Origin of the sequence: Kribbella sp. NPDC051586, from assembly GCF_044453965.1 — a bacterium.
In the GTDB taxonomy this organism is placed as follows: Bacteria; Actinomycetota; Actinomycetes; order Propionibacteriales; family Kribbellaceae; genus Kribbella.
In genome coordinates this window covers 683,169-1,341,244 of record NZ_JBITDF010000003.1, presented here as the reverse complement: position 1 = coordinate 1,341,244, position 658,076 = coordinate 683,169, and the positions used below count along the sequence as shown (strand labels likewise).

Sequence of the window (658,076 nt, the reverse complement as noted above, 5' to 3'; positions counted from 1 at the left end):
ACCACCGCGCCGCACCTCCACCGCGCCGCACCTCCACCGCGCCGCACCTCCACCGCGCCGCACCTCCACCGCGCCGCACCTCCACCGCGCCGCACCTCCACCGCGCCGCACCCGGGACCCGCCACTCCCCGCTGTCCGCCAGGCCGGACCCCCGGCTGCGCGCGCGAGGGGATATCCCCTTGAGTTGATGGTTCTCCGGTGGTGTGAGAGGGGAGAACGAACACGTGGAGGGGATATCCCCTCGTGTGTCAGGCGACGCCGACGAGGTTCGCAGCCACCCCGCCACCCCGGCACCTGCCACTCCCGCCCCGGCCTGCCTCCGGTTGCGCGCGCGAGGGATATCCCCTCGCGTTGACGGTTCACCCCACGTCGCCGCACCTCGCCGCACCTCGCCGCACCCCACCCCGCCGCACCCCGACACCCGCCGAACCCCGCTCCCGCCCCTCCGCGAGACCTGCCCCCGGTTGCGCTCGAGGGGATATCCCCTCGCGTTGCTGGTTCTCCGGTGGTGTGAGAGGGGAGAACGAACACGTGGAGGGGATATCCCCTCGTGTGTCAGGCGACGCCGACGAGGTTCGCACCCACCCCGCCACCCCGGCACCTGCCACTCCCGCCCTGCCCCCGGGTTGCGCACGCGAGGGGATATCCCGTTGCGTTGATGGTTGAGCCCACTCCGCCGCGCCTGACACCCCCGGCACCCGCCAGTCCCGCCCTCCGCGCGACCTGCCCCCCGGCTGCGCGCGGGGGGATATCCGCTCGCGTTGATGGTTCTCTGGTGGTGTGGAGGGGGAGAACGAGTGCGTGGAGGGGATATCCGCTCGTGTGTCAGGCGACGCCGAGGAGTTGGCGGGTCGGGGTGCGGAGGGTGGTGAGGAGGGTGAAGAAGTGGGGGAGGGCGTCGGCGAGGCGGAGGTGGCCGGCTTCGTGGTGTTGCCAGCCGAACTCGAGTTCGCCGTCGATGGTGCGGTCTTCGAGCGGTACGGCGTATCGGCTGAGCGTCACGCGGGCGGGGCCGGTCTGCGGGTGGTGGTCGCCGCAGCCGCACTCGGTCGGGATGGTGATCGTGGTCAGCGCGTCGGCGGGGTAGCTGCGCAGGCGGAGCGTCGTACCGCGGGCGGTGAACCGGACGATCGTTGCGTCAGGCAACTGTACGACGAGCTCGACCGGTACGGGGTGCGAACCGGGGAGGAGCCGGAGACCATGAGACGCGAGCAGGTCGGCGAGAGCCGGGAGATTCATGCGAAGTTCCTGTGAGTGCTGTGTCGGCGGGCGGGCCACGGAAAGGGGCAGGGCCTCGCGCGCCGGACTCGGCGCGCGTCAGTGACAACACTGACAACAGCAACAGCACAGCATCTGCATGCGGACGATCATGGCAGGACCGCCCGACCACCGGCAAACACCGTCCGCAATCTGGGACGACGGTCCGTGATGTGTCAGTCGGCTTTCTTGCCGAACATGATCTCGTCCCAGCTCGGGACGCTGGCACGCTTGCCGCGGCGGGCCGGCTTCTTCTTCGGCCCGGCCGGAGCTTCCTCCGTGGCCGCGGGCTCTGCGGCCCCAGGCACGGAGGCGTCAGCCGCAGCGGGCTGCGGGGCCTCGACGACCGGGTCGGGCTCGATGTGCGGCGCCGGCTCGCGCGCAGGCTCCTGCCGACGGGCCTCGGCCGCACGTGACGACTCGGCGGCCGGCGCAGCTGCCGGCTCGGCGCGGCGGGGCTCCGAACCGCGGGGCTCCGAACCGCGGGGCTGCGCGGGAGCAGGCTGCTGCGGTCGTGGCTGGCGAGCCTCTGCGGGAGCCTCGTCAGGTGCTGCGGGGGAGGCGAACGCCGGCGGGTCGACAGGGCGCTCGACCGCGCGGACTGCCGGCCGCGGCGCCGGCGGCTGGTCGACAGGTACGTCGATCAGGGTCGGCTCTTCGTCCGGGTTCGGCACCGAGTGCACGCGGCGCGGACCGCGCTCCGGCTCGCGGGACCGGCCGGCCTCCCGCGGGAAGTCGCGCTCCCGTCCGGCGTCACGCGCATCCCGTCCGGCGTCACGCGCATCCCGTGCAACCTCACGCGGGTCGCGGCCGAACTCACGGTTCTCCCGGCCGAAGTCCCGGCCGTCCCGCGCGTCGTCCCCGGCGTCGCGGGAAACCGGGTGGTTTCGGCGGCGGAGGCCGACGGTGTCCTCGAAGCCTGCTTCGTAGCTGTCGGCGCCGTGGTCGGGCGCGATGAGCGGGTCGATGTCCGCAACCGCGGCCAGCCGGCGCTCACCGGGCTGCGGCTGGACCGGCGTCGCCAGCACCTGCGCCTGCTCGCCCACCAGCCAGCGCGCTTCGTCGTCGTCCGGCACGGCGTACCGCCCGGGGGCGTCGTACGCGAACATGGCGATCTTCTCGTCCTTCTTCTCCGCCTCGTCCTCGGACTCGACGAAGTACGAGACGCGAACCGCCCAGCGACCGTCCTCGCGCCGCCATGCGTCCCACTCGGCCGACGCGGGGTCGACCTGACGCGTGCGAAGCCGGTCGGTCACCCATGCGCCGAGGTTGCGGGTCGGGGCGTCTCCGCCGCCGCGACGACGGACGGACGCACGCTGCGCGAGGCTGGCGATGTGATCCCGCTCGGCCAGGACCGGGCCGGCGAACGCCATCACGCGCTCCATCGGCATCTGGGCGATGGCGGCGACCGCCTCGGGACTTTCGCCGGCGCGGATACGAGCCTGGATGTCTCGTGGGCGCAGCGCGCTCTCCATTTGAATCTCCAGCTGGCCGAGTCGGGCACGGTCTCCGCGGAGGGCCGCACGCAACCGGTCGTCGACCGGTACGGCGAACTCCTCACCCGTCTCTGCCATCGCCAGGATGAGCTGTTTCCCATCCTGGCTCAGACCGACGAGCCTCGCCTCGCGCATTGACCTTGTTCTCCTGTGCGGTTCTAGACAGTCTCTCCCGGACGCTGGGCCTGACCAAGACCGGCGCGCCGTGCCGCGCAGTCATTGTGGAGGTTACGTCACGAAATCACATCTTGCCTGGTCACCAGGGTCCTCCTGGTCACACCAGTCACATTAGTCACAACACGGTGTGACTGCTAACTGTTGATCAGCTTCCGAAGGCCGAACGCACCGCAAGCGCACGCTTCAGGTCGTCGGCGCCGTCGGCCACGGACCGGCGGATGCCGGCCACGATCGACTCGTCGGCGATCAGGTCCGCGGCCCGGTCGACGACGCGCTGCTCGATCGTGTACCGCGGGAACGCGAGCTTCGCGCTGGTCGCGACGACCCAGCCGGACCGCAGCTTCTCGGTGCCCGCGATCTCCGCGAAGTACCGGTCGACGTACGGCGCGGTGAGCTCGGCCTGCGTCGGGTGCCAGAACCCTTCGGACGCGGCGTACAGCTCGTAGTTCGGCAGGTCGGCGTCGGTCATGATCTGCGTCCACGCCCGCTCCTTCGCGGCCGCCGTCGGCAGCGCGGCCCGGCAGCGGGTCGCGTGCACGACACCCTCCGACGACGAGTCGCGCTCGAGCTCGGCGTCGATCTCTGCCTCGCCGATCGCGCCGAGCCGGGCGAGCTGCAGCATGACGATCCAGCGCAGGTCGGCGTCCATCGTCACGCCGTCCGGCACGCCGTCACCGGCGAGCCAGCCCTTCAGCCGGCCGACGTCGTCGGTGAACCGCGCGAACCCGCGGGCCACGGACAACTGCACGCTGCTCCCGGCCTCGACGGTCTCCAGGCGGGCCCGCAGTACCTCGGCCAGCTGCCCGCGGTTCGGCTCGTACGGCAGGTAGTTGCCGAGCGCGTGCAGGTTCGCCCAGTTGAGCATCGTGCCGACGGCGATGTCGCTGTTCTCGGTCGGCAGGAGCCCGAGCACGACGTCGAAGCCGACCTTCGGGTCGAGCTCGGCGTCGGCGACCGCGTCCCGGATGCTGTTCAGTACGACGGCGCGCGTCACGCCGCTCTCGATCTTCGGCAGCACCGTCGCGAGGTTGGCCAGGCTGTCGGAGTCGAGCCGGATCTTCGCCCAGCTGTCGTCGCCCGCGTCCGGGACGACCACCGCGATGGACGGGTCGAGGTCGACCTCCACCTCGTCGCCGTCGATCAGTACGTCGACCGTCGTACCGCGCCCGTCCGCGTCGTACCCGCCGACGGTCAGCTTGTGCGGTCGCGAAGCCGGGTACGCCGCCGGCGCCTTGCGGTGCAGCTTGATCCCGGTCTCGGTCCGCGACGCGGTGATCGTGTCGAGCCCCGGAGTACGCAGCCATGCCTGCGCCCAGTCGTCGAGCCCGACCGCGCCGGCCTCGGTCCACTTCGCGACCAGGTCGGCGAAGGTGGCGTTGCCGAACTCGTTCGCCGCGATGTGCGCGTTGACGCCGGCGAGGAACACGTCGTCACCGAGGTACGCCGCCAGCTGCTTGAGGACGGCCGCGCCCTTCGCATAGGAGATGCCGTCGAAGTCGTCGAGCGAGGCGAGCGCGTCCTTGACCGCGTCGGCCGCGACCGGGTGCGTCGACGACCGCTGGTCGGCCTGCAGACCCCACCACTTGCGGATGTAGGCGAAGTCGATCCAGTTGTCGGTGTAGCGGGTCGCCTCGGTCGAGACCCGGTGCGCCATGTACTCGGCGAACGACTCGTTCAGCCAGAGGTCGTTCCACCACTTCATCGTCACGGTGTCGCCGAACCACTGGTGCGCCATCTCGTGCACGATCGTCCGCGCCCGGCTGCTGCGCTCGCCGTCGGTCACCGCCGACCGGAACACCATCGAGTCGCGGAAGGTCACGCAGCCCGGGTTCTCCATCGCGCCGGCGTTGAACTCCGGCACGAACGCCTGGTGGTACTCGCCGAACGGGTACCGGTAGCCGAACATCCGGTGGTACGCGTCGAAGGAGTGCTTGCTGACCTCGAAGATGTCGGCTGCCTCGCGCTCGAGCGCCTCCTTCAGCGACTGCCGCGAGACCACGCTGAGCGCGATGCCGTCGTGCGAGTCGGTGATCTGGTGGTACGGCCCGGCGACCACTGTCACGAAGTACGTCGACAGCGGCTTGGTCTCGGCCAGCTCCCAGCGACCCGGCGACACCTGGGTCGCCGCGCCGTTGCCGAGCACGAGCCACTCCTCGGGGGCCGTGACCTTGAGCCGGTACGGCGCCTTGAGGTCGGGCTGGTCGAAGCACGCGAAGATCCGCGGCGCGGCGTCGAGGAACGACATCGCGTAGGTGTAGGCGAGACCGTCAGCGGCGTCGACCGCGCGGTGCAGTCCCTCGCCGTCGTGGGAGTAGAGCATCGAGGCGACGACGACCAGCTCGTTGTCCGGCTGCAGGCCGGTCAGCTCGAGTCGTCCGTCGTTCAGGCCGGCCACGTCGACCGGTGAGCCGTTGAGCGTGACGGAGGTCAGCTCGTCAGGTTTCACGTCGACCCAGGTTGAAGGACTCGATGCCTTGAACCTGATCGTGGTGGTGGATCCGAACGTCCGCTCGCCCTGGGTGAGGTCGAGATCGACGTCGTACGACTGGACGGAAAGTGCGGCGGCCCGAGTGCGGGCGCCGTCGACGGTGAGACTCGGCATGGGGGCCACTGTATGCCGAGATTAGGCTGAGCACATGGGAGATATGGAGTACCGGCAGCTGGGCGACTCAGGTCTTACCGTGAGCGTGGTCGGACTGGGCTGTAACAACTTCGGCAGGCGGCTCGATGCGAGCCGGACGGACGCGGTGGTGAACGCCGCGGTCGACGCCGGGATCACGTTGTTCGACACCGCGGACATCTACCGCGGCGAGCACGGGTTCAGCGAGGAACTGCTCGGCAAGGCGCTCGGCGCGCGCCGCGACGACGTCGTGATCGCGACGAAGTTCGGCGGTGACATGGGCGGCGTGAACGGCCCGGACTGGGGTGTCCGCGGCTCCCGCCGGTACATCCGCAAGGCGGTCGAGTCGAGCCTGCAGCGGCTCGGCACCGACTGGATCGACCTCTACCAGCTGCACTTCCCGGACCCGGTGACGCCGATCGAGGAAACCTTGGCGGCCCTGTCCGAACTGGTTGCTGAGGGCAAGGTGCGGTACATCGGCAGCTCGCAGTTCGCCGGCTGGCAGGTGATCGACGCCGACTGGACGGCCCGGTCCAACGGCCTGGAGCACTTCATCAGCGCCCAGAACCAGTACTCCCTGCTCGAGCGCGACGTCGAGGACGAGCTGGTGCCGGCCTGCGAGCACCTCGGGCTCGGCATCCTGCCGTTCTTCCCACTCGCGTCCGGTCTGCTCACCGGCAAGTACAAGCGCGGCGCGACGGCGCCCGACGGCAGCCGCCTGGCGACGCAGCCCGAGCGGCTGGCGCGGGCGGACTTCGACAAGATCGAGGCACTCGAGACGTTCGCGGCCGAGCGCGACCTGACCATGATCGACGTCGCGATCGGGGGCCTGGCCGCCCAGCCCGCGGTCGCCTCGGTCATCGCCGGCGCGACCAGGCCCGAGCAGATCACCCAGAACGTCGCCGCCGGCACCTGGGACCCGACTCCCGCCGACCTCGCCGCCCTGGACGAGCTCACGTGACCTTGATTCTCCTGCCGCCGTCCGAGGGCAAGACCGGACGGTCGCGTGGCCGTGCGGTCGACTTCTCGAGCCTGTCGTTCCCGGAGCTGAACCCGGTCCGCGAGCAGGTGCTCGAGACCTTGGCGAAGGTCTCCGCCTCCGCCGACGCGTTCGACGTACTGGATGTCGGCGCCTCGCTTCGGCACGAGGTCGATCGCAACACCCGCTGGCGCACCGAACCGTCCGTCCCCGTCTCCGAGCTGTACTCCGGCGTCCTGTACGACGCCCTCGGCTACTCGACCCTGTCCGCGGGCTCCAAGCGGCGCGCGGCCAATCGCCTGCTCGTCATCTCCGCCGCGTGGGGCGCGCTTCGACCGGCCGACCGCGTCCCGCCGTACCGGCTGTCGATGGGTACGACGCTGCCGGGCCACGGCCCGCTGGCCTCGGTGTGGCGTGATCCGTTGAATGCCGCCCTCAAAGAGGTCGACGGCGTGATCGTGGACTGCCGCTCGTCGACGTACGTCGCGGCGTGGCGGCCGACCGGCGAGCAGGCGGACAAATGGGTGTCGGTGAACGTCGTCCGCGAGCGCGACGGCGTCCGCTCGGTCGTCTCGCACAACGCGAAGCACACCCGCGGCCTGGTCGCACGTCACCTGCTCGAGTCCGGCAAGGACCCCGGTACGCCGAAGTCCTTGCACAAGCTGATCGGCGAACGCTGGACCGCCGAGCTGGACCGGACTTCGTCGGGCTGGACGCTGACCGTCGTCGAACACGACTGACGTTCACTGGACTGTAACTGGTGAGTGGTTTCCCACAGCGCGTGATCGGGGAAGGCTGAAGGGCAGCAACGTCAGGGGGGATCCGCCCTAACCCTCGGAGGCCTGACCGATGCGACGTTCGATTACCGCTGCCGTCACCGCACTAGCCGCGACGGCGGCCTGGAGTCTCAGCGCCGGTCCGGCGCTGGCCTACCCACCGACCCCGCCGTCGGCCAGTACGGCGGCCACCCAGCTGGCGAGTCTCACCGTGAAGACGGAGGGCTCGACGAGCGGGTACAGCCGGGATCTCTTCCCGCACTGGATCACCCAGTCCGGTACCTGCGACACCCGCGAAGAGGTGCTGAAGCGCGACGGGATCGGCGTCACCGTCGACAGCAGCTGCAAGCCGACGGCCGGCCGCTGGTACAGCGTGTACGACGCCACCTACGTCGAAACGTCGTCCGGTGTCGACATCGACCACATCGTGCCGCTCGCCGAGGCGTGGAAGTCCGGCGCGAACACCTGGACGACCGCACGCCGCCAGGAGTTCGCGAACAACCTCACCATCGCCCAGCTGATCGCGGTGTCGGCGTCGAGCAACCGGTCGAAGGGTGACCAGGACCCGTCCGAGTGGCAGCCGCCGAACGCGTCGGTGCACTGCATCTACGCGCGCGAGTGGATCTGGGTGAAGTACACCTACGGCCTGTCGCTGCAGTCGGCGGAGAAGACCGCTCTGCAGCAGATGCTCGCTACCTGCTAGTCCTCGAGCAGATGGCGACGCTGGGCGTGGATGCCGGCCTGGAACCGGGTCCGCGCGCCCAGCGTCTCCATCAGCTCGGCGACCCGCCGGCCGACGGTCCGGCTGCTCAGCGCGAGCTGCCGCGCGATCGCGTCGTCCTTGAACCCGGCGGCCAGCAGCGTCATCAGCCGCGCGTCCGTCGGGTCGGCCTTGGCTGACGGAACCACCGGCACGGCCTGGTCCCACAGCAGCCAGAACATCTCGATCAACGCGTCGAGCAACGCGCAGGGATGTACGACGAGCGCACTGTCGACCAGCTGATCCACCGCGAGCGGCAGCAGGGCGATCTTCCCGTCGAACACGGCCAGCTTCATCGGCACCTGCGGATGCACCCGGGACGTCTCCCCGGCATCGGCCGCGCTGTACGCCTCGTCGACGCCGCCGGGGATGTCCAGCGAGTCGGGGGAGTAGATGCCATGGACGACGACCCCGTCGCCGAGGAGTCCTCGCACCTTCGGGTCGGAGTCGCCCGGCCGCGAGGCGTACGGTGGCCGGTCGAGGACGAGGAGCTGGTCACCCGTCCCGTTCAGCAGTTGGGAGAACCGGGCCGCGATGGCCTCCTGCCCGACGATGACCTCGACCAGGTTCTCCGGGCGGTGCTGCTCTTGTGCGCGTAGCTCGGTCAGCAGGACGCGGGCCTCGGCCCGGACGCGATCGAGCTCCGCCCGACGTACGGCGACCAGCGCGTCGACCGCGACATCCGGACGGGTCGGCAGCAGCCGGACCGGGTCGTCGGAGGTGGAGGTCAGCAGACCGAGCTTCTCCAGCCGGCCGACCGTTGCCGTCAGCTCCTGCTCGTCGCGGCCGAGATTGCCGGCCAGCTCGCGGACGTCGCAACCAGGGGTCGACAGCAGCACCCGGTACGCCTCCTCATCGGGCGGCTCCACCCCAACCGACTCCAGCATCCGAACAGGCTATCTCGTCCAATGGACCAGCTCGACTGGTTTGGCGACTTCGCGACATGTCCGGGATCCGTCAGGCTCCGGCCAGGTGCGGATACCCCCGCGGTGGGGTATGCCTGACGTGCTGGGCGCGCGCGGATCGGACAGGGGACGTCCGGTCAAGCCTCAACGCGCGCGCCCGCCCTTCTCTTCACCCTCAGGTAGCTGCGCCAGATCGTCCGCTGCAACTGCAGTGTCACGACACCGGCGACGGTCATCCCGGCGAGGTTGATGCCCAACTGGGCAGCCGAACCACCGATCTGGTGCGGTGCCCACAGCGCGATCGACAGCGCGAGGTCACCGGCGGCGGGGACCGTCGTCACCGAGATGAAGACGCCGACCAGCGCGTTCCCGCGTCCGGCGGTCTGTGACAGCACGCCGGCGCATCCGGCCAGGACGGCCACCACCGCCGACCACTTGTCCGGCCGCCAGATGAATCCGGTCAGCGGCCGGGCTGCCGTCACGTTGCCGACGTCCACCCAGCCGACGGCCCGTGCCAGCAGCACAGCCACCACGGTGAGCGCGATCGCGAGCGCGAAGCCCTTCACCAGCAGCGACGCCGATCGCCCGATCAGTCCGCGCTTGCGAAGGAACAGGCCGACCGCGAGCGCGGCCACCACGCCGAACTCCGGGCCGACGACCATGGCGCCCACCACCAGGATCGCCGAGTCGGTGATCACCGCGACCGAGGCGATCATCGTCGCCAGCGTGAGGAACGCGTAGTACACCCACGAGCCGCCGGCTTCGTTGTACGCCTGGTCGACCACGGCGTCCCAGATGACCGCGTCGTCCGGCGCCCCAGGGGCTGCCTTCTCCGCCGCGCGGGCGTTGCGCGACGGGGCCGAGTCGACCGAGGTCAGCGCGACCGCGCCGTCGTCGTACAGGCCCTCGGCCTTCAGGAACGCGAGGATGTCCGAGGTGGCCTCACGGGTCACGTCGCACTCGATCACGTCGCCCTCAGGACGGCGGGCGGCGCCGGGGAGCTGGACGATGCTCGTCACGCGCGGGTCGCCGAGGAGCGTGTCCAGAACCTGCTCGGTACAGCCCGTCGGGACGATCAGACGAAGGTGCATCACGTGCGACATGGTGCCAGGCCCGACGGCTGTCGTGGATCGGGCCTGGATCGAAGCCACGCGCCTGGCCTCTCAGCGGGCTCTCAGGTGGGACCATAGGACCTTGTGACGCACTGATGTGAGGGAGGCACGATGAGTGAGAATTCTGCTGCCGCCGCGCCGAGCACGGGGGAGCGCCCGGAGCTGAAGCGGGTGATGGGTCCCGGACTTCTGCTCCTGTTCGTCGTCGGCGACATCCTCGGCACCGGCGTGTACGCGCTGACCGGCAAGGTGGCCGGCGAGGTCGGCGGCGCGGTCTGGCTGCCGTTCCTGTGCGCGTTCGTCGTCGCCATGCTGACGGCGACCAGCTACCTCGAGCTCGTCACGAAGTACCCGAGGGCCGGTGGTGCGGCCGTCTACACGCACAAGGCGTTCGGGATCCACTTCCTCACCTTCCTGCTGACGTTCGCGGTGATGTGCTCCGGCCTGACCTCGGCGTCGAGCGCGTCGAAGGCGTTCGCCGCGAACTTCTTCTCCGCCGCCCACATCGACTCCGACCGCGGCTCGGTGCTGATGATCACCGCGCTCGCGTTCATGACGCTGATCGCGCTGGTCAACCTGCGGGGCGTCGGCGAGAGCGTGAAGGCGAACGTCGTACTCACCTGCGTCGAGCTGAGCGGTCTGCTGATCGTGATCGGCATCGGCGCCTGGGCGCTGCTCGCCGGCGACGGCGACACGTCCCGGCTGACCGACTTCCACGTGCCCGACGGCGAGTCACCGTTCGGCGCCGTGACCGCCGCGACCGCGCTGGCGTTCTTCGCGATGGTCGGGTTCGAGGACTCGGTGAACATGGCCGAGGAGACCAAGGACCCGGTCAAGATCTTCCCGAAGATGATGCTGATCGGCCTGTGCATCACCGGCGTGATCTACGTGCTGGTCGCGATCTCCGCGGTCACGCTGGTCTCACCCGACGACCTCAACCAGGGTGCGACGCCGCTGCTGAAGGTCGTCCAGGCCGGTGCGCCCGGGTTCCCGCTCGAGGTGTTCGCCTGGATCACGATGTTCGCGGTCGCCAACTCCGCGCTGATCAACATGCTGATGGCGAGCCGCCTGCTGTACGGGATGTCGCACGAGCAGGTGCTGCCGGGTCCGCTCGGCCGGGTGCTCCGCAAGCGGCGTACGCCGTATATCGCGATCCTCTTCACCACGCTGCTCGCGTTCGCGCTGATCGGGTACGCCGACCTGGCGGCTCTCGGTGGTACGACGGCGTTCCTGCTGCTGTGCGTGTTCGCGATCGTGAACGTCGCGGTGCTGGTACTGCGGCGGGACAAGGTCGAGCACAGGCACTTCAACGCGCCGACCGCGCTGCCGATCCTCGGTGTCGTGCTGTGCGTCTACCTGGCCAGCCCGCTGTCCGGGCGGGACTCGGCGGACTACAAGATCGCCGGCTGGCTGATGCTGGTCGGTGTCGGGTTGTGGGCGATCACCTGGCTGCTGAACAAGTACGTGTTCAAGCGGCGCGCCGATTTCGATCCGTCACATCTTGATCCGCAAGGCCCGGTGAACTGACCGGAAGGAACACGGCGAGCAGGACCGTCGCGAGGGCCGCGAGCCCGGTGGCGACGGCGATCCAGCCGAGTGCGGGGTAGCCCGCGCCGGCGTCGATCGCCAGCCCACCGAGCCACGGCCCGACGGTGATGCCGACGTTGAACGCGGAGAAGTTCGTCGCGGTCGCCAGCGTCGGGGCGTTACCGGCGAGGCCGAACACGCGGGCGTTGAGGGCGGGGTTGGCCGCGAAGCCGAAGCCGCCGAGCAGTGCGATCACGGGGATGACCGCGGCGGGAGTGGACGCCGTCATCGCGAGCAGCCCGGACAGGACCACGAGTCCGGTGATGCTGATGAACAAGGTGTGGAACGGCAGGGCGTCGGCGAAGCGTCCACCCCAGTTGATCCCGATGAACGACCCGAGACCGTAGAGGGCGAGGACCCCGGGCACTGCGCCTGCGGGCAGCCCGGTCGTCTCGATGAGGAGCGGGGCCAGGTAGCTGAAGACGACGAGGATGGTTGCGGTGACCAGGGCCGTGGTGCCGAAGGCGAGCCAGAGCCGAGCGTTGATCAGCACCCGCAGCTCGTCGGCCAGACGTGGCGCGGTGGCCGGATCGGGACGATCGCCAGGGACCGTCGCGAGGACGCCCGACATGGACAGAGCGCTGAGGAGTGCGACGGTCCAGAAGGCGGAGCGCCAGCCGAGGTGCTGGCCGAGCACGGTGCCGAGCGGGAGGCCGACGATGGTCGCGACAGTGAGGCCGCCCGTGACGATACTCATCGCGCGGGCCCGGCGGTCCGTGCTGACCAGCGACATCACGGTGACGGCGGCGACCGACCAGAACCCGGCATAGACGAAGGCGCCGACGATGCGGGTGACGAGCAGGACGGTGTAGCTCGGCGTCAGTGCGCCGGCCACGTGGGTCAGCGCGAAGACGGCAAGGAACGCGAGCAGCGCCGTACGCCGCGACCAGGTGAGCGTGACGACTGCGAGGACCGGTGCGCCGACCAGCATGCCGAGCGCGAAGGCGGAGATCAGCAGCCCGGCCTGAGGGATCGAGACCTGCAGGTCCGTCGCCAGCTCGGGGAGCAGCCCGGCGAGCATCAGCTCCGACGTCCCCTGCGCGAAAATGCTCAGGCCAAGGACATAGACGGCAATCGGCATCGTTCCCCCTCCATCGGCCCCCTCACCCAAGGCCACTCGGAGTATCTCAGAGATCACTGTCCGCTGTCGCCGCGCCTGTCACAGGCTGAGACTTGGTGGAATACGGCATGGTGGAGGCATGAGCTCGCAGACTCCGGCGAAGCGCTCCGGGCGGAGTGTGGACACCGCCAAGATCGGCGGTGGTCTGAAGCTGCTCGCTCTGCTGCTGGGGCTGATGTGGCTGAGCGAAGTCATCGATTCGGCGACCAACGGGTCGCTCGATCAGTACGGGATCATCTCCCGTACGCCGCGCGGCCTGGTCGGCATCCTGACCGCGCCGTTCCTGCACCTCGGGTTCGGCCACCTGATCTCGAACACGCTGCCGCTGGTCACGCTCGGCGCGATCATCGCGATCAGTGGTGCGGCCCGTCTGTTCGCGGTGACGGCGATCGTGACGGTGATCGGCGGGTTCGGGACGTGGCTGATCTCACCGCCGAACACGATCACGATCGGCGCGAGCGGCCTGGTCTTCGGGTACGCGTCCTACCTGATCGTGCGGGGGCTGTTCAACCGGCGACTCAGCCAGGTGCTGATCGGGATCGTGGTCATCATGGTGTGGGGCAGCGCCCTGCTCACCAGTCTGCTGCCGCAGGACGGGATCTCCTGGCAGGGTCACCTGTGCGGCGGCATCGCCGGCCTGGTCGCGGCGTGGGTGCTGGCCGACGACAAGCAGCGACGCGTCAAATAAGCGTGCCGGGGTCGGTGTTCGAGCCGCAGACGACCACGACGACCCGCTCACCGGCCGCTGGTTTGTAGGCGCCCGAGAGCAGCGCGGCGTACGCCGTTGCGCCGCCGTGTTCCGTCGCCAGGTGATACTCGTGCCAGAGCTGTTTGCGGGCGGCAACGATCGAGTCGTCTTCCACGAGGACGGACTGCACGCGATGGCGCTGGACTGCCTCGAAAGCCAGATCGCCGAGGCGGCGCGCTCCCAACGAGTCGGCCGCGACGCCGGCGACTGATCCGTCGGTCGGCTGCTGAGCATCGAGCGCTCGGTGCATGGTCGGCGCCAGGACCGGCTCGACCCCGATGACCTGGGCGTTGTCGCCGAGCGCGGTCGCGATGCCGGCGATCAGGCCGCCGCCACCCACGGCGACCAGGACCGTGTCGAACATGCCGGCCTGCTCGAGCAACTCGAGCCCGACCGTGCCCTGCCCGGCGACCACCTCCGGCTGGTCGTACGCGTGGACCAGGAGCGCACCCGACTCACCTTGCGCCGCGAGGGCGGCCTGGTACGCCTCGGCGTACTCGCTCCCGACCTGTACGACGTCCGCGTCGAGCGTGCGCAGCTTGCCGAGCTTCGCGGCCGGCGTCGTCTCCGGGACGAAGATCCGCGCCGGCACCCCGAGCTCCCTCGCCGCATACGCCGCGGCCAGGCCGTGGTTGCCGCCGGAAGCGGCGACGAGGCCCTGCGCGGTCAGCTCGCCGCTGTCCTTCGCGCTGAGCAGCCGGTTGAACGCGCCGCGCGGCTTGAACGAGCCGGCGTGCTGGAGCAGTTCGAGCTTGAACGTGAGGCCGGGCGCGACCTCGATCACCGGAGTACGTCGGACCCGTCCGGCGATCCGCTCCGCCGCCTGCCGCACATCATCGAGACTTACCGTCATGCTCCAACCCTGCCACGATGGAGAGCAGCCACGGACGGAGGCCATGGACATGGATGGAACGGGCGCGTACGACGAGAGCTACCGGCGGAGCCTGGACGACCCCCAAGGGTTCTGGCTCGAGGCGGCAGAGGCGATCTCCTGGTCGCGGCCTCCGACCCAGGCGATCGACGCGACCGCCGACCCGATCTTCCGCTGGTATCCCGACGGCGAGCTGAACACGTCGTACAACGCCCTGGACCGGCACGTCGAAGCCGGAGACGGCGACCGCACCGCCCTGATCTACGACTCACCCGTCACCGGCGCAGGCCGCGCCTACACCTACACGCAACTCCGGGACGAGGTAGCTGTCTTCGCCGGCGGACTGGCCTCGCTCGGGGTGGGCAAGGGCGACAGGGTCATCGTCTACATGCCGATGGTCCCGGAAGCAGTCGTCGCCATGCTCGCCTGCGCCCGCCTCGGCGCGATCCACTCGGTGGTGTTCGGCGGCTTCGCCCCGCGCGAACTGGCAGCCCGGATCGACGACGCAACCCCGAAGGTCATCGTCGCGGCGTCCTGCGGCATCGAGCCGACGCGGACCGTCGAGTACAAGCCGATCATCGACGAGGCCCTCCAGATCGCGGAGCACCAGCCCGAGCACACCGTCGTACTGCAGCGTCCGCAGGCGGAGGCCCGGTTGGGCGATCGCGACCTGGATTGGAGCGCGTTGGCCGATGGCGCCGAGCCGGCCGAGCCGGTGCAGGTCGCGGCGACCGACCCGCTGTACATCCTCTACACCTCGGGGACGACGGGGAAGCCGAAAGGCGTCGTCCGCGACAACGGCGGCCATGCCGTCGCGCTCGCCTGGACGATGCGCAACGTGTACGACATCGGCCCGGGCGACGTGTGGTGGACCGCCTCCGACGTCGGCTGGGTGGTCGGCCACTCGTACATCGTCTACGCGCCGCTCCTCGTCGGTGCGACCACCGTGCTGTACGAAGGCAAGCCGGTCGGTACGCCGGACGCGGGGGCGTTCTGGCGGGTGATCTCCGAGCACGGCGTGAAGGCCCTGTTCACCGCGCCGACCGCGATCCGGGCGATCAAGAAGGTCGATCCGGAAGCGGCCGAGCTGGCGAAGTACCCGATGGACACCTTCCGGACGTTGTTCCTGGCGGGGGAGCGGCTCGACCCGGAGACGTACCACTGGGCGCACGAGCATCTCGGCGTACCGGTGGTGGACCACTGGTGGCAGACCGAGACGGGTTGGCCGATCGCGGCGAACCCGCGCGGGCTCGAGCCGCTGCCGACCAAGCCGGGCTCGGCGACCGTGCCGATGCCGGGCTGGAACGTGCAGATCCTCGATGCGCAGGGCAAGGAACTGCTGCCGCACGAGGAGGGCGCGATCGCGATCAAGCTGCCGCTGCCGCCCGGTGCTCTGCCGACGCTGTGGGGCGACGACCAGCGCTACATCGACAGCTACCTGAAGGAGTACGACGGCTACTACCTGACCGGCGACGGCGGATTCATCGACGACGACGGGTACATCTTCGTGATGGGCCGGACCGACGACGTGATCAACGTGGCCGGTCATCGGTTGTCGACCGGCTCGATCGAGGCGGTCGTGGCGGCGAACGCCGCCGTGGCGGAGTGCGCGGTGATCGGCGTCCACGACCCGTTGAAGGGCCAGTTGCCGCGGGCGCTCGTCGTACTGAAGGCCGGCGCCTCGGTGACGGAGGAGACGCTGCGCGACGAGCTCGTGACCGCGGTACGGCGGGAGATCGGTCCGGTGGCGGCGTTCCGGGACGTGTCGATCGTGGATGCGTTGCCGAAGACCCGCTCGGGGAAGATCCTGCGCCGGACGATGCGCGGGATCGCGGACGGCAGGGACGAGCCGGTGCCGTCGACGATCGAGGATCCCGCCGTACTGGATGCCCTACGCCCCGTGCTGCGCGGCCAGGAAGGCTAGGACCGCCGGGCTCGCCACGGCCCGGAACTCGTGGAAGTAGGCGTGCCGAGCGCCGGCGATCAGCTCGGCACGCGCGTCCGGGATCCGCTCGGCGAGAAGTTGCGCGTTGGCCGCCGGGCTGAAGACGTCGTCGGTGCCGTGCAGGACGAGCGTCGGCGCAGTGATGCTCGGCAGCCCGTCCCAGGCGTCGTGTCTGTTGCTGGCAACCAGATGCTGGCCCTTGGCATACGACGGCATGGTCTGATCACCGAGCACGTAGTACGGACCGGGGTTCTGCGCGAGCCACTGCGGGGTGTACATCAGCTCGAGCAGCACGCGATCCGTCCGTGCCGGATCCGCCAGCGCCCTGCGGATCTCCTGACTCCGCTCGTACCCGTGGGCTGCTCCGGGTGACGTGCACCCGAGGACGAGTGCGTCAACCCGCTCCGGATGGTCGATCGCGAGCCACTGCGCGACCCGTCCACCCATCGAGGTCCCGTAGACGTCTGCGTTGTTCAGCTCGAGGGCGTCCAGCACAGCCACCACGTCCTGCGCGAAGCCGCGGGTGCTGTACACCTCGTCCGGCTTGTCGCTGGCCCCCGTCCCTCTCCAGTCCAACGTGATGACTCGGCGCCCCTGGAAGTCGGACAGGATCGGGTCCCACCAGGTGTGGTTGTTCGACTGACCGGCCAGCAGCACAAGTGGTTGCCCGTCGCCCCGAACCTGGTAGGCGATCGACGTCCCGTCGATGGTTGATGCGTGTGGCACAGAGATAGTCTGCGGGTATGCGAGTCGTGATTGCGGGTGGACACGGACAGATCGCGTTGCGGCTGACCAGGCTGCTGAGCGCTGACGGTCACGAGGTGGTCGGGCTGGTTCGCAATCCGGACCACGAGGCCGACATCGCGGCTGCCGGCGGGCAGGCCGCCGTACTCGACCTCGAGCAGACGGACGCGGGCGCGGTCGCCAAGGTGCTGGCCGGCGCGGACGTCGCGATCTTCGCGGCCGGTGCGGGGCCGGGCAGTGGGAACGCGCGCAAGGACACGGTCGACCGCGGTGCGGCCGCCCTGTTCGCGGAGGCTGCCCAGCAGGCCGGCGTACGGCGTCACATCCAGGTCGGCTCGATGGGCGCGGACCGGGCCGACTCGCTGACCGACGACGCGACCTTCACCATCTACCTCAAGGCCAAGTGGGCGGCCGAGGAGGACCTGCGGGCCCGGGATCTGGACTGGACGGTCCTGCGTCCCGGCAGCCTGACCGACGACGCCGGGACCGGCAAGGTGTACCTCGCCGACAAGACCGGAAACGGCCGGATCACCCGCGACGACGTCGCGCTGGTCCTGGCCGGCCTCTGCGACACCCCGGCCGCGATCGGCCGGACCCTGGAGCTCATCGCCGGAGACACCCCGGTGGACGAGGCACTCAACTCGCTCTGACCCTCTATGAAGTTGCCACAAGCAACAGAAATGTGATGGATATGGCAGACACACTCCGCCAGGTGACCTTCGAGCGCGTGGCGAACAGCAGCTACGAGGTCCGCAACGTCCGCGGCGGCACGATCCGGGTCGGCTCCGGTGGCGCGGACACCGACTTCACCCCGGTCGAGCTGCTGCTGGCCGCGATCGGGACCTGCTCGGCGATCGACGTCGACATCGTCGTCAGCCGCCGCGCGGAGCCGACCGAGTTCAGCGCGGTGGTGCGCGGGGACAAGGTCCGCGACGCCGACGAGGGCAACCGGATGGAGAACCTCGCGGTCGAGTTCACCGTGCACTTCCCCGAGGGGGAGGACGGCGACAAGGCACGTGAGGCCCTGCCGCGGGCCGTGAAGATGTCGCACGACCGGCTCTGCACGGTCAGCCGGACCGTCGAGCTCGGGACGCCGGTCACGACGACGGTCAACGACTGAGCACTTCCAGGAGCCTGCCCGCGTACGCCTTCGGGTGGCTCAGGTTGCCGTTGTGGCCGCCTGGGAACAGCAGCAGCTCCTGGTCGAGCATCGCGGCGAGCGCCTCGGCGCACCGGTAGTCGAAGACGGTGCGCGGCGTCGTCGTACCGGCTGCGGTCAGGATGCGGGCGTCGACGGCACCAAGGTCGACCTTGGTGTCGTTCGCTGCGGCGATGAAGTCGTGCCGGATGAAGTAGTCGAAGTTCGCGATCCGGTTGGCGTCCATGGGGAAGTCGGTGCGGTCGGGCTCGCCGTTCGACGGGTCGATGCCGAGCGATCGGGCGATCTGCGGGACAGTCGCCTGCAGGCCGTTGGCCAGGTAGTGGTCGCGGAGTTCGGTCAGCTCGTCGCGGTGGCGTTTCGGCTCGGGGTCGGCGAGGAGCCACGGCGCGATCGGCTCGTGGGCGACCAGGGTATGGAGCTGGCCCGGGTGGTCGGCGGCTACGTGCAGGCCGATGACGGCTCCGAGGCTGCAGCCGAGCATCGCGACGGGCTGGTCGGTGAGGTGCGCGAGCAGACGGTGTACGTCGTCGGCGTGGTCGGCGATCGTGGCGCCGGCGGCCGGGTTGTGGAGCCGGCTGCGGGACAGGCCGCGGCGGTCGTAGGTGAGCACGGTGTATCGGTCGGTGAGGTGGCGGGCCAGGTCGTTCGTGCGGTCGGCGTCGCCTTCACCGCTCTGTGAGATCAGCAGCAGCGGGCCGGTGCCGGTGAGCTGATAGTGCAGGACTGCGCCGGGAACATTGAGGGTCGTCATGGCTCAGAGATTACATCTATTTCGATACATCTATCAAGATGTATCTGACTTGATGTAGATTCCGGCCTGTGAACGGTGTGGAGCTCTTCCTGCTCGGGCGGGCGCTGATGAAGATCGGCGAGGACGCGTTGCCGGAGCCGCCAGGCGGCGAGGCGAAGTACGCCGGCAGCGCGCGGATGGTGCTGATCGTCGCGAGCGACATCGCCGGGCACCCGGAGAGCGCGGTGGGGGAGATCGCCGCGCGGACCGGTCTGCCGCAGAGCCAGGTGTCGACCGCGATCGCCCGCCTCAAGGAGGCCGGCTCGGTCATCACCACGACGGACCCGACCGACCGGCGGCGAGCCCTGGTCAGCCAGGCGCCCGACGTCTCCGACCGCTTGGCCCAGGTCCGCGCCACCACGATCGAACCCGCCCTGGCCGAGGCCCTGGGCACCGAAGATCCCGCCCGCGTGGCCGAGGTCTCGCGCGCCCTCGAGCAACTGGCCCGCGACCTGCTGCCGAACCGGTCAGGCAGCTAGGAACTCACTGGCCGCTCGGATCCGCGTCGTCAGAATGGACTGGGTCCGATGGCTGTCCAGTTGGACGTCCGACGGCTCGCCCGGGACGGACGGCAGTGCCTCCGGGTTCAAGCCGTCGCGGATCGCGATCAGCCGGCCGAGTTCGAGCCGGGTGAGTGCCTCCGGGCCGGCGACGTGGGTGATGCCGTTGACGTCCGACGTGAGTAGTTCGAGCAGCGCGGATGCCAGGTCGCTGACATGGATCGGGCACCGGATGTTGCCGGTGTAGAACGCGCCCGGTTCGCCGGCGGCCAGCCGTCGTACCCGCTGTTCCTCTTCCGAGCGGCCGTCCGACCCGATGATGAGCGACGTACGGGCGACGACCGCATCCGGCGCGATCGCGTGGATCGCTGTCTCCGCCGCGGCCTTCGCCGCGCCGTACGGCGTGATCGGGCACGGCTGCTCGTGCTCGCGGTACGCCGTCTTGCGCGGACCGAAGACGGCATCGGTCGACACGAACACGAACCGCGCACCCTCTACCGCCAGCGCTACGTTGACCGCGCCGAGCGCAGTGGTCGCCCAATCGTCCTGGCGGTAGGCGGTGTGGATGATGCCGTCCGGACGCACGCTACGGATCACGTCGAGCACCTGATCGCGCCGCCGTACGTCGAGCTGCACTCCGCCCGGCACACGCTCCGAGTGGTACGCCGGAACGACGTCGTGCTCGGACAAGCGCAGGAGTTCACGCCCCAGGAGACCGGTGGCCCCAGTGACGAGCAACCTCACCCCACAACTCTATGACGTTCCAGCCTCCAGCCGGCAGTCCGGGTGGCGCGCTTCACCTGAGCGACCGTCCGGATCTTCCGTGGCGTCATCCAGGACTGTGACGGCTTGTGCAGCATCCAGCCGTCGCCGATGGTCAGCGCCGCGTGCTGGACCAGCGACGCCGCGTCGCGCCACACGAACACAGTGCCCGGTACGTCGTCCCGTCCGCCACGCTCGGTGTGCTGCGCCAGCCATTCCTCGAACGGCTCACGCAGCATCCACACCTGGTCCGCGCCCTCGACTCCGCAGGCCGCCATCACGGTCCCGAAGCAGTTCGGCCCACTCCCGTCCGGAAAAGTGCCGGCCAGCTCGCGCACCCGCTGAAGCTGTTTCGGCCAGGTGCGAACGTCGCGGTGCAGACTCGGTCCCAGATCTTCACTGACGATGTCCGGCAGTATCGCCTTCGGATCGGTCAGCAGCGACTTCCACCAGACGAACCGGTGCCCATCGGCCTGCTGCCTGACCGCCGGCCCGACAACGCTGGCCCACTTGCGGACCGTCGGAACCGCGCCGCGCCCGTAGTTCACCTGCGCCCGCACCAACGCCGCCCGGGTGGCCTTCGGCAGCTCGCCGTACGCCGCCTCGCTGAGCCAGACGGTCCGCGCGGCCCGGCGGTCGACGTTGTAGATCCGGTAGGTGTCGCGATCCTCGGCCGTCGGCTCGCGGTCCTCGAGCGGGAGTTCCAACGCGGTCGCCTGCTTCTTCGTGACGAAGAACGGCTGCTCGACGGGTGCGAGCCAGTCGACCCATCGCTCGAGCAGATCGGGGGAGACGTCGATGCCCAGGACGGTCAGCACCGGGCAACGCTCTCACTCCCGAGCGGGCTCGGTCACCGGCTTTTCCGGTCCGCGGTACCGCTGCGTCTGCGAGTAGACCAGGTTGGTCGTCGTACTCCCGAAGTCGGTCAGCTCGTTGACGAGCCCCTCCAGATGCGGCATCGAAGCGGCCGCGACCTTCAGCGTGTAGCAGTCGTCGCCCGTGGTCCGCAGGCACTCGAGGATCTCGCGCCGCTCGGCCAGCAGCCGGTGCAGCGGCTCGTGCTTGTTGCCGGGGTACTTGAGCCGTACGACGGCGAGCACCGGGTAGCCCACCTTGGTCAGGTCGATCTCGGCGCGGTAGCCGGTGATGACGCCGATCGCCTCGAGCCGGCGCACCCGCTCGGTCGTCGCCGACGCACTCAGACTGACGCGGCGGCCGAGCTCGGTCAGCGAGATCCTTGCGTCCTCCTGCAGCTCGCTGAGGATCGCCCAGTCGGTCGAATCGAGAATCTCGGTCATACCTCGAATGTACCGGCGATTCCCCGGTGTGGACCGCCGTACGCCGGGAGGAATCTCTTCAGAACTGGTCAGTCACCTGGATAGCCTGAGAGCGTGGAAATTGGGGTGAACGTACCGAACTTCGGCCCGGGGACGAATCCGGCGCGGCTGCGGGACTGGGCGCGCGTCGTCGAGGGCCTCGGGTACGACCTGCTGATGGTGTCCGACCATGTGGTGATCACGCCGGATGTGGCCGAGCAGTACCCGGCGCCCTTCTTCGAGCCGTTCACGACGCTGAGCTGGCTGGCCGGGATCACCGAGCGGGTCCGGCTCGGGACCACCGTGCTGATCGCGCCGTACCGGCATCCGCTGCTGGTGGCAAGGATGGCGTCGAACCTGGACCAGCTCAGCGGAGGCCGGCTGGTGCTCGGCGTCGGAGCCGGGTGGGCGCGGCAGGAGTTCGAAGCCCTCGGCGCTCGTCACGACGAGCGCGGGCGCGAGACGGACCGTGTGCTCGCGGAGCTTCGGCGCGCATGGGCCGACACTTCCGACTACGGCGGCGGCAGCATCCCGATCTGGGTCGGCGGCAGCAGCGCGGCAGCCCTGCGCCGGACCGTGCAGTACGGCGATGCGTGGCATCCGCTGCGGCAACGCGTCGATCAGTTGCGGGACGGTCTGGATCGGATGCGGACCGTCGCAGAGCTGCTCGATCGGCCGGTCCCGGGGTTCGCGCCGCGGATCCTGCTCCGGCTGACCGACGATCCGCTGCCCGACGACAAGCGGGTCGCAGGTGAAGGATCGTTGCAGCAGGTGATGAATGACCTCGAGGTACTGCGGGAGTTGGGCGCGCGGAGCGTCGTACTCGATCCCTTCGTGGGTGACCCCGCCGAGACGGAACGGCCCGAGACGGCCTGGCAAGCGCTGGCGACCGTCGCCGCGCATCGACGACTGGAGACGAAGTGACACCTGAGGCAGAAGGATTCCTGCGCCGCGCGATCGCGCTGGCCGGGACCGCACGTGAGGCCGGCGACCCGCCGTTCGGCTCGCTGCTGGTCGGCCCGGACGGAAGCGTGCTGGCCGAGGACCACAACACCACGATCAGCGAGGGCAACATCAGCTTCCACCCGGAGCTGAAGCTCGCGGTCTGGGCCGCACAGCACCTGACACCCGAGGTCGCGGCCGGCACGACCATGTACACCAGCTGCCAGCCGTGCGGGATGTGCACCGGCGCGCTCGCACGATCCGGACTCGGCCTGGTGGTCTACGCGCTGTCCGGGGAGCAGCTGGACGGATTGAAGCCCACCGGCAGCTTCCCCGCCGTACCGCAGGAAGGACCTGCGCTGTACGACGAGGCGCGCGTACCGGTGGACGGGTACTACGTGTAGCTGCTACTTCACGTGGACGAGGCAGAGCGTGTACTTGCTCGAGCCGTCCTCGGAGACGTACGACGCCTCGGCGTTGTACTGGTCGCACTGGCTGTCGTCGGTCGAGTCGTCGATCTTGCCGACGATCTTGTACTCGGCCTCGGACGACGTGCAGTCGACGACCTTGACGTCCGGATCCGACGAGGTGCCGTTGTTCACCACGCAGGCACCGACGTCGGCCTTGGCCTCGGTCGAGTTCAGGTTGCCGACGACGATCAGGGCGATCACCGCGATCGGCAGCAGCAGCATCAGCATCGCCGGACGCCGGACCAGCGGCTTGCCCGGGTCCATCGGCCGGCCCGGGCCCGGCTGCGGCTCCGGCAGGCGCTTGAACTTCTGCATCGGGCCGATGTTCATCAGCATCGTGATCGGGTTGATGATCGACGAACCGACGCCCCACCAGCCCTGCCACAGGCTCTTGGAGGTCATGTCGCGGACCGACGCGATCCCGCAGGTCCGGCAGAACGGCCCCTGGAGCTTCAGGAACCGCATCAGGATGATCATGCCCTGGTGGCCGCGCACGGTCGCCTCGACCGCCGGGTAACCACCACAGAACCGGCAGGCCAGCTGGCCCTGCGGCGCGAACGACTGCTGGGCGCCTTGCTGCGGGAACGACTGGCCGTACTGCGGCTGCGGCTGGCCCGGGTACTGGCCTTGCGGGTACTGGCCCTGCTGCGGCGCCTGCTGGTACGGCTGCTGATAGGGCTGACCGGCGTACTGCTGCTGGCCGGGCTGACCCTGGTAGCCCTGCTGAGGCTGCTGCTGGTCAGGCTGGGTGTACTGGGGGAACTGCTGCTGGGGCGGACCGTAGCCGGCCGGCTGACCTGGGTACGGGTTCTGCGGCGGCTGGGGAGGGGATGTGGTCACGGATGTTCCTGAGGCTCTTGGTCGGGACACGCTGAACCATGGCACCTTACTCACCTCGATGGTCCATTCGGCCGTTGATATGCCACAGTTCGCCGCATGCTCTCCATCGGCCCGCTGACATCTACCGACCGTGACGCCTGGCAACGGCTGTTCGCCGGCTACAACGAGTTCTACGGACGGACGATGCCGGACGAGTTCTTCGATCAGGCGTGGACCAGATTCCAGCAAGATGCCGAGGTGCATGCCCTCGGTGCACGGCTGGACGGGCAATTGGTCGGGATCACCCACTTCCTGACGCATGCGAGCACGACCGCGCCGGACTCCTGCTACCTGCAGGACCTGTTCACCACTCCCGAGGCGCGCGGCCAGGGCGCCGCGCGGGCGCTGATCGCCGCAGTCACCGAGTGGGCCCGTGAGCGAGGCTGCGGCCGGGTCTACTGGTCCACACACGAGAGCAACGCGACCGCACGCCGGCTCTACGACCAGGTCGCCGAGAACCGCGGCTTCATCCTCTACCTGATCCCGCTGTAGCGATCGGCGAGCTCGCGGCCGAGGCGTGCCAGCTCGGCCTGCACCGACGGCGGGCCGGCCACCTCGATCGACCCACCCCAGCCGGCCAGCTCCTGGGCGATCATCAGGGGAGTGGGCGCCGTGATCTTCAACCGGACCCGGTCGCCGTCCGTCCCTTCGACCTCGCAGTTGCGGCCCAGACGGTCCCGCATCACCCACACATGCCGCTCGTCCATCAGAACAGTTGCCGTCAGCCCCGATCGGCGTTCCTCCATCCGCTCGACGACGTCGGCCCACGCCGCCGACAGGTCGAAGTTGTCCGGCCGCTCGAACGACTCGTGCGTCTCCTCCGCCGTAGCGATCCGATCCACCCGGAACGTGCGCTGCCCTCGATCGGTCCAGGCGATCAGGTACCAGACGTCGTCCTTGTCGACCAGCCCGAGCGGGTCGACCGTCCGCTCCGACTGCTCATGCCCGCGGCCTGAGTAGACCAACCGCACCCGGTTCCGCCGTACGACGGCATCCTGCAGGCGGCGTACCAGCTCGGGGCGCTCCTTCGCGTGCGCACCCCAGCGCGCCGGGTCGATGACCACCGCCTCGGCCGCGGCCTGGGCGTGCTCGCGGAAGGTGCCGGGCAAGGCCCGGACGAGCTTGCGCAGCGCCGCCTTCGCGTCGGGCGCGATCGACGCCGCGGGACCGACCAGCAGGAACAGCGCCTGCGCTTCGGTGGCGGTCAGCCCGCTCAGGTCGGTCCGGGCTCCGCCGACCAGCTGCCAGCCGCCGTTGCGCCCCGGCTGTGGATAGACCGGGATGCCGGCCGTCGACAACGCCTCGAGGTCCCGGCGGGCCGTCGCGACCGAGATCTCCAGTTCGTCAGCGACCTCCGCCGCGGTCACCCGGCCGCGCGCCTGCATCAGCAACAGCACCGCCACCAGCCGATCCGCTCTCACGGCCCGATCGTCTCAAACAAACTGCTCATCCAGTGAGCACTTCATCCGAATCTGCAACTCGACAGGTAGAGCGCCGGCGAGACACCGTACGCGCAGGCTCAGGTGCACTATCTGATCCGCGAGACGTCCTGTCGAGCTGCAGATGTTCAATCCCCGCGAGGTGCACCCTCCCCGACCAAGCCGTCGATGGATTCGCGGATCAGATCGGCGTGGCCGGTGTGCCGCGCGTACTCCTCGATCAGGTCGACGACCAGCCGACGCAGATTCGTCGACTGGCCGTCCGGCCAGACGAAGTCCCCGACCCGGTCCAGGCCGCCGTCGCTCAGCACGTCCGCGACCGTCGCACGCGAACGCCGTACGGCGGCCTCCCAGAGGGCGAGCAACTCCTCGGGGGAGTCGGTGGCTGCCGTGCGCCACTCCCAGTCCGGATCGGAATCCCAGTCCACCGCGGCCCACGGCTCACCGAGCTCGCGATCGAACAGCCGCCGCGTGAACGTGTCGTCCTCGACCAGGGCGAGATGCTTCATCAGGCCGCCCAGCGTCATCGTCGACGGAGCCAAGCGGATCTGCAGCTGCGCCGCATCGAGCCCCGAGCACTTCCACGCGAACGTCCGCCGGTTGCGGTCCAGAACACCCAGCAACGTCTGCACCTCGTCGCCCGCGGCCGGCAACTCCACCATGCTCGCCGTGGCGCTTTCCTTGGCGCTTTCCATGTCCATGCTGCGGACGCTACCCTCGGTTCCGGACGGATACCTTCCGGAATGGTGAGCCATGGCGTACGACGTGAGCCCGACGGCCCGGACCCTGATGGTGCTCGAGCTGATCCAGAACAGCCCCGGCATCACCGCCGAGCAGCTCGGCGACAAGCTCGGCGTCTCCGAACGGGCGGCCCGCCGGTACGTCGCGATCCTGCGCGAGGCGGACATCCCGATCGAGTCCGTCCGCGGCCCGTACGGCGGCTACCGCGTCGGCCGTGGACTGCGCCTGGCGCCGCTGATGTTCACGCCGACCGAGGCGCTCGGCCTGGTGATGGCCGTCCTCGAAGGACCACGCGGCACCGCGGACCCGGTCGAGAACGCGCTCGGCAAGATCATCCGCGTGCTGCCGGAGAACCTGGCGCGTTCGACGGACGCGATCCGGCGGGTCAGCGCTCGCGGGCCGGATCCGGGCGTACGTACGCCCGAGCCCGAGATCACGGCCGCGCTCGTGTCGTACAGCACGGCCTGCCGGCGGGTCCGGATCCAGTACCGCCGCCACCACGACGAGTGGCCGATGGAGGTCGATCCCTGGGCGGTCGTCGTACGCCGGGGCCGGTGGTATCTGCTGTGCTGGTCGCACTCCAAGGACTCCCAGCGTGTCCTCCGCGTCGACAAGGTCACCAAGGTCGAGGCGCTGACCGAGGAGTTCACGCCCCCGCCTGAATTGGACCCGCTCGCCGCCGTCGAGGAGCACCTCGCCCTCGGGTGGAAGTACCCGATCGAGGTCCTGATCGACGCCCCTCGCGCCGACGCCGCCTGCTGGATCCCACGCAGCATGGGCCGCCTGGAAGCCATCGACGAAACCCACACCCGCCTCCTGGCGAGCACCGACGAGCCCGACTGGTACGCCGCCCAGCTGACCGCGATCCGCACCCCCTACCGCATCCTCGGCAGCCCCGAAATCCAAGCCGCCTCCCAAGCCCTCGGCCAACGCCTGATAGCCGCCAGCACCTGATGCGGCTCAACACCCTGACCTGGGGCTCCGGCCCCCACACCGCCGTCCTCCTCCACGGCATGCTCGGCAGCGCCACGCAGTACCACCAGGTAGGCCCCGCCCTCGCCGACCGCGGCTTCCACACGATCGCCGTCGACCTCCTCGGCCACGGCGACTCCCCGCCGGCCCGCGACGCCACGATGGACCTCTTCGTCAACGCCGTACTCGAGTCGGTGCCCGCAGCGCCGGCCCTCGTGCTCGGCCACTCGCTCGGCGCCGCCGTTCTGTCCCACGCATTGTCCCAGCTCCGCCCGGCCCGTGCGGTGTACGTCGACGTACCACTCATCAGCCCACCGACCAACCCACCAGTTGTCCTCCACGAACGCTTCACCGCAGCCGTCGCCGCGCGTACGGAGACCCGCCTGCGCGCCACGCGGCCCCGCTGGTCCGCGGAGGACTGCCGGATCGAGGCCGAGGCGGCGTCGAAGTTCGACGTGGACACGGCCGTCGCGCTCGAGCGCTCCTACACCGGACACACGGCTGCGCCTCCGACAGTTCCCTCGCTGGTGATCAGGGCGGACCCAAGCCGCTACGTGTCGGTGGAGCGGGTTGGGGAACTGGAGCGGATGGGGTTTTGTGTCCGTTCTGTCCGTGGGGCGGGGCATTGTGTTTGGTACGGGTTTCCCGGCGAGTTCATGGGAGCGCTGGACCAGTGGCTGGAAGCATGAATGACATCGAGTTCGCGGGGGAGATCTGGTACTGGCGCGGCCCGGCGCCGTGGTATTTCATCACGCTGCCGGAGGAGGAGTGTGCGTACTTCGAGGCCGAGTCGAACTTCGTCACGTACGGGTGGGGGATGATCCCGGTGACCGCGGAGATCGGCGGGAGCGTGTGGGACACGTCGATGTTCCCGAAGGACGGGCGGTACCTCCTCCCGGTGAAGGCCGCCGTACGCCGGGCCGAGGATCTCGACGACGGCGACATGCCGACCGTCCGTCTGCGCCTGCGGAGCTGGACGTGACGAGAAAGTGTCGGCGGCCGGGTCTAGCGTTTTGTTCACATCCGGTAGAGAGAGGTGGCGGGCATGTCCACGCTGGCTGATCGGCCCAACACGGCCGTGTTGGTGGTCGACGTACAGAACGGTGTCGTGGCCGAGGCCCACGAACGCGACCAGGTCGTCGCGAACATCAGCACCCTCGTCGGCAAGGCACGCGCGGGCGGCGTGCCCGTCGTCTGGGTCCAGCACTCCAGCGACAACCTGGTGAAGGACAGCGACCAGTGGCAGCTCGTCCCGGAGCTGTCCCGTGACGGCTCGGAGTCGCTCGTCCACAAGACGTACCCGGACTCCTTCGAGGCCACCGACCTGGAGGACGTCCTCGCCCGCGCCGGCATCGGCCACCTGTTCGTGAGCGGCGCCCAGACCGACGAATGCATCCGCTCCACCATCCACGGCGCCATCGTCCGCGGCTACGACGTGACCTTGGTAGGCGACGCCCACACCACCGAGGACCTCAGCGAGTACGGCGCGCCCAGCCCGGACAAGGTCATCGCGCACACCAATCTCTACTGGGAGAATCACCAGGCTCCGGGCCGCACCGCCGGCGTACAGAAGACCGAGGAAGTCACCTTCTGACCGGCCGGGGCGACCTGGGCCGCCCCGGCGCGATGTGTCAGTCGACGAGTGCGTCGAGTGCGGCGAGGTCGTCGGGGGAGAGCGTGATGTCGCCCGCCATCAGGTTCTCCTCCAGGTGCCGCCGGCTCGACGTGCCCGGAATCGCGAGGACGTGTTCTCCGCGGCTCAGTGTCCACGCCAGGCGAACCTGTGCCGCCGTCGCGCCGTGACGATCCGCGATCCCCTGCACGGCCGCGGACTCCGGCACGCCACCGGCCTCCCGCGACTCCGCCGTCAGCGCGAAGAACGGCACGAACGCGATCCCGAGCTCCCCGCAGACGCCGAGGATCTCGTCGTTCACCCGCCCGAATCCCACGCTGTACCTGTTCTGCACGGCAACCACCGGCGCGATCTCCCGCGCCTCCTGAAGGTGCTCGACCCGCACATTCGAAACACCGAGGTGCCGAATCATTCCCTTCGCCTGCAACTCGGCAAGAACGCCGAAATGCTCAGCGATCGACTCCACCCGGTGCAGCCGCAGATTGACGAGATCGAGGGTGTCGACCCCGAGGGTCCGCAGATCACGCTCGACCAGTGCCGGCAACTCATCCGGCCGCGCCAGCCCGTCGCGCGTCGGCCCCACCTTCGTCGCGATCACCAGATCCTCCGGGTACGGCGCGAGCGCCCGGCGGATCACGTCGTTCGCCCAGTCCAGGCTGTCGAACGAGGTCCGTCCCGCCGCGCCGTGACTGGGGTAGAACGCCGCCGTGTCGAGGTGATTCACCCCGAGCTCGACCGCGCGCCGCAGCAGCGCGACGGCGTGCTCCTGCCTGTCCGCCCCATCAAGGTCACGCCCCGCGAGCCGCTTCGTCCCGAATCCGATCCGCCGTACCGCACGGTCCCCGAGCTGCCAGAATTCCCCGGGCTTGCCTTCCGCAATTCCTGATGATAGGTTTAATGGTAGAGACGTATTTACCTGTGAATTCTGCATTCGGCCAGGATAAATCCTCTCAGGACATTCGTCCATCTTTTCCCACACATTTCTCGTACTTTTCTGCGTTAGTCTGCGCACGTGGGACTCACCGCCATGCAGCAAGAACTGCTCCACGCCTGGCTTCCGTCGGCCGAGCTCGTGAAGGATCACAGCTGGGGTCTCGTCGGCACTCTCGTGCTGGAGCTCCGGTGCGACGGCGAGCGCTACATCGCCAAGGCCGGCGACGCGGCCGACCACCACCTCGCGCGCGAGATACGGGCCCACCGCAACTGGTTGACGCCGTGGGCCACGCGGGGGAGGGCCCCTCAGCTGGTCCACGCCGAGGAGGAGGCCAAGCTCCTCCTGACCAAGTTCCTGCCAGGGGAGCTGGTCGAGGGCTCACCTGCTGAATGGTCGCCGGACACTTACCGCGAGGCCGGTGGACTCCTGGCCGAGTTCCACGGGCAATCCGCCGTGCAGGACGAGACCTACGAATCCAGCGAGAATCGTCGGACGCTCACGTACCTCGGCAAACCGCACCGCATCGCACCCGAGCTGACCGACCGCTTGCGAGCAGAGATCGCGGAATGGCCGGCACCGCCGGCTGTGCTGGTGCCGACCCACGGCGACTGGCAGCCGCGGAACTGGCTGACGGACAGCGGCACCATCCGAGTCATCGACTTCGGCCGGGCCGATCTACGCCCGGCGTACACCGATCTCGCTCGTCTCGCCGCCCAGCAGTTCCGGTCGAACCCCGAACTGGAGACGGCCTTCCTGAGCGGCTACGGCCCGGACCCGCGGGAGCCTGACGTCTGGCACCGCGCCCAGGTTCGCGAGGCTGTCAACACCTCCGTCTGGTCCTATCAGGTCGGCGACGAGCCCTTCGAGCAGCAGGGCCACCGCATGATCGCGGAGGCCCTCGGCGAGGTCTGAGCAGTTCCGCGACGACGCGCGTCCCCGGTCAGAGGCGGTCGAAACTCCGTTGTCGGGGTTCCGGAGTGCTGGCATCGTCGCCCCATGTCCCTCCTGCGTGACGCGCTGACCCTCGACCGGTATCCGCGGTCGAACACCTACGACCCGCAATGGATCGTCGACAACCTCATGGGCCCGCATCCGCTCTGGAGCGCCGAGGGGCTGATGCAGGCGATGACGCTGCGGCCGGGAATGCGGGTCCTGGACCTCGGCTGCGGTACGGCGCTGACGTCGATCTTCTTCGCGCGCGAGTACGGCGTGGAGGTGTGGGCGACCGACCTGTGGGTGGACCCGACCGAGAACTGGCAACGAATCCGGGACGCCGGCGTCGCCGGTCGCGTCCACCCGATCCAGTCCGACGCGCACAAACTCCCGTTCGCCCACAACTTCTTCGACGCGGTCGTCAGCGTCGGCGCGTTCAACTACTTCGGCACCGGCGCCGACTACCTCGCCAACCTCACCCAGTTCCTCCGCTCGAACGGCACGGTCGGGGTCATCGTCCCCGGCATTCGCGATGCGCCAGATCTCACCCCACCGCCGTACCTCGCGTCGCGCTGGGGTCCGGACCTGTGCACCTGGCTGCCACCGGACTGGTGGCAACAACTCTGGGGCCGCACCAACCTCGTAACCGTCGAAACCGCCGACTTCCTGCCCAACGGCTGGTCCGACTGGCTGCTCTGGCTGAAAACCTGCGCCCAGGTCGATCGCGGATACGAGCCCGACGAACAGTTGCTCGAATCCGACGGCGGAAACCTACTCGGCCTGACCCGCCTCGTTGCCCATCTCAATTAACCCGGTCAGACGGGCCCGCAGGTCTGCTGGGTAGATGTCATCGAGCTCCCGCGCGTCGACCCAGCGCAATTCGAAATGATTGGTCGGACAATGCTCTGCAGCCTCCTCGCCGGAAAGTCGCGGTACGCCGCTCACGCCGGTCGCGAGGAAGTAGTACGCCGGCCGGCCGTTGTGCGTCCCTGTCCACAGCAACCGGTGCGCGGATGCGGTGAGCGTCGTCTCCTCCTCGAGCTCCCGGATCGCGGCGCCCGCGGCCGACTCACCCGACTCCACATGACCACCAGGCAGCACGGAGTACCGATGGCCTTCGCAGTCCGGTCCGGGCGCGTCGGAGTACTCGCACATCACACACTCGGCGGAGCTCTCGAGGCGCAGGTAGCGCTTCACGACCAGGACCTTGCCCGCCTCGACGACCACGGCGGCTCCTCGTGGGATCTTCACGGGGGAGCAGTCTGGTGGGCGCCACCGACAGGTTTGCTCTTGTGAAAGGATCCACCGCATGCCAAGCACGCTGATCGAGGTACGTCGCGACTACTCCGAGGCGGAAGAAGTTGCGCTGATCGATGCTGTCCACGACGCGGTGGTGACGGCGTTCCAGATCCCGCCGCAGGACAAGGACGTCCGGCTCGTCGTCCACGCCCCGCACCGGTTTGCCTGCTCGCCGCGGTTGACCCAGCCGGAGTACTTCACGCTCGTCACCATCGACTGCTTCGCCGGCCGTTCCCTCGACGCCAAGCGCGCCCTCTACACCGAGATCGTGGCCAACCTGAAGCCCTTCAACATCCCGGCCGACCACGTGACGATCCTCGTCCGGGATCACCCCACCCACAACTGGGGGCTCCGAGGCGGCCACCCAGCCTCCGACCTCGACCTGGGCTTCAACATCAACGTCTGACCCGGATGACACCCCGCACAACCCGCCACCTGACCTCGGTCTTCCTGGTCCGCGAGGGCAGCGTCCTGCTCCTGTATCGCAGAGGATCCCGAGCCATCGCCGACTCATGGGTCGGAATCGGCGGTCACGTCGAAGCAAACGAGCTCGGCAACCCGACAGCGGCCGCACTCCGCGAGCTTCACGAGGAGGTCGCAGTCATCTCCGACCACGTCGACAACTTCAACCTCCGGTACGTCGCCCTGCGAGACACCGGGACCGAACTCCGCACGACGTACTACTTCACCGCCGACCTACGCCCCGAGGCGCCCGTCCCGACCGAATGCACCGAGGGCGACCTCCGCTGGTTCGATCTCGCGGTGGCGCCACCGGAACTCGAGATGCCCCCGACGGCCGAGGTTGCTTTCGCCCACTGGTGGGCCGTGGGCAGGTGCGACGAAGCACTGCGGTTCATCCTGATCGACGACGGCGGACACGTGACGGGGCCGGTGTGACGATTTCCCTGCAGTTCCATCCGAATTGGCCGCACGGCGGGCGGATGGCTATTGAGTCCATGGGGCTGCTTGGGTTTTACCGGTCGCAGTTTGTGACCGGCGTTTCCAATGGGGGATTGACGGCCTTTCCGGGTGGAGACCGGTGGCGGTGGGAGAGCCGCATGTTCGCCAGTCGGTACGACGAATTGTCAGGCGCGGCTCGGCCTGTTTACGGGGTGTGGAATCGGCGGGACGATCCGTACGGCGGCGGGATTCGCTTCGGCTCGTCGTACTTTCGGTTGAAGGCCGAGGCGATCGACCGATCGACCTTCTGCTTCCCGGACTCTGCCCGCCAGCCGGAGCATTTCGGTGACAAGAAGATCCTCCCGCAGCTATGCCAGCTTGCCGACGCTTCTGGCTTCGATGATCTCGACGAGTACGTCGAGGCTCACGTCCACGGCGACGTACGGTTCGACAAAGACGTAGATGCCGTCGTGCTGGATCCGTCGTTCATCGGCACGCCCGTCGACGAGGCCGCGCGTACGCTCGGCTGCCCGGTCGAGTACCACCAGGGCTTCCGCGCGGCGCCCGACGACTTCGACCCGGCGTACCGCGGGCAGCACATCGTCGACCTGGCCCGCACGCTCGGCTCGGAGCTCACGCCTGAGCTACTCGGCCACGCCGCCCGCTCCGGCGTACACCCCGCCCAATCCGTCAAGCAGGTCTGGCACTGTCTAGCCCGCTTCGGCAGAGCCGCCTAGCTGGTCGCGGCGACGGCTGAGGTAGGCGGTTTCGGCGGTGTTGCCGGCGAGTTCGATCGCCTTGTCGTACGCCGCACGCGCCTCCTGACTCCGGCCCATCCGGCGAAGCAGATCCGCGCGCGTCGCGTGGTACGCGTGATATCCGGCCAGGTGCTCCTCGAGCCGGTCGACGATCGCCAGGGAGACCTCCGGCCCGTCCAGCTCAGCGACCGCGATCGCCCGGTTCAGCTGGACGATCGGCGACGGGTCGACGCGGACGAGCTGGTCGTACAGCGCAACAACCTGCGACCAGTCCGTGTCCCGTACGTCGCGCGCCGACGTGTGAACCGCGTTGATCGCGGCGAGAATCTGATACCGCCCCGGACGGACCCCGGCCGCCAACCGCTCGCGTACCAGCCCGTGCCCCTCGGCCACCATCGCCGCATCCCAGGCCCCGCGGTCCTGCTGGTCGAGAGACACCAGTTCGCCGTCCACCGACACCCGCGCCGTACGACGCGCTTCCGTCAGCAACATCAACGCCAGCAATCCGACCACTTCACCGTCGTCCGGCATCAAGGCACGAATGAGTCGCGTGAGCCGGATCGCCTCCGCGGTCAGCTCGTGCCGCACCGGATCAACGTCGGCGCCCGTCGCCAGGTAGCCCTCGTTGAACACGATGAACAGGACTGTGAGTACGCCGGACACGCGCTGCGGGAGATCCTCCGCCGAGGGAACCCGGTACGGGATCCGGGCCGCCTTGATCTTCGCCTTCGCACGCGTGATCCGCTGGCCCATCGCGGTCTCCTGCACCAGGAACGCGCGAGCGATCTCCGGCACGGTCAGACCGCCGACCATGCGCAGCGTCAGCGCCACCCGGGTCTCCATCGCGAGCGCCGGATGGCAGCAGGTGAAGATCAGCCGGAGCCGTTCGTCGTCGATGACACCGAGAGGCTCGGGCGGGTCGTCGTACACCATCTGAGCCTCCTTGTGTTTGTCGTCGCGCTTGTTCTCGCGCCGCAGCCGGTCGATGGCCTTGCGGTTGGCTGTCGTGGTCAGCCAGGCGCCGGGATTCGGGGGTACGCCGTCGTCCGGCCACCGCTCGACGGCCGTCGCGAACGCCTCCGCGGCGGCCTCCTCGGCGATGTCCAGGTCGCCGAAACGCTTGGTCAGAGACGCGACCACCCGCGCCCACTCCTCGTGGTGGACCCGCGTGATCGTCTCCGGGACGTCGCTCACAGGAACGGCCGCACCTCGAGCCGCCGGTTGCAGGCCTTCGACGCCTCGGTCACGAGCTTGCGGGCGGTCTCGAGGTCCTCGGCCTGCATGATCCACAGGCCGGCGATGTACTCCTTCGACTCCAGGTACGGCCCGTCGGTGAAGATCGCCTCGGCGCCGCGGTTGTCCACGACGGTGGCCGCACCGGGTGCCGCGAGACCGCCGGCGAAGACCCAGTTGCCGTCGGCGATGATCCGCTCGTTGAATGCCGAGATGGCTGTCATCTCGTCCGCGGTGGCGGAATTGGTCTTGTCGTCGAGTACGGAAACCAGGAACTGCATCAGGCATCATCTCCCGTGGTGAATTCTCCGGAAACGGTAGCCGGTCCGCGGTCATTCGACGGCGAACGGGCGTACTTCGAGTTTGCGGTTGCAGACCTTGGACGCCTCCGCGGCGAGCTTGAGCGCGACGTCGAGATCCGGGGCCTCGATGATCCACAGCCCGCCGAGGTACTCCTTGGACTCCAGGAAAGGCCCGTCGGTGAGGATCGGGACCGCACCCCGGCTGTCGACCACGGTGGCGGTGTCGGGGGAGTCGAGGCCACCGGCGTACACCCAGGAGCCGTCGGCCTGGAGCCGCTCGTTGAACGCGTCGACGGCGCCCAACTCGTCCGCCGTCTCCGGTCCGTTGTCGCCGTCGATCACAGAAATGAGGTACTGCATCGGCATCTCCTTCACCTGTGGGCGACTCCGTGGGCGCCCGCTCACCCCTTCCACGAACACCCCGACCCTGATCCGACAATCTTCTTCCGGGAACTTTCGGGGGCAGGCCCCGGCCCTTGGTACCTTGCCCGCCATGACTGAGCTCGGACCCTGGCCACCCGCCCCGATCACCACCGAGCGTCTCGTACTCCGCGAGCCCGAGGCCCGGGACCGCACGGCGGTCCTCGAGCTGTTCACGTCAGCAGAGGTCGGCACGTACATCGGCGGCCCGCGCTCACGTGACGAGCTCGAACGCGCCATGCCCGAGTCGCCTAAGAAGCGGCCCGGTCTGCTCGTCGTGGACCTCGACGGCCAGATGATCGGGATGGTCACGCTCGACGCCCGCGACCCGGACCGGCCAGGGGCGGCGTCGACGGAGCTTGGCTACATGTTCCTCCCGAGCTCCTGGGGCCATGGTTATGCCGCCGAAGCCTGCGCCGCCGCCCTCGCCTGGTTCGGCGCGACCCACCCCGGCGAGGCCGTAGCCCTCACCACCCAGACCGCCAACACCCGCTCCCTGCGCCTCGCTCAGAAGCTCGGCTTCACCGAAGTGGCCCGCTTCCATGAGTACGACGCCGAGCAGTGGCTGGGAGTGTGGTCAGCCCCGCAGTACAGCGGCAACGACTTCTACTGCGATGTGGCGATCCCTGATCCGAGCCGGCTCGACGTCGTACACGAGGACGAACTGGTGCTCGCCTTTCATCACACGCGGCCGTTCTGGGAGACGCACATCGTGATCGTGCCGAAACAGCACATCGCGTCGTTGCTGACGGTGAATTCGGCTGACGAGCAGGTGATGCGGCGGCTGTTCGGAGTCGTTCGAACTATCGCGGCAGAGACCGAGAAAACGACCGGGGCGGCCGCGGTGCTGACCAATCTTGGCGAGTACCAGGATTCCAAGCACCTACACATTCACGTCCACAGCGGGCCACGCCGCTGAGCAGTAAATCGTATGCGTCACAGCGGGGCGTGGTGTTTGATCGGGGCGTGCCGATCACTGTGGAGACCGCGACCGTTGGTTTGCTGGACGAGGTTGCTGAGGCGCTCGCCTCCTGGCAGGAGGATGGCGGGTCGGTCCAGCTTCACCCCGGAGACCTGGGGTGGAACTGGAGCTTCGGCGCGGAGGCGCTGGCACGGTCTCTCCGGGCGTGGCGTCGTGACGGCGAGATCTTGGCCGTCGGCATGGTGGACGACGCATTGATCAGGATGGGCATCGCGCCGAGCGTCGACCTGGACGACACGTTCGCCACCCGGCTGGTGGCCGACCTGTCGGATCCGGCGCAGGGTGTGCTGCCCGCCGGCGACATCAGTGTCGAGGCCCGCGCCGGCACCGCCTTCCGGGAACTGCTGCGCGAGAGCGGTTGGACCGCGGACGAGTCGTGGACGCCGCTGCGTCGTGACCTCGCCGAAAAGGTGGGGGAGTGCGGCCTCCGGATCGAGGTAGTCGACGAGAACACTGCCCCGGAGCGCGTTGCCCTGCAGCGAGCCGCTTTCCCCACCTCGACGTTCACCCTCGAGCGCTGGCACTCGATGGTTGCCTCGTCGCCGTACCGCCGGGCCCGTTGCCTGATCGGGTACGACGAGCAGGATGCAGCGGTCGCTGTGGCGACGGTCTGGTCGGCCGGGCGCGGACGGCCTGGTCTGATCGAACCGCTGGGCGTCCACCATGAGCACCGCGGTCACGGGTACGGCACCGGCATCACGCTGGCGGCGGCTGCCGCGCTGCAAGACCTGGGGTCGTCGAGCGCAACCGTTTGCACACCGAGCACGAACACCGGTGGGGTAGCGGCGTACGCCTCGGCCGGCTTCGAAAAGCTCCCGGATGTCACCGACTTTCGCCGGAGGATGACTGCACCATGACGAGCTATCCGCTGTTCGATGTGCGCGTCAGCACGCCGACGTTGGAGTTGCGCGGGGCAACCGACGACCTGTTGGGCGAGCTCGCCCACCTGGTGCGCGCCGGCAAGACGCACGCCGACCCGCCGCCGTACGACGACCCGATCTCGCTCTACGAGCCGGATCCGGATCTGCGCGTCGCCAAGTGGATGAGGTCGATCTGGCGCGGCCGGGGCAACGTCGAGCCGGCCAAGTGGCGACTGTACTTCGTGGTCGTCGTGGACGGGCGACCGGTCGGGATGCAGGACCTCATCGGTGTCGACTTCGCGGCGCTCGGCACGGTCACGAGCTTCTCGTGGTTGTCTGTCGACGAGCGCGGCCGCGGGCTCGGGCATGAGATGCGGGCGGCGATGCTGCATCTCGCGTTCGAGGGCCTCGGGGCGAAGGAGGCCTCCAGCGACGCGTTCGTGGACAACCACGGCTCGAATTCGATCTCACGAGCTCTCGGCTACGAGCCCAACGGCTCGGACTGGGCCACCCGCCTCGGCGAACCAGGCCTACTGAACCGTTGGCGCCTCACCAGAGCCAACTGGGAACAACACCGCAGAAACGACATCAACCTCCACAACATCGAGTCCTGCCAGACCTACCTCCCACTGACCCAAAACAGCCACTAGTTGACATAATGTCCATTATCGGCGCTCAAAGAACGGGAGTTGCATTAGGCGAAGCAACTCCCGTCTCCGGGTGTGGAGGCCGTTTGCGCAGGTAAGGACCGGCTTCGCGATAGATGACTCGGCGCTCGTGCGGCGTGTTGCCGCCTATCCCGCCGAACCTTAGGTCTTCGGCGGAACGAAGACGCAGAACTCGTTTCCTTCTGGGTCAGCGAGAACGACCCAACGGAAGCCGTGTTCAGTGAGTTCCTTGGAGAGTCGCCGCGCGCCCAGCTGCTCCAATTTCTCTACCTCGGCCGGCAAGTCTTCCACCCCGAGGTCGAGGTGCATTCGATTCTTGCCCTGCTTGACTTCCGGAACTCCCTGCAACAGCAGTGTTGGTGCTGAGTTGGGCGTGGTCAGGCTGAGATACGGCGGTGCGTCGAACGCCCGTCGATACCCGAGTGGTCTCAGGACGTCCAGCCAGAACCCTGCTTGAGCTTCGGTGTCGATGCAGTCGAGTGTCACGACGATTTCCATCCCGAAACCGTACGCAACAGGGTCAGCCCCGGCGACAGACTTTCTGTTGTGTCCACGCACTCGTACGCGACTCGGCGGCCTGCTGGCACAGCGCTGTCTCCATGTAGGAACGCTCGCTCATACGATGTGCGGTCGTGTCGATAAGCCGTGGACTGATCTCGGCTTGTTCGCGACTATGGCCGAGGCGCTTGTCGGCCGAAAGGCAGGTTGCCCGAGAGCCGGCAAGGAGGGTGCGCCTCGATGAGCGAGCAGTTCTACTCGGATGCGAGGCTGTACGACCGGTTGTTCCCCGGAGGCCAACAGGCCGTCGACTTCTATAGGGCCGAGGCCGATCGGCAAGGCGGTTGTGTCTTGGAACTCGGGTGTGGCACCGGACAAAAGCTGATCCCCATCGCATCTGCCGGTCATCCGTGCATAGGCCTGGAGTTCTCGCCGGACATGCTTGCCGAAGCTCAGCGTAAGGCGGACGAGCGCGGCGTGGAGGTGGAGTGGGTGCACGGCGACATGCGCGAGTTCGACCTGGGCCGAACTTTCGACCTCGTGTTCATCGCCGCCAATTCATTGCTCCATCTGCATGAGGCTGAGGACTTGGTGAACTGCTTTCGGTCGGTGCGAAGGCACCTGGCGCCCGGAGCTCGGCTCATCTTCGACGTGTTCAACCCGAGCGTGCGCATGCTTGCCGAGGCCGACGGCGTTCGACGCAGACGCGACGCGTTGTCGTTCGTGGATCCGGATCGTGGCGTGGTGCATGTCGATGTCGCGGAGACCTACGACGCGGCCGCACAGGTGACTCGCGGGAGGTGGTACTTCTCGACCGATACCGAGGCCGACTTCGTTGTCGCGCCGCTTGAGATCAGGAGCATCTTCCCCCAGGAGTTGCCCCTGCTGCTCTCGCTCGGCGGTCTCCGGGTTGTTGAACGCTTCGGCGACTGGTCCCGTGCGCCACTCAGCGCAGATGCGACGCTCCAGCTCTATGTCTGCGAACCGGACTGAACCGAGAGCCTGCAGGACTCTCGGTTCAGGTCATCCCCCAGGCACGCTTGACTGGCAAGCCGGGCGCTACTCCCGGCTCGCCAACCCATGGTCGTGACGTTTCTGCGGGCCAGGGCCGAGTTCCATTGGTTCGCATCCGACGCCGCTGGGGGCTCGGCCTGGATGTTGCAAAACCATTGGTGAACCGACTTGCGCCGCTGATGTGCGACCGTGAGCCTGCCCCGTGTCGGAGGTAGTAGTTGTGACGAGCTATGAGGCGCTTGCCGAGGTGTACGAGTGGCTCATATCGGATGCAAAGCTGACCCCGGCCGAGTTCGCTGCGTCGTTCGACGACGTCCTCGGTCTCCTGCCGTCGAACGCTCACGTCCTCGATTGTTCGTGCGGAACCGGACAGTTGGCGGTCGGCCTCGCCGGTCTTGGCATGCAGGTGGTCGCAACTGACGCCAGCGAAGCGATGGTTCGTCGGACTGCGGAGTTGTCTGAGGAATTCAGGGCACCTGTCCGGACAGTGCGGGCGGACTGGCAAGAGTTGCCCGACCATTTCGCTGACGACACCTTCGACATGGTGTTCTGCGTGGGCAACTCGCTGCACCATGCCGTGGGCGCGAGAGGCAGGGTTGCTGCTCTGGAGTCGATGTCACGGCTTCTGCGCCGTGGCGGGCGCTTGGTACTCACCTCCCGCACCTGGGAACTCGTGAGGGCCAGAGGTTCCCGCCTGGACATCAGTGACCGTCTTGTTCGCCGGAACGGTCGCAATGCCGTCGTGGTCTACCGCTGGGAGATTGCGTCACATTGGGAGGAGGAGCACCACATCGAGATTGCGGTCGCGCAAGTTGATGCGGCCGGGTCGGTTCTTGTCCGCTCGGAACTGCTGTCGTGCTGGCCCTACCGATACGACGAACTCGCAGCCGAGCTGCATCAGGTCGGACTCCGGACGGAAACGAGCACGTACAACCCTGAGGCCGAGAACTACATGGTGGTGGCGAGCAAGGTATAGACAACGGGCTCACAGTCCCTGCCGGACCGCGCGGTTGCTCGCAGGAGGCTTGCGCCCTCTCATCGCCCTGTGAGTGCGCTTCCGTGTGCACGACGCCCAGTCGACTGAGGCAAGAACGCACTGATAATCGCCTGTGACATCGCTTCGATCGTCCTACAGTGCCGTGATATGGACCCCATCGCTGCGCCACCCGTCGATCTGGTCTGCCACGATCTCCCGGACGCCGCGATCCTTCAGCCCGGTCGAAGAACCCGGATCCGTACCTGGCCCGGTTCGGACTATCCCTTCCTGACCGGCCCACTCCGCGTCGAGGGCGTAAGGCCTGGCGACACCCTCGCCTTCCACCTCCACCGCCTTGAACTGGACCCCGTCGGCCATTACGGCTTCGCCGCCACCACCAAACCCTGGGAGCCGTGGGGCGGCGTCCTCCGCGAGTCCGCGAACCAGGAATACGCCGGCCGCGCCGAACTCCGCGGTGACCAGGCGATCCTCGACGGCCAACACGTCGTACCAGTTGTCCCGATGCTCGGCTGGCTCGGCCTGGTCCGGCCCGAACTGACGGCCGACCCCTGGGACCACGGCGGCAACCTCGACACCAAGGAGTTCGCCCCGGACTCGACCCTCTATCTCCACGACGAGACCGGTACCGGCCGGTTCGTCATAGGCGACGCGCACGCCGCAATGGGCGATGGCGAAATCAGTGGCCAGGGCATTGAGATCGCCTCCTGGTGCGACCTCACCGTCGAGGTGATCCCCGCCACCTCTCCGCACCGTCCCATCGTCCGCACCCCCGATGCGATCGTCCACCTCTGCAGCCGCTTCACCGAGAAAGACGCCTACACCCAAGCCATCTCCGACGCCGTCCACCACCTCGGATTCACCCAGCAACTCGGCTTCGAGCAGGCCAACGCCCTCCTCAGCTTGATCGCCGACCTCCGCGTGTCGAGCGTCGTCTCCCACTCACCCACCTACAAGCTCCTCGTCCCGTCGAGCTGGCTACGACCGATCGAAGACCTCCTCACCGTCGAGAAGCCGTTGCTTCCCCACACCCCCAGATGATGGATCCCGCGATCCCCCGCGCCCGCCTACTCCCGGCTCATCAACTCCCGTTCCTGCCAGTTAACTCACGGGAGTAGATGAGCGAGCGGGTTCGGCCTCGAGGGTGAAGAAGATGAAGCCGAGGAAACGGTTGGACTCGCTCGGGGACAGTAGCTCGGGTGGCGTGTCCGGGGACACCGGCGGCTCGCTGATCGCAGAAATCCTGAAGCCCGCGGCGGTGAACGACTCCGACATTGCGCTCAGCGAGCGGTACCAGATCGTGAGTGTTGCCGAGACGCCGTCGAAGTCGTACTCCTCCGTCTTCGGCACGGTCGCGAAGTAGTCGACCTCGGGGTCCAGCACCGGCGTGATAACCGGGTGGTTGACCACCACGACCAACCGACCGCCTGGCCTCAGTACCCGGCGCAGCTCGGTGAGCGGGCCTGACCAGTCCTCGAGGTAGTGCAGCACGAGCACGGCCAACGCGTCGTCGAAGGCCTCGTTGTCGTACGGAAGCGGCAGGGCCAGGTTGGCAACCTTCAGGTCGGCGTCGTCTCCGAGCCGCTCCCGGGCGAGCCGGATCATCGCAGGGCTCGCGTCGAACCCGGCCACGCTCGCTCCTCGCTCCTTCAGGTCGGCGACGATCGGCCCCGAACCGCAGCCGGCGTCCAAGATCCGGCGCCCGGCGACGTCACCCAGCAGGTCGAGCACCGCCGGCCGGGCGTACCACCGGTTGAACAGGCCGTTCTCGTTCGCGCGCGCATACGCCTCGGCGAAGCTGTCGTAATGGTCCGGTCGCTGCTCGGCGGTCTGCGCTTCGGAGCTCATGCCGAGCCAGTGTGCCAGGTCCGGTGCAGTGCGGGCGCCGACGGCGCCGGGAAAGCCCGCTGTGTGGTTCTAGGGGCGGGTTGCTTCGCGGCTGCGGTAGGTCAGGAGGCCTTCGATTCCGCGGCGGAAGGTGTCGCAGACGGGCTTCGGGTCGGTCAGGCAGCCGGCGGCCATGGCTCCGTCGCGGAGCATGACGAAGTGGCGGGCGGCGGGTTCGGCGTCGATCTTGCCGATGCCTTCGAACAGTTCTGTCATCGTCGCCAGGAACCACTGGCGATGTCTGAGAACGGCCTGGTGGACCGCGACGTCCGGATCCGGGTACTCCGCGGCGGCGTTCAGGAACGCGCAGCCGCGGAAGCCGGCGCTCTGGATGTCAGCGGCGATCGACCGGCCGACAGCCCGAATCACATCGTCGGGACTCGCATCCTGAGCCCGCGCTTCGTCCACCTGTGCGCGGATCGTCTCGTCGGCCTGCGTCAGGTACGCGACGATCAAGTCGTCCTTGCTCGGGAAATGCCTGTACAGCGTCGCCCGTGTCACCTTCGCCTCGGCGATCACCCGGTCGACACCCACCGCGTGGATGCCGTCGGCATAGAACAACCCGGTGGCCGTGCTGAGCAGTCGAGCCCGCGCTTCTGACATGTCCCGAGGCTAGCAGACAGAACGATCGGTCTTGACAACCGTCGGCTGACCTCTGCAGACTCCCCCTATACCGATCGTTCTATCTACGGCTCCACGAAAGAGACCTGGTGTCCACTTCACTTGCAACCAGAAGCAGCACCCAGACGCTGCGGACCCTGTACTTCGTCAGGTTCGGATTCGCCGTCGTCTGGGCGATCCTGACGATCGCGATCGCCAGGACGATCAACCCGGGAACCGTCGTCCTGCTCCTGATCTACCCGCTGTTCGACCTCGCCGCCGCCGTCATCGACTTCCGTTCATCCGGTACGACGCGCGCCAGGACACCGCTCTACGTGAACATGGCGTTGAGTCTTCTGACCGCGATCGGGCTCGCCGTCGCGGTCGCGTCAGGCATCCCGAGCGTGCTGCGGGTCTGGGGCGCGTGGGCGATCACCGCGGGCATCGTCCAGTTGATCGTCGCGATCCAGCGGTACCGGCTCGGCGGTCAGTGGGCGATGATCCTCAGCGGCGGCATCTCGGTCCTGGCCGGCAGCAGCTTCATCCTGATGGCCGGCGGCGCGAAGGCCTCACTCACCACCGTCGGCGGCTACGCGCTACTCGGCGGCGTGTTCTTCGGAATCTCCGCGTTCCGCCTTGCAGCGAAGGGGAAGTGAGGTAATTCCGCTGCTCCCCCGCAGACATCATGAAAGACTCAGGCTGTGCGGATCAGCGAGGCTAACGCGGACGACATTGCAGAATTGGCGCGGTTGTTGTGGCTGAACAGCGACGACGGGGAGCTGGTGCAGCAGTCCGTTGACGCGTTCGCGGCGGAGCTCGAGGAGTGGTGGGCCGCCTGCGCGGCTTCGCACGTGGCGTACGTCGCGCGGCTCGACGGCCCTGAGCTGGTCGGTATGGCCTGGGTGGCGCTCATCGCCCGCCCGCCAAGGCCCGGGATGACCAGCCGGATGTCCGCAGACATCCAGAGCGTCTTCGTCACGCCGGACGTACGAGGCCAAGGAATCGGCGCGGCCCTCATACAGGCCGCCTCGGACCACGCCGTACGTCTGGGAGCTCTCCGCGTAACGGTCCACTCAGGCACCAAAGCCGTCCCGCTCTACGAACGCCTCGGCTTCGAATCCTCAAGGCAACTACTCCAGCGCTAGCTGGAGAGTTCCTGGAGGCGGTCCGCGCTGATCGGGTCGGCGGGGAGGAAGGTCTCGATCGCCAGGCTCGCGGCAGTTACTTCCAGTGGCGCGCCGATGGTGGCGATGAGGGTGAACAGGCGGACCGGGCCGAGGCGGGTGCTGAGGTCGAGGGTGACCATCGGTTGCTGGGCCGGGGCTGTCGGCGGGGAGTCAGGCAGGTAGGGCTCGAGCTCGTCGAGAAGGCCGGCCAGTGCTTCGTCGGCGGTTTCGCGGCTTCGGCGTTTGAGTTGGTGAATGAGCGGCAGACTGCACGCGGCGGTCATCGACGAGATGCTCGGCAGGCCGCCCGGGTGCACCGACAGCCGCAGCATGTTCATCGGTGGTTCGAGCAGGGCGGGATCTACGCCTGCCCACAGCAGCGAGGCCGCGGCGTTCGCGTCGATCAGGTTCCACAGGCCGTCGACGATGAGGGCCGGGTTGGGCATATGGGCGTCGAGCAGTCGCCGCAGCGATTCGCGCAGCGGCAGCATCGCCTCGGAGTCGTACGGCTGGTCGAGATAGATCGGAGCGAATCCAGCGGCCAGCAGCAGTCGGTTGCGCTCGGCGATCGGCAGGTCGAGATGGTTCGAGAGATGGACCAAAAGCTGCCTGCTCGGCTGCGCACGGCCCGTCTCCACGAAGCTCAGGTGCTTCGTAGACACCTCGGCCTCGAGCGCCAACTCCAGCTGACTCAGCCGCCGGTGCATCCGCCAGAACCGCAGCAGCTCGCCGGCGGTCTGTGGCTCATCCAGGACGGTCATAACAACTGAAGGGTACGGCGCGGTGCGGTCAGGCAGCCATTACCAGCGAGGTAACTGCACCAAGGAGGTAATTGAACCTCTCCCCCGCCGCCCCGGATCGTTGACGGTATGAACCCCACATACACAGCAGTCGCAACTTCATCCGGCCGCGAGTCCCGCGCCGTCACCGCCGACGGGCAGCTCGACATTCAGCTCGCATTCCCCAAGGAGATGGGCGGAACCGGCGACGGCATCAACCCCGAACAGCTCTTCGCCGCCGGCTGGGCCGCCTGCTTCGCGACCAGCCTCGACCGCGTCGCGCAGGCCCGCAACCTCGACGCCAAGGACGTCGCGGTCACCGCCGAGGTCAGCCTGGTTCCCGCGGACGGACGGTTCGCTCTCGCCGCCGTACTGCGGATCGAACTCCCTGACCACCTCGGCGGCGAGACCGGCAAGAAGTTGCTCGAAGCAACAGAAGCGGTGTGCCCGTATTCCCGGGCCGTGCAGGGCAACATCGCGGTGGAGATCGTCGTCGAATGACTACCGGACGACTCCGTGTTCGCTGAGGATCGCGTGCAGGGCGTCGTGGCCCTGGGTGAAGTCCCACAGCTCGGCATGGAGGCCCGCCGTCCGGGCGCCGGTGATGTTGCGGGAGGTGTCGTCGATGAACAGGATTCCCGCCGGGTCAGCGCCGATCCGGTCGGCGGCCCGGGTGAAGAAGGCAGGGTCTGGCTTGGCCACGCCGAGGTCGTACGAGTAGCAGCTCACGTCGAACAGGTCGTCGTACCCGAGGGCCGTTCGCATGTGCTCGCCGCGGTAGAACTCCTGGTTGGTGCCGAGGTGTACGCCGTACCCGTTGCGCTTGAGGGCCCGCACGATGTCGAGCGACTCCTCGATCAGGACGATGTTCTTCCACACCGCGTCGTACACCTCGGCCACCGGAGTGCTCACGCCGTACCGCACCAGGGAGGCCTCGAGCACCGGCAGGTAGTCGCCGCGCCCCGCGAGCATCGGCAGCTCGTCGGACCACGTCTCGTGCAGGAAGTCGCGGGCGCGATCACCCAGATACGGCTCCATCGCCGCATACCAACCGCCCGGCAGATCCTGCAGTACGCCGTCCGCGTCGAACAACACATGCCGGACCCCGGAATCAGCCATGCGAGCGATTCTGCACGAGTTTCACCTGGTGAGCATCCGGATCTCGAAACCACGCGAAGCGGAGCCGGTTGTCCGGAGAATCGGTCGGCGGTACGACGGGAGTCGCGCCGGCGGCCAATGCGCCGTCGTAGAAGGCGTCGACGTCCTCGCACCAGAAGACGATCTCCGTGGACGGGGTGCTCGATGGCGCGACGCCCAGGTCGACCAGCTCGTTCGCGACCCGCGCCGAGGTGAGGCCGATCCGGATGCCGGCGGCCTCTACCTCGACGTGCTGGATGGGTCCCGTCGCCGGCGCCCGGAAGGCTTCGGTCAGGCCGAGGCGGGTGTAGAAGGCCAGGCAGGCATCCACGTCGGCACAGAACAGATTGACCTGAAGCTGAGCGATCACCCGGCCGAGCTTAGAGCCAGGGTCGGTTCGAGGGCTTCGTCTGCCGGGGTGTCCTCAGGCAGGGCTTCCGGTTCGGGTGGATCCTGTTGCTGTACGTCGCCGTAGATGGCGGCGACGTACAGCTTTGGGATCAGGCACATCAGGACGGGTCTTGCAGGATGCCCAGGACGTTGCCGTCGGGGTCGGTCAGCGTGGCCACCAGGCGGCCGCCGCCGACGTCCTTCGGAGCGTCCTTCAGGGTACCGCCGGCGGCGGTGATCTCGGCGATCTTGGCCTCGATGTCGGCGACGTGCCAGTAGGCGATCGGCGAGGTCATGTCGCTGTTCGGCACCAGGCCGATCTGCTGGCCCTCGGCCTCGAAGCCGACGTAGTACGGCGAGTCGGCCATCGGCTCCAGACCGAGCAGCGCGGCGTACACCGGCTTGGCCTTCTCGAGGTCGGTGACCGGGTGCAGGATCGTCTTGGCGCCTTGCGTGGAAGTCATTTCAGCATCTCCAAATCCTGGGGCCGCAGCCCGTGAGGTTGACTGGTCTCAACGCTATTCCGGCCACCCCGCCGGCTGCTTCTCGATTCCTGATCGCTTCGGCGGCGGCATTCCGGCATGCTGGAGTCGGAGACTCAGGGAGGGGACGCCATGACGCGTGGAGTGACGGCATTGGCGACAGTGATGATCCCGCTGGCGGCCTCGGTGCCGGGTGCGGTGGCCGCGCAGGCCGGGTCGGGATCTGGACACATCGCCTTCAGCAGGTACGACGAGGCCAGCGGGGAGCCGCGGATCGTGGTCGCGGACACACGGGGCGGGCACGAGCGTGTGCTGAGCCTCCCGATGCCGGCGGACGACCCCGTGTGGTCGCCTACCGGCCGCACGATTCTCTTGTTCGCGTTTCCACCGACCGGCGCGGCGCGGCCGGCCGTCGTCGGTGCGGACGGCTCCGGCTTCCGGGTACTGCGGGTGCCTTCGCTGCCGGCCGACGTGGACATCCGGTGCACAGCGTGGTCGCCGTACGGCGGACGCCTGCTGTGCCAGGCGAGCCGCGGCCCTGGCGGGGACCCGGCCATGAACGGCATCTATACGATCCGCTCGTCCGACGGCGGCGACGTGAAACGATTGACGACCAACCCGTATCCGCCCAGCGGCAACTTCGGCGGCGGCGACATTCCCGGGGGCTTCTCTCCCGACGGCCGGCACTTCGTGTTCATGCGTGCGAAACCCGGTCCGGACCCGGAGCACCCCGACGCCGGGCAGACCGGCGCGCTGTACGTCGGCAGCACCGACCGGACCGCGATCCGGCAGCTGACGCAGTACGGCGTTCCGAACTCGCACGACAACGGTCTGGCGCACTGGTCGCCGGACGGATCCAGGATCATCTTCGCCGGAGCCGACGGAGAGCTCCTGACGATCCGTCCGAGCGGTGGCCTCACCACGCGGATCCAGGTCGACGGCTATGTCTTCAGCCCGAACTGGTCGCCGGACGGGCGGCGCATCGTGGCAGGTGTCTACCGTGAGCAGGCCGGCCAGGAGGACGTGTACACGATGCGGGCCGACGGCAACCAGCTCACCCAGCTGACCGACACGACCGCGTTCGAGGACTTCCCCGACTGGATCCGCTGATCTCGCTGTGGGGTCACCAGACCGGCCAGGCCCCCCAGCACTACCTGGCGACGTACTCCGCCAAGTGCTTCCCAGTCAGCGTCTTGGGCTTCTTGATGAGGTCAGCTGGAGTGCCTTCGAAGACGATCTTGCCGCCGTCGTGGCCGGCGCCCGGGCCGAGGTCGATGATCCAGTCGGCGTGGGCCATGACGGCCTGGTGGTGCTCGATGACGATGACGGACTTGCCGGCGTCGACCAGGCGGTCGAGGAGGCCGAGGAGTTGCTCGACGTCGGCCAGGTGCAGGCCGGTCGTCGGCTCGTCGAGGACGAGGATCCCGCCCTTCTCCCCCATGTGCGTCGCCAGCTTCAGCCGCTGCCGCTCGCCGCCGGACAGCGTCGTCAGCGGCTGACCGAGCGACAGGTATCCCAGCCCGACATCCGCCAGCCGCTCCAGGATCTTCTCCGCGGCCGGAGTAGCAGCATCCCCGTCAGCGAAGTACCCCAAGGCCTCCGACACCGACATCGCGAGCACCTCGGCGATGTTCTTCCCGCCGAACGTGTACTCCAGCACCGCGGCCTGGAAGCGACGACCCTCGCACTCCTCACACGGAGACTCGACCGTCGCCATCACGCCGAGCTCGGTGTAGATCACGCCCGCGCCCTTGCACGCCGGGCACGCGCCTTCGGAGTTCGCGCTGAACAGTGCGGGCTTCACCCCGTTGGCCTTCGCGAACGCCTTCCGGATCGGCTCCAGCAGACCGGTGTACGTCGCCGGGTTGCTCCGCCGCGAACCCCGGATCCCGCCCTGGTCGATCGAGACCACACCTTCGCGATCGGCGATCGACCCGCGGATCAACGAGCTCTTCCCGGAGCCGGCCACCCCGGTCACCACGACCAGCACCCCGAGCGGTACGTCGACGTCCACGTCCTGCAGGTTGTTCAAGGAAGCTCCACGCACCTCCAACGCACCCGACGCCGAACGCACCGACGACTTCACCGAGGCCCTGTCGTCCAGGTGCCGTCCGGTCAGCGTCCCGCTGGTCCGCAGCTTGTCGAGCGTCCCCTCGAACACCACCTCACCACCACCGGACCCGGCGCCCGGGCCGAGGTCGATGACGTGGTCGGCGATCGCGATCGTCTCCGGCTTGTGCTCCACGACCAGGACGGTGTTGCCCTTGTCGCGCAACTGCAGGAGCAGGTCGTTCATCCGCTGGATGTCGTGCGGGTGCAGCCCGATGGTCGGCTCGTCGAAGACATACGTCACGTCGGTGAGCGACGACCCGAGGTGGCGGATCATCTTCGTCCGCTGCGCCTCACCGCCGGACAACGTGCCGGCGGGCCGCTCCAGCGACAGGTATCCGAGACCGATGTCGACGAACGAGTCGAGCGCCTCTCCGAGCGCCTTCAGCAGCGGCGCGACCGAGGGCTCCTTCAGCGCGCGGATCCACGCGGCCAGGTCGGTGATCTGCATCGCGCACAGGTCCGCGATGTTCTTGCCCTTGATCTTCGAGGACCTCGCCTCGGCGCCCAGCCGGGTGCCCTCGCAGTCGGGGCAGGTCGTGAACGTGACCGCGCGCTCGACGAAGGCGCGGATGTGCGGCTGCATCGCGTCGACGTCCTTGGACAGGAACGAGCGCTGGATCGCCGGGATGATGCCGTTGTAGGTGAGGTTGATGCCCTCGACCTTGATCTTGGTCGGCTCCCGGTGGAGCAGGTCGTGCAGCTCCTTCTTGGTGTACTTCTTGATCGGCTTCTCCATGTTGAAGAAGCCGCAGCCGCGGAAGATCCGCCCGTACCAGCCGTCCATGCTGTAGCCGGGGATCGTCAGCGCGCCCTCGGCCAGGGACTTGTTCTCGTCGTACAGCGCGGTCAGGTCGAAGTCGGTGACCGATCCCATGCCCTCGCAGCGCGGGCACATGCCGCCGGCGTACACCTGCTCGCGGACGACCTTCTTCTCACCGGCGCCCTTGTCCGCGGTCATCGAGCCGGTCGCGGTCCGCTTCGGCACGTTGAACGAGTACGCCGTGGGCGGGCCGACGTGCGGCTTCGCGATCCGGCTGAACAGGATCCGGAGCATCGCGTTCGCGTCGGTCGCCGTACCGACGGTGGAGCGCGGGTTGGCGCCCATCCGCTCCTGGTCGACGAGGATCGCCGTGGTCAGGCCGTCGAGTACGTCGACCTCCGGGCGGGCCAGCGTCGGCATGAAGCCCTGCACGAACGCGCTGTAGGTCTCGTTGATCAGGCGCTGCGACTCGGCCGCGATCGTGCCGAAGACCAGCGAGCTCTTGCCCGAGCCGGACACCCCGGTGAACGCGGTCAGCCGGCGTTTCGGGATCTCGACGCTGACGTCCTTCAGGTTGTTCACCCGCGCGCCGGTGACCCGGATCATGTCGTGGCTGTCGGCAACGTGCTCGTCGCGGCTCATGTCTGATCCTTCTCCAGGAGTCGGGTTTCAGGAAGCTTGGTTGATCCGGATGTGGTTCCCGGCGGGATCCCGGAAAGCGCAGTCGCGGATGCCGTACGGCTGGTCCATCGGCTCCTGGATCACCTCGGCGTCGGTGGCCTGCAGCCGCTCGAACAGACCGTCGAGGTCGTCGGACTGGAGCACCAGCGTGGCGTACGTGCCCTTCGCCATCATCTCGCCGATGGTACGGCGCTCGTCGTCGGTCAGCCCGGGGTCGACGGCCGGCGGCGTCAGGACGATCGAGGTGTCGGGCTGCCCGGGCGGTCCGACCGTGATCCAGCGCATGCCTTCGTACCCGACGTCGAGGCGGATCTCGAAGCCGAGGAGGTCGCGGTAGAAGGCCACGGACGCCTCGGGATCGGTGTGCGGCAGGAAGCTGGCGTGAATCTTGATCTCCGGGTTGTTCGTCATGGCGTCAAACTACGTGCCGGACGTCGGAGATGCTTCTCGATTCCTGATCGGTCGCGTCACCTGTTTCGCGACACACGACGGGATGCCCAGGGTCGCGTCGCCCGCGCGCTCCTTGTAGACGCTCGGCGGCATGCCGATCAGCTCGGTGAAACGGGTGCTGAACGTGCCCAGCGACTGGCAGCCGACCGCGAAGCAGACGTCGGTGACGCTCATCCCGCCGCGCCGCAGCAGCATCATCGCCCGCTCGATCCGGCGCGTCATCAGATACCCGTACGGCGACTCTCCGTAGGCACGCTTGAACTCGCGGCTCAGATGCCCCGACGACATGTGCGCACCCCGGGCGAGCGCATCGACGTCCAGCGGCTGCGCGTACTCCCGGTCGATCCGGTCCTTCACGCGCCGCAGCCGCGCCAGGTCGGCCAGGCGCTGCTCGTCCGTCGTACCGCTACTCACCGTGCAAATCCTGCCATGCCAGCCACCCGAAGTCATTCAACGGCCGCTGGTGCCGTCAAGTTGTTCGAGTTCGGTCATGTCTTGCAGGGGCCGATCGTTGCGACGAGACCGTGGTGGTCTGACGCCGGCACCGTGTACCAGGCGGTGTCGTCCGAGCACCAGCCCGGCTTCAGGAACAGATGGTCGATCCGGACGAACAGGGCGGCCCACCGGCCGATCTGCGACGGGCGGCCCCAGCCGTTCAGCATCGCGTCGTGGAGCGGATCGGCCAGTACCCGGTAGTCGCGGCCTCGGTCCGTCGTGTTGAGGTCGCCGGCGATCACGACCGGGTGGTCGTCCCGTCTCGCACGCAGCGCGAGCTGCTCGATCAGCCGGTGATGGTTGGCGACGGTCGTTTGGTACGGAATGGTGTTCGCGGGCGTGTTGTACGACGAACCGCCGGAGCTGTACCACGGCTTCGGCACGTGGACGGCGAGCAGGTCGAAGTCACCCGACGGCGCATGGACGCGGAGCATGTACCCCGGAAGATCCGGCCCGGGCGGTTCGAGCACCGTCATCGGCCAGCGACTGAAGACCCCGACCGACGGGCCGTTCCAGTACGCGACGTGCTCCGGGTACTCCTCGGACAGCCGCTCGGTCAGTGGCTGCCCGATCTCGGAGATCACGAGTACGTCGGCCTTCTGCGCGATCAGCTCGTCCGCACCCTCGAGCTCCCCGGCGCCGATGTTCGCCGCGGCGAACCGTACGGCGCGACTCGGGTCGACCGTCCCGGACCCGTGCGGGATCCACGGCCCGACCGTGCCGACGATCCCGACGAGCAACGTCGACACCGCGAACGCCACGGCTCCAGGGCGCCGCCGCCCGAGCACACCGACCACCAGGGCAACGATCAGCGCCAGCATCGGCAGCAGGATCGCGAGCACGTCCGTGACCAAGCCGAGTCTGTCCCGCAGCAAGAACCATGCCCACGGCAACAACCCGGCGATCACAACTGCGGCAACGCGCCCCGTCCGGGACGGAGCACCCCCCACCCCAACCTCGGTCCCCTCCACGCTTCCAGGCTATGTCACGTCACCTGAGAATTACCGGGCCCAGTTCAGGTACGCCACGTTGGCGAGGAGCCACCCGAAGCCGATGGCCTGCTGACCGTCGCGTTCCGGGGTCGGCTGGTAGCGGTTGTAGAGGGCGAGGCAGTGGGCGTGGACCTGCGGGTCCCAGGCGTTCGCCTGCATCCAGCGTGGTGCCTGCTGCGCTACCGAAGCCGCGCCGAGCGTCGTGCCGGCGACCGTGGTGTGGATGGCGGGCAGCCCGTCGGCGTCCGTGGCCGCAACGTTCTGGGTGAACGTCCGCGCGATCCGCGCCATGTCCTGGCCCGTGAACGCCAGCCGCGCACGGAACGCCCGGACGGCGAACTCGACGTCGATCGCACCGTGGCTGATGTCCTCGAACTGGCGGGCGGGCCCTCCCGACGGCGTGAAGATCGACAGATCGGTCGCGGGGTCGCCGGTCTTCACGAACCCGTCGTAGATATGGCCGCCGGACGGCCAGTAGTGCCAGAGGTAGGCGTCGCCCGCGTCAACCGTGAGCTGACCCGCGAGCATGCGGCCCATCGCGGCGACCTTCCGCCGGTACTCACGGTCGCCGGTCGCCAGCGCGAGCTCGACCAGGGTCTGACCGAGGCCGACCGACTGGTTGATCGGCTGCTCGCACCCGTCGTAGGCGAGCGGCTGACCCTTCGGCCAGATCAGATATCCGCCGTCGCGGTACTCCCAGTCGTGGACCGCGACCGCCTCGCGGCAGGCGATGAGGTACTCGACCGCCTTCCGCAGGTAGCGCCGGCGCAGGACCGGCGAGCTGAGGACGATCCGGGCGAAGCTGGCGATCGGGTACGTGATCATGCCGGTGTGGACCGCGAAGATCACCGGCTTGCAGTGCATCTGGTACGAGCCGAGCTGGGGCAGGTCGCCCGCGCGCGGCGTCGGCCGGCGATCGATCGCCGTCAGCTGCAGCGGTCCTGGAGCCGCCGCGTAGATCCGGCTGACCGCGTAGTCGGGGCTCGCCGGGTCGAGCGAGAGATCGGTGAGCGAGACTGTGCGGTTGACGAAGGTGTTCACGAGCTGGACCGAGAACGTGTCGCCGCGGGTCCCGGCGGTGACGGTGATCGTGGTGTCCTCGGCGTACGGGAGAGCTTCCCGGAGGTCGAGCAGCGGCTGGCCGTTGCTGTCGGCAAGGGTCGCGTACCCGGTGGTGTACGGGTGGTCCGCGCGCCATGCGGGCAGCGACAGGCCGCGATAGTCCGTGACGCCACGCTCGCTGTCGCGGACCGACAGCACCTGGTCGATGTTGTCGATCAGCCGGTCGAGGTAGTGCGTGTCGCGGTACTTCTCGTACATCCGGACCAGGCCGAGCAGCACGTACGACTGGCTCCACGCGAGCATCCCGGAGCGGCCGTCGCGGTTGGTGTTGTCGTTCGGCTGGTCCGGCTGGCCCGGGCCGCCCTGCTGGAAGAGCCGGTCCCAGTCGTCGAACGTCCGGCGGGCGGTGTAGTCGATCCCGTCGGCGTACGCCGGGAGCCCAGTGAGTCCCGTCGCCGCGATCGCACCGGCGGTGGTCAGGCGGAGGACGTCACGGCGGGTCGGGCGGATGTCGGGCACATCGGGCACATCGGGCGTAACGGGCATGGCGGGCGGCCTCCGGCTGGTGATGGGCGATCAGCAGGGGACCAACATTCTCCCGCAGGGAATCGATTTACGGCAGGTCGAGCGTCAGTGGTAAATCGTTGAGGAACTCGACGGCGTCGAACATCGCCCCCGCCGATGCCACGCCGGTCGAGCGCGTCTCGCCGGCCAGGATCCGCCGTACGGCGCCGACCGCGAGCGGCGCGGAGATCGCGTAGATGTCCTGCCCGCGGGCCGTCGCCCGGCGCTCCTCGCCGCCGATCCGGATCCGGACGTCGACGACGAAGGCCTGGTCGGAGCGGCCGAGCTCGTCGACGGCCATCGGCGCCGGGGTGTCCGAATTGGCCAGATCGCCGGCGGCCTCGACCGTCATGTACGTCCGAACCTCGGGTACGGCGAGGTGGCTCGGGATCGTGACGACATCGGCCATCGTGAACTCCGGGATCACCCGCCGTCGACCGAGCGGCTCCGGGAAGGCCCAATCCTCCAGGGCCGGCTTGTCGTCGTGGTACTGCAAGGCGCCGTCGGCGAAGCGCAGCCTGCGCCCGTTGCGGCGGTCGTGCGAGACCTGCCCGGCGGCGCGGGTGCCCGGCGTCGGGTGCCAGCTGGTCAGCCCGTACGCGACGTGCACCTCGTCGGCCGTGGTCCGCTCCCCCAGCGCTGCGGTCGCCAACAGATCACCGAGGCCGCCGTAGAACGCCATCGCCGGCACGACCGGCGTAGCGCTGTGCCTGGCGTACGTCGACACGTTGGCCTCGATCTCCGCCGCGACGTCGACGTACGGGATCCCGGCCTTGCCGGCCGCGTCGATCATCGGATCCGCGGTCGCGGCGAACGGACCGGCGCAGTTGATGATCGCGGCGGCGTTCTTGAGCGCCTGGTCCAGGGCGCGGGGGTCGTCGACCGCGGCCGGACGGATCTCGAGGGCGGGCCAGGCGGATTCGAGTGCGGCCTGGTTGCGGCCGGATACCACCGGCTGGAGATCCTGGCGCAGCAGTTCCTCGACGACGAATCGGCCGGTGTGGCCGGTTGCTCCATAGACAACGACAGCGTTCATACGTCGAGTCTCGCCGTACCGGAGGCAGGTCGGTGAGAGTCCGGAACGACACTGTTCGTACACTTTCGGACATGCACACTGTCGCGCTGGCGACCGCCGGGCATTTGCTGCACTTCGAGCTCGGGATCGCGTACGAGATCTTCGGCAACCCGCCGCTCGGGGCCGACGAGTGGTACGACGTACGCCTGTGCGGGCCGGCATCGGTCCGGGTCGGACCATTCACGGTCGAACCGGACGACGGGCTTGAGTGGCTCGCTCGGGCTGACACCGTCATCGTCCCCGCGCTGGTGGACGTCGACGAGCCGCCGCCGACCGAACTGGTGTCCGCCGTGCGCGCCGCCTACGAGTCCGGGGCGAGGATCGCGTCGTTGTGCACCGGCGCATTCGTGCTGGGTGCGGCCGGGTTGCTCGACCGGCGCCGGGCCACCACTCACTGGGCCCACGCGGCGGCATTGAGTGCGCGCTATCCACAGGCCGTCGTCGATCCCGACGTGCTCTACACCGACAACGGCAACATCCTGACCGCGGCCGGCAAGGCGGCCGCGGTCGACCTGTGTCTGCACCTCGTCCACCTTGATCACGGCGCGACGGTCGCGAACACCGTCGCCCGGCGGCTGGTCGTACCGCCGCATCGGGCCGGTGGACAGGCCCAGTTCGTGGCGACGCCGATGCCGGTCAGCGGCGATCACACCCTTGCGGAGCTCCTGGCATGGGTCGAGGAGCGGTTGGACCAGCCGCTGACCGTCACGGACCTCGCCCGGCGTGCCAACACCAGCACTCGCCACCTCGGCCGGCAGTTCCGCGCGGTCACCGGCCAGACACCACTTCAGTGGCTCCTGACCCAACGGGTCCGCCGGGCCCAGCAGTTGCTCGAAGCCACCGACAACAGCATCGAATCGGTCGCCACTGCCACTGGCCTCGGCACCGCGACAACCCTCCGCCGCCAGTTCAAACGAGTAGTAGGCATCCCCCCGAACACCTACAGAGCCTCCTTCCGCACCCCGTAAAGTGATCGGCATGGCGAGCTATCCGCGGCGGATGATCCCGGCTGGTTGTTGCTTGTCGACGAGGACGGGAAGCGCCAGTTGGCGATTCAGCAGGTCGACGAGTTGACGCCGTCGACGTGGCCGTCGGCCGAGGTGCCGATGCAGTTGCACATCGACTACGCCGTACCGTCGGTTGACGACCTGGAGCGGCATCGGGCCCGGGCCGAGGAGCTTGGTGCCCGGCTGTTGCACGACCGCGGCTCGGACGAGGATGAGCCGCTGTATGTCATGGCTGACCCGGCGGGGCACCCGTTCTGTCTTCTGGTGGGTGCTGTGTAGCCGTGGCATTGGCGGAGTTGCGGCGGTTGATCCTCGGGGCTGTGGGTTTCGAGGGGGCCATCGACGGGTTGCTACTGTCGGTTGTCGAGGCGCCTACCCTGCCGTCGGCCGGCTTGGCCTCGCCTACGTTCGCGTTGGTGGCGCAGGGCCGGAAGCGGCTGGCGCTCGGGCAGCAGGTGTTCGAGTACGGCGCCGGCGACTACGTGATCGTGTCGGTGGACCTGCCGGTGACCGGGCACTTCGTCGAAGCGTCCAAGGCTGAACCGTGCCTCGGCGTAGGGCTCGAGCTCCGACCGGACCTGATCGCCTCGCTGCTCCTCGACGCGACCGACAAGCCCGGCGGGCCGGTCCGGGGACTCAGCGTCGACCACGCATCGGCCGAGCTGGTCGACGCGATGATCCGCCTGCTCCGGCTCGTGCACCAGCCCGACGACGCACGCGTACTCGCCCCACTCGTCCAGCGCGAGATCCTCTGGCGGCTCCTGCGCAGCCCCCAAGGCGCCGCGGTGCGCGAGATCGGCCTCGCGGACAGCAGCCTGTCGCACGTCGCCCGCGTCATCAGCTGGATCCGCAACCACTACACCGAGCCGTTCCGGATCGAGGACCTGGCCGCGATGGCCGGCATGAGCACGTCGGCCTTCCACCGCCACTTCCGCGTCGTCACCGAGCTCACGCCGATCCAGTTCCAGAAGAAGATCCGGCTGCACGAAGCCCGGCTCCGCGTGGTCGGCCTTGGCGAAGACGTGACGAGCGCCGGGTACGCCGTGGGGTACGACAGCCCGTCGCAGTTCAGCCGCGAGTACCGTCGCGAGTTCGGCATACCGCCGAGCCGCGATGGCGGCAGGATCGTGCAAGTGTAGGCGAGGATCGATCTAACCCTCCTCCTGCAATTACACGTCTACTGGAGAGGTACCTGCTTCCCACTCAGTAGGAGTTGTGCACGATTATGCAAGTAGCTGTGATCACCGGCGGAAGTTCCGGCATCGGCCAGGGCGCGGCCTTCGAACTCGCCAAGCGCGGTACGGCGGTCGTCGTCACCTACCGCGGCAGCCGCGAACGCGGCCTGGAGACGGTCGAGCGGATCGAGAAGGACGGCGGTACGGCGGCCGCGCTGCCGCTGGATGTCTCGCGCCCGGAGACGTTCGCCGAGTTCAGGGCCGCGCTGACCGGCGTACTCGAGCAATGGGACCGGAGGTCGTTCGACTTCCTGGTCAGCAACGCCGGCGTCGGGCAGCATCCGGTGATGTTCGAGGACACGACCGAGGACCTGTTCGACCAGATGCTCAACGTCCACCTCAAAGGCCCGTACTTCCTCACCCAGACGCTCCTGCCGTTGATCGCCGACAACGGTTCGATCGTCTACACGACCAGCACCTCCGCGCTCCCGTCGGCTCGACCGTCGCCCGGCTACTCCGTCTACGCGAGCGTGAAGGGCGCGCAGATCGTGCTCACCCGATACCTCGCCAAGGAGCTGAGCGCCCGCGGGATCCGGGTCAACGCCGTCGCTCCCGGCGTGACCCGGACCCGCCTCGGGGACGACGCGTTCGCGCAGCACCCCGAGCTGATCCTTCCGATCGCCGAGCGGACCGCCCTCGGCCGGATCGGTGAGTCCGGCGACCTCGGCAAGGTCATCGCGTTCCTCGGCTCGCCCGACTCGGGCTGGATCACCGCCCAAACGGTGGAGGCTTCGGGCGGCTACGACCTCTGATCCCAGGCGTCGCCCCATGTCGTGTTGCGGGCAGCGCGGTACGCCCCTGACGACTTCGGCACCACCAACTGTTGAGCGGTGCCGGCCGACGTACAGAGGTCGAGGACGACTTGGCCCTTCGGCCTGCCCGGTCGGCGGATCACCCGCGCCGGCGCAGGCCTGACCGGTCGGCGCGTGGCGACGAGGTAGCTGAACCTCTCTTCCTCGTAGTTGCGCGTGCCGTCCTTCAGGACGCGGTGCAGTTCGGTGCGCGGGAGACGTGCGGCGAAGTGGCACCAGTCGGTCGGACAGCCGCGTTGGTGCGGGCAGGGAGCGGCGATCGTGAACCCGTGCTCGATCAGCTCGTCACGCGCTTGGAGGGTACGGCGATGGCCGCGGGGCGTGCCGGGTTCGACGAGGACGATCGTGCTCGCGGTTCGTGCCGCGGCCCGGATCAAGGCGTGGCGGAGGTGGTCGGTCAGCTCGTTCAGCACAGAACCGATCGTGATGAGGTCAACTGGCCCGGGCCGGCTCCAGTGGCGGAGGTCGGCCACGGTCCAGCGCCAGCTGTTGCCTGCGGCAAGCTGTCTGCCGAGCCGGATCGCGGCCGGTTGGCGTTCGATGATCTCGGTGGTGATGGTCGGCCACAGGGACGCGGCGGCCCAGGCGGCCGCGCCTGTTCCGCCGCCGAGGTCGAGGTGACTGGTGAACGACGCGTCGATATGACGCTGAGCCGCCGACAGCGCGGCGTACAGCGCCCGGAAGGTCGCCGGCATGCGGATGACGGCGTACGCGAGGGCGTCGAGGTCGTCGCGCATCCCGGGAGCAGAGTCGTCGACCTGCTCGGCGCGGTAGCGCAACGACAGCGCGGTGACCCGGCTGCGCAGTTCGTGGTGCGGGACGCTGTCGAGAGCGCGTGCGAGGGCAGCATGAAGTTGGGTGTCCACGGAGGACATGCGGAAGCTCCGGTTCGGTCGGCACGGAGTACGCGCCGGGTGAACTCAGCGCGCACGCGATCCGCGGCCAGACGCCGCGACGCACCAACCGGACCGGGAAGCCGTCAGCACACAGGTATCAGCGGACAGCCAAAGAGGAGGGATCGGCGCGGAACCGGATAACCATGCAAGCCATCACGCACCTCCTCGAGTTGGGGCGACCGTAGCAGAGCAGTTGTCGGTCGCGCGGCCTATTTACCGGCCCTCCGACGTGCAGAGGCAGACCTTGTTGCCCTGCGGGTCCGCCAGCACGATGAACGCCGGCGCCTCGTCGTCGTACACAACCTTGCCGCCCGCCGCGAGCCCGGCCTCGATCCGCGCCGGGATGACCTCGGCCGGAAGCCAGAGGTCCAGGTGGAACCGCTGCCGCGGGGTCGCATGCGGAGACGTCCCCTGGAACCACAGATTCGCGACGCGGCCCGTCGGGTCGAAGATGTCGTTGCCCTTGAAGGAGTCCGTGGTCCCGGTGAGCACCGCCGCCCAGAAGGGACCGATCGCGGGCAGATCGTCGGTGTCCAGCGCGATCTCGAGCTGCGCCACGGCCGTCGGATCGGCGGTCAAACCGTGGTCGGCCGCGATCGTGCTGATCTGCTGCGCCACGCCTTCGTCCCGGACGGAGACATCCACGAACGTCCCGCCGAGCCGCAACTCCGGCACGGACTCGTCGGACGAGCACGCCTCGCCGACGGCCTGCACGAACCGGGCTCCTTCGGCCAACGACGCCGTCACGAACCTCGTCTGCAGCGCCTGAGCCAGCTTCCGCCAGTCCGCGAGCACCATGTCGAACCTCCGATCCCGGACGAGGCTAGAACATCGTCCCGACAGTTCTTCACCCACGCAGTACGGCGAGGTCGCGCTCGGCGTACATCCGGTGGTGCCACTCCTCGCTCAGGATGCAACCGAGACACCGGCTGACCTCGAAACTCTCCGACTCCGGGTAGCCGGGCTCCGTCACCGGCACTGTCTTTTCGCTCAGCCGCTCATCGGTCAACCCCGCGATGACCTCCCGCACGGTCCGCATCCGATCCGCCCGCAACACCAGCACCTCGTCGAGCGACGGCCGTACGGCGCGGTCGCGCGGAACGGCTGGTGTGTCGGCCATCTCGTCGTGGGGCAGGTCGAGCGGGTCCCACGGGGCAGGATCGCCCAGGAGCGCACGGCGTACCCAGGCATCCGTCGCGAAGACGAGGTGGCGCTGCGTCTCGATGAACGACCACTCGCCGTCTACGGACTCGTGCAGCAGCTCCTCCGGCATCGCCCGGGCGCGCTCCACGGTCTCGGCCCACAGCTGCTCGAGCAGCGCCCACGCCTCGCGGTAACCGTCCGCGTCGGCCGGGCTCATCTTCACGCGATCGGGGTACAGCCGGTTCAGCTCGGCGTCGATCAGCGGTACGACGTCGATGCCCCACACCCGCAGGTTGTCGATATCGCCGTCGATCGACACGTCGACCACGCGCGCCCCGCGGATCGTCACGCCGGTCAGGTCGACGTTGTCGAAGACCGCGTCCCGCAGCCGCACGTCCTCGAACCGCGCCCCGCTCAGGTCCTGCTCCTTGAAGTCAGCCACCCGACCACCTTGCCGCGAGCCCGACCGGGACGACAAGACGTCTGGAGTGACCGCGTCCGTGATAGACCTGCTGGCGGCCGTTGGCACGGCGGCCGCCCCCGCCTTCTGATCGAACGGAGCGGCATGTACCGCAGGCTCGTCCTCAAGCTCTCCGGGCAGGCCATCGCCGGCCCGGCCGAGTTCGGCTTCAGCAGTGACCGGCTCACCCACCTCGCGAACGAGGTGATCGCGCTGCGCGCCACCGGCGTACAGGTGGCCGTCGTGGTCGGCGGCGGGAACGTGTTCCGCGGCAACCGGGCCGACGACTGGGGCATCGACCGGGTCGAGGCCGACAACATCGGCATGCTCGGCACCGTCATCAACGCGGTCCTGCTGCGCGGCCGGCTGGCCGCGCTCGGGGCCCACGGAGTACGGCTGATGACCGCGATCCCGATCAACAACCTGGCCGAGCCGTACATCCGGCTCCGGGCGCTCCGGCACCTGGAGAAGGGCCAGATCGTCCTCCTTGCCTGCGGCAACGGGCAGCCGTTCACCACCACCGACTACCCGTCGGTGCAACGCGCGGTCGAGCTGGAGGCGGACGCGCTGCTGGTCGCGAAGAACGGCACCGACGGCGTGTACGACGCCGACCCGAACAAGCATGCCGACGCCCGGCGCTTCGATCACCTCACCTACTCGGAGGTGATCGACCGAGGCCTCGGAGTGATGGACCAGACCGCCTTCATCCTCGCCCGCGACCACCACCTCCCCCTCCACGTCTTCGACATCGACCGAACCGGCGCCGCCTCCGCGATCGTCAACGGCACCCGCGTCGGCACCGTCATCAATGGGGAGGATGTAGCAGGAGGCTAAATAGTTTGTCCCGGGTTGCCGGGTGTTGGTGTACTCGACGGAGTACGAGCAGGTGTCCAGTAAAGGAGTCCGTCATGCGATCTCGCTTCATGTCTGTTGCTGATCGGACTGTCACCTGTTCAAAGGACATGAAGCTGCGTGGAAGTACTGAATCTTGGAATTCTGGCGCATGTTGACGCCGGGAAGACCAGCCTGACCGAGCGGCTGCTCCACACCGCCGGAGTCATCGACGAGGTCGGTAGCGTCGACGACGGGAACACCCAGACCGACTCGCTCGCACTGGAACGCCGGCGCGGGATCACGATCAAGTCCGCGGTCGTCTCGTTCGCGATCGGCGACCTGACGGTCAACCTGATCGACACCCCGGGCCACCCGGACTTCATCGCCGAGGTGGAGCGTGCGCTGAGCGTGCTCGACGGCGCGGTCCTGGTGATCTCGGCCGTCGAGGGCGTCCAGGCGCAGACCCGCGTCCTGATGCGGACCCTCCAGCGCCTGCACATCCCCACCCTGATCTTCGTCAACAAGCTCGATCGACCGGGAGCGCAGTACGACGGTGTGCTGCACCAGATCGCCACGAAGCTGACTCCGGCGATCGTCCCGATGGGCGAAGCGATCCACCTCGGTACGCCCGAGGCGACGTTCAAGCCGATCGTCCAGGAGGACACCCTTCTGGAGGTTCTCACCAGGAACGACGACAACCTGCTCCAGCGGTACGTCGACAACGAACCACTCTCGTTGCACGACGCCCTCGAGACCCAGACCCACCAGGCGCGGGTTCACCCCGTGTACTTCGGGTCGGCGATCACCGGCGCCGGCACGGAAGCCCTCTCCGACGGCATCCGTGAACTGCTCCCCCGCGCGAGCACCACTGACGGCCCGCTCGACGGCACGGTCTTCAAGGTCGAGCGCGGACCGGCCGGCGAGAAGATCGCCTTCGTCCGGCTCCTCGACGGTACGGCGCACGTCCGCGACCGGATCCGCTTCGGCGCCGGCGACGCGAAGATCACCGCACTGCACGTCATCGGTGAAGGCCCGTCGAACGCCGTACACGCAGGCCGGATCGGCAAGTTCTGGGGCCTGGCGGACGTCCAGATCGGAGATCGCATCGCGGCGACCGACGACCCCGAGCCGCGAGCGAGGACGGCGTACTTCGCGCCGCCCACCCTCGAGACGGTCATCTCCGCACGCAAGCCGTCCGACAAGGGCAACCTGCGCGTCGCGCTGACCCAGCTGGCCGAGCAGGACCCGTTGATCAACCTGCGCCAGGACGATCTGCGCCAGGAGACCTACGTGTCGCTGTACGGCGAGGTGCAGAAGGAGGTCATCGAGACGACGCTGGCGACCGAGTTCGGGATCGAGGTCGACTTCCGCGAGACGACCACGATCTGCGTCGAGCGGCTCGTCGGCGCGGGCGCGGCGGTCGAGTTCAAGAAGAAGGACCTGAACCCCTTCCTCGCCACCATCGGCCTGCGCGTCGAGCCCGCACCGGTCAACGCCGGTGTGAGTTTCGTACTGGAGGTCGAGCTCGGCTCGATGCCGTACGCGTTCATCAAGGCTGTCGAGGAGACCGTCCGCGAAACGCTGCACCAGGGCGTCCACGGCTGGCAGATCCCCGATGCGCACGTCGTGATGACGCACTCGGGGTACTCCGCTCGCCAGAGCCACGCGCATGCCGTGTTCGACAAGAGCATGTCCAGCACGGCCGGCGACTTCCGCAACCTCACCCCGCTCGTCCTGATGACGGCCCTCCAGCAGGCCGGTACGACGGTGCACGAGCCGATGCACCACTTCCAGCTGGAGATCCCGACCGACACCACGCGCGCCGTACTCGCGGCTCTTGCCCGGCTCCGGGCGATCCCGCAAGTCCCGGCCCTGGCCGCGGAAACCTCAACCCTGGAAGGAGAAATCCCCGCGGCCGCCGTGTACGAACTCGAGCAGCAACTCCCCGCCCTCACCCGCGGCGAGGGCGTCCTGGAGTCGGCGTTCGAGCGCTACCAGCCCGTCACCGGCCCGATCCCGGAACGCCCCCGCACCGACCACGACCCGCTCAACCGCCGCGAGTACCTCCTGCACATTCAGCGTCGGGTATAGGTGCCGTGCACAACGGTCGCGCCGAGATCGTCGTCCACGACGATCTCGGCGGCCAGACCGTGCTCGACCATCACCGCCCGGGCGAGCGGAGCCTGGTGCTCGCTCATCTCGACGAAGAAATGCCCGCCGGGCGCCAACCAGTCCATGGCACCGGCAGCTACCCGGCGCAACGTCGCCAGGCCGTCCGGACCGCCGTCCAGTGTGACGTGCGGTTCGTACAGCCGGGCCTCGGGCGGCAGCAACCGGATCTCGTTCGTCGGCACGTACGGAACGTTGGCCAGCAGCACGTCGACCTGCCCGCGCAACCGCTCCGGCAGCGCCGCGAACAGGTCACCCTGGTAAACCGTCCCACGCCACGGGACGAGATTGCGCCGCGCACACCGAACCGCAGCCAGCTCGATGTCCGCGGCGTACAACGACACCTCGCGCTCGGCCGCGACCGCCGCACCGAGCGCGCCCGACCCGCAGCCGAGGTCCACCACGACCGACACCGCAACGGTGACCCGCAACGCCTCCGCCACCAGGAACTCCGTCCGGCGACGTGGAATGAACACCCCGGGATCGACAGCGATCCGCAACCCGCGGAACGACGCCCACCCGACGACGTACTCCAAGGGCAGCCCGGCGACCCGCTGGTCGACCATGGCCGCCAGCTCGGCCTCGTCACGGGCGGACTCGGCGATCAGCGCCGCCTCGTCCTCGGCGAACACCGAACCGGACGCGCGCAGCCGCTCGACAACAGAAAGAGAAACAGACACAGAACCCCTTCGAACTACGAGGCTCCCGCGGTCAGCACCAGATGCTGACCACTCGAGGCGGGAGCGACCAACCTGCCTGGGTAATCGGTCCCACCTCCTCCGGTCCGTCGTACGTGACGAACGTAGCCTACCCGAACGCGTTCACGCCGGTGAGCTCCGCCGAGACCGTCCACAACCGCGCGGCCGACGCCGGGTCGATCGCGTACGGGCGGACGCCGGGAGCGTCGTCCGTCGACACCTCGGCGATCTCACAGTCCTCGCAGAACACGCCACCGAGACCGTCGAGCTGCGGTGAGGTCGCGGCCCACACCTGGGTCGCGGCGCCCTGCTCCGGCGTCTTGAAGCCGGCGACGGGGTTGCCGTCCTCGTCGAGCCAGCCGTAGCCGGCCATCTCGTCGCGGGTCAGGTGCCGCTGGAGCGGCGTCATGATGCCGCCGGGGTGCAACGCGAACGCCCGTACGCCGGAATCCTTGCCGAGGGCATCGAGCTGGACGGCGAACAGCACGTTGGCCGTCTTCGCCTGCCCGTACGCCTGCCACTTCTCGTACCCCTGCCGGAACTCCAGGTCGTCCCACCGGATGTCCGAGCGCCGGTGCCCGGTCGACGACACCGACACGACCCGAGCGCCGCCGTCGGCGGCGAGTGCCGGCCACAGCCGGTTCACGAGCGCGAAGTGCCCCAGATGGTTGGTCGCGAACTGCGCCTCCCAGCCCGGGCCGACCCTGGTCTCCGGCGAGGCCATGATCGCCGCGTTGTCGATCATGATGTCCACCGGCCGGCCCGATGCCAGGAACCGGTCCGCGAACGCCTTCACGCTGTCCAGGTCACCGAGGTCCAGCTCATCGATCTCGACACCGTCGACACCGGCCAGCGCCTCCCGCGCCGCGTCCGGTCGCCGGGCCGGTACGACGACCCGCGCACCCGCCCGTGTGAGCGCCTTCGTGGTCTCCAGGCCGAGACCGGAATATCCACCGGTGACGATCGCGAGCTTGCCGGTCAGGTCGATCCCGGCGAGAACCTCGTCCGCGGTGCTGTCGTGCCCGAACCCCGAGCCGATCTTGTGCTGTTCACCCATGATCAGCAGCCTACGAATTCGAGTGCGCTCAAAGTCAAGCCCCGAGATGCGGATCCTGCCGCATCGCTTCCGCCAACCGCTGCAGGGCCGGGTTCGGATTGTCGGGGCTCCAGCACGCGTGCAGCGTCACCGAGTGCGCATCAGCCGCATCCAGCTCGCGGTACCGCACGCCTTCCACACCCATCGCCTTGATCGAGCGCGGGATCAACGCGCATCCCAGGCCGGCCCGCACCAGGGCCAGCATCGTCGGGACCTGCGAGGCCAGCTGGCTCACGGCGTACCGGTCCATCCCGATCATCGCCGCGCAGATGTCATGCAGGTACTGCGAACCCTCCGGGCTGTAGCCGATGTAGTCATCGGTCGCATCCACCAGCGAAACCGGCCCGTCCCCCTCAGCGAGCGGATGCGATGCCGGTACCGCGAGCACGAGGTCCTCGGAGTGCACCAGCATCGACTCGAACTGCGCCGGGATCGGCGGTCGCACCAGCCCGAGATCGATCTCCAGGTTCGCCAGCGCCTCGAACTGCGCCGGACTGACCAGCTCGGTCAGCTCGGCGGTGACCCCCGGCGTGCGTTTGCCGACCATGGTCAGGAAGTCCGCGAGTACGGCGTACGCACCGATCGCCGTGAACGCGAGCCGCAGCGTCCCGGTCGTCCCGTCGGCCGCACGGCGGGTCGCTTCCGGAGCCACTTCGAGCAGAGCGAGTACGCGGCGGGCGTGCTCGAGGAACACGTCACCGGCTGCCGTCAGCCGGACGCCGCGGCCGGTGCGGTCGAACAGCCGGACATCGAGCGTGCGTTCGAGGCCCTGGATCTGGCGGGTCAACGGCGGCTGCGTCAGGTTCAGGCGCTGGGCGGCGCGGCCGTAGTGGAGTTCCTCGGCGACCGCGACGAACCCGCGGAGCTGCTGCAGAGACAGATCCATGCCCACACGGTATCGGTTCATACAGAAATGGGCTTGGACCTGCATAACGGAATGCGCTTACCGTCGGTGCCATGCCGAAACTCGCTGCCCTCTTCTCGCCCGAACGTGCCGCCGACGTCGTCGACGCGGACACCCGCCGGCTGCTCGAGGACCGGTTCGAGGTGGTCTGGGCAACCGCGGAGCACACCGCCGGCCCCGGATCCGCCGCGAAGCCGCCCGCGCTCGACCCCGCGGCCGTACCCGAGCTGGTCGAAGGCGCCGACGTCCTTCTCACCAGCTGGGGTACGCCGCACCTCGGCAAGGAGGTGTGGTCCGACGGCAAGGGCCCGCAGGTGGTTGCCCACGCGGCCGGCACGGTCAAGAACCTGATCGACCCAGTCATCCTCGACCAGGGCGTCGGAGTGTTCTCGGCGGGTCCGCGGATCGCTTGGTCGGTCGGCGAGTACTGCCTGGCGTCGATGCTCACCCTGGCGCGGCGGCTGCCCCGGTTCGACGGCGCCGTCCGCGCGGGCGGGTGGAAGCAGACGGAGTACCGCGGTCATGAACTCGCCGGCGCAAAGGTCGGAATCATCGGCGCGAGCAGTACGGCGCGAGCGTTGATCACCCTGCTCAAGCCGTTCGGCTGCGATCTCGCCGTCTACGACCCGTACCTGACCGCCGACCGGGCCGAACAGCTCGGCGTCCGTCCCGCCACGCTCGAGGACGCCGCGAGCGGGCCGTTCCTCAGCATCCATGTCCCGAACGTGCCCGAGACGAAGGGCATGATCACACGCCCACTGATCGAGAACCTGCCGGACGGCGCGGTCGTGGTGAACTCCTCGCGCGGTCCGGCGATCGACCAGGACGCGCTGCTGGAGCACGCGCTCGACGGCCGGATCTACGCCGCGCTCGACGTGTACGACCCCGAGCCGCCGAAGTTCGACGCCAAGACACTCGAGGCGTCCAACCTGCTGCTCACTCCGCATGTCGCAGGCGACACCGCCGAAGGGCATCTCGCGCTGGCGGGCTACGTCCTCAAGGACGCGCTCCAGTGGCTCGACGACGGCACCCGCGGCCCCAGCTTCGTCGATCCCGCCTCGTGGTCGATCGCTGCCTGAGAGGAACGGCCATGCCCTCCATGCCCTCCATGCCCTCCATGTCACGCATCACCCAGGTCGAGGTCTTCCCGGTCGCGGTGCCGTTCGCGCGCCGGTTCGTCCTCGGCAGCGGGGCTGTCGGCTCCCCCGACGCCGCCCCCGACCAGGCCGGCGCGGTCATCTTCGTGAAGCTCACCACCGAGGACGGCATCGTCGGCTGGGGCGAGCAACGCGCACTGCCCAGCTGGAGCTACGAGACCGCCGAGACGATGGCGGTCGTGATCCGGCGCCACCTCGCGCCGATCCTGCTCGAGCTGACGCCGTTCGACGTCGAGTTGTTCCACCAACGCGCCGCCAAGCGGCTCAGTCCCGCGGTGTCGAACGGCTTCCCGTTCGCCCGCGCGGCCATCGACGTCGCGATGCACGACGCGGCCGGCAAGCTGGCCGGCGTACCGGTGCACGCGCTGCTGGGCGGCAAGATCCACGACGAGATCCCGCTCTGCTCGGCGATCGGGGTCGGCGACCAGGACACGGTCCGCGAACACGCCCTCCAGTCGTCGGACTATGCGGCGTACAAGGTCAAGATCGGCGGGGACCTGGACGCGGACACCGCCGCCATCGAGACCGTCGCCGAGGTGGCCGGCGGCAAGCCGCTGTGGCTGGACGCGAACCAGTCCTATCGTCCCAGCGCGCTCCGGCAACTGCGCGACCGGACGGCCGGCATCCACACGATCCATTGCATCGAGCAGCCGGTGCCGAGTACCGACACGCTGGCCATGGCCCGGCTCCGGGAGCTGATCGACCTGCCGATCGCGATCGACGAGGGCAGCTTCTCGGCCCAGGACCTGGCGCGGGCGATCCGCCTGGACGCCGCCGACCTGGTCGTGGTCAAGGTCTGCAAGTCCGGCGGACTGCGCAACGCGCTGAAAACCGCCCAGACCGCGCTCGCCGGCGGTCTCGAGATCCTCGCCAGCGGCCTGACCGACTGCGGAGTCGCGTTCGCGGCCGCGCTGCACGTGTTCAGCCAGCTCGAGCTCGCGTTGCCCGCCGAGCTCAACGGGCCGGAGTTGCTGACCGATCTGTACGTCGAAGGACTGAGCATCACCAAGGCCGTCGCAACGGTCCCGACCGCCCCTGGACTGGGCATCCAGGTCGACGAGGAGCGCATCCGCGCCGAGTCGATCGACCTGCTCTACCGGTGAGGAGAGAAACGTGTCTACAAAGCTGTCCCGCCGCGGCTTCCTAGGGATGAGCGGCTTTGCCGGTCTCGGGATAGCCGCGGCCGGAAGTCTGTCCGGGTGCTCGTCCGGTCCGCCGGCCGGCGCCGCCACCTGGGCCATGTGGTCCAGCAGTGCCGCCGAGAAGAAGGTCTGGGACGACTTCGGCAAGTACGTCGAGCAGCAGCTCAAGGTCAGGTCCGTCGCCACCCTGACGCCGTCGAGCGGCTACCCGACCAAGCTCGACCTCCAGCTCGTCAGCGGTACGGCGAGCCTGGTGACCGCGCTCAACGGCACCCTGATCCCGACGTACGCCGCCCGTGGTGCGCACCGGCCCCTCGACGACCTGATCGCCGCCGATCCCGACTTCTCCCTGGACGACTTCTACCAGACCAGTCAGCGGATCTCGAGCTTCAACGGCAAGACCTACGCGATCGGCTTCGACGTCGCGCCGACGGTCATGTACTACAACAAGGACCTGCTGAAGAAGCAGGGCATCCCGCTGCCGTCCCGGACCGAACCGATGTCGTGGGCAACGTTCCGCGACCTGTGCAAACAGCTCACCAAGCCCGGTCAGCAGTACGGCTTCACCTGCGCGCCGGCGATCGACGACCTGGTGTCCTGGATCTACTGCGCCGGCGGCAACGTGATGAGCGACGACGGCGGCCGGAGCACGCTGGGTGATCCCGAGGCCATGGAGGCGCTGCAGTACGTCATCGACCTGTTCGTGACGGACAAGGTCACCCCGCCGATCAAGAACCTCGTCACCGAGAGCTCGCTGTCGAACTTCATGCAGGGCAACGTCGCGTTCATGCAGAACGGCCCCTGGCAGGTCGTGAACGCCCGGAAGGCGAAGTTCGACTGGGACATCATCCCGTTCCCGGCCGGCTCGGCCGGCAGCAAGCCGCGGGTCTCGGGCTCCAGCTTCGCGATCCCGTCGGGGGTGCGCGAGGGGGCCGAGCTCGACCTCGCGTGGAAGCTGATCAAGACGCTGACCAGCACCGGCGCGCTCGACATCTACGCCAAGGCCGGCCGCAACAACCCGGCCCGGCTCAGTGCCGGCAGCGCCTTCCAGCCGCCGCCGGACAACCTGGGCATCGTGCAGGAGATCCTGGCCGGCAAGCTCGCCGGCGGTCACGCCTTCGACGTGACCACGAACTGGAACCAGGTCAAGCAGCTGCTCGGTCAGGATCTGCCGCGCACATTCCTCGGCCAGGTCAGCGTCCCGGACGCGATCAACGGGCTCACGCCGCGCCTCGACATCCTGATGCGGCAGCATCTCGACACCATCCGCCAAGCCAGCGCCAGGAAGGGGTGATCACCATGGCTCTTTCAACAGCAGACACCGCACCAGCGGTCACCACCCCCACACCGTCCCAGCAGGCGTCCGGACCGACTCCGCGCTGGCGCAGCCGCGAAGCGCTCACCGCATGGCTGTTCATCCTGCCCAGCCTGATCGGCTTCCTGATCTTCACCGCCGGACCGGTCGTTGCCGCGGGCGTCATCTCGCTGCTGAACTGGAACCTCTTCAGCGCGCCGACCTGGGCCGGCCTGCACAACTTCGCCCGCCTCGGACCCGACCCGACGTTCTGGTCGGCGCTCGGCAACACGGCGTACTTCACCTTGGTCAGCGTGCCGCTGACGATCCTGGTCAGCCTCGCCCTGGCGCTGCTGCTCAACCAGGGCGTCCGCCGCGTCGCCGTCTTCCGGTCGCTGCTGCTGTTGCCATACGCAACCATCACGGTCGCGGTGGCGTTCGTCTGGATCTGGCTCTACATCCCGCACGACGGCCTGGTGAACGCCGTGCTCGGCTGGTTCGGCATCAACGGGCCGGCGTGGCTGATCTCGGACAACTGGGCGATGCCCGCCCTGATATTGATGAGCGTGTGGAAGAGCTTCGGCTTCGGCATGGTGGTCTTCCTCGCCGGCCTCCAGGCGATCCCGCAACAGCTGTACGAAGCCGGCCGCGTGGACGGCACCTCGCCGTGGAACAGCTTCCGGCACATCACGCTGCCGATGCTGTCCCCCGCGCTGTTCTTCGTCATCGTCACGTCGGTGATCGGATCGTTCCAGGTCTTCGACCAGGCACTGATCATGACCAACGGCGGTCCGGGCACGCGCACCACCACGCTGGTCATGTACATCTACCGGACCGGCTTCGAGAACTACGACCAGGGGTACGCCGCGGCGCAGTCGCTGGTGCTGTTCGCGTTCATCGTGGTGATCACCGCCGGTCAGTTCCTCTTCCAGCGGAGGCTGGTGCACTATGACAACTGAAGCCATGCCACTGGTCCACAACAAAGTGTTGCAGCGGAAGCTCATCGTCTTCGCGTGCTTCCTGGTCACCGCGCTGACGCTGATCCCGGTCGTCATGATGATCCTGGTCGCGTTCCAGTCCGATGCCGAGTCGATGGCGGCCAAGCCGTCGTTCTGGCCGAGCAGCTGGCACCCGGAGAACCTGACCCGCGCGTTCGACCTCGTCCCGCTCGGCAAGTACCTGCTGAACACGATCTACTTCGCCGCCGGTACGACGATCCTCGAAACAGTCACCGCGGCGCTCGCGGCGTACGCCTTCGCCCGGCTGAACTTCCCCGGCCGGAGCTGGCTGTTCGGGATCTACCTGGCCACGCTGATGATTCCGTCGCAGGTGACCCTGATCCCGCAGTTCGTGCTGGTCGCCAAGCTGCACGGCATCGACACCTGGCCAGGGATGATCCTGCCGCACGCGTTCACGGCGATCGGGGTTTTCCTGCTGCGGCAGTTCTTCCTCGGCATCCCCCGCGACTACGAGGAGGCCGCCCGGCTGGACGGCGCCAACCGTTGGCAGGCTTTCGTCCGGGTGATCGTGCCACTCGCGGTCCCCGCGATCGCGACACTGGCCGTGTTCAAGTTCATCGGCCAGTGGAACAACCTGCTCTGGCCGCTCGTCATCTCCAACAGCGATGCGACCAGGACGGCGTCGGTCGGGCTGCAGGTGTTCCAGGACACCAACGGCACCCAGTGGAACTTGTTGCTGATGGCAGCGACCGTCACAACGATCCCGCTGATCATCCTGTTCTTCCTGACACAACGCTGGTTCGTCCGAGGTATCACCATGAGTGGGCTGGGAGGCCGCTGAACAATGACCTATCTGTGGTCCGTCTTCACCAAACCCTGGGCCGGTCTGCCCGGCGACGAGCTGGGACAACTGGTAGCGGGGATCGGATTCGGCGGCGCCGAGATCCCGGTCCGCGACACGGCGTACCTCACGCCGGCCAATGCCGTGGCCGAGCTGCCCAAGTTCACCGCGCAGTTGCGGGCCGAAGGCATCGAACCGATCAGCGTCGCGAGCGACCTGTCCGAGCAGGTCTTCGCCGCCTGCGCTGACGCCGGGGTCCCGATGATCCGGATCATGGCCGAGCTCGGCCCCGACGGGTACGCCGCGTCCGTGCGGCGCAACCGCACTCTGCTCGAGCAGGCCGCCGTACTGACCGAGCGGTACGACGTGCAGGTCGGCGTACAGCCGCATCACGGGCGGTTCGTGTCGTCGACTCTCGGCGTACTGCAGCTGCTCGAAGGACTGCCCGATCGGTACAAGCTCGTGTGGGACGCCGCGCACGACGCGCTGGCCGGCGACCATCCCGCGGTCACGCTGGAGCTCGGCGCGCAGCGGCTCGGCATCGTGAACCTCAAGAACGTCCACTACCTGCGAACCGACGGCGGCTGGAAGACCAACTTCGTCGAGGCCGAGGACGGACTGGCCGACTGGCCGGCCGTCTTCGCCGCACTGCAGAAGATCAAGTACACCGGCCCGATCTGCCTGACAGGCCAGTACTCCGATCCCGCCGTACCCGTCGAAGAGCGGCTCGAAAAAGATCTGCGCTTCGCTGTCACATCCGCCGCGCAGCATCCGTCAAGGCAGTGAAATCAACACTCGCGAACCTGATGGAGAACCTCCCATGCAAGCACGGATGACGAACCCCGCAGAGATCCTGCCGGACGCCACGAAGGGCATCCAGAACATCTACAAGGCGATCGGGCAGTCCGGAACGGACGGCAAGGTCCTGGAGCTCGTGCACCTGCGGGCCAGCCAGATCAACGGCTGCTCGCCGTGCGTGTTCGGCGGGATCAAGTCGGCGCTGAAGAACGGCGAGACCGACGAGCGGTTGCACCAGGTCGCGGCCTGGCGCGACTCCGACCTGTTCACCGACGCCGAGCGGGCCGCGCTCGAGATGGCCGAGGCCGCGACCCGGCTGGCCGACAACCCGACCGCGGTGAGTGACGAGATCTGGGCCGCGGCGAGCGAGCACTTCGGTGAGAAGGAACTGTCGGCGCTCGTGCTGATGATCGCGCTCACCAACATGTTCAACCGGATCAACACCACGGTGCGCCAGCCTGCCGGCGCCACTTGGTAGCGGCTAACGTGAGCCCTTGACCGGGGCGGTGGGGCGGGGCCGATTCCGGCACTGCTGTCGAGACGGCGTCCGCGGCTCCGACGTTCCCGGGTGAATGGAGGCAAGCGATGAAATACATGCTGCTGATCTACGGGAACGACGAGACGTGGGACGCCCTGCACGCCAAGGGCATCGACGGACTGATGGAACAGCACCGCAAGCTGAGCGCGGAGCTCCAGGCGAGCGGCGAGTTCGTCGACGGGCTCGGTCTCACCACGGCGAACGCGCGCGTGGTCCGGGTCATCGACGGCGTGCCGGCGGTCACGGACGGCCCGTTCACCGAGGCCAAGGAAGTGCTGGCCGGGTACTACGTCGTCGACTGCGACAGCCTCGAGCGGGCGGCCGAGATCGCCGCGCGGCTGCCCGAGGCGCCGTACTCACCGATCGAGATCCGGGAACTCATGGATCCCCTGCCGGACTAGATCGCGCTGCCGGGTGCGGTCGGCAGGATGCGAAAGTGCGGGCGAGTCGAACAACTTGCCGGCCTCAGCTGGGCGTCGACACCTGAGACCGGCGAGTCACTGACTCAGACCGTTGACGTCCGGACGGGCTCGCTCGAAGCGAGGATGACCCCACCTGAGGCGGGCTGGTCACCCATGCCCCGGCCACCTTGGACGAAAACAGTGCTACCAGGCGCAGGCAGCATGACACCCTCGCCGAGTCGCAGCGTGGTCGTCATACCGTTGCTCAGTCTGAGCATCGCCACGCGTCGCGGTCGCACTGGGCTGATCGACGAGGTCACCTCGTGGATGCCGGTGCAGACCGCCGGTTGGATCGCGGCTCGTCCGAGCCCTGCATTGCCGTGACTCCTCACATCACGGCACTGCTCGGCGAGCCTTCTCATCGCTGACACACTTCCCCCTTCTCATCGTGAACTGCCCCCGAGTGGCGGCGGACGCGGTCGCAGACCGCACACTCCCCCGTCCTCCCCGCACCCGGAAAAGACGCGGAAGTGATCAGGCAACCCTTGCTGAGAGTGACCACGTTTTCAAGGGATCGTGACCGGAATCCCGCGTGCCGAAACTTTTGTCCACGCCTTGTTTGCAGGCAACTACTGACCACCGAAGCCAGTGGTAGCAATGCCCTTGATGAAGGCGAGCATCTGGCGGCCGGCGACACGATCAGGAACTGTTGCGTTTGAGGTCCCGGGCGAGTGTGTAGGTGCCGACTGGAAACGTATCCGTTAGCGTTCGGTACTGGTGCGCTCGACGATGCGGTGCGGGATCATCACCCTGCGTGCCGGCGCGTCCTTGTCGGCCATCCGCTCGGCGAGCAGATCCAGCGCGGCCGCGACGAACGCCCGCCGGTCGAAATCGATCGTGGTCAGCGGCGGGATCATGAACTGGCTCTCGAGGATGTTGTCGAACCCGGCGACCAGCGTCTGCCGCGGTACGGCGATGCCCGCCTCCCACAGCGCGGCCAGTGCACCCGAGGCGAGCGAGTCGGTGAAGCAGAAGAACGCGTCGGGCAGGTCATGGTCTGCCAGGTACTTCCCGACCACGGTCGCCGCGCCCTCCGGCCGCCAGCGGTCGAGGCTGATCTCGAGCGACGAATCGATCGGTATGCCGGCCTCTTCGAGCGCCTGGTGATATCCGGTAGTCCTCAGTCGCGAGGCCGCCGTACCGGGCCCTTCCGCGGAGCCCGCGAGCACGCCGGTGCCTGACGATCCGCGCGGGATCTCCGGCGTGCCGACGACCGCGATGCGGCCGCAACCGCGGGCCAGCAGGTGCTTGGTCATGTCGCGCGCGGCCGCGACGTTGTCGATCGCGACCTGGCTCACGACGTCCTGGTCGACGTCGCCGATCAGCACGACCGGCGGCAGCGGTCCCGCGGATGTCACCGCGCTGTCGTCGAGGTTCACCGGGTTCAGGATCAGGCCGTCGACGAGGTACGCGCGGGCCTTCGACAGCAGCTCGAACTCACGCTTGGGCTCGGCTGCGGTCTGCTCGATCTGCACACCCCAGCCGCGCTCGTGGGCCAGCTCGACGACCAGGTGGACGATCTCGGCGGAGTACGGCCGGAGCAGGTCGGGCAGCGCCAGCGCGATCATGCCGGAGCGGCCGTTGCGCAGTCCCCGCGCGCTCATGTTCGGCACGTAGTCGAGCTCGACCAGGGCGCTCTCCACCCGGGCGCGGGTCTCGGGGCGCACGAAGACGACGCCGTTGATCACGTTCGACACCGTCTTCGGCGACACCCCGGCCAGCTTGGCGACATCTTTGACGGTGGGACGCATGTCGCCCATTGTCACACCTGGCACACGTTGTCACGCAGCGTGGATCCGCATCTCGACAGGAGGTCTTCGCCCAGTCGGGGACCCGCCAGGCTCAGCCCGGGGCGCGCGCCGCCCGATTCCACCGATACGTCCTGTCGAGATGCAGATCTATCTCGTGATCAGCGCCCCGCCGTTCACGTGCAGGACCTGGCCGGTGAGGTGGCGGGCCGCGGGCGAGGCGAGGAAGTGGATGGTGCCGGCGATGTCGTCCACCTCGCCTTCACGCTTGGTCAATGTTGCCTGAAGCAACGTCTCGCGGCGCTGGTCGGTCAGCCGGCCCTGGAAGAACTCGGTGTCCGCGGTGAAGCCGGGCGCGACGACGTTCGAGGTGATTCCCCGCGGGCCGAGCTCAGCGGCGACATCGGCGTTCCACATCGCGAGCCCGGCCTTGGACGCGCCGTACGAACCCGCTCCGCGAGCACCGGCGATCGAGCCGAGGTGGACGACGGCGGTGGTGAGTCGCGGCGCGAGAGCAGTCGTGGTGAGGACGGCGCTGATCAGGTTGGCCTCGAGGTTCGCCAGCCAGTTCGCCTTCAGTTGCGCCAGATCGCCGTCCGGCCTGCCGAAGTCGGTGTTGCCGCCGGCATTGTTGACCAGTACGTCGACATGGTCCGGCAACTCCCACAGCAGCCGCTCGATCTGCGCCGGATCCGTCGCATCGCAGACCACTCCCCTGGCTCCCAGGTCGGCCGCGGTCTTCTCGAGTACGTCGGCCCGCCGCCCGGTGATCACCACCTCGTCGCCGTCCGCCCGGAACCGCTCGGCAGTCGCCCGCCCGATCCCGGTCGCTCCCCCGGTCACCACAACCGTCCTCACCCTCATCAACCCCATCCTCTCGTCTCACCCGTCCACCCGATCCACCACCAGCGCCGGAGCCCGCACCGGCTGTTTTCAGGGGTTATCCGCTGCTGTTGCTCCTTCTCCCCCGGTGTGAAAGGGGAGAAGGAGCAAGTCGAGCGGATAACCCCTCAAACGCGGCGGGGGCTGCGGGAGGTCGTGAGGCGGTGGGCGTGGCGTTTAGGTCTAAATGTTTAGGTCTAAACGTAGCATGGTTCTCGTGGCTGACAACTACCCGCTCGATTCGCCGAGTCCGTACCCCGCGGCGGAGATCGCCCGTGCCTGGCAGCGCGAACGCCCGGGTACGCCGACCGACTCGATCGAGATCGTCACTCCGCTGTGGCGGCTGGCCAAGCTGTTCGCCGACGACCGCCGCCGGGTGCTCGCCGACGCCGGCGTGGACCCCGCGACGCTGGATCTGCTCAGCGTGCTGCGGCGCGCGGGGTCGCCGTACGAGCTGAGCACCCGGGAGCTGTCGCGCCGGACGCTCGTCACCGCAGGAGCGATCTCGCAGCGGGTCGCCCGCGCCGAGGACAGCGGGCTGGTGACCCGCCGGCCGGCCGGTGACGGGAGCCGGGCGGTTGTGGTGACGCTGACGAAGACCGGCCACGAGCTGATCGAGCGGACCGTCGACCAGGTGCTCACCCGCGAGTCCGAGCTGGTCGCGTCCCTGTCCCCCGATGCCCGCGCCCGGTTGGCCACGCAACTGCAGTCGCTCCTCGACGAGGTTGCCCTGGTCGCCCGCAAACCTTCCTGACGGACTTGAGGCTATTTGGGCCCGCCCTGCGTGGACTCTGACTAAAGTTCGTACCTCACCGCCGAACACCTTCGCCAATACATCTCAGCCGGTGTGGTTGCCGAACCAGCGGGTCAGGTGCAGGTCTAGGTCTTCCTGGTTGTCGCCTAGCCAGGCGATGTGGCCGTCGGGGCGTAGGAGCCTGCTCGGAGCCGCGGTGGGAGCCGCGAGGTAGTCGACCCGGTCGGACCAGGCGCCGGTGGTCAGGTGCCCGGTCCCGTCCAGGAGGAGGCCTCGGCCGCGGTGGAGGTGGTCGTACAGCTGGCCTTGGTTGAGTTCGACGTCGGGTTGGCGGCGGCCCAGGAGGTCGGGGCCGTCGCCGAAGTCGTACCGGATGTCGATCGCGGTGATCTTCTCGATCAGGTAGCGGTTCACCTCGTCGAAGTTCATCAGTTCGGTGAGGAGCCTGCGGACGGCCTGGGGGCCCGGTTCGGTGGAGAGCAGTTCCATCTGGGCGCGGGTGTTGTCCAGGACGTCCGCGGCGACCGGACGGCGTTCGGTCTCGTAGGTGTCGAGGAGCGTTGCCGGGGCCCAGCCGCGGATCTGTGCGGCCAGCTTCCAGCCGAGATTGACGGCGTCCTGGATGCCCAGGTTGAGGCCCTGTCCGCCGGTGGGCGGGTGGATGTGTGCGGAGTCGCCGGCGAGCAGCACCCGTCCGATCCGATAGCGTTCGGCGAGGCGGGTGGTGTCGCCGAACCGGGACAGCCACCGCGGGGAATGCACGCCGAAGTCGGTTCCGGCCAGGGCGCGCAAGTGGTGTCTGAAGTCGTCGATGGTCGGCGGTTCCGCGTGGTCCGTGACTCCCCCGACCGGCACCACGACGCGATAGATCCCGTCGCCGAACGGACCGATGCTGAAGGTCTTGTTGGTCTCGCGGATCTCGGTCACCTTGGCGGCAATCTCCGCGGGCGGCACACCGACTTCCATCTCGCCCATCAGCGTCTCGGTGCGCGAGGGCTCCCCGGGGAAGCCGACGCCGAGCAGCTTGCGCACAGTACTGCGCCCGCCGTCACAGCCGATCAGATACCGCGACCGCAACTGCTCACCGTCGTCCAACTCGACCGTCACCCCGTCGTCGTCCTCCTCGAAGGCGACCACCGCACGACCATGCCGTACCTGCGCACCCAGTCCGATCGCATGTTCTGCGAGCTTGTCGACGAGAACCGGCTGCGGGATGCCCAGCAGATAGGCGTGCTCGGAATCCAGACCCTCAGGCGCCGGCGCCGGAATGGCGGCGAAGAATCCGCCGGCCGGACGCCGTCGTCCGCGTTCGAGCAGGCGATCCAGCAGTCCGCGCATCGCCATCAGCTCGAGACTGCGAATGTGCAGGCCGACTATGCGGACGTACGACGGCGGCTCGGTTTCCTTCTCCAGCACGAGTACCCGCAGGTCGTGCAGCCGCAATTCCGCGGCGAGCATCGCTCCGGTAGGTCCGCAGCCGGCGATGATGACGTCGAACATGGTCTCCAAATCAGACGAGTTGGTCGGCGAGGGCTTGGATGTGGTCGCGCCAGGCCGGTAGCTGATCTGCCGTGGCGCCGGATTGGGTGACGAGCAGGCGGGCTCCGCCGTTGCCGTCCCGAAGAGTCCAGGTCACTTCACCACCATCGCAGGCGCAGGTGAGCCGGACCGGTCCATCCACCTCGGTGACCGCGCCGGCGTCGATGCCCTTGGGAACGAAACCAGCGGGTGGCGGGTTGCCGACGACGGTGGGCTCGGCGCCGGTGAGGCGTTCCCAGACTGCTTCCTTCGGCTGGACCAGTTGGCGTTCGAAGCGGAGGGTGCCGTCGTCGGCGAGCGTGCCTTGATCCAGGCCGAAGGCCTTGACGAAGTGCTCGTGGAGTTCGCGGTAGTCGCGTTCGGAGACGGTGTCACCCAGGACTCGCTCCAGCGCGTCGAAGCACAGCGTCCAGCCGCCGGCGAAGCTCGCCGAGCCCGCGCGATCGTCGTACGTCGCGGTGAGCTGCAGCGTGCAACCGGCCGCGGTCGGCAGGAGCTCCCAGCGGAGGACCTCGTCGCCCCAGGTGTACTCGATCAGATGCGGAGGCTCGTACGCGCGGATCACCCCAGTGCTCTGCTCGTCGACCGGCGCGCCCGGGTCCTCCTCGAACGTGAACCTGACCACCCCGTCCAGCCGCAGATCCAGCTCGACCGCGGCCGGGAACCACCCCGCCAACTGCCCCGGCTCGGTGATCGCCCGCCAGACCTTCTCCGCCGGATGCCGCAGCTCTCGCCGCATCCGCAGCACGGTCCGCCCGTTCTCAGAACTCAACGTCTCGGTCATGGATCCATATATACTCGCAGCGGCATATACGTTCAACCGGCGAACCGGAGCAGATCCGCGAGCTCAGCAGAGAGGTCGGCAGAGAGGTCGGCAGAGACGTCGGCCTCGCCCTCGAACAGATCGACCGACAGGTCCGCGTGCCGCCAGCCGCCGATCGCCCGTCCAGCTTCGACGACGGCCGGCCGGAGCATGCCGCCGCCGGGGAAGATCGCGGACGGCAGCTGCTGATAGCGGTTCTGATAGCCGAGCAAGTACGCGTCGAACTCCCCCAGCATCCGGACCTCACGGCAGCCAGGTACGTCGTCCACCGCAACGACCGTCGTTCCGTCGACCTCGAACGACTCCGTGGCGACCGCCTCGACAGCCCGGCGGGCGGCAGGCACCGGCAGCCCGGACCAGGTCGCGAAGTCGCGCGCCGTCGCTGGGCCGTACGCGCTCAGGTAGCGCCGCGCCAAACCCTCCAGATCGCCTTCCAGCGCAAGCGGCTTGCCGAGCCAGGCCTGCGTCGCGACCCAGGTCTCGGCGCGGTCGTGGCCCGGCCCGTAGCAGAGGCGGCCGAGCAGGCCCGCATGCCGGATCAGGGCATAAACAGCCTGCCCCTTCGGCTCGGGGATCAGTCCGGCGGCGACGAGGACCTCGGCCAGCTCCGTGCGGGTCGATGCGCCGTTCGCGAGCAGATGCTGCTCGAGCAGGTCGGCGGACTCCGAGCGGATGCGTTCCGTCAGGCCGAGTTCGCCGTACCTGCGCTCGGTGTCCTTGATCAGTTTCGGGCCGAGCAGACCCAGCAGCGGACCGGCGTCCTCGACGGCGACCAGTTGCAGCGTGCCGCGCATGAACCAGCCGCGGACGACCGAGCGATCGAGCTCCTGGGCGTGCGAGACGTCGGCGAGGGTGGTCGCGGTCGATCGGGCCCGTACGGCGTACGCGGCGCCGCGCCACGTCTGCGCCTGGAGGCCCCCCGTCCGGCGTACGACGTCGGCCACCCCTCCGGGGCCGGCCTCGTTCACCGGACGCGCCAAGCAGTTGGCCTGCATCCTGGCCGCCAGTAACCAGTCCACAGACCTCCGCGCCACCTCAGCATGACACCACGAACCGGACGAGTCCGCATCCTGAAATACGAAACCGCTCCGGTTCGCACCCGGGGCGGAGTCGTAAAGGGGCGTAAAAGGCCTCAGAGTGCCGGCTGGACCAGGTCCGCGAACGCCGCCTGGCCGGTGACGTTCGGGTGGTAGGACTCGCTGATCGGGTTCGACAGACCGTTGATCCACTCCGGGCTGCCGCAGACCGAGTGCCCGATGAACTTCGACGTCGGGTTGACGAACGTGAACCCGGCCGCGCTCGCCGAGGCCTGGAGCTTGGAGTTGAGCAGGTCGGCGGTCGCGTTCAGCCGGGTCATCTCGTCCGGGCTGAAGAACGTGCCGGCGTTGCAGTCGGTGCCGTTGAACAGCCGTGGGTACCCGACGACGACCACCTGGGCCGACGAGGCGCGGCTCTTGATCGACGAGTACAGCGTGTTCAGCCGGCCGGGCAGCGTGTTGTTGATGATCGTCTGGGCACCGGCCACCGCGCTGGTGCAGTCGCCGAGCCACGACGGCTTCGCGCACTCGGTGATGACCGACGAGAAGCCGGCGTCGTTCCCGCCGACCTGGACCGAGACGATGTTGGTCGAGCTGGTCACCGACGGCAGCTGGTTCGCCGTGACGTCGGCGACCTTGGCGCCGGAGCAGGCCACGAAGGTCAGGTTGGCCCCGATCCGGCCGGCGTCGATGTAGGCGTACGCCTTGGTGGACCGCTGGCAGGACCCGCTGCTGGAGATGTAGGTGCGGGTCCCGACACCGGAGGCGTACGAGTCACCGAGTGCGACGTAGTTCTGGGCCGCGGCGTGCGCGACGCCCGGACTGAGCAGCATCGCGGCGCCGAGAGCCGCAGCGGACAGCAAACTGGCGATGGACTTCATTGGGCGGACCGCCTTTGCATGAGCGAGGGGTGGCGACTGAAGTACTCAACGTCACCTTCGCTGACTGGCGAGTAACACACAAGGTCCTAGTAACAAATTAACCATGGATTCCCGGGGCCGGTCACCAACTAGCCGTTCCAGGACGACAGGCCCGGCCCCGGCGGCAGCGGATAACAGCCGTCGACGAGCTCCACCCTCCCGTCGGCCGGCAACAGTCCGCTCTCCACGTAGATCGTGTTCGGCAGCGCGGCGAGCACGTGGATGTGCGCTCCCCCGCCGTGCGACGCGTACGGCACCCCGAACCCGGCCGCCATCAACCCGATCTCCAGACAGTCGGTCAGCCCACCGGCCCGGCGCAGATCAGGTTGTACGACGCCGACGCCACCCCGCGCGATCAAGTCCCGGAAGGCAGCCTGCCCGTACCGGTTCTCCCCCGTTGCGATCGGGATGTCCAGCTTCTCGGCCAGCCGGACGTGGGCGTCGGTGTCCGCGGCCGGCAGCGGCTCCTCGAACCATCGGCAGTCCAGTTCCTCGTACACCCGCCCGCGCCGCAGCGCCTCGGAGTACCCGAATGCCTGGTTCGCGTCGACCATCAGCGGCGCGTCCGGCCCGATCACGTTGCGGACCGCCTTGATCCGCTGGACGTCCTCGCTCAGCGGACCGCCACCGACCTTCATCTTCACGCCGCGGAAGCCCTGCTCCATCGCCTTCGCCGACACCCTCTCCAGCCCCGCGACGTCCAGCTCGAGCCAGCCGACCATCGCGTACGTCGGAATCGCGGACCGCTGCGCTCCGAGCAGCTTCCACACGGGCACGTCCAGCGACTTGCCGAGCAGGTCCCACAACGCCAGGTCGATCGCCGAGATGCCGTACGACGACAGCCCGGCGGTGCCCTGGTAATCGGTCAGCGTCTGCAGCTTCTGCCGGATCCCGCGGATCATCGCGGGATCCTCGCCCACGATCACCGGCGCCAACTGGTCGGTGATCAGGTGGGCCAGCACGGCCGGCGAGCTCTCGACGCGACCGAAGTACGTCGTGCTGACGCCGCTCACGCCCTCGTCGGTGTCGATCTGCACCCTTGTGTGCCCGTTGCGGTCGAGCAACTGGATCGCGTCGCGAACCGCGTGCGCCTTCGGTTCGGAGGTGACTTCGACAGTGATATCGGTGATCTTCATCCGGTCATCCCTTGCCTGCGAGAACGTCTTCGACCTTCTGTTTGACGCTACCCAGCGCCGCCTCGGCGGTCTTCTTGCCGCTCCAGACGTCGTCGAGCACCGGCCGGTAGATGGTCCGGGCGCGTTCGATGTAGCGGCTGAAGTTCTCGTTCACCGCGTTGTCGAGCGCCTGCGTCACCAGCGCAAGGTTCGACGGCGACTTGTCGTCGGGTACGAACAGCGCCGACGAGCTCTTCGCGACCGGCATGAACCCGCGCGACTGGGCCAGCAGCTTCGCCGCGTCCGCGCCGGCGCAGTACTTCAGGAAGCTCCAGGCCGCGTCCGGGTCCTTCGAGGCCTTCGGGACCGCGAGGACGGTCAGCGTGTTGACCGTCGTCCGGCGTACCTTCATCGGTGTCGGGAAGATGTCCCACTTCACCTTCGCGTTCTTGCGCAGGTACGGGACCCCGCTGGTCAGCGAGAGCAGCATCGCGACCTTCCCGGTACCGAGCTGGGACAACGCCCAGTTCGGCGTCTGCTTGCCGGCGGTGACGGTGGCGAAGTCCGGGTGCACCTTGTGGACGAGCGAGAGGTCGGCGACCCACTGGATCGCCTCGGCGCCCTGCGGTTCGGCCAGCGTGAACCGGGTGGCGTCCTTGGAGTAGATGCCGTCGCCGCCGTTGCTGACCGGGAAGACGGTCTCGAGCGAGGTGTCGGGGAAGACCAGCGCTCCCCAGCGCTCGCCGTTCGGCTTGGTCAGCTTCTTGGCCGCGTCGACGAAGTCGTCCCAGGTCCAGCCGCTCTTCGCCCAGTCCTTCGGAGGCAGCTCGACCCCGGCCTCCGCGAACGCGTCGGTGTTGCAGTACAGCACTCCGGGGTTGGTCATGATCGGCCACGCGGCGTGCGCGCCGTCCGGCTGCTTGGCGAAGTTGTACGCGACCGGGAAATAGTCCTCCGGCTTGATCCCGTCCTTCTCCAGGTACGGGCGCAGGTCGAGCAGCGAGCCTTCCGCGTAGTAGCCGCGGACGTAGTCGTCGTTGATCCGGATCGCGGTCGGAGCCGCGCCGGACGACAGCACGGTCCGGAGCTTGGTGTCGTAGTCGTCGCCGGGGATCGACTGGATGTCGAGGGTCTTGCCGGCCTGCTTGGCCCAGTTCTGCGCCACCGTGTACATCGGGGTGCCGCTCTCGGTGTCCCAGGTCATCCAGGAGGCATTGCCGCCGCCTCCTCCTCCGCCGCTGCCGTTGCTGCCGCAGGCGGCGAGCGGGAGTCCGGCGGCGAGCGCGCCGCCGCCGATGCCGAGGGCCCGGAGTACCGACCGACGGGAGATCTCTGATGCGGGCATGGTCGTTCCTGTTCTCTGAAGTTAATTGGTCCGCAGTTTGGCGACCGCGTCGTCGTCCAGCTCGATGCCCAGACCGGGCAGGTCCCACGGCGTGATCTCGCCGTTCACCGGGACGAGCGGGTTCTTCCAGATCGGTACGTCGTCGAGGATCGGGTTGTGCTCGATGTTGTACTCCTGCGGGTAGACGCAGGACGGCGTACTGACCCACAGGTGCGCGTGTGCCGAGGTGCCGATCGTCTGCTGCGTGTTGTGCACGGTGATCGGCTTGGTGAAGGTGTCGGCGAGCACCGCGATCTTCTTGAACTCGGTGATGCCGCCGCACTTGATGACGTCGGGCTGCAGGATGTCGACCTTGCCGTCCAGGATCAGGTCCCGGAACTGCCAGGTGGTGTACTCCTGCTCGCCCGCCGCGATCGGGATGTCGACCGCGTCGGCCAGCCGTCCGTACGCCGCGTAGTCGTGGGCGGCGAGCGGTTCCTCGAAGTGCCACACGCCGAGGTCCTCCAGCGCGTGGGCCAGCTTGATCGCGGTGTGTTCGTAGTACGCGTTGTTGACGTCGACCAGGATCGGGAAGTCGTCCCCGACGAGCTTGCGCACCGCGGTCACGGTGGCGATGGTCTGGTCGAAGCCGTCGTCGTGCATCCACGGCGTCGACGAGTGGATCTTGTAGCCGTGGAAGCCCTTCTCCTGGAAGGACTGCGCGCGCTCGGCCTCCTGGTCCGGTGTCATGCTGCGCGACATCGAGCTGGCGTAGACCTTCGCGCTCTGCCGGTACTTGCCGCCGAGGAGCTGGTACGTCGGCAGCCCGGCCGCCTTGCCGAGCAGGTCCCACAGCGCGATGTCGATACCCGCGATCGCGTTCAGCTGCGCGCCGCCGGGGCCGAGCTTGTAGGGCTTGGTGTAGAGCCGGCGCCACAGCCGCTCGATGTCGGTCGCCTCCTCGCCGACCAGCAGCGGCGCCAGCGCCTGCTCCACGACACTGTGCGAGACGTGGGCGTTCATCGGGCTGACCTCGCCGACACCGACCAGGCCCTCGTCGGTGTGCACCTTCACGATGTGCAGCTTGTCGAGCAGGATGATCGACTCGATCTTGGTGATCCGCATAACTATCCTTTCAGGCCGGACATGGTGATGCCCTGGACGAAGTACTTCTGGGCCAGCAGGAACAGCAGCAGCGGCGGGAGGATCGTCAGCGTCGCGGCGGCCATCATCAGGTTCGTCTGGGTGAAGTACTCACCCTTGAAGAGCGCGAGCGCGATCGGCATGGTCTGCAACCGCGTCGAGTTGAGGAAGATCAGCGGACCGAAGAGGTCGTTCCACGAACTCATGAAGGTCAGCGCGCCGACCGCGGCCAGGGCCGGCTTCACCTGCGGGAGCATGATCCGCCAGAACGTGCCGAAGATCGACGCGCCGTCGAGCTTCGCCGCCTCCTCCAGCTCCATCGGCACCCCGCGGAACGCCTGCCGGAGCAGGAACGTCCCGAACACCGGGGTCAGCACGTTCGGGACCCAGAGCGGGTAGTGGGTGTCGATCCACCCCATCTGCCGGAACAGCATGTACTGCGGAACCAGGTAGACGATGCCCGGGATCATTGCCGTCGACAACAACAGCGCGAAGGCGAGGTTCTTGAAGGCGAAGTTCAGCCGGGCGAACCCGTAGCCGGCCAGCGACGCGAACAGCAGCAGGAAGCCGACGTTCAGCGCGGCCAGCTTGCAGCTGTTCAGGAAGAACGGCAACAGGCCGTGACCGGCTTGCGAGTAGTTGCCCCACTGGAAGGTGGACGGGATGAACGACGGCGGCGACTGCAGTACTTCGTTCTCCGGTTTGAGCGATGCGCTGATCATCCAGAGCAGCGGCATCGCGAACACCACCGCGAAGAACAGCAGTACGACGATCAGCACGACCCGGCGCGGGATGTGCCTCGGCGGCCGGTTGAAGACTCTGACGGCCTCAGTTGTCATAGTGCACCCACCGTTTCTCCATCCGCCACTGGATCGCGGTGACCACACCGACGATGACGAACAGCACCCAGCCCATCGCGGAGGCATAGCCCAGCCGGCCGTGCCCGAAGGCGGCCTCGTAGATCTGGAAGATGAACACCGAGGTGGCGTTGTTCGGCCCGCCGGACGTCATCACGTAGATGATCCCGAACACCTGGAACGAGGTGATGAACTGCGTGATGGTGAGGAAGAACAGGCTCGGCGTCAGCAGCGGGAAGACGACCGACCAGAAGCGCCTCCAGGCGGAGGCTCCGTCCACTGTCGCCGCTTCGATCAGCGACTGGTCGATGCTCTGCAAGCCCGCCAGCAGAATCACCATCGGATAGCCGACGCCCTGCCAGAGCGCGACGATCATCACCGCGATCAGCGCCGTCTTGGTGTCTGACAGCCAGGCCGGGCCGTGGATGCCGATCGTCTTCAGCGTGGAGTTGAACAGGCCGCTGTCCGGGTTGTACAGCCAGAACCAGACGAAGCCGATCGCGACGACGTTGGTGACCGCGGGCGAGTAGTACAGCGTCCGGAAGATTCCGATGCCCTTGATCTTCTGGTTGCACAGGACGGCCAGTCCGAGCCCGATGAAGATGGTCAGCACGACGACGACCAGGGTGAAGATCACCGTGTTCTTCAGCGACGGCCAGAACGTGTCGTCCGCGGTGAACAGTTCCTTGTAGTTGTCGAGGCCGAGGAACTTCGGTGCGTTCAGCCCGGACCAGTTGGTCAGCGACACGACCAGAGATGCCGCGACCGGCATGAGCTGGAAGAACAGCACACCGAAGATCACCGGGCCGACGAACAGCCAGCCGGCCAGGTTCTGCCGCTTCAGCTTCGTCTTGGTGCGCCTGCGGGCCGGCGGCGGCCCCTCGGCCGTCGGCGGTGGCATGGTGGGCAGTACGGCGTTCGCCATCGGTCACACCTCGATCCCGATGTACTTCTCCTCGAGGAATTCGAGGATGCCTTCGGAGCTGCCTTCCCGGCCGAGACCGGACTGCTTGGTCCCGCCGAACGGCGCGGCCGGATCGCTCAGCACGCCCCGGTTGACCGCGACCATCCCGGAGTCGATCCGTTGCGCGACCGCGAGCGCCTGCGCCGGGTCGCCGTACACGTAGGAGATCAGTCCGTAGATCGTGTCGTTGGCCATCTCGACGGCTTCGTCGACGTCGCTGAAACCGACGATCGCGGTGACCGGGCCGAAGATCTCGGTCTGGTTGATCTCGCTGCCGTGCTTCACATCGGTGAGCACCGTCGGCGGGTAGAACGCGCCGCCGCCCCGGGCGGCCTCGCCGCCCAGTGTCAGGTTGGCGCCTTCGGTAACGGCCCGGTCCACCAGCGCGGCCACCTTGTCGCGTTCCTCGGGTGACACCAGGGCACCGAGCTCGTTCGACCGGTCGGCGCCCGGTCCCATCGTGACGGCCTTCATCGCCGCGGTGATGCGGGTGCTGAACTCGTCCACCAGCGAGTCGTGGACGTAGAACCGGTTGGCCGCCGTACAGGCCGAGCCGCCGTTGCGCATCTTCGCGACCATCGCGCCCTCGACCGCGGCGTCCACATCCGCGCCGGGCAGGACCACGAAAGGCGCGTTGCCGCCCAGCTCCATCGACGAGCTGACGACCTGGTCGGCGGCCTCGTGCAGCAACACCCGTCCGACCTCGGTCGAGCCGGTGAAGGACAGCTTGCGTACGGCGGGATGGTGCAGCATCGCGCTGACCGCGGGGCCCGCCGGGACGGGCGTCACCAGGTTGACGACACCGGCCGGTACGCCGACGCGTCGCAGCACGTCGACGACGTACGCGGCGGTGAGTGGCGTCTGGCTGGCCGGCTTCAGTACTACCGAGCAGCCGGCCGCGAGGGCGGGTGCGATCTTGCGGGTGGCCATCGCCGCGGGGAAGTTCCACGGCGTGACGAGGATGGATACGCCGATCGGGTCGCGGCGTACGACGATGGTCTTGTCGCCCGACGGGGAGAGCCGGAAGTCGCCGCCGATCCGGACCGCCTCCTCGGCGAACCAGCGGAAGAACTCGGTCGCGTACGCCGCCTCCCCGACGGCGTCGGCGTACGCCTTGCCGTTCTCGGCGGTGATGAGCGCGGCGAGCTGCTCGCGTTCCTCGGTCAGTACTTCGAAGGTCGCGCGCAGCAGCTCGGAGCGTTGCCTGGGCGGGGTTGCCGACCACCCGGCCAGAGCGTCGGCCGCCGCGTCGACAGCCGCGAGGCAGTCTGCCTCGGTGGCCGCGGCGAACTGGGCCAGCTCGGACCCGTCGGCGGGGTCGTGGACAGGGAAGCGCCGGCCGTCGGCGGCCGGGCGCCACTGTCCGTCGATGAACAGATCGTGCGGAGAAGTCATCTGGTGGCTCCGGGTATCAGAACTGGTCAGAACGGGTCGGTTCGGTCGCCGGCGTACGCGGCACGGGTGATCTCGAGCAGCGCGTCGGCATCCAGCGGGCGGGGGTTGTTGTCGATCAGGCGGCCCGATTGCAGGCCCAGCTCGGCGACGTACTCGAGCTGGTCATCGGTGAGGCCGAGCTCCTTCAGCGTCGGCGGGATGCCGATGCGGTCCAGCAGCGCGTCGACGGCCTCGATACCGGCCAGGGCTCGCTGCTGGGTGTTGCCTGCCTTGGGTACGCCGAAGATCTTGGCGATCTCGGCGAACTCCTCGACCCGGGCCGGGGCGTTGTAGCGCATGACGTACGGAAGGAGTACGCCGACGCCGACGCCGTGGGGCGTGTGGGTCAGTGCTCCGAGCGGGTACTGCAGTGCGTGGGCGGCCGCGGTGCCGGCGACACCGAGCGCGTAGCCGCCCGCGTTCGCCGCGAGCATGACCGCGGATCGCGCCTCCTGATCGTCCGGGTGCTCGAAGGCGATCGGCAGCGCGGTGGCGAGGAGACCGAGGCCCCAGCGGGCGTAGGAGTCGCTGATGACGTTCTTGCCGATGAAGACGCGGCCCTCGCCGACCGCCGCCGACGGACGCTGGACGGCGGTGAACGACTCCACCAGGTGCGAGACGGCGTCGGCTCCCGCGCTGGCGGTGAGGCTGGGCGGACACGAGTACGTCAGCTCGGGATCGCAGATCGCGACCGACGGGATCAGGTACGGCGAGGAGATGCCGGCCTTGAGCTCGCGGCGGCTGTCGCTCAGGACGCAGACCGGCGTCACCTCGGACCCGGTGCCGCCGGTCGTCGGTACGGCGATGATCGGCAGGACCGGACCGGGTACGGCGTTCTCCCCGTAGTACTGATCGATCGGGCCGCCGTGGCTGAGCATCAGCGAGACAGCCTTGGCCAGGTCGAGGCAGCTGCCACCGCCGATCCCGATGACGACGTCGATGCCGGCGTACTCGATCGAGTCGAAGCAGGCGTCGATGTCGGACATCGGCAACTCGGGAGCGGTGTCGCGCCAGACGTGCACCCGCAGGCCGTGGTCCTCGAGGCCGGTCACCAGCTCGGCGAACTCGGGCGAGGCGGCCAGGCGCTGGTCGGTGCAGACAAGAGCGGCGCTGCCGTACTCCGCCGCGTGGCGACCGAGCAGCGCGCGCTGGCCGGCGCCGAAGACAACCGTGCGCGGTGCCCGTTGCACGCCGAAGGCAGGGGCGGTGATCGTCATAGTGGTGGGTCCTTGTCCGGTCGTGGGGGGAGTTCAGTCGGCCAGAACGGCTTCGCGCCGGGCTGCGTCCTGGCAGGTGTCCTGGCAGGTGTCCCGGCTGGGGTCCAGGGAGGTGTCGAGCCTGGTCAGCTCACGCCACAGGTCGTCGGCGATCTCGATGCCGTGGGCAACCGATTCGCGGTACCGGGTGCGGGCGCCGTCGCCGGGCACCGCGACCGGCTTGGCCGGGTCGGCCGGGCGACTGCGCCGGACCTCGTCGAGGTACTCGGTCGCGGAACGACGGCCGCCGCTGAGCAGGATGAACAGGTCGCCCTTGTTGCTGAGGTGGTCGTCGTCGAGGGTGCCGCCGACCGCGGTGCCGTAGGCGGCGCCGGTGAGGAAGGTGACCATCGCGCCCAGCCCGAGGCCCAGGCCGTACCCCTTCGCTCCCCCGAACGGCGCGATCGATCCGTCCTTGGCCGCGACCGGGTCGACCGTCTGGTTGCCGTCGGCATCCAAAGCCCAGTCCGGCTCCAGCGGTACGCCGCGCAGCGCGTGGTCGTGCACCTTGCCCATCGAGATCTGCGAGGTGGCCATGTCCAGCACGAGCGGTGGCTGCGCGGGGACCGCGAGCGCCAGCGGGTTGGTCCCGAGCATCGCCTCGGTGCCGCCCCATGGGTGCACGAGCGCCTCGCTGGTCGTGATGCCGAGGCAGACCAGCCCGCGGTCGGCCATCCGGCCGGCGTAGTACCCGAGCATGCCGAGGTGGTTGTTGTTCGTGATCGAGCAGACCGCGACGCCGTACTGCTCGGCTGCCGGGACGATCGCCTCCAGCGCGCGGACGGCGACCACCGGGCCGAGCCCTTGCCGGCCGTCGACGGACAGGTAGCACGGGCTCATCCAGGTGTGGCAGCCGGTGCTGGTCGGGCTCGCGGTGCCGTTCGCCAACCGCCGCAGCAGTCTCGGCAGGCGCAGGAGACCGTGCGACGGCATCCCCTTCGCCTCCGCGACCACGAGGAGTTCGGCCTGCTGGGCCGCCGACTCGGTCGGCACTCCGGCGGTGATGAGGAGTCGTTCGGCCAGTGCTTGGGCCGTGAGCAGATCTGTGTGCACGTCGACCATCCCAGGGTGGAGTCGCTGCATTCGTATTCATCGCTCGACTTCTTGGGAGGCTAGATCAGATCGGATACGATTCGCAATGGCCTGTGAATACGAATTCACACTTTCTGCCGACGGATGGACAACTGATGAGCCAGCGCACCACGGAGCGTTCCGGACGGCCTCGGATGAGTGACGTCGTCTACGAGCGGTTGCAGGAGTTCCTGCTGGATGGCCAGATCCAGCCGGGTGAACGGATCCGCGTCGACGAGCTCAGCCGCCGGCTCGGGGTCTCCCAGACCCCGGTCCGCGAGTCGCTGAACCGGCTCGAGGCGGAGGACCTGGTCACCAAAACACATCTGATCGGATATTCCGCGACGCCGAAGCTGACGCCGCAGCGGTTCGAGGACCTCTTCGAGGCGCGGTTCCTGATCGAGCCGTACTGCTCAGGGCTCGCGGCCGGCCGGCACCGTGGCGACGAGGTCGAGCAGCTCGCCAGGATCGCGGCGGAGATGCGCGGCCGCTACCAGGCCGGCACGATGTCGTACGGCGCGTTCGCCCGGGCCGACGCGGACTTCCACGAGGCCGTGATCGCGGCGACCGGCAACAGCTACTTCGGCGAGATCTTCGTGAAGCTGCACTGCCACCTACAGCTCTTCCGCCTCCTCCGCGACTCCAGAGTCACCGAGGATGCCCTCGACGAGCACGACCTGATCGTCACGGCGATCCGCCAGCGCGATACCCAGTCAGCCGACCGAGCCATGCACGCTCACCTGACGGCCTCCCGCACCCGCCTCCGCTCAGCCTTCGAAACAACGACCCCCGGGCTGCTGGCAACCGACGACGTCGCGGAGGTGTGAACACCTCTTCGGGACTCTGCACAGGCTATTTCCTATGCCCAGTCCCCAGGAGGTGTTCACACCCCATCAGCGTTCGGGGCCGGGGACCGAGAGCGGGTCGAAGCCGTAGGGCAGCTCGAGCCGGTGGGCGCGCATGAGGTCGGCGTCGCTGAGGAGATCGCGGGTCTTGCCGTCGGCGACGATGCGGCCGCTGTCCATCAGCAGGCTGCGCTCACAGAGCTGGAGGGCGTACGGGAGGTCGTGCGTGATCATCAGCAGCGTGACGTCCAGGCCGGCCAGGATGTCGGCGAGCTCGCGGCGGGCGGCCGGGTCGAGGTTGCTCGACGGTTCGTCGAGGACCAGCACCTCGGGGCGCATCGCCAGGACCGTGGCGACGGCGACGCGGCGGCGCTGGCCGAAGGACAGGTGATGCGGGGCAAGATCCGCGTGGTCCTGCATCCCGACCTGGACCAGCGCCTCGTGGACCCGGTCGTCCAACTCGGAACCGCGCAGGCCGAGGTTGGCCGGACCAAAGGCGACGTCGTCGCGGACGGTCGGCATGAAGAGCTGGTCGTCGGGATCCTGGAAGACCAGGCCGACCTTCCGGCGGATCTCGCCGAGATGCTCGCGGTGCAGGCCGGTGCCACCGATCTGGATGCGACCGCTCCCGGTACCGCCGGCCACCGAGCCGAGGATGCCGTTCAGATGCAGGACGAGTGTGGTCTTGCCGGCGCCGTTCGGCCCGAGCAGTGCGACGCGCTCACCGCGCTCGACCGTGAAGTCGACACCGAACAGCGCCTGCCGCCCATCGGGGTAGGCGAACACCAACCGCTCGACCTGAATCGCAGGACCGGTCACAGCCCGACCACCCTCGTCGCTTGAGTACTCACGAGCTCACCATCCTGGCCGCGACCGCGACAACCACCGCGACCACCGAGATCGCGATTCCCTGCATCCACTGACCGCGCGACGCACCTTGCACGCTGAGCAGCGGCATCCGGCCCGTGTACCCACGCGACCGCATCGCCAGATGCACCCTCTCGCCGCGCTCGAAGCTCCGCACGAACAGAGCCCCCACTCCCCCGGCAACCGCCTTCAGATGGCCCACGCGGCCGCCCGTGTACCCACGGGACTCCCGTGCGACCCGCATCCGGTGCAGATCATCCGAGACTACGCTGAGGTACCGGACCATGAACGACAGGATCGCCACGAGCGTCGCCGGCAACCGCAGCCGCTCCAACCCGGCCAGCAGCTCGCGCGGCGCGGTCGTCGCCGACAACAAGATCGCGGCGATCACGCCGAGCGTCCCCTTCGCCAGCACGTTCCACGCTCCGAGCACACCCGACTGCGACAGCTGCAGCCCGAACACGGGCACCTGCGGACCGGTCGCCACGAACGGCAACAGCAACGCGAACACGATGAACGGCGTCTCCACCGCGAGCCGCCGCGACACCACGGTCGCCGGCAACTTGGCGACGACAACACTCGCGACCAGCATCGCGGCGTACACGCCGAACGCCCAGAAGACGGCGGCGGGTGTCGACACCACGGCGAGGACGAAGACGAACAGTGCGACGAGCTTCACCTGCGCCGGGATCCGGTGGACCGGACTGGCCACCGCGACGAGGAGGCCGTCGCCGCTCACGACGCTTTGTTGGCGCGCAGCGAGGCGAGCTTCGCGATCGCGAGGCCGACCACGATCGTCACCAGTACGCCGATGATGCCCGCGAGCGCGCCCGACACCTGCGCATTGCCGATCCCGTGCACGCCGTAGTCGGCGAGCGGACTGCCCGCGGCGGCCGAGTCCTTCGCCGCTCCGTCGAACCCGAGCTTGGCGCCGACGAACTCCAGACCGTCGGGATGCGCGCTCGCGAACAGGCTCAGTCCGCCGGCCACCACGAGCGTGACCGCGACGCCGATCCCGAGCGACCGCCCGGCCGGCTTCGCGGCGATCGGCTTGTCCGGGGACACCGTCGACGTGTTGCCATCGGCATCGACCAGGACCAGGTCCTGCTGCAGGTGGCGAGCGGCGTACACGAGGTCCGGCCGGGTCGCGACGACCGCGCTCAGCACGGCCGCGGTGATGACCGCCTCGCCGATCCCGACCAGGATGTGCCAGCCGACCATCGCGGTCGCGAGCTTGCCCAGCGGGATGTCGACCGCGCCGCCGATCGCGTACAGCCCGGTGAACGCAAGCGCCGCCACTGGCACCGAGACGAGCGCACCGACTGTCGCCGCCGGTACGACGCTGCCCACCCGGCGCGGCATCACCTTGAGCAGCGCCCGGGTCAGGAAGTAGCCGACGACGACCGTGATCAGCCCCATCAACGTGATGTTCGTCCCCAGCGCCGTCAGACCGCCGTCGGCGAACAGCAGCCCCTGGACGAGGAGCACCGTGGACATCACCAGTACGGCGGTCCACGGGCCGACCAGCGCAGCGGCGAGCGCACCACCGAGCAGGTGACCGCTGGTCCCGGCCCCGACCGGGAAGTTCACCATCTGCACCGCGAACACGAACGCCGCGGTCAGACCGGCCAGCGCCGGCCCGGTCTCACGGAGCTCGCGATTCGCCCGCTGCAGGCTGAAGCCGATCGCCCCGGCCGCGATCAGGCCGGTGGCGACGGAGGTCGGCGCGTCGAAGAACCCATCAGGAACATGCACACGCACATTCTTGATCTAGTTGCGACTGATTCGCAACAAGCCGTCTCACAGCTCTTTCAGCGCTTCACCGATCGCCCGATGGAACGTCGGGTACGCGAGGATCATCTGCCGCAGCGAGTGAACGGGTACAGCGGCGTGCACCGCGACCGCCAGCGCGCTCAGCACCTCGCCACCGGTCGGGCCCGCGCTGGTCGCACCGACCAGCACCCCGCGGTCGGCGTCCATCACGACCTTGATGAAGCCCTCGTGGCCGGCCTTGTGGATCCAGCCGCGCGTCGACGCCGGGATCGGGGTCGACCCGGTCCGCACGTTCAGCCCCGCCTCCCGGGCCTGCTGCTCGGTCATCCCGACCCCGCCGATCTCCGGGTCGGTGAACGTCACCCGCGGCATCGCGTGGTAGCTCGCGGTCGGCGCGTCCGGCTCCCGCAGGATGTCGCGGACCGCGATGTCGGCCTGGTACATCGCGTTGTGCGTGAACACGCCGACGCCGGTGAGATCGCCGATCGCCCACACCTTGTCGCCGGCCCGGACGTGCTCGTCGACCTCGATCCAGCGTGCTTTCGGGTCCAGGCCGACCTTGTCCAGGCCGAGGTCCGCCGTCGCGATCCGGCGACCCGCTGCCACCAGCAACTTCTCGCCGCTGACCGAGGACCCGTTCTCGAGGGTGACGGTGAACGTGTCTCCGGCGTACCCGACCTGCTTCGCGTGCGCGCCGAGCTTGAACGTCACGCCGTCGCGCTCCAGCGCCTCCCGGGCCAGCACCCCGGACTCGGGCTCCTCCATGGACAACACCTCGGGGGCGCCCTCGACCACGGTCACCCGCACCCCGAAGCGGGCGAACACCTGGGCGAGCTCCATCCCGATCGCACCGCCGCCGAGGACGAGCAGCGACGCGGGCAGCACCTCGACCTCGATCGCCTCCCGGTTCGTCCAGTACGGCGTACCCGCGAGCCCGTCGATCGGCGGGACGGACGGGATCGTGCCGGTGGCGATCACGATGCCGCGGGTGGCCTCGAACTCGCGGTCGCCGGCCCGGACCGTCCCCGGCCCGGTGATCGTCGCGCGGTCCTTGATCACGGTGGCGCCCTTGTTCTCCAAGCGGTCGACCGCGACCTTGTCGTTCCAGGTGTCGGTCGCCTCCTCGCGGATGCGCCTGGCGACCGGTGCCCAGTCCGGCTGCACGGTCGACGTACCGGCCATGCCCTCGACCCGCCTGGTCTCGGCGATCAGGTTCGCGGCCCGGATCATCATCTTGCTCGGGATACACCCGTAGTACGGGCACTCGCCGCCGACCAGCCGGGACTCGATCCCGACCACGCGGAGGCCGGCCTGCGCCAACCGCCCGGCTGTCTCCTCCCCGCCGACCCCTAGCCCCACCACAACGACGTCAACCTGTTCAGCCATGGCGCCAATCTTCCAGAGCGACCGGACCCGGCCAAGTCCCGCCCCGGCGCGTCATCGGACGGTAAGAGCGCGTTCACCACCGCCGACCAGCGTCCCGGGCTCGATCGGGGCGACCTGGTTTCCGTGCAGCGATCTGCCCGAGGGGTTTTGTGGATAATGCCAGCGGGCCGCGACGATTCGGCAGATAATTTCAGCCATGTACGTAATCGCGCACCTCAGTGACCCCCATCTCGACGGCTCCGAACAGGCGCGGTCTCGGCTGCAGAAGCTCACGTCGTACCTGCGCGAGTTCCGACGGCCGGTCGACGTCGTGCTGGTCAGCGGTGACCTCGCTGATCACGGGCTGGAGTCCGAGTACGCCGAGCTCGCCGCCGAGCTGAAGCTGGACGTGCCGGTGCTCGTGTTGCCGGGCAACCACGATGTGAGCGCGCCGCTGCGGGCCGGGCTGGCGTCGTTCGTCGACTCGGCGGGCGAGGGGCATCCCGTGCATCAGCTGCACGACGTCGGCGAGGCGCGGTTCGTGCTGCTCGACACGTCGGTGCCGGGTGAGGACCACGGCCTGCTGTCGGCGGAGTCGCTCGCCTGGCTCGACGGCGTACTGGCTGAACCGGTCGACGGTCCGCTGTTCGTGGCCTTCCATCACCCGCCGTTCCCGCTGAACCATCCCGTCCTCGACCAGTGGCTGCTTCGCTCCGGGCCGGAGCTCGAGGCCGTGCTTCGGGGCAAGCCGATCACTGCTCTGCTCGCCGGGCACGTGCACAACGGCCTCGCGACCACCTTCGCCGGGCTGCCGTTCCTGGTCGCGCCGGGAGTCCGCTCGACGCCGCCGCTCCCCTTCGAGCCCCCTGCCCCGGGCGGCGGTCTCGTCGACAACACCACGGCGCTCCCCGGCCTGGCACTGCACATCTACAACGCGGGCGTCCCGCTCCAGACCCTCTTCCGGCACCCCGCCTGACCACTACTGTGCTGACATGTACGTGATCGCGCACCTCAGTGACCCGCATCTCGACGGCTCCGAGGAGGCGCGATCACGGCTTCGGCGGATCACGTCGTACGTCCGGGCGTCGTCGGTGGACGTCGTGCTGGTGAGCGGGGATCTCGCCGATCACGGGCTCGAGGCGGAGTACGGCGAACTCGCCGGCGAGCTGGCCCTCGACGTACCGGTGCTGGTGCTGCCGGGCAATCACGATGTGAGCGCGCCGCTGCGGGCTGAGCTCGCTGCTCTTGTCGACTCGCCCGGTGACGGTCACCCGATCCACCAGGTGCGGGAGGTCGGGATCGCCCGCTTCGTGCTGGTCGACAGCACGGTCCCGGGTGCGGGTCATGGTCTGCTGTCGAAGGACTCTCTGGTCTGGCTGGACGGCGTACTGCGGGAGCCGTTCGACGGACCGGTCTTCGTCGCGCTGCACCATCCACCGCTTGCGCTGCATCACCCGGTGATGGACCAGTGGATGCTGGCAGAGCAGGACGCGCTGGCCGAAGTACTGACCGGAAAATCCATCACGGCGATCCTCACCGGCCACGTCCACAACGCGATCGTGACGTCGTTCGCCGGCCACACCGTCCGCGGCGCACCTGGCATCCGCTCGACTGTGCCCCTCCCGTTCGAACCCTCCACCGACACGGCCGCCGTGGTCGACCCCACCGCCCACCCCGGGCTGGCCTTCCACGTGCACACCGCGGGCGAGCCCTTCCAAACGATCTACAGGTACCCGCGTTGACCACCGACGAGCAGTCAACCGAGGCCTTCGTGATGCAGCCGATCGCTCGGGTCGAGTCCAGCCTGCGCGAGCTCGCCGACGCTCCTCGTCAGGGCGACGAGGGTGCTCCGGACGCTTGGGTCGTGTTCGACAAGTCGGTCCGGGAGGCCCTCGCCGACGTGAAGGTCGGCGACGAGGTCATCCTGATCAGCTGGTTCGACCGCGCCGACCGCGCCGTACAGAAGGTCCACCCGCGCAGCGACCCGACCCGCCCACCAACAGGTGTCTTCAGCACCCGCTCCCCCGACCGCCCCAACCCCCTCGGCCTCCACCGAGTAACCGTCCTAGCCGTCGACAACCTCCGCCTCCACGTAAACAACCTGGAAGCCCTCCACGGCACCCCCATCGTCGACGTCAAACCAGTCCTAGGAGACGTCTCCGACCGCTGAACCCGCGGGGTCGGGTGCACAATCACCTCAGCGGGGACAGTCCTAGGGGAAGGACAGCAGGATGAGTGGTGAAGAGGTGGCGCCGGAGAGCCGGGGCGTCTCGGTGGAGGATCTGGCCGCGGTTGAGCTCGGGCCGGAGCTTCCCGGGATGGAAGGGCGGCGGCTTCGGATGCGGATGGTGACGATCGCGCCGGGAGGGGTGTTCGGGCCGGTTCACGATCATGTGGGGAGGCCGGGGACCGTGTACGTGCTGGAGGGGACGATCACCGACCATCGGGACGGGATCTCGACCGACTACGGGCCTGGGGTGGGCTGGCCGGAGGACCGGGAGACGCTCCACTGGCTGGAGAACAAGGGGACGGTGCCGGCGGTGGAGATCTCTGTCGACATCGTCAGCGGATAGACGTCGGGTCAGTCCGATCGGAACAGCGCGATCAGAAGTTGATCATGTGGCCTTCGAGGCCGTGGAAGGCTTCTTGGAGGGCTTCGCTGAGGGTCGGGTGGGCGTGGACGTTGCGGGCCAGTTCCTTGGTGGTGAGGTCCCACTTCTGGGCCAGCGTGAGCTCGGGCAGAAGCTCGGTGACCTCGGGGCCGATCAGGTGGGCGCCGAGCAGTTCGCCGTACTTCGCGTCGCTGATGACCTTCACGAAACCGGTCGGGTCGCCGAGGCCGTGGGCCTTGCCGTTCGCGGTGAACGGGAACTTGGCGACCTTGACGTCGAAGCCCTCCAGCCGGGCCTCTTCCTCAGTCCACCCGAAGCTGGCGATCTGCGGCTGGCAGAACGTCGCCCGCGGGATCATCTTGTAGTCGAGCTCCATCGTCTCGTGCCCGGCGATGGTCTCGGCCGCGATCACGCCCATCGCCTCGGCCGCGTGCGCGAGCATCAGCTTCGCGGTCACGTCGCCGATGGCGAAGATGTTCGGCACATTGGTCCGGCAGAAGCCGTCGATGCCGATCGCGCCGCGCTCGGTCAGCTGTACGCCGATCTTGTCCAGGCCGTAGCCGTCGACCCGCGGCTGGAACCCGATCGCCTGCATGACCTTGTCGGCCTCGATCGTCTTCTGCGCGCCGTCCTTGCCGGTCACGGTCACCTTGACCGAATCGCCGGAGTCGTCGATCGAGTCGACCCGGGTGCCGGTCAGTACGTCGACGCCGAGCTTCTTGTACGCCTTGGCGAGCTCCTTGGAGACCTCGATGTCCTCCAGCGGGACGACCCGGTCGAGGAACTCGACGATGGTGACCTTCACGCCGTAGTTCGCCAGGACGTAGGCGAACTCGACACCGATCGCGCCGGCGCCGGCGATCACGATCGAGCCGGGCAGCTCCTCGGTGAGGATCTGCTCCTCGTACGTCACCACGCGCTCGCTCAGCTGGGTGCCCGGCAGCAGCTTGGTGGTCGCGCCGGTGGCCAGGATGCAGTTGTCGAACGTGACCGTCTCCGACGAACCGTCGTTCAGCGTCACGTCCAGGGTGTTGGCGTCGGTGAACGAGCCCCAGCCGTCGAACTCGGTGATGTTGTTCTTCTTCATCAGGAAGTGGACGCCCTTGACCCGGCCGTCCGCGACCTTGCGGCTGCGCTGTACGGCCGTCGGGAAGTCGAAGGTCACCTCGCCGCTGATGCCGAAGGTCTTCGCCTCCGTCCGGAAGATGTGCGACAGCTCGGCGTTCCGCAGCAGCGCCTTGGACGGGATACAGCCCACGTTCAGGCAGACACCGCCCCAGTACTTCTTCTCGATGATGGCGGTCTTGAGGCCGAGCTGGGCTGCGCGGATCGCCGCGACGTACCCACCTGGACCGGCGCCGAGGACAACAACGTCAAAGTGCGAGGCCATGTAGTGAACTTTAATAGGTCACCCCAGCACGGTCCGTGTCCCGGGTAGTCTAGGAGGGCGCGTGAGGCTGCACGGGGAACATTCAGCATGGGGGACCGATGGATCTGGGGAGACGTCGCGGGCTGCGATTCGCGGCTTTCGGCACACTACTGGCAGTGGTCGCACTGCCGGCGTACGCCGATGACCCCACACCCCCGCCGCCTGCGTCCGTGACCGATGTCAACCGGTCCCTGGAGCAGCTGCAGGCCGAGGCCGCCGCCGTCCAAGCCGACTTCGCCAAGGCGACCATCGCCTACACGAAGGCGCTCAAGGACGCCCAGACCGCCGAGGCCGCCGCGAAGAAGGCAGAAGCCACCGCGGCGGTCTCCAAGGGCAAGGCCGACGAGGAGCGCCACCAGCTCGGCCTCCTGACCGCGCAGGCGTACCAGTTGGGCATCCCGACCGTGATGGGCACCGAGTCGATGCTCTGGTCGCTCGCCCCGGTCGCGGAGAACCTCCAGGAGATCGCCGACCGGCAGACCGCCATCACGCAGCTCGGCAGCACCCAGGTCTCGCAGTACCGCACGGCGATGGAAGCCGAGTCCGAGTCGAACCGGCTCAAAGGGGAAGCGACCACCAAGCGAGCAGCCGCGAACGAAGCGGCCGCCAAGGCGCAGGACCTCAGCAAGCAGGTGCAGCAGAAGGCCGCCGACGCCTCGGCGGCGATGGCGGACCAGGCCTCTGACCTCGACATCGCGTCCGCGCTGTCCAAGCAGCTCCAGCTGGCCCGCAACCAGCAGGCGCTCACCCGCTGGCAGACGTACCTGACCGAGCTGACGACCGCGAAGATCACTCCCCCGGCAGCTGCCGTACTGAAGAACCCGGCCAAGCTCCCGGCCGGACTGGCGCCGCTGACCCGCCGGGGAGCGCCCATCCCCGGCGTCGCGTCCGTGGCCGTCGCGGGCCGGACCGTGCGGGTGATGTCGGCCGAGACGATCCGTGCGGTCAACCAGGCCTTCAGTCTGCTCGGCAAGCCGTACGGCGTGGCAGCGACCGGACCGGACAAGTACGGCTGCCTCGGCGCGGCCCGGGTCGCGTGGCAGCCGTACACCACCCTCCCGAACCTGGTCGGCAAGGTCTACCCGGACTACCAGGCCGTCCCGACCGCCCAGATGCAGCCGGGCGACCTGCTCGTGATGGGCAGCAAGTCGCTGGGCCTCGTCCACATCGGCGTCGCGCTCGACAACGGCGAGATGATCGCCGCCGACGAGGCAAAGGGCTCTGTCGTGGTCACCACGGTTCCCGACAACCTGTACGCCGCACTCCGCCCGACCCTCGGCGCGCCGACCAAGCCGCAGGTCGCCCCGACCGGGTCGTCCGACGCGTACGCGTTCCGCTGCGGCAACACCGCCACGTCGTACAACGTCGGCTCCGGCGCCTGGACGTGGCCGCTGCCGGACGGGACCTACGAGATCGGTACGCCGTTCGGTCAGTCCGGGGCGATGTGGTCCACCGGGATCCACACCGGGCAGGACTTCCCCGCCGCGATCGGTACGCCGGTGCGCGCGGTGACATCTGGTGTTGTGTCAGTCGAGCACCCCGCCTGGGCCGGCAACCTGGTGCGCATCGACCACGGCAACGGGCTCGAGACGCTGTACGCGCACTTGAGCCGGATCGACGTGACCACCGGGCAACAGGTCACGGCAGGACAGCAGATCGGTGCCGTCGGCAGCGAGGGGAATACGACCGGTCCCCACCTGCACTTCGAGGTCCGTCTCGGTGGTGATCCGGTCAACCCGATGCCGTTCCTGGCGACCGGTTCTGCCAGCACCGGCTGGGGCGGATACAGCAACGGCATGATCCCGGCCAGCAAGCTGTGCGGGATCGGCGGCGGCCACATGCTCCGCTGCGACGCCGCCGCGGCGTACCTGCAGCTGGCCGGCGCCTACCGCGCCCAGTTCGGCAAGTCCCTGTGCATCACCGACTCCTACCGCTCGTACGCCTCCCAGGTCGATCTGTACGCGCGCAAGCCGTCACTGGCCGCTCTCCCCGGCACCTCCAACCACGGCTGGGGCGTGGCCGTGGACCTCTGCGGCGGCATCGACAAGTACAACACCACCCAGTACCAGTGGATGAAGTCGCACGCCCCGACGTACGGCTGGCTCCACCCGGCCTGGGCCGACCAGGGCGGCAACCGTGAAGAGCCGTGGCACTGGGAGTTCGGCAACCCGGCCAGTTCCTAGCCGCCCGGTAGGCTGGCGTCGTGGCCGAGCATGGGAGTCCCGACCGCACGGACGACAACGTCACGTTGGATGCTGCGGACGACCGGTGGGAGTGGCGGCGGCGGATTCGCCAGAATCCACGCAAGTTGCTCTTCTACCGGATCGGCGTCGGCGTCCTCGGTGGTCTGCTGCTCATCGCCGCGCCACTCACCGGCTGGCTTCCCGGCCCCGGCGGGATCCCACTGTTCATCGCCGGCCTCGCCGTGCTGGCCAGCGAGTTCGAGTGGGCCCAGCGGTTGCTGTACCGGGTCAAGGACTGGGTGAAGGCACTCACCGCCTGGACCGGCAAGCAGCCCGCCTGGCTGAAGGCGCTCGGGACCCTCGCGCTGTTCCTGTGCGTACTCGTCGCGATCTGGCTCTACATGGCCGCGCTGGGCGTCCCCGGCTGGCTGCCCGACTCGTGGGAGTCATTCCTGGACAAGCTTCCGCTCCTGCCCTGAGTAGTCCGGCAGCTCGATCAGTTCGCTCATCTTCTGCGCCATCTTGATCATCTGGTTCTTGAAGAACGGGATGTCCAGGATCCGGTTCCGCGCAGTGAGCCCGAACCGGGTGGCCGGCGCCATGAACGACCCCGCGCGGCTACCGTCCTGGGTCGTCGACACCGACTTGCGCAGCCGCGCCTCGTACCGGTCGAACGCGGTCCGGAAGTCGTCGCCGGCCTGCGCCAGTTCCCCCGCCAGCACATAGGCGCCGACCACCGCGGTACCGGTCCCGAGCGCGCCGAACGTCGCGCCGTACCCAGCGTCGCCGAGCAGCACGATCCGGTCGGTGGACCAGCGGTCCACGCTCACCCGGCTGATCGAGTCGAAGTACAACTCCGTTGCCGCGGGCAACCCTTTCAGCAGCTCCGGCACGTGCCAGCCCAGACCGGTGAAGTGTTCGCGCAGGATGGCCTTCTGCTGGTCGAGATCGCGCCGGTTGTAGGTCATCTCCGGCGATTTGAACACGAACAGCGTCTGCGCCAGAGCCGGGTCGCGACGATCCGCGCCGACGCTCGCCAGCTTCCCCGGCACGTTGTACATCAGCGAATCGTCGCCGCTGATCCCGAGCGTGTTCGGGACCTCCCAGCCGCCCACGTAGTAGTTCAGGTGGCGCTCGACGACGCGCTCCTTCGGCCAGGCCAGCCGCCGTACGACGGAGTGCATGCCGTCGGCGCCGATGACCAGGTCGTAGGTGTCCTTCGCCCCGCTCTCGAACTCCACATCCACACCGTCCGCGTGCTCGTCCAGCTTCGCGATCGTGTCCCCGAAGCGGTACGTCGCCTGCGCCCGACTGTGCTCGTACAGCACCCGTGACAGGTCTGCTCGCAGTACCTCCAGCTCGCCGCCGGAGAACTCCGGTGGGAGCCGCATCAACTGGCGGCCCGACGCGTCGACGAACCGCATGCCGCTGCCGCCGGTCTGCAACGACCGCAGGTCGGACAGCACGCCCATCCGGTCCAGAACCTTCGTGAACACCTCGCCGCGGAAGTCCACGGCGTACCCGCCCTGCCGCAGCGCCGGGGCGATCTCGACCACCGTCACGTCGTGCCCAGCATGCCCCAGCCAGAGCGCCACCGACGGTCCCGCGACGCTCGCACCCGATACCAGAACCTTCATCGTCTTCCTCCTCCAGAAGTTATTGTGTCCGCCGGACACAGTAGAGTGTATGGTAGACACAGTTCAAATCAATTCACTTCGAGAAGGATCGAAGGATGTCTGATCTCCTCTGGAGCAAGCCGTCGCTGCCGAGCCGCGGTCCGAAGCCGGCCGTGACGCTGGCCGGGATCGCCGAGGCGGGCATCCGGATCGCCGACGCGGAGGGCCTCGACGCCGTCTCGATGCAGCGCATCGCCGGCGAGCTCCCGGTGACGAAGATGGCCCTCTACCGGTACGTGCCCGGCAAGACCGAGCTGGTCGCGGTCATGAGCGACCTGGCGATGGGCGCCCCGCCGGACCGCTCCGGCCTACCGTGGCGCGAGGCGCTGCACACCTGGGCCAACGACCTGTTCGACGGCTTCACCCGGCATCCGTGGCTGCTCCTGTCGACCGTCGGCCGACGCCTGCTCGGACCGAACGAGCTCGCCTGGATGGAGCGCGGCGTCGCGGCGCTGACCGGGACCGGCCTGACCGGCGGCGAGCAACTGGACTCGATCCTGGTCATCACCAGTCACGTCCGGAACCTCGCCCAGCAGTCCACGACCTTCCCCGGCCTCACCACCGGCCTCACCGAGGACGACATGCAGGAGTCGCTGACCCGGATCCTCACCACCGAGGCCGACCGCTTCCCACACCTCACCGCCGCGATGCGGACGACGGCCGGCAGCGAGAACCAGGGGCTCGAGTTCGGTCTGCACCGGATCCTGGACGGACTCGAGCTCCTGATCAGCGGTAGGAAAATGTCGACTTCACAGCATTGAAACGTTGCCGATAGACCGACGCGGACAGGCCGTAGGCCGACTTGAATCGGCGGGCGAAGTAGTTCTGGTCCGGCCAGCCGACCGACTCGCCGATCCGGCTGATCGGCAGGTCGGTGTGCAGCAACCGGTCGGCCGCGAGTTCGACGCGATGCCGGGACAGGTACGCCATCGGCGGCAGCCCGGTCACCGATTTGAACAACCGGACCAGGTAGCCCGGCGCGAGATGCAGCTCGCCGGCGAGGTCGGTCAACGTCCAGTGCCGCGCCGGGTCGGCCTCCATCAACCGCATCGCGTCGAGTACGGCGGGATGGGTGTGGTCGCCGCGATCGTCGTGGTCGGCCACGGTCCGCGCGACGCAGCTCAGGTACAGCGACAGCCAGCCGATGACCTCGCCGCGGTGCCGGCTGAGCGGCTGGTCCCGCAGTTGCCGCAATCCGTCGAGATGCCCGACAGCTTCTTTCACCGTGTCCGGATCGAGGTGCGTGGCGAGCATTCCGCGTCGCTGCGCCGAGAACGGCCCGGTCCACAACAGGTAACCCAGTAAGGGATCTTCGCGCGCCCATGCGAGTTCGCGCCGGACCAGATCGGCCGAGAAACAGCAGTTGTAGACCTCGAGGGCATCGCAGTCGACGTACTCGTGCCAGACGCCCGGACGCAGCAGGATCGCATCGCCCGCCTGGAGTTTCTGCCGCCCGGCGAGGCTGTGGTGGACGCCTTCACCGCCCGTGACGAGAACCAGCTCGAAGAAGCTGTGCGTGTGCAGCGGATGGGACTTCTCGTGCAGGTGCGGACCGGCGTGCACAACCGTCCCTTCGACGAAGTGCAGCACCGTCCCGCGGGTCCTCACCGGCTCCTCGGCCCGTTCTGACACGAGGTCACGATACGAGCCGAGGTGCAGATCGTGCTAGACCGAGTGCACTTCGGGCTACTCGCCGGCGACTGCCGGCCGCAGGATCGGGGAACAGGCGAAACGTCCCCGGAAGGCCGCAGCCGCCAAATCAACCCAGACCGCGGCGTTTTGCCGGAGCACCCAATGAATCGTTTCACTCGCGACTTGGAGCCTCATGTCGAACCTCGCCGCACCCACCGCCCTCCGCTTCGAGCATCGGCCCGCCCCCACGCTGGGGATCGGTACCGCGACGCCCCGGATCTCCTGGCAGGTCCCGGCCGCGGACGCCGGCTACGCGCAGACGGCGTACGAGCTCGAGATCAGCACCGGCACCACCCAGACCTTCACCGTCGACTCGGCCGACCAGATCCTGGTCCCCTGGCCGGCTGACCCGCTCGGCTCACGCGAGTCCGCGCAGGTCCGGGTCCGCGTCCGCGGCAACGGGAATGCAGACGGGGACGGCTGGAGCGGGTGGAGCGAGCCTGCGACCGTCGAGACGGGGCTGCTCGCGTCGGAGGACTGGACCGCCCGGTTCGTCAGCCCGCGGGACAACCCGCACGGCTCCCCCGCTCCGCTGATCGCGGGTGTCACCGATCTTCCGGACGGCATCGTCAAGGCCCGCCTGTACGCCACGGCGTACGGCATCTACATCCCCGAGCTCAACGGGCAGCGTGTCGGCACCGAGGAGCTTGCCCCCGGCTGGACGGCGTACCAGTACCGGCTGCGCTACCAGACGTACGACGTGACGGAGCTTGTCCGACCTGGTGAGAACAAGCTGGAGTTCCTGGTCGGCAACGCGTGGTACCGCGGCCGGATCGGATTCATGCACCAGAAGCAGCTGTACGGCGAGCGGCTCGCTGTACTCGCCCAGCTGGAGGTGACCACCGCGGACGGCCAGGTGCACACCTTCGGCAGCGACGGCACCTGGACCTCCCGCGAGAGCAACGTCCTCGCCGATGACTTGTACGACGGCCAGACGACCGATCTGCGCAAGCAGGCCGGAGAGCCCACGCCGGTCGACGTGCTCGACGCCGACCTGAGCCTGCTCGTCGCACCCGACGGCCCGCCGGTCCGGATCACCGACGTCCTGCCCGCGGTCGAGATCACCACCTCGCCGTCGGGGAAGACGCTCGTCGACTTCGGTCAGAACCTGGTCGGCCGCGTGCGGCTCAAGGTCCGGGGCGGCGCGGAGGGCGACGAGATCGTCCTGCGGCACGCGGAGGTCCTGGAGAACGGCGAACTCGGCGTCCGTCCGCTCCGTACCGCGAAGGCAACCGACACCTACTACCTGGCCGGCGCCGATGAGGTAGTCCTCGACTCCCCGCTCACCTTCCACGGCTTCCGGTACGCCGAAGTCACCGGCGTGGACGGTCTGGCGAAGGAGGACCTCGAGGCCGTCGTCGTCGGCAGCGACCTGCAGCGGACCGGCTGGTTCGAGTCGTCCAACGAGCTGCTCAACCAGTTCCACGAGAACGTGGTGTGGGGCATGCGCGGCAACTTCCTCGACGTACCGACGGACTGCCCGCAGCGCGACGAGCGGCTCGGGTGGACCGGCGACATCCAGGTCTTCTCCCCCAGCGCCAGCTTCCTGTACGACACGGCCGGCTTCCTGACGAACTGGCTCGCCGACCTGTCCGCCGAGCAGCAGAAGGACGGCTCGGTGCCGTACGTCGTACCGGATGTGCTCCGGCACGAGGCACCCGCCACAGCAGCATGGGGTGACGCGGCAACGATCGTCCCTTGGGTGATCTATGAGCGCAGCGGCGACGCCGGACTACTTGCCCGGCAACTGCCGAGCATGCGGGCCTGGGTCGACAAGATGACCGACCTGGCCGGTAGCGACCTGCTCTGGTCCGGCGGGTTCCAGTTCGGCGACTGGCTCGACCCGACCGCTCCCCCGGACAACGCCTTCGCCGCCAAGGCGGACCCGGACGTGGTCGCGACCGCGCACCTGGCCCGCTCGGCGGAGGTGGTCGGCAAGGCGGCGCAGCTCCTCGGCCATGACGATCTGGCCCGCGAGTACACCGATCTGGCCGCGCGCGTACGGCAGGCCTTCGCTACCGAGTACACGACCGACGGCGGTCGCGTATTGAGCGACGCGGCAACGACCTACGCGCTCGCCCTCCGGTGGGCGCTGCTGCCGACCGGCACCCAGCGGCAGCGGGCCGGCGAACGCCTCGCCGACCTCGTGCGTACGGCGGGTTTCCGGATCAGTACCGGATTCGTCGGTACTCCGCTGATGGCCGACGCTCTGGCCGATTCCGGACATCCCGACCTGGCCTACCGCCTTCTGCTACAGACAGGCTGCCCTTCTTGGCTGTACGCAGTGACGATGGGAGCCACGACGGTCTGGGAACGCTGGGACAGCATGCTGCCCGACGGCAGCATCAACCCCGGCCAGATGACGTCGTTCAACCACTACGCCCTCGGTGCGGTCGCCGACTGGATGCACCGCCGGGTCGCCGGCCTCGCGGCGGCCGAGCCCGGTTACCGCACCATCGACGTACGGCCGCTGTTCACCGAGCAGCTCACCAAGGCGTCCGCCAAGCACCTCACGCCGTACGGCGAGGCGTCGGTCGCGTGGACGCGCGCCGACGGGGGGATCACGCTGTCGGTCACCGTTCCGGTCGGGTCCCGCGCCAAGGTCGAGGTACCTGGGCAGGGTGTCGTCGAGGTCGGCCATGGCACGCACGAGTGGACGGCCGACGACACGTACGCCGAGATGCCGGACCTCGCCGCCGATGCCACGATCCGTCAACTGATGGACCACGAGCCGACCTGGACCGCACTCGCGACGGCGGCCGCCGAGACCGGGGTCGTCACCGACGACGCCGAACTGGCCGCCCGCCTCGAGCGGTACCTCGACCAGCCGGCCGGCGGCCTGGTCGAAGCGATCAGCCCCCGTGGATTCACCCCGAGCGCCGAGGCACTGAAGGCCAAGCTCGACGCCCTGCTCAACCACTGATCCCATCCACCCGACATACCCGACCTACCGCCCCGCTGCTTTGAACAACATCCTTTGGAGGTCAAGATGAGGTTCCGCCCAGGAGCGAGTGGACTGGCGCTTCTCGCCGTCGGTTCGCTGGTGCTCACCGCGTGCAGCGCGGGCAGTCTCGGATCCAGCTCCGATTCCGGAGGTAGCGGGTCGGTCGAGATCACGTACCTGACCACGAACCAGGACCAGGACGTGAAGGAGGCGCAGCAGCTCGCCAACGACTTCCACGCGAAGAACTCCAACATCACGGTCAAGGTCGAAAGCCGCCCCGGCGGCACCGAAGGCGACAACATCATCAAGACCCGGCTGTCGACCGGCGACATGTCCGAGGTCTTCAACTACAACACCGGGTCGCTGTTCCAGGCGATCGCGCCGCAGAAGAACCTCGTGTCGATCAACGACCAGCCCTATATCGGGGACCTGGACGACAACTTCAAGAAGACGGTCACCGCCGACGGACAGGTGTACGGCGCACCCGTCGGCGGCTTCCAGGGCGGTGCGGTGCTCTACAGCATCCCCGTGTACCAGAAGCTCGGGCTGAAGGTGCCGACGACGTGGGCCGAGTTCATGGCGAACAACGCCAAGATCAAGGCCGGCGACCCCGGTGTCGCACCGGTGATCCAGACGTACGGCGAGACCTGGACGTCGCAGCTGTTCGTCCTCGGGGACTTCCACAACGTCTCCGCGGCCGAGCCGTCGTTCGCCGACGACTACACCGCGAACAAGGCGAAGTACGCCACCTCGCCGGCCGCGCTCAAGGGCTTCGAGCACACCGAAGCGGTCCACGACGCCGGCTACGAGAACAAGGACTTCGCCTCGGCGAAGCTGCCGGACGGCCTGAAGATGCTTGCCACCGGCAAGGGTGCGCACTACCCGATCCTGTCCGGTGTGGTCGCGAACATGGTCGCCACCTACCCGGACGCGGCCAAGAGCGTCGGCCTGTTCGCGCTGCCTGGTGACGACGCGAGCAAGAACGGCCTGACGCTGTGGACGCCGGGCGGGCTGTACATCCCGAAGACCACGACCGGCGACAAGCTGGACGCGGCCAAGAAGTTCCTCGCCTTCGTCGCCAGCCCGGACGGCTGCGCCTCGCAGAACAAGGCCGGCGCACCGACCGGCCCGTACGCCGTCAAGGGCTGCACGCTCGGCGACGACGTACCGCAGTCCATCAAGGACATGCAGCCGTACCTCGACAAGCCGGGTGCGTCCAGCCTGGCGCTGGAGTTCCTGTCGCCGGTCAAGGGCCCGTCGCTCGAGCAGATCACCGTGGAGGTCGGCTCCGGCATCCGCAAGGCCAAGGACGGCGCGGCCCGCTACGACGAGGACGTCAAGAAGCAGGCGCAGCAACTCGGTCTGGCAGGTTGGTGAGGTCCGTGACTGTGTCGATCACACAGGAGCGCACCAAGACCGCCCCGGTCACCCCGACGACCGGGGCCAAGGTCTACCGGCCCTATTCGAACTGGTTCTACCTGCCGACCGCCGTCATCTACGGCGTGCTGTTCCTGGTCCCGACGTTCGCCTCGCTCTACTTCAGTCTGACCCGGTGGAGCCTGTTCGAGTCGAAGTTCATCGGGCTGGACAACTTCAAGCTGTTCTTCCAGGAGCCCGCGCTGGTCAAAGGCTTCACCAACACCCTGATCTACGCCGTCGTGACGTCGGGGTCGAAGGTGGTGCTCGGGCTGCTGCTCGCTGTCCTGCTGACGTCGCAGATCATTGCCCGCGGCTACCTTCGGTCGGTGGTGTTCTTCCCGGTGCTGGTCTCGACGATCGGCGTCGGGCTGACCTTCACCGTGCTGATGAACCCCGAGAAGGGCCTGATCAACGAGTCGCTCGGGCTGCTCGGGATCAACGGTCCCGGCTGGCTGACCGACCCGAAATGGGCGCTGCTCTCGGTGGCCGCTGTCGACGTGTGGAAGGGCGTCGGCCTGGCCACGCTGATCTACATCGCGGGCATCGTCTCGATCCCGCGTGAGTACCTGGAGGCTGCCCGGGTCGACGGCGCGACCTCGTGGCAGCAGTTCTGGATGATCGTGCTGCCGCTGTCCCGGCCCGCCACCGTGACCGTCATCATCCTGTCGCTGATCGGGGGGCTGCGGTCCTTCGACCTGATCTGGGCGATGACCCGCGGCGGGCCCGGGTTCACCTCGGACGTGATCGCGTCGGTGATCTACAAGCAGTACCAGGCCGGGTTCTACGGCCTGTCGACGGCCGGCAACGTGGTGCTGTTCATCGTAGTCACCGCGATCATCCTGCCGCTGTCGTGGTTCCTGAACAGGAAGGAGGTGGACCTGTGAGCACCGCCGAGCTCGTCAACCACCGGCCGGCCCGCAAGTGGATCCTCAGCACGGTCGCGATCCTGGTCTCGATCGTGGTGTTCATCATCCCGTTCGCGTTCATCGTGCTCACCGCGGTCAAGGACCGGACCCAGTCCGCCGACCTGAGCTTCTCCTGGCCGCACCAGTTCCGCTTCGTGCAGAACTTCGTCGAGGTGGTCAAGGCCCGCGACTTCATGCTGGTCATCGCGTTCATCAACAGCACGATCCTGACCGTGGCCAGCGTCACCGGGATGGTGGTGCTCGCGGCCATGGCCGGGTTCGTGCTGCAGCGCAGGAAGAGCCGCTGGAACGGTTTCATCAACTTCCTGGTGCTGGCCGGGCTGATCATCCCGCCGGCCGTGGTGCCGACGATCTGGGTGCTGCAGAAGCTGGGACTGTTCAAGACCATGCCCGGCCTGATCCTGATCGAGATCGCCTACGGGTTGTCGTTCTGCATCCTGCTGTTCCGGGCGTTCGTCGCGACGATCCCGCGGGAGCTCGACGAGGCGGCGATCATCGACGGTGCGGGGCCGTTGAAGCTGTTCTTCCGGGTCGTGTTCCCGCTGCTCAGGTCGGTGATCGTGACGGTCGTTGTGGTGCAGTCGGTCAACGTGTTCAACGACTTCGTCAACCCGCTGTACTTCCTGCCCGGTGACAAGAACGCCACCGTGCAGCTGACGCTGTACAACTTCTCCAGTCAGTTCACGACGCAGTACAACCTGCTCTTCATGGACATCCTGCTGATCACGATCCCGCCGCTGATCATGTTCCTGTTCTTCAACCGGCAGATCGTGGCCGGCCTGACGTCCGGAGCGATCAAGGGGTAGCGGGCTTGCGGACGAGGTGCGCCGCCTGTGCCTTGTCCTTCTCGCCGGGCATCGCCGCGCGCGTCAGGGTCGCCACCTCGGCGAACCCGGCGCCGGCGAGCAGCCCGGCGACATCCGCGGGGTCGTAGCTGTAGACCTCGAGGTCGAGGTCATGACCGTAGGCGTTGCTCAAGTGACGGCTACCGCCACCGACCTTGAAGCCGTGCACGAGGTAGCCGCCGGGCCGCAGCACGCGGTACAGCTCCGCGAACACCGCCGGCAGGTGTTCGCGTGGAGAGTGAACGAGCGAGTACCACGCGAGGGCCCCGGCGAGCTCGCCGTCCTTCAGGTCCAGATCGAACAGCGAACCGACCTCGAACCGCAGCTCGGGATACTCCCGGCGCGCCACCTCGATCATCCCCGGCGTCAGGTCGACTCCGAACACGTCCAGACCACGCCCAGCCAGGTACGTCGTGATCCGCCCGGTCCCGCACCCCAGGTCGCCGACCGGCCCGCCCTCGACCAACTGAGCGAAGTAGTCGAGCGCCCCCTTCTCGAACGGATCCTCGCGGTGATAGTCGCGCAGAGTCGCGTGGTAGTCGGCGGCGGCGGTGTTGTATGACCCCTGGATGTCGTTCACGCGAGGACTCTAGACAGCCCTTCCGACAGTTTCTGGTGCACCGCCGCCACCGACAAGTGGCTCACACGCTCGCGTAGTACGCCTCGACCGCTTCGTGGTCGACGGAGGTGTCGGGTTTGATGCCGAGCGCCTCGTAGTGCTTGCGGCGGGCCCGCATGTCCGCGAGCAGGATCGCCCGGGCGTGCACTGCCACCTCGTCGGCGACCTCGGCCGGTACGACGATCACGCCGTCGTCGTCGCAGCCGATCATGTCACCGGCGTTCACCTGGGTGCCGCCGCACGCGATCGTGGTCATGGTCTCGACCACCTTGATCCGGCCGGGGATGATTGTGCGGCCGCGGGCCCGCGAGCAGATCGGCGTTCGCTGCGCGACGATCTCGGCGGTGTCGCGGCAGTACCCGTCGGTGACGATGCCGACCGCGCCGGACTTGACCGCGCCCATGCCGTTCTCCGAGCCCCAGAAGCCCACCTCCTTACCGCCGCCCGCGTCCATCACCACCACATGGCCGGCGTCCAGATCGTTCGGCAGCCGGACGTTGCCGGTCTCCTCGAACCAGATCCGGTGCGCCTCGACGATGTCCTGGGTGCTGTCCAGCTTCCACATCGGCCGGTTCGACGGGACCGCACGGATCGTCGCGGCCCTGCCCCAGAACTTCATCCCGAGCCACAGCGGACGCACGTCGGGTGACATCAGGCCGATGTCGAAGTAGCCGATGCCGTCGAGCGCATCGGCGACGTCCACCACGCGCAGATGCTTGTACAGGCTGGACAGATCGTTCGGGTTGGCGAGCTCTGTCATCAGGATTGACCTTTCGTTCGGTAGTAGCGGGCGGCGGTCCTGCCGAGCACCGCCGCGGGATCGTCCACCAAGCACTCGACCGCCGAGCGCAGCGCCGACCAGGCCTGTTGGTACGACGCCTTGAGCAGCACCACCGGCCAGTTCGACGCGAGCATCAGCCGGTCGGCGCCGAAGCACTCGACCGCCCAGGCGAGGTAGCGATCGACGTGGCCCGGCCAGGCCGGTAGCGCGGTGAGCAGATCGATGCCGAGCGACACCTTCAGCCCGACCTGCGGTGCGGCCGCCAGCTCGGCGAGCTGGGTCGCCCACGGTTCCCACCCGTCGGTGTCGACCGGCGGGCGTCCGAGATGATCCACGACGATGCGCAGGCCGGGCACCGCTTCGGCCAGCCGGATCACCGCCGCGGTCTGCTCGGCAGTGACCGGTACGACGTCCCAGCTGATGCCGGCGGCCGCGAGCTCGGTGAACAGCTCGACCGACTCCGGCTTGTTCAGCCACTCGAGCGGATCCCGACCGATCAGGCATCGCACACCGTGAAAGCCGGCACCGACCCGCTTCCACTCGGCCTGTGCCGCAGCGGGGTCGTTGAGCGGCAGCCATCCGACGACGGCGCCGACGTACGACGCCTCCTCGGCGTACCTGACCAGACGTTCGTTCTCGGCCGGCTCGTCGACCGACTGGATCAGGACTGTCTGATCGACTCCGGCCGCGGCCAGCTCCGCGGCGAGGTCGTCGGGGGCGTAGTCGCGGGCGATCGCGCGGTGCCGGTCGTCGCGCCAAGGCTGCTCCTGGGCGGATACCCGCCAGAAGTGCTGGTGCGCGTCGATGACTGTCATCTCCCCTCCCATCCGGCTCGCTCGTGATTCAGAAAGGCGGCGACGCCAGCCTGGAAGTCGCGACTGCCGTACACCGCCGACAGCACGTCGTCGGCGTCTGCCGTGGCACCGTCACGCAGTACCCGGCGCTCGATCTCTTTCAGCGACCACAGCGTCATCGGTGCGTTGGCGCAGATGCGGTCGAGCAGTGCGTCGACGTACTCGCCCAGCTGGTCGTGCTCGATCACATCGGTGACGAACCCGTCGAGTTCGGTTGCCGGAAGCAACCGGGCGGTGAGCACCATGGCCATCGTCCGGGCGGCGCCGAGGCGCTGGAACAGCCGGGCCAGCACGAGCGGCGGAAGCGTGTTGCCCAGTGTCCGCGCGACCGGCGCTCCGAAGAGCGCGTCCGGAGTGGCGATGACGAGGTCGCTGCACGCGGCCAGGGCGAGGCCGGCGCCGACCGCCGGCCCTTCGACCACGGCCACGACCGGCACCCGGATCCGCAGCACGGACTCCAGCACGCGACCGACCCGGTGCTCGTACTTGACGCCCTGCTCCGCCGTCGTGAATTCGGTGAACTGCCGGATGTCCGTGCCGGCCGCGAACGCTTTCCCGCCCGCGCCGCGGACCATGACCACGCGGATGCCGTGATCGTCCGCGACGGTCCTCTCGATCTGCTCCAAGGCGTCGTACATCGGCCAGGTAATAGCGTTGCGGCGGCCGGGGTTCGACAGCGTGAGGCGTAGGATCGCGCCGTCGCGTTCGACCTGAAGGGAGCTCATTCGCCGAGGACCTCCTCGGTATGCTCGCCCAGCAGGGGTGGGTGGCGGCGGATCCGTGCCGGGGTACGGCTCATCCGGACCGGCGTACCGAGCACCCGCACCCGGCCCTCGACCGGATGATCCACCTCCTGCACCATGCCACGAGCCTGGACGTGCGGGTCCTCGTCGAGCACCTGCCGGTAGTCCCGGATCGGCCCGGCCGGCACGCCCGCATCCAGCAGACGGGTCACCCACTCGTCGGTCGTCGCCGAGGCCAGGCACGTCTCGAGCTCGGCGGCCAGCTCGCCCCGGTTGCTCATTCGGTCGGTGTTCGTGACGAAGCGAGGATCCGTCTGCAGCCTGGCCAGCCCGAGTGCCTCGCACAGGCGTTGCCACAGCCTCTCGTTGTTGGCGCCGACTGTCACGTACCCGTCCTTGGTACGTAGCGCCTGGTACGGCGCCGACATCCGGTTGGCCGAACCGAGCGGCTGGGGAATCTGTCCGGTGGCCCAGTACTCCGTTGACTCCCACACCGACATCGCGAGAGCCGCCTCGAACAGCGACGTCTCGACGTACTGCCCTTCGCCGGTGCGAGTCCGGGCGTGGACCGCGGCGACGATGCCGAACGCGCAGAACATCCCGGCGCCGAGGTCGCCGACGGGCAGTCCGCATTTCACCGGCGTGGCGCCCGGCGTACCGGTGATGCTCATGACGCCGGACATCGCCTGGGCGATCAGGTCGTAGCCCGGACGGTCGGCGTACGGGCCGGTCTGGCCGAAGCCGGAGACACTGGCGTAGATCAGCCGCGGGTTGAGAGCGGACAGCGTCTCGTAGTCGACGCCGAGCCGCTTCGTCACGCCCGGGCGGAAGTTCTCCACCACGACGTCGGCCGACCCGACCAGGCGGTGGAAGGACGCCAGCTCGTCGGAGTTCTTCAGGTCCAGACAGACGCTGCGCTTGTTCCGGTTCAGGGCCAGAAAGGCACGGCTGTCTTCGCCGTGGACGGGATAGCCCCACGACCTACGGGTCTGGTCCCCGGTCGCCGGGTTCTCGATCTTGATCACGTCCGCGCCGAGATCCGCCAGCAGCATCGTGCAGAACGGACCGGCCATGACCTGAGTGAGATCCAGGACCCGCAGACCGTCGAGCGCACCGGGGGTGTCCGTCGTCACTGGCATCAGCCGCCCAAGCCGGCGTTGGCCTCGGTGAAGAACGAGTCGGCCGCCTGCTGCACGGTCTTCTTCCCGAAGGCGACCTCCTCGTAGGCGCGGGTGAACGCTGACTCGAAGGTGGCCTGGTAGCCCGGCGGGTAGAGGATCGTTGGCGGCTTCTTGGCCACGATCTGCTGGTAGAGCTCCAGTTCGTGCTTCTTCAGCGGCGCCAGCTTCGGGTCGTCGATCTGGGCCTGCAGCACCTTCTGGTTGGTCGCCGCGCCGTTGTCGGACTTGAACACCGCACCGGCGCCGAGGTCGTTGGTGAAGAAGTCGATGAACGCGGCCGCCGTCGGCACGTTGTCACAGTTGGTCGGGATCGCGAACCCGGAGGTGAACATCGCGTTCCCGCCGCCCGATGGCCCGGACGGCATCGGAAGCGTGGTCAGCTTCTCCCCGCCGTTCTTCGTCGCGAGCGTCGCCGACGCCGGAGTCAGCGCGTTGCCGGGGATGCTGTCGGTGAGCAGTTTGCCCTGGGCAATGAAGCCCTGCTCGGCGCCTTCCGGCTCGTCGGCCTGGGCGTCGGCGCTCATCGTCACACCGGCCTTGCGGATCTTCTCCCACATGTTCCAGTACTCGACCAGCGAGTCCTTGGTGAAGTTGAGCTTGCCGTCGTCGGTGAACAACTGCTTGCCGTTGGCCAATTGGTAGGCGATGAAGAAGTTCGGCAGGCCACCTCGCGAGCCGGCGGCGAACGTGCCCTTCGGCAGCTTGGCCGCGGCCCGCGTCATCCAGTCGGTGTACTGCTGCCAGGTGTAGTTGTCCGGCAGCAGCCCGACGCCGGCCTGCTCGGCGAGCGTTTCGTTCACGCCCACCGCGTCGTACGCCGCGCCGTACGGTAGGAAGTAGAGCTTGCCGTCGGGTCCGCGACCGGTGTCGACGATCTCCTTCGGGATGTCGTCGACCTTGATCGCCCCGGACTCGATCATCGGATCGAGAGGCATCAGCACCTTGCGCTTGGTGTAGTCGTTCAGCTGCCGGCCCTGCAACTGCATCACGCAGGGCAGCGTGTGACTCGAGGCCTGGATGTTCAGCTTGTTGAAATAGTTGCCGAAGTCCGCGTTCTGCCGGTCGATGGTGACACCGGGGTGTGCCTTGGCGAACATGTCCGCGACCGCGTTGGTCTTGGCGGCCCGGGCCGCGCCGCCCCAGAAGGTGAGCTGCAGCTTGCCGGCCACCTCCCCCTTGCCGTCGCCGCCTTTGGAGTCGCTCGCGTTGTTGTCGGTCACCGACGTGCCGTTGCACCCGGCAACCACCAGGAGGGCTGCGCAGGCCAGGGCCGTCGTAGCGATTCTTCTCATCAGGATCTCCAACCAGTCACTTGAGGCCAGTGGTCGCGACGCCCTCGATCAGCAGCTTCTGGGCGCCCAGGAAGAAGCCGACGATCGGGGCCAGCGCGAGAGTGGACATGGCGAACAGGGAGCCGTACGCCGATTCGCCGGTTACGTCGAGGAACGAGTTCAGTCCGAGCGAGACGGTCCACAGTTGGGGCTTGTTCAGGTACAGCAGCGGACCGAGGAAGTCGTTCCAGGTGTTGATGAAGGTGAACAGCGCGGTCGTTCCGATGGCCGGCATGGACAGCGGCATGATGATCCTGGTGAAGGTGCGCCAATGACCGCAGCCGTCGATCCGGGCGGCGTCGTCCAGCTCACGCGGCAGTGTGCGGATGAACTGCACCATCAAGAAGATGAAGAAGGCCTCCGCCCCGAGCCACTTCGGGACCACCAGCGGCAGGTAGGTGTTCATCCACGCCAACTGGTTGAACAAGATGTACTGCGGCACGAGCGTGACGTGGTAGGGCAGCAGCATCGTGCCGAGCAACAACCCGAACAGGACCCGCTTGAGCGGAAACTCCAGCCGGGCGAACGCGTACGCCGTCAGCGAGCAGGCGAACAGGTTACCGGCGATCGACAGCGCCGTGATCGCGATCGAGTTGAGGAAATAGCGGGAGAAGTCGAGCTGACCCGCGGTCCAACCGTGCTTGTAGTTGTCCAGCGTGTAGTGGCGGCTGAGCAACCCGAGGCTGTTCATCACCTCCGCCGAGGGCCGGAACGACGCGGCGACCATCCACACCACCGGATAGAGCATCACCACCAGGATCGCGATCAGGACCGCGTGCCGGATGAGGCCGACCAACAGCGGGCTGCGGACACGACGCCGGCCGAGCAGCGAGCGCCGGGAACTGATCGACAGGGTCGTCATCGTTCGTCTCCGTAGTACACCCAGCGCTTCGCGGTGAGGAACAAGAAGCCGGTGAAGGCGGCCAGCACGATCACCAGCGCCCAGGCCATGGCGGAGGCGTAGCCCATCTTCAGCTCGGCGAATCCCTGCTGGTACAGGTACAGGGTGTAGAACAAGGTCGAGTCGGCCGGACCGCCGGTCCCGCGGCTCACCACGAAGGCGCCGGTGAACGCCTGGAACGCGTGGATGGTGTCGAGCAGCAGGTTGAAGAAGATCAGCGGTGTCATGAGCGGCAGCGTGACGCTGAAGAATCTGCGCACCGGTCCGGCGCCGTCGACCGCGGCCGCCTCGTGGAGCTCGGCCGGGACCTGCCGGAGACCGGCCAGGAAGATGATCATCGTCGCGCCGAACGCCCACAAGTTGAGCGTGACGATCGTCCACAACGCCGTTCCGGGGCTGCCGACCCAGCTGCCACGGGTGATCCCGAACAGGCTGAGCACCTGGTTCACCAGCCCGGTGCCGCCGAAGATCTGCCGCCACAGGACGGCGATCGCGACACTCGCTCCCATCAGGGAGGGGAGGTAGAACAGTGCGCGGTAGCCGGAGAGGAACCGGATGCCTTTGTTCAGCAGGAGCGCCAGCGCCATCGACACGACGAGGAGCAGCGGCACCGACACGGCGACGTACACCAGGGTCACGCGGACCGAGGAGAGGTAGCGCGGGTCGGCGGTGAACATCCGCTTGAAGTTGCCGAGCCCGATCCAGTGCGGCGGACTGAGCAGGTCGTAGCTGGTGAACGACAGGTACGCCGAGTAGAGCATCGGCCCCAGCGTCAGCAGGATCATCCCGAGCAACCACGGGCTCAGGAACAAGTAGGCGGTCAGGCCTTCGCGGCCCGTGCGCGAACTCTTCACGAGGCGGTTCCCTTCCGCGCGTGGGCCTCCACCTGCTCGGCCAGGTGCTGAGCGAGCAGACCCGCGAGCGGAACCGGCAGGTCGCAGTCGCGTGCTGCTGCCACGACGTCCCACAGGTCCTTGCTCCACGGCCGGTCGCGCACCGGCGTACCGCCCGCGTCGTACGCGCCGGCGACCCGGTCGAAGAATCCCCAGTTCCGCGTGATCCACGAGTCGCCGGTGCTCGTCGACACCGCGTTCAGCACGGTCTCCGGTGGCACGTCGTACGCCGCCGCCAACGCCAGCGCCTCGTGCGCTCCGGCCAGGTTCGCGAACATCATCAGCTGATTCGCCAGCTTCACCGCCGCGCCCGCACCGGAAGGCCCCACGTGCAGCACCGTGTCGGCCACCGCGTCCAGCACCGGCCGAGCCTGGTCGAGTACGTCGGCCCGCCCGCCGGCCATGACGGTCAGCGACCCGGTGAGAGCACGCTCCGCTCCCCCGCTCACCGGAACGTCGAGCAACCCGACCCGATGCGATTCCGCCTGCAGAGCAAGGCGTTTCGCGGTCGCGGGCAGGACTGTGCTGTGCACCAGGAATACCGAGCCGGCGGCCAGTCGCGGTGCGAGTTCCTCGACGATCTCGGTCACCGCCCGGTCGTCCGGTACGGCCAGACAGATCACTCGGCTGTGCGCGAGCGCCGCGACGTCTTCAGCCACCTGGGCGTCCAGGTCGCCCGCACGCGTCGCATCGCGGTCGTACACGGTGAGCCGCCAGCCGGAGCGCAGCAGCGACTGCGCCATCGGATGGCCGAGATTGCCCAGCCCGGCGAATCCCACGGGCTGTTGCCGATCGTTTTCGGGGGTCAAGGATGCCTCCAGGTGACGACCAGATCCGTCTATGAACTATTGTCTACAATAGATAGTCGACGTTGACAAGATCGCGGGTGAGAATGAGCTATGACAGAGCAGCAACCGGCGCAGCAACTGCGATCGCCGAGCCTGGTGCAGCTGGCGACCGACGCGATCCGGCGGATGATCCTCGCCGGTGAGCTCGCCGAAGGTGAACGGCTGATCGAGGATCGCCTCACCGAGCAGCTGGGCATCAGCCGCCCGCCCCTGCGGGAGGCGTTGCGGGTCCTCGAGCAGGAAGGGCTGATCGTCAATCGACCGCGCCGCGGTTCGACAGTGGCGACGCTGACCGATCAGGACGTGTTCGAGATCCTCACCCTGCGGACAGCCCTCGAGCGGTTGGCCATCGAACTTGGCGTCCCCGTGAAGGACCCACACCGGCTGGAGGTCGCGCAGGCCGCACTCGCCCAGATGCAGCATTGTGCGGACGCCGAGGACCGCGGCAGCCTGGTCCAGGCCGGCTACCGGTTCCACTCGTCGCTGGTTGCGCTGGCCGGTCACCGGCGCTTGGAGGAGGCCTACGCTTCAGTCCAGCAGCAACTGCTTCTCTGCATGGCCCGCAACCTCTATGCCCGCGAGCACTACTACGAAGATCTGCACGAACACGTCGCCAGGCACCGCAAGCTGCTCGAGCTGGTCGAGGCCGGAGAGGCCGCAGCCGTGCTCGCCGAGCTGGCAGTGCACGGCGAGCGATCCTTCAGCGACGTTCAGAGCAGGGCGGGCAACAGCGCGGACAGCGTCTCGTAGTCCTTCAGCGAGTTGTAAGCGTGGGCCGACAACCGGATGAATCTGCGGTTCTCGAAACCGGTGAACGTGATTTCGGCGTTCAGTTCGCGCGAGATCCGCATCTTCAGCGCGTCGCCACCGGACAGGTCGACGGATGACGGCAGCTCGACCAGACGCATCGCCGCCGGCGGGTGGACGACCTCGGCGACGCCGGTGCCCAGCGACTTGGCCAGGATCCGGGCGCCCTCCTCGACCAGCGCGGTCAGCTGCGGGCGCCGGGTCGGCCAGTCCAGGTCCGACAGGACGCGCAGAGACTCGGGGGCGGCGATCCACGGGACGTAGTCGTACGTGCCCTGCATGTCGAACCTCTCCGGCATTCGCTCGTCGTACTCGGACCACGAGACGATCAGCGGCATCGTTGCCGTGCGCCACCGTTCCGCGACGACCAGTCCGGCGGTCGCCCGCGGCGCGGCCGGCCACTTGTGGAAGTTGCCGGTCCAGAAGTCGGCGCCCGCGGCGGCCGGGGCGTCGATCAGCGCCGGGGCGTGCGCGCCGTCGACCACGATCGGCACGCCGCGCTCGTGAGCGGCCGCGACCAGAGCGTCGACCGGCAGCACCTTCGCCGTACCGGACGTGATCTGGTCGACGATCAGCACCGAGGCATCGTCGAGCCGGTCGGCGATCAGCGACACCACGGTCTCGTCGTCGGCCTCCAGCGGGATCGAGACGATGACGATCTCGGCCTGGCGCTCCCTGGCGTACCGCTCAGCGGCGTACCGGACCGCGCCGTACGTGTGGTCGGTCAGCACGATCCGGCTGCCCGCGGGGATCGGCAGGGTGGCGAGGGCGACGGTGACGCCGGCGCTCGCGTTCGGGACGAGGGCGAATCCGGCCGGGTCGGTCTCCAGGAACGACGCCAGCGCCAGGCGGCTCGTGGTCAGCCGGTCGGCGACCGTGCGGAACCACACCATCGGGTTGGCGTCCATCTCCACCCGTAGGGCTGCCATCAGCTCCTGGGTCCGGCGCGGCACAGCGCCGTACGAACCGTGGTTGAGGTGGAGGACGCCGGGATCGAGGGTCCACAGGTCGGGGCGGGGGCTGAGTACCGTCACCACGCAAACGGTACATACTTCCACTCGTGTATCCCTACCTCGACCACGACGGCCCGATCGCGATGGCTCATCGAGGCGGCGCGAAACACCCGGACAACGTCGGCTACGAGAACTCGCTGCACGCGTTCCAGCACGCGGTCGACCTCGGGTACACCTATCTCGAGACCGACCTGCACGCGACCAGCGACGGCGTCGTGATCGCGTTCCACGACGACAAGCTCGACCGGGTCACCGACCGGACCGGGGTGATCGCGGAGCTGCCGTGGTCGGAGGTCAGCAAGGCCAAGATCAACGGTCACGAGCCGATCCCGCGGCTGGACGAGCTGCTCGAGCACTTCCCGGCCATCCGGTTCAACCTGGACATCAAGGCCGAGGGCGGCCTGGAGCCGGCCGCCTCCGTACTCAAGGCCGCGAACGCGGTCGACCGGGTCTGCGTCTCGTCGTTCTCCCAGTCCCGGGTACGCCGGATCCGCAAGCTGCTCGGTCCGCGCCTGTGCACCGGGTACGGCGAGTTCGAGATCGTGCTGATCCGCTTCCTGCCCGTCGCGCTGCGGTCGGCCGGCGCCTGCCTCCAGATCCCCCAGGCCTACGGGCCGCTGCGCGTGCTCACACCCGGGCTGATCAAGCGAGCGCATGCCAGGGGCAAGCAAGTACACGCCTGGACGGTGGACGATCCCGCGCTGATGCGGACGATGCTCGACGCCGGCGTCGACGGCATCATCACCGACCGGACCGACCTCCTGCGTGACGTGCTGATCGAGCGCGGCGAGTGGAGTTGAAGTGTTATCCGGAGGTACGCCGCAACGTCCCCGGAACCTGACACACTTCCGCGCATGGGACTTCTCTCCGCCCCGGCCGCGGTCGACAAGCGTGAGTACTGGGGGTTCAGCCTGTACGACTGGGCGAACTCCGGCTATGTCACCACGGTCGGCACCGTCCTGTTCGCGCCGTACCTGACCTCGGTCGCGGAGACTGCCGCCTGCGGGTACTCCGGGACGACGGACCACCCCTGCCGCACCAACCTCGACATCCTCGGACTCGGCATCTCCCCCGGATCGCTCGCGTTCTACGTCGTGACGGTGGCGACCCTGGTGTCGGCGCTGTTCCTGCCGGTGGTCGGCGCGATCGCGGACCGGATGGCGCGCAAGAAGCTCCTGATGTGCGCGTTCGCGTGGGCCGGTGCGCTGGCGGCCTGCTGCATGGTGTTCGTCGGCGGCGGCCGGTGGGCGCTCGGTGCGCTGCTGCTCTTCATCGGCAATCTGTGCCTGGGCTCGTCGCTGGTGGTCTACGACTCGATCCTGATCGACATCGCGCCGCCCGACCAGCGTGACGCGGTCTCGTCGCGCGCGTGGGCCTTCGGGTACGCCGGTGGTTTCATCCTGCTGCTGGTCAACCTGGCCGTCGTCACGGCCCACGACGCACTCGGGATGAGTCAGGGCACCGCGGTGCGACTCAGTCTGCTGAGCGCGGGGCTGTGGTGGGGGCTGTTCACGTTCTTCCCCTTCCTGCGCCTACGAGATCGCCCGCCGACCAGCGTCGTACCGGTCCGGAGCGGCAGTCTGGTGCGGCAGAGCTTCGGTCAGCTGGCAGCGACGCTCAAGCACCTGCGCACGTACCCGATGACGATGCTGTTCCTGATCGCATACCTGTTCTTCAACGACGGGATCCAGACGGTCATCTCGGTGTCGTCGACGTACGGCGAGAAGCAGCTCGGGTTCGAGACGCAGGTGCTGATCGCGACGATCCTGATGGTGCAGTTCGTGGCGTTCTTCGGCGCGATCGTGTTCGGGCGGGTGGCCGCGCGGTACGGCGCGCACCGGACGATCACCGCCGGGCTGGTGATCTGGATGCTGATCGTCATCGCGGGGTTCCTGCTGCCGGCGCACAAGATCGTGCCGTTCCTGGCCATGGGCGCCGCGATCGGGATCGTGCTCGGCGGGACACAGGCGCTGTCGCGGTCCGCCTTCAGCCAGCTGATCCCGAAGGGGCGCGAGGCGGAGTACTTCTCGCTGTACCAGGCGGGCGAGCGCGGGACGTCGTGGCTGGGCACGCTCGTGTTCGGGCTGGTCCACCAGATCACCGGCTCCTACCGTCCCGCGATCGTTGCGCTCGGCCTGTTCTTCGTGATCGGCCTGGTCCTGCTGGTCCGCGTCGACATGCGCCGCGGGATCACCGAGGCCGGGAACGCCCAACCGAGCATCATCTAGCTCATCTAGCCGGGTACGACCGAGGCGACAAAGGCTCGCACCTGGTCGGTGGTCGGGCGGACGCCGGTGCGGTCGGCGAAGAGCAGGTGGGTGGAGCCGATCAGGGTGAGCCCGAGGGAGTCCAGGTCGACGTCGGCGGGGATCCGGCCGCCCTGCTGCTCCGCGGTGAGGTAGTCCAGGATGAGGTGGCCGGCCTCGGTCAGGATCGGTACGCCGGTCGGCACGGCTTCCCGCAGGCGGGCCCGCAGACCGTCGCGCGAGATCGTCAGGCTGACGATCGCGACCGCGACCGAGCCGAACAGGTTGGTCAGCACGGCCGTGAGGTTGTCGACGACGGTGCCCTGGCCGACGGCGTTCCGCAGTACCTGCGCCTGGTCGTCGAGGCGCCGGATCCGATCCAGTACGAGCTCCGCGAGGAAGCCGTCGAAATCGGTGAAGTGCTTGTGCAGCACTCCCTTCGCGCACTCGGCTTCGGTCGTCACCGCGCGGCTGGTCAACGCCTCCGGCCCGTCCCGCAACAACACCCGCTCGGCCGCGTCGAACAGCTGCTCCCGCGCGTCCCGCATCGCCACACCCGTCGGCAACTCGTCTCCCTTGACAGTAGTGGGCATGCGCCCACTATCGTGGGCGCATGCCCACTCTACCGTCAGAACCGCCGCGGGAGCAGTCAGCGGAGCCGCCTGCGGCAGCCGTCGGGCCCGACAGGCGCGATCCGCATCGGCTCCGGGAGATGGCTGAGTCGTTCGGGGCCGATCCGGGGCTGTACGACCGAGCCCGGCCTCGCTACTCCGACGCTCTGATCGAGGCGGTTGTTGCTTCCTCGTCCGGCCCCGCGCTGCTCGACGTCGGGTGCGGGACGGGGATCGCCGCGCGGCAGTTCCAGGCTGCCGGTTGCCAGGTGCTCGGCGTCGAGGTGGACGAGCGGATGGCCGCGTTCGCTCGCAGTACCGGAGTCGAGGTCGAGGTGTCGTCCTTCGAGACCTGGGACCCAGCCGGACGCACGTTCGACGCGCTCGTCGCCGGTATGACCTGGCATTGGATCGAACCAAGTGCGGGTGCCGCGAAGGCCGCCGAGGTTCTCAAGCCGGGCGGCCGGTTCGCCGTCTTCTGGTACGTGCTCCAGCCGCCGACCGGCCTGGGCGCCGCCTTCGCCGCAGTCCACCGCGATGTGCTTCCCGACAGTCCGGTCAATTCCCGGGTCGCCGCCTCGCCGCTTGGCGCCTACGAGCATTTCCTCGACCGGGCCGCCGACAGCCTGACCGCGACCGGCGCCTTCACCGACCTCGAGCGGCCGACGTATCCATGGAGCCGCACCTACACCCGCGACGAGTGGCTCGACCAGCTTCGTACGAGCGGAATCGCCAAATCCCTCGCCGACGCGGGCAAGCTCGACGAGATGCTCGACCGGACCGGAGCCGCCATCGACGCCGCGGGCGGCAGCTTCACGCTCGACTCCACCGCCGTCGCCCTCACCGCCACCCGAAACTGACGTACGCCCCGGCCTGGGTGCTGGCCGGGCGCACGGTCGATGGCGGATCTCCAGGCCATCACAATGCGCCGCGTCCGCCGCCGCGGCGCTCGAGCTCGGGTCGCGGCCGCGATTGTGATGGCCTGGAGATCCTCAGCGCGATGACGGGGTCGCGCTCGGGTTGCGGCCGCCGAAGCCACCGAAGGAGCCCTGGCGGACGCTGTTCGCGGTGATGGTTCCGTTCGCGCTCTGGCCGGTGACCACGACCTGCTCGCCGGCCTTGAGGTCGGCAGCGGTCCCGGTCTTGCTGATCTCGTACGTCGTGTCGCCGTTGAGCTTCACCGTGACGTTGCCGGTCTGCGTCTTCACGACCAGCTCGGAGCTGTTCGCCGAGACGACCGTGCCGACGGTGCCGCCGCCACCCGGGAACTGCCGCTGACCCTGCCCGTTCTGACCGGTCGCTCCCCCGCCGTTCTGCCCGCGGAAGCCGCCGTACCCACCGGCGCCGCGCCCGGCCTGCGGCTGCTTCGACGAGCTGTCCGACGCGAACGCCGCGTGCAGCCCGGCCCCACCCGCGAGCCCGACCGCGAGGACGACGATGCCGGCCAGGACCGCCGTCGCCAGCGGCAGGTTCAGAGTCTTCTTCGGCTTGAGCGCCGCGTCGACCTCCTCGTCGGACCCGATCTGGGCGAACTCGTCGGGCGTCTGGTTACTCATGGACGATCCTCATTCATGTCGTAGTGCGTCGATGGGACGGAGTCCGGCGGCTCGGTGCGCCGGCATGCTGCCGAAGAACAGGCCGACCGCCGCGGACACGCCGAGCGCGAGTCCGATCGACGACGGCACCAGTGCCGGCTGCACACCGGCCAGCTGGAAGCGGGTGAGGATCAACGCGACACCGACGCCGACGGCGCCGCCTAGCAGACTGAGCAGCGTCGCCTCGATCAGGAACTGCCCGAGGATCGTCCGCCGCCTGGCCCCCAGCGCCTTGCGGATACCGATCTCGCGGGTCCGCTCAGTGACCGTCACCAGCATGATGTTGGTCACGCCGATTCCGCCGACGACCAGGCTGATCGCCGCGACGGTCGCCAGCAGTGCGGTGAAGGTCGCGGCGGTGTCCTGGCTGGTCTGCAGGATCTGCGCCGAGTTGGTGATCCGGAACGGCGACGTCTGGTCGGCCGGCACCTGATGCCGGGCCGTCAGCAACTGCGTGACCTCGGCCTGCGCGGTGTCGACCCGGTCCGTGGCCTTGGCCTGTACGACGATCTGGCTGAGCGCGCCGTACCCGGCCTGGGTCGCGCGCAGCGTGCTGATCGGCATGATGGCGGTCGCGTTCGGGTCGTTGAAGCCGGTGCTGTCCTTGCTCGCGAGCACCCCGCGGACGACGAAGTCCACGGCGCCGAGCTTGATGGTCTGGCCGACCGCGCTCGCGGGCCTGGTGAACAGCTCGGTCGCGGTCGTCTGGCCGAGCAGGATGACCCGCTGCGACGTGTCGACGTCCTCCTTGGTGAACGACGCTCCGATCCCGACCGGGGTGTTGGTCGCCGGCATGTACTCCGGCGTCGTACCGATGACTTGGCTCACCGTGTAGCTGGTGTCGCCGTTCGTCGCCGTCGCACCGCTGCTCGTCATCACCGGGGCGACCGCGGAGACGTCGGGCGCGAGCCGTGCGTCGGCCAACGCGCTCGCATCGTCGAGGGTCAGGCTGTACTGCTGGGCGGCCGGACCGGCCTGGCCGCGCTGGAACCCGCCGCCGGCTCCCGTCGTGGAGACGGTCAGCAGGTTGGTTCCCATCGCCTCCAGCCGGGCCTGCACGGCCTTGCCGGAGCCGTTGCCGACCGCAACCAGGACGATGACCGCGCCGACGCCGATCGAGACGCCGAGGACGGTGAGCAGGGATCTGAGTTTGTTCGCCGTGAGGCCGCGCAGGGCGGCCCCCATCAGGTCGCGTGGTGACATCAGCGGGTCACCTCGTCGGAGATGATCCGGCCGTCGGCGACCTGCACGAGCCGCCGGGCGCGGGCGGCGACCTCGTGCTCGTGGGTGATCACGACGATCGTCCGGCCCTCGGCGTGCAGACCGTGGAACATGCCCAGCACCTCTTCGGTCGAGTGCGCGTCCAGGTTGCCGGTCGGCTCGTCGGCGAGCAGGATCCGCGGACCCGTCGCCAGGGCCCGGGCGATCGCGACCCGCTGCTGCTGACCGCCGGACAGTTGGTTCGGCCGGTGGCCGGTGCGGTCGGCGAGGCCCACGAGTTCCAGGGCTCGGTTGGCCCGCTTGCGGCGTTCGGCGCGGCGCAGGTGGGCGTAGGTCAGGGGCAACTCGACGTTCGCCAGCGCCGTGGTCCGCGGGATCAGGTTGAACGACTGGAAGATGAACCCGATCTTGCGGCCGCGGACGAGCGCCTGCTGGTCCTCGCTCAGCCTGGCCACGTTGCTGCCGTCCAGCCAGTACTCGCCGCGCGACGGTACGTCGAGGCAGCCCAGGATGTTCATCAACGTCGACTTGCCGGATCCGGACGAGCCCATCACCGCGACGTACTCCCCGGCGTCGACCCGCAGCGACACACCCTGGAGGGCGTGCACCGCGGTCTCGCCGTGGCCGTACGTCTTGGTGACGTCCCGGATGTCGATCAGGGCGTCAGCGGCCACGGAAGCCACCACCACCGGCACCGCCGGCACCCGCGCCACCGCCGCCGAAGCCGGCCGGGAACTGCCCGGTACCGCCCTGGCCCTGCCTGCCCTGGCCACCGTTCTGGGTGGTGGTGCTGCCGACAGCGCCCTGCAGCAGGTCGATCTGGTCGCCTTCGTTCAGGCCGGAGGTGATCTGGGTGAAGCTGTCGCCGCGGACGCCGATCTTCACCTCCCGCGTCCCGCTGCCGTCGGCCATCGTGACGGTGTACGTCGTACCGCTCGTCGCGATCGCCGTGCTCGGGACGTAGAGGGCGTTGGCCGCCTTCGCGGTCTGGACCGTGACGTTCGCGGTCTGGCCCATCCGGGCGTTGGCGGGGAGCTTGGCGAGGCTGAAGGTCGCGGAGTACGAGACGACGCCGTTGGTCGTGGTCGGCACCGGCGAGACGGACGCCAGCGAGGCAGTCAGCGTCGTACCGGGCTCCGCGTTCAGGGTCACGGTCGCGGACTGGCCGGCCTTGACCTTGATCGCGTCCGCCTCGGCGAACGCGGCCACCACCTGCAGCGACTTGAGGTCCGCCATGTCGACGAAGCCGGTGCCCGAGGTGGACGACGTACTCGAGGTTGAGGCTGACCCTTGACCTGAGGTTGAGCCTTGACCGCCGCTGCTGCCCGAGCCACTGCCTGAACCCGAGCTGGACCCGCCGGCCACCGAGCCGACCGCGCCGTTGATGGCCGTGATGGTGCCGGCGATCGGCGCCTTCAAGGTGGTCGCGTCGACCGCGGCCTGGGCCGCCTCGACGTTCTGGTCGGCCTGTTCCTTGTCCGCCTTGGCCTTCGCCAGGCTCGCCTCGGCGTTGCTGACGGCAACTTGTGGACTCTGACCCTGTCCTTGAGATTGAGACTGGGTCTGCTGCTGTTGCTGTTGACCGTTCGTCGCGGTCGGCGTCGGCGACGGCGAGGCGGAGGCCTCCTCGGCCGCCTCGAGAGCGTCCTCGGCGTCGCTCAGCGTCTCGTCGGCCGCGCTCACCGAGTTCTCGGAGGCGATCTGGTTCTGCTCGGCGATGACGAGCTGACGGTTGGCGTCCGACGGGTCGATCTTCGCGATCGCCGCGCCCTTGGCCACCACCTGGCCGACCTTCACCAGGACCTGGGTGACCGTGCCGGAGGTCTCGAACTGCGGTGAGGCGGTCTGCGAGCTCTGCAGGGTGCCACTGGAGCTGACGCTCGCGGTCACCTCACCGCGCTGGACCGCCACTGTCGGCCGGGTCGCGCTGGCGGCCGGCGGATCCTTCTTGAAGAACAGGAAGTAGGCGGTGATGGCGATGACGAGCACGATGGCGACCAGCGCCACGTTCACGAAACTGAGGCCACGGAGCTTGTGGCGGGGTAGCACCATGGATGCAGACGTTAAGGACGGATGCTGAGGAGGAGATCCTCGATTCCTGGCAACAGCCTGTGAACCAGGTATCGATTTGGTGCGTCGTATGTCGGGCGGTGCAGGACACACCGTGATCTGTGAACACCCGACGACAGCCGGTCACGACGGCGGGATCACGGGCCGTCAGGTGCGTACATACGGCTCGGACATGCCAAAATGGGAATGATCCGGGCCGGCCGACCGTTGGCACGGATGACGATCTCGGAGGTTTGACATGTCTAATCGCGTACTGCGTGGTTCGGGGCTGGGTGGGGTCAGCTTCGAGGATGACCGTGGTGTTGAGTTCGCTCCCCGCCAGATGATCACGTACGACTGCCCCCGCGGCCACGTGGTCGAGGTCACCATGGCGCACGACGCCGAGGTGCCCGCGGTCTGGGAGTGCCCGCACTGCGGCAGCGAGGCCGCCCGGTCCACCGGTGAGAAGCCGGAGCCGAAGCAGGAGAAGCCGGCCCGTACGCACTGGGACATGCTGCGTGAGCGCCGGAGCATCTCGGAGCTTGAGGAGCTGCTGGCCGAGCGGGTCGAGTTGCTCCGCAAGGGCGAGATCGGCCCGGCGCACCTGCACCGGACCAAGCGCACGGCCTAACCCCTTTGGGGAAGCCCTCATCGCAACGGCGCGGTGAGGGCTTCTTCGTGGCCCGATTTGCCTAATGGCTTTAGGTAAATCCATAATGAGTTATGGCAAGAGCGGGGTTGACCGGCGCACGGCTGGCACAGGCGGGCGCCGAGCTGGCCGACGAGGCCGGCTTCGACCAGGTCACCGTGTCCGCTCTCGCGCGGCAGTTCGGCGTACAGGTCGCCAGCCTCTACTCGCACGTCCGCAGCTCCGCCGACCTCAAGGCACGCATCGCCACGGTCGCCCTCACCGAACTGGCCGACCAAGCCGCCGCCGCCGTGGCGGGCCGAGCCGGTCGCGACGCGCTGTCCGCCCTGGCCGACGTCTACCGCGACTACGCCCGCAAACATCCGGGCCGCTACACCGCGACCCGCTTCGTGCCCGATGGCCCGGCTCCTGAACATGTCGACAGTGGACGACGGCATTCGGAACTCGTCCGGGCCGTCCTCCGCGGATACGACCTCGACGAACCCGCCCAGACAGACGCAGTGCGTCTGCTGGGCAGCACCATCCACGGCTACATCGCCCTGGAGTCAGCCGGTTCCTTCGCTTTCACCGAGCCGAGCTCCGACGACAGCTGGCCGCGCATCATCGACGCCCTCGACGCCCTCCTCCGCAGCTGGAGCTGACATGATCACCACCCCCATCACCATCGACCTGCTCCGCGGCGCGCTCGATCTCGAGCCGACGGAGCGTGGCGTTCTGCCACACCGCCTGCCCGCCTGGGCACGGACGCAGTACGACGACGCCCAGATGGCGATGGTCGACTCACAGCCCTCCGGCGTACGGCTCGTGTTCCGCACGTCGGCGACGGTCGTCGAGCTGGACACGCTGCCGACCAAGCGCGACTACACCGGCGCTCCCCCGCGTCCGGACGGCGTGTACGACGTACTCGTCGACGGCCAGCTCTTCACCCAGCTCACCGCGACCGGCGGCGACGTGATCACCATCGACCTGATGACGGGCGCCTCCGAGACCCGCCAGGGCGAGCCGCAGACCCTGCACGTCACGGGACTGTCCGCAGCGGCCAAGACTGTCGAGATCTGGCTGCCGCACGACGAGACCACCGAACTCGTTGCCCTGCGCACCGATGCGCCGATCGAGCCGGTTCCGACCTCGCGCCGGGTCTGGCTGCACCACGGCAGCTCGATCAGCCACGGCTCGAACGCGGCCCATCCGACCGGCACCTGGCCGGCGCTCGCCGCGGCCCAGGCCGGGGTGGAGCTCCTCAACCTGGGCTTCGGCGGCAGCGCGTTCCTCCAGCCGTTCATCGCGCGGACGATCCGCGACACGCCCGCCGACCTGATCAGCGTCAAGCTCGGCATCAACATCGTGAACTCGGACAGCCTCCGCCTCCGCTCCTTCACGCCCGCCGTCCACGGCTTCCTCGACACCATCCGCGACGGCCACCCCGACACGCCGCTCCTGGTCGTCTCGTCGATCCTCTGCCCGATCCACGAGACCACACCCGGCCCGACCGGCTGGGACCTGTCGGCCCTGGCCGCCGGCGAGCTGCGCTTCGTAGCCACCGGCGACCCCGACGAGGTCCTCGGCGGCAAACTCACCCTCTCCGTCATCCGCGCCGAACTCGCCCGCATCACCGCCCAGCGCGCAGCGTCCGACCCGAACCTCCACTACCTGGACGGTCGCGAGCTGTACGGCGACGCCGACAACGCGGCCCATCCGCTTCTCGACGACCTTCACCCCGGCGCCGAGACCCACGAGCTGATGGCAGCGCGGTTCACCGAACACGCCTTCAAAGGCGCCTTCAGCGGCTGAATCCGCTCACGGCGCCGTCGTACCCGCCCGGGCGACCGCCTGGATGGCTCGGACCCGACCGTCGGTCAGTGCGTCGGTCAAGTGCTTCATCCGCTCGCGGAACGTCGGGACGAAGGCGTGCAGTCCGAGCGGGCTCGGTGGTTGAGACATGATCGTCCGCATCATGGGGCCGACTTGATCGGTGAGATCTGCCCAGTGCTCAACGATGAAGCCAGCGGCCTCGATCTCGGTACGCAGAATGCTCGACGGGACAAGACAGCTGTGCTCAGGACCGTCCGACCAGGGCACCGGGTAGTCAGGCTCCCGCCCGTCGCCGGACGTGATGTCCCAGACGGCTAGTCGGCCGCCGTCCCGCAGTACCCGCCGGGCCTCCTGGTAGAGCCGGTCCTTGCGCGCCACGTTCATCTGTACGTGCTGGCTGAACACGACATCGACCGACGCGTCGTCCAGCGGCAGCGAGGTCACGTCGCCCTGCCGTACGACGATCTTGCCGTCGAGACCGACCAACTGGTCGAGCCAGTGAGCGGTCTCGCAGTACTCGTTGGACAAATCCACGGCGGTCACCGAGCACCCGAATCGGTCCGCCAGGTACCGCGCCGTACCGCCGATCCCCGCACCGTCGTCGAGCACCTCGCTCTCGGGCGACAACCCGAGCAGATCCACCAGTTGCACCGTCGCCGGCCGCCCACCGGTGTGGTAGTCCTCGACCATCGCCAGATCCACCGGCTTCAGGCCGTCCAGATCCTTGCCCCCAGCAACAAGCGCCTGCTCGATGCCCTCCCGCACCCGGCCGGTCACATACTGCGCCGGAACGGTTGAGTCGTTCATACCAGTACCTTCCTGAGGGATCTCTCCGGAAACCCAGCTCCGCATGTCAGGGCATCTCCTCGACGCCGTGGTGGCGGGCGACGCGACCGATGGCGTCGGCGAGGAGGGTTGGCTGCTCGCTGGTGGTGAGATGGCCGCCCGGGAACATGACGATGTCGGCCTCGGGGACCCGCTCACGGGTTGCGGTGACCTGGCGGTGCTCGTACGGGTCCTCGGTGCTGCCGCCCACGGTGATGGCGACCGAGCCCTTCAGCTCACGCGCGATCGCCGCGAGATCCCAGCGGCCGGCGTTGCGGCGGTGCTCCTTCACGAATCCCGCTCCCTCGTGCAGGAACCTCGCGCCATCTCGGCGTGCGAGGGCCGACCAGGTCTCGGCCAGCTCGGCCTCCGTCGGCTCGTAACCGCGCGAGAACATCTGCGCCTGCTTGAACCCCTTGCCGAACACGATCGGCGACCCCTGCGAGCCCTTCGCCACCAGCGCCCCGATCGGCGACCTCAGCAGCGGCGTACCTCGCCACGGATGCGTGTGCCCGTCGCCGTACAGGCCGCCGTTGATCATGAACGCCGCAGTGATCACGGGGCCGTCCTGCCGTTCCAGTTGCCGGCGCAGCAGCTCGAGCAGCGCCAGCGACGTGTAGTCGAACGTGACCACGACGGTACGACGTACCCCAAGGTCACGCCACCACGCTCCGATCAGATCGGCACGCTCCACGGTCGAGTACGCGTACCCCTTCGGCTTGTCCGAGTCCCCTTGCCCCACAGGCTCGACGTACAGCCGTGGACCGAGGCCGGCCGGCAGCAGCTGATCGACCTGCGCCCAGCCGTACGAGCCCTCGGGGAATCCGGGCAGCATCGTCAGCCACACCGCGTCCGGACCCGCCTCGCCGGCAATCCGGCCGAAGACCTTCACCAGGTCGTTCCTCCCCTCCCCCTCCGCATCGGTCAGCAGACGAGCGGACGCCGCGTCGTACCAGCGGCGCTCACCGCCACCGAACCAGTCGTCCGCCGTCACCCACGGTCTGTCCGTGCCCCGCACTTGCCGTGTTGCCGCCTTGCCATCCATTGGATGCCTCCCGATTTAGTGGACGCTGTCCACATTACACGTTTAGTGGACAGTGTCCACATTGCTATCCTGATCGGGTGAACACGGCCGATCCAGCACCAGCTGCCCCGCCACGACGACGGCGCCCCCGCGGCGACGTCCGCGCCGGCCTGGTCGCGGCCGGGGTCGAACTCGCCCGCGCCGGCGGTCCTGACGCGGTCGTACTGCGCGAGGCGACCCGCGCGGTCGGCGTCGTACCGAACGCCGCCTACCGGCACTTCGCGGACCGCGACGAGTTGCTCGCCGAGGTCTGTACCGCGGCCATGCTCGAGCTGGCCGACCGGATGACCGCGGAGATCGCGCGCGTGCGCGGGAGGCGCGGCAACCCGACCGCCGCTCAGCGCCGGCTGGGCGCGATCGGGACGGCGTACCTGCGCTTTGCTCACGAGGAGCCCGGGCTCTTCGCAGCCGCGTTTGCCCTGCCGGAGCAGCACGCGTACGGCGACACCGAGCGGACGCCGCTGGGGCTGCTGCGGGCTGCTTTGGACGAGTTGGTGGAGGCAGGCGTGCTCGCTCCCGAACGCCGGGAGGGGATCGAGTACCCGATCTGGTCGACCGTCCACGGCGCGGCCGCGCTGACGACGCAGGGGCCTCTTCGCGACCTCCCCGAGTCGGTGATCCGCAAGGTCGAAGCTCAGACCCTCGCGTTCATCGGCGACGGCCTCACGCGGTAGTTGTTTCGCCGGCTGCGCGGGCCAGGCCGGGCTGCAGGCGGCGTACCACCTCGAGGTGGTCGCTGGTCCAGAGGATGCGGATGGCGGTCGGCGTTGCGCGACCGTCGGCGTCGTACAGGTCGCGGCGTACTGCCTCGATCAGGCGGCTCTTGGTCTCGTGGTCGCGCGCCAACGGCTCGGGAATCCCGCCTTGAGTTTCCAGCGCCGCGGCCAGGGTGGAGTACCAGTCGAGCAGCCGGTCCGCCAAGGTGAGCAGGGCGGACTGAGCGGCGGCGCGGTCGTCCGACGGAGGCTGGCCGTCGGCGTACCGCTCCCACAGCTCGAGTACGGCGTCCGCGGCCAACCGGACCGCGACGACGCCGGTGACGAGTGCCGTCATCTCGCTCAACGGGATCGGCTTGGGTCCGCGTTCGGCGAGGTAGGTGCGGAAGGCGTCGTCGAGTCGACGGGCTGCAGCCGCGGCTCGGCGGCTGTCCTGGGGCGTGCTGGGGCGCGCGCCGGGTACGCAGCAGGAGATGGCGTAGCCGACAGCGCCGACGAGGTAGTTCACGCTGTCGACGTACGCCTCGGCCAGCGCTTTGCCGACTGCCGCGGATGCCCCTCGCGGCCAGAACAGCAGGCCGACGAGCACGCTGACCGCGCAGCCGAGGGCGATGTCCTCGATCCGGAACAGGATCAGCGACCAGCCCTCCGGCTGCGCGATGTTGAACAGGATCACCAGCGTGACCGTGAACGCAGCCTGCCCGGCCGCGAACGAGACCGCGGCCGGGACGATGCCGGCGAACAGCACCGCGAGCGGCAGGAGGATCCACAGGGCCGGCCTGTTCTCGCCGATCAGTGCGAGGACGCCCGCTCCGAGGACCGAGCCGACGACGGTGCCGCCGACCGCCCGGTACGCGTTCTGGCCGGTGTTGAGCGCGTTCGAACGAAGTACCGACAGCGCTCCGAGGATGACCCAGAAGCCGTGCTGTACGCCGGTCACGTTGGCGACCGTGACGGCGATCGCAAGCCCGGCCGCGCCGCGGATGCTGTTGTGCAGCCAGACCGAGTGCGGCTCGAGATGGGCGGCGGCGCGCTCGGCAGCGCTGGCGAGGGGCGCCGTCAGCGAAGTCGGCTCGCGACCCAGCAGGCGGTCGGTCCAGCCGCGCTGGTCCGCGACGCGGGCGGTCTCGACGTTCTGCGCGATCAGCATCGCCGCGAACGCGACCTCCTGCGAGCGGAAGGACACGTTGAGGACGCCGAGGAACTCCGCCATTCCGTCGACTGGCAACCTCGCTACTGCGCCCTTTTCCAGTGCGGTGACGGCATCCCTCAGGACCTCCGCGGCCGCAGCGAGTTTGTCCGGGGTTCGCCTGGGGTCCTCCAGCAATTCGGCGCTGAGCTCCAGTACGTCCGCGGCCGCGAAGTGCACTGCGGAGGAGTCCGGGTCGCTCGCCGTCCCATGGGCAGCCGCCGGGCCGGACTCGTCGAGCATCGTGCTCAGCCAGGTGAGCTCGTCGACGAGGCGGACCAGAGACCTGGAGCCGGTGGACAGCCCGGTCGGCCGGTACGGGGTCGCGGTGAAGGTGCGCCGCAACTCCTGGATGGCGCTCGACGTCTCCTCGGTACGTCGCGTGCAGACCTCGAGGGTCTCGCTCGCCTCCGCGCGAAGCTGCATCGCGGCGGCCCGGCACACTCGTGCCGCCGGTGCGCCGAGCGGGTCGACCGCGACTCTGGGCCACAGCAGCCAGACAGCGAAGACGGCTGCCACGCCCGCGATCGCAACGCCGGCCAGCCGGTCCGGGAGCATCGACAGCGGTGTGGGTGTGGCGACCGAGAGGATGAATGCCAGCAGCATCGAGGTACTGGCGCCGGCGAGCACCGAGCTGACGACGCCCACGAACAGTACGGCGAACCCCACGACGACCGTGCCGACGATCGCGCTCCAGGTGGCCTGCCCCGCGAGCGTGCCCAGCGAAACGAGCACCAACCACGCGAAGGCGAGCTGAACCTGCGCCCGCAGCCGCTGGACAGTGCTCCCAGTGAAGTCGACCAGCAACAACATCGCAAACGCCCCGAACGCCGCAAACGTCGCCACCACCGGCGCCCGCAGTACCTCGGCACACAACGCGAACAGAACAGGCATCACCACCGCCGTACGCGCCGCCCGCCGAGTAGCCGCCAACCCGCCGTCCCGCCCGCGCAACCACCCCACCAGCCGCCGCCAGCCCCTGATCACCGCCCCAGTCTCCCCCACCAAACCCTCGCCACATAACAACCGCCGCAGGAACAGTCCCGCGCGCGGAGCAGGTGCGCTGAGGAGCGGAGCGACGAAGGGAGCGGCTGCGTAGTGGGCGGGGTTCTTACGCGGGGGTTTACTTCTTGTCGGGGTCGATGACCTCGCCCTGGATCACGTCGTCGGACGGCGGGCGGGGTGGGGTGGGACCGGCGCCGGGGATGAAGCCGCCCAGGCCCGAACTGCCGAGTTGGGTGGTGATGCGGCGGTTGAAGAAGGAGGACATGGCGCGGCGGGCGAGTGGCCGGGTGAAGGGGAGCACGAAGAAGAAGCCGAAGATGTCGGTGACGAAGCCGGGGGTCAGGAGGAGCGTGCCGCCGACCAGGATGAGGGCTGCGTCCGAGAGTTCGCGGCCGGGCATCTTGCCGGTCTGGAAGGCGGACTGCAGGGCCGTCCAGGCGCGCCGGCCCTCACGTTTGATGATCCAGGCTCCGAGGGCGCTCTCGACCAGCAGCAGGGCGACCGTCGGCCAGCCGCCGATGACCTGGCCGATCTGGATGATCACGTAGATCTCCAGGATCGGCACCACCAACAGCGCCAGCGCGATGAACCACGGCATGTCTGTATCCCTTCCGGTGATTCACCCAAGTGTTACAGGTCAGGCCGGGACCTTCTCGCGAGTCCGGGTGGAATCAGGGGCGGGTGGGGGTTCCGGGTCGTCACCACGCCGGCGGCGCCGGGCAATCAGGGCGAGGACCAGGCCGACCAGTCCGAGGCCGGTGAGGATCCACTCCGGCCAGCTGCCCAGCGTCGTCGCCAGCGTGTGACCGTCGCGGACCGGCACGGTCGCGACGTACACGTCGGACACGAACTGGCCCGACTTGTGCTCGACCGTCCCGTCCGGGCGGATCACGCCGGATATGCCGCTCGTCGAGGCGATCAGCACGGTCCGGCCGGTCTCGATCGCGCGCATCCGGGTGATCGCGAACTGCTGCTCGGGCTGACCGGTGCCGCCGTACGTCGCGTTGTTGGTCTGCACGATCAGGACCTGCGCGCCGCCCTTCACCACATCCTGGATCACGTTGTCGTACGCGAGCTCGAAGCAGATCACGTCGCCGTACGTGACACCGTTGATCGGCATCACGCCGGGACCGACGCCAGGCACGGTCTGCGCGCCGATCATCTCCAGCCGCTTGATGTACGGCAGCAGCTGGTTGCGGAAGGGGATGTACTCACCGAACGGCACCGGGTGCCGCTTCGCGTACCGCTGGCCGGGGCCCGTGACCGGGTCCCAGACGATGCCGGTCGTCTGCCGCTCGTTCGGACCGGGGCCTTCGGTGACGGCGCCGACCAAGATCGGTACGCCGACCGCGCGGACCGCGTCCTCGATGTCGGCCCGGGTCTCGTCGTCCTTGTACGGGTCGATGTCGGTCGAGTTCTCCGGCCAGATGACCACGTCCGGCTTCATCTCCGTACCGGCCTGGACGCGCTTCTCGAGGTCGAGCGTGGCGTTCATGTGGTTCTTGGTGACCGTACGGGCGCGCCCCAGGAACTCCAGCCCCTTGCCCGGCACGTTGCCCTGCACCATCGCGGCCTTCACGGTCTTCCCGTCGCCCTGGATGGACAGGTGGATCAGCGCGCTCCCGAACACGATCGCCAGTCCGGCGACGAGCGCCACGGCCCGCAGGCGCAGTCCACTGGCGCGGCGGAGTACGGCATACACGAGGACGCCGACGAACGCGACGACGAAGCTCAGCCCCGGGATGCCGACGTACGCCGCCAGCTTGCCCAGCGACGCATCGGAGAAGGCCCACGCGAGCCGTCCCCACGGAAACCCGCCGAACGGCACGGACGCGGTCGCGAACTCGGTCGCCACCCACAGCGCCGGGATCCACACCATCCACAACTTCAGCTTCAGCACCTGCGTCGCGAACAACCCGAAGACGGCATAGAAGAGGCCCTCGAGTACGGCGAGCGCGATCGCCGCGTCGCCGCCGATCACGCTCAGCCACGGCACCAGAACCGCGTAGTACGTGATGCCGAACCCGGCGCCGACGAGGAAGCCGGCCTTCATCGAGATGCCGTTCAGCGCGGCGAGCAGCAGCGGCACGGCGACGATCGTCAGCCAGGGGTGGTCATGCGGCTCGAACGCGAACCCGAGCAGCGCACCGGCGGCCACGGCCACCACCACCCGGGGCAGCAGCCGCCCCAGAGCCTTCAACCGGTCCATGCGGTAACCCCTTGTCCTCACTCACCGGCAGACGCCGGTCGCACGACGGTACAACGTTCCGAACACGCAAATGTATCCGGTCAGTAGCCATCCGGCGGCCATCGCGGAACGTGACGAGGTCGCTGCAGAGTGCGAAGAAGTGAGAAGACCTCGGGAATCGGGCCCTGGATAGAGGAAAGAGGCTCGGCGTGCCTTCGGACCAACCGACGATGCGCTGGCTGCGAACCGTCCGGCTGTTGTCTACTGGCCGCCGAGCCTCTTCCACCTCTGCCCCGCGGGGGGCTAACCACCGGCGATCTCAGCCCCCGTCGACTCAAGCCTGGCTTTGGCCTGGTCAGCGTCGCGGGATCATCCGGTGGCCGAACTTCGTGTGACCGTTGAACAAACGGGATATGACGACTCCCAAAACGATGCTCGCTGGCGGCGACGGTGTCAACCTCTCCCCCGGCTCCTTGAGCCCGTTGTAACACTATCGCCTGCCCCGCAAAGGAAAACGAGGATCCTTCACCTGGGTCACGTTACAGAGCGGTCTCGGCACTCCACGTGATCGTTACCCAGGGCAACCAATCGTCACCCAACCGGTACGACGACAGTTCCCTTTGCGCGTGTGATCACAAGCGGTTCGGCCAGTACCTCGGCCGCCGACCCCGACTTGTCCGGCCGGCCCCGGCAGACGACGTACGCGCTGAACTCGACGTCGCGGCTACGGTTGCCGACCCGGGTGATCGTTGCCGTCACCTCCACAACGTCACCGGCCCGCAGCGGCTGCAGGAACTGCACGTCGGAGTACGACGCGAACAGACCCTCGTCGCCGTCGGACCGGATACACACCTCGGTCGCGACGTCACCGAAGAGCGCCAGCACGTACGCGCCGTCGACCAGGTTCCCGGCGTAGTGGGCGTGGCTGTACGGCACGTACCGCCGATGCGTGACGGTCAGCCCAGTAGTTGCCTTGGACACCTATGCACTCCTCTTCGCAGGGACCCGCCTGGTCACCAGGGCGTCGACCAGGTAGCTGGCCACCTCGCCCGGTGTGGTGCCGCGGCCGAACACCCGGTCGACGCCGAGTTCCCCGGCCATCTGCTCGGTAAAACGGGGGCCGCCGGCAACCAGTACGGGACGGGCGTCCTCGGCGTAGGCCTCCCGGAAGGCCGCGGACATCTCCTTGGTGTTGAGCACGTGCGCCTCGCGCTGGGTCACCACCTGGGAGACCAGGATCGCGTCGGCCTTGTCCGCCTTCGCGCGGCGCACCAGCTCCGGTACGGCGACCTGCGCGCCGAGGTTCACGACCTTCAGCTCGCGGTAGTACTCCAGGCCCTTCTCGCCGGCGAAGCCCTTGATGTTCAGGATCGCGTCGATGCCGACCGTGTGCGCGTCGGTACCGATGCAGGCGCCGACCACGGTCAGCCGGCGGCGCAGCCCCTTGCGGATCGCGAGGTTGACCTCCTTCGGCGACAGCAGCGGGTAGTCGCGCTCGATCACCTCGACCTTGGAGGTGTCGACCAGGTGGTTGACCGGCCCGTAGACGACGAAGAACGTGAAGTCGTCGCCGATCGGCTTGGAGTGCACGACCAGGGCAGGATCCATGCCCATCTTGTTGGCCAGCTGGACCGCGGCGCCCTCGGCCCGCTTGTCGTGCGGGACCGGCAGCGTGAACGACAGCTGCACCATCCCGTCACCGGTGGTGTCGCCGTACGGCCGGATGATGCTCATCAGGCGCCTTCCTCGAGCAGTTCGATCGCCGGGTTGTAGTACTCCGACGACTTCCGCGCGACCCCGTCCAGGCCGCGGCCGGCGTCCTGCGGTCGCTTCATCAACCCGAAGGTGCCGTCGCCGATCGCGTTCAGCAGGCCGTCGTCGACGATCTCCTCCAGCAACTCCACCGACTCCCCCAGCACCTGCCGGGCACGCTGGGCGATGAACCCGTTCGGCTCCGGCCGGAAGTCCTCGTGAAGGTTGCCTGCGGCCCCCAAAACGTACCGGACGTTCTGCAGCGCCAGGTCGCGGTCGGAGATCCACGGCGTCACGACCGCCTCGGTCATCATCCCGACCAGCAGGATGCCCTGCCCGGTCATCGCGCCGACGAGGTTGAAGAATCCGTCCAGCAGGTACCCGCGGAACACGTCACCGGTCATGTGCCGGGTCGGCGGCATCCACTTCAGCGGCGCGTTCGGGAACAGCTGCCGTGCGAGCATCGCGTGCGCCAGCTCCATCCGGAACGAGTCCGGCAGATCGGGGTTGATCTCGAACGCGTGCCCCAGGCCGAGCTGCCAGTCCTCGAGGCCGGCTTCCTTCGCGAAGTACTCGTTCAGCAGTTGTGAGACGGTCACCGTGTGCGCGGCCTCGACCGCGTCGGCGGTGGTCAGGTAGTTGTCCTCGCCGGTGTTGATGATGATCCCGGCGCGGGCGTGGATCTGCCGGCTGAACCGCTGGTCGACGAACGTCCGGATCGGGTTGATGTCGCGGAAGAGAATCCCGTACATCGAGTCGTTCAGCATCATGTCGAGCCGTTGGAGCCCGGCCAGCGTCGCGATCTCCGGCATGCACAGTCCGGACGCGTAGTTGGTCAGCCGGACGTAGCGCCCCAGCTCCTTCGACGACTCGTCCAGCGCCGCGCGCATCAGCCGGAAGTTCTCCTGCGTCGCGTACGTTCCGGCGAACCCCTCGCGGGTCGCGCCTTCCGGGACGTAGTCGAGCAGCGACTGCCCGGTCGACCGGATCACCGCGATGATGTCGGCGCCCTCCCGCGCGGCCGCCTGCGCCTGCGGGATGTCCTCGTAGATGTCGCCAGTGGCAACGATCAGGTAGATCCACGGCCGCTGCTTCGGGTCGCCGTGGCGCTTGATCATCCGGTCCCGCTCCCGCCGCCGCCCGTCGATCCGCTTCATCCCAGCGGCCGCCGCCTTCCGCGCAGCGGTCCGCGCGCGTACGCCGTCGCGTCCCTCAGGCATCCGGAACGTCACCGATCCGGACGCCGCCTTCTGCGCGAGCACGGCCAGGTCCTCGGCCTCACCGCGGATCAGCGCGTCCCACACCGGCACCGCGAGCCCGTGCTCGAGCCCGACGTCGGCACGGACGGTGTCCGCCAGCCGGTTCACCCACGGGATACCCTCGGTATCCGCACCGGTCAGCCCGGCAAGCCGCAGTACCGCTCGCTCGACCGACACCGTGGTGTGCTGCTTGGCCAGGTTGACGATCGGCTTCCCGGCTTTACGCGCCAGACTGCGAGCCTTCCGGACGGTGACCGGATCGAGGTCGAGTTTCTTCACTGGGACCATCCTTCGGCTTCATAGATGACACGACCGCCCACGGCCGTCCGCAAGCAAGTAGGAGTTCCCTCACTCAGATCCGGCAGCACCGGCACGCCGGCGCGCGGATCCGTCGACCAGGCCGCGACCCGCTCGTCCGGGGTCTGCACGACGAGGTCGGCGTCGGTCTGCCAGATCGCGTACGTCGCTGCCGTGCTCGGCGCGAGTACTCCGGCGTCGTCGATACCCGCGGCCCGCCAACCGCCCCGCGTGTGCGCCTGGAACGCTGCGCGCACGGTGATCCGCTCGGACTGCTCGTGGTGGAACGCGGCCGCGCGGACCGCCTCCCAACCACCCAGCTCCGTCACGGGCGCATCCGATCCGAACGCGAGTACGACGCCGGCACGGGCCAGCGATCCGAACGGGTTCATGCCCTGCCAGCGATCGCCGACGCGCTCGGCGTACATGCCGTCCGGGCCGCCCCACAGGCCGTCGAACATCGGCTGCACGCTGGCCACGACACCGCAGCGAGCGAGTGTGGCGATGGTTGCCTCGTCGACCATTTCGACGTGCTCCAGCCGGTGCCGAGCCGCGACCAGGGCCTGGATGCCGACCTTCTCGGCGGCGAGCTCGAGGCCGCGGGCGATGTTGTCGAGGGCTTCGTCGCCGATGCAGTGGAAGCCGGCCTGCACGTTCCGCTCGGTGCAGGCGATCACGTGCTCGGCGATCTGCTCCGCCGTCAGGTAGGCGTGACCGCGATGGTCCGCGCGATCGGCGTACGGCGCGCGCAGGGCCGCCGTACGCGAACCGAGGGCGCCGTCGGCGTTGAGGTCACCGGCGAGGCCGGCGAGGCCGTACGTACCGATGTGCTCGAAGACGCCGGGCTCGCCCCAGTACAGGGTTGCCGACAGGCCGAGCTCATCAGCGACCTCACGGACGAGTGGCAGCTCCCACAACGGACCGATGTGCGGAGCGGCCATCTCGTGAAAGGCACCGATGCCCTTGGCGGCCATGGCTTGGAGGGCAGCGCGGATGTCCTGCCGACGCTGGTCCGGCCCGACCAGCTCGCTCAGGGCGTCGCGTACGGCGTGGTTCGCGTGCCGCTCAACTCGCCCGCTCTCGTCGAAGCCCTCGCCGCGCGCGACGTCGAACAGAGCCGACGAGACCACGCCGGAGTGCCCGTCGACGCGTGACAGATACACCCGCCGACCGCCACCCGCGCGATCGAGCTCCTCCGCCGTCGGCGGACGGCCCTCCGGCCACGCCGTCTCGTCCCAGCCGGCACTGTCGATGACCGCGTCCTCCGGCAGGTTCACCGCGAACGCCGCAAGCTTGTCGAGGGCCTCGGTCAACGACGTCGTACCGGCCAGGTCGAGACCGGTCAGCACGGCGCCGGTGCCCGCGGTGTGGACATGGGCGTCGACGAACGCCGGCGTGACCAGCTTGCCGTCGAGGTCGATCACCTCGTCCGCGCCATCGGCGTACGAACTCGCGCCGCTGTCGTCACCGAGCCACGTCACCACCCCGTCGTCGAAGGCGATCGCAGTGGCGTGGGGGTCGGCGGGCGAGTAGACGGAACCGTTTGTCAGAAGTGTGCGCACGAACTAATCCTCCGCCAGCCTGCTCTCGAACAGACCACGGACACCCGGCTCGGCCCGCAACAGCTCCAACGCGAAGTCCGCATGCCCAGGCACGTACCCGTTGCCGACCAGCATCGTCACGTCCGCGGCCAGACCCTCCGCACCGAGAGCCGCCGCCGAGAACGAGGTCGCCATCGAGAAGAAGATCACCGTGCCACCGGCAGCTGTGGAGAGGACGGCGCCGTGCTCACAGCCCGGTACGTCGACGCAGACAACGGTGATGTCCGCGGGTCCCCCGGCCTCCTCGACCGCATGCGCGAGCGCCACCGGATCGCGGGCGTCGGCCAGCGCGACGACGTCGGCGATACCGGCCTCGGTCAGCTTGTCCCGCTCGGCCTGGAACGGGACGATCCCGATCGTCCGGGCAGCTCCGGCCGAGTGCGCCGCGGCGAGCGACAACGACCCCGATTTACCTGCGCCGCCAATTACTGACACGACAGGCTTTATGCCTTTGTCGACATACGAACGGACCACGCGAGCGGTCAGTGCGGGCGCGCCGCAGACATCCATCACGGCCAGCGAGAGCTCGGGCTTGAGGTCGTCGGGCAGCTTCGCGACGATCGACCGGGCGAACAGGATCGCGTGCCCCTGCGCCGGGACCTGCTCGCTCCTCCCGTCCCAGTCCTTCAGTTCGTCGGTGATCCGCAGCGGGGTCAGCGTCAGCGAGACCAGGGTTGCGACCCGGTCACCCTTCTTCACACCGAGCGGTGAGTCCGGGCCGGCCTCGTCGACCACGCCGACGAGCATGCCGCCGGAGCCGGTGACCGGGTTCTGCATCTTGCCGCGGGTGTTGACGATGTCCAGGACCGCCCGGCGGATCGCCGGACCGTCGCCGCCGTGCGCCTCGGCCAGCTGGCGGTACGACGCGGCGTCGAGGTTGAGCCGCTCGACCGCGATGCGTACCTCGTCGGGCCAGATCTCGACCCGCGCGTCGAGGGTCTCCGCCGCCTGCGGCAACACGCCGGACGGCGCGAGTACGCGGTGCAGTCCTACCGGGCTCGATGACACGTGTCCTCCTCGTAGCGATCAGGCAAAATACTACTCAAACCACGCCTTGGCGAGAATTCTTGCGGCGTACTGTTGGATCTGAGGGAAGTTCTATCGCTATCCTCACATGAGACCGCAACATCCCGAAGCGCCGCGGAGGCACCTGTGACCGATCTGATCACCCCGGAGCTGGCTCGTTCGGAGCCCGGCGACGGCCAGCCGTACGCGTACCGGCGAGCCGAGCTGGTGGAGCCTGACTGGACCCGGCTGCCCGGTTGGAAGGACGTCACGGCCGAGGAGTGGCGCTCGGTGCAGTGGCAACGGTCGCACTGCGTGAAGAACGTGAAGCAGTTGCGCGACGTCATGGGTGACCTGCTCGAGGACAGGTTGTACGACGACCTGACCCGGGACCAGGCCGAGCGCGCGACCATGTCGATGCTGCTGCCGCCGCAGATGCTGAACACGATCGTCCCGCAGGGCGCTGCGGACTACACAGAGGCCTTCTACGCGGACCCGGTCCGCCGCTACATGCTGCCGGTGTTCAGCGACCGTCGCGCCGACTGGCCGTCGCACCCGCACGCAACCCGGGACTCGTTGCACGAGCACGAGATGTGGGCCACGGAGGGGTTGACCCACCGGTACCCGACCAAGGTCCTTGCGGAGATCCTGCCGACGTGCCCGCAGTACTGCGGCCACTGCACCCGCATGGACCTGGTCGGGAACTCGACGCCGGTGATCGACAAGCTCAAGTTCGTCGCGAAGCCGCAGACCCGGCTCGACAACATGCTGGACTACCTCCGCCGTACGCCGGGCGTCCGCGACGTGGTCGTGTCCGGCGGCGACGTGGCGAACATGCCGTGGCCGCGGCTCGAGGCGTTCCTGATGAGCCTGCTCGAGATCGAGAACATCCGCGACATCCGGCTCGCGACCAAGGCGCTGATGGGCATGCCGCAGCACTGGCTCTCGTCCGACGTCCTGGCCGGCGTCGAACGCGTTGCGTCGGTGGCGCGCAACCGCGGCGTGATGATCGCGATGCACACACACGTGAATGCGGCTCAGTCCGTGACCCCGCTGGTCGCCGAGGCGTCCAAGGCGATGCTGGAGGCCGGCCTGCGCGACGTCCGCAACCAGGGCGTGCTGATGCGCGGCGTCAACGACTCGATCCCGCAGCTGCTCGACCTGTGCTTCGCCTTGCTCGACGGCGCGAACGTCACGCCGTACTACTTCTACATGTGCGACATGATCCCGTTCTCCGAGCACTGGCGGGTGTCGGTGCGCGACGCGCAGCACCTGCAGCACGGCATCCTCGGGTACCTGCCCGGCTTCGCGACGCCGCGGATCGTGTGCGACGTCCCGTACGTCGGCAAGCGGTGGGTGCACCAGCTCTCGGAGTACGACGAGGTCCGCGGCATCTCGTACTGGAAGAAGAACTACCGCACCGGCATCGAGCAGCAGGACCCGGAGGCGCTGAACCGCACCTACGAGTACTACGACCCGATCGACACCCTCCCCGCCGAGGGCCGGCAGTGGTGGACCCAGCACGCCGGCACCACCCTGGCCGAAGCCGAAGAACGAGCTGCCGCCTCCCGCGCCGCAGCCGAGGCCCAGAAGTCACTGGACCTCTCCTGATCCCGTCTTCGGTGCCACCAATGCAGGGGGTGGCACCGGAGGCGTGCTCGTCTCCAGCCAGCTGACAAGGCCGGAGGCTACTGAGCGATCGCCAACCCGGTCAGCTCGGCGAAGGATTTGATGGTGGGGCCCGGCCAGTGTGGGGCCGTGTTGGCATGCTCCAGGGTGCGGATGGCGTGCATGCCCAGGGAGGCGGCGGCGGGGAGTTCATTGTCGTTGCCATCGCCAACGAAGATGCACTCGGTCGGGTCTACGCCGAGAGCGTTGCACGCCGACAGGTAGATGGCGGGCTCGGGTTTGGCGGCGCCCACCTCCGCGGAGAAAGCGGTCGCGTCGAAGTACGGCGCGAGCGGGCTGGCCGGCCACTGGAGTTGGGTCTCGGCGGTGATGTTGCTGACCAGGCCGATCCGCCAGCCCGCCGCCTTGAACGCGGCCAGCGTGCTCAGCGTCGTCGCAGGAGCCGCACCGAGCAGGCGTTGGGCGAGCGTACGGCGCAGATTTGTTGCCTCCTGCACCTGTTCGTCGGTCGGCGTGCCGCCGCAACGTTCCGCGATCACCCGGAGCGTGTTCGACAGATCGCCGTACGCGCCGATGAAGCGCTCGTACGACGCCGCGTCGAACGCCTGCTGGAACGCCGCCGGGTCGACGCCGAGCGCGGCGCCCATCCGTGCGTTGACCTGGTCCCGCTCGGTGTCTCCGCCCGGAACCAGTGTGCTGAACAGATCGCTGAGCAGGGCCTTCACAGGGCCGGCGGCCGGCGCTCGTACGGCGTGCTCAGCACGATCGTCGTGGTCGTGGAGACGTTGGCCCGGGCCCGGATCACGGCCAGTAGGTTCTCCAGCGCGGCAGGCGAGGCGACCCGGACGACGAGGATGTAGCTGGAGTCGCCCGCGACGGAGTAGCAGGACTCGATCTCCGGTACGTCGCGGAGCCGCTCGGGCGAGTCGTCCGGCTGGGACGGGTCGATCGGCCGGATCGAGATCAGCGCGGTCAGCGGCAGGTCGAGCGCGGTGTGGTCGACGGTGGCGGCGTACCCCTGGATGATGCCGCGCTGCTCGAGCCGCTTCACCCGCTGGTGCACGGCCGACGTGGACAGGCCGGTCGCCTTGCCGAGGTCGGTGAAGCTCATCCTGCCGTCGGTCGCGAGCAGCCCGACAATCTTGCGATCCAGGTCCTCCATCCTGGAGACCCTACTGCCGAGACCGCCGGGCATGAAAGCATCTCTCCATGCCAGGACCAGATTCAGGGACACCCCAGCGCTTGATGCTGCTCGACACCGCGTCGCTCTACTTCCGCGCGTTCTTCGGCGTGCCGGACACCATGAAGGCTGCCGACGGCACCCCGACCAACGCGATCCGGGGGCTGCTCGACTTCATCGCGCGGCTCGCCGAGAACCACCGGCCGACCCACCTGGTCGCCTGCTGGGACGACAACTGGCGGCCGTCCTGGCGGGTGGCGCTGATTTCGTCGTACAAGGCGCAGCGGGTCGAGTTCGTGTCGGCGAAGGGCGAGCAGGTCGAGGACGTACCGGACCGGCTCGAGGTCCAGGTGCCGTACATCCGGGCCTGTCTGGAGGCGATCGGGATCGCCGTCGTCGGTGCGGCCGACCACGAGGCCGACGACGTGATCGGCACGCTGTCGCACCAGGCGACGATGCCCGTCGACGTGGTGACCGGCGACCGGGACCTGTTCCAGCTCATCGACGACAGCCGCGGCATCCGGATCATCTACACGGCGGCCCGCGGTGTCGGGCGCGCGGACGTGTACGACGAGAAGGCGCTGCTGGCGAAGTACGAGATCCCCGCCCAGCGGTACGCCGACTTCGCCACGCTGCGCGGGGACGCGTCCGACGGGCTGCCCGGCGTGAAGGGCATCGGCGAGAAGACGGCCGCCTCGCTCGTCACGTCGTACGGCGACCTGGACGCGATCCGCGCCGCCGCGGCCGACCCGAGTACGCCGATGGCGCCCGGGGTGAAGAAGAAGATCCTGGCGGACAGCGACTACCTGGACGTCGCGCCGAAGGTGGTCGCGGTCGCGAAGGACGCGCCGGTCGGGACGTTCGATGCAAAGATCCCCGACGAGATCAAGGATCCAGAGCGGTGGCTCGAGCTCGTCGAGCTGCTCGAGCTCGGCGGCAGCGCACAACGGGTAATGGCCGCGCTCGACCTGGGACCGAAGGCATGAGCCGGACGCGTGAGCTGGCCGAGGGCTTCCGGGAGGAGATCGTCGCGCTGCGGCGGGCGCTGCACCAGGTGCCGGAGTACGACCTCGACCTGCCCAAGTCGCAGCAGCTGATCCTGGACGCGTTGGCCGGCCTGCCGCTGGAGATCACGCTCGGCAAGGAGCTGTCGTCGGTGACCGCCGTACTGCGGGGCGGCGGCGGCCCCGGGCCGGTCGTCCTGCTGCGCGGGGACATGGACGCGCTGCCGGTGACCGAGCGGACCGACGTGCCGTATGCCTCGCAGCATCCCGGGATGATGCACGCCTGCGGTCACGACCTGCACGTCGCGGGGCTCGTCGGCGCCGCGAAGGTGCTGTCCGCGCTCCGGGCCGAGCTGCCGGGCGACGTGGTGTTCATGTTCCAGCCCGGCGAGGAGACCTCGGGCGGGGCGCCGATCATGATCCGCGAGGGTGTGCTCGACGCGGCCGGCCGGCGAGCGGATGCGGCGTACGGTCTGCACGTCGGGTCGGCGTCCCAGCCGCTGGGGATGTGGAGCAGCAAGCCGGGCTCGTTCATGGCCGCGGCGGACCAGTTGCATGTCCGCGTGATCGGGTCGGGTACGCACGGATCCACGCCGTACCGCGGCAAGGACCCGATCCCGGTGCTGTGCGAGATCGTCGGCGCGCTGCAGACGATGATCACGCGGCAGTTCGACGTGTTCGACCCGGTGGTGCTGACGGTCGGGCGGATCGCGGGCGGGACGAAGGAGAACATCATCCCGGACGACGCGTTCTTCGACGCGACGGTCCGGACGTTCTCGGCCGAGGCGCGCGCCAAGGTCCAGCTGGCGTCGATCCAGCTCGTCGAGGGTCTGGCGGCGGCGCACGGGTTGCAGGTCGAGGCGGAGTACCAGGTCGGGTATCCGGTGACGGTCAACAATGCCGCGGAGTACGAGTTCGCCCGGTCCACGATCGTCGATCTGTTCGGCGCCGACCGGTTCCGCGAACGCGCCAACCCGCGGTGCGGCGCCGAGGACATGTCGTACGTGCTGGAGGAGGTCCCCGGCGTCTACCTCAACCTCAGCGCCTGCCGCTCCGCGGACCCGGACGCCGCCCCGGACAACCACTCCCCCTTGGCCGACTTCGACGACTCCGTCCTGCCCGACGGGGCCGCCCTCCTCGCCGAACTAGCGGTACGCCGCCTCGCGCGCTGACGCCAGCCCGGTCAACGCCAGGCCGACGACCGTCGTAGCCGCAGCGGCGAGGTAGATCGCGGGCAGGCCGGGACCGGCGACGACCCTGCCACCCAGCCAGCCCGCGAACGCGGCCGCGACCTGGTACGCCGAGGCGTTGACGGCGATCGCCAGCGTCGGGGCCGCGGCGGCCGTTGTCAGTACGCGGGCCTGCATGCCGGGGATGACGGAGAACCCGACGGCGCCGATCGCGAACACGAGGACGCCGGTGAGGATCGCGGTCGGGCTCAACCGGAGAGCGACGAGCAGTACGACGAGGAGCGCGAGCGCGCCGAGCTGGGACGGCAGGAGGGCGCGGTCCGCCAACCGGCCACCGACCAGATTGCCGAACGTTGCGCCGACGCCGTACACCAGCAGCATCGGCGCCACCGCCGTCGCCGCGAAGTTCGCAGGCCCCGTCAGGAGCGGCGCCAGGTAGGTGAACACCATCAGCAAGCCGACGTTCGCCACCGCGGTGATCGCGATCGCGAGCAGCAGGTCCCGGTCGCGGAAGACGCTGAACTCGCCCAGGGCCCGGCCCCGCACGCCGGGCTGATCGGCGGGCACGAAGCGGGCCACGAGGAGCAGCCCAGTCGCGCAGCAGGCCGTGATCGCGGCGAACGTCGTACGCCAGCCGAACGCGTCGCCGATCCAGGTGCCGAGCGGTGCGCCGAGGATCATCGCCAAGTTCATGCCGAAGGCAAGCTTCGCCACGGTCGACGCCTTCTTGCCCGGCGGCGCGGAGGTCGTCGCGATCACGATCGCGTTGGCGAAGAAGGTCGACGTGACGGACGCCGTCACGATCCGCGCCGCGAACAGGACGCCGTACCCGGGGGCGATCGAGGACAGCAGGTTGCCGGCCACCGCCACGCCGAGCAGCCCGAGGATCAGCGGCTTCCGCGGGCGGCCGGCAGTGATTGCCGTCAGCAACGGGCCGCCGACGATCATGCCGAGCGCGTACGCCGTCACCAGCAGGCCGGCCGCCGGGATCGACACATCCAGGTCGCCGGCCACGGCCGGCAGGATCCCGGCGACCACGAACTCCCCGGTGGTCACACCGAACACGCACACGAGCAACGCCGTCAGCTTCATGAATCTCCTCACGGATCAGGCACGCTTTATCCGTGAGGAACGGTACGCCGTTCTCACGGATATCGGCAACCCGTACCATGAGAACCATGGAGGATCCGACCGTCGCGCCACTGCCGCCCGCTCCCGGGGCGGAGGCCTGCCTCGCGCTCGACTTCGCCAACACGGCGATCGCGCTCCCGGGCGGCCAGTACGTCGACCTGCTCGGCAGTCCCGCGTCCGTCAACGCCTGGCTCACCCAGCGCGGCCTTGCCCCCGGGGATGCCGGCGTACAGGAGATGTGCGCGACCCAACTCCGCGCCCTCCGCGAGCACGTCCGCTCCCTCTTCGCGGCCCGCGTTGCCGGCGTGCCCGCCCTCCCCGCGGCCGTCGACGCCGTGAACGACGCGCTCACCCGGGTCCCGACCACCGCGATCCTCCGCTGGGACGACAAAGCCGGGCCCTACCGCGCGACCGTCTGTCCCACCAACCAGATCCTCGACCACGCTCTGGCCACCATCTCCGCCAGCGCCGCCGACTTCCTCACCGGCTCCGACGCCGACGCCCTGACCGCCTGCGACTCCACCCCTTGCAACCGCTACCTCGTCCGCCACGGCCGCCGCCACTGGTGCTCGACCCGCTGCGGCGACCGAGCCCGGGCCGCCCGCGCGTACGCCCGCCGTTCTACCCGCTGATCCTGTCGTCGGTCGACTAGGGAGAATTCCCGATGTCGCCGTCGGTCGCGGGCCAGCAGAATCGCGGTCATGCCCTTTGTCGATGTGCCTGGCGGATACCTGTACTACGAGCAGCACGGCGCCGGACCGGATGTGGTCCTGCTGAACGGCGGTCTGGCCGATACGCGAATGTGGAGCTCGACGGTCGCGTGGCTGGCGGACTCGGCTCGCGTGACGGTCTGGGACTGCCGGGACCGTGGCCTGTCCTCGGTGTCGTTGTCGGAGTACGACGAGCTCGCCGACCTGGCCGCGGTCCTGGATGTTGCGGGGGTCTCGCAGGCCGTACTGCTCGGCGTGTCCGACGGTGCGCGGCAGGCGCTGGCGTTCGCTCATCGGTACCCGTCGCGGGTGGCTCGGGTCTGTGCGGTCGCCGGGTCGTTCGGCGAGTTCCCGTCGCCGACTGCGGCCGAGGCGGCGGCGCGGGTGGTGATGCGGGCGCACTTCGCCCAGCAGGCCAAGATCCTCGAGACCGGCGACATCCCGACCGCCGCGGCGAACGACATCACCGCCTGGTGCCCCGCGGTCGACCTCGACGACCACCGCCTCCTGGTCGGCCTCGCGATCGCCAACTCCCGGATCATGCTCATGTCCGAGGACAACGCCCGCGAGCTCGATCCCGCGATCAAACACCGCTTCGCCGAGCTCGAGGTACCCGTCTCCGTGCTGGTCGGCGAGCACGACTTCCAAGGCACCCAGCTCTGGGCGGGCCGTCTGGCGAGCGAAGCCCCGAACGCCACGCTCACAGTCCTCCCGAACGCGGACCACATGCCGATGTTCTCCGCACCCGAGGCCTTCCGGACGTTTCTGCTGAACGCCCTGGCGACCTAACCCAGAGCACGCTCCAGCCACGCCATGAAGGCGGTGTAGTCCGCGCTGATGGAGCGAATGACCTCTACGCCGTTGGCATCCGTAGTCATCCGGGCGATCGGGTCCAGGGCCACGCGCTCGCGGACGAACCGGATGCCCGGCCAGAGCATCGCTGCAGCCAGTGTGAGCGCGTCGTGCTGCATCGAGCCCGGGTACTTTACCAGCCAGCGATCCCAGTGCTCCCGAAGTACACGCTCCCAAGGCCGCGCATCCGGCTCGGCCCAGCGCTTGTAGAGCGGCGAGTCGGCCGTGATCTCCATCGCCGGGTTGAAGGTCACGTCGGACATCACGAATGTCGGCCCCCACGGCTCCAACGACGGCACCATCCGAATCGCCGCCTCCGGATCGACGCGGAAGTTGTGCTCCGCCCGCGTCGGATCGCGGTAGTTGATAGCTCCGCCCATCTGCGTCACCACCAGCCGAGACACCAGCTCAGGCTGCTCACGCTGCAGAGTCGCCAGGTTCGACAGGGGGCCCATCCCCGACCCACCGAACGCGCCCCTCCGTCCTTCCACAAACCTCACTGGCCGCAGCCACCACGTCGGTCTCCTGCCGCGGCACGTCCTCCGGACACAACCCGTCAATCACCCACATCCGGCTGTTCCCCAGATCGGACCCCGCCACCACCCGCACATCCGACCGCCCGACCAGATCCAGCAAGTACCTGGCAAACCGAGCCCGCTCCCCGCCGTACTCATCACTCGTAACCACCAAGGCCAACTCAGCCACCCCCCGAGCCGCCACCACCAACGCCACCGTGTCATCAGGATCACCCCCGATGTCCGTATCAATGATCATCGGCGCATGCGCGATCGCCGGCACACCGACCGCCGGTGGGGGCCCGCCGCGGATCAGCGGCCCGGCGAGCTCGTCGAACTCCTCAAAGCTCTCGCCCAGCCCCGCGAGCGCCGTCCACTCGCCCTCGGGATCCGAACCGCTGCCGCCGCCCATCTCTACCTCCGCCAACCCGCGTCGAATTGAACATATTCTCTACGAACACCTGCTTGTCGCCGTCGCTCCCGCACCGCTCGTACGCGGCCCAGATCGCCTCTCTGTCCGTCTCCGGCACCTGTCTCCGGTCCAACGTCTTCTGCAGTGCGTCCACCTGTTGCTTGTCAGTCGTCCAGCCAGCTCCGGTAGTTGCCTCCGGCATCTCGAAGTACGGCGACATCCCGCGCCAGATCAGCGACTGCCATCAGGTTCACCACCTTCACGCCCTCGCGCACCCGGAGCTCCCGTAGGCGCGGCGACACCCGGCCTCTGCTCAAGCCTTCGAGAAGCGTCGGATGGTGACGTTGACCAGACTGCTCAGGTCCACGAGCGCCGATCCGCACCGGGCTGGACATCGGGCCGTCGAGCAGCTCCTCGATGCTGTTCAGAGCCAGCTGATGGGCGAACGTCTTCGACTCATCGGCGGGCAGGACGTAGAACGGCCGTCCTTGCCGTGACTCCGCCGCGGACAGGTGGACCTCGTAGCCCTTCTTGCTCCCAGGGTGCGGGTCATCGGGTGATTCGCCGAGGAATGCATACCGACCTGTGAAAGTCGTCTCCGGGTACGCCGCCGAGAGCAGCTCCTGCACCGTGCCTTTGAAGCTCGTGTCGAAGACACTCACCCGACTTCCCGGCCGGCCAACCGGCACCTGGTTCGCCTGCAGATAGTCGGTCAGGAGGCGAAACCCACCGACGGTGTCTGCAGGATCAACCCGCGATGCCACGCGCCGGAACCCGTGCACCTGTGGAAACTGACGACCTTGATGATGCTCCAGATCCTGCAGCGCGTTCTCGACGAGCGCCCGTGACAGGACCAGATTCGAGCCGTGCTGCCGGAAGAACTGACCGTCCAGCCGCGTCATCGCCAGCGCGAGATGGTGTCCGTCGCGGCCGAGCGCGACGATCCGGTCGGTCTTCCGCGTGGCGACGTGCTGCGTTCGCGGACGAAGTCTGCGTTCGTGGGCATGTCTCAAGTACCGCACAGGACGCGTGGACGGCGCGGAAGTTATCCACAGGCAGCAGGAGGGGACGCCTGATAGGCGTCCCCTCCTGTTCGAGAGTTCAGCGGGCCATCGGGCGGCCGGCTGGTGTGGGGGCTGCCAGGGCGGCGGCTTCCTCGTCTATGTCTACTACCGCGCCGCTGAACTGGGCGTTGTAGAGGCGGGCGTAGGCGCCGTCGAGGGTGAGGAGCTCGTTGTGGTTGCCCTGTTCGACGATGGAGCCGTTCTCCATGACCAGGATCAGGTCGGCGTCGCGGATGGTGGACAGGCGGTGGGCGATGACGAAGCTGGTTCGGTCGGAGCGGAGGGCGGCCATGGCGCGTTGGACCAGGACCTCCGTGCGGGTGTCGACCGAGCTGGTGGCTTCGTCGAGGATGAGCAGTTGCGGGTCGGCCAGGAAGGCGCGGGCGATGGTGAGGAGCTGCTTCTCACCGGCGCTGACGTTGTTGCCTTCCTCGTCGATCACCGTGTCGTACCCGTCGGGCAGGCTGTGCACGAAGCGGTCGACGTACGTCGCCTTGGCCGCGGCCAGCATGTCCTCCTCGGTGGCCTTGAGGTTGCCGTACAGGATGTTGTCCCGGATCGTGCCGCCGAACAGCCAGGTGTCCTGCAGCACCATGCCGATCCGCGAGCGCAGGTCGTGCCGGGTGAGCTCGGTGATGTCGACACCGTCGAGCGTGATCCGGCCGCCGTTCAGCTCGTAGAAGCGCATGATCAGGTTCACCAGCGTCGTCTTGCCGGCGCCCGTCGGGCCGACGATCGCGACCGTCTGCCCGGGCTCCGCGACCAGGCTCAGGTCGGTGATCAGCGGCTTGTCCGGGTCGTAGGAGAACGACACGTGCTCGAACTCCACCCGCCCGCGCGAATCGGTGACCTTCTCCGGCGTCGCGTCGTCCGGGATCTGCTCCTTGGCGTCCAGTACCTCGAACACGCGCTCGGCCGACGCCACCCCCGACTGCAGCAGGTTCGCCATCGAGGCGACCTGGGTCAGCGGCTGGGTGAACTGCCGCGAGTACTGGATGAACGCCTGTACGTCGCCCAGCGACATCGTGCCGGACGCGACCCGAAGACCGCCGAGCACCGCGATGACCACGTAGTTCAGGTTCCCGACGAACATCATCACCGGCATGATCAGCCCGGAGATGAACTGCGCTCCGAACGCGGCCTGGAACAGCTCGTCGTTCTTCTTCGCGAACTCCGCCTCGATCTCCTTCTGCCGGCCGAAGACCTTCACCAGCTCGTGCCCGGTGAACGCCTCCTCGATCTGCCCGTTCAAGGCGCCGGTGTGACGCCACTGGGCGATGAACCTGACCTGGGAACGCTTGGCGATCGCCGCCGTCAGGACCATCGTGATCGGGATCGTCACCAGCGCGATCAGTGCCAGTACCGGCGAGATCACGAACATCAGCGTGATCACCCCGATCACCGTCAGCAGCGAGGTGAGCAGCTGGCTCAGCGTCTGCTGCAGGCTGGTGGAGATGTTGTCGATGTCGTTGGTCACCCGGCTGAGCAGCTCACCACGCGGCGCGCCGTCGAAGTAGCTCAGCGGCAGCCTGTTCAGCTTGTCCTCGACGTCGCGGCGCAGCGACAGGATCGTGCGCTGTACGACGCCGTTCAGGATGTAGCCCTGTGCCCACGAGAGGAAGAACGCGCCGGCGTACAGGGCCAGGACCAGCAGAAGAACGTTGCGCAGGGCATCGAAGTCGATACCCACGCCCGGGATCAGGTCGATCCCCTGCAGCAGGTCCGCCAGCCGGCCGTTGCCCGAGGCCCGGGTCTGCTCGATCACCTGCGCCTTGCTCAGGCCGCTGGGCAACTGCTTGCCGATGGCACCGGCGAAGATGATGTCGGTGGCGCGGCCGAGGATCTTCGGGCCGACCACCGACAGGCCGACGCTGCAGATCGCCAGCAGTACGACGCCGGCCACCTTCGCCCGCTGCGGCCGCAACCGGCCGAGCAACCGCTTCGCCGACGGCAGGAAGTTCATCGACTTGTCCCCCGGGATACCTCCCGGCGGGCCGAATCCACGGCCGGTCGTCGGCCGCTCGGTCGCCTTCACCGTCTTCGCGCCGTCCTGCACCTGACCGTCCTGCACCTGGCCACTCGCGGCCTGACCGTTCGGGGCCTGTCCGTTCTGGGACGGCTTCTGTTCCTCGCTCATGCCGCCTCCTCCGCGGAACGCTGGGACTCGACGATCTCGACGTACGTCGGACACGTCTCGAGCAACTCGTCATGGGTGCCCTTGCCGACGATCGCGCCGTCCTCGATCACCACGATCTGGTCGGCGTCGATGATCGTCGACACCCGCTGGGCGACGACCACCACACACGCCTCCCGGGTGACCGGACGCAGCGCCGCCCGCAGTCGGGCGTCCGTCGCCAGGTCCAGCGCCGAGAACGAGTCGTCGAACAGGTAGATCTCCGGCTTGCGGACCAGCGCCCGGGCGATCGCGAGCCGCTGCCGCTGACCGCCGGACACGTTCGTGCCGCCTTGCGCGATCGGCGCGTCGAGTCCTTCGGCCATCGCCTCGACGAAGTCCTTGCCCTGGGCAATCTCCAGCGCTTCCCAGAGCTCCTCGTCTCCTGCGTCGGGGTTGCCGTACCGCAGGTTGCTGGCGACCGTCCCGGAGAACAGGTACGGCCGCTGCGGCACCAGACCGATCCGCTCCCACAGCGCCTCGGGCTCGATGTCGCGGACGTCGATGCCGTCGACGAGCACCCTCCCCTCGGTCGCGTCGAACAACCGCGGCACCAGCGACAGCAGCGTCGTCTTGCCGGCGCCCGTGCTGCCGATGATCGCGGTCGTCTGCCCCGGCGAGGCGACGAGGCTGATGTTCTGCAGCACCGGCTCGGCCGCACCCGGGTACTTGAACGAGGCGTCCTCGAACACGAGCTGCCCGCGACCGGTGAAGGTCTTGATCGGCGTGACCGGCGGCCGCACCGAGGAGTCGGTGTCGAGTACCTCGGAGATCCGGTCCGCGCAGACCGACGCCCGCGGCACCATGATCATCACGAACACGCCCATCATCACCGAGAACAGGATCTGGATCAGGTAGCTCAGGAACGCGGTCAGCGCACCGACCTGCATCGTCCCGTCCTCGATCCGGGAGGCGCCGAACCACAGCACCGCCACGCTCGACAGGTTCAGGATCAGCATCACGGTCGGGAAGATCAGCGCCATCAACCGGCCGGCCTTGATCGCCGTGTCGGTCAGGTTCTGGTTGGCCGCACCGAAGCGCTCGACCTCGTGCGGTTCGCGGACGAACGCCCGGACCACCCGGATTCCGGTGATCTGCTCGCGCAGGACCCGGTTCACCCCGTCGATGTTCTTCTGCATCTTCCGGAACTGCGGGACCATCCGGCTGGCGATGAACCCGACGCAGACGGCAAGCAGCGGTACGGCGACCGCCACCAGCCAGGACAGGCCGACGTCCTGGCGGACCGCCATGATCACGCCGCCGATCATCGTGATCGGCGCCGCCACCAGCATCGTCGTGGTCATCACGACCAGCATCTGGATCTGCTGTACGTCGTTGGTGCTCCGCGAGATCAGCGTCGGCGCACCGAACTGGTTCACCTCGCGGGCGGAGAACTCGCCGACCCGGTGGAAGACCGCCGCGCGCACGTCGCGGCCGAACAGGGCAGCTGTCTTGGCGCCGAAGTACACCGCCGTGATCGTGCAGATGATCTGCACCAGGCTGACAGCGAGCATCCAGCCGCCGGTGGTCACGATGTAGCCGGTGTCGCCCTTGGCCACGCCGTTGTCGATGATGTCGGCGTTGAGAGTGGGCAGGTAGAGGGAGGCGATCGTCCCGACCAGCTGCAGGACCACCACCAAGGACAGGTTTCCCGCGTACGGACGCAAATGCGTACGCAAGACGCGAATCAACATCAATCATCCCCAGGGTCGTGATGGCGGGCACCGCCGAGCGCGTACTCGACGATGTCCTCGGTGGCCGGTGGCTGACCGGTGTGGTGCTTGCGGAGGCCGTCGAACGCGAAGTCGACGATCTCCTCGGCGGTCAGCACGTGGCCGCCGGAAATCAGTGGGTGGGTGGCCGAGAAGGTGAGCAGGCCGAGATGGCGGACCACGTCCTCGGGCGGCAGCCGCAGCTGGTCGGCGTCGGGCCGGAGCAGGTCCGCGAACGCCAGGTTGGCCAGGTCGGACTGCCGTTGGCGCCGCGCCTCGTCCATCGGGGTCGAGTGCCGGAACTCCGGTGGCCGGCGGATCCGCAGCGCGAACATCAGCTTGAACACCCCGCGCAGCCGCTTCTGGCCGATCTCGACCGCGGCGATGGTCCGCTCCCGCAGCGGCAGTGAGTGGTCGACCCGCTCGATCGCCCGGACCAGGTCCGAGGTGTCGAAGACGGTCGCCATCGCAGCCTCGATCAGCGCGTCCTTGCTGCCGAACGCGCGGAAGATCGTCCCCTCGGCGATCCCGGCCGCCTCGGCGATCTGCTTGGTGCTGACATCGGGCCCGAACTCCTCGAGCAACGGCAGCGCGGCATCGACGATCGCCGCGCGGCGCTCGTCGGGTGGCAGTGGGGTCGCTCGTGGTGTCACGAGATCAAAGGTAACTGAGTGAGTACTCACTCACAACTACATTTACGCTTGCGGCGCAGACCGGTTCTCCACCAGCGCGGAAATGCCGTCCAGGACACGCTCGAGACCGTACTCGAACGCATGATCGACATCGTACGGTGCGTCGAACTCATTCCCGACCGCCGTCCCCACCCGTGCCGCCAGCGGGAACTTCGCCAGGTCGCTGATCCGGTCCAGGTGCGGGACGTGGGCCAGCCACCACTCCTTGTCCGTCATACCGGATCGGAGGATCACCTGGCCCGCTTCGACCGCCGTTCGCACCGCGCCGTGCACGTAACCGTTGACGAGCGCCACGGTCGAGTCCATCTCGACGTCGGTGAGCCCGATCCCCTCGATCGCGGTCAGCTCCCACTCGTACTTGGCCATCACGTTGGGGCCGAGCGGCGGGCGGCTGATCGCGACCTGGAGCATCCACGGGTGCCGCAGGTACAGCTCGCGGTTCTCGCGGGCGACCTCGTCGAGCTTGGCCCGCCACTCCCCCGGTACGTCGCGCCGCGGCAGCTCGCCGTAGACGGTGTCGAGCATGACGTCGAGCAACTCGCCCTTGCCCGGGAAGTAGCGGTACAGCGTCATCGCGCCGACGCCGAGCTCGTCGGCGACCCGGCGCATCGACATGGCCGCGAGACCGTCCGCGTCGGCCACCTGCAGGGCAGCCATGACGATCTGGTCGACGGTCAGCGCCGGCTTCGGTCCGCGGGTCGGCAGCGGGCGCCGCCGCCAGAGCAACTCGAGGCTCTTGGCCGGGTCGCCGCTGCCGCTGTAGTCCTGGTTCATCTGCGTCGGTCTTCTCGAATCGGTTATACTTCGTACAGTGTACGCAGTTGACCTCGACCTATGTCGAGGTTCTAGCGTCGGTTTTTGTCGGTGGCGCACGGAATCATCGACGGTCCCGATCGATCGATGCAGCGGAGCCTGGAGACCACAGCCGTGAGTATGGAAATGACCGCGTGGAACTCGCTCTACCACGCGATGCACGCGCAGGACGACAAACGTCCCTTCTCGAAGGCGACCCTGCGGCGGATCCTCGCGTTCGCGCAGCCGCACCGCACCCAGCTGACCTGGTTCCTGGTGATGAGCATCGGAGCGGCCGTGCTCGCGGTCGCCACACCGATCCTGGCCGGCGAGGTGGTCAACGCGATCGTCGGCGGCAAGGCCTTCGGCGTCGTCCTGCGGCTCGCGGTGCTGATCGCGGTGATCGCGGTCGCGGAGGCCGGGCTGAGCATGCTGACGCGCTGGTTGTCGGCGCAGATCGGTGAAGGGCTGATCCTCGATCTGCGGACGGCGGTGTTCGACCACATCCAGCGGATGCCGATCGCGTTCTTCACCCGGACCCGCACCGGCGCGCTGGTCTCCCGGTTGAACAACGACGTGATCGGGGCGCAGCGCGCGTTCAGCGACACCTTGTCCGGCGTGGTCAGCAACTTGGTCATGCTCGTCCTCACGCTGGTGGTAATGCTCCGCGAGTCGTGGCAGATCACTCTGCTGGCACTGGTGATCCTGCCGGTCTTCGTGATCCCTGCCCGGCGGGTCGGGCGCCGGCTGGCGGCCCTCGAGCGAGAGGCGGCGAACTACAACGCCACGATGAGCACCCAGATGACCGAGCGGTTCTCGGCGCCGGGTGCGACGTTGGTCAAGCTGTTCGGGCGGCCGGCGCGCGAGTCGCTGGAGTTCGCGATCCGGGCGCGGCGTGTGCGCGACATCGGCGTGCGGACGGCGATGGTGCAGTGGATCTTCGTGACGGCGCTGACCTTGGTGTCGGCGCTTGCGCTGGCCGTGGTCTATGGGCTTGGAGGGTTCTACGCGCTTCGGGATGAGCTGGATGCGGGTGCGGTCGTATCGATGGCACTGCTGCTGACCCGCTTGTACTCACCGCTGACCGCGCTGGCGAGTGCGCGGCTCGAGGTGATGACTGCGCTGGTGAGCTTCGAGCGGGTCTTCGAGGTTCTGGATCTGGAGCCGCTGATCCAGGACAAGCCGGACGCGGGACGCGTGCCCGAGGGGCCGGTGGCGGTCGAGTTCGCCGGGGTGAGCTTCGCGTATCCGTCGGCGGACAAGGTCTCGCTGGCATCGCTCGAAGAGGTCGCGAAGTTGGACACCCGCGGCGGGGTCGAGGTGTTGCACGACGTCTCGTTCCGGGCTGAGCCAGGGCAGATGGTGGCGCTCGTCGGGTCGTCCGGCGCGGGGAAGTCGACGATCGCGCAGCTCATTCCGCGGTTGTACGACGTGGATTCCGGCGCCGTGAAGCTCGCCGGGACCGACGTACGCGATGTGTCGGCGGAGTCCCTGCGGGCGACGCTCGGCATGGTGACGCAGGACGGTCACCTGTTCCACGACTCGATCCGGGAGAACCTGCTGCTCGCGCGACCCGAGGCCTCCGAGAAGGATCTGTGGGACTCGCTCGAGCGCGCCCGGTTGGGTGAGCTGATCCGGTCGTTGCCGGACCAGCTCGACACGGTCGTGGGTGAACGCGGGTATCGCCTGTCCGGTGGTGAGCGGCAGCGGCTGACGATCGCGCGGTTGCTGCTCGCGCAGCCGCGGGTCGTGATCCTCGACGAGGCGACGGCGGCGTTGGACTCGACGAACGAGGCAGCCGTGCAGGCGGCGCTGACGGAGGCGCTCGCTGGTCGTACGGCAGTGGTGATCGCGCACCGGCTGTCGACCATCCGGGCTGCCGACCAGATCCTCGTGATCGAGGGCGGCCGGATCGTGGAGCGCGGGCGGCATGCTGAGTTGCTTGCCGCGGGCGGGCGCTACGAGGAGCTCTACCGCACCCAGTTCGATCAGCCCGGGGCGGCGGGCGCGGCGGTGGTCGCTGTCTAGATGGTTGCCTGGGGCACCGGTAGCGGGTTGTTCGATGGCTAGCGGCATACAGCACGTCAACGGCGAGATATCCCGCCAGTGGGGGCGGGATCAGGCCACGACGTACGGACAGAGCAGGAGGTTGTCGGGTTGGTGGAGAGCGGGCAGCAGCTGGCTGGATGCGCGGTGGTCTTCCGGCCGGCCGATCCACCACGCGCCGGCCGGATCGCCTTCTGGGATCCGTCGGGCGGTGAGCTGCCGCTAGGCGTCGGGGAGCAGGTCGAGTTGCAGCTGCTCGTTGATGCGCGGCTGCAGCCGGTCAGGGCGATCGAATTGCCGGTTGCGGAGGCGGTGGCGGTTCTGGGTCGGATGCGGCGTGCTCCCGGAGCACATCCGTCGGCGGCGTTCTGGGGTGGGTTGTCGCTGGTCGCGCTTCAGTTGGTTGCCCGCGGCAAGCTCCTCCCCGGCGTCTCCCCCGCCGGCCACGACGCCTGGCGAGTCGGCCCCCTCGACCCCGACGACGTCACCCGCATCCTCACCCTCGCCGAGGCGATGCCCCCATCCGCCCGAGCGCTCCCCCTCCCCACCGCACCTACCTCCTCCACCCCCACCACCCCCACCTGCTCGTCCACCAGCTCCACTACCCACACCACCTCGACCGGCTCGACCTTGGGGGGTGTGGGGCGGTTGCCTTTGGCGGAGGAGTTGGTGCGGGGGTTTCTTGATGCGGTGGCCGATGGGATGCCTCGGTCGGTGGCTGCGGGGAAGGCTCATCGGACGAAGGTGTTCACCTCGGCGGCGCCTCAGCGGGTGGAGCGGTTGCGGGGGTGGGCTGATGAGGTGTCAGCGGGGTTGGACAGCGGGGTGCGGGTCTCATTGCGGGTTGAGATGGCGGAGTCGCTGGCGTTCAGTGCTGTGGTGCAGTTGCACAGCCTGAAGGACCCGACGTTGGTGCGGGATGCGGATGACGTCTGGGCTGGGGATGTGGCCGGGTTCGGGCCGCGGGCTCGGATTGATGCGACGCTCGCGATCCGCCGCGCCGCGCGCGTCTGGGCGCCGCTCAACAGGTTGCTGGATGCCCCAGTGCCCGACCAGCTCGAGCTAGCGGACGAAGAGGTCGCCGAGCTCCTCGCTGGGTCAGCTCAGCGGCTGACAGCAGCCGGCGTGGATCTGCACTGGCCGCGCAGCCTCGGAAGAGCGCTCACCGCCCGCGCCGCGATCACCTCAGCCGACGGACCGCCGAGCAATCTCCCCGGGTTCTTCGGCGGCGACAAGACACTCGACTTCAGCTGGCAGGTCGCGGTCGGCGACGACCCGTTGACCGAGGCGGAGCTCGACCAGCTCGCCGAAGCCACCCGCCCGGTCGTCAGACTCCGCGACCAGTGGATGCTGATCGGCCCCGAGCTCGCCCGTAAAGCCCGCGAACGCATCCTCAAACCCGTCACCGCGATCGACGCCCTCGGCGCGGCCCTCACCGGCACCACTGAGATCGACGGCCGCCAGATCAGCGTCACCCCAACCAAGTGGCTGGAAGACCTCCGCGCCCGCATCGCCGATCCCGACCGAGCCGACGAGCCCATCGAAGCACCAGCCGGACTTCAAGCCACCCTGCGCGACTACCAGCTGCGCGGTCTCCGCTGGCTCGCAAGGATGACGTCGCTCGGCCTCGGCGGCTGCCTCGCCGACGACATGGGCCTCGGCAAGACCATCACGCTGATCTCACTCCACCTGCACCGCCAACTGTCCCCCGACACCGCCGGCCCGACCCTCGTCGTCTGCCCGGCGTCCCTCCTCGGCAACTGGGAGCGCGAGGTCCACCGCTTCGCCCCCGGCACGCCGGTACGCCGCTTCCACGGCACCTCACGCTCACTCGACGAAGCCCACGACGGCTTCGTCCTGACGACGTACGGGACGCTCCGACGCGACGCCGCCAAACTGGCCGACCACCGCTGGGGCCTGGTCGTCGCCGACGAAGCGCAGCACGTGAAGAACCCAACGTCCGGTACGGCGAAGGCCCTCCGCACCGTGCCAGGCCAAGCCCGAGTCGCACTCACCGGCACCCCGGTCGAGAACAACCTCTCCGAGCTGTGGGCGATCCTCGACTGGACGACCCCCGGGCTGCTCGGCCGCCTCGGCAACTTCCGCAACCAATGGGCCGCGCCGATCGAGGCGGACAAGGACGAAGAGGTCGCCGCCCGGCTCGCCAAGCTCGTCCGTCCGTTCCTGCTCCGCCGCAAGAAGTCCGACCCAGGCATCGCGCCCGAGCTGCCCCCGAAGACCGAGACCGATCAACCGGTGTCACTCACCCGCGAGCAGGTCGGGTTGTACGAGGCAACGGTCCGCGAGCTCATGGCCGAAGTCCAAGCCGCCAACCAGATGGCCCGCCGCGGCCTGATCGTGAAGCTGCTGACCGGCCTCAAACAGATCTGCAACCACCCCGCGCAGTACCTGAAGGAAGGCGACAGCGCCAAGCTCACCGGCCGCTCCGGCAAGCTCGAGCTCCTCGACGAACTGCTGGAGACAATCGTCGCGGAGGACGGCGCCGTCCTCGTCTTCACGCAGTACGTCGCCATGGCGCGCCTGCTCGAACGCCACCTCGACGAACGCGGCATACCGACCCAGCTACTCCACGGCGGCACGCCCGTCGCGCAGCGCGAGGCGATGGTGGATCGGTTCCAGGCCGGCGAGGTGACCGTCTTCCTGCTCTCGCTGAAGGCGGCCGGCACCGGTCTCAACCTGACCCGCGCGGACCACGTCGTCCACTACGACCGCTGGTGGAATCCGGCCGTCGAGGACCAGGCGACCGACCGCGCGTACCGGATCGGCCAGACCCGGCCCGTCCAGGTGCACCGATTGATTGCCGAAGGCACCATCGAGGACCGGATCGCAGCGATGCTCGCCGCCAAACGCGAGCTGGCCGAAGCGGTGCTGAGCGGCGGCGAGGCCGCGCTGACCGAGCTGTCCGATGCCGAGCTGGCCGACCTGGTCGAGCTGCGGGGAGGTCTGCGATGAACGACGTACAAGGGTTTCCGGCGTTCGCGCGGCAGCAGCGGAGCACTCGCGGGCGGTCGTGGTGGGCGCGCGCGTGGGTGCAGGCGATGGAGGACACGTCGCTCGACAACGAGCAGCTCAAGAAGGGCCGCCGGTCCGCGAACTCGGGCCAGGTCGGGACGATCACGATCAGCCCCGGCCGGATCGCGGCCACGGTCTACTCCCCCGAGGACACGTACGAGTCCGTCGTCCACGTCGACGAGTTGAGCTCCGACGACTGGCGCCGGTTCAGCGAACAGGTCGCGGCACGAGCCGGCCACATCGCAGCGCTGCTGGACGGCGAGATGCCGCACGACCTGGTCGAGGCCGCATCCGACGCGGGCGTCACGCTGTTGCCGGGCATCGGCGACCTCGACCCGAGCTGTACGTGCGACGCCTGGGAGCTGCCCTGCCAACACGCGGCCGCCCTCTGCTACCAGGTCGCGTGGCTCCTCGACGCTGACCCGTTCGTACTGCTCCTGCTCCGCGGCCGCACCCGCGAGACCCTCCTCGACGAGCTCCAACTGTCCGCAACAGAGCCGACCGCGACAGGCGTCTCCATCGCCGACGTCCTCGCCGCCACACCCGGCGAGCTCCCCGACCCGCCGGACCTACCGGCAAAGATCGGCCTCGACGACCTGCCAGTAGCAGGTATCGCGCCGCCCGACGGCTTCGGCCCGGCCGTCCTCCAACTCCTCGTCCTCGACGCCGCCCGCCGAGCCCGAGCCATTCTCCGCGCGCTCCTGAGCGGCACCCCGGAGCCACAACCTCTGAACGAGTGGCAAGACACCGTCCGGCTGGCCACCGACTTCCCCGACCTCGCCACACCGTTGACCGAGGCAACGGGCAAGGACCTTGCCCTAGGCATCCAAGCCTGGCGGTACGGCGGAGCACCAGGCCTCGACGTCCTCGAGCACACCTGGACCCCCACCCCCGCCGACCTCAACCGGGCCCGCACCGAGCTCCAGGCAACCGACCTCCCGATCACGACCGCAGGCAACCAGCTGACACTCGGCACCGAGGCCCAACTCCGGCTCGACCGCCACGGCCGCTGGCACCCGTACCGGCTGATCGGCAACACCTGGACCCCGGCCGGTCCGCCCTCCACGGACCCACTCGTCGCCGACTGGTAAATCCGGTGCGTCGACGAGATCCGCTCGGCTAAGGTGATCGCGACTTCGAAGGAGGAGGTGAGTTGATGACCGCGTCGTCCCGGGCTGTTGCAGGCCCGGCCGCCCACTCGGTCATTCAACTCACCATCTGACCTTCGAAAGGGACCACCGTTGTCCATCACCTGGAACACCCGCGTCGAGACTCCGTCCGACCTCGAGATAGTCCGCGACATCACCCGGCAGGCGTTCGGCCGGCAGTTCGAGGTCGACTTCCTCGACGCCCATCGCGCCGACCCGGTCGCCTGGCTGCCCGGTCTGCTGATCGTCGCGACCACCCCTGCCGACGAGCCTGTCGCCTACGCACTTCTCACCCGCTGCCACATCGGCGGCAACCCGGTCCTCTCGCTCGGGCCGGTCGCCGTGCTCCCGGCGTACCAGAAGCAAGGTGCGGGCAGTGCGGCCGTCCGGTCCGCGCTCGCCACGGCGCGTGATCGAGGCGAAGCGACGGTCGTCGTGCTCGGTCACGCGGACTACTACCCGCGGTTCGGCTTCCGGCAGGCGACCACGTTCGGTGTCCATCACCCGCAGTACGACGGGCCGAACCTGATGGCGCTCGCCCTGGACGGCCACGCCGTACCGGCCGGGGACCTGACCTACCCCGTCACCGTCTGAAACCGGGGTCGCCGGAGGCCGTGTGACAGCCTCCGGCGACCCTCACGGCCGTCGGCGTTGAACGTTCCTCTGCGAGTACGGCGGGCGGTCGTAAAAGGTTCAGTCAAACTCGCCGAATCACTTGCGCACCTGCCTTGTATACATGAAACAGTCGACAGAACCGCCTACTCAGGAGCACGCGATGACTCGTCGACTTCCGCTGTCGCTGAACCGTTTCACCTTGAGTAACCGCCGCCGCAGCGTGGCCGGGATCGGCGCCGCCGTCGTCGCGCTGGCCCTGGTCGGGACGGCCTGTTCCCCGGTCGAGCCGGCCGGGAACGACAACAACAGCAGCGGCGGTACCCAGGCGCCGGCCGGACAGGACGTGTTCGGCGAGCCCGCCGACGCCTCGCAGGTGAAGCAGGGCGGGACGCTGACCGTTGCCCTGTCCGCCGATCCGGACAAGCTCGACCCGACGCTGTCGCGCAGCCTGTACTCGCGGTACGTCTTCCACACGATGTGCGAGAAGCTGTACGACCTCGGATCCGATGCCAAGATCGTCCCGCAGCTCGCCACCGCGCTGCCGACGATCTCCGGCGACGGCCTCAGCCTGACGATCCCGTTGAAGCAGGGCGTGAAGTTCGCCGACGGCGGCGCGTTCGACTCGAACGCTGTGAAGATCTCGCTGAACCGGCACCTCACCCTGGCCGGCTCGGCGCGCAAGAGCGAGCTGGGCCCGATCACCTCGATCGAGACGCCCGACCCGAAGACCGTGGTGATCAAGCTGTCGAAGCCGTTCGCCCCGCTGACCGCGGCGCTGGCGGACCGGGCCGGCATGGTGCTCAGCCCGGCGGCGGTCGCCAAGCTCGGCGCGAACTTCTCCAACGCGCCGGTCTGCGTCGGCCCGTTCAAGTTCGCCAGCCGGGTCGCGCAGAACTCGATCAAGGTGGTCAAGGACCCGCAGTACTACGACGCCGCGAAGGTGCACCTCGACGCGATCGAGTACCGCATCATCACCGACTCCAGCATCCGCTCGGCGAACCTGAAGTCCGGGGACGCACAGGTCGCGGACTCGTTGTCGACGCAGGACGCCCCGGCGTTGCAGAAGGATTCCAGCGTGAGCGTGCTGCAGTCGCAGTCGCTCGGGTACCAGGGCCTGACGATCAACATCGGCAACTCGAACGGGATCGGGAACCCGCTCAAGCCGCTCGGCACCCCGATCGCGAAGGATCCGCGGGTGCGGCAGGCGCTCGCGCTGTCGATCGACCGCGCCGCGCTGGTGAAGTCCCTGTTCGGCGGACTGAACACCGTTGCCTGCTCGCCGGTCTCGCCGAAGAGCGAGTTCACCTCCGACGCGGCGCAGGTCTGCCCCGCGCACGATCCGGCCAAGGCCAAGCAGCTGCTGTCCGACGCGGGCGTGACCACGCCGTACAAGGTCGAGATGGTGACGTCGAACAACCCGGACAGCCTGCGGCTCGCGCAGGCGTTGCAGGGGATGGTGAAGGAGGGTGGGTTCAACCTGGTGATCAAGCCGGTCGAGTACGCCGCGCTGCTGGACCAGCAGGACCGTGGTGACTTCGAGCTGCTGCAGCTCGGCTGGTCCGGACGGGTCGACCCCGACGCCAACATCTTCAACTTCGTCGGCACCACCGGCAGCCAGAACGTCTCCGGCTACAGCAGCCCGGACGTCGACAAGCTGCTCACCGACGCCCGCCAGTCCACCGACAAGACCGAGCGGGTCAAGCTGTACGGCGACGTGGTGACCAAGCTCCAGCAGGACGACCCGATCATCTACATGTACCGCCAGCGCAACCTGACCGGTGTCTCCAAGAAGCTCCTCGGCATCCAGGTGTACCCGGACGGCGTGATCCGCACGGCGTTCGCAGGGTTCGCCAAGTGAGGCGTTACCTCCTCAACCGGCTGTGGCAGAGCCTGGTGACGCTCGTACTCGCGACGATCGTGGTGTTCGTCGGAGTACGGGCGTTGCCGGGTGATCCGGCGCTGGCCCTGGCCGGTGAGGATCGCGATCCGGAGTCGTTGCGGGCGATCCGGCAGCAGTACGGGCTGGATCAGTCGTGGCTGGTGCAGTTCTGGCAGTTCGTCAGTCACGCGGCACGCGGTGACCTTGGCGAGTCGATCCGCACGGGCGCGCCGGTGCGGTCGATGATCTTCAGCGCGTTGCCGGTGACGATCGAGTTGTCCGTGCTGGCGATCCTGATCGCCGGTGTGATCGGGGTCGGCGCCGGAGTCGTGGCCGCGGTACGACGCGGGCGTCCGGCCGAGTGGGCCGCGAACGGGCTGGCCCTGCTCGGGTTGTCCGTCCCGCACTTCTGGCTCGGACTGATGGCGATCCTGTACCTGTCCGTTGCCCTCGGCCTCTTTCCGGCCTCGGGTTTCGTCCCGTTCTTCACCGACCCGGTGGACAACCTGCATCACCTGATCCTGCCGGCGGTGATTCTCGGCACCGGTCTGGCCGCGGTGATCATGCGCCAGACCAGATCCTCGATGCTCGACGCGCTGAGCGCCGACTACATCCGGACGGCCGAAGCCAAGGGCCTGTCGCCGCGGGCGGTGATCGGGAAGCATGCCCTGCGCAACAGTCTGATCGTCGTCGTGACGGTCGTCGGCCTCCAGCTCGGCGCGCTGATCTCGGGCGCCGTCGTCACCGAGCGGATCTTCGCGCTCCCCGGCTTCGGCAAGCTCACCGTCGACGCGGTCTTCCAGCGCGACTACCCGGTGATCCAGGCCGTCGTCCTGGTCACCGCGACGGCGTACATCGTGATCAACCTGCTCGTCGATCTCCTGTACTCCGTCATCGACCCGCGGATCCGCGTCCGGGGTGAGGCGTGATGGCAGTCGCCGAAGCCGTCGCCGCTCCGCGCAGCAACAGCCGCCGAGTGGTACGCCGCGTGTTCCGCAACCCGCTCGCGCTGACCGGGCTCGCCGTACTCGCGATCGCGGTCATCCTCGCCGTGTTCGCGAACTGGCTGGTGCCGCACGACCCGACCGAGACCCATCTCAGCAACGCGTTCGCGCCGCCGGGGACGGCCGGGTACCTGCTGGGCACCGACGACCTGGGCCGCGACGTCCTGTCCCGCATCATGTTCGGTCTGCGCGCGTCGCTGCACGTCGGGATCCTCGCGGTCGCCTTCTCGCTGGTGATCGGCGTACCGCTCGGTCTGATCGCGGGGTACTTCCGAACCGTCGACGCGCTGATCTCCCGGTTCACCGACCTGGTGCTCGCGTTCCCGTTCCTGATCCTCGCGGTCGGGCTGGCCGCGATCCGCGGTGCGAGCCTCGGCAACGCGGCGATCGCGATCGGCATCGCGCAGATCCCCGGCATGATCCGGATCGTCCGCTCGGAGACGCTGCGGCTGAAGTCGCTCGACTTCGTCGCCGCCGCGATCGTCGAGGGCGCCAGTGACGCCTGGGTGCTCGGCCGGCACATTCTGCCGAACGCAGGCTCGGCGGTCATCGTCCAGGCCACCGTCGGCATTCCGGCCGCGATCCTCGGCGAGGCCGTGCTGTCGTTCCTCGGCCTCGGCATCCAGCCGCCGGCGCCGAGCCTCGGCACGATGCTCGCCGACGCGCAGCAGTTCGCGTCCCGGGCGCCCTGGGCCGCGGTGATGCCCGGCGTCGCGATCATGTTGCTGACGCTGGCGTTCAACATCGTCGGCGACAGCCTCCGCGACGCCCTCGATCCGAAGGCGAGCCGCCGATGAGACCTGTTCTGGCAGTCAAAGACCTGTCCGTCACCTTCCGGACCGAGGACGGGCCGGTGTCGGCGGTCGACCGGGTCGGCTTCGAGGTCGCCGACGGCGAAGTCCTCGCGGTCGTCGGCGAATCCGGTTGCGGCAAGAGCGTGACGGCGATGAGCATCGCCGGCCTGCTCCCCCGCACCGCGACGGTCGATGGCTCGGTCCAGCTCGACGGCACCGAGCTGATCGGCGCCGACAAGCGCACGCTCCGCTCGATCCGCGGCCGCGAGGTCGCGTACATCTTCCAGGAGCCGATGACCTCGCTGAACCCGGTCTTCACCGTCGGCCACCAGATCATCGAGGTACTGCGCACCCACGTCGGTGTCTCGCGCGAGGCCGCTCGCACGCGCGCGATCGAGTTGCTGAAGCTTGTCGGCATCCCGTCCGCGGAACGCCGCGTCAGCGACTACCCGCACCAGCTCTCCGGCGGCATGCGCCAGCGGGTGATGATCGCGATGGCCGTCGCCTGCGACCCGAAGGTCCTGATCGCCGACGAGCCGACCACCGCGCTCGACGTCACGATCCAGGCCGGCATCCTCGACGTACTGCGTGGTCTGCGTGAGCGCCTCGGTACGAGCATCGTCCTGATCACCCACGACCTCGGCGTCGTCGCCGATCTCGCCGACCGGGTGGCGGTGATGTACGCCGGGCGCGTCGTCGAAACCGCCGAGGTCCACAACCTGTTCGCCCGTCCACAGCACCCGTACACCGCCGGACTCCTCGGCGCCTCCCCCGCGGCCGGCCGGCACGCGGAATCACAGCGCCTCAACGAGATCCCCGGCCTCGTACCGGTCCTGACCGAACAACCCGACGCCTGTACGTTCGCCGACCGCTGCCCGCGAGCTGTCGACACCTGTACGTCGTCCCAACCGCTCTTGACTCCTGGCCCGCACGGAGTGGCGTGCTGGAACCCGGTCCGCGAGCCAGTGGAGGTCTGATGGACGCATTGGAAGTCGAAGACCTCGTCATGCACTTCGGACCGGTCCGTGCCGTCGACGGCGTCACGCTACGGATACCGCAGGGCTCGGTCGTCGCGCTGGTCGGCGAGAGCGGTTCTGGCAAGTCGACCGTCGGCCGGTGCATCGTCAGGCTGCTCGAACCGACCGGAGGGACGGTCAAACTCGCCGGCGCCGACATCACGCACCTCAATCGCCGTCAGCTGCGACCGCACCGCCGCGACGTCTCCATCGTGTTCCAGGACCCGGCCGGATCGTTGGACCCGCGGTTCACCGTCGGCGACATCGTCGGTGAACCACTCCGGCTGATGCGACGTAAGGACATCCCGGCCAAGGTCACACAGTCACTGCGCCGCGTCGGTCTGCGCCCTGAGGTCGCCCAGCGCGCGCCGCACGAGTTGTCGGGCGGTCAGCGTCAGCGGGTCAGCATTGCTCGCGCGCTGATCTCCGAGCCGCGACTGCTGGTCGCCGACGAGCCGACCAGTGCGTTGGACGTGTCTGTCCAGGCCGCAGTACTCAATCTGCTCGCCGATCTGCAGCGTGACCTCGGGTTCGCCTGCTTGTTCATCACTCACGACCTGTCCGCGGTCGAGTACCTCGCGGACGAGGTCGCGGTGATGTACCTCGGTCAGCTCGTCGAGCAGGGGCCACGGGCGCGTATCTTCGGCAAACCGTCCCATCCGTACACGCAGGCACTGCTGTCGGCCGCGCCGGTACCTGATCCGGCCGAGCAACGGGCCCGACGGCCCGTCCTGCTCGGCGACGACCTGCCGTCGGCGATCGATCCGCCGCCCGGGTGCCGGTTCCACACCAGATGCCCCGTCGCCGTGGACAAATGCCGGACAGTCGTCCCGGAACATCGCACGATCGGAGAGGCTGGACACCAGGTGGCCTGTCACCTCGTCAACGACGACGGCACCGGACCCGACGTACGACTGGACGCTCCGGTCGCTTCGCTCCCTACGCTCCTCAGTCCAGGCCAGGAGGCCCCATGACCTTCACCACCCGTCCAACATTGCGCGGCACGTTCGGGATGGTTTCGTCCACGCATTGGCTGGCGTCGCAGTCGGCCATGCGGATCCTCGAGCTCGGCGGGAACGCGTTCGACGCGGGCGCCGCGGCCGGGTTCGTGCTGCACGTGGTCGAGCCGCACCTCAACGGGCCCGGTGGTGAGGTGCCGGCGATCATCGCGACCGCCGACGACCCCGCACCGCGGGTGCTGTGCGGCCAGGGAGTCGCCCCGGCCGGTGCCACGATCGAGCACTACCGCTCGCTCGGCCTCACGCTGGTGCCCGGCTCGGGTCCGCTCGCAGCGACAGTCCCCGGTGCGGTCGACGCGTGGCTGCTCCTGCTGCGTGATCACGGCACGCTGCCGCTGCGCGTCGTACTGGAGTCGGCCATCGAGTACGCGCGCAACGGTCATCCGCTGGTGCCGCGGATCGCCGACACGATCAGCACCGTCCAGGAGCTGTTCGAGAACCACTGGCAGACATCGGCAGCACTCTGGCTCAAGGACGGCCGACCGGTGAGCGGGCGGTTCAGGAACGAGGCGTACGCGGCGACGCTCGAGAGGCTCGTCGTCGAAGGCGAGGCGGCCGGCGCGGACCGGCAGGCGCAGATCGAGCAGGCGCGGAAGTCCTGGCGTGAAGGCTTCGTCGCCGAGGCCATCGATAAGTTCTCGCGGCTGCCCCACCGCGACTCCAGCGGCGAGGACCACGCCGGACTGATCACGGGCGACGACCTGGCCGCGTTCCAGGCAACATGGGAGGACCCCGCGACCTACGACTGGAACGGATACACCGTCGCGAAGACCGGTCCGTGGGGTCAGGGTCCGGGCCTGCTGCAGTCCCTCGCCGTACTCGCGGCTCTAGGCGACGTCGACCTGGACAGCGCCGAAGGCGTGCACACGACCGTCGAGGTGATGAAGCTTTCGTACGCGGACCGTGAGGCCTGGTACGGCGACGGCGCCGACGTACCGCTCGACACACTGCTCTCGCCGGAGTACGCCGCCGAACGGGCCAAGCTGATCGGGCCGGACGCCTCGCTCGACCTGCGGCCCGGCAGTCCGGACGGCCGCGAACCGGCCCTGCCGGCGTTTGCCCTCGGCAACGAAACCGGCGCCGAGGCCGGCGACGCGACCACCGGCGAGCCCACCGTGTCCTCCGGCGGCGAGACCCGGGGCGACACGTGCCACGTCGACGTGATCGACCAGTGGGGCAACATGATCTCCGCGACGCCGAGCGGCGGCTGGCTGCAGTCGTCGCCGACGATCCCGGAGCTCGGGTTCTGCCTCGGCAGCCGGGCACAGATGTTCTGGCTCGAGGATGGCCTGCCGGCCTCGCTCGCTCCGGGCAAGCGGCCGCGGACCACGCTCACCCCGACGCTTGTGCTCCGCGACGGCGACCCGCTGATGGCCTGTGGATCACCTGGCGGAGACCAGCAGGACCAGTGGCAGCTGCTCTTCCTGCTCCGGCATCTCGGCGCAGGGATGGATCTGCAAGCGGCGATCGACGCCCCGGCCTGGCACACGACCGGCTTCCCGTCGTCGTTCTACCCGCGCGCCACCGAGCCTGGCGGGCTGACGATGGAGACCCGGGTCGGCAAGGACATCCGCGCCGAGCTGGTGCGGCGCGGGCACGTCGTCACCGACTCCGATGCGTGGAGCCTCGGCCGGCTCTGCGCCGTACGCAAGGAAGCCGACGGGGTGCTCGCCGCGGCGGCCAACCCACGCGGCATGCAGGGCTACGCCGTCGGTCGCTGACCGAACGCCGCCTTCGCGGCCGCCTCGACGTGCAACCGGGCGGCCGTGCTGGCGGCGGCCGCGTCACCAGCCTCGATGGCGTCGACCAGCCGGACATGCTCCTCGGACGAGTGCGGTGCGCGCTGGGCGGCGCCGACCCGGAATACCCAGTGGACGTGGTAGTACATGGCGGCCGAGATCGAGTGCAGCCAGCGGTTCTCGCTGACCTCGATCACGGCCCGATGGAACGCGCTGTTCAGCTCGGCGACCCGGTCGAAGTCCTCGGCGGCGGTGGCCTTGCTCGCCTCGTCGATCAGCCCGCGCAGCTGGGCGATCCCCTCGGAGGTCGCACGCTCCGCCGCCAGGCCCGCCGCGAGCGTCTCGAGCTGCTCCCGTACGGCGAACAGATCGCGGACCGCGGTCTCGTCGAGGGTCGCGACCACTGCGCCGCGGCGCGGGAGGATGTGCACGAACCCCTCGGCCTCGACCACCCGGAGCGCCTCACGCACCGGGTTCCGCGACACTCCGAAGTCGTCCGCGAGCCGGGTTTCGGTCAGCCGCTCCCCCTGGCTGTAGTCGCCGTCGACGATCCGCCGGCGCAGTTCCGCGAGTACCTGTTCGCGCAGAGCGATGTGATCAGCACCGATCGTGCGCACGATCTGGTCACGCGCCGCCTCCCCGTCCAGCTGCTCCACCCCTGGCTCCTCTCCCCGCTCGCCACACTCGTCCATGCTCGTTCATGCTCGTTCGCCGCGGCTTGTCCGGCGCTGCCCGTTCCGGCCTGCGCGCCACGGTAGCCGATCGGCCGACGCGCGGCACGTGATCCCAGGAGCGCGTTATGTTGACGGCTTGAGCATCAGACTGATTCCCCTCACCGATCCCGACTACCGCCCGTTCAGTCGCCGGATCGCCTGGCTCGCCGCGGAGGCCGACGGCACTCCGGTCGGCTCCGCGTTCCTGCGGCTCGACAGTCGCAGCAACTACTCGCATCTCGCGGAGTTCGAGCTCACCGTCCATCCCGCCGAGCGTCGTCGCGGCATCGGGTCCCAGTTGCTCGCCGCCGTTGTCGCCGGGGCCCGCGAGCACGAGGTCCGGTCGCTGCTCAGCGACGTGCAGGTCGACTCGGTCGGCGACGAGTTCCTCCGGCACCACGAGTTCGAGATCGGGCTGACGCTGATCTATACCCGGCTCGATCTGTCCGCGGCGGTGCCCGACGTACCGGAGGTGCCGGGGTACCGGTTGATCTCCTGGGAAGGCGCCGTACCGGACGAGCTGCTGCAGACGTTCACCGACGCGCGGACCGGGATGAACGATGCGCCGATGGGGACGATCGACACGAGTGTCGATGTGTGGGACGTCGAGCGGACCCGGCACGCCGCGGAGGTGATCGCCCAACGCGGCGACCACCTCTCCGTCGTCGCCGCGCTGGACGAGACGGGCCAGATCGTGGGTTTCACCGAGGTCGTCGTACCGGGTGACGGGAAGGGCGACGGGCAGCACTACGGCACCGCAGTACTCCCCGCCCACCGCGGGCGTGGTCTCGCCCTCTGGATGAAGCCGCCCAGATCCAGGAGACCCGCCACCGCTTCCCCGACCTGGACGGACTCCTCACCGACACCGTCGACACCAACACAGCCATGCGCCGGACCAACGCCCAGCTCGGCTACGAACCCGGCTACCAGACCCACCGCCGCAAACTCGACCTATAGCAGCCCGGCCAGCCGATACAGGACGAGCGAGCCGGCGACGGCGACGTTGAGGCTGGCACCGGTCCCGATCATCGGGATCTCGACGACCAGATCCAGCTGATCGACCGCCTCCGGCGGGATCCCGGTGCGCTCGTGTCCGAGCACGGCGACCGTCCGATTGCGGGCCGCCGGCAGGTCGCCCAGCCGGATCGCTTCGTCGGCCAACTCCACACCGATCACCGTGGTGTCCGGTCTCGCCCGCTGGTCGATCAGCCAGCGCACCTGGTCGTGCCCGGTCCAGTGCACGCACGTCCGTCTTCGCAGCGTGTTGCCCTTGGCAAGCGCATCGGGCACCCACGGCAGCTTCGGTACGGCGAGACAGGCTCCGACGGCATCACACGTACGGAGCAGGGTGCCGAGATTGACGTCGTACATCGGCCAGAGCGGCGCGATCAACAGATGGTCCCAGCACGAGTGGGACCGGCGGCGGCGTTGGTGCTTGAGATCCTTGCGGCTCCGCACCCGGATCCCGCTCATCGAGCAGCGGGATCGATCCTCCCGACAGGTTTGAGATTCATACCGCCCAGTCTACTGGCCGAGGATCCGCTGGACGGCCGCGGTGGTGATCGGGTGGTAGCCGGGGCGGGCCTTGGCGAAGACCTCGGCGGCGAAGGCGCGGTCGGTGCCTGCGAGGGCCTGGTAGACGGGGAGGACGAGCTTCATCCGGCCGACCTTGGTCAGGAACTCGGCCATCTCGGCGTACGCCGCCTCGTAGCTGCTCGCGGCGACGATCTGGTACCAGCGCCGCGCGATCTCGCCGTTCGCAGTCCCGGTCAGGCCGAACGCACGATCCAGCTGCTGCAACAGCAACGGGCTCAGGACGTCGGGGGCCGCGTCGAGGAACCGCAACCACTCCTGCGTGGTCCAATGCCCCGCGCCGCTCGGCAGCTCGCCCGTCTTCAGCCACAAGGCACGCGCCTCGTCCACGACCTGGAACCGCGGCGACACCGCGCGCTCCGCGAACGCCGGGATACCTGGCTCGTACAACCAGGCGGCCAGCTCGTCGTCCGTCGCCACATCCGGGTGCTCCGACAGCAGATGCTCGCGCAGGTGCTCGACGAAGTCGTCGGTGTTGATACTGCGGAACGCGAACCGGTCGAAGTACCCGCGCAGGAACGGATCGAACACCTCGCGCGAGAACCGCTCCTCCAGCCACGACAGGAACCACGACCCCTTCAGCGGCCCGGTCGACGTCTTGCCGTGGTACTCCGAGCGGTGGTGCAGCCCCGGCAGCTCGACCGCGAGCTCGGCCGGCGTCAGCGGATCCAGCTTCACCACGGTCGCGTGCTGCTTGATCGCGGTCTCCATCAGCGCGAACTCGGTGCCGTAGACGGCCTCGACGATCCGGTTCTCGACGTACGACGTGAAGCCCTCGTTGAGCCAGATGTCGTCCCAGCTGTCCTGCGTGACGAGGTTGCCCGACCAGCTGTGGGCGAGCTCGTGCGCGATGACGCTGACCAGCGACTTGTCGCCGATCACCACGGTCGGCGTCGCGAACGTCATCCGCGGGTTCTCCATGCCGCCGTACGGGAACGAGGGCGGCAGCACGAGCAGGTCGTACCGGCCCCAGCGGTACGGGCCGAAGAGCTCCTCCGTGACCCGCATCATCTCCTCGGTGTCGGAGAACTCGGTCGCCGCCTGCCGCACCGTGGCCGGCTCGGCCCATACACCGGACCGCTCGCCGAGCGGCTCGAACACCAGGTCGCCCGCGGCGATCGCCAGCAGGTACGACGGGATCGGCTCGGGCATGACCACGTCGTACGAGCCCGTCCGGCGCGACGTCGTCCCGTTGTCGGCACTCATCAGCACCATCAGCTCGGGCGGCGCGGTGACATGGGCGGAGTAGCTGAACCGCACGCTCGGGGTGTCCTGCACCGGCACCCAGCTGCGCGCGTGGATCGCCTGCGACTGGCTGAACATGAACGGCATGACGCCGCCGGCCGTCATGGCCGGCTCCAGCCACTGCAGACCGGTCGCGGTCGGCGCGGTCCGGTAGGACACCTTGACCCGCGGATGCCTCGACGTCCGGATCGTCAGCGCGGCGCCGAGCTCCTTGTCCGGGACCGCGAGGCTGTACTCCAGCGGCTCCCAGCCTTCGGCCGTCTGCCCCTCGACGGCGACCACGGTGAGGTCGCGGGTGTCCAGAACGAGTCGGTCGTCGGTTGCACCGGCCCAGGCGAGAGTGTGCGTGGCGCTACCGGCCAGCACCTTCTCGTCGAAGTCGAGCGCAAGGTCGAGCTCGAGATGGGTGGTCCGAACCAGGGCAGGCTCGGCGTAGGAGTGGCGATCGTGCGTCACGGAAGCTCCCCGAGTGAGGCGTCCGGGGAACAGTACCCAGGTCCCAGCCCGATCGGACGGCCAATCTGGGCCAGCCGCACCACCGTGCCAAAACCCTGGTTCGGTACTGACACAGGTTGCGGGAACGGGGGTGCTACCTAGCAGACTGTGACCATGATGTCCCAGGGAAGTCCGGAGCTGGTGCTGAAAAGGCGTCCGTTCGGATCCTGGCTGCTCGGACCGGCCGACCAGAGCACTCAGCGGCTGCGGTTCCGGCTGCAGGTCCTGATGACCACGTTCTCGATCGGCACCAACCTGATCGGCGCCCTGGTCGTGTTCGCCCTCGCGGTGTACGTGCTTCCCGGCCCGTCGCTGGTCGACCAGCTCCAGCTCGCAGACGCGATCATCATCCCGGCGTACTTCGTGCTCGCGATCGCGGTCGGATGCGTGTGGAGCACCCGGCTGACGCGGCGAGTGACGCGCTGGGTGGAGCTCGAGCGGCCGGCCACCCGCCGGGAGCAGATCGCCACGCTGCAGCTGCCCTTGCGGCTCACGCTGATCGAGGTGCTGCTCTGGTTCGTCGCCGCCGTGGTCTTCACCGTGATGACGGTGATCATGCAGCCGGAGAACGCGCTGCGTGTCGCCCTCACGGTCATCGACGGCGCGGTCGTGACCTGTTCGGTGTCGTATCTGCTGACCGAGTTCGCGCTCCGGCCGGTCGCCGCACGGGCGCTGGTGGACTCACCGCCGCCGCGACGGCTGCTCGCGGCGGGGCTGAAAGCGCGGACGGTGTTCTTCTGGGCGGTCGGGTCCGGCGTACCGGTGGCCGGGCTGATGCTGGCCGCCGTGCTCGCGCTGATCGAGGGCGACGTCACCTCGACGCGGCTGTCGGTGGTGATCCTTGCCCTGGGCATCGTGGCGCTGGGCAACGGCTGGCTGCTGACGATGCTGTCGGCCAAGTCGGTCGTGGCGCCGGTCCGGTCGGTGCGGGACGCGCTGAGCCTGATCGGCGAGGGCCGGCTCGACGTGAGCATCCCGGTCTTCGACGGCACCGAGCTGGGTTCGTTGCAGGCCGGGTTCAACCGGATGGCCGAAGGACTGCGGGACCGGGAGCGGATCCGGGACGTCTTCGGCCGGTACGTCGGTCCTGGCGTCGTCCAGGAGGCGCTGAGCAGCGATCGGCTCGGCGGCGAGGAGCGGTACGTCGCGGTGCTGTTCGTCGACCTGGTGGGTTCGACCGAGCTGGCGATCGACCGGCCGCCGACCGAGGTCGTGGAGCTGCTCAACCGGTTCTTCGAGATCGTGGTCGACGAGGTGGACCGGCAGGGCGGGTTCGTGAACAAGTTCGCCGGTGACGCCGCGCTGGCGATCTTCGGCGCGCCGGCCGAGCTGCCGGATCCGGCCGGGAGCGCCTTGAGCGCGGGGCGCGAGCTTGCCCGGAGGCTCGACGAGGAGTTGCCGGAGGCGATCGCCGGCATCGGCGTCACGGCCGGGATCGTGGTGGCGGGCACGGTCGGCGACGTACGGCGGCACGAGTACACCGTGATCGGCGATCCGGTGAACGAGGCGGCGCGGCTGAGCGAGCTCGCCAAGTCTGCCCCTCGGAGGCTGGTCGCCTCGATGGCAGCGGTCGAGGAGGCCGCCCCGGCCGAGTCCGAGCACTGGCTGCAGAGCGACTTGGTCACCGTGCGGGGACGGTCGCTGCCGACCCGTCTTGCTGTGCCGGAGTGAGCGGCTGCGTCTCCGCGATCAGTTGGTGCAGCAGCGCGGCGCCGTACAGCATCGCCTTGGTCTGGCGGTCGTGCGCAGCCCGGCGCTCGGCGATCGCAGTACGCAGCGCGTCGGTGCTGCCTGTCCTCCGCAGACCGTCGAGGACCGGCTTGATCTGCTCGAAGTAGTACCGGCCTTGCCTGAGCATGTGGATGATCCGGGCGTCGCGAACCTGCTCGGGGCCGTAGCGCCGGTACTTCGTCCCCGGCTCACGCGTCGGCGCGAGCAGTCCAGCGGCCTCCCAGACCCGTAGCGCCGACGTACGGATGCCGAGGCGGTGCGCCAACTCCCCCACCAGCAATGACGGGCCGGTGAACTCGTCGACCTGCTCAGCGGCCAACGCAGCCAGGGCCTCACTCGCGGCGTCCGTCGCCAGCCGTTGTTCGTGCAGGGCGGCGTGGGCTGCATCGACCAGCCGGTACGCGAGCGCTTCGTCGCCGTCATGGACAGCGCGCATGATCTCGGTGGCTGTCTCCGCGCCGAAGCCCGGCGCGAGTGCGCGGTACGTCAGCAGCGCCGACACGTGCTCCGGACCGTACTGCCGATACCCCGTGTCGGACCGCGGCGCCGCTGGCAGGATCCCGGCGGCCTCGTAGTTGCGGACGAGCTGGGTCGACACCCCCGCCCGGCGCGCCAGGTCGACCGGCCGAAGACCCATGTCTCAGCGGCCGCCGGAGACGTCGACCGTCGTACCGGTCATGTACGACGAGCGGCCCGAGGCCAGGAACGCGATGACCTCCGCGACCTCCTCCGCCTTCCCGGGGCGGCCCACCGGCGGCGTCGCACCGAGGCGATCCAGCCGGCCTGCCTCGTGGATGTCGGTCTCGATCAGCCCGGGGCGTACCCCGAGGACCCGGACGCCTTCCTTCGCGACCTCGTTGGCCAGGCCTGTCGTCAGAGCGTCGACGGCTGCCTTGCTCGCGGCGTAGTCGACGTACTCGCCCGCCGATCCGAGTACGGCCGCGCGCGACGACACATTGACGATGACGCCGCCGCTCCCGCCGTACACCGTGGACATCCGACGGACCGCGGCGCCGGCGACGAGGAACGCACTGATCGAGTTGATCCGGAACACCCGGTCGAGGCGGTCCAGGTCGTACTCCGCCACACGGCCGCCGGGCGACACGACGCCGGCGTTGTTGATCACGGCGCCGATCGGGCCGAGCTCGGCGGTCACGGTGTCGAAGAGGCGCTCGACCTGATCCGCCTCGACGACGTCAGCCTGTACGGCGATCGCTCGCCGGCCGAGCTCCTCGCACGCCTTGACCACGCGGGCGGCCTCGTCGGCCTGGGTCCGATAGTTGACGCCGACATCCCAACCGTCCGCCGCGAGGGCGATGGACGCGGCCGCACCGATCCCACGACTCCCACCGGTGACGAGTACAACCCCAGATCCAGTCATAGACCTACTTTGTCACGCGGGCGGCAGCGTGAACTGAAGCTGGGTCTCCGAGTCGTTGAATCCGACCGAGCGATAGATCCGGATCGCGAGGTAGTCCGGATCCGCGACCATGACCAGTGTCCGCGCGCCACCCTCGGTCAGCCCGTACGTCGACGCGTGGTGGACCAGCGTGCTCGCCAGACCGCGACCGCGATCCTCCGGAGACGTCTGCACATTCTGGAAACGCGCAAGGCCCTTGCCGTCGAACATCAGCCCGAGCGAACTCTGCAGCCGGGCGCCGTCGAACGCGCCGAACCATTTCCCGTGGCCGGCCTCGACCAGCTCGCGCTTGGCCACCAGCTTGCGCCGCGTGAAGTCCTCGTACGCGGCGTCGACCTCCATGTCCGCGGTGGCGAGGCTCTGGTGGTAGAGCTGCTCCCAGTCATCGTCCCCGGCCAGGAAGCGGTACGTCGCCTCGCCGTTCGGCCGCTGCGGCGGGACGACCCGATCGGCCGTCATCACGACGCTCCGGTCGATCTCCAGCCCGGCGGCGGTCACCTCGTCCTCGGCCCCGATCTCGCCGTCCACGCTGTCGATGCCGATGGCAACGTGTTTGGCTTCCGGGAACTCGCGGCGGAAGTCGTCCAGGCGGATCTTGGCGTCGTCCGGCGCGAACGGCGTGCGGTAGAGCAGGAAGTTGCCCCACCAGAAGCCGGGGTTGGCCGGCGTTCGCACGACGACGTACTCACCGGTGTCGCGGAACGTGCTCCCGCTCAGCTCCAGCAGCAACAGGTCGGTGCGATAGCCCAGGCTCGTGATGTCCACCCCTCCATCGTCGCGGAAGCGTCAATCGAGTTCCCTTGACATGCAGCCAATTGGCTGCCTATCTTGGAAAGGCAGCCAACGGGCTGCATGATCGGAGACGTGATGGACGACGAGGTGTTCCGCGCCCTGGCCGACCCGAGCCGGCGTCAGCTGCTGGACATGCTGAATGCCCGCAACGGTCAGACGCTGCGCGAGCTCTGCGCCGGGCTGGAGATGGCCCGGCAGTCGGTGAGCAAGCACCTGACGATCCTGGAGACCGCCAACCTCGTCACCACCGTTCGGCGGGGGCGCGAGAAGCTCCACTACCTCAACGCCGAGCCGATCAACGCGATCGCCGACCGCTGGATCAACCAGTACGACCGTCGGCGGGCGCAGCTGTTCGCCGATCTCAAGACGGCTTTGGAGGCCGAACCCACCATGAGCGACAACGACTTCGTCTACACGACTTACATCAAGACCACGCCGGAGCGGCTCTGGCAGGCGCTGACCGAGCGGGAGTTCACCGAGCAGTACTGGAACCTGCACCACGAGACCGATTGGAAGCCCGGCTCGGAGATCGTCTGGCACATGGGCGACGTGTCGATGGCAGGTCCGGGGCAGGTGGTGCTCGAGCACACGCCGTACACGCGGCTGTCCTATACCTGGCACCACATCACGCCGGAGTTCGCGAAGGCGGTCGAGCTGTCGGACGACGTGTACGAGCAGACCAGCCGCGAGCCGCTGTCGACCGCGACGTTCGAGCTGGAGCCGGTGGATGACAAGGTGAAGCTGACCGTCATCCACTCCGGCTTCGGGCCTGACAGCGCGCTGCGGACCATGATCCAAGACGGCTGGCCGGCGCTGTTGTCCGACCTGAAATCCTTCCTGGAACTGTCCACTGTGCACTAGGAGGACTCTTGCCCCGGCCGAACATCGTGATCATCTACACCGACGACCTCGGCTGGGGCGACCTCGGTTGCTACGGCAGTCCCGACATCCGCACGCCGCACCTCGACGATCTCGCCGCCCGCGGCGTCCGGATGACCGACTGGTACTCGAACTCGCCGGTCTGCTCGCCGTCGCGCGCTTCTCTGCTGACGGGTCGGCATCCGGCGCACGCCGGGGTGGAGTCGATCCTCGGCGCCGATCGCGGGACGCACGGGCTGCCGCCGCAGGACACGGTCGCGTCCGCGTTGTCGGCAGGCGGGTGGCGCACGGCGGTCTTCGGGAAGTGGCATCTGGGGGTCGAGCCGGGGTCGGCGCCGCTGCGGTACGGGTTCGACCACCACTTCGGCTTCCGGGCCGGGTGCGTCGACTACTACTCGCACATCATGTACTGGGGTGTGCGTAATCCGCTGCACGATCTCTGGTCGGACGACGTCGAGGTGTGGCAGAACGGTGAGTACCTGACGGACCTGATCACGGATCGCGCGGTGGAGTACATCGCGGACGTTCGCGAGCCGTTCTTCTGTTACGTCGCCTACAACGCGCCGCACTACCCGATGCACGCGCCGGCCGACGCGATGGCGCAGTACGCGCATCTGCCGTGGGAGAAGCAGGTGATGGCGGCGATGATCAGCCGGGTCGACGACGGCGTCGGGCGGATCGTCGACGTACTGCGGCGGACCGGGCGGTTGGACGACACGATCATCTTCTTCTCGTCCGACAACGGCCCGTCGGCCGAGGAACGCAACTGGCTCGGCGGCGAGGAGATCGCTTACCCGGGCGGCTCGACGGGCGGCTTGCGTGGGCACAAGGGCTCGGTCTTCGAGGGTGGCATCCGCGTCCCCGGGATCTGGTCGTGGCCGTCCACGCTGCCGTCCGGCGTCACCTGCTCCGAACCCGCTCTGATGATGGACGTCGCACCGACACTCCTGTCCGCGGCCGGCCTCACCTGCACGGACGTCGACGGCGTCGACATCCTCCCGCTGCTCACCGGCGGAACGTCACCCGAGCGAGTCCTCACCTGGGAGTACGCCAACCAACGCGCAATCCGCCGCGGCCCATGGAAGCTGGTGGTCGATCCCGCCGACCACCTGGGCGCACCCCAGGTCCCCGGCCACCACCTCTACAACCTCACCACCGACCCCTCCGAAACCACCGACCTCTCCTCTCAACACCCCGAAATCCTCAACCAACTACTCGACTCCGACCACACCTGGACCACCACCATCACCACCTGGCGCCACGCCCGCACCACGGCGGGCCGGTCCGCGACTTAGGCCCGCAAGCCGGGCGAGCTGCCGTCCGTTAACGCGGACCGACCCGCGCCATAGGTCCCGGGCGAACTGCGGTGGGTTCGCGCGGACCGACCCGCGCCGTAGCAGGTCCCACCCGCGCGCCTGTCTCACAGGTCGAAGGTCGGGCGGCTTTGTGGTTAGGGGCGTTTGTGGATGATGAGGGGGAGGACGGCGGATGCGCCTGCCTCGCGGAGTTTGGCTGTGGCGACGGTTACTGGCCATTGGGAGGAGGTGGCGTCGACCAGGAGAAGGACGGTGCGGGCGGTGATCGCCTGAGCTGTGGCCGCATCTACCTGGAGGCCGTCTCGCCAGACTCTTGCTTCCTCGGCTGAGGAGAGGTCGTCGGTGTAGCCGGTGCGGTCGATTGTCAGCTCGGCTCGATCCAGGCGGCCGACCGTGGCTACGTGGTCGGCGATGGTGGAGGTGAGGTCCGGGTGTCCGCCGGCCGCGAGTGGTACGACAACCTCAGGGCGAGCCGACCACGAACCACGCCACCGTGACAAAGCGGCCACCGCACCGGATTTCAGCGCCTCGACCGCATCCGGCATCGGCGAAGCGTTGAACGCGCCCTGCAGCACCTCCCGCCACTCCGGCGCATCGGCGTACACGATGATGCGTCCGGGCTCGGCCGACAGCGCCGGCGGGATCTTCCCGCGGGCGCCGAACGCACCACCGGGCCACATCTTCCGCGGCTCCAGCACGTGCACCTCGCCGCGCAACAACCGGACGATCGTCGCCACCGTCTCCGGATCGGGCCGCGACTCCAGCGGCGGCGGCAGCTCCCCCAGACACACCGAGCACCGACCGCACGGCTCCGCCGACGGATCGTCCAGCGACTCCTGGAGAAGTTGCATCAAGCAACGATCACCGCGGGTGTATGCCCGCATGATGTCCGCCTCGCGCCGGCGTACCGACACGATGCCGTCGTAGTGCTCGGCGTCGAACGTCCAGTCCCTACCGGTCCGCACCCAGCCTCGCTCGACCCGGTCGACCGCTCCGTCCACGGCCAGCTGCTTCAACATCAACTCGACCCGCGTACGCCGCAGCCCGGTCTCCGCCTCCAACGCCGGCGCGGTCGCCGGCTCGTCCGGACCGTATCCGTCCAAGGCCCGCAGCAGGCGCTGCACGTTCTCCGGGACTGGAATCGTCGCCGTGGCGAAGTAGTCCCACACACCCGAGTCAGCATCCGACGGCAGCAACGCCACCACGGCATGATCGATCCCACGGCCGGCACGACCGACCTGCTGGTAGTAGGACACCGGGGACGGCGGCGACCCGACGTGCACCACGAACCCGAGATCCGGCTTGTCGTACCCCATCCCCAACGCGGATGTCGCGATCAGCGCCTTCAACTGGTTCGCCCGCAGCGCGTCCTCGAGACTCTCCCGCTCCCCCGCCTCCAACTGGCCCGTGTACGCCGCGACCGGCACGTCCCGTCCGTGCACCTCTTGGACCACCGAGGCCAGCCGCTGCGCGTCCGCGACCGTCAACGCGTAAACGATGCCGGACCCGGGAAGCTTCGGCAGCTGATCGACGACCCAGGCGAAGCGGTCGAGTGGAGACAGCTTGTCCACGACAGCAAGCTGAAGACTCGCCCGGGCGAGCGGCCCACGCAGCACAAGCGTCGACTCCCCCAGCTGCTTCGCCACGTCATCGGTGACCCGCGAGTTTGCCGTGGCTGTCGTCGCGAGCACGGGAGTCTTCGGGTTGAGCTGCTGAAGGACGTCCGACACCCGCCGATAGTCCGGCCGGAAGTCATGCCCCCAGTCCGACACCGCATGCGCCTCGTCGATCACCAGCAGCCCGACCTGCCCGGCCAGGCCGTCGAGCACCCGCCGACCGAACCCCGGGTTGGCCAACCGCTCCGGCGACACCAGCAGCACGTCGATCGCACCCGATCGAAGGTCCTGCTCGATGCCTGACCAGGCGTCGATGTTGTTGGAGTTCAAGGTCGCGGCGCGCAACCCAGCGCGACTCGCGGCCGCGACCTGGTCACGCATCAATGACAGCAGTGGCGAAACCACCAGCGTCGGACCCGCACCCTCCGATCGTCTGATCGCGGTCGCGGCCCAGTACACGGCCGACTTGCCCCACCCGGTCGCCTGCACGACGAGCACCCGCGCCGCCGGCTCACACAACGCGGCAACCGCCGTCTCCTGATCCGCGCGCAGACGTGCCTCATCGCCCGCGATCGCCCGGATCACATCCCCGGCAACCTTCGCCCGCGCCTCGCTCAGACCAGTGGTCAGGCCAGTGGTCAGGCCTGTGCTCAGGCCGGTCGTCGGACCGCTGGTCGGATCGGGGCTCGCAGTGGTGTCAGCCATGCCGGAAACCCTAGACGCCCGCACCCCCAGTTCGCTGGCCGCGACCCCGGAGCTGTGGATAACCTCAGGCGCACTTCCCGGGATGACACGGCTCGCCCTCGTTGTCCATCAGTCTGCGCGGGCCAGGGCCCTTGGCCGCCAAGGAGTCGTACGGGTTGGCCAGGGCGCATCGGTCGAGCGACAAGCAGCCGCAGCCGACACAGTCCTTGAAGTCGTCACGGAGCTGCTCGAGGTGCAGGATCCGGCGGTCGAGCTCGGCCTGCCAGCACTCCGAGATGCGCTCCCAGTCAGCCCGCGTCGGCGTCCGGTTCTCCGGCAGCAGCTTGAGGATCGCGGCCACCTCCGCGAGCGGTACGCCGACCCGCTGGGCGATCCGGACCAGCGCCACCCGTCGCAGGGTGTCCCGCTTGTACCGGCGCTGGTTCCCCGACGTACGGCGGCTGAGGATCAGCCCCTGGCGCTCGTAGAAGTGCAGGGCGGAGATTGCCACGCCGCTACGCTGCGACAGCTGCCCTACCGTCAGCTCACCAGGCTCGATGTCCATCGCCCATCCCTCCAACCTCAACCTAGATCGAGGCTAGCGGACGGAGTCAGGCAGTCACGAGTCGGCGTCCGATGCTTGCGGACATCAGAGCGGCCCCGGCGCACAGTCCGCCGGCCAGGTACCAGGCGAGGTTGTAGCTGCCCTGCGCGTCCCGGATCGCACCGGCCCCGGTCGCCGCCAGCGCGGCGCCGACCTGGTGCGAAGCGAATACCCAGCCGAACACGATCGGACCGTCCTGCCCGAACCACTCGCGGCACAGCGCCACAGTCGGCGGTACCGTCGCCACCCAGTCCAGCCCGTAGAAGATGATGAACACCCAGGTGCTCGGTGCGGCCGTCGGTCCGAGCAGCGACGGCAGTACGAGTAGCGACAGTCCACGCAGCGTGTAGTAGGCGATCAGCAGGTACCGCGGGTCCCAACGGTCGGTCAGGTACCCGGAGAAGATCGTCCCGCCCACGTCGAACAGGCCCACCAGCGCCAGCAGCGATGCAGCGGTTGTCGCCGGCATGCCGTGGTCGTGCGCGGCGGTCACGAAGTGCGTCCCGACCAGACCGTTCGTCGATGCTCCACAGATCGCGAATCCACCCGCGAGCAGCCAGAACGCGGGCCGCCGTACGGCCATCCCCAATGCCCGGAGCGCCCGCATCGCACTGCTACCGGTCGTCTCGACCCGTTGCCCCGCAGTACTTCCCTCCGGAGCGCCGTACGCCCTCAGACCGACATCGCTCGGGTAGTCGCGCAGGAACAGCAGCACCAGCGGTACGACGGCCAGTGCTGCACCGGATGCCACCAATGCGGGGATCCGCCATCCGTAGTTCGACGCCAGAGACGCGATCAGGGGCAGGAAGATGAGCTGCCCGGTCGCACCGGCCGCCGTCAGGATCCCAGTCACCAGACCGCGGCGGTGGACGAACCAGCGCCCCGTAATCGTCGCAACGAATGTCATCGACATCGATCCGGTGCCGACGCCGACCAGGAGACCCCAGCAGAGCAGCAGTTGCCACGAAGACGTCATGAAGACGGTCAGACCGCTGCCCAGGGCGATCAGGACCAGCGCGCCGCTGACGACCTTGCGCAGACCCAACCGGTCCATCAGTGCGGCCGCGAACGGCGAGATGCCGCCGAACAGCAGCAGGTTGATCGACACTGCCGCCGAGATGGTCGCATGCGACCACCCGAACTCCTCGTGCAGCGGATCGAGCAGCACGCTGGGCACCGAACGGAACCCAGCCGCGCCGATCAACGTCACGAACCCCACCACGGCGACTGCCCAGGCCAGATGCACCCTGGGAGCCTTCTTCGTCTCCAGAATCTGCGTCACCCGACCAAGAGTGCCGGTTTGATCGTCATCGAACTAGTGGCCAGATGGACAACATGTGTCAAGATACGGCCATGAGCCGCCGTCATCTGTCCTCCGTCGGTCCGCACGTGGTCGCCGTGCTCGCCCTCGAGCCGGTCGTCGGGTTCGACCTGACCATCCCACCGACCGTGCTGGGTGCCGCGACCAAGGCCGACGGCACCAAGCTGTACGACGTCCGCATCTGCGGCCTCGGCGGCCCGGTCCGGGCCGGCGCGGGGTTCAACCTCACCCCGGACTACGGCCCGGAGGCGCTCGCCGAAGCGGACACGGTGATCGTGCCGGGCACCTACATCCCGCAGCCGCGGTACGAAGGCACGCTGCCCGACGACCTGGCGGCCGCACTCGCCACCATCCGCCCGGGCACCCGGATCGCCTCCATCTGCACGGGCGCCTTCGTCCTCGGTGCGGCCGGCTACCTGGACGGCCGGCCGGCGACGACGCACTGGGAGCGCGCTGACCTGTTCCGCAGCGTCTACCCGGCTGTGAAGCTCGACGAGGACAAGCTCTTCATCGACGACGGCGACATCCTCACCTCGGCCGGGCTGGCCGCCGGCGTCGACCTCTGTCTGCACCTGATCCGCCGCGACTTCGGCAGCGAGGTCGCGAACCGCGCCGCCCGGCACTGCGTCGTACCGCCGTGGCGGGATGGCGGGCAGTCGCAGTTCATCGAGCGGGCCATCCCGGAAGAAGGCAGCGAGGGGACATCACCGACGCGGGCGTGGGCGCTCGCCCGACTGGGTGACGAGATCAGCCTGGCGGCGATGGCGGCGCACGCGCGGATGAGCGTGCGGACGTTCAGCCGCCGGTTCAAGGCCGAGACGGGTCAGTCACCCGGCACCTGGTTGCTGCAGCAACGTGTGCGGCACGCCTGCAACCTGCTGGAGACGACCGACCTGTCAGTGGACCGCGTCGCCCACGAAGCAGGCCTCGGCACCGCCGCGTCGCTGCGCCACCACCTGCGCTCCGAGCTCGGCGTCTCGCCCCTCGCCTACCGCAAGACCTTCCGAGCGGGCTGACCCTCAGACCACCACGAGGTCGTGCGGCTGGTTGTTCATCGACTCGCCACCGTCCGAGGTGACCACGACGATGTCCTCGATCCGCGCACCCCACCGACCCGACTGGTAGATGCCCGGCTCGACGCTGAACGCCATGCCCGCCTCGAGCGGCAGGTCGTTGCCCGCGACGATGTACGGCTCCTCGTGCACGTCCAGCCCGATCCCGTGCCCGGTCCGATGGATGAAGTACTCACCGAACCCCGCTGCCGCGATGACGTCCCGCGCTGCCGCGTCGATCGACTCAGCCGTGACGCCTGGCCGAACGGCGTCCACCGCGGCCTGCTGAGCCTCCTGCAGCACCGCGTACGTCGCGGCCACGTCGGCGTCCCGCGGCGCGCCGACGGCGTACGTGCGGGTCGAGTCGGAGTTGTAGCCCTCGGCAACTGGTCCGCCGATGTCGACGACGACCACGTCGCCTGCCTCGATGACGCGCTCGGACAGCGCGTGGTGCGGGCTGGCGCCGTTCGGACCGCTCGCGACGATCACGAAGTCGGCCTCGGTGTGGCCCTCCTCGACGATCGCGGCGGCGATGTCGGCGCCGACCTCCGCCTCCGTCCGGCCCGGCCGCAACCACTCGGCGACGCGGGCGTGCACGCGGTCGATCGCGGCGCCCGCCTTCCGCAGCGCGTCGATCTCGGCCGCGTCCTTGCGCATCCGCAACTCGCGAACGATCGGCCCGGCCAGCACCTGCTCGGCCTTCGGCAGCGCGTCCCGGATCGCCAGCACGTGCAACGCCGGCGTGAAGTCACTGACCGCGACCCGCTCAGGGCCACCCAGCCGCTCGGCCGCCAGGCTGTACGGATCGACACCGTCCACCCAGGTCACCACCTCCACCCCGAGGTCCTCCAAGCCGGTGAACCCCGGCGCTTCGAGCTTCGGCACGACGAGCGCCGGGACACCGTCGGCGGGAATCACCAACGCGGTGAGCCGCTCGAACGAACCACCCGGCTGACCGATCAGGTAGCGCAGGTCCGAGCCCGGCGCGATGACCAGCCCGGTCCCGGCCGCGGCCTCGCGAGCGCGGTCCAGGCGGGAACGAAGTACAGCGAAGTCGGGAATCGGTGGGACTGCTGAGCGACGGGCCATGGGTCGACTCTAAAACTGTCGGGAGCGATTGCTAAAACCTCTGTCATGACTCTGCACCATGTGTCCTTCGGCGACGGCATCCCGGTTCTCGCGCTGCACGGGTGGACTCCCGACCACCGGCTGATGACCGGCTGTCTCGAGCCGATCTTCAGCCGGCTGTCCGGTTACCGGCGGCTGTATCCCGACCTGCCCGGCATGGGCAAGAGCCCGGCCGGCGACATCGACAGCTCCGACGGGATCATGGCGGCGGTCCTGGAGTTCATCGACGAGCAGATCGGTGACGAGCCGTTCCTGCTCATCGGCGAGTCGTACGGCGGGTACCTCGCCCGCGGCCTCGTCGCCGAGCGCCCCGAGCAGATCCTGGGCCTGGGCATGATCTGCCCGACCGGCACGCTCGCACACAAGGACCGGAAGCTGCCCGAGCCCGTCGTCCTGCGGACCGAGCCCGGGGTTCTCGAGTCGCTCACCGACGGCGAGGACTTCACCGAGCTCGCCGTGGCGCAGACCGCGGCCGCCCTTGCCACCTATCGCGCCGACGTCGCGCCGGGGCTCGCGGTCGCTGACACGGTGGCGATGGACCGCATCCAGCAGAAGTGGGACCTGTCGACGGCGCCGGAGAGCGGACCGGTCTACACACGGCCGACGCTGGTGTTGTGCGGCCGGCAGGACGCCGTCACCGGCTACGAGGACCTGTACGAGCTGCTCCCCCACTACCCGCGGGCGACGTACGCCGTCCTCGACGTCGCCGGGCACAACCTGCAGATCGAGCAGCCCGAGCTGCTCGGAGCGCTCGTGCGCGAGTGGTTGCAAAGAGTCAGCCAGGACCTCCCGTCGATGGCTACTAGCGGGTAATGTCGGCGGCATGGTGACTGCGAGGCGTCCGATCGGGTGGCCGTTGCTGGTAGCGCTGACCAACGGGCGTGCCCGGATCTCCGACGAGCGGTTGACCGCTGCCGTGCGCGACAAGGTGATCCTGGTGACCGGCTCGTCGTACGGGATCGGCGAGGCGACCGCGCGACGGCTGGCAGTGGCCGGAGCGACGGTGTTGCTCGTCGCGCGGACCGAGGATCAGTTGCAGGTCGTGGCGGACGAGATCCGGGCGGGCGGTGGGTCGGCCTCCGTGTATCCGGCGAACCTCGCGGATCCGACAGCGGTCGAGGAGCTCGTGCGGACGGTGCTGGCCGAGCACGGGCGGGTCGACGTACTGGTCAGCAACGCCGGCAAGTCGATCCGGCGGTCGATCGCGGACACGTACCAGCGCTTCCACGACATCGAGCGGACGAACGCGATCAACTACCTCGGCCCGGCGAAGCTCGTGCTCGAGTTACTCCCTTCCATGCGGGAGCGCGGGTCGGGACACATCGTGAACGTGTCCACGGCTGGGGTGCGGACGCCGCCGATGGCGCGCTGGTCGGCGTACCTGGCGTCGAAGAGCGCCTTCGATGTCTGGCTGCGCTGCGTGGCGCAGGAGGTTCGGGGCGACGGGGTGACGACGTCGACCGTCTACATGGGGCTGGTGCACACCCGGATGAGTGAGCCGACGCCGCTGCTCAACAAGATGCCGGGGCTGACGCCGGAGCAGGCCGCCGATCAGGTGTGTACGGCGGTGGCCGAGCGGCCGCACAACATCACGCCGCCGTTCGTCCGGCCGGCTGATGCCGTGGGCAACTTGTTGCGGGTGCCGACCGACCGGTTGCTCGAGCAGTACTTCTGGCGTACCGGAGGCGGGAAGAAGCGATGAGGACGATCCGGCCGATCGGACCGATCCGCCCGCCCGTGTGGCTGATGCAGGGCGCCGCCGAGGTCGGCGGGTTGTCCGTCGCGCTGGTCAGGTCCGGGGTGTGGCGGTCGGCCGGGCCGGCGCAGTTGGTGCGGATCGAGCGGGCGCTGCGGACGTGGGGTCAGTCGATGGCGGCGCTCGGGGTTGTCGCGGCGATCCGGTATCCCGATCGTGCGGCAGTGATCTCGGGTGATCGGCAGCTGACGTACGCCGAGCTGGACCGGCGGTGTGAGCGCATCGCGGCGGGCTTGCACGCGCAGTACGGAATCGTTGCCGGAAGCAAGGTCGCGGTCCTGTGCCGGAACCACATCGGCTTCCTGGAGGCGACGCTGGCAGCGTCCCGGATCGGCGCCGACGTCCTGTTCGTCAATACCGAATTCGCCCCACCACAACTACAGGCCGTCCTGGAACGGCACCGCCCTGACCTCGTCGTCCACGACCCGGAGTTCACCGCTCCGGCCGATCTCCCGGCCGTCCTGTCTCTCTCCGCCAACCCTTCGTCGGCGGAGAGAGTTGAAGCCGACGCCGGCGGTGGCGACGGTGCACCAGGCGGCAGCACGACGGTGACTCTCGACCAGCTCGCGGAGAGTCGGGCGGTGGGTGCGCCGGCTCCATCGACGCCCGGGCACATCACGATCCTTACCTCTGGGACGACGGGCACGCCGAAGGCGGCGCCGCGGGTGCCTACGGCGGCGGGGCTCGCCGGGCTGACCGCGAGTGCATTGAGCAGGTTCGGTCTTCGGTCGGGCGAGGCGGTGGTTATCGGGCCCCCGCTGTTCCACGGGCTCGGATTGTTGACGTCGATGCTGGCGTTGTTCCTCGGTTCGCCGTTGGTGTTGCGGCCCCGGTTCGACGCCGCGACCTTGCTCGCGGATGTCGAGAAGCACCGGGCGGGCGCGGTGGTGGCCGTGCCGGTGATGTTGCGGCGGTTGCTGGAGCTCGGGCCGACGGCGATCGCGGAGTACGACCTGCATTCGCTGCGGGCGGTGATCTCCGGTGCGTCGCAGCTCGGCGTGCCGCTGGCGGAGAGGTTCATCGAGCGGTTCGGGCCGGTGCTGTGCGACGCGTACGGGTCGAGCGAGGTCGGAATCGCCACGATCGCCACCTCCGCCGACCTGCTCGCCGCGCCCGGGACAGTCGGTCGACCATGCCTCGGCAGCTCGATCCGCATCATCGACGAGCAGGACCAGCCGGTGCGGGCCGGCGCGACCGGACGCATCTTCGCCGGCGGCGGGCTCGTGTTCGGCGGGTACTCCGACGGCTCCAGCAAGACCGTCGTCGACGGCCGGATGAGCACCGGCGACCTCGGTCATCTCGACCAGGCCGGCCGGCTGTTCGTCGACGGCCGCGAGGACGACATGATCGTCTCCGGCGGCGAGAACGTATACCCGGTCGAGGTCGAGGAATGTCTGGCCGCACACCCCGCGGTCGCCGAGGCAGTTGTCACCGGCGTCCCCGACGACGACTTCGGCCAGCGCCTGGTCGCGTACGTCGTACTGCGTGAGCCGGCGACCGAGGACGAGCTGATCGCGCACGTGAAGGCAAACCTGGCCCGCTACAAGACCCCGCGCCAGATCGTCGTCCTCGACGAGTTCCCGCGCAATGCGACCGGCAAGGTCCTCCGCGGCAAGCTCACCCCGCCGTGAAGAGTTCGTAGAACTGCGTCATCCGCTCCAGGACGCCGCGCTCGTCCCCGAACGACACCGCCACCGTCTCGGCGCCGGCGTCGGCGAGCTCATGAGCCATCGAGACCACTGGTCCAGGATCGCCGCTCGACCAGTCGAGCCGAGTGCCGACCTTCACCGTCCGCTCGCCGAACGACCGCAGCCGCGCGACCGCTGCGCTGAACGCGGCCCCGTCCAGGCCGAGCCCCTGCCACTCGTCACCGAAGCGCGCAGCCCGCCGCAGCGCCGGCGTCGTCGTACCGCCGATCATGATCGGCAACGGCGCCCGTAGCCGCGGCTCGAACACCCCGCCCCGGTCCCGGCCCTCGAACAGATCGCGGATGATCTCGAGCGACGTGTCCGTACGACGCCCACGGTCCTCGAACGACGACCCCACGGCCGCGAACTCCTCGCGCGCCCACCCGGCCCCAAGACCGAGTACGACGCGTTCGCCCGACAGCCGATGTAGCGTCGCGGCCTGCTTGGCCACCACGAACGGACTCCGCATCGGCAGCACCAGCACTGATGTCCCGAACCGGATCCGCGTGGTGCGAGCGGCCAGGTACCCGATCGTCACGAGCGGCTCGTACACGCCGCCGTACGTCGAGCCGAACTCGCCCGGCGGCAGCAGGTGGTCGGGCAACCACGCCGTCCCGTAGCCGAGCTCCTCCGCGGCCACGGCCACCTCGGCCAGTCGCTCGGGCGGCATCGCTGCCGACTCATCGGGGAGGACCACCTGCAGCTCGACCATCGCTCGACCCTAGCCGGTCAGTACGAGGGACCGATTGGTGGGAGAGTGGGCCCTGTGAAGATTCTCGTCGGATACGTACCAACGCCCGAAGGTGAGGCGGCGCTGACCGCTGCGGCGACCGAAGCCAAGCTGCGGGGCGCCTCGGTGCTCCTGCTGAACACCAGCCGCGGTGACGCCTACATCGACGCGCGCTACGCCAACGCCGACGAGTTGGCTGCCGCGGAGGTCAAGCTGCGCGAGCACGGCGTCGAGGTGACGATCCAGCAGGCCGTCTCCGAAGGCGACGTGGCCGGCGCACTGCTCAAGGCCGCTGCCGCCGAGGACGTCGTCCTGATCGTTCTCGGCCTCCGCCGCCGCTCCCCCGTCGGCAAACTCATCCTCGGCAGCACCGCCCAACGAGTCCTCCTCGAGTCCCCCGTCCCCGTCCTCGCGGTCAAGGTCCCGTCGCCGCACGACTAATCCGGGTGATGCGTTGGGCCGGGCCGCCTAAACTGGACTGGTTATGCCTGATGCCCGGACCGAGTCCCCGAGTCCATCCCCAGTTCCCTCCCGGGACCCAGCCGCCGGCAGGCGGCCCCGCCGCCGTCGCAAGCCGGGTCAGGCGGGCAGCAACGCCGCTAATACCTCGCCCGCTGAAGGCGGGCGTCGCGCAGCCTCCGTCGAGGACGGGGTGAGTCTGGCGGATGCGGTTGCCCGGTTGGAGGACCTGACGGCGTACGACCGGGAGCATCTCGGGAAGCGGCTGGAGCGGGTTCGGACCACCAAGGAAGCGCGGAAGCGCGAGCAGGCGTTGCAGGGCGTGCTCGGCGCGATCGAGCAGGCCGAGCGGCGGGTCCAGGTACGCCGGGACGCCGTACCGGAGATCACCTACCCGGCCGAGTTGCCGGTCAGTCAGCTGAAGGACGAGATCGCTACGGCGATCCGGGATCACCAGGTCGTGGTCGTCGCGGGTGAGACCGGGTCGGGCAAGACCACCCAGATCCCGAAGATCTGTCTCGAGCTCGGTCGCGGCATCCACGGGATGATCGGCCACACGCAGCCCCGTCGGCTGGCCGCGCGCACGGTCGCCGAGCGGATCGCCGAGGAGCTCGGCACCGAGCTGGGCGAGACGATCGGCTTCGCCGTACGGTTCACCGACAAGGTCAGCGAGCGCTCGCTGGTCAAGCTGATGACCGACGGCATCCTGCTGAACGAACTGCAGCGCGACCGGGACCTGACCAGGTACGACACGCTCATCATCGACGAGGCGCACGAGCGCAGCCTGAACATCGACTTCATCCTCGGCTACCTCAGGCGCCTCCTCCCCCGCCGACCCGACCTCAAGGTCGTCATCACGTCGGCCACGATCGACCCGGAGCGGTTCGCCGCGCACTTCGCCGACGCCCAGGGCGACCCGGCGCCGATCGTCGAGGTGTCCGGCCGGACCTACCCGGTCGAGGTGCGGTACCGCCCGGTCAACGACCCCGAGGACCCGGCGACGATCGACCGCGACCAGACGCAGGCGATCCTGGACGCCGTCGACGAGCTCGAGTACGAGGCCGACGGCGACATCTTGGTCTTCCTCAGCGGCGAGCGGGAGATCCGTGACACCGCCGACGCGCTGAACGACAAGTTCCGCAGCGACCGCCGTACGACGGAGATCCTGCCGCTATACGCCAGGCTCTCGAACGCCGAACAGCACCGCGTGTTCCAGTCGCACTCGAATCGCCGGATCGTGCTCGCGACCAACGTCGCCGAGACCTCGCTGACCGTCCCCGGCATCAAGTACGTGATCGACCCGGGTACGGCCCGCATCTCGCGGTACAGCCACCGCACCAAGGTCCAGCACCTGCCGATCGAGCCCGTCTCGCAGGCCAGCGCCAACCAGCGCAAGGGCCGCAGCGGCCGGACCAGCGACGGGATCGCGATCCGGCTGTACTCCGAGGAGGACTTCACCAACCGCCCGGAGTTCACCGACCCGGAGATCCTGCGCACCAACCTGGCCTCGGTCATCCTGCAGATGACGGCGATCGGGCTCGGCGACATCGCGGCGTTCCCGTTCATCGACGAGCCGGACAAGCGCAGCATCACCGACGGCCTGCAGCTCCTGACCGAGCTCGGCGCGATCGACAGCCCGAAGGGCGGCCGGCTGACCCCGATCGGCCGCCAGCTCGCGCAGATCCCGCTGGACCCGCGGCTGGCCCGGATGATCGTCGAGGCCGACAAGCACGCGTGCGTCCGCGAGGTGATGGTCATCGCGGCCGCGCTGTCGATCCAGGACCCGCGCGAACGCCCGACCGACGCCGAGGCGCAGGCCACCCAGCAGCACGCCCGGTTCCGCGACCCGAACAGCGACTTCCTCGGGTACCTGAACCTCTGGGGCTACCTGAAGAAGCAGCAGAAGGAGCTGTCCGGCAACCAGTTCCGCCGGATGTGCCGCAGCGAGTACCTGAACTACCTCCGCGTCCGCGAGTGGCAGGACATCTACGCGCAGCTTCGCCAGGTCGCGTCCCAGATCGGCGTAAAGCTCAACAGCGGCGAGCCGGCCGACCCGCAGAGCGTGCACATCTCGCTGATGTCTGGTCTGCTGTCGCACCTCGGGCTGAAGGACCCGGCCAACCAGCACCAGTACATCGGTGCCCGCGGCACCAAGTTCGCGATCTTCCCGGGCTCGGGGCTGTTCAAGAAGCCGCCGCAGTTCGTGATGGCCGCCGAGCTGGTCGAGACCTCGCGGCTGTGGGCGCGGGTGAACGCGAAGATCGAGCCCGAGTGGGCCGAGGACCTCGCGCCGCACCTGATCAAGCGGTCGTACTCCGAGCCGCACTGGGAACGCAAGGCCGGCGCCGTGATGGCCTACGAGAAGGTCACGCTGTACGGCGTGCCGATCGTTGCCAGGCGCAAGGTGAACTACGGCAAGGTCGACCCGGAGGTGTCGCGCGAGCTGTTCATCCGGCACGCGCTGGTCGAAGGCGACTGGGACACCCACCACAAGTTCTTCCACGAGAACCGCAAGCTGATCGAGGAGGTCGAGGAGCTCGAGGAGCGCACCCGCCGCCGCGACCTGCTGGTCGACGACGAGACGCTGTTCGCGTTCTACGACGAGCGGATCGGCGCCGAGGTGGTCACCGGGCGGCACTTCGACACCTGGTGGAAGACCGCACGTCAACGCGACCACGACCTGCTCGACTTCGAGCGGTCGCTCGTGGTGCGCGAGGGCGCCGAGGTCCGGGAGGAGGAGTTCCCGCTGCACTGGATGCAGAACGGGATGACCTTCGACCTCACGTACGCGTTCGAGCCAGGCACCGACGCCGACGGGGTGACCGTCCACATCCCCTTGCTCGTGCTCAACCAGGTCACCGCGGACGGGTTCGAGTGGAGCGTGCCCGGCTTCCGCGAGGAGCTGGTCACCACGCTGATCAAGTCCCTGCCCAAGACGATCCGGCGCAACATCGTGCCGGCGCCGGACCACGCCCGGCAGATCCTGCCCGAGCTGGACCCGGCGTCCGGTCCGCTCACCGATGCGATGGCCCGCGCGCTGCGGGACCTGCGCGGCGTCGTGATCGAGCCGGCCGACTGGGACTGGAGCCGGGTGCCGGAGCATCTGCGGATGACGTTCCGGGTCGAGGACGACAAGCGCAAGACCGTGGCCGAGAGCAAGGATCTCGCCAAGCTGAAGGAGAAGCTGAAGCCGAAGACGACGGCCGCGATCTCGCAGGTGGCGTCGAAGGCGGTCAGCGGGCTGGAGAAGTCCGGCCTGACCGACTGGACGTTCGGCGACCTGCCGCACAGCTTCTCCGAGCGCCGCAACGGCCTGACGGTGGCCGGGTATCCGGCGCTCGTCGACGAAGGCAAGAGCGTCGCGATCCGGCTGCAGGAGACCGAGCGCGACCAGACCGCCGCGATGTGGACGGGCACCCGCCGGCTCCTGCTGCTGACGATGCCGTCGGTGATCGACGTCGTCCAACGTCACCTGAGCAACCAGCAGAAGATGACGCTGATGGCCGGACCGCATCGCAACGTCGGCGAGCTGCTCGACGACGCGATCGGCGCGGCGGTCGACCAGCTGATGGCTGTCGCGGGCGGCCCGGCGTGGAATCTGACCGCCTTCGCGATCCTGCGCGACGCCGTACGGTCGGACCTCGCGGACACGGTGCTGACGATCCTGCAGCAGGTGGAGCAGGTGCTCGGACATGCCCGGACCGTCGACAAGCAGATCTCGCGGGCGTCGAGCCCGGCGCTGATCGTGGCCCTGTCCGACGTCCGCGGTCAGCTCGAACGCCTGGTCCACCCCGGCTTCATCACCGAGACCGGCGCCAAGCGGCTCCCGGACCTGGTCCGATACCTGCGCGGCATGGAGCAGCGCCTCGAAAAGCTCGGAGCGAACGCGGCCCGCGACCGCTCCGGGATGGCGATCGTTCAGAGCCTCACCGACGAGTACGAGAAGCACCTCCGCGCCGTACCGACCGGGAAGTACCCGAGCCCCGGGCTGCTCGAGGTGCGGTGGATGCTCGAGGAGCTGCGGGTCAGCCTGTTCGCGCAGACGCTGGGTACGCCGTACCCGATCTCGGAGAAACGGATCCGGAAGGCCCTGGCGGAGAGCTGAAGCTCTGCTGCACCTGGACTGTACGTATATGCCCACAGCGCGGTGATCAGACCGATGGCCAGACGTGCGGTTCGCAGGCAGTGGACGTATACGTACTGTCCAGCTGCAGCACTAGGTTCGGCGGCGCAGTTGTCGAATGCGGAGCGCGATCGCGATCAACGCGGTGACCAGGAGAGTGCCACCGCCTGCCCATGCCAGGCTCGAGCCCCAGAGCGGCCCGATTCGCAGGTTCTGGTGATAGTTCGGCCGACTTTCCGGGGGCAAGGTGTCGTCGACCTGCAGCCCCTCCTGACCAAGCTGCCGGGCGAGGGCAGCCACCACTCCGTCCTGGGCATTCGTGAAGCCCGGAAGATCAGCCTCGACGGGAGCCATCGGGGTGACCCCCTTGGAGAGTGCAATCCAGCACGGCGCCATCGGTAACGCTGAAGACCACCTTGCCCGGATCGCAGCCACAGCTCAGATAGCGCGCGCTGCGGGCCGGCAGTCGCGCAATCTGCTAGGAGTCGAGCAGGCGGCGGGCGTGGTCGTGGACGGCGGTGCGGAGTTCGGGGGGCTCGAGGATCTCGAACGGCCAGTAGAGGCGGATGACCCCGGAGACGAGGGGTCCCAGGTCGTTCGCGGCGAAGCGGACCTCGCAGGTGTTCGCGTCGATGGGGTCCACCACGCCTTGGCTCGGCGGAATCAGCCGGGCGACCGTCGCAGCGTCTGCCTGGACCCGGACCCGGGCGACGATGTCCCACGGCGCAACTCCGGTGCCCTCGGCAACTAGTGCGACCGGGTCGGGCGGGTCCTCGAACCGGTAGCGCGAGCCCGTGAGCACAGGCTCGGTGATGCGGTCGACGCGGAACGTCCGCCAGGCCTGGCGATCCCGGTCGCGCGCGACGAGGTACCAGCGGCGGCCGGTGTGCACGATCTGCAGCGGCTCGACGCTGCGCTCGGACTCGCTGCCGTCATGGGTGCGGTACCGGAACCGGATCCCTTCGACATGACGGCAGCCGGCGGCCAGCGTGACCAGCACCTCGCCGTCGACCTGCGGCAGCTCGCCCTGCGGCAGCTGAGTCGTGTGCGCGCCGATGGCGGCGACCTGCTCCTGCAACCGGGTAGGCAGAACCTGATGGAGTTTGGCCAGCGCCGAGATAGCAGCCTCTTCGACGCCTGACACCGTCGTGGTCGTCGCAACGCGAAGGCCGACCGCGATCGCGACCGCCTCCTCGTCTTCGAGCAGCAGCGGCGGAAGCCGGCCGCCCGGACCGAGCCGGTAGCCGCCGCCGATCCCGGCCTCGGCCTCGACCGGGTACCCGAGTGAGCGCAGTCGCGTGACGTCCCGCCGTACGGTCCGCGGCGTGACATCGAGCCTCGCTGCCAGCTCGGCGCCGTCCCACTGTGGGCGCGAGTGCAGCAAGGAGAGCAGGCGGAGCAATCTGGCCGCGGTATCCATGTTCACGCCATTCTGCCTCGACCTGCGGACCGATACTGTCCGCAGGTCGCTCTACGGTGGCTCCATGACGACGCTTTCGCAGAATCTCCTGGACCTGTCCGACTTCGCCTGGCAGCGCCTGCGGGACCGGGTGCGGGGCCTCACCGACAACGAGTACTTCTGGGAACCGTTCGACGGCTGCTGGTCGGTCCGCAAGACCGAGGACGGCTATGTCCCCGACGGCAGCCGGATCCCACCGACGCCGGCGCCGTTCACCACGCTGGCGTGGCGGATCACCCACATCGTCGACATCCTGCAGGAGGACCGCACCGCCACCTGGTTCGGCAGCCAGGTCGACCCGGCTGACGGCCAGCCGCCGGTGCCGGGTTCCGCGCCGGACGCTCTGGCCGCCCTGGATCATGCGTACGACGTCTGGCGTCGGCGCCTCGCCGCGCTCAGCCAAGACGTCCTCGACCGCCCGATGGGCGAGCCTGCGGGGATGTACGCCGAGCACGACGGCACGTCCTTCGCGCTGCACATCCTGGACGAACTGATCCACCACGGCGCGGAGGTCGGCGCCGTCCGCGACTTCTACCGGGGAATGCACCCCGAGGACCCGTTCGCGGCAGCTCTTGCGGGTGAGGTCACACCGGCCGAGCGGCCGGCGCTGCTCGCGGAGGCTGCCGCAGCGCAGCGATGGGAGGTCATCCCGGAGCTCGCCGACCTGGGCTTCGGCGTCGACGAGCGCACACCGGACGGCTTCACCGCCGCACACCTTGCGACTGGAACCGGCACGCTGGACACGCTCAGGTTCCTGGCCGAGCGCGGCGCCGACCTGTCGTTGACCGATCCGCGCTTCAACGCCGACGTGCTCGGGTGGGCGAAGTGGTTCAAGCAGTCGGACGCGATCGCGTACCTGGAATCGCTCTAGGGCACGAAGGCGCGCTGAGCGCGACGGCGGAAGTCGCGCGGCGGCAGGTCGTGCGCCGCGGTGAACGTCCGGGTGAAGTACGACTGACTGGTGAAGCCGCAGCGGGCGGCGATGGCGGCGATCGACGTGTTGGTTGCTGCTAGCAAGGATGCGGCGTGTTCGAGGCGGAGATCGGTGACGAAGGCGGTCGGGGTGATGCCGTACGCCGTACGCATCGAGCGGGACAGGTGAGCCGGACTGACACCGGCCAGCTGGAGGAGCCGGGGTACGCCGCCGCGGAGGTTCTGCTCGGCGCGCATCGCCGTACACGCTCTCGCGAGCCAGTCGGGTACGCCGGGGTCCGCGGCGTCGACCGGTGCGAGCAGGTCGAGGAGATCGATCCAGAAGCGCAGCAGGTCGTAGCTGCTCGGGTTGTCCTGGAAACGGGCGAGGGCGTGTTCGAAGACCGCGATCGCTGCCGGCTGGTGGAAGGCGATCGGTCCACGCGACGACCAGGTCGCGGTGCGGGTCAGGTCCAGGAAGCCTTGCCAGATCGAGCTCGGGAAGGCGACATTGACGAACTCGAGGCCGTCGGGCAGCGAGCCGCGGATTGCGTGCCGGTCCGTCGGCCGCACCAGGACGACGTCGCCCGGGCGGAGCTCCTCAACGCCGGTGGTCAGCAGGTGTTCGCCGCTGCCGGACACGACGGCCATGAACTCGTGGAAGTCCGCGTGTGTGTGCAGTTCGGTGTCGCGGGCGCGCGCCGGGATCCGCACCCGGGCCGCGTGGTACGGCCGCCCGAACGCGTGCGCCTCGAACCGCAGGATCTGGCTCACGTCAACACAGTACAAATTCTCGTCAGGGCGTTGCTAGTGCGTCGTGGTCAACGAGCCGCACGCTGAAGACATGTTCGAAACAGACGGCTACGTCATCTTCCGCGACGTCATCGACCAAGAGCTGATCAAGGAAGTGAACGACCATGTCGAATGGCTGCAGGCCCGGCATCCCGACGTACGGCCCGAGCAGCTCGGGCATGTGTACCTGCGCGACGACCCGTTCTGGGTGCGGCTGGTGAGCGACGACCGGCTCGTCGACATCGCCCAGCGGTTCGTCGGGCCGGACATCGCGTTGTTCGCCTCCCACTACATCTCCAAGCCGCCGTACTCCGGGCAGCCCGTGCTGTGGCATCAGGACGCGGCGTTCTGGCCGCTGGACCCGATGGAGGTCGTGACGCTGTGGCTGGCCGTCGACCACTCGACACCGGAGAACGGGTGTGTGCGGGTCGTGCCGGGCAGCCATCGGTCCGGGGTGGCCGGGACGCGCGCCAACACCGAGGTCGAGAGTGTGCTCGGCAGAGAGATCGCGGCCGAGGTCGACGAGAACGAAGCGGTCGACATGGTGCTGGCGCCAGGGGACGTCGAAGTCCATCACCCGAACATCGTCCACGGCAGCAACGCGAACACGTCGCCGAACCGGCGGTGTGGGCTGACGATCCGCTACATCCCTACGTCCACCCGGATCACCGATCCGGAGACGCCGTACCCGAGCGCGTTCCACCTGCGCGGCGAGCCGGGGGTGAACAGCTACCAGCCGCGGCCGAAGTACGTCGAGGGGCGGCACTTCGCGTTCACGGGAAGCAGCGCCTGGGTCTGAACATGCGAAAGCCCGCCCCGTGCGGGGCGGGCTCTCGAACTGTCACTCGAGGCAGATCCGGAACGGGTGGCCCGCCGGGTCGGCGTAGATCCGCCAGCCGCGCGCGTTGTCCGCGGGCGGCGGGTCCAGGGGGTCGAGCGGCTCGGCGCCGAGGGCGACCACGGTCGCGTGACCGCTCGAGAGATCCTCGACGATGAGGTCGAGATGGAGATCCTGCGCGTCGGTGCCGGGCCAGGTGGCCGGCACGTACTGCTCCGAGCGCCGGAAGGCCAGCGTCGAGAACCCGAGCGACGAGCCGGGGCCGGTCAGGCTCCGCCAGTCGTCGTCACCGTTCTCGTCGATGTCCAGCCCCAGCAGCGCTGAGTAGAACTGGGCGAGCTCGAGCGGGTCCGGGCAATCCAGCACCACCGAGCCGAGCCGCCCGGCAGTACTGCCCGGCTGCTCTGCCACCTGCGTCATCTGTCCTCCACATTCTGTTGCGTCAGCCTGCTTCCTAGTCCGGTGCAGGCCCGGCCAGGTCCCTCTGGTCGGAAGGCCCGGCCGCCTACGATGACAGGTCGAGGGGACAATTCGCACCTTTCGACACGCGTTCTCGACCTGTGAACCGATCGCTGACAGTGAAGGTTCGCTGTCGCTACCACTAAGACTGCAGTACGGCGGTAGCGCGTCGCCGCTCCCCCAGCTTGCGGATCTTCGCCCGCGTCCCGCAGTCCTCCATCGCGCACCAGCGGCGGGAACCGTTCCGGCTGCGGTCCAGGAACAGCCAGCCGCAGCCGCCGTCCTCGACCGGACAGGCCCGCAACTGCCGCAGCTCGACCGTCCGCACCAGCTCGACGGCGGCCACCACCAGCCGGTCCGGGATCAGCTGCGCCGGCGAGGTGCCGACGACCAACTCGGCGACGCCGCGGTCCTGCCGCGCGTCCGGGATCAGCATCGAGCGCGCGGCGGCCGCGGACCAGCGCAACATCAGTCCTTCGAAGGCGGATCCTTCGCTGCGCTTGACGCCGTCCGTCGCGACGACGGCGCCGGCCGCCCGCGGCGCGAGCACGTCGTACGTCGCCTCGCGGATCTCCAGCGTCGCCCCGAGCGCCTTCACGGCGAGGTCCGGGGACGACCGCCAGGTGCCCTCGACCGCGCTGTAGTCGCGCAGATCGATCAGCCCGATCCGGCGACTCCACTCGAGCAGATCCGCCGGAGAGGTCAGGTACTCGTGCTCGCCCGCGCCCCCGCGCAGCCGTGGGGTGACCGTGTTCACCAGATCGAGGGCAGGATGCCCGCCCACGATGCGAAATTCCCCGTGAGAACCGTCGGTCATAGATGAGACGCTACCAGCATCACACTTTTTACCGGGATCAGGTGACCGCATGACCCTCTCGTCCCGCCGAGCCACCGCGGCACTGGTGTTCCTCGGCGTCTCGACGTTCTCGTTCGTCACCGTCGAGGTGCTGCCGATCGGGCTGCTCACCGTGATGGCCGACGATCTCGGTCGGTCGCGCTCCCAGATCGGCCTCCTCGTCACCGGGTACGCCGTCGTCGTCGTGCTCGCCTCCATCCCACTGGCCCGGCTGACCCACCACCTGCCCCGCCGCCTCGTCCTCGGTGGCACCCTCGCGGTCCTCACCGTGGCGACGGCGCTCTCGGCCGCCGCCCCGACGTACGAGGTGCTGTTCGCCGGACGGCTGGTTATCGCCGTCTCGCAGGCGCTGTTCTGGTCGATCGCGCCGCCGATCGCGACCAGCCTGTTCCCGCCGGAGCTCCGCGGCCGGGTGGTCGCGCGACTCGCGATCGGCACCGCGCTGGCGCCGATCCTCGGGATCCCGCTCGGCACGTGGCTCGGTGAGCAGGCCGGCTGGCGGGTCCCGTTCGTGGTGATGGCCGCGCTCGGCGCGGCCGCCTGCCTCGGGATTGTGACCTTGCTGCCGCGCACAGAGGTCCAGGACGGTCCGTCACGTCGCGGCACCGCCCCCGACGCCCGCCGGTACGTCGTGCTGCTGGTCGCCGCCGCGATCGGAGTCACCGGCTTCCTGACGTTCAACACCTACGTGACGCCTTTCCTGCTGGACATCACCGGCTTCTCCTCCGCCGCGCTCGGTCCGATGCTGCTGGCCAGTGGTGCGGGCGGGTTCGCCGGCACGTTGATCGTCGGCAGGGTCCTCGATCGGTACCCGTGGGGTGCGGTCGTGATCCCGTTCGGACTCATCACCGTCGGGTTGCTCGGGCTGTTCGGGTTCGGACAGGTGAAGGTGGCCGCGGTCGTCCTGATCGCACTGATCGGGCTGTCCTTCAGCGGACTCGCGGTCGCGGTGCAGAGCCGGACGCTGCAGATCGCTCCGGGGAGCACCGACATCGCGTCGGCCGGGACCAGTTCGGCGTTCAACGTCGGCATCGCGGCCGGCGCGTTCGTCGGCGGCGCGCTGATCGACCACACGACGGTCCGCAGCGTCGCGCTCGCCGGTGGTCTGCTCACCGCGATCGCCGCCCTCGTGATGCTGTCCGAGCCGTTCGTGGCCCGCCGCCGCATCGTGCTGGAAGAGTGCGGGCATGAACGACAGGTTTGTGAAGAGCCGGCCTGACGCACCGCCAGGCTTCTTCGCCGCCGAGGCAGCCGGACTGCGGTGGCTCGCCGTACCGGGCGGCGTTCCGGTGGCCGAGCCGCTCGACGTCTCCCCTACTCACCTGACAACCACCATGCTGCATGCAGTCCCGCCGACCGCGGAGGCCGCGGAGGAGTTCGGTCGGAGGCTGGTTGTCACGCATGACGCCGGCGCCCGCCACTACGGCGTACCTCCGGATGGGTGGGACGGCGATGGCTACATCGGCACGGCCGCGCTGCCGTTTGCGCACGAGCCGGTGAAGTCGTGGGGTGAGTTCTACGCCAACCTGCGCCTCCGGCCGTACCTGCGGGCCGCGGGACTCAACCTGGACGTCTTCGAGCGGCTCTGCACTCGCCTGGAGGCGGGTGTGTACGACGACGCCTCCGACGAGCCGTGCCGCATCCACGGCGATCTGTGGTCCGGGAACGTGCTCTGGACGGCGGACGGAGTACAGCTCATCGACCCGGCCGCGCACGGTGGCCACCGGGAGACGGACCTGGCCATGCTCGGCCTGTTCGGGCTGCCGCACCTCGAGCGGGTACTGCGGGCCTACGACGAGGCACACCCGCTCGCCGACGGCTGGCGGGACCGGATCGGGTTGCACCAGCTGCACCCGCTGCTGGTCCACGTGGTCCTGTTCGGCGGGAGTTATCTGGCGCAGGCAACGGCCCTCGCCAAGAAGTTTTGAAAGGTCTTGACGGATTATCCGGGGCCGCGAACACTCTCGATCATGATCCCGCAGCCCACGGCGCAGCAGGCGCTTCCCGATGAGACGTTCTCGCTGCCGGCCGATGCCACCATCGGCCTCGATGACCCCTCCGCCCGGACGATCGCCGAGCGGTTCGCGACTCAGCTCCGGCAATCCACCGGATTCGCCCTACCGGTCGAGGACGGCGCCGGCACGATCACGCTGTCCACCAGCGGCCCGGAGTCCCTGGGGGCCGAAGGCTACGAGCTCCGCGCGGACGCATCCGGCGTCACCATCACCGCAGCGACGGCCGAGGGTGTGTTCCGCGGCGTCACCACGCTCCGCCAGCTCCTGCCCGCCAAGGCCGAGGCGGACAGCGCACAGGCGGGTCCCTGGGAGATCGCAGGTACGACGATCTCCGACGCGCCGCGGTACGGCTACCGCGGCATGATGCTCGACGTCTCCCGGCACTTCTTCACCGTCGACCAGGTCAAGCGCGTCGTCGACCTGATCTCGCTCTACAAGGTCAACCACCTGCACCTGCACCTGTCCGACGACCAGGGCTGGCGGATCCAGGTGGACTCGTGGCCCAACCTCACGACGTACGGCGGCAGCCGGCAGGTCGGCGGAGGCGACGGCGGCTCGTACAGCAAGGTGGAGTATGCCGAGCTGGTGCAGTACGCCGCCGACCGGTACATCACCGTCGTCCCGGAGATCGACACACCAGGACACACCAACGCCGCGCTGGCGTCGTACCCGGAACTGAACAAGGGTGACCAGGCACCGGAGCTCTACACCGAGACCGAGGTGGGCTTCAGCTCGTTCGCCATCGACAAGGACGTCACGTACGAGTTCCTCGACGACGTGTTCCGGGAGGTGGCCGAGCAGACGCCCGGCGACTTCCTCCACCTCGGTGGGGACGAGGCCCACTCGACAGCGCACTCGGAGTACCTCGCGTTCGTGCCCAAGGCCGCCGAGCTGGTCGTGAAGCACGGCAAGCGGGTGATGGGGTGGCACGAGATCGCGGACGGGCCGCTGCCTGCCGGCACTGTCGTGCAGTACTGGGGCACCGAGGACCCCAAGGCTCAGGTGCTGGCGCAGAAGGCCGTGGAGCAGGGCGCGACGCTGGTACTCTCCCCCGCGAACCGTGCGTACCTGGACATGAAGTACGACGCCAGCACCGAGCTGGGCCTCGACTGGGCCGGTCTGGTCAGCGTGGAGAAGTCGTACAGCTGGAACCCGGCCACGCTGGTCCCCGACGTACCGGAGAGTGCGATCGACGGCGTCGAGGCGCCGCTGTGGACCGAGACCGTCGACGACGTGAGCAAGATCGAGTATCTGGTGTTCCCGCGGCTGCCGGGGATCGCGGAGCTCGGCTGGTCGCAGGAGTCCGCGCTCGACTGGACGGCGTACCGCGACCGTCTGGCCGAGCAGGCGCCGCGCTGGGAGGTGCTCGGGGTCAACTTCTACCGGGCGCCGGAGATCGACTGGCGCTAACTGAGGATCCGGTCGAGCAGCCAGGCGGTGGTGGCGTCCACGTCCTGCTCGGCGACGGTGTGCTGCGTGGCGTCGGTGTCCTCGGTGTCCTGAGCATCACGCACCACCAGCCGGTAGACATACCGGTCCGGCTGCGGCCTGCCGGAGCCGAGGTCCTTCCCGCCGAGCGCCCGGACCGCGTCCTCGAGCCGGTCCGCGTCGGGCTGGTCCCTGGTGTCGAGCTCACCGTGCTTGGTCAGACCGGCGAAACCCCCGCTGCGGGTCACTGTCACGATCACGCTGTCCTCCACTGTCCTGGCTGCTGTCCATGCCCGCGCGACACGCCGAGGGTAATGATCAGAAAAACGCGTCCGCTACCCGGCGTACCGGTCATTTGTCCTTCGTTGCCATCGTCCCGCACCCGCCGCCTGCCGAGAACCAGCAGGTAGGCGCGGGATTTCGGGTCGCGGAGCGGTACTCGCAGGCCCGCATCAGGGCGACCACGAAGCGTAACGGCCCCTGACAATCAGCGACACGTGTTTGTGGTCACCCCTACCATCAGGCCGCAGAACGGCTACAGTTATGGCGTTGCAGTTTTGGACTCCCTGACTTTGCTGTGCTGCATGGCCGGTCTGTCGTCTGGGACCTTTCGGCGACGCGTGATCCATGAGGTGTGGTTCACGGATTGTTATAAGCCATCGAGGAGATAGACAAATGGCTGTCGGTACTGTCAAGTGGTTCAACGCTGACAAGGGCTTCGGCTTCATCACCCCGGATGACGGTGGCGCGGACGTGTTCGCGCACTACTCGGCCATCCAGATGTCGGGCTTCCGCTCGCTGGACGAGAACCAGCGGGTCGAGTTCGAGATCACCCAGGGCCAGAAGGGGCTGCAGGCGGAGAACATCCGCGCGATCGGATCTTGAGGATCACCCTTTCCTGAACCAGTAGAGGGGCCGCACACCGGATTCGGTGTGCGGCCCCTCCGCCGTTCCCGGGTCTAATAGGAGTGTGACCGACAGCCCGCGGTACAACCGGCCGGACGAAGACCCCGGTGAACGGCTCGACCGGCAATGGAACGAGCTGCTCCAGGAACTCCGGCTGGCCCAGACCGGCACCCAGATCCTGTTCGCGTTCCTGCTCAGCATTGCCTTCCAGAACCGTTTCCAGGACGCGGACGGCTTCACCCACGCCGTGTACACCGTCACGCTGATCGCGTCCGCGCTGGCGGTCGGCCTGTTCCTGGCGCCGGTGTCGTTCCACCGGATCGTCTACCGCCGCAAGCTCCGCGACCGGATGCTCCCGATCGCCGGCCGGATGGCCGTCGGCGGCATGATCTTCCTGATCCTCGCCATCGCCGGCGGCATCCTCATCGCCGTCGACGTCGTACTCCCCCGCCCGGCCGCGATCATCATCGTCGCCGCCGTCCTGCTCTGGTTCACCGTCCTGTGGTACGCCGTCCCCGCCTGGGTCCGCCGCACTAGCGCAAACGAGGAATGACCTCGGTCGCGATCTGCTCCAGGGCAGCGTCGGAGCCGGCGTACACGCCCTGGCTGCGCGGCCAATGGGTGATGAGGTCGGTGAAGCCCAACGCAACGGCGCGACCGACGATGTCCTCGAAGACGCTGGGGCTGGAGAGGGCGAAAACGGCCGAGTCCATGGACAGGTAGCGGTCGATCCGGCGACCCTCCAGTCGGTCGTCCAGGCGCTTGCTCAGGTCCGCGAGAGAGGCGAACCAGGTGTCGAGGTTCGTCTTGTCGCCGCCGGTGGTCATCCAGCCGTCGCCGTGGTCCGCGGCGAACCTCACCGAGCGCGGGCCGTTGCCGGCGAGGACGAGCGGGACCCGCGGTTGCTGGACGCAGCCAGGGAGCGTGCGGCCGTTGCGCGTCTCGTAGTACTCGCCCTTGAAGTCGACGCCGTCGGTCGTCAGCAGGGTGTCCAGGAGCTTCACGAACTCCTCGTACCGGTCCTGCCGTTGCCGCGGTGTCAGGTCCGGGCCGCCCTGGATGGTCGCATCCAGGCTGCCGCCGGCGCCGATCCCGCACAAGAAGCGACCGTCGGAGACGTCGTCGATCGCGAGGATGTCGCGGGTCAGCGCCAGCGGGTGCCGGAAGTTCGGCGAGGTGACGAACGTGCCGAGCTTGATCGTCGACGTGACTGTCGCGGCCGCCGTCAGCGTCGGCGTCGTCCCGTACCACGCCGAGTCCTGGAGGCCGCTCCAGGTCAGGTGGTCGTAGATCCACGCGTGGTCGAAGCCGTACTCCTCGGCCCGCCGCCACCGCGGCGCGGCGTCGCGCCAGCGGTACTCGGGCAGGATCGCAATCCCGAAACGCATACCGGCGAGCCTACGGCGTCGGGAACGTGGCCAGCGAACTGGTCCCGATGCTGCCGAGCCACACCTTCCCGTCCCGCTCACGGACGCCGGTCGGCATGTGGAAGTCCGGGTGCTTGGCGCGCAGATCGTGGATCAGCGCACCGCTCTCGTCGTAGGCCTGGATCTCGATGATGTCCGCGGCCTTCGGCTTCAGCGCGTCCGGGAGCGCCCAGACGACCTTGCGCAGCACCGGCTGCTTGGGCAGCAGGAAGTCGAGTACGGCGTTGCGCGGCGAGCCGACCGCGACCCAGATCAGGCCGTCGGAACCGCGGGCGATGTTGTCCGGCAGCCCCGGGATCGAGGCGATCTGCACCGGCTCCGCGCTCTCGGTCGTCAGGTCGAGCTTGTACAGGCCGTACATCGCCGTCTCGGCCCAGAAGAGCGAACGACGGTCACCGCTGAGCGCGACGCCGTTCGGAAACCCTCGCCCGGTCGCCAGCCGCGTGAGCTCTCCGTCCGGCGTACGGCGGTACACGCTGCCGGTGGTCGAATGCTCCAGCAGGTCGGCCACCCACTCGTCGATGCCGAACCTGGTCGAGGAGTCGGTGAAGTAGATCGTGCCGTCCTCGGTGACGTCGGCGTTGTTGCAGAACCGCAGCGGACGGCCGTCGATCTCGGACAGCAGCGTCGCGATCCGGTTGTCCTTGTCGAGCGTCAGCAGGCCACGGTTCGCGTCGCAGATCAGGACCTTGCCGTCGGGCAGCCATTCCAGGCCGAGCGGCCGGCCGCCGGTGTCGGCGAGGGTGCTGATCGTCTTGCCGTCCGCGCTGACGCGCAGGATCCGGCCGTCGTACAGGCCGGTGAGGACGCTGCCGTCGTCGTCGATCAGCGTGTCCTCGGGGCCCGCGCCCGGCAGCGCGACCACCTCCACGTCGACGTTCTTCGGATGGCGCACGGGCGGTGCGGGCGGCGGGGTCCAGCGCAACGGCGCGATCGACGTCATGCCGCAGACCCTAGCGCGCTGCGCCGGAGTCATCACACAGCGCCAACCAACGACACAGCCCGGACCGGTACGCCGGTCCGGGCTGAACGCAGTCCTGCTTAGAAGATGACCTCGCCGCGGGCGCGCCGGGCGCGGAGCTTCTCGAGCGCTTCCTCGAGGATCTCCTGGGCCTCCTGCTCGGAGCGGCGCTCCTTCACGTAGGCCAGGTGCGTCTTGTAGGGCTCGATCTTCGGCGGCGGGGGCGGGTTGTTCACATCGGTGCTGGTCGGCAGACCGCACCGCGGACAGTCCCACTCCTCCGGGATGGCCGCCTCGACCGCGAACCAGGTCGCCGTCTCGTGCCCGTTCGCACAGAAGAACACGATGCGCTGCCGGGGCGCGGTGTCGCCGCGCTCCGCCTCGCCCATCGGCCCGGCACCGACCCGGCTGCCGCGAATCGCACTACCACCACCAGCCACGGGAACCGACCCCTCAGCCGAGCTTGTAGAGCAGGCCGACCGCGACGATGCTGGCGAACCAGATCAGACCGACACCGATGGTGATCCGGTCCAGGTTCCGCTCGGCGACCGAGGAGCCGCCCAGGCTGGACGACACACCGCCACCGAACAGGTCCGAGAGGCCGCCACCGCGGCCTTTGTGCAGCAGCACGAGCAGCGTGAGGAAGAGGCTGCAGACGATCACTACGATCGAGAAAGCGAGAATCACGAGGAGTAGCCTAACTGAAGGTCCAGGTAACGGCAGATGCCGGCGAACTCCTCCACCTGAAGGCTCGCACCTCCGACCAGGCAGCCGTCGACATCCGGTTGGGCCATGATGCCACTTGCACTGGCCATCTTCACCGATCCGCCGTAAAGAATCCGTACCGAGTCGGCGACCGAGGGTGAGATCGACTCCTCGATCCGGCCCCGAATCGCGGCGATGACCTCCTGCGCGTCCTCCGGGGTCGCCACCTCGCCGGTGCCGATCGCCCACACCGGTTCGTAGGCGATGACGAGCTTGCGGACGTCGTCCTGCTTCAGCCCGGCCAGCGCGGCGTCGATCTGGCCCAGGCAGTGGTCGACGTGGCCGTCGGCCTTCCGGATCTCCAGGCCCTCGCCGACGCACACGATCGGGATCAGCCCGGCCTCGAGCGCCTTGGCGGTCTTGGCGTTGACCAGCTCGTCGGTCTCGTTGTGGTACTGCCGGCGCTCGGAGTGGCCGGTCAGCACGTAGGTGCAGCCCAGCTTGGTGAGCATCGCCGCCGAGATCTCGCCGGTGTACGCGCCGGCGTCGTGCGTGGACACGTCCTGCGCGCCGTACTTGATCTTCATCCGGTCACCGTCGACCAGCGTCTGCACGCTGCGGATGTCGGTGAACGGGGGCAGCACGGCCACCTCGACCCGCTCGAAGTCGTGCTTCTTGTCCTGCAGCGTCCACGACAGCTTCTGCAGCAGGTGCACGGCCTCAACGTGGTTGAGGTTCATCTTCCAGTTGCCCGCCATGAGTGGCGTACGGGCAGCGTCTGCCATGGTTGCTCAGTCCTCTTCCAGTACGGCGAGACCCGGGAGCTCCTTGCCCTCCAGGTATTCGAGCGACGCCCCACCACCGGTGGAGATGTGCCCGAACGCATCGTCGGCGAAGCCTAGCTGGCGGACGGCGGCCGCGGAGTCACCGCCGCCGACGACACTCAGCCCGTCCACCTCGGTCAACGCCTGCGCGACGGCCTTCGTTCCGGCCGCGAACGCCGCCATCTCGAAGACACCCATCGGACCGTTCCAGAACACGGTCCTGGCGCCGGCGATCTCGGCCGCGAAGGCCTTGCCGGAGTCCGGGCCGATGTCCAGGCCGAGCTGGTCGGCCGGGATCGCGTCCGCCGTGACCACGGTGGCCGGCGAGTCGGCCTTGAACTCGGGCGCGACCACGATGTCGGTCGGCAGCACGATCTTGTCGCCGGCCTGCTTCAGGTAGCCGCGGACGGTGTCCAGCTGGTCTTCCTCGAGCAGGCTCTTGCCGACCTCGTGGCCCTGCGCCTTGAGGAACGTGAAGACCATGCCGCCGCCGATCAGCAGCTTGTCGGCCTTGGCCAGCAGGTTGTCGATCACGGCGAGCTTGTCGGACACCTTCGCGCCGCCGAGGACCACGACGTACGGACGAGCGGGCTCCTCGGTCAGCTTCTTCAGCACGTCGACCTCGGCGAGCACCAGGCCGCCGGCCGCGTGCGGAAGCTCGCGAGCCACGTCGTACACGCTGGCCTGCTTGCGGTGCACGACACCGAAACCGTCGCTGACGAAGACGTCGGCCAGCGCGGCCAGCTCCTCGGCCAGCGCCCCCCGCTGCTCCTCGTCCTTGCTCTCCTCGCGGGCGTCGTAGCGCACGTTCTCGAGCAGCAGCACCTCGCCCTCGTCGAGGTCCTGCACCGATTCCTGGGCGCTCTCGCCGGTCAGGTCGGTGGCGAAATGCACGGTGATGCCCTCGGGCTGCAGCAGCTCGCCGAGCCGCTTCGCGACCGGGGCCAGCGTGAACTCCGGGTTCGGCTGACCCTTCGGGCGGCCGAGGTGCGCGGTGACGATCACCTTGGCGCCGGCCTTCGCCAGCTTCACCAGCGTCGGCAGCGAGGCGCGGATCCGGCCGTCGTCGCCGATCACGCCGTCCTTGAGCGGCACGTTCAGGTCGGACCGGACGAGCACCCGCATCCCGGCCAGGTCACCCAGATCTTCGATGGTCTTCACAGTTCAGCTTCCTCAACTCAAGCGTGAAGCCTGTGCCGGCGCCTTCGCGGGCGCCGGCACAGGCCGGGAATCAGACGGTCGTCAGAGCCGTGTTACTCAGAGCCGTGTTACAGCGAGGCGCCGACGTGCTTCACGAGGTCGACGAGGCGGTTGGAGTAGCCCCACTCGTTGTCGTACCAGCCGACGACCTTGACCTGGTTGCCGATCACCTTGGTCAGGCCCGAGTCGAAGATGCAGGACGCCGGGTCGGTGACGATGTCGGTCGAGACGATCTCGTCCTCGGTGTAGGTCAGGTACCCCTTCAGCGAGCCCTCGGCCGCGGCGGCCTTGTAGGCCTCCTTGACCTCGTCCACGGTGACCTCGCGGCCGACCGTGACGGTCAGGTCGGTGGCCGAGCCGGTCGGGACCGGGACGCGCAGCGCGTAGCCGTCCAGCTTGCCCTTGAGCTCCGGCAGGACCAGGCCGATCGCCTTCGCGGCGCCGGTCGAGGTCGGGACGATGTTCAGCGCGGCGGCGCGGGCGCGGCGCAGGTCCTTGTGCGGGCCGTCCTGCAGGTTCTGGTCCTGGGTGTACGCGTGGATCGTGGTCATCAGACCCTTCTCGATCGTGAACGCGTCGTTGAGGACCTTGGCCAGCGGGGCGATGCAGTTGGTGGTGCAGGACGCGTTCGAGATCACGGTGTGCTTCTCGGCGTCGTACAGGTCGTGGTTCACGCCCATCACCACGGTCAGGTCCTCGTTCTTCGCCGGGGCGGAGATGATGACCTTCTTGGCGCCGTTGTCGGCGTGGGTCTTGGCCTTGGTGGCGTCGGTGAAGAAGCCGGTCGACTCGATCACCACGTCGGCGCCGACGTCGGACCACTTCAGGTTGGCCGGGTCGCGCTCGGCGAACGCCTTGAAGCTCTTCCCGCCGACGGTGATGTCGTCGTCGGTCGCGGAGACCTCGCCCGGGAAGCGGCCCAGGATCGAGTCGTACTTCAGCAGGTGAGCGAGGGTCTGGTTGTCGGTCAAGTCGTTGACGGCGACGACCTCGATGTCGGCACCGGACGCCTGCACGGCGCGGAAGAAGTTACGGCCGATCCGGCCGAAGCCGTTGATACCTACGCGTACGGTCACGGGACTGCGTCTCCTTGAACTAGCTGTCGAGCACTGCCGCTACAGCCCGAACACTAGCCCAACAGCCCACCTGGCCAACTGGTAGCGTCCACATCAGACCACCATGACCCGCCGGTAGCTCTGCAAGCAGACCACCCCACGTGCAACTGCCCCGGAAACCTTCCGGGGCAGCCGTTTGAATACCAGTTGACCAGCTGGTGCGTCAGCCGAGGCCGAGCGCAGGCTTCGCGGCGCGCGCTCCCGCCGTGCTTTCCTTGGCTCCGTCGGCGGCCTGGTCGGTCTTGCTCACGCCGCCCAGCGGTGCTTGGCCGCTGTTCAGCAGGTCACGCGCGAACGCGACGTCGCCGGCCTGACCTACCCGCAGCGCACCGGCGACCTTGTCCATGCCGGTCTGTGGCCCCGTCTGCACCTCGTTGTCCGGCCAGGCCACGCCACCCGCTCCCGGATCGGCGACCATCTTGTTCTGGTTCTGCTGCTCGGCGGCCTTCCGCGCGGCCTCGGCCTGCATGCGCTCGACCTCGCGCTTGATGGCCTCTTGGTTGATCCTGTCCATCGCCGCGGCTTCTTCTTCAGTGGTGCCCATCAGTCCTCATCTGTTCATTGGATGGAAACCCCGTAGAGCAATCCAAGCAACGCGATCAGGGCGACGCGGGTGGCAGTTGATAACGATCTGGTCAGGCCGGGTCGAGCATGTCCGGGGTCAGGTTGGCCTCGGTGTTGGGGATGCCGAGGTCGGCGGCGCGCTTGTCCGCCATCGCGAGCAGACGGCGGATGCGGCCGGCTACTGCATCCTTCGTGAGAGCCGGCTCGTGCAGCTGTCCGAGCTCCTCGAGGCTGGCCTGCTTGTGCTCCAGCCGCAGCTTGCCCGCGACCTGCAGGTGATCGGGCACGTCGTCGCCGAGGATCTCCAGCGCTCGTTCGACGCGGGCGCCGGCAGCGACCGCGGCGCGGGCCGAACGACGGAGGTTGGCGTCGTCGAAGTTCGCGAGCCGGTTCGCGGTTGCGCGGACCTCGCGCCGCATCCGGCGCTCCTCCCACGCGAGCACCGACTCGTGCGCGCCGAGCCGGGTCAGCAGGGCGCCGATCGCGTCGCCGTCGCGGATCACCACGCGGTCGACGTTCCGCACCTCGCGTGCCTTCGATCCGATGCCGAGCCGCCGGGCCGCACCGACCAGCGCGAGCGCCGCCTCGGGACCGGGACAGGTCACCTCGAGCGACGACGACCGGCCGGGCTCCGTCAGTGAGCCGTGCGCCAGGAACGCGCCCCGCCAAGCCGCGACCGCATCACAGGAAGCGCCCGACACCACCGCCGGCGGAAGGCCGCGCACCGGCCGGCCGCGGTTGTCCACCAGGCCGGTCTGCCGCGCCAGCGCGTCACCGTCACGGACGACGCGGACGACGTACTTCGTCTGCTTGCGAATGCCGGACGGGGAGATCACCACGACGTCCGACGGGTGCCCGAAGATCTCGGCGATGTCCTTGCGCAGCCGCCGGGCCGCGGCGCCGCTGTCCAGCTCGGCCTCCACGACGATCCGTCCGGACACCAGGTGCAGCCCGCCCGCGAACCGCAGGATCGACGAGACCTCGGCCTTGCGGCAACACGGTTTCGTCACCTGAATACTGGTCAGCTCGGACTTCACCTGTGCTGTCATCGCCATGAAGGCCATCCTCCCACCCATGTCAAAGACCCTTGGACCACCAACGGCCCCGAGCGCCTGCGGTTACGGCCATCCGGGACGCTGCAACCTTCGGGCGGGTTGATCGCGTTACCCCGGCGACATTGTGAGAGGAGGCGCATGAAGGCATCGGATGAAGCCGAGTTCACCGAGTTCGCCGCCGCCATGATCCGGCGGCTGCGGCGTACGGCGTACCTGATGTGCGGCGACTGGCATCGCGCCGAGGATGCCGCGCAGGACGCGTTGGTCAAGGTCTACCGCCGTTGGAACCGGATCGACCGCACGCATGGCCTGAACAGCTACGCCCACCAGTGCTTGGTCACATCGGTCTTCGACCAGTCCCGCAAGCCATGGCGGCGCGAGCGACTCATCGACGCCGACGATCGTGCCGGCGTGCTCGCAGACCCGGCCGGCTCGGTCGACGACCGGATGTTCGTCGTCGAGGCCCTGGCCGCGTTGCCGCCGAGCCAACGGGCGTGCGTCGTACTGCGCCACTACGGCGATCTCAGCATCGAACAGACCGCCGCCGTCCTGGGGATCGGCGTCGGCGGCGTGAAGAGCCAGACCTCCCGAGCCCTCACCCGCCTCCGCGAGCTTCTCGACCAGACCGAAAGGAGCGCCCCGTGAACAACGACATCGAACACCTGCTGGCGACCGCTGCCGACGACACCGACCGGCCGCTGAACACCGACGTCGACCACCTGCTGATCCGGGCCCGGCGTTCGGTCCGCCGTACCCGCATCGCGACCGCCTCCACCGCGGTCCTCACCACGGCGGCGATCATCGGCGGCATCGCCACCTGGTCCGCTACCCGGGACGAGAGCGCAGGCCCGGCCGGTACTCCGTCGGGTCAGACCATCACGATCGACGTCAAGACCGGCCGCATCGTCGACAACGAGACCGGCAAGACGGTCGTACCGGCACCGCCGGTGAGTCCGTTGGCCGATGCCGAGGTCCTGCGCCGATGCTCGGAGCACGACCTGGCCTACGCACGGCTGATCGACAGCGAGCACAAGACCGCCGACAAGGCCGGTCCGATCAACGGACGGTGGAAGGTCGTCGTGAAGAGCGGCGATCAGTCCGTGCTGAACACCCTGCTCCTCTCACCGGACCAGTCCGTCGTCGTGACCTGCACCATGGACGGTCCGGCCAAGCCGGAGAGCATGGGGCGCACCAGCACGGCAAGTGTCGCGGCGAGGAGTCAGTACCGGATTCCGCTGACCGTGCGGGACGGGTTCCGGGTTCCGGCGCCCGGTGTGGCTCGCGTGCTGCTCGACATCGACGGCGAAAGCAACCCGCGTGAGGCCCTGGTCGGATCGGATGGATTCGTCACGCTCGGCCACCCCGGCAAGGACGACAAGCTCATCACGCTGGATCGGATCCGGGGCTACGACGCCGCCGGCAAGAAGGTGTACGACCAGACGACCAAGCCGTTCACGGGCCCGGCGCGGACGGTCGATCCGGCGGTGACCGTCAAGACCGCGCAAGCGATCACGCCGGTGGTCGTGCTGACCAAGGAACCCGGGACCGGGAAGCCGCTCGCCGCCGCGCCACCCGTCAGTCCGCTCACCGACGAACAGGTCACCACCCAGTGCGAAGGCGTCGACGAGATCTACTTCAAGGATCTGGCGAACGGCGGCGTGAACACCGACGACGCAGTGATCAAGGCCGCCGGACCGATCTCGCGGGCGTGGCAGGTCGCGCTCAAGACCGGCACCGGGGACAAGCTGACGGCGGTGCTGATCTCGCCCGACAAGCGCGTGTACGCGTGGTGTCACATGCTGACGCCGACCGCGAAGGGCGCGTACGACTACAGCCGCGGCGCGGTCCAGGCCGACGGGAAGTTCAAGAATCTGTCCGGCTTCGCGATGGTTCCCGACGGGGTCGCGCAGATCGTCGTCGACCTGCCGACCGGCCCGACCCGTGCATTGATGTCGAACGGCTTCTTCATCTGGGGTCTGACCGGCGGGAACGCGGGCATCAAGAGCGTCCGGGTCCATGGGTACGACGCCCGGGGCAAGCAGGTCTACGACCAGCCGATGAACCTGGACGTCGACTTCGACTAGCTGAAGATCTCGCGGTACACCTTGGCGAGTTTGTCCGGGGCGTGGTGCAGGTCGCGGTCGTCGGCGGCGATGTCGGCGATCACCAGCTCGGCCCCGAGGGATTCCGCAGTACGGCGGAGTGACTCGGGGTCGGGCACGTGGCCGGTGTCCGCGAGGACGACGTCGATGCGCAGGTCCGGTGCGTGGGCGGCCAGCACCTCTAGGTGGGTCTCGGGTGAGAAGCCGTCGGTCTCGCCCTTCTGCTCCCCCAGGTTCAGCGTGAGGAGTCGGCGGGCACTGGTCAGCTCGAGGCCGCGGCAGAGCTCGGGGACCAGCAGATTCGGGATGACGGACGTGAACCATGAACCCGGGCCGACGACGACCCAGTCGGCTTCGGCGATGGCTACGAGCGCCTCGGGGCAAGCCGGCGGGTCGGCGGGGTCGAGCGCGACATCGACCACGTGCCCCTCGGTCGTCGCCACCTCGGCCTGACCGCGGATCTCAGTGATCACCTCGGGATGCGCGGGATCGAGCCCGAGCACCCGCGCGGTGATGTCCAGCGGTACGGAGGACATCGGCAGCACGCGCCCTTGTGCACCGAGCAGTCGCGCCACCCAGTCGAGCCCATCGACCGCCTCGCCGAGGAGCTCCCACAACGCGACGATCAGCAGGTTGCCGACCGCGTGGTCGTGCAGCTCACCGTTGCTGCGGAAGCGATGCTGCAGTACGTCGGCCCACGTGCGGCCCCACTCGTCGTCGCGGCACAGCGCGGCCAGGGCCATCCGCAGATCGCCCGGCGGCAGCACACCCAGCTCCTGGCGAAGCCGGCCCGACGAGCCACCGTTGTCCGCGACGGTGACCACCGCGGTCAGCTGGTCGGTGACGTGGCGCAGTGCGGACAGGGAGGCGGCCAGACCGTGTCCCCCACCTAGTGCTACTACTCGGGATGATCGCGTCACTCCCGCCCCAAGTCCCGATGTACCACCAACGTCGGCGACCCCTTCTCGCGCAGCCTGCGGGCGATCTCCTCGGCCATCGCGACGCTGCGGTGCTTACCCCCGGTGCAGCCGATCGCGACGGTGACGAAGCGCTTGCCCTCGTTCAGGTAGCCGGTCCGCAGGGTGTCCAGCACGTCCACGTAGTTCTGCAGGAACTGCTGGGCCAGCGGATGGCCGAGCACGAAGTCTGACACAGGCTTGTCCTGCCCGGTCATCGGGCGCAGGTCGGGCTGCCAGTACGGGTTCGGGATGAAGCGCATGTCGGCGACCACGTCGGCGTCGACCGGGATGCCGTACTTGAACCCGAACGACACCACGGTCGCCCGGAGCTCGGCGTTCTCCTCGTCGCCGAAGGCGTTCACGATCTTCGCGGCGAGCTGGTGGATGTTGAGGCTCGAGGTGTCGATGACCAGGTCGGCGCCGGCCCGGATGTCACCGAGCAGTTCGCGCTCGCGCTGGATGCCGTCCAGCAGCCGGCCCTCGCCCTGCAGCGGGTGCGGCCGGCGGACGCTCTCCTGCCGGCGCACGATCACGTCGTCCGAGGCCTCGAGGAACAGCGTGAGCGGGCGATAGCCCTTCAGCCGCAGGTCGTGGATGGCCGAGCTCAGCTCCTCGAAGAACAAGCCGGTCCGGACGTCGACGACGACCGCGAGCCGTGGCGCCGCGCCGGTGCCGATGACCTGCTCGACCAGCGTGGTCAGGAACATCGGCGGCAGGTTGTCCACCACGAACCAGCCGAGGTCTTCCAGTACGTCGGCGACGGAGCTCCGTCCCGCGCCGGACATGCCGGACACGATGATGAGGTTGCCGCCCGTGTCGTCCATCAGTTTCAGTTCTCCCTGGAGTCCCCGTCAGGCGCCCCGGCCGGCGCCGGGACGTCGTCGCCCAGTATCTCGCCTGTGGCCGTGTTCACCGATGGCGCCCGGCCGGTTTCCGCCTTCGTTGCGGCAGCGTTCACCGCGAGTACGACGGACTCGGCCAGCCGCGGCCCGAAACCGGGCAGGTCCGCGACCTCGTCGATCGTCGCCGCACGCAACTTCTTCAACGACCCGAAGTGCCGCAGCAAGGTCTTCCGCCGGACCTCGCCCAGCCCCGGGACCTCGTCGAGCGTGCTCTCGACCATCGACTTCGACCGGCGGTTGCGGTGGTGCGTGATCGCGAACCGGTGCGCCTCGTCGCGGAGTCGCTGCAGCAGGTACAAGCCCTCCGACGTACGGGAGAAGATGACCGGGTCCTCCTCGTCCGGCAGCCAGACCTCCTCGAGCCGTTTGGCCAGGCCGCACACCGGGATGTCGCCGAGGCCGAGCTCGTCCATCGCCTGCCGGGCCGCCGCCACCTGAGGCGGACCGCCGTCGACCACGACCAGGCTGGGCGCGTAGGAGAACTTCTTCGCCCGGCCCGTCTCCGGGTCGATCAGCGCCGCCGACGGGTCGTCGTCCTCGGTCATCGCGGCCCGGTCGTCGAGCAGCCGCTTGAAGCGGCGGGTCAGGACCTCGGCGATCGAGGCGACGTCGTTCTGCCCGTCGACGCCCTTGATCACGAACCGCCGGTACTCGCTCTTGCGGGGCAGGCCGTCCTCGAAGACGACCATCGAGGCGACCACCTCGGTGCCCTGCAGGTTCGAGATGTCGTAGCACTCCAGCCGCAGCGGTGCCTCGGGCAGGTCGAGCCCGGCCTGGATCTCCTCGAGCGCCTGGTTGCGGGTGGTCAGATCGCTGGCCCGCTTGGTCTTGTGCATCGTCAACGTCTGCAACGCGTTGCGCTCGACGGTCTCCATCAGCGCCTTCTTGTCGCCGCGCTGCGGGACCCGGATCGACACCCGCGCGCCGCGGATCCCCTCCAGCCACTCGGTCAGCGCGTCGGCGTCCTCCGGCATGGTCGGGACCAGGATCTCGCGCGGGATCGCGTCGACCGAGTCGTCGGCGTACATCTGCTGGATGAATCGCGAGACGAGGTCGCCGGTCGTCGCCGTACCGTCGGCCTTGTCGGCGATCCAGCCGCGCTCACCGCGGATCCGGCCGCCGCGGACGTAGAAGATCTGCACGGCGACCTCGAGCGGGTCCTCGCTCAGCGCGATCACGTCGGTGTCGGTGCCGTCGCCGAGGACGACCGCGTTCTTGGCCAGGGCCTTCTCGAGCGCGGCCAGGTCGTCGCGGATCTTTGCGGCCCGCTCGTACTCGAGCTCGGCCGCGGCGGCCTTCATCTCCTTCTCCAGCCGGCGCACGTACGTCGCGGTCTGGCCGGACAGGAACGCCGCGAAGTCGTCGACGATCTTGCGGTGCTCGTCCTGGGTCACCTGACCGGTGCAGGGCGCGGCGCACTTGCCGATGTACCCGAGCAGGCAGGGGCGGCCGATCTGGCGGTGCCGGTTGAAGACGCCCTTGCTGCACGAGCGCATCGGGAACACCCGGAGCAGCAGGTCGACGGTCTCGCGGATCGCCCAGGCGTGGCTGTACGGACCGAAGTACCGCACGCCCTTCTTCTTCTGGCCGCGGCCGACCATCACCCGCGGGTAGTCCTCGTTGAGGGTGATGGCGAGCCACGGGTACGACTTGTCGTCGCGGTACTTCACGTTGAAGCGCGGGTCGTACTCCTTGATCCAGGAGTACTCCAGCTGCAGCGACTCGACCTCGCTGGCGACCACGGTCCACTCGACCTTCGAGGCCGTCGTGACCATCGCCTGCGTGCGGGGGTGCAGGTTCACCAGGTCCTGGAAGTACGACGACAACCGGGCCCGCAGGTTCTTCGCCTTGCCGACGTAGATCACCCGCCCGGCGGAGTCGCTGAAACGGTAGACGCCGGGCGAGTCGGGGATCGATCCCGGAGCGGGACGGTAGGAGGACGGATCAGCCACCCAACCACCCTAGTTCGCGATGCCGACAAATCCGGAATTCCGGCAAAGTCTCTAAAGCAGGTTCAATGACAGACTTGAAGGTATGACGATCGACGAACTGGATCGGACGATCCGCGCGTACGACGGTGTCCGGGTGCTCGAGGCCCAGGACGACCTGTTCTACCTCTACGACCCGGCGGCCGACCTCCCACCGGAGCGACAGCAGCCGTTCGCCACCATTGTCACCGGCGACCACTATGAGACGGTGTCGCGACTCGACGAGCCGGGCGCCTGGCGGCTGAACATCGGTCTCACCAAGGCGACGTACACGTCCCTCTTCGGAGCGGCGCCGACCGAGCGGGACGCGGACTGGGTGCTCGACTCGGGTCACGACTACACGGCGCGCGGCACCCTGATGCCGCACCCGTTCTACGCCTCGCAGTACTGGGTCTGCATCGTCGATCCGACCGACCTCGGCGCACTCGTACCTCACCTCGAGGAGGCCTACGAGTTCGCGGCTCGTAAGTACGCCAACCATCAGTCCCGCCAAACGCAGTGAACTTTGCAGTCGTGTTGCGGCTTGCCCCATAAGCCCGGTTTGACCCCCGGTTGGGATGAGCGTCGTCTCTAGCGTGTGACACAGGGTAGATGTGCAGGACCTTTGCGTGAGGCAACAACGCCTTGCGCTGACTCGAGGGAGTTCCGCCCATGTCCCCATCCCTGAGCAGGCCGCGCGCTGTACCGCGCCGTTTCCTAGGCGCACTCGCGGCTTCAGCGCTCGCAGCCACCGGCATCGTCGCGTCGGCAGCCGGCAGCAACGCGGCACAGCCGGCCCCGGCCGGTACCGCGTCGATCCGTGGCGCCGGAAGTTCGAACGCGATCCCCGGCAGCTACATCGTCGTACTGAACGGCCAGCGGTCGCAGGCGCAGACCCGGGTCACCACGCAGAGCCTGGCGACGAGCTACGACGTCAAGGTCAAGGACCAGTACGACGCCTCGATCAAGGGCTTCTCCGCGAGCATGAGTGAGGACCAGGCGAAGAAGCTGGCCGGCGACTCGAGGGTCGCGTTCGTCCAGCAGAACCAGAAGATCAGCGTCAACCAGGACAACCCGCCGTGGGGCCTGGACCGCGCCGACCAGCGCGATCTGCCGCTGGACAAGAAGTACGAGGCGTCGACGACGGCCGACAACGTGAACGTCTACGTGATCGACACCGGTATCTACGCCAAGCACAAGGACTTCGGCGACCGCGCCTCGGTCGGCACCGACACCGTCGGCGACGGCCAGAACGGCGTCGACTGCATGGGTCACGGCAGCCACGTGGCCGGCACCATCGCCGGTACGACGTACGGCGTGGCCAAGGGCGCGAAGGTGATCGCGGTCCGCGTGCTCGACTGCACGGGCTCCGGCTCGACCGAGTCCGTGGTGGCCGGAATCGACTGGGTGACCAAGAACGCCAAGAAGCCCGCGGTCGCGAACATGAGCCTCGGCGGCGGCGCGGACGACGCGCTGGACGCGGCGGTGAAGGCCTCGGTCGGCGCCGGCGTCACCTATGCCGTTGCTGCCGGCAACGACAGCGCGGACGCCTGCCTGAGCTCGCCGGCCCGGGAGCCCTCGGCGATCACGGTCGGCGCGACCGACGACCAGGACCGGCGGGCGTCGTTCTCGAACTTCGGCAAGTGCGTGGACCTGTTCGCGCCGGGTGTCGACATCACCTCGGTCGGCATCACCGACCCGGACGCCACCGCGAAGATGAGCGGTACGTCGATGGCCACGCCGCACGTCGCCGGCGGGATCGCGCTGTACCTGGCCGACCACCCGGACGCGACGCCGGCAGACGTCGCCAAGGCGCTCGTCACGAACTCGACGCCGGACAAGGTCGGCGACCCGGGTGACGCGTCGCCGAACAAGCTCCTGTTCGTCGGGAAGGCGGATCCGGCCCAGTCCTGATCCGAGAACGAAAGGGCCCGGCCCGCAGGCCGGGCCCTTTCTCATGCCTGCCGGACGGGGTCAGGCGGACTGAACGATGTTGGCGCCCTCGACCGCGACGTTGACCGCGGGCAGCGGCGACTGCGCCGGCCCGCTGGCCACGCTGCCGTCGCTGATCTTGAAGTGGCTGTTGTGGAACGGGCAGACGATCTGGCCGTCCTCGACGGAGCCGACGATGTTGCCCTGGTGCGTGCAGACCGCGGAGAAGCCCTTGTACTGACCCGCGGTCGGCTGGGTCACGACGACCTTGGCGTCGGTGAACACCTTGCCGCCGCCGACCGGTACGTCGGACACCGGGCCGAGGACCGTGCCGCCGCCGGCAGGCGCACTCGACGAGGGTGCACTGGAGGACGGCGCGCTGGAGGACGGGGTGCTCGCACTCGGCGAGGAGCTCGAACCGGTGGCCGACGGCGTGGAGCTGCCTCCGGACGCGTCGTCGCTACTACCGCAGGCCGCAAGGATCGGGGCGCTGGCACCCACCAGCGCGGCCACGGCCGCGCAGCGGAGCACCGTCCTCCGGTCGCGCAGATCGGCCGCCGCTGTGCTGGGCACAGCCTCGGCCGGCTGCGGTGTGGTGACTGGTGCCATCGTGTCATCGCTCATGAATCTGGACCTCCAGGAGCCTGCGAGTCGAAGTAGTTGAACGCTATATACCGACTCAAACGACCGGATGAGCCGAACGGTTCAACCGCTCGCGGATTCAACCGCAGTTTGAAGGTTTGCTGTGAATCAGCTGGCAGACCGGGTCACCGTCTCCACGACCCGGGCCGCGAGTTCCAGTACGGCGCGACGCGTCTCGGCCTGCAGCTCACTCGAATGCAGCGGCCACGCCCCGGCGACATGCGGGTCGTACGGCAACATGACCGGCGCCAGACCCCGCTGCCGAAGCGCCTCCCCCAGCCACCGGCTGGTGTCCTCGTCGGCGTTCTCGACCATCGTGATCACGACGACTCCCCGGCTGAGGAGCAGGTCCTGCCCGGCCGGTCCGAGCGTGTCGAGCTGCTGCAGGCAATAGCCCGCGACCGGCTGGGCCGACGGTACGACGAGCACCGTGCAGTGCCCCGTGTTCGCCATCTCGGTCGCGATCTCGTCGTACATGCTGCCCGGGCAGTCCACCAGAGCGAGCCCGACGTCGCGTGCCCCCTGGCTCTGCACATCGGCGAGCGTGGACCGCAGCGCAGCGACCGCCGGGTTGCTGCGGATCAGGCTGACGCCCTCGATCGCCCCAGCTCCGAGGGCCAGCTCGAGCCGCCGCGACAGCTCCGCACCGGACGGGTCGACGTCGACCGCCACCACCCGATCGGCGCGCTGCGACGCCAGCATCGTCGACAGCAAGGCGGCGACCGTCGACGTACCGCCGTTGATCACCGGACTGGTCACCCCGATCCTGCGGGTGATCGCGATCGGCCGACGTACGGTGGCCAGGTCGTCGACGTCGCGCCGCATCCGGCTCGAGCCACCGACCAGGTACGCCGCCTCGCTGGCGATTCGGCGCAGTAGGCCGCCCTGCCCGTCAGAGTCAGTCATTCCATCCGGTCGTCAGAACTTGTGCAGCAGGCTCGTGTAGACGCCGAAGACTCCCAGCGCCAGTGGGACCACAGCGATGATCGCCACCACCTCAACATAGTCCAGCACCTGTGTCAGCCGGGCGCGGACATGCTCTGCCGGAGCAAAGCCCAGGCCGAACGCGCAGAACATCGCGACCAGGACCAACAGACCGAGAGCGATGAACGCGCCGCCCTGTCCGGTGACGGCGGCGATCAGGACGCAGCCGGAGACGATGGTGAACGCTGCGGCGAACAGTACGGCGACCTCGCTCAGCAACGGGTACATGCGCGACCGAGACGCGAGCAGGAACGCCAGGACGAGCGCCAGCCCAACCGCCCAGACAGAGCCCTGCCGCAACAACATGAGGCCGGCGACTGCCGACGACACCGCGATTGGCGCGGTCGCCAGCGCCAGGCCGAGGTGCGCCGCGTTCAGCGCGCTCTGTACGTCGCCGCGCATGATCTCCCGGCCGGCGGCTCGCTGGTCGTCCAGACCAGACAGCCCGGACAGCGCCAGCGCCATCCGCGGCAGTAGCCCCAGCAGCAGTACGGCGAGCAGCGCAGCGAGCGCACCGACCCGCTCAGCGGCCAGACCGGTGCCGACACCGATCATCCAGACCGCGACGAACAGCAGCGCCGTCGCTCCGGCGACAACGCCACCACCTGCGACGCCAGCGGCCGCATAGAACAGCGGGCCGAACGCCAGACACAACGCACCGACAGTCAGGACCAGCCCGAAGGTCCAGCCCGCATCCAGCGCCCAGTACCCGACAGCCAGCGCCAGCGTGACGGTCGCGATCGTCACCAGCGGGATTGCCATCAGCTTGTTGCCCACGCGGCCGAGTGCGATGCCGACGAAGGCACAGATCGCGGCGAGCACCAGCAGGACAGCTGCCGTCACCGGGTTCGGCGCAGCGACGAGGACGGAGATCCCACCTGCAACCACCGAGAAGACCAGCCCGGTTCCCGCAAGGATGCGCCGGTGGCTGGGCTTGAACGCAGTACCTCGTCGTTCGAGGTCGGCGACCGCCTCCTCGGTCACGTCGTACACGGTCGGTGGCGCCGGCAGCTCGCCCTCTGCCGCCAGTCGCAGCACCGCGCCGTCGAGCACCAGCGAGCCGGCGAGCGTGCCTTCCGGCGGCACCAGCGTGCCGTCGGCGGTGGTCAGGAAGCGGCGTCGCGGCGTCTCTTGGAGCGGCTCGTCGAGCATCCGGAGCAGGTCCGGCAGCAGAACCCCCAGCGGCTCGTCTGCCGGAAGCACAGCGTCCATGCGACGCCGCCGGCCGATGACTGTGACCCGGCTGTAGGTGCTCATGCGGCAGGCACCAGCTTCTCCATCACCTTCTGGAACTTCCCCCAGTCTTCCGGACGCCCGTCTCCGAGCGGATACCACAGCGCCGGCTTGTGCGCCGGACCGATCGCCAAGGCGGTCGGGATCCCGTCGACAGCCAGGGCTTCGGCCAGCGGCCGCCCGTTGAGGGCCTCATAGCCTGCGGCGACACCGATCGGGCCGGCCACTCCCGCGAAGCGTGGCTGGTAGGTGCCGTCCGCCGCGCCGTACGAGCCCATGACGAGCGCCGAGATCAGCTCGAAGTTGTCGGCGACGTCGTCGATGACACGACCGACGTCTGTGACCGGCGGGAAACCCGTCCCGGGCTGTGCCACGCACAGGGTCACCGTCTCGTCCACTCCCGACATGGTCCGGAGCAGCTCGAGCGTGCCGCGCGCCGGCTTGAAGTCATCGCCCGGCTGACCCGACAGCACCAGCCAGGTCGGCGCGGGCGCACGCCCCCGGCAGTACTCCGTGAGCGCTGCCGGGCTCCACGGCTGGGTCACGGGCTCGGACGTCGACCACCCGGTCGGGCCGCCGCCGGTCGTCTCGGTGAACAGCTTCTCCGCCAGATGGCCGACCTCGAGGGACTCCGTCGCCTGGTGCCGCACCCGCACGGTCAGCTGTAGATGCGCGGTCGGCGTCTCCTCGACCAAGAACGCCGGATGGATGTCTGCGGTGCCGTCGCCGTCACCTGTCAGCACAGCCACGAACAGCTCGCCGTTCCACTTCAGCCGGGCGCCGTTCAGCCCGTCGAAGTACTCGTCGTCGTCCACCGCCACCACCCACCGCGAGATGGGCTCGCCGAAGAGTTTCGAGCGGACGGGCCAGGTCAGCCGTGTGGCGGGTGATGTGACCAGCTGGATGCCGCGGTCCTCGGCCGTCGCCGCAAGGACCGCATCGGCAAGCCACGACGACATGCCCACGACCGCGCGGTCCTGCATCACCACTGCCACCCGATCGGTGATCAGGTCGACGCCTGGGCTGAACATCAGGTCGTTGGGCATCAGTTGTGCTCCTTCCCGGCAACCATCGGCGACGTGTCGCACACCCGGCCGCCGAGCCTGGCGATCAGGTTCTCGGCGTACCTGTCCGCGATCTCCCGTACCCGCTGCTCGGCCCCCGCCCGGACCTCGACCCACCAGGTCGGCGTCCTGACCGCGCCTACGTCCGGTCCGAGCATCCGCTCGACCTCACCGGGCACCTGGATCAGCAGCGGGATCTCGATCGACACCAATGGCACGCCGTCGTCGTCACACAGCTGGATGACGGCTCCGTCGGCCACAGCGCGGACCCGGAGGTCGTTCCCCGCCGCACCGAGGCCCGCGAGTACGTCGTCGCTCGTCGGTCGCCCGTCCAGCAGCAACACCAGGTCGTAGCTCATCTCGTAGCTCCTCCACTCGGCTGGGATGCGTGCAGCGGGTCGGCCAGGGCGGTCTGGACGAGCTGAGGTGCGTCACCGCGTCGTACGAACAGACCGCGGCCCGGCGGGTAGTCCCCCGGATACGCACCCGTGAACAGCTGGCCCTCGTTCCGGTCCCCGGACATCACCAGTCCCGCCGTTCCTGACTCGAGTACGGCGGACAGGAACGGCTCGTACAGCTGCCGCGATGCACCCGACGCCCGCCGGGTCACGATGAAGTGCAGCTTGATGTCGCGGCCCGCCCCGACGTACGGCAGAAACGGGTCCATCGGCGACTGACCACCGGTCGTCAGCAGGTCGTAGTCGTCGGCGAGTACAACGATGCGCGGCCCGCCGCGGCCCGCCTCCGGGATCGTTCCGGTGTCGTCCGGCATCCGCTTGGCCAGCTCCTGCGAGACCCCTGCCGCCAGCCCTGCCGCGACCCGGCCCGTGGGCGCGTAGCCGCCGACGTACGCCGCCGGCACGTACTCGCGGAGTCCGCGGCGGGGATCCATTACCGCGAACACGAGCTCGTCGGACGTGTGCTGTTCGATGAGCTGCTGTACGACCAGCCGCATCAGGTTGGTCTTGCCGGACCCGCTGTCGCCGAAGACGACCAGGTTGCTGTCCCGGCCCGCCAGATCCAGATACACCGGCGCCAGCGCCCTCTCGTCCACACCGACCGGTACGACGCCCTGCCGGCCGACCTCGTCCGGGACGTTGGCCCGCGGCAGCTGCAGCGGCAGGATCCGGATCTGTGGCGCGCGGGGCCCGTTCCATGCGGACCGCGCTGTCATGGCCTGTGCCTCGAGCACATCGGAGAGGTTGTCGTCCGACGCGTCGCCGTCGACGCGTGGCAGCGCTACCTGGACGAACAGCTTGCTGCCTGGCACGAGCAGCCGCCCCGGACCTGCCTTGCGCAGGACCTCCTGCAGCCGCCGGTCGATGTTCGAATCGGTCGCGTCGTTCAACCGCAGCTCGAGCGTCGTCCCGAACAGTGCCTGGTTCTGCATCCGGATGTCGTTCCAGCGCATCATCGCGGCGACTACGTGTACGCCATAGCTGCTGCCGCGCTGCAGGATGTCCGTCAGGGGCTCGTCCAGTTCGTCGAACGTCGTCCGGACCGCACCGTAGTTGTCGACGACCAGAACCACGTCAGCGGTCGGCAGCTCCGGGACCCGTCCGGCCGCGTGCTCGTCTCGCAGCGCCTCCATCGTGTCGATCCCGTGGTTGCGGAACACCCGCTCACGGATGTCGATCATGGTGCGGACCTCTTCGACAGTACGGCGGATCCGCTCCCGGTCGGTCCGCAGAGCGATCCCGCCGACGTGCGGCAGCCCGGACAGTGCCTGCATGCCACCACCGGCGAGGTCCAGCGCGTAGATCGCGACCTGCTGTGGTGTGTGCGTGTGGGCGAGCGACGTGACCACGGTGCGCAACGCCGTCGTCTTGCCGGACTGCGGGCCGCCCACGAACGCAACGTGCCCACCCGCTCGGGTCAGGTCCAACGGGTACACGTCCTGCCGCTGCCGGCGCGGGTCGTCGATCACACCGATCGGCGGCTGCATCCGAGGTGCCCCGGCCGCGAGCTGCAGGCCACGCTCCGCGACGAAGTCCGTCCGCCCGGCCAGGGCATCCAGGGTGCACGCGGCCGGCAGCGGCGGCAGCCAGATCTTCAGGATCGGCTTCGCCGCAGTGCGGACCTGGTCGACGAACACGTCCAGCACCGTCGGCCCGGTGGTTCGTTCTGTCGCCATCAGCTCGGCCGGCGCGCCGAGCAGTTCCTGCGGCCGCTGCTGGTACGTCGGGATCTCGTGGGGCCGTCCACCGGCGTCCTCGTCCTCCACCTCGTCCCCTGTCGGCGGGACGTACGGCCCGGAGACATATGCGGCCTTGAACCGCTGGTAGACGCTCGTATCCACCTTCAGGTACCCGAACCCCGGCAACGGCGGCAGGTGGAACGCGTCCGTACTGTCGAGGACAGTCCGGCTCTCCTCCTCGGAGAACGTCCGCAGCCCCAGCCGGTACGACAAGTAGGTGTCCAGCCCCCGCAACGCTCCTGACTCGATCCGCTGGCTCGACAGCAGCAGGTGCACGCCGATCGACCGTCCGATCCGTCCGATCGACAGGAAGAGGTCGATGAAGTCGGGACGCTGGTTCAGCAACTCCCCGAACTCGTCGATGATCACGAACAGGTGCGGGAGCGGCGCCATCTCCGGGCGCTGCCGGCGGTGCAGGCGGTAGTCGGTGATGTTCGCGATGTTGCCGGCATCCTTCAGGACCTGCTGCCTGCGCTGCACCTCGCCCGCCAGGCTCGCATACGCCCGTTCGATCAGGCCGGCGTCGTCCTGCAGGTTCGTGATGATGCCTGCCACGTGCGGCACGCCTTCGAACGGCGCGAATGTCGCACCGCCCTTGAAGTCCACCAGCACCAGGGCCAGGTCGTCCGGTGTGTGTGTCGCGAGCAACGCCATCACCATCGTCCGCAGTACCTCGGACTTGCCGGAACCGGTCGCGCCGATGATGAGGCCGTGCGGGCCCATTCCGAGCTGCGCGGACTCCTTCAGGTCGACCAGCGTCGTACCGCCGCCGTCGTCGACGCCCAGCGGCACGCGCAGGAAAGCCCGGTCAGGACGCGGTTTCCAGAGCTGCTGGAAGTCCAGCCGCGCGACGTCGTCGATGCTCAGCAACGTCATGAAGTCGATGTCGTCCAGCTGTGCGTCCTCACCGATCGAGTCCGCGGACAGGCGCAGCGGTGCGAGTGAGCGGGCAATGCCCTCGGCCAGCGCCGCGTCGGTGCGGTCCACCTGCCCGCCGGCGCTGATCAGGTACTGCCCGCGCAGATCTTCGACCCGCACGTCGTCGCCGTACACCGTGATCCGGATCGTCACCGCGCTCGGCTCCTGGACACGGTCGGACACCAGATGCAGCACGGTCACGCCGAGTTCCCCCGGCACGAGCGTGTCGTCGGCCCGCGGGCGGACGTCCTCCGACACCTCACCGTACGTGTCGTGGAGCACCAGCAGCCGCTGTGTCAGCCGACGCCGGTCGTCGAATCCGACCGAACCACGTCGCGACTCGGTCGCCCACTGCACCCGTTCGGACAGGTCGTCGGACAGCAGCGCCGAGAGCGCCCCAGGGCTGTCAGCCATCCGACGGAACGGGGTCGGCCCGATCCGGCGGTCGGTGTCTTCCACGTGCGGCAGCCAGGTCAACCACTCCCAGTCCGCCTTGGCTGCGCTCGGGAACGCGGCAGCAATCGCCACGTCCTCCGGTGCATGCCACACCGCGGCCTGCACAAGCAGGGACCGCGCGACGCGGACGACGCCGTCCCGATCGCCGACGATGCTCACGTTGCCCACGTGGTCCAGCGGTACCGTCAGCGGCATCTCGGGGATCAGCGTGAACCGGCGGACCAGCGCATTCGCCTCGGCCATCATGAACTGGTCCGGCGGCTCCATCGCGGAGCCCGACTGACCGACCACCGCCGGTACGACGGGAACCCGGCCGGTGCCGCAGCGGGGCTGCAGGAAGTCACTGTCGGTACGCCGCCGTGCCCAGAGCCGGGACACGTCGTTGACGCAGTCCAGCAGCGCGTCCGGCGGCGGGTTCAGGGCCAGTGCCGCGCTGCGTGCCTTGCGCTCCTGCACGGAGAACTCGTCGCGCAGCCGCTCCAGGTAGTCCAGGTACCGGGTGCGCTGGACCTTGCGCTGCTTGCCGCCGCCGCCCCGGCCGGCGAGCGTGCCCCCGACCATGCCGACCACCGTGACCACCGCCATGCCGATACCGATCATCACCATCGGCCCGGACCGTCCCACGGTCATCATGACCATCGACCCGACGCCGCTGAGGGCCGGAAGGACCTGCATCAGCGCGCCACCGCCGCCGGCGCGGCCGCCCGCACCCCCGAGCGTCGGCGCGGGTTCGACGACCCGCTGCTGCTCGACCCCCGGGGCCGGTATCTGCCTCGCCGGGCGATGCACGATCCGGCTAGCCACTAAGGTTTCCTCCGCTGCCCGGCCCGCACAGATGTGGGGGGACTTGGTACGTGCCAACTCGATGCCCGGCACACTTTAGTGGTGGGAAAGGGTGGAGATGACTGGTACGACGAACGATTCGACGGTTCTGAAAGCGATTGCGGATCTGGCCCCGATGTGGATGCCGGGATGCGTCGTCGACACCGACGATCGCACCGTCGAGGTCGGTTGGGGCCGCGGTGCGCTGCAGATGTCGGCCGTCGTCGGCCTCGGCGAGATCGTCGATCGTTGCCTTCAGCTACCACAACAGCTGTGGGCCGACCAGATCGAGGCCTGGCTGCGGGCCGTTGTCGCCGAAGGCGAGCTCGCCACCGAGGAACACCGCTTCGGTGACGTCGCCGGCCGGCAGCGCGCAATGCTGCTGCAACGCGGCTGGTCCGCGCGGACGGCCGGTCCGGTCGCCGACGCGCTGATCCCGTTCGGCGACCACTTCGAGGTCGTCGTGTTCATCGGCACCGGTAACGACTACCGTCGGTTGACCGTCGTACGGCGTTCCATGCTCGGCCTCGGCGATCCCGACGTGCCGTCGCCGGTGCAGTTGACGCTCGAGCAGATCGGCGACCTGCGACCGGTCGAGCACGACGGGTTCTCGGTCCTCGGCCGCGACGACGACCCGCTGGTGTCGATGGCGATCGTCGACCGCGACAGGTTGTTGCCCCAGGCCTCGATCGGGCTGGGTGTGCTGGTCGGCGTACCCAGATTGAGCCAGGTGGCGTTCTGCGATGCCGATGCCGGGCAGGAGGCCGCGGACCGGTTGGCGGAGTACGTCGCGGAGACGTACCGGGGCGCGGCGGATCAGTGCAGCCCGGACCTCTACTGGCTGCAGGGCGACCGGATGGTCCACATCCCCGTCACGCTCGCGACGCCGCCGGCCGTCGTACTGCCGGCGACGCTGCTGCCCTCACCGCGTCGCACCTGGCTGCGCCATCTGTGGCAGCAAGTGTTCCGTCGTTGACCTACTTGTGCGGTGACGGGCTCACTTGGCGTTGCGGCGACGGGCTGACGGGACTCGCGGGCGGCTGCTGGTTGTTCTGATGCTCCTTCGCCGACGAGGACCTGAAGTAGGAGACGCCCGCACAGCCCGCACACGCGACCACACCGATCATCACGCTCGCGAAGACCTTGCCGGTCTGCTCCTTGAGCGTGCTCTTGCGCCGCTCCGCCCCGAACAGCCACGCCTCGCGCAACCGCCTCCGCCGCACTGCCACCGACTCGATGACCTGCGTCCCGTAGTTGCTGCTGGACATCAGTTCACCACCCAGTCGCGCCACACGTCGGCGTCCGGCGCATCCATCGTCGTACCGGCAGGGAACTCGTGAACAGGCTGCCCCGGGCGGTAGGCGGCGACCAACTGGTCCAGATCGTGGCACAGCAGCATCGGAATGTCCGGGCGACCCTCGACGAGACGATCGAACACCAACCGGGCTTCGTCCGGCTGGGCCTGGCCGGATCTGCCGAGCCAGATGTCGATCTCGACCGGATAGCCGTCGATCGCCTGCGCGTCCTCCGGCCTCGGATCCGGCTCGACGTGGCGGTTCGGCTGGACCAGGTAACCCAGCACGCCGTCCACGGTCCGGGCCGGGCCCCGCAAGCCGTACTCGTCCGGCTCGGCGCCGGAATTGTTCGGGATCGGCTCCAGATCCAGCAGCTCCCGCAGCGCCTTCGCCTCGTCGGCGACCGCCGACCCCGACCACAGAAAGATGTTCTCCCGCGCGGACATCACTGCTCCTTCACAAACGTCACGATCCGCCCGTCTCCGAGGATCACGCGCACCGTCGGGGCCACTCGCGACCCAGGCTGGGCCACCGCCGCGGCGTACGCCCGGCGTGCGTCGGCCTCGCTGAGGCCGACTCCGCGACCGTCGAGCACGACCTCACCGTCAGCGCGCGGCACCTGGCCGCTCGCATGGTTGATGTGGCGCTTCGCCGCGGCCTGCGAATCGCTCACCAAGGTCTTGAACTCGGTGATGCTGCCCGCGTCGGACGGATCCTTGCGGACCATCGCATCCGGGTTCTTGGTGGACTGCACGCTCACGTCCTCCGGCCGGGCGTCCACCCGCCAGCCTTCCTGGGCGAGCCGCTCGGCGATCTCGGGCTCATGGTAGATGAGCACGCCCTCCGGATCATGCACTCCCGGAGCGAACTCGTGCCCGAGCGCCTTGTGGTGGAACGCAGGGTCGAAACCCTGATTCCTGCTCACACCGTACTCCGCGTCGCCAGGGCGCCAGTCCTGCGCACCACCGTGCGAGCTGTGGTGCGGAACGCGCTGGGTGGGGTCGGGCGGTGGGAGGGTCTCGAGGTCGACCGGGTCCACGCCGTGCGCTCCGAGGTGCTCGGGCTCCAGCAGCACCTCACCGAAGACGTGCACCTTGCCGTTGTGAGGTACCACGCGGTGGATGCGGATCGGCAGCTCGCGTCCGAGCACGAGCTCGCGTTCGCCGTCGCCGTGAGCCGAATGCCTTCCGGTGTACAACCCCGGCGTACCCTCCGGGACCTTCAGGTGCATGACCCCCGGCAGGCTGGACGAAACCGGAGCGCCCACCGAGGTCGACAGGTACGACGGGTCGCGGTAGATCGTGCCCTCGAGCTCGCTCAGCCGGTCGAAATGCTCGATGCCGGTGACGCGGCTGACGATCACCGTCTCCGGGACACGATGGCCGGCGAGGATCTCGTCGAACTCGGATACGAGCGGATCCAGCTCGGGCCGGCGCTCGATGCCCCGCAGATGTTCGTTCAGCTGTGTGTACGAGCCGGGTACGCGCTTCCCGCCCTGCGTGTACCTGTTGACGACCTCGTGCTGTCGCGGGCTGAGGCTCTCCTTGTAGTCGCCATAGTGCCGCTCGCCCCAGTCCTTGGCCGCGTTCTCGTCGAGCCTTCGGGCCTCACCACTCAGCTCGGCGCCGGCCCGGTCGAACCGCTCCTGGGAACTGAGTCGATCCCATGCCGGGTCGTGCGGCCGGTGACTGTCCGGATGCGGCAACGGACCGTCGTCCCCGAGATGCTCGTACGGCGACGACGTGTCCGGCACGTCCTCGCCCCGCATCTTCCGCGCGAAGATGTCGTCTCCCGCGTCAGGGTGCGAACCCGTCCCGTGATGCTCCGAGCCCGCCGTGTCGCGGTCCGCTGGTTGCCGGTCGCGGTGTCGGGCTTGCGGGGCTCCGTGCTCGGCGTTGCCGGCGTGCGAGGTCGCCTGGCTTTCCCCGCCGGCCTGCGGGGCTGGGCGATCGTGGGTCGGCGAATGGGGTCGGTTCGGCTCCAGCACCTCGGATACCGACGGGTGATCTGCCGCCGGAGGAACGTGCTCGTGACGTGCGGCTGACGGGGCGGGCGGTCCGTCGAGTGCGTCGCGGATCCGCGACGGCGTACCGGATCCGCCAGGCTCGCCAGATCCGCCGGGCTCGCCACCCGCATGGCCGGTCTGGCGCTGGGGGGTGCGCGGGTCGACCGGCTCGGTCGGCGTACGACCATGTGGTGCGGTGCCCTGATGCGGGTTCACCGGTGCGGGGTGAGAGTTGTGTTCGGCTCGCCACGCCATCCACTCCGGTACCGTCATCGTGGCGTTGGGTGGCAGTGCATCCAGGTCGACGGGCTCGCTCGGCTTCAGCTCGGCTTCGTCCCAGCGATGCCGCAGCTCCGCCGCCGAGGGATGGTCCGCGGGCCTCCGGGGACCTTCCCAGCGACCGCCGGGCTCGCGAACGGCGAACTCCAGTCGCTCGATGTTCGCCGGTAGGGGCAGCTTGTCGCCGTCCTTGACCAGATCCCGCCTGATCGCGGCCAGCTGCTCGGGACTTCCGTCCTTGAGCTTCCGCGCGGCCTCGGACAGCTGACCGTCGAACCACTTCACCGAGCCGTCCAGGTCGACGAACGCGGCGAACCGGTGCCCGCCAGTCTTGAAGCGCACGCCGATGTTCGCGTGCGTGCCCGGCGGCCGACCCCGCAACCGGTCCCGAACCTGCTGGAAGGCCTGCTGATCGACTCCGAAGTCCCCGTCGTGGCCGGGCGGACGAGCGAATGTGTTCTCCGGCGGGAACCCGGACAGGCCCATGTGCTCGAGCGTCACCTCGTGCAGCTCGCCCTTCCCGAACCGGTTGCCCTTGGCAACCCGAGGGGCATCGCCGTTGAGGATGTCGCAGAACCGCCGCGTGACCTCCGCGCAGTTCGTCCGGACCGCGCGGCTGCCGTCGAACAGGTTCACCTTGTGGGCCCACCGGAACAGCCGCTTCAGGGCATGGATCGAGCGTTCCCGCGGAGCTGCCTCCACCCGGCCGCCGACCCCCTCGGCCAACTCGTCCTGCCCACGACCGGTGCGGTCGTGATCCGTGTACTCCCCCGGATCCACCGCACTCGGATCCTTACCCTCACCACCCCTGCGGTGGTCGGGCACGGTCCGATCAATCTCCCGCTGCCGTTCGGCCGGCCGGTCGTACCGCGGGTCGTTCCCCCGATCAAACTTCTCTCCACCCCCCGAATGCCCCGCAACCCCCGGCTCAGCCTGCACTTCGCCGTGCGGTTGGCCGTGCGGCTGGCTGTGCGGCTGGCTGTGCGGCTGGTCGCCGTCCCGGCGCCCGTGTGGTTCTACATTCGGCTGGTCATGGTGCGAGTGCTCGCTCCGCTGCCTGTCCGCGTCGCCCCCCGCACCCGTGTCGCGAGGGTCGCGGTCGTGCGCGTCCTCGGGGACGCGGTCATGTCCCTCCTCAGACCTGCGGTCGTGACGGTCCGCAGGCGCACGGTCGTGACCGTCCGCAGGCGCACGGTCGTGGGCGTCGTCGCGGCGTCCACGGTCGGCAGGTTCGTTCGTACTGCGGTCGTTGTCGCCGGACGTCTGCTCGCGGGGTCGACGAGGGTCGTCTCCGCCACCGTCGTGGGGGCGTTCGGCCCCGTCACGTGAGTCTCCCGCGCGGGACTCGCGTGGGTCGCGCGGCGCATCACCTGAGGTGTGAGGTCGTTCCGTCCCGTTGTCCGGACTGGCGGTGCGGGGGTCGCGGGGATCCTCACCGCCAGTACGACGAGGTTCCGGCATACTGCGATCCGGGCGTGACGAGGCGGCGGGTCGGGCGCCGACGTCGCGTGGTTCTGGCGTACGGGCGTGTGCCGGTCGTACGCCTTCCAGGCGCTCGGGGATCGACTGCTCCTTGCCGGCCAGGCGGTCCGGGATCGACTGCCTCGGGACCGGCGGAACGGGTTCCCCTTCGAGCCGCTCCGGGATCGTCGGACGCCGCCCGTCCAGGGAGTCGGCGATGCGACCGCGAGAGGCGCCGGGGTGAGACGTGGGACTCGAGGGTACGTCGGGATGCGCTAGCCCGACCGGCGGTGCGACAACGGGCGGCGGTACGACGGGATCCCCCGCACGGCCCGCAGCACCCGCCCCGTTGGCCTGTGCCGGACCGCCCTCCGCGGATGGCGTGCTCTCGGTGCCCGCCGGCTCCGGCTTGGTCGCCTCGGCCGATGTCGCCTCCGGCTTGCCCCGCCCGGTCTGAGCCGGCTCCGCCTTACCGTGCTCGGTCTGCGCCGGCTCCCGCTTCGACTCTGCGTGCGAGGCCGGCCTGGTCTCCGTCTGCGACGGGTCTGACGTCGAACTCCTCGCGTGCGACGGGTCCGATGTCGAGTTCTCGGTGTGCGGCGATCCCGGCTCGTGCCGGCCCGGAGTGCCTGTCGCTTGCGGATCGCCTGTCCTCGCCTCGGTCCGGGACGGGCCTGCCGAGCCGTCGCGTCCTGGGTCGTGCTGCTCCGAACGGCCTGCCCCCGACTCTGTCCGCGAGCCGTGTGCTGGGTCGTCGCTCCCCGCCGAGTGCGCATCCGGCTTGCTCGCCCCCGGATCCGCCGTCCGCCCAGGCTCCGTCCGGGCGCCCGGAGTGGTGCTACCCGGCTCCGTGCGACTGCCCGGCGTCGTCGTACCCGGCTCGGTCCGACCAGCCGGGGTCGACGTACCGGGCTCGGTGCGACCAGCCGGCGTCGTCGTACCGGGCTCGGTCCGGCCACTCGGGGTCGTCGTACCCGGCTCGGTCCGACCAGCCGGGGTCGACGTACCGGGCTCGGTGCGACCAGCCGGGGTCGTGGTGCCGGGTTCCGTGCGACCACCCGGCGTCGAGCCGGGGTCGGTGCGGCCGGCTGGTGAGGTAGTGCCCGGGTCTGTGCGGCTGATCGGGGTGGTTGGTGGTACGACGGGCTCCGGATGGGAGCCGGGCGGCGTCGAGCCGGGCGTGGTTGTCCTTCGGCCCGGGGACGAACCTGGCTCGCTGTGGGAGATCGGGGTCCGAGGAGTCGTCAGTTCGCTGGGAACGACCGGATCGACGGGCCGCGTGTGGGTGCCAGGGACCGAGGAGTGCGCGTTGGGCAGCTCCAGCCCGGGGTGTGACGCTCCGCCTTCGATCCCGTGGGCCGTCGGCACCTCGACCTTCGGCACGTGCTGCATCTGGAAGGTGTGTCCGACGATCGGGATCTTCGACAATCCCTCGATCACCGAACCCACCTTCGGGATCTTCATCGCGAGCCCGAGCGTCGCGTCGTGCATGGCGGCCCGCGTGTTGCGCAGGTAGTTGACCGCGCTGATGCCCTTCTCGACCACCGGCGCGGCCTTGCCGAACTTGGCTGCCATGGAAGCCGCCTTGGCCTCGCCGATGGCACCACCGCTCGCGACCGTGGTCACCACGTTCGTCAGCACTGTCCCGAACGCTTTTCCTGGATTGTCGCCCCACTCGCCCCAGGCAACGAAGCCTTTCGCCGCCTGAACACCGGTCTCGCCGAGTTTCTTCACCCAGTCCGGCCGGGTGTCCTGCCCGGTCACCTTGTCGAAGAGCCACCAGTCCACCAGGACCGGCGCCGCGATCACGGCAGCACCGAGCTTCGCGACGCCGACCCAGCCCTTGCGGGAGTCGTCGAACGTCGGCATGTCCCAGCCGAAGGTGTCCTTCGCAAAATCCCGGACCGCCGGAATCTTCTGCAAAGCAGGGAGGACCGGAACCAGCGTCAGAAGTCCCCCGACGGTTTCGGTGATCCCGAGCGCAATGCCCTCGAGCGCACCCCCGAAGAAGTTGCCGACATCCTGGTACCACGGGTAATCCCGCTCCTCGGGAGCGCCCCAGGGCGCCGGCGGCGGTGGGGGTGGGAACCTGCCGTGCAGCGCGTCGTCGATCAGCTTCTGCCGCTGTTCCTCCGTCGGAGGTGGCGGCGCAGGCAGCGGCTTGTCGCCCTCGTGCTGGCCGTTCGCCTGCCAGCGGCGACCGCCGTACAACTTGGCGATCTCGTTCGCGGCGTTCAGCGCGGCCTCTGGGATGTTCATCGCGCCGCCGTGAGGCGCGCGGAAGCCCTTGTAGGTCCCACCGCCGGCACTCCCGGTGAGGATCATCGAGACCGTGCCGATCAGCGCGTTGTTCTCGTCGATCATCCACTGGTCGTTCTGCCAGTCGGGGTTCCGGTTCTTCGCGTCCTGCCAGGCGTACGCGCGGGTGCGGAGGTCCCTGAGCTGGACCGCGAAGCCTCGCAGGTCGCTCGCCAACCCGGCCAGGACATGCGATACCTGTGGGAGCTTCGGTCCGAACTCGCCCAGGCTGTCCTGGATCCGCTGCGTCGAGTGCACCAACTGCTCGCGCTCCGGCGCCTGGTAGCAGCCGTTCAGGCGCCGGAACTCGGTGTTGATGTGGACACCCACGTGGGTGAACTTCGGACCGAGCCCGTCCAGCGGTCCGAGATTCTGCTCGATCGCCGCCGCCAGGCTGAAGACGGCGTCGACCGGGATGCCTTCGGGTTGGATCATGCAAGTAGTTCCTTGATCGAGACGGCGACGAGATTCTGCGCCTGCGCCGGGAGTGGTGGGTCAGCGCTGCGCGCGAGCGGCAGCCACTGCGTCCTCGAAACGCTTCTGGCTGGGTGCGTACCAACTGATGCCGTGGTCGGCGACCAGGAAGACCTGGTTGGCATAGCCGGGCGGGACGAACACCAGGAACTCCGCTTCCCGCTCGACCGACCAGTCCGTGATGTCGTCGGCCGCCACCGGGTACTCCGGATCCTCCGCGCTGAGCCATTCGGCCAGGCGCACGCGGGCGGCGGCAGCATCGGCCACGGACCCAGCCTGATCGTCGACCTGCTCGACCCGAGAGTCCGGTCTGCTCATTCGGCTCTGACTCCTCCGTGGTTGCGCCTCGCCGATCCCGGCGGCGGCGGAATCTGTCCGTTCGCCGCCGCGCGCTGCGCGTTCGCCGCCATCTCCTCCTGGCCGTTCAGGTACGCCGTCGTGGCGTTGTACGCACCCATCAGCGACGCGCCGAGCTGCTGCACCGACGATTCGAGGCTCGGTTGCCAGTGCACCGCGAACTCGCTGAGCGAAGCGGCGACCAGCTGGACCGATCCGAGCTCCGGCGCCGACGGGTTCAGCCCCTGCATCAGGTCGTTCAGGCAGGTCCCATATTTCTTCGTCAGCGCATCAAGCGGCTTCGCCGCCGCCTCGGTCTTCTTCAGCACACTGGCGACGCCCCGCGGGTCGATGTCCCAGTCCATGTCAGCCGCCGATGTTGTCGACGGCCGACTGGGCCTTCTTCAGGGTCGCCCGGGCCGTGTTGTCGTTGGCCTGCATGGTTTCGCGCAGGGTCCCGATGATGCCGAGCGTCGAGTCGGCGGCCTTGTTGAAGCGGTCCTCGACCGCGCGGTACGAATCGGTGACGCCGGTGGCAGAGGCGTCGGCCAGAGCGGCCTGGACGTTCTTGCGGTGGGCGGCGATCAGGGCCTCGATCTGGCCGGAGAGGCGCTTGATCGTGGCCTGGACCTCGCCGGAGGCGGCGGTGTCGTAGCTGTTGCGGTTCGCCATCGTCTGTCCTCTCAGCGCTTGCCGAATTTGGCGCCGTCGAAGTCCGCGCCGCCGTCGTTCTTGCGGGCGGTGTCGGCCATCTCGGTGTCGCCGGTGTGGAATGCCGTGTCCATGCCGGACTGGCCCTCGGCGATCCGGCCCATGCCGGCGTTCAGGGCCGCGGTGATGTTGTCGACGTTCGACTTGAACGCGTCGAAGGCCTGCTTTCCAGCGCCGTTCATCTTGCCTTCGAGCGGCTGCGCGGCGGCGACGAGTTGTTTCACCAGGCCGCCGAGATCCTGGGTCCCGGTCGAGGTCTTCTTGGTCAACTGGTTCAGGGTTTCCTGACCCATGTCCCAACGCTGTCCCACAATGTCTCCTTCACCCTTGGAAGCCCGCGGCACATGGGTACCGTCGGCTCAGGGCCACCAGCCATCACTTCGGATTGCGTCGAAGCGTCGGGGCAGACATGCCGCAGCCCCGGACCGAATCGGTCCGGGGCTGCAAGAAAGGCTGGGCGGAAGGGCTGTCAGCCGGCGACGCGCTTCCTGGTCGTTGCCTTCTTCGCAGGCGCCACCTTCTTGGCCGTCTTCTTCGCCGCCGTCGCCTTGGCAGTCGTTGCCTTGGAAGTCGTTGCCTTGGCGGTCGTTGCCTTGGCGGTCGACTTCTTGGCCGCGGTCTTCTTCGCGGCGGACTTCTTGGCAGGCAGGGCGGGCTGAGCCGCAGCCTGCTTCCGTGCACTCGGCTTCGCGGCGCGGCCCTCGAGGATCTCGGCGAGGAACTGGCCGGTGTACGACGCCGGGTTCGCTGCGACCTCCTCCGGGGTACCTTCCGCGACCAGCGTGCCGCCTCGGCGGCCGCCGTCGGGGCCGAGGTCGATGAGCCAGTCGGCGGTCTTGATGACGTCGAGGTTGTGCTCGATCACCAGCACCGAGTTGCCCTTGTCGACCAGGCCGCTCAGCACGCCGAGCAGCTTGCGGATGTCCTCGAAGTGCAGACCGGTCGTCGGCTCGTCGAGCACGTACACCGTCCGGCCGGTCGACCGTCGCTGCAGCTCGGACGCCAGCTTCACCCGCTGCGCCTCACCGCCGGACAGTGTCGGCGCCGGCTGACCGAGCCGCACGTACCCGAGGCCGACCTCGACGAGCGTCTTCAGGTGTCGCGAGATCGCCGGGATCGCGGCGAAGAACTCCGACGCCTCCTCGATCGGCATGTCCAGCACATCCGCGACCGTCTTGGACTTGTAGTGCACCTCGAGCGTCTCGCGGTTGTACCGCGCGCCATGGCACACCTCGCACGGCACGTACACGTCCGGCAGGAAGTTCATCTCGATCTTCAGCGTGCCGTCACCCGAGCAGGCCTCGCACCGGCCGCCCTTGACGTTGAACGAGAAGCGACCCTGCTGGTACCCGCGGACCTTCGCCTCCGGCGTCTCCGCGAACAGCTTGCGGATGTGGTCCCATACCCCGGTGTACGTCGCCGGGTTGGATCGCGGCGTACGGCCGATCGGCGACTGGTCGACGTGGATGACCTTGTCGACGAGCTCCATCCCGGAGATCTTCGTGTGCCGGCCGGGCACCGCCCGCGCACCGTAGATCTGCCGCGCCAGCGACGTGTAGAGAATGTCGTTGACCAGCGTCGACTTGCCCGAGCCGGACACACCCGTCACCGCGACGAACACCCCGAGCGGGATGGTGACGTCGATGTCCTGCAGGTTGTTCTGCCGGGCGCCGTACACCGTGAGCTCGCGGCCCTCGGTCAACGGCCGCCGGACAGGGGGGATCGGGATCTCCCGGCGACCGGACACGTACTGACCGGTGATCGAGTCCGGGTGGTTGCGCAGGTCCTCGACCGTGCCGGAGACGACGACCTGGCCACCGTGCTCACCGGCGCCCGGGCCGATGTCGACGACCCAGTCGGCGTGGTCGATGGTGTCCTCGTCGTGCTCGACGACGATCAGCGTGTTGCCCAGCTCCTTCAGCCGGACGAGGGTCTCGATCAGCCGCCGGTTGTCGCGCTGGTGCAGACCGATCGACGGCTCGTCGAGGACATACAGCACGCCGACCAGACCCGAGCCGATCTGCGTCGCCAGCCGGATCCGCTGCGCCTCCCCACCGGACAGCGAGCCCGCCGGCCGGCTCAACGCGAGGTAGTCCAGACCGACGTCGAGCAGGAACCGCAGCCGCTCGCCGATCTCCTTCACCACCCGCTCGGCGATCTGCTTCTCCCGCGGGCTCAGCTCCATCCGCACGAGGAAGTCGTGGACCTCGTCGATCGACATCGCGCTGATCTCGGCGATGTTCTTCCCGCCGAGGGTGACCGCCAGCGAGATCGGCTTCAGCCGCGCGCCGTTGCAGGCCAGGCACGGCACCTCGCGCATGTACTCCTCGAAGCGCTCCCGGCCGGTGTCGCTGGACGCCTCCGTGTGCCGGCGCTCGACGTACGGGATCACGCCTTCGAAGCTGGTGTAGTACGACCGCTCGCGGCCGTAGCGGTTCTGGTACGAGACGTGGACCTGCTTGTCGTGGCCGGTGAGCAGCGCCTTCTTCGCCTTCGCCGGCAGCTCGCCGAACGGCGTGCTGGTCTTGAACTTCAGGTCCTTCGCCAGCGCGTCGAGCAGCCGCTCGAAGTACTGCGAGACGTTCTGTCCGGACCACGGCTGGATCGCGCCCTCGTCCAGCGACTTGGACGGATCCGGCACGAGCAGCTCGGGGTCGACCTCCATCCGCGTGCCCAGCCCCGTGCAGACCGGGCAGGCGCCGTACGGCGAGTTGAACGAGAACGACCGCGGCTCGAGCTCGTCGATGGCGAGCGGATGATCGTTCGGGCAGGCGAGCTTCTCGGAGAAGCGGCGCTCCCGGTGCGGGTCGTTGTCCGGCAGGTCGACGAAGTCCAGCACGACCAGCCCGCTGGCCAGACTGAGCGCGGTCTCGACCGAGTCGGTGAGCCGCTGCTTGGCCGAACCCTTGACCGCGAGCCGGTCGACGACCACGTCGATGCTGTGCTTCTTCTGCTTGTCGAGCTTCGGCGGGTCGGTGAGCTGGATCGTCTCGCCGTCGACGCGCGCCCGCGAGAAGCCCTGACCGGTCAGCTGCCGGAAGAGATCGACATACTCCCCCTTGCGGCCGCGGACGACCGGGGCGAGCACCTGGAACCGGGTGCCTTCCTCGAGCTCGAGCACCCGGTCGACGATCTGCTGCGGCGTCTGGCGCGCGATCGGCTCGCCGCACTCGGGGCAGTGCGGCCGCCCGGCCCGGGCGAACAGCAGCCGGAGGTAGTCGTAGACCTCGGTGATCGTGCCGACGGTCGACCGCGGGTTGCGCGAGGTGGACTTCTGGTCGATCGAGACGGCCGGCGACAGGCCTTCGATGAAGTCGACGTCCGGCTTGTCCATCTGGCCGAGGAACTGACGCGCATACGCCGAGAGGGACTCGACGTAGCGCCGCTGGCCCTCGGCGAAGATGGTGTCGAAGGCCAGGCTGGACTTGCCGGACCCGGACAGCCCGGTGAAGACGATCATGGCGTCCCGCGGCAAGTCGACCGAGACGTCCTTCAGGTTGTGCTCACGCGCTCCGCGCACGATCAGACGGTCAGACACAAGCTCACTCTCAGCCGTTCTCGAGGGTATCCGGGACGTACTTCGACATGCCCCGGTCATGCTAACGAGGCCCACCGACAAAAACTTCCGCCGCCGGATCCGGCGGGCGCTTCGAAAGTATATTCGACCGCGGACGGTGGTCGGCGCAAGCCGGGCCCGGACGTGCCGCGGGCCGCCGGAGGTGCGAGGATCGGCGGTGTCGCACAGGAGTACCGACATCCAGGGAGAAGGCGCATGCCGGAGTACCACGGGAACGTCAAGGTCGGCGGACCGGCTCAGACCCACGAGCTGGCCCGGTTGATGATCACCAAGGTCGCCGTCGGGCCGATGGACAACAACGCCTACCTGCTGCGCTGCCGGCAGACCGACGAGCAGGTCCTGATCGACGCCGCGAACGACGCGGACACGCTGCTCCGGCTGATCGGCGAAGGCGGCCTCGCGCGAGTCGTCACCACGCACCGCCACCAGGACCACTGGGAGGCGCTGGCCGAGGTGGTCGCCCGCACAGGCGCAACCACCGTCGCCGGGCGCCACGACGCCGAGGGCATTCCGGTCCCGACCGATCAGCTCGTCGACGACGGCGACCACATCGCGGTGGGCGACTGCAGCCTGCGCGTGATCCACCTCGTCGGCCACACGCCAGGCTCGATCGCCTTGGTGTACGACGACCCCGACGGCGCCCCGCACTTGTTCACCGGCGACTCGCTGTTCCCAGGCGGCGTCGGGAACACCCAGGGTGACGCGGCGCGGTTCACGTCGCTGATCGACGACGTCGAGACCAAGTTGTTCAACGAGTTCCCCGACGAGACGTGGGTGTACCCCGGTCACGGCTCCGACACGACCCTCGGCACCGAGCGCCCGCACGTCGCCGAGTGGCGCGAGCGCGGCTGGTGACGGGCGGGTTCGCGGAGTACCAGCCTGGCGTCGGCCGGCAGTCCGCCGACGTACAGGTGCGTCCAGGAGTACTGCGTGACCTGGACGCGTGCGCCGAGCTGATCGTGTCGCGGACCGGCGGGTCCGCGGCCGAGCGGCGGGAGCGGCTGGTGGCCGACCTTGCCAACCCGGAGCGGTACATCGCCGTCGCGGTCGTCGACGACGAAGTGGTCGGGTACGGCGGGGTGATCCGCCACGAGCTCTCCCCCGACGACCCGCCGAAGACGGCTCCGTCGGGGTACTACTTGATCGGCTTGATCGTCTCCCCCGACTGGCGCCGGCACGGCATCGGCGAGCTCCTCACCCGCGATCGGATCCGCTGGACCGCGGAGCGCGCCGACGCCGTCTACTACTTCGCCAACCAGGCGAACAGCGCGATCCTCGACCTCAACCAGCAGTTCGGCTTCACCGAGGTCACGCGGGACTTCACCTTCCCGCGCGCCCCACTCGAGCCCGGCACCTGCGTTCTGCTCCGGGCCGGCCTCAACGATCGGTGAGCTCGGCCGGGTAGGCGATGACGTCGACGAGGGCGTCGTTGCGGATCGCGGTGATTTCTGTCCGGCGGGCGATCGCCTCCTCGAACAACTGCCGCTGCAGCGACTGGGCGTCCCGCAGCGGTACGCCGTTCACAGCGAGGACCAGGTCTCCTTGACGGAGGCCCGCGGCGGCGGCCGGACTCGCCTGAATCACCTCCACGACGCGCAGCGCCGTCCGTTGGTCGAAACGCTCCGCCAGTGACGGCCGAAGCGGTGCTGGTTTGGTGACGAGGCCGAGGTACGCCCGGCGTACCCGGCCGTCGTGCAGCAGCGAGTAGATGATCCGGCGCGTGGTCGGGTTGACCGGGACGGCCAGGCCGAGCCCGATCCCGGCGACGGCGGTGTTGATGCCGATCACCCGGCCGTTGCCGTCGGCCAGCGCGCCGCCGGAGTTGCCCGGGTTCAGCGCGGCGTCCGTCTGGATGACATCCTCGATGATCCGCTGAGCCGAGCCGCTGCTCACCGGCAACGACCGGCCGAGCGCGCTCACCACCCCGGCGGTCACGCTCCCGGCCAGGCCGAGTGGGTTGCCTACCGCAACCACCAGGTTCCCGACCTTCAGGTGGTCGGCGTCGCCGTACTCGGGCGGATCCGGAATCTCCCGGTCGGCCCGCAGTACGGCGAGATCGGACAGCCGGTCGACCCCGACCACGCGCGCCTGCGCCGTCGTACCGTCCGCGAACTCGGCGGACGCCGCCGTGCCGTCGCCGACCACGTGTGCGTTGGTGAGCAGGTGACCGTCGCCGGTCAGCACCACGGCCGACCCGGACGAGTCGCCTCGCCGGCTGTGGATCCGCAGGCTGGCGACCCGCGGGATGAGGTGTTCGGCCACCCCCGAGACCACTCGGGAGTAGGCATCCAGGACGTCGTCCCCGGCAAGCTCGTCAGCCATCTCATGCCTCCTGAATTACAAAATTACACCGCCAACCAAGCAGGAGCCACGGCGTGAACCCGGCCACAATCCTGACCGATCGGTTGAAAACTGGCCGATCGGTCAGCGAGGATGCTGACATGGCAGTCACCACCCCCGCCCGGGAGCGGACCAGGCGCGAGATCGTCCGGCAGGCGATGGGCCTGTTCCAGGCCGGCGGCTACAACGCGACGTCGCTGCAGGACATCGCGACCGCGGCCGGCTGCTCCAAGGCGACGGTGCTGTACCACTTCAGCGGCAAGCCGGCCGTGCTCGCGGCCGTCCTCGAGCCCGCCGCCGCCGACGTCGCCGAGCTGGTGAAGGCCGCGGCCGAGCTGCCCCGGTCCGACGCGCAGGAGCTCGCGATCCAGCGGTTCATCGATCTCGCCGTCGTGCACCGCGGCGTGGTCGACGTACTGCAGGACATTCTCCCGGTGATCGAGCAGATGCCCGAGGTCGCGAAGCTGGTCGCCGACGGCATGCGCCTGACCGAGTACATGGCCGGCTCGGACGACCCGCTCGAGCACGACCTGGCGAAGTTCGCCATCAACGGCCTGCTCGGCGAGTGCCGGCACTCCGACGAGCGCACCGACGACGACCTCCGAAGACTCTGCGACATCGCCCTGCGGAGACTGCTCCGCCGCGCCTGAGAACCGACCGCCCTCCGCCACCCGCGGACGATCACCTCTGCCCGTACGCCGTACCGACCCGAACGGATGCACTTCCCGATGGCCAATCTGCTGTACCGGCTCGGCCGGTTCTCGTACCAGCGCAGGCGTCTCGTCGCCGCGCTGTGGGCGCTGTTCCTCGTCCTGCTGGGCGTCGGCGCGCTGACATTGGGCGGCAAGACCGCGAACACGTTCTCGATCCCGGGCACCGAGTCGCAGCGCGCGCTCGACGCACTGAAGCAGGAGCTGCCGGCCGCGAGCGGCGCGTCCGCCACGGTCGTCGTGAAGGCGCCTGACGGCAAGACGCTCACCGACCCGACGGTGAAGGCCGCGGTCGGCGCGACGGTCGCCAAGGTCACGAAGGTGCCCGAGGTGATCGGGGCGATCGATCCCTTCACCAGCAAGGCGATCAGCCCGGACGGCAGGACGGGGTTGATCAGTGTCCAGTTCGACAAGCCCGCGGACGAACTGTCGCACGCGAGCGTCGATTCCTACGACGGCCTGAGTGGTCTGAGCTCGGGCGATCTGCAGGTGGTCCCGGGCGGGCAGATCAAGGCCGGGATCCCGGAGATCGGCGCGACCGAGGTGATCGGCGTCGCGGTGGCGGCCGTCGTACTGGTCGTCACGTTCGGGTCGCTGGTTGCCGCGGGTATGACGCTGGTGACGGCGCTGCTCGGCGTACTCGCCGGGATGGCCGGCCTGTTCATCGTGACCGCGTTCACCGATGTCTCGTCGACGGCGCCGATCCTCGCGTTGATGCTGGGGCTCGCGGTGGGGATCGACTACTCGTTGTTCATCAGCTCGCGCCACAGGTCGCAGCTGGGTGAAGGGATGGATCCGGAGGAGTCCGTCGCGCGTGCAACAGCGACGGCCGGGTCGGCGGTGTTGTTCGCCGGTGCGACCGTGGTGATCGCGTTGGCCGGGTTGTCGGTGGTCGGAGTGCCGTTCCTGACCGCGATGGGTCTCGCCGCTGCGGCGACGGTGCTGACGGCCGTACTGGTCGCGTTGACGCTGCTGCCCGCGTTGCTCGGCTTCGTCGGGAACCGGGTGCTGCCACGGAAGTTGCGGAAGGCACCGACCGCGGCTGTGCACAAGGAGGGGTTCGGCTTCCGCTGGGGCCGGTTGGTGACGCGGCTGCGGGTGCCGATCGTTGCTGTCGGCATCATCGGGCTCGGGTTCCTGGCGATCCCGGTCAAGGACATGCAGCTCGCGCTGCCGGACGGCGCGTCGGCGGCCGCCGGCACCAACCAGCGGGTCGCGTACGACATGACCGCCGCCGCGTTCGGACCAGGTGCGAACGGTCCGCTGGTGGTCGTTGTGCAGAGCAACGACCCGGCGACCTCGAACGCGGTCGCGCAGCAGGTGCTGGGCAAGGCACAGGGCCTTCCCGACGTGGTCGCTGCGCAACCGGCCGCGGCAAGTCAGGACGGTACGACGCGGTTGCTGCAGGTGATCCCCAAGAGCGGACCGGCCAGCGAGGAGACCGCTGACCTGGTCAAGAACCTGCGCTCCGCGGTGAAGCCCTTCGCCACCGGCGACGCGAGTATCTCCGTGACCGGCAACACCGCGGTCGGGGTCGACGTGTCGAACAAGCTGTCCGACGCGTTGCCGACGTACCTGTTCGTGGTGATCGGGTTGTCGTTCCTGCTGTTGCTGCTGGCGTTCCGGTCGGTGCTGGTGCCGTTGAAGGCGACACTCGGGTTCGTACTGACGATTGGTGCGACGTTCGGGATCACCGTCGCGGTCTTCCAGCAGGGGCACCTGGCGAAGCTGGTCGGGATCGACTCCCCCGGTCCGCTGGTGAGCTTCCTGCCGATCATCATGATGGGCATCCTGTTCGGGCTCGCGATGGACTACGAGGTGTTCATCGTGTCCCGCGTCCGGGAGGAGTTCGTCCATGGCCGGCACGCGAATGACGCCACCATCCAGGGCCTCGGCCACGGCGCCCGCGTCGTCACCGCCGCCGCCCTCATCATGGCGTCCGTCTTCGCCGGCTTCATCCTGGTCGAGGACCCCATCATCAAGGCCATCGGCTTCGGCCTCACCATCGGCGTCCTCATCGATGCCTTCGTCGTCCGCATGACCCTCGTCCCCGCCATCCTCAGCCTCCTGGGCGACCGAGCCTGGTGGTTCCCCAAGTGGCTGGACCGCATCACCCCGCACGTAGACATCGAAGGCGAAACCCTCCGGGTCGAACCCACAAACCCCAAGGAACTCGCGGACGTGCACTGACACACCGCCCGGGGCATCGCCAGCCGACGCCCCGCTCCGCAGCAAGCTCGACGCATCACCCACGCGGTACGGCGTATAACTCTCCGCCGAGATGGCCACTCGGCCGGCCAAGACGGAGCTGGGAATGACGTAGATGCTGCCGTCACCGAGGACTATGAAGAACAGGTCGATCGACTCAGGGTCGTAGGGCACCTTGCCGGCGGATTTGTCGAGCACATACGGACGCCGACCGATGCCGACATGCCAGTAACCCCGTGCGTTCCGGGATACACAGGACTTCACCTGCACGCGCTGAACACCCTTCGATGTCGTCACGAGCAGGTCGTACTCCTGGGGTTCGATCGGCAACGCCACCGCGCATCCACGCAAGGCGAACCAGGCCATCGCCAACGCTGCCGCCGAATACCGGAGCATCTCAGGCCGGACCGGCTCGTCGAACGCCTCGACCGGTGTCGTCAGGGCATGCGGCGACTTCAGGTGGCTGCAGTCCAGGCCAAGTCTGACGGCGTGACCTTTGATCCGGACGCGTTCGGCTCCGTTGTCGACGATGCCGAGATCGGCGATCACCTCCGCCCAGCAGCTCGCCCCCGCCACGGCTTCCCGCAGCCGCTGATCGGACCAGCGACGCTGCCCGGTGAAATGCGACGTGTCCAGATCCAGCCGGGAGGCGTGCCGCTTCACCGTCCGGATCACGCCCGCAGAGGTCGACTTCAGTCTCAAAGCGCGAGCGACAGCGCGCCAGGACGGGTTGCTCTCAACCGCCTGCCGCAGCTGGTCGTCGTTCCAGGTTCGTCGATCTCTCGTCGCCGCCATGAAGACAAACGTAAAGCGGGGCACCGACAGAATCGGTGCCCCGCTTTGAGGTCGGGCTGCCGAGATTTGAACTCGGGCTCTCCGGTCCCCCAGACCGGCGCGTTAACCAAACTACGCTACAGCCCGGCACCCGCTCCGAAGAGCGAGCCGGGGTAAACCATACCTCATCACTGGGGGTGGTTCTTACCGGGTTGTCTCAGCGTTTCTTGTTCTTCTGGCGGGCCCGGATCTGGACGTGAACGGGGCTGCCGATGAAGCCGAAGTCTTCGCGGAGGCGGCGTTCGATGAAGCGTTGGTAGGAGGCTTCGATCTGGCCGGAGGTGAAGATGGCGAAGGTGGGGGGCATGGTGGTGGCCTGGGTGCCGAAGAGGATCTTCGGCTGCTTGCCGGAGCGGACCGGGTGCGGGTGGGCGGCGACCATGCGGCCGAGGAACGCGTTCAGCTGGCCGGTCGGGACGCGGGTCTGCCAGCCGTCGAGGGCTGCCTCGATCGCGGGCACCAGCTTCTCCATGTGCCAGCCGGTGAGGGCGCTGATGTTCACCCGGGGCGCCCAGCGGAACTGCACCAGGTCGCGGTCGATCTCGCGCTCCAGGTAGTAGCGCCGCTCCTCGTCCATCAGGTCCCACTTGTTGTACGCGATCACCAGCGCCTTGCCGGCTTCCTCGACCGCGTTCATGATCCGCAGGTCCTGCTCGGTGATCGACTGCGACGCGTCGATGACGACCACGACCACCTCGGCGCGCTCGATCGCGGCGTTGGTCCGCAGCGAGGCGTAGTACTCGTGGCCCTGGGAGTTCTTCACCTTGCGCCGGATGCCGGCGGTGTCGATGAACCGCCACTCCTTGCCGCCCAGCGTGATCAGCTCGTCGACCGGGTCGACGGTCGTCCCAGCGACGTCGCTGACGACGACCCGGTCCTCCTTGGCGACCTTGTTCAGCAGGGAGGACTTGCCCACGTTCGGCTTGCCGACGATCGCGACCCGCCGCGGGCCGCCGAGCTCGCCGTCGCGCTCGGGCGGCGCCTCGGGCAGAGCCGCGAGTACGGCGTCCAGCATGTCGCCCGTGCCGCGGCCGTGCATCGCGGACACCGGGAACGGCTCGCCGATGCCGAGGCTCCACAGGTTCATCGCTTCGGACTCGATGCGCTGGTCGTCGACCTTGTTCGCCGCGAGCACGACCGGCTTGCCGGACTTCCGCAGTACGCGGACCACAGCCTCGTCGGCGTCGGTGATCCCGACCACAGCGTCGACCACGAACAGCACCGCGTCGGCCGCGTTGATCGCGACCTCGGCCTGGGCCGCGACCAGGGCGGCCATGCCGACCGCGTCCGGGTCCCAGCCGCCGGTGTCGACGACCGTGAACTCACGGCCGGCCCAGTTGGCGTCGTACGACACGCGGTCGCGGGTCACGCCCGGGGTGTCCTCGACGACCGCCTCGCGGCGGCCGATGATGCGGTTGACCAGCGTGGACTTGCCCACGTTCGGCCGGCCGACGATCGCGAGCACGGGCAGCGGCCCGGTGTCCTCCCGGTCGTGCGTCGGTACTTCGGTGGGCAGGTCAGTCATGAGGGTCCTTCTCGTCTCGCCAGCCCGGAAGAGGGTGGCCGGTTTCGTCGACGGCCGCCTTCACATGGGCGCGCAGCACGTCGCCGATGTGGTCGGCAACCGCCTGTACGTCGGAATGTCTCCTAGGAAAGGGTACGCGGTCGACGGCGAACGGCTCGCCATACACGACGTCGATGCGGCTCCCGGCGGGCGGGAAACCCTCGATATCGCCCCCGGGCAGCCTGGTCCCCATCAGCACGACCGGCAGGATCGGGGCCCCGGTCACCATCGCCAGGTACGCCACGCCGCTGCGGATCCGGCTGAAATCGCCCGGCCCGCGGGTGCCTTCGGGGTAGATGTTCAGCACCCGGCCGTCCCGCAGGACCTGGATCGATCGCCGGACCGCGAGCATGTCGTACGACGACCGGTCGACCGGGATCTGCCCGATCCGGCGCAGGAACGCGCCCTGGAGACCGCCAAACACCTCGATCTTGCCGAGCTGGTGCAGCATCCGCGGCGCGACCGCCCCGAGCAAGGGACCGTCCAGCAGGCTCAGGTGGTTCGGCGCCATCAGCAGCGGGCCGGTCAACGGGAACCGGTCCTCGTGATGGATGGTCAGGTTGTACTTGCGCAGGAAGTACGGCTTGGCGATCTTCCGCATCGGCAGCGCCAGACGGTACGGCTGTGCCGGGAGATCGTCGGTCCGCGGCAGATCCTTGTGACCGGTGACCTCAGCCGTCATACGTCCCGGCCTTGAGGGACAGTCTCCTTGGCCAGCTGGCTGATCACGTCGACGACCTCCTCCAGGGTCATGTACGTCGAGTCGATGGTGACCGCCCCGTCCGAGGCGACCTGGAACTCCGACACGGTCGAGTCGTCGGCGTCGCGCCGGACGATCTGGTCGCGCAACTGCTCCGCCGTGAGGGAGCCGACCTGCGCGCCGCGGCGCGCCATCCGGGCCTCCTGGTCGGCGGTCAGCAGCACCTTGAGCTCGGCGTCGGTCGCGACCACGGTGGCGATGTCGCGGCCCTCGACCACGATCCCGCCGCTCGACTGGGCGTTGTCGATGATGGCCCGCTGCCGCCGGATCAGCTCCTTGCGGACCTCGAGGTTGGTCGCGATCTTCGAGACCACCTCGCTGATCCGCGGCTCCCGGATCGCGGTCGTGACGTCGGTCCCGTCGGCGATCACGAACTGGTGGCCCGGGTCGGTGCTGATCTCCAGCCGCAGGTCGCGGGCCCGCTGCGCCACCGCCGCGATGTCGTCCAGATCCAGCCCGCGCTCGACCGCCGACCAGGTCACCGCCCGGTACGTCGCCCCGGTGTCGAGGAACCGCAGTCCGAGCCGGGTGGCCACTCCGCGGGCGGTGCTCGATTTACCGGAGCCGCTCGGGCCGTCCACAGCGATGATCATGCCCCGAAGATTACCGCCGACGGGGGACAGAACTATCGGTGGACTATCGGTGGACTATCGGTGGACTACCCAGCCACGGTCGGTCAGCACGGTGACCAACTGATCGACTGAGGCGGGTTTGACGGCGAGTTCGACCTCACCGACGGGGCGGCCGGGGCTGTGGTCGATGCGGAGGTCTTCGACGTTGGCGCCGGACTCGGCCGCGTCCGCGAACAGTCTGGCCAGCTGGCCGGGCCGGTCCGGGATCGTAACGAGGACGGTGACCAGGTCGATGTGCGGCGTACCGTGCTTGCCCGGCACGCGGACCGCGCCGGAGACGCCCTGCCCGAGGATCGCGGTCAGCTCGTCGCCGGCCTCTTCCTTGCCCAGGGCAACGAGCAGCCGGTCGAGCTCGCCGCGGATCTGCTCCAGCAGGCCGGTCAGCGCCCCCGAGTTCGCGGACACGATCTGGGTCCACAGCGCCGGGTCCCCGGCGGCGATGCGGGTGACGTCCCGCACGCCTTGACCGGACAGCTCCAGGTGGGTCGACGGCGCATCGGCCAGCGTGCCCGCGGCAAGCGCGGACATCAGATGCGGGAGGTGGGACACCCGCGCGACACCGAGGTCGTGGTCCTCGACGGACATCTCGACGGTACGGGCGCCCGCGGCCTCGGCAAGTCGTCGGACCAGATCGACAGCATCCGGAGAGCTGGTCTCGTGCGGCGTGATCGCCCAGGTGGCGCCGTCGAACAGGTCAGCGCGCCCGGCGAGCGGGCCGTTGCGCTCGGAGCCGGCCATCGGGTGACTACCGACGTACCGGCTGAGGTCGCCGGTCAACCGGCGGGCGTCGGCGAGCGGCTTGGACTTCACGCTGGCCGCGTCCGTGACGACCGCGTCGGTCCGGTCGAGCTGCTCCGCGATCACCGCGCCGACGTGATCCGGCGGTACGGCGACCACGACCAGCTGCGGCTCGATCTGGACCAGCCGCGAGCCGGCGCCGATCCGCTCGGCCATCAGCGCGTTGTCCGGGTTCCCGTCGACGAGCTCCACGACCACGCCCAGTCGCGCCAGCGCCAGGCCGATCGACGTACCGATCAGCCCGGTGCCGACGATGCGGACCGGGCCGCGGAGCTCGCTCACTGAGCGCCGGTCAGATCTGGGCGGAGCGCGACCGCGCCGTGGAGGTAGACGTGCTGGATCTTGTCGCGGGACCGCGGCGTCTCGGTGTGCACCATCAGGCGGACCACGCGCGGCAACGCGTGCGGGACCGGGATCTCCTGCATGCACATCAGCGGTACGTCGGTCAGCCCGATCTGCCGCCCCGCGACGGCAGGGAACTCCGAACGCAGGTCCGACGTGACGGTGAACAGGATGCTGATCAGATCCTCGTTCTCCAGATCGTTCGCCTCCAGGACCGCCTTCACCAGCTCCGCGGACCGCTCGAGCAGATGCTCGCGCTCGTCCACGTCCAGCTGGGTGGCACCCCGGATCGCCCGTACCGCCACGTGCTCGCCTCCATGCTTCGTCCGGCTCGTCTCCCCCAACCCTAGGCCAGAGTAGTCAAGGAGTGGACAGCCGTCTCGGATCGTGCGCGTGCGTCAGCCGTTCCGGGCCGCCTCCAGCAGGCGCCGCGCCAAGGGAAGCAGCCCGGCCGCCCGGACCGGTGCGAGCGGATCGGACAGCTGCCGGCGACGACGGAACGTTCCCGGCGGGTCGCCGTACGCCAGGGCGAAGCGTCGCGAGAAGTGGTATGGGTTGCTGTAGCCGCAGTCCGCGGCGATCTCCCCGATGGTGGCGTTGGTACGCAGCAGGGCCGTCGCAGCCCGCGCGAGCCGAATCAGATCCAGCGCGTACGCCGGTCCGCACGCGTACTGCTCCCGGAAGAGCCGATGCAGATGCCCCGCCGACAGGTTCGCCGCGGCGGCCAACTCCGGGACGGAGACGATCCGCGGTCCGCTGCGGGCCCACACCGTCGCCACATGATCGACCAGCCGGCGGACGGCGTCCGGCATCTCCGCACGAGACGGGCCGCCAGGCGCGCGGACGAAGACCTCCAGCATCGTCGTCACCAGGCGATCACTGAGTCCGCGGACCGGCGACGGTACGCCGGCCAGATCCAGCGCGTAGCTGCACAGCTCTCCCAGCAGACCCGGATCGGACATCGAACGCACCGAAGGCCAACTCGGCGGATCGCCGAGCCCGCCGAAGTCCTCGATCTGGAAGTGCACGTAGGCGTGCCGCGACGGGTGATCACAGTCCCAGATATAGGCGTCCCGGTTGCCGCGCCGGGCAAGCGCCACTGTCCCCGGGCGCAACTCGTGCTCGACCGTCGCCTGCCGCACGCCGGCGTCGTCGTACACCTCGGTCCGCCAGAGCGCCGAACCGTGCAGGATCCAGAGCAGTTCGAAGTTCTGCAACCAACGCGGTCCGTACGTCGCCCCGGGCGCATAATCCGCGAGCTGCACCAGGGAATTCACGCTGATCACCGGCGGTCGCGATGTCACAAACAGATAGTAAAGCGCTTGCCAGCGACATTGGCGGGCACCGCGCGCTCTGCGACGGTTACTGGATGCACTTCACCGACGTCACCGACGAATTGGTCGAGTCCTTCCGGCGGGACGGCTTCGTCGTCCTCGAACAGGCCATCTCGGCCGACCAGGTGACCGAGCTCCACGACGCAGCCGAGCAGCTGTGTCGTGGTGACCTCGGCGCCGTCGAAGGTGCTCCCGCCACGGAGCCGACCGAGGACGTACTCCGCAAGTACCTGTGCATCCACCATCCGCACAAGGCCTCCGACGCAGCCCTCGCCGCGCTGCACGCGCCCCGCGTGGTCGCGACGCTGACCGCCGTCATCGGGCCGAACGTGAAGGCCATGCAGTCGATGCTGTTCATCAAGCCCGAGGGCAAACCCGGACAGGCGTGGCACCAGGACGAGTTCTTCATCCCGACGAGGGATCGCTCCCTGACCGCCGCCTGGATCGCGCTCGACGACGCCACCGTGGAGAACGGCTGCCTGTGGGTGTTGCCCGGCTCGCACCGTCGCGGCGTCATCTATCCCGATCGGGAGCAGGACGACCTCCGCTTCGACTGCACCAGCGAGGCGTTCGACTTCCCGTACAGCGACGACGACGCCGTCCCGGTCGAAGTACCGGCGGGCTCGGCGGTGATCTTCAACGGGTACCTGCTGCACCGATCACTGCCGAACACCGGCCGGCACGGACTCCGCCGGGCGCTCGCCAACCACTACATGAGCGCGGAGTCGCTGCTCCCGTGGCAGACCGTGCCGGCCGGCGTTCACGTCGGCAAGCACGACTACCGCGACATCGTGATGGTCGCCGGGACCGATCCGTACGCCTACAAGGGCATCGACGACCTCGCCCGGCCGCACTCCCGCCCGGACAAGGACGGCGGCTGCGACCGTTAGCCGGCGGCGGCGTCCGTCAGCCCAGCCGGGCCTCGGCGGCGTCGACCGTCTGCTCGAGCAGAAGCGCGATCGTCATCGGCCCGACCCCGCCCGGCACCGGCGTGATCAGGCGCGCGACCTCAGCCGCCTCCTCGAAGTGCACGTCGCCGACGTTGCCCTCGTTGAAGCCGGCGTCGACCACGACCGCGCCCGGCTTCAGCCAGTCGCCGCGGACGAAGTTCGCCTTGCCGACCGCCGCGATCACCACGTCCGCGGTCCGCACCAGCTCGGGCAGGTCCCGGGTCCGGGAGTGCGCGTACGTCACCGTCGCGTTCGATGCCAGCAGCAACATCCCGGCCGGCTTGCCGAGGATCGGGCTGCGGCCGATCACCACCGCGTGCGCGCCCTCCAGCGGTACGTCGTACGCCGCCAGCAGCCGCATGATCCCGCCGGGCGTGGCCGAGCGGAACCCGCGATCCCCGAAGGCCATCGCCGCGAACGACAGCATCGTCACGCCGTCGACGTCCTTGCCCGGGTCGATCGCCTCGAACGCGGCCCGCTCGTCGATCTGCGCCGGCACCGGGTGCTGCAGCAGGATCCCGTGCACCTCCGGGTCCTCGGACAGCTTCCGGATCTCCGCGACCAGCTCGTCGGTGGTCGTCTCGGCCGGCAGTACGACGCTCCGCGACGCGATCCCGGCCTTCTTCGACCGGTTCTGCTTCATCCGCACGTACGTCGCCGACGCCGGGTCGTCGCCGACCAGCACGGTCGCCAGACACGGCTGGACGCCGTACCGCTCCTGCAGGGCCTTGGCCCGCTCCGCCGCCTTGGCCACCATCTCGGCGGCCAGCTCGGTCCCGATCATCAAATCAGCGCTCATCTGCGCACTCCTCATGGTCGAAGGTGCCCAGGCGCGCGGCGTAGCCGGATGGCAGACCGTTCCCCGGTGGTGGTCCACCTCAGCGCCAGTCGCGGTCCGCCCTCAGGATACCGACCCGGTCACATCGGCGACGAACGTGTCGGCCACACCGTCGCCGATCCGGATCGGGACCTGGCTGTGCGGGAGCCGGACGTCGCGGATCTCCTCGGCCTGCGTGATCAGGTGCTCGATCCCGTCGCGGGCGGTTGCGCCGGCCGAGGCGTTGCCCTCCGCCTGCGCCTCGAGCACGCGCAGCGCCTGACGCAGCGCCCCACCCCAGTAGAACGACGCGTCCAGCCAGGCGTCGGCCTCGCCTTCGAACGCCGGATCGACGACGCCGCTGCGGATCTGGGCCGACGCGTTCTCGATCGCCTCGAGGTACGGCTCGAGCTCGGCGATGGCTCCGGCCAGGTCGCCACCGTCCCACGTCGCGCCGAACGCCGCGAGCTTCGCGGCCAGCACCGGCGCGTTGGTCAGGTGCAGCTTCCCGTCGTACGTCGTGAGGTCCGCGAACACCTCCAGCGCCGCGATCGTGTCCGCATCTCCCCCGGCCCGCTCGGCGATCGCACGATGCCAGGACGCGTCCGCGTCGTAGGTCGCCGGCTTCCAGCCGAACTCCGCGAACGAGTACAGGGCGAGCTTGCTGGCCGCGGCCTGGTTCATCGGGTTCGAGATGACGCCGACGACGTGCTCGGCCAGCCCGGGCTCACGACCCGTGTACGCCGCGAGCAGGATCCGCCCGTGCGCGTAGTCGTTCACCGGGTAGTTGTCCCAGATCAGGATGTCGTGCCCGAACACCGCCTTCGCCTCGGCAGCTTGTGCGCTCGTGATCTTCTCCGGGACGACCGCCGTACCGGTCCAGTGCACGATCACCGCCGGATCGAGCTGCTCCCGCAGCGCCTGCTTGTACGGCGTCTCGTGCACGTCGTAGTACTCGGTCGGGACCATCTGCAGCGGCGCGAGGTCAGCCTTGCTCGCGATCCACTCCCGCTGGATCCGGTTGCACAGGTCGGCCTGGGCCGCGCCCGCGGCGCCACCACCGGTGCCGTACTTCGCGGCGTCCTCGTCGGAGTGCCAGGTCTCGTACTCGATGTCGTCGAGCGGCACGTTGAAGACCCGTACGCCGAGCGCGTACAGCGCCTCGAACTTCGCGATCAGGGCCTGGTAGTCGTCGTCCGAGGTGTACCGGATCGACAGCCCGGGCGAGAGCGCGAACGTGAAGTCGACCTTGTTGCGCTGAGCCCGCTCGATCAGCTCGCCGAGCTCGGCCAGCTTGTCGGCCGGGTACGGGTCGCGCCACTGCTCGCGGTGGTAGACGTCGTCCTTGGGCGCGTACTGGTACGTGTTCATCCGGTGCGCGCCGAGATAGTCCAGATGGTCCAGGCGGTCCGCGTGCGACCACGGGGTCCCGTAGAAGCCCTCGATCGAGCCTCGGTACGGCAGTGTCGGCCAGTCGCGGATCTCGACACCGTCGACATGGTTGCCCTGGACAAGCTGATCCAGGGTCAGCGCGGCGTAGTACGTGCCGCGAGCGTCGACGCCGTCCAGCACGAGCTGATGGTCGCCGACGGCAACGACGTACCCCTCGGCCGGCAGACCGGCGGCCGGCTCGACGTCGAGGCCGGTGCCGCCGAGGTGGACCGTGACAGCGGCCTCGCCGTCGACGATCGTGCCGACACCGGCCCGGGCCAACGTGTCGCGGACGACCCGTTCGGCGTCGGGATCGGTGGTCGGGCCGTGCACCAGGCCGACCGTGTCACCAAGGTCGAATCCGTCGGGGCGGCTGCTGGTCTGCTGAGCTTCAGGGGTCACAGCCCTATCCACTCAGCGCGCCGCCCCGCTCGTCAAGACGCCCGGGTCAGCCTGAGGACCGGGATCGTGCGGATGCCGGCGGTGCGGACCTCGTACTCCGCGAAGCCCGGGTAGCGCCGCGCCTGCTCGGCGTAGATCCGGTTGCGCTCGTCGCCGGTCAGCTCGTCGACGGCCACCTTGTACGTCTCGGTGCCGACCTCGACGACGCCGTCACCGGCCGCCGTCAGGTTGCGGTACCAGTCCGGGTTGGCGGGGGCGCCACCCTTGCTGGCGAAGACATAGATGACAGCCGGGTCGTTCTCGTCGGCCAGGTACATCGTCGGGGCGATGTACTCCTCGCCGCTGCGGCGTCCGCGGTGGTGCAGCAGCACCATCGGGGCGCCTTCGAAGTTGCCGCCGACCTTGCCTTCGTTCGCCCGGAACTCGGCGATGACGTTCGCATTCCAGTCGCTCATATCTGGTACCTCCGCAGTAGCTCAGAGCAGTCCTGCGTGGTCCAACGCGAGATAGGCGGCATCGATTCCGGTCATCGCACCCGGAGTACGCAATTCGGTACGGAAAGCGTCGACGGTCAGCTCGACCGGGACGCAGTCCTCGGCCTCGTCGAGTTGCTGCTTGCCGTCGGGGCGGCAGCCGCGCGCGATCGCGACGTACTTGCGGAACGTCGACGAGGCGCCGGACCACTGCCAGCCGACGACGTCGAGCGTCTCGCAGGTGTAGCCGGTCTCCTCCTCGAGCTCCCGCGCACCGGCGACGGCTACGTCCTCGTCGGGCTCGACCAGACCGCCCGGGAGGTTCGTGACCACGCTGTCGGGGCCGGCGCGGAACATCCGGATCGTGACGATCCGCCCTTCCGGGGTCAACGGGAGCACGGTGATCCCGGACGTGATGCCGGCCTCGGGCCCGAAGACGTCCCACTCGACCTCGCGGCCGTCGGGCATCCGGTACCGCCGCAGTCGCACGGTGAGGAAGCGCTGGAACCCGGGCTCCTCCCCCAGCAGCTCCCACGGAGCGGGGTCGGCCGGCCGGGACGACTCAGCCGCCACGTTGTCGGTGACGGCTGAGGTCTCGAACCGGTCCGTCACAGCGGACGGTTGTCGTCGGGATCTTCCGGCGGAGCGATCGGTGCGTCGTCCGCGGGCGGAGCGACCGGGGTGTCACTGGCCGAGCTGGTGGTCCCGGCGGTGTCCTCCGCGTCGCCAGACTCAGCGGCGTCGGTGGACTCTGTGGATTCCGTGGACTCTGCGGACGCGGTCGGCTCCTCGGCCGGCCGGGACTCCGACAGGATGCTCTCCAGCGTCGCCTCGGAGATCCGCTTGAACTTGCGCACCTGGGTCCGGGTCCGGTCCAGGACCGCGACCTCGAGCTGGTCCGGGGTCAGCTGCCTGACCTCGGTGCCGTCGTGGCCGAGGGCATCGACCGCGAGCCGGAGCGCGCCCGCGAGCGAGATCCCCTCGGAGTAGTGCTCGCCGATGTAGTCCGCGACCTGGTCGGCCGGGCCGCCCATCACGGCGTACCCCTGGACGTCGGCGATCGAGCCGTCGTAGGTGAGCCGGTAGACCTGGTCGTCGGCCGGCGCCGCGCCGATCTCGGCGACCAGGATCTCGACCTCGAGCGGCTTCTCGCCGCCGGAGGAGAAGATCGCGCCGAGGGTCTGCGCGTACGCGTTGGCCAGCGCCCGGCCGGTGACGTCACGCCGGTCGTAGGAGTACCCGCGCATGTCGGCCAGCCGCACGCCGGCGATCCGCAGGTTCTCGAACTCGTTGTACCGGCCGACGGCGGCGAACGCCATCCGGTCGTAGATCTCGGCCACCTTGTGCAGTGCGGGCGAGCGGTTCTCGGCCACGAACAGGATGCCGTCGGCGTACTGCAGCGCGATCGCGCTGCGGCCCTTGGCGATGCCCTTGCGGGCGAAGTCGGCCCGGTCCCGCATCAGCTGTTCGGGCGAGACGTAGAACGGAACGCTCATCGAAGGTGTCGTCCTCTATCAGTCGAAGGGCGGGGGTCAGGTCAGAGACGTCGCGGCGGGACCGTCCGGGCGCTGGTGCCGTTGGCTCCAGGCCGCGTCGACGAGCGCCGCCACCTCGTCCTCGGGCAGCCGCCGGTAACCGTCCGCGGTGACCACGCCGACCACCGGGAAGATCCGCCGGAGCATGTCCGGGCCACCGGTCGCCGAATCGTCGTCGGCCGCGTCGATCAGCGACTGGATCATCACCGTCACGCAGTCGGTCTCGGACAGGTCCTCGCGGTACAGCTTCTTCAGCGCGCCGCGGGCGAACAACGAGCCCGAGCCGACGCTGTAGAAGTGGGTCTCCTCGTACCGGCCGCCGGTGGGGTCGTAGGAGAAGATCCGGCCACCCTTGATGTCCTCGTCGTACCCCGCGAACAGCGGCACCACGGTCAGGCCCTGCATCGCCATCGGCAGGTTGCCGCGGATCAGCGCGCTGAGCCGGTTGGCCTTGCCGTCGAGGCTGAGCGTGGCGCCCTCGAGCTTCTCGTAGTGCTCGAGCTCGACCTGGAACAGCCGGACCATCTCGATCCCGAAGCCGGCCGAACCGGCGAACGCGACCGCCGAGTACTCGTCGGCGGGGAACACCTTCTCGATGTCACGCTGGGCGATGATGTTGCCCATCGTGGCCCGTCGGTCGCCGGCCATGATCACGCCACCGGGGAAGGTGGCCGCGACGATCGTCGTGCCGTGCGGGACCTCACTGGACAGGTCACCCGATCCCAGGGCCCGCCGTCCCGGCAACAGGTCGGGCGCGTGCCCGGCCAGGAAGTCCATGAACGACGAGCCACCTGGGGTCAGGAAGGCTTCCGGCAACCGGCCGGAGGCATCAGAAGTCATCGAGCGGTTCACTCCCCACCCTTTTGCACGAATCCGCGGACGAACTCCTCGGCGTTCTCCTCGAGCACCTCGTCGATCTCGTCCAGGATCGAGTCGACGTCCTCGTCGAGTCGCTCTTTGCGCTCCTGGACGTCCTCCGACGCCTCGACCTGCTCGACCTCTTCCTCGGTCGACGAACGCTTCGGCTGCTTGTGCTGCTGACCGCCGTCCTTCGCCATGGCCACACACCTCCTAGAACCGCTGGGAGAGTCGCCCAACCGACTCTCAATAGCGACCCTACCCGGCGGCGCCCCCAGTGATGGTGCGAACCAGGTCACTCGCGGTGTCGCATTGGTCAAGAAGTGCGCCGACGTGCGCTTTCGTACCCCGCAGCGGGTCCAGGGTCGGGATCCGCTGCAACGACTCCTTCCCGGGCAGATCGAAGATCACCGAGTCCCAGGAGGCGGCCGCGACCTGCGGCGCGTACTGCTGCATGCAGCGGCCGCGGAAGTAGGCCCGGGTGTCGGTCGGCGGATGCGCGACCGCCATCCGGATCTCGTCGTCGGTGACGACCCGCTGCATGCGGCCGGATTTGACCAACCTGTAATACAGGCCCTTGTCCGGCCGGAGATCGGCGTACTGCAGGTCGATCAGGTGCAGCTTCGGGTCGTCCCACTCCAGGCCGTCGCGGTCGCGGTACTGCTGGAGGAGCTTGTACTTCGCGACCCAGTCGAGCTGGTCGGACAGCCTCATCGGGTCGATGGCGAGCTGGTCGAGCAGCTGCTCCCAGCGGTGCAGGATGTCCTTGGTCTGCCGGTCCGCGTCGTCGCCGTACTTGTCCTCGACGTACTTGCGGGCCTGCTCCAGGTACTCCGCCTGCAGCTGGACGGCGGTGATCTTGCGGCCGTCCTTGAGCGTGATCAGGTGCGTGCAGGACGGGTCGTGGCTGATCTCGTGCAGCGCGGTCACCGGCCGGTCGACGCCGAGGTCGTCGGTCAGCCAGCCGTCCTCGATCATCGCGAGCACCAGCGAGGTCGTCCCGACCTTGAGGTAGGTCGAGATCTCGGACAGGTTCGCGTCGCCGATGATGACGTGCAGGCGGCGGTAACGATCCGGATTCGCGTGCGGCTCGTCGCGGGTGTTGATGATCGGGCGCTTCAGCGTCGTCTCCAGGCCCACCTCGACCTCGAAGTAGTCGGCCCGCTGGCTGATCTGGAACCCGTGCGCCGCGCCGTCCTGGCCGATGCCGACCCGGCCGGCGCCGGTGACCACCTGACGGCTCACGAAGAACGGCGTCAGGTGCCGCACGATCGACGCGAACGGCGTGGACCGGCGCATCAGGTAGTTCTCGTGCGAGCCGTACGACGCGCCCTTGTTGTCGGTGTTGTTCTTGTACAGGTTCAGCTGGGGGGCGCCGGGGATCAGCCGGGCCTGGCGCGCGCCCTCCATGATCACCAGCTCGCCGGCCTTGTCCCAGACCACCGCGTCCCGCGGATTGGTCGTCTCCGGGGCGGAGTACTCCGGATGGGCGTGGTCGACGTACAGCCGGGCGCCGTTGGTGAGGATCACGTTGGCCAGGCCGGTCTCCTCGTCGGTGAGCTGGCTGGAGTCCGCCACCTCCCGGCTCAGGTCGAAACCTCGCGCGTCCCGCAGCGGGTGCTCCTCGTCGAAGTCCCACCGCGTCTTGCGCGCGAGCGGCTGCGTCTGCGCGTAGCCGTTCACCACCTGGCTCGAGGTCAGCATCGGGTTGGCCCCGGGCTGGCCCGGCACCGAGATCCCGAACTCGGTCTCGGTACCCATGATCCGCCGAACACTCATGCGAACGAGCCTACGCGGTACGGGCGGCTAAAGGTGTTGCTGTGTCCACAGGGTTACGTGTGAGACTGCGCGCGTGGACGAAATGGTGGCGATCCTGGACGAAGACAACCGTGTCACCGGGGCGGTGCCGCGATCGGTGATGCGCCGCGACAACCTGCGCCACTCCGCGACCGGAGTAGTTGTCCGGAATTCGGCCGGCGAGATCTACGTGCACCGCCGTACGCCGATCAAGGACCTCTACCCGAGCAGGTACGACTTCTCCGCCGGTGGGGTCGTCGCGGCCGGTGAGGACCCGTTCCACGCCGTCGTACGGGAGCTGGACGAGGAGCTCGGGATCTCCGGCGTCGAGCTGACGCGGTTGCCGGAGGGCGACTACGCCGACGACCACACGGCGTACCACGCGTACCTGTACACGTGTGTCTGGGACGGCCCGGTGCGGCACCAGCCGGAAGAGGTCGAGTGGGGCGCCTGGATGTCCCCCGCCGACCTCGTCGCCAAGCTGGACGACCCGTCGTGGTCGTTCATGCCGGACGCCGTCGGACTGCTGGGTGAGTACGTCCGGAGTCTGGTGTGACGATTCTCGAGGGCTGGGACAGCCACGCGTGGATCGACGGCGCGTGGATCCACCGCTCGCCACGCCGCCCCGAGGTCCGTCCCCGGCTTCTCGCCGAGGCGACCCTTCTCCCCTGGCTGGCTCCGCAACTGCCGCTGCCGATCCCGGTGCCGGAGCCGACCGACGACGGTGTACGCCACCTGACGCTGCCCGGCACACCGTTCACCGACGGAGGTACGGCGATCGGCCGCGAGCTAGGCGCCTTCCTGAAGGCCCTGCACGCCGTGGACACCGCGGAGGCCGTCGCCCACGGCGCACTCGACGCGGCGATCGCCACCTCCGAGAAGACGGCCTCACTGACCGAATTCAGGGACCAGATCGTCCCACTGCTACCGCACGAGGTCCGGACCACAGCGAACGAACTGCTCGACCGCGTCGCCGGCGTCCGGACGTCACTGATCCACTGCGACTTCGGCCCGGAACACATCCTCATGACCGACGGCCAGATCACCGGCATCATCGACTGGACCGACGCCCTCATCGGTGACCCCGCCCTGGACCTCTGCTGGCCGCTGAACGGCGCCCCGGCCGCCGTCCGAACCGGCCTGCTCGAGGTTTACCAACCCACCTCTGACCAGCTCGAACGCTCCCATGACTGGGCCCGCCTCTCCCCCTGGTACGGCGTCCACCGCGGCCTGCTCCTCGACCTCCCCGACGACGTCGCCAACGGTCTGCGCGGCATCGTGAACCTGCTCTGATGCAACCATCGGGCGATCGGCCGGTCACTAGAGGGTGTGAAGATCACCCTGACTGACGATACGGAGCCGTCGATGGCTACGGGATCCGACCAGGAGCTCTGGGAACGGCTGGGCGTCGGGGACCATTTCGCGCTCGGCGAGCTGTTCGACCGCTACGCGGACGACGTGCGCGCCTTCGCGTTCCGGCGTACCGCCTCGTGGAGTACTGCCGACGACGTGGTCCAGTCGACGTTCCTGAGCACCTGGCGGCGCTTCCAGCGCAATCCACCGGGCCCGCTGACCGGTTCCAGCGCCCGCGGCTGGCTGCTGATGGTGGCCGGCAACGAGTGCAAGTCCCTTTATCGGACGGCGAGCCGCCTGCGCAGGCTGGTGGATCGCCTCCCGGACCCGGTGCCCGACAGCGACCACGCCCCCGAGGTCGCCCGCCGGCTCGACGACGAGCGGCACATGTCGGCCGTGCGTCGCGCCGTGGCCAAACTCCCCCGGCACGAGCGCGAGACCCTCGAGCTCGTCGTCTGGTCCGGTCTGACGATGACCGAGGCCGCGGATGCCCTCGGAGTACCGGTCGGCACCGTGAAGGCCCGCCTGCACCGCACCCGTCGCCGTTTCCCCGACCTGCTCACCCGGGTCGCCCTCAACGAGGAGCTCTCATGAACACCCAACTCGAACCGCCCCGTGTCCCCCCGTTGAGTGCCGCGGAGCGGGCCCGGCTGCGCAATCAGGTGATGGACCGGGCGCGGCCCGCGGAGCACCGCCCGAGCCGCCGCATGATCGCCCCGGTGGTGGCGGTCGGAGCCGTCGCCGCCGCGGTGGCAGGCACCCTCGTGATCACCAACCGGCCGCCGGCCGACCCCGGTGTCGCCGGGTCCGCGACGGCGGCAACCCCGACCCGAACCGGTCTCGAAGTCGTACCGAACGCCGAGGCGACCGCCGCCTTCGCGAAGTCGTGCGAACCCCGCATGCACGTGAAGCTCGACCGGCCCCTCACGGTTGCCTGGGCGCGGAGGGTGCCGGGCGCGAACCCGGGGAAGACCGAAATCCTGATGATCGTCAAGGGGTCCGGGACCTCAGGCATCGCGTCCTGCGTGGCCCCCGACGGAGGCGGCGGGTGGGAGAGAGATCCGTCGCCGCGGTGGAGCCAGCTGCCGACGCGGAAGGAAGGCCTCGCGGGCCTTACCTCCGGCAGTTCCTCGGCATCGACGCCGAAGCCGGCTTCCCGGATGTGGACGCTCTACCGAGCCCGTCCCGAGGTCGCCCGGATCGAGGCGCGGCTGGTCTGGAAGGGCACCGTGGGTCCCTGGCAACGAGGCTACGTCGACAGCGGCTATGCCTACGCGGACAGCCGGATGAATGTGGAGGTCCCTGCGAGCACCGTGCGCCAGGAGGTGCGGGCGTACGACGCCCAGGGCCGGCTGCTGCCGATCGAGCCGAAGTAGCGCGCGTCAGCGGCGGCGGGACATGGTGCGGGCGACGTTGATGCCGACCAGGCCGAACCAGGCGATCAGGACGCCGAACGGGCCGATCATGGCGGCCGAGATCGCGGTGATCGGGATCGCGGCGACGATCGAGACGATCGCCAGCGCCAGGCCTCCCGGGTCGGTCTCCCGGCCCGGGTGCCGGCGCGGGGCCGGCTCCGGCAGCAGACCGGCGCGACGATGGACATCCCTGGCGTCGAGCTTCTCCAGGAAGCTGTCGATGATCTCAGCCTCGTACTCCGGCCCCAGCTCCTGCCGGGCCGCCACCGCTGCCCGCAGGTCCTTGCGCACCTCATCCGTCGCCATAACAGCAAGCTAAGGCCGCCGGACCGCCGTACCAATCGGGGAAACCCCCCGATCGCACCGGGGGTTTTACCTACCCCCTTCGCGCCGGAACGACGAACCGCCCCTGGACGCTCGGTTCAGGGGCGGTTTCGCGTGTCCTACAGGTACTGACCGGTGTTGGTCGCGGTGTCGATGGAGCGACCCGGCTCGGTGCCCTGCTTGCCGGAGATGAGCGTGCGGATGTAGACGATCCGTTCGCCCTTCTTGCCGGAGATGCGGGCCCAGTCGTCCGGGTTGGTGGTGTTCGGCAGGTCCTCGTTCTCCTTGAACTCGTCCACGCAGGCCTGGAGCAGGTGCTGCACCCGCAGGCCCTTCTGGTTCTCGTCCAGGAATGCCTTGATCGCCATCTTCTTCGCCCGGTCGACGATGTTCTGGATCATCGCGCCCGAGTTGAAGTCCTTGAAGTACAGGACCTCCTTGTCACCGTTCGCGTAGGTGACCTCGAGGAAGCGGTTCTCGTCGGCCTCGGTGTACATCCGCTCGACCGTGCGCTGGATCATGCCGTCCACGCACGCCTGCCGGTCGCCGCCGAACTCGCCGAGGTCGTCGACGTGCAGCGGCAGGCCACTGGTCAGGTACTTCGAGAAGATGTCCCGGGCCGCCTCCGCGTCGGGGCGCTCGATCTTGATCTTCACGTCCAGCCGGCCGGGCCGCAGGATCGCCGGGTCGATCATGTCCTCGCGGTTGGAGGCGCCGATGACCAGGACGTTCTCCAGGCCCTCGACACCGTCGATCTCGCTCAGCAGCTGCGGGACGATGGTGTTCTCGACGTCGGACGACACACCGGATCCGCGGGTGCGGAACAGCGAGTCCATCTCGTCGAAGAACACGATCACCGGCATACCCTCGGAAGCCTTCTCCCGGGCCCGCTGGAAGACCAGGCGGATGTGCCGCTCGGTCTCACCGACGTACTTGTTCAGCAGCTCGGGACCCTTGATGTTGAGGAAGAACGACTTCTGTTCGGCCACCCCGGTCCGCTCGGCGACCTTCTTGGCCAGCGAGTTCGCCACTGCCTTGGCGATCAGCGTCTTGCCGCAGCCGGGCGGGCCGTAGAGCAGCACACCCTTCGGCGGCTTGAGCTCGTGCTCAAGGAACAGGTCCTTGTGCAGGTACGGCAGCTCGACCGCGTCCCGGATGGCCTCGATCTGGCCGGCCAGTCCGCCGATCTGGGTGTAGTCGATGTCCGGGACCTCTTCGAGCACCAGCTCCTCGACCTCGGACTTCGGGATCTTCTCGTAGACATAACCGGAGCGGGGCTCGAGCAGCAGCGAGTCGCCGGACCGCAGGGCGATGTCGAGCAGCGGTGAGGCGAGCCGCACCACCCGCTCCTCGTCGGCCTGCGCGATGACCAGCGCCCGCTCGCCGTCGGCGAGCAGCTCCTTCAGCATCACCACGTCACCGACGACCTCGAACTCGCAGGCCTCGACCACGTTGAGTGCTTCGTTCAGCATCAGTTCCTGGCCGAGCCGGAGCGCGTCCAGGTCCACCGAGGGGCTCGCCGCGACCCGGAGTTTCCGGCCGCCGGTGAACACGTCCAGCGTGTCGTCTTCGTTCCGTCCGAGGAAGGTGCCGAATCCGGACGGCGGTTGCGCCAGCCGGTCGACTTCCTCCTTCAGGGCGATGATCTTCTCTCGCGCCTCCCGCAGCGTGTCGGCCAGCCGCTCGTTCTGAGCGGTGACACTCGCCAAGGAGGCCTGTGTTTCGGACAGCCTGCTCTCGAGCGACCGGCTGTCTGCCGGGTGTTCGAGCAGCCGTCGTCGCAACGCCGCGACTTCGGCCTCCAGGTACCGGACCTGGTTACGCAGTTCTGCCGCGGTAGGACTCTCGTCTCCAGCCACGATCATCACCTCACCATGTGGGGCTCGACCCTATGGACCTTACCCAGAAAACCTCGCCGGGCAAGCTGAATCCCATCACGTGTCGGTTGCGGATGAATCAGTTGCCTTCGGCATGTCGCCGGTTGATTCCGAACGGGCCACTTCGCGACGAGGCCCGAGGTAATCGTCGCCGTACGCGCCAGGCGCGGGGCGTCGCTTCTTCCGAGGTGCCTGCACCCCGTGCGCCATCCTTCGTGCTGTGACCAGGAAGGCGGTGTGACCTTGCATCCGGTGGCCCGGACGAACCGCAAGACCTTCTACATGCCAGTCTCGCACGAGAGACTCCCACGCGCGCGGCTCGGTGAACTCGCCGTGTGCCCTCAGCGTCTCCACAAACCGGCTCAGCTGCGTCGTGGTGGCCACATAGGCACAGAACACCCCACCGGGTGAAAGTGCCTCAGCGACGGCGTCAACGCACTCCCACGGCGCCAGCATGTCGAGGACGACCCGGTCCACGTCCTGCTCGTCCAGCTTCTCCACCAGGTCGCCGACCTCGAGCCGCCAGGCCGGGTGCTCGCCGCCGAAGAAGCCGGTGACGTTCTTCCGCGCGACCTCCGCGAAGTCCTCCCGGCGTTCGAACGAGATCACCTGACCGTGGATCCCGACCGCCCGCAGCAGCGCGGTGGTCAGCGCACCGGAGCCGGCGCCCGCCTCGACCACCTTCGCGCCCGGGAAGATGTCGGCCATCGTCACGATCTGCGCGGTGTCCTTCGGATAGATCACCGCTGCGCCGCGGGGCATCGACACCGAGTAGTCGGCCATCAGCGGCCGTAGCGCCAGGTACTCGACGCCGCCCTTGGACCGGATCACGACCGCGTCCGGGCCGTCGATCAGCTCGTCGTGCGCGATCCCGCCCTTCGTGGTGTGGAAGATCTTCCCGCGCTCCAGGTTGACCGAGTGCCGGCGGCCCTTCGAGTCCTGCAGGGTGATCCACTCGCCCTCCTGCAACGGCCCGTGGTGGACCCCGGAGAACGCCTGGTCGGGAAAGTCACGCAAGTCAGCCATAAGGCGCTCACCTTAACTTTCGGTCATCACAACCGAGTAATCAGCGCGATCGGAACGCGCGCTCCACGTCGGCCGTCGCCAGGACGCCGTACACCGCGCCGCTCCCGTCGAGGACCAGGTACTCCGAGGCGGGGTACTCGCGCAACGTGGCGAGGATCTCCTCGCCGGTGTCGTTGACGCCGATGATGTGGCCCGCACCGATGGCGGTGGAAACCTCGCTCACCGTGGTCCACGGACGCTGGTTCGGGTCGACGGCGGCGACCGCGGACTCCGACACCAGCGCGTGCGGCTTGCCCTCGCCGTCGATCACCACGACCGCACCGGCCTGGGTCTGCCCGGCCAGCCGGACCGCTTCGGAGATCGGCGTACCGGAATGTACGGCGACGGCGCGGCGGGCCAGCGTGCGGACCTGCAGCGCGGGCAGCTTGCGCCGGAGCCGGGCCTGCATCAGGGACGCGGTCGAGCCGGACCAGAGGAAGAAGCCGATCAGCAGGGCGATGACGAAGTCGATCATCGACGGCTGCCAGCCCAAGGCCTCCTGGAGCAGCACCGGCCCCGCCAGCACCGAGATCGCCAGCACGCGGCCGGCCCAGGCGGCCACGATCGTGCCGGTGTGCATGTTGCCGGTGAACTTCCAGACGATGGCCCGCAGCACCCAGCCGCCGTCCAGCGGCAGGCCGGGCAGCAGGTTGGTGACGCCGACGATCAGGTTCGCGATGCCGAGTTCCCACAGCGCGACGTACCCGACGCCCTCGTCGAAGGCCCGCGACCCGAAGTAGGCGAGCCCGCCGACGACCAGCGACGCGATCGGGCCGACCACCGAGACGGCGAACTCCTCCAGCGGCGACTTCCGCTCGCCCTCGATGTGCGTGCCGGCCGCGAAGAAACCGAGGTTGATCTCGGAGACGCCGATACCGAACCGCATCGCCATCAGCGCGTGCGCCAGCTCGTGGACCAGGATCGACAGCGTGAACGCGACCACGAACGCGAACGCCGCGGCGTAGCGCCAGGCGCCCAGCTCCGGGAACTGCTGCCCGATGATCGCGGCGAACCCGACCGCCAGCAGCATCGCGACCGGCAGCCAGGTGAAGCGCATGGTCAGCCGGATCCCGCGGATACGACCGAGCACCCACGTACCGGGCGGTGGACCGGCCGGCTGGGCGGGGTTCTGGGGATCGCGGGAGTCTGGCATCAAGCCAAACCTACTTTGCCGTCGGTAACTCCGTGCTACACACCCACCGGATAGCTCCGGGCGATTGTTTTCCACAGGGCGGAGTGGGGTGCGGGCGAAGTGTCGGTGGTTGTGCCTAGGGTTTCGGTATGAGCGTTGCTGCAGCTGTCGATCCGCATGTGCATCCGCGTGGGGCGTTGTCGCCGTCCCGGGCCGCGGATTTCATGAGCTGCCCGCTGAAGTACCGGTTCCGGGTGGTGGACCGGCTGCCGGAGAAGCCGTCGGCCGCAGCGGTCCGCGGGACTGTCGTGCATGCCGTGCTGGAGCGGCTGTTCGACCTGCCGCGCGGGCAGCGGACGCTGGAGCAGGCCGCGGAGATGCTGGAGCCGCAGTGGCAGCGCGTGCTGGAGGAGGAGCCTGAAGTCGCCGAGTTGTTCGCGGAGGACGCGAGCGGCGAGGAGCTGGCGAAGTGGCTGGCCGAGGCGCACCAGCTGCTCGGGAAGTATTTCACCCTCGAGGACCCTAATGCCCTCGAGCCGGCCGAGCGCGAGCTGTACGTCGAGACAGCGCTGGACTCGGGTCTGGTGCTGCGCGGATACGTCGACCGCCTCGACGTGGCGCCGACCGGCGAGATCCGGGTCGTCGACTACAAGACCGGCCGCTCGCCGTCGGAGTTCTTCGAGGCCAAGGCCCTGTTCCAGATGAAGTTCTACGCCCTCGTGCTGTGGAAGCTGCGCGGTGTCGTTCCGGCCATGCTCCAGCTGGTGTACCTCGGCAACGGCGAGATCGTCCGCTACATCCCCGACGAGGCCGACCTGCGCGCCTGCGAGCGCAAGGTCTCCGCGCTCTGGATCGCCATCACCCGCGCCCTCGACTCCGGCGACTGGCGCCCCAGCCCCGGGCCGCTCTGCGACTGGTGCGACCACAAGCCGCTCTGCCCCGCCTGGGGCGGCACTCCCCCGCCCCTCCCGACGCGCTCGGTCGAAGAGGTCGCCGCCGAGTCGGCAGGCATCGACCTCATCACGGTCGACGGCTGATCCCACCTCCGCACACCCGGAGGAACCTCGGGTGGATACGGTTCGTCGCATGAGCGTGGCTGATGCGGCGGTTCGGGCGGTCGGGGTGTGGAAGGTGTACGGCGGCGGCCAGACGCAGGTGGATGCGCTGGCAGACGTGAGTGCGGACTTCGGCAAGGGCCGGTTCACCGCGATCATGGGCCCGTCCGGATCCGGCAAGTCGACGCTGCTGCACTGTCTCGCCGGCCTGGACAAGCCGTCGGACGGCAAGGTGCTGCTCGGCGAGGTCGACCTCACCAAGCTGCCGGACAAGCAGCTCACGCACCTGCGCCGGGATCGGATCGGGTTCGTCTTCCAGGCGTTCAACCTGGTCCCGACCCTCACCGCACTCGAGAACATCACGCTCCCCCTCGATCTGGCCGGGCGTAAACCCGACCAGGACTGGCTGACCACGGTGATCGACGCCATCGGCCTCGCCGACCGGCTGAGCCACAAGCCGACCGAACTGTCCGGCGGTCAGCAGCAGCGCGTCGCCTGCGCCCGAGCGCTCGTGTCCCGCCCGGACGTGGTGTTCGCCGACGAGCCGACCGGCAACCTCGACTCCCGCTCCTCCGCGGACGTCCTCGACTTCCTGCATCGCTCTGTCCGCGACTTCGACCAGACCGTCGTCATGGTCACCCACGACCCGAGCGCCGCCGCGTACGCCGACCGGGTCCTGTTCCTGGCCGACGGCACGCTGCAGTCCGAGCTGCTCGACCCGACCGCCGAGACGGTGCTCGACGCGATGAAGAAGCTCGAGACGGCACAGCCTGCCGAACACGTGGCCGGCTGATGTTCAAGCTCGGCCTGCGCTCGGTCCTCGCGCACCGGCTCCGGTTCGTGCTGTGCACCCTCGCCGTCACCCTCGGCGTCGCGTTCGCGGGCGGCGCGATGGTCTTCACCGACACGCTCTCGCACGCCTTGAAGAAGAACTTCGCGGTCAGTACGGCGGACGTCACCGTCACGCCGTCGTCGCCGATCGAGACCGGCACCGATCGACCCGCGACCTTCCAGGCCGAGGTCGCCGACCGCGTCGCCGCCGTACCAGGAGTCGCGAGCGCGATCCCGCAGCTCATGGTCGCCGACGTACAGATCCTGCGTCCGGACGGCAAGCTGATCGAGAACTACGGCCTGACCAGCTTCGGGGCCGCCTGGCCGCGTGACGCCGGGGCCGCGCCCTTCAAGCTGGTCGACGGCTCGCCACCTTTCGGCGGCGGCCAGTTGGCGCTCGACGAGTCGACCGCCAGCCGGGCCGGCTACGAGATCGGCGACCAGGTCAAGATCGTCACCCCGACGCAGGCGGTCACGGCGACGCTCACCGGTACCACTACCCCTGCTGCCGCCGGCGCGGCCGCCGGGGCGCCGCTGGTCACCTTCGACGGTGCGACCGCCCAGCGCCTGCTGCTCGGTCAGGCCGGCTGGACGTCCATCTCCGTCGCAGTCCAGCAGGGCTCGGACGCCGACACGGTCACCAAGGCGATCGCCACGACCATCGGCGATTCGGTGAAGGTCCGGACCGCGAAGCAGGTCACGGCCGACGGTGAGCACGCCCTGGACACGACGTTCGGCGGCTTCAGCACCGTCCTGCTGCTGTTCGCCTGCCTCGCGCTGTTCGTCGGTACCTTCCTGATCGTCAACACGTTCGCGATGGTCGTCGCGCAACGGTCCCGCGAGCTCGCGATGCTGCGGGCGATCGGCGCGTCCCGTGGCCAGGTCACCAGCTCGGTCGTCGTCGAGAGTGTCGTGATCGGTCTCCTCGGGTCGACGCTTGGCCTGCTGATCGGCATCGGCGTCGCGGTCGCGATCCGCTTCACCTACCAGACCCTCGACCTGCGCATCCCGACCGCGTCACTCCAGGTCACACCGGCCACGATCATCGTCTGCTACATCATCGGCGTCGGCGTGACGGTCGCCGCCGCGGCCCCGGCCGCCCGCCGGGCCGGGAAGCTCCCGCCGATCGCGGCCCTCCGCGACGACGTCACCGTGCCAGAGCGATCCCTGCTCACGCGCATCCTGGTCGGCGGCTTCGTCCTGCTGATGGCCGTCCTGCTGTTCGCCATCGGCGTCAACGCCGGCGGCCTGCCGGGCGTCGTACTGATCGTCCTGGGTGCCGGGGTCGGTGTGATCGGCCTCGTCATGCTCAGTCCGCTCCTGAGCAGGTACGTCGTCCGCGCGCTGATGTACCCGTTCGGCCGCAAGGCGCCGGTCACCCTCGGCCGCCGCAACGCCGAGCGCAACCCGCGCCGTACGTCGGCCACCGCGTCCGCGCTGATGATCTCGGTCTCGCTGATCGCCGGGCTGATGGTGATCGCCGCCTCGGTGAAGGCCTCCATCAACCAGAACATCGCCGATGCGCTCGGCACCTCCCAGATCCTCATCACCTCCAACGGCACGCCGAGCTTCAGCACGCAGGTCGGCGACCGGACCGAGAAGATCCCCGGGGTCCGGTCCGTGCACCGGGTCCGCCAGGAGACCGGCCGGGTCGGCAAGACGAACGTCCAGCTCACCGGGATCAGCGACGGCACCCTGGACGGCCCGATCGTCACGACGTTCGACTCCGGCTCCGCGGCCGCACTGGGCTCCGGGCAGGCCGTCATCCCCCGCAACCTCGCGATCACTCTCGGCGTGAGCGTCGGCAAGACGTTCGAACTGGACACCGCGACCGGCAAGCACGAACTGACCGTCGGCGGGATCGTCGCACCGAACCGGCAGCTCAACGCGGTGATCGTCTCACTGCCGACGTACGCCTCGATCGGCGGCGCGACCAGCGACAACCTGCTGTACGTCGAAGTTGCTGACGGCAACCAAGTGGGCCAGGTCCGGGCCGAGGTCATCAGCCGGCTGGCCAAGGACTACCCGTCGATCCAGGTCCGCGACCAGCAGGCGTACGCCGCCGCGGCGCGCGTGCCGGTGAACGGCGTACTGGGCGCGGTCGGGTTCCTGCTCCTGCTCGCGATCCTGATCGCGCTGCTCGGGATCGTGAACACGCTCGGACTCGGCGTGGTCGAGCGGACCCGTGAGATCGGTCTGCTCCGGGCGGTCGGGATGGACAGCCCGCAGCTGAGCCGGATGCTCCGGGTCGAATCGGTCGCGATCACGCTGCTCGGATCGCTGATGGGCCTGGTGCTAGGCGTCGGGGTCGCGGTCGCGATCCAGTCCGCCATGGTCGACAACGGCCTCAACGTCCGCGACATCCCGGTGCTGCAACTGCTCGGCGCGGTCGTCGCCGCGATCCTGTTCGGCGTACTGGCTGCGGTCTGGCCGTCACGGCGCGCAGCCCGGCTGAATGTGCTTCGGGCGATTGCCTCGGAATGATCTGCGGGTGATGACTGCAGTGAACTCCTGAGGTGAAGCCAGACCACTGATTCACAGGTAGCCTGCCGGTGTGCCGGGGACCGTGCAGTCGATCGAGCGGGCCGCGGCGGTGCTGCGACTGCTCGCCGCCGCGCCCGACGGGCTGGGGGTCGCCGATCTCGGCAACGCGCTCGGCCTGGCGAAGACCACCGTGCACGGCATCCTCCGCACGCTGCATCAGGTCGGCTTCGTCGAGCAGGACCACAGCGGCGCGCACTACCACCTGAGCGACGCGTTCGGCCGGCTCGGCGAGAGCTACCTCGATCCGAACGAGCTCCGCAGTCGCGCGATCAACTGGGCCGACTCGCTCGCGTCCCGCAGCGGCGAGGTGGTCCGCGTCGGCCGGCTGGTCGAGGGCAAGGTGGTGGTCGTCCACCATGTCTTCCGGCCCGACGACAGCGACCAGGACCTGGACGTCGGTACGACGCTGCCGCCGCATGCGACCGCGCTCGGCAAGGCAGTGCTCGCGTACGACGCCAGCGGCGCCTCCCGGCCGCGGGTCCTCGAGGCGTTCACCACCCGGACGATCACCGAGCCGGCCCGGCTGGCCGAGGAACTCGCGGCCGTCCGCGCCCGCGGGTGGGCCAGCGAGTTCGAGGAGCACACGGTCGAGCTGGCGAGTATCGCCGCGCCGATCCGCGGGCTCGGCGGCCTGGTCGTCGGCGCGGTCGGACTGGCCGGCCGCGTCGAACGCATCTGCGACAGCCGCCTGCGCCACCGCGCCGACCTCGTCACCATGGTCCGCGCCACCGCAGAAGCCATCGCCCGCGACCTCCGGGACGACACATGACCCGCCTCCCCCCACCGCGCCGCCGCCGGACATCTCAGGGGCCAACCCCTCGGCTTGTGGGTTGCCCCCTGAGATCTGCCTGGTGCAACCCATCAACTAAGGGGTTGGCCCCTGAGATGGTCGACGGCGAGGGGGGCGGTGCGGCGGGCATCAGGCACGAGACGGTCAGTCGGGGGTGGGGGGATGGCTGAGCAGTATGTGGCCGCGGTGGATCAGGGGACCAACTCGACGCGGTGCATCTTGTTCGATCGGCGTGGGCGGCTGGTCTCGGTGGCGCAGCGGGAGCATCACCAGTTGTTCCCGCGGCCGGGGTGGGTCGAGCACGATGCCGGGGAGATCTGGAACAACGTCACCCGCGTGGTGCCCGCCGCGATCAAGCAGATCGGCGCGTCACCGGCCCAGATCGTTGCCATCGGCATCGCCAACCAGCGGGAGACCAGCCTGCTCTGGGACCGGATCACCGGCCGGCCGATCGGCCACGCGGTGACCTGGCAGGACACCCGTACGGATCGGCTCGTCACGGAGCTGGCCGGCGACGAAGGCGCGGACCGGTTCGCGGAGCTGTGCGGGCTCCCGCTGACGACGTACTTCTCGGCGCCCCGGATCCGGTGGATGCTCGACCACACCCCCGGTCTGCGGCAACGCGCCGAGCGCGGCGAGATCCTCTTCGGCACGATGGAGAGCTGGCTGATCTGGAACTTCACCGGCGGTGCGAACGGCGGACTGCACGCGACCGACGTGACGAACGCCAGCCGGACCATGCTGATGAACATCGAGACGCTCGAGTGGGACGACCGGCTGCTCGAGGCGTTCAACGTGCCGCGCGCGATCCTGCCGGAGATCCGCCCGTCGTCCGGGGTGTTCGGGACCGCGACCGAGGTGCTGCCGGGTGTGCAGATCGGCGCGGCGCTCGGTGACCAGCAGGCCGCGCTGTTCGGGCAGACGTGTTTCAGCGCCGGTGAGGCGAAATGCACGTACGGCACGGGATCGTTCCTGTTGCTGCACACCGGTCAAGAGATCGTTCGGTCCAAGCACGGGATGCTGACGACGGTCGCGTACCAGATCGGCAACCAGCCGGCGTCGTACGCGCTGGAAGGGTCGATGGCGGTGACCGGGTCGCTGGTGCAGTGGTTCCGCGACGGGCTCGGGATGATCCACACCGCGGCCGAGATCGAGACGCTGGCACGCACGGTCGACGACAACGGCGGCGCATACATCGTGCCGGCCTTCTCCGGGTTGTTCGCGCCGCACTGGCGCAGCGAGGCCCGTGGCGTGATCGCCGGCCTGACCGGGTACATCACCAAGGGCCATCTGGCGCGGGCGGTGCTCGAGGCGACCGGCTTCCAGACGCTCGAGGTCGTCGACGCGATGAACGCCGACTCCGGCATCGCGCTGACCGCGCTGAAGGTCGACGGCGGCATGACGGCCAACAACCTGCTGATGCAGTTCCTGGCCGACCTGCTCGACGTACGCGTCGTGCGCCCGATGGTGACGGAGACCGTCTCCCTCGGCGCCGCGTACGCCGCCGGCCTGGCGGTCGGGTACTGGCCGGATCTGGAAGGCCTGCGCAGCAACTGGCACCGCGCCGGGCAGTGGATGCCGCACATGGATCCGGCTCGCCGCGAGACGGAGTACGCGAACTGGCAGGCCGCCGTCCAGCGCACGTTCAACTGGATCCGTCCTGAGGACCAGGAGCTTTAGTAACCCTTCCGGGCAGACCGGAGGAGCGCCGGCCGAACGGCTGGCCGGATCGCGGGGAGGACCGGCTCAGTCGGTCCTCCCCGTCCGGTGCTCAGGCCGGCGAGACGATGTCCGGCGCCTCGAGGCGGACCTTGTCGGCGGACTCGTCGTCGGGCTGGTCCTGGGAGTCGCGCTCGGACTGCACGCGCTTGGTGTAGAACGACACCTCGCGCTCGATCGTCGCCGCGTCCCAGCCGAGGATCGGTGCGACCAGCCGGGCGGCCGCGTCGGCCGCGCCGACGCCGCGGTCCCAGGCCTCGATCGAGATCCGGGTCCGGCGGGCGAGGATGTCGTCGAGATGACGAGCGCCCTCGGCCTTGGCGCCGTACACGATCTCGGCCTTCAGGTAGTCCTGCGTGCCCGGCAGTTGCTCGCCGAGCGACGGGTCCTCCTCGACGAGTTCGAGTACTTCGTCGACCAGCGCGCCGTACCGGTTGAGCAGGTGCTCGATCCGGGCAACATGCAGACCGGACCGCTGCGCGATCAGGTGCCGCTGGTTCCACAGCGCGTGGTACCCGTCGGCGCCGACGAGCGGGATGTTCTTGGTGACGCTCTTCGGCACCCGCCCGTCGAGCGCGTCCGCGGCCGCGTCGATGGCGTCCTTGGCCATCACCCGGTACGTCGTGTACTTGCCGCCGGCAACCACTACGAGACCTGGCGCGGCGTGCGCGACGACGTGCTCGCGGGACAGCTTCGACGTACTCTCCGACTCGCCGGCGAGCAGCGGCCGGAGCCCGGCATACACGCCCTCGACGTCCTCGCGGGTCAACGGCGTCGTGAGTACGGCGTTCACGTGGTCGAGCAGGTACTCGATGTCCTTGCTCGTCGCGGCCGGATGCGCTTTGTCCAGGTGCCAGTCGGTGTCGGTCGTGCCGATCAGCCAGTGCCGGCCCCACGGGATGATGAACAGCACCGACTTCTCGGTCCGCAGGATCATCCCGGTGCTCGACTGGATCCGGTCCTTCGGTACGACGAGGTGGATGCCCTTCGACGCGCGGACGTGGTACTGCCCGCGCTCCCCCACCATCGCCTGCGTGTCGTCGGTCCAGACGCCGGTCGCGTTCACGACCTGCTTCGCCCTGACCTCGAACTCGCGGCCGCTCTCCAGGTCCTTCGCCTGGACGCCGGTGACGCGCTCACCCTGCCGCAGGAACCCGGTGACCTTCACCCGGTTCGCCACATGCGCGCCGTACGACGCTGCGGTCCGGGCGAGCTCCATCGTGTGCCGGGCGTCGTCGACCTGCGCGTCGTAGTACTGCAGCGCGCCGATGAGCGCGGACTTCTTCAACGACGGCACCAGCCGCATCGCGCCGCGGCGGGTCAGGTGCCGGTGGAGCGGCAGCCCGGCTCCCAGGCCCGAGCTGACCGCCATACCGTCGTACAGCGCGACGCCGGAGCCGGCGTAGAACCGCTCCCACCAGCGGTGCTGGAGCGGGTACAGGAACGGCACCGGCTTGACCAGGTGCGGTGCGAGGCGTTGCAGGAGCAGACCGCGCTCCTGCAACGCCTCGTGCACCAGTCGGAAGTCGAGCATCTCCAGGTAGCGCAGGCCGCCGTGGATCAGTTTGCTGGACCGGCTGGAGGTGCCGCTCGCGAAGTCGCGGGCCTCCAGCAGTCCGGTCGTCAGACCCCGGGTCGCGGCGTCGAGCGCCGACCCGGTGCCGACCACCCCGCCACCGATCACCAGGACGTCCAGTTCGCGTCCGTCGGCCATCGCGTCGATCGCGTCGGCCCTCGCTTGCGGTGACAGAGCCACTACGCCCACTGTGCTGTTCCTTCCGATTTCAGTTACTACTACTGCTACTACTGCCCTGGAAAGCTGGCGGTGTCAGTCGACGTCCACCCAATCAAGCGTCCGCTGCACTGCCTTCTGCCAGCCGGCGTACCCCTTGGCACGCTGGTCGTCGGTCCACTGCGGCTCCCACCGCTTGTCCTCGTTCCAGTTCTGCACCAGCTCATCCTTGTTCTTCCAGAAGCCGACCGCGAGCCCGGCCGCGTACGCCGCGCCGAGCGCCGTGGTCTCGGCGACGACCGGCTTGCTCACCGGTACCCCGAGGACGTCCGCCTGCATCTGCATGGCCAGCTCGTTGGCCGTGACACCGCCGTCGACCTTCAGGACGTCGAGCGTCACGCCCGAGTCCTTCTCCATCGCGTCGGACACGTCCTTGCTCTGGTAGCAGATCGCTTCCAGTGTTGCTCGCGCCAGGTGCGCGTTGGTGTTGAACCGCGACAGTCCGACGATCGCCCCGCGTGCGTCGGAGCGCCAGTACGGCGCGAACAGGCCGGAGAACGCGGGCACGAAGTACACGCCGCCGTTGTCCTCGACCTGCCGGGCCAGCGTCTCGACCTCCGCCGCACCCGAGATGATGCCCAGCTGGTCCCGCAGCCACTGGACCGCGGACCCGGTCACCGCGATGGAACCCTCCAGCGCGTAGACCGGCGCCTCGTCGCCGAACTTGTAGCACATCGTGCTGAGCAGACCGGCCTTCGAGCGGACCAGCTCGGTGCCGGTGTTCAGCAGCATGAAGTTGCCGGTGCCGTAGGTGTTCTTCGCCTCGCCCGGGTTGAAGCAGACCTGGCCGACGGTGGCCGCCTGCTGGTCGCCCAGGTCGCCGGTCAGCGCTACGACGCCGCCGACCGGGCCGTTCGCCAGCGTCTCGCCGTACTTGTTCGGGTCCGACGACGGACGGATCTCCGGCAGCATCTGCCGCGGGATGTTGAAGAAGCTGATCAGCTCGTCGTCCCAGTCGAGCGTCTCGAGGTTCATCAGCATGGTGCGGCTGGCGTTGGTCACATCGGTGATGTGTACGCCGCCGTCGGTGCCGCCGGTCAGGTTCCACAGCAGCCAGGTGTCGGTGTTGCCGAAGACAGCGTCCCCGGCTTCGGCGGCCTCGCGGACGCCGTCGACGTTCTCCAGGATCCACTGCACCTTGCCGGCCGAGAAGTATGTTGCCGGCGGCAGGCCGGCCTTCTGCCGGATCACGTCGCCCTTGCCCTCACGCTCCAGCGCGGAAGCGATCCGGTCGGTCCGGGTGTCCTGCCACACGATCGCGTTGTAGTACGGACGCCCGGTCTTGCGGTTCCACACCACCGCGGTCTCGCGCTGGTTGGTGATGCCGAGCGCGGCCAGGTCGCTGGACTGCAGGCCCTTGGCGTTCATCGCGGTCCGGATCACCGAGCTGGTCCGCTCCCAGATCTCGACCGGGTTGTGCTCGACCCATCCGGCCTGCGGCAGGATCTGCTCGTGCTCCAGCTGGTGGATGCCCACCTCGTTGCCGGAGTGGTCGAAGATCATGAAACGGGTGCTCGTGGTGCCCTGGTCGACGGCACCGACGAAGTCAGCCATGGAAAGTCCTCTCCTCACACAGGGGTGGTGTCATGCGCTCGTGTTCTCTTCCGGGATCCGTCCCGGTTCCTCGTCCTCGTCGGCGATCGGCAGGTTCCGCCCGACCAGTACGTCGTACAGGAAGGCGCCGAGGAGCGCACCGAGGATCGGTGCCACTATGGGCACCCAGAAATACAGATCTCCCCATTGATCCTTGAACGCGCCGCTGTACCCGGTCAGGAACGACGCCAGCCGCGGTCCGAAGTCACGGGCCGGGTTGATCGCGTAGCCGGCGTTGGTACCCCAGGCCATGCCGATGGCGACCACTGCGAGGCCGACGATGAAGGGCGCCAGGTTCGCGGCCGGCGCGGTGTTGCGCAGGTCGGTGATGGCCAGGATCAGCAGCATCAGGATCGCGGTACCGATGATCTGGTCGCGGAAGCCGCCCCACAGATGGACCCCGAGGTCCGTGCTGCCGTTGCCGGGCAGCGTCGAGAAGACGATCTGGCTCTTGCGGGTGAGCCCGGGGTCGAACTTGTTGAGTGCCTCGGTGTAGTTCCAGCGAACCACGAGCGCCGCCAGGAACGCCCCGAGGAACTGTGCCACCGAGTACGGCAGCACCTTCCGCCAGCTGAATCCGCGGAACGCCGCCAGGGCGATCGTCACCGCCGGGTTCAGGTGCGCGCCGGTCATCCGGCCCGCGACGTAGATCCCCAGCGTGACACCGAGACCCCACGCCCACGCGATCGAGTCGTGGTCCCCGATCCCACCCGCCAGCACCTGTGCGACCACGCCGCAACCGAACAGGATCAGGATGAACGTGCCCGCGAGTTCCGCGGCACACTCCCCCAGAAGGGTTTTCGCTTTGACCGCTTCGGTCGTAGCCATACCGAACCTCCCTTCCCCGCCGTGACGACCACGGCTGGCTGGAATCTAAGAGCCACAACCACACGTGACAACGCCCGCCGTTCGACATTGTCGAACGATCGTCCCCGCTTGATGAGCTGCGACACACGGTAATCCGCTGATCACTCAACGGAACATGCCAACCGGGTGCAACCGCTCGGCGTCTCGCCTGTGGGTCTTGTCGGGTTCGGGAGGGTCGGATGAGTGTGTCGCTGCTCGGGGGATGGTTTCCAGCGGTGTCGGAGGTGGTTGCGGCGGGGGTTCTGGTCGCGGCGGTGGGGTGGCGGGACCGGCGGTGGCGGTTGGGGATGCTGCCGGTCGTTGTGCTGGCGGCCGCGTTCGTGACGTTGTTCGCGGCGTATCCGGGGGCCGCGTTGGCCGGGCTGACGGATCCGTTGCCGTTCTCGGTGTGGTTGTGGTTCGGGCTCGGGGTCGGGGCGTTGATCGTGCTGGGGGCCGGGTGGCGGACGGCGCGGTGGTGGCGGCGGGGTACGGCGGTGGTCGCGGCGGCGCTGGCCGCGTTGGTGTGTGCCAACGGGATCAACCAGTTCGTCGGCTACTACCCGACGATCGACTCCGCGGTGAACGACTGGACGGACACACCGCTGCCGGGTCAGGTATCGATGTCGGGCCTCGCCCACACGGCCGGTACGACGAGGTTGCCGCCGGCCGGGCGGCTGGTCGCGGTGAACATCCCCGCGACGTACAGCCATTTCAAGCACCGGCAGGAGCTGGTTTACCTCCCGCCGATCTGGTTCCGCGGTGATCACCGGCCGGCGTTGCCTGTCGTCGAGCTGATCGGTGGTGAGCGGGGTGGGCCGGGCGACTGGGTGCGGCTCGGCAACGCGGTGCAGGTGTCCGACGCCTACGCCCACCGGCACCACGGGTACGCACCGATCCTGGTGTTCGTCGATGCGACCGAGCGGTTCGACAACGACACCGAATGCGTCAACGGCCCGCGCGGGAATTCCGCGGACCACCTCGACCAGGACATCCCGTACTTCGTCGAGAAGACGTTCGGCGCCTCGCACGACCCGCGGCAGTGGGCCGTCGCCGGGTTCTCGATGGGCGGCACGTGCGCGCTCGACCTGGTCGTGGAGCACCCCGGCGTCTTCGACCACTTCGTCGACATCTCCGGCGACCTCGCGCCGTACACGACCACGCCCGCGGCCAGCCTGCAGGACCTGTACGGCGGCAACGTGGCGCTCGAGCACGCCAACGAGCCGCTCCTGGTGATGCATGCCCACGGCAAGTACAGGGACGTCAACGGCCTGTTCCTCACCAGCACCCAGGAGCTGCGCCACCAGCACGAGGCCGAGGAGCTCTCGACGGCCGCCGCCAAGGTCGGGATCTGGTCCCGGGTCGAGATCTCGCCCGGCACGCACGTGTGGCAGTTCGCGGCCCCGGCCTTCGCGTCGGCCTATCCTTGGCTGGCGAACCAGCTCGCACTTCCGGCGAGCCCCCATCACCGAACGAGGCACACGAAGACGGCGTGATCCAGACACTCCGACGACTCGCGATCGGTCTGGTCGTCCTGATGATCGTCACCGCGATCAGCAGCGCCGACACGATCAGTGAGGTCCTCCGGCCGCAGCCCCAGGTTGCCGGCCAGGTCCGGGTCGTCGCGCTCGGCGACTCGGTCACGTCCGGTCACAACTGCAACTGCGCCGCCTTCCCCCAGATGTACGGCGACCTGCTCCACGAGCGCTCCGGCGTACCAGTCATCGTCAACAACCTCGGCGTGGCCGGCATCGACTCCAACGGTCTGCTGCAGCTGCTCAACCAGCGCAACTCCCCCGCCGAGCAGGCCACCTCCGCCGCGAACGTCGTACTGCTGACCATCGGCGCGAACGACTTCGGCGACCATCATGACGACGTCACGAGCGGCCAGTGCACGGGCGACTGCGTGTCGGACGAGTTCGAGCAGCTCACCGCCAACCTGGACCGGATCGTCGACCGCATCCACGTCCTGCGGGCCAGCCTCCCGACCACCATCCTGATGACCGGGTACTGGAACGTCTTCAAGGACGGCGACGTCGCGAAACGCCAGTACACCGCCGTCGGCCGGGTCGCGAGCGACCAGCTCACCGTCCGCACCAACGCCGCGATCGCCGCCACGGCCCGCGCCGACGACGCGACGTACGTCGACATCTACACGCCGTTCGAGGACAGCACGGACATCACCGGCCTGCTCGCCTCCGACGGCGACCACCCGAACGCGGCCGGCCACGCCCTGATCGCGCGCACCCTTCTCGCCGCAACGCCCAACCCTTTGACGGCGTCCCCACGTCAGGGAGGGTAGATCGACCGAGGGGACACCGAATGAGCTTCGCCGAGTTCGCGACCAGCCGGCACGGCGCGCTCTACCGGTACGCCTACCTGCTGGCCGGCGATCGCGGTCTGGCCGAGGACCTCGTCCAGGAGGCGCTGGTCAAGACGTACGTCGGCTGGCACCGCCTCCGCGATCCGAACAACGCCGAGGCGTACACGCGCCGCGTCATCACCACGACCGCCATCGGCTGGTGGCGCCGCAAGTCGTGGCGGGCCGAGCTTCCCAACAACGACGTACCGGACCGGCCCACCGAGCCTGACGACGCGACCGCCCGCCTCTGGCTGTGGCGCGAGCTGCAGAAGCTCCCGCCCCGGCAACGAGCAGCCTTGGTACTGCGGTACTACGAGGACCTCACCGAAGTGCAAACGGCCGAGGTCCTCGGCTGCAGTGTCGGGACCGTGAAGAGCCAGGTCTCCGACGCACTGAAGAAACTCCGGGCCCGTCTCGGCCCCGACGTCGCACTGAAAGCAGGGATGACGGAATGACCGACCTCCTCCGGGACACCCTCGCCGAACGGGCCGACCACGCCGAACCGCCGCCCCTCGACCTCGACGCCATCGTTGCTACCGGCAACCGCCACGTCTCCCGCCGGCGCGCCCTCACCGTTCTCGGCGGCGCGGTCGCCACCACGGCGGTCGCCGTCGGCGGGGCCACCCTGATCCGCCCCCGCGCCGAGCGGCCCCAACCGGCCCGGCCCACGCCGTACGCCGAACGCCGGGCCGTCACGTTTGCGCTGGGCAACAAGATCCACTACGGCAGCGACGTCATCCCGGTCCCGTCCGAGCACATCAACGCCTTCGTCCAGACCGATGCCGGCTTCGTGTTCCTTGACGAAGGCAACAACATCCACATCGCCGACCGCGCCGGTGTCCGCACGACCGGCAAAGCCGCGTGGAGCGTGACGGCGGATCATCGCGGCAACCTGGTCGCCTGGGTCGAGAGCTTCAACGACCACTGCGAGTCGGTGGTGTACGACGTCGCGGCGAACCGCGAACTCGTCCGGACGGCGGCCGGCAACGCGATCCCACCGAACGCCAGTATCCCGTACAGCCCTCAGATCGTCGCCATCGACGGCAACACCGCGTACTTCGGAACGCTCAAAGGCCTGTACCGCTGGGACATCAGCGCGAACAAGGGCGAACTGCTGGCCGACGTATCACCCGTCGCCGTCCGGACCGCGACCGCCGGCCAACTCGTGTACCAGCAGCCGCTCCCGCAGCCGGGCACGGGCCACACGCTCAAGGTCGGCCCGACGCTGACCACCGGAGGCAGGACCACCTTCAGCGGCCAGCAGGCGTTCCTGTCGCCCGACGCGAAGTACCTCGTGACGCAGCCGGACGACGCGGTCATGGGCATCCAGCCCTTCTGGTCCGATCTCCAGCTGTACGGCGTGACCGCCGCGACCGGAGGCCCACTGCCGCGCACCGGCTACTGGGCCTTCAGGTTCGGTCAGTGGCTCGACGACACGACCTTCACCGTCGCCGGGGCGCGACACACGTCTCGCAACGAGGCGGACCTGCTCGTGTTCGACGCTCGCACCAGCAAGTACAGAGTCGTCGCCCCGGGCTTCTCCACCTACACCTTCAGCAAGACGGCACCGCGAACGACCCCGTTCGCGATGCCGACCGGCGCCCCGATCTACGACTTGGCCTGATCCTCCGCCGCGGCGGGGGTTTCCGTGCCCTGGTTCTCCGGGAAGTGGCAGGCTGTCTGGTGCCCCGGGGCCAGCTCGACCAGAGGCGGCTCGACGGCCTTGCAGATGTCCTGGGCCTTCCAGCAGCGGGTGTGGAAGCGGCAGGCCGGCGGCGGGTTGATCGGGCTGGGCACGTCGCCCTGCAGCCGGATCCGCTCCTGCTTGCCCTTCCGCTTGGTGTCTGGCACCGGGACCGCCGAGAGCAGCGCGACCGTGTACGGGTGCATCGGCTTCTCGTACAGGCTGACCCGGTCGGCGAGCTCGACGATCTTGCCGAGGTACATGACCGCGACCCGGTCCGACACGTGCCGGACGACGGACAGGTCGTGCGCGATCATCACGTACGTCAGCTCGAACTCTTCCTGCAGGTCCTCGAGCAGGTTCACCACCTGGGCCTGGATCGACACGTCCAGCGCGGACACCGGCTCGTCGGCGACGATCAGCTTCGGCCGCAGCGCGAGCGTCCGGGCGATGCCGATGCGCTGCCGCTGACCACCGGAGAACTCGTGCGGGTACCGGTTGTAGTGCTCCGGGCTCAGACCGACCAGCTCGAGCAGCTCCTGCACGGCCCGCTTCACGCCGTGCTCGGTCTTGACGTTCTGCAGCTTGTACGGCGCGCCGACGATCTTGCCCACCGTGTGCCGGGGGTTCAGCGAACCGTACGGGTCCTGGAAGATCATCTGTACGTCGCGACGCAGCGGACGCATCCGGCCCTCGCCGAGATGGCTGATGTCGCGGCCCTCGAACACGATCGTGCCCGACGTCGGCTCCAGCAACCGGGTCAGCAGCCGGCCCGTGGTGGTCTTGCCGCAGCCGGACTCGCCCACCAGCGACAGCGTCTCGCCGCGGGTCACGTTGAAGGTCAGACCGTCGACCGCCTGCACGGCGCCGACCTGACGCTGCATGACGCCCTTGCGGATCGGGAAGTGCTTGACGAGGCCGTTGACCGACAGGATCTCCTCGCCCATCTTCGGGACCTGCGGAGTCGGTTCGGCATCGGTGTCGGTAGTAGTCACAGTCGTCCCGTTCACAGCTTCGGCTTGATGTCGGTCTCCCACGCCTGCTGGCGGTTCTGCGGGGAGAGATGGCAGGCGACCAGGTGGCCGTTGCCGGAGTCGAGCAGCTCCGGGCGCTCGGTCTCGCTGGCGCCGCCGTTCAGGTGCGCGTAGTTGCAGCGCGGGTTGAACGCACAGCCCTCCGGGACGTTGATCAGGCTCGGCGGCGTGCCCTTGATCGGGATCAACCGCTCGGTGCGCTCCCGGTCGATCCGCGGCATCGAGCCGAGCAGGCCCCAGGTGTACGGGTGCTGCGGCTCGTCGAAGATCTCCTCCGAGGTGCCGTACTCGGCCGCGCGGCCGGCGTACATCACCTGGATGTCGTCGGCCAGCTCGGCGACGACGCCGAGGTCGTGGGTGATGATGATGACGGCGGAGTTGAACTCGCGCTGCAGGTCCCGGATCAGGTCCAGGATCTGCGCCTGCACGGTGACGTCGAGGGCCGTGGTCGGCTCGTCGGCGATCAGCAGGTCCGGGTCGCAGGACAGCGCCATCGCGATCATCGCGCGCTGCCGCATGCCGCCGGAGAACTGGTGCGGGTACGCGTCCACGCGCCGGTCGGGCTGCGGGATGCCGACCCGGTCGAGCATCTCGATCGCGTGCTTCTTCGCAACCTGCTTGCTGACCTGGTTGTGCACCCGGTACGCCTCGATGATCTGGTGCCCGACCGTGTAGAACGGGTGCATCGCCGACAGCGGGTCCTGGAAGATCATCGCCATCCGCTTGCCGCGCAGCAACCGGACCTCTTCCCGGCTGGCCGAGACCAGGTCCTGCCCGTCCAGGAAGATCTCGCCGCTGATCCTGGCGACGCCCGGCGGGTGCAGGCCCATGATCGACAGGCTCGTCACACTCTTGCCGGAGCCGGACTCCCCCACGATGCCGAGGGTCTTGCCCCGCTCGAGCTTGAACGAGATCCCGTCGACGGACTTCACCACCCCGTCGTCGGTCGGGAAGTGCACGCGCAGATCGCGGACGTCGAGGAACGCCTCACCGCGGGGAACCCGCTGCACGGCGTCCTGCTGCACGGTGTCCTCGCGCACGGTGTCCTGCGGCTGGCTGAAGTCTTCGGACTCGGTCACGAGATGCGCACCCTCGGGTCGACAACGGCGTACAGGAGGTCTACGACCAGGTTCGCGAACACGATGAAGAAGGCGGCGACCAGCGTCACGCCGAGCACCTTGGGCAGGTCGTTGGCCCGCAGCGCGATCACGGCGTACTGCCCGATGCCGGGCAGGGAGAACGTGGTCTCGGTGAGGATCGCGCCGCCCATCAGCAGACCGAGGTCCAGGCCGAAGATCGTCAGGATCGGCGTCAGCGCGGACCGCAGGCCGTGCCTGATCACCACGTCCCGCTCGGTCAGCCCCTTGGCCCGTGCGGTCCGGACGAAGTCCTCGTTCATCGTCTCGAGCATGCCGGCGCGGGTGAGTCGCGCGTAGGCCGCCGCGTACAGGAACGCCAGCGTCACCCAGGGAAGCAGCAGGTCGTAGGCCCACCACAACGGATTGGTCTCGTCGAGCGGATTGACGCCGCCCTGCTGCGTCCAGCCGAGGCCGTAGCTGAAGATCGACAGCGAGAGCAGACCGGTGAAGAAGATCGGCAGCGAGACGCCGGCCAGCGCCACCGACATGAGTGATCGGTCGAGCACCGACCCCCGTCTGAGCGCCGACACGATGCCGGTGCCGACCCCGGTGATCAGCCAGATGAACGCGGCGCCGCCGGCCAGCGAGGCGGTCACCGGTATTCGCGACACCAGATCCGGCCACACCGGTTGCTGGGTCAGGAACGAGTAGCCGAAACACGGCGCCGGGCAGTGCTCGGTCCCGGTGCCGTAGTTGTACTCCTCGCCGGCCACGAGGCCCTTCACGAACCGGCCGTACTGCACGTAGAGAGGGTCGGTGAAGCCGAGCCTGACCGCCGTGTTGTGGATCTGTTCCTGCCCGGCGCTCTTGCCGACGTACCGGCCGGCCAGGTCGTCGGCGGTGGCGCCGCCGAGTCTCGGCACCAGGAAGAAGATCGCGAACGTGACGGCCGTGACGATGAAGAGCAGGATCACTGCCCCGATCACCCGGCGGATCAGATATGCGAGCACCGTACGCGGCCTGGTGGCCGGTGATCATCGCTGATCACCGGCCACCGTCAGCCTTCACCTACCTCTGCTGGCGATTGTGTTGGGGACGACGGGAACTACTTCTGCGCGAGCCCGATGCTCGCGTAGTCGTACATGTTCTGGCCGTCGTTGGTGAACACGTTGGCCAGCGTGTCCGGCCGGTACAGCAGGCCCTTGGCCCAGATGCCCGGCAGTACCGCGGCCTGCTCCATGACCTTCTTGTCGACGTCGACCCAGACCTGGTTGCGGGCGTTGTCGTCGGTGGTCGTCAGAGCCTTGTCGATCAGTGAGTCGACCTCCGGGATCCGGATGCCCAGGTTGGTGTTACCACCGGCGGGACGGATCACCCGGCTGTCCACGATCTGGCTGAGGAAGCCGAAGCCGTCCGGCCAGTCCGCACCCCAGCTGTAGACGATCAGGCCGAGGTTGTTCGCCTTCGCGTAGTCCGGCTTGCCGGCGTACAGCTTGGTGTAGTCACCGGTCGGGAAGCCCTTCGGGGTCAGCTTGATGCCGACCTTGGCGAGCGACTGCTGCAGCGACTCCGCGACGGCCTTCTCCTTCGGCCGGTCGGCGCGGTAGGCGATGTTCGTGCTGAAGCCGGTCGGCATACCGCAGGCGGTCAGCGACTTCTTCGCCTCGTCCGGGTTGCCGTTCTTGTCCTTCTCGAACCCGTAGTCGTCGAACTTCTGCGCGCCCGCGACCGACGGCGGCATCAGGTTCGTCGCGATGTCACCGCCGACCGGACCGCCGTACGCACGCTGGTAGCCCTCGTGGTCGGCGGCGTACAGGATCGCCTTGCGGCAGTCCAGGTTGTCCAGCGGCTTCACCTGGCTGTTGAACACGGTGAAGTTCAGCCGGGTGGACAGCACGCTGTCGGCGTGCGCCTTCAGGTCCGGGTTGGCCAGGATCTTGGCCTGCGTCTCCGCCAGCACGCCGGTGCCCGCGATGTCGACGTCGAGGTCGCCGGCCTGCAGCCGGTTGTCGATGTCCGGACCGTTCACGTTGTACGCGACGGTGATCTTGTCCGGCAGCGCCTTGCGGCCCGAGTCCGGGTCGGTCGCCGGGTCGTACTGGTCATTGCGGACCAGCGTGAAGCCCTTGTTCGGGTCGTTGCTCTCGAACTTGTACGGACCGCTCGAGATCGGGTGCAGCTGGTACTTCGTGCCGGTGTCCTTCGCCTGCGGGACGCCCGCGGTGGACGGCAGCTGGGCGAAGTAGTCGAAGCCGGCGAACGGCTTGTTCAGGTGGAACACGATGGTGTAGTCGTCCGGCGTCGTCATCGCCTTGGCCAACGTCTTCAGCTGCGGGTCCTTCGCGACACTGAAGTCCTTCGGGACGTCCATCAGGAAGTCGTTGAAGTACGTCGGGCCCTGCGTCAGCGTGTTCTTGTCCAGCGAGCGCGCGACGCCGTACATGACGTCCTTCGCCTTGACCTCGGTGCCGTCCTCGAACTTGACGCCCTTGCGCAGGTGGTACGTCCAGGTCTTGGCGCCGTCGCTCGGCTCACCGGGCTTCTCCGCGAGGTCCGGGACGACCTTGCCGCCCTCCGCGCCCGGAGCCGACTTGAAGGTCATCAGCGGCCGGACGTAGTTGCGGATCAGGTTCCACGACAGACCGTAGTAGGTGTCACCGGGGTCCGTGGAGTCCCACTTGTCGGTGATCGCCATCCGGAGCGTGCCGCCCTTTTTGTCGCTCGGGTTGAAGATCTTGCCGACGGCCGCGTTGTACTCGGCCTTCGCCGACCCCCCGCTGCTGCCCGACCCACCGGAGGAGGCCTTGGGTCCCCCGCAGGCCACGAGGCTCAGGGCGACCGCCGCACTGACGGCGGTGGCCGTCGTGATGCGATTCCATCTCATCAGTTGTTGCACCCCTTTTTTTGTGAGAGCCAGGCTCCCTGGTTGATGCGAACGCCTATCGGGACCGCGGGTCGAGTGCATCGCGCAACCCGTCGCCGAACAGGTTGAACGCCAGCACGGTGACGAAGATCGCCAGGCCGGGCGGGACCATGTACATCGGGTCGACCTGGTACCAGTTGGCCGCGGTGGAAAGCATGTCGCCCCAGCTGGCCGTCGGCGGCCGGATGCCGACGCCGAGGTAGGACAGACCGGCCTCGAAGAGCACGTTGGTGGGAATCAGCAGCGTGGCGTAGACGAGGATCGGGGCGATCAGGTTCGGCAGCAGTTCGGTGAACAGGATGTACGGGCGCCGCGCGCCGAGACTGCGCGCCGCGTCGACGAACTCCCGCTCACGCAGCGACAGCGTCTGGCCGCGGATGATCCGGCCGATGTAGGGCCAGCTGAAGAAGCCGATGATGAACACGATCAGCGCCACCCGCAGCGAGTCGCCCTGCAGCCCGAACATCTTGTCCGGGATCGCGCCGACCAGAGCCAGCGCGAACAGCAGCAGCGGGAACGCCAGGAAGACGTCCATCAGCCGGCTGATCAGCGTGTCGATCCAGCCGCCGAAGTAGCCCGCGACGATGCCCATCACGACGCCGATCACCACCGACAGCAGCGTCGCCAGGAACGCGATCAGCAGCGAGATCCGGGCGCCGTAGACGATCCGGGCGAAGATGTCGCGTCCGTTCACCGGCTCGACGCCGAACGGGTGGTCCCAGCTGATCCCGCCGAGCTTGCCGTACGGCGTCTGCAGGGACGCGTCGACCAGGTCCTGGTGGAAGTCGTTCGGCGTGACGCCGATGAGTTTGCAGATCAGCGGCGCGAAGATGGCGACCAGGATCAGGAACGCGACGACGAACCCGCCGGCGATCGCGACCTTGTCGCGCTTCAGCCGCATCCACGAGATCTGCCACAGCGACCGGCCCTCGATCTTGCCGGCGCCCTTGAGGATCGCCTCGGGCTGCGCCGACGATGCTCCGGGCTCGACCTCGAGTGGCGTGCTCACGCGATAGGTCCCCCTGACTGGTTCGGTTTGAACAGGAACGAAATCCCGTATGGCTGCGGCCTTAACCTGCCGCCATTACAGCGCGGAGTCAAACGCGGAAAGTGCTGCGTTGCCCGATCGTGATCGTCAGGAAATCGTCCCGTATCGTGGACGTTCCGCAGTAAACCACGGTGTCGTACCCACGGTCGCCGCGGCCTCGCGAACCGTTACTGCCATGGCATTTTTGTGTCAGTGCCCTGATCAGTGCCCAGATAGGGCCGTGATCAGCGCCGCAGTCCGGACAGATAGAGGAACGACAACGGATCCACGCCCGCCCGGACGTTCTCGACGTCGTTGTGAGCCACCACGGCGACCCGGCCCTGCCAGCTGGGGATCACCGGCACCTCTCGCGCGATCACATTCTGTAGCTGACCGATCAGCTCGTCGCGCTTCAGCCCGTTCTGCTCGGTCCGTTGCTGCTGCAGCAACTTCGTGGCCGCCGTCGAGCGGTACCCGTTCTGGAACGGCACGTCGGTGACGAACGGCGCGAGGTAGTCGTCCGCGTCCGGGTACTCCGGGATCCACCCGGCCTGGTACATGTCGTACGCCCCGGCCTTGGCCAGCTGCTGGTACTGCGGCCACTCCGCACTCCGCAGGGTCACCCGGAACAACCCCGACGCCTCCAGCTGGCGCTTCAGCTCGAGTACCTCGGCCTTCGCGCCGACGCCGTACTGCGTCGGCGTCCAGCCGACCGTCAGCGGGACCGGCGCGGCGATGTTCGCGGCCTTCAGGATCGCCGCGGCCGCCACCTTGCCCGGCTGCTTGTACTCCGTCTTGAACGCGTCGACCTGACCGCCGAACCCGGGCGGCACCACGGAGTACAGCGGCGACACGTGATCGCCGTACGCCTTCTTCGCGATCGCCGGGCGGTCGATCAGCTGGGCGACCGCCTGCCGTACGGCGGGCCTGCGGGCAATCAGCGACTTCATCTGGAAGGCGAAGAAGCGGATCTCCGCGGAGTTGGTCTCGACCACCTGGACCTGGTCGGACTTGCGCAGCTTGTCCAGCAGACTCGGACCGAACCCGTGGAACGCGACATCCGCCTTGCCGGTGGTGACGGCCTGGTAGAGCGCGGTCGAGTCCTTCATCAGGCTGATGGTCACGCCGTCGTTCTGCGCCGCCCGAGGGCCTTTGTACCCGGCGAACTTGGCGAGGGTCACCTCGGCGCCCGGCTTGTACGCCGCCAGCTGGTACGGCCCGCTCCCTACCGCCTTCGTGTCGAGCAGCTTGTTCGCGGGGTACGACTGCTCGTCGACGATCGACGCGGCGGTCGTGGTCAGCAGGTACGGCAGGCGGGCGTCGGGGTGGGCGAGGTTGAACACCGCGGTCAGGTCGTCCGGCGTACTCACGGACTTCACCGACGAGAACAGCGGCGCCGCTCCCCCGGGCGTCTTCAGCCGGATCAGCCGGTCGAAGCTGAACTTCACGTCCGACGAGGTCAACTCGTGCCCGTTCGGGAAGGTCAGGTGCTCCTTCAGGCTGCACGTGTAGGTCGTCGGCGAGTCGAACTGGCAGTCCGCCGCGTCCGGCACCGGGGTCGGCTTGTCCGGCAGGATCGTCAGCAGCGTCTGGTACAGGTTCGCCTGGACGGTGCGCGAGCCCACGTCGTACGGGCCGGCGGGGTCCAGCGAGGAAATCGAGTCCGTGGTCGCCAGCCGCAGCAGCATCAGCTTCGGCGACGACTCCCCCGGATGCGGTGCATTGTCGTCCGGCTGACCGCAGGCAGCCAGAGACACCCCCAGCGCACCAACAGCCACGGCCGCCGACATCCGGCGCACCCACTCGCTCACCGTCTCACCTTCCCCAGCCCGTTACCCCAAACAACGCCCCCGAGGGCACCAAGTGACGGTAGCCGGTCAATGGAGCAGGGAGCGCAGGGACTCCGGGGTGAGCGGTTCGAGCGACTTGACGACGAGCCGGCGGGACGCGTCCGGGATCGAGATCCACTGCGGTACCGCGACGACGTACGCGCCGGCCGCCGTACCGGCCTGGGTGCCGGTCAGCGAGTCCTCGATCACGACACAGTTCGCGGGGTCGACGCCGAGCTTGGCGGCGGCGGTCAGGTACGGCTCCGGATTCGGCTTGCCGAGCGTCACCTCGTCACCGGCGACGATCACGTCGAACGGATCTGGCGGCAGGTGCAGCAGGACCGCCTCGATCATCTGCCGGTACGACGCCGAGACGAGTGCGCAGGGCACTTGCTCCTTCCGCAGCGCCAGCAGCAGCTCGAGCGCGCCGGGCTGGAACGTGACCTCCTTGCGGAGCGCCACGATCACTTCAGAGAACATCCGGTCGGCCAGCTCCTCGGCGGTGATCACGCCGGCCGGGATCCGCGCCATCCAGACCTGCACGGCGTCGCGCAGGTCGCTCCCGATCAGAGTCATGCAGTCGTCCATCGTCCAGGTCGCGCCCAGCCCGGCCAGCAACTCCAGCTGGACCTCCGCCCAGACCTTCTCGGAGTCGACCAACGTCCCGTCCATGTCCCACAGCACCGCTTGCAGGGCCGGCAACTACCGCTCCTCTACGTCGTTGGCTCAGATCAGGTCACCTCCATTCTCCCTGGTCGCGCCACGTCCGGACATTTCGGGTCTCACCGACACGTTCCGCTGGGCGTGAAACCGGGCACACCGCCGGGCCGGAACACGTAGGCTGGCAGTCCGGTTTCCCGCCGGATTGCCTACAGAGACGACAGGGGGCCTGCGAGTGGTTGACCTCGCGAACCTGAGGGACCCGGTCGTGATCGCCGCGTTCGAGGGCTGGAACGACGCGGCCGAGGCGGCCACCGGAGCGGTCGACCATCTCGTCGACGAGTGGGACGCGGAGCTCGTCACCGCGATCGACCCCGAGGACTACTACGACTTCCAGGTGAACCGTCCCCAGGTCGGCCTCGACGACGACGGCGTCCGGCGGTTGTCCTGGCCGACGACCCGGATCTACCTGGCCCGGCCCGACGACACCGGCCGCGACGTCCTGCTGATCCGCGGCATCGAGCCGAACATGCGCTGGCGTGCGTTCTCCCGCGAGTTGCTGGAGATCGTCGACGAGTCCAACGCGCAGATCGTCGTGGTGCTCGGCGCGCTGCTCGCCGACTCACCGCACACCCGGCCGATCCCGGTCTCGGCGACGTCCTCCGACCCGGAGCTCACGGCGTCGTGGAGTCTCGAGGCCTCGACGTACGAAGGGCCGACCGGCATCACCGGCGTCTTCGCCGACCTGTGCACCACGCTCGGCGTCCCGTCGGTCTCGATCTGGTCGGCGATCCCGCACTACATCGCCGGCACCCCGTGCCCGAAGGCCTCACTCGCGTTGCTCGGCAAGATCGAGGCTCTGCTCGACCTGGCCATCCCCGAGGGTGAGCTGCCGGAGCTGTCCCGGGCGTGGCAGCGCGGCGCGGACGAGCTGAGCGAAGAGGACCCCGAGGTCGCGGAGTACGTGCAGTCCCTCGAGGAGCAGCGCGACACCACGGACCTGCCGGAGGCGACCGGCGAGGCGATCGCGGCCGAGTTCGAGCGCTACCTGAGGCGCCGCAACAAGAACCACCCGAGCGACTAGGGCAGCTCGCGGGCGGCCGTGGTGATGACGTCGTCGAGGACCGCGCGGGAGGTGGTCAGGTCGGCGATCATCTGGTCGATGCGGTCCCGCTCGGCGGTGAGTTCGGTGACGAGTTCGGGGGTGGCCCGCTCGTTCGGGCCGCCGTCCGGGTCCCGCATGCACGGCAGGAGTTGCGCGATCTTCTTGCTGTGCAGCCCGGCCGCGAACAGCTCCTGGATCAGGATCACCCGGTCGACGGCGCGTTCGGCGTACTCACGCTGGCCGCCGGTCGTCCGCTCCGAGACGAGCAGACCCTGCGCTTCGTAGTACCGCAGCGACCGCACGCTCACCCCGGTCCGCTCCGCCAGCTCGCCGATCCGCACAACGCCTCCCGGACTTGAACCTGACATTGATGTCAGACTTTACCGTCCAATCATGACGCTCTACGACTACAGCCCGCTCCCCGAACGACCCGCTCTCGACTGGCCCGACGGCAAGCGCGTCGCCTTCTACGTCGGCCTCAACATCGAGCATTTCCTCCCCGGCGAACCCTCCACCAGCATCTGGCCGCTCGACCTCAAACCCGACCCGCTCAACCACGGCTGGCGGGACTACGGCGCCCGGGTCGGCATCTGGCGCACCATCGACATCCTCGACCGGTACGACGTCCGTGCGAGCGCGCTGGTGAACTCGATGGTTGCCGAGCACAACCCGCAGATCATCAAGGCCGGCGTCGAACGGGACTGGGCCTGGCTCGCCCACGGGCAGACCAACTCGATCCTGCACACCGGCTACGAGCCCGACGAGGAGCGACGCGTCCTCACCGACATCACCACCAGGATCGAGACCGCCACCGGCCGGCGACCGAAGGGCTGGATGGGGCCCGGCCTGACCGAGACGGACAACACGCCTGAACTGCTGGCCGGGCTCGGCTATCAGTACGTCCTCGACTGGACCAACGACGACCAGCCCTACCGCCTGAACGTCCCCGGCATGCTCAGCGTCCCGTACACCGTCGAACTCAACGACCTCGGTCTCTTCCTCCGCGGCCTGACCGGCCCCGACTTCCTGCAGATGGTGAAGGACCAGTACGACGTACTGCGGGAAGAGGGCGGCCGGGTGATGGCGCTCGCGCTGCATCCGTTCGTGATCGGGCAGGCGTTCCGGGCGAAATACCTGGACCTCGCGCTGGAGTACATTGCCTCGCAGAGCGACGTCTGGTTGACGACGAGTGACGACATCGCCGCCCACTACTCGGCCTCGTAACCGACCCGGGCATGGCGCGTTGTTACCAATGGGTTTATTCTCGTCCGGATGACTGGGGGGTGACGGCGCGCCGTCACCGGGAGCACGGGGAGTAACGATATGCGCAACGAGCGGGGCGGCACTTCGATCCCTGCCCTGGCTGTGCTCGTGCTGCTCGGCATCGTCGCCGCGGTCGGCATCTTCGGCAACAAGACGAAGCACGTCACCGTCGACCTCACCACGCTGACGGCGTCGACAACCGCCACCACGATCGCCACCGCTCCGCTCGACACGCAGCCGTTCTCCGGGACCGACGGCCTGGTCGTCCACCCGCGTGCCGAGGCGGCGCTGTTCACCGCCCCGGACGCCGACGCCTTCGGCAAGATCGGACCCACGCAGTTCGGCCAGACCTGGCTGCCGGTCGTCGAGCAGACCGACGGCTGGGTCCGGGTCCTGCTCCCTTCCAAGCCGAATCGGTCCACCGGCTGGATCCAGGACGAGGACCTCGACCGGGCCTCCTCGTCGTACCTGATCCGCGTGCACACCAGTTCGCGGACGATCGAGCTGTTCCACAACAACAAGAGCCTCGGCAGCTGGAAGGCCGGGGTCGGCGCGAAGAAGACGCCGACCCCGGCCGGCCGGACCTTCCTGCTCGGCTCGATCATCGACCACAAGCGCTCGGCGTCGCCGATCGTGCTCCCGTTGGGTGCGCACAGTCCCACCTTGGACACGTTCGGTGGCGGACCTGGTACGGTCGCGATCCACGGCTGGCCGAATCCCCACGTGTTCGGGGCGGCGATCAGCGCGGGCTGCGTCCGGGTGCCGAAGACCGCCCTCGCCGACCTGCAGAAGGTCCCGCTCGGGACACTCGTCCTGATCGACAGCAAATAAGGAGATCCGAATGCGACGACAGTTGACTCCGACCGTGCTGACGGCTGCGGCCGTAGCGGGGGTCGTGACGTTCAGCCTGGTCGCCAGTGCGCCGGCCGGCAACGCGGCGGCCCGTCCGTCCTCGGCGTACGCCGTGAGCGCGGAAGGCCAGGTGCCGATCGCGAAGACGCCGTACGCCGAATCGCTCGACGGCAAGCGGCAGACGACGTCCGCGCTGGAGCTCCCGAAGAACCCGCTGCTCTCGGTCCGGGCCGGTACGGCGACCGCGGGCAACGACTCCGCGTCGGTCGAGCTGTTCGACATCGTGGTCGGCCCCGACGTCCTCAGCCAGGTGCAGATCCCGCCGGAGCTGAAGCAGCAGTGCGCGAGCCTGCCGAAGACCGGCGCCGACGACCTGCCGCTGCCGGACATCGCGCTGCCCGATCTCGGCCTTCCGCTGCCGAAGCTGAGCACCAAGGACCTGCCGGTCAAGAACCTCCCCGACCTGTGCAACCTGCTGCTCAACCCGCCGACGTCGCTGCTCGCCATCGACTCGCTCAACGTCTACTGCTCGGGTGACTCCGGCGGCGTCGACCTCGGCGCGGTGACGCTGCTCGGTCAGACCCTGAAGCTGCCGAGCACCAAGCAGGGCGCATCCCTGCCGTCCAACCCGCTCGCGGCGATCAGCGTCAACAGCCAGGGCAAGCACTCGGACGGTTCGTTCACGATCACCGGCCTGAGCATCAACCTCGGCGGCGGTACGGAGGTCATCAACCTGGCATCGGCCACCTGCGCCAAGCCGGCCGCAAAGCCGAAGCCCACCCCGAAGCCGACCCAGCCGGACATCCCCGCTCCGCCGATCGACCACGTCCCCGCGGCGCCGGTCCCGAGCCCGGTGAAGACCCACCAGGTCGTCACCGGCTGAGACTCGAAGGCCCCGACCAAATTGGTCGGGGCCTAACAGTTAGAGCTTCACGCCCAGCAGCGCGTCCACTGCCAGGGCAATCAGTGCGGGGGCCTCATGGTCGTCGCCTTCACTCTCGGCCCAGGCGTCGACCGCAGCCAGCGCACCGACCGTGTCCAGATCGTTCGTCAGGGCCGCCCGCAGCGCGTCGACCGCAGCCGCACCGTCGGGCCCGGAACCACGCCCGACTGCGCCACGCCAGACGTCCAGCCGCTCCTGCGCCGAGGTCAGATCGGTAGGCATCCAGAACCAGTCGGTGCGGTAGTGATGTGTCAGCAGCGCCAGCCGGATCGCCATCGGGTCGGCGCCCGCGAGCCGCTCCTTCGAGACCAGCACGAGGTTGCCCTTGGACTTCGACATCTTCTCGCCGTCCAGCCCGACCATCGCCTGGTGCACATACGCCCGCGCGAACGGGTGCTTGCCGGTCGCGACCTGCGCACCGCTCGCGGACATCTCGTGGTGCGGGAAGATCAGGTCCGTCCCACCGCCCTGCACGTCGAACGTCATCCCGAGGTACTCCAGCGCGATCGCCGAGCACTCCACGTGCCAGCCCGGCCGGCCACGGCCCAGCGCGGAGTCCCAGGCGGGCTCCCCCGGACGCTCGTGCCGCCAGAGCAGACTGTCCAGCGGGTCCTGCTTGCCCTCGCGCTCCGGGTCGCCGCCGCGCTCGGCGAACAGCTCCTGCATCGTCTCGCGGTCGTAGTTGGATACGCCGCCGAACAGCGGGTCGGTCTTGACCGCGAAATACAGGTCCCCGTCGACGGAGTACACGGCCCCGGCGCGGCGCAGGTCCTCGACGGCGCCCGCGACCAGGTCGACCGACTCGACCACGCCGATGTAGTGCTGCGGCGGGATCACCCGCAGCGCGGTCATGTCGTCGCGGAACAGCTGGATCTCGCGCGCCGCCAGCTCGGTCCACTCGACCCCGGTCTCCGTCGCCCGCTCGAGCAGCGGATCGTCGACGTCGGTGATGTTCTGCGTGTAGTGGACGTCGTACCCGTTGTCGCGCCACAGCCGGTTGATCAGGTCGAACGTGACGTACGTCGCCGCGTGGCCCATGTGCGTCGCGTCGTACGGCGTGATGCCGCACACATACATCCGCGCGGTGGAGCTGTCGGTGGGCGGCACCTCCACCGGGCCGCGGGATGCGGTGTCGTAGAGGCGCAGCCGCCGGGCCGGCCCGGGTACGACCGGGATGTCTGGTTTCGTCCACGCCTGCATGTGTCGGAGCTTATGCCAGTCCGATTTTCAATGACGCGACACGGTTCCAATCTGTGGTCCCTGCACCGGCTCGACCCCCTGCGCCGCTAACGTCGCCCGGGATGAGCGCTGACTTCAGTCCCGACTTCCAGGCGTACGGAAGCTGGATCGCCGCGGCCGCGATCCAGCAACAGGACCTCTTCAACGAGGTGGTCGGCCCTGGCTCGTTGCACGCCGACCTCGACGCGCGGACGCTCACCGGCGACCGAACTGCCCTCGGCGGCGTCACGTTGCTCGGCAGCTTCTCGCACCAGGACAACACCTGGCTGTGGGGCTGGGCGAACCCGGGCTTCGGCCCGGACGCGCCGGCAGTCGCTCCGACCGTCGCGATCCGGCAGCTCGGCGGCAGGCACGCGATCGGCGAGTTCACCACCGGCAGCCTGGACCTGAGCGGGTTCCCGCAGCCGGCCCAGGCCGCGATCACGCTCGCGATCGCCGCGGGCGCCGTACTCGGTGGTCGTGGGGTCTGGTCGACCGCGATCAACGAGGGGCAAGGGCAGGTGTACCTGCATGTCGCCGACGAGCAGCTGCCGCTGGCCGGGTTCGACGCGATCGCGGCACCTCGGCTGCTGATGACGGCGGTCAGCGTGTTCCCGTCCGATCATCGGCAGGTAGTGCGCGGGTACTTCCAGCACTTCGGTCTGCAGTACGACGAGGCGCCCGACGCGATCCGCGGTACGGCGCCCAACGGCAGCGTCGTCGTCACGTCCTTCGACGAGCACGGTCGCCTCGGCAACGTCACCGTCGACCCGAAGGCCTAGAACGCCGGCCAGGGAATCGCGGGCCAGTCGTCGCTCGGGTAGGGGAAGATGCCGGTCTTGAGCAGTGTCGAGCAGCGCTCGCGGGTCGCGGTCAGCTCGACCGCGGTGATGAGCTCACACAGTTGTTGCCCGAGGCCACCAGCCAGCTGATCGGCGAGCCGCCGTACGTCGTCCAGCAGGTCCGCCGGGATCGGGTCGCCGGCCCAGCCCCACAGGACCGTCCGCAGCTTGTCGTCGGCGTTGAAGGTGACGCCGTGATCCACGCCGTACACCCGGCCGTCGCCCGGGTTCAGCACGTGGCCGCCCTTGCGGTCGGCATTGTTGACCACGGCATCGAACACGGCCATCCGCTTGAGAGCTTCGTTGTCCGCGTGGACGAGCGTGACCGGGTTGTGGCGGCCGTCGAGCGCTTCGAGCACGCCGACCCAGCCCTTGGGCACGCGACCTTGCGGCACGATGTCGACCAGCTCGGTCTCCGCCGGACCGAGCTCGGCCTCGTCGATCCACAGCTGCACCATGCCTTCGCCGAGCGGCCCGTCCCGCAACAGCGTCGGCGGGACGACCGACCAGCCGAGCGCCTCGGAGACGACGTACGCCGCGAACTCGCGCTGGGCCAGCGTGCCGTCGGGGAAGTCCCACAGCGGCCGCTCCCCCTCGACCGGTTTGTAGACCACCGTCGCGGTCTCGCCGGCCAGGCTGACCGAGCCCTGGAACGTGCCGTTCGACGCGGCGACCAGGCGACCGTGCAGTGACAGCTCCCCGAGGGCGAGAAGCTCCGGGTCGGCGGTCATTCCGGCAGGTGCCTGCGGTAGCCGTTGGCGCGCGGGCAGATGTGGCCGTCGGCGTCGATCGGCCGGCCGCAGAACGGGCAGCTCGGCCGGCCGGACGCGACCAGCGCGACCGCACGCCGGGCGAAGGCCCGCGCCTGCTCCTCGGTGATCCGGACGATGAACACCTCGGCGTCGTCGGACTCCATCGCGGCCGTGACCGGGTCGGTCTCCTCCAGGTCGGCCTGCTCACCGGTGACGACCGCGAACACCTCGATCACCACCCGCTCGGCGTCGGCCTCCCAGGCCAGCGTCATCGTGCCGGCCCGGAACTCCTCCTCGATCGGCTGCTCCAGCGGCGCGGTGTCGTCCACCGCGGTCTGCGTGACCGGGTCGCGGTCGAACCGCCGGGCAACCTCGTCCAGCATCACGTCGAGCCGCTCCGCGAGCGCCATCACCTGTTCCTTCTCGCACGCCACCGACGTCAGCCGTTGCCCGGCCCTCGCCTGCAGGAAGAACGTCCTTGCACCGGGCTCCCCCACGGTGCCGGCGACGAACCGCTCGGGGTCGTCGTAGGTATGTACAACTCGCGCCATATCTAGACCCTATTACCGTCCGCCGACTACTGCGTCCGAGGACTGCTTCTTGGGCTTACCTTTCGCTGTCGGCTTAGGAACCAGTGACGCCAACTCGCTGCCGGAGTCGTTCAGGCGGACCAGGAACGGGCGGGTCGCGGTGTAGGTGATGATCGTGGTCGAGGCGGTGTCCACGACGATCCGCTGGAACGTGTCCAGGTGCTGACCGAGCGCATCGGCGACGATCGCCTTGATCACGTCGCCGTGCGAGACCGCGACCCAGATCGCGTTGTTCCCATGGCTCTTCGCGAGCTCCGCGTCGTGCGCCCGGACCGCGTCGACCGCGCGCTGCTGCATCCCGCGCATCGACTCGCCGTTCGGGAACGTCACCGCGGACGGGTGCTGCTGGACCACGGTCCACAGTGGGTCCTTCGCCAGCGTCGCGATCTTCTTCCCGGTCCAGTCGCCGTACCCGCACTCGGTCAGCCGCCGGTCGGTTGCCGGACGCAACACCGGGTGGTGCTCGGCGTGGTGCTTGGCGATCGCGGCCGCGGTCTGCTTGCACCGCTCGAGCGGCGAGGTGACGATCGCGGCCAGCGGCAGCTCGGCCAGCCGCTGAGCGACCGCCTCGGCCTGTTCGACCCCGGTCTCGTCGAGCTTCACGCCGGGAGTGCGGCCGGCCAGCGTGCCGGACGTGTTCGCGGCACTGCGACCGTGACGGACCAGAATCACCGTGGGCATGAGGTGCACGCTATCTCGTCCGCTCAAGTCCTGATGCCATGATGGTCGGGTGATCGTGGATTGCGGGGTGTACGCCGAGGGGGAACGGCGAGACCTGCCCAGGGACCCCGAGACGGTTGCCCAGGCCATCGACGACGACAACGAGTCGTTCGGATGGATCGGGCTGCACGAGCCGTCGGACGCCGAGATGGCGCGGGTGCAGCGGCTGTTCAACCTGCACGACCTGGCGATCGAGGACGCGCTGCAGATCCACCAGCGGCCGAAGGTGGAGCGGTTCGGCGACTCGATCCTCGTCGTCCTGCGGACCCTCTGGTACGTCGACGAGGGTGACGCGGTCGAGACCGGACAGGTGACCGCGTTCATCGGGCAGCGGTACGTCGTGACCGTGCGCCACGGTGAAGGCGGCGAGCTCGCGACCACGCGGCACCAGCTGGAGGAGCGTGCCTCGATGCTGGGGCACGGTCCGGCCGCCGTACTGTGGGCGATCTGCGACGCGATCGTGGACCAGTACGAGAGCGTCGCGAGCGAGGTCGAGATCGACGTCGACGAGGTCGAGAGCTCGGTGTTCTCCCCCGAGCGGACGAGCGACGCGGAGCGGATCTACCGGCTGAAGCGCGAGGTGCTCGAGATGCGCCGCGCGATCGACCCGCTGCGCGACCCGATGGAGCAGTTCGCCCACGGCGTCGCCGGGCTGGGGCCGAAGGCCAGCCCGTTCTTCCGCGACGTCGCCGACCACCTCAGCCGCGTCTCCGACCAGACCGAGGCGATCGACACCCTCCTGTCGTCCGCCCTGAACGCCCACCTGGCCCGCGTCTCGGTCCAGCAGAACGACGACATGCGCAAAATCTCCGCGTGGGTAGCGATCGCCGCGGTCCCGACGATGCTGGCCGGCATCTACGGCATGAACTTCGACAACATGCCTGAACTCCGCTGGCACTTCGGCTACTACGGCGTCCTCGTCCTGATGGCTCTCGTCTGCACCACCATGTACGCCTTCTTCCGCAAGGTCGGCTGGCTCTAGGCCGCCTCTCCCAACAGCGTCTCGATCTCGGTCAGCTGGGACGGCTCGAGCGCTCCGTACGCGAGGGCGCCGGCGTTGTCCTCGACCTGCGCCACGGTCTTGAAGCCCGGGATCGGGATCGTGCAGTCACTGCGCGCCCAGAGCCAGGCGAGCGCGCCCTGCGCCAACGATCTGCCGTCACTGCGCAAGATCTCGCGCACGGCATCGAGTCTCGTCAGCGAGCGAGGGTTGGGCCGGCCGTCGACGAAGTGCCGCATCCATGGGAAGTTGCGGGACCGCAGGTCCTCGGCGGGCAGCACCGAATCGGTGGTGTACTTGCCCGTCAGCAGACCGCGCGCCAGTGGGCCGCGATTGATGCTGGCCAGGGTGTGCCGCTCGCAGATGTCGATCACGTCCGGCGCGTCCTGCAGCAGGTTCAGGTCGTGCTGGATCGCGGTGCAATGCGTCCCGCCCGCGAAGAGCTCGGCCTGAGCGCTGTCGTCCGTGCTCCACCCGTAGGCCCGGACTTTGCCGGCCTCCACCAGTTCCTCGAGTACGTCACGAACCGCCAGGCTCTCCGCGTCGGAATCCGTGCCGCAGTGCAGCTGGTAGAGGTCGATGTAGTCGGTGCCCAGCCGCTTGAGGGACGCCTCGCACGCCCGGCGTACGTAGTCGGGCGAAGTGTCGGTCCCGGCCAGCGTGCGCTCGGACTCGTCGTACAGGTTGCCGAACTTCGTCGCGATGACGACCTGATCCCGGCGGCCGGCGAAGGCGCGCCCGAGGAGCCTCTCGCTGTGCCCCGCGCCATAGGCATCCGAGGTATCGAAGAACGTCACGCCGAGTTCGAGCGCGCGATGCAGGGCGGAGACCGACTCGTGGTCGTCGACCGCACCCCACGAGACCAGGCCTCCGTCCCTCGTGATCGGGCCTGCGATGGACCATGCTCCCAGCCCGAGGGCGCTGACCTGGATTCCGGAACGGCCCAGCAAACGTGTCGTCATGTCGCCGGACGCTACGAGCTCGAGCGCGCTCTAAGTCAAGCCTCGATGGGCGTCTGGTCATACAGTCCGTTGTCCGTCAGGTCGCTGTGATGGTGCTGGTGGCCAGGAGGATCACCAGGACGATGCCTAGGAGGATCCGGTAGAAGGCGAAGACTTCGATGGTGTGTTTGGCTACGAAGCGGAGGAGCCAGGCGATCGAGGCGTAGGCGACTGCGAAGCTGACGACTGTGCCGACCAGCAGGGGGACGGCGCCGACGTTGCCGTGGAGGGCGTCCTTGAGTTCGTAGACACCGGCGCCTACCAGGGCGGGGATGCCCAGCAAGAACGAGATTCTCGTGGCGGCCACGCGGTCCAGGCCTCGGAGCAGGCCCGCGGAGATCGTGGCGCCGGAGCGGGAGATGCCGGGGATCAGGGCCAGGCACTGGACCAGGCCCATCACGAGCGCGTCGACGAACGTGATCCGGGTCAGCGGTCTTTCCTTGGTGCTCAGGCGTTCGGCGGCGACCATCACGATCGACCAGCCGATCAGCGCCGCGGCCACCCACCACAGGCTGCGCAGCGGGCCGGAGATCAGGTCCCGCGCCAGGAAGCCGACGATCACGATCGGCACCGAGCCGACGATCACGTACCAGCCCATCCGGTGGTCGAACTCGCCGCGGTGTTCCGGCTTGGCCAGGCCGCGGACCCAGGCGACGGCGATCCGGGCGATGTCGTTCCAGAAGTACAGGACGACGGCGGCGATCGCGCCGACCTGGATCACCGCGGTGAAGCCGGTGATCGACGGGTCGTCGATCTTCAGGCCGAGCATCTTCGACACGATCGTCAGGTGCCCGGTGCTGGAGACCGGCAGGAATTCGGTCAGGCCCTCGACGATGCCGAGGATGATGGAGTCCCAGATCGTCATCGGCTACCGACCCCGGACAGCTCCAGGGCCTCGGCGGCCGTCCGCAGGTCGGCGATCCGCTGCTCCACCGTCGACGCGAACGGCGTCAGCGCGACGGTCGTCGCCCCCGCCTCGGCGTACGCCGTGAGCTTGTCGGCCATCCGCTCCTTCGAACCGAGCAGCGAGATCGAGTCCAGGAACCCGAACGGTACGGCGGCCATCGCCTCGCGGTGCTTCTTGTCCAGGTACAGGTCCTGGATCTGCTTGGCCTCCTCGGCGTACCCCATCCGCACCGCGAGTGCGTTGTAGAAGTTCTTCTCCCGGCTGCCCATGCCGCCGATGTACAAGGCGGCGTACCCACGGATCGGGTCGGCCGCGGTCTGCAGGTCGTCCCCGGTCATCGTCGGCGTGGTCACCACCACGTCGAAGTCGTCGAGACCGAGCTGACGGGCTTGCCGGCCCGCCTTGATGTGCGTCAACTGCTCTCCCAGGTAGGCAGGATCGTTCAGGATGCCGAGCCAGCCGTCGGCGATCTCGCCGGCCAGCTCGAGGTTCTTCGGACCGACCGCGGCCAGGTACACCGGCACGTGGTCGCGGATCGGCCGCACGGTCAGCTTCAGCGCCTTGCCCGGTCCGTCGGGCAGCGGCAACGTGAAGTACTTGCCCTCGTACGCCACGGTCTCGCGCCGCAGGGCCGCGTTCACGATGTCAACGTACTCACGGGTCCTGAGCAGAGGCTGAGAGAACCGGACCCCGTGCCAGCCCTCCGAGACCTGCGGCCCGGACACGCCGAGGCCGAGCCGGAACCGGCCGTTCGACAGCCGGTCCAGGGTGGCCGCGGTCATCGCGGTCATCGCCGGCGTCCGGGCCGGAATCTGGAAAACCGCCGCGCCGACGTCGATCGTGGTGGTCTGGGCGGCGATCCAGCTGAGCAGCGTGGCCGCGTCCGAGCCGTACGCCTCCGCGGCCCAGGTGACCGCGAAGCCGAGCGCCTCGGCCTCCTTCACCAGCCTCAGGTGGTCGAGATGGTCGTCGCCGCCGAAGACGAAGCCGATGTTGAGTCCGAGTCGCATGACTGGCGAGCCTAGCGAGAGGTTGTCGGTGGCCCGCAATAGGCTCGGGTCATGCAGCAGCGCTATCTCGGTCACAGTGGACTGGCGGTGAGCAGGCTCGGCCTGGGCACCATGTCGTGGGGCCGGGACACCGACGAGCACGAGGCGCGCGAGCAGCTCGCCGCGTTCGTGTCCGCCGGAGGCACGCTGATCGACACCGCCGCGGCGTACGGCGACGGCGACAGCGAGCTGCTGATCGGATCGCTGCTCGGCGACGTGGTGGACCGCGACGACCTGGTGATCGCGACCAAGGCCGGGTTCAGCGTCCGCCGGGGCGAGCGGATCACCGACACCTCCCGGGGCGCGCTGCTGCGCGATCTGGAGGGCTCGCTGCGCCGGATGAACGTCGACCACATCGACCTGTGGCAGCTGCACACCTGGTCCGACGACGTGCCGCTGGAGGAGACGCTCTCCGCGCTCGACCACGCCGTCAGTTCCGGCAAGGTCCGCTACGTCGGCATCTCGAACTACGCCGGCTGGAAGTCCGCCCGGGCCGTCACCTGGCAGCAGGCCTGGCCGGGCCGCGCCGTCCCGGTGTCCAACCAGGTGGAGTATTCGCTGCTCGCCCGGGACGCCGAAGTGGACGCGCTCCGCGCCGCCGCCGGGCTCGGGATCGGGGTCCTGGCGTGGTCCCCGCTCGGCCGCGGCGTGCTGACCGGCAAGTACCGCACGGGCATCCCGGCGGACTCCCGGGCGGCGTCCCAGCATCTGTCCAGATTCGTCGACCCCTATCTCGACGCGCGGGCTTCGGGCATCGTGGAGGCGGTCGCGCGGGCCGCGGACGGGCTCGGCTGGACCCCGCTCGAGGTGGCGCTGACCTGGGTGCGGGACCGGCCCGGCGTGTCGGCGGCCGTCGTCGGGGCCCGGACTGCGCTGCAATTGAAGTCGGTGCTCGGAGTGGAGGAGCTCACTCTGCCGCCCGCGATCGCGGCGGCATTGGAGGACGTTTCGTGAGGATGTTGTTGTTGAGGTAGGCGGAGGTGCGGATGGCCGAATACGAGCTGCAGCAGTTCGAGGTGTCCAGGACGGAGTCCCGCGGTGCGGTGCGCAGGCTGCTCACCGAGCACGCGGAGTACGGCGGGTGGGAGCTGGCCCGTCTGCGTCGCTATCCCGACGGCACCCGGCGGGTCTGGCTCCGCCGCCGCATCATCCGCGTGATGCGGACCCTCTGAGCAGCGCACTCACCAGTTCGCGTCGGCTCCCGACGCCGACCTTGTGGAACGACGCCCGCACGTGCTCCTGCACGGTGTGCGGCGACAGACACAACTGCTCGACGATCTGCCGCGTGGAGTAGCCGCGCAACAACAGCTCGGTCACCCGCTGCTGAGCCGGCGTGAGTCCATGCAGATCGAGCAACAGTGACCCCAGCTGAGCCGGTGTGACCGGCTCCATCACGACGACCATCTGCCCGTCGTCCCCCAGCCGCGACGCCTGAAGCTGTAACCAGTCGCCGGCACGCGTCCTGACCTTCAGCCTCGCGGTCGCCTGGTCGAGCTGCATCCGCGCGGCCACCGATCGGACGGCAACGGGCAGCTCATCCGCCGAGCCGAGCTCTGCGAGCCAGTAGTCCGCCTCGGCGCTCGACGACCGCATCCGGAGCCGGGTGTCCAGGACCACCACGCCCGGCCCGACTCGCGGCCCGCCTGCATACCATACGGTATGGTCTGTCGGGCCCGGCCCGGGCTCTCGCACCTCGAAGGCGGTGGGGCGCAGTCCGAGACGCAGGCCCTCGCCGAGGTGTGGCGCCAGACGGCGTACCAACTGAACCTCCTGCTCTGCGAATCCCGCCTCAGCGGTTTCGCGGTGCAGGCACAGAACGCCCCAGCAGCGGCCGTTCGACAGCAGGGCGGCGCGGAGTTCGTCGCCGAGACCGAGCGGCCGCATCACCTCGACGTACCGCGGGCTGGATCGCCAGTCGCCCTTCGTCGCCTGGCCGAGCGATCGGACCGGGTCGCGGCCGCCGGCCAGGACGGCGAACTTGTTCACGTCGTCCTGCCCGAACTCGTTCGCGATGAACTGCTCGGTGACCGCGCCGAGCGGCTCGTCGACCACCGCCGAGGTGAACAGCACCGTCGCCGGATCCACCGTCGCGAAGAACGCCGCGTCGACCGTCAGCACACCCCGCAGCCGCGCCAGCACCTCGGACCGCAACTGATCGGCGTCCAGCCCCGCGTAACAGCGCTGGATCAGCACCTCCAGGCGATCCATCGGTCCCTACCCCGCCCCGCCCCCATGGTCAGGATGCTACGCCTAGCTGCCGGGCGAGCCCCAGGTCGTCGAGCCGCCCCCAGCGTTCGACGATCAGGCCGTCCCGGAGCCGCCAGATGTTGATCCCCGGCAGGCTGACCGTCTTCCCGTCCGGCGGCACGCCCATCACCTCGCCACGCTGCGTCCCGCCGGCGGTGAACCGCTCGACGACCAGGTCGCCCTCGGCGATCAGCTCGTGCAGGTCGCTGCGCCAGTCCGGGAACGCGGCCCGCATCATCCGGCCGGCATCCCGCATGCCTTCGCGGTCGGGAGTCACGCCGAACGGCGGGTCGTGGTTGATGAAGTCCTCGGCCAGGTGGGTGTCCACGGCGCCGAGGTCCCCTTTGGTGAACAGTCCGTCGATGAAGTCCTTGACGACGGTCTTGTTGCTCTCTGTTGTGCTCATGCCTCGATGCTGCGCGCGCCCGTTCCCCCGCAGTACCCCGATTAGTTGGGGTTCTGCCGGTGATATATCTCTGCGACAGAGGTAATCTCGGAGCTGTGACCGAGACTCTCGCCGAGGACCTGCTCGCCGCGATCGGCGTCGTGCGCCGCCGTCTCCGCCGATCGGCGGGCCGTCCGTTGGCGCTCAGCACGCTGACCGGCTCGCAGGCGGAGCTGGTCCGGCTCGTACGCCGCAATCCGGGCATCTCCGTCGCCGAGGCGGCCGCCGAGCTCGGCCTGGTCGCGAACACCGTGTCGACCCTGGTCGGCCAGCTCACCGAGCGCGGCATGCTGCTGCGGACATCGGACGAGTCCGACCGCCGGGTCGCCCGCCTGACCCTGACCGAGCCGGCCCGCGAGCAGGTCGAGGCCTGGCGGGACCGCCGCGCGGCGCTGGTCACCGAAGCCCTGGACGGTCTCGGCCCCGACGACCGTGACGCGCTGCGGGCCGCACTTCCGGTTCTCGGCCTGCTGGCTGACCGGCTCACCCCATCCGAGCAGGACGTCAAGGAGCCCGTATGAGTGCGGAAGCCGCATCACAACCGGCGCCGGCCGTCGAGATCACCGGACTGAGTCACAAGTTCGGGGATCATCTCGCCGTCGACAGCCTCGACCTGACCGTCTCCCCCGGCGAGTGCTTCGGCCTGCTCGGCCCGAACGGCGCCGGCAAGACAACGACGCTCCGCGTGCTCAACACGCTCTACCCGCCGCAGTCGGGCACGGTTCGCGTCTTCGGGCTCAACGTCCGCACCGAAGCCATGTCGGTGCGCCGGCTGCTCGGCTACGTCCCGCAGCAGTTGTCGATCGAGGGCGCGCTCACCGGCCGCGAGAACGTGTCGTGGTTCGCGCGGTTGTTCGACGTACCGCGGCGTGAACGGGCCGCGCGCGTGGCCGAAGTACTAGAGATCGTCGATCTGACCGACGCGGCCGACCGGCTCGCGTCGACGTACTCCGGCGGCATGGTGCGCCGCCTCGAGCTCGCGCAGGCGCTGGTCAACCGGCCGGCGCTGCTCGTCCTCGACGAGCCGACGGTCGGGCTGGACCCGGTCGCGCGGGACTCGGTGTGGGCGCGCGTGCAGGACATGCAGGCGCGGTACGGGATGACCGTGCTGCTGACCACGCACTACATGGAGGAGGCCGACATCCTCTGCGACCGGGTTGCCCTGATGCATCTGGGCCGGTTGCGGGTCGTCGGGACCCCGGCCGATCTGAAGGCCGAGCTGGGTCCCGAGGCGAGTCTCGAGGACGTGTTCCGCCACCACACCGGCGAAAGCCTCGCCGCTTCGGAGAAGGGGGGCCTGCGCGATGTCCGTGGCACCCGTCGCACCGCCCAGCGCATGGGTTGATTCGCGGCCGCGAGCCGCGCTCCGGCTGTTGTCCAGGATCGGCACGTTCTGCCTGGTCGAGCTGCAGAAGCTGCGGCACGACCGGACCGAGCTGATCACACGCGCGATCCAGCCGATCCTGTGGCTGGTGATCTTCGGCCAGACGTTCAGCCGGATCCGCGCGATCCCGACCGGCAACGTCCCGTACCTCGACTACCTCGCGCCGGGCATCATCGCCCAGTCGGCGCTGTTCGTCGCGATCTTCTACGGCATCCAGATCATCTGGGAACGCGACGCGGGCATCCTGACCAAGCTCCTCGTCACGCCGAGCCCGCGCTCGGCTCTCGTCGCGGGCAAGGCGTTCGCGGCCGGCGTCCGGACGATCTCGCAGGCGATCGTCGTGATCATCGTCGCCGCGCTGCTCGGCGTCAGCCTGACCTGGAATCCGCTCAAGCTGCTGGCCGTGCTCGTGGTCGTCGTACTGGGCGCGGCGTTCTTCTCCTGCCTGTCGATGACGATCGCCGGCCTGGTCCTGCGCCGCGACCGCCTGATGGGTATCGGGCAGGCGATCACGATGCCGTTGTTCTTCGCGTCGAGCGCGCTGTACCCGATCGCGATCATGCCGGCCTGGCTGAAGGTGCTGAGCCATGCCAACCCGCTCACCTACGAAGTGAGCGCACTCCGCGGTCTCCTCATCGGCCAGCCCACCAACTACCTGCTCGACTTCGCCGTCCTGATCGTCGCCGCCATCGCCGGAATCTGCGCCGCGTCAGCCCTCCTCAGCCGCCTCGCCCGCTGAGCCCGTCACAGGTCGTGGCGGACCCAGACGTTGGGTTCGACGTAGACCCCGTGGTTGTGGCGTACGTCAACGTGGACGGGGACCAAGGCCTTCGGTACGACGACGTCGCCGGTCGTGTCGAACGGCAGGCCGGTCCAATCGCGCCATTCGTCGAGGGTGCCGGCGATCACCATCGACCGTGGAGCGACCTGGACGATCTTGCCGCCGGCTTTGACGTGGACGCGCAGCCACGGGTCTTCGGGTAGGCCGTCCGGCCGCAGCTGGTCGATGTACTCCGTCATCGGCTGGTGCGGATCGCTCTTGCCGTTGGGGCGGACCGGGGCATAGAGGGTGGTGTGGCCTTTCGCCTTCACGGCCTGGCGCATCGCGGCGAGCATGTCGTGGGACAGGCCGCGGCCGAGGTGGGTCGGGCGGACCAGGATCTCGAGTGCGCTCGACACGTTCGGCTCGCGTCCGCCGCGCAGGTCCTGGAAGCCCCAGTGCAGGACGCGGTCCCAGCCGCCGGCCGGCAGGTCGGTGCGGTTCTCGTCCGGGTACACGAACGGGATGCTCCGGCCGTGCGCGACCAGCTCGCCGTCCTCGGTCGCCACGATGCACTGGTCCGGAAAGTGCACGGGCACCTGCCACATGAAGGCGTTGCCGATCGGGTCGTTGTGCATGAACGCCGGCCAGACGTCGGCGAAGTCGTACAGCTGGTCCAGGTACTCAGGCCGCTCGGCCAACGTGGTGATGACGATCGCTGACATGTCCTGCAGTCTGACACCGCAGCAGGACGACGAGCGACACGATTGCGGTGATCAGTCCGGCGCCCACCAAGGTGTGCTCGGCGCCGAACAGGGCGATGATCGGTCCGCCGGTCAACATGCCCGCGGAGCTGCCCGCATTCGTCACCACGGTCTGCCCCGACAACAACGCGCGCCGCTCGGCGCCCGAGGACTCCCGGGCGATCAGCTGGGAGATCGCGGCGTTCCCGATGGCGACGGTCAGGCCGGCGCCCGCCCCCAGCACCGCGATCGCCGGCGGTGTGGTCCACAGCCCCATACCCACGAAGCACAGGCCGGCGCCGGCCCAGGCCGCCGAAGCCAGCAGCACAGGTTTGACGCGCCGGATCACCGCCAGTGAAACGGCCGAACCGATCAGCGAGCCGACGCCGTACCCGGTCATGCCGGCGGCGAGGTAGATCCCCGGGCGCCCGCGGTGCTCGCCGACGATCGACAAGCCGAGACTGAACGCGAACCACATCACGCAGCCGGTGCCGCGGATGATCCAGCCGTAGAGCACGCCGGGCCGGCCCTTGAGGCTCGCACGGATCGACGGCGTCGCCGTACGCTCGGCGGCGCGCTCGCCCCGCACCGTGCAGGCGAGGAGACCGGCGACGAGTACTGCGACGGCCTCGATCCACAACAGACCGTTGGTGAGGCCGGTGGACACAGCCAACGCACCGGCGGAAGGACCGAGCAGCATGCCGATCCTGCGCAGACCGTCCTGCCACGTGAGCAGTACGACGGCCTGCCCCTCGCGCCAGCGGTCTCCGGTGTCGGCCAGGAGCGCGGATCGGCCCGGACTCGACAGCGCGTCACCGAAGCCGAGGAGCAACCCGCTCAGGACGAGCACTCCTGGCGTGAGCAGTCCCACCTCGGCCGCCGCGGGCACGGACGCCAGCGCGAGCGCGGAGATCGCGGCGACCACCGCGAGCCGCGGACCGGAATCCACCCACTGACGGGCCTTCCGCGCCCACCACGGCGACAGCAGCATCGGTACGCCCGCAACGCCGCCGACCAGTCCGGTCGCGGCGACGGAGCCGGTCTCCCGCAGGATCACCAGCGGCAGCGCGATCTGCGTGAAGCGGAGCGCGAAGTCCGCCACTCCTCCCCCGGCCAGCAGCGCGATCGCTTCGGTCCGGGGCTTCATACCTTTGATTCTTGGCCAATCCGGCCTGGTCAGGTACCCATCGGCAGTTGCGTGATTGCCATAGGCTGAACCTATGGCTTCATTACCATCCGTCGAAGACCTGCGACTGGTCCAGGCGATCAGCCGGACCGGCGCCGTCGCCACCGCCGCCCGCGAACTGCGCATCTCGCAGCCTTCGGCCTCGCAGCGACTGAGCCGGCTGGAGCGGACCTGCGGCGCCAAGCTCTTCGAGCGCGACACCCGCGGCGCCCGGCCGACCCCGGCCGGCGCCGAACTCACCCGCCGCGCCGTCCACATCCTGCGCCACCTCGAGGAGGTTTACGACGCGACCCGGGCGGCCGCCACCGGTCAGCGCCTGGTGATCGGCACGTTCGGGGGCCTGTCGCCGATCCTGTTCCCAGTTCTCGACGCCGCGCTGCCGGACGTCGACATCGAACAGCAGGTCGACCACGGCCACTTCCTGGTCGAGCGCGTCGCCGAGGGCACCATGGACGCCGCCTTCATCGCGATCGCCGAGCAGATGACGCTCCCCCGCGGCACCGTCGCCCGGCGGATCGGCTACGACGACATGGTCCTGTTCGTCCCGTCCGGCGCCCGCCCGCCAGGCCGCGGCCGGCAGCCGCTCAAGGGCCGGCCGATCGTGTTCGCGACCTACGATCGCGGGGTCGACGAGATCCACGCCCGCCTCGTCGCCCTGGGTGCGACTCCCCGCCGCGGTGTCAACCTCGGCACCACCGTCGCCATGGCTCGCCGCCGCTCCCACCTGGCCCTGGTCCCCCGCACCGCGCTCGCCACCGAACTCCGCCCCGGCGAACACCTCGCGACCGCCCCCTTCCGCTACCGCCTCACCCTCTCCGTGGTCACCACCCCCAGCCCGCCCAAGTCCCTCATGGCCCGCCTCCCCGACCTCCGCGCCACGTTGAACTTGTCGTGAACAACGGTGAGTCGGGCCGCACGAGGCGGCAGCGCTGCTCGCGTCGGCCGCCGGGGATCTGCTGCTCGAGACTGATCCCCAGCTTGCGAGGATCGCAGCCTTCGCGGCGGCGCACGCCGTCGGGCAGTACCTGCTGACGTCCGGCGTCACCAAGGCGCAGGAGGATCTGACCGGTACTGGTCATCCTCGTTGACCCCTCGTCACCTCCGGGGTGGGGTGAAGGTTATGGCGACCGTCGACGACGTACGACGACAGTTCCGGAACCCGCCGCCCGAGGCGCGGCCGATGATGCGCTGGTGGTGGTTCGGGCCGTCCATCGAGCGAGACGAAATCGACCGCGAGTTGGCAGCGATGGCCGCCGCGGGGCTGGGTGGCGCCGAGGTCGCGTTCGTCTATCCGATGGGGCCGGTGACCGCTCCCTTCGGTTCGCCGGAGCTGCTCGAGTTGGTCGGGCACGCGGCGCGGACGGCCCGCTCGCTCGGGCTGCGGTTCGACGTCACGCTGGGCAGCGGCTGGTCGTACGGCGGCCCGCACGTCGGGACCGAGTTCGCGGCCCGGCAGTTGCACTGGGATCGCCGGGAGATCGGCGCGGCGGCGTACGACGTGCCGATCGTTGCGGCCTGGCCGGGGGACGAGTTCGTCGCGGCGTTCGTGGGTGACGGGTCGCTCGGCGCGCCGTCGTCGTACGCCGAGGTGCCTGTGCGCGACGGGGTGATCGAGGTGCCGGCGGGCGGCCAGCCGCGTGAGGTGTTGATCGCGACGTCGCGCGTGTCCGGACAGAACGTGAAGCGGGCCGCCGCCGGAGCCGAGGGACAGACGCTCGACCACTACTCGGCGGCTGCGGCCGACGCGCACATCCGGCGGGTCGCCGAGCCGCTGCTGCAGGCGGCGACGCCGGAGCTGCTCGGGTCGGTGTTCTGCGACAGCCTCGAGGTGTACATGGCCGACTGGACGCCGGGGATCTTCGAGGAGTTCGCCAAGCGCCGCGGGTACGACCTGAGGCCGCGGCTGTACGAGCTGTTCGTCGACAGAGGTGAGTCGAAGCAGCTGCGGATCGACTTCGGGCGGACGTTGTCGGAGCTGTACGAGGACAACTTCCTGAAGGTGTTCCAGCGCTGGGCGGCCGGGCACGGCGTACCGTTCCGCATCCAGAGCTACGGTGAGCCGCCGGCGACGATGAGCAGCTACCGGTTCGCGGACATGTTCGAGGGCGAGGGCTGGGGCTGGACGCGGATCCCGGAGACTCGTTGGGCGTCGTCGGCGGCCAATATCTACGGCCGGTCGGTCGTGTCGGCGGAGGTGTGGACGTGGGTGCACTCGCCTTCGTTCCGCGCTACGCCGCTCGACCTGCAAGGCGAGGCGCACGAGCATTTCCTGTCCGGAGTCAACCAGCTGATCGGGCACGGCTGGCCGTACTCGCCGTCCAACGGCCCCGGCCTGGGGTGGATCTTCTACGCCGCCGGCGCGCTCGACGACCGCAACCCATGGTGGCCGGTGGCAACCGATCTGTTCGCGTCACTCCACCGGCTGTCCTGGCTCCTCCAGCAAGGTACGCCGGTACGCCCGGTCAAGATCTACATCCCTGCCTCGGACGCGTACGCCGGTGTGGGCGGTCCGGAGCCGCTCAACCTCTACCGCGTCGTCCGCCGACTGATTCCCGAGAGCATCCCGCGCACGATCCGCGAAGCCGGCCTCGACTTCGACCTGGTCGACGACGACGCGCTCGCGGTCCTCGACCCCGCCGACCTACCGCTGGTCGTCGTACCTGAGGGCGTCACGATTCCCGCCGAGACCCGGCAGCGGCTCGACGCTGTGGTCACCGCCGGCGGGCTGGTGGTCGCCGAGGTCGCCGAACACCTGCCGGTCGCGCCGATCGCACCGCCTCCCGGCGTCGGCGTCGTCCACCGCCGCCTCGACGACGGCGACTTCTACTTCGTCGCCAACACCGGGGCCGAGACTCGCACTCTGACGTTCGACAGCCCGATGGAAAGCTGGACCAGCTCCGACGAGCCAGCGCTCAGCCTCACGCTGCACCCGTACGAATCCGCCGTCCTGTCCCGGGCGCCAACCCCCACGCCCGGAACAACCCTCCCCTCCGACCAACTCGTCGGACCGGTCCAGGGCAACTGGTCGGTTGCCTTTGGCAACAATATTCGCCCTGTCGCGCTCCCCCACCGCTGGGAAGACGACCCGGAGCTGGCGAGGTACTCCGGCTCGGCCACCTACCAGGTCGAGCTGCAACTGCCGGAGACCGAGGGCAGACTCTTCCTGGACTTCGGCCCCGGCGAGCAGGTCGCTCCCGACAGCGAGCCGTACCTCCCGAGCAACTCCTACCGCGCCCTCATCACCCCACCAGTAGGAGTAGCCGCCGAGGTCTGGCTGAACGACACCCGCTGCGGCACCCTCTGGGCCCCGCCGTACCGCGTCGAGCTCACCAACGCCGCACGGGCAGGCGCCAACGTCCTGCGTATCGTCGTACACAACACTGCGGCCAACGCACTATCCGCCGACCAGCACCTGCTGGAAACAGCCGCGGACGTAACGGCGCAGTACGGCCGCCGCTTCGACCTGCAGCACATCGAGCACGCGGGCGATTACCTCAACTCCGGGCTGCTCGCCGTGCCGAAGATCGTCCGTCAGGCCTGATCCAGGAAGCGGTCCAGCACTCGCGAACCGAACTCCAGCGACGCGGTCGGCACCCGCTCGTCGATGCCGTGGAACATGCCCATGAAGTCCAGCTCCGGCGGCAACTGCAGCGGCACGAACCCGAAGCACCGCACCCCGAGCCGGCTCCACGACTTGGCGTCAGTACCGCCTGACATCAACAGCGGAGCGGTGCGCGACTGCGGGTCCTCCGCCGCGAGACACGCCTTCATCGCCTCGACCAGCCCGCCGCTGAACTCGGTCTCCAGCGCGATGTCGGTGACGACGGTCTCGCGCTGCACCTTGTCACCGAGCAACTCGTCGATGGTCGCGTGGAACTCGTCCTCGTACCCGGGCAGGAACCGCCCGTCGATGTGCGCCTCGGCGTCGCCGGGGATCACGTTGACCTTGTAGCCGGCGTTCAGCATCGTCGGGTTGGCCGTGTTCCGGATCGTGGCGCCGAACATCCGGCTGAAGGTGCCCAGCTTCGCGAGGGTCGAGGTCATGTCGTCGGGATCGAGCTCGACCTCGAGCACGTCCTCCAGCGTCTTCAGGAACTCGCGCACGGTCGGCGTGACCCGCAGCGGCCACTCGTGCGCACCGATCCGGGTGACCGCCTCGACCAGGTTGGTGACCGCGTTGTCGTTGTTCACCATCGAGCCGTGACCCGCCGTACCGCGGGCCTTGAGACGCATCCAGTTCATGCCCTTCTCGGCCGTCTCGATCAGGTACAGCCGGAGGTCGTCCTTGACCGTGATCGAGAAGCCACCGACCTCGCCGATCCCCTCGGTGCAGTCCGCGACGGTGTCCGGATGGTTGTTGATCAGCCACTGGGCGCCGTACACACCGCCGGCCTCTTCATCGGCGGTGAACACAAGCCGCACCGGCCGCCGCGGCTTCACGCCGGCGCGCTGGCGGGCGCGGACCACCGACAGCACCATCGCGTCGAAGTCCTTCATGTCGACCGCGCCGCGGCCCCACACGCACCCGTCGAAGATCTCCCCCGCGAACGGGTCGACCTTCCAGTCCTTCGGGTCCGCGGGCACCACGTCCAGGTGCCCGTGGACCAGCAACGGGTCCGCATCCTGGTCCTCGCCGTCCCAGTGGGCGACCAGCGTCGCGCGGCCCGGCTCCGACTCGTAGATGGTGGACCCGATCCCGACCTCGTCCAGCTTCGCGGCGACGTACTCGGCCGCGACCCGCTCGCCGTTGCTCTTGCCGTTGCCGTAGTTCGTGGTGTCGATCCGGATCAGCTCGCTGCAGAGCTCCACCACCTCGGCATCGGGCGTGTACGACGGGCGGTCGCTGGAGGTCGTCATGCCGACCATCCTCTCTCACCCCGCCGAGGCAGGCATCCCGAGGTCGGTCAGACCAGTGTGATCGAGTCTCCGGAGACGGTGATCTGTTTCGGTGGCAGCGGCCGCGGGGCGGGTCCGGCCACGACCGAGCCGTCCTTCACCGAGTACTTGCTGCCGTGGCACGGGCAGTCGATGGTGCCGTTGGCAACAGTCGTGACCTGGCAGCCCTGGTGGGTGCAGGTCGTGCTGAACGCCTTGAACGTGCCCTTGACCGGTTGCGTGACGACGACCTGGTTGTCGTCGAAGATCTTGCCCTCCCCGACCGGGATCTCCTCGGTCGTCCCGAGGACGGCGTTCGCCGGCGCCGTCTGCGCCGGCGGGTTCGAGGGTTCGCCGTACTTCGCGCAGCCGGCGGCGGTCGCTCCGAGTACGACGGCGAGGACTGCGCGGCGGCCTGCTTGCTCCGTCATCGGATCACTCCGAACGTGGTGAAGAACCACAGCGCCGAGGTCAGCCAAAGGCCGATCAGCGCGGTGAACAGGGCTCCGCCGACGACGGGCAGGAGCCACTTGGGGGTGTCGGTCCGGCTGAGGGTGAGCATCTTCGCGACGAACGCGCCGTAGAAGAAGCAGCCGAGTAGCGAGTGGATCAGCACGCGCGGTTCGCCGTACTGGAAGCCGAGTGCATAGAGACAGTGCGCGACCACGGGCAGCGTGACCGCGACGGCGGCGCGGCCGGACCAGCGGTGGAGCGGTGCGACCTGGGGGCGGCCGTGGTACAGGGCGTAGGCGCTGGCGACCTGCACCAGGCCCAGTACAGCGGCGAGTGTGGCAAGCCAGGTCTTGACGGATTGGAAGCTGGAGAACCCGGCGATGTTGATCGCGACGCCGGCGGGATCGTGGACGCGGCCGTAGACGCCGAGTGCGACGGCCGCCGCGGCGCCGACCGACAGCGGGACCGCGATCGTGGTCGCCTTCTGAACCTGTGCGGTGCTCATCAGAACGTCTCATCTCCGACGACTGCCTGCGCCGTCACGGGTACGCCGTCCACGGTCGCAGCGCGCGTGGTGGTGTCGAGCGGCGGCGCGGGCGCGGGCGTCCCGTCGTTGTCGATGCCGACCTGCTTGCCGTCAGGCAGAACGATCCAGCCGATCGTGCTGGTGTTGTTCCGCGCGCGGTACAGACCGGCCGGCGGGCCGGCCTTGGCGATCGCGAAGCGCAGCGTGCGGCCGCTGAGGGTGAAGGTGCCGATGGCCGCGTTGTTGGTGATGGCGGCGGTCAGCCGTTCGCCGGTCTTCGAGCGCAGCGCGAGGTGGCCGTCGCGGAACGTGCCGGTCAGCCAGGCCTCGAGGCGCCTGCCGTCGCAGACGTACGCCGCGGCTCGTTCACCCTTGGTCGCTATCGCCAGCGAGGCCTCAAGCCCGTTCGTCCGACCGGCGTACACCGCTGTGACCTGGGCGGACGGTTTGGACGGCGGCGTCGTACCGGGTGGCGTTGTCGTCTTGGTGGCCGTCGGCGGGACTGTGCCGGGTGCCGGCGATGTGTCTGACGCTGTCGGCGTCGCTGAGCTGATGACTGCGGCTGGGCTGCCTGCGGGAGTTGGGTTGCCGGTCTGGGTGCTGTTGACCACCAGGAACGTGACCAGCCCGACGGCCGTCGCCGCCAACGTCACCAACGGACTGCGCTGCCCCATCGCCCCACCCCGAGACGAGGATCCCGCCCGCACCCGGCCCGGTCAACGGCTCAGCAGCCTGCGCGGTGCACTCCTTCAGAGCACCTTGAGGCCGTACATCTCCCCCAGCGGATCGGAGATCAGCTCGATCCGGGCGCCGTCAGGGTCGCGGAAGTAGATCGACGTACCGCTCTCCTCCTGGAACTCGACCCCATGCTCGGTCAGGCTCTCCTTCAGCCGCTCCCAGTGCGCCGGCTCGACCGAGATCGCCATGTGATGCAGTCCGCCGAGCACCTCGGCGTACGGCCCGAGGTCGAGCCCGGGGAAGTCGAAGAAGGCCAGCAGGTTCCCGTTCCCGATGTCGAAGAAGAAGTGCGTCGAGCCCTCGTAGTCCCGGTTCCCGACCATCTCGGTCAGCGGGAATCCGAGGACCCCCTGATAGAACTTCACCGTCCGCTCGACGTCCGCACACAGCAACGCTGTGTGATGCAGCCCGCGCGCCGACGACGTCCCGCCGTCCTTCAGGTACGCCGCCCTGATCCGCTCCCGCGCCGCCTCGACCGCACCCAAATCGATCTCCGTCACCGACCCCACCCCTCTCCTTGAACCTGAAACTACCCCGCCCAACACTCCGTCACCACCCGATGTGAATTCCACCCCTGGTCTTTGCTACTGTTCTCCGGTCAGCACCGCCCAACGGTGCAGACCACTCGTCCGGGTGGCGGAATAGGCAGACGCGCTAGCTTGAGGTGCTAGTGCCCTTCGCGGGGCGTGGGGGTTCAAGTCCCCCCTCGGACACGCATGCTAACCACACGCGGAGTTGGACTGATGGAAACATCAGCCACCCGCGTTTTGTGGTTATAGGACACTTCCAGCGCCAAGGCGCCGTACAGTTCGGCCAGATCCGCTCGATCGGCCTGATCCAGCACCGTCTTCATGGCGCCCAACTCTTCGACCATCCCGCGGATAACCGCAGGACTCAACGCTCGGCAGGCTCCAGCGCCTCAACTCCAGCCAGAGCAGCCTTCTTCTCGGCCACGGCCGCGTTGTACTGGTTCGTCAGGGTCTCGGGATCCCAACCAGCCTCCAAGGCCCGTTGCAGTCGGCTCATGCTCGCTTCCGCCGCAGCGATCCGTTCCCGGAAGACTCGCTCGGTCGCCTCCGTAGGATCCTCGACGTCCTGGGCGCCGACGAGGACTGCAACAGTCTCATCAAGATTGTCGGGGCTGAAGAGACCTGCGATCCAACCATTCACGCCGTGGGAGAGCTGATCCTCGCGGACGTAAACGGTGGGCGGATGGCCTAAGGCTGCACTCGATCCCGGGACCAGAGTCCGCGCCGCACACCTGTAGAACACCGCATGCTTACGCCGCGCGCCCTCCATCTTCCGCCCACACGTCGCACAGCAAATCGCGCCTCGGAAGAGGTACGACGCCTTCTGCCCGACCCGCGTCCGCGGCTGGGACGCCCGGGCTGCCATGTCCGCGCCTCGACGGGCACGGATCTCCAACTGAACCCGCGTGAAGACGTCCACCGACACAATCGCGGGGTGCGCCGGCTCGCGGGACCGGACGATCTTCGACTGCGGCGAACGCCGGAATCGCACAACGTGTCCGGCCGCCACATCCTCGGGATCCAGTAACTCCTCGACCTTCCGCCACCGGCCGTAGATGGCGAACCCCGTGTACCGCGGATTCTCGAGGATCGCCTTCACCGTGCTGTGCTGCCAGCCGTCGCCTCTCCGATGCCTGTTCTGCTGAGGCGTGTGAGCCGACGGGCAAGGCACACCTTCAACGTTCAGCGTCTCGGCTATCGACTTCAGCCCCAGCCCACCGAGATAGAGCTCGAAGATTCGCTCGACAACCGCCGCTGCATCCTCGTCGACGGCGAGCACGCGGAGCCGGTAGCCCTCTTGCGCCTTGCGCGGATTCGGATGCGGCCCGGCGTCGACGACCACATACCCGTACGGCGCTCGACCACCCTGGTATCGCCCATCCATCACAACCTGCGCCGCCATCGCAGCCCGAACCCGCCGCTGCACGTGCTGCCGCTCGGACTTCGACAACCCACCCGTGATCGTCATCGCCATGTCGTGCACCGTGTTCTCGGGATCGAACCGCCCACCGAGACTCGGGATCCACAGCGCGACGCCGTACCGATGGAACTTCGGCCACCTCAGACTGAACTGGTTGCTGTACCAACAACGGGTAGCCTCCCCCACGACCAACCCATCCCAGCCACGCTGTGGATTCTTCAACTCCTGCAGCAATCTGCCGGCCTCATCGCGGCGTTCCCAGGGAAGAGATCGAGACTGCCCGATGTCGAAGAACTGCTCTACGATCTCGCCGCCGAGTGGCTCAACGAATCGAGTTGCCTCCCCCATCTGCCATGCCAGCGAGGTCCGCGGATCCTGGTTGTCCTCGGTCGAGCACCGCCCATAGAACGCCAACCGCCCGACTCCGTCCCCACCGACCGGCCCGGCTGCCAGAGCCTCCAAACCCAGCAGCTCGTCCAGCGTCTCCCACTCGTCGCCGCTCAAGATGCCTTCTCCTCCGACTGGCAATCGCCACCGGTCCCGCGCTTCGACCGTGCCAGTCGAAGAACGATCCGGCGCAACACACGAGCAGCCTGTGGATAGAGCACCGGCGACCTGCCCGGCAGCCTCAACCCAATCTGCGGATCCTCACCTACGCCGTCCACATCTGGCTTCTCCATGCCTGCTCAACGCATGAACTACGCACAGTAAGCAAAGCTTCTCAACGCTACTCGACGTCTTCGGCCCCAGGATGAGTCCGGCGGAGCATGGCCGTCAGGACCGGGCCGTCCACCGACGGCTGCTGCGTGCTGATCGGGTCGTAACCCCACGACTCGTACAGCGCCTTGACCTTCCCGTCGCCGTTTAGGGCGTTGACCAGCAACGACACCTGTTCCTCGGGGCGATCGCGGAGAAGTTCGTCATGGATCAGCAGAGCGATCCCCTGACCCCGCCAGGGCTTGCGCAGCATGATCTCTTTCACCGCGACCGTCGACGTTTCGGTGCATCCGTCGGGAAGCGGGGGCGTCATCCGGCGCCACCAGCGGTCGTCGGGCGTGAGCGTGTTCGCGTACGCGAACCCCACCGGCATGTCCGCGTCGTAGCCGATGACAACCTCCCAGCCGGGATCCGATCCGTGCCGGGCGAGCTGTTCTCCGAATCGCTCAACCGAGTAGTTCGGAAGGTGAAGTTGATCCGCACGTACGTCGGCGTACACCTCGATCAACGTGCTCCACACGTCGTCGATCACGGTCGAGTGGCGCAGCCCAATGCCGTCAGGGGTCACAGAAGCTTCCTCAGTGAGTCGTGTGCGTAATGATCCCAGGCGGTTGCCGGGTCGCTGGATGGTGCAGCGATCTGCAGTGTGCTGCCGAAGTCTTGAAGCATCGAATTGATCCGCGGATGCAGACCGGTCGGCTCGACCGGGATCGACATCGCAGTAGCAACCGCCTCCTCCAGATCGCCTTGACCGAGCTGAGCCTTCGCCAGTCGCGCGGTCGTTATAGATCGTGTACGCCGCATGCCGGGCCGAAGAAGCGCGAGGCTCCGATGAGCATGGCCCTCAGCCACCTCGTAGTCGCCGAGCGCCAAGTAGCCGGCCAGAGCCAGATTCTCCAACTCTGCCTGGTCGTAAAAGGCGTTAAGCCACAGCGGCCGCTCGTCGTTAGGTCGAGATCTGCCTAAGGCGTCCTCGGCATGCGCGACCGCCTGGCGTACGGCGCGGTGATCGCCAGTTTGCCCCAGGATCGCCGCGTGTCTTGCATGGCCAAGAGACGCGAACATCGGATCTCGTCTCGCGATCGGCAACCGGCGCGCGACGTCGTTGGCGGCCAACGCGTCGACGGGCCTGGCCATGTGGCGATAAAGGCTCCCCGCGTGGGACCAGATCCTGAATTGGATCGCCGGATCACCTGACATCGTGGCCAGGCCTGCTGCGCGATCGAAGTGTCGTTGGGCGGTGTCGAACCGGCGTCCGTCGATGGCCGCCCACATGGCGCTCGAGGTGAATGACGCTGCGCAGCTGTAGAGCGCGCTTCGGACGCGCTGACTCGCAGTCCCCCGCGCCTGGAGAGCCAGAGCTTCGCCCGCGAGCGCGGACGCCTGGGTCTCGATGGTGAGCTTTCCGCCGTACTGATGATCGCTCGCGACGATCAACGCGAATTTGGAGAGCAGCCGCTCGACGTCACCAGCACCGACTCGGGACTGACCAGCGCGCTGCGTCGACGCCCCAGCGGCGACCATGACTGTTGCCGCGGATGTACCGATGAACCGCCGTCGCGGGACAGGCGCAGGCTCGGCCGGAGTGACGAAGCCGAGATCCGTGATTGGACAGCCAAAGACTGCGGAGAGCGCATCGCGCTGGCGGTGATGCGGCCAGCGAGTCTTCCCGGTCAGCCAGTTCCGCACCGTTCGATCGCTGACGGTGCCCCCGTAGCCGGCGCGCCGGAGATCGGCGTTGACCGCTTCGGCCAACTCGGCCTGGGTCATGCCGACCTCGGCCATGCGCGTCTTCAGGGCCCGGTTTCCCTCCACAGCCCAACGATATGTACGGCGAGTCACCGGCCGACAGCGTTCTACCCGGAAATTTCCGGTTCATGTCCGTCGACAGGTAGCGACGATTTCCTTACTTTCCGCAGTCATCGCGCCTTCGATAGAGACCAGGGACCTCGAAGGGAACTCGAATGGACGTCGACGCAGACCTCGACCGCTCGACCGTGAGCATCGCGTGCCCACGCCGGTTCGTACTACGTCGCGTCGTCGACGTCAGCGGAGTCAGCGGCACTGGCGACGTTGCTGAGGGAGTCGAGTGGTCGGACGGGACCGTGGCGCTGCGGTGGCGCGGAAAGTGGGCCACCACAGTCGTCTGGGACTACGGCCTCGACGCTCTCCTCGCAGTACACGGCCACAACGGTTACACCGTCGTGCGGTGGCTCGACACTGGCTGCCCGGCCTGAGCGACGCGTCAGTTCGATGACCGAGCGGGAACTCTGGCGCGTGCAGCTGTGGCTGGGCGATTACCTGATCGAGGAACACATCGCCCCGACTGCACTCGCAGAGCAGTACGCGCACGTCATCAACCTTCGGATCCACGGCCTGCCTGGCCGACACCTGCGGTGTCAGCGAATCGCCGACGCCGCAGCCCAGAAGCCGGCCGGCGCGGGACGAGATAGCGAGTCCGTCCTGGGCCGGCCGTTCCAAACCCCTACTGGCAATGGAGATAGACCATGAGCAACGAGATGACCGCAGTCCCCTTCGGTGTCCGCCACCTGGCATCTGGGCCGGACCAGGCACCGATGGAACTGCCGATGACCTACAGCGCCAACCTTCAGCTCAACGTGTCCACCACAGGCAACCCCTACCACGCCATCGCCGCAGCGCTGCCGGAGACCAACACCGAAACTCCGATCCCCGACGGCCAGCGCCCCGGATCGGACAACTCCACCGACAACTACTGACGATGGGCACCATCCTGGTGCTGACAGGCCGCGACGACCTCACCGCAGACGCTGTCATCGACGAGCTGACACGTCGCAAGGCGCCGATCGTCCGATACGACACCTCCGACTTCCCGCAGGCGTCTCGTGTCGCTGCCACTCTCGGGACTCAAGGCTGGGAGGGGCAGCTGACCGCTGAACAGTCGATCGACCTCCAGACGATCAGCGCCGTGTGGTGGCGACGTCCCGCCGAGTTCAACGTGCCGACCGATTGGCCGGACGAGGCACGAGCGTTTGCGGTATCTGAGGCGCGCGTCGGAGTTCTAGGCGTACTGGTGTCGCTTCCGGTGCGATGGATCAATCATCCGGCAAAGGACTCGGCGGCCAACTACAAGCCGGTTCAACTTGCCGTGGCGGCCCGGGCAGGTCTCGACGTACCGCGGACGATCATCACCTCGGATCCTGACCGTGCCCGGGAGTTCATCGGAGCCGGGGAGGTCATCTACAAGGGCCTCAGCGGCGGCGTGCTCACCGCAGAACGGCGTCATCGGTACCTGCCGACCACCGTTCTGCGGGCCGCCGAGATCGACGCGAGCCTCACGGGCACAGCGCATCTGTTTCAGGAGCGGGTGCCCAAGCAGTGCGAGGTGCGCCTGACTGTGATCGGGCAACGGATGTTCCCAGTCGCGATCCATGCCGGGAGCACTGCTGCCAAACTGGACTGGCGAACCGACTACCCGTCGCTCACCTACGGCCCGATCGAGCTTCCGGTCGACGTCGAGAAAGGTGTCCGGCTGTTGATGAACGAGCTAGGCCTGTTCTTCGGAGCGCTCGACTTCGCCGTGACCCCGGACGGTCGATGGATGTTCTTCGAAGTGAACCCGAACGGCCAGTGGCACTGGTTGGCCGCTAAGGCCGGCGTCCCGATGGTCGAAGCAATGGCCGATGCCCTCCAAGGAAAGGACGATTGACCCCGTGACCGATTGGACCGACGCCGCTCGCAAGCTCGCCGAAGAGGTCACGGCCACGGCACCGGAGTGGTACGACTCGGTCACCTCCACCCCTCGGCACCAACTGGTGCCGAGGTGGTGGGAGCCGATCCCCGACAGCTATCCGTTCGCCTGGGGACTCCGCACGCCGCGGCCGGATCACCCATGGGCCGAGGTCTACGCCGACGAGACGCTCGTGACCCGCGTCGGCTCACTCCACGCGGACAGCGCCGACCTCTGCGATCGTCCGACGGGTCTCCCGACGTCGTCCTCGACCCTGCCCGGCTTGATCGTGCGCATGCTCCACCTGCTCGACCCCGACGATCAGAGCCAGGTGCTCGACGTAGGCACCGGCTCCGGCTACTCCGCAGCTCTCCTCGCACATCGCCTCGGCAACAACCAAGTCACCAGCATCGACGTAGACCCATACCTCGTCGACATCGCGCGCGAACGCCTCGCCAACTTTGGCCGAGCCCCACAGCTCGAGGTCGCCGACGCGACCGGCTCGCTGCCGGACACCGACTACGACCGCATCATGGCCACTGTCTCCGTCCGCCCTATCCCACAGGCATGGCTTGACGCTCTCCGCCCTGGCGGCAAGATCGTCACCACCATCACCGGCACCTCGCTCCTGATCAACGCCGACAAACACCCAGACGGAGTAGTCCGCGGCCGCGTCCAACCAGACCCAGCCACCTTCATGCGCACCCGCCACGAAACCGACTACCCAGCCCGCCTCGACCACGTCTACAACACCGCCCGCGACCAACCAGGCGACGAGACCCGCCAACTGACCGACCCAGTACCCGATCTCTGGGACGACTGGCAACTACGTTGCTTGTACGAACTTGACACCCCCGACATCGAGAACCGCTCTGCAACCCGCGACGACGGCAGCCAACTCCTATGGCTCCTAGCAACCGACGGCTCCTGGGCACGAGCCGACAGCCAAACCAGCACCGTCCACCAATGCGGCCCACGCCGCCTCTGGAACGACCTGGAACGCGTCCAAGCCAAATGGACGGCCGCCGGCCACTTCCCCCTCCACACCATGACCGTCGAACTCGCCGCCGACCGCAGCGCTCTCATCAGCCCAGACGGCAGCTGGACGCTCGAACTCTGACCAGCCGCGGACCACACCGCCGACACGGTCCTGCCCGCAACTGAAGCATCAAGATCAAGCCCGGCACACTTCTTGCACTCGAGGCGTTTCTGTCGCCGAAACGACTAGGTGCGATCTGGCGACGGTGTGAGATGAGGCCGGTTTCTGAGATCCCTGTTGCTCAGCGGGGAGCCGTTTGTCGCCGTGCGGATGTGACGCTATCGGACTTCGTCCCGATCGGGAACCGCGATCCTTTGCTGGGTTGAGGTCTGCACAGCGGCTCGCATCTGATGCGATGATCCCGCATCCAATGCGGGCAGGCGGAGAGTGGTTTCAGTGGACGATCGCGGTGAGATCCCGGGCGCAGCTGGCTTGGGTCTGGTCGATGGCGTATCGCTGTTTCGCCCTGAGGAGCAGGTGTTCGAGGCGACGCTGGAGGGCTTCGCGAATCAGCAGCTCGCCCGGAATCTGGCCTACTCGACGGTGAAGGCCCGGGAGCATCAGGTGCGTGCCTTCGCCGGTCGTGCGGAGGCATTTCCGTGGCGCTGGTCGGCGAATCTGGTCGATGAGTGGTTCAGTGATCAGCGTGCTGTGCGGCACGTCGCCCGCTCGACCGTGCGCAGCTACCAGGTCGCGATCCGCGGCTTCTGCAGTTACCTGACCGACCCTGCCTACGGGTGGGCGGCCGAGTACGAGCGACGGTTCGGGACGCACCCGATCCAGGTGATTCACGAGGTCAACGCGGCCGCGCACGTGGCCGATTCCGAGGCCGAACCGGCACGGCGGGCGTTCACTCGGGCGGAGTTGCAGGCGCTGTTCGACCACGCCGACGATGAGGTCGCCCGCCAACGCGCGCTAGGCCACAAGCGCTGGCTGCCAACATTCCGGGACGCGACAATTCTCAAGATCGCCTACGGCGCTACTCATCCTGCTCTACGCCCCAACCGCCCCCGCGGATCGTCCGTCTCACCCTCGCCGACATCACCCACGACGGCGACCAGCTCCTGATCCGGCTCGGCGACCCGCCCGTCCCCGTCCCTTCGCCGAACACATCACCACCTACATCGCCAGTCGGCCCAATCTCGTCACCGCCACCAACCCAGGAAGCCAACTGTTGTTCCCCGGCCGCCGCGCCGGCCAACCCATCCACCCCACCAGCGTCCGGCTCCGCCTGCACAACCTCGGCATCCCCAACCTCAACGCCAGAACCCGAGCCATCCGAGAACTGTTGCTCCAGGCACCAGCACCGTCGTGGCAACCATGCTCAACTACACACCCCACAGCGCAGAACGCATCGCCGCACAAGCCGGCAACACCTGGAAGACCTACGCCGCCGGCGACCACACCCGACGCCCCAGGCCACCACGGCGGCCCTGACAACGACCACCACCAACGCCAAACGATGAGCACCGATGATTGGCGACAGTCGAATAGGACTCGCCACCGGTCTTCAGCCAGCTGCAACGAGTACTTCGCCTGTACGGCTGCCCGGGCGTTGAGCATTTATGGACGACCTTCGAACTCCGTTCGGGCACGATTTCGTCGAGCGCCAACACGTCTGCGAGTACTGCGGCGACACCTACATCGCAGCCAGATCCGACCAGCGGTTCTGCTCAGATCGGTGCCGACTCCGCCACTGGCGAGGCCACAAACGGGCACGCTCATCAGACGCAATCGAGGCCGAACACGTCACGGTGCTTCTCAACGAAATCGACCGATTGCGGCACCTGGTCAGCGAGCTTCAGCGCGCCAACGCCGCCCTCCGCGAGACCCTGGTCACCCACAGACTCGCCTTGTGTCCGCTCGGAACTTGTACCGGACATGGGACCCGATGTAGGAGAACCGACCCTGCGGGCTTGCACTTCATGGACCGAGCCGTCATGGCTCAAGCCCGGCCGTCCCCGAGGAAGACACGACGACAGGAAGCGCGAAGTTGACCTCGATGACATAGCGTAATGGCGTTCACGTTCGCACAAGGGGACGGTGCGGAATGGCTGATGTTCTCTGGGAGCTGCAACCGGCGACCGCCAAGCATCGCTTGTACAGGCGCTATCTCGACGCCTGGTGGCCGATCATGCTGCAACCCACAGCACGCGGATATCGTCGCCCTCGCGTCACCTATCTTGACGCGTTCGCCGGTCCCGGTCGGTACCTCCACGGTGAAGCAGGATCGCCGGTATTTGTACTCGACCGGCTCCTGCACCATCAGGCAGCTGCGAGGATGGATCTTAGACGCGAGCGCGTCTACCTGATTTTCATCGAGAAGGACCCCGGTCGATTCGAGCATCTCCGGCGTGAGTTGACCGCGCGGTTCGGCGATCTGGACGCCCTCCCAGTATCGGTCGTTCTGCGACGCGGCGAAGCAGCGAACCTGACGCTTCCGCTCCTGGACGAGACCCGTGCCTGGGACAATCCGATCCTTGCCGTCTTCGACAGTTGGGGCAACGTCAACGTCCCACTCACACCGGTGATGACGCGCATCGCTCATAACCCGTCCAGCGAGGCGATCGTTACCTTCGGGCCAAATTGGTTCAACCGACGCGAGTCGGAAGACCCAGACCAGTTCGATGCCGTGTTCGGCGGACGTCGATTCTGGCAGGGCGCCGACCAGGGAAACACCTCGAGCGACCGGTGGCGGACGTGGCTGGACCTCTACCGCTCCGCATTGCGCAGAGCGGGATTCACGTTCCAGCTGCAGTTCAAGGTCGTTCCGAGCACCGGTCAGCCGTTGTACCTGGTGTTCGGCAGCAAGCACCGCAGCGGCGTCGAGGCGATGAAGGACGCCATGTGGTTGGTAGACGGTGCCGGCGGTATGCGGTTCGAAGATCCGCGAGTGCAAGGCGCACCGATCATGGGTCAGCTCGACCTCTTCGCGTCTTCAGGTGTCCTCGATGAGGAGCTCGTCGAGTTGGTTCACCAACACTTGGTCGAGAAGCCACTCACCACAATCGACGAAGTCGGCAAGTGGCTCCTTCTGGAGACATCGCGGTGGCGCAACAAGGACGCCAAAGCAGCGGTACAACACCTCCGCGATGAAGGTCAGGTCATAGTTCAGCCATCGGGACGGATCACGAAGATGAGCACGATCCGGCTCCGAGGGGCCTAATCAGACGATCGCTGGAATGCGTCGTGGAGGCATCCCATCCCACGTTCGACCATCGAGGTCGCGCCCGCCGGCCTTCGGCGTCCGCCCACCCCACTGCTTGAAGAAGAACGGCACGTCCTGCTCGACACACCGATCGCGAATCGCCAGTACCCAACTCGGCTCGATGGGTCTAGCCCGAGGACCTGACTCGCCGCCGACAATCACCCACCCGATCCCCTCGAGATCAAGATCAGGCAGTGGGCCCAGTAGCGGTTCCAGTGAAAGGAATCGCACTGCGGCATCAACTCTCCTCAGCTCGTCGGCGCGGTGCACGGTGTCCACCGACTCGACCGAGGTACCCAGCCACACGTTGTCCGGCCAATCGATTCGGTCCGACAACAGACGAAGTCGACGAGCTCGCTTAGTCAGGACCTGATACGTGTGCTGCGGCGTATCCCGCATTGTCTCAACAACCTGCTGCACGAAACTAAGCGGAACTCTCGCGTGGAACAGGTCCGACATCGAGTTCACGAACACAGTCCGCGGCTGTCGCCAGTGGCGCGGCACATCCAGCGAGTCAGGATGAACCGTCAAACCAAACCCCGGCCCGCTCGTCCGAGCATCACCGTCGTTCTGGTACTTGGCCGACCCCATCGCCTTCAGCCGCTTCGCCAGCGTCAGGGCATAGCAATGGTCGCAACCGGCCGAGATCCGGTCACAGCCGGTCGACGGATTCCAGGTCGCCTCGGTCCACTCAATGCCCGAACGATCGCTCAACTGTCCTCCCTAGCTTCACCCTACTGAACGCACGATTCACGGCTTTGTCACGTCGCCGGGCTGCGCGTCGACAGTGCGCCGCGGCAGGTCCCGCGGTAGGTGTGACCGCCCAGAGGTCGCATTCAGAGTCGTCCGATCATCGCGGTCACCGTCGCGGCCATGTCATCGAAACCTGGACTACGCACCGCGCGTTCGATCGCCGGCCGCGCGGTCGGGATTTGTGACAGAAGACAGAGGACGATCAGCCAGTAGACGGAGTCCGCCATCTGCCGGTAATGATCGACATTAGCCGCCGGACGCTGGCTGCGATTGTGAGCATGTTCGTGCCGCTCCTCCTTCAGGAACTCGCTCCACATGTCGACGTCGCCGACCGCGGCCTCGAACCGTGGACCCGCGAGCTGAGCAAGTTGCACCAGCCGAGCCTTGAGCGTCTCCTTGGAGTTGTTCGTCAGGTCGCGGTGCAGGCCTTCGGCCGCAGCGACCGCGTTGAGAAGCCGCTCCTCGGAGTACATTCCGGTCGGCCGACGGACAGCCATGATTCGCGCCAGCGTGCTCCGGTGTTCCGCGGCCAACGCGAGCCACGACCTCAGCCCTGGTCCATTGCCGATGTCGGCGTAGCTGAAGGCAACATCCGTCGGAGGCGCCTCATACGCACCATCCTTGACGATCCATCGCCCGAAGTGCCCGATCTCGACGCGCTCCGACTGCGGATCATCCGCGTCCTCAACTGCATCGGGATGGCTGAACACGACCTTGGTGTAAGCGCTCGGCCGGTCGATGCCCATCGACACGAGGTCTTGCAGGTCACTCGCGATATCGAGCAACTCCGGCTTCGGCACCAACGTGCTCAGCTCGATGCGTATGCCGAACGACTGCCACAACGTGAGCTCACGCGGCAGGCGGTTTCGCTGCCCGAGATTGTGCATGATGTCCAGCTCGCCGAAGTCCGTCGCCACCGCGTCACGGCGGAGCCACCTCTGCTCGATCTGCATGACCAGCGTTCCGTCGACGGACTGCATTCCGTCGGCGGAGATCCCGCTTCTTCCTAGCCAGGACGCGAGATCCTCAAGCTCGAACATCATCCGGTCGAAGGCGATCTCCTCGTCCGCAGAGAAGTGCACATTGGTAAAGACCTCGCCGACGCTCCAGGTGGACACCCCGAAGCCGGGTGGTCCGATGACTGAGCCCTTGCGGCTTTTCTCGAAGCATCGCTCAAGCGTGTAGAACGTCTCCTGCGACTCCCCCAAGAGCCTCACATAACCCGACGGACATCCCGCCAGGCCGAGGACGCCATCCAGACGAAGACGTCCGCGCGTGGCCGGGTCGAAGGTCAACGCACCATGAACCTTGTTCCTAGGCTCCGTGGCCAGCCAAAAGCGCCCACATCGTCCAACTTGTCCATCCCACCGATGCTATGGACTCCACCGCCTCTAGGCGCGTTCGACGCTCCCAGGCGACCACAACGGATATTCCTCACCACGACTGGAGCCGTCGCCGAGACCTGAGGTACTGCGTGTCACGGCCGCTGCCGCAGCAGTACCGACGGGTGTTCGGCGTCGGCTGTACCTCGCTAGATCCTCGACACGAAGTCGCCTTCGGCGGGCCTGGCGGTCCCCCGCCATGTCCCAGTTTCCAGCACCTGCCTCGAATCCGGTCTCTCAGATTGCCCCCAACAGAAGTGAACTCCACTACCTGGCAAGAGGATGCTGTCGGGCCCGGTCGAGAAGACAGCCTCGTCGAAGAGAGCCTTCCGAGTCCGCGTGACTCCGTTTCCGAGCCTTCCTGACAATGCCCGCCCAAAGAACGCGTCGCAGGTGAGTTCCGCCCCAGGAGACCCATACAGCTTCATAGTAATCGCGGTCGAGCCAATGCAGTAGTAGCTCAGGAACGACACGATGAAAGACTGCGCCAGGGCTTCCATGACGAAGTCGAACATGATTCGGACCTGCACCCTTTCCGACGGCTGATCGAACGCAGATGCCGCGTACCACCGAACGACATCGGGCAATTCGTCGACCGATTCAGGGAAGAGATCGATGACCTCACCGTTGATCATCATGCGCGCAGAACAGAGTTGCCCGATCAACCGACGCCAACTCGCACTGTCCAAGCCGGCCATCGGTAACAACTCACGCGCAAGGCACCCCATCTGCGTGTACTCATGCTGAAAGCTTGACGCGGTTCGCGCCATGGTCACCCAGTAGCGACCCCCGGTCTTCGACATCGGCGGTAGCACCCGCAGTGACTTTGAGTCGATGGAGACGCTCGTCACGAGAACCTGCTGAGCGTCCTCCGGCAGTTCGACCAAGCAGTTGGGGTGGATATGGATGTCGTAGTCCATATCGCCAATACACTCCCAGGGCGATCGCGACGCCTCTAGCAGCGGGTCTACCACTTTGCGCCAGAGAAGGTCGCTCCGGGCCGGGTCGTCGACCTCCGCGGCAATCAACTCCATCAGCAGCCGCTTGCGCTGGCGGATCGGAATCAGGATTCTGATTCGGTCCGCGTCGAGACTCCAGAGCGTCGACGGAAGTTCGGGAAGAATAATGGCCGCTGCCGCGACGGACATCAGAATCAGCATGAACTGCTCGAGTGAGTCAATCGATTTGGCGAAAGCCCAAGAATAGACAGCCATACAGGCCAGGCCCGCCATGAACGCCTTCCTCGCTCGAGGTCGAGTCACATGCGCAAGACCACGTGCTATCGTGAACCACACACTCCGTTCATGCTTCGTTCGAGAATTCCTGGAGTATCCGTCGGAAGGCATGCGCGACTCCTGCTCACTCGCGTCCTCACAAGGTTCGCGGCATTGCGACACCTGACCCCGAAGAGGATTTACCCGCATTTCCGCGAGAGAATCTGCGCGTTACGAAGCCGAGACCGATAATTGACCAAAATCGTCACCTTGATCGCAGCGACAGCAGCACCTGACTACATTCTGCGAGGTGGTTGACGTTCAGCGACGACGACTTGGCCAGCCTCCGAGCGACCGCACGCGATGCCACGGCAATCGACTGCCTGTCAGGTCGTTCGGTCTACTCTGCCGAACCACGCGACTCAATACGCCGACCTGTGATGGATCCAGAAGCCCTCGTGTATCCATCCGTCACTGCGCTACTCCGGCAGATCGAGCGTCCAGGTCGAGTTCGAGGCGTGTGGTTAGGGCGCAGGCGCGCGTCCCGCCTCGGACACCCGACTAACCACGGTCGGCCAATGGGTCGACCTCCACGCCGAGCTTCTGCTCGACGTGGTCGTATGCCAGGGCCAGTCTCAGCGACGAGTCCAGCTCACTCAGCTCCTCCGGCTAAGCGGTTTCAGAGCCCTCCCTACCTCGCCCAACTGGTCTATGTACGACTCCAGATCTTCTCGGCTCAGACCCCGTTCCCTCGGAGCCTTGCCAGGCCGGCTTCAGCAGAGCTTCTCAGCGGCAGCACCGTCTGAGCGCTGTCCACCGCCGCCGGGCGGCGGACACCCGGCAACCGATCGTTCCCATCGGCGGGCCCATTCCCCCGCGCGCTGCTTACGTCCGCGACACCGAGCGACCGGACCAGGCGGCCGATCCCGGCCAGCTGCGGATCGGCGGCTCGGGCGTTATAGAAAACACTGGCCGACCAGCCCGAGACTATCCCAGCTGGTCACAGCGTACTTCGCGAGCCGCTCAGCCTGTTCGTAGTCGCAGCGCCCGGGGGTGCGAGCCACTGCTGTTCCTCAGGCTCGCCTGCAAAGCCCTCAGTACGCTCGGCGCGGGCCGGATCAGCCTCCGCAGTGCCTGGCCGGACGACGGTGTCCGACACGTTCATCGAGGCGGTAAACAATCGCTTTAGAATACAGGGCGCTGAAACGATACGGCGACGGTACTGGTCACCGCTGCTTTCATGCGCTACGGTCTGTAACGGCTGAAATAGTCGTTTGGCCGGGGGGCCGTGGGGGGTTTAATGCCATCGAGATATTTCTCGCTGGTTGTTCTCGACGTGGAAAATTGGCGGGGACGGCCGGCGGTCGTACAAGCACGTGTCCAAGAGGCTCTGGATGCCGTGGTGGACAGGGCTGCGCGGGCGGCGGGGATCACGTCACCGATCGTGCGGACCAGTCGTGGCGACGGCGCGGTGCTCGGTTTCGATGCCGCCGTGCCGAAGGAACTGATCACCACCAGGTTCGTGGACCGGCTGCTCGAGGGGCTGCGGGAGCACAACAGTTCCGAGCCCGAGAGCGCCATGCGGCTTCGGCTGTCGATGCATGGCGGCGACGTACTCGCCGGGCCGGACCGGTGGGCCGGTGATGCCATCGTTCTGGCCTGCGACCTGGTTGATTCCCAGTTGCTGCGCAACGTTCTGGCCGCTGCCCGCGAGGCGTCGGTCGCCGTACTGATCTCCGAGGACTGGTACGACGCCGTGATCGCGGCCGGCCACGCGCCGGACGACGGGTACCGCCGGGTGACGGTGTCGGAGCCGAAGTGCCGGACGACGGCGTGGGTCCGGGTGCCCGAGCGATCGCAACCGCCCGGCCTCGAAGCCACCGACTTCGCGGCCGACAAGCAGCCGACCCGGCTGCGGAAGCCTCACGACACCGAGCATGCCGCGAGCGCTCGCTCGATCCTCGTCCACGGGACCGCCTTCATCGGCAGTCATATTCACGGCGACGTGGTACTCGGAAACAAATACACGTCGCAGTAGCAATTTGCCGCGACATCGGCGGGGGGAAATGTGGCAGTGCAAAAGGACGACGATTCACGAGACGACCGACTGAATTCCGAGCCCGGCGACCCGCCGGCGGACGATCACCAACAACCGGCGGCTGAACCGGCCGCCCCGGCGATGAGCGAAAGCGAACGTCATGCCGACGTCGGGCGGCAGATCACCGCGGCTCTCGAGCAGATGGCCGAGATGGCCCGCGCCGTGGCCGACCTGCTCCCGGGCTCCACGATCGGTGGCGACTTCGTCAGCGGTTCGCAGTTCAAGATCTACCTGGGCCAGCACGGGTACAGCTACCAGGCCTATCGGATGACGTCCGAGGAGTTGCACGAGGTCTTCGTCGAGCCCGACGGGATCGCCGGCGTCCGGGCCGCCGTGCGCGACAACACGATCGTGGTGCTGCACGGACCCGCGGGATACGGCAAAGGCGCGACCCTGCTCAACGCGGTCAAGGTCAACTCGAAGCCCGACCAGCAGGTCTTTCGGCTGCACCCGACGACCGACCTCAGCCGCTTCTCCTGCGCGCAACTGCCGAAGGAGTCGTTCTTCGTCCTCGACGACCTGCCGGCTCAACAGCTCGGCCACCTCGAGGGCTACGCGATGGACACCTTGCTCGCAGATCTCAGCACGCACCGGTGCAAGCTCGTCATCAGTACGCCGCAGGCTCAGGACACTCTGTTCTCCCGCCCCGGCGGAGTCGTCGTCGAACTGTCGCCGCGTCCGCCACTGCGGAAGATCTTCGACAGTCACCTGAACCGGAGGTGGTCGGCAACCGACTCCACGCCGAAGCAACTGCTGGCCCAGCCTGGCGTCCAGGACCTCATGGACACCGAGCTCCGCACGAACAGTACGGCGTACGCCGCCGCTCGGTTGGCCTTGCTGGTCGCGCACGCCGCGGCTGTCGCCGATCCGTGCCAGTACATCGCCGATCGGCTGCAAGGCCGGGCGGCCGAGGAGTGCGGGCGCTGGTTCGGCGAGATCACCGATCTGAGGGTGCACTGCCTCGCTGTGTCGCTGGCTGTCCTCAACGGGCTGCCGCGGGAGATCATCGCTCGGCAGGCCGACGAGCTCGAGCTGTTGGTCCGGCCTCCGACCGACGGCCCGGCGAGCAGTCCGGCGACCAACCCGTTCGCCGCGGCGAAGAGCTTCTCACTGGCGGCATTGCGTGCCGAAGTGTTGCCATTCGACGCGGCGACGCAGCACGGTGTCGTTCCCACCCAGGCGTTGAGGTACGTCGATCGCGAGTTCGCCGGTCTCGTCCTGCATCACGTGTGGCGCGAGCACGACGCGATCCGGACTCCATTTGTCAGGTGGCTCCAGCGCCTCGGCACGAACACCAATCAGGCGGTACGCACGCGAGCGGCCACGGCCGTCGGCGTACTGGCTTGTGAGTCGTTCGAATACCTGGCCGGGCAGATCATGGCGCCTTGGGCACGCGACAAGCGCCTCGAAGTGCGGCTCTGCGCGGCTGCCGCTGTCAGCCCGGTGATCGCGAAGCCGGCGCTGCGGGACCCGGCGCTGCGCCTGGTCGAACTCTGGTCGACCGATCAGTCCTCGCGATGGCTCCGCGCGACCGCCGCGCACGCGTACGGCCAATCCGTCAGCACCTACGAACCGCAGCTGGCTCTGGAGTCACTGGTCGGTCTGGCCGACACCGACGACGCCGATCTGATGATCGCGATCGGCTCCGGTTTCTGTGACATGGTGTTTGGCGGCACCGCCGCGGTCACGCTCGAAGTGCTGGACGCCGTCGCGGAACTGTCCCGCTCCCGGGATCGCGACGTACGGCTGACCGGAGGACTTTCCTTCCTGGGCATGGCGTTGTCGGACGGGCTGCCCGGCGAGCCGTCCTCGGACGCACAGCCCTCACTCGTGTTGCTGACCGAGCGCACTCCCCAACTGGCGCCGGCGCTTGGCCGGATGTGGAGTTTCGCGCTGCACGACCCCGATCTGAACGAGCTCTTCCTGGACTGTCTCGACGACTGGGCGGTTGACGCGGAGGCTCACGTCGCCCACCGGGCCGCGCTGATCCGGGTGCTTCGGCAATCCGCTCAGGATCCACGCACTCTGCGGACGCTACGACGCCGGGCCGAGATCTGGTCCGGCCGCAACGGAAAGGCCCCGGTTGTGGGGCGAGCACTGCTGACGGAGGTGTCCGACCGTGTCTGATCATGCGGAACCGATTGTGCAACTGGTGGAGATCGGCGCGAGTGGATCCCTTCCGAAGAAGCCACCGAACTGGAAGTTCGTGCTGGGGTTCGCCGACGGGACGGTGCGCGCGTACGTCGGCCGGCCGTCTCTCTGGGACCGGATCCGCAGCGAGCACTGCTTCCTCATCGACACCTCGGTACACCAACTGACAGCGGCCTTCACCGTTCCGGCGCAGGGCGATGCCTACCACTTCAGCGTGCAACTCGGTGCCGCCTGGCAGGTCGTCGACACCACGACAGTGGCCGGCAACCGGATGTACGACGTACCAGGCCTGGTCACGGGCGCACTCCAGCAGCAGCTGTGGCTCCAGGGCCGCCAGTACGCTCCGCACGCCGCGACCGAGCTGGAGCGTGCGGCGGGACACGCCTTGCAGAACGGGATGACGCTGGCCGAAGGAGTGTCGATCCTGCGGGTGACCGTCCGTGTGCAGGTGGATCCGTCGCTCCCGCGTCAGAAGCTGGCACTGGACGAGGTGGAGCACGAGAACGAGATCGAGAAGACCCGCTTCAAGGCCCTCCAGACGCTCTCGCAGGCCGACAACGGGATGATCATCATCGAGGTGATGAATCATCCGGAGAACCTCAGCGAGGTTCTGAAGATGATCGTCCACGGGCACGACCGGGACGCCCAGAGCCGACTGGATCTGCTCGATCGGCTGCTGGAGCACAAGCTGATCCAGGACAGCGACGCCCAGCCGCTGCGCGACGAGGTGAACGGGATCCGGTCGACGTACCCGCAGTCCATCGGAGGCGGCAGCACCAGCATCGATCCGCTCGCAGGCACCCACGCCGCTCCGGCCGACGACACCGTCCAGCACCCAACCACTCCCGCACCGTCAGCGACGCTCGACCCAGAAACCGGAAGCCCGGACATCGGAAGCCCGGACACAGGCCGCCCCGGTGAAGCGGGCGGCCTGAGCAACTGGCGACCGCTACCGAACCGTGGAGCAGGCGGGTCCGAATGACGGTGCAGGGCCGGTCCGGTCGCCGCTCGCAGACTGCACGGAGCCGGGTCAGCCGGCGTGCCGCTCAGCCGCGCCCGCTGGATCACTACGACCGAGAGGCGCATGCCGGCTCGCGGGCGGTCGCGGACGGCTTTCTCGTTCGCCGCGCCGTGATGATCGGCGGTTCGCTGGTCGCCTTACTGGCGGGAGCTACAGCTGTGTACGTCCGGGTCTATCACCAGGTGAAGTCCGACATCTCCACGGCGCTGTACGCGCTGGGCGGGACGGCGCTGGTCAGCGTCGTGGTGGCCGTCGTCCAGCATCGCCGCCAGGTGCTGGCCGACAGCGAGACGCAGAACAACGCACGAGTCGACGGCGCGACGCAGCACGACGTACGGGCCGATCCGATGCCTGAGGCAACAGTCCAGCCGTCGGAGGTCGAGGACGAGCCCGAGCCGACCAGCTCCGCATGGACCCCAGTGGTTCTCGACGGGACGACAAGCGCGGGACGAGCGCCCTGGCACCTCCCCACTGGGGTCGTGCCGAACGGCTTGGCGGCTGACGCCGTACGGCTGGGGAGTCTCGACGTACGGGCGGTGTCGATCGTCGGCGCCTCGCACCGATGTGAGGAGCCCGCCGTGCCGCGTCAGGACGCGTATGCGCTCGCACGTAGCGCCGACGGTCAGTACCTGGTCGTCGCGGTGGCCGACGGCGTTGCCAACAGCAAGCGCTCGGATCTCGGCGCGCGCGTCGCGGTCAGTGCCGCCGTACGGCTGCTCGTGCGGCACCTCGACGGCGGCGGTACGGCGGGGACGATCGAGCCGAGCACCGTCTTCCGCGCGGTGGCCGGCGAGATGCTCGGTACCGGGCGGAGCCGCGAGCTCGACGCCTCCGAGATCGCGAGCGTGCTGATCGTGGCGGTGATCCCGACCGTCGCGGCTGGCGGGCAGTACGAGATCTGGACCGCCCGGGTCGGCGACTGCTCGATCTGGTCGTTGAACGGTCACTGGACGCAGCTGACCGGATCCGCGAAGTCCGGCCTCGACAAGAACCTGCTGACGGCCGCACTCCCCCACGACCCCGACCAGGCCGAGGTCCGCATGCTCCAACTGACGCCTGATTCGGTGCTCGCGGTGATGTCCGACGGTGTCGGCGACACCCTGAGCGATGTGCAGGGCGCCAACACGTACTTCGCGCGGGAGTGGGGCGGCAAGGTCCCGACGTTGCCGCAGTTCATCCACACCGTCAGCTACGACGCTCCCGGGCAACTCGACGACCGTACGGTCGTGGTGGTCTGGCCGCGGATCCGGTCAGGTACGGGACAGGCACCGCGATGACAGCCACCTGGTCCTCGGTACCTTTCGGCCGCTCAGTCACCATGGACGAGTTGGGACCGCTCGGCGCCAATCTCAGCGGCCAGAACGGCGAGTCGCGGCGCGTGTGCGAGCTGCTCGACCACCCAGGCTGGTTGTTCAAGGAGTACCAGTCACCCCGAGGGCCAGCCGATACCGATAGGCTCGCGCGCCTGGTCAACCTGCCGTCCGCCATGACTGCCGCGGAGCGCGACGTTGTCGACCGCAGCACGGCCTGGCCGTCCGCCTCGGTCCTGAACCAGCTGCGCAGGACGATCGGCGTCGTCATCCCGAAGGCCCCGGACGAGTACTTCGTCCGCCTGCACAACCTGAACGGATCAGGCCGGCGCCGTCCGTGCGAGGTCGATCTGCTGGCCCTGCCGGAGGCCCAGATGGTCGTACGCGGCCTCCCAAAGCTCGACACCTTCGACCGTGCGGCCGTCTGCAGCTCGATGACCGAGATCGCGGCGCTGCTCGAGAAGCACGAGATCGTGTACCTCGACTGGTCGTACGCCAACGCGTTCTGGAGCGGTTCGAGCAAGACGGCGTACCTGATCGACCTGGACGGCGCGTCGTTCGGTCCACGGCAGCTGATCCAGAGCACCGGCTTCGAGGATCCGCTGTTCTCGTACGGATCCCGGGCTGGCGGCGAGGTCGACCGTTATCGCGTTGCTCTGCTGACCGCGCGCTGTCTGACAGGCCGGCGGCAACTACCCGATCTGCAGCTCGGCCTGATCCTGATCCGCAGGCACATCCGCGACGGCGACCTCGCCGAAACCCTGGCGCGGACGCTATTGGCGACCGAGGCGCACGAACGCGCCACGATCGCCGACCTGCACCACAAGCTCGAACTCGTCACCACCGCGAACATTCGCCCGATCCGCGTCGGCCCGATCCCGACGAACTCGACGAACCCGAGCCCCACCGGGGGACTCAACGGCTGGAAGACGATCAACCGCCCAATCACGCCGAAACCACCCGTGCCGCCCCCACGACCGAGTCCGGCGACGTCCATCCCGGCCGCGCGGCGCGCAGGCAAACCTTCAGCCGCGCAACCCAAGCCGGCTCCGCCCACCCGACCCGTTCCTCCGCGCCCCACTCCTCCTACTCCCCCCGTTCCACCCACACCACCGTCCGCTCCCCCGGCTGCCCCGCCGGAGGAGTTCGGCTGGCCCGCTGCCGTGTTCGGCCTCATGCTGTTCGCCGGTTTCGTGGCCCTGCTCGTCTTCGGCGTGGTGGAGCTCTTCAAGTTCCTGTTCTGAATCGGTATCGCCTCACTCAGGGAGCAGTTCATGGAGTCCAAGATCAATTGCCTGCCGGTTTACGTACTGCTGGACACGTCGTATTCGATGCAGAGTGTCGAGAAGCAGCTCAACGACTCGGTCCTCTTCCTCTACGAGGAGATGGCCGATAGCCCCCGGGTGTCGGAGTTCGTGTTCCTGTCGATCGTCAGCTTCAACACCCATGCCGAGGTGCTGATGCAGATGACCGACCTGCAGTTGCTGAAAGCCCTGCCGGAGGTCCACTGCGGTGGAACCACCTACTTCGACGAGGCCTTCGAACTGCTCCGGACGACGATCGACCAGGACATCCCGGAGCTCGCTACGCAGCGGCACGTCCTCCGGCCGGTTGTCTTCGTTCTTACCGACGGCGTACCAACCGACCAGCAGGGCAAGATGTCCGAAACCTGGCGGCAGAGCTTCGCGGCGCTCACCGACAAGAACTGGCGGCGGCGCCCGCACGTGGTCCCGTTCGGCTACGGCACCGCGTCGGAGGTGATGATCGCGGACCTCTCCACGCTGGGTCTCGGCTTCATGGCGAAGGACACCATGACCGCCGGCGCTCTGCAGCACGTCTTCCCCGCGCTGCTGAGCTCCCTGGTCGCGTCGGCGGACATGAACGCGCTGCGAGTGCCGACGAACCTCGACGGCTTCGTCACAGTGTCGTCGGAGCCGATCGAGTGACCGACCAGATCCGGCAGGACGCCGTCCGCGATCTGCTCGACCGGACCCGCACAGAGATCGTGCAGGCGGACAGCAAGGCCGCGATCCTGCTGGCCGGTGTGCTTGCCATGGTCGGCAGCAGCTGGGCCGTCCTCAGCGCCCAGTCCTGGCGAGTCACGGGCCAGCCGCCGTCCGTCGCTGTGCTCTTCTGGATCGCCGCTCTCGCGACCTTCGCGAGCATCGGCTGCCTGGCGGCGGCGCTCTACCCACGTCGCCGTGCGGTGCGCCGCCGGAACGCGGGCGTGATCGCGTACTTCGACGACGTGGCGGAGCTCGGATCGGTCGTGGATCTGAAGCGGGCGCTCCGCAGCAGCGAGCTTGAACTGTTCGACGTCTGGGCCGACCAGGTCTGGCAGCTCAGCCGGATCGTGCGCGCCAAGTACCGGCTGATCCGCTGGGCGATCCGCGGCGTCGGTACGGCGGTCGTCGCGGCGGGCCTGTGTTCCGCCCTGGCCGCACTGAGCTGACCCGGGACTCCCGCAAATCCTAAGGAGAACGCTGCTCGACAGACTGAAATACTTTGGTATGGCTCCTAGGATTATTGATAAGGACGCTGCGTCAGTCATGGCAAGGCCCCGCCCGCTCGACCTGAGCCGGTTTGGTAGCGGGTGCGATCTTCCGGCCCTGCGCGCTACGGGGTTCCGATTGGCGGATCGGGGTCGAGCTCCAACTGTGTGGCTAAGGTGCGTGTTCCTCCTCGGACACAGACCTTATCCAGATCCAGCCGAAGCGACGAGTAGGGCTGTCCCAGCTCCTCGGGCCGTGCGAAGTTCAGCGCTGGCTACGTTCCCCCACTGGTCTACGTACGTCGCAAGTTCGTCCCGGCTGAGTGCCTTCTCGCTGGAGGCGGGCCGCAACCACGGTTTCAGCAGCGCATCTCTCGGCGACGGCCGCGTTGTATTTATCTCGCAACTCAGCTGCGCCCTGCGCGGTCGGGTGATCCAAGGTGCTGGATTACCAGCTGACCTCGTCGAGTGCTGGCCAGGGTGGACCGTCCCGCAGGACGTTGAGGAATGCGACTCCCGATTCTCGGCCGCTCGGGTGCTGGTCGTCGCGACGCCAGCGGTATGCCGCGACCATGGCCAACACGAGGCCGCGGCACTCATCAACCAGATCTTGGTCGGCGCTCGAATAGCGATCCGCCACTTTTTTGGGCACCCAGCCAAGGTCGTATTCGATGGGGCCGTGGGCGGTGTTCTCGAAGTCGATGAGGAGCGGACCGTCCTTCGTGCTGAGCACGTTCCCCGGGTGCGGCTCGCCGTGGAGGAGCTGCTCAGGTGCGTGCCGATTGACGATCGACCACCTCAGATCACGCAGCATGTCGGCCAGAAAGTGTCGGTCCACACTGGTGAGATCCGGAGTGACGTCGCGGCTGGCAACGTCTTGTTGTACGGCGGTGACGCGGTCCATGGCGTGCGGGGTCGTGACCTCAATCTGCCGCAGGCCCGCATGAAGACTCCCGAGTGCCCGCGCATAGTCTGCAGACGGAATCAGCGGGGACTGCATCGATTCGCAATAGGTCCAGAACGCGATCTTGAAGCCGTCATGTACGACGACACGTGGCTCGACCCGAGCGTCGAGTGCGGCGACTGGACTGTCCGTTTGCGCAAGCCGTCTCACGACTTCGACCTCTCGCTCCGGGCTCACCTGATGACCCGCGTGATGCGTCTCGGGCGTGACCCGCACGACGGTGTCGCACGGCGTCAGACGGACGACAAGACGGTTGGAGTCGTTGAGAACGATGGCGTCATCGACCGCCAAGCCAAGCGCAGATGCGGTCGACATCGCTGCGGCCACCGCACGCTGTGTCTCCATTGGTTCCATGTATGTGCCTCCTCGGCACGAAGCAACTCGGCGAAGCATGGTGAACGTGTGCAACTGCCCCAGCAACGCCCGATGCACGACGGGCAGGCGTAGTAACGCCTCAGTGACGGCATCGGAGACGAGCGGCGTCAGTAGTGCGACAGCTCGGATCGAAACTGGCCGGCAAGGGCAAGGCATGCCAATAGACGACGAACGTCGTGGAGCAGTCCCCAGACAGGGCGCGACGAAGCGCGCGGATTATCACGCTGACCGCTTCCGGCTACCGACCGGCAGAATCAAGAAGGCGGGCACGCCAACTGGCACAGGGTCAGCGCGTGCCCTCAACACCGGGAGAACACATCACCCCACCGACTCTAGCAACAGCCGCCCGCCACAGCGGCCCGGAACCGGCAGAATCAGCCACCTCGCCGTACGACGTCTGCTCATCTCGTCGGTGCGATGGGGATCACTCGACGATGCTGGTCGACGTTCCGGATGCCTCGACAGTGCGATCGCCGCTCGCGGGTCTTAGGCAAGCCGAGGACTATGCTGGCCAGTGGGTCAACGGTGTCACTGCCAAGGTTTTGGCATCCAAGGTGGCGGTGGGTACGACCATGTGTGATCTCGGCTGCCACGTCCGGCTCGGTCGTCGGGAACTTGATGGCAGGACGGGCTGTCGGTGTCGCCCACTTCGTCGACAGCACTGCCATGAAGCCGGATCAGTGGGCACAACAGCTTGTCGGCAAGCCACCCGGTGAAGATCAAGAGCATGACCCCGACTGCGTAGACGACAACCTGAAGCACGACCATCATCGGCGTCCCCCAATCAGGTCGCCAGCCTCTCCAACGTCCGGAAGGGCGCCGAATGCCGGCGGGGATGCCGTTTCCGCCCAAGGCATGCCGGCCGGCGAACCCCGAGTGCGAGACCTCGCTGATCGCCGGTTTCGACCCAGGACGCCGGGCGCCACCAACGGCGACAAGCAGTCCGGCCGGACGGTGTTTCCACCATAATGCTTCATGGAGGTAACACAACCACGGCGCCCGAATGAGGTCAACTGGTAAAGTGTCTTTTGATGGAAACACCAGCAGCGGTCGGTGAGCCCGAGGTTCGAGAACTGCCCATCGTGTCGGGGCATCTCGCGCTCAACTTCGCCAACACCATCGACAACCCAGGTGGACCGACTCGGCACGACCACATCGGCACGTACCCGGAACTGTTGCAGTGGTCGCTCCGCCTCGGCGTTCTGTCGTCGGCACAGGTAGACCGTCTGCGCACAGCAATCGGGAAGCAGGACGCTGCAGCCGCAGTGCTGCGAGCACATGACCTACGACGCACGCTGGTGGCGACGTTCACCGCCATAGCAACCGGCGAGTCAACCATCGACCGCAACTGGACCGACTTGCAGCCGTTCGTTATCGAGGCGGTCGCCAATGCTGAACTCGTACCCGTCGGCGGCACGCACGAGTGGAACTGGCCCGACAACGCCCGACCCCACGCCATGCTTTGGCCCATCGCCCACGCAGCGGCCGACCTCGTCACAGCCCCAGAGCTCGACAGACTCAAGCGCTGCGCCGGCTGCCCATGGCTGTTCCTCGACCAATCCAAGAACGCCAGCCGCCGCTGGTGTGCCATGAACGACTGCGGCACGAACGCAAAGATGCGCCGGTACGTCGCCCGCCGCGCAGCCAGCCGCACGTCGACCCGATAAGCCGAAGACAAGGTCCGCCTACCGCCGGACAACTTGACCGCGGCAACGGACCGCGGGATCTGATCGCACCATCCGACGTACGCGTGGTGCGAAATCAGGCGCGGCTGAGTACGCATGGCTCTATCGTTGCCACGTGCCGATGCTGACCTTTACCGATTCGCTGCCGGAACGCCCGCGAAAGGTTCTCGTGGCTGGGACGTCGGCGTCTGGGAAGACGACCCTGGCGCGCGCGATCGGTGAGCGGCTGGACCTTCCACACATCGAGATCGATGCACTGTTCCACGGACCTGACTGGACGCCGAGGGAGACCTTCCTCGCCGAGGTCGAGGAGTTCAGTTCCCGGCCCGGATGGGTCACCGAATGGCAGTACACCTCGGTCCGGCCGATGCTCGCGGAACGCGCCGACCTCATGGTGTGGCTCGATCTGAGCAGAACCGTGGTGATGCGCCAGGTCGTACGCCGTACCGTCCGCCGCAGTGTCCGCAAGCAGCAATTGTGGAACGGCAACTACGAGCCACCGCTGCGCACCGTCTTCACCGACCCCGACCACATCATCCGCTGGGCCTGGAAGACCCATCAGGAGAATGCGGACCGCATCGCCGCCCTGCACGACCAGCGCCCGGACCTCGCCATCGTCCGGATTCCGAGCCACACCGCCGCCCGCCAGTGGCTGGACGGGCCGATCGCTTCTGCTTGACCCAGCCGATCACGACAACCAGTGCAACAACCTGGTCCGAACGCGCACGAACAAGCGATAGTCGCCTTCACTCGGGTGCCGGGGCATCGAAGCCGGCATCGCGGTCGGCTGCGTCGATCAGGTGGTGGAACCGCTTGTGCACCCAGTGCCTCTGGCCGAGCAACTCGATCTCGCCCCACACACCCGACACCGGACCAAGCTTCGTCTGCCGTGGCAAGACTCCGACGATGGACTGCGGCTTCGCACCACCGGAGAACTTGGTGCTCTCGAGCACATAGATGCCCTCGTCAGCGACCGCCACACAGCGGAACCGAATCCAGAAGATCGTCAGGAACGTCAGATAGTTGACGACGAACAGCCAGAAGTACGGTGCGGTCTGACAGATGAAGATCTGCCGGATCCGACCATCAGGCGGCAGAAACGGAAGCGCGCGCTCAACGAGATCAGGCCGTTCAACCGCTTCTTTCACCATGCCCGAGAGATTAGCGACAATCCGGCCCAGCAGCTGGTACATCGATCCAGGGGGAAGCCGGGAAGCGCGCCGATCACGATGACAGCGACTGTCACCGCAACCAAACGGGTTCGAGCCAGGTGGTGCCGTCGCTGTCGGCAGTGCCTTCGAGGATGGCCATGTGGCACATGAAGGTGTCGGGCGTACCGCCGTGCCAGTGTTCTTCGGCCAGCGGGACGCGCAGGTACTGCGCTTAGGCCCCGCCGGCGCCGACGTACTCGCGGTGCACGCAGGAGGTGTGGAATCCGGCGCGGCAGATGTCGCAGCAGGCCGCGGTGACGCGGATGATGGCGTCGGTGGGGGCTTGGATCGTCGGGTCGGATCGGTCTTCGATTCGGATGACGCCGGGTGCGTGCAGGACTGCTCCGCGCATTTGGCTGCTCTCCTTGGGGATGTCAGCTGGTGAAGACCTGCTTGGCCACGCTCATGGCGGCCATCGCCTTGGGCCAGCCGGCGTAGAAGGCCAAGTGGGTCAGGGCTTCGATGAGTTCTTCCTCGCTGTTGCCGTTCTCTCGCGCGAGGCCGAGGTGATAGACGAGCTGGCCGGTGTTGCCGCTGGTGGCCAGGCAGGTGATCGTGACCAGACTTCGTTCCTTGGCTGACAGCTGGTCGCGTTTCCAGACCTCCCCGAACAACACGTCATCGGTGAAGTGGACGAGTCCGGGGGCGAAGTCGCCGAACATCTGCTCGGCACCCGAGGTTTGTTTCGCTGTTGATTCGTCGGTCATGAGCGTTGGTTTCCTTCCTGGGAGTGGACAGATGTGGGTCGAACGGTTCGCAGGCCGGTCAGCGCTGCGGAGGCGGCGGTGACCGCGACGGCTGCAGCGATCAGCAGGCTGAGGCGCACTCCGGCGTGGATGCCGGCGGGTGCGGCGAGGAGGGCGCCGAAGACGGCGACGGCCAGTGCGCCGCCTACTTGGCGGCTGGTGTTGAAGATTCCGCTGGCTGTGCCGGCGAGGTGTGCCGGTACGGCGTGCAGCAGCAGCGCGATCACCGGCGGGATGACGGTGGGACCGCCGAGCCCAACCAGCATCATCAGGGCAGCCTGCTGCAGGTAGAGGCTCATCGTGAACGGCAGCCCGTAGTAGCCGACCATGAACGCGAACCCGATCACGGTGGCCGCAACCACGGTTCGCGAGGTGAACAGGTCCGGTGGCGCCATCGGATACGCGACCGTGCGCTGGACCATGACGAAGCCAACCTGGTGGCGGCTCGACCGCGCGGTGCGCGTGAGCAGCAGCAGTACGACGGCCCCGACCGGGACGTTGACGAGGAAGATCAGCCGCCAGTTGGCCTGTGTGAGTGCCCCGCCGAGTACCGGGCCTGCCGACGACGCCGCCCATCGCCCACCACGCCACCGCGTGCCGAAGCCGAACGCGGATTTCGCGCCGATCCGGTCCACCAGCACCCCGGAGGCCAGCAGAAACGCGGCGAACATCAGCGTGTAGCCGTCCACCACCCACTGCAGGCCGCGGATCCCTCCACCGAGGTCAGCCCCCATGCTCGGCAAGGCGACATTCACGATCACCGCGTCGAGCGTGACCAGGAAGAAGCCCAGCAGCGCCGCCAGCAAGGTCTCGCCCGACCGAACACCGGTTCGGATGGCGTTCGGGCGGCGGGTCGACGCGGCTGGGCAACTGGTCATGACAACAGGCAATCGCGCGCCCCGGCGCGGGAACAGGTCGCGGTTTTCCGGGTGACAACAGAACCCCCCTCGCCGCTGGACCACGTCGTACGGTGGACGACGTGAACGCGAAGAGCAACGAGGCACGCGACTTCCTGGTGACTCGTCGCGCCAAGATCACCCCTGAGCAGGCTGGGCTGAGCCATTACGGGGGCATCCGGCGCGTCCCGGGACTGCGGCGGGAAGAGGCCGCGCTGCTCGCCGGGGTGTCGGTCGACTACTACACGCGGCTCGAGAAGGGAAACCTCGCCGGAGTTTCCGACAGCGTGCTCGACGCCGTCGCGAACGCGCTGCAACTCGACGAGGCCGAACGCATCTACCTGTACGACCTTGCCCGCGCCGCGAACGCCAACGGCCCGGCCGGCAGTCCGAGCGGGAAACGGCAGCGCCGTACACACGAAGTCCGTTCCACGGTTCAACGGATTCTCGACGGCATGACGAGCATCCCGGCCTTCGTCCGCACCGGGCGCCTGGACATCCTCGGTACCAACCTGCTCGGCCGCGCTCTGTACTCACCGGTCTTCGACAGCCCTACCAGAACCAGCGTCATCTCCCCGCCCAACATCGCACGGTTCCAGTTCCTCGACCCCGCCGCACGCGACTTCTTCCCAGACTTCGACACGTCCGTCGACACCAGCGTCCAACTGCTGCGCGCAGCAGCCGGCCACGACGCCCACGATCGCAGCCTGATCGACCTCGTCGGCGAACTGTCGACCCGCAGCGACGACTTCCGCACCCGGTGGGCGGCCCACGACGTCCGCGTCCACCGCACCGGAACCAAACAGTTTCGCCACCCCGTCGTCGGCGAACTCACCTTCGGATTCGAAGCCATGGAGCTGTCCGCCGACTCCGGACTCACCCTCACCGCCTACACCCCCGAGCCGGATTCTCCTTCAGCAGAAGCCCTCAAGCTTCTTGCCACCTGGGCCGCCACCTCGCTCCAAAGTCATCAGCCGGCATCCGATCGGCAGAACACGTAGCTCCTGTCTCGACGCGCGGCAAGCGACCGCTACCTACCTGGAGGAACCTGATGCAGTATCGAAGGCTGGGCGGGACAGGCCTCAAGGTCAGCCGCGTCGCATTGGGGTGCATGAGCTTCGGGGACCGGGGCTTTCATCAGTGGACGTTGGACGAGGAAGCCGCGCAGCCGTTCTTCCAGCAGGCCGTCGAGCTTGGTGTCACGTTCTGGGACACGGCCAACGTCTACGGACTAGGTAGCTCGGAGGAGTTCGTCGGCCGGGCGATCAAGAAGTTCGCACGCCGCGAGGACATCGTGCTGGCGACCAAGGTCTCGGGCAAGATGCACGACGGCCCGGGCGGCTCAGGGCTGTCCCGCAAGGCCATCCTGGAACAGATCGACGCCTCGCTCACCCGACTGGGAACCGACTACATCGACCTGTACCAGATCCATCGCTTCGACCCCGACACCCCCGTCGAGGAAACGATGGAGGCCCTGCACGACGTGGTGAAAGCGGGCAAGGTCCGCTACATCGGCGCTTCGTCGATGTGGGCGTGGCAGTTCGCCAAACTGCAGCACGCGGCCGACCTGGGCGGACGGACCCGGTTCGTGTCGATGCAGGATCAGTACAACCTGCTCAAACGCGAAGAAGAACGCGAGATGCTGCCACTGTGCGCCGACACCGGCGTCGGATGCGTACCGTACTCGCCGCTGGGCAAAGGCCGGCTGACCCGCCCCTGGGGAGCGCACACCACCCGGGCCGACACCGATCAGGTCGCCAAGTCTTTCGACCTCGACGCCGACCGTCCCGTCGTCGAGGCTGTCCAGCAGGTCGCCGACGAACGCGGCCTACCCATGGCGCAGGTCTCGTTGGCCTGGCTGCTGACCAAGCCCGTGGTATCCGCACCGATCGTCGGAGCCACCAAATCCCACCATCTCGCCGACGCGGTCGCCGCGGTCGACCTCGAACTGTCCGAGGAGGAGGTCCGCCGGCTCGAAGAGCCGTACACCACACAACCCGCCTATTGGTGGTGATCACCGGTTCGAGTGGTTCATGAGACGCACCAAGCGAAGCCGGTTCATATGAGGCGGACGAAGACGGGCTCGGGAGCCGCGGCTTGTTCGCCGTCGCCTAGTTGCCTTGAGAGTCGGGTGGCCCCAGCTGGGCAGAACGGCGCGAGCTCCGTGGAGATCGTGCGGCATGCCTGCGCGACGCGGCTGAGGAGACGGTGAATGAGGTGCGAGTCGCCCGCGGGGTCCCTGAGGGCCTTCCAGGGTTCCGCCGCGTTCAGCAGCTGATTGGCGAGGTTGACGGTGGCAACCAAGTGTGCGGTTGCTGACCGGAAGTCTGCGATCTTGAGGGCGGCGTCGATGTTCGACGGGAGTGCTGCACAGGCAGTGTCCAGATCGGCGCTGTCCCAGGTCGGCCCGATCACGGGTGCTCCTTCGAGGTGCAGCCGCCCGTCGTAGTACTTGTGCAGCAAGGTCACGGTGCGATTGGCGAGGTTGCCGAGTCCGTTGGCGAGGTCGGTGTTGTATGCCTGGATCAGGCGTGCGGTGGTGAATTCGGTGTCGCCGAGAAGCGGAACTTCGCGGGTGATCCACCAGCGGAGGGCGTCCGTGCCGTAGGCGTCGACCAGGCCGACGGGATCGATGATGTTGCCGGTGCTCTTGGAGAGCTTGGCGCCGCCCACGTTGACGTAGTCGTGGACATGGATTGACGTCGGGAGCGGCTGGCCGGCAGAGAGCAGCAGTCCGATCCAATAGACGGCGTGGAAGCGGGTTATGCCCTTGCCGATCACGTGCACGCGTTCGCCGTTGCCTGCCCACCAGTACTCGTAGTCCTCGCCGGGTTGGTCGACGCCGAGTGCGGTGATGTAGTTCGCGAGGGCGTCCCACCAGACGTAGATCACTTGGCTGGGGTCACCGGGGACAGGGATACCCCATCCGCCCGCGCGGGCAGCTGGGCGGGAGACGCTGAAGTCCTGTAGGCCCTTGTTGAGGAGCGCGAGGACTTCGTTGCGCTTCTGGGGCGGATTGATTGTTAGGGTTCCGGCGGTGATCGCGTCCTTGATGTGATCGCGATACCGGGTGAGGCGGAAGAACCAGTTGGTCTCGGTCACCCGCTCCAGCTCCGTACGGTGCTCCGGACAGACTCCGCCAATCAAGGTGTCCGGCTCGTAGAACTGCTCGCATCCAAGGCAATACAGACCGGTGTAGGTGTGCTGGTAGAAGTCGCCTGCGTCGGCGCAGCGCTGCCACAGATAGTCGACGCCGGGGCGATGTCGCGGGTCGGATGATGTCCGGATGTAGTCGTCGCAACTTAGATCGAGAAGGCCCTGGAGCGCCTGGAAGCGGTCGGCAGCACTGTTGACGTAGTCGGCGACCGGCTCCCCGGCAGTCCGAGCAGCGAGGACATTCTTGAGCGCGTGGTCGTCGGTGCCTGACAGGAATCGAACAGGCTGACCGCGGAGCCTTCGATGGCGAGCGAGCACGTCGGCCTGCACGAACTCGAGCGCATGGCCGAGGTGCGGTGCCGCGTTCACGTAAGGAATCGCGGTCGTGATGTAGTACGGGTCCATAGGTGGGTGTCCTTCCCTGTCAGATCAGCAGGGACCCACGTCGAGTCGAGCCCACTGCCGTGGGGCTCGACCGGCCGAGTTCAGCGCGCGACGAGAAGCCCCACCCAGGGGCCCATCATTCGCTGCACGGTGAACATGAACACGGACACTACGGCCACATTCGGATCCCCGCCAAGTCGTTTCTCGCCCTGCCCAGCAGGTCAACCCCCGGAGACCGACGTGGCACCCCCAACGGAGCCTGCTATCCGCGGTCTGGACTGGCTGGCGTTGAGGCCGATCCGGTGGTGCGGCGGTCCAGGTCAGCCGCGCGGATCTGTTCGGCCGAGGCAGCGAGCGCCGAGACCTGACCAGCCAAGGCTGGGTGCGTCGCGCGCAGTGCGGAGCCTGCGTCGAGCAGCGGAGCAACGAGTGCGGCAGCGTCGTTGTTGCCGAGAGCATCGGTCACTCTGGAGACAAGTGCGGCGCGTTCACGAGCACCGTCCCCGCTGCCAGTGGCTTCGGCGTTGGGCAGGGCCGCGATTTGGCCGGCGATGCTTCGTAGCTCGGCGGCGTTGTCTCTTGCCCATCCTGCTACCGCGCGGTCGCCCGATCGCTGGTGGCGGGTGGCGCGCATCCGCTGATCACGAGTTGTGGTCCGGGCTTCGGGAGTGTCGCGTTTCATCCGCAGGTACCGTGATTCGGCGGCCTGCCGACTCGATACCCCGAGTACGGGAGCCAGGTCGGTCCACGTCACCCCCCGGTCGCGCGCAGCCGCGATCAAGGTTGGTTCCCAGCGTGCAAGACGGGCCCGCAGCCGACGCAGCTCGGTCAAGGCGACCAGGAGCCGGTCGGCGCCGATGGCAACCTCATCCGACGCCGAACCATGCCCGCTCTCGACCGACGCCGGATCCGCCGCTCCGAGACGAGCCACGGCACTCTCCAGCACCGTCAAGAGTTCACTCGCTGATGGAGCGCCCGGCTGTGGCGGCAAGGTCGTTGAGCCTTCCCCTCGGCGTTGCGACACAGGTCCTCCAAGTCCGATCCTTGTCAACGGAATCTTGACAACCTCTCTTGTCATCGTTCCGATGACATGCTATATCGGAAGTGGTGCAGAGCACCACACAGAACGCGAAACGGGTTCATACACAAGGACACAGGAGGTAGAGACAAAAATGTTGATCCGAACCGATCCGTTCCGTGAGCTGGACCGTCTCACTCAGTTCTTCGGGGGCACCACCAGTCCCGGCACCTGGTCGCGGCCGAATCCGATGCCGATGGACGCCTACCGCGACGGTGAACAGTACGTGGTCGCCTTCGATCTGCCAGGCGTGGCGGCGGATGCGATCGATCTGGACATCGAGCGCAACGTGCTGACGGTGAAGGCCGAACGGCGTCCACCGGAGCTCGGCGAGGACGTCGAGATGCAGGTGTCCGAGCGGCCGCTCGGGGTGTTCTCCCGGCAGTTGCTCCTCGGCGACACCCTCGATCCGGAGCGGATCGAGGCCGCGTACGACGGCGGTGTGCTGACGCTCCGCATCCCGATCGCCGAACAGGCCAAGCCGCGCAAGATCGCCATCGCCGACACCGACGCAGGACGCAAGCAAATCGACGCCTGACAGGCTCTCGCGCTGTCTTGTCGCTGCTCGTACTGCGGATCCGCCGAGATCCGCCAGCAGCGCAAGACGGAATGCGATGGTGGCAGGCGCGCGATGAGGTTCGCAGCTTGCTGGGACGATTCACTGCCCACACCGCCGATCGGGCCGCGACGTCCGGAGTACAAACCCCGGCCGCCGCGGCCGACGGCGCCGACACCCGGCAGTCCCATCACGCAACCGTGACGCAGCAGCCCGACTCTCACGGAGTTCTGCGGCATCGCGACGCTGCGCAGCAAGCCGCCGCATCGCCCCGTCCGGCCTGACCCTTCCAGCCTTGTCGGCTTCGGCTGACACCAACCGATCGACTTACAGGGGGAGCCAATGACGACCAGTGCACGCCCTGACCGCGACGGGCTCCGGGTCACCGCCCCCTCAGCTTCACGTGCACGAACGGGCCTCGGGCCGCTGCCGGCTCCGGTGAGCGTCCTGATCGGCGGAGAATGGATCACCACCACCGCACACGCGCTCCGGCAAGGCCGATGCGGCGCTCAGGTACTCATCGCGCACTCAGGCCGGCTGTCCTGGATCAGCCTCGATCGGGTCCGTCAAACCCACCAGCATCAAACACACGCCGGGGAGTCGCACTCCGCCAGCGACCCGGCGCGCGAGCCCGGGCGCGCTGACAAACTCGGGAGGGACGAGTCATGAAATCGTCTGGGCAAACCGATCTCTACAAGGTTCTGGAAGTAGCTGCGGACGCCGACGCGCACCAACTCGACCAGGCGTTCCGCACGCTGGCCCGTCGGTACCATCCCGACGCGCAGGACCAAGAAGAGCCGGCGCAACCTGACAGTCAACATTTCCAGGAAGTTCTGGCCGCCTACGCCGTACTCCGCGACCCCGTGGCTCGCGCGGCGTACGACAAAGCGAAGCGCCACGCGGTCCACGCGGCACCCGCTGGGCACGTCGGAGCCGACTCGGCCGGACCGATGATGGACAGCTCAGCGATGCCATCGTTCGGTCCCGAGCCACCCCTTCGGGTCGGACCCGTTCACTGGACGCCTCATCGCGCCCAGGGGGTGGCTGGAGTGCAGGGGCTCTGATGCTAAAGGAGTGGCCGGTCTCCTCGTCGCTACGACAGTCTGATCTCATGAGCCATCGCTCGCTCCTGCCACGCACGTCGCCGTCCAGCGCTGGAATACATGCCCCAGCATTGTCGGCGCTGCTCGACCGGCTTGAGAACGAAGCGATCGAGTGTCACTCGCTGATGGTCGTGCGTCGCGGTCATGTCGTCGCAGAGGGCTGGTGGACGCCGTACTCGGCCGAGCGCCCGCATCTGCTCTACTCGTTGACGAAGTCGTTCGTCTCACTCGCGGTCGGCATTGCTGTCGACGAGGGTCGAATGACGCTGGAGGACCGCGTCGTCGACGTCCTCGCCGATCACGCGCCCCCGTCGGTGTCGGCTCGGGTCAAGGAGCTCACAGTCCACCATCTGTTGAGCATGTCGACCGGTCACTCCGAGGATGTTCTGGAGGCTGCGTGGACGCTTGAGCCAGAGGACCTGGTGCGCGGCTTCCTGCGGATTGCACCGGAGGCGCAGGTCGGGTCGCGCCACGCCTACAACAATCCGACCAGCTACGTCCTGGCTCGAATGGTCGAGCGGGTCACCGGCCAGGGACTGCCAGAGTTCCTGGATGAGCGGTTGTTCGGTCCGATGGGCATATCGGGCGCGGAGTGGGACCGTGTTGGCAATGGGCTCACCTTCGGCTTCCACGGCCTGTACCTCACCACTGAAGCAGTGGCGGCCGTCGGTCAGTTGTTACTGCAAGGCGGGCGTTGGCTGGACCGGCAACTGGTCTCGCGGCAGTGGGTCGAGTTGGCCACTCGGCGACAAATCGAGACCCTTCAGCTCGAGGACAATGCGCGTACGCCGGATTGGCTGGAAGGCTACGGGTACCACTTCTGGCGATCGCGGCACGGATACCGGGGAGACGGTGCCATGGGCCAGATGTGTCTGGTTTTGCCCGAGGCGGACGTGGTCGTAGCGATCACCGCCGCGACCACAAGGATGCAGAGCCTGCTCGATGTGGTCTGGGATTGTCTTTTGCCAAGCTTGGATCGGCACGGATCGCGGGAAGCTGATCTCATGCTCGCCGATCGTCTGGGACGGCTGACCGTCCCGATGATCACCGGCGAGCACCGGCCGCACATCGCCGCCGGCGGGGTGGTCGGCGCCTGGACCGAAGGAGCCGCTCTCCCGCCAGGATCTTCGATCACCATCACTCCCGGACCCCGAGGTTGGTCACTGCGCATCAACACCGAAGGCGCAATCCTCGACATTGCCGTGGGCAATGGTCAGTGGCAGGAGAGCTCGCCGCTCGGGCGGCCGGTCGTGGCGGCGGGCGGTTGGGATGGCGACGTCTTCCTCGCCGACCTGTTCGTCATTACAAGTCCCAGTCGAGTACGCGTCGCCATCGACGGGAGCCGCGCTACCGCCAGTTGGAACATCGTGCCGCTGGTCGGGCCGAACCTGATCAACCAGTTGCGATCGGGTCTGATCACCCGTCCAGATCGCTCGTGAGCCAACCGGGGAGCACCTCACTCCTGCTGCGATTAGCCCTGGAGACATGGGGATCTCGCGATCATCGCATCCGCACCACTCGACGGACTCCGTGGTCAGTTCCGCTTACCTGCGGTTGGAAGCGTGGTCGGCGGCAGCCAATATCCGCTTCGCGTCGTCGAGCGGCGGATAGATCCACTCCTGATTGATCAGCCGCTTTCGATCCTTGCCGGCTGTCCCGGTGAGTTGGACGCTGCGCTCGAAGCCGGTCGTGAATATTGCTCCGGCTGCTCCGAGATCCAGACAGGTCACATAAGGAATCGCACTGAACGCAACCGGTGCGACGCCGACCAGGTCTGCCATCGCGTTGTGGCCGGCATGCTTGCCGAGCTGGCTCGCGTACTGGCACGACTGCAGCACCGTGCGGCCGTCGTCGAGTGCAGCGGACGCGGTGTCTCCGGCGGCGAAGACATGAGGCGCATCAGGAACGCGGAGCGCGTCGTCGACCAGGATCCTGTCCAAGTCGTCGCGGCGGCCGGCGATCTGGCGAGTGAGACCGCTTGCCGTGAGACCGCCCGCCCAGATCACAGTCGGCGCCGCGACGAAGCCGCCGTTGGTGAGTTGCACACCTGTTGACGAGACTGCGGTGACGCCGACCCCGAGCTGGACCTCGACACCGGTCTCCTTCAGAGCGGCCTCAATGGCAGCGCGAGGGTAGTCACCGATGTCGGGTCCGACCTGGTCGGCGCGTTCGACCAGTACCACCCGCACCTCGGTCTCACGACCAGTCCAACTGGCTCGTGATCGGAGGCGATCGACAAGTTCGGTGGCGACTTCGAGCCCGGTGAAGCCGGCGCCGACCACGACCGCCTTGTACATATCGGGCCCGGCCGGCAGTGCGTCGAGGTGATTCTCGAGCGCAATAGCGCTCTCCATGGTGTCGACGTTGTGAAGATGCTCGGCCCCCGGCAAGTCGGGATGACGCAGATGGCTGCCCGTAGCAAGCACCAAGCGTTTGTAGTGCACTGCGTGGGTTCTGCCGGCGCCGTCCCGCGTGGTCACCTCGTCGGTTCGGGTGTCGATCTGGGTGACTTGGGCGCGAAGTTGTTGCACACCGATCGGGCCGAGGATCCGGTCCAAGGGCACCTGCATGCGTGTCGGTTCAGGCTCGTACAGGCGCGGCCGGATCACGAGCTGGTCCCCTGGCGTGATGAGCATGACGGTCATGTCGGTGCGGCCTGTGCGCTCCCGGAGTCGTGCGGCCGCCGCAGCGGACCACACTCCGGCGAACCCGCCGCCTATCACCATTACATCGGTTTCCACGTGTGACTCCTTCATAGGTTCTCGTTGTCAGTTGAGTGGCCGTTGCCGCTTCGCGGCGTGGTTCGCCTCGCGAAGGACGGCCCACGCATTCGCGACCGGCCCGACGTGGCGCAGCTTGTCCGGGTTGAGGACGGTGCGGATCGTCTGGACCTGACCGTCGACGATGTCCATCGCCCAGGTATGCAGGACGTGATGCGCCCGATCGCGGAAGACCGCACCGGGCTGCCCGTTGACTGTGTGTGGTTCGACGCTGATGCCGATATCAAGCAGAGCGCGGAACCGGGTAGCCAGCAGCTGGGACACGTTCTCCCGCCCGAAGATCCCCGCACCCCACAGCGGTGCCTTGCCGCCGCTGTCGGCGATCAGAGCCGCGTCTGCCGTGAGGATTTCGCGAAGCCTCTCGACGTCACCGCGGTACAGCGCATCGAAGAACCGCGCCGCGAGTCGTTCACGATCCCGCTGGTCGGCATCGAAGCGCGGCCGGCCTTCGTCCATATGACGCCGGGCTCGTACGCCGAGTTGCCGGCACGCGTCCTCGGTGCGTCCCACCGCCGCGGCGATCTCGGCGAAGCTGTACCCGAACACCTCACGGAGCACGAACACGGCCCGCTCCAACGGCGTCAGACGCTCCAGCAGGATCAGGGCCGCCATCGAGACCGAGTCGGCCAACTCTGCGGACTCCTCGGGCCCTTCGTACCTGTCGTTCAGCAGAGGCTCAGGAAACCACGTGCCCACATAGGACTCGCGGCGCACCCGCGCCGAGCGAAGATGGTCGACCGACAGCCTCGTCACGATCGTCGACAAGTACGCCTTCATCGACACTGGGCGAGCATCCGCGGCCGCAAGGCGGAGCCATGTCTCCTGAACGACGTCCTCGGCATCGCCAACGCTCCCGAGCATCCGGTACGCAATCGCGAACAGCAGATCCCGATGCTGTTCGAACTCTTCCGCGGCGCTCACGCCAGCGCCTCTCGGAACGCCTGCCTCATCGCGACCCCTCCCTGCTGTCCCGCGCCCAACAGCGAGTAGACGAGGTACGTCGTTCGGACGTGACATCGGATCCGCACAGCTCCAGGGATGGCAGCTGCCGCGCGACTGGCTAGACGGTAAAGCCACCGGGATCGAAGCCGTGGACTGTCAATCAACCAGTCGCGTTGCTCGATCAACGTCAACCACGGGTGAAGCCGAACACTGGTGTCATGACAGCAGAAGACATCTGTGGATCGAGTGTCGAGTCCACCGGCGGATCCACCGGCGTGCGGAGTAGGTCGACGAGGAGCCCGTGGCTACCCGTGGCAGCGCTGGGTGCCGGCATAGCTGTGCTCGTGACCAGTGAGTTCCTGCCGGCGAGCGCCCTCCCGACGATCGCCGACGATCTCGGAATCAGTTATGGCACCGCCGGTCTCGCCGTGGCATTCACTGCCGTCGCCGGTGCTCTGTCGGCGCCGGCCATACCCTTGATGTTGCCTCGTACGGACCGACGTCGGGTACTGGTCGCGTTGCTCGTGCTGGGCAGTCTCGCAGATCTTGCGGTCGCCGTTGCTCCGGACTTCGCCGTACTCCTCGCCGGGCGGATGATGCTGGGGGTGGCGATTGCCGGGTTCTGGGCATTCGCCTTCGGTGCCGGCGTTCGGGTCCTGCCGGCGAAGGCCAACCTGGTCTCCACCGTGTTGGCAGTTGGAGTGAGTCTCGCATCGGTGCTCGGCGTGCCACTGGCCGCACTCGTCGACGACCACCTCGGGTGGCGTCCGGCTTTCGTTGGCGTGACCGTCGCATGTGCGTTGGCGGCGTCGGTTGTCTGGGCCACCCTGCCGGAAGTCCCGGCTCATCCGTCGGCTGGTTTGCGAATGATGCGGGCGGTCCTGGGCAATCGCCTCATCCGGACGGGAATCGTGCTCACCGTGCTGTCCGTGTTCGGAAATTTCGTCGCCTACCCCTACATCCGCTTGGCCATCGGAAGAGTCGATACCGATGTCACGACCGCACTCCTCCTGACCTGGGGCATCGGCGGAGTGGCCGGCAGCCTGTCAGCCGGCCTGATCGCACGCCGCCTCCGACTGCTGGCGTTCGGAGCCCCCGCGCTCCTCGGTGCGAGCCTGGCACTCACCGCGACCGCCGCTACGGTCCCGATCGCGGCCGTCGCAGTGGGCGTATGGGGCTTCGCCTTCAATATGGTTCCGGTGGCCATCCAGCTCTGGTTCGCTCGTGTCGAGTCCGAGCGTGCCGAATCGGCGGTCGCGCTCAGCGTGATGGCCTTCCAGATCGCGATCACCATCGGCGCCGCAACGGGCGGGCGGCTCCTGGACGCGCACGGCGTCCGACTGGCGTTGGTCGCGGGAGCTGTGTCCGCAGTACTTGCGGGTCTCGGGTTCGCCGCGATCCGGCTGCCGTCAGCAAGCGGTGATTGAGTCGCGCCGCCAGTCCTTGGGTGCGACCCCATGCTGCGCGGAAAAGGCCCGACTGAACGCAGCCGTTGACCCGTAGCCCACGTCGAAGGCCACTGTCCCGATGGATTTGCACGTCTCAACGAGCATCCGTCGCGCCTCACTCATGCGGAGTTCGCGCAGCACCTCGGCCGGCGTTCGCCCGGTCGCCCGGCGGAACCGAGCGCTCATCGCCGACGGCGAGAGGTGCACGGTCTTCGCCATCTGCCGCAGCGTCCAGCGTTCCCCAGGTGCGTCAGCGATAGCCTCGAGCAGATCGGCGATGGCCGAGTCACGAACAGACGGGTCGCCCGGCGCTGACTCCTGCCACGAGGCGACCATGGCCGCGCCCAGTAGCCCGGCATAGCTGACCGTCCACAAGGGCGACTGCCGGCGCTCTTCCAACGGGCACGATGCAACCAGCCGGGTCACTGCAGGGTGCTGTCGGCTGAAGCTGGTCGCGATGAACGGGTCAGGCATGCGAAACGGCAGAAGCAACGGCCGGAGATCGCTGACCATGGCCTGCACCGGGTCAATCGCAATGACAGAGCATCCGTCGAGCACCGAGGCAAGCGCCGCGTCACCCGCTCGAAGGGTGACCGTTCCCTGCTTCGATTCGAGTCGAGCCGTGCCCTCGAGAATCAGCGCCCAGAGATGCGTGCCCGGCACCGGGCCAAGTGACTCGCCTACCTCGGCATGCTGTCGCTGAAGGGTGGTCATGAGGAAGGCCGAGGTCCCGTCACGAAGGCTCATACGGCACCGTCGACAGGGCCTGATGCTCCGGGGACGGGTTCCAACGCAACCAGCGCGGCAGAGGCGAGCGTTGCGACGTCGTCGAGAGAGCGCCGGTCGTAGCCCACAGCCGTGAGAAGTTGCACTGTCGTCTCCAGGATCTCTTCCAGTCGTTGGCCTCCGATGCGCGGCCGTGCGGCACGGGGTCCGGTGTCCATACGCGTATCACTCCAGCGGCCGAAGTTGCCATTGTCTCGCATTGACGACACAGCCCCACCGCCACGTGACATCGCAGGTTGGTTTCATGGGTGCTCCATGCGAGAGTACGTTTGTAGACGAGTGCGTTCCTTGGAGGCTCTGTGGTTGCGGTGACACCTCCGGCCCGGCGCCGGCGCGGCTCCGAGCTCGAACGTGCCGTGTTCGACGCGACACTGCGCGAACTCGCTGATGTGGGGCTGGCGGCCCTGACCATGGACCGGATCGCTGCACTCGCCCATACAGGCAAGGCCGCGCTGTACCGCCGGTGGACCGACAAGTCGGACCTTGTCCTCGATGCTCTCCGTAGCGCGCTGCCTTCGCCTGCTGAGATCGAGCCGACCGGGGATCTGCGAGGCGAGCTTCTCGCGCTGCTGGTCTGCGTACAGCAGGCGAGCACAGTGGCCCACAGCAACGCATTCCGCGCGGCGGCGCTTGCCGGCAACAGGGATTGCCGGCAGCTGCTTGAAGACCGCGTCCTTCGGCCATGTCGGGAGGGCATCAAGGATGCGCTCTCCCGAGCTGCTGAACGGGACGAGGTGAGCGGGTCGCTCGCGAGCGACCCGCTCGTCGCCGCAGTCGGCCCGGCCATGCTCGTTGACCGTGTGCTGACGGGCGACGGTCGCCTCGCGGACGAGTTCGTGGTCGACGTGGTCGATCGGTTGCTGCTCCCCCTCGTCACTGCCGGAAAGGTCCCAACCAGCCGCTCGCGACGCTCCTGAGGCTCGTTTCAGGACGAGCGTGCTGCGGCGATGGCGAACATCTCGTGCGCCATCCCGTAGCCGAGGTCGTCCACCAGGCGCCGCTTCCACGGTCGTTGGATCACCGCGTGCGTCAGTCGGCGGGCGGTGCGTGGGCGTTCCATGATCATTGCGGCCAGCTCTCGCGCGCGTGGCATGAGATCCGCCGGCGCGACGACCTCGTTGACCAGTCCGAGCTCGAGCGCGGTACGCGCGTCGATCGGTTGCCCCGTGTAGAGATGGTAGGCAGCGCGCTTCGCGCCCAGCAGCTCCTGAAACGCCAGTTGCTGCCCATCTCCAGGCACCACTCCGACGAGGAAGTGCGGGTCCATGAACGTCGCGGTCTCGGCGGCCAGCGTCAGGTCGCACATCAGTGCGAACTCCGTGTGCGCGGCACTGGGACCGTTCACTGCGGCGATCGTCGGGATGTCGATGTTGAACACGAAGTTCTCTACGAGTTTCGTACCATCGTGGTACGCGTGCTCATACGCGTGATCAGGCGGTCGCTGGAGAGAGTGGAGCGATTCGTTCTGTTCTTGGACGGTTGGCGCGCTGGGACGAAACCAATCGCTTCCCGAACCGGTCAGGATGAGAACCTCGTTCTCCGGATCGCGACCGACTTCCTGCCACAACCGGCCCCAGGCGTTGTGGACGGCGTACCACTCCGGGTCGTGCACTGTGACGGACCCGCCATCGCTGTGCAACCGTGCCTCGAGAATGCCGTCGTGTCGATCGAGCACGCAGAACTCTGCGTACTGCTCGGCATAGTCCTCCAGCCTTGGCTGGGCAACGAAGCGTCCAACCTGGGCCTGCCAATCCTTGAGCGTCTGAGCCACCTTGCCGTCCTCCAGTGCCATCGCGACGCGCCGTCCAGCGCGCACAGTGAACGTCATCGTTCCTTCCGAGAATAGCCATAGTGAACGCCCACGTCTACTGTGTTTTACCTCGGGGATACCAAGCATCTGCCGTCGGCATCGAGCCAGGGTTTGTACCAGCGCGGGCCGCGGCGACGGCGGCGATGACATCTTGCAGGTAGGTACCACCGAGCACCGCGGCGACGGCGGGGTTGGCCAGAGCAGTCGCGTCGGCTACCTGCCGCGGAGCCGGGCCGAGCAAGCGGCGGCGCCCGGCACGTGCATGTCCCATCTCTGGAACATGTAGCGACCGAGCCGTGCTACAGCGTGACGATTAACTGGTGGGCGAGGGCCCGCGCGTGAATTCGGCCGGCCGACGGTTTCTCCTTCAATTAGCTGCCTCAAATTCGTACAGTCGCTTCATTCATTTGTGTTTCTTGACTTCGGCTATTCGGAGGAGTATCGAGGAACAAAGGGGCGGGTAGTCGACGAGCGGCGAGTGCGCCGTGGGGGGCGCTTTGGCATGCCGCCAAGTTTCGGCCGCGTGCCGGCCTCGCCATGTGCGGGCCGTTGAGGCCGCATAACTGGTTCAAGCGCAGGAGTTTCAACAGGGGGGCTTCACATGAGTGAAGAACAACTCGAAAGAGTCACCATCGACGAGCTGGACCTCAGGGGTGAAGACGAAGACGTCCTCCAGCAGGGGGATGCGTCACCGGAAGCAACAGCGGAAGCCGGGCTGACGGAGGACGGCGTCGAACTGGCACCGACGGACGACGTCGAGTTCGAGGAAGACGACAGCGGGGTGGCCCGATGAGCACCGTTCCGTGGATGGCTGACGCATTCCGCAGCAGCGGACTCAAGGTGCTCGAGGTCGCGGGTTGGAAGACGCGAGGGCGGCCGGGGACTTTCGAGCCGCGCGGCGTGATGTTCCATCACACAGCCTCGGGCAAGCACGGTGGCTCAGCGCCATCGCTCAGCACCGTCCTGAAGGGTCGGCCAGGCATCAACGGCCCGCTGTGTCACGTGCTCATCGGCCGGGATCTGACGGTTCGAACGATCGCCGCCGGCCGCGCGAACCACGCGGGTGCGGGCGGTCCGCTGATCGGCATCTCGAAGGACGTCGGGAACGCGTTCCTGATCGGCGTCGAGGTCGAGAACGACGGCATCGGGGAGATCTGGACACCCGGACTGCTCGAGACCTGCGACACCGTGTTCGCGACCCTGCTCCTCGGACTTCGCAGGCAGTCCACGATGTTGATCGGACACAAGGAGTGGGCACCGAAGCGCAAGATCGACCCGGCCCGCACCACCGCCGGCCTTCCGACGATGGACCAGGTCCGAGCCCGGGTCACCACGAAACTGGGCACGATGGGACACCACGACCTTCGAGCCGCGTCATCGGGAATCGTCGTCGTCAAGGCCGGCGACACCCTCTTCAGGATCGCCTTGCAGCACCGCATGTCGGTCGCCGAGCTCATGAAACTGAACGGGTTGACAAGCACACTCATCCGCGTCGGCCAGAAGCTGAAGGTCCGACGCTGACGTCGCGAACACCAGCTCCGGGTGACGCCCGGAGCTGGCGCAGCCTGCCACGTCCCACTCCTGGAATCTGCACCCCGGTTGCGACGACACCCGAGAGTCGGCTTGTGCTCCCCCGCCGACGACTTCCCCGCACTGTCAGGTTTCCGCGTTTCTGGGTACGCCGAGCACTCGCCGTACCGGAGAGGGTGTCTGGAACAGCGCCGAGCACCGTCGCGGTGACTGGTGGGGTGATCAGCGGAATCCCGATCCCGATCAGGCCGACCACAGGGAGTACGTCGGTCAAGTACGAGGTACTCGAGTCGATCCGGGTGGCGAGGACGAGGGCAAGTCCGCTGATCGACGACCCGGCGGCCAGGGGGCCGCGTGGACCTATCCGGGTGGTGAGAGCTCCGCCTTGGGCAGACAGGACAAGGGTGAGCACGGTCAGCGGGAGCAGCGCCAGTCCTGTCGCGAGGGTTGTGTACCCGGCCGTGATCTGTAGCTGGATCGGCAACAGGAAGAACAGTCCGGCGAGGTCGCGCGCTTCACAGTTCGCGGGCCCGACAAGACCAGATGATTCCGATCACGACACCCGCGAACGGCAACTCGACCCTGAACGTTTGGTGAGTCCTATCAGCCGGATCGCGAGACCTATGTCTTGAAGTACGAACTGCGGGGTGCACCGATACAGCTCGGCGCCGATGTCTCAAGCCGCGAACCCGATCTACTCCTAACCGCCGCCAATAATGCCGACCCATTGGCGTTGACATCTCAACTTCCTGCGCAGGATTCGTTCGTGTCCGAATCGCTCGTAAGGTCGAGGGACGGTCCAAATCTCGGCCTTGAGAGCGATTCGAACAGGGGCGAACCGTTCGTACGGTCGGATGATGATCGAGATCTCGTTGAACGGGCAGGCGCTGCGTCGGGTTCGCTTCGCCTACTCACCTCTCGGTGAGGTCGGCAGGAGCATCCAATTGTTGCTCGGCACATCAATATCTCCGGTCCACCGGCGTTGGGCCGAAGCGGCACGGGCGAGGCTGCCTCGGCTGGATCTCGCCGTTCTGCAGGCGGTAGCCCCGCCGAGCTGCTTCATCCCGGACTTCCTCTTCGCCGGCGCAGTCGCCCGGGGGACGACCCTCGAACAGCAACTGAGCCGGATGACGTCCATGCCGGACTCGTACCTCCGCGACCAGATCACCGAAGCCTGGTCCGGCCGCCCGCCCGCGCTTGTCGAAGAACTCGTTTCCGGGCACGCATCCGGGCGCGACCGCCTCGCCGAAGCCCTCCACACGTATTGGGAAGCGTGCATCGCGCCGTACTGGAGCGACATGAAAGGAATCCTCGACGAGGATCTCGCCTATCGCGCGTCGGTGATCACCCAGCACGGGTTCGAGGCCATGTTGACCGGGCTGCACTCCGGAATCAGCTTCGACGGAGACCTCCTCAGGATCGAGAAACGCTCACATCCAGGTCAGTACGAGATTGTGGATTCGACTGACGACGGCGTGCTCCTGGTGCCTTCCGTCTTCGCCTGGCCCAGCCTGATCGTCGCCCAGGATCCGATGGGTGTTCCGAGCCTGAACTACGGTGCCCGGGGCGTAGGCCGACTATGGGGCACAGGCTCCCTCGGCGCAGCGGAGGATGCAGTCCAAGCGCTGATCGGACGGAACCGAGCCCGGATCCTGGTGCAGGTTCGCAGGCCGCGCAGCACCACCGAACTGGCTCGCGCCCTCGGGCAGAGCCCTGGCCTGGTCAGCAATCACCTGTCCGTGCTTCGCCGCTCCGGGATGGTGACCTCGTGGCGATCGGGACGTGAGGTCCTCTACCTGCGGTCACAACTCGGCACCGACCTCCTGGGGGCATCCGAGGCCGATGACCGGGCCTCGGCCACTGGATCCACGACGTGAACCAGCGGTACGGGAGCACGTCCGGCTCGGCCGGCCCGGATCAGGAGGTGACGGGATCGCCGTGCTCGTCGCGGAACAGGCTGAGCGGGACCGGGCCATGGATCTGGCCGGCTGCCTTGTAGAGAAAGGTTTCATCGTCGGCTGAAGACGTCGAGGAGGGCCGAGCCGCGGGTGGTGCGGTGGATCGTGATCATGCGGCCCTGGCGGATGCGTGCGATCAGGCCGGCACCTTCCAGGATGTTGCAGTGGTGCGTGAGTGTGCTCGGTGCGCAGTTCACCTCGGCAGCGAGCAAGCTCATGGTCGTCTGCTGGTGAAGCTTCCGCAGCACGTCGGCGCGGGTGTGACCGACCACTGCGGCCAGCGGGTCTTCGAACGGCCGTAGGAAGCGCGCCGAACCCGTCCAGCCGGCCAGCGCGTCCGGTAGTGGGTAGCCGATCACGACCGCGATGGGGTCGGCGATCTCGACGACCATCGAGCCCGGTGCCGAGATCATCGGCGCGAGGACGATCTGGCGGCCGTTCACGGGGACACGGACGCGACCGTCAAGCAGGAATGCTCCGTCGGCGTATCCGATGCGTGGCGACAGTGTGTTGAACAGCGTGTCGGTGGCGCCGTACGTGACGAGCTTCTCCTGGCGCCGGAGTTCGCGGTCGACGGCCGGGCGCGATCCGTTCCAGGCACCGCGGCCGAGACCGTTCCAGACATCCGACAGCACATCGCCGAGTGCCCGGGACCAGCGCGCCGGCCGGTCAGCAGCTGTACGCCAAGCTGCGGGGACCCGGCCCTGGTAGATCTCGATCAGATTCCCTCGCAGCAGGTCGTTGTGGTTCGAACGCAGCGCATCAACCTGCCTCTCGATGGACAGATCCCCGGTCGGCGTCAACGGCGCCACCGCCGACGGAATCTGCCGTCGGTGCCCTGGCGGCGACACCATCGGCTGCAGTGCTGCACGCCCCGACGGTGTCTGCATCAACGAGAGCATCCGCAACCGCAGCGGTTTCGGGATGTCACCGCTGTCCCCCAGCAACGTCTCCAACATCACCGACAGCATCGAGAGATCCGGTACCAGAACACCACGCGCCTCGCTGATCATGTTGTCTCCCGCGAGATATGACGCCCGTCGCTCTGCAATCATGTCTGCGCACCCACCCACCGTCATCCATTTCACGAGCGACGAATGGTGCGACCCACGCACCGATCGGACGGACCGCCGAAGCGGCCCAATGCCGCCTACCGCGCCACTGGATGGGCCCATGCCGACGATGGCAACTCGCCTAGTCGTGATCCGCGATCTTCGTCCGCGTACGCCGAGGATCGGGCGTTCGTGAGCTGATCCATCATGTCGGCCGGGAGCTCGAGCTCGACGGCGGGCGCCGCGGCGACGGCAACCAGTGGTCGGGTGACGGCCGAATTCATTCGTCTCATCTGCTGGGGACCTTTTGGAGGTCTCTGGCTGGGCGTTGCAGTGGGAGGAGAGCGGCCAGCAGGAGCGCGCCGCCGAGGGGCATCAAAGTGAGGTTGACGATGATCGCCGCGAAGCCCAGCACCAGAGCTGCAGGTGCCCAGATCGGCAGCCGGTGCAGGCGCACGAGCAGGATGGTGAGGGTCAGGAAGCCGATCAGGAAGAGCATCGGACCGACGGAGTAGACCGCGTCGTAGATACCCAGGTTGCCCGGCCAGCGATCGTAGCGGTCGCCGACTCTGGACATGCTCGCGTGGTCGCTGGAGTCGAAACCGACGAGCAGATCGATCACGATCACGCGGACAAAGGCCAGTACGCCGATCAGACCGACCACCATTGCGATCGTTGCGATCGCGCGAGAGCGGGTGACCATCCGCCGGAGCGCGACGAGCACCAGGGCGAACAGCAGGAACCCTGCGAGAAAGAGCAGATGACCGATCGTCCAGGCGAGCCCTGGACCGTATTCGCCGTCTGTGCCGTCCATCCAGCGAACGATGCCGTAGGCAATGAAGAGCAGAGGCGCTGCGACAAACAACTTGTACATCACATCAGACTGACGTCTCGAGCCACCCGGGACATCGCCTGCACGAGTGAGAATCGGCAGCCGGCTGGGTCGCAGGAGTGACTCGGCTGTCGCCTGTCAGGCCGTGGCGGCGTCCAGTTCGGCCATCAGGCGAGCCTTGCCGGAGCGGCGGAGCCAGGCGCGGAAGTCCATCACCGCTGGGTGGGCCTTACGCAGCGGGGCGAGGTCACTGTCGTAGTAGCTGGCGTTGGCCCAGGTGAAGACCTTCCCGACCTCGGGATCGTGCTCCCACAGCAACTCGATCGGGGTCTGGGTGTGCGGCACAGCCTGTCCGGCCGCTGCGCTGAGCTCTTCGGCGATCTCAGGCGCGGTGAGCTGGTCACCGGTGATGTCGATCGCCCTGCCCAGGTACACATCCGGGTCCGCGAAGGCCAGTGCGGCGAACGCACCCGTGTCATCGATCGCGATCAACTGCATGACCAGGTCGTCGCGCCAGGGGACGTTCAGCGATCCGTTCTGGAAGAACCGCGCGGGACTGGTGAAGTCCTCCATGAACCCGGCCGGACGCAGGATCGTTGCGGGGATTCCCAGCGCGCGGATGTGCTCCTCGATCTGCCATTTCTCGATCTGCCCCCAGCCCCGCTCCCGGTAGAAGCGGTTCTGGTTCTCAGCGCCGCCGACGGAGGAGTACACCAGGTGCCGCACGCCCGTGGCCTGCGCGGCATCCGCGACGTTGATGCCCTGGTTGAGCTCGTTGTCGTTCGCGGACTGCACGCTGTAGAGCCCGTACGCACCGCGTGCGGCTTCCTCGATGGAGGCAGGGTCATCCAGGTTGCCGCGGACGAGTTCCGCGCCCGCGGCCGCGAGTGCGACAGCCGCCGGCGCCGTGTCGTCCCGAACGAAAGCGCGTACATGCCAACCGGCGGCGAGCAGATGGCGGGCGGTGGCGCCGCCCTGGTTGCCGGTCGCACCGGTCACCAGGATCGTCTTGCCAGGGCGGGTGGTGGAGGTGTTCACGTCTGACTCCTGTCATGAGAACTACGGCTGTCACACTGGACGATATGACGATCTTTGATAATTCGTCAATTGCATCTTGAGTTGACGGTATCTCACATCTGGTCATACATTCGACCCGTGAGCATCAAGGCCGTACGTCTTCACGAGCCGCAGCAGCGCGCCGATCGGGCCGCGCGCATCCTGGACGTGGCTGCCGAGCTGCTGAGCCGGCACGGCTACCGACGGGTGACCATGGACGATGTGGCTGACGAGGCAGGCATCGGCAAGGGCACCGTTTACCTGCATTGGAAGACGCGCGAGCAGTTGTTCGGTGCGGTCTTCGCGCGGGAGATGCTCCGCGGGATCGATGAGCTGCGGCAGGCACTCGAGCGGGAGCCTTCGACCTGCCTGCTGCACAACTTCGCCCGGGTCTACTTCCTGGCGATCGTGGACCGGCCGCTGTTGCGCGGTTTGCTGCTCGGCGATCTCCACCTGCTGGGCAAGTTGACCGGCTCACCGGCCACGGACCGCGACGCGCGGCACGCGGCGATGGCGCATGACTACCTGGTACTGCTCGCCGAGCACGGCCTGCTCCGGACCGACCTGAGTGTCGACGAGATCGGCTATGCCTATCAAGCGACCTTCGAGGGCTTCCTGCGCGCCGAGAGCTCCACAGCGACGGACAGCTCGAAGCACGCCGACCTGCTCGCACGGACCGTCGAGCATGCCTTCGGCAACGAGGCCGCCGCCGATGTCCAGCTCGACGACCTCGCCGCTGCCACCGCCACTCTGCTCAGCGGCCTGATCGACGCCGATCTCGCCGCATCCGGTCTCCCCGGCATCTGAGCCGGCCGGACCGATCCCATCGTGCACTCACTCGTGCGGCGGATCGACCGTACGGATGTCCGTCGTGGGAGCGAGGTCGGGCAGCAGATGGTGAGTAAGACTGAATCGGTGCGCATCCTCGAGCGGCTCGGGATCCCAGGGCCCCGAACGGTGGACCGGGTGATGGACGTCGCCGTCGTGGTCGCCGTGGCGATCGCGTCCAGCCCCCCGTTCGTCGACGCCCGGCCCGGCGAGATCACCTGGCTCGGCGTCGTCTTCACGCTGGGCACCGTGATTCCGTTGCTGTGGCGACGGCGCTTTCCCTTCGTCGTGATGGTCATCGTTGCCACCGCCGCGACCCTGGTGTCCGCTCACGACCACCCAGGTCAATCCCTGCAGTACGGCGGACTGGTGGCGATCTACACGCTCGCGAGTCTTGGCCATCGGCGCTGGCAGCGAAGAGGGCTGCTCGTGCTGATCCTTGTCACGTTCCCTCCGGCGTCGCTGCTGCTCAAGCACAACGACCTCGCCGAGTTCATGTTCACGTGCCTGCTCCCGGTGGCTGCCTTCATGGCCGGCTCACTCGAACGCAGCCACCGCGAGTACGCCGCGGTCCTCCGCGAGCGCACCGCGCGGCTCGAGCAGGAACGCCGTACCGAGGCCGCTCGCGCCGCCGCCGAGGAACGGGCCCGTGTGGCCCGCGACATGCACGACATACTCGCCCACGCGGTGACTTTGATGATCGTCCAGGCGGAGGCCGGTCCGGTCGTCGTCCGCACCGATCCGGATCGGGCCGAGCAGACCTTCGACGCGATCGCCGACGCGGGCCGGGACGCCATGGTGCAGCTGCGGCGGCTGCTCGGCGTACTCAAGCCGGGCGAGAGCCGTGCTCCGCAGCCCACCCTCGCCGACCTGCCGGAACTGGTCCGCAGCGTGCAGTTCGCGGAGACCGGAGTACGGCGCCCGGTGTCGCGCGACACCGAGGTGGCGATCTACCGGATCGTCCAGGAGGCGCTGACGAACAGCAGAAAACACGCACAAGCCACCCGGATCGGTGTCGGAATGCACTGGTCGACAGACCAGGTCGTCCTGACGATCACCGACAACGGAGTCGGAGGAAAACCGGCCCCTGGTGGGCACGGCCTGGTCGGGATCCGCGAGCGGGCCGGCGCCTGCGGAGGCACAGCGACCGCCGGGCCACAGCTCGGCGGCGGGTTCGAGGTACGAGCCGAAATCCCTTGTTCGGAGCAGGTTTCATGATCCGCGTGGTGCTGGCCGACGACCAGGAACTGGTGCGCAACGGCTTCGCGATGATCCTCGACGCACAATCGGATATCGAGGTGGTCGGTGAGGCGTCCGACGGGGCGGAGGCGGTCTCGATGGTCCGCGAACTCGCGCCGGATGTCGCGCTGCTCGACGTCAGGATGCCCCGGGTCGACGGTCTGGCGGCGGCTCGGACGATCTGCGCGGGTATGGCGACCAAGGTGGTCATGCTCACCACCTTCGACTCCGACGAGTACGTGTACGAGGCGTTGTACGCCGGGGTCAGCGGCTTCCTGCTCAAGGATGTACGCCGCGACGACCTCGTCCACGCTGTCCGGGTTGTCGTCGCGGGTGAGTCACTGCTCGCGCCCAGGGTTACTCGCCGGCTGATCGCCGACCTGACCTCCAAGCGCCCGCGCAGGGCGCCGGCCGCGCCGCTCGACATCCTGACCGCCCGTGAGCGCGAAACACTGGTCCTGCTCGGTCGCGGCCTGTCGAACGCGGAGATCGCCACTGCGATGTCCGTGACCGAGCACACCGTCAAGACCCATGTGAGCAGCATCCTGGCCAAGCTCGATCTCCGCGACCGGGTCCAGGCGGTCATCGCGGCGTACGAGGCAGGTCTCATCACTCCCGCGAACTGATCGACCTGCTGAAACGGACTCGGCTGCCTCAGGCGTTGCCGGTGAGGTCGTCGGAGCGGCCGGCCGCGATGCGGGACCACTGGGCGATGGGGCGGCCGTTCGCGCGGAATCCGCCGTCGAAGCGGGTACGGGGGTCGGCGGGCTCCTTGACTCCCCAACCCCGCGGCCAGCCGGCGGGCGAGTCCTCCCACGGTTCCTGCCGGCCCCAGACGGTCAAGTCGATGAGGCGGTAGTTGATATCCATCGCCTCGACACCGCGGCCGGTCGTCCAGTAGGTCTCGAACACGCGGTCGCCGTCGCGGAGATAGCAGACGATGTGCATCGAACCGATCGCGCGGCCGACCAGCAAGGTCTCGAGCGACGCCTGCGCCGAGTACCACGGCATGGTCCAGCCCATGAAGTCTCGGTAGCGGCGGCTCTCGTCGTACGGTCCCTGGCACAGCACCGCATAGGTGATGTCGCGCGACTCCAGGTACGACATTTCCGCCGTCTGGGTGTTGTTCCAGGTGCACCCCTCGCACTGCTCGTCCGCGGGCCGGCCGGGGTACCACATCATGTAGTAAGCGAGGAGTTGCCGACGTCCCTGGAAGGCCGCGAGCAGGGTCGTCGGGCCGGACTCTCCGATCAGCTCGGTGTTCGCGTCCACCTCGACCATCGGCAGCCGTCGCCGGGCCGCCGCGATCGCGTCGCCCTCGCGGGTGTGAGCCTTCTCGCGCACCCGCAGTTCATCCAGTTCGGCATGGAACGCATCCCGGTCCGCGACCGGCGGCAGACTCTCCGCCTCCGTCGCCCCGGCCACCACACCGGACAGCTTGCTCGCGTCGTCGACCACGTTCGTCCTCCTTGATGTCTACTTCCACATGTTCTGTTCAGGTTGGTCGGGGGCGATCGACCACTAGCCCGCCGGGAGTACTGCCTGCTGCCTGATCAATTGCAGCAGCGCGCGGAAGATGGACAGGGCGACTGCGGCACGGAGTACCGGTGACCAGCTCATGGAGCCAGAGTGAGGGCAGCGCCGAGGCCCGGCGAGCTTTTCGAAATTGCTCGAAGATCGGGAACATCACGATCGCCACCAGGATCACGAAGACGGCGGCGAGGCTGTCCAGGGCCGAGTCGTTGCTGCGGGCATCGCCGCTGCTCGGTGAGGCTCCGCGCGACTGATGCCTCGCTCGCTGGGCGGCGGCGGCAGGCTTGTCGCGTGCCAACTGTTCGCAGTCGCGTCCCGGGTTCACCGCTGCTCGGGTCCCCCACCGGGCCCGGAGCAGGGCCTGGCTGTTAGTGGTGGCCAGTGATCTTCAGGTAGTAGGCGCGTGCGTCCTGGGTTCGACCTGCGCCCAGCACTCGAAGTGCCTCCGCCAGTTCGGGATAGCGGTCCTCGAGCAGTTCGGAGGCTCCTTCGAGGTCGCCGGCAGAGGCGATGTCGCGGAGCAGTGCTTGGATGGCTACGACTGGATCGTCTGCGGGCACCGGCGTAGCGGACGTCTCTTTGACCCGGTCCACGGTGAGGGTCGATCGCTGGGCGCCACGAATCTCGTCGAGCCGGCGAAGTTGCTCGGCCGGCGGGTGTGTGTCCCAGGCGGGATCGTTCACCGTCGCCTCCAGCTGGAGCAGGCGCGTCAGCACAGTCGGGTTGCTGATCTTGGCACGCTGGCCGGACATCAGCTGCGACAGCATCGGCGCGGACAGGCCGAGAATGCCGGCCAGCTGGGCCTGGGAGAGCCCCAGGCGGCCGAGAAGGCGCCGGAATCGATCACCCAGCGGTTCGCCGTACCACTCCAGCTGCAGCTTGAGGTTGCGCGCGTACGAATCGGTCACCATCAGCTCCGGATTGCCATTTGCAAATTGCAGATGCAAACGCTAGGTTTCTGCATGTCCACCCTTCAAGCCCTCTGGAGACGCCATGATACGACGCTTCGCCACCGTGGCCGCGCTGCCCGTTCTGACCGTCACGTTCGCGTTCGGAAATGTCACATCGGCCCACGCCGAGGGCGAGTTGTCGCCGGTGATGGTGGTGCTGGACTCGTCCGGCTCCATGACCGCCAGGGATGTCGGTGGCAGCGGCACCCGGATGGACGCCGCCAAGCGAGCCGTCGGATCGATGATCGACGGTTTGCCCGCCCAAGCCCCGGTCGGGCTGGCGATCTACGGCGCGGGGACCGGGTCGAGCGGGTCGGAGAAGGCTGCAGGCTGCCATGACGTCCAAGTCGTCCAGCCGGTGAAGGCAGTCGACAAACCCGCGATCAAGCGGGCCGTGAATGCGGCGAAGGCGAGCGGCTACACGCCGATCGGCCAGTCACTGCGAATCGCGGCCGCCCAGCTTCCGAAAGAGGGCCAGCGCTCGATCGTCCTGGTGTCGGACGGCGAAGACACCTGTGCGCCGCCGCAACCGTGTGAGGTGGCGAAGGAGCTCCACCGCCAAGGGATCGACCTGCACGTGCATGCGATCGGCTTCCGAGTCGACGCGAAGGCCCGGGCCCAACTCGCCTGCATCGCGCAGAGCACCGGTGGGACCTATCACGACGCCGCTGACGCCGACGCGCTGCTCGGCGTGCTGGGTCGCGTGACCGATCGCGCGCTCCGGCACTACGAACCGACCGGCCAGCCGATCACCGGCACCGCGGATCCGTTCACGGCGCCGACGATGGCGCCAGGACAGTACCTGGACACCCTGAGCCCGGTCGAGGAGCGCTTCTACGCGGCCGATCTGAAGGCGGGCGACACGGCGTACTTCGCCGCGACGGCGGTTTTCCCGCGCGGCAACCCTCGGGATATCGAGGTCCTGGACATCAAGATCACCGGCCCGGGCGGGGCGGATTGCTATCGGTCCGAGCGTGAGCTGCACACCCGGGCCAAGGAGGACGGCGGTGCACTGACCACGGTGCTCAGCTGGAACGGGACGGTTCCCGGGTCGGCGAAGCCCAAGGGCTGCAGCGTCCCCGGCAAGTACGTCTTCAGAGTTACCCGCGACTCCAAGGACGGCACCGACCGCGTGCCGCTGGAGCTGCAGTTGCGGATCGAGCCGCCGGTGACCGGCAGTTTCGGTGAACCGGCGCAGACCGGCCTCGTCGACTTCGCGCAGCAGCCGGCCGGCGCTGTCCAGCCGGTGCGCGGCGGCGGCTCGTTCAACGAAGCCACCACCCTGACGGGGAGCGGCCGCTTCGGCGAGACCATCTACAACGGCGAAGAGCTGTACTACCGCGTGAAGCTCGACTGGGGGCAGGGTCTCGCCTACCGGGTTACCTTCTCCGCTGTTCCGGATGCCGGGACGACCAACATTCGTACCGGCCTGTTCAGTCCGGTCCGCTCGGAGATCAAGTTCGACACCACGGCCTACACCGGTACGACGAACATCTTGCCGTCGGGCGGAAAGGCGATCGCCACCCCGCGTACGGCGTACCTGAATCGCAACGCCACCGACGCGGTGGTGCGGGAGTCCAGCATCGACGGCTGGTACTACATCGTGGTCAAGCTGGGCGCCCCGTTCGCCCACCAGGCGGGCGGCGTACCGGTCACGATCGACGTGGCAGTGGCGGGCGACAAGGTCGCCGGACCGGCGTACGGCACATCGACCAGTGGAACCGCGAGCACCCCGACCCCTAGCACCGAGACGCCGTCAGCCAGCCCTTCCACGTCGCCCGGGTCAGGTACCACGGCCGGCCAAGGCTCGGGGGGCGACACCAAGCCGGCCGCCGACAAGACAGCCGCGTCGTTGCCCTGGATCATCCTTGGCGCCGTGCTCGTTCTGATCGTCGCGATCGTCGTCGCGGTGCTGATTCTTCGCCGCCGTAAGTCTCCTATGCCTCCGGCGCCGCCGACGTATCCGAACGGGCCGGATCAAAGCTGGTCTAACCGACCTTGATCCAGCGGTAGGACGACCCCTGCTGGCGGCACACGACCCGAGTGCCGTCAGCGGTCGTCTCGAGATTGCCGGCCTCCTGCCAACCGCACGTCCCGCCGACCTTCGCCTCAGCGTTGCGCGCTGGGGTGACAGGACTGGCGTTGATCGTCGCCGGAGCTGTCGGCTGACTCGGCGGTGGCGAGTCGTTGCCTGTCGGTTGCCCATCGAGAGTCAGTACCGCGACCACAGCCGCCATCGCGAGGACTGCCACGGCGGATGCGGCCAGTACGACGGTGCGCCGCCTCCGCGAGCCCAACTGGCTGCCGAACCAGCGACCCTGCTCGGATGGCTGGTGCAGCATGGTCGGCCGGGGTGGGTCGGCAAGGTCTGCGTACTGTGCGGGAAGTGGAGGCAAGTGGTCGAAGACCTCGATCAGGTCCCCGTCGGGCGTCAAGGCTGGAAGTTCCAACGGTTGCGCCATAAGAGGTGCCAGTGCGGCCAGCGCGGCCTCGGCCGAGTGGACCCGGTCGGCCGCCGCGGGCTGCATCAGGCTCTCAACGACCCCCCAGACGACGCTGTCGCCGGCCGCGTCCGGAGGCCGGCTCGGCGGTGGGCCGGTGAGCGGCGGATCTTCCCCGGTCAGGAGCTGCCATCCCGTCACGCCCGCCGCGTACAGGTCCTGGCTGATGGACGGGGGGTCGCCGGCAAGCGCTTCGGGCGCGACATACCCCGGCGTACCGACCACCGCTCCGTCCTGAGTGAGGCGGGGCTCTCCCAGCCACAGGGCAATGCCGAAGTCACTGAGCCGGAGTACCGGAGGTCCGGTGCCGGTGGTCTCGAGCAGCAGGTTCGCCGGCTTCACATCCCGATGGAGCAGACCGGCCGCGTGGACCTGGTCGAGAGCGCCCAGCAGTTGCGCCAACAGTTCGGCGGCATAACGCTCCGGAAGCGCACCGAAGTCAGCGACCAGGCTGTTCACCGAACCACCGCCGACCAGATCCATGGCCAGCAGAGCTTGATCGTCCTCGGCCACCCAACTGTAAGGACTCAGAACGTGCGGGTCGTCCAGCCGCAGCCCTTGCTCGCGAACGAATCGGAGCAGTGCCCCTGCATGACGCTGCCGGAGCACCTTCGCAGCGCAGAGCCGCTGCAAGCGGCGATCCCAGGCGCGCCAGACCGTGCTGTTGCCACCTGAACCAACCGGGTCGATGAGCTCATACCGCCCGGCAAACACGTCAGCCATCACGACCCTCCTCCCGCCGGTCCGAAGCACCTGACGATAGAGCAGGCACAGCCCCCAGCCGCCATCACGGCGCCTTCGGCATTGCGAGCGCACCACGGCGGCGGTCAGCTGACCCGGTCATCACGGAAGCCTCAAACCGGTTTACCTCCAGGACGTTCCGGAAATGCTGCCCTTCTGCGAGAGCATCGTGGCGAGGCATACCAATGATCAGGTACGGCCGGTCGGTCGACGCCAGTTCGAGGTGGGTACAGGGGCTCTGTAGCTCGTCCTCTGAGCAGCAGGCCGAGCGATGTAGGAGGAGATGGGATGGACGCACACCCGCCCAGTCGTTCCGTGATCGGCGCCGCGGGTGACCTGTCGCGGCGGTCGTTCCTCAAGAGCAGCCTGCAGGTCGCCACCGGGCTGTCGCTGGCCGGAACTGCGGCCGGCTGCAGCACCCTGTCCGCCGGCGTCGCAGGTACCGACGTTGCACCGGGGACGGTGACCTACTGGAATCTGTTCGGTGGCGGAGATGGCGTGCGGATGCAGACGATGGAGGATGCCTACCGCGCCGGTCCAGGCTCTCCGAAGCTGGAAGCAGCCACCTTCACGTGGGGCAACCCCTACTACACGAAGTTGTCGCTGGCCACGATCGGCGGCGTTCCGCCGGATGTGGCGATTTCGCACCTCACCCGGTCCGGAAACCTGGCCCGCGCGGGCCTGGTCAGCGAGATCACCGACGACATGCTCGGTCTGGTCGGACTGCGCGCCGACGACTTCAACAAGAAGGCGTGGCTGGCACAGCAAGTGAACGGGCGTAACTACGCCATCCCGTTGGACACGCATCCTTTCGTGCTCTACTACAACGTTGATGTCTGTCGGAAGGCGGGCCTTCTCGACTCCGACGGCAAGCTCAAGCCGATCGCCGGCACCCAGCAGTGGGAGGCAGCCCTCTCAGCGGCCAAGGAAGTCACCGGTGCCTACGGAGCGTCCGTCGCCACGATCGCAGATCAGGCGACGAGTTGGCGCTGGTTCCAGACGCTCTACCAGCAGCACAAAGATGCCGCCCCGTGGCTCAGCGACGAGGGCCGGAAACTGACCTACGATCGCCGGCTCACGCTCGACACGCTGACCTATATCCAGTCGCTGACAAAGCGCGGGCTGATGCCGGCGAACACCGACTACGCCGGATCGCAGACGCTGATGTTCACCGGTAAGGCCGGCTTCTATCTGCAGGGCGAGTGGGAGATCACGACAGCGCAGAGCATCAAGGGGCTGAACTTCGGCATGGTCCCGGTACCGACGCTGTTCGACCAACCGGCCCAGCAGGGCGACTCCCACACGTTCGTCCTACCGGCCAGAACCAGAACCGACGCGCAGCTTCGCCGGGCGATGAGCTTCGTGAAGTTCATGCTGACGGAGAGCCTGACCTGGGCGAAGGGCGGTCACATCCCGGCCTATGGTCCGGTGCGTGACAGCCAGCCTTACAAGTCTCTGCAACCGCAGTCCAACTACGCGGCCGCTGCCGACACCGTCGTCTACGACGACCCTGCCTGGTACTCCGGGTCGGGGTCGACGTTCGAGAACATCGTCGGTGCCCAGATCGGTCTCGTGCAGCAGGGTCTCGCCTCGCCCCAGGCAGCACTGGACGGTGCTCGATCGCAACTGCTGACCTACGCGAACACTCCGAGTCCGCTATGACCGGGTCGTTCTTCGGCAAGACAAGAGGATCCAAATGACGGCTCAAACGGTGGTCCGACCGGAAGCCACCCGCGCGCGGGACAGTCGAGGTCCCCAGCGGTCGGCCCGGGCCGCGTGGCTCTTCCTCGCCCCCTTCGTCCTGTTCTATCTCGCGTTCCTTGTCTGGCCCGTGATCTACATGGTGATCACGAGCCTCTTCGACACCAGCTTGGTCAAGAAGGGCTTCGGGAACTTCGCCGGCTTCGCCAACTACCGCGAGATGCTCTCCAAGCCGGAGTTCTGGTCGGCGCTGTGGCACACGATCCAGTTCACCCTGTACACCGTGCCCCCGCTGGTCGTGCTCGCGTTCATCTTCGCCGTGCTGGCCAACCGGATCAGCGGGCGGTCCGAATGGATCTTCCGGCTGGCCTTCTTCGTTCCATTCATCTTGCCCTCAGCAACCATCGCCTTGATCTGGTCGTTCATTTACACGCCGGCGACCGGGCTGTGGAACTCGGTCCAGATCTGGTTCGGCGACAAGGTCCCGGCACCGGTTCTCGGGACGCCGAATCTGGCCATGATCGGCATTGCCGTCACCACTGTGTGGTGGACGATCGGGTTCAACTTCATCTTGTATCTCGCCGGACTTCAGGACATTCCACGAGAGCTGTACGAGGCGGCCGCGGTCGACGGCGCCAGCCAGTGGCAGCAGATCAAGTCCATCACGATTCCGCTGCTTCGCCGTACGACGACCCTCGTCCTCCTTCTCCAGATCATCGCGAGTCTCAAGATCTTCGATCAGGTGTACTTGATGACGGCGGGCGGTCCCGGCATCTCCACTCAGGTCGTCCTGGGACTGGTCACGACGACCGCATTCACCGACTACCGGGTCGGGGCCGCCTCAGCGGCGTCGGTGCTGCTGTTCATCGTCATCCTGGTGATCACCCTGGTGCGTCCCCTGGTCGAACGTCGCGAACAGCGAAAGGAGCGGTGAATGTCCAGCGAAGCCGCGGCTGTGAAGCGGCGCTCTGACAACGGCGTATCGGCAGCAGCCCCGGCAGCCAGGCGCGCCGGCGGATCTCGGGCATCGGGTCGTAGCTTCACGGTGGTGTCGTGGGTGGTGCTGGTCGTCTTCGCGATTCTGTGGCTGCTGCCGAGTCTGTGGGCGATCAAAACGTCGTTCACCTCGAACGCGACGTCGGCGATCGGCGCCGGACCGATCCTTCACGACTGGAATCTCACCACCGAGTCGTACCGAGCCTTGTTCAGCGCAGGCAACATCTGGGACTGGTACCTGGCCAGCGCTGTGACGTCCGTCGTGACGGTGGCGCTCACCATAGTCTTCGCGTCGATGGCTGCGTTCGCTCTCTCCCGGCTGAAGTTCCGCGGCCGGCGCCTGGTGTTCCTGCTGATGATCGCCGGCATCATGATTCCGCCACAGGTCCTGATCGTGCCGATCTTCCGCGAACTCAACGTCGTCGGGCTGCTGAACACCTACTGGGCGGTCGTCCTGCCGCAGGTGCCGGCTGTCATCGCGGTGTTTGTCTTCAAGCAGTTCTTCGACGGCCTGCCCCACGAATTCGAAGAGTCGGCGCAGATCGACGGCGCGGGATTCTGGCGGATCTACTGGTCCATCATTATGCCGATGTCGAAGCCAGTGATCGGCGCAATGTCGATCGTCACCTTCGTGGGAGTCTGGAACAACTTGATCCTGCCGCTGTTCGTCCTGTCGAACCCCAAGCTGATGACGATTCCGGTCGGGCTCGCCACCGTGCAAGGATCGTTCGGTCAGCGGCTGTCCGACATTCAGGCCTCGTCCATCCTCGGAGCACTACCTCTGGTCATCTTGTTCCTCATTTTCCAACGGCGCATTGTCGAGGGCGTCGCCGGCAGTGGTCTCAAAGGTTGACGACAGTATCGTCAACCAGGAAAGGGTCCGACACGGGTGCAGGAGCTAGGCGTCGGAGACGGGCCGGTAGGTGAGGGAGGCTAGGCCGTCGCCGACGGTGCGGACGCTGACGAGGTGCAGGGGCGTTGCGCCGGTGGTCTCGCCGAAGAGGCGCTCGCCGGCTCCGACGACGACGGGGTAGGTCATCAGTCGCAGCTCGTCGACCAAGTCGTGCTCCCAGAGCGTGCGTACGAGACGACCGCTGCCGTAGATGACGATGTCCCCGTCCATCTCTTGCCTCAGTTTGGAAACCTCGTCGATCACGTCACCCTTCAGGACCGTCGTGTTACCCCAGTCAGGACCTTCGAGACCTGAGGACGAGACAACGTACTTGGGCAGACTGCGCAGCCGGTCGGCCCACTCACCGGTACGGGACGATGCCCACCCCCGCGCGACGAACCACGCGTAGCTGCGGCGTCCCATCAGCAGCGCCTCGGCTCCCAGAGCCTCATCGAGCTCGACCTTGGCCCACGCCGCAAGGTTCTGCTCCCCGATCTGTGCGAACCAGTTGCCGCGCCCCAGGTTGTCCTCACCGGTCGGATCCTGGATGACTCCGTCGAGTGAGATGTTCTCGCTGACGATAATGCTTCCCATCGCGGTGCTCCTTCTGTCTGCGTTTGTCGGTTACGACTGATCTAGACGTCGCGACGATCGCAAAGGGGGCGCTGCCCAACCGCCCCCTTCTGCCGCCGGCCGACGTCCATACGGTGGAAGCGACAAACACAGTGCAGCGGAGAGAGGCGGCGAAGTGGAGTCGATCAGAGCCGATCTGATCAGCCGGGCGCGGGCCGGAGACGGCGAGGCGTTCCGGGCGCTGACCGAACCGCATCGCCGCGAACTCCAGGTGCACTGCTACCGGATGCTCGGATCGTTCCAGGATGCCGAGGACGCGCTTCAGGACACCTTGCTGTCGGCATGGCGGGGTCTCGGAGGGTACGACGGTCGCGCCTCGATCCGCACCTGGCTCTACCGCATCGCCACCAACAGGTGCCTCAGCACGCTGCGCTCGGCCGGTCGGCGCCCGGCCAAGGCATGGGACATCCCCGGCGTAGAGCCGCCCGAACCCAGCCGCCTGGGCGAAGTCGTCTGGCTCGAGCCGTTCCCCGATGCGCTCCTCGAAGATGCGATCCACGTGCCACTCGGTCCCGAGGCCCGCTACGAGCAGACCGAGTCGATCTCGCTCGCCTTCGTCACCGCTCTGCAACTCCTGCCGCCTCGCCAGCTTGCCGTCCTCATCCTTCGAGACGTCCTCGGGTTCCACGCGAACGAGGTCGCCGAGATGCTCGACACGACCGTTGATTCGGTCAAGAGCGCCCTCAAGCGGGCACGCGCCGGCCTGGAGCACCGCCGGTTCACAGCCGCGGGCCAGGAGCCGCCTCCGGCCGCGGGCTCACCCGTCGAGAACGCAATCGTGGCGCATTTCGTTCAGGCCTGGGAGACGGCTGACGTGGACGCACTGGTGGCCCTTCTGACCGACGACGTCTTCGTCTCGATGCCACCGCTGCCCTTCGAATACGAGGGCCGAGACCTCGTGGCTCGCTTCTGCGCCACGCTGTTCGGAGCCGGCCGCAGCTTCGACCTCGTGCCGACGCGAGCCAACGGTCAGCCGGCCTTCGGCGCCTATCTGCGCGACCCGAGCGGCGTCCGCCACGGAACCGGCCTCTACGTGCTCACCCTTACCGGCAACCGGATCAGCGCCATGATCCGCTTCGAAAACACCACCCTCCCGTGCTTCGGCCTCCCCCGCTCACTCCCGAGCCGTTAGCTTGGGCAGGGTCAGGTGGGTTGTGATCTGGTATCGGTCGCCGCGGTAGGCCGCGCGGGTGAATTCGAACCTGCGGCCGTTCTGGTCGCGGGTGGTTCGCTCCACGATCAGGATCGGGGCTTCCAAGGCGACGCCGAGCAGGGCGGACTCGGTGGCGTCGGCCGCTGCTGCCGCGTGGGTCTGTTCGGCGTCGGTCGGGATCACGCCGTAGTGCTCTTCGAGCAACGCGTAGAACGAGTTCTGCTCGATCGCCCGTACGTCGAACTCGGCGACGATCTCCTGCAGTACGTGGATGGTTTCCAGACAGATCGGGTCGTCGTTGACGAAGCGTTGCCGGGCGATCCGCAGTACGGCGGTGTTCGGCGTCACCCGGAGTCTGCTGCCGACCAACGTGCCGGCTTGGATCGTGGCGTGGCTGAGCACCCTGCTCGTCCAGGTCCCGGGTGCCGTCGGGTACGTCGCTCCGTGGGTCCCGCTGATCTGTTGAGCGACCTTGGGGCTACCGACGAACATGCCGCGGCCGTGCTCGCGAACCAGCCGGCCGTCGCGCACCAGATCGTCGACCACTGCTCGCAGCGTGGGTCGGGAGATCTCGAGCTCGGCAGACAGTTGACGCTCGGACGGGATCGGCTGGCCGACCGCTCGTGACTCGACCAGCCCAAGAAGGTGCTCGCGCGCCCGATCCCGCTTTCCCAGGCTGCCAGCCACGAGGACCCTCCTTGGTTCTGCCGGAAGGTTTCGTATGTTACGCCGCAGCAGTCGGGGCAGAGGCTCAGTGCTCCGGTGGCTGGTAGTTCTCGCAGCTCCCAGCGTTGCTCAAGGAGTCCTCGTAGGTGGTGTCGTGCTTGCGGTACTTGTCCACGCGGGCGTCTGCCTGTGCGGGCGAGACGGTGTCGTTCTTGGCGTAGTAGGCCCAGTCGACCTGCTCGCGGTACTCACTTGTCGACGTGCCCTGGTGCCCGTCCAGATCGATGAACCACAGGTTCCAGTTCATGCTCATGTCCTGGCGCGGCAGGACGGTGTTGCCGTCCTGGTCGACGGTGTGGTCGGCGGTGAGCTTGCCGTCGATGTAGTACCTCGCATGGCCGTTGCCGACCTGCGTGACATAGGTGTGCCAGCCGTCGAGCGACCGGTCCTGCCGGCTCTCCGCGGTTCGTGCGTCCCACGGGTCCTCCCGGAAGGTGTGCCAACTCGTCTGGAAGTTGACAGGGCCGACCTCTCCCCAGCCTCCGTTCGGCAGGTACTCGGTGAAGTCGAGTTCGCTGTAGATCGGGTCGTAGTCGAACTTTGTCGGGCCGATGGCGAACGCGGTCTCGTTGATGTGGTCGCCGTCCGTACCGGTGGCCGGCTTGTCGGCGTACCGGACGCGGGTCGCGTAGGTCCCGTTCCGCAGATTCATGGTTGTCCGGCGGAGTTCGGCATTCGTCGTACCGGGGACCGTGCCGTCGGTCGTCGCCCGGAGCTGAGCAACCTTCTGGCCCCCGGTGGTGACGAAGGAGATGTTGCTTGCCGGCCAGGCAGTGCCCGGCACACCTGGCCCACCCATTTCGCTGCGCGCATTCCAGCCGTGGTCGGCGAGAGCAGGATCGGTGGCCGCCTTGTACTGGAAGTCGTCGAACAGTACGCCGCAGGCGCCTGACTTGCGGTCGGCCTGATCGGACGAGCCGACGGCGGCCGAGGCGCCGCTGACCACCGAGGCGATCGACGCGGCGGCGGCGAGGAAGAGGGTCGTTCGCTGACGTGACATGGCTCTTCGGTCTCCTTCACGGCAAGGATGGGCGGACGCCGATCAGGGTTGAGCATGAATCCCACCGGACTGAACTGCAAGAGTTCCGCCGAACTTTTCGAATGGACCCAACATAAGCACTATCAGTGCAGATTTGCTGCCAGCTCACTGGTAAATACCAACAATTGATATCCGCGCTGAGGATGCCCAGATGGTCTTTACCACTTCCGCAACTGACTGCTCGGCGGACTGTCCGCCCAGGATCGTGACCGGCACCGGAGAGAGACTGACGTATGACGATGCCCGAAACCACTGACGTGCAGCAGTTGCGGCTCAGGGACGATCCGTTCGCGGAGCAGGCCGATTGGCCGGCGCGGTGGATCCGGGCGGCAGAGAGTGGCGACGTCGCCGGCTTTCGGCTGCAGATCGACTGCACCGAAACGGCTGGCGTCCTACTCCACGTGTCCGCCGACGAGCGGTACGAGCTGTGGCTCGACGGCGACCTCGTCGGCCGCGGACCGTCGCGGAGCGAGCTCGGCCACTGGTCGTTCGAGAGCTACCGCCTGCAGTTGCCGGCCGGCGGGCACTGGCTTGCTGCCCGCGTGTGGAGCCTCGGGGACGACGCGCCCTTGGCGCAGCTGAGCCTTGGTGACGGCCCTATTTTCCTGCTCGCGGCCGAGGCTGTCTCCGGACCGGTGTTGGAGCTGGACACCGGTACGGCGGACTGGCACGCGGCCACACTGCCCGGGCACAGCCGGAGAGGGAAAGGCGATGGCTACGGCTGTGGAGCCAGGCACGTCTGTGACGGCCGTGCGTTTCCCTGGGGTTGGCAGACCGGCACGGACCGCCTCGACTGGCCGGCCGCCGCGGCCGGCGACCCCGGGCGTGGGCGCGACAGTGCTCGTCCGAGCGACGGGCCGCGGTTGCTCGTACCGGCTCGCTTGCCTGCCCCTGCGCAGCGATGGGCCGCGGGTGCGCGCGTCCGCCATGTCGCGGAGCATCCGGCAGGCGAGCCGACGCGTCACCGCGTCGTGGATCCGGCGGACCACCTGGACGACGAGGCCCGCGAGTGGCAATGGTTGCTCGACGGTACGGCGTTGGTGCTGCCGCCTGGAACCTGCCGACGGGTGCTGATCGACCTCGACCAGTACGTCTGCGCGTACCCCGTCCTCGACCTCGAAGGGGGACGCGATGCCGAAGTACGCCTGCATTGGCAGGAGTCGCTGTACGAGACGGAACCCGAAGCAGGTAAGGGACATCGCGACGTTGTCGCGGGCAAGCTGTTCGGTCGCCCGGGGCTCGAGGCAGATGGCATCGGCGACCTCTTCATCGCCGGCGGCGGTAGCGAGCAGCACAGGACCCTGTGGTGGCAGTCCGGCCGCTATGTAGAGGTCCTCGTTACTACCGCGGCCGAACCGCTGACGATCACCGGGCTGCGGTTCCATGAGACCCACTATCCGTACGAAGACCACAGCGGCTTCACAGCCAGCGACCCGCGGCTTGCGCAGGTCGGCGTACTCGCGTTCCGGACGCTGCAGGCATGCAGTCACGAGACGACCATGGACTGCCCCTACTACGAGCAGCTTCAGTACGCCGGTGACACCCGGCTGCAGTGCCTCGTCGCATACACAACCACCGGCGACGACGCACTCGCCCGGCAGGCTTTGCGTGCTTTCGGACGCAGCCAGGACGACAGCGGACTGGTCATGTCCCGGACGCCGTCCCGGCACTCCTCCCCCATCCCGCCGTTCACGCTGTGGTGGGTGGCGATGGTGCACGACTTCGCACTGTGGCGCGGCGATCTGGCCTTCGTCACCGAGCTGATGCCGGGAGTCCGCGCAGCCCTCGACGCGCACCGCCGTACCGTCGACGACCGCGGGATCTTCCACGCCTTGCACGGCTGGAACTTCACCGACTGGGTGCCCGGCTGGGACGCCGGCACCCCGCCCGGGATCATCCAGGACGGCGAACAACACCCTGACTGGCCCGGCCCGGGGCGCGGCGTGACCGCGGTACTGCAGCTGCAGCTGGCTCTGGTCGCTCGGCAGGTCGCCGACCTCGAGTCCTGGGTGGGCGAGCCTGACGCCGCCGCCGAATGCGCACAGCTGGCCGACCACCTCGTCGAAGCCGCCGACGGGGCCTTCTACGACGCCGACCGGAGGCTGTACGCCGACGACCTCGGGCACACCGGCTTCAGTGAGCATGCGCAGTCGCTGGCGCTACTCGCAGGAGCGCGGTACGGCGAGACGGCGGTCCGGCAGATGCTCCAGGAGCCACCCGAAGCGCTGGCACGGACCACCGTGTACTTCGACCACTACCTGTTCGAGGCACTGCACCTGATCGGGCGGACCGACGTGCTACTCGACCGGCTCGGACTCTGGCTCGATCTGCTGGACCGTGGCCTGCGTACCGTGATCGAGCACCCCGAACCGACCCGCAGCGACTGTCACGCCTGGGGTGCGCATCCCCTGTACCACTATGTGGCGACACTCCTCGGTGTCCGGCCCACAGCGCCCGGAATGACAGCGGTCACGGTCGCTCCTCAGCTCGGCGGTCTCGAGTGGGCCCAGGCGTCAGTGCCGACACCGCATGGCCCGCTGACGATCCGGGCCGAGGCCGGCGAACCAGCCGAGGTCACAGGGCCGGCCGAGATCGCGGTAACGATCGCACCGACCCGCTGATCACCCGGGTGAGCTGATCGCGAGCAGCTCAGCGGCGAGCCACGTAGACGGTGTTGGTGGCGTCGTGACCCTGCAGCGGGTTGGGAAACGTGACCACATGCGCGACCTGACTGTCGAACACCTCGGACAGAACATCGCCGAACGCCGCATCGGGCGGATCGTTCGACCACAACGCGAAGACGCCACCTGGATACAGGTGCGCGGCGAGACGACTGAGTACCTCTGGGGTGTAGAAGGCGGCGTGGCTGGGATGCAGGACGTGGCGCGGTGAGTGGTCGATGTCGAGCAGTACAGCGTGGAAGCGGCGGCCCGGTTGGCCACCATCGAACCCAGCATCACCGCCCGCCAGAGCGAAGAAGTCACCTTGCACCAGCCGGCTGCGGGGATCCCCGGTGAGGTCATCGGCCAACGGAAGCAATGCCCGCCGATGCCAGCCGATGACCGCATCGAGGGCCTCCACCACCATCAGCGAGCCAACGCGCGCGTCCTGCAGGACCGCCCGGGCCGTGTACCCCAGCCCGAGGCCACCCACGACGACATCGAGCCCGGCACCCGGCGCGACACCGCGTACAGCGGCGAGTCCCAGCCGCGCCAACTCCACCTCGGCAACGGTGAAGAAGCTCGACATCAAGAACTCGTCGCCGAGCTTGACCTCGTACACCTCCGCCTCCAGAACCGGATCATGACGCCGGCGCAGACTGATCTCACCCATCGGCGTCCGCTGCCAGTCGAGTTCCTCGAACAACGCGTTCACAGCCGGAGCCGTCCGGCCGGCGTCATCAGTTCATTCACGAGCCACACTCTCCCCCGAGCCGTCTTGAAGCACCAATCGGCGCCCCGTTGCCCGCTCCTCGATCAGCCGGACGAACTGTCGCGGGTCCGGGACGGCGCACTGTGGATTGTTGCTCATGGCAAGCTTATTGGAAATTTCTGACGCCGCGTCTTTACAGCGTTGTAAGGAACCTGTATATCGTTGTAAACCCAGCTGTGCAGACGATCTGGGCGCAGGGTTCCGACGTGACCGAGGAGGCGTGGCGTGAGCGGTCGAGCGGGTACACGAATTGTCGTGGTGCTGGCTTCGTGCGCGGCTTCGTTGCTGTTGATCATGGGGTCCGCTGCGCAGGCGGCTCGGCCGCCCGTGCCCGCGCCGGTGTACGGGCCGAGCGCGGCCGACCCGGGTCTGTTGCGGGTAGGCAGCGACTACTACGCCTTCATGACCGGTGGTCCCCTGGGCGAGGTCGCGCGGTCCAACACACCTGGCGGACCGTGGAGGGCCGAGCCGAATGCGCTCAGCCGTTGGGGCGCGTGGGCGGCCGGCACCGGCGCGGTCTGGGCGCCGGATGTGTGGCACACCTCGGTGGGCTGGGTGCTGTACTACGCGGCGCAGGCGAAGGACTTCTCCGGACAGCGATGCATCGGCACTGCTGTAGCCGACAGTCCGGGCGGTCCCTACACGCCGGCGGACACCCCGCTGATCTGCCCGAAGCTCGGCGGCGACGATCCGGCGGCGGACCGGCCCGATCCGACAGCAGGGGTGATCGATCCGAATCCGTTCCAGGACTCCGACGGCCGCCGCTACCTGCTGTACAAGACGCAAAAGACGCCGGGCACAATCCGGATGTTCCCGCTCTCGGCGGACGGCCTGCACGGCCGGGGAGAGCCTAGCCACGAACTCGTGCGGCACGCGGACAGCATCGAGAATCCGGTGATGGTCAAGCGCGGCGAGCAGTACGTCCTGATGGCATCTGCGAACTGGTACGACCAGTGTCGCTACTCGACCGTATGGCGGCGATCGACCGACCTGTGGTCGTTCGCCGACAAGGAAGAACATGTGCTGCTGGATCAGGCCAACACCGGATTGTGCGGTCCCGGCGGGGCCGATGTGGTGACCGGCGGCCACGGCCCGGACCTGATCTACCTGCACGCCTGGGTGTGCACGACCGATGACCAGCCATGCCAGTACGACGGCGTGGTGACCGACCCGAACAAGAGGCGCGTCATGTACGCCGCCAAGCTCGTCTGGGGTCACGACGGCGCCACACCTACCGTCCCAGCGTTCCTCCCACCAGTGCCGTAAGCATCGGCAGATCGAGCACCTGCTTACCGATGGCGTGCCTTCTACTGGCCGGACTGGATGAACTTCTTGATGCGAGGTAGTTGACCGGGGTCGATCGTGTGGCCGCCGGAGAATGGCAACAGCTCGACCTCGGCGTCTCGTCGGCGGAGTTGCTCGGTCAGTCTGCTCGTCTGCGTGGGCGTGGCCATCGGATCGCTGTCGCCGTTGACGATCAGCACCCGTTTGCCGGCCAGACCATGGTCCCGAGGCTCGTCCTCCGCGAAGGGCACCATCGCGGCCAGCAACACCGCGCCGGCGAGCGACTCAGGGTGGCGTAGCAGCAGAGCAGACGCCATGTTCGCCCCGTTGGAGAAGCCGACCGCCATCCAGGAACCAGCGGGTACGTCGTACTTCGCCTCCGCAGCGGTGAGGAAGGCGGCCAACTCGTCGGCTCGGAGTCGGATGTCGTCCTCGTCGAACACACCCTCCCGCAGCCGGCGGAAGAACCGGGCCATCCCCTGCTCCGACACCGTCCCGCGCGGCGACAGGACGGGTGCGTCGGGCGCCAGATGCTGACGCAGTACCAGGAGATCGCGCTCGTCGCCGCCGGTGCCGTGCAGCAACAGGAGCGGCGGCGTGGACGAGCCCGGCTGCCAGATGTGCGGCCGCCGGAGGTCCTCGCTCATCAGTCGTCTTCGCCGGGCTTCGGAGCCGGTGGAACGCGCAGCGACGGCAATGTGTTCTCGATCTGCTCGCGGTTCGGTTCGAGCCAGGGCGGAAGCTTCAGGTGCTGGCCGAGCTCGAGCAACGGTTCGTCCACGGCGAAGCCCGGTTGGTCGGTCGCGATCTCCAGGAGGACCCCGCCCGGTTCACGGAAGTAGATGGAGGTGAAGTACTGCCGGTCGAGGATCTCGGTGACCTGTACTCCGGCCTCGATCAGCTCGAGACGCCACTTCGCCTGGGTGTCCCCGTCAGGCGCCCGGAACGCGATGTGGTGGACCGTGCCGGCCGCCTGTACTCCGCGATTCTCGTTGCTGGGTCGGACGTCCACCGCCGTACCCTCGACCCCGCCGGACATCACGAAGCGTGTCCCATCCTTGGTGTCCTGGCCGTGCTGCATCCCCAGTAGGCCGTCGAGCATCTCTGCCGTCGGGTCGAGCAACTGCTCCGTCATGGTCACCGAGAAGAGGCCGCGGATCGCGTTGTCGAACGGTATGGCCGCGACGCCGTCCCATCCGGACCGGGTGTCACCGTCGGAGGCGACCAACTCGATCACCAACCCGTCAGGATCGCGCAGTCTCAGTACCTCCTCGTCAGCGCCCGCGACCGGAGCGTCCGCGTCGACGCCGAGGGTCTGCAGCCGTTCCTGCCACCAGCCGAGGGACTCAGGCGGAACGCTGAAGGCGGTGGCTGTGGTGAGACCGGTGCCCTGCTTGCCGTTCGGAGCTCCGGGCCAAGGGAAGAACGTCAACAGCGTCGACGGCCGGCCAGAGGCATCGCCGTAGTACAGGTGATAGGTGTCCGGGGCATCGAAGTTGACTGTCCGTTTCACCAGACGCAGCCCAAGCACAGTCGTGTAGAAGTCGACGTTGCGCTGCGGATCCTCCGCTATCGCAGTCACGTGATGCAGTCCGTGCGGGGCAACCGAATCAGCCATTACACGAGCTCCCGCAACCGCTCCTTGGCACCCCGCTCGACGAACAACGGCACAAAGTCGCGGATCGGTACATCCGCGAACTCAGGGCGAGTGTCACTCACCACCTGAGCCACTTTGTCCACTCCGACGCTCGGAAACGCCTTGGCGAGCCGATCGACCACCTCACCGATCGCACGGTCCTCATCCGCAGTGTTCATCTCCCCACCATGACCGCCGGCCATCCCGCACACAACCCTGCTTTCCGCCCCCGCGGTGGTGGAAAGCATTAATCACTCGCCATGGATGAGGTGGGCGCTGTCGAACTGTCCAAGACTGAGCCGGCCAGGGTAGCCCGTCCTCGTCACGGACCTGCCGTCGTGGTCGACTGCGCCATGTCGTGGGTTGCCGGCGTGAGAGATCCGTTCCCATCAGGAGGATGATCGCCGATGACAGCCGAAGCCCCGTCCCACCCGGGCATTCAGGTCGGCCCGACGAGTGAGTTCAGTCTGTTCTTCCATGTGAAGCCCGGACACGGCGAAGCGCTGAGGGAGAGCCTGCGGGCGTTGCAGGAGTCCCCCGGCTACCGGCCAGGCGACTACGACCTGCCGATCGGGACCATCCACGAGGCGCGTTTCGTACCGTTCGACAACGACACCCGGCTCCTGTTCGCCACCAGCTTCGACGGTCCCTGGGACGCCTACATGCTGGACTTCGCGTCCAAGCCGCTGAAGCTGTTCGACGCCATCTTCCAGCACGTCGAGGGCTACGAGGGTCTGCCCGACCTGGAGGCGGTCAAGAACTTCATCCTGTCGGCGCAACTCACCGCCGGCGGCTACTCGCGCAACTACGGCGGAACGGTCAAGGAGATCCGCAAGGCCGAGCGCGTCAACAAGGCGTTCCAGCAGGTCCTGGACGACCCGGAGGCCGGCGAGCTGCTCCAGGCACCTGCCTTCGCGCCGTTGCTCGCCGAGGCGGCTGACTGAGCGTGGACCGTCGAGGAGACTTGCATGTCTGATCACATCTCGGGCCCGCGGGCGCTGGCCGAGCCCATCGCCGATATCACCGACCTCTTCGCGTTTCCGAGCCCGGAGACGCCGGGAGCCCTGGTCCTGGTCGTCAACACCCTCCCGTTCGCACCGCCGGACGGCCGCTTGTCGGACGGGCTGATCTACCGGTTCCGGCTCCGGCGGCTCACCCGGTCGGACGGACCGCCCGGATCGGCGCCGTTCGACGTGGACACCGAGGAGCTGGTCTTCGACTGCGTCTTCTCCGACCAGGAACCCGAGGCCGGCCCACAGTCCGGCTTCTGCCGCACACCGGCCGGCGACGAGGTCACCTTCGGAGTCGGTGACCCCGAGGGGGGCAAAGGCGCGGGAATACGGGTGTTCGCCGGCCCCCGCTGGGACCCGTTCATCCTCGACGCCCCGGCGGCGCTGAAGACGGTCGCCACCGGCAAGCTCGCGTTCACCGATCCGTCGGCGATCTTCCTCGACGGCAAGAACGTGCTGAGTATCGTCGTTGAACTCGACTGCGCGCAGTTCCTCGGCCGGCAGGACGGCTTGGTCGGTGTGGTCGCGGAGACGCTGACCCGCGGCCGGCTCAACGTCCGTATCGAGCGGACCGGCCGGCCCGAGATCAAGAACCTGGTGCTGGGGCCGAAGCAGTTCGACCCGGTCAACCGGGACCTGGAGATCCGCGACATCTACAACATGGAAGACGGGTTTCACCTGGCCGGCGGCTATCTCGGTGCCTACCGGGCGCGGCTGAACGCCAACCTGGCCTTCTGGGACGGCTTGGACGGCACCGTCGACTGGCCCGTCAACGACGACGGTGACCATCCACTGACCGCGCTGGTGCTCGCTGACCATCTGGCCGTCGACATCGGCAAGCCCTATCAGGAGCACGGATCGTTCCTGGAGATCGAGCGGGCCGCGCTGGCCGGCCAGCAGCACACGACCTGTGGCGGGCGAGCGCTCAACGACGACGCGATGGACACCTTCTTCACCTTGCTGGTCAACGCCGGCACCGGGCCGGTGATTCGAGACGGTGTCGACCACTGCTCGCGACCGGCGTCACGCGTGTTCCCGTATCTCTCCCCCGCGAATCCCTCGCCGCCTCAGCCACCCGAACACGTGTAGTCGGCCATGACTGACGCACTCGAGCTCGACGACATCCAGGCCGGTGCCCTGCAGGCGCGACCGTCGCCGTACGTCGGCACGTACGTCCTGCTGCGGGTGAACGACGGACAGGACGGCCGTGACCTGATCCGCCGGCTGATCCCGCTGCTGTCGCCGGCCCGGGCCGTCGTTGACCGCACACCGTCCGCATGGATGACGATCGCCTTCACCTACCAAGGGCTGAAGGCGCTCGGCGTGCCGCAGGACTCGCTCGACAGCTTCATCCCCGAGTTCCGGGAGGGCATGGCGGCCCGCGCGGGCGTGCTCGGCGACGTCGGTGCGAGCGGCCCCGACCACTGGGAGGAGCCGCTCGGCAGCCCGGACGTGCACATCGCGCTCGCCACGCTCGCTCCGGACCAGACGAGTCTCGACCAGCTGGTGGAGCAGGCACGTCGCGCCGAACACGAGTTCCCCGGGGTGGAAGTGATCTGGCGGCAGGACTGCTACCAACTGGCTACCGGCCGCACCTCCTTCGGGTTCAAGGACGGGATCGGACAGCCGGCCGTCGAGGGGCTCGCGCCACCACCGGCGAACCCGGACGAGCCACCGATCAAGGCGGGCGAGTTCGTCCTCGGCTACCCCGACGAGACCGGTGGCCTGCCGCCGATGCCCACGCCGGACGTCCTCGGCCGCAACGGCACGTACGTCGTGTTCCGCAAGCTGCACACCCGGGTCGCCGCCTACCGCCGTTACCTGCGCGAACACGCAGCGGACCGGAGGGAGGAGAGGCTGCTCGGGGCGAAGATGGTCGGCCGCTGGCAGTCCGGAGCGCCACTGGCTCTTGCCCCGGACCAGGACGACCCGGAACTTGGTGCGGACCCCAAGCGCAACAACGACTTCCTGTACCGCGACGACCCGCGTGGGCTCAAGTGCCCGGCCGGGGCCCATGCCCGGCGTGCCAATCCCCGCGACTCCCTCGACCACGACTCCGTCGACGTACGGCTGCATCACATGATCCGCCGCGGCACCAGCTACGGCCCGGTTCTGCCCGACGACGTACTCGACGACGACGGGGTGGACCGGGGCATCATCTTCGTCTTCGCCGGTTCGCATCCGGGGCGGCAGTTCGAGTTCGTCAAGACGCAGTGGCTCAACGACGGCATCTTCATCGGCGCCCCGCAGGAGAGCGACCCGCTGGTGGGCCCCCAGGACGGAGCCGGAACCTTCACCGTTCCCCGGCGCCCGATCCGCCGCCGCCTGCAGGACGTGCCGCCGTTCGTGGTCACCCGCGGCGGCGAGTACTGCTTCGCCCCCGGCCTCCGCGGGCTGCGCTGGCTGGCCGATCTGACTGAGGAGAGCCGATGAGCCAAACCACCGCAACCGATCGCTGGAAGGCCCTGGACTTCGGTCCGCCCGCACCCGACGACGCCGACCCGGCCGAGTCGGTACTGCTCGACTACCAGTCCGCGGGCACCATCGCGGTCATCACTCTGAACCGGCCACAGGCCGACAACGCGATCACCACCGAGATGGGCGCCCGGCTCACCGAGGTACTGGAAACCATCGCGGTGGAGCCGGCCGTCCGCGTCGCCATCGTCACCGGCGCCGGTACCCGAGCCTTCTCGGTCGGCAGCGACCTGCGCCAGCGCAAGAGCATGACCAAGCAGCAGTGGTTGCGCCAGCGGCAGGACTTCGACCGTACGCTCTACACCCTGCGCCAGCTGCGCAAGCCGATCTTCGCCGCGGTCAACGGGATCGCCTACGGCGGCGGTTCCGAGATCGCGCAGAGCACAGACTTCATCCTCGCCTCCGACAACGCCGTCTTCGGCCAGCCCGAGGCGATGATCGGGCTCGCGGCCGGCGGCGGTTCGCCGGTCCTGCTGCCCCGGGTCCTGCCACCCGGCAAAGCCCTGCAGATGCTGATGACCGGTGACCCGATCACCGCCCAGGAGGCGTACCGGCTGGGCATGGTCAACGAGCTCCATCCCACCGGCGAGCTGATGCCGGCGGCCCGCCGCCTCGCCGCGAAGATCGCCAGTAATTCGCCGACAGCCGTGCAGGCCGTCAAGCGGGCGGTCCAGCTCGGCGCCGGCCAGCCTCTCGAGCAGGCGATCTCGATCATGATGGAGGCCCACTGGCGCTCCGCGGTGCACCCGGACCGGGTCGAGGGAATCGCCGCCTTCAACGAAGACCGCGATCCGCATTTCCACGACCCCGACTACTGATCCAGGTCCCAGTACGCCACACCGAGGAGCGCTTGCCATGTCCGTCACCATCTCCGATGCCATCGCCGCGAACCGGGCCGCTCTGGCCATGATCAAGGAGGAGCCGTTCAATGCCGAGGCGCCGCACGCGGCCCTCCGCGATCACATCACCTCGACCGATGAGCATTACGTACGCAGCAACTTCGCACTGCCGGACCACGACGGAACCCTGCACGTGGGCGGCGCGGTGGCTAGTCCCCTCTCGCTCACGCTCGACGAGCTGCGGGCGTTACCGGCGGTGGAACACGCCGTCACGCTGGAGTGCGCCGGCAACGGCCGCCTCGACACGAAGCCGTTGCCGACCGGCGAACCGTGGGGCGGCTACGCGGTGTCGACGGCGCACTGGAAAGGCGCGCGCCTCACCGACGTCCTGGCACAGGCACGGCCCGGGGCGGACGGCGTCGAACTCCGCTGCGAAGGCGCCGACCACGGCAAGTACCACCTCAGCTCGGTGCTCGAGGACGTCGACGACCTGACCTTCGTACGCTCGCTACCGCTGGCGTTCGCGGCCGATCCGGCCTCCGAGATCCTGATCGCCTACGAGATGAACGGCGAGCCCTTGCGGCCCGACCACGGCGCGCCGTTCCGCCTGCTGGTGCCGCACTGGTACGCGGTCGCGTCGGTGAAGTGGCTGGCCCGGCTCGACGTACTCACTGAGCCGTTCCAGGGCGAGTTCCAGACCGGCCATTACATCTACCAGTGGGCCGACCGTCCGTTCGAACCCGTCACCCACATGCGGGTGCGGGCGCGGATCACTGATCCGGCGCCGGCAACCACCATCCCTGCCGGCACGTACACGATCCGCGGCAAGGCCTGGTCCGGTGACGGTGCGATCACCGACGTCGGGCTGAGCTTCATCGGTGAGAGCGAATGGAGTCCCGCGGTGGTCGAGCCGCCCCGAACGCCCTACGAGTGGCAGGACTGGAGCTACACGTGGGAGGCCACGCGCGGCCGGCACAGCCTGCGGGCGCGCGCGACAGACGCGGCCGGCAACGTCCAGCCCGACGTGCCGCCGTGGAACCGGATCGGCTACGGCAACAACGCCGTCGAGATCTCGTACGTCGACGTGCGCTGACCGCCGCGCCATGCCCCGCACTCAGGCGGGTGCGGGGTTGGCGGGCGCGGCGGGCCAGCGGTGTTCACGGCGGTGCAGGAAACCGGCGACGACGAAGACCACGCCCCAGCACAACGCGATCAGGCCGAGCCAGACCGCGATGCCGACCGCACCGCGTCCTGGGTTCGCGACGAAGAACACGCCCAGGAGGATCGACAGCGCGGCACCCACGAGGAGTAGCCAGCGGGGTGAGAGCCGGTAGCTGCTGAACGCCGTGAAGGCCTCGAACACCCCACGGATGATGAGCCAGATGCCGAAGATCCAGGTCAGCGTCTGCGCCGTCACTCCCGGACTGAAGATCGCGAAGAACGCCACGATCACCGCGAGCAAGCCCAGTAGCGCACGCCCGAGCCGGCTGCCCTGCCCACCGGATCGAACCGCCTGCACCAGCAGGCTGATGCCTTCCAGCAACGCCCAGAATCCCCACAGCACCATCAGTGCGAGCCCGGTCTCGATCGGCCAGGCGATCGCCACGATCCCGAACACGATGCCGACCGCTCCGCGGACCACCATCATCTTCCAGCTCGACGTGAACAGCTCCCGATCCATGTCCAGACCTCCCCGGCCGGCGCACACGACAGGTTGTGCGATCACGCTCATCATGGTCCGGATCGAGGCCCGGAAGATCATCCCCGAGAGGTGAGGACGCCCCGGACGGGAGACGCGAGGGTTTGATCACGCGCGTTTCGCGTACCGGAGAAAGGACGCTGCAATGAGTTTCTGGGACATTGTGTGGTTCATCATCATCAGCTTCGCGTTCGTCGCCTACCTGATGATGCTGTTCTCGATCATCACGGACCTGTTCCGTGACAGCGAGACCTCAGGATGGGTCAAAGCCATCTGGCTTGTCGCCCTGTTCATCTTCCCGTTCCTCACCGCGGTTGTCTATGTCATCGCCCGCGGCAGAGGTATGGCAGAGCGGACGGCCACCGGCCGCGCCGCCGCCCAGCGCCAGCAGGAGGACTACATCAAGCAGGTCGCGGGCTCGACCAGTCCGACCGACCAGATCGCCCAGGCCAGTTCGCTGCTCGACAAGGGCAAGATCTCGCAGGCCGAGTTCGACGCCCTGAAGGCGAAGGCGCTGGCGGCCTGATCGGTCGCCGACAGCCGACCTGCCTGCTCGTGCCCTTGCCGGCGACGGCCGCCTGGGCGGAGCAGGCAGGTCTCGTACTACAGCCCGCTCTCGGCGTCCAGGCGGCCGCACTTGACGGCGTCCATGAACACCCGGTAGTCGGACTCGTTCTGGTCGGCGTACGCCTCGGCGTACTCGGCCATCGCCTCGGGGAAGGCGTCATCGCTGTTGAGGTACGTCGCCAGCGCGATCCGGTCACCGGATCGGGCATGGGCCCTGGCCAGCGTCCAGGTGCACAGCTGGCCGTACATGGTCATGCTGCGCGGGTCCATCTTCTCCACGGCGGCCGAAACCTTCATGTCCCGCAGTTGGCGGACGTAGAAGTCGCGGGTCCGTCCGTCGATGCCCGCGACCCGCTGCCAGCCGAGGAAGATGTCACCGGCGGCCTCCATGAGACGTTGCCCCACCACCACGCGCTCCCCCTCGTTGCGGGGAGCGGACCGTTGCCTGAGCACGGTGGGCACCATCCTCTTGAGTACCGAGGGCTCGGCCTCCTTGACCTGGAGGAGAAGTGGATCACCGTCGTCCCTACCGCGCAGCAGCACGATCCAGCACCGCGTGCCGACACTGCTCACCCCGACCACCTTGCGGGCCATGTCGACGAACTCGAACTGGTCGAACAGGTCCCGTCGCTCGGGCGGCAACGACCGGCGGTAGAGCGTCAGCAGCTCCTTGATCCCGGACTCGAGCTCTTCCCGGTCGACGTCGGGCAGGAACTCGGCGATCGGAACCATCAACGGCGGGTACGCCTTGAGCCGGACGCCCTCGTCGGTCATCTCGGTGAGCTTCGCGGAGGGCTTGAGGTGCCCGCTGCCGCGTGCCTTGAGCAAGGTCTCGTCGACATTGATGCGCCGGCTCGAGGACATCTTGCTGCGCAGCGCTGCCTCTACCTCATCGATGTCGGCACGCGCGTACCAGACGTCCAGGGCTCGCATGGTTCCGAACTCGGCACTGGCGTCGCGATAGCGCCGGATGCTCTCCAGGACGCACTTGCGGCGCTCCTTCCGCGAGAACCCGTTACCCCGGCCGGCGATCGACAGGCTGGCGGCGAGGCGTTTGACGTCCCACTCCCACGGCCCGGCGATGGTCTCGTCGAAGTCGTTGATGTCGAAGAGCAGCCGGCGTTCGGGAGACCCGGAGACTCCGAAGTTCGCCAGGTGGGCGTCACCGCACAGCTGCGCGCCGAGACCCGATACCGGTGCCGCGCCGAGGTCGGTGGCCATGCCGAGGGCGTTGCCCTGGAAGAAGGCGAGGGGCGACACCATCATCCTGCCGTGCCGCACCGGCACGAGGTCGGCGAGGCGGGACCGAGCCTGTTGCTCGAGCAGCGTGACCGGATCCGGACGGTTCGAGGGCAGGACCAGCACCGCCTGCTCGCGCGGCGGCAGCGCCGCCCGCGCTGCGAGGCCCAGGCGAGCCCGGTCGGCAGGAGCGAGCCGGCGGGAGGCGTACGCCGGTCGAGCGTCGGCGCGAGCCGAGCGCGGTGTGGGTGAGGCCTTCTCTGCCTCCACCATCGTGATCCGTGCACTCATGCTGCTCTTCCCCTCCGGACATGGTCACGCCAGGTCAGCAGACTCTGATCCCCACGGGGCCCAGCCAACACCAGGGGTCACTTGGCGAGCATCACCCCCGCCGGATGAACCGGCCGAGGCGGGTTCGGGGCTTCACTGACGTTGTGAGAGACAGCGACGCCGGCTACGCCCAGCTCCCTCCGCGGTCCCGCCGCCGCGTCGCCGCCGCGTCGCTGCTGCGTTCGCTGCTGGTGTCGGTGGTCATCGGCGCCGGCTACTTCCTCCTGCCCCTGCGCCTGGACGGCTCCGTGGCCGTGGTAACCCTGGTCGGCGGGCTCGTCTTCGTAGCGATCCTGCTGGCATGGCAGATCCGCGAGATCGCCCGGTCGCCCTATCCCCGGCTCAGGGCGGTCGGGGCGCTGGCGACGTCCGTGCCGCTGTTCCTCGCGGTCTTCGCCACGACCTACTTCCTGATGGGACGCGCTCAGCCCGCGAACTTCTCCGAGCCGTTGAGCCGGCTCGATGCGGCGTACTTCACCGTGACCGTCTTCGCGACGGTCGGCTTCGGCGACATCGTGGCTGTGTCAGAATCCGCCCGCGCGGTTGCCACCGTGCAGATGATCGGTGATCTCATCATCGTCGGCCTTGTTGCTCGCACACTCTTCGGCGCCGTCCAGCACAGTCTCCGTCATCGGGAGTGAGTCGCGTCCTTCCGGCGCACCATGCGGAAGGAGTTCACCAACCCGGCAAGACCGGCGAGAATCGGAATCCCCAGCGCCACCTGAAGGGCGATCGGCCGCGCGTCGGTGTTGATGCGGATGATCTCGTCCCGAATCGTCTGCGGTTGCTTGGCGAGCACCTTCTCGAGCTCGGTGTTGCTCATCACCTCCGCATCGCTCTCCAGCGCCTGGGCGACCTGCTCCTGCTGCGCCGGCGGCAGGACTGTGCTCGAGTCGGCCAGGTTCGTGAAGGTGAACGACAGCGCGGCCAGCATGATGGCGCCGGCGAATGCCAGCCCGAACGACAGTCCGAACGATCCCGCCGCCGAGTTGACGCCGGCCGCCTCGCTGACCCGTTCCTCCGAGATCGGTCCCAGCGTGTAGTTGTTCAGCTGCGACACCAGCAGCCCCAGCCCCAAGCCGGCAATGATCAGAGGCCCGATCAGGGTCCAGCCGGAGTCCGCCCGGGGCACGATCGGGATCAGCAGCAGCAGGCCTACGGTCAACGACGTGAAGCCCCACCTGATGATGCTGCTCGGGCGTCGCCCGCCGGCCTTCTTCTCGGCCAGGATCGCCGTCCCGAACATGCTGAGCGAGAGCGGTGCCAGCGACAGGCCCGCCTGCATCGCGTTGTACTCGAGGACCATCTGCAGATAGATCGGCAGCACGATCATCGTGCCGCCCAGAGCGATCTGCTGAAGCATCTGCCCGGAGATACCGAGTCGGTAGACAGCGGAACTGAACAGGCCGGGGTCGAGCAGCGTCGGCTTGCCCTGCCGCTTGCGCCGCACCAGCCAGTAGATGAACCCCGTGAGAGCGATCGCGCCCGTGGCCATGATCAGACCGACGAACTCCCCGCCTTCCTGCCACACCAGGACGCTCAGCACGATGCCGCCCATGCCCAGCACCGACAGGATGGCACCGACCACGTCGACTCGCCGGGATCCGGTGTACGGCACGTCGTGGACCAGATGCTGGCCGGAGACCACGATCGCGATCACCACAACCTCGAGCAAGAACGCTATCCGCCACGACAGGTAGGTGGTGATGAAGCCTCCGAGCAGCGGTCCGACCGCGGCAGCCAGCGCAGCGGCGGCTCCGACCATGGCATAGGCCTTCACCTGAGCCGCGCCTTCGAAGTTGCCGTGGATCAGCGACTGCATGGCGGGCAGCAGGAGTGATGCCCCGAGGCCACCCACCAGGGCCCAGAACACGATGATCGCGGTCAGGCTCTGAGCCAGTGCCATCGCCAGCGCGCCGACCGCGTAGCCGAGCAGGCCCAGCAGGTAGGCGCGCTTGCGCCCGATCAGGTCACCGACCTTGCTCCCGATCAGGATGAACGCCGCGGACACGAGCGCCTCGAGCGCGATCGCGGACTGGACGCCGCTCACCGTCGTGTCGAGGTCCTTCACCACCGAGGAGATGGACACGTTCATCAGCGAGGTGTCCACGACGAGCACGAACATCGCCATCGCCAAGAGGACGGCGAGCCTTGGGTTGGCCGCCGTCCCCGCCGGAACGCTCCGCGTCTCCTCGGTCATGGCAACGCCTCAGCCCGCGAGGATCTTGGCCTTCTGTGCCTGGAACTCCGCCTCGGTGAGAACACCCGCCTGCTTCAGTTCGCCCAGCGACTTGAGCTGCTCCAAGCGGTCGGCGGTGTTGTCCGGCGCCGCAGCCGGAGCTGGAGCCGGGGCCGCGTAGACGGGCGCGGGTGCGGGTGCCGGCGCGGCGTAGGTGGGTGCAGGTGCGGCGGGTGCCGGCGCTGGCGCCGCCGCCGCGTCCTGCCTGGCGAACTTGGCGTCCTGCCGCCGCCGCACCCGGCCCGCGACAGCCGACGCGGTGCCCGCGACGGCCGCGGTCTTGGCTAGTCCTCGCAACAGTGGCATGTCAGGCTCCTCGACTCGTCGATTCCATGTTTTCCAGAGCGTCGAGCACGTCCATCACGTCCTGGGCCGGAATACGCCCGCCCGCGATCATCTGGCCGCCGGACTCCAGGGCCGCCGCGACGAACGGGATCGCCCAGGTGTTCTCGTAGACGATCAGCGCCGCCAGGGTTCCGGGCTGCATCGCGCCGGCCACCTCGCGGAGGTCGTCCTCGGCCAGGATTCCCGACCGTGCACCGTTGAGGTCGGCGAAGCCGCCGGCCTGACCAGATGACTCGGCCAGGTCAACCATGTACATGGAGTCGTTGATGTCCTTGCCGACCACCATCACGTCGTAGACGTGGACGATGCCGCGCTCGACGAGGTTCACCAGTTCCTCGGCCGCTCGACCGGTCAACTTGTTGCCCGTGAACTCGAGAAGTAAATAGTCGATCGGTCCATGAACCTCTGCGTCTGGCATGACTGTCCATCCCTCCACACGGATCTTGGGCGACTCTGCGTCCTGTTCATCGCCACACTGCCGCGCGCTGCCGGCGGCGTCATCCCCCGCGCGGGATGAGCTCAGGAGGTCAGGCCGGCAGCGGCCGTAACGTCCGGCCGCGTGACCTGCCGGATACTCAGGATCATCATGCCCGCGGTCTGGAGCATCGCGACCAGGTCGGCGATTCCCTGCTCGTCGTGGACCTGCAACCGAAAGACCCCGGACGTCCTGTGATGGGCCAGCGGCCCCGCACAGAAGACGAGAACGGGAGGCCTCAGCTCTCCCTGAACGGCAACCTGGTACGACACTCCACGGCACTCATGCGCTGCCATCGTCTCCCCCATCCGGATCGATCTCGATCAACTCTGCCGATGGCGAAGGAGCGCCCAGGATCCGGTGAACCTCGACGACCTCGATGCCCAGGGCACGAAGTCTGGCCAGCAGACCGTAGAGTGCCGACTCGTCCGGGATGCTGTAGATGACGGTACTCATCTGGTCGACCGCCACCGTCACGGCTTCCATGTCTCGAAGGTCTTCTTCGGGTACGGCGCCCGCCACGCGGATCTCGTACGTCGCGTCGACCATCGAACCCACACTCCGTTCCCAACGTGTGCGTTCGACGCTCGCAAAGGTCGAGTGCCACGGCTTCATCCCTGTGGGGTGAACTGCCGTGCGGGCCCGAGGACAGGTTCCACGCATTCTCAACACGAGACAGCCGAGTCTCAGAATGTCCGGCAACCGGACGAGAAACGCTGGTTTTACAGGGGATTCCGTGATTTCGTCGGGGAGTGCGATTCACTCGCGCACCGCCTCCCCAGCGTTCCGTGATGTCGCACGTCGCTAGGAGGGGACATGCCGAGCGATCAACACGCAGGGGCGGAAGACCGGCGCAGTACGTCGCCGGATGCACCGATGTACGGTCGCTTGAGATCCGCATCCAGGACCTCGGCGTCGCCACCGGGGATGGTGCCGCGTCCGCGGCTTGTCGACCGTGTGAGCCTGGGGGTTCAGCGGCCGCTCACGCTGGTCATCGCGCCGGCAGGCTTCGGTAAGACGATGCTGCTGAAGGCGTGGGCAGCGCAGTACCAAGGGCCGGCCGTCGTCCGGCGAATCGCCTTGGACGCGACCAGCGACGATCCCCCGGCCTTGTTGGAGGCCGTGCGCGCTGCTCTGTCCCGCCGCGATCACAACGTGCTGGTGCTCGTGGTGGACTGCGGCGACCTGACGGTGACGCCCAAGTTCGGGCGAAGCCTCCAACGCCTCATCCACGGCAGCGCCGGACGCGTCCGGGTAGTGCTGGTGACCCGGTCCGACCCGCCTCTCCCCTTGCACCTGTACCGGCTGGCAGGCACGATCGCCGAGATCCGGGCCGCCGACCTGGCCTTCACGACCGACGAGACCACGGCGCTGATGCGCGGGCACAAGCTCGAGCTGACTACCTCGGAAGTCGCCGAGCTCCAGGCCCGGACCGACGGCTGGCCGGCCGCCCTGATGTTCGCGGCCATGAACCTGACCGGGAAGGCCGACCCGGAACGGGTCATCCGCGAGTTCCGCGGCGACTCCGGAAACGTGGCGGCGTACCTGATGACCGAGGTACTCGATGCCCAGCCGCCCGAGCTGCGTGAGTTCCTGCTCCGGACCTGCATCGTCGACGAGGTCCGGCCGGCCCTGGCCGCGACGCTGACCGGCCAGGCTTCTGCCGGTCGATCGTTACAGTTCCTGTCCCACGGCAACTCGTTCATCCAGCCTGTTCCGGGGACGGCGGACAGCTACAGCTATCAGGCCCTGTTCCGCGAGTTCCTGCGCGCGCAACTGTTGTTCGAGCTGCCTGACCTCGCCCCCGTACTCCACCGCGAGGCCGCTGCCTGGTTCGCCCAGAACGGTCAGCCGCTGCAGGCGATCCACCATGCCGTCACGGCCGGTGAGTGGGAGCACGCAGCCCGGTACCTCGTGGAGGATTACCAGGTCGCCTGTCTCCTCGTCGGCCGCCGGCGAGAGCAGCTGACAGCCATGTTCGCCGCCTTTCCCGACGATCTGCACGGTGCCGAGGCCGCGATCATCAGCGCCGCCCGCGCGCTGGCGGAGTTCGATGTCGACCGCTGCGGGTCGCAACTCGACAGGGCCACCGTCCTGCTGGACCATCAGGCATCCGCTCGACGGCAGCCGGCCGAGTCTGCCATCAGGGTGCTGCAGGCGGTGTGCGCAAGCCTCAGCGAGAGTCCCGAGAGCGGGCTGGTCCCGGTCTTGATAGCGGAGGCCGACCTGAGATCGGCTTCGCCGGAGTCAGCCGTCGCGCATCCAGAGCCGAGGCTGCTGGTGGCCGGCAGCAAGGGCCGCGTGCTGCTCCAACGCGGAGACTTCCCGGCAGCTCTGGCAGCCTTCACCGAAGGGATCGCGCTCGCGGAGGTGAACGGTGCCCAGGAGGCGCTGGTCGACTTCCTCGGCATGGCCGCGCTGGTGGAAGCCGCTTGGGGACATCTGCGGCGAGCCGGAGAGGTCGTCGCGCAGGCAGCTTCGGTGGCCGAGCCAGGGGCGGAACTGCCGCAGTCCGCGATCGTGGCCGGTGCCTGGGTGCACACCGACCGGGGCGATCTGCCGAGCGCCGAAGAGATGGTGCAGCGTGCCGCGGAAACCGCTCCCACCCACGACGCGCGAGTTCTCGCCGGCGCCCTCGCCCTGGTCAGGGCCAGGCTGCTGCGGGCGAGCGGCAACATCGATCGGGCCGCCGCGGAACTCCGGGCGGCGCGCGACAGCTACGGCGCGCAGGGTGGCTGGCTCGGCCAGGCCCTGACCATCGACGAGGCGAAGATGCTCGTGGCACAACACCGGCCACAAGAGGCCATCACGGCGATCGAACAGTCCGGGGGTTGTGATGAGGCGGGATCGCGTCTGGTGCTGCAGAGAGCAGCTGCCGAGGCCGGCGAGCCCTCGCCCGCTCAGCCACTCCCGGCCACGGATCGCGTCGTCGCACTCGAGACCCAGGTGGACGGCTGGCTCGTCCAAGCCGCGGAATCGATCAGGACCGGAGACACGGGTCGTAGCGGGCTCTGCCTGGAGCGGGCCCTCAGACTGGCTGCACCCGAGCAGTTCCGCCGACCGTTCACGGAGGCTCCGCCGGCGCTGGGAAAGCTGCTGGAGCCCACCGGTGATCTGATGACGCATCACCCGTGGCTGCGCGCGCCGGGTCTGCGCGGTCGCGACCGGACCGCCGATCGCTGGGCAGTGTCACGACCCGAGTTGGTCGTCACCACGGCGTTGACCAGCAAGGAGCACGAGGTGCTCGAGTACCTCGCCGAGCTGCTGACCACCGAGGAGATCGCCGGCACCATGTACGTCTCCGTCAACACGGTTCGGAGCCATGTCCGGAGCATTCTGCGCAAGCTGAGCGCATCACGCCGGAACGAGGCCGTACGGCGGGCGTGGGAGTTGGGACTGCTGCCCTCGCGCCCCGAGGCCTTCAGTCCACTGGCCACGGACCCGGTCAGGCCCCGTGCTTGGGCCGGACGTCGCGACCGTGGAAGGTGAGCGCCCAGATCACCAGGACGTCCAGAGCGATCATGATCGTGGTCCAGCCCGGAGACGCGGCGAGGAACGCCGTGTTCATCAGAATGCTCGCGACGGCGAGGATCACCCCGACGGCCCGCGCCCAGACCTGACCGAGCAGGACACAGAATCCTGCCACCAGGACGGCGGTGCCGACGATCAGATGTGTCCAGCCCCAGGCGGTGTAGTCGACGTGGATGGCGAGACCGCTCTTCGGCACCGCGTAGTAGTCGTCGTTCAGCAAAGCGACGATCCCCTCGAAGCCGTGCATGGTGCCGATCACGATCATCACCACGGCGGCGAAGACGATCGGGCCCACCCAGCCCCCTCGCGGCGCCGCGACGCGCCTGTCAATGTCCGACATGGTCAACTCCTCATCGTGCCGATCCGGGTCGCCAGTCGTAGATGACCGACGTACGCAGGACGATGTCCTGCACAGAGTGCTGACGGCCGCCGGCGCACAACAGCAGTCCGAGCGGGAACAGAACACAGAACAGGGCCCGCAGCAGCGCCACAAGGAGACCCGGCCGGGCACCACCACGGCCAACGACCCTGAGTCCCATCAGATGGCAGCCGTAGGTCCGTCCGGTGATCGACCAGGCGACGAAGAGATAGCCGGCCAGAACCAGCAGTACCGTCGCCACGCTCGGCAGCGGGGATGCCTCACTGAACTGGAAGTCCCGCGGGCGGACGAGAAACCTCAGCCCGTTGACGCCCACATAGCCGGCCAGTACCGCTACCACCACGACGACACCGTCGACGACACCGGCGACCGATCTGGTCACAAGTCCTGCTCGCCGTCCCTGGTACTGCTGCGCCTCCCGCGGGACGAGCGACACCGGCTCGTGCGTTCTCATGGTTGCGGCGGCGTCATCTCGGGTTCGGCCCGGGTGCGCCGCAGCCTCAGCCGGGCCACCACCCGGCCCACCGCCTCATCGCCGGAGATGCCTTGCAGGCGTACGCCGCGGACAGTGTCGGACGCAACAGATCCGGTGGACTGCCGGATCATCTCGGCGAGATCGACCTCCGCGATGACCCCCTCCGCCAGCCCGGCCATGTCGATCCGCGCCAGCACCTCTGCCGCCACCGCGGGAACCATCCGGTCCAGCACGACCGACAGCTGGCGCTCCAACTCGGTACGTCCTCGGCCACCGCGCCTGGCCAGACCTTCCAGCCAGGTGGCCGGCTGGTACCGCTCCGCCAGCATGGGCGGCCGAAGGACCACGACGGCGACCGGGCTGAGAACTCCTCCGACCCGGCGTCCGACCGGGCTGACAACTCCCCCGACCCGGCGTCCGACCAACTGCGCCACGGCCGCCGCCAGCGCGGCGGCACCGACGGCCGCGTCGAGCATGACGATCGCGTCCTGGCTCGCCGGGGGCGCATCAGGCGGGTTCTCGGACTGCTCTGAAGTACCCACGCGACCATGCTCCGTCCCGACGCCGGGCGCCACCTCATCCATGGTGAGGGAGACCACCGGACCGGCGGTCGGAATCAGTTCACGGCGGGTCAGCGCTCGGCCTCGGTCCGGGCAGCGGCGGCGACGCGGTAGTCGGCGATCGGGCGATAGCGATCGTAGAGGGTGGTGAGGACGCTGAACAGGAGGACGAAGAACAGCGCGTCCGTCAGGTGCAGCCGGCCCGGGCCCCGGGACAGCAGCACGTCGGCCAGCACCACGAGTACGACGTTCGTCGCGAAGACGATCCCGAACGAGACCACAACCGAGTTCCACGAATAGCCGCGCTTCGCGGCCCACAGGCCGAGCGCGGCGTTGATCACCACGAAGACCGCGATCCCGAGGAACAGTTCCAGGTTGTTCGACTCGACGCCTGGCAGCACCTCGCCGTAGATCACGCTGATCAGGCCGATCAGGAAGGTCTTCTCCAGCGTTGTCGTATCGAACACCTTCCGGTGCGCGGCTTGGTAGGCGGCGCGCTGGCGGGCGTCGTCGATTCCCTCGGGCAGCGGATCGGCACGGAACCGCCAGTTCCAGTCGGCCGGACTCAGCCGCGGCCGGACCAAGAAGAACACGACCGCGAGCAGAACCAGCACAGCGACGACGAGCGTCGGGAGGAACCACGGAACGTCCCGGATCGTGTCGGTGAGGTCCAGCTGGGCGATGTGGATCCAGTACTCCTGCGGCAGCTTGACGAAGATCCAGATCGCAGCGGCGACGAGTACCCAGAACCGGAACCCGTACCGCAGCGGGTTCCGCCGGGTGCGCACCGCTTCGTAGGCGATGAAGAAGTACTCGAACGTGTTCGGGAACAGCAGGAGCAGCAGCCGGGCGCCGCTCAGCTCGAACGCGACGACACCGACCTGCCGGAAGAAGAACAGGAAGCGGCCGATCCGGACCGCGCCGTGGTTGGTCCAGTTCCGCAGACTCGCCAGATACGCGATGGAAAGGTAGAAGACGTCCATCGCCTTGTCGTAGCTCTGGTAGTTCGGCGGGTCGTATCCGAAGGTCTGGAAGATCGTCTGGTCGACGCCGTCGAGCAGGAGGCAGGCGATGATCGCCGGCAACGGGAACACCGGGATCAGCAGGGGCAGCGCGAAGCGCGCCAGAACCACACACCAGAACACGAACTCGACACTCATGTCAGAACTCCCCACTCCGGCGCATCCGGCGGGGGCGGCCGTCGGGATCGTAGACCAGCCTGTACAGCGGTTCGGCCCAGAGCGCCTGGAAGCGGGTCACGTGCTGCGTCTCGTGCGGACGGATGCTTCCGGCCGGACGCGGGCCCTTCCTGCCGCCGGCGTACCAGGACTCCAGATCCGCAGCGGTGCGCTGCCACAGCTCGAACCCCGTCAACAGGTCGAGCTGCGCCAGACTGGACCGCGGCCACCCGAGATGCTCCGACCACACCTCGAGCCGCAGGTCGCGGGCGAGCCGACGGGTGCCCTCAGCAACTAAATCCCGATCGTCGGGAGTCGCGTCCAGCACCGCGCAGGTGAGTTCGCTGTCGCTGGTCCAGGAGCGCCGGTTGAAGTTGTCCGAGCCGCAGGTGAACCACACGTCGTCCACGATGCAGATCTTTGCGTGCACGTAGATCGGTGCCCCCGCGGCATTCTCCAGGTTGTAGATCCCGACCCGGGAAGGCGCAGCCTCGCGCAGCAGCCGGACAGCGCGCAACTGCCCGAAGCGTTCCGGGGGGCCGCTCACCGGGCCGTCGGCATCCGGGTATCGCGGCACGACGATGATCACGCGGAGGTCGGGTGACCGCTCGAGGGCATCGCGGATCCCTGCCGCGATCAGCTCCGACCACAGGTACTGATCCTCCAGGTAGATCAATTTCCGGGCCTTGGCGAACGCCTTGCCGTAGGCTCGGGCGATGCTCCGCTCGCCCTGCGGCGCGAACGGGTAGCCAGGACGTTTGCGGGCGTACGTTCGCAGTACCTGTACGGCGTGCGGCCCGGCCGGCGGCGGATCGGGGAACTCCTCCGGCAGCGACTTCGGATGGCGCGGCATTCGCGCGAGTCGTTGCACCATCATCCGGTACGGCGTCCGCCGGTCGAGCGGATGACCGTCGTCCCAGCGCTCGATGAAGGTGCGGAGCAGATCGCCGACGACCGGTCCGCGGATCTCCAGCGCCGCGTCGTGCCAGGGCGTGCGGTCGCCGTACCTGCGATCCATCGGCGCCTGTTGCGGATCGCCCAGATGCTCGCCGTCGTCGCGACGCTGGTGGGACAGGTCGATGCCGCCGACGAACGCGACAGCCAGTTCTGCCCGGCCCTTGTGCCGGATCACGAACAGCTTCTGGTGGTGCGAGGACAGATGCCGGACCCGCTGGTCGAGCAGCACCTCCGCGCCGGCCTCGTTGAGCTTCGTCCCCAGCCGCTGGTTCTCCCGCGCGTTGAACCGCAGATGATCCGAGTGCGATCGCCAGAGCAGGCCCCTGACCTCGATTCCCGATCGGGCCAGATCAGCCAGCACGTGTCCGATCGTCGGACCGTCGGGCAGCAACTTCTCGTCCGAGTCGCCACGCCAGTCCGTGAAGTAGACCCGGTCTCCGGCCCGCAGCGCGCACAGTTCCTCGTACAGGCGACGGAAGTAGGTCGCCCCGTGGATCAGCGGCCGGACCAGGTTGCCGTCGACCCAGGAGCCGTCCACGTCTCCCACCCGGTCGATGTCCGTTCCGGGATTGCCGCGCTCGTCCGGTCGGAGGAACCATTCTCCGGCAGTGTCGTCGATCATCGTGAGCACCTGTTGCCTCATACGTCCGCGGTATCGCGGGAGAGGCCGCTGCGCTGACCGAGCTGTTCGAGATACCCGACCAGCACGCGGTGGAGCTGGTCCGCGCCGCGGATCGGCCGGTCGGGGATCACCAGGTCGGGCGGAGCCAGGAGCAGCGCCCGTCCCTGCCACCCGCCGAGTCCGCCGTGAGAGCCGACCAGACCCTCGAACGCGGAGACCTCGCCGGTGTCCAGGTCGACAGAGCTGTTCACATACAGGTCAGGTGCCTCGGGCATCGATACCGCTCGTAGCAGGTCTGTCGAGGCATACGGCCCGAACGGCGCCAGCGGGTCGACGCCGGTCACCTTCGCGTCGGACAGCCGGTGTACACCCGACGGTCCGAGGGCCAGCGGCCCGTGCTCGGTGCTCATCACGGCGATGAAGCCGATTCCGTCGTGGTCCACGAGCCCGGGGATGAGAGCCGGCCAGCGAGCGGTGATCTCCTCCATCGTCAGCCGGCGTTCCTCGGCGGCGTACACCAGGCCGAGGTTGCCCGACCCGAGGACGACCAGCTCCGAACTAGTGGTGACCGTCGGCGGTGCGGCGCGGTCCTGCACCCGCAACGCCGCGTGATGGGCAACCCGTCCGGTGCCGGAGCCGCTGCCGGACAGATCCGCCAGGAGGCCGTTCAGGCGGCCCCAGCCCTCGACCGACTGCTCGACGGTTTCGACGCGTGCCGCGGTCAACTGCGAGCAGACCGCAGCCAGGTCGATCCCGTGCCGATCGGCGAAGATCGTCCCCTGGGACTGACCGTGGTCGGACAGGACGACGAGGCGGTACGGCCGCGGCGCCGCGGCGGCGACGGCCTCCAGACACCCCAGAACACGATCGAGCCGATCCAGCGTGCCAAGCGACTCCGGCCGCAAGGCGCCGGCGTGATGGGCCACCTCGTCGTAGTCGACATAGTCGACGTACACGACCCGCGTGCCGTGCATCATCTCCTCGGCCACCAGTGCGGTGTTGAGGTCGCGCAGTACGACGTTCGTCACCGCGCGCATGCCGGCGAACAGCCAGCCGCGTTCTCCTCTCGGGCGAACGTCGAGGCGGCGTTGCCGACGCGACTCGAACCTCTCCCGCGCGATCTCGGCCACCGCCCCGGCCAGGCTGCCGGCGAAACCGTCCGGCCGGGCCAGATACCAGGCAGCGCGGCGACGCGTGTCAGCCGAACCGCGCGAGAGCTCGATCTTGCTCATGGTCAGCACCGACCGCTTGGCGTCGCCGCTGAAGAGGTTGGAGATACTCACGCCGCCATCGGCCAGCAGACCGCGGCCGTCGGAGGCCCGGCGCTCGATCTCGGCCGCGTCAGCGGTCCGATTGGAGACCAGCACGCGCCCCAGGGCCCGGTCGTACCAACGGAAGGCGGGTACGCCGTCGATGCGGCCATGCAGGATCCCCAACTGACTGGCGGGCGTGGTGGGTGGCAGCACCGGCGTCCACTCCACCAGCCGATAGCCACCGTCACGGACCCAACGCGCCATGGTGGGCAGCGTGGCGGCGAGAAGTTTCCAGCGCAGAACCGGGAACGGCACGCCGTCGAGCTGTACGAAGATGACGCCGGGAGTCTCGGGATCGTCGACCGGTTTCTGCCGCCGCCTGGTCCGGCGGACGAGGGCCGCCGTGAAGGCTTCCGACGTACCAGAGGTGCACAGCCACGCGACGATCGTCGCCGTCGCCGCCGCGATCCACGCCGCGGCGAGCACGACCCAGAACGAGTCCGCCTCGACCCCCGGGATCAGTGTGAGCGCCACCGCGAGGATCACGGCCTGTCCGAGCACCGCCACGAGGAGTACCGCAAGCCATCCGACCGCGGCGCTCGCGGCGACGAGCAACGGGCGCACCAGCGCACCGACCAGCAACGTCGCCGCCGCCGAGGCGAGCAGCTGCGGGAACGACGAGAATCGCAGGCCGGACAGCACGGCGCCCGCGAGGGCCAGGGCCAGGACCGAGCTGACATAGGTCGCGACGATCCGGCCGAGATCTCCGGCGCGGACCAACGGCGTGGACACGGTGGCGCAGCCCTCACCTACGGAGGGCACGCGGACGCGTCAGCGCCCAGATGATCCACACGTCGAGGGCGATCAGCAGCAGCGCCCAGAACGGCTGATACGGAATGAAGAAGAAGTTGTCGATCGCGCTCAGCACCACCAGGAAGAGCGCGACGACACCGGCCCAGACCGCTCGGGAGAACAGTCCGATCCCGGTCGCGATGAGCGCCAGGCCGATGATCAGGTGGATCCAGCCCCAGGCGGTGATGTCCAGATCGAAGGCGTAGCCCCTGACCCGCACGAAGTACTCGTCGTTGATGATCGCGGCCAGGCCTGCGACGACCTGGAAGCCACCGATCATCAGCAGCATCGTGGCGGCGAAGGCGACTCCGCTCATCACCCAGCCCGAGTCGGCCTGCGACTCGATACCGCGGTCGTCGGTCATCTGTGTCCACCTCTCCTGCCCGGGCCTGCCCGGTCCTCGACGGACGTCGAGTGCGCGTCGACAGTAGGACCGCGCCGGCCGTCGTTGCGTCACCCTTGGCGGACGACATCCGGGCCCGGTCCGCGGTCGTGGCGAAGGATCATCCCAGGTGGGTGATGCCGGCCCGGGACGATCTGAGCGATCTTCGAAGCCCAGGCCGGTCGGGACAGGGAGGTTGCGACGATGTCCGCAGGCTCCACGGACTCCCCCGACGGCAGAGTGCCGGCAGCCGACGCCCCGGCTCCCCCTGGGACGCTGCCGCGCGGAGTTGTCGTCCTACTCGGCACCGCGGCCGCGGTCGTGACGGCCGCCGGGATACGCAGCTTCGCGGAGATCGTCGGTCCTGTCTTCCTCGCGCTCGTCCTCACGATCGCGGTGAGTCCACTGCGCCGGTCGCTGCTCAGGCGAGGGGTCAAGGGGTGGTTGGCCGGCCTGATCGCACTCGTGGTCGTGAACGCCTTCTTGCTCGGCGTCGCGGCGATGCTGGCCTTCTCGGTCGCTCAGCTGGCGGGCCTTCTGCCCACCTATCAGGAGAAGTTCGCCGAACTGGTCGCGGATACCCGCGGCTGGCTGGCCGACCGCGGCGTGGGCCCGGAACAACTCGAGGCCGCGCTGCGGAAGTTCGACCTCGGGAAGCTCTTCGACACCCTGCAGGGCTGGCTGAGCGGACTCCTGGGGATCTTCTCCGTCCTGGCCTTCATCGTCGCCGTTCTGTTCTTCATGGGCATCGACGCCGTGGACTTCCCGGACCGCCTGAGGCGGGCGGCACAGGTCAAACCAGACGTCATTACCGCCCTGATCGGCTTCACGCGAAGTACGACGCGCTACCTGATCGTCTCCACCGTCTTCGGGGTGATCGTGGCAGCGTTCGACGTCGCGGTCCTCTACGTGCTGGACATCCCGCTGCCCTGGCTGTGGGGACTGCTCGCCCTCATCACCAACTACATACCGAACGTCGGATTCTTCATCGGGGTGATCCCGCCCGCGCTGCTGGCACTTCTCGACCAGGGCTGGGGCGCCTTGTTGTGGGTGATCGTGGCGTACAGCGTGATCAACTTCATCATCCAGTCGATCATCCAGCCGAAGGTCGTCGGCGACACGGTCGGGCTGTCCACGACCCTGACCTTCCTCTCCCTGGTCTTCTGGGCCTGGCTCCTCGGCCCGCTGGGCGCCGTACTGGCCATTCCGCTGTCGCTGCTGGTCAAGGCCCTGCTCCTCGACGCCGCCCCCTCCACCCACTGGCTCGCCGGCCTCATCTCCGGCGGCCCACTCCCCGAAGAGACTCCGCCGGCAGAGCCGGCGGAGCTCCCCCCGGACGAAGTCGCCGCCGAACAAGTCGGATGAGGAGATCGTCATGTGGCGCTCAGTGTTGCTGCACGAGTTCGCGGATGGCGACATCCGATCCTTTCAAGGCCTACCCGGCAGCTTGTCACCGGGCTCGCTCGCGCTGAGTCCGTCCGGAGACACCATGCTGATCGCACCGGGCCGCGGTCTCCACTACGTCCTCGAAACTCCCCTTCTCGATGTGATCGGGGTCAGCTGCCTCGTGCGGTTCAGGCACCCGGGTCGAGCCGTCAGCTCGTCGGTGCCGATCCTCTGCCTCGGCGACGAGTTCGTCCTGGGTCTCGAACCGTTGACCACGTTCCAGGCGCTGGTCCGCGTCCGGGTCCACCGGGTCTGGCACGACATCGGCCAGCTGCCGAACCCCAGTTCGCGCTTCGCGGAACTGAGATTCGACTGGCACACCAGCGGCAAGACGTACTTTCGCGTGGACGGGCGGCTGGTCGGCTACCACGATGCTCTGAGTCGGGGGTCCCGGCTGACCATCGAGGATGTCGCCTTCGGCTCGCCACAGTCGCTGGCCGGCTCGTCCGACCCGCACTATCAGCTGGGCGAGTTCTCCGTCCGCGTCCTCAGCCGCCACCCGCGCTGGCCGCGGCGGAAGCCCTGACGTCCCCGGCCTCCCGAGGGAGTCAGAGATCGACGCCGCGGGCCTGTGTGATGGACCAGATGATCCACACGCTGAGCCCGATCACCACCAGCGACCACGCCGGCTGGTAGGGAATGAAGAAGAAGTAGTCCAAGGCGATCAGGCCCGCGATGACGATCGCGACTGTTCCCGCCCAGGCCTTGCTGGTGAAGACGCCGCCCGCGACCAGGATGGCGCCGATCCCCAGCACCAGATGGATCCAGCCCCACCCGACGGTGGACAGGTCGAACGCGTAGCGCCGGCTGACGACCAGATAGTCGTCGTCGAGGATCGCGGCCAGCCCGGCGACGGTCGAGAACGTGCCGATGATGAGCAGGGTGAACCCGGCGAACGCGATGCCGCCCACCGCCCCGCTCGGGACATGCTTGCGTGAGTCCGTGCTGTCCAGGTCGTTGTACGTCATCGTGCCGGCCCTCCTGGTCATCCTGCTTCCTCCACGACGATGCCCGCCGGGCCCGCGCACCGCATCGTCCCTCGAGGGTGAGATGCCGACGGTGCCCGGCTACTGCAGACCTGTGCGGCGTTCGCGCGTCGCCGCGCGCGCTGCGCCGCCCAGCAGGGTGCCGATGGCGATCCCGACGGCGAGGTTGATCAAACCCGTCGCGATCTTCGACGACGTCGACCCGTTGGTCACGAAGGGGGCGAGCGCTGCCGCCACGGTGGCCAGCATGATGATCCAGTTGAAGAACTGCTGGGGCCTGGGCGTGGAGATCAGCAACAGATGCAGCAGGCCGGTGGCGATCAGCGCGGCGAGACCGCAGTAGATCGCGTACTTCCCCGTGTCCGCGTCTCCCCAGGTGCCCTCGCCCTCGGGTGCGAGAACGGGTACGCCGAAGACGCCGCGAGCGATCAGGATGCCGACAACCGCGATGAGTGCGGAGACGACGGCCGTGGCCGCGCCGCCGGCCCACAGCCGGCCGCCTGCTACCGCGTTCGCGTCGCCTTGCGTGGGGTGAACTGTCATGACAGCTGCTCCTTGTCACTCGGTTGCGATGGTGGCCAGCGGCGGAGCGCCAGCCGCTCGGTCAACCGCCCGAACAGCGCTCCTACGGCCGCCCCGACCAGGACGTCGCTCGGGTAGTGCACACCCGTGTACACGCGGGAGAACGCGACGACCGACGCCATCACCCGCAGCGCCGGCCGGAGCCCGGGCAGAAGGCCTCCGACGGCGACGGCGAAGGCCGCCGCGGACGCGGAGTGCCCGGACGGAAAGGATCCCGAGGAGGGCATCCGCACCCACCGCTGCACCGGTACGCCGAGGCCGGGCCGATCGGGCCGGAGGCGTCGCCCCGCCAGCTTCTTGATCGGCTGGTTCACGACGAGGGACGTCGCGCCGATCGCGGTGAGCCCCGACAACGCGGCGCGCCGGCCGCGCGGACCGCCGCACAGTGCGACGGCGCCGGCCACCAGGAACCACAGCTTGGAGAAGTTGGCGAGATCGGACACCCGCCTCAGTGGCTCGTCCAGGACCGGCGTCGACAGCCGCGCCACTTTTCGGTAGACGGCACGGTCGTAGCCGGCGATACGGTGCGAGTCGGTCACGCAGCGGCTTCCGTCATCCTGTGGGTCCGGCCCTCGTTCAGGTCCATCACGGACTCCCGGGAGCTGAACTTGCCGGCGTCCGGTGGTCCCGGCCGAGGGCGATGCGCACCAGCTCGGCCAAGCCGTCCCGAAGGCCCTCGGGAGCCCGCGCCGACGGCGATGAACCGGGGTGATGGTGCGCGATACGCACCCGGAGAACTCCGGGCCGGATCCGGAACCGCAGTGGTGTGTCGAGGACGAGCGCCTCCCCGTCGATGCCGGCAGGCAGTTGGCGATCCGCATCGACCTCGAAGGTCGGAGCCGACCACTCGCGCCAAGGACGCTGACGGTGCCCTTGATCGCCACCCGTGGACGCCCCCATGACGGTGATGCCGAGTACGCCGTCGTCGATGCGCGGACGGGTGCCGGAGCCAACCGCACGACCGAGTCGGTACCGGTTGTTGGACACGAGGACGGCCGCGCCACCGCGGTGTCCGTCACCGCCCGGCCCGGTCCAGCGCATGTCGAGCTGGCTACCACCGGCACCGAGCGCGTCCGGCACGGTGTCGAGAATGGTCCGGATCTTGGCGGCGCGGTACCCGGTGCGCTGCACCGCCTCGGCGTACAGGCCGAGCGACACGTTGTTGACGAACACCCGGCCGTTGACCTCGGCGAGGTCCACCAGCCGCTCGCCGCCGTCGACGAAGGCATCCAGGGCACCGACCACATCGTCACGGTCGACCCCGAGGTCGAGCGCGAAGTGGTTGCGCGTACCCGCGGGTATGCAGGCGTAGGGCAGCGAGAGTTCGGCGGCGATCGCGGCGACGATCGCCTGCGATCCGTCCCCGCCGGCCATCGCGAGCCCGTCAGCACCCCTGGCGACCGCACCGCGGACCAGGGTTTCGAGCTCGTCCCCGCCCGTCAGCTCGATCGGCTCGATCCCGCGGTCGCGCGCCTCCTTGGCGATCGCGAAGCGTGCGGCCTTCCCCCCGCCGGAGCGTGGATTGAAGAACAGCACCGGATGCTTCGGGGCCGGCACCCGCGACAGATCCACGTGGGCGACGAAGCTGGCTCGAGTCGCCGCCAGGGTCACCAGGAGCCCCACCACGACGAACAGATCGACGCCGAACTTCCCACCCGCGACGACAAAGATCACCGCACCGGCAAGCGCCAACGCGGCCACGGCCAGCCCCACCACGCGCGCGATCCCTCGTCGCAACAGGCCGAACCACGCCGCGACAGCGGCGATCACGACGCAGGCCAGCACACCGAGCCCGCGCGGAAACTGACTCACGGCGACCGCCACGGCAAGCACGACCGTCGCCGCTCCAACCACCAGCGCCACAACCGCCGCCATCCGGCGCCTCACGAGTTCCACCGCATCGGCCCGCCTCAGAATCTCCGCTTGGGCGCCGAGTCCCGGCGCCAGGCCCATCCTGTGCGGCCCGCACCCTCGAGGCATCCCACACCCGGGATGATCCGTCCCCGGACCGGCCCCGATCGCCGGCCTGATCCTCCCTGCGGGGTGATGCGGCGACCCCGGGTTCTGCTGAATCGTCGGCGGAGTACGCGGATCGCAGGGTGGGGACCGGGCTCGTCCGACGAGCCGGGGCCGGCGACGGCGAGAAGGGCGGCCGATCATGCCAACGACTGTTGAACACTTGACTCTGGACGAGCGCAGCGCACGCGGTCTGGCGGCGCGCGCGCGAGCCAATCCGGACAGTCACACCGGGTGGACTCCCGCCCCCGACCGGCCGGACCCGGTGGCGCTCATCGAGGAGCAGAACCTGCGGCGTGACGCGGACCTGCTCCCGGTGCGGCACGGCCGGATGATGGCATCACCGTTCACGTTCTACCGCGGTGCTGCCAAGATCATGGCCACGGACCTCGCCGGGACTCCAACCTCCGGTCTCGAGGTGCAACTGTGTGGTGACGCGCACCTGTCGAATTTCGGTGTCTTCGCCTCACCGGAGCGGTCGCTGGTGTTCGACATCAACGACTTCGACGAGACCCTTCCGGGGCCCTTCGAGTACGACGTCAAACGGCTGGCAGCCAGCCTCACGGTAGCCGCCTACAACAACGGCTGCTCGGAGTCCGACGCGCGGGCGATCACCAAGGACGCGGTCGCGACCTACCGGGAGACGATGGCCGAGTTCGCGTCGATGAAGACTCTCGACGTGTGGTACGCCCACACCTCCGAGGACGAGATCAAACAGTCGGTCACCGCTTTCCTGGCCGATGCCAAGGGCAAGGGCAAGCACAAGGGCAAGGGCAAGGGCAAGCACAGCGGCGACGCGGACGACACCACCAGCATGACGGGCAAGCAGCGCAAAGAGGCCACGAAGCGGTTCGAGAAGAACGCGCAGAAGGCCCACTCCCGCAACAGCGACCAGGCGCTGTCCAAGCTCGGCGAGGAGGTCGACGGCCGCTACCGCATCACCAGCGCCCCGCCCGTGATCGTCCCCGCCCGTGACCTCCACACGGCGTACGGCATCAAGCCCGGAGAGCTCGAAGACGTCGTCTTCGACCTGTTCCGGGACTACCGTTCCACCCTTCGGCCTGACGTCCGGCAACTGCTGGAGCGCTTCGAGATCATCGACTGGGCCCGGAAGGTCGTCGGCGTCGGCAGTGTCGGAACCCGGGCGTTCATCGTCTTGCTGCAGGGCCGTGACCGCGGCGATCCGCTGTTCCTCCAGGTCAAGGAAGCCACCAGGTCCGTGCTCGAAGGACCCCTGCGCAAGAGCGCGTACAAGCAGCCGGGCGAGCGGGTGGTCCAGGGCCAGCGCTTGATGCAGGCGAGCAGCGACATCTTCCTCGGCTGGTCCAGAGGGGTGCAGGCCGATCGCTACTACTACTGGCGCCAACTGCGCGACATGAAGGGCTCCGCGCTGGTGGAGCTGATGGCGCCCGCGACACTGGCTTTCTACGCCCGCACCTGCGGATGGACCCTCGCCCGCGCGCACGCACGATCGGGTGACGCGGTGTCCATCGCTGCCTATCTCGGCGACGATGATGCCTTCGACCTGTCGATCACCGACTTCTCCGAGCGGTACGCCGCCCAGAACGAGCAGGACTTCGCAGACTTCACCAATGCGATCAGCACGCACCGGATCGAAGCCATCCAGCAAGTCTGACCGGGGACGACGGCATGAAACTGGTCCCCGAGTCGCTGCGTGGCTACCAGCGGGCCTGGCTGACACGCGACGTCATCGCCGGCCTGACACTGTCGGCGGTGGCGATCCCCGAGGTGATGGGCTACACGTCCATCGCGGGTACGCCGATCGTGACCGGGCTCTACACCATCATCTTCCCCACGCTCGTCTTTGCCCTGCTGGGCTCCTCGCGGCTGCTCGTGGTCGGCGCGGACTCGGCCACCGCCGCGGTGCTCGCCGCGGGCCTGACTGGTCTCGGCATCGCCGGGGTGACCCCTGGATCGCCCGACTGGCTCGCCTTCACGAGCCTGACAGCGCTCGTCTGCGGGGTGCTGCTGATCGTGGCGCGGCTGCTGCGGCTGGGCTTCATCGGGGACTTCCTCAGCGCGTCGGTACTGATCGGGTTCCTCACCGGTGTGGGCGTCCAGGTGCTGTCAGGGCAGATCCCTGACGTGCTCGGCATCCCGAAGGGCAAGGGCGGCTGGTTCGAACAGCAGTGGCACTGGATCACCTCACTGTCCTCGATCCAGCTCGGCACCTTCGCCTTCGGCCTGAGCACGATCGTGATCATTCAGCTCTTCAAACGCTTCATCCCGGTCGTCCCGGGTGCCATCGTCGCCGTCGTACTGCTGACTGCCGTCTCCGCCTTGACCGACGCGCACGCGCACGGCGTGGTCGTGGTGGGTGCCGTCCAAGGCGGCTTCCCACCGCTCGGCCTACCGTCGGCAACCTCGTGGTCGGACATCACCGAGGTGCTGCCGACCGCCCTGTCCTGCTTCGTCCTGATCATCGCCCAGAGCGCCGCCTCCTCCCGCAGTTTCGCGTTCAAGCACGGAGATGCGGTCGACATCAACCGGGACATCGTGGGGCTCAGCGGCGCCAGTCTCGCCGCCGGCCTGAGCGGCACCTTCGTGGTCAACGGCAGCCCGACCAAGACGCAGATCCTGGACGAGCAGAAAGGACGTACCCAGCTCGCCAACATCACGATGGCAGCTGTCGTGCTGCTGTTCACGCTGTTCTTCACCGGGTTGCTGGCGGACATGCCCACCGCGGTGCTCGCCGGTATCGTCTTCCTCATCGGGCTCAGCCTGGTCGACCTGCCGGGCCTGCAGCGCTTGTGGCGGCGACGCCGGAACGAGTTCGTGGTGGCTCTGGTCACTGCCGTCACCGTCTTCGCCGTCGGCGTCGAGCAGGGCATCATCCTCGCCATCGTGCTCTCGCTGCTCGACCTCGTCCGGCGGCAGTACAAGCCGGGCGACTACGTCATCGGTCAGGACCAGGCCGGCGAACCGACCTACCTGCCGGCTCTGCCCGGCGCGCAGAGCCTGCCCGGGCTCGTCGTCTTCCGCTACGACGCAGAGCTCTTCTACGCCAACGCAAACCGCTTCGCCGACCACCTCGAGGCGGTGATCTCCGCCGCTCCCGACCCCGTCCGCTGGGTAGCGCTGGACTGCGGGGCGATCGACGACATCGACTACTCGGCCGGCGTGACGCTGGCCAACCTCGTCGGGTACAGCCAGGCTCACCACGCCCGCTTCGTGCTCGTCCGGCCCGATACCCGGCTGCTGGCGACGCTCCGGGCGTACCGGACCCTGGACGCGATCGGCGAGGACAACATCTTCCCGACCCTCGCGGAGGTCTTCCGCGCCTACCGGGCCGAACCGGATCCGATGCCTGCGCCGACTCAGGGGCCGGCAGACCCCGCCCATTAGTGCGCCGCGATGGTCCCTGGAGAGGAGAAGAGACTCATGAGCGAGATCGGCATGGCAGCGTCTTCGGCGACTGGAGTCGAGGGAGCGCCGTACACGCTAGCGGCTGGGATGGTGGTTGCCGCGGCCGGCTCCGATGCCGATGAAGGGCTCGCGGGAGCGGAGGCGACGAACCGGCTCTCGTCGTACGGCCCGAACGAGATCGCCGCCGAGAAGCCACCCTCGATCTGGGCCGTCGCGGTTCAGCAGCTGCGCGACCCGATGAACCTCATGCTGGTCGCCGTCGTGGTCGTCAGCCTGCTGATCGGAGAGCTCTCGACCGGCATCATCGTCGCCCTGCTCATCCTGCTGAACGTCGGCCTGGGAACCCGCCAGGAGTTGACCGCACGGGCGAGCGTCGATGCCCTGTCCAACTTGCAGGTACCGCAGGCGCGGGTGGTCCGCGACGGCGAGGTGGCGATGATCGCGGCCACGCAGGTGGTTCCGGGCGACATCGTCCAGGTCGAGGCAGGCGACATCGTGCCCGCCGACGGTCGTATCGTCCGATCCGCGACGCTCGAGGCGCAGGAGGCCGCGCTGACCGGAGAGAGTGCGCCGATCGCCAAGGGCACCGGCGCGCTGGCGTCGGCCGACGTCGGCCTGGGCGACCAGACCAACATGTTGTTCCAGAGCACCTCCGTGACCCGTGGCACGGGCACGATCGTGGTCACCGCGACCGGGATGCAGACACAGATGGGCCGGATCGCGACGATGCTGACCTCGGTGACGCGCACCCGGTCACCGCTCCAGCGGGAGCTGGACTCGCTGACGAAGGTCCTCGGACTCGTTGCCTGGGGATCGGTTGCGCTGATCGTGGTGGTCGGCCTGATCCGTGGGACGCCGGCCAAGGACCTGCTGCTGCTCGGCACCGCCATGGCCATCTCGGCGATACCGACCGGCATGCCGGCGTTCGTCTCGGGCCTTCTCTCGCTCGGTGCGAAGCAGCTGGCCGAGGCGAAAGCCGTGGTGAAGAACCTCACCGACGTCGAGACTCTCGGTGCGACGAGCGTGATCAACACCGACAAGACCGGGACACTCACGCTGAACCAGATGATGGTCTCGACGCTGTACGCGAGCGGGACGTGGTTCACCGTGGACGGGGAGGGATACCGCAAGAGCGGCGCGATCCGTTCGGTGGCAGGTGGTCCGGTGCCCGACTTCACCCGGCTCGGCCTCGGGCTGGCCCTCGACAGCGACGCGGTCGTCGGCGACGACGGGTCCGTGATCGGCGACCCGACCGAGGCGGCGCTGGTGGTGCTGGCCGCGAAGCTCGGTGTCGACGCGGACGAGACGCGGCGTACCTACCCACGACTGTCGGAGGTCCCGTTCGATTCCGAGTACAAGTTCATGGCGACGTTCCACCGGGTCACGGTCGACGGCGTCGAGCAGGTCATCGAGCTGATCAAGGGCGCGCCCGACGTCGTTCTCGCGCGCTGCAGCCACGCGGGCGGACCGCTCAGCGGCTCGCAGGTCCCGATCGCGGAGTTGCAGGACGGCATCGCCGAGGCCAACGAACGGATGGGCCACAAGGGTCTGCGCATCCTCGCGTTCGCGGCCCGCCTTGTCGCCGACCACGAGCTGACCACGATGACCGACGATCCCATGTCCCTGACCGAAGGGCTCTCGTTCGTCGGGTTGGCCGGAATCATCGACCCGCTGCGCGCGGAGGCCAAGAGCGCGGTCGGTACGGCGCTCACCGCCGGCATCGACGTACGCATGATCACCGGTGACCATGCGGTCACGGCGCAGGCGATCGGCGAGGAGCTGGGCCTCGGTCCCGGAGCGATCAGCGGCACGGAGCTGGTGACGCTCACCGACGAGGAACTGAAACACCACATGCCCGAACTGCACGTGTTCGGACGGGTCACCCCCCAGGACAAACTGCGCCTCGCCAGGGTCATGCAGGAGCAGGGCATGATCGTCGCGATGACCGGTGACGCGGTGAACGATGCGGCTGCCCTCAAACAGGCCGACATCGGGGTGGCGATGGGAAGCGGCAGCGAGGTCACCAAGCAGGCCGCGCGGATGGTGCTCACCGACGACAACTTCGGCACCCTCGTCCATGCAGTGGAGATCGGGCGGCGCGTCTACGACAAGGTCGTCTCGTACGTGCGGTACCAGATGACGCAACTGCTGGCGCTCGTCTTCCTCTTCCTCGCCGCCACCGTGTTCGACATCAACGACGGGGTGGCGATGACTCCGCCGATGGTGCTTTTCCTGTTGTTCTTCGCCACGGCTGTCGGTGTCGTGATCATCGCCGTCGACCCCGGCGATCCCGACGTCATGCATCGTCCACCGCGCGACGCCGGCGTACCGATCACGAACCGGAGCGCCGTGATCAGGTGGATCTGCTACGCGCTGGTGCTCTTCGTCGTCACCTTGCTGCCCCTGGTCGCGGGGCCGGACGAGCTGAGTACGACGCACGGCACCGTGTCGATGACGATGACCTTCGTGGTGATGGGGCTCGGGACCATCTTCAACGCCGTGGTCAACCGTCGCGACCCGACCAGCGGTGTGACAGCACCGATCGTGAAGGCCCTGGCGATCGGCCTGATCCCCGTCGTTCTGATCTTCCTGGCGACCCAGCTCCCGACGATCCAGAGTGGGCTGCTCACCGTCTCGCTCTCCCCGCGCCAGTGGCTCACCTGCGTCGGCCTGGCCGCGATTCTTCCGATCGTCGTCGAGGTGGCCAAGGTGGTCAGGAGGCGTGGGCAGCAGCAGCGTACGGCGCTCGGGCCCGAGCACGCCGTCGCGCCGGCCCGTGCCTGGAGCGCGCCTGGCGCCTAGGTCCCCGCCGGCGCCGACATTCCGGCTCGTCCGCGTGGGGTGATGCACAACGTTCCCCCGGGCGGTCGACTGGTGTCGGCCGGTGACTGCGAAGGCAGGAGAGAGCACATGACATCTCGCGAGCAGCGGATCGCCGACTTCATCGAGCCGTTCCGGGTCGAACCGGGCTCGAGGGTCAACCTGGCCAAGGACTTCGCGCCGGACTTCAGGGGCACGATCCGTTCCAAGAAACGCGGCCGCAAGCTGCTGACCCAGGGCATCGAACTGCTGTCGGAGTACCAGTCCCGGCTGTACGCGCAGCACACCCACGGTGTGCTGGTGGTGCTGCAGGCGCTCGATGCCGGCGGGAAGGACGGCACCATCCGCCACGTCATGACCGGAGTGAATCCGCAGGGTGTGGCCGTGAGCAGCTTCAAGGTCCCCTCCAACGAGGAGCTGGATCACGACTATCTGTGGCGCTACGGGCTGCGCCTACCGGAACGCGGTCAGATCGGCATCTTCAACCGGTCGCATTACGAGGAAGTGCTGGTCGTCCGCGTGCACGAGGAACTCCTCGACCGTCAGAAGCTCCCGGCCGGCTCCCGCCGCGGGCTGTGGAAACGGCGCTATCGCGAGATCAACGAGTGGGAACGGACCCTCCACGACAACGGCATCATGATCGTGAAGCTCTTCCTGAACCTGTCCAAGGAGGAGCAGCGCAGCCGCTTCCTTCGCCGGATCGACCTGCGCGACAAGAACTGGAAGTTCTCCGCGGCCGACATCCGCGAGCGCGACTACTGGGACGACTACCAGCGCGCGTTCTCGACGATGCTGTCCAGGACCAGCACCGACTGGGCGCCCTGGTACGTGATTCCCGCCGACCGCAAGTGGTACGGACGCATCGCCTCCGCCGCGGTGATCGCCAACACGTTGATCGAGATCGATCCTCGCTATCCCAGCGTCGGGAAGAAGGCACGCGAAGCGCTGCAGGAGATCAGGCGCGACCTCGAGGCACAGGCCCCCGCGGGCGCGGCGGCCGATCCGTTCGAACAACAGTAGGCCGAGGGGGTACGGCGAACGTGGCCGACGACAGCAAGCACCCGGCGATCACGCCGCCCAGGTGGCAGGAGTACGTGCCTGGCGCGGGCGTCGCCAGGTCGTACCAGCGGGCGTGGCTGCCCAAGGACATCGTCGCCGGCCTGGTTCTGTCCGCACTGCTGGTACCGCAGGGAATGGCGTACGCCGAGCTCGCCGGGCTGCCACCGGTGACAGGGCTCTACACCTCGATCCTGTGCCTGCTCGGCTACGCGGTCTTCGGGCCGTCCAGAGTGCTGGTCCTCGGTCCCGACTCGTCGCTGGGCCCGATGATCGCGGCGACGATAGCGCCACTCCTGCTGGCCAACGGCGATCCCGCCCGGGCCGTCGCGCTCGCGTCGATGCTGGCGGTGATGGTCGGCGTGGTGATGACGGTCGCCGGGCTGGCCCGGTTCGGGTTCGTCGCGGACCTGCTGTCGAAGCCGACCCAGATCGGCTACATGAACGGGCTCGCGCTGACCATCGTGATCGGTCAGTTGGCCAAGCTGTTCGGGTTCAAGGTCGATGCCGACGGGCTGCTGGCCGAGGCACACGCCTTCCTGTCGGGGCTCGCGGACGGCAAAGCCAACGCGACGGCCGCGGTCCTCGGGGTGGGTTCGCTCGTCGGCATCCTGCTGCTGAACCGGTTGCTGCCCAAGCTGCCGAGCGTCCTGATCATCGTGGTGCTCGCCTCCGTCCTGGTCAGCGCGTTCGACCTGCAGTCCCACGACGTCGACACGGTCGGCAAGCTCCCCCAGGGCTTCCCGCCGTTCACCGTCCCGGGCGTCGGCTGGGGTGATCTGCCGCCGCTGTTCGTCGGGGCGCTGGCTATTGCCGTCGTCGCGCTCGCCGACACGATGTCGACGGCATCGGCGTTCGCCGCTCGCAAGGGCGACCGGGTTCGCGGGAACCAGGAGATGGTCGGCATCGGCGCCGCCAACATCGCGGCCGGGTTCTTCCAGGGGTTCCCGGTCAGCACCAGCGGGTCCCGCACGGCCGTCGCCGAGCAGGCCGGTTCCCGGTCCCAGGTGACCGGCATCGTCGGCGCCGCGACGATCACCGTGGTCCTGGTCGTCGCCACCTCCCTGATGCAGTACGTGCCGCAGCCGACCCTGGGCGCGATCGTCATCGCCGCCGCGCTGTCGCTGGCCGACATCGCCGGGACCCGCCGGCTGTGGCATCAGCGGCGGACCGAGTTCGGGCTGTCCATCATCGCGCTGCTCGGCGTCGCTCTTCTGGGTGTACTGCCCGGCATTCTCATCGCCGTCGGACTGTCCATCCTGAACGTCTTCCGCCGCGCCTGGTGGCCGCACCAGGCCGAACTCGGACGGGTGGAGGGAGTCGCCGGCCTGCACGACACCAAGAGCTATCCCGGCGCCGAACTCCTCCGTGGTCTGGTCGTCTACCGTTTCGACGCACCGCTGATCTTCGCGAACGCGCGGATGTTCGGTGAGAAGGTGCGGGAGATCGCCTCGGACGATCCTGACGTCCGCTGGATCATCGTGGCCGCCGAGCCGATCACCGACGTCGACACCACCGCCTCCGACATGCTGCAGGAGCTGGACGCCTGGCTCAACGCGCGCGATGTGTCCCTGGTGTTCGCGGAGATGAAGGATCCGGTCCGCTCGAAGATCGAGCGGTACGAACTCACCCGCACCATCAACCCGGCGCACTTCCTCCCGACACTCGACGCGGCTGTCGCGGAGTACGTACGGCAGACCGGTGCGAGCTGGCGCAGTCCGCAGCCGGAGGCCGGCGGCGAGGGTTCGCGGCGGTGAGCCAGATCATCCTTCGAGGGTGACGACTCGGGATCGCGCCCGCTCGAACCTGGACTGACATCGAGGATGGAGGACGTCATGCCTGAGCAGTTCCAAGGAACGATCAACGTCGATATTCGTGACTCCGAGCCGGACTGGTCGCCGTTCGAGCCGCCGAAGGCGCCGGACGGCTCGCCGAATGTCGTCTACATCGTCCTGGACGACGTCGGCTACTCGGCCATGAGCTGCTACGGCGGACCGATCGAGACCCCCAACATCGACGCGATCGCTGATCGCGGGGTGCGCTTCACCCAGTGGCACACGACCGCGCTGTGCTCACCGACCCGGTCGTGTCTGCTGACCGGCCGCAACCACACGCGCAACAGCATGGCGTGCATCACGGAGGCGGCGATCGGATTCCCGAACGCGAGCGGCACGATCCCGCCGGAGAACGGGATGCTGCCGGAGATCCTCGGAGACCGCGGCTGGAACACCTACATGGTGGGCAAGTGGCACCTGTGCCCGACCGACGAGATGAACCTCGCCGCGACCCGGCGCAACTGGCCGAGCGGCCGCGGCTTCGAACGGTGGTACGGGTACCTCGGGGCCGAGACCAACCAGTGGTATCCCGACCTCGTCTACGACAACCACCCGGTCGCACAGCCGCGCTCGCCCGAGCAGGGCTACCACCTCACCGACGACATCACCGACAAGGCGATCGAGTTCATCAAGGACGCCAAGGCGATCGCTCCGGACAAGCCTTTCTTCCTGTACTACGCACCCGGTGCCTGTCACGCACCTCACCACGCGCCGAAGGAGTGGATCGACAAGTTCGCCGGCCACTTCGACCAAGGGTACGAGGCGATTCGGGAGGAGACCCTGGCCCGCCAGAAGAAGCTCGGTCTGGTGCCGGACGACACCGAGCTGCCCCCGGTGAACCCGATCGGCACCCCCGAAACGCGCAGCGGCCCGAACCACCAACCTTTCCCGGCGCTGGACTACACCCGTCCGTGGGACTCGCTGAACGCCGACGAGCGACACCTGTTCGCCCGGATGGCCGAGGTGTACGCCGGATTCCTCGCCCACGCCGACCACCACATCGGCCGGTTGCTCGAATACCTCGAGCGGACCGATCAGCTCGAGAACACCATGGTCGTGGTCGTGTCCGACAACGGTGCGAGCGGTGAAGGCGGCCCGAACGGCTCGGTCAACGAGAACAAGTTCGCCAACGGCATCGACGACGACCTGGCGGAGAACCTGGCCAAGCTCGACGACCTGGGTGGCACGAGGACGTACAACCACTACGCGAACGGCTGGGCGATGGCCTTCAACACGCCGTTCAAGATGTGGAAGCGCTACGAGTTCAGCGGTGGCACCTCGGACCCCTGCATCATCTCGTGGCCGGCAGGTGCGCCGGCGCGGGGCGAGCTCCGCCACCAGTACCACCACGCGATCGACATCGTCCCGACGATCCTCGATGTCCTGGGCGTCGAAGCCCCGGAGACGATCAAGGGACACACCCAGTCGGACATCGACGGGATGAGCATGCGGGCCAGCATGGACGACGCGAGCGCCGACTCCGGACGGCGGACGCAGTTCTACTCGATGCTGGGATCCCGCGCGATCTACCACGAGGGCTGGAAGGCGGTCACCACCCACCCGACCATCGCCGGCTGGGGCAACTTCAACGACGACGAGTGGGAGCTCTACCACGTCGAGACCGACCGGTCGGAGACCAAGAACCTCGCGGCAGAGCACCCGGACAAGCTGCGCCAACTGGTGAACGCCTGGTACGCCGAGGCCGGCTGGAACAAGGCCTTCCCGCTCGACGACCGCTCCGCGGTGGAGATCCTCACCACCCCGCGGCCCCAGCTCACGGCGGCCAAGGACCGGTACGTGTACTACCCGGACACAGCCCCGGTCTCGGAATGGCAGGCGGTCAACACCCGGAACCGGTCGTTCGCGATCGGCGCGCTGGTCGACATTCCCGCGCCGGGGGCAGAAGGTGTGCTGTTCGCCATGGGTGCCAGGTTCGGCGGCCATGCGCTGTACGTGAAGAACAACCGGCTGCACTACGTGAACAGCTTCGTCGGCGCGGTCGAGCAGCAGATCGTCGGAACGAAGGACATTCCCACCGGCACGAACCTGCTCCTGTCGGCCGCGTTCGAGAAACAAGGGATGGACCGCGACGGCGCGACCGGCACCCTCTCCCTCTACCACGGGGACGAGAAGGTCGGCGAGGGAAGCATCAAGACCCAGCTCGGAGCCTTCGCGATCGCCGGCGCGGGTCTGTACGTCGGCAGGCACAACGGCGAGCCGGTCACCGACGACTACCCGGGCGAGCCGCCGCATCAATTCACCGGCGGCACGATCAACCGGGTCGCCGTCGACGTCAGCGGCGAGCCGTACCTGGATCTCGAACGCGAAGCCGCCCTGATGCTGATGCGCGAGTAGGAGATCCCTGCTGTGACGACGAATCACGAAGGAGCTGCGCGGCCGGATGCCCTGCTGCCGTCCTGGCAGGACACCCCGGCACGACAGGCGATCGTGGACTATGTCGAGCGAGCCGTGCAGGAGGGTGGGGCGCAGTACGTCCCGCCCTCCGAGCGGATCGCGGTGTTCGACAACGACGGCACGCTGTGGTGCGAGAAGCCGATGCCGGTCGAACTCGGCTTCATCCTGGAGCAGCTCGCCGAGATGGCCGAACGGGATTCGAGTCTTCACACACAGCAGCCGTGGCAGGCTGCCCGGGACCAGGACTACGCCTGGCTCGGGGACGTGATCACCAAGCACTACCACGGCGACGACCGCGATCTGAAAGTGCTCCTGGACGGCATCCTCCAGACGTTCGCCGACATGAACGTCGACACCTACGCGGAGATCGCGGAGCGTTTCCTCCGGACGACCGAACACCCGACGCTCGGGCGACTGCTCCGGGAGTGCACCTACCTCCCGATGGTCGAACTGTTGCACTACCTGGAGGCCTACGGGTTCACGACCTACATCGCGTCCGGAGGCGACCGCGACTTCATGCGAGCGATCACCGAGGAGGTCTACGGCATCCCGGCCGAGCGCATCATCGGCAGCTCGGCCGGGCTCCGGTACCGCGATGACGACACCGGAGGCTCGGTCGTCTACCAGGCGAAGATGGACGGCTTCGACGACGGCCCGATGAAACCCGTACGCATCTGGAGCCGGACCGGCCGGCGACCCGTCGTTGCCGGCGGCAACTCCAACGGAGACGTCCCGATGCTCAACTACACCGGGCGTCCGACGTGTCCCGGGCTCCGGTTGCTGATCCTGCACGACGACGAGGATCGCGAGTTCAGCTACACCGCCGGCGCCGAGGCGTCGCTCGAGCAGGCCCGCACCGACGACTGGACGGTGGTCAGCATCAAGAACGACTGGGCAACCGTCTTCGCCGACTGAGTCCGGCGCCGCGCGGCTAGAAGCTCCCGATCCCCTTGCCGATCATGACCACACCGATGACGAGGAGAAGGACCGCCATGACCACCTTGTTCTCCCGGACCAGCCATTCGCGCAGAGACTCCAGCGGCTGGGCCATTCGGTCGGCGGCCACGAGGTAGGCGATGACAGGCACCGCGACGGTAGCCGCGGCGATCGCCGTGTAGACGGCGATGACGACGACGGTCTGAGCGGTGCTGAGGCCGCCGGCACCGATCGCGATGCCCGCCCCGGCGGCCATGATGAGGTTCTTCGGGTTCAGCGCGGACAGGAGAAAGCCGAGGCCGATGCCCTTGACCGGGGTCAGCGTGTCGATGGCCGACATCCATTTCGGTAACTCGGGCGCCGCCTGACCGTGTGGACGGCCCCGCCATTGTTTGACGGCCAAGAAAAGCAGCAGCGCGCCGAGGACAAGTCTGATCGTGCCCTGGATCGGACGCGACGCGTCCGAATCGTCCTCGGGCAGGGCAGCGGACAGCAGGGTGAAGGCCACGCTCGCGACGACGATCCCGGCGATCCAGCCGCCCAGGAACCCGACGCCGGTGGTCTTCGCGTTCGGCGACAGCAGCATGAGGATCGCCGCGATGATCGGGATCGGGCTGATCGCCACACCCAGCGCGAGGGGAAGGATCTCTCCGAGCACACCGCCCATGCCTGGTCCTCCGCGTCCTCGATCAGCACTCGTTCACGGCCGCTGTGTGCGGTCGAGCTGGGCGTCCAGAGTCATGGCCGCGTCGATCAGGGCGAGGTGGGTGAACGCCTGGGGGAAGTTGCCGATCTGCTCGCCGGTCAGGGCGATCTCCTCGGAGTACAGGCCGAGGTGGTTGGCGTAGGTGAGCATCTTCTCGAAGGTGAGCCGTGCCTCCTCGATCCGGCCGGCCTTGCCGAGCGCGTTGACATACATGAACGTGCACAGCGAGAACGTGCCCTCCGACCCGCGGAGGCCGTCCGGCGACGCCTCGGGGTTGTAGCGGTAGACGAGGCTGTCGGTGACCAGCTCGGAGTCCATCGCCCGCAAGGTCGACAGCCACTGCGGATCCTGTGGAGCGACGAACCCCACCGTGGGCATCCGCAACAGCGACGAGTCGAGCACCTTGCTGCCGTACTGCTGCACGAAGGCGCGGCGTTCCGGATCGAACCCGCGGGCCATCACCTGCTCGTAGATCGCGTCCCGGGCGGCGATCCACCGGTCCAGCGGAGCCGGCCGCGACCGGGTGGTGGCGAGCCGGATCGCCCGGTCGAACGCGGTCCAGCACATCACCCGGCCATAGGTGAAGTCCTTGCGCCCGCCCCGGGTCTCCCAGATGCCCTCCTCGGGCTGGTCCCAGTTGTCCGTGAGCCAGTCGAGCAGGTCCCGGACCGCGAGCCAGCCCTGGTGGCCCATGGTGAGACCCCGCTGGTCGCCGAAGTACATGCTGTCCAGCGCCTCGCCGTAGATGTCCAGCTGCAACTGCCCGGCGGCACCGTTACCGATGTGCACCGGGCGGGACCCGCGGTACCCCTCCCAGTGCTCGAGGGTCTCCTCGGTCAGGTCGGACGAGCCGTCGACGCGGTACATGATGTTCAACGGCCCGCCGGCGCCGCCCGCCTTCTCCTGCACGCGATCCCGCATCCACCCGCTGAAGGCCGCGGCCTCCTCGGTGAACCCCATCCGGAGCAGGGCGTAGATGGAGAAGGAGGCGTCCCGGATCCAGGTGTAGCGGTAGTCCCAGTTCCGCTCACCGCCGATCTGCTCCGGCAGTGCGGCCGTCGGCGCGGCCACCAGGCCGCCGCTCGGTGCGTACGTCATCAGCTTCAGCGTGATCGCCGAGCGCTGGAGCATCTCGCGCCAGCGGCCTGTGTAGGTGGACTGTGCCAACCAGTTCCGCCAGAAGGCGGCCGTGTCGTCCAGCAGCTGCCGTGCCTCGGCGACCCGGATCTCCCGTGGCGGCCCGTCGGCCGCCGTCTCGAGCATCAGCCCGCGCAGTTGCCCGGCCTCGAGGGTGAACGAGACCTGCAGGTCGCCGGTGTCGTCCACCCGCGGCTCGACCAGACGCGCGTCGTCGGGCTCCCGCACGATGTGGAAGGTCAGCGTCGAGCCCTCGCTCGTGCAGACGCCGCCGTGTTCGGTCACGTGCCACTGATGAGGCTTGCGCCCGTAGTCGAACCGCGGCGCGATATCCAGGTCGAACGTCATCCGGCCGCGGACGCAACGGAGCAGCCGCACGATCCGGTGGTTCTGGGTCGCGTGCGTACTGCTCGTCGCCGGCATGAAGTCGATCACCTCACCGACACCGGCCTCGGTCAGGAACCTGGTGATGAGGATCGCCGTGTCCGGGAAGTACAGCTGCTTGGTCTCGAAGATGCCGTACGACGGGCGGATCCGGAGGTGACCGCCGTTCTCGTGATCCAGCAACGCCCCGAACACACTGGGCGAATCGAAGCGGGGTGCGCAGAACCAGTCGATCGAGCCGTCCGTGCTGACGAGGGCGGCGGTCTGCAGATCCCCGATCAAGCCGTGGTCCGCGATCAACGGGTAGTCCTTCATGGCGGTGCTCCCTGTGGCTCCTGGTGATGGCCGACGGTCAGCGGGCTGGACAGCTCTCCGCCAACGCGGTGCCGAACGACGTGGCCGCGGCGCCGACCTGCTTGAGCGCCGAGCTGATAGCCGGCGCCTTCTGCCTGAGGTTGTCCGCGGTCAGGCCGCTGGACGCTGTCTCCAGATCCGAGAAGGCCGTTTTGACGCCCTCTACGGCGGGCCGCAGTGCATCCGATGCCGACGCTGCCGCAGCGTCCAGGCTGGTCTTGACATTGGCCACGGCAGTGTTCAGCGCGGTGAGACCGTCCTGCAACGGCTCCACGTTCGTGAGAGTGTCCAGCGAGGACTTCAATGCCGACGAGGCAGCGCAATCCGCCGTCGGCTCCCCTGCTGCCGGCGTCGAACTGTCGCTGCAGGCCATCGGTACGACGAGCAGGGCGACGGCCACCAGCGCGCCGGCGACCGCTCGACGTACGCCGAATCGCGGCATAACTGCTCCCCCGCGACTATTCGGAGGCCTTCTTGACCTCCTCGGCACTGTCTGCGTCGACCTCTTCCTTGGTGACCTTGGCGGCATGCGACAGCGCCTTTTCGACATCCGTCACCCATGTCTCTTCGAAGAGCGCCACGATTCCCGAACTGTTGGGCGGCAAGGCGTCTTCGACGTCAGCCTTGATCGCCTTCTTCTCCCGGTGCGATTTCAGGCCGCCGATACCGAGTCCGGCACCCGCACCCACCGCTGCACCCGCCAGCAGGCTGGGTGGGAAGATCAGCCCGACGACGGCACCCCCGACCGCGCCCCAGATCGCACCCTTCCTCGCCGTGTGGAAATCGTCGTCGACGTGGATCTTGCCGTCGGAGTCGCGGCTGACGAGGACGAGCCCGTCGACCTTGATCACATCGTCCGAAGCGGCCTGCTTGATGGCGTCCCAGTCACCTTGTGCTGCCCCTGCGTCGGGATACGCGGCGATGTACAGATCGACTGGAGCCTTGCTGTCAGATCCCACGGGTCTCTCCTCTGGATCGGGCGACCGCGACCGCGCGCGGTCCGACGTACTTCTCGCCCTCACCATTGCGTCGCCCCGGGGTGGAAAGCCTCACCCCGGGCGGACTAGGTACGCCGGGCGGCGGGCCCTCCCGGGTCGGTTCACCCCGCGCGGATGATGCTCACCATCGGTCCTCGCGCAACGATCCAAGTCGCCGGCGCCTCTGAGGGCGCCCACGAGTGCGCGAGGGGAATGACATGGGCTGCTTCTTCGCCTTGTTCGCCGGGGTCTTTCCGCGCCTGGGACTGCTGTTCGTCTGGGTCGCGCGCCCCAAACTTGTGGATGCCGCGTTCGACTCGTGGTTCTGGCCGCTGCTCGGCATCATCTTCCTTCCCTTCGCGACGCTGATGTACGTCGTCCTGTACACGGGAGGCGGGCTGAACGGCTTCGACTGGTTCTGGGTCGTCTTCGCCGGGCTCCTCGACATCCTCCACTGGGGTGCCGGCTGGACCCAGCGGCGCCAGGCCCCGGGCTACCCGGGTGGTGTCCAGGCCTGACCCCGAGGTTCATCCATGCAGGGTGAGGTCCTGTTCGGCCGGGGCGGAGACGATCGTTTCCCTAGCCCGACCGGCGAGGAGGTGCGGCATGGCTGTTCCAGACCCCACGCTGTCCGGTGGTCCGGACAGCAGCGTGCCCACCCGGACGGCTGAGGCGAAGCGACCGTCGAAGGGGCGTTCGGCCGCGGTGATCGTCTGTTTGGTGCTGGCGGCGTTGCTGACCACCCCGGCGGCGATCGCGTACTGGGGACAGCGCACGCTGAACGACACCACGCGCTACGTCAACACCGTCGGCCCGCTGGTGGACTCGCCGGAGGTGCAGGACGCCATCGCGACGAAGGTCACCGACACGATCCAGGACCAGGTCGACATCGAGGCGCTCCTCAACGACGTGTTCTCCGGTGTCATCACCGACCGGCCGCGTCTGCAGCGACTGGTCGGGCCGCTGTCCGGCGCGATCAACAGCCTGATCGACCGCCAGGTCCGGGAGTTCCTCGCGTCGGATGCGTTCGCAGACCTTTGGACGGCCGCCAACACCAGGGCCCAGCAGACCCTCCAGCGCGTACTGTCGGGCGACCAGACCGGAGCCGTCTCGCTGCAGGGTGAACAGATCGTCCTCGATGTCTCCCAGGTCATCGACCAGGTCAAGCAACGCCTGGTCGATCGAGGGCTCACCATCCTGCAAAACGTGCCTGTCCCAAACGTCGACAAGCAGATCGTGTTGGTGGAGGCGCCCCAGGTGAAGCAGCTCCGGACGATCTACGCGTTCGCGAACCCCGTGGCCAAGTGGCTGATCGTGGTGGTAGCCGGTCTCTATCTGCTGGCACTGGTGCTCTCGCGCCGGCGTCCCCGGACGGCGGTGATCATCGGGGCGCTGCTGGCGGCGAACGCGTTGCTGATGGCGCTGGCGCTGACCGTAGGACGGCAGCTGTTCATCGACGCACTGGCGGGTACGACGTTCGGTCCGGCGAGCGCGGTCTTCTACGACACGCTGCTGTCCTACCTCGAGCGTGGCCGGCAAGTGTTCCTCCGGCTGGGCCTGGCGATCGTGGTCATCGGCTGGTTCGCGGGACCCAACAAGTCCGGCACCGCCGTACGCGCTGCCGTCCGCGATGGTTTGGAAGGTGTCGGCGCAGCCCTGGCCAACGGCCCGGTCGGCACCGCGGGCCGATGGGTTGCGGCCAACGCGCGCTGGTTGCGCGTGGCAATCGGCCTGCTGGGCGCCGTCGTACTGCTCTGGGGCAACAACATCTCCCAGGGCAGGCTGTTCTGGTCGCTCGCCCTCGTGGCCTTGTTGCTGGTGGTTGTGCAGCTCCTGGTCGGCGCCGGCCGGGCAGCGGCCGCCTCCCGTCCCGTCCCACCGGCCGAAGCGGTCGCCGGAACCGCGAACTAGCCGGCTGTGGCAGCGGGGGCGGGCAGGCGCACATGAACATCGTCTGGGCCGCTGTGGTCATGGTCGTGTCGACGGCGGTCACCGTCACCGCAATGCTTCTCATGCGCACGCGGGCGCCGGAGGGCAGCTACTTCAGTGACGGTGACCGCGCCTCGGGTGTCTTCGGCGTGCTGGCCACCGGGTTCTCGGTGCTGATCGGTTTCATCATCTTCTTGTCGTTCACGTCGTACGACCAGTCGCGAGCCGGCGCCGAGTCGGAGGCGACGATCGTGGCTCAGCAGCTTCAGACGGCCCAGTTCATGCCCGGCAAGATCCCTGCGGAGCTCACCGGTGAGCTGAGCTGCTACGCACGGTCCGTGGCCGGGGTCGAGTGGAATGCGTTGAACACGGGCACGCTGGGCAATTCCGTCAACCCGTGGGGCGTGGAGATGTTCCGGACGATCTCGACCGTCGATCCGCGGACTCCGGCCGAGCAGTCGGCGTACGACCGGTGGATGGAACAGACCGCCGATCGGGAGCAGGCGCGCATCGACAGGGTGCACGGGGCGGAGGGGATCATCCCGGCGCCGGTGTGGCTGGTCCTGTCGGTGATCTCCGTGGTGATCTTCGTATACCTGCTGTTCTTCGCCGACCCGGGCGAGCGCGCGGTGACGCAGGGCATCCTGATGGGCAGCGTGACGGTGGTCATCACCCTCCTGCTGTTCCTGCTGGTGTTCTTCGACCATCCGCACGGCGACGGCGTGGGCAGGCTGCAGCCGACAGCGATGGTACGAACCATCGGCCTGATCGACTCGCAGGTCAAGCTGCTCGGGCTCGACGTGACCCTTCCATGCGCAGATGACGGCACCCGGCGCTGACGAGCGGCCCGGGCGCGGCCGCACCTGGCAGGAGGTGCTCGTCACCGTCCTGCTGGTACTCGCCGCCCTCGGTACCTCGTGGAGCAGCTACCAGGCGACCAGGTGGACCGGCGAGCAGGCCAAGGTGGCCGGCCGCATCAACGCGATCAGGATCGACGCTGCCCGGGCCCAAGGCCTGTCGCAGTCGCAGAGCCAGGTGGACGTCGCCACGTTCATCGCCTGGGTGGACGCGGATCGCCGAGGTGAGACCGATGTCGCCGACTTCTACGCCCACCGTTTCCGCGCGGAGTTCCGGCCCGCGTTCAACGCCTGGATGGCGACCCGGCCGTCCACCAACCCGGATGCGCCGCCGACGCCGTTCGCCATGCCTCAGTACCAGCTCGCGTCGGCGCAGGAGGCTGAGCGGCTCGACACGGCCGCCGCCGCCTCGACGGCCGAGGTCCTCCGCGACCTCCAAACAGCCAGCAACTACGTGCTCACCGTCGTCCTGTACGCCGTGGTCCTGTTCTTCGCCGGGATGAGCACCAAGATCGCCGGCCGCCGCCTGCGCTGGATCCTCATCGGGATCGGCTGCCTCGTCTTCGTCATCGCCATCGCCTGGATCGCCACCTTCCCGGTCAGTGTCGAGATCTGAGCGGACGCCACCGCGGCATCGGTCGGAAGGCCGGCCCGGCTCGTCTCCTGAGGATGATGCCGCGCCCGGGGTGATTCGTCAGCCTGGTGTCACCATCCGCGGTGGCGGAACGGTCCGATCACGGCGTGGCACAAGGGAGTGAATGACAGTGGCACAAGGAGCAGCAGCATCGCATTACGAAAGCGCGGGCGAGGAACACGAGGTCAGCGGCTGGGCAGTCGGCTTCATCCTGTTCGCCGGCGTCATGATGGTTCTGGCCGGAGGCTTCCAGGCTTTTACCGGTCTGGTGGCGCTCTTCGAGAACGAGTTCTACCTGGCCACCCGCAACTACATGTTCCAGTTCGACGCCACCGCGTGGGGCTGGATCCACCTGCTGATCGGCATCCTGGTGATGGTGGCAGGTTTCGCGGTCATGGCGGGCCAGATGTGGGCACGGGTACTGGCCATCGCCCTGGCGGCGCTCAGCGCGCTGGCCAACTTCACCTTCATCCCGTACTACCCGTTCTGGGCGCTGACGATCATCGCTATCGACATCTTCGTCATCTGGGCGCTGGCCGTGCACGGGCGCGATGTCCGCGATGTCACCACATGACGGCCGGTAAGGAAGGCGACGTGCACTGAAAGCCACCCGGAACCGGCACCGGCCCGCTCGCGATCCACGAGCGGGCCGGTTCACTGCGCGCACACAGCCGCCGGACTCAGCCTGCTCGGCGCCGGGTGGCGTCGACATACGGAAACGGGTTGCCGGATGCTCGTGCGCCGGAGGCGAGCCAGGCCGCGAAACCCTCCGGGGACCGCCGATGGAGCTCGTCGAGGTACAGCTGCCGCAGTTCGACGACGGACTGGCGCTCCGCAGCGGTTCGGGACGTCTCCAGCAACAAGAAGCTCTGGCGCCAGACCAGGCACAACTCCACGTCGGCGAGGGAACTGAGCTCTCGCGCCGGAGTGGCCGCAGGACCGTCGGCGAGCGACGTCACGGGATCGCGGTGCGTCACCGGCCCCGGCCGTACGGCTGGAGAATGCCCTTTGGCGCGCCGTCGCGTCCGCACGCGTGAGGTGAGGGCCGGCGTGGTTGCCGCCAGCGCCACCACGATCAGAACGCCGGCGAAGCCGGCGACCGCGATCAGGCCTACAGCGGCCGGCGCGATCAGCGCGGAGGCGAACGTGACCCGAACGACCTTGAGCACCGCGCGCCGCTCATGGCCTTCCCACGTGGTCGAGGCGACGACCGCTGTCACCATCGCGACAACGACCACAGCGATGAGCACGCGGGCCAGACCCCAGCTGGCGATCCCGCAGAAGAGCCCGGCTGTGACGGCCAGGTAGACGCACCACGTCCGGACAGTTCGGCCGTGGCCGCGGAAGGTGCTGGGATCGGATCCATCGGCGCCGGATGACCGCATCATCTCGCTCACGTTCTCAGTCCTTTGCCCCGGTTCTCGATCGCGTCTTTCGCCACCGAGCTCAGAGCGTCAGGATGCACGGGCCGACCGGTCCTCGCCTCCTCCTACCGGGGTGAGAACGGCTCGGGGGCCGGCGACCGCAAGCGGTCATCCGTCTCGCCCGGCGGGGTGGACCACGCCTCATCCCTGTGGGGTGAGCTACCGCGCTCGGTCCTGGGGCAGCATGGGCAGGTCCGACGAATCGGTGTCGTCCCGACCTGGAATCCGCGGTGCAAGTCACCGCTCACCGCGTCGGGCAGTCCTTGCAGTCAATCGCCGGGAGGGGATATGCCGGGGGGTCAGCAGGCAGACGAAGGGTGGGGACATCGCTGGACCCCGATTCGCGGGCCCGGGCAGAAGCCCGTGGGGGGACCTCCGGCGATACTCTCGAGGACGGTCGTACGGCAGCGTCTTCTGGACCTGGTGAGCCAAGGAGTACGGCGGCCGCTGACGCTCGTCAGTGCGCCCGCGGGCTTCGGAAAGACGATGCTCCTGCTCTCCTGGGAGGCACTCGGCACCTGGGCCGGCCCGGTGAAGCACATCGCTGTGGACGCCGCCGACGATCCGTCCGCGGCCTCGCTGCGGTCCGAACTCGACGGTCTCCATCGCCGCGCGGCCACCATCGCCGAGGAGCCCGCGCTGGTCGTCGTGGTCGACTGCGGCGACCTTGTCCTCACGCCGGAGCTCGGGGACAGCCTCGACCGCCTCATCCGCGGCAAGGTCGCGAGCCTACGGATCGTCCTGTTGACCCGCACGGACCCGCCGATACCTCTCCACAACTATCGGCAGGCGGGTACCTTGACCGAGATTCGCGCGACCGACCTCGCCTTCACGGCCGAGGAGGCCGCCGGGCTGATGCGGCGCGAGAATCTTGATCTGGCGCCGGCCGAGGTGGCAGAACTCCGGGCCCGGACGGATGGCTGGCCGGCCGGCCTGGCGTTCGCGGCGATGAACCTGGCCGGGACGGCCGACACGGCCCAGGCCATCCGAGGGTTCCGGGGTGATGTGGGGAACGTGTCGGCGTTCCTGATGACCGAGGTGCTCCAGGCGCAGCCCGCCGCGCAGCGGGAGTTCCTGCTCCGGACCTGCATCGTCGACAAGCTCTGGCCCGCGCTGGCCGAAGCGCTGACGGGTCGCGTTTGTGACCGCCGGTCGCTGGAGTTCATGTCGCACGGGAACGCGTTCATCCAGCTGGTTCCCGGGACCGACGACTGCTACAGCTACCAGTCACTCTTCCGTGAGTTCCTCCGGGCCCAACTGTTGTACGAGCGGCCGGCACTCGTCCCCGAGCTGCACCGGACCGCCGCCGGATGGTTCGCGCAGAACGGACACCGGCTGACAGCGGTCCGCCACGCCATCACGGCCGGGGAGTGGGGCGACGCGGCCCGGTATCTGGTGGAGGATCTCGACTTCGCGAAGCTACTTGTCAGGCCCCGACGGGAGCTACTGCCGGCGTTGGTCGCTGACCTTCCCGAGGACCTGGAGGGAGCAGGTGCCGCGGTGGTCCGGTCCGTTCGAGCGCTCGCAGAGCTCGATATCGACCTGTGTGCCGCGGAACTGCGCAAGGCCCGAACCAGCCTGGCCCAGGATGTCGCGCCTCGGACCCACTTGTACGACCTGGCAATCACCGTGCTGGACGCGATCTGTACAAGTCTCGAGGCCGATGTCACCACGGCCCTGGACGCCACACTCGTCGCCGAGGCGGCCCTCACCGCGGCGTCGGCGGGATCGAGCGCTCCGCATCCGGAGGCGAAGACACTCGTTGCCGGATGCAAAGGCCGGGTGCTCCTCCAGCAGGGGGATCTCCCTGGAGCGTCGGGGGCGTTCTCCGAGGCGATCGCGATCGCCGACGAAGCCGGCCTGCACGCAGCCTTGCCTGACGTCCTGGGGATGGCCGCGCTGGTGGAGGCGGTGTGGGGACATCTGCGTCGGGCCGGCGAGCTCGCGCTGCAGGCCACCACGCTGGCCGAGTCCGAGGGGCACCTGGACGAGCCGCAGTCGGCGATCGTGGCCCAAGCCTGGGTGAATGCCGACCAGGGCGACGTCACGGCAGCCCGGGACCTGGTGCTGCGCGCCAGGAATTCCGAACCGACGCTCGATTCGGGAGTTCTGGCCGTATTCGAGGCTTTGGTCCGCGCGAGAGTGCTCCGGTCCGGCGGACATGCCGAGCTGGCGCAGGCTGAACTCAGGGCGGCCGCCGACAGCTACGGTGCGGGGGTCGACGACTGGCTCGGCCAGTCCCTCGTCGTGGACGAGGCGAAGATTCTCGTGGCTCAGCACCTGCCACGTGAGGCAATCGCCGTGATCGAGGACTCTCCTGGGCGCGACCAGATCGAATCGATCCTGGTGCTGCGGCTGGCGGCTACCGAGGCCGGCGAGCAGGGACCTGCCCTGCCGTCTCCGCTCAGGCAGCGGGCCACCTCCCTGGAGGCGCAGGTCGACAGGTGGCTGGTCCAGGCCGCGGAGTCGATCAGAAGCGGTGACTCCGCCAGGAGCGGCCTCCAGCTGGAACACGCCTTGCGGCTGGCCGCGCCCGAGCACCTCCGCCGTCCGTTCTCGGACGCGCCACCACAACTGCGAAGGTTGCTCCAGCCAACCAGCGAACTGATGCGGCGCCACGCCTGGCTCCGCTCGCCGGGACCAGCGCGCGATCGCGCGGCGGATCAGTCAAGTCGGCGGAGCCGCTACGAACTCGTCGTCACCATCACCTTGAGCAGCAAGGAGCACGAGGTGCTGGAGTACCTCGCCGAACTGCTGACCACCGAAGAGATCGCCAACACCATGCACGTCTCGGTCAACACGGTCCGCAGCCACGTGCGGAGCATCCTGCGCAAGCTGAGCGCTTCCCGGCGCAACGAGGCAGTTCGGCGGGCATGGGACCTGGGCCTGCTGCCCCAACGCCCCGAGGCCTGACGATGTCAGGGCGCGTCCCCGGAGGTGCGAGGTGACAGAGGCAACGTTCGCGGTACTCGCGCTCCTCGTCCTTGTGTGGGCAGTGACCTCGGATCTCCTGGTCCGCCTGAACATCACCGGCCCGCTCGTGTTCACAGTCGCCGGCTATGCACTGGGGAATCCTGACAGCGGCCCTCTCTCGGTGGACGTCGAGGCGCCGTCCATCCACCTGATCGCGGAGCTGACGCTGGCGCTGCTGCTGTTCTCGGACGCCGCCAGAGTCAATGTGTCACGACTGAAACGAGACAGTCGCCTGCCCGGTCGCCTGCTGGCGGTCGGCCTTCCGGTGTCCGTGGTCCTGGGCTCTCTCCTGGCCGCGTGGCTCTTCGACGATTTCACCTGGGCGCTTGCAGGCTTCGTGGGCGCCACGCTGGCTCCCACTGATGCTGCACTCAGCGCCCAGGTGATCAACGATCACCGGATCCCGGTGCGCCTCAGGCGCGCACTGAATGTGGAGAGTGGACTCAACGACGGCATCGTCACGCCTGTCGTCACGTTCACCCTGGCTGTCGCAGCAGGCCAACTCGGTATAGAGAGTCATGACGGCGTCGCCGACGACAGCGGCGGGGCGTTGCTCGAACTCGCCGTCGGACTCGTCGTCGGCCTGGCGATCGGGACAGCGAGCGCCTGGCTCCTGACCGTCGGCTCTCGACGCCACTGGATGAGTACGGGCGCAAGGCGGCTCGGCACACTTGCGGCCGCCCTCAGCAGCTTCGCCCTCGCCGTCGCGTTCAGCGGCAACGGCTTCATCGCGGCGTTCGTCGCCGGCATCGCCTTCAGAGCAGCACTGGATCAGGATGCTGTCGACGCGGACACCGCGGTCGAGCTGCCGGAGCTGCTCGGTGAGGTCCTGGCACTCGCCGCCTGGTTCCTCTTCGGAGCCACGCTGGTGCCGATTGCCCTGCACAACTTCGACCTGACGCTCCTCGCGTACGCCGTACTGAGTCTGACCGTGGTCCGGATGGCTCCGGTCGCCCTGTCTCTGCTGGGAACGGGGCTCGACCGCACGACCGTTGTGTTCGTGGGATGGTTCGGGCCGCGGGGCCTGGCGTCGGTTGTGTTCGCGCTGCTGGCAGTCGAGCAGCTCGGCGACATCCCGGTGGTCGAGCGGGCCGTCGCCGTCGTTGCGCTGACGGTGTTCCTGAGTGTGGTCCTCCACGGTGTCACGGCCGGTCCTCTCGGACGCCGCTACGTCCACCTCGAACAGGCCGACGAAGAGCAGACCGCCGGACCCCGATCGCGACGCCCGGCCCAGAATTCTCCGCCGCCTCCGGCACCCTTCCGAAGCGACCAGCCGTGACGAACCCGCCTGGCCGGCAACGGCCACCAACGCCACGCACCCTCCCACCTCGAGGTCGCCGTTGTGGAGTACAGTCGAAGTGATTCCGTTCCGTCATCAGAATGCCTCGTCGACACGGGGGTCAGAAGGGCTTGAAATCATGGGCTCCGAGCCCGGCGACGAGGTCGATCCTTCGCTGATCGACAGCCTGAAGACGGCCGCACTCCGAGAGCGCGCAGCCGGCGTACTGGCCGAGTATCACCAGATCGAGCTGACCGAGGCACGCATGCTGCTGGTCGTGCTGGCTGAATATCTCGGCCTCTCGGCCGACGCGGTGGCCGCCGAGGTCCTCGACAGCGCGGCCGCGCGCCGTGCGGAGATCGAGGATCCACCCCAGTCCCAGGACATCGCTCCGGAATGAGGACGTCCGGGACGCGCCCGATCGTGCGGTCCCACCAGGGGGTTCCAGCTCTTGGCGCCATCCGCCCCTCAGAGGATGACGCCAAGAATCGGCGACGGTCAGGTGCGGATCGATGCCCCGTCCGTGATCGCACGCTCCGCCTGCACTGCCGACGCTAGATCCGCCCGGACCGTTGCGCCTCACCCCTGGTGGACGATCTCGTCCCGTCCGCCCGGATCGTCCCGCCGGGATGAGCAACGACGGACCGCGCCGGGACAGGATAAGGCCCTTCTGAAGGAGGAATCCCGAGGTGGGCGCACATCCCGTACTCCGTTACCTGCGGTCGGAGCGGCCGAACCTGCGTGCCGATGCGGTGGCCGGCCTGCCGGGGGCGATCAGCAGTGTGCCGGACGGGATGGCAGCCGCCGTACTCGCCGGTGTGAACCCGATCCACGGCCTGTACGCGAGTTTCGCCGGTCCGATCACCGGAGGGCTGACGTCGAGCACCCGGCTCATGGTGATCACGACGACGTCGGCGGCGGCGCTGGCGACCGGGTCGGCCCTGGCAGCTGTGGACCCCGCGGACCGGCCGGACGCACTGGTCCTGCTGACGATCATCGCCGGTGTGGTGATGGTCCTGGCGGGGATCGCGAAACTGGGGCGGTACACGCGGTTCGTGTCGCACTCGGTGATGATCGGCTTCCTGACCGGGATCTCGGCCAACATCTTCTTCGGCCAGATCCCCGACCTCACCGGCGCGGAGGCCAGTGGCGGATTCCCGCTGGCCAAGGCGGTGGACGTCGTGCTGCATCCATCGCGGATCGACGTCGCATCCCTGCTGGCCGGGCTGACGGCCCTCGGAATCCTCGCCGGCCTGTCCCGGACGAGCCTGAGAGCGGTGAGCGCACTGGTCGCGCTTGTCGTCCCGACCGCGATCCTGATGATCGTCGGCGGCGATTCGGTGGCACGGGTGGAGGACTCCGGGCAGATCCCGCAGGGTGTTCCGTTGCCGCACCTCCCGGGCCTCAGCCAGCTGTCGTTTCCACTGGTGACCGGCGCGCTGGCCGTCGCGGCCATCGTTCTCGTGCAGGGAAGCGGGGTCGCCGAAGCCGCACCGAACCGCGACGGAACCGTGTCGAACTCGAATCAGGACTTCATTGCCCAGGGCGTCGGCAACCTCGCGTCCGGCTTCTTCCGCGGTCAACCGGTCGGCGGTTCGGTCGGCCAGACCGCTCTGAACCAGGCAGTCGGCGGCCGCACCAGGTGGGCTGCGATCTTTTCAGGACTGTGGATGCTGGTCATCCTCGCGGCCTTCTCCGGTGTGGTCGGCCTGGTCGCGATGCCGACCCTGGCCGCGGTACTCGTCTTTGCGGCCGCCGGTTCGCTGAGGCCGGGCGAGCTGAAGACGATCCTGCGCACCGGACCGACATCACAGATCGCGATCGTCTCGACCTTCCTCGCGACGTTGTTCCTTCCGGTCGCCGCCGCGGTCGGGATCGGCGTGACGCTGTCGCTGCTGCTCCAGCTCAACCAGGGAGCGATGGATCTCAGGGTCGTCGAACTGAAGCCCGCCGGCGACGGCCGGTGGATCGAGCACCCGGCGCCCGAGCTGCTGTCAAGCCATCACACGATCGTGCTCGACGTGTGCGGCAGCTTGCTCTATGCGGGTGCCCGAACTCTCGGCGTCCACTTGCCCGACCCGGCCGGCACCGAGGCACCCGCCGTCGTACTCCGGCTTCGTGGCCGGACAGCCGTCGGTGCGACATTCGTGAAGGTTCTGGCCGACTACGCCGCCGCGCTGCACGCGGTCGGCGGCCGGCTGTACCTCAGCGGCGTGGACCACGGCCTTGCCGAGCTGCTGCGTCGTACCGACCGGGTGGACGTATCCGGACCGGTGCAGGTCTTCGAAGCCACCGAGCTGGTCGGCGAATCGACCGGAAAGGCACTGCACGAAGCGGAAACCTGGTCCGTCGCCCACCGCGACGACGCCCCGGATCAGTGACCGGGCCGACGCAGGCGAACACCGGACATCAGCGGTTACGGTGTGCAGCTTCATCGAGGATCGTGTGGGTTGAGTTGTGTGAGTCGTCGAGGTCGAGGACGCCGAGGAGGAAGGCGATCACGGTTTCGGCGAACAGGCTTGCCTCTGGTGCACGGGCTTCATTCATCTCGTCGGCCTGGATGCGCGATCGGAACAAGAAGCCGTCGAGCATGGACTGCAACGCCAGGCCTACTCGCTCGATCGTCCACCCGGGCCTGAGTCGGAGCTGCAGCGCCGCGAGGAGCGCGGCGTACCCCTCGAACCATGGTTCTCGGGTGCGGACGATGTCCTTGATGATCGACCTTCTCAGGTCGGGGTACTGGTCGAGGAGAGGTCCGATGTGATGCAGCAGGTAGGAACGCGGTCTGGCCTGCAGCGCTCGAAGGAGTCCGTCGCACAGCTCGGTCACCGAGTCTGCCAGGCTCTCCGCGGTGAGGGTGGTCGGTAGGTTCGCGACGTACAGCGCGGGGTTGGACTCGGGTGCATCGCGGTACAGCATCGTGTGGATGATCGCCGCCTTGACGAAGCTGTTGCGCGCAGGCCACCGATTGCGGAAGGCCTTCTCGCTCGCTCCCTCGCCGTGGCGCTCCTGCGCGAGCCCGACGACGTCACTGACGCGCATCCACTCCAGCGCCGCCGGGAAGTGGATGCCACGAAGCCGATGTGGGCGGTCCGCGATCGTGTCGTCGAACATGGCGTCGATCAGTTCGGCGGCGGCATCCAGGAAGTACCCGGCGCTGGCGTCGTCTTGTGCGGCCGGTGGCCGTGGCGTCATGGCGAAGTCCTCCCCCGACATGTACATCGGGCAGAACACCCGTCACGTTACGTGGCCGTCGGTAGGGAGGCAGTTGGCCGCTCTTACGCAGCATCACATGGACGACGCGCTGTACGTCGCTTAGCGTGATCGAACTGCCGCGCGTCCGACGGCGTCATCGCCGAGAGGGGGATCGAACGCGCGGCAGTTCAGCACCGAAGGGGATTCAGTAGACCAGGTTCATCCAGGTGGTGCCGTCGGCTACTCCGGTGGCCGGGAGGCTGGACCGGGTCTGGAAGGTCCGGAGGTTGGTGTTCGTGATCGCGCCGAAGTCGCCGTCCACTTCGGTGGTGATGCCGTGGGCGGAGAGTTGGCTCTGCAGGGCCTTGACCGCGTCCCCGCGACTGCCCTGCTGGACAGTGACGACCAGCTGCTGCCAGGTCGCGGCGTCCACCTGGCCGCTCGCCGGGAGGCTGTGAGCGGTCTGGAAGGTCTTCACGGCTGCGAGAGTGGCGGGGCCGAAGTCGCCGTCGACGTCGAGGCCCGCGGTCTGCTGCTGGTTGAGCAGGTACTGGACCGTCTTGACCCGCTCGCCGCGGTTGCCGGAGACAACGGTCGGCCAGGACGGCGGTGGCGGCGGGTTGTCGTCACCCGCAACCTGCACGTCGAGGTAGTCGCCGTCGATGTTGAGGGTGTAGCCGCCGTGCGTCTCGTCGACCCCACCGCTGTACTGGTGCGCGCGCTGATGGTCGGCCCAATGGCTCGCGTCGATGTAGCTCGTGTCGGTGTTCTTCGCATTGTTGTAGCTCGCGAACCAGATCACGTCCGGCGACGTCGATCCGTAGCTGCCGTTGAGATCGCGCACGCCACTCAACAGGCTGCTGTACACACCCGACTTGTAGCCCTTGGCATGCAGTTCGGCGGTCCACGCCGCGAGGTAGTTGAGGACATTGGTCTTGTACGTCGCGGCGTACGACTCCATGTCGTTGTACAGCACGCTGCCCGGCGGCATGCCCAGCGCACCAGCCCGGAGTACGGCGTCGTCGGCCTCGGCCGTGCCCTTGGCCGCTGCCCCGGTGCCCAGCCCGGAGGCCTGCGTGCCCACGTAGATAGGCAGGAAGTGCCAGCCCCGACCGGCTTGCTCGGTCAGCCAGGCGGGAGTCAAGTTCGGCTGGGCCGAGCACGCCCGGTGGCTGCCGCCGAAGTAGACGCCGATCGCACGGTACGTCGACGACGAGGTCCACGCGGCCATCAACGCCGACGACGGCGCGTTGCACGCGTCGAATCCCAGACCCGTGTAGTTGGTGTCGGTCGCCGCGATCGATGGCGTCGTCGCCGCGGTCACGGCCGGCATCGCCGTTGCACGCGCAGTCCGGTCCAGCCTGGCGCTACGCAGTACGCCGGTGAGCTCGTCGAAGCCGGCTCCGTACGACGCACTCACCACGACGCCGGCCGCTGGTACGGCGTACTGCACGTCCTGACCGACCGACCGTGCCAAGCGCTCGGGGTATGAACGCCCCGAACCCAGCACCTCGAGATTCGCGTGGGCAACAACGGCGTTCGAGCTCAGCGGCTCGATCACGATCGACTCGGTCCGGCCGATCACGTGCGACGGACACTGCTGGTCCCATCCCGGCGTTCCGAGATAGACGGCGTGCTGGTCAGTACGCACGCAGGTAGTGGGATTCGCGGCCAGGTCGACGACCCGCCAGTCCGCTGGGACGGTGAGGCTGTAGCCGCGGTAGGACACCTCTCGGGTGGCGGGGGCCGCATGTGCCGACCCGGCGACCGTCCCGAGCACGACAGCGGTGACCAGGCCCGCAGCACAGGCCCCGTTCACGACGTGACGCAATGGCATGACTGATTACCTTCCAGATGAAATGTCAGAGAACGAGGGATTTCCAGGTGTCCGCGTCGACGGTGCCGGTGACCGGTAGGCCGTTAGCACTCTCGAAGGCCCGGACCTGCGTTTCGGTGCTCGAGTCGAACGTGCCGGTGACGGGCGTTGCGAACGCGTGCGCCGACAACTCGGTCTGCAATGCCGTCACCGCGGCGCCGGTGTCACCTGGTCGTACGGCCGGTGCGAGCACCCTCCAGGTCGCGGGATTGACGATGCCGTCGGCAACGATCCCGTGCGCGGACTGGAACGCCTTCACTGCCGCGGCGGTCAGCGATCCGAAGTCGCCATCAACCGCCAGTCCCGCGTCGAGCAGGATCTGGACGGTCCTGACCCGGACCCCGGTGTTGCCTTCCTTCACCGTCGGCCAGCCGAGCAGCCCGACATCCATCGCGTACACGACCCGGTTCCCGGGCACCTCGCTCTGGGACCACAACGCGTTGGTGGCGGGCCAGTACGAAAGGTCCTCCGGATGCGCCTGCAGGCTGTTGAGGAAGCCGGTCGGGCTCTCCCCGCGAGTGAACGTGTACAGCGAGCCGTACGACGATCCACTCGTCGTGTAACTGGTCGACGCGTAGAACCGCCCGCGCACGGACGCCGAGCCCTGCATGTGCGTGATGCCGGTCTCGTACGCCTCGGTCGCCGCCGATCCGAGCTCGAACGTGCTCGGGTCGGCCGGGAATCGGACCACGCGGTGCGTGCCGCTCGAGGAGGTGTTGTACTCGCAGACCACCATGCTGTCCGACGTACCGGTGCGGTCCAGGGACACAGCCGAGAAGCGCAGTGCCGAGTAGCCCGCCGTCGAAGCCGTGTACCGGAACGCCTCGGGCAGCACGTACTTGTAGCTGTACGCCTCGTACCTGCCGTCGGACTGCAGTCCGATAGCCGTCCGGGTCGAGTCGACCTTCCACAGGTGGTCGAGGTCGAAGACGCGGAAGCCGCCCCAGGTGTCGGCGACGTACACGTAGTGGCCGTACCAGGCGATACCGCCCGCATGCAGGGAGATCTTGGCACCGGTGTCGGCGTCGACGTTCGTCTCCGCGCGGAAGTCAGGCTTGTTCGCCGAGTTCATGAAGGGCTCGACCAGCAGGACGACCCGGTACTGCGGGGCGCTCGGGTCGGAGTAGTCGACGAATGCGATCCGAGCACCCCGCTCGGTGCCGCCGCCGCTCCAGTACCAGCTGGCCAGTATTGCCTTCCGATCCTGGTAGCTGCCCGACGGATCCGCATCGGCGCTGGTCGTGATGCCTTGCGGATACCAGTCCGCGGTGTGTTCGTCGTCCGTGCCGGATGCGGACGACCAGCAGAACGAGGCCACCCGGCCGGACGCGTGCGAACCGCACAACGGCGCCGCTCGGTTGGCGTCGTCGATCACCTGTTGACTCGTGGCCTTCGGCAACTTCTCGTCCAGCCCGCCGATGGCCGGGTTGTAGGCCGTCTTGTGCAGCTGGAAGTTCGCGGCCGTCAGCCCGGTCGGCGCGGCCGAGGCTGTCGTGGCCGCGTACGCCGGAATCAGGGCCGCCGCGACCAGCGTCGCGGCGGCCACGAAGCGCTTCTTCACGAACTACCTCGCCACCGGGCTCGCATAGCCGACGATCGCCGAGTACGACCGGCTGACGGTCTTCTGCAGGAGCGCGTCATCGTTACCCGTGGCCGGGTTGGAGGTGTTGCCCGAGATGTAGGTGACGGAGTTACTCGTCGCCGACACCACCAGACCGACGTGCCCGTAGCTGAAGACGATCGCGTCACCGGGCAGCGGGCTGCCGGTGTGCCAGGTGCCGTAGTTGTGCCCGTAGGTCTCGAAGCTGCTGTAGTACGAGGTGACGTACGTCGTCTTCGCGCCGGCCTGGTTCCACACCCACTTGCCGAAGTCGGCACACCAGGCCTGGGTCTTCCAGCCGTTGGAGCAGTGCGCTCCGGTGCCGCTGAGGCCCAGTGCTGTCGTGTAGTAGTTGCAGTTGTAGCCGCCGATCTCATGGTTGCGCGCCGGATTCGCAGCCTCCTGCTGAGCGATCTGCACGACCGCCGCAGCCAGCACTCCGGGCGGCGGCGGGGTGCAGTCCTTCACCCGGGTGATCCCCATCGCCGTCATCGTGGCGGCGTCGGCCTGGCCGGTCTGGGTCAGGCTGTGCGCCCCCTGCCACGTCTTGACCGCAGTCTCCGTCGCCGGCCCGAACTCCCCGTCCGGGTCGGCCCCCACGGCCTGCTGCACCTTCGTCACCTGCGCGTCCAGCTCGTCGGTCGTCATCACCCCGACCACACCGTCGATGTCCAGACACCGATCCGTCTGAAACGCCTTCACCGCGGCGGTCGTCTTCGGCCCGGTAGCCCCGTCCACATCCCCGAACCCGAGATAGGCCATCCCCGCCAGATCGAACTGCACCTGATTGGTGGTCACCGCGTCCGCGGGTTGCACCACGGCAACCATCATGCCGGCAGCCACGGCTGCCACCGCCAACAGACTACGAATTCTCACAATTTTCCTCTCTGCTCGAGCATTGCGAACCGGTCAGTGGAGGCCGAACATGTCGGTTCCACCGCTGACCGTCGAATAGACTCCGCCGGCGAGATCGGCGGTCCTCACACCGAAATCAATTCGCTGGGCGGCGCGCACGATGTACTTGGCGTCCTCGGGCAGCGGCATCTCCTTCCGGGCCCAGCCAGTGCGCGCCACCATTCGAGAGCCGATGACCTTTGTCAGGTCCCCTTCCACCTCCCTGAGATAGCCCGCCGACCGGCCGGCACCTCCGTAGGTGAGGATCTGGAAGCCGGCGAGAGCCATTCCCTTCCCATCGCCTTTGTACGCGGCGATGCCGAAGTCGACCGCGCTCATTCCCGCCGAGATCGCCGCACAGTACGGATTGAAGAGTGCGCAGGTGCCGGCGACGAGTTCGCCGGCCTTCCAGGTCATCGCGCCGTACCTGCCCATGCGGTGCCAGAAGCCCTCACCGGGTTTCTTCTTCTCCGGGGCGATGGAGAAGTGGCTGCCGCAGTAGTCGTGGGCGGTGTCTACGTGGCAGCCGGGGTGCCAGATTTCGTAGCTGGCGTTGCCGTCGGCGCCGCAGTAGTTGTGGCCTGAGTCGATGTAGCAGCCGGGATAGTGGCGCTTCGCCGGGTGGTACGAACGGCGCGCCGGGGCGTGATAGTGGTACCGGCCGTTGTGGTAGGTCCTGGCACGGGCGGCCTGGGACTTCTCCCAGTTCTTCATGCAGGAGCCCCAGCAGTCGGCCGGCTTCAGACCCGTCGGGTCGCTGAGGGTGACGGGGTTGTCGGCGGCATACGAATAGGGGTTGGCGGTGTCGGGTTCGGCGTTGTTGTCGAGGGGGTCGGGCGAGACGAACTTCGCGATCGTCGCGTCGTAGTAGCGGACTCCGAGCAGGTCGAGACCGGTTGCCTTGTCCTGGACCTTGCCGAGGAAGCCGCGGTCGGTCGGCAACTGGTTGCCGGCACCACGCGGAGCGCCGTTCGGCAGGTACCGCTGCCGGCTCACCGCCCCGGTCGCGCTGATCGCCAACTGCTCCGAGCCCTGCTGGTCCGCGGTCAGCCAGGTCAGGCCGGCCGGAGTGCGCTGGGCAACGGTGGCGCCGCCGGAGACGTAGTACCGCGTGGCGCTCACCCCGCCCGCACCGGCAGTCAGCTCGGTCCCGTCGAGGAACAGCGTGGTGCTTCCCGGGTCGGTGCGCAGCAGACGAGCTCCGTCGGCGTCGTACACGAAGCTGCTCGTGCCGGTCGGCGTGGCCATGGAGGCAAGCTGGCTCTGGGCGTCCCACGTGAGGGTGGACTTGACTCCCCCGACGGTCCGGGTCTGAAGGTTGCCGTCGGCATCGTAGGTGTACGTGCTGGTACCGACCGAGCTGACCGCGTGCGGCCGCACCGAGCCGGTCCCTTGCGCGGGATAGGTGTACGTCGACAGCGCGCCGTTGCTCTTGGCGGTCAGCAGGTTGCCGGTGCCGTCGTAGGTGTAGCTGAGGTTGTACGGGTCGGGTCCAGCGGTGTCGGCCGCGTTCGGGCATGCCGCGGTCGTCGTGTACGCCGACGTGAGCCGGTTGCGGCCGTCGTACCCGAAGCACTGCGCCTGGGCGACGACCCGGTCGGCGATCGTCGTGACGTTACCGACCTGGTCGTAGCTGTAGCCGTCGTCCTGCACAATGTTGCCGCTGACAACAGTCTTGATCCCGGCGAGCCGGTTGGTCGCCGGCTCGTAGCTGTATTGCCGTTGCACCGTGCTGCCGTACTGACGCGACGCCAGCTTCAGCGAGTCGGAGAACCCTGTCGCGGCGACATACGTCGCGGCGCCGACGAGCGTGCTCGGCAGGCCCAGCGCAGTGTAGTTCTGGGTCACGGTCTCCTTCGGCAGACCGCCGGCCCCGGGATAGGTGATCGAGGTCTGGTGATCGGCGGAGTCGTAGCCGTAGTCGAACTGGTAGGTCCCGGCCAGCGAACTCGGCGCCGGCACGGTCACCGAGCGACCGGTCGCTCGGTACCGGCTGTCGTACCCGCTCACCGTCTGGGTGTAGGCCTTGCCGTCGGCGGCGTACGACGTGGTCGACGACGCTTGGCCCAGCGCCTTGGCGCCGCCCTCCAAGGGCGTGGTGTCGTACGTCCAGTCGGCCAGCTTCGTCCCGGTGCCGACGTCACCGAGCCAGCTGGACGTCTTGCGCCCGAGGTCGTCGTAGCCAAGCGAGACCTTCTGGTTCTTCGCATCGGTGACCGAGGCCACCTTGCCGGCCAGATCGTAGACGGTCTTGGACAAGCCGCTGTCAGGGTCGACGGCGGTCAGCCGCTTGCCCGTCCAGTCGTAGGTGTACGTGCTGACGTTGCCGTTGGGGTCCGTGACCGAGGCCAGCTCGTGGGTCGGTGTGTACGTGTACGTCGTGTCCTGGTGCGTGGTGCCGTCCAGGTAGTTCTGCACCCGGGTGGTCTTGTCGCGGATGTCGGTCCAGGTCACGGTCTGCCCACCGGTCGGCGGGACCTCGACCGTGTGGTCGCCGTGATCGGTGGTGGTGGTCCGCCACAACTCCGCGCCCGCCGCCTTGGTGACGTCCGCGGTCTCGCCCTCCTGGGCGTCGTAGCTGGTCACGCTGTACTGCGGGATGACGTTCTCGGCCGGGTTCAGCAGTCCGGATCCGGCAGCCGCCGAGTTGTAGAACGGCTGGGACTCGAGTGCGGTCAGACCACGGCTGTCATTCCGGGTGACCGTGACCACCCGGCCTCCCTGCGGTCCGGGGACCTGGGTCTCGACCGCGTTCGCGAAGCCGTCGTCGTACTCGTAGCTGCTCAGCCACACCGCAGTACCGCCGGTGCCGGACTGCAGCTGCTTGGAGGTGACCAGAGTCGGGCCGGTCGGGGACTTGATGCCGTCGGCCGGAATGACGTAGCTGAAGGTGGACGACGGAGTACCGGCGGACCGCGGTTCTGTCGGTCGCCAGACCGCGCTGAGGCGGCCGAGTGCGTCGTAGTCGGACTCGGTGATCTTGCCGTTGACGTCCTGCACCCTTATGGGGCTGCCGAACGCACGGCTGGTGACCGTCACTGTCGACTGGTTCAGCGGGTTCGTAACGGTGACGCCGTCGCCCGGATAGCCAGTGGCCGGGGCGTACGTCGTAGAGGTGACCTTGCCCAGCGGGTCGGTCTCGGTCTTCACCCGGCCCTGGTCGTCGTAGGTGTGCTTGACCGTGCTCGCCGTGGCCGAGTCGGTGTACGAACGCACCTCGGTCGCGTTGCCGTCGTACGGCTTGTTGACGGTGTCGTCGGTCGAAACGGCGCCGTCGTACAGCGTCACCTTGCGAGAGACCACCGGTCCGGTGCACGCGCCCTGGTGGGTCTCGACGGTCTCCGGGTACGAGATCATGTACCGCCAGTCGTCGGTGTTCCGCGCGTACGACGTGGTGGTGCAGGTGTCGTCTGTGCCGGCAGCGGCGTCGCCGAGGTCGGTCTCGGTAGCGGTCAGGCCGTACGTGTCGTAGGTGTGGTCGACCTCGGTCACCCGCCAGGTACCGCCGTCCAGCAGTTCGCGGGTGTAGTGCTTCTGCTCGCGTACCTGATAGGCGTCGTGGTTCCCCGGGCCGTTGGCGGTGATGCCGGTATCGGTGTAGATCCACCGTTCCGAGGACAGCTCGGTGAGGGAGTCGTTGTCGTTCAGCCGGAACTGCTGTGCCTGCACCTTCTGACCGGCCCGGCGCTCGTAGTCGAACCAGGCGTTGCCGTCGTAGTCGGGCACTGTGGTCTTCTTGGTGGTGCCGTCGACCTTGATGTCTTCGTAGAGGCCGCGGTAGTAGGTCGTGGTCGTGACGGTCCGCTCGGCCTTGGCACCGGCGCCCTTGGTCACTCGCACCTGGCCGTAGCCGCGCCAGTCACCCCACGACTTCTGGTTGCTCGCGGTGAGCATGTCGTCGTCGTGGTGCCAGGCCGCGTTGCCCAGGTATTCGTACGTCGTGACCTGGTCCGGCTGGCCGCCGACATGGTCGATGTCGCGGACCTCGACCGCCGAGTACTTGTGGAAGATGCCGAAACCGGCGTCGGCGCCCTCGGGTGTGAACAGTTGCGGGTAGCACTCGTCGTCGTTGGTGTCCCAGTGCCCGTCCTTGGTGTTGTACCAGGCGTCCCATCCCGACGCCGCGGAGCCGCCGGTGAAACAGCCGTGGCCCTTGCCGTGGTCGTAGGTGACCTTGGTCTCCCCGCCGAACTCGTTGTGGATGCTCACCAGCCGTCGCATCGACAGCGGCTTCACGCCCAGGTGGTCGTTCCAGTCCACCCGGTTGTTGAGATTCGTACCGTCGAACCTCGTCACCGCCTCACGGATCGTCCCGCCCTGGTAGCCGGTCCGGCGGACGTAGTCGAGCCACAGCGCCGGCTCGGTGCCGTCGTCGGTGGCCGGGAAGGAGTACTTGAACTGGTACTTCGTGACCGGGTCGTAGCCGGTGCCGGCCTTGTTGCGGACGAAGGTGCTGACCGAGTCCAGCCAGTCGGTGACGAAGAACGTGGGTGAGTGCTTGGAGCAACTGGTCGAGCAGATCTGGTCCGTCGGCACGTCCGGGTACGACGACGGCGAGCTCGCGATCGTCGGGCAGTCGGCCGGCGGCGTCAGGTCCGGGTCGTCGACCGTGGTGCGCTCCTTGCACCGGTTGTAGTGGTTGAAGGACACGTACGCCGGCGGCTCCGCGTCCGGCGTCTCGGTCTTGCCGTACTCGATCTTCGACAGGTAGCCGCCGCGGACGTAGGACAGGATGTTGCCCGACGACTGGCGCTTGTAGCTGTTGGTCTCGGTGGCGTAGTAGAGGACGGTCCAGTTCTCGTTCGGGTCGTGCACCTGGTCCAGGTTCCACCGGTAGGTCTGCTTGCAGGACGCCGAATTCGACTGGTAACACGGCTCGCCGGCGTCGTCGCTGACGACGGGCACGATCCAGTTCGAGTTCGTCTTGGCGTGGGTCGTGCGCTGCTTGTCCTCGCCGTACCCGAAGTAGTACCGGGCGCCGTCCAGGGTCGAGATGATCCAGTACTCGCCGTCGTTGTCGTCGTTCGGGCCGCCGGTGAGGTGCTCGATCTTGAACGAGTCGTCGTCCTTCATCCGGTACGAACCGTCGGACGCCTTGATCAGCTCGGTGGTGTGGCCGCCGAAGTTGATCATGTACTCCGCGGCCGCCGGGTCGCCGGAGTACGGCGACGACCAGCACAGGTCGCCCCAGTCGAGGTGGCCGTCCAGCGAGCAGGACTTGTAGACCCGCTGGATGTACGGCTCGTTGAGGTCCCAGCCCTGCCCCACCCAGGAAGCCTGGTTGTTGCTCTTCGAGGAGCGGCCGTCGACGGAGCCGGAGTTGTAGCTCAGTGACAGGTCCGGGGCGTCGCCGTACGGCGGTGCCGGCACTTCGAGCGGGTACGAGTAAGTGAACGATCCGCCCGCCTCGCCGGCCATCCACTTCGCCGTGTCGCTCAGGTCGGTGGCCCGGTAGTCCCCGGACTGACCGGAGGCCATCGGCGTCACGGCATACACGACCGGCGTGCTCGTGGCGTCCACGGTCGCGGTGAGCGTCTGCGTGGTGGCGTTGGTGCTGGTGATCACCGGTGTGCCTTCGGAGCAGGCTGCGTTGTCCGGGTGGTCGGCGCAGACGCCGGGGAGCTTGACCACGCGCAGCCGATCGGCGTAGGAACCGCCGTACGCGTTGGCGAAGCGGGAATAGTTGACCGTCAGCGCGAGCGCGCCGCTCCGGCTGTCGGTACGGCGCAGTTCGAGCGCCATCGCGGTTCCGGTACCGAAGCGCGCGGCCGAGTCGTGAGCCAGGCTGCGAGCCCGGATCTGCGCCGGCGCCGCGCCTGCTGCCGTGGTCGATGTGGTGGATGTGGCTGTCGTGCCCGCGACGCTCACCGGCAACGTGCCGAGCTGCACGGGGCGCCCGTTCGGCACGGAGACCGTCAGGTCTGCGGCCTGCGGCCAGGTGCTGGTGGTGTCGATCGCTGCCGTCTTGTCCGGGTCGGCCGTCGGCGTGACGGCCGGTGCGCCGCGGCCCGGGACCGACGCCTCCGTGGCGACGGGCGCTTTGGGTGGTGGTGGGCCGGCTTCGGCCGGCAGCGCCGACAGGGTGCCGGCAATCACCGCTGTGCTGAGCAGGGGAACAAGGAATCTCGACACCATCGAAGGGTCTCCTCGCAGACGTCGGGCGGCGCGGGCACGGTTTTCCCGCTCGGGCAGCCTGACGGAGCGCGATTGCCACAACGTTGCCAAGACCGTGCCACCCCGGCACGGCCCCCTGCGCTAGCTGTTCAGCCGGATGATCTCTGGTGTGTCGGGGACGCTTTGGCCGAGCAGCACCTCGGCCTGCGCAGGCCGCAGTACGCCCAGGTCCCGCAGGATCCTGATGGCTTCGCACCAGTGGGTGCGGGCCTGGTCGTCCTCGCCGAGCGCGTGGAACGCCTGGCCGATCCCCCACTGCTGCTCGGACTCGTTGTAGCGGTCGCCCCAGTCCCGGAACAGCGGCAACGCGGCCTGATGGCAGTCGATGGCCAGCGACGGCAGCCGGGACCGCTGGTAGATCCAGCCGAGGTTCGCCAGCGCGATCGCCTCGCCGGTGCGGTCACCGAGCCGGCGGTATCCGGCGATGCTGTGCTTGCCGCAGGTGATCGCCTCGTCGTACCGGCCGGTCGCCTGAAGCGCGAGGCCGAGATGGTTGAGGGCAGACGCCTCGCCCGGGATGTGGGCGATCCGCCGATTGATCGCCAACCCTTCCCGCAGGCAGACGACGGCTTCGTCGAGCCGTTCCAGCTGCCGAAAGGTGATGCCCAGACCGGTCAGGCACCCCGCCTCTCCGACGTCGTTGCCGGTCTCCCGCCAGATCGCGAGCGCCTGCTCGGTGTGCCGTACGGCGTCCTCCAGCCGACCGACCTGTCCGCAGAGCGCACCGAGGTCTTCCAGCACCTGGGCCTGCACCCGCCGGTCGCCGATCCTGTGCGCCACCTCGGCTGCCAACTCGTTCAGCGCAATGCGTTCCCGGGAGTGGCCGCGATTCGCCAGCGGCCGGTAGAGCGCCAGCACCAGCCGGACGGCCAGAACGGGTGCGTCGCCCGGCAGCTCCACGGCTCTCCGCACAGTGGCGACCAGGTCCGCGAGGTTGTTCTCGGTCCACTCGATCGCCTGCGTCGTCGTACGCAGTCCGCCCGTCTCGCCGTCAACGGTGGCGGCGACCCGGCGCGACTCGGTGGGGTGGACCAGCAGGGTCGCCTGCGTCGCGCGGGCGAGATAGCCCTCGAGGAGACGCTGGATGGCCGCGTACTGCGCCTCCTCAGGCTCGTTGGCCAGCGCTCGGTCGCGGGCGTAGGCGAGCACGAGGTCGTGCATCCGGTAGCTGCCCGGTTGGCTCTCGTACACCAGGTACTCGTCGAGGAGCGACTCGAGATGAGCGTCGGCGTCGGCCAGCGGCAGACCGGAGAGTGCGGCGGCCGTCCGGGCCGTGAGTTGGCGGCCCGGGTTCAGACCGAGTAGCCGGAAGAAGCGCTGACGCTGCGGCGGTAGCGCGTCGTAGGACAGGTTGAACGACGCCTCTCCGACCGCCCGGCATTCGACCGGTCGGTCCGCACCGGACGCGTCGACCGTCAGCCGTGACACGAGATCGGTGAAGGCCCAGGTCGGATGGGCGCGCAGGCGCCGGGCGGCGAGCGTGATGGCCATCGGCAGGTAGCCGCACAGCGTCGCGACCCGGGCGGCGTCCTCCTCGTGGCCGGCGACCCGCTCAGGGCCGGCGATCCGGGCCAGCAACGCGACCGTCTCGGGCCGCGTGAAAAGGTCCAGCGGGAACGGCTGCACGCCGTCCAGTCCGGACAGCCGGCGCCGGCTGGTGATCAGCACGAGGGACGATCCGCTCCCGGGCAGCAGCGGCCGCACCTGCTCCTCGGTCGCGGCATTGTCCAGCAGGACCAGCGCTCGACGCCCGTCCAGCTGGCTGCGGTACAGCGCGGCCCGTGCGTCCAGCTCCTCCGGAACCTCCCAACCCGGTACGCCGAGCTGTCGCAGGAAGGCACCGAGAACCGCGGCGGGATCGGCCGGGTCGAGCTTCGAATCGAACCCGTGCAGATCCGCCCACAGCCGTACCTCGTCGAACCAGCCGCGGCGGACCAGGTCGTGCGCCGCATGGATCGCGAACCGGGTCTTGCCGACACCGGCCATCCCCTCGATGGCGCAGACCACGGGCGACGATCCTGGTCCCTGGACAGCGGGCGCTGCCATCGCCGTCAGCGCCGTCAGCTCCAGATCGCGGCCGGTGAACTCGGGGATGTCCATGGGCACCTGATGCGGCGGTCCGAGGCCGCTCGACCGAGCCGTCACCGCGGGCTCCGCCCCGCTCAGCTCCGGATCGGCAGTCAGGATCCTGTGCTGCAGTTTCCGCAGCTCCGGACCGGGGTCGAGTCCCAGCTCCACGCTCAGTCGCTCGCGCGCCTGCGCCAGTACCTGCAGCGCCTCGCCCTGCCGTCCGGCCCGGTACAACGCGAGCGCGAGCCGTGACCAGAGCCCTTCCCTGTAAGGGTGATCCCCGACCAGGCGGTACACCTCGGCCACCACCTGCTCGTGCCGCCCACGGTCGAGGTCGGCGTCGACGGCAAGCTCGATCGCGATCAGTCGGAGCTCGTCGAGCTCGGTGGCCAGTCGCCGCCGAAGCAGATCAGAACTGGCGTCCGCGAGCGCGGGGCCGCGCCACAGATTCAGTGCCGCCCGGAGCTGCCGGGCTCTGGAGGTCACGTCGGTCGTGGCGCGGGCCTGCTGCACGAGCGCGCTGAAGCGGTTGGCGTCGATTGCCCCCGGGTCCGTTTCGAGCAGGTAGCCGCCGCCACGGGCACCCAGCCGTACGCCGTACCGGTTGCCGCCGGCCGGATCGAGGCAGGCGCGCAGTCGCGACACGTGGCTTCGCAGACTCGCCCTGGCGGTCTCGGACGGGCTGCCGTCCCACAGCAGGTCCATCACCCGCTCCACGGACACGACCTTGTTGGCCTCGAGCAGGAGCACCGCGAGCAGAGCGCGCTCACGGCGCCGCCCGAGCTGCAGTCGTTCGGCGCCGTGCCACGCCTCGATCGGCCCCAACAGCCCGAACCGCGCCGAGCCCGCCTCCGACTCCCCCACCCGCCGCAACGTCGCCACCCGCGGCCCCCTCTCCGTCCCGGCCAACAGTCTGCCGTGTCAGGGTGCCGCGCAAACCTTCTCTTGTCACTGCCAGATGCGGATGTAGTCGACGTACATGTTGGAGGTCGAGTCGAAGACCTCGTCGTGGATCGATCCGTCGGCCCAGGCGTCCAGAATCTCGTGGGACAGGACGGGGTACTCCTTCACCTGGCTGATCTTGACCGGGTCGGTGACGGTCCGCACGACGGTGCCGTCGTAGGTGTACTCGAGCTTGTCCGCGGTCCACGTCAGTCCGAACGTGTGGTACCAGGTGGTGTGCAGCGCGGGTGCGGTGGCAGTGGCCGCGGAGCTTTGGTGGTCGGGGCCGCTGAAGGCATCCCAGTGCAGGCTGGTGTTGTACTGGTCGGCCTGGCTGTTGCTTTCCATGATGTCCATCTCTGCCCCGTCGCGTGCTGTGCCGTCGACGACGCCACCGGGAGCCAGGCCGTTCGTGGGTAGAGCCCACACTGCGCCGAGATGGCCGTTGGTGGGCGGGATGTGCACTCGGGCCTCGAGTGTCCCGTAGGTGTAGTCGAACTTTCCTTTGCTGTCCATGCCGCCGCCGGTGTACACAGTCGGCGAGGGGTTCTGAATGCGGATGGCGAGTGCTCCATTGCCATCGGTGGTGACGTTGGCGGGGTCGTAGCTCCAGGTGTCGGGCGCGACGGTCCCGGTGCGTGCCCAGTCGCGCTTGGTCCATTTGGTGCTGTCGACAACGGTGCCGTCGAACTCGTCGCTGAACACTAGAGTCTGGGTCTTGCCCGGCGCGAGTGGTTTCGTGAGCGGTTGGGCGCCGCGTGGAGTCGCCGGATCCACCCGGGAAGTCTTTGGCTCGGGTGCGGCGCCCGAGGCCGTGGTCGGCGTCACGAGAAGTGGTGCGGTCGTCAAGCAGAGCGCGGTCAGTACTGCGTACGGTCGAGGACTCATGGGGGCGGGTTCCTTTCCCTACGTCACTGCAGCTGTCCGGTGAACTTAGTTCGAACGGTAGCTGAACTAACGCAGACCCAACAAGAGCCGGGCGGGAACCCGCAGGAGGTCAGGCCTCGGCGGCGAGTGGAACGATCGTCGGGTCCTGGTACACCGACTCCAGCGCGTTCGCCGCGGCGCCGCGCGTGGTCGAGTCGAACCCGAAGGCCGAGCCGATGACCCGGGTCCGCGGCAGGCTCGGCGCCATCGCCTTGGCGTCGAGCAATTGCTGCACCGGGTTGACGAAATAGTCCCCGAAAACGGAGAAGTAGCCGCCGAGGACGACGACTCTGGGGTCGAGCACGTCGCAGAGCATCGCGACGCCGGCACCGAGGCTGTCCGCGACCTCGGCCACCGCGGCGAGGGTACGGCGGTCCCCGTTGTCGGCACGCCTGCGCAGTTCGCCGATGCGCTCCTCGAGATCGCGATCCGGATCACGGACCGTGTCGTCGGCCTCGGCTGCCAACTCCAGGAATCGGCCGGCTCCGACGCTGAGCTCCCAGCAACCGGTGCGCCCGCAGGCACACTGACGACGATCGGACCGGTCGAGCGAGGTGTGCCCGATCTCGCCGGAATGACCTGCGTGGCCACGGATCAGCCGGCCGTTCGCGATGATCCCGACCGCCACGCCCGCGGCACCGGTGACATAGACCAGGTCCTGAACGCCGAACCCGGCGGCGACCTGGGCGTACTCGGCGACGGCGCTCACGCGTACGTCGTTCTCCACCCGCAGACCGGGCAGGTCTGCGCCCAGCTTGGCCCGGAGCTGCCCGGCCACGTCGATGTTGCTCCAGCCGATACCGGACGCGAACACCGACCGCCCCGCCTCGGAGTCGACCACACCCGGGAGCGCGACGCAGATTCCGACCACTACCTGGCCGTCCTTGCGCATCGCGGTGAGAGCCGCGCGAAGCATCCGCGCGAGGCGGTCTAGCGTGTCCGACGGATCGAGCGCCTCGACGTTCAGGGCGACCGATCGCCGGTAGAGCTGCTTGCCCTGCAGGGCCTCCGCGGTCACACCCAGGTAGGCGGGGTTAATCTCGGCGCCGATCGCACAGATGCCCGTTCCGTCGACGTCGAGCGCCTGCCCCGGCCTGCCCATGGCGCGGCCGCGCTCGACGTGGCTGTCGCTGACCAGACCGCGTCCCACCAGCTCGGACATCAGGTTGGAGACGGTCGCCTTCGGGAGTCCGGTCTCCTGCGAGATCTTGGCCTGGGACCGGGCACCGTGATCGCGCAGCAGCCGGAGGATGAGGCCGAGGTTGCCCCGCCGGGTGGCGCCCCGGTCGGCGGCCGCGACGAGTACCGGATCCCCTTGCTGCGCAGTCATTGCCCCACCCTCACGATCGTTGCTGTTGATTCGTTCCAACACTATACAAATCGCGCCGTGGCAAGAAGCCCGACTGGCCGGGCGCTCCTGATGAAGTCTCGCCTCCGAGCGTTCGACCTCTTGACGGCATCCCGCTGCATTCGTACATTAACCGAACTAATGCGACCTGGGTAGACGGTCGCCACCCTCACCGCCTGCTCCGGGACGGATGCGTCCGTCCGTCAACAGCAAGAGAGGTAGTCATGAACACACCGCCCGACAACGCCGGGGACATGCAGGACATCGAGGGTCCGGCGCTCTCATCGCGACGACGATTCCTGATGCAGGCCGCGGCCGGCTCGGCAGGCGTGGTGGTCGCGGGCCTGCTGCCCGGGACAGCCTCGGCGAGTACGTCGGCCGCCGTCGGCCCGACCGCCGCCGGGTCCGGCGGGCCGTCCGCGTCGGAGCCGGCCGTCCTGTTCAGCACGTCCTTCGAGAACTCCTCGGACAACGTCTTCTTGACCGCCGCGGCGACGTTCGACCCGACGCAGTTCCACAGTGGCACGCGATCGCTCAAGTACGACCGGACCGACAACACCTCCTACGTGTTCACCGGCCCGGCCATCGACGGCAGCTGCGGACGCTACGACGAAATCTCCGGCTCCGTCTGGGTCAAGACCGCCAACCTGAGTGGCGGGGGTGCGTCCTTCGCCGTGGAGTGGCGCGATGCCGCCGGCAACTACATGACCGGGGCCTACTCCCAGTCCAGCAACCTGGGCGACTGGACCCAGCTCACCATCCAGCCGCAGGCCGTTCCGGCCGGCGCGGCCACGATGCAGGTGATCTTCTACCTCAGTCGCGGCCAGACCGGCACCGCCTGGTACGACGACCTGGTCCTCTACCTGGCCTCCCCCCGCGTGCTCCGTGCCAAGCTCGCCGCCCCGAACTACCGCGGCCTGCTGATTCCCGGCCAGCCCCAGGACATCGACCTGCGGATCGAGGCCTTCAGGCCGACGGGCGCCTCGGAGGCGCTCGGCGCCCGGGTCGTACTCGCTGATTCCAGGGGCAGGACCGTCGACACCAAGAACTTCCCCGACCAGACGCCGCAGCGATACCGCTACTCGCTGAAGAGCCGGCCGTACGGCGACTACACCGTCACCGTCACCGCCCGGGACCGCGCCGGCACCGTGGTCGGTACCCCTGTCGTCCACCAGCTGAAGAAGCTCTCCGCCGAACAGATCCCGACGAGCTACATCGACAACTTCGGGCGGCTGATCCGCGACGGGCAGCCCTACTTCACCCTCGGCTGCTACGACTTCGCGCTCGCCGAGGACAACCTCGCGGCCATAGCGGGCATGAACTTCAACTCCGTGCAGACCTACCACTCGCCGACGCAGGCACAGATGGACCTCGCCCACAGCCACGGCCTCGGCGTGCTGTACGTGCACAAGACCGATCCGCCGGTCATCTCCGAGCTGGAGCAGTTCCGGGACCATCCCGCCCTGCTCGCCTGGTACATCAACGACGAGGTCTCGCTGAGCGAGCATCGCGCGGCACTGCGCGCGCGCTACCAGGCCGTCATGGACAACGACCCCAACCACCCGGCCTATTCGGTCGACTACCGGACCTGGCCGGGCGATGACGAGGAGTACGTCACCGACGTCTTCGGCTCCGACCACTACCCGGTCAAGAACCACCCCGACACCGACACGATCGAGGCAGCGGGACGATCGACCGCGAGGGCGATCGCCGAGATGCCCGGCTACCCGAACTGGCCGGTCATCCAGATCGCGGCCGAGGCCAACAACGGCATCAACCGTCCACCCACCGAGGAGCAGGTGCGCACCATGGCCTGGCACGCCATCACGGTGGGTTCGACCGGCCTGTTCTTCTACTCGTACTTCGACCAGATCCAGGACCACAGCGGCGCGGACCCGCAGCAGCTGGTGGCGGGCACCACGAGGGTCGTCGGTGAGATCAGGTCGCTGACCGATGCTCTCCTGGCGACCGGCCGCCTGCCTGTCAAGGTGAACTCCCCGAGCGAGTGGATCACCTGGACCACTCGGCGGACCCACGACGGCAAGCGGTACCTGTTCGTCGTGAACTCGTCCAGGACCAGCCGGACGGTGACGTTCTCCGGCGTACCGGGCCACGTCGCCACCGACGTTCGCACGAACGCCGTCACCGCGATCTCGGCCCACACCCTCGAGGTCACCCTGCCGAGCCTCGCCGTCGGCCTCTATCAACTGACCGACTGATCCACTCCCCCAGCAGGCCGGGCTCGTCCGTCAGGGGACGAGCCCGGCCGACCCCTCTCGTTCGCCGCCCCGAGGAGAACACCATGCCGGAAAATCCCCATCGCCTCAGTCGACGGGCGGCCCTGTCGGGCGCGTTGGCGGCCGCCGGAACGCTGGCCTTGCCCGGTCCCGTCGCCATGGCGGCGACTCCCCCACCGGCAGGCCTCGACGCCGCCGAGCTGGAGCAGCGGGCGCTGGCGTTGCAGCCACCTGCCTTCCTGTTCGAGTCAGGCGTGCCCGACCAGGTACGCGCCGGCAGCGGGTCGGCGTTGAGTATCAGCGACCGGGCCGCGAGGTGCGGAACGCGTTCTCTGCGTTGGGACTACACGCCGGGATCCGCGGTCACCGTGCAGGCGGACCTCAAGTACACGCCCGACGCCTACCGCCCCGGCCGGCTGCCAGGCACCGACCAGTGCTGGCAGGGCGTGGTCGACACGTTCTCGCTGTGGCTGTACAACGAGACGCCCGTCGACGATGTGGTGCGCTTCGAGTTCGGTGAGGGTCCGCGCACCGACGCGTGGTTCGAGTTCCGGCTCGACTTCGTCGGCTGGCGCACCGCTTGGGTGCGCTACGGCTACGACCTCGAGGGCCGCCCGCACCCGGGAATGGACACGCTGCGCCTGATCGCGCCACGCAGTACCGGCACCTTGTACGTCGACCTGATGGTGCTCAACCGGGACGTGCGACCCGACAGTCCTACCAGGGATGCCCAAGTGCCTTTCGTTGCCTTGGAGAACGACCAAGGAGACACCTCCCACTGGTCGGCTCTCTACCGCTACGACCAACTGCTGACCGGCAACCCCCTGGAGACGCCGGCACCGTCCTCGGGCGAGCTGACCTGTCTGCAAGCCGCCCAGGCGCGCTATCACGACGACTATCTGGTCCCAGCGAGCAGCCCGACCACGCAGGTGCTGGCGACCCAGGTCGACGCGCTGGGTGTGCCGTCGCGCGACTCCACCGGCGTCGGCCGGCCGATCGTGTCGCGCCCGACCGAGGTCTACCCGGCCGAGATCGCGACCGACCTCGCCGCCTTCATCGGTGCGGCCGCCATGCTCGACTACACGACCCTGATGAAGAAGGTGGCGCAGGCCTACAGCATCGCCGCGACCGCCGACCGGCCGGTGCTGGCCGAGCTGTACCTGCGCATGATCACCCACCTGCGCGACCAGGGCTGGCAGCGCGGCAGCGTCCAGGGCACCGTGCACCACCTCGGCTACGACTTTCGCACGTACTACGACTCCGTCCACCTCATGCGCGAGGTGCTCCGCGACGCGGGCCTGCTGGCCGCCGTGCGCGCCGACGTGACCTGGTTCTCCGGGCTGGGCCGGATCTTCCGGAGCTGGGACGAGCGTCACGCGTACAGCAGCACGATGGACATCCTCAACACCACAGTGGCGGGCATGTTCCTTTCGATCCTGCTCCAGGACACCGAGGCGGAACAGGTCGCCTACCTGCACGCCCTGCGCGACTGGCTCAGCCAGGCACTGCTGCCCAGCCCCGGGGTCCAGGACGGCATCAAGGTCGACGGCACGGCCTTCCACCATGTCGGGTTCTACCCCGACTACAGCCGTGACGCGTTCATCGGCGTCAGCCCTTTCATCTACATCCTGAGCGGCGGTGTCTTCCAGATCTCGCGGCCGGCGCACGAATCCCTCAAGCGGGCGCTGCTGACCACGCGCACGTACGCGAACACCACCAACTGGCCGATGGCGATCACCGCCCGCCACCCCACAGGTGACCACAGCCTGTCGGTCGTCCCCTATGTCTGGGCAGCGCTGGCCGGGACCCCGGACGGCTCGTCGGACGTCGACCCGGAACTGGCGGCCGCGCTCTTCCGGCTACTGCCCGCACAGCCGAGCTCGGCGCCACCGAAGCTTCTGCAGCGACTCAAGGCACGTGGCATCCCTGCCGAGACCACCCCGAGCGGCAACTGGGCGCTCAACTACGCCGCCCTGTCGCTGCATCGGCGGGACGACTGGATGGTCTCGGTCCGGGGACACAACCGCTATCTGTGGTCCACCGAGGTCTACAACGGTGCGAACTGGTACGGCAGATACTCCACCTACGGACAGGTCCAGGTGCAGAGCCGCGGCAACCCGGTCACCAACAAGGCCAGCGGCTACAGCCAGAACGGCTGGAACTGGAGCCGGTGGCCCGGCACCACGGCGATCAACCTGCCACTCTCCGCGCTGAAGGCCGATCTCACCGGCGCCATCGAGGAGATGCTGCTCACCGACTCGGCTTTCGCCGGTGCACACACGATCGACGACCGGCACGGGATGTTCGCGATGCGCCTGCACGAGCACCCGAAGTACGACGGTTCGCACCGCGCGCTGAAGTCGGTGTTCTGCTTCGACGACCAGGTCGTCGCGATCGGCACCGGCATCGAGAACACCGACCGCGTGAACGAGACCGAAACCACCCTGTTCCAGACCGCGCTCGGCACACAGACGGCACCCACCTATGTGGACGACCCGGTACCCGTCACGGCGTTCCCGTACGAACGGCCCGACATCAGTCTCATCGAGCCCCGCTGGCTTCTCGACGACAAAGGCATCGGGTACTACCTGCCGGCCGGTCAGCGCATCGGGCTCTCCCGCACAACCCAGACGTCCCGCGACCAAGGCACCGACCAGCCGACCACCGGCGACTTCGCCACCGCCTGGATCCGGCACGGCACCGCGCCCCGCGATGCCGGCTATCAGTACGCCATGGTGGTCAACGCCACCGCCGATTCGATGGCCGCGTTCACTACCGCGATGGCGGATCCGGACACCTCGCCGTACACGGTGTTGCGGGCCGACAGCGTCGCCCACATCGTCACCGACCGGGCCACCGGAATCACCGGGTACGCCCTCTTCGAAGCGACCCGCGACCTGGCCGCCGGTGCGGTCCGTGCGGTCGACACCCCCTCCATGCTGCTGACGCATGCCGTCGGCAACGACCTGGTCCTGTCGGTGTGCGACCCCGACCTGCATCTGTACGACGGCATCGACAACGACCAGTACCAGGGCAACACCTACGTCGGCCACTACACCCTGTTTTCCCGGCCCTGGCTGACCAACCTCAGCCGCCCACACCGCCTGCGCGTAACGATTGCCGGCCACTGGCGGGCCTCGGACGACGAGCAGGCCTGCCGCACGAGGACGCTCGGCGAGTCGACCGTCGTGGAGTTCGAGACCGTACACGCCCGCCCGGTCCAGGTCCGCCTGTCCCCCACGGAGCACTAGACGTGTACTCCGAAAGGAAAGAATCATGTCCGTTGCCGCGCCGCCGAACATCCTCGTCATCATGGCCGATCAGTGGGCGGCCCACGCGCTGGGTTGCGCCGGCTCAACCGTCGTTCGGACGCCGAACCTGGACAAGCTGGCCAACGCGGGCACCCGCTTCGACCGGGCCTACACGACCTTCCCGCTGTGCGTACCCGCCCGCGCTTCACTGATCTCCGGTCGCCAGCCGCACGAATTGGGTGTCTACGGCAACGAAGGCAACGCGGACAACGCGCCAGGTCGGGAGAAGGACAGCCTGGGCCACTGGTTCGCGGCGGCCGGCTACGACTGCGCGTACGGCGGCAAGTGGCACGCGCCCGAAGCCAGCGCCCACCAGGAGGACGGCTTCGACGTCATCCATCCGTTCGGCGACAAGGGACTTGCGGCCGCCGCGACGGGCTGGCTCGAGACCCGGCAGAACCGTGAAGCGCCTTTCCTGCTCTTTGTCTCGTTCGACAACCCACACACCATCTGCGAATACGCACGCGACCAGCACCTGCCCTACGGCGACGTCCAGCCGCCCGCCGACATTCGCGACGCGCCACCGTTGCCGGCCAACTTCGCGACCGCTCCGTACAGCCCACAAGCCCTGGCCCACGAGCGGTCCGCGGCCGAGCACGTCTACGGGACCTCCGGCTTCGGCCCCGACGACTGGCGGCTGTACCGGCACGCGTACGCGCAGCTCATCGAACGGACAGACCAACAGATCGGCATCATCCTGACGGCCATGGAACAGCAGGGCCTGGCGGACAACACCGTCGTTCTCTTCACCAGCGACCACGGCGACGGCGACGCCGCCCACGGCTGGAATCAGAAGACATCCCTGCAGGAGGAATCCATCCGCGTTCCCTTCCTGATGAAAGGGCCCGGCGTGCCCAGGAATCACGTCAGCAGCCAATTGGTCTCTGTGGGTCTGGACCTCATCCCCACGCTCTGCGGGGTGGCAGGAGTCCAAAACCGTCCCGACGCCAAGGGACTCAACTGCCTGGCAGCACAGCGCGCCGCGGACGAAGGACTCGTCGTCGAGACTGCTTTTCTGACCACCCAACATCCGTCGACGCTGGGGCGTTGCTTCGTCGGCCACCGATACAAATACACGGTCTACAGCTGGGGCAAACATCGTGAACAACTGGTGGACCTCGTGGCGGACCCCGGAGAACTTCGCAACCTAGCCGCGGAGTCGGCGTTCGACGCGATCCTCGAGGAGTTCCGGATGAAGCTCCTGGACTCGTGCCTCAAGACCAACGACACAGCCTTCTTGAAGAAGCTCGTGCTCCCCCCAGCTACCGAGAGCTCGGTCCGCGACGAGATCTTCGCCGTTCCGTACTGACCCTTCTTTCCCTTCAGGAATCGCGCAGCGCAACGGCCGCGACCGGGCCCTGACTACGAGGCCGACAGCTCAGGCTTCGTGGTCGGTCGGCGGGCGGGCGCCGCAGGACGCGCGGATGACGAGGCGGGGTCTGAGGTGGATCTGATGGATCGGCAGGGCGTCGCCGAGCTCCAGGCGTCGCAGCAGGACCTGCACCGCCAGCTCGCCGAGCTGGTAGCGCGGTGGCGAGACAGCCGTCATCGGCACTTCCGCGACGTCGGCGAACTCATTGTCATAGGCAATGATTGCGAAATCGTCGGGAACTGTGAGTCCCGCGCGCCGGACGGCGCCCAGCACCAGAGAGGCCTCCCGGTCGCCGAAGCACAGTGCCGCTGTGATCTCCTCCGACCTGAACCGCTCGACGGTTTCCTTGGCATGTCTGGAGTTCCAGGCCGCCATCGGGTTCAGCTGCGGAGCGTGCAGGGTGAGTCCGAGGTCCGCGATCGCCGACTCGAAGCCGGAGCGGATCGGCGCCGAGGTGGCCGCGTCGGACCGCAGAGCGAGACCGATCTCGCGATGGCCGAGGTCGTGCAGGTGCCTGATGGCGTCGTAGGCGCCTCCCTCGTGATCCGTGCACACGTGTTCCATCGAGTCGGCCGGGCCGAGGGTAGCGAGCCGTCGTTCGACGAACACGATCGGGACCGGCAGTGCGCGCAGGTCGGACACCCGCGCTCGTGGATCGGCCAGGTCGTGCAGCGACGGTACTAGGAGGAGCCCGTCCACTCCTGCTTTCAGCAGTTCGCCGATCGCCTGGTCCTCGGCGTCGGGGTCGTAGTGCGAGCAGGAAAGCACCAGGCGCGCGTTCGCCTGGAACAGCGCCTTCTCGATGCCTTGCAGCACGCGCGGGTAGTACAGCGTGGTGTCCGGGACCAGAACGCCGATCACCCGCTGCCGGGTGGCCGCCCGGTGTCCCCTCGGCGCGACGAACGTGCCCGCGCCCTGACGTCGTACGACGAGACCGTCGACGGCCAGCTCCTGGTACGCGTGCCGGACGGTGGTCAGTGACATACCGGTTTCTGCCGACAAGGCTTCCTCGGTCGGCAGTTTGCTGTCCGGCGGATAGGTGTTGTCGAGAATCCGGTGCCGCAGTTCACCGGCGAGTTGCCGGAACTTCAGCTCGCGCGAGGTCTGAGGCAGTACGGCCCGGCCGGAGGCCGTGTCCGAGCTCGCGTCTGGCTCCATGATCGCTCCTCGCAACATCAAGATTCCCGATCATTACACCACCGGACAAGAGGATTGAAGTAGGAATCGACCATTGCCGGCGCACCGCGCCACGGCGACGGCGATCAGTCTTGGAATCAGTCTTGATTCCTTTTCTTCCCTGCCCCCACCGTCTCTCAAAAGTCGAATGCTCGAACTGGAGAGGACGCAAGCGCCATGAACACATCCATCCCCCGCCGTCTGGCCGTGAGCTGTACGGTCGCGGCCCTTGCGGCCACCGCTCTGGCCGGCTGCGGCTCCAGCTCCGACAGCGGCTCGAGTGCCGACAAGGAACTCACGTACTGGGCGTCGTGGAAGGACGGCGAGCCGCAGCAGGTCGCGCTGGCGAAGTCGATTGCCGAGTTCACCCGCCAGACCGGCATCAAGGTCAACGTACAGTGGCAGGGCCGCGACGTCCTGACCAAGCTGCAACCCACGCTGATGACCAGTCCGGCCGCCGATCTGTTCGACAGCAGCTACAACAACGTCAAGTCCAAGATCCCCGCCGGTGGCGCTGCGGACCTGACGAGTGTGCTCGGCGCGCAGGTGCCCGTCGAGGAGAGCACCGTCGGGAAAGTCATTCCTGAAGACCTGCAGAAGTTGGCCGGGATCGACGGCAAGCATCCCCTGATTCCGTACGTCACCCTCTGCAACACGGTTTGGTACAACGGCGCACGCTTCCCAGCGCTCGCGAACGCCGCACCCGCCACCTGGCAGGCGTTCCAGCAACTGCTCGACAAGCAGAAGGCAGCCGGGCATGCGCCGCTGGCTCTCGACGCGGACATCCCCGGCTACAGTGCGTTCTGGTTCGTCAGCCTCGTCGTGGCCAAGGCCGGAGCTGGAGCCTTCCACCAGGCCGCCGGAGACAAGACCGGCGCCTCCTGGGACAAACCGGAGTTCGCCGCGGCCGCCGCGCAGGTCGAGCATCTGGCCAAGGGTGGCTACTTCGCGGACGGTTACAGCGCGAGCAAGTTCCCGGCGTTGCAGCAGAGATTCGCCGCGAACAAGGCCGACTTCATCCTGATGGGTTCGTGGCTGCCCAGCGAGGCGAAGCCGTACGCCGCGGACGGCTTCCAGTACCGCACCTTCGGCTTCCCGGCCGACGGCGCCTCGAGCACCCCGGTGATGTGTCAGCCGTCGGGTTGGGTCGTACCCGCCAAGGCCAAGCACAAGGCGGCCGCCGAGAAGCTCATCGCCTTCCTGTACAGCAAGCCACAGGTACAGGCCTACGAAGATGCCACCGCCTCTCTGATGGCGAGGCAGGATGTGACGATGGCCCCGGACGCCGCCGGCGTCGCCGCCATCGTCAAGAAGAACGGGACCTACGCGAACGCCGACGGAGTGGTCGCCGACTACTCGGGCTGGTTCACCAAGGTGTTCCTTCCGCTCGACGACCAGCTCGTCGCGGGCAAGATCTCGGCGAACGACTTCATCGGCGGGCTGAAGTCCCAGAGCATCGACTTCTGGAAGCGCGAACAGTGACGGGCGTTGCCCGCACGGTCCTAGTGGTCAACCCCGGCGTGACCCGTGCCGTCGATCGCCGCAAAGGAAGCGCTCTACAACGTCAACGCCGGCGGCTGTACGCACCGTTCGTGACACCGGCTCTCGTGCTGTACGCGATCTTCCTGCTCGTCCCGGTCGCGGCCACGGCGTACATCAGCCTGCACAAGTGGCCGGGCTACGGTCCGATGGAATGGTCCGGCCTCCGGAACTATCGCTACATGTTCGCCGACCCCGTGTTCCAGCAGGCGTTGAAGAACACGATGCTGCTGCTCGTTGGAGCTGGTGTCGCCACCTTCGCGGTCAGCTTCGGACTGACCATGCTGCTGCGAGACCTGACCGGCCGATCGACGGCGCGATCAGTGATCTTCTTCCCGAACATCGTGCCGGCCCTGGTGCTGTCGATCCTGTGGGGCTTCCTGTTCCAGGCCGACGGTCTGGTCAACAAGATCCTCAGGTCGGTCGGCGTGCACCATCCGCCGGGATGGCTGTCGCAGGAGCACCAGTACACGATGATCCTGATCGGCCTGGTCTGGATCAACACGGGCTTCTACACGACGATCATCATGGCCGCGGTCGACCGCATCCCGCCGTACCTGTACGAAGACTGCCTGCTCGCCGGCGCCAATGCCTGGCAGCGTTTCCGCCATGTGACCCTGCCGCTGTCGTGGGACGTGATCGGCGTCTGCTCGGTGTTGTGGACGATCAACTCGATCAAGACCTTCGAGTTCATCCTCGCGATGGCCGGCTCGGCCAGCGGGCTGCCGAGTACGCGTACCTGGACCATGTCGCTCTACGCGTACGCGACCGCCTTCGCGTCCGAGGGCGTGCCGAGCTTCGGCCTCGCGGCCGCCGACTCGATCTTCACGCTCGGTCTGGTCGCGGTGCTGGTCGTGCTGATCCGCCGAGTCATGCGACGCGACCCCATCCAGTTCTGAACGGATCGACCATGAGTTCACTGACCAAGAGTTCACTGGCCAAGAGTTCACTGACCAACCTCCGCACCTTACGACGCCCACCACGGCCGACCCGGGCCGGCGCGATCCAGCGGTTCGTCGGCGCGCCGCTCGCCTGGGCGCTGGTGATTTTCAATCTCGCCGTGCTGGTCTGGATCCTGCTCAACTCGGTGAAGTCGACCCGGGAGTTGCTGAACGCCCCATGGTCGCTGCCCGAGTCACTGCACTGGGAGAATTTCGCCCGCGCCTGGTCGACGGGGAACTTCGGACCCGCGGCGATCAATTCGCTCGTGCTCGTGGCCGCCACCGCGGCGGCCACGGTGCTGCTCGCCGCGCCGGCGGGCTACGCCCTGAGCAGGCTCGGTGCGCCGAGCGCCGGCGCCGCGACCTCGCTGTTCGCGATCGGCCTGGGCATACCCGCCCAGGCGATCTTCCTTCCCCTGTACGCCGTGATGAGCCATCTCGGCCTGGTCAACAGCCTGTGGGGGCTCTGGCTGCTGTACACGGCGACGTCCATGCCGTTCGCGGTCTTCTTCCTCACCGGGTTCTTCAGGTCACTACCCATCGAGCTCGAGGAGGCTGCCGCGCTGGACGGCGCCAGTCCGCTGTACACCTTCGCGCGGATCATGATGCCGGTCTGCCGCAGTGGCATCGTCACACTGCTGCTGCTCAATGTCATCGGCCACTGGGGCGAGACCTTCTTCGCGCTGGTCTTCATCCATGACCAGCGCCTGCAGACGCTGCCGCTGGCGATGCTGGGCTTCCTGCAGCAGATGCAGTACAACGGCGCCGACTGGGGCGGCATGTTCGCCGGGATCGCCATCGTCGTACTGCCACTGGTCGTGCTCTATCTGTGGCTCGGCCGCCGAATCATCGAGGGAATGACCTTGGGCTCGGACAAATAGGTCCGCCCATCCTTGTCAGAAAGGCTTTTCGTGTCTCCACAGAAGACAGCCCTGATCGCCATGAGCCTCGACGTGCAGGCGCTGGCCTTCCCGCCCGACCTCTTCGATCGTCTGAGTGAGACGGTCAGCCTCCGCGACGTGGTTGTCCACGACTTCGGCGATCCCGAGGTCCGCAAGGCACTCGCAACGACCGACATCCTCATCACGGGGTGGGGATGCCCGCGTGTCGACCGCTCGGTGCTCGCCGACGCACCGCGACTGACAGCGATCGTTCATGCGGCCGGGAGCGTCAAGGGGCACCTCGCCGCCGAGGTCTGGGAACGCGGCATCCTCGTGTCCTCGGCCGCGGGCGCCAATGCAGGGCCTGTCGCTCAGTTCACGGTCAGCGCCATTCACCTGGCCGGCAAGAAGGCCTTCTACCTGGCCAGCCGCTACCGCGCCGGTCATCCGCAGAACAGCACCACCGATCCGGCCATCGGCAACGAGGGACGCACGGTGGGCATCGTCGGGGCGTCGCGGATCGGCCGGCTCGTGCTCGCCAGGCTGGCCGATTCGGCGTACCGGCTCCTCGTCAGCGATCCGTTCCTGACGCGGGAGTCCGCTGCCGATCTCGGCGCCGAACTGGTGGACCTGGACACCCTCGTCAAGCGCAGCGACATCGTCTCGCTGCACGCACCGCAGACGCCGCAGACCCGGCATCTTCTCGACCCACGTCGTCTGTCGCTGTTGCGCGACGGCGCGGTCGTCATCAACACGGCCCGCGGTTCCCTGATCGACACCGAGGCCCTGACCCTGCACTGCGCGGCCGGACGGATCGACGCGGTGCTCGACGTGACCGAGCCCGAGCCGCTTCCTCCCGGTCATCCGCTACTCAGCCTGCCGAACGTCCAGGTCACGCCGCACGTGGCCGGAGCGATGGGCCGCGAGGTCCGGCTGCTCGGCGAGTTCGCCCTGGCCGAGGTGGAACGCCTCGTCCGCAACGAGCCGCTGGCCGGCCGCGTCACCGCCGCAGAGCTTCAACGCATTGCCTGACCAAAGGAGTGTCATGACCGGCAACATCACAACCTCACGCCGCTCGGTGCTCGGAGGCCTCGGGGTCCTCGGCCTCGCGGCCGCCGTCAGCGGAACGTTCGGAGCGCTGCCCGCTGTTGGCGCGTCCAGTGACTTCGCAGACCTGCGGGAGCGCTGGGTGGATCTGCTCACCGGGCGGCGAAGCACGGACCTCGCCGACCTACGGGTTCAGCAGCGGCTGGCAGCCATGGACCTCGCCGTCAGCGACAGTCGGGCCAAGCTGGCGAGTCCGGCCGGCACCCGCACGACCGTGTTCACGAATGTCCCCTTCGGTACGAGCCCGAACCTCACCACGACATACCGTCTGCTGGAACAGCTGGCGACCGCCTACGTAACGCCGGGCTCGAGCTGGTTCGGCGACGCCGGCCTGCTGACAGATGTCGTGGCAGGGCTCGACGACGCGAACCGGATCTTCTACAACGACCGGATGACGGAGTTCGGCAACTGGTGGGACTGGGAGATCGGCGCCACCAGGTCACTGGCGAACACCATGGTCCTCCTCAACGACTCACTCACCGCCGAGCAGCTGGCGCGGTACGCCGCCGCTATCGACCACTTCCTCCCCGATCCCTGGTACTCCCGTCCCGGAACGACGGCCCAGACGCTGTCGGAGGGTGCCAACCGAGTGGACCAGGGCCAGGCGGTCATCGTCCGCTCGATCGCGGTCCCCGATGCGGTCAGGCTCGCACATGCTCGCGACGGCCTCCTGGCGACCTGGCAATACGTCGCCTCGGGCAACGGATTCCATCCGGACGGCTCTTTCATCCAGCACGACGCCATGGCCTACACCGGCACGTACGGCGTGGTGCTGCTCCGTGGCCTCGCCAAGCTCTTCGCACTGCTGGCGGGAAGCAGCGTCGACATCGACTCCGGCCGCGAGAACCTCTACCAGGCCGTCGATCGATCCTTCGCGCCGTTGATCTACGACTGCCAGATGATGGACCTGGTCCGTGGACGTGGCATCAGCCGCAGCGCGGAGACAAGCCACGACGACGCATACCTGGTCATCCAGTCGATCCTGATGCTCGCCAAGGGCGTCCCTGCCGAGACGGCCACTCGCTGGCGTGCTCTGTGCGCCGGATGGATCGCGCGCGACGGCTTCGGGGACATAGGGAGCACCAGCGACCTGCCGAACCTCGCGCTGCTGAAGGAGCTCGAGGCGGCCGGAGTGACGCCGGCCGCAGAGGCCGTCGGCCATACCCTCTTCCCCGGCATGGACCGCTCCGTCCACCGACGTCCCGGCTGGGCCTTGGGGATCAGCATGGCCAGCGAACGTATCAGCTGGTACGAGTGCGGCAACGGCGAGAACGATCGCGGATACTTCACCGGCAGCGGCATGACCTATCTGTACAACGGCGACAACGGGCATTTCGACGACGGCTTCTGGCCCACCGTCGACCGCTATCGCCTGTGCGGTACGACGGTTGACACGACTCCTCTCCCGGACCGGGTCGAGGGGCAGTGGGCGGCCGGTCGGCCGGCGTCCAGCTGGGCCGGCGGCGCTGTGCTCGGCGAGCACGCCGCCGTCGGGCAGCACCTCATCGGTCCTGGCGGCACGGGTCTGACGGCGCTCAAGTCCTGGTTCTGCTTCGGTGACCTGGTCGTTGCCCTAGGCACAGACATTCGCAGTGGAAGTGGGAAGAAGGTGGAAACCGTGGTGGAGAACCGGAACCTGCACCTCAACGGTTCCGCGCAACTCGTCGTCGACGGCCGGCCGGCGGCTGCCGCTGTGGGCTCGTCCGAGATCGTGCCGGCGACCTGGGCCCACCTCGAAGGCGTCGGAGGCTACCTCTTCCCGGGTGGCGCGGTGGTGAACCTCAAACGGGAGGACCGGACTGGAAGCTGGCGCGACGTGAACACGGGTGGTCCGACGGACCCGATCACCCGTCGCTTCGTCACGGTCTGGGTCGATCACGGTGTGGTGAACAACGCGCCCGGCCAGTACGCCTATGTCCTGGTGCCAGGCGCAGACGCCGGGCGCACCGCTCGACTCGCGGAGGTATCGCCGGTCGAGATCCTGAGCAACACCAACGTCGTACAGGCCGTGCGTGTTCGGGATCAGGGTCTGGTGGGCGCCAACTTCTGGGCGGCAGGGACGATGGCCTTCCGGATGCCGGACGGTCAGAAAGTGTCCGTCGCCGTCGACCGCGCCTGCGCGCTGTTGCTCCGGTGGTCCCAAGGTCGGCTGGAGGTCTCGGTCGCCGATCCCACGCAGCACGCGACCTCGGTGCAGGTAGAGGTGCGGCAGGCCGGCTGGGCCGTGGCCACCAAGGACCCGACCGTTCGCGTCGGTGGTCCGGCGAAGGATCGCCTGCGGCTCCTCGTGACGACGGACGCCACGTACGGCGTCAGCCAGCGGGCCACTTTCGTCCGGGCCGGCTGACGGCAAAGGCGCCGACCGGTCGTCTGCCGGTCGGCGCCTTTGCTTTGGATCAGGTGCGTACCCATGGGTCGTTGCAGCGCGACAGCTCCTCGTTGAGTGCGGTCCTCAGCGCAGCGACCTCGTCGGGCCGCTGCGCGGCGACATCTTCATTCTGATAGGGATCCCTCACCAGGTCGAAGAGGTGAACGGTCTCACTCCCGTCCGCGGCACGTTGAACGACGAGCATTCGATCGTGCGTCCGCAGCCCGCGAACGTCCTCCGGCGTGTTCTCGGCTTCAGCGGCCGGCCGCAGATACACGGCGCGGTCAGGCCGGTCCGATCGTTCGCCACGCAAGGCGTCTGCCAGGTTCCGTCCCTGCATCTCGTCCGGGACGTCCGCACCGAGCAGGCCGAGCAGCGTGGGCGCCACGTCGGGTGCGCCCAGCAGTAGATCGTCGGCTCGCGCAGGGACCCGGCCCGGCCAGCGGAGCAGGAACGGGACGAGCAACGACTCGTCGTACCAGACGTTCTTGTAGATCAGGCCCTGGCTGCCGAGCTGCATCCCGTGGTCGGAGGTGAACACGACGATGGTGTCGTCAGCCAGGCCCTCCGCGTCGAGCGTGGCCAGCAGTCGGCCGATCTGCGCGTCGACCCCGGTCATGGCCGCGAAGTACTGCGGAGCGATCGTCGCCGCCTCGTCCGCCTCGAGCGATCCCCATCGCACGTTGGGACGGACGAGCAGATCCTCGGCGGCCAGGTGACGGTACTTGTCGAGGTAGCGCGCGGGAACGGTGTCGAAGGGCTGGTGCGGCGGGTTGTAGGACATCATCAGGGCGAAGGATGTTCCATCGTCCCGGTACCGCTCCCCCGCGCCGTGAAGGAAGTCGACGGCAACGTCGGTCTCGTGCTCCGGCGACCAGGCCTCGACCCGGGTCGGGGCTTCCCGCGGGGCGTTGCCCGTCCAGTAGTGGGGACGCAGGTGGTCGTCGGAGCATCCGTGTGAGTACCAGAATTCGAACCCGTGCCGCCGCGCTGGTGGCGTGTACGCGTCCCAGACGCACCCGTCTTCCCGCGGGCCTTCGCCGTGGACGGCATCGTCCTCGATCGGCGCGTCGAGATGCCACTTGCCGACGTACCCCAAGTCGTACCCGTCGGCGTGCAGGACGTCCGACCAACAGGTCACACCGGCCCGGAGCTCCACGCCGAGCGGTGCAGTCACAGAGTTGACGTTGAGCGGTACGCCGTTCTGGAACGGGTACTGCCCGGACATCAGCATCGCCCGGTAGGGGCTGCAGACGGGATAGTTGCTCACGGCATTGGTCAGCAGCACCGACTCCGCGGCGAGGTCGTCGAGGTGCGGTGTCAGCACCGGGTCCTGGCCGAGACAGCCGAGGGCGCTGCTACGCCACTGGTCGGCCAGGATGAACAGCAGATTCGGACGTGTTGTCTTGGGCAACAAAGAACCTTCCTCGAGAGCGCACTACCCGGCGTACCGGCTGATGAGATAGGCAACGATCCGATCGTGCAGGATGTCGGCCAGGGCCGTCTCCACCTGACGGCCGCGCTGGCTCGCGATGTGCTGACTGATGCCGGCGAGCTGGTCGCGGATCGTCGACGCCGGGGCGCCGGCGACCACCGAGGCCTCCAGTGCGGCCGCCTGATTTCGAAGGCTCGGCGCGGCGCCGAGGATGATCTTGCCCTCGGCAACTCCCTGCTGGATCACCTGCCCGAGCAAGGTCGCGTCCGTCGCGGCGAAGCCGGACCGACTCAGCGAGATCGTCACCGGTCCGCCGACGAGACGACCCTGCCAGGAGTCGCTGTAGCCACCGCCCCCTGCGAAGCTGTCGCGAGCGCCGTCGCCGGTGACGGTGAGCGGCACCCAGTCGTGGACATGAATGGTGCGGCCCTCGATGTGATCCACCCGCATCGCCCAGCCGGATCCGTCGCCGCGGGTGATCCGGGCCCAGGTGCCGTCGTACGCGTGGTTCTGAGGAAGATCGGTATCGGCGGTGATCGTGTTCGGGTTGCTGGTGACGGGGCCGGGAGCGCCGTCGTACGCGCTCGTCGTCGCCGCGACTCCGGCTGTCAGGTCCTCGTGGCCGTTGAGCGCGTAGCCGGGCGCGTGCACCGAACCCTTGGACCATGCATAGGCCCAGCTGATAGCCCCGGTCGCCTTGTCCACCCTGGCGACGGCGACATGTCCGCTGAAGGTCACGCCCTGGACCGTGCGTGGCAGATCGTCGTTGCTCAGGTAGACCAGGTCGGTGAAGGATCCGCCGTCGACCACTGCGGTTGTGGACTCGGGGTTGCCGTCCGGAGCCGGCAGCCATTTCACGCCGTGCACGAGGGCTTGCTGCGACGTACGCCGGCTCTCGTACACGGCGCCGTACAGCGTGGTCTGTGACGGATCGACCGCGCGCAGGCGCTGGAAATGCTCGTTCGGGTAGTCGTTCGCCTTGTTGGCGTCCTGCAGCGTCCGCCGGTTGGTGGGAAGCTTCGAGAAGATGAGCTGATCACCCGGCTGGCCGTTGATGTAGGTCTGCAGCGAGGTGCCGCTGGTGGCGCCGGTCCAGGTGAAGTTCATGTCGTGGCTGCCGTCGGCCGTCCGCGGGTCGGTCATCTGCGCCCGGTACGCCGGGCGGCCGGCGGTGAGCCCCAGGTCGGCGACGGTCCCGCTGTGGGCTGTCAGTGGGATGCTGGTGGTGAGTGTGTCGTCCTCCTGCTCGGAGGCGCGGAGGAAGTTCTGGTGCGCCTGGCCGCCGCGAAGGGTGGAGAGATCCACGGCGTACGAGCGGTTGCCCGCGAGTTGCACCAGCATGACGATGCGGCGCTTGACCGCGACGCCGTTTCCGGCCGGGCCAGGCGACGTCGCTTCGACGAACTCGACCTTGCCGCCGCTGGTCGTCCCCGGGTCGTAGCCGAGGATCGCGGCACGCGTGGGCTCGCCGGCCTGCTCGGTGTAGTTGGCGTGGTCGGCGTCCCAGATCCACGGCACATTGTTGCTCACCGCATCGATCTGCAGCCCGCGTACGTTCGACGGACTGTGGGTGTAGCCGACCGTCGGCAGGGTCTCGATACCGCTCCCCCACAACATGATGCCGAGGTCACCCGAGTGCTGGTGCCCACCACCGTACGGCGGTCCGGCGGCGATCTGCGGCGCGTTCAGGCGGATCTGGGTCGCATCGGCCGTATCGCCTTGGGTGAGGGCGAAATGGCCGTAGTCATAGAGCTCGGTGTTGTGCAGGTTCTTCGCCAGGATCGGGCTTGCCGCCGTGTACGGCGCCAGGTTGTCCGGTCCCATCCACGTGTCGTTGAGTGGAACCGGCTGGTCGTTCGGCAGATACATCGCCGCGTCGACCTTGTCGGCCTGAGCGATCGCCGGGTACCTCAGGGCACCGAGGTCCGCATGGTTCAAGCTCAGCCCGTACTTCGTATCCGTGTAACCCGCGGGATCGCACCAGTTCTCCTTCAGCATCGTGAAGGCCTTCTTGGCCAGGCCGGTGACCTGGTCCTGGTACGAAACCGTCCCTTCCTTCCACAGGCCGCTCGCGTAGAACGAGGCTCCGGTGAACACGCGGTCCATCGGCGGAACGAAAAGGCGGATCATCTCCGGATCGTTGAGCACGCTGGCCGTGCCCATTACGTGCGCGAAACCGTACGGCGGGATGTTGCCGGAGTCCTGGCTGTAGAAGTTGTAGAGGTCGATCACCGCTTGGCGGAACCAGCCTTCGACCTCGGCCCGCAGGTCGACGCCGGACTGTTCGCCGAGCAGCGTCCATTCACTGGAATGGAACAACAAGTCATAGGAGTAGACGGCGTCGATCGGAATGGTGTTCATCGGCCCGAAGAATCCGCCTTGGGCGTCGAGTTGCAGATACGGCACCGACGGATACGTCTCGGCGAACTCGCGCAGGATGAGAATCGCCGCGTGCGCGTACTTTTCGTCGCCGGTCTTCGCGTAGCGATCGGCGAGCCGGCGGATGTTCTGCTCCATGACGGGGTGGTTCGACAGATGTGTCCGGGAGAGCGCGGCAGTGTGGGCGGCGGTGGAGAGGTCGCTGTCGGAGAGTGCGAGCAGCGGTGCCACCGCTTGCTGCTTCTGGTCCTCGCTCTGGCCGGCGACCGAACTCCACTGGTTGCCGCCGAACATGTTCTCCGGGTTCTTCACCGGGTGCGCGACCTCGGCACTGGAGTGGTGGCCGAGGACGGCGGTCGTCAGGCCGGCCTCGATCGTCGCGGGCGCGAACCAGACGGTGCCGGTTCCGGACAGGTACAGCTCGACCCGCAACGCATCCGTTCCCGGTGGCGTCCGTACCGCGATCGAGTCAGCCATGAAGAGGGAATTGCCGGTGTGCTTGACCGTGCTGTACGTCGTTGTCGCGTCGGCCGGTTGACCGCCGGCCAGCGGCGTCACGATCAGCTGCGCGTTGGTCCCACTTCCGGCCCCCTTGGTCTGAAGCGTCGTCCGCGCCACGTAGTCGGTACCGGCCTGAACCGGAAAGTCCTTCCACAGCGAGCCTTGGACACCAGTCGGCGCCTGGATGCGCAGCGTCGGAGCACCATCCGTTGTGACGGCGGTGTCCTTGGCGAAGGCCGGAACCGCGGCGGCATACGTGCGCTCCTGCCAGCCGTCGATGCTCTGGCCGAGGTCACGGGTCGAGTCGTGCGTGCCGGTCACGTTGTCGAGGTACATCGTGCCGGTCGTCCCGCTCACACCGGCCTGGATGAACCGGACGCTCGCCGTCTGCACCCACGTCGAGCCGGCCGGCGCGAGCGAGTGCTCGTTGGCGATCTGGACGCCGTCGATCCAGGCGTCGAAGGTGCCACTCGCGTTCCGCACGACCGCCTTGACGTCGTACCAACGACCGGCGGTGTAGGTGGTCGCGGTGTTCGTGCCGGCGATCGCCACGATGCCGGTCTTGCCGAACGTCACCAGGTTCGGGTACAGCGTCGTACCGGCTGTGGTCTGACCGCTCAACTCGTAGACGTGCCGGGTGTGGGTGGTGTCGCCCAGGTACACCTTCGCGTCGAGCGTGAGCACGCCGTTCCACGTCCCGTAGCGGTAGTACATCTCTGTCGCGGACGTGCTGGACGTGAGCTTGAGCCCTTGCCCAGCGCCATCCGGGTTGGGCGCGATGCCGATGGCGTCCGGCGCCGTGACGCTGGTGCCGAAGCCGCCCAGCGAGCCGTCGTCGAAGGTCACGTGGAACACACTGGTGGCCGCGTCAGCCGATCCGTGGCCGACAGCCACGAGTCCCAGCAACGCCACGACGCAGGCGGTGACCGCGGAAACAAGTCGACGCTTCATTCCTTACCAACTTCCTGCTCGCGCCCGTGAGGTGGCGTTCACACCTGCTGAACGGCACTCAAACCTCCCGCGAAGTAAGGAATCAAGGAGTAATCGAGGTGTAGCCATGAAACAGAGAGTCATCCCCAATTCCTGTCTTGTGGCCGATTACGCCCGACTGTTTACTGACGCGCACCCCCGCCCCCGACAGAGAGGTCTCGCCATGAGGTTCGATCCTGCTCGTCGTTCCCTACTGGCAATCACCACGCTCTGCGCGGCCGTGCTGACCCCGGCACAGCACTCCGCCGCAGCGCAGACTTGTCCCGATCCCTCGACCTCGACCGCCCCGGCCGGGTATCTGAGCGTCCGGGACTACGGCGCCGCGGGCAACGGCGTCTCGGACGACACCGCGGCCATCGAATGCACGATCACCGCCGCGGTCGCCCAAGCCGTGAACGTGTGGTTCCCGAGCGGGCGTTACGAGGTCAGCGCGAGCATCGCGTTGCCTGCCGGCCGCACGATCGCCGGTCAGGCCGACAGCACCGACCCCGCGATCATCCAGGCGACCACTGCCGGTTTGGCGTTCGGCGATGCGGCGTACAACTCGGTTGCTGGCAGCAACCTCACGGTGCAGGATCTCTTCTTCGACAGCATCGGACTCGAACTGCACGGTCCCTGGCAGTCGCTTGTCCTTCGGCGCAACGGTTTCAGCGACTCGCGGGGCTTCCTGAACTGGGCAAGCAACGGCTCCACAGAGCTGAGCCTGCTGGACGTCAAGTCCGCGACTGTCTCCGATTCGATCTTCCTGCACGGTGCGGAGACGACCGACGCCGTACCGATCCACCTGTACGTGAACTCGAACGTCACCGTGGCCCGCAACGTCGTGGGCCTCGATCTGAGCCAACTCGGATGGCTGTCCTCCTGGCCCGGATACGCGAGCTGGACCCACGGTTCGGTGACGGCGACCGGCAAGCTCGGGCGGCTGCGTACGACACTTGCTCTCGGCGCCGATCAGGGACAGTTCCGGACGGGGCTGTACGCGGAGAGCCAGACGAACGTCACCGTCGACTCCAACATCCTGGCCGGAAGCGCAGCCACCCAAGGGACGAGGGACCACGTGGCCTACTTCTGGGGTCCCGGCAGCGGGTCCTACACCCGCAACTGGGCCAAGGGCTGGGCGGCGGACGCGTCCGGAGGGGTGAAGGTCCGTAACGGCAGCAGCATCAAGGTCGCCGCGAACAGGCTGATCGGCACCGGGATCCTGCTGTACGTCTACGACAACTTCGTGCCGTACAGCCTCGATCACGTGACTGTCTGCAACAACGCGATCGACGTCATCGGCGGAACCGCTGCCAACGCCTACGAAGGCATCTTCTACTGGCAGACCACCACGCCGACATCCCTGTCGGACATCTCGATCTTCGGCAACCAGTTCACCGACCCCAGCCACACCGGCGCAGTGAGCCTGACCAACGGCAACGTGTCCGCCTTCGACGTGTTCGCCACCAACACCTACACCGACACCGGTGCAACCGTCCCACTGACCGGCAACGGCAACCCCACCATCGACCACGGCACCCCGGACTCGACCCACCTCGCCCAGTGCACCGGCCTCACCGTCCCGTCGTACCCCATCCCCTGACCTCAGCCACGGAGAGGCTGCCCCTCCGCCCCCCCGGTCCGGGTGCAACCAACTTTGCGCGTCGGAGCGTGTCTAACCCGGTATCGAGGATGGGAGGACAGATGAGCGATCGGGACGCCGCGTTCGAGGCGTACTTCGCGGCTCGTTCTGACGCCATGCGTGGCACGGCGTACCTGCTGTGTGGCGATTGGCATCGTGCGGAGGACCTGGTCCAGCAGACGTTCACGAAGATCTACCTGGCGTGGCGCCGGATCCAGCGGCACGAGGTGATGGACAGCTACACCAGGCAGACGCTCATACGAACGTTCCTGTCCGAGCGGCGCCGGGGGTGGTTCCGGTACGAGTCGGTCGAGCTGCCGGCGGCCGATCCGGCGGCGGCGTCGGCCGGCCCTGCCGAGGAACGGCTCGTGTTGCTTGAGGCGCTGGGGAAGGTTCCGCCGCGGCAACGCGCCGTCCTGGTCCTGCGGTACTGGGAGGACCAGTCCGTCGAGCAGACGGCCGCGCTGCTCGACTGCTCGACCGGAACTGTCAAGAGCCAGGCGGCGCGCGGGCTGGCCACGCTACGCGGTCTGCTGGAAGAGGAGAGGGTTCGATGAACGAAGAGGATCTCAACGAGGCATTCCACGACGTGATGGTGCGCAGCACTCCGCCGCCGTCGATGGATCCTGCGAGCGCGCTCGACCAGGCCCGCCGGACGCGCAAGCGGCGCACGGTGACGTGGGCCGCGGTTGCCGTCGTACCGCTGGTCGTCGGTGTCGGGGCCGGTCCCACACTGATCGCGAACTACACCGGACACCGGTCGGCCGGCCAGATGGTGGCCGGCGCCACGGGTACGACGCCTGTGCCTACGCCGCGATCGGTCTCCACAGTGACCCCGACGGCGGCGCCGACGACGCGGAAGTCCAATGACCCTTGGCCGGACGGTCAGGTGGACCGTACGGCGACCACGGGCCCGCGCGCCGCCCGGGCAGTGGCGCTGATGGACGACCTGGGCTCTTCGCTACCGCCGGGGTACAGCACACCGGACCTGAAGTACCCGGACGGTCGCCGGATGAGCTACCCGCAGGCCCAGTATGCGTCCAACGACGGCGAGCAGGACTACTGGGAGTACATGGCCGTCATCCCGGTGCAGAAAGACGACCGGGTGGGCCAACTGTTCGTGCAGTCCACCACGCCCGACGGCAAGCCGGCCACGGACCTGTGCAAGTTGGCGCGAGGATTCGGGGGCGGGACCGGTACCTGCGCCGTCGTCGATGCCGGCGGCAAGAAGGTCGCTGTGCTGACCACCAAGGGTGACGCCAGGTACGACCAGTGGGCTGCCTACCGCTACGACGACGGCACAGTCGTCTACCTCGCCCAGACCAAGGAGAGCGACAACCCGTCCCGCTCACCGCTGAGCCAACCGGTCTTCACCTCCCAACAGCTGGCCGACATGGTGTTGTCGCCGAAGTTCAAGATCAGCGCCTGACCAGTCCCGGGCTTGCTGCGTCAGGCATTCTGCTCGTCACGCCACGAGATCCAGCGACGAATGGTGTCGAGGTCGTAGTCGGGTCCGCTGGTACTGATGGTGAAGAGACTGACGCCCAGCTCACGCAACGCCGGACCGGTCTCCCGGGGGTCGCCGCCGACGTGGACGGAGACCTCGATCGCGGCCGGGTCGCGGCCGATCTCGGCGCAGTAGCGTCGGAGCAGGCCGAGCTTGCGGACCAGGTCGTCACCCTCGGCGAACGTGTTCCAGATATCAGCGTGCTGGGCGACGATCCGGAGCATCTTCTGCTCACCGCCGCCGGCGATCAGAATCGGCATCGGGCCCAGCGGCGGTGGGTTCAATGCGCCCAGCCGCTTCTCGATGCGCGGCAGCGCCGCGGCCAGATCAGCGACCCGACGGCCGGCCGAAGGAAATTCGTAGCCGTACTCGAGGAACTCACGTTCCTTGAAACCGGCGCCGATGCCGAGCACGACCCGGCCACCGCTGATGTGGTCGACGGTCCTGGCCATGTCTGCCAGCAGATCGGGATTGCGATAGGTGTTACAGCTGACAAGGACGCCGAGACCGATGCGGGAGGTCTGCTCGGCCCAGGCTGCGAGGATCGTCCAGCCCTCGAAGTGCGAGCCGTCAGCCACCTTGCCCAGTGGAAAGAAGTGGTCCCAGGTAAAGAGGATGTCCGCGCCCAACTCCTCAACTGCGGCGGCGGCACGCCGGATGTCGGCGTACGCCGCCGCTCTCTGCGGGGCGACCTGGGCACCGATACGAACAGGTTTCACAAGCGTTTCTCCAATCGGAACCAACTGATCGAGATTGCCGAAGAATGCAGGCACAGCACAGCCTGCTCGGAGCGACAGCCGGTGCAGCCTGGAATCAGATCACAGGCAGACCGATAGACACCAGAAGGTATCTGCTTTACAATGACGAAGTCCTAGTGCCGGAATGAGCCCACACGGCACTTCACCAACCTATCACGAGATTGTGAAGAGCGCAAGTACGCCTCCCCCGACCCCGACCCCGACCCCGACCGTCGTCCGGTCGGGAACCTGACGGCCATCATCTCCATCGAGCAGAGGACAGAATTTGTGAAAGTTGTCGATCTACCAAGCCAGGTGGCGCGGACCGATCGATTCCAGAAAGGGGCCCAGAGCAATCATTCGGTCAGCTGCGGCGGCCGGTACGTCACCTACCTGCGCGACGGATCGCTCTGGGCGTACGACGTCGCGCTGGAGCACGAGCGCCACGTCGGTGCGGCCTCGTCGTACGACGCCGGCCGCGGTACGACGGCGGTGCTGTTGCGGAAGAAGGAGCTGGTCGTCGCGGACATCGTTGCCGGGTGCATCGATCGCCCGCCGGTCGCGAACGTCGAGGCCGCGCGGGTGGATCCCAGCGGGCACACCGTGGCATTCGTCCGGGACCGGGCCTTGTGGCTGATCGGCGCGGACGGCCGTGGCGAGCGGCTGCTCGCTGCGGCGGACGGCGCGAATGTCAGGTGGGGCCTGTCCGAACCCATCACCGGGAGGTCGATGGGACGCACCGACGGCCTGTGGTGGTCACCGGACGGGACCCGGTTGCTGGCGGCCCGCGTCGACGACAGCCAGGTCGAAACGCGCTATCTCACCGACCTCGCCGACCCGACGGCCCCGCCGACGGCGACGCGCTACCCCGCCGTTGGGACCCCGACCGCCGACGTACGGCTGTATCTCCTGACGCTGGACGGGGACCGGCTCGAGGTGCGGTGGGACCGAGACCGGTTCGAGTACCTCGTTCGCGTCCTGTGGTCGCACGAGCAGCCGCTGATCACCATCCAGACAAGGGATCAACGATGCGTGCAGATCCTTGCCGTCGATCCCGACTCGGGTGAGACGTCGCTCGTCCGAGAGGTGACCGATCCCGACTTCGTCGGCGTACCGGCACGGACGCCTGAGCAGATGGCGGACGGCCGACTGGTCTGGATCGAGCGCGACCAGACCTGCGACACGTACCGCTTGATCGTCGGCGACGAGGCCGTCTCCCCACCGGGCCTGCAGGTCGCCGAGCTCCGCAGCATCAGCGCCGGCACCGTCACGTTTCTCGGCCAGACCGACCCGACCGAGACACACCTCTATGTCTGGGACGGCGACATACGACGTCTCACGACCGAGCCGGGCGTCCACACCGGACTCGTCGTCGACGGCACAACGGTGATCGACTCGCGGACCCTCACCGGACACACCGTCACGGTCAACGGGCAGCCACTGAAATCCACCGAAGAAGAGCCGGCCCTCGTGCCTCGGGTCTCCCTTGTCCGCACGGGATCGAGGGATCTGCGGACCGCGGTCTTCCGGCCTTCATGGCACGAGCCAGGATCGTCCAGGCTTCCGGTGCTCCTCACGCCGTACTCGGGTCCGGGCCTGCAGCTGGCGCAGAAGTACCTGGCCCCGGCCAACGTGATCTCGCAGTGGTTCGCCGAGCACGGCTTCATCGTGTTGTCGACCGACGGTCGCGGTACGCCGGGACGCGGGCCGGCCTTCGATCGCGCGACCGTCGGCGACATCCTCGCGCCGGTGATCGAAGACCAGGTCGACGCGCTGCACGCGATTGCCGCGCAGGCCGGCGACCTCGACCTCGATCGGGTCGCCATCCGCGGGTGGAGCTACGGCGGCTATCTCGCGATCGGCGCGCTGTTGCACCGTCCCGACATCTTCCACGCGGCGATCGGTGGCGCTGCCGTCGCCGATCAGCGCTGGTACGACGCCTATTGGAAGGAGCGGTTCTTGGGCCATCCCGCAGAGCACCCGGACGCCTACCGGCGGACCTCCCTACTCCCCTACGCCGACAAGCTGCGCCGACCGCTGATGATGATTCACGGCCTCGCCGACACCAATGTCTGGGCGGCACACTCGATCCGCCTGTCGGGCGCATTCAACGCTCTTGGCAAGCCTCACGAACTCGTGCTGCTCCCCGGTGAGGGCCACCGTCCCAGCAACACCCGGACGATCGAAGCCCTGCTCCACCGCGAACTCGCCTTTCTCCACAAGACTTTCCGGCCGAGCATCGACATCGCTACCTCGGGGGCAGGACAGTGAACAAACCATATGTGATGGACTTCGAAGAGGCCGACGAGTTCCAGGTGTCTGCCGTCGGAGGCAAGGGCGCGAACCTGGGCCAGTTGTCCCGGATCGAAGGCGTGCGGGTGCCGCCGGGCTTCTGCGTGACGACGAACGCGTTCCGGCGGATCATGGCGGAAGCACCGTCGATCGACGAACAGCTCGATCAACTCTCACGCCTGGCTCCGGACGACCGGGAGGCCATCTCCGCTCTCAGCGCGGAGATTCGCCGCTCGCTCGAGGAGGTCGCCGTCCCCGAGGATCTCGCCGCGCCGATGGTCGACGCGGTCAGGCGGCTCGGCGAGGATGCCGCCTACGCCGTGCGGTCCAGCGCAACAGCAGAGGACCTGCCGACAGCCTCCTTCGCGGGCCAGCAGGACACCTATCTCAACGTCGTCGGCCCGGAGGCGATCCTCAAGCACATCAGCCGATGCTGGGCATCGCTGTTCACCGAGCGGGCCGTGACGTACCGGATGCGGAACGGCTTCGACCACCGCAAGGTCGAGTTGGCCGTAGTCGTACAGCAGATGGTCCTGGCTCAGGCCGCCGGCATCCTGTTCACGGCCGATCCCGTCAGTGGCAACCGGAAGGTCGCCGCCGTGGATGCCGGCTTCGGCCTCGGCGAGGCATTGGTCTCCGGCCTGGTGAACCCGGACGTGTTCAAGGTGCGTGATGGTCAGGTCGTCGCCAGGTCGATCGCCGCCAAAGAACTCGCTGTCCACGCCCTGCCGACCGGCGGGACACAGACCTTGGCGATCGCTCCGGAGCAACAGGAAACGCCCGCCCTCACCGATGCTCAGGTCCTGCGGCTGGTGCACCTCGGGCGACGGATCGAAGCACACTTCGGCCGTCCACAGGACATCGAGTGGTGCTTCGTCGACGACGACTTCCAGATCGTTCAAAGCCGGCCGATCACGACCCTGTTTCCCGTCCCCGAGAGCGGCGACGAGAGCAACCACGTCTACCTCTCCGTCGGACACCAGCAGATGATGACCGACGCGATGAAACCCATGGGCATCTCTGTGTGGCAGCTGACGACCATGGCACCCATGAAGGTTGCCGGCGGGAGGCTGTTCGTCGACGCCACGTCACGGCTGGCCGCGCCGGCGGGTCGCGCCGCCTTCCTGGATCTGATCGGCAGAGGCGATCCGCTGATCCGAGACGCGCTGCAGACCCTGCTCGACCGAGGAGACTTCATCCCGACCCTCCCCGACGAAGGACAGAGCGCACCGGCCGCGGGCGCCACGCCCACACCGATCGAGACCGATCCGGCCATCGTCACCGGGCTCATCGAGCGCAGCCAGGCGTCCCTCGCCGCCCTACGCCGCGACATCGCGGCCTTGACCGGCTCCGCGCTGTTCGACTTCCTCCTCGAGGCCTTCCAGGAACACAAGCGCATCCTCACCGACCCGCTGAGCTTCCAGGCGATCATGGCCGGAATGGAAGCCACCTGGTGGCTCAACGACCACATGCAGGAATGGCTGGACGAGAAGAACGCGGCCGACACCCTGACCTTGTCCGCGCCGAACAACGTCACCTCGGAAATGGGACTGGCGCTGCTCGACGTCGCCGACGTGATCCGCCCGCATGCCGAGCTTGTCGAGTTCCTGCAGGGCGTCGACGATGATGGCTACCTGGACGAGTTGCCGAAGTTCCCGGGCGGGACAGACGCGCGCGATGCCATCAACGCGTACCTCGCCCGCTACGGCATGCGCTGTTCGGGAGAGATCGACATCACGAGGCCGCGGTGGAGTGAGCGCCCCACCACTCTGCTGCCTTTGATCCTCGACAACGTCAAGCTCTTCGGGCCCGGCGCCGCCGGGCAGCGCTTCGAGCAAGGGATGCACAGGGCACAGCAGAAGGAGGAAGAGCTGCTGGCCCGCCTCCGGGCTCTGCCAGGCGGGGAACAGAAGGCCGACGAGACCAAGCAGATGATCGACCGGGTCCGCGTCTTCATCGGATACCGCGAATACCCGAAGTACAACATCATCAGCCGGTACTTCGTCTACAAGCAAGCGCTGCTCGAAGAGGCCGATCGTCTCGTACGAGCGAACGTACTGCCCGAGAAGGAAGACATCTTCTACCTGACGTTCGGGGAGCTGCACGACCTCACGCGCACCCACAAGCTCGACCACCAACTCCTCCAGGAACGCAAGGAGTCGTTCCGGACCCACCAGCTCCTCACACCACCTCGCGTACTCACGTCGGACGGCGAGACCATCGCCGGCGAGTACCGCCGCGACGATCTGCCGGACGGTGCGCTGGTCGGTCTGCCGGTCTCCGCGGGGACCATCGAAGGCAGAGCCCGCGTCATCCTCGACATCTCGAAGGCCAACCTCGAGGCCGGCGACATCCTGGTCACGTCACACACCGACCCCAGCTGGTCGCCGCTGTTCGTCGCGATCGCGGGACTGGTGACCGAGGTCGGCGGCCTGATGACTCACGGCGCGGTGATCGCGCGGGAGTACGGCTTACCCGCGGTCGTCGGGGTGGCAGACGCGACCCGACTGATCGAGGACGGCCGGCGGATCCGCGTCCACGGAACCGACGGCTACGTCGAACTCCTCGACGATGAGCAGCGAACGGCAGGCTAGGCGGGCTCGCTGGTCGGACGTAGCAGGCGGGTGAGGAACTCGTCGACGGCTGCCTCGGCAGTGGCCTGGGCAGCCGGTACGTCCTCGGCCAGGGCGATGACGAGTGCCAGTTCGTTGCCGGCCGCAAGCAAGATGTGCGCGAACGACTCGACCAGGTGCGCCGGCACGCGGCCGGTGTCGGCGGCCTGCTGGAGGACGGTCTTGAGCATGCCGAGGCCGTACTGCGCTTCGAGGTCACGCCAGCGCCGCCAACCCAGTACGGTCGGCGCGTCGATCAGCAGGATCCGGCGTACGACGGGTTCGCTGGCGAGGCGGATCCAGGCCAGCTCGGCCGCTTTGATCAGGTCGTGCGGTTCGGTCGCTCCGCTGGCGGTGACGGCCGCGAGCGCGGATTCACCGACCTGCGCGTGGACAGACTCCACCACTGCCTCGAACAGGCGGTCCTTGCCCGGGAAGTGGTGGTAGAGCGATCCGCGGCTCATCCCGGTCCGCTCCAGGACGGCCTCGATCGACGTGCCCTCGTAGCCACGGTCGGCGAACAGCTCGGTAGCCACCTCGATCAGGTGCCGTCGGGTGGCCTGCCCCTTGTTGATCCGTCGATCCACAGAATCCTCCGTTGACAAACCGACTGTCGGTTTACTACTTTCTAGACCGACAGTCGGTTTCTTGACGTTTCCGGCACCACTCTACGATCACGGAGGCGAACGATGTTCCAGCCCGGGTTCGATGATCACCGCCGTACGGTGAGCACTCCGTCGGGCGAGATCAGCTACGTCCAGATCGGCGCCGGCGCGCCCGCGTTGTTCGTGCACGGCATCGCCACCAACGCCCACATCTGGCAGAATCTGATCCCCCTCCTTGCCGGCACCCGCAGATGCGTCGCCATCGACCTGCCGTTGCACGGGCAGAGCCAGGCCTCAGCGGAGCACCAACTCACTGTCGGGGCGTTCGCCGACACGCTTGCCGAGGTCTGCGCGAGCCTGCGCCTGGATCGCATCGATCTGGTCGGCCACGACACCGGCGGCGCGATCGTCCAGGTGTTCGCCGCCCGCTACCCCGAGCTGATCCACACGCTGACACTGACCGACTGCGAGACGCAGGACAACATCCCTCCGGAGGCGATGGCTGCCACCGTCGACGCGGCTCGCGCCGGTCAACTCGCGGCAACCGCTCCGGCACTTCTCGCCGACCCGGCCGCGGCCCGGGCGTTCTTCGCCTCCAGCTTCGAGAACCCCGACCTGCTGAGCGCAGAGATGGTCGACTCATTTCTCCGGCCCGTCATCGGTACGCCGGCGACGGCCGCGCGCTTCCAGGAATTGATCGCTGCACTGGGACCGGACGACCTGGTCACCGCGGAGCCGGCGTTGCGCACCCTGCAGGCGGCAACGCTGATCGCCTGGGCGACCGACGACGAGTTCTTCGATCTCAAGTGGGCGCACTGGCTCCATCAGCTCCTGCCCGGCGCACGTGAGGTGGTCGAGATCGACGGCGGCAAACTCTTCTTCCCCTTCGAACGCGCCGACGAGCTGGCCTCCCACATCCGCCATCACTGGACAACCGCGGATGCGTGGGTGCCGAAGTACTGAAAACCGGCTGGTCCGGAGGGCGGTCAACGAGGACGCCGAATTGCTGTTCACTTCGGCATCTGGAAGCCGCCGATCTTCTGCTCGAGGAGCTCGGCCAGGCGCAGTGGGGTGTGGTCCTCGAACATCGGACCGATGAGCTGCACGCCGACCGGCAGGCCCTCCGGGGATCGGCCCGCTGGTACGGCGGTGGCGGGCAGGCCGGGCATGGTGGCCAGGCCGGCCCAGACGAGCTGGTCGAAGTACGGGTGCTCGACGCCGTCGATGTCGATCCGCCGTTCCAGCAGGTTGGGGTCGTGGTCGTGCGGGAACGCGGGAGTCGGCGTGATCGGACACACCACGGCATCGAACTCGGCGAACAGCTGCCGCCAGCCGTGCCGGTGGAGCTCGCGGCGGTTGTTCGCCTCCATCCAGTCGCGGTGGCTGAACAGCATGGCGCGCAGCCGCGTCGCGCCGAGGCTCTGGTCGTCAGCGCTCAGTCCGGCGGCGCGGGTCCGCAGCTCCTCGAGGGCGTCGACGGGAAAACGCGCGACGGAGCCCGAGAACAGCAACTGCGCGTAGAGCGTCGCCGCCTCGGTCAGATCGGGCAGCAGCGGACTGCGCCGCTCGACGCGTGCGCCGCCGTCGATCAGCGCATCGGCGACTCGGTTCACGGCGGCCCGTACGGCGGACCCGGTCGGAAGGAGTGGGTGCTCGTCGAGGACCAGCACCCGGAAGTCCCGGAGCCGCTCGTGGCGCGCGGGCCGCAGCGTCAACTCGTGCGCGACGCCGAGTGACAGCGGGTCCGGTCCGGCCATGACGTCGAGCAGGAGCGTGAGGTCGCGGGCGGTGCGTGCCATCGGGCCGACGACGGCGAGGTCGAGGTCGACCGGCAAGGCCGGCTCGGTCGGCGCGACCATGCCGCGGCTCGCCGCCAGTCCGAGGCTCGGCTTGTGTGCGTAGACGCCGCAGAAGTGCGCGGGGGTCCGCAGCGAACCGCCGATGTCGGAGCCGATCGACAGCGCTCCGAATCCCGCCGCCAGGGCCGCCGCTGATCCGCCGGAGGACCCACCCGAGGTGCGGTCGTGATCCCACGGGTTGTTGGTGGTGCCGTAGATCTCGTTGAAGCTCTGGAGGTCTTGCAGCCCCAACGGCACGTTGGTCTTACCGAGCACCACCGCGCCTGCGGCCTTGAGCCGCGACACCTGTACCGCGTCCTCGGCCGGCACATAGTTCGCGTGCTGCGGCATGCCCCAGGTCGTGGGCAGCCCGGCCATGTTGTAGCACTCCTTGACCGTCACCGGAATGCCGAGCAGCGGCCGGTCCTCGCCGTGGGCGCGCGCCACGTCGGCATCGCGCGCGGCCGCCCGTGCATTGTCGAAGTCCGGCACACAGATTGCGTTGATCACCTTGTCGTAGCGCTCGATCCGGTCGATGGCCTCGTCGGTCAGTTCCGCAGAGGTCACCTCACCGGCACGCAACGCAGCGGCAAGTTCTTCGGCTGTCTGAAAGGTCCAATCCATAAATCGGACGCTAGCGACCCCGAGGAGGGGCCACAAAAAAATTCTTCGCGCAATGGCCCAACTGTCACCGCGCCCGATCTCTCAAGCGATTCACACTTGCCCAGAAAGCCTTTGTGTGCCCTCGCTGCTCCTCATTAATACTCCGCGCAAGAATCTCTGCGCCGACGGATGGTCAGAGCTGAGGCTTGCCTGGCTGGTAGAGCCAGGTGTGGAAGAACGTGCCGAGGTCGCGGTGGGTCAGTCGCTCGACGAACCGGATGAAGGTTTGCGTCGAGACATTGCCGTGCCGGTAGGTCGCCGGCCATTGCTTCAGCACCTGGAAGAAGGCGCGGTCGCCGATCTTCAGGCGTAGCGCCTGCAACGTCATCGCACCGCGGTTGTAGACCAGGTCGTCGAAGATGTGATCCCGTCCGGGGTCGGCCACCTTGCCGGTCCAGTCCTCCTCGTCGGCGTACGCCTCCGCGAAGCTCTTTGCCACCGGGGTGCCGTTGAACTTCTCCTGGTAGAGCCATTCCGAGTAACTGGCGAAGCCCTCGTTCAGCCAGATGTCCGACCAGTGCACCGGAGTGAGACTGTCGCCGAACCACTGATGGCCGAGCTCGTGAGCGAGGAGGTCACCGCTGACCTTGCTGCTGCGCTGGTCGTACACCGGTCGGCCCTGTGTCTCCAGGGCGTAATGGACGCCGACGTCGGCAAGGATGCCGCCGGTCGAGCCGAACGGGTAGCGCCCGTACAACGACGACTCCCATCGGACGATCTGCGCCGTGGTCTGGTTGAACACCTTGCCCTGACCTGCCACGGTGTCGATCGACTTGCCGATCGCGGTGATGTCCAGGAGGCCGGCCGTGACGCTGCGGGTGACGTTGTAGTTCCCGATCGCGATCATGGCCAACTCGCTGGCCATCGGCTGGTTCATGCGCCAGCGGAAGGTGGTCCGGCCGTTGTGGCTGGTGCTGGGTCCTGGTTCACCGTTGGCCAGCACGGTGAGTCCGGTCGGCACGGTGATCGTTTGGGTGTAGGTCGCCTTGTCGTCCGTGGTGTCGTTCACCGGGTAGTACGTCGCCGCGCCGATGGGCTGGTTGAGTGCGACCGCGCCGTCCTTGGTGGCGACCCAGCCGGAAAGGCCCAGCGCCGGGTCGTCGATCTTCTGCGGGACACCTGCGTAGGTCACCGAGACGACAAACGTGCTCCCCCGCCACAGCCCGTGCGGCGGAGTGATCACCAGCTCTTGCGCACCGGTGCGGGTGAAGGACGCGGCCCGCCCGTTGACCGAGAGCCTGCTGATCTTCAGCGGGCCCTGGAAATCCAGGTCGAACCGGGAGAGATTCTGGGTGGCTCTGGCGAGGATCGTCGTGGTCGCGTTGATCGCCTTGGTCTTGGGGTCGAACGCCAACCTGATGTCGTAGTGGCTGACGTCGTAGCCGCCGTTGCCCATGTCGGGGAAGTAGGGATCCCCGGCCCCTGATGCGCCGGGAGAGAACACCGACACGTGCCCTGGCGCGGCATCCGCCGTCAGGCTCGGCGCGGCCACCAATCCCAGGGCCAACGCGCAGCTGATCAACAGGTAACCGCGGCGACGACCGATACGTCCCACAATTCCTCCTTGCTTTCCTCAACGACTGGCGAGCAGGTGGTACATCGGGCGCGATCTACAACGATTGCCGAAGGGATCCGCCCCAACCCTACAGTCCACCCGCCGACACAGTGACGTGCAAGTCTGAGTCCCGTCCGCCGGGGGAAAGGACTGGTGTTCTGAGAACGACCGAGGGATCATCAAATCGGGGGGCGAGCGGTTCGTCGGAACGGATCAACTGGGGGGCGTTCCCGCCGTCTCGGCATTGGACGCGATCGATGTGAACACCGCGGACCCGCAAGCGGAAACCCAGCAAAAACAAGCGATTGTTCCGACTTTGCTGTCGGTTGTCGGTTCAGTGGCCGGCGCGCTGGTTGCCAGCACTTTCTCCGAATCGCCGTCGTACAACTGGATCGGCGCGATCCTGGGAGCCGCTCTGCCACCATTGATCGCCGTTGCAGGTCCCTTCTCCCATCTGCGACTCACAGCAGGTTTCCTGGTGATCGGGGTTGCGTTGTTCGTCACCTACAGTGGGTTCGCGGTGCAGGCCAGGGTCACGGGCTCGGCGACGAGCATTCTGCCGGGTCCAGACCCGAAGACGACATCATCGGTCAAGTCGATCGCGCCGACCCCGACGTCAAGTCCGACGGTTCTCGTCACCTGCGAGGGGCAACTCTGCATCAGGGTGACGCCGATTCTCTTGCACTGCTCGAATGACGGATGCGACTCCGACATAACCGTCAAAAGCACCGGCACGAAGGTGCTCCGGGTCACCGGCTTCGAATTCGAAGGAGCTGCAGCCGGACGATTCCATCAGGACAGCAACTGCGTCGACGCCGGGCCCCTGACGAAGAACGAGACCTGCACGATCGCTGTACGCCTCGATCCAGGACCGGCAGGGACCGCCCGTCTTCGGATTCACCAGAACCTGAAGGGGCCTGCCTCGCTCGTGGCGTTGGTAGCCGCCGGCGCCGACCCTCCAAGCGACGGCGGCGACACCCAAGACCTGTCGTTCTCCACGGTTTCGTCGTGCCAGGTCGACCCGGGTGGCGCGTCCAACGGCGGGGACAAGCTGACGATCTCCGTTGCGGTACTGAACAGCAATGATCAGAACCTGGCTCAGTTGGTCCCCTTCAGCTTGACCAGCGATACCGGGCTCAACGGCGGCGGAAACGCCCAGGTGAGCACAGGCTCGGGGTCAGCACCCATGACCGTAGCACTGGGCTCCGCGGACTACAGCCAAGTTCATCACTTCACGTTGACCCTCGATCCGGAGGGCAAAATCCCAGAGACCAACGAGTCCAACAACAGTCTCGAAGTCCGAGTAGATCTGCCCACAAGACCCGACAGCCCCAGCGACGTCCCCTGTACGACGAACTGATCGCGGGCGCGGGGAATGGTGGAGGGCTCGACCGCCTCAGGTGTCGTGGCCGGGTTACTTGTTGGGTGGCGGAGTTTGGCTGGGCGGAGAGCTAGGTAGCGCTGGTCGGGGATGCTGGCGGTCCTGCTTGCTGCACGCAACCCGCTCCAGTACGTCGATGGCCGCTTGGATCTGGTACGGGCCGATCGCGGCGTCCTGGATAGCTGCACCGGCCTTCGGGTTTGCGGAAGGCCGGTGCAGGGGGAACTGGGTTGGGGTCAGATCGGGAGCGGGTCGTAGTTGGCGCCGAAGGGGGCGTCTGGTCTTGCGAATTCGCCCATCAGGGCGCGCCTCAGGGGTGTGGTGCGCTCGAGGAACTCGGGGTCGTTGCTGAGGCGGTCCGCCGGGCGGACCCACGGCGGGCTGTAGACGTAGTGGGTCGTGTAGCGGTCGTAGTCGCCGTCGTGCCGGAAGGTTCGGTGCCAGACGCCGTTGTGGAACACCAGGGCGGACCCGGCCTCGGCGCACACGACGTGGCCGATCGCGATGTCGTCCTTGTTCTTACGGATCGAGTCGGGCAGCGGGACCCGCGAGCGGTGGCTGCCGGGGATCAGTTCCATGTTGCCCATGCCGGGCACGGTCTGGTCGGTGAGCAGGTACGACACTCGGAGCTGAATCAGTGGGACCGGATACCCCAGGTCCTTGAAGTCGAAGGCGGACGAGCCGTCCTGGTGCCAACCGCCGTTCCCGCCGTGTGCCGGTTGCATGGTGTTCCAGCCGGCCTGCAGCACGAATCGGTCGCCGAGCAGGCCCTGGACCTTCGGCAGCACGTCAGGATGATCGATCAACCGCTCCAGCACTGGCTCGCTCTCGTAGGTCCGGCCGATCTGCCCGAACTCGCGGTCGCGGCTCTGGTGCAGACGCTGCGAGACGTCGTACGCCTCGGCGGCCTCGTCCTTGGTCAAGACGTCGGGAATCAGGAAGTAGCCCCACGACTCGAAGATGAAGCGGTCGGTGTCGGTCAGCTGACCTTTGTCGACGACGGGATTGAGCATCACTCAGTCCTCTTCTTTAGTTGGAACGGCTTCTTCTACTACCGGACAGCCTAGAATTGCGGCGCGTGCTGAAGGGCGGCGACGTGAGATGACTCAGAATGTGGAACTGCAGCGCCGGTGTGAGTTGTTGCGGTCGCTGCACCGTCCTGGCACTCCCCTGCTGCTTCCCAACGTCTGGGACGCCGCCACCGCCGGCGCAGTCGTCGCGGCCGGCTTTCCGGTCGTCGCGACCAGCAGCGGCGCGGTGGCCGCCACTCTCGGGTACGAGGATCAGGAGGCGGCGCCGGCCGACGAGATGTTTGCGGCGGCAGCCCGGATCGCGCGGGTTGTCGACGTGCCGGTCACGGTCGACGCGGAGGCCGGGTACGGCATGCAGCCGGCCGAGCTCGTGGATGCGCTGCGGACTGCGGGCGCTGCCGGCTGCAACCTCGAGGACACCGACCACCGAGCTGGAACCATCCGCCCGATCGCCGAGCAGGCCAAGTGGCTCGCAGCGGTTCGCCAGGCCGCGGTTGACGCCGATTACCCACTCGTCGTCAACGCGCGCGTCGATGTCTTCCTCGGGCCGCTCCTCACCGGCGCCGGCCCCGAAACGCTGGCCGCGCTGGTGCCGGAAGGTGTCGAGCGCGGTACGGCGTACCGCGAGGCGGGCGCGGACTGTGTCTACCCGATCGGCCTGTGGGAGTCGGGGGCGGTGCGCGACTATGTCACGCAGGTCGGTGGCCCGGTGAACGTCGTACGAATACCGGCGACGCCGCCCCTGGCCGAGCTGGCCACACTCGGCGTCGCGCGGGTGAGCTGGGGCCCGTTCCTGCATCAGGCTTCGGTCGCGCGCTTCGCGGCCGAGCTCGCCACGCTCCGGGAGTGACGGGCTAGGCCGATTCGAGGCGGCTCAGGGGTACGTCGCCGAGCTCCCGGCGCGAGCTGATCTCGAGCTTGGCGAACACCTTCCGCAGATGCCAGTCCACGGTGTGCCGGCTGATGTACAGCTCGGCTCCGATCTCCGGATTGGACAGTCCGTCGCGCGCGAGCCGGGCGATCTGCGACTCCTGGTTGGTGAGCGGGCTCCGGGTCTGGTCGCCGCGTCTGGCGACCGAGACGCCGGCGGCCAGCAGCTCCCGCCGGGCGCGTTCGGCGTACGCACCGGCTCCGATCCGGCTGAACAGGCCGTGAGCGACCCCGAGCTGATCCCGTGCGTCCTTGCGCCGGCCGACGTGCCGCAGCCACTCGCCGTACAGGAGTCGAGCGCGGCCGAGGTGTACGGCGACGCGAGTCCGCTCGAGTCGCTCGATCGCCTCCCGGTACAGAGGCTCGGCGGCTTCATCGCCGGCGAGCAGCGCCCTTGACCAGGCCTGTACGCCGAGGGCCCACTCCGTCCCCGCCGCCGTCGTTCGTTCCTCCAAGCGGCGCAGTGCAGCGACAGCCTCGTCCCGCGAACCGCTTCGGTGGGCCGCCTCGACCAACTCGACCAGTGCGAACCCGTAGATCCCCGCATCGTCGTACTCGCAGGCACGCCGGGCCGGGGCGAGCGCGGCGGCGTGGCGGCCGAGGGCGTTGTACAGCATCGCGGTCAGATAGGCCTCGCCGCCGATCGCTCGTGCCTCGCCGCGCGCGACCCCGTCGTCGAGCTCGACCCGGAAATTGTCGACGAGCTGCTTCGGCTCGACGTCGCGGAAGGCGGCGAGCAACATCGGCGGGTAGTTCACGGCCGCGCCGCCGGTCGCCGTGGAGATCGCCTCACTCTCCGCCATCAACGCCGACGCGGCCGCGAACTCGCCGGCGTGCACGTGGACGACCGCCCGGTAACCGAGGGCCAAGGGCAACAAGGTGAGCGCGCCGGATTCCCGGCACAACCGGACAGCTCGAGCGGAGATCTCCTGCCACTTCGCGTCGTCCCACAGATCGGCTGCGATCATCCAGGGCAACCAGAACCAGCCCAGGATGTCGTCGTCGCCGGCTCCGGCGTACGCATCCAGCGCCCGCCGCAGCGCCTCGGCCCCGTGCGGAAAACCGTCGATGAACCGAGTCGCCAGGCCGTCGAGCAGGAGGTCGCTCGGCCTCGGCTCCGTCCGCGGCGAGGGCAGGTTCCGGACGGCGGCCGCCACCTCGCGCGATCCGACGGGACCGTGCCGGCGGCCGGCGTAGATGGTGGCGCCGAGAGCCTGAAGGTAGGTGTCGCGCGCCGCGTCGACGTCGTACGGCGCGAGCTCCTCGGCCGCGGCGAGCAACACCGGCGGCGCATCGACGCCCCGATTGATCGCGAACACGATCTGCGCGCGCAGGCCGGCCAGCCGGGCGTGGTCGAAGTCGTCCAACGGGCACGCCGCCGCCACGGCCAGCAAAGCGGTCGCGGCGTCGAGAGCCCCTGCTGCGAACCGCGCCTGGGCGGCGGCCAGAGTACGCCGGCCCCGGCGACGCGCATCCGGTGTCAGCTGAGCGGCTCGCTCCAGGAACGCGGCGACGGCGGCAACGCCGCCACGAGCCCGCGCCCGCCCGGCGGACTGCTCGAGCAGCTCGGCCGTCGCCTCGTCCAGGCCGAACGTCGCATGGCCGCGATGCCAGGCGTGCCGATCGGGTTCGAGTACGGGATCGATCGCCGCGGCCAGCGCGGCGTGCACCGTCAGACGCTCACCTGGCGATGCGGCCCGGTAGATCGCTGAACGTACCAACGGATGCCGGAACCGGACCTGCACGCCGATCTCGATCAAACCTTCGCGCTCCGCGGCCGCCGAGGCGCCGGGGCCGAGCCCGAGCAGTATCGCCGACCGCCGCAACAACCCGACGTCCCCCATCGGCTCGGCTGCTGCCGTCAGCATCAGCCGCCGGCATTCGGCCGGCAGCGACTCGGCCTGTCGCAGGAAGCTCTGCTCGATCTGGGTTGCGAGCGGCGTCGCGTCCGGAAGCTGGTAGCCGCCGGCCAGACCGGCGGGCGTCAGGCTGCGGGGAAGCTCGAGCAGCGCGAGTGGGTTGCCACGCGACTCCGCGATGACACGATCCCGGACCTGCTGGTCCAGACGTCCTGGCCAGGCCCTGTCGAGAAGCGCGCTCGCATCGGCGTACCTGAGTCCGCCGATCGCTAGTCCCGGCAATCCGGCCAGGTCCCGGACCTCGCTCGAGTGGCGCGTTGCGAGCACCACCCCGATCGGCTCGGCGAGCAGTCGGCGGGAGACGAACGAGATCGTCAGCAGCGATGCCTGATCCAGCCACTGGGCGTCGTCGACCACACAGAGCAACGGCTGCCGCTCCGCCGCCTCGGCAAGCAGGGTGAGTACGGCGAGCCCGACCACGAATCGGTCGGCCGGTCCTTGCGTGCTCAGCCCCAAGGCCGCGTCGAGCGCATCGCGCTGGGGCGCGGGCAGCCGGTCCTTCAGCGAGAGCAGCGGCGCACAGAGCTGATGCAGACCGGCATAGGCGAGCTCCGTCTCGTACTCCACCCCGGACGCTCGCACGACCCGGCAACCCGACGCGCGCCGTTGCGCGTACTCCAGCAAGGCGGACTTCCCCATGCCGGCCTCACCGCGGACGACCAGGACCTGGCTCTGACCTGCTCGTACGGCGTCCAGGAGCCGATCCACCGCCCCGCACTCGGCGTGCCGACCCAGTAACCCACGCCGGGGACGTTCGGTCGACATGACAAGGACGCTACAGGGCCCAGCCGCAGCCGATCCAACCCGATAATCACGCTCTCGTCAGCTGGGGCCAAGCGCCGATGTGACCTACGCGATGTCGACCGACAGGGGACGATCGGGGCACCCGCCGGGGCGTGCGGACGTACCGTTGCCGCATGCCGCGGCGGAGCTGGGTGGAGCAGATCATGGGGCTGCCCATCAGTGTGCTCGCTCGGGGGGACGGGGCCGCGTCGACGCGGGCGGAGAACGCGGTGCGGGCGGTCTTCGCGGAGTTGGTCGAGGTCGATCGGGTGTTCTCGCCGTACAAGGTGGACAGCGCGGTGAGTCTGCTGGCGCGGGGCGCGGTGAGTTGGGATCGTGTTGACCCGGTGGTGCGCGAGGTGGCCGAGCGGTGTGTCGCCGCGCGCGAGTTGACCGACGGGCTGTTCGATGCGGAGACGCCGGCCGGGTCGTGGGATCCTTCGGGACTGGTGAAGGGCTGGGCGGTCGAGCGGGCCGGCTCGCGGCTGCGAGAGGTCGTTGACGTGGACTGGTGTCTGAACGCGGGAGGTGACGTGCTCGTGGTGAGTCCGAGCGGGGAGCCGTTCGTGGTCGGCATCCAGGATCCGCGCGATCCGGGCCAGGTGGTTGCGAGCGTGGCGCGCACCGGCGGAGCGGTGGCCACGAGCGGTACCGCGGCCCGCGGCGCGCACCTTTACGATCCGCGGAGCGGCCAGGCGGCGGCGGGCCGTTGGCTGTCGGTGTCGGTCACCGGTTCGTCGCTGGAGTACGCCGACGTGCTCGCGACGGCCGCCTTCGTAGCCGGGGACCACTGGCCGGAGGTTCTGCTGCCGGGGTACGAGGGCCTCGGAATCCTTGCCGATGGCAACCTGTTCGCCACGCCCGGCTGGGGCGCCGGATGACAGCCCGGATCCTGCTGATCGAGGACGACGCCGACCTGGCCCGCCTCCTCCGACGCGTGCTGACCGACGAGGGGTACGCCGTGACATGGGCCGGCGACGGGCACACCGGCCTGCATCTGGCGCTCACCCGCGAGGTGGACGCGATGATCGTGGATCGCGGCCTGCCCGCCGTGGAGGGGCTGGACCTCATCGCGCGGCTGCGGAGCCGTGGGATCGGCACGCCGATACTCGTGCTGTCCGCGCGGAACAGCACCGAGGACCGGGTCGAGGGGCTGGACGCGGGCGCTGAGGACTACCTGACGAAGCCATTCGAGCTCTCCGAGTTGCTGGCCCGGGTCCGCGCGCTGCTGCGCCGCCATCTGGATCGCGCTGTCGAGCTCGCCGTACCGGGCGGTTCGCTGGATCTGGCGACCCGGACCGTACGACGAGCCGGCGGCGGCGCGGTGGAGTTGGTGGAGTTGTCGGAGCGGGAGGCGGCGCTGCTCGGTTTGCTTGCGGCCCGGCCGGGCGTCGTCTTCAGCCGGGCTGACCTGCTCGATCGCGTGTTCGGCGACGCGGAGTCCGAGACGGTCGTCGACACCTACGTGCACTACTGCCGGCGGAAGCTGGGTAAGGACGTGATCAGCACGGTGCGGGGACTCGGGTACCGCTTGGGCAAGTCATGAGCGGCCGGCCGATCGGAGACGAGGTCCTGGTACGGCGCGCCGCGCGCGGAGTCGCAGTACAAGCTGCGGCGCTGGTTGCGGTGGCGATGCTGGTGCTGATCGCCCTGGTAACGATCGTGGTGGTCCGCGGACAGGCTGGTGCGGCCGACGACCTACTTCGCTCCGCTGTCGCCACCGCGGATGATGTCGGTGACCCACCCGAAGGCGCGTGGTTGGTGATGACCGAGCCGTCGGGCACGGCCACGTCGCCCGGCTTGCCCGCTGAGCTCCTACCAGAGTTGGCCGCGCTGCGGGACCGGGCCACCGGACAGGTTCAGCTGGTCACGGTGGAGAACGACGACGGCGAGTACCGCGTCGCCAGCGGTGTGACCAAGGGCAAGCAGGTGCAGGCGGTGCTGAGCCTGGCGACGGCACACAAGGAGCGAGCCCGCCTGCTGCTGGTGATGGGCTTCGCGGCCGTGCTGGGACTACTGCTGGCCGGCTTGCTGGGCGTCTTCATCGGTCGCCGCGCGGTCCGGCCCCTGGTACAGGCATTGACGCTGCAGCGTGCGTTCGTGGCCGACGCGGGGCATGAACTGCGGACACCGTTGACGTTGCTGAGCACCCGGGCGCAGGTGCTTGGGCGGTCGCTGCGACGAAGCGGAGCCAGTGACGAGATTCTGGACGACGCGGACGGTGTCGTCGGCGACACCCGGCGGCTGGCTGAGGTGGTCGACGATCTGCTGGCGGCCGCTGATCCTCGAGGCTCGGACAATCACGAGTCGGTTGACCTGGTCCAGATCGCCCAGGATGTGGCCCACGCTGCGGGAGCCCATGCCGAGCAGGCCGGCGTACGACTGCACTGGACCTCCGATGGTGACTTTGCGCTCGCGTCGGGCTCACCGAGCGCGATCCGGCGCGCGACGATCGCCCTGGTCGACAACGCGGTCGACCACACACCGCGTGGCGGTGAGGTGCGGATCGCCGTACGGCGGCAGCGCGGTGACGTGATCCTCGCGGTCAGTGACACCGGCCCGGGCATCGGCCCGGAGGCGGCCGAACGGGTACTGCGCCGATTCGACTCCGGCGGGCACCGGGCCGGACGCAAGCACTACGGTCTCGGCCTGGCGCTGGCCCACGACGTGGCGAACCGGCTCGGCGGTCAGCTCCGGCTGGCGCCGAGCGAGGTCGGAGCGACGTTCGAGCTCGTCCTGCCCGCGACCAGGGACGACGGTCCAAGGAACGGCTAAGAATCCGCGGTCATCGTCGGAGCATGACGAGCCGCGGTCCAGCACAGGAGGCCAGCAGGCCGCGGACTGCGCACTTCCGACGCCGACCGCGGGCGACTCCGCGGTGGTGGCGCGACGCGGCCGGCGTCCTGTGCTGGGCGAGTGTGCTGGTTGTGATCGCATTGTGGGTGTCCGGGCGAGGCTTGCAGACACTGGCGAGCGGTCCGGCGGATCTGCTCACCTCTCTGGGCAGGTTGTCGGGGCTGGTCGCGGCGGATCTTCTGCTGGTGCAGGTGTTGTTGATGGCTCGGGTGCCGATGATCGAGCGGAGCTACGGCCAGGATGAGCTCGCGCGCCGGCACCGGCTGGTCGGCTTCTGGTCGTTCAACCTTCTGCTGGTGCACATCGTCTTGATCCTGGCCGGGTACACGCTGCGCGATCACAACAATCTGCTGCGTGAGACCTGGACGGTCGTGACGACGTACGGCGGGATGCTGCTGGCCGTCGCGGCGAGCGCTGCGCTGACGCTTGTGGTGGTCACGTCGGTGAAGGTTGCTCGGAAGGCGTTGCGGTACGAGTCCTGGCATCTGCTCCACCTGTACGCGTACATCGGCGTGGGGTTGTCGATCCCGCATGAGATCTGGACCGGCGCGGATTTCACGAGCTCGCGGGTGGCGCGGCTGTACTGGTGGTCGGCGTACGGCGTGGCGCTCGGTGCGATCCTGTTGTTCCGGTTCGCGCTGCCGCTGTGGCGGACGTTGCGGCACGGGCTGACGGTGCGCGAGGTGGTGCACGAGGCACCTGGTGTGGTGACGGTGCTGCTGGGCGGGCGTGGGCTGCACCGGCTGCCAGTCCGGGCTGGGCAGTACTTCGTCTTCCGGTTCCTCGACGGTCCGGGCTGGTCACGCGGCAACCCGTACTCGTTGTCGGCGTCTCCGGCGCCGGACCGGCTTCGGGTGACCGCGAAGGCAGCGGGCGACGGCAGCAGTCGGCTGGCACGGTTGCGGCCCGGTACACGGGTCGCCGTCGAGGGTCCGTACGGCCGGTTGACCGCGGAGCGGCGGGTCACCGACCGGGTGGCGATGTTTGCCTGCGGCATCGGTATCACGCCGCTGCGGGCTTTGCTGGAAGAACTCGGCTACCGGCCGGGGGACGCGATCCTCGTCTACCGCGCGCACAGTCCCGCGGACCTGGTGTTCCGCAACGAGCTGGAACAGCTCGCGGCGCGGCGCGGGATCACCCTGCAGTACGTGCTCGGTGCCCGGCAGCGGAAGCGTGCGTCGTGGCTCCCGGAGAGCGCCAAGGAATGGTCCGACGCGGATGCGATGTGGGATCTCGTCCCCGGGATCGAGCAGTACGACGTCTATGTCTGCGGTCCGGACCAGTGGATGGACGCAGTCTGTGCGGCCGCGCTCGAGCTCAGGCTGCCCGCCGACCAATTGCATCAGGAGCGGTTCTCGTGGTGAAGGGAGTGCGTGAGTGAGGCGTGGGATCAAGCTGCTGATGACGGTGGCGACCACTGCGGTGGTCGCCGTCGCGTTTCGGGCGAGCGTCCAGCAGCAACACACGACCACTGGAGCTGCCGCCGTGGTCAGCTCCGAGCAGCCGAGCCGTGTGTCGTCGCCGTCGAGTAGGGGCGGCGCACGGAGCCCCGCACCCCAGCGCTCGCCGCGCACCACTCCGTCGGCTCCGCGGTCCCGTACGCCGTCGCCGAAGCCGACAGCACACCCGTCGGCTCAGCAACCGTCGGCCGCGGCGGTCGTGGTGGCAGGTGGCGTGGTCGACACGCAGTACGGGCCGGTGCAGGTCGGGATCACCGTGCGCGGCGGGCGGGTCACCACGGCCCACACGTTGCAGCACCCGAGCGGTGACGGACAGACCGACCAGATCAACGGCTACGCCGTACCGCAGCTCAACCAGGAGACGATGGCCGCCCAGAGCGCCCAGATCGACACGGTGTCCGGGGCAACCTTCACCTCGGAGGGATATCGCCAGTCACTGCAGTCCGCACTCGACGCCGCGCACAAGGCCGGTGCGCGATGACAGTGCACTCGGAGCGGCTGCGGCGCAACCTGCTGGTCGGCGGAAGCACCGGCGTACTGCTCGCCCTGCTGTTCCTGTTTCCGACGAGCCGGAACCACGTCTCCAGCCAGTCCGTTCCGATAGCGACGCCAGGCGTGGTCAGCACGTCACCCGGCACCGGCGATCTGACGGTGAACGGTACGTCGGAAGGCACGCGGTACGGGCCGGTGCAGGTGCGGGTCACCATCCGGAGCCATCGGCTGGTCGGCGTGAACGCGCTGGTGTATCCGTCGTCGGGCGGCCGCGACCGCGAGATCAGCTCGTTCTCCCTGCCGCAGCTGGAGCAGGAGGCGATCTCCGCGCAGAGCGCCCACATCGACACGGTGTCGGGGGCAACCTTCACCTCGGACGGCTACCGCCGTTCGCTGCAGGCGGCCCTGGACGCCGCGCACTTCCGGGCCGCGGGCTGAGGCGCTCCAAGAATTCCCCAAGATCGCGCTGCCAGCCTGGGCGTTCCGAACCGGTCCGACCTCAAGGAACGTGATGCAGACAGTCAACGGACTCCCCGCCCACGTGCTCCTCGTGCACGCCATCGTCGTCCTGCTACCGCTGTCCGCGGCCCTGCTGGCGCTCACCGCGCTGTGGCCCGCGGCCAGGCGCAGGCTCGCCGGTCCGAACGCGATCCTGTCGCTGCTGGTCGTCGTACTGGTGCCGATCACGACGAGTGCCGGCGAGTGGCTGGAGCACCGGCTGACACCCAACCCGCTCATCCACAAGCACACCGAGCTCGGCGACACGGCCATCTACGCGGCGATCGCGGTCGCCGCGCTCGCAGTCGTCGTGTGGTGGCGACAGCGCGAGAGCACCGGACGGACACCGGCCACGCGCACCTTTCTCGCGCCCACCTCAGGAGCCCTCACCGCAACGCTGACGGTCGCCGCCCTCGTGGTGTCGGCCGCGGCCGTGTACGACGTCGTACGCATCGGCGACTCCGGCGCGAAGGCAAGCTGGAACAACTGGGCCGCACACCGCTGACGGAGTCAGGTGGTCGTCGTGCAGACGTACAGCTCGACCAGGTCGAAATATTTCCAGCGGTACATCGTGGACAGCGAGGATAAGCGCTGCGCCGGTAGGAGCGTGTGATCAACTGGTGCCTCGAACCGCCGGACCGGAGGAGTCGATGCTGAGATGACGGCAGAACGACACGTGCCCACCCAGGACGACGTGCTCGGGTACTTCGACACGCTGTCGAACTGGGGACGATGGGGCAACGACGACGAACTCGGCACCCTGAACCACATCACCGACGACGTCCGCCTGGCTGCCGCGCGGGCCGTGCGCCACGGCAGGAGCGTCTCGTGCGCATGGGAGGTCGCCGTACCGGAAGAGATGGAGCGGTCGACGACGGCGTGCCCGTGCGCTGCCGACATGCCGGGCGCCGAGAACATGCCGTCCGCGTTCCACAACGACCGGCGCTGGGGCTTCTCGAACGAGCGGCTCGGCATCTTGTTCCACGGCAACACGATCACCCACCTCGACTCGCCGTGCCACATCTTCTGGGACGGCAAGATGTACAACGGGCGGTCGCACTCGTTGGTCGACGCGGCAACGGGATCGGCCTGGGCAGCCGTCACCGCGGCGGCGAACGGGATCAGCACGCGCGGCGTCCTGCTCGACATCGCCAAGGTCCGCGACGTGGCGTGGCTGGAACCGGGCCAGGGCGTGTATCCCGAAGATCTCGAGCAGGCCGAGCGGCTCCAGGGTGTGCGGGTGCAGTCCGGCGACGCGGTGCTCCTGCGGACCGGTTACGGCCGCGCCCGCCACGAGACCGGGCCGGCCGGCGGCATCACACAGGCCGGCTGGCACGCATCCTGCCTGCCGTGGCTGCGGGAACGCGAGGTCGCGTTGATCGGCGCCGACACTCCCCAGGACGTTCAGCCGTCGGGGTACGACGGCGTGCTGATGCCGGTCCACGCCGTCAGCCTCGTCGCGATGGGCCTGTGGCTGCTCGACAACTGCGACCTGGAGGCGTGCGCGAGTACGGCTACCGAACTCGGCCAGTGGGACTTCCACCTCACCGTCGCCCCGGTCCGCCTCGCCGGTACCTCAGGCAGCCCGGTCAACCCCATCGCCACCTTCTGACCGCGTGCTGGGACAGCCCCGCTGACCGCATCGCCATTGCTTGGTCAGCGTCCGGAGGAGCGAGGGGCGGCCAGTTGGTGGGCGGCTGATCTGGTTTCGTCGTTCATGGGGAAGAAGCACTCGATGCGTAGTTCCTGGAGGGTTACGTCCTGTGGGGTGCCGAGGGTGGTGACCGTGGAGAAGTAGTCGAACTGGCGGTCTGCGTGGACGTAGCGGATGGGGACGATCGGGAGGACGGGAGCCGTCACGTCCAGCGAACGCAGGCCCGCTGGTACGCCGGGATAGTCCAAGACTTCCTCGAGGATGCGCTGGGCGCGCTCGTCGGTCACGCCTCCGACTGCTTCGCGGCGCGCACGGCGTACCAGCGCCTCGGCGACCTCCGGCCAGTTCGCAATGTGCTGCCGTACGCCGTCCGGGTGGAACATCCTGCGCAGCACGTTGGCCGGCCCTGGCGGCGTCTCCGTCTTCCCGTCCTGGAGGAACGCGAAGAACCGCCGGGCAGCAGCGTTCGTACTGCGGATGTCCCAGCTCCGATCCATCACCAGCGCCGGGAACGGCTCCTGCTGGGCGAGAATCGTGGCGAGAGCGTCCCGGACCGCGCCCAGCGCCGGCTCGTCGAGGGCAGACTCCTGGTACTCCGGCGAGAACCCGGCGCTGAGCAACAAGGTGTTGCGTTCGCGCAACGGCACATCGAGTACGTCGGCCAGCTTCAGCACCATCGACCGGCTCGGATTGGATCGCCCCGTCTCGACGAAGCAGAGGTGGCGCACAGAGACCGCAGCCGCACTGGCCAACGCCAGCTGACTCAGCCTCCGGGCGCTCCTCCAATGCTTGAGCAGTTCACCGACCTCAGCCACCTGTCGAGTATTCCGGTTTCCAGGCGTGCGGCGCCACCGCTTCCTCCAGCTCGGGCCGGGCGAGGTTGCCCGTGTAGTTCGTCATCGTCGACACCGCCACACCGATGATTGCCTCCAGCACCTGTTCGTCGGTGAAGCCGGCCGCCGTGAAGTCAGCGACATCGGTGTCGTCCACATGTCCCCGCTTCTCGATCATTGCCCGGGTCAACCTCGACAGCGCCGCCATCCGCGGGTCGTCGGGCAGCTCTCCGCGCCGCAGGGCCTCGACCACGTCCGGCTCGACCCCGTCGGCAAGTGACTCGAGCGTGTGGAACGCGACCGCCCATTCGCTGCGGTTGGCCACCGCGTTCGAGAGCAGGAGTACCTGCCGCTCGTCCGCACCGAACGTCCCGAAGCCGCGGAACTGACCGAAGGCCGCGAAGAAGGTACTGAGCAACGGCACCGAGTTCGCCATCACCCCAGCCACAGCGGGCACAAACCCAAAAGCATCCTGCAGAACCTGAAGCGTTTCCTTCGCGGGCTCGGCCGCCGTACCGGGAGTGTGGATCTGGTAATTGTTCACACCCCCACCCTCCGCGCCCACCCACACCGAAACAATTCCCTCACAGGTAAATGCCTCACTTCCGTAGGCAAACGAGTGCTGCGGTGTTCACGCAGCAGGCTTGCTGCCTGCACATCCACGTCTAACTGGACTAATCCGTCCAAACCCGGTCGCGCCGTATCGCTTGACAAGCGGGAGTTTGAGAAGACGGTGCGGCCGCCGAAAGGTACCGTGGAAGGCGTGACCGGATCGGGAAGCACGGCGGTGCCCGCACCCCGCCGGGTGACGCCGCGTGGTCTGGCGACCCGAGCACGAATCGTCGACGCGGCCGCGGACCTGATGTACATACGAGGCGTCAATGCCACGACACTCGACGATGTCCGGGCGGCGAGCGGCACCAGCAAGTCCCAGCTCTACCAGCACTTCGCCGACAAGGACCAACTGGTCCGGGCGGTCGTCTCGCTGCGCGCCGAGCAGATCCTCGAGCGCGAGCAGGGCTACCTGGAGCGGTTGCGTTCGTTCCGCGGACTGGAACGCTGGCGGGACGCTCTGGTCCAACGCAACGCCCTCCAGAACGGCGCGTACGGCTGCATGCTCGGCTCCATGGCGAGCGAACTGTCAGATCAGGACGACGAAGCCCGCAAAACCTTGGCGGACACTTTCGCGGAGTGGACCGGCCTGATCGCCGCCGGCCTACGACGAATGCAGGACACCGGCTCCCTCAGCAAAACCGCCGACCCCGAGAAGCTCGCCATAGGCCTCATGGCCGCACTGCAAGGCGGCTACCTCCTCGCCGAAACCCACCACGACATCAAGCCGATGGAAACAGCCCTAGACATGGCCCTCGACCACATCCGCTCCTCCCTCACGACCTGACAGAGGCCGGTCCTGGCGGCTTTTGCGGAGGCCTGGGATCAGGGAGATGGTGGCGAGGAAGGAGGCTGTGGCGACGAGGCCTATGGATAGGCCGGCGGCGTGGACGTCTCCGCCGAAGAGGGTTGCCAGGCCGCCGGCCGTTACCGCGCCTACGCCCTGCATCGAACTCATTCCTACGGTGTAGAGACCCAGCACCTGGCCGCGGTTGTCCGGGGCCGTCCATCTGACGAGCCGCTCCTGGAGGGGAAGGCTGGCGCTGTAGCCGATCGAGGCCAGCGTCGCCAGCACACACGCGACAGGCAGCGAGGGCTGGAGGAGGAAGAACAGGTACGGCGCGGCGAGCAGCAGGCGGGCGGGCTCCACCAAGCGGTCGCGGAATGCCGGCGGGACGAAGCGTCCCATCCCGACGTCCCCGATGAGCATGCCGAGGGCGGCGGCCGAGAAGAGGAATCCGGCCTGGGCGCCCGAGTACGGAACGATGAGCGCCTCGCAGCCGACGATGAGGCCGTTCGGCAGCCACAGCGCGAGGTAGACCGGGCGCAGCACCGGCGACCCGAGGAGCATGCGATTGACGGCCTGGCTCCGTCGCACGGCGCGGCCCTGCGCCCGAGGTGCCCGGTCGCTCAGTCCCCAGCGGCACAGCAGTACGACCAACAGGTTCGTACCGGCGGAGCCGACGAACAGCTCTGGCGGACTGAAGTGCAGCAGGAGCACCCCGCCCAATCCGAAGCCGACGATCTGCATGGCGCCCGCGGCCACATTGCTCGTCGCCCGCGCGAAGACGAATCCGCCCTCGGGAACGACGTCGGATATCAACGCCCCGAAGGTGCCGGAGGTCGCAGACAGAATGATCCAGGGCACCACGAGCAGCACCACCCGAACACCGATCGCCATCCCCGGGATTGCCTGCAGCGCGTTTCCGGCGGCCATCACGCCGACGGCCAGCATCAACGCCGTCCGCGGCCGCAACAGGTCGGCCAGGCTGAGCAGGAACCACGACGCGACGAGGCGCACCAGCGGTCCGCCGAACATCACGAAGGCACTGAGGACGGGCGATCCGGTCTGGGAGTACGTCAGCGTGCCGAGGCCCAGGCTCGCGACCGAACCAGCCGCAACGTTGAGTGAGGTCGCGGCGAACAACACCCGGAACTCCGGGATCGAGAACAGCTGGCGATAGGTCTGCACGCCCCGAGTGTGTGCGGCCGCCGGCCTGCCCGGATAATGTTTCGCAGGGAGGAGAAACATCGATGGGTACCTGGAAGGTCCCGGTCGACATCCTGGCCGAGAGCCGGTTCGCGATCTCGACCCTGGCCGAGGTCGTCGGATCGCTGAGCACCCTGCGCACTGCGCGGACACCCGAGCAGCGCGCCTTCCACGCTGCGCACGGCGCGGCCTTCCGCGACTGGCTTGCCGACCGGCCGGTCGTCGTCGACCTCGTCCGCGCCAGCTTCCGCGTGATCCAGCCCGGCCGGTTCGGCCTGATGCCCGACTTCTTCGGGCTGCCGCCGCCTTGGGTGGCCCGCACCTCGTTCGAGCTCGAGCTCGACCAACTGCGTTCCCTCACCGACGACGAAGTACGGGCAGACCTCGCGGCGACGACCAAGGCGCCGTTGGCCGCCACGTTGCTCGAGCCGGGAGTCCGCGACGCCCTCGTGGATCTCGTCGTGTGGCTGTGGACCCACACTTTGGAGACCGACTGGACCAGGCGGGAGCGACTGCTCCGCGCGGACATCGTGGCGCGCACCGACCAGCTCGCACGCCACGGCTGGGGGTCCGTACTCCGCGACCTCGGCCGCGATCGGGAATGGGTCGGCAACGGCGAGCTCCGCGTCAACCGCTTCGACCGGCCGACGGTGTCACTGCCTGCCGGGAGCCGGCTGACCTTCGTCCCGACCAACCACTCCGGAAGCTGGGCCGGGTGGTACCGCGACAGTTACGCCATCTACTACCCGGTCGCCGGACGCCTCGCCGCGGTCGACGCCGCCCGAGCGACGGGTCTCGGTCCGCTCATCGGGGAGTCGCGCGCCGAGCTTCTCCGGCTCCTCGACGGCCCGCGCAGCACGACCCACCTGGTGGCCCTGAGCGGCCAGACCCTCGGAGCGGTAGGCCGACACCTCAAAGTCCTGCTCGGCGCAGGCGTCGTACTGCGCCGGCGCTCGGGGCGGGAGGTGCTGTACTGGCGAACCCCGCTGGGCGACTCGCTCGTCGCATCGACGGACGTCAGCGGGTCTCGGGACGGAGGCCGGAGACGGTCGACACCATCCGATAGTGCCGAGGTGTCGCCTTGAAGCGTTCGTTGAAGAGCCGGTAGAAGTGGCTGAGCGAAGGGAAGCCGCATTCGGCGGCCACTGACGCGATCGGGCGGTCGGTCATCCGCAGCAGGGCCGCCGCGCGGTTCAGACGGAGCTGGTTGACCAGCTCGGTCGCAGTCTGGCCGGTGCCGGCCTGAATGACCCGGTTGACGTGCTCGCGGCTGCGGCCGGCCAGGTCGGCCAGCCCGTTGACGCCTTCGCCGAGGGCGACCGGATCGTCGGCGAAGCGGCTGAGCGCCTCGGTCAACCAGGCCGGCAGTCCGTTTCCCTCCGGGCGGCCGACCATGTCGCACAGCACCTCCAGCAGGAACCGCTCCAGCTGCAGGCGCCCGGCGGGTCCGGACACCAGCACCGATGTCAGTTCGGTGATCCGCTGCAGCCGGACGCTGTCGAGCCGATGCGTCACGGGCAGTCCACCGTCCGACCACGGCCAGTCCGCCGCGTCGAAGTACCGCGCCTCGAGCGCCCTGAGCGTCTCGCTCGGGAACGACACGGCCACCTGGGCGAACGACCGGCCGGGGACGGGCCGGAACAGGTGGACGTCGTCGGGGCGGATGAACACCAGATCGCCCGTCTCGAGCAGCCGACGCGTCCCGCCGACGACGTGCAGGAGTCCGCCGTACTCGATCCAGGTCAGCTCGGCGAAGTCGTCGTGCGTGTGCAACCGGCCGACGAACCTGACGGCCTCGGTACGCCGGCCGACGTAGTAGGCGTCCCCGGGCGCGACGTAGTCCTCGAGATGCAACAACGTCACGTCGGTGTCACTGGAGAGCAATTTTTGGTCCCTCCGCAGGAAGAAGCATCACTGTCGAGCATATAGCGTCGATCGCAGGGGAACCGGTGGAAGGAGACGGCGATGCAGGAGATCACCCGGCAGTACGACGCGGACGGCTACGTCGTCGTCCGGGACGTGATCGACCCGGACGTCGTCGCCGCGTCCAACGCCCACGTCGACTGGCTGCTCGCCCGGCATCCCGAGCTCACTCCGGAGCAGCTCGGGCACCGCCTGGCCCGCGACGATCCGTTCTGGATCCGGCTCGTGGCCGATCACCGCCTGCTCGACCTCGCACAACTGTTCGTCGGCCCGGACATCGCCTTGTTCGCAACGCACTACCTGTGCAAACCGCCGAGGAGCGGCAAGGGCGTCGAGTGGCACCAGGACGGAGCGTTCTGGCCGCTGGAGCCGATGCAGGTCGTCACGCTCTGGCTCGCCCTCAGCGACTCCGATCCGGACAACGGATGCCTGCGGGTCCTGCCCGGATCTCAACGCTCGGAGCTGGAACAGATGAAGCAGGCCGGCCCGGGGACCGTGCTCCGCCACCGGATCGACGCCGACATCGACGAGACCCGGGCCGTCGACCTGGTGATGCGTCCCGGAGACGTCGAGGTGCACCACCCGAACATCGTGCACAGCTCGATGCCGAACAGGTCGGACCGCTGGCGAAGGGCCCTGACCATCCGCTACATCCCGACCAGCACGCGGATCACCCGGCCGGACGAGGCGACCGCGATCCACCTGCGCGGTGAGCGCGTGCCCGGCCTCAACACCTACCTCGAGCCGCCGCCCTTTCGTGCCGGTCATCATTTCCCGCCGGACGTGGCGAGTCGCGCGTGCTGACTGCCTACGGTCACTCCTGGGTGTTCGGAACCGGCGCACGGCAGCACAGCGAGGGCTTCGTGGAGCTGGCCGCGCGGCAACTCGGCGTTCGTCTGACCAACCACGGCGAGAGCGGGAGCCTGAGCACGGAGACGGCCAGGCTCGTCGTCGCACATCCGCCTGGCCCCGCCGATGTCTACGTCCTGATGACCGGATTCAACGACGCGCGTCTGCACGGGCCGGCACCAGTAGGACAACGCCAGTACGAGGAATCCCTGGAGATCGTGTTCCGCTCCCTGCACAAGGCCGACCCGAACGCGGTGACGCTGGCGATCGAGCAGCCCCACATCGCGAACTACTCCGGCCACGCACCGTACGACCGGGCGACGGATGCGGTCGTCGACCGGTACAACGCGATCCTGCGCGCCACCGTCGAACGCTTCCCGACCGCCCGGACGATCGTCGTCGACGGCTGGGACGCCGCCACGATGCTTGCCAAGGACAACGTCCATCCGAACGACAGCGGACATGCCGTCCTGGCGCGGGCACTGGTCCGGGCGATCACCGGAAGGACGGCAACCGATGACAGACCATGATGTCGACCTCCAGGTCCGGCAGCTGCTCGAGAGTCACTGGGACGATGCCCGCGGGTACTGCGTCCCCAACCCGACGACGTACCCCCATCTGTGGCTGTGGGACTCGTGCTTCCACGCCATCATCTGGGCACACCTCGGCGACGACCGCGCGCTGCGCGAGCTTGACGCCACGCTGGTGGGACAGCTGCCCAACGGTCTCGTTCCGCACATGCGGTACGGCGGCCGGCGGGCCGACTCGTGGTTGGGGCCGCTCGAGAAGACCTCGTCACTCACCCAACCGCCGATGTTCGGCCACGCGGCCAAGGTTCTGAGTGCGCGCGGCTTCGCGCCGTCGGCAGAGACCCTGGACCGGGCCCGGCGCGGACTCGACTGGCTCTGGCGTACCCGACGTACCGAGGACGGCCTCATCTACGTCGTCCACCCGTGGGAGGCTGGCAACGATCACAGCCCACGGTGGGACGACTTCGGCGCTCCCGGGCGCACGCCGGACAACTACAGCCGGCCGGCCCGGACGGCGTGGAACAAGGCACGCGTCCACGACATCACCTTCGACCGCGACGGCGGCGCGGAGTGGTCGTCGTCCTTCGTCGTCTGCCCGGCCGCCTTCAACGCGTACGTCGCCTTCAACCTGGCCGAACTCGCCGAGTTGCTGGACGACCGGGAGCTGGCCGTCCGGGCAGCGCAGTTGAGCGCTGCGATGGACGCCCTCCTGTGGGACGACGACGAACAGCTCTGGTCCGACCTTCCGGTCGTGGGAGGCGGGCCTTCCGCAAAGCTGCCCACGAGTGACGGTGTGATGCCGGCCCTGGTGACCCGCGACCGGGCCAAGGCCGTCGCGGCACTACACCAGCTCGATGATCCCGACCGGTTCGGTGCGCCGTACGGTCCGGCGAACGTTGCCCGCGGCAACCCGGCGTACGACCCGCAGACGTACTGGCGTGGACCCGCCTGGCCCCCGCTGAACTACCTGTTCTGGCTGGCGGCGCGCCGCTGGCAACTCGACGGCCCCGCACAGACCCTGGCCGACCGCTCGGTCGGCGGTGCGCTGCAGAGCGGGTGGGCCGAATACTGGAATCCCGAGAACGGAACCGGCCTCGGTGCCGCACCGCAGACCTGGACCGGTCTGGTGATCGCTTTACGTGATCCGATGATACTTGCCCAAGGCATCGGTCACGCGTCCCCCACCGAAGGAGTGATCGAACGATGAGAGCGCGGACAGTGATGGCGGGAGTGGGGATCGTGCTGGCCACGGCCCTCAGCGCCACCGCCTGCGGAAGCGGTTCCGACGAGGGCGGTGCCACCACCGGTGAGCTCGCCTTCGCCCACAACAAGCCCTGGGACTTCGACTCCTTCTCGAAGGTGTCGAAGCAGGACATCGACATCAGCCTGAAGAGCACGCAGTACTCCGGCGATCCGTACCGGGCCTTCATCCGGCAGTCCTTCCGGACCAAGGAGAGCCCGGGACTGTTCACCTGGGAGGTCAGTACGGCGCTCGACGAGCTCGCGGAGCAAGGGGTGATCGCCGAGACCACCGACCTGTGGACCGAGGCCGTCGACAAGGGCTACGTCACCGACGCGGTGCGTCAGCTCTACACCGTCAAGGGCAAGCAGTACTGCACGCCGATCAGCGTCGACGACTGGGTGATGTTCTACAACAAGTCGGTCTTCAAGAAGTACAACCTGACCGTGCCGACGACCTGGGCCCAGCTGATGCAGGTCGCCGTGACCCTCAAGCAGCACGGCGTGACACCGTTCTGGAACCAGACCAAGAACTGGGCGTTCGTCTGGTTCCAGACCTTGCTGGCCGGCACCGACCTGCAGCTGTACAACGACTTGTCCACGGGCAAGGCGAAGTACACCGACCCCCGCGTGGTCGCGATCATGAACAGCTGGCTCGACCTGCAGAAGAAGGGGTACTTCAACGACCCCGGCCAGACCGACTTCGCCCGCGACCTGATGCGCGAGGGCAAGATCGCGATGGCGCCCGAAGGCACCTGGTTCACCGCCGACGCCGGCCTGGCCGGCATGACGATGGGCAAGGACGTCGACATGTTCGTCATCCCGGCGGTCAAGCCCGGCGCGGCCACCCCGGTCGCGATCGAGACGGCGCCGGTCTGCGTCGGAGCGACCTCCAAGCAGAAGGCACTCGGGCTCAAGTACTCCCAGTGGTGGATGTCCCCCCAGGGGCAGGCGGCGTGGGTCAAGCAGCAGGGCAACATGCCGTTCACCAAGGACGCCCAGGCGCCGACGCCGGAGATGAAGGTGCTCAAGACCAAGCTCGACACCGGCAAGTACGAGTACTACAACCGGTACTACGAGGCGACGCCGGTGCCGATCCGGACGGTCGCGCTGGAGCAGTTCAGCGCCTTCCTCACCAACCGCGGCGACCCGATGCCGTACCTGACCGCGATCCAGACCGCTGCTGACGCGTACTGGGCCGGGCGATAGCGGCGTGAACCGGTCGGGCGCGACGTCGTACCAGGGCCAGGCTCGGGGCTTCCTCCTCCCGAGCCTTGCCCTGGTGCTCCTGGTCTTCTATCTGCCGGTGCTCTACACGTTCTACCTGAGCTTCACGAAGTACAACGGCCTCGGTACGCCGCAAGCCGTCGGACTCGACAACTTCGCGGCCATGTTCGAGGACTCCGCGTTCCTGGACGCGGTGAGGAACACGGCGATCTGGGTGCTGGGCACGCTGGTCCTCCCGGTCGGCCTCGGCCTGCTCGTGGCGGTGCTGGCGTTCGGGTTCCGCGGGAGCGGATGGCTCCGGCTGCCGTTCCTGGTGCCGTACGCGCTGTCGGGCGTCGCTGTCGGTGTCATCTGGAGCTTCATGCTGGGGTCGGGCGGTGCGCTCACACAGGCGCTGCAGTTCCTCGATCTGCCGGGCGCCGGGCTGCGCTGGCTGCAGGATTCTCCGCTGAACACCGTCGTCATGGTCGTCGCCGCGGCCTGGCAAGGCGTCGGCGTGAACGCGCTGCTGTTCACCGTCGGCCTGCAGTCGATCCCGAAGGAACCGCTCGAGGCCGCCAGGATCGACGGCGCGTCCGGCTGGCGACTGTTCAGGCACATCACCTGGCCGCTACTCAGGCCGTCGACGACGGTGGTGGTCGGATTGTCGATCGTCAACGGTCTGAAGACCTTCGATATCGTCCAAGCGATGACCCAGGGCGGGCCGGGTCGCTCGTCGGAGACATTGGCGCTGACCATGTACCGCGACACCTTCGTGAACAGCGACTACGGACTCGGGTCGGCGGTGGCGATCTTCCTCAGCGTCGTGACTGTCGGCGCCTCGATCATCTACCTGCGCCGGCAGCTGAGCCTGAGCAGCAACAGTCTCGGAGGTGGCAGATGACGCCGTCGCGCACCGGAATCATCATCCGCGTGACAGTGCTCGTGCTCCTGGGCGCCCTGTGGCTCGTCCCGGTGTACCTGCTGCTGGCCAACGCGGGGAAGACGGTCCAGAACTACTCCGGCTCCACGCTGTGGCATCCCGGCTCGCTGGGACCTTTGTGGCGCAATCTCAGTCAGGTCGTCACGGGGACCGATATCCCCCGCGCGCTGGTGAACACTGCGGCGTACAGCGTGATCGCTCCGGCGATCGCTGTCGTCCTGGGCGCGACGGTCGGCTTCGCCGTCATCGTGCTCAAGCTGCGCCACGGGTTCCTGTGGTTCTTCGTGATCTACTGCGGGTCGGTGTTCCCGCTGCAGATGCTCGTGATCCCGTTGTTCGACAGCTACTCCCGGTTGGGGCTGTACGACTCGCTCGGCGGCATGGTGCTGATCTACTCGATCGTCTGCCTGCCGTTCTCCGCGTTCGTGATGCGGAACTTCTTCGCCGGCATCGCCGATTCGGTCTTCGAGGCCGCGGTCGTCGACGGGGCGAAGACCGTCCGGATCTTCACCAGGATCTACCTGCCGATGTCGTCCAGCGCGCTGGCGGTCGTCTTCATCCTGCAGGCAACCTGGGTCTGGAACGACCTGTTGCTCGGCCTCATCCTGACTCAGAGCGACACCACCCGGCCGGTCATGCCCGTACTCACCGGACTGCAGTCCACCGAGGGCGGCGGCGCCAGCTACACCGTCGTACTGGCGGCGGCGATCCTCGTATCGTTGCCGACAGCATTCTTGTTCCTGGTCTCTCAGCGCTACTTCGCGAAGGGTCTGGCGCTGGGCCAGTACTGACCTCTGAGGAAGCTGATGAGAGACGACGCAGTACGTGTGCTGGAAGAGAACTGGACCGGACACTCGACGGTCCCGTCGCGGTCGTTGTATCCGCATCAGTGGAGCTGGGACTCGGCGTTCATAGCCATCGGGCTGCGACATCTGTCGGCCGGCCGGGCGCGGACCGAGCTGGAATCGCTGATGCGGGCGCAATGGCCGGACGGGCGGATCCCGCACATCGCGTTCGCGCCGAGCGTGCCGCGCGACGCCTACTTCCCGGGTCCGGACTTCTGGCAGGCCCGGTCGGCGGACGGGACCGAGACCTCGGGGATCGTCCAGCCGCCGATCCACGCGCTGGCGGCGTGGCTCACGCATCAGGCCGACCCCGCCGGATCGGCGGGCTTCCTGGAGCGGATCTACCCGCGGCTGGTGGCGTGGCACGAGTACCTGCGCGAGCGTCGTACCCTCGGTGACGGCGGACTGGTCGCGATCGTGCACCCGTGGGAGTCCGGCATGGACAACAGCCCGGCCTGGGACCTGCCGCTCCAGCGGGTCACGCCCGCGCCGGCCGGTTCGTTCACCCGGCGCGACACCGACCACGCCGCGGGCGCCGATCGGCCGACGGACCTGGACTACGGGCGGTACGTCCAGCTCGCAGCGACGTACCGCGACCATGGCTACGACGACCGGGAGACGCCGCAGGCCTTCGTCGTCGAAGACCCTTGTTTCAACGCATTGCTGATCTCCTCCGAACACGCGCTGGCCGAGATCGCCGAAGAGCTCGGTCACGACCCCGCTCCGCATCGCCAGTACGCCGCCGCGCTCACCGGTGCCCTGGTCGAGCGGCTGTTCGAGGACGGGATCTTCCGCTCGCGCGACGTACTGACGGGCGACCTCATCCCGGCGGACACCGTCGCCGGCCTGATACCGCTCGTGGTTCCCGGTCTGGCGGTCGCCGACGAACTCCTTGCGACGGCGCTCGGGCCGCGCTTCCGCCTCGGCGAGACCCGACTCGTGCCCAGCTACAGCCTTACCGCTGCCGACTTCGACCCCGGCCGCTACTGGCGCGGACCCAGCTGGTTCAACACAGCCTGGCTGATCCACCGCGGCCTCGTCCACCTGGACCAGACCGGCTATGCCCAGGCCCTCCGCGCCGACTTCCTGGGCCTCGCCGAATCCACCAACTACGCCGAATACATCGACCCCTTCACCGCCGCCCCGCACGGAGCCCGGAGCTTCAGCTGGACCGCAGCCCTGGCCATCGACCTCGAGGCGGCCGGCTAGTGCTCAGCGTGGTGGGCGGAGTACCGCGAACGGGTCGGTGACGGTCAGCTCCCGGGCCACGAACTTGTAGACGGTCGCGGGACGCCCGCCGCTCTGGCCGGGGCTGGCGCGCCGCTCGGTCGGGTCGATCACGTGCCGCCGGGTCAGGACGCGGGTGAGGTTGGTGGCGCCGAGCTCGTAGCCCAGCGCGGCGCCGAACAGATCACGCAGCTCGGCGATGGTGAACTCCAGCGGAGCCAGCGCGAACCCGATATTCGTGTACGACAGTTTCGCGCGCAGCCGCCCGACCGCCGCTTCGATGAAGAAGTGATGGTCGAACGCGGTCCGCGGCAGGTCGTCGACCGGGTGCCAGACCGTGTCGGACGGAAGCGCCGGCTGTACGTCGGACGGAACCAGGCCGAGGTACGCCGTTGCCAGTACGCGGGCGCGCGGATCGCGATCGATCGCGCTGTGGGTGGCCAGCTGCTCCAGGTGGGCGACGTCGCGGACGTCGACCTTCGTGGCGAGGTGCCCGGTGATGGCCTCGCGGAGCCGCTCCGCCGGCTCGACCCCGCCGCCGGGCAGCGCCCACCGGCCGCTGTGCGGGCTCCGCGCGCGTTTCCACAGCAGGACGCACAGCCTGCCGTCGCGCACCGACAGGACCACGGCCAGCACCTCGTGCGGATAACTGGGGAAGTTAACCGGATCACCTTTCTTGGCTGCGGGCACGACGACGATGGTAGCGTGTGTCCAGTTATCGCCTCTTAAGCGAAAACCTCCAACAGCAGCGACGGAAGGTCGGAGCAACACATGCAACTGACGACGGAGACGGTCCGGACCGCAGTGCTGGCCGCATTGGCCGAGGACCAGGCGGCGGACGACGTCACCACCCAGTGGAGCGTTCCCGCGGAGCTGCAGGTGGAGGCGACGATGATCGCCAAGAAGCCGGGCCGCCTGGCCGGTCTGCCTGCCGTACAAGCCGTGTTCGCCGCGGTCGATCCCACCGTCACGGTGCGGCCGGCTGTGGCCGACGGCGATGAGGTTCTGCCGGGACAGCCGCTGGCGTGGATCAGTGGCGCGGCGCGCTCGATCATCACCGGCGAGCGGGTGGCGTTGAACTTCGTCCAACGGATGTCGGGCATCGCAACTCTCACGGCGGCCTTCGTAGCTGCGATCGGAGCACACCCGGTCCGGCTGCTCGACACCCGCAAGACGGCGCCCGGCCTGCGGGCCATGGACAAGTACGCCGTGACCTGCGGCGGCGGGACGAACCACAGGCTCGACCTGGCCGCCATGGTCCTGCTCAAGGAGAACCATCTCGCCGCGGCAGGTGGCGTCCTCCCGGCGGTTCGCCGGGTCCGGGACGGCATGACCGCGACAGGCAGAGATATGGCGATCGAGGTCGAGGTCACCACTGCGGAGGAAGCCCGCGAGGCGCTGGACTGCAAGGTCGAGTGGATCCTGCTGGACAACATGTCAGCCGCGGAGATGGCCCAGATCGCCGAGCAGCGCAACACCTCCGGGTCCGATGCCCGGCTCGAAGCCTCCGGCACCATCACCCTGGACACCATCGCCGACGTCGCCGCCACCGGTGTCGACGCGGTCTCGGTCGGCGCCCTGACCCACTCTCCCACCGCACTCGATATCAGCCTGCTGGTCACCCGCAACCACGGGTGAGCCGAGGTTCGTCGCGGCATTGTCACCCCCAGTTATCGTCTATTAAGCGAAAACTTCTCGAAAGAAGGACCTGTTGTGACCGTTGGTCAGCACACAGCAATCAGCTGGCAGGAAGAGGTACGCCGCCTCGCCCAGGAGCGAGATGCGGTGGTGCTCGCCCACAACTACCAGGAACCGGCGATCCAGGACGTCGCGGACCACGTCGGCGACTCGCTCGCACTGTCGCGCATCGCGGCCAGTACGGACGCGTCCACGATCGTGTTCTGCGGCGTGCACTTCATGGCGGAGACCGCCAAACTTCTCAGCCCGGACAAGACCGTCCTGATCCCCACCGCTCAGGCCGGCTGCTCGCTGGCGGACACCATCGACGCCGACCAACTGCGCGCCTGGAAGGCCCAGCACCCCGGCGCCGCTGTTGTTGCCTATGTCAACACCAGCGCCGCGGTGAAGGCCGAGGCCGACGTCTGCTGTACCTCGTCCAACGCGGTCGAGGTGGTGAACTCGATTCCGGCGGATCAGCCGATCCTGTTCCTGCCCGACCAGTTCCTCGGAGCGCACGTCAGGCGGCAGACCGGCCGGGACAACATCGAGGTGTGGATGGGCGAGTGTCACGTGCACGCCGGCATCAGCGCGTCCGACCTGCGTGCTCAGGTGGCGGCCGATCCCGCGGCCGAGGTCCTCATCCATCCCGAGTGCGGCTGCGCGACGTCGGCGGTCTGGCTCACCGGCGTGGGTGATCTGCCGGCAGACCGGACCCACATCCTGTCCACCGCCGGCATGCTGGACACCGCTCGTGAGCTGACCGCGAAGACCGCTCTGGTCGCGACGGAGATCGGCATGCTCCATCAGCTTCGCAAGGTCAACCAGCAGACGACTTTCCTGCCGGTGAACCCGAAGGCCTCGTGCCGGTTCATGAAGATGATCACCCCGGAACTGCTGGTCCGATGCCTGCGGGAGGGACGCGACGAGATCCAGCTGCCGCCCGAGGTCGTCGAGCGGGCCCGGCGTTCGGTCGAGCGGATGGTTGCCATCGGCAAGCCTGCGGGTGCTCGATGACGCGCGCCGTGGACGTCGTCGTCATCGGCACCGGCGTGGCGGGCCTGTCGACCGCGCTCGGTCTCGCGGCGACCTGCGACGTACTCCTGCTCAGTGCCGGCGACGGCAGCACGCCATGGGCGCAGGGCGGCGTCTCGGCCGCGTACGGCGAGGACGATCCGCTCGACCACTGGCACGACACCGACGTCGCGGGCGCGGGATTCTGCGATCCCCGCAACGTCCGTGCGCTGGTCGAGGAAGGACCGCAGCGAGTCGCCGAACTCATCGCTCACGGGGCTCGCTTCGACCGCAACGACGACGGATCGTTGTCGAGAACCCTGGAGGGCGGCCACAGCCGTCCCCGGATCGTGCACGCCGGCGGTGACGCCACCGGCGCGGAGGTTCATCGCGCGCTCGTCGGCGCCCTGCGGCGAACCAGCGTCCAGACGATGACCGGACGGACCGTCGGTCTGGTCCAGTCGGAGTCCGGAAGCGTCGTCGGGGTGCTCGTCGAGGCAGGCACCGAGGTCACGCAGATCGACGCCCGCGCCGTAGTACTGGCCACCGGCGGGATCGGCAACGCCTACCTGGCGAGCACCAATCCGTCGACGGTGCGCGGCGACGGCATCGCCCTGGCGCTGCGGGCCGGTGCCTCGCTGGTGGACATGGAGTTCGTCCAGTTCCACCCGACCGCGCTCCACACCGGAGAGACGACCGGTCAGTTGCCTCTGGTCACCGAGGCGGTCCGCGGCGAAGGCGCCGTACTGCGCGACGTGCACGGCCGGAGGATCATGGACGGACTGCATCCGCGAGCCGATCTGGCTCCGCGGGACGTCGTCGCACGGGCGATCGAGGCGACGATGCGGCGCGACGGGTCCGATCACGTCTGGCTTGACGCGACGGGTGTCGCGCCCGACGTACTCCGACGGCGATTCCCGACCGTACTGGCCTCTTGCGCGCGCATCGGGGTCGACATGCTGACGGAACAGATCCCGGTCGCGCCGGCCGAACACTTCCTCTGCGGCGGCGTTCGGACCGACCGCAACGGCGCAACCGACGTACCAGGCCTGTACGCCGTCGGCGAGGTCGCCGCGACGGGCGTCCACGGGGCCAACCGGCTCGCCTCCAACAGCCTGCTGGAGGGCCTGGTTTTCGGGCGGCGGGTCGCGACTGCCCTGACCCTCGACCTCCCCGCGAAGGACCACGGTCGCACCCACGAGGTCGCGCTGGGCGAGGATCGCGAGCCGGAGCGGATTCGCGCGATCCTGACCAGGTACGCCGGTATCCGTCGCGACGGCGCAGGCTTGAACGCCGCCGCGGACGAGCTCGACAGCGCCGGCAGCGGACCGCTCGCGACGGTGGCCCGATCTGTCGTCGTGGCGGCGACCGCGCGCCAGGACAGCCGCGGCTGCCACTGGCGCTCGGACCTACCACACTCCGACCAGCGATGGGACGAGCACATCGTCGTACGCCTCGACGAGGATGGTCGCCCGACCACCCGGCAACTTGTCCAGTCAGCCACCCGCTGATGCCGCCCGAGCGGTTGTGAGTGGTTGAGCCGGGGTACCGGGAAGCGCCGGACACGCGGCAGGATCGCTGGAAGAGGGTGGGTATGGGCAACGCAGCCTGGATCTTGATCGTCATCGCACTGGTCGGGGCCGGGCGGCTGTGGCTCGCGTACCGCTTCGGCGAGCTGCGCCGCTCCGGCCACCGGGGCCGGACCGCCTGAGCGCCCGGTCGTGATCGAGAACCAGGTAGAGCGGCCAGTTGTGGCCGGGCGGTACCGGCTGGGTATCCGGCTGGGCCGTGGCGGCATGGGCGAGGTCTACCGAGCGACCGACGAGCTGCTGGGCCGGTCCGTCGCCGTCAAGGTGATGCTGCCGGTGGCCGACACCCTCGCGGCCGAGGAACGGTTCCGCCGGGAGGCCCGGGCCGCCGCGAAGATCGCCGATCCGCATGTCGTCACGTCGTACGACTTCGGTGAGTACGGCGACGGCTATTACCTGGTGATGGAGCTCGTCGAGGGCCCGACGGTCGGCGAGGCGCTCCACGAGTACGGGCCGTTCACTCCCCCGCGGGCCGTCGACCTGATCCGCCAGGCAGCACGCGGGCTCGCGGCGGCCCACAGCTGCGGCGTCGTGCACCGCGACATCAAGCCCGGAAACCTCCTGCTGTCGGCGGACGGAACGCTCAAGATCACCGATTTCGGTATCGTCCGGCTGCTCGGCGACAGTACGACGACCCTCACCGCGACGGGCCAGATCGTTGGCTCGAGCCACTACTTGGCCCCGGAGCGCATCGCCGGACAGCCGGCCGAGCCGACGTCGGACGTCTATGCCTTGGGCTGCGTCCTGTACCAGCTGCTCACCGGCCACCCACCGTTCACCGCGGACGACCCGGCCGCTGTCATGTACCAGCACTTGCAGGCGGAGGTACCGCGACCGACAGACCTACGACCTGACGTCGAGGCTCTGCTGTTCTGGATGCTCGAGAAGGATCCGTCGCGGCGGCCGACCGCGCATCAGGTCGCAGCCGGCGAGACGCCGCCGGCTGTCGACGACCGCACCGCGGAAACCGTCGTACAGAACACACGGCGACTCTCAGGGCGACAGGTCTTCGCGGCGACCGGCGCGACAGTCGCCGTCGCGGTGGCGGCGACCGTGGGCGTTCTGCTCGACAGGACCGACGTACCGCGGCCGCGAACGGACGATCTCCCCGCGACCACCAGCTCGACCGTGCCGAGCTCTCCCCGGTCGACCGCATCCGTCCGGCAGACATCCACACCGAAGGCCACCAGCCACCCGTCCACCGCAAAGCCCCCGGCCGCGACCCAGCCGCGCATCGCCGCCAGCTCCTCGACGAAGCCGCGTCCGCCACAGAAGTCGCCGGCCAAGGGTCATCAGAAGACCCCCAAACCACACCCCCACAAGAACCCGTGAGACCAGCCATCGCCCCACCCGCCGACGTGGGCGCGTGGGGCGATGGCTGACGGATCAGAGCTCGCCTTCGCTCTCGACCTTCTTCTTGAGCTGGTCCTTGGTCAGACCCGACGTACCGGAGATGTCCGCGTTGTCGGCCTGCTGGGCGAGTTGATCGCGGGTCATGTCCCCGGGCTGCTCACCGAGGTGCTGTTTGCGGCTCGCCGCGAACGCGTCGCCGAGCTGCGCGCGCCGCTCGTCGGACAGGTTCGACCGCATGCCCGGCAGCACCTTGGTCTCCTCCTCCTCGACGTGGTGCGACACAGCGTCGATCAGGTTCTGCAGAGCCTTGTCGAACGCCGGCGAGGCCGGATCGGTCCCGGCCAGCTTGGCCAAGAGCTGATCGGCCTCGATGTGCTCCTGCTGGCTGTGCGAGACCTCCTCCTTCTCACCCGCCTCCGCGGCCGCGACGGGGTACACCTCCGCCTCCTCGGCCCGGCTGTGCGCAGTCAGAAGCGTGGTCAGCACCGGCAACAGGTTCGGCCGCTTCTCCGGGTTGTCCTTCAACTCGTCGAACAGCCGCTCAACCTCACGGTGGTCCTGCATGATCAGGTCGACGACATCTACAGCCATTTCTGGTTCCCCTCGAATCGACTTGCTTTGATCCGTCTGTACCCCGACCCATGCGGCAATCGTTGCCCCCGGCAGCCGCGCGTTCAGACCCCCCGTTTGGCCGCTCGGTGAGGGGTCGGCACACTGGGGTGGCTGGCTTCGGGTGATGGGAGACCTGCGGGCGATGGGAGAAGTGCTGCCGGTGGACGGTGCGCGTCGGCCGGCGTGGCATCGCCGGATCTGGTCGGCCGTGTCGTTGCTGCTCCTGCTCGCACTCGTCGAGTACGTCGTACTCCCGAAGCTCGCCCTCGCGCGCCAGTCGCTCGATCGCGTCTCGCAGCTCAACACGGTCTGGGTGGTCGCCGCGGCCGTTCTCGAGGCGGCGAGCCTGGTCAGCTACTCGTTGTTCACCCGCGCGCTGCTCGGGGGCGGCCGGCTGCCGTTCTCGTGGGTCCTCCGGTCCGACCTCACCGGGTACGGCGTCAGTCACGTCGTTCCGGGTGGCGCGGCCACGGCGGGCGCACTCCGCTTCCGGCTGCTCGTCAGCGGCGGCGCGCAACCCACGAACGTCACGGCCACCGTCACGGCCGAGGCCATCGGTTCGCCGCTCGCGCTGGTGCTGCTTGCCTGGCTGACGTCGATCCCCGCCCTGTTCCTGCGGGAGGCGACGCCGGCGTACCTGGCGATGTTCCTGGTCGGGCTGATCGCGCTGGCGTGCGGCCTCCTCGCCGTCCGCGGGCGCTCGACGTTGCACCGGCTCGCCGAGGGCCTGCTCCGGGCCATCCTGCGGCGACTTCCGCAGCGCGTCCGGCCGTGGATCGCCTCGGTCGCCGTCCGTCTGCGCGAACTGCTCGCCGACCCCGAAGTACGCAAGGCGTTCCTGATCTGGGCCACGCTCAACTGGGTCTTCGATGCCGCCGTCCTGTGGACCTTCCTCGCCGCGTACGGCGAACGAATCAGCCCGGTCCCGCTGCTGCTCGCGTACTGCGCCGCGAACCTCGCCGCCGTCGTACCCCTCACCCCCGGTGGCATCGCCGTCGTCGAGGGCATCGCGATCTCGACCCTCATCGGGTACGACGTCCCGGGCCAGGTCGCCGTCCTCGCCGTCCTGTCCTGGCGGCTGATCCAGTTCTGGGCGCCGGTCCCGCTCGCCGGCCTGACCTATCTGAGCCTCCGCGCCCAGAGCGCAACGACCCGAAGCACATCCTGACCTAGCCGAACCCACTCCTCCGGAGGCACAACTTGAGTAACGCCGACATCGTCATCGCCGCCCTTCGCACCGGGTACGAGCGGCTCGCGGGCCTGGTGACGAACTTCGACGAAGAAACCCTGGCCGGCCCGTCGGCAGCGACCGAGTGGGACATCGCGCAGGTGCTGAGTCACCTCGGCAGCGGCGCGGAGATCATGGCCAACACGATCCAGCTCACTCTCGACCGCAAGCCCGCCGCCGACAGCGACTTCAACCAGAACGTGTGGGCCCGCTGGGACTCGTCGTCGCGCCAGGAGCAGGCCGCGGGCTTCCTCGTCTGGAACGAGAAGCTCATCACCTTGTTCGAGTCGCTGGACGACGACCAGCGCGACAACCTCCGGATCGACCTGGGCTACCTACCCGCCCCAGCGGACGTGGCAACAGTCGCCCGCATGCGCTTGAGCGAGCTCACCTACCACTCCTGGGACGTCCGCAGCGCGTCCGACCCAGGCGCCACGCTCGACGCTGACGCCGTACCGCAGATGCTCCAGGCCACCGGCGACCTGAGCTGGATCACCAAGCCGGCCAACCTCAACGGCCGGCAAGCCGTCCTGACGGTCGTGACAACCGAGCCGTCGACAGAGTTCTCGCTCCGACTCGACGACCCGGTCAGCATCGACCCGATTCCCGCCGACGACTCCGACAGCGCCGCCACCGCCGACGGGTCGCTGACCCTGCCCGCAGAGTCCTGGCTGCGACTCATCGCGGGGCGCCTCGGCCCGGACCGCACCCCAGCCGCAGTCACCTTGACCGGACCGATCACCCTCTCCACCCTGCGCAACGTCTTCGCAGGCTACTGACCCATCGGAGGTCGCGTGCTGAGCTTCCTCCGGGAGCTCAGCACCGCGGCAGCCTGATCCACGGAGAAGGCGGTGATGCCTAGGGCAACGAAGGCGACGCCGAGTGGGAGCAGGGTGAGGAACGCTCGTACGCCGCCGGCCGTGCTGAACGGGACCGTCAGAGCCCCCAGGATGGTCAGTCCGCCGATCCAGGCCGGGACCGTCCGCGCGCGCAGCAGGGCGATGCCGAGCAGCACCGTTCCGAGCACGAACAGCGGCGCGAAGGCGAACGGCAGGCCGATCAGCGGCACGGAGTCGGAGAGGGTGAACAGGCTCGCGGCGAGGTCCTGGTGATCCGGGACGAGGCCGCCCATGACGAGCGAGATCATCGCGTCGCCGGTACCGAGTGCGGTGATGCCGACGCCGGCGAGGATGGCGCCGGCGGTGGCGAGCCGGGCGCCACGCTCGCGGATCAGCCGCAGCAAGGCGGCCAGCCCGGGTACGACGAGGAAGGCGCCGATCGCGGTGAGCAGCCCGCCGATGGTGCCGGTGACGCGGTGCGCCGCGAGTTGCGCCACGTAGGCGGCGGCCGGCTGGTCGGACGGGACCGTCAGGAGGTGGCCGACCACGATGCCGACGCCGCCGGCGGCCAGGGCGATCGCGGACAGCCGATTGCGGGCGGTCAGGTCGGACGCCGTCGTACCGCTCACGGCCGGAAGGCTGGTTGTCATGGGAATCTCCTTGCGCTGAAGGCTTTCTGGACGCCTCGACCGTACGAAGGGCGCGCCGCCGGTCGCTTCCGTCGCGAGGTACGGGTTCAGACGGCGGTCCGGAGGACGTTGCCTCCTCCGTGAGGAGGATGGGCAGGGTCGGCCGTTCGTTCTACCGTCGTGGGTATGAGGACGACCAGGCTGCTCCGGCCGGCCCCGGCCGACATCGCGCTGGCGGTGGCGTTCGCGGTCGTCGCCGAGGTGGAACTGCGTGTTTCGAGTCAGAACATCCTCGCCGGGCACGTGCCGGTCGCGGTCGACTCTTTACTGGTGCTGGTGCCCTTGGTGCCGCTGGCCTGGCGCCGCGCGGCGCCGATCGAGGCCTGCGTCGCGGTAGCCGCCGGACTCACCCTGGTCGGTGCCGCTTTTGGCGGAACACTCTGCTTCTTCGGTGGCCTGTTCCCGTTCCTGGTGACGGTCTACTCCGCGTCGGCCTGGGCCCGCGCGCCGTGGGACCGTGCGGCTCTGGCCGTGCCCGTGCTGCTGATGGCGCCGATGCACTGGTACATCCCCGATTTCAGACTCACCTACGACGCGGGCCTCGGGCTGGTCCTGTCCGGCATGGCGTGGACGGCCGGTCAGGGTGCGCGTCGTTGGCGGCGCCAATCACAGCAGCTGGCCGCCGCCCTCGCCGTCGCCAACGCCGGCCGCGACGCCCAGGCCGCCCTGGCCGTCGCCGAGGAGCGCGCCACGATCGCCCGCGAACTGCACGACATCATCGCGCACAGCATGAGCGTGATCGTCATGCAGGCGGGGATCGCCCGACTCGACGTACGGGACGCCCCGGACAAGGCCGACGCCGCACTCGAGCGCATCGAGGGCCTCGGGAAGTCCGCACTGCAGGAGATGCGCCGCCTCCTGGGGATCTGGCGCGACCACCAGGACCTCGAGCCACAACCCGGCCTCGACAGGCTGCCGTCGCTGCTGCGCGACTTCGCAGCGGCAGGTCTCTCGATCGACCATCGCATCGAGGGTGATCCGCGGCGGCTGTCCACAGCGCAGGACGTGTCGGCGTACCGTGTCATCGGCGAAGCGCTCACCAACGCGGCACGTCACGGCGGGCCGGGCAAAGTCCGGCTGGACCTGGACTGGCGGACCGACGAGCTCTCGATCACCGTCTCCAATCCGCTCGCCGCGACGCCGCCGACTTCCACCAGCGACGGCCACGGCCTGGTCGGCATGCGCGAGCGGGCGGCCGTCTTCGGTGGCCGATGCAGTACGGCGGTGGACTCGGGCCGCCATGTGACGACGGTCGAGTTCCCGTACGACGCGGAGCCGGCGTGATCCGCCTGGTCGTCGCCGACGACCAGGCACTGATCCGCAGCTCCCTGCGCTCGATCTTCGACCGGGAGCACGATCTCGAGGTCGTCGCCGAGGCCGGCAACGGGTCCGAGGCCGTCGCCGCCACCCAGCGCACCTCACCCGACCTGGTGCTCATGGACATCCGGATGCCGGGCACGGACGGCATCGCGGCCACCCGCGAGATCCTCAGCGAGCCCGAGCCGCCGAAGGTGCTGGTGCTCACCACCTTCGACCTCGACGAGTACATCCACGCCTGCCTCCGCGCCGGTGCCAGCGGATTCCTGCTCAAGGACACCGACCCCGCCGGCATCGTCGCCGCCGTCCGCGCGACGTACGCCGGCGACGCTGTCCTGTCCGCGGCAGTCACCCGCCGCGTCATCGCCTCCTACATCCACACCCCGGCACCAGGCACGACTCTGCCTGCCTTGACGGACCGCGAGACCGACGTACTCCGCGCCGTGGCACGCGGCCTGTCCAACGCCGAGGTCGCCCACGAACTCTTCCTCGGCGAGACCACCGTGAAGACCCACGTCACATCGATCCTTGCCAAACTCGGCGTCCGCGACCGCCTCCAGGCCGTCATCCGCGCCTACGAATCCGGGCTCATCCGCCCCCACCCCAACAACTGAACCGCGTTGCGCCGGATGACCGCACAGTCGATACGGTAGGTAGATGTTCGAGCTTGGCGGCGATGGGCCTGGGGCGATTCTGGTCGGCGTTGACGGGTCGGAGACGTCGTTGCGGGCTGGGTCGTATGCTGCGGGGCTGGCTCGGCGGCAAGGTGCGCGGGTGGTTGTGTTGTTCGTCCATACGCCGCCAGGCGCCGGCATCCTGACTGCGGGGCTGATCGAGGTGCAGCGCCAAGCACAGGCCACTGTCGTGGACGAGCTGCGGGCCGAGGTGGAGCACCACGCGAGGCTGCTCGGCCTGAGCTTCGCCTTCTACGAACGGCACGGCAACCCGTACCTCGAACTGATCCGGCTGGCCGACGAGCTCCGCGTCGACGCGGTGGTCATCGGCGCCTCGATGCGCGCCGGTCACCGGTTGGTCGGGTCGCTGGCCACCCGGCTCGTCCGCGACGCCAAATGGCCGGTCACCGTCGTCCCATAACCTTTCGGCCTCGCGCGGTATCGGAGTACATAGAAGTTCTATTCCGTACCGCGAACCGAGGGGCTGGCCATGACCGGTCGACCGAGTACAGCTGGGAGCGTGGCAGTCGCCGCGGTGAAGACGATGGCGATCGCGCTCCTGGTGACAGGGTCGGTTCCCGGCGTCGCGCACGCCGAAGCCACCGCCGGAACCGCCGCCTCGGCAGCGTGCTTCGTGATTCCAGGCTCCGTGACGGCCGGCGGCGACCACACGGCCACGGTCGTCACGGCCACCTCGCCGCCGTCGGTGCGGGCGAACCCCGGTTTCTCCGACATCTACCCGGCCGGCCAGGTCCGGCTGAGCGGGATGATCGCGAACGACCCGGACATCACCGGCACCGGCGGGGCGTTCTACGGCGACGTGGTGCTGGGCTCCACGATGTACGCCAGCACGTACTACCTGCTCGAGAACGGCGAGGTCGACCGGTCGCGGGTCTTCCTCACCCGGATCGGCGGTGGCTGGGGTGATGCGACGTTCTTCGAGACCACCAACTACTGGGCCTATCCGAAACCGCCGGCCTTCACCGAGCAGTACTCCCTCCGCAGCAACGGCACGATCACCCGCTGGGACGTTCGCGCCGACTCCAACGGGGTGAGCCGGTGGGTCAACAAGCAGTCCGCGACCGGGTTCGCGGCGGTCAAGACGATGGCGATGATCAGCCAGACCGCGACGTACGACACCTTCCTGGCCACCACCCACGGCGGCGCGCTCTACACGATCAGGCTGCCGCGGACGTCACCGCTGAAACCCGTGGTGAAGAAGGTTCGCAGCTCGACCTGGCAAGGCTTCGAGTCGCTCGTGATCGAGAAGTGCGGCCAGTACGGCACGCTGCTGCTCGGCATCGACAAGGACACCGGGTCCGGCTATCTGTACGCCGTTGGTCACGCCAACGGGACCGCGACGGTGATCAAGGGCCTCGGCAAGGTGCCGGCCACCTTCACCGACCCGGTCTACTTCCGCCACGTGCTCCGAATCGGCGACGCACCGATGCTCTTCGGAGAGTAAATCGGCCGGGTCCTCGCCGTGCGGGTCCTGGTCGGCGAAGATGGCGGCATGGTTGAGGGGATTCTGGAGCTGGCCGAGGAGTTGGCCGAGATCAGTCGCCTGGTCGAGGACGACGATGTCAGTACGACGTTGAGCCGGTTCGTCACTCGCGTCGTACGGACGGTGCCCGACTGTGACGAGGCGGCGATCGTCGTCCTCACGGATGGCGTGCCCGAGATCGCCGCCAGGCACCATGCGCTCGCGGACCCGCTCCTGGAACCGTCGCGGGCAGCGCTCGACGTCGAGCTGACTACCAAGAGCGGTCCGATGTACGACGCGCTGGTCTACGGCGAGCCGCGCCGGATCGCCGATCTGGCGGTGGACGGCCGCTGGCCGGAGTTCGCTGCGTCGGGGATCAATGCCGGCTACCGCAGTTGTCTGTTCCTGCCGCTTCGGGCGGCCGGCGACGACGAGGTGGCATTCAGCCTCTTCTCCTGCACCCCGCACGCATTCGGCGGGACGTCGTACGACGTCGTGCTGCTGTTCGCGCTGCACGCCGGGGTCGCGTTCGACAACGTGAAGCTCTACCACGACAGCATCCGGCTGCTCTCCCACCTGCAGACCGCGCTCGGCACGAGGACGGTGATCGGCCAGGCGCAAGGCATCCTGATGCACCGGTACGATCTCGCCCCGACCGTCGCCTTCGACGTCCTGAAACGCTGCTCGCAGGACGGCAACGTGAAGCTGCGCGCCATCGCACAGGAGCTCGTCGACGCCCAGAGCCGAGGCACTCTGCGGGAAACCCTCGCCAAGCACGGCCTACGCTCCGACTGACAACCCGCGCCGACAACGGTCTTGTGTCGCCGTTGACGAGATGCGGCGCTGGGTCTGGCGTTGGGGTGGGGAGGTGGGGCACTCTCGGTGGAAGGGGATTCGGAGGGGGCGGGGTGGCGGATACGTCAGGGGTGCCCGAAGAGCAGGGGCTCGGGCTGGTGGAATTTCTGGGGGATCTTCGGGCCGAGTTGCAGGAGGCTCAGGATCGAGCGCTCGCGACGAGCCCTCCGGGTACGCCGAACGCGCTGCGGCTGGGCGTCGACGAGATCACGGTGACGCTCGAGGTGGCGCATGAGCGCACGTTGACCGGTGAGATGAGCGGCAAGGTCACCGGCAGGTTCTGGGTGTTCGGCTCGGCCGAGGCCGGCGCGAGCGCGGGCGTGCAACGCGGCCGCACCGGTACGCAGACGCTGACGCTCACTCTCAAGCCCCGGGTCGAGACGGTCGGGCCCGACAACCAGGGCGTGACGGAGAGCCGCGTCGATGTCGACGCGCCGGTCGGCGCAAAGGATCACAACCCGCCGGCCGCCCGGCCTACGCGATAGCGATCGTGCATCCGAACCCGCTGTGCGTCGCCGAGATCCGGACCACGTGGCCCGACGGGCAATCCCGGGTGGGCTCGGGGTACCTGGTCGCGGACGGCTGGGTGCTGACCGCAGCGCACGTCGTGGAAGGTGCCACCTCGGTCCGGGTGTGGATCAATCCTGGCGCGAGCCTGACCCTCGAGGCCGAGGCGATTGTTGACGCCGGCAAGATTCGTTGTGCGGACGGAGCTGTCGATGCGGCCCTGATACCGATCTCCGGCCCTGGCCATGCGCTGCCGGCCGGTTGTCTTCCCGCTGTTCGCGGCACACTCGATCGGCAAGCCACGAACGCGGTCCCGGCGACCGCGCTGGGGCTGCCTTGGTACAAGCTCCGGGAGGCCGGTGCGGAAGCGACCGGGCTGATCCGTGAGCTCGCAGCCGTCGGCGGCACGATCATTCCCGCGGCCGACGACAAGCTCGAGACGTTTGCCCTGTCGATCACCGGTGCGCCTGATGCCGCCACTCACGACGACTCGGAGTCGGTGTGGGCCGGGATGTCCGGATCGGCGGTGTGGTCTGCGGGTCATCTGATCGGGGTTGCGGCCAAGCACCACGTCCATGAGGGTGCGGGCGCGCTGACGGTGTCGCCTCTTGGCACGGACGGCTCGTGGCTGAGCGACGTACCGAACTTCGGCACTGCGGTAGACGTGACTCCTGAATCGTTGAGTGAACTCATTCCCGACATGTACTCGCGGGTGGCGGCCGGACTCGCGCCCGCGCTGCTGACCGGCCGCGCGGAGGAGCTCGACCGTTTGGACGAGTTCGCGGCGGGAAGCGACCGCTGGTGGTGGTACTCCGCGGATGCGTTCGCGGGCAAGAGCGCGCTCACGGCCTGGTGGGCCTCCAACAATCGCCAACCGGCGAAGACAGCGGTGGTCGCCCACTTCCTGCGCCGCGCCACCAATCTCAACACGGCAGACCACGCGGTGCGCTCGCTTGCTCTGCAGCTGGGCGCCATCGCCGGGTGGTCGGACGACGAGGCCTTGAGGCTCGATCTGCTACCCATCGATGCCGCCCTCCGGATGCTCACGCAGTTGCTCGCCAGGGCTGCCGCCCGGTGCGTCGCCGAAGGGCGCCGGCTCGTCGTGGTCATCGACGGCCTGGACGAGTACCAGACGCTGGGACAGCTCCCGGTCGACGAATGGTTGCCGAACGCAATGACACTTCCGGCCGGGGCGGCGCTGCTGGTGACGAGCCGCGCCGGCGCGCCCAGCGGTATCCCGCCTGGCCATCCGCTTCGCGATCACGTCCACCAGCTCACTCCGTCGGACACCGCCGCGCGGATCTTCGAACTCGCCGGTGAGGAGATCGAGCGCGCGGCCTTGACCGACTCGAACGGTCTGATCCACCAGGTCCTCGCGTTCCACGCCGCCGCCGAGGGACCGTTGACCCATGCGGACCTGGCTGCCCTGATCCGCGCGCAGCACCCGCAGTCCGATGTCTACCCGGACCAGATCGCGGCGACCTGGACACGCCATCTGGATCGCACCATCACCCTCGTTCCGGGAACGAAGGACGAGTACGGCTTCGCTCACGATCAGCTGCGGGCGAACGCGCGCGAACGGTTCGCCGGCCGGCTCCCGGACTACCGCGGTCGGCTGCAGGACTGGGCCGGCGAGTACGCCGGGAAGGGCTGGCCGCCTGATACGCCGGCCTACCTGCTGCGTTCGTACACGCCGATGCTGAGTTCCTCCCTCAGCTCCGGCACGGCTTCGCTCGAGACTCTGGATCGTCTGTACGACGTGGTGTCGTCTCCGGGGCGCTGGATGGCGTTGTTCCTCGCCGATGGCAGCCCGGTGCTGCCGGATGACGAGATCGTCCGGACCCAGCACGCACTCGTCGCGGCGTACGAGAAGGGTCTGATCGTCCAGCGGCAGCTGGAGTTCAGGCTCGCGACCCTCGGCCTGGCCCGCGGACCCGTGCGCGACTCGCTGACGTATCCGGCCGCAGGTGTTGCTGTGGTCTGGATCCTGCTCGGCGACGGGCCCAAGGCGATGCGTCTCGCCGGGTCGATCCTGGAGCCGGACGGACGAACGTACGCGCTCGGCGCGATCGCGACAGCCGCATCAGCAATCGGCGACGTCCAACTGATGCGTCTCGCGCTGGACGAAGTCCAGACCGCCGAGCCGCACGCAGGTCCGTACCGGCAGAACCTGCAGGTTCACCTCGCGCTGCGCCTCGCGAGGGCCGGCGAGTTCGGCGAGGCCGAGCGGGTCGCCTTGCGGATCGCCGACCTCGAGACGTCGGTCAAGTGTGTGGCCGATGTGGCGCTTCTTGCCGCCCGAGCGGGTCAGACGGTCATCGCGGAAGCGCTGGCCACGCAGGTGGCCGAGTTGGCTGTCCGGCCTGGCGCCGAGGGGCACCGAGCGATGGGCGTACTGGCGGAAGCCTTCGCGGTACTGGGCGACAGGGCTCGCTCGGCGAGTTGTTTCACGCAGGCGAACGACCTCACCACCTCGACGAGGCATGCACACGAAAGCAAGTACCTCGAGTGGGCGCGGCAGACGGTGAAGACCGCGGGTTGGAGGTCCATGGCAACCATCGCGGCCGTGACCAGCGATGACCCGCGGGGAGAACTGACCAGCGATCCCACGGTGCGCAACTGGCTCGAGTTGCCTGCGTTCGCATTGCTCGATCGTCAGATCTGGAACATGGCGAACATCGCCGCGGCGATCACGCTCGTCCGTGGTCCCGCGGCGGCGGGAGATCTGGCGGACCGAGCTGTGGAGGCCTCCGTCGAGGACGCGGAAACGCACGACGAACGGGCCGAGGCCACGGGGTCGACACCGTTCGAGTTGGTCGCCGTGCTGTTGGCGGCCGGTCTCGACGCTCCGGTGATCGCAGCGCTCCAGAACTCGTCCATGGGCGATGGCTGGCGGGCCGTCCGGGAGTCAGTCCGGGCGCAACTGGTCCGGCACCTTGCCGCGAAGGGCGCCGAGGAGATGGCCCTCGACCACAGCGCGCGGCTGGCGCATACCGGCTACGGCACGTCGCGGACGGAGATCATCGCGGCCGTGGCCCTCGCGGCGTTCGGCACGAGTCGGTGGAAGGAGTACCGCGAGCACGCCCGAGCCGCGGTGGAGGCGGAGTTCGGCCGGATGGTGGCCGGCGAGCGGACCGTCCGGCTGCTCCAAGCCCGCCGGCGGATCGAGGAGCACCTCCGGGACAGCGCAGAGCAGCCGGGCGAACCACCGGCTCCGACCCAGGAACGGATCGACCTCTACCTGGAGAGACTCCACGAACTCTCGTCGCGGTCCGATGGCGACTATCGATCGGACCTGGTGGAAAACCTTGCCGGCGCGCTCCCCGATCACGCCTTGGCCGAGCCGGCCGACGCTCGGCAGTTGGTGCCGCGAGTACAGCGGCTTGTGGACGAGTGCCTGAAGATCTACGGCTACCGCTGGTTCCGTGCCCAGCGTCGGCTGATCGAGGCTCACGTTGCCTTAGGCAACGTTGACGCCGGACGCCGCCAAGCCGAGGCGATGATCGAACCACTCACCGCCATGGAGTTCGCCGACTCGTCCGCGATCGCCGACACCGTCGCGGCGCTGCACGCCGCCGGGGCGCTGACCGATGTCACCATCGTTCCGCTGCTGGCGCTGGCTGCACCGGATCAGCTCGACGACTACTACCTGCGCCGGGACGTGGCCGTGGCTTTCGCCAAAGGAAGTGTCGGTGGCCCTAGGCAACTGGCCGAGGTGGCGGCCGACCTCATCACCGACCGGATCCCGTCGCCCAGCGTGGTGGCGTCGCCGTGGCACATGACCGCGCTCGAGATCCTGACCAGCCTGCTCGAGGGCAAGCATGCTCAGCTGGCGCAGCGTGTTGCCCAGGCCTTGCTCCAGCAGGCAACCCGGACGGACGTGCTGTGGACCGATCGGGCCGCGATCCTCGGTGGGCTGCTGAAGAGCAACGAGCCGACCGTGCGGGACGAAGCGCTGCGCCGCCTCACCATCGAAGACGGCTTCATCGACCAAGTCACCGACCTCCCCACCGAACTCCTCGAAGCCCTGCTCCGGACCGCTACCTTCGCGGGGCCTGTGGAACAGTAAGGATCATGACTACCGAGACGTCGCCGTACGGTGTGGTGACCAAGACAGCCGCCGGTTCCGTGGCCGAGGTGGCAGCGCGGTTCCGTGAGCTCCTCGATGCCAAGGGAGTCACGGTGTTCGCGGAGGTCGACCAGGCGGCAGCAGCCCGGACAGCCGGTCTGACGCTCCGCGACACCGTGCTCATCCTGTTCGGCAATCCTGCCGCCGGCACTCCGGTGATGGCGGCCGCTCCCCTATCGGCGCTCGACCTCCCGCTGAAGGCCCTGATCTGGGACGACGCCGGGGTGACCCGCGTCAGCTACTACTCCCCCGAGTCCATCACCGACCGTCACCACCTCGACCCGGCCGTCACAACCGGGCTGTCCGCGATCAACGCTCTCACGGACGCCCTGACGAAGGCCTGATCCGGTCAGCTGGTGGCGAGCCCCGACGTACCGGCAGTGGTTGCGCCGGCCGTGTCCTGCTGCGGGGTGAGCGAGCCGTCGTGGTGCACGACGTACGACGCGACGGCGCCGTTGGACAGGCGCACGTACAACGACTTGCCGTCCGGACTCAGCGCGGCATCCGATCCGCCGGCGCTGGTCGGCGCGGCAACCGATGCCTGCAGCGTCAGCCGCCCGTCGGACGAGATGCGGTACGACGAGATCGACGAGCTGGCCGCGTTGACCGTGAAGGCATACCGACCGTCAGGCGTGACGACGAGCCAGCAAGCCGCGGAGCCCTGGTCGACCACGGAAGGGCTGATCGTCCGCACGCGATCGCCGTGCACGGAGTACGACGAGACCGCTGACGGGCCGGCCTCGGAGACGATCGCGTCACCGCGCCGGTCGAAGTCGAATCCGTACGGCGTGACGCCGGACGAGTGATGCGGCGTCGCCGTACCGGCGTAGCCGTGGCGGACTGCGAACGTGTCGATCGTCTGGTCGCCCTTGTGGGTGACGACCAAGCTCCGGCCGTCGGGGGTGAACGAGACCTGCGCCGCGGCCGTCGGGGTCGCGCCGGACTTGCTGAGCGACTTCGTTGAGTGCGGCAACGGCTGCAGGTGACCGTCGTGGCTGACGCGTAGGCCGCTGATGGTTTCGCTGTCCTGGTTGAGGACGTACACGATTCCGTGGCGGACCGTGACGCTGACCGGCCGGTCGCCGCCGGTCGGCGCGACGTCACGTCGTACGAGACCTCGGTCGGTGATGGCCAGCGTCGAGACCGTGTCGTCACCGGCGTTCACGGCGAACAGCAGATTGCCGTCGCGTACCAGGCCGAACTGCGAAGCAAGGGACGCTCCCAGTCCGTGGCCGCCGGTCGCGACCGTGGCACCGGCCCGCAACCGGCCGTCCCGCAGGCGATCGAAGACCTGGACGGCGTTGCCGGCAGCCGAGTTGGTGGTCTCGTAGACGTGACCGACGACTGCGCCGGACCGTCCGTCCACCGCGGCGTCGGCGGGAGCGGTCGCCAGGAGCGACGCCACCGCGACCACGGCGAACGCAGGCGCCAGCAGTCGGGCAGAATGAATGGGCATGGAAATTCCTCTCACGCAGGAAATCACTGGAACGCCTTTGACAGTAGGACGTTCTGCGATCCTGGAGCGGGATTCCCCAGCACGGTAAGGATGCCGTTATCGCCCATTTCGTTCGCGAAACATAAGCTCGAGGAGCCTCATGTACGACGTGGTCATTCTGGTCGAAGAAGAACTCAGCGGCCCCGACGCCGAGCAACTGGTTCAGTTGTACGGCGGCAAGCCGGAGCCGGTCCGCTTCCATGTGGTGGTCCCGTGCGAGGACGCGCAGGCACAGGTCGAGGCGTCCCTGGCCGGGATGGCCGGCACCGAACTGTTCGGCGCGGCCGGCCCGCGGTACGTGCCCCGGGCGAACGACGAGATCCACCAAGCCGCGGATGAGGCACAGAAGGCCGTCGACGCCGCCGCCACCGCCGCGCTCGAGCGCAGTGTCGCGCGGCTCCGGTCCCTCGACCGGGAGGCCGAGGGCATCATCACGCGGCGGCCGCCGGTCGACGAACTCGTCGACTACATCCAGCGCGTGCACGGGCAGGAAGTCGTCGTACTGACCCGGCCGCATGTCATCGCCGAGTTGCTCCACGTCGACTGGTCAGCGCAAGCGCGCCGGCATCTCGGCGTACCCGTCCTGCACCTGCTCGAACAACACCAGGACGGCCCTACAGCGTGATCAAGCCTCAGGCGACGGGTACGTCGGTGACGACCGCGTAGTGGTCCGACGGCGGCCGGCCGTGGTCCTCGTCGAAGCCGGCCAGACGGGAGCCGATCGGGGCAAGGTCACCGTCGGCCAGGATGTAGTCGATCCGGTGATCCTCCAGCCATTCGCCCTTGCCCAGATACGGGTTGCGTGAGCTGTAGGTGACACCGTCGTGCATCTGCGGCTGCCAGCAGTCCTCCAGTACGGCGAGCAACGGCTCGAGTTCCGGCCCGCCGGGCGGTGCGTTGAGGTCACCGGCAACGATCACGTCGTCACCGCCGGCTCTGAGGTCGGACACCAGCGCAGCCAGCGAACTGGCTTGAGCCAAGCGCTCCTGCTGGTGGTCCTCCTCCCAGTCCAGGCAACTGGTGATGAAGTGCAGACTGTCCGTGCCCAGCCGGATCTCCGCGCGGAGCGCGACGGTGCCGGTGGACAACGTGTGCTGCTCGACCTTCCGCAACGGAAAACGGCTGAGAATGCCCAGACCGAGATGTACGTCGGGATCCGGGTCCTGCGGCATCCGCGACGGCGCGAACGCCGACGCCATGCCGAGCTCGAACCCGAGCAGACCGGTCTGCGCCTGGCCGTCGCTGCGCCAGGTCTCCTGCAGGGCAACGAAATCCGGTCGTTGCCCACGCACCGTATCGATGATCGCCCGCTGCCGTTGCAACCAGCGATCGCCGAAGCGTCCCCAGACGTTCCACGTCATGAACCTCACGACAACTCCACCTTCCTCAAGTCGCCGCTCCGGTACCCGCCCCACCCCGGCCACACGCCTCGAACCGCCAGCAATCCCTGTGTCTGTTTGATTCCGGCCGCCGACGGACACCTACGGTGTACATCCATTGAGGAGGCAGTCATGAGTACGACTCCGGTACCACCTGTCCCGCCGCTGCCCGACCCGACCGATCCGGACCGGCCTGAGAACGACCCGGAGACCACGCCGTACCCCGACCCTGAACCGGACCCGGACGAGGACCCGGACGAACAACTCCCCCGGGACAGCTGATCCAGCTCGGGTTGTGGTCGTAGTCGTGCCCCAGTCGCCGGCGAACGGCGTGCGATTCCCACCCGGATCGGGTGGGAATCGGTGGACGCGGAGTCGTCAGTCCTTGAAGGCGTCCTTGGCCTTCTCGCCGGCCTGCTTCAGGTCGGCCTTCGTCTTCTCCGCCTGGCCCTCCGCCTGCAGGTCGCGGTTGTCGGTCGCGTCGCCGGTCTTCTCCTTGACCTTGCCCTTCGCGGCCTCGGCGGCGTTCTTCATCTTGTCACCAGCACTCATCGAACTCTCCTCTCCAGCGCGGTCACATCGCCCTCCGGGTGCCCACGATCCACCCGTCCATGCGGCTAATTCGGCGCGGATGGGGTATCGCTGCTCTGGCCGCCCGGTGAAGGAGAGTCTGTCGGCGACGGGGACGAAGAGGTCGGCGTCGGCGACGGAGAGGTCGACGGCGTACTCCGGGTGGAAACGCTCGGTGTCGGGCTGCTCTTGGTCGGGGTCGCGGACGGCGTCGGGCTCGTCGAGGGAGTCGCGCTGGGTGTCGGTGTTGGGGACGGGGACGCGCTTTGAGTCGCCGTGGACCGGGTCGGCTGGGTCGACGCCGACTGAGTAGATCCGGTCGTGGACGCCGGCGTGGTCGGCTTGGTCGTCGCCGTACTGCTGGTCACGCCTGGTTGCGGGCCGACATCGGTTGTCGGGGGTTTGTCGGTCCCGTTGTCATTGAGCAGCACCACGGCCAGCACGGCCCCGGCCGTGGCGAGCAGGGCGATCGCGCCGGCCAGCAGCGTCATCCGTCGATCCCGCTGTGCCTGCGTCGGGCCGGCGGGCTTACTGTCCACAGGCCCGAGCACTGGCTCGACCACAGGAACAACCACAGGGGCAGCCACAGGTACCGTGGCGGTCAGCTCGGTGGCGCTCAGGGCGCCGGCCTCGATCTCGGCCGCCGTCGGGCGTTCCGCCGGGTCCTTGGCAAGCATCCGCAGCAGGACCTGCTCGAACGGCCCACCGAGCTCGGGCCGTTCGAGACTCGGCGGCGCCGGAGCGGTGTCTACGTGCTGGTAGAGGATCGCTGTCGGGTGTTCCCCGGTGAACGGCGGCCGGCCCGTGACCAGCTGGTAGAGCACACAACCGAGCGCGTAGACATCGGCCTCCTTGCCGGCCTGTCCGCCTCGCGCTCGCTCGGGCGCCAGGTACTGCGCACTCCCGATGATCTGCCCGGTCGCCGTCAGCGTGCTCGCGCCCTCACCCGGAAGGTGGGCGATGCCGAAGTCGGCGACCTTGACCGTCCCGTCGGTCGAGATGAGCAAGTTGCTCGGCTTCACATCTCGATGGACGACGTCTTCGCGATGCGCCGCGGCCAGCCCGGCGGCGCTCTGTTCGATGATCTCGATCGCCCGGTCCTTCGGCAGCGGACCGTGCTGGGCGAGCTCGTCGGCGACCGAACCGCCCTCGACCAGCTCCATCACCAGGAAGAACCCGTCGTCGTGCTGACCGAAGTCGTACACGGCCACGACGTGGGCGTCGTTGAGCCGCGCGGCGGCCCGCGCCTCGCGCTGGAACCGCTCGGCAGCCCGCGGATCACGATCGGACCGCAGCAGCAACTTCACCGCGACCTCGCGCCCCAGCTGTTCGTCAGTACCGCGAAAAACCTCCCCCATGCCGCCCCGGCCGAGAGAGGAACCCAATCTGTACCGCTCCGCTACAAACACCCTCACACCCGTACCCACGTCCACACACAGCAACCTGTGCGCCGACGCCTCGTCGTGACAAATGACAGAGTTCATCATGACAAACGGCGCAGAATCGCGCTCAGCGAACCGCTAGGTTCGATTCGTGACCACTGACACCACCACTCGTAACCCGCTCGAAGCGCTCGCCTTCGGTCCACGTCGGCCGCTGCTGACAGCGGGTGTGCTCCTGGTGACGCTGGCCTGCGGGATCGCGCAACTGGTTCACCGACCGCTGTACGACGCCGTCGTACGCGACGCCGCCCACATCGACAACGGCCAGTGGTACCGCCTGGTCACGGGCATGTTCTTCCAGGACGGCTGGGCGTCCGGACTGGTCTCGAACCTGATCCTGCTGGCGATCTTCGGCACCATCGCGGAGCGCGTCTTCGGCCGCCCGCGCTGGCTGGTCCTGTACTTCGTCTGCGGATGGTTCGGGCAGCTGATGAGCTACCTCTGGCTCAACCCGGTCGGCGCCGGCAACTCGATGTGCGTAGCCGGGCTGATCGGCGGCCTCGCCATCCTGATCCTGATGGCCCCACGCCGCTACGGCGTCACGCCACCGCTGCAGCTTCGCGTCGCAGCGTTCGCCGTCCCAGCCCTGGCCGTCCTCGACACCGCCGTACACGACAACCACGGCCTCCCCTGCCTCCTCGGAATGCTCCTCGGCTACTTCCTCCTACCGAAGAACACCGACCGCACCTAGATCACAGCGCACCGAGGTGCTTCGCCGCGCCGAGGACCTCTCAGCCGTCGAGGGGGTTGGCGGCGATTCGGTCGGCCAGCCCGGACTGGATCGCGCGGGCGGCCGAGCTGTCGGTCTTCCGGTCGGCCTGGGCCTGGAAGCAGGCGAGGAACTCGGCGGTGAGCCCGAGCCTGGGGTAGTCCCGCAGCACCTCGGCGCGGAAGGCGGGGCTGAAGTCGTCGACGTCCTTGCCCACGATGTCCAGCGCGGCAGCCCGTGACAACAGGTGCCCTTCGGGGTCGGCGGCCACGTCCACGTCGGGCCACATGTGCCTGACGATGACCTCGGCGAGGCGTTCGCGGCGCGCGCTCGGCCAGCCGGCGCCGGCAGCGAAGACCTGGGCGACATGGCCGCCCGCCTCCTCGAACGAAACGGTGTGGCTGTCGAACTCCGGCGCCAGCGCGATGTCGTGGAACATCGCAGCGGCGAACAGCAGCTCGGCGTCGTACTGGATGCCGTGTAGCTCGCCGTAGCCGGCTGCCCACAGGTAGACCCGTCGCGAGTGGCTCAGCAGCGCGCTCGACAGGTACCCGGAGGCCACCTCCAACGCCGCCGACGAGGCAGCCGTGTCCGGAGTCGCGAGGTCCTTCGTACTGATCATGTCTCGACGGTACGACGCGAAAGGCCGTCTCCTTGAGTTCACTCGGCCCGTCGGACCATCGGCATCCGCGAGCGCGTCAGCGCCCAGGCGATCGCGCTCGCGAACAGCGGTACGACCAGGCCGATTCCGGCCAGCACCGACCACGGCACGACGAGCTTCGGCGATCCGAACGCCGCGTGCGCCGTGTACCCGTACAACGCGCCGGCTCCGAGGCCGAGCACACAGCCGACCTGTCCGAGCACCCACGCCTGTGACCCCGCGAGCCGCTTCCGGCTCCGCGGTGAGGCACCCACCGCGGCGAGCGTGGCGAGATCGGCACGCCCCTCGGCCAGCGAGAGCGACACGGAGATGGACACCCCGAGCAGGGCCGCCACGGTACCCAGCACCAGCAGACCGGCTGATGCCTTCCGTACCGGGCTTTGGTAGCCGTGCTCGACCGTCAACGTGTCCTCATGACCGAGCAACTTCGCGACCGCGCCGAGCTCCGCGGCGGTCGGCTCTCGCCGCAACTGGAAGTGGACCTCGTCGACCTCGAGCGCACCGATCGATGCGGCGGTTTCCGTGCTGACGAGCGTGGCCCGCGCGAGCCTGCCGACATTGGGCGGAGACATGACCACCGCCGCCGGCCGGAAGAACGTCTTCCGGTAGTCGTAGTCGTCGTCCCGACCGATCCTGACCCGACCGTCCTTGCTCAGGTCGGCCTGCGGCACGACCACCTTCCCGGCTCGCAGCGCCGCGGCCGCACGGTTGCCGTAGGCACCGAACCGCTCGACGTACGCCGGATCGACCGCGAGCAGCGCCAGTCCCGCGCTGGTGGACGGACCCGCCGGCGGTACGACGCTGAGGCCCACCGGGCTGCCGTCCTCCGTCTTCACGTTCCGGGCGGAGACGCCCTGCAGCTCGAAGGTCCGCTCCACCGGCAGCAGGTGCTCGAGCTTGTTCACCAACTGCGGCGAGTACTCGACATCCGCCGTGTCGAACGGGAGCACCGCATCCCCGTCGTGCCCGGCCGGCACGTAGTTCTTGGCCGCTGCCGCCGACTGGTTGACCACCGCGAACGTCAGCGCCACCGTCCCGGCCACGGCGAGCATGATCGCGGCCGTCGCCGGACCCGTGCGGTGCCGATGCCGAGCCGCGTCCCGCAACGCCATCCGCGAGCTCAACGGCAGTCGGTACGCAAGGGCCGCCGCCTTGCCGATCAGGGCCGGTAGCGCCCAGATCAGGCCGGCGATCACCAAGGTGATGCCCAGGAACACCAGCGCGATCGGCAGGAACGGAGTCACCGACGCAACCCTCGACAGCTGCTGCGGATCCGCCTGATCCCTGGCCGAACGAGCCGCCGCGAGCGCCGACGCGAGCCGCACATTGCCCAGCACCGAGACAACCACACCGCCCGCGACGAGAACCAGCGCCGACCTCCGCAACCTGGCCGTGCCGACGACGGTCGCGAACCGACCGGCCAGTGCGGCGAGGGGTGTCTGCCGACCAGCGCTCAGAGCAGGCGCGAGCGCCGCGGCCAGACCGGCGAGCAATCCGATCAGTACGACGCCCAGCAACGGCAGCCACGGCACCTGCCACTGGTTGATCAACCGAGCCGCGGCCGACTCCCACCAGGACCGTCCGGCCAGCGCCACTGCCACACCCAACGCCAGTCCCCCGAAAACGCCAACGGCTGCGGCGAACAGTCCCTGCGCCAGGACGACGCGACGGATGTCCGCCGCGGTCGCACCCATCGAGGTGAGCAGGCCCAGGTCCCGCGTCTGCCGGCGCGCTCCGACCGCGAACGCCGTACCGGCCAGCAGCACGATCTCCAGGACACCGAACCCGGCGCCTAAGGCCGTCGCCGCAGAGGTGCCGGCCAGCGCACTGTCTCCCTTGACCGAAGGCGGCGGGTCGACGACGTTCGCCCGCGGGACCAGCGTGATACCCCGGGCATTCAGCGGATCCACCAGGGTCTTGGCGTCGACCCCGCCGGGCAGCGAGACGAGGTACGCGATCGACTCCGGCTGATCCGCAGTCGTGAGCGGCGAGGCCGGCGGCGCGAAGACGGTCCGCCACTGCGGCGCGTCCAAGGTACGGGCGAGCCCGACGATCGAGTACGTCGTGCCGGTCGCGGTCGTCAGCCTCGCGCCGGGTGTGAGCTTGTGCCCGTCGCTGACTCCGAGGTGTTCGGCCAGCGCCGGCGACACCGCGACCTCTTGCGCCGCGGTCGGCATCCGGCCGGCGTCGAGCCGGAACGTCCCCTGCGTGAGCGGACTCGCGCCGTCGCCCACCATCAGGGTGACGCTCGCGTTCGTACCTTCGGCCTTGATCTCGAGTCCGCCCGCGATCGCGAGGGTCCGGGCGATCTGCGTGCCGGCCGGGAACAGCGAGTGCACATCGACCGACGAAGGCGACCGCTCGGCACCTCCTCGGCCATCAGGCACTGTCTGCCCGACCATCGACAAGCTGGGCTCCTCCGTCATCGGCGGGAACTTGCTGTAGCTCGAGACGCTCACCAAGGCGTCGGCTGAGCCGAGCTCTGCGTTCGCAAACGCCTCGCCGGTCGGGTTCAGCCCCTTGTCGACCACTGCGAACCAGCTGCCCACCAAGACCGGCAGTCCGATCAGCGCGGCGATCAGCAGCGTTCGTCCACGAGAACGCCGAGCCGACCGCCGGGCGAGCCGCAGAGCGACACTCCAGCGCCTCACTGACCAGCCTCCTGCAGCAGAGCATCGGCGTCGGGCAGCGGACCGGACTGGCCGATCAGGCAACCATCGCGCAGGTAGACGACGCGGTCGGCCCACGCTGCGTGCCGGGCGTCGTGAGTGACGAGGACGCCGGCGATGCCATGGTGGTCACAGCGGTCGCGCAGCAACTGCAGGACGGCCTCACCCGTCTCGGAGTCCAGCGCGCCGGTCGGCTCGTCGGCCAGCAGCAGCCGGCGTTCGCCGACGATCGCGCGCGCAATCGCCACTCGTTGCCGTTGGCCACCGGACATGTCGTCCGGGAACCGGTCGGCGAGGTCGTCGATCCCGACCTCCTGCAGGGCGGTGACAGCGTGCCTGCGGGCAGTCCTGGCCCGGGCGCCGTCCAGCTCCAGCGGCAGCGCGACGTTCTCCGCCGCGGTCAGCGCGGGGATCAGGTTGAAGTCCTGGAACACGTAGCCGATGCGGCGACGGCGCAGCGCGGCCAACCCGTTGCGGTCGAGCTTGGTCAGGTCGTTGCCATCGACAAGTACTTCGCCGCTGGTGGGCCGATCGAGACCGCCGGCACAGGTCAGCAGCGTGGACTTGCCGGAACCCGACGGGCCCATCACCGCCACCAACTCCCCCGCCTCGACGCTCAGATCGACACCGCGCAGCGCGTGCACGGCCTGCTCGCCCTGACCGTGGGTCCTGGTCAAGGCACGGATGTCCAGGATCGCGCTCACGATCGCGCCTCCTGCTCGCCCGCGGGGACTTCGTACGTCTGCGGGACCGCGGGGCGCGGTGTGCCGCGGTGGCGCACCAGCATCGACTCGCAGTGGTCGAGCCAGCGGATCTCGGCCTCGGCGGCGAAGATCATCGACTCGACCACCAGTTGCCAGGAGATCTCTCCGTCGGTGCTGCTCCGCTTCAGCCGGGTCAGCTCCTGCAGGGACTGCATGGTCGCCATCCGTTGCCGCTGGACGACGGCCCGGACGTCGACTCCCGGCACGGTCAGCGCCAGGGCGAGCTTGATCGCGAGCTCGTCGCGCGGCCGCGACTCACGGGTCACCGGCGTCTCGAACCACTTCGCCAGCTCGGCCCGGCCGGCGTCGGTGATCTCGTACATCGACCGGCCGTCCTTGTCGGCGCTGCCCGCATCGCCGCGGACCAGGTTGTCGCGCTCCAGCCGCGTGAGCGTCGTGTACACCTGCCCGATGTTCAGCGGCCAGGTGGCGCCGGTGGCCACCTCGAACTCTCCCCGCAGCTGGTACCCGTACTTCGGACCCTCTTGAAGCAGCGCCAGCAATCCGTGCTTGATCGACATAGATACTGAGTATGCATACCGAGTATGCTCAGGTCAACTGTAACGGCGCGTCCGTCCGTCCCGATACGTGTTTACGGGGAGCGAGAGGGGATCAGCGATGCGACGCTGCAGGTACCGGCCGCCCGGCCCAGATCCGTACGACGCGGATCTGGTCCGGCGGCTGCGCGCGTTGCTGGCGCTCGTTCGCCGGCCCGCTGAGCGTGGCCCGGACGCAGTACAGCGTGACGACGACCTGCTGAACCGGCTCTAGCCGATCGGCGGCCGACCGGTCAGGGTGGACCTGGCGTCGAGCGCCTCGATGGCGGCGAGCGAGACGCGGTACCACCGCACGCTGTGCTGGAAGACCGACTGGAACAGGTTGCTGAGCACCGAGAAGCGGAAGTCCCACGCGCACAGCTCCCAGCTGTAGTCGTCGACCGCCAACGCCTCCCAGTAACGCCGCAGCAGCACACGGTCGCGGGCTGGTCGATCGTTCGCCGGGACCGCGGCCAGGCTGTAGGCCAGGTCGTGCGGGCCCAGGCCGGGCTTGAGCTCGGACCAGTCGATCACCTTCGGCCGGGGATCGGATCCGGTGAAGAACACGTTGCCGAGGAAGTGGAAGTCACCGTGGATGAGCGTGAGTGCGCGGCCAGTCCCGGCTCTGCGATGGAACTGGCTCTCCCAGCGGTCGACGATCTCCCCGAGGATCGAGCGTTCCGCGTCCCTGAGTTCCGTATCCGCAGCGAAGAACCGAGCGGCCTCGGCGCGGACCGCCGCCGCGTTCCGGGTGATCATGTCCGGTGGCCAGGCTTGCGCCGTACTGGTGACCGACGGCTCGAGTTCGGCAACAACCTGGGCGTCGTCCCAGAACTCGCGGTGCAGCTCTGCCAGTACGTCGATCGCGCCGAGCAACTGCTCTCCAGTCACGCCGGCGCCGACCACGTGGTAGCCGGCAGCGTCCAGGTCTTCGGTCAGCAGGACGACCGTCTCCCCGTCATCCGTTGCCCCGAGCAACCGCGGCGCCGGGTGCTGCCAGCGCGACGCGAGCCGCTCGTAGAACCGGACCTCCCGACGCGCCGCCGCGACTCCGGCATCGGTCGCATGCTTGGCGATCACGGTGCTTTCAGACCCGTCCGTCGCACCCAGGCGAACCCGCGCAACCTCAGCCGCCGAGGCGGCAAACCTGTCGAGCACGGTCACCTCACTCAACGGTGAACCCAGCGCGGCACTGATCACATCGAGGGAGAACGGCGTGGTGGTCACCCGCCCTATTCCACTAGACGACCCAGCGAGTGGACCAGGGTGGTCAGGGTTTCATGGCTTGAGCCGAAGGTCAGGCGGACGTGGGTGGACGGGGCGTGCATGTCGGCGCCGCGGACCGCTGCGATGCCGTTCTGCAGGAGGGCCTGGTCGATGGCGTCGGGCGTCGCTGCGAGGCGAGAGCAGTCGAGTAGCAGGAATGCGCCGGCCCCGGGACGCACCGGTGGAGTGAGACCGATCCCGGCGATGCCCTCGCAGATCAGGTCGCGTTTGCCCTGGTAGGTCGAGAGCGCGTCATCGAGCCAGTCGCGTGGACCGGTCAGGGCGGCGACCGCGGCGTACTGCGGAACCGCTCCGCAGCACACCGCTTCCCACTGCAGTCGCCGTTCGAGCGCGTCGACGATCGACGGCGGCGCGACGACGTACCCGACCCGCCAGGTCGCGAGGGCGTAGTACTTGCTGAGGCTCATGACCGTGACCAGGTGTGGCCAGCGATCGGCGAAGGCCTCCACCGGCTGGTACCGGCGGCCGTCGAAGGTGAAGTGCTGCCAGGAGTCGTCGGAGATGACGAGCAGCCCGTGCCACGCCGCCAACTCGACGACCGCCTCGATGGTGGCGGCGTCGGGCAAATTACCGGTCGGGTTGTTCGGGTTGCAGAGCAGTACGGCGCGCGTGTTCGGCGTGATCGCAGCCTCCAGGCGGGATACGTCGAGAGCCCAGCCTTCGCGCTCGTGGGACGGGACGTACACGGGCTTCGCGCCGGCCTCGCGAAGGAACTCGTCGAAGAAGAAGGTCGGGGTCGGCACGATCACCTCGTCGCCCGGCGCCAGCACCGTTCGCAGTACGAGCGACAGGCCGTGCATCGCTCCGTGAGTCACGAGCACGCGCCGCTCGGGATCGACCTGCAGGCCGTGATGCCGCTCGAGCTCGGTCGAGATTGCCGCCCGGAGCTCAGGAAGGCCGCGGCTGTCGCGCGGATCGGGCTGATTCATCGCCTCCGCGACCGCACGCCGTACGTGCTCCGGCATCTGCAGGACCGGCGCTCCAGCCAGCGGCAGCATCCGTACGCCGTCCCGCGCGCTCCGCGCCGCACGCTCACGGGTGCGCATCGCGCCCATCACCGGAACGCCACCTGCGGGCAGGACCCAGGCATCGCCGCTACGCTGCATAGGTCTTAAGATATCACTGCAGTGTTTAAATATCTCTTTTGGCCGACATTGAGCCGATCTGCTGTATCAACGGTCCGGAGTGGTACGGTCAGATGGTGCGCCAACCCAACTCCGTCATCACGGGAACGCCTCATATCCCCGCGCTCCTGCTGGTCGGCATGGAGGACAGCGGCCTCGACCGCACCAGCCAGGCTTACCGTGCGATCAGGCGGCAGATCATCGATCTGACGCTGTCGCCCGGCAGCAGCTTCACCGAGACGTCGCTCGCGCAGCAATGGCAGATCAGCAAGACGCCGGTGCGCGAGGCGCTCGCCCGCTTGCGCCGCGACGGCCTGGTCAACGCGCTACCGCGCGCCGGCTACGTTGTCAGCCCGATCACCCTCCAGGACACCGACGACCTCTGCGCCCTGCGCACGCTGCTGTCCTGCGAGGCGGCCGTCGCCGCCGCGAATCAGGGCATCGGGGCGCCTGCACTCGAGCGGCTCGAGGTGCTGTCGAAGGTGCCGTTCGCGTTCGCAGCGGGTGAGGTCGAGCTCGAGGACTCGCTGCTGGCCGGGATCGAGTTCGAGGCGATCATCGCGAACTTCAGCGGCAACGGCCGGCTGGCCAAGGCGATCGTGGACGTCCTCGACGAGCTCGAGCGGGTGCTCCGGATGGCCGAGCTGATCGATCCCGGTATCGTCAGCCCGCCCGGCGAGCTGCAGGCCATCTTCGAGCGGCTGCGGGCGCGGGACGCCGACGGCACGTACGAGGCCACCCGCAAACGCTGCGAGCGGGTCCGGCGCGACGTACTCAAGGTGCTGGCGATGAGCGCATCCGTCAGCCGGGCCAACATCGAGATGCCGCGCTAGTGTCCTGAGCCGAACCTCCGACCCAGGACACCTGACTCAGACCGCCGTCGGGAAGCTGAGGTTTCCGCGCGGCTCGTCCGGCTCGGGCCAGCGGGTGGTGACCGCCTTCGCACGGGTGTAGAAGGCAATGCCTTCGGGTCCGTGCACGTGGTGGTCGCCGAACAGCGAGTCCTTCCAGCCGCCGAACGAGTAGAACGCCATCGGCACCGGGATCGGGACGTTGATCCCGACCATCCCGACCTGGACCGAACGCTGGAAGACCCGCGCCGCCCGACCGCTCGAGGTGAAGATCGCGGTTCCGTTGGCCCAGCGGTTCGCGTTGATCAGACCGATCGCGTCCTGCAGCGAGTCGACGCGGACGACGACGAGGACCGGCCCGAAGATCTCGTCGCGGTACACCTCCATCTCCGGCGTGACGTGATCGAACAGGGTCGGGCCGACGAAGTACCCGTTGCCCAGTACGTCGGGCCGGCGCCCGTCCACCACCAGCTCCGCACCCGCTTCGACCCCCGAGGCGATGTAGCCCGTGATCCGCTCGAGCGCTTCCCGCGTGACAACCGGTCCCATCTCGGCCGCGGGCTCGTGCCCCGGCCCGACCTTGACCGCCTGTGCCTTCTCGCGGACCCGCTCGACGAGCGGTTCGGCCGCGTCACCGACCGCCAGCGCGACCGAGATCGCCATACAGCGTTGGCCCGACGAGCCGTACGCGGCCGCGATCAAGTGGTCGGCGGCCGAATCGAGATCCGCGTCGGGCAGGACGACGGCGTGGTTCTTCGCACCGCCGAGCGCCTGGACGCGCTTGCCGTTCGCAGTCGCGCGCTCGTGCACGTACTGCGCGATCGGCGTCGAGCCGACGAACGACACCCCGGCGATCTGCGGATGATCGAGGATCGCGTCGACCGCGACCTTGTCGCCGTGCACGACGTTGAAGACGCCGTCGGGCAGACCGGCCTCCGCATAGAGCTCGGCGACGAAGTTCGACGCCGACGGGTCGCGCTCGGACGGCTTGAGCACGAACGTGTTGCCGGTCGCGATCGCGATCGGATGCATCCACATCCCTACCAGGGCAGGGAAATTGAACGGCGTGATCCCGGCGCACACACCGAGCGGCTGACGGAACGAGAACAGATCCACATCGGTCGACACCTGGTCGGAGTACTCCCCCTTGAGCAACTGCGGGATCCCGCAAGCGAAGTCGATCACCTCCAGCCCGCGGATCACCTCTCCCCTGGCGTCGTCGAGCACCTTGCCGTGCTCGGAGGACACCATCCGCACCAGCTCGTCCAGGTTCTTCTCAACCAAGTTGCGGAAGGCAAACATCAGCCGGGACCGGCGCATCACCGAGGTGTCGGCCCACCCCGGCAGCGCGGCTGCCGCTGCCAGCACCGCGGCGTCGACGTCCTCCGGCTCGGCCAGCAGTACCTCGGCCTGGTGCTCGCCGGTGGCCGGATTCCACACCGGCGCGGTACGTCGCGACGTACCCGCGGTCTCTTTGCCGCCGATGCGGTGCTGGATCGTCCTGACTGTCACTGTGCTCACAGAACTGCTCGCTCTCTGGTAGATGGTCAGACGATGAGGTCGCCGCCGTTGATGTCGACGGCCGCACCGGTGATGTACGCCGCCCGGTCGGAAGCGAGGAACGCGACGAGCTCGGCAACCTCCCACGGCTGCCCGACGCGCGGCACCGGGAAGGACCGGGTGGCGCGTTCGAGCGACTCCGCCGGGAGCAGGGCGCGGGCCATCGGGGTGTCGATGAGGCCTGGGCACACCGCGTTCACCGTGATTCCGTCGGGTCCGTACTCCTTGGCCAGGTGCCGGGTGAGCCCGAGTACCCCGTGCTTGGCGGTCGTGTAATGCGCACCGCCGACTGTGCTGATCGTCTTGCCGGCCGTGGAGGAGAAGTTGACGATCCGGCCCCAGCCACCGGTTCGCATCGCGGCAACTGCTCGCCGGCAACACAGGAAGGTCCCGTGCACGTTGACGCCGAGGACGCGGTTCCATTCGTCCTCGGTGATCTGCTCGAACGTGGCCGGCGGCGCGATGCCCGCCGCGTTGACGAGGATGTCGAGCCGGGAATGCTCCGCCAGCACCGAGGCGAACGCACTCTCGACCTGGTCGCCATCGGTGACGTCCACGCTGACCGGCCGGATCGACTGCTGCGGGCGGTCACTCGGCTCCACGCGATCGAAGACCGCGACGGTCGCGCCGCGACGGGCCAGGGCGTGCACCGTCGCCAGGCCCATGCCGCTGGCGCCGCCGGTGACGACCGCGACCCGGCCCTCCAACTCGCGGCTGTCGACACTCGTCGGTGCTTGGACCATGGTCATGCGCAGTCCACGAACTTGCGCACACGATCGAAGGCAGCAGCCGCCGCTTCGAGCTGGTCGGCGGTGTGCGCCGCCGAGATCTGCACCCGGATCCGCTCCTCTCCGGCCGGCACCACCGGATGCCAGAGCGCGAAGGCGAGCACGCCTTCAGCGAGGAGCGCGCCAGCTACGTCGCGAGCCCACGATCCGCCCCGCAGCATCACCGGGATGATCGGATGCTGCCCAGGCAGTACGTCGTACCCGAGCTCGCCCAACGCCTCACGGAACCAGGCAGTATTCGCGGCCAAGCGCTGCCGCAGCTCAGGACGACTCCGCGCGATCCGGATCGCCGTCACGGCCGCGGCCGCCAGCGGAGGCGCCATCGCGTTCGTGAAGATGTACGGGCGCGACACCTGGCGCAGCGTCTCGACGACGGCATGCGAACCCGCAACGAAGCCTCCCGCACCGCCCCCGAGCGCCTTGCCGAGCGTCCCCGTCAGTACGTCGACGCTGCCCGTCAGTCCGAAGTACTCTGCTGTGCCGGCGCCGGTCTCGCCCAGCACACCGGTGGCGTGCGAGTCGTCGACCAGCAGCGCTGCGTCGTAGTACTGCGCCAACTCCGCGAGCTTGGGCAGTGCGGCGATGTCCCCGTCCATGCTGAAGACACCGTCGGTGACGATGAGCCGATGCCGTGCACCCGCGCACTTGGCGAGACAGCGCTCCAGGTCGTCGAAATCGGCGTGCGCGAAGACGTGTCGCCGTACCGGCGCCAGGCGCATGCCGTCGATCAGGCTCGCGTGATTGAGCTCGTCGCTGATGACGACGTCGTCCCGACCCAGCAGGGCATCGAAGACTCCAAGATTCGCATCGAAGCAAGAGCTGTACAGAACCGCGTCTTCAACGCCGACCAGCGCCGCGATGCTCTCCTCGAGCTCGCTGTGGATCGCGCGCGAGCCACAGAGCACACGACCTGCGGTGACTCCGAGTCCCTCGTCGCGCAGCCCCCGCTGGGCCGATTCGATGACCTCCGGGTCGCTTGCGAGCCCCAGATAGTCGTTCGAGGCAAGGTTCACGAGCTTCTCGCCGGCCACGTCGAGCATCGGTCCTTGTGGGCCCGAGACCACGAGATCGCGACGCAGCCCGGTCGTCGTACGGCGATCGGCGAGCTCGGTCCGGAGGCGGTCGAGCAATCCGGCGTTCACGCCGGCCATCCGGAGCACGGTACGACGTCGACTCCCCGGCTGGGGAAGACCGTGTCCATGAAGAAGTCGTGCATCGCCTGATCGCCGTCGGCGCAGCCGTCGCGCAGGACTGTCAGGTGGTAGCCGCGGTCGGCCGCGTCGTACACGGTCGCGGCCACCATCGCACTGGTCGCGACTCCGGCGATCGCGAGCGCGTCGACGCCGGCCGATCGCAGGACCAGGTCGAGATCGGTGCCGGCGAACGCACTCGCGCGGCGTTTGAGTACGACGACATCCGCTGCCTCGACCGGCAAGGCCACCTCGGTCGACGCCGTTCCCTCGTGAAAGATGTCGCCGGCATCGAAGAACGACCGGAACAACGCGTTGTCCGGTGGCAGATCGGTCCCGTTGACACGGAAGGCGAACCGCACGAACACGACCAGCAGACCGGCGGCGCGCGCACGCGGCAGGAGTTCGGTGAGCGGTGGCACGACGTGCTGGGCGAACGGGAAGTTGGCCGTGATGCCTTGCTGGACGTCTCCGATGACGAGTGCTCGCGTCATGCCAGTCTCCCGTCGAGGCTTTCCATCCGTCGTCCTACCGTCAGTAGCACGCCCATGCCGCCGATCATGATGATCGCGATGGTCAGCAGCGCATAGGTGAAGCTGCCGGTCGCGTCCGAGATCCATCCGGTGATGTAGGGGCCGACGAAACCGCTGATATTGCTGACGGAGTTGATCAAGGCGATGCCGGACGCCGCGGCCGCGTCGGTCAGGCCGATCGCCGGGATCCGCCAGTACTGCGGCATCGCGGTGATGATCCCGGCGACGCTGAGGCAGACCGCGAGTACGAACAACGTCCCGCTGTGCGCAAAGGTTGCCAACAGCAACCCCACCGCACCGCCGCCCATCGGTACGAGCGTCGCCGTGACCGCGCTCCGCCGGGACGCGAAGTGCGCCCAGCCGAGCAGGGCGACCGCGGCAACGGCGTACGGGATCGCGGACAGCAGCACACTGCTCACGTCGGCGGCGCCGCCGATTCCCTTGGTGATGGTGGCGATCATCGTCGGCAGGAAGAACGCCATCGGGTACAGGCCGAAGGCGATCGCGAACCAGCACACGGCCATCGCCCAGACGCGGCCGCTGGTCAGCGCGTCGCGGAGCCCGGTGAGCGCACCGTGGGCGCGCTGTTCGGCGGCCTCGGCGGCCAGTGTGGTCTCGATGGCCGCCTTCTCCTGCTGATCGAGCCACCGCGCGTTCTCCGGGCGGTCGGGCAGGAAGGCGAAGATCAGCACGCTGACGATGGCCGTGAGCACGCCCTCGACCAGGAACAGCGCCCGCCAGTTGGTGATTCCGAGCAGGCTCTGCCCCCACTTGATCACCGCGGCGGCCAGTGGGGAGCCGATGATCGAGGACACCGGGATCATCAGGATGAACAGGGACAGGGCCCAGGACCGCTGCCGGCGCGGGAACCAGTTGGTCAGGTAGAGCAGGATCCCGGCGGCCAGGCCGGCTTCGGCGAACCCGAGCAGGAGCCGCGCGACGTACAGCATCGGCGCCGAGGTGACAGCTGCCGTCGCGGCCGTGATCAGTCCCCAGGTGATCATGATCCGGGCGATCCACCTGCGCGCGCCGAACCGTCGCAGCATCAGGTTGCTCGGCACCTCGACCAGGACGTAGCCGATGAAGAACAGGCCGGCCGCGAGGCCGAACTGGCTGCCGTCCAGGTGCAGGTCGCGTTTCATCGGTGCGGCGATGTAGCCGAGGTTGGCGCGGTCGGTGTAGCTCGCCACGTAGGCGAGGCCGACCAGCGGAATGATCCGGAGGCTGACTTTGCGCCAGGTGCGTGGCGCGACGGAATCCTGGATGACAGCGGCGGTTGTGCTCATCGGACAAGTCCTCGTCGTGAGTGGTGATGGGGTGTCCCGTCGCGCAGCTCGGCGGTGGCGTCCGTGTCGATCACGCCGTCCGCTGTGATCACGACGCCGTAGTCCAGTTCGGCACCCGCGTGCGTGACCTTGCCGTCGAGGACGTCTTCGAGGACGTGTTCCGGATCGCGCTCGAAGGGCAGGCCGTGGCCGCCCCCGCCGGCTGTCACGTGCCGGTGGCGGGTTCCCGCGGTCATGACGAAATGTGGCTTGGACTCCAGCAGTCGTTCGCCGTCGCCGTCCGGGTCGAGCACATTGAGCGAGGGCGTTCCCTGTGCGCCGCCATTCAGCCCGTACGGCAGGAACTTCCGCCGGTCGGACCTGATCTGCACGCTGGCCTCGGGGGCAAGCAGAGTCATGTCCCGGAAGGTCGCCAATCCCCCGCGCCAGCGTCCGGCCCCACCGGAGTCCGGGAGATAGCCGTAGCCGTCGATGCGGATGTGGCCGGAGGTCTCCAGTTCTTCGACCGGCGTGTTGGTCAGATTGGCGCCCAGTGAGCTGATCCCGTCCACACCGTCGCGATCGGGACGGGCGCCCCAGGCTCCGGACAGCGGATCCCACAGGACGAAGGACTCACCGTCCGGGCCGACGAAGCCGATCGCGATCCCGTCGGGTCCCCCGTCGCCGGCAGCCGGTACCCGGGTGGGGAACACCGGGGCGAGTGCCCCGAGCACCGCGTCGACGAGCCGGAAACCCACCAGGCCACGGGCGCCGCGCGCTGCCGGTCGCCGGCCGTTCAGGATCGAGGCTTCCGGGATGACGAAGCTGAACGGCCGGTAGAACCCGCTGTTGGCCGGGATGTCCGCGGCGAGCATTCCCTGCAGCGCGGCGTACGCCGCGGAGCGGGTGAACGGGGCCGTGGCATTGAGCGCGGAGTCCACCTGCGGCGAGGACCCGGTGAAGTCGAACTCGATCCTCGAATCGGACAACGTGGCCTTCACGCAGAGCGGGATCGGCCCGGAGCCGAGGCCGTCGTCGTCGATGTGGTCGGTGAACTCGTACGTACCCGGGACCGCTTCGGCCAGCGCGGCGCGCAGCAGGGTCTCCGAGTAATCGAGCAGTTCGTCGATGAGCTCGTTGAGCCGTACGACGCCGTGCCGGGCCGCGAGCGCCCGCAGACCTTCGGCTCCCGTGTGGCAGGCCGCCAGCTGGGACTCGAGATCACCGCGCAGGAGCTCGGGTTCGCGGACGTTGCGCAGGATCAACCGCAGGAACGTGTCGTTCACGGTGCCGGCATCGACCAGCCGCGACGGCGGGATCTGCACGCCTTCGGCGAAGATGCTCGTCGACTGCACGGCCATCGAGCCGGCCGCCCAGCCGCCGACGTCGGTGTGGTTCACGACCGTGACGGAGAAGCCCAGCAGGACCCCTTCGCCGAAGACCGGAGCGACCGCGAAGATGTCCGGCAGGTGCATGCCGCCCAGCGACGGATCGTTGAGCAGGTAGATGTCTCCCGGACGGATCCGCCCGCCGAACTCGTCGAAGATCGCCTCCATCGCGCCGGGAATCGAACCGAGGTGCAACGGCAGCGTGTTGGCCTGGGCAATCACCCTGCCCCCGGCATCACACAGCGCCGCCGAGAAGTCCATGCTAGAGGCAACGAGTTGGGAGTGTGCCGTCCGCAGGATGGTGATCGCCATCTCGTCGGCGATCCCGGTGACGGCGTTGCGGAAGACTTCGAAGGTGACTGCGTCGCGGATCATGCGGCACCCCAGGTGATGACGATGTTGTTGAACCGGTCCAGGTGCACCCGCGCGCCGGGCGGGACGAGGGTCGTGGCGTCCATGTCCTCGATCACCATCGGTCCGTCGACCGGCTCGGCGCCGAGATCCGACCGACCGACGACAGGCGTGGTCGTCGTTTCGTCGAACCGGCACTCACGGGTGCCGGGGTGCCGTACGGCGGTGTCGGGACGGCTCAACACCTCCTCGATGGATACCGATGTGCGCAGCCGGCCGCGGACCCGGAGGTTGACGAGTTCGACCAGGTCGTCGGTGCCGGCGCGACCGTACGTACGCTCGTGCTCGGCATGGAACCTCGCCAGCGCCTCAGCCAGCAGGTCATCGGTGAGCTCGCCGTCGGGCACCCGGATCCGCAACTCGAACCGCTGGCCGCGGTAGCGCATGTCCAGCAGGCGATCCACGACCGCGTCCGCTCCCAGCTGGTCGCCCACCTTGGCTGCGAGCCGCTCGAACTCGGCGGCAAGTACGCCGGCATCCGCGAACTCGGACCGGTACGGCGTGAGCTCGTGGCGTTCGGTGTCGGCGACGAGGAGGCCGAGGCTGCTGAACAGGCCGGGGTACACGGGCACGATGACGGTCGAGATACCGAGTTCGCGAGCCAGCGCGGCGGCGTACAGCGGACCGGCGCCGCCGAACGCGACCATCGTCGCCTCGCGCGGGTCCCGGCCGCGTTCGCTGGTCACAGCCTTCACGGCGGTCGTCATGCTCGACACTGCCACCTGGTAGGCGCCACGCGCCGCCTCCGCCACCTCGGACCCGAGCTGATCGGCGACCACGGACAAGGCTTTCGCCGCCAGGTCGGGGTGCATCGCAACGCGTCCCCCAGCAAGGGATCGCGGGCTCAGGTAGCCAAGCATGACGTTGGCGTCGGTCAGCGTCGGCAGCTCACCGCCATGTCCGTAGCAGGCCGGGCCGGGGATCGAGCCGGCGCTGGCCGGTCCGACGTGCAGCGCGCCGGCCGCGTCGACCGAGATGATGCTGCCGCCGCCTGAGCCGACCTCGGCGATGTCGATCGACGGGGTCCGGACCGGATAGCCGGCGCCGGAGCTGAGGCCTCGGGCAACATTCATGCCGCCGCCGACCTCGTAGTCGGCCGAGACGAACGGCTCGCCGTCCTCGATCAGCGACGCCTTCGCCGTCGTCCCGCCCATGTCGAACGCGACCACACTGGACAAGCCGATCAGCTGCGCAAGGTTCTGTACGGCGGTGACGCCCGCCGCGGGTCCCGACTCGATGATCTGGACGGGCCGCTCAGCCACCGAGGCCGCGTCGAGCAGTCCCCCGCTGGACTGCATCACCAGGAGCGGGGCACTCACCCCGACGGCTCGCAGTCCGGCCTCCAGCCGGGTGAGGTACCCGTGCACGGCGGGACCGACGTACGCGTTGACCGTTGCGGTGCTCGTGCGCTCGAACTCCTGTAATTGCGGGGAAACGTCGACCGACGCTGTGACGAAGACACCGGGCAGCCCGCGGCGCAGCAACTCGGCCACGCGCCGCTCTTCGTCCGGACGCACGTACGAGTTGATCAGGCAGACAGCCACCGCTTCGATCCCATCCGCACGCAGCCGCGCGGCCAGCGTGCGGATCTCGTCCTCGGCTGCCGGCGGCTGGAGGTGCCCGTCCGCGGCGATCCGTTGGTCGAGCTCGTAGCGGTTGCGGCGCCGGGCCAGTGGCGTGGGCTTGGACCACGACAGGTCGTAGAGCACCGGCCGGCGAAGCCGTCCGAGCTCGAGCACGTCCCGGAAGCCGCGGGTGGTGACGACCGCCGTACGGGCGCCGTTCATCGCCAGGATCGCGTTGGTGGCCACGGTCGTGCCGTGCAGCATGGCAATGACCGAGTCGTGCGGTGCGCCGGCCGAGGACAGCACGTCGGTCGTCGCCGTGACCACACCTGCGCCGTAGTCGGGAGGAGTGGAGGGGACTTTCATCGGAACGACTTCGCCGGCCGGGCCCAGCGCGATGACGTCGGTGAAGGTCCCACCGATATCGGCGGCGATCCGCCAGCCGACAGCTCGAGGTTCATGACTCGGAGGCACTGAGATCTCCTTCGCTGAACGAAGCAATTGGGATCACAGTAGGAGCCTCTTAAGATATCAGCAAGACCCAGTTGCTGTTCTACGTGGGGCAGCGCATTTCTGCTACCTCGATCGGGTGTCGCCCGGGTAGGCGGCTGCCCCGGGTGCGGGGCCCGGCCTACGGTGAGGTCCAGGTGCGGAGAGGGGCGGGCGATGGTCAGGTCACGAGGGTTCGGGCTGCGAGCCGGGTACGAGTTCGAAGACGAATTCGAGGATGAGTTCGAGGATGAGTTCGAGGATGAGTACGAGTACGAGGAGCCGGCGCGGGTGCGGATCCGGATCGTGCGCGGGCGGGCCTGGAACGAGGCGCGCGAGTTCGAGTACGACGCGGACTTCTTCGATCCGGTGCCGCCGCCGGCGGGAGCGCGGCTGTTCACGCGGTTCGCCTACGGAGGTGCGGCGCTCACCGCCGTCCACCGGCGGATGATCGTGCAGCTTGCCAAGGATCTGCTCCGGGACGGGCCGATGGGCAACGTCGACTGTCTGAGCGTCACGATCGTCGGGCACGAGGACGAGCTCGGCGAGCCGGCCCGGTTCGGCGCGCTCGGCCAGCGACGCGCGGAAGCGGTCACCAAGGCGCTGGCCGACGAGCTGGGCCGGCAGGTCGCGAAGCTACCGGCCGCCTCCCGGCCCAAGGGACAGTTCGTCATCACCGTCCAGACCCTCGGTCCGACCAAGCCGATCCGCTCCAACCTGACCGCGGACGGCCGAGCGCTCAACCGCCGCGTCGAAGTAACCGCCGGCCGCGCAGGCCTCTGCCCGGACGTGATCTGACGACACCACAGCACCGTCAGGTCATCACAAGTGGTTACGCCACGCTCGAGTCCTGTTCGGTCAGGGTCAGGGCGTCGTGGAGCGAGGTTTCGGGGAGTGGGTCCGCGCTGTGGCGGGCGGATTGGCGGCGAGCCACCCGGCGATGGCCTTCGGCGATTGCTGCGATGCCCGCGACGCTCCAGGCGAGCAGAACGACGATGTGCTGCGAGGCGCCGTGTCCGTCGAAGTACGCGGCGCTGCGGAGCAGATTCGCCCCGGCGCCCGGTGGCATCAGCTGACCAAGCTCAGCTACCGCCCTCGGCAGCAACTCGGGCGCCGAACTGACCGCCGAGAACGGATTGCCGACGAACACCATCGCGATCGCTCCGGCGGCGACCCCGCCCGGCCCGAGCAATGCCGCCAGGCCGGCGACCGTGCTGCTGATCGCGAACAGCATCAGCGACAACGAAGCCCAGGTCTCGATCCGGTCGCCGGGCAGAGCGCCCACGTAGTCCTGGGCCACCAGATGTACGCCGACGCCGGTGATGCCCGACACCAACGCGAGCGCCAGGATCTCTCGCCACGCGGGCCGGAATCCGACCATGACAGCCACCATGACGGCCAGAATCACGCCGCCCAGCACCAACGGCGTCATCGCGGCAGTGAAGATCGCGCCGCGTGGATCATCGCCCGAAGTCGCAACGACGTCCTGCACGACCGACTTCAGGACCGGTCGTGGAGCGGATTGCGCCGAGAGTTGCTGGGCGGTCGACGTCAGCAGTTGAGCGACGGCCGGACCGGCGGCGCTCGCGGTCAGCACGGTGAACCGGCGGGACGAGATCTCGAACACGCCGTACACCTCACGATCGGCGATCGCAGCACGCGCCTCCGCGTCGTCGGCGTACAGATGCAGTTCGAACGCGCCCGGCGCGGCGTTCGTCAGGCTCTCGACCGTCTGCTGCGTGCCGAGACCGGTGCCGACGACGCCGACCGGCAGGCTGCGCGCCGCGGTCCGCGAAGCCGGCCAGGTGAACATCAGCACCGCGAGACTGACCACGAGCGGAGCCAGCACCGACAGGATGAGCAACTGCCGCCACGGCGGATGGTGTACGAGCGGATTCTTGGGCACTTTCCTGCGCCTCTCGATCGGATGATCGGCACGCCTCACGCGCCAAACGACAATGAACGTTCGTTTTCGACTATACTCGATCCGTGCCCAAAGTTTCCGACCGCTATCGCGATGCCCGCCGCGAGCACATCCTCAACGCGGCCCGGCGCGCGTTCCTCCGCCACGGCTTCCACGCGACCTCGATGAACGACCTGTTCGCCGAGGCGAAACTGTCCTCCGGCGCGGTGTACCGCTACTTCCCCGGCAAGGAAGACATCGTGCTCGCGATCGCCGAGGACAACATGCGGGAGGTGGCGCAGCTGATCCGGACCGTCACCGAGGAACGCCCGGGCGAGTCGATCGGGACCGTTCTCGCCGCCGCTGTGGAGCTCATCACACTGAAGAACCAGGACACCGGACTGGCCGGGATCGGCGTCCAGGCCTGGTCGGAGTCGCTCAGCAACCCACGGATCGGCATGGCCTTCGGCCAGATGCTCTCCACCCTCAGGACCGAGCTCGCCGAGGTCATCAGCCGGCACCAGCGGACGGCGGCCCTTCCGGCCGATCCGTCAGCAGAAGCCCTGGCCGGCGTGATGATCGGCGTACTGGTCGGCCATCTCCTTCAACTGGCGCTCCTGGGCCCTGAGGCGGTGGCAGACACCCCCACCGCTCTCAAGGCCCTGTGGCCGCCCTCAGATCACTGAGCTGCGCCGCGGACCGCTGCCTGCTGCTGGGCCTTCAGAGCCAGGCGCATGGTCTCGAAGGTGTGGGCTTGCGGCGCGGCCGTCGTGGTCCGCTCCTGTACGTCGTGGATCAGGTCGGCGTAGTAGGTGGTCTGCACCTGCGAGCAGTCGATGTACTGCGTGCCTTCCTGGTTGACCAGGAACAGGTGATCGCCGCCGTCGCGGCCCGCGATGTCGACGTACTTGCGGAGCTCGATGTAGCCGTCGGTGCCGAGGATCATCAGCCGGCCGTCACCCCAGGTCGGCAGGCCGGCCGGGGTGTACCAGTCGACGCGGATGTAGCCCTGGGCGTTCTCGCTGCGCAGGAGGATCTCGCCGAAGTCCTGCAGGCCCGGCTCGTCCGGGTTCGCGAAGTTCCCGACCGTGCTGGCGACGACCTCGGCGGTCCGCGCGCCGGTGAACCAGAGGAACTGGTCGATCTGGTGCGAGGCGATATCGGTGAGAATGCCGCCGTACCGCGCCTTGTCGTAGAACCAGTCCGGGCGCCCGGCTCCGCCGCCGAGGTGGCCGCGGTCGCCGACGCGGTGCGGCCCGATCCCCAGCGTCTGCACCACGGTCCCGATCTTGCCCTCGCGGACGAGTTCGCCGGCCTTGATCACGCTCGGCACCTCGAACCGCTCCGAGAACGTCACCGACCAGAACCGGCCGCTCTGGCCGACCGCCTTCTCGATCTCGTCCAGCTGGTCGAGGCTGACACAGCCGGGCTTGTCGGTCACGACGTCCTTGCCGGCCAGCAGCGCGGCGACGGCGATCGGTCCCCGCCGGTCCGGTACGGCGGCGGTCACGATCAGGTCGATCCCGGCCCGGCCGAGCAGCTCCTCCGGATCGGCGACTACCGGAACATCCGGGTACCGCTCCCGGACACGGGTCGCGATCGCGGCGTCGGGATCGTCGGTCGCCATCCCGACGAACTCCGCACCGGCCCCGATCAGGCCGGCGATCTGACCGAAGATGTGCGCGTGATCAAGACCGACGGCGGCGAACCTGACAGCCTGCGTGGAAGTCACCCGGATTCCTCCCGGCTCGGCAACGTTTCGATTGCCACTCACCCTATGCCAGTTCGGCAAGCGCTTGCCAACCGGTGGCGCGTCACAGGACGTAGAAGCCGGTGATCACCGTGGGCAGGATGCCGAGAACGAGCCAGAGCGAACGCAGCGACCGCTGGAAGATCAGGAGGATGCCGGCGGCCGTGAGAACGCCGATCACCCCGGACATCAGCCAGAGGCCGACGCCTCGCCCGTACTCCGCCCGGGCGACGCCGATACTGTAGACGGCCAGTGTGACGGCAGGGACGCTGCCGACGTGGAACAGGATGACCGAGACGACCCAACGCTGGACCGTCTCGATGTTCATAGGCTTCGGAGTTCTGCGGCGCACATCTTCATCGTACACGAATGATTAGTGCACACACTATTTAGCGTTCGCCACGTTCGCGGCGGCGATCACCTGCGTCAGCACCTGCCGGAGGTGCTGGAGTTCGGAGACCTCCATGCCCAGCCGGCCGACGATCGCCGCCGGGATCTTCTCGGCCTCGTTGCGCAACCGCCAACCCGCCGGGGTCAGGGTGACGGCGAGCGCGCGCTCGTCGGTGCGCGCACGCGGACGCTCGACGTACCCGCTTGCCTCGAGCCGTTTCAGCAGCGGTGACAGTGTCGCCGGCTCCAACTGCAGCAGCTTGCCGAGCTCCTTGACCGACAGCGGCGCGTGCTGCCACAGCGCGAGCATCACCAGGTACTGCGGGTGGGTCAGGCCCATCGGCTCGAGCAAGGGCCGGTACACCGCGATCACGCTGCGCGCGGCCACGGCCAGCGCGAAGCACACCTGGTTCTCCAGCTCCAGCGGGTCGATATCGCCGAAGTCAATCAAGGGGACCTCCATCAGACGTCGTCCCTCGAGGCTATCGCACTGCACTAACGATTAGTGCGACAACCAGCCTATGACCGGCCGGTCCAGCGGGGTGAAGTCTGTTTCCAGTCGCGGGCCCAGGCGTCGGCGCGGCGGCGGTCCAGCGGTCGGCGGGCCAGGCAGAACAAGGCGAAGATCGTGGGCCAGGCGAGCATCGGCAGGGTGAGCGCGACAGCGGTGCCCAGGGTCGCGCTGTCGCCGGGTGAGTGCGGGGCGCGGGTCATGGCGCCGGTCTCGTCGAGCCAGATCGTGAGGTCGGCACCGGCCGCGGTCCCGATCAGGACGTCTGCTTGGCCCTCGTGGGCCGACCCGGACGCGTCGTACCAGCGGACCGGGACCAGCGTGGTGCTGAGGCCGAGCGTCGACGGGACAGCGTCGGCGGCGCTCTCGAGCGTCCGCGCGTGCACCGGGTGGGCTGCGGCGCGGGCTGCCGCGGCGGACTGCTCGCTGCGGTCGCGGATCGTCGTACCGATGGCTGCCGCCGCGGGGATCACCAGCAGAGCGACTGTCAGCGCGGTCAGCAGCAACGCCGCCTCGATCCGGTCGACCCGCCGGCGCAACGGGTTCCGCCCGAACCCGAGCCGCCGCAACTGCATCACGACGAACAACTCGGCCCGACGCTGCGACCTGGAACCCATCACACTCCCCTATCTCCCACTAATGAAGACAAGAGAGGTGCTCCGCGTGTGACATCCCGACGATCGTCAAGTAGAGCGGCGGCTCGCGAGGACTCTGGAGGTGAGGTAGATCAGGAACGAGATCGTGGTGACGTAGGGACTGATCGGCAGGCTGCCGCCCAGCGCCAGGAGGATGCCGCCGACGAGGGACACGGTTGCGAACAGCACGCTCAGCACCGGCACGAGCCAGGGCGACGCAGCGATCCGGAGTGCGGCGGCCGCGGGAGTGACCACGATGCTCAGCACCAGCAGCGCACCGACGATCTGCACCGAGATCGCGACGCCCAGCCCGAGCAGCAGCATGAAAACCAGCGACAGCAGCCGAACCGGAACACCGCGGGCAGCGGCCTGTTCCGGGTCCGAACTGGAGAACATCAGCGGCCGCCACACGATCAAGAGCCCCATCAGTACGACGGCACCGGTCACGACCAGCCAGGACAGCTGCGGAGTGTCGACCGCGACGATCTGCCCGGTCAGCAGACCGAACTTGTTCGCCGCCCGGCCCTTGTACAAGGCAAGGAACAGCACCCCGAGCCCCAGCCCGAACGGCATCAGCACCCCGATGATCGAGTTGCGATCCCGCGCCCTGCTGCCGAGTACGCCGATCAGCACCGCGGCCAGGATCGACCCGGCCAGCGAGCCCGCGACCACGTTCAACCCCAGCAGCAAGGCGCCCGACGCACCCGCGAACGAGAGCTCGCTGATGCCGTGAACGGCGAACGGCAGATCGCGCATCATCACGAAGACGCCGATCAGCCCGCCCACGATGCCGAGCACCACCCCGGCGAGGATCGAGTTCCGCACCAGGGCCAGCAGGTCGCCGTAGTTGGCGAAGTCGAAGATCTGGTGCCACGCCGATACTGTTGCCGTGAGCACCGACCTCACCCGGCCCGCTGGACCGGCGCGTGGTGTGTGTCCTCGGGAATACCCGCCACCAGCACCCGGCCGCCGGAACGGACCACCTCGACCGGCGATCGGTACAGGTCGGTCAAGGTGCTCGAGGTCATCACCTCGTCGACGGTCCCGGTCCGGAAGCGTCCGTCGGCCAGGTAGAGCACGCGATCGACGTACGGCAGCACCGGGTTGATGTCGTGGGTGACGAAGACGATCGCGGTGTCGTGCGTACGGCGTCGGCGGTCGACCAGTCCCGAGATCGCGCGCTGGCTGTTGAGATCCAGCGACAACAGCGGCTCGTCGCACATCAGCAGCTCCGGATCGGCGGCCAGGGCCTGCGCGATGCGAACGCGCTGCTGCTCTCCCCCGGACAGCACTCCGATCGGCCGGTCGGCGAACTCGAACGCGCCGACCGACCCGAGCACCTCGTCGATCCGCCGGCGCCGCGCCCGATCCGGTCGCCCGATGCCCCAGCGATGGCCGTCGAGACCCTGCCCGACGACGTCTCGCGCTCGGAGCGGCGTGAGCGTGTCGATGCGCCGCTGCTGCGGCACATAACCGATCTGGGCGCTGCCCCGACGCGGCGGAGCGCCCGCGACCCGGATGGTCCCGGACATCAACGGATGCAGACCGAGCACCGCCTTGAGCAGGCTGGTCTTCCCGGATCCGTTCGCGCCGAGGATCGCCAGGAATTCACCCGCACGCAGGTCCATCGTCAGACCGCCCCACAACCGCCGACCCCCGTATCCGAACGCCGCATCGTCGAACTTCAGGACGTCCATCGGCGTCAGGACAGGGCTGAGCGGATCGCGGCCAGGTTGGCCGTCATCCAGCCCAGGTAGTCCTTGCCTGCGGGCAAGGTCTCGGTGACCGGCACGACGGCGATGCCGTTCGCCTTGGCCGCCGCGAGCACCTTCTCCGTCTCCGGACCGGACGTCTGCTGGTTGTAGGCGAGCAGCTTCACCTGCTTCCCGCTGAACAGTCCGAGGGTCTCCTGCAGCACCGTCGCCGGTACGTCGGTCCCCTCCTCGATCGCCTCACTGAACTCCCCCGGCGTCTTGTTCACCAGCCCGCAGGCGGTCAGGAGGTACACCGGCACAGGCTCGGTGATCGCGGCGCCGGCGCCGTTGTGAGCCGACTTGATCGAGGCCTCGGCGGCCTCCAGCTCTTTCACTTTCCCGGTGAAGGCGGCCGCGTTCGCGGCGTACGTCGAACTGTTCGCGGGGTCGACCTCGGACAGTGTGGTCGCCAACCGAGCGGCCAGCTTCTGCACGGACGGGAAGTCGTACCAGACGTGCTCGTTGAGTTCACCGCCGGCGGGCGCCTTGTGGCCGGACAGGTCGACCACGTTCAGCACCTTCGCCGACGTGTTGCCCGCCGCCGTCAGCATCTTGTCCATGAAGTCGTCGTACCCGCCGCCGTTCTCGACCACGACCTGCGCCTTCGACAGCGAGAGTTGCGTCCGCGCGTTCGCCTCGTACGAATGCGGGTCCTGGTCCGGGTCGGAGATGACCGAGGTGATCTCGGCCTTGTCCCCCGCGATCTGCTGCACGATGTCGCCGTACACGTTCGTCGACGCCACCACTGTCACCTTGGCCGGCGATCCGCCGGCCGCGGCCGCCTCTCCCCCGGACGATCCACACGCGGACAGCAACAGCATCGCCGCCACCCCAGCCAGCAACCCCACCGAACCACGCAGCCTCACAGCACACCTCACGTATTGATAATGAAAATCATTCCGCGCTTACCGTAGCACCACTCGGCAGGTGAGCAATCCGCTGGGTCCCGGGTGGCCGGAGAAAATGATTCCGGCCGTGGTCGCCCGGCCGTTAAGCTCGGAGGCCGGTGCACCCGAGGAGGCCCCGTGTTCCAACCGCTGCACGCTTCTGCGACTCGAGCAGTTGAGAAACTCCGCGACATCGGTGAACCCCTGTCCGACGACCTCGCCGGCCGATTGGCCAAGCTGGCGGACGATTCACAGACCGACACCGTCCGCTCCGCCGCAGTCGAGGAACTACTGCGTCCGTACGTTCTCGTCGACGTCTCCCTCGACGAGCAGGGCCTGCCCATGAGTACGCCGGGTGCCGCGGCGCCGCGCCTGGTCCAGCACGGATGGCGCAGCTTCCTGGTCCGGATCGAGAACCCGCATCGCCTGATCGGCGATCTGGCCGCGCAGTCGAACCATGTGCTCAACACGGTCGACTACCACAGCCACGCCGCGCGGATCGCGATGGCGGACACGTTGACCATCGTCCCGAGGATCAAGAGCAGCTGGCTGGAGGTGAAGCTGGCCGGTCCGACCGACGTTTCCGGCCTGGACGTCGAGTACAAGGTGATCAGCCTGTACAGCCGTGACGGCGGCAGCCACAACGGCGAGCTGGGGTTCGTCCTGGCCGTCGAGGAGGCCGAGCACAGCTACACCAGACCGCCGATGGCGAAGGCCTGGCGGCGGATGGGGTCCGAGATTCGGCAGTACCAGGCGTCGTACGAGTTCGACTGCCTGCCTGCGCACGACATCCGGTTCGACATCCGCGAGCCCGACGGCAGCAGTTGCGTCGCGGCGCTGACGGTTCGCGATTCGCAGCGGCGCGCGTACCCGTCGAAGGGGATGCGGCTGGCGCCGGACATGTTCTTCCACGAACACGTGTATCGCGCGACCGGTGAGGTCATCACGCTCCCGGCCGGGCAGTACGAGATCTCCGCCCGGCGCGGCCCGGAGTACCGCGAGGTGCGGGTCGAGATCGACCTGTCCGCCGAGGACGACGCGGTCACGGTCGAGCTCGACCGGTGGGCCGACCCGGCGCGGCACGGCTATTACTCGGGCGATCCGCACATCCATGCCGGCGGCTGCTCGCACTACAGCGTGCCGTCCGAGGGCGTGAACCCGGAGACGATGATCCGGCACGTCCGCGGCGAGGGCCTGTGGATGGGCAGCGTGCTCACCTGGGGCCCGTGCTACTACCACCAGAAGCAGTTCTTCAGCGGCTCGTCGATCAGCCCGCGGGCCGAGCTGGAGTACCCGGCCATGCAGCAGGCGCAGGGCATGAACTGGGAGCCGCAGGACACCGACCACGACGGCCAGAGCCTGCTGCGCTACGACCTCGAGGTGTCGGGCTTCCCGTCCAGCCACTCCGGTCACGTCATCCTGCTCGGACTCACCGACCAGGACTACCCCGGCACCAAGCTGATCGAGGACTGGCCGTCGTGGAACCTGCCGGTCATGCGCTGGGGCCACGCGCAGAACGCGATGGTCGGCTACGCGCACTGCGGGCTCGGCCTGTCCGTCGGCACGAACGAGCTGCCGAACTACGTGATTCCTGGCTTCCAGTCGATCGGTTCGAACGAGATCATCGTCGACGTACCGCTCGGTGCGGCGGACTTCCAGTGCGGCGCCGAGTTCGATCCCGCGGCCGAGCTCAACATCTGGTACCACCTGCTGAACGTCGGCTACCGCACGCTGATGCTGGGCGAGACCGACTACCCGTGCATCTACGACGACGGCCCCGGGGTCGGGCGCACGTATGTCCAGCTGCCCGAGCCGCCGCAGGGCGAGCAGGCGCTGGAGTCGTGGCTCGGTGGGTTGAAGGACAGGGCGTCGTACTTCGGCGACGGGCGCAGCCACCTGTACGACTTCGCCGTCGACGGCGACACGAGCCGCGAGCAGACGACGGACGCGGCGGGACCGGTCCGCGTCAGCGCGACTGTCGCGGCGTGGTTGCCCGAGGATCCGCCCGCACTGCCCGCGGCGGGTCAGCCGGCGTACAGCGCGCCGGTCGGGTGGCACCTCGAGCGAGCCAGGATCGGCCGGACCCGCAACGTGCTGGTCGAGGTACTCGTGAACGGCATCCCGGTCGCGTCACAGGAGTTGCTTGCCGATGGCAACGAGCAGGCGGTCGGGTTCGACGTACCGCTGGAGCGGTCGTCCTGGGTGGCGATGCGGATCCAGCGCAGCGTGCACACCCAGCCGATCTTCATCGAGATCGCTGGCCGGCCGATCCGGGCGTCGCGCCGGAGCGCCCAGTGGCTGCACGACTCCGTCGACGCGCTGTGGAAGGCGAAGTCCGGCTTCATCCGCGAGGCCGAACGAGTCGAAGCCCGCGAGGCGTACGACGCCGCGCAGGCCGCCTACCTGACCCGCCGAGACGAAGCCGAGGTGGACTGATGTACGGCGAACCGGCAGGCTGCTGCGGCCCCGTTGACACCAAGGCGCCGATCTCGGTCACGATCAACCCGGAGGCCCGGGTGAACGTCGCCCGGACCGCAACCCGGGTGGAGCCGGTCGCCCCCGGCCACTGGCACCCGATCGACGTCACGATCGTCAACGACGGCTACGTCACCGGCCAACTCGTCATCGAGAGCGACCCGGTGCCCGGCGTCGAACTCGACCTCCCGGCCCACAACCTCACCGGCGAGCCACGCCAGGAGGGCGCCATCCGCGTCCGCTTCAATGCCCCGGCAACCGTCGACATCACCCTCAACTTCCGCGCCCTGGGAGCCCTCGGCGGCCTCGCCACCCACAGCGCCCTCCACCTGCTCCTCCGCTCGCAGGAGGCCTTGGAGTAGACGAGTCCGCCGCACTCGCCGCGGCCGACCTCAGGCAAGCCCGAGTCATGCGACATGCTTGGTCAAGGACGCAGACCTCACCTCCTAGGAGTTGCTCTCGTATGACTGCCTTGCGTGTTCTCTTTATTGGTGGGACCGGGATTATCAGCTCGGCGTGTTCGTGGCGGGCTGTTGAGGCGGGGCTCGAGTTGACTGTGGTCAATCGTGGTAAGACCTCGATCCGGCCGCTGCCGGCGGAGGTGCGGCAGATCGGTGGGGATATCGACGAGGCGGGGACCTTGGCGGCGATTGCCGGTGAGGAGTTCGACGTGGTGGTGGACTGGCTGGCGTTCACGCCGGATCAGGTGCGGGCCCGGACGGACGCGTTGCGCGGGCATGTCGGGCAGTACGTGTTCATCAGCTCGGCCTCGGCGTACCAGACTCCGCCGGCGCGTCTGCCGATCACCGAGTCGACGCCGTTGCGGAACCCGTATTGGCAGTACTCGCGGAACAAGATCGCCTGCGAGGACCTGCTGACCGCGCTGTACCGCGACGAGAACTACCCGGTCACGGTCGTGCGGCCCTCCCACACCTACGACCGCACGCTCGTGCCGTTCGACGGCGGCTGGACGATCGTCGAGCGCATGCGCCGCGGCCAACCTGTCGTCGTGCACGGTGACGGGACCTCCCTGTGGACGCTGACCCACCACCGCGACTTCGCCCGCGGACTGGTCCCACTGCTCGGCCACCCTCGCACCATCGGCGACACCTTCCAGATCACCTCCGACGACGTCCTGACCTGGGACCAGATCGCCCACGCACTCGCCGCCGCGGCTGGTACGACGGCGCAGATCGTCCACGTCCCGTCCGACGCGATCGCCGCCGAGCACCCCGGCTGGGGCGACGGCCTGCTCGGCGACAAGACCCACTCGGCCGTCTTCGACAACAGCAAACTCCGCCAGGTCGTCCCCGACTTCGTCGCCACCATCCCGTTCGAAACCGGCGCCCGCGAGATCATCGCCTGGTACGACGAGGACCGCACCCGCCAGCGCATCGACCCAGCCATCGACGAAGCCATGGACACCCTGATCGCGCGCTACGCGCGGTGAGTACGGACCTCGTCTGCGTCGGCGACCTGGTCGAAGACATCGTGGTCTGGGCGACCGGCCCGGCGCGGTCCGGCACCGACAACCCGGCGCGGATCCGGCGCGTGCGCGGTGGCGCAGCCGCGAACGTCGCCGTCTTCGCGAGCAGTCTCGGCCTGTCGGCCCGGTTCGTCGGCCGGGTCGGGGACGACGTGGCCGGCGCGGCACTGGTACAGGATCTGGTCAGTGCCGGTGTCGATGCACGCGTGCAGCGGGAAGGAAGCACCGGCGCCATCGTCATCCTCGTGGACAACGACGGTGAACGGACCATGTACCCGGATCGAGCGGCCGCCGCCGAGTTGACCGGCGTACCTGACGACTGGCTGTCCGGTGCGGCCGCTGTCCACCTCTCGGCGTACTCACTCGCCGGGCCACCGCTGTCCGTACTGCGGCGGGCGTCGGACCTCGCCCATGCCGAGGGCGCGATCCTCACCATCGATGCGGCCTCGGTCGCGCTGATCGATGCAGTCGGCCGGACGAAGTTCCGCGACCTCATCAGCAGTCTGCGGCCGACGTACCTGTTCGCGAACGGGATCGAGGCCGACGCCGGCGACCTGCGGAGGCTCGCCGGTGCGGGGACGACCGTCGTGGTCAAGAACGGCATCAAGGCCACGGAGCTCCACCTTGCCGACGCGAGAACGGTGACCGCCGAGGTACCTCCGGTCGGGGACGTACGGGACACGACCGGAGCCGGCGACGCGTTTGCCGCGGCCTTCATCTCCGCCGTACTGGCCGGAGCCGACGCCGTCGAGGCGGTCGGGGCCGGCCATCGACTTGCCGGCAGGGTTCTCACCGAGCCCGGTGCTTCCCTCACCCAGAACGGAGCCGCTCGTGATTGAGCCCATCGTGTCCGACGAAGTGGCAGAAGCCCTGACGGCGGACCGCCCCGTCGTCGCGCTCGAGTCGACGATCTTCTCGAATCTCGGCCTTCCGGCGCCGGCGAACGCCGAGGCACTCGAGCTCTGCAAGCAGGCAGTCTCCGACCACGGCGCCGTACCGGCCGTGACCGCGGTCCTCGACGGAAGACCTCATGTCGGTCTCCTGCAGGACCAGGAGACGCGCGTGCTGCAAGGCACCCGCAAGGTCGCCGAACGCGACCTTGCGGTGGCGCAGGCACAGGGCTGGGACGTCGGCGTGACCACTGTCTCCGCAACGCTTGCGGTGGCGCATGCCGCCGGTATCTCGGTGTTCGCGACCGGTGGCATCGGCGGCGTGCACCGCGGGTCGGAGGTCAGCGGCGACATCTCGGCCGACCTCGACGCGATCGCGAACCACCCGGTCATCACCGTGTGCGCGGGCGCCAAGGCGTTCCTCGACCTGCCGCGGACGCTGGAGTACCTCGAGACTGCGGGGGTTCCGGTCCTGGGGTGGCAGCACGACTGGTTCCCGGCCTTCTACACGCGGTCGAGCGGGCTGCCGATCCCGCACCGGGTCGACGCCGAGGGCGAGGTCTGCGACGTACTCCGGTACCGGGCCCGGCCGGCGACCGGCGTACTGCTGACGATTCCGATTCCGGTCGAGGACGAGATCCCGGCGGCGCGCATCGATGCCGTCCTCGCGGCCGCGTTGGCGGCGAGCGACCGGGCCGGTATCGCGGGTCCCGCGGTGACGCCGTACGTCCTGGCGAGGATCGAGAAGGAGACCGACGGACAGAGCGTTCCGGCCAACCTCGCCCTGGCCCGGAACAACGCGGACGTCGCGGCGCGGATCGCCGTGTCAGCAGGTTTCGCAAGTTCTCGTCGTTAGTTTCTTGCGCGCACGGTGAGTGGAGCGGAAAATCAGCGTACGGTCGCCCTCCAGGCCCGCGTGACACCGCCATGCACCGGTAAAGGAGTGACGTGAGATTCTCGTTTCGCGCTGTCCCCGCTCTGACCATCGGCGCGCTGGTCGCCGCAGTTCTGGTCCCGCTGACAACAGGAGAGGCTTCCGGCACGCCGATGTCCGCTGACGCCACCGAGAGCGTGAACCTCTCCCTCCTGCCGGGTGCGGTCGCATCGGCCAAGTCCCAACGCATGACGGCGCCCGCGGCGACGTACGCGCCGGCCAACGCGGCGGACGTGTTCGTGCACAACGGCTGGACATCGAACTACGCGTCCGTCGGCAACGGGTACGACCCGACGCAGGACTGGTTCCAGGTCAAGCTGGCCACGCCCGCACCGGTCTACGAGGTGTTCACTCGCTGGACGTCCCCGGCCAAACCGACGGAGTACGAGCTGCAGGTCTCCACGGACGCCGACTGCCAGAACTGGTCGACGGTCGCCCACGTGGTGAATCCCGCCGACAAGGACTCCCAGGTGATCGATCAGAAGGACCCGATCACGTGTGTCCGGATGCAGGCTCTGGCGACGACGTCCACCGTCGGGTACACGATCAACGAGTTCGAGCTCTGGTCCGGCCCGAAGCCGCCGCCGACGGTCGGACAGATCATCCCCGTGCCGGTGAAGCAGACGCCCGGCAGCGGCGAGCCGTGGGCGCTCACGAACAAATCCCGCATCGTCGTCTCGAGCAGCACCCTCACCGCCACGGCCGAGGTCCTCGCCGGCTACCTGCGCCCGGCCACCGGGTTCGTGCTGCCCGTCGTGACGGGCTCGGCAACCGCCGCCGACATCTCGCTGTCGCTCGGATCGGTGTCCGGCGTCCCCGCTGACAAGACCGACGAGGGGTACTCGCTGACGGTGTCGAGCGCGGGCGTGAAGATCGTCGCCGCCCAACCCCACGGCCTGTTCAACGGGTCCGCCAGCCTGCGCCAGCTGTTGCCAGCGGCAATCAACTCCCCGACCGCCGGCGCGGGTCCGTGGACCGTACAGCCCATCACGGTCCTCGACTACCCGCGGTATCCGCATCGCGGCCTTCAGCTCGACCCGGCCCGCAACTTCATGACAGTGGCCGAGATCCGCTCGATGATCGACCAGCTGGCCGCGTTGAAGGGCGACCGCCTCCACCTGCACCTGAGCGACTCCCAGTCGTGGCGTCTGGAGATCAAGGGCTACCCGGCCCTGGACGGCACCGGCTGCAACGGCACGGGCTGTATCGCGGGCTTCTACACGCAGGAGGACTTCAAGGGCCTGGTCAAGTACGCCGCCGACCGCTTCATCGAGATCGTCCCGGAGCTGGAGGGCCCGGCCCACGCAACCGCGGCAGTCAGGTCTCTCGGCGGCGTCGCGGTGATGGGCTGCGCAGGTCAGACCCAGACCGACCGGTTCTGCACCAACCCGAACGACCCGGCGAGCGGGCGCGCGCTGGCGTTCTGGCGGGACGCGATCGCCCAGCTCGCCGCGATCTCCCCCGCACCGATCGTCCACATCGGCGGCGACGAAGCCATCGGGATGCCCCACGAGGACTACAAGTGGTGGATCGGCCAGATGGAGAAGATCGTCAACGACAACGGCAAGCGGCTGATGGGCTGGAACCCGGCGCTCGAGGGTTACGCGCCGGGCTCGACCTCCATCAACCACTACTGGTCCGACTACACCGGCGGCGGCCCGCCGCTGATCAAGCCCGAGTGGTTCAACCAGGGCCGTAGCGTCATCACGACGCCGGAGTGGAACGCCTACCTCGACTTCGGGTACGACGGTTCGCCCGGCCGTACGCCGCGGACCGAGCTCGACAAGGCCTACACGTGGGACCCGGAGTGGGTGTACGAGAAGTACCGCTCCGTCTGGGCGCAACCGGCGTACGGCGGACCGAAGGCGGAGGACATCATCGGCATCGAGGCGCCCATCTGGGGCGAGCAGATGCGCGGACTGGCGACCAACGAGTTCATGGTCTTCCCACGGCTGGCCGGGATCCTGGAGAAGGCCTGGTCCCCGAAGGTGCTGACCCAGGACTACGACGCGTACGTGCAGCGGCTCAGTGTCGCCGGACCGCGCTGGGCCTTCGCGAACGTGAACTACGGCTCCATCGCCCAGGTCCCCTGGACTCCGGAGTCGATGGGGACGCTCACGCGCTTCGGTGTGGACAAGACCGTCACCAACGCAACGCTCGGACGTCTGGCCGCCGGTTCGCTTCCGCCCGGTGAGTTCACCGCCACGATCGATTGGGGCGACGGATCCCCGGCGGAGGCGGGTGCTGTCGTGGGCCGCGATTACGTGGCGAGCCAACGTCAGGGCCGGAGCCTGATGACCGTCAGCGGGAGCCACACCTACCCGGCCGACGGGACGTACCACGGCACGGTCATCTACAGCCGTCAGACCCAGACCTGGGTCGTGCCGTTCGTCGCGACCGGCGCACCGGCGTGTACGACGATGCTGAGCGGCACGCATTCAGGCCCGATGACCGTGTCGTCGGGCGTCGCGTGCTTCGACGGCGCGACGGTATCCGGACCGGTGACGGTTGCCCCAGGTGCCGGCCTCTACGCATCCGGATCCGAGATCCGGGGCCCGGTGTCGGCATCCGGCGCAGGCGACGTGCTCCTGTGCGGTACGACGGTGTCCGGACCGGTGAGCGTCACGGGCCGGACCCGGGTGTGGCTCGGCAACGCCGACGGCGAGTGTGCGCCGTCGACGATCAAGGGCCCGGTCGCCGTACGGAACGACACCGGCTCGACAATCGTGTCCGGCAACCGCATCAGCGGGCCGCTGTCCTGCTCGGGCAACGTCCCCGCCCCGACGAACGCCGGACGGCCCAACTCGGTGTCCGGCCCGAAGTCCGGGCAGTGCGCCGGACTCTGACTCGCTGTTCGTCTTCGACTAACGACCGAGGGCGGCGACGAGGGCGGCGAGCGCGAGGGTGAAGAAGACGGCCCAGTTGATCCAGGCGGACAGCCGGGTGTCGTGTGCACGGATGTGGAAGGCGGCCGCGGCGACGAAGTACAGGACGAGGCCGCACGCCGCGACCGCCCCCAGGGCCGGTACGGCGAAGCCGGCCACCAGTCCGAGTGCGCCCGCCGCGAGCAGCATACCCAGTGGGACCTGCCAGGACACCGGCACGTGCAACCGCTCGGCGGTGGCGGTGATCGACTTGTTGTGGGTGAAATTCAGGACAGCGGCGGATGCGTACGCGATCGCCGCCACGACGGTGACCGCGACATAACCGGCGAGCATGATGACCTCCTCGGCCGGAACAGCAGACGGAAGTAGCTTGGTATCAAGTAACTTAATGCCAGGCTACTTCGCATTGGCTTGGTGTCAAGCTAAACTCCGGGCGTGGAGAGTGACTCCGTCGACCGGATCAGGCAGGCGTGGCGGCACCGCGACCCGCAACTGGACTCGAGCTCGCTCGAGATCACCGGGCGTCTCGTGCTGGTCGCGGGCTATTACGAGCGTGTCGTCGGCAGCGTCCTCGACACGTTCGACCTGAGCGTCGCCGACTTCGACGTACTGAACACGTTGCGCCGGGTCGGCGATCCGCACGGCAGCAAGCCCAGCGATCTGGCGCGAGCCGCCCTGATCACCACGGGCGCCATGACATCGCGCCTCGACCGCCTCGAACGAACCGGCCTCATCCGCCGTACGCCCGACCCGGACGACCGGCGCGGGGTCCTCGTCCAGCTGACCCGGCAAGGCAACAAGCTCGCACGCCAGGCACTGGAGAAGCTGATCGCCATGAACGAGGAGTTCCTCGCGCCACTCAGCGGACAGCAATCGGCGTCGGTCGCCGCCGCCCTCAAGCAACTACTCCTCCAGCACGAACCCAGCGGGTAGGTTGCGCGCATGGACTGGAGACTCGAGTTGGTGTCGGTGCCGGTGTCGGACGTGGACCGGGCCAAGGCGTTCTACACCGAGCAGGTCGGGTTCGTCGCCGACCACGACCATCAGGTGACCGACGAACTGCGGTTCGTCCAGCTGACGCCACCCGGTTCGGCGTGCTCGATCGCACTCGGCTCCGGCATGGACCAGGCCGAGCCGGGCTCGGTTCGCGGCCTGCAGATCGTGGTGCCCGACGTGGACGAGGCCCGGGCCGAGCTGACCGGCCGTGGGGTCGAGGTGTCGGAGGTCCAGGAGTTCCCGTGGGGCCGCTTCGTCTTCTTCAGCGACCCGGACGGCAATTCCTGGGCGTTGCAGCAGATCACCAACCGGGGCTGAGGCTCACAGGACGCCTCGCTCCGGCGCGGCGGCGACGACCGACGGGCGGAAGGACCCCGAAGCCCAGTGCGGTGTGCCGAACAGCACGATCCCCGCGCCGCCGAGCACCGGTGCACGGGAGCGTTTGCGTCGGGGCGGATCACGGTGAAAGCCTGCTCGGGTGGCGGAGCGTGAATTGCGGGGCCGGCAGCATGAACGCGCCGTACTGGATCAGCAGGTCGAGGCCGCACGGCAAGGCCGCAGCGCCGCGCTCGTCCTGCGAGGCGAGGCCGGCGCCGGCAAGTCGGCGTTGCTGGACACGCTCACGGCGGGCATCGGAGGCTGTCAGGTCGCGCGGACGGTCGGCATCGAGTCGGAGATGGAGCTCGCGTACGCCGGGCTCTATCAGCTCTGCCGTCCGTTCCTCGACCGGATGGATCGGCTGGCACAGCCACAGCACGACGCGCTGGGGATCGCGTTCGGCCGGCTGAGTGGACCTGCGCCGGATCGATTCCTGATCGGCCTCGCCGTCCTCAACCTGCTGTCCGAGGCAGCCACTGACCAGCCCGTCCTCTGCGTTGTCGACGACGCCCAGTGGCTCGACCTCATGTCCGCGCGGATCCTCGCCTTCGTCGCACGGCGGCTCGAGGCGGAATCGGTGGTCATCGTGTTCGCTGTGCGCGACGGAGACGATCACGAGTTCACCGGCTTCGACGAGCTGGAGCTCCGCGGACTCGACGACGCCGACGCACGAGCTCTGCTGGACTCGGTCCTGCCCGGACCGGTCGACCCACGGGTCCGCGACCGGATCGTGGCCGAGACCCACGGCAACCCGCTCGCCCTGCTCGAACTCCCCCGCGCCTGGACCGCGGCCGAGCTCGCCGACGGCCTCCGCGGTACGACGCTCGCGGGTCAGATCGAGGACAGCTTCGTACGGCGACTCGAAGTACTGCCCGCCGAGACCCGGATGCTCCTGCTGGTCGCGGCGGCCGAGCCGCTCGGTGACGCGACTCTGCTCTGGCGAGCGGTCGAGCACCTCGGGCTGGACGGCGACCCGGCAGCGGCGATCGAGTCAGGGCTGATCACGTTCGGACAGCAGATCGTGTTCCGGCACCCGCTGGTGCGCTCCGCGGCGTACCGGACCGCAACGACTCAGGATCGTCAGGCCGTGCATCAAGCGCTCGCCGACGCCACCGATCCCGATGTCGACCCGGACCGGCGCGCCTGGCACCGCGCCCAGGCGACGGTCCGGCCCGACGAGGATGTCGCTGCCGAGCTCGAACGGTCCGCCCAGCGAGCCCAGGCCCGCGGTGGCTTCTACTCGGCCGCGGCATTCCTCGAACGCTCCGCCGAGCTGACCCCTGACCCCGGCCGCAGAGCGCGGCGGACCCTGGCCGCCGCTGTGGCGAAGCGCAGCTCTGGCGCACTCGAGTCCGCCGCGGAGCTGCTCCGCGCGGTGAACGCCGGTCCCCCGGATGCACTCCGCACGGCCGAGGCCGAACGACTGCGCGGTCAGATCGCCTTGGACCAGGGCCACGCCCGCGAGGCCGCGCATCGGTTGCTCGACGCCGCCAGACAACTCGAATCGCATGATCACGATCGGGCTCGCGCGGCGTACCTCGAAGCCATGTCTGCCGCGATCTGGGCCAGCGGTCCGGATGCGCCGGGCATCCTCGCCTATGCGGCGGCCGAGGTTCCTGCGGATCCGCCGGCCGATGACCTGCTCCAGGCGCTGGCGTTGCGCTTCACCCGCGGGTACCCGGCGGCGGCACCCCACCTCACCAAGGCGCTCGATCAGGCCGGCCGGCCTTCCGAGAACAGCGGGATCGTCGCGATGGAGGTGTGGGACTACGAGGCCGCGCTCGAGCTCGCTCTCCGGCAGGAGCGGACGGCACGCGCGAACGGCGCGCTCGTACAGCTGCAGTTCGCGCTCAACTTCCGGGCCAACCTGCTCAGTGTTACGGGTGATCTGGAGACGGCGTCCCGCCTCGTCGAGGAGGACGCCGACATCGCCTCGGCGACCGGCAACCCGAGCATCGGGTCGGGCCGGCTGCTTCTCGAGGCGTACCGCGGTAACGAGACGACAGCGCGCGACCTGATCGACGCGGCCTTGCGGAGGGCGACCGATCGGAGCCAGGGCAGGATGGCGGCGTTCGCGACGTACACGAATGCCGTTCTGCACAACGGCCTCGGCCGCTACGACGTCGCCAAGGACGCGGCGCTGCAGGTGTTCGAGCAGGACGTCCTCGGGTACGGCGTACTCGTGGCGGGCGAACTGGCCGAGGCTGCTTCGAGGACAGGCGACACCAAACTCGTCGAGAGCATCCTCGCCTGGCTGACCGAACGCACCACCGCCACCCCGACGAACTGGGGGCGCGGCATCGAGGCGCGCACCCGGGCGTTGCTGAGCGCCGACGAGACCGCCTACCAGCAGTCGATCGAGTACCTCGGCAAGACCGCCCTCCGCGTCGAGACCGCTCGGTCCCGCCTCCTGTACGGCGAGTGGCTGCGCCGCGAAGGCCGCCGCGTGGACGCCCGCGAACAGCTGCGGATGGCGCACGAGGAACTCGAGGCGACGGGCCTCGAAGCGTTCGCGGAACGCGCCCGGCACGAGCTGCTCGCCACCGGCGAGACCGTCCGCAAGCGCCGCCCGGACACGCTCAGCGATCTCACCGCCCAGGAGACGCAGATCGCCGGCCTGGCCCGCGACGGCCTGACCAACCCCGAGATCGCGGCCCAGCTGTTCATCAGCCCGCGCACGGTCGAATGGCACCTGCGCAAGACGTTCTCGAAGCTCGGGATCACGTCTCGCCGTCAGCTGCGTAACGCGCTTGCTCGCAGCAACTGACGTTGTCGGACCGCCCCGGTAAGGTCCTCGCTGTGGACGTTGGGGAGCGGATTCAGGAACTTGCCGATCGGATCGTCGTACTGCGGGACGCCTACTACCGGGGCTCCCCGGTCGTGGCCGACGCGGAGTACGACCTGGTCGAGGACGAGCTGCGGTCGCTGATCGAGGCCAACCCGGAGCTCGCACCGGATCCGAATCCGTTGGAGCAGGTGGGTGCGCCGACGGTGCTGCACGCGCCGGTCCGGCACTCCCGGCCGATGCTGTCGCTGGAGAAGGCGACCCGCCCGGAGCAGGTCGAGGCGTTCTTCGCCCGCTTCCCCGGTCAGTCGGTGGTCGTCATGCCGAAGCTCGACGGCCTGTCACTCGCCCTCGTCTATGAGAACGGTCGCCTGGCCCGGGCCGTCACCCGCGGCGACGGGACGACCGGCGACGACGTCACCCCGCTGGTGCGGGCGCTCACCGACGGCGTCCCGGCCAAGCTCGACGTCCGGGACCGCGTCGAGGTGCGCGGTGAGGCGGTCATGTTGCGCTCCACCTTCACGGCGTACAACGCGGCTCACCCCGACAAGCCGCTGATCAACCCGAGGAACGCCGCCGCGGGCACCCTCCGGGCCAAGGATCCGGCGACCGTCGCCGAGCGGCGGCTGCAGTTCCTCGCTTTCGACCTGCTCACCGACAGCGCCGACACCGACCTCGAGCGTGCGTTGACGACGATGGGTTTCACCGTCGCCGACATGCGGCACTGCGACGACGCGGCCGCGGCGCAGGCGGTGATCACCACGATCGAGCAGCGACGCAACGACCTCGACTACGACCTGGACGGCGCAGTACTGCGGCTGGCCGATCGTGACGCCTTCGCTGCCGCGGGCACGCGGTCGAGCTCGCCGCGCGGCGCGCTGGCGTTCAAGTTCGCCGCCGAGGAGAAGACGACCGTGCTGGCCGATGTGGTCTGGGACGTCGGCAAGACCGGCAAGATCGCACCGGTCGCCTGGCTCGAGCCCGTTTTCGTCGGCGGTACGACGGTGACGCGCGCGACGCTCGCCAACCAGGAAGTGATCAAGGCCCGCGGCATCAAGATCGGCGACACGGTCCTGGTGCGCCGGGCGGGCGACGTGATCCCGTTCGTGGCCGGGGTGCTCGACGCCTCCAAGCGGACCGGCGCCGAGAAGGACATCGTGCCGCCGGTCGTCTGCCCGTCCTGCGGCTATCCGTTGACCGAGCAGGGCAACAGCCGCGAGCTGTTCTGCACCAACGTCTCCTGCCCGGCCCAGACCGTGCGGCGGCTGATCCACTGGGCGTCGCGCGCCGCAGCCGACATCGACGCGATCGGCGGGGTCTGGATCGAGCGGCTGGCCGACGCCGGCATCCTGGAGCACCCGTCGGACTTCTACCAGTTGACCGCCGAGAGGTTGCTGGAGTTCGACCGGATCGGCGAGGTGTCTGCCGCGCGGATGATCGAGTCGATCGACACCAGCCGTCAGGTCGGCCTCCGTCGGGCGATGATCGGCCTCGCGATCCCGATGGCCTCCGAGGGCACCGCGGCCCGGCTGTGCCGCGCGGGCTTCGGCTCGCTCGAGGCGGTCGCCGACGCCGGCGAGGAGGGTCTCGTCGCCGTCGACGACATCGGGCCGAAGGTCGCCGCCTCGCTGATCGAGCACCTGACCCGGCTCCGCCCGGAGCTCGAGCGGCTGCGGGCGGCGGGCGTGTCCCTCGACGTACGCGAGGAAGACCTCCCACCGGTCGTCGCGGCCGGGGCGCCGCTGGCCGGCAAGACCGTGGTGGTGACGGGCTCCATCAGCGATCCGCGCTCCGGCGAGAAGGTCGCCCGCCCGGCCTTCCAGCGGCTCTGCGAGAGAGCCGGCGCGACCATCGCCTCGTCGGTGTCGGCCGGCACCGACCTCCTCATCACCGGCGCCGACGTCGGCGCCGCCAAGCTCACCAAGGCCGAGAAGCTCGGCGTCACCGTCGTCGACCAGTCCGACATCTGGCAGCAACTCCAAGCGGCCGACCTGCTGAACTGAAGGGCGGCTCACGGCCGCTAGGAATTTGCCGCCGCCGCTGTCCAGTTCCTGACGTCATGCTGGCGTCCGGCGGGCCGGAGCGGACAGGGTTGAGGTATGACGGACAAGCACCGTGAAGCGACCGGCTTTCAGGAGCAAGCGCCGTACGACGAATCCATCGACCTGCGCACCGATTTCGTCATGGTCTACGGCCTCAACGACACCACAGCGCAGCGGATCGCCCGGTGGCGGGAGGCCGGGTATCGCGTCCACCTGATGACAGGCATCTCGTGGGGCACGTACCAGGACTATCTGGACGGACGCTGGGACGGCTCCGACCACTGGGCCGACGCGCAGACCACGGGTGACGGCAAGCCGATCCTGCACGGCCGGAGCACCGACATCCCGTACATGGTCCCGACCTTCGGTTTCACCGAGTACCTCGTGCAGAAGCTGCGCCCGATCATCGAGCTGGGCGTCGAGGGCATCCACCTCGAGGAGCCGGAGTTCTGGGCCCGCGCCGGCTACTCGGAGTCGTTCAAGCGGGAGTGGCAGGCGTTCTTCAAGGAACCGTGGCAGGCCCCGCACAGCAGTCCCGAGGCGCACTTCCGCGCCGGCCAGCTCAAGCAGCATCTCCTCTCCCGCAGCCTCGACCGGGTCACCTCCGTACTGCGCGACGAAGCGCTCCAGCAGGGCCGCCACGTGCGCTTCTACGTCCCGACGCACAGCCTGCTGAACTACACGCAGTGGCAGATCATCAGCCCCGAGTCCCGGCTCCGGACGCTGCCCTCGATCGACGGCGCGATCGCACAGGTATGGACCGGGACCTCCCGTACGCCGAACGTGTACGCCGGCGAGGTCGCCGAGCGCACGTTCGAGACGGCGTACCTGGAGTACGGGATCGCACAGGACCTGACCCGCGGCACCGACCGGCGGATGTGGTTCCTGCACGACCCGATCGAGGACCACCCGGACCGCACCTGGGAGGACTACCTGGCGAACTACCAGCGCACGCTGATCGCCTCGCTGCTGCACCCGGGCGTCTCGCGGTACGAGGTGGCGCCGTGGCCGAACCGGATCTTCAACCGCCCGTACCTGCGCGACGGATCCACCGAGCGGGAGCTCATCCCGCCGGACACGGCCACCAGCTACCTGATCGCCATGAACAGCCTGCGCGATCTCGACCAGCCGGACGTGCGCTGGGATCAGGAGGGCCCGCGGATCGGGATCGCGCTGTCGGACACCGCCATGTTCCAGCGCTGGTCCCCCGGCGGTGACAGCGGACACTACGACGGCCTGCAGGATGCTCTGGCGCTCGAAGGGCGCGAGCAACTGCACTTCTCCGACTTCTACGGTCTGGCGCTGCCACCGCTGTACGACGGTCAGCGGGTCACGCCGGTGCAGCTGGAGAGCGTGATCGACACGCCCGACGCGCTCGACGATGTCGACGTACTCGTCCTGAGCTACGAGTTCCAGAAGCCGCTCGCGCCGAGCATCCATTATGCGCTGGCCGGGTGGGTCAACCGCGGCGGCAGCCTGCTGTACGTCGGCGACGGCGCCGATCCGTACCACGAGATCCGCTCGTGGTGGACCGGCCGCTACGACACCTGTGCCGATCACCTGGCCGAGGCGCTCGGCGCGGGCCGGGACGGCATCCACACGATCGGGAAAGGCCGGGTCCAGTTCCTTCCGACGCGCCCGGCCGACTTCACCGAGTCGCCTGAGCGCGCGGCAGAGCTCGTCGCGGCCATCCGCGAGCTGGCCGAGGCGGCCGGCCACACCTGGCAGCCGACCAACTGGCTGTCGGTGCAACGCGGGCCGTACCTCGTCGGCGCCGTGCTCACCGGAAGTCACGTTGTCGAAGGCAACTACCTCGACCTGCTCGATCCGCAGCTGGGCATCGTCCGACGGCGTGAGCTCGGTCCGGGTCAACTGACCTGGCTCCGCGACCTCACCTACGACGAGCAACCCCTGCTCGCCTCCGCCGGACGAATCGAGGACTGGGCCTCCGACGAGACCGGGATCCGTTTCACCTGCGAGGCGCCGCGCGGAGTACAGGTCACGACCACACTGCGTGTCCCGTCCGAGCCGACCGCCGTCAACGGCGACGACATCGAGGCGCGCTACGAGGACCACATCCTGTGGTTGCGCCATCCTGGCAATCCGGGCGGGACCCACGTAGAAATCAGGTTATGACGGACGCGGTGGTCTTTGATCTCGACGGTGTCCTGGTCGACTCGGAGCCGCTGTGGGACGAGGTTCGACGAGACGTCGTCGCGTCCGCGGGCCGGTCCTGGCCCGCAGACGCAACGCGGGCATTGCAGGGCATGAGTACGCCGGAGTGGTCGGCGTACCTCACCGACGTGGTCGGGGTGCCGGGCCGGCCCGAAGACGTGGCGGCCGACGTGATCGACGGCATGGTGGCCCGCTACCGCGAGCGGCTGCCGCTCTTGCCGGGGGCGGTCGAGGCGGTGCAGCGGCTGGCGAGTGAGTGGCCGTTGGGGTTGGCGTCGTCGTCGCCCCGGCGGCTGATCGACGCGGTGCTGGAGTCGGCGCACCTGACCGAGCACTTCCGGGTCACGGTCTCCACCGAGGAGGTCGCTGCCGGCAAGCCATCACCCGCGGTCTACGACGAGGTGGTGCGGCGACTTGGGGCGGACTCGTCCCGGGTCGTCGCCATCGAGGACTCCAGCAACGGGCTGCGCTCCGCGTCCGCCGCCGGCGTCCGGGTCATCGCCGTACCGAACGCGAGCTACCCGCCGCAGGACGACGCGCTCGCGCTGGCCGACCTCGTCGTCCGTTCCCTCGACGAGGTCACGACGACGCTCGTCGAGGGCAGCTAGCGGGCGCGCACGCGGTTGTTGCGCGGATTGTGCTCGAGTTCGACCAGGCCGAGCGCTTCGAGGACCGGAGGCACGTAGTTGGCGAAGCGGCCGCGGTAGCCCTTGCGCAGCCCGTACCAACCGCCGACCGGGTTGTCCTCCGAGCGCGCCCAGGCCTCGACCGTGCCGGGCGCGGCCGGCTTCTGCTCGTCGGCGTTGCCGAGCGGCATCCAGTCGCCGTGGGCCTTCAGCATCGCGTGCAGGTCGTCGATGCAGCGCACGTCGTAGCTGAGCTTCGTCGTACCCACCTGGCAGACGAGGGCCGTCTCGTCGCGATACACCTGGTACTGCGAACTGCCGGGCGGCGTGGTGAGCACCCACGGATCCGCGGCCGTCCCCGAGCCTTGTACGTCCATGACTCCCCCTCTTGGTCCACTTTCGGTTACCGTAACACTCAAGTTACCGAGCTGGGGAGGTCCGCAAATGGAACCGCGTGAGGCCGGGCCCGCGTTCGACGCGCTGGGCGATGCGAACCGGCGCGCGATCGTCGAGATCCTCGGCAACGGCGCGCTGTCGGTGCGGCAGATCACCGAGCAGTTGCCGATCAGCCGGCCGGCCGTTTCGCGGCACCTGCGGCTGCTCAAGGACGCCGGGCTGGTCAGCGACGTACCGGACGGCAATCGCCGGGTGTATCAGCTCCGCGAGGCGGGCGTGGACGCCGTTCGCGCGTACTTCGCGGAGGTGTGGGGATCGGCGTCGACGCGGTTCCGGATCGTGGCCGAGAACACCTCGGAAGATTCATGATCGAACCCCTTGTCGTCGAGTTCGAGGTGGACGCGACGGTCGCACACGCATTCGACGTGTGGACGCGCAAGTGCGTCACCTGGTGGCCGAGCAGTCACACCGTCAGCGGTGATCCGTCCGCCATCACCTTCGAACCGCTGCCCGGCGGTCGAATCGTCGAGACCGGTCCGGACGGAGCGGAGCACCTGTGGGGCGAGGTGCTCGATTGGGAGCCGCCCGGGCGGCTGCGGTTCGCGTGGCATCTGTTCTTCGACCGCGGCGAGGCCACGGAAGTCGAGATCACGTTCAACCCGCGCGGCGACCGCACCGTCGTACGACTCGAACAGACCGGCTGGGACAACCTCGGTCCGGCCGGCCGGCCACGCCGTGACCGAACGGGGGCGGCGTGGGCGGCCATCACCTCGCGCTACATTGCCACCCTCTGATCCTTATTGTTGGCATCCCCCACGATCTCCCCAGTTTCCCCTTGTGTGCCGTGCATACGAGCACCGAACGAATTCGGTTCAGCGTGAACCGGTCGACGTCGGCGCCCGTGTAGGGCCCATACATTCCGGCGAGTCGACTCGAGACGGCCGTGAACGACAGGGGAGCAAACATCATGAGTACTGTGGCAAAGCGTTTTCGGCGCGGACTCGCCGTGGCAGCTGTCAGCGCCGGCATCGCCGTCAGTCTTGCCGGTACGGCGTCCGCGGCACCGGCGGGCAGTGTCGTGGTCGACACCGGCCAGCTGATCGTCACCGGCACGAACCGCGCGGACAACATCACCCTCAGTGTGCCCGCGGCCGACACGTCGGTGGTCGAGGTCGACTTCGGTGACGGTACGGCGAAGCGCACCGTGAAGCGGGCCGATTTCGGCCAGATCCAGGTGACCAGCCGCGGCGGCAACGACGTCGTACGCATCGACTACGGCGCCGAGGTGCAGCCTGCCACGACCATTGACACCGGGAACGGCAACGACACCGTGTTTGGTGGCAGCGGCAACGAACTGATCCGCACCGGCGCCGGCAACGACAGCGTCGACGGGAACCGTGGCGCCGACACGGCGTTGCTCGGCAGCGGCCGCGACACGTTCACCTGGGATCCGGGCGACGGCAGCGACGTCGTCCAGGGCGGACGCGACCAGGACACCATGGTGTTCAACGGTGCGGCCGCCGCGGAAAAGTTCGTTGCCTCTGCCAACGGTGGGCGGCTGCGGTTCACCCGGGACGTGGGCAACATCGTGATGGACACCGACGATGTCGAGCGCCTCACGCTCAACGCCCTCGGCGGCGCCGACACCGTCACCGTCGGCGATCTGCGCGGTACCGATGTCCAGAAGGTCTCCGTCGATCTGGGTGCACAGCTGAACACTAGCGGCGGCGACTCGGCAACCGACGCGGTGACCGTGACGGGCACCGGCGGCAGGGACCAGGTCCGGGTCTCCGGCTCCCGCGGCGACGTGCGGGTGTCCGGACTGCGCGCCGGCGTACAACTGAAGAACGCCGAACCCACCGACCACCTCACCATCGACACGCTCGCCGGCAACGACCGGGTCTCCACCGGCCGGCTCGCGCGCGGCACCATCACCCTCAGCATCCTCTGACCACGCTGACCACGCTGACCACGCTGACCACGCTGACCACGCTGCCCGGCGTCCCCCCGGACGCCGGGCACCGGACCGCCGTGGCCGCCCGGCGCAACTTTGGTCCCACCGCGGGCATCAGGACAGGTAAGAGCCTGCAGCGGGAGGGCGGTCATCCGTCCCCTGGGGCTGCCGCCGGGCGCCGAGCACCAGTCCGGGGGAGGACAGACAGATGAATCGAACGCTCGTCGCAGGTGCGGTCGCGGCGGTACTCGCGGCCGGCTTCCTGCCGACATCAGCCGGGGCGTCGCCGCGTGCCGCAACGGAAGCCTGTGCGGTGGATCTGGGATCGGTCACGGCCAGCGGGGACAGCTGGACGCAGATCATGGCCGCGACCTCACCGCCGACCCGCACGTACGACCATATCGTCGGACGGGACGTGTATCCGGACGGTCAGGTCCGGCTCAGCGGCACGATGAGCGCCGACGCGAACGCGGCCGGCCCCGAGCCAAGCGGCTATCTCGTCCTGGGCGACGTCCTGTACAAGAGCTTCTACGCCGTCAACTTCTCGGACGGCGAGATCCTGCGCTCCGGTCTCAGCCGGATCGGCGGCGGCTGGGCCGGATTCACCGCCTTGGACCAGGCGACGTACGCGACCTCCACCGGCTCGTTCTACCGAACGAACACGTACGGTCTGCGCGGCGACGGTGTGCTGTTCCGCTGGACCGTGGATACGCAAGGCGTCTGGCGGAACAAGACGTCGTACCCGGGCTTCTCCGCGGTGAAGTCGATGACGCTGATCAGCCAGACCCGGACCTACGACACCTTCCTGGCCAACACCCGCGGCGGGGCGCTGTACACGATCCACATCCCCACGACGACGCCGATGAAGCCAGTCGTCAAGCTCGTCCGCGGGTCGACCTGGCAAGGCTTCGAAGCGCTGGTCGCCGAGAGGTGTGGTCAGTACGGCACGCTCCTGCTCGGCATCGACAAGGACACCGAATCCGCTGATCTGTACGTCGTCGGCCACGCGAACGGCGCCGCGACCGTCATCCAGAACCGCGGCAAGATCCCGGTGACCCTCGATGACCCGGTGTACTTCCACTGGACCGGGCCGGCCGCCGCCCCACCGTTCGGCGAGTGATCGACGCTGTTACGAGACTTTCGCGCCGGCGTGTAAGGCGAGGCCGTCGGTGGCGGCGACGTCGGCGCGGAACCAGCCGGTCGAGTCGACCGTGTACGTCGGCCCGGTGCAGTGGCCTGGGGTGTAGTCGCCGTGGAACACGTCGCAGTACACCCCGGCCGGGAGGTCGGTGTGGAAGCTGCGACCGGTCAGCGCGGAGCTCTCGTCGTTGAGGACGAGGTATCCCTTGGTGCCGCGGCCGAAGGCGATCGCGTCGTTGCCGTTGTCCCACCACTCGGTGACGGCGGTCCCCCGCGTCGTGTTGTGGAAGCCGACCATGTTCGCAATGACGCGCCACTCGTGCTCGCACCGCCAGCGGTTGGTGAAGCACGTCGTGTCGACCGTCTGCCCGGTGCTGGTCGACGGCGGTCCCTCGTCGTTCGAGGTGTACTCGTAGCTCGACATCACCTTCGGTGTCCCGTACGTCCAGGCGAGCATGAACGCGTTCGCCATCGCGTAGCGGCCGTTGTCGCGGAACGTCAGTACGCCGCTCCCCCGCTGGGTGTCGTGGTTGTCGGTGAACACGACCGCATGGTCCGACGACAGCGGCTCGGCGAAGGTCCGCAGATACGCCAGCCGCTCGGTGTTGAAGATCTTCGCGAGATCCGTCCCGTAGCGGAACTCGAGCACGTCGCCGTTGCCGACGTACTCGTCCGGGGTGATCGGCTCGCCCGCGCCGTAGATGACCTCCTGATAGAGGTACGCCGGACGCGACAACTTCGCCTTGATCGCAGCGATGTCCGCGGCCGCCATGTGCTTCGACGCATCGAGCCGGAACCCGTCGACGCCGATCGACAACAGATCGTTCAGGTACGCCGCGATCCGGCCGCGCACGTAGTCGGTGTCGGTCGCGAGATCCGCCAGGTCGACCAGTTCGCAGTTCTGCACCTCGTACCGGTCGTTGTAGTTGACGATGTCGTCGTTGCCGTTGCGGCCGCAGTGGTGGAAGTCCTGGTTCTGGTAGATCCCCGGGTAGTCGTAGTGCGTGTACGACGAACCCGCGCTGCCGACCCCGCCGGACGAGCCGCCGGTCATGTGGTTGATCACCGAGTCGACGTACACCTTGACGCCGGCCGCGTGACAACTGTTGACCATGGCAACGAACTCGGCGCGGGTGCCACGGCGGGTGCTGTCGATCTTGTAGCTCACCGGCTGATAGTCCTGCCACCACGGATACCCCGGCCCCGGCAGCACGACATGCTCCTGCGGCGGCGAGACCTGCACGGCGCCGTACCCCTTCGGGCCCAGCACCGCGCCGCACTCCCGGCCGACCGAGGCCCAGTTCCACTCGAACAACTGGACGATCACGTCCCGATCCCCGGACGGCGCGGCCCGCGCGACCGGAACGGTCAACCAGACCATCGACAGACTTGCCAGCAGCACGAGCGTTCGACGAATCATCAGTTCTCCCTAAGGGCGATCGGGAACTCTCATCAAACCAGACCGATTCCTTTTGGTCGCGGGCTCGGTCTACCTGTCATGGGAATGCATGCGCTGGAGCAGATGTCTTTCGACGGGCCGCAGGACATGCGGCTGGTGACGGATGCGGAGGTGCCCGTGCCTGGGCGGGGCGAGGTGCTGATTCGAGTCGCCGCCGCCGGGGTCAACTTTGCTGATGTCTCCAAGAGCCACGGCGTCTTCGGCGGTGGACCACAGCCGCCGTACGTCGCGGGCTTCGAGGCTGCCGGGGAGGTCGTCGCGGTTGGCGAGGGGATCAATGACGCTCAGCTCGGAGCGCAGGTGGTCGGTGTCGGTGACGGCGCATTCGCGGAGTACATGGCGCTGTCGGCGCCGGTGTCGGTGCCCTCGGGCTGGGCCGCGCACGAGGCCCTGGGGCTGCTGGTGAACTGGCCCACCGCTCTGGCTGCGCTCAAGCCTCTGGGCGGGCTGACCGCCGAGCAGACAGTCGTGATCCATGCGGCCGCAGGCGCCACCGGCCAGGCAGCGGTGAAGATCGCCAAGCACTACGGCGCCACGGTCATCGCCACGGCCTCGGTGCCCAAACACGGCGCAGTGCTCGCGCTCGGCGCCGACCATGTCCTCGACTCGCGTGGCGCCGACCTCGCGGCCGACGTACTGCGACTGACCGACGGCGCCGGTGCCGATCTGGTGGTGGAGTCCGGTGGAACCCTCGAAGCCAGCCTGGGCGCGGCCAAGCGAGTCACCGGCCGGGTCGTCGTCACCGGATTGGCAGGTGGCGAAGCCGCGCTCACCAACTGGGACCTGGTGTACCGGCACCAGGTGCACGTCATCGGCTTCAACCTCGGCGTACTCATCCAGGCCACGCCGCACCTGTTCGGCGAGCTGGTGGGTGAGCTGTTCGGCCTGATCGCGGCCGGGGTCCTCTCCCCCGGTCAGCCGACTACCTACCAACTGGCCGACGGCCCGAAAGCACTCTCGGAACTGGAAGCCCGGGCCACCGTCGGCAAACTGGCACTGCTGCCTTGAGAGAATCAGGTATGGGCCCGGACGAGCGGTTCGCCGCCGACACCGAGCGATTCCGCCGGGAGTTGCTCGCGCACTGTTATCGCCTGGTCGGCTCCGCGCACGACGCCGAGGACCTGGTCCAGGAAACCTACCTGCGGGCCTGGCGGTCGTACGCCGGCTTCGAGGGCCGCTCATCGATCCGCTCCTGGCTCTACAAGATCGCGACCAACGTCTGCCTGACCGCGCTGGACTCCCGGCAGAGCCGCGTCCTGCCCTCCGGTCTGGCCGGCCCGTACGACGGACCCGATCGCCCACCGATTCCCTCGGCACCGGGCGAGCTTTCCTGGCTCGAACCGCTGCCGGACAGCTGGATCGCCCCGCCGGCCGACGATCCGGCCGCGGTGGTGGTCGAGCGCGAATCAGTACGGCTCGCGCTCATCGCGAGCCTCCAGCTCCTGCCGCCACGCCAGCGCGCGGTCCTCATCCTGCGCGAGGTACTGGCGTTCCCCGCGACCGACACCGCGGAGATCCTCGGCACCACCACGGCGGCGGTCAAGAGCGCCCTGCAGCGCGCCCGCTCGACGCTCGACGAGGTGGAGACCGACGAGCTCCTCGAGCCGACCGACCAGCGGGCGCGCGCACTGCTCGACGGCTACATCACGGCCTTCGAGCGCTCGGACACCAACCTTCTCGAGCAGGTACTCCGGGCGGACGCCACGCTCGAGGCGACGCCGTTCCGAGACTGGCAATCGGGCCGGACGAGGTGCATCCACCTGCTCGAAGCTCATGTGTTCGGGGCGCCGGGCGACTGGCAGCTGATCCCCACGACCGCCAACGCCCAGCCCGCAGCGGCCGTGTATCACCGGGGCCGGGCGAGCGGCATCGTCGCACTGACCGCCACCGCCACCGGCATCTCCCGGGTGGTCGAGTTCCAGGACCCCGCCCTGGTCGCGGCCTTCGGCTTCCCGCCAGCAATCGAGAAGCAGCAACCGATCGCGCACCCGCCGACGTGAGTCGCAGACACGCGGTCAGCTGTCCTCGGGCCTGACCTCGTAGTGGGTGACGGTGAGCTCGCGCTCGAGGAGGTAGTCGTCGTCCTCGGGGTAGTACTTCGCGTGCTCGATGTCGTCCCCGGCGAACGCCCGGATGTGCTCGAGGTCGGTCCACCAGCTGAGCGTGACGATCTCGGTCCGGCCGTCGCCGAGATCCCGGGTCAGCAGCTGGGCGCCTTCGTTCCCGGGCGTACTGCGATAGCCGGACATCCCGGTCCGCTCGACGATCTCAGCGTACTCGGCGGCCTTCTCGGTCGGCACCCAGCCACGCCACATCCGCGCGATCATCCGCTGATCACGCGCCTGTCAAGAGCGGTCGTAGTGCGACGGCGGGAACGGATGACGGTCGGTCAGCGGGTAGGCCTCGCCCTCGGACTCCTCGCGATCCAGCTCCGCCTTGGCCTCCTCGTACACCTCCGACTGCGTGACGTCGGCCGGCGCCGGCTCGTCGGTCGCGGGCGGGACCTCGTCGGGGTCGTAGGCGTCGACGCCGGCCTCGACGCGCTCCTCCTCGGTCCGGCGGTCCAGGTCGTCCTGGTCCGGGTGGATCGCGTCGGCGCCACCGTGCTCACGGCGATCGCGGTGCACGTTCTCCGACGTCTCGAATGGTTCGTCCGACATCGTTCCTCCTCAACCGGGGGCCGTCACCAACCACAGTAGGTCAATTCAGTCGCCCAACTCAGGGCAAAACCTGACTGACGGGTAGGTGCACCACGCGTAGGCTCTGCTGAGACGCGCTCGTACCCGAGGGGGGACCCGTGAGCCAGCCTGAAACACAAGCCGAATACCCCGATCAGATCGACGCCGCGGTTCTGAAGATCGCCGGCGTGGTGGTGCTCGGTGCGATCATGTCGATCCTCGACATCACCGTGGTCAACGTTGCCCTGCCCACCTTCCAGGACGAGTTCGGCTCGCCCAGCAACCCGATCGCGTACTCCACGGTGGCGTGGACGGTCACGGCGTACACGCTGGCGCTCGCGACCGTGATCCCGCTGACCGGCTGGGCCGCCAACCGGTTCGGCACCAAGCGGCTCTACATGACCGCGATCTTCCTGTTCACCGCCGGGTCCGCGCTGTGTGCGACCGCCACCAGCATCAACATGCTGATCGGCTTCCGGGTCCTGCAGGGGCTGGGCGGCGGCATGCTGATGCCGCTCGGGATGACGATCATGACCCAGGCCGCCGGCCCGCGCCGGATGGGGCGGCTGATGGCGATCCTCGGCGTGCCGATGCTGCTCGGCCCGATCCTCGGACCGATCCTGGGCGGCTGGCTGATCCAGGTGGCGAGCTGGCACTGGATCTTCCTGATCAACGTGCCGCTCGGCGTGATCGCGCTGGTCTACGCCTGGTTCGCGCTGGCCAGGGACCACGCGGAGCCGTCGGAGTCGTTCGACTTCGTCGGTGTGCTGCTGATGTCGCCGGGGCTCGCGCTGTTCCTGTTCGGCATCTCCTCGCTGCCGGCCGAGGGCGGCGACTTCGGCGCGCCCCGGGTGTGGGTGTCGGTGCTGATCGGTGTACTGCTGATGGCGGCCTTCGTCTGGCACTCGTTCCGGCCGGCGCATCCGCTGCTCGACCTGCGGCTGTTCCGCGACCGCAACCTCACTGTCTCGATCATCACGATGTTCCTGTTCGGCGCCGCGTTCTTCGGCGGGCTGCTGCTGGTCCCGACGTACTTCCAGCAGATCCGCGGTGAGTCGACGCTGCACGCGGGGCTCCTGGTCGCACCGCAGGGCCTCGGCGCGATGATCACGATGCCGATCGCCGGGCGGCTGGTGGACAAGATCCCGGTCGGCCGGATCGTCCCGTTCGGGATCGGGTTGATCGTGATCGGCATGTTCGGGCTCACCCAGATCACCGCGACCACGCCGTACGGCGTCCTGATCGCCATGCTGGTCGTCATGGGTCTGGGGATGGGCGGCACGATGATGCCGCTGTTCACCACCGCGCTGCGGACGCTGCACGGGCCCCAGGTCGCGCGCGGCTCGACACTGCTGAACATCACCCAGCAGATCGCCTCGTCCTGTGGTGTCGCGACGATGTCGGTCATCCTCACCAACCAGCTGAACAACTCGCCGATCATCCCCGGCACGCAGAACGTGCCCGGTCTCGGCGAGGGGCTGCGTGAGACCCAGGCCGCCATCTTGTCCAACACCCACCCGGAGGCCCTCGTCCCGCTCCACCTGGACCCGGCCGTGATCGCACGCGGGCTGACCGATGCCGCAGAGGCGTTCGCGCACAGCTACTGGGTGGCGTGGGTGTTGGTGACGCTCACGCTGGTTCCGGCGCTGATGCTGCCCCGCAAACGCGAGGTGTCCCACCTGGCCGACGAAAAAGCACCACCCGCAGTGATCGACTGACCAACACCAGGGACTTCTACTGGGGCGACGCCGACGAGGGCGGAGCAGGCTTTCACGAGTACCGATACTTCGTGAAAGGGATCAAATGTCTTCGTCAGCGTCCTCCAGGCCCACCCGGCGCACGGTCCTGTACGGCGGACTCGCAGCAGGCACCGCCCTGGTGGCGTTGGGCGACCGCGCCGAGGCCGCCCCGTCACTCACCTCCGCCGCGGGCCCGGGCGGGATCCGGCCGTTTCGTTTCACTGCGTCCCGTGAGCAGCTGAACGACCTGCGTCGCCGGGTCGCCGCGACCCGCTGGCCGTCCGAGGAACTCGTCGGCGACCGCTCGCAGGGCGTGCAACTGGCCACCGGCCAGGCGCTGGCGAAGTACTGGAACAGCCGGTACGACTGGCGGAGGTTCGAGGCGAAGCTCAACCGGCTTCCGCAGTACACGACCGAGATCGACGGCGTCGACATCCACTTCATCCACGTCCGCTCCCGGCACGCCGACGCGCTGCCGCTGATCATGACCCACGGCTGGCCCGGCTCGATCGTCGAGCTGCTCGAGACGATCGGCCCGCTCACCGATCCGACCGCGCACGGTGGCAGCGCGGCGGACGCCTTCCATCTCGTCCTGCCGTCGGTTCCCGGTTTCGGCTTCTCCGGTCAGCCGACCGAGACCGGCTGGGAGCCCGGCCGGGTCGCGCGTGCCTGGGACGAACTCATGCACCGCCTCGGCTACCAGCAGTACGTCGCCCAGGGCGGAGACGTCGGCGCGGCCATCACCGACACCCTGGGGCGCCAAGCACCGGCGGGTCTGCTGGGCATCCACCTCAACCTGCTCGTCCCGGCCCTCGGCGGAGCCACCGAGCCGACGAACACCGCGGAGGAACGGGCGGCGGCCGCCGCACTCGCCGAGTTCGGCCGGACCGGCAACGGCTACCTGATCGAGCAGTCCACGCGTCCGGAGACGATCGGCTACGCGCTGCTCGACTCGCCGGTCGCGCTGGCAGCCTGGATGCTCGACCACGACACCGACAGCTACTACAAGATCTCCCGCGCGTTCCGTGGCGGGCCGGTGGCCGGCAATCTCAGCCGTGACCACGTCCTCGACAACGTCACGCTCTACTGGCTCACAGGCACCGGCGTATCGTCCGCCCGCGCGTACTGGGAGAGCGCCGCGGCCCGCGCGGCCGGCGGCGGCCAGACTCCCCCGCCGGTCAGCGTGCCGGTCGGTTTCAGCGCCTTCCCCGGCGAGATCTTCCAGGCGCCGCGCAGCTGGGCCCAGAACTCCTACCCGACGCTTGCCTACTACAACAAGCCGGCCCGGGGCGGCCACTTCGCGGCCTGGGAGGAGCCGCAGCTGTTCACCCAGGAAGTCCGAGCCGCCTTCCGCTCATTGCGGTAGCAGCGGTGGCCGGCGGTGGGCCCAGGGGCGGGCCGACTCGAGCTGGGCGGCGAGGCGGAACAAAGTCGCCTCGTCGCCGTACCGGCCGAGGAAATGTACTCCGATCGGCAGGCCGTCCGCGTTCCAGTACAGCGGAACCGACATGGCCGGGTTGCCGGTGAGGTTCGCGACGACACCGGCGTACGCGACGGTTCGGCCGCCGGCGCGCCCCGCGCGCAAGGGATCCTCGGCGGTCGAGGTGATCTCGCCGATCGTTGCCGGCGGCATCGACAGGGTCGGGGTCAGCCAGACGTCGATCCCGGTCAGCCACCGGGCGACCACACGGGCGAAGGCCTGACAGTCCTCGATCGCGAGCAGGTAGGCGGCCGCGGACACCCGCCGCCCACGCTCCCAGTACGCGCGGGTCAGCGGCTCGAGCTCGTCGTCGGCCGGGAGGCGGCCGAGGCGGCGGACCCAGTACTCGCCGATCCACGCCGTCGCCGCGTCGAACACCGTGCCGATAGCCTTCCCGACCGCGGGCGTCAGACCGGGCAGTTCGGTCTCCACCAGCTCGTGGCCGAGCGATGCGCACAACGCGGCCGCGTCATCGAGTGCCGCGACACAGTCCGGATGTGGCGTGCTGCCGTCGGGCGTCTGCGCCGTGTAGCCGATCCGCAGCCGCCCCGGATCGATCCCGGCCTCCACGGCGAACGGACGGTCCGGCAACGGCACCCCGTACGGGTCGCCGAGCGCCGGACCGGCGGTGGCATCGAGCAGTACGGCGCTGTCGCGGACCGAGCGGGTGAGCGCGTGTTCACAGGCCCAACCGCTGATCGCGTCGCCGTACTCCGGACCGAGCGGGTTGCGTGCCCGGGTCGGTTTCAGGCCGAACAGCCCACAGGCCGACGCCGGGTAGCGGATCGACCCGCCCAGATCGTTGCCGTGCGCCATCGGCACCAACCGGGCCGCGACCGCCGCCGCCGAGCCGCCGCTGGAGCCGCTGGTCGACCGGGACGGATCCCACGGGTTGCGCGTCGGCCCGAAGGCGATCGGCTCACAGGCCGGGACCATGCCGAACTCCGGCGTGTTGGTCTTGCCGAGGATGATCAGCCCGGCCCGCCGCCAACGACGTACCAGCTCGGAGTCGTGGCCGGACACCAGACCGCTGACGAAGCGTGACCCCTCGCTGAAGGGCGCTCCGGCGATCTCGGCGACCAGGTCCTTGGCGAGGAACGGCACTCCGCCGAGCGGTCCCGACGGGGCGAGACGGGCCGCGGCAAGAGCCGTGTCGTACAGCGGGGTGATGACCGCGTTCAGGGTGGGATTCAGGGCCTCGATCCGTTCGATCGCGGCGGTGGTCAGCTGGTACGCCGTGACTTCGCCGCGGCGGACCAGCTCCGCCTGGGCGACGGCATCAAGCTCTTCGGTCCCGATCTGTGTGCTCATGCCCTATAGGCGCTGGATGCCGCCTAGCGGATCGCGAGGCGGGATCTCGCGCCTTCGCGGTAACAGCACCTGATCAGAGGAGTTCCATCATGAGCACTTTGCAAGAACAGCCAGTCACCGACGCGGCGGTCGAGGAGCAGATGGGCAAGATCCTGACCGAACTCGGTGCGTCGCTGGGCGTCCTGCTGACCGCCCTCGGCACGCGGAGTGGACTCTGGGCCGCGCTCGCCGACGCGGGTCCGTTGACCGATCGCCAGGTCGCGGCCAAGGTCGACGTACACCCCGCGCTGGTCCGCGAGTGGCTGCGGGCCCAGGCAGCCGGCGGCTATCTCGAATACGACCCGGCCGGCGAAACCTTCGTCCTGCCGGCACCGGTCGCGGCCGCGATCCACTACGGCCCCGGCGGAGCGCTCGTCGACGCCTGCGCGACCATGCTCTCGTCGATGGGCGAGGGCTTCGGCGCGTTCAGCGAGGCGTTCCGCACCGGACAGGGATTCGGCTGGCATCAGCGCACCGCCGAGCACTGGCACGGTACGGACGCGTTCACCAAGATCGCCCTGCCCGAGGAACTCATCGCCGCCGCCATCGGTGCGATGCCGGCCGTGGTCGAGGCGCTGTCCAGCGGTGGCACGGTCCTCGATGTCGGCTGCGGGTACGGCACACCGACGACGGACATCGCGAAGTTGTACCCGGCGGCGCGGGTGCTCGGCATCGACTACCACGACGCCTCGGTCGCGCACGCGCGCGAGCAGGCCGGGCCGGACAACGTGCGATTCGAGGTCGCAGCCGCCGCCGATCTGCCCGGCTCGGACTACGACCTGATCACCTTCTTCGACTCTCTGCACGACATCGGTGATCCGCGCGGAGCGCTGGTCCGGGCCAGGTCGGCGGTCGCCGATTCCGGGATCGTTCTGCTGTTCGAGCCGCTGGGCGCCGACGACGTACAGGACAATCTGAACCCGACCGGCCGCATGTTCTACGCGGTCTCCACGCTCGCCTGTACTCCGAACGCCGTCTCGCAGGAGACCGCGACGTCGTCCGAGCCGCTCGGCGCCCAGGCCGGCGAGAAGCGTCTGCGTGCCCTGGCGGCGGAGGCGGCCTTCAGCCGGGTGGAGAGGCTCGACGTGCCGGCGCCGCTCAACCTGGTCTTGGCGCTACGGCCCTGACGACTGATGATGACGCTATGAACTCACGGGTGCGGCTCGTGGGCCGGGAACCGGTGCTGGCCGCGGCCGACGCCGTACTCCGGGACGCCGCGTCCGGGCTCGGCCAGTTCCTCCTGCTCAGCGGCGAGGCCGGGATCGGCAAGACGGCCGTCCTGACCGCGCTGGCCGATCGGGCCGGGCAGGACTGGACCGTGCTGCGCGGTATCTGCCCGGACGGTGGCGGCGCTCCGCCGTACTGGCCGTGGTCCCAGGTCCTGCGCGCCACATGCCTTCCGGTGGGCGACCTCGGTGCGGCACGCCGGCTGGTGGAGCCTGACCCGGACGCCGGCGTACCTGGGATGGATGCGGCGGCGGCTGCCGATGCGGAGTTCCGGGTGTTCGAGGCTGTCGCACAGTGCCTGTCGGCGCTGGCAGCGGACCGTCCGGTGCTGGTGGTTCTGGATGACCTGCACTGGGCGGACTCCGCGTCCTTGCGGCTGCTCGGGTTCCTGGGCCGCGCGCTGGCCGGCAGCCGGGTGTTGCTGGCCGGCGCCTACCGCGATACCGAGGCGCCGGCCGACCTGCTGCAGGTGTCGGCGGCCGCTCAGCATTTGCCGCTGCACGGGCTGGGCGCCGGCGAGGTCCGCGACCTGGTCGCGTCGGTAGCCGGGCGGGAGTCGTCCGAGCTGCTCGGCGAACAGGTCTGGAAACGCAGCGCGGGCAACCCGTTCTTCGTTCGCGAACTGGCGCGGCTGATCGTCGCGCAGGGTACGCCGCAGCCGCCGATCCCCGCGAGCATCACGGAGACACTGCGGCGCCGGCTCGCCAGGCTGTCGACCGACTGCGTCCGCATGCTCGAGCGCATCGCCGTCGCGGGGACCGACGCCGACACCGGCCTCCTCGTCCGGATCGGTGCTGCTGGCAACGAAACCGAGCTGATCGGGCTGCTGGACGAGGCGCGCCGGGCGGGCGTGGTCACCGCCGAGCCCGGCGTACCGGCACTGGCCCACGATCTGTACCGCGAGACGATCCTCCGCGGCCTGAACGCCGGGACCCGGAGTGAGCTCGACCTGGCCATCGGCCAGGCCCTGCGCGAGCGGTCGGGTAGTTCGGCCCGGATCGCGGCCCACCTCCTCGCGGCCGGCACCGGAGCCCGTGGGGAGGCGATCGAGTACTGCGTCCGCGCCGCGCGCGAGGCCACCACCCGGCTCGGCCACGACGATGCCTGCGGCCACTACCGCCGGGCCTTGCAGGTGATCGCCGTCGAAGGACCCGACGTACTGCAGCCGGTCCTGCTGGTCGAACTGGCCGACTCTCTCGCAAGAGCCGGCCACGCCGACGAGGCCCGTGAGCAGTACCTCGCCGGCGTCCGTGCGGCGGGCGATGCAGTCATCGTCGCGCGCGCCGCACTCGGCATCCACGCGCTCGGTCACAGGTCGGGTGCGCACCAGGCCGAGGCGCTCGAACTGCTCGAGGAGGCCGCTGCCCGGTTGGCGACCACGCAGGGATCGCTGAGTCTTCAATCCCGGCTGTACGGCGCGATCGCCAGATTGCTCCGGCACGGCTCGACCGCTGTCCCCGACGAGAGGGTGGTCGCCGCGGCGGAGCGGGCGGTCGGGCTCGCCACCGCTGCCGGTGACGACCGAGCGCTGGCCGAGGCGCGACTCGCCATGCATGATGCGCTCTGGACTCCGGGCACCGCGGCGCGAAGGCTCCCGCTGATCGACACGATGCTCGACGCGGCAACAGCGGCCCACGACGTCGACCTGATTGCCCAGGCCCGTCAACTGCGGGCGGCGGCCCTGTTGGAGCTGAGCGATCCGGCCGGACGCGACGAACTACTCACCTACATCGCGCTGGCAAGCCAACTGGGCCACGCCCGCGGCCGATGGGGTGCACTGACCCGGCGTGCCACCTTCGCCCAGCTCGCCGGCCAGGCCGAAGAGGCGGCCCGGCTGGGCGAGGAGGCGCTCGGACTCGGGCTGGCGATCGGCGAACCTGACGCAGTCGGCTGCTTCTGCACCTCCCGCTGGTCATTGGTCGCGCTCGGCGTACCCGAGCCGGAAAGCTCGCTGGACCCCAGTGACCCGCTGTGGCCGATGTTCCCGCTGCTCAAGGCTTGGCCGCTCGCCGTCCGCGGCGAGTTGGAGGCCGCCGCCGCCGCACTCGGCGACTTCAGCGTGCTGGACATCGCCATCTGGACGGGTCTCGAAGGACTCGCCGTGGCGGCCGTCGTCTTCGCCGCGGTCGGCACGACGGCCCAGCGGACCTGGACCTACGAACAGCTTCGGCCGTACGCCGGAACGCACGTGATCGTCGGCGGCTGTGCGTCGTACCACGCTGCCGTCGACCATCATCTCGGCGCGCTGGCCGCCTCGCTCGGTGACCTCGATGCGGCGGAGGAGCATTACCGCGCCGCGCTCGTCCTGCACGAACGACTCGGCGCGGCCGGTTGGATCCGGGTCACGGAACGGGCGCTCGCCTCGCTCGCGACCAACGAGTTCCGGCAGGTCGAGGGGCTGTGGCAGCTCGGGTACGGCGGGGTGCACGTTCAGGTACCCGATTCAAAAGGCTTGCGCGACCTCGCCGTCCTGATCGGTGCTGAAGGCAACGATATTCATGTGTCGGCCCTGATCGGCTCCGGCTTCGTCGGCGCCGGCGCGGACCCGGTGCTCGACGAGACAGCCAAAGCGCGGTACAAGGCGCGCCTCGACGAGTTGGGCGAGCAGATCGAGGACGCCTCTGATGCCGAAGCCGGGAAGCTGCGCGCCGAGCGTGACGCCCTCATCCACGAACTCGCCGCAGCCACGGGTCTCGGGGGCCGCTCCAGGCGTCTGGACGACCAGACCGAACGAGCCCGGAAAACCGTCAGCGCCCGCATCCGCGACGCACTGACGAAGCTCGACCTGGCCCATCCAGCCCTCGCCGCCCACCTCCGCGCCTCGGTACAACTCGGCACCGTGTGCGCGTACTCCCCCAAGCCGGCAACGACCTGGCGCCTGCGCTGATTGTTGAGGTTGTGTTGCAGTGGCGGCTGACTGCTCAACCTGTTGGGGGTGATCGGGCGTCCCAGTTTGCATTACTGGGGCGATGTGGAAATTCTGGGGGAATTTTCAATGGGTACGGTGCAGGTTCTCGCACGTCCGGATGTTGTTGTGCTGCCGGAGAAGTTGCCGTGGATGCGGCGAATTTTCAAGCATCCACGGTTGATGCAGAGCAATCGGCTGGCTCTGTTCGTCGTGGTTGCGAATGTTGTGGTGTTGCTGGGCGGAATACATGAGGTCGCCGGCCTCGCGTTGGTTGCTCAGGTGAATTTCGCACTGGGAATTCTCGTCCGGCAGCAACTCGTCGTGAATTGTCTCTCCCGCTTGGTGACGCAGGTCCCGAAGTCCTGGCCGCTGCGCCTGCGGTGGGGGTTGGCGAAGGGCTATCACCTGGGCGGATTGCACGTCGGCGGTGCTGTCTGCGGCACCTTCTGGTTCCTCGGGCTGACCGTCGCCGCGATCGGGCAGGTGAGCTCGGCGCTGCAGTTCGTGTACTGCGTGCAGGTGGTCCTGCTGCTCGCCATCGTGATCACCGCGCGGCCGAGCGCCCGCGCCATGCACCACGACCGCTTCGAGCGAATCCACCGGTACGGCGGGTGGGCTCTGTCGATCCTGTTCTGGATCGGCGCACTCCTGCTCGCGGACGAGCGGCCCGGCCCGCTGCTCGCGGCAATCGCCAGTACGCCGACCGTGTGGGTGCTCGTCGTCACCACACTCAGCTCGCTGGCACCGTGGATGCTGCTACGACGGGTCCCGATCGACGTCGTACGGCCGTCGGCCCATGTCGCCCTGGTGCACTCGCGACACGGCATGCCGATGGCCGGCTCGTCACGCTCCATCGCACGACACCCGCTGCAGCAGTGGCACAGCTTCGCGGTGATCCCGACGCCCGGTGTACCAGGCTTCCGGATGGCGGTGTCGCGAGCCGGCGACTGGACCGGCGAGTTCATCGACAACCCGCCGTCGCACATCTGGGTGCGAGGCGTCGCGACCGCGGGGATGGCGAACTACGGCATGGTGTTCCGCCGAGTGGTCTACGTGGCCACCGGAAGCGGCATCGGGCCGATCCTCGCGCACATCCTCGCGAGCCGCGTGCCCAGCAAGCTCGTCTGGGTCACGCGCGACCCGGTGAAGACCTACGGGCAGAGCCTTGTCGACGAGATCCTCACCGCGCAGCCCGACGCCCTGATCTGGGACACCGACGCCAACGGCAAACCGGACATGGTCAAGCTGGCCTACTCGGCGTACGCCGACTCCGGCGCGGAGGCGGTGATCTGCGTGTCCAACCGCAAGGTGACCTGGACGGTCGTGCACGGACTGGAACAGCTGGGCATCCCCGCGCTCGGTCCGATCTGGGACTCTTGAGATTAAGCTGGCGCGATCATGGGGTCGACGATGCCGGACGCCGGGGATCAGTCCCGGTTGCGGCAACTCAACGAGCGGGCCGTCCTTGCGGCTGTGCGATCCGCCGGCGACGTCCGGGTCGCGCAGATCGTGGCGCAGAGCGGGCTCGGGCGGACCGCGGTCGAAGAGGTACTGTCGAGTCTGGTCAGCCGGAGCTGGCTGGTCGAGGAGAGCCCGGCGATCCGTGGCCGCGGGCGTCCGGCGCGGAGCTATCGGTTCCGGGCCGAGGCGGGGTCCGTCGTGGGGCTCGACATCGGGGCGTTCTCCGTTCGTGGGGTGCTGACCGATCTCGACGGGCGGATGCTCGCGATCGAACGGCGATCCGTGACGCCGGAGACGCCGCGGCGCGACCGGCTGGCCGCGGCGGACGAGGTTGTCGCGGCCTGCGCGCGCGAGGCCGGCGCGCCGGTGTGGGCCGTCGGCGTCGGTACCACCGGGTTGGTCGATTCCGCCGGGATCGTCGTACACGCGAACGCGATCCCGGACTGGGCAGCCACCGACCTCGCGGAGTACTTCGGCCGATCGGCGCAGCTCGTTGTCGTGGACAACGACAGCCAGCTCGCCGCCCTGGCCGAACAGCGTCAGGGCGGCACGGACATGGTGTTCCTGCACGCCGGGCGGCGTACGGGTCTGGCGCTCGTGCTCGACGGGAGGTTACGGCGGGGTGCGTACGGCGCGGCGGCGGACATGTCGGCGCTGCGAGGTGTCGCCTGGGAGGCGGCGCTCGAGCATCTGCACGCGGTCGTGCCGGCGGAGACTCCCGAGACGGACAAGGCCGAGCGGGCGTTCGCTGCCGCCCGCGACGGCGATCGGGCGGCCGTGAACGCCGTCCGGAAGTATGCGCGGGCGATGGCGGTCGCGGCGGCCACAGCCATCTCGATCGTCGATCCACGGATGCTGGTGCTGGGCGGGGCCTTCTCCCAGTCGGCCGACGTACTGATGGATCCACTCGCGGCCGAGCTGGCCAAGCTCTGCCCGCGTGTGCCGGAGCTGCGGGCCTCGTCGCTGGGTGCACTGTGCGTGGCGCTCGGCGCCGCGACCCTGGCTCTCGACGCCGTCGACGAGCGGTTGCTCGCGGCCTCGCGGGGCCCGTTGCCGCTACTCGCTGCGGGCAGCCTGCACTCCCCCACGCGCTGACCGGCGTTCGCCGATTGTTCAGTCAGCCGTTGACGCCTGCCCGGACGGAGGCTATTAATGTCGGAAACAGGCAATAATGCGCACTAACGCGCGTCCCTCCCCCAGGAAGTAGGTTCGCCGTGAACAGACGGATCCGCCGCCGGACGTTCCTCACCACGACCGGCGCGATCGCCACCGCCGCCGCGGTCGGCGACATCGCGTACGCCAGTCCGGACGCCGTCGACGAGGCCGCAGCCGCCGGGTACGTCGACGTACAGCTGCTCAACATCACCGACCTGCACGGATACCTGCAGCCGACGACGCCGAGTCAGGGCAGCGTGATCACCGGCGCGGGCGGTGTCCAGGTGACGGTCGGCGGCGTCGGGTACCTGGCGACGCACCTCAAGCAGCTGCGCGAGGGCCGGCGGAACTCGCTCTTCTTCTCCTCCGGGGACAACTTCTCCGGCTGGCCGTTCGAGGTCGACGCGCACGCCAACGAGCCGACGGTCGAGGCCCTCAACGCGATGGGCCTGCAGTTCAGCACGGTCGGGAACCACGAGCTGGACCACTCGGCCAAGTTCCTCATCGACCACATGGAGCACGGCGCGCCGTACCCGGTGAACGGCCGCGACGACAACTTCGTCGACTCCACCGGGCACCGCTTCCGCGGCGCGGACTTCCGCTTCTACACGGCGAACATCGTGCACGCGGACACCGGCCGGACGATCCTGCCGCCGTACAACATCGAGTGGGTCGACGTGGGGCACGGACGCAAGTTGCCGATCGCGTTCATCCACCTCACCGTGATGGACACCCCGACCGGGTCCACGTCGTACCAGCCCGACATGCGCTCGCTGTCGGACGTCGAGCAGGCCAACAAGCTGGCCGCGCAGCTCAAGAAGCGCGGCGTCAACGCGATCGTCATCAACATCCACGACGGCGGCGTCGCGGGCAACGACTACAACGCCGGAACGAACCCGTCCGGGCCGGTCTTCCAGCTCGCCGCGCAGGCCTCGCCGGACATCGCCGCGATCGTGACCGGGCACTGGCACTGCCGGTTCAACATGATGGTCCCGGACCCGAACGGCGTACCGCGTCCGGTCGTCGAGGCCGGCAACCACGGGTCGCTGATCAACGAGATCAACCTCAAGCTCGACCCGCGGACCGGTGCAGTGATCCGTGAGCTCACCACGTCGACGAACCACGCCAACACCCGCGACGTGCCGGTCGACGAAGAGCTCCAGTACATCGCCGACTACTGGACCGCGAAGGGGCAGAAGCGCTACGCGACGCCGCTGGCACGGGTCACCGGCGACTTCACGCGGACGCCGAACGCGTCGGGCGAATCCACGATGGGCAACCTGGCCGCGGACTTCGCCTACTGGGACGCGAACCAGCACCGCGACGGACGCGCCGACCTCGCGCTCATCTCGGTCAAACCGGTGTCGGGGTCGAACGCGCTGACCGGTGACCTGCTGTTTGCCAAGGGCACCAACGCGGCCGATGCCGACGGCACCGTCCTGTTCGGCGAGGCGTGGAACGCGTTCGGCTACGGCAACCCGGTGCTCACGGTGACGCTGCCGGGGACGCAGCTCCATGCGGCCTTCGAGGCGCAGTGGGTGCCGCAGGCCAACGGCACCGAGAAGTTCGCGCCGTTCGCCGTGTCGCACAACGTCAGCTATACCTTCGACACCGCGAAGCCGATCGGCCAGCGGGTCGACCCGGCAACCGTCCAGATCAGCGGCAAGCCGCTGGACCTGAACCGCGACTACCGGGTAGCCGCGCTCGCCTACACCCTGATCGGCGGCGACGGCACCCAGGTCTTCACCGGCTTCACCGATCCCTACCGCAACGATCGGGACCACGAGGGCTTCATCGCCTACCTCCGCGCCAACCCGACCCTCACCCCCTCCACACTCGACCGGGCCCGGCCCGCGACCTGAGCCGGAGCGGTCGTGTCGGACTGGTCTTGTCCGGTTAACGGTCGAGTCGGGGGAAATCCGGTACTTGACGGTCCGTCCGTTTTACGGTGGAAGTGTTCGCCTGGCGGTATACCCCACAAACCGGACCTACTGATCGAGAGTGCAGACCGCGCGACCCTCATCCCCGAGACGTGCTGGTGCCCCATCGGTCGTACTCAAGGCCCGGCGCCGCCAGGCGGGCCCGTCTCGGGCCTACCTGGCGGCACCATCGAACGCATGATTCAGACCGGGGCGTGCCGCTGGCGTGGTTGTTGCCGGCAGCAACTCCGATCGGGTTCGCTGTTAGTTGTCCCTGGAGCTCATCGGCACACCTCCTCTCGCGACGTCCGGCACAGGGTTGTTAGTTGTCCCGGTTGCTCACGGCATACCTCCTCGAGCTACCACTCCCTGTTGGCCATCTCTTCTCCTCGCCCAGAAGCAACAGCCTCATCCCGGTATCCCCGGGCGGCCAACACTTCGGATGCGGTCGAAGGATCGGCCGCTCGATGCGGGAAGCTTGGTCGCATGACTCGAAGTGAGCAGCGCAGTCCCGCGCTGCAGGGTGCCGCGTTCGGTGTGTCGATCTTCAGCTTCTTCGCCCTCGGCTGGCTGGGCTGGGGCACCGGCGGTCACCTCCCGACGGCTGCGCAGATCGCACTCATGGTCGTTGCCGCGCTGGTCTCGGTCGCGCTCGCCGCCTACGCCTGGCAACGCTGGCGCACCACGCCGGCGCCACCCGCTCCCCGCACCGAGCGCCGCCTCTCCGGCCGTACGTTCGGGCTGATCATCGGCAGCGAGTGGATCGCCCTCGCGATCATCTCCGGCGTACTGGGCGGCACCGGCCACCCCGACCCGATCCCTGCCGTCATCTGCGCCGGCGTCGGCCTCCACTTCATCCCGCTGGCCCGGCTCTTCGGCGTCCGCGCGTACTACGCCACCGCCGCCGTCATGTGCCTGCTGACCGTCCTCACCTTCATCCTCGCCCCCTCCAATCCAGCCCTCTGGACCGTGCTCCCCGGCATCGGCGCCGCCATCACGCTCTACGCGACCTGCCTGACCCTCCTCACCTTGGATCCCCAATAGCAGCGAGGGTCTGGTTGGTGGTCGGGGCATTGACGCGGTGAGGGGTGAGGAGGAATGTCGGGGTGGCTGATGCATGAGCACCAGGGGGAATCACACCGCATTGCCAGGGGGAATCATGGCCAGGAAGTTGTTCGAAGACAGCGTTGTCCCGCTGCCACCAGATGACGGCCTCGCAGCCAACGGGCTGGTCGTCCAAGCCACCGCGCCGAGGAACGCGAGCGAGACGATGGAGGTCATGTTCTCGCTCGCCCTGCCCGAGCAGGACCAACGCAACCTCGAGGACGCGGTCGCCCGCGGGGAGGTAGTACCGGCGAGCGAACTCGAGTCCTTGAAGACAGCGGACAAGGACCGCGCCAAGCTGGAGAAGTGGCTGGCCGGGCACGGGTTCGCCGTCGACCACGTGTCCGACGACGGGACCAGCGTCTACACCACGTCGACCGTCGACAACCTGGCCAAGCAGTTGCAGGTCGACATGGTCCAGGTCACGAAGGACGGCCTCACGTTCACGGCAGCCCGGAACGCGCCGAGCCTGCCGTCGACCGTCGGCGACGGCGTACAGGCGATCATCGGCCTGCAGCCGTTCCGGCACGCCAACAAGCATTTCCGCGCTGCTCCGGGGCCGGCCGTCCCCGCTGCCCAGGCGGTCAACGTGCCGAACTCGCCGCCGTACCTCGTCTCCGAGATCCTCAGTGCGTACGGCGCGAGCGGCCTCGACGTGGACGGCTCCGGGCAGACGATCGCGATCCTGATCGACACGGTGCCGAAGACGTCGGACATCACCGCGTTCTGGAAGGCCAACGGGCTGACCAGCAGGCCGTCCCGGGTGAAGAAGATCAACGTCGGCGGCGCGACGCTGCCCGCGACCTCCGGCGAGGAGACGCTCGACGTCGCCTGGTCCAGCGGCATCGCGCCCGGCGCGAAGATCCGGGTGTACGCCAGCGGATCGCTGTCGTTCGTCGCGCTGGACCGCGCCCTCGACCAGATCATCGCCGACCTGCCGAAGAATCCGGGCCTTCGGCAACTGTCGATCAGCCTCGGTCTCGGCGAGACCTTCATGGGCGGTCCGCAGGGCGAGGTCGCGACCCAGCACGCCAAGTTCCTGCGGCTCGCAGCGGCCGGGGTGAACGTGTTCGTCTCCAGCGGCGACGCGGGCTCGAACCCGGACCAGACCGGTCACGGCTCGCACGGGCCGCTACAGGCGGAGTACGAATCCTCCGACACCGCAGTCGTCGGCGTCGGCGGCACCTCGCTGCACCTCACGGACCAGGGCACCGCGGCCAGCGAGACCGGATGGGCCGGAAGCGGCGGCGGCACGAGCGTCTTCTTCCGTCGACCCGCCTGGCAGAGTGCGCCCGGCGCACCCAAGGGAAAGATGCGGCTGGTGCCGGACGTGAGCCTGGCGGCCGACCCGGGCACCGGGGCCTTCCTGGTTCTCAACGGCATGGAGCTGCCGCACGGCGTCGGCGGCACCAGCTGGAGCGCGCCGGTCTGGGCGGCCTTCTGTGCCCTGATCAACGAAGCCCGCACCAAAGCCGGCCAGGAGCCGCTCGGTTTCCTGAACCCACAGCTCTACCCGCTCGCCGGCGGCGCGTGCTTCCGCGACATCACCGCCGGGACGAACGGCGCGTTCACGGCCGGCGCCGGCTATGACCGGGTCACCGGCCTCGGGGTCCCCGACGTCGCCGAACTGATCAAGGCGCTGAGCTGAACCACCCAGAAGAACCAGGAAGCTCTCCGGAAAGAAGTTTGCGATCAGTGGCAATTAAGTTCCGGCAAACTGGTCCGCCCTGCCGGCCTCGGGCTCGCCTGGGACTTCTCTTCCTGTTCTTGAGCTTCGTCAGAGGAAGGCTGAGAGGAGGAGGGTCATTCCGAGCCCGATCACGGAGATCAGCGTCTCCATGACCGACCAGGTCTTGATGGTCTCGCCGACCGTCATCCCGAAGTACTCCTTGACGAGCCAGAAGCCGGCGTCGTTGACGTGGGAGAAGAACAGGGAACCGGCCCCGATGGCGAGGATGACCAGAGCGATGTCAGTGGCGTTCTCACCGGTGGCGAGCGGTGCGACGATACCGGCGGCCGTGACGGTGGCGACCGTTGCGGAGCCGGTGGCGAGCCGGATGAGTACGGCGACGATCCAGCCGAGGAGGAGTGCGGACAGGTTTGCGGCGATCGCGATCTTGGCGATCGCCGTACCCGTCCCGCCGTCGACGAGGACCTGCTTGAACCCACCGCCCGCGCCGACGATCAGCATCACACCGGAGATCGGGAGCAGACTCGTGCCGATCTTCCTGCTCAGCACCGGCATGCTGAAGCCGATCGACGTACCGAACGTGTACATCGCCAGCAGTACGGCGAACAGCAGCGCGAACACCGGATCACCGATGAACTGCAGGACCGGATAGAGCGCGGCGTCCTTGCTCATCCAGACATCCGACGCGGCCTTGAGCAGCATCAGTACGACGGGGCTCAGCACCGTCACGATCGTCCAGGTGAAACTCGGGGTCCCGGTCCGCCGGCCGTCCGCGGCAGCGGACGTCTCGACGCGCCTCTCCGTGGAGACTTCAACGCCACCCGGTGATGCCGGCGCGTTGCCGTCGACATCGTCGACGTGCCCGCCGCCCGACACCTCGAGCGCGGCACCGGCCGCCCCGATCGGCACCCACCGGGCAGCAACCCGTCCGAACACCGGCCCCGCGATGATGACAGCCGGGATCGCCACCAGCAGCCCCAGCGCCAGGGTGATGCCCACGTTCCCGTGCAGTACGCCGATCGCAGCCAGCGGTCCGGGGTGTGGCGGCACGAAACCGTGCAACACCGACAGACCCGCGAGCGCGGGGATACCGAGCAGCATCGCCCGTGCACCCGTCCGCCGGATCGCCAGCACGACGACCGGAACGAGCAGCACCAACCCGATCTCGAAGAACATCGGGATACCGATGATCGCGGCGATCAACGCCATCTTCCACGGCAGTACGGACGGTTTGCCGCGCAGCAGGGTGTCGACGACCTGATCGGCGCCGCCGGAGTCGGCCAGCAGCTTCCCGACCATGGCGCCGAGCGCGATCAGCACCCCGACGTACCCGAGGACGCTGCCGACGCCGTTCTCGTAGGACTTGGTGACGGCGCCCGCGTCGATCCCGGAGGCCAGCCCGACGAACAGCGCCCCGATCGTCAGCGCCAGGAACGCATGCACCTTGAACGCCACGATCAGCGCCACGATGATCCCGATCCCGATCACGGCGACGATCAGCACCCGTGTGTCGTGCCCGTTCCACGGCGCGTTCACATCGGCGTTCGCCGCCAGGGGAACCGCGGTGACTGCATCGGTGAGACCCATTGCTTCACGCTCCTCGAGACCGGCCCCCTTCCGCAGTCTCCCACCGCGCCCCCGCCCAAACCCCTCAACGGCGCGCCGCCCGGCTCAAGGCAAGGCCCGACGTCGCCGCCACAGCCGGGCCACGCGTTCTCAGGGTTCGGTCGACGGTGGCGGGACCTGGAGTACCTCCACGATGCTGATGCCCAGCATGTCGAGGTGGTTCACGATGCCGGCCAGCGCCGCCTGGTCGTCCAGGTACCCGTGAAGGACGGTCTGCGCAGGCTCCGTATCAGCTGTCATCGAAGGGAATGCGTCGGTCAGGTCGCGCGACAAGGTCCCCTTCACCCGAATGACGTAGTGACCCATAGGACGCCCCTTTCACGGCCCCTCTGCTCTCGACTCTGCTGCTCCCGTAGGCAACTCGGCTCCCCCGGATCGGGGGATGGTGGTCGTGCGTCCGGTCAGCAGGCTGGGAGACGTGGCCGAGACCTCTCCTCCGGCAGTGCCGACCCCACCAGTTGCTCGGCGCAAGATCCCGAGGCCGGTGGTGCTGCTCGTCCGGCTCGTCCTCATCGCGGTGGTGGCGTGGCTGCTGCTGCGGCTGCTGCGCGGGGTGGACTGGGGCGAGGTCGGCTACGCCCTCACCCATCTCAGTGCGTGGCAGATCGCCGTACTGCTGGTCGTGATCGTGATCCGCCGAGCGATCCTGGCCGCTCCGCTCGCCCTGCTGATCGCCGGTCTCAGCTACCTGAAGGCGATGATCAGCGATGTCGCCGCGGCCGCCGTGGCCACGATCGCGCCGTCCCCGGGCGACGTCGTACTGCGCCTTGCCATGTTGCGCTCCTGGGGAATCGACACCACCGACGCCGCATCGGGCCTGACGCTCAGCACGACCCTCTTCTACGTCGCCCGTCTGGCGGCCCCGCTCTTCGGCTTCCTGATCTTCTGGGCGGCGCGCGACTTCTACGCCCCGTTCGCCTGGTCGGGGCTGCTGTTCGGCGCCGGAGCCTTCGTACTGCTCGGTGGCCTGGTCTACGCGCTCCGGGCCGGGCGTACGGCGGCGACGATCGGCCGCCTGCTCGGACGACTGATCCAGCGCGTCCGCCCCTCCGGACCGGGACCGGCCGTCTGGGAGGAGCGACTCGTCTCGTTCCAGTCGCACAGCGCGGGACGGATGCAGCAGCGCGGGTGGCTCGCGATGCTGAGCCAGGTGCTGCTGATCGTCGTCGAGGCCGGGGTTCTCGTACTGTGCCTGGGATTCGTCGGGGTGAACCTGGACGGACAGACGGTGCTCGTCATGTTCTGCAGCTTCATGGTCCTCTACCCGCTGACCGGGCTGCCGCTGATGGGCGCCGGAGTATTCGACGCGACCTACGCGGCCTTCGTGTCCAACCACAGCACCGTCGAGGCGACCGACCTCGTGGCGGGACTGGTTGTCTGGCGGGTCGCCGTCCAGTTCCTGCCGGTCGTCGTAGGGCTGATCACGATCGCCGTGTGGCGGCGGTTCACCTGAACCGGGTGACCCGGACGGCAACCGTGGACGGACACCCTGGACGCATGAAGGTGCCCAGGACGCTGGTCTTCGCCCTAACCAGCGCCCTGTTCCTTGGGCTCGCCCAGCCGGCCGCCGCGGCGGACTCCCCGGACGACGTCGCGGCGCACGCACTCGCCGACCGCTACTCCCCCGTCGTCAGACTGCAGAAACTCGGCACGAACTGCGACCGCGGCGAGCAGTTCCAGCCCACCGACGTCAACGTCGTACTGGGTGATCAGCAGGTCGCCCTGCGCGGTCCGTGGCGGCCGCCCGATCTCGTCAAGACCCAGCCGGAGGCCACGGACCTCGGCCGCGGGTACCCGGGCCACTTCCTCGACTTCCCCGGCGACCCGTTGCGCCCCGGCTGCGACTACGCCGAGTGGTCCGCGCGCATCAACAGCACGCATCCGGCGACCGTCTACGCCCACGTCGTCCAGGACCCGGCGTACCCCGGCAAGCTCTCCTTGGAGTACTGGTTCTTCTACATCTTCAACGACTACAACAACACGCACGAAGGCGACTGGGAGTCCGTCGCGCTCATCTTCGATGCGCCGACGCCGGCGGCCGCCCTGACCACGAAGCCGACGGCTATCGGCTACAGCCAGCACGGTGGCGCCGAGCGGGCGCGATGGGGTGACAGCAAGCTCGAGATCGTCGACGGCACCCATCCGGTCGTCTATCCGGCGGCTGGTTCACACGCCAACAAGTACGGTCAGCGCCTCTACCTCGGCCGCGGATCCGAGGGCCTCGGCTGTGACGACACGACCAGGCCGGCGACCGAGCTCCGGCCCGACGTCGCCTACGTTCCGATGGCGCAGGCCGACTATCTGAAGCAGTACCCCTGGCTCGCGTTCCAAGGCCGGTGGGGCGAGCGGCAACGATCCTTCTTCGACGGACCGACCGGACCCAACGAGAAGACGTCCTGGCTGTACCCGATCCAGGATGCCGAGGCGACGTGGCGCGACGACAGCACGACGGTGCCCGCGGGCCAGGTGCTCGGACCGAGCGGAACAGGCGTCTTCTGTACGGCGGTCGGCACCGGATCGAACCTGCTCCGCGAGACCCTCGACCGGATCTGGTTGCTCGGCCTGATCCTTGCGGCGCTCGTCGCACTGATCTGGTTCGCCGCCAGCCGGACCCGCTGGAGTGACGCCACACCGTTGCCGGCCCGCAGGCGGCGCGCGTGGGGCCAGACGGTGGTGTCCGCGCTCAGGTTGCTCCGCGCACGTCCCGGCCTGTTCGGAGCATTCGCCGCCACCTTCGTCGTACTGGGCCTGGCCACCCTCGGACTGGCCGAACTGCAGGCCGCGCGGCGCGATTCGCCGACCGATCTGGGCGCTCCGACCGAGAACGCGACCGGCCTCTGGGCGTCCCTGCTCGCGCTGGCGATCACCATCCTGACCGCCGCGACGTACGTCGCCCTCCTCGCCGCCGTCACGTCGACGCTCGACCGGCTGGACCGCGACGTCCCGGTATCAGCTGCCTTCACCTGGCACGACATTCGGTCGCGCGCCCGTCCGCTGGCCGCGGTGGCGGTGCGGTACTTCGTGGTCATCGCCGTACTGACACTCATCGTCGCGACGATCCCGGTGGCCATCTACTACGCGGCCAGCCGCGCGTTCGCCATACCGGCGGTGATGGCCGAGCAGGTCTCCGCGAGTACGGCGCTGAAACGCAGCCGGCTCCTGGTGAAGCGGCGATGGTGGCGGACCGCCGGGCCGCTCGCGATCATCGTCGGGCTCGGACTGTCGGTCGGACCGATCGCCGGGATCGTCCTGCTGCTCGCAACGGACCTGCGGCCGGCGCTGATCAACGTGGTGTCGTCCCTGCTGTTCGCGGTGGCCATGCCACTCGTCGCGGCCGCCGTCGTCTACCTGTACTTCGACCGCACGGCGACCCACCAGGAGTCGCCCGGATCAGGTGACCTCGCGGAGCCGGACCTTACCTATTCTCGGCAAGGGAGGTCGTGATGTCCCAGGCTGACGACGGACCGCAACAGCCCGCGACCAGCCGCGGGCCGGCTCGGCTCCTCATCATCGCTGTCGCGGAGGGTGTGATCGTCGCTGCCCTCGTCGCCACGCTGATCATCGTGAGCATCCGCCGCAGCGGCGACACCGCGAACGCGTCATCGGGCGGCGGCGGATCCGGTACGGCGATGTGTGCGGCGATCCCGGTCGCGAACCAGGTCCTGCCGTCGGTCGTCACGATCTCGGCGAGTAGCGGAGCCGCGGCCGGCACCGGATCGGGACAGGTGTTCCGCGACGGCGGCTACATCCTCACCAACGACCACGTCGTCTCACCTGCGGCGGCCGGCGGCGCCGTATCCGTCATGTACAGCGACGGTCACAGCTCCGCCGCGACCATCGTCGGACGGGATCCCAGCACCGATCTCGCCGTACTGAAGGCCGCCGACGAGGCGAAGGGCTATCCCGTCATCGCTCTGGGCTCGTCCGCCGACCTCCAGGTCGGCCAGCCCGTCGTCGCCCTCGGCGCTCCGCTCGGCCTCGCGAGCACAGTGACGTCGGGCATCGTCAGCGCGCTCGACCGGTACGTACCGGTGCCCGGCGAAGCCGTCACGCACCACCTGATCGGCGCCATCCAGACCGATGCCGCCATCAACCCCGGAAACAGCGGTGGCGCGCTGGTCGATTGCGCCGGCAAGCTCGTCGGAGTGAATGCCGCGATCGCCACCGTCCCGAACGCCTCGGGCGTGAGCGGCGGCGGAAGCGTCGGTCTCGGCTTCGCGATCCCGATCGATCTCGCGAATCCGATCGCCGACGAGCTGATCCGGACCGGCAAGCCAGGACACCCCACCACCGGACTGCAGGTCCAGGAGATCCCACCGGCCCTCGCCCAGGCGTCCGGCTCTCCGAGCGGCCTCTTCGTCCTCGCGGCTGCCGGACCGGGTGCGGAGGCCGGCCTGAAAGCAGGCGACATCATCACCAAGGTCGACGGCCAACCCGCCGTCAGCAGCGAGCAGATCGTGGTCGCGACCCTGACGCGCAAGATCGGCGACACGATCGAGCTGACCTACGTACGAGCGGGCGCCTCGGCCACTGCGAAACTCACGCTCGCCGCCCCCTAGGACGCCGGCGGAACGGGCTGCGAGGCAAGCAGATCGAGACCGAGCTGCCGGGCCAGGAACTCCGCGGCCAGCTGACCCTGCACGCTGTTCCCGGCCCCGTCCAGGCGTGGTCCGAACGTGCCCAGCGCACCCTTGCCGGGCGAGACCGTCACGATGCCGCCCCCGATCCCGCTCTTGCCCGGTACGCCGACATCGAGCAGCCAGTCGCCCGACGTCTCGTACAGACCCGCGATCGCCATCACCACCAGCGTTACCCGGGCGACGTCCGCGTCGACCACGCGCTCCTGGGTGACCGGGCAGACCCCTCCGTCGGCGAGCGTCGCACCCATCACCGCAAGGTCGGTCGCCGCGACGCTCAGGCAGCTCTGCCTGGTGTAGAGCTCAGTCGCGTCGGCCGGATCACCGGCCAGGCCGCCGACACTCTTCAGCAGCGCCGCCAGTGCACGGTTGCGGTGGTTCGTGGCCAATGCCGAGGTCAGCACGTCCTGGTCCAGGTCCAGCTGCCGGCCCGCGAAGCGCGACAGCCCGTCGATGAGGAACTGCCAGCGGTCCTCCAGCGAACTGCCCGGAGTCAGACTGGTCGTCGCGATCGCGCCGGGATTCACCATCGGGTTCGTCCGGCCGGCGGGCGACTGCTCGACGGCCTGTAGGGAGTTGAAGGGCAGACCGGTCGCGTTGACCCCGACCAGCTCGCGGATGGTCCCGACACCGACCGCCTGGCACATCAGGGCGAAGACGAACGGCTTCGCGACGCTCATGATCGTGAACGGCCGGCGCGTGTCGCCCGCCTCGAAGATCCGGCCGTCGGTCGCGGCCACGCAGACGCCGAACGTGTCCGGATCGACCTGGGCCAACGCCGGATACACCTCCGACACCGCTCCCCCGCCGACGCCGTGGAACCGTTCGTACGTCACCCTGACCAGGTCGGCGACCGTCGATCCGTCGGGCAGGCCACCGGTCGAGACGTACCTGCTCGCGGACACGTCAGAACGACCAGACGAGCGGGACGATGATGATTGCCGTCAGCAACCACCACGCCATCACGACCAGCCCCAGCTTCCAGTAGTCCCCGAACCGGTAGCCCGCGGGGCTCATGATCATCATGTTCGCGGGCGTGGAGATCGGCGTCAGCAACGAGGCCGCGCCGGCGACGGCGATCAGCATCAGCACGGGCTTGACGTTCGTGCCGGTACCCTCGGCCGCCGCCACCGCGATCGGCGCCACGATCAGCACCGTCGCGGTGTTGCTGACCATCTGTCCCAGGGCGGCGGTGACCAGGAAGAGGGCCAGCAGCAACAAGTACGGCCGGCCCGGCCCGATCGCGTCGACGATCAGGTCGGCGATCCGGTCCGCGCCGCCACTGGCCTGGATCGCGCCGGACAGCGGGATCAGGGCGCCGATCAGGATGACGATCTGCCAGGAGATCGCTCGGTACGCCTGACTCGGCCCGACCACTCGCGTCAGCACCATCGCCGTCGCCGCCAGCAGGCCGGCCATCGCGGGCGGCACCGCGCCGGTCGCGAGCAGTACGACCATCGCCGCCAGGATCGCGACGGCGATCGAGGCCTTCGGTCCCCACGGCACCGCCTGCCGCCGGACCAGCTCCGGCGAGTCGACCAGCAGGATGTCCCGGTCCCGGTTGAGCTCGTCGAGCGTCTCCCACGGGCCGTGCACGAGCAACGCGTCGCCCTCGGCCAACTGGGTGTGCCGGTTGCCGCGGTCCTTGCCCATCCGCTGTACGGCGATGATCACCAGGTCATGACCGCGATGCATCCCCGGGAACACCGTCTCGCCGACGAGCGCCGACCGCGGCGGGATCACCGCCTCGACCACACCGGAATCGCGGGTCAGCAGATCGTCGACCGGCGCCATGCTCACCGCGAGCCTCAGGTCGGCGGTCAGAACGCTCACCTGCTCCGAGGGCCCGGTCACCACCAGCACGTCGCCGACGTCGATGGCCGCGTCCGTCCGGTTGTGGCCGTGCCCGTCCTGCACGCCGACGATCGACACCCCGGGGTACGGCGTGAGGTCGATGTCGCGCACGCTCTGTCCGAGGGACGGCGAGTACTCACGCACCTGCAAGCGGTAGAAGCCGTCCCGCAAGGCATAGTGAACGTCGAGCGTCCGGGCATGGACGGCGAGGTCCGCGGCCGGATGCGCGGGCCGGGTCGCGGGCAGCAGTTTGGGACCGAGCAGCACCGCGATCGCGATCGTGCCGATCACCAGCGGCACGCCGACGACCGCGAAGGCGAAGAACGGGAACGGGCCGGCGCCGGCATCGTTCGCGGCCTCCGAGACGATGATGTTCACCGGCGTACCGGTCAGCATCAGCAGCGAGCCGGCGCTGCCCGCGAACGTGAGCGGCATCAGCATCCGCGACGGCGGTTCCCCGATCCGGATCGCGAGCATGACCACCAGCGGGAGCAGCGCCGCGACGGCGCCGTTCAGCGTGATCAGGGCCGACAACACCGCGCACAACGCGGTCACGGCGATCAACAGCCGGCTCCGCGTGGTCCCGGCGTACCGGACGATGGCCTGGCCGGCCCAGGCGGTCACGCCGGTCGAGTCGACTCCCTCGCTCACCACGAACAGCGTGGCGATGAAGATCACCACCGGGTCGCCGAAGCCCGCGAGTACGTCGGTGAACCCCAGCACGCCCGTCGCCCACAAGGCCAGGGCGACGAGCACCGCGACAACGTCGACGGGCAGCCGGTTCCACACGAACAGTACGACGGCCAGCCCGAGGATGATCAGGCTGAGTGTGCCATCATCCATGTCCGGGCCCTAGCCGAGGTGAACCGGAGCCGACGGGCCCCACGGAATCCCGATCAGGTACCAAACGATGTAGAACAACGTCCACGTGACCAGCACGATGCCGGTGTACGGCAGCATCATCGACACCACGGTGCCCATGCCGGCCTTCTTCCGGTACCGCTGGCACACGAGCACGATGAACGGCGGTACACCATCAGCGGCGTGATCACGTTGGCCGGACCGTCGCCGACCCGGTACGCCGCGATCACGGTCTGCGGCGCGATGCCGAGCCGGTAGAACAGCGGGATGAAGATCGGCGCCAGGATCGCCCACTTCGGGATCACGCCCGGCATGATCAGGTCGATGACGAAGACCAGCAGGATGAAGCCGATCAGCAACGGCAGCGCCCCGATGTCGGCGCGCTCGAGCAGGTCTGCCAGGCCGGTCGCGGCCAGCTTCGACATGTTCGAGTAGTTGAAGTAGGCAATGAACTGCGCGATCAGCAGCATCAGGAAGATCAGCCCGCCGAGACCGTTGAACGTCTTCACGATCGCGTTGATCACGTTCGTGCTGCCGGTCAGCGACTTGGCGCCCTGCCCGTAACCCAGGCCGGCGGCCAGGAACAGTATCGAGATGATGAACAGCAGGCTGCTCATGAACGGCGAGGACCCGAAGATCTCGCCGGTGTCCGGGTTGCGCAGCGGGGCGTTCGGGATGAAGGTCAGCGCCGACACGATCACGACCGCGACGAGCAGGTAGTAGACCGACCACCGCAGGCCGCGGGACTCCAGCTTCATCTCCTCCTCGGTCGGCTGGTGGTCGACCGGCGCGTCGGACGGCGCCTCGGACGGGTCGTACTTGCCCAGCCGCGGCTCGAGGAGGCGTTCGGTGATGAAGGTCATCACCGCGGCGCAGAACAGGGTCGCGGCGATGCTGAAGTAGAAGTTGTGCGTGACGTTCAGGTGGACGTCCGGCGAGACCAGCTTGATCGTCTCGTTGGTGACCTCGGTGATGATGCCGTCGGCCGGGGTGATCAGGATGTTCACGAAGAAGGCCGCGCTGACCCCGGCGTACGCCGCCGCGATGCCGGCCAGCGGATGTCGCCCGAGCGAGGCGAACGCGGCCGCGCCGAGGGGTATCAGGACCAGGTAGCCCGCATCCGACGCGACGCTCGAGATACCGCCGAGCAGCACGATGATGAACGTGATCGCCCCCTTCGGCGCGACTTTCACCATCTTCCGGATGAGCGCGGCGATCAGCCCCGCTTCCTCGGCGACGCCGACCCCGATCATCGCGACCAGGATCACCGCGACCACGCCGAAGTCGTTGAAGTTCTGCACCGCCGTGGTGAAGATGAACCGGATGCCGTCGCCGGTCAGCAGGCTCTCGGCGGTGATGGTCTCGTGCTTGATTGTGTAGTCCGGGATCGCCGGCGCCGGTGGTGCATCGTTGCCGGCGACACTGGTCCCGCCCTCGTACTCGGGTGCGACCTGGACCGTGGCCGGCTCGGCGACCTCGGTGGTCACGCTCGTCCCGGCCCAGGACAGGATCGCCGACAGGGCTATCACCAGGACGATCAGCGCCAGGAAGATCAGCGCCGGGTGCGGGACCTTGTTGCCGACCCGCTCGATGCCGTCCAGGACGCGCTGCATGCCGCCCTTCTTGACGGGCTTGTCGTCCGGGACCGCCTTCGCGTTCATGCCACGCCGTCCTTCGGTGCGGCGAACCTGAGCGCGAACTCGATCAGCAGCTTGGTGCCGAAGCCGGACGCGCCTTTGTTCCGCCAGGTCCGCGGCGCCGGCAGTTGCGCCGTCCCCGCGATGTCGACGTGGGCCCACGGTTTGCCGTCGACGAACTCCTCGAGGAAGAGGCCGGCGGTGATCGAGCCGGCGTTGATCCCGCCCATGTTGGTCAGGTCGGCGATCGTCGAGTCGAGCTGCGACCGGTACGACCGGTGCAGCGGCAGCTCCCAGACCGGCTCGTCGACCGCGTCACCGGCCTGGCGCAGTTGCTCGACCACGGCCGGGCTGTTGCCCATCACGCCCGCGATCTCGACACCGAACGTCCGCAGGCAGGCGCCGGTCAGCGTCGCGATGTCGACGATCGCGTCGACGGGTTCCTCGGTCGCCAGCGCGAGCGCGTCGGCCATCACCAGACGCCCTTCGGCGTCGGTGTTGAGGACCTCGACCGTGGTGCCGTTGCGCATCGTCAGCACGTCGCCGAGCTTCATGGCCGATCCGGACGGCATGTTGTCGGTACACATCAGGTAGCCGGTCACCGCCGCCGTACAGCCGAGGTCGCGCAGTGCCGTCATCGATGCGAGTACGGCGGCCGCGCCGGTCATGTCGTTCTTCATCTGCGCGTGCGACTCGTCGCTCGGCTTCAGGCTGATCCCGCCCGAGTCGTACATGATCCCCTTGCCGATCAGCGCGATCCGGCCGCTCGGCTCGGCGGGCTGGTAGCGCAGGCGGATCATCCGGGGCGGCTCCACGCTGCCCCGGTTGACGCCGAGGAGTCCGCCGCAGCCCATCTCGATCAGCTGGTCCTTGTCGAACACCTCGACCTCGAGGCCGGCCGCCGTACCGACCTCGACGGCGACCTCGGCCATCCGTACTGCGGACAGGGTCGTCGCCGGGCAGTTCGCCAGATCGCGGCCCAGACTGCACGCCGCCGCGACGATCCGGCCGCGCTCGACACCGGTCTCGGCCGCCGCTGTGTCCTCGTCGGAGGCAACGATCAGCAGGGATTCCAGCGTCGGCTGGTCGGCGTCGCGGCCGACGAAGTACCGCCAGCGCGCGAGCAGGACGCCTTCGGTGACGGCCTGCGCGAAGTCGGCGACGGAGACCCCGAGGTCCGCCGAGTCCCCGGCCGCCACCTCGATCGCGAGCTTGCGGTGCCACGGAACGGCGCGCGCGAACTCGGCCGCCAGGTCACGAACCAGCGTGGGGTCGGTCTCGCCCCGGTCGCCGATCCCGACCGCGACCCGGACGGGACCGTCCGCGCGCGGAAGGACCAGCGTCTGGCCGCGCCTGCCGGTGAAGCCGGCCGACCCGAGCCCGGCCAGGTCGGTCCCCAACTCCTCCGGGGGTTCGACACCTGCGGCCGCGGCGGCGACCGGTACGGCGAGCGCATCGGCCTCGTCCGTGGCCTGCTTCAGCGAGACGACGGCGACCCGTACCTGGTACCGGGTCGAAGGAATCGGATCGAAGTCGCGCGGGATCGTGTTCACGAATCCTCCTCGGCGGAGCGGTCAGCTCTGAAGGGCCTGGACGAGCTCGTCCTCGCGCTCCTTCGACAGGTTGGTCTGGATGACCGTCGGACTGAACGGCTTGAGCGCGTCGACGACGCGGTCGACAGTCGCGGACCGGGCCAGCAGGAACACCGCCGCGTGGCCGTCCTGCAGTTCCTGGCCGACGTGCTTGATCAGGTCGTCGTTGATGCCGACGTCGGTGAGCTTGCCGGCCACCGCGCCGGAGGCCGCGCCGACGGCGAAGCCGGCGATCGGGTTGAGGAAGATGAGCCCGATCAGCGTGCCCCACAGCGCGCCGCTCGCGGCGCCGGCACCGGTCAGGTTCACGGTCTGCTGGATCCGGACCTTGCCCTTCTCGTCCTTGTAGGCGTACGCCGCGTCCTCACGCTGCAACAACTGCTGTTTGGCCAGATCTTCGGTCAGCTGGATGACACGCTCGGCGTCTTCGCGGCTGTCCAGACCGAGCACCACCAGATGGGTCATGCGAACTCCTCGATGGCAGGCGCGACCCTGTGAGCACTCCGGCCGCGGTGGACGCCTCATCCCATCAACCGGGACCGCCACCGACCTCCTCCGATTAGGGTGAAGCCCCGTCACCACCGTCCTGGCCGCCTTCGTGTCGTGCGAGGAACGCGGACAGCGGACCCGGCAGCTCCGCGGGTCGCTCGCCCCAGTCGTAGACGACGGCGGTACCGGCGATCAGATCGTGCAGCGCCCGGTGCTCGCGCTGGAACACGATCAGGACGAACCCCAGCCCGGCCAGTACGACGCTGAACACGAATCCGGCCACCCACCGCAACGCCTGCCCCGGATGGATCGTGCCGCCGTCGGAGCGCACGACCCGGAGTCCGACGATGCCCTGTCCGGGCATACGCCCGGCGACCGCGAGGAAGCCGAACGCGTAGCAGAACGCGAGTACGCCGAGCGCGATCGACGCCGGCAGCGCGCGACGGACCGACAGGCCCCAGAAGGACGTGGTGAGCAGGTTGACGCCGGCCAGGCCGATCGTGAAGGTCGTCGCGATGATCAACACGTCCAGTGCGGTGGCGGTCGCTCGGCTCACGACACCGGCGTACTCACCGGTGACTGTTCGGGATCGCCGCGCGGGCTCTCTACGCAGCAGGCGGGTGACGCCGCGGTTGAGGACGGCGTCGAGTCCGGCGAGCTGTCTGCGGCCCAGGTCGACGACCGATCCCGCCAGCCGGGCCTGGCTCTCGACGACCACCTCGGGCAGACCGGATCGCCGTACGAGGCTCTCGACGTCCACACGCTCGAGCAATCGATCGACATCGATGCGGTCGATCAGCCGGTCCACGTCGATCCGGTCCATCAGCTGGTTCAGGTCGATCCGGGCCAGCAGCCGATCGAGGTCGACGCGGTCGAGCAGGGCGTCCAGGTCGACATGGGACAGCACCACGTCCGGTTGGACGGTTTCGACGACCTTTCCGGCGAACCGTCCCATCACCCGCTCCAGGTGACCCACGGCTACAGGAGACCGACGGTACGGGCGGTCCGCAGGGCAGCGGATCGCTTGTCCACGCCGAGCTTGCGGTACAGCGAGATCAGGTGTGTCTTGACCGTGTTCTCGGTGATGAACAGCGCCTGGGCAACCTCGGCGTACGAGCTCCCGAGCGCAAGCTGGTCGAGCACCTCGGCCTCGCGGGCGGTCAGGCGGATCCGGGCGCCGTTCACCACCGCGTCGAGCCGGCGCGGCGGCGGCGTGTGCACGTCCGGGCGCGACCGCGCCAGCGGGGTCATCCCACCGGCGTGGCTCCAGCCGGCCTGGTAGTCGGACAGCTTCTCCAGCGCGGCCGCCGCGAACGGGTGCGGGTTCGGTCCGGTCACATGCCGGCGCAACCGGTCGAGGAAGGCGGGTTCGCCGCCGGCCGAGGTCAGCACCTGCAGCATGCGTTGCGGCGTGACGCGGTTCAGGGTGTCGACCAGCGCGGCTTCGGCGGCCGGCTCGTCGCCGGCCCGGTCCAGCAGGACGGTCCGGAACGAGGCAGCGGCCGAGGCCAGCGGCGGGTAGATGTCCGGGCGGTCGAGACTGGCATCGATCAGCTTCAGCGCGGTGTGGACATCCTCCTGGACCATCGACGTCATGGCCCGGATCAGGTCGGCCTCGATCGCGTTGCCGGTGCGTTCGAGCACCGCCAGCTGCGTGTCGACCGTGGGCTTGTCGCCGAGCAACGTCGCCAGCCAGGACCGCAGCAACGCCAGATCCCGCGAGAGGTACGACGGCAGCGGGCCGGCCGCCACCGGGTCGCTGGTCAGCTCGGTCAACGCCTCCCCCAGACGACCTCGCTCGACCAGGAGGACCGTTCGCAACATCGCCCGCAGTCCCGCGACCACCGTGTCGGAGCCGGCCACCTCGGCGGCCGTCACCTGTTGAAGGTACTGATACGCCGCGTCCAGCTCCAGTTCGCTCACGGCCGCGAATCCCAGCACCACCTGGGCGCGCACGGCGTACTCCGGTGCCAGTGCGGCTCCTCCGCCGGCGTCCAAGGCGGCCTGGGCCGATCGGGCCGCGTTCTGGTCCTGGCCGCGGACGTGCTGCACGACGGCCCGATGCGCGAGGCCGCCGGCGGTGAGCTGGCTATGACCCGCCATCCGGGCGGTCACAAGGGCCTCGTCCAGATGGCTGAGAGCCGCGTCGAGCTCATCGGCCCACGTCTCCGCGGCCGCGAGTTCGATCAGCAACCAGGCAAGCCTCCCAGGACCCAGCACCGCGCGGGTCAGCAGCGACCTGGCCTGTTCGATCGCCGCGTGCACGTCATGCCACCCGTAGCGCGACTCCCACAACCGCAAGAGGACGGCGTCCGCGGCGAGCGCGTCAACCTCAGGTCCTGCCTCCATCACTGTCTCATCGGCCGAGGCGGCATCCTGAACGGCACCGGCCACGTCGCCAGTCACACGCCGCAGCAGTCCGCGGACGCCGAACAGGTGTGGATGCTGCTCGACGTACCCACCTGGGAGTGCGTCGAAGGCTGCCTCGATCAGCTGCGCCTCACCCGCCGCGAGCAGCGCCGGTCCATGGCCGAGGAGGATCCGATCGACCAGCTCGGCGTCGTCGGCGTCCAACGCGCTGCGCAAGGCGGTCTCGCTGTCCCCGCGGCTCTCGTAGTACAGGGCGGAGCGGTGCTGGGCGGTGACGGCCAACTGCCGGTCCTCGGCGCTGGTCGCGATCCGCCGACGAAGCAGCTCCACCAGCAGCGGGTGGTAGCGGTAGAGCGGGTTGCTCACGCTGCCATTCAGTGTGTCGTCGGCGTACGCCGTCACCAGCAGTCCGCTGCCGGCCAGATCCTCGAGCATCGACGCGGCCTCGGCGTCCCCACTCAGTACGGCGGCCAGTTGTCCGGTCAGCGCCGAAGTACCGAAGGTGCTCAGGAGCATCGCCAGCACCCGCTCGTCGAGGGTGTTCAGCGTCTCGCCGAGCAGCAGGTCGAGCACCGGCCGCTGGTTGGCCAGCGGCCACACGACGTCGCCCGAAGCCTGCAGCGTTCGGGCCGCGAGTACGAGCGCGGCGGCCCAGCCGGCCGTCTTCTCCTGGACCAGCGAGATGTCGTCGGCGGTCGCGTTCCCGGCGTGCGCCTGCACGAGCTCGGTCGCCTCGGCGTCGTTGAAGCGCAGGTCCCGCGACCGCAGCGTCAGCGCCATCCCCCTGACCTCGAGCTCCGACACCGGAACCGGCAGGTCGTACCGGGTGGCGAGCAACAGCCGGACCGCGTGCGGGGACTGCTGCAGAACACGTGCCAGCGCGCTGACGGTTGTGGCGGGCAACAGGTGCGCGTCGTCGACGACGATCGGGTCCAGCATCGGCGAATCCTCGGAGCCGTCCACCCGCTCGAGGAACCCCTGCAGCGGGCCGGGAGTCTGCCCGGGCACCCAGACCACTGGCTGCCCCGAGCGCCGCCGGCGCGTCACCCAGTCCGACAGCAGCACCGTCTTGCCGGTGCCGGCCGGTGCGATCACCATGGTCAGCGGCGAGCGGACGCCCAGATCGAGCGCGGAATGGAGTCGCTCACGCGTGACCAGCGTGAGTGGCGGCCGCGGAGTCTTGCCGTCCGTCGACTGCCGGAACGCGTCGCGCTCTCGATCGAGCCCCACGCGCGTCACCCCTCCCCTGGGCGGCGTGCTCTCTAGGTGTCGCTAGGTCGCTTCCCCACTCCTTATCAGCTTCGAAAATCGAGACTAACCGGTTCGCGCCGATTGCGGCAGAGTTCGAGCCTGTTCGAGCCCGTTCGAGCGTCGCGCACGCGTCACTAGCGCCGGCGGATCCGGGGCACCTTGGCCCCGATCCAGACGGCGACCACGACGAGCAGGCCGATGCCGACCAGCCATCCCCACAGGCCCTCGGAGACCGGGCCGAGCCGCCCGAGACCGAATCCGCCCGGGTCGTCGGCGTGCTGCAGGGCGACGATGTAGGCGATGATCGCGCGCTTGTCCTCGGGGAGCAGGACGCTGTCGGAGAACACCGGCATCTGCTGCGGGCCGGTGAGCATCGCCTGGTACATGTTCCGCGGCGTCGTCGCCATCAGCGACGGCGCGTAGCGACCGTTCGGAAGCGCTCCGCCGCGGCCGGCGAAGTTGTGGCACGCCGTGCAGTTGGTCCGGAACAGCTCGCCGCCGCGGACGATCTCCGACTGGGTCGCCTTGCTCACGTCGTACTCGTCCGTCGCCGGGATCGCGGGCCCCGGAGCGAGCGAGGCGACGTACGCCGCCAGCTCCGCGATCTCCTGCTCGGTGTAGACCGGCGTCTTCTGCGGTACCTGCGCATTGGTCTGGGCGGCGGGCATCCGTCCGGTGCTGACCTGGAAGTCGACCGCGGCCGCGCCGACGCCGATGAGCGAGGGTCCGGCGATCCGGCCCTGGCCGTTGGTACCGCCCTCGGCGTGCATGCCGTGACAGCTCGAGCAGCCGACCGCGAACAGCCGCCGGCCCGCGTCGATCTGATCGGACTGGGGCCCGTCCGCACCCGCCGCGCCGTTCGGCACCAGTACGGCGTACCCGAGGCCGACCGTGACCAGCGCGGCGCCGATCACCAGTGTCTTCGCGAACCTCCGTCGACGCACCGGATCAGCAGACCGTGCCCCGGACCGGTTGTGATCCCCCGATTCGGGTGAAGTTCCCCTCTGCTGCTCAGCGCGAGTCACGCTTCGCCTGCCGGCGCGCTCCCATCGCGCGGGTCGACGCGTCCTTCTTCAGTCCGCCGGTTGTCTTCGTCGCCCGCGGCCTGGTCACCGTTGCGGACTTCGGCTCGGAGGTGGGCGTCGCCGGCGCGGCCCCCTTCGCGGCGCGGGCCGCCGCCAGCCGCTCCGCGCGCAACTGCATCGACGCACGGTTGGCGACGACAGCGACCTCACGGCTCACCTTCGCCAGCACCGACTCGAACAGCTCGGCCTTGTCGCGGTCGCGCTGGTTCCTGGGATAGGACATCCCGCGGCCCCCGACGCCGGCAACCGCGGCGCTCGCCGCGCGCCGGTAGTTCTTCACGTACTTCGTGCGAGCGCGCCGGATCCGCTGATGCAGGTCCAGCAGTTCGTCTTCGTCCAGGCCTTTCAGCGCGTCCCGCTCGGTCTCCGCGACCAGCAGGCGCTCGGCATCTGTCAACGAGTTCAGCAAGCCTTGGTTCATCAGACTCTCCTTAGCCGCCTTTCGAGAGTACGGACATTTGTACAAGACCGACACCCTGCCGGGCGCGCATCGTGAACGACATGAGCGAGAACGACGTCAAGCGGTCGCACGGGGTGTACGTGGTCCACAGTGGCTCGCGGCAAGCGTCTCCGGTGCTGCTCATCCACGGCTCCGGGGCGTCCGGTGCGTGCTGGGCGCCGATGGTGCCGGCGCTGGCCCGCACGCATCACGTCGTCACGATCGACCTGCCCGGACTGGGGCAGTCGGCTCCGGTGACGTCGTACGACATCCCGGCGCAGGCCGCCCGGGTAGCGGCGATGATCGATGCCCTCGAGGTCGGGCCGATGATCGTGGTCGGGCACTCGAGTGGTGGGTACGTCGCCACGTCGCTCGCGGAGCAGCGCCCCGAACTGGTGCAGGCCATGACCCTGATCAGCGCCGGTCCCAGGATGGAAGCGCTCCTTCCGCAACCGGCGCTCATTCGGGCCCTGTCCGGCCCGCCCCTCGGTCGCCTCACCTGGGCGCTGCGCTCGGACAACCTGATCCGCAAGGGGATCAACGCGACCTGCGCCACGAAGGTGGATCTCCCCGACGACCTCATCGCCGACCTGCGGGACCTGCCGTACCGCGACTTCGTCGAAGTGCTGCGCTGCAACGGCGAATACATCACCGAGCGGAGCGTCCCGGAGCGGCTCGCCAAGCTCGACGTACGACTCCTGGTCATCTTCGGCGCCGCCGACCCGCGCTGGGATCCGGCGTCGGCCCAGGACTACGCCGTCGTACCGGGCGCGCGGATCGAGATCCTGCCGGGGATCGGTCACATCGCACCCCTGGAAGCGCCGGCCGCCACGGCACGGCTCCTGCTGGAGTTCGCGGCCTAGCATCGAGACATGCGCTTGACCGTGGCGCCGCCTGATTGGGCCCAGGTGGACATCGCCGTACCCCGCTCGACGGCGCTGCCTGGCGTGAGCATGGCCGGCTTCCGGCACCGGGCGCCGGCGTTCGTGGACATCGCGATGGTCGCGCACCCGTCGGTCACGTTGATCGTCGACCTCAGCGACGACGAGGGCATCATCCACGGCGCGCCCGGACGGAGCGAGAGGGGCAGCGCGTTCATCGGGCTGGCCCCCGGCGAGGTGCACGCGGCCGGGACGCTCGGCGAGTGCCTACAGGTCCGGCTCTCACCGGTCGTCGCCGCCCGGGCGTTCGGGCCGGCGGCGGAGCTCACCGGGACGGTGGCCTCGTTCGCGGACGTGTGGGGTCGTGGCGCCGGCCGCTTCGAGGACAGGTTGCGTGCTGCGCCGTCGTGGGACGAGCGGTTCGCCGTCGTGGTCGAGGTCATCGGTCAACGGCTTGACCGGTCGGTCGATGCGGAGGTCGCGCACAGCTGGCAACGGATGCTGGCCAGTCGCGGACGACTGCGCATCGACGGCGCGGACGGCATCGCGGGCGAGGTCGGTTGGAGCCGCAAACGCCTGTGGGCGCGCTTCCGGTCCCAGCTCGGCATCAGCCCCAAACGAGCCGCGCAACTCGTGCGCTTCGACCACGCCGCCCATCTCCTCGCAGCGGGCCGAGCGGTCGCTGCCGTCGCCGCCGAGAGCGGGTACGTCGACCAGTCCCACCTGCATCGCGAAGTCACCGCGTTCGCCGGTGCGACGCCGGCCGCCGTCGCCGCTGCTCCGTGGCTCGCGATCGACGACATCGCCTGGCCTGTCACGCCACGGAGGTAGTCCTGCCCGGCGGCTACTGTCGGGGGCATGGACCAACTCGTGGTGGATGCGCCGATCGTTGCTGTCACTGTCTATCCGGGCCGCGCGCGGGTGACGCGGCGCGGGCAGATCACGGTTCCCGCCGGGGACCGAACGGTGTACGTCGAACCGCTGCCGTTGTCCCTTGAGGAGGACTCCGTGCGGGTCGCCGGACGTGGACCCGCGACCGTGCTCGGCGTGGACGTGGCGACGCAGCATCACCCCCACGCACCGGACGAGACCGTTGCTGCCCTGGAGCAGGCGCGGCTCGATGCGCAGGACGAGGTCGCGCAGCTCGCCGACGCCGATGACGTGCAGGCGCAGCTCGACACGTTCCTCGCGCAGCTGGCCCGCCGCGCCGGCAACAGCTTCGCGCGCACGCTGGCCTCCGGCGAGACGGGTGCCGAGTTGGGCGGGTTCACCGAGTCGCTCACCGACCGCCTCTCCGCCGTACGGGCGAAGCGGCGCGAGCTCGCCGCCCAACGACGCGAAGCCGAGAAGCGCCTCGCGGCCGCGGACCGTCGGCTCGCCGCGATCACCCAGCAGCGCACTCCCGACCGGCGTAGCGCCGCGATCGCGCTGGCGCTGGAGATCGAGGCCGAGGTGGAGATCGAGCTCTCGTACGTCGTACCGGCCGCGACCTGGACCAGCTCGTACGACGTCCGGCTGACCGGCGATCGGCTCACGCTGAACTGGTACGGCCTGATCACCCAGCACACCGACGAGGACTGGCCGGAGTGCGACCTCACGCTGTCGACGGCCCGGCCCACCGTCACCGCGAAGGTCCCCGAGCTCGACCCGTGGTACCTCGACCGCTTCCACCCGCCGATGCCGATGCCGCAGGCGCCCGGGGGTGGTGTCTCGCTCGGCCTGCAAGCGGCCGACTCGCGCATGGAGCGCCGCGAGAAGGCCGCGTTCGCCGCGGCGCCGGCGTTCGACGTCGTCGAGGCGACCGTCGAGCAGGGCATGACCGCCGCGAGCTACACGCCGCCGCGGCCCGTCGCCGTACCCGGGGACGGAGCCACGCACCGCGCGACGATCGCCTCGATCGACCTCGCGACCGAGCTGGACTACATCACCGCGCCGGTCCGCTCCACCGACGTACACCTGCGAGCGACCGTGGTGAACTCGTCCGAGCACACGCTGCCCGCGGGCAAGGCCGCCGTCTTCCACGAGGCGGAGTTCGTCGGCTCGGCCGCGCTGCCGCTCTGGGCGCCCGGTGAGGACGTCGAGCTCGCCCTCGGCCTGGACGACCGCATCCGCGTCGAGCGCAAACTGGTACGCCGGGAAGCCAGCAAGGCGACGCTCGGATCGACCCGCCGGCGCCAGGTCGAGTACGAGACCAAGATCGAGAACCACACCCCGCGCAACGCGCGGATCACCGTCCTCGACCAGCTCCCGGTGGCCCGCGACCACGAGATCACCGTGAAGCCGCTCAGCGCCGAGCCGGAGCCGGCCGAGACCACCGACCTCGGCGTCATCACCTGGAAGCTCGACCTGGCCGCCGGTAAGGAGGCGAGCATCACGCTCGCGTTCCGCGTCGACACCGCCAAGTCCGTCGACCTCACCGGCTGGCGCGAGTAGGCGCTCAGGTGATTTCGAGGTTCGCCATCATGCCCATGTCCTCGTGCTCGGCGATGTGGCAGTGGAACAGGTACCGCCCGCGATAGCCCTCGAAGCGGGTGATGAGCTCGGCCGACTCGCCGGGCCGCAGCGACACGGTGTCCTTGAGGCCCCCGTCCTGCGGCAACGGCGGGCCGCCGCCGCGCGACAGCACCCGGAAGCCGACCAGGTGCAGATGGACGGGATGGTGAACGTCGGCGACCAGCCGCCAGATCTCCACGTCCCCGAGCCGAGTGGTCACATCCGTGCGGCCCGGGTCGAACGGCTTGCCTCCGATCAACCAGCCGTGCCCGTCGCCCATCCGCCCGGCACGGAACGAGAAGTCCCGCACCCGGACCGCCTCGGACCGATCCCATCGCGGCAGGTCCGACGACAGTACGGCGGGGATCCGGCTCGTGTCGGCGGCCTTCCGTACGACGTTGAACGCCAGCACGTCCCGCGTGCGACCGGAACCCAGCCGGTTCACGATCCTGACCCGACTCCCCACCGGGAGGCGCGCGAAGTCGACGATCACGTCGTACCGCTCGGCCGGTGCGATCGGCAGGTTCCGATGAACGACCGGTGTGTGGAGCGGGCCCTGATCGGCGCCGATCTGGACGAGGTCGAGACGGCGGCCGTCGTCGAGCACCGCTTCGAGGTCGTAGTGCCTGGCGTTCGACGCGTTGAGGATGCGCAGCCGGTACCGCGCCGCGTCGACCTCATGAACCGGCCACGGTGCGCCGTTCACCAGGATCACGTCGCCGAGGACGCCCGCGACGTACGGCTCGCGCACGCCCGGCTGCTCGCGCAACGTCGGGTCGAGCGCCGGGTACGCGAGTGATCCGTCGGCGGCGAACGCGCGGTCCGTGATCATCAGCGGCACTTCGCGCGGACCCGCCGGAAGGCCGAGCGACTCCTCCGCGTCGTCCCGCACCACGTGCATCCCGGCGAGACCGCGCCAGATCGCCGGCGCGGTGAAGTCCATCCGGTGATCGTGGTACCACAGCAACGTCGGCCGCTGGTCGAGCGGGAACGTGTACTCCCGCGTCACCTCGGTCGTCATCGCCCGCGGATCGTGCATGTGGTGATCGTGCTGCCATCCAGCCGGCACGACGAGATCGGTCGGGTACCCGTCGAACGCCGCCGGGGTCCGTCCCCCGTGCAGGTGCACGACGGTCGGCACCGGCAACTCGTTGCGGTGGGCAACTGTGATCGACCGGCCCCGCCACGACTCGATCGTCGGCCCCGGGAACGTCCCGCCGTACGTCCACAAACCGGTCCGGACGCCCGGCAGGATCTCCGCGCTCACCTCCCGCTGGACGAGCTCGTACCGATCGAAGCCGTCCGCGGTGCTGACCGGCGCCAGCACGGACGGGATGGGCAACGGCACGCTGAATGCCGCCGGCAACGGTACGGCGCTGCGCAGTTCGGCGCCCGTCAGCGCCGGGCGGCGCGACAATGCGGCCGCGGTCGACAGGCCACCAGCTGCCACCACTCCCAGCGCTCCCCCGATGCCCAGCACCTGGCGCCGGCTCAGTTCACGCATGCTCGACCTCCCGACGTACCAGCGGCTGCCTCCAGATGGCGATGAACAGCACGACGACCGCGGCCACCGTCAACACCCCCAGCGGGATGTGCAGCCACAGCGCGCCGTCCATGCCGGCGAAGTACTGCACCGTCTCGCCCGCGACCACCGCGAGCGACGCGACGAACGGCCACACCTGACGCAGCCGCACCCAGACCACCACCGCCGCGATCACCTGCAGATAGCCGATCGACGTCGCGACATCCGCGCCGGCCGCGTGCAGTCGCAGCCCGTCGAAGTCGCCACTCAGATAGACACCGGCGAATACCGGCTGGCCGAAGATCGCCACCAGGTGCGCGCTGACGACGCCCCGCAGCACCCATCCGCTGACCATTCGGACACCTCCTCTCACCCACGTTCTCGATCAGCTGCGACACTATGATTCGAGAGTTATGAGAGTCCAAGACCAATATCGCTATCTCGTTATGATCGAGGAGGCATGATGGATCTGAACATGCTCCGGCAGTTCGTCGTGGTCGCCCGCCTCGAACACCTCAGCCGCGCGGCCGAGGAGCTCCACCTGGCCCAGCCGTCGTTGAGCCGCACCATCGCCCGCCTCGAGCACGAACTCGGTACGCCGCTGTTCGACCGGGCCAACCGGCTCCGCCTCAACCCCGCGGGCGTTCTGTTCCGCGGGTACGCCGAACGCGCGCTCGGCGAGCTCGACGCCGGCCGGCGGGCCGTGGCCGAGGCAACCGAGCAGGGATCGGGATCGGTGCGGCTGGCGGCGGAGACGTTCCTCGCTCTGACCGAACCGATCGCCGCCTTCAAACGCGACCATCCGAGCGTGGAGATCGAGCTCCAGCAGATGTCGGCCGAGGAGATGCCGCGCCGGTTGCGGGCCCAGGACATCGACTTCTGCGTCGCCTCCCAACCGGTCCCCGGCGCCGGACTGGAATCAGCCATGCTGCTCGACGAGGCCGTTCTGGTGGTGACCGCGCTCGGCCACCCGTTCGCGGGCCGCGACTCGGTGAGTGTCGGGGACCTGGCCGACGAGCCGTTCGTGATCGCCCGCAAAGGCCACTGGCAACGCCGTCTGCTCGACCGGCTGTTCGCCGACACCGGGCAGACTCCGCGGATCGTGTGCGAGAGCGACGAGGCGGCAGCCATCCAGGAACTGATCCGCACCGGCCTCGGCATCGGCTTCAACCCGGACTTCGCGCGACGCTCGGTGCCGGACTACCCGGTCGCCGCGATCGCCGTCGACCACCCGGAATGCCGCCGCACACTCTCGCTGCTGTGGAGCGCGGAAGCCCAGCTCTCCCCCGCCGCCGAGCTGATGCGCACCGCGATCACCACCTGGGACTGGGAGTCAGAGCGAGCCTGACAGCCAGGCCCGGGCGACCTCGAACTTCTTCTCCAACCGGATCCGCACGGCATCGGCGACGACCTGTTCGATGCCCTTGCCCACCATCGGCACCGAGGCGGTGACCTGCAGATCGAAGGCCTGGGTCGTCCCCCGGCCGGCCGGCACGATCCGGGTCGTGCCGCTCACCTTCACCGGCACGCCGGTCACCCCGCCGTCGACATCGGCCTCGCGCGCACCGTTGACGTCGGGACGGTGCCACACCTTGTTCTGGGCGAGTTCCAGCGTGGTCCCGACGAACCGCCGGGCGACGACGGGTACGTCGGCCGCCTGCGTCTGCCAATGGAACCGCACCGCAAGATCATCACCGTTGCCACCGGCATCCCCCACCACGACGTCGTACGACTGCACCCGCAACCGCTCGAACACCTGCTCCTGGAACGTGATGTCCGTGATCATCGCGAAGACTTCCTCCGGAGAGGCGTCATAGGTCGTGGCGAGTGACAGATCCATGCGCCAATCTTGCCCTGACCCTCACTTCCCGGTCACGGGCGCTGCAGGTTCCGGCCTTCGCCGGATCACCGCGCTGCTCACAGTCCGAGGCGCATCCGGAGTTTCGGCGGCTCCTCGCCGACCACCTCGAAGCCGAGGCGTTCGTACAGGTCACGGGCGCGGTTGAGCTCCAGCACGTGCAACTCGACAGCCGACGCACCCGACTCCTTCGCGCGCTCGACCAGCCGGCGCAACAACGCCGTACCCACACCGCGGTCCTGTACTTCGGGGGCGATCTCGATCCTGGACACGTAGAACGTGGCGGCGTCGGCCGGCCCGGCCTGAACCATCCCGGCCGGCTGACCGCCGACCAGAACGATCTCGATGGTTGCCGGCTCGAACCAGTTCCGGTGGAACTGCCGTTGCACCTCGTCGTCCCACCCGCCCCAGGTCGCCTCGATCACCTCGCCGAGCGTGCGGCGGTGCAGGTCGTACAGGAACTCGTCGTCGGCGCGCGTGGCCGGCCGGAGCCGGACGTCTTCCATCACAGTCCTCCACCCTGTCCAGAAGGTCGCCTGTCCAGAAGGTTGCCTGGCGCAACGATCAGGCGAAGATGTCGACCAGGGCCGAGCCGCGGTCGGTGCGGCGGACCAGGATGCTCTTGCCCTGCCGGATCCGCTCGACCAGACCGGCCGACTCCAGCGTATTGCAGTGATGCGTCGCGGTGCTCGGCGCACAGCTGAGCTCGGCCGCCAGCTGGCTCATGCTCATCGGCAGCACCAGCCGGCGGAGGATCTCGGCCCGGACATGACCGATGACCGTGGCCAGCGCGTCGCTGGACTCGCGGACCGGAAGGCCGGCCGGCGACCAGGACGCCAGCGCGCCGGGCAGTGCGTAGCCGATCACGACCGCGACCGGATCGCTGTTCTCCACCACCATCGAGTTCGGGGCCGAGATCATCGGCGCGAGCACGATCTTGCGGTTGCCGACCGGAACCTTCACCCGCCCGTCCAGGATGAACCCGTCGCGGTCGAAGCGGATCCGCGGTGAGAGCGTGTTCAGCAGGGTGTGCGTGGCGCCGCGTTCGAGCAGGTTCTCGTGCCGGCGCAGTTCGCCGTCGATCGCGGACCGCGACCGCGACCAGGCATCGCGCCCCGGGCCGCTCCACACGTCGGCGAGCACGTCACCGAGCGCGCGGGACCACCGGGCCGGCTGCTCCGCGGCCGCCCGCCATACCGGCGGGATGCGGTCGCCGTAGATCTCGACGAGGTTGTTGCGCAGCTGGTCGTTGTGGTTGGACCGCAACGCCTCGATCTGGGTCTCCATCGGCAGGTCGGCGACCGGGTTCAGCGGCGCGACCGCGGACGGGATCTGCCGGCGTGGCCCGGGCTGCACGACCATCGGGCGCATCGCCGCGCGGCCGGCCGGCGTGTGCACCACCGCGAGCAACCGCAGCCGCAGCAGCTTCGGTATCCCCTTGCCGTCTCCGAGCAGCGCCTGCAGCGTCACCGACAGCATCGACAGGTCGGGTACCAGCACGGAGCGCGGTTCGATGGCCATCCTTTTCTCCCGGTCACGCAGGAAGTCAGTCCTTGTCCGATGGTCGGCCCGGGCCGGGGTCACGCACCATCATTTCAACGAACCTCGAAATGTCCGGTGACGCGATGGAAGGGGAGTGACACGGAGGGCGACTTTCGGTAACCTTTTCGTGATGTTCACCGCGTAGCTGACTGAGAACGGGGCTTGGGAAGCGCATGGCCATCGCAGGTGCAAGCACGGCTGCCCGCAGGGTCGCCGACCACAGATTCACCGACGATCCCGACGACGAGGACGAACTGATCCGGCTCGCGCAAGCGGGCGACGGCGCCGCCTTCGGGCAGCTCTACGATCGGTACCTGCCGTCGATCTACCGCTACACCTACAGCAAGACCTCGTCCCGCAGCGCGGCCGAGGATCTGACCAGCGAGACGTTCCTGCGGGCGTTTCGCGCGATCGCCCGCCGGCCGCGGGCCGAGCTGAACTTCGCGGCCTGGCTCGTCACCATCGCCCGGAACGTCGTCATCGATCACCACCGCTCCGGCTGGAGCCGGCTGGCGATCGTGACCGACGAGGTCGGGCCTCAGATCGACGAGTCGGTCGGGCCGGAGCAGGCCGCGTTGCTGTCGGTGAGTACGGCGACGGTGCGCGACGCACTCACCCGCCTGCCCGACGACCAACGCGAATGCCTGGTGCTGCGCTTCTTCGCGGGTCTGTCGATCAGCGAGACCGCAGCGGCGATGGACCGCACCGACGGGGCGATCAAACAGCTCCAGTTCCGGGCCACCAACCGTCTGCGCCAGGTGGTCAAGGATCGTTGACGAACGCAAGCAAACCGAGGCACGGCGAGGTGCTCGTGCCGGGATGCTAGTCGTCGGGTTCGTCGGTGGTGGCCAACGTGATCAGTCGCTCGGCGACCAGAGCGCAGCGTTGTTCGGCGGCGTTGCGGCCGGCGCCGGCGAACCGGAGGCGGGCTGAGGCGGTCAACGGTTCGGCCCTCACCTCGATGAGCGCTCCCCCGGGCCGCGACTGCACCTTGACTGCTACCCGGACCCAGCCGCCCAGCCCGCTGCGCAGGCGGACCACCAGTTCATGATCGGGCCGCCACCTGTCGACGACCGCGACGATCAGGTGCCGGTTGTGCATGTGGCGGCCGCGCAGCTCCTTGCCGGTGTCCCGCTCCACTACGCAGCCCGTCTCCGGCCAGCTGAACCCGGCGCGCAGCGGAGACGGTACGGCGACCATCCAGTCGGCGAACGTTTCCGGGTCACGGATCACCGCCATGACAGCATCAACGCCAACGGCGCCGAACCGCCATGCCATCACCATCGAAGCCGTTTCCTGTCCGCCGCCAGCGCCAAGTCTCGTGTCTACCAGCTACCCCGGCCACACGGCACCTTTCACACGCCCGGCTGGACCCCCGGCGAACGTAACCCGAGTCACGTCCTCACAACTCGTACGCCGGTACGGCGACCGCCGTGACCACGATGTGCATCACCATGAGTCCGGCGACCGCGGTGCCGGAGGTGTGCGGGATGAAGCCGGTGGCCAGCAGGAGCAGGTCCGGCATCATCGACAGGACCAGCACGACCGGGACGAGCACGCGGAGTACGGAGTGCGGCCGGGCGGACCGGCGTACGACGGCGCGCCAGCCGGCGAAGCCGATCGCGACGCCGACCAGGGTGAACGGGATGAACACCGGTGGGGTCAGCGGGCGGAACGTCTGGTCGGCGCCGAGCGCCACCGCACCGCGCGCGACCAGGTAGTTCAGGACGCCCGCGACGACCGCGGCAGTCACGAGCAGGATCAGGCGCCGGCGGTCGACCGCCACCGGCTGCTGCACATCGATCGACGCCATCGGGCACCTCCGTCAACGGTACGAATCTCGTACTAATGACAGTAGTCGGGCCGCTCGCGAAGCACCAGCGATCCCGGCAAACAGTCCGAAACTCGTACTGTCAGTCGTCCTGGCCGGCGATCACCGCGGTCAGCAGCACGCCGAGCGTGTCCCGCTCGGCCGGGTCGAGCACCCGCAGCATCCGCCGTACCTCGGTGCGCAGCCGGCGCTCGAACTCCTCGGCGACCTCGGCGCCGTGATCGGTCGGCGTGACCACGAAGTTCCGCCGGTCGGCCGCATCCGGGACGCGTTCGACCAAGCCGGCCGACTCCATCCGGGCGACCACGCCGGTCATCGTGGACTTGGTCAACCGCAACGCCGATCCGAGCCCGAGCATGTTCGTCGGCCGGCGATGAAGGATGAACAGCAACCGGGCCTGTTGCATGGTCAGGCCGAGGTCCGAGCTGATCCGCTCGTAGTGCTCGGTCACGGCCGTGGCCGCCCGGATCAACGCCGGTCCCGCCGCCAACGTCTTCGCCGCCATGCCGCCCCTTCCGTCTTCCCCTCAACTCAGCGGGTCAGCCCAACCTTAGTCCGGCCGTGGCCTGCGATTTCCCGCAACACGACGGTGAACTTTTCGGCGGTGCCCGGAATCCAATGCGGTACGACGGAGGCGAGGATGTCTCCGCACCAGGGGAGGACGATCCATATGTTTCGCAAGACCGTAGGTCTGGCTTCGGCCGCGGTGCTCGCACTGGGGCTGGGCGCGGCCGCAGCATCGGCGGCGCAGGCAAAGCCGGCAGCACAATCGGGTACCACCGCCACCACCGCGGCGTGTGCGCTCCGGCTCGGGTCGGTGACGGCCAACGGCGCCTTCACCAGCAGGATGATCAACGCCACGGCGCCGATCACCGTCGGCGGCGTCCGGGGCACGGCCGGGGTCTTCCCGGCGAACGGGGTCCAGCACATCAGCACCGTCGTCGGCACGCCGCTCGGGACCAGCGGTGAGTCGCGGACCGGGCTGACCGTCATGGGCGGCGCCCTGTACTCGAGCTCGTTCGTCGTCGACGGCGAGAGCCAGATCGACCCGCACTATCCCCACAACAATCTCCGCATCGGCGGCGGCTGGGCCAGCTACCGCTGGATCGAGCAGTCCATCAAGCGGGCGGCCGACGCCGGGTCCCCGGCCCGGACGACGCTCTACGCCCAGCGGACCAACGGCGTGATGGACCGTTGGGTTGCCGAAGGCACCGGATGGCGCTCGACCGGCGGTGTCGGCGGGCTCAGCACGGTGAAGTCGATGGCGCTGATCGGCCGCACCGACACCACGGAGACCTTCATCGCCAACACCCGCGCCGGCACGCTGCTGACGGTCACCTGGCCGACGAAGTACAACGCCACGACGGTGGGCAAGACGGTTCGCACCGCGACCTGGCAGGGCTTCGAGCAGCTCATCGCCACCAACTGCGGGGCGAGCGGAACGCTCCTGCTCGGCATCGACCGCGACACCAAGTCCGGTTACCTGTACGCCGTTGGCCACGCCAACGGAACGAGCACGGTGATCAAGAGCCTGGGCAAGGTCCCGCTGACCTTCTCGGACCCGCAGTACTTCCGCATCGCCCCCAAGTACGACACCCTCAACGGCGGCTAGTCCCACGGCAGTAACCCCCGGCGGCCGGCCACTCCAATGAGGTCGGCCGCCGGGGGCAGTCAGGCGATCTGGAACTAGCTGTCGCGGGTCGCGATGCCCGGGTAGTCGAGGACGAGCCCGGAGGCGTCGTACGTCAGGTCGCACGCGAAGTCGAACGTCGCCGACTCGTAGCCGAAGACGTGCCGCTGCTCGTCGGAGCTCAGCAGGGTGTATCGCTGCTCGATCCGGATCACACTCAGATCGTCCGCCTGGACGAACGCCGCCGGGACCTCGAGCGTCTCGCCGACCACGAACGGCAGCCGATGGATCGGCAGCGTGTTCGTGACCGCTGACGACTCGAAGTCCACGTCCAGGCAGCCGTCGAGGTCCGGCCGGGCCGATCCGTCCACACTCCAGCGGCCGTCCGCACCCCGCTCGAGCGCGACCTCGCGATCACCCGACGCCGTCGAGCCGGCCGCGTGCACGGTCCTCGTCAACCAGTCCTCGTCGACGTCGATCTCATATCCGACGAACCAGGTCGATGGACCCTCGCGCGCCGACGTCCGCCCCCGCAGCCGGTGACCGTCCACGAACAGCACCTCGAAGCCGGTCCGCACTCCCCCGTGGGTCCAGGACGCGGCCCGGGGCATCGATTTCAGCTGCATCCTGAGACTCTAGCCAGACGTGTGTTCGGAGGGCGACCATCTGACCGGCGTCGGACGGTCTCGTGTTCGAGGACTGACACGGTTGAGCATGATGGCGGACTAGCGCCTATCGTTCGTCGGAGGGCGCTTTCCGTTGGAGGGGTGATGCTGGACCGGTCGGAGTCCGCGCTGGGCGTTGTGCTCCGGTCGCGGTTCTACCGCTCGGCGTTCCTCGCGCTGCTGATCGCCGGTATCGGCATGTCGGCGGCCACTCCGCAGCTCACGCTCTTCCTGGTCCGGGAGCTCGGTACGCCGTTGCCGGTCGCCGGCCTGTACTCCGTCACGAACCTGGCTGCCCCGCTCGCCGGGTTCCTGGTCGGACGGTGGTCCGACCGGAGCCGCGACCGGCTGCTGTGGTTCCGGATCTGCTCGGTCGTCGGCGGCGTCGGCTGGCTGGCGATGGCGGCGGCGGACGTGGTGTGGCTGCCGTTCGTGATCAGCGCGCTGGCGCTGAGCATCGCCGGCGGCTCGATGGCGACGCTGTTCGCCGCGTGCCGGGACGAGCTGAGCCGGCACCCGACGCGCGCCGAGAACCGGATTGTCGCGACCATCCGGATGGCGTTCACCGCGGGCTGGATCCTCGGTCCGGTGGTCGGCAGCTGGTTCGGCGGCCAGTTCGGGCTGCGGGCGCTGCTGGTGGGGACGGCTGTCTGCGTGTTCGCCCAGATGATCCCGCTCGGTCGCCAGCGGGTCGAGCGGTACGTCGCCCCGCCGACCGCCGAACCGGCTGAGCATTCGGGGCGCCGGCGGATCGACCACATGATGCCGCTGCTCGCCTTCACCGCGGTCTGCGTGCTGGCGATGACCGGCGACACCATCAAGTTCGGCTACCTGCCGATCTACATGGCCGATCAGCTGCACGTCTCCGACACGATCCGCGGCGCCGTGATCGGCATCCAGCCGTTGCTCGAACTCGCCCTGCTGCCGGTCGTGGCGCTCCTGGCCGATCGGTTCGGCGGGATCCGCGCGATGACGGTCGGCGCCGTGCTCGGCCTGTCCGGCAACCTCGCCTATGCCCTGAGTACCTCGGTGGCCGGCCTGTTCGTCGGCCAGGCCTTGAACGCCGGTCTCTGGGCATGCGTGGGCGGGCTCGGCGTCACGATCGCCCAACGCCTCTACCCCGAAGGCGCCGGGACCGCGTCCGGCGTCTTCCTCGGCGCGATCCCGCTCGGCTCGGCGATCGGCGGCGTGATCGGCGGACTCGGCGTGGCCGCGATCGGCCTGCCGCACGTCTTCTTCATCCCGAGCTGCCTGACGGCGGTGGCGATCGTCGGTTTCGTGATCCTCGGCGTCCGCGAGAAGGCCTAACCGACGGCGGCCCGGATCGATTCGCGCAGTGAGCCGAGAGTGGCCACCACGGCGGTCGGTTCGTAACCGCAGTGGGCCATGCAGTTGGCGCAGCGCGGGTCCTTGCCGCGGCCGTAGCTGTCCCAATCGGTGTCGTCGATGAGCTCCTGGTAGGTCCCGACGTACCCGTCGTCCATCAGATAGCAGGGGCGTTGCCAGCCCTTCAGCGAGTACAGCGGGATCGCCCACGCCGTACAGCTGAAGTCGACCTTGCCCTCGAGGAAGTCGAGGAACAGCGGCGAGTGGTTGAGCCGCCACTTCTTCCGCCGGCCGTCGCCGAACGCCTTGCGGAACAGCTGCCGGGTCTCCTCCGGGCCGAGCCAGTGCTCCTGGTCCGGCGCCTTCTCGTACGCGAACCCGGGCGAGATCTGCATATTGTCAACCTTCAGATCGTCGTTCAGGTAGTCGAGTACGTCGATGACGTCCTGCGGGCTGTCGGTGTCGAAGAACGTGGTGTTGGTCATCACCCGGAAGCCGGCCGCCTGCGCCTGCTTGATCGCGTCGACCGCCTGGTCGAAGACGCCGTCCTTGCAGACCGACTGGTCGTGCCGCTCGCGCAGTCCGTCGATGTGCACCATCCACGCGAAGTTCTTGTGCGGGGCGAACTTGTGCAGGTGCTTCGGCAGCAGCACGGCGTTCGTGCACAGGAACACGATCTTGCCCCGGGCAAGCAACTGCCGGACGATCTCGTCGATCTCCTTGTGCATCAAGGGTTCGCCGCCGGCGATCGACACCATCGGCGCGCCGCACTCCTCGACCGCGGCGACGGCCTGCTCGACCGGCATCCGCTGCTTCAGCCAGTCGTGCGTCTGCTGGATCTTGCCGCAGCCGGCACATTTCAGGTTGCACGCGTACAGCGGCTCGAGTTCGAGCAGGATCGGGAACTTCTCCCGGCGACGGAGCTTCTGCTTCATCAGGTATCCGCCCAGGCGGATGGACTGCCGTAGCGGCATGCTCACGGCTGACTCACCTCTTTCGGTAGCGCGAAGCGGACGTCCTCGGTCAGCGTCCCGTTCTCGGTGACGGCCACCGGTCCGAGCCCGGACAAGCAGCGGATCAGATTGTCGACAAGCACCGGCGGGGCGGACGCGCCCGCGGTGATCCCGATCCGTCCGGCGCCGGCCAGGCGGTGGAGTTCGAGCTCGCCCGCGTCGTCGACGAGTACCGCGGGCGTGCCTGCGGCCTCGGCGACCTCGGCGAGGCGTTTCGAGTTGGAGGAGTTCTCTGAGCCGAGCACGACGACGAGGTCGGACTGCGCCGCGATCTCGCGTACGCCGGCTTGGCGGTTGCTGGTGGCGTAGCAGATGTCGTCTCTGCGCGGTCCGGTCAGGTTGGGGAAGCGCCGCCGCAGTACTGCGGCTGTTTCGGCGGCTTCTTCGACGGCGAGGGTGGTTTGCATGGCGTAGCCGACCTTTGCGGGGTCCGGGAGCTGGACGGTCTCGGCCGCGGCGGGATCGGCGACGACGATCACGTGGTCCGGGGCTTCGCCCATCGTCCCGATCACTTCCTCGTGGTCGGGGTGGCCGATGAGTACGACGGTGGTGTCGCGGGCGGCGTACCGGCGTACCTCCTGATGCACCTTCGCGACGAGGGGGCAGGTCGCGTCGATGACCTGGAGCCGGCGCGCGGCGGCCTGCCTTCGGACGGCGGGTGCTACGCCGTGGGCAGCCAGGACGACGAGGCTGCCTTCGGGTACGACGTCCAACTCTTCGACGAAGACCGCACCGCGAGCTTCGAGAGCTTGGACGACATGTCGATTGTGAACAATCTGACGGCGGACAAAAACCGGCGCACCGAACCGCTCCAGCGCCCGCTCCACCGTCTCGATCGCCCGTTCGACCCCAGCGCAGAACGAGCGCGGCGCAGCAAGCAGCAACTGACGCTCCCCGGTCGCCGCCGCCCACGCGTCAAGCGCCGGTGCGGCCCGCCGAAGCCGCGCAAGCGCCTTGATCCCCCGGGCCGGCATCCCGACCCGACGCAACGGCCGCCCCGGCGTGTCGACCACCACCCGCACAACCACCGTCCGCCTGTCGTCCCCCGCCAACAACGCGGACTCCGTATCAACCCCGATAGCCCCACTCGCAGCCAGAGCAGCCCGCTCTCCAACCGAGTCCACGACATGGTCCGCGGTCACAACCGGCCCGACATGAACGGTCAACCCCAACCGCCGCAACTCCCCCGCCACCAACTCGGCCGCAAAACAAGGCACCCGCCGCACGTCTCCGGAGGAGTTCCCGACCCCCGCCGCCTCACGATCGACGCCCGGCATCACCCCCTGCACCTCCCCGCCGCCGACGCCCGGCGGTCCGGCTAGGCGGATCTCGCTGGCAACGATGATGTCGCCGGGGGCGATCCAGTCGACGAGCGCGCCCGCGACCCCGGCGATCAAGCTGGGACCTTGGGTGGGCCTTCCTCGCGATCGGCCGGTGCGGACGAGCGCGGTGGTCAGTTTGCCGCGGAGAGCGAAGTACTCGGCGTACAGCGGGGTGTAGACGACGGGCCTCATCGGTTTCTCCCGAGGTAGCGGCCCAGCGCCCAGATCGGGAAGACCACGCGATACAGGTGGTAGCCGATGTAGAAGTCGCCCGGGAAGCCTGTGCCGGTGTAGCGGTGCTCGTCCCAACCGCCATCGGACCGCTGGGTGTCGACGAGATAGCCGATGCCCCGCCGAACGGCGGCACCCCGTTCGTCCGCGGCGAGCAACGTGAGCAAGGCCCATGCGGTCTGCGACGGAGTCGAGTCGCCGCGGCCGATCCAGGATGGATCAGCGTACGAGCGCAGGTCCTCGCCCCACCCGCCGTCCGCGTTCTGATGCTCCTCCACCCACCGCACCGCACGCCGGACGACCGGATCCTCAGCAGACATCCCGACGGCGATCAACGCAGGTACCACGGCACCGGTGCCATAGACGTGGTTCGTCCCCCAGCGCCCGAACCACGACCCGTCCTTCTCCTGCGACTCCAGCAACCACTGCACCCCGCGCCGGCACTCCTCGGAATCGGTCCGCCCCTCCGCCGCCAGCATCTCCACCACATGCGCGGTCACATCGGCCGACGGCGGATCGATGACCGCACCGAAATCGCAGAACGGCAACTTCAACGGCGTCGTGTCGGTGTTGTCCGCATCGAACGCGCCCCAACCACCGTCCGCCGACTGCATCCCGGTCGTCCACCCGACCGCATCGTCCAAGGCCTCCCGCAACCGCTCGGCCTCAGGATGATCCACCCGCCGCAAGGCCAGCACGATCTCCGCGGTGTCATCGGTATCGGGATAACCGTCGTTCGCGAACTCGAACGCCCACCCGCCGGACACCAACCCGGGCCGCCGCACCTGCCAGTCACCCGGAGCATCGATCTGCTCCGCCAGCAACCAATCAGTTGCCTTGAGCACCGTTTTGTCGTCCGGGTCGGCACCGGCATCGAGCAACGCCCCGACGGCCAGCCCGGTGTCCCACACCGGCGACTGGCACGCCTCCAACCACCGCGCCGGGCCCTCGGCGGTCTCCGTACGCACCGTGAATCCTTCGAGCCCACGCAACCCGGCCGCCATCACCGGATGGTCGATCGCGTAGCCCATCAGATCCAGCGCGATCAGCGAGTAGACCCACGGCGGCTGGATACCACCCCACCCCCCATCGGCCTCCTGCCGAGCCACGATCCACTCCACCGCCCGACGCATCGCCAGCCGCCGCAGCCCCTTGGACGGTCCACGCGGCCCCCACCGCGAGTACGCATTCAGTACGACGTCCAGCCGCTGGAACGCACCCTCCAACGCCCACGGAGCGGCCCGCGTCGCAGCCGCCTTACCGGCACGCAACTCCTCGATGGTGAACGAGACCGGCCGCACCGGGCGATGGGCGCTGACGATCGTCAACGGCACGATCGTCTGCCGTGCCCAGCACGCCCAGTTGTAGACGTTCAACGGCGCCCAGCGCGGCAGGAAGATCAACTCCGGCGGCAGATCAGGGCAGTCGTCCCACTCCCACAGCCCGAACAACGCCAGCCAGATATGCGTGAAGACCCGCGCCCTTTCCACCCCACCCGCCGAGCGGACGAACGATGCGGCCTTCAGCATGTGCGGACCGGCTGGATCGTCCCCCGCCATCCGCAACGCGACCCACGACTCCACCGTCGTGGACAGATCCCCCGGCCCGTCGGGGAACGTCGCCCAGGTGCCGTCGTCACGTTGCTGCGACCGGATCCACCGCGCGGTCTCGACGTCCGTCTGCGCGGTCGCCACGCCGAGGAAGTGCCGCAGCATCAGATCCTCGGCGTCCATCGTCACATTGGTTGCCAGGTCCCCCTTCCACCAACCGTCGTCGTGCTGCAACGAGCGCAGGTACGCCACCGCCGCGTCCAGACATTCCTCGACACGTACGTCGGCGCCGGCCACCTGCTCGGCCGTCACAGCTGCCGCTCCGCGATGAACTGAGCCAGCTGATCAAGGTTGTCCGACGCGACACCCGCGGCATCGAGCGCCTTCCCGGCCTTCCGCACGCGCTCCTCGGCTTCCGCCAGCGCCCACTCCCGACCGCCCGCGTTCTCCACCAGTGCGGCGGCCCGTCGTACGTCGTCCTCGCCCGGAGTCCCCGGCTCCGCGAACCAGGCGGCCAACTCGCGCCCGCACGCACCGCCGTACTCGAGGGACCAGACCACCGGCAGCGTCTTCTTGTGCGCACGCAGATCGGAGAACACCGGCTTGCCCGTCTTCTCCGGCGCTCCCCAGATGCCGAGCAGATCGTCGACAATCTGGAACGCCAGGCCGAGCTCCCGGCCGTACGTGCGGAACGCCTCGCAGGTCGCCGGATCGCCACCGGCCAGGATCGCCCCGAGCTCGGCCGACGCGCCGAGCAGCGAACCGGTCTTGCCGGCCGCCATGTCCAGGCACTCCGGCAGACTGACCGACTCACGGCGTTCGAACGCGACGTCCAGGACCTGTCCACGGATCAGCTCGCGCGTGGCGACAGCGAGTGTGTGTCCGGCGTGGACGGCGTACGGCGAGTTGCACTCGGCAAGTACTTCGTCGGCGAGACAAGCGAGCGCATCGCCGACGAGGACCGCGGTGGCGTCGCCCCAGATCGCCCAGACGGTACGGCGGTGGCGGCGTTGCGTATCGCGATCCATCAGGTCGTCGTGGATGAGCGAGAAGTTGTGGATCAACTCCACCGCTACACCACCGGGCACCGCGGGCTCCGATGATCCGCAGACGGCCTCGGCCACGAGCAGGGTCAGACCTGGCCGGATCGCCTTGCCGGAGTTGGCGCCGGTCGGCCGGCCTTGCTCGTCGCACCAACCGAAGTGATACGTCGAGACCAGCCGGCTGTGCTCGTCGAGCCGCTGCAATGCGTGCCGCAACGGCGGATCGACCAGCTCCCGCCCGCGGGCCAGCAGATCCAGGACGTTTGTTGCCGCAGGCATCCTCTCCACAGCTGTCACGAGACCACGTCCTTCGTTGCGGCCGGCAACCTCAGGACGGACGCTGCCGCGGACTCGCCGCTGCGGACGGCGCCTTCCATGGTGGCCGGCCAGCCGGTGGCTGTCCAGGCACCCGCCAGGTGCAGACCGGGGCGAGAGGTGGTCGCGCCGGGGCGGAAGCGGCCGGTGCCTGGCGCCGGCCGGAAGGTGGCATTTCGCTCTCGGGTCACGAAGAACTCCTTCACACGCGCGTCGGCGGCCGCGGGAAGCAGCCGCCGCAGGGCAGGCACCAGCACGTCGCGCAGTTCGCCGACCGGCGTGTCGATCAACTTGTCGGCCGCCGACAGGGACACCGCGATGTACTGCTCACTCCGATCGCTCCCGCTCTGGACGGTCCGATCGAAGACCCACTGGAGCGGGCTGTCGACGCCGGCAACGAACGGCTCGTCGAGCACCACGCGGTCGAACACCACGTGTGCGTTGACGATCGGGGAGCTGCCGAGTGCCTCCGCCCACCCGGCCGGCAAGTCCACCGCGTCGTCCGGCAGCAGTCCCGCAGCCTCGGCCGGCGGCACCGCCAGTACTACGTCGTCGTACCTCTCCCCCTCGATCGCCCAACCACCATCCGCCGCATCCACCGCATCCAAGGCCCGAACCCGCGCCCGCAACCGAACAGCCACCCCAGCAGCCGTCAGCGCCCGCGCAGCAGCCTCACCATGCAATTGCTGCAACGGCACCAACGACCACCCGATATCTGCAGCGTCGCTTCGCTCCAGCAAGCCGACCTGGAACACGGTCGCCGCCACCGCGAGAGATGCGTCGTCGGCACGCGAATTCAGCGTCGCGATCCCGATCAGTTCCCACAGCGCCTCCACCGCCCGCGCATCCTGTCCATGAGCCGCCAGCCAACCCCCGAAGGACTGCGCATCCGTCTCCGCCGCGGTCCGATCCACCCTCCCCATCGCCAACGCACCCCGCACCGCGGCGGCCCGCTCGGACATGCTGAGCCACCGGTACGTCGCCAACGCCGGCCCGAGATGCAATGGCGCCGGCATCCCGTTCCGCCGGATCCGCCCCACGCCCGCGCGCTGTCCACTCCGCACCGGTACGTCGAGCCGCCGCTGCAGCTGGACCTGATCCCGCACCCCGAGCCGATCGAGCAGCCGCAGGTACGACGTACAGCACCGAAGGAAGACGTGCTGCCCGTTGTCGATCCACCGCCCGTCCCGCTCGAACGAATGCGTCAGCCCGCCCAGCTTCGGCCGTACCTCGAGCAGCACGACCGCGCACCCCGCGTCGGCCAGCCGCAGCGCGGCAGTGATCCCGGCCAGACCACCTCCGACGACTGCGACCCTTCTCATGAACGAGCTCCCGCCAGCGAGGCGAGCGCGACCTGTGCCTTCTCCCCCGCCGACAACGACAATCGCTGGTCGTACACGAGCACGGGATTCGCTCCGATCCGGCGGAGCAGGTGGTGGTAGATGCCTGACATCGCGCGGCAGGACGCCCCGCTGCGCCAGTCCAGGTACGGCAGGAGACGCCAGCCGAGTGAGTACCAGTCCTGCGCGCGACCGGCGGCATAGCGGATGTAGCCGGCCAAGTGACCTTGCGGATCGTCGAGGTTGCCGTGCTCGTCGAGCTCGATCCGGACGTCGAAGCGCTCCAGTTCGTCGGCCGGCAGGTAGATCCGGTCGTTGGTCAGGTCCTCGCGGATGTCGCGGAGGATGTTCGTCTGCTGCAGCGCGATCCCGAGCTGGTCGGCGTACAGGGCGAGCGTTTCGAGGTCCGAGCCGGTCGGGCCGAAGATCGACAGACACAGCCGGCCGACCGAACCCGCGACGCGCCGGCAGTACACGACCAGCTCGTCGAAGTCGCCGATGCGGACCTCGGCCAGGTCCGTCTCCACGCCCGCGACCAGTTCCTCGAACGCGCCGAGCGGGACGGGGTACCGGCGCGCGGCGTCGGCGACCGCGACGTACACCGGCTCGTCGAGATCCCCGAGCCGGCCCAGATCCTTGCGAACCCCGGCCAGTGCGGTCCGCTTCTCCTCCAGCGGCAGGTCTCCGTCGCCGATGTCGTCGATCCGCCGGGCCAACGCGTACAGCGCCGACAAGGCGTTCCGCTTCGGCGGTGGCAGTAGCCGGATGCCGTAGTAGAAGTTGCGCGCCTCGGTCCGTGTGATCTCCAGGCAGGCGGCGTACGCCTCCGCAACCGTCGGCGTCATCGAGCGACCGCCTTGACCAGCAACCGGACGGTATCGACCTTGGACGGCTGCGCTTGTCGCGCCAGCACGTCGCCACCGGTACGACGTAACGCGCGGACCGTCGCCTGGCCGCCGGCCACGAACCCGGCCACCGACACCCGCGCCCAGCCACGCAATCGGCCGATGATCGCTGCACCTTCGTCGAGCATCTTTGCGGCCCTCGCAGTCTCGAATGTCATCAAGTCGCGCAGTTGCCGCGTCGCCCGATCGCGGTCGAGATCGGCTTCGGCCACGCCGTACGTTGTCAGGTCCGCCTGCGGCACGTAGATCCGGCCGGCGCGACGGTCCTCGCCCACGTCCTGCCAGTGCTCGACCAGCTGCAACGCCGTACATACCAGGTCGGACAGGCGCTCGGTCTCGGGATCGTTGACGTCGAAGACACCAAGCACCAGGCGGCCGACGGGATCGGCGGACAGGCGGCAGTAGCCGACGAGCTCCTCGAAGGTCCGGTACCGCGTGACCGTCTGGTCCTGCAGGTTGGCCTTGATCAGGCGGTGGAAGGGATCGGCCGTCAGCTCGTGCCGCCGGACGATCGGGCACAGCCGGCGCAGCACCGGATGCTCCGGCTCGTCGCCGGCCCAGATGCGGTCGAGGTCGACCGCGAACGCCCGCAGGGCCGCCGTACGGTCTCCGGCGTAGCTGTCGCCGAGCTCGTCGACGGTCCGCGCGTAGCCGTAGACAGCGTGCAACGATTCCCGGTGAGCGGCAGGCAGGAACTTCAGTGCGACCGGAAAGTTCTCGGTGTGCTCCCTTCTCCCCAGCTGACGATGCGAAGCGGTGTTCTGCACTCCGTCTGGATGCACAGTTCCATGATGGGAAGCGGTTTCATGCCAACTCTGCCCCGCTGGGGAACATTCGGCGAGCCGAAATTTGTCACGGCGTTACAGTTGCCCCGATGGGTTCCTCCGGAGGAGTCGTCCATGACCATCGCAACCTTCGACCGCGCGCGGCTCGAGGACGCCTTGCTCGACGGGCTGCCCGACCTGGTGGCCGAAGTACGCGACCGGCTGGCCGAGCACTGGCCGGACTACGCTGCCTTCCTCGACACCGACCGGGACGCGGTCGTCAAACCCGCCGAGCTGTTCGTGCACCGGCTGCTCGACATGTCGATCGCCAACCTGATCAACCCCGCGACCACGCTCGAACGCGCCGACGAGACGGTACGCCGGGTCTTCGAGGAGATCGGCCGACGCCAGCTGCAGGAGGGCAACGACCTCACCCGGCTGCTCACCGCGTTCCAGCTCGGCGCCCGGGTCGCCTGGCGGCATGTCGCCGCCACCGCACTCCGGCTGGACTTCGCGCCGGACAACCTTGCGGCCTTGGCCGATTCGGTGTTCGTCTTCGTCAACCAGCTGTCGTTCTCCGCGGCCAACGGCTACCTGCAGGAGCAGATCGACGACGCGATGGCGCGCGAACGACGCCGCGAGGACCTGGCGAATCTGCTGCTGTCCGGCCGCGCCGGCACCGAAGCGATCCGGATCGCCGCGCAGCAGGCCGCCTGGCGGATCCCGGCAACCGCGGCCGTCGTCATCTACAGCGACGGCGACCAGGAGCACGCGGGGACGCTGGTGGCCCGGCTCGAGCCCGGCGCCCTGCCGATCCGCCGCAACGCGGTGGTGGTCGGCGCGATCGTGCCGGAGCCGTCCGGCCCGGGGCGCCGGCTGCAGCTGAGCCGCGAGCTCGCCGGGATGGGTGCCGTGGTCGGGAACTCGGTGGCGCTGGCCCAGCTCCCCCGCAGCCTGGAGATCGCCCGCATCGCGGTACGGCTGCGGAACACCGGCGTCCTGACCGACGACCCGGTGTTCGCCGACGAGCATCTCGACGCGCTGATCGTGTGGCGCGACGAGGCCCTGGTCGCCGCGTTGCGCGACGAGATGCTCGCGCCGCTCGAAGGCGAGACCGAGGCTGCCCGCGAGCGACTCGCGGAGACCCTGGCCAGCTGGTTGCGGCACTTCGGCGACCGGCAGGCGATCGCCCACGAGCTGAGCATCCACCCGCAGACCGTCCGCTACCGGATGGCGCGGCTCAGAGCGCTGTACGGCGATCGCCTGGACGACCCCGAGTCACGCGCGCGCCTCTTCCTCGCCCTCGAGTGGCCCGGTCCGTAGGCCGTCGAGCGCGCGGTGCAGGTGAGCCGCCAGAGCCGGACCGTCGATCAGCTGCGGATCGGTCGCCAGCCCCACGCCGAGGATGCCGGTCCAGCTCAGCGCACCGACGGCGAGCGGAGTCCCCGGGACCAGCGGCAGGATCGGGTACACCCGGTCGTGGGGCACACCCGCGAACGACATCCGGTCGGTCGGGCCGGGCATGTTCGACACCACCGCATGCAGGAATCGCTGCCCGTAGACGGTCGGCGCGAACCACTGCGCGAACGGCTCCGGCACGATCCGCAGCCCGGTCGCCAGCACGAACCGGGAAGCCAGCGCCCGCGTCGGCCGCTGCAGCCGCCGCTTCGTCCGCGCCGACACCTCGGCGAGCAACTCGTCGAACGGACGCCCGTCCACCGGCACCTCGACCATGATCGCGGCCGTCGCATTGCCCTCCGCCGCGCTGTCCGGAGTACGCACCATCGTCGTGACCGAGAAGCGCAGGGCACCGTTCACCGACCGGGCGAGTCCGGGCGCGACCGCGTACACGCCGTCGGCGAGCAAGGCGATCAGCAGGTCGGTCACCCGTACGCCGCGGGTGGTGGCGGCTCGCCGTACGACGTCGAGCTCGATCGCGGCGGTGCCGAACTCGCGGCGCAACGAGCCGGGCGGGAGCTTCGCCGCGGTCCCGTCCGTCGCGAGCTGGGCGAGACCGACGGTCGTCGCCGCGGTTCGGGTCAGCCGGCCGGGGACCGCGCCGGGCGGCAGCTCGATCCTGGTCCGGGGCTCGAAGAGGCTGAAGGTCTGCAGGACCGTTCCGATGCCGTCGGCAATCGAATGGTGGACCAGCACCACCAGCCCGTCGGCCCCGCCCGGGCCGATGTCGCGGACGATCGCGATCCGCCACATCGGGCGGTCCCTGGGCATCGGCTGCTCGGCGAGCTCGCCGATGTAGCGCAGCAGACCGGCGTACCCGTCGGTGGACTGATGCTCGACGACGTGCCAGTCCAGGTCGACGTCGTCGGCCTCGATCCACCGTGGTCGCCGCCACCGCGAGGACGGACCGAGCCGCTGGTGCATCCGCGGCAGCTGCGCGAACCCGTCGGCGACGAGCTTGCGGATCTCGTCGATGGTGGGCCGCTGGTCGGTCGGCTCGAGGACGACGACACCGCCGACGTGCTGCGGAGCGCCGGTCCGCTCGATGTGCAGGAAGAACGCGTCGGCCGACGCTACGGCGATGCCTTTCACCGGCCCTCCCCGGTCCGCGACGCAACCTGCTCACCGAACCGTGCGGACAGGCGCCGGTACAACCCCGGTGCGAGGGCGCGGACGGCGGGCGCGACGCGCAACCAGCCGGGGATCCAGATCTCGGCGCGGTCGTTGGCGATGCCGTCAACCAACGCCCGTGCAACGTCGGTCGCGGGCAGCGGACGCGGGCGCTTACGGTCGTACGGCCGGCCGCGAGCGCTGAAGAAGCCGGTGTCGACGACGCCCAGAACAGTCAGGCTCACGGATACACCACTACCACGAAGTTCGAGTCGGAGGCTTTCGGCGAAGACGTCGAGGGCGGCCTTGGTGGCGGCGTACACGGCTTCACCGGCAACCGCCGTACGTCCGGCGATCGATCCTACGAGCGCGATATGCCCGCTGCCCTGCGCGACCATCGACGGCAGCAGGCAACGAGCCAACTGCAGCGGCGCGAGCAGATCGACAGCCACCAGCCGATCGATCTCGTCGGCGTGCATCTGCGCGAACGGTCCCGACCACCCGAGTCCCGCATTCGCCACCAGGACGTCGATCTGCCCGTGGGCGCCGAGCGCATCCGCTGCAATCGCGGCCGCCGCGCCGGGCTCAGCGAGATCACCGAGCACCGGCACTCCCCCGACCCGGTCTGCTACAGCTGCCGTTCGCGCGTCGTCCCGCCCGTGCACCACGACCCGGGCCCCGGCCTCAGCGAGCCGCTCCGCCACAGCGGCGCCGATTCCCGCCGATCCGCCGGTGACAAGCGCGACCTTCCCGTCCAGCCGCATCGAACCTCCCGCCTGTGCACGCACCTCCAGCATGCACCCGACGGGACGCCACCCGGCCGAATCACACGAGCCGAATCACACGAGGTAACGGTCTCCCGGGCGCACGATCCGGAGCCAGCGGCAACCGTACGGCGCGACGTCGAGCGACATCACCCCGTCGTCACCGACGCTCGCCGTCCCCTCGGTCAGCAGGTCGACCGCGCGAACGCCGACACCGGCGCCGGCGACGGCCACCTCGACGCCGACGGCCGTCGGCGCGAAGTTGTGCACGGCAACGATCGTCCCGTCCTCGTGGTCGGAGCGGTGCGCGAACACCGACGGCTCCCCGGTCTCGAGGATCGTGCAGGCACCCCAGGACAGCTCCGGGCACTCGCGGTACCGCAGGATCAGCAGCTTGATCCAGTTGAACAGGGAATCGGGGTCGCGCCGCTGGGCCGCGACGTTCACGTTCTTCGGACCGAACTCACCCTCGACCATCGGAGCGGCCAGCTGGGACGGGTCGGCCGTCGAGAAGCCGCCGTTCAGATCGGCCGTCCACTGCATCGGGGTCCGGACCGCGTGCCGGTCCGGGGCGGCGAGGTTCTCACCCATCCCGATCTCCTCGCCGTAGAAGACCACCGGCGTACCGGGGAGCGAGAAGAGCAGGCTGTAGACCATCCGGATCCGGGCCGGGTCGTTGCCCAGCATCGGCGGCAGCCGGCGGCGCAGACCGCGCCCGTACAGCTGCATGTCCTTGTCCGGCCCGAACGCGTCGAACACCTCCTGCCGCTCGGCGCCGGACAGCTTGTCGAGGGTCAGCTCGTCGTGGTTGCGGACGAACGTCCCCCACTGCGCCGCCTCCGGCGGGTCCGGCCGGTCCCGCAGCGCCTTCACCAGTTCGGCCGGGTCGTTGCGGGCCAGTGACAGGTAGAGCCGCTGCATGGCAATGAAGTCGAAGCACATCGTCAGCTCGTCGCCGTCCTCGTCGCCGAAGAAGCGCCGTACGTCGGGATAGGGCAGATTGACCTCGCCGAGCAGCATCGACTGCCCCTGCCGCCGGTCCAGGAACGCCCGCACGTCCCGCAGGTAGTCGTGCGGATCCGGCAGGTTGCCCGCATCCTCGGCCCCGGCGGTGTCGAGCAGGAACGGCACCGCGTCCACCCGGAAGCCGGACAGCCCGAGCTCCGACCAGAACCCGACCACCCGCTCGATCTCCTCGCGCACCTCGCGATTCGCGACGTCGAGATCCGGCTGGAACTTGTAGAACCGATGCAGGTAGTACTGGCCCGCTTCTTCGTCGTACTGCCACAGGCTCGTCTCCTGATCCGGGAAGACGATGCCCTTGTCCGCGTCCGGCGGCGGCTCGTCCCGCCAGACGTACCAGCCGCGGTACGGCGACTCGCGGGACGACCGTGCGCTCTGGAACCACGGGTGCTGGTCCGAGGTGTGGTTGACGACGAGATCGGCGATCACCCGGATCCCGCGATCGCGGGCCAGCGTGATCAGCTCGACCAGGTCGCCGTGCGTACCGAGGCGTGGGTCGACGCCGTAGAAGTCGGTGATGTCGTAGCCGTCGTCACGGTCGGGCGTCGGGTAGAACGGCATCAGCCACAGACACGTCACGCCCAGCTCGGCCAGATGGTCGATCCGCTGGCAGACCCCGTGCAGGTCTCCCCGCCCGTCGCCGTCGGTGTCGAAGAAGGTCTCGACGTCGAGGCAGTAGATGACCGCGTTCTTCCACCAGACGTCGGCTGTCTCGCTGAGGCGCATACGGGGCCGGTACCCGACTCTGCCCGGCCTACTCCGTCAGATGGGCGATCCGGGCGACGAACACGTTGGCGCCGGCGTCGGTCAGGAGGTTCGCGGCGTGGCGGGCGGTTCGGCGGGCCAGGTCCTGATCGGCGGCGGCCTCGTGGATCAGGGCCAGGATCGAGGTTGCCTCTGCCTCGAGGACGACGGAGCGCAGCTCCTTGAAGACTGCGAGAGCGGCGAGGATGTGCTGCTTGGCGCCCTCGAGGTCACCCTGCGCCATGCAGATCTCGGCCAGGGTCCCCTGGGCCAGAGCGCCACCTTGACGGTTGCCCGCGTCCCGATAGATCCGGACCGCCTCCGCCACGGTTTCCCGCGCGTCGTCCAGCGCACCCAGGCGGAACTGACAGTCGCCCAGGTTGTTGAGCGTGTGTGCACGTGCGATGGGTGCGTCCGTCAGCTCCAACGCAGCCCGATAGAGCTCGAGCGCCTCGGCGTCGGAGTCCTTCCAATGCGCCACCATCGCGGTGCCCCGGACAGCGGACGCCTCGCCGTGGCGATCGCCGGCCGTCCGGCTCAGGTCCCGCATCTGGGCGAAGGTGCGTCGCGCGCCGTGCAGATCCTTCGCGTACAGCTGAGCGCTGCCGAGGCGGCCCAGCAGCCAGGCCTCGCCGTCGGTACGTCCCTGCTCGTGCGCCCGCTCGATCGCGAAGGTGTACAGGTCCCGATTGTCATTCCAACGCCGCCGATGGCCGACGTACGGCCAGGTGACGCCGGCGATCTGCCAGCACCGATCGGCATGTCCGTGCGTCCCGGCCCATCGAATGGCGGCAACCAGGCTGTCCCACTCGGTGTCGAACCAGTCGTAGGCCTCCCGCTCGCCCCGCGTGCGAGCAGGCTCCGCGGCGGGCGCGATCGGGTCGAGGTACTGCGCGGCGTCGCCGTCGTACAGGATCCGCATCGCGCCGAGACCGGAGTACAGGTACCAGTCGAGCATCCGCCGCGCCGCCGGACCACGGTCGTCGACGTCGAGGCTCGCGGCGTAATCGCGGACAAGGTCGTGGAACCGGTAGCGGTCGACGTCGGTGCGGATCAGCAGACTCGCCTCGGCCAGTTGATCGAGCCCGGCAGCCGTCGTGCGGGCATCCGACCCGAGCAACGCCGCCGCGACGCCGACGCCGAAGTCGTCGCCAGGATGCAGTCCCAGGAGGGCGAACAGCCGGCGCAGCTCGTCCGGCAGGGCGTCGTACGACAGGGTGAACGACTCGCGGACGCCGTGATCACCGACCGCGTGGGACAGCCGATCGAGACGGTCCGCCCGCAGTCGCCCGGCGTACGTCGCCAGTCTGCCGGCCGGCAGCGTCCGCGCGCCGGCGGCAGTGATCCGCAACGCCAGCGGCAACCCCGCGCACAAACCGGCCAGCTCATCGATCGCATCGCCGTCGACAACCGGTGCGCCGCCGACCGCCTGCCGGAGAAAGGCCTTCGACTCGGCCAAGGACAACGGCTCCAGCACCGTGCCGCTCGCCCCGACCGTCACCGCGAGCTCACGAAGCGATCGGCGACTCGTGACGATCACCGCGCAGCCCGTGCCGTTCGGCAGGAGGCCGTGAACGTCGTCGACCGACTGGGCGTCGTCGAGGATCATCAACACCCGCCGATCGGCCAACGCCGCACGAAACATCTCCACCCGCGCTTGCGGATCGGGCGGGATCACATCGACCTCGCAGAACCCGAGCAGCTCGGCGAGCACGTCGTCGATCGAGCGGCCGCGCAGGCGGACCAGCCACTGGCCGT

Annotated in this window: 611 protein-coding genes, 2 tRNA genes, 2 pseudogenes and 1 riboswitch (1 of these 616 only partly in view); of the genes and pseudogenes, 289 read left to right on the top strand and 326 right to left on the bottom strand. The window is 68.4% G+C overall.

Translation table 11 applies throughout. The features are described from left to right. Positions 1-825: 825 nt before the first annotated feature. The 3 genes from ACIA58_RS25115 to pepN all read right to left on the bottom strand — a co-directional run bounded on the left by ACIA58_RS25115 (position 826) and on the right by pepN (position 5,532). The gene (locus tag ACIA58_RS25115; protein WP_396406194.1) at positions 826-1,239 is read right to left on the bottom strand and encodes a hypothetical protein; all 414 of its coding nucleotides are present in this window, start codon (positions 1,237-1,239) and stop codon (positions 826-828) included. A gap of 194 nt (positions 1,240-1,433) precedes the next feature. Then, complete coding sequence (gene sepH, locus ACIA58_RS25110) at positions 1,434-2,888, bottom strand: septation protein SepH (RefSeq protein WP_396406193.1); 1,455 nt, start codon at positions 2,886-2,888, stop codon at positions 1,434-1,436. A gap of 187 nt (positions 2,889-3,075) precedes the next feature. Then, positions 3,076-5,532 (bottom strand): aminopeptidase N, encoded by a 2,457-nt coding sequence (gene pepN, locus ACIA58_RS25105; protein WP_396406192.1) that lies wholly within the window; start codon positions 5,530-5,532, stop codon positions 3,076-3,078. Positions 5,533-5,566: 34 nt separating this feature from the next. Between pepN and ACIA58_RS25100 the strand changes: the two genes are divergently transcribed. The 3 genes from ACIA58_RS25100 to ACIA58_RS25090 all read left to right on the top strand — a co-directional run bounded on the left by ACIA58_RS25100 (position 5,567) and on the right by ACIA58_RS25090 (position 8,008). Further along, on the top strand, positions 5,567-6,511 hold the full coding sequence (locus tag ACIA58_RS25100; RefSeq protein WP_396406191.1) for an aldo/keto reductase: 945 nt from the start codon (positions 5,567-5,569) through the stop codon (positions 6,509-6,511). Next, a complete protein-coding gene (locus tag ACIA58_RS25095) occupies positions 6,508-7,269 on the top strand; it encodes a YaaA family protein (RefSeq protein ID WP_396406190.1) in 762 nt (253 codons plus the stop codon). The genes ACIA58_RS25100 and ACIA58_RS25095 overlap by 4 nt, the downstream gene beginning before the upstream one ends. A gap of 109 nt (positions 7,270-7,378) precedes the next feature. Further along, complete coding sequence (locus tag ACIA58_RS25090; RefSeq protein WP_396406189.1) at positions 7,379-8,008, top strand: HNH endonuclease family protein; 630 nt, start codon at positions 7,379-7,381, stop codon at positions 8,006-8,008. On the opposite strand, the gene ACIA58_RS25085 is transcribed toward ACIA58_RS25090, so the two are convergent. Together ACIA58_RS25085 and ACIA58_RS25080 are read right to left on the bottom strand one after the other, a co-directional pair. Then, positions 8,005-8,952, bottom strand: a complete 948-nt coding sequence (locus ACIA58_RS25085) for a transcriptional regulator TrmB (protein ID WP_396406188.1) — start codon at positions 8,950-8,952, stop codon at positions 8,005-8,007. The genes ACIA58_RS25090 and ACIA58_RS25085 overlap by 4 nt on opposite strands. A 155-nt stretch (positions 8,953-9,107) precedes the next feature. Beyond that, positions 9,108-10,061 carry a DUF389 domain-containing protein gene (locus ACIA58_RS25080; RefSeq protein ID WP_396406513.1) on the bottom strand — a complete coding sequence of 318 codons (954 nt, stop codon included), beginning with the start codon at positions 10,059-10,061 and terminating at the stop codon, positions 9,108-9,110. Positions 10,062-10,193: 132 nt separating this feature from the next. On the opposite strand from ACIA58_RS25080, the gene ACIA58_RS25075 reads away from it, so the two are divergent. Next, the gene (locus tag ACIA58_RS25075) at positions 10,194-11,609 is read left to right on the top strand and encodes an APC family permease (protein ID WP_396406187.1); all 1,416 of its coding nucleotides are present in this window, start codon (positions 10,194-10,196) and stop codon (positions 11,607-11,609) included. Here ACIA58_RS25075 and ACIA58_RS25070 read toward each other — a convergent pair. After that, a complete protein-coding gene (locus tag ACIA58_RS25070; protein ID WP_396406186.1) occupies positions 11,551-12,750 on the bottom strand; it encodes a Cmx/CmrA family chloramphenicol efflux MFS transporter in 1,200 nt (399 codons plus the stop codon). The two genes, ACIA58_RS25075 and ACIA58_RS25070, sit on opposite strands and share 59 nt — an antisense overlap. Before the next feature lie 118 nt (positions 12,751-12,868). Between ACIA58_RS25070 and ACIA58_RS25065 the strand changes: the two genes are divergently transcribed. Further along, positions 12,869-13,477, top strand: a complete 609-nt coding sequence (locus tag ACIA58_RS25065; RefSeq protein WP_396406185.1) for a rhomboid family intramembrane serine protease — start codon at positions 12,869-12,871, stop codon at positions 13,475-13,477. On the opposite strand, the gene ACIA58_RS25060 is transcribed toward ACIA58_RS25065, so the two are convergent. Continuing rightward, on the bottom strand, positions 13,470-14,390 hold the full coding sequence (locus ACIA58_RS25060; protein ID WP_396406184.1) for a threonine/serine dehydratase: 921 nt from the start codon (positions 14,388-14,390) through the stop codon (positions 13,470-13,472). The two genes, ACIA58_RS25065 and ACIA58_RS25060, sit on opposite strands and share 8 nt — an antisense overlap. Positions 14,391-14,439: 49 nt before the next feature. On the opposite strand from ACIA58_RS25060, the gene ACIA58_RS25055 reads away from it, so the two are divergent. Beyond that, positions 14,440-16,332 carry an acetate--CoA ligase gene (locus ACIA58_RS25055; protein WP_396406183.1) on the top strand — a complete coding sequence of 631 codons (1,893 nt, stop codon included), beginning with the start codon at positions 14,440-14,442 and terminating at the stop codon, positions 16,330-16,332. On the opposite strand, the gene ACIA58_RS25050 is transcribed toward ACIA58_RS25055, so the two are convergent. Continuing rightward, positions 16,300-17,079, bottom strand: a complete 780-nt coding sequence (locus ACIA58_RS25050) for an alpha/beta fold hydrolase (RefSeq protein WP_396406182.1) — start codon at positions 17,077-17,079, stop codon at positions 16,300-16,302. The two genes, ACIA58_RS25055 and ACIA58_RS25050, sit on opposite strands and share 33 nt — an antisense overlap. 17 nt (positions 17,080-17,096) lie before the next feature. Here ACIA58_RS25050 and ACIA58_RS25045 point away from each other — a divergent pair, with 17 nt between their 5' ends. After that, positions 17,097-17,747, top strand: coding sequence for an SDR family oxidoreductase (locus tag ACIA58_RS25045; RefSeq protein ID WP_396406181.1), 651 nt, complete (start codon positions 17,097-17,099; stop codon positions 17,745-17,747). Positions 17,748-17,788: 41 nt separating this feature from the next. Beyond that, a complete protein-coding gene (locus ACIA58_RS25040) occupies positions 17,789-18,217 on the top strand; it encodes an OsmC family protein (RefSeq protein WP_396406180.1) in 429 nt (142 codons plus the stop codon). Here the strand turns inward: ACIA58_RS25040 and ACIA58_RS25035 are convergent. Continuing rightward, entirely contained in the window at positions 18,207-19,010 is an 804-nt protein-coding gene (locus tag ACIA58_RS25035) for an alpha/beta fold hydrolase (RefSeq protein WP_396406179.1), read from the bottom strand. The genes ACIA58_RS25040 and ACIA58_RS25035 overlap by 11 nt on opposite strands. Before the next feature lie 68 nt (positions 19,011-19,078). On the opposite strand from ACIA58_RS25035, the gene ACIA58_RS25030 reads away from it, so the two are divergent. Beyond that, positions 19,079-19,528, top strand: a complete 450-nt coding sequence (locus ACIA58_RS25030) for a MarR family transcriptional regulator (protein WP_396406178.1) — start codon at positions 19,079-19,081, stop codon at positions 19,526-19,528. Here ACIA58_RS25030 and ACIA58_RS25025 read toward each other — a convergent pair. The 3 genes from ACIA58_RS25025 to ACIA58_RS25015 are packed head-to-tail and all read right to left on the bottom strand — an operon-like array spanning position 19,517 to position 21,609. Further along, on the bottom strand, positions 19,517-20,293 hold the full coding sequence (locus ACIA58_RS25025; RefSeq protein ID WP_396406177.1) for a sugar nucleotide-binding protein: 777 nt from the start codon (positions 20,291-20,293) through the stop codon (positions 19,517-19,519). The two genes, ACIA58_RS25030 and ACIA58_RS25025, sit on opposite strands and share 12 nt — an antisense overlap. Then, positions 20,290-21,129 carry a hypothetical protein gene (locus tag ACIA58_RS25020; protein WP_396406176.1) on the bottom strand — a complete coding sequence of 280 codons (840 nt, stop codon included), beginning with the start codon at positions 21,127-21,129 and terminating at the stop codon, positions 20,290-20,292. The genes ACIA58_RS25025 and ACIA58_RS25020 overlap by 4 nt, the downstream gene beginning before the upstream one ends. Before the next feature lie 12 nt (positions 21,130-21,141). Further along, positions 21,142-21,609, bottom strand: a complete 468-nt coding sequence (locus ACIA58_RS25015) for an Lrp/AsnC family transcriptional regulator (protein WP_396406175.1) — start codon at positions 21,607-21,609, stop codon at positions 21,142-21,144. Positions 21,610-21,702: 93 nt separating this feature from the next. On the opposite strand from ACIA58_RS25015, the gene ACIA58_RS25010 reads away from it, so the two are divergent. Further along, positions 21,703-22,551, top strand: a complete 849-nt coding sequence (locus ACIA58_RS25010) for an LLM class flavin-dependent oxidoreductase (protein ID WP_396406174.1) — start codon at positions 21,703-21,705, stop codon at positions 22,549-22,551. Beyond that, positions 22,548-22,973, top strand: a complete 426-nt coding sequence (locus ACIA58_RS25005) for a nucleoside deaminase (RefSeq protein WP_396406173.1) — start codon at positions 22,548-22,550, stop codon at positions 22,971-22,973. The genes ACIA58_RS25010 and ACIA58_RS25005 overlap by 4 nt, the downstream gene beginning before the upstream one ends. A gap of 3 nt (positions 22,974-22,976) precedes the next feature. Here the strand turns inward: ACIA58_RS25005 and ACIA58_RS25000 are convergent, their stop codons facing one another. After that, the gene (locus tag ACIA58_RS25000; protein ID WP_396406172.1) at positions 22,977-23,879 is read right to left on the bottom strand and encodes a toxin-antitoxin system, toxin component; all 903 of its coding nucleotides are present in this window, start codon (positions 23,877-23,879) and stop codon (positions 22,977-22,979) included. Positions 23,880-23,975: 96 nt separating this feature from the next. Between ACIA58_RS25000 and ACIA58_RS24995 the strand changes: the two genes are divergently transcribed. Further along, positions 23,976-24,410: a GNAT family N-acetyltransferase gene (locus ACIA58_RS24995; RefSeq protein WP_396406171.1), complete on the top strand. Its 435-nt coding sequence runs from the start codon at positions 23,976-23,978 to the stop codon at positions 24,408-24,410. Here the strand turns inward: ACIA58_RS24995 and ACIA58_RS24990 are convergent. Together ACIA58_RS24990 and ACIA58_RS24985 are read right to left on the bottom strand one after the other, a co-directional pair. Continuing rightward, positions 24,392-25,339: a helix-turn-helix transcriptional regulator gene (locus tag ACIA58_RS24990; protein WP_396406170.1), complete on the bottom strand. Its 948-nt coding sequence runs from the start codon at positions 25,337-25,339 to the stop codon at positions 24,392-24,394. The two genes, ACIA58_RS24995 and ACIA58_RS24990, sit on opposite strands and share 19 nt — an antisense overlap. A 146-nt stretch (positions 25,340-25,485) precedes the next feature. Beyond that, complete coding sequence (locus ACIA58_RS24985; protein ID WP_396406169.1) at positions 25,486-26,058, bottom strand: DinB family protein; 573 nt, start codon at positions 26,056-26,058, stop codon at positions 25,486-25,488. A 52-nt stretch (positions 26,059-26,110) separates the two neighbouring features. Here ACIA58_RS24985 and ACIA58_RS24980 point away from each other — a divergent pair, with 52 nt between their 5' ends. The 4 genes from ACIA58_RS24980 to ACIA58_RS24965 all read left to right on the top strand — a co-directional run bounded on the left by ACIA58_RS24980 (position 26,111) and on the right by ACIA58_RS24965 (position 28,664). Further along, positions 26,111-27,052 carry a helix-turn-helix transcriptional regulator gene (locus ACIA58_RS24980; RefSeq protein ID WP_396406168.1) on the top strand — a complete coding sequence of 314 codons (942 nt, stop codon included), beginning with the start codon at positions 26,111-26,113 and terminating at the stop codon, positions 27,050-27,052. Further along, positions 27,052-27,759 carry an alpha/beta fold hydrolase gene (locus ACIA58_RS24975; protein WP_396406167.1) on the top strand — a complete coding sequence of 236 codons (708 nt, stop codon included), beginning with the start codon at positions 27,052-27,054 and terminating at the stop codon, positions 27,757-27,759. Before ACIA58_RS24980 ends, ACIA58_RS24975 begins: the two co-directional genes overlap by 1 nt. After that, complete coding sequence (locus tag ACIA58_RS24970) at positions 27,756-28,052, top strand: DUF1905 domain-containing protein (protein WP_396406166.1); 297 nt, start codon at positions 27,756-27,758, stop codon at positions 28,050-28,052. Before ACIA58_RS24975 ends, ACIA58_RS24970 begins: the two co-directional genes overlap by 4 nt. Before the next feature lie 63 nt (positions 28,053-28,115). Further along, complete coding sequence (locus ACIA58_RS24965) at positions 28,116-28,664, top strand: isochorismatase family protein (RefSeq protein WP_396406165.1); 549 nt, start codon at positions 28,116-28,118, stop codon at positions 28,662-28,664. Between the two features lie 37 nt (positions 28,665-28,701). Here ACIA58_RS24965 and ACIA58_RS24960 read toward each other — a convergent pair whose 3' ends face one another. Next, positions 28,702-29,634 (bottom strand): aldo/keto reductase, encoded by a 933-nt coding sequence (locus ACIA58_RS24960; RefSeq protein ID WP_396406164.1) that lies wholly within the window; start codon positions 29,632-29,634, stop codon positions 28,702-28,704. A gap of 81 nt (positions 29,635-29,715) precedes the next feature. Here ACIA58_RS24960 and ACIA58_RS24955 point away from each other — a divergent pair, with 81 nt between their 5' ends. Together ACIA58_RS24955 and ACIA58_RS24950 are read left to right on the top strand one after the other, a co-directional pair. Beyond that, entirely contained in the window at positions 29,716-30,549 is an 834-nt protein-coding gene (locus tag ACIA58_RS24955) for a phosphotransferase (protein WP_396406163.1), read from the top strand. Between the two features lie 84 nt (positions 30,550-30,633). After that, positions 30,634-31,380, top strand: a complete 747-nt coding sequence (locus ACIA58_RS24950; protein WP_396406162.1) for an SAM-dependent methyltransferase — start codon at positions 30,634-30,636, stop codon at positions 31,378-31,380. On the opposite strand, the gene ACIA58_RS24945 is transcribed toward ACIA58_RS24950, so the two are convergent. After that, the gene (locus ACIA58_RS24945) at positions 31,342-31,821 is read right to left on the bottom strand and encodes an NUDIX hydrolase (RefSeq protein WP_396406161.1); all 480 of its coding nucleotides are present in this window, start codon (positions 31,819-31,821) and stop codon (positions 31,342-31,344) included. The two genes, ACIA58_RS24950 and ACIA58_RS24945, sit on opposite strands and share 39 nt — an antisense overlap. 58 nt (positions 31,822-31,879) lie before the next feature. Here ACIA58_RS24945 and ACIA58_RS24940 point away from each other — a divergent pair, with 58 nt between their 5' ends. From ACIA58_RS24940 to ACIA58_RS24930, 3 genes are read left to right on the top strand one after another with little or no spacing between them, the layout of a single operon-like run. Next, positions 31,880-32,275, top strand: a complete 396-nt coding sequence (locus ACIA58_RS24940; RefSeq protein ID WP_396406160.1) for a tautomerase family protein — start codon at positions 31,880-31,882, stop codon at positions 32,273-32,275. 5 nt (positions 32,276-32,280) lie between these two features. Next, on the top strand, positions 32,281-32,766 hold the full coding sequence (locus ACIA58_RS24935; protein WP_396406159.1) for an NUDIX domain-containing protein: 486 nt from the start codon (positions 32,281-32,283) through the stop codon (positions 32,764-32,766). Continuing rightward, positions 32,688-33,506: a DUF3626 domain-containing protein gene (locus ACIA58_RS24930; protein WP_396406158.1), complete on the top strand. Its 819-nt coding sequence runs from the start codon at positions 32,688-32,690 to the stop codon at positions 33,504-33,506. The genes ACIA58_RS24935 and ACIA58_RS24930 overlap by 79 nt, the downstream gene beginning before the upstream one ends. Here the strand turns inward: ACIA58_RS24930 and ACIA58_RS24925 are convergent. From ACIA58_RS24925 to ACIA58_RS24915, 3 genes are read right to left on the bottom strand one after another with little or no spacing between them, the layout of a single operon-like run. Next, entirely contained in the window at positions 33,480-34,721 is a 1,242-nt protein-coding gene (locus tag ACIA58_RS24925) for an RNA polymerase sigma factor (RefSeq protein ID WP_396406157.1), read from the bottom strand. The genes ACIA58_RS24930 and ACIA58_RS24925 overlap by 27 nt on opposite strands. After that, positions 34,718-35,041 carry a YciI family protein gene (locus ACIA58_RS24920; protein WP_396406156.1) on the bottom strand — a complete coding sequence of 108 codons (324 nt, stop codon included), beginning with the start codon at positions 35,039-35,041 and terminating at the stop codon, positions 34,718-34,720. The genes ACIA58_RS24925 and ACIA58_RS24920 overlap by 4 nt, the downstream gene beginning before the upstream one ends. Before the next feature lie 51 nt (positions 35,042-35,092). Next, the gene (locus ACIA58_RS24915) at positions 35,093-35,422 is read right to left on the bottom strand and encodes a YciI family protein (protein ID WP_396406155.1); all 330 of its coding nucleotides are present in this window, start codon (positions 35,420-35,422) and stop codon (positions 35,093-35,095) included. A 133-nt stretch (positions 35,423-35,555) separates the two neighbouring features. Here ACIA58_RS24915 and ACIA58_RS24910 point away from each other — a divergent pair, with 133 nt between their 5' ends. Genes ACIA58_RS24910 through ACIA58_RS24900 form a run of 3 tightly spaced genes read left to right on the top strand, consistent with a single transcriptional unit; the run spans position 35,556 to position 37,974 of the window. After that, positions 35,556-36,401 carry a GNAT family N-acetyltransferase gene (locus ACIA58_RS24910; RefSeq protein ID WP_396406154.1) on the top strand — a complete coding sequence of 282 codons (846 nt, stop codon included), beginning with the start codon at positions 35,556-35,558 and terminating at the stop codon, positions 36,399-36,401. Positions 36,402-36,448: 47 nt separating this feature from the next. Next, positions 36,449-37,321: a GNAT family N-acetyltransferase gene (locus ACIA58_RS24905; protein WP_396406153.1), complete on the top strand. Its 873-nt coding sequence runs from the start codon at positions 36,449-36,451 to the stop codon at positions 37,319-37,321. Then, positions 37,318-37,974, top strand: coding sequence for a GNAT family N-acetyltransferase (locus tag ACIA58_RS24900; protein ID WP_396406152.1), 657 nt, complete (start codon positions 37,318-37,320; stop codon positions 37,972-37,974). Before ACIA58_RS24905 ends, ACIA58_RS24900 begins: the two co-directional genes overlap by 4 nt. A gap of 159 nt (positions 37,975-38,133) precedes the next feature. Here the strand turns inward: ACIA58_RS24900 and ACIA58_RS24895 are convergent, their stop codons facing one another. Beyond that, on the bottom strand, positions 38,134-38,490 hold the full coding sequence (locus tag ACIA58_RS24895; RefSeq protein WP_396406151.1) for a VOC family protein: 357 nt from the start codon (positions 38,488-38,490) through the stop codon (positions 38,134-38,136). 240 nt (positions 38,491-38,730) lie between these two features. Here ACIA58_RS24895 and ACIA58_RS24890 point away from each other — a divergent pair, with 240 nt between their 5' ends. The 3 genes from ACIA58_RS24890 (at position 38,731) to ACIA58_RS24880 (ending at position 41,539) form a co-directional block, all read left to right on the top strand. Beyond that, positions 38,731-39,483 (top strand): class I SAM-dependent methyltransferase, encoded by a 753-nt coding sequence (locus ACIA58_RS24890; RefSeq protein WP_396406150.1) that lies wholly within the window; start codon positions 38,731-38,733, stop codon positions 39,481-39,483. A gap of 241 nt (positions 39,484-39,724) precedes the next feature. Next, on the top strand, positions 39,725-40,480 hold the full coding sequence (locus ACIA58_RS24885) for a class I SAM-dependent methyltransferase (RefSeq protein WP_396406149.1): 756 nt from the start codon (positions 39,725-39,727) through the stop codon (positions 40,478-40,480). Between the two features lie 168 nt (positions 40,481-40,648). After that, on the top strand, positions 40,649-41,539 hold the full coding sequence (locus tag ACIA58_RS24880) for an acetamidase/formamidase family protein (protein ID WP_396406148.1): 891 nt from the start codon (positions 40,649-40,651) through the stop codon (positions 41,537-41,539). A 60-nt stretch (positions 41,540-41,599) separates the two neighbouring features. Here ACIA58_RS24880 and ACIA58_RS24875 read toward each other — a convergent pair whose 3' ends face one another. Continuing rightward, entirely contained in the window at positions 41,600-42,346 is a 747-nt protein-coding gene (locus ACIA58_RS24875) for a class I SAM-dependent methyltransferase (RefSeq protein WP_396406147.1), read from the bottom strand. Positions 42,347-42,415: 69 nt separating this feature from the next. Continuing rightward, positions 42,416-42,988 carry a TetR/AcrR family transcriptional regulator gene (locus ACIA58_RS24870; RefSeq protein ID WP_396406146.1) on the bottom strand — a complete coding sequence of 191 codons (573 nt, stop codon included), beginning with the start codon at positions 42,986-42,988 and terminating at the stop codon, positions 42,416-42,418. 107 nt (positions 42,989-43,095) lie between these two features. Here ACIA58_RS24870 and ACIA58_RS24865 point away from each other — a divergent pair, with 107 nt between their 5' ends. Both ACIA58_RS24865 and ACIA58_RS24860 read left to right on the top strand, forming a co-directional pair. Next, complete coding sequence (locus tag ACIA58_RS24865; protein WP_396406145.1) at positions 43,096-43,641, top strand: hypothetical protein; 546 nt, start codon at positions 43,096-43,098, stop codon at positions 43,639-43,641. A gap of 45 nt (positions 43,642-43,686) precedes the next feature. Further along, positions 43,687-44,130, top strand: coding sequence for a GNAT family N-acetyltransferase (locus ACIA58_RS24860; RefSeq protein WP_396406144.1), 444 nt, complete (start codon positions 43,687-43,689; stop codon positions 44,128-44,130). Here ACIA58_RS24860 and ACIA58_RS24855 read toward each other — a convergent pair. Next, the gene (locus ACIA58_RS24855) at positions 44,127-44,912 is read right to left on the bottom strand and encodes a helix-turn-helix domain-containing protein (protein WP_396406143.1); all 786 of its coding nucleotides are present in this window, start codon (positions 44,910-44,912) and stop codon (positions 44,127-44,129) included. The two genes, ACIA58_RS24860 and ACIA58_RS24855, sit on opposite strands and share 4 nt — an antisense overlap. Positions 44,913-45,020: 108 nt before the next feature. Here ACIA58_RS24855 and ACIA58_RS24850 point away from each other — a divergent pair, with 108 nt between their 5' ends. Beyond that, a complete protein-coding gene (locus ACIA58_RS24850; protein ID WP_396406142.1) occupies positions 45,021-45,431 on the top strand; it encodes an Ohr family peroxiredoxin in 411 nt (136 codons plus the stop codon). Here the strand turns inward: ACIA58_RS24850 and ACIA58_RS24845 are convergent, their stop codons facing one another. From ACIA58_RS24845 to ACIA58_RS24835, 3 genes are all read right to left on the bottom strand, one after another. Continuing rightward, positions 45,432-46,049: an HAD family hydrolase gene (locus ACIA58_RS24845; protein ID WP_396406141.1), complete on the bottom strand. Its 618-nt coding sequence runs from the start codon at positions 46,047-46,049 to the stop codon at positions 45,432-45,434. Next, the gene (locus ACIA58_RS24840) at positions 46,042-46,437 is read right to left on the bottom strand and encodes a VOC family protein (protein ID WP_396406140.1); all 396 of its coding nucleotides are present in this window, start codon (positions 46,435-46,437) and stop codon (positions 46,042-46,044) included. Before ACIA58_RS24840 ends, ACIA58_RS24845 begins: the two co-directional genes overlap by 8 nt. Before the next feature lie 139 nt (positions 46,438-46,576). After that, complete coding sequence (locus ACIA58_RS24835) at positions 46,577-46,921, bottom strand: VOC family protein (protein ID WP_396406139.1); 345 nt, start codon at positions 46,919-46,921, stop codon at positions 46,577-46,579. A 150-nt stretch (positions 46,922-47,071) separates the two neighbouring features. On the opposite strand from ACIA58_RS24835, the gene ACIA58_RS24830 reads away from it, so the two are divergent. Next, positions 47,072-48,049, top strand: coding sequence for a TolB family protein (locus ACIA58_RS24830; protein ID WP_396406138.1), 978 nt, complete (start codon positions 47,072-47,074; stop codon positions 48,047-48,049). 40 nt (positions 48,050-48,089) lie between these two features. On the opposite strand, the gene ACIA58_RS24825 is transcribed toward ACIA58_RS24830, so the two are convergent. The 6 genes from ACIA58_RS24825 to ACIA58_RS24800 form a co-directional block, all read right to left on the bottom strand. Next, entirely contained in the window at positions 48,090-50,453 is a 2,364-nt protein-coding gene (locus ACIA58_RS24825) for an ATP-binding cassette domain-containing protein (protein ID WP_396406137.1), read from the bottom strand. A gap of 27 nt (positions 50,454-50,480) precedes the next feature. Beyond that, positions 50,481-50,903 (bottom strand): VOC family protein, encoded by a 423-nt coding sequence (locus ACIA58_RS24820; RefSeq protein ID WP_396406136.1) that lies wholly within the window; start codon positions 50,901-50,903, stop codon positions 50,481-50,483. A gap of 9 nt (positions 50,904-50,912) precedes the next feature. Continuing rightward, positions 50,913-51,392, bottom strand: a complete 480-nt coding sequence (locus ACIA58_RS24815; protein ID WP_396406135.1) for a helix-turn-helix transcriptional regulator — start codon at positions 51,390-51,392, stop codon at positions 50,913-50,915. Between the two features lie 38 nt (positions 51,393-51,430). Beyond that, positions 51,431-52,408, bottom strand: coding sequence for an endonuclease/exonuclease/phosphatase family protein (locus ACIA58_RS24810; protein ID WP_396406134.1), 978 nt, complete (start codon positions 52,406-52,408; stop codon positions 51,431-51,433). A gap of 30 nt (positions 52,409-52,438) precedes the next feature. Further along, on the bottom strand, positions 52,439-54,010 hold the full coding sequence (locus tag ACIA58_RS24805) for a hypothetical protein (protein WP_396406133.1): 1,572 nt from the start codon (positions 54,008-54,010) through the stop codon (positions 52,439-52,441). A 94-nt stretch (positions 54,011-54,104) separates the two neighbouring features. Then, a complete protein-coding gene (locus ACIA58_RS24800) occupies positions 54,105-55,091 on the bottom strand; it encodes an NAD(P)H-binding protein (RefSeq protein WP_396406132.1) in 987 nt (328 codons plus the stop codon). Between the two features lie 71 nt (positions 55,092-55,162). On the opposite strand from ACIA58_RS24800, the gene ACIA58_RS24795 reads away from it, so the two are divergent. The 4 genes and pseudogenes from ACIA58_RS24795 (at position 55,163) to ACIA58_RS24780 (ending at position 58,124) form a co-directional block, all read left to right on the top strand. Continuing rightward, positions 55,163-56,098: a helix-turn-helix domain-containing protein gene (locus tag ACIA58_RS24795; RefSeq protein WP_396406131.1), complete on the top strand. Its 936-nt coding sequence runs from the start codon at positions 55,163-55,165 to the stop codon at positions 56,096-56,098. A gap of 42 nt (positions 56,099-56,140) precedes the next feature. Then, positions 56,141-56,416 (top strand): annotated as a pseudogene (locus tag ACIA58_RS24790) (VOC family protein); the annotation flags it as partial. Positions 56,417-56,457: 41 nt separating this feature from the next. Then, positions 56,458-57,276 carry an AraC family transcriptional regulator N-terminal domain-containing protein gene (locus ACIA58_RS24785; RefSeq protein WP_396406130.1) on the top strand — a complete coding sequence of 273 codons (819 nt, stop codon included), beginning with the start codon at positions 56,458-56,460 and terminating at the stop codon, positions 57,274-57,276. A gap of 86 nt (positions 57,277-57,362) precedes the next feature. Continuing rightward, positions 57,363-58,124, top strand: a complete 762-nt coding sequence (locus ACIA58_RS24780) for an SDR family NAD(P)-dependent oxidoreductase (RefSeq protein WP_396406129.1) — start codon at positions 57,363-57,365, stop codon at positions 58,122-58,124. Here the strand turns inward: ACIA58_RS24780 and ACIA58_RS24775 are convergent. From ACIA58_RS24775 to ACIA58_RS24765, 3 genes are all read right to left on the bottom strand, one after another. Continuing rightward, positions 58,112-59,059, bottom strand: a complete 948-nt coding sequence (locus ACIA58_RS24775) for a small ribosomal subunit Rsm22 family protein (protein ID WP_396406128.1) — start codon at positions 59,057-59,059, stop codon at positions 58,112-58,114. The genes ACIA58_RS24780 and ACIA58_RS24775 overlap by 13 nt on opposite strands. 234 nt (positions 59,060-59,293) lie before the next feature. Further along, on the bottom strand, positions 59,294-59,878 hold the full coding sequence (locus ACIA58_RS24770; protein ID WP_396406127.1) for a VOC family protein: 585 nt from the start codon (positions 59,876-59,878) through the stop codon (positions 59,294-59,296). A 49-nt stretch (positions 59,879-59,927) separates the two neighbouring features. Beyond that, positions 59,928-60,665, bottom strand: coding sequence for a DinB family protein (locus ACIA58_RS24765; RefSeq protein ID WP_396406126.1), 738 nt, complete (start codon positions 60,663-60,665; stop codon positions 59,928-59,930). A gap of 123 nt (positions 60,666-60,788) precedes the next feature. On the opposite strand from ACIA58_RS24765, the gene pyrH reads away from it, so the two are divergent. Together pyrH and ACIA58_RS24755 are read left to right on the top strand one after the other, a co-directional pair. Beyond that, positions 60,789-61,517: a UMP kinase gene (pyrH, locus tag ACIA58_RS24760; protein ID WP_396406125.1), complete on the top strand. Its 729-nt coding sequence runs from the start codon at positions 60,789-60,791 to the stop codon at positions 61,515-61,517. Positions 61,518-61,655: 138 nt separating this feature from the next. Continuing rightward, positions 61,656-63,608, top strand: a complete 1,953-nt coding sequence (locus ACIA58_RS24755; protein ID WP_396406124.1) for a GTP-binding protein — start codon at positions 61,656-61,658, stop codon at positions 63,606-63,608. Here ACIA58_RS24755 and ACIA58_RS24750 read toward each other — a convergent pair. The 3 genes from ACIA58_RS24750 to ACIA58_RS24740 all read right to left on the bottom strand — a co-directional run bounded on the left by ACIA58_RS24750 (position 63,593) and on the right by ACIA58_RS24740 (position 66,366). Beyond that, complete coding sequence (locus ACIA58_RS24750; RefSeq protein WP_396406123.1) at positions 63,593-64,366, bottom strand: putative protein N(5)-glutamine methyltransferase; 774 nt, start codon at positions 64,364-64,366, stop codon at positions 63,593-63,595. The genes ACIA58_RS24755 and ACIA58_RS24750 overlap by 16 nt on opposite strands. Positions 64,367-64,493: 127 nt before the next feature. Beyond that, positions 64,494-65,441, bottom strand: coding sequence for an SDR family NAD(P)-dependent oxidoreductase (locus tag ACIA58_RS24745; protein WP_396406122.1), 948 nt, complete (start codon positions 65,439-65,441; stop codon positions 64,494-64,496). A 34-nt stretch (positions 65,442-65,475) separates the two neighbouring features. Beyond that, positions 65,476-66,366 (bottom strand): LysR family transcriptional regulator, encoded by an 891-nt coding sequence (locus ACIA58_RS24740; protein ID WP_396406121.1) that lies wholly within the window; start codon positions 66,364-66,366, stop codon positions 65,476-65,478. Positions 66,367-66,437: 71 nt separating this feature from the next. Here ACIA58_RS24740 and ACIA58_RS24735 point away from each other — a divergent pair, with 71 nt between their 5' ends. The 8 genes from ACIA58_RS24735 (at position 66,438) to ACIA58_RS24700 (ending at position 73,514) form a co-directional block, all read left to right on the top strand. Next, positions 66,438-67,463 carry a hydroxyacid dehydrogenase gene (locus ACIA58_RS24735; RefSeq protein ID WP_396406120.1) on the top strand — a complete coding sequence of 342 codons (1,026 nt, stop codon included), beginning with the start codon at positions 66,438-66,440 and terminating at the stop codon, positions 67,461-67,463. Between the two features lie 38 nt (positions 67,464-67,501). Beyond that, entirely contained in the window at positions 67,502-68,644 is a 1,143-nt protein-coding gene (locus ACIA58_RS24730) for a mandelate racemase/muconate lactonizing enzyme family protein (RefSeq protein ID WP_396406119.1), read from the top strand. A 10-nt stretch (positions 68,645-68,654) separates the two neighbouring features. Further along, positions 68,655-69,977 carry an extracellular solute-binding protein gene (locus ACIA58_RS24725; protein ID WP_396406118.1) on the top strand — a complete coding sequence of 441 codons (1,323 nt, stop codon included), beginning with the start codon at positions 68,655-68,657 and terminating at the stop codon, positions 69,975-69,977. A 5-nt stretch (positions 69,978-69,982) separates the two neighbouring features. Beyond that, on the top strand, positions 69,983-70,936 hold the full coding sequence (locus ACIA58_RS24720; RefSeq protein ID WP_396406117.1) for a carbohydrate ABC transporter permease: 954 nt from the start codon (positions 69,983-69,985) through the stop codon (positions 70,934-70,936). Continuing rightward, a complete protein-coding gene (locus tag ACIA58_RS24715; protein ID WP_396406116.1) occupies positions 70,926-71,777 on the top strand; it encodes a carbohydrate ABC transporter permease in 852 nt (283 codons plus the stop codon). The genes ACIA58_RS24720 and ACIA58_RS24715 overlap by 11 nt, the downstream gene beginning before the upstream one ends. Positions 71,778-71,780: 3 nt before the next feature. Beyond that, positions 71,781-72,563 (top strand): sugar phosphate isomerase/epimerase family protein, encoded by a 783-nt coding sequence (locus ACIA58_RS24710; RefSeq protein WP_396406115.1) that lies wholly within the window; start codon positions 71,781-71,783, stop codon positions 72,561-72,563. 46 nt (positions 72,564-72,609) lie between these two features. Next, positions 72,610-73,053, top strand: a complete 444-nt coding sequence (locus ACIA58_RS24705) for a carboxymuconolactone decarboxylase family protein (RefSeq protein ID WP_396406114.1) — start codon at positions 72,610-72,612, stop codon at positions 73,051-73,053. A gap of 107 nt (positions 73,054-73,160) precedes the next feature. Then, positions 73,161-73,514, top strand: a complete 354-nt coding sequence (locus tag ACIA58_RS24700; RefSeq protein WP_396406113.1) for a YciI family protein — start codon at positions 73,161-73,163, stop codon at positions 73,512-73,514. A gap of 761 nt (positions 73,515-74,275) precedes the next feature. On the opposite strand, the gene ACIA58_RS24695 is transcribed toward ACIA58_RS24700, so the two are convergent. Continuing rightward, entirely contained in the window at positions 74,276-75,325 is a 1,050-nt protein-coding gene (locus ACIA58_RS24695; RefSeq protein ID WP_396406112.1) for a LacI family DNA-binding transcriptional regulator, read from the bottom strand. Between the two features lie 147 nt (positions 75,326-75,472). Beyond that, entirely contained in the window at positions 75,473-76,186 is a 714-nt protein-coding gene (locus ACIA58_RS24690; RefSeq protein ID WP_396406111.1) for an SDR family NAD(P)-dependent oxidoreductase, read from the bottom strand. A gap of 235 nt (positions 76,187-76,421) precedes the next feature. Between ACIA58_RS24690 and ACIA58_RS24685 the strand changes: the two genes are divergently transcribed. Further along, positions 76,422-76,958: a MarR family winged helix-turn-helix transcriptional regulator gene (locus ACIA58_RS24685; RefSeq protein WP_396406110.1), complete on the top strand. Its 537-nt coding sequence runs from the start codon at positions 76,422-76,424 to the stop codon at positions 76,956-76,958. A gap of 84 nt (positions 76,959-77,042) precedes the next feature. Here the strand turns inward: ACIA58_RS24685 and ACIA58_RS24680 are convergent, their stop codons facing one another. The 12 genes from ACIA58_RS24680 to ACIA58_RS24625 form a co-directional block, all read right to left on the bottom strand. After that, positions 77,043-78,458: an FAD-dependent monooxygenase gene (locus ACIA58_RS24680; protein ID WP_396406109.1), complete on the bottom strand. Its 1,416-nt coding sequence runs from the start codon at positions 78,456-78,458 to the stop codon at positions 77,043-77,045. Positions 78,459-78,468: 10 nt separating this feature from the next. Further along, positions 78,469-79,281, bottom strand: coding sequence for an SRPBCC family protein (locus tag ACIA58_RS24675; RefSeq protein WP_396406108.1), 813 nt, complete (start codon positions 79,279-79,281; stop codon positions 78,469-78,471). 32 nt (positions 79,282-79,313) lie between these two features. Continuing rightward, complete coding sequence (locus ACIA58_RS24670; RefSeq protein ID WP_396406107.1) at positions 79,314-80,339, bottom strand: winged helix DNA-binding domain-containing protein; 1,026 nt, start codon at positions 80,337-80,339, stop codon at positions 79,314-79,316. Positions 80,340-80,452: 113 nt separating this feature from the next. Next, positions 80,453-81,238, bottom strand: a complete 786-nt coding sequence (locus ACIA58_RS24665; RefSeq protein ID WP_396406106.1) for an SGNH/GDSL hydrolase family protein — start codon at positions 81,236-81,238, stop codon at positions 80,453-80,455. Between the two features lie 128 nt (positions 81,239-81,366). Further along, positions 81,367-82,413, bottom strand: a complete 1,047-nt coding sequence (locus ACIA58_RS24660) for a mandelate racemase/muconate lactonizing enzyme family protein (RefSeq protein ID WP_396406105.1) — start codon at positions 82,411-82,413, stop codon at positions 81,367-81,369. A 4-nt stretch (positions 82,414-82,417) separates the two neighbouring features. Further along, positions 82,418-83,737 (bottom strand): ABC transporter substrate-binding protein, encoded by a 1,320-nt coding sequence (locus ACIA58_RS24655; protein ID WP_396406104.1) that lies wholly within the window; start codon positions 83,735-83,737, stop codon positions 82,418-82,420. A 21-nt stretch (positions 83,738-83,758) separates the two neighbouring features. Next, positions 83,759-84,841 carry a mandelate racemase/muconate lactonizing enzyme family protein gene (locus tag ACIA58_RS24650; RefSeq protein WP_396406103.1) on the bottom strand — a complete coding sequence of 361 codons (1,083 nt, stop codon included), beginning with the start codon at positions 84,839-84,841 and terminating at the stop codon, positions 83,759-83,761. A gap of 2 nt (positions 84,842-84,843) precedes the next feature. Continuing rightward, positions 84,844-85,698 carry a carbohydrate ABC transporter permease gene (locus tag ACIA58_RS24645; protein WP_396406102.1) on the bottom strand — a complete coding sequence of 285 codons (855 nt, stop codon included), beginning with the start codon at positions 85,696-85,698 and terminating at the stop codon, positions 84,844-84,846. After that, positions 85,688-86,641, bottom strand: a complete 954-nt coding sequence (locus ACIA58_RS24640; RefSeq protein ID WP_396406101.1) for a carbohydrate ABC transporter permease — start codon at positions 86,639-86,641, stop codon at positions 85,688-85,690. Before ACIA58_RS24640 ends, ACIA58_RS24645 begins: the two co-directional genes overlap by 11 nt. A 3-nt stretch (positions 86,642-86,644) precedes the next feature. After that, entirely contained in the window at positions 86,645-88,075 is a 1,431-nt protein-coding gene (locus tag ACIA58_RS24635; RefSeq protein WP_396406100.1) for an NAD-dependent succinate-semialdehyde dehydrogenase, read from the bottom strand. A 26-nt stretch (positions 88,076-88,101) separates the two neighbouring features. After that, positions 88,102-89,331, bottom strand: coding sequence for an iron-containing alcohol dehydrogenase (locus ACIA58_RS24630; RefSeq protein ID WP_396406099.1), 1,230 nt, complete (start codon positions 89,329-89,331; stop codon positions 88,102-88,104). A gap of 33 nt (positions 89,332-89,364) precedes the next feature. Further along, a complete protein-coding gene (locus tag ACIA58_RS24625) occupies positions 89,365-90,453 on the bottom strand; it encodes an Ldh family oxidoreductase (protein WP_396406098.1) in 1,089 nt (362 codons plus the stop codon). 143 nt (positions 90,454-90,596) lie between these two features. Here ACIA58_RS24625 and ACIA58_RS24620 point away from each other — a divergent pair, with 143 nt between their 5' ends. Next, complete coding sequence (locus ACIA58_RS24620; protein ID WP_396406097.1) at positions 90,597-91,268, top strand: GntR family transcriptional regulator; 672 nt, start codon at positions 90,597-90,599, stop codon at positions 91,266-91,268. A 66-nt stretch (positions 91,269-91,334) separates the two neighbouring features. Here ACIA58_RS24620 and ACIA58_RS24615 read toward each other — a convergent pair whose 3' ends face one another. From ACIA58_RS24615 to ACIA58_RS24600, 4 genes are read right to left on the bottom strand one after another with little or no spacing between them, the layout of a single operon-like run. Next, positions 91,335-92,105 carry an energy-coupling factor ABC transporter ATP-binding protein gene (locus tag ACIA58_RS24615; protein WP_396406096.1) on the bottom strand — a complete coding sequence of 257 codons (771 nt, stop codon included), beginning with the start codon at positions 92,103-92,105 and terminating at the stop codon, positions 91,335-91,337. Positions 92,106-92,133: 28 nt separating this feature from the next. Then, positions 92,134-92,892: a cobalt ECF transporter T component CbiQ gene (gene cbiQ, locus ACIA58_RS24610; RefSeq protein WP_396406095.1), complete on the bottom strand. Its 759-nt coding sequence runs from the start codon at positions 92,890-92,892 to the stop codon at positions 92,134-92,136. Further along, on the bottom strand, positions 92,889-93,908 hold the full coding sequence (locus ACIA58_RS24605) for an energy-coupling factor ABC transporter permease (RefSeq protein ID WP_396406094.1): 1,020 nt from the start codon (positions 93,906-93,908) through the stop codon (positions 92,889-92,891). The genes cbiQ and ACIA58_RS24605 overlap by 4 nt, the downstream gene beginning before the upstream one ends. A gap of 45 nt (positions 93,909-93,953) precedes the next feature. Then, positions 93,954-95,312: a dihydrolipoyl dehydrogenase family protein gene (locus ACIA58_RS24600; RefSeq protein WP_396406093.1), complete on the bottom strand. Its 1,359-nt coding sequence runs from the start codon at positions 95,310-95,312 to the stop codon at positions 93,954-93,956. A gap of 196 nt (positions 95,313-95,508) precedes the next feature. Here ACIA58_RS24600 and ACIA58_RS24595 point away from each other — a divergent pair, with 196 nt between their 5' ends. The 4 genes from ACIA58_RS24595 to ACIA58_RS24580 all read left to right on the top strand — a co-directional run bounded on the left by ACIA58_RS24595 (position 95,509) and on the right by ACIA58_RS24580 (position 97,864). After that, positions 95,509-96,267 (top strand): metallophosphoesterase, encoded by a 759-nt coding sequence (locus ACIA58_RS24595; protein WP_396406092.1) that lies wholly within the window; start codon positions 95,509-95,511, stop codon positions 96,265-96,267. A 16-nt stretch (positions 96,268-96,283) separates the two neighbouring features. Continuing rightward, a complete protein-coding gene (locus ACIA58_RS24590) occupies positions 96,284-97,033 on the top strand; it encodes a metallophosphoesterase (protein ID WP_396406091.1) in 750 nt (249 codons plus the stop codon). Further along, a complete protein-coding gene (gene tsaA, locus ACIA58_RS24585; protein ID WP_396406090.1) occupies positions 97,030-97,461 on the top strand; it encodes a tRNA (N6-threonylcarbamoyladenosine(37)-N6)-methyltransferase TrmO in 432 nt (143 codons plus the stop codon). The genes ACIA58_RS24590 and tsaA overlap by 4 nt, the downstream gene beginning before the upstream one ends. A 61-nt stretch (positions 97,462-97,522) precedes the next feature. Then, positions 97,523-97,864 carry a cupin domain-containing protein gene (locus ACIA58_RS24580; RefSeq protein ID WP_396406089.1) on the top strand — a complete coding sequence of 114 codons (342 nt, stop codon included), beginning with the start codon at positions 97,523-97,525 and terminating at the stop codon, positions 97,862-97,864. A 31-nt stretch (positions 97,865-97,895) separates the two neighbouring features. On the opposite strand, the gene lpdA is transcribed toward ACIA58_RS24580, so the two are convergent. Next, positions 97,896-99,293, bottom strand: a complete 1,398-nt coding sequence (gene lpdA / locus ACIA58_RS24575) for a dihydrolipoyl dehydrogenase (RefSeq protein ID WP_396406088.1) — start codon at positions 99,291-99,293, stop codon at positions 97,896-97,898. Positions 99,294-99,448: 155 nt separating this feature from the next. On the opposite strand from lpdA, the gene ACIA58_RS24570 reads away from it, so the two are divergent. Together ACIA58_RS24570 and ACIA58_RS24565 are read left to right on the top strand one after the other, a co-directional pair. Continuing rightward, the gene (locus ACIA58_RS24570; protein ID WP_396406087.1) at positions 99,449-101,515 is read left to right on the top strand and encodes a peptidoglycan DD-metalloendopeptidase family protein; all 2,067 of its coding nucleotides are present in this window, start codon (positions 99,449-99,451) and stop codon (positions 101,513-101,515) included. 20 nt (positions 101,516-101,535) lie between these two features. Continuing rightward, the gene (locus ACIA58_RS24565) at positions 101,536-101,994 is read left to right on the top strand and encodes a PGPGW domain-containing protein (RefSeq protein WP_396406086.1); all 459 of its coding nucleotides are present in this window, start codon (positions 101,536-101,538) and stop codon (positions 101,992-101,994) included. On the opposite strand, the gene ACIA58_RS24560 is transcribed toward ACIA58_RS24565, so the two are convergent. Beyond that, the gene (locus ACIA58_RS24560) at positions 101,962-103,152 is read right to left on the bottom strand and encodes an FAD-dependent monooxygenase (RefSeq protein ID WP_396406085.1); all 1,191 of its coding nucleotides are present in this window, start codon (positions 103,150-103,152) and stop codon (positions 101,962-101,964) included. The two genes, ACIA58_RS24565 and ACIA58_RS24560, sit on opposite strands and share 33 nt — an antisense overlap. 95 nt (positions 103,153-103,247) lie before the next feature. On the opposite strand from ACIA58_RS24560, the gene ACIA58_RS24555 reads away from it, so the two are divergent. Continuing rightward, positions 103,248-103,952, top strand: a complete 705-nt coding sequence (locus ACIA58_RS24555; RefSeq protein WP_396406084.1) for a TetR/AcrR family transcriptional regulator — start codon at positions 103,248-103,250, stop codon at positions 103,950-103,952. Here the strand turns inward: ACIA58_RS24555 and ACIA58_RS24550 are convergent. Continuing rightward, entirely contained in the window at positions 103,918-104,823 is a 906-nt protein-coding gene (locus ACIA58_RS24550; protein WP_396406083.1) for an AraC family transcriptional regulator, read from the bottom strand. The genes ACIA58_RS24555 and ACIA58_RS24550 overlap by 35 nt on opposite strands. Before the next feature lie 193 nt (positions 104,824-105,016). Here ACIA58_RS24550 and ACIA58_RS24545 point away from each other — a divergent pair, with 193 nt between their 5' ends. From ACIA58_RS24545 to ACIA58_RS24530, 4 genes are all read left to right on the top strand, one after another. Next, the gene (locus tag ACIA58_RS24545) at positions 105,017-107,806 is read left to right on the top strand and encodes a family 78 glycoside hydrolase catalytic domain (protein ID WP_396406082.1); all 2,790 of its coding nucleotides are present in this window, start codon (positions 105,017-105,019) and stop codon (positions 107,804-107,806) included. 66 nt (positions 107,807-107,872) lie between these two features. Next, entirely contained in the window at positions 107,873-109,204 is a 1,332-nt protein-coding gene (locus ACIA58_RS24540; RefSeq protein WP_396406081.1) for an ABC transporter substrate-binding protein, read from the top strand. Positions 109,205-109,215: 11 nt separating this feature from the next. Next, on the top strand, positions 109,216-110,130 hold the full coding sequence (locus ACIA58_RS24535) for a carbohydrate ABC transporter permease (protein ID WP_396406080.1): 915 nt from the start codon (positions 109,216-109,218) through the stop codon (positions 110,128-110,130). Continuing rightward, positions 110,127-110,978 (top strand): carbohydrate ABC transporter permease, encoded by an 852-nt coding sequence (locus ACIA58_RS24530; protein WP_396406079.1) that lies wholly within the window; start codon positions 110,127-110,129, stop codon positions 110,976-110,978. The genes ACIA58_RS24535 and ACIA58_RS24530 overlap by 4 nt, the downstream gene beginning before the upstream one ends. Here the strand turns inward: ACIA58_RS24530 and ACIA58_RS24525 are convergent. The 9 genes from ACIA58_RS24525 to ACIA58_RS24485 all read right to left on the bottom strand — a co-directional run bounded on the left by ACIA58_RS24525 (position 110,968) and on the right by ACIA58_RS24485 (position 119,129). After that, positions 110,968-111,597 carry a methyltransferase domain-containing protein gene (locus ACIA58_RS24525; protein WP_396406078.1) on the bottom strand — a complete coding sequence of 210 codons (630 nt, stop codon included), beginning with the start codon at positions 111,595-111,597 and terminating at the stop codon, positions 110,968-110,970. The two genes, ACIA58_RS24530 and ACIA58_RS24525, sit on opposite strands and share 11 nt — an antisense overlap. A gap of 61 nt (positions 111,598-111,658) precedes the next feature. Next, on the bottom strand, positions 111,659-112,396 hold the full coding sequence (locus tag ACIA58_RS24520; protein ID WP_396406077.1) for an RraA family protein: 738 nt from the start codon (positions 112,394-112,396) through the stop codon (positions 111,659-111,661). Next, positions 112,396-113,232 carry an amidohydrolase family protein gene (locus tag ACIA58_RS24515; protein WP_396406076.1) on the bottom strand — a complete coding sequence of 279 codons (837 nt, stop codon included), beginning with the start codon at positions 113,230-113,232 and terminating at the stop codon, positions 112,396-112,398. Before ACIA58_RS24515 ends, ACIA58_RS24520 begins: the two co-directional genes overlap by 1 nt. Next, on the bottom strand, positions 113,229-113,996 hold the full coding sequence (locus tag ACIA58_RS24510; RefSeq protein WP_396406075.1) for an enoyl-CoA hydratase: 768 nt from the start codon (positions 113,994-113,996) through the stop codon (positions 113,229-113,231). The genes ACIA58_RS24515 and ACIA58_RS24510 overlap by 4 nt, the downstream gene beginning before the upstream one ends. Continuing rightward, on the bottom strand, positions 113,993-115,153 hold the full coding sequence (locus ACIA58_RS24505; protein WP_396406074.1) for a CaiB/BaiF CoA transferase family protein: 1,161 nt from the start codon (positions 115,151-115,153) through the stop codon (positions 113,993-113,995). The genes ACIA58_RS24510 and ACIA58_RS24505 overlap by 4 nt, the downstream gene beginning before the upstream one ends. Then, positions 115,153-116,487, bottom strand: a complete 1,335-nt coding sequence (locus ACIA58_RS24500; RefSeq protein WP_396406073.1) for an ABC transporter substrate-binding protein — start codon at positions 116,485-116,487, stop codon at positions 115,153-115,155. The genes ACIA58_RS24505 and ACIA58_RS24500 overlap by 1 nt, the downstream gene beginning before the upstream one ends. Before the next feature lie 16 nt (positions 116,488-116,503). Continuing rightward, positions 116,504-117,388 (bottom strand): carbohydrate ABC transporter permease, encoded by an 885-nt coding sequence (locus ACIA58_RS24495; protein ID WP_396406072.1) that lies wholly within the window; start codon positions 117,386-117,388, stop codon positions 116,504-116,506. Then, positions 117,385-118,281 (bottom strand): carbohydrate ABC transporter permease, encoded by an 897-nt coding sequence (locus ACIA58_RS24490; RefSeq protein ID WP_396406071.1) that lies wholly within the window; start codon positions 118,279-118,281, stop codon positions 117,385-117,387. The genes ACIA58_RS24495 and ACIA58_RS24490 overlap by 4 nt, the downstream gene beginning before the upstream one ends. Then, complete coding sequence (locus tag ACIA58_RS24485; protein ID WP_396406070.1) at positions 118,278-119,129, bottom strand: NAD(P)-dependent oxidoreductase; 852 nt, start codon at positions 119,127-119,129, stop codon at positions 118,278-118,280. Before ACIA58_RS24485 ends, ACIA58_RS24490 begins: the two co-directional genes overlap by 4 nt. Before the next feature lie 90 nt (positions 119,130-119,219). Here ACIA58_RS24485 and ACIA58_RS24480 point away from each other — a divergent pair, with 90 nt between their 5' ends. After that, positions 119,220-119,918: a GntR family transcriptional regulator gene (locus ACIA58_RS24480; protein ID WP_396406069.1), complete on the top strand. Its 699-nt coding sequence runs from the start codon at positions 119,220-119,222 to the stop codon at positions 119,916-119,918. On the opposite strand, the gene ACIA58_RS24475 is transcribed toward ACIA58_RS24480, so the two are convergent. Next, positions 119,879-121,009, bottom strand: a complete 1,131-nt coding sequence (locus ACIA58_RS24475; protein WP_396406068.1) for an aminotransferase class V-fold PLP-dependent enzyme — start codon at positions 121,007-121,009, stop codon at positions 119,879-119,881. The two genes, ACIA58_RS24480 and ACIA58_RS24475, sit on opposite strands and share 40 nt — an antisense overlap. Positions 121,010-121,035: 26 nt before the next feature. Between ACIA58_RS24475 and ACIA58_RS24470 the strand changes: the two genes are divergently transcribed. After that, the gene (locus ACIA58_RS24470; RefSeq protein WP_396406067.1) at positions 121,036-121,788 is read left to right on the top strand and encodes a glycerophosphodiester phosphodiesterase; all 753 of its coding nucleotides are present in this window, start codon (positions 121,036-121,038) and stop codon (positions 121,786-121,788) included. Positions 121,789-121,842: 54 nt separating this feature from the next. After that, on the top strand, positions 121,843-123,216 hold the full coding sequence (locus ACIA58_RS24465) for an MFS transporter (protein ID WP_396406066.1): 1,374 nt from the start codon (positions 121,843-121,845) through the stop codon (positions 123,214-123,216). A gap of 5 nt (positions 123,217-123,221) precedes the next feature. Here the strand turns inward: ACIA58_RS24465 and ACIA58_RS24460 are convergent, their stop codons facing one another. Beyond that, on the bottom strand, positions 123,222-123,827 hold the full coding sequence (locus ACIA58_RS24460) for a TetR/AcrR family transcriptional regulator (RefSeq protein WP_396406065.1): 606 nt from the start codon (positions 123,825-123,827) through the stop codon (positions 123,222-123,224). A gap of 119 nt (positions 123,828-123,946) precedes the next feature. On the opposite strand from ACIA58_RS24460, the gene ACIA58_RS24455 reads away from it, so the two are divergent. Next, positions 123,947-124,705 (top strand): class I SAM-dependent methyltransferase, encoded by a 759-nt coding sequence (locus tag ACIA58_RS24455; protein ID WP_396406064.1) that lies wholly within the window; start codon positions 123,947-123,949, stop codon positions 124,703-124,705. A gap of 132 nt (positions 124,706-124,837) precedes the next feature. Here ACIA58_RS24455 and ACIA58_RS24450 read toward each other — a convergent pair whose 3' ends face one another. Genes ACIA58_RS24450 through ACIA58_RS24435 form a run of 4 tightly spaced genes read right to left on the bottom strand, consistent with a single transcriptional unit; the run spans position 124,838 to position 128,713 of the window. After that, positions 124,838-125,401 (bottom strand): hypothetical protein, encoded by a 564-nt coding sequence (locus tag ACIA58_RS24450; RefSeq protein ID WP_396406063.1) that lies wholly within the window; start codon positions 125,399-125,401, stop codon positions 124,838-124,840. Positions 125,402-125,410: 9 nt separating this feature from the next. Further along, positions 125,411-126,643 (bottom strand): ABC transporter permease, encoded by a 1,233-nt coding sequence (locus ACIA58_RS24445; RefSeq protein ID WP_396406062.1) that lies wholly within the window; start codon positions 126,641-126,643, stop codon positions 125,411-125,413. Then, positions 126,643-127,335, bottom strand: a complete 693-nt coding sequence (locus ACIA58_RS24440; RefSeq protein ID WP_396406061.1) for an ABC transporter ATP-binding protein — start codon at positions 127,333-127,335, stop codon at positions 126,643-126,645. The genes ACIA58_RS24445 and ACIA58_RS24440 overlap by 1 nt, the downstream gene beginning before the upstream one ends. Continuing rightward, positions 127,325-128,713, bottom strand: a complete 1,389-nt coding sequence (locus ACIA58_RS24435; RefSeq protein WP_396406060.1) for an efflux RND transporter periplasmic adaptor subunit — start codon at positions 128,711-128,713, stop codon at positions 127,325-127,327. Before ACIA58_RS24435 ends, ACIA58_RS24440 begins: the two co-directional genes overlap by 11 nt. Positions 128,714-128,969: 256 nt before the next feature. Here ACIA58_RS24435 and ACIA58_RS24430 point away from each other — a divergent pair, with 256 nt between their 5' ends. The 3 genes from ACIA58_RS24430 to ACIA58_RS24420 all read left to right on the top strand — a co-directional run bounded on the left by ACIA58_RS24430 (position 128,970) and on the right by ACIA58_RS24420 (position 131,150). Further along, entirely contained in the window at positions 128,970-129,341 is a 372-nt protein-coding gene (locus tag ACIA58_RS24430) for an RNA polymerase-binding protein RbpA (protein ID WP_130448290.1), read from the top strand. Positions 129,342-129,433: 92 nt separating this feature from the next. Then, positions 129,434-130,000 (top strand): TetR/AcrR family transcriptional regulator, encoded by a 567-nt coding sequence (locus ACIA58_RS24425; protein WP_396406059.1) that lies wholly within the window; start codon positions 129,434-129,436, stop codon positions 129,998-130,000. Position 130,001: 1 nt separating this feature from the next. Continuing rightward, positions 130,002-131,150, top strand: coding sequence for a GDSL-type esterase/lipase family protein (locus tag ACIA58_RS24420; protein ID WP_396406058.1), 1,149 nt, complete (start codon positions 130,002-130,004; stop codon positions 131,148-131,150). Positions 131,151-131,156: 6 nt separating this feature from the next. On the opposite strand, the gene ACIA58_RS24415 is transcribed toward ACIA58_RS24420, so the two are convergent. Continuing rightward, a complete protein-coding gene (locus tag ACIA58_RS24415; protein ID WP_396406057.1) occupies positions 131,157-131,978 on the bottom strand; it encodes a class I SAM-dependent methyltransferase in 822 nt (273 codons plus the stop codon). 46 nt (positions 131,979-132,024) lie between these two features. Further along, entirely contained in the window at positions 132,025-132,990 is a 966-nt protein-coding gene (locus ACIA58_RS24410; protein ID WP_396406056.1) for an alpha/beta fold hydrolase, read from the bottom strand. A gap of 128 nt (positions 132,991-133,118) precedes the next feature. Here ACIA58_RS24410 and ACIA58_RS24405 point away from each other — a divergent pair, with 128 nt between their 5' ends. Next, complete coding sequence (locus tag ACIA58_RS24405) at positions 133,119-133,754, top strand: TetR/AcrR family transcriptional regulator (protein ID WP_396406055.1); 636 nt, start codon at positions 133,119-133,121, stop codon at positions 133,752-133,754. Here ACIA58_RS24405 and ACIA58_RS24400 read toward each other — a convergent pair. The 8 genes from ACIA58_RS24400 to ACIA58_RS24365 all read right to left on the bottom strand — a co-directional run bounded on the left by ACIA58_RS24400 (position 133,744) and on the right by ACIA58_RS24365 (position 144,095). Next, a complete protein-coding gene (locus tag ACIA58_RS24400) occupies positions 133,744-135,972 on the bottom strand; it encodes an FUSC family protein (protein ID WP_396406054.1) in 2,229 nt (742 codons plus the stop codon). The two genes, ACIA58_RS24405 and ACIA58_RS24400, sit on opposite strands and share 11 nt — an antisense overlap. 136 nt (positions 135,973-136,108) lie before the next feature. Continuing rightward, positions 136,109-136,588, bottom strand: coding sequence for an FxsA family protein (locus tag ACIA58_RS24395; RefSeq protein ID WP_396406053.1), 480 nt, complete (start codon positions 136,586-136,588; stop codon positions 136,109-136,111). Positions 136,589-136,627: 39 nt separating this feature from the next. Then, entirely contained in the window at positions 136,628-138,199 is a 1,572-nt protein-coding gene (gene lnt, locus ACIA58_RS24390; protein ID WP_396406052.1) for an apolipoprotein N-acyltransferase, read from the bottom strand. A 570-nt stretch (positions 138,200-138,769) separates the two neighbouring features. Then, positions 138,770-139,159 carry a hotdog domain-containing protein gene (locus tag ACIA58_RS24385; RefSeq protein ID WP_396406051.1) on the bottom strand — a complete coding sequence of 130 codons (390 nt, stop codon included), beginning with the start codon at positions 139,157-139,159 and terminating at the stop codon, positions 138,770-138,772. Beyond that, positions 139,160-139,912: an OAM dimerization domain-containing protein gene (locus ACIA58_RS24380; RefSeq protein WP_396406050.1), complete on the bottom strand. Its 753-nt coding sequence runs from the start codon at positions 139,910-139,912 to the stop codon at positions 139,160-139,162. Then, a complete protein-coding gene (locus tag ACIA58_RS24375) occupies positions 139,912-141,468 on the bottom strand; it encodes a lysine 5,6-aminomutase subunit alpha (protein ID WP_396406049.1) in 1,557 nt (518 codons plus the stop codon). The genes ACIA58_RS24380 and ACIA58_RS24375 overlap by 1 nt, the downstream gene beginning before the upstream one ends. Beyond that, positions 141,465-143,048 carry an amidohydrolase gene (locus ACIA58_RS24370; protein ID WP_396406048.1) on the bottom strand — a complete coding sequence of 528 codons (1,584 nt, stop codon included), beginning with the start codon at positions 143,046-143,048 and terminating at the stop codon, positions 141,465-141,467. Before ACIA58_RS24370 ends, ACIA58_RS24375 begins: the two co-directional genes overlap by 4 nt. Before the next feature lie 3 nt (positions 143,049-143,051). Continuing rightward, positions 143,052-144,095: an L-erythro-3,5-diaminohexanoate dehydrogenase gene (locus ACIA58_RS24365; protein ID WP_396406047.1), complete on the bottom strand. Its 1,044-nt coding sequence runs from the start codon at positions 144,093-144,095 to the stop codon at positions 143,052-143,054. A 144-nt stretch (positions 144,096-144,239) separates the two neighbouring features. Here ACIA58_RS24365 and ACIA58_RS24360 point away from each other — a divergent pair, with 144 nt between their 5' ends. Continuing rightward, positions 144,240-145,703: a KamA family radical SAM protein gene (locus ACIA58_RS24360; protein WP_396406046.1), complete on the top strand. Its 1,464-nt coding sequence runs from the start codon at positions 144,240-144,242 to the stop codon at positions 145,701-145,703. Positions 145,704-145,780: 77 nt separating this feature from the next. On the opposite strand, the gene ACIA58_RS24355 is transcribed toward ACIA58_RS24360, so the two are convergent. Together ACIA58_RS24355 and ACIA58_RS24350 are read right to left on the bottom strand one after the other, a co-directional pair. Continuing rightward, the gene (locus ACIA58_RS24355) at positions 145,781-146,446 is read right to left on the bottom strand and encodes an HAD family hydrolase (RefSeq protein WP_396406045.1); all 666 of its coding nucleotides are present in this window, start codon (positions 146,444-146,446) and stop codon (positions 145,781-145,783) included. Then, on the bottom strand, positions 146,443-146,883 hold the full coding sequence (locus ACIA58_RS24350) for an Lrp/AsnC family transcriptional regulator (protein ID WP_396406044.1): 441 nt from the start codon (positions 146,881-146,883) through the stop codon (positions 146,443-146,445). Before ACIA58_RS24350 ends, ACIA58_RS24355 begins: the two co-directional genes overlap by 4 nt. Positions 146,884-146,966: 83 nt before the next feature. On the opposite strand from ACIA58_RS24350, the gene ACIA58_RS24345 reads away from it, so the two are divergent. Further along, complete coding sequence (locus ACIA58_RS24345) at positions 146,967-147,887, top strand: 5'-3' exonuclease H3TH domain-containing protein (RefSeq protein WP_396406512.1); 921 nt, start codon at positions 146,967-146,969, stop codon at positions 147,885-147,887. Further along, positions 147,884-149,077 (top strand): M20 family metallopeptidase, encoded by a 1,194-nt coding sequence (locus ACIA58_RS24340; protein ID WP_396406043.1) that lies wholly within the window; start codon positions 147,884-147,886, stop codon positions 149,075-149,077. Before ACIA58_RS24345 ends, ACIA58_RS24340 begins: the two co-directional genes overlap by 4 nt. On the opposite strand, the gene ACIA58_RS24335 is transcribed toward ACIA58_RS24340, so the two are convergent. Then, positions 149,051-150,187, bottom strand: a complete 1,137-nt coding sequence (locus tag ACIA58_RS24335; RefSeq protein ID WP_396406042.1) for an MFS transporter — start codon at positions 150,185-150,187, stop codon at positions 149,051-149,053. The genes ACIA58_RS24340 and ACIA58_RS24335 overlap by 27 nt on opposite strands. Before the next feature lie 86 nt (positions 150,188-150,273). On the opposite strand from ACIA58_RS24335, the gene ACIA58_RS24330 reads away from it, so the two are divergent. Beyond that, positions 150,274-150,858, top strand: a complete 585-nt coding sequence (locus ACIA58_RS24330) for a CGNR zinc finger domain-containing protein (RefSeq protein WP_396406041.1) — start codon at positions 150,274-150,276, stop codon at positions 150,856-150,858. A 69-nt stretch (positions 150,859-150,927) separates the two neighbouring features. Beyond that, a complete protein-coding gene (locus tag ACIA58_RS24325; RefSeq protein WP_396406040.1) occupies positions 150,928-151,725 on the top strand; it encodes an alpha/beta fold hydrolase in 798 nt (265 codons plus the stop codon). Here ACIA58_RS24325 and ACIA58_RS24320 read toward each other — a convergent pair. From ACIA58_RS24320 to ACIA58_RS24290, 7 genes are all read right to left on the bottom strand, one after another. After that, on the bottom strand, positions 151,722-152,192 hold the full coding sequence (locus tag ACIA58_RS24320; protein WP_396406039.1) for a hypothetical protein: 471 nt from the start codon (positions 152,190-152,192) through the stop codon (positions 151,722-151,724). The genes ACIA58_RS24325 and ACIA58_RS24320 overlap by 4 nt on opposite strands. Before the next feature lie 13 nt (positions 152,193-152,205). Beyond that, positions 152,206-152,715, bottom strand: a complete 510-nt coding sequence (locus ACIA58_RS24315) for a hypothetical protein (protein WP_396406038.1) — start codon at positions 152,713-152,715, stop codon at positions 152,206-152,208. A 164-nt stretch (positions 152,716-152,879) separates the two neighbouring features. Further along, positions 152,880-153,737: a hypothetical protein gene (locus tag ACIA58_RS24310; RefSeq protein ID WP_396406037.1), complete on the bottom strand. Its 858-nt coding sequence runs from the start codon at positions 153,735-153,737 to the stop codon at positions 152,880-152,882. A gap of 79 nt (positions 153,738-153,816) precedes the next feature. After that, positions 153,817-155,916: an ABC transporter ATP-binding protein gene (locus ACIA58_RS24305; protein WP_396406036.1), complete on the bottom strand. Its 2,100-nt coding sequence runs from the start codon at positions 155,914-155,916 to the stop codon at positions 153,817-153,819. After that, positions 155,913-157,646 carry an ABC transporter ATP-binding protein gene (locus tag ACIA58_RS24300; RefSeq protein ID WP_396406035.1) on the bottom strand — a complete coding sequence of 578 codons (1,734 nt, stop codon included), beginning with the start codon at positions 157,644-157,646 and terminating at the stop codon, positions 155,913-155,915. Before ACIA58_RS24300 ends, ACIA58_RS24305 begins: the two co-directional genes overlap by 4 nt. Continuing rightward, positions 157,646-158,317, bottom strand: a complete 672-nt coding sequence (locus ACIA58_RS24295; RefSeq protein WP_396406034.1) for a TetR/AcrR family transcriptional regulator — start codon at positions 158,315-158,317, stop codon at positions 157,646-157,648. Before ACIA58_RS24295 ends, ACIA58_RS24300 begins: the two co-directional genes overlap by 1 nt. Before the next feature lie 42 nt (positions 158,318-158,359). Next, positions 158,360-159,130: a TetR/AcrR family transcriptional regulator gene (locus ACIA58_RS24290; RefSeq protein ID WP_396406033.1), complete on the bottom strand. Its 771-nt coding sequence runs from the start codon at positions 159,128-159,130 to the stop codon at positions 158,360-158,362. Positions 159,131-159,295: 165 nt separating this feature from the next. Between ACIA58_RS24290 and ACIA58_RS24285 the strand changes: the two genes are divergently transcribed. The 10 genes from ACIA58_RS24285 to ACIA58_RS24240 all read left to right on the top strand — a co-directional run bounded on the left by ACIA58_RS24285 (position 159,296) and on the right by ACIA58_RS24240 (position 173,423). After that, complete coding sequence (locus tag ACIA58_RS24285; protein WP_396406511.1) at positions 159,296-161,176, top strand: ABC transporter ATP-binding protein; 1,881 nt, start codon at positions 159,296-159,298, stop codon at positions 161,174-161,176. Between the two features lie 348 nt (positions 161,177-161,524). Beyond that, positions 161,525-164,167, top strand: a complete 2,643-nt coding sequence (locus ACIA58_RS24280) for a DEAD/DEAH box helicase (RefSeq protein ID WP_396406510.1) — start codon at positions 161,525-161,527, stop codon at positions 164,165-164,167. Then, positions 164,164-165,318, top strand: a complete 1,155-nt coding sequence (locus ACIA58_RS24275; protein WP_396406032.1) for an SWIM zinc finger family protein — start codon at positions 164,164-164,166, stop codon at positions 165,316-165,318. Before ACIA58_RS24280 ends, ACIA58_RS24275 begins: the two co-directional genes overlap by 4 nt. A 150-nt stretch (positions 165,319-165,468) precedes the next feature. Next, a complete protein-coding gene (locus tag ACIA58_RS24270) occupies positions 165,469-165,969 on the top strand; it encodes a GNAT family N-acetyltransferase (protein WP_396406031.1) in 501 nt (166 codons plus the stop codon). 181 nt (positions 165,970-166,150) lie between these two features. Next, positions 166,151-167,848: an ABC transporter substrate-binding protein gene (locus ACIA58_RS24265; protein WP_396406030.1), complete on the top strand. Its 1,698-nt coding sequence runs from the start codon at positions 166,151-166,153 to the stop codon at positions 167,846-167,848. Further along, the gene (locus tag ACIA58_RS24260) at positions 167,845-168,798 is read left to right on the top strand and encodes an ABC transporter permease (protein ID WP_396406029.1); all 954 of its coding nucleotides are present in this window, start codon (positions 167,845-167,847) and stop codon (positions 168,796-168,798) included. Before ACIA58_RS24265 ends, ACIA58_RS24260 begins: the two co-directional genes overlap by 4 nt. Then, on the top strand, positions 168,798-169,670 hold the full coding sequence (locus ACIA58_RS24255; protein WP_396406028.1) for an ABC transporter permease: 873 nt from the start codon (positions 168,798-168,800) through the stop codon (positions 169,668-169,670). The genes ACIA58_RS24260 and ACIA58_RS24255 overlap by 1 nt, the downstream gene beginning before the upstream one ends. Then, complete coding sequence (locus tag ACIA58_RS24250; protein WP_396406027.1) at positions 169,667-170,644, top strand: ABC transporter ATP-binding protein; 978 nt, start codon at positions 169,667-169,669, stop codon at positions 170,642-170,644. Before ACIA58_RS24255 ends, ACIA58_RS24250 begins: the two co-directional genes overlap by 4 nt. Beyond that, positions 170,644-171,657: an ABC transporter ATP-binding protein gene (locus ACIA58_RS24245; protein ID WP_396406026.1), complete on the top strand. Its 1,014-nt coding sequence runs from the start codon at positions 170,644-170,646 to the stop codon at positions 171,655-171,657. The genes ACIA58_RS24250 and ACIA58_RS24245 overlap by 1 nt, the downstream gene beginning before the upstream one ends. After that, positions 171,654-173,423 (top strand): gamma-glutamyltransferase family protein, encoded by a 1,770-nt coding sequence (locus ACIA58_RS24240; RefSeq protein ID WP_396406025.1) that lies wholly within the window; start codon positions 171,654-171,656, stop codon positions 173,421-173,423. The genes ACIA58_RS24245 and ACIA58_RS24240 overlap by 4 nt, the downstream gene beginning before the upstream one ends. On the opposite strand, the gene ACIA58_RS24235 is transcribed toward ACIA58_RS24240, so the two are convergent. Continuing rightward, entirely contained in the window at positions 173,405-174,097 is a 693-nt protein-coding gene (locus ACIA58_RS24235) for a GntR family transcriptional regulator (protein ID WP_396406024.1), read from the bottom strand. The two genes, ACIA58_RS24240 and ACIA58_RS24235, sit on opposite strands and share 19 nt — an antisense overlap. Positions 174,098-174,251: 154 nt before the next feature. Between ACIA58_RS24235 and ACIA58_RS24230 the strand changes: the two genes are divergently transcribed. Then, complete coding sequence (locus ACIA58_RS24230; protein WP_396406023.1) at positions 174,252-175,211, top strand: GNAT family N-acetyltransferase; 960 nt, start codon at positions 174,252-174,254, stop codon at positions 175,209-175,211. Here the strand turns inward: ACIA58_RS24230 and ACIA58_RS24225 are convergent. Further along, a complete protein-coding gene (locus ACIA58_RS24225) occupies positions 175,106-175,627 on the bottom strand; it encodes a TrmH family RNA methyltransferase (RefSeq protein WP_396406022.1) in 522 nt (173 codons plus the stop codon). The two genes, ACIA58_RS24230 and ACIA58_RS24225, sit on opposite strands and share 106 nt — an antisense overlap. Before the next feature lie 51 nt (positions 175,628-175,678). After that, entirely contained in the window at positions 175,679-177,448 is a 1,770-nt protein-coding gene (locus ACIA58_RS24220) for a M1 family metallopeptidase (protein WP_396406021.1), read from the bottom strand. A 153-nt stretch (positions 177,449-177,601) separates the two neighbouring features. Here ACIA58_RS24220 and ACIA58_RS24215 point away from each other — a divergent pair, with 153 nt between their 5' ends. Further along, positions 177,602-179,158 carry an adenylate/guanylate cyclase domain-containing protein gene (locus ACIA58_RS24215; RefSeq protein ID WP_396406020.1) on the top strand — a complete coding sequence of 519 codons (1,557 nt, stop codon included), beginning with the start codon at positions 177,602-177,604 and terminating at the stop codon, positions 179,156-179,158. On the opposite strand, the gene ACIA58_RS24210 is transcribed toward ACIA58_RS24215, so the two are convergent. From ACIA58_RS24210 to ACIA58_RS24200, 3 genes are read right to left on the bottom strand one after another with little or no spacing between them, the layout of a single operon-like run. Continuing rightward, positions 179,109-179,855: a MerR family transcriptional regulator gene (locus tag ACIA58_RS24210; protein ID WP_396406019.1), complete on the bottom strand. Its 747-nt coding sequence runs from the start codon at positions 179,853-179,855 to the stop codon at positions 179,109-179,111. The genes ACIA58_RS24215 and ACIA58_RS24210 overlap by 50 nt on opposite strands. Before the next feature lie 3 nt (positions 179,856-179,858). Beyond that, entirely contained in the window at positions 179,859-180,599 is a 741-nt protein-coding gene (locus tag ACIA58_RS24205; protein WP_396406018.1) for an SDR family oxidoreductase, read from the bottom strand. Positions 180,600-180,611: 12 nt separating this feature from the next. Then, positions 180,612-181,403, bottom strand: coding sequence for a GNAT family N-acetyltransferase (locus tag ACIA58_RS24200; RefSeq protein WP_396406017.1), 792 nt, complete (start codon positions 181,401-181,403; stop codon positions 180,612-180,614). Positions 181,404-181,505: 102 nt separating this feature from the next. Between ACIA58_RS24200 and ACIA58_RS24195 the strand changes: the two genes are divergently transcribed. Continuing rightward, positions 181,506-182,291, top strand: coding sequence for an ArsR/SmtB family transcription factor (locus tag ACIA58_RS24195; RefSeq protein WP_396406016.1), 786 nt, complete (start codon positions 181,506-181,508; stop codon positions 182,289-182,291). Between the two features lie 8 nt (positions 182,292-182,299). Beyond that, entirely contained in the window at positions 182,300-183,604 is a 1,305-nt protein-coding gene (locus tag ACIA58_RS24190; RefSeq protein WP_396406015.1) for a sulfatase-like hydrolase/transferase, read from the top strand. Between the two features lie 155 nt (positions 183,605-183,759). Here the strand turns inward: ACIA58_RS24190 and ACIA58_RS24185 are convergent, their stop codons facing one another. From ACIA58_RS24185 to ACIA58_RS24175, 3 genes are all read right to left on the bottom strand, one after another. Beyond that, positions 183,760-185,946 (bottom strand): RecQ family ATP-dependent DNA helicase, encoded by a 2,187-nt coding sequence (locus tag ACIA58_RS24185; protein WP_396406014.1) that lies wholly within the window; start codon positions 185,944-185,946, stop codon positions 183,760-183,762. Positions 185,947-186,010: 64 nt separating this feature from the next. Beyond that, a complete protein-coding gene (gene soxR / locus ACIA58_RS24180) occupies positions 186,011-186,490 on the bottom strand; it encodes a redox-sensitive transcriptional activator SoxR (protein ID WP_396406013.1) in 480 nt (159 codons plus the stop codon). 46 nt (positions 186,491-186,536) lie between these two features. After that, positions 186,537-187,811 carry an MFS transporter gene (locus ACIA58_RS24175; RefSeq protein WP_396406012.1) on the bottom strand — a complete coding sequence of 425 codons (1,275 nt, stop codon included), beginning with the start codon at positions 187,809-187,811 and terminating at the stop codon, positions 186,537-186,539. 71 nt (positions 187,812-187,882) lie between these two features. Here ACIA58_RS24175 and ACIA58_RS24170 point away from each other — a divergent pair, with 71 nt between their 5' ends. Beyond that, positions 187,883-188,866: a GlxA family transcriptional regulator gene (locus ACIA58_RS24170; protein ID WP_396406011.1), complete on the top strand. Its 984-nt coding sequence runs from the start codon at positions 187,883-187,885 to the stop codon at positions 188,864-188,866. Positions 188,867-188,869: 3 nt separating this feature from the next. Here the strand turns inward: ACIA58_RS24170 and ACIA58_RS24165 are convergent, their stop codons facing one another. Further along, positions 188,870-189,991 carry a M24 family metallopeptidase gene (locus ACIA58_RS24165; protein WP_396406010.1) on the bottom strand — a complete coding sequence of 374 codons (1,122 nt, stop codon included), beginning with the start codon at positions 189,989-189,991 and terminating at the stop codon, positions 188,870-188,872. 45 nt (positions 189,992-190,036) lie between these two features. Here ACIA58_RS24165 and ACIA58_RS24160 point away from each other — a divergent pair, with 45 nt between their 5' ends. From ACIA58_RS24160 to ACIA58_RS24150, 3 genes are read left to right on the top strand one after another with little or no spacing between them, the layout of a single operon-like run. Beyond that, positions 190,037-190,843 (top strand): alpha/beta fold hydrolase, encoded by an 807-nt coding sequence (locus ACIA58_RS24160; protein ID WP_396406009.1) that lies wholly within the window; start codon positions 190,037-190,039, stop codon positions 190,841-190,843. Positions 190,844-190,853: 10 nt separating this feature from the next. Then, positions 190,854-191,732, top strand: a complete 879-nt coding sequence (locus ACIA58_RS24155; protein ID WP_396406008.1) for an SDR family NAD(P)-dependent oxidoreductase — start codon at positions 190,854-190,856, stop codon at positions 191,730-191,732. After that, the gene (locus tag ACIA58_RS24150) at positions 191,729-193,417 is read left to right on the top strand and encodes an AMP-binding protein (RefSeq protein ID WP_396406007.1); all 1,689 of its coding nucleotides are present in this window, start codon (positions 191,729-191,731) and stop codon (positions 193,415-193,417) included. Before ACIA58_RS24155 ends, ACIA58_RS24150 begins: the two co-directional genes overlap by 4 nt. Here the strand turns inward: ACIA58_RS24150 and ACIA58_RS24145 are convergent. Next, positions 193,404-194,186 (bottom strand): LLM class flavin-dependent oxidoreductase, encoded by a 783-nt coding sequence (locus tag ACIA58_RS24145; RefSeq protein WP_396406006.1) that lies wholly within the window; start codon positions 194,184-194,186, stop codon positions 193,404-193,406. The two genes, ACIA58_RS24150 and ACIA58_RS24145, sit on opposite strands and share 14 nt — an antisense overlap. A gap of 54 nt (positions 194,187-194,240) precedes the next feature. Between ACIA58_RS24145 and ACIA58_RS24140 the strand changes: the two genes are divergently transcribed. Both ACIA58_RS24140 and hrpA read left to right on the top strand, forming a co-directional pair. Further along, positions 194,241-194,645, top strand: a complete 405-nt coding sequence (locus ACIA58_RS24140; protein WP_396406005.1) for a universal stress protein — start codon at positions 194,241-194,243, stop codon at positions 194,643-194,645. Positions 194,646-194,856: 211 nt separating this feature from the next. Continuing rightward, entirely contained in the window at positions 194,857-198,768 is a 3,912-nt protein-coding gene (gene hrpA / locus ACIA58_RS24135; protein WP_396406004.1) for an ATP-dependent RNA helicase HrpA, read from the top strand. A gap of 111 nt (positions 198,769-198,879) precedes the next feature. Here the strand turns inward: hrpA and ACIA58_RS24130 are convergent, their stop codons facing one another. Both ACIA58_RS24130 and ACIA58_RS24125 read right to left on the bottom strand, forming a co-directional pair. After that, on the bottom strand, positions 198,880-199,140 hold the full coding sequence (locus ACIA58_RS24130) for a hypothetical protein (protein ID WP_396406003.1): 261 nt from the start codon (positions 199,138-199,140) through the stop codon (positions 198,880-198,882). 124 nt (positions 199,141-199,264) lie between these two features. Continuing rightward, positions 199,265-200,206 (bottom strand): helix-turn-helix transcriptional regulator, encoded by a 942-nt coding sequence (locus ACIA58_RS24125; protein WP_396406509.1) that lies wholly within the window; start codon positions 200,204-200,206, stop codon positions 199,265-199,267. A gap of 64 nt (positions 200,207-200,270) precedes the next feature. Here ACIA58_RS24125 and ACIA58_RS24120 point away from each other — a divergent pair, with 64 nt between their 5' ends. After that, positions 200,271-201,116, top strand: a complete 846-nt coding sequence (locus tag ACIA58_RS24120) for a DinB family protein (RefSeq protein ID WP_396406002.1) — start codon at positions 200,271-200,273, stop codon at positions 201,114-201,116. Here ACIA58_RS24120 and ACIA58_RS24115 read toward each other — a convergent pair. Further along, positions 201,113-201,931, bottom strand: coding sequence for an AraC family transcriptional regulator (locus ACIA58_RS24115; protein WP_396406001.1), 819 nt, complete (start codon positions 201,929-201,931; stop codon positions 201,113-201,115). The two genes, ACIA58_RS24120 and ACIA58_RS24115, sit on opposite strands and share 4 nt — an antisense overlap. 70 nt (positions 201,932-202,001) lie before the next feature. On the opposite strand from ACIA58_RS24115, the gene ACIA58_RS24110 reads away from it, so the two are divergent. Then, positions 202,002-202,748 (top strand): phytanoyl-CoA dioxygenase family protein, encoded by a 747-nt coding sequence (locus tag ACIA58_RS24110; RefSeq protein ID WP_396406000.1) that lies wholly within the window; start codon positions 202,002-202,004, stop codon positions 202,746-202,748. Positions 202,749-202,790: 42 nt separating this feature from the next. Here the strand turns inward: ACIA58_RS24110 and ACIA58_RS24105 are convergent, their stop codons facing one another. Continuing rightward, complete coding sequence (locus tag ACIA58_RS24105; protein WP_371402501.1) at positions 202,791-203,207, bottom strand: VOC family protein; 417 nt, start codon at positions 203,205-203,207, stop codon at positions 202,791-202,793. 181 nt (positions 203,208-203,388) lie between these two features. Continuing rightward, a complete protein-coding gene (locus tag ACIA58_RS24100; RefSeq protein ID WP_396405999.1) occupies positions 203,389-204,063 on the bottom strand; it encodes a CGNR zinc finger domain-containing protein in 675 nt (224 codons plus the stop codon). A 49-nt stretch (positions 204,064-204,112) separates the two neighbouring features. On the opposite strand from ACIA58_RS24100, the gene ACIA58_RS24095 reads away from it, so the two are divergent. Genes ACIA58_RS24095 through ACIA58_RS24085 form a run of 3 tightly spaced genes read left to right on the top strand, consistent with a single transcriptional unit; the run spans position 204,113 to position 207,527 of the window. Next, the gene (locus ACIA58_RS24095) at positions 204,113-205,321 is read left to right on the top strand and encodes an MFS transporter (protein ID WP_396405998.1); all 1,209 of its coding nucleotides are present in this window, start codon (positions 204,113-204,115) and stop codon (positions 205,319-205,321) included. Next, on the top strand, positions 205,290-206,030 hold the full coding sequence (locus ACIA58_RS24090) for a fructosamine kinase family protein (RefSeq protein WP_396405997.1): 741 nt from the start codon (positions 205,290-205,292) through the stop codon (positions 206,028-206,030). Before ACIA58_RS24095 ends, ACIA58_RS24090 begins: the two co-directional genes overlap by 32 nt. Before the next feature lie 42 nt (positions 206,031-206,072). Continuing rightward, entirely contained in the window at positions 206,073-207,527 is a 1,455-nt protein-coding gene (locus ACIA58_RS24085) for a beta-N-acetylhexosaminidase (RefSeq protein WP_396405996.1), read from the top strand. Here the strand turns inward: ACIA58_RS24085 and ACIA58_RS24080 are convergent. Beyond that, positions 207,524-207,805: a protealysin inhibitor emfourin gene (locus ACIA58_RS24080; RefSeq protein ID WP_396405995.1), complete on the bottom strand. Its 282-nt coding sequence runs from the start codon at positions 207,803-207,805 to the stop codon at positions 207,524-207,526. The genes ACIA58_RS24085 and ACIA58_RS24080 overlap by 4 nt on opposite strands. A 415-nt stretch (positions 207,806-208,220) precedes the next feature. On the opposite strand from ACIA58_RS24080, the gene ACIA58_RS24075 reads away from it, so the two are divergent. Together ACIA58_RS24075 and ACIA58_RS24070 are read left to right on the top strand one after the other, a co-directional pair. Beyond that, positions 208,221-208,430 carry a cold-shock protein gene (locus tag ACIA58_RS24075; RefSeq protein WP_130385526.1) on the top strand — a complete coding sequence of 70 codons (210 nt, stop codon included), beginning with the start codon at positions 208,221-208,223 and terminating at the stop codon, positions 208,428-208,430. Between the two features lie 85 nt (positions 208,431-208,515). Continuing rightward, the gene (locus tag ACIA58_RS24070; protein WP_396405994.1) at positions 208,516-209,004 is read left to right on the top strand and encodes a DUF6328 family protein; all 489 of its coding nucleotides are present in this window, start codon (positions 208,516-208,518) and stop codon (positions 209,002-209,004) included. On the opposite strand, the gene ACIA58_RS24065 is transcribed toward ACIA58_RS24070, so the two are convergent. The 9 genes from ACIA58_RS24065 to whiA all read right to left on the bottom strand — a co-directional run bounded on the left by ACIA58_RS24065 (position 208,985) and on the right by whiA (position 216,302). Then, positions 208,985-209,839 (bottom strand): LLM class flavin-dependent oxidoreductase, encoded by an 855-nt coding sequence (locus tag ACIA58_RS24065; RefSeq protein ID WP_396405993.1) that lies wholly within the window; start codon positions 209,837-209,839, stop codon positions 208,985-208,987. The genes ACIA58_RS24070 and ACIA58_RS24065 overlap by 20 nt on opposite strands. Before the next feature lie 10 nt (positions 209,840-209,849). Next, on the bottom strand, positions 209,850-210,821 hold the full coding sequence (locus ACIA58_RS24060; protein WP_396405992.1) for an SMP-30/gluconolactonase/LRE family protein: 972 nt from the start codon (positions 210,819-210,821) through the stop codon (positions 209,850-209,852). 98 nt (positions 210,822-210,919) lie between these two features. Next, a complete protein-coding gene (locus ACIA58_RS24055) occupies positions 210,920-211,279 on the bottom strand; it encodes an RNA polymerase-binding protein RbpA (RefSeq protein ID WP_396405991.1) in 360 nt (119 codons plus the stop codon). A gap of 13 nt (positions 211,280-211,292) precedes the next feature. Beyond that, positions 211,293-211,526, bottom strand: coding sequence for a preprotein translocase subunit SecG (gene secG / locus ACIA58_RS24050; RefSeq protein WP_130448352.1), 234 nt, complete (start codon positions 211,524-211,526; stop codon positions 211,293-211,295). Continuing rightward, complete coding sequence (gene tpiA / locus ACIA58_RS24045) at positions 211,523-212,329, bottom strand: triose-phosphate isomerase (protein ID WP_396405990.1); 807 nt, start codon at positions 212,327-212,329, stop codon at positions 211,523-211,525. Before tpiA ends, secG begins: the two co-directional genes overlap by 4 nt. 6 nt (positions 212,330-212,335) lie before the next feature. Then, complete coding sequence (locus ACIA58_RS24040; protein WP_396405989.1) at positions 212,336-213,529, bottom strand: phosphoglycerate kinase; 1,194 nt, start codon at positions 213,527-213,529, stop codon at positions 212,336-212,338. A gap of 107 nt (positions 213,530-213,636) precedes the next feature. Further along, positions 213,637-214,644, bottom strand: a complete 1,008-nt coding sequence (gene gap / locus ACIA58_RS24035; RefSeq protein ID WP_396405988.1) for a type I glyceraldehyde-3-phosphate dehydrogenase — start codon at positions 214,642-214,644, stop codon at positions 213,637-213,639. A 202-nt stretch (positions 214,645-214,846) separates the two neighbouring features. Then, on the bottom strand, positions 214,847-215,227 hold the full coding sequence (locus ACIA58_RS24030; protein ID WP_396405987.1) for a hypothetical protein: 381 nt from the start codon (positions 215,225-215,227) through the stop codon (positions 214,847-214,849). Between the two features lie 91 nt (positions 215,228-215,318). Further along, complete coding sequence (gene whiA, locus ACIA58_RS24025; RefSeq protein ID WP_396405986.1) at positions 215,319-216,302, bottom strand: DNA-binding protein WhiA; 984 nt, start codon at positions 216,300-216,302, stop codon at positions 215,319-215,321. A 138-nt stretch (positions 216,303-216,440) separates the two neighbouring features. On the opposite strand from whiA, the gene ACIA58_RS24020 reads away from it, so the two are divergent. Both ACIA58_RS24020 and ACIA58_RS24015 read left to right on the top strand, forming a co-directional pair. Next, positions 216,441-216,947 (top strand): SigE family RNA polymerase sigma factor, encoded by a 507-nt coding sequence (locus ACIA58_RS24020; RefSeq protein WP_396405985.1) that lies wholly within the window; start codon positions 216,441-216,443, stop codon positions 216,945-216,947. Further along, positions 216,944-218,386 (top strand): hypothetical protein, encoded by a 1,443-nt coding sequence (locus ACIA58_RS24015; protein ID WP_396405984.1) that lies wholly within the window; start codon positions 216,944-216,946, stop codon positions 218,384-218,386. Before ACIA58_RS24020 ends, ACIA58_RS24015 begins: the two co-directional genes overlap by 4 nt. On the opposite strand, the gene yvcK is transcribed toward ACIA58_RS24015, so the two are convergent. The 3 genes from yvcK to uvrC are packed head-to-tail and all read right to left on the bottom strand — an operon-like array spanning position 218,383 to position 222,217. After that, complete coding sequence (yvcK, locus tag ACIA58_RS24010) at positions 218,383-219,324, bottom strand: uridine diphosphate-N-acetylglucosamine-binding protein YvcK (RefSeq protein WP_396405983.1); 942 nt, start codon at positions 219,322-219,324, stop codon at positions 218,383-218,385. The two genes, ACIA58_RS24015 and yvcK, sit on opposite strands and share 4 nt — an antisense overlap. Further along, the gene (rapZ, locus tag ACIA58_RS24005; protein ID WP_134115870.1) at positions 219,321-220,187 is read right to left on the bottom strand and encodes an RNase adapter RapZ; all 867 of its coding nucleotides are present in this window, start codon (positions 220,185-220,187) and stop codon (positions 219,321-219,323) included. Before rapZ ends, yvcK begins: the two co-directional genes overlap by 4 nt. Positions 220,188-220,192: 5 nt before the next feature. Then, positions 220,193-222,217 (bottom strand): excinuclease ABC subunit UvrC, encoded by a 2,025-nt coding sequence (gene uvrC / locus ACIA58_RS24000; RefSeq protein WP_396405982.1) that lies wholly within the window; start codon positions 222,215-222,217, stop codon positions 220,193-220,195. Between the two features lie 82 nt (positions 222,218-222,299). On the opposite strand from uvrC, the gene ACIA58_RS23995 reads away from it, so the two are divergent. Further along, the gene (locus tag ACIA58_RS23995) at positions 222,300-222,755 is read left to right on the top strand and encodes a DUF6194 family protein (RefSeq protein WP_396405981.1); all 456 of its coding nucleotides are present in this window, start codon (positions 222,300-222,302) and stop codon (positions 222,753-222,755) included. A 149-nt stretch (positions 222,756-222,904) separates the two neighbouring features. After that, a complete protein-coding gene (locus ACIA58_RS23990) occupies positions 222,905-224,146 on the top strand; it encodes a S8 family peptidase (protein ID WP_396405980.1) in 1,242 nt (413 codons plus the stop codon). Between the two features lie 60 nt (positions 224,147-224,206). Here the strand turns inward: ACIA58_RS23990 and ACIA58_RS23985 are convergent, their stop codons facing one another. The 6 genes from ACIA58_RS23985 to eccCa form a co-directional block, all read right to left on the bottom strand. Further along, positions 224,207-224,788, bottom strand: a complete 582-nt coding sequence (locus ACIA58_RS23985; protein ID WP_396405979.1) for a Rieske (2Fe-2S) protein — start codon at positions 224,786-224,788, stop codon at positions 224,207-224,209. 126 nt (positions 224,789-224,914) lie between these two features. Beyond that, positions 224,915-225,712 (bottom strand): MinD/ParA family protein, encoded by a 798-nt coding sequence (locus ACIA58_RS23980; RefSeq protein ID WP_396405978.1) that lies wholly within the window; start codon positions 225,710-225,712, stop codon positions 224,915-224,917. A gap of 12 nt (positions 225,713-225,724) precedes the next feature. Beyond that, on the bottom strand, positions 225,725-227,047 hold the full coding sequence (locus ACIA58_RS23975) for an EsaB/YukD family protein (protein ID WP_396405977.1): 1,323 nt from the start codon (positions 227,045-227,047) through the stop codon (positions 225,725-225,727). After that, positions 227,044-228,069, bottom strand: coding sequence for a DUF6177 family protein (locus ACIA58_RS23970; protein WP_396405976.1), 1,026 nt, complete (start codon positions 228,067-228,069; stop codon positions 227,044-227,046). Before ACIA58_RS23970 ends, ACIA58_RS23975 begins: the two co-directional genes overlap by 4 nt. Then, the gene (locus ACIA58_RS23965) at positions 228,069-228,446 is read right to left on the bottom strand and encodes a hypothetical protein (protein ID WP_396405975.1); all 378 of its coding nucleotides are present in this window, start codon (positions 228,444-228,446) and stop codon (positions 228,069-228,071) included. Before ACIA58_RS23965 ends, ACIA58_RS23970 begins: the two co-directional genes overlap by 1 nt. Next, entirely contained in the window at positions 228,443-232,462 is a 4,020-nt protein-coding gene (gene eccCa / locus ACIA58_RS23960) for a type VII secretion protein EccCa (protein ID WP_396405974.1), read from the bottom strand. The genes ACIA58_RS23965 and eccCa overlap by 4 nt, the downstream gene beginning before the upstream one ends. A gap of 97 nt (positions 232,463-232,559) precedes the next feature. Between eccCa and ACIA58_RS23955 the strand changes: the two genes are divergently transcribed. Further along, the gene (locus ACIA58_RS23955) at positions 232,560-233,456 is read left to right on the top strand and encodes a hypothetical protein (protein ID WP_396405973.1); all 897 of its coding nucleotides are present in this window, start codon (positions 232,560-232,562) and stop codon (positions 233,454-233,456) included. Position 233,457: 1 nt separating this feature from the next. On the opposite strand, the gene ACIA58_RS23950 is transcribed toward ACIA58_RS23955, so the two are convergent. The 8 genes and pseudogenes from ACIA58_RS23950 to uvrA all read right to left on the bottom strand — a co-directional run. After that, positions 233,458-233,748, bottom strand: coding sequence for a hypothetical protein (locus ACIA58_RS23950; RefSeq protein ID WP_396405972.1), 291 nt, complete (start codon positions 233,746-233,748; stop codon positions 233,458-233,460). Further along, positions 233,748-234,221: a hypothetical protein gene (locus ACIA58_RS23945; protein ID WP_396405971.1), complete on the bottom strand. Its 474-nt coding sequence runs from the start codon at positions 234,219-234,221 to the stop codon at positions 233,748-233,750. Before ACIA58_RS23945 ends, ACIA58_RS23950 begins: the two co-directional genes overlap by 1 nt. Further along, on the bottom strand, positions 234,221-240,253 hold the full coding sequence (locus ACIA58_RS23940) for an ADP-ribosyltransferase (protein WP_396405970.1): 6,033 nt from the start codon (positions 240,251-240,253) through the stop codon (positions 234,221-234,223). Before ACIA58_RS23940 ends, ACIA58_RS23945 begins: the two co-directional genes overlap by 1 nt. A gap of 60 nt (positions 240,254-240,313) precedes the next feature. Then, positions 240,314-240,610 (bottom strand): hypothetical protein, encoded by a 297-nt coding sequence (locus ACIA58_RS23935; protein ID WP_396405969.1) that lies wholly within the window; start codon positions 240,608-240,610, stop codon positions 240,314-240,316. Then, on the bottom strand, positions 240,607-240,993 hold the full coding sequence (locus ACIA58_RS23930; RefSeq protein WP_396405968.1) for a DUF6507 family protein: 387 nt from the start codon (positions 240,991-240,993) through the stop codon (positions 240,607-240,609). The genes ACIA58_RS23935 and ACIA58_RS23930 overlap by 4 nt, the downstream gene beginning before the upstream one ends. 1 nt (position 240,994) lies before the next feature. Further along, positions 240,995-241,300, bottom strand: coding sequence for a pore-forming ESAT-6 family protein (locus ACIA58_RS23925; RefSeq protein WP_396405967.1), 306 nt, complete (start codon positions 241,298-241,300; stop codon positions 240,995-240,997). An 11-nt stretch (positions 241,301-241,311) separates the two neighbouring features. Continuing rightward, positions 241,312-241,632: a hypothetical protein gene (locus ACIA58_RS23920; RefSeq protein ID WP_396405966.1), complete on the bottom strand. Its 321-nt coding sequence runs from the start codon at positions 241,630-241,632 to the stop codon at positions 241,312-241,314. A 404-nt stretch (positions 241,633-242,036) separates the two neighbouring features. Further along, a pseudogene (uvrA, locus tag ACIA58_RS23915) lies at positions 242,037-244,937 on the bottom strand (excinuclease ABC subunit UvrA); the annotation flags it as partial. A gap of 174 nt (positions 244,938-245,111) precedes the next feature. Here uvrA and ACIA58_RS23910 point away from each other — a divergent pair. Together ACIA58_RS23910 and ACIA58_RS23905 are read left to right on the top strand one after the other, a co-directional pair. Then, positions 245,112-245,771: an MBL fold metallo-hydrolase gene (locus tag ACIA58_RS23910; protein WP_396405965.1), complete on the top strand. Its 660-nt coding sequence runs from the start codon at positions 245,112-245,114 to the stop codon at positions 245,769-245,771. Beyond that, positions 245,750-246,307, top strand: a complete 558-nt coding sequence (locus ACIA58_RS23905) for a GNAT family N-acetyltransferase (protein ID WP_396405964.1) — start codon at positions 245,750-245,752, stop codon at positions 246,305-246,307. The genes ACIA58_RS23910 and ACIA58_RS23905 overlap by 22 nt, the downstream gene beginning before the upstream one ends. On the opposite strand, the gene ACIA58_RS23900 is transcribed toward ACIA58_RS23905, so the two are convergent. Further along, positions 246,294-247,238 carry a S1C family serine protease gene (locus ACIA58_RS23900; RefSeq protein WP_396405963.1) on the bottom strand — a complete coding sequence of 315 codons (945 nt, stop codon included), beginning with the start codon at positions 247,236-247,238 and terminating at the stop codon, positions 246,294-246,296. The two genes, ACIA58_RS23905 and ACIA58_RS23900, sit on opposite strands and share 14 nt — an antisense overlap. A 119-nt stretch (positions 247,239-247,357) precedes the next feature. On the opposite strand from ACIA58_RS23900, the gene ACIA58_RS23895 reads away from it, so the two are divergent. Continuing rightward, entirely contained in the window at positions 247,358-247,906 is a 549-nt protein-coding gene (locus tag ACIA58_RS23895; protein ID WP_396405962.1) for a TetR/AcrR family transcriptional regulator, read from the top strand. Between the two features lie 78 nt (positions 247,907-247,984). After that, positions 247,985-250,156 carry an MMPL family transporter gene (locus ACIA58_RS23890; protein ID WP_396405961.1) on the top strand — a complete coding sequence of 724 codons (2,172 nt, stop codon included), beginning with the start codon at positions 247,985-247,987 and terminating at the stop codon, positions 250,154-250,156. 864 nt (positions 250,157-251,020) lie between these two features. Here the strand turns inward: ACIA58_RS23890 and ACIA58_RS23885 are convergent. The 7 genes from ACIA58_RS23885 to ACIA58_RS23855 all read right to left on the bottom strand — a co-directional run bounded on the left by ACIA58_RS23885 (position 251,021) and on the right by ACIA58_RS23855 (position 256,408). Beyond that, positions 251,021-251,095: transfer RNA gene (locus tag ACIA58_RS23885), tRNA-Pro, on the bottom strand. Between the two features lie 70 nt (positions 251,096-251,165). Next, a complete protein-coding gene (gene der, locus ACIA58_RS23880; RefSeq protein ID WP_396405960.1) occupies positions 251,166-252,533 on the bottom strand; it encodes a ribosome biogenesis GTPase Der in 1,368 nt (455 codons plus the stop codon). Further along, on the bottom strand, positions 252,526-253,254 hold the full coding sequence (locus tag ACIA58_RS23875; RefSeq protein WP_396405959.1) for a lysophospholipid acyltransferase family protein: 729 nt from the start codon (positions 253,252-253,254) through the stop codon (positions 252,526-252,528). The genes der and ACIA58_RS23875 overlap by 8 nt, the downstream gene beginning before the upstream one ends. Next, positions 253,251-253,925, bottom strand: coding sequence for a (d)CMP kinase (gene cmk, locus ACIA58_RS23870; RefSeq protein ID WP_396405958.1), 675 nt, complete (start codon positions 253,923-253,925; stop codon positions 253,251-253,253). Before cmk ends, ACIA58_RS23875 begins: the two co-directional genes overlap by 4 nt. A gap of 54 nt (positions 253,926-253,979) precedes the next feature. Continuing rightward, complete coding sequence (locus ACIA58_RS23865; protein ID WP_396405957.1) at positions 253,980-255,044, bottom strand: prephenate dehydrogenase; 1,065 nt, start codon at positions 255,042-255,044, stop codon at positions 253,980-253,982. Continuing rightward, positions 255,041-255,409: a chorismate mutase gene (aroH, locus tag ACIA58_RS23860; RefSeq protein WP_130385491.1), complete on the bottom strand. Its 369-nt coding sequence runs from the start codon at positions 255,407-255,409 to the stop codon at positions 255,041-255,043. Before aroH ends, ACIA58_RS23865 begins: the two co-directional genes overlap by 4 nt. A 93-nt stretch (positions 255,410-255,502) precedes the next feature. Continuing rightward, positions 255,503-256,408 carry a helix-turn-helix domain-containing protein gene (locus ACIA58_RS23855; RefSeq protein ID WP_396405956.1) on the bottom strand — a complete coding sequence of 302 codons (906 nt, stop codon included), beginning with the start codon at positions 256,406-256,408 and terminating at the stop codon, positions 255,503-255,505. Between the two features lie 65 nt (positions 256,409-256,473). Here ACIA58_RS23855 and ACIA58_RS23850 point away from each other — a divergent pair, with 65 nt between their 5' ends. Further along, positions 256,474-257,328 (top strand): phytanoyl-CoA dioxygenase family protein, encoded by an 855-nt coding sequence (locus tag ACIA58_RS23850; protein ID WP_396405955.1) that lies wholly within the window; start codon positions 256,474-256,476, stop codon positions 257,326-257,328. Positions 257,329-257,344: 16 nt separating this feature from the next. On the opposite strand, the gene ACIA58_RS23845 is transcribed toward ACIA58_RS23850, so the two are convergent. From ACIA58_RS23845 to dop, 8 genes are all read right to left on the bottom strand, one after another. Beyond that, positions 257,345-258,187 (bottom strand): bifunctional 5,10-methylenetetrahydrofolate dehydrogenase/5,10-methenyltetrahydrofolate cyclohydrolase, encoded by an 843-nt coding sequence (locus ACIA58_RS23845; RefSeq protein WP_396405954.1) that lies wholly within the window; start codon positions 258,185-258,187, stop codon positions 257,345-257,347. Positions 258,188-258,205: 18 nt separating this feature from the next. Further along, positions 258,206-258,290, bottom strand: a riboswitch (ZMP/ZTP riboswitch). Then, on the bottom strand, positions 258,290-260,038 hold the full coding sequence (locus tag ACIA58_RS23840) for a beta-N-acetylglucosaminidase domain-containing protein (protein WP_396405953.1): 1,749 nt from the start codon (positions 260,036-260,038) through the stop codon (positions 258,290-258,292). It overlaps the preceding riboswitch by 1 nt. A gap of 32 nt (positions 260,039-260,070) precedes the next feature. Further along, positions 260,071-260,493, bottom strand: a complete 423-nt coding sequence (locus ACIA58_RS23835) for a nitroreductase family deazaflavin-dependent oxidoreductase (RefSeq protein ID WP_396405952.1) — start codon at positions 260,491-260,493, stop codon at positions 260,071-260,073. 21 nt (positions 260,494-260,514) lie between these two features. Then, a complete protein-coding gene (locus ACIA58_RS23830) occupies positions 260,515-261,123 on the bottom strand; it encodes an NUDIX hydrolase (RefSeq protein ID WP_396405951.1) in 609 nt (202 codons plus the stop codon). Beyond that, positions 261,120-262,007, bottom strand: a complete 888-nt coding sequence (gene prcA, locus ACIA58_RS23825; protein WP_396405950.1) for a proteasome subunit alpha — start codon at positions 262,005-262,007, stop codon at positions 261,120-261,122. Before prcA ends, ACIA58_RS23830 begins: the two co-directional genes overlap by 4 nt. A gap of 36 nt (positions 262,008-262,043) precedes the next feature. Continuing rightward, positions 262,044-262,886, bottom strand: a complete 843-nt coding sequence (gene prcB / locus ACIA58_RS23820; protein ID WP_396405949.1) for a proteasome subunit beta — start codon at positions 262,884-262,886, stop codon at positions 262,044-262,046. Between the two features lie 8 nt (positions 262,887-262,894). Beyond that, the gene (locus tag ACIA58_RS23815) at positions 262,895-263,104 is read right to left on the bottom strand and encodes a ubiquitin-like protein Pup (RefSeq protein ID WP_130448384.1); all 210 of its coding nucleotides are present in this window, start codon (positions 263,102-263,104) and stop codon (positions 262,895-262,897) included. Between the two features lie 58 nt (positions 263,105-263,162). Then, positions 263,163-264,683 carry a depupylase/deamidase Dop gene (dop, locus tag ACIA58_RS23810; RefSeq protein ID WP_396405948.1) on the bottom strand — a complete coding sequence of 507 codons (1,521 nt, stop codon included), beginning with the start codon at positions 264,681-264,683 and terminating at the stop codon, positions 263,163-263,165. An 82-nt stretch (positions 264,684-264,765) separates the two neighbouring features. On the opposite strand from dop, the gene ACIA58_RS23805 reads away from it, so the two are divergent. The 4 genes from ACIA58_RS23805 (at position 264,766) to ACIA58_RS23790 (ending at position 267,430) form a co-directional block, all read left to right on the top strand. Beyond that, complete coding sequence (locus ACIA58_RS23805; RefSeq protein WP_396406508.1) at positions 264,766-265,257, top strand: NUDIX hydrolase; 492 nt, start codon at positions 264,766-264,768, stop codon at positions 265,255-265,257. Next, entirely contained in the window at positions 265,254-265,994 is a 741-nt protein-coding gene (locus ACIA58_RS23800; protein WP_396405947.1) for a phosphotransferase family protein, read from the top strand. The genes ACIA58_RS23805 and ACIA58_RS23800 overlap by 4 nt, the downstream gene beginning before the upstream one ends. A gap of 72 nt (positions 265,995-266,066) precedes the next feature. Then, a complete protein-coding gene (locus ACIA58_RS23795) occupies positions 266,067-266,648 on the top strand; it encodes an RNA polymerase sigma factor (RefSeq protein ID WP_396405946.1) in 582 nt (193 codons plus the stop codon). Further along, positions 266,645-267,430 (top strand): hypothetical protein, encoded by a 786-nt coding sequence (locus ACIA58_RS23790; protein WP_396405945.1) that lies wholly within the window; start codon positions 266,645-266,647, stop codon positions 267,428-267,430. Before ACIA58_RS23795 ends, ACIA58_RS23790 begins: the two co-directional genes overlap by 4 nt. Before the next feature lie 6 nt (positions 267,431-267,436). Here the strand turns inward: ACIA58_RS23790 and ACIA58_RS23785 are convergent, their stop codons facing one another. The 4 genes from ACIA58_RS23785 to ACIA58_RS23770 form a co-directional block, all read right to left on the bottom strand. Beyond that, positions 267,437-267,775, bottom strand: coding sequence for a hypothetical protein (locus ACIA58_RS23785; RefSeq protein WP_396405944.1), 339 nt, complete (start codon positions 267,773-267,775; stop codon positions 267,437-267,439). 137 nt (positions 267,776-267,912) lie between these two features. After that, entirely contained in the window at positions 267,913-269,658 is a 1,746-nt protein-coding gene (gene arc / locus ACIA58_RS23780) for a proteasome ATPase (RefSeq protein ID WP_328999974.1), read from the bottom strand. A gap of 69 nt (positions 269,659-269,727) precedes the next feature. After that, positions 269,728-270,696, bottom strand: a complete 969-nt coding sequence (locus ACIA58_RS23775) for a tRNA (adenine-N1)-methyltransferase (RefSeq protein WP_396405943.1) — start codon at positions 270,694-270,696, stop codon at positions 269,728-269,730. A 40-nt stretch (positions 270,697-270,736) separates the two neighbouring features. Further along, on the bottom strand, positions 270,737-271,888 hold the full coding sequence (locus ACIA58_RS23770; RefSeq protein ID WP_396405942.1) for a site-2 protease family protein: 1,152 nt from the start codon (positions 271,886-271,888) through the stop codon (positions 270,737-270,739). Positions 271,889-272,016: 128 nt separating this feature from the next. On the opposite strand from ACIA58_RS23770, the gene ACIA58_RS23765 reads away from it, so the two are divergent. The 5 genes from ACIA58_RS23765 (at position 272,017) to glpK (ACIA58_RS23745) (ending at position 278,767) form a co-directional block, all read left to right on the top strand. Next, positions 272,017-272,904, top strand: coding sequence for a RecB family exonuclease (locus tag ACIA58_RS23765; protein WP_396405941.1), 888 nt, complete (start codon positions 272,017-272,019; stop codon positions 272,902-272,904). A 49-nt stretch (positions 272,905-272,953) separates the two neighbouring features. Continuing rightward, on the top strand, positions 272,954-273,715 hold the full coding sequence (locus ACIA58_RS23760; protein ID WP_396405940.1) for an ABC transporter ATP-binding protein: 762 nt from the start codon (positions 272,954-272,956) through the stop codon (positions 273,713-273,715). After that, a complete protein-coding gene (locus ACIA58_RS23755; RefSeq protein ID WP_396405939.1) occupies positions 273,715-276,237 on the top strand; it encodes an ABC transporter permease in 2,523 nt (840 codons plus the stop codon). Before ACIA58_RS23760 ends, ACIA58_RS23755 begins: the two co-directional genes overlap by 1 nt. 70 nt (positions 276,238-276,307) lie before the next feature. Beyond that, on the top strand, positions 276,308-277,066 hold the full coding sequence (locus ACIA58_RS23750; protein ID WP_396405938.1) for an IclR family transcriptional regulator: 759 nt from the start codon (positions 276,308-276,310) through the stop codon (positions 277,064-277,066). A 183-nt stretch (positions 277,067-277,249) separates the two neighbouring features. Then, positions 277,250-278,767, top strand: coding sequence for a glycerol kinase GlpK (gene glpK, locus ACIA58_RS23745; protein WP_396405937.1), 1,518 nt, complete (start codon positions 277,250-277,252; stop codon positions 278,765-278,767). A gap of 91 nt (positions 278,768-278,858) precedes the next feature. Here the strand turns inward: glpK (ACIA58_RS23745) and ACIA58_RS23740 are convergent, their stop codons facing one another. The 3 genes from ACIA58_RS23740 to ACIA58_RS23730 form a co-directional block, all read right to left on the bottom strand. Then, complete coding sequence (locus ACIA58_RS23740) at positions 278,859-280,571, bottom strand: glycerol-3-phosphate dehydrogenase/oxidase (RefSeq protein ID WP_396405936.1); 1,713 nt, start codon at positions 280,569-280,571, stop codon at positions 278,859-278,861. Between the two features lie 63 nt (positions 280,572-280,634). Next, positions 280,635-282,152: a glycerol kinase GlpK gene (glpK, locus tag ACIA58_RS23735; RefSeq protein WP_396405935.1), complete on the bottom strand. Its 1,518-nt coding sequence runs from the start codon at positions 282,150-282,152 to the stop codon at positions 280,635-280,637. Between the two features lie 30 nt (positions 282,153-282,182). Beyond that, positions 282,183-283,019: an MIP/aquaporin family protein gene (locus tag ACIA58_RS23730; RefSeq protein WP_396405934.1), complete on the bottom strand. Its 837-nt coding sequence runs from the start codon at positions 283,017-283,019 to the stop codon at positions 282,183-282,185. A 218-nt stretch (positions 283,020-283,237) separates the two neighbouring features. Between ACIA58_RS23730 and ACIA58_RS23725 the strand changes: the two genes are divergently transcribed. The 4 genes from ACIA58_RS23725 to ACIA58_RS23710 are packed head-to-tail and all read left to right on the top strand — an operon-like array spanning position 283,238 to position 287,023. Continuing rightward, positions 283,238-284,533 (top strand): alpha/beta hydrolase-fold protein, encoded by a 1,296-nt coding sequence (locus ACIA58_RS23725; protein ID WP_396405933.1) that lies wholly within the window; start codon positions 283,238-283,240, stop codon positions 284,531-284,533. Then, complete coding sequence (locus ACIA58_RS23720) at positions 284,530-285,339, top strand: SGNH/GDSL hydrolase family protein (RefSeq protein WP_396405932.1); 810 nt, start codon at positions 284,530-284,532, stop codon at positions 285,337-285,339. Before ACIA58_RS23725 ends, ACIA58_RS23720 begins: the two co-directional genes overlap by 4 nt. Positions 285,340-285,359: 20 nt before the next feature. After that, positions 285,360-285,854, top strand: coding sequence for a SigE family RNA polymerase sigma factor (locus tag ACIA58_RS23715; RefSeq protein ID WP_396405931.1), 495 nt, complete (start codon positions 285,360-285,362; stop codon positions 285,852-285,854). Then, positions 285,851-287,023, top strand: coding sequence for a hypothetical protein (locus ACIA58_RS23710; RefSeq protein ID WP_396405930.1), 1,173 nt, complete (start codon positions 285,851-285,853; stop codon positions 287,021-287,023). The genes ACIA58_RS23715 and ACIA58_RS23710 overlap by 4 nt, the downstream gene beginning before the upstream one ends. Here ACIA58_RS23710 and ACIA58_RS23705 read toward each other — a convergent pair. The 7 genes from ACIA58_RS23705 to ACIA58_RS23675 all read right to left on the bottom strand — a co-directional run bounded on the left by ACIA58_RS23705 (position 287,008) and on the right by ACIA58_RS23675 (position 295,677). Further along, positions 287,008-288,030, bottom strand: coding sequence for an ABC transporter ATP-binding protein (locus tag ACIA58_RS23705; RefSeq protein ID WP_396406507.1), 1,023 nt, complete (start codon positions 288,028-288,030; stop codon positions 287,008-287,010). The genes ACIA58_RS23710 and ACIA58_RS23705 overlap by 16 nt on opposite strands. A 59-nt stretch (positions 288,031-288,089) precedes the next feature. Beyond that, the gene (locus tag ACIA58_RS23700) at positions 288,090-289,127 is read right to left on the bottom strand and encodes an ABC transporter ATP-binding protein (RefSeq protein ID WP_396406506.1); all 1,038 of its coding nucleotides are present in this window, start codon (positions 289,125-289,127) and stop codon (positions 288,090-288,092) included. Between the two features lie 65 nt (positions 289,128-289,192). Continuing rightward, positions 289,193-290,206 carry an ABC transporter permease gene (locus ACIA58_RS23695; RefSeq protein WP_396405929.1) on the bottom strand — a complete coding sequence of 338 codons (1,014 nt, stop codon included), beginning with the start codon at positions 290,204-290,206 and terminating at the stop codon, positions 289,193-289,195. A 95-nt stretch (positions 290,207-290,301) separates the two neighbouring features. Next, the gene (locus ACIA58_RS23690; RefSeq protein ID WP_396405928.1) at positions 290,302-292,080 is read right to left on the bottom strand and encodes an ABC transporter substrate-binding protein; all 1,779 of its coding nucleotides are present in this window, start codon (positions 292,078-292,080) and stop codon (positions 290,302-290,304) included. A 55-nt stretch (positions 292,081-292,135) separates the two neighbouring features. Next, entirely contained in the window at positions 292,136-293,128 is a 993-nt protein-coding gene (locus ACIA58_RS23685; RefSeq protein WP_396405927.1) for an ABC transporter permease, read from the bottom strand. A gap of 263 nt (positions 293,129-293,391) precedes the next feature. Then, positions 293,392-294,957 (bottom strand): ABC transporter substrate-binding protein, encoded by a 1,566-nt coding sequence (locus ACIA58_RS23680; RefSeq protein ID WP_396405926.1) that lies wholly within the window; start codon positions 294,955-294,957, stop codon positions 293,392-293,394. Positions 294,958-295,023: 66 nt separating this feature from the next. Continuing rightward, positions 295,024-295,677: an HAD family hydrolase gene (locus ACIA58_RS23675; RefSeq protein ID WP_396405925.1), complete on the bottom strand. Its 654-nt coding sequence runs from the start codon at positions 295,675-295,677 to the stop codon at positions 295,024-295,026. A 193-nt stretch (positions 295,678-295,870) separates the two neighbouring features. Here ACIA58_RS23675 and ACIA58_RS23670 point away from each other — a divergent pair, with 193 nt between their 5' ends. Then, positions 295,871-296,719: a PAC2 family protein gene (locus tag ACIA58_RS23670; RefSeq protein ID WP_396405924.1), complete on the top strand. Its 849-nt coding sequence runs from the start codon at positions 295,871-295,873 to the stop codon at positions 296,717-296,719. Here the strand turns inward: ACIA58_RS23670 and ACIA58_RS23665 are convergent. Beyond that, positions 296,716-297,081, bottom strand: coding sequence for a MerR family transcriptional regulator (locus ACIA58_RS23665; protein WP_396405923.1), 366 nt, complete (start codon positions 297,079-297,081; stop codon positions 296,716-296,718). The genes ACIA58_RS23670 and ACIA58_RS23665 overlap by 4 nt on opposite strands. Before the next feature lie 52 nt (positions 297,082-297,133). Between ACIA58_RS23665 and ACIA58_RS23660 the strand changes: the two genes are divergently transcribed. The 3 genes from ACIA58_RS23660 to ACIA58_RS23650 all read left to right on the top strand — a co-directional run bounded on the left by ACIA58_RS23660 (position 297,134) and on the right by ACIA58_RS23650 (position 299,738). Then, a complete protein-coding gene (locus tag ACIA58_RS23660; protein WP_396405922.1) occupies positions 297,134-297,964 on the top strand; it encodes a polysaccharide deacetylase family protein in 831 nt (276 codons plus the stop codon). Between the two features lie 99 nt (positions 297,965-298,063). Further along, positions 298,064-298,834: a L,D-transpeptidase gene (locus ACIA58_RS23655; protein WP_396405921.1), complete on the top strand. Its 771-nt coding sequence runs from the start codon at positions 298,064-298,066 to the stop codon at positions 298,832-298,834. Between the two features lie 10 nt (positions 298,835-298,844). Then, entirely contained in the window at positions 298,845-299,738 is an 894-nt protein-coding gene (locus ACIA58_RS23650) for a hypothetical protein (protein ID WP_396405920.1), read from the top strand. Between the two features lie 39 nt (positions 299,739-299,777). Here ACIA58_RS23650 and mshC read toward each other — a convergent pair whose 3' ends face one another. Then, positions 299,778-300,998, bottom strand: coding sequence for a cysteine--1-D-myo-inosityl 2-amino-2-deoxy-alpha-D-glucopyranoside ligase (gene mshC, locus ACIA58_RS23645; RefSeq protein ID WP_396405919.1), 1,221 nt, complete (start codon positions 300,996-300,998; stop codon positions 299,778-299,780). 101 nt (positions 300,999-301,099) lie between these two features. Here mshC and ACIA58_RS23640 point away from each other — a divergent pair, with 101 nt between their 5' ends. After that, complete coding sequence (locus ACIA58_RS23640; protein ID WP_396405918.1) at positions 301,100-301,798, top strand: DUF6882 domain-containing protein; 699 nt, start codon at positions 301,100-301,102, stop codon at positions 301,796-301,798. On the opposite strand, the gene ACIA58_RS23635 is transcribed toward ACIA58_RS23640, so the two are convergent. Genes ACIA58_RS23635 through ACIA58_RS23625 form a run of 3 tightly spaced genes read right to left on the bottom strand, consistent with a single transcriptional unit; the run spans position 301,795 to position 303,881 of the window. Then, the gene (locus tag ACIA58_RS23635) at positions 301,795-302,589 is read right to left on the bottom strand and encodes an SCO1664 family protein (RefSeq protein WP_396405917.1); all 795 of its coding nucleotides are present in this window, start codon (positions 302,587-302,589) and stop codon (positions 301,795-301,797) included. The genes ACIA58_RS23640 and ACIA58_RS23635 overlap by 4 nt on opposite strands. Beyond that, on the bottom strand, positions 302,586-303,161 hold the full coding sequence (locus tag ACIA58_RS23630; protein WP_130448416.1) for a DUF3090 family protein: 576 nt from the start codon (positions 303,159-303,161) through the stop codon (positions 302,586-302,588). Before ACIA58_RS23630 ends, ACIA58_RS23635 begins: the two co-directional genes overlap by 4 nt. 12 nt (positions 303,162-303,173) lie before the next feature. After that, positions 303,174-303,881, bottom strand: coding sequence for a histidine phosphatase family protein (locus ACIA58_RS23625; protein WP_396405916.1), 708 nt, complete (start codon positions 303,879-303,881; stop codon positions 303,174-303,176). A gap of 49 nt (positions 303,882-303,930) precedes the next feature. Between ACIA58_RS23625 and corA the strand changes: the two genes are divergently transcribed. After that, on the top strand, positions 303,931-304,902 hold the full coding sequence (gene corA / locus ACIA58_RS23620) for a magnesium/cobalt transporter CorA (protein ID WP_396405915.1): 972 nt from the start codon (positions 303,931-303,933) through the stop codon (positions 304,900-304,902). On the opposite strand, the gene ACIA58_RS23615 is transcribed toward corA, so the two are convergent. From ACIA58_RS23615 to ACIA58_RS23605, 3 genes are all read right to left on the bottom strand, one after another. Further along, entirely contained in the window at positions 304,899-305,882 is a 984-nt protein-coding gene (locus ACIA58_RS23615) for an aldo/keto reductase (RefSeq protein ID WP_396405914.1), read from the bottom strand. The genes corA and ACIA58_RS23615 overlap by 4 nt on opposite strands. A 76-nt stretch (positions 305,883-305,958) precedes the next feature. Next, on the bottom strand, positions 305,959-306,786 hold the full coding sequence (locus tag ACIA58_RS23610; RefSeq protein ID WP_396405913.1) for an undecaprenyl-diphosphate phosphatase: 828 nt from the start codon (positions 306,784-306,786) through the stop codon (positions 305,959-305,961). Then, a complete protein-coding gene (locus ACIA58_RS23605) occupies positions 306,783-307,838 on the bottom strand; it encodes an LLM class F420-dependent oxidoreductase (RefSeq protein WP_396405912.1) in 1,056 nt (351 codons plus the stop codon). Before ACIA58_RS23605 ends, ACIA58_RS23610 begins: the two co-directional genes overlap by 4 nt. A 51-nt stretch (positions 307,839-307,889) precedes the next feature. On the opposite strand from ACIA58_RS23605, the gene ACIA58_RS23600 reads away from it, so the two are divergent. After that, positions 307,890-308,831, top strand: a complete 942-nt coding sequence (locus ACIA58_RS23600) for an aldo/keto reductase (protein WP_396405911.1) — start codon at positions 307,890-307,892, stop codon at positions 308,829-308,831. Positions 308,832-308,863: 32 nt separating this feature from the next. Beyond that, on the top strand, positions 308,864-309,049 hold the full coding sequence (locus ACIA58_RS23595; protein WP_130448421.1) for a DUF5703 family protein: 186 nt from the start codon (positions 308,864-308,866) through the stop codon (positions 309,047-309,049). Here the strand turns inward: ACIA58_RS23595 and ACIA58_RS23590 are convergent. Together ACIA58_RS23590 and ACIA58_RS23585 are read right to left on the bottom strand one after the other, a co-directional pair. Beyond that, positions 309,024-310,085: a LuxR C-terminal-related transcriptional regulator gene (locus ACIA58_RS23590; protein WP_396405910.1), complete on the bottom strand. Its 1,062-nt coding sequence runs from the start codon at positions 310,083-310,085 to the stop codon at positions 309,024-309,026. The two genes, ACIA58_RS23595 and ACIA58_RS23590, sit on opposite strands and share 26 nt — an antisense overlap. Before the next feature lie 28 nt (positions 310,086-310,113). Further along, the gene (locus ACIA58_RS23585) at positions 310,114-310,530 is read right to left on the bottom strand and encodes an ester cyclase (protein WP_396405909.1); all 417 of its coding nucleotides are present in this window, start codon (positions 310,528-310,530) and stop codon (positions 310,114-310,116) included. 95 nt (positions 310,531-310,625) lie between these two features. Between ACIA58_RS23585 and ACIA58_RS23580 the strand changes: the two genes are divergently transcribed. From ACIA58_RS23580 to ACIA58_RS23570, 3 genes are read left to right on the top strand one after another with little or no spacing between them, the layout of a single operon-like run. After that, on the top strand, positions 310,626-311,090 hold the full coding sequence (locus ACIA58_RS23580) for a MarR family winged helix-turn-helix transcriptional regulator (protein WP_396405908.1): 465 nt from the start codon (positions 310,626-310,628) through the stop codon (positions 311,088-311,090). Further along, positions 311,087-311,914, top strand: coding sequence for an ABC transporter ATP-binding protein (locus ACIA58_RS23575; protein WP_396405907.1), 828 nt, complete (start codon positions 311,087-311,089; stop codon positions 311,912-311,914). Before ACIA58_RS23580 ends, ACIA58_RS23575 begins: the two co-directional genes overlap by 4 nt. Continuing rightward, positions 311,874-312,692, top strand: a complete 819-nt coding sequence (locus ACIA58_RS23570; protein ID WP_396405906.1) for an ABC transporter permease — start codon at positions 311,874-311,876, stop codon at positions 312,690-312,692. Before ACIA58_RS23575 ends, ACIA58_RS23570 begins: the two co-directional genes overlap by 41 nt. Before the next feature lie 5 nt (positions 312,693-312,697). Here the strand turns inward: ACIA58_RS23570 and ACIA58_RS23565 are convergent, their stop codons facing one another. Continuing rightward, the gene (locus tag ACIA58_RS23565; RefSeq protein WP_396405905.1) at positions 312,698-313,438 is read right to left on the bottom strand and encodes an N-acetyltransferase; all 741 of its coding nucleotides are present in this window, start codon (positions 313,436-313,438) and stop codon (positions 312,698-312,700) included. Continuing rightward, positions 313,398-314,603, bottom strand: coding sequence for an MFS transporter (locus ACIA58_RS23560; protein ID WP_396405904.1), 1,206 nt, complete (start codon positions 314,601-314,603; stop codon positions 313,398-313,400). The genes ACIA58_RS23565 and ACIA58_RS23560 overlap by 41 nt, the downstream gene beginning before the upstream one ends. 73 nt (positions 314,604-314,676) lie before the next feature. On the opposite strand from ACIA58_RS23560, the gene ACIA58_RS23555 reads away from it, so the two are divergent. After that, positions 314,677-315,537 (top strand): LysR family transcriptional regulator, encoded by an 861-nt coding sequence (locus ACIA58_RS23555; RefSeq protein WP_396405903.1) that lies wholly within the window; start codon positions 314,677-314,679, stop codon positions 315,535-315,537. A gap of 225 nt (positions 315,538-315,762) precedes the next feature. Then, the gene (locus ACIA58_RS23550; protein ID WP_396405902.1) at positions 315,763-318,183 is read left to right on the top strand and encodes a glycosyl hydrolase; all 2,421 of its coding nucleotides are present in this window, start codon (positions 315,763-315,765) and stop codon (positions 318,181-318,183) included. Here the strand turns inward: ACIA58_RS23550 and ACIA58_RS23545 are convergent. The 5 genes from ACIA58_RS23545 to ACIA58_RS23525 all read right to left on the bottom strand — a co-directional run bounded on the left by ACIA58_RS23545 (position 318,174) and on the right by ACIA58_RS23525 (position 321,734). Continuing rightward, on the bottom strand, positions 318,174-319,499 hold the full coding sequence (locus ACIA58_RS23545) for a M20/M25/M40 family metallo-hydrolase (protein ID WP_396405901.1): 1,326 nt from the start codon (positions 319,497-319,499) through the stop codon (positions 318,174-318,176). The genes ACIA58_RS23550 and ACIA58_RS23545 overlap by 10 nt on opposite strands. Positions 319,500-319,546: 47 nt before the next feature. Continuing rightward, a complete protein-coding gene (locus tag ACIA58_RS23540) occupies positions 319,547-319,948 on the bottom strand; it encodes a ubiquinol-cytochrome c reductase iron-sulfur subunit (protein ID WP_396405900.1) in 402 nt (133 codons plus the stop codon). Continuing rightward, entirely contained in the window at positions 319,945-320,475 is a 531-nt protein-coding gene (locus tag ACIA58_RS23535; protein ID WP_396405899.1) for a DUF6529 family protein, read from the bottom strand. Before ACIA58_RS23535 ends, ACIA58_RS23540 begins: the two co-directional genes overlap by 4 nt. Further along, a complete protein-coding gene (locus ACIA58_RS23530; protein WP_396405898.1) occupies positions 320,475-321,170 on the bottom strand; it encodes a hypothetical protein in 696 nt (231 codons plus the stop codon). The genes ACIA58_RS23535 and ACIA58_RS23530 overlap by 1 nt, the downstream gene beginning before the upstream one ends. A 75-nt stretch (positions 321,171-321,245) precedes the next feature. Continuing rightward, complete coding sequence (locus ACIA58_RS23525) at positions 321,246-321,734, bottom strand: VOC family protein (protein ID WP_396405897.1); 489 nt, start codon at positions 321,732-321,734, stop codon at positions 321,246-321,248. A gap of 127 nt (positions 321,735-321,861) precedes the next feature. On the opposite strand from ACIA58_RS23525, the gene ACIA58_RS23520 reads away from it, so the two are divergent. After that, positions 321,862-321,947 (top strand) — tRNA-Leu (locus ACIA58_RS23520). A 181-nt stretch (positions 321,948-322,128) separates the two neighbouring features. Here ACIA58_RS23520 and ACIA58_RS23515 read toward each other — a convergent pair. From ACIA58_RS23515 to ACIA58_RS23505, 3 genes are all read right to left on the bottom strand, one after another. Next, the gene (locus tag ACIA58_RS23515) at positions 322,129-323,688 is read right to left on the bottom strand and encodes a recombinase family protein (RefSeq protein ID WP_396405896.1); all 1,560 of its coding nucleotides are present in this window, start codon (positions 323,686-323,688) and stop codon (positions 322,129-322,131) included. Between the two features lie 223 nt (positions 323,689-323,911). Beyond that, positions 323,912-324,469, bottom strand: a complete 558-nt coding sequence (locus ACIA58_RS23510; protein WP_396405895.1) for a hypothetical protein — start codon at positions 324,467-324,469, stop codon at positions 323,912-323,914. Continuing rightward, positions 324,466-325,716: a helix-turn-helix transcriptional regulator gene (locus tag ACIA58_RS23505; protein ID WP_396405894.1), complete on the bottom strand. Its 1,251-nt coding sequence runs from the start codon at positions 325,714-325,716 to the stop codon at positions 324,466-324,468. The genes ACIA58_RS23510 and ACIA58_RS23505 overlap by 4 nt, the downstream gene beginning before the upstream one ends. A gap of 149 nt (positions 325,717-325,865) precedes the next feature. On the opposite strand from ACIA58_RS23505, the gene ACIA58_RS23500 reads away from it, so the two are divergent. From ACIA58_RS23500 to ACIA58_RS23475, 6 genes are all read left to right on the top strand, one after another. Continuing rightward, positions 325,866-326,138 carry a hypothetical protein gene (locus ACIA58_RS23500; protein WP_396405893.1) on the top strand — a complete coding sequence of 91 codons (273 nt, stop codon included), beginning with the start codon at positions 325,866-325,868 and terminating at the stop codon, positions 326,136-326,138. Between the two features lie 270 nt (positions 326,139-326,408). Further along, a complete protein-coding gene (gene tgmA / locus ACIA58_RS23495) occupies positions 326,409-326,639 on the top strand; it encodes a putative ATP-grasp-modified RiPP (protein WP_396405892.1) in 231 nt (76 codons plus the stop codon). A 2-nt stretch (positions 326,640-326,641) separates the two neighbouring features. Beyond that, entirely contained in the window at positions 326,642-327,589 is a 948-nt protein-coding gene (tgmB, locus tag ACIA58_RS23490) for an ATP-grasp ribosomal peptide maturase (RefSeq protein WP_396405891.1), read from the top strand. 4 nt (positions 327,590-327,593) lie between these two features. Further along, positions 327,594-328,730: a methyltransferase domain-containing protein gene (locus ACIA58_RS23485; RefSeq protein ID WP_396405890.1), complete on the top strand. Its 1,137-nt coding sequence runs from the start codon at positions 327,594-327,596 to the stop codon at positions 328,728-328,730. A gap of 315 nt (positions 328,731-329,045) precedes the next feature. Continuing rightward, positions 329,046-329,717 carry a hypothetical protein gene (locus tag ACIA58_RS23480; protein ID WP_396405889.1) on the top strand — a complete coding sequence of 224 codons (672 nt, stop codon included), beginning with the start codon at positions 329,046-329,048 and terminating at the stop codon, positions 329,715-329,717. A 982-nt stretch (positions 329,718-330,699) separates the two neighbouring features. Next, entirely contained in the window at positions 330,700-331,815 is a 1,116-nt protein-coding gene (locus tag ACIA58_RS23475) for a three-Cys-motif partner protein TcmP (RefSeq protein WP_396405888.1), read from the top strand. On the opposite strand, the gene ACIA58_RS23470 is transcribed toward ACIA58_RS23475, so the two are convergent. From ACIA58_RS23470 to ACIA58_RS23460, 3 genes are all read right to left on the bottom strand, one after another. Then, on the bottom strand, positions 331,816-332,571 hold the full coding sequence (locus ACIA58_RS23470) for a DUF5131 family protein (protein ID WP_396405887.1): 756 nt from the start codon (positions 332,569-332,571) through the stop codon (positions 331,816-331,818). It abuts the gene before it with no gap. A 122-nt stretch (positions 332,572-332,693) separates the two neighbouring features. Next, positions 332,694-333,941 (bottom strand): hypothetical protein, encoded by a 1,248-nt coding sequence (locus ACIA58_RS23465; RefSeq protein WP_396406505.1) that lies wholly within the window; start codon positions 333,939-333,941, stop codon positions 332,694-332,696. 200 nt (positions 333,942-334,141) lie between these two features. Continuing rightward, the gene (locus ACIA58_RS23460; protein WP_396405886.1) at positions 334,142-335,224 is read right to left on the bottom strand and encodes a hypothetical protein; all 1,083 of its coding nucleotides are present in this window, start codon (positions 335,222-335,224) and stop codon (positions 334,142-334,144) included. 1,384 nt (positions 335,225-336,608) lie between these two features. Here ACIA58_RS23460 and ACIA58_RS23455 point away from each other — a divergent pair. From ACIA58_RS23455 to ACIA58_RS23425, 7 genes are all read left to right on the top strand, one after another. Further along, complete coding sequence (locus ACIA58_RS23455) at positions 336,609-337,244, top strand: hypothetical protein (RefSeq protein ID WP_396405885.1); 636 nt, start codon at positions 336,609-336,611, stop codon at positions 337,242-337,244. A 141-nt stretch (positions 337,245-337,385) separates the two neighbouring features. After that, a complete protein-coding gene (locus ACIA58_RS23450) occupies positions 337,386-339,431 on the top strand; it encodes a hypothetical protein (protein ID WP_396405884.1) in 2,046 nt (681 codons plus the stop codon). Further along, positions 339,424-340,437, top strand: coding sequence for a hypothetical protein (locus tag ACIA58_RS23445; RefSeq protein WP_396405883.1), 1,014 nt, complete (start codon positions 339,424-339,426; stop codon positions 340,435-340,437). Before ACIA58_RS23450 ends, ACIA58_RS23445 begins: the two co-directional genes overlap by 8 nt. Beyond that, positions 340,434-341,753: a protein phosphatase 2C domain-containing protein gene (locus ACIA58_RS23440; protein WP_396405882.1), complete on the top strand. Its 1,320-nt coding sequence runs from the start codon at positions 340,434-340,436 to the stop codon at positions 341,751-341,753. Before ACIA58_RS23445 ends, ACIA58_RS23440 begins: the two co-directional genes overlap by 4 nt. 41 nt (positions 341,754-341,794) lie before the next feature. Then, complete coding sequence (locus tag ACIA58_RS23435) at positions 341,795-343,030, top strand: hypothetical protein (protein ID WP_396405881.1); 1,236 nt, start codon at positions 341,795-341,797, stop codon at positions 343,028-343,030. A gap of 30 nt (positions 343,031-343,060) precedes the next feature. Continuing rightward, on the top strand, positions 343,061-343,732 hold the full coding sequence (locus ACIA58_RS23430; protein WP_396405880.1) for a VWA domain-containing protein: 672 nt from the start codon (positions 343,061-343,063) through the stop codon (positions 343,730-343,732). Next, the gene (locus tag ACIA58_RS23425) at positions 343,729-344,238 is read left to right on the top strand and encodes a Pycsar system effector family protein (protein WP_396405879.1); all 510 of its coding nucleotides are present in this window, start codon (positions 343,729-343,731) and stop codon (positions 344,236-344,238) included. Before ACIA58_RS23430 ends, ACIA58_RS23425 begins: the two co-directional genes overlap by 4 nt. Positions 344,239-344,725: 487 nt before the next feature. Here the strand turns inward: ACIA58_RS23425 and ACIA58_RS23420 are convergent, their stop codons facing one another. Further along, entirely contained in the window at positions 344,726-345,595 is an 870-nt protein-coding gene (locus tag ACIA58_RS23420; RefSeq protein ID WP_396405878.1) for a phosphotransferase, read from the bottom strand. Between the two features lie 1,052 nt (positions 345,596-346,647). On the opposite strand from ACIA58_RS23420, the gene ACIA58_RS23415 reads away from it, so the two are divergent. Both ACIA58_RS23415 and ACIA58_RS23410 read left to right on the top strand, forming a co-directional pair. Next, on the top strand, positions 346,648-347,283 hold the full coding sequence (locus ACIA58_RS23415) for a CGNR zinc finger domain-containing protein (protein ID WP_396405877.1): 636 nt from the start codon (positions 346,648-346,650) through the stop codon (positions 347,281-347,283). A 139-nt stretch (positions 347,284-347,422) separates the two neighbouring features. Then, positions 347,423-347,980 carry an AAA family ATPase gene (locus tag ACIA58_RS23410; protein ID WP_396406504.1) on the top strand — a complete coding sequence of 186 codons (558 nt, stop codon included), beginning with the start codon at positions 347,423-347,425 and terminating at the stop codon, positions 347,978-347,980. A 67-nt stretch (positions 347,981-348,047) separates the two neighbouring features. Here the strand turns inward: ACIA58_RS23410 and ACIA58_RS23405 are convergent, their stop codons facing one another. The 4 genes from ACIA58_RS23405 to ACIA58_RS23390 all read right to left on the bottom strand — a co-directional run bounded on the left by ACIA58_RS23405 (position 348,048) and on the right by ACIA58_RS23390 (position 350,136). Further along, positions 348,048-348,494, bottom strand: a complete 447-nt coding sequence (locus ACIA58_RS23405) for a hypothetical protein (protein WP_396405876.1) — start codon at positions 348,492-348,494, stop codon at positions 348,048-348,050. 190 nt (positions 348,495-348,684) lie between these two features. After that, the gene (locus ACIA58_RS23400) at positions 348,685-348,864 is read right to left on the bottom strand and encodes a hypothetical protein (RefSeq protein WP_396405875.1); all 180 of its coding nucleotides are present in this window, start codon (positions 348,862-348,864) and stop codon (positions 348,685-348,687) included. 22 nt (positions 348,865-348,886) lie between these two features. Then, positions 348,887-349,219 (bottom strand): carboxymuconolactone decarboxylase family protein, encoded by a 333-nt coding sequence (locus tag ACIA58_RS23395; protein WP_396405874.1) that lies wholly within the window; start codon positions 349,217-349,219, stop codon positions 348,887-348,889. Further along, positions 349,216-350,136 carry a hypothetical protein gene (locus ACIA58_RS23390; protein WP_396405873.1) on the bottom strand — a complete coding sequence of 307 codons (921 nt, stop codon included), beginning with the start codon at positions 350,134-350,136 and terminating at the stop codon, positions 349,216-349,218. The genes ACIA58_RS23395 and ACIA58_RS23390 overlap by 4 nt, the downstream gene beginning before the upstream one ends. Positions 350,137-350,237: 101 nt before the next feature. Between ACIA58_RS23390 and ACIA58_RS23385 the strand changes: the two genes are divergently transcribed. After that, positions 350,238-351,155, top strand: a complete 918-nt coding sequence (locus ACIA58_RS23385) for a helix-turn-helix transcriptional regulator (RefSeq protein WP_396405872.1) — start codon at positions 350,238-350,240, stop codon at positions 351,153-351,155. Positions 351,156-351,205: 50 nt separating this feature from the next. Next, positions 351,206-352,168, top strand: coding sequence for an aldo/keto reductase (locus ACIA58_RS23380; protein ID WP_396405871.1), 963 nt, complete (start codon positions 351,206-351,208; stop codon positions 352,166-352,168). A gap of 44 nt (positions 352,169-352,212) precedes the next feature. Here the strand turns inward: ACIA58_RS23380 and metG are convergent, their stop codons facing one another. Further along, positions 352,213-353,715 (bottom strand): methionine--tRNA ligase, encoded by a 1,503-nt coding sequence (gene metG, locus ACIA58_RS23375; protein WP_396405870.1) that lies wholly within the window; start codon positions 353,713-353,715, stop codon positions 352,213-352,215. 241 nt (positions 353,716-353,956) lie between these two features. Then, entirely contained in the window at positions 353,957-354,625 is a 669-nt protein-coding gene (locus ACIA58_RS23370; RefSeq protein WP_396405869.1) for a hypothetical protein, read from the bottom strand. A 241-nt stretch (positions 354,626-354,866) separates the two neighbouring features. Here ACIA58_RS23370 and ACIA58_RS23365 point away from each other — a divergent pair, with 241 nt between their 5' ends. From ACIA58_RS23365 to ACIA58_RS23355, 3 genes are all read left to right on the top strand, one after another. Beyond that, positions 354,867-355,310, top strand: a complete 444-nt coding sequence (locus tag ACIA58_RS23365) for an Hsp20/alpha crystallin family protein (RefSeq protein ID WP_396405868.1) — start codon at positions 354,867-354,869, stop codon at positions 355,308-355,310. 683 nt (positions 355,311-355,993) lie between these two features. Continuing rightward, positions 355,994-356,392 carry a J domain-containing protein gene (locus tag ACIA58_RS23360; protein WP_396405867.1) on the top strand — a complete coding sequence of 133 codons (399 nt, stop codon included), beginning with the start codon at positions 355,994-355,996 and terminating at the stop codon, positions 356,390-356,392. 47 nt (positions 356,393-356,439) lie between these two features. After that, positions 356,440-357,870 (top strand): serine hydrolase domain-containing protein, encoded by a 1,431-nt coding sequence (locus ACIA58_RS23355; RefSeq protein ID WP_396405866.1) that lies wholly within the window; start codon positions 356,440-356,442, stop codon positions 357,868-357,870. 105 nt (positions 357,871-357,975) lie between these two features. Here the strand turns inward: ACIA58_RS23355 and ACIA58_RS23350 are convergent, their stop codons facing one another. Together ACIA58_RS23350 and ACIA58_RS23345 are read right to left on the bottom strand one after the other, a co-directional pair. After that, positions 357,976-359,157, bottom strand: a complete 1,182-nt coding sequence (locus ACIA58_RS23350; RefSeq protein ID WP_396406503.1) for an NAD(P)/FAD-dependent oxidoreductase — start codon at positions 359,155-359,157, stop codon at positions 357,976-357,978. A 42-nt stretch (positions 359,158-359,199) separates the two neighbouring features. After that, positions 359,200-360,132: an RNA polymerase sigma-70 factor gene (locus ACIA58_RS23345; RefSeq protein ID WP_396405865.1), complete on the bottom strand. Its 933-nt coding sequence runs from the start codon at positions 360,130-360,132 to the stop codon at positions 359,200-359,202. Between the two features lie 239 nt (positions 360,133-360,371). Between ACIA58_RS23345 and ACIA58_RS23340 the strand changes: the two genes are divergently transcribed. After that, on the top strand, positions 360,372-361,580 hold the full coding sequence (locus ACIA58_RS23340) for an MFS transporter (RefSeq protein WP_396405864.1): 1,209 nt from the start codon (positions 360,372-360,374) through the stop codon (positions 361,578-361,580). Here ACIA58_RS23340 and ACIA58_RS23335 read toward each other — a convergent pair. Beyond that, positions 361,563-362,348 carry a helix-turn-helix domain-containing protein gene (locus ACIA58_RS23335; RefSeq protein ID WP_396405863.1) on the bottom strand — a complete coding sequence of 262 codons (786 nt, stop codon included), beginning with the start codon at positions 362,346-362,348 and terminating at the stop codon, positions 361,563-361,565. The two genes, ACIA58_RS23340 and ACIA58_RS23335, sit on opposite strands and share 18 nt — an antisense overlap. 338 nt (positions 362,349-362,686) lie before the next feature. On the opposite strand from ACIA58_RS23335, the gene ACIA58_RS23330 reads away from it, so the two are divergent. Continuing rightward, complete coding sequence (locus tag ACIA58_RS23330; protein ID WP_396405862.1) at positions 362,687-363,304, top strand: TetR/AcrR family transcriptional regulator; 618 nt, start codon at positions 362,687-362,689, stop codon at positions 363,302-363,304. Positions 363,305-363,312: 8 nt separating this feature from the next. Here ACIA58_RS23330 and ACIA58_RS23325 read toward each other — a convergent pair whose 3' ends face one another. Continuing rightward, the gene (locus ACIA58_RS23325; protein ID WP_396405861.1) at positions 363,313-364,215 is read right to left on the bottom strand and encodes an enoyl-CoA hydratase/isomerase family protein; all 903 of its coding nucleotides are present in this window, start codon (positions 364,213-364,215) and stop codon (positions 363,313-363,315) included. Positions 364,216-364,798: 583 nt separating this feature from the next. Between ACIA58_RS23325 and ACIA58_RS23320 the strand changes: the two genes are divergently transcribed. From ACIA58_RS23320 to ACIA58_RS23310, 3 genes are all read left to right on the top strand, one after another. Continuing rightward, entirely contained in the window at positions 364,799-364,990 is a 192-nt protein-coding gene (locus ACIA58_RS23320) for a hypothetical protein (protein WP_396405860.1), read from the top strand. Between the two features lie 14 nt (positions 364,991-365,004). Continuing rightward, positions 365,005-365,718 carry a LysM peptidoglycan-binding domain-containing protein gene (locus ACIA58_RS23315; protein WP_396405859.1) on the top strand — a complete coding sequence of 238 codons (714 nt, stop codon included), beginning with the start codon at positions 365,005-365,007 and terminating at the stop codon, positions 365,716-365,718. Positions 365,719-366,584: 866 nt separating this feature from the next. Beyond that, positions 366,585-367,604, top strand: coding sequence for a DUF5937 family protein (locus ACIA58_RS23310; protein WP_396405858.1), 1,020 nt, complete (start codon positions 366,585-366,587; stop codon positions 367,602-367,604). A gap of 131 nt (positions 367,605-367,735) precedes the next feature. On the opposite strand, the gene ACIA58_RS23305 is transcribed toward ACIA58_RS23310, so the two are convergent. The 4 genes from ACIA58_RS23305 to ACIA58_RS23290 all read right to left on the bottom strand — a co-directional run bounded on the left by ACIA58_RS23305 (position 367,736) and on the right by ACIA58_RS23290 (position 370,607). After that, positions 367,736-368,698 (bottom strand): ArsR/SmtB family transcription factor, encoded by a 963-nt coding sequence (locus ACIA58_RS23305; protein ID WP_396405857.1) that lies wholly within the window; start codon positions 368,696-368,698, stop codon positions 367,736-367,738. A gap of 137 nt (positions 368,699-368,835) precedes the next feature. Continuing rightward, on the bottom strand, positions 368,836-369,030 hold the full coding sequence (locus ACIA58_RS23300; protein WP_396405856.1) for a hypothetical protein: 195 nt from the start codon (positions 369,028-369,030) through the stop codon (positions 368,836-368,838). After that, on the bottom strand, positions 369,027-369,611 hold the full coding sequence (locus ACIA58_RS23295) for a hypothetical protein (protein WP_396405855.1): 585 nt from the start codon (positions 369,609-369,611) through the stop codon (positions 369,027-369,029). Before ACIA58_RS23295 ends, ACIA58_RS23300 begins: the two co-directional genes overlap by 4 nt. 96 nt (positions 369,612-369,707) lie before the next feature. Beyond that, a complete protein-coding gene (locus tag ACIA58_RS23290) occupies positions 369,708-370,607 on the bottom strand; it encodes an NmrA/HSCARG family protein (RefSeq protein ID WP_396405854.1) in 900 nt (299 codons plus the stop codon). A 117-nt stretch (positions 370,608-370,724) separates the two neighbouring features. Here ACIA58_RS23290 and ACIA58_RS23285 point away from each other — a divergent pair, with 117 nt between their 5' ends. From ACIA58_RS23285 to ACIA58_RS23275, 3 genes are all read left to right on the top strand, one after another. Beyond that, the gene (locus ACIA58_RS23285) at positions 370,725-371,432 is read left to right on the top strand and encodes a TetR/AcrR family transcriptional regulator (RefSeq protein ID WP_396405853.1); all 708 of its coding nucleotides are present in this window, start codon (positions 370,725-370,727) and stop codon (positions 371,430-371,432) included. A gap of 90 nt (positions 371,433-371,522) precedes the next feature. Next, positions 371,523-372,671 (top strand): sensor histidine kinase, encoded by a 1,149-nt coding sequence (locus tag ACIA58_RS23280; RefSeq protein WP_396405852.1) that lies wholly within the window; start codon positions 371,523-371,525, stop codon positions 372,669-372,671. Continuing rightward, positions 372,668-373,318 (top strand): response regulator, encoded by a 651-nt coding sequence (locus tag ACIA58_RS23275; RefSeq protein WP_396405851.1) that lies wholly within the window; start codon positions 372,668-372,670, stop codon positions 373,316-373,318. Before ACIA58_RS23280 ends, ACIA58_RS23275 begins: the two co-directional genes overlap by 4 nt. Before the next feature lie 28 nt (positions 373,319-373,346). Here ACIA58_RS23275 and ACIA58_RS23270 read toward each other — a convergent pair whose 3' ends face one another. Beyond that, positions 373,347-374,150 carry a DUF899 family protein gene (locus ACIA58_RS23270; protein WP_396405850.1) on the bottom strand — a complete coding sequence of 268 codons (804 nt, stop codon included), beginning with the start codon at positions 374,148-374,150 and terminating at the stop codon, positions 373,347-373,349. A gap of 149 nt (positions 374,151-374,299) precedes the next feature. Here ACIA58_RS23270 and ACIA58_RS23265 point away from each other — a divergent pair, with 149 nt between their 5' ends. Beyond that, positions 374,300-374,479, top strand: coding sequence for a hypothetical protein (locus ACIA58_RS23265; RefSeq protein ID WP_396405849.1), 180 nt, complete (start codon positions 374,300-374,302; stop codon positions 374,477-374,479). A 114-nt stretch (positions 374,480-374,593) separates the two neighbouring features. Here ACIA58_RS23265 and ACIA58_RS23260 read toward each other — a convergent pair whose 3' ends face one another. Beyond that, the gene (locus tag ACIA58_RS23260) at positions 374,594-375,133 is read right to left on the bottom strand and encodes a helix-turn-helix domain-containing protein (RefSeq protein ID WP_396405848.1); all 540 of its coding nucleotides are present in this window, start codon (positions 375,131-375,133) and stop codon (positions 374,594-374,596) included. Positions 375,134-375,218: 85 nt separating this feature from the next. Between ACIA58_RS23260 and ACIA58_RS23255 the strand changes: the two genes are divergently transcribed. Further along, positions 375,219-377,177 carry a VWA domain-containing protein gene (locus tag ACIA58_RS23255; RefSeq protein WP_396405847.1) on the top strand — a complete coding sequence of 653 codons (1,959 nt, stop codon included), beginning with the start codon at positions 375,219-375,221 and terminating at the stop codon, positions 377,175-377,177. On the opposite strand, the gene ACIA58_RS23250 is transcribed toward ACIA58_RS23255, so the two are convergent. Continuing rightward, positions 377,164-378,399, bottom strand: a complete 1,236-nt coding sequence (locus ACIA58_RS23250; protein WP_396405846.1) for a serine/threonine-protein kinase — start codon at positions 378,397-378,399, stop codon at positions 377,164-377,166. The two genes, ACIA58_RS23255 and ACIA58_RS23250, sit on opposite strands and share 14 nt — an antisense overlap. Before the next feature lie 306 nt (positions 378,400-378,705). On the opposite strand from ACIA58_RS23250, the gene ACIA58_RS23245 reads away from it, so the two are divergent. From ACIA58_RS23245 to ACIA58_RS23235, 3 genes are read left to right on the top strand one after another with little or no spacing between them, the layout of a single operon-like run. Beyond that, on the top strand, positions 378,706-380,079 hold the full coding sequence (locus ACIA58_RS23245) for an extracellular solute-binding protein (RefSeq protein ID WP_396405845.1): 1,374 nt from the start codon (positions 378,706-378,708) through the stop codon (positions 380,077-380,079). Positions 380,080-380,113: 34 nt separating this feature from the next. Beyond that, positions 380,114-381,052: a carbohydrate ABC transporter permease gene (locus ACIA58_RS23240; protein WP_396405844.1), complete on the top strand. Its 939-nt coding sequence runs from the start codon at positions 380,114-380,116 to the stop codon at positions 381,050-381,052. Continuing rightward, positions 381,053-381,967 carry a carbohydrate ABC transporter permease gene (locus ACIA58_RS23235; RefSeq protein WP_396405843.1) on the top strand — a complete coding sequence of 305 codons (915 nt, stop codon included), beginning with the start codon at positions 381,053-381,055 and terminating at the stop codon, positions 381,965-381,967. 45 nt (positions 381,968-382,012) lie between these two features. Here ACIA58_RS23235 and ACIA58_RS23230 read toward each other — a convergent pair whose 3' ends face one another. Next, on the bottom strand, positions 382,013-382,600 hold the full coding sequence (locus ACIA58_RS23230) for a dihydrofolate reductase family protein (protein ID WP_396405842.1): 588 nt from the start codon (positions 382,598-382,600) through the stop codon (positions 382,013-382,015). Positions 382,601-382,754: 154 nt separating this feature from the next. Between ACIA58_RS23230 and ACIA58_RS23225 the strand changes: the two genes are divergently transcribed. Then, positions 382,755-383,771 (top strand): sigma-70 family RNA polymerase sigma factor, encoded by a 1,017-nt coding sequence (locus tag ACIA58_RS23225; RefSeq protein ID WP_396405841.1) that lies wholly within the window; start codon positions 382,755-382,757, stop codon positions 383,769-383,771. Here ACIA58_RS23225 and ACIA58_RS23220 read toward each other — a convergent pair. Further along, positions 383,754-384,479 carry a GntR family transcriptional regulator gene (locus tag ACIA58_RS23220; protein ID WP_396405840.1) on the bottom strand — a complete coding sequence of 242 codons (726 nt, stop codon included), beginning with the start codon at positions 384,477-384,479 and terminating at the stop codon, positions 383,754-383,756. The genes ACIA58_RS23225 and ACIA58_RS23220 overlap by 18 nt on opposite strands. A gap of 64 nt (positions 384,480-384,543) precedes the next feature. Further along, positions 384,544-385,518, bottom strand: coding sequence for a glycoside hydrolase family 16 protein (locus ACIA58_RS23215; RefSeq protein WP_396405839.1), 975 nt, complete (start codon positions 385,516-385,518; stop codon positions 384,544-384,546). A 278-nt stretch (positions 385,519-385,796) separates the two neighbouring features. Here ACIA58_RS23215 and ACIA58_RS23210 point away from each other — a divergent pair, with 278 nt between their 5' ends. Then, on the top strand, positions 385,797-388,178 hold the full coding sequence (locus ACIA58_RS23210) for an alpha-L-rhamnosidase C-terminal domain-containing protein (protein ID WP_396405838.1): 2,382 nt from the start codon (positions 385,797-385,799) through the stop codon (positions 388,176-388,178). A 28-nt stretch (positions 388,179-388,206) separates the two neighbouring features. Here ACIA58_RS23210 and ACIA58_RS23205 read toward each other — a convergent pair whose 3' ends face one another. After that, entirely contained in the window at positions 388,207-388,932 is a 726-nt protein-coding gene (locus ACIA58_RS23205; protein WP_396405837.1) for a spermidine synthase, read from the bottom strand. A 282-nt stretch (positions 388,933-389,214) separates the two neighbouring features. Between ACIA58_RS23205 and ACIA58_RS23200 the strand changes: the two genes are divergently transcribed. Then, complete coding sequence (locus ACIA58_RS23200; RefSeq protein WP_396405836.1) at positions 389,215-390,255, top strand: glycoside hydrolase family 43 protein; 1,041 nt, start codon at positions 389,215-389,217, stop codon at positions 390,253-390,255. Positions 390,256-390,296: 41 nt separating this feature from the next. On the opposite strand, the gene ACIA58_RS23195 is transcribed toward ACIA58_RS23200, so the two are convergent. Genes ACIA58_RS23195 through ACIA58_RS23185 form a run of 3 tightly spaced genes read right to left on the bottom strand, consistent with a single transcriptional unit; the run spans position 390,297 to position 392,088 of the window. Next, the gene (locus ACIA58_RS23195) at positions 390,297-390,920 is read right to left on the bottom strand and encodes an alpha/beta hydrolase (protein WP_396405835.1); all 624 of its coding nucleotides are present in this window, start codon (positions 390,918-390,920) and stop codon (positions 390,297-390,299) included. After that, entirely contained in the window at positions 390,920-391,891 is a 972-nt protein-coding gene (locus tag ACIA58_RS23190; protein WP_396405834.1) for a ring-cleaving dioxygenase, read from the bottom strand. The genes ACIA58_RS23195 and ACIA58_RS23190 overlap by 1 nt, the downstream gene beginning before the upstream one ends. After that, positions 391,891-392,088 (bottom strand): three-helix bundle dimerization domain-containing protein, encoded by a 198-nt coding sequence (locus ACIA58_RS23185; protein WP_396405833.1) that lies wholly within the window; start codon positions 392,086-392,088, stop codon positions 391,891-391,893. Before ACIA58_RS23185 ends, ACIA58_RS23190 begins: the two co-directional genes overlap by 1 nt. 228 nt (positions 392,089-392,316) lie before the next feature. Between ACIA58_RS23185 and ACIA58_RS23180 the strand changes: the two genes are divergently transcribed. From ACIA58_RS23180 to ACIA58_RS23160, 5 genes are read left to right on the top strand one after another with little or no spacing between them, the layout of a single operon-like run. Beyond that, entirely contained in the window at positions 392,317-392,853 is a 537-nt protein-coding gene (locus ACIA58_RS23180; RefSeq protein ID WP_396405832.1) for a hypothetical protein, read from the top strand. 24 nt (positions 392,854-392,877) lie between these two features. Beyond that, positions 392,878-394,008 carry a DUF4331 family protein gene (locus ACIA58_RS23175; RefSeq protein ID WP_396405831.1) on the top strand — a complete coding sequence of 377 codons (1,131 nt, stop codon included), beginning with the start codon at positions 392,878-392,880 and terminating at the stop codon, positions 394,006-394,008. 6 nt (positions 394,009-394,014) lie between these two features. After that, positions 394,015-395,352 carry a Dyp-type peroxidase gene (locus tag ACIA58_RS23170; protein WP_396405830.1) on the top strand — a complete coding sequence of 446 codons (1,338 nt, stop codon included), beginning with the start codon at positions 394,015-394,017 and terminating at the stop codon, positions 395,350-395,352. Beyond that, a complete protein-coding gene (locus ACIA58_RS23165; RefSeq protein WP_396405829.1) occupies positions 395,349-396,212 on the top strand; it encodes an enoyl-CoA hydratase/isomerase family protein in 864 nt (287 codons plus the stop codon). The genes ACIA58_RS23170 and ACIA58_RS23165 overlap by 4 nt, the downstream gene beginning before the upstream one ends. Positions 396,213-396,249: 37 nt before the next feature. Then, the gene (locus tag ACIA58_RS23160; protein WP_396405828.1) at positions 396,250-397,326 is read left to right on the top strand and encodes a sulfite oxidase; all 1,077 of its coding nucleotides are present in this window, start codon (positions 396,250-396,252) and stop codon (positions 397,324-397,326) included. Positions 397,327-397,347: 21 nt separating this feature from the next. Here the strand turns inward: ACIA58_RS23160 and ACIA58_RS23155 are convergent, their stop codons facing one another. Continuing rightward, on the bottom strand, positions 397,348-397,914 hold the full coding sequence (locus ACIA58_RS23155) for an HdeD family acid-resistance protein (protein WP_396405827.1): 567 nt from the start codon (positions 397,912-397,914) through the stop codon (positions 397,348-397,350). A gap of 163 nt (positions 397,915-398,077) precedes the next feature. On the opposite strand from ACIA58_RS23155, the gene ACIA58_RS23150 reads away from it, so the two are divergent. Further along, the gene (locus ACIA58_RS23150) at positions 398,078-398,458 is read left to right on the top strand and encodes a PLDc N-terminal domain-containing protein (protein WP_396405826.1); all 381 of its coding nucleotides are present in this window, start codon (positions 398,078-398,080) and stop codon (positions 398,456-398,458) included. A gap of 77 nt (positions 398,459-398,535) precedes the next feature. On the opposite strand, the gene ACIA58_RS23145 is transcribed toward ACIA58_RS23150, so the two are convergent. After that, positions 398,536-400,029: a DUF2252 domain-containing protein gene (locus tag ACIA58_RS23145; protein ID WP_396405825.1), complete on the bottom strand. Its 1,494-nt coding sequence runs from the start codon at positions 400,027-400,029 to the stop codon at positions 398,536-398,538. 143 nt (positions 400,030-400,172) lie between these two features. On the opposite strand from ACIA58_RS23145, the gene ACIA58_RS23140 reads away from it, so the two are divergent. After that, positions 400,173-400,709 carry a potassium channel family protein gene (locus tag ACIA58_RS23140; protein ID WP_396405824.1) on the top strand — a complete coding sequence of 179 codons (537 nt, stop codon included), beginning with the start codon at positions 400,173-400,175 and terminating at the stop codon, positions 400,707-400,709. Here ACIA58_RS23140 and ACIA58_RS23135 read toward each other — a convergent pair. From ACIA58_RS23135 to ACIA58_RS23115, 5 genes are all read right to left on the bottom strand, one after another. Next, positions 400,697-402,268, bottom strand: coding sequence for an MFS transporter (locus tag ACIA58_RS23135; protein WP_396405823.1), 1,572 nt, complete (start codon positions 402,266-402,268; stop codon positions 400,697-400,699). The two genes, ACIA58_RS23140 and ACIA58_RS23135, sit on opposite strands and share 13 nt — an antisense overlap. Before the next feature lie 9 nt (positions 402,269-402,277). Next, positions 402,278-402,613 (bottom strand): SHOCT domain-containing protein, encoded by a 336-nt coding sequence (locus ACIA58_RS23130; RefSeq protein ID WP_396405822.1) that lies wholly within the window; start codon positions 402,611-402,613, stop codon positions 402,278-402,280. Between the two features lies 1 nt (position 402,614). Beyond that, complete coding sequence (locus ACIA58_RS23125) at positions 402,615-403,070, bottom strand: DUF6325 family protein (protein WP_396405821.1); 456 nt, start codon at positions 403,068-403,070, stop codon at positions 402,615-402,617. Positions 403,071-403,171: 101 nt separating this feature from the next. Further along, positions 403,172-403,423 (bottom strand): hypothetical protein, encoded by a 252-nt coding sequence (locus tag ACIA58_RS23120; RefSeq protein ID WP_396405820.1) that lies wholly within the window; start codon positions 403,421-403,423, stop codon positions 403,172-403,174. Next, on the bottom strand, positions 403,410-403,676 hold the full coding sequence (locus tag ACIA58_RS23115; RefSeq protein WP_396405819.1) for a hypothetical protein: 267 nt from the start codon (positions 403,674-403,676) through the stop codon (positions 403,410-403,412). Before ACIA58_RS23115 ends, ACIA58_RS23120 begins: the two co-directional genes overlap by 14 nt. 408 nt (positions 403,677-404,084) lie before the next feature. On the opposite strand from ACIA58_RS23115, the gene ACIA58_RS23110 reads away from it, so the two are divergent. Next, the gene (locus tag ACIA58_RS23110; protein WP_396405818.1) at positions 404,085-406,616 is read left to right on the top strand and encodes a LuxR C-terminal-related transcriptional regulator; all 2,532 of its coding nucleotides are present in this window, start codon (positions 404,085-404,087) and stop codon (positions 406,614-406,616) included. Here the strand turns inward: ACIA58_RS23110 and ACIA58_RS23105 are convergent. The 7 genes from ACIA58_RS23105 to ACIA58_RS23075 all read right to left on the bottom strand — a co-directional run bounded on the left by ACIA58_RS23105 (position 406,573) and on the right by ACIA58_RS23075 (position 413,298). Continuing rightward, on the bottom strand, positions 406,573-406,998 hold the full coding sequence (locus ACIA58_RS23105) for a hypothetical protein (RefSeq protein WP_396405817.1): 426 nt from the start codon (positions 406,996-406,998) through the stop codon (positions 406,573-406,575). The two genes, ACIA58_RS23110 and ACIA58_RS23105, sit on opposite strands and share 44 nt — an antisense overlap. A 10-nt stretch (positions 406,999-407,008) precedes the next feature. Then, the gene (locus tag ACIA58_RS23100) at positions 407,009-407,491 is read right to left on the bottom strand and encodes an RDD family protein (protein WP_396405816.1); all 483 of its coding nucleotides are present in this window, start codon (positions 407,489-407,491) and stop codon (positions 407,009-407,011) included. Then, positions 407,488-408,054 (bottom strand): hypothetical protein, encoded by a 567-nt coding sequence (locus ACIA58_RS23095; RefSeq protein ID WP_396405815.1) that lies wholly within the window; start codon positions 408,052-408,054, stop codon positions 407,488-407,490. Before ACIA58_RS23095 ends, ACIA58_RS23100 begins: the two co-directional genes overlap by 4 nt. 89 nt (positions 408,055-408,143) lie before the next feature. Then, entirely contained in the window at positions 408,144-409,232 is a 1,089-nt protein-coding gene (locus tag ACIA58_RS23090) for a hypothetical protein (RefSeq protein ID WP_396405814.1), read from the bottom strand. Between the two features lies 1 nt (position 409,233). Next, positions 409,234-410,829, bottom strand: coding sequence for a phospholipase D family protein (locus tag ACIA58_RS23085; protein ID WP_396405813.1), 1,596 nt, complete (start codon positions 410,827-410,829; stop codon positions 409,234-409,236). A gap of 17 nt (positions 410,830-410,846) precedes the next feature. Further along, the gene (locus ACIA58_RS23080) at positions 410,847-412,874 is read right to left on the bottom strand and encodes an alkaline phosphatase family protein (protein ID WP_396405812.1); all 2,028 of its coding nucleotides are present in this window, start codon (positions 412,872-412,874) and stop codon (positions 410,847-410,849) included. Positions 412,875-412,887: 13 nt separating this feature from the next. After that, the gene (locus ACIA58_RS23075) at positions 412,888-413,298 is read right to left on the bottom strand and encodes a hypothetical protein (RefSeq protein WP_396405811.1); all 411 of its coding nucleotides are present in this window, start codon (positions 413,296-413,298) and stop codon (positions 412,888-412,890) included. 222 nt (positions 413,299-413,520) lie between these two features. Between ACIA58_RS23075 and ACIA58_RS23070 the strand changes: the two genes are divergently transcribed. Both ACIA58_RS23070 and ACIA58_RS23065 read left to right on the top strand, forming a co-directional pair. After that, positions 413,521-414,681, top strand: coding sequence for an AI-2E family transporter (locus ACIA58_RS23070; RefSeq protein ID WP_396405810.1), 1,161 nt, complete (start codon positions 413,521-413,523; stop codon positions 414,679-414,681). Between the two features lie 10 nt (positions 414,682-414,691). Further along, entirely contained in the window at positions 414,692-415,288 is a 597-nt protein-coding gene (locus tag ACIA58_RS23065; protein ID WP_396405809.1) for a hypothetical protein, read from the top strand. 22 nt (positions 415,289-415,310) lie between these two features. Here the strand turns inward: ACIA58_RS23065 and ACIA58_RS23060 are convergent, their stop codons facing one another. The 4 genes from ACIA58_RS23060 to ACIA58_RS23045 all read right to left on the bottom strand — a co-directional run bounded on the left by ACIA58_RS23060 (position 415,311) and on the right by ACIA58_RS23045 (position 418,205). Beyond that, positions 415,311-415,751: a hypothetical protein gene (locus ACIA58_RS23060; RefSeq protein WP_396405808.1), complete on the bottom strand. Its 441-nt coding sequence runs from the start codon at positions 415,749-415,751 to the stop codon at positions 415,311-415,313. A 78-nt stretch (positions 415,752-415,829) separates the two neighbouring features. Further along, the gene (locus ACIA58_RS23055; RefSeq protein WP_396405807.1) at positions 415,830-416,291 is read right to left on the bottom strand and encodes a DUF6069 family protein; all 462 of its coding nucleotides are present in this window, start codon (positions 416,289-416,291) and stop codon (positions 415,830-415,832) included. Further along, on the bottom strand, positions 416,288-416,869 hold the full coding sequence (locus ACIA58_RS23050) for a phosphatase PAP2 family protein (RefSeq protein WP_396405806.1): 582 nt from the start codon (positions 416,867-416,869) through the stop codon (positions 416,288-416,290). Before ACIA58_RS23050 ends, ACIA58_RS23055 begins: the two co-directional genes overlap by 4 nt. Before the next feature lie 46 nt (positions 416,870-416,915). Continuing rightward, positions 416,916-418,205, bottom strand: coding sequence for a diacylglycerol/lipid kinase family protein (locus ACIA58_RS23045; protein ID WP_396405805.1), 1,290 nt, complete (start codon positions 418,203-418,205; stop codon positions 416,916-416,918). A 283-nt stretch (positions 418,206-418,488) separates the two neighbouring features. Here ACIA58_RS23045 and ACIA58_RS23040 point away from each other — a divergent pair, with 283 nt between their 5' ends. From ACIA58_RS23040 to ACIA58_RS23010, 7 genes are all read left to right on the top strand, one after another. After that, positions 418,489-419,982: a DUF2252 domain-containing protein gene (locus ACIA58_RS23040; RefSeq protein ID WP_396405804.1), complete on the top strand. Its 1,494-nt coding sequence runs from the start codon at positions 418,489-418,491 to the stop codon at positions 419,980-419,982. Between the two features lie 14 nt (positions 419,983-419,996). Next, positions 419,997-421,712, top strand: a complete 1,716-nt coding sequence (locus tag ACIA58_RS23035) for a SulP family inorganic anion transporter (protein ID WP_396405803.1) — start codon at positions 419,997-419,999, stop codon at positions 421,710-421,712. Between the two features lie 36 nt (positions 421,713-421,748). Continuing rightward, positions 421,749-424,535 (top strand): cation-translocating P-type ATPase, encoded by a 2,787-nt coding sequence (locus ACIA58_RS23030; RefSeq protein ID WP_396405802.1) that lies wholly within the window; start codon positions 421,749-421,751, stop codon positions 424,533-424,535. Positions 424,536-424,643: 108 nt separating this feature from the next. Further along, a complete protein-coding gene (locus tag ACIA58_RS23025; RefSeq protein WP_396405801.1) occupies positions 424,644-425,573 on the top strand; it encodes a polyphosphate kinase 2 family protein in 930 nt (309 codons plus the stop codon). Positions 425,574-425,593: 20 nt separating this feature from the next. Beyond that, entirely contained in the window at positions 425,594-427,366 is a 1,773-nt protein-coding gene (locus ACIA58_RS23020) for a SulP family inorganic anion transporter (RefSeq protein WP_396405800.1), read from the top strand. Positions 427,367-427,444: 78 nt separating this feature from the next. Beyond that, a complete protein-coding gene (locus ACIA58_RS23015; RefSeq protein ID WP_396405799.1) occupies positions 427,445-429,799 on the top strand; it encodes an arylsulfatase in 2,355 nt (784 codons plus the stop codon). 12 nt (positions 429,800-429,811) lie between these two features. Continuing rightward, complete coding sequence (locus ACIA58_RS23010) at positions 429,812-430,774, top strand: HAD family hydrolase (RefSeq protein ID WP_396405798.1); 963 nt, start codon at positions 429,812-429,814, stop codon at positions 430,772-430,774. Between the two features lie 16 nt (positions 430,775-430,790). Here ACIA58_RS23010 and ACIA58_RS23005 read toward each other — a convergent pair whose 3' ends face one another. From ACIA58_RS23005 to ACIA58_RS22990, 4 genes are read right to left on the bottom strand one after another with little or no spacing between them, the layout of a single operon-like run. Next, positions 430,791-431,462, bottom strand: a complete 672-nt coding sequence (locus ACIA58_RS23005) for a GAP family protein (RefSeq protein WP_396405797.1) — start codon at positions 431,460-431,462, stop codon at positions 430,791-430,793. 33 nt (positions 431,463-431,495) lie between these two features. Then, the gene (locus ACIA58_RS23000) at positions 431,496-433,337 is read right to left on the bottom strand and encodes a glycoside hydrolase family 15 protein (RefSeq protein WP_396405796.1); all 1,842 of its coding nucleotides are present in this window, start codon (positions 433,335-433,337) and stop codon (positions 431,496-431,498) included. 37 nt (positions 433,338-433,374) lie between these two features. Beyond that, positions 433,375-433,818, bottom strand: coding sequence for a hypothetical protein (locus ACIA58_RS22995; RefSeq protein ID WP_396405795.1), 444 nt, complete (start codon positions 433,816-433,818; stop codon positions 433,375-433,377). Between the two features lie 16 nt (positions 433,819-433,834). Then, a complete protein-coding gene (locus ACIA58_RS22990) occupies positions 433,835-434,335 on the bottom strand; it encodes a DUF1269 domain-containing protein (protein ID WP_396405794.1) in 501 nt (166 codons plus the stop codon). A 218-nt stretch (positions 434,336-434,553) separates the two neighbouring features. Between ACIA58_RS22990 and ACIA58_RS22985 the strand changes: the two genes are divergently transcribed. The 5 genes from ACIA58_RS22985 (at position 434,554) to ACIA58_RS22965 (ending at position 438,347) form a co-directional block, all read left to right on the top strand. Further along, complete coding sequence (locus ACIA58_RS22985; protein WP_396405793.1) at positions 434,554-434,871, top strand: hypothetical protein; 318 nt, start codon at positions 434,554-434,556, stop codon at positions 434,869-434,871. Positions 434,872-434,959: 88 nt separating this feature from the next. Next, positions 434,960-436,264, top strand: coding sequence for a hypothetical protein (locus tag ACIA58_RS22980; RefSeq protein ID WP_396405792.1), 1,305 nt, complete (start codon positions 434,960-434,962; stop codon positions 436,262-436,264). A gap of 32 nt (positions 436,265-436,296) precedes the next feature. Then, the gene (locus ACIA58_RS22975) at positions 436,297-437,121 is read left to right on the top strand and encodes a hypothetical protein (protein WP_396405791.1); all 825 of its coding nucleotides are present in this window, start codon (positions 436,297-436,299) and stop codon (positions 437,119-437,121) included. After that, positions 437,102-437,755, top strand: coding sequence for a hypothetical protein (locus ACIA58_RS22970; RefSeq protein ID WP_396405790.1), 654 nt, complete (start codon positions 437,102-437,104; stop codon positions 437,753-437,755). The genes ACIA58_RS22975 and ACIA58_RS22970 overlap by 20 nt, the downstream gene beginning before the upstream one ends. Positions 437,756-437,897: 142 nt before the next feature. After that, on the top strand, positions 437,898-438,347 hold the full coding sequence (locus ACIA58_RS22965; RefSeq protein ID WP_396405789.1) for a hypothetical protein: 450 nt from the start codon (positions 437,898-437,900) through the stop codon (positions 438,345-438,347). 106 nt (positions 438,348-438,453) lie between these two features. Here the strand turns inward: ACIA58_RS22965 and ACIA58_RS22960 are convergent, their stop codons facing one another. Continuing rightward, positions 438,454-439,170: a hypothetical protein gene (locus tag ACIA58_RS22960; protein ID WP_396405788.1), complete on the bottom strand. Its 717-nt coding sequence runs from the start codon at positions 439,168-439,170 to the stop codon at positions 438,454-438,456. Between the two features lie 450 nt (positions 439,171-439,620). Between ACIA58_RS22960 and ACIA58_RS22955 the strand changes: the two genes are divergently transcribed. The 4 genes from ACIA58_RS22955 (at position 439,621) to ACIA58_RS22940 (ending at position 445,830) form a co-directional block, all read left to right on the top strand. Then, positions 439,621-442,110, top strand: a complete 2,490-nt coding sequence (locus ACIA58_RS22955; protein WP_396405787.1) for a LuxR C-terminal-related transcriptional regulator — start codon at positions 439,621-439,623, stop codon at positions 442,108-442,110. Between the two features lie 31 nt (positions 442,111-442,141). Continuing rightward, on the top strand, positions 442,142-443,449 hold the full coding sequence (locus tag ACIA58_RS22950) for a cation:proton antiporter (RefSeq protein WP_396405786.1): 1,308 nt from the start codon (positions 442,142-442,144) through the stop codon (positions 443,447-443,449). A gap of 79 nt (positions 443,450-443,528) precedes the next feature. Beyond that, entirely contained in the window at positions 443,529-443,849 is a 321-nt protein-coding gene (locus ACIA58_RS22945; protein WP_396405785.1) for a hypothetical protein, read from the top strand. Between the two features lie 289 nt (positions 443,850-444,138). Then, positions 444,139-445,830 (top strand): SulP family inorganic anion transporter, encoded by a 1,692-nt coding sequence (locus ACIA58_RS22940; protein WP_396405784.1) that lies wholly within the window; start codon positions 444,139-444,141, stop codon positions 445,828-445,830. Between the two features lie 28 nt (positions 445,831-445,858). Here the strand turns inward: ACIA58_RS22940 and ACIA58_RS22935 are convergent, their stop codons facing one another. From ACIA58_RS22935 to ACIA58_RS22900, 8 genes are all read right to left on the bottom strand, one after another. Further along, positions 445,859-446,644 carry a hypothetical protein gene (locus ACIA58_RS22935; protein ID WP_396405783.1) on the bottom strand — a complete coding sequence of 262 codons (786 nt, stop codon included), beginning with the start codon at positions 446,642-446,644 and terminating at the stop codon, positions 445,859-445,861. 205 nt (positions 446,645-446,849) lie between these two features. Then, positions 446,850-448,481, bottom strand: coding sequence for a glycoside hydrolase domain-containing protein (locus ACIA58_RS22930; protein ID WP_396405782.1), 1,632 nt, complete (start codon positions 448,479-448,481; stop codon positions 446,850-446,852). A 25-nt stretch (positions 448,482-448,506) separates the two neighbouring features. Then, positions 448,507-450,081, bottom strand: coding sequence for a peptidoglycan-binding protein (locus ACIA58_RS22925; protein WP_396405781.1), 1,575 nt, complete (start codon positions 450,079-450,081; stop codon positions 448,507-448,509). Positions 450,082-450,084: 3 nt separating this feature from the next. Continuing rightward, positions 450,085-450,972: a peptidoglycan-binding protein gene (locus ACIA58_RS22920; RefSeq protein ID WP_396405780.1), complete on the bottom strand. Its 888-nt coding sequence runs from the start codon at positions 450,970-450,972 to the stop codon at positions 450,085-450,087. Positions 450,973-451,029: 57 nt separating this feature from the next. After that, positions 451,030-457,149, bottom strand: coding sequence for an RHS repeat-associated core domain-containing protein (locus tag ACIA58_RS22915; protein WP_396405779.1), 6,120 nt, complete (start codon positions 457,147-457,149; stop codon positions 451,030-451,032). 120 nt (positions 457,150-457,269) lie between these two features. Beyond that, on the bottom strand, positions 457,270-460,140 hold the full coding sequence (locus tag ACIA58_RS22910; RefSeq protein WP_396405778.1) for an AfsR/SARP family transcriptional regulator: 2,871 nt from the start codon (positions 460,138-460,140) through the stop codon (positions 457,270-457,272). A 66-nt stretch (positions 460,141-460,206) separates the two neighbouring features. Further along, on the bottom strand, positions 460,207-461,088 hold the full coding sequence (locus tag ACIA58_RS22905) for a family 16 glycosylhydrolase (protein ID WP_396405777.1): 882 nt from the start codon (positions 461,086-461,088) through the stop codon (positions 460,207-460,209). 109 nt (positions 461,089-461,197) lie between these two features. After that, the gene (locus tag ACIA58_RS22900) at positions 461,198-462,457 is read right to left on the bottom strand and encodes an ROK family protein (RefSeq protein WP_396405776.1); all 1,260 of its coding nucleotides are present in this window, start codon (positions 462,455-462,457) and stop codon (positions 461,198-461,200) included. Positions 462,458-462,699: 242 nt separating this feature from the next. Between ACIA58_RS22900 and ACIA58_RS22895 the strand changes: the two genes are divergently transcribed. The 3 genes from ACIA58_RS22895 to ACIA58_RS22885 all read left to right on the top strand — a co-directional run bounded on the left by ACIA58_RS22895 (position 462,700) and on the right by ACIA58_RS22885 (position 469,332). After that, a complete protein-coding gene (locus tag ACIA58_RS22895) occupies positions 462,700-464,694 on the top strand; it encodes a hypothetical protein (protein ID WP_396405775.1) in 1,995 nt (664 codons plus the stop codon). Between the two features lie 83 nt (positions 464,695-464,777). Continuing rightward, positions 464,778-467,963 (top strand): chondroitinase family polysaccharide lyase, encoded by a 3,186-nt coding sequence (locus ACIA58_RS22890; protein ID WP_396405774.1) that lies wholly within the window; start codon positions 464,778-464,780, stop codon positions 467,961-467,963. Between the two features lie 25 nt (positions 467,964-467,988). Beyond that, positions 467,989-469,332: a sulfatase gene (locus ACIA58_RS22885; RefSeq protein WP_396405773.1), complete on the top strand. Its 1,344-nt coding sequence runs from the start codon at positions 467,989-467,991 to the stop codon at positions 469,330-469,332. A gap of 69 nt (positions 469,333-469,401) precedes the next feature. On the opposite strand, the gene ACIA58_RS22880 is transcribed toward ACIA58_RS22885, so the two are convergent. Then, positions 469,402-470,553: a GntR family transcriptional regulator gene (locus ACIA58_RS22880; protein ID WP_396405772.1), complete on the bottom strand. Its 1,152-nt coding sequence runs from the start codon at positions 470,551-470,553 to the stop codon at positions 469,402-469,404. Between the two features lie 195 nt (positions 470,554-470,748). Here ACIA58_RS22880 and ACIA58_RS22875 point away from each other — a divergent pair, with 195 nt between their 5' ends. The 5 genes from ACIA58_RS22875 to ACIA58_RS22855 all read left to right on the top strand — a co-directional run bounded on the left by ACIA58_RS22875 (position 470,749) and on the right by ACIA58_RS22855 (position 477,386). Then, positions 470,749-472,053 (top strand): ABC transporter substrate-binding protein, encoded by a 1,305-nt coding sequence (locus ACIA58_RS22875; protein ID WP_396405771.1) that lies wholly within the window; start codon positions 470,749-470,751, stop codon positions 472,051-472,053. 110 nt (positions 472,054-472,163) lie between these two features. Then, entirely contained in the window at positions 472,164-473,009 is an 846-nt protein-coding gene (locus ACIA58_RS22870) for a carbohydrate ABC transporter permease (RefSeq protein WP_396405770.1), read from the top strand. Between the two features lie 11 nt (positions 473,010-473,020). Continuing rightward, positions 473,021-473,932, top strand: coding sequence for a carbohydrate ABC transporter permease (locus tag ACIA58_RS22865; protein WP_396405769.1), 912 nt, complete (start codon positions 473,021-473,023; stop codon positions 473,930-473,932). Between the two features lie 30 nt (positions 473,933-473,962). Then, positions 473,963-474,964 carry a hydroxyacid dehydrogenase gene (locus ACIA58_RS22860; RefSeq protein ID WP_396405768.1) on the top strand — a complete coding sequence of 334 codons (1,002 nt, stop codon included), beginning with the start codon at positions 473,963-473,965 and terminating at the stop codon, positions 474,962-474,964. A 13-nt stretch (positions 474,965-474,977) separates the two neighbouring features. Then, positions 474,978-477,386 carry a polysaccharide lyase 8 family protein gene (locus ACIA58_RS22855; protein WP_396405767.1) on the top strand — a complete coding sequence of 803 codons (2,409 nt, stop codon included), beginning with the start codon at positions 474,978-474,980 and terminating at the stop codon, positions 477,384-477,386. Between the two features lie 49 nt (positions 477,387-477,435). On the opposite strand, the gene ACIA58_RS22850 is transcribed toward ACIA58_RS22855, so the two are convergent. Together ACIA58_RS22850 and ACIA58_RS22845 are read right to left on the bottom strand one after the other, a co-directional pair. Then, positions 477,436-478,821 carry a sulfatase gene (locus ACIA58_RS22850; protein ID WP_396405766.1) on the bottom strand — a complete coding sequence of 462 codons (1,386 nt, stop codon included), beginning with the start codon at positions 478,819-478,821 and terminating at the stop codon, positions 477,436-477,438. 24 nt (positions 478,822-478,845) lie between these two features. Then, positions 478,846-482,673, bottom strand: coding sequence for a hypothetical protein (locus ACIA58_RS22845; protein ID WP_396405765.1), 3,828 nt, complete (start codon positions 482,671-482,673; stop codon positions 478,846-478,848). Positions 482,674-482,875: 202 nt separating this feature from the next. On the opposite strand from ACIA58_RS22845, the gene ACIA58_RS22840 reads away from it, so the two are divergent. The 3 genes from ACIA58_RS22840 (at position 482,876) to ACIA58_RS22830 (ending at position 485,762) form a co-directional block, all read left to right on the top strand. Beyond that, the gene (locus ACIA58_RS22840) at positions 482,876-484,294 is read left to right on the top strand and encodes a glycosyl hydrolase family 28-related protein (RefSeq protein ID WP_396405764.1); all 1,419 of its coding nucleotides are present in this window, start codon (positions 482,876-482,878) and stop codon (positions 484,292-484,294) included. Positions 484,295-484,395: 101 nt separating this feature from the next. Further along, positions 484,396-484,890 carry a SigE family RNA polymerase sigma factor gene (locus ACIA58_RS22835; RefSeq protein WP_396405763.1) on the top strand — a complete coding sequence of 165 codons (495 nt, stop codon included), beginning with the start codon at positions 484,396-484,398 and terminating at the stop codon, positions 484,888-484,890. After that, on the top strand, positions 484,887-485,762 hold the full coding sequence (locus ACIA58_RS22830; protein ID WP_396405762.1) for a hypothetical protein: 876 nt from the start codon (positions 484,887-484,889) through the stop codon (positions 485,760-485,762). Before ACIA58_RS22835 ends, ACIA58_RS22830 begins: the two co-directional genes overlap by 4 nt. 20 nt (positions 485,763-485,782) lie before the next feature. Here ACIA58_RS22830 and ACIA58_RS22825 read toward each other — a convergent pair whose 3' ends face one another. Continuing rightward, positions 485,783-486,559: an LLM class F420-dependent oxidoreductase gene (locus ACIA58_RS22825; protein ID WP_396405761.1), complete on the bottom strand. Its 777-nt coding sequence runs from the start codon at positions 486,557-486,559 to the stop codon at positions 485,783-485,785. A gap of 306 nt (positions 486,560-486,865) precedes the next feature. On the opposite strand from ACIA58_RS22825, the gene ACIA58_RS22820 reads away from it, so the two are divergent. Together ACIA58_RS22820 and rph are read left to right on the top strand one after the other, a co-directional pair. Then, positions 486,866-488,848 (top strand): prolyl oligopeptidase family serine peptidase, encoded by a 1,983-nt coding sequence (locus ACIA58_RS22820; protein ID WP_396405760.1) that lies wholly within the window; start codon positions 486,866-486,868, stop codon positions 488,846-488,848. A 14-nt stretch (positions 488,849-488,862) separates the two neighbouring features. Next, positions 488,863-491,463 (top strand): rifamycin-inactivating phosphotransferase, encoded by a 2,601-nt coding sequence (rph, locus tag ACIA58_RS22815; protein WP_396405759.1) that lies wholly within the window; start codon positions 488,863-488,865, stop codon positions 491,461-491,463. Here the strand turns inward: rph and ACIA58_RS22810 are convergent. After that, positions 491,460-492,068 (bottom strand): TetR family transcriptional regulator, encoded by a 609-nt coding sequence (locus tag ACIA58_RS22810; RefSeq protein WP_396405758.1) that lies wholly within the window; start codon positions 492,066-492,068, stop codon positions 491,460-491,462. The two genes, rph and ACIA58_RS22810, sit on opposite strands and share 4 nt — an antisense overlap. Before the next feature lie 102 nt (positions 492,069-492,170). Here ACIA58_RS22810 and ACIA58_RS22805 point away from each other — a divergent pair, with 102 nt between their 5' ends. Further along, entirely contained in the window at positions 492,171-493,049 is an 879-nt protein-coding gene (locus ACIA58_RS22805; protein WP_396405757.1) for an alpha/beta fold hydrolase, read from the top strand. A 47-nt stretch (positions 493,050-493,096) separates the two neighbouring features. Here ACIA58_RS22805 and ACIA58_RS22800 read toward each other — a convergent pair whose 3' ends face one another. Beyond that, positions 493,097-494,548, bottom strand: coding sequence for an amidase (locus ACIA58_RS22800; protein WP_396405756.1), 1,452 nt, complete (start codon positions 494,546-494,548; stop codon positions 493,097-493,099). 172 nt (positions 494,549-494,720) lie between these two features. Beyond that, the gene (locus ACIA58_RS22795) at positions 494,721-496,142 is read right to left on the bottom strand and encodes a M1 family metallopeptidase (protein WP_396405755.1); all 1,422 of its coding nucleotides are present in this window, start codon (positions 496,140-496,142) and stop codon (positions 494,721-494,723) included. Between the two features lie 244 nt (positions 496,143-496,386). On the opposite strand from ACIA58_RS22795, the gene ACIA58_RS22790 reads away from it, so the two are divergent. After that, positions 496,387-497,502 (top strand): hypothetical protein, encoded by a 1,116-nt coding sequence (locus ACIA58_RS22790; protein ID WP_396405754.1) that lies wholly within the window; start codon positions 496,387-496,389, stop codon positions 497,500-497,502. A gap of 257 nt (positions 497,503-497,759) precedes the next feature. On the opposite strand, the gene ACIA58_RS22785 is transcribed toward ACIA58_RS22790, so the two are convergent. Next, positions 497,760-498,536, bottom strand: coding sequence for a phytanoyl-CoA dioxygenase family protein (locus tag ACIA58_RS22785; protein ID WP_396405753.1), 777 nt, complete (start codon positions 498,534-498,536; stop codon positions 497,760-497,762). A gap of 88 nt (positions 498,537-498,624) precedes the next feature. Between ACIA58_RS22785 and ACIA58_RS22780 the strand changes: the two genes are divergently transcribed. Next, positions 498,625-499,404, top strand: a complete 780-nt coding sequence (locus ACIA58_RS22780; RefSeq protein WP_396405752.1) for an isocitrate lyase/phosphoenolpyruvate mutase family protein — start codon at positions 498,625-498,627, stop codon at positions 499,402-499,404. A 4-nt stretch (positions 499,405-499,408) separates the two neighbouring features. On the opposite strand, the gene ACIA58_RS22775 is transcribed toward ACIA58_RS22780, so the two are convergent. Then, on the bottom strand, positions 499,409-502,168 hold the full coding sequence (locus ACIA58_RS22775) for an AAA family ATPase (RefSeq protein WP_396405751.1): 2,760 nt from the start codon (positions 502,166-502,168) through the stop codon (positions 499,409-499,411). 152 nt (positions 502,169-502,320) lie between these two features. On the opposite strand from ACIA58_RS22775, the gene ACIA58_RS22770 reads away from it, so the two are divergent. From ACIA58_RS22770 to ACIA58_RS22735, 8 genes are all read left to right on the top strand, one after another. Next, positions 502,321-503,067: an FAD:protein FMN transferase gene (locus tag ACIA58_RS22770; RefSeq protein ID WP_396405750.1), complete on the top strand. Its 747-nt coding sequence runs from the start codon at positions 502,321-502,323 to the stop codon at positions 503,065-503,067. Then, positions 503,064-503,732 (top strand): response regulator transcription factor, encoded by a 669-nt coding sequence (locus ACIA58_RS22765; RefSeq protein ID WP_396405749.1) that lies wholly within the window; start codon positions 503,064-503,066, stop codon positions 503,730-503,732. The genes ACIA58_RS22770 and ACIA58_RS22765 overlap by 4 nt, the downstream gene beginning before the upstream one ends. Continuing rightward, a complete protein-coding gene (locus tag ACIA58_RS22760) occupies positions 503,729-504,961 on the top strand; it encodes a sensor histidine kinase (protein WP_396405748.1) in 1,233 nt (410 codons plus the stop codon). Before ACIA58_RS22765 ends, ACIA58_RS22760 begins: the two co-directional genes overlap by 4 nt. Positions 504,962-504,984: 23 nt before the next feature. Next, positions 504,985-506,406 carry a ferric reductase-like transmembrane domain-containing protein gene (locus ACIA58_RS22755; protein ID WP_396405747.1) on the top strand — a complete coding sequence of 474 codons (1,422 nt, stop codon included), beginning with the start codon at positions 504,985-504,987 and terminating at the stop codon, positions 506,404-506,406. Positions 506,407-506,419: 13 nt separating this feature from the next. After that, positions 506,420-506,983 (top strand): FMN-binding protein, encoded by a 564-nt coding sequence (locus ACIA58_RS22750; RefSeq protein ID WP_396405746.1) that lies wholly within the window; start codon positions 506,420-506,422, stop codon positions 506,981-506,983. After that, the gene (locus tag ACIA58_RS22745; protein WP_396405745.1) at positions 506,980-507,432 is read left to right on the top strand and encodes an FMN-binding protein; all 453 of its coding nucleotides are present in this window, start codon (positions 506,980-506,982) and stop codon (positions 507,430-507,432) included. Before ACIA58_RS22750 ends, ACIA58_RS22745 begins: the two co-directional genes overlap by 4 nt. Positions 507,433-507,505: 73 nt before the next feature. Next, positions 507,506-507,997 (top strand): DUF2231 domain-containing protein, encoded by a 492-nt coding sequence (locus tag ACIA58_RS22740; RefSeq protein ID WP_396405744.1) that lies wholly within the window; start codon positions 507,506-507,508, stop codon positions 507,995-507,997. Positions 507,998-508,150: 153 nt separating this feature from the next. Continuing rightward, positions 508,151-509,104: a cyclase family protein gene (locus tag ACIA58_RS22735; protein ID WP_396405743.1), complete on the top strand. Its 954-nt coding sequence runs from the start codon at positions 508,151-508,153 to the stop codon at positions 509,102-509,104. A 44-nt stretch (positions 509,105-509,148) separates the two neighbouring features. Here ACIA58_RS22735 and ACIA58_RS22730 read toward each other — a convergent pair whose 3' ends face one another. Beyond that, positions 509,149-509,961: a helix-turn-helix domain-containing protein gene (locus tag ACIA58_RS22730; protein WP_396405742.1), complete on the bottom strand. Its 813-nt coding sequence runs from the start codon at positions 509,959-509,961 to the stop codon at positions 509,149-509,151. Next, entirely contained in the window at positions 509,954-510,523 is a 570-nt protein-coding gene (locus tag ACIA58_RS22725) for a carboxymuconolactone decarboxylase family protein (RefSeq protein ID WP_396405741.1), read from the bottom strand. Before ACIA58_RS22725 ends, ACIA58_RS22730 begins: the two co-directional genes overlap by 8 nt. A gap of 219 nt (positions 510,524-510,742) precedes the next feature. Here ACIA58_RS22725 and ACIA58_RS22720 point away from each other — a divergent pair, with 219 nt between their 5' ends. Next, positions 510,743-511,378: a TetR/AcrR family transcriptional regulator gene (locus ACIA58_RS22720; RefSeq protein ID WP_396405740.1), complete on the top strand. Its 636-nt coding sequence runs from the start codon at positions 510,743-510,745 to the stop codon at positions 511,376-511,378. On the opposite strand, the gene ACIA58_RS22715 is transcribed toward ACIA58_RS22720, so the two are convergent. After that, entirely contained in the window at positions 511,334-512,563 is a 1,230-nt protein-coding gene (locus tag ACIA58_RS22715; protein WP_396405739.1) for a hypothetical protein, read from the bottom strand. The genes ACIA58_RS22720 and ACIA58_RS22715 overlap by 45 nt on opposite strands. 62 nt (positions 512,564-512,625) lie before the next feature. On the opposite strand from ACIA58_RS22715, the gene ACIA58_RS22710 reads away from it, so the two are divergent. Continuing rightward, the gene (locus tag ACIA58_RS22710) at positions 512,626-513,666 is read left to right on the top strand and encodes an ArsR/SmtB family transcription factor (RefSeq protein WP_396405738.1); all 1,041 of its coding nucleotides are present in this window, start codon (positions 512,626-512,628) and stop codon (positions 513,664-513,666) included. On the opposite strand, the gene ACIA58_RS22705 is transcribed toward ACIA58_RS22710, so the two are convergent. Further along, positions 513,599-514,465 (bottom strand): AraC family transcriptional regulator, encoded by an 867-nt coding sequence (locus ACIA58_RS22705; RefSeq protein WP_396405737.1) that lies wholly within the window; start codon positions 514,463-514,465, stop codon positions 513,599-513,601. The two genes, ACIA58_RS22710 and ACIA58_RS22705, sit on opposite strands and share 68 nt — an antisense overlap. Before the next feature lie 81 nt (positions 514,466-514,546). On the opposite strand from ACIA58_RS22705, the gene ACIA58_RS22700 reads away from it, so the two are divergent. Genes ACIA58_RS22700 through ACIA58_RS22670 form a run of 7 tightly spaced genes read left to right on the top strand, consistent with a single transcriptional unit; the run spans position 514,547 to position 521,325 of the window. After that, the gene (locus ACIA58_RS22700) at positions 514,547-515,308 is read left to right on the top strand and encodes a phytanoyl-CoA dioxygenase family protein (RefSeq protein ID WP_396405736.1); all 762 of its coding nucleotides are present in this window, start codon (positions 514,547-514,549) and stop codon (positions 515,306-515,308) included. Further along, positions 515,302-515,883, top strand: a complete 582-nt coding sequence (locus ACIA58_RS22695; RefSeq protein WP_396405735.1) for an SGNH/GDSL hydrolase family protein — start codon at positions 515,302-515,304, stop codon at positions 515,881-515,883. The genes ACIA58_RS22700 and ACIA58_RS22695 overlap by 7 nt, the downstream gene beginning before the upstream one ends. Then, complete coding sequence (locus ACIA58_RS22690; RefSeq protein ID WP_396405734.1) at positions 515,870-517,090, top strand: MGH1-like glycoside hydrolase domain-containing protein; 1,221 nt, start codon at positions 515,870-515,872, stop codon at positions 517,088-517,090. Before ACIA58_RS22695 ends, ACIA58_RS22690 begins: the two co-directional genes overlap by 14 nt. Further along, a complete protein-coding gene (locus ACIA58_RS22685; protein WP_396405733.1) occupies positions 517,087-518,331 on the top strand; it encodes an ABC transporter substrate-binding protein in 1,245 nt (414 codons plus the stop codon). Before ACIA58_RS22690 ends, ACIA58_RS22685 begins: the two co-directional genes overlap by 4 nt. A gap of 4 nt (positions 518,332-518,335) precedes the next feature. Then, positions 518,336-519,232 carry a carbohydrate ABC transporter permease gene (locus tag ACIA58_RS22680; RefSeq protein WP_396405732.1) on the top strand — a complete coding sequence of 299 codons (897 nt, stop codon included), beginning with the start codon at positions 518,336-518,338 and terminating at the stop codon, positions 519,230-519,232. Then, positions 519,229-520,062, top strand: a complete 834-nt coding sequence (locus ACIA58_RS22675) for a carbohydrate ABC transporter permease (RefSeq protein WP_396405731.1) — start codon at positions 519,229-519,231, stop codon at positions 520,060-520,062. The genes ACIA58_RS22680 and ACIA58_RS22675 overlap by 4 nt, the downstream gene beginning before the upstream one ends. A 15-nt stretch (positions 520,063-520,077) precedes the next feature. Then, on the top strand, positions 520,078-521,325 hold the full coding sequence (locus ACIA58_RS22670; RefSeq protein WP_396405730.1) for an MGH1-like glycoside hydrolase domain-containing protein: 1,248 nt from the start codon (positions 520,078-520,080) through the stop codon (positions 521,323-521,325). A 3-nt stretch (positions 521,326-521,328) separates the two neighbouring features. Here ACIA58_RS22670 and ACIA58_RS22665 read toward each other — a convergent pair whose 3' ends face one another. Then, positions 521,329-522,033, bottom strand: coding sequence for an NUDIX hydrolase (locus ACIA58_RS22665; protein ID WP_396405729.1), 705 nt, complete (start codon positions 522,031-522,033; stop codon positions 521,329-521,331). 81 nt (positions 522,034-522,114) lie between these two features. Here ACIA58_RS22665 and nadC point away from each other — a divergent pair, with 81 nt between their 5' ends. From nadC to ACIA58_RS22645, 4 genes are all read left to right on the top strand, one after another. Further along, on the top strand, positions 522,115-522,981 hold the full coding sequence (nadC, locus tag ACIA58_RS22660) for a carboxylating nicotinate-nucleotide diphosphorylase (protein WP_396405728.1): 867 nt from the start codon (positions 522,115-522,117) through the stop codon (positions 522,979-522,981). 75 nt (positions 522,982-523,056) lie between these two features. Then, positions 523,057-524,037 (top strand): quinolinate synthase NadA, encoded by a 981-nt coding sequence (gene nadA / locus ACIA58_RS22655; RefSeq protein WP_396405727.1) that lies wholly within the window; start codon positions 523,057-523,059, stop codon positions 524,035-524,037. Beyond that, a complete protein-coding gene (nadB, locus tag ACIA58_RS22650) occupies positions 524,034-525,545 on the top strand; it encodes an L-aspartate oxidase (RefSeq protein WP_396405726.1) in 1,512 nt (503 codons plus the stop codon). Before nadA ends, nadB begins: the two co-directional genes overlap by 4 nt. A gap of 210 nt (positions 525,546-525,755) precedes the next feature. Beyond that, complete coding sequence (locus ACIA58_RS22645) at positions 525,756-526,955, top strand: protein kinase (RefSeq protein WP_396405725.1); 1,200 nt, start codon at positions 525,756-525,758, stop codon at positions 526,953-526,955. Positions 526,956-527,009: 54 nt separating this feature from the next. On the opposite strand, the gene ACIA58_RS22640 is transcribed toward ACIA58_RS22645, so the two are convergent. Continuing rightward, positions 527,010-527,567, bottom strand: coding sequence for a hemerythrin domain-containing protein (locus tag ACIA58_RS22640; RefSeq protein WP_396405724.1), 558 nt, complete (start codon positions 527,565-527,567; stop codon positions 527,010-527,012). Between the two features lie 163 nt (positions 527,568-527,730). Here ACIA58_RS22640 and ACIA58_RS22635 point away from each other — a divergent pair, with 163 nt between their 5' ends. After that, the gene (locus ACIA58_RS22635) at positions 527,731-528,756 is read left to right on the top strand and encodes a YbhN family protein (protein WP_396405723.1); all 1,026 of its coding nucleotides are present in this window, start codon (positions 527,731-527,733) and stop codon (positions 528,754-528,756) included. A 32-nt stretch (positions 528,757-528,788) separates the two neighbouring features. Then, entirely contained in the window at positions 528,789-529,595 is an 807-nt protein-coding gene (locus ACIA58_RS22630) for a maleylpyruvate isomerase family mycothiol-dependent enzyme (protein ID WP_396405722.1), read from the top strand. Here ACIA58_RS22630 and ACIA58_RS22625 read toward each other — a convergent pair. After that, positions 529,589-530,305, bottom strand: coding sequence for a DUF4386 family protein (locus tag ACIA58_RS22625; protein WP_396405721.1), 717 nt, complete (start codon positions 530,303-530,305; stop codon positions 529,589-529,591). The two genes, ACIA58_RS22630 and ACIA58_RS22625, sit on opposite strands and share 7 nt — an antisense overlap. Before the next feature lie 165 nt (positions 530,306-530,470). On the opposite strand from ACIA58_RS22625, the gene ACIA58_RS22620 reads away from it, so the two are divergent. The 8 genes from ACIA58_RS22620 to ACIA58_RS22585 all read left to right on the top strand — a co-directional run bounded on the left by ACIA58_RS22620 (position 530,471) and on the right by ACIA58_RS22585 (position 539,653). Further along, positions 530,471-531,628 carry a sensor histidine kinase gene (locus ACIA58_RS22620; RefSeq protein WP_396405720.1) on the top strand — a complete coding sequence of 386 codons (1,158 nt, stop codon included), beginning with the start codon at positions 530,471-530,473 and terminating at the stop codon, positions 531,626-531,628. Continuing rightward, entirely contained in the window at positions 531,625-532,275 is a 651-nt protein-coding gene (locus tag ACIA58_RS22615; RefSeq protein WP_396405719.1) for a response regulator, read from the top strand. The genes ACIA58_RS22620 and ACIA58_RS22615 overlap by 4 nt, the downstream gene beginning before the upstream one ends. A 43-nt stretch (positions 532,276-532,318) precedes the next feature. Continuing rightward, positions 532,319-532,756, top strand: a complete 438-nt coding sequence (locus ACIA58_RS22610) for a universal stress protein (RefSeq protein ID WP_396405718.1) — start codon at positions 532,319-532,321, stop codon at positions 532,754-532,756. Between the two features lie 99 nt (positions 532,757-532,855). Beyond that, positions 532,856-533,800: a hypothetical protein gene (locus ACIA58_RS22605; protein WP_396405717.1), complete on the top strand. Its 945-nt coding sequence runs from the start codon at positions 532,856-532,858 to the stop codon at positions 533,798-533,800. Positions 533,801-533,848: 48 nt separating this feature from the next. Then, positions 533,849-534,613, top strand: coding sequence for a GAF and ANTAR domain-containing protein (locus ACIA58_RS22600; RefSeq protein ID WP_396405716.1), 765 nt, complete (start codon positions 533,849-533,851; stop codon positions 534,611-534,613). 131 nt (positions 534,614-534,744) lie between these two features. Further along, the gene (locus ACIA58_RS22595) at positions 534,745-535,158 is read left to right on the top strand and encodes a trypco2 family protein (RefSeq protein ID WP_396405715.1); all 414 of its coding nucleotides are present in this window, start codon (positions 534,745-534,747) and stop codon (positions 535,156-535,158) included. 5 nt (positions 535,159-535,163) lie between these two features. After that, entirely contained in the window at positions 535,164-539,249 is a 4,086-nt protein-coding gene (locus tag ACIA58_RS22590) for a trypsin-like serine protease (protein ID WP_396405714.1), read from the top strand. A 5-nt stretch (positions 539,250-539,254) separates the two neighbouring features. Continuing rightward, the gene (locus tag ACIA58_RS22585) at positions 539,255-539,653 is read left to right on the top strand and encodes a DUF302 domain-containing protein (RefSeq protein WP_396405713.1); all 399 of its coding nucleotides are present in this window, start codon (positions 539,255-539,257) and stop codon (positions 539,651-539,653) included. Between the two features lie 5 nt (positions 539,654-539,658). Here ACIA58_RS22585 and ACIA58_RS22580 read toward each other — a convergent pair whose 3' ends face one another. Further along, entirely contained in the window at positions 539,659-540,765 is a 1,107-nt protein-coding gene (locus ACIA58_RS22580) for a lactonase family protein (RefSeq protein WP_396405712.1), read from the bottom strand. Positions 540,766-540,904: 139 nt separating this feature from the next. On the opposite strand from ACIA58_RS22580, the gene ACIA58_RS22575 reads away from it, so the two are divergent. Beyond that, the gene (locus tag ACIA58_RS22575; RefSeq protein ID WP_396405711.1) at positions 540,905-541,429 is read left to right on the top strand and encodes a hypothetical protein; all 525 of its coding nucleotides are present in this window, start codon (positions 540,905-540,907) and stop codon (positions 541,427-541,429) included. A gap of 7 nt (positions 541,430-541,436) precedes the next feature. Here the strand turns inward: ACIA58_RS22575 and ACIA58_RS22570 are convergent, their stop codons facing one another. Continuing rightward, positions 541,437-542,165, bottom strand: coding sequence for an endonuclease/exonuclease/phosphatase family protein (locus ACIA58_RS22570; RefSeq protein ID WP_396406502.1), 729 nt, complete (start codon positions 542,163-542,165; stop codon positions 541,437-541,439). A 150-nt stretch (positions 542,166-542,315) separates the two neighbouring features. On the opposite strand from ACIA58_RS22570, the gene ACIA58_RS22565 reads away from it, so the two are divergent. Beyond that, on the top strand, positions 542,316-542,465 hold the full coding sequence (locus tag ACIA58_RS22565; RefSeq protein WP_396405710.1) for a hypothetical protein: 150 nt from the start codon (positions 542,316-542,318) through the stop codon (positions 542,463-542,465). Between the two features lie 96 nt (positions 542,466-542,561). Here ACIA58_RS22565 and ACIA58_RS22560 read toward each other — a convergent pair whose 3' ends face one another. Beyond that, positions 542,562-542,735, bottom strand: coding sequence for a CsbD family protein (locus tag ACIA58_RS22560; RefSeq protein WP_396405709.1), 174 nt, complete (start codon positions 542,733-542,735; stop codon positions 542,562-542,564). A 65-nt stretch (positions 542,736-542,800) separates the two neighbouring features. Then, positions 542,801-544,162 (bottom strand): protein kinase, encoded by a 1,362-nt coding sequence (locus ACIA58_RS22555; protein WP_396406501.1) that lies wholly within the window; start codon positions 544,160-544,162, stop codon positions 542,801-542,803. A 124-nt stretch (positions 544,163-544,286) separates the two neighbouring features. On the opposite strand from ACIA58_RS22555, the gene ACIA58_RS22550 reads away from it, so the two are divergent. Next, positions 544,287-544,886 (top strand): rhomboid family intramembrane serine protease, encoded by a 600-nt coding sequence (locus tag ACIA58_RS22550; RefSeq protein ID WP_396405708.1) that lies wholly within the window; start codon positions 544,287-544,289, stop codon positions 544,884-544,886. 40 nt (positions 544,887-544,926) lie between these two features. Here the strand turns inward: ACIA58_RS22550 and ACIA58_RS22545 are convergent, their stop codons facing one another. Genes ACIA58_RS22545 through ACIA58_RS22530 form a run of 4 tightly spaced genes read right to left on the bottom strand, consistent with a single transcriptional unit; the run spans position 544,927 to position 549,519 of the window. Further along, positions 544,927-545,526: an HD domain-containing protein gene (locus ACIA58_RS22545; RefSeq protein ID WP_396405707.1), complete on the bottom strand. Its 600-nt coding sequence runs from the start codon at positions 545,524-545,526 to the stop codon at positions 544,927-544,929. A 38-nt stretch (positions 545,527-545,564) separates the two neighbouring features. Beyond that, entirely contained in the window at positions 545,565-548,216 is a 2,652-nt protein-coding gene (locus ACIA58_RS22540) for an FtsX-like permease family protein (protein WP_396405706.1), read from the bottom strand. Continuing rightward, positions 548,213-548,938, bottom strand: coding sequence for an ABC transporter ATP-binding protein (locus ACIA58_RS22535; protein WP_396405705.1), 726 nt, complete (start codon positions 548,936-548,938; stop codon positions 548,213-548,215). Before ACIA58_RS22535 ends, ACIA58_RS22540 begins: the two co-directional genes overlap by 4 nt. Then, positions 548,935-549,519: a PadR family transcriptional regulator gene (locus ACIA58_RS22530; RefSeq protein ID WP_396405704.1), complete on the bottom strand. Its 585-nt coding sequence runs from the start codon at positions 549,517-549,519 to the stop codon at positions 548,935-548,937. The genes ACIA58_RS22535 and ACIA58_RS22530 overlap by 4 nt, the downstream gene beginning before the upstream one ends. A 97-nt stretch (positions 549,520-549,616) precedes the next feature. Here ACIA58_RS22530 and ACIA58_RS22525 point away from each other — a divergent pair, with 97 nt between their 5' ends. Beyond that, positions 549,617-549,769, top strand: coding sequence for a hypothetical protein (locus ACIA58_RS22525; RefSeq protein WP_396405703.1), 153 nt, complete (start codon positions 549,617-549,619; stop codon positions 549,767-549,769). Here ACIA58_RS22525 and ACIA58_RS22520 read toward each other — a convergent pair. Next, positions 549,766-550,761, bottom strand: coding sequence for a phosphotransferase family protein (locus tag ACIA58_RS22520; protein WP_396405702.1), 996 nt, complete (start codon positions 550,759-550,761; stop codon positions 549,766-549,768). The two genes, ACIA58_RS22525 and ACIA58_RS22520, sit on opposite strands and share 4 nt — an antisense overlap. A gap of 5 nt (positions 550,762-550,766) precedes the next feature. Next, entirely contained in the window at positions 550,767-551,927 is a 1,161-nt protein-coding gene (locus ACIA58_RS22515) for a pyridoxal phosphate-dependent aminotransferase (RefSeq protein WP_396405701.1), read from the bottom strand. Positions 551,928-552,022: 95 nt separating this feature from the next. On the opposite strand from ACIA58_RS22515, the gene ACIA58_RS22510 reads away from it, so the two are divergent. After that, entirely contained in the window at positions 552,023-552,778 is a 756-nt protein-coding gene (locus ACIA58_RS22510) for a GntR family transcriptional regulator (RefSeq protein WP_396405700.1), read from the top strand. Positions 552,779-552,814: 36 nt separating this feature from the next. Here ACIA58_RS22510 and ACIA58_RS22505 read toward each other — a convergent pair whose 3' ends face one another. Genes ACIA58_RS22505 through ACIA58_RS22475 form a run of 7 tightly spaced genes read right to left on the bottom strand, consistent with a single transcriptional unit; the run spans position 552,815 to position 561,970 of the window. Continuing rightward, positions 552,815-554,308 (bottom strand): CoA-acylating methylmalonate-semialdehyde dehydrogenase, encoded by a 1,494-nt coding sequence (locus tag ACIA58_RS22505; protein WP_396406500.1) that lies wholly within the window; start codon positions 554,306-554,308, stop codon positions 552,815-552,817. A 35-nt stretch (positions 554,309-554,343) separates the two neighbouring features. Continuing rightward, on the bottom strand, positions 554,344-555,105 hold the full coding sequence (locus ACIA58_RS22500) for an SDR family NAD(P)-dependent oxidoreductase (protein ID WP_396405699.1): 762 nt from the start codon (positions 555,103-555,105) through the stop codon (positions 554,344-554,346). Then, positions 555,102-556,295, bottom strand: coding sequence for a glycine C-acetyltransferase (locus tag ACIA58_RS22495; RefSeq protein WP_396405698.1), 1,194 nt, complete (start codon positions 556,293-556,295; stop codon positions 555,102-555,104). The genes ACIA58_RS22500 and ACIA58_RS22495 overlap by 4 nt, the downstream gene beginning before the upstream one ends. Next, entirely contained in the window at positions 556,283-556,828 is a 546-nt protein-coding gene (locus ACIA58_RS22490; protein ID WP_396405697.1) for a cysteine hydrolase family protein, read from the bottom strand. The genes ACIA58_RS22495 and ACIA58_RS22490 overlap by 13 nt, the downstream gene beginning before the upstream one ends. Then, the gene (locus ACIA58_RS22485; RefSeq protein WP_396405696.1) at positions 556,825-558,153 is read right to left on the bottom strand and encodes an MFS transporter; all 1,329 of its coding nucleotides are present in this window, start codon (positions 558,151-558,153) and stop codon (positions 556,825-556,827) included. Before ACIA58_RS22485 ends, ACIA58_RS22490 begins: the two co-directional genes overlap by 4 nt. Next, entirely contained in the window at positions 558,150-559,895 is a 1,746-nt protein-coding gene (locus ACIA58_RS22480; RefSeq protein ID WP_396405695.1) for a hydantoinase B/oxoprolinase family protein, read from the bottom strand. The genes ACIA58_RS22485 and ACIA58_RS22480 overlap by 4 nt, the downstream gene beginning before the upstream one ends. Further along, positions 559,892-561,970, bottom strand: a complete 2,079-nt coding sequence (locus ACIA58_RS22475) for a hydantoinase/oxoprolinase family protein (protein WP_396405694.1) — start codon at positions 561,968-561,970, stop codon at positions 559,892-559,894. The genes ACIA58_RS22480 and ACIA58_RS22475 overlap by 4 nt, the downstream gene beginning before the upstream one ends. A gap of 192 nt (positions 561,971-562,162) precedes the next feature. On the opposite strand from ACIA58_RS22475, the gene ACIA58_RS22470 reads away from it, so the two are divergent. After that, positions 562,163-562,783, top strand: coding sequence for an OmpA family protein (locus ACIA58_RS22470; RefSeq protein ID WP_396405693.1), 621 nt, complete (start codon positions 562,163-562,165; stop codon positions 562,781-562,783). A 34-nt stretch (positions 562,784-562,817) separates the two neighbouring features. On the opposite strand, the gene ACIA58_RS22465 is transcribed toward ACIA58_RS22470, so the two are convergent. Then, entirely contained in the window at positions 562,818-563,891 is a 1,074-nt protein-coding gene (locus ACIA58_RS22465; protein WP_396405692.1) for an ABC transporter permease, read from the bottom strand. Between the two features lie 83 nt (positions 563,892-563,974). On the opposite strand from ACIA58_RS22465, the gene ACIA58_RS22460 reads away from it, so the two are divergent. Next, positions 563,975-564,574, top strand: a complete 600-nt coding sequence (locus ACIA58_RS22460) for a TetR/AcrR family transcriptional regulator (RefSeq protein WP_396405691.1) — start codon at positions 563,975-563,977, stop codon at positions 564,572-564,574. Here ACIA58_RS22460 and ACIA58_RS22455 read toward each other — a convergent pair. The 7 genes from ACIA58_RS22455 to ACIA58_RS22425 all read right to left on the bottom strand — a co-directional run bounded on the left by ACIA58_RS22455 (position 564,568) and on the right by ACIA58_RS22425 (position 569,794). Next, entirely contained in the window at positions 564,568-565,620 is a 1,053-nt protein-coding gene (locus ACIA58_RS22455) for a Gfo/Idh/MocA family protein (protein WP_396405690.1), read from the bottom strand. The two genes, ACIA58_RS22460 and ACIA58_RS22455, sit on opposite strands and share 7 nt — an antisense overlap. 82 nt (positions 565,621-565,702) lie before the next feature. Then, entirely contained in the window at positions 565,703-565,966 is a 264-nt protein-coding gene (locus ACIA58_RS22450) for a hypothetical protein (protein ID WP_396405689.1), read from the bottom strand. Between the two features lie 57 nt (positions 565,967-566,023). Next, positions 566,024-566,479 carry a MarR family winged helix-turn-helix transcriptional regulator gene (locus ACIA58_RS22445; RefSeq protein WP_396405688.1) on the bottom strand — a complete coding sequence of 152 codons (456 nt, stop codon included), beginning with the start codon at positions 566,477-566,479 and terminating at the stop codon, positions 566,024-566,026. Positions 566,480-566,547: 68 nt separating this feature from the next. After that, the gene (locus ACIA58_RS22440) at positions 566,548-567,156 is read right to left on the bottom strand and encodes a hypothetical protein (RefSeq protein ID WP_396405687.1); all 609 of its coding nucleotides are present in this window, start codon (positions 567,154-567,156) and stop codon (positions 566,548-566,550) included. A gap of 66 nt (positions 567,157-567,222) precedes the next feature. Continuing rightward, positions 567,223-568,071 carry a metal ABC transporter permease gene (locus ACIA58_RS22435; RefSeq protein ID WP_396405686.1) on the bottom strand — a complete coding sequence of 283 codons (849 nt, stop codon included), beginning with the start codon at positions 568,069-568,071 and terminating at the stop codon, positions 567,223-567,225. Between the two features lie 5 nt (positions 568,072-568,076). Continuing rightward, on the bottom strand, positions 568,077-568,871 hold the full coding sequence (locus ACIA58_RS22430; protein WP_396405685.1) for a metal ABC transporter ATP-binding protein: 795 nt from the start codon (positions 568,869-568,871) through the stop codon (positions 568,077-568,079). Positions 568,872-568,876: 5 nt separating this feature from the next. Continuing rightward, positions 568,877-569,794: a metal ABC transporter solute-binding protein, Zn/Mn family gene (locus tag ACIA58_RS22425; protein ID WP_396405684.1), complete on the bottom strand. Its 918-nt coding sequence runs from the start codon at positions 569,792-569,794 to the stop codon at positions 568,877-568,879. Between the two features lie 159 nt (positions 569,795-569,953). Between ACIA58_RS22425 and ACIA58_RS22420 the strand changes: the two genes are divergently transcribed. The 6 genes from ACIA58_RS22420 to ACIA58_RS22395 all read left to right on the top strand — a co-directional run bounded on the left by ACIA58_RS22420 (position 569,954) and on the right by ACIA58_RS22395 (position 578,446). Then, on the top strand, positions 569,954-572,251 hold the full coding sequence (locus ACIA58_RS22420) for a CehA/McbA family metallohydrolase (protein ID WP_396405683.1): 2,298 nt from the start codon (positions 569,954-569,956) through the stop codon (positions 572,249-572,251). After that, positions 572,251-572,652, top strand: a complete 402-nt coding sequence (locus tag ACIA58_RS22415; protein ID WP_396405682.1) for a hypothetical protein — start codon at positions 572,251-572,253, stop codon at positions 572,650-572,652. The genes ACIA58_RS22420 and ACIA58_RS22415 overlap by 1 nt, the downstream gene beginning before the upstream one ends. A 47-nt stretch (positions 572,653-572,699) precedes the next feature. Beyond that, on the top strand, positions 572,700-573,740 hold the full coding sequence (locus ACIA58_RS22410) for an NAD-dependent epimerase/dehydratase family protein (RefSeq protein ID WP_396405681.1): 1,041 nt from the start codon (positions 572,700-572,702) through the stop codon (positions 573,738-573,740). After that, entirely contained in the window at positions 573,737-574,615 is an 879-nt protein-coding gene (locus tag ACIA58_RS22405; RefSeq protein WP_396405680.1) for a carbohydrate kinase family protein, read from the top strand. Before ACIA58_RS22410 ends, ACIA58_RS22405 begins: the two co-directional genes overlap by 4 nt. Further along, positions 574,608-575,522 carry a pseudouridine-5'-phosphate glycosidase gene (locus ACIA58_RS22400; RefSeq protein WP_396405679.1) on the top strand — a complete coding sequence of 305 codons (915 nt, stop codon included), beginning with the start codon at positions 574,608-574,610 and terminating at the stop codon, positions 575,520-575,522. The genes ACIA58_RS22405 and ACIA58_RS22400 overlap by 8 nt, the downstream gene beginning before the upstream one ends. Positions 575,523-575,614: 92 nt before the next feature. Further along, entirely contained in the window at positions 575,615-578,446 is a 2,832-nt protein-coding gene (locus tag ACIA58_RS22395) for a family 20 glycosylhydrolase (protein ID WP_396405678.1), read from the top strand. An 18-nt stretch (positions 578,447-578,464) separates the two neighbouring features. Here ACIA58_RS22395 and ACIA58_RS22390 read toward each other — a convergent pair whose 3' ends face one another. Further along, positions 578,465-578,818, bottom strand: coding sequence for a DoxX family protein (locus ACIA58_RS22390; RefSeq protein WP_396405677.1), 354 nt, complete (start codon positions 578,816-578,818; stop codon positions 578,465-578,467). Between the two features lie 102 nt (positions 578,819-578,920). Here ACIA58_RS22390 and ACIA58_RS22385 point away from each other — a divergent pair, with 102 nt between their 5' ends. The 6 genes from ACIA58_RS22385 (at position 578,921) to ACIA58_RS22360 (ending at position 587,469) form a co-directional block, all read left to right on the top strand. Then, positions 578,921-579,418: a MarR family winged helix-turn-helix transcriptional regulator gene (locus ACIA58_RS22385; protein WP_396405676.1), complete on the top strand. Its 498-nt coding sequence runs from the start codon at positions 578,921-578,923 to the stop codon at positions 579,416-579,418. 9 nt (positions 579,419-579,427) lie between these two features. Then, the gene (locus ACIA58_RS22380; RefSeq protein ID WP_396405675.1) at positions 579,428-579,799 is read left to right on the top strand and encodes a glyoxalase superfamily protein; all 372 of its coding nucleotides are present in this window, start codon (positions 579,428-579,430) and stop codon (positions 579,797-579,799) included. Between the two features lie 160 nt (positions 579,800-579,959). Further along, a complete protein-coding gene (locus ACIA58_RS22375) occupies positions 579,960-582,626 on the top strand; it encodes an ATP-binding protein (RefSeq protein WP_396405674.1) in 2,667 nt (888 codons plus the stop codon). A gap of 32 nt (positions 582,627-582,658) precedes the next feature. After that, a complete protein-coding gene (gene ligA, locus ACIA58_RS22370; RefSeq protein ID WP_396405673.1) occupies positions 582,659-584,647 on the top strand; it encodes an NAD-dependent DNA ligase LigA in 1,989 nt (662 codons plus the stop codon). 96 nt (positions 584,648-584,743) lie between these two features. Beyond that, positions 584,744-586,822 (top strand): hypothetical protein, encoded by a 2,079-nt coding sequence (locus tag ACIA58_RS22365; protein ID WP_396405672.1) that lies wholly within the window; start codon positions 584,744-584,746, stop codon positions 586,820-586,822. Next, positions 586,819-587,469 (top strand): HAD family hydrolase, encoded by a 651-nt coding sequence (locus ACIA58_RS22360; protein WP_396405671.1) that lies wholly within the window; start codon positions 586,819-586,821, stop codon positions 587,467-587,469. Before ACIA58_RS22365 ends, ACIA58_RS22360 begins: the two co-directional genes overlap by 4 nt. Here ACIA58_RS22360 and ACIA58_RS22355 read toward each other — a convergent pair. Next, complete coding sequence (locus ACIA58_RS22355; protein ID WP_396405670.1) at positions 587,466-587,864, bottom strand: DUF6855 family protein; 399 nt, start codon at positions 587,862-587,864, stop codon at positions 587,466-587,468. The two genes, ACIA58_RS22360 and ACIA58_RS22355, sit on opposite strands and share 4 nt — an antisense overlap. 67 nt (positions 587,865-587,931) lie before the next feature. On the opposite strand from ACIA58_RS22355, the gene ACIA58_RS22350 reads away from it, so the two are divergent. From ACIA58_RS22350 to ACIA58_RS22335, 4 genes are all read left to right on the top strand, one after another. Further along, positions 587,932-588,252 carry an ArsR/SmtB family transcription factor gene (locus ACIA58_RS22350; RefSeq protein WP_396405669.1) on the top strand — a complete coding sequence of 107 codons (321 nt, stop codon included), beginning with the start codon at positions 587,932-587,934 and terminating at the stop codon, positions 588,250-588,252. Continuing rightward, positions 588,249-588,677 carry an SRPBCC domain-containing protein gene (locus ACIA58_RS22345; RefSeq protein ID WP_396405668.1) on the top strand — a complete coding sequence of 143 codons (429 nt, stop codon included), beginning with the start codon at positions 588,249-588,251 and terminating at the stop codon, positions 588,675-588,677. Before ACIA58_RS22350 ends, ACIA58_RS22345 begins: the two co-directional genes overlap by 4 nt. Positions 588,678-588,850: 173 nt before the next feature. Then, on the top strand, positions 588,851-589,834 hold the full coding sequence (locus ACIA58_RS22340) for a calcium-binding protein (RefSeq protein ID WP_396405667.1): 984 nt from the start codon (positions 588,851-588,853) through the stop codon (positions 589,832-589,834). 211 nt (positions 589,835-590,045) lie between these two features. After that, positions 590,046-590,957, top strand: a complete 912-nt coding sequence (locus ACIA58_RS22335; RefSeq protein WP_396405666.1) for a hypothetical protein — start codon at positions 590,046-590,048, stop codon at positions 590,955-590,957. 9 nt (positions 590,958-590,966) lie between these two features. On the opposite strand, the gene ACIA58_RS22330 is transcribed toward ACIA58_RS22335, so the two are convergent. Then, positions 590,967-592,397 carry an alpha-amylase family protein gene (locus tag ACIA58_RS22330; RefSeq protein WP_396405665.1) on the bottom strand — a complete coding sequence of 477 codons (1,431 nt, stop codon included), beginning with the start codon at positions 592,395-592,397 and terminating at the stop codon, positions 590,967-590,969. A 102-nt stretch (positions 592,398-592,499) separates the two neighbouring features. On the opposite strand from ACIA58_RS22330, the gene ACIA58_RS22325 reads away from it, so the two are divergent. Next, positions 592,500-593,444 (top strand): zinc-binding dehydrogenase, encoded by a 945-nt coding sequence (locus ACIA58_RS22325; protein ID WP_396405664.1) that lies wholly within the window; start codon positions 592,500-592,502, stop codon positions 593,442-593,444. Between the two features lie 11 nt (positions 593,445-593,455). Next, positions 593,456-594,436, top strand: a complete 981-nt coding sequence (locus ACIA58_RS22320) for a sigma-70 family RNA polymerase sigma factor (RefSeq protein WP_396405663.1) — start codon at positions 593,456-593,458, stop codon at positions 594,434-594,436. A gap of 15 nt (positions 594,437-594,451) precedes the next feature. Here ACIA58_RS22320 and ACIA58_RS22315 read toward each other — a convergent pair whose 3' ends face one another. Both ACIA58_RS22315 and ACIA58_RS22310 read right to left on the bottom strand, forming a co-directional pair. Then, on the bottom strand, positions 594,452-594,763 hold the full coding sequence (locus ACIA58_RS22315) for an antibiotic biosynthesis monooxygenase family protein (RefSeq protein ID WP_396405662.1): 312 nt from the start codon (positions 594,761-594,763) through the stop codon (positions 594,452-594,454). A gap of 18 nt (positions 594,764-594,781) precedes the next feature. Next, complete coding sequence (locus tag ACIA58_RS22310) at positions 594,782-595,096, bottom strand: hypothetical protein (protein ID WP_396405661.1); 315 nt, start codon at positions 595,094-595,096, stop codon at positions 594,782-594,784. 137 nt (positions 595,097-595,233) lie between these two features. Here ACIA58_RS22310 and ACIA58_RS22305 point away from each other — a divergent pair, with 137 nt between their 5' ends. Together ACIA58_RS22305 and ACIA58_RS22300 are read left to right on the top strand one after the other, a co-directional pair. Then, positions 595,234-596,832 carry a DHA2 family efflux MFS transporter permease subunit gene (locus tag ACIA58_RS22305; protein WP_396405660.1) on the top strand — a complete coding sequence of 533 codons (1,599 nt, stop codon included), beginning with the start codon at positions 595,234-595,236 and terminating at the stop codon, positions 596,830-596,832. An 85-nt stretch (positions 596,833-596,917) separates the two neighbouring features. Further along, complete coding sequence (locus ACIA58_RS22300) at positions 596,918-598,219, top strand: epoxide hydrolase family protein (protein ID WP_396405659.1); 1,302 nt, start codon at positions 596,918-596,920, stop codon at positions 598,217-598,219. Here ACIA58_RS22300 and ACIA58_RS22295 read toward each other — a convergent pair. Beyond that, a complete protein-coding gene (locus ACIA58_RS22295; protein WP_396405658.1) occupies positions 598,208-599,644 on the bottom strand; it encodes an amidase in 1,437 nt (478 codons plus the stop codon). The genes ACIA58_RS22300 and ACIA58_RS22295 overlap by 12 nt on opposite strands. 89 nt (positions 599,645-599,733) lie before the next feature. Here ACIA58_RS22295 and ACIA58_RS22290 point away from each other — a divergent pair, with 89 nt between their 5' ends. From ACIA58_RS22290 to ACIA58_RS22260, 7 genes are all read left to right on the top strand, one after another. After that, positions 599,734-600,810, top strand: coding sequence for a class I SAM-dependent methyltransferase (locus tag ACIA58_RS22290; RefSeq protein WP_396405657.1), 1,077 nt, complete (start codon positions 599,734-599,736; stop codon positions 600,808-600,810). 17 nt (positions 600,811-600,827) lie between these two features. Beyond that, complete coding sequence (locus ACIA58_RS22285) at positions 600,828-603,797, top strand: ATP-binding protein (RefSeq protein WP_396405656.1); 2,970 nt, start codon at positions 600,828-600,830, stop codon at positions 603,795-603,797. A gap of 108 nt (positions 603,798-603,905) precedes the next feature. Then, the gene (locus ACIA58_RS22280; protein WP_396405655.1) at positions 603,906-605,198 is read left to right on the top strand and encodes a hypothetical protein; all 1,293 of its coding nucleotides are present in this window, start codon (positions 603,906-603,908) and stop codon (positions 605,196-605,198) included. A gap of 18 nt (positions 605,199-605,216) precedes the next feature. Next, positions 605,217-606,374, top strand: a complete 1,158-nt coding sequence (locus ACIA58_RS22275) for an ROK family protein (RefSeq protein ID WP_396405654.1) — start codon at positions 605,217-605,219, stop codon at positions 606,372-606,374. Positions 606,375-606,493: 119 nt separating this feature from the next. Then, positions 606,494-608,296, top strand: a complete 1,803-nt coding sequence (locus ACIA58_RS22270; protein ID WP_396405653.1) for a bifunctional metallophosphatase/5'-nucleotidase — start codon at positions 606,494-606,496, stop codon at positions 608,294-608,296. A gap of 543 nt (positions 608,297-608,839) precedes the next feature. Next, on the top strand, positions 608,840-609,397 hold the full coding sequence (locus ACIA58_RS22265) for a hypothetical protein (protein WP_396405652.1): 558 nt from the start codon (positions 608,840-608,842) through the stop codon (positions 609,395-609,397). Positions 609,398-609,512: 115 nt separating this feature from the next. After that, positions 609,513-611,105 (top strand): protease pro-enzyme activation domain-containing protein, encoded by a 1,593-nt coding sequence (locus ACIA58_RS22260; RefSeq protein ID WP_396405651.1) that lies wholly within the window; start codon positions 609,513-609,515, stop codon positions 611,103-611,105. 129 nt (positions 611,106-611,234) lie between these two features. On the opposite strand, the gene ACIA58_RS22255 is transcribed toward ACIA58_RS22260, so the two are convergent. Beyond that, the gene (locus ACIA58_RS22255; RefSeq protein WP_396405650.1) at positions 611,235-612,734 is read right to left on the bottom strand and encodes a gluconate transporter; all 1,500 of its coding nucleotides are present in this window, start codon (positions 612,732-612,734) and stop codon (positions 611,235-611,237) included. Positions 612,735-612,863: 129 nt separating this feature from the next. Further along, positions 612,864-613,013, bottom strand: a complete 150-nt coding sequence (locus ACIA58_RS22250) for a hypothetical protein (protein ID WP_396405649.1) — start codon at positions 613,011-613,013, stop codon at positions 612,864-612,866. 178 nt (positions 613,014-613,191) lie between these two features. Between ACIA58_RS22250 and ACIA58_RS22245 the strand changes: the two genes are divergently transcribed. The 3 genes from ACIA58_RS22245 to ACIA58_RS22235 are packed head-to-tail and all read left to right on the top strand — an operon-like array spanning position 613,192 to position 617,332. Then, a complete protein-coding gene (locus tag ACIA58_RS22245; RefSeq protein WP_396405648.1) occupies positions 613,192-614,226 on the top strand; it encodes a lysylphosphatidylglycerol synthase domain-containing protein in 1,035 nt (344 codons plus the stop codon). A 44-nt stretch (positions 614,227-614,270) separates the two neighbouring features. Next, positions 614,271-616,217, top strand: a complete 1,947-nt coding sequence (locus ACIA58_RS22240; RefSeq protein WP_396405647.1) for a hypothetical protein — start codon at positions 614,271-614,273, stop codon at positions 616,215-616,217. Next, positions 616,217-617,332, top strand: a complete 1,116-nt coding sequence (locus tag ACIA58_RS22235) for a S1C family serine protease (protein ID WP_396405646.1) — start codon at positions 616,217-616,219, stop codon at positions 617,330-617,332. The genes ACIA58_RS22240 and ACIA58_RS22235 overlap by 1 nt, the downstream gene beginning before the upstream one ends. On the opposite strand, the gene glsA is transcribed toward ACIA58_RS22235, so the two are convergent. The 10 genes from glsA to ACIA58_RS22185 form a co-directional block, all read right to left on the bottom strand. Beyond that, positions 617,329-618,315 (bottom strand): glutaminase A, encoded by a 987-nt coding sequence (glsA, locus tag ACIA58_RS22230; RefSeq protein ID WP_396405645.1) that lies wholly within the window; start codon positions 618,313-618,315, stop codon positions 617,329-617,331. The two genes, ACIA58_RS22235 and glsA, sit on opposite strands and share 4 nt — an antisense overlap. 1 nt (position 618,316) lies before the next feature. Beyond that, positions 618,317-620,107, bottom strand: a complete 1,791-nt coding sequence (locus ACIA58_RS22225) for an SLC13 family permease (RefSeq protein WP_396405644.1) — start codon at positions 620,105-620,107, stop codon at positions 618,317-618,319. Positions 620,108-620,116: 9 nt separating this feature from the next. Further along, positions 620,117-620,245, bottom strand: coding sequence for an AbgT family transporter (locus ACIA58_RS22220; protein WP_396405643.1), 129 nt, complete (start codon positions 620,243-620,245; stop codon positions 620,117-620,119). Continuing rightward, positions 620,224-621,786, bottom strand: a complete 1,563-nt coding sequence (locus ACIA58_RS22215; RefSeq protein WP_396405642.1) for an AbgT family transporter — start codon at positions 621,784-621,786, stop codon at positions 620,224-620,226. Before ACIA58_RS22215 ends, ACIA58_RS22220 begins: the two co-directional genes overlap by 22 nt. Further along, on the bottom strand, positions 621,783-623,315 hold the full coding sequence (locus ACIA58_RS22210) for a leucyl aminopeptidase family protein (RefSeq protein ID WP_396405641.1): 1,533 nt from the start codon (positions 623,313-623,315) through the stop codon (positions 621,783-621,785). The genes ACIA58_RS22215 and ACIA58_RS22210 overlap by 4 nt, the downstream gene beginning before the upstream one ends. A 21-nt stretch (positions 623,316-623,336) precedes the next feature. Beyond that, on the bottom strand, positions 623,337-623,819 hold the full coding sequence (locus ACIA58_RS22205; RefSeq protein ID WP_396405640.1) for a DUF1269 domain-containing protein: 483 nt from the start codon (positions 623,817-623,819) through the stop codon (positions 623,337-623,339). Between the two features lie 94 nt (positions 623,820-623,913). Beyond that, a complete protein-coding gene (locus tag ACIA58_RS22200; protein WP_396405639.1) occupies positions 623,914-624,798 on the bottom strand; it encodes an RDD family protein in 885 nt (294 codons plus the stop codon). A gap of 23 nt (positions 624,799-624,821) precedes the next feature. Then, on the bottom strand, positions 624,822-627,443 hold the full coding sequence (locus ACIA58_RS22195) for a LuxR C-terminal-related transcriptional regulator (RefSeq protein ID WP_396405638.1): 2,622 nt from the start codon (positions 627,441-627,443) through the stop codon (positions 624,822-624,824). A 155-nt stretch (positions 627,444-627,598) separates the two neighbouring features. Then, positions 627,599-628,408, bottom strand: coding sequence for a c-type cytochrome (locus tag ACIA58_RS22190; protein ID WP_396405637.1), 810 nt, complete (start codon positions 628,406-628,408; stop codon positions 627,599-627,601). 67 nt (positions 628,409-628,475) lie between these two features. Then, positions 628,476-628,970 carry a hypothetical protein gene (locus ACIA58_RS22185; RefSeq protein ID WP_396405636.1) on the bottom strand — a complete coding sequence of 165 codons (495 nt, stop codon included), beginning with the start codon at positions 628,968-628,970 and terminating at the stop codon, positions 628,476-628,478. 80 nt (positions 628,971-629,050) lie between these two features. On the opposite strand from ACIA58_RS22185, the gene ACIA58_RS22180 reads away from it, so the two are divergent. The 3 genes from ACIA58_RS22180 to ACIA58_RS22170 are packed head-to-tail and all read left to right on the top strand — an operon-like array spanning position 629,051 to position 632,302. Then, complete coding sequence (locus ACIA58_RS22180; protein WP_396405635.1) at positions 629,051-629,851, top strand: alpha/beta fold hydrolase; 801 nt, start codon at positions 629,051-629,053, stop codon at positions 629,849-629,851. A 9-nt stretch (positions 629,852-629,860) separates the two neighbouring features. Continuing rightward, on the top strand, positions 629,861-630,700 hold the full coding sequence (locus ACIA58_RS22175) for a helix-turn-helix domain-containing protein (protein ID WP_396405634.1): 840 nt from the start codon (positions 629,861-629,863) through the stop codon (positions 630,698-630,700). A 27-nt stretch (positions 630,701-630,727) separates the two neighbouring features. Continuing rightward, positions 630,728-632,302 (top strand): DUF4139 domain-containing protein, encoded by a 1,575-nt coding sequence (locus tag ACIA58_RS22170; RefSeq protein ID WP_396405633.1) that lies wholly within the window; start codon positions 630,728-630,730, stop codon positions 632,300-632,302. Between the two features lie 4 nt (positions 632,303-632,306). Here ACIA58_RS22170 and ACIA58_RS22165 read toward each other — a convergent pair whose 3' ends face one another. Next, positions 632,307-633,866, bottom strand: coding sequence for a multicopper oxidase family protein (locus ACIA58_RS22165; RefSeq protein ID WP_396405632.1), 1,560 nt, complete (start codon positions 633,864-633,866; stop codon positions 632,307-632,309). Continuing rightward, complete coding sequence (locus ACIA58_RS22160; protein ID WP_396405631.1) at positions 633,859-634,239, bottom strand: hypothetical protein; 381 nt, start codon at positions 634,237-634,239, stop codon at positions 633,859-633,861. Before ACIA58_RS22160 ends, ACIA58_RS22165 begins: the two co-directional genes overlap by 8 nt. Positions 634,240-634,344: 105 nt before the next feature. On the opposite strand from ACIA58_RS22160, the gene ACIA58_RS22155 reads away from it, so the two are divergent. Further along, positions 634,345-635,232, top strand: coding sequence for a LysR family transcriptional regulator (locus ACIA58_RS22155; RefSeq protein ID WP_396405630.1), 888 nt, complete (start codon positions 634,345-634,347; stop codon positions 635,230-635,232). Here ACIA58_RS22155 and ACIA58_RS22150 read toward each other — a convergent pair. The 3 genes from ACIA58_RS22150 to ACIA58_RS22140 all read right to left on the bottom strand — a co-directional run bounded on the left by ACIA58_RS22150 (position 635,218) and on the right by ACIA58_RS22140 (position 637,263). Continuing rightward, a complete protein-coding gene (locus ACIA58_RS22150) occupies positions 635,218-635,724 on the bottom strand; it encodes a DUF2505 domain-containing protein (RefSeq protein WP_396405629.1) in 507 nt (168 codons plus the stop codon). The two genes, ACIA58_RS22155 and ACIA58_RS22150, sit on opposite strands and share 15 nt — an antisense overlap. Before the next feature lie 77 nt (positions 635,725-635,801). Continuing rightward, positions 635,802-636,248, bottom strand: a complete 447-nt coding sequence (locus tag ACIA58_RS22145) for a GNAT family N-acetyltransferase (RefSeq protein ID WP_396405628.1) — start codon at positions 636,246-636,248, stop codon at positions 635,802-635,804. A 58-nt stretch (positions 636,249-636,306) separates the two neighbouring features. After that, positions 636,307-637,263 (bottom strand): ArsR/SmtB family transcription factor, encoded by a 957-nt coding sequence (locus ACIA58_RS22140; RefSeq protein ID WP_396405627.1) that lies wholly within the window; start codon positions 637,261-637,263, stop codon positions 636,307-636,309. Positions 637,264-637,457: 194 nt separating this feature from the next. Here ACIA58_RS22140 and ACIA58_RS22135 point away from each other — a divergent pair, with 194 nt between their 5' ends. Beyond that, a complete protein-coding gene (locus ACIA58_RS22135) occupies positions 637,458-638,060 on the top strand; it encodes an RNA polymerase sigma factor (RefSeq protein ID WP_396405626.1) in 603 nt (200 codons plus the stop codon). 46 nt (positions 638,061-638,106) lie between these two features. On the opposite strand, the gene ACIA58_RS22130 is transcribed toward ACIA58_RS22135, so the two are convergent. The 3 genes from ACIA58_RS22130 to ACIA58_RS22120 form a co-directional block, all read right to left on the bottom strand. Next, positions 638,107-638,523, bottom strand: coding sequence for a hypothetical protein (locus ACIA58_RS22130; RefSeq protein ID WP_396405625.1), 417 nt, complete (start codon positions 638,521-638,523; stop codon positions 638,107-638,109). Between the two features lie 163 nt (positions 638,524-638,686). Then, on the bottom strand, positions 638,687-639,097 hold the full coding sequence (locus ACIA58_RS22125; RefSeq protein WP_396405624.1) for a DUF6069 family protein: 411 nt from the start codon (positions 639,095-639,097) through the stop codon (positions 638,687-638,689). A 100-nt stretch (positions 639,098-639,197) separates the two neighbouring features. After that, positions 639,198-639,620, bottom strand: a complete 423-nt coding sequence (locus ACIA58_RS22120; RefSeq protein WP_396405623.1) for a MarR family winged helix-turn-helix transcriptional regulator — start codon at positions 639,618-639,620, stop codon at positions 639,198-639,200. A gap of 165 nt (positions 639,621-639,785) precedes the next feature. Here ACIA58_RS22120 and ACIA58_RS22115 point away from each other — a divergent pair, with 165 nt between their 5' ends. Continuing rightward, entirely contained in the window at positions 639,786-640,727 is a 942-nt protein-coding gene (locus ACIA58_RS22115; protein ID WP_396405622.1) for a hypothetical protein, read from the top strand. 74 nt (positions 640,728-640,801) lie between these two features. Here ACIA58_RS22115 and ACIA58_RS22110 read toward each other — a convergent pair whose 3' ends face one another. Continuing rightward, a complete protein-coding gene (locus ACIA58_RS22110) occupies positions 640,802-641,371 on the bottom strand; it encodes a putative glycolipid-binding domain-containing protein (RefSeq protein WP_396405621.1) in 570 nt (189 codons plus the stop codon). A 144-nt stretch (positions 641,372-641,515) separates the two neighbouring features. Between ACIA58_RS22110 and ACIA58_RS22105 the strand changes: the two genes are divergently transcribed. Beyond that, entirely contained in the window at positions 641,516-642,718 is a 1,203-nt protein-coding gene (locus ACIA58_RS22105; RefSeq protein WP_396405620.1) for an MFS transporter, read from the top strand. Here ACIA58_RS22105 and hpnH read toward each other — a convergent pair. From hpnH to hpnC, 7 genes are read right to left on the bottom strand one after another with little or no spacing between them, the layout of a single operon-like run. Continuing rightward, the gene (hpnH, locus tag ACIA58_RS22100) at positions 642,715-643,710 is read right to left on the bottom strand and encodes an adenosyl-hopene transferase HpnH (protein WP_396406499.1); all 996 of its coding nucleotides are present in this window, start codon (positions 643,708-643,710) and stop codon (positions 642,715-642,717) included. The genes ACIA58_RS22105 and hpnH overlap by 4 nt on opposite strands. A 2-nt stretch (positions 643,711-643,712) precedes the next feature. Continuing rightward, positions 643,713-645,263, bottom strand: a complete 1,551-nt coding sequence (gene ispH / locus ACIA58_RS22095; RefSeq protein ID WP_396405619.1) for a 4-hydroxy-3-methylbut-2-enyl diphosphate reductase — start codon at positions 645,261-645,263, stop codon at positions 643,713-643,715. Continuing rightward, positions 645,260-647,164 (bottom strand): squalene--hopene cyclase, encoded by a 1,905-nt coding sequence (shc, locus tag ACIA58_RS22090; RefSeq protein ID WP_396405618.1) that lies wholly within the window; start codon positions 647,162-647,164, stop codon positions 645,260-645,262. The genes ispH and shc overlap by 4 nt, the downstream gene beginning before the upstream one ends. Continuing rightward, entirely contained in the window at positions 647,161-648,192 is a 1,032-nt protein-coding gene (locus ACIA58_RS22085; RefSeq protein ID WP_396405617.1) for a polyprenyl synthetase family protein, read from the bottom strand. The genes shc and ACIA58_RS22085 overlap by 4 nt, the downstream gene beginning before the upstream one ends. Beyond that, the gene (gene hpnE / locus ACIA58_RS22080) at positions 648,189-649,532 is read right to left on the bottom strand and encodes a hydroxysqualene dehydroxylase HpnE (protein WP_396405616.1); all 1,344 of its coding nucleotides are present in this window, start codon (positions 649,530-649,532) and stop codon (positions 648,189-648,191) included. Before hpnE ends, ACIA58_RS22085 begins: the two co-directional genes overlap by 4 nt. Next, positions 649,529-650,395 (bottom strand): squalene/phytoene synthase family protein, encoded by an 867-nt coding sequence (locus ACIA58_RS22075; RefSeq protein WP_396405615.1) that lies wholly within the window; start codon positions 650,393-650,395, stop codon positions 649,529-649,531. The genes hpnE and ACIA58_RS22075 overlap by 4 nt, the downstream gene beginning before the upstream one ends. Beyond that, positions 650,392-651,237, bottom strand: a complete 846-nt coding sequence (hpnC, locus tag ACIA58_RS22070; protein WP_396405614.1) for a squalene synthase HpnC — start codon at positions 651,235-651,237, stop codon at positions 650,392-650,394. The genes ACIA58_RS22075 and hpnC overlap by 4 nt, the downstream gene beginning before the upstream one ends. 117 nt (positions 651,238-651,354) lie before the next feature. Between hpnC and ACIA58_RS22065 the strand changes: the two genes are divergently transcribed. Continuing rightward, entirely contained in the window at positions 651,355-652,542 is a 1,188-nt protein-coding gene (locus ACIA58_RS22065; protein ID WP_396405613.1) for a PucR family transcriptional regulator, read from the top strand. On the opposite strand, the gene ACIA58_RS22060 is transcribed toward ACIA58_RS22065, so the two are convergent. The 4 genes from ACIA58_RS22060 to ACIA58_RS22045 all read right to left on the bottom strand — a co-directional run. Next, positions 652,498-653,769 carry a wax ester/triacylglycerol synthase domain-containing protein gene (locus ACIA58_RS22060; protein ID WP_396405612.1) on the bottom strand — a complete coding sequence of 424 codons (1,272 nt, stop codon included), beginning with the start codon at positions 653,767-653,769 and terminating at the stop codon, positions 652,498-652,500. The genes ACIA58_RS22065 and ACIA58_RS22060 overlap by 45 nt on opposite strands. Further along, on the bottom strand, positions 653,766-654,551 hold the full coding sequence (locus tag ACIA58_RS22055) for an SDR family NAD(P)-dependent oxidoreductase (RefSeq protein ID WP_396405611.1): 786 nt from the start codon (positions 654,549-654,551) through the stop codon (positions 653,766-653,768). Before ACIA58_RS22055 ends, ACIA58_RS22060 begins: the two co-directional genes overlap by 4 nt. A 75-nt stretch (positions 654,552-654,626) precedes the next feature. Next, entirely contained in the window at positions 654,627-656,300 is a 1,674-nt protein-coding gene (locus ACIA58_RS22050; protein ID WP_396405610.1) for an alpha-amylase family protein, read from the bottom strand. Between the two features lie 28 nt (positions 656,301-656,328). Further along, positions 656,329-658,076 carry the 3' portion of a BTAD domain-containing putative transcriptional regulator gene (locus tag ACIA58_RS22045; RefSeq protein WP_396405609.1) on the bottom strand. It continues 916 nt past the right edge of the window, so 1,748 of the gene's 2,664 nt are visible here — the last part of the coding sequence; the start codon falls outside the window, past its right edge — the gene reads right to left on this strand; it ends in the stop codon at positions 656,329-656,331.

What these genes read in the sequence shown, in the direction of transcription:
- ACIA58_RS23660 (WP_396405922.1), top strand. Translation starts at nt 297,134, where the DNA reads ATGACGCTCTACGACTACAGCCCGCTCCCCGAACGACCCGCTCTCGAC.
- ACIA58_RS24325 (WP_396406040.1), top strand. Translation starts at nt 150,928, where the DNA reads ATGCCCTTTGTCGATGTGCCTGGCGGATACCTGTACTACGAGCAGCAC.
- ACIA58_RS23765 (WP_396405941.1), top strand. Translation starts at nt 272,017, where the DNA reads ATGAGCGTTGCTGCAGCTGTCGATCCGCATGTGCATCCGCGTGGGGCG.
- ACIA58_RS24215 (WP_396406020.1), top strand. Translation starts at nt 177,602, where the DNA reads ATGATGTCCCAGGGAAGTCCGGAGCTGGTGCTGAAAAGGCGTCCGTTC.
- ACIA58_RS23440 (WP_396405882.1), top strand. Translation starts at nt 340,434, where the DNA reads ATGACGGTGCAGGGCCGGTCCGGTCGCCGCTCGCAGACTGCACGGAGC.
- ACIA58_RS24940 (WP_396406160.1), top strand. Translation starts at nt 31,880, where the DNA reads ATGCCAAGCACGCTGATCGAGGTACGTCGCGACTACTCCGAGGCGGAA.
- ACIA58_RS23760 (WP_396405940.1), top strand. Translation starts at nt 272,954, where the DNA reads ATGAGCGTGGCTGATGCGGCGGTTCGGGCGGTCGGGGTGTGGAAGGTG.
- ACIA58_RS25015 (WP_396406175.1), bottom strand. Translation starts at nt 21,609, where the DNA reads ATGACCGAGATTCTCGATTCGACCGACTGGGCGATCCTCAGCGAGCTG.
- ACIA58_RS24745 (WP_396406122.1), bottom strand. Translation starts at nt 65,441, where the DNA reads ATGGGTGAACAGCACAAGATCGGCTCGGGGTTCGGGCACGACAGCACC.
- ACIA58_RS22065 (WP_396405613.1), top strand. Translation starts at nt 651,355, where the DNA reads ATGACCATCGCAACCTTCGACCGCGCGCGGCTCGAGGACGCCTTGCTC.
- ACIA58_RS23395 (WP_396405874.1), bottom strand. Translation starts at nt 349,219, where the DNA reads ATGACCGACGAATCAACAGCGAAACAAACCTCGGGTGCCGAGCAGATG.
- ACIA58_RS23540 (WP_396405900.1), bottom strand. Translation starts at nt 319,948, where the DNA reads ATGACGGAGCAAGCAGGCCGCCGCGCAGTCCTCGCCGTCGTACTCGGA.
- ACIA58_RS24715 (WP_396406116.1), top strand. Translation starts at nt 70,926, where the DNA reads ATGACAACTGAAGCCATGCCACTGGTCCACAACAAAGTGTTGCAGCGG.
- ACIA58_RS24660 (WP_396406105.1), bottom strand. Translation starts at nt 82,413, where the DNA reads ATGAAGATCACCGATATCACTGTCGAAGTCACCTCCGAACCGAAGGCG.
- ACIA58_RS24330 (WP_396406041.1), top strand. Translation starts at nt 150,274, where the DNA reads ATGGAGGATCCGACCGTCGCGCCACTGCCGCCCGCTCCCGGGGCGGAG.
- ACIA58_RS22600 (WP_396405716.1), top strand. Translation starts at nt 533,849, where the DNA reads ATGGTTGAGGGGATTCTGGAGCTGGCCGAGGAGTTGGCCGAGATCAGT.
- ACIA58_RS22295 (WP_396405658.1), bottom strand. Translation starts at nt 599,644, where the DNA reads ATGAGCACACAGATCGGGACCGAAGAGCTTGATGCCGTCGCCCAGGCG.
- ACIA58_RS23215 (WP_396405839.1), bottom strand. Translation starts at nt 385,518, where the DNA reads ATGTCACGTCAGCGAACGACCCTCTTCCTCGCCGCCGCCGCGTCGATC.
- ACIA58_RS23730 (WP_396405934.1), bottom strand. Translation starts at nt 283,019, where the DNA reads ATGGCTACGACCGAAGCGGTCAAAGCGAAAACCCTTCTGGGGGAGTGT.
- ACIA58_RS24435 (WP_396406060.1), bottom strand. Translation starts at nt 128,713, where the DNA reads ATGGTGCTACCCCGCCACAAGCTCCGTGGCCTCAGTTTCGTGAACGTG.
- ACIA58_RS24315 (WP_396406038.1), bottom strand. Translation starts at nt 152,715, where the DNA reads ATGGGCGGCGGCAGCGGTTCGGATCCCGAGGGCGAGTGGACGGCGCTC.
- ACIA58_RS22585 (WP_396405713.1), top strand. Translation starts at nt 539,255, where the DNA reads ATGACTACCGAGACGTCGCCGTACGGTGTGGTGACCAAGACAGCCGCC.
- ACIA58_RS23335 (WP_396405863.1), bottom strand. Translation starts at nt 362,348, where the DNA reads ATGAGCCTTCGTGACGGGACCTCGGCCTTCCTCATGACCACCCTTCAG.
- ACIA58_RS24300 (WP_396406035.1), bottom strand. Translation starts at nt 157,646, where the DNA reads ATGTTGATTCGCGTCTTGCGTACGCATTTGCGTCCGTACGCGGGAAAC.
- ACIA58_RS22170 (WP_396405633.1), top strand. Translation starts at nt 630,728, where the DNA reads ATGGACCAACTCGTGGTGGATGCGCCGATCGTTGCTGTCACTGTCTAT.
- ACIA58_RS23835 (WP_396405952.1), bottom strand. Translation starts at nt 260,493, where the DNA reads ATGAGCGACTGGAATGCGAACGTCATCGCCGAGTTCCGGGCGAACGAA.
- ACIA58_RS22545 (WP_396405707.1), bottom strand. Translation starts at nt 545,526, where the DNA reads ATGATCAGTACGAAGGACCTCGCGACTCCGGACACGGCTGCCTCGTCG.
- ACIA58_RS22285 (WP_396405656.1), top strand. Translation starts at nt 600,828, where the DNA reads ATGAACTCACGGGTGCGGCTCGTGGGCCGGGAACCGGTGCTGGCCGCG.
- ACIA58_RS23045 (WP_396405805.1), bottom strand. Translation starts at nt 418,205, where the DNA reads ATGGCGGCGGTTGTGGCGCTGGTGGTTGGAGCGGCGACGGTCGTGCTT.
- ACIA58_RS24240 (WP_396406025.1), top strand. Translation starts at nt 171,654, where the DNA reads ATGACCTTCACCACCCGTCCAACATTGCGCGGCACGTTCGGGATGGTT.
- ACIA58_RS22390 (WP_396405677.1), bottom strand. Translation starts at nt 578,818, where the DNA reads ATGCTCGCCGGTTATGTCGCGGTCACCGTCGTGGCGGCGATCGCGTAC.
- ACIA58_RS22200 (WP_396405639.1), bottom strand. Translation starts at nt 624,798, where the DNA reads ATGGGACGGTTCGCCGGAAAGGTCGTCGAAACCGTCCAACCGGACGTG.
- ACIA58_RS23030 (WP_396405802.1), top strand. Translation starts at nt 421,749, where the DNA reads ATGAGCGAGATCGGCATGGCAGCGTCTTCGGCGACTGGAGTCGAGGGA.
- ACIA58_RS24515 (WP_396406076.1), bottom strand. Translation starts at nt 113,232, where the DNA reads ATGACAGTCATCGACGCGCACCAGCACTTCTGGCGGGTATCCGCCCAG.
- ACIA58_RS23605 (WP_396405912.1), bottom strand. Translation starts at nt 307,838, where the DNA reads ATGCGACTCGGACTCAACATCGGCTTCGTCTTCGGCGGCGACGACCAT.
- ACIA58_RS23640 (WP_396405918.1), top strand. Translation starts at nt 301,100, where the DNA reads ATGAGCGCTGACTTCAGTCCCGACTTCCAGGCGTACGGAAGCTGGATC.
- ACIA58_RS23250 (WP_396405846.1), bottom strand. Translation starts at nt 378,399, where the DNA reads ATGGCTGACGTGTTTGCCGGGCGGTATGAGCTCATCGACCCGGTTGGT.
- ACIA58_RS22140 (WP_396405627.1), bottom strand. Translation starts at nt 637,263, where the DNA reads ATGGCCATCGAACCGCGCTCCGTGCTGGTACCCGACCTGTCGATGCTG.
- ACIA58_RS24855 (WP_396406143.1), bottom strand. Translation starts at nt 44,912, where the DNA reads ATGACCGTCCTGGATGAGCCACAGACCGCCGGCGAGCTGCTGCGGTTC.
- ACIA58_RS22335 (WP_396405666.1), top strand. Translation starts at nt 590,046, where the DNA reads ATGAATCGAACGCTCGTCGCAGGTGCGGTCGCGGCGGTACTCGCGGCC.
- ACIA58_RS22240 (WP_396405647.1), top strand. Translation starts at nt 614,271, where the DNA reads ATGAAGGTGCCCAGGACGCTGGTCTTCGCCCTAACCAGCGCCCTGTTC.
- ACIA58_RS23365 (WP_396405868.1), top strand. Translation starts at nt 354,867, where the DNA reads ATGTTGATCCGAACCGATCCGTTCCGTGAGCTGGACCGTCTCACTCAG.
- ACIA58_RS22805 (WP_396405757.1), top strand. Translation starts at nt 492,171, where the DNA reads ATGTTCCAGCCCGGGTTCGATGATCACCGCCGTACGGTGAGCACTCCG.
- ACIA58_RS23350 (WP_396406503.1), bottom strand. Translation starts at nt 359,157, where the DNA reads ATGGTGATAGGCGGCGGGTTCGCCGGAGTGTGGTCCGCTGCGGCGGCC.
- ACIA58_RS22260 (WP_396405651.1), top strand. Translation starts at nt 609,513, where the DNA reads ATGGCCAGGAAGTTGTTCGAAGACAGCGTTGTCCCGCTGCCACCAGAT.
- ACIA58_RS24620 (WP_396406097.1), top strand. Translation starts at nt 90,597, where the DNA reads ATGAGTGACGTCGTCTACGAGCGGTTGCAGGAGTTCCTGCTGGATGGC.
- ACIA58_RS24580 (WP_396406089.1), top strand. Translation starts at nt 97,523, where the DNA reads ATGAGTGGTGAAGAGGTGGCGCCGGAGAGCCGGGGCGTCTCGGTGGAG.
- ACIA58_RS23065 (WP_396405809.1), top strand. Translation starts at nt 414,692, where the DNA reads ATGTGGCGCTCAGTGTTGCTGCACGAGTTCGCGGATGGCGACATCCGA.
- ACIA58_RS24825 (WP_396406137.1), bottom strand. Translation starts at nt 50,453, where the DNA reads ATGAGCCGCGACGAGCACGTTGCCGACAGCCACGACATGATCCGGGTC.
- ACIA58_RS22310 (WP_396405661.1), bottom strand. Translation starts at nt 595,096, where the DNA reads ATGTCGGACGAACCATTCGAGACGTCGGAGAACGTGCACCGCGATCGC.
- ACIA58_RS22175 (WP_396405634.1), top strand. Translation starts at nt 629,861, where the DNA reads ATGCGCTTGACCGTGGCGCCGCCTGATTGGGCCCAGGTGGACATCGCC.
- ACIA58_RS22380 (WP_396405675.1), top strand. Translation starts at nt 579,428, where the DNA reads ATGGACTGGAGACTCGAGTTGGTGTCGGTGCCGGTGTCGGACGTGGAC.
- ACIA58_RS24540 (WP_396406081.1), top strand. Translation starts at nt 107,873, where the DNA reads ATGAGGTTCCGCCCAGGAGCGAGTGGACTGGCGCTTCTCGCCGTCGGT.
- ACIA58_RS24800 (WP_396406132.1), bottom strand. Translation starts at nt 55,091, where the DNA reads ATGAACGCTGTCGTTGTCTATGGAGCAACCGGCCACACCGGCCGATTC.
- ACIA58_RS23055 (WP_396405807.1), bottom strand. Translation starts at nt 416,291, where the DNA reads ATGACAGTTCACCCCACGCAAGGCGACGCGAACGCGGTAGCAGGCGGC.
- ACIA58_RS24225 (WP_396406022.1), bottom strand. Translation starts at nt 175,627, where the DNA reads ATGAGCGGGATCCGGGTGCGGAGCCGCAAGGATCTCAAGCACCAACGC.
- ACIA58_RS22890 (WP_396405774.1), top strand. Translation starts at nt 464,778, where the DNA reads ATGCCGGAAAATCCCCATCGCCTCAGTCGACGGGCGGCCCTGTCGGGC.
- ACIA58_RS22225 (WP_396405644.1), bottom strand. Translation starts at nt 620,107, where the DNA reads ATGGATGATGGCACACTCAGCCTGATCATCCTCGGGCTGGCCGTCGTA.
- ACIA58_RS24740 (WP_396406121.1), bottom strand. Translation starts at nt 66,366, where the DNA reads ATGGATCTGTCTCTGCAGCAGCTCCGCGGGTTCGTCGCGGTCGCCGAG.
- ACIA58_RS22865 (WP_396405769.1), top strand. Translation starts at nt 473,021, where the DNA reads ATGAGTTCACTGACCAAGAGTTCACTGGCCAAGAGTTCACTGACCAAC.
- ACIA58_RS23430 (WP_396405880.1), top strand. Translation starts at nt 343,061, where the DNA reads ATGGAGTCCAAGATCAATTGCCTGCCGGTTTACGTACTGCTGGACACG.
- ACIA58_RS22620 (WP_396405720.1), top strand. Translation starts at nt 530,471, where the DNA reads ATGAGGACGACCAGGCTGCTCCGGCCGGCCCCGGCCGACATCGCGCTG.
- ACIA58_RS22840 (WP_396405764.1), top strand. Translation starts at nt 482,876, where the DNA reads ATGAGGTTCGATCCTGCTCGTCGTTCCCTACTGGCAATCACCACGCTC.
- ACIA58_RS24455 (WP_396406064.1), top strand. Translation starts at nt 123,947, where the DNA reads ATGGCTGAGTCGTTCGGGGCCGATCCGGGGCTGTACGACCGAGCCCGG.
- pyrH (WP_396406125.1), top strand. Translation starts at nt 60,789, where the DNA reads ATGTACCGCAGGCTCGTCCTCAAGCTCTCCGGGCAGGCCATCGCCGGC.
- ACIA58_RS22250 (WP_396405649.1), bottom strand. Translation starts at nt 613,013, where the DNA reads ATGACAGCTGATACGGAGCCTGCGCAGACCGTCCTTCACGGGTACCTG.
- ACIA58_RS22610 (WP_396405718.1), top strand. Translation starts at nt 532,319, where the DNA reads ATGTTCGAGCTTGGCGGCGATGGGCCTGGGGCGATTCTGGTCGGCGTT.
- ACIA58_RS22530 (WP_396405704.1), bottom strand. Translation starts at nt 549,519, where the DNA reads ATGTCGATCAAGCACGGATTGCTGGCGCTGCTTCAAGAGGGTCCGAAG.
- ACIA58_RS23500 (WP_396405893.1), top strand. Translation starts at nt 325,866, where the DNA reads ATGGACGTCGACGCAGACCTCGACCGCTCGACCGTGAGCATCGCGTGC.
- ACIA58_RS24125 (WP_396406509.1), bottom strand. Translation starts at nt 200,206, where the DNA reads ATGGATACCGCGGCCAGATTGCTCCGCCTGCTCTCCTTGCTGCACTCG.
- ACIA58_RS24205 (WP_396406018.1), bottom strand. Translation starts at nt 180,599, where the DNA reads ATGACTGGATCTGGGGTTGTACTCGTCACCGGTGGGAGTCGTGGGATC.
- ACIA58_RS23795 (WP_396405946.1), top strand. Translation starts at nt 266,067, where the DNA reads ATGGCTACGGGATCCGACCAGGAGCTCTGGGAACGGCTGGGCGTCGGG.
- ACIA58_RS23590 (WP_396405910.1), bottom strand. Translation starts at nt 310,085, where the DNA reads ATGGATCGCCTGGAGGTGCTGATCCAGCGCTGTTACGCGGGGCTGGAC.
- ACIA58_RS23105 (WP_396405817.1), bottom strand. Translation starts at nt 406,998, where the DNA reads ATGTCGGACATTGACAGGCGCGTCGCGGCGCCGCGAGGGGGCTGGGTG.
- ACIA58_RS22495 (WP_396405698.1), bottom strand. Translation starts at nt 556,295, where the DNA reads ATGGCCGGCGTGAACGCCGGATTGCTCGACCGCCTCCGGACCGAGCTC.
- ACIA58_RS22280 (WP_396405655.1), top strand. Translation starts at nt 603,906, where the DNA reads ATGGGTACGGTGCAGGTTCTCGCACGTCCGGATGTTGTTGTGCTGCCG.
- ACIA58_RS22440 (WP_396405687.1), bottom strand. Translation starts at nt 567,156, where the DNA reads ATGGGTTCCAGGTCGCAGCGTCGGGCCGAGTTGTTCGTCGTGATGCAG.
- ACIA58_RS25080 (WP_396406513.1), bottom strand. Translation starts at nt 10,061, where the DNA reads ATGCACCTTCGTCTGATCGTCCCGACGGGCTGTACCGAGCAGGTTCTG.
- ACIA58_RS22845 (WP_396405765.1), bottom strand. Translation starts at nt 482,673, where the DNA reads ATGAAGCGTCGACTTGTTTCCGCGGTCACCGCCTGCGTCGTGGCGTTG.
- ACIA58_RS24820 (WP_396406136.1), bottom strand. Translation starts at nt 50,903, where the DNA reads ATGACGAACAACCCGGAGATCAAGATTCACGCCAGCTTCCTGCCGCAC.
- ACIA58_RS22075 (WP_396405615.1), bottom strand. Translation starts at nt 650,395, where the DNA reads ATGACGCCGACGGTTGCGGAGGCGTACGCCGCCTGCCTGGAGATCACA.
- ACIA58_RS23005 (WP_396405797.1), bottom strand. Translation starts at nt 431,462, where the DNA reads ATGGGCGGTGTGCTCGGAGAGATCCTTCCCCTCGCGCTGGGTGTGGCG.
- ACIA58_RS22290 (WP_396405657.1), top strand. Translation starts at nt 599,734, where the DNA reads ATGAGCACTTTGCAAGAACAGCCAGTCACCGACGCGGCGGTCGAGGAG.
- ACIA58_RS25055 (WP_396406183.1), top strand. Translation starts at nt 14,440, where the DNA reads ATGGATGGAACGGGCGCGTACGACGAGAGCTACCGGCGGAGCCTGGAC.
- ACIA58_RS23615 (WP_396405914.1), bottom strand. Translation starts at nt 305,882, where the DNA reads ATGACGACACGTTTGCTGGGCCGTTCCGGAATCCAGGTCAGCGCCCTC.
- ACIA58_RS22895 (WP_396405775.1), top strand. Translation starts at nt 462,700, where the DNA reads ATGAACACACCGCCCGACAACGCCGGGGACATGCAGGACATCGAGGGT.
- ACIA58_RS22675 (WP_396405731.1), top strand. Translation starts at nt 519,229, where the DNA reads ATGACGCCGTCGCGCACCGGAATCATCATCCGCGTGACAGTGCTCGTG.
- ACIA58_RS23715 (WP_396405931.1), top strand. Translation starts at nt 285,360, where the DNA reads ATGAGCTTCGCCGAGTTCGCGACCAGCCGGCACGGCGCGCTCTACCGG.
- ACIA58_RS22975 (WP_396405791.1), top strand. Translation starts at nt 436,297, where the DNA reads ATGAACATCGTCTGGGCCGCTGTGGTCATGGTCGTGTCGACGGCGGTC.
- ACIA58_RS22830 (WP_396405762.1), top strand. Translation starts at nt 484,887, where the DNA reads ATGAACGAAGAGGATCTCAACGAGGCATTCCACGACGTGATGGTGCGC.
- ACIA58_RS24380 (WP_396406050.1), bottom strand. Translation starts at nt 139,912, where the DNA reads ATGAGCATCATCCGGCCGTACGGCGACACCACCGGTGACGGGATGGTG.
- ACIA58_RS22970 (WP_396405790.1), top strand. Translation starts at nt 437,102, where the DNA reads ATGACGGCACCCGGCGCTGACGAGCGGCCCGGGCGCGGCCGCACCTGG.
- ACIA58_RS23850 (WP_396405955.1), top strand. Translation starts at nt 256,474, where the DNA reads ATGCACTTCACCGACGTCACCGACGAATTGGTCGAGTCCTTCCGGCGG.
- ACIA58_RS24970 (WP_396406166.1), top strand. Translation starts at nt 27,756, where the DNA reads ATGAATGACATCGAGTTCGCGGGGGAGATCTGGTACTGGCGCGGCCCG.
- ACIA58_RS23955 (WP_396405973.1), top strand. Translation starts at nt 232,560, where the DNA reads ATGACTGGTACGACGAACGATTCGACGGTTCTGAAAGCGATTGCGGAT.
- ACIA58_RS22935 (WP_396405783.1), bottom strand. Translation starts at nt 446,644, where the DNA reads ATGACGCCACGGCCACCGGCCGCACAAGACGACGCCAGCGCCGGGTAC.
- ACIA58_RS22480 (WP_396405695.1), bottom strand. Translation starts at nt 559,895, where the DNA reads ATGATCCGCGACGCAGTCACCTTCGAAGTCTTCCGCAACGCCGTCACC.
- ACIA58_RS24245 (WP_396406026.1), top strand. Translation starts at nt 170,644, where the DNA reads ATGGACGCATTGGAAGTCGAAGACCTCGTCATGCACTTCGGACCGGTC.
- ACIA58_RS22640 (WP_396405724.1), bottom strand. Translation starts at nt 527,567, where the DNA reads ATGGCTGTAGATGTCGTCGACCTGATCATGCAGGACCACCGTGAGGTT.
- ACIA58_RS24900 (WP_396406152.1), top strand. Translation starts at nt 37,318, where the DNA reads ATGACGAGCTATCCGCTGTTCGATGTGCGCGTCAGCACGCCGACGTTG.
- ACIA58_RS22875 (WP_396405771.1), top strand. Translation starts at nt 470,749, where the DNA reads ATGAACACATCCATCCCCCGCCGTCTGGCCGTGAGCTGTACGGTCGCG.
- ACIA58_RS24850 (WP_396406142.1), top strand. Translation starts at nt 45,021, where the DNA reads ATGAACCCCACATACACAGCAGTCGCAACTTCATCCGGCCGCGAGTCC.
- ACIA58_RS23925 (WP_396405967.1), bottom strand. Translation starts at nt 241,300, where the DNA reads ATGGCGAACCGCAACAGCTACGACACCGCCGCCTCCGGCGAGGTCCAG.
- ACIA58_RS22995 (WP_396405795.1), bottom strand. Translation starts at nt 433,818, where the DNA reads ATGCCGCGATTCGGCGTACGTCGAGCGGTCGCCGGCGCGCTGGTGGCC.
- lpdA (WP_396406088.1), bottom strand. Translation starts at nt 99,293, where the DNA reads ATGGCCTCGCACTTTGACGTTGTTGTCCTCGGCGCCGGTCCAGGTGGG.
- ACIA58_RS22700 (WP_396405736.1), top strand. Translation starts at nt 514,547, where the DNA reads ATGCAGGAGATCACCCGGCAGTACGACGCGGACGGCTACGTCGTCGTC.
- tgmB (WP_396405891.1), top strand. Translation starts at nt 326,642, where the DNA reads ATGGGCACCATCCTGGTGCTGACAGGCCGCGACGACCTCACCGCAGAC.
- ACIA58_RS25040 (WP_396406180.1), top strand. Translation starts at nt 17,789, where the DNA reads ATGGCAGACACACTCCGCCAGGTGACCTTCGAGCGCGTGGCGAACAGC.
- ACIA58_RS24770 (WP_396406127.1), bottom strand. Translation starts at nt 59,878, where the DNA reads ATGGTGCTCGCGGACTGGCGGAAGCTGGCTCAGGCGCTGCAGACGAGG.
- ACIA58_RS23570 (WP_396405906.1), top strand. Translation starts at nt 311,874, where the DNA reads ATGTCCGTGGCACCCGTCGCACCGCCCAGCGCATGGGTTGATTCGCGG.
- ACIA58_RS22735 (WP_396405743.1), top strand. Translation starts at nt 508,151, where the DNA reads ATGACGGCAGAACGACACGTGCCCACCCAGGACGACGTGCTCGGGTAC.
- ACIA58_RS23275 (WP_396405851.1), top strand. Translation starts at nt 372,668, where the DNA reads ATGATCCGCGTGGTGCTGGCCGACGACCAGGAACTGGTGCGCAACGGC.
- ACIA58_RS23545 (WP_396405901.1), bottom strand. Translation starts at nt 319,499, where the DNA reads ATGACGACCTCCAGCGACCGCCCGTCGTACACGCCCGATGCCGAGGTG.
- ACIA58_RS24600 (WP_396406093.1), bottom strand. Translation starts at nt 95,312, where the DNA reads ATGGCTGAACAGGTTGACGTCGTTGTGGTGGGGCTAGGGGTCGGCGGG.
- hpnH (WP_396406499.1), bottom strand. Translation starts at nt 643,710, where the DNA reads ATGCCGCTACGGCAGTCCATCCGCCTGGGCGGATACCTGATGAAGCAG.
- ACIA58_RS23990 (WP_396405980.1), top strand. Translation starts at nt 222,905, where the DNA reads ATGTCCCCATCCCTGAGCAGGCCGCGCGCTGTACCGCGCCGTTTCCTA.
- ACIA58_RS24680 (WP_396406109.1), bottom strand. Translation starts at nt 78,458, where the DNA reads ATGTTCGACGTCATCATCGCCGGCTGCGGACCTACCGGAGCGATGCTC.
- ACIA58_RS23190 (WP_396405834.1), bottom strand. Translation starts at nt 391,891, where the DNA reads ATGGCTGATTCGGTTGCCCCGCACGGACTGCATCACGTGACTGCGATA.
- ACIA58_RS23025 (WP_396405801.1), top strand. Translation starts at nt 424,644, where the DNA reads ATGACATCTCGCGAGCAGCGGATCGCCGACTTCATCGAGCCGTTCCGG.
- prcB (WP_396405949.1), bottom strand. Translation starts at nt 262,886, where the DNA reads ATGACTTCTGATGCCTCCGGCCGGTTGCCGGAAGCCTTCCTGACCCCA.
- ACIA58_RS24275 (WP_396406032.1), top strand. Translation starts at nt 164,164, where the DNA reads ATGAACGACGTACAAGGGTTTCCGGCGTTCGCGCGGCAGCAGCGGAGC.
- ACIA58_RS22905 (WP_396405777.1), bottom strand. Translation starts at nt 461,088, where the DNA reads ATGAGTCCTCGACCGTACGCAGTACTGACCGCGCTCTGCTTGACGACC.
- ACIA58_RS22670 (WP_396405730.1), top strand. Translation starts at nt 520,078, where the DNA reads ATGAGAGACGACGCAGTACGTGTGCTGGAAGAGAACTGGACCGGACAC.
- ACIA58_RS23970 (WP_396405976.1), bottom strand. Translation starts at nt 228,069, where the DNA reads ATGCCCAACGACCTGATGTTCAGCCCAGGCGTCGACCTGATCACCGAT.
- ACIA58_RS23535 (WP_396405899.1), bottom strand. Translation starts at nt 320,475, where the DNA reads ATGAGCACCGCACAGGTTCAGAAGGCGACCACGATCGCGGTCCCGCTG.
- ACIA58_RS22180 (WP_396405635.1), top strand. Translation starts at nt 629,051, where the DNA reads ATGAGCGAGAACGACGTCAAGCGGTCGCACGGGGTGTACGTGGTCCAC.
- ACIA58_RS23530 (WP_396405898.1), bottom strand. Translation starts at nt 321,170, where the DNA reads ATGGGGCAGCGCAGTCCGTTGGTGACGTTGGCGGCGACGGCCGTCGGG.
- ACIA58_RS23180 (WP_396405832.1), top strand. Translation starts at nt 392,317, where the DNA reads ATGACAGCCGAAGCCCCGTCCCACCCGGGCATTCAGGTCGGCCCGACG.
- ACIA58_RS23600 (WP_396405911.1), top strand. Translation starts at nt 307,890, where the DNA reads ATGCAGCAGCGCTATCTCGGTCACAGTGGACTGGCGGTGAGCAGGCTC.
- ACIA58_RS23940 (WP_396405970.1), bottom strand. Translation starts at nt 240,253, where the DNA reads ATGATCCAACCCGAAGGCATCCCGGTCGACGCCGTCTTCAGCCTGGCG.
- ACIA58_RS23770 (WP_396405942.1), bottom strand. Translation starts at nt 271,888, where the DNA reads ATGCCAGACTCCCGCGATCCCCAGAACCCCGCCCAGCCGGCCGGTCCA.
- glpK (WP_396405937.1), top strand. Translation starts at nt 277,250, where the DNA reads ATGGCTGAGCAGTATGTGGCCGCGGTGGATCAGGGGACCAACTCGACG.
- ACIA58_RS24910 (WP_396406154.1), top strand. Translation starts at nt 35,556, where the DNA reads ATGACTGAGCTCGGACCCTGGCCACCCGCCCCGATCACCACCGAGCGT.
- ACIA58_RS24065 (WP_396405993.1), bottom strand. Translation starts at nt 209,839, where the DNA reads ATGCGTTTCGGGATTGCGATCCTGCCCGAGTACCGCTGGCGCGACGCC.
- ACIA58_RS23930 (WP_396405968.1), bottom strand. Translation starts at nt 240,993, where the DNA reads ATGGACTGGGACATCGACCCGCGGGGCGTCGCCAGTGTGCTGAAGAAG.
- ACIA58_RS23805 (WP_396406508.1), top strand. Translation starts at nt 264,766, where the DNA reads ATGGTGGCGATCCTGGACGAAGACAACCGTGTCACCGGGGCGGTGCCG.
- ACIA58_RS23890 (WP_396405961.1), top strand. Translation starts at nt 247,985, where the DNA reads ATGGCCAATCTGCTGTACCGGCTCGGCCGGTTCTCGTACCAGCGCAGG.
- ACIA58_RS24650 (WP_396406103.1), bottom strand. Translation starts at nt 84,841, where the DNA reads ATGCGGATCACCAAGATCGAGTCGATCATCCTGCTCGACAAGCTGCAC.
- ACIA58_RS23295 (WP_396405855.1), bottom strand. Translation starts at nt 369,611, where the DNA reads ATGTACAAGTTGTTTGTCGCAGCGCCTCTGCTCTTCATTGCCTACGGC.
- ACIA58_RS23415 (WP_396405877.1), top strand. Translation starts at nt 346,648, where the DNA reads ATGGAAACACCAGCAGCGGTCGGTGAGCCCGAGGTTCGAGAACTGCCC.
- ACIA58_RS22450 (WP_396405689.1), bottom strand. Translation starts at nt 565,966, where the DNA reads ATGAACATCGAGACGGTCCAGCGTTGGGTCGTCTCGGTCATCCTGTTC.
- ACIA58_RS25065 (WP_396406185.1), top strand. Translation starts at nt 12,869, where the DNA reads ATGAGCTCGCAGACTCCGGCGAAGCGCTCCGGGCGGAGTGTGGACACC.
- mshC (WP_396405919.1), bottom strand. Translation starts at nt 300,998, where the DNA reads ATGCAGGCGTGGACGAAACCAGACATCCCGGTCGTACCCGGGCCGGCC.
- ACIA58_RS23135 (WP_396405823.1), bottom strand. Translation starts at nt 402,268, where the DNA reads ATGACCGAGGAGACGCGGAGCGTTCCGGCGGGGACGGCGGCCAACCCA.
- ACIA58_RS22345 (WP_396405668.1), top strand. Translation starts at nt 588,249, where the DNA reads ATGATCGAACCCCTTGTCGTCGAGTTCGAGGTGGACGCGACGGTCGCA.
- ACIA58_RS23635 (WP_396405917.1), bottom strand. Translation starts at nt 302,589, where the DNA reads ATGACCGCCGACCCGGAGCTTCTCGCCCTCGGGGAGCTGTCACTGCAC.
- ACIA58_RS24100 (WP_396405999.1), bottom strand. Translation starts at nt 204,063, where the DNA reads ATGACCGACGGTTCTCACGGGGAATTTCGCATCGTGGGCGGGCATCCT.
- ACIA58_RS22165 (WP_396405632.1), bottom strand. Translation starts at nt 633,866, where the DNA reads ATGCGTGAACTGAGCCGGCGCCAGGTGCTGGGCATCGGGGGAGCGCTG.
- ACIA58_RS22900 (WP_396405776.1), bottom strand. Translation starts at nt 462,457, where the DNA reads ATGACTGCGCAGCAAGGGGATCCGGTACTCGTCGCGGCCGCCGACCGG.
- ACIA58_RS23185 (WP_396405833.1), bottom strand. Translation starts at nt 392,088, where the DNA reads ATGAACACTGCGGATGAGGACCGTGCGATCGGTGAGGTGGTCGATCGG.
- ACIA58_RS23995 (WP_396405981.1), top strand. Translation starts at nt 222,300, where the DNA reads ATGACGATCGACGAACTGGATCGGACGATCCGCGCGTACGACGGTGTC.
- ACIA58_RS24095 (WP_396405998.1), top strand. Translation starts at nt 204,113, where the DNA reads ATGACCCTCTCGTCCCGCCGAGCCACCGCGGCACTGGTGTTCCTCGGC.
- ACIA58_RS22320 (WP_396405663.1), top strand. Translation starts at nt 593,456, where the DNA reads ATGGGCCCGGACGAGCGGTTCGCCGCCGACACCGAGCGATTCCGCCGG.
- ACIA58_RS22115 (WP_396405622.1), top strand. Translation starts at nt 639,786, where the DNA reads ATGTTTCGCAAGACCGTAGGTCTGGCTTCGGCCGCGGTGCTCGCACTG.
- ACIA58_RS23040 (WP_396405804.1), top strand. Translation starts at nt 418,489, where the DNA reads ATGCCAACGACTGTTGAACACTTGACTCTGGACGAGCGCAGCGCACGC.
- ACIA58_RS22120 (WP_396405623.1), bottom strand. Translation starts at nt 639,620, where the DNA reads ATGGCGGCGAAGACGTTGGCGGCGGGACCGGCGTTGATCCGGGCGGCC.
- ACIA58_RS22515 (WP_396405701.1), bottom strand. Translation starts at nt 551,927, where the DNA reads ATGCAGCGTAGCGGCGATGCCTGGGTCCTGCCCGCAGGTGGCGTTCCG.
- ACIA58_RS25115 (WP_396406194.1), bottom strand. Translation starts at nt 1,239, where the DNA reads ATGAATCTCCCGGCTCTCGCCGACCTGCTCGCGTCTCATGGTCTCCGG.
- ACIA58_RS23100 (WP_396405816.1), bottom strand. Translation starts at nt 407,491, where the DNA reads ATGAGAACGCACGAGCCGGTGTCGCTCGTCCCGCGGGAGGCGCAGCAG.
- arc (WP_328999974.1), bottom strand. Translation starts at nt 269,658, where the DNA reads ATGATCGTGGCTGGAGACGAGAGTCCTACCGCGGCAGAACTGCGTAAC.
- ACIA58_RS24705 (WP_396406114.1), top strand. Translation starts at nt 72,610, where the DNA reads ATGACGAACCCCGCAGAGATCCTGCCGGACGCCACGAAGGGCATCCAG.
- ACIA58_RS24255 (WP_396406028.1), top strand. Translation starts at nt 168,798, where the DNA reads ATGGCAGTCGCCGAAGCCGTCGCCGCTCCGCGCAGCAACAGCCGCCGA.
- ACIA58_RS23035 (WP_396405803.1), top strand. Translation starts at nt 419,997, where the DNA reads ATGAAACTGGTCCCCGAGTCGCTGCGTGGCTACCAGCGGGCCTGGCTG.
- whiA (WP_396405986.1), bottom strand. Translation starts at nt 216,302, where the DNA reads ATGGCGATGACAGCACAGGTGAAGTCCGAGCTGACCAGTATTCAGGTG.
- ACIA58_RS24655 (WP_396406104.1), bottom strand. Translation starts at nt 83,737, where the DNA reads ATGCCCGCATCAGAGATCTCCCGTCGGTCGGTACTCCGGGCCCTCGGC.
- ACIA58_RS24935 (WP_396406159.1), top strand. Translation starts at nt 32,281, where the DNA reads ATGACACCCCGCACAACCCGCCACCTGACCTCGGTCTTCCTGGTCCGC.
- ACIA58_RS22880 (WP_396405772.1), bottom strand. Translation starts at nt 470,553, where the DNA reads ATGGAGCCAGACGCGAGCTCGGACACGGCCTCCGGCCGGGCCGTACTG.
- ACIA58_RS25090 (WP_396406189.1), top strand. Translation starts at nt 7,379, where the DNA reads ATGCGACGTTCGATTACCGCTGCCGTCACCGCACTAGCCGCGACGGCG.
- ACIA58_RS22220 (WP_396405643.1), bottom strand. Translation starts at nt 620,245, where the DNA reads ATGGGCACCGTGGTGTCGATGATGCTGCCGTACACCGGCATCGTGCTG.
- ACIA58_RS22685 (WP_396405733.1), top strand. Translation starts at nt 517,087, where the DNA reads ATGAGAGCGCGGACAGTGATGGCGGGAGTGGGGATCGTGCTGGCCACG.
- ACIA58_RS24155 (WP_396406008.1), top strand. Translation starts at nt 190,854, where the DNA reads ATGGTGACTGCGAGGCGTCCGATCGGGTGGCCGTTGCTGGTAGCGCTG.
- ACIA58_RS24160 (WP_396406009.1), top strand. Translation starts at nt 190,037, where the DNA reads ATGACTCTGCACCATGTGTCCTTCGGCGACGGCATCCCGGTTCTCGCG.
- ACIA58_RS24350 (WP_396406044.1), bottom strand. Translation starts at nt 146,883, where the DNA reads ATGGAGGACCTGGATCGCAAGATTGTCGGGCTGCTCGCGACCGACGGC.
- ACIA58_RS24395 (WP_396406053.1), bottom strand. Translation starts at nt 136,588, where the DNA reads ATGCCGTGGTTCATCGCGCTGGCGCTGTTGGTGGTGCCGATCCTGGAG.
- ACIA58_RS23075 (WP_396405811.1), bottom strand. Translation starts at nt 413,298, where the DNA reads ATGACCGACGACCGCGGTATCGAGTCGCAGGCCGACTCGGGCTGGGTG.
- ACIA58_RS22355 (WP_396405670.1), bottom strand. Translation starts at nt 587,864, where the DNA reads ATGGACGTACAAGGCTCGGGGACGGCCGCGGATCCGTGGGTGCTCACC.
- ACIA58_RS22185 (WP_396405636.1), bottom strand. Translation starts at nt 628,970, where the DNA reads ATGAACCAAGGCTTGCTGAACTCGTTGACAGATGCCGAGCGCCTGCTG.
- sepH (WP_396406193.1), bottom strand. Translation starts at nt 2,888, where the DNA reads ATGCGCGAGGCGAGGCTCGTCGGTCTGAGCCAGGATGGGAAACAGCTC.
- ACIA58_RS23550 (WP_396405902.1), top strand. Translation starts at nt 315,763, where the DNA reads ATGGCGACCGTCGACGACGTACGACGACAGTTCCGGAACCCGCCGCCC.
- ACIA58_RS22340 (WP_396405667.1), top strand. Translation starts at nt 588,851, where the DNA reads ATGAGTACTGTGGCAAAGCGTTTTCGGCGCGGACTCGCCGTGGCAGCT.
- ACIA58_RS24880 (WP_396406148.1), top strand. Translation starts at nt 40,649, where the DNA reads ATGGACCCCATCGCTGCGCCACCCGTCGATCTGGTCTGCCACGATCTC.
- ACIA58_RS23175 (WP_396405831.1), top strand. Translation starts at nt 392,878, where the DNA reads ATGTCTGATCACATCTCGGGCCCGCGGGCGCTGGCCGAGCCCATCGCC.
- nadC (WP_396405728.1), top strand. Translation starts at nt 522,115, where the DNA reads ATGCAACTGACGACGGAGACGGTCCGGACCGCAGTGCTGGCCGCATTG.
- ACIA58_RS22800 (WP_396405756.1), bottom strand. Translation starts at nt 494,548, where the DNA reads ATGGATTGGACCTTTCAGACAGCCGAAGAACTTGCCGCTGCGTTGCGT.
- ACIA58_RS22525 (WP_396405703.1), top strand. Translation starts at nt 549,617, where the DNA reads ATGCGACGCTGCAGGTACCGGCCGCCCGGCCCAGATCCGTACGACGCG.
- ACIA58_RS22500 (WP_396405699.1), bottom strand. Translation starts at nt 555,105, where the DNA reads ATGACCATGGTCCAAGCACCGACGAGTGTCGACAGCCGCGAGTTGGAG.
- ACIA58_RS22050 (WP_396405610.1), bottom strand. Translation starts at nt 656,300, where the DNA reads ATGCGCCTCAGCGAGACAGCCGACGTCTGGTGGAAGAACGCGGTCATC.
- ACIA58_RS24730 (WP_396406119.1), top strand. Translation starts at nt 67,502, where the DNA reads ATGTCACGCATCACCCAGGTCGAGGTCTTCCCGGTCGCGGTGCCGTTC.
- ACIA58_RS23565 (WP_396405905.1), bottom strand. Translation starts at nt 313,438, where the DNA reads ATGTCAGCGATCGTCATCACCACGTTGGCCGAGCGGCCTGAGTACCTG.
- ACIA58_RS22145 (WP_396405628.1), bottom strand. Translation starts at nt 636,248, where the DNA reads ATGGAAGACGTCCGGCTCCGGCCGGCCACGCGCGCCGACGACGAGTTC.
- ACIA58_RS23355 (WP_396405866.1), top strand. Translation starts at nt 356,440, where the DNA reads ATGAGCCATCGCTCGCTCCTGCCACGCACGTCGCCGTCCAGCGCTGGA.
- ACIA58_RS22710 (WP_396405738.1), top strand. Translation starts at nt 512,626, where the DNA reads ATGGGTACCTGGAAGGTCCCGGTCGACATCCTGGCCGAGAGCCGGTTC.
- ACIA58_RS23895 (WP_396405962.1), top strand. Translation starts at nt 247,358, where the DNA reads ATGGCAGTCACCACCCCCGCCCGGGAGCGGACCAGGCGCGAGATCGTC.
- ACIA58_RS24555 (WP_396406084.1), top strand. Translation starts at nt 103,248, where the DNA reads ATGTCTGATCTCCTCTGGAGCAAGCCGTCGCTGCCGAGCCGCGGTCCG.
- ACIA58_RS22430 (WP_396405685.1), bottom strand. Translation starts at nt 568,871, where the DNA reads ATGGACGTCCTGAAGTTCGACGATGCGGCGTTCGGATACGGGGGTCGG.
- ACIA58_RS24775 (WP_396406128.1), bottom strand. Translation starts at nt 59,059, where the DNA reads ATGTCCTCCGTGGACACCCAACTTCATGCTGCCCTCGCACGCGCTCTC.
- ACIA58_RS22350 (WP_396405669.1), top strand. Translation starts at nt 587,932, where the DNA reads ATGGAACCGCGTGAGGCCGGGCCCGCGTTCGACGCGCTGGGCGATGCG.
- ACIA58_RS22755 (WP_396405747.1), top strand. Translation starts at nt 504,985, where the DNA reads ATGACGAGCCGCGGTCCAGCACAGGAGGCCAGCAGGCCGCGGACTGCG.
- ACIA58_RS23935 (WP_396405969.1), bottom strand. Translation starts at nt 240,610, where the DNA reads ATGAGCAGACCGGACTCTCGGGTCGAGCAGGTCGACGATCAGGCTGGG.
- ACIA58_RS23245 (WP_396405845.1), top strand. Translation starts at nt 378,706, where the DNA reads ATGGACGCACACCCGCCCAGTCGTTCCGTGATCGGCGCCGCGGGTGAC.
- ACIA58_RS24545 (WP_396406082.1), top strand. Translation starts at nt 105,017, where the DNA reads ATGTCGAACCTCGCCGCACCCACCGCCCTCCGCTTCGAGCATCGGCCC.
- ACIA58_RS23235 (WP_396405843.1), top strand. Translation starts at nt 381,053, where the DNA reads ATGTCCAGCGAAGCCGCGGCTGTGAAGCGGCGCTCTGACAACGGCGTA.
- ACIA58_RS23475 (WP_396405888.1), top strand. Translation starts at nt 330,700, where the DNA reads ATGGCTGATGTTCTCTGGGAGCTGCAACCGGCGACCGCCAAGCATCGC.
- ACIA58_RS23130 (WP_396405822.1), bottom strand. Translation starts at nt 402,613, where the DNA reads ATGCCACTGTTGCGAGGACTAGCCAAGACCGCGGCCGTCGCGGGCACC.
- ACIA58_RS24995 (WP_396406171.1), top strand. Translation starts at nt 23,976, where the DNA reads ATGCTCTCCATCGGCCCGCTGACATCTACCGACCGTGACGCCTGGCAA.
- ACIA58_RS23145 (WP_396405825.1), bottom strand. Translation starts at nt 400,029, where the DNA reads ATGAGTGCACGGATCACGATGGTGGAGGCAGAGAAGGCCTCACCCACA.
- ACIA58_RS24425 (WP_396406059.1), top strand. Translation starts at nt 129,434, where the DNA reads ATGGCAAGAGCGGGGTTGACCGGCGCACGGCTGGCACAGGCGGGCGCC.
- ACIA58_RS24845 (WP_396406141.1), bottom strand. Translation starts at nt 46,049, where the DNA reads ATGGCTGATTCCGGGGTCCGGCATGTGTTGTTCGACGCGGACGGCGTA.
- ACIA58_RS23655 (WP_396405921.1), top strand. Translation starts at nt 298,064, where the DNA reads ATGCGCAACGAGCGGGGCGGCACTTCGATCCCTGCCCTGGCTGTGCTC.
- ACIA58_RS23775 (WP_396405943.1), bottom strand. Translation starts at nt 270,696, where the DNA reads ATGGCTGACTTGCGTGACTTTCCCGACCAGGCGTTCTCCGGGGTCCAC.
- ACIA58_RS22300 (WP_396405659.1), top strand. Translation starts at nt 596,918, where the DNA reads ATGTCTTCGTCAGCGTCCTCCAGGCCCACCCGGCGCACGGTCCTGTAC.
- metG (WP_396405870.1), bottom strand. Translation starts at nt 353,715, where the DNA reads ATGGACCCGTACTACATCACGACCGCGATTCCTTACGTGAACGCGGCA.
- ACIA58_RS23390 (WP_396405873.1), bottom strand. Translation starts at nt 350,136, where the DNA reads ATGACCAGTTGCCCAGCCGCGTCGACCCGCCGCCCGAACGCCATCCGA.
- ACIA58_RS23975 (WP_396405977.1), bottom strand. Translation starts at nt 227,047, where the DNA reads ATGAGCACCTACAGCCGGGTCACAGTCATCGGCCGGCGGCGTCGCATG.
- ACIA58_RS23595 (WP_130448421.1), top strand. Translation starts at nt 308,864, where the DNA reads ATGGCCGAATACGAGCTGCAGCAGTTCGAGGTGTCCAGGACGGAGTCC.
- ACIA58_RS24150 (WP_396406007.1), top strand. Translation starts at nt 191,729, where the DNA reads ATGAGGACGATCCGGCCGATCGGACCGATCCGCCCGCCCGTGTGGCTG.
- ACIA58_RS24875 (WP_396406147.1), bottom strand. Translation starts at nt 42,346, where the DNA reads ATGAGCTCCGAAGCGCAGACCGCCGAGCAGCGACCGGACCATTACGAC.
- ACIA58_RS24290 (WP_396406033.1), bottom strand. Translation starts at nt 159,130, where the DNA reads ATGAACCAGGACTACAGCGGCAGCGGCGACCCGGCCAAGAGCCTCGAG.
- ACIA58_RS22415 (WP_396405682.1), top strand. Translation starts at nt 572,251, where the DNA reads ATGTACGGCGAACCGGCAGGCTGCTGCGGCCCCGTTGACACCAAGGCG.
- ACIA58_RS22235 (WP_396405646.1), top strand. Translation starts at nt 616,217, where the DNA reads ATGTCCCAGGCTGACGACGGACCGCAACAGCCCGCGACCAGCCGCGGG.
- ACIA58_RS22775 (WP_396405751.1), bottom strand. Translation starts at nt 502,168, where the DNA reads ATGTCGACCGAACGTCCCCGGCGTGGGTTACTGGGTCGGCACGCCGAG.
- ACIA58_RS22770 (WP_396405750.1), top strand. Translation starts at nt 502,321, where the DNA reads ATGCCGCGGCGGAGCTGGGTGGAGCAGATCATGGGGCTGCCCATCAGT.
- ACIA58_RS23070 (WP_396405810.1), top strand. Translation starts at nt 413,521, where the DNA reads ATGTCCGCAGGCTCCACGGACTCCCCCGACGGCAGAGTGCCGGCAGCC.
- ACIA58_RS24630 (WP_396406099.1), bottom strand. Translation starts at nt 89,331, where the DNA reads ATGACGATCACCGCCCCTGCCTTCGGCGTGCAACGGGCACCGCGCACG.
- ACIA58_RS23120 (WP_396405820.1), bottom strand. Translation starts at nt 403,423, where the DNA reads ATGGCAGCGCATGAGTGCCGTGGAGTGTCGTACCAGGTTGCCGTTCAG.
- ACIA58_RS23165 (WP_396405829.1), top strand. Translation starts at nt 395,349, where the DNA reads ATGAGCCAAACCACCGCAACCGATCGCTGGAAGGCCCTGGACTTCGGT.
- ACIA58_RS24780 (WP_396406129.1), top strand. Translation starts at nt 57,363, where the DNA reads ATGCAAGTAGCTGTGATCACCGGCGGAAGTTCCGGCATCGGCCAGGGC.
- ACIA58_RS24085 (WP_396405996.1), top strand. Translation starts at nt 206,073, where the DNA reads ATGATCCCGCAGCCCACGGCGCAGCAGGCGCTTCCCGATGAGACGTTC.
- ACIA58_RS24835 (WP_396406139.1), bottom strand. Translation starts at nt 46,921, where the DNA reads ATGACTTCCACGCAAGGCGCCAAGACGATCCTGCACCCGGTCACCGAC.
- ACIA58_RS23555 (WP_396405903.1), top strand. Translation starts at nt 314,677, where the DNA reads ATGGCTTCATTACCATCCGTCGAAGACCTGCGACTGGTCCAGGCGATC.
- ACIA58_RS23125 (WP_396405821.1), bottom strand. Translation starts at nt 403,070, where the DNA reads ATGCCAGACGCAGAGGTTCATGGACCGATCGACTATTTACTTCTCGAG.
- ACIA58_RS24130 (WP_396406003.1), bottom strand. Translation starts at nt 199,140, where the DNA reads ATGGCTCCCGTCGAGGCTGATCTTCCGGGCTTCACGAATGCCCAGGAC.
- ACIA58_RS23300 (WP_396405856.1), bottom strand. Translation starts at nt 369,030, where the DNA reads ATGAGACGAATGAATTCGGCCGTCACCCGACCACTGGTTGCCGTCGCC.
- ACIA58_RS23980 (WP_396405978.1), bottom strand. Translation starts at nt 225,712, where the DNA reads ATGACTGACTCTGACGGGCAGGGCGGCCTACTGCGCCGAATCGCCAGC.
- ACIA58_RS23420 (WP_396405878.1), bottom strand. Translation starts at nt 345,595, where the DNA reads ATGGAACCAATGGAGACACAGCGTGCGGTGGCCGCAGCGATGTCGACC.
- ACIA58_RS25060 (WP_396406184.1), bottom strand. Translation starts at nt 14,390, where the DNA reads ATGACGGTAAGTCTCGATGATGTGCGGCAGGCGGCGGAGCGGATCGCC.
- ACIA58_RS22570 (WP_396406502.1), bottom strand. Translation starts at nt 542,165, where the DNA reads ATGACGTGGAACGTCTGGGGACGCTTCGGCGATCGCTGGTTGCAACGG.
- ACIA58_RS25035 (WP_396406179.1), bottom strand. Translation starts at nt 19,010, where the DNA reads ATGACGACCCTCAATGTTCCCGGCGCAGTCCTGCACTATCAGCTCACC.
- ACIA58_RS22130 (WP_396405625.1), bottom strand. Translation starts at nt 638,523, where the DNA reads ATGGCGGTGATCCGTGACCCGGAAACGTTCGCCGACTGGATGGTCGCC.
- ACIA58_RS24030 (WP_396405987.1), bottom strand. Translation starts at nt 215,227, where the DNA reads ATGGGCACCACTGAAGAAGAAGCCGCGGCGATGGACAGGATCAACCAA.
- ACIA58_RS24165 (WP_396406010.1), bottom strand. Translation starts at nt 189,991, where the DNA reads ATGGCCCGTCGCTCAGCAGTCCCACCGATTCCCGACTTCGCTGTACTT.
- ACIA58_RS24595 (WP_396406092.1), top strand. Translation starts at nt 95,509, where the DNA reads ATGTACGTAATCGCGCACCTCAGTGACCCCCATCTCGACGGCTCCGAA.
- ACIA58_RS22915 (WP_396405779.1), bottom strand. Translation starts at nt 457,149, where the DNA reads ATGGTGTCGAGATTCCTTGTTCCCCTGCTCAGCACAGCGGTGATTGCC.
- ACIA58_RS23360 (WP_396405867.1), top strand. Translation starts at nt 355,994, where the DNA reads ATGAAATCGTCTGGGCAAACCGATCTCTACAAGGTTCTGGAAGTAGCT.
- ACIA58_RS23900 (WP_396405963.1), bottom strand. Translation starts at nt 247,238, where the DNA reads ATGGCTGACGAGCTTGCCGGGGACGACGTCCTGGATGCCTACTCCCGA.
- ACIA58_RS23305 (WP_396405857.1), bottom strand. Translation starts at nt 368,698, where the DNA reads ATGATCAGCGAGGCGCGTGGTGTTCTGGTACCGGATCTCTCGATGCTG.
- ACIA58_RS24415 (WP_396406057.1), bottom strand. Translation starts at nt 131,978, where the DNA reads ATGAACGACTCAACCGTTCCGGCGCAGTATGTGACCGGCCGGGTGCGG.
- ACIA58_RS22360 (WP_396405671.1), top strand. Translation starts at nt 586,819, where the DNA reads ATGACGGACGCGGTGGTCTTTGATCTCGACGGTGTCCTGGTCGACTCG.
- ACIA58_RS22740 (WP_396405744.1), top strand. Translation starts at nt 507,506, where the DNA reads ATGCAGACAGTCAACGGACTCCCCGCCCACGTGCTCCTCGTGCACGCC.
- ACIA58_RS23015 (WP_396405799.1), top strand. Translation starts at nt 427,445, where the DNA reads ATGCCTGAGCAGTTCCAAGGAACGATCAACGTCGATATTCGTGACTCC.
- ACIA58_RS24815 (WP_396406135.1), bottom strand. Translation starts at nt 51,392, where the DNA reads ATGACTTCGGGTGGCTGGCATGGCAGGATTTGCACGGTGAGTAGCGGT.
- nadB (WP_396405726.1), top strand. Translation starts at nt 524,034, where the DNA reads ATGACGCGCGCCGTGGACGTCGTCGTCATCGGCACCGGCGTGGCGGGC.
- prcA (WP_396405950.1), bottom strand. Translation starts at nt 262,007, where the DNA reads ATGAGCGTTCCGTTCTACGTCTCGCCCGAACAGCTGATGCGGGACCGG.
- ACIA58_RS23310 (WP_396405858.1), top strand. Translation starts at nt 366,585, where the DNA reads ATGATCGAGATCTCGTTGAACGGGCAGGCGCTGCGTCGGGTTCGCTTC.
- ACIA58_RS22265 (WP_396405652.1), top strand. Translation starts at nt 608,840, where the DNA reads ATGACTCGAAGTGAGCAGCGCAGTCCCGCGCTGCAGGGTGCCGCGTTC.
- rapZ (WP_134115870.1), bottom strand. Translation starts at nt 220,187, where the DNA reads ATGGACGACACGGGCGGCAACCTCATCATCGTGTCCGGCATGTCCGGC.
- ACIA58_RS24210 (WP_396406019.1), bottom strand. Translation starts at nt 179,855, where the DNA reads ATGGGTCTTCGGCCGGTCGACCTGGCGCGCCGGGCGGGGGTGTCGACC.
- ACIA58_RS23325 (WP_396405861.1), bottom strand. Translation starts at nt 364,215, where the DNA reads ATGACGTTCACTGTGCGCGCTGGACGGCGCGTCGCGATGGCACTGGAG.
- ACIA58_RS22125 (WP_396405624.1), bottom strand. Translation starts at nt 639,097, where the DNA reads ATGGCGTCGATCGATGTGCAGCAGCCGGTGGCGGTCGACCGCCGGCGC.
- pepN (WP_396406192.1), bottom strand. Translation starts at nt 5,532, where the DNA reads ATGCCGAGTCTCACCGTCGACGGCGCCCGCACTCGGGCCGCCGCACTT.
- ACIA58_RS23195 (WP_396405835.1), bottom strand. Translation starts at nt 390,920, where the DNA reads ATGAGCGAGGACCTCCGGCGGCCGCACATCTGGCAGCCGGGCTCGTCC.
- ACIA58_RS23650 (WP_396405920.1), top strand. Translation starts at nt 298,845, where the DNA reads ATGCGACGACAGTTGACTCCGACCGTGCTGACGGCTGCGGCCGTAGCG.
- ACIA58_RS24890 (WP_396406150.1), top strand. Translation starts at nt 38,731, where the DNA reads ATGAGCGAGCAGTTCTACTCGGATGCGAGGCTGTACGACCGGTTGTTC.
- ACIA58_RS24895 (WP_396406151.1), bottom strand. Translation starts at nt 38,490, where the DNA reads ATGGAAATCGTCGTGACACTCGACTGCATCGACACCGAAGCTCAAGCA.
- ACIA58_RS23790 (WP_396405945.1), top strand. Translation starts at nt 266,645, where the DNA reads ATGAACACCCAACTCGAACCGCCCCGTGTCCCCCCGTTGAGTGCCGCG.
- ACIA58_RS23710 (WP_396405930.1), top strand. Translation starts at nt 285,851, where the DNA reads ATGACCGACCTCCTCCGGGACACCCTCGCCGAACGGGCCGACCACGCC.
- ACIA58_RS24280 (WP_396406510.1), top strand. Translation starts at nt 161,525, where the DNA reads ATGCGGCGTGCTCCCGGAGCACATCCGTCGGCGGCGTTCTGGGGTGGG.
- ACIA58_RS24460 (WP_396406065.1), bottom strand. Translation starts at nt 123,827, where the DNA reads ATGCCCACTACTGTCAAGGGAGACGAGTTGCCGACGGGTGTGGCGATG.
- ACIA58_RS24105 (WP_371402501.1), bottom strand. Translation starts at nt 203,207, where the DNA reads ATGACGCAGGTGGCAGAGCAGCCGGGCAGTACTGCCGGGCGGCTCGGC.
- ACIA58_RS23240 (WP_396405844.1), top strand. Translation starts at nt 380,114, where the DNA reads ATGACGGCTCAAACGGTGGTCCGACCGGAAGCCACCCGCGCGCGGGAC.
- ACIA58_RS23560 (WP_396405904.1), bottom strand. Translation starts at nt 314,603, where the DNA reads ATGAAGCCCCGGACCGAAGCGATCGCGCTGCTGGCCGGGGGAGGAGTG.
- ACIA58_RS25100 (WP_396406191.1), top strand. Translation starts at nt 5,567, where the DNA reads ATGGGAGATATGGAGTACCGGCAGCTGGGCGACTCAGGTCTTACCGTG.
- ACIA58_RS24645 (WP_396406102.1), bottom strand. Translation starts at nt 85,698, where the DNA reads ATGACAACTGAGGCCGTCAGAGTCTTCAACCGGCCGCCGAGGCACATC.
- ACIA58_RS22575 (WP_396405711.1), top strand. Translation starts at nt 540,905, where the DNA reads ATGTACGACGTGGTCATTCTGGTCGAAGAAGAACTCAGCGGCCCCGAC.
- ACIA58_RS23965 (WP_396405975.1), bottom strand. Translation starts at nt 228,446, where the DNA reads ATGAGCTACGACCTGGTGTTGCTGCTGGACGGGCGACCGACGAGCGAC.
- ACIA58_RS24665 (WP_396406106.1), bottom strand. Translation starts at nt 81,238, where the DNA reads ATGAAGTCCATCGCCAGTTTGCTGTCCGCTGCGGCTCTCGGCGCCGCG.
- ACIA58_RS25075 (WP_396406187.1), top strand. Translation starts at nt 10,194, where the DNA reads ATGAGTGAGAATTCTGCTGCCGCCGCGCCGAGCACGGGGGAGCGCCCG.
- ACIA58_RS24465 (WP_396406066.1), top strand. Translation starts at nt 121,843, where the DNA reads ATGGGACTTCTCTCCGCCCCGGCCGCGGTCGACAAGCGTGAGTACTGG.
- ACIA58_RS24975 (WP_396406167.1), top strand. Translation starts at nt 27,052, where the DNA reads ATGCGGCTCAACACCCTGACCTGGGGCTCCGGCCCCCACACCGCCGTC.
- ispH (WP_396405619.1), bottom strand. Translation starts at nt 645,263, where the DNA reads ATGAGGCCCGTCGTCTACACCCCGCTGTACGCCGAGTACTTCGCTCTC.
- ACIA58_RS24690 (WP_396406111.1), bottom strand. Translation starts at nt 76,186, where the DNA reads ATGAGGGTGAGGACGGTTGTGGTGACCGGGGGAGCGACCGGGATCGGG.
- ACIA58_RS22980 (WP_396405792.1), top strand. Translation starts at nt 434,960, where the DNA reads ATGGCTGTTCCAGACCCCACGCTGTCCGGTGGTCCGGACAGCAGCGTG.
- ACIA58_RS24335 (WP_396406042.1), bottom strand. Translation starts at nt 150,187, where the DNA reads ATGAAGCTGACGGCGTTGCTCGTGTGCGTGTTCGGTGTGACCACCGGG.
- ACIA58_RS23755 (WP_396405939.1), top strand. Translation starts at nt 273,715, where the DNA reads ATGTTCAAGCTCGGCCTGCGCTCGGTCCTCGCGCACCGGCTCCGGTTC.
- ACIA58_RS22365 (WP_396405672.1), top strand. Translation starts at nt 584,744, where the DNA reads ATGACGGACAAGCACCGTGAAGCGACCGGCTTTCAGGAGCAAGCGCCG.
- ACIA58_RS24915 (WP_396406155.1), bottom strand. Translation starts at nt 35,422, where the DNA reads ATGCAGTACCTCATTTCTGTGATCGACGGCGACAACGGACCGGAGACG.
- ACIA58_RS24340 (WP_396406043.1), top strand. Translation starts at nt 147,884, where the DNA reads ATGAGCCGGACGCGTGAGCTGGCCGAGGGCTTCCGGGAGGAGATCGTC.
- ACIA58_RS22325 (WP_396405664.1), top strand. Translation starts at nt 592,500, where the DNA reads ATGTCTTTCGACGGGCCGCAGGACATGCGGCTGGTGACGGATGCGGAG.
- ACIA58_RS23585 (WP_396405909.1), bottom strand. Translation starts at nt 310,530, where the DNA reads ATGAGCACAACAGAGAGCAACAAGACCGTCGTCAAGGACTTCATCGAC.
- ACIA58_RS24185 (WP_396406014.1), bottom strand. Translation starts at nt 185,946, where the DNA reads ATGGCTGACACCACTGCGAGCCCCGATCCGACCAGCGGTCCGACGACC.
- ACIA58_RS23380 (WP_396405871.1), top strand. Translation starts at nt 351,206, where the DNA reads ATGCAGTATCGAAGGCTGGGCGGGACAGGCCTCAAGGTCAGCCGCGTC.
- ACIA58_RS24305 (WP_396406036.1), bottom strand. Translation starts at nt 155,916, where the DNA reads ATGAGCGAGGAACAGAAGCCGTCCCAGAACGGACAGGCCCCGAACGGT.
- ACIA58_RS23910 (WP_396405965.1), top strand. Translation starts at nt 245,112, where the DNA reads ATGCCGGAGTACCACGGGAACGTCAAGGTCGGCGGACCGGCTCAGACC.
- ACIA58_RS24695 (WP_396406112.1), bottom strand. Translation starts at nt 75,325, where the DNA reads ATGCGTCCCACCGTCAAAGATGTCGCCAAGCTGGCCGGGGTGTCGCCG.
- ACIA58_RS24170 (WP_396406011.1), top strand. Translation starts at nt 187,883, where the DNA reads ATGAGCCGCCGTCATCTGTCCTCCGTCGGTCCGCACGTGGTCGCCGTG.
- ACIA58_RS22205 (WP_396405640.1), bottom strand. Translation starts at nt 623,819, where the DNA reads ATGACCCATCTGGTGGTGCTCGGTCTGGACAGCCGCGAAGACGCCGAG.
- ACIA58_RS24830 (WP_396406138.1), top strand. Translation starts at nt 47,072, where the DNA reads ATGACGCGTGGAGTGACGGCATTGGCGACAGTGATGATCCCGCTGGCG.
- ACIA58_RS24635 (WP_396406100.1), bottom strand. Translation starts at nt 88,075, where the DNA reads ATGACTTCTCCGCACGATCTGTTCATCGACGGACAGTGGCGCCCGGCC.
- ACIA58_RS23160 (WP_396405828.1), top strand. Translation starts at nt 396,250, where the DNA reads ATGTCCGTCACCATCTCCGATGCCATCGCCGCGAACCGGGCCGCTCTG.
- ACIA58_RS22410 (WP_396405681.1), top strand. Translation starts at nt 572,700, where the DNA reads ATGCGACATGCTTGGTCAAGGACGCAGACCTCACCTCCTAGGAGTTGC.
- lnt (WP_396406052.1), bottom strand. Translation starts at nt 138,199, where the DNA reads ATGGACCGGTTGAAGGCTCTGGGGCGGCTGCTGCCCCGGGTGGTGGTG.
- ACIA58_RS24950 (WP_396406162.1), top strand. Translation starts at nt 30,634, where the DNA reads ATGTCCCTCCTGCGTGACGCGCTGACCCTCGACCGGTATCCGCGGTCG.
- ACIA58_RS22215 (WP_396405642.1), bottom strand. Translation starts at nt 621,786, where the DNA reads ATGAACGCGAAGGCGGTCCCGGACGACAAGCCCGTCAAGAAGGGCGGC.
- ACIA58_RS23210 (WP_396405838.1), top strand. Translation starts at nt 385,797, where the DNA reads ATGCCCGAAACCACTGACGTGCAGCAGTTGCGGCTCAGGGACGATCCG.
- ACIA58_RS22560 (WP_396405709.1), bottom strand. Translation starts at nt 542,735, where the DNA reads ATGAGTGCTGGTGACAAGATGAAGAACGCCGCCGAGGCCGCGAAGGGC.
- ACIA58_RS22835 (WP_396405763.1), top strand. Translation starts at nt 484,396, where the DNA reads ATGAGCGATCGGGACGCCGCGTTCGAGGCGTACTTCGCGGCTCGTTCT.
- ACIA58_RS24980 (WP_396406168.1), top strand. Translation starts at nt 26,111, where the DNA reads ATGGCGTACGACGTGAGCCCGACGGCCCGGACCCTGATGGTGCTCGAG.
- ACIA58_RS23690 (WP_396405928.1), bottom strand. Translation starts at nt 292,080, where the DNA reads ATGAGATGGAATCGCATCACGACGGCCACCGCCGTCAGTGCGGCGGTC.
- ACIA58_RS22760 (WP_396405748.1), top strand. Translation starts at nt 503,729, where the DNA reads ATGAGCGGCCGGCCGATCGGAGACGAGGTCCTGGTACGGCGCGCCGCG.
- ACIA58_RS23255 (WP_396405847.1), top strand. Translation starts at nt 375,219, where the DNA reads ATGATACGACGCTTCGCCACCGTGGCCGCGCTGCCCGTTCTGACCGTC.
- ACIA58_RS23725 (WP_396405933.1), top strand. Translation starts at nt 283,238, where the DNA reads ATGAGTGTGTCGCTGCTCGGGGGATGGTTTCCAGCGGTGTCGGAGGTG.
- ACIA58_RS22855 (WP_396405767.1), top strand. Translation starts at nt 474,978, where the DNA reads ATGACCGGCAACATCACAACCTCACGCCGCTCGGTGCTCGGAGGCCTC.
- ACIA58_RS22690 (WP_396405734.1), top strand. Translation starts at nt 515,870, where the DNA reads ATGACAGACCATGATGTCGACCTCCAGGTCCGGCAGCTGCTCGAGAGT.
- ACIA58_RS25085 (WP_396406188.1), bottom strand. Translation starts at nt 8,952, where the DNA reads ATGCTGGAGTCGGTTGGGGTGGAGCCGCCCGATGAGGAGGCGTACCGG.
- ACIA58_RS24590 (WP_396406091.1), top strand. Translation starts at nt 96,284, where the DNA reads ATGTACGTGATCGCGCACCTCAGTGACCCGCATCTCGACGGCTCCGAG.
- ACIA58_RS24710 (WP_396406115.1), top strand. Translation starts at nt 71,781, where the DNA reads ATGACCTATCTGTGGTCCGTCTTCACCAAACCCTGGGCCGGTCTGCCC.
- ACIA58_RS23170 (WP_396405830.1), top strand. Translation starts at nt 394,015, where the DNA reads ATGACTGACGCACTCGAGCTCGACGACATCCAGGCCGGTGCCCTGCAG.
- ACIA58_RS22965 (WP_396405789.1), top strand. Translation starts at nt 437,898, where the DNA reads ATGACAGTGGCACAAGGAGCAGCAGCATCGCATTACGAAAGCGCGGGC.
- hpnE (WP_396405616.1), bottom strand. Translation starts at nt 649,532, where the DNA reads ATGAGAAGGGTCGCAGTCGTCGGAGGTGGTCTGGCCGGGATCACTGCC.
- ACIA58_RS22930 (WP_396405782.1), bottom strand. Translation starts at nt 448,481, where the DNA reads ATGCCATTGCGTCACGTCGTGAACGGGGCCTGTGCTGCGGGCCTGGTC.
- ACIA58_RS23405 (WP_396405876.1), bottom strand. Translation starts at nt 348,494, where the DNA reads ATGTACCAGCTGCTGGGCCGGATTGTCGCTAATCTCTCGGGCATGGTG.
- ACIA58_RS22150 (WP_396405629.1), bottom strand. Translation starts at nt 635,724, where the DNA reads ATGGATCTGTCACTCGCCACGACCTATGACGCCTCTCCGGAGGAAGTC.
- ACIA58_RS23630 (WP_130448416.1), bottom strand. Translation starts at nt 303,161, where the DNA reads ATGGCGCGAGTTGTACATACCTACGACGACCCCGAGCGGTTCGTCGCC.
- ACIA58_RS22155 (WP_396405630.1), top strand. Translation starts at nt 634,345, where the DNA reads ATGATGGATCTGAACATGCTCCGGCAGTTCGTCGTGGTCGCCCGCCTC.
- ACIA58_RS22255 (WP_396405650.1), bottom strand. Translation starts at nt 612,734, where the DNA reads ATGGGTCTCACCGATGCAGTCACCGCGGTTCCCCTGGCGGCGAACGCC.
- ACIA58_RS25070 (WP_396406186.1), bottom strand. Translation starts at nt 12,750, where the DNA reads ATGCCGATTGCCGTCTATGTCCTTGGCCTGAGCATTTTCGCGCAGGGG.
- ACIA58_RS23090 (WP_396405814.1), bottom strand. Translation starts at nt 409,232, where the DNA reads ATGAGTGTCGAGTTCGTGTTCTGGTGTGTGGTTCTGGCGCGCTTCGCG.
- ACIA58_RS23085 (WP_396405813.1), bottom strand. Translation starts at nt 410,829, where the DNA reads ATGATCGACGACACTGCCGGAGAATGGTTCCTCCGACCGGACGAGCGC.
- ACIA58_RS23450 (WP_396405884.1), top strand. Translation starts at nt 337,386, where the DNA reads ATGAGCGAAAGCGAACGTCATGCCGACGTCGGGCGGCAGATCACCGCG.
- ACIA58_RS23950 (WP_396405972.1), bottom strand. Translation starts at nt 233,748, where the DNA reads ATGTCCAGCAGCAACTACGGGACGCAGGTCATCGAGTCGGTGGCAGTG.
- ACIA58_RS24450 (WP_396406063.1), bottom strand. Translation starts at nt 125,401, where the DNA reads ATGAGTAACCAGACGCCCGACGAGTTCGCCCAGATCGGGTCCGACGAG.
- ACIA58_RS23000 (WP_396405796.1), bottom strand. Translation starts at nt 433,337, where the DNA reads ATGAAGGACTACCCGTTGATCGCGGACCACGGCTTGATCGGGGATCTG.
- ACIA58_RS22135 (WP_396405626.1), top strand. Translation starts at nt 637,458, where the DNA reads ATGGCCATCGCAGGTGCAAGCACGGCTGCCCGCAGGGTCGCCGACCAC.
- ACIA58_RS24700 (WP_396406113.1), top strand. Translation starts at nt 73,161, where the DNA reads ATGAAATACATGCTGCTGATCTACGGGAACGACGAGACGTGGGACGCC.
- ACIA58_RS24110 (WP_396406000.1), top strand. Translation starts at nt 202,002, where the DNA reads ATGTTCGAAACAGACGGCTACGTCATCTTCCGCGACGTCATCGACCAA.
- ACIA58_RS24495 (WP_396406072.1), bottom strand. Translation starts at nt 117,388, where the DNA reads ATGACGACCCTGTCGATCAGTTCCCGGCGCTCGCTGCTCGGCCGGCGT.
- ACIA58_RS23320 (WP_396405860.1), top strand. Translation starts at nt 364,799, where the DNA reads ATGAGTGAAGAACAACTCGAAAGAGTCACCATCGACGAGCTGGACCTC.
- ACIA58_RS24795 (WP_396406131.1), top strand. Translation starts at nt 55,163, where the DNA reads ATGCACACTGTCGCGCTGGCGACCGCCGGGCATTTGCTGCACTTCGAG.
- ACIA58_RS24505 (WP_396406074.1), bottom strand. Translation starts at nt 115,153, where the DNA reads ATGCCAGTGACGACGGACACCCCCGGTGCGCTCGACGGTCTGCGGGTC.
- ACIA58_RS25045 (WP_396406181.1), top strand. Translation starts at nt 17,097, where the DNA reads ATGCGAGTCGTGATTGCGGGTGGACACGGACAGATCGCGTTGCGGCTG.
- ACIA58_RS24510 (WP_396406075.1), bottom strand. Translation starts at nt 113,996, where the DNA reads ATGAGCTCCCTTCAGGTCGAACGCGACGGCGCGATCCTACGCCTCACG.
- ACIA58_RS23920 (WP_396405966.1), bottom strand. Translation starts at nt 241,632, where the DNA reads ATGGGTCAGGAAACCCTGAACCAGTTGACCAAGAAGACCTCGACCGGG.
- ACIA58_RS22160 (WP_396405631.1), bottom strand. Translation starts at nt 634,239, where the DNA reads ATGGTCAGCGGATGGGTGCTGCGGGGCGTCGTCAGCGCGCACCTGGTG.
- ACIA58_RS22110 (WP_396405621.1), bottom strand. Translation starts at nt 641,371, where the DNA reads ATGCAGCTGAAATCGATGCCCCGGGCCGCGTCCTGGACCCACGGGGGA.
- ACIA58_RS23945 (WP_396405971.1), bottom strand. Translation starts at nt 234,221, where the DNA reads ATGTCCGCGCGGGAGAACATCTTTCTGTGGTCGGGGTCGGCGGTCGCC.
- ACIA58_RS23155 (WP_396405827.1), bottom strand. Translation starts at nt 397,914, where the DNA reads ATGGATCGGGAGCTGTTCACGTCGAGCTGGAAGATGATGGTGGTCCGC.
- ACIA58_RS24430 (WP_130448290.1), top strand. Translation starts at nt 128,970, where the DNA reads ATGTCTAATCGCGTACTGCGTGGTTCGGGGCTGGGTGGGGTCAGCTTC.
- cmk (WP_396405958.1), bottom strand. Translation starts at nt 253,925, where the DNA reads ATGATCATCGCTGTGGACGGCCCGAGCGGCTCCGGTAAATCGAGCACC.
- ACIA58_RS22780 (WP_396405752.1), top strand. Translation starts at nt 498,625, where the DNA reads ATGACTCAGAATGTGGAACTGCAGCGCCGGTGTGAGTTGTTGCGGTCG.
- ACIA58_RS23845 (WP_396405954.1), bottom strand. Translation starts at nt 258,187, where the DNA reads ATGAGCGCTGATTTGATGATCGGGACCGAGCTGGCCGCCGAGATGGTG.
- der (WP_396405960.1), bottom strand. Translation starts at nt 252,533, where the DNA reads ATGACTGACCTGCCCACCGAAGTACCGACGCACGACCGGGAGGACACC.
- ACIA58_RS22885 (WP_396405773.1), top strand. Translation starts at nt 467,989, where the DNA reads ATGTCCGTTGCCGCGCCGCCGAACATCCTCGTCATCATGGCCGATCAG.
- ACIA58_RS24735 (WP_396406120.1), top strand. Translation starts at nt 66,438, where the DNA reads ATGCCGAAACTCGCTGCCCTCTTCTCGCCCGAACGTGCCGCCGACGTC.
- ACIA58_RS23400 (WP_396405875.1), bottom strand. Translation starts at nt 348,864, where the DNA reads ATGCGCGGAGCAGTCCTGCACGCACCCGGCGTCATCCGAATCGAAGAC.
- ACIA58_RS24520 (WP_396406077.1), bottom strand. Translation starts at nt 112,396, where the DNA reads ATGACAGAGCTCGCCAACCCGAACGATCTGTCCAGCCTGTACAAGCAT.
- ACIA58_RS24060 (WP_396405992.1), bottom strand. Translation starts at nt 210,821, where the DNA reads ATGACGTCGATCGCGCCGTTGCGCTGGACCCCGCCGCCCGCACCGCCC.
- ACIA58_RS24500 (WP_396406073.1), bottom strand. Translation starts at nt 116,487, where the DNA reads ATGAGAAGAATCGCTACGACGGCCCTGGCCTGCGCAGCCCTCCTGGTG.
- ACIA58_RS24345 (WP_396406512.1), top strand. Translation starts at nt 146,967, where the DNA reads ATGCTGCTCGACACCGCGTCGCTCTACTTCCGCGCGTTCTTCGGCGTG.
- ACIA58_RS24720 (WP_396406117.1), top strand. Translation starts at nt 69,983, where the DNA reads ATGGCTCTTTCAACAGCAGACACCGCACCAGCGGTCACCACCCCCACA.
- ACIA58_RS23410 (WP_396406504.1), top strand. Translation starts at nt 347,423, where the DNA reads ATGCTGACCTTTACCGATTCGCTGCCGGAACGCCCGCGAAAGGTTCTC.
- ACIA58_RS22330 (WP_396405665.1), bottom strand. Translation starts at nt 592,397, where the DNA reads ATGATTCGTCGAACGCTCGTGCTGCTGGCAAGTCTGTCGATGGTCTGG.
- ACIA58_RS23625 (WP_396405916.1), bottom strand. Translation starts at nt 303,881, where the DNA reads ATGCCCACGGTGATTCTGGTCCGTCACGGTCGCAGTGCCGCGAACACG.
- tgmA (WP_396405892.1), top strand. Translation starts at nt 326,409, where the DNA reads ATGAGCAACGAGATGACCGCAGTCCCCTTCGGTGTCCGCCACCTGGCA.
- ACIA58_RS23150 (WP_396405826.1), top strand. Translation starts at nt 398,078, where the DNA reads ATGAGTTTCTGGGACATTGTGTGGTTCATCATCATCAGCTTCGCGTTC.
- ACIA58_RS22275 (WP_396405654.1), top strand. Translation starts at nt 605,217, where the DNA reads ATGGGGTCGACGATGCCGGACGCCGGGGATCAGTCCCGGTTGCGGCAA.
- ACIA58_RS22470 (WP_396405693.1), top strand. Translation starts at nt 562,163, where the DNA reads ATGGTCAGGTCACGAGGGTTCGGGCTGCGAGCCGGGTACGAGTTCGAA.
- glpK (WP_396405935.1), bottom strand. Translation starts at nt 282,152, where the DNA reads ATGGCTGACTTCGTCGGTGCCGTCGACCAGGGCACCACGAGCACCCGT.
- ACIA58_RS22105 (WP_396405620.1), top strand. Translation starts at nt 641,516, where the DNA reads ATGCTGGACCGGTCGGAGTCCGCGCTGGGCGTTGTGCTCCGGTCGCGG.
- ACIA58_RS23575 (WP_396405907.1), top strand. Translation starts at nt 311,087, where the DNA reads ATGAGTGCGGAAGCCGCATCACAACCGGCGCCGGCCGTCGAGATCACC.
- ACIA58_RS23815 (WP_130448384.1), bottom strand. Translation starts at nt 263,104, where the DNA reads ATGGCGAAGGACGGCGGTCAGCAGCACAAGCAGCCGAAGCGTTCGTCG.
- ACIA58_RS22055 (WP_396405611.1), bottom strand. Translation starts at nt 654,551, where the DNA reads ATGCGGCTGGACGGGAAGGTCGCGCTTGTCACCGGCGGATCGGCGGGA.
- ACIA58_RS23230 (WP_396405842.1), bottom strand. Translation starts at nt 382,600, where the DNA reads ATGGGAAGCATTATCGTCAGCGAGAACATCTCACTCGACGGAGTCATC.
- ACIA58_RS24870 (WP_396406146.1), bottom strand. Translation starts at nt 42,988, where the DNA reads ATGTCAGAAGCGCGGGCTCGACTGCTCAGCACGGCCACCGGGTTGTTC.
- ACIA58_RS24195 (WP_396406016.1), top strand. Translation starts at nt 181,506, where the DNA reads ATGGACGACGAGGTGTTCCGCGCCCTGGCCGACCCGAGCCGGCGTCAG.
- rph (WP_396405759.1), top strand. Translation starts at nt 488,863, where the DNA reads ATGGACTTCGAAGAGGCCGACGAGTTCCAGGTGTCTGCCGTCGGAGGC.
- ACIA58_RS23435 (WP_396405881.1), top strand. Translation starts at nt 341,795, where the DNA reads ATGGACGAGTTGGGACCGCTCGGCGCCAATCTCAGCGGCCAGAACGGC.
- ACIA58_RS22490 (WP_396405697.1), bottom strand. Translation starts at nt 556,828, where the DNA reads ATGACGCGAGCACTCGTCATCGGAGACGTCCAGCAAGGCATCACGGCC.
- ACIA58_RS23315 (WP_396405859.1), top strand. Translation starts at nt 365,005, where the DNA reads ATGGCTGACGCATTCCGCAGCAGCGGACTCAAGGTGCTCGAGGTCGCG.
- ACIA58_RS22625 (WP_396405721.1), bottom strand. Translation starts at nt 530,305, where the DNA reads ATGACAACCAGCCTTCCGGCCGTGAGCGGTACGACGGCGTCCGACCTG.
- ACIA58_RS22745 (WP_396405745.1), top strand. Translation starts at nt 506,980, where the DNA reads ATGACAGTGCACTCGGAGCGGCTGCGGCGCAACCTGCTGGTCGGCGGA.
- ACIA58_RS24120 (WP_396406002.1), top strand. Translation starts at nt 200,271, where the DNA reads ATGACGACGCTTTCGCAGAATCTCCTGGACCTGTCCGACTTCGCCTGG.
- ACIA58_RS24020 (WP_396405985.1), top strand. Translation starts at nt 216,441, where the DNA reads ATGAAGGCATCGGATGAAGCCGAGTTCACCGAGTTCGCCGCCGCCATG.
- ACIA58_RS24285 (WP_396406511.1), top strand. Translation starts at nt 159,296, where the DNA reads ATGACCGCGTGGAACTCGCTCTACCACGCGATGCACGCGCAGGACGAC.
- ACIA58_RS24480 (WP_396406069.1), top strand. Translation starts at nt 119,220, where the DNA reads ATGACAGAGCAGCAACCGGCGCAGCAACTGCGATCGCCGAGCCTGGTG.
- ACIA58_RS24420 (WP_396406058.1), top strand. Translation starts at nt 130,002, where the DNA reads ATGATCACCACCCCCATCACCATCGACCTGCTCCGCGGCGCGCTCGAT.
- dop (WP_396405948.1), bottom strand. Translation starts at nt 264,683, where the DNA reads ATGAGTGTTCGGCGGATCATGGGTACCGAGACCGAGTTCGGGATCTCG.
- ACIA58_RS24090 (WP_396405997.1), top strand. Translation starts at nt 205,290, where the DNA reads ATGAACGACAGGTTTGTGAAGAGCCGGCCTGACGCACCGCCAGGCTTC.
- ACIA58_RS22635 (WP_396405723.1), top strand. Translation starts at nt 527,731, where the DNA reads ATGGGAGAAGTGCTGCCGGTGGACGGTGCGCGTCGGCCGGCGTGGCAT.
- ACIA58_RS22785 (WP_396405753.1), bottom strand. Translation starts at nt 498,536, where the DNA reads ATGCTCAATCCCGTCGTCGACAAAGGTCAGCTGACCGACACCGACCGC.
- ACIA58_RS24250 (WP_396406027.1), top strand. Translation starts at nt 169,667, where the DNA reads ATGAGACCTGTTCTGGCAGTCAAAGACCTGTCCGTCACCTTCCGGACC.
- ACIA58_RS24265 (WP_396406030.1), top strand. Translation starts at nt 166,151, where the DNA reads ATGACTCGTCGACTTCCGCTGTCGCTGAACCGTTTCACCTTGAGTAAC.
- ACIA58_RS24560 (WP_396406085.1), bottom strand. Translation starts at nt 103,152, where the DNA reads ATGAAGGTTCTGGTATCGGGTGCGAGCGTCGCGGGACCGTCGGTGGCG.
- ACIA58_RS23115 (WP_396405819.1), bottom strand. Translation starts at nt 403,676, where the DNA reads ATGGTCGACGCGACGTACGAGATCCGCGTGGCGGGCGCCGTACCCGAA.
- ACIA58_RS23460 (WP_396405886.1), bottom strand. Translation starts at nt 335,224, where the DNA reads ATGGCGGGCCTGGCCTGTATGGCTGTCTATTCTTGGGCTTTCGCCAAA.
- ACIA58_RS24625 (WP_396406098.1), bottom strand. Translation starts at nt 90,453, where the DNA reads ATGCAGCGACTCCACCCTGGGATGGTCGACGTGCACACAGATCTGCTC.
- ACIA58_RS24965 (WP_396406165.1), top strand. Translation starts at nt 28,116, where the DNA reads ATGTCCACGCTGGCTGATCGGCCCAACACGGCCGTGTTGGTGGTCGAC.
- tpiA (WP_396405990.1), bottom strand. Translation starts at nt 212,329, where the DNA reads ATGGCAGACGCTGCCCGTACGCCACTCATGGCGGGCAACTGGAAGATG.
- ACIA58_RS23705 (WP_396406507.1), bottom strand. Translation starts at nt 288,030, where the DNA reads ATGGGCGAGGAGATCCTGTCGGTCAACGGCCTCGTCAAGCACTTCCCG.
- ACIA58_RS24960 (WP_396406164.1), bottom strand. Translation starts at nt 29,634, where the DNA reads ATGCAGAATTCACAGGTAAATACGTCTCTACCATTAAACCTATCATCA.
- ACIA58_RS22565 (WP_396405710.1), top strand. Translation starts at nt 542,316, where the DNA reads ATGAGTACGACTCCGGTACCACCTGTCCCGCCGCTGCCCGACCCGACC.
- ACIA58_RS24920 (WP_396406156.1), bottom strand. Translation starts at nt 35,041, where the DNA reads ATGCAGTTCCTGGTTTCCGTACTCGACGACAAGACCAATTCCGCCACC.
- ACIA58_RS24675 (WP_396406108.1), bottom strand. Translation starts at nt 79,281, where the DNA reads ATGACCGAGACGTTGAGTTCTGAGAACGGGCGGACCGTGCTGCGGATG.
- ACIA58_RS23060 (WP_396405808.1), bottom strand. Translation starts at nt 415,751, where the DNA reads ATGACCAGGAGGGCCGGCACGATGACGTACAACGACCTGGACAGCACG.
- ACIA58_RS24445 (WP_396406062.1), bottom strand. Translation starts at nt 126,643, where the DNA reads ATGTCACCACGCGACCTGATGGGGGCCGCCCTGCGCGGCCTCACGGCG.
- ACIA58_RS22315 (WP_396405662.1), bottom strand. Translation starts at nt 594,763, where the DNA reads ATGATCGCGCGGATGTGGCGTGGCTGGGTGCCGACCGAGAAGGCCGCC.
- soxR (WP_396406013.1), bottom strand. Translation starts at nt 186,490, where the DNA reads ATGGACATCGAGCCTGGTGAGCTGACGGTAGGGCAGCTGTCGCAGCGT.
- ACIA58_RS23340 (WP_396405864.1), top strand. Translation starts at nt 360,372, where the DNA reads ATGACAGCAGAAGACATCTGTGGATCGAGTGTCGAGTCCACCGGCGGA.
- ACIA58_RS22580 (WP_396405712.1), bottom strand. Translation starts at nt 540,765, where the DNA reads ATGCCCATTCATTCTGCCCGACTGCTGGCGCCTGCGTTCGCCGTGGTC.
- ACIA58_RS24145 (WP_396406006.1), bottom strand. Translation starts at nt 194,186, where the DNA reads ATGGTCGAGCTGCAGGTGGTCCTCCCCGATGAGTCGGCAGCGATGCCG.
- ACIA58_RS24075 (WP_130385526.1), top strand. Translation starts at nt 208,221, where the DNA reads ATGGCTGTCGGTACTGTCAAGTGGTTCAACGCTGACAAGGGCTTCGGC.
- ACIA58_RS22765 (WP_396405749.1), top strand. Translation starts at nt 503,064, where the DNA reads ATGACAGCCCGGATCCTGCTGATCGAGGACGACGCCGACCTGGCCCGC.
- ACIA58_RS23875 (WP_396405959.1), bottom strand. Translation starts at nt 253,254, where the DNA reads ATGACGGCTGAGGTCACCGGTCACAAGGATCTGCCGCGGACCGACGAT.
- ACIA58_RS24640 (WP_396406101.1), bottom strand. Translation starts at nt 86,641, where the DNA reads ATGGCGAACGCCGTACTGCCCACCATGCCACCGCCGACGGCCGAGGGG.
- ACIA58_RS23610 (WP_396405913.1), bottom strand. Translation starts at nt 306,786, where the DNA reads ATGACGATCTGGGACTCCATCATCCTCGGCATCGTCGAGGGCCTGACC.
- ACIA58_RS23985 (WP_396405979.1), bottom strand. Translation starts at nt 224,788, where the DNA reads ATGAGCGATGACACGATGGCACCAGTCACCACACCGCAGCCGGCCGAG.
- ACIA58_RS23785 (WP_396405944.1), bottom strand. Translation starts at nt 267,775, where the DNA reads ATGGCGACGGATGAGGTGCGCAAGGACCTGCGGGCAGCGGTGGCGGCC.
- ACIA58_RS24985 (WP_396406169.1), bottom strand. Translation starts at nt 26,058, where the DNA reads ATGGACATGGAAAGCGCCAAGGAAAGCGCCACGGCGAGCATGGTGGAG.
- ACIA58_RS22485 (WP_396405696.1), bottom strand. Translation starts at nt 558,153, where the DNA reads ATGAGCACAACCGCCGCTGTCATCCAGGATTCCGTCGCGCCACGCACC.